This is a genomic window from Nonomuraea sp. NBC_00507, from assembly GCF_036013525.1.
Classification (GTDB): Bacteria; Actinomycetota; Actinomycetes; order Streptosporangiales; family Streptosporangiaceae; genus Nonomuraea.
The window spans coordinates 3,938,646-4,850,833 of record NZ_CP107853.1; the positions used below are offsets into that span (position 1 = coordinate 3,938,646).

The window sequence follows — 912,188 nt, forward strand, 5'->3', positions numbered from 1 at the left end:
CCGGATGAGCTGGTAAGTTAGAGGGGTTGTCCCGGAAACGGGGCGCGACTTAATTCCCGCAGTTCTCGCGAGTCCGGTCAATTTGACAGGAATTCGAGGGGATGTAAGAATTAAGACATAACGCAAGACCGAAACGAAACGCTGGAAAACGCGTCCGTTTCTTGAGAACTCAACAGTGTGTTAAAAGCCAGTGCATGTGCATCACACATGTATGACCCCGTCATTTTTGACGGTTATTGCTTGGATGATTCATCCGAACATGATCATTGTTTGGAGAGTTTGATCCTGGCTCAGGACGAACGCTGGCGGCGTGCTTAACACATGCAAGTCGAGCGGAAAGGCCCTTCGGGGTACTCGAGCGGCGAACGGGTGAGTAACACGTGAGCAACCTGCCCCTGACTCTGGGATAAGCCCGGGAAACTGGGTCTAATACCGGATATGACCGCCTCCGGCATCGGGTGGTGGTGGAAAGTTTTTCGGTTGGGGATGGGCTCGCGGCCTATCAGCTTGTTGGTGGGGTAGTGGCCTACCAAGGCGACGACGGGTAGCCGGCCTGAGAGGGCGACCGGCCACACTGGGACTGAGACACGGCCCAGACTCCTACGGGAGGCAGCAGTGGGGAATATTGCGCAATGGGCGGAAGCCTGACGCAGCGACGCCGCGTGGGGGATGACGGCCTTCGGGTTGTAAACCTCTTTCAGCAGGGACGAAGTTGACGTGTACCTGCAGAAGAAGCGCCGGCTAACTACGTGCCAGCAGCCGCGGTAATACGTAGGGCGCAAGCGTTGTCCGGAATTATTGGGCGTAAAGAGCTCGTAGGTGGCTGGTCGCGTCTGCCGTGAAAGCCCGCAGCTTAACTGCGGGTCTGCGGTGGATACGGGCCGGCTAGAGGTAGGCAGGGGCAAGTGGAATTCCTGGTGTAGCGGTGAAATGCGCAGATATCAGGAGGAACACCGGTGGCGAAGGCGGCTTGCTGGGCCTTACCTGACGCTGAGGAGCGAAAGCGTGGGGAGCGAACAGGATTAGATACCCTGGTAGTCCACGCTGTAAACGTTGGGCGCTAGGTGTGGGGGTCTTCCACGATCTCCGTGCCGGAGCTAACGCATTAAGCGCCCCGCCTGGGGAGTACGGCCGCAAGGCTAAAACTCAAAGGAATTGACGGGGGCCCGCACAAGCGGCGGAGCATGTTGCTTAATTCGACGCAACGCGAAGAACCTTACCAAGGTTTGACATCACCCGGAAAGCTCCAGAGATGGGGCCCTCTTCGGACTGGGTGACAGGTGGTGCATGGCTGTCGTCAGCTCGTGTCGTGAGATGTTGGGTTAAGTCCCGCAACGAGCGCAACCCTTGCTCCATGTTGCCAGCACGCCTCTTCGGGGGTGGTGGGGACTCATGGGGGACTGCCGGGGTCAACTCGGAGGAAGGTGGGGATGACGTCAAGTCATCATGCCCCTTATGTCTTGGGCTGCAAACATGCTACAATGGCCGGTACAGAGGGTTGCGATACCGCGAGGTGGAGCGAATCCCTAAAAGCCGGTCTCAGTTCGGATTGGGGTCTGCAACTCGACCCCATGAAGTCGGAGTCGCTAGTAATCGCAGATCAGCAACGCTGCGGTGAATACGTTCCCGGGCCTTGTACACACCGCCCGTCACGTCACGAAAGTCGGCAACACCCGAAGCCCGTGGCCCAACCAGCTTGCTGGGGGGAGCGGTCGAAGGTGGGGCTGGCGATTGGGACGAAGTCGTAACAAGGTAGCCGTACCGGAAGGTGCGGCTGGATCACCTCCTTTCTAAGGAGCATCTTCACGCGGTCTCGGCGAACGCCCGGGACGCGTGACAGCTCACTAGTGGAGCACTGGCTAGTCAGCTAGGCCGGGTTGCCGGACTGCTAGTACCGCCCGCCCCCTCAAAGGGGTGGGAGTGGGAACGGAGTTACCGGGGGCTTGGACTGGGTCTGAAACACACTGTTGGGTCCTGAGGGAACGGGCATTGCTTCCGTTGAAGTCCTCAGTACAGGGCCACCGAAGAGTCGATGTTTGTCGGCTTGGAGGTGGTTGCTGTTTGTTGTTTGAGATTTGCATAGTGGACGCGAGCATCTTTGTGGCCAAGTTTTTTAGGGCACACGGTGGATGCCTTGGCATCAGGAGCCGATGAAGGACGTGGGAGGCTGCGTTAAGCCTCGGGGAGTCGCCAACCAGACGTTGATCCGGGGATGTCCGAATGGGGAAACCTAGCACCAGTCATGTGGTGTTGCCTCCGCCTGAATGTATAGGGCGGTTGGTGGTAACGCGGGGAAGTGAAACATCTCAGTACCCGTAGGAAGAGAAAACAAGAGTGATTCCGTGAGTAGTGGTGAGCGAAAGCGGATGAGGCTAAACCGGGCGTGTGTGATAGCCGGCAGGCGTTGCACGTCCGGGGTCGTGGGACCCTCTGGCAGTCTCTGCCGAGTCTGCAAGAAGTGATAAACCTTCGAGGTAGTTGAAAGCTCTGGGAAGGGCTGCCGTAGACCGTGAGAGCCGGGTAGGCGAAATCTTGAAGGCTTCTTGAGGGGATCCCAAGTAGCACGGGGCCCGAGAAATCCTGTGTGAATCTGCCAGGACCACCTGGTAAGCCTAAATACTCCCTGGTGACCGATAGTGCACGAGTACCGTGAGGGAAAGGTGAAAAGTGCCCCGGTGAGGGGTCGTGAAAGAGTACCTGAAACCGTGTGCCTACAAGCCGTAGGAGCTTACATGAGGTTCGCCTTGTGTGTGATGTGACTGCGTGCCTTTTGAAGAATGAGCCTGCGAGTTATGGTGTGTGGCGAGGTTAACCCGTGTGGGGGAGCCGTAGCGAAAGCGAGTCTGAAGAGGGCGTTTGAGTCGCATGCTGTAGACCCGAAGCGGAGTGATCTACGCATGGGCAGGTTGAAGCTCAGGTAAGACTGGGTGGAGGACCGAACCCACCAGGGTTGAAAACCTGGGGGATGATCTGTGTGTAGGGGTGAAAGGCCAATCAAACTCCGTGATAGCTGGTTCTCCCCGAAATGCATTTAGGTGCAGCGTCACGTGTTTCTTGCCGGAGGTAGAGCACTGGATGGCCGATGGGCCCGACAAGGTTACTGACGTCAGCCAAACTCCGAATGCCGGTAAGTGAGAGCGTGGCAGTGAGACTGCGGGCGATAAGGTTCGTAGTCGAGAGGGAAACAGCCCAGATCACCGACTAAGGCCCCTAAGCGTGTGCTAAGTGGGAAAGGATGTGGAGTCGCAGAGACAACCAGGAGGTTGGCTTAGAAGCAGCCACCCTTGAAAGAGTGCGTAATAGCTCACTGGTCAAGTGATTCTGCGCCGACAATGTAGCGGGGCTCAAGCACACCGCCGAAGTCGTGGCACTGACAGCTATGTGCTGTTGGTGGGTAGGGGAGCGTCGTGCAGCCGGTGAAGCAGCAGAGTGATCTAGTTGTGGAGGCTGTGCGAGTGAGAATGCAGGCATGAGTAGCGAATCGAGGGTGAGAAACCCTCGCGCCGGATGACCAAGGGTTCCTGGGGCAGGCTAATCCGCCCAGGGTAAGTCGGGACCTAAGGCGAGGCCGACAGGCGTAGTCGATGGACAACGGGTTGATATTCCCGTACCCGCTTCAATGCGCCCATATCGAACCCCTTGATACTAAGAGTCCTTAAGTCCCTGACGCTCTTCGGAGTGTGGGTGAGGCTGAACGCTCGACCTGATTGGGTAGTAGGTAAGCGATGGGGTGACGCAGGAAGGTAGTCCAGCCCAGGCGATGGTTGACCTGGGGTAAGCATGTAGGGAGTGAGGTAGGTAAATCCGCCTCGCATATATCCTGAGATGTGATGCCGAGCCGATTGTGGTGAAGTGGATGATCCTATGCTGCCGAGAAAAGCCTCTAGTGAGTGTTGTGGCGGCCCGTACCCTAAACCGACTCAGGTGGTCAGGTAGAGAATACTAAGGCGATCGGGTGAACTGTGGTTAAGGAACTCGGCAAATTGCCCCCGTAACTTCGGGAGAAGGGGGACCTCTGCTGGTGATCGGACTAGCTCTGTGAGCTGGTGGGGGTCGCAGTGGCCAGGGGGAAGCGACTGTTTACTAAAAACACAGGTCCGTGCGAAGTCGTAAGACGATGTATACGGACTGACGCCTGCCCGGTGCCGGAACGTTAAGGGGACCGCTTAGTCAGCGCAAGCTGGCGAAGGTGAGAACTTAAGCGCCGGTAAACGGCGGTGGTAACTATAACCATCCTAAGGTAGCGAAATTCCTTGTCGGGTAAGTTCCGACCTGCACGAATGGCGTAACGACTTCCCCGCTGTCTCAACCGCAGACCCGGCGAAATTGCACTACGAGTAAAGATGCTCGTTACGCGCAGCAGGACGGAAAGACCCCGGGACCTTCACTACAGCTTGACATTGGCGTTTGGAGCGTCTTGTGTAGGATAGGTGGGAGACTGGGAAGCTCGGACGCTAGTTCGGGTGGAGTCATTGGTGAAATACCACTCTGGTCGTTTTGAACGTCTAACCCTGGTCCGTGATCCGGATCGGGGACAGTGTCTGGTGGGTAGTTTAACTGGGGCGGTTGCCTCCTAAAGAGTAACGGAGGCGCCCAAAGGTTCCCTCAGCCTGGTTGGCAATCAGGTGTCGAGTGTAAGTGCACAAGGGAGCTTGACTGTGAGACTGACGGGTCGAGCAGGAGCGAAAGCTGGGACTAGTGATCCGGCATCGGCATGTGGAAGCGGTGTCGCTCAACGGCTAAAAGGTACCCCGGGGATAACAGGCTGATCTTCCCCAAGAGTCCATATCGACGGGATGGTTTGGCACCTCGATGTCGGCTCGTCGCATCCTGGGGCTGGAGTAGGTCCCAAGGGTTGGGCTGTTCGCCCATTAAAGCGGTACGCGAGCTGGGTTTAGAACGTCGCGAGACAGTTCGGTCCCTATCCGCTGCGCGCGCAGGAGACTTGAAAGGGGCTGTCCCTAGTACGAGAGGACCGGGACGGACGAACCTCTGGTGTGCCAGTTGTACCGCCAGGTGCACGGCTGGTTGGCTACGTTCGGAAGGGATAACCGCTGAAAGCATCTAAGCGGGAAGCTCGCCTTGAGATGAGGTCTCCCACCACGAGAGTGGGTAAGGCCCCCGGTAGACGACCGGGTTGATAGGCCGGAGGTGGAAGCGCGGTAACGCGTGGAGCTGACCGGTACTAATAGGCCGAGGACTTGACCACAAAGCAGACTTTTCTAGTCGTTGCTCGCGTCCACTACGCAATTCTGAGACAGCAAACAGGCTGTTTCTCAGGGTTACGGCGGTTATGGCGGGAAGGAAACACCCGGTTACATTCCGAACCCGGAAGTTAAGCTTCTCTGCGCCGATGGTACTGCACTCGGGAGGGTGTGGGAGAGTAGGTCACCGCCGGACAATCTTTGATTGGGGAAAGCCCCGACGCACAACGCGTCGGGGCTTTTCTTGTTTGGACGACTATCCGCGGAGGGCGGTTGGTAGTCCAATGGGGGCATGTCCGCGTCACCTGAGCCGTTAGGCACGATCAAGGTAGAGGTGCTGCCCGATCCCGGTTATCGGGGCACGCTCGGCCCGGCTGATCTACTGGAGAAGTTCGAGAGCCGGGCCGGCGAGCTCGGCGCTTCGATCGGAGCGGTGGCCGAGCGCGTGCGCGCGGCCCTGGAGGAACGCCTGGTCCGGCAGGATACCGAGGCGTGGGCGCTGTCCGAGGTCAGTCTGGCGCTTTCGATGAGTCTGGAAGCCGAGAGCGGCGTGGTGATCGCGAAGGCCAAGACCGGCGGCACGTTCCAGGTGTCGCTGAAATGGACCAGAGGCAAGACATGAGCCGCCCCGCGGTCGGGGCGGTGCTGACGCCAGAGCCGCGCGGCACGGCGTTCGCCGTCACCGACCGGTTGTTGCTGACTTGCTGGCACTGCCTGGCCGATCCTCGGGACCGTACCAAGCTGCGGAGCGAGCGGGTGGTGCTGCGGTTGGCGCCGGATGTGCTGGTGGAGGGCGTTTACTCCGACCACGACCCGCGGCTGGACGTGGCGTTGCTGGAACTCGATCCGGAGACGCCGCTGCCACCGGGCTGGCGGCCCGTTCCGCTGGGGAGGCACGCGCAGGCGGCGGGGGAGACGCGGGTGGTGGGGCTGGGGTGGCCGACCCACAATCCGTCCACCGTCGAGCCGCAGTCCCTGCCTGCCAGGGTCGCGGTGCGGCGGACGACGATCCATGACGGCATGCCGGTGATCCAGCTGTTCTCGGATGAGGTGGCGGCACGCATGCGGCCACGCGGGTTCAGCGGCGGGCCTGTGCTGGTGGACACCGTCACGGGGCAGGTGGCGGTAGGCGTGATCTGCTGGATGCAGGAGGACGACGAAGACGAGGGGCGTGCGGTCGGGGGCACGGTTTACGCCGTTCCCGTCGCGGAGATCATCCAGCGCTGGCCCGAGCTGGGGGCATCACTCGACGCCGTCGACGAGCTGGCCGGGGACGTCGACGCGCCCGGGCGCGGGCAGATTGCGAACTTCATCGACACCCACTTACGCGGCAGCCAGGGCACGTTGCCGTTCGCCGGACGGGCCGCTGAGCTGGACACGCTCGACGCTTGGCTCGCCGATCCGGACGCGCCGCCGTACCACCTCGTCTGCGGTGAGGCGGGGGCGGGCAAGAGCACGCTGCTGGTGCGGTGGGCGACGGCGGTGGCGGCGGGCCAGCCGTGGGTGCGGCCGGTGTTCGTGCCGGTCAGCTTGCGTTATGAGGCCACCGGGGCCGGCGAGGTGTTCACGAACCTGTTGCATCGTGTCGCTCGCGTGCACGGGGTCGGCTACGACTACAACGCCGGCGAAGCGCGGGCCAGGGACGCGCTGGCGGCGTTGTTATCCCGGCCGGCACCCGACGGGGGGACGTTGCTCGTGATCGTGGACGCACTGGACGAGGCCGGCTGGGAGCCGGGACCGGCGGACTTTCCCCGGCGTCCGGGGCCGGGCGTGCGGATTGTGTTGTCCGCGCGGCACACCGCTCGCCGACCCTCGGCCGAGGCATGGGCGGAGGCGCTCAACCTGCCGGACACCGCGGTCACGCGGCTCGGAGCACTGTGCGCTGATGACGTCGCCGAGCTGCTGCGGCAGGTACGGCCACAGGACCCGGTCGACGACATCGCCCCGGCGTTGTGGCGGCTCACCCGAGGAGATCCGGTGACGACCGGCCTCTACCTGCGTGATCTGGCGGATCGGCCGCTCGTCGATCTCGCGGCGCTGGAGCGGGCCGCTCCAGGGCTGGACGGATATTTCGCGATGTGGGAGGAGGAGCAGGAGCGGCAGTGGCGGGCCCGCGACGCCAAGCGGCTCAAGGACGGCAGACGGTTGCTCAACCTGCTCGCCGTGGCCGAAGGCCCGGTACGCCTGACAGAGCTCCGCAGCCTGGCTCCCCGCGTGGGCAAGGCGTTGGACGCCGACCGGCTCCGCCAGGCCGTCAGGCTGCTGGACCGGCTGGTGCTGCCCGGTCGCGAGCCCGACAGCTTCCTCATCGCGCACCCGCTCATCACCCGCATGTTGCGCAAACGGCTGGACGGCGACGGCGATCTCGCCGCGTACCGGGAGGCGTACGTCGCGTGGGGGCGCGAGGTCATGGACGCGCTGCTGGCCCGCGAGCTGTCGCCGACCGCCGTGCCCACGTATCTGGCGCGCCATCTCGCGGCGCACCTGGTGCCCGACGAGGCGGGGGCGGGCGTGCCGATGCGGGAGGCGTTCGCGTTGACGCACGGTCTGTGGCGGCGGGCCAGGGAGACCGGCTCGGACGAGCTGGACGGCTACCGCGCCGACGTACGGCGGGTGGCGGCCCGGGCGCGTGCCGCGAACCAGCGGGCCTTCGAGGCGGGCGAGCGGCTGCCGTACCTGCCCGAGCAGATCTTGTGCGCGGCGGCCTTGGCCGGCGAGCGGGCGGCGCTGGGCACGGAGATGAGCCACCACCTCGCGGCCCAGCTCGTGCGGTACGGGATCTGGCCGCCGGGCCGGGCGCTGTCCCTGCTGGCCAGTGAGGTCTTCGACAGCACCAGAGCGCATGGCCTGCGGAGCCTGGCGCCATACCTCGGCGAGGAACACCTGCCGGCGTTGCGGCAGATCCTGGAGAAGTCGGTGGACGCCTTCCCGGAGTATCTCGCCCCGGCGAGTGCCGCCTACGCGCGGCGGCTGCTGGAGCTGGGCCGGGTCGAGGACGCGCTGGCGGTCGCCGAATGGCTGCCCGACGACCACCGATATCGCGGGCTCGTGCACGTGTGGGTGGTGAGCGAGCTGGCGCCGCTGCTGCCCGCGCCGCTCGCCGAGCGGATCCTGATCGACGCGATGGACGCGGTCGGCGTCATGGACACCTTCGCGGCGTGCTGGCTGACCAAGCAGGTGCCGGTGGGGCTGGCCGAGTCCGCGGGGATCAGGGACAGGCTGGTCTCGGCGATGCAGTCACGCTTCGACCCAGGGTGGCGGATCGGCGCCGAGGCGTTCGTGGCGGCGGCGCGGTGGTTGTCCCGCGACGTGGTGGACGGCGTGTTCCAGGATGTCCTCTTCGGCCCGGTCACCCTCGACCAGCAGTACGAGCTCATGCCGAGCCTCCACCACGACGGGCTGTTCAGCGTCCTGCCGGCGGAGCACGCCGCGCACGCGGCCGCACGGGTGGTCGCCGAGCTGGACTACACCAAGCGGGTGGTCTGCCTGATGCAGCTGCTTCCGCTGCTCGAGGGGGACGAGCGGGAGCGGTACGCCGAGGTGGCCTTCGAGCAGCCGGAGCTGCTGAGGCACCTGCAGATGGTGGAGCTCGACGTGGTGTGCCCTGCCCTGGCCGCGGCCGGATACGCCGGCAGGGCGCTGCGGGCCGTCGGGGCCGAGGACAAGGATCGTCTCTGGACGTGGCTGATGGCCATGTGGCGGTACTTGACGCGGGAGGAGACCGAGCTGGCGTTGAGTATCACCGTGCACGATGCGGAGGATTCCGTACCGGACCGGCCTCCGCGCAAGTGGGCGCTGGCCAGGCTGGCGGCTTTCGGGCCGGAGGAGGCCGGGCGAGCGCTCGACCTGGTCTACGACCAGACGGACCGGCAAGGGCTGGCGCCGACGCTGGTGTGGCAGCTGGCCACGTATCTGCCCGAGGGGTCGCTCGAGCCCAACCAGCGGGCGTCGTACCGCGAGCCCTGGTGGGAGCGCTGCACCTATCCGGGGGCCTGGCGTTCGTGGGAGAGCGGCGTCAGGCGCTACCCCAATCAGGTGGGTCAGGTGCTCGGCGACGAGCCCCTGGACATGCTCTACGCGGCCGCCACCGACATGGACGAGGACGATGTCCCGCACCTGATGGCCCTGGCCGACGCCCAGCCCGATCCTTGGGTGCGCCTCACGGTGCTGGCGGCGGGCACCCATCCGCCGCACCCCACGGTGATGGAGGCCATCATGGCCGGGCTGCGGCGGCTGCGTGACGAGGTCGTCGATGAGTCCGCCTACGACGGCTATCCGGCGCAATGCCCGTGGCTGGTGCGCGGCATCGGCGACTGGACGCCGTTCTTCGTCCGGCTGCTGTCGCCGGCGGCGGCCGAGACCGTCAAGCCGCTGCTTTTCGAGGGAGGCTATCTCGATGGGGTGGCGCGCCTGCACCACTCTCCTTTCGGCAGCGACCACAAGCGGCTCGACGACTGGGCGCACGACGTTCTGGCGCTCATGCCGATCCTGTCGGTGGCCGAGATCGACGCCCTGCTGGAGCTCAGGGGAGGGGACCCCGGGATCAAGTCGGAGAGCACGCGCAAGGCGTTCGAGGCCGCCGCGGCGAGCGCCCTCGCGGGCCTGGGGGAGGTGGAGCGGGCCTACACGCTGGCGAGTTGGCTCGGGTGGCAGACGCAGCTGATCAGGTCGTCGGCCATGGCGGATATCCTTCCCCAACTTCCCACGGAAGGCCTGCTGGAGTGGGCAGCCGAGGTGCATCGATACTTCGACGACGCCAAGGACCGGGGGCAGCTGTGGGCGGTGTTCCACGATCGGTGGGCGGAGCTGGGGCGGGAGGAGATGTGGCGGGCGGTCGATCGGTGGACCACTGAGCTGCCGCTCGACAGCCGCGGCGGCGTCATCGCCGACATCCTCTTCTACCGGTCGGCCATCGCCCGGCTGGGTGGGCACGCTGAGGCGGTCCGCATTCTCGATCTGCTGGGAGTGGCGCGTTAACCCCGTTCGAGCAGGGGCTCGATGCGGTACGGGATCTGGGTGGACAGGGCGATCGTGGTGTCCGTACGCTGCACGGCGGGCGAGGCCAGGACGCGGGCGATGACCTCCTGCAGATGATCGGTGCTCCTGGCGACCACCCGGCAGAGCAGGTCGTGCTGGCCGCTCGTCCCGTGCACCTCCAGGATCTGCGGCACGGCACGCAGTGCCGCCACCGCCTCCTCCAGCCGGCCCTGAGCGATCTGCAGCCAGACGAACGCCAGGATCGGATGCCCGGCCGCGGCCGGCGACACCGTGGGCCCGAAGTCCTCGATCACCCCGCGTGCGGTCAGCTTCTCCACCCTGGCCTGCACCGTGCCCCTGGCGACGCCCAGGAGACGGGCGAGCTCCGTCAGGCCGACGCGCGGGTTGGCCCGCATGGTCACGAGCAACCTGGTGTCCAGCTCGTCCATGCCGGCCCCCTTCCAGGACTGTGCGATTCGACCAGAGTATGCGGCTTCGGGAGTGCGAAAGTAAGCGTATCGCGCAGCAAAACTACGCGCTCTTGCCAGGAAAAGCGGAACTTGCTGTTATCTGGGCATGTTTGAGGAAGCGCAATACTTCGCCCCGGTCGCGGCCCAGGCCGACGGGTCGGTGGTGGTCGAGCTCTCGGCGTCGCATCCCGGGTTCGCCGACCCGGTCTACCGGGCGCGGCGTAACGCGATCGCGAAGCTCGCGGTCGACTATCGTCCCGGCACGCCCATTCCCGCGGCCCAGTACACCGAGCAGGAGCATGAGGTGTGGGCGATGGTCAGCAGGGAGCTGGCGGTCAAGCACGCCACGTACGCCACGGCGGAGTACCTCGACGGCGTGGAGCGGCTGGGGCTGCCGGCCGAGCGCATCCCGCAGCTGGAGGAGGTCTCGCGGCTCCTGGAGCCGCTGACCGGGTTCCGGTATCTGCCGGCGGCGGGGCTGGTGCCGCTGCGGGACTTCTATGGGGTGCTCGCGGACGGGTTCTTCCACTCGACGCAGTACATCCGCCACCATTCCGTGCCCTTCTACACGCCGGAGCCGGACGTCGTCCACGAGGTGATCGGGCATGCCAACGCGCTCGCCAGCTCCCGCTATGCCGCCCTCTATCGCCTGGCCGGCCAGGCGGCGCGGCGGGTCGAGGGGGAGGAGGCGCTGGAGTTCGTGTCGAAGGTGTTCTGGTTCACGCTGGAGTTCGGGGTGATGGCGGAGCGGGGCGAGCTCCGGGCGTACGGGGCGGGGATTCTGTCGTCGTACGGGGAGATCGAGGAGTTCCGCGCCATGGACATCAGGCCGCTGGATCTGGCGGCCATGGGCACGACGCACTACGACATCACGAAATATCAGGACGTGCTGTTCCGGGCGGACTCCTTGGAACACCTGGAAGACGTCGTGGGTGGCTTCTGGGACACCTGTGACGACGACTCGATCGCGAAACTGCTCGCCGCCGCCGTCTAGCGGCGCATCGCGCTTCTTCGTGATAATGCCCGGGTGATCAGGGGCCGGCGGCAGGCGTCAGCACGGGTGGTGCTCGCGCTCGCCCTGGTCCTGTCACTGGTCACGGCACCCGTGGAGCCACGTTCCGAACGGCCCCGAGGTCCCCTGTGGGCGGTGCCCGTGGCCCGGGAGGCGACCCTGGCGTGGATCGAGAGCATCGCGGCCGAGGAGGCCGTGGGGCCGATCCCGGCCAAACAGATCACCAAACGGCTCGACCGCTATCTGGCCGGCCGCCCTGGGCCGGTCACCGCCATGGTCAAGGACCTGGCGACCGGGCGGCTCTACCGTTACCACCCGGGCGAGCGGCTGATCACCGCGAGCAGCGCCAAGGTCCAGATCCTCATGGCGTTGCTGCTCAAGACACCGTGGAAGAAGGTGCCCGAGGCGGTCAGGCGGGACGCCGAGCTGATGATCCGCTACAGCGACAACCACGCCGCCGACCGGCTCTGGTTACGCATCGGCGGGGCGCCGGGATTCACCAAGGCCGGGCGGCGGTTCGGGCTGAAACACACGCAGGGCGTCGCCGGTGACTGCCTCGACCTCTATTGCTGGGGCATCACCCGGACGTCGGTGGACGACCAGATCCGGCTCATGAGCGCCCTGGTGTCCGGCAAGAGCCCGCTCAAGGGCGCGGAGCGCGAGCGGGTACTCGGGCTCATGGGCAAGGTCGTCGACGGCCAGGACTGGGGCATCAGCGCCGCCGCGTGCCGGGGCGAGCGGGTGGCGTTGAAGAACGGCTGGCTCAAGCGCGTCTCGACCAAGCGCTGGGCCGTGATCAGCGTGGGCCTGATCAGGGGCGACGGCCACGACTACGCCGTGGCCGTGCTCACCGAGGGCAGCTCCGACGTCGGGTACGGGATCGCGACGGTCGAAGGCGTCGCCAAAAGGATCATGCAGGACTTCCGGTCATGCCCGGAGTGACCAGCCGGTAGCCCACGCCGCGCACGGTCTGGATGAGCTGGTCGTCCTCGTCGCCCAGCCGCGCCCGCAGCCGCTTGACGTGCACGGCGATCGTGTTCGTCGAGGTGGTGGCGGCGGTGTGCCACACGTTGCGCATGATCTGCTCGCGGGTGACCGTGCGGTCGGCGTTGCGCATGAGGTATTGCAGCAGCTCGAACTCCCGCAGCGGCAGGTGCACGGCCCGCCCGCCCACGCGTACCTGGTAGGCCTGCACGTCCAGCTCGACCCCGCCCACGATCAGCACCTTGCGCGACTCGGGCGAGGACGCCTGGATGAACGGCAGCAGCTCAAGCACCCGGTAAGGCCGGGCCACGCAGGCGGCCGCGCCGGCCGCGAGAGCGCGCACAGCCTGCTCGGCGTGCCCCTCGCCGACGCCGAGCAGCACCGGTACGGCTCGCGCGAGCCGTACCGCGCGCACGAACTCGACCGCGTCGATGACCGGGAGCGTGGCCGAGACGAGCACCACGTCCGGCTGCAGGGCTCCCGCCTGCAGCAGCCCCTGAGCGCCGTCAGGTGCGCCGGTGACGGCCACGCCCTCGCGTTCGAGGGCGGTGGCCAATGCCTCGACCACGGCGCTGTCGGGGTCGGCGATGAGCAGTACGGGCTTGGTCCTCGTGTCCCCGTGCATCGTGGATGCCGCCTGCTGCTGGGTCATCAGCCGAAGCGTCCCGTGATGTAGTCCTCGGTGCGCTTGTCGGATGGGTTGGTGAAGATACGGCTGGTCTCGTCGTACTCCACGAGGCGGCCGTGCCGCACGCCCTTGCCGTCGACCTCGGCGGTGAAGAACGCGGTGCGGTGGGAGACGCGAGCGGCCTGCTGCATGTTGTGCGTGACGATCACGATCGTGTAATCGCGCGCCAGCTCCTGCATCAGGTCTTCGATCTTGGTGGTGGCGATCGGGTCGAGGGCCGAGCACGGCTCGTCCATGAGGATGACCTCGGGGCTGACCGCGATGGCCCGCGCGATGCACAGGCGCTGCTGCTGACCGCCGGACAGGGACAGGGCGTTCTGCTTGAGCTTGTCCTTGACCTCGTCCCACAGGGCCGCCCGGGTGAGCGCCTGCTCGACCAGCTCGTCCATCTTGCCCTTCGTGCCGTTGACGCGGGGGCCGTAGGCGATGTTGTCGTAAATCGACTTGGGGAAGGGGTTGGGCTTCTGGAAGACCATGCCGATCCGGCGGCGTACCTCAATGGGGTCCACGTGGTCGCCGTAGAGGTCCTCACCGTGGTAGAGGATCTTGCCGGCCGGGCGGGCGCCGGGGATGAGGTCGTTCATCCGGTTGAAGCACCGCAGCACCGTGCTCTTGCCGCAACCGGAGGGGCCGATCATGGCGGTGATCTCGCGATTGCCGATCAGCATGTCGACCTCGCGCACGGCCTCGTAGTCGCCGTAGAAAACGCTGAGGTCGGAGACGGTGAAGACCGGATCCAGGGCCTCGAGATTACGGGGGGCCTCGGGACCACGGACGGTGACGTTCGCCATGGGGGTTCCTATCTCAGTCATATCTTCCTTCACCAGCGCCTCTGATAGCGGTTGCGGAGCCAGATCGCCACCGAGTTCATCAGCAGCAGGATCAGCAGCAGGATCACGATCGCGGCGGCGGCCAGGATGTGGAAACCTTCGCGCGACTGGGAGATCCAGTTGAAGATCTGGATCGGGAGGACGGTGTAGCTGGCGAAGATGCCGTCCGGGTTGAAGCGGATGAAGGACACCGCGCCCAGCATGATCAGGGGAGCGGCCTCGCCGATGGCCCGGGAGAGGGCCAGGATCGAGCCGGTCGCGATGCCGGGGATCGACGCGGGCAACACCTGACGGTAGATCGTCTGCCACTGCGTGGCGCCCAGTGCCAGCGATCCCTCCCGGATCGACGGCGGCACCGCCCGGATCGCCTCACGCGAGGCGATGATCACGATGGGGAGCACCAGCAGGCCGAGGGTGATCGACGCGGTGATCACGCTGAAGCCGAGGCCGATCGTACGGGCGATGATGCCCAGGCCGAGGATGCCGTAGACGATCGACGGGATACCGGCGAGGTTCTGGATGTTGAGCTCGATGATGCGGTTGTACCAGCGGGTCCGGTCCGCGTACTCCTCCAGGTAGATCGCCGCGGCGATGCCCGTCGGAATCGTCATGACCGCGGTCAGCGAGATGACCCAGAGCGTGCCCGTGATGGCAGACTGGGCGCCGGCGATCTCCGGATTGCGGATCGACGGCATGTTCTCCCAGAGCCGGGCGTCGATCCGCGGCCAGCCCTCCACCAGGACGAAGGCGAGGAGGGCGACCAGGAAGATGAGCGCCAGCGCCAGGCTGGCGAGCAGGAGTATCCGGAACAAGATTTCCTTGACCGGACGCCCCTGGCTCGCCAATTGCACGGCGGAGCGTGGCGTCGAGAGAACAGCCATTACTCGTACACCTCACGATATTTCCGCACCAGGCGGGCGCTGACGTAGTTCATGACGAACGTCATCACGAAGAGGAGAGCGCCGACCGCGAAGATGGTGTCGTAGTCGACCGTGCCCACCGGAACGTCGCCGGAACCTGCCGCGGCGATGAACGCGGCCATGGTCTGCATCGGCGCGCCCAGGTCGAGCGTGAAGTTGGGCTGACCGCCACCGGCGATGTAGACGATCATCGTCTCACCCGCGGCCCGCGAGATCGCCAGGATGACGGCCGCGACGATGCCGGAGAAGGCCGCGGGCAGCACCACGCGGAGCGAGGTGACCATCCTGGAGGCGCCAAGGGCGAAGGAGCCCTCGCGCAGGCTGTTCGGCACCGACGACATCGCGTCCTCCGACAACGATGCCACGATCGGAATGATCATGAAGCCGACCACGAGACCCGCGCTCAGGGCGTTGAAGATCTCGATCTCGAACCACAGGATGTCCCGCAGCAGCGGGGTGACGAAGCTCAGCGCGAAGAACCCGAAGACCACGGTCGGGATGCCCGCCAGCACCTCGAGCACTGGCTTGAAGATTTTCCTGACGCGAGGCTTGGCGTATTCGGACAGGTAGATCGCGGCGGCCAGGCCGAGTGGGACGGCGACGACGATCGCGATGCCGGTCGTGATGAGGGTCGCGCTGACCAGCGGCAGCACGCCGTAGCTCGGGGGTTCGAACAGCGGTCCCCAGTTGGTGGAGGTGAAGAACTCCACCACGCTGATTTCCCCGAAGAACCTGATCGTGGGCTCCAGGAGGGAGAACACGATGCCGACCGTGGTGGCGATGGAGACCAGGGAGGCCACCAGAAGGATCGCCTTGATGGTCATCTCGCCATAACGCGGGCGCGACCGCGCCAGGGACTGGGGAGTCCCCGGCACGGTCGCGGAGTCGCGAACCGCCATCAGCTGCTCTTCAGCGTCGACAGGTCGGCCTTGAGCTTGCTCTCCTGCTCCGTGTTGAGCGGGATGAACTTCGCGTCCGTCGCAATCTTGTTGATGTTGGCCACGTAGTAGTCGAGGAAGGCCGCGACCTCCGGCCGCTTGACCGCGGCGGTGGACGGGTAGATGAACAGCGGCCTGGCCAGCGGCTTGTAGGTGCCGTTCTGCGCCGTCTCGACGCTCGGCGCGACACAGCCATCGCCGCCGTCGACCTCAACGGCCTTCAGCTTGGCGGCGTTCTCCTCGAAGTAGGTGTAGCCGAAGTAGCCGAGGCCGCCCTTGCTGCCCTCGACGCCCTGGACGGTGACATTGTCGTCCTCGCTGGGGCTGTAGTCCTTGCGGCTCGCGCCCTCTTCGCCGTTGATCTCGTCGGTGAAGTAGTCGAAGGTGCCGGAGTCGGTGCCCGGGCCGAAGAGCTTCAGCGGCTCGTTCGGGAACTTGGGGTCGATCTGGTTCCAGCTGGTGATCTTCTTCTCCGCGCCCGGCTCCCACATCTTCTTGAGCTGGTCGACGGTGAGGCAGGTGGCCCAGGTGTTTTCCTTGTTCACCACCACGGTCAGCGCGTCGGTCGCCACGGTGAGCTCGGTGTACTTGATGCTCTTGGCGTCGCAGGCGGCCTTCTCTTCGTCCTTGATCGGACGGGAGGCGTCGGAGATGTCGGTCTCGCCGTTGCAGAACTTCTCGAAGCCGCCACCGGTGCCGGAGGTGCCCACGGTCACGTTGACCTTGGCCTGCTCCTCGGCGAAGAACTCCGCGGCGGCGCTCGTCAGCGGGGCAACCGTGCTGGAGCCGTCAACCTTGACCTGCCCGGCCAGTTCGGCACCGGCGCCGGTGCTGGCGGAAGCTGTGCCCTCCCCGGCGGGCGTAGTGGTGTTGGTGCCGCCGCAAGCGGCGGAAAGGCCCACAACGATGGCGGCCGTCGCCACCGCGCTGAGGCGGCGCTGTCCACGGGTCACGGTATTTCCTCGTCCCTAGTGAGATCTGTAGTCGACGTCTCCGATAACACCGGGCGAAAGTGAACGGGAGTAGAACGACCCGTGACTGAGGTACAAAGAGGTGTCCTTGGTCGTATGAATAGCGCGTAAGGGTGATCCTGGAGAGATGAGCTATCGCGTATGTGTGGTGTGCATGGGGAATATCTGCAGGTCACCGATGGCGGAGGTGGTGCTGCGCAAGGCCCTCGCCGATCGGGGGCTGGCCGATCGCGTCGTCGTGGAGAGCGCGGGGACCGGCGGCTGGCACGAGGGAGACCCCATGGATGAGCGGGCGCTGCACATCCTGTCCGACCACGGGTACGACGGCTCCACGCACCGGGCCAGGAAGTTCACCAAGGACTGGTACGACAGGTATGACCTGGTCCTGGCCATGGATCTTGACAATCTTGCCAATCTGCGGCGAATGGCACCCGCCGGCGTGGAGGTGCGGCTGTTCCGCTCGTTCGACCCCGCGGCGCCGCCTGGTGCCGAGGTGCCCGACCCTTACTACGGGGGGCGAGAGGGGTTCGAGGAAGTCCTCGCGCTGGTCGAGTCGGCCGCCGAGGGCCTGGCGGAGCACATCGCCGATGAGATCGACTGAGGAGCTCGGCTCATCCCACGGGTGGCGCCTGCAGCGGGGCGTGCTCGACGACGGGCGGCAGGTGTTCGCGAAGACCGGCGTTGTTTCCGAAATGTTCACTTCGGAGGCGGCCGGGCTGAGGTGGCTCGGCGAGGCGATCGCGGTTCCCGAGGTGATCGAGGTCGGTCCCGACCGGCTCGTGTTGTCGTGGGTGGAGCAGGAACGCCCGACCACGGCGGCGGCCGAGCGGTTCGGGCGGGAGCTGGCCCGGCTGCATCGCTCGGGGGCGCCGGGCTTCGGGGCGCCGTGGCCGGGGTTCATCGCCGAGTTGCCGATGGACAACGCGCCGTGTGGCGACTGGCCGGCGTTCTATGCCGAGCGGCGGGTCCTGCCCTTCCTGCGTCAGGCGCACTTGTCCGCCTCGGCCGTGGCCGCCGTCGAGCGGGCCGTGGAGCGCTTCGCCGAGATCGCGGGGCCGGCCGAGCCGCCTTCGCGGATTCACGGGGATCTGTGGAGCGGGAACGTGCTGTGGTCCGGCGGGTCCGCTGTGCTGGTCGATCCGGCCGCGCATGGCGGGCATCGGGAGACGGACCTGGCCATGATGGCGTTGTTCGGGCTGCCGTACCTGGATCGGGTGCTGGGGGCTTACCAGGAGGAATGGCCTCCGGCGGACGGCTGGAGGGAGCGGGTACCGCTGCACCAGTTGCATCCGCTGCTCGTGCACGTGGTGCTGTTCGGCGGGTCTTACCGGGACAGCCTGATGGAGGCGGTACGGCGGGTGCTGGCTCTCTGACGATCAAGGATGAACGGCACCTGAACGCTTATCGCATGGTGCGGTTGAGGCGGTGGATGACCTCGTCGTGCAGGACGCCGTTGGTGCAGACCAGGCTGCCACCCTCGAGACCCCGCACCCCGGCGACGTCCGTCCAGACCCCGCCGGCCTCCTCGACGATCACCGTGAGCGCCGCCATGTCCCAGGGCGACAACTCGGGCTCCGCGGACAGGTCCACCGAGCCCTCGGCGACCATCATGTGCGACCAGAAGTCGCCGTACGCCCTGGTCCGCCAGCAGGCGCGGCCGAGGTCGAGGAAGTTGTCGAGCTTGCCGGTCTTCTCCCACCCCCCGAAGCTCGAGTACGAGAACGACGCGTCGTCCAGGTCGGACACCGAGGAGACCCGCATCCTGGACGCCTTCGTCAGGCTCTTGCCGGTCCACGCCCCGCCCTCGGCCGCCGCCCACCAGCGCCGCCCGAGCGCCGGAGCGGAGACCAGGCCGACCACGACCTTGCCGTACTCCATGAGCGCGATCAGCGTCGCCCACACGGGCACGCCGCGTACGTAGTTCTTGGTGCCGTCGATGGGGTCGATGATCCACGACCGGGCGCCCCACCCGGTCTTGCCGAACTCCTCGCCCACGACCGCGTCACGCGGCCTGGCCCGGCGCAGCGTGCCGCGGATCGCCTCCTCCACGGCGCGGTCGGCGTCGCTGACCGGCGTGAGATCCGGCTTGGTGTCGACCTTCAGGTCGACAGCCTTGAACCGCCGCATGGTCATGTCGTCGGCGGCGTCCGCCATGACATGCGCGAGGCGTAGATCATCGGAATAACCCTGCACGATCGCCCACGCTACCTTGTCGGGTATAGAGAACATCAGTCACAGACGGCGCTTTTCTGGTAACTCCTCTTTCTATTACTTGCCAGTAACATGTCCATCATGTCGCACGATGTCGGCGCTTTGCTGCTCCAGACCGTCCCTTTTGCCCGCACCTTGGGCATCACCTTCGACTCCGTGGGGGACGGCCAGGCTGTTTCCCGTCTGCCCGATCGTCCGGATTTGCACAATCACGTGGCGGGCCCGCATGCCGGGGCGCTGTTCACGCTGGCCGAGTCCGCGTCGGGAGCCGCGATGCTGTCCATGCTGGGTGATCAGCTGGAGCGGGCGGTGCCGCTGGCCACGTCGGCGACGATCGAGTACCGGAAGCTCGCCAAGGGCGAGGTCCATGCCGAGGCCCGGCTGCTGGCCACCAGGGATGAGGTGGTCGCCCAGTTGGACGCGGGGGAGCGGCCGGTGTTCGACGTGGCCGTCGACATCAAGAACGCCGACGGTGCCTTGGTGTCCACCCTCACCGTCACCTGGACCCTCCGCCCCAACACCTGAACCCTCGGCTCTCGCCTATCCGGGTCACGCGGTCACGGCACAAGCCGAGGCCGCGTAGCTCAGGTTCGGCGGTTCGTCGTCAGGGAGCATCTCGCCCCGTCAGTCGTCGATGCGACGCTTCCCGCGTCTCTCACACCGCCCAGCGAGCCCCGCAGGCCCGTGAGGTGCCGCCTCCTCCGGGCAGGGACTTGCGCGGAGGTGGAAGGAGCCGTGCGGCACTCCGCCCCTTTCGGGCCTCCTCCGGAGGGACGTGCGCGGAGGTGGAAGGGGCGGTGCGGCATCCCGCCCCTTTCGGGCCTCCTCCGGAGGGGCCTGAGCCGAAGTGAGGTGGGCGGGGGCGGGCGTCGTCGGGGTGGCGTGTGGAATGGAGGTCAAGTGCTTGGGGGCTCGTCCAGGGTGCCCTCACGGCTGGACAGGAGGCGGCGGAGGGACTCCAGGCGGGCGGGGTCGGCGTTGCCCGCGGCCGCCCAGGCGTCCAGCGCGCAGCCGTCGCCCAGGTGCGTGCACCCCTTGGGGCATTTGACCGTGCCCTCCACCAGGTCAGGGAACGCGGCCAGGACCGTTTCCACCGACACATGAGCCAGGCCGAAGCTGCGGACCCCGGGCGTGTCGATGATCCAGCCGCCGTCCGGCAGCTCCAGGGCCACGGCGGAGGTGGAGGTGTGGCGGCCGCGGCCGGTCACCGCGTTGACCTGGGAGACGGCCCGGTTGGCGTCCGGGACCAGGACGTTGACCAGGGTGGACTTGCCCACGCCCGAGTGGCCGACCATGACGCTGATGCGGCCCGTCAGGTGCTCGCGGAGCTCCTCCAGCGGGCCGCCCTTGTGGACGACGACGTGCTGCACGCCCAGCGGCTCGTAGAGGGCTATCAGCTCGTCCGGCGGGGCGAGGTCGGACTTGGTGAGGCAGAGCAGGGTGTCGATCTCCGCGTCGAACGCCGCCACCAGGATCCTGTCGATCATGCGCGGCCGAGGTGGCGGGTCGGCCAGGGCGGTCACGATGACGAGCTGGTCGGCGTTGGCCACGATCGGGCGTTCGATGCCGTCGGTGTCCTCGGTGTCGTCGGCCGAGCGGCGCAACATCGAGGTGCGCGGCTCCACGCGTACGACCCTGGCCAGGGTGTCGGGACGGCCGGACACGTCGCCGACCAGGGCGACCCTGTCGCCTACGACGATGCCCTTGCGGCCCAGCTCGCGGGCCTTCATGGCGACCACGAGCCGGTGTTGCTGCTGTTGCTTGCGTTTCTGGGCCGATCCCTTGGGGCGTTCGAGCTCGACCAGCGTCGTGTAGCGGCCGCGGTCGACCGCGACCACGAAACCTTCGACGGCGTCCTCATGCGCAGGACGAATCCGAGTCCGCGGCCGTGAGCCTTTGCCCGGCCTGACCCGTACGTCGTCCTCGTCGTACTCCCGCTTTCTCAGCGGTCTGCTCCCATACGCTTGCTTCCCTTCCACGGATGGGTCGATGGACGGCCGGCGCGGAGGTGACCGCAGGGGATGCGGCCCGCGCCGGTTTTCGGTTGCGGGCGCCGCCCGGGCGTGGCCGGGTGGCGTGGTGGGGGTGGATCCTCGCGTCGGAATGCGGGCAGCGTGCTAGCACGTGTCGCACATGTCCGACGTGCCCGGAGCATTGGTCGTGAAACCAGCCGGCCCTCGGGTCCGGTCATCGTGGGACCGGCTCCGGTTTCAGGCGTGGGGTCCTGGTCATCGTGCTTCCAGCATGGCCGTCCACATCTGGACGAACTCCGGGAGGGTCTTGGCGGTGGTCGCGATGTTCTCCACCTCCACGCCGGGCACCCGGAGGCCGATCACGGCGCCGGCCGTGGCCATGCGATGGTCGTCGTAGCTGTGGAAGGTGCCGCCGTGGAGCGGGCGGGGGCGGATGACGAGGCCGTCCTCGGTCTCCTCCGCGTCGCCGCCCAGGCGGTTGATCTCGGTGGCGAGCGCGGCGAGCCGGTCGGTCTCGTGGCCGCGCAGGTGGCCCACGCCGCGGATGCGGCTCGGCGTCGTCGCGAGCGCGGCCAGGGCGGCGATCGTCGGGGTCAGCTCGCCGACCTCGTGGAGGTCGGCGTCGATGCCGGAGATCTCACCCGTGCCCGAGACGACCAGGTCGGTGACGTCCGCGCCGGGGGACTCCGCCCTGGTGACCGTGCCGCCCATGGCGGTCAGCAGCCCGCGCAGCGCGTCGCCCGGCTGCGTCGTCCGCAGCGGCCAGGCCGGGATGGTGACCGTGCCGCCCGTGACGAGGGCTGCGGCCAGGAACGGAGCCGCGTTGGACAGGTCGGGCTCCACCGTCAGATCCCTGGCCGCGATCGGCCCGGGCTCGACCCGCCAGACGTCGTGCTCGCTGTCGTCGACCGTGACGCCGGCCGCCCTGAGCATCTGCACGGTCATCTCGATGTGCGGCTGCGAAGGCACCGGCGGGCCCACGTGGCGGATCGTGATGCCCTTCTCGAACCGCGCCGCCGTCAGCAGCAGACCCGAGACGAACTGCGACGATCCCGACGCGTCCAGCGTCACCTCGCCGCCCGCCAGCGGCCCGCTGATCGTGAACGGCAGCGCGTCGTTGTCCACCCGCGCCCCCAGCGCGCGCAGGCCGTCGAGGATGGGACCCATCGGGCGTTTGCGCGCGTGCGGGTCGCCGTCGAAGGAGACGGGGCCGTCGGCGAGGGCCGCCATCGGCGGGACGAACCGCATGACCGTGCCCGCCAGACCGGCGTCGATGGCGGCGCCGCCGCGGATCGGGCCGGGCGTCACGTGCCAGTCCACGCCCGCGGTGGTCTCCTCGCCGGCCGTCAGCGTGGCGCCCAGCGCGCGCAGCGCCGCCACCATGAGGTCCGCGTCGCGGCCGCGCAGCGCCTTGCGCACGACGCCAGGGGCCTCGGCAAGTGCGGCGAGGACGAGCGCCCGGTTGGTCACCGATTTGGAGCCGGGCAGCGAAACGGTGGCGGTGACAGGGGCGGTCGCGGCCGGCGCGGGCCAGTGCGAAGTGGACATGGTCAAAGGGTACTTGGGCGCGGCAGGGCTAGGTCACAGCCTGTGGATAACGACTACGCAGCGGAGGCAAACATGCGAGCGAAAGCCGTACGTGGCACTGTGGGGTCATGTGCGGTAGATACGCGTCGGCGCGCAAGAAGCACGAGCTGCTCGAGGAGTTCCAGGTCGAGCAGGACGCCGAGCCCGACAAGGAGCTCAACGCCGACTACAACGTCGCCCCCACCAAGAATGTCTACGCCGTGCTGAGCCGCGTCCCCAAGGACGCCGAGCGGGCGGTGCGGCAGCTCAGGGTCGTCAAGTGGGGCCTGGTGCCCGCGTGGGCGAAGGATCCGTCGATCGGGTCGCGGTTGATCAACGCCAGGATCGAGACGGTGGCCGAGAAGCCGTCCTTTCGTCAGGCCTTCGCCAAGCGCAGATGCCTGCTCCCGGCCGACGGCTACTTCGAATGGATGCCGGTCGAAGGCGAGAAAAAGAAGAAGCAGCCGTACTTCATCCATCCGGAGGACGGCGGGGTGCTGGCCATGGCGGGCCTGTACGAATTCTGGAAGGACCCGTCGCGGGACGACGACGACCCGCTGAAGTGGCTCGTCACCTGCACCGTCATCACCACTAACGCCGAGGACCACTTGGGCCGCATTCACGACAGGATGCCCATGATGATCGAGCGGGAGCGCTGGCAGGAGTGGCTCGACCCCAAGCTCACCGACACCGAGCAGGCCTCGCGGCTGCTGATTCCGGCCGAGCAGGGGCGGCTCACGGCGTACGCGGTCTCGACGGACGTCAACAACGTCAGAAACAACGGTCCCGACCTCATCAAACCGCTGCCTGATGGGGAGGAAACGGCGCTTTTCTAAAGGTGTAAGAAGCGCGGTAAGTGGGCATTCGGTGAGGAAAGCGATGCATCCGTTTACTCGGTGTCACCGCCACAAAGCCCCTAATTGCCACCGGGCGGGACATCCGGGGAGTCCTCGCTGCGGGTTGCCCTCTTTTTACCCGGAGGTGCGGATTCGTGGACGTCACGACCGCTCGAGAGCGGCTGGAAGAGATGCTCGCCGAGCTGGATCGCTCGATCGGGGTGCTCCAGGGAGATCCTGTCGCGGTACGCGAGTATTCGGCGGCCGACGCAGGCTCGGACCTGACTGATGCCGACCGTGCTCAGGCCATGCTGACCGTGGCCACCGCGCAGCGACGCGCCGTGATCGAGGCGATCAAGCGCATCGAGGAAGGCGTGTACGGCAGCTGCGTCGACTGCGGCAAGCCGGTGCCCGAGGGCCGCCTCGAGGCGCGGCCCGAGGCAGCGCGCTGCGTGCAGTGCCAGTCCAAGCAGGAGCGCCGCCACTAAGAGGCCGACGCCGGGAGCCGGCCGCCGGACACGAAGAACGGCGGATCAGCTCTTGCGGGCGCTGGCCACCAGGTGGATGCCGACCGTGTCGTCGTCGTCCGGGTGGGCTTCGAGCTCCGTGCGCACGAGCCAGGTCAGGGACCGCGCGTCGGAGCCGAGCACGTGGTCCACCGTGGACGGCGACAGCACCGTGCGCGGCCGCATCCACTCCACCTCGAGGCCGGCGCCGATCAGCAGCTCACGCAGCTGCGTGCTGCTGAAGCAGCGCGTGATGCTGCCGTCCGGCCAGGGCACGAGCATGACCTCGCCCGTCTGCCGCAGATGTTGCCACTGCTCCTGCTCGGCCAGGATCGCCATGCCCAGCACCAGCGAGTCGACGCACACCAGCGCCCGCCCGCCTGGCCGCAGCACCCTGGCCACGTCGTTCATCGCCGACTCCGCCATGAGCTCGATCGACATCACCCGCTCCTCGGCGAGCACCGCGTCCACGCTCGCGTCCGGCAGGAACGACAGATCGTCGGCGCGTATGTGGCGGACGCGGTCGGCGTCCCGCAACCGGGACTGCCCGTCGACGGTGCGGCGGAAGTCGAGCAACTCGATCACCCGATGTCCCGCCCTGGCCGCCTGGCCGGACCATCGCCCGCGGCCGCCGGACAGATCGAGGATCACGGAGGGGTCGGCGGGAAGCCATCGGTTGAGTTGTTCGGCGGCGACGGCGCGGTAGAACGTCCAGTACGGCCCGAGCGTCCCTGAGCCGTTGAGTTCCTCGGCCGGAATGGGCAGCACACGCGACTCCTGGGTTCCGGAAAAAGGGCTACCAGCCGGTACGTATGACGTTCCCCGCACCGGGTCCTTCGTACCTTCTATCTTGCGGGAACAGACAGCGGCGCGGGGGTGTTGCGACGAGCATGCTCACATTGGTCGACCCCCTACCTGATGCCCGGCCCGTACCGGAGCAACGGGTATCCTCCCCTGAGTACGGTGTCCTGCCACAGCCGGTCACCGGTGATCTTAGGGGGGTGGGTCCGGTGCCCGCGACAAACGCGGAGACGCTGGAGCAGCGAAGCGAGCGGTTCGAGCGAGACGTCATGCCCTATCTCGAGCAGCTCTACTCCGCCGCGCTCCGGATGACCCGGAATCCGTCGGACGCGGAGGATCTCCTGCAAGAGACCTTCGCCAAGGCGTTCGCCTCGTTCCATCAGTTCCAGCAGGGCACCAACCTCAAGGCGTGGCTCTACCGGATCTTGACGAACACGTTCATCAACAGCTATCGCAAGAAGCAGCGTGAGCCGAAGCAGTCCGGCACGGAGGAGATCGAGGACTGGCAGCTCGCCAGGGCCGAGTCGCACACCTCCAGCGGCCTGAAGTCGGCCGAGGTCGAGGCGCTCGAGCACCTGCCCGACGGGGACATCAAGCAGGCGCTGGCGGCGCTGCCCGAGGAGTTCAGGATCGCGGTCTATCTGGCCGACGTCGAAGGCTTCCCCTACAAGGAGATCGCCGACATCATGGGCACGCCGATCGGCACCGTGATGTCGAGGCTGCACAGGGGACGCAGGCAGCTGCGGGGCCTCCTTGAGGATTATGCTCGCGAGCGTGGCCTGGTCCCGGCGGAGGGATCGAAATGAGCTGTGGCAACCCGCACGACACCGACTGTCGCGAGGTGCTGGACAAGGTCTACGCCTATCTCGACGGCGAGCTGACGGACAGTGACGTCGTCGAGATCCGCGTGCACCTCGACGAATGCAGCCCGTGCCTGAAGGAATACGACCTGGACAAGGCGATCAAGCAGCTCGTGCATAAGCACTGCGGCTGCGACCCCGTCCCGGCTGACCTGCGTTCCAAGGTGCTGGCCCGTATCGCTCAAGTGAGGGCCGAGCTGGCCGACTAGGATCTACCCCATGCGTGTGTTGGTCACCGGGGGTGCCGGGTTCATCGGTTCGAATCTCGTCGATCGTCTGCTTACAGACGGTCATGAGGTCGTGGCGGTGGACGATCTATCGTCGGGGAGCATGGCCAACCTGGCCCAGGCGGTCACCAATGACCGGTTCCGGCTGCACGAGCTGGACGTGCGCGATCCGGCTCTGCCCGACCTGACGGCCGAGCTGCAGCCCGAGGTGATCTGCCACCTGGCGGCGCAGATCAGCGTCCGCAAGAGCGTCGCCGACCCGGGGCACGACGCCTCCGTCAACGTCGAAGGCACCGCGCGCGTGCTGGCCGCGGCCCACGTGGGACGGACGCGCAAGGTGCTGTTCGCCTCGTCCGTGGCCGTCTACGGCCGCCCGAGCACGATTCCGGTGCCCGGGGACGCGGCCACCGACCCGCGCTCGCCCTACGCCGCCTCGAAGCTGAGCGGCGAGATCTACCTCGCCATGTTCCGCGCCCTCTACGGCCTCGAATACACCACGCTCGTGCTCTCCAACGTCTACGGCCCGCGCCAGTCGCCGGAAGGCGAGGCCGGCGTCGTGTCGATCTTCACCGACGCCCTGCTCAACGGCACGCCCACCGTCGTCTACGGCGACGGCAGCCAGACCCGCGACTACATCTACGTCGATGACGTGGTCGACGGCTTCGTGCGGGCCTGCGGCCAGGCCGGCGATGGGCGCAGGTTCAACCTGGGCACCGGCATCCAGACCACCGACCGGCGCCTGCACGCGCTGATCGCCGACGCCGCAGGCGCCGCTGACAAGCCGGGCTTCGCGCCGCCGCGTCTGGGTGACCTGCCGGCCATGGCGGTCGACCCGGTGCCGGCTCACGAAGGGCTCGGCTGGCAACCACGCACCGACCTGGGCACAGGGATCAAAAACACCGTGGAGTGGGCCAGATCACATCGCCGGTCGTAGTGGCTTGATTACGCTTTGCTTGCGATTTCCCGCTCTGCCGGTGCGGCCACGTCGTCTTCTGTAGCGTGAACCCCAGAAAGTCGACCTGGAGGCATGTCGATGTTGAAGGTAATGGTCGCCCGGCTGCTCACCGCCATCGTGCTGATCACCCCGGTGGTGATGGCCATCGGCGGGGCGCTGCCTCCTGGAGTGTCCTGGACCTGATCAGACCGTAGGGGGGCCGCAATGCGTGACCTGCCATGGCCGGCGCGGGTCTATCTGGTCGCCGTGTTCGGCGTGGCGGCCGCTCTCGTCATACGCGGCGCGATCGCCTCCGGCGCTCCGGTGGCCCAGCAGGATCTCGACGTCCTGCTGGTGCTCGCCCTGCTCTTCCTGGTGTGCGAGTCGATGCCGACGCTGCTCAACGTGGAGCAGTTCGCGGTCTCGGTCAGCTTCTCCGCCTCGCTGGCCGCCGTCGTGCTGATCGGACCGGTGGGTGCGGCGCTGGTGGGGCTCACCGCCGTGGTGAGCGTGCGGCCCGGGCTGCCGCTGATCAAACGGCTGTTCAACGGCGCGCAGTTCGCCATCTGCGGCTATGTGGCCGGGCAGGTCTACGTGGCGCTCGACGGAAAGGTCGGCGTGCCGGAGGTCAACGCGTTCGACGACCTCATCGGCCCCTACGCGGCGGCCACCGCCGTGTTCGTGCCGCTCAACATCGCGCTGACGCTTACCATGGTCGCGCTCGCCACTAGGGTGCGGCCCGCCGAGGTGCCGCTGCGGGGCATGGTCCAGTTCGTGCTGTCCTACCTGGGTTACGGCACGTTCGGGCTGCTCGTGGCCGGGCTCTGGGCGACGGTGCAGTCGATCTCCGCGGTGCTGGTGCTGGTGCCGCTGTTCGTGGCGCGGTGGGCGTTCGGGCAATACCACGCGCAGCAGCGCTCCTACGACGCCACCATCGCCGCGCTCTGTCAGGCCGTGGAGACCAAGGACTATTACACGCGCGGCCACTGCACGCGCGTCTCGCTCGCCTCGTCCATGATCGCCCATGAGATCGGCATGGGCCTGGAACGTGTGCGGGCCATCCGGTACGCCGGCATGCTGCACGACGTGGGCAAGCTCGGCGTGCCCACCAAGGTGCTGCAGAAGGACGGGCCGCTCACCGAGGAGGAGTTCGCCGCGATCCAGCTGCACCCCATGCGCGGGCTGGAGATCGTCCGCGGCATCGGCTTCCTCGACGAAGCCTACGCCGGGATCATGCACCACCACGAGAAACACGACGGCACCGGTTACCCCATGGGGCTGGCCGGCGACGAGATCCCCGAGTTCGCCAAGGTCATCGCGGTCGCCGACGCGTTCGACTCGATGACCTCGGACCGTTCCTACCGCGGCGCCAGGCCCGTGCCCGAGGCCGTCGAGGAGCTGCGCAAGAGCGCCGGCACCCACTTCGATCCGGTGATGGTCGCGGCCTTCATCCGCGCGCTGGAGCGGGAGCCGTGGCAGCCGCCTCGCCGCGTCGAGCCGCCGCCCGACCCGGCGGAGGCCCCGATCAAGGACCATGACGATCCCACCATGCCGATCCAGGTCGTGACCGGGCCATGATCACCACGGAACGCGCCGGGCGCGCCGAACGAACCACTGTCCTGCGCAGGCTCGACTCGGGACAGCTCTTGCTCATCTGCGCCGCCGGCCTGGTGGCGGTCGCGGGTGTCGCGCACACGGCCGCGGTCGGGCTCGACCGGCCGGAGATCGCCGTCGGGTTCGGCGCGCTGATCGCGGTCGGCGAACTGGCCAGGCTCACCATGCCGGGCAACAGGGAGGTCGCGCCCATCGGCGCCGCGGCGGCGCTCGGCTACACGTTACTGCTCGACCTGAGCCAGCATCAGCTGGAGCACTCGGCCCTGCAGGTCGTGGCCGTGATCGCGGTCGGCATGCTGGCGGGCGCGCTGCCGCATCTGGCGGTGGGCCGTCCGCCGCGCATGGACGCGATGGCCCGCCGTCTGCTCACCGGCGCGTTGCTGGCCTTCGCCTTCCGCCCGCTGGCCGACCCGCTCTACGACCTGACCAAGCCGCCCACCAGCACCTGGTGGCCGGCGCTCGCCGTCATGGTCACGCTCTTCGTCGCCAGCCTGCTGATGGACGTGCTGATCGCGGCCTGGCTCAGGTCTGAGCAGGTACGCACCGCGTTCCGGGTGGCCGTGCGCGACGAGATCAACATGGCCCTGCCGCTCGGCGCCGCCGTGGGCTCGTCAGGGGTGTTGCTCGCGCTGGCCACGCACAGCATGGACCTGGTCGCGCTGCTGGTGTTCGCGGCGCCGCTGCTGGTCACGCAGGTGGCCTTCCGTAAATACGCCGGGATCCGCGCCACCTACCTGCAGACCGTGCGGGCGTTGTCCCGGGTCACCGAGGTCGGCGGCTATGTCGAGCCCGGTCACTCGCGCCGGGTGAGCCGCCTGGCCGTGGCGATCGGCAGGGAGCTGGGCATGGCCGAGCCCGAGCTGCTCGAGTTGGAGTACGCCGCGCTCATGCACGACATCGGTCAGCTGTCGCTGCGTGACCCCATCCCCGGCGGCGCCACCGTGCTCAGCGAGCCGGAGCAGGCGCGCCGCATCGCCGAGCTGGGCGCCGAGGTGATCAAGCAGACGGGCGTGCTGGACAGGGTGGCGGAGGTGGTCAGACGCCAGTGCGACCCGATCGCCGCCGACCCGCCGCTGTCGAGCCGCATCATCAAGGTCGCCAACGCCTACGATGACCTGGTGGGGCCCTCGACCGACCGCGACCGTGCGGGGGCCGCGCTGGAGCGGATCCGGTTCGCCCCCGGCGGCGCGTACGATCCGCACGCGCTGGAGGCGCTGGCCCGCGTGATCGACCGAGGTCGTCTGTAGGACCACAGCCGTAGATCGCGCCGGTGCCGCAGCGATGAGTCTGCCGGCGCCCACAGGTCTACCTCCCGACCGAGACGACCACCTCAGAGGAGTAGACATGGGCCTCATCCACATCGAGCTGTTCGCCACCCTCGACCTCGTCGGGCAGGCGCCCGGCGGCCCCGACGAGGACCCGGAGGGGTTCCCGTTCGGCGGCTGGCAGGCGCCCCTGTGGGACGAGGTCGCCGGGGCGCAGGTCGGTGCCGCGTACGAGGGCACGGACGCCCTCCTGCTCGGCCGGCGGACGTATGACATCTTCGCCGCCTTCTGGCCGCACCAGGAGGGCGGCCAGGACAACGAGATCGCCACGCTCTTCAACAGCGTCCCGAAGTATGTGGCCTCCCGCGGCAGGCCCGACCTCTCGTGGGCCGGCTCCACGCAGCTCGGCCCGGACCTGGCCGGAGCGGTGCGCGAGATCCGTGACCGGCACGAGCACGTGAAGGTCGTCGGGAGCCTGAACCTGGTGCAGACCCTCCTGCGCGAGAAGCTCTTCGACCGTCTCGACCTCTGGGTGCACCCGATCATGCTCGGCGTCGGGAAGAAGGTGTTCGACGGCGGCGCGGTGCCCACGAACGTCACACTCCTCGAACCGCCGGCAGCCGGTCCGAAGGGCACCGTGTACCTGCGCTACGGGCTCGCCGAGGGCACGCCCGGGACGGGGGACATGAGCGCCCGCTGAGCTGCGCGCCGCGATCTGATCGCCGTCATCGAGTGGCGCGGGCCAGGAACTTCGCGCGGTCGACCACGACGCGCTCGATCGTGCCCCGGCCCACGACGGTGCTCTTGTCATGGGCCTCGAAGGAGAAGACCAGACGCCGGCCGTCGACCTCGGTCAGCTCGACGCCGATCTGGACGTGCCTGCCCAGCGGGCTGGCGGCCAGGTGCTCGAGCTCGACCCGCGTGCCGACGGAGGTCTCGCCGGGCGCGAGGTGCTGCTCGATCGCGCGCAGGGTGGCCGCCTCGGCCAGCGCGAGCAGCCGGGGCGTGGCCAGCACGGGCACGTCGCCGCTGCCGGCCCGCTTCGCGGTGTCCTCCATCTCGACCATGATGAGCAGCTGGGAGCGGAGACCCGGAGCAAGCGTCATGGGATCAGCCTACGGGAGGCCGCACCAACCAAGAGGCCCCCTGACTTCCCGGAAACGCGGACAAGTACGGTCGTAAGGCCGCAGGATAGGCTTTGTACGGCTTAAGACATATGAGTGGCATGTGAGACTAGTGAGTCGTACACTCTCTGAGTTCCGTGACCGCTGTGTTACCTCACCGCGACAAAGGTTCGCTTTGTTGGACAACTGCGGGGTTGAAGAGGTTACCGAGGTAGGGGGGTAGCGGGGGGATCATGGTGGCCCAAGGGACGACACTGGCGGGGCGGTATCGGCTTGATACCCGCATCGGCGCCGGTGGCATGGGCGAGGTGTGGCGTGGCGAGGACATCGTCCTGGCGCGCACCGTCGCCGTGAAGGTGCTGCTTCCGGGCCGCATGGAAGATCCTGGCTTCGTCGCTCGCTTTCAGGGGGAAGCGCGGGCGATGGCCACGATCAACCACGCCGGCGTCGTCGACGTCTACGACTACGGCGTCAGCGGCGACACCGTCTACCTGGTGATGAAGTTCGTGGACGGCGAGCCGCTCGACCGGCTGCTGTCCAGGCTGGGCAGGATCCCGCCGCAGGCGGCCATGGAGCTGATCGCGCAGGCCGCGTCGGCGCTGCAGGCCGTGCACGACCAGGGCATCGTGCACCGCGACGTCAAGCCGGGCAACCTGCTCGTGCAGCGTGACGGCACGCTGGTGCTCACCGACTTCGGCATCGCCCGCTCCGACCTCGCCAACCGGCTCACCGACGCCGGCATGGTGCTCGGCACGGCCGCCTACTGCGCCCCGGAGCAGGCCGAGGGCGCGCCCGTCACGCCTGCGGTCGACATTTACGCGCTCGGCGTGGTCGCGTACGAGTGCCTCGTGGGGCAGCGGCCGTTCGACGGCGACAGCGCGGTCACGATCGCGCTCAAGCACATCCGCGAGGCCCCGCCGCCGCTGCCGCCCGGCATCCCGCCTGCCGTGCGCACGCTCGTTGAGATCGCCCTGTCGAAGGACCCGGCCAGGCGTTACCCGACGGCCAAGGCCATGAGCGAGGCGGCCCGCGCGATCGCCAGCGGCCAGGCCCCCGAACCCGTGCAGCCGCCGGTCACCGGGGCCACCATGGTGCCGCCGGCGGACTACCCGCCGCGTCAGACCGGACAATACGCCGCAAGCCCGCACCAGCCCGGTCAGTACGATGCGAGCTCGCACCAGACCGGTCAGTACGCCGCCGACCCGTACCAGACCGGCGTGCGCATGGCCGGCCCGGAGGAGACGACGGTGGCCGAGCGGCGCGGCCGCCGCGCCGCCAAGGCCCCGCGCAGGACCGGCCTGATCGCCGGCATCGCCGCGGTGGTCGTGCTCGGCGCGGGCGCCACCGCGGTCGCGCTGACCGGTATGACCACCGGTGACCCGACGCCGACGAACACCGCGGCTCCCGCCGCGGAGGAGAGCACGCCCAAGAACACGCCCAAGCCGTCCACCACGAAGCCCAAGCCCAAGACCACCCCGACACCGGATCCCAGGCCGACGACCACCCGGCCCAGGCCCACGAAGACCGAGGAAGAGGAGACCCCGACTCCCACGCCGTCGAAGACGCCTACCTCGACACCGTCGAAGACGCCGTCCGGCACGCCCACGCCGAGCGTCAAGAAGGTGCTCGTGCCCAAGGTGGTCGGGATGCCGTTCCTGAAGGGCCAGGAGATGGTGGAGGCAGCCGGCTTCGTCACGCGAGTGTTCGACTCCACCAGCACCACCGACGGCATGCGCTGCGGCAAGATCCAGAAGACCAATCCGGCCGGCGGCACAGCCTACGACGTGACCAAACCGGTCTCGCTGGTCGTCATCGACGGCGTCTGCTCGACGCCGTCGGCGACTCCCGGCACATCCGCCACGCCGAAGTAGGGGCTACACGCCGGTGGTGCTGCGGGGGTAGGCGACCTGCGGGTCGGTGGCGATGTTCACCATGTACGGGATGCCCGAGTCGAACGCCCTGCGCAGCGCCGGGCCGATCTCCGACGGCTTGGTGACCAGCTCGCCTCCGCCGCCCAGCGCGGTCACGACCTGGTCGTAGCGGCACTGCGGCTGCAGGTCGGCGGCCACGTCGTAGCCGTACAGCAGCTGCATGGGGTGCTTCTCCAGGCCCCACATGCCGTTGTTGCCGCAGATCATGACGACCGGCAGCTTGTGGCGGACGAGGGTGTCGACGTCCATCAGCGAGAAGCCGGCCGCGCCGTCGCCGAGCAGCAGCACCACCTGGGAGGACGGCCGGGCCAGGCGGGCGGCGATGGAGTAGCCGAGGCCGGTGCCCAGACAGCCGTACGGGCCCGGGTCGAGCCAGTTGCCCGGCTGCTTGGGCTCGACGTATTTGCCCGCGTAGGAGACGAAGTCGCCGCCGTCGCCGATCACCACGGCGTCCTCGGCCAGCACCTTGCCCAGCTCGCCGTAGATGCGCATGGGGTGGATCGGGTCGGAGTCCGAGGCCAGGAGCTCGGCGTCGCCCGCGATGGCCGCGGCCGCCGCGTCGGACAGCTTGGACACCCACGGGGCGTACGCGTCCGGCTTGACCCCCGCGTCCCCGCAGGCCGTGCCGAGACTCCAGAACACCACCGACAGGTCGCCGGCGGCGGACGCGGCCGGCTGCATGTGCGTGGCCAGCTGCGACGGCGCGTCCACGATGTGCACCACGCGGGCCAGCGGCGCGCCGTCCTTGCCACCGAACCACCCGTAGCCCAGGCGGAAGTCGAGCGGCGTGCCGACCACGATCACCAGGTCCGCCTGGGCGAAGGCCTGCCCGCGGGCCCGGGTGACCAGCAGCTCGTGCCCCGAGGGCAGGACACCCCGGCCCTGGCCGTTGGGGATGACCGGCAGCCGCCACGTCTCGGCGAAGTCACGCGCGGCCTCCTCGGCCCGGTCCATCCACACGTCCGAGCCGTAGACCAGCACCGGGCGCTCGGCCTCGGCCAGCAGTCGCGCGATCGCGGCCAGGTCGTCGGGGTCGGGCTCCAGCGGCGAGGGCGTCTGCGTCCGCACCTTGTGCACCGGCGAGGGGGAGAACAGGTGGTCCATGTAGAAGTCGACGAAGACCGGCCCGCGATGGGGGGCGACGGCCGTGCGGAAGGCCGACTCGACCTCCTGGCCGACCGACTCGGCGTCGCTCGCGGTGAACGACAGCTTGGTGATCGGGCCCAGCAGCGGCGGGTGGTCCATTTCCTGCAGCGCGCCGCTGCCCCAGCGCGACTGGGGCGCGCGCCCGCCCATGACGACCACCGGCGAGCCGTTGAAGTGGGCGGTCGCGATGCCGCTGACGCCGTTGGTGATGCCGGGGCCGGCGGTCAGCACGGCCAGTCCCGGCCTCCTGGTCAGCCTGGCCGTCGCCTCGGCGGCGAACACCGCGCTCTGCTCATGGCGTACGTCGAGGATGCGCATGTCCTCGTGCACGGCGCCGTCGTAGAGCGGGAAGACGTGCCCCCCGGACAAGGTGAACATGGTCTCGACGCCATAGGCCTTGGACACGGCGACGGCGGCGTCACCGGCGTGCTTCGCAGACTCCATGCCGGGGAACTTACCAACCAGTCACACGGGTAAACAGACCTTCAATGGTGGAACAAGGACACGGAGCCGTCTGTCGTCGTCGCGACGATCTTCCGCGGCGATTCCCTGTCCCGCTTGATGCCGATGCTGGAGTTGGTGGCATCCACGGCCACGTTGTAGGTGCCGTCGGGCACGCCCACGGTGATGTCGCCTCTGGTCCTGACCACAGCCCTGACGGACGTCGGAGGGCTCGTGAACGACAGGTGCACCCGGCCTGAGCCGGCCTCCACGTCGGCCGCGTCGCCGTCGAGCCCCTCCCCCTCGATGCTTCCGGTGCCGGTCCTGGCCCACAGGGAGCCCGCGACGTCGTGGAGGCGGATGTCGCCGGAGACGGAGGTCAGGCGCAGGCTCCCGAAGGCCTCGTTCACGGCGAGCACGCCCTTGGTGGTGCCGGCCACGAGGTCGGTCTCCGGCGGCACGGTGATCACGTACTCGGCCCGGCAGATGGGGCCGTCCGGCTGGTCAGCGCGCGGGCAGACCGCCTCCAGCCGCAGGGCCGAGTCGGCGGCGTTCCAGTCCTCGGTGACGGTCGGCCGGTCCCTGGACCACCGGAGCGTTCTCTGGATCAGCAGCTCGCCGGCCTGGCCGGGCACGATGAACAGGTCCACCTGCCCCGAGGCCGCCGCGATCCTCACCTTGTCCTTCGTGAACGGGATCGACCGCAGCGCGGTGTCCACCGGCGTCCTGGCCCTGGCGAAGCCGCGCCAGATCAGCACCGAGGAGATGAGCAGCGCGACCACCGTCACCACGGCGCCGGCGGTGAGCCAAGCGGCTCTCACGGCAGGCTCCTGATCTTCAGGAACTGCAGCACGGCGAGCACCCGCCGGTGGTCGCCCTCGGCCGGGGACAGGTCGAGCTTGGCGAAGATGTTGCCGATGTGCTTGCCCACCGCGCCCTCGCTGAGCACGAGCGCCTGGCCGATGCCGGCGTTGGAGCGGCCCTCCGCCATCAGCCTGAGCACCTCGTGCTCCCTCGGCGTCAGACGCTCCAGCGGGTCGCTGTTGCCGCGCAGCAGCAGCTGGGCCACCACCTCCGGGTCGAGCGCCGTGCCGCCGGAGGCCACCCTGCGCAGCGCGTCGATGAACTCGGTCACGTCCGCCACCCGGTCCTTCAGCAGGTAGCCGACGCCGCCGTTCGCGGCCGAGGCGAGCAACTGGGCGGCGTAGCGCTCCTCGACGTACTGGGAGAGCACGAGCACCGGCAGGCCGGGCTGCTGGCGGCGGAGCACGAGCGCGGCCCGCAGCCCTTCGTCGGTGTGCGTGGGCGGCATCCGGACGTCGGTGATGACCAGCTCAGGACGGTGCTCCTCGGCCGCCCGCAGCAGCCCCTCGGCCTCGTCCACGGCCGCCACGACCTCCATGCCCGAGGCATCGAGCAGCCGGATCAGCCCTTCGCGCAGGAGCACGGAATCCTCGGCGAGCACTACTCGCACGGCAGGTCCACCTCGATCGTCGTCGGGCCGCCGAGCGGGCTGGACAGCCGGAGCGTCCCGTCGACGGAGTCGATGCGCTGCGCCAGGCCGCGCAGCCCGGTGCCGCCGTCCAGCCGGGCTCCGCCGCAGCCGTCGTCGTACACGAGCATGTGCAGCCGGTCGTGCTCGCGCCGCACGCGGATCTGGGCCTTGGTGGCGGCGGCGTGCTTGGCGATGTTGGTCAGTGCTTCGGACACGATGAAGAAGGCCACCGCCTCAATGGTCGGGGAGGCACGCCGATCGATGTCGACGTGCAGCTTCACGGGGAAGGGGGCGCGGGCGGCGACGCCGGACAGCGCCGCGTCGAGGCCCTGGTCGTTGAGCACGGCCGGATGCAGGCCGCGGACGAAGTCGCGCAGCTCCTTGAGCGCCTGCTTGGCCTCCTCGTGCGCCTGCGCGATGGCCTCCTTGGCCGGATCGGGCAGGTCGGTCAGGGTGGCCCTGGCCAGTCCCAGGTTCATGGCCAGGGAGACCAGGCGCTGCTGAGCGCCGTCGTGGAGGTCCCGCTCGATCCTGCGGCGCTCGGCGTCGGCCGCGTCGATCACGCCCGCCCGGCTCTCGGTCAGCGTCTCGATCCGCTGCCCCAGCTCCGACCGGCTGGGGCCGAGCAGTGTACGGGCCACCGACAGGTCCAGCGCCGCCATGCCCCGCGCCAGGACCGGCGCGAGCAGCAGCAGCACCAGACCGACCGCCATGAAGATCATCACCACCCGGTTGTCCCTGAGGTCGATCACGAACTCCAGCGGCGGGCGCTGCAGCTTCGGCGGCAGGAACGACAACAGCCCCACGATCGCCCCGCCCCACGCCACCGCCACCAAGAACGCGGCGGCCATCCCCACGATCGGGGACAGCAGATGGTAGCCGATCTGCCGCCACGTGGCCGGGCTGCGCCACTGGCTCGGCGTGCGCACGGGCGGGATGCGCGCACCGAGGAACGCCTCGAACCGGGAGCGCTGCACCCGGGTGAACCACGGCAGCCCACGCCGCAGCAGGGGAGGCGCCACGATCAGGACGAGCGTCAGCCCACCGAGCACGATGGCGACCGGCAGGCCGACCATCAGGTGCGCCGTGTCGAGCCAGGCCCGTGCCGACCATGGACGGGGGACTTTCATGCCTCAACGGTATTGAGCAGTGGGGACGACGCGAAATAGGTCTGGTGTGCGGATGGATGGTGGGGCTAGCTCTACCTCTTGCTACAGCACCCGCTGCCGGAAGGCCACGGGATCGAAGACGCCACCCAGCATGGGGCCCAGCCCGCTGCGCGCCACCTCCGCGAAGGCCTCTCTCTCGAGGCCGCCCGCACCCTCCGGCAACGCGCCCGCCAACGGCCGCGCGGCCAGCATCTCCAGATCCGCCACGTTGCTCCGCTCCACGACCCCGGGATCGTCCGGCCACCGCCCGATGACGAGCCCGGCGAGATCGAGCCCTCGATGCGCGAGGGCCTCCAGCGTGAGCGCCGCCTGATTGACGCTCCCGCCCCCGGCCCTGACGACCACGAGCACCTGCGCCCCCAACGACCGTGCCAGGTCGGCGATGGTCGTGCCGTCCTCGTCATACCGCTCCAGCAGCCCTCCGGTGCCCTCCACGAGCACCAGTCGGTTGCTCTCACGCAGCTCCCGCACCAGCCGCACGGCATCAACCATCGACACGGGCGGCACCCCGGCGACCCGGGACGCCGCGGCAGGGGAGAGCGACTCGGCGAACCGGCACAACTCAAACGTCGTGGTCACTCCGGCCAGCCGGATGACCGCATCCAGATCCCCGGCTTCACCGGGAGCCACGCCCGTCTGAGCAGGCTTGACCACGGCCACGGAAGCCCCACGCCCCCTGGCCAGCGCGGCCACGGCCGCCGCCACGACGGTCTTGCCAACCCCGGTGCCGGTCCCCGCGACCACAAGGATGCTCATAACCCCAGCGTAGGCACAGCCCCGTGGCCCAGATGAAACCACTTGGCCGGCCCACAAGACGCTCGTAACGGCGAGAACCACGTGAGCGTTCACGACCGGCGCTTGAATGTCGCGCGCCAACGTCGGCGAGGCGGTCAAGCCGGCACCGCCGTAAAGAAAAAAGGGTTTTAGGGACGGCGAAGACAGGGGTCTCGAGGACGGCGAAGACAGGGGTCTTGAGGACGGCGAAGTCGAGGAGCCTTAGGGACGGCGAAGACGCGTGACGAACTTGTACCGGTCACCGCGATACAACGATTGAGCCCATTCAACGGGGTTGCCGTCGGCGTCGAAGGCGTGGCGGGTGAGAAGGAGCATGGGCAGGCCGACGTCCACACCGAGCGCCTTGGCGTCGTACGGCGTCGCCAGCACGGTCTCGATGATCTCCTCGGCGTCCGTGAGCCGCACGTTGTAGGCGTTGTGCAGCGTCTCGTACAGCGACGAGTGCACCTCCAGCTCTCGCCGCAGCCGCGGGAAGCGCCGCGCCGACAGGTGGGTGGTGTCGATGGACACGGGCTCACCGTTGGCCAGGCGGAGCCGGTGGATGCGCAGCACGCGCCCGCCCGGGTTGATGGCCAGCCGCCGCGCCAGGGCCTCGTCCGCGGTGATGTATCCCATCTCGAGGATCTTGGTATCCGGCTCCAGGCCGGCGGTGCGCAGGTCGCCGATGTAGGAGGTCAGCTGGAGCACCTGCGCGACCTTCGGCTGCGCCACGAACGTGCCCTTGCCCTGGATGCGCAGCAGCCGCCCCTCCACCACGAGCTCGGTGAGCGCCTGACGGACCGTGGTGCGCGAGGTCTCGAACCGCACGGCCAGCGTCCGCTCGGGCGGCAGCGCCGTGCCCGGCGGCAGGCTCTTGGTGAGCTCGAGCAGGCTGCGTTTGACGTCGTAGTACTTCGGTACGCGGGGGCTGTCGTCTGTCACGCGCTCACCTTCACTTCTGCCACGGCGGTGAGGCGTGTCTGATCACCGCGAGATCATCGGAACTCACATTGGCCCGAACGGTCAACCGCGGGCGACAGCGGCCGACCGGCACCGGGCGCGGACGGTGCCTGGCACGCGCGAATCCGGGCTGCTCAGGCCGATGGTGAAGGATATCCTCAGCGGCGCGCACGCCCGCAACCGAGGCCGTGATGAGCGCCGCGCCCAGCGGCCCGCCGCAGGTCTCCGCATGTGCGAAGCCGTACCACCTGCCCGTGGGAATCACCTCCGGCTTCCCCCGCACAACCCCGTCCCGGGATCGGAGCGACTTTGGCAGTGTGACTGTTCTCACAATATGAGATTTCACAAAATGGCCAGTCGCGTGAACGATGCCGTATCCGTGTTCACTGCGCGAGTAGGCGGGCGTGCGGCGGCCTACTAGGGAGTAATGCCCGCTCATCGGCGTCCTGACTCCCCGGGGCTCCACTGGGCCAGTTTGGCTCTGGGGGGAGAGAGCACGCATGATGCAATCGTGCCGACTCTCAGCGACCTCGTCGCCCGCCACACCACTCTCGACGCGGCGGACCTCGATTGGCTGCACTCGCTGGTCTCCGACTGGCAGTTGCTGGCCGACCTGTCGTTCGCCGACCTCATCCTGTGGGCGCCCCTGCTGGGGGAGAACGGCTGGATCGCGATCGCGCAGATGCGCCCCACGACGGGGCCCACCGTCTACCACGACGACATCGTCGGCAGCGTGGTGGCCAAAGGCGAGCGCCACCTCATCGACACGGCCTGGAACGAGCGCCGCATCTGCCGTGAGGGCGACCCCGACTGGTCCACGGGCGTTCCGGTCAGGGAGGAGACCATCCCGGTCCGGCGCGCGGTCGAGGGCGGCGAGGGCCGCTTCCTGGCGGTGATCCAGCGCTCCACGAACCTGTCCTCGGCCCGCACGCCTTCCCGCCTGGAGCTGACCTACCTGCAGAGCGCCTCCGACCTGGCGCAGATGGTGGCCGAGGGCCGCTTCCCGTTCTCCGGCGAGGAGCCGATCCTGGTGCGTTCGCCGCGCGTCGGCGACGGCCTGCTCAGGCTCGACCGCGCCGGGCGCGTCACGTACGCCTCTCCGAACGCTCTGTCCGCCTACCGCCGCCTCGGCCTGCACGCCGACCTGGTCGGCGCCGAGCTGGGCCGGGTCACCGCCACCTTGTGCTACTCCGACGAGCCGATCAACGAAGACCTCATGATCGTGGCCAGCGGGCGCGCGGCCAAGGAGACCGAGGTCGAGTCCGGCGGCACGATCGTGCAGCTCAGAGCCATCCCGCTGATCGTCGGCGGGGGGCGCATCGGCGCGCTGGTGCTCATCAGGGACGTCACCGAGCTGCGGCGCCGCGAGCGCGAGCTGATGACCAAGGACGCCACCATCCGCGAGATCCACCACCGGGTGAAGAACAACCTGCAGACCGTGGCCGCGCTGCTCCGCCTGCAGGCGCGCCGCCTGCAGGTCCCGGAGGGCCGTGAGGCGCTGGAGGAGGCCGTACGCCGGGTCGGGTCGATCGCCATCGTGCACGAGACGCTGTCGCACGCGCCCGAGGAGTTCGTGAACTTCGACGAGATCGCCGACCGGGTGATCGCGATGGCCGGGGAGGTGTCCTCGCCGGAGGTGGCGGTCATGCCACGACGCGTCGGCGGGTTCGGCGTGCTGCCGTCGTTGATCGCCACGCCGCTCGCCATGGCGCTGACCGAGCTGCTGCAGAACGCGTTGCAGCATGGGCGGCCCAAGCGGCTGGAGGTGGTGGTGGAGCCGGCGCTCGACCGGCTCAACGTCACCGTGTGGGACGACGGGAGAGGTCTGCCCGAGGCCTTCGACCTCGACAGCTCCACCAGCCTGGGCCTGCAGATCGTCCGTACGCTCGTCGAAGGGGAGCTGTCGGGCAGGATCTGCATCCAGCCGCGTCTCGAAGGCGGCACGGAGGCCGTGCTGTCGATCCCGCTCCCGACGGGCGTGAGCCCCTGAATCCAGTCAGGCGGTGGCGCGGGCGCGGGCCCGGGCGCTGCGGCGCTTGAGCGCGCGACGCTCGTCCTCGCTCAGACCGCCCCAGACGCCGGCGTCCTGTCCGGACTCCAGCGCCCACTTCAGGCACGCGTCGACGGCCGAGCATGACCGGCAGACCTGCTTGGCCTCTTCGATCTGCATGAGCGCAGGGCCGGTGTTTCCGATCGGGAAGAACAGCTCGGGGTCCACGTCACGGCAGGCAGCTCGGTGGCGCCAGTCCATGCGTCCACTCCTTAGTAGATGGAGCCTTCGGTCGGCTCCGTGCGGCCACTACTTTGTGAAGAGTTTCACTAACTCGCGCGAACAAGTACCCCAAATCCCGCTCGGGACCGGGGGTTGCCCGCTGACGCCTCGGTAGGACCCCTGGGGTTGTTAAAGGTCCTACGTTCCGACGTCAGTAGTGAGCTTTTCAGCCACGGAGAGTGCACGCAAGGGGGTTGGGGCGAAGTTTTGGCCGTTATGGATGTCGGATGCGTCACACAATGACCGAATGTAACCGTCTAGACCAGAACTTGTAACGCGTTCGGTGTAGACCGAAATGTCACGATTTCGCGTTCTCCCAGGTAGTCCCCGTCCAGCTGAAAGGCCACGGGGCGCTCCGCGGTGAGCGTGAACTCGGCCTCGTCATGCAGCTGTACGAGGTGCCGGCCGGACGGAAGGGCATCACTCTCCGTGAGGATGTGCCGGATCACCGGAGTGAGCGTCATCAACCCCAGGCGGCGCAGTCCCAGCAGGTCGAGCCCCGTCTCGAAACTCGCCCACGGGGTCGGCCGCACCGGCCTGCCACCGACATATGTCCACGGTGAGGTGTTGGAAACGATCGCCATGAACAAGCCCTTGGCGGTCGGGATCCCCGGACCGGTCAGCGTCATCGCCGGATGCCGCTTGTCCGTGGCCAGGTAGTGCCGTAGAGCCGTGTTCACATACCGGGTCGGGGTAGCTTTCCGGCCCGTCCCTCTCAGGCCCTCTACGGCCCGTACAACCTCGGCGTCGTACCCCATCCCCGAGCAGAACGTGAAGTATCTGCTCTGCCCCTCCCAGAGGGCCTGCCCCAGGCCCACGGTCCTGCGCCGGCCCTCCCTGAGCGCCTCCAGCACCGCGCCCGTGGACTCCACCGGGTCGTTGGGCAGGCCGAGCGCGCGGGCGAACACGTTCGCACTGCCGCCCGGGATGACGATCAGCGCCGGCCGGGCGGCGCTGGGATCCTCCGGCAGCGGGGCGTCCTCGCCGTTGATGGGATTGAGCAGGCCGTTGACGGTCTCGTTGATCGTCCCGTCGCCGCCCAGCACCGCCACCACGTCGTATCCCTTGGCCCGGGCGGTGGCGGCCAGCGCCGCCGCGTGCCCCCGGTAGCGGGTCTCCTCGACGGTGAGCTCCACGGCCGCGCCGAGCGCGCGGATCAGCACGTCCCGCGTGCGGGCGTTGGTCGTCGTGGCCTTGGGATTCACCAGCAACATCGCGCGCATGATGCCAGCGTATCCACCGATCCCGGTTTATCTGATCGACCGAATGTCCGATTCTCGATGGGTTGGTTCGTCGATTGATCGGAAGTCTGCACGAGGTCATCCACCAGAACGGCGACAGACCCTGCGATGGTCAGAGGATCCGCCAGGACACCCACGGCTTTCCGCGGCCATGATCCGTTTCACTTTTCGGCCTGTTCCTTGTCACGTGGAACAGCTTGTTCTGTGGAACGAGCCGTACGGAGGACGTTCCGTGAAGGCACGCGGCTGACCAGAGGAGGGGATGGATAAGGTTTGCGTGTGTCGAAGCGTCCATGGACCCTGATCGTCGCCGCCGCCGTCGTGGCCCTGGAGGGCCTCGTCGCCCTCGGGCTAGGCGTCTTCGCCGCGGTGGAGGCGCTGATCGGGAAGCCCGGCGACATGACCTCGGCCCTGGCCGTGGCGGCGTTCGCCGCGCTGGTCGGGGCCGGGCTGCTCTGGGTGGCCTGGGGTGGGCTGTTCAAGATGGAGCGGTGGGGACGCGCGCCCGGCGTGCTGGCCCAGATCTTCATCGCGCCCGTCGCCGTCACGCTCATCCGGTCGGACCAGCCGCAGCTCGGGATCCCGCTGATCGTGATCGCCCTGGCCGGGCTGGTGACGCTGCTGCTACCCCCCACCACCCGCGCGCTCGGTTACGGCGACGGTTAGTCTTCGGCCGTCAGTCCCTCGCGCAGCTGCGCCAGCGTGCGGGCCAGCAGGCGTGAGACGTGCATCTGCGAGATGCCCAGCTCGGTGGCGATCTGCGATTGCGTCATGTTGCCGAAGAAGCGCAGCAGCAGGATGCGCTTCTCCCGCGGCGGCAGCCGCTCGAGCAGGGGTTTGAGCGACTCGCGGTATTCGACGCCCTCGAGCGACTCATCCACGATGCCGAGCGAGTCGGACACCGCAGGGGCGTCGTCGTCGCCGGAGTCCGGCGCGTCGAGCGAGACGGTGGAGTAGGCGTTGGCCGACTCCAGGCCCTCGAGCACCTCCTCCTCGGTCATCTTCAGGTAGGAGGCCAGCTCGGCCACCGTCGGGGCGCGGCCCTCGCGCTGCGACAGATCGCTGATGGCCTTGGTCAGCGAGAGCTTGAGCTCCTGCAGGCGGCGCGGCACGCGGACCGCCCAGCCCTTGTCGCGGAAGTGCCGCTTGATCTCGCCGACGATGGTCGGCGTCGCGTAGGTGGAGAACTCCACGCCGCGGTTGAGGTCGAAGCGGTCGATGGACTTGATCAGACCGATCGTGGCGACCTGGGTGAGGTCGTCGAGCCACTCGCCCCTGTTGCGGAAGCGGCGCGCGAGGTATTCGACCAGGGGAAGGTGAAGCTCGACCAGCTCGTCCCTGATGCGCTGGCGGCGCGGCTCCTCGGGCGCCAGCTCGGCCAGCTCGGCGAACAGCTGGCGGGCGCGCACCCTGTCGGGCACGGCGTGTTCGCTGGTGGCCATGGCTCCAGTCCCTTCCGTCACGCCGACCTCGCCGCGCCTCGGCGCTTACGCAGGACGATCGCCATGCGATCGGGGGAGTCGGTCACCGCGTCGACATCATCGGCCAGGGCGGTCAGGACCATCCAGGCGAAGTCGTCGCGCTTGGGCGCGGAGCTTCCGACCGTCGCGACCTCGACGCTGACGTGCATCTCGTGCCCGGTCAGCTCGAATTCGGCGGTCAGGTCGGTGCCGGGCACCGCCTCGCTCAGCAGCATGGCGCACGCCTCGTCGACCGCGATCCGCAGATCCTCGATCTCATCCAGCGTGAAGTCCAGCCGCGCCGCCAGTCCGGCGGTGGCCGTACGCAACACAGACAGGTAGGCGCTCGCGGCGGGGAGCCTGATGCTCACCACGTCACGGATGCCGGCCACGCCTTCCGCGCGCGTCTCGGTTTCCTCGGTCACGTTCCTCCTCGCGAATCCGACGCCAACTGCAACTTACCGCCCCTGAGAGGTGCTTGGACGATTCAGACTCGCCATCGACGGAAAAGGCTCTGTGCGGCCTGTGACCACACAGAGCCTTATGTGCCGATTTAGGCGGCCTTGGTCTCCCAGAAGATCTTGGAGATTTCGTCGATCTTGCCCAGCAGGTCCTCGGCCTTGGAGACGTCGACCGTGCCCTTGGCGCCGGCGGCGCCCGCGAGCTTCGTGGCGTCCCAGAAAAGCTGGTGAAGCTGGGGGTACTGCTCGAGGTGCGGAGGCTTGAAGTAGTCGGTCCACAGCACCCACAGGTGGTGCTTGACGAGCTCGGCGCGCTCCTCCTTGATGGTCAGCGCGCGGGCACGGAAGACCGCGTCCTCGTTGGCCGCGTACTTTTCCATGATCGCCTTGACCGACTCGGCCTCGATACGGGCCTGAGCGGGGTCGTAGACCCCACAGGGCAGGTCGCAGTGTGCGGAAGCGACATGCTTGGGTCGTAGCAGTCGTGCGAGCATCAGAAAGTCCTTCCTGGATGCTGAATCAGCTTGGTCCACAACCGACCTTACCGAAGGTCCGCAGAAAGCCTCGTGCGGTCCCCCTCAGGGGGTGGCGGGCCGTCAGGCGGGGCATCCCGGAGCGCGGAACCCACAACCTGTCAGGCCGGACGGCGTTGCTGCTCAATGTAGGCCTTGATGATCGAGAGCGGCGGTCCGCCACAGGAGGCGGCGAGGTAGCTGGGGGACCAGAAGGGGCCGTCCGTGATGGCTCGGTCGAGGCGGCCGGTGAATTCCTTGCGCAGGTAGTGGGAGGAGACTCCCTTCAGGGAGTTGACCAGTTTGCTGATGGCGACTTTGGGCGGGTAGCAGACCAGCAGGTGGACGTGATCGTCTTCGCCATTGAACTCGCGGAGCTCGGCCTGAAAGTCGTCGCACACCTCGATCATGATGTCTTCGCAGCGGCGCAGCATCTCCTCATCGAAGACGTTTCTACGATATTTAGTGACAAAGACCAGATGGACGTGCAGCACTGAAACTACATGTCTACCGGGCCGATATTCGGCTTCCTGGGTCATAGACCAGATGATAATGTGTTCGAGTCCTGGGTGCTTGAGCACCAGCTGGGGCCAGGGAGGTGCCTGCGTATGCTGACCGGGCGTAAGTACCGGCTGGAACTCGACTTCGGGCAGCGGCTGTTCGCCGAGCGGGTGGCCGGGATCTGCCGGTCGGTGTGGAACACCGGGCTGGAGCAGCGTCGCGCCTACCGGCGCCGGGGTGCGTTCATCGGCTATGCCGAGCAGTGCGCGCAACTGGCCGACGCCAAGGGCGAGTTCCCCTGGCTGGCGAAGGCTCCCGCTCAGGTGCTCCAGCAGACGCTCAAAGACCTGGACGAGGCGTGCCGCCGGCACGGCACCTGGAAGGTGCATTGGAAGAGCAAGGCGAGGTGGACGCCGTCGTTCCGGTTCCCGACCGCCAAGCAGATCCCGGTCGAGACGATCGACCGCAAGTGGGGGCGGGTGTTCCTGCCCAAGTTCGGGTGGGTGAAATTCCGGCTGTCCCGCCCGCTGGGCGGGACGGTCAAGTCGGCGACCGTCTCCCGCGACGGCAAGCACTGGTTCATCAGCTTCCTCATCGACGACGGCCTGCAGACGCCGCTGGCGCACGCCTGCTCCGATGCGGTCGCCGGGGTGGACCGGGGTGTCGTCACCGCCGCCGTCACCAGCGATGGGGAGTTCTTCGACCGCCGCCACGCCACCCAGGCCGGCGTCTCCAGCATGTGCCCCCCGGCTGAGCAGGATGAGCGGGCCACCCGGGTCGCCTATCTGACGCCCGGCGAGGCCGAACGCTATCTCCGCCTGCAGCGGCAACTGGCACGCACTGGCAAGGGCAGCCGCCGGCGCGGGCGCGTGGTGCGGGCGATGGGCGCCGTCATGCGGCGGGCCCGCTACCGGCGCGCCGACTTCAACGCTCAGGCCGCGCACCGGCTCACCCGTGACTACGCCCACATCGTCCTGGAGGATCTGGACGTGTCGGCCATGACCGCCTCGGCGTCCGGCACGCTGCAGGAGCCGGGTTCGCGGGTCGCGCAAAAGTCCGGCCTCAACCGGGCGATCTTGGATAAAGGCTGGTACGGGCTGGAGGTCGCGTTGCGGTCCAAGAGCCGCTATACCGGCAGTGTCATCGAGAAGGTCCCTGCCGCGTACACGTCCCAGACGTGCTCGGCCCCAGCCTGCGGGAGGGTGGATGCGAAGAGCCGCGAGAACCAAGCCCTCTTCCGCTGCACCACCTGCGGGCATACCGAGCACGCCGACGTGAACGCGGCACAATGCATCAAAGCCAGAAGACAGGCGGCCGGGCCGGCCGTCTCAGGGCGTGGAGACTCAGGGGCTGCCCGGGTCGAAGAAGCGTCAAGCACCCCGTTCCAAAGCTTGCGGCGCGCCGCAAGCTGCCGCGTCAGCGGCACGGGAATCCCCGTCCCTTCAGCTTCAGGGCGGGGAGCAGGTCAATCGGGTCGCAATGCCTGCGGAGTGGGGGGTCAGCGCGTATGCGAGTGCGTGTCGAGGGGGATTCCATGCGCCCAGGGCTGGTTCCCGGTGACTGGCTCCTTGTACGCAGGAACGCCACCGTCCACCCGGGGGATCTCGTGGTGGCCAGGCTTCCCGGCGATCCCGATCAGCTGATCGTGAAACGGGCCCAGTGGCACGGGGCGGACGGGTGGTGGCTGGAGAGCGACAACCAGCGGGCCAGCGGGCGGCGGGACAGCTGGGACTTCGGGCCGGTTCACGACATCGTGGGGCGTGTCGTGCTGCGCTACTGGCCGCTGATGAGGAGGTGGCGACGCTAGGGGCCGTGGGCGCGGCCAGGGGCCCTCGGTTGCGGCCCAGGAGTCGTTCTTGCGGCCTGGGACGCTTAGGAGCCGCTCGTGGGGCCTGGGGCCATTGCTCGTGGGCCCTGGGGCCGTTGGGGCCGCTCGTGGGCTTCGGGCAGTTACCGCTCGTGGGGCCTCGGGCCGTTGGGGCCGCTCAGGAGTCGTTCTTGCGGCGGGCGCGGAAGGCGGCGACGTTGGCGCGACTGGCGCAGCGGGCCGAGCAGTAGCGGCGCGAGCGGTTGGACGAGGTGTCGAGGAAGGCCTGCCCGCAGTGGGGCTCACGGCAGCGGCCCAGCCGATCCACGCCCAGCTCCGCCACGACCGAGGCCAGTCCCATCACGGCGGTGGCGGCGGGGTCCTCGGCCAGGTGCAGGTGCCAGTCGTGGCCGTCGTGGTCCGACAGCTGCGGACGTACGGGATAACGCACGAGCAGGGCGTTGAGCAGCTCCGCCACGGCCCGCTCGTCACCGGCCGCGTCGAAGACCGCGGCCAACTCGTCCCGCAGCCGGATCAGGTCGGGCGGCGGCGCGGGGTCGTTGGCCAGGCGGACCGCCCACTCGGCGTAAGAGGTCAGGTCCATGCCGGAGTATTACATGAGCGGCGGGATGCCGGAGCACCCCGCCTGCTCGGTGTCACCCCGCGGGGTGGTCACCCCGCCCGGTGGTCAGCCCTCGGGGCGGTCAGCCCTCCGGGTGCAGGACGCGCCGCAGGAACGCGCGGGTGCGCTCGTGGCTGGGGTTGCCGATCACCTTGGCCGGCTCGCCCTCCTCGACGATCACGCCGCCGTCCATGAACACCACGCGGTCGGCCACCTCCCGCGCGAACCCCATCTCGTGGGTGACCACGAGCATGGTCATGCCCTCCTCCGCCAGCTTGCGCATGACGGTGAGCACGTCGCCGACCAGCTCCGGGTCCAGCGCCGAGGTCGGCTCGTCGAACAACATCAGATCCGGGTTCATGGCCAGCGCCCTGGCGATGGCCACCCGCTGCTGCTGCCCGCCGGAGAGCTGGCCGGGGTAGGCGTCGCTCTTTTCGGAGACCCCGACCTTGTTCAGGTTCTCCCTGGCGACGATCTCGGCCTCTTTCTTGCCCCTTCCCAGCACCCGCCGCTGCGCGACCATCACGTTCTGCAGCACGGTCAGGTGGGGGAACAGGTTGAACTGCTGGAACACCATGCCGACGTGGCGCCGTGCGGCGTCGATGTCGGCGTCGGGATCGGTCAGCTCGGCTCCGTTCACGAAGACCTGGCCCTTGGTGGGGGTCTCCAGCAGGTTCACGCACCGCAGCAGCGTGGACTTGCCCGAGCCCGAGGGCCCGATGACGCAGACGACCTGTCCGGGATCGACCGTGAAGTCGATGCCCTTGAGCACCTCGTTGTCGCCGAAGTACTTGTGCAGATCCCTGATCTCTACGGCGTGCGTCACCGCTTCCTCCCCTGGCGCGCTTCGAGGCGGCGGACCACGATGCCGAGCGGAATCGTGATGAGCAGGTAGGTAGCGCCCGCCACGATCAGCGGCGTGCTGTTGGCCTGCTCGATCGTCGTGTCGGAGCCGAACTTGGTCAGCTCGGTGGTCGCCGCCGTGACGCCCAGCGTGAAGACCAGCGAGGAGTCCTTGAACAGCAGGATCAGCTCGTTGGTCAGCGGCGGGATCACGATCCTGATGGCCTGCGGCAGGATGATCGACAGCATGGCCCGGCCCGGCTTCATGCCGAGCGACCTGGCCGCCTCCATCTGCCCCTTGGGCACCGCCTGGATGCCGGCGCGGAACGACTCGGCCATGTAGGCCGCGGCGACCAGGCCGAGGGCCAGGGCCACCGTCCCGTAGATGTCGCCGGGGAGTCTGAAGCCGGGGAACGCGATCGGCAGACCGAACCCGAGCAGCAGGAAGATGATCAGCGCGGGCAGGCCGCGGAAGATCTCGATGTAGACCAGCGCCACCACCCGGTACGGCACCACGGACGACAGCCGCATGAGCGCCAGCACCAGGCCGAGCACGAAACCGATCACATAGCCGGCGATGGTGAAGATCAGCGTGTTCTTCAGCGCCACCGTGAAGAGCGTGGGGAACATCCCCGCGGCAACGGAGCCGTTGAGGAAGTTCTCCGCGATCTTCGGCCAGTCGGCCAGCATGGCCACCGCCACCAGGACGGCGACGAAGACGGCGTACTGGACACCCAGGCTGATCTGTCGTCGTTTCCTGGGACTGAGCCCGCTGCGCGCGGGCTCAGTCGTGATGGGCGTGTCCGCCATGATCAGGAAGCAGGCGACGGGGTCGTGGCCGGAGCGGCGCCCATCCACTGCTCATAGAGCTTGGTCCAGGTGCCGTCCTTGATCGCCGTGGCCAGGGACTCGTCGACGGCCTTGAGCAGCTCGGCGTTGCCCTTCTTGACCGCGAAGCCGTACTGGGCCTGGGTCGGGACCTGGCCGGACAGCTCGTACGCCGAGGAGACGTTCGGCTTCTTCATCCACTCGACGACGACCGGCAGGTCCTGCACCACCAGGTCGACCTGGCCGGACTGGAGTGCGAGCAGGAGCTTGCCGGAGTCCTTGAACTCCTTAGCCTCGATGCCCTTGGACTTGGCCAGGTCGAGGGCCGTCGTGCCGGCCTGCACGCCGACGCTCACACCCTTGGCCTTGGCGTCCTCGAGCGTGGGGATGCCCGCGGCCTTCTTGGTGACGAGGCCGAGCACCTCGTCGAAGTACGGCGAAGAGAAGTCGAGGTTCTGCTTGCGCTCGTCGGTGATGGTCATGCCGGCGGCAGCGACGTCGCACTTGCCGGCGTTCAGAGCGGCGCCACCCTTGATGGAGTCGAAGTCGATGTCGACGATCTCCTGGGTCACACCGAGCTTCTTGGCCACCAAGTCGATCATGTCGACGTCGAAGCCCACTATCTTGCCGCTGGCGTCCTTCGACTGGAACGGCGGGTACGGCAGGTTCGTGCACGTGGTCAGCTTGCCGGGGGAGACCAGCTGGACGCCGCCCGCGGCCGTGGCGCCCGCGGTCGACGTCGCGCCGGACTGCGTGCTCGGTGACTCGCTCCCGCATGCGGACAGAGCGAAAACGGCGGTTAGCGCGAGCACGCCGGCGGCGTAGCCACGGCGGCCCTTAAGGGTCAGGGCCATGTACGGCCTCCTAGAAGTGAATCTGGGGTTTTGTGCAGTTTAAGTGGGTTTTTGCACCGCTCCGTCATCGGGGGTTTAACAATGCGTCAACGGAACGGCGACGGCGCCGACACCGAACCCCATCTCACCATGTGGCACTATGGGGTCACGGGTGACCCCCGAACCCCCTCACGACGATGATCGCCGAGGGGATCCTGGCAGCTACCGAAGCCAGACCGCTCGCGCTCGTCCGCCGAAGGTTTCTTCCGCTACCAACGATTACAGGGGTCGCTGTGGCTGCCACGCCCGCTTCCGCATCCGTCGAAACACTCGATCTCGATCCGGCTTTCGCACTGCATCGCGGCGGCAAGATCGAGGTTCGCTCCACTGTTCCCGTCCGCGACGCGGACGACCTGGCGCTCGCCTACACGCCCGGCGTCGCCCGGGTGTGCACCGCCATCGCCGAGACGCCCGCGCTGGTCCACGACTACACCTGGGTCTCCAGAGTGGTCGCCGTCGTCACCGACGGCACCGCCGTGCTCGGCCTGGGCGACATAGGCCCTTCGGCCGCCATGCCGGTCATGGAGGGCAAGGCACTGCTGTTCAAGGAGTTCGCGAACGTCGACGCCGTCCCCCTCTGCCTCGACTGCACCGACGTGGACGCCCTCGTGGAGACCGTCGTGCGGCTGGCGCCGTCCTTCGGCGGCATCAACCTCGAGGACATCAGCGCACCCCGCTGCTTCGAGATCGAGGCCCGCCTGCGCGACCTGCTCGACATCCCCGTCTTCCACGACGACCAGCACGGCACCGCCATCGTCGTGCTCGCCGCACTCCAGAACGCCGCCCGCCTGACCGGCCGCCCGCTCGGCGACCTGCGCGCGGTCGTGGCCGGCGCCGGCGCCTCCGGCGTCGCGGTCACCCGCATCCTCCTGGAGGCCGGCATCGGCGACATCGCGGTCTCCGACTCCAAGGGCATGATCTACGAAGGCAGGGAGGGCCTCAACCCGTTCAAGGAGGCGCTGGCCCGCGACACCAACAGGTCCGGCCACACCGGCTCCACTGAGGAGGCCCTGGCGGGCGCCGACGTGTTCGTGGGCCTGTCCGGGTCCACCGTGTCCGAGCAGGCCATCGCGTCGATGTCCGAGGACGCGATCGTGTTCGCGCTGTCCAACCCGACCCCCGAGGTCCACCCTGAGGCGGCCGCCAAGCACGCCGCGGTCGTCGCCACCGGCCGCTCCGACTTCCCCAACCAGATCAACAACGTGCTGGCCTTCCCCGGCGTGTTCAGGGGCGCGCTGGACGTGCGGGCCTCCACCATCACCGAAAACATGAAGGTGGCCGCGGCCGGCGCCCTGGCCGGCGTCGTCGGCGACGACGTCACGCCCGCGTACGTCATCCCGAGCCCCTTCGACGAGCGCGTCGCCCCCGCCGTCACCGCCGCGGTCGCCGCCCAGGCCCGCGCCGACGGCGTCGCCCGCATCTAAGCAGCTCAAGACCGCTTGACGATTGCTTGCCGTTCCCTTGGGTAAGTGAGGTCCTCGCCGAGACCGAGGCGCCGCCGGCGATCCGCAGCACACGCGGAGCCGGCGGCGCAAGCGAAACGAGCGGGGACATCCTTTGAGAACTGCCATAAATCCTTTACGCAAGGTGCTATAACTGTAGCTCGCTGTAATGATGTGGGCGGCGGCTCCTGCGACAAGGAGAGCAATGGTACGCGAGCCGAATCGACTGCTGCAGCAGCTCATCGCGGAGGCGGGTTTTTCTCACAAGGGACTGGCCAGGCGCCTCAACGATCTGGGCGCCGCACGCGGAACCCCCGGTCTGAAGTATGACCACAGCTCGGTATTGCGCTGGATCGGTGGCCAGCGCCCGAGAGATCCGGTGCCCTGCCTGCTCACGGAGCTGTTCGCGCTCCGGCTCGGCAGGCAGGTCACCTCGGAGGACCTCGGAATGCCGGCCATCATTACACCCCTCGATCTCGGGCAAGAGTTCATGCACACGTGGCAGGAGGGGGTCTCGACTGTGACCGCGCTGTGGCGGGCCGATGTTGAGAGACGGAGGTTTCTGATCGACTCGACGTTCGCTTTAGGAGCAGGCTCCATCGGAGCCATGCGCTGGCTGACGTCCCCATTAGAGGGACGCCTGGGCGGCACCGGAACGCGGCGCGTGGGCCGCGCCGAGATCGCCGCCATCCACGAGGTCACCCGATCTTTCGGTGAGCTCGACAACCGTTTCGGCAGCGGCCACGTCCGCACGTCCGTGGTCAAATACCTCGACGGCGCCGTCTCCCCCCTGCTCAAGGACGGCTCGTACAGCGACGCGACCGGCCGCCAGCTGGCCGCCGCGGCCGCCGAGCTGACCCGGCTGGCCGGCTGGATGGCGTACGACATGGAGCAGCACGGCCTGGCCCAGCGTTACCTCATCCAGGCCCTGCGCCTGGCCAGGGGCGCCGACGACCACACCCTCGGCGGCGAGATCCTGGCCGGCATGGCCCACCAGGCCATCTACGTGGGCCAGCCGGCTCACGCCTTGGACCTGGCGCGGGCCGCCCAGCTCGCGGCCCGTGGAGCAGGCGTGAACACCCTCCTGGCCTCCGCCTATGTCCTGGAGGCCCACGCCCACGCCGGCCGCGGCGACGCCCGCTCCTGCGGCGCCTCGCTCCACGCGGCCGAACGCGCCTTCGACGCCCGCAAACCCTCCGAAGAACCCCGGTGGCTGAGTTACTTCGACGAGGCGTACCTGTCCGCCAAGTTCGCCCATTGCTTCCGTGATCTGGGGGAGGGGGAGCGGGCGGTGCGGTACGCGCGTCGCTCGCTCGACATGGACTCCCGCTACGTGCGGGGGCGGATGTTCAACCTGTCCCTGCTGGCGGCGGGGCTGGTGCAGTGTGGGGAGCTTGAGGAGGCGTGCTCCACCGCCGGCAAGGCTATGGCGATGGCGGGGGAGTTGCAGTCGGTGCGGTCGCGGTCGTATGCGGAGGATCTGCGCAGGCGGCTGCAGCCTTATAAGAACGAGCGGGTGGTGAAGGTGCTGCGCGAGCGCACCCGGGAGCTCACCTCGGCATAGGCGAGGCCTGTTGGAACTCCGGATACTTTCGGTGACCTCCGGAAAGTATCCGGAGCCTCGGCGCATGCTGAGGTCATGAGCCCACTTCCAGCAGATCCGGTTCCCTCCGCGCCGGTGGGAATCGCGGAAGTCGGCAAAAGTCTGTCTCGGTTGATCGACCGTGTGGAGACGGGCGAGCAGATCACCATCACGCGTGGTGGGCGTCGCGTCGCGGTGCTGACGCCTGTCCCGAGACCGGTGATTCCGGACGCGCCGACCGGACACCTCCTCCTGCAATGGTTCGAGGAGTTCGGGCCGGACGAAGAATTCGCCGCCGACATCGACGAAGTCGTCCAAGAGCGGTGACGGGCAATCGAGCCATCGTGCTCGACACCCGCGTCGTGGCGGACATCGAGCGCGGCACCTTCGACCCACGCAGGCTTTTGGGCTACACGCCCGGGATTTCGGTCATCACTCTCGGGGAGCTCGTGACCGGGGTGGCCAAGGCAAAGGACCGTGTCCAGCGCAAGCGCCGGGCCGACAACCTCGCGGCCCTGATCAGCCGGCTCTTCGTCCTCGGGTTCACGACGCGCACGGTCGTCGCCTACTCCATTGGTTTGGCGAATGAGTTCGAGCGCCAAGTTCGCATGAGTTTCGGTGCCAGTTGACGATCTTCGGGGGGCTGTCGGCGAACGAGTTTTGGTACCATTCCCGCTGCTGGCAGGTGGCGCTTGCGTCAGTGGTTCTCGACTGTGGTGCTGTCAGTCGTCAGCTGCGATGATCAGAGTCAGGTTTCTGCTAGCCCGGTCCACGACGATGAGTTCATGGAATTCGGTGTGGACGCCACCCCAGTCGTGGAACTCAGACCGGCCAAGCCCTTTGAGGCGATATCGGCTCGTGGCCGCCCGGATGAGCGCATAGACCTCGTGGTTCAAGACCTCTTCCACCTGTCTGGGCAGACCTCCATACTGGCTGGCCCAGCTTCTCAGGACATCGATCGCGGTCATTTCGTCCACCGGTTCGTAGGCGTCGGTGGTGATATTGCTCAGCCAGTAGGGACCGTGTCGAGTGCCCAACGGGTCGACGCCGCCACCGGCGTAGTCATCTCGAAACTGGTCATGCTTGATCAAGGCGTCCAGGAGCAGCGTGTCGTCACAAGAGGGCGAGAGCAGCTCGAATCGCTTGAGATCGATCCACCGGTAGCCGTGAGTGCTGTGGTCGTTGAACGGATAGTGACGGAGGTTGATGAAAAGCTGATCACGGAAGTTGAGCGCCTGTTGCACGATCACTAACCGTAGACGCAGGCCGAGCCTGCTGACCAACGACCGGGATCCCGCCCGGCTTCAAGAGGTCAGCAGGCTCAGCGTCCTGTGTCCTGAGGATTTGTGGACTACTGGAGCATCTCGCCCTTCGGGCTGACGATCACCTTGGTCTCCGCGTAGTTGGCCTTGTTGTAGACATCGGCCACTTCGCCGTTGAAGTAGGTGGAGCTGATGAAGTCGACCCGGTCGTTGCCGTCCTGGTCGTGGAACATGCTCGTAATGCCGTTGACGTAGCCCGTGCGCTTGTTGTTGTCGTACTTCAGCATCCAGGGACCGCCGTCGGCGCCGCCGGTCATGGAGCACTTGAGCACCTGGTGCTCTTCGACCTTGAACGTATTGGCCTGGTAGAGCTTCTGGGCGGTCTTGCCCGCGCACCACTTGGGCGTGAGCCCGCTGTACGGCTTGTCGCCGTCGGGGTGCGGGTCGGCCGGGTAGCCGAAGGCGATCACGCGCTGGCCCCTCGGCTGGTTCCACGCCAGTCCCTGCCCGCCCACGTTGTCGCCAAGACGGCCCATGTCCTTGGCCTTGCCAGCGCCGGGGTAGATGAAGAAGGAGTCGTGGAAGTACTTGGTCGACTTGGTGACCTTGTACCACTGGATCAGGTAGAACTGCTTGAGCCAGTAGTCGCCTCGGTCGTCCTTGAAGACCTTGCCCTTGACCTTACCGATGGCCTTCTCGTCGAGCAGCTTCTTGTACTCGGCCTCGGTGAGCGGGGTCAGCTTGGTCGCGCCCTGGTCACCGTTCTTCCACAGCTTCGGGTCCTCGTTCGCCTTGGGAGCGTTGCTCCACTGCAACTCAGTGACCTCGACCTCATCCGTTGTCGGAACTGAGTCCACGAAGTTGCCGCCGGCCGGTTCCTTGGAGGTCACGTCCTCGGCGCGGAAGCCGCCGTTGGGGCCGTACTTGTCCAGCCCCTCCTTGTACTGCTGCTCAGCGGTCTTGCCGCCAGGAATGTCCTTCAGTTCTGTGGACTTGACGTCCTTCTTGCCCTCGAAGCTGTCGAACTCCGACTTCAGGACCTGCTTCTCGGCCACCTTATCGACGAGGGAGAAGCCGTTGTGGACGGCCACGAAGGCGAAGTCGCCGTCGTAGTCGTCGTAGGTGTCGAGGTCGTAGGCGGTGAAGGCGTACGCGCCGACGTAGACACCCCAGGGAGCTCTGCCCTTGTAGTAACCCGGCACGAAGATCCACTTGCTGAAGACGTCCTTGCCGCTCTCGTACACGCAGTGGCCGGCGGTGGCGACCAGGTTGCGGTGGCGGGACTGGATCGACGTGGCCGAGCACCAGCGGTAGCGGCCGGCCCGGTCGATGAAGAAGACCTTGCCGATGGTCTTGGGGAGGTTGACGTTCTTACTGGCGGTCGGCTTGGCGGTGGACCCTGTCGGGGCGGTCAAGCTTGGCTTGCCATCAGGGGCTCCCTGGCTTTGGGTGGCGACCAGCTTGGACACGTTTTTGGCGTCCCAGTGGTATTGGGTCGCCTTGTGCAGAGCCGCGCCGTTGGCGTCGAGCCAGAAATTGGCGACGCCATATGCGTCTGCGGGCTTGGGCATGAGGTTGTCAGAGGCCCAGTTGGGCTCGGCGCTGGCGGGTTGGACAAGGACGGCGGCGCTCAAGCCGGCGACGGCGAGGGGGATGAGCAGGCGCTTCAAGGGAGGCTCCACGGGCGGTTGTCAAGAAAGATGTAAAGACCCTATCGACCCATTAGTCACTCTGGTAAGGGTTCTTCTCAGATTTCTCACCAAACAGGCCGAAGGGCCCGGCAGAAGCCGAGCCCTTCGGGTAAAGCGGTTGGTCTGAGGTTTGGACCCCCAGCTCCAGGGATGTCCCAGAATTAGGACATCTTGCCGGACCACAGGTTGGCGGCAGCCTTGTACACCATGGCCGTCTCCCCGTCGAAGTACGACGAGTAGATGGTGTCGTTGCGGTTGTTGCTGTCGCTGTCGCCGAACACAGCGGTGGTGACACCGTTGACGTAGCCAAGACGCTTGGCGTTGCTGTACTTGAGCAGCCACGCCGAGCCGTTGTAGCCCGGGGTGACGGCGCACTTCAGGGCAACGAGCTCCTCAGCCTTGAGAGGCGCGTAGACGTTGACCTTGGACGACGTCTTGCCGTAGCACCACTTCGGCGTGACACCCGTGTAGGGCTTGCTGCCGTCGGGGTGCTCGCCACCCGGGTACCCGAAGGTACGGACGTACTTGCCGGTCGGCTGGTTCCACGCGAAGCCCTGGCCGCCGACGTTGTCGCCGAGGCGACCAGCGTCCTTGACGGTCAGGTCCCCACCCGTGTAGATGAAGAACGAGTCGTGGTAGTACTTGGTCGCCGAGGAGACCTTGTACCACTGGATCACGTAGAACTGACGGAGCCAGTAGTCGCCCAGGTCGTCGATGAAGACCTTGCCCTTGACCTTGCCGGCGGCCTTCTCGTCGAGCAGCTTCTTGTACTGGGCCTCGGTGAGCGGGGTGTCCTTGACGGCACCCTTGTCACCGTTCTTCCACCCCGACGGGCTCTCGCTCGGGGCCGGAGCGTTGTTGTACTGCAGCTCCGTGACCTCGACCTCGTCCACGGTGGGAACGGAGTCCTCGAAGTTGCCGCCAGCCGGCTCCTTGGAGGTCACGTTCTCGGAGCGGAAGCCGCCGTTGGGGCCGTACTGGTCCAGCCCCTCCTTGTACTGCTGCTCGGCGGTCTTGCCACCGGGGATGTCCTTGAGCTCGGTGCTCTTGACTTCCTTCTTGCCCTCGTAGGCGTCGTACTCCGACTTGAGGACCTGCTTGCCCTCAACCTTGCTGAAGTTGAGGTTGATGCCGTTGTAGACCGTGACGAACGCGTAGTCGCGGTCGTAGTCCTCGTAGTTGGCGAAGTCGTAGTGGGTGAAGGCCTGCTTACCCACGTAGATGCCCCAAGGAGCCCTGCCCTGGTAGTAACCGGGGACGAAGACCCACTTGTCGAGGACCGCCCCGTTCTGCTTCGTCTGGAAGACGCAGTGACCGGCGGTGGCAACCAGGTTGCGGTACTTCGCCTGGATGGAGGTGGCGGAGCACCAGTACAGCTTGCCGTCGACGCCCTCGAAGAACACCTTGCCGATGGTCTTCGGCAGGTTCACGTTCTGAACCTTGGCGGTGACCTTCTTCTCTTCACCGATGGGGGCGGTGGAGCCCGGCTTGGTGTCCGCGGTATAGCCACCCGCGGTCTTGAGCTTGTCGACTTCCTTGTAGTCGAAGCGGTAGTAGGACGCGGCCCGCAGGGCAGCGCCGTTCGCCTTGAACCAGAAGTCGACGGTCTCGGCGACCTTGTTGTTCGGCGTCAGCGGAGTGTCGATGATCTCGCCGGACGCGGAAGCCGTGCCGGCCAGACCAGCAGCCAGCAGACCGGTGGCCAGGATGGCACCACCGGCGGGGAGGAGGATGCGCTTCAAGGTAACTCCTTGCGCTGTCGTGGAACGCCTCTTGCGTCCCATGCGTCAGTAAAGGGATAGCCAGGAACATACAGTGTCGATCTTGAACTCGGGTAGTCGCTTTGAGAGGAAAAGATGCGACAAGCCGGGCGTGATCGTTCTGTGATGTTTAAGTGGCTGATGCGCAGGAGTTGAGAGAAGCTCTCCCTGTGGCCGTTTGCCCTGATCAACATAAGGAAGTTGTCAGTGTGGCCAGCGGGGCGAAGGTGTCGCGTTGATCCTCCTCCGCCCGGCGATGTGACGCAGATCACATTAGATTGATGGCACCGTATGGGCGCGCCATGCGTCCAAAAGCCTTCACTTTCGGGGGCTGAACGCGGAAGGGCTCGGCGGATGCCGAGCCCTTCGCTTGCGACGGTTTACGAACGGTTCATCGCCGTTCGCTCTGCGTCAACTTCACACAACCTTGCCGGACCACACGGTCGCGGCGGCCTTGTAGACGACGTTGGTCTCACCGTCGAAGTACGGCGAGGAGATGTAGTCCACGCGGCCGTTGCCGTCCTGGTCGTTGAAGGTGCTGGTGACACCGTTCACGTAGCCGAGACGCTTGGCGTTGCTGTACTTGTACAGCCACGGGCCACCGTCGGCGCCCTCGGTCATGGCGCACTTGAGGGCGACGTGCTCCTCGATCTTCTTGGCGGCAGAGCCGACCAGCTTGCCCGAAGTCTTGCCGTAGCACCACTTCGGCGTGATGCCGGTGTAGGCCTTGTTGCCGTCAGGGTGCGGCGCGGCCGGGTAGCCGAACACGCGGACGTACTTGCCGGTGGGCTGGTTCCAGGCGAAGCCCTGCCCGCCGACGTTGTCGCCCAGGCGGCCAGCGTCCTTAACCGTGATGTCCCCACCCGTGAAGATGAAGAAGGAGTCGTGGAAGTACTTGGTCGACTTGGTGACCTTGTACCACTGGATCAGGTAGAACTGCTTGAGCCAGTAGTCGCCTCGGTCGTCCTTGAAGACCTTGCCCTTGACCTTGCCAGCGGCCTTCTCGTCGAGCAGCTTCTTGTACTCGGCCTCGGTGAGCGGGGTCAGCTTGGTCGCGCCCTGGTCACCGTTCTTCCACTGCTTGGGGTCCTCGCTCGCCTTGGGAGCGTTGGTCCACTGCAGCTCGGTGACCTCGACCTCGTCCGTGGTCGCAACCGAGTCCTTGAAGTTGCCGCCGGCGGCCTCCTTCGTGGTCACGTTCTCGGCGCGGAAGCCACCGTTGGGGCCGTACTTGTCCAGCCCCTCCAGGTACTGCTGCTCCGCGGTCTTGCCGCCAGGGATGTCCTTGAGCTCGGTGCTCTTGACTTCCTTCTTGCCCTCGTAGGCGTCGTACTCCGACTTGAGGACCTGCTTGCTGTTCACACGGCTCGCGGTGATCGAGACACCGTTGTAAACGGTCACGAACGCGTAATCGCGGTCGTAGTCCTCGTAGACGTCGAAGTCGTAGTGGGTGAAGGCCTGCTTACCCACGTAGATGCCCCAAGGAGCCCTGCCCTGGTAGTAGCCGGGGACGAAGACCCACTTGGACATGACGTCCGAGTTCGCGGCGGTGTCGTACACGCAGTGGCCGGCAGTGGCGACCAGGTTGCGGTACTTGGACTGGATCGAAGTGGCGGAGCACCACTTCTTCTCGCCCTTGCTGTTGACGAAGAACACCTTGCCGATGGTCTTCGGCAGGTTCACGTTCTGAACCTTGGCGGTGGTCTTCTTCTCTTCGCCGATCGGAGCGGTCGAACCCGGCTTGGTGTCCGAGCTGTAACCGCCCTTGCTCTGCAGCTTGGCGACGTCGGCCTTGTCCCAGACGTTGGACTCGGTAGCGGCCTTGAGGGCAGCACCGTTGCTCTCCGCCCAGTAGTCGACGATCGCCTTGGCGTTGGCCGCACTCGTCGCCATCGGGTCCTTGGCGATGTCGCTGTCGGCCTGGGCCGTACCGGCCAGGCCGGCGGCCAGAAGGCCGGTAGCCATAAGGGCGCCACCGGCGGGGATGAGGATGCGCTTCAAGGGAACTGCTCCTTGCTCTGTCGTGGGTCGCAACATGCGTCCCATGCGTCAGTAAAGGGATAGCAAGGAACATAGCGTGGTGATCTCCGCAGGTGGAACCCGGTTTGGGGCATCTGGTAGGCGCCGTTTCCCGTGTGACCGTGCCGTTACCTGTCAGAGGCCTTTCCGTGTTGTTATGTGAAAGAGATGTTTTCGCAGGGTGTGCAGGGGATGTGGCGGATGGGACGAAAGTTCCGTTAGAGCGATGTTGCATAGAGTAGTCGCTTGATTGTGCCTTAGATCACAGGAACCAGATTCAGCCCTGCTCCGTCTAACATGGCCAGGTCCTCACAGGTGATCTTCAGGTATCGCCCGGAAATATCCGTATTCATGTCATATGCCCTGTTCTTGGCTGTGTCGGGAGCGCCTCGGCTGAGTCCGGAACGGAGACGAGCTGTGTCTGTCACCCGGGCGTATGTGGCGCGCTCCATATATAGGTGCGTTCCTCCTGGCGCCCACCTGTGATGTCGGCCGCGACAGTGGGACTGGTGAAGGTCCGCGCCAGCCCGATCAACGGCTGCGAGTGGGCGGCGCTGACATATACACCGAGACGCACCGCGTACAGCGGGGAGTCCGCGGTGCGTTTCAACTGGTGGCGACTTGACGGGAAGCTCTCGGTCCGCCGACGCCGAACGCGCTGCGCCACTGTTGTCGAATGCTTGGCTCGCTGGAAGGAGCCTGAGAATCTGGTGCAGGAGACGTTCCTGCGGACGTGGCGTCGACGCGCGACCTACCGGGGCGACTCCAGCTCAGGGCGTGGCTCTACCGCACCGCGACTAGGACTGGCCCGAGACGGCACCGGCTCGACCCCGCGCTCGGCCAGCTCCCAGCCCAGCGTGCGCGGCCCCCACCGCGGATGAGCTCGTCGCAGCTCACAGATCATCGCCTCGATGCTCGGGAGAATCTGCATCGGGTGGGCTTTGACCCGATGGGAGCGGTCGGCCAACGCGCCCAGCCCACCCTCGCGATACCGGCGCACCCAGGTATGCACCGACTGCCGCGACACCCCGTACCGGCCAGCCACGTCGGTGACCTTCGCCCCGATAACACCTCGATCACCGCGTGATAGCGCTGCTCCACGACGCTCAACGCCACCAATGTCACCTGAGCCTCCCCTGAAGCGTCGATAACGCCACGGGTAGGCACAGAAAGCGATCAAGGTGTCAAGCGTCAAGCGAGGCCAGAGTGTCAACCATCAAGCGAGACAGGACATCGGCCACGCCTCTTACCCGGCCGAATTGTTCTTGTAGAGATCAAGGCGGCGGGCCGTTCTCGCCCGCGCCCGCCACTCGGGCCGCGGGGAGGGACCCGCATGGCGCGCATACACCGACCGCAGCAGAGCTCGTCCGATCTACTTCCGCGTACTCACGATCGCCGACCAGATGACCATCGTGATCATTAGCACGAACATGACTCCGGTGGTGGCGTAAGCAGCCAGGTCAAGCGGACCGGCGGTATAGGGATCATCGCCCTCGGTCGCCGCGAACATGTAGACGATGGAGGAGAGAAGCGGAATCGTCACGGAGCCCATCGCCACCGCGCCCTGACGCTGACGTTGCCGAGGACCATCAACAGGCTCCCCTGGGATAGGCGCTGGATACTCGCCCCGCCGTGATCGTCGAATCCCCTCCAGCGCTGCTCTCGCCGCCAGGACGATCGCAATCACCTTGACCCCTAGAAGGAGCCAGAAGAACGGTCCACGTACATACGCGTCAGCGCCGCTCAGCCACCTCGCGAGATATAGCACTCCCAGCAGCCCACATACGCCTAGAACAACCTTGTACGATGCGGGCACTCTCGACAGCATTTCGGAATTGTGGCGGGAACAACCCTGTGGTGCAAGACCAGCCTCCGGCGGGGCCTCGGTCTCCAGGATGATCACCGGCGCAGGGCCGGGGTTCGTTGATGGCTGAGGTGGAAGTCCCCGCCACCGCCTGGCCCCCGGCCTACGACGACGAACGCCAGGTACGACCCGGCGCGTGGGTCGCCGAGATCACCGGCCTGCTCGACCTGACCCGCTGGCCCAAAGGGATGCGGGTCATCGTCCGCAAAGAACGTCCGCACCCCGGCGCCCAATTGCGCTTCACCGACATCGACGGACACCGCTTCACCTAATGAGAGCTATCGGCACCCCCGCCGGCCAGCTCGCCGACCTCGAATTACGCCACCGCCGTCGCGCCCGCGCAGAAGACCGCCTGCGCCTCCGCATCCCACAGCAATGGCCCTGGGCCAGGTAAATCGTCACCACCCTGACCCGGCTGCACGCCCTGCAGGAACCGACCTGACCATCACCAGCCCACCCCTACGAGCAGAAAGGCACCCCGCGGGCCCGTGGAACCCCGCCCACCCGGCGCGACAGCCGGGCAATCCCGCTGACCACAGCGAGGAAATCGACCTCCAGCCGGACCCATCAGCTGACCAGATCAACATCGAGAAAGATCGAGGCTAACCCCCACTTCCACGTACAGCATGTATGCCTGCTACGTACTGAAACGGCCGTCCCGCTGGACCGTCACCAGATGGGATCGTCGATGATGACGGCCGGCCTCGGTGCGTGCGGCCAGTTAATATCCATGCGTACGCCGCTGCCGATGTCGATCACGGCCATAAGCGCGGCAAGGCCGAAGCGGATGTTGGCTTCCCTGCAGACATCCAGGACGAACGAAAGATCTTCATCCACGGGGTCGTGCGCGATCGGCCGGTCGCCGTGTGGGATTGCCCTCCACTTCAATCGGATTTCGCCGTCTACGGCATATGTAAATTTATGCTTATAGAGTATGGAGGTAAGGCTCCATGCTCGTTCGTCTTTCTCACTGAGTTCCTGTAGAACGGCGGGCTCATCGACCCCGCAGTCCTGGTTTTGGAAGAGGAAATACCCCTCCTTTTGCCTGTCCACTGACACCGCCGATCTGGGAATGAAATGATCTGCGCCTGCCGCGACGTCGACCTCTTCCTCGACGCCGGCTTCGGCCGATCGTGACAGTCTCGCGCCGATCTCCTCAATGGATGGAGGCAGGGTACCGGTCCGAGCCACTGTCCAGTGGAATCCGTCCTGCATCCACGCGTGCTCGTCTAAGAGTCGCTCATAGTGGTTGATTACTTGGAGGGACATGACCATATCCTGGCATATTTTTGCGGTGGGTAGGAAACGATGCCGCCCGGTAGGACTGCCGTAAATGAATCGAGCGTGTCCTGGCCGGGCGGCATTGTGGCGTCAGCTAACTAGTTGGCCGCCGATGGGATACCACAGAGTTGCTCCCGCGTTGGGGGCAGATTGCCGGATGGGAGTACGAACCTGTTTGAGAACTTATCGCCGAACAGTACTCTGTCGGCATGGTAGTAGCGCTTTGGGAAATAATGTCAGATGCGATCGAGACGCCCAAACAGGGCTCATCGTGTGCGGCGGCAGCGGACTCAGGTCGGGGTACCACTTCGGCAAATGCGGCACAACCCTCGGTGGAGTGACGTTGACGGACAAACCCTTGGCACAGAAGGATCGCAAGTTCATCGAGCATGAGGCCGAGCACATGAGACAGTTTAACCACTATTACAAGTACACCGGGTTCTGGCTGGCGTTCCTCGTCTATTATCTCGCCGAGCCCTAGGCCCCATGCGAAAACACCTATGAACTACAAGCCGAGGCAAAGGATGAGACCTATTACTGCTGATGAGCAATCGATGGCTTCCCAATGGAAGCTTCGATGGCAATGCGTAGCTTGTTCGGCTGCGCTAATGACGCTGGTGGCAGCATGCAATGTGCCATTGAGTCATCCCTCCCCTAGGCCTATAGGGATCGGCCGTACTGCCGAGGGGCAACTCATGTTCATTATTCCTTTGTGCGATGGAGAGTCTTTGTCCACCTTCGATGTGCGGGAGCACCAGACGACACGCCCAGTGTGGAAGGTGTCACAACCGATCCAGCCAGAGACGCGAAGGGGAACCGTCGTCCTAGGAGAAGCGAAAGGATTCGCAAACGAACAAGTAGCCTTAAAGCTACCAATTCCATCCCATCTCAGCGTGTCGGCAGACCTGTCGAGCGGCACTTACGCTGGCCGTGGCTTTCTGTTGAGTGACGCGCCGAAATACTCCGCAGGTGCCACCACCCAGGTGCGCAATACCGAAGGAGAATTGGTCTCAGAGCACGACTTTCGTGAGCAAATAGTCGCCGAATTTTGCTAAGTAAATACTTCAACTCCTCAATGATCGTTTGATATCGCGTCGGGGCCCCGTGTTCCGGACGTGATCCGACTGCGGCAGAATCGCCACCATGAGACACATGATCACAGCATTGGCGGCTTGTAGTGCTTTACTAGTGGCCAGCGCTCCCTCGCAGGCCACAACCGAGGACCCCGTCCGGGCACTCAAGGCCGTCCTGGCCTCCGGGCAGGGGGTGCACTTCACCGAGACGGCCACCCTCCTGGATGGCACCGACGAGAGGGCAGAACGCCGACGCACGGGTGTCTTCGAAACTCGCGAGAAGGGCGGCGTCAAGGCCCTGGACGTCACCACCACCGGGAGCGAGCACGGCCGCGAGCGCGCCATCGGCTTCAACCATGACATCGGCGGTACCAGTTACCGATCCGGTGGCCTGGTCGGGAAATGGCTGCCGAAGGGCAAGACCTGGTGGAAGAACAGCCACCAGCTACATCTCTGGCACACTGAACTGCTCGGCAACGACGAGCAGCTCATCAATCCGACAGAGCTCGCGACCCTAGCCGCCCTGCTGGAGAACGGGCAGGTGAGCGGGGATGCCGTGACCGGCGCGATCACCTTCAAGGAACTCGAGAAAGTCTCTCCCTGGTTGGACCACTCGACCCACAGCAGCTGGGAGGACAACACAAAGCTCTCCTACACCCTCACTCTTACCCCGGCGGGCCTGGTCAGCAGGGTGCAGAGCACCTACACGGCTACCGACGGTCCCGGTGAGCTGGCGGGCAGGACCCTCCACGTCGACACCCGCTACACCCAATGGGGTGGCAAGGTCTCGATCAAGGTGCCGGACCCCCGCAAAACGACCACCGAGTTGTGCGCTCAGAAGATCTGCAAACTGCGCCTTCCAGGCTGACAACGCGAGGACGAGTGAGGATTGCTCGTGCGACCTGGGCGCGGCGTTCGCGTGCTGGTCATCGCGGAATCATGCCCGGTTGAAATCTGGCGCCGCTGACACCGGCAATGTCCGGGTTGAAATTGAGGATGATGCCCCGCCGAGGTCGACGCAAATGCAGGCCCAGGTATTGGGCCTCGCTGATCGGCACCTCGCTCATATCGCGAATTCTGCAACTCGGCTGATTGGCAGTTTGGGCTCCGGTCAGCGGGGCGTTGCCGTGTTCAGGCGCCTAGCTGCGGATGCTGCGGCTTCGACCGGCCGTACAGTTTCGCGATAGACCTCGGAGTACTGCACTGGGCCGCGGCGGTTGTGCAGATCACGTCAACCCGCGTAACGGAGAATTCGGCCGATCCGGGGACGCCGAAGAAGGACATCAAGGCGCCGAAGCAGGCGTTGCGGGAGGAAGAGGCTGCGGGTCTTGTCGCGGTCCAGCGGAACCAGCGAAGTACGGATCCTGTTCATCTCGATCCCCTCCGCAACGCGGTCCTGCTGATCGCGGGCGACAAGTCCGGGCAATGAAACCAGTGGTACCGACAAGCCATCCCGCTGGCCGAGCAGTGGTCTGAAGGAGTTGCCATGAGCACCGAGTTTCACTCCTATACGCGTGAGGAGTTCTCACCGAGTTCGTCCACCCCGACTGTCGACGACCGCCAGGCGTTGGAGGAGGCACGGGAGCGCCGGGTTGTCCAGGTGCGCGGGAGTTTCTGGCGGACATGCGTCAGCCTGGCTGGCGCCGAAGACAAGCTCGCTCAGCTCGACAAACGAGCTCGCCGCGCTACCACCATCAACTTCGGCATGCCCGCCTTCTCCGGCATCGCCGACCGCGCCGCTCCCCTTCCCGACGCTCGGCCAGGAGCCCTGTCCTAACCATGCTCGAACGGACGCTGACGTCTTCGCTTACGCGAACGAGATACCATTCGGCTACGTCATCCATCAGCAGAGAGTCCTACGTGAGACAAAACCGGAAGATAAAATTTGCGCTCTTAGCACTCAATGTCGTCGGCTTGGCCATGACGGTCGCTTCCATCGCCGTCTGGATATCCACTGGCACCAATTCCACTGCCCCGGGCCAGTTACTGCTCAATGGAGGGCTGCTCATTCTGTTACCGACTTCGGTGGTCACCCTTGTTCTGGTCATCCGGGACAACCAGAATTCGAGTCGTCGCTGATTTCAGCGAATCCTTCTTATGTCTTCGACAGCTGTAAGGATCGCGGAGCGGCCGCCCTCATGTCACATCGATCTTCCCTAACGGGCATCAAGATGACGAGTAGAGTCAAACCCGTATACCGTTCCCGTGGACGCTAACCGAAAAGGATGATCAAGGAGAAACTCCGCCACGCAGATTGCCCAGCTGACACGATCGCAGCGTAGATCATCGAGGTTAGCTCGCCGTAGGTTCCCGAAGGTACGCATCAGGTGTTCCACATAGAAGATCTATGTGGAACACCTGATGCCGTAATCACATGTGGCGGTCCCGATCCCGCTTGATGAGGCGGTCAATCTGATAGAGCACGATCGCTACCGTGCCTATCGCGATTCCCACGGAAGTGAAGATGCCGCCCAATAAGCTTACTTCCGGATTATCGCTTGTCTTTGCGATGAGCGAAATGGCGACGACGATGGTTGCAAAGCCGCCGAGGGCGAAGGATGCGTATTTCATTCCCTGCGAGTCCTCCCTATGCTGCCATTACCTTTTTCTTTTGGGTCCGCGTGAACTCGCATCTGTGGCTCCACGGGCTATTCCAGTAGTGTTAGCCGATGCCTACCCCGTTGCTTTTTGTTCGCATAGTCGATTTGTGATGGATAGTATTGTGCAGTCCCGGCCACCGCTCCACGGAACGTTGTGATGAACGGCGCTGCCGGGGTCGGCGGCAGCACACATAATGCCACCGAATGACAAATCATTTAAGGAATCGATCACATCGTCGACGTCTTCGCTGGCGATATGCCCGGTGCAGTCCCAGTCGTATCCTCAATAAGTGGACTTGCAAGTTTACCAGCTCTTACCGCCAACCGATTTAGGCGTCTTAAGCTTCTTTGCGGTTTTTGGGATTTTCTTCGAGGTTTACTTTGTGCCGTCAAGGTCTAGATTGTTGACGGGATCTTGGGAAGTCTACTCGTAGGGGTTGTCGCTGCCTCCCAAGACTGGCAGATGGCCGCTCCGTAGCCCGGTTCCACGTGCACCAGTCGCTACACAGCCGGACGTCCCCTTCGGCTGCGGGCCGCGCCTAGCGTGCAGGCGTGGGCGCTGGACCTGGCCGCGCAAGAGAAACCGGATGCACGCCATCGGCCTTCCAACATCACCCTTATGCTGTGCCCGGTCAACCACCCGCGTGACACGGCCGAGCGGAGCGAGGCAGACCAGGTGCGCGGCCTTGCCGCGGCCGTCCTACAAGTCCACACGACCTTCGAACAGGGACGACTACGCCTGCAACTCTCTCTCGGCGAGCGCCTGGGCCAGCCCGCTCTGTGCGGCCGCCAGCTCATATGGATCGTTGATCTTCTCCGCGATCTCCAGCGCCGCACCGAAGAACTCTCTGGCCTTCGAATGATTGCCGCACATCGCATAAGTACGCCCCAGGCCGTTGCGCACCCTGCACTCGGTCAGACGCCCGGGCACCTGCTGCGCAAGATCGAAAGCCTCCTCTTGAAGTCGAAGAGCCTCCGGGAAACGGCCCTGCTTCAACTCGACCTCGCCAAGATGGCACAACGCCTGCGCTTCTAGCGTGCGATCTTCGAGCTCGCGAGCGATCCGCAGAGCCAGCGCAAAGTTTTCGAGGGCTGATGTCAGGTGCCCCAAGCCGACGTTGGCCATACCGACGTAGAACAGGATGTCCGCCTCGTCGTGCCGCCTGCCGCGTTCCTGGCAATACGCCAGAGCAATATCCAAGTCCTCCAGCGCACGCTGCATCCTGCCCAGCTTGACGTTGATCTGCCCAGCCAGGTAGATAGCGGCTAGCTCGCCAGGCCAATCATCGATTTCGCGGTACAGGTCTCGCGCCTGCGCGTTCGCATCGAGGGCATCGCCGAGCCCACCGGTACGGAAGAGTCCGAAGGCCACGTAGTACTGGGCCTCGGCATGCATGCGCTTGTCCTTCGTGGCCACGGCCAACTCGACTGCCCTTCGCTGGCAGACCAGGAACTCGCCGTACAGGTCGACTTCTATGAGAGCGTGCCCCAGAGTGGTGAGGATCTTCGCCTCCCCGTTGAGGTCGCCCACCTGCCGTACGGCCTCCAGGGCCGCACGTTGCACGGTGATCCAGTCGTCGATGCGCCTGGTCAGATAGAAGTGGTACGCCGTGATGTAGGCGAGCTCCCAGGAGTGGATGGGCAACCCGTTGCTGGCGGCATGGGTGATCAGAGCGACCGTGTTATGGAATTCACTGTTCAACCATGCCTGAGCGCTCTCTTGGTCGGCGAATTCCTGCACCCCGCCCGCAGGTCCGGGAACGCTCGGATGCATTAACCGGCCGTCGGGGTCGACGTAGCTCATCGCGGCGCGCGCGGTGTGGGTGTGCCAGCCGAGCAAACGAGTCCACGCCTCCCGTCGCTCGCCCTCCGTGTCCGCGAGCTCCCGGGCGTATTCACGTATGAGGTCGTGCATAGTTACGCGCTGGTTCGAACTGTGAGCTAGGTGGGCACGTACGAGCATGTCCACGGCCTGGCGTGTGGTCTCCAGGCTCTCCCCCAACATGGCCGCAAGTGCGCCGAGGCTTACGTCGCGGCCCGGGTGGAGGCTCGCGATGCGGAACGCCGATCGTGCCAGCTCTGGCAGTGTTTGATAGGACAACGCGAATGCGGAGCGGACGCCTATGTGAGGGTCCTCGACAAGGTCGAGTGTTCTCAGACGGCTTCCTTCACGTAGCCGCGCCACCAAGTCGGCCGCCGGCTCTCGCTCACCGTGGACCTGCGCGGCGGCCAGGCGCAGAGCGAGGGGCAGGTAGCCGCACAAGGCGGCGAGCTCGCCGATCGACTCCTTGTCCTGCTCGTCGCTCAGAAGGGCGAACAGTAGCGCCTGTGCTTCTTCTGGTGAGAGGACGTCCAACTGGACGATGTCGACTTCATGAGTAACGGCAAGGCTCCGCAGCGAGTCTCTGCTGGTGATCAGGACCCTGCTTGCTGAGGAGCCCGGGAGCAACGGCCTGACTTGTTCGGCGGTGGCCGCGTTGTCCAGCACGATGAGCAGACGTTTGTCCGCGACGGCCGAACGGTACATTGCAGCTCGCTCGTCCGTCTCGTGAGGGATTTCCTCCAACGGAATGCCGAGTCCCCGCAGTAACTGCCGCAACGCCTGTGTCGCAGTGACCGGGGCGTTGCGAGAGTAGCCGTGGAGGTTCACATACAGCTGGCCGTCGGGGAATTGGTCGGCCCGAAGGTGCCCCCAGTGGGTCGCCAGGGCGGTTTTGCCGACGCCTCCTGCACCCGCGATGGCGGAGATCACCAGTGCCTTGGCAGGATTCGCGATCAAGAGGGCATTGAGCGTGTCGAGGTGCTCGTCTCGGCCGGTGAACCGGGCGACATCGGTTGGCAATTGCCGCGGAACCAACTTCGGCCGTGGTGGTCGCGCCTCGACTGGTCGTACGGGATCGTTCAGCCTGAAGAGGTCCGGGTCCGCGCTGAGAATCGCCTGATGTAGCCGCTGGAGCTCGTCGCTTGGCTCCAGCCCGAGCTCGTCGCGGAAGCATTGACGCGCCAGCCTGTACTGTTCGAGGGCGTCTGCGCGTCGCCCGTCACGATACAGCGCGACCATCAGCTGGCTGCGGAAGCGCTCGCGCAGGGGAGCGGTGGAAGTGAGCTGTCGGAGCTCGCCGATCAGCTCGGCATGACGGCCAAGCGCGAGATCCGCCTCGATGCGGTCGGTGAGCGCGGCGAATCGCAACTCCTCCAGTGCATGACCTTCGGTGGTCTGGAATTCCGGGCGCGTTCCTGTCAGCGCGGGCCCTCGCCACAGATCCAACGCGGCGTGCAGCCGTTCAGCGGCTCGCGGAAGATCGTTAGCGGCTCGGGCGGCGTTCGCGGCGGCGACCTCAGCGTGGAAAACGGCAAGGTCCGAAGCGGTTGCGGAGACCCTCAGCGAATACCCACCGGGGCTGGTGGAAATCTCACCCTCCTTGGTGAGGAGACGGCGCAGGGACCACAGATGGTTGTGCAGAGCGCGGCGCCCAGCAGCCGGCCGATCGTCGCCCCAGAGCGCCTCGAGCAGGTGGTCATGGGGCACCACATGGTTAGCCCGAAGGACGAGAAGCGCGATCAACGTCCGCTGCTTCTCGCCGACAATCGGCACTGCGCCTCCGTCGCGCCAGATCTCAACCGGCCCTAAGACGCGAAACTCCACCCGACCCCCTTGAGCGCGGTGATCTAGTCCCGAACTTCCCCGAGCCTCCATCGTGGTTCAGGTCTGTCTCGGGCACCACAACATGCGATAACAGATCAGCATGACAAGATCGTGACAATGTGGAGAGAACCTCCACAGCACCCTCGTCCATGCTCGTGGAGGTAGTCCCGGGTCGCATCGGTCGTCAGCATGTTCCGCGACCAGGGAGTCTCTGACTTAGATGGAGGAATGGGTGTCCCTCTTTCCCCGATCCCGGCTGTGACCACTTCTTACCGGGAGATCGCCTTCTGGCAATGCCGGGTCGGCCGGCGTACCCGCCAATTCCGAGAAGGCTGATTACCACTTTTCGGGCCGTAGCAGATTTATCGGCTCCCACAGGCGGGGCGTTACAGCCTTTCCTATGAGACTTGATGTGCCCTTTCTCATATTGCCGATTGATCTTGCCCAAGGTAAAGGTTATTTGCTATTCCAAACACACAGCAGATTGAGGGTGTTAGTGAACAAGTTAGTTAGCACGGCGAGGCGGAACTTGCCGCCTCGCCGTCACATCGCGACCGCGACGGTGCTTACGGTGGCAGCATCGCTGCTGGTAGCAGGTGTTTCAGGCGCGGCACAGGCGGATCCGGAGCCAAACCCGACGCCGCCCTCTCCTTCCGTAACCACCTTTCCGCGGCCGGAGGATCCCGACGCCCCGCTACGTGCGGCTATCGAGGAAGCCAAAAAGCAGAACAAAGCGGTGGCCGTCGAGGCGGCATTCACCGAGACGTCGCGGATCTGGGCTTATCCCGACGGACATCTGACCACGCACTCCTATGGGGGGCCTGCCCAGCTGAAACAGGCCGACGGCTCCTGGGTATGGCTGGACCCTACGCTCGTCGAGCAGGACGGGATTCTCAAGCCCAAGCTGGCCAAGGCGAACGTGCAGTTCTCGCTCGGCGGTGATAAGCCGTTCGTGTCCATGGAGCGCGCCAAGGGGCAGAAGTTCGCCCTGTCGTGGCCCACCGCTCTCCCGCGCCCGCAAATCAACGGCAACGTCGCCCGGTACGCCGACGTTGCGGGCAAGGGCGCCGACTTGGTCGTGACCGCCTTACCCACCGGATTCCAGCATGACGTGGTGCTGCGCGAGCGCCCTACGGGCCCGCTGGAGTTCCGTTTCCCGGTGCAGACCACGGGGATGGAGCTCGATGTGACCAAGTCTGGCGGGCTGTCGCTGGTCAGCCCGAAGGGCAAGACGGTGATGTCGGCTCCGACGCCGCGGATGTGGGACAGCGTCGATCCCGCTGTCAGTCTGCCTCGGCGCGAGGCCAAGGTGAAGACCGCAGTCGAGAGCGTAGGCGGCCAGAAGGTGCTGGTGCTCAAGCCGGACACCAAGTGGCTGGCCGATCCTGCGACCCAGTACCCGGTCACGATCGATCCCACCACCACGCTCGGCGTCACTCAGGAAGTGTCGATCGGATACCCCAACAGCCAGACAAGCCCTGGCTATGTATCGCGGTGGAACCCCCGGACCTGCCCCACCCCGACTACCTGCGGCTACACGAAAGAGCGGGCTACCCGGGCGCTGCTGGCCTTCGACACCGCACCGATCAACGGCCGACAGGTGGTCAAGGCCACCATGCAGCTGGCTCTCAGGGCCGAGGTCACCAGCTGCACCGCCTTCCAATCGATCATTGCGCACCGCATCACCCAACCCTGGGTCGCCGACAACACCTACTGGAGCAACCAGCCGGCCACCACGCCCGAGGAGCGCTCCTCCATCGACGCGTGTGCCCAGGTCCGCACCAATGGGGCAGTGTGGAGTTGGGACCTGACCGCAATGACCAGCCTGTGGGCCTCTGGCACCCCCAACCACGGGTTGATGCTGCGCCTGGGCTCGGAACTGCCGGTGCCCAAGGACGTTTCAGAGGACTTCACGTTCTGGGCGCAACTGTGGGGCACGAATGTCCCCAAGCTGAGCGTGGACTGGGTGCTCCCGCCGGAGATCCCCACGGTGACCGCCGAGTCGATCGACTCCATCAGCGGCAACGACGCCATCGCGCGCAGCACCAACGTCAAGGTGACTTACAAGTCCAGCGTTCCCGAGGCAAGGCCCCTGGACTATACAGTCACCGTCAACGACTCCACCATGCCCCCTCCACCGGTCCAGCTCCCCGCTGGCGAGGCCGCCTCGTGGAAGCTCGATGAAGAATCTGGCGCCACCGCAGCCGACTCTTCCGGCAATGGGAACACCGGCACTGTCACGGGAACCTACAACCGCGTCCCTGGCCAGCTCGGCGGGGCGGTCAACCTCGCCCCCGGCGCCTTGCTCAGCGCCGGTAAACCGCTAATCAACACCGACCAGACCTACACCGTGGCCACCTGGGTGCGCCTCAACAGCAGCACCAACGACCAGGCGGTGCTGTCCCAGATGGGCACCCACATGCCTGCTTTTACCCTGGGCTACAAGGTTTCCAGCGCGGCGGAATTCGACCGACGCTGGATGTTCTCCGTCATTACGCAGGACAACCCCGACCGCATCCAAGAGATCCTCATGCAGTCGGAGAAGCCCGCCAAGATCGGCCAATGGACCCACCTAGCCGTGCAACATGACCAGCCTGCACACAAGTTCCGGCTGTATGTGGACGGCGAACTGGCCGGCGAACGCGACTACACCATCGGCTGGAACGCCCAGGGCGACTTCCAGGTCGGCACCGGTAGAGTCCTCGGCAACCTGGCAAGCCTGAACGGCGCAGTGGACGACCTGCGCGTCTACCAGCGGGCACTCACCAGCCAGGAGATCCGCTCACTGGTGGTCTCGCCCAACACCACCACGCACAGCAACATGCCCTCCGGCCAGGTGATCGATAAGACCTTCGCGCTGGACAACCCGGCCAGCCTCAAATTCGTCGTCAAAGCCTGCCGCACCGGTGTCACTCCGCCCTCCTGCAACGAGAGCCCGGCCTACCGGATCACCTCCGACGCGCCGATGCTCCCGACCGACACCGAGACCGGCATGGCCGAACCCTCTCAGCCGATTCTGTCCGGCATGGTCAACCGCCCCTCCGGCGGCCCGGTGACCGCGAAGTACTACCTGTACGACAACAACGGGGCACCGGTCGGGGCTGTGCCGCTCGGCGTTCGCGGCGTCAACGGCGGCGAACGCGCTTCCTTCCAGATCCCCGCCAACACCGTGCAGCCCGGAACCACGTACAAGTGGCAGATGGTGGCGTGCGCCGTTGGCCAAGCCGGCGAGACCACGCCTCCGGACCCGACGCCAACTCCCACACCCACGCCGCTACCAGAGGGTCTCGTCGCGGCCTACGGCATGGACGAAGGCAGCGGAACCACCATCGCCGACACCACCGGCAAGGTCGGCCCAGGCACAACGACTGACACCAGCTGGGCTGCAGGTAAGCATGGCAAGGCACTGTCCTTCAACGGCAGCACGAGCACGGTCACGATCCCCCATAGCAGTGTGCTCCGGCTCACCACGGGGATGACCCTCTCGGCTTGGGTCAACCCCACCACCGTGTCCATCTGGCGAACCGTGGCGATGAAGGGCCACACCGCCGGATCCGCGTACGGGCTGTACGCCTCCAACGGCACCGTGCCATCGGCCTGGTTGCTCAAGCCCGACACCACCGGTCACCAGACGGTCAACGGCACCACCGCTCTGCCGGCGGCCGCCTGGAGCCACCTCGCCGTCACCTATGACGGCAGCGTCGCCAAGCTGTACGTCAACGGCACCCAAGCCGGACAACTCGCCATGACCGGCAGCCTGGTCGACGACGGCGGCGCGCTCCGTATCGGGAGCAACGCCAAATGGGGCGAATACTTCAGTGGCGCTATCGATGAAGTACGCGTCTACAACCGCGCACAAGCCGCAGCCGAGATCAAGGCCGACATGGAAACCCCGGTCAACGTCCCGGTCCCGACCGCGAGTCCCACACCCACACCCACACCCACACCCACACCCACACCCACACAGACAACCCCGCCCGCGAGCCCAAGCGCCATCGAAGAGATCTGCACCTCTAAGACGGCTGTTGTCGCCTTCACAACGCCCGGCACACCTCCGCCGCCCCCCACTGGGGACGTCCGGTACCTGACGCTGGGCAAGGACAGCTTCGTCATCAAGACCGCCAAGACCGACCCCACCGCCTGCGGTGGGTCACCATGTTCAGTGACTGATGACTCGGTGATACGGATCGGCGGCGGCGGTGCCGACAAGACCGCCGCGATGATCGGATTCAGGTTGGACGGACTTCCAGACGACGCCGTTCCGGTCGAGGCGCTGTTGGATCTCGGCACACCGACGTGTTCCGGCGGTTCGTGTCCTCAGGACACACCGATAACGATCACGCGCCTGGACTCGCCGGTCACCAGTGAGACCACGATCGGCACTGTCGTCGAAACCACGAACGATGCCTCAAGGTATTCCGTGGCCATCGCTCAGCCCAAGGTTGACATCATCGGAGATCAGTATTCGTGGCTGCTGGTGAAGACCGACAATCCGACAACGGTCACTTTTTCGGAGCCTACTGCTTCGACGCCACCTAGCTTGAAGATTGGCTACACGCCCGCTGGTCCGCCGAGTAATGTCCAAGATCTCTCCGGTCAGTCCGGTGACGGGGGTGTCATTGTCTCTTGGGCTATCCCGTCCAGCACTGGCTCTCTCGCGCTGCTGGAAGGCTACGATGTGGAGGCGGTCTCATCCGCGGGCGAGAGCGTGCGCTCCGTCCAGACCACGATGCCCTCGGCCACCATCACCGGCTTGACGAATGGTGAGACTTACACGATCAAAGTCGCTGCGAAGACGCGTTTCGGCAGAGGAGAGTGGGAAAGTATCTCGCTGACTCCACGGGCTCTGCCCGCTCCCCCCGCAGAATGCGAATCGGCGGTCAGCCAGGGGTCTCTCAAGATGACGGTGCAGGAATACTATCTGCGACAGAGCGGTGTCGTGGAAGGCACCTATCCGGATGTCTGGTCAAGCAGCGTGAGCACGGCGAACGCACAAAAACAGTTGGCCGACTTAGATCCGCGCAGCCCGGTCACAGCGAAGCTTTCGCTCACCAACCCGATTCTGCTCGCAGAGAGGGAAGGTCTGGAGAAGAGCAACATAGAGCGGACGGGCACGTCCGTTTCTCTCAGTAATACGCTTGCCTACACGTCGCCGGACGGAAGTCCCACGCTTCGGGCCACCGTCAGCCGGAGTTGGACCGACGTTACGACGGATAAAGACGGCAATCAAGTGTCGAAGCCGAGTGAGCTGACCGACACGTTCGACTATTCATTCACGGACTGTGGTGCCGTTAGGCTCATATCCGTGGTCGTCGACGTCGACGTTAGTGACATGGACATGATCCTCGAGGGTCCGGGACCGGACGGGTGCGGAAGCACTTCCGCTGTCGCACAAGGCATGGCTGCGGCAGCGTCGGCGCAGGAATGGTGCGGTAAGGGCAAGAACGGCGAGACTGTTTTCGGCTACACGCTCAACTGCGACTTCGGGCAGGACATCTGCCGCTTCGACACTTACGGCAAGCAAAACGTCATGTCTGGTATGAGCTTCGAGTCGGGCGGAGTCCTGCGCTGGTCGGGGGTGCACAATTACACGCTGGGTGGTCCGACGAGCGTGCGGGTCGAGGAACTTCAGGGCTGGAGCCGTGTCAAGATGACGTCGCGCTTCAAAGCCGCGAACAAGAATCTAGTGAAAAACATCAAAGTAAAACTCGCCACCACCGCAAAATTCTCGATGATGGTGGGAAGCATCAGCATCGACACGGGAGTGGGTGGAGTCGGATTCAGTAAGACAAGCGACTCCGTTTCGTACTCAGCAGACGGCGAAGCAGGAAACCTGTGGGTGCAAATACCAGTTCCCGGCAAGATCAGGCCGTTCACAGTGGACTGTGAGGGAATACTAGGTCTTTGCTGGTTCGAAAGCATCCGACACATCATGAATGTCACTGTTCAATTCCCGATGAAGGGTGGTCCGCTGGCTGCCGACCCGATGAACCTGCAGAGTTGCTGGTTCAGGGCATCAACGAAATACTTCTAAGGATGTAGGAGCCGCCGGTGGCCTCGCAGTCCACCGGCGGCTCTGCGATTGAGGGAGAGGCGTATCCAGTGAGACTCAATGATCGCACAGCACGGCTTGTCCGTGCTCTCATGCTGTTGCAGTCCGCCATCGCGCTGGCCGGTCTCACGGTCAAGATCGTCCTGATCGTCAATGGATATACCGTTGACTGGGAGATGGTCGCGCTGCCGCCTCTGTCGATCTTTGTTTTAGCGAGCGGATTTTTTCCGGCTGTGCTGAGCTTCGCGGTCGTGCGGCGAATCCGTTGGGGGAGAGGTGTTGCCATTGGCGTTGAGGTCGTCATATCGGCCTATTCCCTCCTTGCGAGCTTAAATAGGTTAAATATTTTCCTAATGGTGAATTTGGTCATAGCTGTACTTGTCGTGATCCTTTTGGCGCGCCACACTGAAGGCGATGCGACGCGGGCGCCTGTAGGCTGAAATGGAAGGACTAAAAACCGCCTGATGGCGGAAGGGTTCGCGGAACGCGTATCGATCGCTACATCGAAAACGGTGCAAGCGGCAGGAATCTACATGGAGGCCTTTGCTGGGCTGACACGTCTGCTTAGGGTCAGCAAGGAATTCTGTCCAAAGTCGAAGTAATTGCAATGGAGCGCAAAGTCAATTTGGCATTTCCAGCCGATTATGGAAGATGGATTGCTGCTTACGGGGAGGTGACTCGGCATCCCAAGCAGCAGGCCATCCCTGCCAGACCTGCGCCACGAAGATCGTTAGTTCAAAGCACCAGGAGGATTATCTCTGCGCAAATGAACTGCTCGTGATCCGTGAGGGCACCACATAAAGATCGCCAGAGCCGAAATCAAAGAGCGTCATCACCCAAATGGTCACATTGCGGCGGTCGCGTCGCCCATGCGGTAGGTGCTGTCATCAGACGTGGCGGTCAGCTCCAATCGCCCTCCGATGGCCTCGACGTAGCGGACAAGCACTTCTACCGAGGTCACATCGCCGTTCTCAATCTGGGATACGCGCATCTTTGTCACGCACATCTTCTCGGCCACGTCGGACTGCGTGAGCCCGGCGTTCTTTCGCCGTTCGGCCAGGTGCCAGGCATGTACATAAGCCTCGATCATGCCCCGGGTCTCGGCCAGCGCCTGCTCTCCTCCGGCGCGCTCGATATGCTCCTCACGGACATCGCTCCACTTCTTGAAACTTGTCATCGGCTCTCCTCCTCGGCCCGTTCAATCAGGTAGACCTGGTACAGCTCTTCGGTTTGTTGGATGGCCTTGTTTTACCAGCGGTCGGGGCTGGCGGGCTGCTCGTGGATCTTGTCTCCGGCGATTCGCAGGGTACAGCTCGGCTGATTGGCGGTCTCTGCTCCGGTTAGCGGGGCGTTGCCGTGTTCAGGCACCCAGTTGCGGAGGCTCTGGCTTCGACCGGCCGTACAGTTCGCGATAGACCTCGCGTAGTTCGACGGCTTCTGCCAGGCCGTGTTCCTCGACCCCCGCGATGACCTCTTTGGCCCGCCAGTAGTTCGAGGGCACGAGCAGGCCGCTCTCCACCGCTTGAAGGGCGACATGACCGGCCTCGCCCGGCTCATCAGTCTCGAGCAGCGCCAATGCCAGATCGAGGCGCGCCGAGGCGGCCCTGCGGGGGCGTGGCCCGCCGTCCTCGGTGGACTCCAGCCGCGCAAGTACCTGCCGCGCGTAGCCGACGGCAGCGGGATCATCCAGCCATGAGAGTGTCGTCGCGGTGTAGGCGTCGCTCTTGGCGGGGTCGTACCGGAAGTGGTGCTCTGGCCGGTCCGGCATGGGCAGCGGAGCGACCATCCGCTGAATGCGGGTGAGCGCCGCCCGCGTCTCTGCACCCTTGCCCATGCGGGCCCAGGCCCGGCCTTCCTGCCCGGTCGCCTGGATGTACGCCGAGCTCTTGCGGGGGGCGACGTCTTGCGCGGCTTGGGCGAGGATCATCGCGTGCTGGAACTCGCCCTCGGTGAGGGCCTGCCACGCCTCGGTCTCAAGGCACCACGCCCTGATCTCAGGGTGCTCGGCGTGGTCGGCCAACTGGCCGGCGGTCCGTAGCCGGGCCGCGGCGGCCGGGTGCTGCCGGAGGTCGATATGGCAGGTGGCCGCAAGCAGCGAGAGCCATCCGCCGGCCACGAGCAGACGGCGATGCTCGGTGAGGGTCTTCTTGCCGTCGAGGAGTCGCGCGACGTACTCCAGGTGCCGCCGTACCCTCCCGAGCAGCTCGCTCGGGGGTGTGCGGGGGTAGGCCGACGCGAGATCATCCACGGCGAGCTCAAGCCGTTCCAACGTCTCTTGGCCGACGTCGCTCGCTCCTGCGCGGCGGGCGAGTTCGATCGCGTCGATCTCGTTGCCGAGGTACGTCTCGTCGTCCTCGTCGTTGAAGAGGGCGTGTTCGCTCGACCCGTACAAGCGGCAGTACAGCTCGGCGTACTCATCGTCAGGCCGGTGCCTGCCGCACTCGTGGTCCCGGATCCGGCGCACCATGCTCTCGGCCTCGGGCATGGCCCTGTCGGCCACCTTGGACAACTGCACGGCGAGATCCCGTTGAGACCAGCCTCGCCTGGTCCGCTCGGCGCGTAGCCGACCTGCCCAGGCCGGAACCTTGCTCATCGCGTGCACACCTCCGGGGGACGGGCGGACACGGGCGGACGTCCGGGTGCGCCTCCAGTGTCCTCTCCCGCAGTCGTACCACGCGCGATTGTGATGGAACCGTGCACTGGGACACGGACGACCACGACGCCATGCAGCAGCAGGAGCTCGTGCGAGCCGCCGAACACAACGCTCGGCAGGCCATGGCACAGGCGGCCCTCCTTCAGGATGTGGCAGGCCGTCAGCTCTTGGTGCTCCGCAACACCTACCCGGCATGGGACATCGACTGCGAGCGGGACGCGACCGGGAACGTGTCGTGGACGGCCAGGCTCCATCCCGATCTAACTCCCGCCATGGTGGCGGCCGGTGTCCTGCAGACCGTGCGGCGGCTGGACGCCATCGCGCTCGCGTCCACCCTGGCCTGGCAGTCGGCGCTTCTCCATCACGGAGGACGATCCGGCACTGGGCCGATATGAGCAGCCTTGGCCCGCCGAGTGCCGGTGCCGCAGGCGGCGGGCTGAGGTCCAACCCCCCAGGTGCAACACCGCGCTTTGGGAAGTCGCCCCGATCCGGGGCCAGGCGAGAGGAGATCCCATGAGGGATCTATACGGCCAACCGCTCGGCGAGGTGCCGTTCACCAAGCTATGCGGCGGCAATCAGCGGGAGGAGGACATGGAGTCCTGTGTTCTGATCGCCCCGATTCCGGGCGTCGAGGATGCCTACGCGGTGCGTGACTCGAAGAACCCGGACGCCGGGACCCTCCGGTTCACCGGTGCGGAACTTCGCGCCGCTGGCGTGACCACCATCTAGCACGGCCGGAAGGGGCGGCCCCTGCCTGATCACAGCAAGCAGGGGCCGCCCTCAGCACTCTACGGGAGCATCCTGATCACGCACTGGCACGCCTACCACTGGACCGGCAACGGCGCCGACCGCGCCAACGAGGCCGAGCGCCGCACCAGCTCGCCCGACTTCGCCGCCTCAGCGTTGCCGCCCATGCGGACCGGTGACTGGCTGGCCAAACCGGCGTCCCGGGTCGCGGCCACATTCCATGACGTTGGCGAGGCGGCCGACTGGCTGGCGGCCGAGTACGGCAAGGTTCGTGGAGCGTTGCCCTTGCCGGAGCGCATCCTCTTGGGCGATCGGCTGGAGTACGCGTGTGACGCGCTGCTCCGAGGCGTGGACGTGCAATGGAGCGAGTGGCTCCAAGGCGGCCGATTCGCCACGATCGGCATGATCTGCTGCCCGAACCGGCACGTCTCCCATTCCTGCCCGATTGGGCGGCGCGCCGAGGTGGGCAGTTGATGAGCGGGCGGAAGTGATCCACATGCACCGATGGGAGCCCTTCATCCCGCGCGCCCCGCGACTGCGGATCTCTCGCACGTCCTGCTGTGGCGAGTATGAGCTGGCCGCCGAGGGCGGTCAGTACTTCGTCCTGCACCCGACCGGCGACGGCGGATACGAGGAGACCGCCAGAGGCGTGTACGCCCATGCCCTCGAGGCATGGGCGAGGCTCGCTTCCCTTCACCGCTGCAGTAGGAAAGCTTCGTGATCTCCTCCGCCGTCATACACGTCTGGGCAGTGATGGGGCCAATCGTCGATGTGTCTGGTCAGGTAGAAGTAATCAAGTGCACTGAAAGGCTTCGTGGGGCGGTGCAGACTGCGGGCGAGCTATGGACGCCCCGTTCTGATCAGGTACAACTGCTTACCAATGTGACCTTAGTCACAGGCATGAGGCATGTGCGCTCTGCAAGCTGCGCCTATATCAAGTCGCGTTTGTTCCGTTCCAGCCAGTAGGGATCGGCGTTCGCTACGGGATCTATGCGGCGATTGACTGCTCGGCTATACAAGAGGTGATCTTCTTTATGTCGATCTTACGGTGAGCATCGGAGCGCGTTCGCCTCTTCTTTCGGGTGCGCCCCTTCACAGCAGGAGCAGTGACGCATGACGTTTTGGCGTGCGCGAAATCGGTCGAGTGCCGTGATGGGGCGCAGTGGTTTTGGGCTGAAGCCGAAGGGCCGCCTGCGAGCCAGGATCACCGTGGTCTTGGCTGCCGCACTCATTCCGAGCCTGATCCAGTTACAGATAGAGCCTGCGGCGGCCGATCCGCTCCGTACGCGCCTCGATATTCCGCAGTCGCCTACCAACGGCGCGTCAAGCAGCGTTCCGGTCCAGCAGACGGGCACCGCCAAGAACCTGCCCCACCTGGTCGGCCCCGAGGCCACCCAGACCAGCATTGACACCGCCACCGTGAAAGGCGGCAAGCGGCCCAAGGGCGCGTTACTGCTGGACGAGCCGCACGAACTCGCCGATTCGTCCATCGAAGGCCTGAAGACCCCGCCACCCCTCCCTGAAGGGTCTGAGCCGGAGCCCGCCAGTCCTCCAACCGGGAATGCGCCAGCCGCTGTACCTCCCGCTCGGAACGCATCGGCCACCGCTCCGCTGCCCCGCCCGGCCGTGGTCCGGTCCGGTGTCAAAGAACGCGCCCGAGATGCACAAGTGGCGGTTACCTTGGCGGGGCCGACGGTGTCGAACCTGTCGTCGTCCGGGCAGTTGTCATCGGGGTTGTGGACGTTCTCGACGTTGACGCCGACGTTTTCGGCGTACGTGTCCGATGCCGAATGCCGAGAACTGCTGCTCAAAGTTGAGGTGGAGCATGACCCATCGGCTGCGGGTCAAGGCAGTGGGCTGATCTGGTCGGGGCAAAGCTCCTACAACACCGGAGCCTGCGGCATCACCCTCACCAGCTCAGCGGTGGCATCCGGGAAGCTTCAGGATGGGTGGCTCATTCGCTGGCGGGTTCGGGGGCAGGCGGGTGGCGTGGACGGTCCTTGGTCGGAATGGCAGGCTGGCAGGGTCGACACCACGAAGCCGACGGTGTCGAACCTGTCGTCGTCGGGGCAGTTGGCGTCGGGGTTGTGGACGTTCTCGACGTTGACGCCAACGTTTTCGGCATATGTAGACGACCCCGAGTGCCGGGAGTTCATGCTGAAGGTCGAAGTTGAGCACGACCCGTCGGCCGCTGGCCAGGGCAGTGGGTTGATCTGGACGGGGCAAAGCCCCTTTATGACCGGAGCCTGCGGCAGCACCCTCAGCAGTTCAGCGGTGCCAACCGGCACTCTTCAAGACGGGTGGCTCATCCGGTGGCGTGTCCGAGGGCAAGCCGGAAACGCCACAGGACCCTGGTCAGAGTGGCAGGCCGGGAGAATCGACACCACGAAGCCGACGGTGTCGAACCTGTCGTCGTCGGGGCAGTTGGCGTCGGGGTTGTGGACGTTCTCGACGTTGACGCCAACGTTTTCGGCATATGTAGACGACCCCGAGTGCCGGGAGTTCATGCTGAAGGTCGAAGTTGAGCACGACCCGTCGGCCGCTGGCCAGGGCAGTGGGTTGATCTGGACGGGGCAAAGCCCCTTTATGACCGGAGCCTGCGGCAGCACCCTCAGCAGTTCAGCGGTGCCAACCGGCACTCTTCAAGACGGGTGGCTCATCCGGTGGCGTGTCCGAGGGCAAGCCGGAAACGCCACAGGACCCTGGTCAGAGTGGCAGGCCGGGAGAATCGACACCACGAAGCCGACGGTGTCGAACCTGTCGTCGTCGGGGCAGTTGGCGTCGGGGTTGTGGACGTTCTCGACGTTGACGCCAACGTTTTCGGCATATGTAGACGACCCCGGATGCCGGGAGTTCATGCTGAAGGTCGAAGTTGAGCACGACCCGTCGGCCGGCGCTCAGGGCAGTGGGTTGATCTGGACGGGGCAAAGCCCGTACACCACCGGAGCCTGCGCTACCACTCTGACCAGCTCAGCAGTCGCATCCAGCACCCTCCAGGATGGATGGCTCATCCGCTGGCGCGTCCGAGGGCAAGCCGGAAACGCCACAGGACCCTGGTCAGAGTGGCAGGCCGGGAGAATCGACACCACGAAGCCGACGGTGTCGAACCTGTCGTCGTCGGGGCAGTTGGCGTCGGGGTTGTGGACGTTCTCGACGTTGACGCCGACGTTTTCGGCATATGTAGACGACCCCGGATGCCGTGAGCTCCTGCTGAAAGTCGAAGTTGAGCACGACCCGTCGGCCGGCGCTCAGGGCAGTGGGTTGATCTGGACGGGGCAAAGCCCGTACACCACCGGAGCCTGCGCTACCACTCTGACCAGCTCAGCAGTCGCATCCAGCACCCTCCAGGATGGATGGCTCATCCGCTGGCGCGTCCGAGGGCAAGCCGGAAACGCCACAGGACCCTGGTCAGAATGGCAAGCCGGGAAAGTGGAGGTGAACAAACCGGCAGGAAGCGGGCTCGGGGCCTTGCCCGCGACTCAAGGTTCGGGCACATGGGTTCTGTCCTCGTTAACGCCTTGGCTGTTTATGAAGGTGACCGATCCCGGCGGTTCCGCGTCGTACCTTGACGCGGAGATCGAGCATGATCCATTGTCGTCAGGGCAGGGTAGCGGGCTTATCTGGGCCGGTAGGGGACAAACCTCGTATGCGTCGGGCTCCAACGCCTGGCTGCAAGTGCCTGCTGGGAAACTCGCCGACGGGTGGTTGATCCGCTGGCGAGTGCGAGGGGTCACCACAACGGGCACCAGCGGCGTGTGGTCGGAGTGGCAATTGGCCACAGTTGACCTGAAGAAACCTTCGGTCGCCGGACTGGGAGTCACGCCAGGTACGCAGGGCTCAGGTTTATGGACGGTCCCATCACTGACGCCGTGGGTGTACGCGAAAGTGAGCGATCCCGAGTCGCGTGGGTCCTATCTGAGCATTGAGATCGAGCACGATCCCGCAGCGGCCAGTCAGGGCACAGGGCCAATCTGGGCGGGCAAGGGATCGAAGGCGTACGACTCGGGCTCGAATGCGTGGGTGCAGATTCCCGGTGGCAAATTGAGTGACGGCTGGCTGGTTCGATGGCGGGTCCGTGGCGAGACCACGTCTGGTGTCGCAGGGCCGTGGTCAGATTGGCAGTTGACCAGGGTTGACCTGAATAAGCCGTCGATCGAAGGGTTGGGGATGGACCCAGCTGTGCGTGGTACGGCGTCGTGGACGGCTGCCACCTTGACGCCGTGGCTGTACGCGAAGGTCACCGACCCGGAGAATCGCAGGTCCGTCCTCGATGTCGAGGTGGAACACGATCCGATCGTGGCGGAACAGGGATCGGGTGTGATCTGGGCAGGCTCGTCGGCGACCTCGTATGCGTCTGGCACGAACGCGTGGGCCGTGGTGCCCGCCGAAAAGTTGAAGGACGGCTGGCTGGTTCGCTGGCGGGTCCGGGCCACCACGATCTCGGGCATGAGCAGCCCGTGGTCAGACTGGCAATCGGCCAAGGTGAGCGCGTTGCCCTTCGAGACGTTCTCGCCTGCCAACAACTCCCAGGTCAGCACACTGACACCGGTGCTGTCGGCGAACGCTCGCCCGCTGAACGAGGCTCCGGTCAAGTATTGGTTCCAGGTGTGTGAGGGCACTGCCCCGAACTGGACCTGGTGCGAAAGCTCGCCCGAGTGGAGCACTACCGGCGCCTGGCAGGTGCCGGACAAGAAACTTGCTTGGGGCAAGACGTACTCGTGGATGGCCAAGGCCGCCACCACTTTCACGACGGTGACCTCCGCTTGGCGTACCCTCACCCCGGCGGTGGAGCAGGGCAACATCAACTCCCTGCTGGCGGGCGGCACGCAGGGCCGCGAATTCAACCATGTCTCGGGCAATTACGGCCACACCGCAACCGATGCCTCGGTGGCGGTCGTCGGTCCGCCGATGTCGGTGACCCGTACCTACAACAGCCTGGACCCGCGCACTGATGGCGCCTTTGGCGCGGGCTGGACCACCCGGTGGGACATGCGGATCGACGTGGAGCCTCAGGGAAGTCTCCTGGTGACGTACCCGGCGGGCGAGCAGATGCGGTTCGCACCCAAGGGGGACGGCACTTTCGCCGCCCCGTCTGGCACATTCGCCACGCTCGCCGCCGAGTCTGGGGGCGGCTGGCGGCTGATGGACAAGTCGGCCACCTCCTACTGGTTCGACGCAGCCGGCAAGCTCACCAAGATCACCGACCATCGGGGCCGGTCCCAGGAGCTCGCCCGCGGCACCGACGGCAAGCTGACGAAGGTGACCGCGACCGGAGGCCGGTCACTGACGTTCACCTGGACCAGCAACCACGTCACGAGCGTGTCCACTGACCCGGTCGACGGTAAGCCGTTGACCTGGACCTACGCCTACGACGGTGACCAGCTGGTGAAGGTGTGCCCGCCCACCTCGGCTACCGCGTGCACCGCCTACAGCTACACGGCTGCCTCCCGTTACAAGAGCGTGGTGCTGGACTCGGCCCCGGAGTACTACTACCGGCTGAACGAGACTGCCACCACGACCGGGACGAAAGTCGCTTCCTCGGCGGGTTGGAACATCACCGAGGAACAGGCCAAGCTCACCGGCACCACCCCGGCCGACCTTGGCGTGGGTGTGGCGGGTGCGTTAGGCGGATCGCCGGATACGGCGATGAGGTTCAAGGGCGCGGCCACCTCTACCTTCGTTCAGCTGCCCCGCTCGACGATCAGCGGGCAGGGCGGCGAGTTGGCGGTGGAGGCATGGTTCAAGACCACCGCCTCCGGCACGATCATCGGGATGCAGAATTCGGCCGATAACACCCCATCGGCGTTCACCCCCGTGGTGTATGTCGGCACTGACGGCAAGCTGCGCGGCCAGTTCTACACCGGCGCGCACACCCCGATCACCTCCACCGCGGCGGTGAACGACGGCACCTGGCATCACGTGGTGCTGTCAGGCCGCAAGGACACGCAGACTCTGTTCCTGGACGGCGCCCAGATCGGCACCCTGTCCGGCGAGATCAAGCACGGCGATCAGTGGGAGACCCGGATCGGGTCCGGCTACGGCAGTACGGCGTGGCCCTCCACGACCACCTCGACCAAGGTGTTCCCATTCAACGGCGACATCGACGAGGTCGCGGTATACGGCAAGCCGCTCGGTGCGCCGACGGTGCAGCGGCATTATGTAGCGCGTACCGCCCAGCCGCAACTGACCAAGGTCACGATGCCGTCGGGACGGGTAGACGCGGACAACACCTACGCCGCTGACGGCGGACGCCTGGTGACCCATGTCGATGCCAACGGTGGTAAGTGGACGTTGTCGGAGCCGGTATATGCCAAGCAGACGACCATCTCCACCTTCGCCACCGTGACGGTCACGGATCCGCACAATGGCGTCGTCACGTACGTCAGCGATGCACAGCGTGGTAACCGGCCGGTATCGGAGAGCGACCAGGTGGGGGCGACTACGAAGTGGGCCTATGACGTCGGCGGATACCCGGCCAAGGTGTTCGACGCCAATAACAACGTGGTCGAGGTCGCCTACGACGCGCGCGGGAACTTGCTGTCGAAGAAGACCTGTCGTACGGCTGGCGCCAGCTGTTCGACGGAGTACTACAGCTATTTCATCGACGCCGACAAGCCGTTCGACCCGCGTAACGATGTGAAGATTGCTGAGCGTGACGGACGGTCGGCTTCGGCGACGGACGAGACCTACAGGACCTCCTGGGCGCACAACGCTTTCGGCGAGGAGATCAAGGTCACCACCCCGGCGACAGAGGACTTCCCCGTCGGCCGTACCGCAACCAAGACCTACACCGACGGCACGGAAGCGGCGGTCGGTGGCGGCTCCATGCCCGCGGGCCTGGTGAAGTCGGCCAAGGATTACAAGGGGAACGAGACCACCTACGCCTACACCGCTGCCGGTGATCTCGCGACCGAGACCATACCGTCGGGGTTGGTGAAGAAGTACGCTCACGACACGATCGGCCGGGTGATCTCCACCACTGAGATCTCCACAGTGCACCCGGAGGGCGTCACCACCACCATCACCTATGACGGCCTGGGCAGGGTGCTGACCAAGACCGGGCCGGGCGTGAAGAACGAGGTCACCGGCAAGACGCATACGTTGCGCTGGTCGGCCACCTACGACGCCGACGGCCTGGTACTGACCGAGATCAACGAGGACCTGACCGGCGGGGATGCGGCTCGCACCACGACCTACACCCACGACACCTACGGGCGGCAGGAGACGGTCACCGACGCCGAAGGCGGGGTCACGAGGTTCGGCTACGACGCCAGGGGCCTGAAGGTCACGTCCACCGACGCGCGCGGTGCCACGCTGGCCTATACCTACACGCCGCGCGGAGAGCCGGCCACCACGGTGTTGAAGGGATGGACGGGCAGCCCGCTCGCCCCCCAGCTGGCCACCGATGTGGTGATGGAGTCCATCGCGTACGACCCCGCGGGCCGCGTCGCGTCCAAGACCGACGCGATGGGCCGCACCACCGCCTACACCTACTACGCTGACGGCCTACCATTCGAGCAGGTCGCCAAGGGCGCCAAGCTGAACGGCTCCGCCACCGGCCGCGACGTCGTGCTGGACTCGCGGGCGTACGACGCGGCAGGGCAGCTGACCCAGCAGATCATCGATGGCGGCACGCTGCGCATCGATGCCGCCTACGACGCCGCCGGGCGGATCACCACGCAGGTGGTCGACCCGGAGAAGCTGGCGCGCAAGACCAGCCTCACCTACGACGCGAACAACAACGTGACCAGGGCGACGCGCACCGGCGCGGGTGCCGGCCGGAGCGAGGTTTCCGAGTATCAGTACGACGTGCTCGACCAGCCGACCAAGCAGATCGTCCGCAACGACGGCGCCGACCTGATCACCACGCTCACCATGGATGATCGGGGACTGGTGACCGCGATGACCGACCCGCGCGGCAACGCCACAGGCGCCAACGCGGCCGACTTCACCACCAGCGTGACCTACAACGAGGCCGGGCGGCCGGTGCTGCTGCAGCTGCCCGCCGTGCAGGTGGAACGCAACGGTGGCACCGCCGTCGGCGAACGGCCTGCCTCCAAACTGGGCTACAACACCTTCGGCCAGCGTACTGAGCAGATCGACGCCGAAGGTCGTACCACCACGACGACCTACGACCGGGCCGGGCGCGTCACCAAGCAGACCTTCCCGCCCTACACTCCGCCCGGCGGGCAGCCGATCACCCCGACCACTACCACGGAATACGACGCCGCCGGCCAGGTGATCAAGGCCATCAACCAGCGCGGCCAGATCACCACCGCCCTCTATGACGCGCTGGGCCGCAAGGTGAAGGTCACCGACCCACCCGCCAACGGCGCCGCCGCCGGGACATGGACGTTCGGTTACGACCTGCTCGGTGAATCGCTGTGGACCGTAGACCCGAACGGAGCCCGCTCCGAGGCCACCTACGACGACCTCGGGCGGCAGATCACGCTCTCCACGATCGAGCGTAAGCCGACCCCCGGCATCTACGTCACCAAGGTGGACTACGACGACGCGGGCAGACTGACCAAGACCACCCGTCCCACCGGCGATGTCTCTACCCGCGCCTACGACGCGGCCGGTGCGATGGTCAAGCACACCGACGCGCTCGGGAACACGACCACGTTCGGTTACGACCTGGCCGGACGCGCGACCACGACCACGAACGCACTCGGGCTCACCTCCCAGGCCGTCTACGACCTGGCCGGCCGCATGACCGAGAGCCGCGAGCTGGATGCGAACGGGAAGGTGCTGCGTACCCGGAAGGTCGGCTACGACCTGGCCGGCAACCCGATCAGCAGCACCTCAGGTGAGGGTCACACCGTCACCCGCTCCTTCGACGCGGCCAACCGCATGACCCAGCTGGTCGAGCCGGTCTCCGCGTCCGAGCAGATCACCAGCACCTTCGGGTACGACGCCACCGGCGCGCAGACCCGCGCCACCAACGGGCGCGGTCACTCCACCTACACCACTTACAACAGCCTCGGCCTGGTGGAGACAGTGATCGAACCGCCCACCGCGCAGCACCCGGACCTGAAGGACCGCACCTGGACCGCCACCTACGACGCAGGCGGCAACCCGACCGTCACCCTGGCCCCCGGCGGGGTACGGGTCGAGCGTACGTTCGACGAGCTCAACCGGCTCATCAAGCAGACCGGCAGCGGCGCCGAGGCCGAGACCGAGGCCAAGACGTTCGGCTATGACCAGGCCGGACGACTGATCACTGCCAACGATCTGACCTTCACCCTCAACGACCGCGGCCAGTTGCTGAAGTCCAGCAGCGCCACGGCCGGCGACCTGAACGTCTACGCCTATGACGCCAACACGCGGCTCGTCCAGCGCACCGACGGGACCGGAACCTCCACCTTCTCGTGGGATGACGGCGACCGGCTCACCCAGGCGGTGGACCCCGTCTCGGCCACCACCATCGGGTACAGCTACGACAAGGCCAACCGGCTTACCGGCATGGCCTACGGCACGAACGGCGTTCGTCGCACCTACGCCTACGACGACCTGAATCGGCTCACCACGGACAGCCTCGCCACATCGTCGGCCGCGCCGATCGCGTCCATCGAGTACGGCTACGACCTGGACGACAACATGACGTTCAAGACCACTGCCGGTACGGCAGGCGCAGGGAAGAACACCTACACCTACGACTGGGCCAACCGGCTCATCTCCTGGACCGACCCTGGCGGGGTCAAGACCGACTACGGCTGGGACGCGGCAGGCAACCGCGTCAAGGCCGGGAGCAAGACCTACGCCTATGACGAACGCAACCGCCTCACCTCCGGCGACGGCCGGACCTACACCTACACCGCCCGCGGCACCCTCGCGGAAGAGGGCGGCGGCCTGGTCCGCATCGCCAAGTCCGACGCCTTCGACCACATGGTCAGCGACGACGGCGTGACTTACGACTACGACGCCCTCGACCGGGTCGAAACCCGCACCTACAGTGGGAAGACCACGCGGATGACCTACGACGGCCAGACCAACAACCTGATCGCCGCCACCGACACCTCCACCGGCGCCCAGGCGACGTTCGGCCGGGATCCGTCCGGTCACACGCTCAGCCTGTCTGATGGAGCCGGCGCGCAGTTCGCCTTCTGCGACCTTCGGGGGGACCTGATCGGTACGTTCACCAACGCAGGGACCGCGCTGGCGGACTCCATCGCCTACAACCCCTTCGGCGAGGTGACCTCCCGTAGCGGTGCCGCGCACATGCTCGGCTATCAGGGCGGTTACACCGATCCCGACACCGGCAAGGTCAACATGGCGGCGCGCTGGTACCAGCCGGCCACCGGCAGCTTCATCAGCCGCGACACTCTCCTCCAGAACCCGGATCCCAGTGTCCAGCTCAACCGCTACACCTACGCCAACGACAATCCTCTGACCAATACCGACCCCACCGGCCACGCCTCCTGCGCGAAGAAGCCCAACCAGAAGAAGTGCAAGACGGCCCTGGTGACACTCCAGGGCGAGAAGACCGGCTCGAAGAAGTGGAAGGCCGCCTGCTCGACGCTGGGAGTCACCACAACCGAATGCAAGGGCCTGGACAAGCAATACACGCACTGCGTCTATCCCAAGAAAACAACGTCTGCCTGTGTCGACATGGCGGGCGACTACATCACGTGCAGGAGGGATAACAGCACCACGGCGAAACAGTGCAACGAATCGGCGAGCAACTACATGGCCTGCCGGCACCAGAACATCGACAAGAAGACATGCTCTGGCGCCGAACGATCCTGGCGCGACTGCCTCAACGACTATGGGGCGAAAGACACCCGACAGTGCGGTGGTACCCGGGATCACTTCTACGGATGTATGAAGAAGCTCGGAAAAAACGGGGACAACTGGGACGGCAACGATTCGAAGTGCGCGAACTACGCGGAACTCGGGTATCGATGTGACGCGTCCAACTTGCTGAAGCCGGATGACTGCAGGACAACTCTGAGGGGATATATGTCGTGCCTGGATAACGCAAGTTCATCGATATACGCCTGCTCGTTCGGCAGTCTGCAGAGGATGTATTGCCTCAGGGATGTAAGGACCGGATGGTTCGAGGACGAAGACATATGCACGGCAGCCTGGAAGGGATCTCAGAAGTGTTCGAAGACGTGCTCGGGAGGGAAAGACTGGAGGAACCAGAGTTCGGCCATATGCGAGACAAAAAAGGATGGCAAGGATATTTTTGCGAGCACGCATACCAAGTGCAGTTACTATGTCAGCGCGAAAGACCTGGAGAATTACAAGACCGAAGGTTACAAGACGCCGAACCCGGTCGATGCCGGCCTCACAATGTGTACAGCAATATGGGGATTCCCGGAACTGGCTGGGTCCTGCGCTGTGATGCAAGGGCTCTCAAAGATGTTCGAAGGCGCCGGCGCGGACAAGATCAGGGAAAATTTGAGCGAGTTCGGAATTCTTATACACAGGAAGGGGTACCACAACCCCCTTACTCCGCCACCATACGAAACTCCGGATCTGTTCACGTATCTGCCGCTCTAGTTTTCGCTGCTCGCGCTGATCGAGGCTGCTGCCTCGGTTGGGAGGCATGGAGATGACTCTCCCTGCAGACCTGCGGGGGAACGCCACGTCGGACCGGAAGGCAAGGATCGCTTCGATCCTTGCGGTTGCTCTGCCAATGGCCGTGTTCAGCGCCATACTCACCGGGCAGGCGACCACGCATGTCTCTCCACGCGAAGGTGTTGCCTGGGACATGGGCGCAGCGGACGTGCGCATCTTTGACTCCGAGTCGACGGTGCCAGTCGAGCAGGACAGCAATGGTTATGAGCTCTACCCGCTGAGAGACCGCTCCGAGACGCGAAAGCCCTACACTCGTGCACAGATCGAGGCCGTGTTGCCCGAAGGCGGCAGGGCGATACCTTTCAGCGTCGATGACGGGCCCTGGCCGGGATGGCCCGGCGCAGTCGCGGAGCTGGATCTGAGAGATCCGATAACGCGCGGCATGTATCCGCTGGTACGCGGACGATACCCGCAGGCCAAAGGCGAGCTCCTGGTCACCGAGGGTAAATATGACGCCGTTCATGCGGCACTGGCCAACTTCAAGCCCGGGAGCAGATTCGCTGAAACGGTGAAGATAGTCGGGGTCGCCGTCGACATCCGGCGCGACCGGATTCCCCCCACTGTCTCCTTCCCCGGAACGGGGTTGGTGGAAAATGGAGGACTCTGGCGGGAGTGGTTGGTGGACACGTCTGGGCCCATTGGCTCGGAGCAGGTCAACGAGCTGAACAAGAAGGGGCTCTACGTCAGATCGCGGTCAGTCATCGATGGCCCTCCACTGCCGGATCAGCGATCTGACAGCTTGGACAGGGAACACCATCTGACGGAGCCGGATTTCTCGAACACTCTCGTCTGGTGCGTGGTGGTCTGTCTGGCGCTGGTGTACCCGTGTCTGGTTTTTCTCGTGCATCGCCGCGTGCGAGGCCGGCGGAAGCGCCTGGCAATCAGGCTGATACTGGCAATCCCGGTAAGCATCGGATTCGGGCTCATGTGCGCAGCGTGGCTGACGCCACACATTGCGGAATCGGCCACAGGCCCGTACGAAGTTCCTGTGGAGCCGATTCTGGCCGTAGCCGCTATGGGCGAAGGCGTCATCGCGTTCGCCCTCCCTAGGGCGCTCTACTTCCACGCGACAACCCGCAGTACCAGGGCTGGCTCGTCACCGGTCGGCGTCGATGACCCAGATGACGCAAGGGATGGTCGTCCCTCCTAATCGGCTTCGGCTGATGGAGGTTTGCGTGGGATCATCCCGTTCGCTGCGGGCGGACGGCATGGCGGTCTCCCGAGACGCTCGGGCGACGGTGATTCCACGAACCGCGATGGGAACCGTTCCGGGTTGTCGTGCATGCCGAGCAGGCGAGGGCCCGATGAGGCTTGTCTCTTCTCGATCATGTGACGTTCGAATATGGTGGGCGGCAGTCCGTCGTTGGCGCTGTGCTGCCGGGTGGTGACCAACCCCCTCACCGGTCAAATGTCGTCCGCGTGCTGCAGTTCCGCTAACACCCAAGTTGGCTCAGATTAGTGCGCACCTTGCCGGCGCGCGTAGGTCGGTGGCTCGAACCTCATGCCGGCGTCTAGCTTATTATCAGCTTGACCAGAGCATTGTCTACTAATCAGTGAAGCGGAGTCATTGATGCCTATTAAAAGATTCAAACGCTTGATTTGGTGGAAGGTGGCACTGCTTAGCCTAATTCTGCTCCCCCTTCGCATCGCGCTCTCCATTGCTGATGGAAAGAGAGGTGTGGATATACTTGCCCCGTCTGTCGCGATTATTGTGATTCTGGTGCTTGCGAGCGTTCTAGCAGTCCGCGAGTATCGCAAGAACCGCCATGGGGAATAGCTGAACTCGCGTGGTGCAGACAGGGGCTGGTGTTGCTTTCCTGTAATGGCATGGGGCATCTACACATACACAGATCACCGCCCAGAGCCCCGAAAACCAGAGCTCTCCGAGTGGAAGTTCCTCACTAGCGCGAGCGATCTCCTCGACTTTGCTCCTGGAGGGTCGCCGGAATCAGTGACGAGCCGTCGTCGCTGCACTCGCACACGATGAGTTCCTCCGGCTTGAGTCGATCGGCAAGAGCCGGCGAATGAGTGGCGATGATGAACTGCGTCTTCTCACCCGCCTCCCGCACGCGCTCGACCAGAAGTTCCAACGCTTGCGGGTGCAGCCCGTGATCGATCTCCTCGACGCAGGTCAATGCGGGCGGGTGCGGGTCGTGCAGCATGGCGAGCAGTCCCAATAGCCGGATGGTTCCGTAGGAAGCGTCCGGCAGCGGCGTCGGCTCGCGCATTCCCCGCTCCCGTAGCATCCCGAGAACCGTGGACCCGACGTGGTCGAATTCGATGGCCTCCAACTGGGGCAGCACTTCGGCGGCATCGTCCTGCAGTTGCTGCCACAGGTCCGGCTCGTTGGCGCTCAGCCAGAGGAGAAAGCTCGACAGGTTGGAGGCGTCACTCGCGATGCCCTCACCGAGCCTGACCGGCGCCCGAGTAGGTCTCGCCGCCGCGTGAACATCCACTTCGAAGATCCGAAAACTACCGAGCAGCCCGGAGACCTGAGCCGTGATCGGCCCGAACCTCTCGTCACTGAGTCGGGGCAGCGTGGACAGTCCGCTGCTCACTGCCTGGATGCCGATCCCAGCGCCCTCGGACTGTCCGGTGAGCGGCTCTGAAGTGTCGAAAGGATCCAAGGCACGGGTGGTCGCCGACTTGCCCCGCACCGTGATCGTCCGCAGCCGATGCCGTTCCGTGCTGGATCGAAAGATCTCTTCCCTGGCGAACGGGGTCCCGGTGATCCGCAGGTCGTATTCGTCCTGCCGGTCTCCCGGCTCGGCCGACCACGATCCCTTGATTCCGATGCGGATATACGCCGCCGGTACGGTGCCGCCGTGGAAGACAAGACGCTCGAATCCACCGCGCTCGTCCAACGCCGGGACGAGATCCGTACGCACGATGTCGGCCAGAAACCGGAACACTTCCAGCACATTCGTCTTGCCCGCGCCGTTCGGCCCAACGAGCACGTTGACGGGGCCGAGCGGAAGAGCGACCTGCCGCAGGCTGCGGAAGTTCTCCACCTCCAGAGAGAACAACCGATGATCCGCCACCGTGCTCACCTGCTCCGCATCGCGCTCGACTTCGCCGGCGGCAATAAAGCTACGCGCGATCATCGTCATTCGCTTCGTACTGCTCCTCTAAAACCGCAAGCTTGCAGGGTGTCGTCGAGCTGCTGTACATGTGCGTTACCCGCCCATGGCTCGAGACGGGCCCGTGCTCGAAGGAGCTGATCGGTCAGCCGAGCCGAACTGTGTTGTGACGCTATGCCAGCGGCCTCCGTAAGTCTGGCGGCGGCCTCAGGGATCTCCTTGGCGGGGGTCAATGCGCTGGCATACGAGACAAGCGCAAGCCCGCGATCCATCTTGAACTGCGGGTCGAGCCCGGCCAAGCATTGCTGGGCTGCCGTGACGGCGGGTCCTGTTTGTCGTAGCTGGATCAGCGCCCAGGCTGCCCCGCACTCCACCACCGAAGGCGAAATCCAGTACAGGAACGCCGGCTCGCTGTCCTTTGATGTATCGGCAAAGGACACCGCAGCGTGATGCACGCGGGCGCACTTCGCCGCTTCGCCTGCGGTGGCATGTGCCTTGGACAGCACCGAGTCGCTCATGGCCCGCAACAATCTGCTTGGAGAACGGGTGGTCCAGCTCTGCGCGGCGAAGGCATGGTCCAGAGCAGTGGCGGGTCGCCGTTGATAGACGGCCATAGCACCCAACCAGCAATGGAGGTAGCTGACCAGGGTGGGATCGCCTAGCTCGAGCGCCGCCCGCAGTCCATCGCGCATGGCGCGCTCGGCCGCCTTGTAGTCGAGCAGGTCGTAGGCAAGATATCCGGCCAGCTGTGACATCTGCGCATACGCGGCCAGCATCCGATCGTGCAGCGCTGGGGGCATGGACTCTCGGGAGAGGACCTGCGCGAGCGCTGTCCGCTGTCTGTTCACCACCGGCAGCAGCGCCGCCGGCCCATGCTCGTCATCGGCTTGGCGTGCGCGCAAAGTGAGCTTCTCGAACGTGCGCGCAGTCGCCTCATCCACTCGCCATGTGCTGCGCAGAACCCCGGCCAGGCGTTCTTCCTCATCCGGGGTCAGGACGCGCAAAAGGTCCAGCGCCCGGGCGCCGCCGAGCACCAGGGCCAGTTCGAAGAGCAGCTCGCGTCGCTTCACGTCGGTCTCCTCGGTGCCGATGGCGCGCAGCAGGTGCACACACGCCGGAGCGTCCGGGAGCGACCTGTCAGCGGGCGCGGCTGCTGCGCTCGCCTCTATGGTGACACGGCTTGCCGTCTTCAGGGATGGAGGCCGGTTGGCGTCCCGATCTCGGAAGTCTGCTCTGTCGATCAGCTCACGGTCGGCGCTGCGATACGACCCGAAGACCTCATCGCTGATCAAGCTCCGGGCAGCGGTCTGGTAAACCTCCGCCAGCATGACCAGGAGACGTGCAGGCGGCCGACGACCGGTCTCCGGCCAGGCCTCGAAATCGTAAAGCCGCGCCTCTCGCAAGGAGGCTGTGCCCGCAGGGTCGGCGTCGTTCACCATGGCCACCACATCGGAGGCAGTGCGGCCGTGCGCCAGCCGGCAAAGCCGTAACGGGCTGGCCGCATGAGTGAGCTCGAGAACAGTGGCGATCTGATCCCATGTGAAGCCCTTGGCACGCAACTGCTTGCTCCAGGAGCGAGCCCACAGCAGCACTCGGCGGCCCTCGCCCGACATCACGCACCCCCTGTCACCTGGGATTGCGTACGCATTGTATATCCGTCATGACGCTCTGATCACTCTGATCGCGGCTGTAGGGAGGTCAATGCGGGACAGAGGCAGATTCTCCCAGGTCAGCGCCTATAACGAGCGGGGCGATGATCGAACGCGAGATGGAGATCCACCCGGAAGGCGTTTCACGGCACCGTACATATGGCGGACCACCACAGGCCGCATCCCCGTTGTCACACGTCCACGGAGGAATCCCCATGCTCGACACCACCACGCCCGCCGTTGTGTGCGTCCCCAGACAGCGCGAACCTTGCTCCGTTCAGCGTGAACTCATCGACGCGATGATCGACCTGCACCCTGGCGGACTGATCTGGCGGCGCACGTTCGCCGGCATCCCTGACCAGATCCCCCATGCTCGCCACTTCGCCCGCTACCTCCTGGCCGACTCCCCCTGCCAGAACGACGCCGAGCTCATCGTCGCCGAGCTCGCCACCAACGCCCTGAAGCACACAAGCAGCGGCAGCCCAAACGGTACGTTCATCGTCGAACTCGCGCGTACGACCACCACCGTCACCGTCGCGGTCTACGACTGCGGCTGGGGAGGCGTTCCCCGCTTCGGCCTGTCCCGGCGGAACAGCGCCCGCCATGGCTGGGGACTCTCCATCGTCGCCGCGATCGCTGACCAGGTCGGGTACGAAGGCGACGACCAGGTGGGCCACAAGGTCTGGGCGGTGATCCACACCTTGCTGACGCCGCTGGCCGCAGTTCGCCAGGCGGATATTCGATAGATCCGCTTTCTTGGCCGCTTGTACCCTGAGGCGAATCAAGCGTTCGTCGGGGGAGCAGGGCCGCCCTATCAGCGTGGGCGGCCACACCCTGGAGTACATCGACCGCAGCCTGCTGACCAAGGTCTCCACACCGACCGGCCCCAGCATCAGCTTCGCCTACGACGCCGCGGAGGTGATCATGCGTGCTCATCGTCCCGGGCAGCCTTGAACCTGCCAGCGCCCATTGGAGGTACGGGATTGGGCAGAGTGGAGAACGGCCACGTGTCTACGTTCAGGACGACTATGATCTTCGGCCAAATGTCCACGATCATGGCGTCCAAGTGACCACGTTGGCTCCGGAAGTCGATGCCCCGGTGTGTGATCATGCGCATTGCCGAACCGTCCGGGGCCTCCCCGTTCGGCTTTTCGCCATTCTCGGGCACCAATCGCAGGGTTTCGTACACCTCCATCAGCGCGGCGAACTCGCTTTCGGTGAGGCTGTCCGCCTGCTTCTCAGCGATCTTGCTGCCGAGGATGATCGTGAAGGCCACTGCTCGGCGACCTCGTAACCACGTGCGCGTGCAACGTCGGCAAGGTTTCGTCCCGTGGCCGTTCGTCGTTACGCAGGCGTTCGACAGCCTCTAGGACGTGGTGTCAGTCATCAGGGTCGCGGTTGGCCACGATCGCTGTACGCCACCACCGGGCGAGGAGCTCATCCAGGGTAGCCGTGGGTACCACAGAAGTGCTGGTCAGCTCCGCGTACTCGGCATCGAATTCAGCGATGTCGTCAGGATGGAACAGGGGCTGTCCGCACGCCGGTGAAGGTTTTGTCCGGCACGTGCGGGGCGGGGGCGAGTGGCTGTGCGCTCATGCTGCGGTTCCCTTCGCGTTGAGACCCTTGCCCCGCCAGGTGCGGACGGTCATGCGGTCCACTCCAGCGCGACGGGCCAAGGTGGCCTCCTTGCAGCCGTTGGCCACCTCATCGATTCCTGTGCCGACACTATGTGTATTCGGTGTGTAACAATGAGCGACATGCCGTCCCCCCGTCATGACGCTCTCATCAACATGTTTAGCGCCCGCCCCCGACTGGCGGTGGAGATCCTGCGCGATCTCATGGGGGTGGATCTGCCCGACACGCCGCTGGTCCGGCAGGAGAGCACCACCTTCAGCACCCGGCCTTCCGACGATATCGAGGCCGACCTGGTCTTCACTCTGGGACCGCCGCAAGCCCCTGTGCACGCCATCATCGTGGAGATCCAGCAGGACACGTCCATGGAGCCGCGGCAACTCGCGCGCTATGCCGCCGCGCTGTGGCTGCTGCTGGGTTGCGACGTTTCGGTTCTGGTCGTCTGCCCCGACCGAGCAGTCGCCGAATACTACGCGCGGCCGATCGAGTCGGGGCTGACCGGCTACCGGTTGCGGGCTTGGGTGCTGGGACCTGACGGCGTTCCGGCCATCACCGATCGTCAGCAGGCCGCCGCTCACTTGGAACTGTCGGCCATGTCGGTGATGGTCCACGGCCGCAACCGCAAAGTGGTTGAGGCCTTCACCATGGCAGTGGCAGACACGCGCGATGAGCACGCTCCGAAGTACTATGAATACGCCTACAGCATGGCCGCGCCCGAGATTCGGCGCCTCTTGGAGGAGATAGAAGGCAGGACGGAAGAGGCTGCCAGGATAGTGCTGCTGGTGCTGACTGCCCGCGGTCTCGACGTCCCCGACGACAAACGCACCCAGATCACCACCTGCACCGATCTCGCCCAACTAGAAACCTGGGCCACCCGCGCAGCCACCGCTCAAGACCTCCGCGACCTGTTCAGTGAGAGCGGCGGACAGGCCCTCTAAGCTCACGGATTCCTCACCCTGGCCCGTAGGCAGCTGAATAGGCGATTCGCCACGACGCGGCCGTCTGATTATTCGATGGAACGACCCTCCAGGCCGCTCGTACAGTGATGCGACCAAGCGTTCGGCGGGGGAGGGATCATGCGCGTGCACTATCCGCGTACCCCTCACCTCCCCTGGTCGCCCGGCGCGACACCGGACGACGTACGAGCGGGTGACCTGTCCGGGCTGCGGGGGCGAGAGATCGTGGTCACCGAGAAGCTCGATGGGGAGAACACCACCCTGTACGCCGACGGCCTGCATGCGCGGTCGCTGGACTCCGGACACCATCCTTCCCGGACATGGGTCAAGCAGCTGCAGGGGCGGGTCGGGGCGAGGATCCCGGTGGGGTGGCGGGTGTGCGGGGAGAACCTGTTCGCGCGGCACTCCATCGCCTACGAGGAGTTGGACAGCTGGTTCTACGGGTTCTCCGTCTGGGAGGGGGATCGCTGTCTGGACTGGGACCGTACGGTGGCCTTCCTGCGGGGCCTCGGAGTTCCGGCACCGCCCGTGTTGTGGCGCGGCGTCTTCGATGAGCGGGTGCTGCGGGCGCTTCGGTTGGACACGGAGCGGCAGGAAGGGTACGTCGTTCGGACAGTTGAAGGGTTCGGGCGGGAGGAGTTCGGCGGGCGGGTGGCCAAGTGGGTGCGTCCGGCGCACGTGCGGACTGACACCCATTGGATGCACGCCGCCGTTGTGCCGAATGGCCTTCGGCCGGCCGCGGCACTGTGGGCGGTGCGATCGGGGGCGGATGCCGATGTCCCTGAGCTGCTGGCCGCGGTGGGTATCGCGGTCGACGGCCCGGGCGGAGGTGGGGCGGCGGGCATCCGTGTGGAAGATCCAGCCCACGCCGAGGTGGTGGGCAGGCTCGACCTGATCGGGCGGTACGGGGATGCGCGGCTCGCGGGTGTGCTGGCCACCGTGCTGCACTCCATGCCCCGTGCCTGGCTGGCGGCTCGGTTGGCCGGGCCGCTGGGCATGCCGCTGGCGCGGCGGGTCGCGGACCTGGTCGGGCTGCACGCCGGTCTGCACCGGCCCTATCCGGATGAGGATCGGCGTGCCGGGCTCGTACGGATGGCGTCCGCCGCCGATCTGGGAGTGCTGCATGCCGTCGCGGCGGCCGTGCTGGTGGGCCGTACGGACGATGCGGATGGTACGGAGGACCAGGCGCGCGAGCAGGTCGAATGGTCGGCGATGCACGCCGAGGACGCCGGGTTGCTCGAGCCGGAGCCGTTGGAGCCGTTGCGGGCAGGTCTGCGGGAGGCCCTCGATGGCCTCGGCGCGGAGGTGGTGGATCGGTGCTGGGCGGAGGCGCGTGATGCCTATGCGCGGGGGCGGATCGCCACGGTCGATGAGGCCGTGGCGGCGACCTGGCGGTGGCGCTCCGGGCGGTTCCCCCAACTGGTGCACCTGGTCGGGCCGTCGGGCAGCGGAAAGAGCACGTTCGCGGCGAGCCTGCCCGGCATCGACGTGCATCTGTCGCTGGACGACCTGCGTCAGGCCCGGGGCTCGCGGGCGGACCAGCGGGCCAACCAGCAGGTGCTGGGGGAGGGCCTGGACCGGCTCGACGCCGCGCTGTCCGTCGGCGGCACGGTGGTGTGGGATGCGACGTCGCTCAATCAGCACCAGCGTTCCCTGGTGCACGCCGTGGCGCGCCGCCGCGACGCGCTGACGACGCACGCCATCATGGTGGTGGAGGAGGACGAGCTGCACCGGCGCAACGCTCGCCGAGCGCACCCGGTGCCGCCGCAGGTGCTCACGGCGCAGGTGCGCCGGTTCGTCCCGCCGTACCCCGGCCAGGCCCACCGCACCTGGTACGTCGGGGCGTCCGGAACCATCGAGGATCGGGGCGGAGCGTGATGCGTACCAGCGAGGAGATCTATCACCGGGTCCGCTGGGACCCGCGGTTCGACCCCTCGCGCTTCGTCCTGGGGGTCGGCCAGCGGGGCGCTGCTCCCAAGCGTGTCCCGCTGCCCGCGTTCGTCCCCGGCGGCGAGATCCCCTGGCATCGGGTGCTGTTCGTGGAGGCGGACGGCGAGGTGGTGTGGGACCGGGCCAGCGGGCTGGACCGGGTCGACACCTGCGACGCCGGCCGGGTGCGGGAGCCGCGCCGCCTGCGAGCGCCGTTCTTCACGGCTCGGACGCCGCACGTCTGGGACGCCGGCTGGCGCCCCGGCTCCGGTGGCGCGGTGGCTGCTGCCAAGGCCGTACGGGTCCTGACATGGAACACGCTCTGGGACCGCTACGACAGCGAACGCATCGACACCGCCCGCCGCCGGCCCCTGCTGCTGGCGGCCCTGGAGGAGGCCGACGCGGACGTCATCGCGCTGCAAGAGGTCGAGCCCGCGCTGCTGTCCATGCTCCTGTCCGCCCCGTGGGTACGCGCCCGCTACGCCATCGGCACCGACCCTGACGGCGAGGACGTCGACGCCAGCGGGCTGTTGTTGCTCAGCCGGTTGCCCGTACGGGAGGCGGCCTGGCACGTGCTCGGGCCGTACAAGGCGCTGGCCGCTATCGTCGTGGACACCGCCGATGGTCCGCTCACGGTCGCCGTCACCCACCTGACCAGCGACCACGCCGACGACGGTGAGGACAGGCGGCAGGCGGAGATGGCGCAGCTCGCCGAGGGCTTGGCCGGCGTCGAAGGCGACCTGATCTTGGTGGGGGACTTCAACGACGGTACGGATGCGCCCGCGTCCGTGCTGGGGCTCCGGGACGCCTGGACGGAAGCCCACGGATCCGACCAGACCCCCACCTTCGACCCGCACGCCAACCCGCTGGCGGCACTCTCGTCCCTGTCCGGGAGGGCCACGCGGTTGGACCGCATCCTGCTACGCGGCCGACCACGGGTGATCTCGGCGACCCTGCGAGGCAACACACCGACCCCGGAAGGGCTGTACATCTCGGACCACTACGGGGTAGAGGCTGTCCTCGATCTCTCGCCGTCCGACCTCGCCGGGGTGCTCGACGTGCCGCCGACTGCGCGTACGGCCGTCGTCTGGGTGCCGCCGCAGGAGTTGTGGCCGCCGATTCAGCAGGTTCGACGGGAGCACGATCCGCAGTTCCACCGCTGGCCGCCGCATGTCAACCTCGTCTTCGGCTTCGTACCGGAGTCGGACTTCGAGTCGGCCGCGCCGCTGCTGGCTGCGGCGGCCGCCGAGAACGAGCCCTTCACCGTACGGCTGGAAGGGGTGCGTACCTTCCGGCATCGAGGCGACGTGACCGTCTGGCTCGACCCCGCCGCCGCAGGCCCGGCGCCCTGGACTCGCCTGCATCAAGCGCTGGAGCGGCGCTTTCCCCGCTGCAAGGGACGAGCGGAGGGTTTCACTCCGCACCTGACGCTGGGCCGAGCCAAAGATCGGCAAGGTCTGGCTGTCCGGCTCGACGGGATGACCGCACAGGTCGGTGACCTGGTGGTCCTGTCCCGCCGCGCGGACGAGCCCATGCGCCCACGTGCCCTGATCGCCCTGGGAACCGGGGAGGTCCGCTGGCTGGATGAGACCGCGAGCGAGGAGGCGAAGCGGGCGTTCGAGCCCGATACACCCGAACAGGCGCAGCGGGAAGCCTTGGCCGGACAGGTTGCGCGGCGCTTGGGGGAGGCACTGCGTCCAGGGGTCGTGCACCTTGCCGGATCCCGCGGCATGGGCTGCGAACTCCCGGCGGCGGACCTGGACCTGGTGGCCGCGCTGCCGGGTGAAACGGACATGGCGGACGTCGAGGCGCGGGTACGGGCGGCCCTGCCCGACGCCGCCCTGGTGCGGCAGGTGATCGGCGCCAGGGTGCCGGGCCCGCGACTACGCGTGGCCGACTTGGACGTCGACCTGGCCGTGGTCGCCACCGGACCTCTCCCCCCTTCACGGGCACTGGCCCGCCGGGCCGAGCTGGGCCAGGCGGCCGCGATCGCCCTGAGCGCGGTCAGCGATGCGGACGCTATACGCGCCGCCGTCGGCGCCGGGCACTCTCGTTTCGCCCGTCTGGCCAGGCAGGTGAAGGCATGGGCGAGGGCGCGCGGCCTGGACGCGGCCCCGTTCGGCGGACTGCCCGGCCTTGCCTGGACGGTGCTGGCGGCATGCACCGTCCGCGAGAGCGGCGACCTGCCCGCTGACCGTCTGCTGGGGCACTTCTTCAGTACGTGGGCCGCATGGAACTGGCGAGATCCGGTCACCCTCTCGCCCACCGTCGTCTCGGCGGACCCGGCCCCGATGACGGTGATGACACCCAGCGACCCTATGCGTAACTGCGCGCGCCAGGTCTCCGCCGGCGGCCTGGATCTGCTCACGCAGGAGCTTTACCGGGCATGGGAGCTCACGGAGAACGGCCGTTCCGGCGAACTGCTCGCGCCGCCTCCCCTCCACCGCCGGCACGCGGCGTGGGCCGTGGTGACAGTGCGTTCCGAACGGGCCGAGGAGTTCGATGCGGTGGCCGGTCGGGTGCGGGGCCGCATGCTGGAGCTGATCAGCGCCTTGGAAGAGGCGGGAGTGCCAGATGTGCAGGCCTGGCCACGTCCATTCGAGACGGGGCCGGGATCAGGCCGGTACGCCATCGGATTGGGGCGTACGCCGCTGGAGGCCGCCCGGCTCGCCGAGATCATCGGCAGGTGGGGAAGAGGGCTGTCCGGGGTCACGATCGAGCGGGCCGAAGGGGGCGCGGTACCCAGCCTCGCCTGACAGGGCCTCGAGATCTACCGGGGGACGGCTGGCCGCGGAACTCGGCGGTCACGCTCTGGACCAGCTGATTCATGTGCTCCAACTCGGCGTTGGTGGGCTCTCGGCGAAGCTTGACCTGGAGTGCAAAGTCGTCGTTCTCGATGGTCACGTCAAGTTCCTCAAGAAGATCACGTGGCAGGCTGCAGAGACGAACTCGCTTAACGCCACGACGAGCGGGCCTGGGAGCTCCTGCACCAGCCCGAGTCTGCAGCTGCTTCTCCGAGGGCTTCCATTGCCGCCGCGATCGCAGACCAGGTCGGTACGAGGTCGGCCGCTGTGGCCAGGATCCAGGAGGCCAGCGGACGGAGCCGCCTGTGACACCTTCGAGAAAATGTTGAGAACTTGGCCGACAAATTGTGGGATAGAGCTACATTTAAATGTCGAGGATCTGTCGGAGGATTTGTGGGGTAGCTTGATGGCGGACGGGCTGCGCGGTGTGATTCCCAGGCGCGCGCTGGAGCTCGCTGAGGAATCACTTTCGTCGTTCCGCGTCGTGGTCATGCACGGCGCTCGCCAAACAGGCAAGACCACCTTGGCCAGGCAACTGGCGGGGCGCCTCGGTGCCGGGTACGTCACGCTCGATCGCGGAGAGGACCGAGATGCCGCTCAGCGGGATCCCCGCACGTATCTCAGTGAACTGGGCACACCTCTAGCGATCGATGAGGTACAGCGAGTTGGCGAGCCCCTGGTCTTGGCAATCAAAGAGGTGGTGGACAACGACAACCGTCCCGGGCAGTTCCTCCTGACCGGGTCCAGTAACTTCCTCACCGTCCCGTCCATAGCTGAGACGCTGGCCGGCCGCGTCGACCTTCTCACGTTGTGGCCGCTCTCGATGGGGGAGCTGACTGGTGGTAGCGATGATTTCATTGATCGCGCCTTGAGTGACCCCGCGGCCCTGATCCACTACGACCGGCCCACCCTAGATCGCCAGACGTACTTCGAGTATCTGTGCGCGGGGGGATATCCCGAGGTGCAGCGCTTCGCGGGGAGGTCTCGCGGTCGTTGGTTCCGGCAATACGTTCGGACCGTTCTGCACCGAGAGGTCCAGGTAGCTGCCGACATACGCCGAGCCGATGAGTTGCTCAACATGGTCCATCTCTTCGCGGCGACCACCTCGCAGGAGCTCGTGATGAGCACGGTCGCGAATCGGCTGGGCCTGGATCGCGTAACCGCGTCCACTTACCAGCCATGGCTGGAAACCACGTTCCTGGTGCATCGCTTGCCGGCATGGAGCAGGAACCTGTCGGCCAGGGTGGTCAAGAGGCCCAAGCTCTACATGAGTGATACGGGAGTCGCGGCTGGGCTGTTGGGCAAGGATGCCACAGCGCTGCGCCGTCCTACAGATCCCGCAGCGGGTGCGATGTTCGAGACCTTCGTGGTCAACGAACTCGCCAAGCAGCTCACTTGGAGCAACACCCTGGCCAGGATGTTCCACTTCCGTGAGTCCGGTGGTATGGAAGTGGACATCGTGCTCGAAACTGCGGATGGTCGCGTGCTCGGCATCGAGGTGAAAGCGAGCTCCACCCCGCGCGAGGAGGACTTCCGTGGGCTCTCCTACTTGCGTGATCGTCTCGAGCGGTGTGGTGACTCGTTCGTGGGTGGGATCGTCCTGCATACCGGAGAGCGCCGTCTGTCGTTTGGCGACCGGCTATGGGCCCTGCCGGCCTCCGACATCTGGGGATGACGGTCCTTCTGGTTGCGCCGTCGAGCCTCGGCCACGGCCGCCTCGCCGCCGGACGTGTCCCCGACGATCAGCAAGATGGCCATGCGCCACAGATCGAACACGGACAAGATCCGGATCCAAAGCGCTGGCTGATCAGGTGGCTCAATCGGGGCAGTCGAATTTGCCTTTCTTCCGCCAGCAGGCGCGCGCCCTATCCCGTTCCCCTGGCTCGCCTCGATCGGCATGTACGAGCGAGCTCGCGCCGACTACTTCGTGCTTCCGCCCGTACGGAGGGTGGTCTCCCAGCCTAGGAAACGGCGGCGTAGCGCTTGGACATCCTGGTCGCTGAGCCCATGGCTCGATAGGGCCCGATCGGAGATACGTTCCAATGCGGACAGAGCAACCGCGAACATCCCTTCATCGAACCCGGGATCTGCCGCTGTGGCTAGCGTGATCAACTGGTCGGCGCTGTAACGGCCGCTGGCGAGGATGGCGAAGGTGTCGACGAAATCACGGACCTCGGCTCTGCTGTAGAGCGCAGCGATCTTGTTGCCGACCGCGTCGTCGGGGTGGAGTACGGGGCCGATCTCAAGCCGTACCGGTGAATGGGCGCGAATCGACGCCCATCTCGACTCTCACGGATCTCTCCTCGGCATCCGTGACCTGCAATCGAGCGAAGCCGGCCTTCTGGAGCTCGATCTCCACCTTCAAGCCGGCGTTGTGATAGGCCGCTTCGGCCGATGCAACCGCAGCCTCGAACTTGCCGCCTGCGGCGGTGAATAGATCGACGTCCTCCGATCGACGGGTCAGGAATCCATGGACCTGAACGGCGTAGCCACCGGCAAGAGCGAACCCGAATCGCTCTGTCGCTGCGAGACCGATCCGTGTGACAAGTTCATGCAAGGGCTCCATGGGACCTACGCCACCCGTCGTAGCGTTGGGAAGCTTGTTTCCCACGCCTGCCTCGCCTCAATAGGCAAATAAAGGCGAGGCCAGACCCGGATCAGTGTTTCGCGGTTCAGGTATGTTCGTAGGTCGTCAAAAATGGACCGCTTCGCGGGTCACGCGCTCGTACATCAGAACGCATGCCGTCGCGGTGTCCCGGCCCAAGGACGTGGCCGGCCTGATCCGCGAGGCGGTCACGGCCACCTCGGCCTGACCTTTCGCCCGCCCGGGCGGTTGCCCGATGACCGCTCCCCGCCGGTGCTCACACGCTGCGCAGGACCGAGACCACGATGCCCAGCACCACGGCGCCGTCGCCGTCGATGACGTCGTAGGCGGGGTTGCGCGGTTCGAGAAGGACGTGCCCGCCGCGCCGACGGAACACCTTGACCGTGGCCTCGCCGTCGATCATCGCGGCGACGATCTGGCCCGAGTGCGCCTCGGGCTGCTGCCGCACCACGACGATGTCGCCGTCGCAGATCGCGGCGTCGATCATCGAATCGCCCCGCACCCGCAGGCCGAACACGTTGCCGCGCCCGGTGAGGTCGCGGGGCAGGGTCAGCATGTCGTCCATGTGCTCGTCGGCCAGGATGGGAGTGCCCGCGGCGATGTCGCCGACCACGGGCACGCTCACCAGGTCGCCGGCCGGCTCCGGCGCCGAGGCCCGCAGGAACAGGCGTACGTCGATCGGCCGGGTCATGGTGGCGCCCCGGCGGAGGAACCCCTGCTCCTCCAGGCTCCTCAAGTGCTTCGACACCGACGAGGACGACCGCAGCCCGACCGCGTCGCCGATCTCGCGGGAGCTCGGTGGGTATCCGTGCCTGACCACCCAGTCCCGGATCATGGCCAGAATGCGCTGCTGGCGCTGCGGCAGGGACGAGACGTCCAGGTACTCGAACGGGTCAGCGTCGTCGTAGGTGGTCACCTGCGAAATGCTAAGGCCGTCTCGGCCGTTCAGTCGGCCACCTGGAGCACGATCTTGCCCTGGATGTGCCCATGCTCGGCCCGTTCGTGCGCCTTGGCCGCGTCGCGGAGCGGGAAGACGGAGTCGACGCCGGTCCGGAGGCGGCCCTCGTCCATCAGCCGGGCCAGCTCCGCCATCTGCCCCCCGTCGGAACGCACCTGGCGCCCGCGCTTCTCGATGCCCCGCCTGGCCATCTCCTCCTCGCCGTACTCCCCGAGGAAGATGGGGCTGTACACGCCGCCGTCCTTGATCGCCGGCAGCAGCCGGTACGCCTGGGGCCCGCCGACGCTGTCGAGCACGCAGTCCACGTCCCGCACCGCCTCCCCGGCCACCTTCTGTGTGTAGTCGACGAACTCGGCCACCCCCAGCTCCTTCAGGAACGCTTCATGGCGCCCGGAGGCGACGCCGATCACGTGGCAGCCGGCGTCCTTGGCAAGCTGCACGGCGAAGTGCCCCACGCCGCCGGCCGCCCCGTTCACGAGCACCCTGCTGCCCGGCTCCAGCTTGATGTGGTCGAACAGGAACTGGTACGCGGTGAGCCCGGCCATCGGCACGCCCGCCGCGTGCAGGTGATCGACGGACTCGGGCTTCCTGGCGAGGTCCCCGACGGGCGAGGTGGTGTACTCGGCGTACGCCCTGGCTCCCAGGCTCGGGAAACGGAGGAGGCCGAACACCTCGTCCCCCACCTGCCACTCGGTGACGCCGGGCCCGAGCGCGGCCACGACGCCCGACACGTCGGTGCCCGGCGTGAACGGCAGGGGCACCTGCGGCCGCATGCCCTCGGGGATGTTGGCGAAGCCCCTGCGGGCGTACCAGTCGGGCGGGTTCACCCCGGCGGCGTGGACGCGGAGCAGGACCTCTCCGGGCCCCGGCTCGGGCCGGGCGATCTCCTCGTACGCGAGCACCTCCGGTCCACCCAGGGTGTGGACGCGCACGGCATGCATGGTCGCGGGCATGATCTCTCCCATATCCGAATCGGCCCCGGCTATGATGCGGAGCAGTGCTCCGAATCGTAACCGGGGCACTGCTCCACTTGTCAATGGGAAGGATCGTGTATGCCGGGCAAACCACCGGATACCGCTGCGCCGAAACCGTCCCCCGAGTTGCGCGCCGACGCGCGGCGCAACCGGGAGCGCATCCTCGCCGTGGCGCGGGTCGTCGTCGAGGAGCAGGGGACCGAGGCGTCCCTGCGCGACATCGCCCGGCGCGCGCAGGTCGGGCTCGGGACGCTCTACCGGCACTTCCCCACCCGGGAGGCGCTGCTGGAGGCGCTGCTGCGGCAGAGCTTCGACCGGCTCGCCGCGCGGGCGGAGGACCTGGGCGAGAGCGCGACGCCGTACGAGGCGCTGGTGGAGTTCCTGGGGGAGCTGATCGGGGGCGCGGGCGTCTACCGGGGGCTGGCCGCGTCGATGATGGCCACGATCAGCGACGAGGGGTCCCCGCTGCACACGTCCTGCGCGGCGATGCGCTCGGCGGCCGGCCGCCTCCTGGAGCGCGCCCAGACGGCCGGCCGCATCAGGGCCGACGTCGACGGGACGGACGTGTTCGCGCTGGCCAACGCGCTCAGCTGGATCACCGACCAGGCGCCGTCGCTCGCCCCGCGCCGCGACCACCTCTTCGCGCTCGTCATGGCCGGCCTCGCCCCGCCCGCGGACCACCCCTCCCGGTCATGAGGCGACGTGGCCGACGCGGAAGAAGCCGTCCGGGTCGTAGGCTCGCTTGACCTCGCGCAGCCGCCGGTAGTCGTCGGTCGCGAACGCCGCCGTCGTCCTGGACGGATCAGCCAGGAAGTTCAGGAACGTCCCGCCGTTGGCGTACGGGCGCAGCTCCTCCGCTAGCCCCGGCACGACGGTGTCGACGATGACCGACAGCTTCGTGCCGCGGTGGCTGACCGGACCGGCGTCCTGGCCCGAGCGGCCCATGGCGCCGCCCCAGTGGCGGATCTCGATGGTCTGCGCGTGCTCGGCGGCCCGCACCAGCGTGCCGATCACCTCGTCGGGCACTGTCTCGAACATGTCCATGTGCCGGTTCGGCGTGCCGCCCATGGAGGTGACCGCGTACGTGTCCGGGCGCGTCTCGTCTAGCAGCGCCGGACCCGCCGCCCGCCACAGCGGCGCGAGTAGCCGATCATGACGGGCTACGTTCGCTGGAAGGATGTTCGCGCCGAATATGTCAGTCGCGCCGGCGGTGAGGAGGCCGTGGAGGCCGGCAAGCAGGAACTCCTGGCCAAGGTTCGGGGACACCGGCTCGCGGAAATCCGCCGTAGCCAGGGGCTGACCCAGCGGGATCTGACGGAGCGTATGGGAGTTACGAAGGGGCGCATTTCACAGATCGAGCAAGGCAAGATCTCAGGCCAAGATGTCTTGACGCGCTATGCCGTCGCCCTTGGCGGTCGTCTCCACCAGTCGATCTACTTCGATGACGGTGACATCGCCGCCATCGCCTGAGTCGTTGGCCTACCGCGTCGCGGCTCATGTGAAGCCCATTGTGCAGGGGAGCGCGAGGGGCTCTGCCCCTCGCCCCGGGCGAAGCCCGGTAAGAACAGTCCGAGCGAAGCGAGGTCCGCGCAACTGAGGGAAGCCAAAGGCGAGGGCCCGGCCTGTGCCGCCGGGCCCTCGCCTTTTCCCCTGGCAGGGCTTACTTGTACAGTTCGCCGTTCGGGCCGACGATCTTGCCGGACCACACGTTCTTGGCAGCGTTGTACACCGCCGCCGTGTCGCCGTCGAAGTACGGCGACGTGATGTAGTCCACGCGGTCGTTCCCGTCCTGGTCGGCGAAGGTGCTGGTCACGCCGTTGACGTAGCCCAGGCGCTTGCCGTTGCTGTAGTTCAGGAGCCACGAGCCGCCGTCGAAACCGGGGGTCACGGCGCACTTGAGGCCGATGTGCTCCTCGATCTTGAGCCAGGGGGCGCCGACCATCTTGGCGGTGGTCTTGCCGTAGCAGTGCTTCGGCGTCACGCCGCTGTACGGCTTGTCGCCGTCGGGCTGCGGGGCCGCCGGGTAGCCGAAGGCGCGGACTGCCTTGCCGGTGGGCTGGTTCCAGGCGAAGCCCTGGCCGCCGACGTTGTCGCCGAGGCGCCCTGCGTCCTTCGACAGCAGGATGTAGTAGTGGCCGCCCCAGCGGCGCTTGGGGCCGGTGAAGCGCTCGAAGTCCCTGCGGTCCACCTGCTTGACGCCGTTGAAGAGGATGCCGTTGTAGACGGTGACGAACGCGTAGTCGCGGTCGTAGTCCTCATAGACGTCGAAGTCGTAGTGGGTGAAGGCCTGCTTGCCCACGTAGATGCCCCACGGGGCCCTGCCCTTGTAGTAGCCGGGCACGAAGACCCAGTTGTCCAGGAGCGCCGTGTCCTTGTCCGTGTCGTACACGCAGTGGCCCGCGGTGGCGACCAGGTTGCGGTAGTTCGACTGGATGGAGGTGGCCGAGCACCAGCGGAACTTGCCGGAGGCGTCGACGAAGAAGACCTTGCCGATGCTCTTCGGCAGGTTGACGTTCTGGGCCCGAGCGGTGGACTTCGTCTCACCGGTCGGGGCCGTGGTGCCGGGCCGGCCGTCGGGGTCGGCGCTGCCCTTGGAGACGACCTTCCGCACCTCGTTCGAGTCCCAGGTGTACTGCGTCGCGGCGCGAAGAGCGGCGCCGTTCGACGCCAGCCAGAAGGAGGCGACGGAGGCGGCTTCGGACGTGTTGCGGGCCATGGGGTCATGGGCGACGTCAGGCTCGGCCTGCGCGGTGCCGGTCAGGCCGGCCGCGAGCAGACCGGTGACCAGAACGGCACCACCGGTGGGAAGAAGGATTCGCTTCAAGGTAACTCCAGGTTGCGCTGACCTGGGGCGTCTCATGCACCCCAAAACTCAGCAAAGCGTGAGCAAACAGTCAGCCGGGAACTTACTACCTTGACTCTGGTCATGTGAATTTCCGGTCGGGCGTGCCAACGTTCCAAACAGCCGTCGTGACCGTTCTGAGATCAAGGTCTGGGCTGATCACGTGCAGTGATCGAGCCGTTGCGTATGACTTAGGTCACATTTCCCGGAGTGGACTGTGCGGCGGCGCGTCGGTAGACCTCGCCCGTGGCGCTGTCGAAGTGCGGGGAGGATACCGCGTCGTACAGGCCCTTTGCGTCCCTGTTCCAGGTCAGGCTGTTGACGCCGTTCAGGCTGCCGATCCTGCGGTCCTTGTCGTAGCCGATCACCCATGGGCCGCCGCTCGCGCCAGGGCTGAAGTCGCAGGCTTGGAGCTGCACGCCCTTCTGCAGGTCGAGGCTGGGGGCCACGGTCCAGCGGGTCGGGCCCTCGCGGCACACGCGCAGCTTCGTGCCGTCGTAGGGGTGGGTGCCGTCGGGCTGGGCGCCGGCCGGATAGCCGAACGCGGCCACCGTGTACGTGGCCGGCTTCTTGTTCAGCTCGAGTCCCAGGCCGCCCACGTTGTCCTGGAGCCTGCCCACGTCCTCCATCACGTATTGGCCGTTCTTGGTCGCCCAGGTGAAGCCGCGGTGCACGGTCACGAACGCGTAGTCGTAGTCGTAGTCGCCCTTGCCCGCCCAGTCCTCGTGCATGTTGATCGACGAGCCCACGTAGATGCCGGCCGGCGTCTCGCCATTGGGGCCGGGGTTAGGGACGAAGATCCAGTATTCGGCCGGCTTGGCCTGCCGCGGGTCGTACGCGCAGTGCCCGGCGGTGGAGACCACGCTGCGGTTCTTGGCCGCGACCGCGCTGGCGGAGCACCAGTATTCCTTCTCAGCGAACTTGAAGTAGACCTTGCCCATGGTGCTGGCGACCTTGCTCTTGCGCGGCATCGCGGGCGCAGCGGCCTGTGCGGCGGAGGTGCGCTTGGCGGACGCGGCGAGCGGCGCGGCGGGGCCGGCAGCGGACGCGGCGGCGGAACTGGTCGGGGAGGCGGCGGCGCCCGGCGTGGCGGGGCTGTAGCTGTCGGCCTTCTTGAGCCTGTCCGGCTTCCAGTAGTCGGCGACCCTCTGGACGTCCGTCGCGGTCTTGGCCAGCGGGACGGAGAAGACGGCGGCGGTAGGCGCGGCCCCGGCAGACGCGGCGCCGGCAGATGCGGCCGCGGCAGACGTGGCGCCGGCAGATGCGGCCGCGGCAGACGTGGCGCCGGCGGACGCGGCGCCGGCGGGCCCCGCGTGGGCGACTCCCGTGAAGGCAGGCAGCGTCAGCAGCGCGCTGCTCAGCGCAGCCGCCACCAAGTGCCTTGCCCGGGAGATCATCGAATACCTTTCTTTGGGGCCGTAAGGGTGGATTTTTCCAGATGTACAGAGGGTATTGCAGCTCGGATAGAGATTCGTTACCTGATCTAGGGTCCCTTGTGAACTATAAGCACTCCGTCAGCGGACCACTCATGATACCCCCAAATGATCAGTAAAGACGGTCGTCGCCGCAGGTCAGTAGGGGTGAGAGCGGAGCTCGAATTGCTCATGGAATGGCCGGGGAACCGCGAAGGGGAAGGCCCCGGGATCCCGTACGGGACCCGGGGCCCAGGGTGCCAACTCGTCACGGCATGTTGCCGGTCCACCGGTTGGCGGCGGCCTTGTAGACCTTGTACGTGTCGCCGTTGAAGTAAGGCGACGAGATGTGGTCGTAGCGGTCGTTGCCGTCGGTGTCCCACGCGACGCTGTTCACGCCGACGAGGTAGCCGGTGCGCGACGCGCTCTTGTAGTTGTAGAGGAACGGTCCGCCGCTGGCGCCGGCGGTGAAGGAGCACTTGAACCCGATGTGCTCCTGCAGGTTGTACTTCCTGGCCTCGGGCATCGGCTTGGTCTTGCCGTAGCAGAACTTCATCGTGCGGCCGGTGTACGGCTTGTCGCCGTCGGGGTGCTCGCCCGCCGGGTAGCCGAACGAGAACACGTTCAGCTTCGTGCTCCGGTTCCAGGTGAAGCCCTGGCCGCCGACGTTGTCACCGAGCCGGCCGACGTTCTTGACCGTCCACTGCCACCGGCCGTTGACCTTCTCCCACTTGACCTTGATGCCGTTGTAGACGTTGACGAACGCGTAGTCGAAGTCGTAGTCCTCCTTCACCACGAAGTCGTCGTGCGCGTTGAACGTCTTGGCGGCGTAAATGCCGTAGGGCGCCTTGCCCTCCCAGACCTTGTCGCCGTCCCAGTACGACGGAATGAAGATCCAGTTGTCGTAGAAGGTGTTCTTGCTGGTGTCGTACACGCAGTGGCCGGACGTGGCCACGAGGTTGCGGTACTTGCTCTGCACCGAGCTGGCCGAGCAGTAACGCCAGTTCTTCGGGTTACGCGGGTCGGCCTTCGGCAGCGTGAAGAAAACGCGGCCGACGGTGTTCGGCAGGTTGACGTGCTTGCTCTTCTTGGCCTTCGTCTTCTCCTCGCCGATCGGCGGCACGGAGCCGGGAGGGCCGTCGGGGGTGTCGTTGCTGCCCCTGACGCCCTTCGAGGTCAGGTCCAGGCCGTCGTCGTGGTCGGTGGCCAGCTTGATGCGGTCCGGCGTCCAGAACTGGATCGCCTGCTCGGCGGGGGTGGCGGCGTTCTTGGAGATCACGTCGGAGGGTGCCGTCGCGCTCGCCGCGGCGCCGCTGAGGGGTCCCGCGGCCAGCCCGATGGCCACGAGGCCGGCCAGTGGGATCGCGATGCGCCTTGCTCGGGAAAACATGGAGCTCCTCTCAGTTCTCGGCGGCCCAGAGCGGGGTACTGCGCCCCGGTGGGCCAGGAAAACGATCGGAACGTTAATGAATGGCGTGAGCGGGCGGCCAGGAAACGACGTGAAAAAGCATGGCCCGGTTCCATTCCGTTATAGAAATAGCGAAATCGCATGTATGACGAGAAAGCATTTCCGCAGGTCGCGACGGGCGTGAAATCGCCCTGCGTAACAGTGGTAACGCTAATTATCAAAGGCCACTTCTTATCTACCGAATGTTGTTCTGGTTGAATGGAGTCATGGATCCACGCACCCCCTGTCTCATCGGCATCGCGCAACGCACCATTCGCGAGCAGCCCGGTCCTGAGCCGCTCGACCTGTGGGAGGCGGTCGCCCGCGATGCCGCCGCCGACGCCCGGCTTCCCGTGGAGCGGCTCGACTCGATCCAGATCGTTTACAGCGACTCCTGGCAGTACGACTCACCGGTAGGCCGCCTCGCCGGGCGCCTCGGCGCCGCGCCCCGCCACCGGGCGTACTCCAAGGTCAGCGGTACGGCCCCGCAGCTGCTCATCGGCGCGGCGGCGGCCGGGATCGCGGCGGGGGAGTTCGACTCGGCGCTCGTGGCGGGGGCCGAGGCGCTGGCCACGCGGCGGGCGTACCGGCTGGCGGGCGAGCACGTGCCGTGGAGCCATCCTGCCGACCCCAAGCCGCCGTACGGGTGGGAGCGCCCGCCGCATCCCGCCGAGCTGGCGCACGGGCTGTTTCTGCCGGTGCACACGTACGCGATCATGGAGACGGCGCGGCGGGCGGCGCTCGGGATCTCCATCGAGGAGGAGATGCGCGACCGGGGGCGGATGATGGCGCCGATGACCGAGGTGGCCGCCGCGAACCCGCACGCGTGGCGCCGGACCGTCCGCACACCGTCGGAGCTCGCGCGTGGCGATCGTTTCGTCGGCTGGCCCTACACCAGGAGCACCGTGGCCGTGCTGGAGGTGGACCAGGCGGCGGCGGTCGTCCTGGCCAGCACGCGACTGGCCGACCGGCTCGGGGTGCCCGCGGCGCAGCGGGTGTACCTGCGGGGGTGGGCGTACGGCGAGGACACGTGGGAGGTGGCGGCGCGGCCCGCGCTGGGCGCGTCCCAGGCCATCCCGCGGGTCGCGGAGGCCGCCTTCGAGCGGGCCGGACTGGGGCTCGGTGACATGGACGCGATCGACCTCTACAGCTGCTTCGCGATCGCGTTGCGGCAGGCGTGCGACGCGATCGGGCTCGATCCGCTGGAGCGGCGCGGGCTGACGGTGACCGGTGGGCTGCCGTACGCGGGCGGGCCGGCCAGTGACTACGTCCTGCACTCGACCGCCACGATGGCGGGGCTCCTGCGGGCGCAGTCGGGGCATGGGCTGGTGACCGGGGTGGGGATGCACCTGACCAAGCACACGTACGCGGTGTGGTCGAGCGAGCCGGGCGGGCGACTGGGGGACGCGGCGCCGGTGTTCGTGGCCAAGGGGGTGCCGATCGTGGGCGCCTACGAGGGGCCGGCCGTGGTCGCGGGGTACACGGTGGCGCACGGGCGGGACGGCGGTGCCGAGAGGGGGATCCTCGTGGTGGATCTTCCTGGTGGTGGCGGGCGGGCGCATGCGGTGGTGGAGGGGGCTGAGCTGCTGGCGGATGCCGAGGGCCGGGAACTGGTGGGGGAGGAGGTGCAGCTGACGACGGATGGGAAGGCCAATGTGGCTGCGTGGTGACGTAAAGTAGTCGTCAATCGAGTGACTGTTCGGCTACGCTCCGGGTTGACATTTTGATGTCACGCGCGGACGCTGGAGTCATGCGGAGGACAACGGTGCGCATCGACGAGCAGCTCCTCAACGAGGCGAAGGCGTACGCGGCGCGAAAAGGACGCAGTCTCAACTCAGTGATGGAGGACGCCTTGCGGCAACTCATTCACCGCTCCGCCGACGTCGCGGAACGGCCCCCGATCAAGCTCCCGCTCTCCGGGGACCCCCACGGTCCGAAGCTGATCTGGGCCGACATCAAGGAGCTTCTCTACCAGGACGACGTCGAGCATGTGCTGGGGGCCGGCCATGAGGATGCTTGACACGAACGTGTTCGTCAACGCGCAGCGGCGGGACGCCGAGCAGCACGAGCAGTGCCTTGCCGTGGTCACGGAGCTCCTGCAGGGCGATGAGGCCTATGCCGTCAGCGACTTCGCGCTCAACGGCTTCATCCGCGTGGCAACCGATCCGCGCATTCCCGGCTCCACCTCGTTCGACGAAGCGCGGGAGTTCGCCGACACCGTCCGGCGCCAGCCGCATGCCGTCGTGGTGCACGCCGGTCCGCGCCACTGGGAGATCTTCGTCAAGCTGTGCCGCAAGGCCGACGCGCGCGGCAAGCTCATCCCTGACGCCTACCTCGCCGCACTCGCCATCGAGCACGGTTGTGAATTCGTAACCTGCGACAGGGACTTCGCCAGGTTCGAGGGCTTGCGCTGGCGGTCGCCGCTCAACTGAACTGGAGACGAGGGGCGCAAGCCGCACTACTCGGCAAGGAACGCCGGTGGTTGACCAGTTCGACGTCATCGAGGCGGGCCCGAGTGGCCGCCGCCGGTGGATCGGGGTGGTCGTGGTGGTGGCGGTCCTGGCCGTCCCCGTCATCGGCCTGATCGCCAGCCGGGACCCCGAGCCGCTCCTCCCGACTCAACCCACCCCCGAGCCGATCAGGTCCCTGACCAGGATCGACAGTCCGCCGAACGTCCTGCAGGTCCCGCCCAGGGCGGCCAAGGGCGGCGACGAGGTCATCGAGGTGGTGTTCCCACACGGGGTCCGGGCCGAGGTGCGTTACCCGGCCGAGCTGGAGCTGGCCGAGATGGGGTCGCGGCCTTTCCAAGGTGTGTGGATCGATGGGAGCTACCGGCAGTTAGTGGCACCCTACGGTGGGGAGGTCGAGATCACCCGGGGCGGGCAGCCGATCAGGCACTACGCGTCCAACGTCACGCTCTGGCCGCGCCAGGCGGGCAGCGGCTCCTCCGGCCAGGTGCTGCTGTTCGCGTTCGAGAAGTGGCGGATGGCGATGTACGACCGAGCGCAGGGGCTGGCCTTCGAACAGCGGCTCGCGGTCGCGCGGCGCCTGAAAGGGACGGTGACCAAGGGCGGCTACCTGGTGTTGTCAGCCGACGGGACGGTGCGGCTGGCCGAACCGGGCGAGACCGCTCAGGGAGATCCGGTCGGGCCGCAGCTGTGGTTCGGCGGCGGGGCGAGCGAGATGATCGCGCTCGTGCCCACCCCCGAATGCGCGAAGAAGGCCAGGGTGCCCAACGTGATCGATGGGCGTGGGCGGCCGGCCGAGTCGGTTTGCCGGGGCGACGTGCTGGTCGCCGTCACAGGGCCGGGCCGGTTCAGGCAGATGGCGATCGAGGGGATTCGGGTCACGGTAAAGGGACGGGCCTCCCAGTAAGGCGCGGCCACGTTCGCTTAGTAAGGTGCGGCCATGTTCGCCGTAACCGCCACACAGACCGATCCCGACAACCCGCTCGCCGGACTCACGCTCGGGGAGCACCCGGAGCCCAAGGCGCCGGACGGATGGACGACCGTCTCCGTGCGGGCGGCCGCGCTCAACCACCACGACCTGTGGACGCTCAAAGGCGTCGGCATCAGGCAGGACCGGCTGCCGATCGTGCTCGGCTGCGACGCCGCCGGGGTGGACGAGGACGGCAACGAGGTCATCGTGCACTCCGTGATCGGCACGGGCGCGGACGAGACGCTCGATCCCAAGCGCACGCTGCTGTCGGAGGTGTATGACGGCACCTTCGCCGAGCGGGTGGCCGTGCCGCGCCGCAACCTCGTGCCCAAGCCGTCCGCGCTCAGCTTCGAGGAGGCCGCGTGCCTGCCGACGGCGTGGCTGACCGCGTACCGCATGTTGTTCGACAAGGCCGGCCTTGAGCCGGGCTCCACCGTGCTGGTGCAGGGCGCCGGCGGGGGCGTCGCCACCGCGCTGATCGCGCTCGGCCGGGCCGGCGGCTACCGGGTCTGGGCGACCAGCCGCTCCGAGGCCAAGCGTGATCGTGCGCTCCAGCTCGGCGCCGACCAGGCGTTCGAGACCGGCGCGCGGCTGCCCGAGCGGGTGGACGCGGTCATGGAGACCGTCGGCCAGGCCACCTGGGACCACTCGCTCAAGTCGCTCAAGCCCGGCGGGCGCATCGTCGTCAGCGGCGCCACCAGCGGCGCGGTCCCGTCCGCAGACCTCAACCGGGTCTTCTTCCTGCAGCTGTCGGTGGTCGGGTCCACGATGGGGACGCGTGACCAGCTCCAGCGCCTGGCCGTGTTCCTGGAGCAGACCGGGCTGCGGCCGCAGATCGACCGGACGCTGCCGCTCGCGCAGGCGCGGGACGGGTTCGCCGCGATGGAGGAAGGGGAGATCTTCGGAAAGATCGTTTTTGCGGTGTGAATAAGTGAAGGGTTACTTCTGGCCTCCTGGGTGATAGAAGGAAATGAGGTTGGATCAACCGGGAGGCCGCCATCATGGACGTTGAGCCCTTCGGCCCGGGTTCGATGCACTGGGACACCGCGGGCGAATATCGCAATCTGCTCGTCGCCGGAAGCGCGCTGGTGCTGCAGACGATGCATCCGGCGGTCGGCGCGGCCGTGGCCGAGCACTCCACCTACAAGGACGACCCGTGGGGGCGGCTCACCCGCACGCTGGAGTCCGTGCAGAAATGGGTGTACGGCGACGGGCCGGCCGAGGGCGAGCGGCTCCGGCGGATGCACAGCACGATCGGCGGCGTGGACGAGCAGGGTCGGCCCTACCACGCGCTGAACGGCGAGGCGTGGGCCTGGGTGCACCTGTCGTTGTTCGAGCGCTTCATCGCGCTCAACCGCTCTTTCGGCACGCCCCTCACCGTTGCGCAGGAACGCCGGTTCTACGCCGAGTCGCGGCAGCTCGGGGCCATCCTGAAGGTGCCCGAGCGGGAGATGCCGGCCGACCTGGACGCGTTCTGGCACTACTTCGACGACATGGTGGCCGACCGGCTGGAGGCCCACCCGACCGCGCTGGAGGTGTTGTCGGTCCTGCGCGGCACCCCGGCGCCTCCAGGGCTCCCCAGGCCGCTGCGCCGGCTGTGGACGCCCGTGGGGGTGGGGTCGGGGGAGTTCAACCACTTCGTGACCGTCGGCACCCTGCCGCCGGCCGTACGCGCGAAGCTGGGGCTGCGATGGACGGCCCGGGAGGAGCGGCGGCTGCGGCATCTCGGGCACGCGGTGGCGGTGCTGACGCCGCGCCTGCCCGAACGCCTGCGTTACATGCCGATCGCCTACCACGCGCGCAAGGCCGCACGGATCTCCCGCCGCCTCGAGCGCCAGCTCCGCTCCGCGTAGCGCGCGAGATCAGGTCAGGGCTCGAGGATGTCGCGGATGCGGCGGCCGGCGTCGTCGAGCGTCTGACGCAGCTCGGCCAGCATCTCCGGCGTCAGCCGGGCCTGCGAGGCCTCCTGCCGGGCCTGGGCGACGAAGTCGGCCAGCAGCTCGCCCAGCTCGGCATCGAGATCGGCGCGGCTGGGCGCCTCGCCGCCGAGCGTGGCCCAGACCTCCGTCCAGATCCTGCGCCACTCGCCGGCCAGCCGCTCACCCTGCCCCTGCCACTGGTAGGCGTGCTCCGTCCACTGCCGCTTCTGCTGCTCCCGCAGCCGCTTGAGGTCCTCCTTCTGCTGCTGCCTGAGCCGCCTGTCGTCCTCTTTGGCGCCGGTGCGCACGTCCTTGGCCATCCGCGTCAGCTCGTCGCGCAGGGACCTGACCGTGTCGCGGACGTCCTCCTTGACCTCGCGGGCGATGTCGCGAACCGAGGCGGAGATCTCCTGTTCCAGGTCGTCGAGCTCGTCGAGGCGGGCGTTCAGCTCGTCGCGGCCCTTGTCGGTGATCGAGAACACCTTCTTGCCCTCGACCACCTCATGCGTCACCAGGCCCTCCTCCTCCAGGCGGGCCAGGCGTGGGTAGATCGTGCCGGGGGAGGGCGAGTAGACGCCGAGGAAGCGGTCCTGGAGCAGCCTGATCACCTCGTAACCGTGGCGCGGGCTCTCCTCCAGCAGCTTGAGCAGGTACAGCCGGAGCCGGCCGTGACCGAATACAGGGCTCATTCCTTCTCTCCCTTGAGCAGCGTGACCTCACCGGAGACCGTGATCGCCGACACCGAGGCCATGCCGCCGCCCAGCCGCCCCGACATCGTTTTCGTGCCTGGGCTGCTCATGGTGGACAATTCCTCGAACGTGCTCACTAGCCTGCCGGACGTGGAACGCACCCTGACGTCCGCGTCCGCGTTCTCTGGCAGTCTGACCAGGATGTCACCGGAGACGCTGTTGAGCGTGACATGACCCGTGGGTTGCAGCGCGAGATCCGCGGTGATGCGGCCGGAGACGGTGTTCGCCCGCAGCCGGCGCGGCGTGCCGTCGGCCACGGTCAGATCTCCTGAGACGCTCTTGAACGCCAGATCGCCGGCCATCGCCCGGCTTTCGACCGCGCCCGAGACGGTCGTGGCGCTGACGTCGCCGCTGACCCCGTCCAGCACGATCTCCGCGCTCACGCTCCTCACCTGGGTCATCTTCTCGAACCCGGCCACCACGGCGGGCGCGGACACCACGCCTGCGTTGACGCTGCAGCCCTTCGGCACGGTGATCGTCAGGACCGTCCTGCGCCGGTCGCGCCGCAGCCAGCCGAGCAGGCCGTCCCAGGTGAGGTCCTTGTACGCGACGATGAGCTCCTTGGCGTCCTCGTCATAGGTCACCATCAGCGGCGAGGCCGACTCGAACTCGGCGACCTCGAGAGTGGGCGGGCCCTCGCTGGCCAGCACGTCCAGCCGCCCGGCGACGATCCGCACGTCGAGCGACTCCACTGGGCCGAACGTCAGCTGTTCCGGTGCCTCGATCGTCCACTGCTGCATGATCCCCGCCCTCCTGGCGACACATCCCTATGTAAGACACGATATGTCGCGTCTAGCCAAAACTCAAGATGTATCGCGTCTATCGCGGGGTTACTCGTCGTCCTCGTCGTCGAGCCGCGCCAGCCACGTGGCCAGGCGCTCGACCGGGATCTCGAACTCGGGGTTGAGGTCCACGAACTCGCGCAGCCGCTCACCCAGCCACAGCAGGCTGACCTCTTCCTCACCCCGCCGTTCGACGAGTTCCTCGATCCCCCGATCGGTGAAGTACATCATGCTCCCATTCAGTCCGTACGCAGCCGTGACGCCAGGTCGCCGACCGGTATCCAGGCATCGGCGCGCCCTCGTCTGACTTTAGTGAGTAGCCCGCGGTGCTCCAGCTCGCGCAGGTCGGTTCTGGCCGTCTGGAGCACGATTTGGTGGCCGGCGGCGTGGGAAGCCACGGTGTACTCGGCGCTGGGATGGTCCGCGGCATGCGCCAGAAGGGCGATCTGCCGGGCGTTGAAGGCCCCCTTGCGGGCACGGGCCAGATAGGCCTGGACCTCGCGGGTCTCGGCGATCTTTTTGTCGAGGTAGGCATGCAGGTCGTCGATGGCACGGCGTAGGACGTCGAGCTGGTGGATGACGAAGTAGGTGAGGTCGTTCTCGTCCTGCTCGACGTGCAGGAAGCTGCGGCCGTAGCGGGCGGGTGAGTTCTTCAGGATCCGGGAGATCGAGATGAACTCGGTGAGCCAATAGCCCTGATTGAGCATCGACCAGTAGAACAGCGCGCGTGCCGTCCTCCCGTTGCCGTCCTCGAACGGATGGTCGTAGGCCAGCATGAAATGCACTGCCACAGCCCTGATCACCGGAGGCACGTACGTGGTGTGCGAGTTGCCGTTGGCGAAGTCGCACAATCGTTGAATCCGCTCAGGCAGTTCCTCGGCGGGGGGAGGCTCGTGCAGGATCTCGCCGTAGGTGTCGGCGACCACGACGCGTTTCTCGCCCGGCAGCTGGAAGCGGCCCGCGGCGGCCGGGTTGTGCAGGGTGCCTTCGGTGACCATGCGCTGGATGTCGCAGATGAGAGCAGGCGTCAGGGGCTCGTTGCGCAGCTCGCCGATGCGGCGCATGACGAGGTAGTTGTTGCGGATCATGAGCTCGTCGACCGTCTGCGGCTTGCGGCCACTGCGCAGCATGTCCTTGGCCACCATGTACGTGGTCGCGGCACCTTCGAGCTGGCTGGACGTGATGGCCTCTTCGATCAGTGAGCTGATGAGATAGCGGTCGCGGGTCAGCGGGTTGGCAACGGGCTCCGGCGTGCCGATCCGGCCGCTCAGGTCGCGGTTGAGCGCCTCCAGGCCCCGTAGCACCTCATCCGGCAGTGCGTAGGTGAAGGGCGCGCCGGCCGAGTCCGCCAGAGGGAGATCCCGTCGCATGCCGAGCCGTGCCATCTTGAGGCCGAGCCACCACTGCTTGTGCGTCAGACCGGCCGGCGGCGTGCGACGGCGAACCTCGTCCCAGGGCAGGTAGCGCTCCATGGAATCGACTGCTGACAGCAGCCAGAGACTGTCGGCTTCAAGCCATAGCTCCCGCCACGGTGGCGGTTTCTGAGGTTGGCGCAACGGACCACCTACTAAAATTGGCAGTTGTTAGCTGCTAATTAGCTGCTAACAACTGCCAATTTAGCAGTTGGCTGGCTGGATCGTCAGCCGTAGACCTGGTGGAGGATCTCCTCCAGCTCGGTGTCGTGGCCGTGGTGCGAGCCCGTCGCCGGCGAGCTGTTGGGCGTGCGCGACACCCGCCGCACCGGCCGGCCGCCCAGCGTCTGCGGGTCCTCGGCCAGCTTCAGCGTCAGGTAGGGCCACGGCCCCATGTTGGCCGGCTCGTCCTGGGCCCAGATCAGCTCCACCTGCGCGCCATAGCGGCCCAGCTCGGCCTGCAGCTCCTCCGCCGGGAACGGGTAGAGCCGCTCCAGCCGGACGAGGGCGACGTCGTCGCGGCCCGTCTTGTCACGCTGCGCGGCCAGCTCGTAGTAGAGCTTGCCGGAGGTGAGGACGACCTTGGTCACCTTGGCCGGGTCGACGGTGGTGTCGCCGAGGACCGGCTGGAAGGTGCCCGAGGTGAAGTCGGACGCCTTGGAGGTGGCCGCCTTGTGGCGCAGCAGCCACTTCGGTGTGAAGACCACCAGCGGCTTGTGCCGGTTGGACTCCACCTGCCAGCGCAGCAGGTGGAAGTAGTTGGCCGGCGTGGTGGGCTGCGCGACCGTCATGTTGTCGAGCGCGCAGACCTGCAGGAACCGCTCGATGCGGGCCGAGGAGTGGTCGGGGCCCTGACCCTCGAAGCCGTGCGGCAACAGCAGCACGACCGAGGACTTCTGCCCCCACTTCTGCTCGCCCGACGAGATGAACTCGTCGATGATCGTCTGGGCGCCGTTGACGAAGTCGCCGAACTGCGCCTCCCAGAGGACCAGGGCGTCCGGGCGGACGACGCTGTAGCCGTATTCGAAGCCGAGCGCCGCGAACTCGCTGAGCAGCGAGTCGTAGACGTAGAGCTTCGTGGTGCCCTGGTTGAACGCCTTCAGCGGGGTGTGGTCGGCGCCGGTCATCCGGTCCACCAGCACCGCGTGGCGCTGGGTGAACGTGCCGCGCCGCGAGTCCTGGCCGACCAGCCGCACCGGGTGGCCGTCCATCAGCAGCGAGCCGAACGCCAGCGTCTCGCCCATCGCCCAGTCGATCGCGTCCTGCTCGACCATCTGGCCGCGGCGCTGCAGCACCGGCGCCAGGCGCGGGTGCGGCGTGAAGCCGTCGGGCAGGTTGAGCTGGGTGTCGACGATGCGCTTGAGCGTCTCGTCACTGATCGCGGTCGGCGTGTCGTCGTGCGACCACTTGACGACCTCGGTCGGCGGCACCCGCATCGCGGCCGCCTCCGCCGGCTTCTTGGCCGCCTCGCGGACCTCGGTGAACGCCTGCTCCAGCTTGGCCTGGTAGTCGCGCAGCGCGGACTCGGCCTCCTCGACCGTGATGTCGCCCCGGCCGATCAGCGCCTCGGTGTAGAGCTTGCGGGTCGAGCGCTTGGCGTCGATGAGGTCGTACATCAGCGGCTGGGTGAAGGCGGGGTTGTCGCCCTCGTTGTGGCCGCGGCGGCGGTAGCAGATCAGGTCGATGACCACGTCCTTGCGGAACGCCTGGCGGTATTCGTAGGCCAGCCGGCCCACGCGGACCACCTGCTCGGGGTCGTCGCCGTTGACGTGGAAGATCGGCGCCTGGATCATCCGCGCCACGTCGGTGGCGTAGACCGACGAGCGGGACGAGGCGGGCGAGGTCGTGAAGCCGACCTGGTTGTTGACCACCACGTGCACGGTGCCGCCGGTGCGGTAGCCGCGCAGCTGCGACAGGTTGAGCGTCTCGGCCACGACGCCCTGGCCGGCGAAGGCCGCGTCGCCGTGGATGAGCACGGGCAGGACGGTGAAGCCCTCCTCACCACGCTCGATGAGGTCCTGCTTGGCGCGGACGACGCCCTCGAGCACCGGGTCGACCGCCTCCAGGTGGGAGGGGTTGGCGACCACGGACGCGGAGATCGTGTTGCCGCTCGGCGAGGTGAACTCGCCGGTCGCGCCGAGGTGATACTTCACGTCACCGGAGCCGTGCGCGGTGCGCGGGTCGATGTTGCCCTCGAACTCGCCGAAGATCTGGGCGTAGGACTTGCCCACGATGTTGGCCAGCACGTTGAGGCGGCCGCGGTGGGCCATGCCCATGACGACCTCGTCGAGGCCCTCGTCGGCGGCGTCGCTGATCACCGAGTCGAGCAGCGGGATCAGGGACTCGCCGCCCTCCAGCGAGAAGCGCTTCTGACCGACGAACTTGGTCTGGAGGAACGTCTCGAACGCCTCGGCGGTGTTGAGCCGCGACAGGATGTTGAGCTGCTCGTCACGCTCGGGCGACTTGTGCGCCTTCTCCACCCGCGCCTGGATCCAGGCCCGCTCTTCCGGGTTCTGGATGTGCATGTACTCGATGCCGACCGTGCGGCAGTAGGAGTCACGCAGCACGCCCAGGATGTCACGCAGCTTCATCAGCGGCTTGCCGCCGAAGCCGCCGGTGGCGAACTCGCGCTCCAGGTCCCACAGCGTCAGGCCGTGCGACTGGATGTCGAGGTCGGGGTGCTTGCGCTGCTTGTATTCCAGCGGGTCGGTCTCGGCCATGAGGTGGCCGCGCACCCGGTAGGCGTGGATCAGCTCGATCACGCGGGCGGACTTGGCCACGTCGTCGTCGTGGGTGGCGGAGATGTCCTGGACCCAGCGGACCGGCTCGTAGGGGATCCGCAGCGCCTCGAAGATCTCGTCGTAGAAGCCGTCCTCGCCGAGCAGCAACCGGTGGATCTGGCGCAGGAAGTCGCCCGACTGGGCGCCCTGGATGATCCGGTGGTCGTAGGTGCTGGTCAGCGTCATGACCTTGGAGACGGCCAGCCGCGACAGCGTGTCGGGCGAGGCGCCCTGGTATTCGGCCGGGTATTCCATCGCGCCGACGCCGATGATCGTGCCCTGGCCCGGCATCAGACGCGGCACCGAGTGCACCGTGCCAATGGTGCCCGGGTTGGTCAGCGAGATCGTGGTGCCGGCGAAGTCGTCGACGCCCAGCTTGCCCGCGCGGGCCTTGCGGACGACGTCCTCGTAGGCCATCCAGAACTGCCGGAAGTCCATCTCCTCGGCGCCCTTGATCGAGGGCACGAGGAGCTGGCGCTCGCCGTTGCTCTTCTGCACGTCGATCGCCAGGCCGAAGCCCACGTGCGCGGGCTTGACCAGCGTCGGCTTGCCGTCGACCTCCGCGAAGGAGTAGTTCATCTCCGGCATGGCCTTCAGCGCCTTGACGATCGCGAAGCCGATCAGGTGCGTGAAGGAGACCTTGCCGCCACGACCCCGCTTGAGGTGATTGTTGATCACAATGCGGTTGTCGATGAGCAGCTTCGCCGGGATGGCTCGCACACTCGTCGCGGTCGGGACCGACAGCGACAGGTCCATGTTGGCCGCCGTGCGGGCCGCGGCGCCGCGCAGCTTGACCTCTTCGGCGTCCTTGGGGACCGGAGTGGCAGGCTGCTTCGGCTTCTCGGCCGCCGGTGGCGCCTTGGGGGGCGCCGGGGTGGGAGCGGGGGCGGTCACAGTGCCGTTCGCCGCTTCTTTGACCGGGGTACGGCCCGGTCCGTAATCAGGGTTGTAGTCAGCGAAGAAGTTCCACCAGGCCTTGTCGACCGACTCGGGGTCCTGGAGGTACTTCTGATAGAGCTCGTCGACAAGCCACTCGTTCTGTCCAAAGCTTGCCAGCGGGTTTGCCCGCGACGACTCAGACGACACGGCGGAAATCGCCCTCTTCCGCAGATCGGCGTTGATGTTAGAGAACCTGTCCAAGGCTACTCGCCCGGACTGGCAGCATGCGCCCGGGAGCCCGTGCCGCCTCGCACGATCCTCTCAAGACCGCGCAAAGAGGTCACGACCCCCTCGTCAATCCAGGTGGTGCCGCGTTTGTTGCTGTTTGGTATCAACACTAGGACATCGGGTTTATTTCCCACTGGACAGAAGTCTGCTAGCGATCCGCACCTCAGGGGACAACTGGGACAGAAGATCGGCGAGTTCCTCGCCGGCCTCCTTGAGCTCCTCCACCGACATCGGCTCCAGCCGCTCCAGCAGGAAGATCGCGTTCGTGGTCTCCTCGGTGAGGCGCGTGCGCACCACCTGACGCCAGTTCCAGCGGCGGCAGGTGACGCCGGCGTCGTCGCGCCAGATCACCTCGCCCGGCTCCGGCGTGCCGAGGGCCTCCTCCGACGCCTCGTCGCCGGCGGCCCTGACCAGTCGCGCCGGGCCGACGTAGCGGTCGAGGTCCTCGCCGCCGATCGGCAGCGCGTGCTTCACGCTGATCGAGTTGTACGCGTCCACGGCCCGGTTGATCTCCGGCAGCGGCATGCGCCGGGTGAGGGCGTCGACCGAGGGCCGGGTCCGCTGCGGCTTGGCCCCGAACGCGCGGTAGGCCTCCTTCCACGCCTCGATCTTCACGCTCTGCACCTCGCACTCGGAGGCCGCCGCCAGCCAGGCGCGGGAGCGGTCGTCGGTCGGCCCGTTGTGGAGCCCGTGCGCGGTCATGACCAGGACCGCGAAGTCGGGACGTAGTTCGAAGACGGCGTCGTCCACCCAGATGTCATCAAGCACGCCGCCCAGTTTATGAGCCCGGCAGTATCGCCAAATTCTCTTTGCAAAATTGTCTTTGCGGTTTAGGGTTGGCGTTGTGGAGGAGCAATACAAGATCAATGATCCGCAGGTGCTCAAGGTGGTCGCCCACCCGCTGCGGGTGCGCCTGCTCGGCCTGCTGCGCACCGACGGCCCGGCCACGGCCAGCGAGCTGGGCCGCAAGGTCGGCGAGAGCTCCGGCTCGACCAGCTACCACCTGCGCGAGCTGTTCAAATACGGCTTCATCGAGGAGGACGACGAGCAGCGCGACGGGCGCGAGCGGCGCTGGCGCTCCCGCCACCGCTACACCTCGTGGGATGCCGTCGAGATGTCCGGCACCGCCGAAGGGCGCGAGGCCGTCAGGATCATGCACCTGCGCCAGGTCGAGATGGTCGGGCGGGTGATGGAGGAGTTCGACCTCGCCGACTGGCCGCGCGAGTGGGTGGACGCCTCAGGAATGAGCGACCACATCCTCCAGATGTCGCCGGCCGCGTTGCGCGAGTTCCACGACAAGGCCGAGGCGCTGCTGCTCGACCTGGCCGCCCGATATGCCGACGACCTCGAGGCCAGGCTGGTCCACGTCTGGATGGGGTCCGTTCCGCGCACACGACAGGAGGACCCGTGACCGCTCCCCGCGTTAAATGGTCGCGCTCACTTGGCCCTCGCTGGTCACGCGGGCTACCGCTCTCGGGCCTGAACGTTCGCCGCTCCGCGTTACGCCGCTACCTGCTCGTCTGTTTCCTGACCTGGCTGCCCCTCGGGCTCATGATGGCCTCCATGGTGCTGCTGCTGGCCGGGAGAGGTCTCAGCCTGGCGCAGATCGGCCTGGTGGTGACCGTGTTCTCGATCGTCACCGTTGGCCTGGAGCTGCCGACCGGCGGGCTGGCCGACGTCGTGGGGCGGCGCGTGGTGCTGGCCGCCTCCGCCGCGTTCCTGGCCGCGGCTCTCGTGATCATGAGCGTGGCCACGACGTTCTGGATGTTCCTGGTGTGTGGCGTGCTCAAGGGCGTCGCCAGGGCGTTGTCCAGCGGGCCCGCCACCTCCTGGTATGTCGACACGCTGCACAGGATCGAAGGGCCCGGCGCCGACCTCAAGCCTGGGCTGGCCCGGGGCGGCGCGGTGGAGTCGGTGTCGCTGGCCGCCGGCGTGCTCGCCGGTGGCGCCCTGCCGCTCCTGGTGCCGCCTGAGCTGATGTTCCCGTTGGCGGCGCCGAGCCTGGTGGGCGCACTGGCCGCCGCTGTCCTGCTGGTCGTGGTGCTGCTCGCGCTGCCCGAGCCGGGGCGCGGGTCGCCTGGCGGCGCGCTGAGCGAGCCCGCGCGCGCCCGCGGATCGCTCGGGAACGTGCTGCGCGACGTGCCCGCCAGGGTCGCCTCCGGTGTGCGGCTGGCGGTCGGCGGCCCCGTCCTGCGGCGTCTGATGCTCGCGGCCGCGAGCTCCGGCGTGATGCTGATGTCCATCGAGCTGCTCACCCCGGGCCGCCTGGCCGAGCTGGCTGGCAGCGCGGAGCAGGGCAGCATGGCGTACGCCACGGTCGCCGCGCTCGGGTTCGCGGGCAGCGCCGCGGGCAGCGCACTCGCGCCCCGCGTGGCGCGGCTGGTCGGCGGCTCGGCCAAGGGCGCGATCGCGGGTGTCGTTCTGGCCGCACTATCGGTCGGCGCGCTGGCCGCGACGGCCGGGCTCGGCGGCGCGGCCGGGCTGCTGACGGCCGGGGTGGCCTACGTCGTGCTGTTCGTCGGGCACTCCGTGGCCGGACTGCTGTGCCTGGAGATGACGCACAACGCGGTCACCGCCGCCGAGCGCACCACCGTGTCCTCGACGGCCTCGCTGTCCCTGCAGTCCGGCGGGATCCTGGGCAACCTGACGCTCGGCGCCCTGGCCGCGCAGGCAGGCGTGGCCGCCTCCTGGGCCGTCGCCGCGACCGTGGTGCTGGCCTCGGCTCTGCTGTTCGTACGGATGCCTGCGCCTACGGTGTTGAATGGTCGCGCTCACTCGGCCCTCGCTGGTCACGCGAGCTACCGCTCTCGGGCCTGACCGTTCGCCGCTCCGGTCTCCAGTCCAGCTCCGGCCCTACCGGCACGATCCGGCTCGGGTTGATGTCGGTCTGGGTGATGTAGTAATGACGCTTGATCTGGTCGAAGTCGGTGGTCTCGCGGAAGGCCGGGATGGCATAGAGCCTGCGCGCGTACGCCCACAGCGCCGGATAGTCGATCAGCCGCCGGACCGAGCACTTGAAGTGCGCGTAGTAGACGCTGTCGAACCTGGCCAGCGTCGTGTAGAGGCGCACGTCGCTGTCGGTGAGGGTGTCGAAGAGGTAGTCGGACTCCGCCAGGCGCACCTCGAGGAAGTCGAGTGTGGTGAAGACCCGCGACACCGCCTCCTCGTACGCCTGCTGGTCACGGGCGAAGCCCGCCTCGTACACCGCGTTGTTGAGGCCGTGATAGAGGCGGTCGTTCATGATGTCGATGTCGGGGCGTAGGCGCTCGGGATAGAGGTTGGGGACGGTGCCCCATGACATCTCCAGATCGAGGGTGATCTGCGGGAAGTCGTTGGTGACGATGCGCTTGTCCCGGGTGTCCCAGATGCACGGGACGGTGTAGCGGCCCGTGTAGCCGGGGTCGGTCGCGTGATAGAGCTCCGACAGATACTCCGGGTCGCCGCCGGGGATGCGCCAGCCCTTCTCGTCCCTGATGGGGTCGACGATCGTGACGTCCAGCAGGTCCTCCAGGCCCAGCAGTTTCCGTACGATCAGCACGCGTTGCGCCCACGGGCAGGCGTAGGAGGCGTAGACCCGGTACCGGCCGGGTTCGGGAGGGCCGATCCGTTCCGTGAAGCGGTTCGGCTGCCGGACGAAGCGGCCATCGCCTGAAATCTCGCGGCTCAGCTTCATGGCTCCCAGTAGAACACGATTCGGATCCAGAACTATATTCGGGTATGTGTCGAAATTCGTGGTGACCCCTGCCAGCATGGCGCAGCGGGAAGCGTGGACCGGCGGGACGATCCCGGACGTCGAGCAAGTACGCCCGGGACTGTGGTCCATCCCGGTGCCGATCCCGGTCAACCCGCTGCGGTACGTGCTGGTCTACGCCCTGGAGTTGCCCCGCGGCGTGGCCGTCATCGACGCCGGGTGGAACACCGACGAGGCGTACGAGGCGCTCGTCGCCGGCCTGGGCGTGGCCGGGTACACCATCACCGACGTCCAGGCCGTGCTCGTCACCCACATCCACCCCGACCACTACGGCCTGGCCGGGCGCGTCCGCGAGGCGTCGGGCGCCTGGATCGGCCTGCACCCGGCCGACGCGCGCCTGGTCCGGGAACGCTACGACGACGCGGCCATCGACTCCCTGGTCCAGCGCGAGCGGGCGCTGCTGGCCCGCTGCGGGGTGCCGCCGCTGACGCTGGACGAGCTGGCCGGCGCGTCGATGATGATCAGGCACATGGTCTCCATGGCTACGCCCGACCGGCTGGTGGAGGACGGCGACGAGCTCGGCCTGCCCGGCTGGGACCTGCGGGCGGTCTGGACGCCCGGCCACTCGCCGGGGCATCTGTGCTTCGTCTCGCCCGAGCGCAGGCTGCTGTTCTCCGGCGACCATGTGCTGGCCAAGATCACGCCGATCGTGGCCGTGCACCCGCAGTCCGGGCCCAACCCGCTGGCCGACTACCTCGACGCGCTGGCCGCCGTGCGCAAACTGGACGTCGATGAGGTGCTGCCCGCGCACGAGTACCGGTTCCTGGAACTGGCCGAGCGGGTGGACCACGTGCTGGCGCACCACGACGGGCGGCTGGCCGAGATCGAGCGGGTCGTCGCCGGCGGCGACGGCGTGACATGCTGGGATGTGGCGACCCGGCTGAGCTGGTCGCGGCCGTGGGAGACGATCCCGCCGTTCATGCGGCGGGCGGCCAACAATGAGACCCTCGCCCACCTGGTCTGGCTGGCGGCCAAGGGGCGCGTGGTGCGGGTTCCCGGCGATCCGGAACTGTGGCGCCCCGCTGATCGGTAGGCCCGAGCCGAGTTATGGTACTCGTACTAGAACGTTGTTCTCCTGCTCTGGAGGTTCGATGCTTCGGTTCGATGACAGAGTCGCGATCGTCACAGGGGCCGGACACGGTCTCGGCAGGGCGCACGCGCTCCTCCTGGCCGAGCGGGGCGCCAAGGTCGTGGTCAACGACCTCGGGGGCGCGCTCGACGGCACGGGCGCCTCGACCGGGCCCGCCGCCGAGGTGGTGGCGCTCATCACGAAAAACGGCGGGCAGGCCGTCGCCAACGCCGACAACGTCGCCACGCCGGACGGCGCCAGGGCCGTCGTGCAGGCCGCGGTGGACGCGTTCGGTACGGTCGACATCGTCGTCAACAACGCGGGGATCCTGCGGGACAAGTCGTTCGGGAAGATGACGGTCGAGGAGTTCGACGCCGTCATGGCGGTGCACGTGCGCGGGTCCTACCTGGTCAGCCAGGCGGCCTATCCGATCATGAAGGCGGCCGGCTACGGGCGCGTGGTCAACACCTCGAGTCCGGCCGGGCTGTTCGGCAACTTCGGCCAGGCCAACTACTCCACGGCCAAGATGGGACTGGTCGGGCTGACCAAGACGCTCGGGATCGAGGGCGCGCGCAACGGCATCAAGGCCAACGCCATCGCGCCCGTGGCCTGGACCAGGATGACCGAGTCGCTGCTGCCGGCCGAGTTCGAGGCCAAGTTCACGCCGGAGCGGGTGAGCGCGCTCGTGGCGTACCTGGTGCACGAGTCGTGCGAGGTCAGCGGCGAGGTGTTCACCGTCGGCGGGGGCCGGGTGGCGCGGGTGTTCGTGGCCGAGGGGCCGGGCTGGAAGGACGACGACATCACGCCGGAGTCGGTCGCGGGCAACTGGGAGTCGATCATGGCCGAGCAGCCGTACGTGCTGACGGCCGCAGACTCGATGAAGGCGATGATCTGACGCCCTACGCCGTCGTGGTGCGGCCCGGTTGTGGTGCGGGCGCCGGTTCTCGCTGCAGGCGGGGGCCGGCGTTCGTGCGTGGGGCAGATCCGAAATATCCCTGCTGATCGGCCTTTGTTCGATCTGCGGCAGAAGTTGGCGGAGTTTGGTCGATCCTCACTCTTGAATTGCCGCATCTGTGATCATATTGTCGCGACATGACCCCTCTGCCGGGCTCCGCCGGAGATGTGCTGACACTGATCAGTGCCGGTTCGGCGACGACCCGTTCCGATCTTGCGAGGCTCACCGGTCTGGCCAGGTCCACGATCTCCCAGCGCGTGGACGCGCTGATCGAGCGAGGCCTGGTGGAGGAGACCGAGAGCGGCGAGTCCACCGGTGGCCGGCCGCCGCGGCAGCTGCGCCTGCACACCGAGGACCACGCGTTCGCGGGCGTCGACCTGGGCGCCACCCACTGCCGGGTGGCGCTGATGGACATCTCGGGCAATGTGCTCGCCGAGTGCGAGGACTCGCTGCTGATCGACGAGGGCCCCGAGAAGGTGCTCGCGCACGTGGACCAGCGGCTCGACCGGCTGCTCGGCCAGGCCGGGCGGCCGCGGGCGATGTTGCGCGCGGTCGGGATCGGGGTGCCCGGGCCGGTGGAGTTCGCCACCGGGCGGCCGAACAATCCGCCGATCATGCCGGGCTGGAACGACTACCCCGTCCCTGATTACTTCGACGGCGTGAACGTGCTCGTCGACAACGACGTCAACGTGATGGCGCTGGGCGAGCACCGCAACGCCTTCGCCGGCATCAACCACTTGCTGTTCGTCAAGGTCGGCACCGGCATCGGCTGCGGCATCGTGGCCGACGGCAAGCTGCACAGGGGCGCCCAGGGCTCGGCCGGCGACATCGGGCACATCAGGGTCAGCGGCCACGAGGACGCCGGCTGCCGGTGCGGCAACAGCGCGTGCCTGGAGGCCGTGGCCGGCGGCGCCGCGATCGCCCGGCGGCTGACCGAACTGGGCCTCGCGGCCGAGACCGGCGCCGACGTCGTGGCGCTCGTGCAGTCGGGCAACACGCAGGCGCTGCGCCTGGTCAGGGAGGCGGGCCGGCTCATCGGCGAGGTGCTGGCGAGCCTGGTCAACTTCTTCAACCCCGAGGTCATCGTCATCGGCGGCGCCCTGTCGCGGGTGCACGAGCATCTGCTGGCCGGCATCAGGGAGACGGTCTATCGGCGATCGCTCCCGCTGGCCACGCACCATCTGTCGATCACCCCGAGCCGTACGGGGATCAACGCGGCCGCGCTCGGGGCGGGGCTGCTCGCCATCGAGCAATACCTGTCTCCGGACAACATCAACCGCATCGTCAACGCTTAGAGGATTGGGACCTCCCGATGCTGGTCATGAAGGGCATCGTCAAGCAGTTCCCCGGCGTGCGCGCGCTGGACGGCGTCGATCTCGACGTGCGAGCGGGCGAGGTGCACTGCCTGCTCGGCCAGAACGGCGCCGGCAAGTCCACCCTGATCAAGGTCCTGGCCGGCGTGCACCAGCCGGACAAGGGCACCATCGTCTTCAACGGCGACCAGGTGCGGCCGAGCAGCCCCATCGACGCCATCAAGCTCGGCTTCGCCACCATCTACCAGGAGCTGGACCTGGTCGACGGGCTCAGCGTGGCGGAGAACATCTTCCTCGGCCACGAGCACGCCCGCTTCGGCTTCGTCAACCGGCCGTCGGCCAGGAAGGCCGCCCGCGAGGTGCTGGAACGGCTCGGCCACCCGGAGATCCGGCCGTCGACCGAGGTCGGGCGGTTATCACCGGCGGCCAAACAGGTCGTCTCGATGGCCAGGGCGCTCTCCCACGACGCCCGCCTGATCATCATGGACGAGCCGTCCGCCGCACTCGCCCACGACGAGGTCGCGAACCTCTTCCGCATCATCCGCGAGCTCACCGCCCAAGGCGTCGCCGTGGTCTACATCTCGCACCGCCTGGAGGAGATCCGCGAGATCGGCGACCGGGTCACCGTGCTGAAGGACGGCCGCACGGTGGCCGTCGGCCTGCCGGCCCGCGACACCCCCACCACCCAGATCGTCTCCCTCATGACCGGCAGGAACGTCGAATACGTCTTCCCGCCCCGAGGTGGCCGCACGCTGGGGGAGGAGGTGCTCCGTGTCGAGGGCCTGACCGCGCCGGGCGTCTTCCGCGACGTCTCGTTCTCCGTACGGGCGGGGGAGATCGTCGGGCTGGCCGGCCTGGTCGGCTCGGGCCGCTCGGAGATCCTGGAGGCGGTGTACGGGGCCCGCCCGGCCGCCGGCCGCGTCCTGCTCGAAGGGCGGCCGGTGCGCCGCGGCGTCGTCGGCACCGTCCGGCACGGCATGGGCCTGGCCCCCGAGGAACGCAAGGCCCAGGCTCTGATCCTCGACCAGAGTGTTACCGCCAACATCACGCTGGGCACCCTGCCGGGGTTCGCGAAGTTCGGCTGGATCGATCGCAAACGCGAGCGGAGCGAGGCCAAGCGGCTGTCAGAAATGCTGGACATCCGCCCGCCTGACACGGAACGCCCGATCAGGAATCTGTCGGGCGGCAACCAGCAGAAGGCCGTGCTCGCCCGCTGGCTGCTCGGCGGTCTCAAACTGCTCCTGCTCGACGAGCCCACCAGAGGCGTGGACGTGGGCGCCAGGGCCGAGCTGTACGCGGTCATCCACGAGCTGGCCGAGCGGGGCATCGGCGTGCTGCTGGTCTCCAGCGAGGTGCCGGAGGTGCTGGGCCTGGCCGACCGGGTGCTGGTGCTGCGCGAGGGGACGGTGATCCACCAGGGTGACGCGGCGGACCTGGACGAGCATCGCGTACTCGACATGATCATGAATGGGAGGGCGGCCTGATGAGCGAGCCCACAACGAAGGGGCCTGTCGCCGGATCGGCCGTAGCTTCGGTGAGCCGCTTCGGTCTCGGTGAGATGCGACATCTCGGCCTGCTGGCGGCGCTGGCGATCCTGGTGGTGGTCGGCCTGGTCACCAGGCCGGACAACTTCGCCACCGCGTCCAACCTGGTCAGCATCCTGTCGCTGGCCGCCACGATCGGCGTGATCACGGTCGGGGCCACGTTCGTGATCATCGGTGGTGGCATCGACCTGTCGGTGGGCGCCGTCATGGCGCTCGCCTCGGTCTGGGCCACCACCTTGGCCACGCAGTCGTACGGGCCCTGGGTCATGGCCGTGTGCGCGATCCTCGTCGGCACCGGCGCGGGGCTGGTCAACGGGTTGCTGATCTCGTACGGGCGATTGGTGCCGTTCATCGCCACGCTCGCCATGCTGGTGGCCGCCCGAGGGCTGGCGCAGCGCATGTCCGACCGCAAGACGCAGCTCATCCAGCCGGAGAACTCCGCCCTCGTGGACCTGTCGACCCAGCGGTTGCTCGGCGTCCCGCTGCTGGTCTACATCTTCGCCCTGGTCGTGGTGCTGGGATGGATCATGCTCAACCGCACGACGTTCGGGCGGCGGACGTACGCGGTCGGCGGCAACCCCGAGGCGGCCCGGCTGGCCGGCATCGACGTCCGCAGGCACACGATGCTGCTCTACGCCCTGTCCGGGTTGTGCTGTGGCATCGCCGCCATTCTGATCATGGCGAGGACCACGACAGGCTCGTCCACCCACGGCGACCTGTACGAACTCGACGCCATCGCCGCCGTGATCATCGGTGGCACGTTGCTCACCGGGGGGCGGGGGACGATCGTGGGCTCGATCCTGGGCCTGCTGATCTTCACCCTCATCACCAACCTGTTCATCCTCAACGGCCTCAACACCAGCGACCAGCTGATCGCCAAGGGCCTGATCATCGTCATCGCCGTCCTTCTCCAGCGGCGGAACTTGAAGGAGAGAGCACCATGAGTGAGAACGTCGCGCGCAGGGGATTCCTCGTCGGCGGGGCCGTGCTCCTGGCGGCCGGTTGCACCAGCAACGAGCCGGCGGCCGCGCCCACCTCCGCGGCCCCCGCCCCGGCCCCCGCGGCCAGCGGCAACGACCAGCCGGGGACGAAGGTCACCATCGGCTTCTCCGCGCCGGCCGCCGACCACGGATGGATCGCGGCGATCGCGAAGAACGCCGAGGCCACCGCGAAGCAGTATTCCGACATCGACTTCAAGCCCGTCGAGCCCACGAACGACATCAACCAGCAGATCTCGGCCGTCGAGTCGTTGATCGCGGCGAAGGTCAACGCGCTGGTCATCCTGCCGAACGACGGTCAGCAGCTGAACCAGGTCGCGCTTCAGGCCACGGAGGCGGGCATTCCGGTCATCAATCTCGACCGGATTTTCCCCGACAAATTGGCATATCGGACCTGGGTCGGCGGCGACAACTACGGCATGGGCGTCGCGGCCGGGCACTTCATCGGCAAGCAGCTCAAGGACAAGGGCGTGGCGAACCCCGTGATCGTCGAGATCCAGGGCATCGCCACCCTGCCGCTGACGCAGGACCGCAGCAAGGGCTTCGCCGACGCGCTGAAGACCTACGGATTCAGCGTCACGGCCAAGCAGGACGCCAAGTTCACGGTCGAGACCGGCAACCAGGTGGCCACGTCGCTGCTCCAGGCGCACAAGAAGATCGACGCGCTCTGGAACCACGACGACGACCAGGGTGTCGGCGTGCTCGCCGCGATCAGGGAGGCCAGCCGCGACGAGTTCATCATGGTCGGCGGGGCGGGCTCGCTCAACGCGATGAAGGAGATCCAGTCGGGCACGTCGGTGCTGCAGGCCACCGTGACCTACAGCCCGACCATGGCCTCCTCGGCGATCAAACTGGCCCGCTTGATCGCGCAGGGGAAGGGCATGAGTGATCTGGTGGAAAACCAGGTGCCACAGTCCATCACGCTCGCATCGGAGACCATCACCAAGGATAACGTCGAGAAGTACCTGGCACTTGGCTTCGAATCCTGATCGGGGGTTGCATGTCACACAAGACCACCATCGGCGTGGGAATGGTCGGCTACGCGTTCATGGGCCGCGTCCACTCACAGGCCTGGCGCAGCGTGGGGGCCTTCTTCGACCTGCCGCTCGCGCCGCGCATGGCGGCGCTGGCCGGCAGGTCGAAGGAACGCACCGAGGCGGCCGCCGCCCAGCTCGGCTGGGACGCCGTAGAGACGGACTGGAGAGAGCTGATCAAGCGCGACGACGTGCAGATCGTCGACATCTGCACGCCCGGCGACTCGCACGCCGAGATCGCCATCGCCGCGCTGGCCGCCGGCAAGCACGTGATCTGCGAGAAGCCGCTGGCCAACACCGTCGCCGAGGCCGAGGCCATGGTGCGCGCCGCCGCCGCGGCGCCGGCTTCGGTCAAGAGCATGGTGGCCTTCAACTACCGGCGGGTGCCCGCGGTCGCGCTCGCCCGCCGGTTCGTGGAGGAGGGCCGGCTCGGCGAGATCAGGCACGTGCGGGCGCAATACCTGCAGGACTGGATCGTCGATCCGGAGTTCCCGCTGGTGTGGCGGCTGCAGAAGGACAAGGCCGGGGCCGGCGCGCTCGGCGACATCGGCTCGCACATCGTGGACGCGGCCGAGTTCGTCAGCGGGCAGCACATCGTGGGTGTGTCCGGGCTGATGGAGACCTTCATCAAGGAACGTCCGCTGGCGGGCGAGTCGGCCGGCCTGGGCGCCTCCCGTACGGACGCGATGGGCGAGGTCACCGTCGATGACGCCGCGTTGTTCTTCGGCCGGATGTCGGGCGGGGCGCTGGCCTCGTTCGAGGCCACGCGGTTCGCCACCGGCCGCAAGAACGCCATGCGCATCGAGATCAACGGTCAGCTCGGCAGCCTGGCCTTCGACTTCGAGGCCATGAACGAGCTGTGGTTCAGCTCCGGTGGCGGCGGCTTCGAGCGGATCCTGGTCACCGAGCCCGATCACCCGTACGTGGGCGCCTGGTGGCCGCCCGGGCACGGGCTCGGCTACGAGCACACCTTCACCCACGAGATCAAGGACTTCCTGGAGGCGATCGCCACCGGAGCCGACCCGTCGCCGTCGTTCGCGGACGGTCTGCGGGTGCAGCGGATCCTGGAGGCGGTCGAGCGGAGCGCGGCTGACGGCAGCCGCTACACGAACGTGGAGGATTGACTCATGCGACCAGTCACACTGTTCACGGGACAGTGGGCCGACCTGCCGTTCGAGGAGGTCTGCCGGCTGGCGGCCGAATGGGGCTACGACGGGCTCGAGATCGCCTGCTCCGGCGACCACTTCGACGTGGGCCATGCCATGGCGGACCCGTCGTACGTGGAGCAGAAGCACGCCCAGCTCGACAAGCACGGCCTCAAGGTGTGGACGATCTCCAACCACCTGGTCGGCCAGGCCGTCTGCGACCACCCCATCGACGAGCGGCACAAGGGCATCCTGCCCGCCCGCATCTGGGGCGACGGCGAGCCCGAGGGCGTGCGGCAGCGTGCCGCCGAGGAGATGAAGAACACCGCCAGGGCCGCGTCGCTGCTGGGCGTGGACACGGTCGTGGGCTTCACCGGCTCGTCCATCTGGCACACGGTCGCCATGTTCCCGCCCGTGCCCGCCTCGGCGATCGACGCGGGCTACCAGGACTTCGCCGACCGGTGGAACCCGATCCTCGACGTCTTCGACGAGGTCGGCGTACGTTTCGCGCACGAGGTCCACCCGAGCGAGATCGCCTACGACTACCACACGACCGTGCGCACCTTGGAGGCCATCGACCACCGGCTCGCGTTCGGGCTCAACTGGGACCCCTCGCACATGGTCTGGCAGGACCTGGACCCGGTGGGCTTCATCCTGGACTTCAAGGACCGCATCTACCACGTGGACTGCAAGGACACGCGCATGCGCGTCGGCGACGGCCGCCGCGGCCGCCTGTCCTCCCACCTGCCGTGGGCCGACATGCGCCGGGGCTGGGACTTCGTCTCGACCGGACGCGGCGACGTGCCGTGGGAGGACTGCTTCCGCGCCCTCAACTCGATCGGGTACGAAGGCCCGATCTCGATCGAGTGGGAGGACGCCGGCATGGACCGGCTGGACGGGGCGAAGGAGGCGCTGGGCTACATCCGCAAGCTCAACTCCATCACCCCGCCCGCCACGGCCTTCGACGCCGCTTTCTCCACGACGTAGGAGCCGCGAAGGGAAGGCGCCGGAACGCTTGGCGTTCCGGCGCCTTCCCTTGGCAGGTACGTCTCAGTCCATGAGGACGATCTGGCGTAGGACCTCCCCGGCCCGCAGGGCCGCCACCGCGTCGTTCAGGTCGGCGAGACGGATGCGGGCGCTGATCATCGACTCGAGGTCCAGCTGGCCGGCCTTGTGGAGCTTGGCGAAGTACGGGAAGTCGTGCCGCACGTCCGCCTCGCCGTACAGGCTGGACAGCAGGTTCTTGCCCTCGAACAGCAGGCTGAACGCCGAGATCGACACCATGTCGTCCATCGCGCCCGCGCCGACCACGATGACGTCGCCGCCCTGCCGGGTGATCTGCCACGCGCTCTGGATGGTGGCCGACTTGCCGACCACCTCGAAGCCGTAGTCGAAGCCCGAGCCGCCGGTGAGCTCGTTGAGCGCGTCAGGCACCTGCTCGGGCGTGACCGCGTGCGTCGCCCCGACCTTCCTGGCCAGCTCGTGCTTGGACTCCAGCGGGTCCACCGCGAGGATCACCCTGGCGCCGGAGACGCGGGCGCCCTGGATGACCGACAGGCCCACGCCGCCGCAGCCGATCACCGCGACCGTGGATCCCGGGCGTACCTTCGCGGTGTTGAGTGCGGCGCCCACGCCGGTCGTGATGCCGCAGCCGATCAGGGCCGCCGCCTCCCACGACACGTCCGGGTCGATCTTGATCGCGCCCTGCCAGGGCACGACGATCTCCTCGGCCCACGTGCCGCAGCCCGCCATCCCGAACGCCGTCGCCCCGTCGCCGCCGAAGCGGAAGTTGCCCTTGGTGAAGCCCTCGATCACGTACTTCATGCACAGGTAGGGCTGGCCGCCCAGGCACAGGTCGCACTCCTGGCAGGCCGGCCGCCAGTTGATCACCACGTGGTCGCCGGGCTGCAGGGAGGTGACGTGCTCGCCCACCTCGACCACCTCGCCCGACCCCTCGTGGCCGGGGACGAGCGGCACGGGCTGCGGCAGCATGCCCGACATGGCCGACAGGTCCGAGTGGCAGACGCCGGTGGCCTTGATCCGCACGCGGACGTCCGTCGGGCCTACCGGGGCCAGCGTGACGTCGTCGCGGATCTCGAGCTTGTCGTTGCCTGCGGCGTGCAGGATCGCGGCGCGCATGGGGGGTTCCTCCTCCGGCTCGAAGGCTGGGTCCTCGAGGGGTCCTCGAGGGGCTATTCCTCGATGGACAGAGCGGCTTTGGGACAGGACCTGACCGCGTGGCGGACGCGGTCCTGCAACTCAGGGGGTGGTTCTGGAAGAAGGATGTGCAGCTGGTCGTCGTCGTCCACGTCGAACACCTCCGGCGCGAGCCCCATGCACACGGCGTTGGCCTCGCAGACCAGCTCGTCGACCTTGACCTTCATGTCAGCCTCCTGTGGTCCCATGAGACCACTTTGGTGCGCTCGACGACGTACGCAACCCGCTTGCGCCCGGTCTGCTCCACGTACGGGCTCAGCAGCTCGTCCGGCACCCCAGGAGTCATCCTGCGGGCGACCATCATCCCGATGGCCATGACGCCGTCCGGGTCGGCGATCGGCTCGGCCTTGCCGTATACCAGGACGCCGCGCAGTTGGTCGTAGTCGTCACCGGTCTCGATCAAGCAGCTTACCCGCGGGTCGCGGGCCAGGTTGCGGGCCTTCTGCGCCTTCGCGTAGGTCCAGAAGGCGATCCGTCCGGCGTCGAGGCCGTAGAACATGGTGACCAGGTGCGGTGTGCCATCCGGGTTGATGGTGGCCAGTTGCAGCTTGCGTGAGCTCTCCAGGAAGGCGGCGACGTCGTCGTCCGACATCGCGATGCGAGCGCGCTGGTTCACGTGCCAAGTAGAACAGGTTCCAGAAGTGGGCTGCAAGAGTTCCCCGGAATGTTGTTCGGTTCGGCTAGGGTTCCGTCGTATGACGATGCCGGCAGCGCTGCTCTACGCAGCGAAGCATGCCAAGGGGTTCATGCCGGACAACGAGGGGCTGGCGCTGTTCGCGGCAGCCTGCCAGTACGGCAAGCTCGGGCCCATCTGCGAGATCGGCACCTACTGCGGCAAGTCCGCGATCTACCTTGGCGCGGCCGCCAAGGAGGCGCGCTCCGTGGTGGTCACCGTGGACCACCACCGTGGCTCCGAGGAGATCCAGCCGGGGTGGGCCCACCACGATCCGACGCTGATGGACATCCGGTTCGGGAAGATGGACTCGCTGCCGACTTTCCGCGCCACGATCGCCGCGGCGGGTCTCGAGGACGAGGTGATCGCCGTCGTCGGCAAGTCGGAACGGGTGGCCGGGCTGTGGAACACGCCGCTGGGCATGCTGTTCATCGACGGCGGACACTCCGAGGAGCCGGTCACCCGCGACTACGAGGGCTGGGCGCCGCACATCATGGCGGGTGGGGCGCTGATCTTCCACGACGTCTACCCCGACCCGGCCGAGGGCGGTCAGGCGCCTTTCCGGGTCTATCGGCGGGCGCTGGAGTCCGGGGCATTCAGTGAGGTGTCCTCCGAGGGCTCGCTCCGCGTGCTGGAACGCGTCGGTCCCGGCATCTAGCCGACCTACCGGCCGCTCCCTGTATTTCGCCCGTCCCCCGGGACTGGCCTGCGCTCCTTCCCCGCCCGCCGCACTCCGGTGGAGGTCCTTTGAGAGGAGAACCGAGGCCGGCGGAGGCCCCGTGGGTGGCCGGAGTGCCGGCGGAGGCCCTCGAGTGGGCGGAGTGCCGACGGAGGTTCCTTGGGTGGCCGGAGTGCCGACGAGGCCCCTTGGGTGGGCGGAGTGCCAGCGGAGGTCACTTGGGGAGGGGCACAGGGCCGGCGGCCGCCTGGACGGTGTGGCGGCGGGTCCAGGAGTGCCGGGTCTGGGACTGCCAGCGGCGGAAGTCCTCGTGCGTACGCGCCTGGTGCCCGAGTGCGATGAGCGCCCGGTCGGTCCACGCGGCCGCCTCCTCCGGCGCGGCCCCCGCCAGGATCGACGCGGCCTGCGCCGTGTGATCCGGCACCATCCCCGACCGCAGCCGGGCGGCCACGGCGAACGCGCACCCCTGCGCCAGATAGGCGCGGAACCCGTCGGCCCCGGCGTGCTCGGTCAGCCACCACAGCTCGTCGGCCTCGGCGCCGCCCGTGTACGCGGCCGCGAACCCGACCCCGCTCCACAGATCGGCCCGCCGCACCGCGGGAAAGCCTGCGATCCTGGCCGCGACGTCGTCGGGCGAGCCGCAGTCGTGGTACCAGAGCAGCCGCCCGAGTCCCTGGTCGAACACGGCGCAGTGGGCTCGGCTGAACAGGTCAGGCATGGTCCGCTCGCCGATCATGCGATCGGCCCTGGCCAGACTCCACTGGAAGCCGAACCCGTCCACCGCCAGCCACCGCAGCAGCGGATGGGCCTGCCGGGCGCCCCGCATGGGACGCAGGCGCACCATCGCGTACCCGCGGCCGGCGCCGAGGTGGGCGGCGTGCCGGTGGTGCTGGGCGGGGCCGGCTAGTAGCTCGTGAAGGCGCCGGCCCCGGGTCAAGGTGAGCAGGTCGAGTACGGTGCAGGCGGCCGCCGCCCCTTCGTAGCCGAAGGGCCGCTGCTCAGCCGGGATCTCCTCGACCTTCTCTACTTCTTTCGACATCATCGCGTTAAAACCGAAAACGAAGGATTTTTCGGCTTTCGCGAAGACCGTCCGACAAGCTCCGTGTCTGATCCGGAACCTGCGCCGGCTCAGATCGCACTCCAGCGGATCCTTGATCAGGAACCTCCGCAGCCCCGTCGCCGCGGTCAGCGTCGGCTCGGTCCCCGCCTGGTCCAAGAACGATGTTGTGCCCGTGTCGCCCACGCTTCCCCCGAAGACGCATCGTACGGCCACTACGAAGCTAGTGACCCCATTGCGCCCGTCATCGGCGACGCACCGGATTTCCCCGGCAAAGAACCGGCAAAAGGCCTTGCGGCGCCGGTCAGTGGACCGGCGGGGGCAGCAGCGGGGCCGAACAGCCGCACACATCGGGGTCGAACACCGACGTTCCCGCGATGTCGCGGAACAGCCCGGCTCCGGGGGACGACTCCATCAACGCGTCCGCCGCCAGGATCACGGCCGCGGCCGTGTAGCCGGAGCGCTCGTACGGAAAGTGCTTGCGGTTGGCGAACTGCCACCCCGTCCAGTACGAGCCGTCCTCGTGCCGCAGATGTTGCACGTCGGCGAACAGCCGGACTGCCCGCTCCCGATCCCCGAGCGCGTCCAGCGCCAGCACCAGCTCGCACGTCTCGGCCCCGGTCACCCACGGCTGGTCGGACACGCACCTGATGCCGAGCCCCGGCACCACGAACGTCGCCCACTCCCGCTCCAGCAGCTCGTACGCCTGCTGCCCGCGTACCGCGCCGCCGAGCACCGGGTAGTACCAGTCCATCGAGAACCGGCTCTTGTCGGCGAACGCCTCGGGATGCGCCGTCAGGACGTGCGCCAGCCGGTCGGCGGCCAGCTCCCAGTGCGGCTGCGGGTCGCCCAGGTGGTCGGCCAGCCGCACGCCGCACCGCAGGCCCTGGTGGATCGAGGAGCACCCGGTGAGCAGCGCGTAGGCGGCATCTCTGCCCTGCGCGTCCCGTTCCCAGACGATCTCGCCCCGCTCGGTCTGGAGCCCGGCCACGTAGTCGAGCGCGGCCTTGACCATGGGCCAGCTGTCCTCGGTGAAGCCCTGGTCGCCGGTGACGAGATGGTGGTGCCAGAGTCCGACGGCGATGTAAGCGGCGTGGTTGCTCTCCCCGCCCAGCTCCGTCGGGACGCCGTCGACCAGCTTCATCGGCCAGGAGCCGTCGGCGCGCTGGTGACGGGCCAGGTACGCGTACCCGCGCCGGACCGGCTCGTCGAGGCCCGCGACGGACATCGCCATCAGGCACTCGATGTGGTTCCACGCGTCGACGTGCCCCTCCGGCCACGGGACGCCGCCGTCCTCCTGCTGCATCGCCGCGATGCTCTCGGCCGTCCGCACGACCTCGGCGTGGGAGATCATGGCTTCCGGACGTACAGGACCACGCTCTTGCCGATGATCGGATTGAGCACGGCCTCGGCGATCCTGGTCGCGGCGGGGCGTTTCATGATGTCCCAGACCAGCAGCTCGTGGTACGCCTTCGCGAGCGGATGGTCGTCGTTGTTGACGCCGACCGCGCACTTGATCCACCAGTAGGGGGCGTGCAGCCCGTGAGCGTGGTGGTGCGGGCCGATCTCGAAGCCGGTGGACTTCAGCTTGGCCGACAGCTCCGCCAGCGTGTAGATCCGCACGTGCCCGCCGGGGGCGGTGTGGTAGTCCTCGTCCAGCGCCCAGCAGATCCGCTCCGGCAGGAAGCTCGGGACGGTGATCGCGGCCGTGCCGCCGGGCTTGAGCACGCGGAAGATCTCCCGCATGGCCGTCATGTCATCCGGGATGTGCTCCAGCACCTCGGCCGCGATGACCCGGTCGAAGGCGCCGTCCTCGAACGGCATGTCGAGCGCCGTGCCCTGGACGGTCTGGCCGGTGGCATCGGGCGGCACCTCGCCCGCCTTGTCCATCGCCGCGAACATGGCCGCCACGTTGTCCAGCTCCGACTGGTCCATGTCGAACGCGATCACGTCCGCCCCGCGGCGCAGCACCTCGAAGGCGTGCCGGCCGCCCCCGCAGCCCAGGTCCAGCACGCGCGTGCCGGGGCCGACGGGAAGCCGGGCGAAGTCGACAGTCAGCACTATTTCTCCTTGTGGGCCTGCATGGCCTCGCGGTACGCCTCGACGGTCTTCTTGGCCACGACGTGCCAGGTATAGCGCTCCATGACGCGGTCGTATCCCGCCTGGCCCACCCGCTCGCGCTCCTCGGGCGAGTCGTGCAGGCGGCGCAGCACCGCGGCCAGCTCCTCCGGGTCGCCCGGCGGCACCTGGACGGCCGCGTCGCCCACGACCTCGGGCAGCGCGCCCGTGCGGCTGGCCACGAGCGGCGTGCCGCAGGCCATGTGCTCGACGGCGGGCAGGGAGAAGCCCTCATATAGCGAGGGCACGACCGAGATCTCCGAGGTGGCGATCAGCTCGCCCAGCTCCTCGTCGGTGATGCCGTGCACGAACCGCACCCGGTCCTGCAGCGACAGCTCCTGCACGAGCTGCTCGGTGGGGCCGCCCGGGGTGGGCTTGCTGACCACGGTGAGATGCACGTCGCGCTCGGTGGCCAGCTTGGCCACGGCGCGCAGGAGCGTCGAGACGCCCTTCATAGGGGAGTCGGCGCTGGCCACCGCCACGATCGAGCCCTTGCGCCTGGGCTTGCCGGGGCGCGGGTGGAAGTAGCGGGTGTCCACGCCGAGGGGGATCAGCCGCATGTTGGCCTGCGGGACGTTGAAGTCGCGGTGGATGTCGGCCAGGGACGACTCGCTGACGGTCAGGATCGGGCTGAGCCGGGGCGCGACGCGCGACTGCATCTTCACGAACCCGTACCAGCGGCGCATGGTCAGCCGCTTCGCACCGGTGGCGGCCTCGAGCTCGATGCGCCGGTCCACGCTGATCGGGTGGTGGATGGTGCCGACCACGGGGAAGAGCTTCTGGATGCCGAGCAGGCCGTAGCCGAGGGTCTGGTTGTCCTGCACGACGTCGAAGTCGCCCACCCGCTTCTTCAGCTCGCGGTAGGCGCGCAGCGTGAACGTCAGGGGCTCCGGGAACCCGGCCGTCCACATCGTGCCGACCTCGAGCCAGTCGATCCAGTCGCGGTATTCGTGCAGCTTGGGCGTCCTGAACGGATCCTCGTCGCGGTAGAGGTCGAGGCTGGGCACCTCGCGCAGGATGACGCCCTCGTCCAGCTCGGGGTAGGGCTGGCCGGAGAACACCTCGACGTGGTGTCCGAGCGCGACCAGCTCGCGGCTCAAGTGGCGGAGATAGACACCCTGCCCACCACAGGTGGGCTTGCTGCGGTAGGACAGCAGCGCGATCCGTAGCCTTGGCTCCGGCACGGACACCCCTTTCACCGCTGATTAGATCATGAATGATGACCTTAGCCCGAGAAGGCTACCATTCGGTAGGTCGTCTGGAATTGTTCACAACGGCTTCCACAGGCCGTGCGAACTGCGACGTTACTGTAACCGAGCGTGGTTCGGTGGAACACGTTCTAGGGGGCTTGATGCTCTTTCCAGGCGCTTAGCTGTACATTCCCGTCACAAAGGGATGCGGTACCCGATCGTTGGAGGACCCTTGGCCAGGCGCGCTCTGATCACCGGCATCACCGGCCAGGATGGTTCCTACCTCGCGGAGCACCTGCTCGAGCAGGGGTATGAGGTCTGGGGGCTGGCCAGGGGGCAGGCGAACCCGCGGGTCTCGCGGATGCGCAAGCTGCTGTCCGACGTCCAAGTGGTGCGGGGTGATCTGCTGGACCAGGGGTCGCTGATCTCGGCTGTGGAACGGGTTCAGCCGGACGAGGTGTACAACCTGGGCGCGATTTCGTTCGTCCCCATGTCGTGGGAGCAGGCCGAGCTCACGGCCGAGGTGACCGGGATGGGCGTGCTGCGCATGCTCGAGGCGATCCGGGTGTGTTCGGGGGTGTCGCGGGGAGCTTCGGGTGGCCCGTACGGACAGATCTATTCTGGGCAGATCCGCTTTTATCAGGCTTCGTCCTCTGAGATGTTCGGCCAGGTCAGCGAGACCCCGCAGACCGAGCGCACCGCCTTCCACCCGCGTTCCCCGTACGGCGTGGCCAAGGCCTATGGGCATTTCCTCACCCAGAACTATCGCGAGTCGTACGGCATGTTCGCCGTGTCCGGAATCCTGTTCAACCACGAGTCGCCGCGCCGCGGCGCCGAGTTCGTGACCAGGAAGGTGTCGCTCGGGGTGGCCAGGATCAAGCTCGGCCTGGCCACGGAGCTGCGGCTGGGCAACCTGGAGGCGCGGCGGGACTGGGGGTTCGCGGGGGACTACGTGAAGGCCATGCAGCTCATGCTCCGGGCCGGCACCCCCGAGGACTACGTGATCGGCACCGGGCGGATGAAGTCGGTCAGGGAGCTGGTGGAGGCGGCGTTCAGCGCGGCGGGGCTGGATTGGGAACGCTACGTGGTGACCGACCAGACGCTGCACCGGCCGGCGGAGGTGGACCTGCTGTGCGCGGATCCGAAGAAGGCGCGGTCGCAGCTGGGGTGGGAACCGAGGGTGTCTTTTGATGAACTGGTCGCGATGATGGTCGAGTCGGATTTGCGGCTTCTGTCCGACGGTGGCGATCCCGACCAGGACAGTTCCTGGCCGTAACTGACGAGAGGGCTGAGCGGCACCACAGCACCCTGGATCGGGAGCGCACGCGCTCGCTGCGGAGTGGCCGGAACGCGTTCTGCAGGAGTGAGGGGAGCTCGGGGTTCGCCCGCGCGAGGTAGGGGGAACTCGTCGATCACCACCGGAATCGGGCGTTCGACGCGATAAGGTCTTGCCCTGACGACGTCGGCCGGACACCACGCCGAGGGCGGCACCTGGCTGCTCATCAGCGATGAACCGTGACAGTGCCGCCCACTCGTAGTCTCGATCGAACATTCCTGCGGGCTTGTCCACGGCGACCGTCCTGCAAGATCTAGGTGTGCAATTTATAGAAGTGCATCCCTAGATCTTGAAATCGAGGATGAAGGCTAGCGGGTTGCCTCCAGCGAGAGCGGGTTCTCCACAATGACTGACTGGTCCGGTCAGTGGTGCGCCGCCGTGACGGCGCGCACGGGCACCTACTCCGTGGTCACGGCTTGGCGGTAGGCGCCTGGGGTAAGGCCGAAGTAGCGGGTGAACCAGCGGGTCAAGTGGCTCTGGTCGGCGAAGCCCGTTGCGGTGGCCACCTCGCTGATCGGCGTTCCGGTCGCTATGAGGTCGCGGGCCCTTCTCAGGCGTAGCTGGCGCTGGTAGTCGCTCGGTGGGAGGCCGTACGCCGCCTGGAAGGCACGGTAGATCGCGTAGCGGCTGGCGCCGGTGGAGCTTGCCAGGTCGTCGATGGACAGGTCGTCCGTCATGCGGTCGTGGTGGAGCTGTCTGGCCTGTCGGGCGATGGCTGTCGACCTGCTGGGCTCGGCTGGGCTGGGGAGGGGCTTCGTCGCCGTCCGGTGGACTATGCGGGCGATCGTGGCCGTGAGGAGTTGGTCGGTCTCGGTCTCGTGGCTGTGGCGATGTTGACGTGCTCCTCCCCATGGATGAATGGGAAGGATTCTCATGGCCGCTACGCCGCCACCCCGTGCGGGGTGGTGCGGGTAGTCCCGCCATGAGGTGCTTGACGCTTCAGCGGCCCCAGTGGTGCAGGGCCTCCACGTCCAGTGACCGCCCGTCCGGCGGCTGAGTTGTACCGATGCAACTGGGTGCGGGCGGCGTTGACATCAGCGTTGCCGATCCACCCGCATGCTGGGTTCTTGCACACGAACCGGGACTGACTCTCGCGGGAGCCTTCGATGATCGTGTGGCAGGCGTGGCATTCCTGGCTGGTGCCCGGCGCCGGGATGTAGACGACCTTGCCGCCCTTGTCGGTGGCCTTGTAGGTGAGGAACTCGGCGGTGCGGCCCCACGCCTGTCCGGCGATGGCCCGGTTCAGGCCGCGTTTTTGGGCGACGTTCGTGCCCGGCTGTTCGCGGGTGCCGGAGGCGCTCGCCATCATGTTCGTGACCTTGAGGTCTTCCAGCACGATGACGCCGAACCGGTCGGTGAGTTCGGCGGTGGTCTGATGCTGCCAGTCGATGGCCCGGCGCTTGGCTTTCGCGCGCAGGCGGGCGATCTGGTCGTAGGTGTGCTTCAGCCGGTTACTGGCGGGCTGTCCGGGTTTCGCGGCTCGTTTCTGGCGGGCGGCTTTGCGCTCGAGGCGGAGCAGGCGCTCCTGCTCCCCGCCGGTCAGCCACTGGCTACGGTGGAAGATCTTCTCTCCGGTAGACAATGCCAACGGTACGGCGATGCCCCGGTCGATCGCGGTGTGCGGCCCCGGATGCGGGGCCGGCACCGGCTCCTCGCTCTGGATACGGAACACGATGTGCCACCCGCCTGCCTCCTTCACCAGCCGCGCCCCGGTGATCTTCCCGTCCGGGCCGCCCTTCGTGACCCCCGGCAGGTCCTTGGTCCACCGGAAGCGGACACGGCCGAGTTTGGGGATGCTGACCGCGCCCCACCGCCGGTTGATCCGGGTGATGTTCAGATCCCGCGCCTGGGGGACATCGACGGCCATCCGGGAGCGGAACCGGCTCTTGAACGTGGGGCGCCCGGCCGGGTGGTCGGGGTTGAAGTAGTTCGCCCACGCCTGCCGGTAGGTCTTCAGCACGGCCTGCGCCGCCTGCGCGGGCAGGTCGTTGAGCCAGTCGATCTCTTTGCGGGCGACCCGGATGGCCTCATCGCACTGGGCCAGGGAGGCGAACCGGCCCTGCCGGAAGGTGAAGAACTCGTGCAGCAGGTTCCACAGTAGGCGCGCGTTGTTCGCCTGGCCGTCCAACACGGCGCTCTGCCGCTGGTCCAACTCCAGGCGCGCGACATGAGCGCGGTTGCGTTTCTCCCGCTCCACAGGGCGCATTCTATCGTTTGGTGTATGTCACCGCGATGGGAACCGAACCCGGACATCAGAACCGGACGCCACTGCGTCCACGACCTGTCCGCGCATTTGGTGTTTGTCACGAAATATCGGCGGGACGCACTCACCAGCCCCATGCTGGAACGCTGCGAACAGATCATGAAAGAGGTGTGCGAGAAGTTCGACTGCGAACTGACCGAGTTCAACGGCGAGCACGACCACGTCCATCTCCTGGTCCGCTACCCGCCCAAGGTCGCTCTGTCCTCCCTCGTCAACTCCCTCAAAGGCGTCTCGGCCCGCTACCTCCGCCAGGAATACAGCGCCCACGTCCGCACACACCTGTGGAGCGGCCACTTCTGGTCCCGCTCCTACTACGCAGGATCGACCGGCGACGCGAACGAGGCCACCGTCCACACCTACATCCAGTCCCAGGACAGAAATGAGACAAGACCAGACGCGGCCACGACCGGCTCCAAAGCGCGGGTCAGGGCACGCTCAGGCCCTTGAGGGCCTTCCCGCGCGGGCCTACACCACCCGCCTGAAGGCGGAAGCACTGGCCCCTCGGTAGACGTGCCGCTCGAAGTGGGCGTGCATGGCCTCGATCGGCCGATCCGGCGATCGCCAGTATCTGGACCAGTCATGCGGCATCCCTCCATTCTCACGGGTGCCATTGACAAAGAGGATTTTTACGTAAAGGATTGTTTTTGCGATGAGAGATGTCCTGTACCTGGAAGAGATCGAGCAGGCCGAGGCGCTGCTCAAGCCGCAGCGCGTGGAGGTGCTGCGGCAGCTGGCCGAGCCGCGCACGTGCTCGGAGGTCGCCGAGCGGCTCGGGCAGACGCCGCAGCGGGTCTACTACCACGTGAAACGGCTGGTCGAGGCGGGGTTGGTGGACCTGGTGTCCGAGCGCAAGGTGCGCGGGATCTCCGAGGGCATCTACCAGGCCGGCGCCCGCTCGTACTGGCTGTCGCCGCGCCTGGTCGGCCGGATCGGCGGATTGCGCCAGGCGCGGGACGAGCTGAGCCTCGGCTACCTGCTGGACCTCATGGAGGAAGTGCAGGCCGACATCGCGGCGCTCGACAGGACCGCGCCCGAGCTGCCGTCCATCGGCCTGTCCGGGGAGATCCACGTGCGTCCGGAGAACCGTCAGGAGTTCCTGAGCGAGCTCCAGACAATGCTGCAGAACCTGTTCACGCGGTACGGCGGGGCCGAGGGCGACGCCTTCAAGCTCGCCGTCGCCTGCTATCCGAAGCAAGCCGACGACTCGTCAGAAGGAGACGACCATGACTGAGCCCATGATCCTGCACGCCCGCGTCCAGGCGCCGCTCAAGGAGGTGCGGCAGGCGCTCACCGATCCGGCCGCGATGCGGGTCTGGCTCGCCGAGCACGCCGAGGTGGAGCTGCCCGACCGGTTCGGGTTCTGGGGGCGTACGACGCCTGAGGGGGACGCGCCGCACCAGCGGCTGCTGCACGCCGACGAGCGGACGGTGCGCTTCGCGTGGGTGCTGGACGGGGAGGAGACGACCACTGAGTTCGCGCTGGCGGAGGAGAGTGAGGGCGTCACCGTCGTGACGCTGTCGCAGACGCACTGGGACTTCCAGGACGTGATCACGGGCAAGAGCATCCGGGGCGTGCTGCAGACGTACTGGTGCCAGGTCCTGGCCAACCTGGCCGAGCACTTCGAAGGGCGTGAGCTCACGCCCAAGGTGGACTTCACCAGTACGGAGATGCGAGTCGAGGTCACCATCGCCGCCTCGCCGTCCGACGTGTTCGCCTCGATCACGGACTCGGAGGCGGTGACGAAGTGGTTCGGGTTCCCGATCGAGATCGAGCCGTTCGTGGGCGGGCGGTTCGCGATGGGCGGACTCGCCAACGACCCCAGCCCGGCGAAGGTGCTGGAGCTCGAGCCCGGTCGCAAGTTCTCCCTCGACTGGGGCGGCCCCGGGGTCGGGACGTGGGAGCTGGAGGGGTCCGAGGGGAAGACCCGGCTGACGCTGGTGCAGAGCGGGTTCGACGCCCAGCAGCCGCCGTACGCGGCGTGGGGCGGCTTCCTGTCGGGCGTGTCCGAGCTGCGGCGCTATCACGAGGTGCCGGACTGGCGGCCGGTCATCACGGCATAGTCGACTTTTGCCCGCACGAGCGTTCAAGACTGGGCTGGGGCGGGGCGTGGAGACTTGCTGCCATGCGTTTCGACACCAAGATCGGCATCGTGGTCCGCGCGGATCTGGCCGCATGGCAGCAGCTCAACGTCACCGCCTTTCTGGCCAGTGCGGTCGCGGGCGGGGTTCCGGAAACCGTTGGGGAGCCGTACGAGGACGGGTCGGGCAACTCGTACCTGCCGATGTTCCGGCAGCCCGTGCTGGTTTACGTGGCGGGTCTGGAGGAATTGCGGGTCGTGCGGGAGAAAGCGGTGGGGCGGGGGATGGATGTGGCCGTGTACATCGAGGAGATGTTCAAGACGGGGCACGACGCGGACAACCGGGCGGCCGTGCGGGCTGTGGAGGCCGATGAGCTGGGGCTGGTGGGGGTAGCAGTCCATGGGCCCAGAAACGGCGTCGACAAGGTCCTGAAGGGCCTCACCCTGCATCCTTGAGTCCGAGCCACGGTTCTCCACAGAATCCCGTTCGGCCCCGCTGCGGCGGGCTCCGCCCCGGCATCCTTCTCGCCGTGAACCCACGCCCTCGCCCGACAGCCCCCTTGATCGACCGTGCCAGGCGGATAACCCGCGCGGTCCCGCAGGCCGTCGTCTGTCGTCAGACGGCCGCCTGGATCTGGGGCCTGAACATCTTGCCGGCACCCCCGGACGACTGGCCGATCGAGTTGACCGCCCCCAGCCACCTGGCGGTCCCCGACTGCGTCACCTGCATCGCGCCCTTGCCCGATGAGGACATCACCGAGCACAAGGGCGTCCGCATCACGACCATGGAACGCACCGCCCTCGACTGCGCCCGCTGGTTGCCCCGCATGGAGGGTGTGGCGATCCTCGACCAGTTCGCCAGGAAGGGAGTCGACCTCGGAGCGCTGTGGCACCGCCCGTTCAACTCCTGGCGCCTGCGCGACACCCTGAGCTTGGCCGACCCCGGAGCCGCCTCCCCCAGGGAGAGCTGGCTCCGCGTCATTCTCGTGGAGGGCGGCCTTCTCAGGCCCACCACCCAAATCAGAGTCGACTTGGACGATGACAGGCACGTCTACCTCGACCTGGGCTGGGAGGACTTCAAGGTCGCCGTCGAATACGACGGCCAGGAACACCACACCTCGACTCCCGACCAGCAACACGACGCCGACCGCCGCGAGGAGCTACGCCGGCGCGGCTGGCGGGTGATCGCCGTCCGGAGAGACATCATTCCCGGCCAGATCGCCGACCTCCTCCACCACGTGGCCGACGCCCTGATCGAGCGCGGCTGGCAACCGGGCCCGGAAGGCACCACCCGCATCCTCCGCGGCATCCGCGCAGCCCGCCGCCAGTCCCGCTTCAGGTCGGTCGCTCGGTGGTGACGGGTTGGTTGGTCAGCCGGTGGTGACGGGGTTGGTCGGTCAGTCGGCGTGATGGGTTGGTCGGTTAGCCGATGGTGACGGGTAGCTCCTTGATGCCGTTGATGAAGTTCGAGCGCAGGCGGCGGGCCGGGCCTGTTTGGCGCAGGCGGGGGCGGCGGCGGGCCAGTTGTTCGAACAGGACGCGGAGTTCCAGCTTGGCGAGGTGGTTACCCAGGCAGAAGTGGGCGCCGCCGCCGCCGAAGCCTATGTGCGGGTTCGGGTCGCGGCCGATGTCGAAGACCTCGGCGTCGGGGAAGACGGCGGTGTCGCGGTTAGCGGCGGCGTAGAAGACCACCACCTTGTCCTCGGCCTTGATCTGCTGCCCGCCCAGCTCCTGATCCTTCGTGGAGGTGCGGCGGAACAGGTTGACGGGAGAGATCCAGCGGACGATCTCGTCGGCGGCCGTCTTGGTCAGCGTGGGGTCGGCGACGAGGCGGTCCCACTGGTCCGGGTGCTCGAAGAGGGTGAGCATGCCGCCCGAGGCGGCGTTGCGGGTGGTCTCGTTGCCGGCGACCACCAGGAGGAGGATGAAGAGGTCGAATTCGTGCTCGTCGAGAGTTTCGCCGTTCTCGTCCGGCTGCAGGAGTTTGGTGACGATGTCGTTCTTGGGGTTGGCCCTGCGCTGTGCCGCCAGCTGGTTGGCCCAGGCGTAGACCTCCATGGCGGCGGCGGAGCCCTCCTGGGGGTTGGCGGCGTAGTCGGGGTCCTGCGCGCCGATCATCCGGTTGGACCAGGCGAACACCTTGTCGCGGTCGGATACGGGCGCGCCGAGCAACTCGCAGATCACGTAGAGGGGCAGGGGTGCCGCGATTTCGGTGACGAAGTCGATCTCGCCCGTGCACTTGTCGAGGAGGTCGTCGCAGATGTCGCGGATGTGTTGTTCGAGGGCTCCTATGGTCCGGGGGGTGAAGCCCCGGTTGACCAGGGAGCGGCGTCTGGTGTGCTCCGGTGGGTCCTGATTGAGCATCATGAGCCGCTGGAGGGCGATCTGCTCCTCCGTCAGCTCCTCGATCAGGGCGAGCTTGCGGTGCGAGGAAAACAGGTCGGAGTGGCGTGAGACGTGGACGACGTCCTCGTAGCGGGTGACGGCCCAGAAACCGGGCTCGCCTTCATGCCAGTGGACGGGAGAGTTCGCGCGCAGCCAGGCGAACTGGTCATGCGGTGGTCCAGCGGTCGCGTAGCGGTCCCTGTCGACGAGGTCGATATGCACCTGGGTCACCCTCTTGATCAAACGCTTGGTTACACCCGTACTGAAACGTGTTCTATTACGGTCCTGTACGGCCGTCAAGGAGAGTGAATGGTGGCCTCGCTGTTTCGCCTCGTGCCGTCGCCGCGCTGCGAGGCTCACCTGTGGCCTTGCTCGACCTCCGATGTCTCTTCCCGTGGACATTTCGGCAGCGTGGACGCGGTTCTCCGGACGGTAAACCCGGTTCACAGATCGGGCTTAGCTCTTTGCGAAGAATCTCCAGGTCACGGATCGGATGTTTCCCTCTTCTCACCCTTGACACATACCGGTAGCTCACACGAGCATCTGGAGACGAGACATCCGATGTATATGATGAAGGATGCGGTGTGAAGCTGCTGCGAGTAGGACCTGTCGGACAGGAGCGGCCGGCCGTGCTGGATGACGCCGGCAACCTGCGCGACATAGGAGAGCCTGAGATCGATGGCGCCTTTCTCGCCTCCGGGGGAGTGGCACGCGTCCGCGAGGCGCTCGAGCGCGGTGACCTGCCGGTCATCGACGTCGAGGGGCTGCGCGTCGGCGCGCCGATCGCGCGACCGGGCAAGATCGTCTGCATCGGCCTGAACTACAGCGACCACGCCGCGGAATCAGGCTTGGAGGCGCCGGCGGAGCCGGTCGTGTTCATGAAGGCTCCCAACACCGTGATCGGCCCGTACGACGAGGTGCTCGTGCCGCGGGGGAGCGTGAAGACCGACTGGGAGGTCGAGCTGGCCGTGATCATCGGCCAGAAGGCCCGTTATCTGAGCAGCAAAGAGGAAGCGCTGGGTGTGATCGCCGGCTATGCGGTCGCCAACGACGTGTCCGAGCGCGAATTCCAGCTCGAGCGCGGCGGGCAGTGGGACAAAGGCAAGTCGTGCGAGACGTTCAACCCCCTCGGCCCGTGGCTGGTGACGGCCGACGAGGTCGGCGACCCGCAGAGCCTGTCGCTGCGGCTCTGGGTCAACGGCGAGCGCCGCCAGGACGGCGACACCAAGAACATGATCTTCGATGTGGCGGAGATCGTGCGTTACCTCAGCCAGTTCATGGTGCTGGAGCCGGGCGACGTCATCAATACGGGCACGCCGGCCGGTGTGGCCATGGGGATGCCTGGGCAGCCGTACCTGAAGGCCGGCGACGTGATGGAGCTGGAGATCGAGGGGCTGGGGCGGCAGCGGCAGACGGTGGGGCAGGCATGACCGGAGCAGGGGCGACATACAAGATCGTCGGGATGGAGACGCACGATGTGCGGTTCCCGACGTCGCGGCAGCTGGACGGGTCGGATGCGATGAATCCGGACCCCGACTACTCCGCAGCTTATGTCGTGGTCAAGACCGATGACGGGTTCGAGGGGCACGGGTTCGCGTTCACCATCGGGCGTGGGAACGACATTCAGACGACCGCCATCAGCGCGCTCGAGCCGTACGTGCTGGGCAGGGACGTCGAGGATCTCGGCACCCTGTACAAGGACATGGTCAACGACTCGCAACTGCGCTGGCTGGGGCCGGAGAAGGGCGTCATGCACATGGCGATCTCCGCCGTGGTCAACGCCCTGTGGGATCTCAAGGCCAAACGGGCGGGCAAGCCGTTGTGGCGACTGCTGTCCGAGATGTCCCCTGAGGAGATCGTCGATCTCATCGACTTCCGCTACCTGAGCGACGCGCTGACTCCGGACGAAGCCCTCCAAATCCTGAGAAATGCGGAAGACGGTAAGGAAGAGCGGATAAATCAGCTCATCGAGGTTGGTTACCCCGCTTACACGACCTCGCCGGGGTGGCTCGGGTACGACGACGAGAAGTTGCGGCGGCTCTGCAAGGAGGCCCTGGAGCAGGGGTTCGGGCAGATCAAGCTCAAGGTCGGCGCGGACCTCGACGACGACCGGCGCCGTTTCCGGGTGGCCAGGGAGGTGTGCGGCCCCGATTTCCCGATCGCGATCGACGCCAACCAGCGCTGGGACGTCGGCTCGGGCATCGCGTGGATCAACGCGTTGCGTGAGTTCAACCCCCACTGGGTCGAGGAGCCGACCAGCCCCGACGACGTGCTCGGGCACGCCGCCATCGCCAAGGGCATCGAGCCCATCCCGGTGGCGACCGGCGAGCACGTGCAGAACCGCATTGTGTTCAAGCAACTGCTGCAGGCCAAGGCGATCTCCTACCTGCAGATCGACTCCGCCCGCGTCGGGGGGGTCAACGAGAACCTGGCGATCCTGCTGCTCGCGGCCAAGTTCGGGATCCCGGTGTGCCCGCACGCGGGCGGCGTCGGGCTGTGCGAGCTGGTGCAGCACCTGTCGATGTTCGACTACGTGGCGATCACCGGGACCATGGAAGGCCGCGTGATCGAATACGTCGACCACCTGCACGAGCACTTCGTCGACCCGGTCGTGATCCGTGACGGCCGCTACGTCGCCCCGGCCGCGCCGGGCTTCAGCGCGGAGATGCACCCCGAGTCGATCGCCGCGCACACCTTCCCCGGCGGCGAGGTCTGGAGGGACGTGTGACGCTGAAAGCGATCGTGACCGGCGGCGGGTCCGGGATCGGACTGGCGGCTGCCGCCTTGTTCGCCGAGCGCGGCATGAAGGTGGCCTGCCTGGACCTCACTCCGCCGGGCGAGCCGTTCATCGGGATCAAGGTGGACGTCACCGACGACGCCGCGGTGCGCGCCGCGGTGGCCGACGCCGCCGACCGGCTCGGCGGCGTCGACGTGCTCGTCAACAACGCCGGCATCGGCGCGCAGGGCACCATCGAGGACAACTCGGACAGTGAGTGGCATCGGGTGTTCGACGTCAACGTGCTCGGCATGGTCCGGGTGGCGCGGGCGGCGCTGCCGTACCTCAGGAAGTCCCCCCATGCCGCCATCGTCAACACCTGCTCGATCGCCGCGACGGCGGGCCTGCCTCAGCGGGCCCTCTACAGCGCGACGAAGGGCGCGGTGTTGTCGCTGACGCTGGCGATGGCCGCGGACCACCTCCGCGAGGGCATCCGGGTCAACTGCGTCAATCCCGGGACCGCGGACACCCCGTGGGTCAGCAGACTGCTCGGCTCGGCCCCCGATCCGGAGGCGGAGCGGGCGGCACTCAACGCCAGGCAGCCGATGGGCCGCCTGGTCACCGCGGAAGAGGTCGCCGCGGCCATCGTCTACCTGGCCAGCCCCGAGGCCGGTGCGACCACCGGGACCGCGCTCGCGGTCGACGGCGGCATGCAGGGGCTCCGGCTCCGGCCAATCGATTAAGGAAGGTACCCCCCCATGAAGTTCGGACGGGTGATCGCAGGTGCGGCCCTAGTAGCGGTCGTCACCGCTTGCGGCTCAGGGACGTCCACGACGGCAGCAGGAAGCGGCGGCGGCAAGGTCGGCATCGACCACCCCCGGGCCGACTCTGACTTCTGGAACTCCTACATCAAATACGTCCCCCAGAAGGCGGGCGAGCTCAAGGTGGACCTCATGCCCGCCACGAACTCGCAGAACGACGTGGCCAAGCTGGTCAACAACGTGCAGGCGTTGACCGGCCAGGGCGCCAAGGCGATCGTCATGGCCCCGCAGGACACCGGCGCCATCGCCAACACGCTGCAACAGCTCGAGAACAAGAAGATCCCCGTCGTGACCGTCGACACCCGGCCGGACAAGGGCAAGGTCTTCATGGTCGTACGCGCCGACAACCGCGCGTACGGGACCAAGGCCTGCGAGTTCCTCGGCGACAAGCTCGGCGGCAAGGGCAAGGTCGTCCAGCTCCAGGGCGCGCTCAGCTCGATCAACGGCCGTGACCGGTCCGAGGCGTTCCTGGAGTGCATGAAGACCAAGTTCCCCGGGATCACGGTGTTCAGCGAGCCGACCGAGTGGGAGGGCAGCAAGGCCGCGTCCATGCTCCAGACCCGCCTGGAGCAGAACCCCGACATCAAGGGCATCTATATGCACGCCGGCGGCGTCCACCTGGCGCCGACGCTGCAGACGCTCAAGCAGAAGGGGCTGCTCGTCCCGCCGGCCGACTCCAAGCACATCTTCGTGGTCTCCAACGACGGGATCCCGCAGGAGTACGAGGCGATCAGGAAGGGCGAGATCGACGCCACGGTGTCGCAGCCGGCCGACCTCTACGCCCAGTACGCGCTCTTCTACGCCAAGGCCGCGCTGGAGGGCAAGACGTTCAAGGCGGGCCCGACGGACCACGACAGCACGATCATCCAGCTTCCGAACGGCCTAGAGGACCAGCTCCCCGCGCCGCTTGTCACGAAGGACAACGTGGACGACAAGAGCCTCTGGGGTAACCAGGTCAAGTGATGAACATTCACGTTGAAGCCCGAAACGTCGTCAAGCGCTTCGGCCCCACCGTGGCGCTCAACGGCGCGAAGATCGCCATCGCCGAGGGCGAGACCCATGCGCTGGTCGGTCGCAACGGCGCGGGCAAGTCCACCCTGGTGTCGATCCTCACCGGGCTCCAGCAGGCTGACGAGGGCGAGGTGCTGTTCTCCGGACAGGCGGCGCCCGCCCTCGCGGACCGCGACGCCTGGCGGCAGCGTGTCGCCTGCGTCTACCAGAAGTCCACGATCATCCCGGCGCTGACGGTCGCGGAAAACCTCTTCCTCAACCGCCAGACGGACCGCCCCGGCCCGATCGCCTGGCGCGCGCTGCGAGCCAGGGCGCGCGAGCTGCTGGAAACGTATGAGGTGGACGTGGACGCGCAGGCGCTGGCCGGGGACCTGAGCGTGGAGCAGCGCCAGCTCGTGGAGATCGCTCGCGCGCTGTCGTTCGGCGCGAGGTTCATCATCCTCGACGAGCCCACCGCCCGGCTGGACGGGCCGGCCATCGAGCGGTTGTTCGCGCGCATGCGCTCGCTGCGCGAGCAGGGCGTCACGATGATGTACATCTCGCACCACCTCGACGAGGTGTACGAGATCTGCCAGAGCGTCACGGTCTTCCGTGACGCCCGGCACATCGTGACCAGGCCGGTCGCCGACCTGCCGCACGACGAGCTGGTCGCCGCGATGACGGGGGAGGTCACGGCCGCGTACGCGTCCCGCTCCCGCACCCCCGGCGACCGGGTGGTGCTGTCGGGCGAGGGCCTGTCGCTGGCCGGCCGCTACGCAGATATTGATATTTCGGTTAAATCCGGCGAGGTCGTCGGCCTCGCCGGCTCCGCGAGCAGCGGCAAGGTCGGCCTGGCCGAGACCCTGGTCGGGCTGCGCAAGGCCGACGCGGGCACGGTCACGGTCAACGGCGCCCGGGTCAAGCCGGGCGATGTGCCGGCGGCCATGAAGGCCGGGCTCGGATTCGTGCCCGAGGATCGGCACCACGAGGGCTTCATCCCGCTCCTGTCCGTGGGGGAGAACGCCACGTTCCCGATCGCCCGCAAGCTGGGCCGCTACGGCATCGTCTCGCCGATGCGCCGCCGCGCCAAGGCCGAGCAGATGATCGGGACCCTGGACATCAAGACCGAAGGCCCCGATCAACCCGTCGGCGACCTGTCCGGGGGGAACGCGCAGAAAGTGGTGTTCGCGAGGGCGCTCGTGGATGACCCGACGGTGCTGGTCGTGATCAACCCGACCGCCGGCGTCGACGTCAAGGCCAAACAGGCCCTGCTCGGCGCCGTCGAGGACGCGGTCGAGAGGGGCGCGGGGGCGGTTGTGGTCTCCGATGAGCTCGACGACCTGCGGATCTGCGATCGCGTGCTGGTGATGTTCCACGGCAAGGTCGTGAAGGACGTGCCGCGTGGGTGGACCGACCACGAGCTCGTGGCCGTGATGGAAGGCATAGAAGATTGACCACTTTGACCGCACCGATTCCCCGGGTACGCCTGGCCAGGTTCCGTGACCTGACGCTCGTACCAGTGATCGCGATCCTGCTCGTCGTCGGCGCGATCCTGGACCCGACCTTCCTGACCGCGGGCAACCTGACGAACGTGCTGCAGCAGCAGTCGGCGATCTCGCTCCTCGTCCTGGCCGAGGCCATGATCCTGATCGCCGGCAAGTTCGACCTGTCGCTGGAGTCGACAGTCGGCACCGCGCCCGCGATCGCGGTGATGCTGGTGATCCCGGTGTCGGCCGGGGGGTTCGGCATCGGGCTGCCCGGCGCGCTGGCGATTCCGCTCGCGCTGCTGATCGGCGCGGCCATCGGCGCCTTCAACGGGTTTCTGATCATCAGGTTCCAGCTGTCGGCGTTCATCGTCACGCTGGCCATGCTGATCATCGTGCACGGGCTCCTGCTGGGGCCGACCGAGGGCAAGACGCTGTTCGAGCTCCCCGACTCGATCATCTACCTGGGCGGCGCCACGTGGCTCGGACTGCCCGCGGCCATCTGGATCGCCGGGCTGCTGTTCGTGGCCGGGATCTTCGGCCTCGGCTACTTCCGGATCGGCCGCTCGCTGTACGCCATCGGCGGCAACATCGACGCCGCCCGCGCCGCCGGCATCCGCGTGGACCGGGTGCTGTACGGCGTGTTCATCGTCGGCGGGACGCTGGCCGCGCTCGCCGGCGTGCTGGAGACCGGGCGCCTCGGCGCGATCGGCAACAACATGGGCGTCGGCTGGATCTTCATGGTGTTCGCCGCGGCGGTCATCGGCGGCGTGAGCATGGACGGCGGCAAGGGCACGATCCTCGGCGCGCTCACCGGTGTGCTGGTGATCGGCCTGGTGCAGAACATCCTGACGCTCATCGGCGTCTCCGGGTTCTGGCAGCCGGTGATCTACGGCGGCATCATCCTGATCGCACTGATGATCAGCCGAATCGCGGGTGGAAAGGCACAAGATTGACGATCGAGCTGCCCAGATACGGGCTCGGCGGCGCGCCGCTCGGCAACCTCTTCCAGGAGGTGACGGACGAGCAGGCCCGCGCCACGGTGGACGCGGCATGGGACAGCGGCGTGCGCTTGTTCGACACCGCGCCGCACTACGGGCTGGGCCTGTCAGAGCGGCGTCTGGGCACCGCGCTGGCCGGCCGCTCGGACTACGTCCTGTCGACCAAGGTCGGCCGCCTGCTCGTCCCTTCTTCCGGCCCCGGTCGTGACCAAGAAGGCTTCGACGTGCCGGCCCAGCTGGAGCGGGTGTGGGACTTCTCACGCGACGGCGTACGCCGGTCGCTGGAGGAGTCCCTGGAACGGCTGGGCCTGCCCGCCGTCCACGTCGCGCTGATCCACGACCCGGACGATCACCTGGACCAGGCGATCGCCGAGGCGTACCCGGCACTGGCCGAGTTGCGGGCCGACGGTGGGGTGCAGGCGATCGGCGTCGGCATGAACCAGTGGCAGGCGCCACTGCGCTTCGTCCAGGAGACCGACATCGACGTCGTCATGCTCGCCGGCCGCTACACGTTGCTCGACCAGTCCGGCCTCCCGTTGCTGGAGGAGTGCGTGAAACGCGGTGTCAGGGTGCTGGCGGCCGGCGTCTTCAACAGCGGCATCCTGGCCACGGACAGGCCGGCGGGCACGTACAACTACCAGCCGGCGCCGGCGGCGCTGGTGGAGCGGGCCACCAGGATCGCCGGGGTCTGCGAACGCCACGGCGTCTCGCTGCCCCAGGCCGCCATGGCCTTCCCTCTCCGCCACCCGGCCGTCGCGACCATCGTCCTGGGTGCCCGCACGCCGGACGAGGTCACCGCGAACGCCGCCCTGTGGTCCCGGCCGGTGCCTGAGGAGCTGTGGGAGGAGCTGGAGTCGAAGGGGCTTCTGTCCCAGGAGCGCTAGGCCTGCTCAGGCGTTTGCATTGGGGTTGGATGCTCGGTCCTGGTGCGTTGTTGGAGCGACCGATAACGCCCGCGGGTGTGCCTGGCGTGAAAATGGGTACGCGGGTGGATTCTCGCTGGAACACAAAGCAGGGCAACCAGGTACGGGGGCGTCATGCCTGGAAAGATGCATTTGGCTCTAGCCGTCATGCTGGGCACGGGAACGGCAGGTCTCGCGGTCGCCGGGACAGCGGAGGTAAAGCTGGCGCAACCGGCGGCCGAGGCTGTCATCAAGGATGTCGATGGCAAGAGTGTCGGCTCACTGCGTGTGGACAGCGGGGATTCCGGCACGTCCAAAATCACCGTTGCCGTCAGCGGCCTCCCCGCCGGGTATCACGGCTTTCACGTTCACACCAAGGGAGTCTGCGATCCCAGATCGACCGACCCCTCCACCGGCAGCCCGTTCTTCAGCGCGGGCGGTCACTTCGACCTCGGCTCCGGGAGCCACCCGGACCACTCCGGCGACCTGCCCGCCCTCCTCGTGAGCGCGGACGGCGCAGGCAGCGCGACCACTGCCACCGACCGATTCCGAGTTGAGCAGCTTTTCGACGGCGACGGCAGCGCCATCATCATCCACGCCGGACGGGACAACCAGGCCAATATCCCGGACCGCTACCGCCAGACGAATGGCAAGGCCGGCCCCGATGACGAGACCCTCAAGACGGGGGACTCCGGCGGCCGCATCGCCTGCGGCGTGATCAAAGAACGCTAACGCCTCAGGTAGGCGGCCGAGGTGAGGTGGGACTGCATTGCCAGGGTGGCACCCTTCAGGGTCTTCGCTGACGGCATGGCCATTACTTGATGGCCGTACTGGCGTCAGACAGCCCTTAGGGGGTCCGAGGCGGATGCAGCGGGCGGCCCGAGCACGCGTGGCAGCCGCGCAGGTGTGGGGGCTCGTGCACGCGTGGGCCGCCTGTGCACGCTTGGGCCCGCGCACGACGTGGGCCCGCGCACGACGTGGGCCTGTGCACGGTGGGTCGCCTGCGCACGTGCGAGGGGGTGCCTTCGCGTGTCTGCAGGAGGTGCCTTTCTGCAGGCATGTGCGGGCACGCTGGTGGGTCCCATGGGCCCGGGCGTTGGCGGCTTGCGTGGGTTGAGCGGTTGTTGGGTTGCGGGTTCAGGTCGGGACGAGGGCGTAGTTGGCGATCCATAGGCCGGGGATCACCTCGACCTCTCCGGCCAGTACGAACCCGAGCCCCTCGTACAACCTTCGCGCGGGCGCGTTGTCCCGCCCGGTGGACACCACGACCCGCCGCACCCCTGCCCGTACCAGGACCTCCTTGACCAATGCCCGCCCGATGCCGCGCCGCAGCGCGCTGGGATGCACGATCAACCGGTTGACGTCCACCTCGTCATCGGTCTCCTCCCACGCCACGGCCCCGGCCAGCCGCCCGTCCTCGTCCACGGCTCCGAGCCACCGCAACGGCTGCGCCCGCAGGTCGGCCAGGCTCTCGTGCAGCGGTGGGATGCGATCATCCTTGATGATTGCGGCCTCGACGGCGTATGCGGCCTTCTGCAGGGCGAGCAACTCGCCTCCGAGTGGCTCGCCGGCGGGCGAGATTTCGGCAATGAGCACCGGACGAGTATCCCCTATCCGACCTCCCATATCGCGCTCACGGGCATGGCCGACATCCGGTCGCCGAAGGGAAGCGATTGCGGGCCAGTGTGGAGGACAACCCTGCGATGAAGTCATCGCCGAGTCGATCGGCGAGGTATCGCAGACCCTTGAAGTCCGTGGTCAGATAGTCGCCATGATCGTGGTGAAATCGTCGCAAGACTGATGGTGACATGGTCGCAATGATCGTGCTGACATGGCCGTACCAGCCATGATGAATCTGTCGCGCTATGAAGGGATGAACAGCCAGGACTTGGACGGGCCCGGCTCGTACGGTGAGTCCAGGCGTTTCGCCACCACCCCCGGCAACCCCTGCTCGCGAGCCGCCTGCCGCACCGGCCCCGCCTCCCCGGGCCAGGACGGCGCGGTCTGCCAGTGGGCGCTCGACAACCCGAGGGCCTCCAGGGCCGCTCTCCGGGCCTCATACGGCTCCGCGACCAAGGAACGCCCGTCGTCGTACAGGAGGTCGTAGAAGACCAGGATCTCCGCGCCGCCGAGCGTGGCGAGCTCGCCGTCCAGCACCGCCGTGTGGCTGCCGAACGACTCCGCCAGCCCTCGCAGCCACGGATGCTCGCGGGCCGCGTCCGTGCGGCCGCCTTCGATGGGGACCAGGAGGCGGCGCCCGCCCCACGCGAACTCGAACGCGTAGGCGGAGGCGTTCTTTGGCGGTTTCGCCCGCTCGGTCGGGAGCATGGGCTCCAGCGGCGGGAAGGGGTCGCGGATGGGGCCGTCCATGCGGTGGATCATCCAGTTCTTGCCCCGCGTCTGGAACAGCACGAACCGGCCGGAGGCCCGCTTGCCGTGCAGGACGACCTTGACCTCGCGGTCCGACCACTTCTCAGTCTCGTAGGTGCCGGTGTCCCAGACGGTCATGGTGCCGCCGCCGTACTCGCCTTTGGGGATCTCGCCGTGGAAGGTGAGGTATTCCATCGGGTGGTCCTCGGTCTGCACGGCGAGATGGTTGGTCTTCGGGTCGGCGGGCAGCCCTTTCGGGACGGCCCAGGAGACGAGGACGCCGTCGCGTTCCAGCCGCAGATCCCAGTGCAGCGACCGGGCGTGGTGCTCCTGGATGACGAACGCGTTGTCGTCCCCGGTGGGCGGGGCCTCGGCGGGGATGGGCTCAGGGGTGCGGGTGGGGTCGCGCTTGCTCCGGTATCGCTCAAGTTTGTCCGCCACGCCCTGGGTTCTACCCGCCGACACTCTCCCTCACCACGAGGGGAACGCGATGATCAATCCAGCTCCAGCGCCTTGCGCAGCCACGACTCCACGCCTGCCACGTGCACGGTCGCCCAGGAGCGGGCGACGTCGGCCTGGCGGGCCGCGATGGCCTCGTAGATCGCGGTGTGCTGCTCACGCGTCTTGTCCATCGCGCCCTCCTGGGTGAGCCCCCGCCAGATCCTGGCCCGAGTGGTCGGACCTGACAGGCTCTCGATGAACGAGCAAAGCACGCTGTTACCGGATCCCAGCGCGATCCGCTGGTGGAAACGCAGGTCGTTGGCCACGAGCTCCTCGATCGTGGGCTCGGCGGGCAGCGCCTCCAGGATCACCCGCAGCTCGTCGATCTCCTCCTCGCTCATCAGCTTGGTCGCCATCGCCGTCGCGGCCGGCTCCAGGATGCGGCGGACCTCGAAGAACTGCAGCACCGTGTCGTCGCGGTGCAGGTCGAGCACGAACGACATGGTGTCGAGGAGCAGCCGCGGCTCCAGGCTGGTGACGTAGGTGCCGTCGCCCTGGCGCACGTCCAGCACGTTGATCAGGGACAGCGCGCGCACGGCCTCGCGCAGCGAATTACGCGAAAGGCCGAGCCGCTCGGCCAGGTCGGCCTCCTTCGGCAGCCGGTCGCCCGGGGCCAGCTCCCCGGAGACGATCATCTGCTTGATCTTGTCGATGGCTGCGTCGGTGACCGCCACACTCTTCTCCCTAGACATCGGATGTCTATGAGTCTAGAGCCTGGAAACGGACTGGATCGACCCCATCGACCCCCGAGCTCCGCGGGATCCGCCGTACTCCGCCCCTGGCCTCCAGGGTGCGCAGGTGGGCCGCGGCCTCGCCGGCCGCCATGCCTCGCAGCATGGGGGACAACTCGCCCCACGGTCTGTTCCACGTCATCATCGCGGCGACCTCCCAAATGGTCAGCGGCTCCGGCCGCTGGACCAGGAGGGCGCGCAGCCGTGCGAGCTTCTCCTCGTGATGGTGGCGGATCTCGGCCGCGCGTGCGGCCACATCCTGAAATATCCACTCATGGGCGGGCAATGCGTCGAGCGGGCCCAGCTCGCCGACCCGGTCCAAGGACTCCAGGAAATCACCCAAAGGATCGACATCATCACGGTCATAGGGATAAATGCCGACGTGGGGGGTGATGTCGGGGAGGACGTGGTCACCGGTGAACAGCCGGTCGGCGTCCTCCAGGTGCAGGCAGATGTGCCCGGGGGTGTGGCCAGGGGTGTGCACGGCCCGTAGCTTGCGCCCCGGCAGGTCGACCAGGTCACCGTCACGGAGCTCGCGGTCGGGCAGGGCAGGGGGCGTCGGCCGGCTCACCGCCTCCTGGATCTCGCCCGGGTCGGCGCCCGCCCGCCTGAGCATGTCGGACTGGAAGCTCGCGTGCTCGCTCGCGGCCAGCTCGTGCATGAGCCTGACCAGTGCCGCGTCGCTCTCGTGCAGGGCGATCCAGGCGCCGGACACCTCCCTGACCTGTCCGGCGAGCCCGGCGTGGTCGGGATGGAAATGGGTGACGACCACCCCGCTCACCGCGCGCACGTCGATCCCGAGCGCCGCCAGGCCGCCGCTGAGCGCCTCCCACGCCTCCGGATGGTTCCACCCGGCGTCGATCAGCACCGGTCCCTTGGGCGACTCGATGGCGTAGACAAGCGTGTAACCGAGTGGGTTGCCGGGGATCGGCACCGGCACGCTCCACACCCCGCCGCCGAGGTCCTGCGGGCGCTGCTGCGCGTACGGCCTGCGTCTGCTCTTCATCCATCCCCCGATCGAAAGGCGGCCGAATTAGTGATCAGCTGATCCGTTCCAGGATCGTGGCTGTGGCCAGCGCCCCGCCCGCGCACATCGTGACCAGCGCGGTGGTGGAGTCCGAGCGCTCAAGCTCGTGCAGGGCCGTGGTGATCAGCCGGGCGCCCGTGGCGCCGACGGGATGGCCGAGCGCGATCGCGCCGCCGTTCACGTTGACCCGGTCGAGGTCGGGCTCATGCACGCTCGCCCACGACAACACCACGGACGCGAACGCCTCGTTCACCTCGAACCTGTCGATGTCGCCGATCGTCATGCCGGCCGCCGCCAGCACCTTGGCGGTCGCGTCGACCGGCCCGTCCAGGTGGTAGTGCGGCTCGGCCCCGACCAGCGCCTGCGCCAGGATCCTGGCCCGGGGCCTCAGCCCGTGCCGCCGCGCCGCCTGCTCGCTGGTCACCAGCACGGCGGCGGCGCCGTCGGAGATCTGCGAGGATGTGCCGGCGGTGTGCAGCGCGCCCTCCATCACCGGCTTGAGCTTGGCCAGCCCGTCCACGGTGGTCTCGCGCAACCCCTGGTCCCTGCGTACGTCCCCGACCGGCACGATCTCCCGCTCGAACCGCCCGTCGGCCCACGCCTTGGCCGCCAGATGTTGCGAGCGCGCCCCGAACCAGTCGAGCCGCTCGCGCGTCAGCCCGCGCCGCCTCGCGATCCGCTCGGCCGCGGTGAACTGGTCGGGCAGGTCGATGCTCCAGTCGTCGGGCTTGGGCTTGGCGGGCCGCACGTTGCTGCCGAGCGGGGCCCGGCTCATCACCTCTACGCCGCATCCGACTCCGGCCTCGATCACGCCCGCGCTGATCATCGCCGCCGCCAGGTGCACGGCCTGCTGCGAGGACCCGCACTGCGCGTCCACGGTGGTGACCCCCGCCTGGTAGGGCAGCCCGGCGTAGAGCCACGCGTGCCGCCCGACGTGCCCGCCCTGCTCGCCCGCCTGGGTCACGCACCCGGCGAACACCTGGTCGACGGCCGCCGGCTCGATCCCCGACCGCTGGATGAGCCCGTTGAGCGCGGTGGCCAGGATCTGCTGCGGCTTGAGTTCGGCCAGCCAGCCCGCCCGCTTGCCGATGGGGGTGCGAACGGCCTCGACGATCACAGGTGTGCCCATACGTCGCCTCCAGAACGAAGCTCTGGTAAGTGTCTTGGCGACTGTAACGCGTTCTACTTTGGCGTGGAAGTCTCGCTCTCCAAAGTCGAAGGAAGCCCGAAGGTCTCGAAGAGCCTCTCCTCGTGGAACATGCCCACATGGCTGATGCTCTCCCCGGAGAACGTCAGCACCATGATGGCGAACTGGCGGTGGACGCCGTTCTCGCGCAGATACATGGCGAAGGCCGGCTGGCCGTTGGCGGCGATCGGGACCAGCTTGAGGTCGCCGGAGCGCTTGGCCGGGCACTGGTTCTTCGTGAGCTCGACGATCGTCTCCGGACCCTGGTACCACCCGATGAACGGCGGCATCTCCCAGATCGCGTCCTTGGTGAACAGGTCCACCAGGCTGTCGATGTCGTAGTCCTGGAACGCGGCGACGTAACGATCCAGCTTGGCCTGCTGCTCCTCGCTCAGCGGCTCCACCGGGTCGTCCAGGCTCGGCGACACCTCGTTGAGCTGGGCCCGGGCCCGTTGCAGGATGCTGTTGACGGCCGCCGTGGACACGCCGACGGCCTCGGCCACCTCGGCGGCCTTCCACTTGAGCACGTCGCGCAGGATCAGGACCGCGCGCTGCCGGGGCGGCAGGTGCTGCAGCGCGGCGATCAACGCGAGCCTGATGCTCTCACGCGAGGTCACGATCGAGGCGGGGTCGTCGGCGCCCGCGCCGGCCAGCGCGTCGGGCACCGGCTCCAGCCACGGCACCTCGTTGTCCTGCACCAGGGGCGCCGTCGGCTCGGTGCTGGGCGCGCCCAGGCCGGTCGGCAGCGGTCGCCTGTTACGGCTGTCCAGCGCGGTCAGGCACGCGGTGGTGGCGATGCGGTAGAGCCACGTACGCAGCGAGGAACGCCCCTCGAAGCCGTCGTAGCCCCGCCACGCGCGGAGGTAGGTCTCCTGGACGAGATCCTCGGCGTCGTGCACCGACCCCATCATGCGGTAGCAGTGCGCCAGCAACTCGCGCCGCATCGGATCGGCCAGCCGGAGGAACTCCTCGTTGGTTGGCTTGTCGCTCATACCTCCCTGTATAGACCTCGCCACCGACAGACCGATGACTTTTTCCCCTCCGCCCGGTCAATTGAGGCGATCCCCGTAACGGAAGGCAAAGAAATCACCATGAAAACGGATCGTCGGGCTCCGTCACGCGGAGCACGGCCTCCTCCGGGAGCCGCGGGGGCGTCTCGGGGGAGGCCGTGAGGCGAGCCGTCCGTGAGGCCGAGGATCTTCCGTGGCGTCCCCGCGCGAGGGACGGGGACGCCACGGAACCTCGTGGTCAGTGGGGGACCGTGAGGACGATCTTGCCGGTGGTGCGGTTGGTCTCGCCGAGCTCGTGCGCCTTGGCGGCATCCGCCAGCGGCAGCGCGGCCGCCACCTCCACCCGCAGCCGACCGGCCTCGACCAGCGCCGCGATCGCCCGCATCCCGGCCTGATCCGGCTCCACCAGCATGGTCTCCGACCGCAGGCCGAGATCCTTCGCCACGTCGTGCACACCCCGGTCGAACAACGAGAGCGCGAGCGAGACGATCGTGCCGCCCCTGCGCATGGTGCGCAGCGAGCGCGGCCCGTAGTCGCCGCAGATCGTGTCGAGCACCACGTCCACGTCCCGCACGATCTCCGAGAAGTCCTCGGTCCGGTAGTCAATGAGCTCGTCGGCGCCGAGGCCGCGCACGAAGTCGTGCTTGGCGGCGCTGGCCGTGCCGATCACGTACGCCCCGCGGGCCTTGGCGATCTGCACCGCCAGATGCCCCACACCGCCGGCCGCGGCGTGAATGAGCACCCGCTGGCCGCCTTTCAGCCCCGCCACGTCCACGAGTCCCTGGTACGCGGTCAGCGCGGCCAGCGGGAGCGCGGCCGCCTGCACGTGGTCGAGGGTGGCCGGCTTGCGGACGAAGTGCCGGGACGGCGCGGTCACGTACTCGGCGAAGGCCCCGTGCCCGTCCGGGTATTGCAGCATGCCGAACACCTCGTCGCCGGGCTTGTAGAGCGCCTGCCCGATCCCCGACGCCTCCACCACGCCCGAGACGTCGTAGCCGAGGATGAACGGCGGCGGTGTGCTCAGCAGCCCGCCGCTCTCGCGGGTCTTCCAGTCGGTCGGGTTGAGCCCGGCCGCCTCCACTCGTACCAGGACCTCGGTAGGGCCCGGCTCCGGCCGGTCCACCTCGACCATCTTCAGCACTTCCGGGCCGCCCAGGGCGTCCTGACTGATCGCCTTCATCTTCATGCCGTCAAGCCTGCTCTGCACGTAGTCCGCCCGCGAGTGGCCCAAAGGTCATGATGTGTAAAAATCGGGCCATGCATCGTGTGGTCGTCCTTGCCGTTGACGGCGTGATCCCGTTCGAGCTGAGCGTGCCGTCCCGGATCTTCTGCGTGGCGAGGGGAGCCAGTGGCGAACCGCTCTACGAGGTCCTCACGTGCACGATCGACGGCAAGCCCGTCGCCACGGCCGCCGACTACTCCCTCGCCGTCGAGCACGACGCGGGCGCGCTGGCCGGCGCCGACACGGTGGTGGTGCCCGCGGCCGAGTGGTACGCGGAGATCACCGACAGGGAGTCACTGCCGGCCGGGCTGGCCGAGGCGCTGGCCGGGATACGGCCGGGCACGCGGGTGGTGTCCATCTGCATCGGCACGTACGTGCTGGCCGCCGCCGGCCTGCTCGACGGCCGCCCGGCCACCACGCACTGGCGGCACGCCAAGCGGTTCGCCACGCTGTTCCCCCAGGTGCGGATGGATGCGGACGTGCTGTTCGTGGACGACGGCGACGTGCTCACCTCAGCCGGGGCGTCGGCCGGCGTCGACCTCTGCCTGCATCTCGTACGCCGCGATCACGGCAGCGAGATCGCCAACCAGGTCGCCAGGTTGTGCGTGGTCCCGCCATGGCGCGAGGGTGGCCAAGCCCAGTACGTCGAGCAGCCCGTGCCCAACCCGTCCGGCGCCGGCATCGCCCCCACCAGGGCCTGGGCCGTGGAACGCCTGGGCGCCCCGCTCCAGCTCGACGATCTGGCCGGGCACGCGGGCATGAGCCGGCGGACGTTCACCAGGCGCTTCCGGCAGGAGGTCGGGATGAGCCCCGGGCAGTGGCTGACGCAGCAGCGCATCGCGCTGGCCAGGCACCTGCTGGAGAGCAGCGACCTGCCCGTGGACCGCATCGCCGACCGCGCCGGCTTCGGCACCGCGGCCTCGCTCAGGCAACACCTCCAGGCGGCCCTCGGCGTCTCTCCCCATGCCTACCGCCGCACGTTCCGCGCGCTTGAGTAGTGCCCGCTCAGGCGCCCGGTCGGCGGTGCTCACCTGTCGGATGCAACACCTGCCGTCTCCGTTCCGTCTAGGTCGGGATGGAGGAGGATGCAGACGTGCAGGAAGATCCGCTGTTCGAGCAGTTCGTGGCTGAACGCGTGGACGGATTACTCCGCTACGGCTACGTACTGACCGGCAACCCGCACGACGCGGCCGACCTGGTGCAGGAGGCCCTGGTCCGGCTACGCGGCTCGTGGTCACGGGTGCGCCGGAAGAACGCGCTGGACGGCTACGTCCGGACGACGATGACGCGCCTGCACATCAACGCCTGGCGGGTGCGCAGGCGCGAGCACATCACGGCCACGCCACCCGACAGCACTTATGAGGATGTCGCTTACGAGGGCTCCGGCCTCTGGGAGGTGCTGTCCAAGCTGCCGCGCCGTCAGCGTGCCGTGCTCGTGCTGCGGTACTACGAGCAGTTGACGGACGCGGAGATCGCAGACGTCCTCGGCGTCTCCCGCGGGACCGTACGCAGCCAGGCCTCCCGCGCCCTGGACAAACTTCGCGGCGACCTTCCCGGAATCGTGGAGAAGATGGGGTACGTCACGTGACCAACGACCTGGAGATGTCCCTGGCCGCCGAACTCGCCGCCGCGGCCCGCCACGCCCCCCGCCCCGCCGACGACCTGCTGGCGCGCGTCGAGGAAGAGCACCGCAGGCGCCGCCGGCACGGCGCGGCGGGGTTCGCCGCCGCGGCGGCCGTGGTCCTGTTGACCGCCGGCGCGCCGTTTGTGATCGACGCTGCGAGAGGAACGCCGGCGGCGACGCCCCCGCCCGCCGTCGCCACCACCAAGGCGCCGGTCCAGGAGGTGGATCCGACGTACCCGCCGATCGAGGAAGTCTGGCCCGACGCCGTGCACGTCGTGCCCGCGAGGCTGCCGAACGGCAGGCCGTTCAGGCCGGAGGTGTTTCTCGACGACCACACCGTGCTGGTTCGTACGGAGAGGGACGGCCATGCCGACAAGATGGACGGCCTGTGGGCCTACGACGTCGAGGCACGGACGGCGCGGCTGCTCGTCCCGGTCACGCCGCCGCCCAAGACCGTCGTCACCGCGTCGTTCGTGCTGGCCGACCGCGATCGGCTGTACTGGTGGACGGTGCGCAAGCAGGAGCGCAAGCGGATCGTGGACATCTGGACCGCGCCCCGCGCCGGCGGCACGCAGCGCAGGCTGACCACGTTCGAGGGCGTGCCCGGCTACGGCGGCATCGACCTGGAGATCGCCGGCGACAAGGCGGTGTGGACGCTGTGGGGCAAGGGCGGCGTCTTCGAGATGCCGCTGTCGGGCGGCAAGCCCCGGCTGCTGCCCGGCACATCCGGGTACACGCTGATCGGCTGGCCCTGGGCCGCCACCCCGCGCTACGACCACAAGCGGCGGATCAAGAAGCAGGTGATCTTCGGCGACCTGCTCAATATCGAGACGGGCAAGCGCAGCAAGGCCCCCGTCGAGCCGTTCGCCTCGTGCGGGATCAGCTGGTGCGTGAAGGACGGCACCCTGGTGGGCCGCGACGGCCGCACCCGGGACCTGCCCGGCATGCCAGACATCTTCCCACCGGCGTTTGATCGCTTCCTCACCCTGGTCCAGAGCGGCAAGGGAGCCGAGCTGCGTGGCCAGGTGCTGTACGAGCTGGCCACGGGCCGGGGCGCCGATCTCGGGCTGCGGCCGACCAAGCAGGGGATGCCCACGGCGACGCTGGACTACCGGGCGCGCGGGCTGTTCTGGTACGGCCGGGACGGCAAGCAGGTGATCGTGAATCTGGGCGCCATCCGGTGATCGGCTGCGCCGGGAGCGGAGCAGGTGACGGACTCTGGGGCCGACTCCTGATGGTCAGATGTCGGCCAGCAGCCGGGCGGCGGCGGTTTCGATGCGGCGCTGGATCTGGTCATAGGTGCGGCGGCCACGCAGCATCTCCAGCAGTTCCTGCACCCACACGCTGGCCAGCGACCCCGCCAGATCGCGCTGCTCCTCGCTCGCCTGCTCGAGGGTCAGCCCCTCGGCCGAGACCCGCAGCAACAATCCGGTCATGCGGTCGCCGAACGGCGTCTGCACCTCCGCCATGATCAGGGAGCGGATGAGGGCGTCGGCCAGCTCGGGCTCGCGCATCAGACCGCGGGTGGCCCGCATCAGCACGTCCACCGCGCGGCTCGACGGCGTGGAGGCTCCCGGCGGCCGGCGCTCGATGCTGCTCTCCAGGAGGTCGATCTCCTCGCCGACCACCGCCACGACCAGGTCCATCTTCGAGGGGAAGTATCGATAGAGCGTGCCAAGGGCGACGCCCGCGCGTTCGGCCACCGTGCGCATCTGCATGGCCTCGACCCCGCCGCGCGAGGCCAGGGCGGCCGCGGCCTGGACGATGCGCTTGCGGCGCTGGTGCTGGCTGCGCGTGCGGACGCTGTGCCCGCCCGTCTGAGGCTCGCTTTCCATGGTCTCCTCAGTGCCGCTCGAGGAGGGCGTGGCGATGGTGTCATGCGAGGTACGCATAAGAACACGTTATCTGATTTCTTGAAACGGCGGCTTGTTACTCGCCAGTCACAAACAAGCCTTGTCGGGGCATGTCTACCGCGTTACAGGGAGGTGTCCAGAGTTATCGGCATAGACGGCCTCTGGACAGATATTAGAATCTGTTCTAGTTTGCGATTCGGCTGACCGAGCGCTTGGTGGAGGCGGCATGACCGCGAACACCCTCGCGGCCCTGCTTCTCGCACGGGCCGAGGACGATCGACCTGGGCTGATGTACGAGGACGCGGTGTGGTCGTGGCGCGCGCACGTCGCCGCCTGCCGGGCGGCCGGGGCCTGGTTGTCCGGGCGCGGCAGGGGGCTGCACGTGGGCGTGCTGAGTGAGAACGTTCCAGAGCTGGTCTTCCTGCTGGGCGGGGCGGCACTGGACGGCCACGTGGTCGTGGCGCTGAACCCCACACGCTCGCCTGACGAGCTGATCCGCGACGCCCGCACCACCGACGTCGAGCTGCTCCTGTGGGACGGCCCGCATGAGGAGGCGGCCCGGCTGGTGTCCGGGGCGCTGAGCGGCGTGGAGTCCGTGCCCTTCGCCGGCATCGGATCGCCGGCGGAGGCCGCCACGGACGGATCAGGAGAACCGCCGGCGCCTGAGGACCTCGTGATGCTGATCTTCACCTCCGGCACCTCCGGCCGCCCGCGTGCCGTCCGGATCACCCAGCGGAAGATCGCCGTGCCGGGGACCAGTCTCGGGGCGCTGCTCACGGCCGAAGACGTCGTCTACTGCTCGATGCCGCTGTTCCACTCCGGCGCCCTGATGGCCGCCTACGCCCCCGCCGTCGCGTCGGGCGCGGCGCTGGCGCTGCGGCGGCGCTTCTCGGCCTCAGGGCTGCTGCCCGACGTGCGGCGGTACGGGGCCACGTACCTGCACTACGTCGGCAAGGCGCTCTCCTACGTCCTGGCCACCCCCGAGCGCCCGGACGACGCCGACAACCCGCTCAAGATCGCATTCGGGAACGAGGGGAGCGCGGTCGCGATCAGGCGGTTCGGGGCGCGGTTCGGGTGTCACGTGATCGACGCCTTCGGCTCCACGGAGACGGCGATCTCGCTCAGCCCCGACCCCTCGGGCCCGCCCGGCTGCCTCGGCAGGCTGCCCGAAGGCGTCGCGATCCTCGACCCCTTCACCGGGCGGCCCTGCCCGCCAGGCCGCGTCGAGGACGGCCGCCTGCTCAACCCGGACGAGGCGGTCGGCGAGCTGGTCAACACGACGGGGCTGGGCCTGTTCGAGGGCTACTACAACGACCCGGACGCCGACGCCGAGCGGGTCAGGGACGGCGCTTTCTGGTCGGGCGACCTGGCGTACATGGACGCGGACGGGTACGTGTTCTTCGCCGGGCGCGGCACCGAGCGGTTGCGCGTGGACGGCGAGAACCTGGCCGTCGCGCCCATCGAGGCCGCGTTACGGGAGTTCGCCGGGGTGGTCGAGGCGGCCGTGTACCCGGTGCCCGACGCGGCGGCCGGCGACCAGGTCATGGCGGCGCTCGTGCTGGAGAGGGACTTCGACCCGGAGGCGTTCACCGCGTTCCTCGCCTCCCGGCGCGATCTGGGCGCCAAGTCCTTACCGCGCTATGTCCGCGTTTCTGATCACCTGCCCCAGACGTCCTCCCACAAGGTCGTCAAGCGGCTTCTGGCCCGAGAGGGCTGGCGTACCGGCGACCCGGTCTGGTGGCGTACGCCTGCCGGGCTGCGTCCCCTGACCGACGCGGACGCCAAGGGCATCGAGGAGGAGTTCGTACGGCACGGCAGGCACCATCTCTTGGAGACGTAGTGGATTTCAACCTGGACGAAACACAGCAGGACTTGAAGAAGCTGGCCGCCGAGGTCCTCGCCAGGGAAGGCGATGAGGAGCGGCTGTGGCAGGCCGGGCTGATGAGTGTGTGCGTGCCGGAGGAGGCGGGCGGCGCCGGGCTCGGGCCGGTGGAGATGGCCGTGGTGCTGCGGGAAGTGGGGGCGCGGGCGGCGGCGGTCCCGGCCCTCTCGACGCTGGCGAGCACGCTGGCCCTGGCCCGATACGGCACCCTCGACCAGCAACGACGCTTCAGCGGCACGAGCGGCGAGGGTGGCGCGGCGGCAGGAGCCCGGGCCGGGCGCGCGGGCCGGATGGCGCTCGCGTTGCGGGAGCCGGGCCGCGCCCTGGCCGAGCCGCCTTCGACGGTCGCGCGGCCGTCCGGTGACGGCTGGGCGTTGACCGGTCGCAAGGTCTCCGTGCTCCACCCCGCGTCCGCAGTGCTGGTCAGCGCCGATGAGGGCCTGTTCCTGATCGAGGAGCCGGAGACGACGGCGGAGTTCACGTCCACCGGCGAGCCCGCCGCGACGGTCGTGCTCGAGGACACCCCTGCGGAGCGGCTGGCGGGACCGGAGGCGGTCACCGGCGTCCGGCAGCTCTTCACCGCCGCGGTCGCCGCGCAGGCCAGTGGCGTGCTGGCCGGGGCGCTGGAGTTGACCACCTCCTACATCAGGACCAGGAAGCAGTTCGGCCGGGCGCTGGCCGAGTTCCAGGCCGTGACCATGCAGATCGCCGACGTCTACATCGCGGGCCGGGCGCTGGATGTGGCGATGTGGTCGGCGGTATGGCGGCTGGGCGAGGGCCTGCCGGCCGAGCAGGATCTGGCGCTGGCCGCGTACCACGTCAGTGCGGCCGTCAAGGCTCTCTACACCTGCCAGCACCTGCACGGCGGTCTCGGGCTCGACGTGACGTATCCGCTGCACCGCTACTTCGCCCAGGCCAAGCACCTGTCCCACCTGCTCGGCGGCGCCGACGCCCAGCTGGACCTGATCGGAGCACTCGTCTGATGCTGATCGACCTGACCCCCGAGCAACGCAGGCTCCGCGACGAGCTGCGCGAGTACTTCCAGGGCTGTCTTACCGACGAGGACCGCAGGAAGATCGCTGAGGACCCGTTCGGCGAGGCGTACATGGAGCACTGCCGCCGCCTGGGCCGCGACGGCAAACTCGGCCTCGGCTGGCCCGAGCAGTACGGCGGCGGTGGCTACGGCCCGCTCGAGCAGCAGATCTTCGCCAATGAGATCGCCCGCGCAGGCGTCCCGTATCCGATCATCACGGTCCAGACCGTCGGCCCCACGCTCATGCAGTACGGCACCCAGGAGCAGAAGGACCTCTTCCTGCCGCGCATCCTCGCCGGCGAATGCCACTTCGCCATCGGCTACAGCGAGCCCGAGGCCGGCACCGACCTCGCGTCCCTGCGCACCACGGCGGTGCTCGACGGCGACCACTACGTCGTCAACGGCCAGAAGATCTTCACCAGCGGCGCACACTACGCCCAGTACATCTGGCTGGCCGCCCGGACGAACCCCGAGGCCAAGAAGCACAAGGGCATCACCATGATGATCGCGTCCACGGACGACCCCGGCTTCTCGTGGACCCCGATCGTGACCATGGACGGGCGCCACCACACCAACTCCACCTACTACAGCGACGTCCGCGTGCCGGTGAACATGGTGGTCGGCGAGGTGGACCGCGGCTGGGACCTGATCGTCAACCAGCTCAACCACGAACGGGTCACCCTCGGCCCGGCCGGGAACATCGGCCAGACCTACGACCGCTTCCTCGCCTGGGCCAGGCGCACCGGCCTGGTGGACAACCCGGACGTACGGCGGGCGCTGGCCGCGGTGTGGGCGGCGTTGCGGACGAACGAGCTGCTCAATTGGCAGGTGGCCGCGAACATGGACCTGGGCTGGCTGGGCGCGCCCGACGCGTCGGCCACCAAGATCTACGGCTCCGAGCGCATGCAGGAGGTCGGCAGGATCATCGCCGACGTCCTGGCCAGATACGGCGACCCGAGCGACCCGGAGACGGCCGAGCTGCTCGAACGCAACGACCACGGAGTGAAGGGCGCCGTGGTGCTGACGTTCGGCGGCGGGGTCAACGAGGTGCAGCGGGAGCTGATCGCGATGCTCGGCCTGGGCCTGCCGAGGCCGCCGCGATGAGCGAGGCGAAGCCGATGACGGACGAGGAGCTGCACGACCTCGCGGACAAGCAGGCGGCGCTCGGGGAGGTGCGCGGCACGCCGGCGCCCGACCCGGTGAACATCCCCATGATCAGGCACTGGCTGGCCGCCATGGGCGACGAGAACCCGGCCTACCTGGACAAGGGCGTCGCCCCGCCCGCGATGGCCCAGGTGTGGACCATGCAAGGACTGCGCGCGGGGGCCAAGGACCGCTCGCCGGTGGACGACATGATGACGGCGCTCAACGCCAGCGGCTACACGGGCGTGGTGGCGACCAACTGCGAGCAGACCTACCACCGCTACGCCCGCCTGGGTGAGCGCCTCACCCCCGCGACGAGGTTCGCGGGCCTGGCGGGGCCCAAGAAGACCGCTCTGGGTGTGGGGTACTTCGCCACCTGGAACGTCACCTGGTACGCCGAGGACGACGAGCCGGTGGCGGACATGCTCTTCCGTGTCCTGAAATTTCGCCCGCCCGCCCCCAAAGCCTCAAAAGAGCCCTATCCGCTCCAGCCCGCGATCAACCAGGACACCGCGTTCTTCTGGGAAGGCGTGAAGAAGGGCGAGCTACGCATCCAGAGCTGCGCCGACTGCGGCCTGCTGCGCCACCCGCCGGGCCCGCTGTGCCCCCACTGCCGCTCGGCCGGCCGCTCCTACACGGTCGCGAGCGGCGCAGGGGCCCTCTACAGCTATGTCGTGCACCACCACCCTCCGGTGCCGGGCCGCGAGGTCCCGTTCGTGGTGGGCGTGGTGGAGCTGCCGGAGGGCGTACGGATCGTCGGGAACGTCGTGGACTGCCCCCTGGAGGAGGTGCGGATCGGCATGCCGTTGCGCGTGACGTATCGCCCGATGGACGACGAGCTCGTCCTGCCGATGTGGACACCGGGGGAGCCATGACCGAGACAGGAGCCGTGCTGCCGGAGCTGTCCATCGACCTCACGCCTACCGTGGTCGTCTCCACGGCCCTGGCCACCATGGATTTCACGCCCGTGCACCACGACACCCAGCTCGCCCGCGCCCAGGGCTCGAGGGACATCTTCCTCAACATCCTGACCACCATGGGCCTGGTCGAGCGCTACGTCACCGACTGGGCGGGCCCGGAGGCCGTCATCAAGCGCATCAACGTCAAGCTGGGCGTCCCGGCGTACGCGGGGGACCGCCTCAGCTTCAACGGGACGGTCGCGTCGCGCCAGGACGGCCAGATCACGGTGGAGGTGCGCGGCAAGGTCAGCCTCGGCGACCACGCCACCGGCACGGTAACCCTCATGCTTCCCGAGGAGAACGCACCTTGTTGAGCGGACGCACCGCCATCGCCGGCATCGGCGCCACGGAGTTCAGCAAGAAGTCCGGGCGATCCGAGCTGCGGCTGGCCGCCGAGGCCGTGTTGTCCGCCCTGGACGATGCCGGGCTGTCGCCGGGCGAGGTGGACGGCATGGTGACCTACAGCCAGGACTCCAACCAGGAGATCGCCGTCGCCAGGGAGGTGGGGATCGGCGACCTGACCTTCTTCTCCCGCGTCGAGTACGGCGGCGGCGCGGCCTGCGGCACGGTGGCGCACGCCGCCATGGCCGTGGCCACGGGGATGGCGCGGACGGTGGTCTGCTACCGGGCGTTCAACGAGCGCTCCGGCCGCCGCTTCGGCCAGCCGAACGCCCGCCTGACCGGCGAGCCGACCTCCCAGGGCCTGGAGATGAGCTGGCACGTGCCGTTCGGGCTGATGACCCCGGCGGCCTGGGTGGCCATGTTCGCGCGCCGCTACATGCATGCCTACAACGCGACCTCGGAGGACTTCGGCCGGGTGGCCGTGGCCATGCGCAGGCACGCGGCCACCAACCCGGCCGCCTGGTTCTACCAGCGGCCCATCACGCTGGAGGAGCACCAGGCGTCCAGGTGGATCGTGGAACCGCTGCACCTGCTCGACTGCTGTCAGGAGAGCGACGGCGCGGTGGCCGTGGTCGTGACCTCGGCTGAGCGGGCCCGCGACCTGCGCAGGTCACCCGCGATGATCACGGCCGCCGCGCAGGGCTCCGGAGCCGGCCAGATGATGATGACCAGCTACTACCGCGATGACATGAGTGGTCTGCCGGAAATGTCCATCGTCGGCCGCCGGCTCTGGGAGATGTCCGGGATGTCGCCGCAGGACATCCACACCGCCATCCTCTACGACCACTTCACCCCGTTCGTCCTGGCTCAGCTGGAGGAGCTGGGGTTCTGCGGCCGGGGCGAGGCGCCGGACTTCCTCCGGGACGGCACCATCGAACTGGACGGCCGCCTGCCCGTCAACCCGCACGGCGGGCAGCTGGGGGAGGCGTACATCCACGGCATGAACGGCATCGCCGAAGCCGTTCGCCAGATCCGCGGCACAGCGGCCAACCAACTCCCGGGCGTACGAAACGTCCTGGTCACCGCCGGAACCGGCGTACCGACCAGCGGCCTGATCCTCTCCTCCGACTCGTAGACCCGCCGGGCGACGGGCAGGTGGGCGGGCTGCCCGGCCCGGGCCTCCTGGGACGAAGGGGCAGGCGCTTCACTTCGCCGCGGTCACCCCCACTGGCCGACCTGGTAGTCCCCGGCGGGCTGCTGGGTGATGACGTTCAGGCGGTTTGTAGGCGTTGATGACGGCGATGAGGGCCACCAGGGCGGCGAGCTGGTCCTCGTCGTAGTGCTTGGCGGCGTTCGCCCAGGCCTCGTCGGTGACGCCACCGGCGGCGTCGGCGATGCGGGTGCCCTGCTCGGCCAGCTCCAGGGCGGCGCGCTCGGCCTCGGTGAACACCGTGGCCTCCCGCCAGGCCGCGATCAGGTTCAGGCGCACCGAGGTTTCGCCGGCGTGCGCGGCTTCCTTGGTGTGCCCGTCGATGCAGACGGCGCAGCCGTTGATCTGGCTGGCGCGGATCTTCACCAATTCCTGGGTCGCGGCCGGCAGCGTCGAGTCCTGCACGACCTTGCCTGCCGAGCCGAGGTACTTCATGAACTTGGGCGTGACGGCGTTGCCGAAGTAGTTCACGCGGGCTTCCATGGTCATCTCCTTGCCGTGTTTCGCTGTTACACCGCATTGACGGAACAGCTCGGCAAGACGTGACAGGAGGCGACTGTGATGTGCGTCTCTCTGCCCGTGTGGGCAGCCCCGGCGGTAGGCTGCGCCCCACTTGCCCACACACTTGATGATGTAATGACGTGCCTCTTGAAGGCGCAGCCGTTGATCTGGCTCGCCCGCAGGTAGACGAGGTCGGCCGGTCACTGCGACGGCGAGGGAGAATGTGACCGATGGACGACAAAGATGTGGTGACCGGCGTCTTCGAGGAGCACCGTGATCATTTGCGGGCGGTGGCGTACCGGATGCTCGGCTCGCTGAGCGAGGCCGATGACGCGGTGCAGGAGACCTGGCTCCGGCTCAGCCGCACCGACACCAGCGACGTGGAGAACATGGGCGGCTGGCTCACCACGGTCGTGGGCCGCGTCTGCCTCAACATGCTGCGCTCCCGCCGCACGCGCGGTGAGGAGCCCTTGGAGACGCGTATGCCGGATCCGGTGGTGAGCACCGTCGACGGCGTCGACCCCGAGCACGAGGCGCTCCTGTCCGACTCGGTGGGCCTGGCGCTGCTCGTGGTGCTCCAGACGCTCGATCCGGCGGAGCGGTTGGCGTTCGTGCTGCACGACATGTTCGCCGTGCCCTTCGACGAGATCGCCCCCATCGTGGACCGCACCCCGGCCGCGACCCGTCAGCTCGCCAGCCGCGCCCGGCGCCGGGTACGCGGCGCGGCCGCGGAGCCGGACCCGGACCTGTCGCGGCAGCGCAAGGTGGTGGACGCCTTCATGACGGCCGCGCGGGCCGGCGACTTCGACGCCCTGGTCGCGGTGCTGGACCCGGACATCGTCCTGCGCGTGGACCAGGGCGCTCTGCCGAGCGGCCGCTGGCTGGAGCTCCATGGGGCCCTGGCGGTGGCCAAGCAGGCGCTTATGTTCCAGCGGATGGCCCAGATTGCTCAGCCGATCCTGGTCAACGGCGTACCCGGTCTGCTCAACACGGCCGGCGGCAAGGTGGTGTCGGTCGGGGCCTTCACCGTCGCGGGAGGCAAGGTCGTGGCCTTTGACATCCTCGCCGACGTGGACCGCCTGAGCACGCTCGACCTGACGGCGGTCGAGCGGGCTTAGGGATCGACGAACATCGGCACGGAGAAGAACACGATCATCGCGATCGCCACGCAGATCAGGAAGCCGATCAGCTCCCAGGCCCAGTCGTAGTGGCGTTCCCCGCGGCGGCGCGCCTTCTCCGGCCGGGGCTTGTCCGGACGGCGCTTGGGGACGGGCCTGGCCCGGACCGGACGAGGGGCGAGCAAGGACTCCTTCGGCTCCTCGGCCGGCTCGTTCTCCCAGGGCAACGGCATCCGGTAAACCGGCTCCATGGGCTTGGGACGCGGCTTGAACAGCGGCGCCGTGTCGTCGCCCACCGAGTCCTCGGGCTCCGGCTGGAGCGGGCGGGCCGGGCCCTTGTGGACCAGCACGTCCTCGGCCGGGGACGGCTGCGACCGACGCGCCGGCCTGGGCCTGCGTAATTCCCTGCGTCCCTCGCCCCTGGACGGCAACGGGTCACGGCCGGGCGCCGGGAAGTCGGAGCGCGCCTCGCCGCCCGGCGCGAGAAGGTCGCCCGCCTCGAACGGCGGCCGGAGCGGCGTCTCGGTGGGCAGGAGCACGTCGCCCGTCGCGAACGGCTCGGGCGAGTTCTTCGGCAGGAGCACGTCCCCCGTGGCGAACGGCTCCGACTCGTCCGCCGGCGCCGCCATGAAGAAAGGCCGCTCCTCGAACGGACGGGAGGAGTCCAGGGCGCCCAGCGGATCCCTGAGCGGGCGGCCGAGGCCGGGCGGCGGGCGCAGCGGATCCCTGAGCGGGCGGCCGAGGCTGGGCGGCGGGCGCAGCGGGTCGCGGACCTTGGGCATCGGGGCCGTGGTCGCCTCGTGGTGGGAGACCCGGGACGACGGCGGCGTCAGCAGCTCCTTGGGGAAGATCAATGTGCTCGTCGCCGGGTCGGCGTCGGACAGCGGCTGCGGCCACATCGGCGGGCTGGGCCAGCGCGGCTTCACGAACAACGGCGCGGGCGTGGCCGAACGCGAGCCGGCGAAGTGGATGCGCAGCGCCCCGGGCGGCTGCGGCCACGGCAGGCGGCCGAGCACGTCACGCAGCGGCGCGACCCCCAGCGCGCCGTAGATGTCGGCGATCGGCTTGGGCACGCGTACCCCGGTGGAGGCCAGCGCCGCACCGAGAGCCTGCCGGAACCGATGCCCCGCCCCCACGGCCAGCTCCTCTGCCGTGTCGGGCGCGACGTCGAGCACCCAGGCCAGCTCGGCCTTGCTCAGCCCGCAGACCGCGCAGAGCACCAGCACCTCCCGCTGGTGCGGACGCAGCTCCCGCAGGCTGCGTTCGACGAGCGACGTGGCCGGATCGATGAGCGGGTCCACCATGGGCGGCGCGTAGACGACGTCCCGCCGGTGGATCTGGCGGCGAGCGAAGGCGTAGAGAGCGGCACGGGGCGGCTCCGCGGCGGGCACGCCGGAGAGCACCGACATCAGGACGTCGGACGCGGAGCCGAGGTCGCCGAGCTGGTCAGCGCAGTACGCGAACAGCCCGGCGGCATGACGGTCGTAGAGCTCTGCGATCAGTTCTGCGCGTGGGCGCTGATCGGTGAGCGGCTGGGACACGGGGCCGGATCCTCTTGCTCGGTGCGGACGCTGAGGGTGGTGAGGGATGCGCGTCAGGTGATTGTGGAGGTAATCATGCCAACACAGACCGGTCCGGCGCACTACCAGATCCAGATTTAAGTAAATATGCCTGGTCAGTGAAACGCTTAAGCCAGGCCCAAGGGGACAGAGCGGGCTGGATCGCCGTAGTCTGTGGGTCCCAGAGATCATGCGGCGGTCGTGGCAGGGGGCCGCGGCCCTGCCCAGAGCGAGAGGTCACGCGTGATCACATTCGACGCTGTCACCAAACGCTACCCGGACGGCACGGTCGCCGTGGATCACCTCAGCCTGGAGGCGCCCACCGGCGAAATCACGGTGCTCGTCGGCCCCTCCGGCTGTGGGAAGACGACGTCGCTTCGGATGATCAACCGCATGATCGACGCCTCCGAGGGCCGGATCCTCCTCGACGGCGAGCCCGTGCAGGGCATCGACCCGCCGACGCTGCGGCGCGGCATCGGGTACGTCATCCAGCAGGCAGGGCTGTTCCCGCACCGGAAGATCGTCGACAACATCGCCACCGTCCCCTACCTGCTCGGCTGGGACAAGAAGAAGGCCCGCGCGCGGGCCATGGAGCTGCTGGAACGCGTCGGCCTGGACCCGGCGCTGGCCGGCCGTTACCCGTTCCAGCTGTCCGGCGGGCAGCAGCAGCGCGTGGGCGTGGCCAGGGCGCTGGCCGCCGATCCGCCGGTGCTGCTCATGGACGAGCCGTTCAGCGCCGTGGACCCCATCGTGCGCACGAGCCTGCAGGACGAGTTGCTCAGGCTCCAGGCGGAGCTCAACAAGACCATCGTCTTCGTCACGCACGACATCGACGAGGCGATCAAGCTCGGCGACCGCGTGGCCGTGTTGCGGGTGGGCGGCACGCTGGCTCAGCTCGCCGATCCCAAGACGCTGTTGTCGGAGCCGGCCGACGATTTCGTGCGCGAGTTCCTCGGGCACGACAGGGGGATCAGGCGGCTGCAGTTCATCTCCACCGAAGGGCTGCGGCTGCGTACCGACCTGACCGTCGAGGAGGGCGCCGAGCGCGGCACGTCCGAGCCCTGGCTGCTGGTGGTGGACGCCGAGGGCCGGCCGACCGGCTGGGTCTCCGGGGCGCGGCCCGGCGAGCTGGAGCCGTACGGGACGTTCGTGCCGGGCCGTGACTCGATGCGCTCGGCGCTCGACGCGGCGCTGCTGTCGCCGTCCGGCTGCGCCGTGGCCGTGGACGAGCAGGGCAAGGTCGTCGGCGTGGCCACCAGGGAGACGCTCGACCAGGCGCTGGCGGAGGCGGCAGATGGGTGATGGTCCTCCCTCGATCTGGGAGTGGATCGCCCGCAACTGGGACACCGGGCGGGTCGACAGCATCAGGAACCTGCTCACCGACCACCTGACCATGTCGCTCGTGCCGATCCTGGTCGCGCTGGTCGTGGCGCTGCCGCTCGGCCTGGCCTGCGTGCGCTGGCGCTGGCTCTACCAGCCCACGGCGGGGCTCTTCAACGTCGTGTACGCCCTGCCGTCGCTGCCGGTCTTCATGTTGCTGATCTCGGTGACCGGGCTGTCGCAGACCACAGTGATCATCCCGCTGACCTTCTACGGCATGGCCGTACTCATCCCGGCCGTGGTGGACGGGCTGGGCTCGGTGCCCGACCACGTCCGCCAGTCGGCGGTCGCGATGGGGTTCACGCCGCTGCGCCGTCTGCTGCTGGTCGAGCTGCCGATCGCGGTGCCGGTCGTGCTGGCCGGGCTGCGAGTGGTCGCGGTCTCCAGTATCAGCCTGGTCAGTGTGGGCGCGCTGATCGGGCAGGGCGGGCTCGGCGGGCTGTTCACACGGGCGTACCAGAACCCGTTCATGCCGCCCGTCATCGTCGGCATCGTGCTGATCGTGGCGCTGGCGCTGATCGCCGACGGGCTGATCGTGCTGGCGCAGCGGCTGCTCACCCCCTGGGTGCGGGCACGGAAGGGGCAGACGTCGTGAGCTGGTTGACCGCCTTCTTCTCCTGGCTGGGGGAGTTCTTCGGGAACCCGGAGAACTGGTCCGGGTCCGGCGGCATCCCCATGCGACTGCTGGAGCACCTGGAGTTCTCGGCTCTCGCCCTCGCCCTGGCGGCGCTGATCGCGGTGCCGATCGGCCTGCTGATCGGCCACACCGGCCGGGGCGAGGTGGTGGTCGTCGTCTCGGCGAACCTGGCCAGGGCGCTGCCCACACTGGGCCTGCTGGTGATGTTCGTGCTGCTGCTCGGCGCGGCCTCGATCTGGCCGGTGATCATTCCGCTGGTCTTGCTGTCGGTGCCGCCGATCCTGGTGAACACCTTCGAGGGCATCAGAGGGGTCGACCCCGAGCTGCGGGACGCGGCGTACGGGATGGGGCTGCGGGGCGGGCAGGTGCTCCTGCGGGTACTGGTGCCGGTCGCGCTGCCGCTGATCCTGCTGGGCTGTCGGCTCTCGGCGATCCAGGTCGTCGCCACCACCACCGTTGCCGCGTACACGGGGCTGGGCGGCCTCGGGCGGTACGTGATCGACGGGTTCGCGACGAAGGATTACGCGAGCGTCGTCGGCGGTTCAGTACTGATTGTGCTGTTTGCGCTCGTGGTGCAGATCTTGTTCACGCTCGCCCAGAGGGTGACGGTCTCGCCGGGGGTGAGCCAGCGACTTAAGGTCCGATAGTCTCCTATATAACCTCCCGCTTAGAAGGGAATAGCAAGATGAGACGCAAGTACGGCATCGCGGGGGTGCTGATCTCGGCGATGCTCGCGCTGGCCGCCTGCGGTGGCGGCGGCAGCACCGGCACCGGGGGCAACCCGCTCGACACCTCGAGCGCGGCTCCCAGCGGCTCGGCCTCAGGCGGGGGTGGTAAGGCCATCATCGGATCCGCTGACTTCGACGAGAACGTGCTGCTCGCGTCGATCTACGCCCAGGCGCTGCAGGCCAAGGGCGTGCAGGTCGAGGAGAAGCCGCGCATCGGGAGCAGGGAGGTGCTCTACGACCAGGTCAAGAGCGGCGGCCTGACCATCGTGCCCGAGTACAACGGCAACCTGCTGGCCTTCATCGACCAGCAGACCACCGCGGCCACCACCGAGGAAGTCAACGCCGGGCTGAAGGAGAAGCTGCCTGCCGAGTTGGAGGTGCTGGACTCCTCGCCCGCCGAGGACAAGGACAGCCTGTCCATCACCAAGGACACCCAGACCAAGCAGTCGCTCAACACCATCGAAGACCTCGCCAAGGTCTCCAAGACCATGACCGTCGGCGGCCCGCCCGAGTTCAAGAAGCGGTGGGAGGCGCGGTTCAAGGAGGTCTACGGGATCGAGTTCAAGGCGTGGGAGCCCACGGGACCGACCACCCCTGACGCGATCAAGGACGGCACGATCCAGGTCGGCAACGTCTTCACCACTGACCCCAAGATGACGGCCAACAACCTGGTGCCCCTGCAGGACCCCAAGAACATCTTCCCCGCCCAGAACGTGACGCCGCTGCTCAACAAGGCCGCCGCGACCGACACGATCAGGACCACGCTGAACTCCATCTCGGCCAAGCTGACCACGCAGTCTCTGCTCGACATGATGCAGAAGATCTCCGTGAACAAGGACGAGCCCGCCACGGTGGCCAAGGAATGGCTGACCTCCAACGGCCTCGCCTGAGCCTTTCGGAGCCCTGGCGGTGAGCGAGTTCACGGAGGCAATGGCCCAGCTCGCCGCCGGGGTCTCGGTCGTGACCGTCCGCGACGGACGGGACGACCTGGGGACGACGGTGTCCGCCCTGATGTCGGTCTCCCTCGAACCCCCGCTGGTGCTGGTCAGCCTGGCCAGCCGCAGTTACCTCAACGAGGTCCTGCTTCGCCAGGACCGCTGGGCCGCCTCCCTGCTGTCCTCCCGCCAGGCCGCCATCGCCAGCCGCTTCGCCACTCCCGGCCGGCCCAGCGCCCGGCTCCTGGTGGCCGGCATCCCCCACCACCGCGGGGCGCACACGGAGGCGCTGGTGGTGGAGGGTGGGGTGGCCGCCCTGGAGGCCGAGACCACCAAGGTGGTCGCGGCCGGCGACCACACGTTGTTCATCGCCTCCGTCCTGGCCGTCCCTTACGTCAACCCCGCACTCCAGCCGTTGGTACGGCTCCGCGGCCGCTACCGCCCGATGGGCACCTGACGAGCGACACACCACACGACGGCGGTGGCGACGTCCTCCTCACTGCCCACGGCCACGGCGTCGATCCGCACGCCGGAGCCCGCGACGTCCAGCGCCACCCTGCGGGTCAGCTCGGCCACCGCGGCGTGCGCGCAGGCGGTCGCCGCCAGGTTGACGACGCGGCCGCCGTGCCGCATCGCGGGGATCTCGTACTTCATCGCCAGCGCCACCTCACCCACCTCGGCGTGGTTGAACGCGGCGTCGAGCCGGCCGAACGAGCCGAGCGTCTGCTCGACCAGCCGCCGCACCGACACCGGGTTGGCGAGGTCCGCCGGGACGGCGACGGCCTGGCCCCCCGCTGAGCCGATGTCCGCGGCCAGCGCCTCGAGAGCCTGACCGTCGCGGTCGGTGAGAACCACGCCGGCGCCGGCCCTGCTCAGGGCGCGGGACACCGCGGCGCCGATGGCGCTGCCCGCGCCGGTGACCAGGGCGGTGCGACCGCTCAACGCTCCGAGCGTCATGATGGCCTCGCACTCTGTGAATGTTCCTGTGAACGCGGTCGACGCTAGGGGCCAGGTCGCGCGGGCCGCATCAGTGAAGTCGCCGGTCTTCGGGGATCACGCGCGTTGTCACCGGTGCGGCCGCTTTCTATGCTCGGCGTGTGCTGGGGAGAGACGCCGAGGCGAAGCTGCTCGAGTCGTTGCTGCGGCACGCCGCCGAGGGACACGGCGGCGGGGTCGTCCTGCACGGTGAGCCGGGCATCGGCAAGACCGCACTGTTGTCGTACGCCACTGAGCAGGCCGCCGGCTTCCAGGTGCTGCGCGCGGTCGGCGTCGAGCCGGAGGCCGATCTCGCCTACGCGATACTGCACCAGCTCCTCTTCCCCGTGCTCGGGTCGGTCGACGAGCTGCCCGGCCCGCAGGCGCAGGCCCTGCGGATCCTGTTCGGGCGCGCGCACGGCGCACCGCCCGACGCGTTCCTGGTGGCGCTGTCGACCCTGTCGCTGCTGTCCCTGCTGGCCGGCGAGAAGCCGGTGCTGTGCGTGGTCGACGACGCGCACTGGGCCGATCAGCCGACGCTGAAGACCCTCGCGTTCGTCGCCCGCCGGCTGGACAACGAGCCCGTCGTGCTGGCGCTGGCCGCGCGTGCCGACGAGGGCCACGCCACGGACCTGCCCCACCTGCGCCGGGTCCCGCTCATGGGGCTCAAGCCGGACGCGGCCAGGGCGCTGCTCGCCGAGCACGCCGGTGGGCGGCGGCTGACCGACGGCGAGCAGACCCACCTGCTGGCCGCCACCGGCGGCAACCCCCTTGCCCTGCTGGAGCTGGCAGGAAAGGAGATGCCACCGGAGGGCACGCAGGAGCCGCCCGCCCTGACCGATGAGCTGCGGCGTTCGTTCCTGACCAAGATCCGGGCTGGGTATGCCGCCTCGTTGCCGCTGCTCCAGTTGATCGCCGCCGACGGCTCCGGCAGCGTCGAAACCATCGAGAAAGCGGCCGCGTCGCTGCGGATCGGCGCCGACCCGTTGCACCGCGCCGAGCTCGACGAGCTGCTGACGTACGACGGAGCCCGGCTGGTGTTCCGGCACCCGCTGATCCGTTCGGCGGTCTACCACAGCGCCTCGGCCGACCGGCGGGTCGCGCTCCATCGTGCCCTCGCCTCGGCCTTCGACACCCCGGCCGACCAGCACCGCCGTGCCTGGCACCTCGGGCAGGCCGCCGTCGGCCACGACGAGCAGGCCGCCGAGCACCTCGAGCGCTCCGCCGCGCAGGCGGCTCTGCGCGGCGGCCCCGCCGCGGCCATGGCCGCGCTGTCCCGGGCGGCCGAGCTCACCGCCGACGGTTCGCGCCGGGGGCGGCGGTTGTGGAACGCCGCGCTCGCCGCCATCGGAGGGGGATTCACCGCCGCGGCCGTGGAACTGCTCGACCGCGCCGAGCGCGAGCCCCACCTGGAGGAGGGGGACCGCATCGCCCTGGCCGCGATCCGCGCCACCGTGGCGGAGTTCGCCGGCTCGCCCGAGGAGGCGATGGACCTCATCAAGCCGTGGATCCCGCGGGCGCTGCGGATCGACCGGCGCCTGTTCACCCCGACCGTCGCGATGTACGCCGACCTCGGTCTGCGCGTCAACCGGCCGCAGGCGTGGGCCGACCTCGCCGGCTGGCTCGACGGGATCACGCCGGCGCCGGACGATCCGCGGGACGCCGTGCTGGGGCTGCTGCGCAGTGCCTGCCTGGCCCGCGCCGGCCACGATCCTGGACCGCGAGACTGGGCCGTGGTCGAGTCGCTGGCAGATCCGGTCACGATGACCCTGGCCGGGGGGATCGCTCGTCAGCTCGGCGACTACGAGCTGAGCAGGCGCCTGCATCGCACGGCCGGGCAGCTGGCGCGCGCCAACGGATCACTCGGTGCGCTCGCCTGGAATCTTGAGTATCAGTCCGCCGACGAGATCGCGCGTGGCCGGTTCGGGCTCGCCGAGGCCTACGCCGAGGAGGGCCTCCAGTTCGCCAACGAGGTCGGCCAGCCGAACACGGCCTGCCGCCACCAAGGGCTGCTGGCCTTGTGCGCGGCCATCCGGGGCCGGCCGGAAGCCGCGAAGCTGGCCACCGATGTGCTGGCCGAGGCAAGCGGCCGCAACCTGGCCGACGCCATGTCCTACGCCAGGCGGGCGCTCGGGCTCATCGACCTGGTCGCGGGCCGGCACCGCGAAGCCGCGCGGCACTTCGAGGCGGTCGGCGTCTGGGACGCCGACATGCCCTCGGACCTGGCCATGGCCGTCGTTCCCGACCTCGTCGAGGCCCTGGTCAGAGCAGGCGAGCGCGACCGGGCCGCCGCGGCCACGGCCCGCTATGCCCGGTGGACCGAGCACGCCGCCGCGCCCGAGCCGGCCGCCCTCACGGCCCGCTGCCGGGCGCTGGTCCGCGCCGATGGCAGCGCCCACTATGCGGAAAGCCTGCGCCTGCACGCCAGGTCCGACGCTCCGCTGGAGCACGCCCGTACCGAACTGCTGCTCGGCGAGCACCTGCGGCGGGACCGGCGGCGCTCCGAGGCCCAGCGGCACCTGCGCGGCGCCGCGGACGACTTCCGCCGCATCGGCGCACTCGCCTGGGCCGAACGCGCGCTGGGCGAGCTGCGCGCCACAGGGGAGTCGGCACGCGCCCCCGAGGCGGGCGTGCTGAGCACGCTCACCCCGCAGGAGCTACGCATCACGCTGGCCGTCGGCGAAGGGCTGACCAACCGGGAGATCGCCGCGCAGTTGTTCCTCAGCCCGCGGACCGTGGACTACCACCTGCGCAAAGTCTTCCAGAAGGCCGACATCACCTCGCGAGCCGAGCTCATGCGGCTGGTCCTGGCCGAACGCCCCGCCTGAAGGACCGGCGACTTCACTGATTCGGCGGCCACCCCTCGCTTCCTAGCGTTGGCGACGTCACATTCCGCACGTTAGGAGTCCCCGTCATGACGATCCAGCCCAGTAAGAGGCGCATGGCCGGCCGCTTCGTCTGGCACTACATCGAGATGGTCATCGCGATGAGCCTCGGGATGGTGCTGCTCGGTCCGGTGTGGGGCGCGGTCCTGCCGGACGCCATCACCCGGGTCGACATCGGCACTTTGACCATGGCCGCCGACATGTCCATCGGCATGGCCGTCTGGATGCGGGTCCGCCGCCACACCTGGGCCGCCATCGCCGAGATGAGCCTGGCGATGGTCGTGCCGTTCCTCGTCCTGCTCGTCCCGTACTGGTTCGGCGTGCTGCCGGGCGACATGGTGATGTCGATCGGGCACGTGCTCATGTTCGTCTTTATGGCCCTGGCCATGCTGCGGCGGCGCCACGAGTACACGCACCACCAGCACCGGTTTCGCATCCCGCGCAAGTGGCTCGGGCGAGGGGCCGTCGTGCTGGTCGCGCTCCTGGTGCCCGGTGCGGTCTCCGCGGTGAACACCGTCGGGAAGTTCGACGACCAGTACAAGGCACGCTCGGACACGGTGGCGGTCCAGCCTGTGCCGAAGGCCGCCGCCCACGACCCGGCCAAGCCCACGGTGGCCTTCCTGGTCAACGGCAGCGGCACCAACGTGGCCGACCTGCTCGGGCCGTACGAGGTGCTGGCGGGCACCGGGCGGGTGAACACGTACGTCGTCTCGTCCGGTCCTCGGCTGGTGCCCCTGACCGGTGGGCTGGACCTCGTACCGGACCTGACCTTCGACGAGCTGGCGCGGCTGCTGGGCGAGCGGCGCGACACGCTCGACGCCGTGGTGATCCCCGCCCTGAACAAGACGGCTCCCGCGGAGGCCGGCTCCATCACCGCGTGGCTGCGTGAGCAGTCGGCGGCCGGCGCGATCACCGTCAGCGTCTGCAACGGGGCCCGTACGCTCGCGGCGACCGGGCTGCTGGACGGCAGGCCGGCGACCTCCCACTGGTGGCGGCTGCCCGGGCTGCGCGCCGACTTCGGCCAGGTCCAGTGGGTGAGCGGCCGACGGTACGTGGACGACGGAAACGTGATCACCACCGCCGGTGTGCTGTCCGGTATCGAGGGCGCCCTGCGGATCATCGAACGGCTGCTCGACGCGGAAACCGCGCACGAGGCGGCGCGGAAGGTCCACTGGCGCCACTACTCTCCCGGCGTCGCCGGGCGGATCCCCTCGTCCAGCTTCGAGGCCAAGGACGTGGCCGTCGTCTCCCTCACCTCCTCCTACCAGCCCGGGCCGTCGACCATCGGCGTGCGGCTCATCGAGGGCACCGGTGAGCTGGAGCTCGCCTCCGCGTTCATCACCTACACCGAGGAGTCCATGATCGGGCGCACCGTCGCGGTCGGCGACGGCGCGGTCCGCTCCAGGCACGGCCTGACCTTCGTCCCCCGCTCGACGGTCGCGGACGGCCTCGACCGCCTCCTCGTCCCCGGCGTGGACGCCGCACGGCGCCAGGCGGCGGGCACCGGGCCGTCGGCGGCCACCGGAGGGCTCCAGCCCGAGTACCTCCACGTCGGCGAGGAGTTCGCGTTCGATCCCGTGCTGCGGGACATCGCCCGCACCTACGACGTACCGACGGCGCGGTGGGCGGCGAAGGCGCTGGAGTACCCGGTGCTCGACGTCAAGCTGACCGGTAGCGCCTGGCCGTGGGCGGCCACCATCGTTCTCGTGGGGCTCGCGCTGCTGGGCGCCGCAGTCGCCATCGCCGCCGGCATGGTGTTCCGCCGGATTCGCGCCAGGTCCCGTGCGGCCGGTCCGGGCCCGGAGCCGCACGACGCGCCGGGCGCCGAGCTCGCCCACTGCGGGTCGTGAGCCTGATGTGGCCGGGAGGTGCGATGCCTCCCGGCCCTTTCATGTTGCCGTCAGTGCTCGGGAACGTCGCCGGGCGCGGCGGCGGCGCCCGGATATGTGGCGGCGGCGTCGCAGTGCCGCGCCACCTGCCGCAGCGCCTCCAGCAGCTCCGGGGGCCCGTCCACGGTGAAGGGCAGCCCGAGTGCGGCGAGGTAGACGGCCAGCGTCAGCGGGGTGGCGGCGCCGATGTGCAGGAGGCACCGGTCGTCGTCGAGATGCTCCACCCGGGCCACCGGCGGCACCCGCTCGCTGACGGCCGCGGACGGTGCGTGCACGGTCGCGACGGTACGGCAGGGCCCCAGCGTCGAGGCCACGCCCTTGGTGACGAAGTCGATCGCGTCCCCCGGCGGCATCCAGCGGCCGGGGAAGGACGGCCCCATCGGGGTTCGGGGCGTGAGCCGGTCGATCCGGAAGGTGCGCCAGTCGTCGCGGCCGACGTCCCACGCCACCAGATACCAGCGACGCCCGGTCGACACCAGCCGGTGCGGCTCGGTGTCGCGCACGGTGGCGTTGCCGTCGTGGTCGCGGTAGTCGAACCGCAGCCGCCTCCGGTCCCGGCACGCCGAAGCCAGCGTGGCCAGCACATCGGAGTCCACGGCCGGGCCGCTGCCCGCCGGCACGGGCACCGTGTACGCGGTCAGCGCGGCCAGGCGCGGGCGCAGCCGGGCGGGCAGCACCTGTTCGAGCTTGGCCAGCGCGCGCAGTGACGTCTCCTCGATCCCGCCCACCGTCTGGGCCGCCGCCGTACGCAGGCCGACCGCCACCGCCACGGCCTCCTCGTCATCCAGCAGCAGGGGCGGTAGCCGGGCCCCTGGGCCCAGCCGGTAGCCGCCTGCCGTGCCGGAGGTGGCCGACACCGGGTAGCCGAGGTCGCGGAGGCGTTCGATGTCGGAGCGGATGGTTCTGGTGCTGACGCCGAGCCGGTCCGCCAGCTCGGGGCCCGGCCAGTCGGTTCGTGATTGGAGCAACGACAGCAGGCGCAACAGCCGCGCGGCGGGGTCTCTCGTGGACACGGAATCCACCCTTTCTCACCTCGCGGAAGTTCTGCTTCCGCGACGGCTGCCAGGGTGAGGGCTCGTGGAACAGAAAGGGACTTCCATGCATGCGGCAGCAGTGGTGACGGGTGGATCGCGTGGAATCGGCCGTGCCGTGGTGGAGCGGCTGGCCGGTGACGGCGCCACCGTCGTGTTCAGCTTCGTCGCCGACGAGCGGGCGGCTCGGCAGGTGGAGGAGGTGTGCGGAGGGCGGGCGACGGCCGTACGCGCCGACGCGGCCGACCCTGATCAGGTGGAGCGGCTGTTCGCCACGGCGGACCAGGTGTTCGCCGGCCAGGCGGCGGGGCCGCTGTCGGTGCTGGTCAACAGCGCGGGCGTGATCGACCACACGCCGATCGAGGAGCTGACCCAGGAGGTGTTCGAGCGGGTGATGGCGGTCAATGTACGCGGCGCGTTCTTCGCGGTGCAGGCGGCCGCCCGCAGGATGGCCGACGGCGGCCGGATCGTGACCGTCTCCTCCACCGGCACCGCCTGGCCCAGCGCGGGCGAGTCGGTCTACGCCGCGAGCAAGGCGGCGATCGAGCAGCTCACCCGGGTCGCCTCCCGCGAGCTGGGGCAGCGCGGGATCACGGTCAACGCGGTCTCGCCCGGACCGACCGACACCGACATGCTGCGCGCCAATGTCCCGCCGGAGACTGCGGCCACGGTCGCGCACATGACGGCCCTGGGCCGGATGGGCACGCCAGCGGACATCGCGGCTGTCGTGGCGCTGCTGGTGAGCCCAGACGCCGCCTGGCTGACCGGGCAGAACCTCACAGCAGACGGCGGCCTGGTGTGACGACCTCAGGTGCCGTGGCCGGCTGAATCCGCGTCCGTCGGCGACGTCAGGTGCCGTGGTCGGCCGAATCCGCTTCCGCCGGCTTCAGCGCCGGTGGCGGATGTTGTGCCACCCGCCACCGTCAGGCCATGCCCCACCTGGTCACCTGGTCAGCGGATGATGTACCACTCGGGCAGGATCAGCGGGCCCGCGGCCGGGAGTCCGAGTTCGGCGGACAGACGGGCGAGCGGTCCCCAGGCGTCCAGCCGGACCCTGGCCAGCGCGGCCGACTTGTCCTCGCTGGACTCCGGCCCGCGCAGCCGCTCCAGCGGGTTGAGCCGCGGATACATGCGGACGGGCGCGTCCTCCGCGAGCCCGGCCCGCTTTCTGGCCAGCGCCAGCGCGTCCTCCAGCCCGCCCAGCTCGTCCACCAGCCCGCCAGACTGCGCGTCGGCGCCGGTCCACACCCGGCCGCGGGCCAGTTCGTGGGTTCGCTCGCGGGTCAGTTTGCGGCTTTCGGCAACCTTGGCCACGAAGTCGTCGTAGATCCGGTCGAGCCAGGCGTTGATCCGCTCCCACTGCTCGGGGGAGAAGCTGCGGGACGTGGAGAACATCCCCGCGTTGGCCCCCTCCGCCACCATTTCCGAATTTATCCCCATTTTGCCGAGCAATTCGGAAAAGACGGGCTTGCCACCGTACACGCCGATGGAGCCTGTCAGTGTGCCGGGCTGGGCCACGATCACGTCGGCGGCCATCGACACGAAGTAGCCGCCGGACGCCGCCAGGTCGCCCATGGAGACGATCACCGGCTTCACCTTGCGCGTCAGCGACACCTCGCGCCACACCGTGTCGGAGGCCACGTACGAGCCGCCGGGGCTGTCGACCCGGAAGACGACCGCCTTGATGTGCTCGTCGCGCCTGGCCGCCCGGAACGCGGCGCTGATCGTGTCGGAGCCCATCGCGCCACCCCCGCCGAGCGGGCTCCGGCCGCTGCGCCCAGTCTTGATCATGCCGGTGCCGTGGACGAGCGCGATCCCGTCGGCCAGCGGGTGCGGCAACTTCCGCACGGCCGCGGCCCTGGCGTACCTGGACACGTACTGCAGGTGCGCCTCGCCGCCCGCGGCCTTCTTGACCTCGTCGTACACCTCGTCCCGGTACGCCAGCTCGTCGACCAGCCCGGCGTCCTTCGCCTCCACGGCCGTGAACGGGCCCCGGTCGATCAGCTCGCGCACCTTGCCCGCGTCCAGCCTGCGGCCGTCGGCGATGCCGGCGATCATCGTCTCGGTGACCGACTCCACGATGCGGCCCATGGACTCGCGGTGCGCTTCGGTCATGTGGTCCTGGGTGAAGGTGTTGGGGGCGGTCTTGTACTCATGCCGCTGCCCGGCCTCGAACCCCACTCCCAGCTTCGTCAGCGCCCCCTTGAGGAAACGCTGCTCCAGCGCCACCCCGGTCAGCCCGACGTCGCCGCTCGGCTGCAGGCAGACGCGCTCGAACGCGCTGGCCAGGTAGTAGGGCACGGTGCCGCCGCCGAACTCGCCGAACGTCTCGGAGAACGCCACCGTCAGCTTGCCGGAGGCCCGGAACTGGATCACGGCCTGGCGCAGCTCCTGCACCATGGCCAGGCCCAAGGGGGCGGTCCCGATCTTCACGATCAGCGCCTTGACCCTGGAGTCCTGCCTGGCCTTGCGCAGCCCGGACAGGACGTCGGACAGGCGCGTCTTCCGCATGGACAGCACCGCGGCGAGCGGGTCCGTCGGCGGGCCTTCCGTAATGCCCTCGGTGAGATCGAGCTCCAGCACCAGCGGGGCGGTGCGCCGCTGGCGAAGCTTGTCGACGGTTTCGAAGATCGCCTTGCCTGCGTCCATAGAGCCACCCTAAGCGACACATTTCGAAATGTGCTCAGGTGAGTTAGCCCGGAAGGTGTAGAACCATTGGCCGTGCAGTTCCACGCCAAACCCGCGCATGTCTTCGGTCGCGACGCCGAATGGGCGGACCTGGTCGGGTTCACCACGTCGCGCCGCCCGGACGCTCGGCTCGGCATTGTGACCGGCAGGCGCATCCAGGGCAAGACCGTGCTCGTGGAGGCCCTGGCGGACGCGGTCGGCGGGTTTCTCTTCACCGCCGCGGACACCCACGGCCTGTTCACACTGGCGACGCCTCACCTGAGCCCCATGGCGCGACGCGCCCATGCGAAGATCATGCGTGCCGTCAGCCGCGCCGCAGGAGGAACTGCCCGAGCGGAGCGAGGTCCGCTCGGGGGGCGGGGTCCCGTCAGGCAAGCACGTAACTGGGCATGGGGCGGGTGCTCGCGGGCAACCTACCCCTTGCGTTCGTCAGAGGCGGCTGCGGAGTGCGGCGTAGACGTTGATCCTTGGGGTTGTCACCTCGGTATCCGCGCTCATGTACGTGATCGGCTTGCCGGTGCTCTTCAGGGCTCCCAGCAACTGGTCCACTCCTGCGCGGCGGTACTTCTGGTGCAGCAGGGCGAAGGCGCCCGTGACGTGCGGGGTCGCCATCGACGTGCCGTTCAGGGCCGCGTACGAGTCGTCCACGATCGCCGCCGTGATGGCCACGCCCGGGGCGAAGACGTCCAGGAGCGGGCCGCGGTTGGAGAAGGCGGCCACGGCGTCCTGCTTGTCCGTGGCGCCTACCGCGACCGTGGTGGAGACGCACGCCGGCCAGGACACCGCCGCGTCGTAGCCGTTGTTGCCCGAGGCCACCACCGTGGCCACGCCCTTGGCGAGGAGCTTGTCCACTTCGGCCTTGAAGTCAGCGCCGTCGCCCGCGTCGCAGGCCGTGTCGTACTTGCCGCCGCCCAGGCTCAGGTTCACCGAGGCCAGATTGTGCTGGTCGGCCAGCGTGTCGGCGTAGGCCATGCCGGTCAGGATCGAGGAGTCGTACGCCAGGACGCACACGGGGCGGCCCGCGCAGTACGGCGAGTTGTCGAAGCGGCTGAAGACCTGGATCGGGATGATCGTGGCCTTCGGGGCGACGCCGTTGGCCGCGAAGCCGCTCGTGGCCTGGCCTGCCGCGATGCCCGCCACGTGCGTGCCGTGGTAGCACAGGCCGTACTGCGGCTGCGGCGCCCCCGTCATGCACGCGTCGGTCTCGGCGTTCGCCGCGCCGTCGCCGATCTGGAACTGGCTGCCGTTCGGGCACAGCGGCTTGGAGCCGTCGACGGGGTCGGTGGCCGAGAAGCAGGCCTGGGCCGCGATGCGGCCGCCGAAGGCGGGATGGTCCTGGTCGATGCCCGTGTCGAGGATGGCGACGGCGGTGCCCTTGCCCGTGAAGCCCTGCTTGTGCGCCTTGTCGGCGCCGATCAGCGGGATGCTCTGCACCAGCGTGGGCTCGTTGAGCTTGTCCTTGCGGATGGAGACGACGTCGGACTGCTCGGCGATCTTCTCGAGTTCGGCACGGGTGCCGCGGTAGACGAAGAAGTCCAGCTTGCCGGCGACCTCGGAGGGCGGTTCCGCGGAGACGTTCTTCTTGCCCTGCTTGACCTGCTCTGCGCTGGCTTGCACGGAGCCGACCTGGGTGGGCTGCTGCACGTGAACGATGGCGCGGTGCTCGCCGGTCGCCGTGATCTCAGGGTCGATCTTGGATTCGGGGTCGGCGAACGCGGGTGCGGCGACGAGTGTTGCCGAGGTTGCGGCTAACACGATCGCGCCGGCCAGCAGAGACGGGAGCCTCAACTGCTCCTCCGGGGGTCAGGGGGCATTTGTCCCACCGAAGTGTAGTAATTGGACTGTTGGTGTCAGCGGGACTGGTGGGTTCCGTTACCGCTTCTTGTTCTGGGCGAGCCTTTTCCCGGTATGCGGAAGGGCCGGAATCGCCTACCCGGCTCCGGCCCTGCACATTCACGCGGCGGCGCGTCCGCCGGCGGTGGCGCGCTGGGCGTCGATCCGCGACGTGGTCGCCGAGGTGCCCCCGGCGTCGTACTGGATGGCTCTTCCCGTCGCCTGCAGCCGCTGCAGGTTCTGCGCGACCGAGTTGCCGGGGAAGGCCTGCTTGAGCAGCGCGAACGTGCCCGCCACGTGTGGTGCGGACATCGACGTGCCGCTCGCCTCCCGGTACATCCCGCTGGGCACCGCCGAGCGGACGCGCACGCCCGGCGCGAACAGGTCGAGCAGCGGCCCCCGGTTGGTGAACGAGGCCAGCCTGTCGGCGTCGTCGGTCGCGCCTACCGCGACGGCGGTGGAGATGCAGGCGGGGGCGCTGACGCCGTTCGCGGAGCCGTTGTTGCCCGCCGCCACCACTGGCGCCACCCCGAGCCCCACCAGGGTGTCGAAGTCCGGCTTGACCGCGGCGGCGCTCGGGTTGCCGTCACACGCCGTGGTGTACGGGCCGCCGCCGCCCAGGCTCATGTTCACCGCCGCGATGTTGTGCGTCCTGACCACCCTGGCGACGTACTCGAGCGCCAGCTTCTGATCGGAGGTGTAGCTCAGGAGGCACGGCGACATTCTCCTGCCGCCCCCGCAGAGCTGGGGGTTGTCCACCCGGCTGAAGACCTGGATCGGCAGGATGCCGGCCGCGGGCGCGACTCCGTCGGCCGGGGCGCCGGGGGCCATCCTGCCCGCCGCGATGCCGGCCACGTGGGAGCCGTGGTCGCAGATGCTCCTCCCGCTGACCATGCACTGCGCGGTCTCGGCGTCCGCCGCGCCGGGGCCGGTCTGGCTGGGCTGGTTGTTCGGGCAGAGGGAGACCGTGCGGTCGCCGGCGTCGGATGAGGAGAAGCACGCCTCGTCCACCAGCCGGCTGGTGAAGAAACCGTGGTCGCGGTCGATTCCCGTGTCGAGGACGGCGATCGCCGTGCCCCTGCCGGTCCAGCCTGCGGTGTTCGCCCGGTTCGAGCGGATCACGACAGTGCTGGTGTCGAGGGCGGGCGAGTGGAGCTCGTCCTTGTAGACCGCCTGGACGCGGACGTCCTTCTGGAGCATGGCGAGCGTCGGCTGGTCCACTTTGGCGACGAAGAAGTTCGGCGATTTCGCCGACTGCAGGACCCGGCTGCCCTGGGAGGTCTGTTCGATGTCGCCGGCGACGGCGTCCACGCTCTGGCCCGGCTTGACCTGGATGATGGAGCGGACCCTGGCCCCCGACTCGATCTCTTCGACGAGCGCGGGGCTGATGGCCGGGCCGGTCATGTCGGCGTTGCCGGGTGTGAGGCGCGAGTTGCCGGATCTCGGCGCGCCTGGCGTGCCTGTGTCGGCCGAGCCCGGCGCGCTGGGCGTTCCGGTGGTGTCGGTGGTGTCGGCGTGGAGTGCCGGGGCCGTGCAGAGCACGGCGGATATGGCGGCCAGCGCGGTGGTGCGGGCGAGCAAGGACCGTAGCCTCACTGTTTCCTCCGAGGACGGCTGTGACGTGGCTGAGGCTGGAGCCGTGAAGCTCTTCCGGCTCCCGGCTTGCGTACAGCCGCATACATCCCCACCTGCGACAACTGTGATGTCGGTGACCTATGTGCCGTAGGTAAGCGTTGGAGGTGTTTTTACGTTCTTGGGGCAAAAGAGAAAGGCCGGTCAAGACTGACCGGCCTTCTCTGACAGTGAGCTACTTGACGGTTTTGAGGATGTCCTTCGTCGCCTTCTTCAGCGCCGCCGCGGACGGCTTGCTGCTCAGCCGCACCTTCTCCGCCGCGGTCAGCGTCGTGGTGCCGTTCGTGCCGTGGGCCCAGTTCAGCCAGGCCGTCAGCAGCGCGCTCTCGAGCTTGCCCTTACCGGTCTTGGTGTTCTTCAGCACCCGGTACGCCTTGCCCAGCGACGACGCCTTCGTCAGCTCGGGGAACACCTTGCTCGACTTGCTGATCAGCTTGAGGTAGCAGGTGAGCGTGGCGTCGGGGATCGTGCCGCTGCTGCGGTGGATCTCCACGGCCCAGGTCTTGGCCGGCATCTTCGTGGCGGCCGTGCCGCGTGTGCACACCGCCGCCGTGGTGGCCGGCGTCGGCGTGACGGTCACCGTGACCGTGACGGTCGGCAGCGGGACCGGCGACGTGGACGACGAAGGCTCATCTGAAGGTTCGTCCGACGGCTCGTCCGAGGGATTGTCGTCGGGAGGCTCAGGGCTCGGGCCGCTCTCCGTGGGGCCGGGCTCCGGCGGAGCGACCGGGGTCTGCGTGATGGGCGGCTGCGTCGTCGCGCCGGCCAGCGCCGCCGCCAGGTCCAGGCGCGGCGTTGTGACCTGCGTGCCGTTGGCCTGGTATACGTACGGCCGGCCGGTCGTCTTCAACGTGTTGATCAGGTCGGGCATCGCCGTCTGCGGCGCCGCCTGCTTCATCAGCGCCAGCGCGCCGGCCACGTGCGGCGTGGCCATCGACGTGCCGCTGTAGACGGTCGTCACGTTGTCCGGCACCGACGACTCGATGTCCACACCCGGCGCGAACAGGTCCACCAGCGCACCGCGGTTGGAGAAGTCCGCGATGGCGTCGCTACCGTCGTTCGCCCCGACGGCCACCGCCGAGGTGATGCAGGCCGGGTACGACGCCCCTTCGAAGAACTCGTTCCCCGCCGCCACCACGGTCGCCGTGCCCTTGGCCAGCAGCGCGTCGATCTTCGGCTTGAAGATCGCGCCCTCTTCGCTGGCGTCGCACTCGGTCTCCGACACCATGCCGCCCAGGCTCAGGTTCACCGCGGCGACCGGCTGGGTCAGCCCGGCCACGTAGTCCATGGCCAGCCGCAGCGACGACTCGAACGCCAGCAGGCACGACGGCTCGCCGCAGACGTCCTCGTCGTTGACCCGGCTGAACACCTGCACCGCCACGATTCCGGCGCCCGGCGCCACGCCTCCCGTGCCGGCCGCGATGCCCGCGACGTGGGTGCCGTGATCGCACAGGTTGGCGCCGCCCGCCAGGCACTTCGCCGTCATGGCGTCGGCCGCGCCGGCCCCGATCTGCTCCGGCTGCCCGTTCGGGCACAGCGACTCCACGCCGCTCTCCACGGCCGAGAAGCATGCCTCGGCCACGATCCGGTTGCCGAACCACGGATGGTCGCGGTCGATGCCGGTGTCCAGCACGGCCACGGCCTGGCCGGTCCCGGTGAAGCCCTTGGCGTGCGCCTGGTCGGCGCCGATCAGCTTGAGGCTGGGGGAGACGTCGGCAGGCGTGTACGTCCTGTCCCGGTGGATCGAGGTGACCCGCGGATCCTCGGCCAGCTTGGCCAGTTCCTCCGCGGTGCCCTCGACGACCATGAACGACTGGTTCTGCGGCCGCAGCAGCACGTCCACGCTCTCGGCCGCCGCCTGGCTCGCCACGGGCTCGTTCTGGGCGGGCTCGGTCAGCTCGACGATGGCCCGCTCGGCGCCGCCGTCGGCGGCTAAGCCATCCTCGACCTTGTCCTGAGCGATGGTGCTGCTGGGCGCGGGGGTCGGTGTCGGTGTCGGGTCGTCTGCGTAGGCCGGACCCGCTAACGGGAGCACGGCCAGCACGGTCGAGCACACGATCAGATGGCGAAGTCGCACGCGTTCTTCCTCCGAGGGGGATGATCTCGGAGTTTATGGCGATTTGGCCGGCAGGCACAGGCCCCGAGCCCGGTTTCCCACCGAACTTTCAGCGGACGTTCAGCGCGTGCCCTCGTGCGTGAGCCACACCGCTCCCATCGGCGGCACCCGCAGCGTGGTGGAATACGGCAGCCCGTGGTAGGCCTCCATGGCCGCCTCGACCGACCCCATGTTGCCCACGCCGCTGCCCCAGTAGGCGTAGGCGTCGGTGTTGACCGCCTCCTCCCACCGCCCCGCGTACGGGAGCCCGAGCCGGTAGTTCTCGTGCGGCGCGCCGCTGAAGTTCACCACGCACGCCACCGCCGACCCGTCGCTCGCGTAGCGGACGAACGAGAACGTGTTCCCGGAAGCGTCGTCGGCGTCGATCCACCGGAACCCCTCCGGCGAGGAGTCCTGCTGCCAGAGCGCCGGAGTCTCCTTGTAGATCCGGTTCAGGTCGCGGACCAGCCGCTGCACGCCCTGGTGCCCCTCGAACTCCAGCACCCACCAGTCCAGGCCGCGCTCCTCCGACCACTCCGAACCCTGGCCGAACTCGCCGCCCATGAACAGCAGCTGCTTGCCCGGATGCGCCCACATGAACGCCAGCAGCGCCCGCAGCTGCGCGAAGCGCTGCCACTCGTCGCCGGGCATCTTGCCGAGCAGCGAGCCCTTGCCGTGCACGACCTCGTCGTGCGACAGCGGCAGCACGTAGTGCTCGGAGTACGCGTACAGCAGCGAGAACGTCATCTGGTGGTGGTGATACTGGCGGAAGATCGGCTCATGGCGCAGGTATTCGAGCGTGTCGTGCATCCAGCCCATGTTCCACTTGAACCCGAACCCGAGCCCGCCCAGGTGCACCGGCCGCGACACCCCCGGCCAGGCCGTCGACTCCTCCGCCACGGTCGAGATGCCGGGCATCTCCCGGTAGCAGACGGCGTTCATCTCCTTGAGGAAGTCGACCGCGTCCAGGTTTTCCCTGCCGCCGTAGACGTTCGGTGTCCACTCGCCCTCGCGGCGCGAGTAGTCCAGGTAGAGCATCGACGCCACCGCGTCCACCCGCAGCCCGTCGATGTGGAACTCCTTGAGCCAATAGAGCGCGTTGGCGACCAGGAAGTTACGCACTTCCCTGCGGCCGAAGTCGAAGACGTACGTGCCCCAGTCCGGGTGCTCGCCCCTGCCCGGGTCGGCGTGCTCGTACAGTGGCGTGCCGTCGAAGCGCGCCAGCGCCCAGTCGTCCATCGGGAAGTGCGCCGGCACCCAGTCCAGCAGCACGCCGATGCCCCGCTGGTGCATGCGGTCCACGAAGTGGCGGAACTCGTCGGGGGTGCCGAACCTCGCCGTCGGCGCGTAGTAGGACGTCACCTGGTAGCCCCACGACCCGCCGAACGGGTGCTCGGCCACCGGCAGCAGCTCCACGTGCGTGAACCCCATGTCGGCGACGTACTCCGACAGCTGGTCGGCCAGCTCCACATACGTCAGCCCGGGCCGCCACGACCCCAGGTGCACCTCGTAGATGCTCATCGGCTCGGCCGGGGAGTGCTTGTCCGGCCGGTTCGCCATCCACACCTCGTCGTCCCAGCTGTAGGCCGACTTGTCCACCACGGAGGCCGTCAGCGGCGGCACCTCGGTCCGCCTGGCCATCGGGTCGGCCTTGTCCCGCCAGATGCCGTCCGCGCCGAGGATCTGGTATTTGTATCGCTCGCCCGCCGCCAGCTCGGGGATGAACAGCTCCCACACCCCTGACCGGCCCAGCGACCGCATCGGGTAAGCGGTGCCGTCCCAATGGTTGAAGTCGCCGACGACCCTGATGCCGCGCGCGTTCGGCGCCCAGACGGCGAACGCGGCGCCCTCGACGTCCTCATGCTTCATCACCCGCGCGCCGAGCGCCTCCCACAGCCGCTCGTGCCGCCCCTCGCCGATGAGATGCAGGTCCACTTCTCCCAGCGTGGGCCAGTGCCGGTACGGATCCCGGAACGTACGCGGCTCCGCGCCGGCGTATTTGACGCTGAGCGTGTAGTCGGGCACCTTGTCCAGGCCGGGGACCGTGACCTCGAACACCCCGTGAGCCTGGTGTTTCATGTCGTGGGCCGTACCGTCCTCCAGCACCACCCTGACCCGCTCGGCAAGCGGGCGCAGCGCGCGGAAGACCACCCCGCCCGCGACGGGGTGCGCTCCCAGCACGGAGTGCGGATCATGGTGCGCCCCGCCTGCCAGGCGGTCGAGCTCTGTCCTCATCGGCATGCTCCCAACCTTGCCCTACGATGACCGTTCATCCCAGGCACTGCCCGCTTTCACCGAGACAATCACAGAAAGTGCAAAATCCCAGCTCTATCACAAGAGGATGCCGGGACGGAAACTGATCCTTTCCACGTTCTTGGCTCGACATACTGGTGCGCTGCCCGATCACCCCCTCCAGAGAGGTCCGAGCCATGTATCCGCCACCCCCTTCGGCCGCATACCCGCCTTCACCCCCGCCCTTACGCCCGGTCCGCGGCGTCGCGATGTTCGCGGTGGTGGCGCTGGTGTGCGACTCGCTTGTCGGCGTCGCCGCCGCGGTCATCGATTTCTGGTACGCGGCCCTGGTCGATCGCATGATCGCCGATCCCGACTCCGTGACGGAGGCGGAGATCAACACGGGCGACCTCGTCTACCAAGTGTCCGGCATCGTGGAGCTTCTGGCGTACGTCGTCACAGCCGTGGCGTTCCTGGTCTGGCTGTTCCGGGTCAGGGAGAACGCCGAGATCCTCGCGCCGGACGGGCACCGGCGGGCCAAGCCCTGGCTCATCTTCGGGTGGATCGTGCCGATCATCGCGTACTGGTTCCCGAAGCAGATCGTGGACGACATCTGGGACGCCTCCGCCCGCACTCCCTCACCTCCCAAAGGCCTGTTCCACGCCTGGTGGGCGGTCTGGGTGGTCGAAAACCTGATGGCCACTGTGGTCTCGCGCCTGCTGTTCGACGCAGAGGAGCTGGATCAGATCGCCGCGGCGGCGCGGTTCGACGTGGTGAGCATCGGGCTGATGCTGGTTGCCGCCGTGCTCGCCATCTTCGTGGTCCGGCGGATCACCGACGTCCAGGAAGAGCACCGCTCGGCGGCCTTCCGCGGCGTCCCGGGGGCGTATCCGGCGTACTAGCTCCTAGGTGGAGCGGAGCAGGGTGAGGACGGCGAGCACGCGGCGGTGGCGGTCGGTGGACTCGGGGATGCGGAGCTTGGCGAAGATGTTGCCCACGTGGGCCTCCACCGTACGCAGGCTGAGGTGGAGCAGGTCGCAGATGCCCTGGTTGGAGTGCCCCTCGGCCATCAGCGACAGCACCTCGCGCTCCCGCTTGGAGAGCAGATCGAGCGGATCTCCCCGCCGGCGCCGGCTCATCAGCCGGGTCACGATCGTGGGATCGACCACGCACTCGCCCTCGGCGATCCGGCGCAGCGCGTCGAGCAGCACCGACAGGTCGGAGACCCGTTCCTTGAGCAAGTATCCGACCTTCTCCGGGTAGCGGTCCAGGAGTTGCATCGCGTAGCGCGAGTCGAGGTAGTGCGACAGCACCAGCACGCCCGTGCCGGGGAACTCCTCGCGGATCTTCAGCGCGGCGACCAGGCCCTCGTCGGTGTGGGTGGGCGGCATCCTGATGTCCACGATGGCGATGTCAGGACGCAGCTCCTCCACCCGCCTCAGCAGGGCGGGGGCGTCGCCCACGGTGGCGGCGACCTCGACGCCCGTCTCGGTCAGGAGACGGTCGAGCCCTTCCCGGAGCAACACCTCGTCGTCGGCGATGAGCACGCGCATGGTATCCATCTACACACTCGCAGTGCCCGGCGTACAGGGGGTTGCGGGCAAGCCGACCCGGATCAGCGTCTCGCCGCCGTCCAGCGGGAGGACCTCCAGGGTGCCGTCCAGGGCGCCGACGCGGTCGCGCAAGTCGTCCAGCCCATCGCCCAGCGGGCCGTCGAGGTGGATCTCCAGCCGGAGGAGGTCACCGGACTCCATGGCGCGCAGCCGCGCCTCGCCGGGCCGGCCCCGCTTCAGGCTCTCCGCGACCACCAGGTACGCCGCAGCCTCCACCGAAGGCTCGTACCTGCGCCCGCTCAGCCCTTCCGCCGCCAGTGGGAACTCGTCGGCCAGCGCGTCCACGGCCGCGGCCAGCCCTTCGCTCGACAGCACGCCCGGATACAGGCCATGGGCCACGGCCCTCAGGTCCGCCACCGCCGCCCGTACCTCGGCCTCCGCCTCCTCCAACAGGGCGGCGCGACCCGCGTCGGGGCAGCGCAGCCGGGCCAGGCGGATGGACAAGGACAGCGCCACCACCCGCTGCTGGGCACCGTCGTGCAGGTCGCGCTCCAGCCGTCGGCGCTCCGCGTCGCCCGCCTGCACGATCCTGGTCTGTGAGGCACGTAGGTCGGCCAGCCGCGCGCGGGTGTGGGCCCGCAGGCGCTCGTTCTCCAGCGCCAGTCTCGTGGCGGCGCTGAGGGCGCCGATCTGGCTCTCGTCCTGGTTCTCGTCGTCGAACAGGCTGTGCCGGTGGGCCAGGAGCGCCACCAGGGCGCCGCCGCGCGTCAGCCTGGTGATCGCGGCCTCCCGAGCGGGCGTGGCGGGGGTCCCGTCGGCGTCCACCAGGCGGCCGTCGTCCAGCGGGTAGTACACCCGCAGGCCCGGATCGCCCAGCGTGCGGGCCAGGGCGTCGCTCAGCCCGCCGGGCGGGGGCGACCCGGCGGTCTCCACGACCAGCGCCGCGAGCCGGGCCCGGGTCCTGCGCAGCCGTGCCCAGTGCACGCCGGTGCCCAGCGCGATCGCGGTGAGCGCCGCGGCCTGGGCGTACCAGAGGATCGTGTCGGGCGGGGCGGTGCTCACGTACCCGGCGGGAAGGGCCAGCCCGTACGCCGCCGCGGCCGCGACGAGGTAGGCCACCCCCGGAACCAGCAGCGACGCGAGCCTGCGGCGGCGCGCCACCGAGGCGCGGGCGAGCCGCTCGCACAGCACCACGGCCACGCCGATCATGCTGATGGCGGCCATCAGCATGCCCGCGCGTATCGACCACAGCGCCGCGCCGGGGAGGTGCCAGATCGCCAGCGGGTTGACTGGACAGGTGCCGCAGCCCGACCCGCGAGGATCGGACAGCACGCCGCTCCCCACCGCCACCAGCGCGAACCCGGCATACCCCGCGATCATCAGCCTCGTCCTCGTGGACGAGGCGTAGGAGAGCAGGGCATGGGCGGTCAGCACCGGGACCGCCGGGGAGAGCAGGAGCCCGGCGGCGAAGGCCGCCGATACCGCGATCTCGGGATTGGTCCAGCCGGTGAGCATCCAGCAGACGCCCGCGGCGCCCAGGAGAACGCGGAACGCGGCGCCCGGCCGCCGGCGCGCGCCCGGCACGGCCGCCACGACCAGGGACCCGCCCGCCACCAGGTGCGCCGCCACGGCCACAGGGGAGCCGGCCGCGGGGGAATAGCCGGGGAAGCGCGCCGCAGCCACCGCCGCGACCATGCCGGCCACCGCTCCCGCCAGGAGGATCGCCGTCCGGATGAGCATGGGCCCATGGTGACAGCGCCCGCCGCCCGGCAGAAGGGGGCCAGCACGCGGCTGCCGTACGTGCGCACCCGTAGGCCGAAAGGGCACGATCGGGTGGACGCCCCGAAGCACCGGGTCATGCCCGACACCTAGCCTCGTCGCCACCGGAGTCGAAGGCCGGGAAGGAGAGCGGTCATGCTGCGAAGGAAGACGGTCGCGCTGTGCTGTGCGGTGCTCATGCTGGCCGGGTGCGGATCGGCGGGCACGGTCGACAAGGCGGGGGGAGCGGTCAAGGCGGAGCCGGTGGTGCTCACCATGGCGAATACGCGGGGGGCGTGGGAGGTGGAGGCGTTCATGGCCGAGGTCACGAGGTTGTCGGGCGGCTCGGTGCGGATCGAGGCCACCCACGAGTGGCACACCGACTCCCCCTCGGCGGAGGCCGACCTCGTGCGCGAGGTGCGCGCCGGCAAGTTCGGGCTGGGCGTGGTCGGGGCGCGGGTGTGGCACGGGCTCGGAGTGCCTTCCTTCGACGCGTTGCTCGCGCCGCTGGAGATCGGCGACCTCGCGCAGGAGCAGGCGGTGCTCGGGGACACTGCGCTGACGTCGGCGATGCTCCAGGGACCGGCCGCAATGGGCCTGGAGGGAGTCGGCATCCTGCCCGGCCCGGTGCGCCAGCCCGCGGGCACGCAGCGGCGGCTCCTCGGCCCGGCCGACTACAAGGGCGCGGAGATCGCCTTCTCGGCCAGCGAGGTGGCCGCTCGGAGCCTGACGGCCCTGGGGGCCAAGCCTGTGTCCTTTGTCTTCGAAGGCGCGCCGGTGGACCGCTTCGACGGGGCGGAGTTGCAGATCTCCGCCGTCTGGGGCAACCAGTACGACACGGTGCTGCGTTCGCTGACGGCGGATGTGGGCCTGTGGCCGCGACCGCTCACGGTCGTGGCGAACGGCGACGCCCTCACCCCGGACCAGCGGGATCTGCTGCGCCGGGCCGCCGCGGCGGCGCTGCCGAAAACCGTCGAGTCCGTCAGGTCCTTCGAGCAGGAGGCCATCGGCGTCCTGTGCCGGCGCAATGCGATCAAACTTGTGACCGCCGGACCCGATCGGGTGCGGGAGCTGCGCGCCGCATTCGCCCCGGTCTATGCCTGGCTGGAGAAGGACCGCCAAACCAGGGATCTCCTCGCCCGGGTTCGCGCGGTCCGCGACAGGACGCCGGTGGAGTCGGCCCCCACCTGCTCCGCATCCACCCTGGCGAAGGCGACGCCGCCGGCGACCCGCTCCCCCATTGACGGGGTATTCAAGATCAACACCACACTGGAAGAGCTGAGCACGTCGCCGCTGCTGGGCGATGCGGGCGAGATCAACGACGGGAACTGGGGCGAGCTCACACTCACCTTCTCCGGCGGCCAGATCGAGTTGGCGCAGCGAAACGAGCGCGAGACCTCGGGCCTCAGCGGGACGTCCACGCTCGAGGGGGACATCCTGACCATGCGGCTCTTCAACGGCGAGCTGTTCACCGTGAGATGGAGCCTGTACAAGGACACCCTGACCTTCAAGCGGGTGCCGGACGGCATCGGCCCGACCTGGTTGGTCATGAAGCCGTGGCGGCGCACGGGCGACGCCTGACCGCCCGTCAGCCGCACGGGATGCGTGCTGTGAGGCGCGTACCGGCCCTCGGAGGGCTGCTCACCGCGAGCGTGCCGCCGAGGGCCTCCACCCTGTCGGCCAGCCCGCGGAGCCCCGAGCCCAGGGCGGGGTCCGCGCCTCCCACGCCGTCGTCGGCCACTTCCAGCAGCACCGCGCCGCCCATGCCGTCCCGGCCGCCGGCGGGCAGGTCTCGGGTCACGGTGACGCGGACATACGAGGCCTGGGCGTGCTTGGCCGCGTTGGCCAGCGCTTCGGAACAGACGAAGTACGCGCACGCTTCCACGGCGGGTGGCGGCCGTACCCCCTGCTCCACGGACAACTCCACGTGCGGCCTGGGCTGGCACAGCTCGGCCAGGGCGCCCGCGAGGCCGGACTCCGCCAGGGCGCGCGGATGCACGCCCCGGGCGAAGGCCCGTAACTCCGCCCGGCAGGCCGCGATCTCGGCCAGCTCGGCGGGCCGCGAGGCGGCCTCGCCGACGATGGCCGCCACGCGGTCGAGGCGGCGTTCGACGCCATCGTGGAGCCGCCGCTCGAGCCGCCGTCGCTCCTCGTCCACGGCGGTGACGATCCTGCGCCGCGAGGACTCCAGCTCCGCGATCCGCTCCTGTACCTCCGTCTGCAGCCGGGCGTTCTCCAGCGCGAGGGAGGCGAGCGCGGCGGCGGTGCGTACGAGGGCCGGATCGTCCAGGACGGCGGGGTCGTGGGAGATCGCCGCGATCTTCCGCCCCCGGTCCTCCAGCACCGTGACGGCGCCGGTGAGCTCGACGGGCAGCCCGGCCTCGTCCGCGTACCGTCCCTCACCGGGCCCCGACGGCACCCAGTACGCCAGCCGAAGCGACGGATCGCCCAGCGTACGGGCGAGCGTGTCCCGTATGCCGGCCGACTCCGCCACGTCGCCCAGCTCCACGACCAGGCCGGTCAGCGGCGTGCGACGGCCGAGCACATACAGCAGGACCGCCGCCCCCGCGAGCGCGACCTGGTAGGCCGGGAGCGCCGCGTCGTCCAGCCCGTGGGAGCCGGTGATCCGCGCCGCGGCCCCGCCCGCCAGGACGAACATGACCACCGCGGCGGCCGGCAGCGCGATCGAGCGCTGCGTCACGACCGGAACGGCGACCGCGAGAGCGAGCGTGACCCAGTCGAGCGCAGCCTGCGGAATCCACCCGGCGGCGGCGAACGGCTGGGCGAGTGCCTGCCCGTACGCCACGACGACCACCGCCTGCGACCAGCGCCACCGCGGCCATCCACGCGGGTACGCGACCAGCCAGTGCACCAGCGGCCCCCTGTGCAGCAGGACCAGGCCGTCGCCGAACCCGCCCGCGAACCAGGCCAGCCCCGTGACCGCCGCCACCGTCCCCGCAGCCCTGCGCCGCTCGGCCACACCTACCCCGACCAGCACCGCACCCACCAAGGCGTCGGCCCACGACGGACTGCGCAGAACGGCGAGGGGCACGGCGCACACAGCCGCCGCCACCACCGCCCGCCGGCTCACCCGACCAGCCGGGCCACTGCGGAGCCGCACAGCTCGTCCTTCGGGATGAAGCCCCGCGCAGCACTCCGCGCGATCCGCGCGGCACTGGCCGCCCGGCTGGAGATCAGCACGATCGCCGGGGAGTCGCCGTCATCCTCGGCCGCCTCGGCGAGCCTGCGCGCGACCTCGAAACCGTCGAGGTCGGGAAGGTTGATGTCCAGCAGCACGATGTCGGGCCGCAGCAGCCGGGCGGCGTCCAGCGCCGCCCTCCCGTCCGCGGCCTCGCCCACGATCTGGAAGCCCTCCTCGGTCAGGAGGGCGCGGGCGGCCGATCGGAACGGCGCGTGATCGTCCACGATGAGGATGCGGTCGCGCACGATCCCGATCGTCGCACGCCCGTCGTCATCGAACATCGGTGCAGACACTTAATTCCTGAACCGACCGCCGGCGCGGTGCGGGCACCACACGCGTCACACGAGGAGCGGGCCCAGCTCGGCACGATCATTGACGCCCAGCTTGGCGTAGACATGGCAGAGGTGGTTGGCAACCGTACGCGGCGACAGCGCCAGCCATCCGGCGATCTCTTTGTTCGTCAGATGCCATGACGCCAGCTGGGCCACCTCCCGCTCCCGGACGCTCAGCCCGTCACCCCCCGTCCCGTGCGGCGTGCCGTCGCGGGCGATCCGCCCGATGCGGTTACGCTGCCCCAGCAGACCGAGCCAGCCCCGTACCACGTGGGCGTACAGCGTGTGGGCCAGCCGCACCCGGGGACCGTCCACGTCCGCCCGTACTGTGATCAGACCGCGCGCCTCCACGCGCTCGACCGCTTCCGGCGAGGTCAGCGCCACCAACCTGGCCAGATCGAGCGGTCCTCCCACGGCCACCAACTCCAGCACCTCGCGCTCCACCGGATCGAGCTCGCCCATCCGCGTCCGCACGGCCTCGCGCAGCGGCTCCCCGATCACCAGCTGCTCCTGCCGCCATCTCCCGCCCACCATCTCGAAGCCCCCGGAGGAGACGATCTCGACCAGGTATCCCACGTTGCCGCGGGTGGCGTGCCACAGCCGCCGCGCTGTCAGCCCCTCCACCGGGCCGTCGAGCAGCGCCGCCACCAGGCGCGTGCTGTCGGCCAACGAGAGCGGCTCCAGAACGAGCCGGGAGAGCAGACCGTCCTTCCACAACGAGGCGATCGGCCACGGAATCACGCCCCCGGCCGGCGCGGTGACCGCCGCGCGGGCGCCGTGATGCCGGACGAGGTACGCCACCAACGCCGCCGACCAGGGATCCAGCAGATGGGCGTCGTCCACGGCCAGCACGAGCGGCGCATCACCCACCACGGCCCCCGCCGCCCGGCCGAGCGGATTGCCGGGACCCGCCGCCGCACCGGGGGCCGGTGGGCGGGCCAGGGTATGGGGCAGCAGGTGAGCGAAGGCCGCGAAGGGCACCTCGGTCCCGATTCCCGTCACCCGGCGAACCGTCCACTGACGATCGTGAAACGCGGCCAAGGCCTCGGTGAGCAGCCGAGTCCGTCCCGAGCCCGTCTCCCCGGCGACCAGGATCCCCTGGCTGTCCCGCAGCGCCGCGCGGATCGCGTCGCGCTCCGCCGTACGTCCGACGAAGGGCATCGTCCCCACCTCCACCAGCGAAGGTAGTAAGGAAACGCCTGCCGCGAATCAGGGCTGTCCCGGTATTGGGCCTAGTGGACGTACGTGCCGGCACCGATGGAACGGCTCACCTCCCAACCCGCCGATGGGTCAGGACTCAACACCGACGCCTGCGACTACTGGGGCAGCGGTGTGGCTCACGCACGAGGGCCCCACAGTAGCCGTTTAATAAATCGATTGTTAACATGATGGGCATGGTGAGCACATCGTCTGAGCTGCGGATCGGCGAGGGGACGGCGAAGGTCATCAGCGTTTCGCTGCCCGAGGGCACGGTCAATGCGCTCAAGAAGGTCGCGGGGAGCAGAGGTTTGTCCGCCATGGTCGCCTCGGTCCTCGAGCGCGAGCTGCGGCACCTTCTGCTACGTGCGGAGATCGATGACTATCAGCGTGAGCACGGAGCCTTCACGGAAGAGGAGCGGGAGGCGGCGCGGGCCCTGTTCGATGAGGCGACGCGGCGGGTGGCGCGGTGACGGGCACCGCCGGAGGCACCGTGATCCTCGACAGCCATGGGCTCTCGCTGCACCTCACTCACGACCGGGAGGTAAAAGTCCTGCTCGCCGAGGCCCTTGATCGAGGCATGGAGATCGTGGTGAGTGGGGCGAGCCTGGCTGAGGTGGCGCACTGCCGGGTTCCTCGTGGCCGGTGGGATTTTGCTCTAGCGCAACTGCTGATAGAGCCGATGACGATCGATCGGTTTCGGGCGGCGGCCGAACTCCTCCGGCAATCCGGGCTTTCCGGCCACAAGTATGCGATCGATGCCATGGTGGCGGTCACGGCTCTGGAGCAGCAGACCCCGGTCGTCATGCTGACCTCGGACGTGGATGACATGGCGAAACTCTGCAGAGACCAGGTCACGCTGTTGCAGGTGTGAAGGGTCGTGCCGGTGTGCCTGGCGTACTACCGGTGCTCGATCAGGCCCGCGCCCCGCGAGATCGCGGCCGCGGCCCCTTCCCGGCCCAAAGCGGCCTTCACCGCGGCCGTGATCCGGTCGACGTCGCCGCGCTCACCGGTAGGCAGCGGCGCGCCCACGGACGCCCTGAGAGCCGCCGCCTGCCCCAGCAGGAGTCCGGCCTCCTCGTGCCGCCCGGCGAGCACCCGCGCGCCCGCCAGCCCCTCCAGTGCCAGCGCGATGGCCCGGGGGTCGCCGCCCTTGCAGGCCGCCGACAGGCCCCGCAACTGGAGCTCCAGCGCGGCCGCCGAGTCGCCCCGCTGCTCGGCCGCGAAGCCCAGCTCGGCCAGGATCAGCGCGGCCCCGGGCTCGCCTGCCACGTCCATGACCCAGTCCAGCCACTTGCGCAGTAGCCGCTCGGCCTCCTCCAGGCGTCCCTGCCGCCGGGCCGCGAGTGCGAGGCCGAGCTCGGCGAACTCCTCGGCGGGCCGGTTCGACTGCGCCGCCGCCAGCCGCCTGGCGCGCTCGTGATAGTCGTCGGCCGCCGCGTAGTCGCCCGTCAGCATGGCGATCCTGCCGAGCCGCGACAGCGCGTCCGACATCGAGCTCCACAGGCCCAGCTCCTCCGCCATGCGCAGTCCTTCCATACGCAGCGCGGCGGCCCGCTCGTAGTCGCCGGTGATCTCGGCGAGCGTGCCGAGGTTCTCCGCGGCCCGCAGCTCGCCCCACCGGTCGCCGACTTGCCTGAACAGCGCGAGCCCCTGCTCACCGTCCCGCCGCAGCGCCTGCAGGTCGCCCCGCATGGCGGCGTATTTCGCCAGCACGCCGAGCGCTGCGGCCGTGCCCCAGGTGTCGCCGAGCTCCCTGAAGCCCTCCAGCGCACTCCGCACCAGGTCCGCGCTAGCCGACAGGTCGTCGAACCCGTACATCGCGAACCCGGCGAACCACTGCGCTCTCGCCCGGGCGAGCGGATCCTCGATGGCCGCGAACAAGGCGGCATCAGGAGCCTCGGGCTGCCCTGCCAGCATCCGCAGCCCGGACAGCCACACCTGGGCCTCCGCCGTGCCCGGGGCCGGCTCGGCGGCGACGGACGGGGCGGTGTCCGTGATGGACAGGGCGGTCTCGAACGCCCGCCGGCCCTCGCCGAGCCTGCCGCGCAGAACCCAATACCAGGCCATCGCGTTCACCAGCCGCACCGCCTCGCCGGCCGCGCCGAGCCGTACGGCCGTCTCCAGGGCCGCTCTCAGATTGGCGCCCTCGGCGTCGAGCAGCGCGAGCGTGCGCCGCTGCTCGTGCCCTCTCAGGTGCGGCTCCGCCCGCTCGGCCAGGGCCGTGTAGTAGCGGACGTGCCGCAGTGCGATCAGGTCGTCCTCGCCGGCCTCCCGCAACCGCTCCCGGCAGTAGGCCGCGACCGACTCCAGCAGCCGGAAACGCGGCCCCGCGGCCCGCACCACCAGCGACCGGTCCACCAGCCTGGCCAGCAGGTCGAGCACGTCCACGCCCGGTTCCGCGCACACGTCCTCGGCTGCCTCCAGCGCGCACCCGTCGGCGTGCACGGCCAGCCGCCGCAACACCACCTGCTCGTGCCGCGAAAGCAGCTCCCAGCTCCAGTCCATCATCGCCCGCAACGTCTGCTGCCTGGCCGGGGCGTCGCGCGCACCCGAGGCGAGCAGCCGGAAGCGGTCGTCGAGGCGGTCGGCGAGCTGGCGCGGGGTCAGGGTCCGCATCCTCGTGGCGGCCAGCTCCAGGGCCAGGGGGATGCCGTCCAGCCGCGCGCAGACCTCCACCACGTCGGCGTCCGGCTCGATGCCCGCCCGGGTCGTGAACAGCTCGACGGCCGCCTCGCGTCCGAGCGGCGGCACGCTCCACAGGCTCTCGCCCTCGATCCGCAGCGACTCCTGGCTGGTGGCCATGACGTGCAATCCCGGGGCGGCGCGCAGCAGCCTGCTCGCCAGCGCGGCCACCTGCTCGACCACGTGCTCGCAGTTGTCCAGCACGAGCAGCGTCCGCTTGGCTCCCAGCGTGGCGGCCAGCCGCTCCAGCATGCAGTGCGGCATGTCGTCCCGCAGGCCGAGCACACCGGCGATCGCCTCCGCCACCTCGACCTCCGGCGCCCCGGCACGGAGCGAGGCCAGCTCGACCAGCCACACCCCGCCGTCGAACCCGCCGCCGCCCGGCGCCACTCCCTGGGCGCCCGCGAACAGGTCGGCGGCCGCCAGGGCCAGCCGCGTCTTGCCGACGCCTCCCGGCCCCGTGAGCGTGACGAGCCGGTTGGCGCGCAGCAGGGCACGGACCTCGGTCACCGCCTCTTCCCGCCCCACCAGACCGCTCAGGGACACGAGCAGGTTGGTCGGAGGCCGGGCAGCGGCCACGTCCAGCGCCGGATCCTGGCGCAGGATCGCCCGGTGCAGGCCGGCCAGCTCGGCCGACGGGTCCGCCCCGAACTCCTCCCGCAGCCGGCGCCGCAGATCCTCATAAGCCGCCAGCGCCTCGCTCTGCCGCCCGGCCAGATAGAGCGCCCGCACGTGCACGGCCCGCAGCCGCTCGCGCAGCGGATGCCGGGCCACCAGGTCGGCCAGCTCGGCGGCGACCAGCGCGTGCTCGCCCAGCCCGAGCCGCGCCTCGGCCAGCTCCTCCATCGCCACGAGCCGCTGCTCGTCCAGCCGTGCCACGGCGGCCTGCGCGAACGGCTCGTCGGCGAACTCGGCATAGGCGCCGCCGCGCCACAGAGCCAGCGCCTGCCGCAGCAGCGAGGCCCGTTCGCCGGGGCCGTCGGCGTGTTGCGCGCGCCCGAGCAGCGTCTCGAACCGGCCGGCGTCCACCGTGTCCGGCTCCACGCGCAGCACGTATCCAGGAGCCCGGTACGCCACCAGCTTTCGATCCTCGAGCACCCCGCGCAGCTGCGACACCTTCACCCGCAGCGCGGCGGGCGCGTCAGCGGGCGGGCGATCGCCCCACAGGTCCTCGACCAGCCGGTCGGCGGAGACCGTCTGGCCGGCGTGGATCAGCAGGCCGGCGAGGAGCGCCCGGACCTTGGTCTCGACCACCCGGACCGGCTCCCCGTCCGCCGTCCACACGGCGAGCGGCCCCAGCACCCCGAAACGCACATCCACCCCCCATAGCCCAGTCCGAGCAGACCATAGCCTCGCGCTCCGACAGTTTTCGCAGCCGAGGCAGACCCGTTGATCGCCAAGGGCGTCGTCCGAGCGGCGTGACCTTGGGGAGCTCTCCTAGCGCGGCCGGAAGGCGGCCAGGGGGATGGGCAACCAGGTGGGCCGGTTCCTGGCCTCGTAGACCACCTCGTACACCGCCTTCGCCAGCTCGAACGCCCGCAGCAGCGCCGCGTCCCCGCGGTTGATCCCGCCGCCGCCCTCCATGTATCCCTCCATGAAGGAGGTCCGGTTGCGGTCCGCCCACTCCTGGGCCCTGGGCTCCAGCTCGGCCGCCTCCGGATGGCCGGCCAGCAGGTGCCTGGCGGCGTAGTCGAACGAGCGCAGCATCCCCGCCACGTCACGCAGCGGCGACGACAGCGCCCTGCGCTCGGCCAGCGGCTGCCCGGGCTCGCCCTCGAAGTCCAGCACTACCCAGTCGGTGGGGGTGCGCATGACCTGGCCCAGGTGGTAGTCCCCGTGAACCCGCTGCACGAACACTTCGGTGGTGAGCTTCTCCACCTGGTGATAGGCGTCCTCCAGGACGCCCACGTGCTGCCGCAGCTCGGGAACCTCGGACACGGCCCGGCCCAACCGGCGTCTGAAGGCCTCCGCCATGCGCTTGACCTCGTGGGTCTCGACGACGTCCGTAGGGAAGGCGGCGGCCAGCTCGTGGTGCACCTGGGCGGTGGCGACGCCGAGCCGATGCGACTCGGCCGCGAAGTCGCCTCCCGCGTCGGCGGCCGTGATCTCGGGCATGGAGGCGTACAGGTCGCGCACGCTGGCCAGCGCCAGGTCCCAACCGTCGTTGGCGTTGGACAGGAACTCCTGCATGATCGCCAGAGTGGTGTCCGTGCCGTCGAGATCGGTCTCGATCCACCCGTACGGCTGCGCGATGTGCGGGGCTTTCCTGGCGGCCAGGGCGGTGATGATCTCCAGCTCCGGGTTGACCCCTGGGATGAGGCGGCGGAAGAGCTTGCAGATGTAGGCGTCGCCGTACACGAGAGAGGTGTTGGACTGCTCGGCCCCGAGCACCAGGCTGCGCGGCGAGGTGTCGATCTCGATGCCGGGGACGTGGCGCATGCGCAGGCCGCTGCGGGTCTCGTCGTGGCCCATGCCCTCGAGCAGCCAGCCGGTGCGGTCGGCGTCGTGCGCGGCGTCGTACAGGTAGATGTCGTCGACCGTGGCGATCAGGGCGTGCGCCAACCGGTCGGGAAGCTCCGTGCGCTCGCCGAGCAGGAGTTGGTAGCGGTCGCGCGAGCCGTCCTGCCAGATGGCGACGATCATGTGTCTGAGCCCGGGCGTCAGCTCGACGTCCGAGTCGATCGACAGCTGGTCGATCGGGCGCCCCTTGCCGCCGAACCATCGCTGTCGGCTGATCCATGCGGCAAGGAGCTCAGCAAGCACGTCCTACTCCTCCTGGGTTATGGCCGGCGGGAGTGTGAACCAGTAGAACCCATGCCCAGGTAGCGTCAAAAGATACGGAAGTTCGCCAATTGCCGGAAATGGCACGCCTCCCATGGTTTCCACGGGGGAGACGCCGACGAATCTGCGCAGGTCGAGTTCGACCGGTTGCGGGAAGCGTGACAGGTTGTTCACGCAGAGCATCCGGTCGTCACCCAGCTCCCGCACGAACGCGAGCACGCTGGGGTTGGACGAATTGAGCTCGATGTACTCGCCGAGACCGAACACGGGGTGCCGCTTGCGGATCTCGATCATGCGCCGGGTCCAGTGCAGCAGCGAACCGGCGTTCTTCTGCATGGCCTCGACGTTGATGGCCTGGTAGCCGTAGATCGGGTCCATGATCACCGGCAGGTAGAGCCGCCCCGGGTCGCAGTCGGAGAAGCCGGCGTTGCGGTCCGGGTCCCACTGCATGGGCGTGCGGACGCCGTCGCGGTCGCCGAGCCAGATGTTGTCGCCCATGCCGATCTCGTCGCCGTAGTACAGCACCGGGGAGCCGGGCAGCGACAGGAGCAGCGCGGTGAACAGCTCGATCTGGTTGCGGTCGTTCTCCAGCAGGGGGGCCAGACGGCGGCGGATGCCGACGTTCGCCCGCATGCGGGGGTCCTTGGCATATTCGGTGTACATGTAGTCGCGTTCTTCGTCCGTGACCATCTCGAGCGTCAGCTCGTCGTGGTTGCGGAGGAAGATCCCCCACTGGCAGTGCTCAGGAATCTTCGGCGTCTGGGCCAAGATTTCGGAGATGGGGTAACGGGACTCCCGGCGTACGGCCATGAAGATGCGAGGCATCAGCGGGAAATGGAAGGCCATGTGGCATTCGTCCCCGCCGCCTACCGGGTCGCCGAAGTACTCCACCACGTCCGACGGCCACTGGTTGGCCTCGGCGAGCAGCACCCGGTCCGGGAAGAGCCGGTCCACCTCGGTGCGGATGCGCCTGAGGTATTCGTGCGTCCTGGGGAGGTTCTCGCAGTTGGTGCCCTCCTCCTCGAAGAGGTAGGGCACCGCGTCCAGCCGGAACCCGTCGATGCCCAGGTCCAGCCAGAACCGCAGCACCTCCAGCATGGCCTCCTGCACGTCCGGGTTCTCGTAGTTGAGGTCCGGCTGGTGGTGGAAGAAGCGATGCCAGTAGTACTGGCCGCGCACCGGGTCGTAGGTCCAGTTGGACGTCTCGGTGTCGATGAAGATGATCCGGGCGTCCTGGTACTTCTCATCGGTGTCGGACCACACGTAGAAGTCGCCGAACGGCCCCTCGGGATCGTGCCGCGAGGCCTGGAACCATGGGTGCGCGTCGCTGGTGTGGTTCATGACCAGGTCGGCGATGACCCGCATGCCGCGCTTGTGCGCCTCATCGACGAGCCGGACGAAGTCCCCCAGATCCCCGAACTCGGGCAGGATCTTCATGAAGTCGGCGATGTCGTAGCCCCCGTCCCGCAGCGGCGACTCGTACAGCGGCAGCAGCCAGAGGCAGTCGACGCCCAGCCATTGCAGGTAGTCGAGCTTGCTGATGAGGCCACGGATGTCACCCGTGCCGTCCCCATTGGAGTCGGCGAAGCCTCTGATCAGGACCTCGTAGAAGACCGCCCGCTTGTACCAGTAAGGATCGCGCGGCTTTTCCTCGTCAAAGGTGTTGGGAATGGGTGTGGTGGAGCTCATGAGCGCCCTCGCCGAGTGCTCATGAGGGAGGCGCTTTCACACACGTTGAAGACTCCCCGCTGAATCTGTTCTACCGTGGCGCGGCTCGGACGGTGAGAATGTGGGCTGGCTGGATATGGGGGTCGAGGCGTACATAGTTGCTCTGCCTCCAGCGGTAGGACTCGCCGGAGAGCTCGTCATCGACGACGAATTCGGCGCCCCAGTCGAGTCCGAGCGCGGGCAGGTCAAGATCAACGGTTGCCTCGTGGGTGTGGTGCGGATCCAGGTTGACGACCGCCAGAACGACGTCGCCCAGCCCGTGCCTTCGTGTGGCCGTGTCATAGGCGCCAGGAAGCCGCTTGGAGAAGCAGACGATGTCCGGTTGGTCGACCCTGTGGAATCGTAGATTACGCAATTCCTGCAGCGCCGGATGCGCTCTTCGGAACAAATTCAGGTGGGTGATGAAGGGAGCCAGGCTGCGCCCTTCGCGTTCGGCCGTAATCCAATCGCGGGGCTTGTACTGATATTTCTCACTATCTAGATATTCCTCGCTGCCTGGGCGAACCGGGATACTTTCGCCGAGTTCGTACCCTGAATACACGCCCCAAGTCGGCGACGTGAGCGCGGCCAGCACTGCCCTGATCTTGAACGCCGGGATCCCGCCGTGCTGCAGGTATTCGTGCAGGATGTCCGGCGTGTTCACGAACAGGTTCGGCCGCAGGTAGGCCGAGGTCTCCTGGGAGAGCTCCGCGAGGTACGTCTCCACGTCGTACTTGGAGTTCTTCCACGTGTAGTACGTGTACGACTGGTGGAAGCCGATCTTGGCCAGCGTGCGCAACATCGCCGGCCGGGTGAACGCCTCCGACAGGAAGATCACATCCGGGTCGGTCGTGTGGATGTCGGCCAGCAGCCGCTCCCAGAACCCCACCGGCTTGGTGTGCGGGTTGTCCACCCGGAAGATCCGCACCCCGTGGTCCATCCAGTGCCGCACCACCCGCTTGACCTCGGCGTAGATGCCCTCGGGATCCTTGTCGAAGTTGACCGGATAGATGTCCTGGTACTTCTTCGGCGGGTTCTCGGCGTAGGCGATCGAGCCGTCGGCCCTGATCGTGAACCACTCGGGGTGCTCCTTGACCCACGGGTGGTCGGGCGAGCACTGCAGCGCGAGATCCAGGGCGACCTCCATGCCCAGCTCGCGCGTGCGCGCCACGAACTCGTCGAAGTCCTCGATCGTGCCCAGGTCCGGGTGCACCGCGTCGTGGCCGCCGTCCTCCGACCCGATCGCCCAGGGGGAACCGGGGTCGTCGGGCTCCGGGCTCAGCGTGTTGTTGCGGCCCTTCCTGAACGTGCTGCCGATGGGGTGGACGGGCGGCAGGTAGACGACGTCGAACCCCATCTTGGCGACCGCGGGGAGCCTCTTCGCGGCTGTCTGGAAGGTTCCGGACTTGGAGATGCCGTTGTCGTTGACGATCGCCCCCTCCGACCGGGGGAAGAACTCGTACCACGAGCCGTAGAGCGCCCGGCGCCGGTCCACCCTGATCTTGTGGGACTTGGACCGGGTCACCAGCTCGCGGTAGGGGTGCGCGCCCAGCAATGCGGCGGTCTCGGGCAACTGCGCGATCGACAACCGGGCTCGGGGGTCCAGGTTCTCATCACGCAGCGTGGCGGAGATCGACAGCAGCGCCGCCCGGTGCCCGCAGGTGCTCTCGCCGTTGCCGTTCCCCTTTTTTTGCCCATTTGTGCCGTTATTGCTGCCCTTGCCGCTCGTGGGTGCGCCGTTGGGGCAGTCCGGCGTGCGCACGGCCTTGGCGGCCCGCTCGAAGAGCCGGGCGCCTTCCTCGCACATGAGATCGACGTCCATACCGCGCGGGATCTTGATCTCCGCGTCGTGCAGCCACGTGTGGATCGGGTCGCTCCACGCCTCCACGCGGAAGAGCCAGTCGCCCTCCGCGGGCAGGGACACGTCCACGCCCCAGCGGTCAGTGCCGGGCGCGAGCTCGCGCATCGGTCTCAGGCGACCACGCTGCCCGTCGGGCGCGGTGAGCACCACGCCCGCGGCCACGGCGTCGTGGCCCTCTCTGAACACGGTCGCCGAGACCTGGAAGGTCTCGCCGGCGACCGCTTTGGCGGGCCACTGCCCGCAGTCGACGACGGGGGAGATGTCCGAGATGGGAATTCGTCCGATCATCGCATTTCAAGGGTTTGCGGCGGCGCACCCGGTGCCGCCGGAGGCTTTCCTCGGCAGGAACGATCCTTGCACGTAAATTGTGGACAGCAACGGATAGACCTCCCGAGTGTGGTGCGGGAGAGCCCAACAACATGGAAAGTTGCCCCAATGCTCCCTCTTCATGCTTGTTCCCGGAAGGGGTTTGAAGGGCGTTCCTGGGGGTGAAGGACTGACTGGTCCCTCCTAGCCCGTAGGGTGCACATCGTGAGAGCAATCCGCCGGTTCACCGTCCGCACCGTTCTGCCCGCGGAGCTGGCCGCCCTCGGCGAGCTCGTGCACAATCTCCGCTGGTCGTGGCACCCGGAGACGATGGATCTCTTCGCCGAGGTCGACGCGGAGCTCTGGGAGCAGGTCGGGCACGATCCCGTGGCCCTGCTCGGCGCCGTCACACCGGCCCGGCTGACCGAGCTGGCCGCCGACCGCCGTTTCCTGCGCCGTCTCGCCGACGCCGCCGATGACCTGCGCGAATACATGACCTCACCGCGCTGGTATCAGACGCTGCCCGACAGCGCCGCCGCCATCGCCTACTTCTCGCCGGAATACGGCATCGCGGCCGCGCTGCCGCAGTATTCCGGCGGCCTCGGCATCCTGGCGGGCGACCACCTCAAAGCGGCCAGCGACCTGGGCGTGCCGATCCTCGCGGTCGGCCTGCTCTACCGGCACGGCTACTTCACGCAGTCGCTCTCGCCCGAGGGCTGGCAGCTGGAGCACTACCCGTCGCTCGACGCGGGCGGCCTGCCGCTGTCCCTGCTCAAGGAGCCCGACGGTACCGCCGTCAAGATCCGCCTGGCCCTGCCGGAGGAGCGCGTGCTGCACGCGCAGGTGTGGGTGGCGCAGGTGGGCCGGGTGCCGCTGCTGCTGCTCGACTCCGATGTGGCCGACAACGACAACCCCGCCCGCGACATCACCGACCGCCTCTACGGCGGCGGCACCGACCACCGGCTCATGCAGGAGCTGCTGCTGGGCGTCGGCGGCGTGCGCGCCATCAGGGCCTACTGCCGCATCACCGGCCATGCCGAGCCCGAGGTCTTCCACACCAACGAGGGCCACGCCGGCTTCCTCGGCCTGGAGCGCATCCGCGAGCTGACCGAGGCCCGCCTCTCCTTCGACGAGGCGCTGGAGGCCGTGCGGGCGGGCACGGTGTTCACCACGCACACGCCCGTGCCCGCGGGCATCGACCGGTTCCCCCGCGACATGATCGAGCGCCACTTCGGCGGCTCGGCCGCCTGGCCCACCGTGCCCGTCGAGCGCATCCTGGCGCTGGGTGCGGAGGCCGACCCCAGCCGGTTCAACATGGCGGTCATGGGCATGCGGCTGGCCCAGCGGGTCAACGGCGTGTCCGAGCTGCACGGCCAGGTCAGCAGGGACATGTTCAAGGCCCTCTGGCCGGGATTCGACCTGGACGAGGTCCCGATCGGGTCCATCACCAACGGTGTGCACGCCCCGACCTGGGTCGGCCGCGAGCTCATGGAGCTGGCCGGCCGCGAGCTTCCCTCGCTGCTGGAGCGGGCCCGCGGCTGGGAGGGCATCCAGAAGATCCCCGACAGCGACATCTGGAAGATCAGGGGCACGCAACGGCGCCGCCTGGTCGAGGGCGCCAGGATCCGTCTCCGCAAGGCCTGGCGCGAGCGCGGCGCCTCCGACGCCGAGCTGGGGTGGATCGACGACGCGCTCGACCCCGATGTGCTGACGATCGGCTTCGCCCGGCGCGTGCCGTCGTACAAGCGGCTCACGCTCATGCTGCACGACCCCCAGCGGCTGACCGAGCTCCTGCTCGACCCGCACAAGCCGGTCCAGATCGTGATCGCCGGCAAGGCCCACCCCGCCGACGAGGGCGGCAAGAAGCTGATCCAGCAGATCGTCAAGTTCGCCGACCAGCAGCACGTCAGGCACCGGATCGTGTTCCTGCCCGACTATGACATGGCGCTGGGCCAGCTCATGGTCCAGGGATGCGACGTGTGGCTGAACAACCCGCTGCGGCCCCTGGAGGCGTCCGGCACCTCCGGCATGAAGTCCGCGCTGAACGGCGGGCTCAACCTGTCCATCCGCGACGGCTGGTGGGACGAGTGGTACGACGGGACCAACGGCTGGGCCATCCCCACCGCCGACGGCGTGAGCGACCCGGAGCGGCGGGACGAGCTGGAGGCCGCCGCCCTGTACGACCTGATCGAGCACGAGGTGTCCGACCGGTTCTACGACCGTCCCATGGACGGACTGCCGCGGCGCTGGATGGAGATGGTCAAGCACACCCTGGCCTCGCTCGGGCCCAAGGTGCTCGCGGGGCGCATGCTCAGGGACTACGTGGTGGGTCTCTACATCCCGGCCGCGGAGGCCGCCAGGGCGCTGTCGGCAGACTCGTACGCGCCGGCGAAGGCGTTCGCCGCCTGGCGGGTCCGGGTCACCCGGGCCTGGCCCGGCGTCCGGGTGGAGCACGTCGAGGCGTTGGGCGTGGGGGACACGCCTGAGGTCGGCGCCACCGTGGAGTTGCACGCCACCATCGCGCTCGGCGATCTGGAGGCCGATGACGTGCTGGTCGAGGCGGCCTATGGGAAGGTCGGGCCGCACGACGAGCTGGTGCATCCCTCCTACGCGAAGCTGACCGTGGGGTCGGTGGATGACGACGGGAGGGCGCACTACACGGGCACGGTGCCGCTCGACCGCACGGGTGCTTACGGGTACACCGTCCGGGTGGTCCCCTACCACCCGCTCCTCGCGACCCCCGCGGAACTGGGGCTGATCGCCGTGCCCGAGGAACCCGCGGGCATGACGAACGGCACGTTGCGCTAACCGCGACCTATCACGGCACTTCCGGCCCTGCTCGGGCATTGGCGGCAGGGGGCATAATCGGGACCGTGGACGACAGCGGCAACGGCCTGCGGGCCGACACTCTGGTGGCCACGGTTCGCGGTGTGCTGCCGTCCCTGACGCCGGCCGCCCAGACCGTCGCACGCCTCATCCTGGAAGACCCCGCCACGGTGGCCAGGAGCACCATCACGGAGCTCTCCGCCGCCTCGGGCACTAGCGAGGCCACGATCGTGCGGACGGCCCGGCTCCTCGGGTTCGCCGGCTATCCGCAGCTGCGCCTGGCCCTGGCGGCCGCCGCCGCGCAGCCGGACCGGCTGGTGCCCGGCGACCTGGCCCCCGACGACCCGCTGTCGGAGGTGATCCAGAAGGTCGCGCGGGCCGAGTCCGAGGCGATCAACGACACGGTGGCCCAGCTGACCTCGGAGCGGCTCGGCCTGGTCGTCGACGCCATCGTCGCGGCCCGGCGGATCGACGCCTACGGGGTCGGCGCCTCCGGCCTCGTGGCCGAGGACGTCGCGCAGAAGCTGCTGCGCATCGGCCTGTCCAGCCACGCCTTCCAGGACGCGCACCTGGCGCTGACCAGCGCGGTCCTGCTCAGGGCAGGGGACGTGGCGATCGGGATCAGCACCTCGGGGGAGACCCCCGACGTGATCGAGCCCCTGCTGCGGGCGAAGGAGGCGGGCGCGACCACGGTCGCGATCACCAACAACCCGCGCTCGTCGATCGCGGAGCTGGCCGAGCACGTGCTGATCTCCGCCGGGCGTGAGACGGAGTTCCGTCCCGGCGCCCTGGCCAGCAGGATCAGCCAGCTCCTCGTCGTCGACTGCTTGTTCGTCGGCGTCGCCCAGCGCACGTACGACTCCTCTCAGGAGGCGCTCGCGAGCACCAGGCGCGCCGTCAAGGAGTTCACCCGGAGAAACTCACCTGCACGTCGTCAGCTTTGACGAACATCACGCGGTGGCCGAACTGGATCTCCAGATACTTGGTCTTGCCCCGGACCACCTTGTGGTCCTCCAGGTTGAACGTGACCGCGCGGTAGTACTCCGTGGCCACCGGCCCGGCGAGGGTGTACTTCTCGCCTGCCGAGAACGTGTACTGCAGCGGGGTCACGGCCTGGTAGGGGATGCCCGCCGGGTACGCCTCCTGCTCCGGGTACGCCCTGCCGTACACCGGGACGGTCGCTTTGCCCGGCTTCGGGGTCACGACCAGGCCCATGGACGGGATGGCGGTCGGCGCGCCGGCCGGGTTGTGGAACCACGCCTTCTGGCCGAGATACCAGATCGCCGTCCAGTCGCCCTGGCGGTCGGCCACGGCGAAGCGCTGGCCGGTGCTGGCGCGGGCGCTGTGGTCGTAGACGCTGTAGAGGGACTCGCCCGTGGGGTGCTTGCCGATGTCCTTGACCAGCGGCGCGTCGGCGCGTGGCTCGGTACGCAGCCAGACGGTGCCGGCGGGCAGCGGCGGGCAGGCGGCTGACGGGTTCTTGCGGTCGCAGCCATAGAAGTACGGCTTGTTCGTGGCGAAGTCCGGCTTGATCATGATCGACCCGGCCCGCGGCCCGCCGAACTGGTGCAGTGGCGCGCCCATCAGCTGGAAGTAGTGCGCCCAGTCCCAGAACGGGCCGGGGTCCTCGTGCATGCCCCTGACCGTCGTCGGAAGCGTGCCGGGCACGTTGTCGTGGCCCAGGATGTGGGCGCGGTCCAGCGGCACGCCGTGCCGGAGCGCCAGGTAGCGGACCAGGCGGGCGGACGAGCGGTACATCGCCTCGGTGTACCAGGTGCTGCCCTCGGCCAGGAAGCCCTCGTGCTCGATGCCGATGGACTTGGCGTTGATGTACCAGTTGCCGGCCTGCCAGGCGACGTCCTTGCTCTTGATGTGCTGGGCGATGTGGCCGTCGGCGGAGCGGATGGAGTATTGCCAGCTCGCGCGGTAGTTCGGGTCCTGGTTGAGGCGGATGGAGGGCAGGAAATATCCCTCCATGTCGTGAATGATGATGTAGTCGATCTTCTGGCTGACCGGCCGGTTCGCCAGGTCGTAGTGCCCGTAATTGCCATTGGGCAACTGCTGGTAAGCCGAGGGGATCCACTCGCAGGAGACCGAGGCGGGGCACTCGACGCCGTCGGCCCGCGGCGGGCGCAGGCCGAGCTTCTCCAGCCACTTCTCGATCTTCACCAGGCCGGGCACGGCCGGCAGCCGGACCCGCTCCCCGTCGTCGGTGGTCCGCTCGGCGCCTTCCTTGATCGTGGTGAAGACCTCGTCGGCGAAGAACTTGGCGGCGGCGGCCTCCTCGGCGCCCGAGTATTTGGCCACGGCGCCGTACCACTCGCCCGGGTCGTCGCTCAGCGGCGCGCCGAGCGCCTTCTGATAGTCGGCCAGCAGCGCCGCGCCGCCCCGGATGTTGGCGGCGTCGTCCGTACGCAGCCGCTCGTTGCTCTCGCCGGTCAGCTCGGCCGCCCGCTCCATGGTGCGTAGGGAGGCGGGGATCTCGGCGGGCTCAGGCTGCTCTTCGGGTTCGGGCAGCGGCCGGCTCTCGTCGCCGCGGGCGTCCTCCTCACCCTCGTGGTGATGGTTGGACCCGGTGTACGCGGCCGCGTCGGTCAGGTGCATGGGCCCGAACCCGGCGTCGCTGGAAGGCTGGCCGGCGTGGGCGTCCCAGCGCGACTCCAGGTAGGAGACGCCGAGCAGAACGCTCTGCGGGACCTGGAACTCCTCGGCTGCGGCGGCGAAGGCCTGCTGGCGGTCGGCGGGCTCCTGGGCGCGGGCGGCGGTGACGTTCGTTAAGGGCAGGATGGCGACCACGGCGATCGCCAGTAATCTGCGCATGAACCACTCCTCAGGGCTGGGGGCGCTGTGGTGGAGTTCAGCGTCTCAACATTTTCCTTCGCTGACGAGATCTTTGCGAAGATATTTTTCACTCGTTAACACTCTGTCGGGCCTGCGGGTCGAGGGACTGGATGTGGGCGTTGGCCACGGCCACGGGCTCGCCATCCGGGCCCAGGAGCTCGCTGGCCATGAAGCACACCTGTCTGCCGCGCCGGACGACCCGACCGTGGCCCACGAGCCGACCGGGGCGGGCCGGGCGCAGGAACTGGACATGGAGGTCGAGGGTTGGCGTCCCCACCGACAGTTTCCGGCCGTTCGTTACGAGGTGCCCGAGAGGCGTTCGACGCCGCGGAGCAGGGCCGAGTGGTCGAGCCCGCCGTCGCCGTTGGCATTCGCCGCCGCCACGAGCTGGGCCACAAGCGCTCCCAGGGGCAGCACGACGCCGGCCTCGCGGGCCGCGGACGTCACGATGCCCATGTCCTTGTGGTGCAGGGCGATGCGGAAGCCGGGCTCGAAGAAGTGGTTCAGCATGTTCGCCTGCTTCTGCGCCAGCACCGCCGAGTCGGCCAGGCCACCCCCGAGCACCTCCAGCGCCGCCTCGAGGTCCACCCCGTACGCCCGCAGGAACACCACGGCCTCGGCCAGCGCCTCGATGTTGGCGGCCACAATGAGCTGGTTGGCCGCCTTGACCGTCTGGCCCGCGCCGCTCGGTCCCACGTGGACCACGGTCTTGCCGACCGCGTCGAAGATCGGCTTGGCAGCCTCGAAGGCGTCGCCCTCGCCGCCCACCATGATCGACAAAGCGGCATTCCGAGCACCGGCCTCGCCGCCCGAGACCGGCGCGTCCAGGTAGCGCAGGCCGCGGCGGCCTGCCTCCTCGGCCAGCTCGCGGGTGACGTCGGGGCGGATCGAGGAGAAGTCGATGATCAGCGTGCCGGGGGCGGCGTGCGCGAACACGCCGTCGTCGCCGGTCAGCACGTCCCGCACGTCCGGGGAGTCGGGAACCATGAGGGCGACGACCTCGGCGCCGGTCACGGCGTCGGCGATCGAGGCGGCCACCCGGCCCCCGGCCTCGGCCAGGGCCTTGCCCTTCGCCGGTGAGCGGTTGTAGCCGGCCACGCTGTGCCCGGCCCTGACCAGGTGCACCGCCATGGGGCTGCCCATGATGCCGAGGCCGATGAAGGCAATGGTGCTCACGTTCGTCCTCCCGCGCGTTGGATGGTCCCCCGACGTATCTGTCATATCCGTCGGCGTGCAGTTGGTCGATCCACTCCCTGATCGGCAGCGCGCCCGTCCCCGGCTCGCCCCCGCCCGGGGCGTCCCCGGCCACGACACCAGGCCGCGGTCACCTTCCGGCATGTCACCGGCGAAGAAGTTGAGCCCCGTCCGCCGCAGCGGGACGCTCCACAAGGGGCAGATCGGTATAGAGGATCGAACAGTTGACGGTCCACCAGGTCACGTGCCCAGCATCTTAGCGAGGCCGGCGCGACACGCCCTCAGGGGAAGGGGCTTCGTGAAGCGCGGCCGGGACTATGATGTTGGAAATTAAAGTGGCTCCGGTGTGCGGTTGCTGCTGGGCAAAGCGTTGCGGAGGTGCGCATGCTGGTGTCGCGGTGGGCCCAGGAGACGTTTGGGCAGCGTGCGCCGGTGATCAGACAGGGGATCGCCGAGGCGCTGTCGGTCGCGCTGGACAATGCCCGCGACGCGCAGACGGCGGCGCAGACCGATCACACGCATCCGTTCGGGTTCACGCTCATGTCCCGCAAGTTCGAGGCGCTGGCCGAGGCGTTCGAGGACATGGGGGACGTGCGGATCGTCAAGCCCGCAGGGTCGGCGCACGAGCTGGTGGTGCTGGACGGCAAGCTGCTGTTCCCATTCCGCTACGCCAAGGACCGCTCGGTGAGCGTGATGAGCGCGCGCATCGGGGAGGGCCGGCCGTCGGCCCTGGTGCAGGCGCTGTTCAACCGGTTCGGGCCGGAGCCGATGATGCGGCAGCTCGCGCTGGCCGACGTGGCGCCGGTGGCCGAGGCGCTCGGCGATCTGCCCAAGGACACCAGCCTGGTTCTGATCGCGTACGCCTGCAACGCGCATGCCGGGCTGCTGGACGCCTGGTGGGGCGAGGCGGAGCTGCTGGACCGCACTGGGAGCCTGCGCTGGCATCACTGTGAGGAGATCCCGCTGGCCAAGGACGCCGGGGCCGCGCAGACGTCGTTGCCTGGGGTCGCCTTCGATCAGGGCGTCGTGCCGACGCCGGCGCTCAACCCCCGGGTGCGGCGCGCGTTCAGGGCAGAAGCCGCGAGCGGTGAGTAGTCTCCGACCCGGCACGCCGACCCCGCAGGCCGTCGCCGACGCGTTCGACGCCACCCGTCTCACCCAGGCCCGCCATCTGGCCGCCCTGACCAAGAAGGAGGTCGCCGAGCACCTCGGCGTCTCTCCCGCCGCGGTCGGCCAGTACGAGGCAGGCGTCACGCGGCCGCGCCCCGACCTGATTCCGCTGCTGGCCGAGGTCCTCGGGGTCCCTATGGCGTTCTTCCTGCCCGGGCGCCCGCACGGCAAGCTCGACGGCTCGATGGCGCATTTCCGCAGCCTGCGCTCCACCCGTGCCTACCAGCGGGCCAAGGCCGTCGCGTTCGTCGAGCAGGTGTGGGAGCTGACCTACGCCCTGGAGAAGCGCATCCAGCTGCCCGCCGTGGACCTGCCCGGGTTCGCGGGCGGCGAGATGCACTCGGCGCTGCCCCGCGACCCGGCCGGCGCCGCCCGGGCGCTGCGCGCCCACTGGGGGCTGGGCGCCGGCCCGATCAGCCACCTCGTACGCCGCATGGAAGCGCACGGCATCATCGTCGCCTTCCCCCGGCACGACCCCGACGCGGTCACCGTCGACGCCTTCTCCACCTCCAGCCTGCCCAGGCCGATCGTCGTGCTGACCCCCAACAGGTTCGACGACATCTACCGCCACCGCTTCACCGCCGCGCACGAGCTGGGCCACCTCGTCCTGCACGGCGACACCGCCGCCGGGGACACCCTCCAGGAGCGCGAGGCCGACGCGTTCGCCGCCGAGTTCCTGACGCCGCGCGAGAGCATCCTGCCCCAGTTGCCACTCCGCGCCGACCTGCGCAAGCTTGCCGAATTGCGGCGGACGTGGGGCGTGTCGGTCGATTCGCTGCTCTACCGGTGCCGCGAGACGGGGCTGATCTCCGACTCCGCCGCGAGCCGCGCCTACCAGCGCCTGGCCGCGCTGCGCGACCAGCCGGGCTTCACCAACGAGCCCGTCTCCGGCTACCCGGGCGAACAGCCCGTCCTGCTGGCCCACGCCTTCGACCTGGCCACTCGCGAGGCCGGCCTGACCGCCGCCACCCTGGCCCGGGAGCTGGCCTGGCCCATCGCCCGCGTGCGCGAGCTCATCGGTCTGCCCGACCAGCGCCCCTCACTCAAGCTGGTTCTCTAGACCCGTGCCCTCCAGTACGAGTGCTTGAGGCGCGAAGCGGCAGGCCGACAGGGAAAGTGTCGCGGGCCGCGGTGCCGCCGCTGACCACCGACGCCGTGTAGCCCCGCACGCTGCGCGCGGCCATGTACGGCGCCCTGGTCGGCATCCCCGGTGTCCGGTATGAGGCCCACCAACCGCGGTTGATCGCGGTCAGGAACCACGACGACCCCCGGGTGTACGTCTCCATCAAGAAGGGCCAGATGTTCGGCAAGGGCAGCCTGCTCGCCTCCGGCGGCGTCGACCGGCCGGCCGGCGGCCCTGACCTGGTCCGTCGAGCAGCGCTGCCGCGGTTCGTGTCAGGCGTGCACCGGCTGCGGGGGCAGGAGGCGATCACGCAGGACGGCCAGCACCAGGGCCCACACGCTCCACACCACGTACCCAGCGAAGTTGACCAGGTCCGCACCCGGCACGGCGAGCGGCGTGAGCACGCCGGCGGCTATGGCCACGGCCGAGACCACACCGGCCACCGCGAACCAGCGCGGGCGCCGTGGCAGTGCGGCCAGCACCAGCGCCGTCCAGGCGGCGGTGAGCAGGTAGCCGAGGGTCTCGCCGATCCCTGTCCCGAGGTAGCCGTGCAGGGCGGCGAACGTCGTCTCAGCGGCGCCCGGATCGGCCGCGTGGGCCAGCGCCGGCACCGCGTACGGCCAGCGCAGCAGCCCCAGCGCCTGCACCAGGCCGGCGAGCACGCCGACCGGCACGGACAGAGCGGCGGCTGGCCCCGGGGGCAGCAGCCGGCCCAGTAAGACCGCCGCGGGCACGAGCGCCAGGGCGCTCACCGCCAGCAGCAGGAACCAGCCGGACACCACCGCCTGATTGGCGGCGAACGCGGCCAGGATCCGCCCGGGAGGCTCGGCGAGCACGCCGGGGTAGTCGAAGGTGGCGGCGAGGCCGGCGAAGGCGAGGTTCGCGGCGACGACGGCGGCGATCAGGGTCCATCTCATGGCACAGGCTCCTAACTCTGAACGGTGTTTAACATTAAACACCGTTTAGAGTTGCCTTGTGAAGAGAGGACCTCAACGTTCGGTGGACCAGAAGGCGGTGCTCGACGCCGCCCTGGAATTGATCGACGCCGGCGGGCTCACCATGCGGGCGCTGGCCACTCGCGTGGGCCTGACGCCCGGCGCGCTGTACACCTACTTCCCGGACCGGGCCGCGATCGTGACCGCGCTGACCGACCGCCTGCTCGGTGAGGCCGACCTCGGACTGCTGGAGGACGAGGGCCGCCCGCCGGGCGAGCGCATCGCCGCCTTCGCGCTCAACCTGCGCGAGGTCCTGATGCGTCACCCCGCCGCGGTCCCGTCGATACTCGGCGCCGCCTTCAACGGGCCGGTCGCGCTACGGGTGGGCGAGTCGTTGCTGGCCGCGCTGCCCGACCCGCGCGCCGCCTACACGGTCATGGTGTACGTCCTGGGCTCGATAGCCCTGGAGGCGGCGGAGGTGCGCGGGCCCGGCCCCGTGCCGCCGGAGGCCGAGCGGATCGCCGCCCGCCGGGCGGCGTTCGACATCGAACCCGAGGCTTTCCCGCGTACCCACGCCGCCGCGGACGCCATCGCGGCGTATATCTCGACCGGTCAGTTCCGCTGGGGTCTAGAGCGGGTGCTGGCCGGGTTGGCGGCCGGAAAGTAGTGCGCCAGGACTAGCTGCCTGCGTCCCTGGCGTGCGCCTGCGCGAGCCTGGCCAGCGCCAGTGCCCCGATCATGAGACCGAAGTCGCGCAACGCGACGTCGTAGAACCCGGAGAACGTCAGCAGGTTGACGATGATCCCGGCGAGCCAGAGGGCGACGACGTACGCCCCGATCCTCGGCGCGAACCCGACCAACAGGCCCGCCAGGATCTCGATCACACCGACGTCGGCGCGACGGTGAATCCGGTGCGCAGCAGTGCGGGCATCGGAACCCTCGCCGACCCCGTACGCCAGGAGTTGTACCTGTTCGTGTCCGCGCAGCCAGGACCCGTGAGCCGCGACCAGGCCGCCGAGGCCATCGGGATCGCCCGCCACAAGGCCAAGTTCCATCTCGACAGGCTCGAGTCCGAAGGGCTGCTCGAGGCCGTCTACGCCCGGCTCACCGGAAGGACGGGGCTGGGCGCGGGACGCAGCTCGAAGTTGTACCGCCGGGCGGCCCGCGAGTTCGCCGTCTCGTTGCGCCACGCTCTCGCAGAGGCGCAGCGGGAACTGGTCTGCCACATGAACCACGCTCTGATCACCGGCCTGGTGGAGAGCGTCGCGCCGCCCCAGGTGGAGGCCAGGTGGGAACCTGGCGACAACCGCTGCTGCGTGAGCCTGGCCATGGAAGGACAGACGGGCGGCCGGTCCGGCTAGGCGAGCCGCCCCCGGTAGACGGCCCGCGCCCGCTCGTACAGCTCCAGGTGGTCTCCCAGCTGATCGTCGGTCTCGAACGTGCCGAACTCGCGGACCACCGCCTCCAGCCGGTCCAGCCACGCCAGGCACCACCGCACGTCGGCCTCCCTGGCCACGTGCTCGCCCGCGACGTCCAGGTACACCGGGCTGCTGTGCGCGTACGCGCCGCGCCGATGGAAGGCCCGCGGATGCGGCCCGCCCGAGGCCACGGCCACCACGTACGTCGGCTCGCTCACCTCCGTCGACGTGACCAGGCGCCCGGGCCGCCCCCGCGCCAGCATGCCCGCCGCGGTGTGGATCTCCAGGTGCTCGACCTCGGGCCCGATCGAGGCGGCCACGATCTCCACTCGCTGCCCGGGCGCCAGCTCCAGAGTGTCCCCGGGCCCGTGCCCGTTCACCGTGATCTCCAGCCACGGCCCGGTGGTGGCGAACGTGCGGCCGAGCAGGATCGCCTCGGCGAAGGACTCCGCGGTGAGCGGGCCGGCCACGTTGGCGTAGACCCGCTCCCAGCCCGGGGGACCGGAGGCGGTGCCGCGGCGGCAGAAGGACAGCACGGCGTCGGTGCCCGCGGTGACCGTGAGCCGGTTGCCCGCGCTGATCAGGCGGCGGTAGACGGCGGCGGTGGCCGTGATGGAGGAGTGGTTGAGCACGTCCAAGGTGTCGATCAGACCCAGGGCGGCGTCGGCGACGATCTCCCTGGCCGAGCAGTTGCGCCCGCGGGCGAGCACCACGTCGGGCGGGTCCTCGTCGTCGAAGGGGACGTGGAACGGATGCCCGTACCCGGTGATCGCACCCAGCGCGCGCAGCTCTTCGAGCGCGACCGCGTTGGGCGGCCAGTCCACCGTGCCGAGGAAGCCCGTGTGGTAACGCTTGGGCAGGCCACGCAGGCCGAATGCGCTGAAGTGGCCGACCAGGTCGTTGCGGTATTCCACCCCGATCCTGGCCAGGTGCCGCTCGTCCGACCACGGCAGGTCCTCGCCCACCCAGTGCTCCAGCGCCTCCACGTCGTAGACCCGCTCGCTCGCGACGTTGCCCGCCACGAGGTTGAGCACGTGCAGGTCCTCGCCGTGCTGCGCGGCCGCGGCCAGCTCGGGGGCGGCGGGCTCCTCGCCCATCCAGTTGAGGTGCACGTGCAGGTCGCCGCCGTACCAGCCGCGGGCGGCGGAGTCGTACAGCCGCTCGGGCGTCAGCTCCACCGGCGTCTCCCGGCCCGCGTCAGGGGTCACCACGATCTCGGCGGAGGCGTATTCCATGCCCCTGGTCACCGTCACCGTGATCGGCTCGGCGGGCACGGTGATCAGGAGGTCGTCACCGTGGAAGTACGGCGTGCGATGGGCGTCCAGCTTGGGCGGCGCGCCCTCGGGATACCAGCCTTGTCCGTTCGCGCTCGTCACGCTCCACCGGCAGGGGAACCCGGCCCGTACCCGGATCGTGGCCGCGGCGGCCCGCCTGGTCAGTGACGACAGGTCCACCGGCCGGCCGCCGACGGCGATCTCCCGCACGAGCTCGACCACCTTGGCCCCGCGGGGCGGCACCACGTGCGCCGTGCCGTCCACGACGACCTCGACCGGCTCGTCCGAGCTGGAGTCCAGCAACAACGCCGTGCGGAAGGGGCCGTCGTCCAGCACCACCCGCGTGTCGGCGGCCAGCGTGGCCCCCTCGGGCGACAGGCGCAGCGCCGGCAGGTTGTCCGGCACTTCGCCGCCGAGGGTGTCGCGGAGCAGCCGGTCCACGTCCACCTCGCCCAAGCGGTCGTTGAGCTCGTCGGGAGGGACCTCGGGGTAGCGCTCTGCCAGCTGGCTGACGGCCGCACTCCGGTAGTTGTGGCGGGTGTCGAGGAAGACGGTGGCCCACGCCTCGTCGACGTAGGAGATGGGCGGCTCGCCCCAGCAGGGCCCGTGGGCGTCACGCAGGGAACGGTAGTCGGCCAGCGCGCGGGCGACGGAGTCGGGTAGCAGCGGATTGTCACACATCGGACACTCCCTGAATAGGCCGCGCCGTCATCGTGACACGGAGGACGAGCCCATGCGAGCGATATCTGGGGGTACGTGAATTCTCATGACGCACATCATCGATCGCGAAGCCGTACAGGACCTGGTCGCCGCCCGCCAGGCCCAGCTGGTCGAGGTGCTTCCGGAGGAGGAGTACACGTGGGCGCACCTGCCCAGGGCCGTGAACCTGCCGCTCGGCGCCCTCGAGAAGGGCTCCTCGGCGCTGGATCGCGCGCGGCCGGTGGTCGTCTACTGCCACGACGCGCTGTGCGACCTGAGCCCGCGCGCCGCCCACCGGCTCGAACGCCTGGGATTCGGCGAGGTGCACGACTATGGGGCGGGCAAGATGGACTGGCTGGCGGCCGGCCTGCCGTACGAGGGGGAGGCCCACCTGGTGTCGGAGAACGTGCGCCGCGACCCCGTCACGGCCGGCCTGGACGACCCGCTGGAGGAGCTCACCGAACGGATCATCGGCGACCCGGCGGGACTCGCGGTGGTGGTCGACCAGGACGACGTGGTCCAGGGCGTCGTCGGGTCGAGCGAGCTCAAGGGCGCCGACATGAGCGGCACCGCCGAGCAGGCCATGCGCGTCGGGGTGACCACGGTGCGCCCGAGCGAGCAGCTCGAGCCGCTGATCCAGCGGATGGACCGGGCGAAGGTGGATCATGTCGTCGTCACGAAGGCGGACGGCACGCTGGTGGGGCTGTTCGGGCTCGGCGACGTCCGCCCGCAGGCAACGGAGTCCGACCTCGGCTAGGGCCGCCGGTCCAGCCGGAACGTCGGCTGGCCCGGGGTGCCCGGTTGGGCGTCGAGTGACTTGTCGTCCAGGATCGCCACGGTGTCCTCGGCCACGAAGACGCGTATGTCCTCCGCCTCGATGATCTGGTCGCCGGCCTGCGGCTGGCTGGCCAGGGCGAGTTCGAGCGCACCGGCCTCGTCGGCCTTCGCGGAGATGCGCAGGCCCGCGTCGGCGGGCACGTCGACACCGGCCATCACGTCGCGGATCGCGACGACGGCGTTGTGAGTCAAGGTCAGCACTGCAAGCTCCTTCACACCATCGAGAACCTCCGCCTCCCCAGCAGCGATCTGCCCAAACGCGGCATGGCGGGTCCGCCGCCGGGTAGCGGGATGGGCATGACCAAGACCGACAAAGCGGTTCTCGACGTCCTGCTCGACCGCTACGGCAGCACGTTCGCGGGCGAAGCCGGCATCAAGCTGTCCGACCAGCCGCGGCCGCTGTACCAACTGCTCGTCCTGGCCACCCTGCTCAGCGCTCGGATCTCGTCCGGCGTCGCGGTCGCGGCCGCGAAAGAGCTGTTCAAGGCCGGGTACGGCACGCCCAAGGGCATGCGGGACGCGAGCTGGCAGGACCGGGTGGACGCGCTGGGCCGCGGCCACTACCGCCGCTACGACGAACGTACCGCCACCATGCTCGGCGACGGCGCCGAGCTGCTCCTCGACCGCTGGAAGGGGGACCTGCGGAAGCTGCGCGACGAGGCCAAGGGCGACGACCGGCGGATCGCCTCGCTGCTGATGGAGTTCCCCGGCATCGGGCCGACCGGGGCGGACATCTTCCTGCGGGAGGTCCAGGCCGTGTGGCCGCAGGTCGCGCCGCACCTGGACAAGCGGGTGCTGGACGGCGCGGGCAAGCTGGGGCTGCCGAAGCAGGCCGGCCCGCTGGCCGAGCTGACCCACTCCGGTGAGGAGCTGGCCCGCCTGTCGGCCGCACTCGTCCGGGTTTCGCGGAGCAAGAAGACGGTTGATGAGGTGAAGTCGGCGGCAGGATAGGTTCGGACCATGGGTGAGTTTGTGAGCGTCGAAGTAGCTGACCAGATCGCCACGATCCGTCTTGATCGTCCCAAGATGAACGCGCTCAACGGCCAGGTCCAGCTGGAGATCGCCGAAGCGGCGCGCATCGTGGACGCCGACCCGCAGGTGCAGGCGGTCATCCTCTATGGCGGCGCGAAGGTCTTCGCGGCGGGCGCCGACATCAAGGAGATGGCCGACATGTCCTACGCGGACATGGTCGCTCATTCCCGCACGCTCCAGGAGTGCTTCACGGCGGTCGCCCGGATCGGCAAGCCGGTCATCGCCGCGATCACTGGTTACGCCCTGGGCGGCGGCTGCGAGCTGGCCCTGTGCGCCGACTTCCGGGTCGCCGGGGAGTCGGCCAAGCTGGGGCAGCCGGAGATCCTGCTGGGCATCATCCCTGGCGCGGGCGGCACCCAGCGCCTGCCCCGCCTCATCGGCCCGGCCCGCGCCAAGGACCTGATCTTCACCGGCCGCCACGTTCCCGCCGCCGAGGCCCAGGAGATCGGGCTGGTGGACCGGGTGGTGCCGGACGAGCAGGTCTACACGGCCGCGCTGGAATGGGCCGCCACGTTCGTGGGCGGCCCCGCGATCGCGTTGCGCGCCGCCAAGCAGGCCGTCGACCAAGGTCTGGAGGTGGACCTGGACACGGGTCTTGAGGTCGAGCGGCTGCAGTTCTCCGGGCTCTTCGCCACGGACGACTCCAAGATCGGTATGCAGGCGTTCACCGAGAAGACCAAGCCCAAGTTCACCGGCCGATAGGCCCGTTCGTTCAGGCCGTCCATCTGGCTCCGGGTTTGCCAGTATGGTGGCGTTTCATGATGCGCGTCCTGGTCCCTGCCCGGCTCCGCGCGGCCGTGCGCACGTGGTTCGACTCCCGCTACATCTCGATCGCCGACCACCGGCAGGACATCAAGGACGCGCTCTGGGAAGTCCAGACGCTGCGGCGGGAAGTGGTCACCCTCCAGGACGAGGTGGCACGCCTCAGGAACGCCAGGCCGCCGGTGGCAGCGGACCAGGCGACGATCGACGACACGCGCCGGCTCGCCCAGGAGACGGCGAAGGCGCTGGACGGGGTGCTCCAGAACGAGGTCCTCGTCTGGCAGGCCATCGACGAGCTGCGGCACGCCCGCGCTCGCCGGAGCTCGGCCGAGCCGGGGGAGCGGCCGTGCGTGTGACGTGGGCTGTGACCTCGACCGGCAGGGACCTGAGCTTCCGGCTCGACCCCGAGGACGAGATCACCGGGCGAGCCTCCGACGACTACCCCGTCAAACTGGCCACCAACTCCTGCTCCATCGGCGGCGTCCCCGCCGACGCCCACCCCGACCTGTTCGCGGTCGCGGCCTGGACCGTCGTCGCGCCGTGGACCCGGCGGCGGATCTCCTTCGACCGGGCCATCTCGGCCGAGCTCGCCGCCGCCTTCCACGACGGCTGGGGCATCGAGGCCGGGCCGGTGGGGGCGCAGGCACGGCAGGCGGGCCGTACGCTCGCGATCTCGTACAGCGGCGGCGCGGACTCCGTGGCCGCGGCCACGATCTACCCTGACGCGCCTTTCGTGCACTTCCGGCGGGTGGCGCATCGGCGCGTGCCCAACCGGTGGCCGCACTACCGGTCCGACGTGCTGGCCGGGCTCGCCGCGACGACCGGACGGACGGTGTCCACGGTCACGTCCGACCTGGAATACACGCTCGCCGAGCCGCGCCCGGGCTACCCGGAGCACCACGCGGTCGCGGCGGGTGCGCTGCTGCTCGCCGACGAGCTGGACCTCGGCGGGCTGGGCTTCGGCTACGAGCTCGGCTCACGCTGGCTGGGTGGCGGGCGCTATCTGCACCGGTTCACGCCCGACAACCCCATGTGGTCTCCACATGGCCGGTGGGGGAAGCTGTTCGCCGCGGCCGGGGTGCACATTGTGCTGCCCGTCGGCGGCGTGAGCGAGGCGATCACCATGCGGGTGGCCCTGAGCTCCGACCTCAAGGGTCAGGTGCGCTGGTGCCTTCGCGGCGCCGACGGCCCGTGCCGCACGTGCGGCAAATGCCTGTACAAGGAGCTCATCCAAGCCGCCGTCGAGCGGCGGCCGCTGGACACGCCGCTCACCGCCGACCGTCCCGTGGTGCGCAAGTGGCTGAGGAAGCCGCCGTACGGCGGGCAAGAGATGATCGAGTATGGGCTGGCGCGGGTGCCCGGGATCGAGAACACCCCCTTCGCCCGGGCGCTGGACTACTTCGAGGCGAGCGAGGAGTCGACGAGCTGGCTCGACCACTGCTACCCACCGGCCATCGACGAGATTCCGGCGCAGTGGCGTGATCAGGCGGCCGCGTTCATGGCGGCCCACGTCGGGTTCATGACCGAGGCCGAGGCCCGCCGGGTGGAAACATGGGGCTCCTGACCCCACCGGCCTCCCCCGGGTGGTGCGGTTTACGGTCGGCACGGGCGAGAAGGCGCGGCAGTTTCGCCGTGCGGGTGTGAGCTAGGCGAGGAGCTGGGTGCGTGAAGGTTTATCTGTCGGTGGACATGGAGGGCGTGACGGGGCTGACCGACCCCGAGGAGATGCACGCCGGCCAGCGCGGCTACGAGCGCGGGTGCGAGCTGATGACCGCCGACGCCAACGCCGCCGTCGCGGGCGCGTACCAGGCTGGGGCGGCGAACGTGCTGGTCAACGACGCCCACGGCTCCACCAAGAACCTCAGGATCGACCTGCTGGATGAGCGGGCCAGTCTGATCCGGGGACCGGGCAAGGCGCAGCGCATGGCCCAGGGGCTCGACGGCTCGTTCCAGGCGGCCGGGTTCGTCGGCTACCACGCCCGCGCAGGCGTGGCGGACGGCGTGCTCAACCACACCTGGATGGGCAAGGAGATCCAGAACGTCTACCTCAACGGCGAGCTGTGCGGCGAGACCCGCCTCGTGGCCGCGTGCGCCGGGTTCCACGGCGTGCCGGTGGTGCTGGTCACCGGGGACGAGGCGGTCGGTGAGGAGGCACGCGAGCTGCTCGGCGACGTCGAGACGGTCGCGGTGAAGAAGGGCATCGACAAGTTCTCGGCCGAGTTGCTGCCGCCGGGCGTCGCCCAGGCTCGCATCCGTGAGGCCATTGCGCGCGCTCTGGGCCGGTTGAGCGATTTCACGCCTTACCGGCTGGCGGCGCCGTACACGCTCGGAGTGGAGTGGAACTCCACCGCCATCGCCGCGGCGGTCGCGCTGATTCCCGGCGTGAAGACCGCCGGGTCGCGGCACACCGAGTTCACTACCGACGACTTCAGCCAGATCATGGCGCTGTTCGGCATCTTCGCCACCATCGGTGGTCAGGTCGCCTGTGGCAGCGGCCCCTACGGCTGAGGCAGGGGAGCGGGCGTGGAAGATGCCGGAGCACGGAGCTCCGCGGCGCTGACCCGGCGGGGGCTGCTCGTCGGGATCGGGGCGGTGGGCGGCGCGGGCGCCATGTACGCCGCCATGGGTGCCCTGGGCCTGGCTCCCTCCGGGCAGGACAAGCAGTTCGCCGCCCCGAGGCCGGGCGACTTCGCGCTGCGCGGGAAGGCCTCCGCCAAGGTGGTGATCCTGGGCGCGGGCGTCGCCGGCCTGACCGCCGCGTACGAGCTCGGCAAGAGCGGCTACGACTGCACCCTCCTCGAGGCCAGGGAGAAGGCGGGCGGCAGGAACCTGACGCTCCGCGGCGGCGACCGGCTGACGGAGCTGAACGGCCCGGCCCAGGAGGTGACGTTCGGCGAGGGTGTTTACTTCAACGCGGGCCCCGGCCGCATCGCCCCCTGGATGGTGACCCTCGACTACTGCCGCGAGCTGGGCATCCCCATCGAGACGTTCGTGAACAACAACGCCTCCGCCTACGTGCACACCAACGGCCAGACGGTACGGGCCCGCATGGCCCGAGCCGACATGTACGGATATATCGCGGAATTACTTGCCAAGGCCACCAACCTCGGCGCCCTCGACAAGGCCATCACCCAGGACGACCAGGAACGCCTGCTCGACTTCCTCAGAAGGTTCGGCGACCTCGGCCCCAAGCTCGAGTACGAGGGTTCCCCTCGCCGCGGTTTCGTGAAATATCCGGCGATCGACCTCGGCACCCCCCTCGACGCCCCCGGCACCCTCCGCCAGGTCCTCGCCGCCGGCACCGGCCGCGCGATCACCAACGACTTCGGCCACGACCAGGCCACCCCGATGTTCCAGCCGGTCGGCGGCATGGACGCGATCGTCACCAAGCTCACCGAGGCGGTAGGCCAGGACCGCATCACCATCGGCGCCAAGGTCACCAAGATCACCACGTTGGACGACGGCGTGGAGGTCGTCTACGAGGGCGGCGCCATCAAGGCCGACTACTGCATCGCCACCCTCCCGCCCCACCTCCTCGCCAAGATCCCGCACAACCTCGGCGCCGAGGTCACCGCCGCGCTCAGGACGCCGGTCCCGATCGCCGCCGGCAAGATCGGCCTGGAGTACGGCACGCGCTGGTGGGAGCTGGAGGACCGCATCTACGGCGGCGTGACCGAGACCGACCTGGACATCACCCACATCTGGTATCCGTCGCACGGCTACCACGCGGAGCGCGGCCTCATCGTCGGCTACTACAACACCGAGCGCCACGCCGAGCTCTACGGCGCCCTCACCCCGGAGGACAGAAGGCGCAGGGCGCTCACCCAGGGCAAGAAGATCCACGGCGACAAATACCGCCAGAACCTCCTGTCCAGCGTCTCCATCGCCTGGGAACGCCAGGCCCACATCCAGGGCGGCTGGGTACGCTGGCCCGCCTTTGATTCGTCCTTCACTCTTCTGCAACGCCCTGCCGGAAGGGTTTACTTCGCGGGCGACTGGCTCACCCACCTGATCGCCTGGCAGGCGGGGGCCATGGAGTCCGCCCGCGGTGCTGTCACCCAGCTGCACCAGCGCGTGTTGCAGTCGCCGTGACGGCACGCTGCTCCACGGACCGGCATAGGGTCCGAGGAGAAGCGAATCGAGGAGATGGGATGACGCTGCACTGGGTCCCCGCGACCGAACGAACCGACCTCCTGGCCGATCCCGTGGCTCACGCCGTGGCCGGCATGGAGGGCGTCGAGGTGGCCGAGATCGACCCCGATCTCGCCGACACCGCGGCCTTCTGCGAGCGCTATGGCGTACGGCTCGACGAGTCGGCCAACTGCGTGGTCGTGGCGGCCAAACGGGGCGGCGAGACGCGCTACGCCGCCTGCATGGTGCTCGCGACCATGCGCGTCGACGTGAACGGCGTCGTACGCAGGCATCTCGACGCCCGCAAGGCGAGCTTCGCGCCGATGGACGACGCGGTGGAGCTGACCGGGATGGAATACGGCGGCATCACGCCGCTCGGCCTGCCCGACGACTGGCCGATCCTGGTGGACGCGCACGTCGCCGAGCATCCGAGGGTGGTGATCGGCAGCGGCCTGCGCAGATCGAAGCTCGCCGTCTCCGGTGCCGCGCTGTCCGGGCTCAAGCGGGCCGAGGTCCTGGCCCTAGCAAACTGAAGCCGATTCGAGACCGTTGGATGGGAAACCCATGAGGCCATTGCGGACGTTGTACGAGTGGGAATGTGGCCTCATGGTTCATCTCGTGGGCGGGGATTAAGCCGGTATGGTGCTTCATGCCATGAACGATGACCGACTTGGCCCTTACCGGCTGCTCAGGCGGCTCGGTGAAGGCGGGATGGGCGTTGTCCACCTCGCTGCCGACCCGCAGGGGCGGCAGGTGGCGGTCAAGGTCCTGCGCGGAGAGGTCGCCGGCGACGAGGTCGCCAGGCGGCGGCTTTCGCGCGAGGTCGAGACCATGCGCCGGGTCCGCAGCAAATACATCGCCGAGGTCGTCGACGCCGACGTCACCGGTCATCGGCCTTATATCGTCACCCGTTTCGTGCCGGGCCGTCCGCTCGACGAGATCGTCAAGGACGACGGCCCACTCGACCTGCCCGCGCTGATCAGGGTCGCGCACGGGGTGGCGTCGGCGCTGGCCGCCGTGCATTCGGTCGGCGTGATCCACCGTGATCTCAAGCCCGGCAACGTCATGATCCTGGACGGCGAGCCCGTCCTGATCGACTTCGGCATCGCCCAGGCGGTCGACGCGACCCGGCTGACGCAGACCGGCATGTTCATCGGCACGCCCGGCTACCTCGCGCCCGAGATCATCGAGGGCCAGGAGGCGGGCCCCGAGGTCGACGTCCACGCGTGGGCGGGCACGCTGCTGTTCGCGGCGACCGGCCAGCCGCCCTTCGGCAAGGGCACGCTGGAGATGATCTTCTACAACATCACCGCGGGCAAGGCCGACGTCAGCGCCGTCCCGGCGACGCTGCAGCCGCTGCTCAAGGCGGCTTTCCAGCGCAACCCCAACAAGCGTCCCAAGGCGGCCGACCTGGCCGAGCAGACCGCCAGGATGTTGCCGCAGCAGCCGCCGCCGGGCGGCATGCCCGACGAGATCTCCACCGCGCCACGCGCGACGGACACACCGCCGCCTCGGGTGACGGACAAGCCGGCCTACGACATCTCCACGCCGCCGGTCACGCCCAGGCGGCTGCTCGAAGGCCAGGACCAGCCCGCCGCGCCGCCGCAGGAGCAGCCATACGTCTCGCTGCTGCCCAACCAGGCCGACCCGTGGCCGACCCGCCGGGTCACGCCCGAGGAGCTGCGGCAGATCCAGCGCGAGGGCGCGCCGGTTCCGCCGAGCCAGCCGTGGCCGCAGCCGCAGGCCAACAACCACCCGGTCCCGCCGGGCGAGACCGACGTGCCGACCAGGCGCGTACGCCCCGACTCGCCGGACTACGGCAGGCTCAGCACCGGCCCTGACGCCGGCAGGCCCGGCCCCGACATGGGCAGGGTGGGTCACGGCCCCGACATGCCCGACTACGGCAGGCCGAGCCCGACGCCGGCCCAGCCGCCTCCTTACATCCCGGCGCAGCCGCAATATCCGCCGGACCGGATGACCAAGCGGGAGCCTTACATCCCGGCGGCCGCGCCTGGCAGGGCACTACAGCGCTCCAGGGCGTACGGCGTGGCGAGCGCCATGCTGCTCGTCCTCATGACCGTGGCGGCCGTGCTGGCGCCCGTGCTCGTGGCCGTCGCGGCCATCCCGATCGCGGTGCTGCTGCGCGCGGCGGACCTGGCGCAGCCCCAGCTCTCCGCCCGCCGGGCGGCCGGCGCCGCCGCGCTCGACGTGATCAGGGTGCTGGCCTACCCCAAGGCACTCGCCAAATCGGTGGGCATCACGCTCGCCCTGGTGCTCTACGCGCTCATCCTGGGGCTGCCGGTTACACTGTTGCTATCGGTAGTGGCCGGGATGGATTCATACAATGCCCTCGCCTGGGGCGCCGCGGTCGCGCTGTGGACCGTGTGCGCCGGCCCCGGGGTCGAGGGTCCCGGCAAACAAATGCGCAGAACGCTCTCATCGCTCGTACCCTCGAGAACAGCGGCGATGGTGATAGCGGGAATCCTCGCGGCGGGTGCCGCGCTCTCGCTGATCCTCGCTTACGGCACGTTCGGGGACAACGCAAGGGGGGCCGTATGGACTCCGCTGAACGTCGATCCAGTGGTGGAGCTGCTCAAGGACCTGAAGGATGGGGGATGATCCGGGGAAGGCGGCGATGAACACCCAGGCACCAGAGCGGCTCGGCCCTTATCGGCTCGTCAGGAAGATCGGCGAAGGCGGCATGGGTGTCGTCCATCTCGGTCTCGACGGCGAGGGCCGTGAGGTCGCCATCAAGGTGCTCCACCCGCACGTGGCCGCCGACCTCAAGGCGCGCGACCGGCTGACCCGCGAGGTTGAGACCATGCGCCGGGTGCGCAGCCCATTCGTCGCCGAGGTCATCGACGCCGAGCTCGTGGGCGGCCAGCCCTACGTCGTGACCCGCTTCGCCCCCGGCCGCACGCTGGAGGACACCGTCCTGACCGACGGCGCCCTCACGGCGCGCGAGGTCATCAAGCTCGCCCAGGGGCTCTGCCAGGCGCTGGTGGCCATTCACGCGGCCGAGGTGATCCACCGCGACTTCAAGCCGTCCAACGTCATGCTCGTCGACGGCGAGCCGCTGGTCATCGACTTCGGCATCGCCCACCTGGTCAACGCCACGAGGCTGACGCAGACCGGCATGTTCGTCGGCACGCCCGGCTACCTGGCGCCGGAGATCATCCGCGATACGGACATCACCCAGGCGGCCGACGTGCACGCCCTGGCCTCGACGGTGTTCTTCGCCGCGACCGGCGCGCCGCCGTTCGGCACGGGAACGTTCGAGGCGGTCTGCTTCAACATCATGGAAGGGCGGGCGCAGCTCGACAAGGCGCCCGCGTGGCTGCGCCACTGGCTCAGCCGGGCCCTGCAGGTCGACCCTGCGGCCCGGCCCGGCGCTCAGGAGTTGCTGCGGATGGCCAGGGCGCTGGATCCGTCGGTGACCACGTTCAACGAGACGCCCTCCTTCGATGGGCCGACGGGGACCAAGCGCATGGGCAGCGGGACGCGGGTCATGGACTCCTACTCCGACCTGCTGCCTCCGGTCCAATACGCCAAGCCCGCGCCGCCGCCCCCGGCTCCGCCGCGGGAGAAGAAGCGGCGTGAGGAGAAGCCGCCGCCCTACGTGCCCGCGCCCGTCTCCGCCCGGCCGCCGATGGCCGACCAGCGGGTGGCCGGCTACCCGGCGCCGCAGCCGCGCACGGCCCCGCCGCCACCGGCGCCTCGCTACGTTCCGCCGCCTCAATACACTCCGCCGGCCGAGCGGAAGAAATATCTGTTCGGCAGCCAGTTCACCGGGTTGCTGCTGCTGGTCACGCTGGTCGCGCTGACGGTCATGATGCCAGTCATGGTGGGCGCGGTGGCGGTCGTGCTGGCGCTGGTGTTGCGGCTCGGCGAATACCTGTTCGGCGACCTGGTCAAGCGGCGGCAGATCCGCGGAAGCAGCGGGTCCGACCCGCTGCTCGTCGTGGTCGGCACGCCGTGGGCGCTCGTGAAGTCGGCGCTCGTGACAGCCGTGCACGGGCCGCTGGCGCTGCTGTTCGGCGTGTGCGTGTGGGGCGTGCTCTACTGGGCGGGCAGGATGAGCGTCAACGAGGCGGCCGCCTACGGGGCCGGAGCGTTCACCGCCGGCCTGTTCGTGCTGCCCGGCGGCGGTGCGCCGCGTAAGGCCGTGACCCGCTCGCTCACCAGCGTCCTGCGTACGCCCGGTGCGGCGCTGGTCGCGGTCGTGCTGGTGGGCACGGCGGCGCTGTTCGCGGTGATGTTCGCGCTGGGCCAGCAGCCGGTGTGGTCGCCGTGGCAGGCGCCGGAGACGGTCATCGACCAACTGGCCAGCGAGGCCAGGCAGAGCACGATGGGGCTGATCAGCGGACTGATCGGCAGCCTGCTGGACGATCTCGGGCTGGGCTTCCTGACCAACTGGTCCTGAGGCGTCCCGGCAGGGCGCCTGAGTCCGCAGGGTGGGCGTCAGGAGGATGGCGCCTAAGTCTGACGGGCAGGGCGTCAGGAGGATGGCGCCCGAGTGTCCCGGCAAGCCGTCAGGGGGAGAGTAGAGGTATGAGCGAGCGTCTCGGCCCCTATGAGCTCCTTTCCCGGCTCGGGGCAGGCGGGTTCGGCGAGGTGCATCTCGCGCTCGACGCCGAGGGACGCACGGTCGCGGTCAAGGTGCTGCACCCGCACATCGCGGCCGACGGCGCGAGCTCCGGCGCGCTCGCCCGGCTGGCGCGCGAGGTGGAGACCATGCGCAGGGTCGGCGGGCCGCACGTGGCAGAGGTGCTCGACGCCTCGCTGGAGGGCGCCCGACCCTATCTCGTGACCCGTTATGTCCAGGGCCGACCGCTCAGCGCCCTGCCCGCGCCCGTGGACGACCTGCACAGGCTGGCCTCCGGGCTGGCCGACGCGTTGCTGGCCATGCACGAGGCCGGAGTGATCCACCGCGATCTCAAGCCGGCGAACGTGATGATGGCCGAAGGCGATCCCGTCGTCATCGACTTCGGCATCGCCAGCGCGCTCGACTCGCTGTCGGTCACCGCCTCGGGCGCGGTGGTGGGCACGCCCGGCTACCTGGCCCCCGAGGTGCTGGAGGGCAAGCAGGCGGGCATGGAGGCCGACGTGTTCTCGTTCGGGGCGACGCTGGCGTACGCGGCGACCGGGCGGCAGCCGTACGGGCAGGGTCCGGCCTCCGCGGTCGCCTACCGGGTCGTGCACCATCCGCCCGATCTGGAAGGCGTGCCCGAGTGGCTGGCGCCGCTGTTGCGGGTGTGCCTGTCCGTCGATCCGGCCGCGCGGCCGACGGCCGCGGAGATCTGCGCCAAGCTGGGCGTCGCCCACGTGCCTGCTCCGCCGCCCCGCACCTCTCGCGCAGCCGACCACGCGATGACCGTGGAGTGGCGGCCGGGCAAGGAGCGGCATCGGCGGACGGTGGAGGAGTCCAAGGCCCGGCATCGGGAGAAGGTACGCAGGCGCTGGCTGATCGGCTCGGGGCTGTTCGTGTCGTTACTGGCGGCCGCGGCGTGGGAGCCGCTGTCGGAGGTCGCGCTCTTCCTGCTGGCGGCGTACGCGCTGGCCGTGGTGGCGGATGCCGGGGTGGCGCTGTTCTCGCACGGCCCTTACCGGCGCAGTCGCATGATCACGGATATGGTGAGCGTGGCGGGGGTCGTCGGGCTGTGTTTCGGGCTGGCGGCGGTGTTCAGCACGTTCACGCTGGCGCTGTTCGCGGGCACGGCGCTGGTGGTCGGGATCGTGTTCCTGCTGTCGGCATGACGGTCCGGTGGCGGCGCGGGGCCTGGTGGGCGTTAACAGAATTAAGCTCGGTATGGTGGCTGTCGTGTCGTCCGCATCCGCGGCGGTTTGCGCGTAAGCTACCCATGGGTAACATGACCGCGACAAGCCACCCTCTGCCGGGAGCCCGGAGGACACCTGGCAGTCTGGACAGCATTGCATCCGGCGCCCACCGCAGCGACGCGGTGGCGCACGCGAAACGGGAGGTCGGCCACCGGCCATGAACATCGTCGTCTGCGTGAAGCAGGTCCCCGACACGGCGACCGAGCGCAAGCTGCGGTCCGATGACAAGACGCTCGACCGCGACGCCGCCGACGGCGTGGTCAACGAGCTTGACGAGTACGCGGTCGAGGAGGCGCTGAAGCTCAAGGAAGCCCACGGTGGCGAGGTCACCGTGCTCACCATGGGCCCAGGCAAGGCCACCGAGACCATCCGCAAGGCCCTGGCCATGGGCGCCGACAAGGCCGTGCACCTGAGCGACGAGGCTCTGCACGGCTCGGACGCGCTGTCGACCTCGTACGCGATGGCCCAGGTGCTCAAGAAGATCGGCTTCGACCTGGTCGTCCTGGGCTCGGAGTCCACCGACGCACGCACCGGCGTGCTGGCCGCCATGCTGGCCGAGCGCCTCGGTGCGCCACAGCTCACGCTGGCCAACAAGGTCGAGATCGAGGGCTCCTCGATCACCATCCAGCGCCTCACCGACTACGGCTTCGACAAGGTCTCGGCCACGCTGCCGGCCGTCGTCTCCGTGGTGGAGAAGATCAACGAGCCCCGTTACCCCTCGTTCAAGGGCATCATGGCGGCCAAGAAGAAGCCGGTCGAGACGCTCGCCATCGGCGACGCCTCCATCGACGCCGCCCAGGTCGGCCTGGCCGCGGCCTGGTCCGAGGTCGTCGACTTCGCCGCGGCCCCGCCGCGCGCGGCCGGCACGGTCGTCAAGGACGAGGGCGACGGTGGCGAGAAAGCCGCCGACTTCCTGGCGTCGAAGAAGTTCATCTGAGAACGGGGGATTACTGAAATGTCGGAGATTCTCGTTCTCGTCGAGCACGTCGACGGCGAGGTCAAGAAGGTCACGCTGGAGCTGCTCACGCTGGCCCGCTCCCTCGGCACGCCGGCCGCCGTCTGGGCCGGCCCCGGCATCACGCCGGACGCCAAGGCCAGGCTGGCCGAGTACGGCGCCGAGAAGATCTATGTCGCTCCCGCGAGCGACATCGTCGACCACGTCGTCGCGCCCAAGGCCGAGCTACTGGCCCAGCTGGTGGCCGACAAGTCGCCGTCGGCCGTGCTGGTCGCCGCCACGCCCGAGGGCAAGGAGGTCGCCGGCCGCCTCGCGGTCAAGACCGACTCCGGCGTCATCACCGACGCCGTGGGCCTCGGCGAGGGCTTCGTAGCCGACCAGTCGATCTTCGGCGGCGGCATCAACGTGCAGTCGAAGGTCCGCAAGGGCACCCCGATCATCGCCGTACGCCCCAACTCCACGGCCCCCGCGCCCGCCGGGGGCGCCGGAGCGGAGGAGGAGATCTCGGTGGCGCTGTCCGACGCGGCCAAGGCGGCCCGCATCGTGGAGCGCGTCAAGCAGGAGAAGGGCGCCCGCCCCGAGCTGACCGAGGCCGCGATCGTGGTCTCCGGCGGCCGCGGCGTCGGCTCGGCCGAAAACTTCTCCATCATCGAGGAGCTCGCGGACGCGCTCGGCGCGGCCGTCGGCGCTTCGCGCGCCGCGACGGACGCGGGCTGGTATCCGCACCAGTTCCAGGTGGGCCAGACGGGCAAGACGGTGTCGCCGCAGCTCTACATCGCGGCCGGCATTTCCGGGGCGATCCAGCACCGGGCCGGCATGCAGACCGCCAAGACGATCGTCGCCATCAACAAGGACCCTGAGGCGCCGATCTTCGAGCTGGCCGACTACGGAGTGGTGGGCGACCTTCACCAGGTCGTGCCCCAGCTCACGGAGGAAGTCAAGAAGCGCAAGTAGGGTGCGCGGGGGGATAAGCATGGTCTTCGCGCGGTAGCGCTTCGCGCAAGGGAGCTCAGACTGTGACATTGGGGGGCTCAGCCCCCCAAACCCCCGCTCAAAGCCGTTTCGCCGATTCGTCGGCTCGACCGCGTGGCCGAGGGCGTGGGCGGGAGGACTCCACAATCGAGGCCACGGAGGCGTTGCTACGCTTGTAGCGCATCACTCATCCCGGTCTCTCGTCGCCGCCGATGGATTTCCGCTGTCGAAGTCGGTACCGAACTGACCCGTCTCGGTGCGGACGCCACAGGCCTTGCGGACGAACTGCGGGAGACACTCACCGAGACGACGGACGATCTCCCGTGGTAGAGCGCAAACGCGCGGTCGTTCCAGCATCTCGGGGGCGATCGGACCGCCCAGACAGCGGCGGATGTCCGGGCCCAGCCATGTACGTTCCAACGCGGGCTGGTCGGCACGCGTGGTCGCCCTCACGTGCAGGCGCTGCGTTGAGATCCCAGTTGGATCCAGCCACTCCTCCATGATCGAGCCAAGATAGCGCCTCGCCGCGCCGCCCGGCGGGTGAGCGCGGGGCGGCGACGGCGATCCACAGGAAACTCCCAGATCGGGTCGTCAGGCGGCGATCTCGGCCGGTTGCCGGTCCGGGAGCGGGAGCCGGTTGACGGTGGCCGGTTCGGTACGGGGGAGGAGGCGGGCGGCCAGGGCGATCAGCAGGCCCAGGACGACGCCGATGCCGAGTGCGGTACGCAGGCTGGTGGTGTCCGACAGGAAGCCGATCACCACGGGGCCGAGCAGCAGGCCCGTGTACCCCATCGCGCCCGCCTGGGCGATCGCCGGCCCCGGGGTGTCGGTGGCGGTCCCGGCGAGCGACAGCGTGAGCGGCGAGATCGTCGCCACGCCGAGGCCCACGAAGAACATCGCGAACACCGCCACCAGCGCCGCGGGAGCCAGCAGCACCACCGCGAAGAACCCGGCCGTGGCAACCCCGGAGACGGTCAGCATGCCGCGCACGCCGAACCTGGTCCGCAGCCGGTCACCGGTGAGCCTCGCGATCAGCATGCCCGCCTCGAAGACCGGGTAGCCGAGCGCCGCCAGCGCCTCGGGGGCGCCGAGCTCGTTGCGCATGTAGAGGCCGTTCCAGTCGGCGACCGTGCCCTCCACCATGAACGCGAAGAACATGATGGCGCCGAGCAGGTAGACGATCGGCGGCATGCGGCGGCGGCCGCTCGCGGCGGCCTTGGCGGCCGGTGCCTCGGGCAGGTACGTGCGACCGAGCACGATCATGACCGGTAGCGCGGCCAGGCCGATCAGCGCCACGTTGGCGGTGAACGACAGTCCCAGGGCGATCGACAGGCTGCCGAGGGCGCCTGCCGCGATCGCGCCGACGCACCAGCCCGCGTGCATGCCGTTCATCAGCGGACGGCCGTACGCCTGCTCGACGGTGGACCCCTGGGCGTTCATGGCGATGTCGACCATGCCGAACCCCAGGCCGAACAGCGCCACGGCGGCCATGAGCCACGGGAGATCCGGGGCGAAGGCCACGGCCACGAGGCTGAGCGCGGTGAGTGGGCCGCCGACCCGCAGGACCCCCCTGCTGCCCGCGCGGGTCATGATCCTGCGCATGGACTGCATGGTCACCAGGGCGCCCAGACCCCAGACCAGCAGGATGGCGCCGACCGTGGACTCGGACAGGCCGAGTTTGTCGGTCAGCGCCGGGATACGCACGGTCATCGTGCCCACCATCAGGCCGCTAAGGACGAAGGTGAGGACCGCCCCGTAGCGGGCGCTCCTCAGGTTGCGGGTCATTCGGCAACACCTCACAAGATCGTTAATCATTTTGGATATCAGTGGCGTGGGGTGACGCATGTGGCACGCCGCTCGGTTGCAGCGTCGTGCGGGTGGGGCGTCGTGTAGCCAGGCGCCGTGCTGGTCCGCGCCGGCCTCCGCCGCACGCCGTCTCGCCGGCCCGGCGCCGGGTTGGCGGACGGATCGGGGGCGTGGCGATAGGCGTCGGGTCCTCGCGGACGCCGGACCCTCGGCGGGGTCGGCCGAAGTCCCTCGGCGGCGCTAGGTGCGGGTCGTTGGGACGGGCCGGGTCAGGGCGCTTTGGGCGGAGTTTTCAGCAGGGCTCGCAGGCGGCCCTCGAGGGCCTGCAGATCGTCCTCGGTGTTCAGCTCCGGGTCGTGGCTGGCCACGTCCCAGAGCCCCTCACACGCGAGCCGTACGATCTGCGATGCCTGCGGATCCGGCTCCTCGCTCAACCCCTCGCGATGCCATCGGGCCATCGCGTCACGGAGCGGCGCGAGCAGGAAGAGGTTGCCCGACGCCCCCGTGACGACCGCCCATCGTCGCAGCCGGCCCGATCGCACGGCGGCCAGCGTCGCGCCCACGTAGCGCTCGGTGTAGGTCTCATCCGGCTGAGCGGCCATGAGTTCGTCGAAGTCCTCGATCAACCGCTCCACCATGGCCTTGATCAAGGCTTCTTTGGAGCCGTAGTGATAGAGGAGGCCGCCCTTGCTCACACCTGCTCGCTCGGCGACGGCCGCGAGCGTGAGCGCGGCCGAGCCCTGGTCGCAGAGGAGCTCCTCCGCCGCGTCCAAAAGCTCGTCTCGTCTCATGTCTTTACTGTACCGTCCGGACGGTACAGTCGCAAACGAGATACCCTGAGCACGTGACCAGACCGTCGGCCTATCTTGATCATGCAGCGACCACGCCCATGCTGCCCGAGGCGATCGAGGCCATGACGGAGCAACTCAAACGGGTGGGAAATCCTTCCTCGCTGCATGCGGCGGGCCGTCAGGTGCGCAGGGTGGTCGAGGAGTCGCGGGAGACGATCGCCGACGCGCTCGGAGCTCGGCCCAGCGAGGTCGTGTTCACCTCGGGCGGCACTGAAGCGGACAACCTCGCGATCAAGGGGCTCTACTGGGCGCGGCAGCCGCGGCGGCGGGTGCTGCTCAGCTCCGTGGAGCACCATGCCGCGCTCGACCCGGCCCATTGGCTGTCCGGCAGCCAGGGCGCGGAGGTCGAGCTGCTGGACGTCGACGCCTACGGCCGGGTGCACCCCGACACGCTTCGGGAAGCGATCGAGCGCGACCCCGGCGGCGTGGCGATGATCAGCATCATGTGGGCCAACAACGAGGTCGGCACCGTCCAGCCGGTGCGCGTGCTGGCCGCCATCGCCCGCGACCACGGCATCCCGTTCCACACCGACGCGGTCCAGGCGATCGGGCAGCTGCCGGTCTCGTTCGCCGAGTCAGGGGCCGACGCCCTCACGCTGACCGGCCACAAGGTCGGCGGCCCGATGGGGGTCGGCGCGTTGTTGCTGGCCAGAGGGCTGACCCCGGTGTCCGTGCAGCATGGCGGTGGCCAGGAGCGCGACGTGCGCTCCGGCACGCTCGACGCCCCCGCCATCGCCGGGCTCGCGGCCGCCGTCAGCACCGCCGTCAAGCATCAGGAGGCCCTGAGCAGCCGTCTGACGGCGCTGCGCGACGAGCTCATCGAACGCGTCCGCCAGGCCGTGCCCGACGTGCTGCTCAACGGGGATCCGGACAACCGGCTGCCCGGCAACGCCCACTTCTCCTTCCCCGGCTGCGAGGGTGACGCGCTGCTCATGCTGCTGGACGCCAAGGGCGTGGAGTGTTCGACGGGCTCGGCCTGCTCGGCGGGCGTGGCGCAGCCGTCACACGTGCTGCTGGCCATGGGAGCCGACGCGGCCGCGGCTCGGGGCTCGCTCAGGTTCACCCTGGGCCACACCTCGACCCGCGAGGACGTCGACCGGCTGATCGAGGTGCTCCCGGCCGTCGTAGAACGCGCCCGCCGCGCCGGCCTCAGCTGAGGAAGGGGGCCACCGCGGTCCATCCGGCGTCGGTGCCGACGTCCACCCGGGGCTCGCCCTCCTCCCAGCCCACGATGAGCTCCTTGGCGTGGATGGCGGCCTCGCCGGTCGGGTCGGCGTAGACGTGGATGGTGCGCAGCCCTTCGGTGCTCAGGTGCGCGGCGAGCACCGCGTCGTCACGCAGTTTGAGCATGCGGGCGGCCAGCCGCTCCTCGAAGTCGCGCAGCGCGGTCAGCGACGCGCCGATCGGCAGGCCGGCCTCGTCGCGGTGCGCGTACGGCAGCGTGATCGCGATGTGCTGGTCGAACAGCGGATAGTCGACCGGGCGCAGCGGATAGCGGGCCGTGGCGACGAGTGGCGCGCCGCCCGCCGTCTGCCCTTCGAGCAGCACCCACTGCTCCTCGTCGAAACCGGAGGCCACGTCGGCGACCACGGCGGGCAGATGCACGGCGGGCACCGCGTCGATCGGCTCGAACGTGACGGCCGTGATCTCGCCCACCCACCTGGCCACGTCGTCCTCGCCGAGCAGCCAGTCCAGGGCCAGCAGCGCGGTCTCCATCCTGGTGTCCTCGTCGAGCTCGCCGAAGATCGGATGGTAGGCGGCCACGTCGACCCGCGGTGTGTCCCGTGGCGCCCGCAGGCCCAGCATCAGCTTGTCGAGCGCGAACTCGAAGCCGCCCACGTCCAGGGTGAGCTCCAGCGCCTGTGGATTGGCCTGCCGCGATGGGTGGAACTCCCAGAGCAGGTCGGCCTCCGGCGCGCCCTTGGCCCAGCGGTGTGCGAGTGGGCGCAGCTCGGCGTCGCCCGCCGAGGTCACCACCAGGGTGTGCATGGCGTTCCTGCCGGGCGCCACCTCCCAGACCAGGTCGGGATGCAGCGCGGCGACGGCGGAGGCGAGCAGGTCCTCCAGCCCTCCGGTGTCGCCCGCGGCCACGAGCGAGTCGAGCCGCGGCCTGGTCTCCTGCCACCACGTCCAGAACTCGGCGATCCCGTCTCCGCGCGGCTCGTCGTCCTCGTCGTCTGCGTCCTTGCGCCCGAACAGTCGCATGGGCTGAATACTCCCAGATCCCCGTCATGGTCGCGCACTCCCCGCCGGACAGTAGGCTGGAAAGGTCATGGGATTGCGTGTGCTTGCCGCCATGTCGGGCGGCGTCGACTCCGCCGTGGCCGCCGCTCGGATCGCCGAGGCGGGCCACGATGTCACTGGTGTCCACCTTGCCCTGTCCGCCAACCCCCAATCTCACCGCACGGGCGCCCGGGGGTGCTGCACGATCGAGGACTCGCGGGACGCGCGCCGCGCCGCCGACGTGATCGGCATCCCGTTCTACATCTGGGATATGGCCGAGCGTTTCCAGCGTGACGTGGTCGAGGATTTCGTGGCCGAATACGCGGCGGGCCGCACGCCCAACCCGTGCCTGCGCTGCAACGAGAAGATCAAGTTCGCGGCCGTGCTCGACCGGGCGCTGGCCCTGGGCTTCGACGCGGTCGCCACCGGTCATCACGCCAGGCTGATCGACGGGGTCCTGTCCAGGAGCGCTGACGAGGGCAAGGACCAGTCCTACGTGCTGGGCGTGCTCACCCGCGAGCAGCTCGGCCACGCGATCTTCCCGCTGGGTGACTCGACCAAGGCGGAGGTGCGCGCGGAGGCCGCCAGGCGTGGCCTGACCGTCGCCGACAAGCCCGACAGCCACGACATCTGCTTCATCGCCGACGGCGACACACGGGGCTTCCTGTCCAAGCGGCTCGGGTCGGCGGAAGGGCCCATCGTGGACGAGAGCGGCGCGGTGGTCGGCAGCCACCAGGGCGCGCACGGCTACACGATCGGCCAGCGCAAGGGCCTGCACATCGACCGCCCGGCCACGGACGGCAGGCCGCGCTATGTGCTGTCGATCGAGCCGGTGTCCAACACGGTCACGGTCGGGCCGCGTTCGGCGCTGGAGGTCACGTCGATCACCTGCGGCCCGCCGGTCTGGAACGGGCCGTCCGAGGTCTCCGGCGAGCTCGCCGTGCAACTGCGGGCACACGGTGAGGTCTACGGGTGCCGCTTCGAGGAGATCGACGGCGGGTTGCGCATCGAGCTCGACCGCCCGGCCACGGGCGTCGCGGCGGGCCAGGCGGCCGTCCTCTACCGCGGGGACACCGTCGTGGGGTCCGCCACCATCGCGGGCGCCTCGTAGCGCTCGCGTCCGAGGGCGTCGTCCCGGCCTCGTAGCGCTCGTCGCGTCCGAGGTCGTGACGCCGCCGGCCGAACGGTGGACGCCGGCCTGACCTGACGTCAGCCCAGGGTGACCGACTCGCCGATCTGGAGACGGCGGATGTCGGCGCCGAGCTTGTCGGATTCCACCCTCAGCCAGTTGTCCACGAGGCCGAGGCCGTTGTCGTTGAGCAGGCCGTCGTGGGTGGAGTACGCCCGCGCGGGGCGTACCGTCCGCAGATACTCCACCATCTCCGCCATCTTCAGCCACGGCGCGTTGGTGGGCACCAGCAGCGTGGGCACCTCCGCCTCGGGGACGGTGAGCGCGTCACCTGGGTAGAAGACCTCGTCGTCCACCAGGAAGCCGACATTTTGGACGATCGGCCAATCGGGGTGATTCTTTGCATGCCACTCGCCGAACACCTTCACCCCGAAACCGGCCGCCTCGAAGCCGTCGCCGTGCCGGACCACGTTCACCTTGACCGGCACGTCGGACAATTCGCCGGCGACGCCCTCGCACGTCCAGATCTCCACGCCCGGCGGGACGGTCGCGAGCTTGCCAGGATCGACGTGGTCGAAGTGCTGGTGGGTGATCAGGACCGCGTCGGCGCCGTCGAGCACCGGGTCCTCGGTGAACGCCCCCGGGTCGATGACGAGGACCTTGCCGTCCTTTTCCAGGCGTACGCACGCGTGACCGTACTTGGTGAGCTCCATTCGCCAGAGCCTACGCTTGTACCCATGTCTACGTGGGAAGCCACCGGGGTCGGCTCGCATCCTGGAGATGATCATCTTGAAGCGGTCCGGGTCGTGTTCGGTGAGGTGCCGGGGCTGCCGTACCTGCCCGAGCTGCCGGCCAGGGGTGTCGGCGCCGACATGGTCGGCAGGACGGCCGCGCTGCTGATCGAACTGCCCGTCGAGGTGCAGCCGTCCGGGTGGCGGCTGACCGACCGGCCCGGGCGTGATCATCAGCGGGCCGTCGATCATCTGCGGCGGGACCTGGACGCGCTGGAGGAGATCGGGCACGACTACGCCGGGCCGTTGAAGCTCCAGGTCTGCGGGCCGTGGACGCTGGCCGGGACGATCGAGCTCAGGCACGGGGACAAGGTGCTCTCCGACGCCGGGGCCGTACGCGACCTGACCGCCTCGCTCGCCCAGGGAGTCGCGGACCACTGCGCCGAGGTGCGGCGGCGGCTGCCCGGGGTGACGGAGATCGTGCTGCAGCTCGACGAGCCGGGGCTGCCTGGGGTGCTGGCCGGGACCGTGCCGACCGCCTCCGGGTTCGGCCGGCTCGCCGCCGTGGAGGAATGGCGGGTCGAAGAGTCGCTGCGGCTGTTCGACGATCCGGTCGTGCACTGCTGTGCCCGCTCCGTGCCGTTCGACATGCTGCGGCGGGGCGGGGTTCGCGGGGTTTCCGTGGACGCCTCGCTGCTGCGGCGGCGGGACCAGGAGACGCTGGGGGAGCTCGTCGAGGCCGGGGCGATGTTGTTGCTCGGCGTCGTGCCGGGCAGGGACGTGCGGCTGCCGGATGTGGGAGTGATCGCCAAGCCGGCGGTGGAGCTGTGGCGGCGGCTCGGGTTCCCGCCGGACAAGCTGGCCGGGCAGGTCGTGCTGACCCCGGCGTGCGGGCTGGCCGGGGCGTCCCCCGCCTACGCCAAGGCGGCGCTGGCGGCGTGCAGGAAGGCCGCCCAGGTGCTCAAGGAGGATCCTACGGGTGGCAGGCAAGAGGGCTGAGCGCGGATACGCGCTGGGCCCTCTTGGATGCCCGGGCCATTCGCGTTGTCGGTGCTCGGCGGTAGCGTTTGCTCAAGCCGTCGGACGAGAGGAGAGGGTGCCGTGACCAGCGAGTCGAGCGTCGGGGGCGTGCCTGTGGCCGCGCTCAAGCGGCATGCCGAGCTGAGCGAGCTGGTCGAGGACGCCCGCTGGCGTTACTACGTGCTCGACCAGCCCACGGTCAGCGACGCCCAGTTCGACGAGTGGTTCAAGGAGCTGCTCGCGCTGGAGGAGGCCCATCCGTCGCTGCAGACGCCGGACTCGCCGACGCAGAAGGTCGGCGCGCCGGTCGCGGGCGACTTCGCCAAGGTCGAGCACCTGGCCAGGATGGAGAGCCTGGACAACGCCTTCAACGCCGAGGACATGGCGGGATGGGCGACGCGCGCCGAGCGGCTGGCCGAAGGCGACCCCGGGCCTTACCTGTGCGAGCTGAAGATCGACGGACTGGCGATCGCGCTGGTCTACCGGGACGGCAGGCTGGAGCGCGCCGCCACCCGGGGCGACGGGCGCACCGGCGACGACGTCACGGCCAACGTCCGCACGATCAAGGGGATCCCGCACCGGCTCAAGGGTGACGACGTGCCGAGCCTGGTCGAGGTGCGCGGCGAGGTCTACATCCCGGTCGAGGACTTCAAAAAGCTCAACGAGCAGCTCGTGGAGCAGGGCAAGGCGCCGTTCGCCAACCCGCGCAACTCGGCGGCGGGCACGCTGCGGCAGAAGGACCCGCGCATCACGGCCCAGCGGCCGCTGCGGATGCTGGTGCACGGCATCGGCGTCTGGGAGGGCGCGAAGGAGCCGCGGGCGCAGTCGGACGTCTACGACCGGCTGCGCGAGTTCGGGCTGCCGGTGAGCGATCTCTACAAGGTGGTGCCGGACTTCGACGGGGTCAACGGCTACATCGAGCACTACCGCGAGCACCGCCACGATCCCGCATACGAGATCGACGGGGTCGTGGTCAAGATCGACTCCTTCCGCACGCAGCGCGAGCTGGGATCTACCTCGCGGGCGCCGCGGTGGGCGATCGCCTACAAATACCCGCCGGAGGAGGTCAACACCAAGCTGCTCGACATCCAGGTGGGGGTGGGCAGGACCGGGCGGGTCACGCCGTACGCGGTGATGGAGCCGGTCGTCGTGTCCGGCTCGACCGTCGAGCGGGCCACGTTGCACAACGCGGCCATCGTGGTCAAGAAGGGCGTGCTCATCGGCGACACCGTGGTGCTCCGCAAGGCGGGCGACGTCATCCCCGAGATCGTCGGTCCGGTCGCGGCGCTGCGTGACGGGTCCGAGCGCGAGTTCGTCATGCCGACGCACTGCCCGGAGTGCGGGACGCAGCTGGCATACGAGAAGGAGGGCGACGCCGACCTGCGCTGCCCCAACGCCCGCAGCTGCCCTGGGCAGATCCGCGAGCGCATCTACTTCGCGGCGGGGCGCTACGCGCTCGACATCGACGGGCTCGGCTACGTCGCGGCGACCGCCCTCACGCAGCCGCTGCCGCCGCAGGAGCCCGTGGTGCGCACCGAAGCCGACCTGTTCGACCTGAAGATCGAGCAGCTCATCCCGATCAAGTCGGTCGTCCGCGACCAGGACACCGGCCTGCCCAAGATCGACCCCAAGACGGGTGAGCAGAAGATCGTCTCGTTCTTCTCCAACATCAACGGCGAGCCCAGCCAGAACGCTCGGCTGATCCTGTCGGAGCTGGAGGAGGCCAAGCAGGTGCCGCTGTGGCGGGTGCTGGTCGCCTTGTCCATCCGGCACGTCGGGCCGCCCACCGCGCGCAAGCTCGCCGACGCCATGCGGTCGATCGAGGCCGTCATGAACGCCTCGGAGGAGGAGCTGGCGGCGGTCGAAGACGTCGGGCCGCGGATGGCCACGACGATCAAGGAATGGTTCGCGGTCGACTGGCATCGGGAGATCATCGAACGGTGGCGGGCGGCCGGAGTGCGGATGGAGGACGAGCCGGCGCCGGAGAAGGGGCCGCAGACCCTCGGCGGGCTGACGTTCGTCGTCACGGGGACCCTGGAGGGTTACACCCGGGACTCGGCTTCCGAAGCGCTGGCGGGCCGGGGCGGGAAGGTCGCCTCGTCGGTGTCGAAGAAGACGTCGTTCCTGGTGGCGGGGGAGAACGCGGGGTCGAAGTACGACAAGGCGGTGAGCCTGGGGGTGCCGATCCTCGACGGGGCCGGGTTCGAGGTCCTGCTGAAGGACGGGCCGGAGGCGGCGGCGCAGGTGGCGGTCAAGCCCGAAGAGGCTTAACGGCGACAGGCCCGGCTGGGGCGGCCGGGTGGTCAAGCCTGAGGAGGCTTAGCGGCGGTAGGCCCGGCTGGGGTCGGCCGCCGCGGTCGCGAGGTGTGGGACCCGGAGTCAGGGTGTTGTGGCGCGGGCGTACATACGCATGGCTTCGCGTTTGCTACGCAGGGTGGTTTTTGGGTATATGTCGGAAAGGAGAATTACGGACCGTACGCGCTTGGTTTCGCGAAGTGGGGTGAAGGTCGTACCCTCCCATAGTGACCTAATGGGGGTTCTGTTACCGATGACTGACCCAACCGACACTCGCGACACCGGACCACGCGTCGGCACGCCGCTCTGGGCGTTCCTCGCAGGCGTCACCGTGGTCGGCTTCACCGCCCTCGTCGTGGCGATGATCAGGCTGGACTGGGTGGCGCTCGTGGAGCTGGCCCGCACGGCACTGTTCTGGGTGCTGGCGGTGCTCGTGATCCTGGGCGAGCTCAGGCCCGTGATGGTGTCGTCCGCCAGCCTGGTGGGCGGCACTTACCCGTCCACCATGTTCACCTTCGCCGTGCTGCTGCACTTCGGCCTGCCGGTCGCGGTGTTGATGCAGGCTGTCGCCGTCGCCATCAACGGGGTGGTGACCCGCAAGTCGTGGCATCGGGTCATGTTCAACATCGCTCAGTCGACATTGGCGCTCACCGCGGCGGCCGTGGTGCTGGGGGCGTTCGGGATCGCGCCGAGCCCGGCCGCGCCGTGGGAGCCGAGCGGCGGCCACCTGCCGGCGATCGCGCTGGCCGGGGTGGCCTATTTCGCCTCCAGGGCGACGCTGGTCAGCGGGGCGGTCGCGCTGCACGAACGGCGCTCGATCGTGCGGGTGCTGAAGGTCACCGTGGGGCCGCAGAGCCTCGTCTACGCCGCGCTGCTCGGCCTGGCGCCCCTGGTCGTCGTGGTCATGAACCATTCGCCCGGCCTCGTGCCGCTCTTCGTCGCCCCCCTGGCCGCCGTCTACTTCACCGCCACGCTGTCCATGCGCCGCGACCACCAGGCCCTGCACGACGAGCTGACCGGCCTGCCCAATCGCAAGATGCTCATCGTGAGCACCGAGGAGGCGCTCGCCGAGGCCCGTCAGGACGAGCGGGTCGGTCTGTTCCTGCTCGACCTCGACCGGTTCAAGGAGGTCAACGACACGATGGGCCACCCGGTGGGCGACCGGCTGCTGCAGATGGTCGCGCACCGGCTCACCCATTCCGTACGCCCCAAGGACGTCGTGGCCCGGCTGGGCGGCGACGAGTTCGCCGTGCTGCTGCCCTCGATCAGGGACGCCCACGCGGCCAGGGAGGTGGCGGCCAGGTTGCGCGCGGCGCTGACCGAGCCGGTGCGGCTGGAGGGCATGACCTTCGATGTGGACGCCTCGGTCGGGATCGCGCTCTATCCCGATCACGCGCCCGATTTCGAGCTGCTGCTGCAGCGGGCCGACGTGGCGATGTACCTGGCCAAGGAGGGACGCACCGGCGTCGAGCTCTACCAGCCGGACAAGGACCGCAACTCGCCCGAGCGGCTCACCTTACTCGGTGATCTTCGCCGCGCCATCGACAATCGGGAGCTCCGGCTGCACTACCAGCCCAAGGTGAGCCTCGGCAGCGGCGCCGTCCACGGGGTGGAGGCCCTGCTGCGCTGGCGGCACCCGGTGCACGGGGCGATCGCGCCCTCCGAATACGTTCCTTTGGCCGAGCAGTCCTACCTGATGCGGCAGCTGACCGCGTACGTGATCGAAGAGGCTCTCGAGCAGGCCGCTTTCTGGTGGCACACCGGGCTCAGGGTGCAGATCTCGGTCAACATCTCCGCCCGCGACCTGCTCGACTCGGCCCTGCCCGAGCAACTGGAGGTGGGGCTGGCCAAGTACGGGCTGCCGCCGTCGGCCATCCAGCTGGAGGTGACCGAGCGCATTCTGACCGGCGACCAGGCCTATACGCAGGAGACCATCAAGGCGCTGGCCACGCTGGGCGTGCCGCTGGCCCTGGACGACTTCGGCACCGGTTACTCCTCGCTGATCAGGCTGCAGCGGCTGGCGGTGTCCGAGGTGAAGATCGACGCCTCGTTCGTGCGCAGGATGGCCGGCTCCGAGGACGACGAGCGGATCGTGCGCTCGATCGTGGACCTGGTGCGCTCGCTCGGGCTGCGTTCGGTGGCCGAGGGCGTCGAGTCGGACGAGGTGGCCGTGCGGCTGGCCGAGATGGGCTGCGACGTGGGGCAGGGCTGGCTTTTCTGCAAGCCCATGCCCGCCGCCGATGCCACGGTCTGGCTCCGCGAGCGCTCCGAGGCTGCGGCCGCCCAGGTCGAGTTCGGTTACCGGCCCGAGGTCAGCCGCTCCGCCTGACTAGAGTCGATGGCCTTTCCACATCGGCCGCTCCGGCGTCCACTTGGGCGGGCGCTTCCAGAGCGCGCGCCGGAACAGGTACACCGGCAGGAGCAGGGTCGCCAGCGAGAAGCCCGCCAGCAGCAGCACGCCGGGCAGGTCGTAGTGACCCGGACGGAAGACCTTGACGTCGTGCCCGGCGTCGAGCGCCGCCACCCGGTCGCCCGCGGCCAGCTCATCCGGCCCGTATCCGAAGATCCAGGCGTCCGGCTTGGTCAGCGAGCCGTCGTCTGAGACGTAGACGCCGTTCCAGTTGCACGGGCCGCGGCCCGAGCAGTCCAGCTCACGCGCGGTGAAGTGCCCCATCGTGCCCTGCTGCCGCGCGGCTCGGAACTCCAGCTGGGCGGCGTCCACGGTGACGACGGCCAGCAGCACACCGGCCAGCAGGACCAGCGGCGTGGTCAGGGCCGCCAGGACAATCAGGCATCCCGCGCCGCACCCGTTACGCTCCATGGCCCCCGCCTCCTGAAGGGGCAACGAGCGGGCGGCCGGGATCGTTCGGCGTGTTGCGGGCCGGTTAATGGTTCAGGGGCGCTGCGTCAAGCCCCCTAGGATGGCAGTGTCCAAAGACTCCATCCACGAAACGGGTTAAACGACTCATGTCCGCCATAACCCGCGACGAGGTCGCACACCTGGCCCGGTTGTCCAGGCTGGCGCTCACCGACGACGAGCTCGAACACTACGCCACCCAGCTCGATGCCATCATCGAGGCGGTCGCGAAGGTCTCCGAGGTCGCCGCCGAGGACGTGCCGCCGTCGTCGCACGCGCTTCCGCTGACCAATGTCTTCCGTGCCGACGAGGTGCGACAGTCGCTGACCCCCGAGCAGGCGCTCGCCGGCGCGCCCGCCGTCGAGGGTGACCGCTTCCAGGTGCCGCGCATCCTCGGGGAGGAGGCATGAGTCTGATCCGTAAGACCGCCGCCGAGCTGGGGGCGATGATCGCCGCAGGCGAGGTTTCCGCCGCTGAGGTGGCCGAGGCTCACCTGGACCGCATGGCCGAGGTGGAGCCCAAGATCAGGGCGTTCCTGCACATCGATCGCGAGGTCACGCTGGAGCAGGCGCGGGCCGTGGACGCCAGGCTCAAGGCGGGCGAGAAGCTCGGTCCGCTGGCCGGGGTGCCGATCGCGCACAAGGACATCTTCTCCACGCACGACATGCCCACGACGGCCGCGTCCAAGATCCTCGAGGGCTGGCGGCCACCTTACGACGCGACCGTCACCAAGCGGCTGCGCGAGGCCGGGCTGGTCTTCCTGGGCAAGACGAACCTCGACGAGTTCGCCATGGGCTCCTCGACGGAAAACTCCGCCTACCACCCGACGCACAACCCGTGGGACCTGACGAAGGTGCCGGGCGGCTCGTCCGGCGGCTCCAGCGCCGCTGTGGCCGCGTATGAGGCCCCGCTGTCCACCGGCACCGACACGGGCGGCTCGATCCGGCAGCCCGCGGCCGTGACCGGCATCGTGGGCATGAAGCCGACATATGGCGGCTCGTCCCGTTACGGGATCATCGCGTTCGCGAGCTCGCTCGACACGCCCGGCCCGTTCGCCCGCAACGTGCTCGACGCGGCCCTGCTGCACGAGGCATTCTCCGGACACGACCCGATGGACTCCACCTCCATCGACGCCCCGGTCCCCAGCGTGGTCGAGGCCGCGAAGAACCCCGACATCGCCGGCATGCGGATCGGCGTCGTCAAGGAGTTCTCCGGCGAGGGCTACCAGGCCGGCGTGCTGGCCCGCTACCACGAGGTCGTCAAGCTGCTGGAGTCGCTCGGCGCCACGGTCGTCGAGGTCTCCTGCCCGTCGTTCACGACCGCCCTGCCGGCTTACTACCTGATCGCGCCGTCGGAGTGCTCGTCCAACCTGGCCCGCTTCGACGCCATGCGTTACGGCCTGCGCGTCGGCGACGACGGCACCCGCAGCGCCGAGGAGGTCATGGCGCTGACCCGGGCCGCCGGCTTCGGCCCCGAGGTCAAGCGGCGCATCATGCTCGGCACCTACGCGCTGTCGAGCGGCTACTACGACGCCTACTACGGCCAGGCGCAGAAGGTCCGCACGCTCATCGCCCGCGACTTCGAGGCCGCCTACCAGCAGGTCGACGTGCTCGTGTCGCCGACCACGCCGACGACGGCGTTCCCGATCGGCGAGCGCACCGACGACCCGATGGCGATGTATCTCGCCGACCTGTGCACCATCCCGTCCAACCTGGCCGGCAACGCCGCCATGTCGGTGCCGTGCGGCCTGGCCGACGAGGACGGCCTGCCCGTCGGCCTGCAGATCATGGCGCCGGTCCTGGCCGACGACCGCTGCTACCGCGTCGGCGCCGCCGTGGAGAAGGCCCTGGAGAGCCGCTGGGGCGGCCCGCTGCTGAAGGAGGCCCCGTCGCTATGACCATGGTCTATGACGAAGCGCTCGACCGGTTCGAGCCGGTGCTCGGCCTGGAGACCCACGTCGAGCTGGGCACCAAGTCGAAGATGTTCTGCGGCTGCAAGACCGCCTTCGGCGCCCCGCCCAACACCCAGGTCTGCCCGACCTGTCTGGCACTGCCCGGCGCCCTGCCGGTGGCCAACGAAATGGCCATCGAGTCGACGATCCGCATCGGCCTCGCGCTGAACTGCTCGATCGCCGAGTGGTGCCGCTTCGCCCGGAAGAACTACTTCTATCCGGACATGCCGAAGAACTACCAGATCTCGCAGTACGACGAGCCGCTCTGCTTCGACGGCTACGTCGATGTCGAGGTGGGCGGCGAGACCGTGCGGATCGAGATCGAGCGGGTGCACCTGGAGGAGGACACCGGCAAGTCCACGCATGTGGGCGGCGCGACCGGGCGCATCCATGGGGCCGACTACTCGATCGTCGACTACAACCGGGCCGGCATCCCGCTGGTCGAGATCGTCACCAAGCCCATCCCGGGCACCGACCGGCTCGCGCCGGAGGTGGCCAAGGCCTACGTCACCGAGCTGCGTGAGATCATGCGCTCGCTCGGCGTGTCCGACGTGCGCATGGAGGAGGGCTCGCTGCGCTGTGACGTCAACGTCTCGCTCATGCCGCGCGGCTCTTCCGAGTGGGGCACCCGCACGGAGACCAAAAACGTCAACTCGCTGCGCAGCGTCGAGCGGGCCGTGCGGAGCGAGATCGAGCGGCAGGCCGCCGTCCTCGCCGACGGCGGGAAGATCATCCAGGAGACCCGGCACTTCCACGAGGACACCGGCACGACCACGTCCGGCCGGTCCAAGGAGGAAGCGCAGGACTACCGCTACTTCCCCGAGCCCGACCTGGTGCCGATCGCGCCGGATGCGGCGTGGGTTTCCGCGCTGAAGGCGGCCCTGCCCGAGCTGCCCTCCGTCCGGCGCAAGCGGCTGCAGGCCGAGTGGGGGCTGTCCGACCTCGACATGCAGGCCATGCACAACGCCGACGCGTTCGACCTGGTCGAGGCCACGGTCGCGGCGGGTGCGCCGGCGGCGGACGCGCGCAAGTGGTGGATGGGCGAGCTGGCGCGGCGCGCCAACGAGAGTGCCGTCCCGCTGGCGGACCTGCCCATCACGCCGGCCCAGATCGCGCGGGTGACCGAGCTGGTGGCCTCGGGGGCGCTCAACGACAAGCTGGCGCGCGAGGTGCTCGAAGGCGTGCTGGCCGGTGAGGGCACGCCCGATGAGGTGGTCGAGAAGCGCGGGCTGCAGATCGTCAGCGACGAGGGCGAGCTGTTGGCGATCATCGACCAGGTGCTGGCGGACAACGCCGACGCGGCCGAGAAGGTGCGGTCCGGGAAGATCGCGGCGGCCGGTGCGCTGGTGGGTGGCGTCATGCGGGCCAGCAAGGGCAAGGCCGACGCGGCCCGGGCCCGGCAGCTGATCCTGGAGAAGCTCGGGGTCTCGGAGTAGACCCGCCGTCTCGTGAGGGCCCTGCCGCTTCGGTGGCGGGGCTCTCCGGCGTGATGGCGGCAGCCGTGGAAAGGAAGGGCGCCGGTCCTAGGCCCAATGGCCCGGGTGGACTAGGGCCCCCGCTGGAGGTGCGGTGCCGCAGGTCATCGTAGGTTCGTCGGCATGACGAGGAAAGCGTTGACGGCGGGCCTGGTGGCGATGGTGTCGCTGGTGGCCTTCGAGTACATGGCGGTCGCGATCGCCATGCCGGTCGTGGCCAAGGAGCTCGGCGGGCTGGAGCTGTACGGGTTGGCGTTCAGCGGCGCGATGGCCGCGAGCGTGGTCGGCACGGTGCTCGGCGGCCGATGGGCGGACGTCCACGGCCCTCAGGCGCCGCTGTGGACAGGGGCGGTGGGGTTCGCCGCGGGGCTGACCGTCGCGGGACTGGCGCCCAGCATGGAGGTGCTGATCGCGGGCCGGTTCCTGCAGGGCTTCGGCGGGGCGCTGGTAAGCGTGGCGTTGTACGTGGTGGTGGCCAGGGTCTACCCCGAGAGCCTGCACCCCAGGATCTTCTCGTTGTTCGCGACCGCGTGGGTGGTGCCCTCGATGGTGGGGCCGGCGATCGTGGGCGTGGTGACCGACACGCTGGGATGGCGCTGGGTGTTCCTGCTGGTCCCGATCCTGACCGTGCTCTCCGGCCTGGTGCTGGTGCGTGGCCTGGCCGGGCAGCCGGTCAGCGGCGGGCAGGGCGAGCCCGCCCCCGGACTGATGGGCAAGATCGCCTGGGCGGCCGTGACCGCCGTCGGCGCCGGCCTCATGCAGTACGGCAGCAGCGGGGGCCGGTTCCCCCTGCTGATCGCCGGCATGGTGGTCCTGGCTGTCGCGCTCCCGAGGTTGCTTCCCCGCGGCACGCTCCGGGCCGCCCGCGGGCTGCCTGCTGTCGTGGGCCTGCGCGGCCTGTCGGCCGGGGCGTTCTTCGCGGCCGAGGTGATGGTGTCGCTCATGCTGATCGATCACCGCGGCCTGCCCACGTGGGCGTCCGGGCTCGCGCTCATGGGCGGTTCGCTGACCTGGTCGTTCGCCTCCTGGGTGCAGGGGCGGGAGTTCTTCAGCCAGAAGACGAACCTGCGGCTCGGCTCGGCCATGATGGCGCTGGGCATCCTGATCATGGGCACGGTCGCGTTCACCACGGTGCCGGTGGCGCTGGCGTACCCGTCGTGGATCATCACCGGGTTCGGGATCGGGCTGGTGTACCCGACGCTGTCGGTGCTCACGCTGGAGTTGTCGGCGCCCGGCGAGCAGGGCAAGAACAGCTCGGCGCTGCAGGTGGGCGAGTCGGTGTTCTCGGTGGTCGCGGTGGCCGTCACGGCCGCGCTGTTCGCGCCCACCGAGTCGGGTTACTGGACGGTGTTCGCGGCCACGCTGGTCATGGCACTGGCCGGGCTGGCCATCGCCGGGCGCTCGATCAAGGACGGTTCCGCCACGGTGGCGGAACCGTCCCAGCAGGCGCTCAGCCGACCGGCGTGACGTCGCTCTTCCGGGCGAAGAGCTTCCTGAACAGCGGCGTGAGCAGAGCCAAGAGCGAAAGTCCCAGCAGCACCGCCGCCACCGGGCTGCGGACCAGGACGGTCACGTCGCCCGCGCCGATCGCCAGAGCGCGGCGCAGCTGGATCTCCGCCATCGGGCCCAGGATCATGCCGATCACGGCGGGGGCGACCGGGAGTCCGAAGCGGCGCATGGCGTACCCGAGCAGGCCGAGCAGGAACAGGACGAACAGGTCCACCACGGTGCCGTTCAGCGCGTAGACGCCGAGGGCGGCGAAGAGCACGATGCCGGCATACAGGTACGGGCGCGGGATCCGCAGCACCTTCGCCCACGCCGGCGCCAGCGGCAGGTTCAGCACCAGCAGCATCGCGTTGCCGATGAACAGCGACGCGATCATGCTCCACACCAGCGCCGGGTTGTGGTCGAACAGCTGGGGCCCGGGCTGCAGGCCGTACTGCTGGAAGGCGGCCAGCATGATCGCCGCCGTCGCCGACGTGGGCAGGCCCAGGGTGAGCAGCGGGACCAGGGTGCCGGCCGCCGAGGCGTTGTTGGCCGCCTCCGGACCTGCGACGCCTTCGATGGCGCCCTTGCCGTATTCCTCCTTGGCCACGCCCTTGGCCAGGCGCTTCTCGGCCGCGTACGACAGGAACGTGGGGATCTCGGCCCCGCCGCCGGGCAGCGCGCCGAACGGGAAGCCCAGCGCCGTGCCGCGCAGCCAGGGCCGCCAGGAGCGCCGCCAGTCCGCCCGGCCCATCCACGCCCGGCCGACAGGCACCACATCGGGCGTCGCGTGGCGCAGCCGCGAGGCCACGTACAGAGCCTCGCCGAGGGCGAAGAGGCCGACCGCGACGATCACCACGTCGATGCCGTCCAGCAGCTGCGGGATGCCCAGCGTGAGCCGCGCTTGCCCGGTCTGCTGGTCGATGCCGACCAGCCCGATCGTCAGGCCGAGTCCCAGGGAGGCCAGGCCGCGCACGATCGAGCGGGACAACACCGACGACACGGCGGTGAACGCCAGGATCGCCAGCGCGAAGTAGTCCTCAGGGCCGAACGAGATCGCGAACGCCACCACGGCCGGCGCCGCCACCACCAGCAACGCGGTCGCGATGGTGCCCGCCACGAACGAGCCGATGGCCGCCGTGGCCAGCGCCTGGGCGGCCCGCCCACGCCTGGCCATCTTGTTGCCCTCCAACGCCGTGATCATCGACGAGGACTCGCCGGGCGTGTTGAGCAGGATGGAGGTGGTCGAGCCGCCGTACATGCCGCCGTAGTAGATGCCGGCGAACATGATGAACGCGCTGGCCGCCGGCACTGTGAATGTGATCGGCAGCAGCAGCGCCACCGTCATCGCGGGCCCGATACCGGGCAGCACGCCGACGAGGGTGCCGAGCGTGACGCCGATCAGCGCGTACATGAGGTTGACCGGGGTGAGGGCTGCGGCGAACCCGTCGAGCAGGAGCTGCAGCGACTCCACCTAGATCACCCCCTGCAGCGGGCCGCCCGGCAGCGTGACGCCGAGGCCCTTGACGAACAGCAGGTATGTGGCAATCCCCATGACGACCGCGACCACCGCCGCGCGCCCCTTGTGCTCGGCGCCGAGCGCCAGCGACAGCCCGAAGAACAGCAGGCTCGCGCCGATGATCCAGCCGAGCACGTTCAGCAACGCCGCGAACGCCAGGAAGATCCCGCTGACCAGCCCCACGCTGCGCCAGTCCGCCGGCGCGTCCACGTCCACGTCCTCGCTCTCCTCAGGGTCGCCGTGCCCGCCCCGCAGCACGTCGATCACGTAGAACAGGCCGACGAGCACCATGGCCCCGCCGACCAGCATCGGGAAGAAACGCGGCCCGATGCCGAGCTGGGAGGCCGCCGCCGAGACGTCCAGCGTCCCGGCGATCACGAACACTCCCAGCCCGAGCACCACGACCGCCAGCCCGAGCTCGGGCCGCCGCCAGCGAGCCATCAGGAGACGAGCCCCATCTCGGCGATGATGGCCTTGACCCGGGTCTGCTCGGAGTTCAGGTAGTCGGCGAACTGCTGACCGGTCTGGAACGAGTCGATCCAGCCGTTCTTGGCCACCGCGTCCTTCCAGGCCTGCGAGTCGTGCATCTTGGTGACCAGATCGGTCAGGGTCTTCTTGTCGGCGTCGGAGAGCCCGCCGGGGGCCACGAAGCCGCGCCAGTTGGCCAGCTCCACGTCCAGGCCGCCCTCCTTCAGCGTGGGCGCGTCCAGGCCCTCGATCCGCTCGCCCGAGGTCACGCCGAGCGCGCGCAGCTTGCCGGACTTCACGTGCTCGGCGAACTCGCCGACGCCCGAGATGCCCGCGCTGACCTTGTTGCCGAGCAGCTGGTTGAGCGCCTCGCCGCCGCCCGAGTTGGCGATGTAGTTGACCTGCTTGGGGTCCACGCCCGCGGCCTTGGCCATCAGCCCGGCCACGATGTGGTCGGTGCCACCCGCGGACCCGCCGGAGATCGACACCTTGCTGGGGTCGGCCTTCCACGCGGCGACCAGGTCGGCCACCGTCTTGAACGGGGACTCGGCCGGGACCACGATGATCTCGTACTCCTCGGTCAGCTTGGCGATGGGCGTGGTCTCGGCCAGCGTGACCTTCGACTTGTTCTGCTCGATGGCGCCCACCATGACCAGACCCATGGTCATCAGCAGGTTGCCGTTGCCCTTCTCGCCGGCGAGCTGCGCCAGGCCGATCGTGCCGCCCGCGCCGGGCACGTTGAACACCTCCACCTTGCGGTCGGGAGCGGCGCTCTTGAGCGCCTGCTCGGCCGTGCGGGAGGTCTGGTCCCAGCCGCCGCCGGGCGAGGCCGGCGCCATGATGCGGAGGGTGCCGGAGGCGGTGGTGCCGCTCTGACCGCCGCAGCCGGCCAGGGCGCCGATCGAGAGCGCCGCGAGTGCGGCGAGTATGCGCAGGCGCATTGTTAACTCCAACGAGGGGGGAATTTCACGGCTAGGAAACACTGGTTATGAGACTGGGATGGTGAATCCCCATGCCGCCCCTCGTCGAGGCTTTGGAACCTTGCCGTCATAGTGGTCGTATTGGTCGCGACCTGGCCGTGACCTGCGTTTGTTTCCATGTGCCTCGTGAGAAGGGTACGCGACGCGTCCCTAGGGACCCAGCTCTTCGTGCTCCAGATGGTGATCGTTCTGCTCGCCGTCGGGGGCACGGCCGGCGTGTGGGCCGGGCACACCCGCAACCAGCTTGCAGGGCTCCACCAGCAGCGGGCCCTCGCGATCGCCCAGTCGGTGGCCGCGCTCCCGCAGGTCCGCGAGGCCTTCAAACGGCCGGACCCCTCGGCGGTGCTGCAGCCGCTGGCCATGAGCGTCCAGCAGGAGACCGGCGCGGACTACGTCGTGATCGCCAACGCCGAGCAGAGGCGCTACGCCCACCCCAACGCCGCCCTGATCGGCGAGAAGCTGTCCACCGACGGCACCGAGGTGCTCAGGACGGGAAAGGGCTGGGTGGGCACCCAGACCGGCACGATCGGCACCACGGTCAGGGGCAAGTACCCGATCCGCGACGAGTACGGCAACGTGATCGGCCTCGTCTCCGTGGGCGTGCTGGAGACAACGGTCATGGGCCAGCTCGGCGCCGCGCTGCCGCCGCTGATCTGGACGGCGCTCGCGGTCATGCTGGCCGGCCTCGCACTGGCCGCAATGATCACCGCGCGGGTGCGCAGGCAGACCTTCGGCCTGGAGCCCAAGGAGATCGCCGCGCTGCTGGAGCAGCGCGAGGGCGTCCTGCACGGCGTCAAGGAAGGCGTGCTCGCGCTCGACCTCGCAGGCCGCGTGACGCTGGTCAACGACGCCGCCCGCGACCTGCTGGGCGCGGTGGTCGAAGGGGAGGACCTGAGCCGGATGCCGGTCTCCGACCGCATGCGCGACGTGCTCGGCGGCGCCGACCAGGGGGAGGACCGCGTCGTGCTGCACGGCGAGCGGGTGCTGGTGCTCAACCGCACCCCGGTCTCCGTACGGGGGCAGCACCGCGGCTGGGTGGTCACCCTCAGGGACCGCACCGAGCTGGTCCGCCTGGCCCGCGAGCTCGACGACACCAGCAGCGCGACGGAGGCGCTGCGGGCCCAGGCGCACGAGTTCGCCAACCGCATGCACACCGTCGTCGGCCTGCTCGAGCTGGGCGAGCACGAGTCCGCCATCGGCTTCATCACCCGCACCACCCGCGGCACCTACGCGACCGACCTGCGCGAACGCGTCCAGGACCCCACGCTGGCCGCCCTCCTGCTGGCCAAGTCCGCCGAGGCGGCCGAGCGCGGCGCCACGCTGGTGTTGTCGGAGGACTCCTCAGTCCCCGAGGGCATCATCGGTGACCCGCAGGACGCGGTCCTGGTGGTCGGCAACCTCGTCGCCAACGCCATCGACGCGCTCGACGGTGCGGCGGGCACGATCGAGGTGTCGGTGCAGGCGGACTCCGACGGGCTGCGGGTGCGGGTCGGCGACTCCGGGCCCGGCATCGCCCCCGACCTGGTGGACGAGGTCTTCAGAGAAGGCTTCACCACCAAGGCCGCCCACTCCGGACCGCGCGGCCTCGGCCTGGCGCTGACCAGGCAGGCGTGCTTGCGCAGAGGCGGCTGGGTTCGGGTAGTCAACTCCGGGGGAGCGGTCTTCACCGCCCTGCTCCCGGCGGAGGCGGGGACATGAGCGACATTCGCGTGCTTGTCGTGGACGACGATTTCATGGTCGCGCGCATCCACAGCGGCTACGTGTCCCGCGTGCCCGGCTTCCGGGTCGTCTCCATGGTGCACAACGGCGCCGACGCGCTCAACGCGGTGGCCGAGCTCCGCCCCGATCTCGTGCTGCTCGACATCTACCTGCCCGACATGTCGGGCCTGGAGGTGCTCAAGGCGCTCCACGACGTGGACGTCATCATGATCAGTGCCGCCCGCGACGTGCCCACGGTCAGGGAGGCCATGCGCGGCGGCGCGCTCAACTACCTGATCAAGCCCTTCACCGCCGCCGCCCTGACCGAACGCCTCCAGCAGTACGCCGACACCCGCAACCGCCTGACCGCCATCGGCCCCGAGGCCCGCCAGGACGACGTGGACCGCCTCTTCGGCAGGCACACGTCGGCCACCCCGATGCCCATGCCGAAAGGGTTGTCCTCGGCCACCTGCGCGCTGGTCGCCGATACCCTGCGAGAGGTGGGTCGCGACCTGTCGGCGGCCGAAGCGGCCGAGCTCACGGGCTTGTCGCGGGTCAGCGCCCGCCGCTATCTCGAACACCTGTGCGCGGCGGGCCAAGCGGAGTTGCGGCCACGGTACGGCACGGCCGGACGTCCGGAACATCGCTACCGGTGGCTAGGTTGACACATTTCCGTAGCCATTTCCCGTGACATATGCGGATCCGCGTGCCTTACTGTTGCCTGAGACTTGGCTGCGGACGCGGGAGGAGATTGAGGCGTGCGAAACGGCGCCGGACCGATCGAATCACCGACCGACCCGTTCGCCTCGGTGCCACTGCCCTCGTCGGCAGTCTCCAAGAAGCCGCGGATCGAAGGGTTACCCCCAGGGGTCTCCCGGGACATCTTCGGCCCGCCGGCCAGGCAGGAGCCCCGGCCGGCACCAGGCCCGAGCGCGCCGGGCGGTTCACCGGGAGGCGCGCTGCCACCGGTGCCGCCGCCGGCGCAGCCGTGGCCCATGAAGGACACGCAGTCGTCCGCCCCGCCCGCTTTCGGGGTGGCCGAACGGCCCGCCACCTTCGACCCCGACCCGCCGAAGCGGCGCCGGCTCCTGCCGGGCCTGGCGTTGTTCGTCGTGGTGCTCGCGGCGCTCGCGTACGTGGTGCCCGCCGTGCTCATGTCAGGGTCGGTGTTGCGCGGCACCCGGGTGGCGGGGGTCGACATCGGTGGGCTCACCGTGACCCAGGCTGCCGACAAGTTGCGTAACGAACTGGGCGCCAAGCTCAGCAAGCCCGTCGTGGTCGACGTCGGCGGCAAGAAGGACACCGTCCAGGCCGACGAGGCCGGGCTCGAGCTGGACGTGGTCGGCACGATCGGGCAGGCGCCGAGCGGGTTCCCCAGCCCGCAGGAGGTGTGGCAGGGCCTGACCGGCATCACCGAGCTCCAGCCGAAGGTCACCATCGACTCCTCCCAGCTCGCCAGGACCGTCGAGGGCCTGGCGGAGGGCGTGGACAAGCCCGCGGTCGAAGGCCGCGTGGTCTTCACCGGGCTGCAGCCGAAGGGACGCGAGCCCGCCGACGGCGTGTTGCTCGACCGGGACGACGCGGTACGGCAGATCGGCGACGCCTTCCTGCGCGGCGGCGGCACAGTGGTGCTGACGCTGCGGCCGGCCAAGCCGGACACGACCAGCGAGGCCGTCCAGAGGGCCCTGGTCAAGGCGCGCAGCGCTGTCGCCGGGCCCATCACGCTGACCCTCGGCGACAAGCAGGTGCAGATTCCCCCTGCGGTGATCGCGGCGAACCTGACGTTCAACCCCGACGGCGACGGCGCGCTGGTGCCGGAGTTCGACGCCAAGGCGGTGCTGGCGAACGTGGAGAGCACGCTCGTCGACGCCGCTCAGCAGCCGCGCGACGCGACGTACCAGATCGTGGACGGCAAGCCGGTCCTGGTGCCCGCCCGCACGGGGCGGGGCGTGAACGACAAGCTGCTGGCCAGGGATGCGGAGAAGGTGTTCGACGCCGGCGGTGAACGGACGATCCCCGTGCGGCTGGGGGTGGTCGAGCCGGCCGTCAGCACGCAGCAGGTCCGCGGGCTCGGCATCGAGGAGATCGTGGGCTCGTTCAGCACGACGTTCGACTGCTGCCTGCCGCGGGTGAAGAACATCCAGCGCATGGCGCAGCAGCTCGACGGGCATCTGGTGAGGCCGGGGCAGACGTTCTCGATCAACGAGGTCATCGGGGAGCCGACCGTCGAGGACGGCTACGTCGAAGCCGGGCAGATCGTCGGCGGGCGCATGGTGAACGTCGTCGGCGGCGGCGTTTCGCAGTTCGCCACGACCATGTACAACGCGGTCTTCTTCGGTGGATTCGACGACGTGGAGCACCAGCCGATGGACTACTACGCGCAGCGTTATCCCGCTGGGCGGGATGTCGCGCTGCTCTATCCGGACACCGACCTGAAGTGGCGCAACGACTCCGAGCACGGCGTGCTGATCAAGACCGCCTTCACCGACACCTCGGTCACGGTCACGCTGTGGAGCACCAAGCGGTACGACAAGATCGAGCCGGTCACGTCGGAGCGGCGGGACGTCAAGCCGTTCCGGAGCGAGGTCAGCTCCGAGCCCGACTGTCTGCCGACGGTGGGTGAGCCGGGGTTCACCATCGACGTCGCCCGCGTGTTCTACAAGGGCGGCAAGGTGGTCAAGAAGGACAGGAAGCTGACCACGGAGTACCGGCCTCAGGCCCGGATCACCTGCGCCGGCTCGGGCCAGTAACACCGCCTGCCCGGCCCTGCGCCGTCCGCGGGCCACGCGTCGGCCGCCGCGGTGGCGTTACGAAGACGCCGTGACCGACAGGATGCGGTCGTCGCCCTCCTGGGGCGAGCCTCGGCCGTCCTTGTTGCTGGTGCCCATCCACAAGGCGCCGCCGGGGGCGGTGGTGACGGCGCGGATGCGGCCGTACCGGTCGGTGAAGTGGGCGACCGGTTTGCCGGCCGAGCCGTCCTCGCCCAGCGGGACCTGCCACAGGCGGGCTCCTTGCAGCGCGCCGACCCAGAGGGAGCCGTTCGCGTACGCCATCCCGGACGGTGACGCCTCGTCGGTGGTCCAGGTGAGGATGGGGTTGACGAAGCGCTGGTCGTCCCCACGCCCCTCGACCTCGGGCCACCCATAATTGGCGCCCGCCTTGATCAGGTTGACCTCGTCGTAGGCGTTGGCGCCGAACTCGGAGGCGTACAGCCGCCCCTGCTCATCCCACGCCAGCCCCTGGACGTTGCGGTGACCGTAGCTGTAGACGAGCGTGCCGAACGGGTTGCCGGGGGCGGGCTTGCCGTCCACGGTCATGCGCAGGATCTTGCCGCCGAGCGAGTCGCGCTGCTGCGCCAGCTCGCCATCGCCGACCTCGCCTGTGGTGGCGTACAGGTAGCCGTCGGGGCCGAACGCGAGCCGGCCGCCGTTGTGGATGCCGCCCTTGGGGATGCCCTCGACGAGGACCTGCCGCTCCCCGAGGCGGTTGCCGTCGAAGGCGTAGCGGACGATCCGGTTGTCCGCTGCCGCGGTGAAGTAAAGGAATATTTGCTGATCCTTGACGGCCACGCCCATCAGGCCGCCCTCGCCGTCCGGCCGCACCCCCTCGATCGTCCCCAGCTCCGTCACCTGCCCGGCCTGGCTGACCCGCAGCAGCCTGGCCGAGTCCCGCTCGGTCACGAGAGCGTCGCCGCTGGGAAGGAACGCCACCGCCCATGGCACGGAAAGGCCCGTCACCACGTCCTTCGGCTGGCCAGGGGCGGCGGCGTCACCCAAAGCGGCGGTCGGGAGCACCGCACCGCCTGTTCCGCCACCGCCGGAGCAGGCGGTGAGCGCGGCCACGACTAGGATCGTCCAGAGCTTCCTCATATCCCCCATACTTACCGGCGAGACATAAAGTTCTGCGCATGAAGACCTGGGTTCCCTCCGACGCGGTGGCCGAAGTTCTGTCCGATCTGCCGGGAGTCGAATGTGCCGTCTATGACGGCACGTCCTCGATGCCGAAAGGGATCGAGGAGGTGGAGGTCTGGATCCCGCCGCTCGTCACGGTGCCCGATGTGCCCGGCACTCTGGCCAGGATGAGCTCGCTGCGGCTGGTGCAGACCGTCACCGCGGGAGTGGAGCCGTACCGGCCGCACATGCCTGAGGGTGCGGTGCTGTGCAACGCCCGTGGCGTGCACGACGCGGGGACCGCGGAGTGGGCGGTCGGCGCGATGATCGCGGTGCTCAGGGAGTTTCCCGAGTTCGTGGACGCGCAGCGCAGGGGCGAGTGGACCTACCACCACACCGGCGTGCTGGCCGACTCGACCGTCCTGATCGTCGGCTACGGCTCCATCGGCGCCGCGCTCGAGCGCCGCCTGGAGGGCTTCGAGGTCGAGATCGTACGGGTGGCCAGGAGCGCCCGGGAGGGCGTGCACGGCATGGCCGAACTGCCCAGGTTGCTGCCCCAGGCGGACGTCGTGGTGCTGCTGGTCCCCGCCACGCCCGACACCGCCGGCATGGTGGACGCCACGTTCCTGGCCCGGATGAAGGACGGCGCCGTCCTCGTGAACGCCGCCAGGGGAGGTGTCGTCGACACCGACGCTCTGATCTTGGAACTCAAGAACGGCAGGCTGCGCGCCGCGCTGGACGTGACCGCGCCCGAGCCGCTGCCCGAGGGTCACCCTCTGTGGAGCGCGCCGGGCGTGCTGATCACCCCTCACGTCGCGGGCAGCACCCCGGCGTCGGGGCGCCGGATGCTCCGCCTGATCAAGGCCCAGCTCTCGCGGTATCTCGCGGGCGAGCAGTTGATCAACATCATCACGGAGTCGTACTGAGAGGATCCCGGAACGTGGCTGGTCCGTGACCTTCGGTGCGTACCGTTACGTTTGCGGGGAGTTCCTGACTGACTGTCAAGGAGCTTTTGGCGGCAATTGGTCTGTGTGGTTATCAGATCGGTGACGACATCGCCGTTGTCACCACCCGCGTGCCCGTGACCGCTCACACTGGCGAAAGTGATCGCCGGACTTCGGCGGTCACAGGTGCAGTGCTCGAGACGGGATGGGCAACGACTGTGATCCGCTGGCGTGATCCACGTGCGCCGCTGACCGCCGCGGTTGCGGCAGGCGCGGTGGTGCTCGCTGCCGCGTTCGTCAAGGACGAACAGGTCCTGATCGCCGGAGCGATCGCCGCAGGCCTCGCCGTGCTGGCCGCCGCCGCCTCCTTGCTGGCCCTCTCGCTGAGGTCGGCCGGCCACCGCCCGACGGCGATGGGGGCGCGCTGGATGGGCGGCGGCGCCGTCATCTGGGGCGCCGGCATGGCGCTGCGTCCGTTCTCCGAGAGCGTGGTCGCCGGGGTCGCCGACATGTTCGTGCTGGTCGGCGTTGTGGTCACCGCGGGCGGCGCACTGGTGGCCGCCGATCGCAAGCTCCCGGCCAAGACTGTTCTGCGGCATATCAGCGACGCCTACCTGTGCGCCGCTTCTCTCTTCCTCATCGGATGGGTGGTGCAGCTGCGCCACGTGTACGCGGCGGCCGATCCGCCGGCGTTCACGCTCGTCATGTTGCCGCCGATGGTGGCGTTGCTGGTGACGTGCGCCGTGATCCCGTCCGTGCTGACCAGCAGGTCCCCTTCCTGGCTGCTCGGCCTGGCGGGCACCGGGGTGCTCGCCACCATGACCACGGCGGCCCTGGCCGCCGGGGTCGCGCGCCTGGACGGCGGCACGCCGCCGACCTGGACCGTCATGCTGGCGCCCGTAGCGCTCCTGCTGCTCGCCGCCGTCCCGTGGACGCCGCGGGTCAGAGAGGCGGGGGTGCCCGTCGCCAGGAACGTCGTCGCGATGGTCCCCCTGGCGCTGGTCGCCGTGGCGGCCTGCACGCTGCTGGCCCACTTGGCCGGGGCGCGTGCCGAGCAGCCCGTCACCGGCGTCGTGGTGGTCGCGGTCTCCGTGGTGCTGCTCCTGCTGGCGCGCCTGTTCGTGGCCTCGGCGGCCAACATGCGCCTGCGCGGGCTGGTCAGGCTCGGCGAGCGCCAGCTCAGGGAGCTGGCCGAGAGCTCGGGCGACGTAGTGTTCCTGTGCGACTACGAGGGCGTCCTCCGCGAGATCGGCCCCGGCGTCGAGGTCACCTACGGCTACCGCCCCGACGAGGTGGTCGGCGGGTCGATCTTCGACTACATCCACCCCGAGGACGTGCCCGGCATCCAGGTCGCCCTGCGTGCCATGCACCTCGACGAGGACAACGCCGCCCCTGGCTCCTGCCTGATCGCCTGCCGGGTACGCGCGGCCGACGGCACCTGGCGTCCCACCGAGTCGGTCGCCACCCGCCACGTCGGCGGCGACGAGCTCATGCTGGTCACCACCAGGGACGTCAGCGACGAGGAGGCCCTGCGCAACCAGGTCGCCCACCTGACCTTCCACGACGGCATCACCGGCCTGCCCAACCGCGCCTACTTCGAGGAGCGCACCCGCGAGGTGCTGACCGGGCGCGCCTCCGGGCACGTCGCGGTGATCTTCCTCGACCTCGACGGGTTCACCTCGGTCAACGACTCGGTGGGGCACGCCAGCGGCGACTACCTGCTCGGGCAGGCGGCCCGGCGGCTGCGTGGCGCCGTGCGCGTCGACGACACGCTCGCCCGGTGGGGCGGCGACGAGTTCGCGGTGCTGGTGGAGACCGGCGGCGAGGCGCAGGTCGCCGTGGACCTGGCCGAGCGGCTCGTCCGGGCGGTTTCCCAGGAGCCGTTCCGGGTGGCCGACCGGGACGTGGCGCTGACCGCGAGCGTGGGCGTGGCGTTCACCGAGGACGACACGCCGGCCGGCGATCTCCTGCGTAACGCGGATGTCGCCATGGCGCGCTCCAAAGAGCTGGGCGGGCGGCGGGTGGAGGTGTTCGCCGCGCACATGCACGCGGACGTCGTACGCCGCCTGGAGCTGGCCGCCGACCTGCAGCGGGCGCTGATCGAGCAGCAGTTCGCGATCGAATACCAGCCCGTGGTCGACCTCGCCACGTCGCGTGTGACCGCGGTCGAGGCGCTCGTACGGTGGTGGCGCGGGTCGGTGTTCGTGCCGCCCGAGCAGTTCCTGGGGCCGGCCGAGGACACCGGACTGATCGTGCCGCTGAGCGAGTGGATCCTGCGCGAGGCGTGCAGGGAGGTCGCCGCCTGGCGGGCCTCGTCGTGGGACATCGGACTGTCGCTCAACCTGTCGGCCCGTCAGATCACCGCGCCCCGCTTCGTCGAGACGGTCGAGGAGGCGCTGGCCGAGAGCGGGCTGCCGGCCTCCGCCCTCACGCTCGAGGTGATCGAGGAGATGCTCGTCGAGGACGCCGAGGAGACGATCAGGCGGCTGTCGGAGCTGCGTGCGCTCGGGGTGCGGCTGGCGATCGACGACTTCGGCACCGGCTACGCCTCGCTGGCGTTCCTCAGGCAACTGCCGGTCGACATGATCAAGATCGATCCGTCGTTCGTGGCGGGACTCGGCAGGGACGACACGCTGACGCTGCTCACGCGGACGATCGTGCGGCTCGGCCACGATCTCGGGCTGACCGTGGTTGCTGAGGGAATCGAGCGTCCAGAACAGCTGGAGCTGCTGCGGAAAATGGGCTGCACCAGCGGCCAGGGCTTCCTCGTGGCCCGCCCCATGGCGGCGCGCGGGGTCGACTCCCTGATGCGGACGAGTCTCACGGTTTGAGACTTGTGTCCACGAAGTTGGCATCAGGGCGTTCGAAGCGGCTATCGTGGACGACATGCTTCGCAGTGAGATTCTCGTAGTACTTCGCCGGCGCGCAGGCCGTTAGCGAAGCACCGCGACCTGCGCGCCGCCCCAGACCCACCGCCCCCGGTGGGAAGGGGCATTTTTTATGTCCTAAGCGAGTAGCCACGCAAGGAACGAGCCGATGACCGAACGCATGACAGGTGCACAAGCCCTGGTGAGGGCGTTGGAGCACGTGGGAGTCGACACCGTGTTCGGGATCCCTGGCGGCGCCATCCTGCCCGCCTACGATCCTCTCTACGACTCGACCAAGGTCCGGCACGTGCTTGTACGGCACGAGCAGGGCGCAGGCCACGCGGCCGAGGGTTATGCGCAGGCCACCGGCAAGGTCGGGGTGTGCATGGCGACCAGCGGTCCCGGCGCCACCAACCTGGTGACGCCGATCGCGGACGCCTACATGGACTCCGTGCCGATCGTGGCGATCACCGGGCAGGTGGCCAGCGGCGCGATCGGCACGGACGCCTTCCAGGAAGCGGACATCTCCGGCATCACGATGCCGATCACCAAGCACAACTTCCTGGTCACCGATCCCGCGGACATCCCGCGCACGATCGCGGAGGCGTTCCACATCGCCTCGACCGGCCGACCCGGGCCGGTGCTGGTGGACATCTCCAAGGACGCGTTGCAGGCCGAGACCACCTTCTCGTGGCCGCCGGTGATGCAGCTGCCGGGCTACCGCCCGGTCACGCGGCCGCACTCCAAGCAGATCCGCGAGGCGGCCAAGCTGATCGCCGAGTCCAGGCGGCCGGTCCTGTACGTCGGCGGCGGCGTGCACAAGGCCCGCGCCTCGGCCGAGCTGCTGCAACTGGCCGAGCTGACGAACATCCCGGTCATCACCACCCTGATGGCGCGCGGCACGTTCCCCGACAGCCACCCGCAGCACATGGGGATGCCCGGCATGCACGGCAGCGTGTCGGCCGTCGGCGCGCTGCAGCAGTCCGACCTGCTCATCGGCCTGGGGGTGCGCTTCGACGACCGGGTGACCGGCCACCTGCCGTCGTTCGCGCCGCACGCGAAGGTCGTGCACGCCGACATCGACCCGGCCGAGATCTCCAAGAACCGCCACGCCGACGTGCCGATCGTGGGCGACTGCAAGGAGGTCATCACCGACCTCATCGCCGCGATCCAGGCGTCCGGGCAGAAGGGCGACTACGCCGACTGGTGGACGCTGCTCAACGGCTACAAGGAGACCTACCCGCTGGGCTACGAGGAGTTCGAGGACGGCTCGCTGGCCCCTCAATACGTGATGCAGCGGCTGAGCGCGATCGCCGGACCGGACACCTACTACGTGGCCGGGGTCGGGCAGCACCAGATGTGGGCCTCTCAGTTCATCGACTACGAAAACCCGGGCACGTTCATCAACTCCGGCGGCCTCGGCACCATGGGCTTCGCCGTGCCGGCCGCGATGGGCGCCAAGATGGGCCGCCCGGACGCCACGGTGTGGGCCATCGACGGCGACGGCTGTTTCCAGATGACCAACCAGGAGCTGGCCACCTGCGCGCTGGAGGGCGTCCCGGTCAAGATCGCCGTCATCAACAACGGTAATCTCGGCATGGTCCGCCAGTGGCAGACGCTCTTCTACGACCAGCGATACTCCAATACGGACCTGCAGACGACGCGCCGGATCCCGGACTTCGTGAAGCTCGCCGAGGCCTATGGTTGTGTGGGTCTGCGGTGCGAGCGTCCCGAGGACGTGGACGCCGTCATCAAGAAGGCCATGGAGATCAACGACGTGCCCGTCGTGGTCGACTTCGTCGTCCACCAGGACGCGATGGTCTGGCCCATGGTCGCGGCAGGCACCAGCAACGACGACATCAAGATCGCCCGCGACATGGCGCCGAAGTGGGAGAACGAGGATGAGTAGGCACACTCTGTCGGTGCTTGTCGAGAACAAGCCGGGTGTTCTGGCGCGCGTGTCCGCGTTGTTCAGCCGCCGGGGGTTCAACATCGACTCGCTGGCCGTCGGGCCGACCGAGCACGACGACATCTCGCGCATGACGATCGTCGTCAGCGTCGAGGACCTGCCGCTCGAGCAGGTCACCAAGCAGCTCAACAAGCTGGTCAACGTGCTCAAGATCGTCGAGCTCGACCCGTCGCAGTCGGTGCAGCGCGAGCTGATGCTGATCAAGGTCAAGGCCGACGCCGAGAGCCGCTCGCACGTGCTGGAGCTCGTCCAGCTCTTCCGCGCCCGCTGCGTCGACGTGGCGGCCGACGCCGTGACCATCGAGGTCACCGGCACTCCCGACAAGCTCGACGCGTTCATCAAGGTCCTCGAGCCGTTCGGGATCAAAGAACTCGTCCAATCGGGCATGGTGGCCATCGGCCGCGGCGCCCGTTCCATCACTGACCGGTCCCTCAGGGCACTGGACCGTACCGCCTGAAAGGTTTTGAGCAAGTGACCGAGATTTACTACGACGACCAGGCCGACCTGTCGATCATCCAGGGACGCCACGTGGCCGTGCTGGGGTACGGCAGCCAGGGCCACGCCCACGCGCTCTCCCTCCGGGACTCCGGCGTGGACGTGCGGGTCGGCCTGCCCGAAGGCTCCAAGAGCCGCGAGAAGGCGGAGAACGACGGCCTGCGGGTCGTCACGCCGGCGGAGGCCGTCGAGGAGGCCAACGTCACGATGATCCTCGCGCCGGACCACATCCAGCGCCACCTCTACGCCGAGCACGTCGCCCCCAACCTCGTCGAGGGCGACGCCCTGTTCTTCGGCCACGGCCTGAACATCCGCTACGGCCTCATCGAGGCGCCCGAGGGCGTGGACGTGTGCATGGTCGCCCCGAAGGGCCCCGGCCACCTCGTCCGCCGTCAGTTCGAGGCCGGGCGCGGCGTGCCGTGTCTCGTGGCCGTCGAGAAGGACGCCTCCGGCAAGGCGCTGGACCTGGCGCTGTCGTACGCCAAGGGCATCGGCGGCACCCGCGCCGGCGCGCTGCGCACCACGTTCAAGGAGGAGACGGAGACCGACCTGTTCGGCGAGCAGGCCGTGCTCTGCGGTGGTGTGTCCGAGCTCATCAAGGCGGGCTTCGACACGCTGATCGAGGCCGGCTACCAGCCGGAGGTCGCCTACTTCGAGTGCCTGCACGAGATGAAGCTCATCGTCGACCTGATGTACGAGGGCGGCATCTCCAAGATGTACTGGTCGGTCTCCGACACGGCCGAGTACGGCGGCTACACCCGCGGCCCGCGCGTGATCGGCGACGAGGCCCGTCAGGAGATGCGCCGCATCCTGGGCGAGATCCAGGACGGGTCGTTCGCGCGGGAGCTCGTCGATGAGTTCGACAGCGGCCAGAAGAAGTTCTCGCAATACCGCGAGGAGCTGGCCGAGGACCCGATCGAGAAGACGGGCGCCAAGCTGCGCCCGATGATGAGCTGGCTGAAGGCCTAGTTCACGGGCGATCCGGGTGGGCGTTCGCGCGCCCACCCGGTGCCCGATCGGCGTACGTGGCCAGCATCAAGGTCCGGATGGGCGCGAGAAGGCGGTACCGGCGTCCGGCCGGTGTCTCTTCCGAGAGCACCAGGCCGCGATCGACGAGGGCGGCCAGGGCGTTGAGCGGCTGAGCGGTCAGGCTCTCGAGGCTGAACTGCCGGCCCAGCGCGGCCGCCTGGAGCAGCAGGGTCTGCTCGGGCTCCGTCAGCTCGCCCCACGCCGCGTCGAGGCTCTTCGCGAACGGAGCCGTCGCGTCCATCAGCGAGCTCAGATCTGACGCGGCCAGCGTGGCGAGGGGGAGGGCGCGCAGCAACGAGGCGAGGAACTCCACGACGGCCGGGATGCCGTCCGCTTGGCCACAGAGGCTGTGTACGTACGACTGGTCGTCGGGGGAGAAGGACAGTCCGGGCACGGCCTGCGTCGCGCGAAGCCGGAACAGTTTCTCGCACGACGCCTTGTCCAGCGGCCGGGTCACCCAGGTGGCCTCGCCGGACAGCCCGAGCGGCCGATTGGCCGCAATGAGGACCGCAGTCGAGTCGTCGCCGGCGAGAAACGGTTGTGTCAGCTGCGCTACCAGATCGAGCCGGTCGTCGCAGCCGTCGATCGCGAGGAGCGTGGCGCCGGCGTCGGCGTGCTTGGCCACGATCCGCCTGGCCGCATCGTCGCCGGTGAAGTCGCTCAGCCGCACGTACCGGCCACCGGGGTGGGTGAGCGCGATCTCCGCCGTCAGCCTGGTCTTGCCGACGCCCGGTGGCCCGATGACCGTCACCAGCCGATGTTCGGCCAGCAGCGCGCCTATCCGTTCGCACTCGGCCGCCCGGCCCAGCAGCCGGGTGCGCGGGCGCGACAATCTGCGGCCGAGGGAATCCGTGTGGGCTTGCTGGAGCTGGGTTCCGGGGCCGATGCCGAGTTCGGTGGACAGTCGCCTCCTGATGGTGTCGAACACCTGGATGGCCGAGCCCTGCTGGCCGAGCGTGGTCAGACCCGTCATCAATATGGCGTGCGCCGCCTCGTCCAGAGACTCGGAGTGGCAGAGTGGCTGGATGAGCTTGATCGCCAGGGCGGGGCGTCCCTCGTCGAGCGCGACCTGCGCGGAGCGCCGGATCACGGCGTCGCGCTCGGTGAGGAGCACCTTGACGAGGCGGGTGTCGACGCGCCTGGCGGGCACGTTGGTGAAGGGGCGGCCACGCCAGAGTCCGAGGGCCTTGGACAGCGACTGGAACGTGGCATCGCTCCTGGCCGCCTCCCGGCGGAACAGGCCGAGATCGGAGGCGCTCTCGCCGAGGTCGAGGTAGTAGCCGTTGGCGTCGGTGACGAGCTGGAGGTCCGTATCGGACTCGCGAAGCCAGGCGCGTAAGCGGCAGGCGGCGAGATAGAGAGCCCCCTTGGGGTCGCGCGGCGGATCGTGCCGCCAGACCACGTCGATCAGCGCCTGAGCGGCGATGGGCGTGGAGGCGGAGGCGAGCAGGCCGAGCAGCGCCCGCAGGACCGGCGCGGGTGGAGCATGGAGGGCGCCGTCTCTGACCAGACCGACTGGACCGAGCACCCCTACGACGACGTTGCGCAACCGTCACCTCCCCGATCTTGACGACGATCATACGGATCGGTCGATCTTTGCGGTAGGGGCCCTTTCCGGAATCCTTCCGGAGGCTTTCCGCGCACCATATGTGGTCGATCGTCCGATTTTTCTGCGCGGAATCCTCTTGATCGTTGATTGATCTGGCTTGATCGTCAGTCCCATGCGCTCGCTATCGCTCGCTGCATCGGTGGCCCTGGCCGCCTCCGTCCTGCTGACGGCCTCTCCCGCCAACGCGGCAACCCCACAAGGTGTCTGCGGATCCGGCTACTCCGTCGTCGACTCGCTGCCCATCTCCACCGGGAAGCTCTGGGCCACGGTGTACCTGCTGTACAACAGCGGCAACGGCTACAACTGCGTGGTCACGATGAAGAAGACCGACCTCTCCGTGGCCACGTTCACCGAGGCGCGGCTGCAGGTCAGCGGATCGTCCACGATCCACCGAAACAACGGCAATTTCTTCGAGTACGCGGGTCCGGTCCGGGCGTACGCCCGAGGCAAGTGCGTCCAGTTCGGCGGCACGGCCTCCGACCGGGGCGGCCAGAGGTTCTCGAGCCTGAGCCCGTGGGGCCACTGCGGATGAGCACCAACCACACAGAGGAGCGATGAGGTGAAAGATCGTACGCCGGACGGCCGCACCCTCGTGGTCGACGGAAATTCGCTGCCCTTCCTTAACTCCTGGGCCTACGTCTTCTGGATGCACGGTCCCGACGGCGCCTTCCGCGCCCAGGTCGTGCCCGCCGGCTCGGCGGAGATCCTGGGCAAGCAGCTCGGCGACTGGCCGCGCTACAAGGTCCGCGAGATCGCCCACAACGGCGGACGGATCCTCTCGCTCGAGGACGCTTCCATCGGCGGGACCACTTTCGTATGGGTGGGCCCGCAGCACGAGATCGCCACCTACATCGGCGGGACGAACGTCCCCCTGGAGATCTTCATGGACTGGCTCGCCCAGTTCGATATCCAGGACTCGCCCACCGGCCTGACCATGCTTCCCCGTCCGGGATCGCGGGTGCGATATGGGCGGATGCTCGCGTTCAACACGATCGACCAGGTGTGCTCCGTGCAAATCAAGCCGAAGGGCGACGTCACGGACGCATTGCCGCGCAGTACGGGCAAGCGCGTGCGCGGTGGGTCCATGTGGCGCTCCGACGAGTACGACGAGCAAGGAAATCTGAAGGTGCGCTCGGCCATCGTGGTCAACGACACCACCGCCACGACGATCGTGGCCGCCAAGCCGGACGACCCGGCGTTCGTCGGCGTGGTCGAATCGGTGAGCTGCGGGCTGAGCTGATGCAGAACATCATGAACACCATCGCGGTCCTGGCCCTGCTCGGTACCGTGATCGCGCTCTTCGCCCTGTCCGCGCTCCTCAAGATGGTGCGCGATCTGCAGAACGAGGTCCGCGGCATGGCTTCGGTCGCGCCCGTTCCGACCATGCAACGGTCGGTGCCCCGCTTCGCCTCGGCCGACGGGCTGCCGACCTTCGTGCTGGTGGTGCGGGAAGAGTGTTACCTCTGTGCCGAGCGGGCGCAGCGGCTGGCGCTCGCCCCCGGCTCCGCCGTACAGGGGCACTTGGTCCTGCTCGCCGCGACCCCGGGATGCGCCGACTGGGTGGCGAGCACGGACGTGACGGCGATCATCGACGCCGACCTGCTCGGCACGGTCGCGGTCGGTGCCACGCCATCGCTGGTGAAGTACGCCGCCGACGGCACGGAGGAGTGGCGGCGGGCAGTCGGCTCCGACGAAGACCTGGACACCTACCTCGGCGTGTCCGCACAAGAACCTATCGAAGTGAGGTGAGCTGGATGACCGACGTCGCACGTTACTGGGATGGCGTCCCGTCAGTGGACGATGAGCCTGCCAAGCGGGCCGGGCTCGGCACGCTCGTCCCATCGCGCAGAACGATGATGAAGTCCATCGTGGCGCTGGGCGGCGCCCTCGCCCTCAACGTCGTCAGCGCGCTCCCGCCGGGCCGGCCGAAGAGCGCGAGCGCGGCAGTGGGCACCGAGCATCTCAACTGCGCCGGCTACAACAACTATTCCGGTTACAACAACAACACCAAAGCCTGCGTCGGCTTCACCTACAGCAGGAGTTACTGCGGCTCCGACGGCTGGTTCATCAGGTCGAGCGGCACCTGCTACAACAGCTACCCGATCTCCATCTGCGGTGAGGGCAGCTACAGCAACAGGAACGCGTGGCGCTGGACCCACAGCGGCACGCCGTACCGGTGCGCCGACGGCAAGGTCGCGACCTGCGGTGGTACCAGCACCTACATCTGCTCCTGGTCGAATCCCTGATGAAGCGCGCGCTCCAGGCGTCCCCGATCGCGCTCGGCCTGGCGGTTTGCGCGATCGCCCTGGCGGCGAGCCACCTCACGTGGAGCCTCTCGCTCGACGTGCTGGCGTGGACCCTGCTCGGGGTCACCGCCGGGTACTCGCTGTCCGGGTCGGTTTGAAGCCTCAACTCAGCGGATCTGCTGACCTCGTCGGTCTGGCGAGGCAAGCTGGGCGCGTTCGTCATCGGGCTGATGCTCGGCGCGCTGGTCTCCGGTCTCGTCGTGGGGATCGTCGGCGGTCTGGCCGCCGTGCTGCCCCTGACGGTGCGCCTCTGGGTGCTCGTTCCGGTCGCTGCTGTGATCCTGGCCTTCGAACTGGCCGGGAGGCCGCTCTCGTTGCCGCAGAACCGGCGGCTCGTGCCGCAGGAGGTCGTCAACCACGGTAGCTTCGACGGTCCTCTGCAGTTCGGCTTCGAGATGGGCACCGGTGTGCGGACCTTCACCCCGACCGCCCTGCCTCACCTGCTGGTCCTGGTCACCGTCCTCGTGGGCGGGATCGGTCAGGGGCTGCTGGTCGGGATCGGGTTCGGACTGGGGCGTGCGCTCATGCCGACTGCTCGCGCGCTGAGCGACGATCCCCGGCAATGGGACAACGCGATGTTGCGGTCGATCGTATGGGTGGGCCGCCTGTGCGCGGTCGGCTTCCTGTTGTCGCTGCTCATCGTGGTGATGTGACAGTGGCCGTGCTCAACGCTCTGTGTGCCGGGCTGGCGCTGGCGGGTGCGATGCTGCTGCTCTACGCCTCGCTGCGCCGCCTGGCCGGCGGCGGGAGCCTGACTCGTACGGTCTCCGCGCACGGCATCCTGCCGCCCGCGTCGGCCAGGCTCGCCGAGCCCATCGAGCTGGTCGTGGGCCTGTCCATGTCCGTTTCGTGGCTTGCGGGATGGCTGCTGCCCTTCCTGGCCGGGGCGGTCTGGTACGCGTTCCTGGCCGGATATCTGGCGCTGGTGCTCCGCAAGAAGGGCAGGGTGCCGTGCGGCTGCCTGGATGAGGAGAGCCCGGTGACGCCGGCGAAGATCGGGCGGGCCGCCGTGATCGCGGTGGCGTGCGTCGCCGTGGCCGGGAGCGCCCCGCCTCCCGGCCTAGGGCTGCGGCTGGTTCACCTGCCGGTGGCACTCTTCGTCGCGGCGCTCCTGGTCCTGCTCGATCGAGTGCTGGCTCTTCGCGAAGTACATCCATAAAGGTCCACCGCGTAGCGGCGGCCCGCCGCTACGCGGTGCGGCCCGGCTCGGCGACAGCATGCTGATCGCTTTCAAGGGCGGGCCGGTCGAGGTGGTCGGCGTGGAAGAGGCCCTCGGTCAGGAGACGGCGTACGTGCTCGTCCGCCGCGCGGTAATACACGAACGTCCCCTCGCGCCGCCCCTTGACCAGCCCGGCCAGGCGCAGCTTGGCCAGGTGCTGGCTGACGGCGGTGGGGGCGGCGTCGGCGAGCTCGGCCAGGCAGGCGACGGACGACTCGCCCTGCAGCAGCGCCCACAGGATCTTGATGCGGGTCGGGTCGGAGAGCAGACGGAACGACTCCGCCGCCAGGTGCACCTGTTCCTCGTTCGGCATGTCGAAGTCGGGCAGTGACGTGTGCATGCCGCCAGCATAGCCGTCGACCCCCTTATTTGCGTATCTGCGTGAATGCGCATGTACGATGCCACGGTGACTACAGAGCTGAGAACGCGCCCTGCTGAGGTCGCGCCGCCGGCCGGGGCCGTGACGTGGTGGCGGACCGGGGCGGGATCGTTGCCCGAGGTCCGCTGGGCGGTGGCCGCCACCGCGCTGTTCGCGGCCGGAGGCGCCGCGCAATTGGCCGGGGTGCCGTCGTGGATCTGGTGGGCGCTCTATCTCGCCTGCTACGCCGCCGGAGGCTGGGAGCCCGGGCTGGCCGGACTGCGGGCGCTGCGGGACAAGACGCTGGACGTCGATCTGCTGATGGTGGTGGCGGCGATCGGGGCCGCCGCGATCGGGCAGGTCTTCGACGGCGCGCTGCTCATCGTCATCTTCGCCACCTCCGGCGCGCTGGAGGCCGTCGCCACCAAACGCACCGAGGACTCCGTACGCGGGCTCCTGGACCTGGCCCCCGAGCAGGCCACCCGCGTGACGGACACCGGCGGCGAGGAGCTCGTCGACACCGCCGGCCTGGAGGTCGGCGAGATCATCTTGGTGCGCCCGGGAGAGCGGATCGGCGCCGACGGCGAGGTCGTGGCCGGCGCCAGCGACGTCGACCAGGCCACCATCACCGGCGAGAGCCTGCCGGTGGACAAGCGACCCGGCGACGAGGTGTTCGCCGGCACCCTCAACGGCGTGGGCGTCCTGCGGGTACGGGTGACGCGGCCGGCGGCGGGGACGGTGATCGCCCGGATCGTGGCCATGGTGGAGCAGGCCGGCGCCACGAAAGCACGCGCTCAGCTGTTCATCGAGAAGGTCGAGCAGCGCTACTCCGTCGCCATGGTCGCCGCGACCATCGCGTTGTTCACCGTGCCGCTGTTGTGGGGCGTGCCGCTCCAGGAGAGCCTGCTGCGGGCGATGACCTTCATGATCGTGGCCTCGCCCTGCGCCGTGGTGCTGGCGACCATGCCGCCGCTGCTGGCCGCCATCGCCACCGCGGGGCGCAACGGCGTGCTTGTCAAGTCCGCCGTGGTCATGGAGCAGCTGGCCGCGGTCACCCAGGTCGCCTTCGACAAGACCGGCACGCTGACCGAGGGGCGGCCCTACCTGGCCGAGGTCCGCGTACTGTCCGGCACGCGCGAGGGCGTCCTCGCGCTGGCCGCGGCGGCCGAGGAGGGGTCGGAGCACCCGCTCGGCCGCGCCGTCGTCCAGGCGGCTCGCGAGGCGGGTCTGGCCTGGCCCGCGGCGGAGTCGTTCGAGGCGGTGCCGGGGACCGGCGTACGGGCGCGCGTCGACGGGAAGCTGGTCGAGATCGGCAGCCCCGCCGCGCTCCTGCCGCCTGCCCCTCCTGGGAACCGGCAGGTCGGCGAGGTGGTCGGCGAGCTGGAGGACGGCCTTGGCGGGTGGAGCTCGGTGGTCGGCGAGCTGGAGGACGGTGGGCACAGTGCCGTGGTGATGCGCGTGGACGGTGTGCCCGTCGCCGTGCTGGCCCTCGCCGACCGCACGCGGCCCGGCGCGGCCGCGGCCGTCGCCCACCTGAAGGCCGTGACCGAGGCCCCGCCGGTGCTGCTGACCGGCGACAACCCGCGCGCGGCCGGCCGGGTGGCCGCCCACGTCGGGATCGACGACGTGTACGCCGGCCTGCTACCCGAGCACAAGGTGACCGCGGTGCGCGAGCTCCAGGAACGGGGCGCACGGGTGGCGCTCGTGGGCGACGGTGTCAACGACGCCCCCGCGCTGGCCTCGGCCCACACCGGCATCGCGATGGGCCGGGCCGGCTCCGATCTCGCCCTGGACACGGCCGACGCGGTCATCACGCGGGACGAGCTGGCCGCCGTACCGGCCGTGCTCTCCCTGGCGCGGCGCGCCCGCCGCCTGGTCATCGCCAACCTCGCCATTGCCGGGACCTTCATCGCCGTGCTGGTGGCCTGGGACCTGTTCGGCGAGCTGCCCCTGCCGCTCGGCGTGGCCGGGCACGAGGGCTCCACCGTCATCGTCGGCCTCAACGGCCTGCGCCTGCTTCGCGACGCCGCCTGGCGCCGCGCCGCGACGGCGGGCCTCAGGTGATCGAGACGAGGTGGCCGTAGGCGATGGTGTTGTTCCGATAGTGGCCGCTCGTGCGGTCGAAGTCGCCGCCGCAGGTGATCAGCCGGATGGCCGGGTACGCCACGTCGCCGTAGACGCGCTGAGTGGGGAAGGCATCCTTGCGGACCGACTCCAGCGCGTCGACCCGGAACGTGGCGACCCTGCCGTCGGCACGCGTCACCCGTACGCGATCGCCCGGGCGCAGCTCGCCGAGCCGGTAGAAGACGGCCGGGCCGTCGGCGGTGTCCACGTGGCCGACGATCACGGTGGCGCCGGCGGTTCCTGGGGCCGCGCCCCGCTCGTACCAGCCCGTCTGCTCGGCCTTCGACAGGGGCGGGACCTCCAGCGTGCCGTCGGAGCCGAGACCCAGGTTCATGACCTTCGCCCGTACGCCGATCCCAGGAATCTCCACGTGCAACGGGGGCGAGGCCGGGACCCGCGGAGTCGCGGCCGCCGGAACGGTGGCGGCGGTGGCGGGCGCGGGAGCCGGGACGGCGGGCGCCGCGGACCGGGGCCACGACGACATCGCGATCAGAGCGGCGGCGCCGAGCCCGGCGGCGAGGGCGGGCAGCACGACGCCACGGCGGGCACGAGGTTTGGACAAAGGGCACCTAGCCCGGATCAAAAGGGAGACAAGCGGCATTCGTGAGAGGCAACTGTATACGAGCCGATAGGGCCTCTCGAGGTGTCAAAGCAGGGCAAATGCTGTGGTAGATTGCCTTTTGCTCGCTGACCTGGGCATTTGCTCCATCAGGCGATAGTTCCGTCTCATCACCCCACTTCGCCTGAAAGCGCCCACGTGACCCCTCAGCGGGCCGTCGCGCGACCGCGACCGACGTCGCACCGTGACGATGGCAAGACAAGTCTGCCCTGGACGCCGATCGACCGGATGCGTGTAACGGCGCTGATCCCCGCCCACAACGAGGCCGAGCAGATCGCCGAGAGCATCGACTCGCTGCGCTTGCAGACCCGGTCGCCGGATCGCGTCATCGTGATCGCCGACAACTGCCTCGACGCCACCGCCCACATCGCCCGCGCTTGTGGCGCCGAGGTGTACGAGACCGTGGGCAATGCGCACAAGAAGGCCGGCGCGCTCAACCAGGTGCTCGACCGGCTGCTGCACTTCCTCGGTCCCGACGACGCGATCCTCGTCATGGACGCCGACTCGGCGCTGGACCGGGGCTTCGTCCAGGCCGGGCTCGAATACCTGAGCGGCGGCCGCTACGCCGCCGTCGGCGGCACCTTCACCGGCAAGGACGGCGGCGGGTTCGTCGGCATGCTCCAGCGCAACGAGTACGTCCGCTACGCACGCGACGTCCGCCGGCTCCAGGGCAAGGCGCTCGTGCTGACCGGGACCGCCACCCTCTTCCGCGCGCTCACGTTGCAACAGGTCGTCGCCGCGCGGCGAGCCGGTCGCCTGCCCGGCGCGGGCCACGTGTACGACGTGCGCGTCCTCACCGAGGACAACGAGCTGACGCTGGCCATCCTTCACCTGCGCCTGCGCATCCTGGCGCCCAGCGAATGCACGCTGACCACCGAGGTCATGCCCACCTGGCGCGAGCTCTTCCGCCAGCGGTTGCGCTGGAAGCGCGGCGCGCTGGAGAACCTGACCGACTACGGATGGACGAAGGTGACCCGGCCCTACTGGGGACGGCAGGTGCTCTCGCTCATCGGCGTCGTGGTCGTCTTCCTCTACCTGGGGACCGTCGCGTGGTCCATCGCGGTGACGGGTGGCCTGCTGATCCAGCCCGTGTGGGCCGCCATCACCGTGGTCTTCATGGTCGAACGCGTCGTGACCGTACGCGCCCGCGGTCCCCGGCAGATGCTCCTGGCCGGGTTGCTGTTCGTGGAGATGGTCTTCGACGTGTTCCTGCAGATCGTCCAGGCGAAGGCCTTTTGGGAGGCGGCCTGGCACAGAGAAAGGAAATGGTGAGCATGTACAACAATGTGCCGATCGGGGGTGTGGCGGCCGGTTTCGGGGGTCTCGTGTCCGCTCCATTCGCCGGATTCAATGCGATCTGGATCGGGCTGGCGATCTTCACGGTCGTCTCCGCGGGTCTCGCCGTCAAGCGGATCATCCCCAAGCGCGAGTCCTGAACCGTTCCTAGGGACTGAGCATGAGTTGCTCATGCTCAGCCGCATGCCCCGAACGGTGTTGGGCACACTGGTCGCCCGCGTTCTCGCCACATCCGGGCGGCACGCATCCGGTGCGTGGTCCGGGAATGCGGGGACGGGGTCCCTCACCCCCAGAAACATCCGGTCCGGCCTGGACGGTCCGATGCCCCGCACGATCCCTCCGGTCGTGCGGGGGCGGTGCCGTCCGTCGCCGGATCGCATGCCCCTGGGCGCGTCTGCCGATCGCCACGGCAGCCGCGTCGTGGCGAGTCGTCGTCTGATTCTTCTTGTTCGTTCTTGTCAGTGGGGCCTGCCAGTGCTGGGCACCCCACTTGCTGGTGTACGCCGGATCCACCGCGATGATCGCGATGCCCGCGGCGGCGGCCATCGAGACCAGCCGGGCGCGCAGCCGACCGGTGGGCATGCCGGAGATGAGCTGCCGGAACCATTTGTGGCGGCCATGCTTCTCCCGGGTCTTCTCTGCCGCGAAATCCAGATTCTCGATCGCGATCGCGGTCACCCCGCACGCCTTCGCCCAGGCCAGCAGTTGTGTCAGTGCGTGCCGCGCTTGGGCGTCGCGGTGCTCGGCGGTGCCCGACAGGGCAAAGGGGAAGCGGCGCGGCCGGCCGATCGGGTTGCCATGCACATCCAGATGCCAGGCAGCCAGGTGGTCGGCGTTGGTGTCCATCCCGATCACCCCGTGGGCCAGCGCCGCCGGCAAGGGGATGGCGGGGGTGGGCGGAAGCTGCCAGGACGCGGTCAGGTACCAGCGGCCCCGGTCGGCGTCCAGGTGGATGCGGTAGGCCACCGCCCGATTCGCCTGCACCCGGTCGGCCCACTCGACGCGCCGGTGGGCGAACCGTACCCGGGCCGACAGCACATACCGGCCGTGCGAGGCGTTGGCCAGATGGGCCAGCGGGGCGGGCAGCTTGAGCGACACCTCACCGTCAGGGGTGACGCGGATGGTCTCGTTGCCGTACCGCTTGCCGGACTCCCCGTCGGCTCGCAGGAACCAGCGCGCGGCCTCCCACCGTTCACGCCATCCGGCCTCGTCGAGCTGCGCGGCCTCCAGATGGTGCCGGTTGCCGGCCAGCCGTTTGCCGCCCCGCACGATGTGCACCCGCCCGGCCTGCCAGTCGGCCCGCACGGCGGCCAGCCGGTCTTGAAGCACCCGCAAGCGGCGGGACTTGGCGAACCACTCCGTGCGCGAGCGGTACCCTGCCGGGGCGTCCTTGGTGGCCTTCTGCCCCACCGGCACTGACAGCCGGCGCATGATCGTCGCGATCCCGGCCTCGAGGCTCTGAATGTGCGCGAGCTGGCAGCGGCGGGCCAGCGCCCACTGATCATGCGACGTCCCGGCCCACTGTGCCGACGAGGCCGCGGTCAGTTCCCGCTTCCGTTCCGCCCACCGGTCCGCGTCGTGCGCCAGCCCATCCCGGCAGCGCACCGCGAGGTCCTTCGATGCCAGAGCACCGAGATGCGCCCCCACCAGCCGGAGCACCGTCTCGTCCTGGGCGGTCAGCCCCCTAAGCCGGTCACGGACCGCCACACCGCAGGGAGCGGCCGCGACGAACGGCGCTTCGATCGGCCGCAACTGCTCAGCCATGCGCCGCGGCCCCCAGCACGATGCGGGCTCAACCGTTGACCGAGCGGCAGAATATGGCACCGATGGGTAGAACATGTGAGCGAAACGCAAGCCCTTGCGCCCCATGTGGCCGTGGCCGTCACGCTCGCCGGCGCACCCCGCGGTCTCGACCAACCCATGAGGTTCACGGCCCACACTCCGGCATCAGCCCTCGTGATTCCGTGCACACTTACGCACACTCAAAGAACAACTGTTGCCGACCCCTGGACCGCCTCTCTCGTCGAGGGGCGCTCACTCACATCGGGTTGAGCGGCGTTCGGGCGGGCTGATATCGCTTTGCTCGAACAAGTTGACTCACGATCTTAGATGCACAAGATTGTTCGCGTCCCTTTGGACCGTCCCAAGGAAACGCGAATGAAGCGAACAATCGTCGGTGCCGCCGTGGTAGCGGGCCTGGCCTTAGCGGCCGCCCCCGCGCAGGCGGCGCCCAAGATCGACCCGGTGAAGGCGCTCAAGGCCGAGCTGGCGCCGGGCAAGGCCGTCAATGTGCTGGCCACGGCGAAGGTGACGTACTCGCCAGGCCAGGTCGCCACGTCCGAGCTCGATGGCACGATCGGGTTCGGCACGCGTGGCGTGCTCGCCTCCGATGTGGCCCACACCCTGCGCTACAGCGCGGATCTGCTGCGCAGGATGATGAAGGCGAAGCCGGAGGAGACCGAGGCGCTGCAGCAGTCGTCCACCAGGATGATCTCGTCTGGGGACGTGAGCTATGTCTCCGGGCCGGTGGTGGAGACGGCGTTGCGGCGGGCCGACGCGAGCTGGGTGGGCTATGGAGCAGTGGCGGGGCCTGCCAGCAATCTGTTGATCGAGCTGTTGGAGCCGGCCACGCTCAAGACGCTGCTGGCCGAGCGCACCTCCGCGCGTGACGGCGTGGTGAAGGGGGCGATCACGACCAAGAAGCTCGCCTCGGTGTCCGACGCCTTTGCCGGGCGGTTCGGGACGCCCTCGAAGAAGGACCGGGTCGGCAAGATCTCCTACACGATCTGGGTCGGTGGCAACGGCCTGGTCCAGCGGGTGTCCGCCAAGGGTGTGCTGCCTGTGGGCGACAAGGGCTCGGTGCAGGTCGAGTCGGAGACCAGGTTCATGGACTGGGGGCGTCAGGTCACCGTTCTGCTTCCTCTGCGGGGGGACGTGATCGACCAGAGTGAAGTCAAGGATGAGGTTCCCGCCGGTGTTCCGGGGGTCTGGAATTAGATAGCTCCCGGTCATGGTGGGCAGGTGCGTACGCCATGACCACAAGCATCATGGCACCGGTCGCGCACAGGACGATCGACGTCGACGGGATCGAGATCTTCTACCGCGCGGCCGGGCCGCCGGACGCGCCGGTCTTCCTGCTGCCGCACGGTTACCCCTGCTCTTCGTACGAATTCCGCAACCTCTTGCCCGCACTCGGCGACCGCTGGCGGTTGATCGCACCCGACCTGCCGGGCTTCGGCTACAGCGGAACGCCCGACCGCACCGCCTTCTCGTACACCTTCGACGGCTACGCCGACTTCCTGGACCGTTTCACGCGGACCATGGGACTGTCCCGATACGCCATCTACCTGCATGACTACGGCTCCCAGTTCGGGCTCCGCCTCGCCATGCGCGCCCCCGAGCGGGTCACCGCGCTCGTCATCCAGAACGGCGACATCTATGAGGACGAGCTGGGGCCGAAGTATGGGTGGCTGAAGGAGTTCTGGGCGCACCCGACGCCGGAGGGGAGGGCGAAGCTGGCCGCCAACGTCACGGAGGACGGCTTCCGTGACGAGTTCGCCGGCGAGCTGCCCGAGCACCTGGCCGTCCGGGTGAGCCCGGACCTGTGGAAACTGCACTGGGCGCTGATGGACACGCCGCAGCGCCGCGAGAACGTCGTCGGGCTCTTCGAAGACCAGGCGACCACGCTCGGATGGTTCCCGAAACAGCAGGCGTACCTGCGCGAGCACCGTCCGCCGACGTTGATCGTGTGGGGCCCGCACGACGGCTACATGCCCGAGGGCGCCGCGAGGGCGTACCTGCGTGATCTGCCGGACGCCGAGCTGCATGTGCTCGACGCCGGTCACTGGGCGCTGGAGACCAACCTCGGCGAGATCGTCCCCCTCATCCGCGACTTCCTGGTCCGCGTCCTCACGTGACCGGGCCGCGCCAGTCGAACGGCAGGTCCGGCGTGCGGCCCACGACCCGGCCACGCCTATCTCGCCGGCGAGGCACGCACGATCCAGGCTGCTGGACCCCGGGCAGGCGAGGATTCGATTGAATGGACACGGCCACGGTCTGGCGATAATAATACCGGTATAGTTATCGCCGGATAGGGGGAGGGGTCGTGATCGAGCTGAAGAGTGCGGGGGAGATCGCCGCGATGCGCGAGGCGGGACGGGTGGTCGCGGCCGTCCATGCCGCGGTGCGGGAGCAGGCCGCCGTCGGGGTGTCGCTGGCGCGGCTCGACGAGGTGGCGCGGACGGTCATCGAGGAGGCGCGGGCGGGGGCGTCGTTCCTGGGGTATCACCCGGCGTTCGGCGCCACCCCGTACCCGGGCGTGATCTGCACCTCCGTGAACGGGGTCATGCTGCACGGCCTGCCGACGCCGTACCGGCTGCGTGACGGCGACCTGCTCAGTGTGGACTGCGGCGCGTACGTGGACGGGTGGCACGCCGACGGCACGGTGAGTTTCACGGTCGGCCGGCCGCGCGCGGAGGACCTGAAACTGATCAAGGTGGCCGAGGAGACACTCGCCGCCGGCATCGAGGCGGCCGTGCCCGGCGGCAGGATGGGCGACATCGGCCACGCCATGTCCATGGTCGGCCGCGGCGCCGGCTACGGCATGCAGAACGACTTCGGCGGCCACGGCATCGGGCGGGCCATGCACGAGTCGCCGTTCGTGCCCAACGAGGCCCGCGGGGGACGGGGCCTGCTGCTGCGACCCGGCCTGGTGATCGCGATCGAGCCGAGCCTGATGGCCGGGGGCGGCGACGACTACTACATGGCCGATGACGGCTGGTCGGTGTGCTCGGCGGACGGCAGCAGGAGCGTGCACGTCGAGCACACGGTCGCCGTCACCGCCGGCGGCCCGGTGGTCCTCACCCTGCCCTAGCGATCGAGGGTCATCCGGCGGTCATGAAAGCGGGGGGTCTTCCTCATCCGAGCGCATATATGCGCCAAGAAGGATGATCTTTGGCACCTCTTCCCCCAGTTGGCGTGTTTCCGCAGGTCAAGAGAGGAATGCGGGTGGTTTGTTGAAAGAGGGCGTAGGGCAGATCTTCTCGCGATAGCTACGGAGAGTAGTCGAGAGGTATCAAGGAGATTCGACCATGTACAGACAAGGGCTCGTCCTGCTCGGTCTCGTCGGCGGGATGCTCGCGTTCGGCGGCTCCGCGCTAGCTGCGACACCCGCCGTCACCGCCGAGTCGGTCCAGGCGAACATCCTGCCGGACCTGGACAACACCGGGAACGGGGAGGGGATGACCTACGTTGGCGAAAGGAACAACTTCGGTCAGGAGAGCAACCTCGTCAAGCTGGACGTCTTGTCCAATCTCCTCAGGAACCTTCCCATCTCCATCCTGAGCAGCAGCTGACTCAGCGCGTATGAAGGGGACCCGTCTTCTGGGGCGGGCCCCCTTCGCCGTGTTCAGGGCTCGTACCCGAACGCCGTCGGACCGGACTCCAAGCGGTGAGGTGGACGTGCGGGCCCGGCCGCGGTCCTGTGTGCGGGGGAGGCGCGGCCGGGCCCGCTGGAAGGGGAGCGCTGTGGGCGTGCGGTGGGAAACCGGCTTGGGGTGTGGCCGGTGAAAGCCCTGCGCTCCCGTGGCTCTCAGTGGGTTCCGAAGTCCTGGGTCCAGGTCGGGCCCTTGGTGTTGTGCCCGACGCCGATGTGGGTGAAGGCACAGTTCATGATGTTGGCCCGGTGTCCGGGGCTGTTGAGCCAGGCCCGGACCACCGCTGCGGCGGTGGGCTGGCCCTTGGCGATGTTCTCGCCCGCCCTGGTGAAGGCGAAGCCCGCCGCCCTGATGCGCCGGTCGAACGTGCGGCCGTCGCGCGAGTCGTGGTCGAAGTAGTTGTTGGCGGCCATGTCCGCCGAGTGGCGTTCGGCGGCCAGGTGGAGCTTGCGATCGTGGATCAGAGGGCGGCAGCCGTTCTTGGCGCGAGCGTCGTTGGTGAGCTTGACGACCGCGGTCTCCGCCGAGGCGAAGCTCCGGCTCGCGGCCGGGCGCCCGCACGACAGCTTCACGGAGCCGGACGTGTCGACCCGGCCCTGCGTGTCGAGCGCGACGACGTAGTAACGGCGCGCGGTGGCGGTGCACGTGGCGCCGGCGGTGATCCGGCCGTTGCCGATGATCCGGGAGCCGCTCTTGACGATGCGGTCGGGGCCGGTGACGGCCACCGTGATGCGTACCCGGAGGCGGGCCTGGTCGGCGCAGCCGGTCCGGACGGCCGTGCCCCGCACCTTGCCCTTGGAGACGACCGGTTTGACCGCGGCGACCCGGCACGCCTGCTGGGTGGCCTGGGGTTGAGCGGCCGCCGCGCGAGCTTCGGCGGGTGCAGGGAAGCTCAATGCCGCCAGACTCCCGGCACAGGCCAAGACCTGGAGCGGTCTGCGCATTTTTGTCCTCCGACTACGGGCTCGACATTGCGTCGAATCCGCATTCTGGTCCTCCTAAGTCCGCCATGTCCTGAAAAGCCATGGCATACCTGGAGCTCCAAGTAGCCGAATCGTGATCAGGTGCCGTGCTGAGCCCGGTAAACCATCGCGGCCCCCTGGGCGTCAGGGGGCCGCGACGGGCGGCTAGCACTGTGCGGGCTTCAGCCACGAGCACTCGAGGTCGCCTGCCGGGGCGTCACCCGCCGAGCGCAGCTGGGCCGTGGTGTTGACCGGGGTGGTGCGGGAGAACTGGGCGAGCCGGATCGCGATCTTGTCCTCGATGTCCTTCGGCGAGCCCGACAGGTACTGGTTCAGCATGATCGAGAAGATCAGCGGCTCGCCGTCGGCGCTCGTGACGTACCCGGACAACGACGTCACCCCGGTCAGCGAGCCGGTCTTGGCGTGGACGTTGTTCGCGGCCGGCGTGTTACGCATCCGGCTGCGCAGCGTGCCGCCCACGAAGTGGTCGGCGTTGCCGGCGATGGGGAGCGACGCGTACCAGGTGGGGAACCACGGCTTGCCGCGTACGGCGGTCAGCAGCTGCGCGATCGAGCCGGGCGAGAACCCGTCGCGGCGCGACAACCCGGAGCCGTCCCGCATGTTGATCACCTGGACGCCGTTCGCCTTGGCGAAGTCGGTGCTGACCTTGAGCCCGGCCGACCACGTGCCCTGGCCGGCGACCTTGCGGCCCATGGCCTTGGTGAGGATCTCGGCGTGGATGTTGTTGCTGAGCTTCATGAACGGCACCAGCAGCTCGCCCAGCGTCATCGACTCGTGCGCGGCCAACTCCGTCGCCCCTTGCGGGGTCGCCGCGGCCACGGTCGGGCCGAGCACCTTGACGCCGTGCTTGGCCAGCGACTTGCGGAACAGCGAGGAGACGTACGCGGTGGGGTCGTCCACGGCCACCCACTCCTGGTACGGGGTCGCCACCGTACCGGTGATCACGACCGTCCGGGTGCCGTGCTGCCGCTCGATGAGCACGTCGGTCCGCGTGCCCACGGTGGCCTTGTTGACGATCTTCAGATAGTCGGTCTCCGGCGTCGTGGTCACCTTGACCTGGTCGCCGTCGGCGGCCACGGCCACGACCACCGAGCCCGCGTCGTAGTCCCGGTCCGGTGAGGCGGTCAGCGCGGAGATGGGCGCCGCGTAGTAGGCGGTCTCGTCGTCCCACGACCAGTCGTTGCCGAGCCGCTGGGAGTCGAACCACGTGTCGTCGGCCACCAGCTTGCCGGTGACGACCTTGATGCCCTCCGCCGCGACCTTCGCGGCCAGCGCGTCGTAGTCCTCGGCCAGCATGGTCGGGTCACCGGTGCCGCGCAGCACCAGGTCGCCGGTCAGGAGCGAGCCGGCTCTGCGGCCGGTGTTCAGCACGGAGGTGGAGAAGCGGTAATCGAGGCCGAGCGTCTCCGCCGCCGCGGCCGCGGTGAAGAGCTTGGTGTTGGACGCGGGGATGAGCAGCTTGCCGGCGTCGGTGGAGTAGAGCTCCTCGCCGGTTGCGGCGCTCTTGACCACGACGCCCGCTCTGGCGATCGTGAGCCGCGAGTCGCTGAGGATCTGGTTGATGTCCTGGGCCAGGTCGGCCACTCCGGCCGAGGGGTCGACGGCGACGGCGGGTGAGGTGGGGCTGGACGCCCACGCGAGGGCGGCGACGAGCGCGCCCGCGACGAGGGATGCTGAGGTGCGCCGCATGGGGTCTCCAAAGGGCTGAGGGATCGATCAGATCATGAACCAGCCCCGCCATCCTGCAATCCGCAAATATCCGTATTTCCGCCCCAGTCGCCGTCCCTCAGGCGGATGGCTGTCCGGAGGTCAGGAGGAATCCGCAGTCGCCGAAGGAGATCTCATCGCCGGACCTGACCCGGGCGGGCCCCACGAGCCGCCACCCGTTCAGCCGCGTGCCGTTGAGTGATCCCAGGTCGACGAGCATCCACCCGCCATCGTCATCCCGCCGCAGCTCGGCGTGGACCCGCGACACCGTCAGGTCGGACAACACGAGATCGCACGCCGACCCCCGCCCCACCACATAACGCAACCGGTCGTCGTCGGGCAGTGCCAGCCGGGGCAGGCGCGGCCGTCGCCAGGCGGACTGCAGCTTGGTGGTGAACTCGGAAACAGAGGCCACCGCGTCGGTCAGCCGCTGCCTGATCGTCGGGCGTTTCGGTAAGTCGGCGACCAGCTCGTCGAGCTCCCACCTGTTGCGGGCCCGCAGCACTTGGTCCACGCGCCCCACGAAGGTGTCATGGGAGATCCGGCCCTCTACGGCGCGGTGCTTGAGCTCGTCGATCGCACGGTCACGTTCCCCGTCGGATGCGCGAAAGGGCGGATGGGTCGAGCTCATGTAGCGAGTATCGGCCCGAACCTCGCCCCCTGTCCAGAAAACGCGGATCAGTTGCGAAGGGCATACTCGGTATGCATACTCAGTATCCATGTCGATCAGACACGGACTGCTCGCGTTGCTGAGCAGGGGACCGCGTTACGGCTACCAGTTGCGCGTGGAATTCGAGGCGTCGACGGGGGCGACCTGGCCGCTCAACATCGGCCAGGTCTATACGACGCTCTCGCGGCTCGAGCGCGACGGCCTGGTCGCGCCGGGCGGCGCGGACGAGCAGGGCCGGGCGGTCTACACGATCACCGAGGCCGGTCGTACGGAGCTGGAGCGATGGTTCAGCACCCCCGTCGCCCAGGACGACCGGCCTCGGGACGAACTGGCCATCAAGATCGCGATGGCCGTGGCCGGCGCGGACGTCGACGTGGCCGAGGTCATCCTCACCCAGCGCATGGCCACCATGCGCGCCTTGCAGGACCTCACCCAGGCCAAGCGGGCCGCCACCGGAGGGCTGGCACAGCGGCTGGTCCTCGATTCGCTGATTTTCAAGGCCGAGGCGGAGCAGCGCTGGCTGGACCACTGCGAGGCCGTTTCCAAGGAGAAGAAGCATGACCGTGGTGAGTAGTTTGCGCGATGTGACCCGCGAGCACGGCTCGGTGCGCGCGCTGCGGGGCGTGAGCCTGGAGGTGTCGAGCGGCGAGTTGGTGGCTGTCATGGGCCCGTCGGGCTCGGGCAAGTCGACCCTGCTCAACCTGGCCGGCGGCCTCGACCGGCCCACCTCCGGCAGCGTGACGATCGAGGGCCGCGACCTCGCCGCCGTGAAGGACCTGGCGGCGCTCAGGCGCCGCAGCGTCGGGTACGTCTTCCAGGACCTCAACCTGATCCCGTCCCTGACGGCCGCCGAGAACGTGATGCTGCCCAGGGAATTGGACGGCGTACGGTCGGGCCGGGCCCGCGCCGAGGCACTGGCCGCGCTGGCCGACGTGGGAGCCGAGGAGGTCGCCGACCGTTTCCCCGAGGAGCTGTCCGGCGGGCAGCGCCAGCGCGTGGCCATCGCCAGGGCGCTGACGGGCGAGCGGCGGTTGCTGCTGGCCGACGAGCCGACCGGCGCGCTTGACACCGCGACCGGCGACGAGATCCTGCAACTGATGCGTTCCCACTGCGACGAGGGCGTGGCGGTGCTGCTCGTCACCCACGAGCCGCGCTACGCGGCCTGGGCCGACCGCGTGGTCTACCTGCGTGACGGACTGATCGCCGAGGCGAACGCCGTGCGCCTGGAGAGCGCCCGATGAGCGCGTTCCGCGCCGCGTTGCGGATCTCGCGCAGGGACGCGCTGCGCTTCAAAGGCCGCACCGCGCTGATCATGGTGATGATCGGCCTGCCCGTGCTGGTCATCACGGCGGTGCTCACCAGCTCCGCCACCACGGACATCACGCCGCGCGACAAATTGGACTCGATGCTGGGGACGGCCGACGCGCGCGTCGTCACCCTCCCGTTCCGCACTCCGGTGAGGCAGGACCGCGCCGGCCAGAGCCCGAGCCAGCGCGAAGCGCGGCGCTCTGACCGGGCCTGGACACCGGCGGAGATCAACACGCTGCTCCAGGGCCGCCTGCTCCGCTACCAGAGCAACGTTGTGGAGGCCCGCTTGGCGGACGGCTACGACCGTGTGGACGTGTTCGAGGTCGACCTGCGTGACCCGATGGCCGGCGGGATGCGCCGTCTCGTCGAGGGCAGGCTGCCCGCCGCGCCCGGCGAGGTCGCGGTGTCTCCCGAGATGATCGGCCGAGGCGTCCACCTCGGCGACACGATCAAGGTGTGGCGGCCGGACCGGACCGTGCGCGTGGTGGGCGTCGTCGAGCACCCGAACCGTCCCGGGCTGCGCGAGATGGTCGCCCTGCCGGAGGGGCTGCTCCCGCACCAGAACGACGGCAACAGCAGCGGCTGGCTGGCCGACACCTCCGCTCCCGTCCAGTGGGCCGATGTGCGGCGGCTGAACAAGGCGGGGCTGGGCGTCATCTCCCGTGCCGTGATCGAGAACCCGACGGCCGCCCAGCTCAGGCAAGAGAACTTCCACCCGGACGGCCCCGTACGCACTCTGGCCGCGCTCGGCATCGCAGTCGTGCTCATCGTCACGGAGACCGTGCTGCTGGCCGGGCCGTCGTTCGCGGTCGGGCTGCGGCGCAGGCGCAGGGAGCTGGCGGTGATCGCGGCCCAGGGCGCCTCCGGCCCGCAACTCCGGACGATCGTGCTGGCCGACGGGCTCGTGCTGGGCGGCGCGGCCGCGCTCCTCGGCGCCGTGCTCGGCATCGGGGCGGGCGCGCTGGCGGAGTCGATCGCGGCCCGCGCGCTGGACTGGACGCACGGTCCGGTGGACGTCCCGTGGTGGCAGGTGCTCGGTGTCGCCTCGCTCGGCGTGGTGAGCGGGGTGACCGCGGCGCTGGTGCCGGCGGTGCAGGCGAGCCGGCAGAGCCCGGTGCACGTCTTGGCGGGGCGCGCCGCCGTGGACGCACACGCGCGGGCGGGCCGTCCCGTGCTCGCAGCGGTGCTGGTGGCGCTGGGGATCGGCGGGAGTTTCCTCGCCGTCCGCCATGGCGTGCTCTCCGTCGCGGCTTCCGGGGCGGTCCTCGTGCTCGGCCTCGTCGCGCTGATGCCGTGGCTGGTGCGGACCACGGGACGGCTCGCGGCGCGGCTGCCGCTCCCGCTACGGCTGTCCGTACGGGACGGCTCCCGCCATCGTGTCCGCACAGCCTCCGCCGCCGCGGCGGTCATGGCGGCCACCATGGTGGCGGTCACCCTCGGCATCGGTCTCAGCAGCTCTTACGCCGAGCGCGAGGCGAACAGGAACACCGTGTTGCCCGCGGGAACCCTCTCCATCGGCAGGTACGACGTGGACGATCAAGCGTGGTCCGCGATCCGGGCGGCGGCCGAGCAGGCGCTGCCCGGCGTGGATCTGGTCTCCGGGCTGAGGGCGAAGGACGGGCAAGGGGAGGACGTGGACCTGACCGTCGCATGGGATCCCAGGGCGTGCGGGGAGAAAAGACCCTGCGTCCCGCCCGACAGCCACCGCCTGTCCCTGCCGATCGGCGACGAGCGCTTGCTCGCGCTCCTCCAAGGACGCCACGACCCGCAGGCCGCCGCGGCGTTGCGCGCGGGCAAGGCTGTGGCGTTCGACGCAGGGCTGGTGCGGGGCGGCGTGATCGAGCTGATGAGCCGGTCATGGGACCCGGACGGCAGCACGAAGCCCAAGCGGTTCACGGTGCCGGCCGTGGTGGCGAGCGCGGCCGAGCACGCGCAGACCGGTGCTCTGATCCCGGCCTCGGCCGTGACGGCCGCCGGCTTCACGCCGGCCGAGCGCGTGGTCTACGCCTCCCAGGTGCCCGCCGACGTGGAGCGTCTGGAGCGCGATCTCGTGGTCGTGGGCGGTGGCGCCTTCGTCGACGTGGAGCAGCGCGCCGACGAGTCCGTCGCGGGCATGCTGCTGATGCTGCTCGGCGCGGCGGTCGTCCTGGTGCTCGGCGGCACGTTCGCGGCCACCGGCCTGGCGGCGGCGGACATGCGGAGGGATCTCGACACCATGTCGGCGGTCGGCGGGGCGCCGCTGGTCCGCAGGCTCGTGGTGGCGGCCCAGGCCGCGTACATCTCGGGACTCGGCGCCGTGGCGGGGCTGGCCGGCGGCGTGGTCAGCGGCATCGCGCTCACCTGGCCGATGACCCGGATGCGTGACCGGGCGCCGGGGGCGGCCTTCTTCGACCCCGGCACCACCACGATCGACATTCCCTGGGTGTTCCTGGCCGGCCTCGTGATCGGGCTGCCGCTGCTGGCGGCGCTCGTGACCGGGGCGTTCACGCGGACGCGTCTGGCACTGGCACGACGGGTGGCGTGAGGCGGTACTTCAGCACCATCAGCACCGACGCGAAGATGATCAGCGCGGGGACCGCGGTCAGCCCTATGAGCACCGCGGTCACCGCGCTGTCCGGTTGCTGGACCGGCCTGCTCGGCTCGGACTCGATGAAGCCGCCGATCGAGAGGATCACCCCGAAGATCAGCGCGCCGGACGAGCTGACCGCGCTCTCGATGGCCGTCCACAGCCCGGTCAGCACACCCGCCCGGCGCTTGCCCGTCCGCGCCGCGTCCGCCGCGATCACGTCCGCCAGCATGGAGAACTGCAGCAGTTGCAGCCCCGCGTACCCGACGCCCACGAGCGCGACCGTCACATGCGCCCACACCGCGCCGAACAGCGGCGTCGCCATGGTGGCCGTCGTGCCGCACCCGAACAGCAGCGTGCCCATGAGCATCGCGCCGCGTTTGCCGAACCGCCTGGACAGCCGCACCCACAGCGGCATCGTCAGCAGCATCGGGCCCACCAGCGCGGCGAAGAGCGTCTGCGTGGCCTTGGAGGAGCCGATGGTGTAGGTCGCGAAGTACGGCGCCCCGGCCAGCATCATGCTCACGGCCAGCATTTGCGTGCAGGACAGCACGGTCAGCCACAGGAACGCCGAGTTGCCCTTGATCGCCGCGAACTGCTCCCGCCACCCGCCGTGATCCGCCTCGGGGGCGCCGGTCATGGGGGCGCGGGCGGTGCCGAAGAAGGAGCCCAGCATGGCGGCGAGCATGATGATGGCGATCGTGGCCGCCATCAACCGGTAGCTGCCCAGCGTGCCGTCCTCGCCCTCGCTGGTGGCGATGGCCGGCGCGAGCACGCCGCTGACCGCGGTCGCCGCTGCGATGAACACCATCCGCCACTGCAGCAGCGACGTGCGCTCGTGGTAGTCGTGTGTCATCTCGCCGGGCATCGCCTTGTACGGGACCTCGAACAACGCGTACGCCGTCGCCGTCGCCAGGAAGCACACGCCCACGTACGCGGCGGCCGGAACCCCTGTCAGCGGCGGCCCCGCGAACACCAGGAAGAACGCGGCCGGCAGCGTGCACGCCCCGGCCAGCAGCCAAGGCCGTCGCGGACCCCACCGCGAGACGGTGCGGTCCGACCAGCGCCCCACCATCGGATTGACGACCAGGTCCCAGACCTTGGGCGCGGTGACCACGACGCCGGCCAGCCACGCGGGCACGGCGAGGAAATTGGTCATGTAGTAGAGCAGCAGCAGCCCGGGCACGGCGTTGACCGTGGCCGTGCAGAAGGAACCCACGCCATAACCGAGGCGCACGCCCCTGGAAACCGCGGGCGTGCTCCCCGCCGGTGCGTTCATGAACGCGGTTCGTCAGTCGCACACATCGGCGCACACCACGTGAGCGCCGATCTCGATCATCCGGCGCTCGCTGCGCGCGTCCGCCACCCTGGCCATGAGGATGGGCGCGCCACTGGCCGCGAACTGCGGCAGCCGCGCGCGCACCAGGCGGTGCAGGTCGCGTACGACGTCCTCGGCGGCCGACATGTGCGTCTTCACATGCAGCATGATCCCCGGCACTCCGGACGCGGTGCGGGCCTCGGAGATCCAGACGTGGTGCACCAGCGGGAAGTCCATGAGCAGCTGTCCGATCGCCTTGCGCAGGGCGGGCAGGATCGGGTGCGTGCACCGCCGGTAGCCCGGATCCACCTGCTGCATCGGCCCCGACAGGTGGGGCCGCGGCGCGGGCACCCATGGGATGGCCGGTGCCTGCGGAGCCGGAGGGGCCACCTGGGCCAGCGTGGCCCCGCGCGACACGGTGGCCATCGCGCCCGTCGCGTAGGCGGCGGGCACCGCCCCCGACAGGACGGGCGTGGGCCCCGTGCGCGTCGTGGTGAGGAAGCGCTGGAGATCGTCGATGGGCACGGCCGCGGCGGCTGGTCCGGCCGCGTCGATCACGATCTCCCGCACGCCCGTGACGCGCTGGATGTCCAGGATGGTGTCGGCGTCGCAGGCCGACAGGGAATGACTGCCACGGTGCCTGGCGTAGGTAGCCGGGCTGGTGTAGCCCAGCAACACGCGGTCACCGGCTTGGGTCGTCCCGAGGACGACCGAACGATCTGGTCGCACTGCCACCAGGACACCGCCATCGGCGAGAGCGCTCAGCAGACGGTGGGGAGTGCCATGCTGAGCGAGCACGTCGGCAAGCGCAGGATTCCCGATGCTCATATGACGAACCATAGGTAGTTGGCCACGGCTTATCAGGGTAATGGGCAAGAAATCTTCCGATCAAGACAAAGATGGGCGCGATGTGGATGAGTTTCCGACCCGGTGGGTACGGGCTGGGCTGTCTCACATCGTGGGTCCCTCGTGAACACGTTCACAAGCGGCGGATAGACTCGGTGGGACAGCCGGGGGACCCATGGACGTGTTCCCCGAAGACCCGTCGCAGAGCCCCTAAGGATCCACACCCGTGAACAAGCCCGTCGTTCTGGTCGCAGAGGAACTGTCCGAGGCTGGCCTCGCCGTGCTCGGTGCTGATTTCGAGGTCCGCCACACCGACGGCGCCGACCGTTCCCAGCTGCTGCCCGCTCTCGCCGAGGTGGACGCGCTGATCGTTCGCTCCGCCACGCAGGTCGACGCCGAGGCCATCGCCGCGGCGCCCAAGCTGCGGGTGGTCGCCCGCGCCGGCGTCGGACTCGACAACGTCGACGTCGAGGCCGCCACGAAGGCGGGCGTCATGGTGGTCAACGCGCCGACCTCCAACATCACCAGCGCCGCCGAGCAGACCGTCGCTCTCATCCTGGCCAGCGCGCGCAACACGGCTCAGGCCCACGCCGCGCTGAAGAACGGGGAGTGGAAGCGTTCCAAGTACACCGGGGTCGAGCTCGACGAGAAGGTCATCGGCATCCTCGGCCTGGGCAAGATCGGGCAGCTGGTGGCGCAGCGGCTGCAGCCGTTCGGTGTCGAGCTGATCGCCTACGACCCCTACCTGCCGCCGGCCCGTGCCGCGCAGATGGGCGTCAAGCTGCTCAGCCTCGACGAGGTGCTCAAGCAGGCCGACTTCATCACCGTGCACCTGCCCAAGTCCAAGGAGACGCTCGGGCTGATCGGTGACGCGGAGCTGCACAAGGTCAAGCCGAACGTCCGCATCGTCAACGTCGCCCGCGGCGGCATCGTGGACGAGGCCGCGCTCTACTCGGCCATCAAGGAGGGCCGCGTCGCGGGCGCGGGCCTCGACGTGTTCTCCAAGGAGCCGTGCGTCGACAGCCCGCTGTTCGAGCTCGACCAGGTCGTCGTCACGCCGCACCTGGGCGCCTCCACGCACGAGGCGCAGGAGAAGGCCGGCACCCAGGTCGCGCGGAGCGTGAAGCTGGCGCTGGCCGGCGAGTTCGTGCCGGACGCGGTCAACGTCCAGGGCGGCGCGGTGGCCGAGGAGGTCAAGCCGGGCCTGCCGCTGGCGGAGAAGCTGGGCCGGGTGTTCACCGCGCTGGCCGGCGAGGTCGCCACCAAGCTCGACATCGAGGTGCGCGGCGAGATCGCCTCGCAGGACGTGCGGGTGATCGAGCTGGCCGCCCTCAAGGGCGTCTTCGCCGACGTGATCGAGGAGCAGGTCACCTACGTCAACGCGCCGCTGCTGGCCAAGGACCGGGGCATCGCCGTCGAGCTGGTGACCAGCTCGGAGAGCCCTGACTGGCGCAACGTGGTGACCGTGCGCGGCGTGCTCGCCGACGGCCGCCAGGTCTCGGTCTCCGGCACGCTGTCCGGCCCTCGCCAGATCACGAAGATCGTCGAGGTCAACGGCTACGAGATGGAGATCGAGCCGACGGCTCACCTGGCGTTCTTCACCTACACCGACCGGCCCGGCATCGTCGGCGTGGTCGGCCGCCTGCTCGGCGAGCACAACGTCAACATCGCCTCGATGCAGGTGGCCCGTTCCACCAAGGGCGGCAAGGCCCTCATCGCGCTGACCGTCGACTCGGCCATCCCGGCTGACGTGTCCGAGCAGATCGTGTCCGAGATCGGCGCGGAGAGCGGCCGCTCGGTGGACCTGCAGGACTGACCCGCCCGTCTCGCGGAAGGCCGCCGCCCTCAGGGGTGGCGGCCTTTTGTTGTCTCAGCATGTGAGATACTAGGACATCCAACGAGATGCCTCAGGTATCGTAACGACAAATGCGCCAGGTGCTCGTACTCATTACCTGCCGCGGCGAGGCCTGTTAGGGCAGGTCGACGACTCGCCGCGGTGAGCGGCGTGCGTCGGCCGATAAGTCCCTTCCTCTGGTCCGTGACCGGACCGACGAGATCAGGCCCGGTCGGGTTCGCGACCGGAATCCGAAGTCCTTTTGGAACGCGCCCGCGAAACGAGATGAGAGACATGTACGAGATGGATGCCTGGAACCGTGCCGAGGAATACGCCGACGAGGCCGCGGAGGCCGTGCAGACCGCCCTGGACCGCAGGGACAACGGCGGCGCGCCTCAGAATTCCAGCCGGTAGAACACCGCCGTCCGCTTCATCCCCGGCACGAGCTCGACGATCCGGGTCACGATGCGATGTGGCGTCGACAGACGGTCGAACCCGTCGATGTCGAACGCGCTCGTCGCGTCCAGACAGCGCAGCTTCGGGTGGATCGCTGCCAGGTCGGCCGGGCCCTCGATGCTCCACGATCGCCCGCAGCAGCGCCCGGCCCTCGCCGGGATCGAGATAGTAGAACAGGCCATCGGCGACGACCAGCACAGGCCGGTCGGCGGGGATCTGGTCGAGCCAGGTCAGCTCGGTGACCGACGAGCCGATCATGGTGTAGCCCGGCGGCTCGGGGAACAGCCGCCGGCGCAGCTCGACGACCTCCGGATAGTCGACGTCGTACCAGCGCACGGTCGGCGGCGGGGCCAGCCGGTGGAATCGGGTGTCGAGCCCGCAGCCCAGGTGCAGCACCGTGGCGCCGGGATGCGCGGCCAGGAACTCGGTGGCCCACCGGTCCATGAAGCGGGCACTGAGCGCCACGGCCGGCGCAGTGCGCGAGGCTCCTCGGTGAGGTGCACCTTCTCGGGCATGCACCCGCGGTAGGCCACGAAAGCCTGTCCGAAGAGTGAGATGATGTGTTCGTCAGTCGAGACGAGCCGGTAAGGTAACCGCCATGGAGTCGCGTAATATCCGCTTGGCCGTCATCCCCGGGGATGGCATCGGCACCGAGGTCGTGGCCGAAGGACTCAAAGTCCTGGAGGCCGTCGGCACGAAGATCGAGCCCACCCACTACGACCTGGGGGCAGCACGCTACCACCGCACCGGCGAGACACTGCCGGACTCGGTGCTCGAGGAGCTGCGCGGTTACGACGCGATCCTGCTCGGCGCCGTGGGCGACCCCAGCGTGCCGCCGGGCATCCTCGAGCGCGACCTGCTGCTGCGCCTCCGGTTCGCGTTCGACCACTACGTCAACCTGCGGCCGGTCAAGCTGTTCCCCGGCGTCCGGACCCCGCTGGCCGACACGGCTGCCGAGGACATCGACATGATCGTCGTCCGGGAGGGCACCGAGGGCCTCTACGCGGGCACCGGCGGCGCCATGCGGCGCGGCACGCCCCATGAGATCGCCACCCAGGAGTCGCTCAACACCGCCTACGGCGTCGAGCGCGTGGTGCGTTACGCGTTCGAGAAGGCCAAGACGCGCCCGCGCAAGAAGCTCACGCTCGTCCACAAGACCAACGTCCTCACCTACGCGGGCGACCTGTGGCAGCGCACGGTCAACCGGCTGGCGGAGGAATACTCCGAGGTCACGACCGACTACTGCCACATCGACGCAGCCTCGATGTTCTTCGTGAGCCAGCCGGAGCGGTTCGACGTGGTCGTCACCGACAACCTGTTCGGCGACATCATCACCGACCTCGGCGCGGCCATCGCCGGCGGCATCGGCCTGGCCGCCAGCGGCAACATCAACCCCGAGCGCACCGCACCCAGCATGTTCGAGCCGGTGCACGGCAGCGCGCCCGACATCGCCGGGCAGGGCAAGGCCGACCCGACCGCGACCATCCTGTCGGTCGCCATGCTCCTCGACCACCTCGGCCTGCACAACGAGGCGGCGAAGGTCGAGCAGGCGGTCGCCGACGACATCCTGGAGCGGCCGGCCGGATGGGCGGGCCGCAGCACGCAGGAGATCGGCGACGCCATCACCGCGCGAGTATCCGGCTAGGGCCGCCTAGTTCGAACGCGCCTGGCGGTCCGAGAAGGGCTGCCAGGCGCTTTTTCATGTCCAAACGGTTGAAACCACCCCATCAGCCGCTTGCCATCCCATATGGCGAGACAATAGGAAGTACGAGCTGCCCTCGGGCAGTGCTGCCATCGCCCTCGCGGATCCGTAGGTCCGCAGGATTCGGTAGATTTCGCAGATTCGCAGAGAGAAGGACCGTCGTCATGACCATCGCTCCGAAGCTCAGCTTCGACGTGCAGCTATCCGACCACGCTCGCACCGCGGCAGAGCGCGAGCAGGTGCTGGCGGACCCGGGATTCGGGCAGATCTTCACCGATCACATGGTCTCGATCGACTACACCGAGGGCCAGGGCTGGCACGACGCCAGGCTCATGCCGTACGGACCGCTCTCTCTCGACCCGGCCACCTCGGTCTTCCACTACGCGCAGGAGCTGTTCGAGGGGCTCAAGGCCTATCGCCAGGTCACCGGCTCGATCGTGATGTTCCGCCCGTACGCGAACGCCGCCAGGTTCAACCGCTCGGCCGCCCGCATGGCCATGCCCGCGCTGCCCGAGGAGACGTTCGTCGAGTCGCTCGAGCTACTCGTCGAGACCGACAAGGAGTGGGTGCCCACCACCGAGGGGCACAGCCTCTACCTGCGGCCCTTCATGATCGCCACGCAGGCGGGACTCGGGGTCAACTATCCGTCGAAGACGTACAAGTACATGGCGATCGCCTCGCCGGCGGCCTCCTACTTCACGGGCGGCATCAAGCCCGTCTCGGTCTGGCTGTCCACCGAATACACCCGCGCGGCGCCCGGCGGCACCGGTTTCGCCAAGTGCGGCGGCAACTACGCGGCGGCGTTCGTCGCCCAGCGGCAGGCGGTGGCGAACGGCTGCGACCAGGTGGTGTGGCTGGACGCGGGCGCGCACCAGTACGTCGAGGAAATGGGCGGCATGAACCTGTTCTTCGTCTTCGGCAACAAGCTCGTCACCCCCGCGCTGACCGGCACCCTGCTGCCCGGCATCACCAGGGACTCCATCCTGGAGCTGGCCGGTGACCTCGGCCTGGAGACCGAGGAGCGGCTCATCTCGGTCGAGGAATGGCAGTCCGGCTGCGAGTCCGGCGAGCTGACGGAGGTCTTCGCCTGCGGGACGGCCGCCGTGGTCACCCCGGTGGGCTCGGTGAAGGGCGCCGACCGCGCCTGGACCGTCGCCGACGGCGCCCCCGGGCCGGTGACGATGCGGGTGCGTGAGGAGCTGGTCGGCATCCAGTATGGCGCCCGCCCCGACGCCCACAACTGGGTCCACAAGATCGGTTAGTCCGTCACTTCTTTCTGATCAGCGTCATCCCGTCCGCGACCGGCAGCACGAGCACGGTGACCCGGGGGTCCTCGATCACCAGGTCGTTGAACTCCCGGATCTCCACGGTCGTGACCTCGTCGTGGGCGGGATCGGCCACGTGCCCGCCGCGCAGCGTGTTGTCCGCGATCAGCAGCCCGCCGGGCCGCATGCGCTCGATCAGCAACTCGTAGTAGCCGGGGTAGTTGCCCTTGTCGGCGTCCAGGAAGGCGAGGTCGACGGTCTGGTCGAAGGCGGCCAGCGTCTCCATGGCCGGCCCCAGCGTGAGCGTCACCCGGTCGGCCACGCCGCCCTCCGCCCAATAGCGGCGCGCGATCGACGTCCACTTCTCGCTCACGTCGAAGCAGTGCAGCCGGCCGCCCGACAGCCCACGGGCGATGCACAGGGACGAATAGCCGGTGAACGTCCCCACCTCCACGGCCACCTCAGGCGCCATCAGCTGGGTGATCATCGTGAGGAAAAGGCCCTGGTCAGGGGAGATCTGCATGACCGCGGAGCCGCCCGTGACCTCCATGGTCTCCTTGGTCAGCTCCTCCAGCAGGGGATCGGGCTTGGTGGAGTGCTCAAGGACATACCGCGCGACGGCGGGAGTGATGAGGTCTGCCTTCATAAGGCCACGATAGGGTCTCGCAAGTGATGAAGCGGTTTGCGGCGGTCGTACTGGCCTGCGTGGTTCTGTCCGTGTTGTGGTTTGCCCAGCCGGGCACGTCGTCCGATGGCGTGCAGCTGAGCAGGCAGGCGGACGGCTCCATGGTGATGGCGGACAGGTCGAGCGACGCCCCTGTGCTGGACGTGTACGAGGACTACGACTGCCCGGTGTGCAAGGACATGCATGCCAAGGTCGACGCCACGATCCAGCGGCTGGCGCGCGAGGGCAAGGTCAAGGTCGTCTTCCACCCGGTGACGATCTTCCAGGACGAGCCCATGCGCTCCAACTCCGTCCGCGCCGCCGCGGCCGCCCGCTGCGTTCCCGAGGCGAACTGGCTGGCCTTCCGTGACGAGCTGTACGCCATCCAGCCCGCGCCGCACGGCGAGGCGTCAGGGTTCACCGTCGAGGAGCTGGTCAAGGCGGCCAGGAAGGCAGGCGCGGCGGTCGACGAGTGCGTGACCTCGCAGTCGTACGCGAAGGCGCACCTGGAGCAGACCGCCACGATCCGGCTGGAGGGCACGCCGACCCTGGTCCTGGACGGGCAGTTGCTCGGCGACGAGGCGTTCGACGCCACCGCGCTCGAAAAGGCCATCACCGGGGGCACGGGCGTAGAGGTGTGACCCGGAGATCCCACAAGATGAGACCGGTGTGCCAAGTGGTGAATCGCTATGGCACACTGGGTGACACCATGTTCTACGGTCTGCTCATTATCGACAGGCGCGCTGGCTGACACAGGGACAACGCCAGCGCGCAGACCTCTCACGTCCGTGAGGGGTCTTTTTGTTTTCACGAAAAGAGAGGCTCATGGCCGACGACCGCTTCCACGTATACGACACGACCCTGCGAGACGGCGCGCAGCAGGAGGGGCTCAACCTGACCGTCGCCGACAAGCTCGCCGTCGCGCGTCACCTGGACGGGCTGGGCGTCGGCTTCATTGAGGGGGGCTGGCCCGGCGCCAACCCCAAGGACACCGAGTTCTTCAGGCGCGCTCAAACAGAGCTCGACCTGAAGCATGCGCAACTCGCCGCGTTCGGCGCGACCCGCCGGGCCGGTGTGAAGGCAGCCGATGACCCTTTGGTGGCCGCTTTGCGCGAATCCGGCGCGCCGGTCGTGACCCTTGTCGCCAAGAGTCACGACCGGCACGTGGAGCTGGCCCTCCGCACGACTCTCCAGGAGAACCTCGCGATGATCCGCGACACGGTCTCTCACCTTCGTGCGGAGGGCCAGCGGGTCTTCCTCGACGCCGAGCACTTCTTCGACGGTTACAAGTCCAATCCAGCCTACGCGCTGGAGGTCCTCAGGACGGCCGCCGAGGCCGGAGCCGACGTCATCGCCCTGTGCGACACCAATGGCGGCATGCTCCCCGACGAGCTGGCCGACATCGTCAACGAGGCCGTTCAGGCCGGCGCCCGCGTCGGCATCCACTGCCACGACGACACCGGCTGCGCGGTCGCCAACACGCTGGCCGCCGTCAAGGCGGGCGCCACCCACGTGCAGGGCTGCGCCAACGGCTACGGCGAGCGCTCCGGCAACGCCAACCTCTTCACCGTCGTCGCCAACCTGCAGCTCAAGCGGGGATTCGACCTGGTGCCGGCGGCCGCGCTCGCCGACATGACCCGCATCGCGCACGCCATCACCGAGGTCACCAACGTCACCCCCAACTCCCACGCGCCCTACGTCGGCATGTCCGCCTTCGCCCACAAGGCCGGCCTGCACGCCAGCGCGATCAAGGTCGACCCCAACCTCTACCAGCACATCGACCCGGCCGCCGTCGGCAACGACATGCGCATGCTGGTCTCCGACATGGCAGGCCGCGCCTCGGTCGAGCTCAAGGGCCGCGAGCTGGGCTACGAGCTGACGCCCGAGCACACCAAGACGCTGGTCGAGCGGGTCAAGGACCTGGAGTCCAAGGGCTTCACGTTCGAGGCCGCGGACGCCTCCTTCGAGCTGCTGTTGCGTGACACCGTGGCCGGGGAGCGCAAGCGCCACTTCGACGTGGAGTCCTGGCGGGTCATCGTCGAGCGGACCAAGGGCGGCGAGTTGGTCAGCGAGGCCACCGTCAAGGTGCACGCCAAGGGCGAGCGCATCGTGGCCACCGGCGAGGGCAACGGCCCCGTCAACGCCCTGGACAAGGCCGTCCGCCTGGCGCTGGAGCAGCTCTACCCCGAGCTGGCCAGGCTGGAGCTGGTCGACTTCAAGGTCCGCATACTGGAGGACACGCACGGCACCGACGCCATCACCCGCGTCCTGATCACCTCCAGCGACGACACGGGCGAATGGGCCACCGTCGGCGTCGCCGAGAACATCATCGACGCCTCCTGGCAAGCACTGGAGCAGGCGGTCACGTACGGCCTGCTGCGTGCCGGCCGCGACTGCTGAGAGCCCCGCAGGCGGCCGGCGTGCCGGCCGCCGCTAGAACAGGTCGGCAGGGAACGACACACCGTCGACCGTGACCTTCCCGCCCGAGCACGACACCTTGGGCGACTCGGCGCCGGGCACGATCACCGTCAGCAGGGACGCGGCCGCCGGGGACACGACCACGTTGGTCGGCTTCTTCGACAGGTAGGTCGGCGACACCCAGCCGAGCTTGCCGCCGCGCTCCACCTTCTGCCCGCCGACCCGGTCGCAGGAGGCGGAGAACTGCAGCAGCGTGACCTTGAACTTGCCGTCCTCCAGCACCACCTTGCCGCCGCCGTTGGAGACCACCTTCAGCGAGGGGTCGAAGCGCCACACGTTTCTGACCTTCTTGCCGCCGGAGGCCGTGTCCAGCACGGCCATCACGTCCTCGCCGTGGTTCACCAGCACGGACCGGGTCCGGCTCACCCCGTAGGCCTGGTCGGTGAGCCGGAAGGCCTGCCGGTCCGAGCCGTACTTCGACTCCGTGAGCTTGGAGGACGTGCGCGGCCTGAAGCGGGCTCCGACCACGGTGGGGACGTTGTGCGCCTCAGGCGACATCGTCCAGTAGCGGTAGGAGCTCTTCTCGTAGGAGTGGAAGCCGCCGTCGACGAGGATGTCGCGGCCCTGCGCGTAGTACGTGACGCCCAGGTGATCCTCGTGCCCGTGGAACTTCAGGCCGGGCCCGAACCTGATCGAGTAGTACGCCGAGTCGGGCTTGCCCCAGGCGGTCCGGCCGAACACGTAACCCGCCCGGTACGCCTTGACCTCCTGCTTCGGCGTGCCGGTCTCCATCTTCGGCTCGGTCTCCGCGCTGCCGTCCCCGAGGGGCGCCATGTAGCCGTTCGGCATGGTCGCGTGGGCGATGAAGTCCTTCAGCGCCTCGGTCCGCGAGGCGATCGTGCCGGGCACCTTGCGGTCGCAGGACTTCATGACGGTCATCGCGAACTGGAGCCGGCTGTAGACGTAGACCGCGTACCGCGGCGCCTGCTCCATCAGCGCGCCCTGCGCGTCCACGTCGATCGCCACCGTGCCGGTCAGGCGCCTGGAGGCCAGGTCCGCCCAGTCCTTGCGGCCGTACCTGCAGCCGATGCCCATGAGCGCGATGTCCTGGTCGATGCCGTGGTTGTGGCCCTTCTTGTACAGGCGCGAGTCCGACAGGAGCTTGGCGTGCGCGGCCAGGCTGTCCTTCAGCCAGCCCTCCTTGACGTGCATGCTCAGGCACAACAGCGGCTGAGTGCGCAGGGAGACCGGGTGGTCCTTCCACACGTACGGCTGGGTGCCGCGGGCGCCGTACTTGTTGTTGGCCACCCAGTCCTTGGCGATCTCCTCGGCGCGGTCGAGGTAGCTGCGCTCGCCGGTGTTCTCGTACTCGACGACCAGCGTGCCCATCCAGCGCAGCGACTGGAAGACGAACTCCCAGGAGCGGTTCTTGTACGGGCTCGCATCCCAGTTGATCTTCTTGCCGAGCTTGTAGGCGGGCAGGCCCACCAGCGAGAGCTCGCCCCGCATGACGTCGTCGGCCGTCGGCGTGCCGGGCAGCCAGTCGCCCTGGCACTGCGCGGTACGCGTCACCTTGTCGTCGGCTTGTGCAGGGCTCACGAGCCCGCCGAGGGCGAGCATGAGGGCAAGAGGTATCGCGAGCCGGCGCACGCCAGTTCCTTTCGGGACAAAAATATGGATAAGGGAGCGGAGCTCCCGAGCAAATAAGGACGGCGGAACATGCTGTCCGGATTACGATCAACTGGTCAAGCTGCGTGCCCGATTCGTTAACTGCGCGATGCCCCACTGGCATGCTTGTTTCCGTGAGATTCGACGACCTTGTGATTCCCGACACGCCCGCCTGCCGCGGCGCGCTCGAACTGGCCGGCCGCTACCATTCGCCGTCGCTGCTCAACCACTCGATCCGCGCCTACCTGTGGGCGGCCGCGTACGCGCAGGACAACGACATCGCGTTCGACGCCGAGTTGCTCTACGTGTCGGCCATGCTGCACGACCTCGGACTGGTCGCCGAGTTCGACAGCCACACGGTGCCCTTTGAGGAGGCGGGCGGGCACGTGGCCTGGGCCTTCGCCGCCGGGGCCGGGTGGTCGCCCGAGCGCAGGTCACGCGCGGCCGAGGTGATCATCCGGCACATGTGGGACGAGGTGCCGGTGGCGGAGGATCCCGAGGGGCACCTGCTGGAGCTGTCCACCGGCATGGACATCTCCGGCCGCCGTACCGACGAGATCCCCGCCGAAGTGCGGCGGGAGGTGCTGGAGCGTTATCCGCGGCTGGAGATCGCCAAGGAGTTCGCCGTGTGCATCTCCGAGCAGGGCGCGCGCAAGCCCGAGAGCATCGCCGGCCGGTTCGTGGCAGGCGGCGTCCTCGACCGCATCGCGCGCAACCCGCTGGACGCCTAGAGCACTAGGCCTTGGGGCCCGCGGTCTCGGCGACTTCGAAGGTCCACACCTCGGAGCCCGAGGCCGCAGGGCCCTGACCCTGGGCGGCGGCGGAGGCGGCGGCCTGGGCATGCCCGCGGGCGAATGCCTGGCTCGACTGCCACTTCTGGAAGTCCTCCTCGCTGCGCCAGCGGGTGTAGACGAGGTAGCGCTCGGTGCCCTCCACGGGCCTGAGCAGCTCGAACCACTCGAACCCGTCGGCCGACTCCACCATCCCGGCCCGCTTGGAGAAGCGCTTTTCGAGCTCTTCCCGCAAGTCGGCGGGCACGGTCAGCACGTTGATCTTCACGACGGACAAGGGGAACCCCTCCCATACGGCACAGCTGAGGGCTCCAGGCTAACGCGGATCATTTGCGCCTCAGGGACAGGCCCAACACGTTCACCTCGCCCGTCGCGGCGACCCGCCCGGCCACGAAGCCGATCGAGCCGAGCCCGAGCACGAGCAGGAACGCGCCGAGGCCGCCGAAGGCGCCGACCACCCCGAGAACGATGCCGACGGCCATGCCGATCAGCGGCGTCCACTGGACGTTGTTCATGCCCTGACAGCTAACCGCAGCTATCCGGGTGATGCTCCGCACGACGGACTCCAGCCGCATAAATGGACGGCTCATGACTCGTCGGGTGTCGAGTGGGCGGACCCCTGTGGCAGCGGCGATAGCCTTATCGGGTGCGTATAGCGAGGTTCTCCACAGGCGAAGGCGTGTCGTTCGGCGTGGTCGAAGGCGGTCCGGGCGAGGAGATCGTGTCCACGGTCGCCGGCCATCCGTTCGGTCAGGTGCAGTTCACCGGCGATCGGTTCCCGCTCAGCCAGGTGAAGCTGCTGGCTCCGATGCTGCCGAGCAAGGTGATCGCCATCGGCAGAAACTACGCCGAGCACGCGCGCGAGATGGGCAACGAGGTGCCCGAGGAGCCGCTCATCTTCATGAAGCCGTCCACCTCGGTGATCGGCCACGGCGAGAACATCGCCTATCCCACGTCGATGTCCGACCGCGTCGACTACGAAGGCGAGCTGGCCGTGGTGATCGGCAGGCTCTGCCGCGAGGTCCCGGTCGAGCGGGTCAAGGACGTCATTTTCGGCTACACCTGTGCCAACGACGTCACCGCCCGCGATCTGCAGAAGAAGGACGTGCAGTTCACCCGGGCCAAGGGGTTCGACACGTTCTGCCCGCTCGGGCCGTGGATCCAGACCGACCTGGACGCGAGCGACCTGGCGCTGACGACCACGGTCAACGGCGAGGTGCGCCAGAGCGGCCGCACCAGCCAGCTCATCCATGACATCCCCGCGCTGGTGGCCTACGTCAGCGCGGTCATGACGCTGATCCCCGGCGACGTCATCCTGACCGGCACCCCGGCAGGTGTCGGCCCGCTCCAGATCGACGACGAGGTCAGCGTCGGCATCGAAGGCATCGGCACACTCACGAACAAGGTGGTCTCCCGTGACTGATCTACGGGTGCGTTTCGCCCCGTCCCCAACCGGCATGTTCCACGTCGGCGGCGCCCGCACGGCGCTGTTCAACTGGGCGCTGGCCGAGCAGTCCGGCGGCCGGTTCGTGCTGCGCATCGAGGACACCGACGCGTCACGCAACCGTCCGGAGTGGACCGAGGGCATCATCTCCGCGCTGGACTGGATCGGCATCAACGGCTCCAACCCGGTGTTCGAGGGCCCCTACTTCCAGTCGGCCTACGAGCCGCAGCACCGCGAGGCGGTGGCGAAGCTGCTGGCCGACGGCAGGGCCTACTACTGCGACTGCACGCGCGATGTGCTCGTCGCCCGCACCGGCTCCGAGCACAAGGGCTACGACGGCTACTGCCGCGACCGCGGCCTGACCGAGGGCGCGGTGCGCTTCCGCACTCCCGACGAGGGCGTGACGGTGGTGGCGGACCTGGTCCGCGGCAACGTGGAGTTCCCCAACGAGGCGCAGGAGGACTTCGTCATCGCCCGCAGCGACGGCTCGCCGCTCTACGTGCTGGCCAACGCGGTCGACGACATCACCCAGAACATCACCCACGTCGTCCGCGGCGAGGAGCACCTGGGCAACGCGGCCAAGCAGATGCTGTTGTGGCCGGCGCTGGGCGCGACGCCGCCGGTCTGGGCACACCTGCCGGTGATCGTCAACGAGCAGCGCAAAAAGTTGTCCAAGCGCCGCGACAAGGTGGCGCTGGAGGACTACCGCGCGGAGGGCTACCTGGCCGAGGCCATGGTCAACTACCTGATGCTGCTCGGCTGGGGCCCCGGCGAGGACCGCGAGATCATGCCGTGGTCGGAGATGGTGCCGCTGTTCCGGCTGGAGGACGTCAACTCCGCCAGCGCGTTCTTCGACGAGAAGAAGCTGCGCGCGTTCAACGGCGAATACATCCGGGCGCTCCCGCTGGAGACGTTCGAGGAGCGCTGCGCGTCCTACCTCGACCCGTCCTGGGACCGCGAGCTGTTCAGCAAGGTCGCGGTCCTGGCCCAGACCCGCCTCGCGGTGTTGTCGGAGATCCGGCAGAACATCGACTTCCTCTTCCTCGAGGAGCCGGTCTTCGAGCAGGCGTCCTGGGACAAGGCGATGAAAAACTCCCCCGTGGAGATCATCACCGGCTACCTCGAGCGTCTGGAGACCGTGAGCTGGGACCCGGAGTCGCTCAAGGAGGCCCTGGAGGAGGTCGGCGGCGCCCACGGGCTCAAGCTCGGCAAGGCCCAGGCCCCGGTGCGTGTGGCGGTCACCGGCCGCACGGTGGGTCTGCCGCTGTTCGAGTCGATCGAGGTGCTCGGCCGTGAGCGGACCGTGGACCGGCTGCGCGCCGCCCTGACGCGGCTCCATTCAGGCACGTAGTCTGCCGCGACGGTTTCTACCGTCTCCGGCATGACCTATTTGGTGACCGGAGCGACGGGTTCCGTGGGCAGGCATGTCGTCGACCATCTCGTACGCGCGGGGCAGCGGGTGAGGGCGCTCACCCGCGACCCGGGCCGAGCACGATTGCCCGAGCAGGTGGAGGTCGTCCAGGGCGACCTCAGCCGCGCCGAGACGCTCGTCCCCGCGCTCCAGGGCGTCGAGGGCGTGCACCTCATCGACGTCGGCGGGTCCGGCTACGCGCCGCTCCCCAACGGCAAGGAGATCGTCCAGCTGATCGCCGAGGCCGGCGTGCGCCGGGTGACGCTGCTCAGCGGCTGGTCGCAGGGGACGCTGGAGCCCGCCGTGACCGCGAGCGATCTGTCGTGGACCTACGTCCAGCCGACCGAGTTCATGGCGAACGCCCTCGTGTGGGCGGAGTCCGTCCGGACGAGGGCCGTGATCGAGGAGCCCTTCGGCGCGACGAAGACCGCGATGGTGCACGAGGCCGACATCGGCGCCGTGATCGCCACCGTGCTGGCGGAGGACGGGCACGCGGGCCACTCCTACGGCCTCACCGGCCCTGAGCTGCTCGACATGCCGGCCAAGGCGGCGACCCTGTCGAAGGCGATCGGCAAGGAGATCGCCTTCGTCGAGCTCACGGTGGATGAGACGCGCGAGCGTTACCGGGCCGAGGGCGTCCCCGAGGAGATGATCGAGTTCCAGATCGAGGTCTTCGGCAACGTGCCCGAGGACGCCTACCAGATCACGCCCACCGTCGAGCAGATCACGGGGCGCCCACCGCGCACGTTCGCGCAGTGGGCCGCCGAACATGCCGCGGTTTTCAGTCCAGACCGCGGCGTTTGAGCAGCGGATCGATGCTCGGCTCCCGCCCCCGGAAGTTGCGGAAGGCGGTCAGCGGATCGAGGCTTCCGCCGCGAGAGAGCAGCTCACGGCGGAAGTGATCGCCGTTCGCCCTGGTCAGGCCGCCGTTGTCCTTGAACCACTCCACGCTCTCCGCATCCAGCACCTCGCTCCAGATGTAGGAGTAGTAGCCGGCGCTGTAGCCGCCGGAGAAGATGTGCGCGAAGTAGTTGGTCCGGTAGCGAGGCCTGACCTGTGGCACGGCGATCTGGGCCGTCTCCAGCGCCGCCGCCTCGAACGCCTCGGCGTCGGCCACCGTCTCGCCGGGGGCCAGCTTGTGCCAGGCCCAGTCGAGCAGCGTGGCGGCCAGGTATTCGACGGTCTTGAAACCCTGGTTGAACTTCTCGGCCGCCTGCAGCTTCTCCACCAGCTCGGCCGGCATCGGCTCGCCCGTCTCGTGGTGCTTGGCGTAGCTGGCCAGGACCTCCGGCCAGGTCACCCACATCTCGTTGACCTGTGAGGGGTATTCGACGAAGTCCCGCGGCACGCTGGTGCCGGACACGCGCGGGAAGCGCACCTGGGAGAACAATCCGTGCAGCGCGTGCCCGAACTCGTGGAAGGCCGTGTTCACCTCGTCGTACGTCAGCAGCGTCGGCCCCGAGGCCGGCTTGGTGACGTTGAGGTTGTTCATCACCACGGGCCGCAGCCCGAACAGGAGGGACTGGTCGACCAGGTTGTTCATCCACGCCCCGCCGCGCTTGGTCGACCTGGCGTACGGGTCGAGCACGAACAGCCCCAGCCGGCTCCCGTCCTCCTCGAACACCTCGAACACCGTCACATCCGGGTGATATCCACCAAGGTCGGGCCGCCCGGTGAAGGTGATCCCGTACAGCTTGCCGGCCGCGAAGAAGACCCCGTCCCGGTAGACGCGGTTGAGCTCGAAGTAGGGGCGCATCGTGTCGGCGTCGAAGTCGTAGCGCGCCTCGCGCACCTTCTCCGAGTAGTAGGGCCAGTCCCACGGCTCGATGTCGAACCCGGCCTGTTCGGTCAGCTCCTCGGCCTCCCGCTTGGCGTTGCGCACGGCCGGCCCGACGAGCTGGCCGAGCATCTCCTCGACCGCCTCGACGGTCTTGGCCGTCTGGTCGGCCACCGAGTACGCGGCATGGCTGGGGAACCCGAGCAGCGCCGCCCGCTCGGCCCGCAATGTCGCCATCGTGGCGGCCACCTCGAAGTTGCCTTGGGCCCTGCCGACGCTCAGCTCGTAGAGCCTGCGGCGCACGTCGCGGTTCGTCAGCTGGGCCAAACCCGGCTGGGCGGTGAAGTTGAGCAGCGGCAGGACGTAGGTGCCGTCGTCCTTGCGCAGCGACTCGATCCTGGCCTCGTCGAACCCGTCGAGCTCCTTGGGGTCCTCGACCACCAGCGCCGACTCCGTCGAGGCCTTCAGCAGGCTCTGCGCGAAGGTCGTGGAGAGCTTCGACAGCTCCTCGTTGAGCCCGCGCAGCCGGTCCTGCTCGGACTCCGACAGGTCGGCGCCGGCCCTGATGAAGTCGTCGCGGTATTTCTCCAGCAGCCAGGCCTCCTCCGGGTCCTCCGTGGCGACCTGCTTGATGCGGGCCCACAGCGCCCGGTTGAGGTGGATCGCGTCGGCGTGCCTGGTCAGCTCCGGCGAGATCTCCTTCTCGATCTCCATGATGCCGTCGCTGGTGTTGGACGCGGCGATGCTGAAGAAGACCTTGGCCGTGCGGTCGAGGATCAGCCCCGACCGCTCGAGCGCGGCGATCGTGTTGTCGAAGGTCGGTGGCTCTGTGCTGCCCGCGATCGCGTCGACCTCGGCCAGCTGCTCGGCCATGCCGCGCCGGAAGGCAGGCAGGTAGTGCTCCTCACGGATGTCGGCGAAGGGCGGCAGCTCATACGGCAGGGTGCTTGGGGCGAAGAACGGATTCTCGGCCAACGCTCGGGCTCCTCCACGTGGTGTTTTGTCCCCCTCAGCTTGGCACGTCACGGCCGCTTCCGTGCGCGGCACAAGGTCCGTCCGCGAATCGTTTTGGTCTTACCCCCCGAGCTGGGCTATTCTTTCGGACGTCGCCCAAGCGCTCCTCTAGGGGTTCGCAGCGGTGGGGTATGGTGTAATTGGCAGCACGACTGATTCTGGTTCAGTTAGTCTAGGTTCGAGTCCTGGTACCCCAGCAGTGAACGGATGTCTCCCAAGGAGACGTCCGTTTTTCATTTCGCCCTCGCGAACGTCACCGAGTACGCCAGAGGCTTCGGAACGGCCCTCACGCTCTCGTACACCGGCGAACTCCCTCTTCTCGACATCCGCCACAACGGAGCCGGTTTCGCCCGGCAGACGCCCGCTGACGGCTGCCCGCCATCACCAGCCGGATCCGCCGTCACAGACCGGATCTGATGGCCGGATAAGCGGTTTGGTTGTGGTCTGCGGGGTGCGGTAGAGTTACCTGCGTCGCCGGGGGAGTCCCCGGCACACGAGCTTGTGGACAGGGTCCCGTCGTCTAGTGGCCCAGGACGCCGCCCTCTCAAGGCGGTAGCGCCGGTTCGAATCCGGTCGGGACTACCACTTGTCACAAGCCCGCGAAGGTCCCGTCGTCTAGTGGCCCAGGACGCCGCCCTCTCAAGGCGGTAGCGCCGGTTCGAATCCGGTCGGGACTACCACTTGTCACAAGCCCGCGAAGGTCCCGTCGTCTAGTGGCCCAGGACGCCGCCCTCTCAAGGCGGTAGCGCCGGTTCGAATCCGGTCGGGACTACGTCTGCTTCTCCGCTCCGGTGCTCATGGCCCCGGAGCGTTTTGCTTTTCCCGCCAGGTGACGATTCTCACGGGAACCGAAAGTCTCACGCGAACCGAAAGGCCCCCGCCGCGAACAGCGAGGGCCTCAGAATCCGGCAGCGGCGCTGAACAGCGCCGCGCTCAGGCGGAGCGAGCCTTGTAGAGGGCGCGTCTGGCCGCCTTGGCGACCTGCTTGTCCGGATGCACCTGGGCGATCAGATCCAGCAGCTCCTCCACATGCGCGTGCGGAATCTTCCAGATCACCTCGAGCAGGTCGTTGAGCAGGTCCGGCCCGATGTCCTGCAGGCTGCTCACGAACTCCGACCGCCCCAGCCCGGCCGAGATCGTCCACATGTCCAGGATCAGCCAGTGCGTGTCATCCTGCGTCGGCTCCGGCGCCCCCTCGATCTCCAGCTGGCTCAGATGGGTCGCCGCATAGGGCCGCAGCGAGGGCTGTTTGAGCGCCGCCTGCCAGGCCGGGATCGCATCCTGCCCCAGGGTGCCGACCACACTGGCCGCCTGCACCCTGATCAGCGCGTCGCTCTCGTCCTCCGCCGCCGCCTCCAGCAGCTCCTCGGCCGCCCTGCCCGGCTCGCGCAGCCGCATCCAGGCCGCGAACTCCGCGTCGGCCTCGTCCTCGGGCAGCTCGGCGCTGAGCGCGAGCAGCTCGTGGGCGCTCATGGACTCTATCGCCGGCCGCGCGTCCAGCTCGATGTCGGCGTCGTCCACCAGATGGACGACGCCTTCGGTGCCGAGGGGCGTGAGGCTGAGTGTCCGGCCCTGGACCTCGGCCATGCCGTAGCCCACGAGCCAGTCGATCGGGGGCGCCAGCGGGTCGTCCGCCGCCTCCCACGCATCGGCGCCCAGCTCCTCGTCGAGCTCGGCGGCGGCCTCGGACAGCTCCTGCGCCAGCTCGTCGATGTCGCGTGAGCCGCCCGCCAGCAGCAGCCTGACCAGCACGCCGCGGGTCAGGCCCGCCAGGGCCATGGTGAGATCCTCGTCCTCGAGCTCCGGGTCGCCGTAGTCGATCGAGTGCAGCCCGAGCATCCACGCGTCGAGGACGTCCTCGTCGTCGTCGAACGGCCACTCCGAGGTGTCGTCCTGCACACCCACCGTGTTGCCGTCGCCCGGCTCCAGGAACTCCAGGTCGACGGCCAGGTTCCAGATGTTCCACAGCTGCGGGACGGCCTCGGAGATCGGGCCGTCGGTCTCCGGCCTGGGCAACCCGACGACCCTCAGCGCCTCCTCCACCTCGGCGTCGCTGAGGAGCGTGTCCTGGCCCACCCGGCGCCCCGACCCCACCCACACGGCCAGGTCGCGGGCCTTGGCGATCAGCGGCGCCTGGCGGGCGGCCGCGGCCAGCTCCGAGTCGGGACGCAGCCTGATCGTGTCGAGATCGGAGAGCTCGTCGGCGAACGGCTCGAAGTCGCCGAGGTCACCGCTCTCGTCTTCCTCGTCGTCGCCCTCGGCGTCCTCCAGCAGCTCCTCCATGAGGTCGACGAACTCGTCCTCGACGTCATCGAGCTCGGCCTGCAGATCGGCGAGGGAGTCCGAGCCCTTGGTCAGCCTGCCGGTCTGCGAGAGGAACGTCAGGTACGCGTCCACGGCCGGGAGCATCCCGTCGGCGGCGGCGTCGGGATCCTCCACGACCTTGGGTATGCGGTCGAGCAGCAGGATGCGCAGGTCGGCCCGCTTCCAGGTGCCGAGATCCTGCGAGAAGGCGAGACGGTGCCACAGTGCGGCAGGGCCCACGAGCTCGGGGTCGCTGTCGGGCGCGTTGGCACGCGCCCACATGATGAACTCTTCGAGCAGGGGTCGCAGCTCAGTGGCGGCTACCTCGATGCGATCGGTCACGCACTCAGGCTAGTGCGCTCCCGAGGCACTCGGCTCCCCAAATACGCGCTTTTGCTGATCATGACGTGCGACGCATGGCCTCCGTGATGCGTTCGGCGGCGGCCATGACGGGCACCGCGTGCAGCCGTCCAGGTGCCCGCGTCAGCCTTTCTATGGGGCCGGAGACGGAGACCGCGGCGATCACCTTCCCGCCGCTGCCCCTGATCGGGGCGGAAACACTGGCCACGCCCTGCTCGCGCTCGCCGACGCTGTGGGCCCACCCGCGGCGGCGTACGGAGGCCAGCGTGGCGGCGGTGAACTTGGCGCCGCGCAGGCCGCGGTGCAGCCGGTCGGGCTCCTCCCACGCCAGCAGTATCTGGGCCGCGGAGCCGGCGGTCATGGGCAGCGCCGAGCCCACGGGAACCGTGTCACGCAGGCCGCTGGCCCGCTCGGCGGCCGCCACGCAGACCCGCTCATCGCCCTGGCGGCGGTAAAGTTGCGCACTCTCCCCGGTCAGATCCCTCAGCTGCATCAGCACGGGTGCGGCCACCGCCAGCAGCCGGTCCTCGCCGGCCGCTGTGGACAACTCCGACAGCCGCGGGCCGAGCACGAATCGGCCCTGTGTGTCACGGCTCACAATGCGGTGGTGCTCAAGTGCGACGGCCAACCGGTGGGCGGTGGGGCGGGCCAGGCCGGTGGCCTGGACGAGCTGCGCCAGTGAAGCGGGCCCCGCTTCGAGGGCATTGAGTACAAGAACCGCCTTGTCGAGTACTCCGACTCCGCTAGAGTTGTCCATACACCGATACTGCAGTCTCGACATATGAGAAAGCAAGTCGGAGGGAAGTTCTCAAGGAGGAGAGATCATGGGCCGCACACTGGCCGAGAAGGTCTGGGAGCAACACGTCGTCAGGCGTGCCGAGGGCGAACCTGACCTGCTCTACATCGACCTGCACCTCATTCACGAGGTGACCAGTCCGCAGGCGTTCGACGGGCTCCGTCTCGCCGGCCGGAAGGTGCGACGACCCGATCTCACGATCGCCACCGAGGACCACAACGTGCCGACCGTGCTCGGCCCGATCTCCGACCCGGTGTCCAAGACCCAGGTCGAGACCCTGCGCAAGAACGCGGCCGAGTTCGGCATCAGGCTCCATCCGATGGGCGACGCCGGGCAGGGCGTGGTGCACATCATCGGCCCGCAGTTCGGCCTGACCCAGCCGGGCATGACCATCGTGTGTGGCGACTCTCACACCTCGACGCACGGCGCGTTCGGCGGCATCGCGTTCGGCATCGGGACCTCCGAGGTCGAGCACGTGCTGGCCACGCAGACGCTGCCGGCCTACCGGCCCAAGACGATGGCCATCGAGGTCTCTGGCGAGCTGCCCGTCGGCGTCACCGCCAAGGACCTGATCCTGGCCATCATCGCCAAGATCGGCACCGGCGGCGGGCAGGGCTACATCGTCGAATACCGCGGTGAGGCCGTGCGCAAGCTCTCCATGGAGGGCCGCATGACGGTCTGCAACATGTCGATCGAGGCCGGCGCCCGGGCCGGCATGATCGCGCCGGACGAGACCACGTTCGCCTACCTCAAGGGCCGCCCGCACGCGCCCGAGGGCGAGGCGTGGGACCAGGCCGTCGAATACTGGAAGACGCTGCGCACCGACGACGACGCCGTGTTCGACAAGGTCGTGGAGATCGACGCCTCGACGCTGACGCCTTTCGTCACGTGGGGCACCAACCCCGGCCAGGGCCTGCCGCTGGACGCGTCCGTTCCGTCGCCGGAGAGCTTCTCCGACCCCGTCGAGCGCTCGGCCGCCGAGCGGGCCCTGGAGTACATGGGCCTGACCGCCGGCACGCCGCTGCGCCAGATCGAGGTCGACACGGTGTTCGTCGGCTCGTGCACCAACGGCCGCATCGAGGACCTGCGCTCGGCCGCCGAGATCCTGCGCGGCCGTCAGGTGAAGACCCGCACGCTGATCGTGCCCGGCTCGATGCTGGTCAAGCTGCAGGCCGAGCAGGAGGGCCTGCACGAGGTATTCAAGGCCGCGGGCGCCGAGTGGCGCGAGGCCGGCTGCTCCATGTGCCTGGGCATGAACCCCGACACCCTCCAGCCGGGCGAGCGCAGCGCCTCGACCTCCAACCGCAACTTCGAGGGCCGCCAGGGCAAGGGTGGCCGTACCCACCTGGTGTCGCCGCAGGTCGCCGCCGCGACCGCCGTCACCGGCCGCCTGACCGCTCCCGCCGACCTGTAAGGAAACAGACAGATGGACGCTTTCACCACCCACACCGGTACGGCGGTGCCGCTGCGCCGCAGCAACGTCGACACCGACCAGATCATCCCGGCCGTCTGGCTCAAGCAGGTCAGCCGCACCGGCTTCGAGAAGGGCCTGTTCGCCGCCTGGCGCGAGGACCCGACGTTCGTTCTGAACGAACCCGCCTACGAGGGCGGCACGATCCTCGTCTCCGGCCCCGACTTCGGCACCGGCTCCTCCCGCGAGCACGCCGTCTGGGCGCTGCAGCAGTACGGTTTCCGGGTCGTCATCGCCGCCCGCTTCGGCGACATCTTCCGCAACAACTCCACCAAGATGGGCCTGCTGCCGGTCATCCTGCCCGGCGACAAGGTCGAGGCCCTGCAGTCGGCCGTCGAGACGGACCCCAAGCTGGAGATCACGGTTGACCTGGCCGAACGCCAGGTGCGCTGGGCGGACGAGGTCGTGACTTTCGAGATCGACGACTACACGCGCTGGCGGCTCATGGAAGGCCTCGATGACATCGGGCTGACCCTGCGTCATGCCGAGGATGTCGGGGCGTACGAGAATGGTCGGCAGCCATGGCTGCCGAGGACCGTCTAGAAGACGACGAACTGGCGCGGCGGTTGCGCGAGGCGCACCGCCGCGTCCGCATGCTGCCCGCCAGCGAGAAGGCGCGGCTGGCCCGCCGCTATCTCGCCATCTGTGACCTGGCCAAGCGTGACCCGGAAAGGGCGTCCGCCCGGCTCGAGGCCTTCTTGAGCGCACTCGACACGCCACGCAATGACGAAAACACGCTCGGTGATTGAGTTCCTTCGCGATCCCGCCTACTTTCAAGCGCGTAAGGGGTTTCTACGTTGAACTCGTGAGCTGGAACCCCGAGCCATAACTGGGGGAGCAGGACTTTCATGAACAAGCGAGAACTCGTCGAGGCCATCGCGGATCGGGTGGGGGACAGGAAGACGGCCACCGAGGCCGTGAACGCGGTCATCGACGCCGTCCAGAAGGCCGTGGCGAGCGGCGACAAGGTCTCGATCACGGGCTTCGGCGCGTTCGAGATGGTGCACAAGCCCGCCCGCACGGCGAGGAACCCGTCGACCGGCGCGGAAATCAACGTTCCGGAGAGCTGGGGGCCGAAGTTCCGGCCCGGCTCTGATTTCAAGGAGCTGGTGAACGCGGGCGGGCGGAAAGTCGGCAAGAAGAAGTAGATCCAGCGGACCAGCACGCCCGGACCCCGCGGTCCGGGCGTCCGCATTTCCGGGACCGGCTACGGCCGGGGACCTACGGGTTCGGGACCGGGAACGTCGAGAGCGTGATGTAGGTGATCTCGTCGCCCGACATCGCCAGATTCACCCGCTGCCCCGAGCGCAGCAGCCGCAGCGGGCCCGCGTCGAAGGCCGACGTGCCGAACTCCAGCACGGTCCCGTCGTCCAGGAAGACCGTGCCCGACCGCGTGGCCTCGTCAAAGGTGCGTACCGTCGCCTGCACGCAGACCAGCCTAAAGCGTTTGCCCCGGACCGGCGAGCACGCGAGGATCGCCGAGTATGCGGGGCGACTTCCGGCGGTTCACCTGGGCCAACGGCGTCACCCAACTGGGCACGCAGGTCACGGTCGTCGCACTGCCGCTGACCGCCCTGCTCGCGCTGGAGGCCGGAGGCTTCGAGCTGGGCCTGCTGTCGGCCGCCCAGATGGTGGCGTTCCTGGTGATCGGGCTGCCGGCCGGCGTCTGGGTGGACCGGGCACGCCGCCGTCCGATCCTCGTCTGGGCCGACCTCGCCAGAGGCGTCGCGCTGCTGACCGTCCCCGCCGCCGCCTGGCTGGGCGTGCTCACGTTGCCGCACCTGTACGCCGTCGCGCTGGTGCTGGGCGTGGGCACGGTGTTCTTCGACGTGGCGCAGATGAGCTTCCTCCCGGCGATCGTTCCCAAGGAGGGGCTCGAACGCGCCAACGGCCGGTTGGAGGTCACCAGGCAGATGTCCGTGCTGGTGGGGCCTGGGCTGGGCGGCTGGCTGGTCACCGCGCTGACGGCGCCGTTCGCCCTGCTCGCCGACGCGCTCGGCTACGTCGTGTCGGGGCTCCTGCTCGCCGGGGTGCGGGCCCAGGGGAGGCGGGGACCGGCAGAGGAGCGCGGGCGGGGGTGGCGATCGGAGGTCGCCGAGGGGATCGCCTTCGTCGTCCGGGACCCCGTGCTGCGCCGGATCGCCATCGGTGGGGCGCTCACCAGGCTTGGGCTCGGCGCCGGCGCGGTCGGCTCTCCGCTGTATCTGGTGGCGGAGCTGGGCGTCGGCGCCACCGCCTACGGTCTCCTGCTGTCGGCCTCCGCCGTCGGCGCCCTGGCCGGCGCGCCGCTGGCGGCCCGGCTGGCGGCCAGGTGGGGAGTCGGCCCGACCCTCTATGGTTCCGCCCTGGCGACGATGGCGCTCTACCTGCCGGCCCTGGCCACCGGACCGGGATGGCGACTGCTGACCTTCCCCGTCTTCTCGGCCCTGGCCGGCGCCGCCGCAGTGGTGTTCAACATCGCCCAGCTCAGCCACCGCCAGCGCATCACCCCCGAACGCCTGCTCGGCCGGGTCAACGCCAGTATGCGCTTCCTCATGTGGGGCGCGATGCCCCTGGGCGGGCTCGCCGGAGGCGCGCTGGGGGAGTGGCTCGGCGGGTACGCGGCCTTCGCCGCGGGCATCGCCGGGGTCGCCCTGTCGTATCTCGCCGTCGTCCTGGCTCCGGGGATCACCCGCGCGGCCGCTCGATGACGGCCTCAGGTTCAGGGCGACTCGGGCCACAGCCGGGCGACCACGGCGGCCGTGTGGGGCCCCAGCCCTAGCGCGACGGCCGCGCGCAGGTCGTCGGGCGTGTCCACGTCGCGCCTGACCGAGTCGATGCCCGGCACGGACAGTTCCTTCGCCCCACCGGCCAGGTGCTTGGCCCGCGACTCCCCGCCGAATCGCGGCGAGAAGGCCACACCGGGACGTACCCCGTAGAAGGTCGTGCCGACGTCGAGCGCGTCCGGCACGAAGGACTGGTCGAACTCGGCCGCCGCCGCCAGCGCCACCTCCAGCTCGGCCGGCCGCAGGGCGGGCAGGTCCGCCTGGAGCGCGCCGACCGCGTCGGCAGACGCCACGCGTGCGGCGTGGGCGGCGCCCGTACGCAGCGCGGTGTTCAGGCCCCGGTCGGGGTCGGGCACCACGTCGGCGCCCAGCGCCGCCAGCGGTCCTGCGGCGGCCGGGTCGGCCGTCACCACGATCACCCGTGCCACCGGCGGGCAGGCGAGCGCCGCCGCGACGGTGTCACTGGCCACGGCCACGGCGAACTCGGTGCGATGCGGGCCCGTCGCCGCCGCCAGCCGAGTCTTCGCCGCGACCAGCGTCTTCACCGGGATCACCAGCGACCATCGGATGTTCATAGGGTGGAACCGTTTCTCATAGTCGCTACGAAACCTAAGGCTCTGCCACGATCTCTTCGTGGCTCTGTTGGTTCAACAAACTGACCACGCTGTCTGCGCGGGTGTTGCGGCGATTACGCTAACGCGGGATCGGCCGAGGGGCTGATGGACACGCCTGTGGGAGGCCGCCCCCGCCACGGTCCCGCCTGCCCGATTTGCCGGAAATACTTAGGTGGGCACACAGAATCGCAGCGCTTAAGCATCGCGCCCCCCGCGGCCAACCGGGAGACTTGGGGCGCAGACCGGAGGAGGAAACCATGAGCCGCCCCACGCGACCATCGCGTTTCTGGGAAACCCTGGCAGTGATCATCGTGAAACCGCTGTCCCGGCTCCTGGTCAAGCGGGATTGGCGGCACGGCGAGCGCATCCCCCGCACCGGTGGCGTGATCATCGCGACGAACCACCTCTCCTGGGCGGACCCGGTCCTGCTGTCCCACTTCCTCTACAACAACGGGCGCTGGCCGGTCATCCTCGCCAAGTCGGCCCTGTTCAAGGTGCCCTTCCTGGGCAAGGCGGTGACGGGCCTGCTGGCCATCCCGGTCGATCGCGGCAGCAGCGAGGCGGCCAGGTCGCTGCGCGCCTCGGCCCAGCGGCTCGACGACGGGTGCGCGATCCTGTTCTACCCCGAGGGCACCTGCACCCGTGATCCCAACCTGTGGCCCATGGTGGGCAAGACGGGCGCGGCCCGGCTGGCGCTGGAGAGCGGCGCCCCGGTCATCCCGGTGGCCCATTGGGGGGCGCAGGAGCTGCTGCCGTACGGGGAGAAGAAGCCGAGGTTGTTCCCGCGCAAGACGTTCCGCGTGACGGTGGGCCCGCCGGTGGATCTGTCGAAGTACGCGGGCCAGCCGCTGCAGGCCGGCGTGCTGCGCGAGGCGACGGCTGACATCATGGCGGCGATCACCGAGCAGCTGGCCGAGCTGCGTGGCGGAAAGGGCCCCGAGACGCCGTATGATCCGGCTGGGCGGTGATGGCATGACAAAGGTGGCCGTGTTCGGCACGGGCTCGTGGGGGACCACGTTCGCCATGATCCTGGCGGAGGCGGGCAACGAGGTCACGCTGTGGGGCCGCAGGCGGGAGCTGACCGAGGCGATCGACCGTACCCACACGAATCCGGACTACCTGCCCGGCATCCCCCTGCCCGAGTCGCTGCGGGCCACCACCGACCCGGCGCGTGCGCTGGACGGGGCGGAGTTCGTGGTGCTGGCCGTGCCGTCACAGCAGCTCCGGCCCAACCTGGCCCGCTGGCGCGAGCACCTCCCTCCGGGCGCGATCCTGGTCAGCCTGATGAAGGGCATCGAGCTCGGCACGACCAAGCGCATGAGCGAGGTGATCCGCGAGGTCGCCGAGGTGCCGGAGGAGCGGGTCGCGGTGATCTCGGGTCCCAATCTCGCCCTGGAGATCGCCCAGCGCCAGCCCGCCGCGACGGTCGCCGCCTGCACGGACCTGTCCGTGGCCGAACGGCTGCAGGCGATCTGCCACCTGCCTCCGTGGTTTCGCCCTTACACCAACCCCGATGTGGTCGGCGTCGAGCTCGGCGGCGCGGTGAAGAACGTCATCGCGCTGGCCGTGGGTGTCTCCGCGGGCATGGGCATGGGCGACAACGTCAGTGCCATGCTCATCACCAGAGGGCTGGCCGAGATCTCCCGCCTGGGCGCCGCGCTGGGGGCCGACCCGCACACGTTCTCGGGGCTCGCCGGGATGGGTGACCTGGTCGCCACCTGCACCTCGCCGCTGTCGCGCAACCGCACGTTCGGCGAAAACCTGGGCCGCGGCATGACGCTGGCGGAGGTGATCGCCGCCACCAAGCAGACCGCCGAGGGCGTCAAGTCCTGCGAGTCGGTGCTGGCGCTGGCCAGGAAACACGACGTGGAGATGCCGATCACCGAGGTCGTCGTCGGCGTCGTGCACGACGGCATGTCCCCGGCAGAGGCGGGGATGCTGCTCATGTCGCGATCGCCCAAGCCGGAGCGATATGGCCTCTGATCTGTGCTCGCGGCGTGCTTGGCTCGCTGTCCTGCGGACACCCCGGTAGATTCGGACACCATGAGCAAGCCACGCGTCGCCGTCGTTTTCGGAGGTCGCAATTCCGAGCATGCCGTGTCCCTGATGGGCGCGGGCAGCGTGCTGGATGTGATCGACAGGAGCAAATATGAGGTGATCCCGATCGGGATCGCCCAGGACGGCAGGTGGGTGCTGGCCGCCTCCGACCAGCGCTTCGCCATCGAGGGCGGCGAGCTGCCGGTCGTCGACAGCTCGGGCGCGGCGCTGGCGCTGCCGTCCGGCGGCCCCTCGCTGGTGGCGTACGACCCGGGCAGCATCCCCGTGGAGCTCGGCTCGGTCGACGTGGTGTTCCCCGTGATGCACGGGCCGTTCGCCGAGGACGGGACGATCCAGGGGCTGCTGGAGATGGCCGGGGTGCGATACGTCGGCTCCGGCGTGCTGGCCAGCGCGGTCGGCATGGACAAGGCCCACATGAAGACCGTGATGGCCGCGGCAGGGCTGCCGACCGGCCCCTACGTGGTCGTGCGTGACCGGGACTGGCGGACCAACCGCGAGCTCGTGCTGAAGGAGGCGGAGGAGCTCGGCTGGCCGGTGTTCGTCAAGCCCGCCAGGGCCGGCTCCTCGCAGGGCATCTCCAAGGCGCACGACCGGGAGCAGTTGGCGGAGGCCGTCGAGTTCGCCAGGCAGCACGACCCCAAGGTGCTCATCGAGGCCGCGATCGAGGGGCGGGAGATCGAGTGCGCGGTGCTGGAGTCGTTCGGTGACGAGCCCGCGGCTGCGTCGCTGCCCGGCGAGGTGAAGGTCGAGGGCGGGCAGGAGTTCTTCGACTTCGAGGCGAAGTACTACCCCGACCAGATGTCGCTGACCGTGCCCGCCGACCTCCCGGCGGAGACGGCCGAGGAGCTGCGGGCCATGGCCGTGCGGGCGTTCGAGGCGCTCGACTGCGAAGGGCTCGCACGGGTGGACTTCTTCTACACGCCGGACGGCAAGCTGGTCTTCAACGAGATCAACACGATGCCGGGATTCACGTCGCTGTCGGTGGCGCCTCAGCTCTGGGCCGCGACGGGGATGCCCTACCCGGCGCTGGTGGATCGGCTCATCCAGCTCGCGCTGTCCCGGTCAGCGGGTCTGCGGTGAGATCTGGGCGATCGGCTTCGACAGGTCAGCGAGCACCTCGGCGGCGGTGTGCTCGCCGCCGACCGTGACCTCCACATACGCGGAGTCGGTCACGGCGGTGAACAACGCGGGCTTTTCCGGATCGGGGAACCAGCCGACGCCGTCGATCTCCTGCAGTTGGTCGGTGGGCGCCATCCTGACCGGCCGGGGCACGCCACAACGCAGGGCGATGACACCGTCGCCCCAGACGGCCACGTACGGCGACTCCGGCGTGGACGTGCTGCGCGGCGCCCCGTCGAGCGTCTGGGGCAGGAGTGTCGCCAGCTTGTCGCAGGCAGCCGCCGCCTGGCCCTGCGGCGCGGGCGGCTCGACCTGCACGGTGCCGCCGCAACCAGCGAGTGCTAGGAGAACGAGCAGGACGGCGGCGGCACGCATGCGACGACTACCCTCAGATGTGAACGATCGGACACGTAAGAGTACGCGTGATCCCGTCCACCGCCTGAATCTGCGCCACGACGAGTTTGCCCAGTTCGTCGACGTTGCGGGCCTCCGCGCGGACGATCACGTCGTAGGGGCCCGTCACGTCTTCAGCCTGAGTGACCCCGGGGATCTCGGAAATCTCGTGAGCCACCGCAGCGGCCTTGCCGACCTCGGTCTGAATAAGGATGTAGGCCTGCACCATTGCGTCCTCCCAGGCGATTGGATCACGCCGAAGGGCCACCGTACCCTGTGTGCGTCAGGAGGTGCGTCATCACAGTCGGAGATCTCGGCGAATTCGGAGCGATAAATCGTATTACCGGACGTCTGCCCCAGGGCGCGGCAGTGATGCTGGGCCCGGGTGACGACGCCGCGGTGATCGGTGCGCCTGACGGGCGCGTGGCGGTGTCCACGGATCTGCTGATCGAGGGTAGGCACTTTCGCCGGGACTGGTCCAGTGGTTATGACGTGGGTCGCAAGGCCGCCGCGCAGAACCTCGCGGACGTGGTCGCCATGGGGGCGACGCCCACGTGCATCGTGGTCGGGCTCGGGATGCCGGCGGACCTGCCGGTGGCGTGGCTGGACGCGCTGACCGACGGGATCCGCGACGAGTGCGCCGTGGTCGGCGCAAGCGTGGCCGGCGGCGACATCACCCGCTGTGACCTGGTGGTCCTTGGGGTGACCGCGCTGGGGGACCTGGGCGGGCGGCCACCGGTCACCCGTGCCGGTGCGGCGCCGGGGCAGGTTGTGGCGGTCTCGGGACGGCTCGGGTACGCCGCCGCCGGGTGGGCGCTGCTCGACGCCGGCGCGCCGGTGGACTCCGCCGCACTCCAGGAGGTCGTGGCCGCGCATCGGCGGCCGCATCCCCCGTACGCGGAGGGTCCGCGGGCGGCGGAGCTGGGCGCGACCGCGATGCTCGACGTCAGCGACGGGCTGCTGCAGGACCTCGGCCACGTCGCCAAGGCCAGCGGGGTGCGGGTGGAGCTGGATCCGCAGGCGTTCGCGATCGGGGAGCCGGTGGCCGCGGCGGCCAAAGAACTCGGGGTCGATCCGCTGGAGTGGGTGCTCACGGGGGGCGAGGATCACGCCCTCGCGGCCGTGTTCCCCCAAGGGGTGCCGCTGCCGGCGTCGTGGCATGTCGTGGGCCGGGTGGTCGAGGGTGACGGCGTACTGGTCTATGGGCGTGAGATTGGACACGGCGGGTGGGATCACTTTCGGTAACGATCTGTCCCGATTTAAGTGATAATTGCCCGATTTGTGGTATGACTAGTGGGATTGCTGTGACAACGGCGTATCAAAGGTGTTATGAAGATTGGCGGCCACTGTAACCGGCAGAAAGGGCAGCCATGGGCCGCCACGGCACAGGTGGATCCGACGACGGGGATGAATGGGGGAGCGGCAGCGCATTCTGGGGTCCTGACGAGCAGGACGAGCCGCCTGGTTGGCCGTCACTGCCGGACCGGCCCGAGGTGACGGGGCAGTGGGCCCCGATGCCGCGGAGGGAAGGCGAGCCGCCGGCGCGCGGGGCGCAGCCCGAGCCGTTCGAGACCACCGGCGCCTTCGCGCAGCCGCCGAGCCCGTATGACGAGCAGGCCGGGCCTTTCGAGACGACGGGCGCGTTCACCCGCCCGCCGGAGTGGGACTCGCCTCCCGACCGCCGCGGCCCTGGCGCCCCGAATGAGTCGAGCTTCCCAGGTGGTCCCAGTCCTTCAAACGTTCCAGGCCCTTTCCCCACTCCGGGGCCGGCAGGCTCTTTCGGCACTCCAGGGGCGGCAGGCGGCGCCGGTGGCGCGGGGCCGGTCGGCGGTTTCAACGCCCCCCACGGCCCCGACGTCTTCGACGGTCCCGCTACCGGAGCCTTCGATCGCCCCGGCGGGCCCCACGGGCCCAGGCCAGGCGATGGCCCTGGCGGCTTCGGCGCGCCGGGCCCCGGACGTCCAGGAGCCTTCGACGGCCCGGCGGATCGACCGGGCGCTTTCAACACGCCCGGGGGCGGGACCGGCCCCTTCGATGGACCAGCCAACGCAACCGGCCCCTTCGGCGGCCAGGGACCCTTCGGCAGCCCAGGACCCTTCGGCAGCCCAGGGCCCTTCGACGGCCCGGACCGCCGCAACGATTTCTTCGACGGCCCACGTGGCCACAGTGGTCACAATGGCCCCTTTGACGGCAGGGACGGTGGCAACGGTCCCTTCGGCGGGCCGGATGGCGGCGACCGTCCCTTCGGCGGGCCGGATGGCGGCGACCGTCCCTTCGGCAGGCCGGATAGCGGCGACGGCGCGTTCGATGGACCTGACGGCCGCGATGGCGCCTTTGGCGGGCCCGCGGATCGTACGGCCAGGTTCGATCGGACCCCGGGCTTCGGGGCCGTAGCCGGCGATCCGCCCGAGCCGGGCGACATCAAGGTGGCCGGCGAGCCGACGGCCGTGCAGGCCCCGGCCTGGGCGGAGACCGAGACCGGGTTCCTGGGCTCCGGCTGGTCGGCTGACTCCGGCCCGGACGAGCCGGACGAGCACAAGGGCCGGCGCGGCCGCCGCAAGGGCGGTCGTGGTGGTGGCCGTGGCGACGACGAGGTGCTCGTCCCCGCCTCCGGAGCCGGCAAGGGCCGGGTGGCGCTGCTGTCGGTGGCGGCCGTGGCCGTCGTGCTCGGCGGCACCGTGGCCGGCGTCAAACTCATGAGCTCCTCCGGTGCCCCCGCCAAATGCGAGGGCACCACGTGTGCGGCCGCACAGACCACGAGCGGCCAACCGGGCCCCGCGGTCTCCGACCCCGCCCCGGAGGAGACCGAGACCGAGGAGGAGCCGGTCGAGGAGGAGACCACGCCCTCCGAGACCCCGACGCCGACGGCCTCGTACGTCCCCCGTACGCCGCGGCGCACCACCTCGGCCAAGCCGACGCCGACCAAGACCAGGGTGAAGAAAACCACCACGCCCACGCCCACGCCGACACAGTCGTCGGAGACGCCCGTTGAGGATGGCGTGACCGTTTCGCCCAGTGAGGACCCGTCGGCGCTGGACGAGGGCGGCACGGCGACCGTCAGCGCCACGCCGCAGCCCACTGCCGATGCGGGGACGTTCAACTCCGGCGGCAGCGCAGGCGCGCTGAACGTCAAGCAGACGATCAGCCAGCGCCTGACCACCTACAGAGTCGACATGACGCTCTCGAACACCTCACAGGAGAAGCTGGACAACCCCACGGTCTCCGTGCCCGTCGAGGGCCAGGTGCTGAGCGTGAGCGGCGCCGAGTGGACGCAGGACGGCGACCTGCTGATCCTGGACCTGTCGGGGTCGCTGGCGGTGGGTGACTCGGCCAAGGTCTCGTTCACCGCCACAGGGCGCGGCCAGGAGGCCCAGGCCTGCGGCATGGTGGGCGGGGAGTGCGTAGTTAGCTGAATGGTTGGATGGGGGACATGACGGTTTCGACCCCTCCACGCGTGCTGACCGTCGCCGGCTCCGACTCAGGGGGCGGCGCGGGCATCCAAGCCGATCTGAAGACCATGCTGGCCATGGGCGTCCACGGCATGAGCGTCATCGCGGCCGTGACCGCGCAGAACTCGCTCGGTGTCCAGGGCTACTGGGAGCTGCCGCCCGAAGCCGTGCGGGCGCAGCTCGACTCGGTGCTCGGCGACATCGGCGCCCAGGCGGTCAAGACCGGCATGCTGGCCTCTCCGGCGCTGGTCGAGCTCGTGGCGGACGTGCTGGGCGGCTATGCCGCGCCGGTGGTGGTCGATCCCGTCGGGGTGTCGAAGCACGGCGACCCGCTGCTGGCGCCCGAGGCCGTCGAGACGGTGCGGACCCGGCTCCTGCCTGTGGCCACCGTGGCCACGCCGAACCTGTGGGAGGTGGAGCAGCTCACCTCGGTCAAGGTCGAGGACGAGGATGGGCTCCGGCGGGCGGCGGACGCCGTACTGGAGCTGGGGCCCACGTGGGCGCTGATCAAGGGCGGCCACCTGCCCGGCGCGCCCGTGGACCTGCTCACGGACGGCACGAGCGAATACCGCTTCGCCGCCGAACGCCTCGACAACCGCCACACCCACGGCACGGGCTGCACGCTGGCCTCGGCCATCGCCTCCCGGCTCGCGCTGGGCGACGATGTGCCCGCGGCGGTGGGAAAGGCGAAGGAGTACGTGACCGGTGCGATCGCCCGCGGATTCCCCCTGGGCGCCGGCATCGGCCCGGTGGACCACGCCTGGCACTGGCGCTGACCTGCATGGGGCGCCGCGGGTCGGGGCGTCACTGACGCTGACCCGCATGAGGCGCCCCGGGGCCGGGGCGCCTCTGAGCTGAGCATGACCGGGCTGTGGGCGTTTGGTCTGGGGACGAAAAACGCGCAAGCCCGCAACTCCCTCAGGAGCGACGGGCTTGCGCGAAAGTGTGGACTAGCGGGTGACCTTGCCCGCCTTGATGCACGAGGTGCACACGTTCAGCTTCTTCGGCGTGCCGCCGATGACCGCGCGAACCGTCTGGATGTTGGGGTTCCAACGACGGCGGGTGCGGCGGTGCGAGTGGGACACATTGTTGCCGAAGGTCGGGCCCTTGCGGCAGACATCGCAGACGGAAGCCACGGTATCGCTCCTTAAAACAGTCGATGTAGCCCTGTCCGCTGATGCTTTCCGGGCGGAGGGCATGCCGGGACAACCGGCCAGCCAGACGAGAATATCCGATCCATACCGTTGGGCGCGAACCGGAGCGCTGGACCGAGTGCTGACGCACACTCCACTTGGCCCCTGCGCAGAGATATTCTCCTCCAACAACAGTAGCGCATTCGGGCCGGCCGGCCAGCCGGGATGCGGTCGGCCGGGGTCGGTTGGTCGGGGTCGGTTGGTCGGGGACATAGTCGGAGGACGCAGATGAAGATCCTCGACCCGCCCGCGGTGCGCCGCTGGGCCCGCCTGGCGGCCGACGCCCTGGGCCGGGCCAGGACGGAGATCGACGCCCTCAACGTGTTCCCGGTCGCCGACGGCGACACCGGCACCAACCTGCACCTGACCCTGTTGTCCGCGGCCGAGGCCGTCGAGTCGCTGCCCGATGACGTGGACGCGGCCGTGGTGTGGCAGACGCTCTCGTACGGCGCCTTGGTCGGGGCCCGGGGCAACTCCGGCGTGATCGTCAGCCAGGCGCTGCGCGGTCTCGCCGAGGTGCTGAAGGACGGCCACGACCTGCGAGCCGGGCTGCTCAGGGCCGCCGTGCTGGCCAGGGAGGCGGTGGCCAGGCCGGTCGAGGGCACGGTGCTGAGCGTGCTGGAGTCCGCCGCGCGGGCCGTACAGGATGTGGACGGGGACCTGCACGAGGTGGCGCGGCAGGCGGCGGGGGAGGCGCGGGCGGCGCTCGGACGTACTCCGGATCAGCTCGACGTGCTGGCCCGCAGCGGCGTCGTGGACGCGGGCGGCGCAGGCGCGGCGATCGTGCTGGAGACCCTGGCCGCAGTGATCACTGACTCGTACGCCGACCACTACGACGTGCCCCCGCCCACCACGCGGGTGGCGCCGATGACCGAGGTCGGGGCGGGCTATGAGGTGATGTACCTGCTGGACGCCGACGACCGGGCGGTGGCCCGGCTGCGTGAAGAGCTCGACGCCATGGGCGACTCGCTCGTCGTGGTAGGCGGCGAAGGGCTGTGGAACGTGCACGTCCACGTGGCCGAGGCCGGTCCCGCCGTCGAGGCCGGGTTGCGGGCGGGACGGCCGCACCGGATCAAGATCACCTACCTGGCCGAGCGCACCCATCGCGGCAGCGCCGGCAGGGGCGTGGTGGCGGTGGCCGCCGGAGAAGGGATCGCGGCGTTGTTCGAGGAGTGCGGGGCCGTCGTCGTACGCCGCGCGCCCGGCGCCCGGCCCGCGCTCCCCGCCCTGCTGGCCGCGATCAGGCAGGCCGGCAGCGAGGTCGCGGTCCTGCCGAACGACGACGGCGTCGGCTCCGTCGCCGCCGCGGCGGCCGAGATCGCCCGCGAGGACGGCGTCACCGTCAGCGTGCTGCCCACCAAGGCGACCGTACAGGGGCTCGCGGCGCTGGCCGTGCACGATCCGCTGCGCCGCTTCGACGACGATGTGGTGGCGATGACCGACGCGGCGAGCCAGACCAGGTACGGGCACGTGACGGTGGCCGACAGGGAGGCCTTCACAAGCGCCGGGGTGTGCCGTCCCGGCGACGTGCTGGGCATGATCGAGGGCGACGTGGCGCTGATCGGCGGCACGCTGGAGCGGGTGGCCACGATGATCGTGGACAGGATGGTGGCCGGCGGCGGCGAGCTGGTGACGCTGGTGACGGGTGCCGAGGCGCCCGCGGGCCTGGCCGCCGGCATCGAGGAGCATCTGCGACATACCCGACCGGACGTGGACTTAGTGGTCTACGACGGCGAGCAGGGCGGCTACCCGCTGCTGATCGGTGTGGAGTAAACCGCGTGAACGGGATTCCTGTCGGCCGCAGGCGGTAGAACTTAATGCCGTGAGCCGTTTCGACGAGCCTCTGACGAAGGCGCTCGACCCGAAGACCGCCAAGCTGCTGCACAGCGTGCTCGGCCTGGAGACGGTCGGTGACCTGCTGCGCCACTATCCGCGCCGCTACGCCGAGCGCGGCGAGCTGACCGCGCTGGACGCGCTCGAGGTGGACGAGCACGTGACCGTGGTCGGCGAGGTGACCAGGCTCATGCGCAAGCCCATGCGCAACCGCGGCGGCACCTGGCTGGAGGTCGAGGTCGTCGACGGTGACGGCAACAAGATCTACCTGGCGTTCTTCGGCAAGGGCTCTCATGTGGCCGAGTCACGGCTGAAGCCGGGGCGGCGCGGCATGTTCGCGGGCAAGGTGGGGCTGTTCGGGGCGCGGGGCAGGCCGCGCTGGCAGCTCGCGCACCCGGAGTTCGAGCTGTTCGAGGAGAGCGAGGGGAGCGCGGAGGAGTTCGCGGCGGCGCCGGTGCCGATCTACCCGGCGGGCAAGGACCTGACACCGTGGGCGATCAGGCGCGCGGTCGGCATCGTGCTCGACACCCTCGGCCCGCTGGACGACCCGCTGCCCGCCGAGCTGCGGGTGCGCCAAAGCCTGCAGCCGCTGGCCGACGCGCTGGTGGGAATCCACCGCCCGAAAGATTTCGCCGAGGTGGGGCGGGCACGCAAACGGCTGAAGTTCGACGAGGCGTTTGTCTTGCAGGCCGTGCTGCTGCAACGCCGCCAGGCGGCCACCGCCTGGCCCGCCAAGCCGCGGCCCAGGCGGGGCGACGGGCTGCTGGCGGCGTTCGACGAGCGGCTGCCGTTCTCGCTGACGGAGGGGCAGGCGCAGGTGGGTGAGGAGATCGCCGACGACCTCGCGCGCGAGCACCCGATGCACCGGCTGCTGCAGGGCGAGGTCGGCGCGGGCAAGACGGTGGTGGCGCTGCGCGCGATGTTGCAGGTGGTCGACGCGGGCGGGCAGGCCGCGCTCCTGGCCCCCACGGAGGTGCTCGCGCAGCAGCACCACCGCTCGATCAGCACCATGCTGGGCGACCTGGCGCAGGGCGGCATGTTCGGGGGCACGGCGGTCACGCTGCTGACCGGCTCCATGGGCGCGGCCGCCCGGCGCTCCGCCCTCCTCGACGCCGCCTCGGGCACCGCCGGGATCGTCGTCGGCACGCACGCGCTGCTGCAGGAGCACGTGCAGTTCGCCGACCTTGGGCTGGTCGTGGTCGACGAGCAGCACCGCTTCGGGGTCGAGCAGCGCGACGCGTTGCGCGAGAAGGCGGGGGACGGCCGGCCGCATGTCCTGGTCATGACCGCCACCCCGATCCCCCGCACGGTCGCCATGACCGTCTTCGGCGACCTGGAGGTCTCGACGCTGTCCCAGCTTCCGTCGGGCCGCGCCCCCATCACCACGCACGTCGTGCCGGCCGCGGAGAAGCCCCACTACCTGGAGCGCACCTGGGAGCGGGTGCGTGAGGAGGTGGCGCTGGGGCGGCAGGCCTACATCGTGTGCCCGCGCATCGGCGACCTGGAGGGCGACGAGGGCGACATGGGGGTCGTCGCGTCAGGAGGCGCTTCGGGGGAGGACGAGCGCCGCCCGCCGCTGGCCGTCCTGGACGTGGCCGAGCTGCTGACCCAGGGGCCTTTCCACGATCTGCGCGTCGGCACCCTGCACGGCAAGCTGCCGCCCGAGGAGAAGGACGCAATCATGCGCTCCTTCACCCGCGGCGAGCTCGACGTCCTGGTGGCCACGACGGTCATCGAGGTGGGCGTCGACGTGCCCAACTCCTCCGTCATGATCATCATGGACGCCGACCGCTTCGGCGTCTCCCAGCTCCACCAGCTGCGTGGCCGAGTGGGCCGCGGCGGCCTGCCCGGCCTGTGCCTCCTGGTCTCCGACTTCCCCGAGGGCACCCCTGCCCGCCTCCGCCTGGACGCGGTGGCCGCCACCCTGGACGGCTTCGAGTTGTCCCGAGTGGACCTGGAACAACGACGTGAGGGCGACGTCCTGGGCGCGGCCCAGTCGGGCAAGCGCTCGTCACTGAAGCTGTTGCAACTCCTGCGCGACGAGGACGTCATCGCCACCGCCAGAGAGGAGGCTTCCGCCCTCCTGACCGAAGACCCGGACCTCACGACCCACGAGGAACTGAGAGCCGAGATCGACCGGCTACTGGAGGACGAACGAGCCGATTATCTGGAGAAGGCCTGACACTCGCGACGCGGCGCCGGATGCGGCAAAGCGCATGGCGCAGGACGGGCCACGCGGGGCGCCAATGCGGCGAGGAGGCGTGCGGTGGGGACCGGCGCGTGCGGCGATCAGATGGGAACCACGGAGCCCGGTCAAGATGGGCTCGCGTAACGGCGGGCCACCGGTGAAGGGATCAGAGGCTGTTTCCTGGAGGGCCCTCAGCCGAAGTAAGGCGAGTGGCGAACCACGACACCGCGTAAAAAAGAAAAGAAATGGCCCCCAGCCGCGGGGACGGCCTCCCCCCGAATGCCGTCCCCGGCTGGGCCCACCCTCGGGTCAGGTGCCGAGGGAACCGGCGTGCGGAAGGGCTCACGATCACGCCGGTCGACCTTCATGTGGGTCACCTTGAAGGCCGCAGACTCATCATGCGGGCCCGCCGCACCAATGTGAATCACCCTTGCGCACTTGAGGCAGACACTTGTCCACTCTTGACCTGCGTGAACATGCGAAAGAATGGGGCACATGACTCGGATCATCGCGGGGAGCGCGGGTGGGCGGCGGTTGACCGTCCCGCCGGGGCGCGGGACGAGACCGACCAGCGACAGGGCGCGAGAAGGGATCTTCTTGACGCTCGATTCACTGTACGGACTCCACGACGCCCGGGTCATGGACCTCTACGCCGGCTCGGGCGCGATCGGCCTGGAGGCGCTGTCACGCGGAGCCGCCGAGGCCGTGATGGTCGAGTCCGACCCCAAGGCCGTAAGGACGATCAAGGCCAACGTCCAGTCCCTGGGCCTCGATGGCGCCCACGTGGTGGCCGACAAGGTGATGCGGGTCCTGGCCAAGACTCCGGACGCCCCGTACGACATCGTCTTCGCCGACCCGCCCTACGCCGTCTCCGACGCCGAGGTGCTCGCGGTCCTGGAGCTGTTGCGTGACAACGGCTGGCTGGTCGAGGAGGGGTTGGTGGCGTTCGAGAGGGAAAGCAGGGGAAAGGTCCTGGTGTGGCCCGAAGGGTACGTTGAGGAGAGGGTCCGTCGCTATGGCGAAGCGTCTGTTTGGTACGGTCGCGCCGCCGGGAACCCGTAGACCTGGGAGGCGTCTTGCGCCGCGTAGTCTGCCCGGGGTCGTTCGACCCCATCACCAATGGCCACCTCGACATCATCGGCCGCTCGGCGCGCCTGTATGACGAGGTGACCGTGGCCGTGCTCATCAACGTCGAGAAGAGCAGCCTGTTCACGGTTGATGAACGCATCGAGATCCTGCAGACCGTGACCAAGGATTTCGACAACGTCAAGGTTCGGAAGTTCCACGGCCTGCTGGTGGACTTCTGCAAACAGAACGGCATCCCCGCCATCGTCAAGGGCATCAGGGTGGTCAGCGACTTCGACTACGAGTTGCAGATGGCCCAGCTCAACTACCGCCTGTCGGGGGTGGAGACGCTGTTCATGCCCACGAACCCCGAATACTCGTTCCTGTCCTCCAGCCGGGTGAAGGAGATCGCCCGGTATGGGGGGGACGTCTCGGGCCTGGTGCCGGATCTCGTTCACAAGCTGCTCATCGAGCGGCTCAGGGGCTGACTTCGACCTGCTATCCTTTCATTTCGGCCTTGTACGACGGCGATTCTTTTCGCCACGCCTAGCGAGAGCAGGATGACTCAGCACCTCGACCCCCGCTCCCCGTGGGTGATCTCCACTCATGACCTGGGTAAGCGGCCGGGCACGATGCGGCAGATGACTCTGACCCTCCCGGCACCGGCGGATCTCGGCGTCGACATGATCGGTGTCCCCAAGGACGCCGAAGTCGAGCTGGATCTCCGGCTCGAAGCAGTGATGGAAGGCGTGCTCGTGTCCGGCACGGCGCAGGCCCCGCTCGCCGGGGAGTGCGCGCGCTGCCTGGACCCGGTCTCCTCGGACATCGAGGTGGACCTGCAGGAGCTGTTCTTCTACTCCGACGAGGACGCCTCGGACGAGGATTCGCTGCTCGACGGTGAGCTGCTCGACCTCGAGCCGACGTTCCGCGACGCGGTGGTGCTCGCACTGCCGCTGAGCCCGGTGTGCCGCGAGGACTGCGAGGGGCTCTGCGTGGAGTGTGGGATCAAGCTGGCCGAGGCCGGCAGCGATCACCGGCACGAGAAGATCGACGCCCGCTGGGCGTCGTTGCAAGGTCTGGTTACCGACAAAGATAACGATCAGGAGAAGTGACGTGGCCGTCCCGAAGCGAAAGATGTCGCGGAGCAACACCCGCGCCCGTCGCTCCCAGTGGAAGACGACTGCCGTCGCCCTGGTGAGCTGCCCGCAGTGCCGTTCGCCGAAGCAGCCGCACATCGCGTGCCCCACCTGCGGCACCTACAACCGTCGTCAGGTCATCGAGCCGTCCGCCTGATCCGCAACAGTTGACGTGATGCCGACCGGGTGCCATTGTGCCTCGGTCGGCGTTACCGTCTCAGATGCGTACGGCGGCGGCTCGCCCGCGGCCGTGGTGGACGCCGGGGCTACGCGTTACCCCGACGCCCACCACGTTTTCGGGCATCTTCCGCAGTCGTCGCGCCATGTGAAGATGTCCGAGGAGGAAGCACGTGGGCGCAGGTCCTAAGCCGGTGGCCGTGGAGGTCGCCAGAGACGAGCTGGAGCGGGTTCTGTCGGTCGGTCTCGACCACGACATTCTCGAGCGGGCGCTGACGCACCGCTCCTACGCGTACGAGAACGGCGGCCTGCCCACCAACGAGCGCCTGGAGTTCCTGGGCGACTCGGTGCTGGGCCTGGTCGTCACCGACACCCTCTACCGCAACCACCCCGACCTGCCCGAGGGCCAGCTGGCGAAGCTGCGGGCGGCGGTGGTCAACATGCGCGCTCTCGCGGATGTGGCCCGCAACCTGGGCCTGGGCAAGTTCCTCCGGCTCGGCAGGGGCGAGGAGGGCACGGGCGGCCGCGACAAGTCGTCGATCCTGGCCGACACGCTGGAGGCCCTGATCGGCGCGATCTACGTCGACAAGGGGCTGGACGAGGCGTTCCGGGTCGTGCACGTGCTGTTCGATCCGCTGATCGTGCGCTCGGCCTCGCTCGGCGCCGGGCTCGACTGGAAGACCTCGCTGCAGGAGCTGACCGCCTCCGAGGCGCTCGGCGTGCCCGAATACCACGTCGAGGAGAGCGGCCCCGATCACGCCAAGTCGTTCACGGCCATGGTGCGGGTCGGCGGCGAGTCCTACGGCTCGGGCACCGGGCGCAGCAAGAAGGAGGCCGAGCAGCAGGCGGCCGAGGCGGCGTGGACCCGTATCAGGGCCCGGCGCGAGCAGCGGGAGAGCCAGCCGGCCGGCTGAGCCGATCAGCCGTCGCACGGCCCGGGTGGCGGGTGCGCGACGTCGCTCAGGACCCTCGAGGATCTTGATCGGTTCGGGGCATCAGAGAGGGCGAGGTGCGGGTTGCCGGAGTTGCCGGAGGTCGAGGTCGTCAGGCGCGGTCTCGCGCAGTGGGTCGCCGGCCGCGAGATCGCGGAGGCGGAGGTGTTCCACCCTCGCGCCATCAGGCGTCACGTGCCCGGGGCCGACGAGTTCGCCGCGCGGCTCAAGGGCCGCGCGGTGGTGTCCGCCGAGCGCCGCGGCAAATACCTGTGGCTGCCGCTGTCCAGGGCGGAGGAGGCCCTCATGGCCCACCTGGGGATGAGCGGCCAGCTGCTCGTCGTGGACCAGGACGCGCCGCCGGAGAAGCACCTGCGGGTACGCCTCCGCTTCGAGGACGGTGGCCCTGACCTGCGTTTCGTCGACCAGCGGACGTTCGGCCACGTCATGATCACCTCCCTGGTGGGCGGCGTGCCCGAGCCGATCTCGCACATCGCCCCCGACCCGTTCGAGCCGGCGTTCGACGAGGCCGAGTTCACCCGCAGGCTCAGGGCCAAGCACACCGAGATCAAACGGGCGCTGCTCGACCAGTCGCTGATCAGCGGCGTCGGCAATATCTACGCCGACGAGGCACTGTGGATCGCCAAGCTGCACTGGGCCCGCCCCACGCACACGCTCACCCGCCCCAAGATCCACGAGCTGCTCGCCGCCGTCCGCACGGTCATGGCCGCCGCCCTGCACCAGGGCGGCACGTCGTTCGACAGCCTCTACGTCAACGTCAACGGGGAGAGCGGCTACTTCGACCGCTCCTTGGAGGTCTACGGGCGCCGTGACCTGCCGTGCTCCCGCTGCGGCACCCCGATCAGGCGGGAGGCGTTCATGAACCGGTCGTCCTACTCCTGCCCCACCTGCCAGCCACGGCCGCGGCCAGCACGCTGAGCGCGGCTGCCACCCCCATCACCGCGGAGATCGACACACCGTCCACGATCCGGCCGCCGGCGAACGAGCCGAGCGCGATGGAGGCGTTGAAAGCGGCGACGAACAGCGCCGTGCCCAGCTCGCCTCCGCCCTCCCGCATGATCCACAGCTGCAGGGTGACGCCCACGCCGCCGTAGCCGAGCCCCCACACCACGAGCGCGGGCAGCGGCAGGCCGATCAGCGGCAGCGCCGCCGTGGCCAGGGCCATGAGGGCGGCCAGCGTGATCAGGACCGGCTGGGGGTTCCTGGCCGCCCGGGCACCGGCGGCGAAGTTGCCGAGCACGCCCGCGGCCCCGTACACCAGCAACGCCGTGCTCACGAGCGCGGGACCGGCGTGCGCCACCTCCTCCAGGAACGGACGGACATAGGTGTAGGCCGCGAAGTGGCCGGACACGATCAGGACCGTCAGGACCAGGGCGACCTTCAGCGGCCCGGAGACCCGCCCGGCCCGGGCGCCGTGGGCCTCGCCCGGCAACGGCGGCACCGTCGCGGCCAGCAGTGCGAGCAGGGCCAGGGCGAGCACGCCCATCGCCGCGAATGCCGTGCGCCAGCCCGCGAACGACGAGACGAACGTCGCCGCCGGCACTCCCAGCACCGACGCCACCGACACCCCGGACAGGATGATCGATGTGGCCCGCCCGACGTGCCGCTCCGGCGCCAGCCGCGTCCCGAGCCCGGCCGCGAACGCCCAGAAGCCGCCGATGCTCACCCCGGTGATCACCCGGGCCGCCAGCATGAGCGGATAGCTCGGCGCCAGCGCGCCCGCCAGGTTGGCCACCGCCAGCAGCGCCATCAGCCCGAGCAGCACGGTACGGCGGTCCAACCGGCGGGTGGCGACCGCCAGCACGGGGGCGGAGACCGCGGCGACCAGCCCGGGCGCCGACATCGTGAGCCCGGCCGTGCCGGCGGACACGCCGAGGTCGGCGGCGATCGAGGTCAACAGGCCGACAGGCAGCATCTCGCTGGTCACGAGCGTGAAGGTGCCCAGCGCCAGCGAGGACACGGCGATCCAGCGCGCCCGCACAGGGGCGGAGACAAGGGTTGTCGTCATGCGCCCCAGCCTTCTGCCGCGCCCCGACGGGAACAATGACGAAGGTCGAAGGCTTGGTTTAGGCAGGCTAAGTGATCGTCCGGAGGTGAAGATGGACTTCAGGGAGCTGGAGTGCTTCGTGGTGCTCAGCGAGGAGCTGCACTTCGCGCGTACGGCTGAACGCCTCTACCTGTCGCCGGGTCGGGTGAGCCAGCTCGTGCGCTCTCTGGAGACCAGGATCGGCGGCAGGCTCTTCGACCGCACCAGCCGGCATGTCCACCTGACACCCCTCGGTGAACGTTTCCTGGCCAATCTGAGGCCCTCCTACGACGGTCTGGCGAACGCCCTGAGCCGCGCCAAGGCGGCCGCCCGCGAGGTGACCGGCGTGCTGCGGGTCGGCTTCCTGGCCACGCCCACGGACGCCGTCACGGGCAGCGTACGGGCCTTCGAGGGCCGCCACCCGGAGTGCGAGGCGGAGCTGGTCGAGATCCCGCTCTCCGACCCATTCAGCAGGTTGCGGGCCGGGCAGGTCGACGTCGCGTTCACGCTGCTGCCGGTGGACGAGCCCGACCTGGCCACGGGCGCGGTGCTGAACCGGGTCTCCTACCGGCTCGGCCTCTCCACCCGCCACCCGCTGGCGGCCCGCGCGCGTATCGACGCCGAGGACCTGGCCTCCGTGCCGTTGATCGGTGTGGAGGGACCGGCCCCGCGCTGGTGGCGCGAGCGGGTCGCGCCCTCCGTGACCCCTTCCGGACGTCCGATTCCCCGTGCCGGCGCGGTCGCCACCACCCAGGAGGGCCTCACCCAGGTTGCGCTGGACCGGGGCGGCATGCTCTTCTGCACGCCCACCGCGGCCCACCACGAGCGTCCCGACATAAGCTTCGTCCCCGTCACCGGACTGCCTCCGTCGATCTTGGGGCTGGCTTGGGTGAAGGCGGCGGAGACGGCCGCGGTCAGGGCGTTCGACGAGGCGGCGGCGGGGCACGCGCTCGGGGTGGAGGCCCTGGTGGCCTGAGACCTCAGGGGAGGAAAAATGCAGGAAAATTCGGAAAACGTCAGGCTGACGGCGTGGGTACGGGGGAGAGTCCAGGGTGTGGGGTTCCGCTGGTGGACCCGAGCCAGGGCCTTGGAGCTAGGTCTGGCGGGCTGGGCGCGTAACACCGAGGACGGCCGGGTGGAGGTCGTCGCGGAGGGGCCGCGTGAGAGCTGCGTCAAGCTGCTGGAGCTGCTCAGAGGTTGCGACACGCCGGGCAGGGTCGATGGAGTAGTAGAACGCTGGAACGAACCCCGAGGTAGTTTGGGCGGTTTTGTGGAGCGGTAGCGGCTTCCGGTAAACCGGCCAAATAGGGTATAGTTGTATGTCGGGAGTGCCCATCAGTAGGGCGCAGCGGTTTGTTCGACTTGACCGCCCACACTGCCGGTGCGACTCTTGTTAGGTACCACGCGCACCCCTCCCGCGGAATAAGAAGTGCGCGAACCAGTCTGGTCACTCAGCGTGGAGGACCCTTTACCATGGCGAAGGCTCTACTCGGCCACGTCGGCGGTCCTGACCCTCGGATGGTCTCGGAGATGCGCCGCCTGCAGCAGCGTATCCGTGACCTGGAGGCAGAACTCATCCGACTTCAGGCCACGAATGACGCTCTTGCAGCGCAAACTCGCGACGAGGCGCTAAGCCGCATGCAAGAGCGCGAGCCGGCACTCACCTGAGAGTGATCGGAGCGCAAGACCCAGGGACGTCTCGGAGAGGCGTCCCTTGTTATTTGCCCTGAATTGAAAAGCCCTGGTCAAGGCCGTCCCGGACTGTACATGCCCACGTGGGGCAGTCAGGACCAGTAGTCTTTTCCGAAGTCCGTTCAGGGAGAAGGGGGTCGCGCTTGTATTTGAAGACCCTCACCCTGCGCGGCTTCAAGTCCTTCGCCTCCGCCACCGCCCTGAGGTTCGAGCCGGGCATCACCTGCGTGGTCGGCCCCAACGGCTCCGGCAAGTCCAACGTCGTCGACGCCCTGGCCTGGGTCATGGGCGAGCACAGCGCCAAGTCGCTGCGTGGTGGGAAGATGGAGGACGTGATCTTCGCCGGCACCTCGTCCCGGCCCCCGCTGGGACGTGCCGAGGTGACGCTGACCATCGACAACTCCGACGGCGCACTGCCCATCGACTACACCGAGGTCACGATCAGCCGGCTGATGTTCCGGTCGGGGCAGAGCGAATACGCCATCAACGGCGACACGTGCCGCCTGTTGGACATCCAGGAGCTGCTGTCCGACTCGGGCATCGGCCGCGAGATGCACGTGATCGTCGGGCAGGGCCAGCTCGACGCCGTCCTCCACGCGGGGCCTGAGGACCGGCGGGCGTTCATCGAAGAGGCCGCCGGCGTGCTCAAGCACCGCAAGCGCAAGGAAAAGGCGCTGCGCAAGCTGGACGCCATGCAGGCCAACCTGACCCGCGTCCAGGACCTCGCCACCGAGCTGCGCCGCCAGCTCAAGCCGCTGGGACGCCAGGCGGAGATCGCCCGCAAGGCCGCCGTCATCCAGGCCGACCTGCGGGACGCCAGGCTGCGGCTGCTGGCCGACGACCTGGGCATCCTGCGGGCGACGCTGGAGCGCGAGGCCGCCGACGAGGCCGCGATCATGGCCAGGCGCAACCAGGTGGAGGCCGAGCTGGCCGAGACCCAGCAGCGCGAGGCGGCGCTGGAGAGCGCCGAGACCGAGGCCCAGCCCAGGCTGGCGGCGGCTCAGGAGACGTACTTCAGGCTCTCGTCGCTGCGCGAGCGCATCACTGGCCTGGAGCAGCTCGCCGCCGAGCGCCGCCGGCACGCGCTGGACGCCGCCGCCATCGAGCGCCGCGGCCGGGACCCCGAGGATCTCGAACGGGAGGCGGCCGAGGTGCGCGAGCAGGAGCTCGTGCTCAAGGCCGAACTGGAGCACGCCCAGGAGCTGCTGGAGGATGCCGTCCAGCGGCGGGCCGACTCCGAGGCCGAGCTGAGCGCCGAGGAGCAGCGGCTCGCGCTGGCCGCCAGGGCCGCCGCCGACCGCCGCGAGGGGCTGGCCAAGCTGCGCGGCCAGGTCGATTCCGTACGGAGCCGGGCCAGGGCCGCCGAGGAGGAGATCGGCCGGCTCCAGCAGGCCGTGGCCGACGCGGCCGATCGCGAGCGGCAGGCCATGGAGGACCTCGAAACGCAGCGGCGGGAGGAGCCCGCGGTCGATCCCGCCCTCGCCGAGGAGCTGGCCACGGCGCAGGCCGTGGTCGAGGAGGCCAAGGCCGTCGCCGACGAGGCCGGACTCGCGGCGGAGGAGGCCAAGTCCGCGCTGGACGCGCCGCGTGCCGCGCTCCAGGCCGCCAAGTCGGGGGTCGGGACCGCCCGCTCCGCCGACCAGGAGGCCCAGCGGTCGGTGGCCGCCCTGATCGCTCGCCGGGACGCGCTGGAGCTGGGGCTGGCCAAGGGCGACGGCGGCGCGGCCCTGCTGGATGCGGACCTGGCCGGGGTGCTCGGCCCGCTGGCCGCCTCGATGCAGGTCACGCCGGGGGCCGAGCTGGCGGTGGCGGCCATCCTGGGACAGGTCACCGAGGCCATCGTCGTCAAGAGCTTGGACACGGCCGTCGAGGCGCTGGAGTTGCTGCGCACGGGAGGCGCCGGCCAGGCGACCCTCTTGGTGGCGCTCAACGGTGGCGCACAGGACGAGCACACGGCGGCTCTCGGCACCGGCCCGGACGGCGACGACGCGGTGACTGCCGCGGGCGGCGACGCGCTGACCGCCGCGGCCGGCGACCCGTCGGAGCGCCGCGCCGGCGAGGCGTACGGCGCGGTCCGGCGTCCGCGTGCGGCGGCGCCAGAGGGCGGCGAGTGGGTGGCCGACCTCGTCACCGTGCCCGACCATCTGCGCCCCGCCCTCGACCACGTGCTTGAGGGCGTCGTGGTCGTGGCGGGCCTGGACACCGCCCGCGAGCTGGTCGACCGGCACCCTCACCTGAAGGCCGTCACCAGGGCGGGTGACGTGGTCGGGGCACACCTGGCCAGCGGCGGGTCCGAGGGCGGCACCTCCGTGCTGCAGGTGCGGGCCGCGCTCGATGAGGCCGTCAGAGACCTGGAGCGGGCTGAGGCGAGGGCCGAGGAGACCGCCGCGGGCCTGGACGAGGCGATCGGCCTCGAGCAGCGCGCCCAGACGGCGCTGGAGGCCGCCCAGGCGCAGGTGAGCGAGGCCCAGACCGCCGTCACCACCGCCCAGGCCGGCGTCAGCGCGGCCCAGGGCACGCTGGACCAGGTCAGGGCCCGCCAGCGGGAGGCCGACCAGCGCACCGCCGCGGCCGCCCAGCGCCTGGCCCAGCTCGAGGCGGCCGCCAACGCTGCCCGCGCCGAGGCCGAGCGGCTGGCAGGCAGCGTCACGAAGGCGGAGGAGGCCCGCGCCGAGGGCCAGGAGGAGCTGGCCGAGCTGGAGATCCGCCTGGCCGAGGCCGAATACGCCCAAGAGCTGGAGTCCGAGCCCACCACCGACCTGCGCGACGAGCTGGCGAGCGCCTGCGAGGTGGCAAGGCAGCGGGAGATGGACACCCGGCTCCAGGTGCGCACCGCGGAAGAACGCGTCAAGGGCATCGAGGGCCGCGCCGACGGCCTGGTGCGGGCCGCACAGCGTGAACGCCACGAACGCGCCCAGGCGGCCGCCCAGCGCGCCAGGCGCAGGCGGCAGGCGGCGGTGGCCGAGTCGGTCAGCAAGGGCGCCAAGCAGGTGCTCAGGGCCCTGGCCGAGTCCGTCCGGCTCGCCGCCAGGGAGCGCGACGAGGCCGACCTGGCCAGGGTGGCCGTCGACGCGGAGCTCAAGCAGGTGCGCCTGCGGGTCCGCGAGCTCGGCCAGGAGCTGGACAAGCTGGTCAACCGCGTGCACGGCAGCGAGGTAGCCCGCACCGAGCAGCGCCTGCGGCTGGAGCAGCTGGAGCAGCGGGCGATGGACGAGTTCGGGGTCGAGGTCGAGGCGCTGATCTCCGAGTACGGCCCCGAGGTCCCGATCCCCGGCGACCCGCCCGTCCCCTACGTGCGCGAGGAGCAGGAAAAGCGGGCCAGGGCCGCCGAACGGCAGATGAACCAGCTGGGCAAGGTCAACCCGCTCGCGCTGGAGGAGTTCGCGGCGCTGGAGGAGCGGCACGCCTTCCTCACCTCGCAGCTGGAGGACCTCAAGAAGACCAGGCGTGACCTGCTGACCGTGGTCAAGGAGGTCGACGACCGCGTCGAGCAGATGTTCGCCGCCGCGTACGAGGACGTGGCCCGCGAGTTCGAGCAGATCTTCACCAGGGTGTTCCCCGGAGGCGACGGCCGCCTGGTGCTGACCGATCCCAACGACATGCTGACCACCGGCATCGAGGTCGAGGCCAGGCCGCCGGGCAAGAAGGTCAAGCGGCTGTCGCTGCTGTCGGGCGGGGAGCGGTCGCTCACGGCGGTGGCGTTCCTGATCTCCATCTTCAAGGCGCGGCCGTCGCCGTTTTACGTGATGGACGAGGTCGAGGCCGCGCTCGACGACACGAACACGCAGCGGCTGCTGACCCTGTTCGAGGAGTTGCGGCAGAGCTCGCAGCTGATCGTCATCACCCACAACAAGCGCACGATGGAGATCGCCGACGCGCTCTACGGCGTGTCGATGCGCGGCGACGGCGTGACGCAGGTCGTCAGCCAGCGGCTTCGGGAGCGCGAGTCCGCCTGATCGGTGTGGTCGTGTGCGTGACCCTGCTGGTCCAACTGGGCCGGACGATCTGGAAAACTGACATCTTGTGGATGGTTACCTCGGCGTCATCGTGATCGTGGCCGTCGTCGCCCTGCTGGCGGCGGGCGGCCTGTTCCTGCTCTTCAGGCCGGGCCGCAAGGCGGCCCCGCCCGTCAAGCCGCCTGAGACCCTCCCGATACCGGAGGAGAAGGAGCAGCGGCCCGCCGGCGTGGGCGAGGAGGGCGAGGGCGCGACCACCACGCTGCCGCCTCCGGCGAAGCCGGCCGAGCCGGCCGTCGTCAAGCCCGAGATCGAGGTGCCGCCACCGTCCGCGGGCCGGATGGTGCGGCTGCGCTCGCGCCTGGCGCGTTCGCAGAGCACGCTCGGGCGCGGCCTGCTGGAGCTGCTGTCCCGCGACCGGCTCGACGACGAGGTCTGGGACGAGATCGAGGAGCGCCTGATCACGGCCGACGTGGGCGTCGCGCCGACCCGCGCGATCGTGGAGGAGCTGCGCACCAAGGTCAAGGTGCTGGGCAGTCGCACGCCCGAGGAGGTGCGCGGCCTGCTGCGCGAGCAGCTGCTCATCCAGATCAACCCCGACCTGGATCGCACGCTGCACATTCAGAAGCACGGCGAGCGGCCCGCGGTTGCGCTCATCGTGGGCGTCAACGGCACCGGCAAGACCACCACCACCGGCAAGCTCGCCCGGTTCCTCGTCGGCGACGGCAAGAAGGTCGTGCTCGGCGCGGCGGACACCTTCCGCGCCGCGGCCGCCGACCAGCTGCAGACCTGGGGTGAGCGGGTCGGCGCCGACACGGTGCGCGGCCCCGAGGCCGGCGACCCGGCCTCCGTGGCCTTCGACGCCGTGGCCAAGGGCATCGAGGAGAAGGTCGACGTGGTCATCGTCGACACCGCCGGCCGCCTGCACACCAAGACCGGGCTCATGGACGAGCTGGGCAAGGTCAAGCGGGTCATCGAGAAGAAGGCCACGGTGGACGAGGTGCTGCTCGTCCTCGACGCCACCACGGGCCAGAACGGCATGCGCCAGGCCCAGGTGTTCGCCGAGGTGGTCAACATCACCGGCATCGCGCTGACCAAGCTCGACGGCACCGCCAAGGGCGGCATCGTGATCTCGGTGCAGCGGGAGCTGGGCGTCCCGGTCAAGGTCGTGGGGCTGGGCGAGGGGCCGGACGACCTGGCGCCGTTCGATCCCGAGGTGTTCGTGGACGCGATCCTCGGCGAATGATCGATTTCCGGTCATACGGTAATTAGTCCGGTAATGGCCCTTACCGGATAAAGGGTGATCTGTCACATATGTCTGTGTTGAGATGTACCGGTCATCAATGATCGCATTCAGGTGAAAGGGCGCCCATGAAGAAGATCGTCGTCCACAGGCCCGGGACCGTGAAGCCGACGGCTGCGGCCGCGCCTAGACACTGCTCCTGACAACCGCCGGCCCGGCGTCTCGTCCGGGGCGCCGGCGCCAAGGAGGTTCGTGTGGACACGATCCTGCTAGACGCCGACCGCCGCGTCGGCGGCCCGTACACACTGGCCGCGGCGCTCCTCGACCGCCTCGTCCCGCAGGCGCTGGAGCGCCGGCCCGGCCTGGTCGCCGATCACGACATCGAGATCCGCGCGGCGGCGCCCCACCTGCGCGGCGCCGTGCCCGCGCGGCGGCGGTCGCTGGCCGATGATCTGCCCAGGGCGCAGCGAGTCCTCGTGCCTGGCGCCCGGCACAGCCTCAGGATCGCCAACGGGCTGGCCGAGTTCGTCCGCGACCACCTGCGCCGGACCGGGGCGCTGGCGCTGACCGTGACGAACCTGGGCGAGGCCGACCACACCGACACCGAGCTCGTCGCCGTACTGCGGCGCAGGCTGGACCCCGGCCTCCTCCGGATCGACGAGGGTCCCTCCGCGCCGGGCACCGGGCCCCTGCCCGCCGACTTCGACCGCTACCGCGACGAGGGTTTCCACCACGCCATGGCGGAGTCGGGCCTGGAGGCGTTGCGCGGTGTGGAGGATGTGCCGCTCCTGCTGCGCGTCGCCGCCGCCCTGGAGGCCATCGAACGCGAGGACGAGGCCCGCGAGCTCTACGACCGGGCCCGGCGCGAGAGCACGGACCCCAAACAGCGCGCCACCGCCGCCTACGCCACCGCCATGATCCTCGTACGCCACCACGACCACGACCGGCGCGACCCGGAGCACGCCCTGGCCTGGATCAACGAGGCGATCACGATCACGTCTCTCCTTCCCGACCCGCGCGAGCGGGCCTTCCACCTCGGCTTCGACCTCAACGGCAAGGCCCTGGTCGAGGTACGCAGGGGACGCCGCGAGGCCGCCATGGAGCTCGTGCAGCGGGCCATCGACCTGGCCGATGCGGACCTGCCGGGCGAGCACCCGATCCACCGGCTCGTCCTGCACGCCAACCGGGCCCAGCTCCTGGTCATGGCCGGCCGCGAGGAGGAGGCGCTGGCCGATTACACGCGGGCCGTCGAGGCCGATCCTGGCTACCCCGACTACTACCTCGACCGCGGCAACCTGCTCTACAGGCTCGGCAGGACCGAGGAGGCCCTGGCCGACTACGAGGCCGTCCTACGGCTGAGCCCGCCGTTCCCCGAGGCCTACTACAACCGGTCCGAGCTGCGCTTCGCCGCCGGTGATCTGGCCGGCGCCCTGGCCGACCTGGACCACACGCTGGAGCTGGACCCGGCCTTCGCGCCTGCCTATGTCAACCGCGCCGGACTCAGGGTGGCGGCCGGGGATCACGCCCAGGCCAGGGACGACGTCGAGCACGGACTGGAGATCGCGCCGCGCGACCCCCACCTGCTGTGCGTGCTCGGGCAGGTGGAGCTGGCAGAGGGCCACCTACCGGAAGCGCGCATCGCGTTCGACCAGGCGCTGGAGCTCGATCCGGGCCTGGTGGCGGGCTGGGCCAACCGGGCCGAGCTGGCCTTCGAGCGTGGCGACCACGAGGCGGCGCTGGCCGATCTGGCGCGGGCGCTGGAGCTGGAGGAGACCGCCGAGTTGCTGTTCAACAGGTCGGTGGTGCATCGGGCCGCGGGCCGGCCGGACCAGGCCAGGAAGGACCTGCTCAGGGCCGCCGAGCTGGCCCCTGGCGACGAGGACGTGAAGCGGGCGCTGGCCGAGGTCTGACGATTCGACGGCGGGACGCAGCCCGCGGGTGGCAAGCCCGGAGTGCCGCTTGAGCGGCACCGGGGGCAGGAACGGTCAGGAACGCGGCCTGATCGGCACCACCAGCGGCGTCCCGGCCACGGGGTCCTCGATGACCTTCGCGTCCAGCTCGAACACCTCGCCCAGCAGCTCCTCCGTGAGCACCTCGTGCGGGGAACCCGCAGCGATCACCTTGCCGGCCCGCATGGCCACCAGCCGGTCGGCGTAGCGGGCGGCCAGGTTGAGGTCGTGCAGCACCATGACGACCGTGCGGCCGGCCTCCTGGTGCAGGTGCCGGACGAGCTCCAGCACCTCCACCTGATGCGCCAGGTCCAGGAACGTCGTGGGCTCGTCGAGCAGCAGCAGATCCGTGCCCTGGGCCAGCGCCATGGAGATCCACGCCCGCTGCCGCTGCCCGCCCGACAGCTCGTCCAGCGGCCGCTCGGCGAGGTCCGCCAGGCCCGTCATGTCCAGCGCCGCCGCGACCGCGTCCTCGTCGTCGGAGGACCACTGCCGGTACCAGGTCTGGTGCGGATGCCGGCCCCTGGCCACCAGGTCGGCCACGGTCAGCCCTTCGGGAGCGGTGGGCGCCTGGGGGAGCACGCCGAGGACCTTGGCCACCTCGCGGGTGGGGATCCTGTCGATGCGCTTGCCGTCCAGCAGCACCTCGCCGCCCTGCGGCTTGAGCAGGCGGCCGAGCGCGCGCAGCAGCGTGGACTTGCCGCAGCCGTTCGGGCCGATGATCGTGGTCACCGTGCCCGCCTCGATGCCCAGGTCGAGCCCGTCGACGACGACGCGGTCGCCGTATCCGAGCGTGACGCCGGCGGCCTGCAGTCTCACTTGCGAGCCCTCCAGATCAGATGGATCAAGTATGGGGCGCCCAGCACGGCGGTGACGATGCCGACGGGCAGCTCGATCGGCGAGAACGCGGTCCTGGCGATCAGGTCGGCGGCCGTGGTGAGCACGCCGCCGATGACCGCCGAGCACAGCAGCGGCGGCTGCCCCGAGCGGGCCAGCCGGAGCGCGATCTGCGGCGAGGCGAGCGCCACGAACGCGATCGGCCCGGCCGAGGCCGTGGCCACGGCGGCCAGCAGAACGGCGGCCAGGATCATCAGGGCGCGGGCCAGGTTCATGCGCACGCCCAGGGAGGCGACCGTGTCGTCGCTGAAGCGCAGCGCGTCGAGCGAGCGGGTGCCGAGCAGGGTCAGCGGCACCAGCACGGCCAGGGCGAGAGCCGTGGGCGCCACGTGCTCCCAGCCGCGGCCGTTGAGCGAGCCGCTGATCCAGACCATGGCGCGGGCGGTGTCGTTGACGTCGCCGACGGTCAGGAGCCAGAACTTGACGTTGGTGAAGACGGCGGCCACGCCGATGCCGACCAGGACCAGGCGGTAGCCGTCCAGGCCGCGCCGCCACGCCAGCCCATACACGACGGCCGCGCCGATCAGGCCGCCGAGCAGGGCGAGCGCGGGGATGCCGAGGGTGGCGAGCAGGCCGCTGGTGCCGCCGTACACGCTGCCGCTGGCCACCACGCCGGCCACGACCGTGACGGAGGCGCCGGTGGTGACGCCGAGGATCTCGGGGCTGGCCAGCGGGTTGCGGGCGATGGACTGGATGATGGCGCCGGACAGCGCGAGCGCCGCGCCGACCAGGGCGCCGGTCAGCGCGCGCGGCAGGCGCAGCTCCATGATGACGAAGTGGGCGGCGCTGTTCGGGTCGAAGGTGCCGGCGATCACCTCGGCAACGGTCATCTCGATGTCGCCGATGCGCATGTTCAAGGCCATGAGCAGGGCAAGGAGGACCAGGCCGAACAGGGTGATCGCGACGCCGCGCAGGCGTATCCGCCAGGACAGGGCGCCGACGCGCAGGGAGAGAGCGGTCACAGTCGCACCGGCTTCCTGCGGCGGACCAGGGCCACGAAGAACGGGGCGCCGATCAGCGCGAGCACCACGCCGACCTCCAGCTCGCCCGGCGGGGCGACCACGCGGCCGATCACGTCCGCGAGCAGCAACAGCGCCGCGCCGATCAGCCCCGAGTACGGCAGCAGCCACCGGTGGTCGGTGCCCGACAGAGGGCGGGCCAGGTGGGGCACGATCAGGCCGACGAACGACAGCGAGCCGCAGGCGGCGACTGCCGCGCCCGACAGCAGGGTGACGGCGGCGACGCCGATGGTGCGGGTCATGGCGATGTTCTGGCCGAGGCTCCTGGCCACGTCCTCACCGAGCGAGAGCGCGTTCAGGCCGGGCGCGTTGACCGTCGCGAGGAGCAGGCCCACCAGGATGAACGGCAGCACCTGCCAGACCACGTCGGCGCCCCTGGCCGCGATCGAGCCGGCCTGCCAGAAGCGGAACACGTCCATGGCCTGCTCGTCCAGCAGCACGATGGCCGAGGTGAGCGCGTACAACATGGCGCTGACAGCGGTGCCGGCCAGCGCCAGCGTGACGGGCGTGGGCCCGCCCCGGCCGCCTGCCATGCCGAGCGCGAACACCGCCACACTGGCGATCAACGCCCCCGCCAGCCCGAACCAGATGTAGACGAGCAGGCTGGAGGCGCCCAGCAGGATGATCGAGGCCACCATCGCGAACGCCGCCCCCTGCGTGACCCCGAGCAGGCCCGGGTCGGCGAGCGGGTTGCGGGTGTGGCCCTGCATCAGCGCGCCGGCCACGCCGAGCGCGAGGCCGGCGAGCACCCCTAAGACGGTCCGCGGAACGCGGAGCGAGCGGATGATGATGTCGTTCTCGCTGCCGGTGGGCGCGGTGAGCGCGGCCCAGGCGTCGGCGAGCGGCACGGACTTGGAACCGATCGTGATGCTGAGCGCCACGGCCACCGCCACGGCGGCGACAAGCGCGAGCAGAACGGTGAGCCGGCGGTGACGGATGCCGTGGAGGCGCGGCGCGGCCACGGTTGTGCTCACCCTGTTCCTCCTCGGCATTTGCTCGATCCCGGTGAAGTATGCCAGTTTAGGCAGGGCTTACCTAACTTAGGTTTGCCTTACTTTTCAGGGAAGGAACTTTGACCATGAGACCGTTGCGTGCGCTGGTCGGCGCTCTTCTTGTGGCGGGACTCGCCGCCTGTGGTGCGACGGAGCCCGCCGCCACCACCACTGCCGGCGCCACGGCGGCCGCGCCGTTCAAGACCGTCAAGCACGCGATGGGTGAGACGAAGATCCCCGCTCAGCCGAAGCGGGTCGTGGCGCTGGACCAGAGCTTCGTCGACGCCGTCCTCACGCTGGAGACGCCCGTGGTGGGCTACACGACGTATCGCTCGCTTGACGACAAGCTGCCCGACTATCTGGGGACCGTCGCCGAGCAGTATGGCAAGGAGGCGACCCCGGTCGGCACGCTGGAGGAGCCCAGCCTGGAGAAGATCATCGCGCTCAAGCCCGACCTGATCGTCTCCGCCAAGGTCCGGCACGAGGCCCTGTACGACAAGCTCTCCAAGATCGCGCCGACCGTCTTCAGCGAGACCACCGGGGCCATCTGGAAGGAGAACATCCGGCTCATGGGGCAGGCCCTGGGCAAGGAGCAGCTCGCCGACGCCAAGATCAAGGAGTACGAGGACCGGGCCGCCAAGATCGGCACATCGATCAAGGAGAAGGAAGGCGGCGAGCTGCCCACGATCTCCATCGTGCGGTTCGCCGGTGAGCCCACGGTCCGCCTGTATGTGGAGAAGTCCTACTCCGGCATCGTGATGAAGGACGTCGGCTTCCCGCGCCCCGAAGGCCAGCCGACCGTGGAGGACACGATCGTGGTGGACGTGAGCCAGGAGAAGATCGCGGACCTGGACGCCGACCACATCTTCGTCTCCACCTACGAGGACCCGACGGTGGCCGAGACCAAGGACAAGTTCCTGAACAACCCGCTGTGGGGCAAGCTCAAGGGCGAGAAGCACGACGTCGCCGACCTGACCTGGATGACCGCGGTGGGCATCCAGGGTGCGCACTCGATCCTGGACGACGTTGCCAAGTTCTTCAGCGTGGACCCGGCCAGGGCCGCCTAACGAGGCAGCCAGGCGCGTAGCTCCGTCAGGTGTGGCTCGACGTTCAGACGCTGGCCGGCGAGCCACTCCGGATTGCCGTACGTGCCCTTGTAGCGGTCGCCGCTGTCGCAGATCAGCGTGACGACGCTGCCCCGCTCGCCCTTTCGCCGCATCTCGTCGATCAGCTCCACGCAGGCCGCCATGTTGGTGCCCGTGGAGCCGCCGACGTTCAGGCCGGTGACCTCGCGGGTCCAGTGCATGGCGGCGATCGAGCGGGCGTCGGGCACCGCGATCATGCGGTCGATGACGGACGGCTGGAACGAAGGCTCGACGCGGGGGCGGCCGATCCCCTCGATGCGCGAGCCCCGGGCGGTGACGGAGGCGTCGCCGGAAATCCAGGCGGGGTAGAAGGCCGAGCCCTCGGGGTCGACGACGGCCAGCCGGGTGGGGTGGCGGCGGTAGCGGATGTAGCGGCCGATGGTCGACGACGTGCCGCCGGTGCCGGCCCCGACCACGATCCAGGAGGGCTCGGGGTGGGGCTCCATGGACATCTGCGAATAGATCGATTCGGCGATGTTGTTGTTGCCGCGCCAGTCGGTGGCCCGCTCCGCGTAGGTGAACTGGTCCATGAAGTGCCCGCCGGCCTCGGCGGTGAGACGGTGAGATTCGTCATAGATCGCGCCGGCATCCGCCACGAGGTGACATTTCCCACCGTAGAACTCGATGAGGTGGCACTTCTCCGGTGACGTGGAGGCGGGCATGACGGCGATGAAGGGCAGGCCGAGCAGCCGCGCGAAGTAGGCTTCGCTCACGGCCGTGGAGCCGCTGGACGCCTCGACGATCGTGGTCGTGGGTCCGATCCAGCCGTTCGCCAGGCCGTAGAGGAAGAGGGATCGGGCAAGTCGATGTTTCAGTGAACCGGTTGGGTGCACCGACTCGTCTTTCAAGTAGAGGTTTACACCCCAGTCCGAGGGCAGCGGAAAGACGTGCAGGTGTGTGTCACAACTGCGGTTGGCGTCGGCTTCGACCGTGCGGATGGCCTCCGCCACCCAGCGGCGCGTTCCCGTGTTGTGGCGGTCCACGAAATCCATGTCCTTACGCTATCCCATGTGACGTTGGCCACTAGAACTGCGAATTTGGGTGGTTAGTGTTATGCTATTGAGACTTGTCCGGCCGTGGACGTGACCACGCACGCCGCGAGCAGATGGACCGAAGCCCCCTCTGACCCAGGCGGATCCTCGTTAACGCGTCCCTTACCCGGGACTTGCCATGATGGGACCGCAGTCAGACGGCCTGTGCCGAAACGGGGGATAGCGCAAGGGGGAATGAATTGATCACTATGACCGATGAGCAGCGTCAGGTCTGGTTCGAGCGCGATGTCGTGCCGGTGACGTCGCAGCTGTTCGCCTCCGCCATGCGCCTCACCCGTAACGCCGCTGACGCGGAGGATCTGGTGCAGGAGACGGTGGCGAAGGCATATACGTCGTATCACCAGTTCCGGGAGGGCACCAACCTCAAGGCGTGGCTGCACCGGATCCTGACCAACAACTTCATCAACGACTACCGGAAGAAGCAGCGCTCGCCCAAGCTGTCCGCCGCCGAGGAGATCGAGGACTGGCAGCTGCACGCCGCCGAGTCGCACAGCTCGACGGGCCTGCGGTCGGCCGAGAGCGAGGCGCTCGACCGGCTTCCCGACAACGTCGTGATGAACGCCCTGCGGTCCCTGCCCGAGGACTTCCGCGTGGCCGTCTACCTGGCCGACGTCGAAGGCTTCGCGTACAAGGAGATCGCTGACCGCATGGGCACGCCCATCGGCACTGTCATGTCCCGTTTGCACCGGGGCCGCCGGCAGCTGCGCGGCATGCTGGAGGAGTACGCCCGCGAGGAGGGCGCTGTCCGCGTCCCGACCCAGCGTGCTGCCTAGGACTGCATAGACAGATGAAGGCGGACGCGTAACAATCCGCCTTCCGTGCGCAGCTCCACGAGATCGCAGAGCTGACGACTGATCCAGAGCCCGTATCCCCTGGGGGACTCGGGCTCAGGTGGTATATAGCCGGGTAAGGGGTCGTCCAGCGAGCCGCCGGGGTCCGCGATCTCGCAGATGAGCTCCCCGTTGTTCTCCCACATCGTGATCGTGCCGTATCCGGCGCCGTGTTCGATGCTGTTCGCGGCGATCTCCGAGACGCTGATGACCAGCGACGTGATGAGGTTGCGGTCCATGCCCGCCGCGCGGGCATACTCGCCGACGCTCTGGCGCAGCCGCCGCAGCTCACGTCCGGTGAACCGGATGGTCACCGCGCCGGGTCCCGGCTCTGGGAGCGGCGCGTGGTCGTCGTTGAGCACCAGTTGGTGGGGCGGGATGAAACGGGTGCTGGTCGCCTCCCCGTCCACGCCGAGCAGGAGCGGGTGGTTCACCTCGTGGTAGTCGAGCGCGGCAGCCGGCACCTCGCGGAGGTCGTACATGCACAACATGACGGCCGAGGCCGCGCTGAGCGCGGCGTTGACGACGGACTCGTAGCGGATCAGCTCCGTGATCTCGCGCCGGCTCAGGCCCTCCCAGCTGGGCTCGGCGATCACGAGGGTGCGCCGCCCGCGTGTGTAGTCGTGGTAGGCGGCCAGCGTGCGGTACGGGTGGCCATACCAAGCGGTGGAGACCCGGGTGTCGACGTGTCCCGCGTCGTCGCCCAGGGCATCGGCCAGCAGGGCGAGCCTGGCCGCGCCGGTGATCACCAGCACCCGCCTGCCCTCACCGAGCGCGGCCCGCACGCGGGGCACGGCGAGATCCAGAAAGGACTCATCGGAGTCGTAGGGCACGCCGACGTGCCGCAGACCCTCGCCATCGAAACGTGCCCGCTCAGGGCGCACGGGCGAAACGTAACAAGCGCCGCGTGGCTATGCAACGGCTATCAGGGCCACCGCGCCGAGCGCGCATGCCACACCGGTCACCTGGATCGTGTTCAGCCGCTCTCCGAGCACCTGCCTCGCCAGCAGCAGCGTGCTGGCGGGGTAGAGCGACACCAGCACGGCGACCAGGCTGAGCAGGCCCTGGCGCTGCGCCAGCAGAAAGAGGACGTTCGCCACCATGTCGAGCACGCCCGCGGCCACGATGATGCGCAGCGAGCCCGCCCGCGGCCGGAGCGAGCGCCGGGCGGTCAGGGCCACCAGCGCCACCACGCTCACCGATGACAGTCTGGCCCCGACCAGCGGCCACAGGCCTGCCTCGGCCGGCGCCATGGCGAGCAGGATGAAGAATCCGCCGAACCCGGCGCCCGCGGCCAGCGAGGTCACCAGCGCGCCGAGCGAGGCGCGCCCGCCCGGGGACCCGTCCTGGCTGACCAGCAGCACCGAGCCCAGGGCCAGCGCAACGCCGGTCAGCGCCCAGAACCCCGGCCGTTCGCCCGTGGCCAGCCCGAACACCACAGGCAGCGCCGCCGAGGTCACCGCGGTCGTCGGCGCGACCACCGACATGACGCCCGTGGCCAGCGCCCGGTAGAACAGCGCCAGCCCGGCGGCGCCCGACAGTCCTGCGGCCAGCCCCCACAGGATCGCCCGGTCGCTGAACGTGCCCGGGAGCAGCGGCAGCAGGGCGAGGATCAGCGTCAGCCCCGCCAGTTGGGAGAGGATGACGACCGACAGCACCTGGGTCCGTCGGGTGGCCAGGCCGCCGAAGAAGTCGGCCGTGCCGTAGACCACCGCGCAGGCGGTCGCCAAGATCACTGCGGTCACCCTTGTCCTCCTCGGGTCAGTTCAATGGGTTGCACTCCTAGTACAACAGAATAGGTGCAACACAGTGCAAATCAAGTTCACTAGACTGCACTCCATGGAGGATCCCGAGCTGATCAATCAGGCCATCGCCAACAATGTGCGCTTTCAGCGCTCGCACCGAGGGCTGACGCTGGACCAGCTGGCCGCCAGGTCCGGTGTGAGCCGGGGCATGCTCGTCCAGGTCGAGCAGGGGCGGACGAACCCCAGTGTCTCCACCCTCACCAGGATCGCCTCCGCCCTGGGCGTCACCGTGGCCCGGCTGGTCGAGGTCGCGGACGTCCCCATGGTGCGGATCGTGGACAAGGCCGACGTGGTCACGTTCCGCCAGGGCGATGTGCAGGCTCGGCTGCTCGTCGGCGCGGACACGCCGATGATCCTGGAGCTGTGGGACTGGCGCCTGGCCCCGGGGGAGCACCACGACGGCGACCCCCACCCGCCCGGCACCCGCGAGATGCTCACCGTGCTGGAGGGTGAGCTGACGCTCAGCGTCTACGGCAGGAGCCATGTGATCGGCAAGGACGACGCCGTGCTCTTCACTGCCGACCGCCCCCATCGCTATGCGAACCAGGGCGAGGAGGAGCTCAGGCTCATCATGGTGGTCGCCGAACCACGCGAGGCACATGACCAGTGACGGTGAGTGTGTTCCTGATCGCCCTGCGGAGTTGACGACTACGGCATATCTTGGACCACTCGTGACCGTTGCTGGGTACATCCCTGGTAAACGGCGATACCTCGGCAGGGGGTGGCGGGTGAGTGAGGCCCGAGCGGCGACGGAGAAGCTCCACACGGAGCTTCATGGTCTGGGCGTCACCAGCGCGTACGAGGTGGGCGACGACGCCACCATCGCGGTGTGGATAGGCCTTGTCGTGCGATATAGGGATGGTTTTTACCGCTGGCAGGAAGGACCTGCGAAACGTCGGCATTTGGGTACGGATCCGGTTGGATGTGCCATACGCGTGGCGCGCCGCTATAAGGAACTGCAGGCCGATATCCCACTCTGGTGGGACGACCTGGCCAGGGAACTGCGGGGAATACCGGTCCAGGACTACCCATAGGCCCCCGCATGCGCGGTTTCGGGGGGAAGCATGCGCGTCTGGGCTCTGCCGCTGGCCTTGCTCGCCCTGGTGGCCTGTGTCACCTACTCGGTGGCGTACCGCCGATCTGCCGAAGAACCGCCGGTGATCGTGCCGCTGCGGCAGGTGAGCGTCGATCCCGCCCAGCTGGCCAAGCGGCTGGCGTCGATGCAGGCCGGCTGGCCGCGTAGCCGCAAGTTCGACTGCGCGCGGCTCAAGTGCGTGGCCCTGACCTTCGACGACGGTCCCGGCGAGCACACCGGCCGGCTCCTGGATCTGCTCAGCGCGCGTGATGTCCGGGCCACGTTCTTCGTCATCGGGCAGATGGTGGCCGCCGACAGGGGCGGGATCCTCACGCGGCGCATCGTGGACGAGGGCCACGAGATCGGCAACCACTCCTGGAGCCATCCGCCGCTGGCCGCGCTGTCGCACGAGGCGGTCCATCGCGAGCTCAAGTACACCGACGACATCGTGGAGCACCTGACCGGGGTGCGGATGCGGGTCATGCGGCCGCCGTACGGGGCCACGGACAACGGCGTCGCCGCGGAGACCCGCCGTGAAGGGCTGGCGCAGATCCTGTGGAACGTGGACACCCTCGACTGGCGCGACCGGGCGGCCCCGACCGTGGCCAAGCGGGCTTGCGAGGCCAAACCCGGGTCGATCGTCCTGCTGCACGACATTCACCGCAGCACCGTGGACGCCATGCCGGCAGTGCTCGACACGCTGAGCAGGAAGGGGTTCACGTTCGTCACGGTCTCGGAGCTGTACGGCAAGACGCCGCTGCCGGGCAGGACGTACACCTCGCGGTGACCCGGGATGTCGGTGGGACGTGGCACCCTGACGGCATGGGTTTCACCGGCTTCCCCGACGAGGCGTTCATCTTCTATGAGGGCCTCGAGGCGGACAACAGCAAGACTTACTTCACCCGGCACAAGCAGCTCTACGAGGAGGCGGTGCGGGCGCCCATGGTCGCGCTCACCGACGAGCTTGCCGCCGAGTTCGGGCCCGCGCAGCTCTTCCGGCCCTATCGTGACGTGCGTTTCTCCAAGGACAAGTCGCCATACAAGACGCATCAGGGTGCGTTCGTGGATCTGATGCCGGGGATCGGGCTTTATGTCGAGATCAGCGCGTCAGGGCTGTTCACGGCCGGGGGCTTCTACACGCAGGCGGCCGACCAGGTGGCTCGCTACCGCGCGGCGGTGGATGAGGATCTTTCGGGCAAGCCGTTGACGGCGATCACCGACGCGCTGGCGGCGGCCGGTTACGAGGTGGGGGGCGAGCGGCTGAAGACCAAACCGCGCGGCTTCACCGAGGATCACCCGCGCATCGACCTGCTGCGTCACAAGTCGTTGTACGCGGGGATGCGCTTCGAGCCTGAGCCCTGGGTGCACACGGCGGAGGCCCGCGCCCGTGTGGAGCAGACCTGGCGCGCCTTCGGGCCGCTGGTCGAATGGCTCTGCACCCACGTCAGGGGCAGCGAGCTCCCCCGCCGCTGACCACCCGATCCCGCCCCCTACGGCCTACGCGCAGGCACCACCCGCGCCTGCGCGTCGGGGGCGGTGCCTGCGCGTCGGGATCACGCGCGCTTGGCGCGGGCGGCGGCGCGGCCCCGGGTGGCGGCGTCGAGCACGACCTTGCGGATGCGTACGGCGGCCGGGGTGACCTCCACGCACTCGTCCTCGCGGATGAATTCGAGCGCCTGCTCCAGCGACAGCACACGCGGCGGAATCACCTTCTCCGTCTCCTCGGAGGTGGAGGCGCGCATGTTGGTGAGCTTCTTCTCCTTGGTGATGTTCACGTCCATGTCGTCGGACCGGGAGTTCTCACCGATGATCATGCCTTCGTAGACCTCGGTGCCCGGGGAGATGAACAGGGTGCCGCGCTCCTGCAGGTTGAGCATGGCGAACGCGGTCACAGGACCGGAGCGGTCGGCCACCAGCGAGCCGCTCGCGCGGGTGCGCAGCTCGCCGAACCACGGCTCGTACGAGTCGAAGACGTGGTGCACCAGGCCGGTGCCGCGGGTCTCGGTCAGGAACTCGGTACGGAAGCCGATCAGGCCACGCGCCGGCACCACGAACTCCATCCGGATCCAGCCGGTGCCGTGGTTCGTCATGTGCTCCATGCGGCCCTTGCGCACGGCCAGCAGCTGCGTCACCGCGCCGAGGTATTCCTCTGGGCAGTCGACCGTGAGCCGCTCGACGGGCTCGTGCACCTTGCCGTCGATGTCCTTGGTGACCACCTGCGGCTTGCCGACGGTCAGCTCATAACCCTCGCGGCGCATCTGCTCGACGAGGATGGCCAGCGCCAGCTCTCCGCGGCCCTGCACCTCCCAGGTGTCGGGCCGCTCGGTCGGCAGCACGCGCAGCGACACGTTGCCGACCAGCTCCTTCTCCAGGCGGTCCTTGACCATGCGCGCGGTCACCTTGCCGCCCTTGACCTTGCCGACCAGCGGCGAGGTGTTGGTGCCGATGGTCATCGAGATGGCCGGCTCGTCCACGGTGATCAGCGGCAGCGGGCGCGGGTCCTCGGGGTCGGCCAGCGTCTCGCCGATCATGATGTCGGGGATGCCGGCGATGGCGATGATGTCGCCGGGGCCCGCCTCCTCGGCCGGCTTGCGCTCCAGCGCATCGGTCATGAGCAGCTCAGTGATCTTGACGCGCTGGATCGTGCCGTCGGTGCGGCACCAGGCCACCTGCTGGCCCTTGCGCATGACGCCCTGGTGGATGCGGCACAGGGCGATGCGGCCGAGGTAGGAAGAGGCGTCGAGGTTGGTCACGTGGGCCTGCAGCGGCGCACTCGGGTCGTAGGTCGGCGCCGGGATGGTCGACTTGATGATGTCGAACAGCGGCTCCAGGTCCTCCGAGTCGGGCATGCCGCCGTCGTCGGGGCGGTTCATCGAGGCCCGGCCGGCCTTCGCGGAGGCGTAGACGATCGGGAAGTCGATCTGCTCCTCGGTGGCGTCGAGGTCCATGAACAGCTCGTAGACCTCGTCGACGACCTCCTTGATGCGGGCGTCGGGACGGTCGACCTTGTTGATGCACAGGATGACGGGCATCTTGGCGGCGAAGGCCTTGCGGAGCACGAAACGGGTCTGCGGCAGCGGCCCCTCCGAGGCGTCCACCAGCAGCACCACGCCGTCGACCATCGACAGCCCGCGCTCGACCTCGCCGCCGAAGTCGGCGTGGCCGGGTGTGTCGATGATGTTCAGGGTCATGCCGCCGTGCTTGACCGCGGTGTTCTTCGCGAGAATGGTGATGCCCTTCTCGCGCTCGAGGTCGTTGGAGTCCATGACGCGGTCGTCGACATCCTGGTTGGCGCGGAATGCCCCGGACTGCCAGAGCATGGCGTCGACCAGCGTGGTCTTGCCATGGTCGACGTGCGCGATGATCGCGATATTCCGCAGGTCGTCGCGGCTGTTCAAAGGCATGATGACGTCTCGCTCTGTGTCGTGGGGTCGGCCGCGCGAAGTCGCGACCACTTAAGTCTAGTTGATCCCCTCTCATGGCAAGAGCGGCACGAGATGACGGCGAGCGTAAGCGCGGGCGTCCTCGTCGTTGCCGACCGGGGCTGCACCTCGGCCGCACCTCGGCTGCACCTGGGGCGCACCTCGGCTGCAGCTACATAGAGGGTTGCACATTTGTGCGCATGGCAATGGTCGGGCCGGTCCCTAGATTGTCGGCATGACGTGGACAGAGCTGGTTATGACGTCGGCGCCGACGAAAGGTGACCAGCCGGCGGTGAGCGATGTCAGGACCGGTGAGGTGTTGTCGTACGCCGCGTTCGTGCGCCGCGTCACGCGTGCCGCGGCGGGCCTGCGCCGCCACGGCCTCCAGCAAGGCGAGCACGTGATCGTCGACGTCCCGCTCGGTGTGTCGTTGCCCGTCGCGGTCCACTCCGTCGCCTGGGCCGGTGGGATCGCGGCACTCAGGTCCACCGGCAAGGCCCGCATGATGATCACCTTGCGCGACTACGATCCGGCGGCCGTAAAGGCCGATCGGGTCTTCGCCTTCCGTCCGGGGCCGGGTGTCAGGCCGTTCGGTGAGTTGCTGGTCAGCGGTGCCGTGGACTTCGGTCCACTGGCGGGTCCCGCGCTCACGCTCGACGGCGCGCGCGTCTTCGACCACATCGAGCTGGCCGGCGACCTGCGCAGGGTGGCCACGCGCCTGGTGATCGGCAAGGACGACGTGGTGATCAGCGCGGTCAGCGAGCCGTTCACAGGTCTGCGGGTGCTGGACCTGGCGATGATGGCCGGCGCCCACGTCGTGCTCGCGCACGACCCCAGCGTGGTCGGGTGCCGCGTGCTGGCCGAGGAACACCGAGCCACCATGATCATCGCCCCTTACGACCTGGCCAGGCGGCTGCTCGGCGACCCCATCCTCGCGTTCGTGCGCGTCGTGGACGAGAGGGCGGTCGTCAGCTCACTCCGCCGGTGACCGTCCAGGGGCCCGCGGGTGCGGCCCCTGAGGTCGTGGGCTGTGAAACACTGTGCGAAAAGGGTGATCCTTCAGCGACGCAGGGTGACCAGATGCCAGAGCCCCCCAGGCACAACCTTCCCGCAGAGCCCAACCGGTTCGTCGGCCGCGAACGCGATGTCGACGATCTCCGCAGGTTGTTCGGCGAGACGCGGGTCGTGACCTTGTGCGGGGTCGGCGGCATCGGCAAGACCCGGCTGGCCCTGCGGGTCGCGGCGGGGCTGCTGTCCCGCTATCCCGACGGGGTCTGGCTGGTCGAGCTGGCCAGGCTGCGCCGGGCCGAGCTGGTCGTGCCGGAGATCGCCCGTGTGCTGCGGGTGCACCAGGAGGTCAACCGGCCGCTGCTCGACACCGTGACGGCCAGGCTGCGCGACCTGTGCTGCCTGCTGCTGCTCGACAACTGCGAGCACCTGGTCGACACGTGCGCCGAGGTGACGGCCGGGCTGGTGGCCTCCTGTCCGCGGCTGAGCGTCCTGGCCACCAGCAGGGAGCCGCTGCGCATCGCCAGCGAGCTGATCTGGCGGGTGCCGCCGCTCGATCTGCCCGACGCGGAGAGCGCCGACGCCGAGTCCGTGCAGTTGTTCCTGGACCGGGCGGCGGCCGCGGGCACCAGGCCGGGCCCTGGCGGCCTGTCCGACGTCATACGCCTGTGCCGGGCACTGGATGGGCTGCCGCTGGCCCTGGAGCTCGCCGCGGCCCGTACGAGCCTGCTCAGCCCCGGGCAGATCGCCGACCGCATCGACGACCGCTTCTCGCTGCTCACCACGGGTGGCCGCACCGCCCCCGCCCGGCAGCGCACACTGGCGGCGGCCGTCGAGTGGAGCCACGACCTGCTGTCGGCCAAGGAGCAGGTGCTGCTGCGCCGGCTGTCGGTGTTCGCCGGGGCCTTCGACCTGGATCTGGCCGAGCAGGTCTGCGCGGAGCAACCCATCGCGCCCGCGGATTTCGTGGACCTGCTGGGCAGCCTGGTCGACAAGTCGCTCGTGTTGTGCGACGAGAGCCGCACGCGCTATTGGCTGCTGGAGACCATCAAGCGTTACGCGCTCGAACGACTCCAGCAGGCCGGCGAGCGCGATGCGCTGCGCGAGCGGCACCTCCACGTGCTCTGTGAGCTGCAGGCGCGCCACTTCGCGACGGAGATGGTCGAGCCCGGCGTGCCGTGGCGCGAACGCCTGCGGGCACTCACCGCGAGCCGGAGCCTGCTCGACGATCAGCGGGTGGCGCTCGACTGGGCCGCCGAATCCGGGGACGTGTCACGGGGGCTGCACCTCTGCGCGACCAGCACCGGGCTGCTGCCGATCGGCGGCCTCACAGAGGTCGTCGCCTGGATCGAGCGCCTGCTCTCGCTCGACCTGTCCTGCGTGCCGGCCGAGCGGATCGCGCACGCCAAGGCGTACCTGGCCTATGGCCTGGAGGCGCGCGACGAGCTGAGCCGCTCGCTGGAGGTGGCCGAGGAGAGCCTGGCCGGGATGTCTCCGGTGGACGCGTTCTCCCGCAGCGCCATACTCAACACCATCGCGACGGTGCTGCTCCGCATGGGCCGGGCCGACGAGGCGCTGCGCTACGCGGAGGAGGGCCTGGCCGTAGCCGTCCGCTCCGGCGACCTCTGGAACCAGGCGGCGGGGCTGGCCGGGCTGTCAGCGGTGGCCCTGACCCGCGGCCGGGTGCGCGAGGCCCAGCGGCACGCCGAGGAGGCGCTCGCCCGAGCCCGCGAGCACGGCCACCGCTGGATCATGGCCGGGGCCGCGGCCCAGCTCGGCGCGGTGGCCGAGGCGCGCGGCGACCTGGCGACGGCCGAGGCCCACTACACGATGGCCGTCCCCTGGCTGCGGGAGCTGGGCAGCCGCGCCGACCTGGCCCGCTGCCTGGCCAGGATCGGCCGGGTCGCGGCGATGTCGCACGAGTTCGGCCTCGCCAGGGAGCGGCTTGCCGCGAGCCTCGCGCTGAGCAGGCAGACCGGGCAACGCCGGGGGGTGGCCCGCTGTCTCGCGGGGCTGTCGGTGCTGGCGGAGCACGAAGGCGACCTGGAGGGCGCCGTGCTGACCGCCGCGGCGGCGGCCGCGCTCCGCGAGTCGATCGGGCAACATTCGCCCACGATCAGGATCGAGGAGCTGCTCGGCAGGGCCCGTGCCAAACTGGGGGCGGGCCGCACCCTGTCGCTGTGGTCGCGTGGCCGGGCTATGAGCGCGGACGACGCCGCCCGCCACGTGCTGGAGGGCGAGCGCCCGGCGAGCGAGATTCCGGTGGCCGCCGAGCCCGTCAGGCACTCGCTCCTGACCGCCCGCGAGCACGAGATCGCCGGCCTGCTCACCCGCGGCCTGTCCAACCGGGCCATCGCGGAGGAGCTGGTGATCAGCCCGGCCACGGTCGCCCGGCATATCGCCAACATCATGGAAAAGCTCGGCTATACCTCCCGCGCGCAGATCGCGGTCTGGGCGGCCGAGCACTCTTCGAACCCGTCTGCATAGGCATCTGCATATTCCGCCCCATGTACGCATGAGACGCCCTCCCTACCGTGGGCGGCATGGATGAGCGCGTCGTCATCGTGGACTCGGACACAGGACTGAGGCTCACCGAGGAGCAGCTGGACGAGAGGTCAGCTGCCGCGATCATCCAGTTGCGGCGCAGGGGCGTGCGGGTGGGCGACACCGTGCTCATCTGCCTGCCGGTCGGGCCCGATCTGCTGGTGGCGGCCGACGCGGTGATCGCCGTGGGCGGCGTGGCCTGGCCGGTGCCGGCCGACCTCGAGACGTGGGCGCTCCATGAACGCATTGAGGCCAGCGGGGCCCGCGTGCTGATCTCCGACCTCCCGCAGGCGCTGGAGGCGGCCGAGGAGTCCCGTGTGCGGATCGTCATGAGCGTCGCAGACCTCAGCGCCCTCCAGGCCGCCCGCGAGGCGGACGCCGAGCGAGCATAAGCTCGTATTCATGCCTTTCGCGCCCAACTTCCCGGTCATGCTCAGGACTGAGGACGGGGTTCGCATCGATGCGGCCCACACCCCGTCCGCGCGGACGGACCTCGGGATCGTGGTGGCGCACGGTTTCACCGGGTCGTGGCGGGAGCGTCCGGCGCGCCGCATCGTGCACGTGCTCAGCGGGTACGCCGGCGTGATCGCCTTCGACTTCCGCGGCCACGGGCGCTCCGGCGGCGAGACGACCGTGGGCGACCTGGAGGTGCTGGACGTGGAGGCGGCCGTCAGGCACGCGCGCGTGGTGGGCTACGAGAAGATCGCGGTGGTGGGGTTCTCCATGGGCGCGGCGGTGGCCGTACGGCACGCGGGGCTGCGTGGCGGGGTCGACGCGGTGGCGGCGGTGAGCGGCCCGGCCCGCTGGCACTACCGGGGCACCAAGCCGATGCGCCAGGTGCACTGGGTCATCGAGCAGCCGTTCGGGCGGTGGGCGGCCAGGGTGGCCAAGCGCACCAGGATCGCCCGCGGCCCGTGGGACCCGATCCCGATGCCGCCTTACGAGGCCGCCGCGCTCATCTCTCCGACCCCTCTCCTGATCGTCCACGGCGACGCCGACACGTTCTTCCCGCTGGAGCACGCGCACCAGTTGTACGCCGGCGCACGCGAGCCCAAAGAGCTCTGGGTCGAGCCCGGGTACGGTCACGCCGAGGCCGCCGCGACCCCCGCACTCATCACCAGAATCGGCAAATGGATCTCCTCGAACTTTTTGTGAGTAAAACACGTCTACCTAGAGCGGATGGAAGGAAACCGCCGGGAGAAAGTCCTTGGGGAAGGAAACCGTCGATGCGGTGGACGTGGGACATACTTCAGTAGTCAGGCGGTCGCCCAGCGTCGCGGGGGCGCGCTGGGTGGCATCCTGCCCATGCCCGCCGTGGGCCCCGCGAGACAACCGCGCGGGGCCCCGAGCCGGCCTCACGGAGTGAGGCCGGCTCACAGGCCTCAGCCGAGCCGCGCGATCGACTTGTACTCCAGGTAGCTCTGCAGGCCCTCGGGCCCCAGCTCGCGGCCGACGCCGCTGGCCTTGTAGCCGCCGAAGGGCGCGTTGGTCTCCAGCATGAAGCAGTTGACGCCGTACGTGCCGGTGCGCACCTGACGGGCCACCTCCATGCCGCGCTCGGTGTCGCCCGTCCACACCGTGCCGGCCAGGCCGTAGTCGCTGTCGTTGGCGATCCTGACGGCGTCGGCCTCGTCCTCGTACGGGATCACGGCCAGGACCGGGCCGAAGATCTCCTCGCGGGCGATGCGCATGTCGTTGGTGACGCCGGCGAAGACGGTAGGGGAGACGTACCAGCCGCGGTCGTGGGGCCGGTCGAGGCCGCCGACGACGACCTTGGCGCCCTCGTCCATGCCGATCTTGATGTAGCCCTCCACCCGGTCCTGCTGCCGCTTGGCCACGAGCGGGCCGATGCCGGTCGCCGGGTCGGCGGGGTCGCCGACGGGCTGGGAGTTGACCATGTTCGCGATCGCCTCGACGACCTCGTCGTAGCGGTTGCGCGAGGCCAGGATGCGGGTCTGCGCCACGCACGCCTGCCCGTTGTTCATGAGGGAGGCCATCGACAGGAAGCCCATGCTGGCGGCCAGGTCGGCGTCGTCCAGGATGATCGCGGCCGACTTGCCGCCCAGCTCCAGGCTGACCCGCTTGAGCTGCTCGCCGCAGATGGCCGCGATGCGGCGGCCCGCCGCGGTGGAGCCGGTGAAGGCCACCTTGTCCACGCCCGGGTGGGAGATCAGGTGCTCGCCGACCTCGCGGTCGGCGGCCACGATGTTGAGCACCCCGGCGGGCACGCCCGCCTCCGCCACCCACTCGGCCAGCAGGTACGCGTCCAGCGGCGTCTCCGGCGCGGGCTTGAGCACGACCGTGCAGCCGGCAAGCAGCGCGGGCGCCAGCTTGGTCATCGTGACGAACTGCGGGACGTTCCACGGCACCACGGCCGCCACCACGCCCACGGGCTCACGCCGCACCGTGACCGGGCCGAACAGCCCGGGCCGCTGCTCCTCCTGCTCGTACGTCTTGCCCAGCTCCGCGTAGTACTGCAGCATGCCGAGTGGCTGCGGCGCCTGCGCGAGGCTGGAGAAGGTGATCGGCGAGCCCATCTCCTCCGTGATGAGCTGGGCCATCTCGCCCTGCCGCTCGTTGTAGATCGCGGCCAGCCTGCCGATGACCTCGGCCCGCTCGGCGAACGTCATCCGTGGCCACGGCCCGTGGTCGAACGCCTCACGGGCGGCCGCCACCGCGCGTTCCATGTCCGCGGCCGTGCCCTCCGGCACCCGGCCGACGACCTCCTCGGTGTGGGGTGAGACGACGTCGATCGTTCCCGTGCCCGCCGGGGCCACCCATTCGCCCCCGATGAACAGCGTGTCGTGCTGGCGCATGTCGTGAGCCTCCTGCTGACCTAATGCTTGCTTGCTCGAGCAATGTCCCAAGCCGACCGAACCATGTTCTGTGGGTGCACGCAAGAGGGGCGCGGCACCAGCGTGCCACGCCCCTCAAGACTGGCTCAGCGAGGATCGCCGAGCAGGTGCAGCATGGACCGCTTGATCAGGTCCGTACGCGCCGCCTGGTCGGTGATGCTCTCAGCGCCGAAGCCGAGGTAGACGGTGTCCTTGGTGACGATGCCGCCGCCTTCCTCGAAGACCTGGTCGGTGCGGAACCAGTTGTTGACCGCCGAGGAGGAGCCCTCGGGCGCCGCCCCGATGGTCCAGCCGCCGAGGTCGGACTCGAACGAGGTCTCCTCCGCCGTCGCGCCGTCCAGCGTGACCTTGAAGTCGTCGAGGAAGACGCCCGCGCCCTGGGTGCCCCAGTCGCTGATGTAGGAGATGGACAGCTCGACCTGCTTGCCCGCGTACGGGGTCAGGTCGATCTTCCACTGCTGCCAGCCGGCCGAATTGCCCGAGGCGGCGTGCCACGCGCCGGAGGTGCCGGTCGGCTCACAGTTCGGTCCCTGGTAGCGCTGCGTGAACGGATGGATGGTCCGCCAGCCGTCACCGCCGCTCGGCGGGTCGCAGCTGCTGCCGGTGACCTGCGAGGTGTGGCTGTTGGCGTCGGGCAGAGTCGTCCAGTCGTCGCCGCCGGCCGTGCGGGCCTCCACGGTCAGGAAGTCCCACTCGCTCTCGGTGTCGTACGACGTCCAGAACGACAGGTCGCCGCTCGACTTGCCGGTCAGGTCGATGGTCTTGGTCAGCCGCTTCCACGAGACGTCGGCGATGCCGCTGTAGACGTCCCACGCGCCGGTGTGCGGGTCGAACGGGCCGCCCGGGCGTACCCACTTGACCTGCGCGGAGCTCTCGAACAGCGGGAACTGCTGCGCGGGCAGGATGGCCGAGGTGGCCACGAACGAGTTGGTGTGGCTCGGCTCCAGCGTTGCGTTGAAGCCGTCGAACCTGCCGCCGTTGCCGGTCAGCGGGTACGGCTGGCCGGTGTCATGATCGGTGCCCGCGTCGTCGAAGAAGACGTAGGCGCCCAGGTAGTACTGCTGGAAGTCGTTGAACACCGGGATGCACGGCGGGTCGTCGGCCACGGCGCACTCGGACTGCGCGGGCTGGTCCGGCTCGTAGTAGTAGGAGCCGTTGTTGTTGGCCGCGTACGACGCGTACTTGCCGGCGTGCAGCAGCTTGCCGCCCTCGTTGAGGTAGTCGCGCACGGCGAGCTCGGTGTCCACGCCGCCCTTGGACGTGGTGCCGGGCACCTGGCCGGTCGAGCGCGGGATGATGTCGTCGCCGGTCTCCCACACCACGGCCTTGTAGTGGCTGAGCACGCCCAGCGGGTGCGGGGCCTTGCGGCCCATCTTGTCCATGTCGTACACGTCCGAGGTGTAGCCGGCCGCCGTCAGCGCAGCGGCGTACTCGTCGGCGTATTTGGCCTCGGCCACGCCCTGGACGGGGCTGATGCCGGTGACGTCCTCGGTGGCCAGCACCAGCACCTGTCCGCCGATGTCGGACGCGACGGTGTAGGTGAAGTCGGCGCTCTTCTTCCCGATCGAGGTGAACCAGACCTTCACCTGGTCGCCGGGCTTGGCGCCGGAGATCTTGCCACGCATCCAGTGGTAGTAGCGGTTGTAGCCCTTGCCGTAGCGCTCGCCGCCCTTCCACTCGCCGGTCGGAACGATCTTCGTCCGGCCGCCGTTGACCTGGTAGTTCAGGAAGACCGGGCCGAGCTTGCGCTTGGCGTTGACCTGGACGACCTGGTCCTTGCCGTGGCTGACCTCGAACGGGTCGAGCACGAAGTCGGGGGTCTTGTTGCCCAGGTGGCTCACCGGCTCGGCGGGGTTGACCGCCGACGTGGCGACGTCGAGCGCGAACGGCACGTTCTTCTCGAACTCCGCCTGCACCAGGGCCTCGTCGTCGGGGAAGACGAAGCCGCAGCCGTCGCAGCCCTCGTTCAGCTCCGGGGTCCACGACAGCGTGCCGTACTGGAAGTGGGCCTGGTCGTTGGTGTCGCCGTTCGTGGTGTAGAGCTCGGCGCCGAGGTCGGGGTCGAAGCCGGGCACGGCCGGCTTGTCGTCGGTCCCGGTGAGCGCCTCGTAGATCGGGTTGTCGGCCGTCTCCGTGGCGATCTGCACGCCGATCGGGTAGAGCAGCAGCGGGCCGTAGGAGTGATAGTTCAGCTGCATCTCGAACCCGACGCGCTTGAGCAGGCCGTCCATGGCCTTGGTCTCCGGCTCGCTGGCCGGACCGGGGCCGCGGTAGGTGTCGCTGCTCGTGACGCTCGACGAGCCCTCTTCGTCATAGTGGAAGTTCGTGGGGAAGTTGCGGTTCGGGTCGACGCCGTCGCCGACCGCGATCTTGCCGTCGCCGTTGTTGTCACGCAGGTTCTTGCGCCATAGGCGGTTGCCCTCGGTGAAGGTGAAGTCGTAGCCGTCGGGGTTGGCCACCGGCACGAACCACAACTCGGTCTTGTTGAGCAGGTCCTTGAGCGCGCCCTTGTTCGCGATCACGTACTTCAGCAGCCGCATGTCGACCTCGGTGGTGATCCACTCGCGGGCGTGCTGCGTGGCGGAGAACAGGGTGGACGGCTTGAGGCCGTCGGGCAGCACCCGCGCGCCGGTGCTCACCTTGGCGGCCAGGATGTCCTTGCCCTGCAGGGACTTGCCGATGGACTGGAGCTTGACGATGTCCTTGTTGGCGTTCGCGATGGCTTTGAGCTGGTCGGCGATGCCGCCCGGCTCGGAGTAGGACTTCCAGACGGTGTAGCCGCCGGCCGCCTGTGCCTTGGCGGCCTGCAGTTGGGTCTGGCCCTGGGGGTTGCGTACGGGCTCCGGCTTGAAGCCGAGTTTCCTCAGCCCGGCCACGTCCGCCTGGGCGGCGGTCAGCTCCACGTGCTCCTTGTCGCCCTTGGTCTCGTGCTGGACGACGTCGAAGCCCTTCTCTCTGAGCGTCTGGGCGGTGCCTGGTGCGCTTTCGAGCTGGTAGAGCTCTATCTGGTCGCCGGGCGGCAGCGGGTCGGCGGACACGGAGGTGGGGGCGGCCACGAGTAAGGTGCCTAAGCCGAGGATCATCGCGGCGACGAGGTTCGTTGATCGAGACAACAGTCTGCCCCTTCGCAGAGTCGAGTTCGATCGCCATCTCAAACCGTTGGAGCGATCTAGGCAAGACCTAATGTTTTAGATCCGCGTTAACTACGGCAAAGGGTGCCAAACCTCGCCAAAGGTGCGGCAGTTCGGTCGTTCGGATGACAGGAATCAAGATCATCTTCTATAGTTTCGGTCCGTCTATGAGGGGAGGGACGGGTGTGAGAATCTGGCGGTTCGCCGTTCTTGTCGCCGTCCTCTCCGGGCTGCTCGGGCTCCACTCGCCGCAGCCGGCGTCGGCCGATCCCAGCCCTGCTGAGCTGCGCAAGCTCACCAAACAGGCGGCCCGGCTCAACGAGCTCTACCGCGGCCAGATCCAGAGCCTGGAGGAGATCAGGATCCAGGCCAAGCGGGCCACCGAGACCTCGAGCGGTCTGCAGGCCAAGCTCGCGGCCGCACGGGCGGACGTGGGGCGCATCGCCCAGACCGCCTACATGATCGGCCCCATCGACGGCATCCAGCTCTTCGGCATGACGGCCGAGCCGCATCAGGTCCTCGGCCAGGCGGCCAACATGACCTACATGGCCACCGAGCGGACCGAGCGCGTCAAGAGCATCCAGAAGCTGATCGAGGATTCCAAAGAGGCGAAGCTCAACGCCAATGACAAGATCGAGAAGCTGAAGAAGGAGATCAAGACCCTCCTGGGCAAACGCGACGACATTCAGCGCCTGCTCAACAAATACGGCTTCCAGCAGCCCGGCGGCGCGGACGGCCTGACGCCGCGCATGGTCCAGGTGCGTGCCGAGATCATGCAGAACTTCCCGATGAAATACGGTGTGGGCTGCCTGCGCCCCGGTGACCCCGGCGAGCACGGCAAGGGCCGGGCCTGCGACTTCATGATGTCCCGGGGCGGCACCATGGCCGGTGGGGCCGACGCCGCCAACGGCGACGCCCTGGCCGACTGGCTCATCAAGAACGGCTCCAGACTCGGCGTGATGTACATCATCTGGAAGCAGCGCTACTACGACATCCGCTCAGGGGGCGGCTGGGATCCGATGTCGGACCGCGGCGGGGTCACGGCCAACCACTACGACCATGTTCATGTGTCGGTGTTCTGACCCCGCAGGAAGTCCCTCAGCCACGCGTAGGACGCCTTTGGGGTGCGGCGCTGGGTGCCGAAGTCCACGTGCACCAGTCCGAAGCGCTGGTGGTAGCCCTCGGCCCACTCGAAGTTGTCCAGCAGCGACCAGACGAAGTAGCCGCGGACGTCCACGCCCTCGGCCATGGCCTGCCGCATCGCGGCGATGTGGCCCTCCAGGAACGCGATGCGGGCCGCGTCGTCGAGCGTGCTCGTGTCGTCGTTGGAGCAGCCGTTCTCGGTGATGAGGATGGGCGGGAGCGCGGCGCCGTACCTGGTCTTGAGTCCGGTGAGCAGTTCGCGCAGGCCATCGGGGACGATCGGCCAGCCGAACGCCGTCGTGGGATAGCCGGTGATGCCGGCGTCGGTGAACGGCAGGCCTTCCGACGTCGGGGCGGCGATGCGGGTGGGGTTGTAGTAGTTGATGCCCAGGGCGTCCAAAGGTGTGGCGATGACGTCGAGGTCTCCGTCACGGACGACGCCGAGGGCCGTGACGTAGGCCGACAGGTCGGGATATTTGCCGAGAAGGATGGGGTCGTTGAACAGGCGGTTGTGCAGGATGTCGTAGGCGTCGGCCGCCCTCAGGTCGGGCTCCTGCTGAGAGGCGGGCCAGACCGGAGTGCAGTTGTTCGTGATGGCCACCTGGCGCGCCCCCGCGGCTCGCAGGGCGCGCACCGCCAGCCCGTGGGCCAGGAGCTGGTGGTGCGCGGCCGGCAGGGCGCCGGTCAGCAGGGCCTGGCCGGGGGCATGCACGCCCATGGCGTAGCCGAAGGCCATGTGCACGAACGGCTCGTTCAGGGTGATCCACAGGGGGACGCGGTCGGCGAGGCGGGTGGCGACGGCGGCGGCGTACTCGGCGAACATTTCCGAAATTTCGCGATTCAGCCACCCGCCGCGGTCCTCCAGGGCCTGGGGCAGGTCCCAGTGGAACAACGTGGGCACCGGTTGGATGCCCGCCTCCAGCAGGGCGTCCACGAGCCGTTCGTAGAAGTCGAGACCCTTGGCGTTGGCCGGGCCCGAGCCGAGGGGCTGGACGCGCGGCCACGCGATCGAGAACCGGTAGGCGTTCACGCCGAGGCCGGACATCAGGGCGACGTCCTCGCGCCAGCGGTGGTAGTGGTCGCACGCCACGTCGCCGGTGTGGCCGTCCCTGGTGCGGCCGGGCTCGTGGCTGAAGGTGTCCCAGATGGAAACGCCTCTGCCGTCCTCGGTGACGGCGCCCTCGATCTGGTAGGCGGCGGTGGCCGTACCCCAAAGGAACATGACAGCCTCCCGGTAGATGCGAGTATGGCTCATGTTATCTGAAGCCCAAGTGACTCCCTTTACCTCCTGGTAATACGCCAGGATGGGGGCATGACGAGTATCTTGCGCCGCCGTCCCGCCCAGCGCCGCAGCGTGGAGCGGGTGGAGCGGATGCTCGACGAGTGCGCGTTGCTGCTCGACGAGGTCGGATATGAGGGACTGACCACGAAGGAGGTCGCCCGCCGGGCCGAAGTGCCGATCGGCACGTTCTACCAGTTCTTCCACGACAAACAGGGGTTGGTGCGGGCGCTGGCGCTGCGCAACCTCGACGCGTTCCTCGAGCGGATCACCGAGCGCATCGCCACGGCCAAGCTCGGCCACTGGACCGACCTGGTCGACCTCGCCATCGACGAGTTCGTCGACATGAAGCGCACCACGCCGGGGTTCGCGGTCATGGACTTCGGCGAGGTGCTGGTCGCGCCAGGAGGGCCCGCGGTCCCGGGGACCGATCGCACGCTCGACGGGGCGAGGGACAACAACGCGATCGTGGCCGACCGGCTGCGTGCCCTCACGATGGAGGTGCTGGACATGCCCGTGGGGCCGGGGCTCGACCGGGCGCTGGTGGTGGCGGTCGAGGCGACGGACGCGGTGCTCAAGCTCGCCTTCCGCGTCGACCCCCGAGGCGACGCGGCACTGATCGCCGAGTGCAAACAACTGGTCCGCCGCTACCTCTCCGACCACCTCCCGTAACCACCACCGGCACCCGCCCGCCCGCCGCCCCCGCCACGGAGACCGGCCGCACGCGGGCTCCGCCACGGAGAGACCGGCCGCACGCGGGCTCCGCCACGGCGAGACCGGCCGCACGCGGGCTCCGCCACGGCGAGACCGGCCACACGCGGGCTCCGCCACGGAGAGACCGGCCGCACGCGGGCTCCGCCACGGAGAGCGGACGTGTGCGGCGGGCCGCCGCCCCGTAGCCTGAGGGCGGCGGCGCGGGGCCCCGCGGCTCAGGCCGGGGCGTCCAGGCGGGCGCGGAGGTCCGGGTCCAGCTTCAGGTCCGCGGCGCCGATGGCCTCTTCCAACTGCGCCATCGTCGACACGCCGACGATCGGGACGATGCCGTCGGCCATCAGCCATGCCAGGACCACCTGGTTCGGGGTGGCGCCCAGCTCGTTCGCCACCTCCTGGAGGACGGCGAGGCGGGCGGTGGTGCCCGAGTGGTCGTAGATCTCGGAGATCGGCCGGTCGGGACGCGTGTACGCGCCGAACATCAGCGTGTTGTACGCCCACAACGTCATGTCCGGCTCGGCGGCCAGGTAGTCGAGCAACTCGTCCGTCACCAGCGTGTGCCCCGACTCCGCGGGCTTGGTGAGCGGCCGGGGCCGCAGGTACGTATGCCGCAGCTGCACGTACGTGTACGGCATCCACCCGCGCGCCGCCGAGACGTTCCTGGCCCGCTCCAGCCGCCAGGTCGCCACGTTGCTCGCGCCCAGGGCGCGCACCTTGCCCTGCACGGCGAGCTCGTTGAAGGCCCCCAGGGTCTCCTCCAGCGGCACGGATCGGTCCTCGATGTGCGCCCAGTACAGGTCGATGTAGTCCGTCCCCAGCCTCCGGAGGCTGCCTTCCGCGGCCCTGGCGATGACAGGTGCCGACAGGCCCTCGGCGGAGTCGAGGGTTTTGTCGCCGGGGACGGTGGGCCGCGCCCCGGCCTTCGTGCTGATGAAGATCTCGTCCCGGTTGCCGCGGGCGGCCAGCCAGGCGCCGATGGCCTGCTCGCTCTCGTCGCCGGTGCAGCCCTCCACCCAGAACGGGTAGTTGTTGGCGGTGTCGAGCATGGTGCCGCCCGCCTCGTGGAACCGGTCCAGGATGGCGAAGGTGTCCCGCAGATCGACGCCGGTGCCGAAGTGAATCGTGCCGAGTGCGATGTTCATGGCCCCGACTCTGGGAGCTGGAGTGCACTCCATGTCAAAGCGGTTGACCTGGAGTGGACTCCAGGTGGGAAACTGGCTGCGTGAGCGAGCGTAGCGAGCGAACCAATGGACACAGCCCGGTCACCGTCATGCGACCTTCGCAGGAGGTCGCATGACGGTGTATACGCCTGCGGAGGCGGTCGAGGAGACCGGCTTCAGTCTCGACACCCTGCGTTACTACGAGAAGATCGGCTTGCTGGAGCGGGTCACCAGGAACGCCTCCGGCCAGCGCAGGTTCACTCAGGACGACATCGGCTGGCTCGGCATGCTGCGCTGCCTGCGTGACACGGGCATGCCCATCGCCACGATGCTGCGCTTCGCCGAGCTCGTCCGCGCGGGAGACCACACGATCCCGGATCGGATCAAGCTGCTGGAGGAGCACGACGGGCACGTCCAGGCGCAGATCGCGAACCTGGCCGAGCGCCAGCGCTACATCCACAACAAGATCTCCTACTACCGCAGCGTCATGTAGACCCACCTTTGCCATCCGGCCGATAGACCAAGATCCATGGCCGGAGCGAGGGCCGGACGGATCAACGTGTCACTGCGCCGCGTTGCCATGGTGGGCGCGGCGATGTTGTTCGTACTGCTGGGCCACATCACGATCGTGCAGGCGTTCGGGTCCCAGGCGCTCAACGCCGACCGCAGGAACGAGCGGCCGCTGCTCGCCAGGTTCGGCCACCCGCGTGGCGACATCCTGACCTACGACGGCACGGTCATCGCCACGAGCCGCCCGGCCGGTGGCGGCCCGTACCTCTATCAGCGGGTCTACCGGCACGGCGAGGTCTACGTGCCGGTCACCGGGCACCTGTCGCTCTACCGCTCCTCCGGCATCGAGCAGGCGCAGGGCGCGGTGTTGTCCGGTGACGATGCCAAGGTCAAGGTCCGGTCGCTGGTGAGGGACGGCGGCGTCGAAGGGGCCGACGTGCGGCTGACGATCAGCGACCGGGTGCAGTGGGCCGCGTACCAGAGCCTCAAGGCGGTGGGCGTGCCCGGGGCGGTGGTGGCGATCAACCCGGCGACGGGCGCCATCCTGGCGCTGGCCTCGTACCCGTCGTACGACCCGAACGTCCTCACCACGTTCGACCGCACCCGGCTGGCCGAGACGGCGCGGGGGTTGCGGCGAGCGCCCGGGCGGCCGCTGCTGAACCGGGCGCTGCGCCAGACGTATCCGCCGGGCTCGACGTTCAAGCTGGTGACCACGGCCGCGGCACTGGGCTCCGGCGAGTACAACCCGGCCGGCCTGGTCGACGCCCCGGCGCGGCTGCCGCTGCCGGGAACCTCGGCGTACGTCCGAAACGATCCCGGCTGCCGCGACAACCGCCCGACGCTCCTGTACGCCTTCCAGGTCTCCTGCGATACGGCGTTCGCCACCATAGGGATGCAGCTCGGCCAGGACATCCTGCGGGACCAGGCGGAGGCGTTCGGGTTCAACGAGGAGAGTCTGGCGATTCCGGTGGCCACGACGCCGAGCAGGTTTCCTACCGCTCCGGCCATGACGCGGGCCCAGACGGCGCTGGCGGCCATCGGGCACCACGAGGACAGGGCCACGCCGCTGATGATCGCCATGTTGTCGGCGGCCGTGGCCAACGACGGGGTGCTGATGCGGCCGTACCTGGTGGAGGAGGTGCGCCTGGCGGACGGCTCGGTCATCAACCGGGCCGGCCCCACGCCGTACCGTACGGCGGTGCCGGCCCCGCTGGCCAGACATCTGGCGGCGATGATGACCACGGTGACGCACGCGGGCGGCACAGGAACGGGCGCGGCCATCCCCGGTGTGGAGGTGGCCGCCGAGACCGCCATGTCACGGGTCGTCCCCGGCGCGGAGGACCACGCGCTGGTCACCGCCTTCGCACCTGCCGACAAACCAGAGGTGGCGGTGGGGGTGGTGCTGGAGCACCCGGGCGCCCGGGCTGCCAACGTGGCGCCGATCGCGCGGGCCGTGATCGAGGCCGCCTTGGCATGAGCGTCGGTCAGCGGTAGGCCCTGGCCTGGAGGGAGTAGAGGTCGGCGTAGAGGCCGTCGAGGGCCATGAGCGTGTCGTGGTCGCCTTGTTCGGTGACCTTGCCGTGGTCGAGGACGTAGATGCGGTCGGCGTAGCGGACGCTGGCCAGGCGGTGGGTGATGAGCAGGACGGTGCGGCCGTCGGAGTGGGTGCGGATGCGCTCGAAGAGGGCGTGTTCGGCGCGGGCGTCGAGTGCGGCGGTGGGTTCGTCGCAGATGAGCAGGTCGGCGTCGCGGTGGAAGCCGCGGGCGACGGCGATGCGCTGCCATTGGCCGCCGGACAGCTCGTGGCCGTCCTTGAAGCGGCGGTCGAGGAGGGTGCGGTAGCCGTGGGGCAGATCGGCGATGACTTCATCGGCGCCCGCCACCGCCGCGGCCGCGTGTAAGGCCTCGTCCCCTTTGTCGGTGCCCATCGTGATGTTGTAGCGCGCGGTGAGCGGCCAGCGGGTGTGGTCCTGGGCGATCACGGCCGTGCGGAGGCGTAGGTCTTCCGGGTTGACCTGTTTCAGGTCGGTGTCGTCCCACAGGACCGCCCCGGAGTCCGGCTCGTAGAGGCCTGAGAGGATCTTGGCGAGGGTGGTCTTGCCTGAGCCGTTCTCGCCGACGAAGGCGATCACCTCGCCCTGCTTGATCTCGATGGTCACCTCGCGCAGGGCCGGCGCTTGCGCGCCGGGGTAGGTGAACGTCACGCCGCTGGCGGTGATGCGCTGGAAGCCCGGCGGCATCGCGGCCGGTCGTCTCGCGGACACGCGGCGCTCGGCGTCGGCGCAGAACTCCAGGAAGTCGGTGAAGTAGAGGCCCTCCTCGTAGAGGCGGTTGGTGGCGTAGATCAGGTTGCCGAGCGACTGCTGGGCGGACCTGATCGCCAGGACCGCCGTGCCGGCCACGGCCAGCGGGATCGCCCCGATCGCCAGGAGCACGCCCAGGGCGAGGTAGACCAGGCCGGTGCCGAGGCCGCCGAGCGCCTGGCCGGCGAGCCCGGCGAAGGTCTGCCGCCTGGCCAGCTTGAGCATCACGTCCTGCTCGGCCCGCGCCACAGCGTCGTACATGCGCAGCAGGAAACCGCGCATCGTGAACGAGCGGACCTCCGCCGCCGGCTCGCGGTTGGCCAGCAATTCACCGATGATCCACTTGCGGCGGTTGGCAGGGATGAGGGCGTAGAGGGTGGCGTAGCGCATCCTGGCGCTACGGACCATGGCCCACGCGTCCGGCAGCACCGCCAGCAGGAGCAGCGGGAGTAGCACCGGGTGCAGGACGCCCAACACGCCGGCCACGGCGGCGATGCCGACAGCGGCGCTCAGCACGTCGACGGCCGCGGACACGACCTGGTCCGCCATGGCCACGCCACGCAGCCTGGCCCGCTGCAACGCGTCGTGGAACTCCGGGTCGTCGTAGGCGACCAGGTCGACGCGGCTGGTCAGGCCGTAGAGCCGCTCCTCGGTCAGACGGCTGACCTGCGGGTCCAAGCGCGACTGCGCCCAGCCCGCGCCGGCCTGCACCGCCGTGCGCAGGGCCGCCGCGGCGGCCACCAGGGCCAGACTGGGCAGCGCGGCCACGACGCGGTCCGGGGTCGGGCCCTCGCTGAAGAGCGCGGTCAGCACGCCTGTCGTGGCCAGCAGCCCGAACGCGGTGAACACGCCACCGAGCAGGTTGAGCGTGACCGTGGCCACGGTGTCGCGCGGGCTGGCCCGCCACGCCATGCGCATCGCCTGGGCCACCAGCGACGGCAGTCGCCTGGCGATGGTCAGGAAGCCCACGTCCGCCAGCTTGTCCGTGTGGGCGTGCCAGTCGGAGAAGGAGATCTCACCGAGCTCTAACGGCTCATCGGCCATGACTCGAGTGTGCCTACGGGCACCGACAGTTCACCATCGATTATCGAGAGTAGTTGCTCGAATACGGATAGTAATATCTGCCTCGTCTACATATTGCCTTCTGCATCGTCGTATGGCCATGTCAATGCATGTGCGGCCCCCTTGCGTAGCTCTACGGTTGGGGACGCCGCGCAGCCGAGGGGCCGGACATCTTCGGAGGGGTGGGTGTCCGGCTCCGGGCGCGCGGCAGCGGGCTCGAGCCGCGCAGGGCTCGGGCCCGCCCAAGGCACAGAGGCCTCCATGGATCGGTGGACGCTGCGCCGTCCGGGGCGGTCGTACGTTGGCGGATATGCGGCCCGACGCCTCGGCCACCGTGATCAACGAGGTGTTCCACCGGGCCTACGAGCGCGGTGACCGGCCGGCGCTGGTCGACCTGCGCGGCGGCCACGTCTACGGTTATCGGCGGCTGGTGACCGAGGTGACCAGGGCGGCGTCCGGGCTCGTGCGCTGGGGCGCCAGACGCGACCAGGTCGTGGCCGTGCACGTTTCGACGGCGGGGGCGCAGACGCTGGCCGTGCACACGGTGCTGGCGGCCGGAGGGGTGGCGGCGCCCATCGACCCCGCGCTCGGCGCCGAGGCCATGGCCGCCTGGCTGCTGGCCTGCGACGCACGCACCTTGATCACCACACCCGACCTGGCCGAGACGGCGAGGCAGGCGGCGCGCGGATCCCAGGTGCGGCAGGTCGTCTCGCTCGGTGCGGCGCTCGAGGCGATCGACTTTCGCGCCCTGCTCACGCTGGAGCCCACCGCGCTGCCCGCGCTCGACGCCGCGCGCCAGGACGCGTTGCTGCTGGCCGACGGCCGCCGCATGTCGCACGCGGCGCTGCTGGCCAGGATGGCCGAGCTCGACCGGCCCGTACGCCTGGCCGAGTCCGACGTGGTGCTGACCACGTGGCGGCCCGACGGCGGCTGCGACCTGCTCGCCCTCGTCGGTCTCGGCATGTCGAAGGGCGCTCTGGTGGTGGCCGCAGGTGATGATCTACCCGGCGGCATCCAGGACTTCGCCGTCACCGTGGTGGCGGGCACCGAGGGCAGGCTGCAGCGCGTCCGCAGGAGCGGTCAGGGGGTGGCAGGGTGGAGGAGCGGCTCGCCGCGCACGTAGCGGGCCACGTCCGCGGCCACGATCGCGGCCGCCTTCATCGCCGTCTCCTTGCTGGCCCCGGCCAGGTGCGGGCTCATGATCAGGTTCGGCGTCGTGAGCAGGCGCGAGCCCGGCGGGATCGGCTCCTCGGGGAAGACGTCCATCGCGGCGCCGAACAGGTGACCGGAATCCAGCGCGTCGCACATCGCGTCGTAGTCGAGCAGCGCGCCGCGGGCGCAGTTGACCAGGACCGAGCCGCGCGGCATGGTGGCGAGCTCGGCCGCGCCGATCATGCCGGCGGTCTCGGGGGTGGCGCGGGCGTGCAGGGAGACGAAGCGGGAGCGGCGCAGCAGCTCGTCGAGCTCCACCCGGCCGGGCACGTCGACGTACGGGTCGTGGACGAGGACGCTCGCGCCGAAGCCCTCCAGCATGCGGGCCACGCGGCGGCCGATCGCGCCGTAGCCGACCAGGCCGACCGTGCTGCCGTCCAGCTCGGGGCCGACGTTGTCGTACATGTAGTAGTCGCCCCGCCACACGCCTGCGGCCAGATCGGCGTGGGTCTGGGGGATCCTGCGGGTGGCGGCCAGCAACATGGCGAGCGTGTGCTCGGCGGTGGCGACCGCGTTGCGGCCGGGCGCGTACGTCACCGCCACGCCGGCCTGCGCCGCCGCCTCCAGGTTCGCGTTCACCGGGCCGCCCCGGCTGACGCAGAACAGCCGCAGGTCGGGAGAGGCGTCCAGGACCCGCTTGGTCAGCGGAGCCATCTGGGTCACGCAGACCTCGACACCGCGGAGCGCCTCGATCAGCTCGTCCTCCACGTCCGACGCCTCGTCCACCTCGCCGACCCGGCCGAACGGCTCCACCGGCCAGGGCAGCGTCAGCTCGCGGATGTCCACCTCGCCGGGGACCTCGCGCCTGAGCGCGTCGACGAGCAGGCGGTTCTGGACGAAGTGGTCGCCTGCGACAAGGACTCGGGTGGTCAACGAACGGCTCCAATCGGGGAGTTGTACTGCAGCAACGCGGCCCGCCCGCCCGCATCACGCAGACGCAGCTCGGTCAGCGCGCAGTTGTCCAGACGTGGAAACAACCGCCGGTACTCGCCGAGCGGCACGCCGATCAGCCGGCACAGGGTCAGCCTGATCGCGGTCGTGTGCGCGACCACCAGCACCCGGCCGCCGGATTCGGCGGCGGCGATGTCGTGCAGGGCCGCGACGAAGCGGGCGGCGGCCCCGTGGGGGTCCTCGCCGCCGGGCAGCGGGTGCCCGGCGGGGTCGGCCTCGAAGGCGGCGCGTGCCCCGGGGAACCGTTCGGCCATCTCGGCCGAGGTCAGGCCCTCTCCCTGGCCGAAGTCCAGCTCGCGCAGCCGGGGGTCGGTCCGGAGCGCCACGCCGGCTTTGGCCGCGCTCGCCTCGGCGGTGATCCTGGCGCGGCTGAGTGTGGAGGACCACACCGCCGACAGACCCGCTCGTGCCGCCCATTCGGCCAGCTGGGCGGCCTGGGCGTGGCCGCGCGGGGTGAGCTCGATGTCGCTGACGCCGGCGTAGCGGTTCTCGGCGTGCCAGACGGTCTCGCCGTGACGGACGAGCACGAGGTCGGTCATCGGGCAGTCCTCTCGCGGGCGTGTCGCGCGGCCTGCTCCTGAAGCCAGCCGCGTCGTTCCAGCTCGGCGACGAAGCGCAGGTACGGCTCACGCAGGTCGGTGCGCGACGGTTCCACTGTCGCGCGGGTCCTGATCATCCGGCTGGGGTCCCCGCCGGCCAGGACGGCCATGCCCAGCGCGGGTTCGGCGTTCTCGCGCAGCGTCACGGGACGTCCCAGGACGTCCGCCCTCAGCTGGTTCCAGAAGGCGCTGCGCGTGGCGCCGCCGGTCAGGATCACCTCGCCGTCCACGGGAGCGCCGAGGAGGTCGAGGTGGTCGAAGCAGAGGCGCTCGACGAAGGCCGCCCCGAGGAGGATGGCCGCATAACGTTCGACGTCGTCGGCCGGTTCGCCGAGCGTGAAGGTCTCGGCGGCTGGCGCGTCGAACGGGAAGCGCTCACCGCGCGACACGAGCGGGTAGGTCACGGGCACGGAGAGGAGCCTTTCTCCAGACGTGACGCGCAACCGCGCCGTGGCCTGCGTGCTCAGCGCGTCCAGATCGCGGCCGGGCAGGTCGCGGGTCAGAGCGCCCGCGCCTGTGCTCGAAGCGCCGCCGGGCAGCCAGGAGCCGTCGGGGGCGCGGTGCGAATACACCACGCCGAGCGGGTCGTGGAGCAGCTCCTTCGTCACGCCCTTGAGCACCAGCGTCGTGCCCAGCACCGAGTTCCAGCTGCCGGTCCGGGTGGCGCCCGCGCCGAGCTGGGCCGCGCAGCCGTCCGTCATCCCGGCGATCACCGGTGTGCCCGCCGGGAGGCCGGTCTCCTCGGCGGCCGCCGCGCAGACCACCCCCAACCGGGTGCCCGGACGTACGACCTCGGGGAGGATCTCCGGAGGCACCAGGTCCAGCACCTCGGCGGGCCAGCGCTCCTCGATCAGGTCCACACCGGTCTTGAGCGCGTTGCTCAGGTCCGTAGGCACCTCGTGCCCGGTCAGCCGCCGGTTCACGAAGTCGTTCTGGTGCGCCGGCCGGGCCCCGGCCGGCGCGTCCCTGAGCAGCCACAGCAGCTTCGGCAGCGCCCAGTTGGGCTGCATCCGGCGGTAGCCGAGCCGCTCCCACACCCCCGCGCCCACCTCGTTGACCCGTTCGGCGTCGGCGCGGCGGTCGTCGTACATGAGCGCCGGGGTCAGCGGCCGGCCGGCCGTGTCCGTGAGCAGGATCGTTCCAGAGGTGGCGGCCACGGCCACGCCCGCCACCAGGGAAGAGGGCACGTCGCGCAGCGCCTCGCGGGTGGCGGAGGCCAGCGCGCGCCACCACTCCTCGGGGTCCTGCTCGTGGCGGGGCCCGTCGCGGCGGCTGGTCAGCGGGCGGCCGGCCGCGCCGAGCACCTCGCCGCCCTCGCCGACGGCCATCGCTCGCACGCTCTGCGTGCCGAGGTCGATGCCGATCCAGACGCTCATGAACGGCCCCTCAGCTCGCCCAGCAGCGGCCACGAATCGGCGTTGGCCTCGCGCAGGGTCAGGAAGTCGGCGAACATCCGCGCGTAGAAGTCCTGCCGCCCGGGGTCGGGCTCGATCGCGTCGCGCAGGCGTACGTGATCGGCGGCCGCCGCGGCCACCGACGGCGCGGCGCCCGTCGCGGCCAGGCCCACCAGGTACGCACCCCGCGCCCCCACCTCGGCGTCGGCTGAGCGCCGCACCGGCAGCCCGGTGACGTCGGCGATCATCCCCAGCCAGGCGGCGTTGGCCGATCCGCCTCCGCACACGCGCAGCTCCGTGGGCGCGGCGCCGGTGGCCGCCAGGCAGTCCTTGATCACCATGGTGAGCCCTTCGAGTGCCGCCCGCGCGACGTGCTCACGGCCGTGCTCGAACGACATGCCGAGCATCGCGCCCCGGGCAAGGGGGTCGGTGAAGGGCGCCCGCTCGCCGGCCGGCGACAGGTAAGGCAGGAACGTCAGCCCGCCCGCTCCCGGCGCGCTCAGCCCGGCCAGCTCGCCCAGCTCCGCAGGCTCGCGCAACCCCAGCAGGCGGCACGTCCACTGCACCACCTCCGTGCCCGCGAACGTGGGGAAGGCCCGCAGGTAGCCGCCGGGCAACGCGATCGTGATGCCGATCGGCTCGCCGTCCAGCTCGGGAGAGCCGACGACGACCTCGGTGCACAGCGTGGTCCCGAGGATGCCGCACGCCTGCCCGGGCGCGACCGCGCCCGCGCCCAGCGCCGTCGCGGCGATGTCGTACGGGGCCATGACGACCGGCGTCCCCGGGGTCAGCCCCAGCGCCCGCGCCGCTTCCGGGGTGAGCTCGGCGACGGGGCAGGAGCGGATCGGTGGAAGGAGCCGCTCGGCCTGCTCCAGGCCGAACAGGGTGAGCAGGTCGGGGGAGTACGCCCGTGCCCGCAGGTCCATGAACGGAGCCGAGGCGTCCGACTCATCCGCCACCAGCTCCCCGGTCATCTTCACGAAGATCCAGCCGCCGCAGGTGAGCATGGCGGCCGACCGGTCCAGCCGCCGGGGGTCGTGGGCGCGCAGCCAGGTCAGGATCGCGTGCGGCAGTCCGGAGGCGGCCGAGGAGCCGTTGATCCGGAAGGCCGCCGCGGCCCGTCCCTCCCGCGTCCAGGAGTCCACGGTCGCCGCCGCGCGGGCGTCGTTCCACAGGATGGCCGGACCGGTGGGTTCGAGATCCGCGCCGACCAGCCAGCAGCCGTCTCCCTGGGCCGTCACGGCCAGGAAGTCGACGTCCCCGGTCGCGACCTCGCGGACCGTGGCCGCGACCGCGTCCCAGACCGCGCGCATGTCCTGCTCGGCGTGGCCGGGCGCGGGCCTGGACACCACGGTTTCGCGCCGGGCGACGGCCGACTCCGCGCCCGCGGCGTCGTACGCGACCGCCTTGATGACGGTGGTCCCCGCGTCCACGCAGATGATCGCCATCAGGCCCTGCCGTGGGAGGTCCTCGACCGGCGCGACACGGAGTCGACGATCACCGCGAGCAGCAGCACCGCACCGGTGACCACGAACCGGATCGAGGAGTCGAGGTTGAGCAGCGTGAGGCCGCTGGAGATCGACTGGATCACGATGATCCCGAGCAGCGCGCCGAAGGCCGTGCCGCGCCCGCCGAACAGGCTCGTCCCGCCGATCACGGCCGCCGCGATGGCGTTGAGGTTGACGTCGCCCGCGCCGCTGCTCTGGTTGGCCGCCGCGAGCCTGGCCGCGGCCAGGATGCCGCCGACGGCCGCGAACGTCGAGCACAACACGAACACCGAGGTGTAGATCGCCTTGACGTTGATGCCCGCCCGGCGTGCGGCCTCCACGTTGCCGCCCACGGCGTAGACCGCCCGGCCCCATTTCGTCCGCGACAGCAGGTAGTGCATGATCAGCACGAGCGCGACGAAGAAGACGAACATCCAGCCGACGCCGCGCGTCTGGCCGAGATACCAGACCACGAAGGCCAGCACCGCCAGCAGCGCCGCGCTCCTGAGCGCCAGCGTGGACACGCTCCTGGCCGACAGCCCCGCCCGGCGCCGCTCCCGCGCGTGCAGGTAGCCACTGGCGAACAGCCAGACCGCGGCGATCACCGCGAACGTGTACGACAGCCAGGCCGGCACGAAGTCCAGCTGCGCGAAGTTCACCAGTCCCGAGTCGAACGGCAGGTTGATCGACCCCTTCGTGCCCAGCACGTACAGCTGGAGCCCGAGGAAGCCCAGCAGACCGGCCATCGTGATCACGAAGCTCGGCACGCCGAACCTGTTGAACAGCTGCCCGTACACCCAGCCGATGACGGCGCCCATGATGACCGAGGCCGCGATGGCCAGCCAGACCGGCAGCCCCTCGCCCACGAACAGCACCGCGAGCACCGCGCCCGACAGCCCGCTCACCGAGCCGACCGACAGGTCGATCTGGCCCACGAGCAGCACGCACACGATGCCGAGCGCGATGACGCCGACGGCGGCCGATTCGAGGGTGAGGTTCACCAGGTTCGCGCTGGACAGGAAGACCGGGTTGAGCACCTGCAGAACCGTCCAGATGACCACGAGCCCGACCACGACCGGGATGACGCCCAGGTCGCCGCCGCGGGCCCGCTCGACCACGTCGGCGAGCGCGCCGCGCAGCCCGTCGCGGTCTTGGAGCCGCTCGTCCTGCCGGTCGGTCGCCGCGCTCATGGCCTCACCCGGTGAGGCGGGCTCGGTCGCCGCATGCCGTCGCGTGCTCATGAGGGCTTCCTTTCCTGCGCCCGAGCCGCCCGCTGGGAGACCGCGTTGTCGCTGGCGCCGGTGATGGCGGCGATGATGTCCTCGGTGGAGACCTCGCCCACGTCGAACACGCCGTTGTTGCGGCCGAGCCGCAGCACCGCCACGGTGTCGGCGACGGCCTTCACATCCGCCATGTTGTGGCTGATCATGATGACGCCCAGGCCGCTCTCCCGCAGCCGCTCGACCAGGTTGAGCACTTCGGCCGTCTGCGCGACGCCGAGCGCGGCTGTGGGCTCGTCGAGGATGATGACCTTCGGGTCGCCGAGCAGCGACCTGGCGATGGCGACCGTCTGCCGCTGGCCGCCGGACAGCGCCGCGACCGGCACCCGCACGCTCGGGATCTTGGCTGAGAGCTGGCGGAGCAGCTCCCACGAGCGGGTCTCCATGGCCACGTCGTTCAGCCGCAGCGGGCGGACCTCCTGGCCGAGGAACAGGTTCTGGATGACGTTGAGGTTCTCGCACAGCGCCAGGTCCTGGAAGACGGTGGCGATGCCGAGCTTGTGCGCGGCGGCCGGCGTGGGGATGTCGACCTCGCGGCCCTCGAAGGTGATCGTGCCGGAGTCCTGCGGGTGCACCCCCGACAGGATCTTGACCAGCGTCGACTTGCCCGCGCCGTTGTCGCCGACGACCGCGACGACCTGACCGGCGGCCACGTCGAGGTCCACGCCGGTGAGCGCGGCCACCGCGCCGAAGGTCTTGCTGATTCCGCGGAGCGAAAGAACGTTCATCACTTGATTCCGAGCTCGGCACAGCCCTTGGCATACGCGCCCGTGCAGATCTCGGCGGCCTTCATGATGCCGCTGTCGAACAACACTTCCTTGATGTTCTCCTTGGTCACGACCGTGGGGGTGAAGAGCTCGGACGGCGTGTTGTAGAGCGTGGTCTTGCCGGCGGGCTTCTTGCCCTGCATGAACTCCCAGGCCACGTTCGCCGACGCCTCGGCCACGATCTTGATGGGCTTGGAGATCGTGTTGTACTGGTCGCCGGCGATGATGCGCTGCGCGGCGGCCGGCTCGGCGTCGTTGCCGGTGATCGGCGGCACCTGCACACCCGCGGCCTTGAACGCGGCGATCGAGCCGCCGCCGGTGCCGTCGTTGGCCGCGACCACGCCGGCGATCTGGTCCTTGAACTGCGTGATCTGGCCGCTCACCCAGGTCTGCGCCTTCTCCGGCTGCCAGTCGGGGGTGTCGTACTCGGCCAGCAGCTTGAAGCCGCTCGGGTCGACCGCGCTGTGGATGCCCTTCTTGATCAGCCCGGCCGCGGCGTCCGTCGGGGAGCCGTTGACCTGGAGGATCCCGCCCTCGGCGTTCTCCTTCTTCAGGTGGTCCACCAGGGACTGGGCGATCATCGCGCCGATCTTCTCGTTGTCGAACGAGATGTAGTAGTCGGCCGGTGTGGCCGGGATCGGCCGGTCGTAGGCGATGACCGGCACCTGCTGCGACTGCGCCGACTTGACGATGGTGGCCGCGGCGGCGGAGTCGACCGGGTCGAGCACGATGGCCTTGACGCCCTGGGCGAGCGCGGAGTTGGCCTGCTGCTGCTGCTTGGCGGCGTCGGAGTCGGCGTTCTGGTAGATGACCTCACACGTTGGGCACAGCTGCTTCATCTTCGCTTCGAACAGCGGCTTGTCCTGCAGCTCGTACCTGGTCGACGCGAGGTCGGGCATGAGGAAGGCGACCTTGGCGTTCTGCAGGTCGCCGCCACCGGTGCCGCCGGTGTTCCCGCCGGCTGAGCCGGAGCCTGAGCCGCACGCCGCCAGTGTCGAGGCCAGCACTGCCACTGCGGCGAACGCGGAGGTCCGCATCTGAGCTCTGTTCACGGATTCGTTCCTCACTCGCTATGTCCTCGCGGACGGATCCAAACGCTCGCTGCCCCCGAGACACGGGGATGCCCTCACGTGAGGGGAAATCCCGTGGTGCGGCACACGTTAGCGCGCGTTCAGAAACTTTGTCCAGCACAGATGTTCAGAGCTGGCGAGCGGCTGCCACCAGGCCTTCCGCGGTGGGCGTATCCGTGACGAGCTGCTTGAAGTAGCCGCCCCTGGCGCCGGCGACGATCGACAGGACCTTCTCCGCGCCCACGGCCACCGCGATCACGGCGGGGATGCGGCGCAACTCCTCCAGCTTCGTGGCCACCAGCCGCTCGCCGCCCGGATAGGTGATCGGGGCGCCGTTGCGGTCGTAGACCCGCATGCACACGTCGCCCACGGCCTCGCGCAGGCTGTCGGCGTCGCGCGGCATGAGCGAGGGCACCATCTGGCGCATCAGCGGCGGCGAGCCGACGCCGACGATCGCGCACTTGGCGTGCGCCCACAGGTCCATGACGCGGCGTACGGACGGCTCGTGCTGCAGGGAGTAGAAGAGTTCGGGGCCGGGCAGGGCGGGGGCGTAGAGGTAGGCGGGCACGCCGCCGACGCGCTCGGCCAGGATGCGGGTGGTCTCGTTGGTCTGGAACCAGGGCTGCGGTTCCTCCTGCCCCCCGACCGCGGGCGCGATCGTGACGCCGGGGAAGCGGCCGAGCCCCTCGCGGGCGCACTCGTAAACGGTGCTGCCAGAGGAGACGAGCACGACGTCGCCGGATGCCAGGCCCACGGCGGCCAGCGCGCGGGCCATGCCGGGCGCCAGCCAGGGGCCCAGCGCCGGGCCGCTGACCTTGGGCACCAGGAAGACGCGCTCCAGGCCGAGCGCCTGCGCGACCTCGTCGGCCAGCGGGCCCTCCGCCAGCGCGGCGGGACGGTGCACCTTGATCTCGACGATGCCCTGCTTGCGCGCCTCGGTGAGCAGCCTGCTCACCGTCGCCCTGGAGACGCCGAGCCGCTGGGCGATGTCGCCCTGCGTGGCGTCCTCCATGTAATACTGCTGCGCCGCCGCGTACATCAGCTCATGCGGGAACCTGGCCTGCTGCGCGTCCGGGGCGACGTCGGCGGCATTCATGCACGCGCTCCTCGTGAACAAGCTTGCTGAACTGATGTGCAACGACTATACCCGTGTGCTCTCCGGAGAGAAGGCTAGTCGTTGATCATGATCAGCGGGCCGGCTGCGGTGCGGGAGACGGGCGCAGCACGCCGGCCAGCGCCAGCGCCACCAGGATGCCCCCGCCGCCCGCGACCGCGATCGCCGGGCCAGGCCCGATCGCCTCGCCCAGCACCCCGACCAGGGCCGCGCCGACCGCCTGGCCGGTCATCAGCCCGGCGGACTGCAGCCCGAACGCCTGCCCGCGCACCTCCTCGGGCACCGCGTCCACGAACCGCCGCTGCAACCCCAGCTGGTACGCCAGCCCGGCCGTCGCCACCCCCGCCAGCACGGAGGCCCACACGACCTCCGGCCCGAACGCGTAGCCGATCCAGGGGATCCCCAGGAGCAGTGCCAGGGGCAACGACAACCGCTCGCGCAATGTCGGCGCCGCGAAGCGGCCGACCGCGAACTCGCCGACCGCCATACCGGCCGCGGCGGCCGCCAGCACCACCCCGGCCTGTCCCTCCCCGCCCATGTACGGCACCACCATGGCCTCGGCCCCGGCCAGGCACACACACGGCACCCAGCCGGCCAGCAACAGCCCGCGAACCCGCCCGTCGGCCAGCAGCCGCCGGTTGACCCGCAGCGTCTCCCGTACCGCACCGCCGTTGGCCGCACCCCGCGCCGGCCCGTACGGCAGTCCCACCCGCAGCACCACGGCGGCCACGACCGACAGGCCCGCGGTGACCGCCAGCGCCCCGGAAGGCCCGGTGAACCCCAGGAACGCGCCCCCGACGGCCAGCCCGGCGATCTGCGCGCTCGCCGAGGCGACGTTGAGCACCGAACGCCCGAGCACGAACGCGTCACCCGGCAGCACCTCGGGCAGCATCGCCGCCCGTGCCGCGAAGAACACCGGCGAGAACAGCCCGGTGACCAGCACGAGCGCCAGCAGCCCCCACACCGGCAGCCCCGCGTACGCCAGCAGCAGGCACGTGACCGCCCTGACCAGCTCGCCGGCGATCATCAGCGCCCGTGGCGGCATCCGGTCGGCCAGCGACAACAGGAACAGCCCGCCCAGGATGAACGGCAACCACCCGGCCATGTACGCCGCGGCCGACAGCCCGGGCGAGCCGGTCCTCTCGTAGACCAGCACGGCCAGGGCCAGCATCTTGATCATGTCGCCGGCGATGAGCAGCACGAAGCTGCCGAACAGCACCCGGAACTCCCTGACGGCGAATACCTCGCCGAACGTCGCACCCTTCATGGGACCGATGCTGCGAGCGCCACAGCCATCGGGCGACTTTTTCGGATATAACCGAAAGGTGGTCGTGAGCATCGAGGTCACTCCGCAGGACCTGGTGGCCAGCAGGTTCGCCATCTCGCCGCTGATCGAGACCATGCACGCCCAATGGGTGCTTGCCGGCCGGGCCGAGGCAGGCGTACACGGCCAGTGGGTCCGGCGGTGGCGGGAGACCTACCGCGAGGTCGTGCGCGATCATCCGGCACTCCGGGCGGCCGGGGCGATCAGCGGCAACATGGGCGACGCGAACGTCGACTTCATCGCCCCTCCGCCCACGACCGTGGACGTGCCGTTCGAGGGAGAGCTGTCGTCCATGCGCGCCACGCCGCTGGAGCAGGCGCACGAGGAGATCGCCAGGGTACTGGCCGAGCGGCGGGTTCCTGACGGGGTCAGGGATCTGCTGCTGGGTCCGGACGTGGTCGAGCTGCTCGCGGACGCGTACGAGGCGCTGTGGACGAAGATCATCTCCCACGAGTGGCCGCGATTCCGGGCGATCCTGCAGCGCGACGTGGCCCAGCGGGCGGGACGGCTGGCCGCCTATGGCTGGGAGGCGGCCCTGGAGGATCTCAGCCCCCGCGTTCACTGGCAGCGCAGCGGGCGCATCGAGCTCGAAATGAGGTCGATCAGCGGGCCCCGCAGGCTGGGCGGCAAAGGGCTGCTCTTCCTGCCGTCGGCCTTCATGCGCACCATCGCCGTCTACCTGGAGGACGCCTGGCCATACGCGATGATCTACCCCGCCAGAGGAATCGCGGCCGCTCCCGAGGCGCCTGACGCGGACCTGTCGTCGCTGATCGGCCGCAGCCGCGCGCTCATCCTGGCCGAGCTCGCCGAGCCGGCCACGACCACGCAGCTCGCGGCCCTGCTCCGGCAGAGCGTGGGCACCACGGGCGAGCACGTCGCGGCGTTGCGCAGGACGGGGCTGATCACCGGCACCCGTACGGGCCGCAGCGTCCTCTACGCACGCACGCCGCTCGGCGACGCCTTGATCAAGGGAGCTCGCCCGAGCCGCGTGGAATGAGGCGCACGGGGAGCTGGATGTGCTCGGGCGGCCCCACGTCGCCGCGCAAGCGGCGGAACAGCAGCTCGGCCGCCACCCTTCCCATCCAGGACGGATCCTGCGCCACGACCGTCACCCCAGGTTGGAGCAGGTCGGACAGCTCGAAGTCGTCGAAGCCCACCACCGCGATCGGCCGGCCGGCCAGCGCCCGCAGCGTGGTCACGGTGTAGCGGCTGTTGCCGGTGAACAGCGCCGTCGGAGGCCTGTCCAGGGCGAACATCCTGTCCAGGTCCGCCCGCACCCCCTCCAACGTGGGCGGGCGCATGGAGACCAGCCGCGGGTCGTACAGGCCGCCGAGAGCCTCCCGGTAGCCGCGGTGCCGCTCGGCGGCGGTGTAGATCGCCAGGTCGTCGCCGAGGAAGGCGATGCGATGATGCCCGTGCCCGAGCAGGTGGCGGATCGCCTGCTCGGCCCCTCCCGCGTTGTCGGCGAGCACGGTGTCCACGTCGAGTCCCGCCCCCGGCGGCCGGTCCGCGAACACCACCTTCGTCCCCGCCTCCAGCTCCGGTCGCAGGTATGTGTGGTCGTTCCCGGCCGGCACCACGATGAGCCCGTCCACCCGGCGGGTGAAGAAGGTCTCGACCAGCTCCCGCTCCCTGACCGGCTCCTCTCCGGACGAGCCGGTCAGCAGCAGGCAGTCGTGACCGATCACCACGTCCTCCACGGCCCTGCTCAACCCTGAGTAGAACGGGTCGGCGACGTCCTCGATGACCAGCCCGACCGTGGCCGTCCTGCCCCGGCGCAGCACCCGCGCGCTCTCGTTGCGGCTGTAGCCCAGCCGGTCGATGGCCGCGCGCACCCGCTCGGCGGTGGCCGGGTGCACGCCCGGCTCGCCGTTCACGACGCGCGAGACGGTCTTGAGCGCCACGCCCGCCGCCGTGGCGACGTCCTTCATCGTCGGTCTCACGCCAGGATCATGTCTCACCAGGTAGGGGACAGACAACGTTGTCAGGGCGGCTGTGCCAGAGTGGTCCCCTATGTCGTTGAGATCCGCTGTGCTCGTGGCCGGATTCATCCTGGCCGCGCTCAACCTGCGGCCCGCCATCGCGGGCGTCTCCCCGCTTCTCGACGAGATCATGAACGATGTCGGCCTCTCGCCCGCGGGCGGTGGCGCGATCACCACGGTCATGGTGATCTGTCTGGGCGTGTTCGGCCCGGTCGCGCCGCTGCTCGCGCGGCGCATCGGGCTCGACCGCATGCTGCTGGCCGGGCTGCTCGTCATCGCCTCAGGCGTCGCGCTGCGCGCTCTCGGCGGCGCGCCGGTGCTCTACCTCGGCTCCGCCCTGGCCGCCACCGCGATCGCCGCCATGAACGTGGCCATGCCCGCCGTGGTCAAGCAGCACTTCCCGCTCCGGATCAACCTGATGACCGGCGTCTACGTGTCCGCAGTGGTGGCCGGCGCCGCCACCGCCTCCGCCGTGATGATCCCCCTCGAGCACGCCACCGGGTACGGCTGGCGCGGCGTCTCGGCGCTCCTGGCCGTGCCCGCCCTGCTCGCGGCGCTGCTCTGGCTGCCCCAGGCCCTCGCCAAGCAGGCCGGAGCGCAGAACGGGCCCAGGCCGATCGGCATGGTCCTGCGCAGCCGCGTGACCTGGTACGTCACCGCCCTCATGGGTCTGCAGTCGCTCACCTTCTACGTCGTCCTGGCCTGGCTACCGACGATCTTCCTGGACCACGGCCTCCCCGCCGACCAGGCGGGCTACCTGCTCAGCCTCACGAACCTGGTCCAGGTCGCCACCGCGCTCGCGGTCCCGGTGCTGGCCGGGCGGCGGGCCTCGCAGGTGCCGTACGTGGTCGGGGCGGGCCTGCTGACCGTGGCCGGTTACCTCGGCGTGCTGCTGGCCCCGTTGGCCGCGCCGTGGTTGTGGATGATCGTGCTCGGCGTCGGCCAGGGCGCGTCCTTCGCGCTCGCGCTGCTCATCATCGCCCTGCGACCGGCCGACCCCGCCACGGTGACCGCGTTGTCGGCCGTGGCCCAGTCCGTCGGGTATGTGATCGCGGCACTGGGGCCGATGATGTTCGGGCTCCTGCGGGAGGTCTCCGGCGGCTGGTCGGTGCCCTTGATCGCGGTGCTGGGGGTGCTGGCGGTGCAGATCTTGGCTGGCTGGTTCGCCGGCCGCCCTGCTACTTTAGGTAAGGCTAACCTTTAGGGGAGGGTGTTCCAGCGTGCTGACCGAGGCGCTCCAGCGTTTGGCCGACGGGCGCGGCGGGGTGATCGGGGTCGAGCCCGGCCTCGTCGTCGAGCCGGACCCGAGCTGGACGCCGGTCGCGGAGTTGCTGCGGGAGCCGTACCCGCTGCTGGACGGGCTGATCGACGAGACGGCCGGGCGCTGGAACGCGCCACGCCACGTCGGCGCGGCGTTGTTCTGGAAGACCTTCGCCTACTGGCACACGTTGCCGATGGCGCTCGGCTGGGCGCTGGACCGGCGGGTGCCGATCATGCGGTTGCCGGAGACCTATTTCAAGCCGTCCGGCGCCGGGGTGACGATCGCCGCCACCCGCGTGACGTGGGACTCGGGCGCGGGAGCCATCCGTGAGGCGCTGGCGGAGTCGCAAGAACCCCTGGTCCAGGCCATCAGCGCGCGGGCCAAGGTCGGGGAGCGCACGTTGTGGGGCTCCACGGCGGAGGCATTGGCCCACCCGCTGACGGCCGTCGTGCCCGGCGACTACATGACGTTGCTCAGGGAGATCGGCCGGCCGGTCGACGGGCTGGTGGAGCCCACGGACGACGGATACTTCCGCAGGACCTGCTGTCTGTGGATCACGCTTCCCGACGTCGAGCCCTGCGGAAGCTGCTGCGTCCTCAGGCCACGGCATCGTCCAGCGGCCTGAGCTCGTCGGCGTAGCTGACGGAAACGCGGCGCATGACACCGGTGCCGTCGATCGAGTATTGCCCGAGCCGCCACAGCGGTGGCGAGTAGGCGTGGATGGACACGCTCTGGTCCACCGCGCCGGTCAGCCGGTGAATGTGGTCGGGCCCGAACGAGAACGACTGTCCCTCCGGCATCACCGTCTCCAGATGCTCGCCGCCGATCCGCGGGTTGCACTCCAGGAGCGCGCCCTTGACCACGTGCACGGCCCCGGAGGAGATGTCGTGGTCGTGCCAGCCTGTGTCGTCCTCGGGGCGCCAGCACAGCACCCAGACGTCCACGTACGCGTCGCGGTGCAGCGAGGCGAAGTGCCGGCCGCCGTCCTCGGGGAACGCCACCAGGTCGCGCCACTCCTCCGGGCGGGCGGCCAACTGGTCCACCAGGTCGCGCAGCTCGCGCCGGTCGAGCGTGCGCTCCGGGAGCGTGGCACAGGTGCCCCCGTCCTGGATCTGTTTGGTGCTCACTTGCGAGGCTCCTTTCCGTTAAGAAGGCGACGGGGGTTGGTCACGCGGATGGCGTGGGCGGCCGCGGCGCCCAGTCCGGGGTCGGGTGCGGTGGCGTAAGGGGCGTCCGAGCCGTTGACCACGACATCGATGCCCAGCTCGCGGACGATCGCGTCGATCGCGCGCGGGCCGTAGGAGGAGGTCTCCACGAAGGCGTTCCTGTCGACCAGGCCGCGGACGGTCCCGCCCCTGGTGATCAGGCGTTCGGCGTGCAGCGGCGCCAGGCCGGCCAGCAGCGCGAAGCACACCCGCAGCCGCGGGTGCCTGGGCCTGACGACGGCGTGGAAGTAGTGCCACGCCTGGTGCATCTGCTGGACGTACGGCACGAGCGCCGGCCACCACGGTGGCAGGCCCTCGGCGGCCTTCGCCGGACCTGGGTGCACGAACAACGGCAGGTCCCGGTCGGTGAGCACCTCCAGCAGCCGGTCGTCGGGCGCGGCGGTCGCGGGGATCTGCAACCCCGCGCAGCCCCGGTCGAGGTCTTTGGCCAGCCGGTCGGGGTCGGGCTCGCTGTGGCAGGTGGCCGCCCAGGCGCCGAACGGCTCGCCCAGTGCCAGCGCGCCCTCGTGATAGGCGTCGAGCACCGGCCAGCACTCCTCCGGTGGCAGGAACTCGATGCCCAGCGGGCTCGACAGCGACACCAACGCCAGCTCCAGGCCGGTGGTGTCGCGGTGCTCATGGTCGGCCGGATCCACCTCGTACGGAGGCTCGCCGTCGAGGATCAACGTCCACTCGTCGAGGTAGGGCGGGGAGGTGCGGGCGCGCAGCGCGTCGACGAACGACCCTGTCCACAGATGCTGATGCACATCGATGCTCACGCCCACACCTCCCTGTATTTCCTACAAGTATTGCAGGTAAACCTGGTCACCTGCGAATCGAGGCTTGTGAACCGCTTCAGTGATTCGTTTCAGTGAACCGCTTCACGTAGGATCTGTCAATGGCTCGCCCGGTGTACGCGGCCCGTCCGAGCTGCCCGATTTCCTCGGGAAGCTACGGAGAATTCACGACCCTGGCCGGGTATGCCTACGGCGGGAACCCGAATCTGTCGGTGCCACACAATAGGCTGGCTGAATGTCTCGCAAGAGAGCCACGATCCGTGAGGTGGCTCAGGCCACTGGCCTGTCACCGGCGGCTGTCTCCTACGCGCTACGCGGCCTGCAAGTGTCCGAGGAGACGATGGAGCGGGTGCGCGCCGCGGCCGCCGAGCTCGGCTACGAGGCCGACCCCATCGCCAGGGCCCTGGCCAGCGGGCGCACGGGCATGATCGGGCTGCTCTGCGGCTCGCTCGAGGACCTGTGGCAGCAGTCGCTGGCGGTCGGCATCAGCAGGGGTCTGCGGGAGAAAGACCGCTACGCCCTGATCCTCGACGCGGTCGGCGACCCCGCCAGAGAGCGGGCCCTGGCCCAGCAGCTCCGCGACCAGCGGGTGGACGGCATGATCGTCCAGCCGCTCGATCCTTCCGCCGCGTTCTGGAAGGAGTTGTGCGAGTCGCTGCCGGTCGTGGCGATCGGCGACTCGCTCGCCGGCACGGCCGGAGAGGTGATCTTCGATAACCGGAGGGGGGTGACGCTGGCGCTGGAGCACCTGCGCGCCCTGGGGCACCGCAACATCGCCGTGCTCACCCCGACCAGGGCCAGCACGCCCGACCGTCCCGCCGACGTGCACGTCACGGCCGAGGCCGAGCGCCTGGGGCTGGACATCGAGCTCACCACCGCCCCGCACGGCCTGGCCGGGGCCACCGCGGTGGCCCGCGACATCCTCGCCGACGACAAGCCGAGCGCGGTGTTCTGCTTCGCCGACTCCATCGCGTACGGGGTCTACGCGGCGGCGCAGGAGCTGGGGCTGTCGGTTCCCGGCGACGTGTCGGTCATGGGCTACGACGCCCACCCGATGTCGGGGCTGCTCACGCCGGGCCTGACGACGGTGGACTGGGACATCGACGGGATCGTGCGGGCGGCCGTGCGGCTCATCTCGGCGGCAGCCGACGGCGCCACCCGCCGGCGCCGCATCGTCCAGGCCCCCACACTGAGGGAACGCGGCTCGGTCGCCCAGCTCTCCTGACCCCCGCCAGCCCTCCACGCTGCCGCATGTATGGCCGGCACGGTCTGACGGTGGGCGGTGGCGTTCGCCGGGTGGAGCGTGAGTCCATGGGCGTGGATGACGCCGGGCGTGTGGCGCTCGCGGCGGTCAACGCGTGTGGTGGGCGGTGGAGGTGGTCAGGGCGCGGCGTGCCTCCTCCAGGTCATCGGTGAGCGGCCGGTCCGGTGGAGGGGTGTTGAGCGCCCGGGTGGCGGCGGCGCGCTCACAGGCCAGCACGAGCTCCAACGGCTCCAGGCAGCGCAGGGCGTGCCGTGCGGCCTGGGTGGCGAAGCCGGCATGGTCCTCGACCCCCAGGGAGATCACCGCGGTGCCGGTCGTCACCGGGTTCGCGAGGTGGCGTAGCTCGGTCAGGGCGTCCTGGGCCACGTACTCGAGGATCAGGACGCCCGAGGCACCGGGACGGTCGGCGAGGAAGGGGTGGCGGCCGGTGTAGACCGGGTCCATGAGGGCGGCCAGGCGGGCCGTGCTGAGCTGGGCCGTCTGCACCAGCGCGGCGCGCAGCGCGTCCAGCGCCAGGGCGACGGGAGAGGAGTGGAAGTTGCCGTTGTGCCAGGCCAGAGAGCCGGCCATGAGTGGGTTCTCGGCCGCGGCGTTGAGGTCGATCTCGACGGTGGCGGCGGCCCGGTCGAGGGCGTCCACGGCGGCGCCGTGCACCTGGGCGAAAGCGCGGAAGCCGTACGGGTCCTGGATGCGGGCGGCCTGCTCCCTGGCGAGCAGTCCGCGCAGGCGCGCGGCGACGGCGGCCTGGCCGCGATGTGGTCGGGCCTCCTGTACGGCGGCGGCCAGCGGCTCGGCCGAGGCCCCGACCGCGGTGAACGACAGGGCGGCGACGTCTACGGTGGCCCCGAGCAGGAGACGCAGGCGGTGGCAGGCGATGGCGGCGTCGGCCAGGGTGGCGGCCCCTGAGCTGATGAACGGCAGGGCGTCGCCCGAGGTGAGGGGATAGCGGGGAGGTGGTGGTGTCCCTTCGCGGCGTTCCTGCGCGGGCTCGTGGTGCCAGGGGAGTTCGCCGAGCAGGCACAACGCCGTGGTGGCCAGGGCCGTGAGGTCGCCGGTGCCGATGGCGCCGTACGTGCGGATCGGCGGCGTGAATCCGTGGTTGACCGCGTCGGCCAGCACCGGGAGCACCGCCGGGTCGATGCCGGAGCCGCCGGCGAGCAACTGGTTGAGCCGGACGACGAGCATCGCCCGGGCGCGGGCGGGCTCGACCGGCGCCCCGGCGCCGCACGCATGGCTGCGCAGCACGTGCAGGCCGGGGGCCTCGATGCGAACGTCCTTGCCGGCGCCGACGCCGGTGCTGCGGCCGTAGACCGGGCCGGTCAGCTCCTGAGCGGTGACCCACGCGGCGCGGGCCCGATCGAGGGAGGCGATCGCGACCCGGGCCCGGCCGTACGCGGCCTCGTGGACCTGCGCGCAGGTCAGTCCGGCGCCGTCGAGCAGCACCATCGGAAGGTCAGTCGTTGTCGGGGATGAACAGCCCCAGCAGCCAGCTCACCACGCTAACGATGATCGCGCCCCAGAACGCGGCCGGGTAGAAGTTGTCGACTTGGAAGGGGATGTCGAACTGGCCCGCGATCCAACTGGTCAGCAGCAGCATGGCCGCGTTGATCACAAGCAGGAACAGGCCCAGCGTCAAGACGATGATCGCGCAGCCCAGCGCCTTGACGATGGGTTTGACGATCGCATTCACGATGCCGAAGATCAGTGCCACGAGGAGCAGGACGCCCCAGTATGTGGGGGAGTTGGTGGGAGCGTTGACGTCGATGCCGTCGATGAACTGCACGGCCACCCACAGCGCCACTGCCGCCGCGAGCGTTCTGATGATGAATCTCACGCTGGTTGATCCTCCCACTTGCGATCGGCGCCGCGGTAGAGGCGCAGTCAGAACGATGCCCGGTCGTCACTGTTGGTAGTCACCGGTTATCGCTGCCCGAACTCGGGGAAGAGGCGTGCAGGGGAGGGAGCGAGATGGACGCGAACGGGCTCGAGTCGTTGCCGGCGAACGAATTGCACGATCGTGCGGTGCGGTATGCCGTACGCCACGGTGACCTGGGGTTCCTGTGGGACCTGCTGAAGGTGATCCCCGCCGCTGAGGCCGCCACCGGTCACGAGACCGACGCCGACCTCACCAAGGTGTCCGCGTTGCTCAGCGACGCCATCGCGGCGGGGGAGGGCGAGCTGGGGGAGGCACTGCGCCCGGTTTATATCGAATACCTGCGTAAACATCCCGACGCCTAGCCCGCCATGCGGGCCTCCGCGCCGCTGTACGCCGCGAAGCCCGGCGTGCTGAACTCCTGTCCGTCGCGGCCTGCGATCAGGGTCTGGTACGGGCCGGACTCGGCGAGGCGGGCCGCGTAGCGGCGGGCCAGGAGGGGGCCCATGGCGTAGATCGCGGTGGCGTACGCGTCGGCCACACCCAGGTCGGGGCCGATCACGGTGACGAAGCCGAACCCCTCCTGGACCTCGCCGGTGCGCGGGTTGACGATGGGAGCGCCGCCCGAGGTGGCGATGCCCAGGTCGTGAGCGAAGACGACCTTGCGCACCATGTCCTTGCGCGGATCCCGGACGCCGATGCGCCAGCGCTTGCCGGGGGCGGCCGAGCCGCGCACCCGGATGTCGTTGCCCGCCGTGAGGCGGTGGTCGCCCGCGCCCGCGTTGCAGAGGGCGCGGGAAAGGCGCTCCAGCGCCCATCCCTTGATGTAGCCCGATGGGTCGGTCACGCCGTTGATGCGGGGCTCGAACCAGCCGTCGGTGGCCTCGCTGAGCTCGTCGCATCGGTGCAGGACCTCGATGAACTCCGGGATCTGCTTGATCGTCTGGCCTCTGTTGAGCCGGCCGATCTGGCTGTCCTCCCTGACCGGGCTGAAGGTGTCGTCCACCCACCTCAACCAGGCGAAGGCGTCATCCAGCAGGGGCGTCAGCTCGCGTGCCGGGAGGGCGGTGCGGATGTCCACGCTGACGGGCATGCCCATGACCATTTCGACACGTGCGCTTCCTGGGAAAGTCGTCACCTTGCCTCCTTGTCCGCAGACCACCGTTGCAGACGACGCGTAATGTGGGGCTAAACCCTTTGCCGGGATTTGAGATGAATTTGTGACTTCGGGACTGCAAGGCGTGACAGCGCGCCGCCGACGTACCGCTTGAACTGCTGCGGACCGGCCACCACCACGTCCCGCTCGGCGATGTCGGGAATCTCACGACTCAGTCCGGAAGCGCTCAGTCGCTCCTTGGCCCGCGGATCGTGCTCCTTGCCGACGACGAGGATGAGCCCGTACCTGGCCTCCAGGTCCCGGAGCTCATCGGTGGGGTGCTCGGTGCGGTAGATCGCGACCGTGTCCGTGGCGCCGGCCAGGCGCGCCCGCAGCGCGGCCGGGTCCAGGTCGGTGGCGATCAGCAGGGAGCCCCTGGTCGTGTGGGGGACCTGGTGGCTCCAGACCGCCATTACGGCCGCCGCCGTGTACAGGATGAGGGAGCCCGCGCGGCTGAGGCTGGTCACGTACGCGGTCGAGCTGAACTGGTGTGCCACCAGCAGCGCGCCCGCCAGATAGCCGCCGAGTCGCAGACGCTGCTTGGCTTCCTCGGTACGCAGGTAGTCGGCGGCCTTGACGCTGAGGAAGCCGAGCGCCACGAGCAACCCCGCGGCGGCGTAGGCGGTGGGAGTCCACGGGTATCCGAAACCCGGCTGGATCGCACCGAACTCGGCTACGGCGACCCCGCTCCAGAACAGGACCGGGCCGTGTTGCGCATTCGCCTGGCTTGCCATGGTGACCACCATGCTGAAGGAACATGAAAGGTTGCTGAGTAAGGTCTGAAACATGGCTAATGTGCGTGTTGAGCGGACCGAAGATGGCGGGTTCCGGGCAGTGAACGGCCGCGGCGCCGAGGTGCGGATCGGCGGTGGGAAGGACGACGGGGTGTTCTCGCCGGTGGAGCTGTTGCTGGCGGCGGTGGGGGGCTGCAACATCGTGACCGTCGAGCCGCTCACCGCCCAGCGGGGGCACCGGCTGCTGCGGCTGGCCATGACCGTCGAGGCAGAAAAGGTGGAATCGAACAAGCTGGGCCCGGTGACGGTCACGTACGACGTGGAGGTGCCGTCGGAGAAGGCCGATGAGGTGTTCCGGGCCGTGGCGGGGCGGGTGCACGACAAGTACTGCACGGTGAGTAGGTCCCTGGGGGAGGGCACGGAAGTTCAGCTGGAGCTGTCCCCACCAGACGAAACAGAGTCGGATTAAACAGATATTCGACCCCGTTATGACGCGACCGTTGCATTCGTCTCGGTAGCGTTGTAGCAGGTCAGGAGCTCTGCGACTGACTGAGGACTTTCACCGAAGCGGACGCGGAGGGGGACCGCGGGCCGCTAGTGCGGGACCGCCGACGTTTTTGGGGGAAAGCGTCGGCCTGGACCGCCGCCGATCGGGCCGGGCAGCTTTGGGGGAACTGCCCGGCCCGATCTATGCGTATCCTCCGGTTCCGTGAAGAAAGTTCTCATTGACTGCGACCCCGGCATCGACGACGCCCTCGCCCTGGCCCTGGCCGCCGGATCCCGTGACGACTTGGACGTGGTGGGCGTCACCACGGTGGGCGGCAACGTCGACCTCCCACTGACCACGGCGAACGCGCTGGCGCTCAGGGAGTTCCTCGACCTCGGCGACGTGCCGGTCACGCCGGGCAGCGCGGGCGCGCTGCTGCGGCACACGGTGCGCGCCACCGCCGTCCACGGCGTCACCGGACTCGGCGACGCGGTGTTGCCCGCGGCGCTGCGCGGCCCGTCCGAGGGACACGCGGTCGACTTCATCGTGGACACGCTGCGGGCCGCGCCCGGCGAGATCACGCTGGTGGCGGTAGGCCCCCTGTCGAACGTCGCCCTCGCCGTGCGGCGTGAGCCGCGCGTCGTCGAGTGGGCCCGCGACCTGGTCATCATGGGCGGCTCCTACACGCGCGGCAATCACAACCCCGCCGCCGAGTTCAACATCCTGGCCGACCCGGAGGCGGCCGCGATCGTCTTCGAGGCCGGGTGGACGGTCAAGCAGCTGGGCCTCGACGTGACGCTGTCCGCCGTGGTGACCTCGGACGTGCTGGACCGCATGCGGTCGCTCGGGCGGCTGGCCGAGCTGCTGGTGCCGGCCGCGCAGTCGTACATGCCCGTGACGGCCGAGAGCGGGCCGGCCATCCATGACGCGTGCGCGGTGGCGTACGTGCTCGATCCTTCCCTCTTCACCTGCGTCCCGGCCGTGGTGAACGTGGAGACGAACGGGTCCTACACGCGCGGGATGACGGTGACGGACTTCGAGATCGGGGACCGGCGGGCGAACGCGCTGGTGGCGACGTCGCTGGACGTGAAGAGGTTCTGGGACCTGGTGTTGGGGGCGTACGAGCGGCTGGCCGCCCGGCTCGGCTGACGTACTGGGCACTGAACGGCGGCTGATACAGTTACACCTGTTGCGCCGCTAGCTCAGTTGGTCAGAGCAGCTGACTCTTAATCAGCGGGTCCGGGGTTCGAGTCCCTGGCGGCGCACAGCGAGAATCCCAGGTTGGATCTGTTCCGACCTGGGATTTTTTTGTTTGGCGACCATGCCAATCGGGCCAAGATCGCGATTGCGGACTCGAAACGGGCTCGAACGCGGAGATCTTGGTAATTCCATGATCGGGACGCCCCGTTAGGCCCTGGACACTCCGTTTAGGCTGGTGGGAGCCAACGTTCCACCAGATGGCGGGGGATGGCGGCGTCGACGTGCCACAACTGGCGGGCCGGATCCCACCGTCCCGGCCGCTCGGGCCACTTGCTTGAGGTCGTCCTTCTCGTGACGGGGCGTATCGAGGTAGAGGCGGCCGTCGGCGACGACGCCTGGTGCGATGTGGCCGTCACCGGATGTCTGTGGGGTGGGGGTTCGGGGCGGCCAGGGGCGGGCGGGGCGTTCCATGCGGGCGCGTTCGACGATGTGTTGGACTCGCTGGCAGGAGGTCGGGTCGGTGATCCGCATCATCAGGTCGGTGGGGCCGATGTTGGCCAGGAGGTTGAGGGAGCCGTGCCACAGCACGGTTTCATCGAGGATGAGGACCTTCTCGTGCATGCGTTCACGCAGGTTCACCTGGCATCCGGCGGTGCGGAGCTCGTTGACGAGGTCGTCTCTGCGCTGATCCTGCGTCTGGTCGCGGGTGTGGATGGTGACCTGGACACCGGCTTGCACGCGGGGGCCGAGGTGGCGCAGCCAGGTGCGGACGGGAGCCGGGTCGAGGAAGGCGCAGTAGATTTCGATGGTGCGCTCGGCGCGGGCGATGTCCCAGGCGACGGCGCGTGCGACTTCGTCGGCGGGGAAGAACGCGGGTCGGGCGAGCTCTTCTTCGGGTAGTCCGGCCAGATCGGCCGCGCTGCGGAAGGGCACGAGATCGTCCACAGGCAGCCGATGAGCGCGTCGTTCCAGGTGGTCGAGCATGCGGGCGGCTTCGCTGGACGGGTTGAGCTCGGCATGCAGGAACTCGGTGTCGGCTACCAGGATGAGGTGGTCCTGGGCGCGGCTGAGGGCGACGTTGAGCAGGCGGCAGGTAGAAGAGGACAGGCCGAGGCCCTCGTAGAAGTAGCCGACCTTGTTTCCGGCTCCGGCCACCGTGTCGATGATCACGAGTGGGCGCTGGCTGCCTTGGAAGCGGTGGACGGTGTCGACGAGTCCGTGGTAGGTCTGGCCGAAGCGGTAGGTCAGGCTGTCGCGGAGCGCCTTCACCTGAGCTTTGTACGGGGCGATCACCGCCATGCGGCTGGTCGGCTGCTCGTCGGCCGACAGATCTGTCCATTTACGGGCGGGGAGGATCTCGTCGTACTGCAGACCGCGGATCAGTTCGTGGATGACGGCCTCGTGTACGGTGTTGGTGGTGTGGGCGTCGGCGCGGGACCTGGGGTTGGGCAGACGGCGTGCGGCGGTATCGATGAGGATCAGCGGCCCGTCCAGTAGGGGCGAGTGGGGAAGGCTGCCACGGTCTCCTCGTCCGGTGCGGAGCGGCGAGTCCGGGTAGGCCACGGCATTCACGATCTCGCAGATCGCAGGGCGCATCCGGTATTGGGTATCCAGGCACACCATGCGGGGATCGGCGCGCTGGGCCATACCGGAGACGTCGACGAGTCCTGCCAAGCTGAACGGATCGCGGTCCATCCACAGCCGAGCATGCTCCTGGTCGCTGGGCGAGGCCTTGCGGTCGCCGGAGGCCTTGGTCACTGCGGGCAGTTGCCGGAAGTCTCCGGCGAGGATGAGCCGGCGGATGGCGAGCCCGGCCGCGCACCAGGCTGAGGGTGTGTTGACCATCCCGGCCTCGTCGATGATGACGACGTCGATCGAGTCCATGAGCTTGCGTGACTGCACCGCCTTGGCCACGGTGGTGCCCATGACCCGGCAGTTCGCGCGGACCACGTCGGTGATCTTCTGGAGGTCCTTCTGGAGCCGCGAGAGGTGCTGCTGCAACTGGTCAACGGCATCTTGGAGCGGGCCGCGGGGCGGGATCGTGCGGAGGCGCGCTCGCAGGGCGAGCACCTCGGTTTCGGTCCTGGCTGCCTCGGCTGCGTAGCGTTGCTGGGCGGCATGAGCGGCGGGCAGTTGCTGATTGAGGGTGGTCAGCTCGTGCTGGCGTTCCCACCGCATCAGGCCCAGGTGGTCTAGCTTGTCCTGCTTCCTCTTGGCGAAAAGCCCGGAGGGTGCGCCGAGGCTGTGGATCTCTCGGTCTATCTCGCCGATCGCGGCATGCTGTAGCTGGATCTGCTGCTGGAGGGAGCCGAGGTGGCGATTGGCGTCCCCGCACTGGGTGCGGAGATTCACCAGCCGGGTCTCCGCCTCCGCCGCATCGGCATGGACGGCGAGATCTCGGCGTGCCGCCTCCAGCCGCTCACGGATATCGGTGATCTGCACGGTGATGGAGGTCGACAGTCGCTGCGTGATCTGGGTCGGGTCGATCTTGTCGCCGAAAGCGGCTGCCAGTGAGGCCAGTTCGATCTCTCCGGCGCGTTGCACGAGTCCTGTGTCGAAGCCTTGCTCGTCTGACAGCAGCATGCAGATCCGTTCCAGGGCCTGATCGACGGCTACCTTGGTCGGGGCCACGAACAGCACCTGGAGTCCTTGCCGGTAGCAGCCCTCGACGATGCACCCGACCACGTCGGTCTTTCCGGTGCCCGGTGGCCCCCAGATGAAGGTCAGTTCGCTGCCGAGTGCCTGCTCGATCGCTCGTCGCTGCTGGTCGTTGAGCGTGCGCTCCCGGTAGCCCCGGATGAAGCGCTCGGGGGTGGCGCAGTGGTCGATGCGTGGTGGCGCCTGGCCGGTCAGCCAGCCTGTGGCGGTCAGGTTGACGGGGCTGTTACTCCCGGCGGTCGATTCCAGCCTCTCGATGACGGTTTCCCATCCAGTTGTCTCGTCCTCACGCACCTGCGCGTTGCCCGGTTGGCTACCGAGGTCGGCCACGGTACGGACCCTGACCTTCCCGTCGGGCATGCGGTGGACCTCGGCGGGTGTCCAGGCGTCGCGAGAGCTGGACAGACGGATCAGTTGCCGCTCTCCGGCGAACCAGTCCTTCCATGCCTTACAGGCAAACAGGTACTCGTGCCGCTCTCCGTGCTTCCCGACTCGGCGTCCCGCCGACAACGAGAGCTTGTCCCCGTCACCGTCGCTCCGTAGTTCCGCGGCGACCTCCAGGCGTACGGCTCTCAAGAGCTCATCTACGGGGAACGGCTTGCGCTGCGGACCTGTCATCGCGCTCCCTGGGGATGAGGAGATCAACCTGGCAATGCGGATCAGGACCTTACCCACGCCCGGCTCGGCACGCACTCGATCACGTGTTCAGGTGATTTCGGGCCGTCACAAAGCTCGCGGAAGGGGCAGCGTGCCGGAGTGGTGAAAGACACAAGTAAGGGCGGCCACCATGCGCGGCCGCCCCTACCGAGACCTTCCTATGGGTGCCGTGCCGGGCTGCGAACCAGGGCGGCAGCGTCTTCGGCGGACTGGCGGACAGGGGCCGGATCCCGTCGGAGATCTGGGCCGCTGGCGGGAGGCGATCGGCTGAGATCGTGGGCTACGTCTGCAGGCCTTGCTGCCAGTCGGCGAATCGGGCACGCATCGCGGTGATCCGGTCTGCATCTACTCCGTAGGGGATGAACTCGCGGTCGGGGATCCGTGAGAGGAAGGACAAGGACTCGACGAACATCTCGACGCTGAAGCCGGGGTTGTGCTCGGCCGCGATGGAGAGGAGTTGATCTCGGCCGTATCGGCCGCTGGTGATGATCGTGTCGATGTCGAGGAAGTCGCGCGGTGCCCACCGGTTGAACAGCGCGTCCATCTTCCCGGCCACGGCGTCGTCGGGATGCAGGACCGGGCCGATCTCCAGCAGTATCGGAGTCCTGGCCTGCCAGAAGACACCGAGATCCACTTTGCAGGCGTGGCCGTCGTCGTCGGTGATTTCCAGCTGAACCAGATCCGGAGTGTCGCGGATGACCTCGACGGTCAGTTGATGCGCTTTGAACGTGGCCACGAGATCCGCGCTGATCTGGCCGGGGTCCCACTTCGGGTGGTGAACAGTTCGATGTCTTCGGAAGGTCGGTCGCCCATGCCGTGAAGCTGCACTGCGAACCCGCCTCCGAGCACGAATTCCCGGTCCGCCACAGTGCCGAGCGCGATCCGGATGAGCCGTTCCTGTAGCTCGTCCATCAGGCCACGCGCGGGCTGGGCCGGAGATTCCTCAATTCCGGGAACCGGTTCTCCCAGAGAGCGCGGACCTGCCGGGCCGGGATCAGGTCGGCCCATCGGCGCAGGAGCAGGTTGCGGTTGAGCAAGCGGCAGATGTCGTCCTCGACGCCTTCTTCAAGCACGATCTTGTAGAGGGCGGCGCAGTCGTATTCGTCGTCGAGGTCGAACTCGCGGCGGCCGCTCCAGGCCAGGTGGTGGTCCAGCACGACAACGCCGTGCTCGGGCCCGCGCAGTCCGCTCAGCGCGTCTGGCACCGCATACGGTTTGGTGTCTCCGTAACTGAAGGGTGTGCTCCGCGTACCAGCCATAGCTCGAGTGTGCCTGATCCAATTGGCAGGAGGCGTTGACACCCCACGGGTGGCGTTCAAAACGATCGACTGAACTGCAACCGGAACGACCACTGCCCGTAACCGCCTTTACGCCCAAAGAGCGCCGCGCGTAACCCGGAATGTCATAACCTGCCGAAATGCTCGATCAACTTCTCGACGACCTGGCCCAGGCCGCGGAGGACCGGGACTCCGCACGCTTCTTCGACGTCCTGCCGCGGCTCTTCGCCGCGGCCGAAGGCGCCGACCGGCAGACGCTGTCCGCCGTGCTGGCGCGGCTCAGCGGACTCTTCGAGCGGGTCCCGTCCGGGATCGGCGCCCGCCTGGGCGTGTTGTGCGGCGCCCTGGCCGAGCGCGGCGCCGACCCGGCGCCGGTGGCCGAGCCGCTGGTCAACGGGCTGAGCGACTGCCTGGAGCTGGCCGGTACGTTCGCCGCGGCGTGGCGTACGGCAACGGGCGAGGAGCCGCCGAAGCCCGTCGACGACGACTACGGCTGGATCCCGGCGACGGCGGAACGGCTGACGGGGGCGGCGCTCACCCGCGAGCAGGCGATCGTGCTGACCGACGCGTGGACGCTCGCGCACCTGTGGGCCATGCCCGTCATGTCGATCCTGCAGCTGTCGCCGCAGGTCAGGGCCGCACTACCGGGCCGTGAGCGGCTGATCGCGGCTCTGGGGTCGGTGCTCGACGAGCGCGCCGACCTGGAGTTCCTCGCCGGGCTGCTGCGGGTGCTCGACGGCGAGCGGCTGATCGTGCTGCACCGGGAGAGCGGGCGCGGCTACGAGGTGCTGATCAGCGGGATCGGCGACAACTTCCAGCTGCACACGCTGCTGGCCGGCGCGCTGAGCGGCCCGGCCGCCGACGGGCTCCTCGAAGGGGTACGGCCGGACCCGGCGTGGGTGCGGGCCGCCGCGGACGGGCCCGTGGAGCCGGGCGCCGAGCCGGTACGCGGCCAGTTCAATCTGGTGGACGCGAACGGCAAGTGGATCTGGAACGAGGGCCGCCCGGCTGACATCCCCCGCCTGGACGGCGTACGCGTCGTGGTCCTCGACCCGCCGCCGTACGCGCGGACGTGGAGCCCGGGCCGGATGTACCCGATGATGCGCGGGGACGTGCGCCTGCGTCGCATCCTGCCGCAGGAGGAGGCGGCGGCATGGCTGGCGAAGGTCGCGCGAGGTGGGATAGACCGGAGCGGCTAGCGCGGAGCCGGAGCCTTTGCTATCTTGAACACGCACGATAATCAATCCTGTACACAATGAAGTCGCAAGGCGGCCCGGGCCGGTCGTCTCAGGGCGCGGAGACCTCCAGACGGTAGTCGGGTCTGTGAAACGCCAAGCACCCCATTCCACGATCTGCGGCGTCTTCGCCGCGGGTTCCTGCCGAAGGCGGGATGGGAGTCCTCGTCGTCCACGGCTAGGTGCAGGTCAATGCGGCGCCTCTGGGTAGGGTCGAATTAGGAGGTGGTCGTCGTGGATTACAAACAGTGGAACGTACAGATCTGGATCAGCGAGGATGACGCCGACGCTCTGACCACGGCCACGGCGGTGTTGTTCACGCCGGACGGCAAGCGGCACGAGAGCGTGGCGCACGCCCGCCGCAACCCGGTCGACCGGCCAGTGCCCGGGATCGGGGACGAGCTGGCCGCTGGGCGAGCACTGTCGGAGCTCGCCTCGAAGCTGATCGAGGATGGCGCGAAGGACGTCGCCCAGATGGCCGGCACGGCTGGACGGGCCGGCGCGACCTGATCTGTAGGCCTGGCCGGGCCGCCTGCGCTAGAGCAGCCCGGCCCCGGCCAGGAGCTTGCCGATCTGACCGATCTCGTCGTCGTTGAGCGGGATCTGCGGGAGCGCGGTGATCGGGCAGTCGATGACACCGCGCAGGTGCAACGCGGCCTTGAACGCTCCGAGCCCCGACGAGCTGCCGCCCATGCGCGTGCCGCCGACCCGGACGATCTCGAACAGCCTGACCAGGCGCTCCTGCTCCGCCCTGGCCGCCTGCCAGTCGCCGCCCGAGGCGTGCCGGTAGAGCTCGACGTAGCCGTGCGGGTCCACGTTTCCGAGCCCGGGCACGACGCCGTCGGCTCCCATCCACAGTGCCGAGTCGACGGTCACTTCCGACCCGGTCAGCACGCTGAACGGCGCTTCCCGCCCCATGATGACCTGCCGCAGGCCGCCGTCGTCGCCGCTGGAGTCCTTGACCCCGGCCAGCACCCCCTCGGCGGCCAGCTCCAGCAGCAGCTCGGCGCTGAGCTTGGTGTGCACGGAGACCGGCAGGTCGTAGGCGTAGACGGGCAGGCCGCTGTGGGCGGCGATCGTACGGAAGTGGGTGCGGATCTCCTCCGGGTGGGTGCGCGTGTAGAACGGCGCGGTGGCCACCAGCCCGGACGCCCCGGCCTCGATCGCGACCCGCGCGTGGTCGAGCACCCGCGGGGTCGTCATGTCGATCACCCCGGCCAGCACCGGCACCTGCCCCGCCACGTGCCCGACCACGGTGTCCAGCACCACCCGCCGCTGCGCGTCCGTCAGGTACGCCACCTCCGACGACGAACCGAGCACGAACAGCGCATCCACCCCGCCCGCCAGAAGGTGGTCGACCAGCCGCGTGAGTGACGCGGCGTCCACCGAGTAGTCAGGGGTCATGGGGGTGCATACCGGGGGGATGACGCCGGTCAAACTCATACGCGCTCCTGGATCAGCTCTACATCGGTCGCTCCCGCCGCCACCGGATGGTGACAGTGGAAGAGGTGGTCGTCGTCGGTCACCGCGGCGGGCATCTCCACCGCGCACAGGTCGTCCGCCCGCCAGCACCGCGTGCGGAACGGGCACCCGCTCGGCGGCCGCGTCGCCGACGGCACGGTGCCCACCAGCGGGATCGGGTTGATGGGCGAGATCAGCCCGGGCGTCGCGGAGAACAGCGCCCGCGTGTACGGATGCCGCGCCCCCAGCGGGACGGCCTGCGCCGGTGCCTGCTCGACGATCCTGCCCAGATACATGGTGACCACGCGGTCGCTCATCCTGCGCACGGTCTGGATGTCGTGCGAGACGAACACCAGCGCCAGCCCGAGCCGCTCCTTCAGATCCAACAGCAGGTTGAGGATCTGCGCACGGACCGACACGTCGAGCGCGCTGGTGGGCTCGTCGGCGATGAGCAGGTCGGGTTCGAGCGCGAGCGCCCTGGCCACGGCCACCCGCTGGCGCTGCCCGCCGGACAGCTGCCCCGGTAGCGCGTCGGCGGCGCTCCTGGGCAGGCCGACGAGTTCGAGCAGCTCGCGGACGCGAGCGTCGCGCTCGGCAGGGGTGCCGCGTCCGTGCACGTTGAGCGGGTCGCGCAGCACCTGCCTGACCGGCAGGCGCCGGTTGAGTGCGGTGGACGGGTCCTGGAAGACCATCCCGACGCTGGAGCCGATCAGCGCCCGCCGCTCGGGCTCCTTCAAAGCCCACAGATCCTGGCCGCGGAAGACGACGGTGCCCGCGGTCGGCCGCTGCAGCCCCACCAGCACCTTGGCCAGCGTGGACTTGCCGCACCCCGACTCACCGACGACGCCGACGGTCTCGCCCGGGTTGACCGTGAGGTTCGCGGCGGTCAGCGCGTAGACGCGGTCGCGTGAGAACACCCCGCCCGAGCGGGCCTTGTGCACGACGTGCACGTCCGTCAGCTCAAGCACTCTGCTCACTCCTCACGAGGGCCACGGCCGGATGGTGGCAGGCCACCACGTGCGTGGCGTCTCCCTCCAGCACCGGAGTCTCGGTACGGCACACGTCCGTGGCCATCGGGCACCGGTCGGCGAAGCGGCAACCGGCCGGGAAATCGGCCGGGGACGGCACCACGCCGCGGATCTGCGTGAGCCGCTCGGCCCCCGACTCCAGCGACAGCACCGAGCCGAGCAGGCCACGGGCGTAGTGGTGGGCGGGCGCGCCGACCAGCGTGGCGGTGGCGCCGGCCTCGACGATCTGGCCGCCGTACATGACGACCACCCGGTCGGTAACGTCGGCGACCAGTGCGAGGTCGTGCGAGACGAGGATGAGGGCGAACCCGAGCTCCTCCCGCAGCCGCAGCAGCAGCTCGATGACCTGGGCCTGGACGGTCACGTCGAGGGCGGTGGTGGGTTCGTCGGCGACGATCAGCTTCGGGTCGCGCGACAGCGCCATGGCGATGAGCACCCGCTGGCGCTGCCCGCCCGACAACTCGTGCGGGTAGGACGACAGCGTGCGGCGGGCGTCGAGGCCGACGAGCTCCAGCAGCTCGGTGGGGCTGCGCCGGCCGCCGCGCCGGGTCACCTGCTTGAGCTGGGCCTTGATGGTCATGGCCGGGTTCAGCGAGGACAGCGCGTCCTGGTAGATCATCGCCATCTCGTGGCCGAGCAGGCGGCGGCGGGCCCGGCGCGGCAGCGCGAGCAGCTCCTTCTGGTCGAAGCGCACGTGGCCGCTGACGCGGGCGTCGCGCGGCTGCAGGCCCATGATGGTGAGCGCGGTCAGCGACTTGCCGCAGCCGGACTCGCCCACCAGGCCGAGCACCTCGCCCGGCCGCACTTCGAAGCCGATGCCGTCCACGATGTCCACCCCGTCGCCGAACCCGATGCGCAGCCGCTCGACCGCGAGGATCGGCGGGCCCTGCGGGAGCGGGCGGGCGCGTTCTGCCAGCCGCTGGGCGGCCTCGGCCAGGCCGGGCAGCTCGACGATCTCGCCGGAGCCGGGGCGGGCCTGCTCGAAGGCGTCATCCTTGCGGACGACGGCTTTGGTGGCGGCGGGCGCGGCCCAGGCGTCGGAGATGCCCTCGGACAGGATGTTCAGCGCCAGCACGGTGATGAGGATCAGCAGGCCGGGGAAGACGGTGGCCCACCAGCCGCCGAGCAGGACCAGATTCTTGCCGTCGGCGATGACGCTGCCCCAGGACGGGTTCGGCGGGCGTACGCCGGCGCCGATGAACGACAGCGACGCCTCGAACACGATCGCGTCGGCCACCATCACCGTGCAGAACACCAGCACCGGCGCCGCGCAGTTGATCGCGACGTGCCTGATGATGATGTGCGGGGTCCTGGCGCCGATGATGCGCTCGGCCGCCACGTAGTCCTCGCCGTACTGGGCCAGCACATTGGCCCGCACGACCCGGGCCACAGACGGCATGTAGAGGAAGGCCATGGCCATGACCAGCACCGGGATGCTGCCGCCGAACACGGCCACGAGCACCGCGGCCAGCGCTATGCCGGGGAAGGCCATGATCACGTCGAGCAGGCGCATGATGGTCTCGTCGATCGCGCGGCGCGAGGTGGCCGCGACCGAGCCGACGATCGCCCCGGCCGCCAGGGCGAGCCCGGTCGCGCCGAGGCCGATGAGCAGCGACCAGCGGGCCCCGTACAGGAGTCTGGACAGGATGTCGCGGTTGGCGCTGTCGAGGCCCATCCAGTGCTCGGCGGAGGGTCCGCCGCCGGCGGCTTCCTGGAAGTACGGAGAGTGCGGCGCGATCCAGGGTGCGAGCAGCGCGGCCAGCACGACGACGGCCATGATGCCGACCGCGACCCAGGACAAGGGCTTCAGCCGGCGGAACCGCATCCCGGGCCGGGCGAGGCGCTCCGTCAATCCACGTCTCATGCGGCGCTCCTGAGTCGAGGGTTGACCAGCAGATACAGAACATCGACGACGAGGTTGACGACCATGAAGCCGACCGCGATGGTCAGCACCACGCCCTGGACGACCGCAGGGTCGCCGTCGCGCACCGCGTTGATCATGAGCTGGCCCATGCCGGGCAGGCCGTAGATCGTCTCGATGACCACGGTGCCGCCGATCAGATAGCCGATGCGCAGGCCGAGCACGGTCAGCGGGGTGATGAGGGCGTTGCGCAGCACGTTGCGGCCGATCACGACGATCGGCGGCAGGCCGCTGCCCACGGCGGTGCGGACGTAGTCCCGGTCCAGCTCCTCCACCATCGACGTGCGGATGATGCGGGTGAGCTGGGCGGCGATCGGCAACGACAACGACAGCGCGGGCAGCGTCATCGACTGCAGCCAGCCGATGGTCGAGTCGGCCGGGTTGATGTAGCCGCCCGTCGGGAACAGGCCCTCGCCGACGGCCAGATATTGGATCATCAGCAGCGCCAGCCAGAACGGCGGCGCCGCCACCCCGACCAGCGACACCACCCGGATCACCTGGTCGGGCCAGCGGTCACGGAACAACGCCGCGGTCACGCCGAACACCAGCGACAGCACCACCGCCACGGCCAGTCCGAGGAAGGTGAGCTGCAACGTCAGCGGCAGCGCGGTCGTCACGGACTCCAGCACCGGCTTCTTGGTGAGCACGCTGGTGCCCATGTCGCCCGTCGCCAGGTCGGCCACGAAGCGCACGTAGCGGATCGGCAGCGGGTCGAGCAGGCCGTTCTCCAGCTGGAACTGGTGGATCTGCTCGGGGGTCGGGTTCGCGCCCTGGAAGTAGGCGTACTCCGGCTTGCTGTTGGAGAAACGCATCACGATGAACACGAACGCGATCACCCCGAGCAGCACGGGGATCAGGATGAGGAGCCGCCGCAGCAGCATCCGGGCGACGAGCGTCATGTCCTCTTGGCCTGCAGGAGGTTGATGCCGGGGTAGGGCTGGGCGCGGATGCCGGACAACTTCTTCGGGTCCCAGGCCGTCATCAGCTCGTTGTGCACGACCGGGTAGAGGATGGCCTGCTCAGCCACGAAGTCCAGATATTTGTGGATGAGCTCGGTCCTCTTGGCCTTGTCCGTTTCCTTGCTGGCCTCGTCCATCATCGCGAAGAGCTTCTTGGCGTCGTCGCTGCCGTCCCACTTGGCGTACTTCATCCACAGGCCGCCGGGCACGTAGTTGTAGTGCAGGATCAGGTCGGCGTCCATGCCGAACTGGTTGGGGTTCGAGGCCGCCGCGACCACCTGATAGTCCTGGAACTGGTCCATCTTGGTGAACAACGCGGCCGTGTCCTGCGGCTCCAGCGTGGTCTTGATGCCGATGGCCTCCCAGGAGGCGGCGATGGTCGGCAGGCAGTCGGCGATCCAGCTCACGTTGACGGCCATGAGGTTGATCGTCAGGTTGTCGACGCCGGCCTCCTTGAGCAGCGCCTTCGCCTTCTCCGGGTCGTAGTCGTAGACGACCGAGGCCCGCTTGTGGTCCGGGTGGCCCTCGTTGAGGAAGGAGCTGGAGACCGTGCCGTGGCCCTTGAGCGCCACGTCGATCATCTTCTGCTTGTCGATCGCGTAGTGCAGCGCCTGGCGGACGCGTACGTCGTCGAACGGCTTGGTGCCCGTGTTGAACATCAGGAACATGTGGTTCATGCCCTTGCCGCCCTCGACCGTCAGGCCTTGCTGCTTGAGCTGCTCGACGTTGGCGTACGGGATGTTGTCGGCGATCTGGGCCTCGGCCGAGCCGCCGGAGATCTTGGCGACGCGGGCCGCGGCGTCCACGATCGTCAGCCAGTTCATCTTCTTGACCGTGGCCGGGCGCGGGCCGTTGTAACCGTCGAACGCCTCGAACGAGGTGTTGGACTTGGGGTTGTGGGAGGTCTGCTTGTACGGTCCCGAGCCCATCGTCATGCCGCTCTTCGCCTTGTCCCACGCGCCCGCCTGACTGAAGACGTGCTTGGGCATGATCTTGGCGATGGTCAGCCTGGGCGCGGCGTCGGGGAAGGGGAACTTGAAGACGAGCTCGACGTTCTTGTCGTCGACCTTCTTCACCTCCTGGAGCCAGGACTTGAAGAAGTTGCCGGTCAGGACATTGTCGGGGCCCAGGATCCGCTCGAAGGTGAAGACCACGTCGTCGGCGGTGACCGGCTGCCCGTCGTGCCACTTGGCGCCGTCCCGCAGGGTGAACGTCCAGGTGGTGGCGTTGAGGTCGGACGGCACCGCGGTGGCCAGCGCCGGGTAGGGCTCGCGGGTGATCGGGTCGGTGTCGAGTAATCCCTCGTAAACATGGCTGATCCCGGCCATCGCGAACGCCGACGCCGTCTGCGTGGGGTCCCAGCTCTGGTCGTTGCCGTACCCGATGACGGCGGTGATCAGGTCTTTGTTGGATCCGGCGCCTACCGAGCCGGTCGAGGCCGGACCTCCGGAACAGGCGGAGAGGGTTGCCGCGATGAACGCCGCCGCACCCGTCGCCCCGCTGTAACGCAGGAAGTCACGGCGGCTGAACTCAGAGCTCACGGATGCCTCCTGGTGCCTAACGTAGAACGTGGGACATCCCATGTCCTATCTTGTGCGTAACGTGGACGCTAAATGCTGCACGCGCTTGAGGTCAACAGAAGATTTCAGGATTGTTACCTACGACGAAAGGATCCTTCATGGCCGCAGTTCCGCGTCCGACACGGCCCAGCCGTGCCGTCGAGGCCCAGGAGGGCGTCAAGGACCTGATCGTCCGGCGCGGTCTTGTGGCAGGGGATCCCTTGCCGACCGAGTCCGAGCTCATGGAGCAACTCCAGGTGAGCCGCAACTCGATCAGGGAGGCGCTCAAGGCGCTGCAGGCGGTCGGCATCGTCGAGATCCGCCACGGCTTCGGCATGTTCGTGGGCCGCATGTCGCTGGCCGGGCTGGTGGACGAGCTGGCCTTCCACAGCCGCATCACGCTGCAGAACGGCAAGAACCACCTCGCGCACCTCGTCGAGATCCGCGAGCTCCTGGAGCGCGGTCTCGTCCAGCGCCTCATCGACCTGGGCGCCGAGGCCGACCTGACGCCGGTGGCCGACGTCATCGCCCGGATGGACGCCGAGGCTGAGCAGGGCCTGGTCTCACCGGAGACCGACCGTCTCTTCCACGACCTGCTCTACCGGCCGCTCGGCAACCCGCTCGTGAGCCAGCTCCTGGGCGCGTTCTGGGATGTCTATTACCAGCTGCGCGACCACCTCGGCACGCCCGACGAGCCGCCGGGGGACGTGGCCAAGCGGCATCGCGACATCTACACGGCCGTGCTGGCGGGCGACGGGCCGGCCGCGGCCGCCGCCGTGACCGCCCACTTCGACGGCGTACGCAACCGGCTGGCCCGGCTCAGGGGCTGAAGGTCTTCAGGCGGGCCAGCGCTCCACCCGGCGCCAGTGCCGCCGCCACTCGCCGTACCACTGCGCGAACCAGGGGTGGGCGCCGGCCAGCGGCATGATGTACGCGACGGTCTCCAGGTAGTAGCGCCGCTGGAACCGCCACGACATGCGCTGCAGCTCCTGCACGTTGCTCGCCCGGTCGGCCAGCTTCACGAGCACGGCCTGCGGAGGCGCCTTGACGAGCGAGCCCAGGTAGTCGCCCTTGGCCGCGCCGCGCGGCTTGGTCACCCAGCGCACGAGCTCCGCCACCCGATCCCCGAACCGTCGCGCGATCTCCCGCTCCGTGCACGGCGTGTCCTCCAGCACGTCGTGCAGCACGATCGCGACCAGCACGTCCCGGTCGTCGATCCCGGCGCCGGCCACGGCCACCTCCAGCGCCTCCAGCAAATGCTCCACGTACAGCCGCCCGGTCGGCCGCTGCTGCACCCCGTGCCACCGCCCGGCGAACGCGACCGCCTCCCGCAACGCTTCCACCGTGGTCGCCGGGAGCGCCCGCGCGAGCGGGACCTCCGCGTGCTTCCAGGACGGCCAGCTCGTGAAGATCTCCATCCCGCTCCTTCCTGTCTTAGGGTGAGAATATGGCCGAGATCGCCGTCCCCGACGGCTCCTGGACGTTCAATGGCGAGATCCTTCGCGTCGTGCCGGGCAGCGACAAGGACGTCCACGATCTGCGCAAGACGCTGGGCGAGGTGGTGGTCCCGCGCGACGCGATCGCGGGGGTGGCGTTCGAGCCGGCACGCAAGGGCGGGCACCTGCGTTTACGGTTGCGTAAAGGCGCCGATCCGCTGTCGGACGTGGCGGCGGGCGCGCTGACGGCGCCGGCGGACCCGTACCGGCTGTCGATCCCGAAGACCCGCACGGGCGCGGCCGAATACTTCGCCGACGAGGTCCGCGACACGCTGGTCGTCTACCAGACCCCGGCCGCCCCCTGCGAGGACTACCTGCTGCCCGGGCCCGACGTGCCCATCTCCGCCACCGCCGGCGACGGCACGGCCATCTTCGACGGCGAGCGCGTGCGGCTGGAGTGGACCGGGTTCGCCAGCACGGAGAAGGAGAAGGCGGGGCCACAGGAGTACCCACTGTCGGATGTGTCCGGCGTGGAGTGGAAGCCCCAGTCCGGCATGGGCTACGGCACGCTGCGCTTCCGGATCAAGGGCGAGGGCCCGGCCCAGCAGCCGCAGAAGGACCTGCGGTGCGTGTCGTGGGGGATCCAGCGCTTCGGCGGCGCGACCGCCCTGGTGGCCGCGGCCGTGCTCGCCCGCATCCCGCGCGACGTCCCCGAGCTTCCGCCGCTTCCGCCGGGCGCCGACGACGTGCACGACGCGGTCCTGCGCCGCCTGGCCGAGCTGGGCGAGCTGCACCGCTCGGGCGTGCTGACGGACGAGGAGTTCGCCCTCGCCAAACAGGCCGTGATCCGCCGCCTGCAACAATCCTGATCGACGGCGATCGGCCGTTCGGGCCTGGGTCGCGTCGTGCCCGTCGAGGGCTGCTATCGCTGAGCCATGCACTATCCATACCATTGACTCTTTGTAAAGAGCGACCCTCGGTGAAGCCCGCCGAAAAATTGAGCACAATCTGCTTCTGCGTTTCCGCGATTTTCGCTTCATTGTGAGGACGTCAGGCGAACCTTGCCATGACACTCACCGGCTCCCCAGCAGCGAAGCAGGTTACTCATGGTCAGAATGGTCAGACGTTCCCTCGCCATGCTCACCGTCTCCCTGGGCACCGTACTCGGGTTCGCTTTACCCGCCCACGCGGTGACTCTGGAGCAGAAGCTCGCCGCCCTCTCCCAGTTCTCCCAGCCCACCTCCACCAGCGCCGCCGCCTGGCGGTCCGCCTGGCAGAACCAGGCGGCCTGGGCCGACTACGCCTTCGACTGGTCGACCGACCTGTGCTCAAGCAGCCCCGACCAACCGCTCGGCTACGATTTCCGCATGCCGTGCCGGCGGCACGATTTCGGATACCGCAATTACAAGGTGGTCAACCAATTCCCGGCGAACAAGGCACGAATTGACGACGCGTTCTACTTCGATATGAAGCAAGTGTGCGCCCGCTACTCGGGACTGTCCAAGTCAACCTGTGACGGGATCGCCTGGACGTACTACCAGGCGGTCAAGCAGTTCGGCAATCTCACCGTGACCGACGCGCAGATCCAAGAGGTCAAGCGGCAGACCGAGTTGCAGGCCGCTCAGAACGCCTGAACCAGGCCGGGCGGGAAGGGCTCAGCCGTCGCCGAGAGGGCTCGCCCCGACGATCTCGTCAGCACAACACGGCAGGCCCAAACCCCTGGAGTCGTCCCCGCGAGCTGAGATGCGTGACTACAGTGCTGGCCTTGCTCGACGGCTTCCGCTGGCAAGGCTCGCGCGTGATCGGCGATCGCGCGCAGACCTTGCCGGCGGTGCTCGCGCTGCACGGACGGGCAGGGGCCGGCAACCAGCGTCTGGTCGAGGAGCTGTGGTGCGACGAACCGCTGGCCAACCCCACGAAGGCGCTGCAGGTGGTGGCTTCTACGCCCTGTCCGGCGAGCAACTCGACGGCCTCAAGCCCCTGGCGGCGTCTTCGTCGCTCCCGTCCGAGTGCCTGCCCTGTCGATGCCCGCGTGCCGGTCGAGGGCTACTACGGCTGAGCCTTGACCCGCCCTGAGCAGGTAGCCCCGCCAGGGGCCGCTCTTCCGGCGGCGACAGCGCGCGATAACCGGCCATCGTATCCCGCACGTCGTCGAGCGCCTGCCTGGACAACGCCTCCACCTGCTCGATCTCGCGGCGTGTCCGGTCGGGGACCGCGGCGATGAGGCGGTCGGCGAGCTGGCTCTTCAACGTCATGACCGACAGCCGGTGGCCAAGGACGTCGTGCCGGTCGGCGAAACGCAGCCGCTCGTGCTCCACCACTGGCCGCTCGGACTAGGCATGGGCCTGTTCGAGGCGGCTGAAGGTGTCGAGCGCGACCGCGTACATGGCCGCGAGCATGCCCCGCCGCCCGAACGCGAGAGCCGCGGCACTGATCAGGTAGAGCAGCGCCGCGAACACCCACAGCTCACTTACGAAGAGTTGGAGTAGTTCCCAAAGCAGGGATCGCAGTGGTCGAACCATGGCGCGCAGAGATTGCCGCATGACCAGCAGCGCCCGAAGTTCGACAGGGGCCGTTTTCCCGACAGCAGCACGTTGATGCGCTCAGCGGCTTCGCGTTCGGCCGCTGCGGCGTCGGCCGCGGTGATGCCGCCGAGCGGACCGAGGACTCGGACGGCAGTGCGCAGATCGCGGGCGATGCGGGCCTGTCGCTCAGCGGCTTCGAGGTCCTCGCAGCCACGGCCCAGAGCCTCGAGCGGGACGCCGCAGAGGACTGCGCGGACGATCGGCACGAAGGCCGGTGAATCAGTCTCGACTGGCAGGCGCATGAGCCGCCAGACCTCGCGCCCTCTGCCGCCCCAGCGGGAGGTCACGATTGAACGGATGATCTTCCAGCGCTCGATCAACCTGTCGACCGGCACTGGGCGCAGCGGTGGGGTGCGAGCGAGCGCAACCCAGCCCGCCAGCGCGTGCGGAAGCTCTGCGGGGGTGGGGTCGCCGAGTTCGGCCCAGGAGGGCGCCAGAAGAGCATGCGGTACGGCCAGACCGGTTCCGATGGCGCCGTTGGCCGCCTTGACCGCGCGGCCGATCAGCGCGGAGTCGGCGGCCAGGCCGGGAAGCTCGCTGCGGTAGAGGCCCGCCCAGCCTTGGTCGGTCAGGCCACGGCGGCCCGCCCGGCCAGCGATCTGGGCCGCCTCCCACAGCAGCAGCGATCTGCGGCGGTGCCCGTCGAATTTCGACGTCTCGGCGAATGCCACCGCGTTCAGCGGCAGATTCACTCCGTGTCCGACCACGTCCGTGGTGACGATCACTTCGACCGATCCACCGGCCAACCGGGCGATCTGGGCGCGGCGCGCGTGCGGAGGCAGCGCGCCGTAAAGAACCGTGGCACTCCGGCCCGCCTCGGTGAGCTCACCATGCAGGGCCAGCACGGTCTTGCGGCCGAAGGCGACCACGGCCGAGCCGGCCGGAAGTGTCGCCGCGGTCCACGGCCCGCCGGACAGCAGCGGAGCGGAGCGCGTGTGCCGTACGACTGCTACCTCGCCGAGCAGGTGTCGCAACAGCGGCTCTACCTCCGGCGCGGCGACGACATGAATAATCCGGTAAGCGCCCGAGTACAGCAATTTGGTCCAGGCCGGGCCCCGGTCTGGGTCGGCCAGCCAGTGGGCCTCGTCGATAACGGCGAATTCGGCTTCGACAGGGGCGGCCTCAGCTGTGCAGCACAGCACGGGCGCGTCGGGATCGATCACCTCTTCACCAGTGATCAGGCCGACCCGGCCGAGTTTCGCCCGGAGCCGTTCATAGACCTCTGTTGCCAGCATTCGAAGAGGAGCGACGTAAACACCCGAGCCGTGCTCGGCCAGTAGCTCGATGGCCTCGTGCGTCTTGCCGGAGTTGGTCGGGCCGAGGTGGAGGAACGCCTTTTCTGGCGGTTCCTGCCGGATGACGATGCGGACACGGGCACGGGCGGCCGCGTCCCGTGCCCGCGCCGCCCTTCGGCGCCGCTGGGCCGCGAGGCGCTCACTGGCCGCATCGGCCGCTCCACGCAGGGACTCGACGTCCTCGGCCCGCCAATAGCGGACGGTGATTCGCTTGCCGTACTTGTGGATCTCTTTCTCCGCGACCGACGTCAGCCCGTGTGCGGAGGCCAGTCTGGTGAATCTGCCCGGCGTGATGCCGAGCGACTCAGCCGCCTCGGTGGCGTTGAGGCGGCGCTCAGCCGCGAGCCTCTCCCGGAAGGAGGCCGGATCAGCCAGCGCCTCGATGATCGGCTCGAGGGCGAACTGGCTGCCGGTTTTGGTCAACAGGCCGACGTCGACGGCGAGTTCGATCTCCCAGACGGTCAGTCCAAGCAGTGTGCGGGTCTTCTCCCGGCCAAGTGGCCGATCAAGGAGGGTGCATGACACACAGTGACCTTACGACTACCCACTGACAATTTTTTGGGCCTGCTGTGGCTGGTCCCTGATCGTCGGCCATGCGCCGGCCCGCCGTGCCCAGGCGTCAGGACTTGGAGGGGCTGTCGCGGACCGCGACCTCGTGCTTGTCGCCCGGTGCGAGGAACTCCAGCAGCCGCAGCCCCTCCTGCTCGACCTCGTCCAGCACGGAGATCGGCGCCCACTGGTGGATGGTGAGCGTCGAGACGCCCTTGGCGCGGGCGACCGTCCAGTCCCCGGCCGTGCAGCCGTCCACCAGGATCGTCCGGGGCATCACGTTGGTGCCCATGAAGCCCTGCAGCGCCGCCATCCCCGCCTCCGTGATGACCCTGGACCGGTCGGCGTAGGACAGGAACAGGTTGTCGAAGTCGTACATCAGGCGCACCGGGGCGGACACGTCCTCGCCGGGCCGCGGGGCGTCCGGCAGGTCGTACAGGGTGCGGCCCGCCTCGTCCCTGAACCGCACCAGGTCCATGGACTCCACCACCTCGCTCAGCCGGGTCAGCCCGGACCATGTCTGCACGTCCATCACCGACGCGGGCCCGAACGCCGCGAGGTAACGCCGCACCAGCTCGGCCGGCGTCATCGGCGGCGCCTCGAAGCCCAGCCAGGACTCCGCGCTCGTGTGCGCGACCGGCCCGCTCCTGCCCCACACGCCGCGCGGCGGCACCTGCACCAGCGGCACCAGCCACCGCACCCCCTGGCCCAGCGCGTGCGGGTCGTTGTCCGGCCACCGCTCCGCCAGCGCCTGCCCGAGCTCGGCGAACGTCATGGGCTGTGCCTCCAGCAGCGCCCGCCCGGTGGCCGCCAGCTCGTCGAGATCCACTCCCGCCAGGCGTTTGCCGAACGTTGTCCGGGTCCCGCGCTCGGTGACCACCTGCAGCAGCGGGCGCATGGCCAGGCAGTCGCGAGCGCTGACGAGGTGGATGGTGGAGCGCTGCAGCGCGATGCGTACGAGGTCGCGCGACAGCAGCAGGTCGGCGGCGTCGGCCGGTTTGAAGCCGGCGATGCGGTTCCACAGGCCCGTGTACCAGGTGTGCGGGGTCTGCGCCTGCAGCCCGCCGAGATGCTCGACGACGTCCACGACGCCCCGGGTGGTGCGGCGCAGCAGGAGCTGACGGTCGAGGGTGGCCCGGTTGAGCGCCCTGGGGGTGATGAGGGGATCCATGGGTCAACGGTAGGGGCTATTGCGGCCGATCCCGGGCCGCAATAGCCGACTCGGGTTACCAGGACACTGGACGGTCGCCGGACCAAGGCCCACGATGTATTGGTCTCCAGGGGGGTGAGTCCATGGCAGTACGCGCCCTTCGCACAGGACCCGAGCGTTCCGGCGACGAGCAGTTCGTCGGCCGCTGCCGGGAACTGGCGGTGCTCCATGCCCAGCTCGGCCGGGTCTGCGAGGGGCGGTCGAGCCTGGTGGTGGTGGAGGGGCCGGCGGGCATCGGCAAGACAGCGCTGGCCGGGGAGTTCTTGTCGGCGATCGAGAACGCGATCGTGCTGGACGTGAGCGGGGAAGAGGGGGAGGCCGAGCTGCCGTACGGCGTGCTGGGCCAGCTCGGGGCACAGACCCGGCCGCTGCCCGAGGTGCTGGGCCGCCTGTCGGGTCCCGGTGCCCACCCCCTGTCCTCAGTGCCGGGTTCCGGGGGGCGGTCGTCGCCCGAGGCGTCCGATCCTGGGGCGCTCGCGCCGCCCGACCCGCTGGTGGTCGGGGCCGCGCTGCTGGAGCTGCTCGGCCGGCTGCAGCGCACCTCCCCGGTCGTCCTCGCGATCGACGGCGCCGGGTGGGCGGACCTGCCGTCGCTGCAGGCGTTGACGTTCACGCTGCGGCGGCTGCGTAGCGACCGGGTGCTCGCCCTCCTGATCGTCAGGGAGAGCGACGATCCCCGCCTGCCTGACGGGCTGCGGCGGCTGCTGCGCAGCAGCGCCGCGCTCCGGCTGCCGCTCAGCGGGCTGAGCGCGCGCGAACTGCAGGCACTCAGCGCGAGGCTCGGCCCGGTACGGCTGACGCCGCAGGCGGCCGAGCGGCTGCACGAGCACACCAAGGGCGTCCCCCTGCACGCCCGCGCGCTGCTCCAGCAGGTACGCCCCGAGACCCTGGCCGATGTGGACGCCCCGCTGCCCGCTCCGCGCGCCTACACCGCCCTGGTGCTCGATCGGCTCGGGCAGTGCGGGAACGCGGCGCAGCGGCTGCTGACCGCGGCCGCCGTGCTCGGCACGTCCGCACCGCTGCACCTCGCGGCCCGCATGGCAGAGCTGGCCGAGCCGCTGCCCGCACTGGAGCAGGCCACGGGCGCGGAGCTGCTCGTCGAGTGGCGCACCGGGGCCGGGGTCTCGCTCGGCTTCCCGAATCCCCTGGTCAGAGCCGCCATCTACCACGACCTCGGACCGGCCACGCGGCGCCGGCTGCACCTGCTGGCCGCCGATCTCGTCGATGACGTCGTCCACCGGCTGCACCACCGGCTCGCGGCCGCCGACCAGGTGGACGATGAGCTGGTGCGGGAGGTCGCGAGGATCGGCCGGCGGCAGGCGGCGGCAGGGCGGTGGTCCAGCGCGTGCGGGTGCCTGACGCGGGCGGTGCAGCTCACGGGAGAGGGGGCGGCGCGGGACCGGCTCATCGCGGAGGCCGTCGAGGCGCTGCTCGCCGCCGGGCGGCCCGGGGACGCGGGCGCGTTGGCCGCCCAGGTGGCGCCCGCAGCCGATCCCGCGGCACGGGACTACGTGCTGGGATCGGTGGCGCTGGTGGCCGGGCGGCTGGAGGAGGCGGGACGGCAACTGGACAGCGCCTGGTCCCACGCTACCCACGACCCTCGGCTGGCCTCCGGCATCGCCGGCCGCCTGGCCATGGCGTCCCTGATCCGCGGCGACGGCCCGGCCGCCGTCTTATGGGCCCTCCACGCCTCGCCCGCCGCCCCACCTCCAGCGGCCCGGCTACCACGACCCGCGGGCCCGTCCCACGCGCCCCCTGCACGGTTCCCGGATGGTGATGAGTCGCGGCCGTCGCCTGGTGCGCGGCCGTCGCCTGGTGCGCGGACTTCGGCAGATGTGCCCCTGGTGGGTGGCGGGCAGTTGGTGTGGTTCGCGCGGCTGGCGGGGCTTGGGCTGGCGGGGCGGATAGAGGAAGGGCTGACGTTGAGCGGGGACGTGCCCAGGGCCGGGCAGGCGGCGGGCGGCGAGCCGGCGAACTCCGACGCGCTGCTCGGCAGGGGCATGTTGCGGATGTGGGCCGACGACCTGGCCGGCGCGCACAACGACCTGCTGGGCGTGCTCACCGTCGGCGCCGGCGGGTCGGCGCCGTTCCAGCTGCTGGTGGCGACCGCGCTGGCCCAGGCCGAGTACCGGCTCGGCCGCTGGGACGAGGCGGCCGCGCACGCCGAGATCGGCGCGTCCGCCGCTGACGACTTCGGCCAGGTGTGGCTGGCGAGCTACGCCCACGCGGTGGCCGCCCTGGTGCCTGCCGCCCGCGGCGAGTGGGAGCGGGCGCTCGGCCACGTCCGCGCCGCCCGCGCCGCGTGCTGCCCGGACAACATCCTGGCCCAGGTCAGCACGGCCGGCGCCGACGCGCTGACGGCCACCGCCAGGGGCGACCACGAGGCGACCGTGACCGCGCTCATGCCGCTGACCAGGATCGACCTGCCGGACGAGCCCACAGTGGTCCTCTGGCGCACGCTCCTCGCCGACGCCCTGGTCAACGCCGGGCGGCTGGAGGAGGCCGAGGCCGTCCTGGTGCCGTGCGAGCTGCCGGCCCTGGTCAGGGAGCGCCGCAGTGTCCTGGCCGCGGCCGCCCGCGCCAGGGCCGGGCTGCTGGCGGCCAGGCACGAGCCGGCCGAGGCGGAGGCCGTCTTCCAGGGCGCGCTCGAGCACTCCGCCAAGATCGACATGCCGTTCGAGGAGGCCAGGATCCAGCTCGCGTACGGCACGTTCCTGCGCCGCCGAGGGCGCCGGGCGGCCGCCGCCGAGCAGCTGGAAGCGGCCCAGCTCACGTTGTCCAGGCTGGGGGCGCTGCCGTACCTGGAGCAGTGTGACCTGGAGCTGGCGGCGAGCGGGCGGGCGGTGCTGCGCCCGCAGGACACCGCCGGCCTGGGACTGACACCGCAGGAGCACACGGTGGCGGTGCTGATCAGCAAGGGGCTGACCAACCGGCAGGCGGCGCGCAAGCTGGTGCTGAGCGTCAAGACGGTCGAATACCACCTGAGCCACATCTACACCAAACTCGGCATCACGTCGAGGACGGGGCTCATCGGGAGGTTGAGCGATCTAAGGGAGTGAGTCGCCGCCCGACAGGAGCTCGCACAAACACCAAGACGTACATACCTGGGCGCATGACGCGGGTGGTGGCTCGGCCCTACGCTGCTCTCCATGCACAAACGGGTGATCGACGGCCGCTTCGAGCTGGTAGAGCGGCTCGGCGGCGGTGGCATGGGCCTGGTGTGGCGCGCCTGGGATGTGGCCCTCCACCGCGAGGTGGCACTCAAGGAGGTACGCCCGCCGGACTCCTCCATGGACGAGCAGGACCCGACCCGCGCCCGCGAGCTGCGGGCCAGGGTGTTGCGCGAGGCCCGTGCCCTCGCCCGCCTCAACCACCCGCACGTGGCCACCATCCACCACATCGTCGACCCCGGCGAGCAGGGTTACCCGTGGATCGTCATGGAGCTGGTCACCGGCGGCTCGCTCCAGGACCGCCTGCAGCGCGGCCCCCTGACCCCGGCCGAGGCGGCCCGGCTCGGCCGCGAGGTCTTATCGGCCCTGCGTGCCGCGCACGCCGTCGGCATCCAGCACCGCGACGTCAAGCCCGCCAACGTGCTGCTGCGCGAGGACGGCCGGTCGGTGCTCACCGACTTCGGCATCGCGGCGGTACGCGAGTCCACGAGCCTGACGGCCACCGGGTCGTTCATCGGCTCGCCCGAGTACATGGCGCCCGAGCGCATCAACGGCCACGAAGGCGACCCCGCCTCCGATCTATGGTCGCTCGGCATGTTGCTGTACGTGGCCGTGGAGGGACGCCATCCGCTGCGCCGGAGCACCACGCTGGCGACGCTGGCCGCCGTGCTCAACCAGGACGTGCCGCCCCCGGAGCGCGCCGGGCCCCTCGGGCCCGTGCTGTCGGCACTGCTCCGGCGCGAACCCGCCGCCCGCCCCGACGCCGCGACCCTGGACCGCATGCTGGCCTCGGCCACTGAACCTGGCCCTGGCACGTTCCCACCGGTGCCCCCATCCGGCTACGGCGGTTATGCGGCGCCCCAGCCGCCCCCGTGGGGTGTGGCATCGCAGGCGCCTCCGTGGGGTCCGGCGCCGATCTCGCAGGTGAAAACCGTGCACTCGCAGCGCCCCCGCCGCGCCGCCGTCAACGTGGGGATCGCGCTCTCCATCGCGGCGCTCGCCGTGGCCGGCGTGCTGGTGTGGCGGTTCCTCCCGCCCACCACCACGGTCACCGGCGGCGACCCGACGGCACTCAACGTCACCCCGGCCGCCAGCAGCGACCCCGAGACGCCGGCTGAGACCAAGACCGAGAGCGACGAGCCGGAGAACCTGCTGACCACCGCGGGCGTGAAGGCCATGATCGCCAAAGTCAAGAACACCATCGGCGGCAGCAAGGTCGTCAGCATGACGGTCTACCCGACCTATGCCTTCATCGAGGCGCCGCTCGCGACGGACAAGGAGCTCTACGACAGGTACAGCTACCGCAACGGCGCCGTCACCCGCGTCGGCAACGGCGGCACAGTCGACGGCCCTCTGGTGGACCTGGACAAGTACAACTGGAACGTTCTTGCAACGCTCGTCAACAAGGCGAACAAGAACCTGGGCGTTCCCAAGCCCACCTCGCGCTACGTGATCGTGGACCCTGACACCACGTCCGAGGCCCCGATTCTGCGCGTCTACGTGTCCGACGACTACAGCCGCGGGGGTTACCTGGTCGCCAACCCTGAGGGGAAGGTCCTTCGAACGTACCCGCACGAGTGACCGGAGACCGTCAGCACACGTCCTGGTAGCCGCTCTCCGGGATCAGGCGCGACCACTCCGCCCTGCTCAGCGGCCCGCCGGCCCGGGCGCACACCTCCTGCGCCGTCAGCGCGGGGTCGACCGGGCTCTCGCGTACGCTGCCGTCCAGCGCCACGCCGCGCAGCCGCTTGCCGTCCTGGCTGAAGGCCAGCCCGGCGGCCCACGACGCGACCTGGCCGACCTCGCGCAACGTGTGCACGTCCCACAACGACGTACGGGCGGCGTCGACGGCCAGCAGGTCGCCCTCCGGGGAGAAACGCAGCTCGTCCACCGCCGACGTGCCCGTCTCGATCGTGCCCAGCCGGATGCGCCCGCGGACGTCCCAGAGCAGCACACGGCCGCCGTCCAGCCCGAACGCCAGCGTGCGCCCGTCGGGGGAGTAGGCCAGCGCGGTGGGCACCGGCGCGTCGGCCGTGGCGGCGGCACGCAGGTCGAGCGGGGTGACCCTGCCCGTAGGCAGATCCAGCAGGTTGGCGCCGGCGGCCAGCGTCGAGCCGTCCGGGCTGAAGGCCAGCGCCAGGTCGCCCGCGCCCTCGTACACCCTGACCCGTCGCCCCGCACTCACGTCCCACGTCTCCAGGGTCCGGCCGCGTGCGGTGGCCAGCAGGTCGCCCTTGGGGGAGAGCGCCACGGCCAGCACGTCGCCGCCCGCGTCGATGGACGTCACCAGGTTGCTGCCGGCCACGTTCCACACGGTCACCGGGTCGCCGGCGACGGCCAGCAGGCGGCCGCCCGCGTCGAAGGCGAGGTCGCCGGCGGCGGTGATCCTGCCGAGCTTCCTGTGCTCCACGGTGTCGGTGAGCTCGATCGCGTTGCCGACCTCCTTGGCCGCGTACCTGCCGTTGCCGGAGAACGCGGCGGCCGCGTGGTCGTCGGCGGGCGCGGGTAGTCCGGACACGGCGAGCGAGACGACCGAGCCGGTGCCGCTCAGGTAGCGCAGCGTCTGCCCGTCGGTGGAGAAGGCCAGGCCGGGCTGGGGGTCCTTCAGCGGGTAGGAGCCGGCGAGCCGGCGCTCGGCCACGTTCCACACGCGGACCTCGCCGGCGCCGGGCAGGGCGAGCAGGCGGCCGTCCGGGCTGAAGACGGGGACGTCCGCCGAGGTGCCGTGGGGCGCCGCCGCAGTCCCGGTTACCGCAGCCCCCTGGCGCGCCATGGGCGTGCCGCCGGTCCGCGCGTCCCGGCCGAGGGCGTCGGCCGCCGTCTTCGCCGAGTCCACCAGCGTGACCCCGTCACGCCCCGCCACGGCCAGCACGCTCCCGTCCGGGCTGAACGCCATGGACGGCGCCGCGGCGTCCGCACCGCGCAGCGGGCTCACCTCGACGGTCGCCGTCCTGGTCCGGCCCGCGAGCTCCCACAACTCCACCCGCCCGCTCACGCGGGAGACGGCCGCTCTGGTCCCGTCCGCCGACAGCGCCACCTTCCGGTCGGCGACCTCGAACAACACCCGGCCGCCCCGGTAGACCCTGGTCCGATTGCCCCTGCTGACGGCGTAGACGCCCGCGGCCGGCGGGCGCCCGGTCGCCACGTCGAACGGCCGGCCGTCCACCCCCTCCGCGAACCGCCCGTCGTCGCTCAGCGCCGCGTTGCCCGGCGGCAGCCCGTACGAGGCCACGCGCTGCCCGGTCCCCACGTCCCAGATCGTGACCCCGTCCACGTCCCACTTGACCAGCTCGTCACCGCGCAGCAGGTATCGGGCCCGCGAGTCCGGCGCCGGATCGGTGAACACGCCGACCTCCGGCTGCACGAGCGAGGCCTGCAACGCCGCCCGTGCCTCGAACACCGGCGACATCCGCCAGGCGGCCACGCTCAGCCGCATCGCAGTGCGCGGATCCGAGCTCCGCAGCGCCTCGGCCCGCGCCGCCACGGCCCGCGCGTTGGCCTCGATGAGCCGTCCGCGCAGCTCGTTCTGGCCCTGCACGGAGATCACCGACATCGACACCGCGACCGCCAGCACCGCGACCAGCGTCGTCAGCACGGGGATCAGCAGCCTCCTGCGCTGCTTGGACAGGGTCACGCTGTCGTTGATGAAGTCGCGTTCGAGCTGGTTGAGCCGCAGATGGCGGCGCTTGGTCGCGGCCCAGCCGAGCGCCGAGTCCAGCTCTTCGCCGCGCAAGAGGTGACTTCTCCCGCGGCGCCGCCGCGACCAGTGACCGGCCGCCTCCCTGATGCGCCGGTGCACCAGCATGCTCTCGCGCTCGTCCGCCACCCAGCCGCGCAACCTGGGCCACGCCCGGTACAACGCGGCGCTGGCGGGCGCCACGCGGCCGTCGCCGACGGCCACCAGCTTGCCGACGGGGGTCTCGGTCGGCGGGACACGCACGCTGCGCCGCACCAGGAGCCCGGCGTCCAGGAGCGGCCGGAGCACGTCGCCCTCGTCGTGCGGGCTGTCGCCGTCCAGCAGGCGCAGCAGCAGGCCGGGGACCTCCTCCTGCTGTCCGGGGGTGAGGGCCAGGTAGGCCTCCTCCGCCACCTCGCCGAGCGCGCGCGGCCCCGCGTGACCCTCGGGGGGACGCAGCTCGGCGGTGCTCTCGATCCGCAGCTCCGCCGCGACGGGACGGCCGGCCGGGTCCTTGGCCAGCGCGCGCCCGACCAGCTCGCGCAGTGGGTCGGGCAGCGTGCTCAGATCGGGGTCCACCGTCAGAAGCCGGTGCATGACCCCGCCCAGGCTCTCCCCGCGGAACGGGTCGTGGCCGGTCGCCGCGAACAACACCACCGCTCCCCAGGCGAACACGTCGGCCGCCGCCCCCGCCTCCGTGCCGGTCAGCACCTCGGGAGCGAGGTACGTGAACGTGCCGTCCCTTCCATCCATGGCCCCCGCACCCGGCAGGCCCAGCTCGATCACCTTGGGTCCGTCGTCCGCCAGCAGCACGCTCTCGGGATTGAGCCCGCGATGCGTCAGCCCCGCCTGGTGCAGTGCGCCCACGGCCGCGGCCAGCGCGGCGGCCAGCGCGACCAGGTCGTCCTCTTTGTACGGGCCGTGCAGCTCGACCGCCCGCCGCAGGTCCGGACCGTCGACGTATTCGCTCACCACATAGGGCACGCCCTCGTCGACCCCGACGGCGACCACGTCGGCCAGATGGGGGCAGCTCACCCGCTCGAACCGGGGCCCGCCGGTATCGCCGCGCGGCACCGTGACCGCGTATCTGCGGCCCTCGTCGTCGTAGGCGTCGTAGACCACGCCGCGCCCGCCCGCGCCGAGCCGGGCCGCCAGCCAGTAGCTGCCAAGCCTCTCAGGATCGCCGGGCACCATCATCACTGATGCTTAGATGCGTGGCAGGGTTCATTGGTTGTCCGAAATGACGCCACAGGCCCCCCGCGCCTCGAAGGACCCAGGCGTCATGATCATTATGCCACCTCCGGGCGTCCCCTCGGTACGGTCACCGGTGCACCGGCTTGCCCAGCGCCTGCAGCACCGCGTCCCGCACCTGCTCAGGACGCAAGACGCCGACGTCGCACACCAGGTCGGCGATCGCACGAAAGAAGGGCGTGCGGCGGGCCCGCATGGCCGCCGGGTCGAAGTCGGGACGATGGTCGCCGGATTGCATCCGCTGGGCCAGCACGTCGTCGGAGGCGTCCACCCACACCACGAAAGGATCACGCAACGCCGCCCGCACCCGCGGGTCCTCGACCGTGCTGGCCGCCGCCGCGATCACCTTGGGCTCGCCGGCCAGCTCATGGAGCACATGATCGGCCTCGTACCGGTGCAGCGTGTCGGCGCCCTCGCGGCGGGCGATCTGCGCGGCCGTGCCGCCGTACCGCGACTCGAGGAACGGATCGCTGTCGCTCAACTCCAGCCCCAGCGCCTGCGCGATCAGGCGGCCGTTAGTGGTCTTGCCGGAGCCCATCAGCCCGATCATCACGACGTGTTTGTTTTTCGACATGTGGATAGAGGTTCCATCGTGTCAAGGAGGTAACCCTGATGACCATCGCCGGAAGCATCATCCTCATCATGCTCGGCGCGATCCTCACCTGGGCCGTCGAATTCGACCTCGCCGGCCTCGACATCAACGTCGTGGGGGTCATCCTCATGCTCGGCGGACTCGTCGGACTCCTGTTCGGCATATACAGGATCAGCGTCACCCGTAGGGCGGTCGGCCCGATCGACGAGCCGGTGCACCGCCACGACGTCTACGAGGAGCCTGAGCCCCGCAGGACCACCGTGTACGAGGAACGCCGCCACTACGACGAACCACCGCTGTAGGAGGTGAATCGGCATGCCTGCTGTTGAAGAACTGCCAACGACCATCAGGCGTTCGCCGAAGAAGGCGCAGACCACGTGGATCAAGGCGCACGACAATGCCGTGGAGCAGTACGGCGAAGGCCGCCGCGCCCACATGACCGCGTTCGCCGCGCTGAAGCACTCCTTCGAGAAGGTCGGCGACCATTGGGAGCCCAAGTCTAAGAAGGGACCTTCCGACAAGGGAGCGACGGACCGATCCGGTCGTACGGCCGAAGGCGTGGACGCCAACGCCAGCAAGGAGCACCTGCAAGACGTGGCCGCCAGGCTCGGCGTGCGCGGCCGGTCCAAGATGACCAAGCAGGAGCTGGTCGACGCCATCAAGAAGGCCAACCGGCAGGCCACCGCCAAGGCGCGGTGACCTTCACCCGGAGAAAGACAACCGGTCACAACAACCGCTTGACCGCCGCGGCTATGGCGTGGCGGTCAATGCGTGCGTCGGCCAGTTGCTCCTCCGGCGTCGCGGACCCGGGCAGCTCCGTCACCCCCAGCTTGATCACCCGCGGCCCGAGCTCGCTCACGGCGTCCATGACAGCATCGCCGAGCCCGCCTTCCAGCCGATGATCCTCGACCGTGATCAGGTTGCCCGTCGTGGTGGCCGCCTCGGTCAGCGCCGCCGCGTCGACCGGCTTGACCGAGTACAGATCGATCACCCCCACCGGGACGCCGGCCCCGGCCAGCTCGTCGGCCGCCGCCAGTGCCTCGTGCACGGTCACCCCGGCCGCCACGATCGTGGCCCGGTCGCCGGGGGAGTGCCGCAGCACCCGCGACCCGCCGATGGGGAAACGCTCGCCCGGTTCGTAGATCACGGGCGTGGCGCCGCGCGTGGTCCGCAGGTAGGACACGCCCTCGACGTCCGCCATCTCGGCCACCAGCGCCGCCGCCTGGTTGGCGTCGCACGGATACAGCACGGTGCTGCCGTACAGGGCACGCAGCATGGCCAGGTCCTCCAGCCCCATCTGCGAAGGACCGTCCTCCCCGATCGCCACGCCCGCGTGCGAGCCGACCAGCCGGATGGAGGCCCTGCTCACCGCGGCCATCCTGATGAAGTCGTGCGCCCGGGTGAAGAACGCCGCGAACGTGGCCGCGTACGGCCTCCACCCCCGCACCTGCAGCCCGACCGCCGCGGCCACCATCTGCTGCTCGGCGATGTACATCTCGAAGAACCGCTCGGGGAAGGCCGCGCCGAACGTCTCGGTCTTGGTCGAGTCCGCCACCTCGCCGTCCAGCGCCACGACCTCGCCCCTGGCCGCGCCGACCGCCTTGAGCGCCTCCCCGTACGCCGTGCGCGTGGCGACCGCGTCGCCCACCTTGTACGCGGGCAGCTCCAGCCGCCCGCCCTCGAACCGGTGCGCCGCGGGCGCCGGGTCGGGCACGCGGACGTCGACCCGCACGTTCCGCGGCCCGCCCAGCTCCTCGACGGCCTTGCCGGGATCCTTCAGCGCCTTGCCGTGCGCGCCCTCGCGGTTCTCGACCTCCAGCACGCCTTCGCCCTTGCGGGTCTTGGCCAGGATCACGGTGGGCCGCCGGCGCGTGTTGCAGGCGTCGTTCAGCGCGAAGTCGATCTGCCCGGGATCGTGCCCGTCGATCTCGATCGTGTGCCACCCGAACGCCCCGAACCTGCGCGCGTACGCCCCGGTGTCCCACCCGTGCCTGGTGGGGCCGCGCTGCCCGAGCCTGTTCACGTCGACGATGGCGGTCAGGTTCGCCAGCCCTTCTTCCCCGGCGTGCTCCGCGGCCTCCCAGATCGATCCCTCGGCCAGCTCGCTGTCGCCACAGAGCACCCAGATCCGGTACGGCAGCCGTTCCAGCCGACCGGCCATGGCCACCCCGACCCCGACCGGCAGCCCCTGACCGAGTGACCCGGTCGCCACGTCCACCCAGGGCAGGCGGGGGGTCGGATGGCCTTCCAGCCGGCTCCCGCGCTTCCTGAACGACAGCAACTCCTCGTCATCGATGATCCCCGCCGCCTTATAAAGGGAGTAGAGCAGGGGAGAGGCGTGCCCCTTGGAGAAGATCAGGTGGTCGTTGGCCGGGTTACCGGGGTTTTCGAAGTCATACCGGAGATGGCAGGAGAACAACACGGCCATCAGGTCGGCCGCGGACATGGACGAGGTCGGGTGGCCGGAGCCGGCCGCGGCGGCGGCCCGTACGGAGTCGACGCGTAGTTGCGCGGCCAGCTCGGCCAGGTATCGAAGATCGCGCTCAGGCATCATGACCTCCTCGAGACGGTTCCTGGCCGCCTACCCCCTCCGGCCCGCTTAACTCGACCCATCCCGCTCCCCGGAACACGCGCCGGACCCGTGGCCCGCACCTGCCCCGTCGTCGCACGCCGGCCGCCCGCTGGTCCGCGTGAAACCGGGCTACCGGACCCGTGGCAGGACCTCGCGCGCGTAGAAGTCGAAGAACGCGTCCTGCTCGTCTGTCGACCTGGCTGACGTACACCTCGCTGAACCCCGCGTCCACGTACTGCCTGATCGCCTGGACGTGGACCTCGGGGTCCGGGCCGACCGGGCTGCCGTTGACGGTCTCCTCCTCGGTGACCGACTGCGCGAGCTGCTCGAAGTGGCGCGGCAGCGGAAGGAGCTGTGGGGCCTCGCCCTTGATGCCCTGCGTGGGCCACAGGCGGTGCACGGTCTTCCGCGCGGCCCCCTCATCGGCGGCGTAGCAGGCCTTGAGCCCGCCGAGCGTCGGCTTGCCCGCGCCGCCGGCCTGGCGGAACGCCTGGACGGACTCGGCGTTCGGGGGCGGTGGAGATGTAGCCGTCGGCGATGCCCCCGCCGAGCCGGAAGCGGCCGCCGGTCAGTGCCGCCGTGGTGGCCGTGGCCTGCGCGATGACGACAGGGTGGGTGCGGATGAGCGGGCACGTTACTGCGGTGGTGATGGGCAGCGAAGCCGACGCGTTCGGCGGCCTTGGCCTGCCGTACCAGCTGTTTGGGGCCGTGCTCCTCGCAAGAAAGGAAATAGCCGAATGTCGTCATACGTTTTTCCCTGCCCTTTGCGGCGGGGGAAGACATGTTAAGTAGCGGGCCCGCAGGGCAGTTGCAGCCCATGGCTACTTTGCTCTGGATCATCGCGGTCATTCTCGTCATCGCCGGGATCTACGTGATTCTGGCGCGGCGCGACCTTCTCTGGGGGATCGTCCTGATCGTCCTTGGTTTCCTGGTCGGGCCCGGCGGGATCAGCATCTTCAATGTCTAGGGGCGCCGACGACCCGGTTCCCCCTTATCTCCGCCGCTGGACCGATCCCCGAGAACGGTCCAGCGGTTCTCTTAGTTTTGCCGGTGAACATCCTAGAAGTGCTCAGATTCGCCCATGGAGTAGATGCCGTAGGCCCGGCGCAGCACCGGCAACGCCACATTGCGCACCCTGATGCCGCCCGGGGTCATGCCCTTCTCACTGCCCTTGTGGGCGTGCCCGTGCACGATCAGGTCGGCGCCGGCCGTGTCGACCGCCTCGGCCAGCAGGTAGCTGCCGAGGAAGGGGTAGATCTCCGGCGGCTCGCCCTCCAGCGTCTCCTTGATAGGGGAGTAGTGCGACACGACCACGCGGTGGTCGGCCACGATCTCCTTCAGCGCGACCTTCCACGCCTCGGCGATGTAGCGGGTGTGGGCCACGAAGTTCTTGATCTCGCGCTCGCCGAACTCGCTCGCGCACTTTCCGGCGTACCCGCCGCCGAAGCCCTTGCCGCCGACCACGCCCAGCTTGTGCTCACCGCACTCGACCACCGCGCCGTCGTCGTCGAGCACGACGACCCCGGCGTCGCGGAGCTCGCCGGCGATCTCGTACTGCAGGTCCGAGTGGTAGTCGTGGTTGCCGAGCACCGCGACGACCGGGATGGGCAGGTCGCGCAGTTCGTCGGCCACCACCTTGCCCTCCTCCAGCGTGCCGTGCCTGGTCAGGTCTCCGGCCAGCAGGAACACGTCGGCCCGGTCTTCGATACCCGCAAGTTTCTTGCGGTATTGGCCGCGTTGGTCCTCTCCCAGGTGGATGTCTCCCACGGCCGCTATGCGCAGGTCAATCAAGGTGCTCATCCTCTCCTGGCTCGCTGAAGTCCACGACCTTGATCTCGTTGTGCACGCGGAGCTCGGGTGCCGCCTCGTGCGCCACCTGGCCGAGCCGTTCGCGCTGCTCGGCTCCGCTCACCTGACCCCGCAGGAACAGCTGGTCGCCTCTTATATCCACGCGAATGCCGAGCTCGTGTGTGCGTCCGTCCTCGGCCAGCGCCTGCTGGACGCGGGCCGCGACGTACTGCGGAGCTTCCATCGCTCGCCTCCTTCTTCTGTCGCCGCATGCCCGGGCATGAACCACTCAAACGGTGGCGTGCCGGTATCGCGGCAGCTCACCGTCCACCCCGAGCGCCTTGAGCGAGAGATGCCGGCTGCGGCCCAGCTCCGGCACGAGGGGCCGCTACCCCGGACGTTAGGCGGCAAACAGGAAGGGCAGGTGAGCGCCATGGCTGATAAGGGAGAGTGGCACGAGGAGCGGGACCGTAAAGGTCACGCCATGGTGCCGGCCACACCGCGTGACGTGGTCCACATCAGGGTGGGCTCGTTCATGTTGGTGTGCGCGTTCGCGTTCGCGGTGCTGGGGGTCATCACCGGGGCGCCCGTGATGACGGCGATCGCCATCGCGCTGGCCGTGGGCACGGTGGTCGACATCATCCTGGCCGTACGGCGTCAGAGTCGGCGGAGCGACGGAGAGGCGGGCTGATCTCGACATGGCACCACTTCGCGGGCGAGTTGTGGTGGTGACGGGCGCGAGTGGCGGAGTCGGCCGGGCGGTCGCGCGCGAATTGGGGCAGCAGGGCGCCGAGGTGGCGCTGATCGCACGTGGGACGACGGGGCTGGGAGCCGCCGCCGTGGACGTGGGCGTCGCGGGCGGCAGCGGCCAGGTGTACGAGGCGGACGTGGCGGACTACGACCAGGTGAGGCAGGCGGCCGAGCGCATTGAGACGGAGTTGGGACCGATCGCGGTCTGGATCAACAACGCCTTCTCCAGCGTTTTCGCCAAATTCACTGACATCACCCCGGAGGAGTACGAGCGCACCACAGCGGTCACGTACCTGGGGTACGTCTGGGGCACCAAGGTCGCCCTGGACCTCATGCGCCCGCGCAACGCGGGCGCCATCGTGCAGGCGGGCTCGGCGTTGTCGCAGCGCGGCATCCCGCTGCAGTCGGCGTACTGCGGCGCCAAACACGCGATCAAGGGATTCACGGAGTCGGTCCGCACGGAGCTGATGGCCGACCGCAGCGACATCCACATCACGCTGGTGCAGCTGCCCGCGCTCAACACCCCGCAGTTCGACTGGGTGCTGTCCAAGCTCCGCCGCCACCCGCAGCCGGTGCCGCCGATCTACCAGCCGGAGGTCGCGGCCAAGGCCATCGTGTACGCGGCCGAGCATCCCGAGCGCAAGGAATACTGGGTCGGCGCCCCCACCGTCGCCACCCTGCTGGCGCAGCGGGTGGCGCCGGCACTGGTGGACCGGTACGTGGCACGCACCGGGATCCGCTCCCAGCAGACGGACGAGAAGCCGCCGAGCGGGGTGTCCAACTTGTGGGAGCCGGCGGACGAGAGCACGGACTACGGCGCGCACGGCGCGTTCGACCGGCGCTCCCATGGGCGCAGCCCGCAGCTGTGGTTGTCCCGGCACCGCGGCCCTGTCCTGCTCGCGCTGGCCGGCGCCGCGGCCGCCGGCGCCGCCGCGACCGCCTTCCGCCGCGCCGCGTCGGCGCCGCCGTGACCGCCTTCCGCCGCGCCGCGTCGGCGCCGCCGTGACCGCCTTCCGCCGCACCACCGCCCGGCCTTGATCCGCCGTCGTCGTCGCCTGGCCTCAGGCCCGCGTGTGCAAACGTCTACTCGGTGACCGTTTGGGTAGCCCGACCACATGAGTAGCCATGGCCACGCGGTCACCGACGCCATCCTTGACACGCTCAAGCGTGCCAGCTCCGGGCTGAAGGATGCCGGAGTGAAGTTCGCGCTGGCCGGGGGCTGCGCCGCGTACGCGAGGGGCGCCGCGCCCTCGCTCCACGATGTGGACTTCGTGCTCACCGAGCACGACGTGCCCGCCGCCCTTGAGGCACTGCGGGCGATCGGGTTCCAGACCGCCAAGCCGCCCGAGGACTGGCTGGTCAAGGCGTACGACGAGGGCCGGCTGGTGGACCTGATCTACCGGGTGTCCGACCTGCCGATCACCGACGAGCTGCTCGACCGGGCCGAGCCGCTGAAGGCATCGGCGGTGATCGTGCCCGTGCTGGAGGCCACCGACCTGGTGATCTCGTGGCTGCTGCCGCTGTCGGAGCACGCCTGCGACTACGGGGCGCTGCTGGCCCAGGTGCGCGCGATGCGCGAGCAGGTCGACTGGCCGCGCGTGGCGGCCGTGACCGCGGACTCGCCGTACGCGGCCACGTTCATCACCCTGCTGGAGCGGCTCGGCGTGCTCAACGGGCCGGTCGAGCCGTCCGGCGACCCCAAGTGGCCCTAGCCGCGCCGCGTGGCCGCGGTGACCCTCCGGAGGATGCGGTCCCACTCCGTGCCGAACGGGTTGTCCTGCACCAGATAGGTCCACGTCGCCTGCGGCCGCCTCAGCTCCCGCTCCGGCGTCTCGAACGACTCCAGCGACCGCCGCTCCACCTCGGCGAGCAGCGATTTGTACTCGGCCACGGCCTCCCGCTGGAACTCGTCGATCGGGCTCATCCGGCCCAGCGCCCGCAGATGGATGCCCTCGCGCAGGTCGGTCAGGAACGCCAGGTGCTCGGTCCAGCAGGTGTCGATGGCGTGCAGCACGATCTGGCGGGCCGTCTCGTCCCTGGTGTCCTCGGGCAGCTCCGCCCAGCGCTCGGGATCGGCCGCGGCCAGGGCCTTGGCGGCGGCGTCGCCGTGCAGGACCTTGTCACGCCACTCCAGGATCAGCTCGCGCTGGTGCTCCAGCAGCCGGGTGTAGCGCCACGTGTTGCGGTGGATCTCCAGGTTGACGCCCTCGGCGACGCGCTGGGCGTGGCCCACGAGGTAGGCGCCGCGCCGGTGACGCACGACCCCGTCGGCGTCCGCGGCAGGCGGGCGCTCGTCGGGGACGAACTGGGTGATCAGATCGTCCTGCGTGCTGACGAAGAACACCGAGCCGCCGGGGTCGCCCTGGCGGCCGGCGCGGCCCCGGAGCTGGTCGTCGAGCCGGCTGCTGGCGTGGCGTCCTGAGCCGATCACGTAGAGCCCGCCGAGCTCGGCCACGCCCTCGCCGAGCCGGATGTCGGTGCCGCGGCCGGCCATCTGGGTGGAGACGGTGATCGCGTCGCGCTCGCCGGCCTTGGCGATGATCGCGGCCTCTTCGGCGTCGTTCTTGGCGTTGAGCACGACCGGCTCCAGGCCACGCCGCTGCAGGAGCTTGGCGAGGTTTTCCGACTCGGCCACGTCGAGTGTGCCGATGAGGATCGGCCGGCCCGTGGCGTGCGCCTCCTGGATCTCCTCGACCAGCGCGGCGTCCTTGTCGGGCACGGTCGGGTAGATGCGGTCCGGCTCGTCCTTCCTGACACACGGCCGGTTGGACGGGATCACGGCGACCTTGAGCCCGTAGAACTCGCCCAGCTGCTCGCTGACGGCCACGGCGGTGCCGGTCATGCCGCAGATCTGCGGGTAGCGGCGGATCAGGCCCTGCACGGTGATCGAGTCGAGGATTTCGCCCTTCTCGCTGGGCGGCAGCGCCTCCTTGGCCTCCACGGCCGCCTGCAGGCCGTTGGGCCAGCGCTGCAGCAGCGCCACCCGGCCGCGCGAGGGGTTGATCAGCTGCACCTTGCCGTCGCGCACGATGTAGTCCACATCGCGGGCCAGCAGCGCGTGGGCGTGCAGGGCCAGGTTGAGCTCGATCAGCGTGCCCGGCTCGTGCTCGTCGTAGAGCTCGACGCCCAGGAGGTTTTCCACGCTGTCGGCGCCCTTGGGGGTGAGGTAGACGTTGCGGGCCTGCTCGTCGATCTCGTAGTGGTAGCCCCGGACGAGCTGCCTGACCAGGGCCGCCATCTCCGGCACCGCGTTGCCGGGGTCGGTGGAGCCGGCCATGACCAGCGGCACCCGGGCCTCGTCGACCAGCACGGAGTCGGCCTCGTCGATCAGCGCGACCTCGGGCGCGGGCACGATGATCTCGCTCGCGTCCGTACGGATCCGGTCGCGCAGCACGTCGAACCCGATCTCGCTGACCGGCCCGTAGGTGACGTCCTTCGCGTACGCTGCGCGCCGCTCGTCCGGCGTGGAGTTTTGACCGATCCAGCCCACGCTCACCCCGAGCGCCTCGTAGAACGGCCCCATCCATTCGGCGTCGCGCCTGGCCAGGTAGTCGTTGACGGAGATCACGTGCACGCGCTTGCCCTGCAGCGCGTAGCCCGCCGCGGCCATGGCGCCGGCCAGCGTCTTGCCCTCGCCGGTCGCCATCTCGGCGACCTTCCCGTCGAGCAGCGCGAGTGTGCCGAGCAACTGCACGTCATACGGCCGCAGCCCGAGGGTCCGGTCGGCGGCCTCCCGCGCGACGGCGCAGAACTCGGCCAGGTCGCCCATGTCCGGTTGGGGCAGCTCGTCAAGCTTCGCCACCCGCTCGGCGCGAGCGTCAGCCGCCTTGACGGTCTTCTGGTAGCCCGTCAAGGGCACGCCTCCTGGACGGTCCAGGAGGTTTTTGAATATTCCCTTTATCGAGGCCACAGTTCCTCCAACGCGCGCCGCGCCGACACCGTTCCCCGCACTCGCGAGGCGGGCCGCCGTACCGGACCTTAACCCATCCGGAGCCCCACTCAGCCTGCTTCCGCCCGCGCCACGAGCACGGCGACGGCGGCGAGCAGCAGCACGCACCCCGACCAGGCGAGAAGTGTGAGATGTTCGCCGAACACCGCCACGCCGAGCAGGGCCGCGCCGACGGCCTCGCCCAGCGAGATGATCGAGACCGTGGTGGCGCTCAGCGCGGTCAGCGCACGGAAGTACAGCCCGTACGCCAGCGCCGTCGGCACCACGCCCAGATAGATCAGCAGGGCGGCCGTGGCCAGGCTCATCTCCGGCATCACTCCCTCCGCCAGCGCGAACGGCGCCAGGCACGCCGCGCCCACGACGAACCCGCCGATCGCCGTGCCCCGCGGGTCGTCGCTGTGGCGGCGGGAGAACAGGGTGACGCCGGCGTACCCGGCGGCCGAGGCCAGGGCGAAGCCGATGCCGGCGACGGAGGACGTACGGGCCTGCAGCGCGGTTTCGGCGGTGAGCAGGGCGAGCCCGGCCAGGGCGGCGGCCAGCGAGGCGAACGCGACCTTGCCGAGGCGCTCGCGCAGCAGGAAACGGCTGCCCAGGGCGGCGAAGACGGGAGTGGCGCCCATGGTGACCACGGTGGCGACGGCCACACCGGAATGGGTGATCGCGGCGAAGTAGGCAGTCTGGTAGACGGCCATCCCGAAGCCGATGGGCAACACGCGCCAGGTCAGCCGGCTTTGATCATGGTCGCGCCGGCCTGCGTCGCTCTCTCCGGCCGGGTTCCTGCGCTTGGTGGAGGACAGGAGGGGAGTGAGGGCGAGCAGGCAGGCGGCGCCGATCAGGTAGCGCCAGAGTGACACGCCGACGGGGCCGAGGCCGCCGGTCTCGAAGAGGAGCGAACCGGCCGCGCCGCCGGTGCCCCAGGCGGTCGCGGCCACGGACACGTACACGGCGCCCCGCCGGGCGGAGACATGGGTCATGACAGGAGCTCTCCGATGGGAGTGGTGGAAATGGGCCCAGTACGCGGGCAGCAGCCACTCCCGGATCAGTCAGACCCGGAGATTTCAGGAAAGGCCGCCCGCTACTGGGCGGGCGGCGGAGAGCAGATCAAACGTCGCGGCACAGCCCTCACCCTAGCGCCTCACGGGCGGCGGCCCCTCAGAGGTGCGGCTTGCGGGCCACGCCGCCCAGCAGCAACTCCTCCCAGGGCGCCAGCGGCCCCGGGATTCGCTCGTCGGGATGCCATTCCGGCAGGTGCACCACACCAGGCTCCACGGGCGCCAGGCCGTCGAAGAAACCGGAGATGGCCGCCCGCTCACGGAAGTACCCGGTGCCCATGGTCGCCTGGAGCAGCACCTCCAGAGCCTTGGCCTTGGGGCTGGGGGAGGCCATGAGGCTCGAGGCGGCGAGGTAGCTGCCCGGTGCCAGCGCGGCCATGTACCGCTTGACCAGCCCGTGCGGATCCTCCTGGTCGGACAGCAGGTGCAGCAGCCCGACGGCCAGGAGCCCCGTGGGCTGCGTCAGGTCGATGAGCTTGGTCAGCGCCGGGTGCCCGAGCACGGATTCCACGTCGCGGACGTCGGCGGTGATCGCGTCGGCGTTCGGGTTGCCGCTGAGTAGCGCGCGGGCGTGCGGCTCCACCATGGGGTCGATGTCCACGTAGATCACCCGGCACCGGGGATCGGCGAACTGGGCGACCTCGTGCGTGTTCTCCACCGTGGGGAGCCCGGCGCCCAGGTCGACGATCTGCCTGATGCCCGCCTCGCGGACGAGGAAGTCCACGACCCGGCCGAGGAAGGCGCGGCTGCACCAGACCAGGTTCACCACCTCGGGCACCGCGTCCTTCAGCTTGCGGGCCACGGAGCGGTCGGAGGCGAAGTTCTCCATGCCGCCGAGCAGGGCGTCGTGGACGCGCGCCACGCTCGGCTGGTCCGGATCGACGCCGGGTGGAGCCCACTCGTGACTGTTCAGACTCACGCGGGCCTCCTTCCGTCCGATGACGCGGATGCTATCCGCACCTGGGGCTCCGACGCCCGGCCTCGCAGGCGGTTGTCAGGAGAGTCAGGTCACCGTGTCGGCTGTCCCGCCACCAGCACCCCGAGCGCCGGGGCGACCGGCCGGCGCGAGAGCAGGCGCTTGAGCGCAGGCGCGAGCGGCCGCTCCACGAACCTGTGCACCAGGTACGCCGCCCCCAGCATGACGAGGATGAGCCCGCACAGCAGCACGTGCGCGTCGACCGCGTCCCCGAGCCTGGCGAACACGATGAAGCCGATGTGGGCGTGCAGCAGATAGAGCGGGTACGTCAGCGCCCCGGCCGGCACCAGCCACGGCCTGCCCAGCCGCTGGGTGACGCGCAGCGCCACGAGCGTCATGACCAGGAAGATGACCACGACGACGGTCGTGATGATCGCGGGCGAGTACGTGACGGAGTAACGGTCGCCGACCGCGTCGGCATACCCGATGGCCCGGTAGACGGCGTTGCCCAGGCAGATCGGCACCAGCAGGGCGATCTGCAGGTTCAGCCCGAACTTGTAGAGCATGAACAGCGCCATCCCCGCGATGAAGTAATGCGCGAACTCCGACTGCACGACCAGGTCCGCGACGCCTGGAACCAGCCCCAGCTGGACCCCGAACGTCAGCCCCAGCCAGATCCACAACCCCGCCATGACGCGGGCGCGGGTCATCCCGATCCAGGTGAACACCAGGATGAGCAGGTAGAAGCGCATCTCGGCCCAGAGCGTCCAGTAGACGACGTCCACGTTCGCGATGTCGGGCACCGCCTGGAACATCGTCAGGTTCGCCAGCACCTGCGGCAACGTCACCTGGAACATCCCCTGCCCCAGCGTCACGGCGACCGTGGCGGTGACGGCGATGCCGACCCAGTAGGCGGGGTAGAGCCGCACGGCCCGCGACACCAGGAACGCCCGCGGGCTCCTGCCCCACGCGCTCATCAGCACCACGAACCCGCTGATCAGGAAGAACAGGTCCACGCCGAGGTAGCCGTATTTGGACCAGGAGCTCTCCTCGGGGAAGGCGACCGGGCTGGCGCCGCCGACCCAGCCGGAGAACGTGTAGTGGAACACCACAACGCACAGCGCAGCCAGAAGCCGGAGCCCGTCGATCTCGTACAGCCTGTCTGACCTGGTTCGCATGGGTCCACCCCTTCCTGTCATGGAGAGGGTGCGCTCGAACCCTTGCGCCGGGGTTGACATCGCCTGCCTGCAAGCACTTTGCAAGGGGTTTACCGAGATGCCTCGGGGTAGCGGGGGCGTGCCCGACGAAGACGGAAGAAGAGAGGAAGAGAGCCCCTATGGAGCTCTGGGACTATCGACCTGACGTCTATGACCGCGGACGGAGCCTCGACCTCGTGAACTACCACGTGCAGGCGACGGACGGGAAGATCGGGACCGTCGACGAGGCGACGTACGAGGTCGGCGAGAGCTACATCATCGTCGACACCGGACCTTGGATCTTCGGCAAGAAGGTCATGCTCCCGGCGCAGGTCGTCACGAGCATCGACCCTCAGGAGCGCAACGTGTGGTCGCGCCCCTCGGCGGGCGCGGCCCTTCGCCACGTGACGTTGTGGCGTCGTACCTGACAGCAGATGGCAGGTACGGCTGGAACGCTGGATCCATGACGACGAAGGCAAAACTCCTGGCGTTCACCATCGACTGCGCCGAGCCCAAGAAACTGGCCGAGTTCTACCACGAGATCACCGGCTGGGACATCCAGTACGCGGAGGACGAGTACGCGGCCGTGGGCGACGGCACCACGAACATCTACTTCGGCCGGGTCGCCGACCGCCGGCCGGTGACGTGGCCCAGCCCGGACAAGCAGTTCCACCTCGACTTCCGGGTGCCGGACGTGGAGAAGGCGGCAGAGGAGTACATCGCGCTGGGGGCGACCAGGCCCGCGTTCCAGCCGGGGGTCACGGAGGAGGGGACACGCTGGATCGTCCTCCAGGACCCGGAGGGCCACCTGTTCTGCGTCTGCCCGGAGGCATCCTGACGTGGGGCCGCGGTAGCCCGAGGGGGCTGTGCTGACCTGCGAATGGGCTAGATGTTCGTGCCGGCGGCGAGCGAGATTCACTCAATGATCCGCCTAAAGTATGATTCCACCGCTCCGCTCGCCTCCTAAGCTGGAGCAATGCTCTTGGAAGGATCCACGCCCCCGCGTGGGCGCTCATGACCTGGGTCGGCCTGATCATCGCCCTGGCCGGAGCGCTCGGATACGCGCTCGGCGCAGCCCTGCAACAGTACGAGGCGGTGGCCGAGGGTGCCTCGCTCAGGCTGGTCCGACGCCCTCGCTGGTGGATCGGCGGCGTCATCGGGTTCACCGGCGCCTGCCTGCATGCCGTTGCCCTGAGCTTCGCGCCGCTGGTCGCCGTCCAGCCCATCAGCGTCGCCACGCTGGTGTTCGCGGTGCCGCTGGCGGCGTTCATGTACGGGCGCAAGCCGTACAAGGCGGAGATCTTCGGCTCGATCGCGGTGGCCGTGGGGCTGCTCTGGCTGATGTTGCTGGTGCCGCACCACGACGTGCCGCCTCGGCTCGGTGCCGGAGCCGCACTCGGGTTCCTCGCCGTGATCGGGGCGATCGTCCTGGTCACCCAGGTGATGGCGGGCCGCGTCCACGGTCCCGGGCGGGCACTGCTGCTCAGCGTGGGGGCGGGGGCGGTCACCGCCAGCGTGTCGACGTTCGTGCGGGTGGTCGGCGGCGGCATGGAGGGCGATTGGGGGCGGCTGGTCCACTGGTTCACCCTCGCCGTGCCCGTGTTGCTGGTCTGCGCGGTGGTGCTGCTGCAGCGCTCGTACGCCGTGGGGTATTTCGGGATCGCGTACGCCGGCGTGCAGGTCGTCGACCCGATCACCTCGGTGCTGGCCGGCGCGCTCCTCCTCGGCGAGCCCCTGCCGACCAGCCCGTCCACCGCGATCCCCGCCCTGCTGGCCAGCGCCCTCACCATCGGCGGCACGATCACCCTTGGCCGCCTTGCCCCCGATCACACCCAGCCGGGCTCGGTCGAGGTCCCCCCGGTGCCGTCCCCGCACCGGGTGACCGCGACCTCAGACGCCACCTGATCGGGTGCATGTAGCCCCCATCGGTGGACGCCAGCTCAGCACCTCATCCATGGACCGCAACATCATGTCCGGCATGGTCCGGGCGGCCAGGGACATCCCCAGGTCGCGCAGCCGGACGGCCACCGGGTTACGGATCTTGGTCATCCCGCAGATGCGCCTCGACTGCCGCACGACCTTCGACGTCCGCCCCAGCCGGGCGGCGGTATAGGCACTGAGGCCGCCGCTACCCACCATGTGGGCGAGGACGACCGCGTCCTCGATCGCCTGACAGGCCCCCTGCCCCAGGTTCGGTGTCATCGCGTGCGCCGCGTCCCCGACCAGCGCCACCTTCCCGCGATGGAAGGCAGGCAGCGGAGTGTCGAAGGAGTAGACGTCGTTACGCTTGATCATCCCGGAATCGGCCGCCCGCAGGAGCGCGGGAATCGGCTCATGCCAGTCCCCGAACCTCCGCAGCAGCTCCTCCCGCTCGTCCTCGAACGCGGTGCCCGCAGGCAGCACATCGGTCGCGTACACGTACACCATGTCATCGGCCAGCGGCATGACCCCGAATATCAGCCCTTTGCCCCAGCTCTCTGTGCTCCGGATCTCCAGATTCCCCCGGGGTACGAGACCCCGCCAGGCCGTAACCCCTGAGTACGTCGGACCAGGGTGCTCAGGAAAGAGCGCCTGCCGGACCTTCGAGTGAATGCCGTCGGCGGCCACGATCAGGTCCGCCCGGAGATCACCTTCATGGGTACGCACGATGCCCTCGCCGGCGTCCACACCGGACACGCTGATCCCCAACCGCAGCCGATCGGCCCCCAGCGCGTCCGCGAGCACCTCCATCAGCGTGGCCCGCAGCGTGACGACCACCGAATCCCCGTAGCGGGCCTGCGCCGCATCGGGCGTGGTCCGCACCAGCCACGGCCCGTTGCCCCGGCGAATCCCCACCTGTCCCTGGATCCTGGACAACTTGCGTAGGTGATCCCCGAGCGCGAGGGTGTCGAGCGCCTTGAGGGCGTTGGCCGCGATCGCCAGCCCCGACCCGACCGGATCGATCTTGGGGGCTCGCTCCAACACGGTCACGTCCCACCCGTTGCGCCGCAGCGCGATGCCGCTGCTCAGCCCGCCGATCCCGCCGCCGATCACTACAGCCCTGGGCATCACACGACCCCCTCACTACTACGTCTGTAGTCTCACCATACTACGCCTGTAGTTCAGGTGCACTACCGCTGTAGTATCGGGATCCGTGAAGCGTTCGGAGACCGTTGCGGACACGGCCATCACGTTGCTGGCCGAGCGAGGCATGCGCGGCCTCACCCACCGAGCCGTCGACGAGGCCGCGGGCCTGCCGCCCGGTTCCACCTCCAACCTGGCCCGCACCCGCGCCGCCCTGCTGGAGCTGACCTTGTCGCGGCTCACGGAGCTGGAGCTGCGGGCGCTCGCGCCGGCGTACCGGAGCGAGGCGCTGGAGCTGTCCGACCTGTCCGCTGTGATGGGCGAGGCGCTGCACATCCAGCTCCAGGACCGCAGGCGCACGCTGGCCCGTTACGAGCTGGCGCTGGAGGCGACGCGGCGGCCCGAGCTGCGCGAGATCTACGACGCGGCGGGCCGCCGTTTCCGCGATCCCGCCGTCGCCCTGCTGGCCGCGGTGGGCTCACGTGATCCGGTACGGCACGCTCGCCAGCTGGTGGCCTTCGGCGAAGGCCTCATGTTCGACGCCATCGCGGGCGCCGGTGCCATGCCCACCTTGGACGAGCTCATCGAGGCCATGCGAGACCTCCTGACCGGCATGCTCGGCACCTGACGGTCACCCGCGATGCAGGCGAGCCCGGTGTTCCGGCCACTCCTCTTCGAGGATGCCGAAACAGACCGTGTCACGCCAGGTGCCGTCGGGCCTCTTGCGGTGCCGTCGCAGGGTGCCCTCATGGAACCCGCCGATGCGCTTGATGGCGTTCTGGGAGCGGAGGTTGAGGTTGTCGGTCTTGAGCAGGACGCGGTTGTAGCCGAGTTCGAAGGCGTGGTCGATGAGCAGCAGCTTGCAAGCGGTGTTGACGGCGGTGCGCCAGACCGCGCGGCCGTACCAGGTCCAGCCGATTTCGACGCTCGCCTCGAAGCCCGGCACGTCGGCGTAGGTGGTCCAGCCGACGGCCTGTCCGCTCTCCTTGAGCACCACGGCGAAGGGGATGTGCTTGTCGTCGTGGATCAGTCCCAGTGCGACCTTGCCCAGCTCCTCCTCCGACCGCGGGGTGGCGACGGACATCCAGCGCCACACCTCCTCGTCCCCGCCTCCGGCGGCGAACAGGTCGGGCACGTGGTGGAGGGCGAGCGGCTCGAGTCGGACGACCTCGTTCTCGAGCACCACAGGGGCAGGCAACTTCGTGGTCATGGCGGCAACCCTAAGGGGAGCCGAATGTCAGGATTATGGCCACATGGCGGTTTTTGCGGGAGACCACCTGTCGACACGCATACCGGCCGGTCGGTAGGCTCACGTCATGGACTTCGCCTTTGACAAAGTCACCGAGGACCTGCGCGAGCGTCTGCTGCGCTTCATGGACGAATGCGTCTACCCCGCCGAGCCTGCCTTCGAGGGGCAGGCGGCGACCAGCGGCTGGAGCACGCCGCCGCTGATGTCCGATCTGAAGGACGAGGCCAGGAAGCGCGGCCTGTGGAACCTGTTCCTGCCGGGCGAGCATGGCGCCGGGCTGACGAACCTCCAATACGCGCCCCTCGCCGAGATCATGGGCCGGAGTCCCACCATCGCGCCCACCGCCACCAACTGCGCCGCGCCCGACACCGGCAACATGGAAGTGCTGTCGATGTTCGGCAGCGAGTGGCAGCGCAAGGAATGGCTGCAGCCGCTGCTCGACGGCGAGATCCGCTCCGCGTTCGCGATGACCGAGCCCGACGTGGCCTCCTCCGATGCCACCAACATCGCCACCTCGATCGTGCGCGACGGCGACGAGTACGTCATCAACGGTCGTAAGTGGTTCATCTCGGGCGCGATGAACCCGAACTGCAAGATCTTCATCGTCATGGGCAAGACGAATCCCGACGCGCCCACGCACCGCCAGCAGAGCATGATCCTGGTGCCCCGCGGCACGCCCGGCCTGCACATCAAGCGCGGCATGCGCGTGTTCGGCTACACCGACGCCGACCACGGCGGCCACGCCGAGATCGAGTTCCAGGACGTCCGCGTCCCGGCCGAAAACCTGATCGGCGAGGAAGGCGGCGGCTTCGCCATCGCCCAGGCCAGACTCGGGCCCGGCCGCATCCACCACTGCATGCGCCTGATCGGCATGGCCGAGCGGGCGGTCGAGCTCATGTGCAAGCGGGCGCTGGCCAGGACCACGTTCGGCAAGCCCGTCGCGCAGCAGGGCGTCGTCCAGGACTGGATCGCCGAGTCCCGCATCAAGATCGAGCAGCTGCGCCTGCTCGTGCTCAAGACCGCCTGGCTCATGGACACGGTGGGCAACCAGGGCGCCCACACCGAGATCCAGGCCATCAAGATCTCCACCCCGATCACCGTGGAGTGGATCCTCGACAAGGCCGTGCAGGTGCATGGCGCGGGCGGCGTCTCGCAGGACTTCCCGCTGGCCGCGCTGTGGGCTGGCGCCCGCTCGCTGCGCCTGGCGGACGGCCCCGACGAGGTGCACAAGCGGTCGCTGGCCTATCGCGAGCTCAAGAGGTGGATGTGAACGAGGCGGAGATCAAGGAGCGGGTCGCGGCGTTCCTCGGCGAGCACGATCCCGGCGGGGACCGGCTGGCGTTCCTGCGGGCGAGGTTCGACGCCGGGCTGGCCTGGGTGTGGTTCCCCGAAGGGCTCGGCGGGCTGGGGGTGGCCAGGGAGCTGCAGCAGGTCGTGGAGCGGGAGCTGTCCGGCACGCCGCAGATCAACACCGGTGTCCAGGGCATCGGACTCGGCATGGCCGCGCCGACGATCCTGGCGTTCGGCACGGAGGAGCAGAAGCGCCGCTTCCTGCGCCCGCTGTGGACGGGGGAGGAGATCTGGTGCCAGCTCTTCAGCGAGCCGGGCGCCGGGTCGGACCTGGCCACGCTCGCGACCAGGGCGGTCAGGGACGGGGACGAATGGGTCGTGGACGGCCAGAAGGTGTGGACGTCCGGCGCCCATCATGCGCGGTGGGGCATCCTTGTTACCCGTACCGACCCTGACGTGCCGAAACACCGCGGGATGACGTACTTCGTGTGCGACATGCACGCGCCCGGCGTCGAGGTGCGGCCGCTGCGGCAGATCACCGGCGAGGCCGAGTTCAACGAGGTGTTCCTCACCGGCGTGCGGCTGCCCGACGACCTGCGGCTCGGCGAGGTCGGCGATGGCTGGCGGGTGGCGCAGACCACGCTCATGAACGAGCGGGTCGCCATCGGCGGCGCGCCCGTGCGGCGCGGCGGCGGCATGGTCGGGCCCGTGCTCGACGCCTGGCACGCGCACCCCGAGCTGCGTACGCACGACCTGCACCAGCGGTTGCTGGCGCTCTGGGTGGAGGCCGAGGTCACCCGCCTGTCGGGGACGCGGCTGCGCGAGCAGCTCGCCGCCGGGCACCCCGGGCCCGAGGGATCGGGCATGAAGTTGTCGTTCGCCAAGCTCAACCAGGCGCTGTCCGGATTCGAGGTCGAGTTCCAGCGCGACCTGGGCTACGACGACTGGGCGTTCCGCCGCTCGGAGGACGTCGACTTCTACGGCCGCGGCCCCGGATACCGCTACCTGCGGGCCAAGGGCAACTCGATCGAGGGCGGCACGTCCGAGATCCTGCGCAACATCATCGCCGAGCGGGTGCTCGGCCTGCCCTCGGAGCCCCGCGTCGACAAGGACGTGCCCTGGAAGGACCTGCCGCGATGACACTCCTTTACTCCGAGGTCGAGGAGGAGCTGCGGGCGGCCGTGCGCGGGCTGCTCGCCGACCGGTGCCCGCCCGCCGCGGTGCTGAAGCGGATCGAGTCCGACCCCTATGACCTGGACCTGTGGAAGACGCTGGCCGGCGAGATCGGCGTGGCCGGGCTGCTGATCCCCGAAGAGCTCGGCGGCGCCGGCGCGTCGGCCAGCGAGGTGGCCGTCGTGCTGGAGGAGCTGGGCCGGGCGGTGGCGCCGGTGCCGTTCTTCACCAGCTCGGTGCTGGCCACCCAAGCGCTGCTGCCGACCGGGGACGCCCTGCTCGGAGAGCTGGCCGAGGGCCGGACGACGGCCGCGCTGGCGGTGTCGTTCGCGGCCTCGCCGTACCGGCCGCTGCGTGGCTCGTCGGTGCGGATCGAGGACGGGCGGCTGTCGGGCACGGTCACCGGCGTGGCCGGGGCGGACGTGGCCGACGTGCTGCTCGTGCCGGTGGACGGCGACCTGTACACCGCCGAAGGGGCGGCCGTGGAGCTCGTGCCGTCGCTCGACCTGACCAGGCCGGTGGCCACCGTCACGTTCGAGCGGGCGCGGGCCCGCCGCGTCGGGGCCTGCGACCTGGCCGCGGTGCTGCGCTCCGGCGCGGCGCTGCTGGCCTCCGAACAGCTCGGGGTGGCCGAGTGGTGCCTCGAGTCAACGCTCGCCTACGTCAAGGAGCGCCACCAGTTCGCCCGTCCCGTCGGCTCCTTCCAGGCGATCAAGCACCGGCTGGCCGACCTGTGGCTGGACGTGGTCAGGGCAAGGGCCGCCGCCAGGAACGCGGTCGCCGACCCTTCGCCGCTCTCCGTGGCCGTGGCCCAGTCATGGAACGCCGCCGTGGCCGTACACGCCGCCGAGGAGGCCCTGCAGTTGCACGGCGGGATCGGGATGACGTGGGAGCACCCCGTCCATCTCTATCTCAAGCGCGCCAAGGCCGCCGAGATCGCACTGGGCACGCCCGGCGACCACCGTGAGGCGCTGTCCTCACTCGCCGGCGTCCCCGGCCCCGAGTGAGGAGAGCAGCAGGTCGGCGAAGTGCCTGCCCACCTGGGCGCCGGTCAGCGGCCCGTTCGCGTGGAACCACGTGCCCAGGTGGTGCACCGAGCCGAAGAAGTAGTCCACGACCAGCTCGGCGGGCACCTTGTCACTGAAAACCCCCGTGCGCTGCCCTTCGGCCACCAGCTCGCGGAATCGCTCGTGGTAACGGCGGCGCTCGGCCCGCACGGTCTTCTGCGTCTCGGGCGCGAGCAGGTGCATCGACCTGAAGAAGATCTTGGAGTCGTCGAGGTTCGCGGTCGTGGTCTCCACGACGTCGGCCGCCGCCTTGTGCAGGCGCTCCTTCAGCGTGCCCGGGCTGTCGGCGATCTGCGTCAACCGGTCCATCTGCATGCGCAGCACCCGGGCGTAGATCTCGTGCAGTAGATCGTCTTTGGAGTCGAAATAGTGGTACATGGCGCCCTTGGTGACGCCGGCGGCTGATACGACCTCCTGTACAGAGGTGCCCTCGAACCCGCGCTCGGCGAACAAGCGGGTCGCCTCGGCCAGGAGCCGCTGCCTTACCGGTTCCTCTTTCACATGAGTCACGGACCTAGCATACCGACTGGTCGGTTACTGGCCTTGCTGGTTCGAATGGCGTCACCTTAGGCTTGCCTTGGTTCGCGGAAGGGTATCCCTTGACCGGCGAGGGATCTTCGGCGTGGCAGATCCTGTTTCACCTACTCATTCGGGGAGTTTGCCGTGCCCGGTGGCTCTATCTACGTGCAGCCAAGCGAGAAATACACAGGGAATTCCCCCCAGTGGTGGTATGAGAAGTTCTGGCGTGAAGATGCCCAGAACCGCCGCCGGGCGAGATACGTCAAGACGGCTGTGGGGTTCGTCCTGGGCGTGGCGCTGGCGATCAGGTTCGACCTCACGGGCGCCGCGCCGTTCATCGGCCTCCTCCTCGGCGGCCTGGTCGCCGGGGGCGACTGGTTCCTCGACTGGCGTTCGTTCCACGCGACCGCGGTCTGGCGTGGGGCGAAGCGCGGTGAGGTGATCACAGGAAGGCTCCTGCGCAGGTCGCTCGGCAAGCAGGGCTACAACGTGCTCGACGGCCGCGCCATCCGTGACCAGGCCTCCATCGACCACCTGGTCATCGGCCCGGCCGGCGTGTGGATCGTCGACAACGAGTCCTGGAGCCCCGACACCGAGATCGCCTGCTACGCCGGGCGGCTGTTCTTCGGCGAGAAGTACGGCTCCAAAGAGGCCAAGGCGCTGGTGGGAACCGCCGAGGCGTTCGCCGATCTGCTGACCCGCGAGACGGGCGTCCCGGTGACGATCTCCCCCATGCTCGCGGTCCACTGTGGGGACATGCCCAAGGGCGGCATCCTGGTGGCCGAGGGGCTCACGCTGCTCAAGCCCCGGCTGGCGGCCAAGGTGATCAAGGCGGCCGAGGGGCGGGTCTACACCGAGGAGCAGATCGAGCTGCTCACCCGCACGGCGGCCAGGGCGCTGCAGAAGGTCTAAGCCAGCGTTTCGATGAACGCGGTGAGCTGGGCGACATTGCGGCACTCGTGCATCGGGACGACCGTGCCGTAGTCGCCCGCCACCGAGTCGCCCGTGTCCCACTGCCGCCTCGGCTCGGGATTGAGCCAGTAGGCGTGCCGGGACCTGGAGACCAGATCCTTCAGCACGTCCAGGGCGGGCGGCTGGTAGTTCGAGCGGGCGTCGCCGAGGATCAGCAGTGACGTCTTGGGGCCGATCGCGTCGCCGTACCGCTCGGCGAAGCGCTCCAGCGAGTGGCCGTAGTTGGTGCGGCCGAAGCGCACCATGTCGGCCTCGTTCGCCAGCCTGGTCATCGCCTCGACCACGTCGGCGCCCGGCACGAAAAACCTGGTGATCTCGTCCACCGTGTCCACGAAGCCGAACGCCCGCACCTTTGTGAACTGCTCCCGCAACGCGTACGTGAGCAGCAGCGTGAAGTGCGCGAACGACGAGACCGAGTCGCTGGTGTCGCAGAGGATGACCAGCTCCGGCTTGTGCGGCCGGGGCGGCCTGAAGTGGGTGGTCAGCGGCACGCCGCCGCTCTGCAGCGAGGCCCGCATCGTCCTGCGGAAGTCCAGCCGCCCGCGCCGGCCCTTCCTGTGCTTGATCGTCAGCCGCGCCGCCAGGCGCCTGGCCAGCGGATAGACCTCCCTGCGCAGCCGGGCCAGGTCGGCCTTCGTGATGCGCAGGAAGTCGATCTGGTCGAGCGGGGGGCGGACGGTGGAGCGGGCGATGCGCTCGATCCCGGAGTCCTCGGCGATGCGACGGCGCACGTCGGTGGCGACGGCCTCCTCGAAGCGCCGGACACCGGCGTTGACCTGCTGGCGCACGGTCTTCTCCGCCAGGCCGCCGCGGTCCTGGCCGGCCAGGACGTTGCGGAGGATGCGGGCCATCAGGGTCTCGGGGGACAGGGCACGCATGATGCTGTAGGAGAACCAGCCCTGACGGCCGGGGCCGGCGGGCTGGCGTCCGAAGCGCTCGACCATGGCCTGGGCGAACTCGCGCATCTCCTGGTCGGCGCCGCCGGTCAGGAGGCTTGCGAGGTGCTCACGAAGGTCCTCAACCGACGCCTTTTCCGGATTTATCGTCTTATCCGGCCGCTCGGCGTACATGCCGGTTGTCGCCGCCGGGAACCACAGGTCGAACAGCACGTCGAACCCCGGCCGGTACGCGGGCTTCTTGACCAGCGTCGCCGCGTAAGCGGCGCGCAACGACTCCCGGTCGGCCAGCTCGATCACCCGCAACGCGTGCGCCGCGTCCAGCCCTTCGGCCACCGACACCGGCACCCCGGCGGCGCGCAACGCGTGCACGAACCCCACATGCCGATCCACGAGAGAGTCAGGCATCCGGCAACCCCAGCTCCTTGACCGCCCGCAGCTGATCGGAGGCGTGCTTGAGCACCACGCCCAGGGTTCCCGCGACGGTCGCCTCGTCCAGCTCCTCCCGGCCGAGCGCCAGCAGCGTGTTGGCCCAGTCCACGGTCTCGGCCACCGACGGCGCCTTCTTCAGCTCCAGCGCCCGCAGCGTCGCGACCGTCCTGGCCAGCTGCTCGGCCAGATCGGCCCGGATCGTGGGCACCTGGCTGAGCACGATGTCCCGCTCCCGCTCGGGGGTCGGGTACTCGAGGTGCAGGTAGAGGCAGCGCCGCTTGAGCGCCTCGGACAGCTCGCGAGTGGCGTTGGAGGTCAGCACCACGTACGGCCGGCGCGTCGCGGCGATGGTCCCCAGCTCGGGGATCGTCACCTGGAAGTCGGACAGCAGCTCCAGCAGCAGCCCCTCGACCTCCACGTCGGCCTTGTCGGTCTCGTCGATGAGCAGCACGGTGGGATTCGCCGACCTGATCGCCTTGAGCAGCGGCCGCTCCAGTAGGAATTCCTCGCTGAAGATGTCGTCGTCGGCGCTGGTGGCCTGGATCCTGAGCAACTGCTTCTTGTAGTTCCACTCATACAGCGCCCGGGCCTCGTCGAGCCCCTCGTAACACTGCAACCTGACCAGCTGGGCGCCCGTGGCCAGGGCCACCGCCTTGGCCAGCTGCGTCTTCCCGACGCCCGCGGGCCCTTCGACCAGCAGCGGCTTGCCCAGCGCCGCGGCCAGGAAAACCGAGGTGGAGATGGCGTCGTCGGAGAGGTAGTCCACGGCGGCGAGCCGTTCCGTCACGTCGGCGGGCGAGTCGAACATCGATGATCCTGTCTGCCGGGGCTCGGTGCCGAACTTTATTCTAGCCAGGCAGAGCTTTTGCCGCCCGGCCCGGCGTCAGGAGCCCGCCTGATACCGATTCGACCAGGATGAGGATCACCGGTATATTCCTCTGCAGGCGCCGCTAGCTCAGTTGGTTAGAGCAGCTGACTCTTAATCAGCGGGTCCGGGGTTCGAGTCCCTGGCGGCGCACCGAGAAGAAACCCAGGTCATGAACGTGACCTGGGTTTCTTTGTTGAGTGGCAGCAACCTGCGGACGCTGCGCCGAGCTGTCTGCCACTGGTCTGCCAATGCTCGCCAAGTCCGCGCCGTCTACTGGCGGCCGCCGGTTTGGTCATCTACTCCGCTGGTTGTAGAGGACCACTCTTCCTCAGGCGGATTTCAGCGCCCGACGCCGCCCGCCATTCTGAACCGGTACCTGGACCTGGGAGAGGCGATCGTGACGAAAACCCGTGGATTCCGGCTAGCCAAGCCGTGGCGCAAGGCGATCCTGATGATCCATATCTTGGCGTCGGTCGGGTGGTTCGGCCTTGCGACCGCGATATCCGTGCTGGAGATCGCGGCGCTGGGCATTTCCGAGCCGGCGACGTTGCAGGCGGCCTACCGCTTTCACGAGCTCTTGGTGGGGACCGTCGTCGTCCCGTCGGCGCTGACGACGGTCCTCACGGGGGTGGTCATCTGCTGGGGTACTCCGTGGGGGATGTTCAAGTACTACTGGCCGCCCGCCAAGCTGGTCGTCACAGTGGCGACGATTGCGGTGACCGTGGTCAACTCGCCGGACTGGATCTCCTTCGCCATCGCGAACGCCGATGCGCCGGGACCCGGCCTGGTCGAGGTCCAGCAAAGCCTCGTCGGTTTGGCCGCGCTGCACATCGTGGCTCTCGTGGTGGCCGCCTGGCTCTCGCTCTACAAGCCATTCGGCAAGATCAAGCCAACGGAGCGGGTGCGGTATGCAACTGGTGAATACCACCGCTGATCCACCTGCCCAGCGGGAACCTCGCCCCGACGGCGTAGCCCGGCACCCGAGCCTGATCGTGGCCGCCACCGGCTATGTCGCACTGACCATCGGCTAGGTCATCGCCAACCGATCCACCCCGCAACCGGGTGCCACCGACACCCAGGTGCTCCGCTACGCGCAAAGCCACGGCGGCACGATGACGCTGGGCGCGCTTCTGCTCATCGCCTCCGCGGTCGCATTGGTGCTGCTGGCGGCGGCCATGCACCAGCGATTGCGGGCGCTCGCCGCCACCACCGACGAGGCAGTCGCCTTCGCCGAATGGTCGTTCATCTTCGGCGGCCCGGCATTCGCCGCCACACTCGCCGTGCTGATCCTGGGCACCTCGACGGCAAGCGTTCGCCTCCCGCGCGCGATCAACGTGACCGGCCTGCCACCCAGTTGGCGCGCAGTCGTACTTGCCTATGCCGCGCCTCTGCTCGTGGCCGGATTTCCGATGCGATGACTGATTCCTGCGGCAACCAATCTACGTACCGTTCCACCAGTATCGATTCCCAAGGCCGCGCGACGGCCCGACCTCGGAAGTGAGACGACGATGGATCGTTCTTTCACCGCGTCAGTTTTCATCGGCACGAGCGTGGACGGCTTCATCGCCCGCGCTGACGGCGACCTCGGCTGGCTGATCAGTAGAGGTGAGGCCGCCGGCGGCGGGGATGGGTACGGCTATCCAGAGTTCATGTCCAGCGTGGACACCGTCGTACTGGGCCGCGCCACCTACGAAGCTGTCACGGCATCCGGTTGGTGGCAGTACGACGGCAAGAACGTGGCCGTCATCAGCAGCCGCCTACCCGCCGGCACCGACCCCCGCATCACGGTTTACCGAGACCTGGACCAGCTCATCGCCGGCCTGGCCGACCGCGGAACCAAGAGCGTCTACGTGGACGGAGGACAGACCATCCAAACCTTCCTCCGGGCGGGCCTGGTCCAGCAGATCACCATCACCCAGGTTCCCGTCCTGATCGGCTCCGGCCTCCCGCTCTTCGGCCCGCTGGACGCCGACATCTCACTCACGCACCTGTCCACGAAAGTGCTCAAGGCGGGTCTCGTCCAGACGACGTACTCCGTCGAGTGAAGCGCTCCGACTTCGCCGTCCTGGTTCCCCTGAAGCGACGCGACGCTGGCGCCACGTGCCCACCCGTGCGATCCGTCGCTTCAAGGCCTGTTCGTAGGTGTCTGACCGGTTGACGGAAGCGTGGCGAGCTCGCGTCGAGAGGCGACGTCGAGCTTGGGGAACGCGTTGTAGAGGTGATGGCTGACGGTTCGCGGGCTGATGAGGAGCTGGGCGGCGATGTCCCGGTTGGACAGTCCCCGGGCGGCCAGCTGCACGATCTGCAGTTCCTGCGGGGTGAGGCGGGAGAGCAGCCCGGGCTGCGAACGCCGGTTAAGGGTGAGTCCGGTCGCGTTGAGCTCGGAACGCGCCCGCTCTCCCCACGGGCGGGCGTTGATGCGGTCGAACATCTCTGCGGCCGCGCGCAGGTGGCCTCGTGCCTCGGCCTTGCGACGCGCGCGGCGCAGCCACTCTCCGTAGAGCAGCTCGGTGCGGGCGTGTTCGAACGCCCGGCTGTCCTGTTGATGGAGGCGGAGGGCGGCACGGTAGTGGTCGTCCGCGTGTTCGTCGGGTGCGAGCAGCGCCCGGCAGCGCTCGACGAGAGCACCGACCGAGGGTTTGCCCACCTGTTGATTGAGCGCCTCCAGGCGCCGGTGCGCCGCGGAGGCCCGCTCAGGAAGCCCGAGCCGTACGGCGACCTCGACCAGATCGGGGACGCTGTGCCGGCCGGGCAGCTGGTAGCGGGCGGGGCTCTCCGCGACGGTCTCCAGGTGCCGCAGTGCGGGCTCAGGACGGCTGTGGGCCAGGTCGAGCAGGCCGAGGGCCCAGCCGGCCCGGTGGATCCCCGGCGAGTAGATTCTCGCCCCGGCGTCGGTACGCGCATCAGCGGCGGCGGCGCGGCAGCGTTCCTCGTCTCCTTCCACGGCGGCAAGGTAGGCGAGCACGCTGCTGGCGAGGCTGAGCCACGGACGTTGGCCGATGTCACGGGCGATGCGCACCGCCTCACCCGCGCTGGTCGCCGCGTCTCGATAACGGCCGAGCTGAACCTGGGAGATGGCCAGGTGATACAGGGCTTGGGGAAGGAGGCCCACCCGACCCATGGCCCGGCTGTCGGCGACGACCTCCGCCGCCAGGTCGTGGGCTTGCGTATCCACCCCGGCGATCAGTCCCAGCCCGCAGAAGTGCAGCAGGTCGTGCGGGCGGCCAACATGATTCCTCCGGGCGGCCGTTATCACTTCCGCCATCGGCGGCAGGTGTTCTGTGGGGCGCCCGACCGAGAGCGAGATGATCCAGTTCTGGATTTGATGGAGCGGGACCAGCGGATCATCGGCGTGCAGCCGTACCGCATCCAGGCGCTCGGCGGCCTGGGAGATCAGCTCGCCGTCTCCCGCGAACCAGGCATTGGCCACCATCTCCATCAAGATCTCCATCGTGCGCTGGGGACTCTGCGAGATCTCCTCGGCCAGTAGCGCATTCGCGGCACGGAATGACCCCTGGCCGGCGTGTGCCGACGCGAGCACGCGGACCAGCCGGCTGCCGAGGAGTGGGTCGCTCGCGCCCGGTCGTGCCCGCTCGGCCAGGTCACTCGACCAGGCCAGTTCACCCGCTTCCGTGGCGGCCTCCGCCGCACAGGTGAGTAGCCGCGCCCGCTCGGCAGGCTCCTTGGTCAACTGGGCCGCCCGTTCATAGGCGGCCGCCGCGGCCGCGTGCCCGTTTCGTTCGCCGGCCTGTACGGCTGCGCGTTCCAGCTCGACGGCGGCATCCTCATCCTGCCCGGTCACGGCGGCAGCGAGATGCCATGCCCGCCGGTCGGCACGGTCGCTGCCGACCAGCGCGTCGGCCAGTGCCCGATGTGCGGCCAGGCGTTGATCCAGCGACGCCTCCTGGTACACGGCCGCGCGAACCAGCGGGTGACGGAACCGTAGAGTCCTGGCGTGCTGGTCCAGCCGGATCAGCTCGGCCTCCATCGCGGGCTGCAGCGCCCCGACGGTCTCGCGGGCAGCCTCTAGCAAGATCGTCAGATTGCCCGTGTCGTCCGCGGCGGCGACCAGCAGGAGTCGTTGCGTCACCTCCGGCAGCCGTGCGACCTGGCCGTGGAAAGCGGCCCGCAGGCGGCTGGTCAGTGGGAGCAGGCCGCTCGAGGTGTTCCCGTCCAGGGCGATCGGCAGTTCGATGAGCGCGAGCGGGTTGCCACCGGCCTCGCCGAGCGCGCGGGCCCGCACGTCGGGGGCCAGCGCCGGGGCGTGCTCGTCGAGAAGCGCGGCCGCATCCTCAGCCGCGAGCCCGGTCAGGCGAATCGCGGCAATCCCGGGTGCGGGGAACGGACGCTCACCGTCCCGTGCGGCGAAGATCACGGCGACCGACTCGGCGTCCAGACGTCGCGTCGCGAACAGCAGCGCCTCGGCCGAGGGCCGGTCCAGCCATTGCGCGTCGTCGATCAAGCAGAGCAACGGCCGGTCCTCGGCGAGCTCCGACAGGAGCGACAGGACGGAGAGCCCGACGAGCATGCGGTCTGCCGGTACGGCAGGGCGGAGGCCGAAGGCGCTCTCCAGCGCCTGCCGCTGCGGCTCGGGCAGGTTCGGCAGCTTGTCGAGTGCTCCCCGCAGGAGCAGGTGGAGGCCCGCGAACGGCAGCTCCACCTCCGATTCGATCCCGGAGCCCCGCACCACCTGCATGCCTTGGGCGGTGCCTGCCGCGTGCTCCAGCAGTGCGGTCTTCCCGATCCCGGGTTCACCGCGAAGGATGAGGCTGCTACTGAGCCCGGCACGCGCGTCCAGGAGCAACCGGTCGATCGCCGCCACCTCGGCGGATCTCCCGTGCAGCTCCATGACCGACCACATTTCCGATGCGATGTCCGATGCCTCGAAACATGCATCCTACGTACCGTCTCGAGCATGTCGTTCGGGCAAGGAGACATCCTGGTCATCGGCGGTACCTGGAAGACCGGCCGCCGGATCGTCAGCCGCCTTCGATCACGCGGGCTGCCGGTCCGCGTCGGCTCTCGCTTCGCGGATGTGCCGAGGCCGTCGCCGAGATCGCCGAGGCGGACACAACGCCCATCTCGCCTACGGGCGCCGGTTTCGCCCAATCCACCTGCACCATCGAAAGGATGGGAACTCATGAAGTTCGGGCTCTCTCTCCCCACCGGGGGACGTTACGCGTCACCCGAGGCGATCGCTCAGATCGCCGAAGGCGCGGAACGCATCGGCCTGAGCTCGCTATGGACGTTCGAGCGACTGCTCTCTCCGACCGGACTGGTTTCGATGGGCGGCCAGGAGTTCCCCATGATGGAGCCCTACAACACGGTCTACTCTCCATTGGAGGTACTCGGCTTCGCGGCCGCCAAGACCAGCAGGATCCGGCTGGGCACCAGCATCATCAGCGCCCTCCTGCACAACCCGGCCGCCCTCGGGCGCAGCTTCGCAACCCTGGATCGGCTCAGCGGCGGCCGGATCGTGGCCGGTCTCGGCCAGGGCTGGATGCGCGAAGAGTTCGAGGCGGCCGGGGTGCCGGTGAGCCGTCAGGGAGCGGGGTTCGCGGAGTTCGTCCAGGCCATGAGGGCGGCCTGGGGGCCCGATCCGGTCTCGTTCGACGGCCGTTTCTTCAAGATCGCAGAGTCCAGGCTCAATCCCAAGCCCGTCCAGGACGGCGGTCCGCCGATCGTTGTCGGCGCGGTCGCTCCCATCTCGATCAGGCGGGCCGCGAGGCTGGGGCTTGGGTTCAACCCGGTGCTGATGTCCTGGGAGGCGTTGGAGGAGGCGGTCACCACCTTCCGCGAGGCGGAGAGCGACCCCGGCTCGTTGCCCGTCGTCGTCCGGGTCAATAACTCGCTCAAGGACCGGCCCGTCGACGATCGCCCGCCGCTTGGTGGCTCGGCCGACCAGGTCGCCGAGGACCTTCACCGGCTCCGGGCCCTCGAGGTCGACGAGGTCTTCTGGTCGATGGATTACGACCCCGTTCCGCCTGACGCCCAGCTTGAACGCATGACGGAGCTCCTGAAGATCGTCTGAGTCGAGGCCGGCGAGGACGCGCAGGCCGTTCTGCCGGCGCGGGAGCACCGGCCAGACGTCGCCCTACACGATGTCAAGATGCCGCTGTCCGAGGATATCCAGGCCACCCGGCAGATCGCCGCCGCCGGTGCCGGTCTACCAGCTCAAGATCTCCCTGGCCGCCGCGATGTGGCGGCGGGTCCTGTTGCCGGAGAAGTACTCGCTCGGCCGCCTGCACCAGGTCATCCGGGTGCTGTTCGGCTGGTCTGGCCACCACCTGCATGTGTTCAACGTGGGCAGGCGCCGCTACAGCGCCCCGTTCGCCCGGCTGGAGGAGTGCGGGGACGAGGATCTATGCCACCTGAAGCGGGTGCTGCCCGCCCCCGGTCGACGCTGTCGTACACCTACGACCTCGGTGACTGCCCCCTCGGGAGGACGATGTGGACGAGTGACCAGATCCCTGGCTCAGGCTTCCGGTAGTTCCAGGTTCCAGTGCGCGAGTCCGGACCCGTTCGTCACCCGTGCGCTCGATCACGGCATTCAAGAGTAACCGGCCGATGTCAGGACTCCTCTGACTTATCGCGGATGCCGGCAGCGTCTGGACGGCGTCCAGGGTGCCGTCGCGCCGAGTTCGGGAATAGGTGGGAGTCGATCTCCCGCAGGCACTCGACGTGGCGGGGCGCTCATGGGTTTCCTGAAGAGCGGGATGTAACGGAGCGCAGTGACTAAGGTGCAATGTGTGAAGTCCTTCAATACCACCGGCCCGTGCCGCGCGAATCTCCATTACCAGCTGGATCCGCTGGCGCGTCTGCCGAAGGTACGCCGGATGATCAAGGAAGAGAAGTTCTTCGTCGTGCACGCCCCCCGGCAGACAGGGAAGACCACCACACTGAAGGCCTATGCCGACGTTCTGACGGCCGAGGGTGTGTATGCGGCGGTCTACGCGTCCTGCGAGACCGCTTCCACCGAACAGCCGGGCGCCGCCTCGCCGGAGGACCGGATCCTGGCGACGATCGCGGAAATGGCAGCCGAGGCGCAGCTCCCGTCCGAATGCCTCCCGCCGGAGCCGTGGCCGCAGGCCCCTGAGGGCACCAAGCTGCGCCGGGGGCTGCGCGAGTGGGCGCGCCGCTCTCCCCGTCCTGTGGTGCTCTTCCTGGATGAGATCGACGCGCTGTCCGGCGACCATCTGGTGAGCGTGCTGCGGCAGTTGCGTGATGGGCACAACAGCCGCCCTGCGGCGTTCCCGCAGAGCGTGGCGGTCTGTGGGATGCGTGATGTACGCGACTACAAGGCCGCCTCGGGTGGCAATCCGGAGCGGCTGGTCTCCTCGTCCCCCTTCAATATGAAGGTGGGGATGCGGGTCCCGGACTTCACCTTCGATCAGGTGGCCGAGCTGTACCGCCAGCACACCTCGGCCACCGGCCAGGAGTTCGCGCTCGCGGCGGTGCAGCGTGCCTTCGAGGCAAGCCAGGGGCAGCCCTGGCTGGTCAACGCCCTGGCCTACGACATCATCAGTGAGCGCGGCATCACCGGGCCGGTCACCGATGAGCTGATGGACGAGGCGGTCGAGCGGCTGATCCGGCAGCGCGAGACCCATCTGGACTCGTTGGCGGCCCGGTTGCACGAGACGCGGGTGCAGCGGGTCATCGAGCCGATGCTCGCCGGGCTGACCGTGCCGTCCGAGAACATCGCCGTCTACAGCGACGACGTGCGTTATGTGCAGGACCTGGGGTTGGTCGCGCCAGGCAAGCCGCTGCAGATCTCCAACCCGATCTACCAGGAAGTGATCACCCGGGTACTCGCGGCGAAGGTCGAGGACCAGGTCGTGCTGGAGCCGCGTAGCTTTGTCGCTGCCGATGGGCGGCTGGACATGGCCAGGCTGGTAGCGGAGTTCGCGGCGTTCTGGCGCAAGGACGGGGAAATCCTCACGGTCGGGCAAGGCTATACCGAGGCCGCCGCCCAGTTGGTCTTCATGGGGTTCCTGCACAGGGTCGTCAACGGTGGCGGCATCATCGACCGTGAGTACGCGCTGGGCCGGGGGCGGATCGACCTGTGTGTCCGCTGGCCGTATCGCGATGGGGAGGGCAAGCGGGTCTGGCAGTGGGAGGCGGTCGAGCTCAAGGTCCACCGCCCGGACCGCCCCGACCCGGTCGTCGAGGGCCTGGCCCAGCTGGACCGCTACCTGGACCATCTCGACCTGCGCACCGGGCTCCTCATCGTCTTTGACGTACGGCGGGACGCCCCGCCCGCAGCCGAACGCACGACCGTGACGACCGCCACCACGCCCTCCGGCCGGTCGGTCACCGTGCTGCAGGCCTGAGAGACTGTCAGCGTGACGGACGTGGTCGACATCTTCACCGACGGCGCATGCCGCGGCAATCCCGGGCCAGGCGGCTGGGGTGCCGTGCTGCAGTACGGCAACCATGAGCGGGAACTGCACGGTGGCGAGGGCCCGACCACCAACAACCGCATGGAGCTGTTGGCTGCGATCATGGCGCTGGAGACGCTGAAACGGCCCTGCGAGGTCCGGCTGCACACCGACAGCACGTATGTCAGGAACGGAATCACTTCCTGGATCGCCAGGTGGAAGCGCAACGGGTGGCACACTGCGGCCAAGGAGCCGGTCAAGAACGCCGACCTGTGGCAGCGGCTCGATCAGGCTGCCGACAGACACCAGGTCGAGTGGCTGTGGGTCAAGGGGCACAACGGCCACCCCGGCAACGAACGGGCGGACGAACTGGCCCGACGGGGTTGCGACGAGGTCGTGAGCGGGGGCGGTAGGTCAAGGTGTAATGCCGCACTCCACGGCGTGGCGCAGGCGGCATCCTGACGCGCCATCGCTGTGCGGCGCCGCACAGCTTCTTCCACAGAATGTGGTTCGGACCACATACGGCTGGACAGGCCTCACTACGGTCCCCGCATGGGAAAGAAGCGAAGGCGGAAGCCCCGCCATGGCGCTGCCATCGGTATCGCGTTGCTCCTCGACGAGCTTGACCTCGCCACCATGGCGTCCTACCCGTCATTTGAGTTCGGCGCATACGACGAATATCTGGCCGCATGCGAGCAGAGCATGCGCTCTATGCTCCAAGCCGGCCACAGCGTCAGGGTCGAGACCTTCATCCCGGCCGAATACGCCGAATACTGCCAGGCGGAGCAACTGCCGCCCGACTCGGCTGCGAGCAGGGCCCTCTACGCTGCGGCAGTGTGCGATGAGGGCGAGCCCTTCCGCTATCGGGGCGAGCCCATCGCTGAACTCGTGGCCTCGCTCGCGCATCGAGAACGACTCAGGACACTCAGCATCCGGACAATGGACCTGCTGGACCCTCTGCCCTACGGGGCAGTGCTGGAAGCGGAGGAATATGCCGCCGACCTGCTCGCATGGCTCTGGACCCACGCGGGTTCCGGCTCGCACATCTTCACCTGCCACGTGAGCGACAGAGCGCACGATCCCCTGGAGCTTGTGGCCGAGGTGGAGCTCCGGAAGAACACGATGAGAGCCGTAGACGCGGAGATCACGGCCTTGTCCTTGATGCTGAGCTTCGCCCGGGCGGTCAAAGCCGAGGGCAGCATCGTCATGCGTTCCTTCACCTCCAGAACCGATCCTGACAATGGCTTGCCTGTGAAGATCGTCCGAGGCTGGGCCATCGTGAAAGGGGCGCTCCGTCCCCTGACGGCCACCGAGATCATGAAGGCCTCCCGTACCGACCCCCGCACCGGAGACCCTCTGCCTCCCGAGCCCGCAGTGGAGTACGCCGACTCCCACGAGCCGTTCGAACTGTGAGTCCGTGAAGGGATGCCCGTTGTCGTGTCAGCGCTGCCGCTGTTCCCGCTCGGGCGGGGCGGGCAGTTCCCGCTTCGGGGCGAGGTAGACCGAGGGCCGGTCGGTGGAGATGACGGCGCGCTCGAAGTTGACGGCGGCGCCCTCGGTCGGCTTGATGTTGAACAGCTGGCCCAGCGACTGCGAGCTCGTCGCCAGTGTGCCGCCGGCCACCGCCAGGAAGCCGTACAGGACCTTGGTCTTCTGGGCGATCATGGCGTTGGTCAGCATGGTGAGCCTGGCCAGCATGATGTCACCCGCGACACGCAGGTGAGGCGTCAGTCGCATGGCCTGACAGGCGAGGAGGTAGCCAAGGACGGCGGCCGCAAGGACGCCGATCTCCATCCAGTAGAGCGCGTAGGCATCGCGTACCTGGTCGACCTGCCCTTCCATGGTGTAGCAGAGGCCGCTCAGCTTCTGCAGGTCGCCGGAGAACAGGCTGGTGGCGTTGAGGAACGCCTCGCGGTCGTCGGCGATCCAACCGGCCCTGGATAGGAAGACGGCGTTGCCGATGAGGTTGGGATACTCCACCTCCAGGGCCTTGGCCAGTGAGTTCCAGTTGGCCTTGGCGTCGCCCATGCCGGGGACGTTCGCCAGCGCGGTGGTGGCGATCGTCACGCCGACCATGATGCCCGGGGCTGATCTCGCGGCCAGCTTGAGCTCGTCGAGTGCGGCCTTGGCGTGCAGCAGGGGATAGGGCATGGGTGGGATCCTCCTGTCACTGGTAGACCACGGTGCTGGCGTCCTCGGCGTCCCGCCAGTTCTTCTTGATCGTCTCGAGGGCGTCGATCCACTTGACGACGGTGTCGATGGCGTCGTCGGCGTAGTTCTTGACGTCGTCGCGCACGCCGTCGTACTTGCCGATCAGGACGAAGCCCAGGGTGCCGAAGCCGGGGAAGGGCACGTCGGTGCTGTCGACGGAGCTCTTGAGGCGCTCGAGGCCCGGGATGACGTACTCGCGGAGGTTTCGCTGGATGTCGGCGATGGTCTTGGAGGTGATGTGGATGTCCTGGGCCATGATCTCTCCCCCGCCGCGCTCGCAGTTTGCGGATTACGAAACATCTACTTAACGCGGAATGAGCGTATCGAGTATTTTGATCAAAGTCAGGAGTGATCGTTGATGCGGTAGTCGCGGAGGGGGCCGCTGGTGCTCGATCCTGGTGGTATCGGACCTGATGATCTGGAAAGGGTGGCCAGGGAGGCGGAGCAGGCCATGCGGCGGCTGGCCGACCTGCAGGAACGGCTCGGCGCGATCCGCGGCACCGGCACGGCCGCGGGCGGGCAGATCGTTGTGGGGGCCGACAGCTCCGGCCGTATCGACTCGATCGAGCTGAACCCGCGCGTGATGCGGATGGCCAGCCAGGACCTCGCCGAGGAGCTGCTACGCGCGGTCAACGCGGCGCAGGACGACTGTGTGCGGCAGACCCGCGACCTGGTCTCCGACACCGGCGTCGACCCGTCTGTGGACGAGGCCGCGTTCGAGGCCATGGAGCGCCGGCTGACGGACGCCCACGCCGCCTTCATGAGGGAGATGGAGGGTTACGGACGCTCTCGGTGAGCCGCGGCGGCGCAAGCTCGAGCGCATCGAGCCGAGTGCTCTACGGGAGGTTCCTGCGCGGGCGGCGGCGCAGCAGGAGGCCGGTGGCGGAAGCGAGGATCACCAGGGATCCGGCCAGCATCAATGCCCGCCCGTCCGGCCCGGCCTCGCCCCCGGCCCCCGTATCGACTCCTCCCTCCGGGGTCGCGGTGGTCGTGACGGTGGTCGTCACCTCTGGGGTCGTGGCGTCGCTCTCGTCCTCGTCGTCCGTGGTTTCGTCGTCGGCCGTGTCGGTGGGGGAGGAAGTGGGGGTTGTCGCGCCATCGGATTCCCCGACGGCGAGCGGGTACTGCGTGAGAGCGGACTTGTTCTTGACCTCGCACTCGATCAAGGGCTCCTGAGGGCTGGGGCCGATGTTGATGGCGGCGGCGTGTACCTCGCCCTCGCCCGTGCCCGGCGGTGTCGTCGTCAGGTTGACCGTGGTCGTGGGGAGCGGGATGGGCTGGCCTGGGGTGATCGTGCCGAGCTGCCCCACGCCGGTGGCCGAGGTCAGCCGCGGGATTTTGCTGATGCCGGCGTACGCGTACAGCTTGAGACCGCCGTCCAGGCCGGTCGAGGGTGCGCGGAGCTCGGCTCCCGCCACATAGGTGCCGCGCCAGCCGATCGTCAGGTTCTCCCCAACCGCGGCACGCGCGGGGACCGTCAGTTCGACGTTGACCTTGACCTGCTGCTTCTGGCCTGTGGCTGTCGTGGTGCACTCGTAGTCCACGACGCTCGCCGCGGGGGCGGGTAAGAACTGCAGGGCGATGATCGGGACGACCAGGTGGACGCGCACGGCGAGCCCTCCTTTGTGGCAGATGAGGCACCAGAGGAAATGATGGTGGAGAGACGAGGTTGACACGAATGTCCACATATGGACAACCCGGTCAGCGGCGTCGGGGCGTGTAGGGCGGGACGGCCTCGAGGTCCAGATCCGCATCGGGCCAGCGGCGGCGGAGCAGGTCGGCCGCCTGACGGGCCCAGCCGGCCAGATGCGGCAGGGCACGGTGGGCCTCGGCGGTGCGGGCGGCGGCCTCCAGGATCGCGACGAGCTGCGGGCGGCTGTCGTCGCCCGCCGGGCGGGCGTCCACCCTGGGGAAGCGTTCCAGCCGGTTCAGGGCGTAGGAGAGGCAAGCCGCGGCCAGTCCGAAACCATAACGCCGGTCGTCCTCGGCCTCGGGCACGCCGCGGGCCAGGGCGCGGCGATACTCGGCGGCGAGGCCGTCGTCGCGGACCGACAACCAGCCGGGGCCGGGGACGTGCAAACAGACGGCGTCGTGGAGAGCGTGGGTGTAGGCGGCGAACTCGAAGTCGATGAGCCGGGCGTCCGGGTCGCCCGAGGGATGCACGAGGATGTTGTTGGTCTCCGGGTCGCCGCTGCTCAACGCCAGGAACGATCCGGGCTCGGCCAGCTCCTCCCGTACGGCGGCCAACTCCCGCTCGGCCCGCCCCACGATCGGCGCGCCGAGGGCCGCGGCCTGCCTGTGCCCCTTCTCGCGGTTCCCGGCGAAGTGCACGATACGGTCCTCGTCCGGCGTGATCGGGCCGAGCGCCGCCCTGCGCGCGTGGTAGGTCGCGGCCTGCCCGGCGGTGGCGGCGTTCAGCTCGCCGCGGGCGCGGGCGAAGGCGGCCAGGCGTATGGCGTGGGCGGCTGCGCCGTCCGCACGCAGCAGCCCGTCCAACGGCGTGCGTGGCGCCAGGTCCTCCAGCACGATGAGCCCGGCATCCAGGTCGGCCGCCAGAGCGCGCGGAGCCAGGCCGAGGCCGAGGTCGTCGGAGAGGAAGCGCAGCACGGCCAGTTCGGTGCGGGTCCGCCACGAGGCGGTACGGAGACCGTCGGCGCCTCGGTGCGGGCGCGTCCATTTGGCGATCACCGGTTCGGCGCCGTCCAGCCGCGCTCGTGCGACGGCCCAGGGCGGCACGGGTTGCCAGCCGACGACGGTGACGGGGGCGGGACGATGGCGGGATAAGAGGGATTCAACTTCGATGGGCCGGCCGATCACGCGAGTAGCTTATGCGTCCCTGCTGCGCCGGATTGATCCGCGTGGCACATTTTGCCGCCTTGCGTGAGCGCGGCTGGAGTCCCCACGAAGGCTGCGACGGGGGAGCCTGTCTGGGATTTCTCTGAGATGGTTTTACACACCTCTTAACACCAAGTAATTGAGCCATTACAATGCGTATATGAAAACACTGCAGTCAGCCAATGGCCTGCCTGACCATGGGCATGGGGGGCTGGGACGTGTGGCGCACGGAGCGCTGACGTCCCTGTCTGGCATCGAGGACGGACCGAAACTCTTCCTCGGCTACAACACCCTTCCCAATCCACCGTTTCCGCTGGTCGGATACCTGCAGAACGACTTGGGCCCGGAGGCGGCGGCTCTCGACCCGGCCTCCCTGCTGCGCGCCGCCGCCGGGTCGATGCGGGCACACCCGGTGCCGCCGAAGGAGGCGTTCGCCGAGGGGCACCGGCGAGTGGCGGCGGTGATGCGGGTGGACGCGATGGTCTTCGTGGTTTCGGCGCGGGCGTTCGCTCCGCAGCAGAGCCCGTCCGCCCGCGCACTGTGGGCGAACCTGGTCGAGGGCTATTACCGCGATGGCGACGCCGAGGCGTGCGTGGACGCACGGGAGACGGCCCTGGCCCTGGGCGTGGACCGGCAGAACGGTCGTGTGCTGCTGGTGGCCGAGCGGGGCCCGTCCGGCGGCTATGCCGCACCTGTCCGCGTCGAGGGGAAGCCGAGAGGGGAGCTGTTCGACCTGCTGGGGGAGGTGCTGGACGCCCAATACGTGTGGACCAAGGCGGCATTCGCGCTCTGAGGCCGTGCCCTCTCGGTGTTCGCCCAGTCCAGCCACCCCTTCGTGACGCCGGGGCGCCGGCCCCCCGATCGGACCCCGCCCCTCCCTCGCCTTGAGCAGGGCGAGGGAGGAGACGGCCATGAAGGGATTCGCCAGACGTCCAGCATGAGGGGCCGAAGTCGTGAGGCCCACCGCGGCACCGTCGATCACCCGGCAGCTGGTGGAGCGCTTCGCCACCCCGGGTCGAACGCCGGGCCGGCCGGCGCGCTGAGCCTCAGCGAGACCACGGTGAAGACCCACGTGGCGCGCATCTTCGCCAAGCGCGGCCTGCGTGACCGCGCCCAGGCCGTGGTCGTCGCCTACGAGACCGGCCTCGTCCGCGCGGGCGACGGCCTCAGTAAGGCCCTGCGACGGGCATCCGTAAGGGGTCGCGACGGGCCTCGTCCGCGCACGGTGAGCGCCCGTAGGCTGGGCGGCATGACCTTCATCGTGACCACGGGCGCCACCGGCAGGCTCGGTGGCCGGATCGCCGCCCGGCTCGCGGCTGCAGGGGCCGAGCAGCGGCTCGTCTCCCGGGCCGCGGGCCGCGTGCCGCAGCTCGACCGCGCGAGCGCGATCAGCGCGGACTACGGCGATCCCGAGGCGATGAGGCGGGCCCTCGACAAAGCGACGACCGTATTGTTCGTGTCGGCGTCGGAGAGCGCCGACCGGCTCGACCGGCACCGCACGTTCGTCGACGTCGCCCGCGACGCCGGCGTCACGCACCTGGTCTACATCTCCTTCTACGGCGCCTCGCCGTCGGCCACGTTCACGCTGGCGCGTGACCACTGGGCGACCGAGCAGCACATCCGCGACAGCGGCCTGCCCTTCACCTTTCTGCGCGACAGCCTGTACGCCGACTTCCTGCCCAGCATGGCCGGCGAGGACGGCGTGATCCGCGGCCCGGCCGGGCAAGGCCGGGTGGCGGCCGTGGCCCAGGACGACATCGCCGACGCGGCGGCCGCGGTGCTGCTGGACCCGGGCGCGCACGAGGGGGCGACCTACGACCTCACCGGGCCGCGCGCGATGACGCTGGACGAGGTCGCCGCCACACTGAGCCGGGCCACCGGGCGGACCGTCACCTATCACCCCGAGACCCTCGAGGAGGCGTACGAGTCACGCCGGGTTTACGGCGCGCCCGACTGGCAGGTCGACGCGTGGGTGTCCACCTACCTCGCGATCGCCGCCGGCGAGCTCGAAGGAGTCAGCGACGCCATCCCGGCCCTCACCGGGCACCCGGCGACGACCTTCGAGGAGCTCCTGGCAAAGATCTAGGCATTTTGGGGGTTTGACCGGTCCGCCCTGCATGGATTAGTTTCTCACCAGTAGTTAATTAAAGGGGCGGCTCATGGACCAGAGGTATTCGCCGGTTCAGGACTTACGGCGGCACCACCGCCGGCTGGTGCTGCGGAGCCTGCGCGACGACGGGCCTCAGCCGCGTGCCGATCTGGCGCGGCGGCTGGCTCTGTCGGCCACCACGATGACCAAGGTGGTGGGCCAGCTGCTCGAGGAGGGCCTGGTCGCGGAGGACGCCGTGGAAGGCGCCGGCCAGCGGGTCGGCCGCCCGTCCACCGGCATCAGGATCCGCGCGGACGCCCGATACGTCATCGGTGTCCAGGTCGGCGCGGGCGCGGTGCAGCTGGGGCTGTGCGACCTCAGGGCCAGGGGCGTCCGGAGCGCATCGTTCGCCTTTGACGCCGAGGCCCCGGAGCGGGTCGTGGCGCGCATCGCCGAGGTCGCGTCCGAGCTCGCGGCCGACGTGCCCGCCGACCGGCTGCTGGGCATCGGGGTCGCCGCCCCCGGCCCGGTGGATCCCGAGCATCGCCGCAACCTGCTGTCGGTCAACCTGGGCTGGCGCGACGTGGCCTTCGCCGACCTGCTGGAGGCCGCGCTGGACGTCCCCACGGTCGTCGACCACAACGTACGTTCCATGGCGCTGGCCGAGTGCCGCTACGGGGAGACGGCCGGCGCCGACCCCCTCCTGTACGTGTACGTCCGCACCGGTGTCGGCGCCGGCCTGGTGATCGGCGGCCACCCGTTCCGGCCAGGCCCCTACGGGGTCACCGAGCTGGGCCATCTGCGGGTGCTGGAGAAGGGCCGCCCGTGCCCGTGCGGCGCGACCGGCTGCCTGGAGACCGTGGTGTCGGAGCCATACCTGATCGAGCAGCTTGGCCGCCGCTCCGCCAACCCGCTCGCGGAGATCCCCGACGGACTCCTCGACGACCTGGTGGATCACCTGACCACCGGGCTGGCCAGCGCCGTCAACCTGCTCAACCCCGAGCTGATCCTGCTCGGCGGCATCTTCGCGCCGGCTCCTGAGCCGGTGTTCGACCGGGTGCGTGCCGCCCTGCGGGCCAAGGCGTTCCCCGTGCTCCGCGACGCGGTGCGGGTGGAGCGGCCGACCCTCGGCGGCGAGGCCGCCGGCGTGGTGGGCGGGGCCGCCGTCGCCTTGGATTGTTTCTTGTACGAAAGGTAGGAACTGTGGTTAATCGCGTTTACGCCCCGCTGGCCGCGTTCGATCCTCTGGCGGGCGAGGTGGTGCTCGCGCCGGAGAAGGACGAGGAAGGTTACTGGTCGGGCGCCGCCGGGGTGCTGCACGATGGCGAGCGGTTCTGGCTGACCTACCGGCGACGCCGGCCCAGGGGCGCCGCGTCGGAGCGCGGCTGGCAGTGCGCGGTCGCGGTCAGCGACGACGGCCTCGACTTCACCGACGTGTGGTCGGCGCACAAGGGCGAGCTGGGCACGCCGTCGATGGAGCGTTTCTGCCTGGCGCCGGCCGACGGCGGCGGGTTCCGGCTCTACCTGTCGTACGTGGATCCGGCCGACAACCGGTGGCGCATCGACGCGGTGACGGCCGAGCACCCGTCCGCGTTCGACGTCACGCGGGCCCGGCCCGTGCTGACCGCGGCCTCCACCGGCACCGAAGGCGTCAAGGACCCGTACGTGCTGCGTGCCGGTCCCGTCACCTACCTGTTCGCCAGCTACGCCGAGCCGCTGGAGAGCCCCGACCCCGATGCGCACGCGACCGCCGACATCTACAACGTCGGCGCGACCACGCACCCCACCGGCCTGGCCACCAGCCTCGACGGCGAGTCGTTCACCTGGCGGGGGAGCGTCCTGCCGGTCGGCACCGGCTGGGACCGCTACCAGGCCAGGCTGAACAGCGTGGTGCCGATCCCCGGCTGCGGATACGTGGGCTTCTACGACGGCTCGGCCTCGCACGCGGAGAACTACGAGGAGCGCTGCGGCATCGCCGTCTCCACCGATCTGTTCGACTGGCGGCGGCTGTCGGAGTATGGGCCGTGGGTCACCTCGCCGCATCGCAGCGGATCCGTACGCTATCTCGACGCGCTGATCCTCGACGGGCAGTGGTGGCTTTACTACGAGATGACGCGCCAGGATGGGGCACACGAGCTGCGCGTCCTTCGCGTTCGGGCTGAATGAGCCGGACGCACGCCTCGGGCCCCATTACTCTCCCATAGAAGGGCATTCTTGGGGGCGGAGGGATTAGTGACGGTCAACGGGGCGTCGGCGACGACGCCTGTGGCAGAGGTGACGGGCCAGGCGGTCGGGCGGGTTCTCGGCACGCAGGCGGCCTCGCCGCTGTCGTTCTGGGTGGGGCTGGAGCCAGGCAAGGTCCTGCAGCTCGACGACGTGGTGGTGACCAGGCGGGAGGTGCCCGGGTACGGGCCGGTGCTGATGGCGGGCGTGGTGACGACCGTGGAGGCCAGGCACGAGGGCGCGGCCTACGACTCGGACGTGTTCCTGATCGCCGAGGGCGCGCTGCCTGCCGCCGTGGTCGAGGTGGCCGAGATACGGGTGACCAGGGTCGAGCCGGAGGTGTTCGTGCCGCCGCTGCCCGGCGCCCAGGTCTACCTGGCCAGTGCCGGCGACCGCGACCAGGCGCTCTACTTCGACGTCATGGACCGGCGCATCCCGATGGGCATGGGCCGCGACGGCCAGCCGCTCTACGTCAACTTCGACTTCCTCGACGGCACCCGCGGCGCCCACGTGTCGATTTCCGGCGTGTCCGGCGTGGCCACCAAGACCTCCTTCGCCACGTTCCTCCTCTACTCGATCTTCAACTCGGGAGTGCTGGACGCGGAGTCGGCCAACACCAAGGCGTTGATCTTCTCCGTCAAGGGCGAGGACCTGCTCTTCCTCGACCACGACAACCTCCGCCTCGACGAGAAGGCCAGGAGCGTCTACGCCAGGCTCGGGCTGCCCGCGCGGCCGTTCGGCAGCGTGCACGTCTTCGCCCCGCCCCGGCCGAACGACCCGAACGGCGTGCCCCACGTCGCCGCCCGCACCCAGGGGGTGAGCGCCTTCTACTGGACGCTGGTCGAGTTCTGTGAGGACGAGCTGCTGCGGTTCGTCTTCGCCGACGCCGACGACGAGCGGGCCGGCTATTCGCTGCTCGTCGGCCAGGTCGCCGCCCGGCTGAAGGCGTGGGCCGAGCCCGTGGGCGACGGCGGTGCGGTCAGGGTGCAGGGCACGACGTGCCGGACGTTCGCCGACCTCGTCGAGATGCTGTCCGACCAGCTGCAGGACGAGGGCAGCCGGCTGCAGTGGACCGGCGCGCAGACGCCGCTCGGCACCGTCAACGCCTTCCTGCGCAGGCTCCGCAGCGCGGTCCGCCCGCTGTCCCCGATCGTCCGCGGCGACCTGCCGTTCTACCGCGCCCACTCGGTCAGCACGTCCGACGCCCAGGTCTCGATCGTGGACCTGCACAACCTGCCGGAGCGGGCGCAGCGGTTCGTGGTCGGCGTGGTGCTGCGCGGCGAGTTCCACCGCAAGGAGTCCTCAGGCACGGCCAAACCCCTGCTGTTCGTGGTGCTGGACGAGCTCAACAAGTACGCGCCGCGCGAGGGCGACTCGCCGATCAAGGAGATCCTGCTGGACGTGGCCGAGCGCGGCCGCTCACTCGGCGTCATCCTCATCGGCGCCCAGCAGACCGCCTCGGAGGTGGAGCGGCGCATCGTCTCCAACAGCGCCGTACGCGTCGCAGGCCGCCTCGACCCGGCCGAGGCCGCCAGATCCGAGTACGGCTGGCTGCCCCCGGCCGTCCGGGAGCGCGCCACGATCGCCAAGCCGGGCACCATGTTCGTGGCCCAGCCGGAGATCCCGGTCCCGCTGGCCGTGGCCTTTCCCTTCCCCGCGTGGGCGACCCGGCCGGCCGAGGCGGCGGCGCAGGTGACGGCGTCGAGCGGTGATCCGTTCAAGGGCCTGCCCGGCGTCGAAGACGACATCCCGCCCTTCTGATCACAGGTGGTTTCGTGAAGATCCTCCACACCGCGGACTGGCACGTGGGCAAGGTGCTCAAAGGCCGCCCTCGACTCGACGAGCACCGGGCCGTGCTGCGCGAGCTGGTCGGCGCCGCCCGTACGCACGACGTGGACGCCGTCATCGTGGCCGGCGACCTGTTCGACACCTCCGCCCCCACCCCCGAGGCCCAGTCGCTGGTGCTCAACGCGCTCATGGCGCTGCGGGCCGACAACCGCGACGTGATCGTGCTGGCCGGCAACCACGACAACCCGCAGCTGCTGGAGGTCTACCGGCCGGTGCTGGGCAAGCTGGGGCTGCACGTGCTCGGCGCCTTCCGCCGTCCCGACGCGGGCGGCACGCTGGCCTTCACCGCGCGCTCCGGCGAGCCGGTGCGGCTGGCCGTGCTGCCCTTCCTGTCGCACCGCTACGTCGTACGCGCCGCCGAGGTCCTCACCGGCACCGCCGCCGACCACAACCGCGACTACGCCGCCCGCATCGGCGAGCTGATCGGCGCGCTCACCGCCGGCTTCCACGGCGACACCGTCAACCTCGTCACCACCCACGGCACCCTGCCCGGCGGGGCATTCGGCGGCGGCGAGCGGGAGGCGCAGTCGATCTTCTCCTACTACTTCGAGCCGACCGCCTTCCCGACGGCCACCCAGTACGCCGCCCTCGGCCACCTCCATCGCCGCCAGCAGATCCCCGGGCCCTGCCCGATCTGGTACAGCGGCTCGCCGCTCGCCGTCGACTTCGGCGAAGAAGGCAACACCCCGGGCGCGCTGCTGGTCGAGGTCTCGCCTGGTCGTCCGGCCGTGGTGCGCGAGCTGACGTTCGGCTCGGCCCGCCGGCTGCGCACCGTACGCGGCACGCTGGAGCAGCTGGAGGCCATCGAGCCCGGCGACGACTGGCTCAAGGTGATCGTCGAGGAGAAACCCCGCGTGGGCCTCGCCGACGACGTGCGCGAGCTGCTGTCCGGCGCCGTGGACGTCATGCTGGATGAGAAGTTCCGTCCGGTGCCCGCCACGCGGCGGGCGAGCTCCGCCGACCGCAGCCCGCGCGAGTTGTTCCGCGACTACCTTGCCGCCACCGGACGCCACGACGACCAGGTGGCCACCCTGTTCGACCGGCTCTACGACGAGGTGACCGGCTGATGCGCCCCCTGCTGCTGCACCTGGACCACTTCGGCAGCTTCCGCGAGCCGGTGACGGTGGACTTCACCGACACCGAATACTTCGCGCTGGTCGGCCCCACAGGGGCGGGCAAGAGCACGATCATCGATGCGATCTGCTTCGCCCTGTACGGCACGGTGCCGCGCTGGGGGAGGGAGGGCGCCGTCGCCCACGCACTGGCGCCGTCCGTCAGCGCCGGCAAGGTGGCGATGGTGTTCGAGAGCAACGGGCGCCGTTACGGCGTGGTCCGGGCGATGGTGCGCGACGCCAAGGGCGCGGTGCGTACCAAGGAGGCCAGGCTCGACGAGCTCGACCCCGTGGCCCAGCCGGCGTTCGACGCGGTGGTCAAACCCCTCGCCGAGGGCGAGAACGTCACCATCGAGGCCCAGCAGGTGACCGGTCTGGAGTACCGGTTCTTCACTCAGTGCGTGGTGCTGCCGCAGGGGCGCTTCGCCGAGTTCCTGCACGCGGCGCCGCGCGAGCGGCAGGACCTGCTGGTGCAGTTGCTCGACGCCGACGTGTACGAGCGGATCAGGCAGCGCGCCGCCCGCGAGGAGGAGACCGCCAAGCAGGCCGCCTCCTTCGCCCGCGACGAGCTCGCCAAGTTGTCCGGCGCGAGCGAGGAGGCCGAGCGGGAGCTGGCCGAACGGCTGGCGGCGCTGCGGCGGCTGGCCGAGACCATCAGCGCCGACCTGGACCTGCTGCGGGCCCGCGAGTCCGACATCCGCCGCGCCGAGCAGGAGCGGGCGGCCGTCGCCGAACGGCAGTCGGTGTTGTCGGCGCTGCGCATGCCCGACGCGGTCCCGACCCTGGCTTCGGCCCGCCGCGCCGCCGCCGAGGCGGTCGAGACGCTGACCGCCGAGGTCGCCACCCTGGAAGCCGACGATCATGAGGCGTACGAGGCGCTGGCCGCCCTGGGCGATCGGGGCGCGCCGCGGGCGGCGCTGGCCGCGCTGGACGCCCGCGAGCGGTTGCACGTCGAGGCCAGGCGCGCCCGCGGCGCCGCCGCTTCAGCCGCCGCGCCGCTGGAGGGCCTGGCCGCCGAGGCGGCCGATGCCGAACGAGCGCTCGCCAACGTGGAGGCGCGGCGCGAACGCCTGCGTGACGCCCACGCCGCCGCCCACCTCGTCCAGCGGCTCGCCGTCGGCGAAGCGTGCCCGGTCTGCCGCCACCCGATCACCGAGCTGCCGCGCCACGAGCAGCCCACCGACATGCGCACCGCCGACCGCGCCCTCGCCACCGCCCGCGAACGGGTCCAGCAGGCCAGAGCCGCGCACGCCAAGGCCGAGACGTCGGCGTCGATGCTGGCCGCGCAGGCCGCCCGGCTGGAGACTGAGCTGGCCGCGTTGCCCGCCCCCGGCGACCGGGCCGAGCTCGAAGCGCGGCTGGCCGCCATCGCCAAGGCCGACGAGCTCGCCACCGAGGCCCGCAACGCCGTACGCGCCGCCCGCGGCCGGCTGGACCGCGCGCGGAGCGCCGCCGAGCAGGTCGAGCGGCAGGCCGACAGCGCCTGGCGCACGCTGGAGTCCGCCCGCGACCGGCTGCTCGTCTCGGGTGTCCAGGACGACCCGCCGCCGCCCTTGGTCCGCGAGGACCTGCACCGGGCCTGGAGCGAGCTGCTCGGCTGGCGGGACCGGGCCGCACAGGCCGCCCGTGCCGCGCTGGCCGCGTACGACGAGGAGCTCGCCCGGGTCGGTGAGCGGCTCGCCGCCGACCGCCACAGGCTCGGCGAGCGCCTGGCCGAGCACGGCGTCGTCGCCCCGCGCGACGCCTCCCCCGACCAGCTGGGCGCCGCCGTCGCCGGGACCGCGGCCCGCGCCGAAAGCGCGCTCGACCGGCTCAAGGAGGACCGCAAGCGGGCCGCCGACCTGGAGAACCAGGTCGCGATGAAGGAGCACGAGGCCAAGGTCGCCCACGAGCTCGCGCTGCGCCTGCGCGCCAACGCCTTCGAGCGCTGGTTGTGCGCCGAAGCCCTCGCCGTGCTGGTCGCCTCGGCCTCCGAGACGCTGCGCGAGCTGTCCGACGGCCAGTACGAGCTGGCGCTCAGCGACAAGACCGGCGACATCGAGGTCATCGACTTCGGCGAGGCCGGGATGCGGCGCAGCGCCCGCACACTGTCGGGCGGTGAGACCTTCCAGGCCGCGCTGGCACTCGCCCTGGCCCTGTCCGGCGCCGTCGCCAGGGGATTGGACTCCATCTTCCTCGACGAGGGCTTCGGCACCCTGGACCCGGCCACGCTCGACACCGTCGCCACCACGCTCGAACGCCTCGCCGCCGGCCAAGATCGCATGATCGGCGTCGTCACCCACGTTCCCGCGCTGGCCGATCGGGTGCCGGTACGCTTCGAGGTCAGGCGCGACGCCAAGGGCTCCCATGTGCGGAAGGCGGAGGTTCAGTGACGGGCTTCACCGTTGACCCGTGGGACCCCGGCTACGCCGCCGCCCTCGCCGTCGAGGCCCTCTCCGAGCTGGGCGCGACCAGCGCCGAGCTGGTGCTGGACATCGAGCGGCCGGCCGCAGACTGGAAGCCCGTCACGCCCGGCCCTGACGCCGCCGCCCCCGAGACGTTGCTGGTCGCCGACGGCGTCCGCAGGATCGACGCCCGCGTCTGGGTCCATGATCCCGACGCGCCCATGCCCGTTCCCGGGATCGCGGCCTCCTACGCGGCCGGGATCGTGCGATGCGGCCCGGACGGCGCCGACCTCGCCGAGATCGAGGTCCACCGGGCGTTGATCTCCGCGTTCCCGCAGGCGCCCGAGGTCAAGACCCCGCACGCCACCTACCACCCCAGCAAGGCCGCCGACGGCAGCTTCGAGGAGCTGTCGCTGGCGTTGCAGCGGCAGGTCACGCAGCTGGAGGTGGACCTGGCGGTGCGGCACCGGTCGCAGAGTGACGACCTGCTGCTGGTGGACGGGCCGTTGCGGGGGCGTACGCATCTGCCGCGCACGGTCGGTTACATCAAGACGCACCACACCGCCTACCTGCCGCCGCCGCAGTCCGCGGTGGTCGCCGCGCTCATGCCCGGGCAGCGTACGCCGGTCTTCTTCATGGGCACCAGCTGGCGGCGGCACGCCTGGTATGTACGGCTCCCCGTCCAGTCATCGGCACCCTGGGCGGGTGTGGCCCGCTGCGAGGCCGGCGCCGAGCTGGAGCCGGCCCAGGTCGTCCGGCTGGCCGACGCCGTCACGCTGGCCCTGCCGCCGCTGGCCGGAGTGGACTACAAGGACCCGCGCGCGCCACAGAACCTCGTCCCGATCGGCGGCCTGGAAAAGCTCCTGCGCCACCACTTGGGCGACGCCCGCCTGCTCTACCGCGCGCTGCGCACCGCCGCGGGCGCCTAGGCGCTGACCTATCAGTGGCGGGCGCGGGGGAGCGAGGCGGTCACGATCAGGCCGCCCCCCTCGCGCGGCCGTGCCCTGACGTCGCCGCCGTGCGCGAGCGCCACCGACTGCACGATCGACAGGCCAAGACCCGCGCTCCGCGCGGTGACCACCCGCTCGGCGCCGTGCCGGTGGAAGGGCTTGAACAGCAGCGGGACGTCGTAGGGCGGCACCTCAGGCCCGGTGTTGCTGACCTCCACCTCGACCTTTCCCTCCGACACCGTACGGCTGACCACCCGCACCCACCCGGCGCCGTCGTCGACGTTGTAGCGGATGCCGTTCTCGACCAGGTTGTGCACCAGCCGTTCGAGCAGCAACGCGTCCCCGGTGGTCGGCGCCTGCGCGGTCACCTCGTACACGGTGATCTTGGCCTCGGCGGCGTCCCCTTCGGTCTGCCTGACCACGTGCGTCACCACGTCGGCCAGGTCCACCGGCGACCGATCCGCGATCTCCTGCTCGGACCTGGCCAGCAGCAGCAACCCGGAGATGAGCCGCTCGTGGCGGGCGTTGATCTCCAGCAGGCTCTCGCCCAGCTCCTTGACGTCAGCCGAGGCCGTACGGCGGTGCATGGCCAGCTCGACCAGCGCCCGGTTCAGCGTCAGCGGCGTACGCAGCTCATGAGAGGCGTTCGCCACGAACCTGCGCTGCCCGTCGAAGGAGTCGTCCAGCCGCTCCACCATGGTGTCGAACGTGTCGGCCAGCGTCTTGACCTCGTCCTCCGGCCCTTCGAGACCGATCCGCTGATGCAGGCCGCGCTCGGCCATGGGCTCGGCGGCGATCTTGCGGGCCGTGTCGGTGACTCGGTGCAGCGGCGCCAGCACCCGCCCCGCCACCACCCAGCCGAGTCCGACGGCCAGGCCGCCCACCACGACCAGCGCGATCGCGCCCTGGGTGAGCAACGAGGTGATGGCGGCACTGCGCAGCTCCAGCTCCTGCTGGCGCAGCCACTCGATCGCGGCCTGGCCCTCCAGCAGGACGCCGTCCTTCATGAAGAACAGGTTCTTGACCTTGCCGGGCTCCGACGCGTACCGGCTCTCGAACGTCTGCGTCAGTTGCTGGTTGAACAGCAAATAGGTGACGCCGAGCAAGGTCAGCCCAGCGAGAAAGAAGACGGCGCCGTACACGAGCGTGAGTCGCAGTCGCAACGTGGGCTGCAGGCGCGGGAGTCTCATGCGATCCGGTACCCCACCCCCGGCACGGTCTCCACGACCGGCGGGTCGGCGAGCTTGCGGCGCAGCTTGAGAATGGTGAGCCGGACGGCCCCCGTGAACGGGTCGGCGTGCTCGTCCCACGCCTTCTCCAGCAGCTGCTCGGCCGAGACCACGTTGCCGTTGGCCCGCATCAGCTCGGCCAGCACCGCGAACTCCTTCTTCGACAGCGGCACGAACCGCCCGTTCCTGAACACCTCCCTGCGCGCCGGGTCCAGCGTGATCCCGGCCCGGCGCAGCACCGGCGGTACGGCCGGCCGCGAGCGCCGCCCCAGGGCCAGGACGCGGGCGGCCAGCTCGGGGAACGCGAACGGCTTCGACAGGTAGTCGTCGGCCCCGATGGACAGCCCCGTCACCCGGTCGTCGAGCTGCGCGGCCGCCGTCAGCATCAGCACCCGCGCGTCGGACTCCGAGGCGACCAGTTCCCTGCACACCTCGTCGCCGTGCACCCGCGGCAGGTCGCGATCCAGCACGACCACGTCGTAGTCGTTGACCGCGATCCGTTCCAGCGCCGCCTCGCCGTCATGCGCCAGATCGACCGCATGGGTCTCCTCGCGCAGCCACTCGGCAATCGCGTCGGCGAGCATCCGCTCGTCCTCAACCACCAGCACCCGCATGGCGTAGCTCAGGCCCCTCTCTTCGCTTTCAGAGCCGAGTGTGACCTACGGGGCGTTTGCTCCAAATAAGTCAGCCGCGGAAACGCGGAGGAAACGGCGGGCCGTATTGCATCTCCCCTCGACGACGTTGATTCGACGGAGGAGATCATCCATGCGAGCACGAGCTCTCATAACTCTGGCCGCCGCCACCATGCTGCTGGCGGGCTGCGGAGGCGCCGCCGCCGGCGGCTCCGACGTGGCCTCGGTCACCGGCACAGGCAATCAGGCCGGGGCCAGCGCCAAACCGAGCGAGGACCCGCACGAGAGGGCGCTCAAATACGCCCAGTGCATGCGCGAGAACGGCATCGACATGCCGGACCCCGAGCCGGGCAAGGGCGTCATGCTGCGGCTCGACAAGAACACCCCCAGGGAGACGATGCAGAAGGCCCAGGAGGCCTGCAAGCAGTACGCCCCGAGCGGTCAGAAGGCGGGCGGGGGTGACCCCAAGCGGGCCGAGGCCCTGCGCAAGGTCGCGCAGTGCATGCGGGACAACGGCGTCGAGAAGTACCCGGACCCCGAGGGCGGCATGATGCGCATCACCGGCGACGTCGGCCAGGACCCCGACTTCAAGTCCGCCCAGGAGAAGTGCCAGGAGCAGATGGCTGAGGCCGGTATGGGAGGAATGTGATGGGAATGGCCACCCTTGACGGGAAGGCGGAGCCCGATGCGACGCCCTCCCGCCCGCGCCGCCGTCGCGGGCGGGGCAAGGTGGTCGCCGGACTGTTCATCGTGCTGGCCGCAGCGGGCGGTGGGTTCGTGGCGATCAACAGCGGGGGCCTGCTGGAGGGCGCCTCGGGTCCGACCCAGTCGGCCAAGGCCCTGCCCCCGGCCACCGCCACGGTGGCCAGGCAGACGCTGAACGACACCATGGACGCCGATGGCGAGCTCGGCTACGGACCGGTCACCACGGCGGTGAGCAGGAAGCCCGGCACGATCACCTGGCTGCCCGAGAGCGGTCAGCAGATCACCCGCGGCAAGTCGATGTACCGGCTGGACAACGACCCCGTCACGCTCATGTACGGCGACACGCCCGCCTACCGCGACCTCAAGATCGGCGCGGAGGGCAACGACGTGGAGAACCTGGAGCGCAACCTCAGCAAGCTGGGCTACGACGGCTTCACGGTCGACGACGAGTACACCTACGACACCGCCGAGGCCGTCATGGAATGGCAGGAAGACCGTGGCCTGGACGAGACCGGCGTGGTCGAGCTGGGCCGCGTCGTCTTCGCGCCGGGCAAGGTACGCGTGGAGAGCATCGAGTCCGAGGAGGGCCAGCCGGCCCAGCCCGGCCAGAAGGTCCTGACGTACACGGGCACGTCCAAGGTCGTCACCGTCGAGCTGGAGGCCGAGGACCAGCGGATGGCCAAGAAGGGGGCCAAGGTCGAGGTCACGCTGCCCGACGGCAAGAACGTGAACGGCAAGGTCACCGAGGTCGCCACGGTCATCGTGCCGGGCGACAGCCAGAACGCCGACCCCGAGACCCGGGTCGAGGCGCTGGTCTCGATCGGCAATGCCAAGGCCGCCAAGGGGCTCGACAAGGCGTCGGTGGACGTGACGTTCACCGCCTCCCAGCGCAAGAACGTGCTGACCGTGCCGGTCGCGGCGCTCGTGGCGCTGCGGGAGGGCGGCTTTGGCCTGGAGGTGATCGAGGGCGGCACGTCGAGGTACATCGCCGTCGAGACGGGGCTGTTCGCCGGCGGGCGGGTCGAGGTCGAGGGCGACGGGCTCACCGAGGGCATGACCGTGGGGATGCCGAAGTGACGTACCCCATGATCTCGCTGACGGATGTGTCCAAGTCCTACCCCGGCGGGGTGACGGCGCTGAACTCGGTGTCGCTGCGCATCGAGCACGGCGAGCTCGTCGCCATCGCCGGCCCGTCGGGGTCGGGGAAGTCGACCATGCTCAACGTCGTCGGCACCCTCGACCGGCCGTCCTCGGGAACCATCCACATCGACGGCTACGACGTGTCGAAACTGTCCGACGGCCAGCTCTCGGCGCTGCGCGCCACCACGATCGGTTTCATCTTCCAGCACTTCCACCTCGCCGCGAAGGTCCCCGCGCTGGACAACGTGGCCGACGGCCTCATCTACACCGGCATGAGCAGGTCCGAGCGGCGCCGCCGGGCGGCCGCCGCGCTCGAACGGGTCGGTCTCGGGCACCGGATGGACCACGAGCCGCACGAGTTGTCCGGTGGCGAGCGGCAGCGCGTGGCCATCGCCAGGGCCGTGGCGGGCGAGCCGCCGCTGGTGCTGGCCGACGAGCCGACCGGGGCTCTGGACTCGGTGTCCGGCACGGGGGTGATGGAGTTGCTGCACGAGTTGAACGCCTCCGGCACCACCATCGTGATCATCACGCACGATCGGGAGATCGCCGCCAGCCTGCCCCGGCAGGTGCGGATGCGGGACGGCGAGATCATCGCGGACAGCGCGATGCCCGACATGCCGGACTCCGGCACGTCGGGCATGGTGCCGGACTCGGGCACATCGGATATGGCCGAATCAGGGGTGGCGTGATGGCCGTCGTCGAGGTGAAACGGCCCAAACTGGCCCCGGCCGGCATGCGGCTGGGCGACGTCATGCGGGTCGGCGCGGTGGGCCTGCGGACGCGCCCTCTGCGGGCGTTCCTGTCCGCGCTCGGCATCGCCATCGGCATCGCGGCCATGGTGGGCGTGGTCGGGCTCTCGTCCTCCTCGGGCGCCGAGCTCGACCGCACGCTCTCCGCCCTCGGCACCAACCTGCTCACCGTCGCCTCGGGCACCACGCTCACGGGCGAGGCGGCGCAGATGCCGAAGGACGCCGAGGCGATGATCGAGCGCATCGGGCCCGTGGAGGCCGCCTCCGCGGTGGCGAAGATCTCCGCGGCCAAGGTCTACAGGTCCGAGCAGATCCCCGAGGCCCAGACCGGTGGCATCGCCACGTACGCCGCCCGCCTCGACCTGCCCGCCACCGTCGGCGCGACGCTACGCAGCGGGACCTGGCTCAACCAGGCCACCGAACGCTATCCGGCGGCCGTGCTCGGCTCGGCCGCCGCCCAGCGGCTCGGCATCGGCGCGGTCAGCCAGGACACGCAGGTCGTCGTCGGCGGCCAGCGCTTCTCCGTCGTCGGCGTGCTGAACCCGGTCGCGCTCGCCACGGACCTGGACAGCGGCGTCATGGTGGGCTGGCCGGTGGCCGAGGAACGGCTGGACTTCGACGGGCACCCGACCACGCTCTACACCCGCTCGGAGGAGGCCAATCTGGAGGCGGTACGCCAGGTCCTGGCGGGCACCGCCAACCCGGAGGCGCCGAACGAGGTGGACGTCTCCCGCCCGTCCGACGCGCTGGCCGCCAAGCAGGCGACCAGCCAGGCGTTCGCCAACCTCCTGCTGGGCGTGGGCGCGGTGGCTCTGCTCGTGGGCGGTGTCGGCGTGGCCAACACCATGGTCATCTCGGTGCTGGAACGCCGCTCGGAGATCGGGCTGCGCCGCTCGCTCGGGGCGACCCGCGGTCAGATCCGCATCCAGTTCCTGGCCGAGTCGCTGCTGCTGTCGGCGATGGGCGGAGCGGGCGGTGTGCTCCTGGGCACCGCCGTCACCATGGGGTACGCGCTCTACAGCGGCTGGCCCTCCGTGGTCCCGGCCTGGGCCACGGTCGGCGGGCTCGCCGCGACGCTGGCCATCGGCGCCATGGCCGGCCTCTACCCGGCCATCCGCGCCTCCCGCCTGTCCCCGACGGAGGCACTCTCCACGCCGTGACCCCCGCCCGCCCGGGTACGCTCGGCCCTCGCCCGCCTGCCGGGCGCGGGCCGTCGCCGTACGCCGGTCCGGCCGCGCGGGCCGTCGCCCCACGCCGGCTGCCCGGGCGCGGGCCCGGCGTCCTATTCCGGCTGGAGGAGCTGGGCGGCCAGGGTCCCGTGGATCCACTCCTCCCACTGCTCGGGCCTCCAGCCGCGCTCCTCGACGAACTGCAGGTAGACCTCGGGACTGAGCAGCGTGTAGAGCACGTCGGCCGCGAACTCGGCCGAGACACCGGCCCGCGCTCCCGGCTTGGCCATGAGCGCGTCGGCCGCGGCCCGCTGCACCGTGTAGCGGGGATCGACGTCGTACGACCAGAGCGCTGCCACCTCGGGATCCATCGCCGCGGCCGTGCTCAGCACCTTCATGACCGGCGCCACTCGTTCGAGCACGCCCCGCGCGCCGCGCACATGCGCCCGTAGGTGCTCCTCGGCACGCTCGGCGGCCATCGCCGCGTGGAACCACGGCCGGTCCATGGTCGCCACCGGCTCGTCGTCCCCGGCGATCGTGACGTCCACCAGCTCTTTCAGTAGCGAGCGTTTGTTGCCGAAGACGAAATAGATCGTCTGCACGGCCACGCCCGCTTTATCCGCGATGTCCTGCAGGTTCGTGGTGCCGTACCCGTCGCGCACGAACAACTCCCCGGCCGCCTGCAGGATCCGCCTCCGCGTCTCCCTGGCCTTCTGCGTGCGTTTGCCGACCCTCTTGACATCCTCCATAGCTAGAGTTTAACTCTAGTTACGTTCGCTAGATAGCAACTCTAGAGAGGAACTACAGTGAAAGCGATCATCCGCACCACCCGCTTCACCGCCGACCCCGCCGCCACCGAAAAGGTGCTCGCCGCGCGGGCCGCCCTCATCGCCGCGCTCCGCGCCAAGATCTCCGGACCCTCGGAGGCCAAGCTGATCCGGGTCGACGAACGGACCTGGGTCGACATCTGGCGCTGGGATTCCCCGGCCGACCTTGAGGCCGCGGCCGAGCTCGCGCCCACGTTGCCGGAGGCGCGGGCCGCGTTCGCCGTGGCCAATGACCCGACGGCCGAATCGGGCGAGCTGGTCGACGAACGCTAGGTTCTCCGGGCCTGGCCCGGTGTCACCTGGCGCCGCCCCTGAGCTTGGCGATCAGTCCCAGGTCGTCCACGCAGTGTCCGAGGCCGAGCGCCACGGACTCCAGGGGCCGCTCCGCCCGGCGCACCGGCATGCACAAGGCGGTACGCATCCGCCGGCACAGCCCGCGCAGCAGCGCGCCACCCCCCACCAGCACCGCACCCCGTTCCCCGAGGTCGGCCACCAGTTCCGCCGGGCAGTCCTCCACGATCCCGACCGCCGCCCGCTCGATGGTCTCGACCGGCTGCCTGGTCGCCTCATAGATCAGTTGCACTGGGAGTGCCGCCGTGCGCTCCCTGCCGGTCTCCGCGTCCCTGCCGTGGACCAGCACCTGCCGGTCCAGAGGCTTCCACTCGGAGCCCGCGCGTCGCTTGGCCGCCTCCGCCTCGGCCTCGTCGATCAGCAGTCCGTGCTCGCGCTCGACCAGGCGGGCGATCGACCTGCTCATGGCATGGCCGCCGCCCGGCACCGTGCCAGAGGCGACCACGGCCCCGTAAGACAGCACCGCGATCCTGGCCGCGTCGCGCCCGATGTCGATGACCATCCACCCGGCGCAGTCCTTGACCGGCACGCCCGCGCCGAGCGCGGCCGCCAGCGCGTGCGGGATCAGCAGGATGTCCCGCGCCTCCGCCTCGAACGCCACGTCCCGCAGCGCCGCCCGGTCGATCCGCGTGCACCCGTCGGGCAGCGCCAGGACCACCCGCGGCCGGGCGAACGGATGCCCGTGCACTTTGCGGACGAAATACCGGATCAGACGCCGGGTGAGCTCACCGTCGGCCGGCAGCCCGTCGCTGATCGGCCAGCACGTCTCGCCGGGTACGTCGACGGCCGCCGCGCCGTACCCGAGGACCTTGCCCGTCTCGGCGTGGCGTGCGACGGCCGAGGGCTCGTCCAGCACGATGCCCTTGCCCTTGACGTAGATCCGGGTGCACGCGGCCCCGAGATCCATCGCCAGGTCATGGCCGAGGACGCTCATCGCCGCTCCGGGGGGTTGGCTATCATGTCGCTTCTGCTTCCCCGGTGCGTACCAACGCAATACCAGGAACGGTTCGTCTTTGCCCAAGGCACGGCCTCAGCCCCGGTTTCGCGCCATAACCGCCGCCGTGCGAAGCTGTGATTGTCCCCAACACCATGGAGGTCCTCATGGCGGATACACCGGAGCCGGAAAACAGCGAAACTCCCGAGGACGAGATGAAGCGCAAGTTCCGCGAGGCGCTGGAGCGCAAGCGCAACCAGCACGCGGGCTCGGGCGAGGGTGGCAGGGGCGGTGACCCATCGAAGATCCACGGGGCGCACGGTCCGGCTGCGAGTAAAAGATCGTTCAGGCGCAAGAGCGGCGGCTGAGACTGGGATTGCGAGGGGGTACGGCATGCCGTGCCCCCTCTTTCTATGCCGACCACTGCCCGATTCGTCCCTTTACATCCCTAGGTAGATCTTTCTACAGATTCATGATGATTTGTTTGCGTGTGTCCGGAATACGTGGTTAAAGTGTGGGCCATTACCTAGCCGAGTCCCGATAGATCGGGAACCGGGGACCCATCCCCTGGGGTGAATCCGGCCACGTGCCGGTAGGGCATCTCCACCGCCCGAACCCGTCAGCTAACCCGGTAGGCGTGATGGAGAGGACACCGCATTGATGTACGTACCCCCAGACAGCGTCGTGCCGGCCTCCGGTTGATCGGCCCTTTTCCCAGGCTCTTTTCGCGCTCCGCGTAGTAACCCCCGTTCGGCGTTCTGCCTTGCTACGCCCTTTTTTGGGGAGCGCGTGTCCCTGACCCCTCGCAAAGGACCTCACTGCCCCATGTCTGCACGTTTTGGCCTGCGTTCCTGCGCCCTGTTCGCCACCTCCGCCACCACCGTTGTGGCCATCGCCTGCACGGCGGCCCACGCCGATTCCGACACCGAAGAGAAGATCCTGCTCAAGGGCTCTACCACGGCGTCCTATTACTGGGACGACGGATCCGGCCGCAACGGTGACACGGGCATGCCCGCCAGCGGCAAGCCCATGCAGAAAGGTCTGGCCGCCAGTCCGAGCTGGCCGCTGCTGACCGAGGGATATGTGGTCTACAAGGGCAAGAAGCTCCCCTTCTTCGTCGGTGACCGCGGCCCGGGCGTGCCCTCCAACCGTGGCATCATGCTCGACTTGGACGCCAAGACCTTCGCGGAGCTGACCGGCGGCAGGTTCAACCCCAATACGCTCAGCGTGGAGGGCGTCGGCGGCCAGGGTCACATCAAGATCGACTACGTCATCACGAAGTGGGGCGACGGCGTCGGCAAGAAGAACTACCCGGTCCCCTTCTCCACCGGCGCCTGGGGCAGGAAGGACACTAACCCAGCCAAGCCTCCGAAGGTGGTGGCAGAGGAGGAGCCTGCCGAGGTCAAGACCCCCGAGGCCAAGTCCGCCGAGGTCGAGCCCGTCGAGGAGCCCGCCGGTGGCAAGGCGGTCGCGGCTCCGGTTGGGCACCCCGTCACGCCCAAGACCGAGGTGGAGGAGTCGAGCGCCGTGAGCGGCGTCCTCCTCACGGGCGCGCTGGCCATGGCCGGGGGCGGCGTGGTGCTCGGTCACAAGCGCCTGCGCAGACTTATCAAGCGCTGACTTTACGAGACGGAGACCAGAATGTCATTCTGGTCTCCGTGACCATGCGCGCAGCCGTCAACGGCATCAACATCGCCTACGAGACCTTCGGCTCACCGGCAGGACGACCCCTGCTCCTCATCATGGGGCTAGGCGCCCAGCTCATCCACTGGGACGAGGGGCTCTGCCGGCTCCTGGCGGAGCAGGGACACCACGTCGTACGGTTCGACAACCGCGACGCCGGCCTGTCCACGCACTTCCACGACCAGGGTGTCCCCCCAGCGGGGACGCCTGCGCCGTACCTGCTCGACGACCTGGCCGACGACGCCGCCGGCCTCATGGAGGCACTCGGCTGGCCCGCCGCCCATGTGGTCGGTGCATCGATGGGCGGGATGATCGCCCAGGCCCTGGCCATCCGGCATCCTGGACGGGTGCTGACCCTGACCTCGATCATGTCGACCCCGGGCCCCGAGGTCGCCCCACCGACCGCGGCGGCGGCCGAGGTGCTGATGGCCACGCCGCCGGCCGACCGTGACGGCGTGCTGGAGCAGGCGCTGCGCACCTGGTCCGTCATCGGCTCGCCCGGCTACGACCTGGACCGCGAGCGGATCATCGAGATGGCCGGGATGGCCTACGACCGGTGCTTCGATCCTGCGGGCACGGCCAGGCAACTGGCCGCCATCATGGCCTCGGGCGGCCGGACGGAGCTGCTCGCCCAGGTGAAGGTGCCCACTCTGGTCCTGCACGGCGAGGCGGACCAGCTCATCCCCGTGGCGGGCGGTCAGGCCACGGCGGCGGCCATCCCCGGTGCCAGGCTGGTGACCTATCCCGGCATGGGCCACGACCTGCCACGTCCCCTCTGGGCCGACATCGTCACCGAGATCACCAAGCTCACCAGCGCCTGAACGCCCGGCGGCGGCCCGCACCGGCCTGCGGGCCGCTCAGGCCGACTTCTCGCGGCACCGGATTATCTCGACGATGTTCTGCTCGGCCCACTCGGCCACCGCTGAGATCGGTTCGTGCAGCGAGCGCCCGAGATCCGTCAGCGTGTACTCGACCCGCGGCGGCACCTCGGCGAACACCTCCCGCGTGACGAGCCCGTCCTGCTCCATGGCCCGCAACGTCTGCGTCAGCACCTTGGGTGTGACCCCGCCGATCTGTGCCCGCAGCTGGGTGAATCGCATCGGCCCGCCGATGAGGCTGAGCACGACCAGCACCGACCATTTGTCGCCGATCCGATCCAGAACCACCCGAGTCGGGCAATTCATATCGAAGACATCGCCGATATCCATAAGGTACTTATAGCACGATGAAGTAACCAGTATCCAATGGATACTCTTGCTGCCATGAAGATCCTTCTCTTTGGCGCGACCGGCATGATCGGCCAGCGCATCGCCGCAGAGCTCACCGACCGCGGGCACGAGGTGACCGGCGTCAGCCGCTCGGGTCCCGTCAAGGGCGACGTTCACGACTCCGCCACTCTGGCCAAGGGCTATGACGCCGTCGTCTCCGCCATCAGCCCGCCGCGCGACGGCACCGAGCCGGAACCGCCCTTCGTCGCCGCCTATCGCGCGCTGATCGACGGCGTGCGCGTGGCCGGCGTGCGCCGCCTGATCGCCGTCGGCGGCGCCGGCAGCCTCCAGGTCGCCCCCGGGGTCGACCTGGTCGACACGCCCGAGTTCCCGGAGATCTACAAGAAAGAGGCGCTGGCCGCGCGTGCCGTGCTGCGCCTCTTCCGCGAGGTGGAGGACCTGGACTGGACGTACATCTCGCCGGCCGCCGAGATCGCGCCCGGCGAGCGCACCGGGGTCTACCGCATCGGCGGCGACCAGCTGCTGGTGGACGAGAAGGGCCGCAGCTTCATCAGCGCCGAGGACTACGCGGTCGCCGTCGCGGACGAGCTGGAGAACGGCGCACATCCGCGCCGGCGCATCACGGTGGCCTACTGAACGGAGGCGTACTGAACGGTGGCCTACTGAGCGGCGTCCTCCGGCAGCAGCGCCTTCTCGTCGGGCTTGTGGACGAGCACGTTGTCCACATACGACTTCACGGCCGCCTCCAGCCCGACGTCCGCGCCCGCCTGCTCCGACAGATACCAGCGGTGGTCCAGAATCTCGTGGAACAGCTGCGCGGGCTCCAGCTTCCCGCGCAGCCCCGCGGGAATGGCCTCGACCGTCGGCTGGAACACCTCCGCCAGCCACTTGTGCGCCACGATGGCCTCGTCCTCGTGCCGCAGCCCCTTGGCCACCCGGAACCCGTCGAGGTCGTTGAGCAGCCGCCGCGCCTGGTTCTCCTCCACGTCGAGCCCGGTCAGCCGGAGCAACCGCCGCTGGTGGTGCCCGGCGTCGACGACCTTGGGCCGCACGATGAGCCGCCCGGTGCCGACCTTGCGCCGCACCATCATCTCGGCCACGTCGAAGCCCAGCAGGTTGAGCCGCCTGATCCGCTGCTCCACGCGGTGCCAGTCCACCTCCTCGATGATCTCGCTCTCGTTGATCTCGTCCCACAGGCGGTGGTAGCGGGTGACGACGTCCTCGGCGGTCTCCATGGGGTCGATGGACGGGTGCAGCAGCCCACCCGCCTCCAGGTCGAGCATCTCGCCGAAGATGTTGGTGTGCGCCGCGTCGATGTCGGCCAGCCGCTGGCCGTTGCTGATCATCGGGTGCATCTCGCCGGTCTCGGCGTCCACCAGGTACGCCGCGAACGCCCCCGCGTCTCTGCGGAACAGGATGTTGGACAGCGAGCAGTCGCCCCAGTAGAAGCCGTTCAGGTGGAGCCGCACCAGGAGCACGGCCAGGGCGTCGAGCAGCCGGGTGAGCGTGTCGGGGCGTAGCGTGCCCGACATGACGGCGCGGTAGGGCAGCGAGAACTGCAGGTGCCTGGTGATCAGCGCCGCGTCCAGGTCGTGCTCGCGGCCGGTGACGTACGCGACCGGCTCCACGGCCGGTGCGTCGAGCCGGGCCAGGTCCCACAACAACTGGTATTCGCGCTTGGCGTAGCGCTCACTGATCTCCTTGATCGCGTACACCTTGCCCGAGAGCCGGGCGAAGCGCACCACGTGCCGCGAGATGCCGCGCGGGAGATCGACGAGATGGTGCTGCGGCCAGTCAGCGAGTGGAACGTCCCAGGGGAGGCGAATGAGGTCGGGGTCACCGAGCGCGCCAGTCATCTGCAGGGGCATTTGCTCAGGATAAGGTGCACCGGTGGACGAGTTTCTCAAGTGGTACTTTTCCGACCGTCCCGTCGTCGCCAGCTTCCTGGGAGCCGACGGCTACGATCACACCCTCGGCGATTTCACCGCCTCCGCCTGGACCGCCCGCGAGAAGGAAGAGGTCCGCTGGCTCGAGCGCCTGTCGGCGACCGAGGCCGCCTCGCCCGACGACGCGATCGACAGAGACCTTGTCCTCTCGCAGCTGAGAGGCTCCATCGCGCTGGCGTCCTGGCCCGAGTGGCGCCGCGACCCCGCCGCCTACCTCTCGTCGATCTTCGGCTCCATGTACACGCCGTTCCAGCGGCGCCTCAAGCCCGAGCCCGAGCTGGTGTCGTCCGCGATCTCCCGGTTAGCGGAGGTTCCTGCCGTGCTGGCGGCCTGCCGGGCGAACCTCGACCCCGACCTGGCGGCGCCGCTGCTGATCCAGCGAGGTCTCGGCCAGGCCCGCACCGGCCGCAACTTCCTCACCAGGACGATCCCGGGCATGGTGGAGGACTCCGACCTGCGGGCCGAGCTGGCGGCCGCAGCCGAGCCGGCCGCCGAGGCGTTCGACCGGCTTGTCGCGTTCCTCGAGTCCTTCCAGTGCGGTGGCACCTGGCGGATGGGGGAGCGGCTCTACTCCACGCTGCTGCGCGAGCGCGAGCTCCTCGGGTACGGCGCCGCCGAGCTGCACGAGAAGGGCAAGAGCGCCTGGGCCGAGCTGGACGCCAGGATGCGGGAGGTGGCGGTCCGGGTCAACGGGAGCGAGGACTGGCGGGCCGCGATGGAGACCCTCATGGACGACCATCCGCCGACCTTGGCGGACATGCGGGCCGAGTACGAGGCGGAGACCCGGCGGGCACGGGAGTTCGTCAGGGAGCGGGACCTGGTCACGTTCGCCGACGGCGAGGAGTGCCACGTGCTGCCGTCCGCCGAGTACACCCGGCCGATCCTGGCCGTCGCCCACTACCTCGCGCCGCCGCCGCTGGCCAGTTCGCGGACCGGCGTGTTCTTCGTGCCGTACACGCCTGACGACTTCACCCCCGAGCAGGTGCGCCAGCGCCTGCGCACCAACTCGCGAGCCCAGATGCCGTCGATCGCCGTCCACGAGGCGTACCCGGGGCACCACTGGCACCTGTCGTACATGGCGGGCAACCCGCGCACGGTCAGGAAGGTCTTCCGCACGGCGTACTTCACCGAGGGCTGGGCCCTCTACGTCGAGAAGCTCCTGCACGAGCAGGGCTACTTCGACACCCCCGCCACCGAGCTGGCGCACCTGGACTGCCGGATCTTCCGCGCCGCCAGGATCGTCGTGGACACGGCGCTGCACTGTGAGGACATGTCGATCGAAGAGGCCGAGACGTTCATGGCCACGAAGGCGTCGCTCTCGCCCGGCACCGCCCAGGGCGAGGTGAACCGCTACTGCGCGTGGCCCACGCAGGCGCCCTCCTACCTCACCGGCGCCATCGAGATCGACCGCATCCGCGCGTCGTTCCAGGGCACGCTGAAGGAGTTCCACGACACGATCGCGGGGTCCGGGGGCCTGCCACTGGGCCTGGCGGAGCAGGTGGCGCTGGCCTAACGCCGGGGGAACTCGGGCGGGTTGAGCGCACGCTCGACCACGGCGGCCAGCTGCTCCTCCGTCAGGATGGTCGGCTTGCCCACGCCGAGGCCGCGGACGTAGACCTCGCAGAGCCACTCGAGCAGCCGGGTGGCCTCGAACGCCTGCTCCAGCGTCGCCCCGATGGTCACCCCGCCGTGGTTGGCCATCAGGGCGGCCTGCTTGCCCTCCAGCGCCGCCCGCACGTTGGCGGCCAGCTCCGGCGTGCCATAGGTGGCGTACTCGGCGACCTTGACCACGCCGCCCAGCAGCAGCGCGTTGTAGTGCACCGGCGGCAGCTCGGTCATGGTGGTCGCCACGACGGTCCCGAACACCGAGTGCGTGTGCACGACGGCCTGCGCGTCGGTGGTCTCGTAGACGGCCAGATGCATGGGCGTCTCACTCGACGGCTGCAGCTCGCCCTCCACCAGGTAACCCTCGACGTCCACGATGGGGCACATCTCCGGGGTGAGCCGGTCCAGCGCCGCCCCCGACGGGGTCACCGCGACCAGGTCGCCCTGGCGCACGCTCAGGTTGCCCGAGGTGCCGATGACCAGGCCGAGCTCGACGGCGCGCCGGCCATACTCGCACAGCTGCTCGCGGAGGCTCATACGCTGGCAATGTAGTCGGTCGTCCGATATACAGCAATCAACGGCGGATCACAGGCGGTCGAGTGCCTGCAGCATGATCCGCTCCAGGTCGACGCGGGTCAGCCGGCCGGGATAGAGCAGCAGGTGCAGGCTGAGGCCGTCGACCAGGGCGAGCAGGTGCTCGGTCAGGTCGTCGAGGTTGTCGTCCGCGCGCAGCTCGCCGGCCGCGCGCGCCTGGCCCAGCAGGTCGCGTACGGCGGCCCGCAACTCCTCCGCCTCCGCCCGCTGCACCTCCGCCAGTAGCTCCGAGGCCAGGCTGCGGCTCCAGAAGCTGACCTCCAGCCGCGTCTCCTGAGTACGATCGGCGTCCAGCGGCAAGTTGTCGAGCAGCAGTTCGCGCAGGGCCGCGAGCCCCGTCACGCCCTCCACCTTGCGGGCCAGCCGCGCCCTGATGCGCTGGTGCGACTGCCGCAGCGCCGACAGCAGGATCTCGTCCTTGTCGGTGAAGTAGTGGGCGAGCACCCCGTTGGAGTAGCCGGCCTCCTTGGCGATGGCCCTGGTGGTGGCGGCGTCGATGCCGTCCCTGACGATCACCCGGCGCGCCGCCGACAACAGCTCGCGCCTGCGCTCGTCATGATCGACGATCTTCGGCATCGGTCGCCTCCATTGACTTTTTATTCGGACGTCTGTCTATTTAGACTATGACCATCGCCACCGTCGGCGTCCACATCGCCGACATCCTCGCCAGGCCCATCGATCACATTCCCGAGGGCCAGGACACCGTGCTGGTCGACCAGATCCGCCTCACCGCCGCGGGCGCCGCCGCCGGCACGGCGGTCGATCTGGTCAAGCTGGGCAACGACGTGGTCACGATGGGCGCCATCGGTGACGACGAGCTCGGCGACTTCCTGCTGATGGTGCTGGCCAAGCGGGGAGTGGACACCTCGTTCCTGGCCCGCAGGACGGGGGAGCAGACGGCCGCCTCGATCCTGCCGATCCGGCCGGACGGCGGGCGGCCCAGCTTCCACGTGCCCGGCGCGAACCTGTCCGTGACCTACGCCGACCTGGACGTCGCCGCGCTGCGCGGCGTGCGGGCGATCCATCTCGGCGGCATGGACGTCACGTTCGGCCTGGGGGATCCGGCCTTCTTCGCCCTCCTGGACGAGGTACGGGCGGCCGGGACCATCATCACCATGGACCTCCTGTCGGAGATGCCCGACTTACTGGGCATGGCCCGCGCCTTCCTCCCCCACGTCGACTACGTGCTGCCGAACGAATCCCAGGCCCTCCTCATGACCGGCTGCACGGACATCCCCGAGGCCGCGGCCGCACTGCTCGGCGACGGACCGCGCGGCGTGCTGATCACGATGGGCGCGGAAGGCAGCCTCGTCGTCACCGACGCCGGCTCCGAACACGTACCCGCGCTCAAGACGGACGTGGTGGACACGACCGGCTGCGGCGACGCGTACTGCGCGGGTTTCCTCACCGGCCTCCTCCACGACCAGGACGTCCTGACGGCCGCACGATGGGGCACGGCCGCCGCCGCCCGCGTCGCCACCGGCCTCGGCTCCGACGCCGGGCTCACCGACCTCGACTCGACCCTAAGGACGCTCACGTGAACGACGCCGAACTCCGCCTGCGCGCCGCGAAGGTCGTCCCCGGCGGCATGTACGGGCACCTCAACGCCGCCATCTTCGCCCCCGGCTACCCGCAGTTCTTCGAGCGCGGCGAAGGGTGCCGGCAGTGGGACGTGGACGGGCGCGAGTACATCGACTTCATGTGCAGCTGGGGTCCCATCGTGCTCGGGCACCGGCACCCGCGCGTGGAGCGGGCCGCCGCCCGCCAGGCCGCGCTCGGCGACTGCCTCAACGGTCCCGGCGCGATCATGGTGGAGCTGGCCGAGCTGCTCGTGGACACCATCCCGAGCGCCGACTGGGCGATGTTCTCCAAGAACGGCACCGACGCCACCACCCAGGCGTTGATGGTCGCCAGAGCCGCCACCGGCCGGACGAAGGTGCTGATGGCGCACGGCGCTTACCACGGAGCCGACCCGTGGTGCACGCCCTCCTTGGCGGGCACGACGCCGAACGAGCGGGCCGACCTGGTCGAGTTCACGTACAACTCGCTGGAGTCGCTGGAGGCCGCGGCGGCCACCGTGGAAGGGGACGTGGCGGCGATCATCGTGACGCCGTTCAAGCACGACTCGTTCGAGGACCAGGAGTTGGTCGAGCCGGCCTTCGCCCGCGGCGCCCGCGCCCTGGCCGACCGGCTGGGGGCGGCGCTGGTGATCGACGACGTGCGGGCCGGTTTCCGCATCGACCTGCGAGGCTCCTGGGAGCCTTATGGGGTGCGGCCGGATCTGACGGCCTGGTCCAAGGCCATGGCCAACGGCTACCCGATCGCCGCCGTCACCGGCACCGACGCGCTGCGCGGGCCCGCGCAGACGTTGTACTCGACGGGCTCGTTCTGGTTCTCCGCGGTCGCCATGGCGGCGGCCAAGGCCACCATCGAGACCCTGCGTGACACGGACGGCATCGCCGCCATGGAGCGCGCCGGCACGCTCCTGCGCGAGGGCCTGAACGACCAGGCCAAGTCCCACGGCTTCGTGGTGAACCAGACGGGGCCGGTCACGATCCCGTGGCTGAGCTTCGACGGCGACGCGGACCTGTCCGTGGCCATGTACTGGAGCGACGCCTGCTTGCGGCACGGGGTGTATCTGCACCCGTGGCACAACTGGTTCATGTCGGCCGCGCACACGGACGACGACGTCGCCAAGGCACTGGAGGGCACCGACCGGGCCTTCGCCGAAACCCGGGCCCACTTCGGCTGACCTCTCCTCGGTAATGCGTCCGGGATTCCGGACATGGGGTACGCGTTACGCCGATGCGCGGACCCCGATGACGCGGCCGACGTGGTGGCCGAGACCTTCATGATCGCCTGGCGCCGGATAGCCGAGGTCCCCGCGGGCCCAGTCGACCTCTCACAGCTCGGCCGGGTCTTCCGCGCGCTGTCCGACGACGACAGGGAGCTGCTGTCCCTGGTCGCCTGGGAGCGCCTCGACCCCGGCCAGATCGCCAGGACGCTCGGCATTTCCCGCAACGCCGCAAGAGTCAGGCTCTATCGCGCGCGACGGCGCTTCGCCCGCGCCCTGGCCGCAGCCGGAATCGATACCGCACGCGCCGCCGCAGTCGAAGGGAGCGTCCTGTGAACATCGCCGATCTCGCGCGGGTGCGCGACGAGGACCTGCTCAAGGAGCCGGTGGGGCAGGCGTCCTGCGCGGGGGCGCGGGCGCTGATGGAATCGATCATGTCCGAGGAGCCCCAGTACGCCAACGCGGCCGTCTCGGTCGAGACCCGCGACGACTACCTCCACGTGACGATCACGGACCCCGAGGCCGACGTCTCGGCGTTCACCGAGGCCTTCCGCGCCGTCGGACTGGATGCCGAGGTGAAGAAGGTCCCGGTGGCACCGGAGGATGTCGGCACGTTGGTCGGCATTGGCCGGCCCGCCGCACCCGGCGAACCCTATGCCCAGCGCGTCCAGATCCATCCGGTCAACGGCGACGACTACGACGCCCGCGGCAAGCCGGTAGCCGAGGTCAGGGCCGAGATGGAGAGACGCGGGATGAAGATCACATATGTGGTGATGTGGTCACACCCCGACGGCACCGGCTCGGGCTACAACGTCGACGCCGCGCACATCAAGGACGACTGGCCCGTCGGTTCGGTGTTCAGTACGGCGTCCGACGCCGTCGAGGTGACCGTCGAGGTCGGGCCCGACGTGCCGCCCGACTCGCTGCCCAAGTCCACGGCTCCGGATCCGCGGGGCTGGTGGGAGGACTGATGCTCACGATCGGCAGGCCTTGTCGGTGAATGTCCGTGGGCTCTTGCCCTCTTCGCCCAGGTAGACGATGCTGTCGTCTACCTCCAGGTCACGGCCATGCCGCCCGCGGTCACGGCGAGGTCACGGCTCTATCTCGGACCTTGACGCCGGTCGGCGGCCGTTCGTACCTTTCGGGCAAACGTTTAGGAAACTTTCCTAATTCGGGAGCCTCCATGACCCACCCGGGCGAAATCACACGACGCCAACTGCTTCGCCGTATCGGCATGACCGCGTTCGTGGCCGGCCCCGGCGCGGGCCTGCTGAGCGCCTGCGCCACCGCCGGCGGAGGCGGCGATCCCACGGCCGCCCCGGCGACCTCGATCGCCGCCTCCGCCGATCCCAAGAACCCCTTCGGCGTCGACGCGAAGAAACCGCTCGAAGTGGTCATCTTCAGCGGCGGGTACGGCGACGCCTACGCGAAGGACCTGCACGAGGAGCTCTACAAGAAGGCGTTCGCGGGGGTGTCGATCAAGCACACCGCCACCCAGCAGATCGGCACCCAGCTCCGCCCTCGTTTCGTCGGCGGCGACGCTCCCGACGTGCTCAACAACTCAGGCCCCGAGGCGATGGACCTGGTCGCGCTCGCCGCCGAGGGCCACCTGGCGGACCTGGCTCCGCTGTTCGACGCGCCGTCGGTGGACGAGCCGGGCAAGAAGGTGCGCGACACCATCACGCCGGCCGTGCTCGACAACGCCAAGATCGACGGCAAGGACCTGGTGCTGAACTACACCGTGTCCCACCGCGCGCTCTGGTACAACGCCAAGCTGTTCGAGTCGCGGGGATGGGCGGTCCCGAAGACGTGGGCCGAGTTCACGGCGCTGGGGGAGACCGCGAAGAAGGACGGCATCCTGCTGTTCGCCTACCCCGGCCAGAAGGGCCCGTACTACCAGTTGTGGAACGTGCTCTACACCGCTGCCAAGATCGGCGGCAACCAGGTGATCATCGACCTCGACAACCTGGTGGACAACGCCTGGAACGCCGAGCCAGTGAAGCAGGCGGTCACGGCGTGGGCCGACGTCCAGGCGAAATATGGCGACAAGGCATACTTCGGTCTCGACCATACGCAGACCCAGATCAAGCACCTGCAGAACGAGGTGTTGTTCTACCCGGTCGGGTCCTGGATCGAGAACGAGATGACCAAGGACATCCCGCTGGACTTCCAATACGCCATCGCCCCCATTCCCGACGTCACCGCCGCCGACAAGATGCCGTACGGCGCCATCCAGGTCGGCGTCGGCGAGAACTTCGTCGTCGCCGCCAAGGGCAAGAATCCGCAGGGAGGCCTTGAATACCTGCGCATCATGCTCTCCAAGGAAGGCGCGAAGGGCTTCACCGAGAAGACCAAGAACCTCACGGTGGTGAACGGCGCCGCCGAGGGAGTGGACCTGCCCGCCGGCCTGAAGAGCGCGGCCAAGGCCCAGGACGCGGCCGGTGAGAACATCATCACCGACGCCCGTTTCGAAGGCTGGTACAAAGAGCTCTTCGACTACGGGACCGAGCAGATCAACGTGGTCATGGCCGGGCGGATCACGCCGGAGAAGTTCTGCGCCAATATGCAGAAGAAAGCCGACGCCATCAAGAAGGACGACGCCGTCGCCAAGCAGACGCGGAGCCAATAGCACGATGGAGCGGTTGCGCAGGTACGGGTTCGTCGCCGGATTCCTCGTCGTCCCCGTCGCCCTCTATTCGGTCTTCGTCATCAGCCCCTATATCCAGGCGTTCCAGCTCTCGCTGACGAGCTGGAACGGATATTCCTCGGTCGTGCGCTACGTGGGGCTGGACAACTTCGGCCGGTTGCTCGAGGACGAGGTGTTCTGGCGGGCCCTGCGCAATCACGGACTTCTCCTGCTCGTCCTGCCGATCGTCACCATCGTCATCGCGCTCTTCCTGTCGTTCCTGCTGAACCTGGGCGGCGGCACGCGCGGCGCGGGCATGAAGGGCGTGTGGGGGTCGACGTTCTACCGGGTGGTGTACTTCTTCCCCCAAGTGCTCGCCGTGGCCGTGGTCGGGGTGCTGTTCCAGGCCGTCTACCGGCCGGACGAGGACGGTGTGCTCAACGGCGTGCTCGGCAGGTTCGGCGTCGAGCCCGTCGGCTGGCTCACCGAGCCGGGACTCGCCCTCTGGTCGATCATGGCGGTGATGGTCTGGCAGGCGGTCGGGTTCTACGTCGTGCTCTTCTCCGCGGGGATGGCCGCCATTCCTCGGGACTATTTCGAGGCCGCGGCGCTCGACGGCGCCGGGCGCGTGCGGCTCTTCTTCTCGATCACGCTGCCGCTGCTGCGCGACACCGTCCAGGTCGGCTGGATCTATCTCGGCATCGCCGCCTTCGACGGGTTCGCGCTGATCCTGGTGCTGGCGGGGGACAAGGGCGAGCCCGACGGGGCCACGACCATTCTCCCGGTCACCATCTACAAGACGGCCTTCGCCTTCAACAAGGTCGGGTACGCCTCCGCGATGGGCGTGGCGTTGTTCTTCCTGACCGTGACGTTCGCCGTGCTGACGTTGCGTACCACCAGGCGCGAGAGGATTGAGCTCTAGACATGGCCGCGCGTGACATCGGCCGGCCGCGGCCCAGCGTGCTCAGTGGGCTGTCGCACATGGCGCTGGCGGTCTGGGCATTACTGATCATCGCGCCGCTGGCGTGGACGTTCCTGGCGTCGTTCAAGACCAACACCGAGATCTTCGGCGACCCGCTGCAGTTGCCCGGCGCGCTGCGGCTCGACGCGTGGGGCCGGGCCTGGGATAAAGCGCACATCGGGCAGTACATGCTCAACACGGTCATCGTCGTGTTCTTCGGTACGGCTGGGACGATGGTGTTCGGGTCGATGGCGGCGTATGTGCTGGCGCGATACCGCTTCATCGGCAACAAGCTGATTTATTACTACTTTGTGGCCGGTTTGGCGTTCCCGGTCTTCCTGGCGCTGGGACCCCTCTTCTTCGTCGTCAAGCAGGTCGGCCTGCTGAACTCGCACCTCGGCCTGGTCCTGGTCTACATCGCCTATTCGCTGCCGTTCACGGTGTTCTTCTTGGCGGCATTTTTCCGGACATTGCCGGATGCTGTCGCCGAGGCGGCCCTCATCGACGGCGCCTCGCACACCCGCACGTTCTTCCAGATCATGGTCCCCATGGCCAAGCCCGGCCTGATCAGCATCACCATCTTCAACGTGCTCGGCCAGTGGAATCAGTATCTGCTGCCCCTCGTCCTCCTCGCCGGCGACCCGGACAAATGGGTCCTCACCCAGGGCATCGCCAGGATCTCCACCTTGGCCGGGTATGAGGCCGACTGGCCGGGCCTGTTCGCCGCCCTCAGCATGACGATCCTGCCGGTAATGATCGTCTACATCATTTTCCAGCGTCAGATCCAGTCCGGGCTCGGCACGGGGGCACTGAAATAAGGTGCAGTCATGGACGTCGAGAGCAAGCTCAAAGCCCTGCCGGAGTGGCGGCGCGAGGGCGAGGAGATCCGGCGCACGGTCACCGCGCCCGACTTCCCCGCCGCCATCCGCATCGTCGACGAGATCGCGGTCAAGGCCGAGGAGCTCAACCACCATCCCGACATCGACATCCGGTGGCGCACGCTGCATCTGGCGCTCACCACCCATGACCAGGGCGGCCTCACCGACCTCGACTTCACCCTGGCCGCGATGATCGACGACATCGCGGCGAGACACGGTGCTTGAAAGACTTGGCGGCGAATACCCAGGGTAGTGGGCCGATTACTCGTTAGAGTGGGTGCTTTCTCCGAGCCTGACAGCGGCTCGGCCGATGAGGAGCTCTCATGCGCGTGCCCACCGTCCTGTTCATCCCGCTCGTCGCGATCGGCGCCGCCGCCTGCGCGGGCCCGTCGGCCCCGCTGCAGAACGCCCCCGCGCGGGGCGCGTCCGCGAACAGCCAGCTCTCGCTGTCCGCCGCCGGCGACTTCACCCTGTCCGACACCGACGCCATCGTCTACGACCGCAAGCTGGCCCCCAAGGGCGCTCAGGCCAGCGTCACCACCGAGTCCTCCGGCGGCCAGACCCGCACCTCGCTCGTCGTCGAGGGATTCCTGCCGAGCCACACCTACGGCGTCCACCTGCACGCCAAGCCATGTGGCAAAAAGCCCGACGACGCGGGATCGCACTACCAGCACCGCCAGGGACAGATCGACCCGGTCAGCGAGGTCTGGCTGGGCGTCGCCACCGACGCCCAGGGCGCGGGCCGCTCGACCGCCCGCAACCCCTGGGCGCTGGACCCCAACCGGCTGCCCCACTCGCTCGTGATCCACGCCAAGCCCACCGTCACCAGCGGTCCGAAGGCCGGCCAGGCGGGGGACCGCGTCGCCTGCCTCACGCTACGCTAAGCCCGGCAGACAGGGCATAATTACACAATTACATAGCGGAGGTATGAGTGACCAGCAGCCGCCAATGGCAGCCACCCCGATTAAGACTCTTCGAGGACGCCCACCGCCGGGCCACCTGGCTCGAGTTACTCTACGACCTCGTCTTCGTCGTGGCGGTAGCGGAGCTGGCCGCGGTGCTCGCCGAAGGTGACAACGTCGGCGCGTTCGTGGGGCTGTTCGTCCCCATCTGGTGGGCCTGGGCGGGATACGTCTTCTACGCCAACAGGTTCGACACCGACGACGTCAGCCACCGGCTGCTCGCGCTGCCCCAGATCCTGGCGGTGGCGACCATGGCCGCCAGCGTGGGCGACATCGAGCACCGCTCCGGGCTCTTCGCGATCGCCTACGCGGTGGCCCGGGTGCTGCTCATCGTGGCCTACGCCCGCGCCGGCCGCCACGTGCCCGAGGCCCGGCCGCTGACGATGCGCTACGCCGCCGGGTTCGCCGTGGCCGCGGTCATCTGGCTGGCCTCGCTCGCCGTCGAGCCGCCCACGCGTTACTGGTTCTGGGCCGTCGCCATCGTCATCGACCTGGCCACGCCCCTGCTGGCCCGCCGCTACCAGGGCAAGCTGCCTCCGCAGACCGAGCACCTGCCCGAACGTTTCGGCCTGTTCGTGGTGATCGTGCTCGGTGAGGTCGTCGCCGCGGTCGTCGTCGGCCTCAAGGGCCACGACATCACACCGGGCACGCTGCTGATCGCCTTGGCCGGCGTGGCCGTCGCGATGGGCTTCTGGTGGCTCTATTTCGGCCACCTCGACGAGTCCGTCGTCCTGCGCACCCGGCTGGCCGGGCAGGTGTGGGTCTACTCGCACCTGCCGTTGTCGCTGGGCCTGGTGGCCTTCGGGATCGGCATCGAGCACGCCATCGCCCACCCGTCCAGCACGAGCTGGGCCATCGGACTGCCGGCCGCGCTGGTGTTCGCCGTGCTCGGGGTGCAGCACCTGTGCTCGCTCGACCGCCGCGCCGCCGTCATCCGCCTGGCCGCCGCCGCGCTCACCGTCGCCACCGCCGCGCTGCCCACCGCGGCTGCGCTCCCGCTCATTCTCCTGTACGCGGCCGCGCAGGTGGCGTACGACCTGCTCCGACCACGACCGGAAGGCGTCGCATGACCACCCAGGACCTGTTCGACCGCCAGCTGGCCGCGATCGCCGGCCAGGACCTCGAGGCACTCCTCGCCCAATACCACGACGATGCCACGGTGATCCGCTTCGACCGCGTCGCCAGGGGCCCCGCCGAGATCAGGGAGTTGTTCACGGCGTATCTGTCGGCGAAGCCCCAGGTCGACGAGATCGTCTCGCTGCAGGTGACCGATGACGTGATCTTCTACAACGCGGTGATGACGATCGGCGGCAACCGGGTGACGACGTACGGCACGCTCGTGGTCAGGGACAGCAGGATCTGGCGCCAGACAGCCGCCGCGCTCCCCGTGACCTGATCATTCCTTCACCAGCGCGAACGCACCTGCTGGCCAGGCGGGACGTACGCGGCCAGCGGGAGGCGCTGACGGCGCGCCATCTTCACCAAGCTCGGACTGGAGAACAGCGGCGATGTGCATCGGCGGGTGGCCGCCGTCCTCGCATAGCTCGGTCCAGATCCGTCCTGATTCAGAAGTATGTGCGGATCAGGTCCACCACTGTGTGGTCGCCGTCGATCACCGGGATCACCTGCCACTTGTCGAACGCCGTGCAGGGATGGGAGATCCCGAAGCGGATCAGCTCACCCGGCGCGAGCGTGGCGTCCGCGCCTACCTCGACATAAGCGTGGTGGTCGTTGACCGACCTCACCCGCAGCCCGCAGGCCGGGCGGAGCGTGCCGTCGAGGGCGCGGACCTGCTGCGGCGAAGGCAGGCCCTCGTCGTAGGCCACCTCGCGCTTGCCCATGCCCACAATGGCCAGGCCGTCCTCCGGCGTCGAAAGCACCTGGGCCCACATGTGGAGGGCAGGCTCCAGCGAACCTTCTTCGGGGATGCGCCGGAAAGGCGTCCAGTCCTGATAAATCCCGTCATCGTGGGAGATGTAGGCGCCGCTGCGGAGCACCACCCGCAGCCGGTGCCCCGGCAACCATGTGCCGGCCAGCCGAGCGGCGACCACGTCGAAATACTTGCTGCCACCCGCGGTGACGACGACCTCCTCTCCCAGCAGGCGCTCGACCGACAGCCGGTGCACGGCCGCCCGCACCCCAGCCAGGTAACGCCCGGCCGCCTCCGCGTCGGGCAGCCCGCCCTCGTAGGCGGCCAGCCCGGCCAGCTCCAGCCCGGGGGCCTCCACGATGGCCCGCGCCACGTCGCACAGCTCGGCGACCGTACGGCATCCCGTGCGCCCGCCTCGATGACCCAGCTCGGCGAGCACCCGGAGCGGCCGCCCGCCCGGTACGGAGGCGACGGCGGCCGCCATCGTGCGCACGCCGGTCACGGAGTCGGCGCAGCACAGGAAGTCGAAGCCCTGCTGGACCTGCTCGACCGCCCAGCGCAGCGGACCCGGGTCGAGCAGCTCATTGGCGAGCAGCACGCTCGGCACACCGAACGCCCGGCACGCCAGCGCCTGGCCCGCCGTGGCCACCGTGATCGCCGTCGCTCCGGCGGCGAGCTGGGCCGCGAAGAGCGAGGGCGACATGGTGGTCTTGCCGTGCGGGGCGAACTCCAGGCCGTGCCGGGCGCAGAAGCGGGCCAGGGTGTCGATGTTGTGCACGAGGGCGGCGCGGTCGGCCACCATGACGGGCCAGGTGAACGCCCCGCCGAAGAGGTGGTGCCGCTGGGCCGCGAACTCGTCGAGCGACACCGGGGGCCCCGGCCACCACAGGCCCTTGGTCCGCCAGTCGATCCGCTCCGCGGGGAGGGACAGCTTGATCGTCACGTGGTGCTCTCCGGTAGGAGCCCGCGGGCGAGAACGTCGCGGGCGGTGGTCAGGTGCCGATGGGCCCGGCGCAGCGAGATCTCGTGATGCCCGGGAAAGAGCGCGTCCACCTTCAACTCGGCCAGGCGGGCCAGGCTGGCGGCGTACTCGGGGATCCGGCAGTCGTGCAGGTTCTGCAGCGACACCCGGCCGCCGGTGAAGACGCAGTCGCCGGAGAACAGTGCACGGTGCCCGGGCGCCTCCAGCAGGTAACAGGTGTGGCCGTCGGCGTGGCCGGGCGTTGCCACCGCGCGGAGGGTCACGCCTCCCAGGTCGATCAGGCCGCCTTCGGCGATGGGTTCGACGCCGGGACACGGCGCGAACGTGTAGTCCCGCGAGTACGTGCCGCCCGCCCGCGCCCGATCGAGGCTGATCATCTGCTCGTCGCCGCTTGCGATCCATCGGTCCGCCGGCGGGCCGGCGAGCACCCGCAGGCCCGGTATCCGCCGTGCCAGCGCGGCGGCGCCGCCCGCGTGGTCGGCGTGGCCATGGGTGAGCAGCAGGTATGCGGGCACGGCACCGGCCAGGTTGCCCACGATGGCCTCCACGTCCCGCCCCGCTCCGGCGTCGACCAGCGCGCACGCCCGCTCACCCCGGACCAGGTAGACGTGGCAGTCCAGGGAATCGGTGAGATCGAATCCCGCGGCGCCGCTGCCGACGAGGTCCACGTGATCGCTCAGCCGCACGTGCGCACCCCGCCGTCCACGTGGTCGTTCAGCCGCACGCGTCCTCCCGGACCAGATCGACGATGAGGTCGGCGGCGAGGCGCACGTCGGCGAGGACGATCGACTCGTCCACCGAGTGGGCGTCAAGGATCGAGCCAGGCCCGAAGACCACCGCCGGGATGCCCGCCCGCGCGATCTTGCTGGCGTCCGTGCAGAACGGCATGCCGTGCACCCTCGCGTCCAGGCCGCGGGCGGCGAGCACGTGGCACAGTCCGGTGACGACCGGGCTGTCCGCCGGGGTGCCGAGCGCGTAGTCCACGGTGAACGGCGGGTCGAGCTCGATCCGGCCGGGCAGCAGGCGCGCCAGCTCCTCGCGGTCTCGCTTCCACACTTCCAGCGGATCCTCGCCGGGCAACGTGCGCCTATCCACGTCGATCTCACACCGCCCAGGGACGATGTTCGGGCCGGTGCCGCCGCGGATCCGGGTGACGCACCGGGTGGCCGCCCCGAGCAGCGGATGGTGGGGTACGTCGGGCGTGGTGGCGTCCAGGTGGGCCAGTACGCGGGTCATCAACGTCACGGCGTTGACCGCATCGTCCGGGCGAGAGGCGTGGCCGGCCTCGCCCAGCGTACGCACCGTGTAGCGGACCACCCCCTTGTGCGCGATGCCTGCCGCGAGCCCGGTCGGCTCGCCGACCACCGCCGCGGCCACCTCGGGTACGGGCAAGTCCTCAAGGAGCCCGAGCACGCCGCGGTAGCGGTGCTCCTCGTCGATCACCCCGGCGAGTACCACGGTGCACGGCGGCTCAGGACCGGCGGCCAGCTCGGCCGCGGCCAGCATGAACGCCGCCAGGGAGCCCTTGGCGTCGCAGGCGCCTCGCCCGTACAACCGCCCGTCGCGGACCTCACCCGCGTACGGGTCCACGGTCATGCCTTCGACCTCGACCGTGTCCAGGTGCGACACCAGCAGGAGGGCCCGCGGGTCGCGGCCGGGCACCACGGCCACGACGTTGGGCCGCCCGGGCAGCACCTCGCGGATCGAGGCGGCGACGCCGTGCCCGGCGAGCCAGTCGCGGACGGCCACGGCCAGCGCGGCCTCGCCCGGCCCCGTCCTGTCGCGCGGGTTGACGCTGGGGGCGCGTACCAGCTCGCGCAGCAGCGCCTCGGCGGGGCTCATGCCGTGCGCCGTTCGCGGGCGTACAGGAGCAGGAGCACGATGATGAGCAGTCCCAGCGCCACCTGCCGCAGCCCTTCGCTGAGGTTCCACGCCACCAGCAGCGCGGTCAGCAGGGTCAGCAGCAACGCGCCGGCGACCGTGCCGAGCAGGTGCCCGCGTCCGCCCAGGATCGACGTCCCGCCGAGGACGACGGCCGCGATCGACAGCAGCTGGTACGGGTTGCCCATGGTGAGCGAGCTGGTCCCGGTGAACCCGAGTAACACCAGCCCGGCGACCCCGGCGAGCAGCGCGCAGGCGGCGTACATCACGAGGGTGGTGACCGGCACGGGCACGCCTGACGCCCGCGAGGCGGGCTCGCTGGTGCCGAGCGCAAAGGCGTAAGCCCCGAGCCGCGACAGGTGTAGCAGCCAGACGGCGACGGCCGCGATGCCGAGCCACAGGACGGTGGCCAGCGGGATCCCCGCCACGCTGCCGTTGGCGAGCGCGTCGAGCAGCGGGATGCTCGCCGACTTGGGCGAGCCGTTGGTGTAGATGAGCAGCGCGCCCGAGATGACCGTGGTGCTCGCCAGCGTCATGACCATGGGCGGCAGGCGCAGCCAGACGATGCCGGCGGCGTTCACCACCCCGACCAGCGCGCTGACCGCCAGCGCGACGAGGATGGCCACCGCGCCGCCCGATCCCGCGGCCACCTGAGCGCACACGACCGCCGACAGCGCCACCACCGCGGAGACGGACAGGTCGATGCCGCTCATCATCACCACGAGCGTCTGCCCGACGGCCACGATGCCGAGGAACGAGGCGGTCTGCACCAGGTAACGCACGCTGGCCAGGCTGCCGAACCCTCTCGCGAACAGCACCGCCGCCACCCACGTCAGCGCCAGCACCCCGAACGCCCACAGAGCCCGGTTGCCGCGCAGCCCGTCGAAGGAGCGCCGCGGCCCCGCATCGCCGGCCCGCACGCCCGAGCCCTGGACGGTCTGCGTCATCAGGCCACCGCCTTCCTGGTCGCCAGCGTCTTCACCGCGACCGCCACGATCAGCACGACACCCTGCAGGATCATCTGGTAGAAGGTCGAGATCCCGGTGAACAGCAGCAGGTTGGTCAGCAGCCCGAGCAGCAGCGCGCCGAGCAGCGTGCCGCGCATCTGCCCCACCCCGCCGAAGAAGCTGATCCCGCCGAGCACTGCCACCGCGATGGAGTTCAGCGTGTACGGCACACCGATCGTCGGATCGCCCGACCCGGTCTGGATCGCCAGGCCGATCCCGGCCAGCCCGGTGAAGAGACCGGCGAGTCCGTACGCGTAGATCTTGACGCGGCGCGTGTCGATGCCGTTGGCGTAGGCGCCGTGCTCGTTGCCGCCGGCGGCGTACAGCGCCAGGCCGAAATGGGTCGTCTTGACCAGCTTCCACAGGCCCAGGGCCACGCCGATGGCGATGGCGGGCAGCGCTAGGCCGTGCCAGCCGAGGTTGTAGGCCCGCACCAGCCCTTCGGGCACATGCCCGCCGGGCTGGGGGAGCACGATCAGCGTGACCCCGCCCCACAGGAACGACGCCGCCAGCGTGACGATGATCGGCGGCAGTCCGGCGTACGCGACCAGCACCCCGTTGGCCGCGCCCGCCAGCACGGTGACCGCGAGCGCGAGCGCCATGGCGGCCACCACGCCTCCTGGGGCATCGGGAGGATAGATGACGAACACCGCCATGCCGAGCGACAACACGGCGCCGAGCGACAGGTCGATGCCGCCGGTCAGCATGACGATGGTCTGCCCGGCGGCGGCCAGGATCAGCGGCAGGAACTGCGCGGACAGGATCGTGATCGTCGACGGGTGCAGCAGCGTCGGGTCGAGCCGCTGGTAGACGACGAGCACCATGGCCAGCAGCGCGCACAGTCCCAGCAGGTCGAGGCGGTTACGCACCGGCCACCTCCGTCGCCGTGCTCTCGCCCGCCGCCTCCGCGGCCGTGCTCCTGCCTGCCACCGACGCCTGGACCAGGCGTTCCTCGGTCAGCTCGGCTCCGGCCAGCCGGTCCACGACCGCGCCCTCGTACATGACCAGGACCTCGTCGCACAGGCCCACCAGCTCCATGGTGTCGCCGGAGGTGACCAGCACCGCCAGGCCTTCACCGGCCAGCTCGCGTAGCAGGTGGTAGATCTCACGCTTGGTGCCGACATCGATGCCGCGGGTCGGCTCGGCGAGCAGGAGAACGCGGGGCCGGTTCGGCAACCACTTGGCCAGCGCGACCTTCTGCTGGTTGCCGCCGGACAGGCGGCGGGCCTCCTGGGCGGGGGAGGTGGTCTTGATCCGCATGCGGGCGATCAGGTCGTTCACGAGCCGGTCCTCGCGCCGCCGGGAGACGGTGGTCAGCGTGCGGGCGGGGGCGAGGGTGCGCAGGCTGGTCAGCGCGAGGTTGGCGCGGACGCTCCTGACCACGTGCAGCCCTTCGGTCTTGCGGTCCTCCGGCACGTAGCCGATGCCGCGGCGGATCGCCTCGCGAGGGGAGACGAGGCGGCAGGGCCGCCCGTCCACCGTGATCCGGCCGCTGTGGGGACGCAGGCCGAACAGGGCACGCAACACCTCCCGCTGGCCCTGGCCCTGCAGCCCGCCCAGGCCGACGATCCGTCCCGGCGCCAGCTCCAGGTCCGCGCCCTGAGCTCCGGCGAACAGACCGGAGGCGGTCAGAACCGGCCCTTCGTCAGACGGCGCGATGTCCGCCTTGGCAGGGAACATGTCCGAGAGCTCGCGGCCCACCATCAGCCGGACGAGGTCGTCGTGGTCGGTCTGCGCGCGCTCCCGGGTGGCCATGACCTCGCCGTCCTTGAGCACGGTCAGCCGGTCGGCGACGGCGAGCAGCTCCCCCATGCGGTGGCTGACGATCACGACGGAGCGGCCACGCTCGCGCAGGTCGGCGATCACCCGGAAGACCGCGCTCACCTGGTCGTCGTCGAGTGCCGATGTGGCCTCGTCGAGTATCAGCAGACGCGGGTCCGCCGTGAGCGCCTTGGCGAGTTCCACGAGCTGCTGCGCGCCGAGCGGCAGCCGCCCGGCGGGCGTGCGCGGGTCGACGTCCAGGCCGACCCGCTCCAGCAGCGGGCGGGCACGGGCCGCCAGGTCTCGGTGACGGACCAAACCGCGGCGGCTGGGCCAGGTCCCGAGGAACACGTTCTCGGCCACGCTCTGATGCGGGTTCAGGCTCAGCTCCTGGTGCACTGAGGCGATGCCGGCGGCCCGCGCGCGGTGCGGTGACCACGCGCGGACGGCTTCGCCGTCGTACCGGATGGTGCCGGAGTCCGGGGTGAGCAGGCCAGTGATCAGTGAGAGCACGGTGCTCTTGCCGGCGCCGTTCTCGCCCACCAGGGCGAGCACCTCTCCGGTGCGGATGTCGAAGCCGACCTCGCGCAGGACGGTGACGCCGGCGAAGGACTTCGACACCCGCTCGACGTTCAGCAGCGTCATCCGGGTCCCTCCGCTACGCGCCGAGCAGCTTGTCGATCTCGCTCTGCGGGATCGGCTGGATGGGGTAGGAGTCGTCGGGCTGGTCCGGCTTGACGAACTGGTCGAGGTTCTCATCGGTGATCTCGGGGAGGGGGACGGTGATGGTGGACGGGACGGCGGTGCCGGCGCTCTTGGCCACCGCGGCCCGCAACGCGATCACCGCCAGGTAGTTGGGCTGCGCCGTGGCGATGGAGGAGAAGCCCTCCTTGCGCTTGTCGGCCCACAGCTTGAGGAAGCCGTTGTAGTTCTCACCGGTGATCGGGACGAGCTTCTTGTCCTGCTTCACCAGGGTCTGCAGCGCCGCGGCGGACAGGGCGCCGCCCTGGGAGAAGACGCCGGTGATGGTCGGATGCGCCGAATAGGCCGAGGCGAACGCCTGCGCGGCCGGGGCCAGGTTGTACTCGCTGTGGACGTTCGCCGCGATCTTGATGTCCGGGTACTTCTTGAAGATCTCTTCCGCGCCCTTCCAGCGCTCCTCGCTGACGGACACGCCGGCCGGGCCGTTCATCGCGATGATCTCGCCCTTGCCGCCGAGCTTGTCGGCCAGCCACTGGGCCGTCAGCCGGCCCCACTCGACCTGGTCGGTGCCGACCCTGATGACCTTCTCGCTGGTGACGAGGCTGTCGAAGTTCACGACCACGATGCCCGCGGCCACGGCCTTCTCCATCACCGGGTTGAGCGCGGTGGAGGAGCCGGCGTCGACGAGGATGACGTCGTACTTCTGGGTGATCATGGCCTGGATCTGGGCGATCTGCTGGGAGGTGTCGCCGTTGGCGTTGAAGGTCTCATAGCTCGCCACCTTGCCCTCGGCCTTGAGCTTGGCCACGTCCTCCTCGAGCATCTGCAGGGTCTGCTGCATCCACGAGGGGGCGAGATAGATGGTGGACCAGCCGACCTTGAGCGCCTTGGGTGCGGCGCTCGACGCGCCGCCGGTCGCTCCGGCGGGGGAGGCCGTGGTATTTCCCTGGTCGACGTTGCACGCCGCGGTCGCCAGAAGTGCGCCGAGTGCCGCCGAGGCGATCAGGGCGCGTCGCGTCATCCTCGTCATGGAGCCCTCCTTTAACGGACCACGTTCGTAAGTGGTTCGTAGTATGGTGGGATCAGGATGCTCCTAAGGAGCTGTTTCGGTCAACAGTGGGTGCGTTAAAACGGCGTGACCGGCGTTGGGGCGCATTTATTGTGAACTACTTATGAACTCGGTCGTATAGGGGGATCATGACGATCGTGATCGGGCTCGTCATCCACGCGAGCCATCGAGCCGTCTTCGAGGAGGCGGCCCGCACGCTGTCGGGCGTGCGGCTGGAGTGGGTGAGCTACGAGCAGGAGGACGAGATCCGGCCGCGGGTCCAGGCGCTCCTCGAGCGCGAGCAGGTGCATGGCCTGCTGCTCGGTCAGGTGCCCTATGCCAAGTCGCGCGACCTGCTCCCGGCCGGGCTGTCCGTCGCGGTCACCAAGTCCCGCGCCCTCGACCTGTCCTTCGCCTTCTTCCGCGCGCAGGCGGACGGCCGGCCCGCGGTGCCGGTCAGCGTCGACACGTTCGATCCCGAAACGGTCAGCGAGGTCGTCCAGGCGCTCGGGCTCGACCTCGACCAGGTGGCCTGCCTGCCGTACGATCCGGAGCAGACCGTCGACGAGATCGTCGCCTTCCACCGCCGCTTCGCCGAGCGGACGGGCGCCGCCTATGCCATCAGCCTGCGCACCGCCGTCACCGCCCGGCTGACCGCGGGCTCGGTCCCCGTGGTGAACGCCTTGCAGGGGCCTGCCACCATCCGGGCCGACCTTCACGAGCTCGCCCTGCGTATCCAGTCGCGGCAGGCCAGCGCGTCGCGGTTCGCCGCGGGGGTCTTCCTCGTAGGGGCCCAGGACGCCCGGGCCGACCTCGACCGGGCCCGCATCGGGCTGATGAACCTGCTGGTCAACACGCCGGAGTTCGGCGAGGCGTGGATCGAGAACCGCGACCGCCGCGGCGTCGTCGTCTTCGCGCACAAGGCGCTGTTCGAGGAGGTCACCCACAACTGGGTGTCCCTGCCCATCCTCGGCGTGGCCCAGGAGACCCTGGGCGTCCGGCCCGCCGCCGGGTTCGGCATCGGCGGGTCCGCCCGAACCTGCGTCCAGCTCGCCGAATGGGCGGCCTCGCGCGCCGAGCAGGAGGCTGCGCCCTCGGCCTACCTCGTGGAGGACAGCGGCGTCATCATCGGTCCGATGAGCGGGTCGGGCTCACCGCTGGCCTTCACCTACCGGGACCACGGGGGTGACCTGGAGGAGTTGGCGCGGCGCGCCGGCCTCAGCCCGGCGACCCTGTCCCGGCTCGCCGCGGTCGAGCGCAGCCTCGCCGGGCGCCTGATCTCACCGAGCGACCTCGCGGGACAGCTCGGCATCACCAACCCGAGCGGCCGCCGACTGATCCGCAAGCTCAGCGAGTCCGGGCTGGTCACCGAGGAGGGCAGCGAGCAGATGCACCGCAAGGGCCGCCCAACCCGCCTCTACCGCCTCGGCATCGCCACCGCCCTCACCCTCACCCCCGCCCCCGGACACCGCGCCCCCCGCGCGACCGACTCCGGGTCATGGCAGGGTGAGGCGACGGATCTCGATCGCGGCCCTGGGCTCGGTGGTGGCCGTGTTGGAGACCGCGGTGCGTGGCAGGGCGGCGCGACCGGCCCAGAGGCCGGTGCCGGGCGGGGCGGTGGTCCGTTGGGCGAGACCGCTTCGCGACAGGGATAGGAGCAGGATGTCCTACGATCTGCTGCTGGCCGGCGGTGAGGTCATCGACGTCGGTGGCGGGCACGTCGGCCGGTACGACGTCGGTGTGCGCGGCGGCCGGATCGCCGCCGTCGCCCCCGCCCTGCCCCGGCACCTGGCCCGCGAGGTCGTCGACGCCCGGGGCAAGGTGATCACGCCCGGCCTGGTCGACCTGCACACACACGTCCACCCCGGTGCCACATACTGGGGGATCGACCCCGACCCCGTCGCCTGGTACACCGGCGTGACCACCTGGGTCGACGCCGGCTCCGCCGGCGCGTACGCCATCGAGTCCCTGCGCGCCGCCGTCACCGACTACCAGGTGCGGGTCGCGGCGCTGCTCAACGTCTCCGCCGTCGGCCTGACCGCGCCCGACGGGGAGAGCCGCGAGCTGGCCAACTGCGACGTCGACCTCGCCGCGGCGACCTTGGCGGGCAATCGTGACCTGCTCTTCGGCGTGAAGGTGCGCATGGACGGCAAGACCGTGGGCACGAACGGGCTGGAGCCGTTGCGCCGCGCGATCAAGGTGGCCGAGGCAGGCGAGGTCCCGGTCATGGTGCACATCGGCGTCGCGCCACCGGCCGTGGACGAGGTGCTGCGCCTGCTGCGACCCGGCGACATCGTCACCCACTGCGCCAGCGGGCTGGCCACCGGCATGGTGGAAGGAGGCGGCATCGCGCCCGCCGTGGTCGAGGCGTACGCCGCGGGCGTGCTGTTCGACATCGGGCACGGATCCGGAGGGTTCGCGTTCGACGTGCTCGAAGCACAGCTCAAGGCCGGGATGATCCCTCACGCGATCTCCTCCGATCTGCACGCGCGGTGCCTGTACGGGCCCGTGTTCGACTTGCCGACGACGATGACGAAGCTGCTCGCCGTCGGGCTGCCGCTGGAGGAGGTGGTCGCCGCGGCCACCGTGCGTCCCGCCCAGGCGCTCGGCCTGCCCGGCGGCGCAGGGACGCTCGCCGTGGGCGCCCGGGCCGACCTCGCGGTGTTCGCACTGGAGGAAGGCGCGTTCGAGCTGGTCGACTCACACCGGCAGCTCCGGACCTCGGACCGGCGGCTGGTCAACGAGCTCACCTACGTCGCCGGCCGCCCGCTGCCGCCCCGGCTGCCGCCGCACCCCAAGCCCTGGATCCCGCTCACCGAGGCCCAGCACGAGGCGCTGCGCCAGCGGGCCGGACGGGTCCGCGCGCTGCTCTCCGCCCCGCTGGTCGGCGCGGACGGGCTGGCCGAGCAGTTCCCCCGGTCGCCCTGAGGCGTTCACCAGCAGGCGGCGATTCTGTCCAGCACCGGCGCCGGATACATCCCGTAGTTGTAGAAGTCGACGGCCGCCGCGCCGGCGGAGGTGCAGGCGGCCACTTTCGCGGCCAGATGCGCGGCATCGAGGGTGTCCGGGTGACCGGGCCGCAACACCACCCGTACCGGACACCTGCCGCCGGCGGCCGCCACGACGGAGGCCACGTCGGCACGCAGCCGCGCCACGTCCCGCACGTAGCCCAGGTACGCATAGCCGTCGGCCACGGCCGACAGCGCGGGCACGTCCACCCCGAGCCGCCAGCCCTGCTCGGCCGCGGCCGGGCCCTCAGGGGCTCCGTCGCCGTAGCCGAGCAGCGCGCCGGTCAGGTCCAGATACACCAGCTCGCCGCCGTCCTCGTGCACGGCGGCGGCCACTTGCCGGGTCAGCGCGGTCACCACACCCTGCCGTACGGCGAGAAAGCCGTCGAGCTCTTCACCCACCGCCGCACGTAGCGCCGGCAGGTCGGCCGGCGTGGCGGCGCCGTCGCCCTCCAGCGCCCGGTCGAGATGGCCGGCCACGGTCGCGCGCAGCCGCTCCGCGTCCACCCCGGCGGCCTGCGCCGCCTTCCGGCAATCCACGCAGAAGCACAAACCCATCAGCAGCCGCTCGCCCGGGCCCAGCGGGACGAAGGAGCGCTCGTGGTGGTGCCCGTGGTCGAAGGTCCCGTACGAGAGCGCCTCGGCCACCACCGGCCCCACCGCCGCCGCCGTGCGGGCCAGCGCCACCGCGTAATCGGCCACGTCCGGATTCGCCGGGCACAGGTCGGCGAGCAGCCGGTCGCCGAAGCACGTCTCGGCGCACACCTCGGGAAACGCGCTGCCCAGCGTGGTGTTGTGCAGGAACACCGTCCAGGCGAGCACGTCGCCGCCCGCCCGCTCGCGCAGCTTGGTCACGGCTTCCTGCTCCGCGAGCGGCTGCCCGGGCGGGCGCAGCCGCACCCCCTGCCAGACCTCCGGAGGCAGCGGCAGGAACACGCCGTCACGCCGGTGCACCACCCGCCCGCTCTTTCCCCGCGGCACCACGTCGCGCGCCTGGTGGTAGGCGACGGCGACGGTCACCGCCGCGACGCCCCTCTCGCGCACCCGCGCCAGCACCCTCTCCACTCCCTCGTCCACCAGGTCGGAGGGGAAGACGTAGAGGCTGCTGCGGCGAAGCATGGAGAGATTGCACCACACGGCCTGGGGGTCGAGGAAAGCGGCCTACCCGAAGACGGCGGGCGGGGGCACCGGGGCCAGGACGGGGTCGCCGTCCCTGATGGGATAGGCCCCGGCGACGAAGTTCGTCAGCGCCTCCCCGTGCACGCACCTGGCCTGCGTCAGCCCGCCGGCCGCGCGCCGCGTGAGCAGGTCCACCGGCAGATCCGTACGCGAGGCCGCCACGATGAGATTCCCGAAGCGGCGCCCCCGCATGACGCCCGGCTCCGCCAGCAGCGCCACATGGCGGAACGTGGCGATCACCGTGGCCAGCAGGCGCCTGGCGAAGGCCAGGCCCTTGCCGTCGGCCAGGTTGATCAGCAGGGTGCCATCCGGGCGCAGCACCCGGGCGATGTCGCCCATGTACTCGATCGTGGCCAGCTCCACCGGCATCGTCGCCCCGGTGAACGCGTCCAGCACCACCAGGTCCGCCGTGGCGTCCCACACCTTCGCGGCGCCGTCCCGGCCGCCCTCCACGATGACCTTCAGCCGGGGCACGGAACGCAGCTCCAGCTGCTCCCGTACCAGATTGACCAGCAGGCCGTCGGGCTCGATCACGATGTGCCGCGAACCCGGGCGGGTGGCGGCGACGTAGCGGGGGATCGTGCAGGCTCCGCCGCCGACATGGACGCAGCTGAGCGGTCCGTCCTGGAGAAGGTCAATAACGTCCGCCATGAGACGGACGTACTCGAATTCGAGGAATGTGGGATCTTTGAGATCCACATACGACTGAGGTACGCCATCCTTGGACAGCACCCAGCCGTCCTGCCTGTCCAGATCCCGGAGGAGTTCCACCTCGCCGAACGTCACCGGATAAAGGCCGGGCATCGGTTCCCGCTGTCCACGTGTCACGCTGATCCCTCCTGGGAGAAACCGTATGCGACGACGAAGGCTGATTGTGCTCGTTATCGCGGTTGTCGCGATAGTCGGGGCGAGCACATTCGCGGTCTTGGCGTCCAACCGGGTCAAGGGGAGCCCCTCGAAGACGGCGGCCGCGTACTTCGAGGCGTGGCGCAAGGGGGACATCACGGGCATGGAGCGGCTGGTGTACCAGCCGCCGGCCGACTTCGTCGTCCGGCATCGGGCGTTGTCGGACGAGCTGCACGTCGAGTCCATCCAGCTGACCCCGGGGCCGTTGAAGAGCATGGGGGACGGGTCCGCCGAGGTGCCGTTCGCGGGCGTGCGGGAGCTGACCGAGTTCGGGGCGTGGCCGTTCGACAGCACGTTGCGGCTGGCCGTGCGGGACGGGGCGTGGAAGGTGTTATGGGCGCCCGAGACGCTCCACCCGCTGCTCAAGGGCGGGGGGAGGCTGGAGCTGGGCGAGATCGACATGGTGGGGGCCGAGCTGGTCACGAGCGAGGGCGACCGGATTCCCCACGACAGCTACGCGGAGGCGTACCTCGAGCGGCTCAAACCCGAGTTCGCCGAGGCGAACCAGGGGTGGGAGCTGGTGCTGAAGGTGCCGGGGCAGCCGGACCGGCCGTTGCTCAGCAAGCAGGCCGGGGCGAACGTCGAGCAGACCACGTTGTCGCGGCCCGTCCAGGCGGCGGCCGCCCGGGCGCTGGACGGCGTGGAGGACTCCGCGATCGTCGCCATCCGGCCGGGCACCGGCGAGATCGTGGGGCTGGCCGACCGCCTCGAGGAGAACTTCAGCGCCGTGCAGGACCTCTTCCCGCCGGGCTCCGTCTTCAAGACGATCACGGCGGCGGCGCTGCTCAAGAACGGCCTCGAACCGTTCTCGGAGGTCTCGTGCCCGGATAGCTACACCATCCCCGGCCATCGGACCATCGACAACGACGGGGCGGTGGATCGCGGCCTCATCAGCTTCACCGACGCGTTCGCCCATTCCTGCAACACGACGTTCGTCGAGCAGGCCACCACGAGGCTGAGCTCGAAGGACCTGGTGGAGACGGCGAACGAGTGGGGGTTCGGCCGGCCGATCATGACCGGCATCGGCGGGAGCTGCGGCTCCGTGCGGGAAACCGACGACGTGGACGCGTTCGCCGAGGACGTGATCGGCCAGGGCGAGGTCGTCACCACCCCGCTGTGCATGGCGGCGCTCGCCGCCGCCGTGCAGAGCGGCGTGTGGCGCTCGCCCAGACTGCTGTCGACGGCGCAGGTGAGTCGCATCGACGGCACGCCGCCACCCGAGCCCGCGCCCATGGACGAGGGGATCGTGACGGCGCTGAGGGACATGATGACCGCGGTGGTGGACTACGGCACGGCGGCCGACACGGGGCTGCCGGAGGGCGTGGCGGGCAAGACCGGCACGGCGGAGGTGGTCGACGGTGAGGATCACGCCTGGTTCGTCGGATACCGCGACGACCTGGCCTTCTGCGTGTTCGTCCGGCACGGCGGCAGTGGTGCCGCGACCGCCGCTCCCATCGCCGCCCGCTTCTTGAATGGACTGTAACCTACGGTACCGTAGGTTTCATGACGACCATCACCGTTAAGCCCAGGCTGCGAGGCTGGTTGCACACTGGAGCGCTGCCCGTGACGCTGATCGCCGGGTTCGTGCTCGTGGCGCTCGGCCCGACGTTGCAGGCCCGTGTGGCCTCCGCCGTCTACGCACTCACGTCGGCGTTGTTGTTCGGCATTTCGGCCACCTATCACCGCAGCACGCTCGGCCCGAAGCTGGCCGAGTTCCTGCGCAGGGTCGATCACGCCAACATCTATTTGATCATTGCCGGGACTTATACGCCCTTCGCCTTGCTGGCCCTGGACGGGGTGGCCCGGGTGGCCGTGTTGGGCGTCATCTGGGGCGGCGCGCTGGCGGGCGTGTTGTTCCGGGTGTTCTGGATGGGCGCGCCGCGCTGGCTCTACACCGTGCTCTATCTGGCGCTGGGCTGGACCGCGGTCTTCGTCATGCCGCAGCTGCTCGAGGGTGCGGGCGTGGCCGCCGTCGTGCTGGTGGCCGTGGGCGGCGTGTTCTACTCGGCGGGCGCCGTCGTGTACGGGCTGCGCCGTCCCGACCCGTCGCCCCGCTGGTTCGGCTTCCACGAGGTGTTCCACGCGTTCACCGTCGCCGCCTACCTGGTCCAGTACATCGCGGTGTCGATCGTGGTCTACTCCCACGCATAAAGAACTCCACTTTGTGGGTAGATGTACCGTAAATATTACGCATGTGTCGGCGTTCCGCCGGAGGAACGTACGGCCCATCTGCCCACAGTGGAGTGGACATGGACGTACACACCCGCCTTGCCCGCCACCTGCTCATCGACGGCTACCGTCTGGTGCTCGACCTGGAGCTGAGCCGCGGCTCCTGGCTCGTCGACGCCCGCAACGGCCGCCGCTACCTGGACTTCTACACCTTCTTCGCCTCCGCCCCGCTCGGCGTGAACCCGCCGTTCGACCCCGACTTCGTCCAGCTGCTCGGCCAGGTCGCGCGCAACAAGCCGGCCAACCCGGACATGTACACCGAGCACCTGGCCGACTTCGTCGACACCTTCGTCCGCGTGCTCGGCGACCCCGAGCTGCCCCACCTGTTCTTCGTCGAGGGCGGCGCCCTGGCCGTGGAGAACGCACTCAAGACCGCCTTCGACTGGAAGAGCCGCCGCAACGAGGCCGCGGGCCGCCCGCGCGAGCTGGGCACCAAGGTCCTGCACCTGACACGGGCCTTCCACGGCCGCAGCGGCTACACCATGAGCCTGACCAACACCGAGCCGGGCAAGACCGACCGCTTCCCCAGATTCGACTGGCCGCGCATCGACGTGCCCGCCATCCACCTCGGCGACGTCGAGGCGGCCGAGGAACGCGCACTGGCGCAGGCGCGGGAGGCCTTCGAGCGCCATCCGCACGACATCGCCTGCTTCATCGCCGAGCCGATCCAGGGCGAGGGCGGCGACAACCACATGCGGCCGGAGTTCTTGCAGGCCATGCAGCACATGTGCCACGAGTACGACGCGCTGTTCATCCTCGACGAGGTCCAGACCGGCGGCGGGACGACCGGCACGCCGTGGGCCTACCAGCAGCTGGGGCTGGCACCCGACGTGGTGGCCTTCGCCAAGAAGGTCCAGGTCGGCGGGATCATGGCGGGCCGCAGGGTCGACCAGGTCCCCGATAACGTGTTCCAGCTGAGCGGCCGGATCAACTCGACGTGGGGCGGCGGACTGGTGGACATGGTCCGCAGCCGCGGCATCCTGGAGATCGTCGAACGCGACGGCCTCATCCAGCGTGCCGCCACGCTGGGCAGCGTGCTGCTCGAACGCCTCACCAAGCTGGAGGCCGAGCGCCCGGAGGCGGTGTCGGGCGTGCGCGGCCGTGGCCTGATGTGCGCGTTCGACCTGCCCGACCAGGCCGCCCGCGACGCCCTGGTGACCCGGCTCAGGGACGACCATGGCGTGCTCGTGCTGCCCTGCGGCCCCCGCTCGGTACGCCTGCGCCCGGCACTCAACATCCCTGAGCCCGACCTGGACCACGGACTGAGCGCCCTGGCGGGCGCGCTCACGGGGTGACGCTGGTGGCGGCGCGGCGCGGCCCGAAGTAACGCCAGAAGAAGTTGAGCAGCACGCTCGCCCGGTTGCGCCCGCCCAGCAGGTAGGCCACGTGAATGAAGATCCAGATCAGCCACGCCGGCAGCCCGCGCATGGTCATCCCGTTGCGGAACTGGAGCACGGCCTCCGCCTTGCCCACGGTCGCCATGATGCCGGGATCGTCGTACGAGAACGCCTGCACCGGCCGTCCCTGCGCCGCCGCCAGGATCTGCCTGCCCACGTGCTTGCCCATTTGGATCGCGGGCTGGGCGAGCTGGGGCAGCGGCTCGGGCGGCCCGGCGAGGTCGCCGGCCACGAAGATCTCGGGGTGGCCGGGGACGCGCAGCTCTTGCGTGGTCGTGATCCTGCCGCCCTTGCCCTGCGGCAGCCCCCAGTCGGCCACGTCATCGGGCGCGGTCACGCCGAGCGCCCACACGGTCAGGTCGCTCGGCAGCCGCGTCCCGTCGGTCAACACCACCGCGTCCGGCTCCACGGACGCCAGCGTGGAGCCCAGATGCAGCCGCGTCCCTCGTCTGCGCAGCGCGGCCGCCGCCGCGTCCCGCAGCCGCGGCTTGTACGGCGCCAGGACATAGTCGAACCGCTCGACCAGGCTCACGCTCGTCTGGGAGGGCTTGATCTCCGGATGTGTCAGCGGCAGCGTGCGCCACCGCAACTCGGCCAGCGTGCCCGCCACCTCGACGCCGGTCGGGCCCGCGCCCACCACCACGACGTGAGTGCTCTCCCGCCGGCCCGTGGCCGTGTCCTCCAGGCATTGCTGCAGCCGCCGCCGAAGGTTGGCCGCGTCGTTGAGCGAGTAGATCGGCAACGCGTTCTCCCGCGCACCCGCCACGCCGAGCCAGTTGGTCGTGACGCCCGTCGCCAGCACCAGGTAGTCGTACTCCAGCGAGCTGCCGTCATCCAGCTCCACCCGCCGCTCCTCGGCCAGCACCTTGCTCAGCCCGGCGTGGCGCGCCCGTACGTTCGGCCATCGGGCGGCGAACGTGCGAATCGGGTAGGACACGTCGGACGTGCCCATGCTCGCCGTGGCCACCTGGTAGAGGAGCGGCTGGAACGTCGAGTACGGCTTCCGGTCGACGAGCGTCACCAGCGCTCCGCCCTTGGCGAGCTCCCGCGTCGCCTCCAGCCCCGCGAATCCTGCCCCGACGACGACGACCCGCGCTCTACGCGTCATGCTCATGGGACTCCTATGACACCGCCGGTGGCCTTTAAACCACAGGGAGGTCAGTGACGCCGGGCACGGCTACTGCCGGCGGGACAGCCAGAGGCCGATGGCGGTGACGCGTGAGTCCACGCCTAGCTTGGCGTAGATGCGGTTGACGTGATTCTTGACGGTCTTCTCACTGAGGAACAGCCGTTGCGCGATCTGTCCGTTGGACTGACCCGTGGCGATGAGGTCCATGACCTCGGCCTCGCGTTTGCTCAGGGACGTGAACACGCTCTCGAACGCTGCGTCGTCGACTCTCATCCGGCCTCCGGGGGCGCGAAGACGGTCAGATCGCCGAGGGCCCCCGTGCTTCCGGCGTTAGCGGTAGACAGCGAGCATAACTCGCATTGTCATGATTTGGGGGCGTAGTCGGGAGAAAACGACGACGGCCGGTCCATCTAGGACCGGCCGTCGTGCAGTGGGGTGAGTGAAGGGACTTGAACCCTCGACATCCAGGACCACAACCTGGCGCTCTGCCAACTGAGCTACACCCACCACGGCCACCCGCTACGCGGCGGCACAGGAAAAGTGTAGCGGGATTCGGGAGTCTTTACGCCACTCCTTTAGCCGCTGACACGCTCTGCCAGCGATCTCGCGGTCGCCGAGTCGGGTCCCGGCTGCTCCACGAAGATCGCCGCACGGTAGTAACGCAGCTCCCGGATGCTCTCCGTGATGTCCGCCAGGGCACGGTGTCCGCCCTGCTTCTCCGGCGCGGCGAAGTAGACCCGCGGATACCAGCGGCGGACCAGCTCCTTGATCGACGAAACGTCGATCATCCGATAGTGCAGAAAAGCATCCACGGCGGGCATGTCCCTGGCCAGGAACGTGCGGTCGGTGCCGATCGAGTTGCCGCACAGCGGCGCCTTCTTCGGCTCCGGCACATGGCGGCGGATGTAGTCGAGCACGAGCGACTCCGCCTCCGACAACGTCACCCCACTCCCCAGCGCGGGCAGCAGCCCGGAGGCGGTGTGCATCTCGCGCACCACTTCCGACATCTGCTCCAGCGACTCGGGCGGCGGCTTGATGACCACGTCCACGCCCTCGTCCAGCTGATTGAGCTCGCTGTCGGTGATGACGCACGCCACCTCCACCAGCGCGTCCCGCCCGAGGTCGAGTCCGGTCATCTCGCAGTCGATCCAGACCAGCAAGTCACTCATGAGATCTCCTCGCCCAGCGGCTCGGAGCAATCCGCCCGCTTGTTACCCCACCAGCCTAGTGCCACTGCTCACGCGGGCTTGAGCGAGCTCAAAACCTTGCCCACCACGTCCGTGCCCAGATTGTCCGGTACGGAGATGTAAAGGAGGGCCGGGCGCTCACCGGAGCCGCGATCCATGAGCACGAGCGCACCGCTCTCCTTCTTCCACTTGTAGCCCTTCTCCTCCGACACCTTGGTGAAGTCGAGCTCGAACTGCAGCAGCCACGCGTCCCGATCGCCGATCTTCATGGCCTTGTCCGCCACGATCTTGGTCTCGTGCGGCGGCGCGTAGAACCTGGAGAAGTCCACGAAGACGGCCTTCGCCGTATCTCCCATGCCGGCGGCACCGCTATAGGGGTAGAGCTCGTTGAGCAGCCCCGAGTAGACGTTGCCGACCCAATCCTCGTCCTCGACGAAGTTCTCCTGTGACGTGGCCTGCACCCCGGCCGACCACAGCTGCTGCGTCGGGCTCGGGGTCGCGGGGTTGAGCTGCGCGGGCACCGTCCAGCCCTCGGGCACCGGGTAGGAGATGCCGGCCTGCGCGTCGGTGATCCGGCCATCGGCCGGCTGAGGAGGCGGCTGGCCGGTGCCCTGGCTGGGCGGCTCGTTGGACGGCGGTTCGTTGGTGGGCGGCTCCTGGGGAGCCGACGTCTCCGTCGGCGCCGACATCGGGATGTCGTTGCTCCTGTTGACGAGGAAGATCCCGCCCACCACGATCAGCGCGAGCACCACCAGCGCCGCCAGTCCGCCGAACACCCAGGGCAGCGGATTGCCCTGCTTGGGCGGCGGGCCGTAGCCGGGGCCGGGCAACTGCGCGCCGCCCCACTGCTGGGTGGGCGGCGTGGGCTGGCCGTAGGCGGACTGCCCAAAGGTGGGCTGCCCGTACTGGAGCGTGGGGTTCGCCGGCGTCGCCGACCAGTCCGGCCGCGACTGCTGCTGCGGCCCTGAGGCGGCCTGCGGCTGCGGTTGCTGGGGCCCGGAGGCAGGCTCCTGCGCATGGGTGGCGTCGGTCCACTGGTTGCCGTCCCACCAGCGGAGCTGGGGCTCGCCGTACGGGTCCGGGTACCAGCCCGCGGGGGTCTGCGAGGTCATGTTCGCCAGATTAGTAAGAACCGCTTTGATATGCATCGCTGAGACGGCATCAACACTTGTACGTGAAGCTGGCCTTGTCCGTACGCACCGGGCCCGGCGTCAGGATCCGCAACGTGGCGGTGGCCTTGACGTTGCTCTTGCCCGACAGCGACCACCTCAGCGGCAGCGTGTAGGACGTCTGGTCGGAGTTCGTGCGCAGCGATCCCTTGACGACTTCCTTGTCCAGGTTCTTGCGCCATTCGAAGGTGATCTCGCCGGGCGCCCCGTTGGTGACGACCTTTCCGGTGATCAGGACCTTGCTGTCGCACCCCTGCGTCTTCTTCGGCGCCACCACGTCGATCGACTGGACCACCAGCTCGGGCGTGCTGCCCAGCCTGAACCAGGCCAGGATCGCCCCCGCCATGATCGCGGCGAAGACGGCCGTGGCCCAGATCGTCCGCCACCGCCGCGCCCGCGAGGCCCTGGGCCGCTGGCCACCCGGGCGGTGCACCGTGGATGCCTCGCCCCGTCCTGCACGCCAGATCCGCTCCGCCGTCGTCTCCGGCCGCTGCTCCTGCGTGCCGATCCCCGGCCCGAACTGCAGGGGCCGCGCCGCTCGGCCGGGCACGTGCAGCAGCGTGACGATGTCGCCCTCGTCTTGGGGCAGGGCAGGCGGTTGCGCGTACGCCCGCGGCTGCGCGAACGCCGACCTGCCGCGTGCCGCCCGCACCAGCCCCTCCCGGCTGATCGCGCCGCCGGGCAGCGCCGCCTGCTCGCCGAGCAGCGCGTTGCGTGCGGCGGCCAGGCCGAGCGTGCCCGCCATGGCCGCGACCCGCTCGAACAACTGAGCGGCCTGCGACGCGCCTGGTTGCCGCGCGTCAGACCCGGAGGAGCCGGCCTGCGGTGAACCCGGCGCGACGGAGCTCGTGGAGCCCGAGGAGGCGGCCAGCCCGCGGGCGAGCGCCGCCCAGCCGGCCGCGTCGCGCTCGGGCCGGGACACCTGGCCGCGGATCGCGTCGGTCAGGCCGCGCTCGGACAACAACGCGGCGCCCTCCGCGGTGATCACCACGGTGCCCGGGTGCACGGCGCCGTGCGTGATCCCGGCGGCGTGCAACGCGATCAGCGTTTGGGCGGTCTCCACCAGGGCGGACGCCGCGCCCGCCGGATCGACAGGGCCACTGGCGAGCAGGTCGGCCAGCGTCGGGCTGACCGCCTGGCCCGTGAGCAACCACACCTGGTCGCCCGCCGCCACGACGTCGGCCACCGGGATGAGGCCGGTCATCCCGCCCAGCACGAGCCGCTGGTCGGTCATGACCGCCTGGACGACGCGGTCACGCACGCCGGGCAGCCCGATGATCTTCGGATCGAAGAGCAAGGCGCCGGCGCGGCGGCCGTCGGGCGAGATCGCGTCGATCCAGTTGCCCAGCTCGGTCATCCAGGTGTGTTCGGTGAGCCGGAATCCGGCGATATCGGTCGTAGGGTTGTTCATCGCCGTCTCCCCCCGGACGCTGCTAGCGCTTTCTTCTGTGGCGGCCCGCCATACGGCGTCGCACCGCAAGTGTGACCGGAACCGCGCCGGACGTCATCAGGCCGAACGCGATGAGCGCAGACTGCGCCATGCCGACAGCGTCGATCCTGGGCTCCTCGGTCGGCACCTGGTCTCCCGGATCCTCCGTGTCTGGCGGTGTCGAGGTCGATGCCGAGGTCGACGCGGAGGCCGATGCGGACGTCGACGGCTGGGTCCGGGTGGGCGTGGGAGTCGGGGTCGGCGTCGGGGAAGCCGGCGGACGGGTGTCGTCCGGCACGCTCATCGTGCCGCTCGCCTCGGGCTCGGCGCTCTCGCTCGGGGTGGAGGCCGGCTTCTTGGTCTTGGCGGGCTTCTTGGTCTTGGTGGGCGTGGGCGTGGGCGTGGGCGTGGCCGTCGTGGTCGGGGCGGCGCTCGTCGTCGGCACCGGCGGCGGGCTGTCGCTGGTCGTGGCCGTCGGCTCCGGCGTGCCTTCTTCTGGCGTGGTCTCCTCCGGCGTGGCCGACGCCTCGACCGTCTCGGCCGGCTCGCCCGTGTACGGCGTCGCCGGGCTCGGCGTCGTCGTGGTGGTCTGCGCCTGGAGCACGGGCTCGTCGGCGGAGGACGTCGCGATGATCACGACGGCGCCGATCAGCACGCCGGCCGCGAGCGCGCCGATGGCGAGTTTCGCGGGGAGCTTGCGCAGCACACGGGTCGGGTCGCGGAACCGGGTCTCGGCGAGCGACGTCTGCGTCTCCGCAGGGTCCGCGAGCGGGCTCGGGAAGAGCAGGACCAGCAGACCGGCGAGAGCCGCCAGGCGGCGACGCCCGCGCTCCTCCCAGTCGGGGCCGTACCCCTCGGCCGCCACGGCCTCCAGCTCGGTCAGGAACGCCTCCGCCGACGGCGGGCGCTCCGCGGGGTCCTTGGCCAGGCCGCGCTCGACCAGGCCGCGTAGCGACGGGGGCACCTCCTCGATCGGGGCCGGCGCGCTCTGGTGCTGGCGGGCCAGCGCGGCCATGTTGGTCGCCCGGTAGGGACGGCCGCCGGTCAGGCACTCGAAGAACACCACGGTGGCCGCGTACACGTCGGTCGCGGGCCCGGCGGGAGCGCCCGACCACTGCTCGGGCGCCATGTACGGGGGCGTGCCCGCCGCGCTCGTCTCCTCGCCCGCCTTGACGGCGATGCCGAAGTCCACGAGCTTGCTGGTGCCGTCGCCCTGCACCATGACGTTCTCGGGCTTGAAGTCGCGGTGCACGACGCCGATGGCGTGCGCGGAGGCCAGGCCCTGGAGCGAGCCCTTGAGCACGGTCAGCGCGGCCTCGGCCCCGGTCGGTCCCTCGGACCTGAGGAGCTCGCGGAGCGAGACGCCGTTGATCAGCTCCATGATGATCGCCGCGCCCTGGCCGGACTCGACGTAGTCGATCAAGCGGGCGTGGTGCGTGCTCTGCAGCGTGGCCAGCAGCCTGGCCTCGTGCCGGAAACGGGCGACGAAGCCCATGTCGGATCTCAGCTCGTCGCTGAGATATTTGATGGCCACTTCCACGCCGTCGTAGTCGCGTGTGGCCAGCACGACACGACCGGCGGCTCCTGAGCCCAGTTCGCGAACCCCGGTGTAGCCGGGGACCCCCCATTGCCCCTCGCCGTACATAACGGTCTCCTCTGGACTTGTCTGGGCCCCCACCCGCATCAAACGGAGCGTAGCTTAACCAGAAGGAACCGCATTCTCGCTACCAACATCCTGATAAGTCTGGATTACGACTTTTAGTCGATCTTGTCGGGAGTGTCGGATGTCTCGGGGCGCGGCTCCTTGGTGGGCTCCTTCGTGGGCTCTTCCTCGGACGGGCACTCGGGCGTGACCCCGCCGGCCGTGTCGCTGCCGTTGCCCGCGGCCGGGTCCGTGGAGGCGGTCACCGACCACTTTGTGCCGCAGGGAAGCTGTTTGACCGGGAGAGTGAAGGTCCGGGTGTAGGACGTCTCGCCGGACAGCGTGTCCGATTTCGTGTTGCCGAGCTCGCCGGCCGAGAACGACATGGTGAGCCGTACCGGCTGGGTGTTCGACGTGAGCACCTGGACGGTCGCCGAGAGACCGTCGCCGGGGCCCGCCCGCACGATCGAGACCCGCCGCACCTCCGGCGGGCAGGCGACCGAGGTCCGCGCGGTTTCCGTCCGGCCGCCCGCGATCACCTTCACCGACAGCGTCGCGCCGCAGGGGCGGGATCTGAAGGTGTGGGTGAGGGTCCGGGTGTAGGAGGTCTTGCCGGACAGGCTCGCCGTGCGGGTGCCGACCGGGTCGCCGTTCACCGCGAACTCGGCCTGGACCGGGATCTCGCCGGTGCCGCTCGCCGTCACCCTGATCCTGGCCTGGGCGGCGCGGGCGGGCGCGGCAGGCAGCACGAGGCTCACCCGCAGCCCGGTCACCCGCGTCGGGCAGGGCGGCACGGACACCGAGGCGGTCCTCTCGCCGCCGGGCGCCGCGGGTGAGGTGGAGACGGTCAGCGTGACCGTCTTGCCGCACGGGCGTTCCCCCATGGACCAGGTGAGCGTCCGGGTGTAGGTGGTGGAGCCGATCAGGCGCACGCGCTCGGTGCGGCCCTCCGTGCCGGAGGCCGCCCAGGTCGCGGTGGCGGTGACGGCGGCGGTGCCGCTGGCGCGCACCGTGACCGTGGTGGTGGCGACCCCGTCGTCGTTGACGGTGAGGTCGCCGATGCCGATCGCGAGCACCGACGTGACCGGCGACGGCGTGATCACCGTAGGCGTTGGGGTGACGGTGGGCGTCACCGTCGGCGTCACTGCGGGGGTCGAGGTGGGTGTGGAGGTGGATGTCGGGGTCGGGGTCGGGGTGGGTGTCCGAGTCCGTGTGGGCGTGGTCGCGGGTCTGGTTGACGCCGGTGGGGACGCGGCGGGGCTCTCCTCGGGCAGGACCGCCTCGGACGTGTTCTCCGGGCCGGGCTCGGGCGTGCTCTCCGGCGTTTCCTCGGGCGTCGCCTCAGGTGTCGTCGGCGGGGCGGAAGCGGGCTCCGGGGTGATCTCGGTCGGCGGTACGGCCGCCGCCGCGCCGATCGGCCCCGCGGGCGGCCGCTCCCTGTTGGCCACCACGACCACCACCGCCACCGCCACGGCGGCGGCCAGCGCGCCGCCGATCGCCACCCGCGCGACGGAGCGCGCATTCGAGCGCAGCCCGCGGAAGACCGTCCTGGCCAGCGACGTGGACACCTCCGGCGTGGCCGCCGGCGGCGGTGTCGGCAGCAGCAGGGCGAGCAGGGCCACCAGCGCGGCCAGCCGCCGCTTGCCCCGCTCCTCCCAGTCCTCGCCATACGCCGCCAGGGCCGCCGCTTCCAGCTCGGCCACGAACGCCAGCGCGCTCTCCGGCCGCTGCCCCGGATCCTTGGCCAGGCCGCGCCTGATCAGCCCGCGTACCGGCTCGGGCGCGTCGTGGAACGGCACCGGGGCATGGATGTGCTGGTAGCCGAGCACGCTGGGCTCGGTCGAGCGGTATGGCCGGTGCCCGGTCAGGCATTCGAAGAAGACCGCGGTGGCCGCGTACACATCCGTCGCGGGCCCGGCGGGCGCGCCCGACCACAGCTCGGGCGCCATGTACGGTGGCGTGCCCTCCGGATGCGCGACCGCGCCCTGCCGCACGGCGATGCCGAAGTCGACGAGCTTGCTGATCCCGTCGTCCCTGACGATCACGTTCTCGGGCTTGTAGTCCCGGTGCACGAGGCCGAGCGTGTGCGCCCTGGCCAGGCCCAGCAGCGAGCCCTTCAGCACGACCAGCGCCGCCTCCGGCTCGGTCGCGCCGTGCTCGCGCAACAACGCGCGCAGCGAGACGCCGTTGACCAGCTCCATCACGATGGCCGCGCCGCCGGCGTCCTGAATGTACTCCCACATCGTGGCGATGTTGGGGTCCCTGAGCGTGGTCAGCAGCCGCGCCTCGGATTGGAACCTGGCCAGCGCGGCCGGATCACGCAGCAGGTTCGCCGAGAGGTATTTGATCGCGACCTTGACGCCGGTCTCGTCGTGTACGGCCAGCACGACCCGCCCGCTGGCGCCCGCGCCTAATTGTCTGATCTCCGTGTACCCGGGAGCACTCCACTCCATATGCCTCTCCCATCAGGAGTCGGCCCACCTGATGAGACGTGCGATCAAGGAGTCGGGTTTGCCAGGTGGTACCTGATTTATGGAACTACTCCCGATGGAGGATGTGAACAGGAGTATCGATACCTTCTGGGAGCAGCGGATCTGGCTGAGGCGCGCCCCACCCGGTCACCAGGGGCAGCACGCCGGCCCATACCGGAAGGGTGTAGTCCTCCTCCTCGTCGATCGGCGCGCCGCGCCGGATCTTGACCGACGCCTCCTCCAGGGACAACGCCAGCACGGCCGTGGCGGCCAGCTCCTTGCGCGACGGCGGCCTGGCGTAGTCCCACTGGCCGGGAGCGAGCTGCTCGGTCAGCGCCCGCAGCCCCGTCAGCCGCTCGTCCGGGTCGGTCACCAGCCTGGCCCGGCCGTAGATGACCGCCGAGCGGTAGTTGACGGAGTGGTGGAAGATCGAGCGGGCCAGCACGATGCCGTCCAGATGCGTGACCGTGACGCACACCTCGCCGTCACCGGCCGCGCGCAGGGACCTCGCGCCCGTGGAGCCGTGCAGATAGAGCGTTTCGCCGACCCGGCCGTAGCCGGTGGGCACGACCATCGGGTGACCGTCGACGACGACGCCCAGGTGGCAGATCAGGCCGGTGTCGAGCACCTCGTAGAGATCGTTCCTGTCGGCGCTGCCGCGTTCCTTCGAGCGGCCGAGCGTGGTGCGAGGAGTGGTGGAGAGCATGATTCGACCGTAGTCGCGAAGTGGACCTATCCTGTAGGGCCACTATCGACCCCTTCGTAGGGACCACTTGCGTGCGTACGTCTGTTGACCTGCCCGTTTCTCTGTCGCGTGACAGCGCCGAGCCGCTCACCGCGCAGCTGGCCGACTGGCTGCGCCGCGCCATGCTGGACGGCGCGCTCGCGCCGGGCGAGCGGCTGCCGTCCACCCGGGCCCTCGCGGCCCAGCTGGAGGTGAGCAGGACCGTGGTCACGGAGGCCTACCAGCAGCTGTACGCGGAGGGGTGGCTGGACGGGCGGCACGGCTCGGGGACGTTCGTGGCCGACATGGAGGCGCCCACGCCGCCCCATGAGACGACGTACGTGCCCGCGCCGCCCACGCCTCCGGCTACCTGGATCGACCTCACGGCCGGCGAGCCCTGGGTGCGCGACTACGACCGGGCGGCATGGAAGCGGGCCTGGCGCAAGGCCGCCGACCTGCCGCCCCGCGCCGCGCCCGACCCGCACGGCCTGCCGCGTCTCAGAGAGCTGCTCGCCGACCACCTGCGACGGGCCAGAGGCATGGCCGTCGGCCCGGAGAACATCCTGGTCACCAGGGGCACCGGCAACGGCCTCGACCTGTGCGCGCTCGCCCTGCTCGGCGGGGGCGCCCGCGCCGGCGTGGAGGATCCGGGCTACCACGTGGCGCGGACCGTGTTCGCGGCCCGGGGGGCCGAGATCGTGCCGTGCCCGGTGGATGAGGACGGCGTGATCGTGGACGGGCTGCCCGACGATCTGCGCGTGCTCTACACGACGCCGGCCCACCAATACCCCCTGGGCGGGCGGCTGCCGATCCCGCGCAGGGAACGGCTGCTGGCCTGGGCCAGGAGCACGGGCGCGACGATCATCGAGGACGACTACGACGCCGAGTTCCGCTACGACGTCGCCCCGCTGCCCGCGCTCTACGGCCTCGACCCGTCCCGGGTGGTGCTCCTCGGCACGCTCTCCAAGACCCTGACGCCCGACGTCGGCGTCGGCTGGCTGGTTGGCGACCCCGAGCTCGTCGCCAGGATCGCCCACCTGCGCCGCGCCGTGGCCGACCGCACCAGCGGACCCGTCCAGCAGGCGGTGTCGACCCTGCTGGAGCGCGGCGACCTGGACCGGCACCTGCGGCGCATGCGGCTGGAATACGCCCGCCGCCGCGCCGCGGTCGTCGAGCTCCTCGGACCCGTCTGCCGGCTGCGCGGCGACACCGCCGGGCTGCACGTGCTGGCGGAGCTGCCCGCGGCCGTGGTTCCCGCCTTGGTCGAGCGGGCCAGGGAACGCGGCGTCCTGCTCGACTCGACCGGCCGGCACCACCACGGGCGGGAGCGGCTGCACGGCCTGGTGATCGGCTACGGCTCCGCGTCGCTCGCCGACGTCCGCCGCGGTTGCCGCATCCTGGCCGACCTGATCAAGAACGCCCCCCGCTGACCCCGCCGGCAGGAAGCGGTGGCGCGGGCTCCAGGCGGCGCAGGACGGGCAGGGAGCGGCCGGCGTAGACCGGGTCCACGGGGAGCACATGCCGTGCCCACCAGCGGGCCGGGAGCGGGTCCGGCGACGGCTCGGTGAAGGCCGGGGCGTAGTCGTCGTATGGGGGGTCGTACAGGTAGCCCGTGGCGACCCCGTGCCGCTCCAGCTCCGCGATGGCCGCGTCCCTGTCGCGCACCAGCAGCGGGACCCGGAACAGCGGCTGGTCCAGGTTGTCCCGCACGGCCGGCGCCACGGTGGGCAGCTCGGCCAGCCGGGCGACGCCCGCCAGCCGCCGCCCGCGGTCGGCGGGGACCTTGGCCAGGCGCCGGGACTGGTACCAGCGGGCCGCCGCGCCCCGGCGGGCGCGGTAGTCGTGCAGGTCGGCGCGTACCCAGGGGTCGAAGGGCGGCAGCGAAGGGGTCTCCTTGAGCGCCGCATCGAGCCCGTCGGGGTCGAGCGGGATACGGTAGCCCTCGCGTTCCTCCTGCATGCCGAGCGCGCGCATCAGCGTGAGCGCGGGGCGTACGAGGTCGAGCTTGAGCGCCGCCTGGCGGGCCATGGAGGTGGCCACGCCGATCAGGTCCGCTTTCCACGAGCCCGTGACGAGCAGCTGGTCGCGGGCGCGTTCGAGGGCCCGCAGGTCCGGCTCCCGCGCCACCGCCAGCACGCCGCCCGAGCCCGCTCCCGGATGCTTGGAGAGGCTGAAGACCCCCGCCTCGCCGAGCGTCCCCAGCGGACGCCCGCCGACGCTCGTCTCCATGGCGTGCGCCACGTCCTCGATCAGGATCTTCCCGGCGAAGGCCTCGGCGCGGTCGGGCAGCCCGTAGAGATTGGTCGTCAGCACCGCGTCCACCGCGGCGAGATCGACCCGGTCGGCGTCGATGTTGCCGTCACGTGGCGACAGCGGCGCGATCACCGGGCGCAGGCCGGCCGCGAGCACCAGGAAGAGGATCTCGTCGGCGGAGATGGGTGACATGAGCAGCCGCTGGCCGGGCGTGCACCAGTGGCGCAGCGCCAGGTAGAGGCCGAGACGGTTGGACGGCAGCGGCAGGCAGTGACGGCCCGTGCGCTCTGCGATGTGTTTCACCGATGTATGACGGTACGGAAACGCCCGTAGGTTTTCAACGCCTTGTCCGCGGTTTTGAGTAGCAGCGGGCTGGCCATCACGGTGGCCCGGGTCTTGCGCGCCGGCACGCGCATCATCCAGTGGAAGCCCGCCGCCGCGCTGGCCCTGGCCACCCGGCCCTCGGCCACCTCCAGCTCGCCGGTCTTGAGCTTGTCCTTGTATTCCTTCTGGCCACGGCCCATGTCGATCACTTCGATCCCGGCGGCGGCGGCCTGCTCGGCCATCGCGAGGTGGTGGATGAGGCCGGGGGAGTATTTGGCGAAGCGGGTGTCGTAGGCGGGGAACCAGCCGGCGAGCGTCGTCCGCGTGCGCACCCCGAAATGCCCGGCCACTGGCTGGTCGTCCACGTAGACCATGTCGAGCACCCCGGCGAAGGTGTCCGACCGGGTCGCCAGCAGCCGCTCGACCAGCTCGACGATCCACCGGTGCGCGAACCTGTCGGTGCGTCCGGTGCGCCGGTATTGGTCGGTCTTCCAGCCGAGCAGTGTGCGCAGTGGTGCCAGGTCGGTGGTCGCGAAGTCGTGGCGCAACGTTCCGAAGTCGCGCTGGAGTTTGCGCGACTTGGCCAGGGTGGTCTTGTACGTCTTGCCGGAATGCTCCCTCAGCGCCATGGTGTAACGCTCGTACCCGTCGCGCAGGTCGATGATCGGTGACGGGTGACGCTCGTGCCGGGCGCCCAGCAGCGGCTGCCCGGACACCAGGTGGTCGAACTCGTAAACCGCGAGCCCGCACTCCTTGATCAGCCGGCGCGCGTCAATCTCGAAGTCCTTGGCGTGGATCAGGCCCTGGGCGTCGGTCAGCCCCGCGGCGACCGGTTTGCCGATGCCCAGCGGATGCCGTTCGAAGGGGAAGAATCCCATGATTTCGGAACCGTCGTACAGGATGGCGACCTGGACGAGATCTCGCAGCTCACCCACCGTGATCGTGAACTCGGGGGACAGGAACGGATTGTCGAAAGCGGGGTTGGACTCCTGCAGAGCCCGCCATCGACTCACTTCGGTCGGTCCCAGCTCACGGGGGAGGGCAAGGGTGACGCGCATGGGCTCCTACTGACGGCATGCTTCCTGCTCCGGCATGCGGGCAGACAAGTACGCCCAGCCTAAGGGTTGTCTTCACTGCTCAGCGACGTGGCCGGGGATTCTTAACAGAATTCTCAGATGGCGTTGCGAACAGAGTGACGTTCTAATGTGGTGTCCATGACCGTACCTGGCATCGACCGGCCCCGCCTGGTCCAGTGGATGGGCCGGAACGTGCCCGACGCGGGCGAGCCCCTGTCCGTCTCCCTCATCTCCGGCGGCAGGTCGAACCTGACCTATCTGATCGAGGCCCGCGAGCGGCTGGTGGTGCTGCGTCGCCCGCCGCTCGGTCACGTGTTGCCCACCGCCCATGACATGCGGCGCGAGTGGCGCGTCATCTCCGCGCTCGCGCCGACGCCCGTGCCGGTGCCGGAGCCGGTCGCGTTCTGCGCCGACGAGGACGTGATCGGGGCGCCGTTCTATCTCATGGGGCACGTGGACGGCACCGCCGTACGGACCAGGGAGGAGCTCGGCGACCCGGAGCCGTCGCCCGAGCGGACGCGGCGGCTGTCGGAGCGGCTGGCCGAGGTGCTGGCCGCCATTCACGCCGTGGACTACCGCGAGGTCGGGCTGGGCGACTTCGGGCGGCCCGACGGCTACCTGGCCAGGCAGCTCGACCGGTGGTGCCAGCAGTGGGAGCGGTCGAAGACGGCCGACCTGCCGGAGTACGACCGGCTCGTGGACCGGCTGCGCAAGCGCCTGCCCGCCGGGCCGGCCGCGGGTGCCGCAGGCTCCGGCACGCTGGTGCACGGCGACTACCGGCTGGACAACACGCTGATCCGGCTCGGCGATCTGGAGATCATGGCCGTGGTGGACTGGGAGATGTCCACGCTCGGGGATCCGCTGGCCGATCTGGGGCTGACGCTGACGTACTGGCATGATCGCGGGGACGAGGAGCGGGCCAGGATCCCTGTGGCGGGGGACGTGACGGTCGCGCCCGGGTTCATGAACGGCGCCGAGTTCGCCGGCCATTACGCGAAGGCGTCCGGGCGGGATATTTCGGATCTCGGGTTTTATGTGGCCTTCGGTAACTTCAAGCTGGCGGTCATCGTGGAGGGTATCCACGCGCGGTTCCGGCAAGGTAAGACCGTGGGGGAGGGATTCGACGGGATCGGCTCCGCCGTGCCGACGCTGATCTCCCGCGCACACCGCATGCTCGACCAGGCCTGACTCGAGACAGACGCGACGCGACGCAACGCCGCAGGACGAGAGTCTGAGACCGCTGACCGCACCTGACCGGACCCCACGAGGAGCGAGCGCCATGAGCACAGTTGCACTGATCACCGGAGCGGCGAGCGGCATCGGCGCCGCCACGGCGCGGCGACTGTCGGCGGGTGGCGTCAAATGCGTCCTCGTCGACCTCGACGGCGAGGGAGTCGAGCGGCTGGCCAAGGAAGTGGACGGCGCGTGGCTGGCCGCCGACGTCAGCCGAGAGGAGGCCTCGCTCGAGGCCGTGGCGCTGGCCGGGCAGCGATACGGGCGGCTGGACCTGGTGCACCTCAACGCCGGGATCTCCGGCAAAGTGGACCTGGCGGCGTTCGACGCCGAGCGCTACCGCCAGGTGATGGGCGTGAACGTGGACGGCGTGGTCTTCGGCGTACGCGCCGCCGTGCCGCTCCTGCTGCGTTCCGGCGGCGGCGCCATCGTGGTCAGCTCGTCGCTGGCCGGGCTCGTGGGCTACTCCGGCGACCCGATCTACACGATGACCAAGCACGCCGTGGTCGGACTGGTCAGGGCGCTGGCCGAGCCGCTGGCGGCGCAGAAGATCCGCATCAGCGCCGTCTGCCCGGGCTTCACGGACACGCCGCTGGTGGCCGAGTCGCGGGAGATGTTCGTCAACGCCGGGTTCCCGCTGCTCACCGCCGAGGACGTGGCCGCCGCCGTGGAGTCCGCCTTCTACACTGACGTTCCAGGCACGCTCCTGATCGTCCAGCCCGGCAGGCAGCCGGTCCCCTATCGCTATGCCGGGGTCCCCGGCCCGGCGGGCGGGCAGCGGCCGCCGCTGGGGGACGGCGGTAGCTGAACGTCAGCCGGACGTAGACCAACCGTAAGTCTCTTGCAAGTAGGGCGATTACCGTAATCAGGGCTGGGCCATGCTAGGTGCCCAGCCCTGATGACGTCCGCGACCCGTGAGGAGCGTTTCAGTGATTCCGACCGACGGCCGACACGCGCGCCGACGATCGCCCTGGCCCATCGCACTCGGAGCAGGGATCCTCGCGGTCGTGCTAGTGGCAGGCATCATGGTCTATGCATCGATGCGGACCAAGTCCCGCACCGGGTTCACCGGCGCCGAGGTGGCCACGAAGGTGCCCACCGAGCCCGCGCCCCAGCTCGACCAGCCGCCGGCGCTGGAAACCTGGCCGCGCTGGGGCATCACGCACACCCAGTACAGCGCGGACAACGAGCCGCAGGACGTCGTCGAGCAGGCCAGGGGCGTGCTCGGCCGGGTCCCGATGCTGCAGAACCAGCACATCATGGGCTGGGGTGTCGGCAACCCCGAGCCGAGCCCCGGGCAGTTCAACTTCCGCGACCTCGACCGGCGGTTGAAGTTCATGGCGTCGTCGCGGGCGGTGCCGGTGATCACGCTGTGCTGTGCGCCCGACTGGATGAAGGGCGGGCAGGCCGGGCGTACGGACTGGAACAAGAACCACACGGTCGCGCCCGAGCCCGAGCACTTCGACGACTTCGCCAAGCTGGCCGCGCGGGTGGCCAAGCAGTATCCGACGGTCAAGCACTACATGGTGTGGAACGAGTTCAAGGGTTTCTGGGACCCGGCCACCAACCGCTGGGACGCCAAGGGCTACACCGAGCTGTACAACAAGGTCTATACGGCGCTGAAGAAGGTCAACAAGGACATCCAAGTCGGAGGCCCGTACATCCCGATCGAGAGCAACGCCCGCTCGCCCCGCCCCTCGGAGCTGAGCGGCGCGTGGGGGACGATCGACCAGCGGGCCCTGGACGCGATCGAATACTGGATCGACCGCAAGAAGGGCGCCGACTTCATCGTGGTCGACGGCGCCTCCATGACGAACGACAAGGGGAACGTCCCCAACGACTTCGCCGCCCAGGCCAAGTTCAGCGCGATCACGACGTGGCTGCGCGAGAAGAGCGACGACCTGCCGGTGTGGTGGGCCGAGTGGTACGTGGAGCCGGAAAACGCGAACTGGTCGGAGGAAAAGCGCACGGCGGTCCAGGCGACGGCGCTGATGGAATTCGCCAAGAGCGGCGTGACCACGGCCCTGTATTGGAATCCGCAGCAGAAGGACCAGGGCGACTGCGGCGGCTGCCTATGGGCTCCGAAGGTCGGCGACGAAATGCCCATGGCCGGCCTGCTGAGCGGCTTCACGAAATGGTTCCCGACGGGTGTGCAATTGGCCGAGGTGCAGTCCTCGGACGAGCGTGTCAAGGTCCTGGGTCAGGAACGCCAGATCGTGATGGTGAACACCGCGGATGAGGAAGTGACGACGACGGTGGACGGCAAACAGGTCACCCTGGCGCCGTACGAGATCAGGTGGACGGGCAGGGGCGGCGCGTAGACTCCAGGCGGGTGCGCGACGTCGCCGTCGGCGTCAGCTCAGCTGGAGCGGGAGCTGAACGAGTCACCCGTGTGAGCGTGGCCCGACGACACCCCGTGGCCGTGTCGCAGGCAGGCCGAAATGGGGGAGGCAGGCCTCCAGGTCGTGGATCTTCACCGGCACCGGGCTGGTGAAGTCGTCCCGGTCCAGGCGCAGGCGTTGCTGGATCGCCCGTCGCCCCTGGATCTGAAGCACAGACACCCCATCCGGCCGGTAGCCGAGCTTGCGGGAGACGGCGAGTGACGCCGGGTTGTCCAGGAAGGCGCTGGAGACTGCGGTCAGGGCGCCGAGGCCGGCGAAGGCCAGGTGGAGTACGGCGGCGCGCATCTCGGTGCCGAGCCCGTGACCCTGGTGGGCGCGGCCCAGCCACGAGCCCGTGTGCGCCTCCCGCGTGACGGAGAAGTCGGTGGCGGTCAGGTCCTGAGCGCCGATCACGCGGCCCTCGTGGACGACGACGAAGTTGCAGAGCCAGCTCTCGGGCTGCCAGCGCGCCATGACTCCGAGGTGGAAGCGGATGACGTTGCCCGGGAGCTCGGCGGCGGGGGCGTCGGTCCACGGCACCCCGAACGGCATGCGGCCGGGATCGTGCACGCCCTCCAGCGCCCGGTCGGCGAGCTCGTCGAGGTCGTCCAGGGAGGGGAACCGCAGTTCGAGCCGGGGCGTGGTAAGGCGCAGGTTGAAGAGAGGCCAGTGGCGCATGGTGGCCCATTGTTCCGGGCCCCGCCTACAAGGTCATCTCATTTACGCGCGACGGCCCGGTCTGCGCCAGTACGTGAGATACCGCAGCAGCCACTCCACCGGTCCGTACCGATGGCCCTTGAGCCACCACCGGCTGTAGAGCACCTGGGCGCCGAAGATGCCGAGGGCGATCAGCACCTCCACCGGCGGGCTGACCCGGTCGACCAGTGCCAGCCCGTACCCCGTGAAGATCAGCGAGCAGATCAGCGACTGCGCCAGGTAGTTGGACAACGCCAACCGCCCGGGCGCGGCCAGAGCCCGCCCGATCCGCGGCATAGAGGGCAACAGCCGCAGGAACGTGGCCCCGTACGCGGCCGCCAGCAGCGGGGCCGTCACCAGGTCCACCGCCTCGCCCCAGAACTTGTGCACGGTGCCGTTCCAGGCCGACAGGGTATAGAAGAACGCGCCGCCCAATCCCACCGTGAAGCCCGCCCACTGGAGCCTGCGCAGCGCCCGCGTGTGAGCGGACAGGTCACGCAGGGCGCCCAGCTTGCCGACGGCCAGGCCGATCAGGCACGCGGCCAGCACCGCGGGCCCCTGGAAGAGCACGCGGAACATGATGATCAGCGACAGTTTGCGGACATGTTCGGAGATGATCTGCCAGACGCCGCCACCCAGGGCCGCGTCCGATCGGGCGGCGTCAGCGGCCCCGTTCGCGACCGTCCCCGACATGTCGAGGCCCGACATCGCCATCAGGGCCAGGAGCACGAAGCCGAGGGCCAGCAGGGCGGTCAGGCCGGCGGCCAGCAGGACCGCCGCCCGGGGCGTGATCCGCCGCAGCACCAGCAGCGCCACGCCCACGGCCGCGTACGTCGTCAGGATGTCTCCCGGGAACAACAACACGGCGTGCGCCAGCCCGAGCAGGAACAGCCCGGCCAGCCGCCGCAGGAACATCGGGACGAACGCGCGGCCGTGCTGGGCGGCCGAGTCGAGCTGGAGCGTGAAGCTGTAGCCGAACAGGAAAGAGAACAGCAGGTAGAACTTGTTCTCCATCAGCAGCGTCACGGTCCACCGCACGCCCCAGTCCAGCGACGAGTGGAACGCGGGCTCCGCCAGCCCGGCCATCCGGTAACCGGAGGCCAGGAAGGCGATGTTCACGACGAGGATGCCTAGGAGCGCGAAGCCGCGTAGGGCATCCACAGAAGCGATCCTGGCCGCCGCGGATGGGGCTCTTGCGTCGGACGTTGCGGAAAGTGTCTTCTGTGTCCTCATCGAGTGACATCATTCCGCACATCCTGAGCGTTTCCTGTGAATTCAGTTATTTTGTGCGATATAGATGAACCGCTCGACGATCACCGCGAAGGCCACCACGAACGCGGGAACCGCCAGGTAGAGCAGCCGCCTGCGGGCCTTTCTGGCCCGGTTCGGGCCGTTCAGCCGGATGACCTCGTAGCCGAACAGCGCGACCCATGTCACACCCAGCGCGCCGATGCCCACCGGCGTCCAGGGTGAGGTGGGGTCGCCGCGCCCCGCGTACGGGTTCGGCTCGGGGATCTCCGTGCCGCGGACGAACGTCTTCCACGTGTAGAGCGCCGCGTCCGCGTTCGAGTAGACCCGCTTCAGGTCCGGCGAGGCGTCCAGCGCCGCGCGGAACCTCTCCCCCCAGTCCGCCGGGAAACCCTCGTTGAGCTGCAGGTAGCTCACCTGGCCGCGGCTCACCATGAGGTAAGAGTTCCGTGGCGAGTCCTTCAGTTTCTTGACCGCGTCCGCGATCTTCGTCGGGTCCTTGTGCACGAGGGCCTGCAGGTTGAAGCTGACGATCTCGACGTCCCGCTCGCCCCACGGCATGGTGGGCGTGACCTCGGGGCCCTCCTTCGGCACCAGATAGATCACCCTGGCGCTGGGCTTGTCGTGCTCGTAGACGTAGTGCATGGCGCCGACCTCGCCGGCGGTGACCCGCTCGAACTTCTCGTTGCCATACCTGGCCAGCAGGAACGTGAACGCGAACAACACCGCGAAGCAGGCCGCGAGCACGACCGAGAGCTTCTTCGTGAGCTGCGGGTTGAACCGCACGTTCCGCTTGCGCAGCGGCACGGTCTCCTCACGCACGTCGGCGCTATCGGCCGGCAGGTTCGGGAAGAACGCGTACGCGGCCAGCAGACAGGCGCCGGGCAGCGCGAACATGTAGATCCGCAGCCCGATCTCGCCGCCGTAGCTCTGCAGGCCGAGCGCCAGCACCGGCACGCACAGCAGGATCAGCGCCGACCGGTCGAACACCCCGCGCCGCAACCGCCTGAACAGGCCGGCCGCGGCGAGGCTGAGGATGACCACGAGGATGCCGAGGCGGGCCTGCAGCACCATCGCGTGCGCCGGGTCGCTGCCCTCGATCCGGTCGCCGGTGTTGCTGCGCAGGTTCTGCAGGATGTTGCCCAGGCCGCCGAAGATCGCGTCGATCTGGCTCGCCCAGAACCCGACCGTCATGTAGCTGATCCAGGCCAGCACCACCAGTCCGAGGGCGAACGGCAGCGCCCACGTCAGCGAGGTCCGCTTGAAGATCAGGAACGCGGTCACCACGCCGAGCATCATGAACGGCGTGATCTGGTGCGAGGCCACCGACGCGAAGAACAACGCCAGCAACATCATCAGCATGAGCAACTTGTCGGCGCGGTACGTGCCGGTGTTGGCCAGCTCGCCCGGCGTCATCGCATCCAGCTTGCCCAGCAGCTTGCGCAGGCCCTTGGTCGGGATCGGCTTGGTCCGCGGCTCCACCCGCCCGAACCAGCGCAGCAGGATCGCCACGAACGCCAGATAGAGCGCGAACGTGAAGCCCTGCGGCGAGAAGTAGTCCTGCCCGATCCACTGCACCAGCACGAATAGCAGCGCCGCGAACCACCGTGCGCGCGTGGTCGCCACAACCTGGCGCAGGATCAGCACGAACGGGAGCAGGTAGAGCAGGTTGGACAGAAGCGGCGTCCACATCAGGATCGGCGTCAGGTCGGTGATGCCGGCGGCCTTCGTCACGAACGCGAACAACGCGAAGAAGCCCGGCCAGCCCATGCGGGCGTCGATGCTGATGGCGGTCTCGCCGGTTCTGCTGATGAACTCGACGAAACCGGCATGGATGTAGGCAGTGGGGAAGCGCGGCTCGGTCGCCACCAGGGCGCCCGCGCCGTGCAGGGCGAACGTGATGGCGGCGATCTGGAACAGGAGCAGGAACTTGCGGTCCGTGCTCTGGGCGACCGTGACGAAGAACGACACGATCATGATGAGAATGGCGATGAAGGCCGTGGCCGGGAGCGCCGAGATCAGGCCCAGGCCGTCGATGTCATTGGGATCCACGCCGCGCAGGGGTCCCGCGGGGACCTTGAGGGCGAGGATGTACATGAGCAGGCCCTCAAGGACCAGCAGGACGGGCAGCCACTTGGGGGCACTGGCGATCAGCGCGCCGATACGGCCGCCGGCGAGGCGCGGCCTGGGGGCCGCCGCCTGCTGCGGCACGGCTTGCTGAGGGTGCTGCGGCATGACTTGCTGTGGGAGTGCCTGCTGCGGCCTGGCTTGCTGAGGGTGGCCCTGCCGGGGCGGCACGCCCCGAGGGGCTCCTGGAGACACGCCCGGGACTCCCGGGCCCTGCGGCGGCGGCCCCATGGGCTGCACCAATGCGCCCAGCCCGCCAGAACCGGGCCTCCCAGAGGCCGGTCCGGCTCCGGCAGGTCCGCCTCCGGCAGGTCCGCCTCCGGCAGGTCCGCCTCCGGCAGGTCTGCCTCCGGCAGGTCCGCCTCCGGCAGGTCGGCCAACGGCCTGCCCGCCACCGGCCGGTCCGCCAGCGGTCGCTTCGCCGGACGGCCCGCCGGCAGTCGGCTGTTCGCCGGATGGCCCGCCGGCGGTCGGCTTCCCCGACCGGTCGGCCGGGGTAGGCGTGCCGGTGGGCGACGCGCCGCTGACCGGTCCTTTGGTCGCCGGTCCGACGGTGGGCAACTTCGCGGTCGGCGCTTCAGCGGGTGTGCCTGCGCTGGACGTGCCTCCGGTCGCTGTAGCCCCGCTGGGTGTGGCTGCGCCGGCGGTGCCTCCGGTCACTGCAGTCCCGCCGGACGGGGCGCCAGTGGGTGGTGCTTCGGCGGGCAGCGCGTTCGTGGGAACTGTCCCGGCACCAGGAGGCGCGTCAATGCCCGCCTCGCCGTCGGACGCCTCCCCAGCCGACGCTCCCCTGGCACCGGCCGTGCCCTTGGCCTCGGGTGTCCCCTTCGCCGTGGGTGTCCCCTTCGAGGTCGGCGTGCCCTTCGGGGTGGGCGTGCCCTTCGCAGTGGGCCTGCCCTTGGCGGCGGGTGTCGTCTCGCTGGGCGGCGTCGGCCCGCTGGCCGGCGTGTCCTTGGGGGTGGACGTCCCCTTGGCGGTCGGCGTTCCCTTGGCGGTGGATGTCCCCTTGGCGGTCGGCGCCCCCTTGGGGGCGGGCTCCTCCTCGGCGGGCGCACCGGTCGTCGACGCGCCCTTGGACGCGCCCGTCTTCGCACCCGCAGCCCCCTGCGACGCGCCCTGCTGCGGCCCGCTGGTCGGCTTGGCGCCGCCGGCAGGCTGTGGCCCGCTGGGCGGCTGGGTGCGCAGGCCCGGGTTGGTCGGCGTATTGGCGTCCGAACCGGCCGCCTTCGTCCCCGCTGGCGCCTCAGGAGCGCCGGCCTCAGGAGCGCCGCCCACGGCAGCACCGGTCCCGGTCTCCGAAGGGTCGCCGTCAGGCCGTTGGACGGGCATCGAGACGGTCCCGGCGGCCCCCGGGTCCGCTTCCTCCGCCGTCGGCGGGCGGCCGATGTGGAGGGACGGCCCGGGAATCCGGAACGTCGTGGTCTGGTCCGCGGCGGACTCGTCCGTGGCAGCAGAGTCCTCAGCCGCGCCCTCATCCACCTCCGCGGAGGCAGGCTCCTTGTCGAACGTCAGCTTCGGGATCACCCCGGTAGCTTCCGGATCGAAAGGCACGTCTGAATCCTCGTTTCCTCTTGGCTCGGGAGCTCCGCTCCCCTCTCCGTCCTCACGCACGTCCGAGGAGCCCGTCATCCCCGTGGTCATGCCATCGCCGTCCCGTTGCCTCACGTTGACCATCATGCGGTCCCGGACGACCCCTGGATGACAGTCGCCTTCCCTGTTTCATCGAACTTGAGAATTTTACGGAGATTCCCGAAGATCAATATCGCTACGAGCAGCTCGCTGAAGAGCAACCCGTATCCCACCGCGTTCACCCCGGCGAACGGGAACAAGGCGATGGTGGACACCAGCACGAGCACGGCCAGCCCGATCTGCACGATCGCCAGCGACCGCGCCTTGCTCTGCGACCGCAACGCGCTCAGATAAACCTCGATCAGCACCCGAGGCAACACGGCGAGCGACATCAGCCGCAGCAGCAGAGTGCCCTCTTCGGCGAACTTCGGCCCGAAGATCGTCAGGATCAGGGGCGCCCCGAGGATCGCCACCGCGATCAGCGGAGTGACGATCATGAAGGCCCGCCGCAACGCCCGCCGGCAGTTCGCGGCCAGCCGAGCAGGATCGAAAGAGCCCTCGACGGTCAGCGACACCGCCATGTTCATGGCCAGCAGCTCGATCATGCTGGCCAGCGTGTGCGCCATCGAGAAGCGCCCGAACGTGGCCTCGCCCACCTGTGTGGCGATCACGACCGGCACCAGATAGACGATCGCCAGGATCGACAACGTCCCGGGGAAGTCCCCGGCCAGGAACCGGCCGATCTCCCGCAGCCGCGGCGGCTGCTGCTCGCTGTCGGACTCCCGCACGTGCCGGGGCACGACCACGCCGAAGATCAGCCAGTTGACCGGGATCAGCGCGAGCGCCGTCGGGATCACCCAGGAGACGAAGATCCCGCCTTCGGGCAGCGCGGCCGCCAGCGCCACGAGCAGCCCCATCTTGACCAGGCCGAAGATGAAGTTGTTCATGGGCACGAACGTCGCCCTGCGCAGCCCGGTCAGCACCACGTCCTGCAGCGTGAACACGGCCCACACCATCACGGACGCCAGGAAGAACAACCCCGGCCCGAAGCCGCCCAGCACCTGGTAGGTCTGACCCCACAGCGGCAGCGTCAGCAGGAAGCCGAGCGCCGCGACCCCGCCCGTGGCGGCGGCCAGGCCGTACCCGCGCAGGATCAGCTCGGGCGTGCGGCGGCCCGCCACCGGCAGGTAACGGGCGAGCGCTCCCACGAACCCGAGCGCGGTCAGCGACGCGAACAGCCGCATCGCCGTGATCACCGCCTGGCCGCGGCCGAACTCCTCCTCGGAGTAGAGCGCGGGATTCGCGGCCAGGAGCCAGTAGCCCATGCCGAGCACGCCGGTGACGACGGTGTTCGCCATGAGGGAGTATCCCTGCCGGAAAAGGGGGTTGCGCAGGTCGCGAAGGATCTTCCCCCAGACGCTAGACATTGCCGCGCACCCGCTGCAGCCCGTACCTCGTGCGCCGCACGACCGCGTACCCCTTGGTGAGGATGCGCTCGCGCAGGTAGATGAGAGGTACGGCGTTGCCTTCGACGGCGCGCTTGAACATGTTGATGGTCGTGCCCTTGCCGACCGTCAGCCGGGGGATGGCGAGCATGTCGTGCCGGTCCGCGGCGATCGTGTTGCTCACCGCGCAAGCTGCGAAATATCCGGCCTTGCGCACTTCTCGCCGCACACGGGCACTGGAGTACCCGTACGGGTAGGCCATGGTGGCGACCGGCGCGCCGATCTTCTCCTCCAGCAGGCCTTTGTTCCTCCGCAGCTCCTGCCGCATGTCGTCGATACGGAGCTGGTCGAGCTGGGGGTGGCTGTGGCTGTGGCCGCCGATCTCGATGCCGGTCTGCGCGGCCTCGCGGGCCTGGCCCCAGGACAGCATGTCGTCCAGCGGCCGGCCTGCGGCGTCCTTGCCCGCGTCGGCGACCCAGCCGCTGGTCAGGAAGACCGTGGCCGGGAAGCTGTGCTGGTCGAGCAGCGGCAGCGCCTGGCTGTGGAAGTCGGCGTAGCCGTCGTCGAAGGTCACCACGACGGGCTTCGCCGGCACCTCGTGGCCGTCGATCTTGTTGAGCGCGGCCACCAGGTCGCCCAGCGTGAGCGGGGTGAAGCCGCTCTCCTTCAGGTAGGCGAGCTGCTCGTCCAGGTCCGACGGCCGCACCGAATGCGGGCGGGTCTCGTCATTGGGAGTGTCCGTGACGGAGTGGTACATCAGGATCGGAACTCGGATCATGATCGTGCCACCTTAAGCCGTACGGAACCCACCACGTAGCCCCAGGTCGTCCAGGCCAGCCCGATGACGATCGCGGCCGCCCGGCCCAGCCCGCCCAGGTCGCCGCGCAGAGCCTCGCCGATCCCGCGCAGCGCGCCCAGCGGCAGCGTCTTGAGCGCGTGCGCCCGCTCGCTGGCCAGCCCGTCCTGAGTGCCGACCTCCTGCGTCACCAGGGCCTTCGACAGCCCTTCCGCGTAGCACCTCGACCTGAAGTACGCGAACCGCTCGCGCTGGGTGGACACCTTGTGCCCGATCACCGCGCGCGGCTCGAACAACATGACCGAGCCCGGCTTGCGCTGGCTCAGCCGGATGCAGAACTCCGTCTCCTCGCACCCCAGCGGGCGCGACTTGCGTCCCTGCACGCTGCGCCCGATGCCGCTGTGGAACCCGCCCACCTCGGCCACCACGTCCCGCAGGAACGCCGCGTTGCCACCCATCACATTGCGGATCGGCGCACGGACCGACGGCATGCCGCGGTACGTGCACCCCACCGTCCAGTCGAACTCGTACGGGAACCACCGCGGCCGCACCTTCGACGCCCACAAGGGGTCGGTACGGCCGCCCACGCCCACCACGCCCGGTTCCTGGAAGCCCTCCTCCAAAGCCTCCAGCCACCCGGGGTCGGCGACCGCGTCGTCGTCGAGGAACGCGACAATCTCACCGGTGGCCGTGGCCACACCGGTGTTCTTGCCGCCGGACAGCCCCTGCTCGTGAGTGTTCTCCACCACGATGGCCTGCGGGTATTCAAGCTTGAGCTTGAGGTGCAGGTCGGGGTTGTGGTCGACCACCAGGATCAGCTCGTGTGCCGGGCGTGTCTGGCTCTCGACCGACTCGACTGCCTGCCTGATGTCCTCCCACCGCTCCTCGGTGTAGACGCAGATGACAACAGACGTGTTCACAACGATCCTTCTTAAGCGACGCCTCGGTCAGCGGCAGGAGTGGCGGTCGGCTCAGGCTGAGCGGGAGCGGGCTGGCGACGCCACTCCTTCAGGATGGTCTTGAGCACGCGGAAGCCATCTCGTACGGCGCGCAGGTTGCTCTCGCCGTGAATGCGGTTGCGCTCGTGGCTCGGCACCTCGTGCACCTTCAGCCCGGCCTTGGCGGCCCGCACGTTCATCAGCGTCTCCACCTCGAAGCCGTCGCAGTCGAGGTTGAGCACGTCCAGGTGGCGGGCCCAGAAGGCGTTGTAGCCGTAGCACAGGTCGGTGTACTTGGTGCTGTACATGACGTTGACGATGCCGGTGAGGACCTTGTTGCCCAGGCGCCGGTTCAGCGTCAGGTCGTCGCTGCCACCACCGGAGGCGTAGCGCGACCCCTTGACGAAGTCGGCGCCCGTCACCAGCGCGCCCACGAAGTTGATGATCTCGCGGCCGTCGGTCGAGCCGTCGGCGTCGATCATCACGATGATGTCGCTGGTGCACGCGGCGAACCCGGCGGCCAGGGCGTCGCCCTTGCCCTTGCCGGTCTGCGTGACGATCTTCACGTTGGGCCGCAGCCGCTTGGCGACGGCAACTGTGTCGTCAACGGAGTTTCCGTCGACGAGCACGATCTCGTCGATCCACTGCGGAATCGTGGCGAAGACGTGCGGGAGGTTCTCGGCCTCGTTCATCGCCGGCACGACCACGCTCACCGTTGGGGAAATGGCCAGGTGAGGCGTGACGGGCGTGAAGCTCGTGGGCGGTGGCATCGACCGAAGGGGCGAGGCGTGGACCTTGCCGTTGTGCTTGGTGATCTCGGGACTCATGGCGAGGGATTATCCTTCCGGGGCCCTGTGCTGCGGGCCGGCCCAGGCCAGCCCCGGGTGCTGCGGGAATGGCGAAACCGGTGAACGGTGCATTGAAGGGTCCTGTGGAGTGAGGGTGTGCTGCGGGTTTGGGTGGAGCGCTCAGCGTGCTCCGGTCGGTTCCTTGACTACTGCGTTGGATGGCTCCTGCTGCTGCATCGAGGTGCGCACCCGACCGAAGCCCTTGAGGACACGGTCAGCCGCTCTATAAAGAGACGGTCGATCCATGACAATTGTTCGGGCTTTGTTGAAAGGAGTTCGGCCGATCCAGTGGACCGCCGCCGTCGCGGACGGCCGGGAGATACGGCCTTCGGCGACGTACAGGACCCCGCTCTTGAGCCAGTCTTTGTACTCCTTGCCGCCCTTGCCCATGTCCACCATGTGCAGACCGTTCTTCGCGGCGGCCTCGGCCATCTGGAGATGGTGCACGATGCCGGGCGAATAGCGCGCGTACTCGGTGTCGTAGGCGGGGAACCACCCTACAAGGGTGGTGGCCGTACGGAGGCCGAAATGTCCGGCGACCGGCACGTCACCGGCATAAAGCATGGTCAGGACGCCTGCGAAGTCCGATGAGTTCTCGGCATGCATCATGTCGGTCAATTCGACGATCCACGGCTGGGCGAATCTGTCCACCCGGCCAGTTCTCCGATACTGGTCGGACTTCCAGGCCAGTAACGTCCGCATCACCTCGGGGTCGGCCGAGGCCCACTCGAAGCGCAGCTCGCCCTGCTCGCGACCCATCTTGCGCTCCTTGTAGCGCACGGTCTTGAGGTTTTTCGGCGAGTTGGCCTTGACCTGCTCGATCCAGGCCTCGAAGCCGGAGGTGAAGTCCATGACCGGAGCCGGGCGCACGTCCTGCTCGTAGGGGGCGAACGTCGGCTGCCCGGCCACCAGGTGGTCGAAGTCGAACACGCTGAGCTTGCAGGCCCGCAGCAGGGCCTTGGCGTCCAGCTTCAGGTCCGGGGTCGAGATCAGACCGTGGCAGGTGGTGAGGAAGCCGCCGAGCGGTTTGCCGATGCCGAAGCTGTGCCGCTCGTATGGGAAGAATCCCTTGATGCCGCTTCCATCTGAGATGACCGCCACCCTCACGTAGTCACGCAAGCGGTCCATCGCCACGGCGAACTCGACCGACAGGAACGGGTTGTCCAGACTCCGGTCAGCCTTCTGCAGCTCACGCCATCGGGCCCGCTCGGAGTCCCCGAGCTCTCCCGGCCGAACTACCTGGATGTTCACCTTGCCCTGGCCCCCTGTTCGCTCTGCATGCTCTTCCCCCGGTACAAGACGCGGAGCACGTACATGAACCCGCCGAGCACGGCGACCGTCGCCACACCGGCGCGCGGTGACCACGCGCCGAAGAGCAGCATCGCCTCGGCGAGCAGCACGTTCAGTACGAGACTTGCCGCGGCTCCTACAGATAGAGCGGCCAGTGGGTCACGATCACGCAACAGTCCCACAACGGCCGCCCCTGGAACCACCAGAAGGAACAACGAGATCAGGAACGGGCGCAGCGGCGTCTCGATGTCGAACAGCGCCACTACCGCTCCCGCTATGCAGGCCAGCCCCACCAACCAGGCGAGGGCTCTGCGGTGCTGCCTGAGCATCTCCTGTATCTCTCCTGCTCTCACTGGTCAAAAGCGCGGTTTATCGCAGTTCATGGGACCAATCCGCGCCTGAGCACGTCAATGCCGACGCTTGGCGACGCGCTTCGGTTTACCGGCAGGCAGAGATTTCTTGTGTGAGGTTAAACACACGGTCAAGCAGTCTCCGGACGCCGACGCGGCCCCAAGCACACCAGGATGCCCTATGTAGCCTAGGATCTTCGAGTCGGGGTCCGATATATCCCCGATTGTCGTCTAAATATGAGTCTACTGTGACGTTACGCGAGCTTTACCCTGCCATGGTCTCCACTGAGGACGTCTCGAGCCCCGTGGGTGATTCGGTCGGCTCAGGAGTGGGCGTCGGCTCGTCGCTCGGGGGGTCGGACGCCTGGGGCTCCCGGCCGTCCCAGGAGAGCGAGCAGGTCCCGGTGCCGCCGTTCGAAGTGAACGTGACCCGGCCCGTGCCGGCCTCGTTCGGGTCGATCACCGTCACCCAGATCATCACCGAGCCGCCGGTCTTGATCGACCCGCTCGCCGGGAACACGTCCAGGCCCTGAGAGGCGGTCGCCACCCAGGACACCGAGGCGTTGCGGGCGCTGAGCCCGATCTTGGCCGCCCCGTCGATCCCCCCGGGACACGAGACGCCGAGCCTGGCGCCGGGCGCGGGCCTGCGGCGGGTGGCTGTGGGTGCGGCCGCGGGCCTCGTGCTCGGCCGCGCGGCGGCCGGCCGCCCGCTCGGCGTGGGCCCGTCCGACGGGCCGGTGCTCGAGGTCGGGGTCGGGGTCGGCGTCGGCTTCGGTGAGGGAGTCAGGTCATCCTGCTCGGGCACGGCCTCCGGCGTCGGACTCTCCTCGGCGGGCAGGGTGGGGGAGAACTGCAGCGCGGTGGGGTTCGACGCCTTCCCGCCGCTGATCACGACCATGGCGCCGGTCGCGGCCAGCACGCACACGCCCGCCAGCACCACCGGCGCGAGCCTGCGCGGCCGGCGCCGGCGCGAGCGGCGCTCGGCCGGCACCGGGAACCCGGCCCGGTCGAAGCTGTCCCCGCGATCCATGATCAGCGTGCGGGTCTGACCGCGCTCAGGACTGAGACACGTGTCGATCACCCGGCGGCGCAGGGAGATCGGCGGGAACGCGACCGGCACCATGTCCAGGAGCCGCCCGGCCGAGACCTGCCGATGCCGGCCCTCGGTGCACACCTCGCAGCCGCCGATGTGCCCCGACAACCGCCGCCGCAGCAGCGGGGTGAGCGGCCCCTCCCACGAGTCGACCATCGCCGACAGGTCGGGGCAGTGCGCCCGGCCCGTCCTGGCCAGCACCACGGCCGCCGCGGCGATCTCCAGATGGCCGCGGGCCCGGCCCAGCTTGGCGGCCGCCTGCCGCGAGGTCAGCGCCAGCACCGCACCGGCCTCGGACGGGGTCAGGCCGTGGCGCAGCGACAGCTCCAGGACCTCCCGCTCGCTCTCGCCGAGCTCGCCCAGCGTCTCGTGAACCAGGTCGGCGAGCTCCGGATCCGCCTGCTCCTCCAGGTCGGGAAGCTCTTGTGTGGGGGTGCTCCGGTGCGCCATCCTGGCCCGCACCTGGAATCTGGCCAACGCGTACAGCCAGGCCCGCAGCCGGCCCGGCTCCCTCAGCCGCTCCACGCACCCCTGCGCGGTGACGAGGGCGTCGTGCACGGCGTCCGTCGCCAGATCCCGGTCCCCGGCCAGGGAGAAGGCGTAGTCGTACAGCCGCTCTGCGTAGGAGTCGAAGAGCTTGGCGGGAGCGTCGGCGTCCGCGCGCCGCAGAGCCTCCACGAGCTCCTGATCACCGGCGCGATCGACGGTCGGCCATCCAGGCACGGATCCCTCCCCGCAGGTACGACGGGCACTCAAGCCCCACGCGGAGAGGACGCGGCCTAGTTTGTCCAGGTTCGCCCCTCATGCCCATTGGGCATGAGAGGTGAACTCAGCCGTCGCAGTTCGGGGAGCAGAGGCGGCGCTCCATGCCCTGCAGGAAGAAGTCGCGGACCTGCAGGATGTTCTTGGCGATGTACGCCTCGCCGCCGGTCGCCTTGGCCAGCGCGTCCATCCGCTGCTTGCCGGGCGCGGCGTCCGGGCCGAAGGCGATGATGATGATGCTGACCGGGCGCTTGGGGTCGTAGGTGTCCTTCAGGAACTGCAGGATCGCCGGATTCTTGATCCCGCCGTCGGGGTCGTCGTTGCCCGCGCCGTCCGTGAGGATCAAGAGCGTGTTGATCTTGTCCTGCTGGTACGTCTCGGTCATCTCCGTGTACGCGGCCTTGAGCGTGTCGTTCAGCCCCGTGTCGCCCGTCGCCTTGGCCTGGATCGTGCTGAGCTGCTTGACCATCAGGTCCTTGCGGAGCGTGCCGTTGATGCTCTCGGTGAGCGGCCCGAGGGAGACGATCTCCTTCCAGTCCTTGCCGCGGCCGTCCAGATGTGTGGAGAACGTCCACACGCCCAGCTCGGAGTCGGCGGGGAACAGGCCGAGACCCTCAGTGGCGATCTTGCCGATGGCCTGCATCCGGGTCATGCCCGTGCCCGGCACCGGCAGCGCCATCGTGCCCGAGACGTCGAGCAGGGTGAGCAGGCGTGAGCCCAGGTTCAGCCTGGACCAGGTCTGCACCATCCGCGCCACGGTCGCTCCGTCGGGAGCCGGCAGCGCCTGCGGCGTCTCCGGGGTGAACCCCTTGTCCTTCGTCAGCACGTCGCCCGCCTTGCCGTCCGCGCTGCGGAAACCGGCGTCACGCAGGACCTTCTTGGCCGGATCCGTGGACAGCTCCTGCTTGAAGTCCGCCGCAGCCTTCTGCGTGGCCGGATCCTTGGTGAGGATCGTGACCGGGTAGTCGAGGCTGAGCGTGCCCTCCTCCGGATAGAGGGCCACCACCGGGGCTTCCGGCTTCTTCGTGTTGTGCGCGTAGATGGCCTGCTCGGAGGCCACGCCCACGGGCACCTTGCTGCCGGACTTCACGGTGAGGCTGGCCAGCAGCGCCGTCGAGTCGGACGCGAGCTGGCCCGACAGTTCCTTCAGCGCGCCCACCAGCGCCTTGTCCTGCCCGGCCTCCTTGGCCGTGCCCGCCGCGGCCACCAGCGCGGCCAGGCCCGCGGAGTTCTTCTGCGGGTCGAGGGCGAGCACGCGGACCTGCTTGCCCGGGCCGTCCACGTTCGCCACGTTCGCCGCTGCGATCATGCTGGACCAGCTCGGCTTGAGGGCGCTGGACAACTTCGCCGCGGCCGACTTGGCCGCCGCCAGCACGACGGGGGAGGTGGCGATCGAGACCTCGGGCTCGGGCAGCGCCTTGCCCGCCGGGGTCCTGCGCATGCTCTCCAAGAGCAGGCTGGAGTCCGCCACCCAGAAGTCGGCGGTGGCCTTGCCCGCGGCCAGCGCGTTGGCCGTCCTGGCCGCCGCCTCCTTGGCCACCGTCACGTCCACGCACTTGCCGTCGATCGAGTGCATGGCCTTGTTGTAGTTATTCGCGATCTTGCTGAGCGACGGCTCGATGTCGGGAGTGGCGACGACGCGCAGCGCGAGCTTGCCGCCCGAGCAGTCGTGGTCGCGGTTGAAGATGACGAACGCGGCCACACCGAGGAGCACGGCCAGCGCCACGGCGCCGGCCAACGGCACGAGAACGCGGCCCCGGCTGCTGCGGCGCCTGCGGGAGGGGGGTTCGCTGGCTCGGTATCCGCCGCCGTATCCGCCGTCGAGCTCGTCTGTGCGGTGTCGCCCCACGATGTCCTCTTAGGTGTGTTGAGACCTTCCGGAGACCCTAGCGGGAGATGCTCCGCAATACTCCGGGAACGATACTCGGTGCGGTCAGTGGTGCAAAACAGCCCTTTTGGTGCGGCAATTACGCTCTGTGGCCGTCGCTGGTGGCAACTGTGACCGAATTGCTCGCAATATACGGGGGTTGCCGGTGGTGGTCCATGGCCTGGACGGATGTTCAGTGCGAGCAGACGTGGCCGCGCCAGGCCCGCTTTCCCTCCCGTACCGCGACCGCCGCCAGCATGAGCGCCACGGCCGGATCCACCCACCACCAGCCCAGGGTGTTGAGCCACAGCCCGATCAGGACGCCGGCCGCCATCGCCCCGCAGATCAGATTCTGCATGCCCTCGCCCGACGTGGCCGCGGAGGCCAGCCGGCGGCCCAGTCGCCGCTTGATGATGCCCAGCGCCGGCATCCCGACCAGGCTGCACGCCGTCACCACGATGCCCAGCACGCTCGGCGTGGCCCGGTAACCCTCGCCCAGGTCGTAGGCCACGTGTATGACAAGGTAGGGCGCGAGCAGCCAGAAGCTCAGCGCGATCGCCTTCCTGGCGGTGCTCTCCGCGCCCGGCGACAGGGTGCGCGCCCCTGTGAACCGCCACAGCACGATCAAACTGGCCGCCGCCTCCACCAGTGCGGACAGTGCCCATCCGATCAGCGCCACCGAGTGCGCGGCCAAGCCCGCCGCCAGGCCGAGCGTGCTTTCGACACCCAGCCAGGCGAGCGTGGCGATGGACAGCCAGCGGGCCGTGCGGGCCGCGCGGAGCCAATCGGCTGACGCGGCCGGATGCTCATGAATCCGCTGATCAGGCACCATGAACCCCCGAACTCCCGGCTATCCGGCCGTCGACAGCGAACTGTTACTTACCCATCACGGACCGTTATCTTGGCAGACGCAGGCAAAGGGATGGTCCAGTTCCGCACATAATGAGCGCTGATCGTTGGGGACGATTCGGGACTCTTCACGACTCTTCGGGGGAGGGCAGGTCTGTGCCGTTCACGCCCAGTCACATCGCCGCGGTGGTGCCGTTGATCATGTCATCACGGGTACGCAGATTCGCCGATCCATGGGCGTTGGCGATGGGAGCGATGGTCCCGGACCTGCCGATCTTCCTCCCTTTCCTGCCTGACTACACCAACTGGCACTCCTGGCTCGGCGTCGTCACCATCGACCTGGCCGCGGTGCTGATGCTGGTGCCGCTGTTCCACTGGATCTTCAGGGACCCGCTGGTCTCCTTGCTCCCGCCGTCGCTGGCCGGCCGCGCCGCGCTCTTGGCCCCGGACCGGCTACGGCCGCTCCCCATCGCCGCGGGCGCCGTGCTCGGCGCGGCGACTCACGTCGCGTGGGACTCCTTCACCCATTCCACCGGCCCGGCGGAGTGGGGTCCGTGGTTGTCCGTGTCGGTCTTCGGGGTGATCAGGCTGTTCCGCCTCCTGCAGTACACGTCGTCGGCGATCGGGCTGGCCGTGGTGGTGTGGTGGGGGTGGCGGGAACTGTCGAGGATGGCGGCGGCGCCCGTGCCGGACCGGTTGCGGATCTCCTCGCGCACGCGCTGGACCGTCCTGGCGGCCGGCGCGGCGGGGGCCATCGCCGGCGCGCTCCTCTGGCCCCTGGTGGACGAGCCCAACCCGGTGTTCGGCCTGCCCGGCCTGATCACCAAGGTCGGCGCGGGCACGGTGATCGGCCTGTGCGCGGTCCTCACCTGCTACGCCATGGTGTGGCAGGTCAGGCAGCGCATGACGGTGGCCGAAGGCACGTGAGCGCCTCACCGGCTGGCAGTATCGGGAGCGTGCTGGAGTACGTAACCGACGCCGACGACCCGCGCCTATCCGACTACACCCGTCTGCGGGACGTGGAGCTGCGCAAGAGCCTGGAGGCCGAGCGCGGCCTCTTCCTCGCCGAGGGCGAGAAGGTGATCAGGCGTGCCATCGGCGCCGGCTACCCGATCCGCTCCGTGCTGACCACGCGCCGCTGGCTGCCCTCGCTGTCCGACGTGCTCGGCGACGCCCTCGTCTACGTGGTGAGCGACGAGATCATGTCGGGGATCGCCGGTTTCCAGGTCCACCGCGGCGCCCTCGCCTCCATGGAGCGGCTCCCGCTGCCCTCGGTCGACACTCTGCTCAAGGGCGGGACGCGGCGACTGCTGGTGCTGGAGGACCTGGTCGACCACTCGAACGTCGGCGCGATCTTCAGATCGGCCGCCGCGCTGGGAGTGGACGGGATCATCCTGTCGCCCCGGTGCGCGGATCCGTTCTATCGGCGGGCGGTGAAGGTCTCGATGGGGGCGGTGTTCTCGATCCCGTACGCGCGGATGGACGACTGGTTCGACGGGCTCGCCCGGTTGCGGGAGGCGGGCTACCAGACCCTCGCCCTGACCCCGGATCAGGCCGCCATTCCGATGGACGAGGTCGTCCTGGCGGATCGCGTGGCGCTGCTGCTCGGCGCCGAAGGGGATGGGCTGTCGTCCCACTGGCTGGAGGAAGCCGATCAGGCGGTGTGCATCCCGATGAGCGCGACGGCGATGGCCGCCGGCGTGGACTCACTGAACGTGGTGGCCGCCGCCGCGATCGCCTGCCACGGGTTGATGCGAGCCACGTGACCTGAAGCGTTCGCGCTCCCGCTCCGCGATCAGCCCTGCCGACCTTTCCCTAATTATGGGATAAATCGGTCGATTAGTCGTGATGTCGGACATTAGCGTACATTGCAGCCCTGAGCTCCCTCCCTCCGTAAAGGGCTGTCATGTCCATGCGCGCGAAAATCCTGCGAGCCTGGGCGATGGTGTTGGCCGTCGTCCTGGTTCTGACCACCGCCGGCCAGGCGAACGCCGCGAGCGTCGTCGCCAAGCCCGAGCGGCCGAACATCATCTTCTTCCTGGTCGACGACCTGTCGGCCGAGCTGCTCCAGTACATGGACGCCGTCAAGGGCCTGGCCAAGGGCGGCACCACGTTCAGCGGTTATTACGTGGCCGACTCGCTCTGCTGTCCGTCGCGGGCCACGATGTTCACCGGTCAGTTCCCGCACAACACCGGCGTGCGCACCAACGAGGGCTACGACAGGGGCGGCTACCGGGCGTTCGCGCCGCACGAGGGCCGCACCTATGCCACCGCGCTGCACCAGGCCGGCTACCGCACCGGCTACCTGGGCAAGTACGTCAACGAGTATCCGGCGGGCGACGGCTACAAGGTGCCGGCCGGTTGGGACGAGTGGCATGTCGCGGGAGCCGGCGGCTACAACGAGTACAGGTACCAGCTCACCCGCTACATCAAGGAGCAGACGCCCGGCGCCAGGCCCCGTGACCCGTCCGACGGCACCTATCTGGTGGACGAGCTCGGCAAGCGGGCGGTCGGGTTCATCGAGCGCTCCCGCCGGTACGCGCCCGACGAGCCGTTCTTCCTCCAGGTCTCGCCGTTCTCGCCACACGCCAGGGTCGACGTCAAGCCGGGTGACAAAGAGCCGCGTTTCCCGCCCGCGCGGCGTGACCGGCCGAAGAACAAGTGGCCCGCCGGCGAGTTCCCCCACGGGGACTGCGGCGGCGTCGACTGCGCCGACATCGATGTGACCACGCTGCCCGCGTTCAACGAGGACACCGCGGACAAGCCCTCGTGGGTACGGCGGGAGCCGATCGGGCCGGAGCTCATCAAGGAGCTGCGCACCGACTTCCGCAACCGGATCCGCATGGTGCAGTCGATCGACGACATGGTCGAGCGCGTGCTGTCGACGTTGACCGAGCGCGAGCGGCGGAACACGTACGTGGTGTTCACCAGCGACAACGGTTTCCACCTGGGCCAGCATCGCCTGCTCCGCAACAAGTCCACCGCCTATGACCACGACGTCCGGGTGCCGCTGCTGGTCAAGCGCCCGGCCGCGGGACGGCAGGGCGATCTCGTGACCGGCGCCATCGCCCAGAACGTGGACCTGTTCGCGACCTTCCTCGACATGGCCGGCATCGATCCGGCGCTGCGTGACAGCCGCGACGGGCGCAGCCTGCTGCCCCTCATCCAGGGCCGCCCGGTGCGGGACTGGCGCAACGCGGCGCTGATCGAGCACGTCAAGCCGGAGCCGGCCACGCCAGGCTTCGACCCCGACGCGGACTGGCGCAAGGTGGGGAACGCCACGCCGCCCACGTACGGCGCCGTGCGCACCGCCGGAGAGCTCTATGTCGAGTACGAAGGTGATCCGAAACCCGAGTACTACAACACCGTCACCGATCCTCATCAGGAGTCCAACGACCCGGGCAACCCCAGGACGGCCGGCCTCGCGCAGGCTCTCGACGACCTGGAGAGCTGCGGCAAGCCGGGCAGGACGAACTGCTGGGACGCCGCGCACCTACGCGAGCCGTAAGGACTGCAGGACTTTCAAGGCTGGTCGGTGAGCCAGGCGGGGTAACCGTCGAGGTCGTGGCTCACCGGCCGGCTGACGATCGGGCCGTTCTCGCCGCTTCCTCTGATGTGCTGTTCGAGGGTCGGCGCGTGCTGGTCCGTCGTGATGAGGGTGAGTTGCCAGGCGTTCGCGGACGGGTGGGGCACCTCGTCGATGTCGATGGACGTCGCCAGGCCCGCACGCAGGATGCCGTGCGCCACCACGGCCGCTTTCGTGCGGCCTTCGATCGTCGCGCGGACCTCGATGAACTCCGCCATGGCACATTCCCTCTCAAAGGGCCTGAAATTCCGACGCCACTCGCATGAGCGACTGAACCGTACCCCATGGGATGTGTCATGGAACAGGGGCAGATCGCGCCCCAAACCCGCCAGGAGGCGCCTAACGCTCAGGGGACGGGGCGGTCGAGGAGCGGACGACGAGCTCGTGGGGGAAGAGCAGCCGCTCGGGCTCGGCCGCGCCCCCCGACAACAGCAGCCGCCCCGCGGTCTCGCCGATCTCCTGCTTCGCCTGCCTGATCGTGGTGAGCCCGGCCTCCTCGGCGGCGCTGTCGGAGAACCCCACCACCGAAAGCTCCCCGGGCACCCCGATCCCCAGGTCGGCCGCGGCGTCCAGCACGCCCAGCGCCAGCACGTCGGTGTTGGTCAGGACGGCGGTGGGGCGCGGAGAGCGGCCGAGCAACGCGTGCCCCGCCTTCCTCCCCGCCTCACGCGAGTTGCGCGCCACCTCGTAGAACGGCACCCCCGCCCACGTCAGCCCGGCCTCCTCGCACGCGCTCTGGTAGCCGCCGCGCCGCCGCCGCATGGCCTCGAACACCGCGCCTTCCTGCCGCGCCGGGTCGGCCCAGCCGGTGAAGCCGTCGTCGTTGAGCCCCACCATGGCCACCCCGATCCGCCGATGACCCAGCTCCAGCAGGTGCCGCGCAGCCGCCGCGCCCGCCGCGGGCTCGTCGATGCCGACGAACGGGTGGCCGGGCACGTAGGGCTCGTCCACGATCACCACCGGCAACTTCCTGGCCAGCACCTCCGCCAGCGCGGGATGCCCGTCCGGCAGCGACACGACGCAGAAGGCGTCCACCACCGCGTCGCGCACGGTCTCGCTGCGCCGGTCGCCGTGCGGCAGCGGCAGGATGAGCAGCCCCACTCCCGCGTCCTCGGCGGCCGTGGCCAGCCCTTGGAAGAACCCGATCGCGTAGGGGTCGGCGAACGCGTACGCCAGCGTCTCGCTGAAGATCAGTCCGAGCGCTCCCGCCCGGCCGAGCCGCAAGGACCGTGCCGTCGGATTGGGCCCCGCGTAGCCGAGCTCGTCGGCCACCTCCATGATCCGCTGCCGTAGCCCTTCGCTGAGCTGGTCGGGGCGGGAGAAGGCGTACGACACGGTGGCCCGGGACACGCCGAGCCGGTCGGCGATCGTCTGGAGTGTGACCCTGGCCATCGTCCCACCGTACCGAAGACCTTGTGATGCTGCTCTTAATCAATTAAGGTCTTAATTGATTAAGGAGGAGATCTATGGATGCCATGCACGTCCTCGCGCATCAGACCGCGATGGGATATCGGGAGTCGCTGAGTGCGGCGCTGCCGGGTGCGCCGCGCAGGCCGCATCGGGACCGGAGCCGCGTTCGCGTACGGCTGGCGCACTCGCTCAGGTGGACGGCCGACCGCCTGGATCCGGTGTGCCGCACGGCGTGATGCTGCAGAATGTGACGGGCCGATTACCTAGACAGATTTACCCAGGGAGGGGTCCGTGAAAATGACCTGGATCATCGCAGTCGCGGCCGCGGCCGGCCCGCTGACCGCCGACGTGGCACACGCGCTGAGTCCGCCCGTGGCCGGTGGTCCGCGAAGTCCGGCCGCGACCTCGCCGGCCGCCCTGATCTGCGCCGTCGCCACGCCGCCCGGCCGGCCGCTGGTCTTCGACCCGTGGGTCGGGCTCGCGCCCCGGCGCGCCGCGGTCCGCGGCCACCTCCAGCTCACGGGCTGCACGTCGCCGGACGGCTCGGCGACCGGACTGCGCTCCGGCTGGGTCGCGTTGAAGGCCGACGGCGTGCTCTCGTGCACGAGCGCGCGCCGCGTCCGGGGTCGCGCGGTCATCACCTGGTTCGGCGGGGACGGCCGCCCCGTCGGCACCTCGAGCCTGCGCGGCCGGGGGGACTCTCTGGCCACCCAGCGCCCGGCCGACACCCTGCTCACCGGGGCCGTCACATCGGGGCCGCTCGGGGGTGCGCGGACGCGCGGCGGCATCGCGCCCGACACGGGCCTGCTCGGCTGCGCCGCCCAAGGTCTGGAGCGCCTCAACGGCGCGGGCCACATGACCTTCGGCTAGCACCGTCCCTCTCCGCCCCCCTCCTGGCTAGCCTTCGACGATCTGCTCCTCGGCATAGTCGAGCAGCTGCTCGGCCGTGGTGAAGCGGCGCTCGTTCGCGTCGTTCAGCAGCACGCCCACCACCTGCCGGCCGGCGCGCTCGCCCGCGAACAACAGGCAATATCCGGCCGCGTTCGTGTATCCGGTCTTCACACCCAGCACCCCGTCCGCCCGTGACAGCAGCTTGTTGGAGTTGCGCCACGTGTGCGCCCGGTGCAGCGCGGTCTTGCCCACCATGTGCGCCTTCTTGCCGACCACGGTCCTGAACGTGCTGCTCGCCAGCGCGTGCTGGGCCAGCTTGGCCTGGTCGATCGCCGTCGAGTAGCCGCCGTTGGCCGGTGTGGGCATGCCGTCGGCATTGGTGTAGCGGGTGCCGGTCAGCCCCAGGGCGCGGGCGGTGTCGTTCATCTTGGCGACGAAGGCCGTCTTGCCCGGGCCGTAGCGGCGGGCCAGGGCGTTGGCCGCGTCCGCTCCTGAGGGCAGCATGAGCCCGTACAGCAGGTCCCTGACCGTGAGGGTCTCGCCCTTCTTCAGTCCCGCCGTGGTGGCGCCGCCGTGGGCGGCGTACTTCACGTCGGTCGCGGTGATCGTGATCGTGTCGCTCAGCCGGGCCTCGCGCAGCACGACGTATGCCGTCATGACCTTGACCAGGCTGGCCACCGGGACCCGCCGTGTCTCCCGCTTGCCGAAGTGGACCGTTCCCGTCGAGTCGACGACGTACGCCGACGAGGCCATCACGCTCGGCGCGTCGGCCGCGGTGGCGGGGGAGGAGACCCCCATAACCACCGCGAGTACGGCACAGCTGATCAATCCCGCAATACGCATGCCAAACATGTTGGCAGGAGATCAACGGTTCGTTTGCGAAGTAGCGCCATAAGGCCCCATCAGGCATGGGTAAACGAATCTTAGATCGAGGAGGAGGGGCGACCGTGGCGGGCAGGTTCGTGATCAGCGAGGACGGGCAGGGCGGCTTCCGCTTCGCGCTCGTCGCGAACAACGGGCAGACGCTGGCGGTGGGGGAGGGCTATCCGACCAAGGTCGCCTGCGTGAACGGCATCGAGACGGTACGCAGGAACGCCGTGGACGCCGTCATCGAGGACCAGAGCGGGAAGGAGCTATGACACCAGGAGCGTCTCGTCCGCGGCGCGTCGCCTCCTCCTGCGCCGCACCATGAGCAGGGCCATGCCCGCGACGGCCACCACGGCGACGACCGCCGCCGTGACAGGCGAGCGCGCGGCCAGCTGGAGCCAGCCCCAGAGGCCGAACCACCACAGGGGCGCCCAGGTCAGGCAGCCCAGCGCGCTGGCGACCACATACCAGGGATAGGACACCCGCAGCGCGCCCGCCACCCACGGAAGCGTGTGCCGCAGCATGGGCACCCAGAAGCACCCGTAGACGGCCAGCGCCCCCCACTTCTCGACGACCCGCTCGACCTTCTCGATCCGCTCACGGCCCACCTTGACGCCGATGCGCGAGTCGTAGAGCTTGTCGCCCAGCTTGCGGCCGACCCAGTAGTAGACCTGGAACGCGCCGAACAGGGCGAGGATCAGGATGGCGCCCACCAGCCAGTATGGCAGGCCCAGCCAGAACGGCCTGGCGAAATCGTCCATCGGCCCGCCCTTCCTGAAGCCTTAGGTCAGCCTTACCTTAGTTCAAGGTGCAAGTGATGGCCACACCGGCTTGCAAGCCGCCCGCAAAAGGTGCAACCAGCCGACAACCAGCACTCAACCCCTCCGCCCCACTCTAGGGGTGAGCCAAAAAGGGGTGTTGACGATGTCGACGACGAGAAGCGCAGCCGTCCTGGCCAGTGGCACCGCGAACGCGGCCAAGCTGTTCGTGGCCGCCCTTGCTTTCACCAGCGCGTACGTCGGCTTCTCCGCCTACAGTAGCGCCAGCTCCACTCCCGAGCCCGTCAGGACCGTCACCCTGTCGGCCCGGGAGGCGCCCATCACCGAGCAGTTGCCCGCCCAGGCCGGCAAGGTCACCGTGAGCGTCCTGGCCGACGGCGGGACCGGGTGCGCCAAGTCCTACGTCGCCCGCAGCGTGCTGCTCAACCCCGACCCCTCCGAGGGCGTGACGTACGGCTGGCGGCTGGCCCGCTGGAGCCCCGCCACCAAGACCTGGCGCACCTACCTGGTCGACCACGACGGCTTCGTGGGCGCCGCCCGGACCGTCGAGTGGCGGCCCCAGATCACCCGCAACCCCGGCTGGTATCGCGTCGAGCTGGCCGTCGAGGGCGCCAAGACCGTCACGAGCGACCGTTTCCAGGCGAGCTGCTGACCGACCGCTGCGCCGCCTCCACCCAGCGCGGCACGCCCACCCGCTCGGCCACTTCCAGGGCCTTCAGGTAGTGGTCGTGTGCCGCGTCCGGCTGCCCCAGGCGGATGGCCAGGTCGCCGAGTGTCAGCGCCACCGGCCACAGCGCCACCACGCCCGTGCCCGCACCCGCCACCCGGTCGGCGAACGGCTTGAGCTTGTCGTAGCAGTCGACCATCCGCTCCCGGTCGTCCAGCAGCATGCCGGCCAGCGCCCGCCAGGTCATCGCCAGCTCGTAGAGGAAGTCGGGGCGCACCGGCGGACGCGTGGCGGCCACGGCCTTGGCGTCGTTGACGTGCCCGGCCGAGGCCAGGGCCAGCGCGTAGGCGTCGAGCGTCCACTTGGCGCCGCTGTGATGTTTCTCGGCCAGCAGGTCGACGATCTCCGCGGCCCGACCGTCCACCAGGTGCAGGCAGAACATCGTGATCAGCGGCAGGTCCTGGCGGCCTTCGAGCATGCCCGCCCGCGCGGTCATCCTGGCCGCCTCCCGGTAGGCCCGCTCGGCGCCCGCGTAGTCGCCGGCGATCATGAGCCGCATGCCGCCGTACCAGACCACGACCGCGGCCGGGGCCGGCAGGTCGTACTGTCTGGCCAGCCGGTCGGCGGCGGCCGCGTGCTCGTCGGCCGCGGTGAACTCGCCCCTGGCCGCCGCGCACTCCAGTAACACCAGGTGCGCCAGCGCCTGTGTGGCCATTTGTCCCGAACGCTGCGCGACCTCCAGCAGCTCCCTGCCGATGCTCTCCCGCGTGTCCACGGCCGGGATGTCGTAAGACTGCCGTAGCCGCCCGCTCAGCGCGGCCGCGATCAGCGCGGGGTCGCCGCTCTGCCGGGCCAGCTCCAGCGCCTCCAGCGACGCCTGCCGCCCGCGCTCCGGCGAGGAGGAGCCCTCCAGCTCCAGCGCGAGCGTGGTCAGCAGGCTCGCCCGCAGTCGCTGCTCGCCCGCGGGCAGTTCGATGAGCGCCCGCTCGGTGACGTCCACGATCTCCCACGCGGTGCGGGTGAAGTCGCGCGCCATGCCCTTGTGCGGCACGGCCAGCGACGCCGCCACCTTCGCGGTGATCTCCAGGTCGCCCAGCGGCAGCGCGGCGTCCATGGCCTGGCGGCGCAGCAACCGTGCTGCGTGCATGTCGCCGCACAACGCCAGCGCCCTGATCTGGCGCAGCATGAGCCGCAGGCGCTCCTTTGCGCGTTCCGGCGTCTGCTCGCCCGATTCGTCGTTGCGGGACCGGTCGAACGCGGCGATGGCCTGCTCCCACAGCGTGGCCGCCTCACGGTGCGCGAAGCGCCGCTCGGCCTGCTCGGCGGCCAGGCCCGCGTAGTGGACCGCCTTCTCCGCCGCGTCGGCCAGGTAGTAGTGGTGCGCCAGCGCGGCCACGTCGGACGCCGTGCGCTGCTCGATCACGCCGGCCACGGCCGCGTGCAGCCGGGTGCGGCGCAGCCTGGAGGCGTCGGAGTAGATGGTGTCGCGCACCAGGTCGTGGTCGAACCTGAGCAGCCCAGGCCCCGGCTCGGTGACCAGCCCGGCCAGCAGGGCCGCCTCGACCGCCTCGATCACCGCGTCCTCGTCGCCGGCCACGGCGATCAGCACGTCGAGATCGACGTCCCGGCCGATCACGGCGGCCTGCAGCAGGATCTGCTGGGCTCCGGACGGCAGCTGCGAGATGCGCCGCCGCAGCACGTCACGTACGCCGGACGGCACCTTGGAGAGCACCTCTGTGGCGCTGGCCCGGTCGGCCGCGCCCTCGGCGTCCAGCAGGCGCACGGTCTCGCGGACGAAGAACGGGTTGCCGCCGGTGCGCTCGACGATGGACTCGACCGCGTCCTCGTCGATCTCGCGTACGCACGTCGCCCTGACCAGCTCGGCCACGGCCTTCGGGTCGAGTCCCGACAGACCCACCCGGAGCGGCCCGAGCCGGGCCAGCGCGGCCAGCACGTCGGACTGGCGGTCGTCCAGCTCGCTCTCCCGGCACGTCACCACGAGCAGCACGCGGCTGGTGGCCAGCAGGCTCGGCAGCGCCCGCAGCAACGCCAGTGTCTGGTCGTCGGCCCAGTGCAGGTCCTCGAGCGTCACCAGCACCGGCGCCCGCCGGGCGACCCCGGCCAGATAGCCGCCGACCGCGCGATGCAGCCGGAACCCGCCGGACACCTCGTCCTCGTCGGGATCGGGCACGGCGTCGTCCAGCAGCGGCGCCAGCAGCTGCTGGTATTCGCCCGCGCCGGTCATGCCGACGAGCGTGCGCAGGATCTCCACCCACGCCCACCCCGGCGGGGTGGCGCTGGAGTCGGGGCAGGCGCCGGAGGAGGTGATCCAGCCGTCACCGGCCAGCTTGCCCTCCAGCTGGCGCAGCAGCGTGGTCTTGCCCGCGCCCGCGACCCCGGTCACGATCGCGACCTGGAACCTGCCCGTCCGCGAGGCCGCCGTGGTCAGCCTGGTCAGCTCGGCGTCGCGGCCCACGAACGGCTCGGGCTCCAGCGGCGGCGGCTCCACGGGCGAGGTGGGACGGGGCGGCCAGGTGTCGGTGGTCGCCGGCGCCGGCCGCGAGGGCCGCGCGGGCACGGCCAGCTCCAGCTCCGGCGACTGAGCCAGGATGTCGGACTCCAGCTTGCGCAGCGCGGGGCCCGGGTCGATGCCGAGCTCGTCGGCCAGGATGTTCCTGGCCCTGCGCAGGGCGGCGAGGGCGTCGCCCTGCCGGCCGCAGCGGTAGAGCCCGAGCGCCAGCAGCCGCCAGCCCTCCTCGCGCAGCGGATGCTCCGTGGTGAGCGCCTCCAGGTCGGGCACGGTCTCGGCGTGCATGCCCAGCCGCAGCCCGGTGTCGGCGTGCCGCTCGCGCGCCACCAGGCGCAGCTCGGTCAGCCGGTTGACCTCCGCCTCGGCCCACTGCTGGTCGGCGAAGTCGGAGTAGGGGGTCCCGCGCCACAGGCCCAGCGCCTTCTCCAGGCGGCCGCGGGCCGACTGCGGATCGCCCTCCTCCAGGTGCTCGCCCGCCGCGCGGACGAGCTGCTCGAACCTGAGCGCGTCAACCTGGTCGGAGGCCACGCGCAAGGCATAGCCGGACGCGACCGTCACCAGTAACCGGTTGGGCCCGCCGCGCGGGCGACCGGGCTCCAGCACCCGGCGCAAGCGCGAGATGTAGACCTGCAGGCCCGACTGCGCGCCCTTGGCCGCGTCGTCGTCCCACAGATCGTAAAGAAGCGTGTCAACCGGCACGACCTGACCCCTGGCCACGAGGAGTCGGGCGAGGACGGCCCGCTGCCGCAACCCGCCGAGGTCGAGTTCGTCGTCGTGTTCGTACGCCTCGACTGGCCCCAGAACTCGGAACGCCACCATGTCAGCCGCCACGCTATGCGGGCCTATGAATCACGCACAAGGCCCGTGATTGATAAACACCTGAGGGGTTTGGGATTGTCACTGGGGGGCCTTCGACTTCGAGATCGCGGACGGGGACCCCGTGCCGGCGTTCCGGCCGTTGCGCCTGCGCAGCAGTGCCCATGCGCCCAGTGCCAGGCCGCCGAACGGGATCTCGATAGTGTATGTCCAGAAGCCGAAAAGCAATGCGGTCGCGGTGGCCGGAGCCGCGGGAACGGCGAACGCGGTGGTGAGCAAAATCACCACGCCGCTCTCCATGATCCCGGCCCCGCTGGGCGTGATCACGGCGCTGGTGAGCACCCGTGACAGGGCGAAGACCGCGATCGACTGGGCCAGTCCCGGCCAGGCGCCGGTGGCGTGCATGCAGGCCACCATGATCGACCACTGGAAGCCGAGGAAGAACACCATGCCCAGCGACAGGCCGGGCCACCGGGTCCTGACCACCCCGGCGGTGTCGGCACGCAGCCGGTGGAACGCCTGGGAGGCGTCGATCCTCAGCCGCAGCACCCGGGTGAGGCCGTCGAGCGCCCGGCCCAGCATGTCCGCGGCGCGCTGCCAATAGAGTGCGGCGGCCACGATCATGCACAACGCCAGGATGGAGATCGCGCCCGTCCAGCCCGCGTTGGCGACCGTCGCGTTGGGCGCCTCGCCCGCGATCAGCAGCGCGATGATCCCGATGGCCGGCAGGATGAATCTGAACAACGTGTTCCAGATGCCGCTGACCAGCGTCATGACCACGATCGAGCGGTTGGGGAAACCCCATCCCCTGGTCATCGCGAACGACAGAGCGACCCCCACCGCCCCGCCGAACGGCAGCAGGTTGCTCACCGCGCTGCCGGCCGCGTTGAGTGTCAGACCTTGCAGGTTGTTGAGCCCGGGCAGCGAATTGGTCAGCACGAACGTGTAGGCCAGCAGGCTGAGCAGCCACAACGCGGCCATCAGCGCGATCTCGCCCGCGCCGAGCGTGCCGAAGACCGCGCCGATCTCCGCCCAGGAGACCGGCTTGCCGGTGAGGGCGCGCACGATCTGCGGCAAATAGACCACGAGCAGCACGGCCAGCCCGAGCGACAGCACGGACAGGGCGATCTGCAGCCACTTGTTCTTCATCGGAGTCCAGTCTGCCGGGTCAGGGCCGGCGGTCTCTTCCTCCGGAAGTGCTACTTAGGCCACTTCTCGAAAGGATGACGCAGCCGGGTCCCCTCGGGAAGCCCGCGGCGAACGTACCACTCGGTGCCGAAGACGAAGCGGTAGAGGGGGCGCGGGACCTTCAGCAGGACGGCGAGTGTGCGGTCGCTGTCGCCGCCGCTGGCCTGGGAGGTGTGCGCGGCCATGGAGGCCCGCTTCTGCTTCGTATATTTCCGGACATTCACCCAGTGGGTGATGGTCTCGGCGGGCGAGTACGCGCTCTCGAACGTCCGCACGTCGAACTCCGGAGGGAAGGTGTAGAACCGCCTGGCCAGCTTCAGCAGCCGCACCAGCGGGTCCCGGTTGACCGTCGCCTCCAGGACGATCTCCGTGCCGGCGATCTGCGCGGCCCGCTTGCCCACCCGGTGCACCTGCACGTGGTCGGGATGCCCGTAACCGCCGGCCGGATCGTAGATCGCCAGCAGGTCGGCCCGTTCCTCCTGCAGGATCGCGGCCAGCGCCTTGGCCGCCTCCTCGCTGTCGGCGTCGATGAAGGCGTTGTCCGGCCGCTCGTCCGCTCGTCCGCCCTTGGGGCTCAGCCCCGAGTCGCCGTAGCCGAGGCACTCGACGCGGGCGCAGCCCAGCACCGCGGCCGACTCGTAGAGCTCCTTCATCCTGGTCTCGCCCAGCGTCTCACCCGGCTCGATCTCGGCCAGGCCGCGCTCGCCCGCGGTGGCCACCACGAGCACCACGCGGTGCCCCTCGGCCGCGAGCATCGCCATGGTGCCCGCCGTCAGCAGGGCCTCGTCGTCGGGGTGGGCATGGAAGAACACAGCGGTACGTGGAGGCACACGCCCAGATTAGTCTGGGAGGGGTGCGGATCTTTCACGTGAGTGACTGTTACCTGCCGCGACTCGGGGGGATCGAGGTCCAGGTGGCCGATCTCGTACGCATGCAGCAGGCGGCCGGCCACGAGGTGGCGGTGGCCACGGCGACCAAGGGCGAGGCGCTGCCCGGCGTGCGCAGGATCGTGGCCAGGATGCCGTTCGACCTGCCCGTGCACCCGTTCGGCGTGGGGCATCTCACACGGTGGATCACCTCCTCGCGTCCCGACGTCGTGCACGTGCACACGGGGGCGGTCTCGCCGTTCGCCTGGATGGGCGTGCGGGCCGCGGCGCGGGCGGGGACGCCGTGCGTGGTGACCGTGCACAGCATGTGGGATCCGGGCACGCGCCTGATCTACCGGCTGCTGCGGCTGGCGTTCGGCTGGCAGCGCTGGGGCCTGGTGGCCACCACGGTCAGCAACGCCGCCGCGGCGCCCATCCGCGCGGTGGCCGGGCCCGGCGTGCCGGTGCGCGTGGTCTCCAACGGTCTCGACCTGTCCGGCTGGGCACCGCCCCCCGGCGCGCGGGAGCGCGCGGACCGGCGCGCGGAGGTGCACGTCGTGGCGGTGGGCCGGCTGGCGCCGCGCAAGCAACCCGTACGCCTCCTCAGGATCCTGCAGGCCGCGCGCGCCCGGGTGCCCGCCCGGATCCCCATGCGGGTCACGATCGTCGGCGACGGGCCCGCTCGCGGGCAGATGGAGCGTTTCCTGGCCAGGCACGGCATGGGCGACTGGGTGTCCCTGCCGGGCCGCTACACCAGGGAGCAGATCGCCAAGGTCCTGGAGTCGGCCGACGTCTTCGTGGCGCCTGCCCCGCGCGAGTCGTTCGGCATCGCGGCGCTGGAGGCCCGCGCGGCGGGGGTGCCGGTGGTGGCCAGGACGCAGAGCGGGGTCGCCGACTTCGTCAAGGACGGCGTCGAGGGTCTGCTCGGGCGCACCCTCGGCGACCTGTCCCGTGCGGTGGCCCGGTTGTGCGCCGATGCCGGGCTGCGCGAGTCCATCGCCGCGCACAACCGGTCCACTCCACCCGCCGCCGGCTCGTGGCCGACGGTGCTGGAGGGCTTCGACCAGGCCTATCAGCAGGCGCGCGCCGCGCGTTAGGCATGGTCGAGCGCGTGTCGGCAGTCAGCGGCGCAGGACCACGTACCCGTCGCGCTCGAAGACCTTCACGTACCCCTGCCCCTGCAGCTCGTTGACCTTGGCGAGCTGATCGTTGAGCGAGCCGAAGGGGAACTCCCAGCGGGACGTGTCGGCCACCACCCAGGGCGCGCCGCGCGGGGTGGGTGACCACAGCAGGACGGTGGCGCGCGAGGTCAGCGCCGGTCCGACCGCGTTGACGGCCTCGACGGTGACGCCCGAGGGCACCTTGCTCACCGCCTCGGCGGCGGCGGCCGCCTTGGGGTCGCCCTTGTAGAAGGCCGGATGGTAGAGCTGGTCGAAGGCGAACTTGGGGACCAGCGTGAGCGCGACCACGCAGACTCCCGCGGACCAGACCAGCTTCAGCGCGGTGTCGCCGGAGCGTTCGTACCACCGCAGCAGCCTGGCCAGCCCGTCCACGCCCGCGCAGAACAGGATCACCACGGTGAACGCGCTGTATTGGAAGTCGGCCTGCCACCACTGGACGCGGTCGGACAACAACCGTTCGAGCACGTGCGGCAGCGCCGCCAGCGACAGCGGCGAGAGCAGGCACAACATCAGCGTCGGCCACGCGAGCAAGAACAGCGTGTCGACCTTGGCCTCATCGCTGAAGGGCAGCAGCAGCGCGGCGAGCGGATCACGCATGATCCCCAGGGCCGCACCGGGAAGATCGCTCCCGAGGTGCCCGTAGGCCCAGAAGTCCCGGGCGTTGCCGCCGAAGACCGAGGTCACCAGGCCGCGCACGAGCAGCATGGCCCCGATGCCGAACACCGCGCACAGCGCGCCCCGCCATCGTTCGCCCATGACGATCAGGCACAGCCCGAAGCCGGCCACCATGAGCCCCATGTCCTCTTTGACGAGGAGAAGCCCCACCATCGCCAGGAACGCCGGCAGCATGCGCCCGGCGTGGTAGCGCTCGATCATGATCGCGGTGAGCAGGGGCACGAACATGACCTCGTGCACGTCGAACGCGACCGCCTGCGACACCGGCCATGACAGCGCGTACGCCGCGGAGACGAGATAAGCGGGCGCCACACCCAGCACGCGCCTGGTGTAGCGCCACAGGAACGGGATCGCGGCCGCGAACAGCACCGCCTGCGCCACGATCAGGGTCTCCGGCCCGTCGTGGATCCAGTAGAACGGCGCGAGCAGCGCGTAGACGGGGGAGAAGTGGTCGGCGAGCTGGAGATAGTCCATGCCGCGCCCGTGGAACATGCCGAGCACCGGGACGTGCGGAGGCCGGAAGGCGGCGTAGTTGCGCACCGTCTGGTCCATGATCACCAGGTCGAACGTGCTGGCCTTGAAGGACGCCAGCTTGACCAGCCCCAGCACGGCATAGGCCACCGCGGCGAGGAGCGCGATCGCGCCCACTCGCAGGCGGTGGCCGGAAAGCCGGATGGTCCTTGAGGCCGTGGCGGCGGCGGCCCCCGCGCGCGCCACGAGCGTGTCACCCGTCACGGGCGACAAGACTAGAACGAATCCACATGAATGTGGCCGCCTAGAAGCGCGGCCGCCGCGCCGACCTGCCCCCCACAGGCGGAGCGGCGACCGCGGGCCCCATGGTCAGGAGCAGGCCGCGGTGATCTTCTGCGCGAACCCGTTCATCTTGCCGGTGAACTCGGTGACGCCGTTCAGGTCGCCCTTCTCCATGGTCTCGAAGCCGGCGGCGAGGTCGTTCAGCGCGGCGGCGACGTCGCCGTCGTACTTGCCGGCGAGCTCCTTGGTCTTGTCCGCAGCCGTCTTGGAGGCGTCCCCGACGGCCTTGGTGTCGGTGGCGTTCTTGCTGACCTCCGAGCTCCAGTCGGTCATGATCTTGGTGGCCTCGTTGGCCGCGGTGTTGCAGTCAACGGCCTGGCCCAGAGCACCACAGCCCGTCATGGTCAGGACGGCAAGAGTCAGCGTCGTGGCCGCGACGGCCAGGCGACGGCGAGGGGGTGTCATTTCCAGTGCCCTTCGTAGGTTTAGCGAACGAAGGGAACATTATGGGCCCGCACTTAATCCCCACTTGCACCCCAGTAACACCATTGGTATCAAGCCGATGTAAAGCCATGGGGGAGGACCCGGACGATTTCCCCCGGTTCGGGCAGGGGGAGGCGGCGCGGTCCACGTGTTCCGTCAGTGGGCGAACCAGCGCTTCCGCGGATAACGCACGACGAGCCCGCCGTACTTCGACCTGCCGGTGACCACCACGTAGAGGGAGCCGGGGCGCGGGCGGCTCGGCACGGTGCTCTTCGGGTAGCCGTAGTCGCTGCGGAAGGCGTCCACGCTCGCCACCCCGCCCTCGGGCAGGATGATCTTCGCGGATCCGTAGGTGAGGTCCAGCTCGACGTCCACGACTGGATGGGCGATGACCGCCTCGGAGAAGTCGAGTTCGACGCTGCCGTACTTGGACGACACCCGAAGCCGCCGCGGGACCGCCCAGTCACCCGAGCGTTTGAGGTTGCCGTTCTTGGACTCCAGGTCGATCACGTCGTCGACCTGCGACTGCTCGTCCGGAAGATCGGTGATCAGGCCCAGTAGGTCGCCGTACGTCCGCGCGGTCAGGGCAACCTCGAGCCGGTCCTCGAGCTCCAGCTGGGTAAGACGGCCCTCGGTGAACGCCTGTTGCAAGCGGCGTGTCGTGCGCTCACGGTCGTCGTCGGAGACCCGCATCTGCAATTCCGACATGTCCTGAGCATAGATTCACCACGTTCAGAACGGGAGCATACGGCCGGAAGGGGTGCGCAGATCGAGGGGAGGCAGCCGGCGTGGAGGACGGGGACGGCGGATGACCTGGGCTCTCTTCACGTCGCATGACCTACCCAACGGAGTGCCATGAACTCATCATCGTTGGGTAGCGTGAACGCTGATGTCGGCCGAACCATTCTCACACCCAGCGCTCTTCTATCGGAGCGACCGGGAGTATGTGGCTGCGATCACGGCTTTCGTGCGGGAAGGGCTGGCGGCGGGCGAGCCGGTCGCGGTCGCCGTCCCCGGCGGGAATCTGGCCATGATCGAGGCCGAGCTGGGCCCCGACGCCAGTGCGGTGCAGCTGCTCGACATGACCGTGGCCGGACGCAATCCGGGGCGGATCATCCCGGCCGTGCTGCGTGACTTCGCCGACCGGCACCGCGACCGGCACGTGCGGATCATCGGCGAGCCGATCTGGCCGGGGCGCAGCGAGACGGAATATCCCGCCTGCGCCCAGCACGAGGCGCTGATCAACCTGTCGTTCGCGGGCCGTGACCTGACCATCCTGTGCCCGTACGACACCGTGCGCCTGGACCCGGAGGTCATCCGCGACGCCGCGCGCACCCATCCCGTGCTGCGGGACGTCTCGGGCGAGTGGCGCAGCGACGACTACGCCCCCGATCTGGTGGTCGAGGGGCACAACCGGCCGCTGGAGGAGCCGAAGGAGTGCCGGTCGCTGCGGTTCGACCGCACCAACCTGTCGGCCGCGCGTGCGCTGGCCGCGGGGCAGGCCGCCATGATGGGCTTCACCGGCGACCGGCTCGACGACATCCGGCTGGCCGCGGCCGAGCTGGGCGCCAATAGCCTCGACCACGGCGGCGGCGCCGGCACGATCAGGGTCTGGGCGGCGGAGGGCCGGCTGGTGTGCGAGGTCAGCGACGCTGGACACATCACCGACCCGCTGGCCGGGCGCAGGCCGGTCGATCCGCGCCACTCGGGCTCGCGCGGCCTGCTCATCGTCAACCTGCTCAGCGATCTCGTACGCGTGCACACCCGGGCCGGCGCGACCACCGTCCGCGCCTACTTCGACGCGCCTTAACGCTCGACCTCCGCCATGCTCGGATACCGGGTGCCGCGTACGGCGTCCGCGGGCACGGCCGCGGCGAGCTCGCCGAGCTGCTCCGGCGTCAGCGTGATGCCGGCCGCCGCCGCGTTCTCCTCCAGATACTTCGGCCGCTTGGTGCCCGGGATCGGCACAATGTCCTCGCCCTGGGCCAGCAGCCAGGCCAGCGAGAGCTGCGCCGCGGTGACGCCGACCGCCTCGGCGATCCTCGTCACCTCAGCCACGAGCTTGGCGTTGTGCTCGGCGTTCTCGCCCAGGTTGCGCGGCATGTGGCGCCGGAAGTCGTCCGCGGGCAGCTCTTCCGAGCGCGGCAGCGCGCCGGTCAGCAGGCCGCGGCTGATCGGCGAGTACGCCACCAGCGCCGTCCCCACCTCCCTGGCCGCGGGCAGGATCTCCGCCTCCAGACCCCTGGTGAACAGGGAGTATTCGCTCTGCAGCGCCGCGATCGGGTGGACGGAGGCCGCCTTGCGCAGCGTCTCGGCGCTCACCTCCGACAGGCCCAGGTGCCCCACCTTGCCCTGCCGCACCAGCTCCGCCATGGCGCCGACCGAGTCCTCAACCGGCACGTCGGGGTTGCGGCGATGCATGTAGTAGAGGTCGATGTGGTCCACGCCCAGCCGCCGCAGCGAGGCGTCGCAGGCGGCTCTGATGTACTCCGGGCTGTTCTCGATCGAACGGCTGTCGCCCTCGCGCTTGACACCGAACTTGGTGGCCAGCACCACCTCGTCCCGGCGGCCCTTGATCGCCCGGCCGACCAGCTCCTCGTTGGCTCCCCTGCCGTACATGTCGGCCGTGTCCAGGAAATTGATGCCCAAGTCCAGCGCGCGGTGGATGACGGCCATCGACTCCGCCTCGTCGGCCTGACCGTAGAACTCGGACATGCCCATGCAACCGAGGCCGAGCGCGGAGACCTGAGGACCGCCTGTTCCAAGCGTTCGGGTGTTCATACCAGCTCCTTGTAGAGGTCGATCTTGTAGTCCAGCACCTTCAGGTCCTGGGTGAGCTCGGCGATCCTGGTCCTCACGCGCTCCCGGTGGAGCTCCAGCATCTCCCTGCGCTCGTCGGCGGTGTGCGCGCCCATACGGCGCAACTCCGCGTACCGGCACATGTCGGCGATCGGCATGCCGGTGGTGCGCAGCTTGGTGAGGAACTCCAGCCACTGGAGGTCCTCCTCCGCGTAGTCGCGGTGGCCGCTGCCGTTGCGGCCGACGGAGTGGATGAGCCCGATACGCTCGTAATAGCGCAGCGTGTGAGCGCTCAGGCCCGACCGCTGCGCGGCCTCCTGGATCGTCATGTCTCCAGGGTCACCCTTCGAGCGCGCTCTAAGTCAAATCGGGGAGGCCCTCGGCACCTACCCTGAGGGGGCAGGCCCTACTCAGGGTCACGTCCGCACAGGTCAGCGAGCCCAGCCCAAGGGTGCCCCGACCTAAGTATTAGGGGATGCTTCAGGGCCGCTTCGGGCCGATCTCCGATACTCGGGAATGCCGTGTTCCACGAGCTTTGAGGCATGAAGGGATTGCTCGTCAGTGGATTCACGGCCATCGGCATCGGGACCGGCGCCATGCTCACCCTCCACGCGGAGGCCGGCCTCGACCCGTTGCACAGCGTCATCAGCGAGTACGCCTTCCAGGAGTCCGGCTGGCTCCTGCCCGCCTCGCTGACCCTGTTCGCCGTGGGCTCGGCGCTGATCGCGGAGGCGATGCGCCGCACGGGTGTGAACCGCTGGATCGTGGGCCTGCTGCTGGCCTGGGGCGCGAGCATGTTCCTGATCGGCGCGTTCCCCACCGACCCGCCAGGACTGCCGCTGTCCCTGTCGGGAGGCATTCACAGGTACGCCGCCTTCGCCGCCTTCCTGGTGATGCCCGTGGCCGGGCTGCTGCTGGTCAAGTCCAGGATCCGGTACGCCAAGGCGATGAAGGTCCTCTGCGCGCTGGCGCTCGGGGCGCTGGTGCTGGTCGTGATCCCGTACGTGGTGCGCATGTTCGGCATCCCGCTCACCAACGACGACATCCCGGCCGGGCTGACCCAGCGGGCCGTGGTCGTGACCGAGCTCGGCGTGCTGGCGCTGGCCGGGCTGTCGATGCTGCGGTATTCGCTCGTGGGACGGCCGGTCGTCCGCCAGGCGTGAAACCCGCCCCCGGGGAAGGGGGCTCCTATGACGATTTTGATTGCGTACGACGGCTCCGACGACGCCAAAGCGGCGATCGCCTTCGCGGGCCAGATCCTGAAGGGGGAGTCCGCTGTCGTGCTGACCGTGTGGGAGCGGCTGGCGACGACCTCGGCCAGGACGTCGGCCGGGCTCATGACGTCCATCGACGGTGACAACGCCGCGGACGAGGCGATCGGCGAGGCGATGCGTGAGCTGGCCCGACACGGCGCCGACCTGGCCCGGCAGGCCGGGCTGGACGCCGTCCCGCGGTGCGAGGCGGACTCGGTGGTGGTGTGGGCGACGATCGTGGACGTGGCGGACGAGATCGACGCCACGCTCATCGTGACCGGGACGCGAGGGTTGGGCGGGGTGCGCTCGCTGCTGCTCGGCAGCACGTCCGACCGCGTCCTGCACCACACACACCGGCCGGTCCTGGTGGTGCCCGCCCCGCGTACCGGCGACTGACCCCGTCCCGGCGTGTTCCAGCGCCGCGCGGCTTGCCGCGTGTCTCTCCGGCGCACACGGTCAGCCGCGTCTCGTTATCCCTCTTGTTCCGGCGTATTCGGCCAGCTGTAAGCGTCCCCGGTTCGGATCGTCGGTGGGATGCGGCAGAGTGGGTGCCTGCTCGATAGGCAGAGGAGGCGGGGACGTTGCCCGAGGAGCTGGCGCGGCGACTGGGCACCACGGACGCGGTGGTCGTGGGGTTGAGCGCGATGATCGGCGCGGGCGTGTTCGCCGCCTTCGCGCCTGCCGCCGCGGCCGCGGGCTCTTGGCTGCTCGTCTCGCTGGCGCTCGCCGCCGTCGTGGCCTACTGCAACGCCACCTCCTCCGCCCGTCTGGCCGCGCGTTATCCCGAGTCGGGCGGCACCTACGTCTACGGCCGGCGGCGGCTCGGCCCGCTGTGGGGTTACCTGGCGGGCTGGGGTTTCACCGTCGGCAAGACCGCCTCCTGCGCGGCGATGGCCCTCACCTTCGGCGCCTACGTCGCCCCCGATCTGGCCAGGCCTCTCGCCATCGGCGCCGTCGTGGCGCTGACCGCGCTCAACCTCTATGGCGTGCAGCGTTCGGCCGGGGTGGCCAGGGTGATCGTGGCCTTCGTGCTGGCTGTGCTGACAGCCGTGATCGTCGTGGGCCTGGTGGGTGACTCGAGGGTCACCTTCGGCTGGTTCGCCTACGTGCCGGAGCCCGGGCTCACGTTCATCCTCAACGACCTCGACAGCACGCGGGAAATGACGGCGGTCTATCGGTCGGGGTTCCCGCCGGACGGCTTCGACCTGTGGGGCGTGCTGCAGGGAGGCGGGCTGCTGTTCTTCGCGTTCGCCGGATACGCCAGGATCGCCACGCTCGGCGAGGAGGTCCGCGACCCGGCCCGCACCATTCCCAGGGCCGTCGGCATCGCACTGGCCATCACGCTCGTCGTCTACGCCCTGGTCGCGGTCGGCGCGCTACGGGTGCTCGGGCCCATGCTGCTGTCAGGGTCCGTGGCGCCGCTGTCCGACCTCGTCAAGGAGGGCGGGGCCGGGTGGCTGGCCCCCGTCGTGGGGGCGGGCGCCGCGGTGGCCGCGCTCGGCGCGCTGCTGGCGCTGCTGCTCGGCGTCTCCCGCACCATGCTGGCCATGGCACGCGAGCGGGACCTGCCGGGCGTCCTGGCCGCCGTGGACCCGGTGCGGCAGGTGCCGCGGCGGGCCGAGTTGGCGGTCGGGGTCGCGGTGATCGTGCTGCTGCTCGTGGCCGACCTGCGGGGGGCGATCGGGTTCTCATCGTTCGGCGTGCTCGTCTACTACGCCATCGCCAACGCGTGCGCCTTCACCCTGACCCGGGAGGAGGGCGCGCCGCCGAAGGCGGTGCCCGTCCTGGGATTAGGGTTGTGCTTGGTGCTGGCGGCCACCCTGCCGGCGGCGTCCGTGCTGGCAGGGCTGGCGGTGTTCGCGGTGGGCCTGGCAGTGTGGCTGGCCCGGCACCGCCGCCGCTGACACATTCGCTGGCCCAGCGCCCGCCCACGGTGCGCCGTGCCAGGAGCGGCCGGGGCGCGGACAGGTGGGTGAGCGCCATCGGAGCCGGGTTATCGGCTGGCTGGTGCGGCGTCGTGGCGGTTAGCATGGGGGCATGACGATCTCGCTGGTGATGATGGCCCCGTAGGGGGTTTCATCGGCGACGTCTTGTTGAGGCCCTGCGATCCGGGGCCTCACGTCGTGTCCGGGGCCCTTCGGGAGGCATCCGATGTACATCACGACGACCATCCCCTACGTCAACGCCCGCCCGCACCTTGGGCACGCCCTGGAACTCGTCCAGGGTGACGTGCTGGCCAGGCACCATCGGCGGCGCGGCGAACCCGTGCGCTTCCAGACCGGCACCGACGACAACTCGCTGAAGAACGTGCTGGCCGCGGAGGCGGAAGGCGTGCCGGTGCGAGAGTTGGTGGACAGGAACGCGGCCGCGTTCGAGGGGCTACGCGGTCCGCTGGACCTGTCCTTCGACTCCTTTATCAGGACAAGTAGTCATCCGGGGCACAGTGCCGGGGTTGAGCGGATCTGGAGAGCCGTTGAGCACGACCTCTACCAGCGGCACTACGAAGGGCTCTACTGCGTGGGCTGCGAGCAGTTCTACGCCGAAGGACCCTGCCCCGAGGGACACCGGGAGCCGCTGCAGCGGGTGTCGGAGGAGAACTGGTTCTTCCGGCTCTCCCGCTACCAGGACGCCCTGAGCGAGCTGATCCGCGGCGGGCGGCTCAGGATCGAGCCGCTCGCGCGGCGGAACGAAGTGCTGGCGTTCGTCGAGGCGGGACTGTCGGACATCAGCGTCTCGCGATCGGCGGCCCGCGCCCGCGGCTGGGGCATCCCCGTGCCGGGCGATCCGGCCCAGGTCGTCTACGTGTGGTGGGACGCGCTCGCCAACTACATCACCGCGCTGGACGGCGACGGCGACTACGAGCGGTGGTGGGTCGCCGAGCCGCGCAAGGTGCACCTGATGGGCAAGGGCGTGATCAGGTTCCACGCCGTGTACTGGCCCGCGATGTTGCTGTCCGCCGGCCTGCCGCTGCCCACGGAGATCTTCGTGCACGACTACCTGACGGTGGCCGGGCAGAAGATCAGCAAGTCGTCGGGTGGCGCGGTGGATCCCGTGGCGCTCGTGGACACGTACGGCGTGGACGCCGTGCGGTGGTGGCTGCTGCGCGAGGTGCCGCGCGTGGGCGACGCCGACTTCACCGAGGAACGCCTGATCGCCAGGGCCGACGAAGACCTGGCCAACGGGCTGGGAAACCTGGTCAGCCGGGTCGCCACCATGGTCTGCCGCTTCCTGGACGGCCACGTGCCCGACCCCGCTGAAGACCTGGCCGACGTGTCCGGCGCAGTGCACGAGGCGCTAGAGGACTACGACTTCCGGCGCGCGGCCGCGGCCGTGTGGACGATCGTCGAGGAGGCCAACCGGTACGTCGAGCGCACCCGGCCCTGGCAGCAGGACCGGGCCGGGCAGGAGGCATCGCTGGGCACGCTCGTGCACGCGTGCCGGGCGCTGGCCGTACACCTGGAGCCGTTCCTGCCCACGGCGGCGGCGCGGGTGGCCGCGGCGGTGAGCGGAGCGCGCCTGGCCCGGCCCAAGCCTCTTTACCCCAGAGTCGCCGGTTGACGGCGGTCGTGGGGAAGCCTAGGTTGGCGCCCACCGACCAGCCGGTATGGAGGCTTTCATGCCCACCGTCAACACCGTCCGCGGCCCGGTAGACGTCGACGACCTCGGCCAGACCCTGATGCACGAGCACATCTTCTTCATGGCCACCGAGCACCTGGACAACTACGGCAGGGGCGCCTGGTGGGACGAGGAACACCGGGTCGAGGACGCGATCACCAAGCTCAACGCCGTGGTGGCGAAGGGCGTGCGGACGCTCGTCGACCCGACGGTGTGGGGCCTCGGGAGGTACATTCCGCGCATCCAGCGCATCGCGGAGCAGGTGCCGGGGCTGCACATCATCGTCGCGACCGGCATCTACTCCTTCGAGGAGCTGCCGCACCAGTACGAGTTCCGCGGCCCCGGCCTGCTCATGGACATACCCGAGCCGATGGTCGACGACTTCGTCCGCGACCTCACCGACGGCATCGCCGACACCGGGGTGAAAGCGGCGTTCCTCAAATGCGTGGTCGAGGCGAAAGGCCTGACCCCGGGCGTCGAGCGCATAGCCCGGGCGGTCGCGCAGGCCCATGTCCGTACCGGCGCGCCGATCACCGTTCACACCAACTCCTTCACCCAGAGCGGGCTGATCGCGCTGGACCTGTTCGCCAAGGAAGGAGTGGACCTGACGAAGGTGGTCGTCGGGCACGCGGGCGACAGCAACGACCTCGACTACCTCATGCGGCTGGCCGACACCGGCGCGACGCTCGGGATGGACAGGTTCGGCCTGGACGTCTACAACCCGACCGCGCAGCGCGTGGCCACGATCGCGGCGTTGTGCGAGCGTGGGTACGCCGACCGCATGGTGCTCAGCCACGACGCCGCCTGCTTCATGGACTACTTCGGCGGCGCCTGGGACGAGGCCCACAGCGCGCTCGCGCCCAACTGGCGCTACGATCACATTCACGACGACGTCTTGGCCGCATTGCTGGACTCGGGTGTGACCGACGACCAGATTGAGCAGATGCTGGTGTTCAACCCGAAGCGCTACTTCTCGTAAAGTGGGTGGATCGGGAGAGCGACGCAGGTAGGTGGAGCTGGGTGACTTCGGAGCAGGCCTTGTCGATCAGCCTCGGACTCCAGGGACCCTGCGTCATCGCGCGACTGACGGGGGATTTCGACTTCGGCTCCGCGGCGGAGGTCCGTGACCGCGTCACCCAGGCCCTCGACCTGACCCAACCCCCGCTTCTCGTCATCGACATGCAGGCCGTCAGCGTGTGCGACTCCTCCGGGCTGTCCGTGCTGGTCTACCTGCACAAGGCCGTCACCGCCTCCGGCGGCCGGCTGCTGTTGTCCGGGCTCAACGGCCGGTGCAAGCACCTGTTCGCGATCACCGCGCTGGACAAGTTCTTCGACATCCGCAGCACAGCGGAGCTGGCCATCGCCGAACTCAACGAAGCCGGGAATTCGCCGCCGTTTACCGGGTAGTTCCCGGGCATGTCGGCCGAAGAGCCCGACCTGCTCGGCACGTACCTGGAGCAGATCGGAAAGACCCCCTTGCTCTCCGCCGCGGACGAAGTCGACCTCGCCCGGCGGATCGAGGCAGGCCTGTACGCGGGCCATCTGATCGAGCGCGGCGCCGGTACGCCGGAGCTCGAACTCGTTGCCCTCGACGGGCAACGCGCCAAGGACCTGCTGATCAGGTCCAACCTCCGGCTGGTGGTGGCCACCGCCAGGCGTTACGCCTTCCGGGGGCTGCCGCTGCTCGACGTCATCCAGGAGGGCAATCTCGGACTGATCAGGGCTGTGGAGAAGTTCGACTACCGGCGGGGATACAAGTTCTCCACGTACGGGATGTGGTGGATCCGCCAGGCCATCGAGCGCGGCATCCACGACAAGAGCCGTACCGTCCGCCTGCCGGTGCATGTGGCGGAGGAGCTGTCGCGACTGATCAGGGTCACCCGGCAGCTGGCCTCGGAGCTGGGCAGGGAGCCGACCGACGCAGAGCTCGCCGAGGCGGCCGAGCGCTCGCCGGAGCAGGTCGCCTCGTTACGTGTGCTCGGGCAGGAGGTGGTCAGCCTGGACATCCCGGTGGGCGAGAACGGGGAGGGCCGGATCGGGGACATGATCGCCGACGAGAACGGGCTGCAGGTGCAGGAGGCGACCGAGCGCCGCGCGATGAGCGACGACCTCCACCAGGTGGTCACCATGCTGCCGCCGCGCGAGGCGTTCGTCATCAGGCTCAGGTACGGCCTCAGCGGTCAGCAGGTCCAGACGTACACCGAGATCGGTGAGCAACTAGGCCTGACCAGGGAACGGATCCGCCAGCTGGAGAAGCAGGCGCTGAAACGGCTCAGGCAGGGAGGGCCGCTGCTGTCGTGGGCCTCATAACCCACGAACGTGTCCTCCAGGTACTCCCGCTGAGTGGGTGGCCAGGGGTCCGCCGACCCCCGGCCCAGCCCCTGGCTCACGCGGTGACGAGGAGCGCTACCCCGATCAGCACGGCGACCGGGACGAGCCACATCACGGCCTCGACAGCGAACTCCTTGTACATTGCGCAAGTCTCCTCTGGGACGCCCTCTCCGGGCACGGCCGACACGTCACTGGGCAGCATAGCCGCCGTCAAACGGTGACCGCGCCGTCGGAGGCGGAGCCGACCGTCGCGACGTACTTGGCCAGCACTCCCCGCTCCACCGGCCGTTCGGGCCGCCGCCAGGCGGCCCGGCGCTCGGCCAGCTCCGCCTCGGGCACCAGCAGGTCGATCGTCCCGGCCGCGCTGTCGACGACCACCGTGTCCCCGTCCCGCACCAGCGCGATCGGCCCGCCGTGGTACGCCTCCGGCGTCACGTGCCCGATCACCAGACCGTGCGAGACGCCGCTGAAACGCCCGTCCGTGACCAGCGCCACGGATGAGCCGAGGCCCCGGCCGACGAGCGGGCCCGTGACCGAGAGCATCTCGCGCATGCCGGGGCCGCCCGCCGGGCCCTCGTACCGGACGACGATCACGTCACCCGCGACGATCCGGCCCTCCTGGATGGCGTCGTAACAGGCGTCCTCGGAGTCGAACACCCTGGCCGGGCCCTCGTGCCGGAAGTCGCTCTTGCCGCCCAGCTTGAGCACGCAGCCGTCGGGCGCCAGCGTGCCGCGCAGGATGGCCAGCGCGCCGCGCTGCTTGAACGGCCGCTCCACGCTCGCCACCACCTCCTGCCCCGGCGTCTCGTGGGCCGCCCCGGCGACGTCGACGAGCCTGCGGCCGTCCACCAGCGTGACGTTCTCGCGCAGCAACCCGGCCGCCAGGAGTCGGCGGGCCACCAGCGAGGTGCCCCCGGCCCGCCACAGGTCGAGTGCCGTGTGGTCGCCGCCGCTCGGCTTGAGACCCGTGATGATCGGGGTCTCGCGGCAGACCTCGCCGATCCTGTCGATCTCCAGCGGCAGCCCGGCCTCGCGGGCGATGGCCAGCAGGTGCAGCACGGCGTTGGTCGAACCGCCCATGGCCGCCACCGACACGATCGCGTTGTGCAGGGCGTCCTCGGTGAGGACGCGGGACGGGCGGGCGTCGCGGGCCAGCGCGTCCATGGCGATCTCGCCGACCCGGTACGCCGCGGCGTTCTTCTCCGAGGCCACGGCCGGGATGTCGCCCACGCCGAACGGCGCCAGGCCCAGGAAGTCGGCGACGCTGCCCATGGTGTTGGCGGTGTATTGAGCGGCGCAGGTGCCCGCGCCCGGGCAGGCGTGCTTGGCCAGGTCGTCCAGCTCGGACTGGTCCAGACGGCCGACGGCACGCTCGCCGAGCGCCTCCCACATGTCCTGGATCGTCACATCCCGGCCGCGCCACCGGCCCGGCATCATGCTGCCGCTGTAGAGGATCACGGACGGCACGTCCAGCCGGGCCAGCGCCATGATCGCCGCGGGGACGGTCTTGTCACAGCCCACGATCGCGACGATGGCGTCGAAATCGTGCGCCCGGCCCATCAGCTCGATCGAGTCCGCGATGACCTCGCGGCTGATCAGCGACGTACGCATGCCGGGCGTGTGCATGGTCAGGTTGTCGGAGACCGCGATGGTGTTGAACTCCATCGGCATGCCGCCCGCCGCCCGCACCCCCTCGGCCACGTGGGCGGCCAGCTCGCGGTGGGTGAGGTTGCAGGGCATGGTGCCGGTCCAGGTGGAGGCGATGCCGACCACAGGGCGGCGCATCTCCTCCTCCGACATGCCCATGGCATAGAGGTGGGAGCGGGCCGGTGCGCGGTCGGGATCGTCGGCGATGGTGTTTCTCGTTGTCACACGTCCATGATTCCTCACTGTTCCCGTATGCCCCATGGTGAGCCGTACGTCACCAGCAGGTCCAGGAACGGGCGTGGCTCGAACGCCTCGGGCCCCAGCACGCCCGCGCCCTTCCAGACCCCGCTCGCCATCAGCTCCAGCGCGATCACCGGGTTGACGGCGGTCTGCCAGACCACGGCCTGGGAGCCGTACTCGCGCATCGACCACTGGTTGTCCACGACGTGGTACAGATACACCTCGCGCGGCCGGCCGTCCTTGAGTCCCTTCACCCAGGTGCCGGCGCAGGTCTTGCCGTGCATGCGGTCGCCGAGCCCGGCCGGGTCGGGCAGCACCGCCGCCACCATGTCGCGCGGCGCCACCCTGGCCGTGCCTTGATCGGTCCTGACGGGGACCGGCTCGGTGCTGTCCACGCCGAGCGCATGCAGGGTCTTGAGGGTGCCGATGAACTCCTCACCGAGGCCGTACTTGAAGGTGACCCGGCGCGCCGAAATCCACCTGGGGACGAGCAGCACCTCCTCGTGCTCGACGTTCACGCACTCGACCGGGCCGATGCCTTCGGGGAAGTCGAAGACCTCCGGCTCGCTGAACGGCTCGGTCGTGTACCAGCCGCGATCCTTTTCATAGATGACCGGCGGGTTCAGGCACTCTTCGATCGTGGTCCAGATGGAGAACGAGGGGGCGAACTCATAGCCGTCGACAGTGAGGTTGGCGCCGTCCCTGATGCCGATCTCCTCGATCTCGTCGAACAGTTCGTCGGCGGCGTACCGGGCGAACACGTCGGCGAGCCCCGGCTCCACGCCCATGCCGACCAGCGCCAGCCTGCCTTTCCCCGCCCACTCCTCTTCTCTGGCGAACTGCTCGTCGCCCAGCTTGACGCCGACCTCCTCGTACGGGCGCTCGGGGTGCGGCCTCGACATCGACATGGCCATGTCGAGGTAGTCGGCATCGGCGGCCAGCGCCGCCTCGAACAGCGGCAACACGAAACGCGGGTCGGTGGCGTTGAGCAGCACGTCGCACTCGTGCTCGTTGAGCAGCGCGGCGACGGCGGCGGAGTCGGCGGCGTCGATCCTGACGGGAGTGAACCTGGTCGCCTGCTCGCCCAGCGCGGCGACGGCCGCCTTGGCGCGGGGGAGGTCGTAGTCGGCGACCACCATGTGGTCGAAGAACGGGCGGCGGGCGGCGATCCGCGTGATGGCGGTTCCCACCCCGCCTGCTCCCATGAGAAGGATACGCATGACAATAAATCCCCTTTTATCCGCTTTTGGGGGGTGTGTCCTTTCATCCAACTCGACTACGCTCATCAACGTCAATGGCGTTGGCATAAGGAGGGGCTTCGATGCCGAAACGGGTGGTCCCCGAGGCGAGCCGGCGCCGCCGCCGCCCCACCAAACAAGGCCAGGTCCTCACCCACCAGCTCATCGTCGAGACCGCGCTGCGCATGCTGCGCGAGCACGGCGCGGACGGCCTGACCGCCCGCCGTCTCGGACTCGCCCTGGGCGCTGACGCCAGCACCGTCTACCGCTACTTCCGTGGCATGGACGACCTCATCCTGGCCATCGCCGACGAGCTCTTCGCCCAGGCCATGGCCGGCTGGCGCTCCACCGGTGACTGGCGTTCCGACCTGCGCGACCTCGGGCTCCGCATCCACCACGCCTACCTGGCCCACCCGCAGGCCGCCGTCCTGACCGCCAGCCGCGTCACGGGCCGCCCGAACGAGGTGGCGGCCGACGAGACGATCCTCGGCGTCCTCCGCGGCGCCGGCTTCCCGGACGCCGACGCCGTACGCATCTACCACGCCTTCATCGACCAGAGCCTGGCCTTCTCCATCCTCGACGCCGCCACCCTGGCCCTGCCCGCGGCCGCGCGGGAGGCCGACGAGGAGGTGTGGCGGGACACCTACGCCCGCCTGCCCGCCGCCACCCACCCCAACATCGCCGCCACGGCGCCGCTGCTGGTGGCCCGCATGAACGACAGCGCCTACCCGGCGGCACTCGACATGCTTCTGTCCAGCGCGGCGGCCCAGCTCAGCAGATGATGCGGAACCGTACGGTCAAAGGCGGCGGCGGCTCTGGGCGATGCGTTTGGCGAGTCCGGCCAGGGAGTCGTCGGCCATGAGGGCGGGAAGGCGCGGCGCGTCCTCGTCGATCTGACGCAGCACCGCCGGCTGATCGCCCGAGAAGCGGCTCCAGGCGCGCACCACCTCCGGCATGGCCGCAATGGCCTCGTCGGACAGGATGGCCTCCCGAGGCAGCCACGACGTCAGGAACTGCGACACCCGGCTCGGGCTCCACCACAGCGGCCGGTCCCCCATGAACTCGACCAGCTTCTCGAACGCCTCCCGCGCCCCCGGCAGCTCGGGCAGGTCGTCGAACCGAGAGGCGGTGTCATCGCCCGCCCCACGGACGACGCCCGGCACCGTGCGGGCTCTGGCGATCGCGAGCGGCCGGACCTCGGTCAGCGTGACGGCGACCGCCGCACCCATGATCCGGTCGCCCAGTTCGATCGCGTCCAGGATCCGACCCCCGACCACCCCGGGATCGGCTGCGTCCAGGCCCAGGTCGTCGAGGAACTTCGGCTCCTCGACGACGGCGTCGACCGCCAGCCCGCCGTTGGGCTGGTCGATCCCGACGACCAGGATGTGCGGCTCCTTGCCGTTCTCGTAGCGGAAGGACAGGACGGCCAGGGTCTGCTCACCGTACGGGTCGGCCTTGCCGTACCAAGCGCCCTCGCACGTCACCCTGCCCATCCGGCTCACCCACGGCGACAGCGTGTCCACCAGGCCTTCCGCGGCCCGCGCGTACACCCCCGACTCATCGGCCTCGGCGGACGCGGCCGCACCGCCGGGTGAAGGGCTCGGATTGACGGCCGCCAGCGCCACAAGCGTGAGCCGTGCCTCCGCCCCGCCGTCCTCCGCCAGCTCCCGCAGGAACGCGGCCACCTGGTCCTGCTCCAGGCTCGCGGTGAGCCGCGCCGCCCATAGCTCCGTCCGCAGCGGAGAATGCCACCTGAGCAGGTCGTGGGCCTGGGTGATCGCCGTGGTAAACGCTGATGTGCTCACCATCCGACCGTATCTCTCCAGCACGCGCCAAGGCGGCGGAGACGTTTCGACTGATTTCGGCGCCGACAAAGCCGATGTAGATCGTGACGCCAGGCGATCAGGCCACCGATGAGCCGGCCGCCTGGGCGTTGTCGCCCAGGCGGCCGCTTGCTGAGTTCAGCGCCCGTCGTCGCCGGTGAGACCCGCCTTGCGGAGGGCTTCGGCCATGGCGCCCGTCGGGGCCGGGCGGTCCTGGCGGCGCTGACCGCCGCGCTGCCCGTCGCCCCGTCCCCGCTGGCCGTCGCCGCGCCCGCGCTGCCCGCCGTCGCCGTTGCCACGCTGGCCTGCCTCGCCCCGGCCGTCGCGCTGTCCGTCGCGTTGTCCGTCTCCGCGCGGCCCCTGGCCGCGGCCGCCCTGGCCTCGAGCACGCTGGGTTCCGTCACCACGGCCGCCGTCGCCGCCGCGAGCGCCCTCGCCACGGCCGCCGCCGTCATCACGTCCGCCGTCGTCGCTCCGGCTGCCGTCACGGCCGCCGCCGTCTCCGCGGCCGCCGCCCTGGCGGCCGGTCGACCGCCGGGGGCCGTCGCCCGGCCCCTGGGCCGTGGTCTCGTCCTCCAGGCGCAGGGTCAGCGAGATGCGCTTGCGGGGGATGTCCACGTCCAGCACCTTGACGCGGACGATGTCACCCGGCTTCACCACGTCTCGCGGGTCCTTGACGTAGGTGCGGGACATGGCCGACACGTGGACCAGACCGTCCTGGTGCACGCCGACGTCCACGAACGCCCCGAACGCCGCCACGTTGGTGACCACGCCCTCCAGGATCATGCCGGACGTCAGGTCGGAGATCTTCTCGATCCCCTCCTTGAACGTGGCGGTCTTGAAGGCGGGACGCGGGTCGCGGCCCGGCTTTTCCAGCTCGCGCAGGATGTCGGAGACCGTCGGCAGGCCGAACGTCTCGTCGGTGAAGTCCTGCGGCTTGATCGACCGCAGGGCCACCGTGTTGCCGATCAGCGACTTGAGGTCGCTCTGGACCGAGGTGAGGATGCGGCGGACCACCGGGTAGGCCTCCGGGTGCACGCTGGAGACGTCGAGCGGGTCGTCGCCGCCCCGGATGCGCAGGAAGCCCGCGCACTGTTCGAACGCCTTGGGACCGAGCCGCGGCACCTCCTTCAGCGCCGACCGCGTGCGGAACGGGCCGTTGGCGTCGCGGTGGCGCACGATGCTCTCGGCCAGCGTGGACCCGATGCCCGACACCCGCGTGAGCAGCGGCGCCGATGCGGTGTTGACGTCGACGCCGACGGCGTTGACGCAGTCCTCGACCACCGCGTCCAGCGAACGCGACAGCTTGGTCTCGGCGAGATCGTGCTGGTATTGGCCGACGCCGATCGACTTGGGGTCGATCTTGACCAGCTCGGCCAGCGGGTCCTGCAGGCGGCGCGCGATGGAGACCGCGCCACGCAGCGACACGTCGAGCTCGGGCAGCTCCTGCGAGGCGTACGGCGAGGCCGAGTAGACCGAGGCGCCGGCCTCCGACACCACGATCTTCGTGACCGACGGCATGAGCTGGACCAGCTCACCGGCCAGTTTGTCCGTCTCGCGCGAGGCCGTGCCGTTGCCGATGGCGATCAGCTCGACCCCGTGCCGCTGAGCGAGCGCGCCCAGTACGGCGAGCGACTGGTCCCACTGCCGCTTGGGCTCGTGCGGATAGATGGTCGCGGTCTCGACGACCTTGCCGGTGGCGTCGACCACGGCCACCTTCACCCCGGTGCGCAGGCCCGGGTCCAGCCCCATGGTCGGGCGGCTGCCGGCCGGCGCGGCCAGCAGCAGGTCGCGCAGGTTGGCCGCGAACACTCGCACGGCCTCGTCCTCGGCCACCTGCCACAGCCGCATCCGCAGGTCGATGCCCAGATGCACGAGAATGCGGGTGCGCCAGGCCCACCGCACGGTCTCGGTCAGCCACTTGTCGGCCGGCCGGCCCTGGTCGGCGATGTCGAACCTGGAGGCGACGCGCAGCTCGTAGTCGGGGCTGTCGTCCGGCTCCAGCGCGACGGACAGCACCTCCTCCTTCTCGCCCCGGAACATCGCCAGAATCCGGTGCGAGGGCAGCTTGGTGAACGGCTCGCCGAAGTCGAAGTAGTCGGAGAACTTGGCCCCCGCCTCCTCCTTGCCTTCGCGCACCTTCGACACCAGCTGCCCGCGGCTCCACAGCTGCTCGCGCAGCTCGCCGATGAGGTCGGCGTCCTCGGCGAACCGCTCGATCAGGATCGCCCTGGCACCCTCCAGCGCCGCGCCCGCGTCGGCCACACCCTCGGTCACGAAGCCCTCGGCGACGGCCAGCGGGCTCAGCCCCGGGTCGGCCAGCAGCTGATCGGCCAGCGGCTCCAGCCCCAGCTCGCGGGCGATCTGCGCCTTGGTGCGCCGCTTGGGCTTGTAAGGCAGGTAGATGTCCTCGAGCCTGGCCTTGGTCTCGGCCGCCATGATCTGCTCGCGCAGCTGGTCGTCGAGCTTGCCCTGGGACTCGATCGACTCCAGGATCGCCGCGCGGCGCTCCTCCAGCTCACGCAGGTAACGCAGCCGCTCCTCCAGCGTGCGCAGCTGCGCGTCGTCGAGAGTGCCGGTGGCCTCTTTGCGGTATCGCGCGATGAACGGCACGGTCGCGCCGCCGTCGAGCAACTCGACGGCCGCCTGCACCTGCCCGTCGCGTACGCCGAGCTCTGCCGCGATCCGCTGGTGTATAGAGAGCACTTGCCTGCCTTTCGATGGTCCCGCCGGTCAATTGTGCAGGACTGCGAAGGGAGCGGAGCTCCCGAGCTAATAAAGTACGCCGTCCTTCATGACCAGAGTGCGTGGAGGGTGAACGACCACGGCCTCCGCCGCGCTCGCGCACGGCACCACGACCAGGTCGGCCCGGTCGCCGGCGGACAGCCCGTAGCCCTCCAGCCCCAGCACGCGGGCGCCGCCGTGCGTGGCGGCCTCCAGCGCGAGCTCGATGTCCGCGTCCCTGCGGAAGGTGCTGCGGTAGGCGACGTGCATCGCCCGCTCCAGCATGTCGCCACTGCCGTAGGGACCCCATAGGTCCCTGATGCCGTCGTGCCCGCAGGCCACGGTGACGCCTGCGGCCCGCAGCTTCTTCACCGGCGGCACAGGGAAGCTGTAGACGGCAGCGGTCGCCAGCGCCACACCCGCCTCGGCGAAGCCCTGGATCAGCCGGTCCTGGTAGGCGTCGTCGAGCTGGCCGAGCGCGTAAGCGTGGCTGACCGTCACCCGGCCGCCCAGCCCCAGCGCCTTGGTGCGCTCGATGATCAGCTCCAGCTCCCACCCGCCCAGGGAGCCGCCGTCGTGCAGGTGGATGTCCACGTGGGCGCCGTAACGCTCGGCCAGGCCGAAGATCACGTCGAGATGGCGCACGGGGTCGCGGTCGATGCCCGCGGGATCGAGCCCGCCGACCGCCTCGACACCGCTCTTCAGTGCCTCTTCGAGCAGCTCCGCCGTGCCCGGGTTGGTGAGCAGGCCGTGCTGCGGGAAGGCGACCTGACGCACCTCGAGGGGGGAGCGGGCGGCGGCCTCGCGCACGGCCTCCACACCGCGCAGCCCGACCAGCGGATCGATGTCGGTGTGCGTGCGCACGTGGGTGGTGCCGGCCGCGCTCATGCGCTCCAGCAGTGCGCCGATCCGCTCCACGCTCGGGACGCCGAGCTCGGCCCGCCTCCCCAAGTCGTTGCCGATGCGGCCGGCGAGCGTGTCGTCGGCCGAATGCGGCACCCACGGCCCGCCGTAGAGGGTCTTGTCGAGGTGGCAGTGCGCCTCGACCAGGCCGGGCAGCACCAGCTGCCCCGCGATGTCCACGACCAGGGCGTCGTCCGGCGTGTCGATGCCCTGGCCGACGTGGTGGATCAGGCCGTCGCGGACGAGGATGTCGGCGGTGGCCCCGAGCCCCCAGGGGAGCCCGCCGCGCAGCAGCACGTCGGTCATGCCCAGCACCCTAATCCGCCGGGCCGACGATTTCCCGTCTCGGCCGTGACTACTCTCGGTCAGTCGGGGCGGCTGGCGAAAAGCTCAAGATGGTGACAGTGACGGCAGCGATAGGCATCGATCTCCCACCTCGGCTGGCCCGTCAGTTTGACCCCGCCGAAGATCCCATACGTGGGTGTGCCCTCGAGCCACCTGGCGGATCGGGGAATCTGGTCCGAGTCCAAGATGAACCCGACCTCCAGTCCCCCCTCGCCGCAGTGCGTGCAGTGTAAGTCGGACATCCCCAGAGGGTAGTGGTCAGATCTCTTCCAGGTGGGACACGTTGGCGATGTCGGCTGAGTCCGTGCTGGGCCGTCCCTCCAGCCAGGCGTCGAGGATCTCGTCGAGCACCACGTCGGAGGTGAGCCGCAGGCTGAGCGCCAGCACGTTGGCGTCGTTCCACTTGCGGGCCCCGTCGGCGGTGTAGGCGTCGACGCACAGCGCGGCCCGCACGCCGGGCACCTTGTTCGCCGCGATCGACGCGCCCGTCCCGGTCCAGCAGCACACGACCGCCTGGTCGGCCCGCCCCTCGCTCACGTCCCTGGCGGCCAGCTCCGAGGCCCACGCCCAGTCGTCGCGCTCCTCGTCGTTGAGCGCGCCGTGTGTCACCACCTCGTGCCCGCGCTTGCGCAGCTCCGTCACGACCCGCTCGGCCACGCCGTCCTTGCTGTCGGCGGCCACCGAAATCCGCATGACACCAGCGTGCCACGGCACGGGGAGACTCGTAGCGGGTGCGGGAATCGAACCCGCCTTGCGCGACCTATGAAATCGCCGGGCACACCAGCGCCCCCACCCGCCTCGATGAGCGACGGGCGGGGTCCTGGAGATCAGGACACGCCCGTGCGGTGCCGCCTGCGCATTCGCCCGGTGTTCATGGCCTCGATCTTGCCGGTGGCCACCGCGCCGGCGCAACGGATTTACCCGCGCCCACACGTGCCGCACTGGCGGATTGAGGTGCCATGTGGTTGGTTGAGTCGCCAAATGAGCATTGATGTGAGCGATATTCCGGCACTTGCCCGAGGGTGCGCCGTTCTGGGCACCGGCGGCGGTGGAGACGTCCGTACCGGATCGTTGGCCGCCGCACGGGCCATCCGCGAGTACGGCGAGGTGCCGCTGGTCCGGCTGGCCGACCTGGCGGACGACGCGCTGATCGTGCCGCTGTCGGGGATCGGGGCGCCGACCGTCAGCCACGAGATGATCCACAGCGAGGACGAGCCCAAGCGCATCGCCGAGGAGATCGAGCGCCTCTTCGGCCGCCCGCCCAGCGCCGTCATGTCATCCGAGATCGGCGGCTCCAACGGCGTCGCCCCGGTCGCGTGGGCCGCGCAGCTCGGGTTGCCGCTGCTCGACGCCGACGGCATGGGGCGGGCCTTCCCCGAGGTCCAGATGGTGTCGATGTACGTGGCGGGGCTGCCGGCCGACCTCGTGATCATGACCGACGTCGCCGGGAACGTGGTCACCATCCGCCCGGTCGACGGACTGTGGTCGGAGAGGCTGGCCAGGGCCGTGTGCGTGGCGGCGGGATCCAGCGCGTTGATGGCCGACTACGTGATCACGGCCGCGCAGGCGCGGGGCGCGGTCATCGAGGGCACGGTCACGCGCGCGCTCGAGATCGGCAGGGCCACCGAGGGCACGTCGCCTACGGGTGCCCGGGCGGCCGACCCGCTGCGCGCGCTGCAGGACCGGCTCGGCGCCGCCAGGCTGATCACGGGCAAGCTGACCGACGTGGAGCGGCGCACCACGGGCGGGTTCGTACGGGGCACGGCCACGATCGAGGGCACCGGTGACGACCGGAGCCGCACCGTCACGCTGGAGCTGCAGAACGAGAACCTGGTCGCCGTCGAGGACGGCCGGGTCCTGGCCATGGTGCCCGACCTGATCACGGTCGTGGACACCGAGACCGCCGCCGCCATCCAGACCGAGGGCCTCAGGTACGGCCAGCGCGTCACGGTGCTCGCCTGGCCGTGCGACCCGCTCTGGCGCACCCCCAAGGGACTGGAGACCGCCGGGCCGCGGGCGTTCGGGTACGAGCTGGACTACGTTCCGGTCGAGGAGCTGACGGCACATGGCTGACCTGCCGGAGCTCGCGGAACTCGCGGAGCTCGGGATCGGGATCGACGTCGGAGGCACGAACACCGACGCGGTGGTGCTCGGCTCCGACGGCCGGGTGATGGCCAAGGCGAAGCGCCCGACGACGCCGGAGGTGACCGAGGGCCTGCGTGCCGCACTCGACGCGGTCCTGGCGGAACTCGGGGACGCGCGGCACCGGGTCACCCGCGTCATGCTGGGCACCACGCACGCGACCAACGCGATCCTGGAGCGCCGCAACCTCGGCCGGGTGGCCGTGCTGCGGCTCGGCGCGCCCGCCACCACGTCCGTGCCGCCGCTCTCCGGCTGGCCCGGCGACCTGCGCAAGGCCGTCTCGGCCGGCGAGGCCATCGTGCCGGGCGGCCACTACGTCGACGGCCGCGCGATCCGCCCGCCGGACCTCGGCGCGATCCGCCGTTTCCTGGACGGCGTGGAGGCGGAGGCCGTGGCCGTCACCAGCGTGTTCAGCCCGGCGAGCGGTGAGCACGAGCGCCTGGTCGAGGAGCTGGTCCGGGCCGAGTACGGGCTGCCGGTCTCGCTCAGCCACGAGATCGGCTCGCTCGGCCTGCTCGAACGCGAGAACGCCACTGTGCTCAACGCCGCGCTGTACGGGGTCGCCGCCCACGTGACCGGCGCCCTGGTCGCCGCGCTGGCCGAACGCGACCTGCGAGCCCGGCCGTACCTGGCACAGAACGACGGCACGCTCATGACGCTGGAGCACGCCGCGCGGCTGCCCGTGTCGACGATCGGCTCGGGCCCGGCGAACTCGCTGCGGGGGGCCGCGTACCTCTCGGGAGTGGCGGACGCGATCGTGGTGGACGTGGGCGGCACCTCCACCGACCTCGGGGTGCTGGCCGGCGGGTTCCCGAGGGAGTCGGCGGCGGCGGTCGAGATCGGTGGGGTGCTGACCAACTTCCGCATGCCGGACATCCTGGCCATCGCGCTCGGCGGCGGGACCGTGGTGAGAGACCGCGGGATCGGGCCGGACTCGGTCGGCTATCGGATCGTCCAGGAGGCGCTGGTGTTCGGCGGCAGCACGCCGACGATCACCGACGCCGCCGTGGCCGCCGGCCGCATCCCGGCGGACGGAGAAGGCTGGCGCGCCCGCATGGGTGACATGTCGGAAGGAATCCGCGACACCCTGGAAAGGGCGGTGGCCGTCGCGGACGAGATGGTGATCGACGCCGTGGACAGGATGGCGCTCGGCAAGTCCGACAGACCGCTGGTCGCGGTGGGGGGCGGCGCGTTCGTCCTGCCGGAGCGCATCCCGGGCGCGGGCCGGGTGATCCGCCCCGAGCATGCCGAGGTGGCCAACGCGGTGGGCGCCGCCATCGCACTGGCGAGCGGCAGAGTCGATACGATCTTGCCTGCGGGAGATAGCCGGTCAGAAGCCATTGAAAGGGCCAAGGAGGAGGCGGCGGCGCGAGCCGTGGCCGCGGGGGCGGATCCCTCCGCGGTCGAGATCGTCGATCTCCTTGAGGTGCCGCTGAGCTACCTCTCCGAACCCGCCGTGCGGGTACACGTCAAAGCAGCCGGACCACTCGCCCGGTGAAAATCGAAAGGATCCCCCCACCATGCGCTGGCACAAGCGTCTGCTCGTGGCCGGAGTCACCAGTGTCCTGGCCTTGACCGCGTCCGCGTGCGCGGGCGGCCAGGTGCGTGGCGGCGGCGGGACACCCCAGCCGCAACCAAGCGGCAGTCAGCCGGCGACCACGCAGACCAACGACAGCACGTTCGTCTACGTGCCCAACCTCGACGTGGTCACCGACTGGGACCCGGCGACCTCCTACTCCAACGAGATCATCGCCTTGTCGAACATCTACGAGGGTCTGACCAGGTACAACTCGGAGACCCGCAAGGCCGAGCCGCGCCTGGCCACCGAGTGGACCTCGGCGAACGACGGCAAGGAGTGGACGTTCAAGCTGCGGCCGGGCGTGAAGTTCCACTCCGGCGCCACGATGGATGCCGAGGCCGCCAAGAAGGCCATCGAGCGGACGATCGAGAAGAAGGGCGGCGCGGCCTACATCTGGGACGCGGTCGACACCATCGAGGCCGTGGACGCGTCCACATTGAAGTTCACGCTCAAGTACGCCACGCCGCTCGACCTCGTCGCCTCCTCCGGCTACGCGGCCTACATCTACGACGTGGACGCCGTGGACCCCGACGGCAAGACCACGGCCGGCACCGGCCCGTACACGATCGACTCCTGGCAGAAGGGCAAGGAGACCGAGCTCACGCTGAAGGCGTTCGACGGCTACTGGGGCGGCTGGAGGCCCGAGCAGTACAAGAAGGTCGCCTTCCGCGTCACGCCGGAGATCACCACGGCCTGGCAGCTGCTGCAGAACGGCGAGGTGAACTTCGTCCAGCGGCTGAACCCGCAGCTCTTCCAGCAGGCGGGCACGACCGCGAAGGTGCAGACCGCGCAGGTGCCGTCGTTCCAGAACCTGCTCGTGTTGTTCAACACCGCCTCAGGGCCGACGAAGGACGAGCGGGTACGGCAGGCGCTGCAGGCGGCCATCGACTACGACGGCCTGATCGCCGCGCTCAAGGGCTCGGCCACGAAGGCCAGCGGTCTGGTGCCACAGGGTCTGCTCGGCCACGCCACGGGCATGGAGCCCAAGCAGGATCTGGCCAAGGCGCAGGAACTGCTGGCGGATGCCGGGTACGGCCCCGACCTCCCCGAGCTCAAGCTCTCCCTGACCTACGCCCAGGGCGACGAGGACCAGAAGCTGCTGGTCACGCTGCTCAGCTCGACGCTGAAGAAGTTGAACGTGACCCTGCAGGCCAAGCCCATGACCTGGAACGCGCAGTGGGACCTGGGCAAGAAGCAGGGGCAGGACATCTTCGTCATGTACTGGTATCCGGACTACCCGGATGCCTACTCGTGGTTCGTGAACGTCTTCAAGAGCGCCGAGAAGCCGCAGTTCAACCTGTCCTACTTGAAGAACGCCGGGATCGACGCGGCCATTGACGCGTTGCCGCAGCTCACGGCCACTGACCAGCTCAAGGCGGACATGGCGTACCAGGATCTGCAGAAGAAGATAATCCAGGAGCAGGCGGCGGTGGCGGTGCCGTACGTGCAGACCTACCAGCGCGCGCTCACGGACGACATCCAGGGATACGTGGACAATCCCGCCTACCCCAACGTGGTCTTCTTCTACGACCTCAAGCGCGCAAGCTGACCCATGGCGCGTTATCTGGCTCGCCGGCTCGGCCAGGCCTTCCTGGTCGTGGCCGGCGTGGTCATGCTCACGTTCGCCGTCATGCGGTTGGTGCCCGGCGATCCCGCGGTCGCGTTCGCCGGGCCGAAGGCCACGCCCGAGCAGCTGGCCGCGGCACGCGAGCGGTTCGGCCTCGACGACCCGATCCCGCTGCAGTTCGTGACCTACGTGCGTGACCTGTTCACCGGCGACTGGGGGACCAGTCTGCGGACCCGGCAGCCCGTGCGCGACGACCTGTATCTCGCTTTCCCGGCCTCGCTGGAGCTCGTGGGGGCGGCGCTGGTGGTCGCGGTCGTCGTGGGCATCCCGATCGGGGTGCTCGCGGCCCGCTATAAGACGAAATTTCCGGACTTCGGGGTGCGGTTCACCAGCATGCTCGCGGTCTCCGTGCCGGTCTTCTGGCTGGCCCTGGCCATGCAGCTGGTGTTCGCCGGCCATCTGGGCTGGTTCTCGATCGCCGGCGAGTACGACTCCTCGCTCGACACCACCAGCCCTCTCACCCTCTGGACGAACATCACCCTCGTCGACGCCCTCATCACCGGCAACTGGCCGATCTTCAGCAGCACTCTCGAACACCTGGTGTTGCCCGCTCTCGTCGTGGCCGCCTACCCGACCGGTGTGATCGCGCAGATGACCAGGGCGGCCCTCATCGAGGAGTCCGGGCAGGACCACGCCCGGCTGGAGCGTGCGCTCGGCTTCGGGGAGACGTCCATCCTGACCAGATTCGCCCTGAGGCCGGCGCTGAGCCCGGTGTTGTCGCTGATCGCCCTGGTGTTCGCGTACTCGATCGTCAACGGCTTCCTGGTCGAGGCCGTCTTCAACTGGCCGGGTCTCGGCCGTTACGCTGCCGAGTCGATCAAGTCGCTGGACACCCCGGCCATCGCCGGCGTCACTCTCCTGGTCGCCCTCGTCTACACCCTGGCCAACCTCGTCGTGGACCTGCTGCAGGGCGTCGTCGATCCGCGGGCGAGGGCACGATGACCGCCACCGAGGCGCCGCTGCGGCGCACGCTGCCGAGGATCCCCGACCGGTTCGCGGCCTTCGGGGCGGTGCTCATCGTGGTCGTCGTGCTGGCTTCGATCCTGGCGCCGTGGCTCGCGCCGTACCCGGACGAGCCGAACCCGCTGGAAATACTGCAGCCGCCGAACGCCGCCCACTTGCTCGGGACCGACCAGGTGGGGCGGGACGTGCTCACCAGGATCCTGTACGGCGGTCGCACGTCGTTGTTCGTCGCCGTCGCCGTGCTGGCTGTCTCCGCGGTGGTGGGGGTGACGCTCGGCGTGGTGGCCGGGTACGCGGGCGGCTGGATCAGGGACGTGATCATGCGGGTCACGGACGTGTTCCTGGCCTTTCCAGCGCTGCTGCTCTCCCTGGCCCTGGCGGTGGTGCTGCAGCCCGGCGTGAACACCGTCGTGCTGGCCATCGCGGTGACCTGGTGGCCGTGGTACACGCGGCTGTCCGCCTCGGTGGCCGCGTCGATCGCCACCCGGAGCTACGTGGACGCCGCCCGGTGCCTCGGCGTGCCCGCGCCGCTGATCATTCTCAGGCACGTGCTGCCGAACTCGCTCACCCCCGTCCTGGTCCAGGTCTCGCTGGACGCGGGCGGGGTGATCCTCACCGCGGCCGCGCTGTCGTACCTGGGGCTGGGCGCCCAGGAGCCGACCGCGGAATGGGGGCTGATGGTGCAGCAGGGCCAGACGCTCTTCACCACGAACTGGTGGGTCGTGACCTTCCCAGGGCTGGCGATTCTGGTGACGGCGTTCGCGTTCAACGTGCTCGGCGAGGGGCTCAGGAACGCGCTCGACCCGCGAAGGGTGGTCAAGTGATCGAGGTACGCGACCTCCGCGTCAGTTACGGGGGACGAGTCGTCGCCGATGTACCCGAGCTCGACGTGGGCGCGGGCGAGTGCGTGGCGATCGTGGGGGAGAGCGGCTCGGGCAAATCGACCACGTTGCTCTCGTTGCTGGGCCTCACCCCGGATGCCGAAATTTCGGGACACATCAAGGTCTGCGGCGTCGAGGTGCTGACCGCCCCGCCCCGCCGCCTCCGTGAGATCCGCGGTGCAAAAGCCGCCCTGGTGATGCAGTCGCCGCAGGCGGCGCTCAGCCCCGCCACCCGGCTCGGCGTCCTCATGCGCCGCGCGCTCAGGCTCCACCGCAGAGACGCCACGGAGCAGGCCATGGCGGAGGCCATGGAGGCCGTGCTGCTCGACCCGGAGCTCCTGCGCCGCTATCCGCACGAGGTCTCGGGCGGCCAGGCCCAGCGCTTCGCCATCGCGCTGGCCATCGCCCTGGGCGCGGAGGTGATCCTGGCCGACGAGCCCACGAGCGCCCTCGACGTGACCGTGCAGGCCGAGGTGGTGGGCGTGCTGCGCAGGCTGCGGGCCGAGCGGGGCCTGGCGCTCCTGCTCGTCTCCCATGACCTGGCCCTGGTGTCCACGATCGCCGACCGGGTGCTCGTCATGAAGGACGGCGCGGTGGTCGAGTCGGGGCCCGCCGCGGACGTGCTGGCCGCGCCGTCCCACCCGTACACGCGCGAGCTGCTGGAGGCCCTGCCGTGAGGATGCTGAGGGCCGAGCGGGTGACGCTCGGGTACGGCAAGCGCCCGGTCGTGCACGACGTGAGCCTGGAGATCACGGAGGGTGGCGTCGGGCTGATCGGGGAGAGCGGCTCAGGCAAGACGACACTGGCCCGGGCGTTCCTGGGCCTCCTCACCCCTATGTCCGGAAATATCTGGTACGGCGACCAAACGCTGAAAAACACAGACATGCGGGCGTTCCGTAAGGACGTCCAGCCCGTCTTCCAAGCCGAGGCCCTCGACCCCCGGATGCGGATCGGCTCCTCCATAGCGGAGGCACTCCCAAGGGCCGGGCGAGCCAGGGTGGGGGAGTTGCTCGAACAGGTCGGACTGGACCGGGACCTGGCGGCCCGAAGGCCGCACCAGCTCTCCGGAGGCCAGCGCCAGCGCGTCGTGATCGCCAGGGCCCTGGCCGTGGGCCCCCGCCTGCTCATCCTGGACGAGCCCACCAGCGCACTCGACGTGACGGTCCAGGCCAAGATCCTCGACCTGCTGGCGGGCCTGGACACCGAGCGCCTGCTCATCACCCACAACCTCGCGGTCGTGGAGCGGCTGTGCCGCACGTCCCACGTGCTGTTCGCGGGCCGCGTCGTCGAGTCGGGGCCCACGGCCGACCTCCTGGCCGAGCCCGCCCACCCGTACACCAAGGCCCTGCGCGACGCCGTGCCCAAGCTCGGCGGGTCCCCGCCGGAGGCCAGGGGGCGGACGGAGGCCGTGCCGGCGGCGACGGGCTGCCCGTACCGGCTGCGCTGCCCGATCGCCGTGCCGGCGTGCGAGCAGGCGCCTCCTCTGCGGGAACTGAAGGACCGTCAGGTGGCCTGCCACCGGGCGGAGGAGGTGCTGCTCACTTGATGACCAGCTGAGCCCTCAGATGGGCGGTGACGTCGTCCGCGAGCTTCTCCATCAACCGGGCCAGCTCCGTCCGGTCCGCCGCCGACCAGTCGGCCAACGCTCCCTCGAACCAGTCGGTGGTCACTTTGCGGCACTTGTCCGCCGCCTCGGCGCCCTCCTGGGTGAGGGCGATGCGCCAGGCCCGGCCGTCGTCGGGGTCGCGGACGCGCTCGACCAGGCCGCGCTGCTCCAGCGCGGCGACGTGCCTGGTCACATGCGGGCTCTCCACCTGAAGTGCCTCGGCGATCGCGCCGATCCTGCGCGGTTCGCCCGCGTCCAGCAGGCTGACGAGGATCTCCACGCCGGGCCGGTCGAGCCGGATGCCCGCGGCCTCGGTCAGCCGCTCGTGGGTCTTGCCGCGCTTGAGGGTGGTCACGAGCGTGCGGAAGGCCGACACCGTTCTGTTGAGATCTTCGTCCATCTCGTTTGCTTACCTAACTTACGTATGTATTATCGCTTCTTGTTACTTACCTAAGTTATCTAAAGGAGCCGAGATGGCGACAGCCGTCGCATCGAGCGCACGCACGACGTCGAACAGGAACCCCTGGCCGGGAGTGATCGCGCTGGCCTTCGGCGCATCCATCGCCGCCCTTCAGAACACCGCGGTGGTGCCGTTGCTTCCAGTGCTGCAACGCGAGCTGGACACCTCTCTTGCCGCCGTGAGCTGGACGCTCACGCTGAGCCTCCTGGTCTCAGCGGTGGCCACGCCGCTGTTGTCGCGCTTCGGCGACATGTACGGCAGGCGCACGATGATCCTCGGCGCGCTGGCCCTGCTGGTGATCGGCTCGGTCATGGCGGCCCTGGCGACCTCGCTGGCCTGGCTGTTGGTGGCGCGCGTGCTGCAGGGCGCCGTGGCCGCCCTCGTGCCGCTGTCGATCGGGGTGGTACGCGACGTGCTGCCCCGGCAGCAGTTGGCGACCGGCATCGGGGTGGTGAGCGCGACGATGGGGTTCGGCGCCGGCGGCGGGATGATCCTGGCCGGGCTCGCCGCGGGCGACTGGCACCTGGTCTTCTGGATCATGGCCGGCATTTCCCTGGTGGCCGCGATCATCGTGGCCTTCCTCGTCCGCGACCACGCCCCGGCCGTGCGGGCCCGCCCCGACCTGCTCGGCGCCGCGCTGATGGCCGCCTGGCTGGTGGCGCTCCTGCTGGGCATCAGCGAGGGCGGCTCCTGGGGCTGGACCTCGCCGGGCGTGCTCGGCCTGTTCGCCGCCGCGGCGCTGCTGGCCGCGGTCTGGGTCCTGGTCGAGCGGAGGGTGGCCGAGCCGCTGGTGGAGATGTCGATGCTGGTGCACCGGGGCACGGTCGGCGCGACGGTGGCCTCGATGCTGCTCGGGTTCGCGTTCTTCACGATCCTGACGGGCATGTCCGGGTTCGCCCAGTCGCCCGTGTCCGGCCTGTCCGCCTCGGCCCTGGAGGTCGGGCTCTACCTGCTGCCGAGCACGCTGTTCATGCTGGTGATCTCGCTGTTCGCGGGCCGGCTCATGCGGGTCTTCCAGGCCTCGACGATGGTCGCGGCGGGCTCCGGGGTCACCGGCCTGGCCGCGCTGTGGCTGGTGTACATGCACGACACCCCTGCCCACCTGTATGTGGCCGCCTCGCTCATGGGCGTCGGTCTCGGCGTCGGCTACGCGGCTCTGGGCACCATGGCCGTCGAGCATGTGGACCCGGGCAAGACGGCCGTGGCGGCAGGCGTGAACGCGCTCGTACGGATCGTGGGCGGCAGCACCTCGGGCGCCGTGATCGCCGCCATCCTGGCCGCCCAGCCCGGCGTCACCGGCTATCAGTGGGTCTTCGGCGTGGCCACCGCGGCCGGGGCGGTGGCCACGGTGTTCGCCACGGTCTACGGGCGGCTCAACCGCAGGCACGTCACAGCGGTCTAAGAAGTCGGCATGAGATCGCCATGTCACAGCGCCTTCAGCCCGCTGATCACCTCCAGCAGCACCTTGGCGTCCGGCGCGGGAGGCGGGTGCTCGACCTGCACGAGCTGGCGCGCGTGCAGGTCGCCGACCAGCACGCGGACCACGCCGACCGGCAAGTTGAGCTCGGCGGCCACGTCGGCGAGCCGGGTGGGTTTGGTGCACTTCTGCAAGATGATCAGATGCTCGGGCCCGAGGCCCGCGGGCGGCGTCAGGCCGCCGGCGGTGATGATCACCGCGATGAGGTCGATGGCCTCGCTCGCGGGCACCGTACGGCCCCTGGTCAGCAGGTAGGCGGGGACGATCGGACCGGCGTCCTCGTCCAGCCAGCGCTCGTCACTCACTTCGCACCACCCGCATGGGGCGTACGGGCTCCTGCAGCACGGGATCCTCCGGTTCGGCCACGTGCTCTTCCGGGATCAACACGATGGCGGTGGTCCCTCCATATGGTGAACCGCGCAACGTCACGCGGATGTCGTGCCTGGCGGCCAGGCGGGAGACGACGAAAAGGCCGAGCCGGTCACTGTCGGCCAGGTCGAACTCCGGTGGGCTGGCCAGCCGCTCGTTGAGTTCGGCCAGCTCCTCTGCGCTCATGCCGAGCCCGCGGTCCTCGACCTCGAAGACGAAGCCGCGGGCCGCCTTCTCGCCACGCACGATGACCGAGGTGTGCGCGGGGGAGTAGACGGTGGCGTTCTCGATGAGCTCGGCGATCAGGTGGATCACGTCTCCGACGACCGGCCCGGCCAGGCGGTTGGCCGGCATCGGCTCGACGGTGACTCGTTGGTAGTCCTCCACCTCGGCGGCCGCGCCGCGGGCCACGTCCAGCAGCGGCACGGGCCGGCTCCAGCCGCGGCCCGGGGTCGCGCCCGACAGGATGATCAGGCCCTCCGCGTGGCGGCGCATGCGGGTGGTCAGGTGGTCGAGCTTGAAAAGATCTTCGAGGGCGTCCGGATCGGTCGCCCGGTGCTGCATGTCCTCCAGCTGGATGCGCTGGCGGTGCAGCAGGGTCTGGCTGCGCCTGGCCAGGTTGCGGAACACGTGGCCGACGCCCTCGCTGAGCTGCGCCTGGCCGACCGCGGACTCCACGGCGGTCTGCTGGACGGTGGAGAAGGCCTGGCCGACGTCGTCGATCTCGGTCGTCGTGCTCGTCACCGACAGCTCCGGCAGGTCGACCTTCTCGCCCCTGCGCAGCTTGGCGACCACGTGCGGCAGCCGCTCCTGGGCCATCTCCAGCGCGACCAGCCGGAGCGCGCCGAGCTCCTTCGACAGCCGGTCACCCATCCGCAACGAGAACGCGATCGACACCACGACCAGCGCGAAACACGTGCCGGCCAACATGAACGCCCGATTGATCACCTCGTCGGCGACCGGCTCGGCCCGCGCGCTCAGCATCGCGCTGGCCTGCATCTGCGTCTTGTTGAACGACGTGGCCAGCCCCTCTGTCGCGCTGAGCCAGCCCTTGGGCATGCCGCCGGCGATGATCTGCTCTTCCATCATCCGCATCCGCTGGTAGGCGGGGGAGGCGATCAGGGCGGCGTTGGCGTCGCGCAGGGCCGGGTCGAGCTCGGCGAGGGACTGGTCGATGAGGAAGCGCCGGTTGCCGGCGATCTCGGTGAACAACCTGCGCTCCGCGGCCGTGACCGGCCCGAGCGCGATGGCCTGCTCCCGGGTCAGCAACTCCTTGGCGTAGCTCATGTCGATGACCACGCGGGACTGCTCGTAGATCGGGATGTCGTCGATGAGCGCGACGCGTCGGTGCAGGCCGAAGAGCGTGTCGATGATCGCGTTGTAGGCCTCCACGGTGTGCAGACGGTCGGACAGGCCCGTGTCGATCTCTCCTCTGATCGCGTCGAGCCTGTCGAGTTGCGCATACACCGCGTCCACCTGTGTGCGGATCTCTTCCGATCGGTCCTTGGATGTACTGGAGAGTTGCCTGAACGTGTCCCTGGCGGTGTCGGTACGGGTGCGTTGCGCGGCGACGGCTGCGGTGCCGGCCGTGTGCCGCAGGAGCTTGGCCGAGACGAGACGCTCATGCTGGATCTCGCTGATCAGTTTGTACGCGGGAAGGCGCAGGTTCGTCCAGAGTGTCTTGTATTCGCGCAGCTCCAAACCCTCGGTCGCGGTGACGGCGGTGATGACCCCCCACAACACCACCATGGAGGCCAGCGGCACCAGCAGTAGGCCGATGATCTTCATGCGGATCGTTCGGCTACGACCCATGGCACCTCACTCCGGTCGGTCCCCTGCTGGCAACCCCGGACGGGACAGGGTGAGGATAGCAATCCGATCACCAAAATGCCCAATTTTTCGGGACTTTTTGACACGCGCCCCCTACCTCCGTGATCTTGGAGTAGGTTTCCCGGGGTACATCGCTGACAGAGGGAGATGCGTTGCGCCGTCGTCTCGCCGCGGCCGTCGCGCTGGCGCTTCTCGCGGCCTGCTCACCGCCCCCCGAACCACCGCGGGCCCCGGCCGGCGAGGCGCCGTTCGTGCACGTACAGAACCTCGACGTGATCACGGAGTGGGACCCCGGCAAGTCCTACTCCAACGAGATCATCGCCTTCCAGAACATCTACGAGACGCTCACGCTCTGGAACCCGGTCACCAAGAAGTCCGTCCCCCGCCTGGCCACGTCGTGGCGGGCCTCGGCCGACGGCCGCACCTGGACGTTCAACCTGCGTTCCGGCGTGACCTTCCACACCGGCCGGCCGCTGGACGCGGCGGCGGTCAAGGCGTCGATCGAGCGCACCATCGCCTCCAAGACCGGCGCGTACTACATCTGGGACGCGGTCTCCTCCATCAGGGCCGAGGACCCGTCGACGGTGACGTTCGTGCTCAAATACCCGGTGCCACTCGACCTGGTGGCCTCCGCCGGGTACGCGGCCTATATCTACGACACCAAGGCGGCGCCCGACCTGACGAAGTGGTTCGGCCAGGGCAGGGACGCGGGCTCGGGGCCGTACACGGTGGCCAAGTGGCAGAAGGGCAAGGAGGAGGAGCTCACGCTCACGGCGTACGACAAGTATTGGGGCGGCTGGGACAAGCCGCACTACAGCACGGTGAAGTACCGCGTCGTGCCGGACGCCGACCAGGCGTGGCGCCTGCTGCTGCGCGGTGAGGTGAGCTTCGTCGAACGGCTCAACCCGCGCCTGTTCGCCAGGGCGACGCGCACGCCGGGCGTGCGCACGTCCGAGCGGCCGTCGTTCCAGACGGCGATGCTGTTGTTCAACACCGCGAGCGGCCCCATGAAAGACGTGCGGGTGCGGCGCGCCGTGCAGAAGGCCGTCGACTATCAGCGCCTCATCAAGGACCTGAAGGGGGCCGGCTCACCGGCCAGCGGCGTCATCCCCGAAGGACTGCTCGGTTACGTGCCCGGCCGCGTGCCCCGCCAGGACCTGGCCGCCACGCAGCGGCTGCTGTCCCGGGCGGGTTACGGCCCGGGAGGCCGGCCGTTGCGGCTACGCCTGACGTACGGGCAGGGTGACACCGACTGGCGCCTGCTCGCCACGCGGCTGGAGGCTACGCTGAAGCCGCTCAACGTCACTGTCGAGGCCACGGCGATGCCCTGGACCGCGCAGTGGGATCAGGGCCGGAAAAAGGGTCAGGACATCTTCGTCATGTATTGGTGGCCCGACTACGCCGACGGCTACTCCTACTTCGGCAACGTCTTCCACAGCGGCGAGCCGCCCGTGTTCAACCTGACCTACCTCAAGGATCGTGCGCTGGACACGCTGCTCGACACCGTGCCCGAGCTGACCGTGACCGACAAGCACGCGGCGCAGCGAGCGTACGAGCAGGCCACCAAACGGGTGCTGGACCAGCGGGCGGCCGCCGCGCTGCCCTGGGTGGTCAACTACCAGCGCGCCTACCAGGGGAGCGTCCAGGGCTACGTGGACAACCCGGCCTACTCCGACGTGGTCTTCGTCTATGAGTTGCGTCCGTCCGGCTGAGTGTGGGCACGCTCGCGCAGGCGTGTCCTGATCTCCTCGGGCGTGTAGGCGCGGCGCCGTCGTTCGGCCCGCGCGATCACCACTCCCGTGGCCGCGACGCCCATGATTCCGGCCAGACCGAGCATCTTCCACCAGCGCATAGTTGCCTAGACTATGACCTGTTGATGGCGCTCGCCATGCGAGCCGGTGGTTACCGGTAGAACTGTTCTCCCACGTGATGGGTTGCGATGGACCGTAATCGCGTCCGGCGGGGCGATGGCCCAAGAGCCGCACTCGTGGACGGACGCGGCTTCGGCTTCCACCGGATCACTGCCCGTCCTCGATCGGCGTGCGACGTGGCTACGCCGATGTTCGTTTTGCGTAAACACAGAGAACCGAAGACGCTAATGGTGTGCTGACTCTCGACGAGGCCGTCAAGGTGACGAGGACCGGAGACCTGTGGGTCTTCCGCGGGCGCTCGGTGCCCGACCGCGCGATCCAGACGATGACCAACAGCCCGGTCAACCACGTGGGCATGGCCATAGTGATCGAGGACCTGCCGCCCATGATGTGGCACGCCGAGCTCGGCAGGTCGCTGCCGGACCTGTGGGCCGGCACCCACCACCGCGGGGTCCAGCTGCACGACCTGCGGGGCGCGGTCACGGTGTGGGCCAACAAATACGGTCAGCGGGCCTGGCTGCGCCAACTGGAGCCGGAGGTCACGCCGGAGATGGAGGACGCGGCCCTGCGCACGGTGGCCCGCCTCGACGGCACCCCGTTCCCCTCCACCGCCCGCCTGGCGGCCCGCTGGTTCAGGGGCCGCATCCCGCGCCGGACCCGCGAGGAGGTGGCGCTGGAGAGCGCCTACTGCGCCGAGGTCGTGGCCGTCACCTACGAGGCGATGGGGCTGCTGGAGTCCGGCCGCCGCCCCAACTGGTACGACCCCGGCAGGTTCTGGAGCGGCGACGATCTCGACCTGCTCACCGGCCGCCGGCTCGGCAACGAGATCACCGTGGGAGTGGAACGCCCGCCGGCCTGACCCTGGTCAGTGGCAGCGTGACGGCCATGAGCGCGGCCACCAGGGCGAAGCCGAGCGGGTAACCGGTGTGGCCGAGCACCAGCCCGAACCCCATCGCCCCCGCGCCCATCCCCGCGTCGTAGGCCAGGTTCCACAGGGCGCTGACGCGGGACGGTTCGCCGCGCTCGAACATCACCGCCAGCGTCGCGTTCTGCAGCACCCCGAACCCGGCGCCGAACACCGCCATCCCGGCCACCACCGCGACCGGGCCGTCGACCTGGGTCTGCAGTGCGATCCCCGCGACGGCGGCGAGCAGGCCCGGCAGCAGCAGGCGGGCCGAGCCGTGCCGGTCGCCGAATCTGCCGGCCAGCCAGCGGGCCACCGGAGTCGCCAGCGACTGGGTGAGCAGCGCGGCCGAGGCCAGCTCAGGCGAGCCCGCCAGCGGCAGGAAGGTCACCATGACACCCGTGGCGGTGGTCACCGCCGCGAAGATCAGCGCGGGCCCGGCCAGCCCGCGTGCCTCCGTCGAGTGCCGGGCGCTCACTCGGGCGGGCCTGGTGGCCGGCAGCCCGCGCACGGTCACGAGCCCGGCCAGGGGCACCAGCCCGGCCACAACCAGGACGGGCGTGAAGCCGAGCGCGTCGCCGGCCCAGAGGCCGAGGGGCAGGCCGAGGATCGACGGGATGCCGACCGCCACGCCGTACAGGCCGAGGCCCTCGCTGCGCCGCTCCGCGGGCACGAGCTCGGCGGTCAGCGCCGTGCCCGCGACCACGACGATGCCGAGCCCGGCCCCGCGCAGCAGAGAGACGGCCAGGACCAGCGGCAGCGCGGCCGACAGCGGCAGCAGCAGGGCGGGCCCGCCGAGCAGCGCCAGGCCCAGCCCCATCACGGTGCGGTAGCCGAACCGCGCCAGCAGCCACGGGACGGCCAGCTCGGCCAGGACGGTGGCCAGCATCATGATGGCCGTCGTCATCCCCGCGCCGAGCTCACCGGCGCCGCCCGTCGCGGCGTACAGGGGGACCGTGGAGAACAGCAGGTAGAAGCCGAATAGCCCGGCTATCGAGGCGGCCATCATCAGGTTCATCGAGCGGATCATCATGCCGACGACGGTGCCTGAGCCGGTGCCCAGGCACATCGGGCAAGATGCTTAGCCGCCTCTTCATAATGACTGTTGTGTTCGTCGGACGTGAGGCGGAGCTGCGGCGGCTGGCCGCGGCGCAGGCAGGCACACCGGCCGCCGTGCTGGTCGTCGGCGAGGCGGGCATCGGCAAGTCGCGCCTGGTCCGCGAGTTCGTCAGCGGGATCGACGCGCTCGTCGCGGAGGGCGGGGCCGATCCGGGCGGGGCCGCGTACGCGCCGTTCGTGCCCGTGCTGCGGCGGCTGGTCAGGGAGCACGGAGTCGGCCTCGTGCCGGGCGGCGGGCGCGGTGGGCTGGCGCGGCTGCTGCCCGAACTGGGAGAGGCGACGGAGCTGCCCGGGCTCGGGCGGGCGCGGCTGTTCGAGGAGGTGCTCCTGCTGGTCGAGCGGGCCGCCGAGCGGCGTCCCGTGGTGCTCGTGCTGGAGGACCTGCACTGGGCCGACCAGGCCAGCCGTGACCTGCTGGTGTTCCTGCTGCGTAATCTGATGCGGCCGGGCGTGCTGGTGATCGGGACCTCCCGCGAGCCGCTGCGGCTCCCGGCCGCCGAGGTGATCAGGGTGCCGCCGCTCGGGCGCGAGGAGGTGGCCCGCATGCTGAGCTGCGACGGCGAGGGGGTGGAGCTCGGTTCGCGGGTCGCCGCCGGGCGGGCTCGCTGGAGCGTTGCGGAGCTGGACTCGATCGTGGCGCGGAGCGAGGGCAACCCGCTGTTCGTCGAGGCGCTGGCCGATGCCGGCGCCGGGGCGCCCACCCCGGCCTCGCTGCGTGAGTTGCTGCTCGCCGGGGCCGACCGTCTCGGCCCGCTCAGTCTGGACGTGCTGCGGATCGCCGCCGTGGCCGGGCGCAGGACGCCGCACGAGGTGCTGGCGGCCGTGGCCGGGCTGGACGAGCTGGCGCTCGACGAGGCGTTGCGGCCGATCGTAGGCGCGCGGCTGCTGCTCGTGGACGGGGACGGCTACGCCTTCAGACACGCCCTGATCCGCGACGCCGTCTACGACGACCTGCTGCCGGGGGAGCGGCGGCGCCTGCACGCCCGCTGCGCCGAGGCGTGGCCGGAGCTTGCCGCCGACCACTGGTACGCGGCGGGAGACCGGCGGCGTGCCTTCGACGCCGCCTGGCAGGCCGGCCGCTGGGAACGTGTGCTCGAGCTGTGGGACGACGCCCACACACGAGGGCGGGATCATGCGTGGGTCCTGGAGCAGGCCGCGCGGGACGCCTTGTGCGTGGGCGACGCCGAGCGGGCCGAGGAGCTGGCCACCCGGGCACTGGAGGAGGTGGACGATCCGCTGCGGGCCGCGCACCTGCTGGAGCTGCGCGTCGCCGTCCGCGACCTGCTCGGCGAAGGGGGCCTCGGAGACCTGCGCGAAGCCGTACGCCTCGCCCCGCGCCAGGCCAGGCTGATCGGCTCCCTCGCCACCGTCTTGGCCTGGAACGGCCAGGACACCGAGGCCCGCGCCCACGCCGAGGAAGCGCTCACGCTCGGCGACGCCCGGGCCATGGTCACGCTGGCCGCGCTCACCGCGCTCGATGGCGACCTCGCCGCGGCGTCCAGCCTGTACGCCGAGTTCCGGTCCGCCGCGCCCGACGACGACAGTCTGCTCATGTCCTACGCCAGCGAGGCGGACGTGCTGGAGGCCGCGGGGGAGCACGTCAGGGCCGAGTCCGTGGCCCGCGAGGGCATGTCCAGGGCCAGACGGCTGGGCATGGCCCGCACCAGGGGCGCCCACCTGGCCGCGAACCTCGCCGAGCCGCTCGTCTCGCTCGGCCGCTGGCAGGAGGCCCGCGAGGTCATCCGGGCGGCACTCGCCCTGGATCCGGCGCCGATCCATCGGGCCTGGATCCTCATGGTTCTGGGGACGGTCGCCGTCTGGGAAGGGGCATTGGCCGAGGCCGACGGTGTCGTCCGCCTGGCCAGGCCGTTGATGCGCGGGCGGTCGCGGGGCTACGACTCCTGTCTGGAGCCCGACCTGCTGGAGTGTCGGCTCGCGGTGGCCCAGGCGGACCCGGAGCGGGCCGCCCGGGTGGTCGACCACGTGCTGACCGAGCACGATCTCCGGCAGAGCCGCCGGTACGCCTGGCCGCTGCTGGTGCTGGCGGCACGCGCCGGCCGCGTGCGGGAGGCGCCTGCGGGCATCGCCACGACGGGGCCGGTGCAGGAGGCGTACCGGGCCACGTTCGAGGCCGAGCGCGGCGGGTCGTGGGCGGCGGCCGTTGCGTGCTGGCGTACCGTCGGGCAGCCGCACGCGCTGGGGCAGGCCCTGGTCAGGGCGGCCGAGCAGGACCGGGCGGGCGCCCGCGAGCTGCTCCGCGAGGCGGCCGCGATCGCCGCGAGCCTGGGCGCGGAGCCGCTGCGGCGGGAGGTCGAAGCGGCTGCCGCCACGCTCAGGGTCGACCTCACCGGCGACCTCCACCTGTCGGCCAGGGAGCTGGAGGTGCTCGGCCTGGTGGCCCAGGGGCTGAGCAACCGGCAGATCGCCGAGCGGCTGTTCATCTCCGCCAGGACCTCGGGCGTTCACGTCTCGAACATCCTGGCCAAGCTGGGCGCGACCTCCCGCGTGGAGGCCGCCGCGCTGGCCCGTCGCGCGGGGCTGATCTAATCCCGTCATGACTACCGTGAACGTGGCCGTGATCGGCGTGGGCAACTGCGTGTCGTCCCTGGTACAGGGCGTCGAGTACTACCGCGGCGGCGACGCGCCCGGCCTGCGGCACCCCGTGTGCGCCGGCTACGCGATCTCCGACGTGCGCTTCACCGCCGCCTTCGACGTCAACGCCGCCAAGCTCGGCCGCGACCTGTCGGAGGCCATCTGGACGCCGCCCAACAACGCCCGCGCGTTCGCCGCCGTGCCGCACCTCGGGGTGCCGGTCGTGAACGGGATCCTGGCCGACGGCGTGGGTCCCGACTCCGCGGATCTCGTGGACCCGCGCGGCGCGAGCTCCGGCGCCACGGAGCTCACGCCGGAGGAGGTCGCCGCGCACCTGGCGGCCACGGGCACCCACGTCGTGCTGAACTTCCTGCCCACGGGCGCGCAGCAGGCCACCGAGCGGTACGCGCGGGCCGCCCTGGACGCCGGCTGCGCGTTCGTGAACTGCATGCCGGCCGTCCTCGCCCGCTCCCCGCAGTGGCGGCGCCGCTTCGCCGAGGCCGGGTTGCCGCTGCTCGGCGACGACCTGAAGAGCTCGTTCGGCGCCACGCTGCTGCACCGGGCGCTGGTCGACGCGCTGACGGCGAGCGGCGTCCGCCTCGGCGGCGGACACCAGCTGCTCGGCGGCGGCAACATGGACTTCGTCAACCTCCAGGACGCCTCGCGGATGGCGAGCAAGAAGGCCACCAAGGTCACGGGCGCGGGCGCGGCCGCGCACGTCGGCGCCCAGTACATACCGTTCATGGAGGACCGCAAGGTCGCCTACATCCGGCTGGACGGCGAGGGGTTCGGGGGCTCCCCGCTGGAGGTGGAGCTGCGCATGGTCGTCGAGGACTCGCCCAGTGCCGCGGGCAACGCCCTCGACGCGGTCCGGCACGCCAAGGCGGCCATGGACCAGGGCGTCGGCGGGCTCCTCGAGGAGGTGTCCGCCACGCTGATGAAGGCGGTTTGACGCACTATGCTCGGGCGGGATGGAGATCCGCGTGCTCGGCCCGGTCGAGGTGCACGTCGGCGGCGCCGAGATCCCGATCGAAGGAGCCCAGCAGCAGTGCGTGCTCGGGCTGCTCGCGGCGCACCATGGCTCCTACGTGCCGGTCGGCGGGCTCATCGAGGCGCTCTGGGAGGACGACCCGCCCAAGACCGCCAAGACCATCGTCCAGCTCAAGGTGGCGCAGCTGCGTAAGACCCTGGGCGAGCGCATCGCCAGCACGACCGCCGGCTACGCGCTCGACGTGCCGCCCGACGAGGTGGACCTCGGGTGCTTCCGCCGCCTGGCGGCCGAGGGGCGGGCGGCGGACCGGCCCGAGGACGCCACCGCTGCCTGGGCGCGGGCGCTGGACCTGTGGCGCGGCCAGCCGCTCCAGGGGATCGGCACCGCCTGGGTCGAGCAGCGCATCCGCGGCCCGCTGCTGCGCGAGCGCTGGGACCTGCTCGAGGAGCACGCCGCCGCCCTGATCGAGCTGGGCCGCCACCGCGAGGTGCCCGCCCTGCTGCAGGAGCTGAGGGACGAAGAGCCCCTCAGGGAGACCCCGCACGCGCTCGCCATGACCGCGCTCTGGCACGACGGGCGGCCGGCCGAGGCCTTGGAGCTCTACCACGACGTGCAGCGCACGCTGGCCGGTGAGCTCGGCGTCGATCCCGGGCCCCGCCTGCGCGACCTGCATCAGCGCATCGTCGAGGGCCACCGGCCGGTGACGCCGCGCCAGCTGCCCAGGGACGTCGCCGGCTTCGTCGGCAGGCAGGCCGAGGCCGAACGCCTGCGGCGACTGCTGCGTGGCGACCGGGTGGCCGTGGTCACCGGCGCGGCCGGCATCGGCAAGTCGGCGCTGGCCGTCCACATCGGCCACCAGCTGGCCGCCGACTTCCCCGACGGGCAGCTGCACGTCGACCTCAACGGCCACGGCCAGGGCGATCCGCTGCCACCCGAGCGAGTGCTGCCCCGCCTGCTCGGCGCGCTCGGGGTGCCCGCCGGAGCCCGGCCGACCGGCGCTGCCGAGCAGCTCGACCTCTACCGCTCCACGCTGGCCACCAGGCGCGTGCTCCTGCTGCTCGACAACGCGGCCCACGCCGAGCAGGTACGCCCGCTACTGCCCGGCGGCTCGTCCTGCGCGGTGCTCGTCACCAGCCGCGACGCGCTGCGCGGCCTGGCCCTGCAAGGGGCGCGGAGCGTGCGGCTGGGCACCTTCACCCCCGGCGAGTCCCGCGACCTGCTGGCCGACCTGGTAGGCGACGACCTCATCAGCGCCGACCCCGCCGCCGTGGCCGAGCTCGCCGAGCTGTGCGGGCACCTGCCGCTGGCCCTGGCCATCGCGGGCGCGAACCTCATCGGCCGGGCCGGCCTGCGCGAATACATCAAGGAGCTGCACGCCGACCGCTGGAGCACGCTGGCCGTCGAGGGCGACGCGCAGGCCACGGTGGCCGCCGCGTTCGCCGGCTCCTACGCCGCGCTCCCGCCCGAGGCCCAGGTGTTGTTCCGCCGCTTCGGGCTGGTGCCCGGCTGCGACTTCACCGCGAGCACGGCCGCCCGGCTGGCGGGCGCCGACCAGGCCACGGCCAAGCGGCTCCTGGCCAGGCTCGCCTCCGCCCACCTCATCGAGGAGCACGCGCCTGGCCGCTACCGGCTGCACGACCTGGTCGCGCTGTACGCCCGCGAGCACTGCACCGCCCGGGACGACGACCCCGCGCCGCTGCACGCGTACTATCTGCACTCCGCGCGCGCCGCCGCGCCGTTGCTCGCACCCTCCTTCGAGCTGCTCCCGCTGACCGCCGACGATCCGCCGTGCGACGGTGAGGAGTTCGCCGACGCCGGCGCCGCGAGCGCCTGGTTCCAGGCCGAGCAGCACAACCTGCTGGCGGTCATGGACCAGGCGCGCGGTCGCGTGTCGTGGTGGCTGGTGGAGACGTTGCGTGCCTTCGTGTACCAGGACTATCCGCCCGACGTGGTCATCGCGCTGGCCACTCGCGCCCTGGACGAGGCCGAGCGGGCGGGCGACCGCGCCGGCCAGGCCGGCATGCACCACACGCTGGCCAACGCCAGCCTCGTGCTGAGCGAGCCGCGCGAGGCCATCCGGCACTGCGAGCTCGCCTCCAAGCTGTATGCGGAGATCGGCTGGGAGACCGGCGTCCAGCTGGCCCTGACCAACCTCGTCGTGGCCAAGGCCGGCCTCGGCGATCTCCACGAGAGCATGGCGGAGCACGAGCGGATCGTGCGGCTGTGGGAGGCGCGGGAGCCGACCACGAGGCTGGCCGGCATCCTGGAGAACTACGCCATCAAACTCCTGTGGGCCGGCCGCGCCCGCGAGGCGCTGGAGCGGCAGCTGCGAGCCATCCGGATCTGGGAGGAGCACGGCGGCCGGCCTGCCTGGGAGGGCAGGGCATACTCCGTCCTCGGCGACGTGCACGTGGCACTGGGCGATCTCGGCCAGGCCATCGGGGCATACGAGCATGCGCTGGCGTGGGCGAAGGACGCCCAGCTGGCCGGGACGCTCTCCGGTGCGGCCATCGCCCACCACCTGCGTGAGGACGGGGCACGCGCCGCCGAGCTGGCGCGGCGGGCCGTGCGGGAGGCGCCCGTGAGAGGGCCGGCCGGCCGGTACGAGGAGGCCCGCGGCACCCTGGCCCGCGTGGACGCGTCGCTGGGACTCGACGAGCGCCTCTCCCTGTTCCGGGACGTGCTGGCCCGCTACCGGGACCGCAATTATCCATATTTCGACACCCGGACCCGCGTGTGGCTGGCCGAGGTGCTCCTGGGGAGCGGGCGGCGGGACGAAGCCGCCGCCGTGGCCGGGGAGGCGCTGGAGGCGGCCGCACGGTACGGCCTGCGCCGGCTCGAAGGCCAGGCGCTCACCGTGCTGGCCCAGGTCAAGCGGTCGGCCGAGGACGCACGCAGGGCCGCCGAGCTGCACCGCGAGTACGGGCACCGGCTGGACGAGGCGCGGGCGCGGGCCGTACTCGCTCAGGTGGTGTGACCTGAGAGCAGCGCTTCGAACGTGGCCTGCAGCTCCGCCCCCGGATCCACGCCGAGTTGGTCGGCCAGCAGCCGGCGGGTCCGCTCGTACAGCTCCAGCGCCTCCGCCTGCCGCCCGAGCCGGTAGAAGGCCGTCATGAGCAGCGACACCAGCCGCTCCTGGCGCGGCTCGGCCGTCACGATCGCGCGCAACGGCGCGACCGCCCGCTCCGGCTGCCCGAGTGCCAGCCGCCGGCGGGCCAGCTCCTCGACCGCCGCCAGCCGCGCCTCCTCCAACTCGACCCCGGCCACCTCCAGCGACATGCCGCCGCCGGGACCGCCCAGCGCCGGCCCCCGCCACAGCGCCAGTGCCGTCTCCAGCAGGTCCGCGCCCGGCTCGCCGGGCTCCTGCGCCGCCCGGGCGGCCAGCCGCCGGAAGCGCAGCGCGTCGACGTGGTCGGGGTCGGCGCACAGCACGTAACCGGCGGGGTCGCTCTCCACCCGTACGCCGCTCTTCCGCAGCCTGTAGACATGTCCCTGCACGGTCATCCGCGCACTGTCCGGCGGGCCGCCTTCCCACACGGCGTCGATCAGCCGCTCCACCGGGACCGGACGGTTCAGGTCCAGCAGGAGCGCGGCCAGCACGAAACGACGCTTACGCGGCCCGATCTCCAGGCGGCGCCCCCCGACACAGGCGTCTATGGACCCGAGCAGGCGAAACTCCAAGTGATCCATCGGTCACAGCCTGGCGGAACCCGCTAAACGAGCACTAAATCCGGCCTCCGCCAAGAGAACGCCAACACCATCTGCCAGGGTCTTTCCCTCACGATCTTCGACTCTCAACAGGAAGAGCAGAAAGTTGATCACGAAGGCCGCGATCGCCGTCATGGCAGGCACGCTCCTCGCGGGCTCGGCGGCCGCCGTCGCCATGGCGCAGCCGAGCAACGCCACCGCCGCCGCCGATGACCGGCTCGGGCCCGGCGAATGGCTGCTGCCCGGACAGTCGCTGACCTCGGGGGGCGGCCGGTTCAAGCTGGTCCAGCAGAAGCAGGGCAACCTGGTGTTTTACGACGGCACCAGGGCGTTGTGGACGTCGCCGACGGCGGGCAGGCCCGGCGCCCGCGCGACCATGCAGAAGGAGGGCAACCTCGTCATCTACGGCGCGGACAACAAGCCGCTGTGGTCCACGCCGACCGCCGGCAACCCCGGCGCGTACCTGCTGCTGCCGAAGCAGAGCGGCAACCTGGTCATCTACTCCAGGGACAACAAGCCGCTGTGGTCGTCCATGGCGTACCTCGGCGGGAAACTGCCCTCCGGACACGTGCTCCGTCCCGGGTAGTGGGTGCAGTCGAGCAACGGCCGCTACAAGCTGATCCAGCAGGACGAGGGCAACGCGGTCCTGTACGACGGGCGGCGCAGCCTGTTCACGACGCCGACGGCCGGGCATCCGGGGGCGCGCTCCCTCATGCAGGCGGAGGGCAACTGGGTCGTGGTCGACCGCAACGACAAGGCGTTGTGGACCACGAAGACGGCAGGCAACCCGGGGGCCTGGCTGGCGGTCTCCAACGACGGCCGGGTCATCATCTACTCCCGCGACAACAAGCCCCTCTGGACCAGCCACTGATCGTCGCCTCGGCGCGATACTGGGCCGATGCGGAATCCGGTCAACGAGCTCACGGCCCGGTGGGCGGCGGCCCTCGGTTCGGGGGAGTCGTCCGTGTTGTCGGGGGCGTGCGTGTGGCCGCTCCTGGCCTGCCTCGCAGCGGCCGCTGACGGCCCCGGGCGTGGCGAGCTCTCGCGCGCCGTGGGCGCCGACGTCACGGCCGTGCCCGGTGTGTTACAGGCGCTGCGCGGTCCGGCCGTCCGGGCCGCCGTCGGCCTGTGGACCGCCCGTACGCTGCCGCTGCGCCCGTCCTGGCTCGCCACCCTGCCCCCGGGGCTGCGTGGCGAGCTGACCGGAGACCCGGCCGCGGACCGCCGGCGACTGGACACCTGGGCGTCCGAGCAGACCGGCGGGCTGATCCCGGCCATGCCGGTGGCGCCGGCCGAGCACCTGAGGTTGGTCCTGGCCGGCGCGCTCACCGTCAGGACCACGTGGCTGCGGCCGTTCGAGGACGGCTTCGCGGTGTTCGACAGCGGCCCGTGGGCCGGACGGGAACTGGCCGTGCTGCGGCGCGGCACGGCGGCGCTCGACCGGCTCCGCGTCGTCGACACCCCGTCGGGCCTGCTCACGATGCTCTGTGCCATGGGCAGCGGCGGCGTCGACGTTCACCTCCTGCTCGGCGAGCAGGATCAGCCCGGCGAGGTGCTGACGGCCGGCATCGCCGCGCTGAACGCTCCCTCCGTGGGGATGTCCGGACCAGGGGTGAACGTCGCCGTCGTCCCCTCCTACACCCGCGATGAGACGCTGACCGTCACCGTGCCCCGCTTCACCGTCCACTCCGCGCACGACCTGCTGCGCCTGCCTGAGGTGTTCGGCCTGGGCGCGGTCACCGACGCCCGTCACGGCCACTTCCCGGGGATCAGCCCCGAGCCGCTGGCGATCGACCAGGCCGCGCAGGCCGCCGTCGCGGTCTTCAGCGCCACCGGGTTCGAGTCCGCGTCCGTCACCGTCTTCGCCGCCGTTCCAGGCGGCGTTCTCCCCCCGCCGCCCTACCGGGTCAGGCGCGTCGACGTGGAGTTCGCCCGCCCGTTCGGCTTCCTCGCGGTCGAGCGACGCAGCGGCCTCGTCCTGACCGCGGGCTGGGTCGCCGACCCCGAACCGTGAGAGCCGGTGGCAGGGTTTGGACTGCTCGTCATATTCGCTATGGAAACCTAAGCGTCTGCCCGGATCTCGTGGTGGCGCTCTTTCAGGTTGGCGGTGACGGCCAGGCCCCGGGCAGGATCATCCTGTCAGGCCGGTATACGTCGGTGAGGCCGCCGATCTGGTTGCCCCGTGATGCCGCTGAGCTTTCACGCCCTGCGATGTGACGGGCGGTGCCCGATTCTGGCCAGGTGGGTGAGGGTGACGTGGGCATCAAGTCGTTCACATGTTCTACCCGGCAGGGTCAAATATTGGTAGTCTTACGGTCACTGACGGTGAAGACCAGAGCCGGGGTGGGGGTGCGGGCATGTGGGCGTGGCGGTCGTCGAGCATGGCCGCACGCCGGCCGATCCCGATGCGACTGGTCAGCTTCGGCCTGCCCGAGGCGGGGCCGGTGGGTGCATGAGCAGGCTCACCTCGACGGCGACCTGTACCGCCCATAGTGCGATCGTGGAGCAGACCGGCCAGGTCGTCCCGCAGCCGCTGTTGGCCCAGCGGGTGAGCTGGCTGACCGGCCTGGCGCGGGACTTGACCGCCGACCTGGTGGCCGCCCGGTGGAGTGCGGCGGGTCTGGATGCCCTGGCGTGCGGGGTCGGGTTGGACGGGCGGGTGTTGCCGGCCAAGGGCTGGATGGCCCTGCGGCGGCTGGGCTGGGGCGTGAGTCCGGCTGCGGGCGTGCACATGTGTGATCGGGTGGCGCGCTGCGTCCAGGAGCAGGTCGCACGCACCATGCGGCTGGCCTTGCACCGGCGGGCGGTGGTGGCGGCGATCGTGGCGACCTGGCCGCGTGACCCGGGCAGGCGCACCGACGCCGAATGGGACGCCTTGCAGGCGGTGCTGCCGGATGGGGCAGGCGCGGCGGAGATCCGCAATCGCACGCGCCAGGTCCGCGCCTACCGCGACGCGCACGACGGCCAGTTGCCGGCGGACCTGACCGAGTTGGAGGGTCCTCCGGCGTGTGCGGCGCAGATCGTGCTGGCCGCGGCCGATCGGCAACTGGCCACCCTGGAGCGCACCGGTGAGCGCAGCGCCCGGTTGCGGGTGAAGCTGCCCCTGACCGCGTCCCCGGCCTCCGCCAGGGATTGGGCCTGGCATGTGCTGCCCATCGCCCTGCCGCCGACCGTCCCTGCGGAGGCGAAACTGTGCACCCCCACCCTGCGCGTGGCCAAGGGCCGGGTGCGCGTCGATCTGCCGTTCCAGACCCCGATCGGTTTCGCGCCGGCCACCGGTCATGTGATCGGGTGCGGCTTCGACTGGGAGCTGAGTGCCCTGCTGACCGGTACGGTCGGACGTCTGACGGCCGACGGCAGGGTCGTCTCGGATGGGCGGCCGCTGGTCTACGACGCGAGCGGCGTGTCGGCCAAGCTGCACCGGCTGCGGGCCGAGCGCGAGCATCTGGCCGCCAAACGCGAGTGTCAGGAACGGTTGCTGGCCGGCCTGGCGTCCACCGATGCTCGCTTCGCCGCATTGAGCGCGGCGTATGAGGTCATCGATAGGGAGCATGAGCGCGTGTGTGCGCGCATCCGCAACCTGAACAAGGCACTGGCTTGGTCGGCGGCCCGTTGGGCAGTCGACCAGGCCCTCGCCTCAGGGGCGACGGTCATCTACCTGGAGAACCTGGCCACCCTGGAAGCGCGCGGACGCCGGGGACGCGCGAACGCGCGGCTGTCGGGCCAGGTGCGCGGGCAGATCGTGGAGGCGGTCCGGCATTTGGCGGCCAAGAGCGCGATCGCGGTGGTCACCGTCGCGGCCCGCGGCACCTCTAAATACTGCCCCCGCTGCGGTGACGGCACGTCGGTGCTGCGGCATTGCCCGGCTCCGGACCGGCTCGCCGAGCGGGGCTGGGCGTGGGCCTGGTGTCCGGCGTGCGGGCTGTCGTGCGATCGGGACTGGGCGGCGGCCGAACGCATCCTCGCGCGCGGCCTGCTCGGCCAGCAGGCCACCCGCACCGACCGCACCACCGGGACCCGCAGCATCGCCGCGGTGGTGGAGGGCAACGTGGCCCGCGCCCGCCGCCCTCGCAAGGCGACCCGGGCCGCCCGCCGCGCCCGCCGCACCCGAACCGACCTGCACCCCCGACCAGCCGCCCGGGACAGAGCCAAGAACCGCCCCACCCCCAAACGCCCCACCCGCGCCTCAAAGACCTCCAGCCGTGTGCCCGACCGGCGCACGGTGCCCGCCCCACTCCCCAGCAGGGGTGGACAGCGTCCGGCGGGCCAAGCACCCCAGACGACCCGCCCAGCGGGACGAACAGGACTTGCACGCGATCCTCACCACCGGACCGGCTTCCACCGCGTCGCGGCCACCCCCGTACTCCCCCTGGGACAGTACGCAGACGGCCCGCCACGGCCACGCCTACCCGATTTGCCCGAAATCCTCAGGTAAACACAGAGAATCGTAGACGCTAGGGGCATGCGCCTGGCTACCTGGAACGTCAACTCCGTCAAGGCACGCCTGCCCCGGCTGCTGGACTGGCTGGCCGAGACCAAGCCCGACGTCGTCTGCCTGCAGGAGACCAAGTGCCCGGCCGAGGTGTTCCCCATCGCGGAAGTGGGCGCACTGGGCTACGCCGCCGCGGCCCACGGCGACGGGCGGTGGAACGGCGTCGCTCTGCTGTCCAAGGTCGGCCTCGACGAGGTGACGCTGAGCTTTCCCGGCGAGCCGGGCTTCGGAGAGCTGGACGCGGTGGGCCCGGCCCGTCCGGAGGCCCGCGCGATCGGCGCGACCTGCGGCGGGATGCGGGTGTGGTCGCTGTACGCGCCGAACGGCCGTACCGTCGACTCGCCCCACTACCTCTACAAACTCGAGTGGTTCGCCGCGTTGCGGGATGCGCTGGCCGCGGAGATGGACCTGCCGCTGGTGGCGTGCGGCGACTTCAACGTGGCGCCCACGGACGCCGACGTGTGGGATCCGGCTCTGTTCGTCGGCGCCACCCACGTCACCCCCGCCGAGCGCGAGGCCCTGGCCGCGCTGCGCGCGCTGGGCCTGCACGACGTGGTGCCGACGCCGATGAAGGGGCCGCATCCGTTCACGTACTGGGACTACCGGGCCGGGATGTTCCACCAGAACAAGGGGATGCGCATCGACCTCGTGTACGCCGGCACGGAGGTTGCGGGCCGGGTGCGGTCGGCGTACGTCGATCGCGAGGCCCGCAAAGGGAAGGGGCCTTCCGACCACGCGCCGATCGTGGTGGACCTCGACCCGGAAATCTAATTACAAATCGCAGCCGTCCGAGTATCCTGTGTTCTCAAATGTTTCGGGGGCATTAAACCTCTTCAAGGCCACAGGGGGTCTCCGTGGAATCTGCAGACGGCCGCGTCTTCTTATTCATCCTCCTCGCCGTGGCCGTATTCGCCCTCGGCCGCCGCTTCCAGACCATGATCATTATGCGTCAGGTGTGGAAGCAGAGCGCCAAGCAGGTGACGGCCAGGAAGGAAGTCGCGAACAGTGCCGCCAAGGCGATGATCGGAATAACGCTGATCTCGATATTCGTGATCTGGCTGGTGATCAACCTGAACAGCGTCATGTGAAAAATGACGTTTTGCTGATTACCATCCGCTCTGACCGATTACCGGATTCCTTGTCGGCGGCCTGTCGTGGCTCGGTTCAGCAAGAAGGAAGCGGCCACGGCGGCGCCGGCCGCGGCCAGGCTCACCATCCCGGTCAGGCGTACGGCACGCCGGATGTCCCCGACGCCGGGCTTGGGGCCGTCGCCCATCGTGGGACGGTGCTCGGTCCGCCCGCCGTAGATGTTCGTGCCGCCCAGGGTGACGCCGAGCGCGCCGGCGAACGCGGCCTCGCAGCGGCCGGCGTTCGGGCTGGGATGCCGGTGCCCGTCGCGCCGCAGCACGGCCAGCGCCTGCCGCCGATCCGGCCCGGCCAGGACGGTGAGCAGCCCCGTCACCCGGGCCGGCACGTAATTCGCCACGTCGTCCAGCCGGGCAGCCGCCCACCCGAACCGCTGGTAATGCGGTGACCGGTGCCCGATCATCGCGTCCAGAGTGTTGATCGCCCGGTACGCCAGCAACCCCGGCACCCCCGCCACCGCACCCCAGAACAACGGCGCCACGACGGCGTCGGAGGTGTTTTCCGCCAGCGACTCGACCGTGGCCCGCGCCAGCTCGGCCGCCTCCAGCGCGGCGGGATCCCGCCCGCACAGATGCGGCAGCCTGGCCCTGGCTCGGTCCAGGTCGTCGTGTTCGAGGGCGTCGGCCATGTAGGCGCCTTCGCGGGCCAGCGTGGTGCCGCCGAGCACGGCCCAGGTGGCGAGGGCTGTGGCGACCGTACGGGCCTTGGGGCTGGGGATGTGCTGCACCGCAACGCCGATCCCCGCCGCGCCCCCTACGCAGATGGCCACATGAAGCACTCCCTGCGCCTTCGTGTCGCCGTACAGGGATTGCTCCAGCTTTGCCGCAGCCCGCCCGAACACGGCGACCGGGTGGGCGGCGCTGCTCGGATCCCCGAGCAGCCGATCGAGTGCTACGCCGAGAGCGAGGCCGAGGGGGTCATACCAAATGGGCATGAAGCTCATCTTCGTGCACATCCAGCCAGGCCGCCGCCCGGCGGATGCGCTGACCGGAGCCTCCCGCCCACATCTTCGCCCAGTTGCCGCCCGCCGCGGCGCGGTCCCGCATGACCGTGTAGGAGCGCTGGAAGCGGAGCCTGGCCAGCTCCAGCAGCCGCCGCCGATCGCGCGGCGGGAGGCCGTACGCGTCGCAGAAGAGCCGCAGGCGGGCTCCCACGTCGAGATTGCGGAGCAGCGGGGCCCGATCGAGGGGATCGGCGATGGGCGCCCAGTGCCGCAGCGTGGTCACGACGTCGAAAAGCCGAGTGGTGGGCCGGGCCAGCTCGAAGTCGATCAGCGCGTAGGGGCGTCCCGCCTGAAAGATCACGTTGTCCGGCGTTAAATCACAATGCCCAAGAACTTCCGGCGCCAAGTCATCATTCGACCCGCCTTCCCATCCGTCCAAGGTCAGCGGAAACCCAGCCGTCGCATCGTGATAGTCCCGCAACAAGCGCCCTAAACCTTCGAGCGCCTCATCCGTCACACTCTCCAGCCGCAACCCGCTGACGCCCGGCAGGTAGGTGAGCATCTCCCGCCCAAGCCCATCGACGCCCAACACGCGCGGCGCCCCTGCGAACCCGACGGCCTCAAGATGCCGGAGGAGGGCGTGGACGGCGGGCGTGGACGCACTGACCGGTCTCCGCACGGTGTCCCCGACCCGCACCACCCCGTCAGTCACATCCCCGCCCTGCAGGGGGATCTCATGCAGGAGCGTCGCAACCATGCCACGACAGCTTAGACCTTCCCGCCCCACGATCGCCCCGCCTTTTCCGCCCGCCTCCAGGCGATGGAGCCGGCTGGAGGCTGGGGATCATGGCCTGCGGGAACGCTGCTCGCGGGGGGTGTCACCGGGTTGGATGGCTGACACTGGGAAAACGAGTGCGTGACAAGTCGCAGGATCATGCACAATAAGGCGGGAGCGCCCTTAGCTCAGCTGGATAGAGCACCGGACTTCTAATCCGACGGTCGCAGGTTCGAATCCTGCAGGGCGCGCTTTGATCATGGTCTGACCTGCGGTGATGCGGGATCGGACGGGCCAGCCACTCATCAAGACTTCGCAGCTCAGGCTGATGAACAGGATATTGGCACCCCACAGGGTGGAGTACACCCGGTAGGCCTTGCGCGCGGCCGGGTCGGCGCCTGTCGCGAGGGCGACGCTCTGCTCCAGCACGGCGCGGTGGAGGGCAAGCGGGGCCGCGAGGCGCACCGAGTGGCCCTGGCAGCGGTCCCGGTCACCGGTTCCGCCAGCCGTACCGCGGGACTGGAGAGATCGAGCCGGCTCGCGCGGGATTTTGGTCGCCCGGCCCTGCCACAGCACGATGGCGGTACGCAGCCGGTTCTCCCGCCGACGCGGATCCCTTGATCACGGTCCGGTCCCACCTGCCAATGACGGGGCCGTGATCAGGGAAGCGCGCTGATGGTCAGGCGCAGGTATAGCCGGACGGCAGGGCGGTGTTGCCGTTGGGCCTGCTCGCTTGGAAACCGAAGCTGGTGGTGCTGGCTCCCGGCGCGAGCGTGCCGTTGTGGCTGACACTTCTGACCGTGACGGTCTGGCCGCTGGTGGTGATGGTGGCGTTCCACGAGCCGGTCAGGGTGTGCCCGGCCGGCAGGGTGAAGGTGACGGTCCAGCTGGTGATCGTCGAGGTGCTGGTGTTGGTGATGGTCAGCGGCTGGATCACATACCCGTTCCCCCACTGGGACTGCACGGTCGGGGTGGTCGAGCAGGAACCGGTCGTGCCTCCCTGAGTGGTGATCTGGACGGTGTTGGAGACCGGTGAGACGTTGCCAGCGGCATCGCGCGCCCGGACCTGGTAGCGGTAGGTGGTGTTCGCAGTCAGGCCCGTGTCGGTGAACGAGGTCGTGGCCGAGGTGCCGACCTGGGTGAACATGCCGCCCGTCGCGCCGGGAGCGCGCAGGATCTCATAGCCGGTCACACCGGTGTCGTCAGCGGAGGCCGTCCAGGTCAGGCCGGTGCCGGTTGTGGTGGTGCCCGAGGCGGTGAGCCCGGCCGGGGCGGTCGGCGGCGTGGTGTCGCCTCCGGTGGCGGCCGTGGTGAAGGTGGCCGGCGCGGAGTTGCCCGACAGGTTGCCCGCGCCGTCACGCGCCCGTACGTACACCTGGTATTGGGTGTTGGCACTCAGTCCGGTCAGGGTGATCGAGGTGGTGGTGGACTGGCCGAGCTGTGGGTCGGTGGCGCCCTGCTCCCGGTAGACGTCGTAGCCGGCCAAGCCGGAGCCGCCCTGGTCGGTGGACGCGGTCCAGGTCAGCGTGGCACTGGCGGCGGTCACGTTGGACGCGACCGGGGTGCCTGGCGTGGTCGGCGGCGTGGTGTCGGTCGGACTGGTGGTCAAGCCGAAGAACTCGATGGCGGAGAGGGCCATACCGCTCTGCGGAAGAGCATGCCCGGCGCCCTGGATGCTGTACGACTCCACCTGCACGGTGCCGGACTGATTGGCGTACCGGCTGCGGTTCCAGTTTGCCTGCGGGGTGTCGGTGCTGGTCGGGGTCTGGCTCAGCCCAAACACATTGGTCCACTGCTCGATCGACTCTCGCAGCAGCGAGTAGGGCACGAGTGTGTCGCTGGTGCCGTGCCACAGCTGCATGCGCGGGCGGGGGCCGGAATATCCCGGGTACGCCTGGCGGACCGCATCGCCCCACTGCTGGGGTGTTCGGTCCATGCTCCCGCCGGTGCACCTGCTGCTTCCGGGCGGGTAGTCGGAGGCGCCGGCGAAGCAGTTGAAGGGCACACCCATGAAGGAGGCCCCTGCCTTGAACACGTCCGGGTAGACGGCGAGCATGTGCTGGGTCATCATGCCGCCGGACGAGCTTCCAGTGGCGTAGACACGGTTCGGGTCTCCCTGATAGTTCCGCTCGACATAGTCGATCATCGAGGTGATCGAGACCGGATCGCTGCCGCCGCCGCGCTGCTTGGCCGCGTCTGACCAGGTGTCGAAGCAGTTGCCGAACCCTGCCGACTGGGTGGCGGTCGGGTAGATGACGATGAAGCCGTATCGATCCGCCAGCGAGGCGAACTCACTGCCTTGGTAGAAGCCGGGACCGGTGCCGCCGCAGCCATGCATCGCAACCACGATCGCCGGCGAGGCCGGGTGGGAGTCCGGCACATAGACGTGCATCCGCATGTTGCCCGGGTTGTTGCCGAAGCTGGTCACCTCCACCAGGGTGGCGGCGACGGCCGGCGATCCGAGTACCACGGTCATGACGGCAAAGAGCGCCGCGGCGCAGGCACCAGCCAGCACCGTGGTCAATCGTCTCATTCGCGCTCCTCCTCTCCATATCCGCAGCGCGCCGCGGATCGGTCCGCCGCGTATTGACGTCGGTCGCTGGAAAATAGAAGGGCCCCGATCCACCGTCAATGCACGCTTGGTGCGCATGCCCGCCAGTTCACCTGGCAGAGAGCCGTTTTCCCTGGTTATCAAGTAACTTGCTATCAAGATCCTTGATATGGGTGTGGGAAACTTACATCGGAGCCCGTTCTGACGGGGGCGCGATATCGTCTCCTGGTGACCGATCCGGGTGTCCCCGCGGCCGCTGTGCCGGACGCACCGCCGCCCCGTGTGAGCTACCTGGTGTTCCGGCTGGAACGCCGCATCCGCGCCTGCCTGGATGAAGCGCTCGCCCGGCACGGCATGACAACCACCGAATACATGGCGCTCAGCGAGCTGCGCCTGCGCGACGCCCCATCCTCGGCCGACCTGGCCCGTATCGCCTTCGTCACCCCGCAGGCGATGAACCTGGTCATCCGCGATCTCGAACAACGCGGCCTGATCCGCCGCGACCCGCATCCCCGTGGCGGCCGCGCTCTGCGCACCCGCCTTACCCCGAAAGGCCTGAGCACCCTCCGGCGATGCGACCGCTCCCTCGACAGCATCGAAGCCGTCATGCTCGCCGAGATCGACGACCCGGACCGCACGACACTCGCGGAAGCGCTCACGCTGTGTGCCCGAGCCCTCCATCCGGACATGCGGCCCTGATCCCAGTCCTTCGCTCGCAGAAGCCACCACCGTCGCCCTGGCCATCCTGTGGTCCGTGGCCAGCCACGGACCACAGCGCCGGACTCGACCAACCACAGAAGCGATCGAATCGGGACTCCCACGGGTACGGCACTGCACTGGCAGGAATTCGACGGAGACACACCGCGCGGCAGTTCAAGCGCTGGTCCTATGGGATGTGGTCGCTGACCAAGACCCTGGCCCGTAAGTACCGGATCACGGTCCCCAGGTCTACCGCCGCTACCGTGCCGTACTCGATACCGAGCTCGGTCCACGCCGTGGCCTTCGGGTCGTGGTGGACTCACGCATCTGGAACGGACACCGGTCGGAGCTGGTCCAACGGCTCCTGGCCGAGGTCTGCGAATTATGCGGCTCCACGGACAAGATCGAAGTCCATCACATTCGCGCACTCAAAGATCTCAACTCCAAGGGGCGGAAACAACCACCCGACTGGGTCACGCGCATGGCCTCCCGCCGGCGCAAGACCCTGGTCATCTGCCGCGTCTGCCACGAGGACATCCACGCCAGATGTCCCACACGCAGACCACGATGAGCACTGGAGAGCCAGCTGCTACGGAAAGCGGGCACGGCTGGTTCGGTGGGGAGCCGTCGGAAAAGGGCCAGGTCAACTGGCACCTCGTCGGCGGCTTACCCTACGTCACGTCCGGATCTGTGAGGGCCGGGGGGCTGCGATGCCCCCGGCTACTGTACTCGGCCAGGTGCAGGTCAAAGGTCAGCTGGTCTTGGCCGCCAGCAGACCGCCGACCAAGCGCCCCCTTACGTCGCGGCGTTCACGGGCAGGACGTCGTCCAGAAACGGTTGCATTCGGGTAGCCGCGGAGGTAACCCGGTGGTTGACACGAGCCACTTGCTACCGCGATTGGTGGACGCGAATGTCCAATCAGCGGTTGACGACAGTCAAGCGGCTGATGGATACCTTTGCCGTGTGGGCCGGGGATCGTCCCGGGGCGGTAGCCGGTGAAAGAGCGCGCCGGGGTTTGTACCATCCGGCTCCGTCAGTGTCCGCTGTGGGCGGTTGGCCCGCCGAGGGCGGGGTGTTCCTGCCCGGCTCCTTCAGGTTCGTCGAGGGAGAGGATTGTTGAGGTGGCCACTTGGCGGAGGCGGTACAGGGCTGCGGATCGGGCTTGAAAGAGGGTGCCGTGGTGATCATGGAGGGTGGCGTTGAGATTGGTGGCCATGGCCAGGGCGTCGAGTTCGGTGGCTAGGAGCCAGGCGTCGGTGTCGACCGTGAAGTGGCTGCCAGGTATGTCGCGGCGGCGCATGCACTCCAAGCGTGCCTCCCACAGCCGCGAGGTCTGGAGTGCCTGCATGTTGCCAGGGCAGTGCACGCTGCACACAACAGCGCTCTGGAGCGACTCCGTGACCGGCCGCACTGTTTCATCGGGCCAAGTTGAAGAGCTGAGACTGGGTTAGCGGGTGGTACGGGCCGCACTCATTCGCCAGCGCTTTACCCAGAGCCGCCCGAGTTGTTCATTGAGCAGGCATATCAGACGAACGGCGACGGCAGCTTCAGGGCGAGAGCCGGTCGGACGCGGGGTTTCTACGTGCGGGTTCAGGATGTGGACCTGCTGGAGTTTCTCAGTAACACCCCGGACAAACCAGCCCACGACGCAAAGGAGACGACGTGACGCAGCCCGATGAGGAGGAGACGCTGCGCCTCGCGCCTGAAGAGATCGATATGCACCGCAGCCAGTTGGACAACCGCGGCGGAAGCGCAGGAAGCCGGCCCACGTGGTGGATGCCCGTTTGGGGCCTGGACCCAGAGACCTTCCTGTTTGAGGATTCCTAGCGACCGAAGATCGTTAGTCATATCAGGAAAGTCCTGTTGTCGCCATATCAATTGCTGTTTCGGGTGGCGTCCTCATAATGTCAAAGCTAGAAATGATCATGCGGTCTGGGGCGACCGCTCCTTCCTGGGGGCACATTTATGACGATCATGCTTTCCCGGTTCACGCGCGCCGCGGCTGATGCCGCCCGGCTGACGATCGAGCTGCCGGACTCGGTGGGCGCGCTCGAATGGCACGGACTCACCAAGATGGCAGGGCCGGGTTTCGCCCGCGCCTTCACGCTGGTCCAGAAGGGCGGCAACAGCGCCCTGCCAACGCACATCTTCCCGGGTGGTCGGGTCGAGACCTTCCGCCGCCACGGTTACGACCTCACCCTCTACGAGAGCATCGACCGCACGAACAGCTGCCTGGTCTGGGTCGGCCCGTACAACGAGGCCAAGACGTGGTTCGCCGGTCCAGCGCCACGCCGGTCGGTGCTCAACGCGCTCGTCGCGGCGGTCGAGTTCACTGACAACCCTGAGGGCGCCACGCTCAGGCCGCGCGTGCGTGCGGCGACGCAGCAGTTCGCGACCAAGGTCATCGGGCGCAACGACCGGCTCATCGTGATGGCGAGCGACGCCCGTGCCGCCCGCGAGACGCTGCCCGAGTTCCGGGGCGCCAGCCGTGGTGACGCGGAGGTGTGGAAGATTCCGCTCGACCTCGATCCGGAGCAGAAGGCCAGGGTCGGCGGCACGTCGTACGAGCACAAGTACATCTACGCCAACAGCACCGCGGTCTTCACTGTGCAGTTCACCTTCGACCCGGAGGCGGGCTCCTTCCGCGCGGCCGACGAAGGCTTCGTCGAGGACGTCCTGGCCGGGTTCAAGGTCGCGTGGGCGGCGTGAGCCTGCCGCTGGCCGTCTCGCTGCTCGCACTCCTCTTCTCCCTGTTCACGCTGGTCGCCGTCGGGGCGGTCTACTCCAGGCTGCGCGCGCTGGAGCAGAACGTGCTGAACCCGAACACGGCACGGCTGGACAACGAGAGCACGACGGTCGTTCCCGCGCTCCGGCCGCAGGACGGCGAGGTGGCGTCGGTCGTCCTCCTTATGGACAGCACCTGCGCGGTCTGCCATCAGGCGTGGACGACGCTGCACGAGTCCTCCTGGCCGGGCGTCCGCGTCCTCGGGCTGGTCGTCGAGAAGGAGATGGCCGAGGTGTTCACCACCGGCCAGGTGCTCGCCGACGCCGGCCAGTGGCGCGAGTTGTATGAGGGGTACGCGCCCTGCCTGTTCGCGATCGATCCTTCGGGGGCGGTCATCGCACGCCGGTTTATCTACGGCGACACGGACCTGCCCGAGCTGATGAACTCACTTCTAGCTGCGAGGAGCAGCCATGCGCTTTGACGAGATCCCGGCGATCGACGCCATGCCGGAGGGCGCCCAGCCCAGCCGGGTCAGAAACCTGATCGGCGCGTTGCCGTCCAGCCGCCGCACCCTGGTGAAGGGCATGGCCGTCTCGGTGATGGCCGCCGCGCTCGTCCCCTTGGACTGGGCGCTGAATAGGCGGCAGGCCAAGGCGGCCGGGCCGACCTCGGTCTGGGACGAGAACAGCTGCGAGAGGTCCTACCCCGGCGGCGGTTACGGCGAGGGACGCAACAACTGGTGGGGCGACGGCAAGGCCGTCTGCTTCGGCGGCTGGCGCATGGGCGCCTACCCGTGCAACAGCACGCGCCGCCACTTCGAGGGCAGTCGCACGCACAAGCCCGGCGCCTCCGACCAGGAGAAGTACACCAACGCGGCGCGCATCGACGACAGCTGCGGCAGCACCTCGACCAAGAACGCCTGGCGCTGGAAGTCCGGCGGCCACCAGTACATCTGCTCCGACGCCGTCACCACCGTGACCTGGCGTGACGGCACGCACCACACCGACCTGACGATCTCGATGTGCTGATGCCGCCTGCCCTTCGCCGGCTGGCCCTCAATCCGCTGACGCTGGCCGTCCCCATCGCTCTGGGGACGGTACTGCCGATCACAGTGGAGGGCCCGCTGGCGCTCGTCTTCTTCTTCGCGGGGCTCAATGCCGGATACGCGAACTCCGGCAGCACTTGAAGCCACAACTCGGCATTCCTGCTGAGCGCGTCGGTCTGGCGCGGTCGTGGTGCCCTCGCCTACTTCGGCGTGGGATTGTTGCTGGGCGCGCTGACGGTGGCCGCCGTCGGGGTGATTCTGGGCGGTATCGTGCAGGGCCTTCTGCCTTTGCCGGTACGGCTGGCGGCGCTCGCCATGCTGGCGGCCGCCGTACTCCTGCGTGAGGTTGGCCTGATCAAGCTGCCGGTGCCGGAGAACGCCAGGCTCGTGCCCGAGCACGTGCTGCATCGCGGGCGGGTGCTGGGAGGCATCCAGTTCGGCTTCGAGATGGGCACCGGGATGCGGACGTACTCGCCCTCCTCCCTCCCCCACCTCGTGCTGGCCGCGGTGCTGCTCGCACTGCCATGGAATGGCGCGCTGGCGGCCGGGGCGGGCTTCGCGGTCGCTCGCTGGATCATGGCGGCGGCCAGCATCGGCCACAGCGAGGACGGCGGCTGGAGCGATGTCTGGTCGATGAACGCCCGCCTGCTGGCCTCGGTCACGGGCGTCGCCACGGTCGCCGCGCTCGCGTGGGGACTGTGGCCTTGGTAGAGCGGCTGGTCGTGGTCGCCGACAGTGCCTGCGGGGGCTGCTCGTCGATCGCGGCTGCGCTCGGCGGCGTGCTGGCCGTGACGGTCGTGGTGCGTTCGTGCCGTGACCCGCACCTGGCCGAGGAGTTCCCCGTGCTGGCGGGCCGCCGTCCGTGCGCCCGCCCGCTGGCGCTTTATGAAGACCGGGCGCTGACGGGCTTCCGCTTGCTCTGGCGAGCGGGCAGGCTGGTGGCACCCGGCAGGCGCGCGGCCGCGCTGCGGCTGGCGTTGCGCGTGGTACGGCTGCGAGCGGCGCACCTGCTCGGAACCTCTCGTCTCTACAGAAGGTAGAGCGGTCATGAGAAGACTTCTCACCCTCACCGTACCGGTGATCCTGCTGACCGTCCTGATGGCCGCGCCCGCCCAGGCCAAGGCCATCTCCCACGTTGAGCTCACCGGCCCTGGCCTGTCCGCGCTGATCGTGGTCAAGCCCGGCAGCCAGGCCAGGGACAACCGTCTCAACAGCCTGCGCACCGGCACCGCCGCGCACGCGGCGCTCTACCGGGGCCTGCCCCAAGCATTCGGCGCGCGCCCGAAGGGCAGGCTCGGTCCCTGCTACCGCCTGGAGTGGTACGGCCCGCCCGGCGACACCCTGGCGCTGACTCAATACGTCTACCCCTACGCCAAGCGTGGCCCGGTGGTCCACACGCCCCGTCAGAGCGGTGCGGTCCAGCACGGATGGCTCCGCGCACCGTCGTACGTGAAGAGCACCCTCCACACCCTCGGCCTGCCGAAGAAGCCCTCCGCAACCGCCAGATGTCACCTGTAGGTCGCATGCGCGGCCGTCGGTGTGTGGTAGACCACCCACTCGTGGGTGCCGCGCCACTCCGAGGTTGACAATCCGCACCGCAGTCGCCGTCCTGCACGACCACCTCGCCGCTTCCTGCCATCGCGAGCGTGCTGGTCGAGGAAGACCGCGTAGAAATATTCGAGGCGTTGCCCGTGGCGAGCGACCCGAAGCGCGAGGACGTGCCGTAACCGGGATGGTGGGGCAGCAAGACACGTCCGTGCTCGACTGGTTCCTCCACGAGGTCACGGTCGGCCCTTTCTCCCACTTGATCTACGCCAGCCCTTGGCGTCCAGGCCATATGCGCGACCGCATAGGTCCACGTCGGTGACAGTTGTCGCAAGGGACAGCTGTCGGGGACACGCCGAGCCTCGCGCGTGGCCGGCCGGCGTGCGGGGGCTGGGACGGGCGTCCCATGCTCCGGGGCTGCTGTGCGGTGATCGTGGGAGCGCGCAGGCTCCGGTGAGGCATGCGGGCGCGGAGAGCCCGACCGGCCATGAGGTGATTCCACCAGGCAGAAAGCGCCCGCATGGGTGCCGGCCGGTTACGGGCGATGTGGCGTAATACCGCAAGTGGCCGATGAGAGGAAGGCTCACGGGTGAGCGAACCGCGCGATCTGAAGGCCCTGTACCGCCGCTATGTGGCGGCGTTCAACGCGCACGACTTCGACGAACTCGAGACCTACCTGTCGCCCGAGCTCGTCTTCGACTGGGGTGATGTCATGCCGGCGATGCGGGGGCGGGCTGCCATGTTCGCCTTCTATCGCGAGGCGTGGACCTACTTCGACGAGGAGATCTCAGCGAGCGACATCGAGATCGACGGCAGCAGACTGAGCGCCACCATCACGACGGAGATTCGGGTCTTCCGCGATTGGCCGGAATGCCCGATCGGGCCGATGCGGTCGGGGCCGTCGTACACGGTCTCGGGGCGGGTCGAATACCTCTTCGAGTTCGGAAGGATCGCCTACATTGACGCACCCTAGTCTCGTCATCCGTGGCGCGGAGGTCCGCACGCTGAACGCCGGCGTGCCGCGCGCGCAGGCCGTCGCGATCCGCGGCGACCGGATCGTGGCAATCGGCGACGATCACGAGGCGAAGGACTGGATCGGTAAGGGAACGTCGGTCATCGACGCCGAAAGGGCGACGGTCCTGCCCGGTTTTCACGACGCGCATATCCATCCCGTCATCGGCGCCCTCAACGCAATGCGCTGCGACCTCACGCATGGCGAAAGCGTCGAGGATTATCAGCGCCTGGTTGCGGACTACGTTGAGCGCATTCCGCAGGGCTGGATCCTCGGCGGTGGCTGGGCCCTCGACAGATTCCCCGACGCCACCGGACTGTGCGGCCTCCTCGATAAGGTGACCGGCGATCGTCCCGCCTTCCTGGTCGAATACTCCCAGCACTTCGCCTGGGTCAACTCGGCGGCCCTCGCCAGAGCCGGGATCACACGGAGCACGCCGGACCCCCCGAGAGGGCGCATCGTGCGTGACGCTGACGGCGAACCGACCGGCAGGCTCGATGAGACCGCGATGGAACTCGTGCGCAGCCTGGTTCCCCCGCCGACGAAGAACGAGTTGAAGAACGCGCTCCTCGTCGTGCAGCCGCAGCTCTTCGCGGCTGGGATCACCCGCTGGCACGATGCGGTCGTCGGGTATGACCCCCACGACCTGCCCATGCTCGACGCCTACCTCGACGCCGCGTTCGAAGGCACTCTCCGCGCCACGGTCTCCCTGGCGCTGCGCTGGGACCGGAACCGGGGCCTGGAGCAGATCGACGATCTGGTCAAGGCCCGCGACACCGCTCGAGTGCATCCGCTCATCCGAGTGGGAACGGTCAAGATTTTCCAGGACGGGGTGTGCGAATCCCGTACGGCGGCGCTGTCCGATCCTTACCTGGCGCATCACCCCGGCGCCGAACCAGATCACGGCATCTCCATGCTCGTCCCCGACGCTCTGGCCGAGGCGGTCACCCGGCTGGACGCGAACGGTTTCCAGGTGCACGTGCACGCCATCGGTGATCGCGCGATCACCGAAGCGCTCGACGCGATTGAAGCCGCGCGAGAGGTGAACGGGCCGAGGGACGCTCGGCACCAGATCGCCCACGTGACGCTGCTGCGATCAGCGGACATCGCACGCTTCGGCAGGCTCGGCGCCATCGTGAACGCCCAGCCGAGGTGGGCGCACCGCGCGCCGACCGGCGAGGATCCGCTGGTCGTGCTTGTCGGGGAGGAACGGGCGCGCTGGCAGTACCTGTTCCGGAGCCTGCGGGAGGCCGGAGCGCCGATGGCCGTGGGCAGCGACTGGCCCGTGACGACGTTCGACCCCTTCGAGATCGTGCATGTCGGTGTCAACCGTGCCGAACCCGGTGAGATGGCTCCGCCACTCGACCAGGCGCAGCGTCTCGGACTCGACGAGATGCTGTGGGACTACTGCTATGGTTCGGCCTTCGCGAACTTCGCCGAGAACGACGTGGGCACGATCGAGGTCGGCAAGGTCGCGGACCTCGTCGTCCTCGACCGCGATCTGCATGCCGTTCCGGCATCGGACATCGCCGAGGTCTCCGTGCGGGCGACCGTCGTGCGAGGCGAGGTCGTCCATCGCGCCGGCTGCTGAGCGGCGGTTACTCAGGGCGCGTCGGTCACCCCGCCGGCCGCCGCTGAGTGGACGGGTTCATCGGTGGCCGGGCGAATCCGCCCAGTGTCTGCTCGATCAGCATGGCGGCGCGGATCGTGCTGCGATCCGCGTACCGCCCCGCGATGACCTGCATGCCGACGGGCAGTCCCTGGGAGGTGCGCCCCACGGGCACCGTGGTCGCCGGGAGGAGGGAGACCCCGGGCATCGCGCACCAGCGGGTGAGGTTCGGCCGCCAGGACCGCACTTTGCCGTCGACCAGGTAGGTCCGTTCCCAGACGGGCTCGCTGTGGTCGTGCGCGAGAGCGGTCGTGAAGACCGTGGGAGTCAGGAGAACGTCGACGTCGGTGAAGAACTCCTCCCACTTCGCCATGATCCGGAGCCTGCGCCGCTGCAGCTCCAGCCACTCGCGATGGGTGAGCTCAAGGGCACGGCGGTGCCAGGCGAGCATCGGGTCGGCCGAACGCTGCGCCGCCAGCTGCCGGCGCAAAGCCTCGAAGTCGCCGGCGCCGATGCCGCCGGCGACATCCGCCATGAACAGGATCTCGAAGAGTTCCTCTGACTCGCTCAAGGCCACGTTCGGCCGCTTCTTGTAGTCGATGCACGCGCCGTCGGCTTCGAGGGCTCGGCAGGCGTCCTCGAGCACCGTCAAGGTCGTGGAAGCGGTGGGCAGGACGTCGTCGTCGAGCCATGCGACGGCGCGGAGTTGCCTGTGAGCCGAGAAGCGAGGAGGCGCCAGCGCTGGTCCGCCGCGTCCGGACAGCACAGTGAGCGAGAGATCGAGATCGGCGGCACCTCTCGCCATGGGGCCCGCGGCGGCGATGTCGGGAACGACGAGCTCCGCGCCGGGAGGATCGTCCGGGCTGGGCACGCCGCCCGACACCGGCACGATGCCCCATGTCGGTTTCAGGCCGGTCACGCCGCACCAGCTCGCGGGGATACGGATGGAGCCGCCCATGTCCGAGCCCAGTTCCAGGCCGGTCATCCCGGCAGCGAGAGCCGCCGCCGATCCACCGGACGAGCCGCCTGGGGTGAGGTCGCCGTTCCAGGGATTGGCCGTCGTTCCGTGCAACGTGTTGTAGGACTGGCCGTCCTTCGCGAACTCGGGCAGGTTCGTCCGGCCGAAGACGATGGCGCCGGCACGTCGCAGCCGTGCGACCGCCTCGGCGTCCTCGTCCGGCACGTAGTCGCGCAACGTGGCCGACCCGTACGTCGACGGCATACCCGCGACCTTGACGTCGTGCTTGACGGTGATCGGCAGGCCGTGGAGCGGCCCGAAGCGCCGTCCCGACGCCCGTGCGGCGTCCGCCAGCCGTGCCTCGGTCCGGGCCCGGTCCGCGTCGACGGTGGCCACGGCGTTCACCCACGCGTGATCCTCGATCTGGGTGAGGAAGGCCTCGAGGAGCTCCGTGCTGGTGAACTCGCCCGCGTCCATTGCCGCGAGCAGTTCGACCGCCGTCGCGAAGGTGTCCATCTGATCAGCCATGGCGGCATCATCACAAGTCATCCTGGCAGCACTGACGGTGATCAAGGTCGTTTCTGCCTGGCGGAACCTGGACGGGGAAGCGGGAGCCGATGGGCCGGACGCGCCTACGCTACGGAGCTCCGGCTACCAAGGAGTTGCGACCATGAAGTTCCCGTTGCACGACGTGCGTGCCTTGGGCGACGCGGCCTCGCAGGCGTTCTTGTCGCCCGCGCGCTGGCAGGGGTCACAGCTGGGGAACGCGGCGTACAGGATCGAGGAGTTCACCGTCTCGGGCGAGGCGCGCCTCTACACCGACGGCGCCTCGAGACCCCCTCGGCATGGCCGGACGGTGCCGTACACGACCCGGGTGCTCACGATCCGGCCTGGCCGTGACGAGGACTTCAGCGGCGAGGTCCACATCGAACTGCTCAACCCTTCGACCGGGAACGATTTCCCGATGTACTGGCCGGACACGGCCCGCCACATCGTCCGGCGCGGCGCCGCCTATGTCGGTGTGACCTGCAAGGCAGTTACGGCCCACACGCTGCGCGACATGCCGGGCGGGCGCTACTCGGCGCTGTCGTTCCCGCACGACGGTGCCGTCTGGGATCTCATCGGAGCGGTCGCGGCGGCCTGTCGGCGTCCGGAGGCAGCGGGACTGCTGCCTGGGCTCCGCCGGCCCGACCGGACGCTACTCACCGGCTGGTCGCAGTCGGGCAGCTTCCTGCGCACCTATCTCTCCGAGGGGTTGCACGACCTGCATAGCGACGAGTTGGAGCAGGAGATCTGCGACGCCTATCTCATCGGGGTGTCCAGCGGCGGATTCGGCCCATTCGGCTACGTCAACGTGGATCGCGACGGCGAGATCGAGTTCGACGCCAGGCTCCGGCCGGTCACCCCCCTCGCCCAGGTGGCCATGGACGATCCCCGCCGGGTCGTCCGCGGGTCTCGGGTCCCCGTCATCGAGTTCATGAGCCAGGAGGAAGCCGTCTCGCACCTGTGGCACCAGCGCGCCGACAGCGACGTCGCCGGCGACCTGTACCGGTGCTACCAGATTCCCGCGCGAGGGCACGAGAGCGGTCTGCTCGACGATGCCGCCCGGATCGACGACCACCGCGCCGCGGGGTCGTCCCCGGCCGAGGGGTGCCCGAGGCACGCCGCGACGGCGTATCTGCTGGCAGCCGCGATCGACAACCTGCTCGCTTGGACGGACGGAACCCCGCCGCCCCGGGCCGATCCCATCAGTATGCGTGTCGCGCCGGGCTTTGAGCGTGACCCGCAGGGCGTGGACTATTCGGGCATTTCCTGTGTCACCGACGAGGCCGGGCATGCGATGGGCGGCGTACGGTATCTCGACGTCGAGGTGCCCGTCCGCCGCATGGCCGGTGATCCGGACGGTCCGATCGCCATGGGCGCCTGGACCCACACGCCATTCGATCCGGCCGAACTGCGCCGCCGGTACGGCTCGCCGGAGGAACTGCGTGAGCGGGCCCGGCGCACGGTGGCGAGGCTGGTCGCCGACCGGTGGTACCTGCCTGAGGACGCGGCGGCGGCGGTCGACGAATTCTGCCGGAGCGTCCCGTCACACTGGGGGTGAGGGAGAGGGCGATGCCGGGGCATCGCCCTCGGTCCTACTTGGCCGCACCCAGGTGCGCCGCCCACGGGTAGAACCAGTTGACGAAGGACGCGGGCGGTCCGGTCACCTCGCGGTTCAGGTAAACCGTGCTGGAGACCTCCACGATCGGCAACCAGGGCAGCTGGTCGAACAGCCGCCGGTCCGCCTGGGACAGTAGCTCGTCACGAGTGCCGGTGTCCGAGGTCGCCCGCGCACGCTTGATCAGCTCGCTCGCCTGCCGGTCGGTGAACCCGCCGTAGTTCGACGGGTCGTCCGGTGCGCCCCAGATGTGGAACTGCGCGAGCGGGTCGGCGACGGGCAGGTTCCATTGGGATCCGAAGCCGTCGCCGTCGACGGCCTTCCAGCCCTTGGGGTCGCCGAACATCCCGTAGTACTGGCCCAGGGTGATGGGCTTGAAGACCATGTTCAGCCCGATCGCCTTGCCGGCCTCGACCAGCGCCTGCAAGGTCTGGTTCATGGACTCGGTGATGCCGGTGGCGGCCACCAGCACGATGGGCTGTTTCGGCGAGCCGGCCTGCCGCACGAGCTCCTTGGCCTGCTCGAGCTCCGCCGGACTGCCGCCCGTGCCCTCGCTGCGCGCCGGCGTCACGCCGCCGTAGGCGGTACTCGGCACGAGGCTGCGGCCCGGAAGAGCCGCACCGGAGAAGGCGGTGCCCGCCACGGCCTTCCGGTCGAGGGCCAGGAAGAGGGCCTGGCGGATGCGGGCGTCCTGCAAGGGCCCGGGCTTCTTCGACGGGACGAGGTAGAACGTCAGCAGGGTCTTGCCGTAATAGACGTTGCCGTGCTCCTTCAGCCTGCCGAGCCCGGTGAACGGCGGCTGGAACATGCCCTGCACGGCATCGCCGGTCAGCGCGGTGGTCTGCGTCGCGTCGCCCTGCAGGAACGAGAACACGATCTTCTTGGTCTTCGCCGTGACCCCGCGCCAGTAGGCGTCGTTGCGCTCGATCGTCACGCTGGACCCGGCCTTCCACGAGACGAACCGGTAGGGGCCCGAGCACATGGGGGGGTCCTTGGGCGTGCCGAAGGCGGGGTGCGCCTTGGAGTACGCCTTCTCCACGACGGCGCCGGCGGAGGTGGCCAGCAGCTTCTCCAGGAGCAGGTCGGCGTGCCGCAAGGTCAGCGTCACCTCACGCTCGCCGGTCGCATGGATGCCGGTCACAGCCGAGAAATAGGTGCTCCAGTACGGAACCCCCGTGGGCTTCCACACCCGCGTGAGGCTGTACGCCGCGTCCTCTCCGGTGACCGGTTTCCCGTCCCAGAAACGGGCCTTCGGATCGATCGTGTAGACCAGCTTGGTGCGGTCCTCGTTGGCTGCCAGGCGGGCCAGGCCGTCGCTGATCGAGAAGTCCGGATTGAGCGTCTGCAGGCTCTCGCAGAGGTTGGACAGCACGACGCTTTCGCCGTAGTTGGCCGACTCGGCCGGATCGAGCTTGGCCGGTTCCAGCATCAGGTTCCAGGAGACGCTGTCGAGGGCGCCCTTCGCGGGCGGCGTGGACGTGATCCATTGCGACGCGTCGGCGGGCGCGCTCGCCGGGCTCGGCGTGCCGCCCGCGCATCCCGAGATGGTCACCATGCCGGCGGCGATCAGCGCGAGGATCGGCCGCCTCCGCCTGACGACGGGAAGAGTGGATAGCCGGACGTTCATAGCTGCCTTCCTCACTGAAAGGGCCGGGAATTCCCGGAATCTAGGGCGAGGACGAAGCCGATGTCCGAGGCCGACTGTGGCTTTCCGTAGGGCAGAATCTGCCGCTCGCGCAGGTCATATGGGGATGCCGGCTGCCTATGGTACGGCGCAGACATTCCTGGTCGTCCCAGCAGGAGGCTCGATTGAGCGTTGACGCACTCACCCCCCTCGACCTCGCGCCCCGGCGGGCGACGTGGGCGATCGCGTGGACAGTGACGTCGCGGATCGCGCAGATGGCAGCCACGCTCCTCGTGGCGAGCTTCCTGTCCTTCGTGTTCCTGCAGATGGCGCCCGGCGATCCGGTGACGATGTTGCTCGGCGAGCGAGCGGCCGACCCGCAGGCGGTGGCCCGTCTCCAGGCACGGTTCCACCTCGACCAGCCGGTGGTGGTGCAGTACTGGCACTGGCTGTCAGGTGTGTTCACCGGAGATCTCGGAACGTCCTACGTGTTCGGCCAGGACGTGAGATCCATGATCGCGGCGCGGTTGCCGACCACGTTGACGCTTGTCAGCTACAGCAGCGTCCTCGTCATCGCCTTCGGCTTCTTCGCCGGACTGATCGCCGCCCGCTCGAAACAGTACGTGGACACCGGCATTTCGATCATCCTCTCGATCGCCCTGGCCACGCCGTCCTATGTGATCGCCATCGGGCTCATCACAGTGTTCTCGCTCTATCTTGACTGGTTCCCCGTGTTCGGCAGCGGGGAGGGGTTTTGGGGACGCCTCCATCACCTGACCCTGCCCGCGATCACTCTCGCGCTGTCGAGCAGCGCGGCCTTGGCCCGGGTCACGCGCGCATCTCTCATTGAAGAGAGTCGGCGAGACCACGTCGCGACGGCCGTCGTGCGAGGATTCCGACCTGGCGAGGTGCTGCGACGGCACGTGATCCGCAACGCGCTCCTGCCGATCACCACCATCGGCGGGATCATCGTGGCCGCCCTGGTGGCCGGCACCGTGATCGTCGAGAAGGCCTATGGGCTGGACGGGGTCGGTTCCCTGCTGGTGCTGGCGATCACGCGGAAGGACTACCCCGTCGTACAGGGCGTGGGCGTTCTGATCATCGCCGGCTTTCTCATCATGAACGCGTTGGTCGACATGCTCTACACCGCCATCGACCCACGGACGAGAACCATGGAGGCCAGATGACGGCGTTCGCGACGGAAGCCCGCACGAGTGAGGCAGCCGGCCGGTCGCGGATGCTTCGCCATTGTGCCCTGGCGATATCGGCCGTACTGGTCGGCGTCGCGGTGTTCGCACCGCTGATCGCGCCCCACGAGCCCGGCGTGGGTAGCGTGTTGAGAGTGCTCCAGCCCCCCTCCGCCGAGCACCTTCTCGGTACCGATGGTTCGGGGCGCGACCTCTTCTCCAGGCTGATCTTCGGCTCCCGTACGGCGCTGCTCGGGCCGCTCATCGTCACTGTCACGGCCGGCGTGGTCGGCACGACCCTGGGGCTGGTCGCGGCATGGCGGCGGGGTTGGGTGGACGCCCTGGTGGGACGGCTGTTCGACGTGGTCTTCTCGTTCCCGTCGATGCTGCTCGCGCTCATGTTCGTGGCCGTGCTCTCTCCTGGGCTCGGCTCGGCGGCGCTCGCCGTATCGATCGCCTTCGTCCCCGCCATCGGCAGGCTGGTCCGATCGACCGCGCTGCGCGAGGTCAACGAGCCCTACGTGGACGCCTTGCGCATCCAAGGCATGGGATCCATTCGCATCTGCGCCTTCCACGTGCTTCCCAACCTGTGGCCGGTGATCGTCGCGCAGGCGACGACATCGTTCGGCTACGCGATGGTCGAACTCGCCGGCATCTCCTACCTCGGACTGGGCGTGCAGGAGCCGACGGCCGACTGGGGCACGATGATCGAGTCGGGTCAGGGCAGCATCGTGCGCGGCTTCCCGCAGGAATCGTTGTATGCCGGTGGGGTTCTCGTGATCGCGGTCGTCAGTGTCATCGTCCTGGGCGATGCCCTTTCCTCACGGAGCGAGGAGCGTGCGGGATGACGGTCCAGCTCTCGATTGAGGATTTGTGCGTCGGCGTCAGACGCGGAGGCGAGCCGCTTGAGATCCTGCGTGGCGTCTCCCTGGAGGTCGCGGCAGGTGAGTCCGTGGGCGTCGTCGGCGAGTCAGGCTCGGGCAAGACGATGACCATCCGCGCGATCACGCGGCTGCTGCCCCCCGGCGCCCAGGTCCGGGGTGAGATCCGCTTCGCGGGACGCTCGGTGCCGTCACTCTCGGAGCGGGAACTGCGCGCGTACCGCCGTGATGACGTGGGCGTGGTATTCCAGGATCCGCATGCGGCGATCAATCCGGTGCGCCGCATCGGGGATCTCCTCACCGAGTCGTTTCGGCGCGAGCCGCGCGCGGTGCGGCGGGCGGCCCAAGAGCGTGCGGAGGAGATCCTGGCGCAGGTCAACATCCGGGATCCGGGCAGGGTGCTGGATCTGTATCCGCACCAGCTCTCTGGCGGGATGTTGCAACGGGTGATGATCGCCTCGGTGTTGATGCGCGATCCGAAACTGATCCTCGCCGACGAACCGACCACGGCCTTGGACGTGACCACGCAGTCGGAGGTCGTTGCTCTGCTCGACGAGGTCCGTCGCGCGCGCGGCGCGGCCATGATCTTCATCAGCCACGACATCGAGCTCGTGGCCGCGACGTGTGATCGAGTGTTGGTGATGTACCGGGGCCGGCTGATCGAAAGCCTCACGCCTGCGCAGCTGTACGCCGGTGACATCGCCGAGCCGTACACCGCCGCGCTGCTCGCCTGCCGCCCGAGCATCACCGAACGCAAGCACCGGCTGCCGGTCGTCCCGTCCGCGGCGTACGAAGAGAGGTACGCATGACCGTGAAAGCGGACGAGTTCACCACGGTCGCCCCGATCGAGGTGAGCGGGCTGACCAAGATGTTCGGCCACCACGGTGTCGTCAAGCGCGGAGCACCGCAGGTCGTCGCGGTGAAGGATGTCTCCTTCCGGCTCGAAACGGGGACGACCCTCGCCATCGTCGGCGAATCCGGATCGGGCAAGACCACCGTCGCCAGGATGATCATGGGCCTTGAGGTGCCCACGTCCGGGCGCATCACGTACTTCGGCGAGTCCAGGCCCGCGCGGCCGAGCACCCGACAGCGGCGTGTCTACGCCCGCCAGATGCAGATGGTCTTCCAGAATCCCTACCGCTCTCTCGATCCGCGGCAGCCGATCGGCAAGGCGTTCGACGAGTTGCTGCGGCTGCACTTTCCGTGGGACGCCGGGAGGCGGGCGGCCCGGACCGCGGAGTTGCTCGAGCTCGTGCGGCTGGATGGGGGAGTGCTCCGCGCACTGCCCGGCCAGCTGTCCGGCGGCCAGCGGCAGCGAGTCTGCATCGCCCGAGCCCTGGCCACCGAGCCGAGGGTCGTGATCCTCGACGAGGCGGTCGCCGCGCTCGACATGTCGGTTCAGGCCCAGGTGCTGAACGTGCTCGCCGACGTGCGCGACGAGACCGGAGTCAGCTACCTGTTCGTCACGCACGACCTGGCCGTCGTCAGGCAGATCGCCGACGAGGTGGTGGTGATGCGGGCAGGCGAGATCGTGGAGCGAGGGCTTGCGGCAGCCGTGCTCGACGCGCCTCGGCACCCTTACACCCGCCTTCTGCGGGACTCCGTTCCCCGTGAAGGGTGGAAGCCCGGGCGGCGCGCCCCGTGACCGATTCTCTAGCCCGCGCTCTTCACGGCTTCGGCGAGTTCCTGTGCCGTCGATCGCATCAACTGCGTCGCCTCCTGCTCCTGGGCGGCCGGGAAGCGGGAGGCGTCCCACGCGACGGAGACGGCCATGGCCGGCGAGCCGGCGCCCATGGGCAGCACGACGCCGATGGAGTGAACGTCCTCGTGCGCCTCCCTGCTGCGCGCGTAGCCGCGGCTGCGGATGTCGCGAAGCTCACGGTGTAGTTGGGCCATCGAATAGACGCGACTGAACCGGGTGATCGGCACGCCATCGGGGTACAGTGCGTCGATCTTGGCAGTCGAGAGACTGGCGAGCATCGCCTTGCCCGCGGCGAGGGTGTGGGCGGGGAGCAGCCAGCCGACCCGGGAAACGGCGATCTCGGTCTTGTCGCGCCACTCGGCGCAGACGAGGAAGCGTGCGCCGTTCCCCTCGAGCGTGAGCAGGCTCGCCGTCCCCCGGAGCGCGTCGCGCAGCAACGTCAGCCGGGGCATCGTGATGGCCTGGAGGCCTTCGCCACGGGAGGAGCCCGACGCCAGCGACTGCATCCCGGGGCCACGGACGTAGACCCGGCGGTCACCCTGGACGACGTACCCGTGATGGATCAGCATCTGAAGCAGCCGATGCGCGGTCGACGGCGCGACGCCCAGCAGCTCGGCGGCCTCCGACACCGTCAGCTGGTGCCGCTGTGAGAATGCGGACAGCAACGTCAACGCTCGCCCGACCGACGCGATATGGTAGACGGGCTCGGTATCAACGGTGTTGAGAGTCATGCCAATCTCCTCGAGCGCGGGCTGCCACCACCGCTGACAAGCCTGAATCGCAGGCTAACATCCACCCAGACAGGGGCAAAGGGGATGTTCCTTACATTGTGCAAGCAAGTGCTGGTCAGCGCTGCATGATCCCCTCGCCCGTGACGTGGGGCTCGGCGCCGGCGATGCGCTCGCGCATCTCATGCTGCTCCGGATCGGCGTCGGGAAGCACCACCCGGAACCACATGTCCTTGAACTTCCACTCGCCGCCCACGCGCTCGTACTGGCAGCGGTAGCGGCCCTCCAGCCAGGGGCCCCAGACGCGCATGTATCCACCCGTCGTACGGAACTCGCAGATGTGCCGATGCCACGTCCACTCGCCATAGGCGACGTCGGCGCCCGCGTCGATCTCGATGACGGGAGAGGACAGGATGTAGCCGTCGGCGCTCTTGACGAGTTTGTGCAGCTCGTCGAAGACCTGTTCAATGAGCTGCTGCTTGCCCTCGGTGCGTCCATGCCAGCGGATGTCCGTGACCGCGTCGTCGGTGAAGAAGTCCGCCATGCCGTCCCAGTCCCGGTCGGCCAGTTTGCGGATGTAGCGGCGGTGCAGGCTCTTGATCGCCTCGATGTCGTCGAGCCTTTGCAGCCGCGCTTCCGCATGCCGCAGGCGTGCCATCAGTTCCTCGGTCGTGACGATCATGCGTGCTCCCTACCTTGCTCAGTTGTCTGATGTTATTGGGCCGTTTTCATGGTCTACGTAGGGTTTTCTGTCGCGGCTTTCCATGGAGCAGAAAGAAGGACCCCCTTCCGTCGCCCGGCCGTCGCGGCGTTCTTCACTGCTCTGTGTCGCAGGTAAAGCGTTCTCAACGCCCGTGTCCTCAAGGAGTCCTATGGTCAGCTTTCCCGCGCCCAAAGATCCGTTCGACGCCCCCATGCGCGTCGAGGCGGATCTGCGTGGAGTCCAGGTGACGCAGGGCGAGGTGCCGGAACATCTCGCGGGGACGTACTACAAATGCGTGATCGACCGGCAGTGGCCGTCGTTCATCGAGAACGACCTCGAATTGTTCAACGGCGACGGCATGATCATCGCTTTCCGGTTCGACAAGGGACGGGTCGACTTCAAGAGCCGCTATGTGCGCACGCCTCGGCTCGTGGCCGAGGAGGCGGCGGGCAGGGCGCTCTTCGGCGCGTACCGCAACCCGTTCACCGACGATCCGTCCGTCGCGGGGGTCAGCCGCGGGGTTGCCAACACCAACGTGTTCTTCCACGGCGGCAAGCTGTACGTGGCCAAAGAGGACTCGCCACCGATCATCATGGATCCGGTCACCCTCGAGACGCTCGGCGAGTACGACTTCGAGGGCACGCTCACCTCGGCGACCTCGACCGCGCACCCGAAATTCGACCCGGTCACCGGCGAGATGGTGTTCTTCGGCTACGCGGCCAAGGGCGAGACCACCCGGGACATCGTCTACTACGAGGCCGACCGCGACGGCCGGCTGATCCACGAGACGTGGTTCCAGGCGCCCTACTCCAGCATGGTCCACGACTTCGCGGTCACCCAGAACTTCGTCGTCTTCCCGATCATTCCCTTGCGGAGCGAGCTGGAATGGATCAAGAAGGGTGAGTCCCACTTCAAGTGGGACCCGCACGAGCCGGTTCACCTCGGCGTGTTGCCGCGCAAGGGCAGGGCGGCGGACGTGCGCTGGTTCACCGGGTCCAACCGCTTCGCCAGCCACATCATGGGCGCCTACGACGACGGGCGGTTCATCCACATCGACACCCCGGTGGGGGCGTCCAACTACTTCCCCTGGTTCCCCGACGTGACGGGCGCGCCGTACGACCCTGAGCGGGCCAAGGGGTACCTGTCGCGGTGGACCGTCGACACGCAGGACGCGACCCGCGGGTTCACCGAGTTCCGCTTGTGCCGCTTCGCCGGGGAGTTCCCGCGGATGGACGACCGGCAGGAGACGCTGCCGTACTCCTGGGGGGTGATGGCGCTGCTCGACGGGCCGGGCGGACATGGCCGGCCCGGCGGCGGTTTCCGCTGGCTCAGCGGGATCGACCTGGCCGGTGGGCGGCAGCAGATCTACTGGCCGGGCGAGGACTCGACGGTCGGCGAGCCGGTGTTCGTCCCTGGTGGCGCCGGCGCGCCACCCGGCCACGGCTACGTGTTCGTGATCGTCGGCCGTCGCGCGGAGATGCGCAGCGACCTGGTCATCCTCGACGCCCAGAGGCTCGACGCCGAGCCGGTGTGCACCCTGTCGCTGCCGATGCGGATCCGGATGGGCCTGCACGGCAACTGGGTCGGCGCCGACGAACTCGCCGGCCGTACCGACTAACGAAAGGAACCCGTCATGTCCGACCTTCAGGCGCTCGAACGGCGCATCGCCGTCCTGGAGGCGCGGCAGGAGATCCGCGACCTTCAGCACATGTACGGCTACCACCTGGACAAGTGCCTCATGCAGGCCGGGCTGCACGAGTCGGCACACGACACCTTCCCCGAGGACCCGCTGGGCCCGGACGAGATCGTCGGTGACTTCGACCTGTTCCCCGCCGCCGACACCGTTCCCTTCCACTACCCGCATCCGGTCACCGGCCAGGAGTGGGACCCGGCCGCGGGGAAGGCGCTGTGATGGACGCGACCGGGTTCGTCGGCGGCAAGGCGACCGACGGTGCCCAGTGGAATGAAGTGATCAACCCGGCGGACACCGCGCAGGTCGTCGGCCGCTACGCCCGCTCGGACGCGGCGGAGGTGCAAGCCGCGGTCCTGGCGGCGCACGACGCCTTCCGCGGCTGGGCGGAACTCGGCGCCACCGCCAGGGCCGAGCTGATGCTGGCCGCCGCCGGCGAGCTCGAACGGCTGGCTCCTGAGCTGGCGCCGACCATCTCGCTGGAGGTGGGAAAGGTGCTGGCCGAGTCGGTGTTCGATGCTTCCGGCGCGGCCGGGCTCCTGCGTGCCTTCGCCGGGCTGGCCGATCTGGCCGAGCGCGAGCTGGATCTGAGCGACCTGCCCACCTCCAAGCCCGCGCGGGCAGCGAAGGTACGGCGTGTCCCCGTCGGCCCCGTCGCGGTGATCTCACCGTGGAACACTCCTGTCTACCTCACCTTCAACATGGTCGCCCCAGCGTTGATCTCCGGCTGCAGCGTCGTCGTCAAACCGCCGGAGGCCGCCCCGCTCGCCGTCACCGCGATGCTGCACAGGCTGGCCGAGCTGCTGCCGCCCGGCGTCGTCAACGTCGTTCCCGGGACCGGCGCGGAGGCGGGGGAGGCGCTCACCCGGCACCCGCTGATCCGGTGCGTGCTGTTCACCGGCGGCGTCGCCAGCGGGCGTAAGGTCCTCCAATCCGCCGCGGGCACGGTCAAGAAGGTCTCGCTCGAACTCGGCGGGAACGACCCCGCCCTGGTCCTGGAGTCCGCGACCGTCACCGATGCCCTGCTCCGCGAGCTGATCGCCGGATCGTTCAGCTCCAGCGGGCAGATCTGCTACAACATCAAACGCATCTACGCCCACCGCAGTCAGTACGCCGAGGTGGTGGAGGGCCTGCGCGCGATGACGGCCGGGCTGGTCGTGGGCGACCCGTTCGACTCCGGCGCGCACATGGGCCCGGTGACCACGGGCATGGGATACGAGCGCGCCCTGCGGCTCCTGGCGGACAGCGAGCGGGAGGGCGCACAGGTGCACAGGACCGGCACCAGGGCGGCGTCCGCCAAATGGGACGCGGGCTACTACGTCGACCCGCACCTCGTCACCGGGCTGCCGCGGGACGCCGAGTTGGTGGTCGAGGAGCAGTTCGCGCCGATCCTGCCGGTGCTGCCCTTCGACACCGACGATGAGGCGGTCGCCGAGGCGAACCGCACGGAATACGGGCTCGGCTCGTCGGTCTGGAGCGACGATCCCGCGCACGCCGAGACGGTCGCCCGGCGGATCGAGGCAGGCAACACCTTCATCAACACGCACCGTGTCGGCGCCTCGGTGGCCTCTGTCCCGTTCGGCGGGATGAAGCAGTCCGGTCTGGGCCGCAATCACGGTGAGCACTCGCTGGCCGCGTGCACGGAAGAGCATGCGATCGTCCACCTCGTCGGTGACGAGCTGCCCGGGATCGGCCGCTGGATGAACCTCACCACGGAAGGAAAGGCTGAATGAGTTACGTGCGCGTCGCGACCGAGGAGGCGTACGCGCCGCCCGAAATGGTGGCGATGTACCTGGAGCTCCTCGATCAGCCGGGCGTGGATCCCGGTTTCGAGAGCCTCATGGGCTTCTACCTGCGCAGCGAGGCCGAGAAGCCGCGGACCGTCCGGCGCCGTCTCCAGGACCTGGGGGAGGAACGGCTGGCCGACATGGACGCGGCCGGGGTGGGGCACGCCGTCCTGTCGCTGACCACGCCGGGCACCCAGATCCTGGACCCGGCCAGGGCCAGGGAGATCGCCGTCATCGCCAACGAGCGGATCGCCGAGGCTTGCCGCCGGTACCCCGACCGGTTCTCCGGGCTGGCCGCGGTGGGGTTCGAGGACGCGCCGTCGGCCGTCGCCGAGCTGGAACGCGGCGTCAAGGAGCTCGGGCTCAAGGGGCTGATCTGCAACTCCCACATCAAGGGCCACTACCTCGACGAGGAGCGGTTCTTCCCCATCCTGGAAGCGGCGGAGGCGTTCGGGGCGCCGATATACCTGCATCCGCAGACGCCGCCCGCGGCCATGATCAAGCCACTGCTCGACGCGGGTCTCGACGGGGCGATCTTCGGCTTCGGTGTCGAGACCGGCATGCACCTGCTCCGGTTGATCGTGCGCGGCGTGTTCGACCGCTTTCCCGGGCTCAAGGTCGTGGTCGGCCATCTCGGCGAGGCGCTGCCGTACTGGCTCTATCGACTCGACTACATGCACGGCGTCCAGGTCCGGGCCAAGCGGTACGCCGGCTCCAAACCCTTGGAGCTGAAGCCGAGCGAGTACTTCAGACGCAACATCTGGCTGACCACCAGCGGGATGGCGTGGGCTCCGGCGATCATGTTCTGCCGGGAGGTCGTCGGCGCGGACCGAGTGATGTACGCGATGGACTACCCCTACCAATACGCACCCGAGGAAGTCGCCGCTCAGGACGCGCTGCCGATCAGCCCCGACGAACTGCGCCGCTTCTACCAGACGAACGCCGTCGACCTGTTTGGACTCGACGTGCCGAGCGCCGGAGCCGGCAACGGAGGACCCCGATGACATTCCTTGACCCCTTCCGCGAGCAGCAGGAGGAAGCCCGCCCGCGGCTGCGTCCCCTGCTCCGCGACGCCTACGAGCGGGGGGCGACAAGCCGACTGGAGTGATCTGCTGCGCCGTCCCCAGGAGCCAGAACTCGACCTGGAAGGCGACGAGGAGCTCCTCGAAGCGCCGACGCCGGAGACGTACCTGGCCGTCAGCCGCTACGGCCTGCCTCCAGCACGCGCCTAGCTATTAGGGCTCGCATTCGATCAGGGGTGACCTCAGGTCAAGTGTCCGGGTACGGGGAAGCTCAGGGGTGAGGCGGTCGGTGCTGCCGCGATGAGTCCCGACCGGGCACACCAGGGGCCGTTGATGTGCGGGGCGAGTGCTACGGCGGGGAGGCCCGCGGGCTGCGCGTCTGCGATGCGCATCTGATCATCCAGCCGAGGCCAGCGCTCGGCGAGCGGCTTCAATGGCGAACCGGGCCGGGTCGAACTGCTGCGCGCTCTCCAGACCGGCCCAGCGGACAAATTCGTCGTGCTCGTCGTGCTCGGGATCGGCCAGCACCAGACGGAAGTATGCGTAGCCTCCGATGCCGCCGACGTCCTCTGGCGGGCAAGCGCCCACCCCGTCCACCAGCACGGGGTAACGGACCCCTTCCTCCGCGGCGAGGATCTCCTCCAGCACGATGTCATGCCGCCAGCTGTCACCCAGGTCGTATTCGTACTCGATGGCAGCCCCGACCTGTGCCAGCACCTCCGTCAGCGAGGTCTTCTTCTCGTCCAGAACGTTCAGATCCCACTCGGGTGACGGTTCGCCATACAAGACACCGCCCACCGTGAACAGGTGGAGATGACGGCCCTCCCAGCCCATCGCCGCGACCAGGATGTCGTGCAGCCTGTCGATCGTGATCCCGGGTGAGACGAGCAGGCGCCGCCAGATCACCGGATCGGCACTCTCCTGGAGCGTCACCCGGATCTGATAGATCGGCTCTCCCGGTGCGGCCTCACCCAGGCTGCGCCGTACGGCGTTCACCGCTACCGGGGTCAGAGTCGCCGTCTCCTCCGTGAGTTCCACCGCGCCCAGCCGGACCAAGACGACCAGCAGTCGATCGATGTCCTGGCCGATCATCCGCCGCTGCGATTGCGGGTCGCGCATCTCGTAGTACGGCGACGCGATCTCCCAGGCCAGCTCCCGGAGATCCGCAACGGGCACCGGCCCGCCGTACAACCTACGCAGTAGCGCCGGCCAGATGAGCGCGAACTCCTCGCCGACCAGCGACGTGTACCAGTAGTTCTTGGGAAAGAGCGCCTCGCTCATCTTCCCCAACGCCGTGAACGACGTCTCCCACAACCGCTCCGATTCCTTCAGCAGTGGCGCCGCCTTCTTCACCGGCAGCAGCCGCCCCTTGACCACCCGGACCAGCCCAGCCGCTTTGGCCCATTCCACGATCAGGTTCAATCCGGGCAGTTCGGTGCTGCTCTTCGTCCGGAACACCCGGTCGCCGATCTTCGGGTCGATCTCGTCGCCGGTCTCCAGCAGCGCCACCAGCGCCCGCGCGTCCGACAGCGTCAGTTTCCCCGTCTGGGTCAGCTTCCGGCCTCCGCCCACCCACTCGGTGAACGCCCGCAACTCCTCCTGCATAGCGTTCAGAGTATGACCCAGGGTCCGGCCTGAGTCGCCCGCGCCGCGCGAACGAGTCCTTCCTGGCCCATGGGTACACCGTAGGATCGGATGCCGTGGCGAAGGAGCGTAGAGCGAAGGCGAACCCCACGCGGGGAGTCAGCGGCGATCCTGCGCGGCGGGTGCTGCAACTCGCCGCCCGTCAGCCCTCGCCCGATCCTCGTTCTGGACCTTGTCTGGCTGACCTCGTCCGCGACGAGATCCAGATGGCCGCGCGCACCGGTGGGCACCGCCGCGGTGCCGCGTGACGGAGCTGCGGAGCGCGCCCAGGTGGGAGTGATCACCATCCTCCCGCTCGAGACCCAGGCCGTGCGGCTCGCCCTTGGCCTGCGCAGTGAACGCGTTGGGGATCGGCGGAGGCATCCACGAGTCAGTGGCCATCGGTGACGTGATCCTGGCCACCGAGATGGTCTACTACGACCTGCGCAAGGTCACGCCCTCCGGCACCCCTCGCCGTGGTCAGACCCGGCCGGTGCCTGCGGCCGTCGGGCATGCAGTCAACGCCTTCCTCGCCGATCTCGATCCGCCTCGCCGCCTGACAATCGTGGACCCCGAGGGAACCTCGCGATCGCCGGTCGTGCATGCGGGCCCCATCGGGTCGGGGGAAGCGGTCATCGCCGATGAGGACGCCGCCGAAATCGCGTTCCTGGCCTCGTTCAACGACAAGATTCTCGCCGTAGACATGGAAGCGGGCGGGCTCGGGCAGGCCTCAGCACCATCTCCCACATGGGGTCGGGGCAGGGGGCGATTCGGCCGCGGGCGAGATCCTCGGGAGTGAAAACGATCTTCGAGGTCCCCATGGCCATGGGGACAGGTGCACACTGCGGGATAGCAGATGGATCAACGCGATGTTGTACGCGCAACTGCCCGTGCTGTCGAAGGCAGCCCGTCACGACCGGGATCCGCTCGGCATCAAAGCCACCATCCCGAGCAAGGCCGATCAGGAGGCTCACCGGCGTGCCAAAGGCTCCAAGGGCGGCCGCCCACCCGTCTTCGACCTGATGCTGTAGCGGCAGCGCCACGCCGTTGAGTGCAGCATCAAACCGCCTCAAACGCCATCGCGCAGTTCGCTCAGCCGCTCCTGGGCGAACGAGCGGATCTCCTCTTCCTCGACCACGGCCGCGTGCTCCAAGAGGTTCGTATCCTCCTCGTCGGACAGACTCGCGGCGGCCGCCGCGGCGAACAGCCGGGTCACCGGGTCGCCTGCCTCGAGCCGGATGACGATACCGGCCAGATCGGGCTCCTCGTCGTCCTGGAGAATCAGCCACTCGGCCAACTCCTTGACCTGACCGGGGGGCAGGCATGCCGCCCCTGCCTCAAGCTGCTCGACCGAGGCCTCGGTCAGGAACTCGAGGACCTTCCAACGGACGGCGCTGTCTGCGTCTCGGCTCAGGTTCATGACCTGCGCGATGATGGGCCCGTGCCGCTCGTCGGCGTTCTCCAGCACCACTGCTATCGCGTCGTATCGCACAGTGCGGATCGGGCTGGAGAGGAGGGCCGGAACCTCGTCGATCAGCGGCGCGGCGAGTTCGGCGAGTTCCGACAGCAACCAGGTCGCCGTCGGCAGGATCCGGTCATCACCGCTGTGGAGAAGTCTGGCGAGGTTCTCGACGGGGAATCCCGCGTACAGCTCGCTGAGCAGGTCGTTGGCCGCCGAGCCCACGAGGTCGGCGTCGGCCGGATGTGCAAGGATGCGCTCGATCAGACCCTCGCCTGCTTGCGTCTGCATCGGCCTTACCACCTCCTGTTCTTCTTCTGCTGCTCATACTCGGCATCAGTGGGGTAGCGGTCGGCGCTGGCTTGTGAGCCCCCGCTGTACGTGCCCCCGCTGGACGACGAGCTGGGCGTTTCGTCGAACTGACGTCGCCGTATGCTGTCCTCGAGGTCTTTGAGAGCCCTTTCTTCCCTTCTGATCCGCTCCGCGTGCCCGGCCTCCCAGCCCTTTCTGTCTTCCTCGGCCTTCCTCGTCTTGATGCTCTTCTTCAACATATCTCTGGCGCGCTTCGCCTCCGCCTCCGTCATGCCCTTGGCGCTGGTAGGCGGATCGCCGTGAACTCTTCCGTCATGGCGTGAGCCATTGTTCGAGTTGCGAGAGAAGAAGCCCCCGCTGCGGCCGCTTCCGCCACCACTACCCCTGCCACGCCCATTGCCTTGGTTATTCCTGTTGTTCCTGCGGCCCATCTGGGCGATGCCGTCCTTGATGGACCGAGGTCCGGACGGATTCCGCAGACCAGACGACCGCAAAGGCACTACACCGCGCGGGCCGGCCGCGGCCAGGCGTGATCCGGGACCTCCTGGGCCTCGCAGGTCGTCCAGGATGCGGCGCATCGGTTCGGTGACCCGGCGGCGCACGATGGGAGCGATCACCTTGCCGGTGCCCTCGCTGCCCTCACGAAGGATCTTCCTGACCGCCTGACGCGACGCCAGCACCCGGGCCGTCGCGACGGTCGCCCCGACCACCCCGCCGAACGCCAGCGCCTTGGCCACGCCGACCGCGGTGAACACCGCCTGCGTGCCCGCCGCCACCTTCACAGCCGACACCACGGAAGCGGTACCGTCCAAGGCCACCGGCATCACCTGCATCGCCGCGTTCGCCTGAGCGACGTGGCCGCCCTGCGCACCGGTCCTGTTCCAGTGGTTCTCCATGCTGGTGGCGGACTCGCCGCGGTAAACCTGCTGCGTAGCGCGGACCGCCGAATCGGCACCGCTCGCCGCGGGGGCCGTACTGGAATGGGCGACCCGCGCGGCGTTGCCCTCGGCCCTGACGTCGTCCTCGTTCATGTTCGGCCAAGGACCGAGCATCTGCATCATCCCGGCCGCCGCCGGGGGAAGCACTACAGCCATGTGCGACCAAAGTTTTGGACGTTCTCGGTGCTCGCGGCCTCGCCGTCGCGCGTGTTCTTGACCACGGCGTGCAGGCCGTCGCCTGTATCCGCCATCACCGTGGACAGCCCTGCGAGCGCGGCCATCGACACCGCGCGGCACTCGGCGTACATGCTCGTGAACATGCCGAACAGACCATCGTCCCCGAACGAGGACACCCCATCGCCGCGAGCTCTGAGCGGCTCGAGCGCGGCGTTGTAGTCCTCTCCATGGGTCCTGATCCGGGAGGCTTCCTGCCCCACAGCCCCCAAGGCGATCTCAAGTCCCGTCATGCCGAAGCACCATATCGTCACACATCATGGTCTTTACAACATTTGCCGTTCATGAGACGTGAATCTCCATGTCAAATCCCGGTCGTATGTGTTTAGACTGGGCGGCCGTTCGCTCTCCTGACAGCCGGAGGTCCGACATGCGGCCACCCACGCCCGACAACGACGACGAGTACCTGCTCGAATACTTCGCCCAAGGTCAGCGGGTCATACGCGACCTGCAGGCGGCGCAATCCGCGATTCGACAGGTGGAGGGTCTGGCGAAGAGCAAGGACGGGCTACTCGAGGCGGCCGCCGACGGCGAGGGCGGGCTCACCCGGTTGCGCATCGACCCGCGGGCGATGCGGCTCGGAGAATCGGCGCTCGGCCGTGAGGTCGCCGCCGTGCTCCGGGCGGCACAGGAGGACGCGGCGCGCAAGGCGCAGGAGATCGCGGACGCGGCGGAAAGCGCCGCCGCACTGCCCCAGCCGCTCGACGAGACCTTCGTACGCGGGCGGGTCGAGCAGGTCGCCCGCGATCTTCTTCAATAGGCTCGGAGGCAAGCGTGTACGGCCAACAGTTCGACCCCGCCGACATCACAGACCAGCACATCGACGACGTGGCCCGCCAGGGTGAGCGGGTGCTGGCCTGGCTGGAGACGGCGCAGGCGGACCTCGACCAGATCGTGGGGGCGGGCGAAACGACGGAAGGCCAGGTCAAGGCTACCGTGGACGTGAACGGGCGGGTCCTCGAGATCACCTACGGCCCCCGCGTGACGCGATTGAGCAGCCAGGAGCTGGCCGAGCAGACGCTCCTGACGGTGCGGGCGGCGCACGCGGACGCCCAGCGCCAGACGCACGATCTCATGCGCGAGGCCATGCCGGACTTCGATCCGGTGGAGGCGAACGAGCAGTTCCAGCGCCTGCTGACCGACTGGAGCTGACCCGGCCGTTGACAGTGGTCTGCCGCTCTTCCAGATGCGGCAGGATCGCATCATGCTTCGCCGTCGACATTTGGCACGGTCTCTGCCGACACGCCTGTACCAGATCAGTGCGTGCGGTTCAGGTCAACCACCATGACAAACTTCTCGCACCCAACAGGTGACGGTGCGCGGGGAACTCAGCATGGCCCTGGTCGCGATCCACAACTGAACGTTCCTGCTCGGGCCCAGCTTCGTGCTGGGGATCAACACGGTGTTGATGGCGTACCTGATGGTCAAGCCCGGTCTGGTTCCGCGGTTCATCGGCGTGCTGGGGCTGGTGGGCGGGCCGCTGGTGTTCGCGTCGGTGACCGCCACGATGTTCGGCCTGGTCGAGCAGGTGTCGACGCTGGGGGCGGTCGTGGCGATCCCGGTGTTCGGCTGGGAGCTGAGCCTGGCGGGCCGGCTCATCATCAAGGGATTCAGGACTCCGTGAAGGACGGCAGCCAGCTCGGGCGAGTGAGCCGGTCGGTCCAGCCGGTCAGGGGTGTGAACTCGGGCTTCCCTGTCACGTCGACCAGCACCAGGCGGTAGCGGGATTTGTCGCCGCCGGTGTCCGCCATCCAGGCGATCAGATGCGTGTCGTCGGCCCAGGCGAGCAATCGCACGATGGCCTGACCGCCGCCCGGTTCCAGGAGCGTGGTCTGACCGGAGGCGATTTCGGCGACGAAGGGAGCCGAGCCGCTCCTGCCGCCCATGGCCAGGCGCCGGCCGTCGGGGGACAGCCCGGCGGGCTGGTCGCTCGAGGACTCCTGATCCGGGCCGGGGCGGGGCTGCCCGGTGAGGTCGTAGTACACGCGGGGTTGCTGGCGGGCGCCGATGTCCTCCCAGATCAGCGAGCCGTCGCGGCTCCAGGACAAGTCGCTGCGCATGCCGGAGTCGTCAGGCAGGCTGTGGAAGGTGGTCGCGCTGCTCGCCACGTCCACGATGGCGAAGCCGGTTCTGGACGGTCCTGCTTCGCCGGGGTCGTCGAGAAGTCCGGGGTCGGCGTCGTACGTGGTGACCAGGAGCCGCTTCCCGTCCGGGGACCAGGCGACGCTGCCTGCGACGGCGCGGCCGAGGTCGATCCAGCGCCGCACCGAGGCGGCGGTGGTGTCGACCAGGCCGATCCGGCGCGCGGGCAGATTCTTCTCCAGCACTGCGGCCGTCCGGCCCCCGGGCGCCACGTCGATCCATCCCCATGGAGCCGCTGTGTAGCCGCTCGCGCCGGCGTGCGTGAACAGGTACCAGTCGCAACTCGACGCGCAGTCGGCGTACGCGGTGAGCGTGACGCGTCCGGCGGCGACGCGGGTCACAGGCGGGGCGTGGCTGAGATCGGCTGCTATCCCTCCAGCGATAACGCTGGTCGCGACCGGAGGGTCCTCCCGCGCGACAAGGGAAGGTGCCGTGATCGCGCCGACGGTGACGGCGGCGGCCACGGCGGCCGCGGTGGTGGCCGCTCTCCTGATCCGCATGCGGGTCCGCTGCCGCCATGCGGCGTGCGCTACGCCGGTCGGCGTCCTGGCCTGGTCGGCCACCGCGGTGAGCGTGTCTTTCAGCAGCTCGTCAGTGGTCATGTCAGGTCCTTCCCGAGCGGGTATACAGGTCGTGGAGTTCGGGGCACAACTGCAGGAGCCGGGCCAGGGCCCGGTGGGCGGTGCTGCGTACCGTGCCGATGCTGCAGCCGAGGGTGGCGGCCACGGTGGATTCCGACTGGTCTTCGAAGTAGCGGAGCACCAGCACGGCCCGCTGCTTGGCGGTCAGCCTGCCGAGCGCCTTCTGGACCATGATCTTGAGCTCGACGCCGTGCGTGGCGTCCGCCGCGTTCGCCTGCTCGGGAATCTCCGGGACGGCGTACTCCCGCCTGCGCCGCCACCACGAGATCTGCTGGCGGTACATCACCTGCCGGAGATAGCCGTCCGGATCGTCGATCTTGCTCCATTTGAGCGCGGTCTTGGCCAGGCTGGTTTGCAGCAGGTCCTCGGCCGCGTGCTGGTCACCGGCCGTCAGCAGGTAGGCCAGGCGCATGAACGCGGCCGAGCGCGCCGCCACGAACTCGTCGAACTCCCGCCGGTTCGCGCTCACCTCGCGGCCTCGTCGCGCAGCTGGGTGACCGTGACGAAGTGGTAGCCGCGGCCGGACAACGTCTGCAGGATCCGCGGGATGGCCGCCACTGTGGTCGGGTGGATGTCATGAAAAAGGATGATCGCGCCGGGCTTGGCCCCCGACACGGCCGCTCGGGTCACCCGGGCGGAGTCGCGGTACTTCCAGTCCAGGGTGTCCACGCTCCACAGGATGAGGGGATGCGGCGTCTGCTCACGCACAACGTCGTTCACGGCTCCGTACGGGGGCCGGACGATACGCGGCGACACTTCCGACGCCTTCTTGATGGCCTGATCCGTGCGGCGCAGATCATCCCGCACCTGGGCCGCCGTCAGCCGGGTCAGGTCGCGGTGCGACCAGCTGTGGTTGCCGAGCTCGTGCCCGGCCTCGGCGGTCTGGCGCACGACGTCTGGACTTATCGCGACGTTCTGTCCCACGACGAAGAACGTGGCACGCGCGTGGAACTTGGCCAGATGGGCCAGCAACGTCTGGGTGTAAGGCCCGGGGCCGTCGTCGAACGTCAGCGCCACGCACTTGACCTGCCGGCAGTCGGCGGTCCCCTCCGTTGCCGGGGCAAGCGTGGGCGTCGGGGAGACGGAGCCGTTCAGGCCGAGGCGCCGCTCGGGCTCCACGACCTGCCGCTGCACCCTACGGCCGAAGTCCGACAGTAGCGGGCGCGCGATCGAGGCAGGCAGCACGGCCCGCAGTTGCCCCGCGGGCGCCACCCCCACCACGCTCTCGTCGAAGGTCACCACCAGGTCGCCGCGGGCGGTGAACGCCAGATCGTCCAGGTAACGGGTCCGGGAGGCGTCGTCAGCCATGACGCTGCGCAACGCCCGGGAGTCGAAGCCCTGCTTCCTCGACAGGGCCGTGCCGAGCCCGGCGGCGAGCTTGCCGAACGCGTCGGGGTCGATGAGAGAAACCGCAGGCAGGGCTTGGCCTGTCTTCCCGTCGTACCAGCGTGTGGTCGTGGATTTGCCGTCGCCGGCGCCGCCCAGCCACCATTCGGTGTAGCGCACCCCGATGACGTCTCCCGAGGCGACCAGGAACGCGAAGTCCAGGTTCAGCTCGGCGGTATGGTCGCACGCCTGGCGGAGGAACTCGGCCCGCCGGTTCTCCGCCATGCGCCGCAGCGCCGCGGTGAACGAGTCAGCACCCGGCACCCGCGGGTACGCGATTGACCAGGCGCACGACCGGTCGTTGCTGCTGTCGCGGACCACCCGCAGGCCGTCGATCCACGTCGGCGAGACGGTCGAGATCTCGTCGGGCTGGTGCACGATGCCGCTCACGGGCGTCCGCCGGCCGTTCTGGGCAGGCGCCGCGCCGGACACCGCGCAGCCCGCCGTCAGCAGGCATGCGACGGTGAGCAGCGTGGTGATCTTATGTGGAGGTTGCATCGGCCGCTGGAACTCCGCTCTTCATGACAAACATGTCAAACCACCTATTGAGTGATGAATAGGTAGATGCACGTTTCGCATCCTTTGTTGCCATAAGGACGCGGCAGAGCGGGGGCATCTTTGCGACCTGTCGCAGAAGTTTTCGGCTGACCGGCGTGCGTCAGCCGAAGGCGCGGACCTCCAGCAACCCGACCGAGGCCTGGCCGCTCCGCAACACGATCCGGAGCCGGGCGCTTGTCAGGCTGGTTGCTTGGTCCGGCTCAGCAGCCACCGGAGGATGGAGCCGTCCTCGTAGGTGGGTCCGTACGCGGCGTGGTAGTCCGGGAGAGAGAATGCCGCGTCTTCGTACTCGGTGTACCGCAACAGGGCCTCGATCTGCTCGGGTGTCTTGCCCCGCGCGGCGTACGCGTCCCGCAACAGCGTCCGCGTCGTGCGAGCCAGGTTGATGTTCAGCAGGTGATCGTGGACGCCGTGGGTGACCCACAGCGGGATCTCCGCGGCCGCGATGGCCGCCGCCTGCTCGGCGTTGACCGCGAAGCCGCCGGTCACCAACCCACCGGCGAACGGGTCCGGCCGCTTGGCGAACGCGTTCCACAGCAGCTGCGAGCCGTAGGAGACGGTGGTGGCATAGACCCGCCGCTTGTCCACGGCGAAGTCCTCAAGGAACTGATCAAGCAGCTTGACCAGCAAATCCGCCTCGGCCGGGCTGCCGACGCGCTGGTGCTGCGGGGCGAGCACGATGACGTCCTCCGTGCTGCCGGTCCACTTCGGCTGCAGCCAGGCGGTCGCGGGGATGTCCGCGGCCAGTTGGACCGTGAGGTTGTCGCCGTCCCAGCCCATGCCGTGCCCGGGCAGGACGACCATCAGCGGGTACGTCTTCGCCGGGTCGTGGTTCTTCGGCAGGTGGTAATGGTACGGCAGCACCATTCCGCCGGACAGGTACGAGCCGTACCGGAACTCGTCCACGAGGAGGTTGACCGGCTTCTCGGTCACTTTTCTGGAGGTTTCCGGGGTCGCCCTGGCCAGCAGCGGGCCCTTGCCGATCCCGAGGCCTGGCCGGCCGTACACGTTCTTGCGCTGCACCAGCTGGGTGGGCAGGTCCGGGTTCACTTTCACCGTGCACAGGAAGGTCGGGCACTTGGAGACGATCACCGTCCAGCCCGCGTTCTGCTCTGGGTCGAGTTCGACGATGACGTACCGGCCGGGCACGGAGCGGTGGTCGGTCCGGGGGGTGGCGGCGTTGTTGGTGTAGGTGTGGGTGACCTTCCGCTCAGTCAGCTTGGGCAGGTCCTCGATGGGGTTGAAGCGGAAGTTGTAGAGCGTGTCCTGCACCGAGAACGTCGAGTTGTCCAATTCTCGCGGGTTGACGGTCTCGCCGTATTCGACTGCTACCGCGGACACCTTCTGCCCGTAGGTGTAGACCTTCGTGATCGCCGTGACGCTCTGGATACCCGCCGGGGTGTCCGCGGACGTCGACGCTGACGCCGGCGTGGCCGTCGATAAGAGTCCGGCCGCCATGACAGTGGCGATGAGTCGGCGGGTGGTCATGTGGGTGACCTCCACTGCGATTTCGGGTGGCTGATGAGACGCTGCGGACCACCGGCAATCGAACGGTCGTGATGGTCGCGGCGGCGGGACCGGGGCGGACGAAGCCGCCCGCGATGTCAGTCTTGGCAGGTGCCGGCTGGCGCACACAAGGCGCCTGTTCCGTTTGCACCTCCTTCAGGCCAGCGTTGTGACGCTGGCGCTAAATCGGGTTAGCCGTACTATTACGGCCGGTCCCGCGCCTGTCAAGGCAGGACTTGGGCTGCGGGGACGGCTGGACCGGCGGGGGACACGACGGTGGAGATCCGTGTGGGCTTTGGCGGTGCCGGCCTGTCCGTCATCGCCGCAGCGGCAGTCCATCCCCCGTACTCGCGGAGCATGCGCAGGTCACCCGGGGGGCGTGAGATGCCGCAAGGCGAGCGGCCCTCGGTGGCGTTCAGCTGACGGAGTCCGCGGCAGATGGTGGGGCGATGGACTCGCGGCTGCGCAGGGGCATCGGCACCCGGTGCACCTCGCCCTTGGGATCGGGGTCTGCGTGGTCGCGGCCGATCTGGGTGAACAGCACGCCGACGGCCTTGCGGCCGAGCTCGTAGTGGGGCAGTGCCACGGTGGTCAGCTTGGGGCGCATCCACGCGGCGATGGGATGGTCGTCGAAGGAGACGACGGAGACGTCCGCGGGCACCTTGAGCCCGAAGTCGTCGAGTGCCTGGTAGGCGCCCAGGGCGAGCCGGTCGTTGAAGCAGATCAACGCGTGCGGGCGCGTGCTTTCGAGTAGTGCCCGCGTCGCGGCGAGACCGTACTCGGGTTGCCAGTCATCGCAAAGGCGGCCGCCCGCCACCCTGACGCCTGCCTCGCCGAGCGTCTCGCGGATGCCTCTGAGTCGTTCCATCGCCGCGACGCCTCCGGGGGGGAATTGGCGCAGGCCCGGGCCGGCGCCGATCAGGTAGATGCCGTCGCGATGGCCGGCCTCGAGCAGCACCCGGGCGGCGCAGCGGCCGGCCTCGATCTCGTCAGGGATGACCGAGGGCAGGTGGGTGGGCTGTTTGGACAGCGCGTTGAGCAGGACGGCGGGAGCGGCGGCGACGACCTTGGGCACCTTGATGGTCGTGGTGAACATCGACGCCAGGATGAGCCCGTCGACCTGGCGGTCGAGCATGGCCTGCAGCAGGAGGCGTTCGAGCTCGGCGTCTCCTTCCGTTTCACCGATGAACAGCATGATGCCGCGCTCACGGGCGGCCTCCAGCGCCCCCTTGATCATGTCGCCGGCCAGCCGTGAGGTGGCGACCGTGTCGGAGACGAAGCCGATCGTCCGGGTGGTGCCCGTGCGCAGGCCCACGGAGACGATGTTGGGCCGGTACTGCAACTCGTCGGCGGCTCGCAGGACACGCTGCTCGACATCCTGAGAGATCCGCAGCTCACGGCCGCGGCCGGACAGCACCAGCGAGGCGGTCGGCCGTGAGACACCGGCCGCTTTGGCCACATCGGCCAGCGTGACCCGTCGTGAGCTCACCCAGGGCCTCCGATCGTCAAGAGTCTGTTACAGGGGGTTGACATCGTACGACGCGCGCCGTGACACTACGGGCGCTAACCCGATTTAGCAGCGAGGAGGGACATCAGCCCGGTGCCGAATGTCCCCCGGCAGCAGAGGAGATGCACATGGCTCGTCGAGTTCGCTCCGGCCAGGCCGGGGCCGCGCTGGTGATCGCCATGGGGACGCTGGCCGCCGCCTGCGCGGCTCCAGGCAGCAACAGCCCGCAGCCCGCAGCCACCAGCACGTCGTCGCAGCCGACGTCCCAGTCAGCGGCACCCACCTGCGGTACGGCGCCGATCACGATGAACGGCTACTTCGAGACCGGCTTCCCGCTGCCCAAGGCACTGACCACCGAGTTCTCCAAGCAGCACCCCAACGTCACGTGGAACATCCGCGAGGACCAGTTCGCGGTGATCACCCAGAACGCCCCGCGCGTCCTGGCGGACAACCCGCCCGACCTGATGCGCCTGCCCCAGGTCTCGGAGCTGGTCAAGGACAACCTGCTGAAGAACCTGGACGGCTACGCGCAGGCGTTCGGCTGGGACAAGTGGCCGGCCTCGCAGCTCGAGCAGCTGCGCCTGGGCCCGGGTGGACGACCGCGGGGAGAGGGGTCGCTGTACGCCCTGGGGCTCAACTTCAGCATGACCGGCGTCTTCTACAACAAGAAACTCGCCGCCCAGATCGGGATGTCCACGCCGCCCGCCACGCTGGCGGAGCTCGACGCGGCCCTGGCCAAGGCCAAGGACGCGGGCATCACACCCATCGTGCAGTTCAACGGCGGAGCCACCGGCGGCCTGGCGTTCCCGCTGCAAAACCTCATGGCCTCCTACGGCCCGCCCGGACCGATCAACGACTGGATCTTCCAGAAGCCCGGGGCCACGATCGACACCCCGTCGAACCTGCAGGCCGTCCAGCACCTGGATCGGTGGGTGAAGGCAGGATACTTCCAAAAAGACGTCAACGCGGTCGACTACGCGACCATGATGAGCCGCTTCATCGACGGCCAGGGCCTGTTCATGTTCAACGGCGACTGGGAGTCGGGCAACCTCGACAAGCAGATGGCGGGCAACGTCGGCTTCTCCCTGATGCCACCGGCGCAGCAGGGCGGCAAGCAGGCCGCCATGTCAGCGCCCCTCACCTTCGGCATCGCCGCGAACGCCAAGAACGCCGACTGCGCCGCGTTCTTCCTCAACTGGGTGGCCACTGACCAGAAGGCCCGCGACGTCGGTGTCGAGGTCGGCGGATCGCATCCGATGGGCCCGGCCGACGCCTACATGCCGAAGGTCTCCTCGGACACGGTCACCGCCAGCACACTGGCCGCCGGAGCGGACATCGCCAAGGACAACGGCGCGATGGACTTCATCGCCAACGCCACCGGCGCCATCTACGCCAAGAGCTGGACCCCGAACCTGCAGAAGCTGGTGGGCGGACAGCAGACACCGCAAGAGCTGCTGAAGGCGGTCCAGGCCGACTACGCCGGCCAGATCGAAGGAAACTGAGCGAGCTGATGGCCCGGCCTGTCGGAGCCCGGTCCACACACCGGCGGCCGCCCCCGACCAAGCTGCGCGGCACGCGCGGCTTGATCGGCTGGCTGTTCGTCGTCCCGGCGCTCGCCTTCTATGCGGTCTTCGTCCTGCGCCCGATCGCCCTGACGTTCCAGTACTCGCTGTACAAATGGGACGGTATCGGCCCGTCCACCTGGGTGGGGCCGGCAAACTACGGAAAGGTCTTCACCGATCCCGACCTGTTCGACTCACTGATCAACGCCTTCCAGCTGATCGTGTTCTTCAGCGCCATCCCGGTCGTGCTCGGACTGGCGATCGCCGCGACGATCCGGCGCATCGCCGCGAGCCGACTCGCCCTCGTGGCGCGGACCGTGCTCTTCCTGCCGCAGGTCATCCCGCTGGTGGCCGCCGGCATCGCGTGGAGCTGGCTGCTGGCCTCCACCGGAGTGATCAACCAGTTCCTCTCGCTCCTCGGCCTCGGCACGGTGACCCGGGCCTGGCTGGGCGACTTCTCCACGGCCCTGCCGGCGGTCGGCATGATCGGCGCCTGGGTGCTCCTCGGCCTGTGCACGCTCCTGCTCCTGGCCGGCATGAGCAAGATCGATCCGGCCCTCTACGAGGCCGCCCGGCTGGACGGCGCCGGCGCGTGGCGGGAGTTCATCTCGATCACGGTCCTCAGCCTGCGGCAGGAGATCGCGGTCTGCGTCACCGTGACCGTGATCGCGGCCCTGGCGAGCTTCGACATCGTCTACATCTCCACCCAGGGCGGCCCCGGCAACACGACCATGGTGCCCGGCCTGCAGATCTACTATCTCGCCTTCTCCGAACGCGAGATCGGCACGGCCTCGGCCCTGGCTGTGGTGCTCATGTTCCTCGTGATCGCCTGCGCCCTTCCCATCCAATGGTTCACCAAGGACGGCAACCGATGATCACCGCGTGGCGGGAAGCCTGGACCGGCCGACTGCTGCTCGTCGGCATGATGGCGGTCACCGTCCTGCCGTTCCTCAGCCTGTTCGTCACCGCCCTGCATCCCTCGGGCACCTACCCGCCCGGGCTGGCCTGGCCCAGCAATCCGCAGTGGGGCAACTTCCTGCGGGCCTTCGAGGCCGCGAACATGGACGAGCTGTTGATCTCCAGCGTCCTCATCGTGCTGGGCGTGGTGCCGATCTCGATCCTGCTGGGCACGATGGCCGGCTTCGCCATCGGCCACCTGCGCGTGATCGGCAGCCGCGCGCTCTTCCTGACGTTCGTGCTCGGCCTGACCCTCCCGTTCGAGGGCATCATCACGCCGCTGTACTACCAGATCCGCGACATGGGCCTGCTGAACACGCGCTGGGCGATCATCCTGCCGCTCATCGGCCTGTTCATGCCGTTCTCCGTCTTCTGGATGCGCGCCCACTTCATCAACATGCCCGAGGAACTGTCCGAAAGCGCACGGATGGACGGCGCCAACGTGTGGCAGCTGTTCCGGCGCATCCACGTCCCCCTGGCCATGCCGGCGATCTCCTCCCTGGGCATCCTGCTGTTCCTGTGGACCTGGAACCAGTTCCTGCTGGCCATCGTCCTCGTCGACGACCCCACCAAGCGCACGATGTCCGGCGCGCTGGGCGCCTTCCAGGGCCAGTGGGGCACCGATATCCCCCTGCTGTGCGCCGGATCGCTGCTGATCCTGGCCCCCACGCTCGCGATCTTCCTCATCTTTCAGCGGCACTTTGTCAAGGCGCTGCTCCAGGGGTCTTTGAAGGGCTGAGCGGCGCCGACAGGACATCGCACATCACACCGCACGAGTGGAAGCAGAGGTCGTTTCATGGTCCCACGAGGACGGCTGGGCGCTGCGCGGAGACCCGCGACGAGATCCGGCATGATCCAGAGGCTCGCCGACGGTCACCGCCGCGGGCAGGGCGCCGCGTGAGCGGTGGCCGACCGGCGCACTGGACACGCCGGCACCTTGATCTGCTCGCCGAGAGCAGCGCGACCACGGCACCCGTCATGGACCCGGCGGCCGTCCCCCGGATCCTGCCCGGCCACGATCTGTGGGACCTGTGGCCGATCCAGGAGGAGGACGGCTCGACAGCCCTGATCGACGGCTACGAACTGTGGATGACGCTGTCGGCCCCCGCGCTCGGTCACCCCGAAGAGCGCCACGACCAAGCCCGCATCCGCCTGCTCGCCAAGAACGGGGACGGATGGAAGGACCTAGGGCACGCCTTCGCCGACGGCGCCTCCCCGGGCAGTCGCGAGTGGTCCGGATCAGCGGTCCACCGGCCCGACGGCACGGTATCGGTGTTCTACACGGCCGCTGGCCGGAGAGGCGAAGCACGCCCGACGTTCCGGCAGAGCGTCATCGAGGCCCGCCCCGCCCTGCTGGCCGGCGGCGACCGGATTCTGCTGCACGAAGACGCCGAACACCGGGAAATCCTCCGCTCCGACGGCCGTCTGTACCTGCCGGTGGAGGAGGCCAACGGGTCACCGGGGAACATCAGGGCCTTCCGCGATCCCGGCTGGTTCCGCGACCCGGCCGACGGGCGCGACTATCTGCTCATCGCGGCGTCCACCGCCTGGGACGACCGCTTCACCGGCGCCATCGCCCTGGCCGAGTCACGTGCCGGCGCCTGGTCCCTGCTGCCGCCCCTCATCGTGGCCGAGGCCATCAACCACGAGCTCGAACGACCGCATATCATCGTCCACCAGTCGTGGTACTACCTCTTCTTCTCCACCCAGCGTCACACCTTTCATCCAGCCGATCGCGGGCCCACGGGGCTCTATGGCTTCGCCGCGCCCCGACTGACCGGACCGTACGAGCCGCTCAACGCCTCCGGGCTTGTGATCCAGAATCCTTCTCTCGAACCCGATCAGGCCTACGCGTGGCTGGTGTTGCCCGACCTTCACGTGGTCAGCTTCGCCAACTACCGATCACAACAGGGCAGAGATCTCCGACATGCGGAAGCGGCGCAGGCGCGAGCCAATTTCGGCGGGACCATCGCGCCGATGCTCAAGCTCACTCTCGACGAGATGACCACGTCTGTCGTCCCCGCTGTGGAAGATCCTGTGGACCGCCGCCGCAGGCCCTTGATAGAAGGACGCCCGTGAGTCTTCTTGCTGGATAGCCGCAGCCGGACCTGTACCGCTCGAATATTGAGTTGTTCTCGTGCCCCCAGCAGAACAGAAGGTGAAGCCGTCACATAGCGGCTGATCGTCTGTTCGTAAGGTCGTCGTCGCTTGCCGGTGGAAGTCCGGTCCAGGTAGCTGCCAGGAGACCCGGTAGCAGGCTGGAGGCTTCGTCTGGAAACGGGCGGGGTCGAAGCCCAGCGTCAAAGTAGACCCGCTGACCTGAAAGCCATCCAAGCTGCACCAACTCCCCGTGCACCCGTCGGTGGCCCCATTCGGGGTTCTCCCGCGCCAGGCGAATAACCAGGTCCCGAAGCCCAGGAGTCGTCCCCGGACGCCCGGGTCCGATGCGGGTAGGTCCGGGCCCGTCGCAAGAGGCGACGATGCCATGCCAGCAACGTTGCCGGAATGAGCAGCCGATGAGCGCGCAGCACCGGTGGCAACCATCGGGCCAGCGCCGCGAGAACGGCCCGGTCGGCCCAGTCCGGCTTCGGGCGTCCGACCTGCCGCTGCACCGCCACCTGGTGACGTAACGCCATGATCTCCGCGTTCTTCGACGTTTGGCTGCGGGCCGGCAACATGAGCCGGCCGAACACCGGGAGCGTGATCAGATAGAACAGACGGACGAGCACAAGACGCGATCTTTATACGGGTACGTACCCCGTCAAAACCACAGGCCAGAACCGTCGTGGCTGAATTTGACGCGGTACACGCCCCCCGCTCTCCTGAGCCTGATCCGGCGTCGCTACGCTCTGGCTCGATCAAGTGGAGGAAAGGCGGCCATGACCGGGACCTGTACGTTTTGCGGCATCGTTGCCGGAGAGATCCCCGCGGAGATCGTCTACTCCGACGAGCACGTGGTCGCCTTCCTTGACATCTCGCAGGCGACTCGCGGTCACACCCTGGTTGTCCCCCGCGAGCACTGTCGCGACCTGACCGACATCGGTCCGGACCGCGCGGGTCTGCTGATGCGGGGTGCTGTGCAGACCGCCGCCCTGCTGCGGCGCGCGCTGGAACCGGGCGGGATGAACATCTGGCACGCTACCGGCCCTACGGCCTGGCAGACCGTGTTCCACTTCCACCTTCACCTGCTGCCCCGCTACACCCCGGAGGATCTCAGGCAGGCATGGACGCATCGGGAACTGCCGCTGTCGTCGCTGTCGCCACTGGCCGATCACATCAGGACCGCCGCGGCGTCCTGAAAGCGGCGTCACTCCGGCGCCGTCGGCATGGTTTCCCCCACGTGGACGGCGCAGGCAGTGACAGTTGGAACCAGCGACGCCTTCGATCCGAGCGGGCAGCTTGCTGCGTAGATCACTGAGTTGCGGCGGCCGTGCTCGAAGCGCGCTCGTACGCCCCGGCATGTGTCGTCAGGGCCTGGCACCGCCTGATACGCAATGTATGCGGAGACGGCAGGAACTACTGTAAAACGGCACTGCACCGCACTTAAGGATCTTGCATCTAATCCGACGGTCGCAGGTTCGAATCCTGCAGGGCGCTTTGATCATGTGCTGACCTGCGGTTATGCTAGATCGGATGCGTTCTAGAATTTTCGTCTGGCGTTTGCGTGCTCCGTGCGTGCTCGCGTGCACCAACCTGCGCACAACATGATCAAGACTGCGGTCGCCGGTGACCTCGCTCCAGGAGACACGCCGGCCTCAGGTCGCATGGGGCATGTCCTGAGTCGACCTAACCGCCCGCGGAGAGGCGTAAGTCGTGCACGCGTTCCCACCGTTGCGCTGTGACGATCTTAGCGGTCACGTCATCCAGGTCGTAGACGATCGACCACCGGGTGTGGTGCTGAGCCACCCTCCTGAGCAGCTCCATCGCGTCCGTGTCGCCGCCTTCGGCGAGGAGCCGGTAGCGGCGGTCGGCCAGCTTGGCGGCCCGGTCGGTGCCGCTCATCGTGATGTTGGTGAGGTAGCGGTCGTCGATGACGTTCATGCGCCCGTCGCCGTACTCGACGACCGCGGACCTGCCCGCCCGGTCAGCGATCAGGTAGTGGAGTTGCGGGCCGCCGGTGAAGTCCAGATTGTAGCGACCCATCAGGTCGATCGCTTCGGGCACGGTCGCGGCCCGGTCGAGCATGAGCCGGATGATCCGCACTCCGCTTACGGTGGGGCGTCCCGGGGTGGGCGCGGGCAGCCGCGCGTCTGGCGCCTGGGCCAGGCCGACGGCGAGCCCCTTCTCGTTCATGCCGTCGAACGGGGTCAGCACCGCGTGCGCCAGCCGCCGCCGGTCCTGGGCGGCGTTCAGGTCCGGCCGGGCCCCCGACGGGAACAGGTAGGAGACGTCGGCCAGGGAGAGCGAGGCGTAGCCGTCCGGCGGGCGGGCGTGGACGACCATGGCCGGGTTGGATTCCCAGTCGAAGTTCCTGCCGAATGCGCCGGGGCGGTGGAACAGCGAGCATGCCCAGCCGTCCCCTTTCCTGGCCAACTCCTCGTCGGTGAGCGGTGCCTCGGCGTCATAGCCGCCGTGATAGGTCATTTCGTACAGCGGCATATCGTCCAGCCGGCGCAGACTGGCCGCCGTATGGGCGATCTGGTCCTCCGTCTGCCTGAGTACCTGGGCCGCGGAGGAGGGCGTCGGCGGCGCCACTGCGGGCGCGCACGCCACCGTCGCCGTCAGGAGCAGGGCCGACAAAATCGCCACGGCAGCGGTCCGCATCCTTGCATTGTCCCTTCCGGCACCCGCCGTGTCACCCGTGGATCAAGGCCTCACCCGTGCTTGGACGAGGTCAGAAGTCCTGGAGTTCGCGGTGGCGCGGCACGCTGATCCGCCTCTACCGCATTCAGGCGGTGCACCGACTCTCGTGGCGGTCTTGCGGGCCGCCGGGTCGGACCGTGTCCGCGTTCTCAGGAGTCGCGAGTGCCACGGCGCTTGCGGCGGAGTGCCGCCGGTCGGCGGGAGTGCGTGGCCGGGGCGTGGCCGTGTCTGCCCGCTCTACGCCCTCCACCTCCTCTGCTGCTGCTTCGTCGGCGAGCCGTCGGGCCAGGGAACGGATCGTGGGGTGGGCATAGAGCGTGGTCAGCGGGATACGCGCGCCCAGGGAATGTTCGAGGTGGTGCTGGATCTTGGCCATGAGGAGACTCCTTCTCCTGGCAGGAAGGCGACGTCATGATGATCGACAACCTGCTCGTCATGCACGGCAGGCACGCTTACACCGGCCCGAGAAGGATCCTGGTGGCGATGATCTGAGCGGCATCAGCGCAGCGTCCCGACGGGCTCCATCTAGGGCGTTGGCTCCACCCGGATTGAACGAACGGCGGTGCCCTCTTGGGGGCACCGCCGTTTCTTCTCAGAGGCTGTGTGCCAGGGTTCCTGACAGGCAAATGTGGACTTTCGTCCCCTTCCAGTGCCGCGACGTCGGCGGGCGTTGATCTTCTCGCGCCAGGCCTGTGTAGGCGATCTCCTCATCGGACGGGAGCCCATGCGGTGCTCAAAGCTCGGTGACACAACGCTGCCCGTATGTGCTGGCGAGGGAGCTCCGCATCAAGGAACCGTGAGCAGGGTGAGGAAACCGTCGAGCTGTGCGGTGAGGGTCTGGGTGGTTTCCAGGGTGGGCATGAGGGTTGCGGTGATCTGTGCGCCGAGCAGCGCGGTGAGCAGGTGCCCGATGATCTGTTCGTCGGGGATCGGCGTGCGGACCTCACCGGCTTCGCGGGCTTCGGTGAGGTAGCGCTGGAGTTGTCCGCACCACTCGCGCATGGCGTGCTCGTGCCGCGCGGCCAGGCTAGGACTGGTGAGAGCTTTGTGCCAGAAGGGGATGACGATGCGGGCCTCGTCCCGGGTTGTGTCGTCCAGCGGCAAGATCTCCTGGCAGTAGGCGCGCAGGGCCGTCAGGCCCTGCTTGCCGGCGGTGGCGGCGGCCATGCGGCGGCCGGTCTGGACGTAGATGTGCTCGAAGGCGGCGGCCAACAGGTCGTCCTTGGTCGCGAAGTACGGTTTGAGCGCTCCGTTGGCGAAGCCGGCTTCGGTGGCGATGGCGGCCATGGTGGCCGAGTCCCACCCGGTGCGGGCGATGGTGCGCCAGGTGGCCTCGATGAGCTCCACTCGGCGTTGATCGTGGTCGACGACCTTCGGCACGGCGGCTCCCTTCCGTTGGCCGATTGGAGGTCTGTACGGGCTGCTGGGTGACCGGCGGCTTACGTGTCGCTTTCGGCGAGCAGGTCGAGGACGTGCCGGTGCAGGGACGGCACGTGCTGCTCGGTCTCGGGTTTCATCAGCACACTGCGCAGGATGCGGCCGTGCGGCACGTCGGCGGCCACCCGGTGTCCGCGCGCGGCCAGGGCGGCGGCGTCGACGGTGTAGGTGGCCACGAACAATGACTGCTCCGCGGGCAGCCGCATGCCCCGGGTCAGGACGTGTGCGCTGGCCAGGTCTATCTCCGACAAGCGGTCACGGGTGGGGTAGTAGGTGAGGATGTCCAGCTGCGGGGGCTGGTACAGGGTCAGCTGCTCGCCGGCCCTGATGTGCTCCGCCCAGGCCAGCGCGGCGCGCCGGCCGGGGCGCAGCGCCGCGCCCAGACCCTCGGGCGTCAACGGCAGCAGCCGTAGTGTCAGCCACAGGGCGGCGGCCGCCGCGCCGGCGCGCGAACACTCCAGAGAGATCTCACCCAGATGCAGTTCCTCGGAGGTGAAGTAGGTGTAAGGCGACTCGTGCAGGTAATGTCGCGCCGCGCCGGGGTCCTTGAACAGGACCGCGCCGCAGCCATAGGGCTGCAGGCCGTGCTTGTGCGGGTCGATGACGACCGAGTCGCACTCGGCGATGGCGGCGAAGGGGGCGGCGGCCACACCGTCGGGGCTGTCGTCGGCGATGAGACGGAAGAACCCGCCGTAGGCGGCGTCGACGTGCACCCGCGCGCCGTAGCGCCGGCACAGCGCGACGATGTCGTGGGTGGGGTCGATCGCCCCCAGTCCGGTCGTGCCGGTGGTGGCCACCACGGTGCCGATGGCCCCGGTGCGCAGCAGCTCCTCCAAGGCCTGCAGGTCCATCGCGCCGTCGGCCGTCGTCGGGACCGTCGTGTCGTCCACTCCCAGCAGGTGGCACATGCGGGAGTGGGTGTAGTGCGCGTCAGCGCTGTAGGCCACCGCCTTGCCCGGGTGTGTCTGGCGGGCGACGAACAGTGCCTCGAGGTTGGCGATGGTGCCACTGCTGGTCAGGTGGCCCAAGTGCTGCTCGAAGCCGAACATGGCCGCCAGCTGCGCCACGACCTCCTTTTCCATCCGCGCGGTGGCCGGCCCGCCGTCCAGAGCGTGATTGTTGGGGTTGATCATCATCGCGGTCACGTAGCCGATCACCGCTGCCGGATGCGGTGGCTTGAGCATCTGACCGACGTAGCGGGGGTGGAAGAACGGATAGTTCTCCCGCAACCGGACGCGCAGTTCCTCGGTGGCCCGCTCCAAGGCGTCCATCTCGACGTCCAAAGACGGGTGCGGGCTGAAGCTCCCGTACTCGTCCATCCAACGAGCCATCTCCGCGACGGCGGTCTGCAACTGCTCGGCCAGTGCCGCTGCGCCCGCCGGTCCGCTGTGCAGCAACCGGCTTGCGGTGTGAGGTGTCGTCTCCACGACGTTCCCCCTTCCTCACCGTCACCGCACCGAGACCGGGGAGGACGGAAACCGAGAATCTTTTTTCTATGGTCATAGAAAAACTGTGGCCAACGGTAGCGCCGGGCCCCCGGACGGGTCAACGGTCGGCAACCGCTCCCAGCTGCGGCCCCGGCCTGCAGCACTCGGTGCTTGCGGCGCCGATGACAGCCGCACCGGCCGATCTCGAGTCCTGTAGCGGACTCTGCAGATTCCGGTGGTACGGTCCACCGCCGTGCCGCCGAGGGTGGTGAGCGACGTGGCTACTCGCGCAACGTGCAGAATCGTGCGAAAGAAAGCTTGAGCACGCAGAAACTCACGCCAGGTCGGTCCCGAACGTCGCGGCGCGGGATCGATGCCGGCCCTCTTCAAGGTGAGCCACACCGTAGAAGCGCCCGCCCGGTAGCCCAGAGTGGCAAGTTCGCCAGCGATTCGCCGGTAACCCCACAGCGGATTCTCCCCGGCCAGACGAAGCACCGAGGTCCGGATGGAGGCGCGGGTGGATGGCCGACCCTGGCTACAGCGCTTGAACGTCCAGCGCCGCTGTACCAGATCGGCGTGCCAGCGCAGCAGCGTCCCCGGCGTCACGAACAAACGCCGACGACCGGCGGGAGGCAGCAGGTGTCGTCGAGACCCACGCACCACGTTCAGTGGTCGACCAGTGGAGCCACTGATGAGGCGTTCCAACGCGTTCCACAGTGCGGCTCTGTCGATCGTGTCATGTACTGGAGGGGGCGTGCTTGCGCAGGTCGACCGAGTCCTATCCCACCCAGCCGGGGGCCTGCGCCCGCAGGAGCCGGCGTAGCCACATCGCGGTGCCGCCGCCCACCATTTTCTCCACCGGAGGCGGCAGGTGGGCGGCGAGAGAGGCGTAGCTGATCGCCTGGTTCAGCGCGCATAGCGGCGCGGCCACCTTCCAGGCGGCCCGCAGCCTTTCAGGCGAGTCGAAGTCCGCCCAGCGCGCCAAATACCCGTCGAGCGCGCTGACGCCGGGCTGGAAGAATTGGCTGCTCAGGTCGAGGAACGGGTGCGCGATTGCGGCATCCGTCCAGTCAAAGAACAGGTAGCCGAGCGGCCCCTGCGCCACGTTGCCCAGATGCAGGTCCCCGTGGACCAAGGAGTACGGCACAGCGAAGCCGGTCAGCTCCGCGCACGCGGCCATCAGCCCGGGCATGGACTCGCGCAACTGGGCGGCCTCCTCGGCCGTCACCCAGGTGGCCGGATCGCACCAGGTCGGCGGTGCGGCATGATCCACTTCGCCGAGCCATGTGATCTGCCCGGACAGCCACGGCAGTCGGCGATCGAGGCACCCGGCGCTCCGCAGCTCCGGCAGCCGCTCGACTGACTCCACCTGGAGAGCTGCGTAGGAGCTCAGCATCTCAGCGTTGACCTCGTCGAACGCGTGTCGGATCGCCGGGCCGAAGTCGGCGAGTGCGAGCAGCCGCCTGTCGCCGTGGTGGCCGAGAACGGTGGGCACCTGAGCGGGGAAGAGCTTGTCCAGGACGGCGGTGACTGCTCCCTCGTCGGCGAAGAGCGGGGTGGCGACGGAAGACTTGACGTAGACGTCGCCGTGCGGCGTGGCCGCCCGCAGCACCGCGGACAGATCCCAGAGGCGCACCTGCTCAAGCCGGTCGTCGAGGTCGAGCCCGAGGTCCGCGCTCAGCCACTCGGCCACGCCGTCGATCCATCGCGGATCCGTCCATGGCGGACCGCCGTCGAGGCTGGCCTCGACGGCACTGACCCAGGTGGCTGGTTCGGCGTGCCGGTCGCCGCGTCCTGCGCCGCTCAGCGGCCTTTGCGAAGGGACGTTTCCGCCCGTGCGCGGCGTGGCGACGAGGGTGCACCGGATGATGCGTGCCGTCTCGTCCGTCTCCGCGCCGCTCAGCCGGAGCACGGCGGCGTCGATCCCGGTCTGCTTGCGCAGGGCCGCCAGCGCCTGCCCGGGCTTGTCGGGCTCGACCCTTCCGACCAGCTCGGTCTTCAGTGCCAAGACCCGGGTGTCATCGTCCCAGACGATCAGCCAGTCGATCCGCGTGTGCCACTCGGTCTCGTTCATCGGCTGCGACGGAATCCGACGCGCTGCAGTGCGCCATGGTCGTGCAGCATGTCGAAGCTGATGATGACGGTGCGGGGCTCTTGCCTCGCGGCGAGCGACCGTGAGTGCTTGTCAGCCACAGGTCTCCTGTCGGGTCGCGGAGGGCAAAACCGGCGTGGCGGCGGCTCACGATGGTTTGATGATGTGGAGGTCTTCGGGCTTCGCGTGGCCGCCGATGACCGTGTTGTAGATCTTTTGCAGGGCCTCTGGCCCGGTGTGTTCGACGATGCGCAGCCACGCCGACGCGGCGACGAAGTCGCGCATCGCGGTGTCCATGCGTTGGAGCAGCTCGGTGCCGCCGATGCCGGCGGACAGGCTGCGGACCCGCTCGGGCGCGAAGAACAGTGCGGGCGTGGGACCGGGCAGGTCACCGCCGTGTGCGGGCGCGTCCCAGTGGGTGGCTCCGACAATGATGCTGTGAGTGAGATGGTGAGCGAATCGCTGATGCACCGCGGCGACCACATCGGGATTACCGGCGAAGTCGACGAAGGCCACGGGGCCATGGAGGTTCTGATCGGCGATCGCGTCGTAGGAGACGAGCTGGTGATAGAGCCCACGCCGGGTCAGTGCAGCGACCTTGTCGGCCGCGGTCAGGCCGACCACGGGGATCTGGCGGCGGTGCAGCAGCCAGGCCAGTCCCATCGCGGTCTTGCTGGAGGCGCTGGAGAGCACGACCGTGGTGGGTGCCGCAGACGGAGCCGGTTCCGCCTGGGATAGGTCGTGGTCGAGCAGGTAGGCGGTGGAAAACAGCGGCCGCCACACGGCTCGATGGTTGTCGAAGGGATCAGCCGGCATCGCGGCGTAGGTGTTGTAGGTCGCCGACCCTTCGGCGCGGTGTGCCGCGGTGTCGACGTACGCCCGGTCAGGCACGTCGGCGCGAGCGCTGCCGGGGGTCAGCCGCATCGTGACGTGAGTGGACATCGGCAGGTAGCCGTACACCCGGAGGCCTTCTGCGACGCCCGGCGCGCGCGAGCGCACCACCCGGGCGAATCCCCAGCAGGGCAGCCGGCCCCAGCCGTGCGGAGCTGGAAAGAACCGCCAGTAACCGAAGCTGTCGCCAACCCTTCCATAGGTGATGTTGTTGCTGGTGAGGGCGAATCGTTCGACCTCCAGCAGAACCTCACCGTCTACCAGCTCTGGTGCCGGCATCGGTCGTACCTCGGTCTTACTCAGATCATCTCGGGCGGTGAGCAGATCCCACATGGTGACTTCTCCTTGACTCGATGGGTGCCGCAATGGCGTAAGGAATGCGTGGGCGGCTGCCGGTTTTCTCTCTCGATGCGGGCTCGCTTCGAGATGCTCAGGGGTGCCCGGCGGTCTGGACTGCGTGATCGTGTGCGGAGCGTCGCGTTATCAGGTCCGGGTCTCGTCGAGCGTGGCCCACTTCAGACCAATGGTCACTTCACTCTGGCCGATTCTGTCCATTGCCACCCCACCGTCCAAGCCAGAGTGCCCTGGGACGAGAACGTCCACGCTGTGTTTGTTCCGCACGAGCCTTCTGACGACCGGTGGTCGGCGTGGCATATGGTTCGCGGTCTTCGGGCGATGTAGTCCCGGCCGTCGCGGATGTGCAGCAGGGGGATGGTGAACGCCTGCCCGGAGCGCCGGCCGTGCACGGTCAGCCGGAGTACGTCGCCGCCGCGGAAGCGATGCCCGAAGCGGGCCTGGGTGCGGCGGAAGAGGAAGGTGTGCAACTGGCGGCGTTGCGGCTGGTCCAGGTGAGCACGCTCGCCCGGGTGGTCACGGCCGATCCGCCGGGGACACGTGATGGAAGGTACGCCGCTCGGCGCGGGCGAAGCGCCGGGCGAGCACTCTGCCGGCGGCGCGCAGGACGGGGCCTCCTGGCATCAGACGCACGGCGTGTGGGGGGAGCCCGTGCAGGATCCAGCCGAGCACCGCGGGGATGTCACGCGGACTGTATTGGGCGCCGAAGTGCTCCTTGTCGAGGCGCTCCCAGTCATGCTGGGTGAGGTGGGCCTGGACGAGTGTCATCGCGTCGCGCTCTTCGTGGGCGAGGTGCGCCAGCAGCAGGTCGCGCAGCTCGGCGGTGTGCCCGGCGAGATCTCGGCGCACCTGGGCGTCGCCGGCGCGGGCGAGCGTGGCGAATCCGGTGTCGCACGCGTGGAGCAGGGGGTCGATGTGCTTGTGCTCGGCGGACATGGCGGCCAGCACGGCGCCCGCCTCGGCGCCGCGGGCGCGTTCTAACAGCAGCGGCCACAGCCCGGTGTCCTCACCCAGGTGGTGCTTGTGCAGGGTGCTGGAGAACAGCTGCCACCGGCGGCTGAGGCGGGTCCAGCACTGCCGGTCCTCGATCGGGGTGGCGGTGGTGGCGGCGGCGAACAGGTCGAGGTCCCGCCGGAAGGCGCGGTGCATGAGGTACATGCCCGCGACGTCGACGGGACCGGGCGGCGCGGCGGCCTGACCGGTGAGGAGCAACTGCCCGGTGTGGGGGGCGGTGGCGGGAGGGGAAGAGGCTGGCATGATCGCTCCTTTTGGGTTTAGTCGCTATAATATGAATTAAGTTGCGGTAAAGTCAATCCATGACTGAGCGAAGGCGGGCGTACCACTCGGCCTTGCGCGCCGAGCAGGCGGAGCGCACGAGGGTGGCCGTGATCGCCGCCGCCACCGAATGCTTCGTCGGCCAGGGCTACGCGGAGACGACGATGAAGGACATCGCCGAGCGGGCGGGGGTCTCCGCGCCGACCGTGTACGCGCAGGGCAGCAAGGCGGCGCTGCTCCTGGCCGTGGTCGACGTGAGCATCGCCGGCGACGCCACTGCTGGGCCGCTGATACAGCACGACCGGTTCCGGCAGTTGCTCGATGAACGGGACAAGGAGAGAAAGCTACGCCTGATGGCGCGAATCGCGCAGGATTGGCTGCCCCGGGTCGGGCCGGTGATGCGGGTGTTCCGGGAGGCCGCGGCGGGCGATCTGGAGATCGCCGAGGCATGGGAGGACTACGAGCGGCGCCGCTACACCGACGCCCGGGCCATCATCGAATCCTTCTCCAGCCTGCTGCGCCCGGGACTGACCGTCGAACGTGCCACCGACATCTACTGGGCGACTTTCACCACTCACACGGCGGAGGCGTTCATGGCCGGCAGGAAATGGGAACTGCGCGAGTACGCCGACTGGCTGGCAGACGCGATGGACCGCCTCCTGCTCCGCTGACGCGGCGGACTGCCACTGCAAGCGATCCTTGCTCTGATCAGGGCCTGAGAAACCCGCGGAGCGCAGGAGGACCCATGAAGGACGGCAACGGGGCAGGGAATGCCGCGGGAGATTCTCTGCCCGGAGGATCATCGTGGCGCTGATCTCGGTGGACATCGCGGCCATCGCGAACCAGCAAATGCCGCTTGAAATTCGAGCCTGGGGTGTGAGCTGGGGCTTTGCGGCAGCGTGAGCGGGTCTGGGAGCCTTGCGAGGTGCTGTTGTCCCTCGCTTACATGATCGTGCGGCGGGTGCTGGAGCTGATCGTCGTGCCGTCACAGGGTGCGGTCGTCGCCTGAGGCGTAGCGGTTCCATGGACTCCCGGCCTCGGAGGCGACGCATGTCGGCGTACTCCCTGGTGTGCAGGGGCGAAAGTACAGTCCGATGCTCGAACCATCGGCCAGTACGGCTGCGGCCACCCCTTCTGGTCACCGCCGCCCGGAGTCACGTCTTTCCTGTTCTACGACCCCGATGGCGCCCTCATCCAGGCGATCGGCATACCAAGCGATCAACTCGCATAAGCGCATCCTCCGAAGGAGACGACCCATGAATCCCTCCGTTCCCTCCCCGCTGCCGATCCCCGCGCGCCTCAGCGAGGCAGCCCGCCAATTCCTGGCACAGCCGCCGATGCACGCGCCCACTCTTCCCCAACGGGACGACACCGACGGCTGGGTGCGCCTGGTCGAGCAGACCGACGGCTACATCCGCACCTGGCTCAGAGACCGAGCCTTTCCCTTGCCAGTCGCCGTCCAGGACACACAGGTCGCCGGCGTCCACACGTACGTCCTGCGCGCCGAGAGCGACCTCGCCACCGACGAGGGGCCGATCTACCTCGACATCCACGGCGGCGCCCTCCTCTACGGCGGCGGCGACCTGTGCGCTCACAGCTGCAGCGACACCACCCTGAGACCGGGATGACCACCTGGAGCATCGACTAGCGGATGCCGCCGTGGCATCCCTTTCCCGCCGCGCTCGACGACTGCCTGGCCGTCTACCGGGCCCTGCTGAAGGTCTGCGACCCGGCAGACGCCTTCGTCGGCGGCGCCTCGGCGGGCGGTGACCTCGCCGCCGCACTGCTGGTGCGGGCCAAGGACGAAGGGCTCCCGATGCCGGCGGCGCTGGTGCTACGGACGCCGGAGGTCGACCTCACCGAGTCCGGCGACAGCTTCCACGCCAACGCCGGCATTGACAACGTCCTGTCCAGCCTGCGGGAGGTGAACGAGCTCTACGCGAATGGTCACGACCTCTCCCACCCCTACCTGTCCCCGCTGTTCGCCGACCTGTCCGGCTTCCCGCCTACGTTCCTGCAGTCCGGCACCCGGGACCTGTTCCTGTCCAACACCGTCCGCATGCACCGCAGGCTGCTGTCGGCCGGCGTCGAAGCCGAGCTGCACGTCTTCGAGGCGATGCCACACGGCGGCTTCGGCGGCGCCAGCCCCGAGGACACCGAAGTCGCCGCCGCGGTCCGCCTCTTCCTCGACCGGCACCGCCGCCGGCACTGAGCCTTCATCAAACCCGCCCCATGCCGTCCTGGTGCCCGAGATCGGCCAGTTCGCCGAGGCCGCCCGGTGGGCTTTCAGGTGCGCTCCGTCGAGCCGGCGCCGGACATGATCGCCATCCGCGGCGTCCGGCTCGGCGACTCGGGTGCCGACGCCATGACCATCGATGTGGCGGTCATGGAGCCTGGTGAAGACCGCGGCCGCGGCGGCCATCGCCTCGGCCTCGCCTTCCAGCGGTGGCTCTTCGACCGCCACGGCCAGCACCGGGCAGCCGCGCGGAAGTCGCTGTCGAGCACCGTCTGCCGCCGCGAGGCCAGAAAGGCGCGCAACCCGGCAACAGGCCCTGCCTCCAGCTCGCGTTTCAGCGCCGCGGCGACAGGTGCGGGCGTAGCGCTGTTTCAGCAGGTCGCGGTGGCAGCGCAGGATGGTGTCCGGACGCACGAGGAGCCGCGGCCGGCGCAGGACCTCGCGAGGCAGCGATGTCAGGAGCGCGGTGAACAGCCCTCCAGGTGCCGTCCACCTGCGCCTCAATGTCGCGGAACTCATCGAGCCGCGTAGATGCTTCGAAGAACGTGCAGCTCAAACCGGGGTGCGATGCGTCTTGACGCGGTACAGAGCATAGGAGGTTTCTTGCCGTTGGGATGCTATGAGCGCTTGTGGGGTTGGTGGGTTGCGCCTAAGGGTGGTGGCCCGCTTGTCATGGCGGGCAGGTGCGGGAACCGACCGGTCCCGCCGCGCGGGGCGGCATCGGGATCGCCGGGCTGATGGTGGCGTGCGCACGCGAAGGGCCCGGTCACACAAACACTATCGTCCAGTCCATCTTTCCCGCCTCGGTGCAGGGCGGACAGCTCACGGAGAGGCTGACCGTGCCGTCGTTCCAGGCGGTCAGGTCCTTGTCGCCGAAGCGCAGGTTCCGCCAGAAGCGGTAGGAGATGCCCCCGCCCCAGAAAGCGCCCTTCCACCACTTGTATCGATAGTCGCCGTCCACGCACGGCATGACCCGGACGTCCGTGGCCGACAAGGCTGCCAGGCATCCCTGGCCCACGCTGACCCGGTTCCTGAGGAACGTCCTGTTGTAATCGTTGTAGTGCTTCCAGTTCTGGTTGGCGACGTTCTTGTTGCACTTCATCATCATCAGGCGGCCCGTGCTGGTGTGCGCCTCCATGCACAGGCCGGACCTGCCGTTCTTCAGCAAGAACCAGCCGGTCTCAGCCGACGCAGGGGTGGCGCCGGAGGCCAGCGTGGCGGCGACGGTCAGGACGGCGGCGAAGGCGCCGAGCAGTCTTCTCATTTTCGAGTGATCCCATTCTGTGGAGCTGGAAGTCTGCATGTTCGGGCGGCGGAATACTCAGAATGGAGACCATTTCCTGTCCAATCCAGGGGGCACAGGAGCACGTCATCGCGATGATGATGGCGACGAGCGTTCTGGCGGTGACGGCATCCATCGGCGGCATCGCTGTTCGGCGGCGTGAAGGCCACAGATGAGCCACCACCGCACCCAGCAGGGCCACAGCGGGAGATGGCGTAATCCGCTTCACCGTGAAGCATCCGATGCTGAGAGCGATCAGGGGGCGCTGCTGGCCGAACGGTGAGGTCCGGGCGGCCGCCGCAGTTCATCCCGGTCCAGGTCGGCAATGGAATACTCCCGTTCATGCTATTTGGACGTCGGCAAGAGATCAGCGTGTTGACCGGGTTGCTGGAGGGCGCGGCGTCCGGGCGCGGTGCGGCTGTGGTGGTCCGCGGTGAGGCCGGGATCGGCAAGACCGCCCTGCTGGAATGGGCTCTGGAGGCATCGCCGGAAATGCGGGTGCTGCGTGCGACGGGCGTGGAGTTCGAGATGGGACTGCCGTTCTCGAGCCTGCACCAGCTGCTCGCGCCGCTTCTGAACCGGCTCGAACGGCTCTCGGCGCCCCAGCGTGAGGCGATCGAGGTAGCGTTCGGCCATCGTGAGGGTGTCGCGCCTGACCGGCTTATGGTCGGCATGGCGACGATGTCCCTCCTCTCGGAGATGGCCTCGGAGCGGCCGGTGTTGTGCGTCATCGATGATGCGCAGTGGCTGGACCAGGTCAGCGCTCAGGCACTGGCGTTCGCCGCCAGGCGGATCGCCGCCGAACGCGTGGCGCTGTTACTCGGCCTGCGTGACCCCGTCCGTGCTCCGGAGCTCGATCAACTGCCGTCACTGCGGGTGTCCGGCCTGCCCGATGCGGATGCGCATGCGTTGCTCGCCTCAGTGATCCACACCCCGCTCGATGAGCAGGTGCGCGAGCGCGTCCTCAGTGAGGCGCGCGGCAATCCGCTCGCTCTGGTCGAGCTGACGGCAGGCGCGAGTCCGACGGCGCTCGCGGGCGGGTATGGGCTGCCTCTAGGGGAAGGCGGCGCAAGCGAGGAGCTCTTCCAGCGGCGCCTTGCCGAACTACCTGCTCCCACGCGACGGTTGCTGCTCATCGCCGCGGCCGAACCACTCGGCGACTCGCTCCTGTTGTGGGCGGCGGCGCGCAGGCTCGGGATCGAGGTGGCGGCGGCCGCACCCGCCGAGGACACGGAGCTCCTGCAGATCGACGTCCGTGTACGCTTCCGCCATCCTCTCGTGAGGTCGGCCGTCTACCGCTCCGCCTCGCCGATGGATCGCCGGGCTGTGCACGAAGCGCTGGCCGAGGTGACTGACGTCCAGTCCGATCCCGACCGCAAGGCCTGGCATCGGGCGCAGGCCGCGCTCGGCCCGGATGATGATCTGGCGGCGGAGCTGATGAGATCGGCGGCCAGGGCGCGTACGCGTGGCGGCCTCGCGGCGTCGGCGGCCTTTCTGGAGCGGGCGGCCGCACTCACGTCCGAGGCAGGGCCGCGCCTTGACCGGGTGTTGTCCGCGGCCGGGACCAAGCTGGAGGCAGGTGCGCCGCACGAGGCGTCGGTGCTGCTTGGAACCGTGGATGAGACGGGGCTCGATCCCCTGCGACGCGCCCGGGTGGAACTGCTCCGAGGTCACGTCGCGTTCGCGGAGCGGCGAGGTGCGGACGCACCGGCTTTGCTGCTGCAGGCGGCCCGGCGGCTGGAGCCGGTCGAGCCCCGCATGGCGCGCGAGACGTATCTCGACGCACTGTTCGCCACAGTCATCGTCGGCTCGCTCGGCCCAGGTACGGACCGCGTTGCCCAAGCCGCACTCGCCGCCGTACCCGCGCCGGAGCCGCCCAACGCCGTGGATCTGGCCTTGGACGGTCTGGCGCTGGCCATGACCGGGGACCGCCGGCGTGGCACGCCGCTGTTGCGGCGGGCGCTGGCCGAGGGCGGCGAGGATGTGTGGGGCAGGCGAACCCAGCTAGTCGCCGTGGTGGCGATGGAGATCTGGGATCTCGACCTTTACACGTCCATCCTGGAGCGGCACATCGAACGTGCGCGTGTGCTCGGCGCCCTCACCTCCCTGTCCCAGGCGCTGAGCACGCTCGCGGCACCGCACCTGCGCATGGGACGGTTTGAAACGGCGGAGTCGCTGCTGGAGCAGGCACAGGAGCTTGTCATGGTAACCGGGACCGCCCCGAGCTACCCCCACCTGACCCTCGCTGCATGGCGGGGCAGGCCCGAGCTGGACACGCTGGTGGAAACCACGGTCAGAGACGCAACGGCGCGGGGTGAAGGCATGCTGGTGGCTTTTTCGCACTTCGCCCTCGCGCTGCACCGCAACGGCTACGGAGACTACGGCGGTGCCTTGGCCGCCGCCCGCTACGCGGCGTCCCACCTGGTGTTCCTCTTCAGAGGCCTGGCGCTGCGCGAGCTAGTCGAGGCAGCGGCGCGCGCCAACGCCCCGGAGATCGCGGCGGAGGCGTACGCGGCACTGCGTGAGAGCACGAGCGCGTCGGAAACGGACTTCGGAGCCGGTACCGAACATTGTTGTGCGGCACTGGTGTCCAGCGGACAAGAGGCCGAAGAGCACTACCTCGCCGCGCTGGAGCTCCTGCAGCGCAGCGGATGCCTGGCTGACCTCGCCCGGGCTCGGCTGCTGTACGGCGAATGGCTGCGCAGGGAGGGACGGCGCTCGGACGCCCGCAAGCACCTGCGCGAGGCGCACGCGTCGCTGTCACAGATGGGAGCCGAGGGATTCGCCGAGCGGGCCGCCCGAGAGCTCAACGCGACAGGGGAACGTGCCCGTAAGCGCAATCCCAGCACCTTCAGCGAGCTGACGCCCCAGGAACTGCACATCGGCCGCCTCGCCTCAGCCGGGGCGACGTCCAAGGAGATCTCGGCTGAGCTGTTCCTGAGCCCACGTACGGTCGACGCGCATCTGCGCAACGTCTTCCGCAAGCTCGGCATCACCTCACGCCGACAGCTCCGCGGCACGCTGCCTCAGGACCGCTGAGGCAGGCGCCCGGGGACCGGCAAGATGGTGTCTACATATCGGCACCGTCGACGCCTGATCGCGCGGCATCCAAGCGCCGCCCCGGCTTTCCTGCAGCGGCCACCAAGGCTTGGGTCTGGCCCTTGTCCCTCCATTCGCTGGGGGACATGCCGTAGACGCCGCGGAAGGCGCGACTGAAGTGGGCGGCGTTGATGAAGCCCCAGCGTTGGGCGACGGCGGAGATGGTTGGGGCGATGCGGCCACGGCGGGTGAGTTCCCGGCTGCATTCTTCCAGGCGGCGTTGCTGGATCCAGCGGCTGATGGTGGCCTCCTGGGTGGCCCACAGCTTGTAGAGGTAGCGCAGGGAGATGCGGTGCGCTGCGGCGATCGATACGGGCGAGAGGCTGGGGTCGGCAAGGTGCTGGTTGACGTAGTGGCGGATGCGCTGGACGAAGGCCTGAGCCGCGTGGTCATCCGCGTTGGCCGTCCGGGCGTCGCTCTGGCCCGTGATCATGGTAGCCAGTAGATCGCTGACATGGCCGCCCAGGCGTTCGCCGACTGTGGGCGGGTGGTAGGTGGTGGCCAGGGCGGACAGGAAGGGCGACAACAGTGCGGCCAGCCCCTGGCGAGGATGGATGGTGGTCGCGACGATCTGGCGGACGTCGTGGTCGGGGACGGCCAGGACGTGGCGGGGTAACTGGAGGATGTGTATGCGGGCTCGTTCGGGGTGGTCGAGGGTGAACGGGCGGGTGGTGTCGTAGAGCACCAGGTCGCCGGGGGTCAGTTCGGCGGTGCGGGTGTCTTGGGTGAGGCTGGCGCGACCGGTGGCCTGGAGGCCGACCGCGATGAGCTCCGGGGTGGCCGCGGTGATGAGGTCGGGGGTGCGGGTGACGGTTTCTGGATCGGCTTCGATGGTGGAGACCTGCAGGAAGCCGCACCGGTCGGTGGTGATGGTGGCGCAGAAGGAGCCGGCGTTTCGGGGGGTGGCCGTCATGGGAACGAGGGTGCGGGTGACGGCGTCGTTCCAGTAGGCGACCTTGTCGGCCTCAGCGACGGAGGCGGTGTCGAGGACCAGGCTCATCTGTCTCCCTGGAGGTGGCCAGCGGAGCCGGCTGAAGGGGCGGGTGTGGCGTGGTGAGGGAGTCAGCGCGGTCGCCCGGTCCAATGCTGGGAGCCGCGCCGTAGGTCGCCGAGTTCCCTGTCGCCGCGCAGTGTTCCTCACGGTCTGGCAGGCGTTCACAGTGTCCACGTTCGCGGAGCTCCTTCGGCGGCGCCGTCCTGGCTGATTTCCTGCTGTCGCCACGTTCGCACCGACGCAAGGGCTTCGCGTCGGCGAAAATTACTTAGCCCCCGGCGCGTCGCTGCGCCATGGACGGCCAGCCGTACTGACCGCAAGGAGCCTGGCGTTGACGCAGGGGCTACCGACCTGGCCGTGGTTGGCGCGGAACTCGTCGAGGGCCTGCTGATTGCCGTCACTTCTGTACCTCGGCACCCAGCTCGTCGGCCACCTCAGCCGAGGCGGCGGGATCGGTGAAGGGATCTCCGGCCGCCACCAGCACCCAGGCCGGGCGCGGGCACGGGGCCCGTCACCCGCCAGTGGCGGCGACGGCAGGGCGGATTACCTCGTGCTCTACAACGGCGGGTCCGTCCGCGCCTGGCTCAACCAAGGAGGCAACACCGGCCAGTCCTGAACCCCGGACCGGTCGTGATCGGCCTGACCGGCACCGTGGGCAAGACCACGACCAAGAACCTGCCGGCTCAAGTAGTCGAACAGAGCGCTCGAACCTGGGTGTCACCGTCCACTGGGTCGCGGACGCCGCCGGGTCGATCTCATGCCTGCGCCGGTACTCCGAGCAGGGCGATGGCCGCCTCCCGGGCCTCGGCACTGATGGGCGCCGGGGTGAAGGTCGCCGGATCAAGGTTGACGTTGACGCGGCGCCCTTCGGCGTGCACGACCGCCTGATCGGACGAGAGCACCCGGAATCCGTAGATCACGCTGCTGCGTCCGATCTTCTCCAGCCAGAAGTGCACAAGCGGCTCCGAGACCCCCGTGATCGGCACGTGGTAGGTGATGTTGAGGTCGCGGACGACCAGGATCACCTCCTTGAACGCCGCCTTCGCGGGATCGGTGTCCCAGCCATGCTCGTTCCAGTAGGCACTGATCGCGCGGTCGAACAGCAGGATGTAGTGGGAGTGGTGCAGCATGCCCATAGGGTCGAGCTCGTCGAAGTGGACCCGTACGGGTGCGATGTGGCCATGCGATGGAGAGATCATCGAGATGTCCTTCGTGAAAGAGGGGCGTGGCAGCGGGCTGACCGGACGGGTGAAGGTCCTTCCGGTCGGGTGCCCCGCCTTCGGGTCACGTCCGCGTGTCAGGCGGCGTCCGGCCGCCAGATCCAGTTCCGCCGGCTGTACAGGGGGCGGAACCCGGAGCGGAGGAGATTGTTCAGCGACGGGTTGGACTCTCCCTGGGCGGGCAGGCCGGTCTCCGCGATCAGCCAGCGGCAGCCCGCCTTCGCGGCCTCCTCGGCGCGTGTCGCCAGAAGGGCCGACTGCGCGCCCTGGTTACGGTGGCCGGGCAGCGTCGCGCCGGCGTTGAGCGAGCCGATCTCTCCACGGACGAGCAGGGTGCCGGTGGCGACCATCGCGTCGCCGTCCCACGCAGCGAACGGGCGGACGTCCGGGTTGGCGACGCTGCCCGCCATCATCTCGGCGAACCCGTCCTCGGGCATCCCGAATCCGCGGAACGTCACCGTCGCCCATTCCAGGGCGCTCTCGGGGGCGACCGGCGAGACGCGCAGCGTGCTCTGGCCGGCCCGGAAGTCCTCGACCGGGGCGGCCAGCTTCACCCAGTACGAATCTGGACGCAGGCCGTATTCTGCGCAGATCTCGTTCCAGTTCGGCGGCAGGGCCGACGGGGCGATCTGGACGACGGCACCCTTGCTGTCCTGCGCCCGGTAGAAGTCCACCACTCGGCCGATGAGATCGCGCGTGACCGGCTCGGCGAAGCCGAATCCGAGCGCCTTGCTCCAGAAACCCGTGGGGTCGTTGCCTACCGACAGCGCCACCCCACCGCCGATGCGCGTCGTGGCGATCTGCAGTCTGGACTTGATGGACGGCGGTGCCATCGACACGAGCTGGTACATGACCTCCGCCTCGGTGCCTTCGGCGAGGGCGGCTGGCAATGTGTCCATGTACATAATCCTTGCTGATGAAGAGGTGGATTTCCGGCGGCCAGGCCCCGCTCCGATCACGACGGCATTCCTGGTCACGCTGATCACCGTCGAGCCTGTGGCCGCTCGTTCTCCAGTCCAGGCACTACCCACTCTCTGTCCACCAGCGTGGCAGCTCGCGGTCGAGCAGGCGAACGAGAAGTGCGTGGTCAAGGGTCTGCAAGAACGACAGCGACTTCTTCAGCGCCCTCCTCCAGCATCAGCTCGTTGGCCTGCTTACTGAGCGGCCCCGCGACGAGCGCGCGGGCGCGCAACCTGTGGTTGGCAAGAAGAGCAACCGGGGGAGTCGTCCAGTGAACGGTCAGAGTCCGCATGCTCGGCACCCGCGCCGGGCAGGTCGCACGCCAGGTCGGCCTCTCCTGCCCGTTGCGCGGCAATCCCAGGAGGAATGATGAGCCTGGTCCTGGACACCGCCACCGTCTCGGACTCCGACAAGGTCGCCTACTGGAGCGAAGCGCTCGCCCGTGCGTTCGTCGCCGTGACGGTCACCCTGCGGGACGCCGGATCGTTCTCCGGCACCATCACCACCGGCTGGTGCGGCTACCTGCAGGTCTCCACCGGCCCGACGTCGGTGATGACGGTCTTGGGGCGGGTCCCGTTACGCGAGCTGCCGTCGATGCCTGGATCACAGTACTCATCAGGTGCGTTCTCCTTGATCAGGAGTTACACCGAAAACCCGTACAGTCCCGGGCGCCACCCTCGCCGGGCGGTTCCGTGGCGGGCGGGCAACTAGTGGCCAGCGATTGAGCTGTCGAGTGGACATCCAACCCACCTAGCTTGCCTCCGGTCCGGAGTGAAAGCCACTACGAGGGTTTGGAGTTTCCGTTGATAAGGAAGAGCAGTGCTGTACTGTCCGGTGTGCTGGCCATGGGCGCGGTGTTGGGAACCAGTGCGTGCGGCGCGGACAAGACTGAGGCCACCGGTGGTGCCGGGAACTGCGACACGAGCAAGGGCACGCTCGTGGTCGGCGTGATCGCGCCCATGTCGGGCAAGCTGTCGGCGATCGGGCTGGGCATCCGCAATTCCGTGCAGCTCGCGGTCGAGCAGGCCAACGAGAAGTGCGCGGTCAAGGGCTATCAGCTCACGATGGACGCGCAGGACGACGAGGCCAATCCGGACAAGGGCGCGGCGGCGGCTCAGCGCTTTGCGGACGACGTGAACGTCGTGGGCATCGTGGGGTCGTACAACTCCGGGGTGGCCAGGGCCATACAGCCCAAGATCGCCTCCTCCAAGCTGGTGCAGGTCTCGCCCGGCAACACCGATCCGGCACTGTCCAGGGGGGCCGACTTCGCCACGGCGCCGAAGCGGCAGTACGAGAACTATTTCCGCGTCGTGGGCACCGACGATCTGCAAGGCCCCTTCAACGCCCGCTACCTGGTGGAAAAGGAGGGCAGGAAGAAGATCGCGATTATCACCGACGGCAAGGCCGTGGGTGAGAGCAGTGCGACGGAGTTCGCCAAGGAGGCCGAGCGGCTGGGGGCCGAGATCGTCATCCGCGAGAAGGTCAATGAGAACGACAGCGACTTCTCCAGTGTCCTGACCAAGGTGAAGGCCCGACAGCCGCAGGCGATCTTCGTCGGGTCGGAGTACCACATCGCGGGACCGCTCAGTAAGCAGGCCAAAGACCTGGGGCTGGCGGTGCCGATCTCGGGCACGGACGGCCTGTTCGACCCGCAGTTCATCGCGCTCGGCGGTAAGGACGGCGACGTCGCGACCTCGGTCGGCGCGCCGATCGAGAAGCTCGATAGCGGCAGGGCCTTCGTGGAGGCGTACAAGAAGAAGGGTTTCGCTGACGGGTTCGGCGGTTTCGGAGCGTTTGCCTACGACGCGGCCAACGTGATCATCTCCTTGGTCGGCAAGGTGACCGCGAACGGGGTTTGGACGGGTTCGCCGGAACAGCGCACCGAGCTGGTCAAGCAGGTCCAGGGATACAAGACCGACCGAGGCGCCAACGGGCTGGTCGGCTTCGACAAGTACGGCGACAGCGTCAACAAGATGTTCACGGTCTACACGGTCACGTCCGGGGCGTGGAAGGACGTGCTGAGCGGCCAGTTCGAAGCGAAGTGAGCCGTGGCGACCCTGGCTCAGCAGATCGTCAACGGCCTGGTGCTGGGCGCGCTGATCGGACTGATCGCGCTCGGCTACACCATGGTCTACGGCATCGTCCAGATGATCAACTTCGCTCATGGTGAGGTGTTCATGGTGGGCGCCTTCGGCGCCCACTTCACCTACCGCCGGCTGCTGCCGGAGGGAACACCGTGGTATGCGGCCCTGCCGGCGATGTGCGCCGCGGCGGCGGTGGTCTCCGTCGCCGTCGCGGCGGCGATGGAGCGGTTGGCCTACCGGCCGCTGCGGGGCGCGCACAAGCTGGCGCCTCTGATCACCGCGCTCGGCGTGTCGATCCTGCTGCAGGAGGTTGTCCGGGTCTTTTACCCGGGCGCGACAGCGCCGCTGGCGTTCCCGCGGGCCTTCGCCGACGGCCATCTGGTCGTCGGGCCCGTGATGGTCCTATGGACCGGAGTACTGGCCTTGGTCGTCGCGCCGCTGCTGGCCGCGGTGGTCCATGTGTATGTGGAGCGGTCACGGCTCGGCCGCGCCATGCGGGCCACCGCGCAGGATCCCGACACCGCCCGCCTGATGGGCATCAACCTGGACCGGGTGATCCTGGCGACGTTCGTGATCGGCGCGGTCCTCGCCGGAGTCGGCGCCGTGCTGTACGGCATCCACTACACCCAGATCGACACCGCGATCGGCTTCCAGAACGGCATCTTCGCCTTCACCGCCGCCGTGCTCGGCGGCATCGGGAACATCCGCGGCGCCATGCTGGGCGCCTTGTGCATCGGTCTGGTGAAGTCGCTGGCCGGCCAGTACGCCTGGGGCGGCGCCCAATACGACTACGTCTGGGTCTTCGTGCTGCTGATCTTGGTGCTCATGTTCCGTCCCCAAGGATTCCTCGGCCGGCCGGAAGGGGTGCGCGCATGACACTGGAGGATTCCCAGGTCCACGATCTGGCAAGCGAAGTCTCCGCCGGCAGGCAGCTCCACGACGGCCGGCGGAGCGTGCATCGAGTGCGGCGGCTGTTCCCGGCGGCGGGTGCCGCGCTGGTGGTGGCGGGAGCCCTGCTTCCCTGGGCCGACACCGTGCTACCCGGGGGTGCCTATCCCGACCGCGCCACGCTGCAGTTCTTCGACGCCCCGCACCTGGTCACCGGGTTCCGCCTGCACCTGGTCCTGCTGGGGACGGCGGCGTTGCTTCCACGTGCTCGCAAGCCCGCGGGCATCGGCGTGATCGTCATCGCGCTGGTTCACGCGGCATTCCTCACCGGCCTGGGCGCGCTGTCCATCGGCGGCCCGGTCACGCTGGCCGGAGGCACCCTCCTGTTGTGGGCGAGCCGTACCGCACCGCGGCCGGAGTGGAAGGTCCCGGGCCGCGCCATCGCCTGGCCGGCCCTGATCACCGCCTTTGCCGCGCTGTTGTGGCTGGTGTCGGCGATGCTGACCGCGGGCGGGCAGAGCAGGGCGACGAACCCGTACGGCGGGGCGGAGTTCCTGGCGTTCTGCGGCTTCGGCCTTGCTCTGGTCGGCACGTTGTCCGCCTACGGGGTGCTGGCCTGGCTCGCCACCTTGACCGAGCGGCACCGGTTCTTCAGCCTCACGATCCTGCTCGCCTGCGCGATGATGCTGCCGTTCACCGAGGCGGGCACGGGCTACTGGATGACCGTGGCCTCCAGCATCGGCGTGTACGCGGCCACCGCGGTCGGGCTCAACATCGTCGTCGGTCTGGCCGGGCTGCTCGACCTCGGCTACGTGGCCTTCCTCGGCATCGGGGCCTTCACCGCGGCGAACCTGGCCCACACGCTCCCCTTCCCGGTGGCCGCCCTCGCCGGCGCGGCGACCGCCGGTGTCTTCGGCGTGGTGGTCGGCTCGCCCACGCTGCGCGTGCGCGGCGATTATCTGGCCATCGTGACGCTGGCGTTCGGCGAGATCTTCTTCAGGGCGGCGCAGAACGACATCGGCGGCCTGACCGGCGGCGCCAACTCCATTCCCGGCATCCCGCCGATCGCCATGTTCGGCCAGGCCTTCGACCAGCCGGTCGGCTTCCTTCCCGCGGGTTCCCTCTACTACGCGCTCGCCGTGCTGATGGTGGCCGGAGCGATGCTGGCGCTGGCCAACGTGAAGCGCAGCCGCACCGGGCGGGCGTGGATGGCGATCAGCCAGGACGAGGACGTCGCCAGGGCCATGGGGGTGCGCACGGGCCGGGCCAAGATCCTGGCCTTCCTGGTGGGCGCCACGCTGGCCGGTCTGGCGGGCGCGGTCTTCGCGCACAAGCTGGGCACCGTCGGCTACGAGAGTTTCGACTTCAGCGAGTCCGTCACCCTGCTGGCCGCGGTGGTCCTCGGCGGAATGGGCACCGTTCCCGGCGCGATCGTGGGCGCCTCGCTGCTGTTCGTGCTGCCGGAGAAGCTGCGGGAGTTCAGCGACTACCGGTTGATGCTCTTCGGCCTCGCCCTCATCCTGATCATGCGTTTCCGGCCCAAAGGATTGGTCTCCTCATGACCTTGACCGCAAAGAGCGTCTCCATGGTCTTCGGTGGGCTCGTCGCGCTGGATGACGTCACGCTCACCGTACCCGCCGATCGGATCGTCGGCCTGATCGGCCCCAACGGGGCCGGCAAGACCACCCTGTTCAACTGCCTGACCGGCCTGTACGCCCCGACGGCCGGCCGCATCCTGGTCGACGGACGTCCCCTCGTGGCCGATCCCGCACAGGCGGCCCGCAGCGGGGTGGCGCGGACCTTTCAGAACATCCGCATCTTCTCCGGCATGTCCGCCCTGGACAACGTCCTCGTCGGCCGGCACACCCGGATCAAGCAGGGCCTGCTGAACGCCCTCCTGCACGGCCCCGGCTTCCGTAAAAGCGAGACGGAGGCGGTCGAGCGGGCCCGCGCCGAGCTGGCCTTCGTGGGACTCGATCCCGACGGCGGCACTCTGGCGGGCAGCCTGGCCTACGGTGACCAGCGCCGTCTGGAGATCGCCAGAGCGCTGGCCGGCGACCCGGCGGTGCTCATGCTGGACGAGCCGACCGCAGGCATGAACGGTCTGGAGACGGACGGCATCCGCACGCTGATCGGCGCCATCCGGGACCGCGGGATAGCCGTGGTGGTGATCGAGCACGACACCAAGTTCATCTTCTCCCTCTGTGACCACGTCTACGTGCTGGTGCGTGGGCGGATGCTGGTCGATGGCCCACCAGAGGCCGTACGCACCGATCCCCGCGTCATCGAGGCCTATCTGGGAACGATCGAATGCTCGAAGTGAACGGACTCTCTGTCGCGTACGGCGCCATCGAGGCGGTCAAGGACGTCACCTTCACCGTCCAGGAGGGGCAGATTGTCTGCCTGGTCGGCGCCAACGGCGCGGGCAAGAGCACCACGCTCAGGACGGTGTCCGGGCTGCTGCGTCCGCGCCGGGGCGAGATCCGCTTCCGGGGCGAGCCCATCCACCGCCTGCCCGCACACGCCGTGCTGGCCGCCGGCATCGCGCACTGCCCGGAGGGCCGCAGGCTGTTCGCCGCCATGAGCGTCGAGGAAAACCTGCTCCTTGGCGCCTACCTGCGGAGGGACCGCGACATCGCGGCCGATGCAGCCCGCGTCTACGAGCTCTTCCCCGTCCTGGGGCAGCGGCGCACCCAGCGGGCGGGACTGTTCTCCGGTGGCGAGCAGCAGATGCTGGCGATCGGCCGGGCCATGATGGCCAGGCCCAAACTGCTCATGTTCGACGAGCCCACCATGGGCCTGTCCCCGATCATGATCCAGCAGATCCTGGACACGATCGCCGTGCTCCGCGACCGAGGGACGACGATCCTCATGGTCGAGCAGAACGCTCTCGCGGCGCTCACCCTGGCCGACCACGGCTACGTGATCGACCTCGGCCGCACCACTCTCTCGGGCTCCGGCCGGGACCTGCTCGCCGACCACCGCGTGCGAGAGGCATATCTCGGCCAGTAGGCGTCGGGCTGCCGCCGCCGCATCAGCCCCACCGTGGTCGGCCTGGCCGGCTCCATCGGCAAGACCACGACCAAGAACCTGCCGGCCCAGGCGCTCGAACGGCATGCGCCGACGATCGCGCTACCTGGTATTAAGGCGCACCGGAGCTGGGCCGTTTCCGGTGCGGACCAATATGTCGTCACCCCCGCGTTCATTGCGCGCTCTATGACGCAGGTGAATGTGTTGAATGATGCATGATTTGGCGGGTTGAGAAATTGTCTGAAGATAGATTCAGAACATCGGGGAATGACAAGAAGAAGTCCGGGCGGCTGGGCTGGCGCTTGCAGGCCGCACGTGAGCTGGCATTCGTCGGGCGGGACGAGGAGCTGGCGGTTTTCAGCGTGGCGTTGTACGGCGGCAGTTGCAGCGTTCTGTACGTGCATGGTCCCGGCGGCATCGGGAAGTCGGCGCTGTTGCGGCGGTTCGCGCAGAAGGCGGCGGCAGCGGGGAGGTCGGTCGCCAGGATTGACGGGCGGATGCTGGACCCTTCACCGGCGGCGTTCGAGGCGGAGGCCGAGCTGGTGCTGCACGATGAGCACGCGGTGCTGCTGATTGACGCCTTTGAGCGCATTCAGGTCTTGGGGGGATGGCTGCGGGAACGGTTCCTGCCGCGGGTGCCGGTGGGGGCGCTGGTGGTGATCGCGGGACGGATTCCGCCGGACCTGCAGTGGCGGGCCGATCCTGGATGGGAGGGAGCCCTGGAGGTGATGGTGCTGCGTGACCTGGTGCCCGGGGATGCGAACGATCTGATGGACTCCTGCGGCGTGGCGGCCGGACTGCGTGAGCCGTTGCTGGCCTTCGCCGGCGGGCATCCGCTGGCGTTGCTCCTGGGCGCGGCGGTGGGGGTGAAGAACGGCGGAGCCGGCAGGCGGTGGACGCCGCACCAGGATGTAGTGGCCACGCTGCTGGATCAGCTCGTGGGAGAGGTGCCCTCGGCGGCGCATCGGCAGGCTCTGGAGATCTGCGCGCACGCGTACATGACGACGGAGGATTTGCTGCGGGCGGCTTTGCCGGAGGATGCCGGGACGTTGTTCCGGTGGCTGCGGCGGTTGCCCTTCGTGGAATCGAACAGTCTCGGGCTGTTTCCGCACGAGGTGGTGCGGCAGGCGCTTGAGGCTGATCTACGGTGGCGGGATCCGCAGGGATACGCGGCGATGCACGAACGCATTCACGCCCATCTGGCGGAGACGGTGCGTACGGCAGCCGATACCGACGTGCCGGCTGCTGTGGGGGCATTGTCCTATCTGCATTGCGACAACGGAGCGACGACGGTCGGCTCCCCCAACCGGCACAAGGAGGGGGAGATTCAGGAGGACGGCTTGCGGCCCGAGGACGTCGGCACGTTGCTCCGGGTGGCGGCGGCAGCGGAGGGGGATGCGTCGGCGGCGGGCGCCGGTTTCTGGGCGGAGCGTCAACCGGAGGCGTTCCGGATATATCGGCGGACCGAGACTGGTGAGCCGGTGGCTCTCTCCGCGTGGCTGCGTCTGAGGGAGCCCAATGAGGAAGAAATGGCGGCCGACCCGATTGTTGCCGGGATGTGGGCGCACACGCGCGCTACCGCGCCGTTGCGCGCCGGAGAGCATGTGGTCGTCAGCCGGTTATGGGTGTTGCCGGCTTATCGCGACAGATCGCCGGTGATGGATCTGATCCAGTGGCGCACCATCGGAAATTGTTTGCGGGCCAGGCGGATGGCTTGGTCGTATATCGCGATGCGGAGCCCGACTCCGGACCAGGTGGAATATCTGCGGCGTTATGACATGTACGACATCGCTGAGAGGCCGCAGCTGGCGGATGGCGCCTACAGCCTGTTCGCTCATGACTGGCGGGCGGTGCCGGCGCAGGCGTGGCTGGAGCGCTTGAATCGACTGATGACGTCGGGCCCCGCCGCGGATGTGAGGGCCACGACGGCGGGGCTGGCCGTGTTGTCGCATGAGGAGTTCGCCGAGGCGGTTCGTAAGGCGTTGCGTCAGCTTCCGCGGCTGGACGCGCTGGCGACTTCCCCGCTGACGCGCTGCAGGCTGGTCGTGGATCAGGGCGGGCAGGATTCGGCAGCGGCCTTGCGCGATCTGCTGCACCAGGCGATCAACCAAATGCGTGAGGATCCGCGCTCGGTCAAGTTCCACCGGGCCCTGTCCGCCACGTTCATGCGTGGCGTGCCAACCCAAGAACTGGCCGCCGAACGACTCGGCCTACCCTTCACCACCTACCGCCGCCACCTGGTCACGGGTGTCGAACGCGTCTCCGCGGATCTGTGGCGCCGCGAACTGTACGGCACGAGCACGGCGGCGAACCGGCCCACCTGATCGCCGGCTCAGGCCATGGCCGCCAGGAGCTCCGCGCGTGAAGGACCGGGGGCCACGAGGCCCGCGGTGTCGGCATCCGGCGTGACGTACCGCGCCGATGCACCGACGCCGGCTCCATTGGGGCTGCCGTCGCGAGGCCGGCCCTGCCGCATACCGTCCAGCAGGGCGAGGCGGTGCCGGTCCCAGCCGGTGAGCCGTTCGTACACGGGCGCGAGCGTGATCTGGACAGCCTCGTGGAAGCGCAGCGCCACCTGCTCGGCGTCGTCCACGGCCGCCGCACGCACCGTGTTGCGCAGCACGACGGCATGCTCGAACGCCATGGACAGGCCACGCACGAACAGAGGATTGGTGCTCGCCCAGGCGTCGCCGATCGCGAGCAGCCCGGTCGCGACCGGACGTCCGTCAGCCATGAGGCTGCGGCGGCTGCTACGGTCGGCCTTCATCGTCAGGACATCGCTGATGGGAATGCCCTCAGCCCAGGCTGCGACGTGCGGGAACAGCGCCGCGGCGCCTTGCCAGACGTCGTTGTGGCGCAGCCCGCGCAGCTGGTGGTCATGATCCGGTGCGGCGAGGACGACGGACCAGGTGCCGACGTCTCCAGGGAGCACCATGGTGGACAGCGAGTCGTGATGCCGCACCTCCCAGGCGCTCTGCCCGGGCATAGGCCCGGCGAAGTGCCGGGCGTGGAAGGCGAAACCGGCGCTCGCTCGCTCTTCGGCGATGGTGACGCCGTGCTCGCGCAACATCCTGCTGACCTGCCCGTGGCGCCCGGTGGCGTCGATCACGAGGTCGGCATGGACGCTGTCGCCCTGAGGAGTGACCACGCCGCGGATGCGGAGGGCCCGTCCTTCCGTGGTGCGGTCGGCGACGAGCCCGGCGACGCCGGCGCCTTGGCGGAGCGAGACACCGGGAGTCTCCTGGGCGACGGCGGCCAGCGCGGCTTCCAGGACGGGCCGCCGGACGGCTACCGTGTCGAAGTCGCCGTCCGGCCATCGGCCGGTGTCCGAGGGAACCCGCCACGTGCCGCCCGACCGGTTGACAGCCGCGGCTCCCGCGTGGCGCAACTGGGTGACCACATCAGGCAGGTGCGTGCGCAGAATCCGCCATCCCGCCGGCTCCAGCAGGTGCGGCATGCGGAACTGGCTCACTCCCGGACGTTGCCACAGCTCCCAGGCGCGGTGAAGGCCGCCTGAGCGAGCCTGGTCGCGCTCCAGCACGGTCACTTGGTGCCCATCGGCCCCCAGCAGGAGCGCCGCCACCAGTCCGGCGGGCCCGGCCCCCACCACCACGATCTCGGACATTCCTTTCCCCTTTCCTGGTATCCATCCAGGGCAAGGTTGATCCGGATGACCCATCAATCAACAGGCCAGACCGCCGCCACTTTCCGCTCGTTCGACTGCCGGCCGACCGGCTCCGCGGCGGTGTAGATCACGGTGAAGCCGTCGCCGCCCACCGGAGGCGACGACCGCGTGCGCGACCTGCCGGGGTCTGAGCCCGGTGGCCGCCGTGCGTCAGCCGGGGAGCTTGTCCAGTGTCTTTTTGACGATGGCCGACATGCCGAGGGTGCCCAGGAGGTTCGGGTGGGCGGCAGCCGGCGCAACACGGCCGTCGGCGGTGAACAGCGGCTCGATCACGCGCCCCTGTGCCCGGCACATGTCGTAGCCGATGGTCGGCGTGTAGGTGTCGACGTAGACGACGCCGGCCTTGCGAGCCTGTTCGGCGAGCGCGCTGTTGAGCCTCTTGGTGATGTTGCGCAGGTAGGCGAAGTCCCCGTCGGCGAAGGGCACCTGAGGCGAACGGCAGCTCTTGCCGCTGTCCGGCACCAGCGAGGGGTAACCGACCAGCGCGATCGTGGCCTTCGGACTCTTTCTCTTGATGTCCACCAACACCGAGGCGATCCGCGGCTTCAGCGCGTCGATGCGAGAGAGGATCTTGTCGGTGCCGCCCTGCTGGAACTTCTCGCGGCAGGGGTCGCCGGTCGGCTGCGTGGCCGCGACCGTGGCGCACGTGATGACGAGTTCCGCGAAGCCGATGTCATTCCCGCCGAGGGTCAGTGTGACCAGGCTGGTGTCCGGCTTGAGCGCCTTGATCTGGGGAGCCTGGCCGCTGTACGCGTTCCAGATGCTGCGGGTGGTGGCGCCGCTGCACGCGACGCTTGTGAAACTCTGCGACTTGTACGCACTGCGCAGGATGAACGGGTAGCCGCTCCTGGAACGGTCGCACGCCGCGTTCTCCACGCCGTCGATGCCATAACCGGAGGCGTAGGAATCGCCGAGCGCGACGTACCGCGCGCCGATCGCGTTGCTCACACCGGTTCCGGCGGCTGCGGCGGTTCCCGCCCCGGTGGTGATGAGCGTGGCACAGGCGCCGAGCACAGCGGTCGCCGTCGCGGTCACGCGCTGGACGGATCGCAAGCGGGTATAGCGGAACATGAAGTCTCCAGAGAGGTGAGCGTAAGAGGCATGGCCTGCCGCCGCTTGGCGGCCGGGGCCGTTGAAGCCGGTCGGCGGGGATCCGAGACGCTGGCAGGCCGGGATTGTCCTGCGGCACCTTCGCTCGGGAGACTGCTCATTCAGGAGTGCGTTTTATGACCATTCAGTGCTCACCTGGCGAATGCTCGCCGCCAAGCGGAGCGCCAGAAAGCTACAGTTAGCCCATGCATTCGGGGGATGAGCAGAACTTCGCGCTGCTGGGGCGACGGCTGCAGGCCGCACGGGAGCAGGCTTTCGTCGGGCGGCAAGAAGAGCTCACCGCCTTCGGCTCTGCGCTGCACGGCGGCGGCGTCGTGTACGTACACGGTCCCGGCGGAGTCGGGAAGTCGGCGCTGATGCGGCGCTTCGCACAGGAGGCGGCGACCGCCGGACGGCCGGTGACGGTGCTGGACGGGCGCACGCTCCAGCCGTCGCCGACGGCCTTCGAGGCCGAGGCAGGACCGGCGCTGCTCGACGAGCGCACAGTGCTGCTGATCGACACCTTCGAGCGCATCCAAGGACTGGAGGGCTGGCTGCGCGAGCGGTTCCTGCCCCGGCTGCCGCTCGGCGCGACGGTGGTGGTGGCCGGCCGGAACCCTCCGGACATGTTGTGGCAGGCCGACCCAGGCTGGACGGACTCGCTGCGGGTCATACCGCTGCGCGATCTCGGGCCTGAGGACGCCGCGGCGCTCCTGGACACCCGCGGCGTCGCCGCCGACCTGCGCGAGCCACTGCTCGCCTTCGCCGGCGGCCACCCCCTCGCCCTGTCGCTCGGCGCCGCGGTGGCGATCAAGGATCGCGCGGCGAGCTCCCGCTGGACACCCACTCAGGATGTGGTCGCCACGCTGCTCGACCAGCTCGTCGGCGACGTACCCAGCGATGCGCACCGGCATGCGCTGGAAGTCTGCGCGCACGCCTACATGACCACCGAAGACCTGCTGCGCGCCGTCCTGCCGGAGAACGCCGCGTCCTTGTTCGCCTGGCTGCGGCGGCTGCCGTTCGTCGAGTCCAGTGGCCTCGGCCTGTTCCCGCACGACGTGGTGCGGGAAGTGCTCGAAGCCGATCTGCGCTGGCGCGACGCGCGAGGGTACGCCGACATGCACCACCGCATCCACGCCCACTTGGCCGCCCAGATCCGCACCGCGGCGGACTCCGATGTGCTGGCGGCCGTCGGCTCGCTGTTCTTCCTGCACCGCGGCATCGGATCGACGGCGGAGTTCCACACCTGGCGGGGCGAGGGCGAGGTCTACGAGGACGCGTTCCGGCCCGAGGACACCGAAGCCCTGGTGCGACTGGCCGCCGAGGTGGACGGCGAGGAGTCGGCGGCCGGTGTCGCCTTCTGGACCGGCCGCCAGCCCGGAGCGTTCCGCCTCTACCGGCGTACGGAGACCGGCGAACTGGTCGGCCTGTGCTCCTGGGTTCGTCTGGACGAACCCAGGAGCGAGGAGGCGGCGGCCGACCCGATCACTGCGGCAGCCTGGGCGAACGCCCGCGCCATCGCGCCGCTGCGACCGGGCGAGCACCTGGCCGTCGGCCGGACCTGGGTGCGCGAGCCGTACCAGGGCATGTCGCCGGTGATGGACCTGATCCAGTGGCGGGCCATCGCCTACTGCCTGCGTGCGGACCGCATGGCCTGGTCCTTCATGGCCATGCCGAGCGAGGGCCCGATGCGTGACTATCTCCGGCACTACGACATGCACGACATCGGAGAGCACGCATGGCTGGACGACACCGATTACGCCCTGTTCGCTCACGACTGGCGGGCGACGCCCGTTCAGTCCTGGCTGGACCGGCTGAATCGGCTGCTGCTGACCGGCGCGCAGGACGTTCCGGCCATCCCGGCACCCGAGCTGGCGGTGCTGTCACAAGCGGAGTTCACCGACGCCGTACGCAAGGCCCTGCGCCATCTCTTCCGGCCCGCCGAGCTGAGCACCAGCCCCCTCACCCGCAGCAGGCTCGTCGCCGAACACCCCGTTTCCGACCCGGCCGAGGCCCTGCGCCTGCTCCTCGATCAAGCCGTCGACGACCTCGGCGGAGACCCGCGCGCGACCAAGTTCCAAAGAGCCGTCGACGTGACCTACCGCCGCGGCGCCCCCACCCAGGAGGCCGCCGCCGAACGCCTCGATCTGCCCTTCACCACCTACCGCCGTCACCTGCTGGCCGGCATCGAACGCGTCGCCGAAGACCTCTGGCACCGCGAGCTCTACGGAACGAACCAGAGCTGAGGACAAGCCGACGCGCGGCTACCGCGTGGCACGCCACATAGCGTGAGTGTCGGAGACGCTCTCGAACCGGTACGCGATCCCATCCCGCAGATGCCAGACGTGGACGAACCTGGCCGTCCCCACCTTGCCGCTCGCCCGGTGCACGCCCCGGGACTCGCCCACGACGAAGAGCTTGTCGCCGACGGCAGTGAACTCGAACGGGGTCATCTCGAAGTCTGCCCAGACGGCGGCAAGCGGCGCCAACGCCTCGCGGAGAACGAGCTCCGGACCGTAGTAAGTGCCACCGGTCTGATCGCCGGGGACCACCGTCCACTTGATGTCCGGTGCCAGGCGCTCGAGAACTGTCTCCATGTTGCCCGTGGCCAGCGCCGAGTAGATCTCGGCGACGGTCCGGCGGTTGGTCGATTCTGTCGGAGTGAGGGTCTTCGTCCCGGCTTCCATCACGTACATCTCCTAGGTGCTTTGCCAGGGCGACATCTGATCGCGAGGAACTGCCCAGTTCCCCAGACCGTCTGGCCGCCGATTCATGGTCATCCGGCGGCCGGACGTGGCTGCTGGAGCGAGAGGAAATCCAACAGCAGCCTGTTGACCTCTTCGGGGGCTTCGAGCGGCATCCAGTGACCGATGCCGTCCAGGCGCTCATAACGCCACGACCCAGTGACGTGCGCGGCGGTGCCGGTCATGGATTCCTCGGTGAGATAGCGGTCGCCGCCGCTCCACACGCCCATGGTGGGTACGGGGATGGGCGGTATGTCGGTAGGTCTGCCAAGCAGCATCTCCGGCGGCACGCCCTTGCGGTAGATCGCCAGTCCCGCCGTCAATGCCCGGGGATCGCGCATGCGGTCGATGACCTCGTCGGGTTCCGGGTGGGTGGACAGCCAGTCGCGCATATTCGTGAAGTCGTCCCGGCTCAGCCACTCCTCGGCGATCCCCAGGAACTGGAACAGCAGGAAGTACCAGGACTTCTCCCGCTGTTCCAGGCCGGCCGACCCAACGGAGCCGGGATGGCCGACCGACAGGCAGGCGAGACTGGTGACCCTGGTGGGCGCCGCGATGGCGGTCAGTTGCGCGAGGGTGGCTCCCCAGTCGTGGCCGACCAGGTGTGCCCGCCGTACATCGAAGTGGTCGAGGATGCCCAGCAGGTCACCGACGTGCAGGGCCAGATCGTAGCCGGCCACGTCCTGCGGTTTGCCGGAGGCGCCGAAGCCGCGCAGATCGGGGGCGATCGTACGGTATCCGGCGGCGTTGAGCGCGACCACCTGGTGGCGCCAGAGCGTGTGGGTGTCCGGGTAGCCATGCACGAGGAGGACCACCGGGCCCTCCCCGCTGACCTGGACCTCGAGACCGATTCCGTTGACCTCTACACGCATGACACGGTCCTGGACATGTGACTCCTTCGAGACGCAGAGCGCGAACGAGACCCACCGTGGACCCATCGTCTTGTCACTTCCCAGACCTTTCCCTGTCCACATTCCGTCCGGCGGCCTGCCGCTGGAAGGTCATGGGGACGCCGTGTCATCGCACAGATCGACAGACGCGTTTGTGCACGTCGTCGACCCATCGCGAATGTGTATAAATACACACGACTCTCGGGTTGTTCGGCGATATCTGGAAATCGCCCGCAGTTAGAGTCGATGCCATGCTTTCGGGGACGACGAAGAAGTCCGGGCTGCTCGGGCCACAACTGCAGACCGCTCGTGAGGCGGCGTTCGTGGGCCGAAAGGAGGAACTGACCGCTTTCGGCTCGGCCTTGTATGGCGGCGGCTCAAGCGTGCTGTTCGTGCACGGTCCCGGCGGGATCGGCAAGTCGGCGTTGATGCGGCGGCTCGCCGGTGAGGCGGCGGTGGCGGGCAGGTCCGTGATCACGGTCGACGGACGCACCATCGAGGCCTCGCCGGAGGCTTTCGAGGCCGAGGCCGGTCCGGTGCTGCGCGATCGACGCGCGGTCTTGATGGTCGACACCTTTGAGCGGATCCAGGGTCTGGAGGGCTGGCTACGCGAGCGCTTCCTGCCCAGGTTGCCGCTGGGGGCGTTGGTCGTGGTGGCCGGCCGGATACCACCGGATGCGGCCTGGCGGGCCGATCCGGCCTGGGCGGGCGCGGTGACGGTGTTGCCGCTGCGTGAGCTGGCGTCCGAAGAGGCCCGGGCGCTGGTGGACACCCGCGGGGTGGCGGTCGATCTGCAAGAGCCCTTGCTGGCGTTCGCGGGCGGTCATCCGCTGGCGTTGTCGCTGGCCGCGGCGGTGGCGGTCAAGGACCGGCAGGCCAGCCAACGGTGGCGGCCGAACCAGGACGTGGTGGCGACGCTGCTGGATCAGCTGGTCGGCGAGGTGCCCTCGTTGGCTCATCGGCAGGTGCTGGAGGCGTGCGCCCATGCGTACACGACCACCGAGGACCTGCTGCGCGCGGTCGTGCCAGGGGATGTGGGGCCGCTGTTCTCCTGGCTGCGGCAGCTGCCGTTCATCGAGCCGTGCAGGCTCGGGCTCTATCCGCACGATGTGGCACGTGAGGTGCTGGAGACCGATCTGCGATGGCGCGACCCGCAAGGGCACGCGGCGATGCATCAGCGCATCCGCGCCTTTCTCACCGACAGCGTACGAACTGTCCCTGACACCGACGTGCTCCCGGCGGTCGGGTCGCTGTTCTTCCTGAGCCGCGACAACCCGATGACCTCCGGGCCCTACCACTGGCGGGGGCATGGAGAGGTTCATGAGGACGTGTTCCGTCCTGAGGACCTCGACACGCTGGTGCGGCTGGCGGGCGTCGCGGAAAGCGAGGAGTCGGCGGCCGTGGCGGCGTTCTGGGCCGCACGCCGGCCCGAGGCCTTCCGCCTCTACCGGCGGACCGAGACAGGGGAGCCGGTCGCCTTCGACGCATGGCTGCGTCTGGAAGAGCCCCGCGAACACGAGCTCGCGGCCGATCCGATCGCGGCCGCGGCCTGGGCGCACGTCCGCACCACCGCTCCGCTACGGGCCGGCGAACACCTGGCGATCAGCCGTTACTGGGCCCTGCCCGGATATCGCGACAATTCGCCGGTGATGGATCTGATTCAATGGCGTATGATCGCCCACTGTCTCCGAGACGGGCGCATGGCCTGGTCGTGCCTGGCGGTCCGCGGCCCGGACGAGTCCAGGTCGTCCTACCTTCGGCACTATGACATGCACGACATCGCCGAACGGCCACGGCTGGGCGCGGACACCTACGGCATGTTCGTTCACGACTGGCGCGCGGTACCCGCGCATGCCTGGCTGGAGCGGCTGGACCGGTTACCTGCCGCCGGACCGCAAGAGCACGCGGACATGCAGCGGGCCGGGCTCGCGGTGCTGTCCCAGGAGGAGTTCGCGCAGGCCGTCCGCGCGGCGCTGCGCCATCTGTTCCAGCCCGGAGCGCTGGCCGCCAGCCCGCTCGCGCAGCACAGCCGGCTCATCACCGGGCACTCGTCGTCCGATCCCGCCGAAGCACTACGCGACCTCCTTGAGCAGGCGATCGAGAGCCTGCGCGACGAGCCGCGTGCGTCCAAGCCGCACCGCGCCCTGGATATGACCTTCCTCCGCGACGCCCCCACCCAGGAGGTCGCCGCCGAACGGCTCGACCTGCCGTTCACCACCTATCGCCGCCACCTGACCGCCGGGATCGAACGCATCTGTGCGGATCTGTGGCACCGCGAACTCCACGGATCGCGAACGACGGCTCATGGACAGGAACCAGCCAGAAAATGACCTGACACGTGAACCCCCGGATGGCTCATCCTGACGCGACACGACTACGAAGGGGTGGAAATGCGAGCAGTCTGGTTGAGAAAGTTCGGTGGGCCTGAGGAACTGGTCGCCGAGGAGACCCCGGACCCTGTGCCGGGTGCAGGACAGGTCTTGGTGGAGGTGGCGGTCAGCGGCATCACGTATGTGGAGACGCTGGTGCGGTCAGGCAAGGCCCCCATGCCGCTGCCCACGCTGCCCGTCATTCCGGGCAACGGCGTCGCGGGTACGGTCGTGGCGGTGGGACCGGGCGCCGACACCGCGCTGATCGGGCGGCGCGTGGCCACCACGACCGGCGGGTCCGGCGGCTATGCGGAGAAGGTCGCCGTGAACGCAGTCTCGGCCATTCCCATCCCGGACCTGCTCGGCTTCCAGGACGCGGTGGGCCTGGTGAACGACGGGCGCACGGCCTTGGGGATCGCCCGCGCCGTCGCGCCGAAGACCGGGGAATGGGTTCTGATCGGGGCCGCGGGCGGAGGCGTGGGCAGCCTGCTGATCCAGGTGGCCAAGCGAGCCGATGCGCGGGTGGTGGCCACCGCGAGCTCCGAAGCCAAGCTCGACCTCGCCGGCCGGCGGGGTGCTGACGTCTCGATCGACTACAGCCGGCCAGGATGGGCGGAGCGCGTACGGGAGGCGACCGGAGGCGCGGGCGTGGACGTCGCGTGCGACGCGATCGGCGGCGACATCGGACGCGCCACCTTCGACCTGGTCGCACCGGGCGGCCGGTTCATCGCGTTCGGCGTGGGCAGCGGGACGCTGACCCAGGTCTCCGAGGAGGAGGCCGCCGCGCGGGGCGTCACTCTGGTGCCGATGGGCGCGGCGTTCCCATCGCCCACGGTCATGCAGGAGCTGTCCGTGCAGGCGCTGGCCGATGGCGCCGCGGGGTGGCTGCGACCGGCCATCGGGCAGACGTTCCCGCTGGAGCGGGCCGCCGACGCCCATGCCGCCATCGCAGCGCGTGCGGCACTGGGCAAGACTCTGCTGATCACCTGAATACCGGCATTCCTGGCCTTCGTTCGCGGAGCATGGATCGGCCGGAGATCGGCCTGTGAAATGAACAGCGTCGAACGCGAACCTGGTCCACGCGATGCTCGCGCTCCGGGACGACCACCTCGAAACCCTGCGCGGCCAACCGGTCCCGATAGAACGATTCCTCCATCGTGAAGCGGGTCCCCAGCAGGCCGATCTTGCCACACCTAAAGTGATTACTCCCGCACGCACCGACACCGAGCGACTGCTTGAGCGGGTGCCTGGAAGGACCTGCTCAAGCACGGCCGGGAAGGAACGAACGAGCGACCTTCGAAGGTGATGCGGTCGGCGCGGGCTGGCAGGTAGGTCGGCAGGGTCCGGGCGTCGTGGAAGGCGGCCTGGTAGGGATGGTCCTGGATGCTGATCAGGTCGGGCCGAACTTCTTGGCCAGGACCGCGAACGCGATGATGTGCAGATGCCCGATGATGCCCATCGTCAGGGCCGCTGGCGTGGCCGTGGTTGTCTGATGTGCCGCGCGGGAGAGGTGCACACCAGCGCGATCATGATCTTCGATGTTGCCCAACCGCGCAGAGCGCTCAGGGCGCGAGTTGCCTTCATGGCATCCTTCTCTCGATTCGTCATGAGACTCGGTCGGCGGGCATGGGGATGTCCGGCTGACCGAGCCGCGGCCCAGAGGTACCCCAATGCAAAGGCTCAGCATGGCTATATCCCGGCGTTCAGCAGCGAGGCGATGCGCTCCTCCTCGTAGTCCAAATGAGCCACGAGCTCCTTGATGAGCCGGTCGACCTCGCTCAGAAGCATCTCCCGATCCGGCTCCTCGCGGGACAGCAGGGCCTTGAGCTGATTGAGGAGCTCGTCGATCACGACGTGCTCGGCGCTCAGCCGCTCCAGCGCCGGACCGAGATCCGGATGCCGCGCACCAAGGGCGGGGAAGACGCTCCCGTCCTCCCTCGAGTGATGGCGGTGGAGCTCCTGGCACATGGTCAGGCAGTTGATGCGCAACTGCGTCCCGAAGCGTGGCCCCGACTCGGCGACCTCCTTGCGGATCAAGGCCAGTTCTCTGCGGAACGAGCCATGGATCGCCACGAGGGCGTCGCCGAGCTTGTCGGCGGCTGGGCCGCCGTCGATTGGCTCCAGGGCGATCACGGGCAGGATCCTGGCGGCTTCGGCCTGGTAGACGGCCCAGCCGGCATCCGCCTCCACTGCACGGGCGAACAACGCCTCCCGTTCCTCGCCCCGCAACTCCGTCGCCCTCGCTCGGTAGATGTACACGCCGGTCTCGATGGTGACCTCGGGATCGGCGAGCAGGTTGTGGTACCAGTCCGGATCAACCCCCGCGCTTCCACCCGAGGCGATGACGAGAAAGCGTTCACCGTCCGGCAGGAAGTTCAGCGGGGTGGTGTGCCGGACCCCCGTCCAGGCCCGGCCGGTCGTCAGCAGGAGCAGCCTCATGTTCTCGAAGGGGCCGCCGACCTGGCCATGGTTGGAGCGGAACTCGTCGATGATCTGCTGGTTGACGTCGCTCGGCATTCTGATTCCACTCCTATGTGATGGTGGTCGCCTTGGAGGCGCGGCCCGGGTCGCCGGACGCCGGTGCCAGCGGCGCGTGCCCGGGAGGGAAGTTCTCAACTACGCCTGGGCACCACCCCGGTCACCGTGGTGCCCTCGCCTAGGACGCTGTTGACCGACAGGCTGCCGCCGGCCTCGGCGAACGCCATCCGCATCCGCGCGATCCCCCGCCCGGACGCGGGTCTGGGAAAGCCTTGGCCGTTGTCGCTGACCGTCAGGCGCACTCCGCCCTCGCCCGACGTCACGGCGATGGACACGGTCTTGGCCCGGCTGTGCCGTTCGACATTTGACAGGGCTTCGCGCATCGCGGCCATGACGCAGCTCGACACGCGTGACGGCACGCCGGTGGACGGCAGGGCCCAAATCTCGACAGCGATGCCCGTGCACTCGGACCACTCGGCCAGATAGCGCTCGAGTACCTCGGCGAGCGTGACGATCGACCTCGTGCGGCCGATCATTTGATCAACCCGTAGGCGATGGTCATCGACCCGATGCCCAGCACGATGAAGGCGATTTGGAGCCAGGAGAAGAGCGGTAAGCCGGACAGCCGCGGTTCGTGGGCGTTGAGCAGATCTGTCGGTGGATGTCCGGAACGCTTAGTTGTCAAGGAAGCCATGATGGAAGTAACCACGGTAAAGCTGTCCACAAGCACGCCCGTTCTCTGACCGGTTCATGACTGCGGTCATCGATCGAATACGACCTGCCGACGGCCCGGCCTTCGAGCGCGATCCCGGCGGATCCGCGCGGCCCAAGGCGGAACCTGTCGGCATCCGGCCCGGCGGGTGGCCTCCCCCGTTGGGGCCATCCGCCGAGGTCGGCTTGTGGTGGGGAGATTCGTCAAGCGATGGCTTTGACGGCTTGCATGATGAGTTCGGCGACGGCGCCGGGCTGGGAGGCGGGTAGTGCGTGTGAGGCGCCGGCGATCTCCACTCGCTCGCGGGCACCGGCGCGTTCAGCCATGAACCGGTGCGCGGCCAGCGGGATGTTGAAGTCCAGCTCGGGATAGATGAACCAGGACGGTAGCTGCCGCCAGGCCGGTGCGTCGGAGGTGTCCTGCAGCGCCCGGTCGTTCAGCGGCCGCTGGGTGACGGCGTCCAGCGCGGCTCGCCCGGCCGGCAGGTCGGCCGCGAACTGCTGGTGGTAGCGCTCCTGACGGATGTACAGATCGGTGCTGCCATCCGGCAGCGCGACCGCGTTCAGCGTCTCGCCGAGCGTGCTGCCGGGGAAGCGGCCGCTGAGCTCGGCGATGCTCTCGCCTTGCTCGGGTGCGAACGCGGCTACGAACACCAGCGCTTTGACCTGTTCCTGGTCGCGTACGGCGTTGGAAATGACCTGGCCGCCGTAGGAATGGCCGGCCAGTACGACTGGGCCGGCGATCGAGGCCACCAGGCCGGCCACGATGTCGGCGTCGCCGGCCAGGCTGCGCAGCGGGTTGGCGACGGCGATCACGTTCAGGTCGTGCTCGTGCAGGTGGGTGATGACGCCGTTCCAGCTGGCGGATTCGGCGAAGGCGCCGTGGACGAGGATGACGGTGGGCGAGGTCATGACTGCTCCTGGTGGGTGTTCAGCGCGGTGGAAAGGAAATCGACGGCTTGGCGGATGGCGCCTTCGGCGGCGTGGGTGTCGCGCAGGGCGTTGAGCATCACGAAGTCGTGGATGATGCCCTGGTAGCGCACGGCGGTGACGGCGACGCCGGCCGCGCGTAGCTTGTCGGCGTAGGCTTCACCCTCGTCACGTAGCACGTCGGCCTCGGCGGTGATCACCAGCGCCGGCGGTAGGCTGGCGAGCTGGTCGGTGCCGGCTCGCAGCGGTGAGGCGGTGATCTGCGCGCGCTGGTCAGGGTCGGTGGTGTACTGGTCCCAGAACCAGCGCATGCCGTCGCGGCGCAGGAAGTAGCCCTCGGCGAACTGCCGATAGGAGCCGGTGTCGAAGGCGGCGTCGGTGACCGGGTAGAACAGCACTTGCGCCGCCAACCCGATCGCGCCATCTTGTTCGGCCATCAGGGTGAGGGCGATGGCCATGTTCCCACCGACCGAGTCTCCGGCCACCGCCATCCGGGAGGCGTCCAGGCCGTGGCCGGCGCCGTGCTCGACCACCCAGCGCGCGGCGGTGTGGATCTGCTCGATCGCCACCGGGTAGCGGGCCTCGGGAGAGGCGCTGTAGTTGACGAACACCACCGCCGCACCGACGCCGAGAGCCAGCTCACGGGCCAGCCGGCCGTGGGTGTGATCGTTGCCGAACACCCAGCCGGCGCCGTGCACGTAGATGATCACAGGGAGCGAGCCGGCGGCGGCTGCCGGCCGGAACACGCTCACCGTCAGCTCGCCGGCGACCGTGAGGATCTCTTTGCTGGTGCCGGGCACCTCGATCTCCGGGCTCTGGGCCTCATCCACGGCCTTGCGGCCGTCGGCGGGATCGACGTCGAACAGGTAGGGCGGCGCCGCGGTCGCCTCGGCGAAGGCCTGCGCGGCAGGTTCGAGTACGGGCTTACGCTGCATGGATCGCGCTCCTTGCCAGAGGAAGGGGGATGGGAGGGGTCAACGGGCGGTGCGTGCGGCCTTGACGATGAGCTGGGCGACCTTGTCCGGCTGGGAGACCGACACTGCGTGTGAGGCGTCGGCCTGCGCCGTGGAGGCCTTGGCGCGGCGGGCCATCCAGCGCTGCGCGGCCGGGGGGATGTTCTTGTCACCGGTGGCGATCAGGGCCCAGGACGGGATGGTTTTCCAGGCCGCGGCGGTGGCCTTCTCCTCCAGCGCCGCGACCGCGATCGGCCGCTGGGAGGCCGCCATCGCCGCGGCCTTGCCTGCCGGAACGTCGGCGGCGAACTGCTTGCGGAACTTGTCCTGCTTGATGGTCAGTTCCACCCCCTCGGCGCCGGACGGCAGTCGATAGGTCCACTGCTGGGTGTTGGGGCCGAGGGTGCTGCCGGGGTACTTGCCCGACAGCGCCAGCGCGCTTTCGCCGTTGTCCGGCAGGAACGCCGCGATGAAGACCAGCGCCTTGACCGAGGAGTTGCCGACGGCGGCGGCGCTGATCACCGCTCCGCCGTAGGAGTGGCCGACCAGGACCACTGGCCCCTTGACGTTGCCGAGCACGCTTTTGAGGTAAGCGGCGTCGCCTGACAGGCTGCGCAGCGGGTTGGCTGTGGCGAGTACCGGGTAGCCGTCACGTTTGAGCTCGGTGATGACGTCGTTCCAACTGGAGGCGTCGGCGAACGCGCCGTGCACCAGCACGATGGTCGGCTTGGCGCGGGCGACCACACCGGCTTCTGCGGGGGCGGGGGCCAGCAGCAACGCGCCCAGCGCGGTGACCAGCCCGGCGGTGAGTGCGGCCCGGCGGCGCATCGGCTGAACTGCGGAAGCAGTCATGATCTTCTCCTGGTAGTGATCCGGCTCGGCGCGATCGCGAGCTCGTATCGGCGAGGTTAGGGCCGCGTCAGGACATGGAGTTGTGTCTGCGCGCACCGGCTCTGCTCTGCACTGGCACCAGACACACGGCCTGGGATGTTGAGCGAAGAGCTTCGGGCGATGAGGCCGGCCTGGTATGTGAGCGCGAGGTAGGCCCCAGTTGCGCGGGGAGACGCGAGGCATGGACAACCAATGGACGGTGAACGGCCTGGGGGATGAGCAACTGTCCGAGGTCCTCTTGACGTGCGGGCTTCTCCGTTCGCTCCGGCGATTGACCGCCGCTCGGCCGGAGAAGCGCCGGCACTCGAAATGAAGGGGACGAAATGATCAATTGGGCCGGTTTCATCCCTGCCGCGCTTCTGGCGGCACTCATTCCTGGGGCCAGTCAACTCCTCGGCCTGAGCAATGCCGTGCGACATGGCACTGCCTGCGCTCTGGCGGGAGTGGGCGGGAGGCTGGCCGCCTTCGTGGTCCTCATTGGACTGGTCATCGCCGGGCTCGGCACGGTGCTGTCGGCATCGGCCACCGCACTGACGGTGGTCAAGTGGGTGGGTGTCGTCTACCTCGGCTGGATCGGGTTGTCATGCCTACGGCAGGCCTGGCGACCGCCGAGTGCCGAAGCGACCCCGGCCGTCCCTGTTCGTCACGGGCTTCGGCCGCTTGTCGTCAACGAATTCCTCGTGGCGCTGAGCAATCCGAAGGCACTGCTGCTCTTCGCAGCTCTGCTCCCGCAGTTCACAGGCGGCTCCGGATCAGCCGCCGGCGCACAGATCGCCCTGCTGGGCGGGGCCTATCTCGGCATCGAGCTCACCGTCAGTCTGGGCTACGTCGTCCTCGGCGGCGTCATCGGCGCAACAGGCCTGTCGGACGGAACCCGCCAGAAAGTTGATCTCGGTAGTGGTGTGTGCCTTGTCGGCCTCGCGGGAGTCCTCGCTGTGGATGAGGTCTTCCGTACCTGACCAGCGGTATCGCCATTCGTGCTGATCCGCGACGCTCTTGCGCCGCCCGCGCAGGAGGCCTTCCGCGCCTCGACCTGCTTGGCTACGTACCCGATCACGTGTGCCCGTAGAGCTCGCGGTGCCACAGGTCGGCGCACACGCGTTCAATGCCGGCGCGGAGGTGGCGGCGGTAGGTGGTGAAGGGTAGGTGGAGCCGCTCGGCGGCGAGCTCCTGGGTGGGGGCGCCGCGTAGAAAGGTGATGTCCAGGGCGCGGTGCAGCTTGATGGCGCGTGGATCGTCGTTCAGTTGGTTGATCTGTTCCTGCAGCAGGTTGCGCAGGGCGATGCCAGGGTCGGATACCGGATGCTCGGTGACCAGCCTGGTGTGCGCCAGAGGGCTGGCGGCCAGCGCGCTGGGCTGCGAGAGCAGGCGCAGGGTGCTACGGACGGCGTCGTGGAACTCTTCACGCGAAAGCACGGCGAGCTCGGGTTCCGGCTCGCCGGTGTGTTGGTGTGATCCGGACAGCGGAAGCCGGTTGAGGCGCTCCAGCCATGCCGTGGGAGGGACCGCGCGCCAGTCGTGCACGAACAGGCCGTAGGGGAGCTCGCCCAGCCGCGGTCGTTCGTCGATGTCGTGCATGTTGTAGTGGCGCAACTGGGCGGCGCAGTCGTCGGGGTCCCGCATGGCCAGGTAGGACCAGGCCATGCGGTCGGCGCGCAGGCAGTGGCCGATGGCGCGCCGGTGGATGAGGTCCATCACCGGTGAGCTGCCACGGTGGGCAGGTAGGGTCCAGATGCGGCCGACGGCCAGGTGTTCGCCGGCGCGCAGCGGGGTGGTGGCGCGGGCGTGTGTCCATGCGGTGGCGATGATCGGATCGGCGGCGATTTCGTTCTCGTCGGGGCGCTCCAGGCGCAGCCAGGCGAAGAAGGCGACGGGCTCACCGGTCGCGGTTCGCCGGTAGAGGCGGAACGTCTGAGGCCGGCACCGGGCCCAGCGGACAGCGGCGGCAGCGGACTCCTCGTTGTCGCCGGCGGTGGCCACCTGGATCAGCGCGTCCATGTCCTGGGGCATGAAGAGGTCTTCATGAACCTCTGCACGCCCGCTCCAGGTGCGGTAGCCGGAGGTCAGCTCATGGTCGCGGTTCAGGAAGAACAGCGACCCTACGGCGGCCGGCACGTCGGAGTCGGCCGCGCCGGAGAGCTCGCCGGCGAGATGGGCGTGAATGCGCTGGTGCACGTCCGCATGGCCGTGGGGGTCGCGCCAGCGGAGGTCGGCTTCCAGCACCTCGCGGACCACGTCGTGGGGGAACAACCCCGTAGCGGTCGACTCGACGAACGGCAGTCGCCGCAACCAGGCGAAGAGCGGTGCGATGCCGTCATCCGGCGTGACTTCGTCCGGCATGACCGCGCGGAGCAGGGCTTCGGTGGTTATGTAGGCGCGAGCGCACACCTGCAGCGCCCGCCGGTGCGCCGCGGAGGGGACCTCGCCGATCAGTTGCTCCAGCAGAGTGGCCACCACGTTCTGGTCCGGGCGCCACCGGCTGCCTGCCTGATAGTCCTTGACCGCCGCGGCAGCGCCCAAGGCGAGAGCCAGCGGATGTCCGCCGGCGAAGGCCAGCAGCGGCTCATGCAGATCGGCTGCCACGCCGCGGCACTGCATCAGTGCCCGAGCGTCGTCGGGGGCCAGCTCACGCAGAGTCATCACCCGCAGCATGTCCGCCCAGCCGGGATCGGCCTGCCAGATCATGTCAGGTGGGATCCGGCCGGCCACCACGACCAGTACGCCTTCCGGCAGCCGGGGCAGGAACCGTTCGTGGAGCCACCCCTCCAACCCCTGGATCCGCTCGAAGGCGTCGATCAGCAGCACCGCCCGCTCATCGTCCAGCACGGGGGCGGCCTCGGCCTCGAACACCTCGGGTGAGACGGTGATGGTGCGCCCGTCGATGGTGGACACCGACCGGCCCGCCGCCGCGGCCTCCTGGGCGAAGCAGCGCAGCAACGCCGACTTGCCGATGCCCCCGGGGCCGTGCACGAACAGCACGCTGCAACTGCCGCCGTACAGGGCTGCGTCGAAAACGGCCAGTTCCTCCTCCCGCCCGACGAACGCTGCCTGGCGCGCGCCCTGCAAACGCCGCCCCAGGAGGCCGGACCCCTTGCGCTCCTTCAAGAACATGGCGCAAGCCTAGGTACGAGGCGGATGACAGGCTGTGCTGAAAGTGCCCGCGCTTATGCCCATCCTTGGCCTGAGATAATCCTGGGCCGCTACAGCGGCAGACACAGCGCTTCCGAAACGAACGTCGAGATCCTGCCTGTACCCATCCGTGAGACCGTGGTGTCCGTTCTATAGCGCCGTCCCGGCGACAGAGGCATAGCGGTGCACGCAGAGAATGGGCCTCGGGCACACACGCCCTAAGATCTCATCACCATGGTCGAAGGAGATCGCGTGCCACCTGACGCCCTGCCGATGCCCGTTCTGGAGTATGCGGTTCAGGCGTTCATTGACGCACATCCCCCCTTGTCCGTACCACCAGCACCGCAGGAGGGTCAGGATGGTGAGACCGGGGTGGATGTGCCGGCTCCGCCGGAACAGGACGCGGACATCGAGCAGGAGTGGCTCTCCCTGCCGGGCGGCCCCACCGGACGGGTACGCGCACGCATCATCCGGCCCGCCGGGAGCGTCGGCCCGCTGCCGGTCATCCTGTACGTCCGCGGGCCCGGCCGGCTGCTGGACGGCGACGGCACCCGAACCCGGCTGGCCGGGGATCTCGCCGTCGGCGCGGACGCCGCCGTGCTGGTGCCCGAGTACGACCTGCCTCCGCGATCTCGCTACCCGGTGGCCATCGAGCAGATCTACGCTGCGGCCCGCTGGGGCGCCAAGCAGGGCGGCCAGGCTGGGCTGGACGCTTCCCGCATGGCGGTCGTCGGCGATTCGGCCGGCGGCAATCTGGCCATCGCGCTCACTCTGATGGCCAAGCAACGCGGCGAGATCCGTCTGTTGCATCAGGTGTTGTTCAGCCCGGTCACCGACGCCGGCTGCGACACGCCGTCCTTCGCCCGGTTCGCCAGCGGCTACCTGCTGGGACGTGAGAGCATGCGCTGGTTCTGGGAGCACTATACGACCACGGCACAGCGGGCCGAGATCACGGCCTCGCCGTTGCGCGCCGCGCTCGATCAGCTGGCGGGCCTGCCACCTGCGTTGATCGTCACCGGCGAGGCCGACGTGGTGCATGACGAGGCCGAGGCGTACGCGGCCAAACTGCGGGCCGCGCGGGTCCCCGTGGCCGCGGTCCGCTACCTCGGCACCGTGCACGACTTCGTGGCATTCGACGCTCTGCGTGGCACCTACGCCTCCCGTACCGCGCTGATCCAGGCCATCGACGTGTTGCACGTGGCCCTGCACAGCCACGTCCACTGACACCGCATCGCCTGAGACGTGCGGATGGACGACCGGGCGCGGCCCGCGTTCGAGCTCCGCCGGCCGCGCGCAGGTCCGGCTGAACGCGGCCACGCGCCGTTCGGCGGCCGCAGGACCATGGCCGTACTCGGCGCGATCGGGCAGCAGGGGGACGCCTCACCACCGACTTCCACCCGCATGAAGGCGCACCGGAGCGGGGCGGCCGTCTGGGCACCAGGGAGATCGAGGGCCGGTTCGCGGCCTACCGAGACGCCCTCGGCCTGGACAAGGCGCTGACGCCGCACTGCCTGCGCAGCGCGTACACGGTTCATGTACAGGAGAACGGCGCGTGAGATCCTCTGTCGATCCACGGTGAGGAGTGACGTGACGGCGACGTTGGGCGGCGATGCTCCGGCCGTCCACCGCCGAGGCGTGATTCGGCGGTGGAATGCCAAGGTCATGAGACGGGTCTTTTCCGCAGCCGCCGAACTGACGCAGACCGACTCGTCGCGGCGGCAGGCCGCTCGGCGGTGTGGTTCGAACAGATGGTGGCGGGTGCGGTTACCCGATGGCGGTCAGTAGTTCGCGGCGGAACAGTCCGGGTGTGGGATAGCGGGAGGCCTCGGCGCCCAGTGTCATGATCAGGTCGATGAGGCCGGGTCTGGCCAGGACGTGTTCGGCGGGTTCGAGCATGGAGCCGACCTGTGCGTAGGCGCGTACCAGGTCGGGGTGGGAGAGTTTGGCCGCGTCCAGCGCCCTGATGATCTGCCAGGCCGGGTCGGCCGTCTCGTACTGCTCGCCGCTGATGTTCGAGTCGATCTCGGCGAGCCGGTGGGCGTCCCAGTCGCGTAGTGCCCGGTAGTAGGGCGCGGCCGTGGTTTCCAGCGCTTGGGCGAAGGCGAGGCTCAGCTTGATGTGGTCTTGGGCGTCGATGGCGTCTCGCAGCAGTGCGCCCTGTGTCAGCCCCATCGACAGTCCTAGACCGAACGTGGTGTTGGTGGTCGCCCAGGCGTCGCCCAGGGCGAGCAGGCCGGTCACCACGGGGAGTCCGTCGGCAACCAGGTCGCGTCGCCTGGTCTGGCCGGCCGACATGACCTGTACGTCGGTGAGCGGCTCGCCGTGTCGTGCCCAGTGGGCGTATTCGGGGAACAGCTCGATCGCGCGGTCCCAGGCGCTCGCGTCTCGCAGGGCCCGCAGCTCGTGGTCGCGGCTGGAGGCCACGAGGATCAGGGACCAGGTGCCATTGTCGCCGGGTAGGGTGCCTGCGGTGATGGTCTCTTGGTGGGTGAGCGGCCAGTGTGTGGCTTCCGGCAGTCCGTTGCCGTTGTCGCGGTAGTGCCGGGCGTAGTAGATGAATCCCGCGGCGGCTCGTTCTTCGGTGTCGAGGATGGGGCCGAGTTCCGCGAGTATCTTCGGGATTTGGGAGTTGCGGCCGCTCGCGTCCACGATCAGGTCGGCATGGAGCACTTCTCCGTTGCGGGTCTCCACTCCGGTGATGTGCGGCACGTCGGGCAGTGGTGCTCTGCCGGTGACCAGCCGGGCGATGGTCTGGCCCCGCCGGATGGTGATGCCGGGGGTGCGTGCGGCGACGGTGGCCAGCGCGAACTCCAGGACCGGCCTGCGGGCGGCCATGGTCTCGTAACGATGATCCTCTGGGAGCCGGCCTCCCAGGGCGGGCAGGTCCCAGGTGCCGGCGATCATGTTGTGCCGCCTGGCGCCCGCCGTTTCGAGTTCGGCGACCACCTCGGGCAGCTCCTGCCGCAGCAGGGCCAGCGCGCGGGGCATCATCACGTGCGGCAGGCGGAACTGGCTCACTCCCGGCCGTTCCCAGGACTGCCATGCCTCCAGGCCTGTCGAGGAGGGCCCGTCGGGGTCGCGCTCGAGCACGGTGATGTGATGGCCTTGCCCGGCGAGCAGCATCGCGGTGGCGAGGCCGGTCGGTCCGGCTCCGATAACAATAACGTTCATGGTCATACCGCTTACGGTCGGACCGGGAGCCGCCCGTTCACCAGGCCGGACGGTGCCCACTTACTGCCCATCCGCTACCCGTGGCAAGAGCGAAGCCGGCCGCGGCCTCGGCGTGCAGGCGCGCGCTCGGGAACACCGGGACGCTGCTGTCCTCCTCGCAGATCAGGAGTTCGATCTCTGTGCAGCCGAGGACGACGCCCTGCGCGATGAGTTCAAGCAGGACACGGCGCGGCTGGTCCGCGAGTCGCGCCGGGTCCTGCGCGGATGTCGCGCGGTCCCAGGGCGGCCGGAGCGAGATCGCGTGCCTCTACCACCCGCCGGCCGCGTACCCGTGCAGAGCGTCTACGACAGCCACGCCATGTGGCGGGCGATGCTGTAGCCCCCGACTCGCCAAGCCGAGACACCTCCCGGCCTCTCCCGCTTCGGGCGTGACGCCTTGCGACGGCTGCTCAGATGCCATCGACGGTGACGACTACAGGGTCTGGTCGTCAGCAGTTCCCGTTGGTTCCGGGTGCCGCCGAGCTACGTGACAGTTGACGGCCCGTGTGAATGCCCGGCCGTGATCCGAGGCCGGCTTCCTGAACCCTCGTGCCGGGCAAAATGAGCACTTTGCGGACACGGGCCGGCCTGGGAATTGAGCAACGATCCACCCGATGCTGGTCCGGCACGATGCCTGACCGAGGGAGGATATACACACATGCTTGCCAAGCCTTCCTCTCCGCAGGAGCGCAGCGCCGCCGCCCGCGCCCGGCTTCTGGCCGCCGCCGACGAGCTCTTCTACGCCGAGGGCATCCATGCGGTCGGCATCGACCGCGTCATCCAGCACGCCGGCGTCGCCAAGGCCACCCTCTACAACACCTTCGGTAGTAAGGAAGAACTGGTGCGCGCCTACCTGCGGGCTCGCCACGCCGCCACGCGGGAGCACATGAGCCGCGAGCTCGAGCGGCGCTACCGCACGCCACGGGAGCGCCTTACCGGGGTCTTCGAGGTGCAGGGCCTGTCCTTCACCGCCCCGGGCTTTCGCGGCTCCGCCTTCGTCACCGCTGGCGCCAACACGCCACCCGGCGGGGCTGTCGAGGAGGTGTCCTCCGACTACCGCGCCTGGCTGCACTCGCTCTTCCACGATCTCGCCGAACAGGCCGGGGCCAACGATCCCAGGGGGTTGGCCCGCCAACTCGTCCTGCTGTACGACGGCGCGGGCATCAGTGCCTGGCTGGATCACGACCCGAGCGCCGAAACCACCGCCCGTTCCGTTGCTCAAGCGCTTGTCGATATCGCGATACCCGGGCCCATAGCCGTGTCTTCGTGATGGCACTTGGTCACTTCTGGGGACCGGGTTTCGCGCCGGGGCCGCGCGCCAGTAGCGCTCGAAGGTCCGCTCCGGACGGGCGTCTCAGGACGCCCGTAGGCCGGTGATGACGGACTCGGCCAGCTCCAGCAGATCCTCGCGTGACCTCGCCGACGCCTGCACGTCGACGAGGGCCTCGTCGGCGCCCACCTCGGCCACGGCGCGCAGATACTCGACGACCTGGTCCACCGTGCCCACATGGGGCACCTGAACCGGCGCGGCCGCCTCGGCGACGATCGCCGGGTTCACCCGTACCACCATCCGCAGCTCCGACGGGTCGCGGCCCGCGCGCTCTGCCGCCCCCAGCACCATGCCCCATGCGTTCCGCAGGTCGGACGGCGGCAGCGCCACCCCGAGCCAGCCGTCGGCACGCCGGCCGACGCGTTCGAGTGCCGCCGGGGTGAAGCCCGCCAGCAGGACCGGCGGGCGTGGCCGCTGCGCGGGCTTCAGCCGGACGTGGGACGGCGGCACCGTCCACAGCGCGCCCTTGTGCTCCACCACGTCCTCCGTCCAGACGGCCTCCATGACGTCGAGCGCCTCCTCCAGCCGGGCACCCCGCCCTTCCCAGGGCACTCCCGTCGCGGTGTACTCGTCGCGCAGCCAGCCCAGCCCGATGCCGACGTCCAGCCGCCCGCCGCTGAGCAGGTCGAGCGAGGCGAGACTGCGCGCGAGCAGGACGGGCGGCTGCCACAGGGCGTTGAGCGTGCTGGTGCCCAGCCGCACCTCGCACGTGTTGACGGCCGCCAGCGTCAGCGCCGCCAGCGGGTCGAAGAACGTCGCGAAGGCGGGCGGCATCGTGCCGTCGCCGCCCGGGTAGGGGTCGCTGGGCGTCAGCGGCGCGAGGATCCGGTCTGCCGTCCACAGGCTGTCGTAGCCCATCTCCTCGAGCCGCGCGCTCGCGCCGCCGATGAACTTCGGGTCGGCGAATGCGCCGTATTGAGGGACAGCGAAGCCGATACGCATACGGGGCTCCCTAGACGATTGTGCGGCCCGAGTGGTCGCCGTGCGCTCGGGACCCTAACCAGGCTCGTTGCTCAGAGGGCAGGTCATCGGCTGCTCAGTCCTTGCTCAGGTGAGCAGGAACTTGGCGTCCGATCGACCTGGCAAGTGAGGCCACGCCCCGACCAACTAGAGGGTGGACGGAATGGGCCAGAAAGGGACCGCCCCTGCGGCCAAAACTGAGCGATGCGGCGCCGTGGCGCAGGTCGTGCAGGCGGATGGGCGGCAGGCCGGCCAGGGTTTCGGCGTCCAGGGCGATGGTGCGCACGGAGGCGTCGGTCTTGGGGGTGCCCCGTGCACTTGCCAAGCCAATTGCACGAGCTGCCAGTTGACTGTGAGGGCTTGGCCGTTCACATCGACTTCCTTCCAGCGCAGCCCGCAGGCTTCACCGCGGCGGAGCCCGCGCAGGGCAATGAGCCGATACAGGGCGAACAGTCGGTGGCGTTGGGCTTCTTCGAGGAACAGGCGGATCTGGGCGGGTGTCCAGACCGTCACCGGGGAGGGGCGCGGCACGCTGGTGTAGGCGTCGATCGGATCGACCCGCCGACCGCCCCGGCGCTGCTTCTCGGTGCGTCGATACTCATGGAAGCCGGCCTGCCAGGTGCGGACCCGCCCGGTCCTCGGTCCACACCAGAGCCACAGGTCGCCGTGGAAGTCCTGGGCGATGTCGTGGACCCAGACGATGTCCAGCCGGTCGATGCCCAGGCGCTTGAGGCTGTCCTCGATCGAGCGCTCGGTGGCCGCAGTGGTCCACTCGTCGAGCATCCGGTTCGGGTACGCGCCGACCGTCATGCCCCAGGCGATCGCGGCCGAGGCCATCAGGGCGCTGTGGCGGCGGGCAAGGGTGAACGTCCCTGACAACAGTCCCGCCGCCACGCCGGCTGGGTAGGCGGCGTCCCAAGGCTGCCGCTCAAGCTTGATTGATTCTCACCCCGCATGATACGAATTGCGCAAATATCGGACTGGTCCGTAAATGGAAGGCAGCCCCCCATGCCGTTCAACGCAGTCGTCGCGGGCGTCATGGCCGCCGTCCTGACGACCGGCGCACCAGCGCCGGTCGTCGAGGACCTGGGCCCCGCGTCGTCGGTCACCTCGATCAATGGGTCGGAGTTCGTCGGCGACAAGCTCTACGTCGCCACCGGCGGCATCAAACCGACCAGGATCGGCGCCTACGACCCCGCTCAGCGCAAGGTCACCTCCATCACCGAGCTGCCCTCGGGCGATGGTGCCTGGGCCACCGCCGTCGTCGGCACCGACCTCTACGTCGGCACGTACACGCCCGGCGACATCCACAAGGTGGACACCACCACCGGGACGGCCACGAAGGTCGCCGACGTCAAGCCGGACAACTTCGTCTGGTCCATGGCCGCTTCCGGCGACGGCAAGCTCTACGCGGGCACCTACCCGGGCGGCAGGGTCGTCGAATACGACACCGCCACCGGCCAGACCCGCGACTTCGGCCAGGCGGCCGCTGGCGAGCAGTACGTTCGCAGCATCGCGGTCGACGACACCACGATCTACGCCGGAGTCGGCGCACACGCGCATCTGATCGCCATCGACCGGGCCACCGGAGCCAAGCGCGAGATCCTCCCGCCCGAGCTGGCCGACCGCACTTTCGTCGCCACGCTCACCTTGAAGCAGGGGCTGCTCGCGGCCGGCCTGTCGGCGACCGGTGACATGCTGCTCATGGACACGGCAGACCCGTCGAAGTACACGGTGGTCGACGCGCCAGGCGACTCCTACGTGACCGCCATCGAGATCGACGCGGCCAACAACGACGTCTACTTCGGTACGCGTCCCTCGGGCACGCTCTACCGCTACGACCGCGACACCGCCGAGCTGGAGAAGCTGGTCGTGCCGTACGACGGGGCGTATTTCAACCGGATCTTCCTGCGCGGGGGCAAGGTCGTCGCGGTGCTCACCAGCCAGGTCGTCGAATACGACCCGGCCACCAAGGAGCTGACCGGCGTCGACCTCACCCAGGCCGGCATGCCGCCCGCGCCGGAACTCGCCATGGCCATCACGGCGACCGAGGATCAGGTACTCGTCAGCGGCAAGGCCGGGATCCAGGTGCACGATCTGGCCACCGGCACGAGCACGCGCACCTTCCTGCCAGGCGAGGCCAAGGTGATGACCCCGATCCACGACCAGGTCTACCTGTCCGTCTATACCCTTGCGTACCTGTTCAGCATGCGGCCTGACGGCTCCGACCTGCAGCGCCTCACCCGCGTCGGCGCCGACCAGAACCGGCCGCTGGCCGCGCACTACGACAGGCTTACCCGCCGCCTGCTGGTCGGCACCCAGCCGGAGTACGGCCTGCACGGTGGCGCCCTGGCCCTCTACGACCCGCCCAAGAACGCCGTCGAGGCCTTCCGCGACGTCGTCGAGAACCAGTCGATCAGTGCGATCACCAGCTTGCTCGGCACCGCCTACGTGGGCAGTGAGATCTACGGCGGCCTCGGCACTACTCCGATCGAGCCCGAGGCCAAGCTCGCCGCCTTCGACCTGCGCACCAAGCAGGTCCGATGGAGCCTGGTCCCGGTGCCAGGAGCCAAGCGGATCAGCGCGCTGACCGAGCAGCGCGGCAAGCTGTACGGCATCGCCTCCACCGGAGTCGTCTTCGAGTTCGACCCCTGGCACAAGAAGGTCATCAGGACCGTCCCGGTGCCGGTGACGGGTGGGGGCAGCGGCTCGCTGGTCGAGGCCGGCGGCAAGATCTACGGCTCCGACGGCAATCAGGTCTACCGCCTGGACACCAGGACCATGACCGTTTCCACGGTCGTGTCCGGGCTAGCCGCCCAGGCGTACGGCACGCAACCGCTGCTGGCGGCCTCGCCTGACGGCAGCAGCCTCTACGCGCTCAAGGCACGTAACCTCGTTCGGATCAAGCTCTGACACGTGAATCCACACGCGTCCTGATCGCATAGGCGAATACACAGGTGCCGGGACGTCCGCGTGACCCGCAGGATCGAGCGCCCAGCGCACTGCAGCGTGCGCGTAGTCCGGACGGTGCTCGGCGTACACAGCGGTCCGCGAGTGAGACCTCCGGGAAGGGGGTCATGAGGCGATCGTGGCCGCCCCCACCACGCGTGCGGTAAAGCTGGTGGTCCACGACTTCGAGCCCGGCTGGGACGCCTACACCGAGAAGCCCGGCCATCAGCTGCCGGTGGATCTTGCGTTCGCCGACGTGCACCCCGAGGAGTACCAGGCGCTGGTGATCCCGGGCGGCCGCGCGCCAGAGTACATCCGCACTGATCCCGACGTCGCCCGTATCGTGTACTACTTCTTCGAGCGCGGCCTGCCGGTGGGCACGATTTGCCACGGCCCGCAGGTGCCGGCCGCGCTTGGCCTGCTGCGCGGCCGTACCACGGCGGCGTTCCCGCCGTCGAGGACCGACATGGAGATGGCCGGCGCGATGGTCTCCTGTCGTGGCTGGCCGGACCTGCCTGAATGGTCGCGTGCCTTCATGCGCGTGCTGGAGGGCGCGAACGTGTCGTTGTGAGGTGGTTCGGTGCGCGCTCGGTTTCCGATCCGCCGGGCCAGTTGCAGGATCAGGGCCGCGGTCAGGCCGTGATAGCCGACGTTCATGTCGAAGCCGACGGACAGGACGACGACGGCGGCCATGCAGAGCAGCGTGAAGGCGCGTGCTCGAGGGCGCTGCGCCCCCGCCGCGGGCGCGACCGGGTCTGCGGGGTTCGGCCGTCGCCGTCCCGGTGCCGGCGGTGGTGCCGGACGCGGGTGCCGTGGCCTCAGCCAGGGCGGAGGCGCGGCCGCGAGGGATGCCGCCGCTCAACCTGCCGACGGCCAGGCAGCCCGCGCACACGACCAGCCCGGCGGGCGGCGTGAGCAGCCCGCTGATGATGCCGGTGACGCCCAGGACGGCGGCGATCAACGGGGAGATCCGGTACCCGGGCGGCGAAGCCGAGGGCGATGGGGGAGACGATGGCGGTCGCGGCCGCGGGCAGGGTGCCGGCCGCGGTGAGTACGGCGCCGATGGCGAACGGCGCCAGGGCGATCAGGACGAGCCGGCCGCCGGCCAGCCGCAGCAGCAGGTCGAGTAACCAGTCGAGGGTCCCGTTGAGCTGGGCGACGGCGAACAGGGCCGTCACCCCGACGATGAGCACGAAGAAGTCGGCCGGGAAGAACGCCGTCACGTCGTTCGTCGGGACGCCGGCGGCGAGCCCGCATGCCGTCCTGGTGCCCGAGATCGGCCAGTTCGCCGAGGCCGCCCGGTGGGCTTTCAGGCGCACTTCGTCGAGCCGGCGCCGGACATGATGGCTGGGTGCGACGTCGTCCAGCGGCTGGATGTCGCGCTTCGCCCGGCACATGGCCACCGTGCCCTCCACCGAGGCGACGATCAGGGTGCGGGCCGCCGTCCGGGCCCAGCGCGTCGGCCAGCAGGTTCTCCCAGATGGTGAAGACCGCGGCCGCGGCGGCCATCGCCTCGGCCTCGCCTTCCAGCGGTGGCTCTTCGACCGCCACGCCCAGCACCGGGCAGCCGCGCGGAAGTCGCTGTCGAGCACCATCTGCCACCACGAGGCCAGAAAGGCGCGCAACCCGGCAACAGGCCCTGCCTCCAGCTCGCGTTTCAGCGCCGCGGCGACAGGTGCGGGCGTAGCGCTGTTTCAGCAGGTCGCGGTGGCAGCGCAGGATGGTGTCCGGACGCACGAGGAGCCGCGGCCGGCGCAGGACCTCGCGAGGCAGCGATGTCAGGAGCGCGGTGAACAGCCCTCCAGGTGCCGTCCGCCTGCGCCTCAATGTCGCGGAACTCATCGAGCCGCGTAGATGCTTCGAAGAACGTGCAGCTCAAACCGGGGTGCGATGGGTCTTGACGCGGTACAGAGCATAGGCGGGTTCTCCCCGTTGGGACGCTATGAGCGCATGTGGGGTTGGTGGGTTGATCCACAGGGGTCGGTCAGCGCGGACGCGCGGATCGTCAGGATGGCCGCCTGCTCGTGGTCACCGGGCCGGTCGCGGCGCCTGAGGGTGGTGGCCAGCTCGCGGGCGCTCGCCGCGGCGAAGGGACGCAGTCCGGCCTCCTCATTGCGCCGCAGCGCCGCTCCGAGATGGTCGGCTGCGCCGTCCAGGTCGCCGTATGCCCTGGCCAGCAGGCCGATGTGGTGTCCGGCGAATCCGGCGATCGTGATCCCCGTGCCGCCGATCACGATCCGGTCCGCGTAGGGCACCAGGTGTGTGAGCAGGTCGTAGGCGGCGTCCGCCGGGCCCAGCTCGGACCACAGCTCCGCGCGGATCGCCTGGTGGGTCAGCCATAGGTAGTCCATCGGCACCTCCGGCTGCTGCCGCCACGCGCCGAGCGCGGACCGCGCCTGATCGGCCCGGCCCGAACGCAGCAGTGCCAGCGCGTGCCACTCGCGCAACAGGGCGAGACCGGTGGCGGCGGCGGCCTCGGCCAGCAGCGGCTCGATCGCCGGCAAGGTGCCTCGGGCCAGGTTCAGCGTCGCCGTCACGGCGATCGGGACCTCGGTGGCGCCGGCGACGGTGGTGCCCGCGTGGAACTCGTGAGCCTTCGCGATCGCCCGTTCAGCCTCGGCGAACCGGCCGCGGGCGATGTCAGCCACCGCTCCGGCCCAGTCGAGCACGACCAACGCCGGGGCGAGCGCGTACGTCTGCGCCAGCTCCCGAGCACGCCGGTAGTCGTGCAGTCCCGCGGCGATGTCGCCCTGCTCGATCTGGTCTCGCCCGCGGAACACCAGCGCGCGGGCGAGGGCGGCCGGATCGTCTGCGGAGCCGGGCAGGCCGGCCAGCTCGGCGAGCTCGCGCGCCGCGGACAGCCGTTCGGCCAGCAGCTGGGGTCGCTCGTAGGCGACATGGCGGAGTTCGAGCACGCGAGCCAGGTCAGCCCGGCTGCCGTGGGCCCGAGCCAGGGATTCGGCCTCGGTGGACAGGGCCACGGTGCGGCCGGTGGTGTCCGTACCGTAGTAGAGCTCTGCCGCGAGAGCGGCGAGTAGCCGTGCCCGTAGCGCCTGGTGTCCCGGGGGAAGCTCCCGGACCAGCCGCTCGAACAGCGTAACGCCCGAGACGTCCACCACCCGGTACTCGCGCCAGCTCCAGACGGCGTCGGCGGTGGTCGCCACCGCGGCCCGCGCTGCCGCGACGACGTCCCCACCCGCGAGGGCCACCTCGGCTGCCTCGCGCGTGGCTTCCCACGCCTGCTGGTCGTAGCCGGCGCGCCTGCGGGCCAGTGCGAGGCCGATGAGCACGTCGTACCGGTCGGTGGCAGTGGCGGTGGGGTCTCGGGTCAGCGCGGTCAACGCGGCCTCCTGCAGGCGGGCGGCCTCCGCGGGAGCGGGCTGCCGCGCCGCGAGCGCCGACGCCCGCAACGCGTGAGTCCAGGCGGCGCGGGCGTGCCCGGCCCCGGCCAGGCCGTGGTGGTGGGCGAGTTCGGCGGAGCGCGTCTCGCCCGCCGCGCCGGACCGCTCCTCGATCACCTTGGCGATCGCCGCGTGCAGCCGGCGGCGCTCACCCGGCGGCAGCCGCACGTAGACGGCCTCCCGGACCAGGCCATGCGTGAACCGGTGGCGCGTACCGTCCGCCACGATCAAGCCCGCCAGCAGGGCGGCTTCGGTGGCGTTCATCGCGGCGTCCACGGTCAGCCCCGACGCCGCCTCGACGAGATCGACATCGAACGTCGGTCCCCACGCCGCGGCCGTCGCCAGCAGGGTCTCCGCGTCGTCGGGCAGCCGGGAGATCCGCCGCCGCACGACGTCCTGCACCCCGTCAGGCACCTTCAGCGCAAGCACGGTGCCTGGCGTGGTGAGGAGGCGTTCGTCCGCAAGCAGCCGCACAAGCTCCCCGAGGAAGAACGGATTGCCGTTCGTGCGTTCCCCCAACGCCGCGGAGACTTCGTCCGCGATTTCCACGCCGTGCAGGAGCCGGACATAGGCCCGTACCCCCGCCTGGTCCAGCCCGCGCAGACCGGCCCGGACGAGGCCGGCGCGGGTGAGCTCGGCCAGTGTCTCGACCAGCTCCTGCGTGTGGTCGGCCTGGGCGTCGCGGCTGGTCAGGAGCAGTACGACCGGCAGGTCGGCGAGCATCGCGCCGAGCCGACGGGCCAGGTTCAGCGTGTCGCCGTCCGCCCAGTGCAAATCGTCGAGCACCAGCAGGGTCGGTCCCGCGTCACGCAGCAGCGCGGCCGTGGCCTCGGCCAGCCGGAAGGCCGCCATCTCGACACCCGTCGCCGTGATGGTGGCGGCCGGATCGTTGTCGGAGCCGGGCAGCAGGGCCGCCAGGGCCGGTAGCCGGGCCGCCGGCCCGGCGGCGCGCAGGAGCGGGCCCAAGGCTTGCGACCACGGCCACAGGGCGGGAGCCCCCACGGCTTCCTCGCATCGTCCCCATCCGGTATGTAAGCCCATCGCGGTGGCGGTCGCGGTGAGGGCGCGGGCCAGACCGGTCTTGCCGATGCCTGGTTCCCCAGTCAGCAGAACCACGGTGCCGCGACCGGCGCTCGCATCGACGAGATAGCCGGTGAGGCGTGCCTGCCACTCCTCCCGGCCGACCAGCCCGGCCGCGTCGGCGCGTGGCCTGGCGTCCGCCGATGCGCCGTATGCCGGGGGCGTGACGGGAGCGGGCCTGGCCTCCAGCGACGGTTCGTGGCGCAGCACCGCCTCCTCGAGCCGTCTCAGCTCCGGACCTGGGTCCACGCCGAGCTCCTCGGCGAGGAGCCGCCTGGCCCGCCGTAGCGCGTCGAGCGCCTCCCCTTGGCGCTGGGACCGGTACAGGGCAACCGCGAGCAGCCCCCAGGCCGCTTCACGGAGCGGCTGCGCGGCCACCAGTTGCTCGATCTCTCCCACCAGCCGGGCGTGCACGCCGAGAGCGAGCTCGGCGCGGAACCGATCCTCCGTGGCCAGCAGCCTGAGCTCGCCGAGCCTGGCGGCCTCGGCGGCCAGGCCGGGCGACGCCACGGCCACGTCGGCGTACGGCTCACCGCGCCAGAGCCCGGCGGCGGTGCGCAGGAGCTCCCGGGCATGCGCGGCGTCGGTCGCGAGGGATTCGTGCGCCGCGCTCGCCAGCGTCTCGAACTCGATGGAGTCGAGCGAGCCGGTCGCGAGGGCGTAGCCGGGTGGACGCGTGATGAGGACCTGGGCGGGGGCGCGGGCTGGACGGTCGGGTTCCAGTGCCCGCCTGAGGTTCGCGACATAGGACTGCACCGAGGTCAGCGCCTTCGGCGGGGCCTCGTCGGCCCACAGCTCGTCGATGAGGCGGCCGACCGAGACGACCCGGCCGCGGGCGGCCAGCAGCAGACCGAGCAGCGCCCGCTGCTTCTGGCCACCGAGCTGGACCGGGTCCCCGTCGGCATCGAGCACCTCGACCGGACCCAACACCTGATAGCGCACGTCGGTCACGCTACGGCACGTCCCCGCTCGCCGGGAGGTGGCGTCCAAGCCAAAACGGGGTGCCTTCCAAGCGCGTGGCCGCAGGCTGTCCTCATCAGAGAGGAAACAGCATGGAACACCAGACCACCGAAGGGCCGCGGCTCCACGGGCCGGGGCTGACCGACGTGCGTATGATGCAGGTCGCGCACTCCAGTTTCCGCCGTGAGCTGGGCCTGTCCCCGGCGGCGGTACGCGCCGTCGCCGGGGGAGACCACCGCCGGACTTCGATCGTGGCAGCCCACGCCACCCTGTTTCTGTCGCTGCTGCACCACCACCACAGCGTCGAGGACGATCTGCTGTGGGATGTGTTGCTCGCCCGGGTTCCCGGTGAGCTTGCCCCGCTGGTGCACGTGATGCAGAGCCAGCACGAGCAGGTGGCGGCGCTCTTGGAGCAGGCGCACGAGGCGCTCGGCACCTGGCGCCGAACCGCGTCGGCTTCGGACGGCGAAGCGCTGGCCGGAATCCTGTCCAGCATGTGCGCGGCGCTGTTCGAGCATCTGCATGCCGAGGAGACCCATCTGCTGCCCATCATGGCCCGGCACATCACGGCCGAGGAGTGGGAGGAGTTCACCGCCCGGGGCATGTCCTCGATTCCCAAGCGGCTCATGTTCCTGGGCTTCGGGATGATGCTCTACGAGGGGGATCCCGAGGTGATCGGGATCGAGATGGGCAAGCTTCCCGCGCCGCTGCGCCGGCTGCTGCCGTTGCTCGGCCGCCGCTCGTTCCGGCGCTACGCGCGCCGCGTCCACGGCACCCCCACACCCCCGCGCGGCATCGGCGCGGTCGCCTGAACCAGCACCATCTCACAACCAAAAGGAGTACGTCATGACGTCGAACACCATCTCCATCACTGCCGCCGACCTCGCCGCCGCCCGAGCGCGGAACGAGGACGTGTGGAGCCGCTCCAGCAAGCTGCTGTACGCCGGCCGGATCGACGAGTTCGTCACCTTCTGGTGCGACGACGCCACCTACGAGGCCGCCCTGCCGGTCGCGGGCCTGCCCGCGGTGATCTCCGGGCGTGAGGCGCTGCACGCCGCGTTCACCGGCCTGGTCGCCGGGGCGCGCAGCATCGCCGTGCACGACGTCCTGTTCCACCAGACGGACGACCCCGACGTGGCCATCGTGGAGGAGCGGATGGTCGCCGAACTCGCCGACGGCTACACCTACGAGAACCGGCTCATCATGAGGGTGACCTTCCGGGAGGGCCGGATCGCAGAAATGCTCGAATACTACGGACAGTTCGCACACCAGGACCTGCTGCGCAAGCTCGGGTTCGCGTCCTGATCGCATAGGCACCGGAGACGGAGCCATTTGCCCCTGGTGAGCAGGTCATCGTGCCAGAGCCCGTAAGGCCCCAGGGGCTTTGATCAGATAACCGAGCTCAGCGGTCTGCCCCTCTGCGGGGTCGGCGGGCGGCCAGCTCGACTCGGGCGAACAGGACGGCCAGCACGGCCATCACGGCCGATGGGGCCAGGAGCCACAGCCAGCGCTGGGCCCACCAGCCGGCGGTTGGCTCCGCCGGCAGGTTGCCGCCCAGCCCTTCATAGGCCCACAGCACCACCAGGTACGCGGTCATGTGCCAGAGAAAGATGGTCAACGCGACCACGTTGAGGGCCACCACCGGCTTCCAGACAGCCGGCCGGCGCAGCAGGCGTTCGGCGGCCGGCGTGACCAGGACCAGCAGCCCGAGTTGAAAGACGGCCAGGGCGGCGATGGTGGCGTTGGTCGGGAAGATGTTGGATTCGGCGGCGCCGGTGGTGGACACCATCGAGAGGGGGTAGCCCGCTCCCACTGTCAGCCCGACCAGCGCGGCCAGTCCGGCCCCGGCAACCGCCAGCCGCTGCGCCAGCGGCCGCCGCCCCAGCTCCCAGCTGCGCCAGGCGTAGCCGAGCTGGTGGCAGAACAGCCACACCAGGGCGGCGGTCACCCAGGCCGCCCAGGCCAGGTCGGCGCCGCGGTGCGCCACGCTGCCGAGGGTGATCAGCAGCACGAGCGCTACCAGGACCCTGGCTCCGTAGCGGGCGTTCAAGCTCGCGGTGATCGGCACTGTGGCGATCAGCAGGCCGTACACGCCCAGGAACCACAGCGGCGTCAGGTAGCCGGGGAACCACTCCCACATCCATCGGTGGAGGCCGGGCAGGGCGGCCGCGATCAGCTCGCCGGCGAGCCAGACCAGGGCCCAGACGGCAGTCGGCAAGAGCAGCCGGCGCAGCCGGTCTCGGACGAACTGGCCTGCGGTCGTCCCGCGCGCCTGAGCCCGTTGCCAGCCGACCAGGTTGGCGTACCCACCGACCAGGAAGAACACCGGCATGATCTGCAGCACCCAGGTGGCCAGCCAGCCACCGGGCACGGCGTGGATCGGGTTGGGCATGGCCAGGCTGCCGTCGGCGGTGCGGTGGTTGACCGACAGTGTCCAGTGCCAGAGGGTGACGACCACGATGCACAGCGCGCGGGCGGCGTCGACCACCCGGTCGCGGGACGCCGGCGTGGCCGCCACCAGCCGGTCCAGCGTCGATCGCCGGCCCGCGACGCGGCGGGTCTGCCGGTTTTGGCGTCTGGCGCTCAGCGGTACAGCTCCTCGATGTCGGCCGCGAAGTCCTTGTGGACCAAGGCACGCTTGACCTTCAGGGTCGGGGTCAGATATCCGTTCTGCTCGGTCAGGTCGACCGCAAGGATCCGGAACCTGCGGATCGACTCGGCCCGGCTCACCGCCGTGTTGGCCTCGTCCACGGCCGTCTGCAGCCTGGCCAGCAGATCCGGATCGTCGCGAAGCTCGGCCGGGCCGGCCTGCTCGGGCCTGCCGACGGCCCGCTTCCATGACGCCAGCGTCTCGGCGTCCAGGGCGATCAGCGCGGCGGTGTACGGCCGCCGGTCGCCGACGACTACCGCCTGGCTGATGAGCGGGTGGGTGCGCAAGCGGTCCTCGAGCGGCTCCGGGGCGAGGTTCTTGCCGCCGGCGGTGACGATGATCTCCTTCTTGCGGCCCGAGATCGTCAGGAACCCGTTCTCGTCCAGGGCGCCGACGTCGCCGGTGCGCAGCCAGCCGTCGGCGGTCTTGCTCTCCCTGGTCGCCTGCTCGTTGCGCCAGTAGCCCTGGAACACGATCGGGCCCTTGATCAGGATCTCGCCGTCGTCGGCGATCCGGATCTCGACCCCGGGGAGGGGCGGCCCCACCGTGCCGATCTTCAGCGCGTAGGGCCGGTTTACGGTCGCGGCGGCACTGGTCTCGGTCAACCCGTAGCCTTCCAGCACGGTGATGCCGATTCCTCGGAGGAAGTGGCCCAGCCGTACGCCCAGCGGCGCTCCGCCGGAGATGGCGTAGCCGACCCGGCCGCCGAGCGCGGCCCGCAGCCGCCGGTACACCAGCCGGTCGGACAGGCGGTGTTCCAGGCGCAGGCGCCAGCCCGGCCGCCCAGCGTCCAGCGCCTGGCTGTAGGCCACGGCGGTCCGGTCGGCCCAGTCGAAGATCCTGCCCTTGCCCTCAGCATGGGCCCGCTGCTGAGCACTGTTGTAGACCCGCTCGAACACCCTGGGCACCGCCAGCAGGAACGACGGTTGCAGGGCGGCCAGGTCCTCGGTCAGCCTGGCCGTGTCGGCGCTGTGCGCCAGGCGCATACCCCGCTCCACGCAGGCCACCTGGATCACCCGCGCGAATACGTGCGCCAGCGGGAGGAACAGCAGGGTCGAGGCGTCCTGGCCGAAGATCCGCTCCAGGCTGTCGATCGCGATGCGAGCCTCGTACAGCAGGTTGCCGTGACTCAGCATGCAGCCCTTCGGGCGGCCGGTGGTGCCCGAGGTGTAGATGATCGTCGCCAGGTCGTCGGCCGACACCGCCCGGCGGCGCTCACGGAGCTGAGCGTCGTCCACGTCCAGCCCGCCCTCGCGGAGACGGTCCAGCCCGCCGCCGCCGATCTGCCACACCTGCAGCGGCCCGGACAGGCCCTCGGTCACGTCCTCGACCAAGCGGCGATGCGTCTCGCTCTCGACCACCACTGCGACCGGGCCGGCGTCCTCCAGCACCCAGCGGACCTGCTCGGCCGAGGAGGTCTCATAGATCGGGACCGGCAGCGCCGCCACCGTCCACAGGGCGTAGTCCACCAGCGTCCACTCGTAGCTGGTGGCGGCCAGCAGCGCGACCCGATCGCCGGGCTGGATCCCGGCGGCGAGGAAGCCGGCCGCCAGGCTGCGAACGTCGGCCGCGAACTGCCTGGCCGTCACCGGACGCCAGCTGCCGACCGACCGGCGCTGGAACAGGACCATGTCGCTGTTCACCCGGTCGTCGGCGAACACCACGTCGGCGAGCTGGGCGTCAGGGGCAACGGTTATCGGGGCCGGGACCGCATAGGCACGCATCGTTCATCTCTCTATGAGGAAAAGGCCGGCCAGGTGGCGTCGGTGAACTGCGGCACCGGGCGGCGCAGGTACGGCGGCGAGAAGCAGCCAATGAGCCTGATTCCCCAGGTCAGCAGGCGCACACATGAGCGGCGAAGGCTGTACGGCGGCGCGGCCCGGCGTGCCACCATCTGCCCGCGCCAGTGCTTCATGAACGGGCCGAGCCACCGCCCGAACAAGAGTCCCTCGTGTGTCGTCCCAATCGGTAAGGCGAGCAGCACGTAGAGTAACGACACGCCCGGGACCTGGGGAATTGCCTGATCAGAACTCCTGGGGAACAACGTGAGCGCCGGCACTCTGGTGGATGGAGACTCTCGTGGCAACCACCGAAACCGCCACCGTGGACCTGGTGAACCGGCTCGCCCATCCCACCGACGCTGAGGTCGCCGCGGTCGACGCGTGGTGGCGCGCCAACAACTATCTGACCGTCGGCCAGATTTACCTGATGGCCAACCCGCTGCTGCGCGAGCCGCTGGCCGGCGAGCACATCAAGCCGCGGCTCCTGGGACACTGGGGCACCAGCCCCGGCTTGGCGCTGGTGTACGCGCACGCGTCCCGGCTGATCCAGCACACCGGGCAGCAGATGATCTACCTGGCCGGTCCGGGGCACGGCGGCCCGACGCTGGTCGGGGCCGGCTACCTGGAGGGCACTTACACCGAGATCTACCCGCACGTCACCATGGACGAGGAGGGGCTGTTGCGGCTGTTCCGCCAGTTCTCCTCACCCGGCGGCGTCCCCAGCCACGCCTCGGTGCCGACCCCGGGCTCGATCCACGAGGGCGGTGAGCTCGGCTACGTGCTGCTGCACGCGTTCGGCGCGGTGATGGACAACCCGGATCTCATCGCACTGGCGGTGGTCGGCGACGGGGAGACGGAGACCGGTCCGCTGGAGGGGTCGTGGAGCGGGATCTCCTTCATGAACCCGGTCCGCGACGGCGCGGTGCTGCCGGTCATCCACGTGAACGGCGCGAAGATCGCCGGGCCGACCCTGATGGCCCGCAAGGACCGGGACGAGGTCCGGTCGCTGCTGAGTGGGCACGGGTATGACGTGATCGAGGTCGAGGGTGACGACCTGCCCGGCATGCACTACCGGTTCGCCGACGCGCTGACGCGGGCGTGGGTGTCGATCAAGACGATCCAGGCGGCGGCCCGCAGCGGCGACTGGGACGGCACCCGGCCCCGGTGGCCGCTGATCGTACTGCGGACGCCGAAGGGCTGGACCGGACCGGACGTGGTGGATGGGGTGCAGGTGTCGGGCACATGGCGCTCTCACCAGGTGCCGCTGGCCGGGATAAAGGGCAACAAGGAGCACCTGCGGATCCTTGAGGACTGGATGCGCTCCTACCGGCCCGAGGAGCTCTTCGACGACCACGGCGCGCCCGAGGCGCTGGTGCTGTCGATCAACCCCGAGGGAGAGCTGCGGATGAGTGCCAACCCGCACGCCAACGGGGGCCTGCTCACCGTCGACCTGGACCTGCCCGACTTCCGCGACTACGCGGTGCCGGTGAAGGCGCCGGGCGGGGAGCGGCTCGAGTCGACCCGCAAGCTCGGCGAGCTCATGCGCGACACCTACAAACGCAACCCTGACCGGTTCCGGCTCTTTTGCCCCGATGAGACCAAGAGCAACCGGCTCGGGGCGGTGTTCGAGGCGTCCGACCGGGCGTTCGCGGAGCGCGTGACCGAGGAAGACGTCGCGATATCGCGGGACGGCCGGGTGATGGAGGTGCTCTCGGAGCATGCTTGCCACGGCTGGCTCGAGGGCTACACGCTGACCGGCCGGCACGGCTGGTTCGCCACCTACGAGGCGTTCGCCATGGTCTCGGCCTCGCAGACCGTGCAGCATGCGAAGTGGTTGCAGGAGGCGCACCATCTGGCGTGGCGGGCGCCGGTGCCGAGCCTGAACATCCTGCTGACCTCGACCGCCTGGCGCCAGGACCACAACGGTTTCAGCCACCAAGGGCCCGGCCTGATCCAGAACGTGATCGCCCACCGCGGCACGATCAGCCGGGTCTACCTGCCGCCGGACGCGAACACGCTGCTGTCGGTCGCCGACCACTGCATGCGGTCGCGGTCGCGCGTGAACCTCGTCGTCATCGACAAGCAGCCGCAGCTGCAGTGGCTGACCATGGACGAGGCGGTGGCTCACTGTGCCCGGGGTGCCGGGGTATGGCCGTGGGCAGGCACCGAGGACGGGCGGTCGGACCCCGACATCGTGCTCGCGTGTGCCGGGGACGTGGTCACCATGGAGACCGTCGCGGCGGCGAACATCCTGCGCGAGCGGTTGCCGCACTTCGCCACCAGAGTGGTCAACGTGGTCAACCTGATGACGTTGCCACTGCGCACGGTCCACCCGAACGGCATGGACGACATCCTGTTCCGGGAGCTGTTCACCGACCACGTCGACGTGCTGTTCGCCTTCCACGGCTACCCGGGCGCGATCCACCAGCTGGTGCACGGCCGGCCGGACCCGGACAGGTTCCATGTGCGCGGGTTCGTCGAAGAGGGGACGACCACGACCCCGTTCGACATGGTGGTGCGCAACCGGGCATCCCGGTACCACTTGGTGATCGACGCGCTGAACGCCGCGCGGCGGACCCCGGCCGGGGCGAGCGAGCTGAAGGCGTGGTGCGAGCAGCAGCTCCTCCGCCACGAGCGGTACGTGGTCGAGCACCTGCAGGACATGCCGGAGGTGCGGGACTGGTCCCTGGGCGACTGGGCAGAGCAGGGCTGAGCGGCATGGGCGTCAGTTCTGATCGGCGAAGTCGGCACACGGCATGGCAGCTGTCTGGGGTACTCCGCGGCGACTAGCGACTGGCGGCCGACCGGACAGGTCGGGTTCGTGTCACGCGCAGAACAGCAGCACCGCACAGGTACGAAAGCACCCCAGCCCATGGGAGGCCGGTGGGGCCGTGGTAGCCGGGGCCGGATACGGCAACAACGAGTAGCCCGGCCAGCACGGCGGCCAATCCGAGCACAGTCGCGCCGTCGCGCCACAGACCGCGCTCGACGGAACGCAGCCTCGACCGGCGCAGTTCGATGGGCGCGAAGAGGGCGACCAGGACAACGAGGACGAGAGCGCAAGCCGCTATCCACGGCACTCGCCACAGCAGCCACGTCGTGGAGTGCAACGGGGGCTGCGGCATGACACCGGTGGGGAACAGCACAACGGCCGCGACCGCCGCCGCTGTCATATGCCAGAGGAACACGGTCAGGATGACTGCGTTGATCGCGACGACCGCGCTCCATGGGCCGATCCGGCGAAGCCATCGGTTGGCCGCGGGCTGAAGGGCCAGAACCAATCCGACCTGCGTGGCGGCGAGCGCCATCAGTGCCAGGGACGGTGGAGTCGTGTTGTACCCGACCATGCCGACTGGGTATGGACCCACCACGGTCAGTCCGATCAGGACGGCCAGACCGCCGACCGCGACCGCGAGCGCCTGCCCAGGGCCCAGTCGCAAGAGCCTGTCCCGCCAGCAGAAGCCGAGCTGGTAGACCGCCAACCATGCGAACAGGTAGGTGCTCATACCGACGATCGGCACGTGCAGGCCCCTCCCCAAAAGGTCGGCGACGGCGACGATGACCACCATCACCACCGGGACGGCAAGACCCGCGCGGCGGTGCAGCGCGTGCAGCCACGGCGTGAGCACCACCAGGGCGAGGTAGGCCAGCAAGAACCACAGCGGAATGGAGGCAAACCAGGCCGCGTGACCGAGCAGCTCACTGTTCACCCCAGCCGCCACCGCGACCACTGATACGAGCGGCAGCACCAGGAACAGCGCAGTTGTCGGCCGAAGCAGTCGGTCGGTTCGCCTCAGCACCCAGCTGATGCTGTCGCCTCCGGAGGCGCGGTGCGATGCCATCGAGGCGCCGCCGGCGTAGCCGCCGACCAGGAAGAAGATCGGCATCACCTGGAACAGCCAGGTGACCGGATCGATCCAGGTGAGAACGTCCAGCGCGTTGTACCCGGACAGCCGGCCGCCCCGGTAGGTCACGGCGACGACGAACCAGTGCCCGATCACCACCAGGCAGATGGCCAGCGCGCGCCACATGTCGACGTTGCGCTCGCGACTGTCCGGCGTGCGCACCGCCAGGTCACGTACCGTCGCCCCCAACCCGCGCATGACTTCAACCCCTCGCCGACCATGGATCATCGCGCGCCCCGTTCGCCACCGGATCGGAGGCGATGTTGAGCCTGTCCCCGACCCGCGGTGAATTGAAACGGTGACGCCTGTTAGGGCACGCAGCGTTCCTGAAGGCCGCTGACCAGGGACGACGGGCAGCGCTGGTAAGGTGGAGTCACCCCCTCACCGCCGGGGCCCGCGCAAGGGTCTCCTGCCCACGGAGGTGAGCGCGTCATGGTGTTCGACCAGACAGATCTACGCGAGCTGGCGGCCTTCAGCGACGAGGTCGGTGTGCTGTCGCTCTACACCACGATGGAGCCGGGCACACAGGCCGGACGGACCCGGCTGCGCAACGAGATCGCCGCGCTGCGCCAGGAGCTGGCCGCAGGCCCCGACCAGGAACGGGCCAGGCTCGTAGACCTCCGCCTCGACCTGCTGGAGCCGCAGATCACCGAGCTGCTCGACCCGGCCGGTCCCGGTCTCGGGCGTGCCCTGTTCGCGCAGGTGGCCGGTGACGAGGTACGTACCGAGTGGGTTCAGCTCCCGGTGGGTGACCTCGCCGTCCTCAAGGAGCACGCTTATCTGCTGCCGCTCGTCACCGCCGTACAGGCCGACAAGCCCGCCGGGGTGGTCAGGGTGGGGCGTGACGGCGTGCGGCTGTTCGACTGCCGGTACGGCCTGGCCGACGAGGTGGAGCCGGTCATCTTCAACCTGGCGACCGCGGACTGGTCCAGAGAGGGGTCGGCGACGCTGCCCGGGCTCTCCCGGCGCGGCATCCACCCCGACCGCTTCGACCAGCGCGTCGAGGAGCACCTGACCAAGTTCCTGCGCGAGTCGGCCCCGCACGTGGCAGGGCAGGCCCGGCGGCTGGGCTGGGAGACGCTGCTGCTGGTGGGCGACCCCCGCGACACCTCCGTGCTGGGCGAGGCGCTGCCGGCGGACAGGGAGATCGTCCAGGTGGACGCCGTGCTCGATCCCGCCCTGTCGCCGTCGGAGGTGCTGGAGTTCGTCCGCCCTACTCTCGACGAGGTGCGGGCCAGGCGTGACGCCGCCCTGGCCGTACGCGCCCGGGACCTGGCCCTGTCGGGCGGTAATGGCGCGGTCGGCCTCGACGACATCCTCTCCCTGCTGCGGCAGGGCCGGGTCGAGCACCTGCTGCTCGACGAGACGGGCCTGCAGAACGCCGAGCCCACGGTCCTCACCCCCGAGGAGCTGGAGGAGGAGATGATCGAGCTCACCTTCGAGCACGGAGGCGACGTCACCGTGCTGGAGACCGGAGCGGCGAGGGAGCTCGCCGAGGCGGGCGGAGTGGCCGCCATGCTGCGCTGGTAAGCGCGGCGGCGCCGCTGCCCACCGCGTAGATGAGGTAGTCGTATGAGACTGTGCCGCCGCCCGCCAGCGACACGCGGCGCTCGGCAGCGTCGATCCGGGTCGCGGCGTCGACCACCAGCCGGACGTCCCCGCCCAGAACCTCACCGAAGCCCTCGACCGCGTCATCGGAGCCGGTCACGAGCTGGTGCAGGCGGATCCGCTCGACGAAGTCGGGACGTCGATTGACCAGGGTCACCGACACGCCATCGCGCCGGGCCAGGCGATTGGCCGCCATCACGCCCCCGTACCCGCCGCCGACCACGACCACCTCGACGTTCCCGTTCATCATGTCTCCCTCGTGTTGTGTACTCGGTATGGAGACACCAGCCGCGCATCCGGTGTAACGGCCCGCGGATGAGACGTAGCGCACATCGGACGCGGCGGGAACGCCGCCCCTTCCGCCGTGAGTGCGTGGCGCGGCCCTGACGAGGTCGGGCAGGGGCAACGACGCGACGCTGGGACGGATACACGTACTTCCAGAAGGACCCGAGCCAGAGGCTTGATTGGTTCGGCACCTACATGAAGTCGTGGCGGCGCGGGGGATCCACCGGCCCGCTTGCTCCGGCAAAAGGCTCACTTGTGAGAGCCCCCGCTTCATCGATGGATATCTGGGGTAGTCAAGCGAACTGGCTGGTCAGCCGCTTGAAGGTCGTTAAGGCACGTCATGCAAGTAAGCCGGCCGCGGCAGATTTCCCGTCCGGCATCCAACGAACGATGACAGTGGCGGCAGCAAGGCTGTCATGCGTATTTCTGTGCCGGGCTGGATCGAGGGAGGCGACAGCGGGATGGGCCCCGGGACGGTGGTTCACCGAGGGGGGAACATCTCCTGCCCGGGGCTCAGGAGGTGTCGCGGATCGAAGCGGTCCTTCGCATCCAAGACTGCCGGCCACGCCGGGCCGAAGTGGTCTTTCCAGTCGGCCTGCGTGAGCGCGACGGCGCTGACGGGGTAGCTGCGACCGCCGGCGGCCCGGACGCGGTCGTACACCACGCGGTTGGCTTCGACCAGGTCGTTGGCCAGGGAGGGATCGTTCTTCGGGAAGCGTACGAGGTTGACGAGGAAGGCGACGTCCTCCTCTGGGAGACGCAGCAGAGGCGTGCGAGCGTGGGCTGGCAGGAACGGGTAGATCAGAATACGCCCGTATTCGCCCAGCTCCAGCGGATCCAACGTGCGGAGGAGTTCGACGATTACGGCGTCCGTGGTCGAGTCCGGGAGGAAGGAATTCAGCCAGGGGTGAGGATGGCGCCACGCGCCGGTCGAACGCAGCTGGTTCTCCAACTGGCTCAGCCTCCGGAACAGGTCGAGATACGGCATGTCGGCGCTCTCAGCCTGGGCTCGGTCGTCGGACAGGCCGGCCGGAACACCGCGATCGCCGGGGAGCCCGACCGCCACCTCGATCACGTGCTGCCAGCCGGACGAGTGAGGCCGGATCGCGCCCTCGAGGTAGTCGATCCCGTCCATGGTCAGCAGACGTCGCTGGTCAGCGGTCAGGGTAAGGGCATCCCGGTAGGTGAGGGTGTGCAGGCGGATCTGCTCCGGCGCCGGGACGAGGGGCAACACGGCCCGGGTGATGATGCCGAACTGGCCGAGCCCGGCGCGCACGGCGTCAAAGAGCTCCGGGTGCCGCATCGTCGAGCAGGTGACGAGGTCTCCGCTGCCGGTGACGACTTCGAGCTCGATGACGTTGCAGCTTTGGAAGCCCCGACGGAAGGTCATGCCGCCGATGCCGCCTGCGGAGATCGTCCCGCCGACCGACAGGCCGAGGTAGTCGGTGAGCACGGGTGGGGTGAGCCGGTGCGGGAGCGTGGCGTCGAGCACGGACTGCCAGGTCGCCCCGGCGTCGACGACCACTCGATCGGGCTCCACCGCGCGTACGGCGCCGAGGCTGCTCATGTCAACCACGAGGCCGCCCTCCACCTGCGCGCGGCCGTACACGGAGTGACCCTGTCCCCGCGCGGCCAGCGGCATCCGGTGCCGGGCCGCCCACCTCACCGCCGTGGCCACGTCGTGAGCCGATCCCGGCCGGAGAACGGCCAACGGCCGCCTGCTGATGAGGTGCCCGAAGTCCTCCGCCGCTGTGGCGAGTGCCTCCGGCGCGGCATCGAGGCTGCCCGCCACTGCCGGGAAACCGGCCAGCATGCCGGCGTGTCTCGGCTCCCCTTGCATCTCCATCCTCCGGTCGGTCGGGTGCACGTACCTACACCACGGTATGGACCCGATCTGGGGGCGTCTTGAAGGGAATTAACCTGCGGTCTCTGAGCCGGTCAGAGGTCTAGTACGAACTCGTCCTGAACCCGGTGCACTCGATCGGCGGGAAGAGCGGCATCGAGGAAGCCGGTGGGTGTGGTTCCGGCGAACTCTCGGAAGTCGCGGACCAGATGCGCTTGATCGGCGTAGCCGCAGTCCGCCGCAATGCGCTCCCAGCGCGGCAGCGGGGACTCGTCCAGGTAGGAGAGCAGCCGGTTGAACCTGATCAGGCGGGCGACCGTCTTCGGTGGCAGGCCGACCTGTTGCCGAAACTTGTCGATCAGATGCTTGTTGCTCCAGCCGACCTCGGCGGCGATGGCCCTGATGGGGATAGTGCCGCTGGTGGCAAGCAGCCGCTGCCACGCCCACGCCACGGCCGACGCCGGCCGTGGCCCGCTCGCGGTCCGGTGCAAGAGGTGTTCGTCGATGAGCCGGAAGCGGTGAGCCCAATCCGGCGCGGCGCGTACCTTCTCCACCAGGCGGTCGCTGTCCGGGCCGAGCAGATCCCTCAGGTCCACGATGCTTGCGTTGAACTCGTGTACTGGCACGCCCAGCAGGACATACGCGCCGATCGGTGCCAGTCGGACCTCTAGGTAGGAGGGTGCACAAGCGCCCTGGATCGTGGCGCACGAATCATGGGCGCCGTGGACGAACGCGGGGGGCCGGTGAGCGGAATCCTGGATTTTGAGGATCAGCGACACCGATGTGGTCGCGGGGCGTCGCAGGCGATCTGACTGGTCGGCGTCCGCGCTGTATCCGGAGTATGCGCGAGCGAGGAGAGGGCGAAGGGCCGGATGTGGCGCACCGGCGGCCTGCGGCGGCCGTGCTTGCTCGAAATCTGCAACTATCCGGGTAGACATGGCTTCTTATCCGATAAATGCAGGCAGTTAAATGCAGGGCCTGACTCTTTGCCTACTTGAACCTCTGGTCAATGGTATGGCTTGGCCTCATCTGAACCGCTGCGTGCCCCGCACCAACTGCCACGTGCGCACCGACGACTACGTGCGGATTGCGGTCTCGTAAACCAAGATCTACAGTCCGTTGCTCTCCCCGCTCCCCGCCGCCGATCAGCCCCAAGCGCCACCGACCTCCGAACGCGTCAGCTTGACTGGGCGCAGAGGGTGGTGTCGAGGGCGGCGAAAAGATGTTGGTCGCTCTTGGGGGTGCCCGTGACGTAGACGGTGGCGGCCTTGCCGGTGCGGTTGCGGCCGCTGAGCACGCGAAGGCCCGGGAGGCCGCCGTCGTGCATCCAGGCGGGCCCGCAGCTCAGCGGGTAGGTGTAGACGCCGAGGCCGTAGCGGCTGCCCTTGGGGTCGTACGCGGGGACCGCGCCGGCGAGCATCGTGCGCAGCGTCCGTTCGGAGATCGACTGCCAGAAGCGGTTCAGGTTCTCTGGAGTGGAGATCAGGCCGCCGCCCGCGCCGAACACATAGCCTGGCAGTTCGGTCAGGTCTGTATCCCCAGCCTTCGGGTTGACCGGGCTGACGCCGTAGGTGTGGGCGTGCTTGCCGCGGATGCCCAGCTCGCCATTCTTTGGCCAGTACGTGCCGCGTAGCCCCTTCAGCACGCCGTCCTCGGTGACCTCGCGGAAGTCCTTGCCCGTCACCTTCTCGATGAGCATGCCTGCAACCAGGTAGTTGGTGTTGGAGTAGAACCACCGCGCGCCCGGCTTGCCGACGGGCGCGCGGGTCAGAGCGAGCGCGAGGTGGTCGGCGGGGGTGGCGGGCTTGGAGAAGTCGATCAGATCGACATATTCGGGCAGGCCGCTGGTGTGCTGCAGGAGTTGGCGGACGGTGACCCGCCTGCCGTTCAGCGCCCCTGGCAGGTAATGCTCGACCTGCTCGGCCAGGTTCACCTTGCCCTCGGCGGCCAGGCGCGTCACCGTAGCCCCGATGACGGACTTGGTGACGCTGGCCGCGCGGAATCGGCCGTCGGCGCCGACCATCGGCTTGCCGGTGCCGCGCTGAGCGGTGCCCGAGGTCCATGTGGTGGTGCGGCCGTTCCTGTCACGCACCGAGAGCACGGCTCCGGCCAGGCCGTCCTCCTTGGTCAGCCGGTCCACCTGCGCCTGGACGCTCCGGTCGGCGGTGACGGTGGCGGCGATAGTGGGCGATGCGGTGCCGAGCAGGACGACGGCAGCGGCTGCGGTGGCAAGGTACTTACGCATCTCGGGAGATCTCCTTGTGTTCGGGTGATGTCCTCATCCTTGGATCTCCGGCCACCAAGATCAGTCATGCCGTCCGGTTTCTTGGGGTGGGGCCAGCACTACCGCCGCCGGAGGATGACGTCCTCGCTGCAGTCGGTCTTCGCCCCCACTCCCACAACCCAGACGTGCACTGCGCGGGCTGAACCGCCTAGACCTCCTCGGGGAGAGTGAGCATCTTGTTGAGGATCGGGACCAGCTGCGCCTCCTCGTAGTCCAGGTGGGCCTCCAGTTCGATGGCGAGCCGGTCGAGCTCCTCGCCGATCCCCGTGCCGCCGTGGTCGAGGAGCCGCCTGATCCGTTCCACGAGCCGGGCCACCACCCGATGCTCCGAGCGGAGCCGGGTCAGGGTCTCGGCCAGTTCCGGGTGCTCGGTTCCCAGATGGGGGAAAAGCGCGTTGTCCTCGCCCTCGTGGTGGGCGTGGAGGGCGTCGCAGAACGTCAGGCAATGCGTACGCAAGTCCGCCGCGCCCGCCCGCGACGACCGGAGGTCAGCCAGATCCCTGCGGAAGCCGTCGTGCAGTTTGATCAGCTCGTCACCCCAGGCGACGATGCGCTGTTCGTCCGTCATGCCAGTTCCTTTCGCGAGAGATTTCCGTAGACGGCGGCGAAGAGGGCCGCCAGCAGGGCCGCCAGCAGGGCCGCCCCGGCCGCGACGCCGAAGGTCCACCCGGCGCCCCCGCTCGACAGCACCGCCGCCCCCACCGCCCCGGCCACGCTGCTGCCCACGACTCTGACCAGCGCGTTCACCCCGCCGGCCGCGGCGGTCTTGGCGGGCTCCACGTGCTCGACGGCCATCGTCCCGAGCGCCGCGTAGCCGAGGCCGACCCCCAGCCCCAGCAGCGTCGCGGCCCCGTACAGGTCAGCGCCCGAGGACCTGGACACCGCCAGCCACACAGCGGCGGCCGTCACCAGGGCAGAGCCGCCCGCCACGAGCGCGGACGCGGTGAAGCGGCGCATCAGGGGGCCCGCGAGCACGGATACCACGAGCATCAGCATCGTCGTCGGCAGCAGGTAGACCCCAACCTGCAGCACTGAGGCCCCGAGCGCGCCCTGGGCCACCGCCGACACGGTCGTGATGGCGGCGAACAGGGCGAACCCCAGCAGGAACGATGCCACCGTCGCCCCCACCGTCCCCCGGTGCAGCAGCATGGGGATTTCGATCAGCGGCGACGCGGTACGGCGAGCGGTCGCGACCCACACCGCCGCCACCGCCACCGCCACCACGAACAGGCCCAGCGTCAGCGGCGAGGTCCAGCCCCAGGCCGCGCCCTTGCTGATGGCCAGCAGCAGGCAGACGAGCCACACCGTGACCAGCGCCGCCCCGGCCAGGTCAGGCCGTCCTGATCCGCGCGCGGGCGCCTCCCGCACTACGGCCGCCACCAGGACGAAGCTCAGCGCGGCCAGCCCGGCCAGTGCCCAGAACACCGTCCGGTGGTTCCCGTCCAGCAGCCCGGCGAAGATCATGCCGCCGCCGCTCCCCACGCCGATGGTGGCGCTGAGCACCCCGATCGCGCTTGGCAGCCGGTTGCCGGGCACCATCTGCCTGACCAGGCCCATGGCCAGCGGGAGCAGCGGCGCGGCCGTTCCCTGCAACACCCGACCGGCGATGAGCAACGGCAGCGTGCCCGCCACGGCGCTGAGCGCCGACCCGGTGATGAGCAGTCCGAGCGCGACCAGCGACACCGTGCGCTGGCCGTACATGTCGCCGAGCCGTGCCAGCAGCGGGATCGAGACCGCGCCTGAAAGCAGCCCGGCGGTGAGCGTCCACGAGACGGTGGTGGGCGGGGCGTGGAGTTGCCGTTCGAGGCCTGGCAGCAGTGGCACGACGACGGTCATCTGGAGGGTCCCCACGGCCACCGCGAACGCGAGCACCGCTACGGCCCATGAATTTTTATACACGTATAGAAAGTATCATGACAGGATGCCCACACGCACAGGAAGACCGCCCAAGATCTCTCGGGCGGACATCGTGGCCGCCGCTCTCCGAGTGATCGAGGAAGGCGGGGTGGGCGTGCTCACCATGCGCAGGCTGGCCAGGGAGGTCGGCAGCACGGCGATGGCGATCTACCACCACGTGCGCGACAAGGAGGAACTGCTCCTCCTGCTACTCGACGACTACGTTGCCGGAATCACGCGGCCCGAGCTGCCGGAGGAGCCGCGCGAGCGCATGGTGGCCGCCGCCATGGCCATGCATGAGGCGGTGTCCGGGTGTCCATGGGCCGTGGACGTGCTCAGGGCCGACGACCTGATGTCGGTGAGGGCACTGTGGTATCCGGAGCGAATCGTCGACGCCGCTATATGTGCAGGGCTGACGATGGAGGAGGCCGTGGACGCGTACCGGATCATCTGGCACTACACGGCGGGCGAGATCGGCGGCCGGGCGGCGGCGCGGAGGCGGCGGGAGGAGGGCGGGAGCACCCATCGAGAGCGGGTGTTCGCCGAGCTGGACGCTGAGGAGTTCCCCCGGCTGAGCGAGGTGGCCGCGCGATGGGAGGAGCTGACCGCCCGCGACACCTACGCCAAGGGTGTGCGCGCCCTCGTGAACGGGCTTCTCCCGTAAAGCGTCGCCGCCAGGGGGCGTGCTTTGCTGGAGAACATCAGCGCCGACCGTGGCACGCGCGGTCCGACGACTCCGGCGGAACCCCGCTTCTGGGCTGACCAGGTAGGAAGCGGTATGTGCGATGTCCGGCTGCCACGCTGGGCGAGCGCCCGCCGATCCGGCGCCTCCACCTTGCGCAGCGGGAACCTGAACGACGGTTGCGGGGGTATGGCGGCGGTGATGTCGATGAGATTTAGTCCGGCGACTCCTCGTCAGCCGGGATGGTGAAGAGGCGGATGTGCACGGGGCGGGCGTCCGAAGGAGCGTCCTCCGGGCGGTGCCGGGTGTACCGGAGGAGCAGGGCGACGTACTCGTCGTGGAAGGCGTTCAGCTCCTCTTTCGTCATGTGGGCCAGCCCTCTCGAGCCCTTCGTCCAGTCCGGGTCGGCGCGATAGGCGGCGGGGAAGCGGTCCATCAAGGCACGGTCGTCCTCGTAGCCGATCCGGTGGAACTCCATCAGGACCGCGCGGTCTTCGGGGGCGAGCTGGTCGGGGTGGGGGGCGCGCAGGTCGCGCGGGCCCGAGGCGCGGCGCCACCAGCGTTCCCGGCCTGAGGAGCGTTCGGGGATCTCCTCGATGAAGCCGTACTTCTCCAGCTGGCGCAGGTGGTAGCTGGTGGTACCGGTCTTCGCGCCGAGCAGTTCGCCGAGGGTGGTCGAGGTGGCGGAGCCGTGGATGTTGAGGTGGGTCAGCATGCGGCGGCGCATTGGGTGGGCCAGGGCCTTGAGTCGGCCGGGGTCGCTGAGCATGAACGGCTTGTCGAGGTCCTGCGCCTCGTGCGTCGTCTCCTCATCCTCCATGAGGAGCAGGCTAGTACTCGAGAACGATATCTGCAGACATTGCTTTGCCGATGTTTCTCTGCAGACTAGTCTCTGTCATATGCGAAAGATCTTTGCGGCCGTCGCGATGGCCGCCACGGTGTTAGGGGCCCTCCCGTCGGCCGCGGGAGCGAGAGCCTATGATCCAGGCCTGCCCGGCCTGCCCGCAGACCTGGTGGCGCAGGATGTGAGCTTCCGCGGCAGCGGCGGGTTGGACCTGCGGGGTAGCGTGATCAGCCCCGCGAACGCCCGGCCCGGGCGGGCCGGGCTCGTCCTGGTCCACGGCGCCGGGGCCGGGACACCCAGGGAGAAGCTGCTGGCCGAGGCCGTGGCCTTCGCCCGGCAGGGGTTGTCGGTGCTGGTCCACGACAAGCGCTCGGAAGGGTACTCGCTGTTCACGAGGTCCTACTCGCAGTTGGCGGACGACACTCTGGCAGCAGTGGAACTGCTGAGGAAGCAGCCGGGAGTCGATCCCGGAAAGGTCGGTGTCTGGGGGCTCAGCGAGGGAGGATGGGTGGCGCCGCTCGCGGCCAGCCGCTCCAAGGACATCGCGTTCGTGGTGGTCGTGGGGGCCAACTCCCTGCAACCGTTGCGCCAGCAGGCCTGGGCGGTGGCCGCCGGGCTGCGGAAGGCAGGCGTGGAGGGGTCGCTCGTGGAGCGAACCGAGCCGACCCTGTATCGGGCGATCGCCGCCGGTGGGATGTTCCCCGAGCCGTACTACGACGCTGAGGCGGTTCTCATGCGGGTACGACAGCCGGTGCTGGCCATCTGGGGGGTGCATGACTTGCTGACCCCGCCCAGGGAAACGCCGCCGGTGTTCGCCGCGGCGCTGGAAAGGGGCGGCAACAAGACGTACACGCTCCGGTTCTTCGCCGATGCCGATCACGCGGCCCATCGGACGCCGGACGGCGGAGTGACGCGGTTGCCCGAACTCGCTCCCGGATACGCGGAGCTGGTCGGGAGCTGGGTGGGCGAGGCGACGTCCGGGAGTGCTCCCGTGGCGCGGATCTCCGGGCCCGCGCCCGTCCAGGCGGACGACTCCGTGGGGGTGCCGCCGGCCGAGTGGTGGGAGTCGGCGCTGGTCCAGGCCGTGGCGCTGGTGATGCTTGTGGTGGCGTTCGGCGGATATCCGGTGGTCGCCCTCGTTCGGCGGGTCCGGGGACGGCGGGACGTGGAGGTGGTCAAGGCGGCCCGTACTGCCTGCGCCGCCGGGCTCGCCGTCGTCGCCGGGGCGTTCTCGTACGTGTTCTACGTGGTCATGACGGGCGGGAAGCTGGCCGCGCCCGGGCCGCTGGCGGCGGGACGGCCGGTGGTGTGGCTCGCGCTGCAGGCACTCGCCGTGCTCACCGTGGTGGCGGCCGTCATGACAGGGGTGCGGTGGCGGCGGATCGCCGCTACGGGCGAGAGGGTACGCCTGGGGCTCGTGGTCGCCGGTGGCGCGGTGTTCCTGCTGTGGGCGCTGTACTGGGGACTGCTGCTTCCTTGACGTGCTCCTCCCCATGAATGGAGAGGATTCTCATGGCCGCTACGCCGCCACCCCGTGCGGGGTGGTGCGGGTAGTCCCGCCATGAGGTGCTTGACGCTTCACCGGCCCCAATACCGCAGGGCCTCCACGCCCGGTGACCGCCCGTCCGGCGGCTGAGTTGTACCGATGCAGCTGGGTGCGGGCGGCGTTGACGTCGGCGTTGCCGATCCACCCGCATGCGGTGTTGTTGCACACGAACCGGGACTGACTCTCGCGGGAGCCTTCGATGATCGTGTGGCAGGCGTGGCATTCCTGGCTGGTGCCCGGCGCCGGGACGAGGACGACCTTGCCGCCCCTGTCGGTGGCCTTGTAGGTGAGGAACTCGGCGGTGCGCGCCCATGCCTGTCCGGCGATGGCCCGGTTCAGGCTGCGTTTTTGGGCGACGTTCGTGCCCGGCTGTTCGATGGTGCCGGAGGCGGAGGCCATCATGTTCGTGACCTTGAGGTCTTCCAGCACAATGACGGAGAACCGGTCGGTGAGCTCGGCGGTGGTTCGGTGCTGCCAGTCGATGGCCCGGCGTTTGGCTTTCGCGCGCAGGCGGGCGATCTGGTCGTAGGTGTGCTTCAGCCGGTTACTGGTGGGCCGGCCGGGTTTGGCCGCTCGTTTCTGGCGGGCGGCTTTGCGTTCCAGGCGGAGCAGCCGCTGCTGTTCCCCGCCGGTCAGCCATTCTTTACGGTGGAAGATCTTCTCTCCGGTGGACAGCGCCAACGGCACGGCGATGCCCCGGTCGATCGCGGTGTGCGGCCCCGTGTGCGGGGCGGGCACCGGCTGCTCGGTCTGGATCCGGAACACGATGTGCCACCCGCCTGCCTCCTTCACCAGCCGCGCCCCGGTGATCCTCCCATCCGGGCCGCCCTTCGTGACCCCCGGCAGGTCCTTGGTCCACCGGAAGCGGACCCGGCCGAGTTTGGGGATATTGACCGCGCCCCACCGCCGGGTGATCCGGGTGACGTTCAGGTCCCGCCCCTGGGGGACATCGACGGCCATCCGGGAGCGGAACCGGCTCTTGAACGTGGGGCGCCCGGCCGGGTGATCGGGGTTGAAGAAGTTCGCCCACGCCTGCCGGTAGGTCTTCAGCACGGCCTGCGCCGCCTGGGCGGGCAGATCCTTGAGCCAGTCGATCTCCTTGCGGGCGGCCCGGATGGCCTCGTCGCACTGGGCGAGGGAGGCGAACCGGCCCTGCCGGAAGGTGAAGAACTCGTGCAGCAGGTTCCACAGCGTGCGCGCGTTATGCGCCTGACCGTCCAACACGGCGCTCTGCCGCTGGTCCAACTCCAGGCGGGCGACATGAGCACGGTTGCGTTTCTCCAGCCCCACGCGGCTCATTCTATCGTTTGGTGTATGTCACCGCGATGGGAACCGAACCCCGACATCAGAACCGGACGTCACTGCGTCAACGACCTGACGGCACATTTGGTGTTTGTCACGAAATATCGGCGGGACGCCTTCACCGGCCCGATGCTGGAACGCTGCGGACAGATCATGAAAGAGGTGTGCGAGAAGTTCGACTCCGAGCTGACCGATTTCACCGGCGCACACGACCACGTTCACCTCCTGGTCCGCTACCCGCCCAAGGTCGCTCTGTCCTGCCTCGTCAACTCTCTCAAAGGTGTCTCGGCCCGCTACCTGCGCCAGGAATACGGCGCTCACGTCCGCACACACCTATGGGGCGGGCACTTCTGGTCCCGCTCCTACTACGCAGGCTCGACGGGCGACGCGAGCCTCGCCATCGTCCGCACCTACCTCCAGTCCCAGGACCAGCCTCAGAAATGAGACAAGACCAGACGTGGTCACGACCGGTTCCAAAGCGCGGGTCAGGGCACGCTCAGGCCCTTGGGGGCCTTCCCGCGCGGGCCTACACCTCCCGCCTGAAGGCGGGAGCACTGGCCCGCACCTCGGTAGAGCGAGTAGTCGGCCGGTCGCTTGCGCTCGAACTCGATGCTCACGTGGCCGACCACCTTCCCCCACGCCTCCTTGCCCTTGCACGACGTCTCCTCCAGGCCGCCCACGATGGCTGTCTCGATGCCCCCGAAGATGGACTTTGCGCTTCTCGGTCTTGGGGCGGTCAGGCAACTGCCGCGCTTGTACGCCGGGCGGACCTTCGTGGCGTCCTCACCGGGGCCGACGCAGAGATACGAGCCGTTCCGCTTGAAGGCGTACGACCAGATCCTGCGCTCGCACGCCTTCTTGGTCTTGGTGAAGGAGCGGATCTTACCGGGGCCGTGGGTGTCGTAGCAGGCCCGTTCCTGGACGTCGCCGTCCTCGATGAGCGTGCAGTCGCCGACGCGTAGGACGCCGCCGCCCTTGCCGGCGTCACCCGGGTGCGGGCCGACGCGGTCGCGCAGGCAGGCCGTCTGGGAGCCCGCCGGGGTGTCCAGCCACCCGTCGGAGTCGCGCGGGCACTTCACGTCCCCCTGGGCTCGCGCCACGATGCGGATGATCCGCCCCCCGGCCGCCGCCGCAGAGCAGGCGACCAGTGTCGGGACCTGGGCGTCCAGCTTGGGCACCCGTACATCCTGGCACTGGCCCTGCGCTCAGGCACTTGGCTGGCTGGGGGAGGGTGGCGGGCTCGGCTGGGAGGGGGCCGCCGTCGCCCTCGGGGCGTCGGCGTCCCCGGTGTCAGAGTGCCCCGGGCCCCATCGGCGCTGCACGACGTGCCGTCGGCGGACTCGTACCCAGTGAGGGTGTCGCCGGCGCGGGTCAGCCGCAGCCAGCGCGGCGATTGCTGGGAGACGCCGCCCGGCCGGCCATGTCGTGGGTGAAGTTGTGCTGCATCCGCACCCCGTGCTCGCCGGTCATCATCACCGCCGCGTAGGCAGAGCCCTGCTTGGTGCTCTCCTTGATCATGATTCCGGCCTTCGCCCACGGCACGAGCCCGGCGATCTCGTTCCGCACCCATGGGGTGACGTCGGGCTTGAAGTCCGCACAACGCTTCGCCGCCCTCATGGGTAGTGCCGTCCTGAGCCGGTCGGCTGTCACCATCTTGACCACGGCGCCCGCCGCCGCAGGCACATGCTGGGATAAGCCAACCCAGTACACCTCTGGGGGCAGGCTGGCCTAGCAGAAGCGGGTGACCTTTAACACCGGCCAGCGTCGCTACAACCACTCGGTATACGTCGACTTGGACAGGCTCTGCTGATTCTGTCCAGGCCGCTCTCCCGGATTCCCAGAGGGAAAGTGGAATCCGGGGCTTGGTGTCAACAGCGCGCCAAGCGTGGTTCTGGCACCCATTCCGGAATGCGTGCCCCGGAAGGTCACAGCCATCCCTTCTCCGTGGCCAGCCGTACGGCTTCCGCCCGGGTCCGCGCGCCGGTCTTGCCCATGGCGGAGGACAAGTGGTTACGCACCGTCCCCTCGGACAAGTGCAGGCGCCGCGCGATGTCGGCAACCGTGGCGGCGTTCATGACCTCGAGTTCGCGGGCGGTGAGTGGGCTGATGCCGCTGCTCAGCGATACGGCGGCCAGGTCGGGGTCTACGACGCGCAACCCGGCGTGCACCTTGCGCACGGCCTCGGCCAGGTGCTCGGGCTTGGTGTCCTTGACGACGAAGCCGGCCGCTCCGGCGGCCATCGCACGGGCCAGGTAACCGGGCCGGCCGAAGGTGGTCAGCATGATCACCCGGCAGTCCAGGCCGCGCAGTGCGGCGGCGGCCGCGAGGCCATCACCGCCCGGCATCTGGATGTCCAGCAGGACGACGTCGGGCCGGGCCGCGCGGGCGGCGTCGATCGCCTCGGACGCGGTGCCTGCCTGGCCGACCACCTCGATGTCGCGCTCCAGGCCGAGCAGGGCCGCCAGGGCGCCGCGCACGAGGGCCTGGTCGTCGACGAGCAGCACCCTGATCATCGCGGGCACTCGACGCGCAGGCGGTAGCCGCCGCCGGGCAGGGCGCCCGCCTCCAGGGTGCCTCCGACGTCACGCAGCCGCCTGGTCAGCCCGGCCAGCCCGTGCCCTGTGCCGTTGGCATCGCCGATGCCGTCGTCGGTGATGTCGATGAAGGCGGGGCCGAGTCGCACCTGGCAGCGGCTGGCCCGGCTGTGCTTGACCACGTTGGTCACCCCTTCGCGCAGGACGTAGGCGAAGACGCTTCGGTAACGGTCGGCCATCTGATCGGCCGCTGCCGGGAGGTCGGCCTGGATGCCTGCCGCGTTCAGCGCCGCGGCGGCATCGGCGAGCGCGGTCTCCATCGACAGCTGGTGCGTGGCGGCGACGGCTGCCCGTACGTCGGTGAGTGCCTGCCTGCCCAGCCCTTCGATGTCGGCCACCTCGGCGTGGATCTGCTCGTTGCCGTCGCCTTCCAGCAGGCGCCTGGCCAGGCCCGCTTTGACGGTGATCGTGGTCAGGGTGGAGCCGATCACATCGTGGAGGTCTCTGGACATGCGCTCGCGGTCTCGCAGTACGGCCAGTTCGGCGATGGTGGCGTTGGCATCGGCCAGCGCCCGGTTGGCGCGCCAGAGTCCGGCCAGCGCGACCGAGGAGAGCACGACGAGAAGGAAGATCATCGTGGTGCCGCGTCCGTCGGACTGGGACATGACCCCGGTCGCGATCGACGCCACGATGGCCGCCGTGGCCAAGCCGAACGCGACCGTCCACGGCAGCATGAAGCCGAAGATGGCCAGCGTGTAGCTGAGGTTCCACACGTGCTGGCCGTACATCAGGACCAGGGGAGCAGAAGCCGCGGCGGCGAGCACGCACAGCCCCACACGCCACATGAGGGGCCTGCCGATGGCCACGCCGACGCCGACCACGTAGCACGCGATGTAGACCGCGATCAGCAGCGTGTGGACGATCTCGCCCAGCCACAGTGCCTTGGCCAGGTCGAGCCAAGGGGCGGTGAACAGCAGAGCGAAGATCCACCACGTTCTGGGGTGACGAAACGGCCAACTCATCGTCAACGGCCGAAGGGGCGGGGGAGTGGACATCGGGTGAAAGCGTAGCTCCTATGCACCGCTCAGATTCGAGCGGCCTGTCGCCGGTGAAGGGCGATCACCGCGGCGCCCACGACCACGAGCCACGCGACCATCACGGCGACGCCCAGTGGCTGGAACGGTGCGCCGCTGAGCTGGATCCTGGCGTTCTCGGCCAGCCAGTAACTGGGCAGAACCTTGGCCAGGTCCGCCATGAAGGCGGGCAGTGCCTCGACGGGGATCCACAGGCCGCCGAGCATGGCCATCGGCAGGTAGACGGCCACGCCGGCGCCGCCGGCCTCGTCGGGCTTGACCGCCAGCCCGATGGCCAGGCCGATGACGCCGTACGGCAGAGCCCCTGGCCAGGTGGCGGCGATGAGCGCGAGCCACTGCCCGGCGGGCAGCTCGACGCCTTTGATCACCAGTCCGGCGAGGAAGACCAGCGCGATCGCGGGCAGCGCCATCGTCATCGCCACGACCACCTTGGCGGTCACGTACCCCCAGCCGGGTAGTGGTGTGAGCCGCAGCTGCCTGTTCCACCCGGCCAGCCGCTCCTGGCCGACCCTGGTGCCGACCGCGATCGACACTGAGATCGCGGCGAACGCCGCCATGCTCACCATCATGTAGCGCGGCATGTCCAGGCCGCCGGGGCCCAGCCCGCCGAACACCTCGGACATGACCAGGAAGAACACCACCGGAAAGCCGATGGTGATCGCCAAGAAGGTGACGCTGCGCGCGAGGACCTTCAACTCGGTGACGACAAGGGTGATCATCGGACTTTCTCCTCGGCGGTGAGTACGGCGAAGGCATCCTCAAGCGACATCGGCGTGACCGCGATGTCGCGCGCGGAGGGCACCTCCTGAAGGAGGGCACGCAGCGCGGTGTCGGAGTCGGTGCAGTGCAACTCCACCAGGTCACCGCGCCGCTCGACCGCGCTGACGCCTGGCAGCAGGTCGAAGGGGTGCTCGACGCCGGTCCTGGCGATGATCGTCCTGGTGTCGACGCAGGCGCAGACCTGGGTGACGGAGCCGTCCGCCACGATCGCACCCCGGCGCAGCAGCACGACCCGATCGGCGAAGTCCTGCGCCTCTGCCAGGTAGTGGGTGGCGAACACCACCGTGCGCCCGCCTCCGGCGTACTCCCGCATCGCGGCCCAGAACTCCTGGCGCGCCCGCACGTCCATCGCCACCGTCGGCTCATCCAGCACGAGCAGGTCGGGGTCACAGGCCAGGGCTGCGGCGAACCGGACCCGCTGCTGCTGCCCGCCCGACAGCCCGCCGTACCTGAGCTTGGCGAACGGGGTGACGCCCGCTCGCTCCAGGGCGTCCTCCGGCTCAAGCGGTTTGGGGTACTGCGCGGCGATCACCTTGACGATCTCCCTGGGGGTCATCTCGCCGAGGAAACCGCCTGCTTGGAGCATCGCGCCGACAAGCCCTTCGGCCAGCGCGCGACGTGACGGGCGGCCGAACAGCGCCACCTCACCGGCATCGGGCGTGATCAGCCCGACAAGCATCTCCATCATGGTCGTCTTGCCCGCGCCGTTGGGGCCCAGCAGGGCCACCACCTCACCGGGTGCGACGAGCAGGTCAACATCGCGTACCGCGTGCACCTCACCGAACGTCTTGCGCAAGCCGCGCAGGCTCACTGCCGCTCCCGCTGACACCAGATCTTTCATGACGCCGACTCTCCCGGCTGTGACCCGGGTGTACGTCGCTTGTCTGTCACGAGTTGGCCATGACAAGTGTCACGGCTGCCGGATTTGGATGGAATGAGCCTGACGGGGCACCGGCGCGCTCACCGCGGCCACCGCAGCGATGGCCATCCGGCGGCTCCGGCACCGCCGGGCCCGTTGTGCTATGCCTGCATGGTCGAGTCGTCGGGCTCGTCGTCGTGCCCGTGCTCGTCTGCGGGGGCGAGTTCGCGGCGGAGTCGATCGAGGTCGATGTCGTGGCTGGTGTACTTGAGCTGGCGAGCTACTTTTGTCTGCTTGGCCTTGGCGCGACCCCGCCCCATGATCTGCACTCCTTCGTCCGGGCTTTCCGGAGCCCAATCCTCGCTACGCTCGCTGGCTGACTCGCAGGTCAGCTCGCGGTCACTGTACCTGGCCCATCCGTACCAGCCAGAGACCGACGGCTGCCTCCGCGGTCCGACACAGCCTGACACGCTATCCGAAACATCATAATTTGAATAATTTTGCAATTTGCAACATGATAAGGATGTTGCAGGTTGATCGGGGATCAGGGGGCTTACGGTTGAGCGAGTTCGCTGCGGAGCTTCGGGCACGCATCGATGAGGTGGACGCAGAGCTGCTGCGGGCGCGGGGAGCGTTTGACGACCATGCGGTGGAGGTGCTCACCGTGCGGCTGGAGAACCTGTTGCGCATCGCCGGCCAGCACGATATCGATGTGCGCTATCCGGCGGACTGGGCCGAGTGATCGTGTCGCTTCCGCTGTATGAGGCCAAGGCCGATCTGTTTCGCACGCTGGGCCATCCCGCCAGGATCCGCATCCTGGAGTTGCTCCAGGATGGGCCGCTTCCGGTGCGCGAGCTGCTGGCCGATATCGAGATCGAGGCCTCCAACCTGTCCCAGCAGTTGGCGGTGTTGCGCCGCGCCGGGCTGGTGAGCGCGACCCGTGAGGGGACGACGGTCATCTATGCCCTGCCCACGCCGGACGTGGCCGATCTACTCTTCGCCGCTCGGCGGATCCTCACCGAGATGCTGGCCGGACAGGACCAGTTGCTGGCCGAGCTGCGCGCGGAGGCGCGGCGATGAGTTCGGCTCCCGCGGGTGCGCGCAGGCGCGCCCGTCTTGTGGGCCTGCTACCACGCCGGTCGGACTGGGCGGTGGCGCGCCGCAATCCTCGTCGTGATCTGCTGGCCGGCCTGACGGTCGCCATCGTCGCGCTGCCCTTGGCGCTGGCCTTCGGAGTCAGCTCGGGGCTGGGCGCCCAGGCCGGGCTGGCCACCGCGATCGTTGCCGGGGTGCTGGCCGCGGTGTTCGGTGGTAGCAACTTGCAGGTGTCCGGGCCGACCGGGGCGATGACCGTGGTGCTGGTGCCGATCATGCATCAGTACGGCGCCGGCGGGGTGTTGATGGTGGGCCTGCTGGCCGGGTTGGTGCTCATCGTGCTGGCCGTGGCCAGGGTCGGCCGGTTTGCCCAGTTCATGCCCACCCCGGTCATCGAGGGGTTCACCGCGGGCATCGCGGTGGTGATCGCTTTGCAGCAGGTCCCGTCGGCTCTTGGGGTCACGGGGGCCGATGGCGAACGGGTCTGGCAGGTGGCCTTTGCGGCGGTTACCCGCTTTGTCGGCGATGCCGATCCTGTGCCGCTGCTGATGGCTGTGGCCGTGGCGGCCCTGATGCTGGCCGGCGCCCGCTGGCGGCCGGGTGTGCCGTTCTCGCTGATCGGTGTGGTCGTGGCGACCGGGGTGGCCGAGCTCGCCGGGCTGGATGTCGCCCGGATCGGGGCGCTGCCGGCCACCTTGCCCGCTCCGAGTCTCGGCTTCGTCGATGCCGGTGCGCTCGCCGGCCTGGTGCCATCCGCGCTGGCCGTGGCGGCGCTGGCGGCGCTGGAGAGTCTGCTGTGTGCCTCGGTGGCCGATGCGATGAGCGTGAACGAACGGCATGATCCCGATCGGGAGCTGTTCGGCCAGGGCGTCGCCAATCTGGTCGCACCGCTGTTCGGCGGGGTGCCCGCCACCGCGGCGATCGCCCGGACCGCGGTCAACGTGCGCTCCGGCGCCCGCTCCCGGGTGGCGGCCGTCTCCCATGCGGTCGTGCTCGCGGTCATCGTGTTCGCCGCCTCCGGGCTGGTCGGCCGCATTCCGCTGGCCGTCCTGGCCGGGGTGCTGCTGGCTACCACAGTCCGGATGGTCGAGGTCGGCTCGCTGCGGGCGATCGCCCGTTCCACCCGCTCGGACGCGCTGGTGATGGCGTTGACCTTTGTGGTCACGGTCGCTCTCGACCTGGTCACCGCGGTGGCGATCGGCATCGGTGTGGCTATCGTGCTGGCGCTGCGTGCCGTCGCTCTCACGGTCCGGATCGAGCAGGTTCCCCTGGAGGCCGGCGACCACAGTGAGGAGGAGCTCAGGCTGCTTGAAGATCATATCGTCGCCTACCGCTTCGACGGGCCCCTGTTCTTCGCCGCCGCGCATCGGTTCCTGCTGGAGCTGTCGGAGGTCGCCGACGTGCGCGTGGTGATCCTGCGCATGTCCCGCGTCACCACCATCGACGCCACCGGCGCCCAGGTTCTCGGAGATGCGATCGCACGGTTGGAGCAGCGCGGCATCATCGTGCTGCTGTCGGGCATCAAGCCCGGTCACGGCCAGGTGATGGGCGTCTTGGGCGTGGCCGAGCACCTGCGCCGCGACGGGCTGATCTTCGCTGACACCCCTGCCGCCATCGCGCACGCGCGTGGCCTGCTCGCCCCCGGGGCCGTTGTGGAAGAGGTCGTCGCGGGCAAGGTGTGAAATCCCGGCTTGCACTGCACGAACGCGGTGAGAAAGCGCACCATGAAGGTGAGGTTCCTCGAGGAGGAGGGCCATGAACCAGGGGCTACCCTCCGGCCCGCGGATCGTTGTGGGTGTCGATGACTCTCCCGCATCGCGATGGGCGCTGGCCTGGGGGATCGGAGAGGCGCGGCTGCGGCGTGCACCGCTGCTTGCCGTCCATGTGAGCCGCGCGCCGATCACCCCGATCGGTGAGGTGCTGCCGTACGATCACGGTGCCAGTCTGGAGGAAGAGGCCAGAAGCGCCGAGCTGATCGCGAGTCTGTTCAAGGACGTGGCCGGAGGGATCCCCGGCGACCTGCACGTCGTGTGTGTCGTGCAGTTGGGTGAGCCCTGGCGTCATCTCGTCGAACTCGCCCGCCCGGGTGATCTCCTGGTGCTCGGGCGGGGGAGGCGCCACTGGTGGAGCCGCCTCTTCCTGCCCTCCACACGCCGTTGCTGTACGCGTTATGCACGTACCACGCTGGTCGTGGTCGCGTCACCCTCGGCTCCGGACCAGCCCGATCTGCCTGCCGGGCACCTCGGCCGGCGCCTGCGCAGGCCGTGGATGCGTCACCCACCCCCGCCGTGACGCCGGCTGCCCGACCTACCCTCCTTCGCCGCCGGCTGCTGCTCGGCCCGAGACCGCGCAGTATCGACATCAGGGGACATCTCAGTGGACAGACCATGACCCGGCGATGTGCCGACAGGTGGCGCACGGCCTCGACGACCGCCGTGCGCCCGACGTGTCCCCAGCCGGCCATCTCGGTGAGATCGATGACGAGCAGCCGATCGCCATGTGTCAGTCTCTCCGCCACAGTCGTGATGATCAGGTCGGGCACGGTGAGCCCGGCGTGGCCCGACAGCGAAAGGATCTCGATCGAGTCGCGTCTGTCATGGTGCCAGTGGAAGGTCATGACGAAGGTCCTGGTCTCAGTACGCGCCTTGACAGGCACCCCGATCCTGAAGCCCGTCTTTCTGAACCCCAGAAGCCGCGTGCTGCCGCAGGCCGGGCACGTGCCGTTGCGCAGGGCTGCCGGACGGTGGTGACGCCCGGCATCCCAGGCAGAGTAGAACCGGTGACCGATCTAAGACCTTGGCAGAGAGAAAGGCCGCTCGGCTCAGATGAGCGTCGCCAGCACGAACGTGCCGGCCTGCAATCCGGCCTGGGCCGCGAGTGACCCGTCCGGCGCCCAGATCCCCGACCCGCCGGAGGTCGTCCGATATCCGCCGGTGGGCCCGGCGAAGCTGGCCACCGCAACCCAGACACGATGCTCGGCGGCGATGGCGCGCATGCGGGCATCGCGCCGGTTCCGTGCGCCGAAGGAGAACAGGGTGCTGGCAAGGTAGGCGTCGATGCCCAGGCTCGCGGTCGCCAAGGCGTGTTCGGGTACGCCGGAGTCCCTGCAGATCGCCAGGCCCAGCCGCCAGCCGTCGACCTCCACCACAGCGGGCTTGTCGCCGGGAGCGAACCGGTCCGGCTCCGGCGGGTGCAGCCACATCTTCCGGTAGGCCACCGTCACGGCGGTGCCGTCGATGGCGAGCGTGGCGATATAGTCGCGGCCGTCCTGCCCGCGGACGGGGGCACCTGCCAGCGCGATGGCCTTCTCGTCCCTGCACGCCTGCACAATGGGGGCCAGCCGCGGATCGTCGGCGACGATCGACGGCGCCGCCAGCTCGTAGCCGCTCAGGGACAACTCGGGAAAGACCACCACGCGGGCGCCGGCGCTACGAACCATCGCGGCGTGGGTCACGGCGTTGGCAGCAACATCGGCCGGTACGCAGGGCGGCTGGGCAACAGCGAGGGTCAGCGGGGCACGCAGGTCGATCCTTCCCAGGTCGGCAATCGGTGAGTAAGCGCGCCTGCCTGGTGGCTACCGGAGACCCGACGGGCACCTGCCGTCTATGGGGTGGAGGCGCGCAGGTCTTCCAGCAGTTCGGCCTGCCCCGTCAGCACACCGGTGAGGATCGAGCGCGCCACGGCCATCAGCTGGGCGATCTCCGGGCTGGTGATCGCGTAGTACACGGTGGGGCCGTCCTTGCGGGAGACCACCAGGTTGGCCCGCCGCAACACCGCAAGCTGCTGGGACATGTGTGCGGGCTCGATGCCGACCTCGGGGAGCATCTCGGCGACGGAGTGCTCGCGCTGGCTGAGCAGCTCCAGGATCCGGATGCGGGCGGGATGCCCTAGGGTCTTGAAGAACTCCGCCTTGAGCTGGTAGAGCGGCAGGGTCACCGCGGTCTCTCCCTGTCGTGGATGCGTTCCAGCGGCCTGTATGACCGCCAACCTTCGTCTTCGCATTCTAGGCAATTGCGAATTTTGGCAATGGCCCTTCCGGATCACATTCTGCCTCCCCACTGGACCGCCGAGGCCGGGAGCCGGTCGTCCACGTCGTCATCGATGCGCTCGGTGACGCGCAGGACACCCTCGACGTGGCCGGTCACCTCCACCCGGGCTGGTACAACAGACCTGCGGTCGACGTGTCCGAGGATGGTGACCACGCCGGACCGGACATGCACCGTGAAGTGCTGCGAGTCCAGGCGGAGGACCTGTGGGAGGACCTCGTTCTCGATCTGTGCGCGGATCTCCTCATCGGCGCGCCTATGCACGCCCAAGAGGTCGGACCGGGTCACGATGCCCAGCAGCCGATGGGCAGTGGGGTCGATGATCGGCAGCCGTCCGATCCGGTAGCGGCTCAGAAGGCACGCCGCCTGCTCCACGGTGGCGTCGGGGCCGACCGTGCGGGCAGACGGGTCATGAGGTCTCGTGCGGTGCTGACGCCATGTCTCAATGCTGCGAGGTCCGCTCCCGAGATCACGCCGCATTCACGCCGCCGGCCGACGTGCGGCCAGGCGAATACCGGATGAAGCAGGTCGACGTGGAGCAGTCCCAGGAGTTCCGCAAGTGCATCGAGTGCTTCATGTGCAACAACGTCTGCAACGTGATCCGCGACCACGAGGAGAACAAGACCAACTTCTCCGGTCCCCGGTTCCTCATGCGGATCGCCGAGCTGGGCATGCACCCGTATGACGTGGCGGACCGGCAGGCGGCCCAGCAGGAGCACGGGCTGGCTACTGCAACATCACCAAGTGCTGTACCGAGGTTTCAAGCGCGCGCCCTAGCTAGGGCCTGTACAGAGTTCTTCTCTTCGCCCGAGGGCAGTTTGATGAAGGCTGGGCGGTGACGGGGGTGTTCATGCCGGAGATCATGTCGGTGTACAAGGGCGGCATGGTGGAGCCTGGCCGACCAGGAATCGGGCATCTTCAGCCTGGTCCAGTTCGTGCCGCACGTCTTGGAGTACCAGTTCTCCAGATAGGCCGTGCCGTACTTGGTGGTGATCTCCTTGAGGCTGCCGATGATGGCGTTGGCGGGAGACTGGAGAGAGACTGGAGAGAGACCACCGCACACGGTTGGCCGCAGCAGCCTGGACCACCGGGCGTGGCCATGGCCGAGCCACCGCGCCCGCAGGAGACAGGGCAGCGAGGCCAAGGAGGAGGTCTTCAATGCACAGGATCACCAATCGACGGCGACTGGCCCTCGCCACTGGGGCGGCTGCCGCCACGCTGCTGGCCTTTTCCGGTTGCGGGGACGGTTCGAGCGCGCCTGAGGCTCCTCCCGCCCGCCAGGCGACCACGTCGCCTGCCGAGCAGGGAAGGATGATCAACGTGACGGTGAACGAGTTCTCTTTCGTGATGGCCAAGCAAGACCTCGCCGCCGGCACGTACACGTTCATGATCGACAACGTCGGAAGTGCGCCCCACGCGATGGCCCTCGAGGGCCCCGCCGTGGGCACCCAACAGTCGGACGTTGTTGACGGCGGCAAGAAGACCGAATGGACGGTCACCCTTCAGCCCGGCACCTACGAGGTGTGGTGCCCGGTGGGAAACCACCGCGCCCAAGGCATGGAGACCACCCTGACCGTCAAGTGACCACTGCGGGCACGGCTCGGCGCGACGCGGCGCCCCGGCAGCCACGTACGCGATCCCTTTCGCGCCATGGCAGCCGTCCCGGACGCATCGCAACCCCTCAACCATGCGGATCGCCGAGCTGGACATGCACCCGTATGACGTGGCGGACCGGCAGGAGGCGGCCCAGCAGGAGCACGGGCTGGGCTACTGCAACATCACCAACTGCTGTACCGAGGTCTGCCCCGAGCACATCAAGCCGTCTTGCTGTTATCGCCCCGAGGTGTTCTCCCCTTCCCGCAGCCACACGCTGATGCTGGCAACGGAAGCCCAAGCGATGGTGATGGCGGTAAGCATCAGGCCCCAGCCGTAGGTGTTGAGGTAGGCGCCGAAGACGTACGCCGGGATGCGCGCGAACGGATTGCCGCACTCGGGAACCGGCTCGTCCGCGGTGACCACCACGCCGAGCCCGAGCACTTGGGACAGGGCCGCGGTGATCAGGAAGATCCTCACCAGATGATCTCGGACAGCGGGCGGCGCATCGAGCCCTTGTCGTCGAAGGTGATGCCCAACCGCATGATAACTCAGGCCTGCCGGTCGGCGACGGCCATCCGCGGCTGTTGACAGCCCACGGGCCTGATCAGCGAGCGAGGGACGAAAGTCCCGGTGGATCGATGGACCACGCGAGATGCGTCCTAGTGCGCCGTCTTCCTCAAACGCTATCGTAGTTGCGAAGATGCGTAATTGCTCTCGAGCGTGGGTTCGCGGACTGTGTCGCGCGGGCGGATGAGAGGTGCGGGTGAGCACAGTGTTCGCTGCTGCGGTGCGGGAACGGGCCGGCCAGGCCTGGCAGGAGCTGCAGGCCGCCCGCGACGCTGATGACGCGCACGCCGGGCTGGTGGCCGAAGCCGAGTGGGAGGATGCTCGGCGGCTGGCCCAGGCGTACGGGATCGCGATCGATCACGGCTGCCCCGACCCGCGGCGGGAGGCGGAGGCGTGATGTCGGTGCCGCTGTATGAGGCCAAGGCCGAGCTGTTTCGGCTGCTGGGCCACCCGGTGCGGATCCGGGTGCTGGAGCTGCTGCAGGACGGACCGATGCCGGTGCGCCAGCTGCTGGCCGAGATCGAGGTGGAGCCGACCGGGCTGTCGCAGCATCTGGCGGTGCTGCGCCGCTCGGGCATGGTGACCGCGCAGCGCGAGGGGACCACAGTGGTGTACGCGCTGGCCGGTGGCCGGGTGGCCGGGCTGCTGCGCGCGGCTCGCGAGCTGCTGGCCGAGAAGCTGTCCGGGCAGCATGAGCTGCTCAGCGAGCTGTTGGAGGACACAGCCGGAGGCGAAGCCTCGTGAGCCTGTTGACTGCGGACCCGGGCGACCTGCTGGCCGGGTTTCGGCAGCCACCGCATCAGCCCCGACCTGGATGATCATCTGCTGATCGTCTGGCGTGTTGGCTGGTGAGCGATAGAGAGGCAACGATGGGGTTGTGGCGGAAGATCGCGAAGACGGGCCGGGTGGCCGAGCCCGCACCGGAGCGCGAACCAGGTGAGCCGCCGGCGAAGGCGGCGGAGCTTGCCGGGTCGGTGCAGATCAGGCATGTGGATGCGGGGTCGTGCAACGGGTGCGAGGTGGAGATCGCCTCGGCGTTCGGCCCGGTGTATGACGCCGAGCGGTACGGCGCGCGGCTAGTGGCCTCGCCTCGGCATGCGGACGCCCTACTGGTGACCGGGCCGGTGACGCGCAATATGGAGGTGGCGCTGCGCCGCACCCATGACGCGGTTCCCGAACCACGGCTGGTGATCGCGCTGGGTGACTGCGCACGCAACTGCGGGGCGTTCGCCGGAGCCTACGGGGTGGCCGGGGCGGTGAGCGACGTGGTGCCGGTGGACGTGGAGGTGCCGGGCTGCCCGCCGGAGCCAGACGCGATCGTGGCGGCGTTGCGGGGGCTGACCGGCCGATGAACCTGGTCAGCACGCTGTACGTGATGGCGCTGTCCGGCTGCGCGGTCGCCGCTGTGGCCGCGTTGCTGGCTCCGCCACGAGCGCGGCTGCATCTGGCGGGCTGGTGCACGGCAGGCGCGGGCGGGCTGGGAGTGGCGGCGGGTGTGGCGGCCGTTATGTCTTTCGGCAGCAGTTGGTCGGCCTGGCTGCCGGAGCTGCTGCCGCTGGCCGGGGTACGGCTGGCGATCGACCCTCTGGGCGGGGTGTTCATCGCGGTCACCGGGGTGGTGGCGGTATGCGCGGCGATCTACGGGATCGGCTACTGCGACCACGGCCTGGACGGTCGCGTGTTCCAGTCCGTGCTGCCGCTGTTCGTGGCGGCCATGCTGCTGGTCCCCGCCGCGGCCAGCGTGAGCACGTTCCTGCTCGCCTGGGAGTTGATGGCCGTGTCGTCGCTGCTGCTGGTGCTGGCCGAGCACCGGCGGCGGGCGGCGGTGGGCGGGGCCGGGCTGTGGTACGCGGTCATGACCCACCTCGGCCTGGTGACGATCCTGATCGGGCTGGTCGCTTTCGCCGCCGGGGCCGGTGGGGAGAGCTTCGAGCAGCTGCGTGCCGCCGCGCTGTCGCCGGCCGCCAGGACCGTCGTGTTCCTGGCGACGTTCGCCGGGTTCGCCTCCAAGGCGGGCATCGTGCCGCTGCACGTGTGGCTGCCACGGGCGCACCCGGAGGCACCGAGTCACGTCTCGGCCCTGATGAGCGCGGCAATGGTGAACATGGGCGTCTACGGCGTGGTCCGGGTTGGGCTGGATCTGCTGGGTGGCGGGCCGGCGTGGTGGTGGCTGCTGGTGCTGGCAGCGGGCGCGGCGTCGGCGCTGTTCGGGATCTTGCAGGCGGTGGTCGCCTCGGATCTGAAGCGGCTGCTGGGTTACTCCACGACGGAGAACCTGGGCCTGGTGCTGGTCGGGGTGGGTGCGGCGGGCTTCTTCGCCGCGTCCGACCAGCTGGTGCTGGCGGCGTTGGCGCTGGCCGCGGCGCTGCTGCATGTGGTCAACCACGCCGCGTTCAAGACGGTGTTGTTCCTGTCGGCAGGCTCGGTGCTGCACGCGACGGGCACCCGCGATCTGGACGCCCTCGGTGGGCTGCGCACGCGGCTGCCGTACACCACCGCCGTTTTCGCGGTCGGCGCGTTGTGCGCCTCGGCGCTGCCGCCCGGCAACGCCTTCGTCAGCGAGTGGCTCCTGCTGCAGAGCCTGATCCACGCCCTGCCCGGTTCCGGGGTGGCGGGTGCGGTGACGATGCCGCTGGCCGTCGCGGTGATCGCGCTGTCGGCGGGGCTGGCGGTCGCCACCTTCGTCAAGGCGTTCGGCGTGGGGTTCCTGGCCCGGCCGCGCAGCGCCGAGGCCGAGCGGGCCAGTGAGAGCCCGCCGACCATGCTGGGCGCGATGGCACTCGCGGTGGCGGGCTGCGTGGCTTTGGCACTGGCCCCCACGCTGGTGGTGCCCGCGCTCGGCCGGGCAGTCGGAGTGGTGTTCCCTGGCCGGGACGTGGTGAGCGGGGAGTTGACGCTGCGGCTGGCGGGGGTCTCGGGGATGATCTCGCCGTTGCTGATCGCCATCGCCCTGTTGGCCGCCGTCGTGGCCGTCCTCGGCCTGGTACGGGTGACCGCGTCGCGGCGGGCACGGCGCGCCGCCCGGCTCTGGGATTGCGGCGCGGGACCGATGTCGGCCCGGATGGAATACACCGCCACGTCGTTCGCCGAGCCGCTGCAACGGGTCTTCGACGACGTGCTGGCCCCCGAAAGCGATGTGGACGTCACCCCAACGAAGGAGTCGACCTACTTGGTGGAACGTGTACGGTTCCACGCGCGGGTGCCGGACCGGATCGAGCACCGGCTCTACGATCCGCTGATCGCCGCCGTGTCCGCCGTCGGACGCGCCGCCCGCGGGCTGGCCACGGGCAGCGTGCACCGCTATCTCGGCTACGGATTCTGGGCGCTGACCGCGGCGCTGATCGTCTTGGTGGTGCTGTGGTGACGGGTGTGGTCGGAGCTGTGCTTCAGGTGATCGTCGTCGGGGTCGGCTCGCCGCTGCTGGTGGGGGTGATGCGGCAGGTCCGCGCCCGGCTGGAGGGACGCGCTGGTGCAGGGGTCCTGCAGCCGTGGCGGGACCTGCGCAAGCTGATGCGCAAAGAGCCGATCACTCCGCGCGGCACCGGCTGGGTGTTCCGCGCGGCGCCGCTGGTGCTGGCCGGTACGGCGCTGGTCGTCGCCGCGGTGGTGCCGCTGGTGACCACGGCCTCGCCGCTGGACGGCGTCGCCGACCTGTTCGCGGTGACCGCGCTGCTGGCGCTGGGATCGGTGGCGCTGGCCCTGGGCGCCCTGGACACCGGGACGGCGTTCGGCGGGATGGGCGCCAGCCGGGAGATGACCGTGCTGGCGCTGGTGGAGCCGACGATCCTGGTGTCGGTGTTCGCGCTGTCGATCAGAGCCGGCTCCACCAGCCTGGGGTCGATCGTGACGGCGACAGTGGAGGATCCGTTGTCGGTGATCTCCCCGGTGAGCGTGCTGGCCGCGGTCGCGCTGGCGATCGTCACGATCGCGGAGACCGGCCGGATCCCGGTGGACAATCCGTCCACGCATCTGGAACTGACGATGATCCATGAGGCGATGGTTCTGGAGTACGCCGGGCCGGACCTGGCGCTGATCGAGTGGGCGTCGGCGATGCGGCTGTCGGTGCTACTGGGCCTGCTGGCCAGCCTGTTCTTCCCCCTGGGGATCGCCATCGCGGACGCGGGGGTGCTCGCGCTGCTGGTGGCGGTGATCGCGCTGGTGGTCAAGGTGGGGCTGCTGGGGGTGCTGTTGTCGGTCGGTGAGGTGTTCATGGCCAAGCTTCGGTTGTTCCGCGTTCCGGAGTTGCTGGCCGGTTCGTTCCTGTTGGCGTTGCTGGCCGTGGCCGCTTCCTTCTTCCTGGCCTGAGCATGGGCGTGAACATGACTGATGCGATGTACATCCAGTTGCTGGACCTGGCCTGCGGGGCGTTCCTGCTGACGGGGGTGCTGGTGCTGTGGCGGCGGGACCTGTCGGCGATCGTGTGGCTGTTCGCCTTGCAGGGGGTGGCACTGACCGCGATGGTCATCGTCCTGGGTGTCCGGCAGGACGATCTCGAGCTGATCCTGATCGGCCTCGGGGTGGGCGCGTTGCGCGCCGCGCTGCTGCCGTACCTGATGCGCCGCGCACTCGTCGCGAGCGGCGAGGCCCGCGAGACGCAGCCGCTGGTCAACGTGGCGACCTCGCTGCTGGTGGCGGCGGTGCTGGCGATGCTGGCCTACGCGGTCTCCCAGCCGCTGGTACGGCTGTCGCCCACCCCGGCGACGCAGGCGGTGCCGGTCGCGCTGACCGTGCTGCTGATCGGGTTCTTCGTCCTGGTGACCCGGCGGCGGGCACTGTCGCAGTTGGTGGGCTTCCTGCTGATGGACAACGCCATCACCGCCACCGCCTTTCTTACCACCAGCGGCGTCCCACTCGTCGTCGAGCTCGGGATCTCCCTGGACGTCCTGCTGGCCGTCCTGGTGCTGCAGGTGCTGACCACCCGGATGCGGGCCGCCTTCGGCGGCACCGACCTCGACGAGCTGCGGGAGTTGCACGACTGATGGACAGCCTGCTGGTGATCGCTCCGGTCGCGGTGCCCGCGGCCGCCGCCTGCGTCTATGCCGTGCTCGGCTGGAACCGGGTCACCGCCTGGCTGGGCACGCTGTCCGCGGCCGGGCTGCTGTCCTGCGCCGTCGCGCTGGCGGCGGGGGACCGGCGCGACGCGCTGGGCGGGCTGCTGCTCAGCGACGCGCTGAGCGCCTTCATGCTGCTCGTGATCGGCGCGGTCGCGCTGCTGGCGATGGCGGCCAGTCCCGCCTACCTGGCGGCCGAGCTTGCCGCGGGGCATACGGGCCCGCGCGCGATGCGCCGCTACGGCGTGCTCACCCAGTCCTTCATCGCCGCGATGGCGCTGGCCGTCCTGTCTTCCAGCCTGGGCCTGCTGTGGGTCGCCATCGAAGCGACCACCATCCTGACCGCCTTCCTGGTCGGGCACCGGCGCACCCGCCAGGCCACCGAGGCCGCGTGGAAATACGTGGTCATCTGCTCGGTCGGCATCGCGCTCGCGCTGCTCGGCATCGTCATGGTCCATTACGCCGGCACCCGCGCCGGAATTGCTTCCCTGGACTGGGTGGTGCTGGCCGAGCACGCGAACCGGCTCGACCCCGGCGTGATGCGCATCGCGGTGATGCTGCTCGTGCTCGGGTTCGGCACTAAGGCCGGGCTGGCGCCGATGCACGCCTGGCTGCCCGACGCGCACAGCCAGGCCCCGGCTCCGGTGTCGGCGCTGATGTCAGGGGTGCTGCTGTCGGTGGCGTTCTATGCCATCCTGCGCGTCAAGGTCATCGCCGATCTGGCGCTCGGTGCAGGGTTCGCCCGGGTCTTGCTGGTCGTCGTGGCGTTGGCCTCTCTGGCCGTGGCCGCGTTGCTGCTGCTCGGGCAGCGCGACTACAAACGCCTGCTGGCCTACTCCAGCATCGAGCACATGGGGCTGGTCGCACTCGGCGCGGCGATCGGCAACACCCTCGCACTGGTCGCCGTGCTACTTCACATCCTCGGGCACGGGCTCGGCAAGTCGGTGTTGTTCCTGTCCGCAGGACAGCTGCACCAGGCGCTCGGCAGCAGCCGGATCCACGCGGTACGCGGGCTCGTGGCCAGAGCGCCGCTGCTCTCTGGGGTTTTCGCGCTGGGGCTGCTTGCCCTGCTCGGCCTGCCGCCCTTCAGTCTGTTCGCCAGCGAGCTGGGCATCGCGCGGGCGGGCTTCGCCGCCGGGTTGGGCTGGGCGATCGCGGCGGCCCTGGTGTTGATGCTGGTCATCGTCGCCGCCATCGGGCGCCAGGGCCGACGGATGCTCCTGGGCGGCGGGCCGGGTGAGGCCATCGCGCTGCCGCGCAGTGTGGCCGTCCCGCTGGTCGCGGGCCTGGCCGGCTGCGCCGTCCTGGGCATCACTCTCGGGCCGCTGCACTCCTTGTTGCAGGCCGCCGCCACCATCGCCGGAGCAACGCCATGAGCATGCGCACCATAGCCGACATCAGCTCCGCCGAGTTGCCCGAGCACGTCGCCCGGCTGCTGGCCGACGGCCACCGGCTGGCGCTGGTCTCCGCACGCCAGGAGATCGACGGGTTCGGCCTGGCGTACCTGTTCGTCGCCGGCGGCCCGGATCGCCGTACCGAGCTCCGGCTCCGCCTGCCCCTCGAGCAGCCGGCCGTGCCCAGTCTTGCCCACCTGTCCTTCCCCGCCGGCCGGTTCGAACGGGAAATCCGCGACCTGTACGGGATCACCCCGCTCGATCACCCGCTCCCCCGGCGGCTGGTGCGCCACCATCACTGGCCACGCGGCTGGTACCCCATGCGCTCCGACGCCGGGTTGCCACCCTCCTTCGGCGACCCAGAAGGTCCTTACCCGTTCGTCACCGTGGAGGGTCAGGGCGTCTACGAGATCCCCGTCGGACCCGTCCACGCCGGCCTCATCGAACCGGGGCACTTCCGCTTCTCCGTGGTCGGCGAGACCATCATCAAGCTCAAGGCCCGGCTCTGGTTCGTGCACAAGGGCATCGAAAAGCTCTTCGAAGGCCGCCAACCTGCCGACGGGCTGGAACTGGCCGAGCGTGTCAGCGGAGACACCTCCGTCGGCCACGCGCTCGCCTACTGCCTGGCCGTGGAAGAGGCCACCCAGGCCCCGGTCAGCGTGCAGGCGCAGCGGGAACGAGCCCTGCTGCTGGAGCTGGAACGCCTCTACAACCACGTCACCGACCTGGGCGCGCTCTGCAATGATGTGGCCTTCGGCATCCTGCACGCGCACACCGGGCGTATCCGCGAACAACTCTTGCGGATCAACTCCCAGGTCACTGGACACCGGCTGCTGCGTGGCGGCGTCCGCCTCGGCGGCGCCCACCTGGAGGCCCTCCCCGACCCGGATCGACTGCACGCCATCGGCGCAGACGTGGCCGAACTCGCCGAACTCGCCCTGCGGCACACCGTGGTCGCCGACCGCTTCACCGGCACCGCCGTGCTGTCCGGCGACGCCGCCCGCGACCTCGGCACGCTCGGCTACGTGGCCCGCGCCAGCGGCCTGGACCTCGACGCCCGCCGCGACCACCCCTTCACCGACCTCGGCGACTTCACCCCCGCCCGCCGCACCGGCGGGGACGTGCTGGCCCGCTTCCAGATCCGGGCGGATGAGATCGCCACGTCCATCGCCCTGATCACCCATCTGATCGACGAGCCCACGGCGCCGGCGGATTCACCTCCGCCCGAGGGATCTTCCTCGGGCGTGGGACTCGTCGAGGGCTGGCGCGGCACGATCGCCCACCGCATCGAGCTCGCCCCCGACGGGACCCTCACCCGCGTGAAGATCGTCGATCCGTCCTTCTTCAACTGGCCCGCTCTTCCGGTAGCGCTCAACAGCGCGATCGTCCCCGACTTTCCCCTGGTCAACAAGAGCTTCAACCTGTCCTACGCCGGCAACGACCTCTGACAGCAAGATGCGCCAGTCGATCCGGGTCGCGGCGTCGACCACCAGCCTCGAGACCCGGACAGCATGACTAGCTACCGACGCTGGCATGGCTATTTTCCGCCATGCCAGTGGGCGGTGGATGTCCGAGGAGTACGCCGACCACTCCCCACTCCTGGCCGACAGCGCCGCAGATCTGCTCGCCATCTCGCCACGTACATGCGGGATGACCACTGCTCAGGCGAAATCAGTTGGCGGGCTTGCCGAACCAGCGGGAGAGGTGGTCGTCCAGGTCCTGCTGATCGTCGCCGATCCAGGCGACGTGGCCGTCGGGGCGTAGCAGGACGCACGGAACATCCAGTACCGCAGTGGGATCGGCCAGGTAATCGACCCGGTCTGACCAGCCGCCGACGGTCAGGCGTTCGGTGCGGTCCAGCAGCAGGCCGCGGCCGCGATGCAGCAGACCGTAGAGGTGGCCCTGTTTCACGTCGATGTCGCGCAGGCGGCGGCCGAGCAGGTCGGGGCCTTCGCCGAAGTCGTAGCGGATGCCGATCGCGGTGATCTTCTCGATCAGATGGCGGTTCACCTCGTCGAAGTCCATCAATTCGGTGAGCAGCCTGCGCACGGCCTGCGCGCCCGGTTCGGTGGACGACAGTTCCATCTGGGCGCGGGTGTTGTCCAGCACGTCCTCGGCGACCGGGTGACGTTCGGTCTGGTAGGTGTCCAGCAGTGTTTCCGGCGCCCAGCCGTGGATCTGTGCGGCCAGTTTCCAGCCGAGGTTGAATGCGTCCTGAACGCCCAGGTTGAGGCCCTGTCCGCCGATGGGTGGATGGATGTGTGCCGCATCGCCGGCTAGCAGCACCCGCCCGACCCGATAACGTTCGGCGAGCCGGGTGGCATCCCCGAAGCGGGACAACCAGCGCGGGGAGTGCACGCCGAAATCGGTTCCGGCGATGGTGCGCAACTGTTGTTTGAAATCTTCGAGGGTGGGCGGTTCCGCGCGGTCACTGACTCCCGCGGCGGGGACTACGACGCTATAGACCCTTTCGCCGAAGGGCCGGAGCCAGAATCGCTGATGGGTCTCTCGGATTTCGGTCACCTTGGCGGCGATCTCCTCCTGCGGCACGCCCACTTCCATCTCGCCCATCAGCGTCTCGGTCCGTGAGGGCTCGCCAGGGAAGCCGACGCCGAGCAATTTGCGCACCGTACTGCGCCCGCCGTCACAGCCGACGAGGTAGCGCGAACGCAGCTGTTCCCCGTCGGCCAGCTCGACGGTCACACCCTCGTCGTCCTGCGCGAAACCGGCGACCGCGCAACCGCGGCGGACCTGCGCACCCAGTTCGATCGCATGTTCTTCGAGCAGGTGAACGATGACCGGCTGCGGGATGCCCAGCAGATAGGCGTACGCGGAATCCAGGCCCTTGGGCGCGGGTTTGGGGATGGCGGCGAAGAAACCGCCGGCCGGACGCTGTCTTCCATGCTGGAGAATGCGATCCAGCAGTCCGCGCATCGCCATCAGCTCGAGACTGCGAATATGCAGACCGACGATGCGGACGAACGACGCGGGCTCGGTTTCCTTCTCCAGAACGAGGACCCGCACATCGTGCAGCCGCAGTTCGGCGGCCAGCATCGCACCGGTCGGCCCGCACCCGGCAATGATCACATCGAACATGAGGGGCGCCCGATCGGCGCCGGAGGCCGGCGACCAGAGAACTCCGGGGACGTCGCCCACCGTGGAGTCACGCTCGACCCTGTCGTTCGACGACGGCTCGGCGGTGACCTGCTGAGAGTGCATAGGTGTTGCCTTTCGGGAGTGCCTTGGTGGCGAGGCGCTCCCGGCGACACCTACGTCAATCGCCCGACCGTGACGGGAAGGGGGAGCACCCACATCGATACAGCGTTCATGGGTCTCACCTCCTCGGGCGGCGTCACGATCAACTGCAAGCTACAAGCCCGAGCATCATCCCGTCCAATCCTTTCCCAGCCACGTGATCATGATTCCAAACGGGCCTACCTGGGCACGCTCGCGCCTGCGGCCTCGTTGACGGACGCCGCCCCGTCCTCCCGCGTCAGCCACCCTTCCTTGACCAGCTTGTACACCTGGCCGGCCACAGCGCGCGCGTAGACACCATGGTCGGTATAGAGCTGCCGCAGCTTGCTCGGGGTGAACGGGGTCATATGACCGAACAGGAAGCAGTTCGGGCCGGTGCTCGCCGGATGATACGTGGCGGTGGGCGCGTCCACCCATGGTGTGCGGACGCCTCCGACTGCGTTCCCGTGCTCGTCGAGAACGGTCTGGCCGCCGGCGTCCACCTGGATGCGCGGTGCGCGTGGTGGTGTGGCTCGGTTGCGGGCCCAGCGGTCCAGATTCATGTGGGCGGCGTTGTACAGGTAGTGCATCGGGAAAGTGGTGCCGACGCCGTCGCAGTTGTAGTAGTTGTAGGTGACGCCGATCCTGGCCAGGTCTTCGGGAGACGGGGCGAAACCGGAGGTGTAGGCGTAGGCGTGAGCCGAGCCGGGCACCTCGTACAGGCGGTACTTGTCGTCGGGCTGGTCGGAGTCATCGCGGCGCGAGGCGCCCCGGTCCATGAAGAAATCGGTCTGTGTCTGCATCTTGATGACCGGCTCGGCGGTGGGCCGGATGAGGTCATGGTCGGCGGGTGTGGGTCCGCACTTGTTGAGCGGCTTGACACCGCTCGCGGAGGCCGCGACGAGAAAGCCGTCGTAGACGCGCGCGAGTGGATGCACCGCGTTGATGTAGCGGGTCAGGTAGGCGCCCGACTGGGAGTATCCGGTCGCGTAGACCTTGTCGACCTTCAAGCCGCGCAGCGGGTTGTCGCGCCCGTGGCTCTTCAGTGCCGCGCCTGTCTGGCTGAGGATGTCCCACACCAGACCGCCCTCGGAGTCGGCGGCGGAGTTGAGCGCCCGTCCGGTGCAGCCACGTTGGTCCGGCCAGGACAGCGAGCCGTATCGGGACGGGTCGAACTTCTTCAACGACGCGACCGCGTTGGGCGCGCTGGTGATCCCCACGTAGGCGTCCCCCCGCCGCAGGTACTCATCGTGGGACGTCAGCCACATGCGGTCGAGGTCCCAACCGTTGGTCATGTTCATGATGTCGGCGACGACCGTCCCGCTGAACGCTCTGCGATCGGCCGGCCGCCGCACGATGATCCGGTTCGTGTACGGCACGGCCGTACGCACCACCGTGACCTTGCCTGCGGCGTCGTAATCGTAGACATTGGCCCGCCCGCTCACGAGGAATTCCTCCTCGACGTAGCCGTATGCGTCCAGTGGCACGGTGGAGATGTTGAACGGATGCGAATCGCCGCTGGACTGGAGGGGCCCGGTCAGCGAGGGCACGGGCGTCCTCGGCGGAGTCGCTGTGTGCGCCGTGGCGGGTACTGAGAGCGCCGTCGAGACGAGCATGAACGTGCACGCGAGGGTGATGCTGCGGGACTGTCGAGACATGGGGCGGCCCTTGGTCTGTCTGATGGACTAATAGATCCGCTTAATGGGCTGCACGATAGATCCGCGTCTGCCGGGCAGTCAACAGTCAGGTTCTACCTGTCAGATCACTGAATCCACGTAGCGGACCACAGGGTAGCCGGATTGCCTCTTTCGCCGATGGCCGACAAGGCATATAAGTAAGTATCTAGTTCGTACGTTAATCGCGCGAAGAAGGTGAGACGCCTATGCTCACCGCCGATCATGGCATGGCAAGTCCTGTCAGCCGCCGCTCTGCGAGTCCTCCTCTGGCGCTCGCGACCGTCTGCCTCTCCGGCACCCTGGAGGACAAGCTCGCGGCCGCCTCCGCGGCGGGCTTCGACGGAATCGAGATCTATGAAGGCGACCTCATCGTATCGAGCTGGTCACCGAGCCGGATTCGGCAGGAATGCGCCGAGCTGGGCCTGTTAATCCACCTCTATCAGCCGTTCCATGACTTCGAGGCAGTACCCCCCGAGACATTCGAGGCCAATCTCCGTCGGGCGGAGCGGAAGTTCGATGTGCTGGAACAACTCGGCGCGACCATGATGGCGGTCTGCTCGACGACATCCATGAACGCTGCCGACGACGACGACCTCGCCGCAGAGCAACTCCACACGCTGGCCGGCCGGGCCGCGCGGCGTGGCCTGCGCATCGCCTACGAGGGCCTTGCTTGGGGCCGGTTCGTGAACACCGTCGAACACGCCTGGCGGATCGTTCGGCGCGCCGGCCATCCCGCACTCGGTTTGTGCCTTGACAGCTTTCACGTGTTCTCCCGCGGCGACGACCCCTCCAAGATTCGAGCCGTGCCAGGTTCGAAGGTGTTTCACCTGCAACTTGCCGACGCACCGCGGTTGAACATGGACGTACTGGAGTGGAGTGAGCACCACCGGTTGTTTCCCGGGCAAGGCGCTTTCGATCTGACTGACTTCCTTGGCCACGTTCTGGCCACCGGGTACGACGGCCCCCTTTCGATCGAGGTGTTCAACGACGTCTGCCGGCAGGCAGATCCCCGGCATGTCGCCGTCGACGCGATGCGCTCACTGCTGTCGCTGGAGGAGACAGTCGGCACGCTCGGCCCGGCGGCGGTCCGCGAGCGCATTCAGCTGACCAACCTGCCGCCGGCTCCGCAGCTCGACGGTCACGTGTTCACCGAGCTGGCCGTGGACGAGATCTCCGGCCCGATCGTGGCGCGGGGGCTCGCCGCGCTGGGGTTCACCCATACTGGCCAGCATCGCTCCAAGCCGGTGCAACTGTGGTCGCAGGGCAAGGCCCAGGTTCTGCTGAACTTCGCATCGCAAAGGACAGTACCGGCAGGCACTGCGGCCATCTGCGCGCTGGCCGTGGAGAGCGCTGACCCGGTCGGCTCGGCCCGGCGGGCCGAACGGCTGCTGGCGCCCGTGTTACCACGCGCCCGGCAGGTGGAGGAGGCCGACCTCAACTCCGTGGCGGCACCCGACGGAACGGCCGTCTTCTTCTGCCGTACAGGCGGGCACGACAACTGGCTCAACGATTTCGCTCCCACCGGCCGCGAGGCTCGCTGCGACGGCCTGCTGACCGGAACGGATCACGTCTCGCTCACCGAGTCAGTCGATGACTTCGACCAGGCCGCGCTGTTCTATCGTTCGGTGCTCGGCCTCCAAGCCACGCAGACCACCACGCTGCCCGCGCCGTTCGGGCTGATCCACAGCCGGGCCGCGACCGATCCGGAACATCACGTCCGGATCAGCCTCAACACTGCGCCGCTGCGACGGGGCGACTGGTCGCCGGCGGTGCCGAGCCCTCAGCACATCGCCTTCGCCACCCACGACGCGATCGCCAGCGCGAGGGCGATGCGGGAGCTCGGCGCACCGCTGCTGAGGATTCCCGACAACTACTACGATGATCTCGACGCCCGTCTGGCGCTGCCGCAGCACCTCCTCGCGGCAATGCGGCAGCACTCCATCCTTTATGACCGCGATCAAGACGGCGAATACCTTCACTTCTACACCGAGATGCTCGGCGCGCGGATCTTCTTCGAAGTGGTGCAGCGGATCGGCGAATACTCCGGCTATGGCGCCGCGAACAGCGCGGCGGTGCGCATGGCCGCGCACCGGAGGCGCCGGCTGACCACGCTGAGGGAGTCGTCCACGCTTGCCAGCGGCGACCGCCCGCACGACTACTCATTGGCGCATTTGACGGCGCTGAGCCTGTCTCCGCCCGAGCTGGTGAGCGCCGCTGCTGACGCGGGCTATCGGTACGTGGGCCTGCGCATGACGCGGGTCACGCCGTACGAGCCGCACCACCCCCTCGCCACCGACCCCGCTCTGATGCGGGCGACCAAAGTCCGTCTCGCGGCCACGGGAATCGAGGTGCTCGACATCGAGCTCGCCCGGATCGCGCCCGATGACGACCCCGCGGACTTCCTGCGCTTCCTGGAGGCCGGAGCCGTGCTCGGGGCCCGCCATGTCATCACCCAGCTCCCGGATCCGGACTTCGCTCGCAAAGCCGACCGGTTCGCGCGGTTGTGCGAGATGGCCAGGCCTTTCGGCCTCACCATCGATCTTGAGTTCCCGTCGTGGACCCAGACGCCCAACCTCACCGAAGCCGTGCGCGTCCTGCGGGACGCCGACCGGCCCAACGCGGGAATCCTCGTCGATCTGATCCACTTCGCGCGCTCCGGCTCCAGCGTGGCCGAGCTCCGAGACCTGCCACGCGAGTGGTTCCGTTTCGCCCACGTCTGCGATGCACCAGCCGAGGCGCCGGCCACGCAGGAGGAAATCATCTACGCCGCTCGCTTCGAGCGCCTGTTCCCCGGCGAGGGTGGCATCGACGTGCACGGCGTCCTTGGCGCCCTGCCGCCCGGGATCCCGTACGCTCTGGAGATCCCGCGAGCCACACTCGTGGCGCAGGTGGGCGCTAAGGAGCACGCCCGTCTCGCGATCACCGCAGCGCGTCGCCACCTCGATGCGGTCGGCCGGCGAGCAGGCCCCACTGAGGCGGCATAGATCGAGCCGCGGCCGCCGAGCCGCGGCCGCCGAGCCGCGGCCGCCGAGCCGCGGCCGCCGAGCCTCGACCGCGGCGGACCATCGCGCGCACCGGCACGTCCTGAGCGCGCAGCCGGCCGAGGACCGTGCGACCCACGCCACCACCGGCTCTGGCGATGAGAACAAGGTCACTGGCCACCATCGGCCGATCTCCTTCTGAGCGGAGGTGTGATCACACGCGGGTTTCAGGTGCGGCGGATGGCCCGCACGGCAGTGTCGTAGAGGCCGAATAGGTCGACCTGTCCGCCCGCGTGCACCCACTCCTGCGACGCTGCCTGGAGGCAGGTGGTCGCCGCGGCTGCGATCGCGCGTGCCTGGAGGGCGCGATGGTCGGAGTCGGGCAATCGCGGCTCGATCAGCGGTGCGAGCAGATCCTGCCAGCGGGCCTGCTTCTCGGCGTGTCCGGCGCGCAGGGACTCGTTCCCGAACAGGAGCGTCATCATCTCGAGCCGGTGCTCGGGGGTGGTCTCGATCTCCTCGATCACGTGGAACGCCGCGCGCAGCGACGCCCAGGGATCCTCGTCGGCCGGACGCTCGGCGAATCGTGCGGCGATCAGTTCGCCCTGTTCGGACAGGCCGCTGAGCGCAAGGTCCTCCTTGTTGCGGAAGTAGTTGAACAGGGTCCGCCGGGAGACGCCCGCCGCGGCGGCGACCTCCTCGACCGTCGTGTCGTCGTAGCCCTTGGCAGCGAACAGCTCGAGAGCGGTGCGGGCGAGCAGCGAGCGGACCACGGCGCGGGTCTGCTCACGGATGGGTGTCGACTTCTGGGCCATGCACCCATGGTACAGCCATTCATGTCATGCAGCTACTTGCACTGAGTGCATAGTTGTGCGTAGAGTGAATGGCATGAGCAAAATCGACTACAGCAACCAGACCACCATCGTCACCGGCGCCAGCTCCGGCCTCGGCGAGGAGTTCGCCCGCCAGTTGGCCCGCCGCGGCTCGAATCTCGTGCTCGTCGCCCGCCGGGCGGACCGGCTCGAGAGCCTGGCCGGCGAACTCACCCGCGCCCACGGCGTCACGGTGACCGTCGTTGCCCGCGACCTCGGCCTGCCCGATGCCGGCCGCACGCTCCGCGCCGAGCTCGAATCCCGCGGCATCCACGCCACGGGACTGGTCAACAGTGCGGGCTTCGGCACCCACAACGCCTTCCCAGACGAGGATCCGGAGCGCCTCCAGGACATGATCGCGCTGAACGTCGGCGCCCTCGTCGACCTCAGCCGCGCCTACATCGACCCGCTGACCTCCGCCGGCACCGGCATCCTGATCAACGTCGCGAGCCTGCTGGGTTTCCAGCCGACCCCTTACCTGAGTGTCTACGGCGCCACCAAGGCCTTCGTCCTCAGCTTCACGGAATCGCTGTGGGAGGAGACCCGCGGCACCGGTCTGCGCGTCCTCGCCGTGTGCCCCGGTGCGATGCAGACCGAGTTCTTCGACGCAGCCGGCAGCCAGGCGGCCGACTACGGCACCAAGCGCGCAACCCCCCAGGATGTCGTCCGGATGGCTCTCGAGACGCTCGACCGTCGCTCCGCCCCGCCGTCAGTGATCACCAACGGCCGCCCGCTCGCCCTCGCCAGCAAGTTCCTGCCGCGGCGCCAGGTCGTCCGGACGATGGGGTGGATCCAGCGCCGCGCCATGAGCCACGCCTGACACCACACCGAGCGGGGCCCGACGGGCGCCGCTCCCGCCTCCGTACCACCGACATCAACCACCGATGGGGGAGCAGTCCCATGACAGACACCATGTCCGACGTGCCCGAGTCCGGCACCATGTCCGACGTGCCCGAGTCCGGCACCATGTCCGACGTGCCCGAGTCCGGCACCATGTCCGACGTGCCCGAGTCCGGCACCATGTCCGACGTGCCCGAGTCCGGCACCATGTCCGACGTGCCCGAGTCCGGCACCATGTCCGAACCGAACACCGCGTCCGCCGGCCGGTCCGACCGGGAGCGCTTCGGCGACATCCTCGCCGTCCAGCGTGCCGCCTATCTTCGCGACGGGGCGCCGTCGCTGACGAAGCGGCGCAGCGATCTGAAGAAGTTCAAGGCGGCCATGCTCGCGCGACGCGGCGCCCTCGAGGAAGCGATCAACACCGACTTCGGCCATCGCTCGCGCCACGAGACGGCGATGATGGAAGTCCTGGGCGTCGTCCAGGGCATTGACTACCTGATCCGCAATCTCCGTCGATTCATGCGCCCGACCCGCCGCCACACCGCCCTGCACATGCGTTCCGGCAGCAATCGCATCGAGTATCAGCCGCTCGGTGTGGTCGGCGTCATCGCGCCGTGGAACTACCCCGTCAACCTGTCGCTGATGCCGGTGGTCACCGCGATCGCCGCGGGCAACCGCGTCATGCTCAAACCGTCGAAGTTCACACCGGCGACGAACGCCGTGCTCGCGTCGATGCTCAGCGAGCTCTTCCCCGAGGAACAGGTCGCCATCGTCAGCGGCGACGGTTCCGCGTTCTCCTCCCTGCCGTTCGATCATCTGATCTTCACCGGGAGCACCGCCGTGGGGCGAGCGGTGATGAAGGCGGCGAGCGAGAACCTCGTCCCCGTCACGCTCGAGCTCGGCGGCAAGTCGCCGACCATCGTCGCCAAGGGCAGCGTGCGGGACCGCACCGTGTCCGCCATCGTCTGGGGGAAGCTCCTCAGCGGCGGGCAGACCTGCATCGCCCCGGACTACGCCCTGGTGCACGAATCCGAGGTCAACACTTTCATCGAGAGCTACGACAGGCTGGTGAAGGCCGCTTACCCCGACGGCCCGACGAGTGAGGACTACACCTCGATCGTGAACGACCAGCAGTATTCGATCCTGATCGACCTGATCGACGACGCTCGTGCCCACGGGGCGCGGATCATCGAGGTCGGACACCGGCCCGCCGACGCCTCCCGTCGTCCTCACACCCTCGCGCCGACTGTCGTGCTCGGCGTCACCGACGAAATGAAGATCGCCCACGAGGAGATCTTCGGTCCGATCCTGCCGATCTTCTCCTACGGCGATATCGATGACGCCATCGACTACGTGAACGCACGACCGCGGCCACTCGCGCTCTACTACTTCGGCGACGACGACGCGGACCGACGCAAGGTGCTCGACCGCACGACGTCCGGCAACGTCACCATCAACGGCACGATCCTGCACGTCGGCCAGGACGATCTTCCGTTCGGCGGCGTCGGCGAAAGCGGCATGGGCAAATACCACGGCATCGAGGGCTTCCGAACGCTGAGCCACCCTAAGGGCATCTTCGTGCAGGGCCGCTGGAACACCACCAACCTCCTGCGTGCCCCGTTCGGCAAGCGGGCCGACGCTTTGCTCAATTTCTTTCTCCGATGAACACCGCCGACTCAGCATGCCGTCCCGCAGGACGCCGGCCTGGTTCATCGCGCGCAAGCCCCGCGGCTTGGTGTGGCCGCCGCGATCCAGTATGACCACGTCCACGTCACCATGATCCTCGGCTACAGCGGCACCTACGACTCCGGCTTCCCCACGAGCTCGCCTTCGAGCAGTGGCTGCACCGGCTGGAGGAGCTGGTCGAGGCCGATCAGCGGCTTCAAGCCGGTGAGCACGTCAGCGGGTCCGCCGCCGACACCTACAGGCAGCGGGTCCAGTTGGGCGCCACCCAGTTCAGTGGCCGGGTGCTGCGGGCACCCACCGCCACACCGTCGACGTGGCCTACTGATCAGCGTGGGCGGCTGAGGGCGGCCTCGGCCAGATCCGTCCACTTCTCGGCCGAGGAGTGGGGCACGACCACCCAGTCCTTCATCGCCCTGCCCTGCCCCGAGGGGTCGAACAGGGACGCCCCGGCCAGCTGGAGCGCGGCTGCGTGTTCGGGGGTGTCCCTGACCAGCCGGAACACCATCGCGCCGTCGCGCTGCAGGCTCGCGAACACCTTCCCCGCCTGATCTTTGAGCGCGGGACTCCCCATCATCCTGGAGATCCGTACACCCAGGTCGGCCAGCTCGGCGCCGACCTGCTTGAAATCCTCTTCCGCGCTCATCGTCAGTCGGTCCCAAACTTCATGGCGGCGTGGTCGAGCAGCACGTCGTGGCCGGGGCTCTTCCCCGCGTGACGCGATCGCCTCGGCCCCGCCTTTCCGGCAGTACGGCGGTCAGGCTAGTCGTCATGGCGGCACCGATCAAGGGCGGATGCGGGGTGCGGGTTTGTCGACCGGTTGTGCCTGCTCGGCTCGGTGTCCGCGCCTCTTGGACCGGCCACGGCGCGCTCAATGAGGTCGGCGTGGCCTACTTCGACCCGGCCTGCCCGCCGCAGAGCGCCGTCTTGACGAGTCCGTCCAGCAGCTTCGGATAATCCTTGGCGATGTCGACTGCGGCGTCGCCGGCGGTCAGCGAGGCGGTCAGGGTCTTGCTGCCGTCGGGCGTGCTGTACATCAGCGCCGCGTAGCCCCCCGGTGGGCTGCTCACGTGGTGGACGCGTGGAGTGCTCCGCGCTACCTGCGGTAGCCACCTTTTTGTGGGTACTTGTCGGCCGCCCCATGGCGGCCTGAAGCTTGGTCGTGCGGGCCGAAGGGCCCTCACATCCAGATGAGATGGGGAGGTTGGCGGTGTCTCAAGAGACTGGCTGCGATGCGGCCAGCTTCTCTAGGCGGCGATGGCCCCAGTCGGAAAGCGGTGCCAGCGCTTCGGAGAGCTCATGGCCGAATGAGGTCAGGGAGTAGACGGTCTTCAGCGGCCGTACATCGTGCACCTCCCGGTGGACCAGTCCGTCGGCCTCCATCTCCCGCAGCGTCTGAGTCAGCACCTTCTCGGTGAGGCCCGGCAGCCGCCGGCGTAGCTCACCGGGGCGGCGCGGACCGGATTCCAGGAGCCAGAGCAATATCGTCTTCCACTTGCCGTCGATCACGGCGATCGCGGCGGTCACTCCGCAGACGTTCGGGTCCTGGGCACGGCTGCGCGTCATCTTCATCCCCATTCATCACCGTTTGCTCATTATCGAGGAGTTAAGGCATGACCTCACACGCTGAACAGTCTGCCGTCACCGTGCTCGGCCTGGGGCCGATGGGCCGGGCCCTGTCCAGTGCCTTCCTGGACGCCGGCCTGCCAACCACGGTTTGGAACCGGACGCCGGGCAAGGACGGGGCGTTGGTCGAGCGGGGCGCGGTCAGCACCCGATTGCCCGAAGAGGCGGTCGCCGCAAGCAGGTTGACCGTGGTCTGCGTGGTGAACTATGACGCGGTGGACGCCATCGTGCGGCGCGGTGCGGTCACCGACGCGCTCAAGGGGCGCACCGTCGTGAACCTGACCGCCGACACCCCGGACCGGGCCCGAGACACCGCGACCTGGGCGGCCGAGCACGGCATCGGGTACCTGGACGGTGCGATCATGACGCCGATCACGACCATCGGCACACCGGCCGGGGTATTCCTGCACAGCGGTCCTGAGGGGCTTTACCGCGAGCACCGGCCGGTGCTGGACGCTCTGGGTGGCACCCACACCCACCTCGGTGAGGACGTCGGCCGGGCGGCTGCATACGACATCGCCTTGCTCGACATCTTCTGGACCGCGATGGCGGGGTATGCGCACGCGCTGGCGGTGGCAAGAGCTGAAGGGGTCACCGCGCGGGAGCTGGCGCCGTTCGCCACAGGTATCGGTACGATCCTTCCTCCGCTCTTTGAGCAGCTCGCGGAGGACGTGGACAGCGGCAGGTTCTCCGGTGAGGGCAACCCGATCACCTCGGCGGTGTCGTCCATGGCCCATATCGTCCACACCTCCGAGGCCCATGGCATCGAGGCGGGCGTGATGCGTGCGGCCGAAGGCCTGGCGCGCCGCGCCATCGGACGGGGCCACGGCACCGACGGCTTCCTCCGGATCACCGAGATCCTCAACCCTCGGTGAGGTGATCGATAGTTGGCGCCTTGGGCGTCAGAGGGGCGCGGGCGCCCCGCGTGCCCACGCGGGGCGCCCGCGTCTCTAGTCGCAGGCCTTCGCTGTGGTGCCGCTGCCCTTGTTGGCGCGACCGACCCCGGTCGTCACCGTGCCCGTGGCCTTGGCGCATACGCCGCTGGGGGCGTAGACCATGTTGCCCCAGTGGTGCCCGCCGTTCCCGGGCCGATAGGTAAAGGATCTGCTCTTGGTGCTGGTGAAGACGGTGATGGTGCCGGAGCCTCTCGTGGCGACCGACACCTCGCCCCAGTTGGTGCCGCAGTGGCGGGAGTAGAACAGCCGGATCGTGCCCAGGCTGTCCCCGACCTCGTTCCTCAGGGAGGCCTTCTTCCCGGTGTTCACCTTGGACTTGGCGCACCCGCTGCTGTAGGGATCCTTTCCGTCGTACGGGTGAACGCTCGCCGGCTCTGCGGTCCTCGAGACAGAGAGGGAGGCGGCGTCGGCCGCACCGTTCATCAGACCGGCGGCTATAAGACCACTGGCCAGGGCGGTGCCCGTGCCGAAGGCGGCCATCTTCCTGGAGATCGACGTAATGGTGCCGTGACTCATAAAGTGACGGCGGGCCTGCTTGTCAGACTGCATCGCCCGGCCCGTTGTCCCGTCGTTTGGACGTCTGGCCTTTCGCGGTCCACTCTTGCGGTAGTCAGGCTCGCGAGTCTGTGTCGAAGTGCACACTGGCGGAACTTTTTGACCGGCTGACACCACGGACGACGGCCGGTGCGGGACGTCGGCGCGACTCCGCCGGGCGACCCAGCCTCAGCGGGACTTCCCGGCCCCGATCAGTCCGCGGCAGCTGACGGCCTGGGAAGCGCCCGAAATACTGGCGGCATCGCCGCGATCGACAGCGCCGCGAGTAGACGCCCCGGTGCCTGACCGCGCATCCAGCCAGCAGAGCGGGCACCGATGACTTCCGGGCGGCAGTGTCGTCTAAGCATTGGCACCAGGCCACAGACGCTGCGGCCACGCGAGCGCTGCTGCCCGGGACACGCACGGTCCTCGACGGCCTTCTCGCCGACGAAAAACCTCAGCGATGCGTCCTGTGACTTCGACTCAAGCACTGAGGGCTCGCGCGACCGTGAGGCTGTCCTCGTAGATGTGGTAGCGGACGATGAGTCCTTCCTCGACCGAGAGGTGTAGCGCGAACGGCGAGGTGTAGGCGGTGCCATTGCCTCTCACCGTCTGCGCGATCTCTCCGAGCACGACAGCATCCGCGCCGTCGACCAGGATCCGCGCGACCGACGTGCCGTTCAGTTCGGGCACATGATGGGCGCTCAGTGACCGGAAATGGTCCGCCACATCGGCCCGGCTCGACCGCGGTCGGATCCACGGCACCGCCGGATGCCCATCAGCGGGCCAGTCGAGCCGCCAGTCGAACTGCTCGGCGAACAACTCGGCGGTGCGGTCATGATCGCCCTCGGCGATCCGGCGAAGCAACTCTTCCACGATGGCGCGGGTGTCACGACTCATGTCAGGAGTTTTTCCGGTCCCGTGCGGCCTGTCGATTACCTCCCACGTAAGCGAGACCCCATTCAGGGGCAGGAACGCGGCCACGGCGTAGAGGGCCCACCGCCAGCCCGAACCGGGTCTGCAGATCCGTCCCTTGAGCGAGCAACCTGGTCCGCCATCAAAGCTCGCCATGGAACCGAAACCGGACTTCCACCGTCCCTTCGATAGAAGGGATCGACCCAACCGCCTACAATTCGTATCAGTCCCGTGACAGCCCGTTCGTCGACTCCGCTGGACCCCGTTCGAACAAGGAGTACGAATCGGTGAATCCACACGCGCTTGCCCACCGAGCACACCGACACGGCTGGGATGTGCAGACCGTCCCGCGATCCTCCGGCCCTACGGTCATCCTGCGGCGTGATGGCTGGCGTCTGGAAATCGCGTTCGACGGTCACGCACCCAAGGAGGCCACTGCCAACGAACCCGGTCACAACGTCGGCAGACAGCTCAACCTCCGCTCGATCAACGACTTCGTGCGACAGCCACGGACAGATCGGTTATCTCGCCCGTGCCGCGATCGGCGGCAGGGCACCAGTCGCACGAGCGATCATGAAGCGGGCGAGCATCTGGACGACCGACAGAGCGACCGCGAGCAGGACGCCATACGAGATGATGAACGATGATCGTCATCCGACGTGGGTGACGTCATCCGAACAGCTGAGGCCCGCCGTGCTCCTCATGAGCACGTCAGCCGCCTCGCCTCGCGCGCTGCGTGCCGGGGTGAAAAAGGCCCCGGTCCCACGCCAGGTGCCGGGGACCGGGGCGAATCGCTCGTTTCAGGGTGTCGAGCCGAAGCGGAACGCGGCGAGCCGGATGTCTCCGTGCAGGTTCACCTGCAGGTCATGGATGCCTTCCGGAGACGTCTTCAGGTCTTCGGCGACGGTCGTCCACGTGTAGCGGCACCCGGTGACCGGCACCGGGATCTCGGCGAGCAGCCGGTCACCCGCCAGGAACTCCAGCTTGCCCGCACTCAGACCGGCGACCTCGGCCTCGATGCGGATGGCCCCGGACAGGTCGGTGGAGCGGAACAGCAGCGTCGCGGGCTGGGCCTGGCTGGTGGGAGCGACCGCGTCGCCGGTGGTGCGGGTGGCGTCGACCAGGGTGATGCCCGTGTGGTCGTCGAAGTCGACGGCCGAGGTGCTCCTGCCGACGACGACGCGCGGCCCGGGCGTGGGACCGCTCACTGTGATCGGCGCCGCCTGGGTGATGTCACCGGCGGAGCGGCCCACCAGCACCTCATAGTCGCCGGGGTCAAGGGTGAAGGCCCCGCCGGCCACGTCCCAGTGAGCGAGATGCTCGGCTGACAGCCGGAAGGTGAGTTCTCGGCTCTCGCCCGGTGACAGCACGACCTTGCGGAAGTCGGCGAGCCGCAGCCCGGGGGCCTCGTAGCGAGCGTTCAACACTCGGACGTAGAGCTGCACCACCTCGGATCCCGGCCGGGTTCCGGTGTTGGTCAGCGTCATCGAGACGTCGACCGCACCGTCCGTAGCCAGGGTCCCCGAGGAGAGCCGCAGGTCGCCGTAGGCGAACTCCGCGTAGGAGAGTCCGTGGCCGAAGGGGTACAGCGGGGCGGCCCCGTGGTACTGGTAGGTCCAGCCCGCCTTGATGATGTCGTAGTCCAGCGGGTGCGGGAGCTCGTCGTCGCCGCGATACCACGTCTGCGGCAACCGCCCCCCGGGGTCGGCCTCGCCGAGCAGGACGGCAGCCAAGGCTCGGCCGGTTTCCTGCCCGCCGTGGGAGGTCCACACCATGGCGGGCAGGTGCTTGTCGGCCCAGTCCAGGGCGTAGGGGTAGCTGCTCATGGTGACGAGCACGGTTTCGGGGCGGACCTCGGCGATCGCGCGCAGCAGCGCCTCCTGCCCCGCGGGCAGCGCGAGATCCCGGCGGTCTTCCGTCTCGCGGCCATTGATCAGCGGATGGTTGCCGAGCACCACGATGGCGACGTCGGCGTCCTCGGCGGCGGCCCTGGCCTCCGCCGTACCGTCATGCAGGAGTTCCCGCTCCCAGCACTCGGCGGCGGCGGGGGTTTCGGCGGTGACGCTGAGCCGCCCGTCGACGGGGTCGACCGCGGCGTACCGGCCGGTGCGAACGTTGCGCAGCACCACACCACCGGGGACCGGTTCGAGGTGGAAGGTCTCGTTGATGAACCAGGTCTTGAGCACCTCCCGGTCTGCGGCCAGTGAACCGTCGTCCTGGACGCTGAGGTAGCGGCCAGTGGCGGCGTCACGCAGGGTGAACGCCCCGCCGCCCCAGTCGACGACCTCGAAGGAGGACCCGCCCAGCAGCTCACCGGTGGAGCGGGCCCGCAGCGCGATCCGGTCGGCCCCTTCCACGCGGACGACCTCGCCGAGCGTCTCGTCCAGGCCCGCCGCGACGCTGATCTGGTAGGGCAGGGTGCCGCTGTACCAGTCCTCGAACAGGGTGTCCGCGAGGGGTCCGATGACCGCCACACGAGGAGTGCCCGCCAGGGGCAGCAGGCCGTCGTTCTTGAGCAGCACCACCGACTCGGTCGCGGCGCGCAGGGCGAGAGCCCGGTGTTCGGCGCAGTCGATCACTTCGGGACCGATGGCGGCGTACGGGTCGAGGTCCGGGTCGAACTCCCCGACCCGGAAACGCAGCGAAAGTTGCCGTCGCACCGCGCGGTTGATGTCGTCCTCATCGATCAGTCCCCGGCCCAGCGCCTCGCGGAGCCTGCCGACCGGAGTTTCGCTGTCCTCGCCATGGTCGGTGAAGCTGTCGATGCCGGCCTTGAGCGCGGCGGCATGGGATTCGGCGTGGTCGTCGAAGTAGTGCTCCAGATCGACCAGGTTGGACGGCGCCTCCGCGTCGCTGACCACGAACAGCTCGTGCCCGGTGGGCTCGGCCCAGCGCCGCAGCTCCGTCTCGATGAGCGGGCTGACGTGGCAGGGACGGCCGTTGACCAGGTTGTACGCGGCCATCACGCCGGTGGCCAGGCCCGAGGCGACCACTGGCCGGAACGCTGCCAGGTCGTATTCCTGCAGCACACGGGGACGGACGCCGGAGGAGGTGATGCATCGGTCGTCCTCGTTGTTGTACGCGAGGAAGTGCTTGAGCACCGGGGCCGCACGAAGGAAGGTCGGATGGTCGCCGGTCAGACCCCGGCAATAGGCCACGCCGAGACGCGCGGTGTGCACCGGGTCCTCGGAGTAGCCCTCCTCGTTGCGCCCCCAGCGCGGGTCGCGCAACAGGTTCACCACGGGAGCCCACGCCTGCAAGCTGTTGGCGCCGGAGCCGATCATAGGAGGGCGGTGGCGGTGGAAGGCGCGCAGCTCGACCGAGATGGCCTCGGCGACCAGCCGTACCAACTCCTCGTCCCACGTCGCCCCCAGGCCAACTGCCTGCGGAAACACCGTCGCAACTCCCAGCCACCCCACGCCGTGCAGGGCTTCGGTCCCGGTGCGGAACGAGGCGATGCCCCCCAGACGCGGCACGGCAGGCGCGTACTGGTGCAGCATCGCGATTCTTTCGTTGAGCGTTAACCGTTCGAGTAGATCGTCGACGCGCTTGCGGATCGGCAGTGCGGGGTCCCTGAAGGGAACCGTGTCAGCCGCGGACAGAGACGGGGAGCTCACGGTGTCAGACCTCTAAGCAGGCTCGATGGGACAGTGGTCAGCGGAGCGCATCGAAGCTGTCACGAGCCTGACCGACTGTCAATGCCTCACCGGAGGAAAACTTTCGTTTAATAACTTCCCTTGTGGTGTCGGAAACATGTCATGAGTCTTGCGGCAACGCAGAAGCGCTTCGACGACGGGGCCACCCGGCGAGTGGAGGGCCTGGGAGCGGCCGAGCCGTTGCGGCCGGCGCATGCGGGTGGCCATGCACGCGGAAACGTGCGGGAAACAATCCCTTGACAACTGGTGTGTCCGGAATCGAGAGTAATGGGCATTCCGCTGACTACGTAGTCAGCCGGAAGGTCTGCCCAGTCTGACTACGTAGGCAGGATCGAGGAGCCCTCATGTCGGAGGCCAGGCGCCGCGCCCCCACCAGCACCGACGTCGCGCGGCGCGCCGGCGTCTCGCAGAAGACCGTCTCGCGTGTCATGAACGCCGAGCCGTACGTCAGCGCCGATGTTCGGGAGCGGGTTCTCGCGGTGGCTCGCGAGCTCGGGTATCGCCCCAACACCGCGGCCCGCGCGCTCCTGCTGGGCCGCTTCCAGCGCATCGGGATGGTCTCGCTCGGCAGTTCGCTGTACGGGCCCTCGGCGCTGCTGGTCGCGCTGGAGCGGCGGGCCCGGGAGACGAGCTACGCGTTCAGCGTGGTCCACACGTTCGAGGGCACACCGGACAGCATCACGAGCGCGGTGGAGTCCCTGCTGGACCAGGGTGTGGACGGCATCGTGCTGTCCGAGCCGATAGACGATGGACAGAAGCTGCGCATCGACCCGGACATCCCCGTGCTCAGCTTCGGCAGCTTCCCTGGTCTCGACGGGCCTCGGGCGGTGGTCACCGGAGCATCCGGCTTCGATGCGGGCCGGCTCGCCACCGAGCACCTGCTCGGCCTGGGGCATGCGGCAGTCTGGCATGTCGCGGGGCCTGGTCGGTGGCTGGCGTCGCGCGACCGGGCCCGCGGCTGGCGGCACGCGCTCGAGTCCGCTGGGATCGCCGCGCCACCGCCGATTGAAGGTGACTGGTCGCCCGCCTCGGGTTACGAGGCCGGCCGGCGACTGGCCGCAGACCCCGAGGTCACCGCGGTGTTCGTGGCCAACGACGAGATGGCGATCGGCCTGCTGCGGGCCATGGCTGAGGCGGGCCGCGCCGTCCCCGAAGAGGTGAGCGTCGTCGGGATGGACGACATCCCGGCGGCGGCGTACCTATCGCCACCGCTGACCACCATCCGCCAGGACTTCGAGGCGATCGCCTCGCACGCGCTCGACCTGCTCGTCCACCAGATCGAGAACGCCCCAGGCTCGGCGACCGTCGACGACCTACCGGCGCAGCTCGTGCTACGCCGGTCGACGACACCCCCAAGGAGTAAGAGATGACTTTGCCGAGGAAGAGATGGCTCGCCGTGGGAGCCGCCGCGACCCTGTTCCTCGCCGGATGCGCCGGCGGCACGACCGGCGGCACGACCGGCGGCACCGACGGCGGCGAGGGCAAGCCCGCCGCCATCAGCCAGGCCGACATCGACAAGGCGATGAAGACGCCGACCGAGCTCACGTTCTGGACCTGGCTGCCCGACATCGACAAGGAAGTAGCGCTTTTCGAGAAGAAATATCCCGCCATCAGCGTCAAGGTGGTCAACGCAGGTAACAGCCAGGCGGAGTACACGAAACTGCGGACGGCGCTCAAGGCCGGCAGCGGCGCCCCGGACGTGGTGCAGCTCGAGTACCAGCACATTCCCGGCTTCGCCATTACCGACAGTCTGCTGGACCTGCGGCCGTACGGCGCGGAGGCGCTCAAGGAGCGGTTCGTCGACTGGGCATGGGGCCAGGTGAGCGGCAGGAACGGCGAAGTCTGGGCAATCCCCCAGGACACCGGGCCGATGGGGATGCTCTACCGCAAGGACATCTTCGACAAGCACGGCATCCAGCCGCCGAAGACCTGGGACGAGTTCGCCGCCGCGGCCCGCAAGCTGCACGCCGCCGACCCCGGCGTGTACCTGACCAACTTCCCCACCAACCACAACTCCATCTGGACGGGCCTGATGTGGCAGGCCGGCGTCAAGCCGTTCCAGATGAAGGGCGCCGACCAAGTCTCCGTCGACGTCGCCGGTGAGACGTCGAAGAAGCTCGCCTCCTACTGGAGCGGCCTGGTCAAGGAGGGCGTCGTGTCCACCGACGCCGACTTCAGCGACCAGTGGTTCCAGGCCCTCAACAAGGGCAGGTACGCGACCTGGCTGACCGCGGCCTGGGGCCCGCTCTTCCTGTCCACCAGTGCCAAGGAGACCCGCGGAAAGTGGCGGGTCGCGCCGTTGCCGCAGTGGACGGCCGGTGAGCAGAAATCCGGCAACTGGGGTGGCTCCACCAGCGCCGTCGTGAAGATGACCAAGAACCCGATCGCCGCGGCCAAGTTCGCCGAATTCCTCAACACCGACCCCGAGTCGGCCAGGATGCTGACGACCCTGCAGTTCCTGTACCCGCCGACCAAGGCGCTGCTGAGCGACCCGGGCTTTGTCGAGCAGAAATCGGACTTCTACGGCGGGCAACAGGTGAACAAGGTGTTCGCCGACATCAGCGGCACGGTCCCCACCGACTTCACCTGGCTGCCGTTCATGGACCAGATCAACAACGACTGGAACGAGACGGTGGGCAAGTCGCTCGCCGACAAGACCGACACGGCCGCCGGGTTGGACAAGTGGCAGCAGACCATCACCACCTACGCCGAGAAGCAGGGCTTCAAGGTCGCGCGATGAGCGTCATGACAGTGCCGCCGTCCCGGCGGGCGAGCGCCCGCCGGGACCGGGTGGGTTACCTCTTCGTCGCGCCGTTCCTCATCGTGTTCGTCGCCATGCTCGTGGCGCCGCTGGCGTACGCCGGATATCTGAGCCTGTTTCGGGAGCAGCTGATCGGCGGTGTCAGGTTCGCCGGTCTCGACAACTACATCCAGGCGCTGAGCGACGAGCGGCTGCTCGACGGCGTGCTGCGCGTGAGCCGGTTCTTCCTCGTCCAGGTGCCGATCATGCTGGGGCTGGCGTTGTTGTTCGCCCTCGCCCTGGACAGCGGCGCGATGTGGCTGTCGCGGGTGATCCGGCTGGGGATCTTCGTCCCGTACGCGGTGCCCGGCGTGATCGCCGCACTGATGTGGAGTTACCTGTACGGCCCGCAGTTCGGGCCGATCACCCAGCTCGCCGAGGCGCTGGGCCTGCCCGCGCCGGACCTGCTCAGCAGCGACTTGATGCTGGGCTCGGTGGCCAACATCGTGACCTGGGAGTTCACCGGCTACAACATGATCATCCTGTATGCCGCGCTGCGCGCCATCCCCACCGAGCTGTACGAGGCCGCGGCCGTGGACGGTGCCGGCGCCTGGCGGATCGCCTGGAGCGTGAAGATCCCCGCCCTGCGCCCCGCCCTTCTGATGGCACTGATCTTCTCGGTGATCGGCAGCTTCCAACTGTTCAACGAGCCGGCGTTGCTGCAGCGCCTGGCCCCCAACGTCATCGACAGCGCCTACACCCCCAACCTGTACACCTACTCCCTGGCCTTCGTCAGCCAGGACGTCAACTACGCGGCGGCCGTCTCCTTCCTGCTCGGGCTCGTCATCGTCGTGGTGTCGTACACCGTCCAGCTCGCCGTCGCCCGGAGGAGAAGATGACCGTCACCGCAACGGCGCCGCCCCGGGCCACGGCCGGCGCCGCGCACTCCGCCGCGGCGGGCCGGCGGCGTAGCCCGGTGCTCACGTTGGGGATGCTCGCCGTCCTGATCTACTTCCTGCTGCCGCTGTTCTGGCTGGTGGTGGCGGCCACGAAGACCACCGGCGCGCTGTTCTCGAGCTTCGGGCTCTGGTTTGGCGGGGACTTCGCGCTGCCGGCCAACGTCCGGAACGTCTTCACCGCTGACGGCGGAGTGTACGTCCACTGGCTGCTCAACACGGCGATGTACGCGCTGGTGAGCGCGGGTGGCGCGGCACTGCTGGCCGCCCTGGGCGGCTACGGGTTCGCCAAGTTCGCCTTCCGCGGCAACAGGCTGCTGTTCGGAACCGTCCTCGGCGCGATCATGGTGCCCAGCACCGCCCTGGTCATTCCCACGTACCTGATCTTCTCGAACGTCGGGCTGGTGAACACGCCCTGGGCGATCATCCTGCCCTCGCTGGTGAATCCGTTCGGGCTCTACCTCATGCGGGTGTACGTCGAGGAGGCGGTGCCCGACAGCCTTCTGGAGGCGGCCCGCATCGACGGGGCCGGCGAGTTCCGGATCTTCCGTCAGGTGGTGCTGCGCCTGCTCGCGCCGGGCTTCGTCACCGTGCTGCTCTTCACGCTCGTCGCCACCTGGAACAACTACTTCCTGCCGCTGATCATGCTCAACGACCCCTCCCTCTACCCCGTCACCGTCGGCCTGGCCAACTGGGCCGGGCGGGCGTCGGTGGGCGGCGGCGGCACCGGCGACGTCATCCCCCTCGTGGTCACCGGCTCACTGTTGTCCATCATCCCGCTGGTCGCGGCGTTCCTGATGCTCCAGCGCTACTGGCAGAACGGCCTCACCGCCGGCGGGGTCAAGCAATGAACGAAACGAAGGGAACATACGTGTCGCGAGTGCTCTTCGGCGCCGCCTACTACCCCGAATACCACCCCAGTGAGCTGCTGAAGACCGACCTCGACCTGATGGCCGAGGCGCGCTTCTCCGTCATCCGGGTCGGCGAGTCCGTCTGGTCGACCTGGGAGCCCGAGAACGGGCGCTTCCACCTGGACTGGCTCCAGCCCACGCTCGACGGCGCGCACGAGCGCGGCATCGCCGTCATCCTCGGCACCCCGACCTACGCCGTGCCGCCCTGGCTCGCCCGCCAGTACCCCGAGATCGCCGGCGAGCGGGGCTCGGGACGGCGCATCCCGTGGGGCGCCCGCCAGGAGATGGACTTCACCCACCCGGCCTACCGCTTCCACGCCGAGCGGATCATCCGGCGCGTCGTGGAGCGGTACGCCGGCCACCCGGCGGTGATCGGCTTCCAGGTGGACAACGAGCCCGGCCCGGAGCTGCTGCACAACCACGGCGTCTTCCAGCGCTTCGTCGATCACCTGCGCGACCGCTACGGCGACGTGGAGACGCTCAACGAGGAGTGGGGCCTGGTCTACTGGTCGCATCGGCTGTCGACCTGGGCCGACCTGTGGACGCCGGACGGCAACGCGCAACCGCAGTACGAGCAGGCCTGGCGCCGCTTCCAGGCCGAGCAGGTCACCGAGTTCATCGCTTGGCAGGCGGACATCGTGCGCGAATACGCCAGGCCGGACCAGTTCGTCACCACCTGCATCTCCTACGACCGGCCAGGGGTGGCCGACGACGAGTTGACCCGGCGTCTCGACGTCACCGCCGGCAACCCGTACTACGCCATGCAGGACGGTCTCGCTCTGCCTGCCGGGCAGAGCGGCCCGCAGCAGTGGGCCACCCACCACACCTGGGCGTTCTACCTCAGCGCCGACCGGATGTTCGCCTCACGTCAGGAGCCCTTCCTCGTCACCGAGACCAACGCGCAGGCCATCGGTCCGTCGTGGATGAACCATCCCGCGTACGACGGTCAGTGGCGGCAGGCCGCCTGGGCGCTCGTCTCGCGGGGCGCGAACATGATCGAGTACTGGCAGTGGCGCACCCTGGTCTTCGGCACCGAGACCTACTGGGGCGGCGTCCTGCCGCACAGCGGCCGCCCGGGCCGCGTCTATCGGGAGATCGCCCGGATCGGCGCGGAGCTGGAGACGGCCGGCGAGCTGGTCGCGGGCCTGATCCCGGACGCCGACGTCGCGATGCTCTACTCCACGCCGAGCAATTGGGCGCTGACCGCCCAGCCGGCTCTGGCGCTGCCGGACGGCGGCCCGGACCGGCGTTCCTACCAGGGCATCTTCGACCCGTTCTACCGTGGCGCGTTCGAGGCGGGCCTCCAGGTACGGGTGCTGCACGCGGCTCAGGCGGTGGCGGCCGAGCCGGGCGAGCTGGCCGCACGGCACCCGGTCCTGGTCGCCGCCGGTCTGTACGCGGCCGACGACGCCACGCTGGACTGGCTGGCGGCCTACGCCTCGGCCGGCGGCCACCTGGTGCTCGGGCCGCGCACCGCGTACGCCGATCATGAGGCACGCGCGCGACGCGAGGTCCAGCCGGCCCGGCTCGCCGAGCCCGCGGGCGTGTCGTACGACGAGTTCAGCAACGTGCCGGCCGACCTGCCCGTGCACTCCACGCCTGGCTCACCGCTGAGGCTGCCGTCCGACGCCGCGGGCACCCGATGGGCGGACGGCGTGGACGCGCAGGACGCCGAGGTGCTCGCTGGCTACCGGCACCCGCACTTCGGCCGGTGGGCGGCCGTGACCACCCGCCCGTACGGCGCGGGCCGCATCACCTGCGTCGGCACCATCCCCAACCCCGGCATGGCCACGGCGCTGTTCCGCTGGCTCGTCCCCGATGCCGGGTCGTGGGGCGGCATGCCGTCGGGCGTCACCTCGACCGGCGCCGTCACGGCGGACGGGCGGCGGCTGCGCTTCCTGCACAACTGGACCTGGCAGGAGGTCGCCGTCCCGGCACCGACCGCGGTGCGCGACGTGCTCGCCGGCGCCGACCATGCGGCCGGTGCGGAACTACGTCTCGGTCCATGGGATGTACGCGTCCTGCTGGAGACGCCATAGCCGTCGCTACGTCATGCGCTTGCTGCGCGACCACGACGAACAGAACGTCGCCAAGAAGCGGACGGGCGCGGTCTGAGCGCGTACCGATTCTTTCGTCGAGGGTTAACCGTTCAAGTAGGTCGTCGACGCGCTTGGTGGGTCGGCGGTGCGGGGTCCCTGAAGGAAACCCTGTCGGCCGCGGGCAGAGCCGGGAGCTCACGTGTCAGACCTCTGAGCAGGCTCGATGGGAGCGTGGTCAGCGAAGCGCATCGCAGCTGCCACGAGCCTGCCGGGCTGTCAATGCCCACCAAAAAGAAACTTTCGTTTAACAACGTCCCTTGTGTTGCCGGAAACATGTCATTAGTCTCGCGGCAACATAGAAGCGCTTCGACGACTTCGAAGGTGAACCCCCCCATGAAACCCGAGTTGAACCGCAGAAGCTTCATCGGTGCCGCCGCGATGGCTCCTCTCCTCGCCGCCTGCAGCAGCGCACCTCAGCAGAAGCAGAAGGTCGGCACGAACACCAAGACCGGGCTCAAGGCGGCGCTCCCGTCCTACGTGCCGAGCACCTCCGTCAAGGCGGACATCGCCTCCGTCACCGGCTCCGGCGGAGGGGTGACCGAACCCGGCTTCCTGTCCTACCCCTCCGGCGGGATCGCCACGGTCCAGGGAGTGCCGGGCAAGGGCGGCAGCTACACCGCCGTCACCCCGCTCTGGGGCACGGTGCCGCCCACGAACAACTCCTTCTACCAGGCCATGAACAAGGCCCTGGGCGCCACCCTCACCATGAAGCCGGCAGACGGCAACAACTACGACACCATCGTCACGCCGATGGCGGCGGCCAAGAAGCTGCCCGACTGGATCCAGCTACCGAACTGGTGGAACGCCAAGTTCGGCACCGACCGGCTGGTCGGCACCCAGCTCGCCGATCTGACCCCGTACCTGGCCGGCGACAAGGTCAAGAAGTATCCCAACCTCGCCGCCATCCCCACCGGCGCCTGGCAGGCCTGCGTGTGGGGCGACAAGCTGTATGGCATCCCCTCCTTCTCCACCAACTTCAGCGTCCCCGGCTACATCACCTACCGGCGGGACATCCTGGAGGCGAAGGGCATCACCCCCGACCAGGTGAAGTCCGTCGAGGACTACATGAACCTCGGCAAGGAACTGACCGACGCCAAGCGCGGCGTGTGGGCCTTCGACGACGTCTACACCTACATGGGCTTCGCCTGGGACATCCCGCTCAAGTGGAAGATCGAGGGCGGCAAGCTGATCCACAAGTACGAGCTGCCGCAGCTGCTCGAGGCGCTCGACTGGCATTACAAGCTGGCCAAGTCGGGCTACCTCCACCCGGACGCGATCGCCGGACGGAACGCCGACGGCCTCGCCCGCTTCTACGCGGGCAAGGTGTTGATCGCCGGTGGGGGCGCCGGCGGCTGGCACCTCGCCGACCACGAGTCGGGCGTCGCTGCCGACAAGAACTACCGGCGGGGCGCCTTCGACTACATCTCCCACGACGGCAAGAGCCCCGGACGCATGTACATGGGCGAGGCGGCCCGCATCATCAGCTACCTCAACATCAACCTGAAGCCGGAGCAGATCGAGGAGTGCCTGGCGATCGCCAACTACCTGGCGGCGCCGTACGGCTCGGCCGAGTACACGCTGATCAACTTCGGAGCGGAGGGCGTCCACCACACGATGAAGGACGGCGTGCCGACCGCGACCGAGGACGGCAAGAAGTTCGTCCAGGCCTCGACCTTCCCCTTCCTGGCCTCGCCGCCCTTGGTCATCAGCAACCCCGGCGCCGACCAGGTCACCAAGGACTACGCGGCCTGGCAGGCCAAGAATGTTAACGCTCTCATCAAGCCGGTGTTCTGGAACATGAACATCAGCATGCCCCAGCAGATCTCCCTGCTGGAGACCTCGCAGGCCATCGACGACGCCATCAAGGACTGCTACCACGGCAAGAAGACGGTCGCCGAGGTCCAGTCCGTCATCGACTCCTGGAAGAAGGGCGGCCTCGACCGGCTCAAGGGCTGGATGACCGAGAACGTGCTGAACAAGTACGGCACGGGCCAGTGAACGAGGGCCTGACCAGGCGGGACAGACTGCGGCGCGACCGATCCGTGCTGATCATGGTGGCGCCCGCAGTCGTCCTGCTGCTGATCTTCAACTACGCTCCGATGGTCGGCGTCATCACCGCCTTCCAGTACTACGACCCGCTGATCGGGATCTGGGACAGCGATTGGGCCGGCCTCGACCAGTTCCAGCAGCTCTTCGCCGACTCGCGCTTCTGGCACGCGTTGAGTAACACGCTCTATCTGAGCTTCGTCCAGCTCATCCTCTTCTTCCCGATCCCGATCGTGCTGGCGATGCTGCTCAACTCGGTGCTCAGCGAGCGGGTGCGCAACTTCGTCCAGTCCGTCGTCTACCTGCCGCACTTCTTCTCGTGGGTGCTGGTCATCACGATCTTCCAGCAGATGCTGGGCGGCGCGGGCGCGCTCAACCAATGGTTGCGCTCGAACGATCTGGCCACCTGGGACGTGATGACCAATCCCGACACCTTCGCGCTGCTGGTCACCTTTCAGGGCGTGTGGAAGGAGGCGGGCTGGGGGATCATCGTCTTCCTGGCCGCGCTGGCCGCCATCAACCCCGGCCTGTACGAGGCGGCCGCGGCGGACGGCGCCGGGCCCTGGCGGCGGATGTGGCACATCACCCTGCCGGGTCTGCGCGGAGTGATCGTGCTGATGCTGGTGCTGCGGCTCGGCGGCGCGCTCTCCGTCGGCTTCGAGCAGTTCCTCATCCAGCGCGATGCGGTCGGCCACGAGGCCGCGGAGGTGCTCGACACCTACGCCTTCTACTACGGCATCGCCACGACGAACTACAGCTTCGGCGCGGCGGCGGGCCTGTTCAAGAGCGTGATCTCGCTCCTGCTCATCTGGGGCGCCAACAAGCTGGCGCATTCCTTCGGCGAGGACGGGTTGTACCGGAAATGAGTCAAAGACCAAGTTGGCAGGAGCCGCCAACCCTGGCCGGCCAGTCAACCAAGGGCGTCACCCTCGGTGGGGTGCTGCTGATCGTGCTGGTTCCGCTGTGGATCGTGGTGCTGACCAGCCTGTCCACCAAGGGCGCCATCAACCGGGCCGGCGGTCTGGTGATCTGGCCCGACGGGATCACCTTCGAGGCGTATGAGGAGATGCTGAAGGGCTCGACCGTGCGCACCGCGCTGCTGGTGAGCCTCGGCATCACCATCATCGGCACGGCGATCTCCATGGTCGTTTCCGTCCTGTGCGCCTACGGCCTGTCGCGATCGGGCTCGTTCGCGCACCGCTTCATCCTGGTGCTGCTGATCGTGACGATGTTCGTCGGCGGCGGCCTCATCCCGACGTTCCTGGTGGTGACCGGGCTGGGCGGCTACGGACAGTGGTGGGCGCTGATCCTCCCGGGCGCGGTCTCGGTCTTCAACATCCTGATCCTCCGCTCCTTCTACTCGAGCACCGCCGCCGAACTGATGGACGCGGCCCGGATCGACGGAGCGAGTGACTGGCGGATCCTCTGGTCCGTCATCCTGCCCACCTCGCGGGCGGTGACCGCGGTGATCGCCCTCTTCTACGCCGTCGGCTACTGGAACTCCTTCTTCAACGTCATGCTCTACATGCCGACGGAGAGCGAGAAGTGGCCGCTGCAATATGTGCTGCTGACCTACGTCAACCGCGGCGTCGGCATGCCCGGCTCGGTCAACGCCGGTTTCGGCATGGCGCACTCGCAGACCGCGCCGCTGTCCTTGCAGATGGCCGTGGTGGTCCTCACCCTGGTGCCGCTCGTGATCGTCTATCCGTTCGTGCAGAAGCACTTCCGGACCGGCGTCCTGACCGGCGCCATCAAGGGCTGAGGCATGGCGACCGAGCGCAGCGAGGGCGCCGAATCACCGCAGCGACTTGGTCGCCTGCCCGACGGATGGGGGCAGGCGACCATAGCCGACGTGGCCAGGGCCGCGGGTGTCTCCCCGAGCACGGTCAGCTACACCCTCAGCGGCAAGCGCCCGGTCTCCGCCGAGACCCGGCGGCGGGTCGAGCGTGCGGTGGCCGAGCTCGGATATCACCCCAACGCCGGGGCCCGGGCGCTGGCCGGCCGGCGCTCGCACATCCTCGCCCTGGCCGTGCCGCTCCGCACCGACGTGTACGTGCCGATCATGATGGAGATCGCCACCTCCGTCGCCGTGGCCGCCCGCAGGCATGGCTACGACGTCCTGCTGATCACCAACGACGAGGGCCCCGATGGCATCCGTCGGCTCGCCGCGAGCGGCCTGGCCGAGGGCGTCATCCTCATGGACGTCGAGCTGGACGACAGGCGCATCCCGACGCTGGGAGACCTGCAGGCGGCACTCATCGGCCTGCCCGACGATCCGAGCGGGCTGTCCTGCGTCGACAACGACTTCCAGGCCGCGGGCGCGCTGTGCGCGGATCATCTGGCTGACCTGGGTCACCGGGACGTCGCCTTCATCGGCTATGCCCCCGGCACATACCAGCGCCACGCGGGTTACGCCGAGCGTACCCTCGCAGGGTTCCGCGCGCGTGCGAAGGAGCGCGGTCTGCGATTCCTGCACCGTCCATGCGAGGGCACCTATGAGGGCGCCGCAGGTACGCTCGGCCGCATCCTGTCCGACAGGCCTCACACGACCGGCTTCGTCGTGCAGAACGAGGGAGCCATCGGGCCGCTGCTCAGCCTCCTGCGCACCAGCGGGCGGACCGTTCCCGAGGACGCGTCGGTGATCGCCCTGTGCCCCGATCACCTGGCTGAGCAGCACGCACCGGCCCTCACAGCGGTGACCGGCCCGGCGAAGGAGCTCGGGCGCATCGCTGTCGAGCAGGTCATGTCCCGGATCTCCGCATCCACGCGCGGCGAGCAGCCCACCGACGAACTCGTGCTGCTCACCCCCACCCTGACCGTCCGGGAGAGCACCGGACCGGTCCCGGAACACAGCCTCATCTAGGAGCACTTCGTATGTCCCCGCATTTCCGCGACCTCGGCGAGGCCCTGGAATGGCGTGCCAAGGGTGAGACCCTGCGCGTCGAGGCGTGGGGCCCGGACGCGCTCTTCCTGCTGGGTCCCGACCTCCTCATCGCCCCGGTCACCGAGGCCGGAGCCCGTGAGCGCGCCGTCCACCTGCCGGCCGGAGCCCGATGGACCGACGCATGGACCGGCGAGGAACACGACGGCGGGCGGACGGTCAGCGTCGCCGCCCCGCTCGAGCGCATCCCGCTCTTCCTCCGCGACGGAGCCCGGCTCCCGATCCGAAACCGAAAGGACCAGGCATGACGTCCCGCCACCTGATCGACCGGCTCGGCGGCCTCGCCTTCGGCGGCGACTACAACCCCGAGCAGTGGGACGAACCGGTCTGGAAGGAAGACGACACGCTGATGCGCCGCGCCAGGGTCAACCTGGCCACCGTCGGCGTCTTCTCCTGGGCTCTTCTGGAGCCGGAGGAGGGCCGCTACGACTTCGCCTGGCTCGACGCCCACCTCGACCGGCTCCACGCCAACGGGGTGGCCGTGGACCTGGCCACTCCCACCGCCTCTCCGCCACCGTGGTTCACCCTGGCCCACCCGGACGCCCTGCCGGTCGCACCGGACGGCACCCGGCTCACCCACGGCAGCCGCGACACCTACTGCCTGGCCGCCCCCGCCTACCGCAACGCCGCGGCGCGCATCGCCACGGCACTCGCCGAGCGGTACGGCGACCACCCGGCGGTCGCGATGTGGCACGTGCACAACGAGTACACCACGCTCTGCTGGTGCGACCACACCGCCGTCGCCTTCCGGGACTGGTTGCGTGCCCGTCACGGCTCACTTGAGGCGCTCAACGAGGCGTGGGGCACGGCATTCTGGAGCCAGCACTACAGCGCCTGGGAGCAGGTGCTGCCTCCGCGTGCCACCCAGTGGCACCGCAACCCCGGCCATACTCTCGACTTCCGGCGCTTCTGGTCCGACACGGTCCTCGCCGCCTACCGGGAACAGCGCGACGCGATCCGCGCTCGCAGCGACCGGCCGGTGACGACCAACATGATGCTCCCCGGCTATCAGAACCTGGACCTGTGGGCCTTGGGCCGGGAGGTCGACCTGGTCACCATCGACCACTACCCGAGCGCGCCGGGTCTGGACGCCGCCGCGGACACCGCCTTCGGCGCCGACCGCGCCCGCTCCTTCGCGGGCGGCCGTCCCTGGCTGCTGATGGAGCAGGGCACCAACACCGTCTACGACGGCGACCGCACTCTGGGCAAGGAGCCGGGCGAGATCCTGCGTCACACGCTCGGCCACATCGCCCGTGGCTCGGAGGGCGCCCTGTTCTTCCAGTGGCGGCAATCCCGTGCCGGGGCCGAGCAGTGGCACTCGGCGATGCTCCCGCACGCCGGCGCGGACAGCAGGATCTTCCATGAGGTCCAGGCGGCGGGAGCGGCCGTCGCACGTCTTGGCGAGCTCGCGGGCTCGACGGTCACCGCGCAGGTGGCCGTGCTGCACGACTCGGACGCCTGGTGGGCGCTGGAGTCCGACGGCCTGCCGTCGGCGGACCTCGACTATCACGCGACCCTGCGTCGCGCCCACCGGGCACTGTGGGATGCCGGCGTCACGGTCGACTTCGCCCATCCCGAACACGACCTCAGCCGTTACCGGCTGGTCGTCGCTCCAGCCCTGTTCCTGCTCTCCGACGCCGGCGCCGCGAATCTGCGCCGCTACGTCGCCGACGGAGGGACGCTGCTCGTCCAGTACTTCAGCGGCTTCGTCGACGACCGCCTCCATGCCCGCCTCGGCGGCTACCCCGCCATGCCGCTGCGCGAAGCGCTGGGCGTTCGCGTCGAGGAACACCGGTCCCTCCGGCGGGACGAGGGGATCGTCCTGTCGGACGGCACACACGGCACCATCTGGAGCGAGTCCCTGCGCACTGAGGGCGCCGAGGCGTTGGTCACCTACACCCACGGCATGCTCGCGGCAAAGCCCGCACTGACCCGTCACCACTTCGGCGCGGGCCTAGGCTGGTACCTCTCGACACGTCTCGACGATACGGGTTACGCCGCCCTCATCGGCAGGCTTCTCGACGAGACCGGGGTCAACCCGGAACTTCCCGGCCTCGAATCCGTCACCCGGCACGCTCCGGACGGCACCCGGTGGCAGTTCGTCCTCAACCACGGCGCCTACGCCGTCAGCCTGCCCGAGCCCGCCCACGACCTGCTGACTGGCGCTCCCGTGGACGAGCTGCCACCAGGCGGCTGCGCCGTACTGAAGCACGGGAAGACCCAGTGACCAGAATCACCTGGGGCCACGACGCCTTACGACTCGAGATCAGTGACGCTCGCCTGACCTACTTCGGCCCGCCCGGCGGCGAGCGCCACCGGGCGCCGCTGCCCCTGCTGGAGGTGACCGCGACCGGGCACGGCCACCACTGGTCCAGCCACCGGCTCATCGACACCGCCATCGGCGCGCGGATGCGCTACCGGCGGCACCACGCCACCGACGACGTGCTCACCGTCGAGCTGCACGACCCGGAGAGCGGTCTTGCCGCAGAGGTGATCTACCGGTCGCCGGACAGTCTGCCTGTGCTTCGCAGCGAGGTGATCCTCCGGAATGAAGGCGAGCACACGCTGATCCTGGAGTCAGTCACCTCGCTCGTGGTCAGTGGTCTCGCCGTGGACACCACGGACCTGCTGTGGGCCGACAACGACTGGCTCGCCGAATACCGGTGGCAACGCAGGCCGCTGCGCCTCACCTCGCCCCAGCTCAACGGCCGGATCCGGTACGGCAACGGCAAGGGCTGTTTCACCCTGGCCGGGCAGGGCGTCTGGTCGAGCTGCGGCCACGTCCCGATGGGCGGCCTGGCCGACCGCCAGACCGGGCGCACGTGGCTGTGGCAGATCGAGCACAACGGCGGCGGCTGGCGCTGGGAGTGCGGGGAGCGCGAGGACGTGGCCTACGTGGCGCTGTCCGGACCCAGCGACACCCACCACGGCTGGCGCCACCCGCTGGCACCCGGAGAGGCCTTCCGCACCGTGCCCGTCGCGCTCGCCGTGGATATCGGCGACGAAGCGTTCGCCGCGCTGACCCGCTACCGCCGGGCCATCCGCCGCCCACACCCGGACCACCAGCGGCTGCCCGTCATCTTCAACGACTACATGAACTGCCTGATGGGCGACCCCACGACGGCCAAGCTCCTCCCCTTGATCGACGCGGCAGCAGAGGCCGGGGCGGAGTACTTCGTCATCGACGCGGGCTGGTACGCCGACGCGGACGATGACTGGTGGGGCGGCGTCGGCGCCTGGGAGCCGTCCACCTCCCGTTTCCCCGGCGAACGAGGCATCCACGCGGTCCTGGACCGGGTCCGGGAACGCAGCATGGTCCCGGGTCTGTGGCTTGAGCCGGAAGTGATCGGCGTTCGCAGCCCGCTCGCCGAGTCCCTGCCTGACGAGGCGTTCTTCCGCCGCGACGGCATCCGCGTCACCGACACCCACCGGCACCACCTGGACCTGCGCCACCCCGCCGCCCGAGCCCACCTCGACCGTGTCGTGGACCGCCTGGTCGGCGAGCTGGGCATCGGCTACCTCAAGCTGGACCACAACATCGACCCCGGCTCCGGCACGAGCAGCCGTCCCGGCGAGACCCCCGCGGCCGGGCTGCTCGGCCACAATCGCGCCCATCTCGACTGGCTCGACGGCATCCTGGACCGGCACCCGCACCTGGTGGTGGAGAACTGTGCCTCCGGAGGCATGCGCTCGGACTACGCGCTGCTGTCCCGGCTGCAGGTGCAGTCCACCAGCGACCAGCAGAATCTCGAGCGCTACGCGCCCATCGCGGCCTCCGCGCCCACCACCGTCCCTCCCGAGCAGGGCGCCGTCTGGGCCTATCCGCAGCCCGAGGACTCGCTGGATGAGGTGGCCTTCACCATGATCAGCGCGCTTCTCGGCCGGATCCACCTGTCCGGCCGCATCGCGGACCTCGATCCCGACGCCCGCGCCCTCGTCCACGAGGCCGTCGCCGTCTACAAGGCCATCCGGGCCGACCTGCCGCAGGCCGTACCCTCCTGGCCACTCGGCCTCCCTGGCTGGGACGACCCGTGGGTCGCGCTCGCCATGCAGGCCCCGACGGCCACCTATCTCGCCGTCTGGCGGCGTGGCGCCGAAGCCACCCTCCGCCTGCCGTACCCGCACCGCGCGGAACTGCTCTATCCCTCCAGCAGCAAGGCGGTGATCGGGCAGGACCCGCAGCTCACCGTGACCCTGACCACCGCTCCGTCAGCAGTGCTGCTGCGCCTCCCATGAAAGGACCACACGGGGTGTCAGACCTTACCCCCATCGTCGCCGGGTTCCATCCGGACCCGAGCGTCTGCCGTGCCGGCGACGACTACTACCTCGTCTGCTCCAGCTTCGAGTACTTCCCCGGTGTGCCTGTCTTCCACAGCCGCGACCTCGTGCACTGGACGCAGATCGGCAACGCCCTGGAGCGGCCGAGCCAGTTGCGCCTGTCGGCCGAGACCCCCTCGTCGGCCGGGGTCTACGCGCCCACGCTCCGCCACCACGACGGCAGGTTCTGGCTGATCGTCACCGTTGTGGCCGATGGCGGCGGCAACATGCTGTTCACCGCCACCGACCCGGCCGGGCCGTGGTCCGACCCGATCCGGCTGCCCGGCGTCCCCGGCATCGACCCCGATCTGGCCTGGGACGACGACGGCACCTGCTGGTGTACGGTCGCCGGGGTCGGGCAGGTGCGTATCGACCCGCGGACGGGAGAGACGTTCGGAGAGCCGCACAAGCTCTGGTCCGGCACCCCAGGCGCCGCCGCCCCGGAGGCACCGCACCTCTACCGGATCGGCGAGTACTGGTACCTGCTCATCGCCGAGGGTGGCACCGAGCGGGGCCACGGGGTGTCGATCGCCCGCGGTCCCGCGCCCGACGGGCCGTTCGAGCCCTGCCCCGGCAACCCGATCCTGACGCACCGGAGCACCACACACCCGGTGCAGAACACCGGCCACGCGGATCTCGTCCAGGCTCCCGACGGATCCTGGTGGATGGTCCTTCTCGGGGTACGGCCCGGCGGAGGCACTCCCGGCTGGCACGTCCTGGGCCGCGAGACCTTCCTCGCCCCGGTGACCTGGGTGGACGGCTGGCCTGTCGTCGGCGAGCTCGTGCCCGGCGTGCCGAACGGATCGAACAGGGACGACTTCGACCTGGCCGAGCTCCAGGCGTGCTGGATCTCGCTGCGGAGCCGCCCGGCGGACCTGTGCACCACGAAGGAGCGGGCCGGCTGGCTGACGCTCCGCGCCCGCGGCGCCTCCCTGGACGAGCCCGACGTGACCTTCCTCGGCCGCCGCCCGCAGCACCTGAGGTGGCGCGCCCGCACCATGATCGACCCCGCACAGGGCCGTGGCGGCCTGGCCGTCCGGCTCGACGAGGAACACCACTACGAGATCGAGGCTGGAGGCGGCCAGGTGCGGGTAGTCGCCCGCATCGGCTCGGTGCGGACGGTGGTGGCCGAACATCCGGCACCCGCCGGCCCGCTGGTGCTGGCCGTCCAGACGGACGAACCGCTGCCGCCGCACGGCCCGCGCGCCGCGCCCGACGCACTCTCGTTCGGCGTCGAGACCGAGGCCGGCGCCCTCACCGTGCTCGCCTCGCTCGACGGCCGATACCTCTCCACCGAGGTGGCGGGCGGCTTCACCGGCCGGGTGGTCGGCATGTACGCCGCGACCGGCGCCGTGCACTTCGACTGGTTCGACTACGAGGCCAGGCCATGAATGGGCGGCGCCGAACCAGGATCCGAACCGCATCCACCCCACGGCGCAGCAGGCGCAGTGGCGACTCACGGAAGGGAAGAAATGAGAACCACCCCCCTCTCGCGCGCGGCGAGCCTCCTCATCGCGCTGATCACCGCATTAGGGCTGGCCACCAGCCCCACCGCGGCCTCGACTGACAAGCGCACCGACAGCGCGATGGACGTCGTGGCGGCGATGCAGCCCGGCTGGAACCTGGGCAACACGCTGGACGCGTTCCCCGACGAGACCTCGTGGGGCAACCCCCTGACCACCAAGCCGCTGTTCGAGGCCATCCGCGCCCAGGGCTTCCGCAGCGTCCGCATCCCCGTCACCTGGACCGACCACCAGTCCGCCACCGCGCCGTACACCATCGACGCGAAGTGGATGAACCGGGTCAAGGAGGTCGTCGACCTGGCGCTCGCCTCCGACCTCTACGTCCTGATCAACGTCCACCACGACTCGTGGCAGTGGATCTCCAAGATGCCCGCCAACCACGACGAGGTGGTCGCCCGCTTCAACGCCTCGTGGACCCAGATCGCTGCCGCCTTCCGTGACGCGCCGAGCAAGGTGCTCTTCGAGAGCGTCAACGAGCCGCAATTCGACAACGCCACCGACGAGGAGAAGATAAAGCTCCTCGCCGAGCTCAACCGCTCCTTCCACGGCATCGTCCGCGGCTCGGGCGGCCTCAACGCCGACCGGATCCTGGTCCTGCCCACCGTTCACACCAGCGCGGACCAGAAGTACCTGGACGGACTCTCCAACGAGATCACCGCGCTGAACGACAAGAACCTGGCCGCGACCATCCACTTCTACGGCTACTGGCCGTTCAGCGTGAACATCGCCGGAGTCACCACCTTCAACGAGGAGACCCAGCAGGACCTGATCGGCTACTTCGACAGGGCGCACCAGACCTTCGTCTCCCGCGGCATCCCAGTGATCGTCGGTGAGTACGGCCTGCTCAGCTTCGACGTGGACTGGAACGCCGTCCAGCAGGGCGAAAAGCTGAAGTTCTTCGAAATGCTGGGTTACCAGGCGCGTGCCAAGGAGCTCACCACGATGTGGTGGGACAACGGCCAGCACCTCAACCGGGAGACTCTCCAGCAGTGGAAGGACCCCGGCCTGTTCGCGCAGATCAAGTCGAGCTGGACCACCCGCTCCGGTACGGCCTCCAGTGACTCGGTGTTCGTGCCGAAGTCGGGTGCGATCCAGGCCCAGTCGCTCACCCTGAACAAGAACGGCACCTACTTCCGTGGTCTGTGGCATGGCGCCAGCAGGCTTTACCCGGGCCGGGACTACACGGTCTCCGGCGACAAGCTCACGCTCACGGCGGCTGCCCTCACCCGGCTGGCGGGCGACCGCGCCCACGGCGTCAACGCGACGATCCAGGCCAGATTCTCCTCGGGAATCCCGTGGAAGATCTATGTGATCAGCTACGACACACCGGTCTTGTCCAACGCGACCGGCACCACGGAGTCGCTGACGATCCCCACCCAGTTCAACGGTGACCGGCTCGCCACGATGGAGGCCAAGTATGCCGACGGCACCAACGCCGCACCCCACGACTGGACGTCCTACAAGGAGTACGGCAGGTCCTACTCTCCCGCCTACGCCGACAACTCGATCCGCCTGCTCAAGGAGCTCGTCAGCCAGATGCGGGAGAACACGCCGCTGACGCTGACCTTCCACTTCTGGAGCGGCGCCAAGGTCACCTACCAGGTCACCAGGTCCGGCGACACGGTCACCGGCACGGCCTCCTGACCCTTCTCACCGAGAGCCGCCCCGCACATGCGGGGCGGCTCCCTTTTTTTGGGTCTAGGCCGTCGCCGACAGGATGAAGGCGAAGTCGGCGGCCCTGACGTCGAGCCGGTACTGGGGGAGGACGCCGGGACCGACCGCCCCGGACCCGAGGCCGTGCACGACATGGTCGGTGTGCAGGTAGATCAGCGGCTCGGGGACCAAATCGGTCTGGTGCCGGGCCGCCGCGAGGTGCCGGTCGCTCCAGCGCCGGGCGGCGAGGCTGAACAGGGGCTCGCCCTCGATGCGGATTCCCGCGCCCGCCCGGTCGGTGATCTCGGCCCACCGCACGTCGGCACGGGATCCGTTGTCCTGCGGGCGGACGTACGGGGTCTGCAGCTCGTCGACCGTGGCGTGGAAACGACCGATCCGCGCCGCCTGCCGCGAGTCGGGGTAGGCTTCGCCGGGTCCGGCGCCGAACCACTGGATCTGCGACCATTCCTCGGGAAGTTGCCAGACGAGGCCGATTCGCGCCAGGGATGGCGCCTTGTCGAGGCGGAGGAGTTCCTTACGCTCCTCGTCCGGCAGGTCGGGGTCCACCATCGCCTCGGTGAAGGAATCCGCCCGTTCGGGCCAGTAGCCGAACGGCTCGGTGCGCACCCGAACGCGCAGGCGCCGCCCGTCGCTGTCCCAGCGGTACGTGCTGAGATAGCCCCAGTCGGAGTTGGCCGCCGAGCTGCGCACCACGACGGTCAGGCCCACATCGCCCGCATCGACGGACACGGTCCGGTGGCGCAACCGGTCCAGGCCGCGGTCCTTCCAGTACCGGGCGTCGCCCTGCGCCCAGGCGAGGTCGTTGTCCGTGGGCGCGCGCCACAGAACCAGCTGAGGACCGTGAAAGCGCTGGTCGCCGAGGCCGACCAGCCTCCCCGAATGTCGGTCGAAACGGGCCGGGCCGAGGGAGATATGCTCGCCGACCGACTCGGCGGGTACCCGTGTATCGGTCAGGGCCGTCGGGGCACTGGTCGCGGCGGGCGGAATCTGGCCCCATGCCACCACATGACCCTCGGGCGCCCACGCGGTGGGCTGCGCCAGCTCGGCCTGAACGGTCAACCAGCGTTCGCCTTCCCCATACGCCTCCGGGACAGGGATATCGACGCACTCCCCGGCGGCAACGTGCGGCACAGAAAGCCGCCCGTCGGCGATCGGGTCTCCGTCCTGCGAAACCGACCAGGTGAACCGCAAGTGGGACAGGTCCAGGAAGGCGTGGCGATTGCGGATCGAGATGCGTCCCGAGCTGCTCGGCTCGATGACGACGGGCTCGATGACCTTCTGGTACTCCAGCATGCCCGGTGACGGCGTCCGGTCCGGAAACATGAGGCCGTCGCAGATGTAGCTAGCGTCGTGCAGGTCCTCCCCGAAGTCGCCGCCATACGCGAAGAACTCCCGGCCCAGGGCGTCGGTGGAGCGCAAGCCCTGGTCTATCCACTCCCACACGAACCCGCCCTGGACCCGCGGGTACTGCTCGCACAGCCGCATGTACTCCGCCAGGGCACCGGGGCCGTTGCCCATCGCGTGCGCGAACTCCGTGTAGACGAAGGGCATGCCGTTGCGCCGGTCGTCCGCCGGGTCGCCCGCGCCGTCGATGGCCGGATAGAACATCTCCCCAGGCCGCAGCCGTCCCTGTCCGATGCGGTGGACGACGGCCGGGGTGCGATACATCTCGCCGTAGATGTCGACGTAGCGGCCCAGCCGGTCGGCTTCGTAGTGGACCGGCCGGGACGGGTCGCGTTCGTGGATCCACGCGGCCATCGCCGCAAGGTTCTGCCCGTCGCCGGCCTCGTTGCCGAGCGACCACGCGATGACGCTGGGGTGGTTCTTGTCGCGCTCCACGGTCCGCTGGATGCGATCCAGATAGGCGTCACGCCACTGTGGATCGTCCGAGGGATTCCGCTGCCAGGGTTCGGGCCGCGTCTGGTCGAAGCCGTGTGTCTCCAGGTCGCACTCCAGCATGACCCACAGGCCGAGCTCGTCGCAGAGATCCAGGAAGGCAGGGTGGGGCGGGTAGTGCGAGGTGCGGACGGCGTTGACATTGTGCTGCTTCATCAGTTCCACGTCGCGGCGCATCAGCTCCTTGCTCACCACGCGGCCGCGATCGGGGTCGAACTCGTGCCGGTTGACGCCGCGCAGCACCACTCGCCGCCCGTTCACCGTCAGCACACCGGACTCGTCGATGGCGACAGTGCGGAAGCCGAAGCGTACGCGCACCTGTTCGGCCGGGGTGGCAAGAGTGGCCTCGTACAGGAACGGGTCCTCCGCGCTCCACGGACGCACCTGGCCGAACGTGAACGTCTCCGTAGCGGGGGCGGCACCCACCCCGAGCAGCGGAATGCTGACCTCGACGGGCGCCCCGGCTTCCACGTCGAATCGCACCCGCCCGCCTCCGCCGGAGACGTCATAGTCGGCGTGCACGAACACGTCCCGGATCCCGCCGACGGGCCGGGCCAGCAGCGCGACGTCACGGAAGATCCCGGACAGCCGCCAGGTGTCCTGGTCCTCCAGGTACGTGCCCGAGGAGTACTGGTGAACCCTGACAGCCAGGACATTGCGGCCCGGACGCAGCGACTCCGAGGCGTCGAACTCCACCGGCAGGCGGCTGCCCCGGCTCACCCCCAGTTCCACCCCGTTGAGCCAGACTCGCGCGCACGAGTCCACGCCCTCGAAGCGCACCACGGCAGGCGTGCCGTCCCATGACTCGGGCAGATCGAAGACCCGGCGATAGTCACCGGTCTGGTTCTCGTCCGGAACGAACGGGGGATCCAGGGGAATTGGGTACGGGATGTTCAGATAGGCGGGCTTGCCGTACCCATGGAGCTGCCAGTGTGAGGGAACGCGAAGCCTGTCCCATCCCATGCCGTCGAAGCCGGGCAGCTCGAAGCCGTCCGGCTCGTCGAGACCCGTCTGGGAGAAACGGAACGCCCAGTCACCGTTCAGGTCGAGCCGCGGGGCATCTGAAGCGAGGACGGCGCGCGGCGCCAGCTTGCCGTAGCCGGGCGAGAAGTCTTCGAAGTAGCGAGGGGACATGCTTTTCCTCTGGACGGCGCGAAAGTTTCTCGCGAAACCGTACTATCGAACATCTCTTGCGGGAAGCCGTGCTGTATCGGCGATGACAGGCACGCCAACAGCCATACCGCGACTGTGCAAGCCGGCCGTGCCACGCTCGCCTGTAGCGGTGCACGAGGCGAAAACCGCGGTTTGCCGTCAGAGACGGACCTCAAGCAGTGGTGAGCTGCAGAAAGTTTTCGGCTGGCTTGCTCTATAGTTTCCTTGGTGCGGACCCGCCGTTGATGAGGGAAGGGTGATCGTGACGGATAACCGAACGGGCGAACCAGCGGCCGACGAGCAGGACGCGCGAGGTGGTGGAATTCCGTCGGTCACCATCGCGTACATCGCCGAGTCCGCGGGCGTCTCGATCCCCACCGTGTCGAAAGTGCTCAACGGACGTTCGGGGGTCTCGGATCAGACTCGTGCCCGCGTCGAAGAACTGATCAATCGGCACGGATACCGCAGGCCCTCGGGCAGCCGGAACAATATCGTGGAACTCGTGTTCCGCGAGCTCGAGAACATGTGGGCCGTGGAGATCATCCGCGGGGTCGAGCAGGTGGCCCGCAAGAACCGCGTCGGGGTCATGGTTTCGGAGTTCGGCCTCCATGAAACGCCTGCGATGTCCATCGACGACACGGTCGGCCGGCGCCCTCGCTGCGTCTTGTCAGTGGCGCAACTCTCGCCGTCCGAGCGTGAGAAGTTGAAGGCGAAAGGCATCCCGTACGTCGTCTACGACCCGATCGACGAGGTACCGGACGGCGTCCCCTTCGTGGGCGCCACCAACTGGAGGGGCGGCCAGGCGGCGACCCGGCACCTGCTCGAACTGGGACACCGCCGCATCGCCATGATCAGCGGACCTGATCATTCGTTCTGTCGCGCCAGAGTGGCGGGCTACCACTCCGCGCTGGCTGAAGCCAACGTTCACCCGGATCCCGAACTCCTGGTCCGGACCCTCCTCACTCGCGAGGACGGCTGCGCCGCGGCGCGCGAGCTGCTGTCCAGGCCCGACCGGCCGACCGCGATCTTCACCGCGAACGACATGCAAGCGCTCGGCGTCTACCAGGCCGCTCGCGACCTGGGGCTGTCCATCCCCGGGGACCTGAGCGTAGTAGGCTACGACGATCTTCCGGTCGTGGCCTGGGTCGACCCGCCTTTGACCACGGTTCACCAGCCGCTGACGGAGATGGCGGTCGCCGCCACGGAACTGGCGCTGGCCATCGGCCGCGGGGAGTCGGTTCCCCAGGTGGGACTGGAGATCGCGACGACCCTCACGGTCCGCGAGAGCACAGCACCGCCGAGCGGCTGAGCCGTTTCGGTGGAGCAGGCCGACACGGCGCGCAACGCGCCGGCCCGACCGCGGCACCCCTGTCACCAATGGGGCGCCGCGGGGGAGCAGGTCCTTCTGCGGATCGGAAGAAGAGCTCGGCGAGGTCGTAGCGACAGTCGCGCCCCTCGTCAGGAGAGCAGGGAGTCGCGGGGGCGCGCGGGTGCGGTGGTCCCGCGGAGGGAGATGGGCGGAGCGAGGAGGAGATCGCGGTGCGGAGTGGCCGGATCGGCGATGCGCTCAATGAGCAGCTCGACGGCGCGGGCGCGATCGGTGAACTGCACCGGACCGTTCACTGATACGCGCGGATCGTAGAGGGAACAGTGTTCCACGGGGAGGACGGCGCTCTCGTCCTCATGCTCGCGGTCCGGATCAGAATGCCGGCGCAGCTTGCCCCTGCCGCGGTCCCTGACTGCGTGCCTTGAGCAGCGTGTCCCGTAGGCGGTTGTGGGCCATGGCCAGGCAGGCGTGCACCGCGCCGCGTGCTACCGAGAGTCCCAGAATCTGCGAGACGGTCGTGATCCGGGGGACGGCCGGCAAGTTCTGTGCGAGTCGCTTGCGTACCTCGGGGAGCACCTCGTCCACCAAGGGGTGCAACCGGCCGACGAAGTAGACGGACTCGGGATCGAGTGTCACGGCGACGATGCTCACGGCGGTCGTCACCGCCGTCGTGAACGCCTTGAGTATCTCGGCACGGGCACGATGGTCCTGAGGTGCCAGCCACAGGTCCTCGACGCGTTCGAGGTCCAGTCCGTGTTCGCGAGCGAACTTCACAAGCCCTGCGGTGCTCAGCAGCCCGTTGAGAGTGCGGTCGTCGATGCCCGAGGAGAGGGAACCGATGTCGCCGAACGCAGGAGTACGTCCCCGAGCCAGTTCCTGGTCCATGCAGGTGGCGAAATTCAGGGTGCTGCTGACGCTGAACAGGGCAGCGTTATGGATACTCGCGTCGTCCGTGAGCACCCGGAGCAAGGACGCGTTTGCGTCACTGTCGAAGGTCACTGGAGCATCTACGAGCATTTCAACGGTTCGGTGGAGGTCTCTGCCGGAGAAGATTTTCATCGGATCGGCAGGCCGAAAGACCTCGGCGCCGTCGCGGACATGGGCGGGCAGTGCCGCGACGACCTGGCGCAGTGGCCCTCGTGCGGATGCGCTGGCCTGCGCGATCAGGTCGACCAGCCACTGGCCGGCAGCGGGGACGTCGTGGTGCTCGACCGTCGGAACGATCACGTGTCCGATCTCACGGCCGCGTAGGTCGGTCACCAGCACGCCGGTGGTCAGGGCGCCGAAGCTGACCCCCACGACGTGTCCGGCCGTCTCAGGCACATCGAGGTACGTCGACCGACGGCCACGCCCGGCGACGGCGTCGACTCCCCCGTCCACGACGAACCCGTCAGAGCGCAGTTCCTCGACGGCCCGCGACACCGTCGCCTTACTCAACCCCGTGAGCTCGATGAGCCTGTTCCGGGTCAACGGCGCATGGGAGAGAACCACGTCAAGGACACTTGCCTTGTTGTAGTCGCGTGGTGTGGGGTTGATGCTGCTCACCTCATGACCTTAGCGAGACCATACGCAGCCCGAACCAGTGGTCTCTGCCGCACTTGCTGAGCCGCCCGTGGGCGTCAGCGAAGCTGCTGATCCTTGGCCCGCCTGCGCTTCTGATGAACTCCGCCTGTTCCCCTCAGAGGGAGAACCTCGTGGCCGTCTCCTGCTGGAGGCCAGGTCTGCCGTGTCGGACGCCGACGAGTGTCGCCGCAGTCGCGCCGCCTCAAGGCGTGTCATGGCGGGTGCTCACCAAGCGGGCCACGACCTCCTCCATGGCGACGGCTATGGCCCGCTCCACGTTGACCCAGTCGTCTCTGGCGTGCTCGAGCAGGTAGTCGCGACGCTCCGGCACTCGTTCCGCGCGCCAATGGGTGACCAGCGCGCGAAGTGTCAGGCGTGCCAGCGCGGCAACAGGCAGGAGCGGGAGTTCGGTGTCCTTGATCGGCCGGGCCCGCTCGTATCCCGCGACGAAGCTGCATGCCTCACGCCAGGGATCCCACGGCGTCCGGCCGAGAAGGTTCGCGAGAGACACAGCAGGATCGAAGATCAAAGCACTGCGCACACTGTCACCGAAGTCGATTACTCCTGTGACGAAGCTGTCTGTTCGCGGATCCACCAGGACGTTGTAAGGGCTGTAGTCACCATGGATCACTTGGGTCTCGAGATCACCCAGCCTCGGAACAACGTTCTCGTGGAAAAGACGGAACACTTCTTGTGCCAGCCGACGGTGCGCCGCACTGGGCGTGTACTCGATGAGCTCCCGCAGCTGGTCGAAGTGTCGAAGGTCCCACACAAGGCGCCGCTCGTCCGCTGGATGCCTGAATGACCGCAGAGCCAGATCCACTCGCCCGAGCATCTGCCCGACCTTCGCAAGCTGCTGGGGATCGGGGTTCGTCCGCGCCAGGACGGCGCCTTCGACGAAGCCGAAGACCCGCAGGATTCGAACCCCGCCGTCTTTCGTCTCGATCGGTACGTTGTCGCTGCCTTCGATGGTTTCCTTGACCCGCTGGAGAGGGAGATGAGGAGCTTCGGCTTCGAGGTGGCGCATCACAGCCGTCTGCAGAGCTACGACAGCTACCGCCTCGTCAGGCGGGGAAACCTTGACGAGATGGTCGGCCGTGCCGGTCCGCAGCCGGAACGTGTCGTCCTTCTCGGTTGCCAGCCGCTCGAGATGTCCGCTCAGCTGGTAGTGCCGGGCGAGGAGGGTGTCTACCACGTTCGTCTCGATGGACTCGTGGGATGATGCCAGGCCGCTCTCCTCGAACAACTGCTGGGCGATACGCGCGGGGGGCGAGGTGCTCACCGTTCGGTCCCTTCGGCTTTCGGCCTGCTACAGGCGCATCTCGGCGATCTCCGCGAAGGTCTCGAGGAATCGCGTCAGGTCGGCCGAGTCGAAGGCCAGCGGCGGTCGGATCTTGAGCACATTGACTGCTTTCCCGGTGCCGCTGATGAGGACGCGACGCTCACGCATGTCGTTGATGACGTGCTCAGTGCGGACACGATCGGGCTCCAGCGACTCCCGGTCCTTCACGAGTTCGACGCCCACGTACAGACCACTGCCGCGGACCTCTGCGACGTAGGGAGACTCGCGAGTGATCTCCTCAAGGCCGGCTCGAAGCGCCCTGCCGTTGTCGAGAACTCGCCGCTGCACGTTCTCCGCTTCGAAGACGTCCAGAACCGCGGCACCGGCGGCAACCGCGATCGAACTGCCCGCAAAGGTGTTGAAGTAACGGACATTCTGCCCGAATTCGTCGCACACCTCGGGCCTGAACACCACACCGGAGATCGGCATGCCGTTGCCCATGGGCTTGCCCATCGTGACGATGTCCGGAAGCACCCCATGGCGGCTGAACCCCCACATCGACTCTCCGAGCCGGGCGAATCCCGACTGGACCTCGTCGGCGATGTACACGCCGCCCGCGGCGTGCACCTCCTCGACCATGTCACGCAGGTAACCGACAGGATCGGTGAAGAGGCCATCACTGGAGTGCGCGCAGTCGGTGATCAGCGCCGCAAGCCTGTAGCCGTGGCGCTCGAGGTCGTTGATCGCGCCGCGCACCTGGCTTCGCATGTGGTCGGGAAGCGATGAACCCGGCGGGACGAGTCGCGGATCAGGAACATCGATGAGCCGCACATTCGGCCCGAGCGGTGACCCCGCGCCGAGCGTCGGCGAGAAGCTCGCAACCTCGCGAGTGAGACCGTGGTAAGCCCAGCGAGTCACTACGATTCCCTCGCCGCCCGTGTGGAAGCGAGCCACGCGCATGGCCAGGTCGTTCGCCTCCGACCCGCTGCAAGCGAAGCTGACCCTCGAGAGCGCTTCGGGCATAGTCGCGACAAGGCGCTCGGCGTAGTCGACGAGTGATTCCTGCACATAGCGCGTGTTGGTGTTGACCGCCGCCATCTGGCGGGACACGGCCTCGACAACGTGCGGGTGTGCGTGACCGACGCACGGCACATTGTTGTAGGCGTCAAGGTAGTCGTTGCCATCCCGGTCGAACAGGTGAGCGCCTCGACCGGAGACGAACTCGACCGGCTCCCGGTAGTTCAGCGTGTAACCAGGGCCCAGCACGTTGTTTCGCCGCTTGAGAGTGGACCGCAATCGCTCGGGCAGTTCACCGATCGCTGCGGGGTCGAACCCGTTGGGGTAGTTGACCAGCGCTCGACTCAGCGTGGAAGTCATCAGCGGGTCCCCTCCTTCGTGGCTTGCATCTCGTTGCGGCTGCTTCAGCGGCAGCCTACCATCTTTTGTTTCAGTTCCAGTCTGAAACTTATTTTGTTACTCGCGCACGGCTGCGGCAACGTGATCGGCAAACGGCAGATCGAGCAGTTGGCGGTCCAGGCCGCGGTCGAACGGCACGTCGAACTACATCCTCGGCCGACGCGAAGAAGGCGTCGATCTGCCGGCGGCCATCACGGAAGCCCAGGAACTGGGATACGCCGAAGCCGACCCCACCGCCGACATCGAGGGCCACGACGTCCAGCTCAAGGTCATGATCCTGGCCAACGAGGTCCTCGGCGCCGACCTGCGCCGCGAGGACGTCTTCTGCGAGGGCATCTCCGCGATCACACCGCAGGAGGTGCGGGACGCCGCCTCGAAGGGGCTGCGCTGGAAGCTGGTCGGCTCCGCCACCCGCCACGAGGACGGCAGCGTCGAGGCCCCCCTCGCCCTGCCGGCGCACCACCCGCTCGCCGGGATCTCCGGCCCGGTCAACGCGGTCTCCTTCCGCACCGACCTCCTCGGCGCCGTCACGGTGTCCGGGCCCGGCGCCGGCCGCGTCGAGACCGCCTACGCCCTGCTGTCGGACATCATCGCCATCCACCAGCGTCACGCCGACGACGACACCGCGCCCACGCTCCCCGTTAGACTCACCGTGTCTGACACCATCGTGACCCCCGGCATCGAACTGGACACCGACACGGCGCCCGTGCACAACCCCTACACCGGCGAGATCATCGCCTCGGTCCCCACCGTCGACGCAGGCGCCGTCGGCAGCATCCTGCAGCAGGCCAGGTGCGGGCGCCGCACCGCGGCCGCGCTGTCCCGCCTCCTGGGCTGCGATCCTGGAACGCGCCGCCCGCCTGATCGAGCGGCGCGCCGAGTCCTTCGCTCAGCTGATCGTCAGCGAGGCAGGCAAGACCATCACTCAGGCCCGCAAGGAGGTCGCCCGCGCGGTCAACACCCTGTCCCTGTCCGCGGCCGAGGCATGGCGCAACGCCGGCGAGGTCATCCCCTTCGACTCCTATGAGGGCTCGGAGAAGCGGCAGGGCTGGTTCACCCGCGAACCGCTGGGCATCATCGCCGCCATCACTCCGTTCATATTAGGGGGATCACCGCCAACGAGGAGCGCCACGCTGCTCACCTCGGTTCGGCGACGGTGACGATGTGACTCTTGCCGTCCGGGGAGGGGGTGCTACGAGCGTGCTGGCGGACCGCCTCCTCGGCGTACCAGCGGAAATAGGCTGCGGCGTAATCGACCTCGCCCCGGGCTTCCGTGATCGTCTTGCCGATCTCCAGGGTGATGATCCGGGCCAGACGCTCACGGTGCCCGATCATGGCGTCGGTGAGCCGGTGCAGGACGGTCGCGCGGTCCCGCGGGCTGGTGAAGGCCCACCCGTCGGCGGCCGCGGCCGCCGCGTCCAGTGCACTCAACGCGTCTTGTGCGCCGCAGTCGGCGACGGTCGCCATGACTTCTTCGGTTGCGGGGTTGCGCACTTCGAAGTCGCAGAATGGTGTGCCACGGGAGCACGAGCGCTGGGTGGTCATACGGCCTCGCCTCCCGGAGCGGCGACCCCTGCCGTGTTCTCGACCGACAGCAGCGAGTCCTGCCGCCCGGAACCGAGCCAGCGCACCAGGGCCACCAGGCCGAGGGCCAGGATCGCGAAGGCGATGAGGATCGCGCTGACCGCGGTCACACTGGCGTCGATCTCGAAGGTCAGCGAGTTGTAGACCCGCACGGGCAGGGTGACGGTGTCGATCGAGGAGAGGAACTGGGAGATGTAGAACTCGTCGAAGCTGGTGATGAAGGAGAAGATCGCCGCCGCGAGCATCCCGGGGGCGGCGAGGGGGAAGGTGATCCGCCGGGCGATGGTCAGACGGCCGGCGCCCATGCTCGCCGCGGCGTCCTCCAGCCGTTCGTCGATCCCGCGCAGGGTCGCGATCAGGATCAGCACCGCGATCGGTGAGGCCAGCACGGTGTGCCCCAGGGCGATCGCGAGCGGGCTGCCCAGCATCGCGGCGGGCTCGAAGAGCAGGAACAGGCCCAGCGCGGTGACGATCTGCGGGATGACCAGCGGTCCGAGGACCAGGGCGTAGACCGCGGAGCGCAGCGGCAGTTCGCTGCGCGTGAGGGCGGTCGCCGCGGTCACACCGATGATCAGCGAGAACACGGTGCTCAGGGCGGCGACCAGGGCGCTCAGTGACAGCGCGGCCGGCCACTTGCTGCCGTCGGCGAACAGCGCCTTGTACCAGTTCAGCGTCCACACTTGTGGCGGGAACTGAGCGAAGGCGTTGTTGCTGAAGGAGGTGACGAGGATGACGACGATCGGCAGCGCCAGGAACAGCAGGATCATGGTGGCGATGGCGGTCAGGGCGATCCGCCCGGCGAGGGTCTTGCGCAGCTCCATCATGACGCGCTCCTCTTCTTCGCCTCGCCGAGGGAGCTGACGAGCTTGACCAGCAGCAGTCCGGCGATGGTGAGCAGCAGCAGGATGACTCCCTGTGCGGCCGCCCCGTTCCACTGGTTGTCCTTGGTCACCTGCTGGTTGATGAGGGTGGCGATCATCGTCTGGTTGGGGCTGCCCATCAGGGCCGGGGTGATGTAGTAGCCGAGCGACAGGATGAAGCTGAGCAGTCCGGCACTGGCAAGGCCAGGGGCGACCAGCGGCAGATAGACCCGGAGGAAGATCGTCACGCCTTCCGCCCCCATGCTGGCCGCGGCGGCGAGCAGCCGCCGGTCCACACCGCGCATCACCCCGTACAGCAGCAGCACGGTGTAGGGCAGCATCATCGAGGTGGTGCCGATGACCACGCCGAGTTCGTTGTAGAGCAGCTGGACCGGCGTCCCCGGTAGCGACAGGCCGGCCAGGGTCTCGTTCACCAGGCCCTTGTCACCCAGCAGGATGATCCAGCCGTAGGTGCGCACCAGGGCGCTGATGAAGTGCGGGACGACCACGATCAGCATCGCCAGTGCGGCCCACAGGGGCTTCAGCCGGGAGATCGCGTTCGCCAGGAGGAACCCGATGACCAGGCTGAACAGCGCCGTCTCGGCGGAGATCCGCAGCGTGGTGAACAGGACCGAGAGGTTGACGCCCGTCAGCGCGTCGACGTACCAGTTCAGGGTCAGCGACCCGTCGGCGTTCTTCAGGCTGAGGAACAGCGTGGTGACGATCGGGTAGACGAACAGCACCAGCAGGTACACGACGACCGGCAGCGCGTAGAGGATCCCGACGCGGGTCTTGCGCGACGCCAGGAGCTTGCGCGGACGGGCGGGGGCGCCGGCGAGGGTGGCGGCCATGGCTCACCCGCCCTGCTCGGTCGGGAAGAGGTTGACGTCGTCGGGATCCGTGCTGATCCCCACCCGCTCGCCGGCGATGGGGCCCCGGCCGGCCGGTACCTCCAGGCGCAACAGCGGAGAGTCACCGCCATCGACCCGCACACCTGCGCGGACCAGGGTGCCCACGTACGTGGCGCTCTCCACCGTGCCGGTACAAAAGCCGTCGTCGGTGGCACAGGCCCGCAGCCGGCCCGGCTGGACGGCGACCTTGACCGGGACACCGGCGGCCAGCTCGTGGCGCCGTGCCTTCAGCAGGCCGCCGGACTCGTCGAGGCGGACCAGGGTGTACTCGTCGGTGTGCTGCTCGATGCGGCCGGGTAGGAAGTTGGCCGCGCCGAGGAAGTCGGCGACGAAGGGGGTCCTCGGCCGCTCGAACAGCTCCCGCGGGGTGTCGAACTGCTCGATCCTGCCGTTGCGCATCACCGCGATGCGGTCGGACAGGACCAGCGCTTCTTCCTGGTCGTGCGTCACGTAGATGACGGTCAGGCCGAGTTCCTGCTGGATGGTCTTGATCTCCACCTGGAGCTGGTCGCGCAGCTTCTTGTCCAGCGCGCCCAGCGGCTCGTCCATGAGGATGACCGGCGGCCGGTAGACCAGCGCCCGGCACAGAGCGACGCGCTGTTGCTGCCCGCCGGACAGCTCGCGCGGCTTGCGGCCGCCGAACCCGGACAGGCCCGCGATCTCCAGCGTCTGCCCGACCCGCCTGCGGATCTCGTCCTTGGGCACTCCGCGCAGCGTGAGTGGGAAGGCGACGTTCTCGCTCACGGTCATGTGCGGGAAGAGCAGGTACTGCTGGAACACGAAACCGAGGTTTCGCTTCTGCGGGGCCAGCCGGGTCACGTCGCGGTCCCCGACGGTGATGGTGCCGGAATCCGGCTCGCAGAAACCGGCGATCATCATCAGGGTCGTGGTCTTACCCGACCCGGAGGCGCCGAGGAAGGTGACGAACTCCCCGGCGGCGATCTCCATGGACGCTTCGTCGACGGCGACGACGTCCCCGTACGTCTTGCGCAGGGCCACTACCGACAGCGGTTTGCCGGTCGAGGTGGCCGGCTTGGCGCCGGCCACCTCGACGGAGGGTCCGGCCACACCGAACTCAGCCACGAGCCCACCCCAGCCACCGCTTGCTGACGGCCTCTTCGTTCTTCAGCCACCAGTCGATGTCCGCGTCGAAGCCCTTGTCGTAGTACTGCGGCGCACCGGCAAGTGCGTTGCGCTCGTCCTCGGTGAGCTTTTCGTAGGCCAGCGGAGATGCCGGGTTCGACGGGAAGGCCTTGGCCAGGTTGGCCTGGATCTCGGCACGCAGCGAGAAGTCCATGAGCTGGTAGGCGCCGTCCACGTTGGCCGCGCCCTTGGCGATGGCGTAGCCCGAGAACTGGCGGCGCATGCCGTTGAGCTGCCGTGCGACCGGGACACCCTGCTTTTGCAGATCGGCGAGCCGGCCGTCCCAGACGGTGGACATCGTCACCTCCTGGCGGCTGAGGAGCACACCGGGCAGTGGGCCGCTGTCCCAGAACTTCTTGATCTCGGGCCGCAGCCGGGTCAGCACCTTGAAGGCGCGGTCCACATCGAGCGGATACAGCTGGTCCATCGGGACGCCGTCGGCCAGCAGCGCGAACTCCAGTTCGGGCAGGTCACCGTCCGGGTTGACCATCGAGCGGGCGCCCTGGAACGCCTTGGTGTCCCAGAAGTCCGCCCACGACTCGGGCTTGCGGCCGCCGAAGGCGTCGGTGCGGTACGCGATGCACTGACCATAGAAGCTGTGGCCGATGGCATGGTCGGTGATCTGGTTCTCGGGGGTCTTCGCGCTCTTCAGGCTCTTGATCCGGTCGGGGTCCAGCGTCTCCAGAGCGTCCTGCGCGACGTACTTGTAGTGAGACATCATCGAGTTGTTGATGAGGTCACACTGTGGGCGGCCCTGCTTGATCTGGGCCAGCAGCGGGGCGTCGTCCAGGTTGAGCACCTTGACGCTGATGCCGGTCTCCTGAGTGAACGGCGTGTAGATCGCCTTCTGCAGGGCCGCGCCGTAGGAACCGCCGCTGTCGCGGACGATCACCGTCTTGCCGCCGCCCTTGCCTTCGCCGGACGAGACACGGCTCGTGCCGGTGCCGCAGGCGGCGATCGAGGGCACGGCGGCGAGGGCGGCCAGGCCGCCTGCTCCGCGCAGAAGCGCTCTACGACCGATCATGGAATCACTCATGGCAATACTCCTCATCTAGGGACGCGTGGGACCGAACTGTGCGAGGACGGGATCGTGCAGGGGCGGCGAACGCGGACAGAAGCACCGCCCGCTTGCGTTGCCGGTCGCCGCTTCTGGGCGCGTGTTCGCCGTGGATCGAAGTCCCCGACGACCTTGTTGTCGGGGCGACGCCGGCTAGAAGGCCGGGTGAGCGGCGGTGGGGAAGCTGGAGCCGTCGCAGGCGGTGACCAGCAGGGTGGCGGCGGTCCTCACCAGAGCCGCGGCATGAAGGCACTCGTGAGGGATGAGGCAGAGCCGGGCCTGCGGCTGAGGAATGTGCCGAGCGGTCCATCGGCCCCGGCGACGTTGCTCAGCAGGTAACTTCGCGAGAGCTCTCGAAGACGATCGGGTCGCGCGGCATCGGCATCACATCACGGCCACGTAGATCTTGCGCACGGTTTCGATGGTCTTCCAGACACCGACGAAGCCCGGCTTCATGACAAAGCTGTCGCCTGCCTTGTAGGCCACCGGCTCGCCATCTTCCGGCGTGAGTTCGACGATGCCGGAGAGGATATGGCAGAACTCGAAAGTCTCGCCCTTGATCGAGCGCGTCTCGCCGGGCGTCGCTTCCCAGACGCCCGTATGGATCGTCTCCCCGCGGGCGACGTCCTGGGCCCAGGTCTTGAAGGCGGGGTTGCCGGAAATCAGGCGTTCCGGGAGCGGGCCGGACTCGCGCGGCGCGAAGGAGGGATTGGTGTCGATGGCCTTCAGGAGCGACATGTTTTTCCTTTTGGGCTTGAGAAGTTGGTAGCCGCTGCCACGGTCGATGAGCCGTTGCCGAGCGGCGTCTGGCACGTACTCGTGGGCGTGGCCCGTTCCCGATGTGCGGAGGCTGGCGACGCGTTGCGGCTGGTGTCGGGGTGGCCGGGGTGGCGCGGATGCGGTCCTCGGCACGGTCGCACTGTGGGTGGCGCAGTTCGAGTGCGGCGATCGGGGCATGCAGTGGCATTCAGCCAGCGGTGTACCCGCCGTCGACGGTCAGGACCGATCCGGTGACGTACGACGACTCCGACGAGGCGAAGAAGAGCACCGCGTCGGCGACCTCTTCGGGGGTGGCGAGGCGTTGGAGCGGGATCTGGCTCTCACGCTCGCGGCGGTAGGCCTCGGGGTCGGGCCTGTGCTGGATCGACGCTTCGATGATCGGAGTGGCGGTCAGCCCCGGAGCAACGACGTTGACGCGGATGTTGCGCGGCGCCCATTCGATCGCCGCGCCCTTGGCCAGCATGATGAGGCCCCCCTTGGCGGCGGAATACAAGACCTGCCCGGACATGCCGACCATGCCGAGCCGTGAACTGACGCAGACGAACGAGCCCCCTTCGGGGGGCATCAGCGGCGCGAAGTGCTTCATCACCAGGAACGCGCTGAGCAGGTTGCTCTCGAGCACATTCTTCGCGTCGCCGTAGGCCATCTCGGTGAGCGGACTGACGGCCTGCAGGCCGTGGTTGAGGACGACGACGTCGACGGTGCCGAAGGACTCCGCAGCCTGCTTGGCCAGGTGCTCGACGAACGCCTCGTCATTGAGGTCTCCGGGAACGTACAGGTCGTCGGGCTCAGTGCTGTCGAGCCGCTCCCTGCGGCCGGTGAGCAGCAGCCGCGCCCCCTCGCGGCGGAAGTGGGAACTCACCGCCTGCCCGATGCCACTGCTGGCGCCGGTCACCAGGGCCGCCACGTTGTTGAGTCTCATGTCAGGCACTCCTGGGGGGAGGTCGGTCGGGTTGCGGGCTCGGGGCCGGTCAGTTGAGGAATCCGCGGGCGTCGACCGGCCAGCGCTGCAGCGACGTGCCCATGCTGTCGGTGACGATCAGTTCCTCGAAACCGAGGACGACCGGGCATACGTGGTTCGGCACCACCGGTACGACGGTGCCGACGCTGGGGCGGAACTCGCCGTCCGGCAGCGGGAGGAATCCGTGGTACTCGTTGAGCTTGGACAGGACTGCCTTCGTGCCGGCGATGCCGCCGTAGCCGAGCTCGGGGCTGCCTTCACGGCTGAGGGCTTTGGTGCCCACATCGAGGATGACCTGGTCGGGGACCCAGTCGCTGACCACGGTGCCGGCGACGAACAGCGCGATCTGGTCCTCCGTACAGGCGCCGAGCCGGGTGTTGTTCAGATCGCCGAAGACGTACTCGCCGGGACGGATCTCGGTGATCACGCTGCTGCTGGTGGAGAACTCGAGGGTGGGAGTGGAGCCGGCGCTGACCACCTGTGCGGTGACCCCGACGTCGGCGAGGCTGCGTACCGCGGTGATGAGCGCGGCTTCCTGGTCCTGCGCGGCGCGCCGGCGAGCGTCCCGACCGGCGCCGCCGTGACCTGGATAGGTGAAGACGCCCACCGGCACCAGACCGCGCTTGCGGGCGGCGAGCGCGAGGTCGCCCGCAGCCTCGGGCGGCGCCCCGGAACGACGGGCGCCACAGTCGACCTCGATCACGACCTGCAGCCGGTCGGGTTCGTCTCCCATCGCGTCGGCGAGGGCCTCGACCGCCGGCACGTTGTCGACGCCGACCCGCAGCCGGGCGGACTCGGCGAGTCGGCGGATCCGGGTGCCTTTCGTTCCCGCGGGCCAGATCGTGTAGGCGAGGAAGATGTCGTCGAATCCAGCCGCGGCGAAGACCTCAGCCTCACCGACATTGCCCGCGGTGATCCCGACCGCGCCGGCCTCCACCTGACGCCGCCCGATCTCCACACACTTGTGCGTCTTGACGTGCGGCCTGACCTTGAGGTTGTGCTGGTCGGCGAAGCCCTGAATGCGCTCGATGTTGCCCTGCATGACGTCGACCAGCACGATCGGCGCGGGGGTGTCGATCCGCTCGGCCAGAGCGTCGAGTGCTCGTTGCAGCCGGTTCACGCTGCCCTCCTTGTGGTTCTGCCTGGGAATGATCGGGGGCGCGGGTGCTGACTCCCCCTGGATACCGAACGCGCGCGGCCCGCGACATCGCGCGTGCTCGCGCCACACCACCGTCGTGCCCCGGCCTACACCGCGGTGCAGACCATCTGGATCTCGACCGGACTGTTGAGCGGTAGTCCGGCCACACCGATCGCAGTGCGAGCGTGCCGTCCGTTCTCGCCCAGCACCTCGATGAGCAGTTCACTGGCGGCGTTGGCGACGTTCGACTGCTCACCGAAGTCCGGCGTACTGGCCACGAAGAGCAGCATCTGCACGATCCGGACCCGGTCCAGGTCGCCCACCGCCTGCACAGCGGCAGCGAGCGCGTTGAGCGCGGCATGGCGCGCGAGCTCCCGCGCCGTCTCCAGCTCGACGTCCCGGCCGACAATGCCCTCACCCAGCAGCCAACCGTCCTTGTAAGGCAGTTGGCCCGAAATGTAGATGCTGGAATCCACACTCCGGTGGTGCACGTAGTACGGGTTGTCACGGAGCTCGGGAAGGGCCAGACCCAATGCCTGGAGCCGATCGGAAGCCGAGTCGGTGTTCGCTGCCGAAGTCACGGACTGGCTCATCGCGCCATCTCCGCGGACGGAACAGAGCACAAACCCACGCAGTTGGCCATGAGAACCCGCTTCGTACGAATCTTGATTATCTGCACTCGGCTCTCCTCTCGAGTGACAGTGGCGACAAACGCCATATGGTGGCTTGAAACCGCTACTATTGTCGTTTGTCGACCATATGGGTGCCCGTCGAGCACTGTCAATACAAACTTCAGCCTCGAGTGCGACCTCGGAACACCACGTGCGGCTCGACCCGCCGCTGCTGGAAGCGACGGTCGACGCCGCGACCCGGCTCACCTTCGCGTCCACCCCGCTGAATTCCCGCACGGGGGACGGCGGTCTGGTATGCGCGCAGGTGGGAGATTGGATCGACGGAGGGGCCCCGGCGCGTTGTGGTCACCAGCCCGCGCTGTGCGGGCCGGTTCCTGCGCTCACGCTGCCCGCGCGGCATGCAGCCGGAGATCCACGCCTGCTGACGACACCCAGCTGCTGAGGGTTTTCCAGGGGAAGGCCACGACGCCGACTGCGCCGCGGGAGAACCGCGCGTATGACACAAGGCCGCCACGACCCGCCGTCTCCTGGAAGAACGGACCCGCCCGCGCAGCTACCCCGCAACCGTAAACGCCCCGTCGCCCCCTACCCGTCCCACCGCGCCGGCAACCGGCAACCGGCACTCAAGATCCACTACAAGATCGCGTTGACAGTGCGAGCGTGATCCTTGACTTTTCGGCATTGGTCTACAACGTCACGGTGGCGAGCGGGCTTGGACACTTCACGCAGGCGGCATGGCCTCATACATGCCGGGGCGTGCGTTCCCCTGGATCTCCCGTCTGGGCTCGCAGTCCCATTGGGAAATGGGCAGCCAGTTCCTGGCGGAACGCGTCGGTGTCGCCTTCCAGGGCAACCGCGGCCAACCTCTCGTGCTCGACGACCAATTGATGCGGGTCGTCGCTGTAAGTGCGGTGATCGACGCTGAGGTAGAGGCGCAGCTTGGTCTCCCAGCCGCTCCAAAGACTCTGCAGGATGCCATGCCCCGAGAGATCGTAGAAGAGCCTGTGGAAGCGAAGGTGTGCGTCGATACTGGCAGGGATGTCGTCCATCTCCATTGCCCGGCGGAGATCCTCGACAGTTTGCATCAACTGCGGCCGCTCAGAACCGCGTAGCGCTTCGGCCGAGAGCTCAGCGGCGTACGGCTCGACACGCAGGCGGACCGAGTCGATCTCGGCGACCTCACGAGCGCTCACCTCTACGACGAACGCCCCACGGTAAGGGATCTTTACGACGAGCCCTTCCTCCTCCAGCTTGGTCAGCGCCTCGCGCAGCGGGGACCGGCTGATCCCGAGATCCGCGGCGATGTGCGCCTCGCGCAGCTGTCCACCAGGAGGTACGGTCCCATCGAGGATGGCGGCACGCAGCACGCGATAGACGCCGTCCGGCGTCGTCGTCCGCTGCTCCTGCCACTCGAACTTGTGGTCCACCCCGTTGCCCTCCGTCGGTGCTTGTCGACCACTTGGTCGTTTGTCGACTATACCTCCGCTGGTTTGCATCCACACCTCAAGTTGGTTGTCTGGCACGGAGCTCCCTGAATTCACAGCCGTGCCCCATCCGGCTCACGGTCGCGGCGACAGGTCGGTGTCTCGAGTGGTGCCGTTTGGTTGTCAGGCCGATGCCGGTCCGGCGACGCGGGTGCTTGTGGACCTGCAGCAGGTGCAGCCGACCAAGGGGAGCGCGGCGGTCCGTGGCTCGGCAGTTCACAGGATGTGCGACGCAGCACCTTCGCGCCTCCGGACGCCGACTGTTCGGACTTCTTCGTCCAGCCGGTACCAGGTCTTGCGGGAGAAGCCGAGCACCTGGCAGATCGGTGACGTTTCCGATCCTCGCGGCCTGCTCGGTGAGCTGTACCCGGCGCTCGTACACCCTGTCCTCGTGGGTCACCGCCAGGACGGGCATCCGCCATCACATCGCCCGCAGAGGCATCGAGTCCTCGCGGCGGCTGGGCCGCCACCGCCGGGTTGCCGAGAGGACAGTGTCCTGACTCGCCGGCTGCCGACCCCTGCACCGCCGTTACGAGCGCAAGGCAAGGCAGCCGAACAATTCCTGGCCTACGAACATCAGCTACCGCCGACTCACCAACTGGCACGACGTCTGATTGAGCCTCATGGCTACGACGGAGAGGAGCACCGAGGAACAGGGGCACACAGCGGTTCGAGGGAGCGCGACCGGCCATGAAGGTGTTGACAGTAGATCCCACTTGGTCGACAATCGGCAGAGATGGTCGACAATCGACCAGAGCTTAGATTGCTCCACTTAAGCACTAGGAGGACCAGTGGGATTCGATGTCAAGCCCAAGTTCGTGACGTTCGACATGAATGGAACGCTGATCAAGTACAGCATCAACGATGCGATCCGCGAGGTCCTGGGCGACCGACTGCCGGCCGAGGTCGCCGATGATTTCCTGCGGATCTGCAAGGTGTACCGGATCGACGAGTGCACGGGCGAGTACAAGCCGGTCCATCAGATCGTCGCTCATTCCATGGAACGCGGCTCGCGCAGGCTCGGTCTCGAGTACCGCGAGGACGACGCGCGGGCGGTGTACGACCGCATCCCCACCTGGGGCCCGTACCCCGGCGTCACCGAGGCGCTGAACCGCCTGGCCGAGGAAGTCCCGCTGGTCATCATCACGAACAGCGACACCGCGCATGCCGTGCGTCTCGCGGAGAACCTCCAGGCCCCGTTCGAGGTCGTCATCAGCGCCGAGGAGATGGGCGTCTACAAGCCACGGCTCCGCGCCTTCGAATACACATTCGACAAGCTCGGCGTTACACCCGACGACCTCGTGCACGTCTCCGCGAGCCCGACGTATGACCTGCGCTCCGCGGCCAACCTGGGCATCAAGAACAAGGTGTACGTCGACCGCGGCTTCGAGCACGACGAGCACTGGCTCGGCTACGAGCGGATCACCGACATCGCTGACCTCCCCGTCCTCTTCGGCCTCCCGCGCCCCTGACGCCTGAGCGGAGAACTGAGGACTGGAGCTACCCGTCCTCGCTGGCAACGCGTACTTCTGCACCACCGGGCGGTGGGCTCAGGCATCTACATCTCGGGCCAACTGCCTTTCAGGAACGGTGAGCTGCTGGGTGAGGGCGTCGTCGGCCGGGACGTCGAGCTGGAGACGGCGCGGGAGCTCGCGCGCCATGTCGCGCTCAACGCGCTCGCTGCCGCTGTGCAGGCGGTGGGCGACCTGGACCGGTGTCGCCGGGCCCCCCTCAACACCCCTGTCGAGATCCAGATGATCTGCACTGCGGTGTAGCGGCGAACCAATCATGAGGAGTGCACGACCGTATGCAGGCCTTCGCCGCACCGTCCTCTTCCTCGCATCGTCGGAGTCCTCGTACATCACCGGGACAACCCTCCCCCGTCGACGGCGGCTACACCGCCTTCTCGTACCGGCCCACGCAGTTCCCAGACACAGAAGAAGGACGCACATGAACGCCCTTGCGGCGCCACCCCGAAACGGAGAGCTCGGCTTCTGGGTGGCCGGACTGGCCGACAAGAGGCCGTCGTTCCCCCGCTTCACCGGCCAGGACTCCGTCGACGTGGCCATTGTCGGCGGCGGCTATACCGGCCTGTGGGCGGCGTACTTCGCCAAGAAGCTCGAACCGTCGCTCTCGGTCGCCGTCTTCGAGGCCGAGCAGGTGGGCTATGGCGCTTCAGGACGCAACGGTGGCTGGCTCTCGGCAATGCCCCCAGGAAACCGTGCCACCTTCGCCCGCGCCGGGGGAGGGCTGGAAGCGAGCCGGGCACTGCAGCAGGAATTCGTCGCCGGCGTCGACGCCGTCCTGGACATCCTCCAGGCCGAGGGCATCAACGCCGATCAGCACAAGGGCGGCGCGCTCGTCGCCGCCCACACTCAGGCGGGGCTGGGCCGGCTTGTCGCCAGGCGTGATGCCGACCTGAACTACGGGCTGACCGAAGACGAGATCCACATGCTCGACCGGGACGAGTTCCGGAGCCGGATCAACATCTCCACCGTCCACGGCGGGCTCTTCTACAAGCACTGCGCGCGGCTCCACCCCGCGAAACTCGTCTACGGCCTGGCCGACACCGTGACCTCCATGGGGGTCAGGATCTTCGAGGGCAGCCGAGTGGACAGTGTCGGGGGCAAGACCCTCAGGTTGGCCAACGCGCGCGTCACCGCGGCCAGGACGTTCGTCTGCACTGAAGGTTATTCGGGACAGCTGCTTGGCCGCCGGACCCTGATCCCTGTCAATTCCTCGTTGATCGTGACCAAGCCTCTGCCGGAGGAAGCATGGCAGCAGATCGGCTGGGACGCGCTCCAGTGCCTCAGCGACTCCGCGCACACATTCATCTACGCCCAGCGGACATCGGACGGCCGTATCGCCATGGGGGGCCGCGGCGTCCCCTACCGCTTCGGGTCCGGCACAGGGGGAGCCGGTGCAACCGCCCAGTCCACCATTGACCTGATCTCGCAGAAGCTCAGTACCTTCTTCCCGGGCATCCCCTTCGAGGTGGACCACGCCTGGTCGGGAGTCCTGGGTGTCACGCGCGACTGGAACGGCGGCGTGCACTGGGACCCGGCATCCGGGATCGGATCGTCCACCGGCTACGCAGGACACGGCGTCACGTCGGCCTACGTCGGCGGCAGGACTCTCGTGGAGCTCGCCTTCGAGAAGGAAACCGAGCGGACCACCCTTCCCTGGGTCAGCTACCGGGCACGGAAGTGGGAACCGGAACCCATCCGCTGGCTGGGCGTTCACGCCATGTACCGGCTCTTCGGTATCGCCGACCAGTGGGAAGAGCGCAGGGGTTCCAGCAAGACCTCACTCCTGGCCAGATTCGGCAGCAGACTCGCCGGGCTTCACGAGTAAACGAAAAGGAAACTGCTCTCATGGACGCAAAACTCGCAGTCATCGGCCTGGGCAGCATCGGAAGCATGGCCCTGTGGCAGGCCTCTCGGCTGTCCGACTCGGTAGTGGGCTTCGAGGCCGCCAGCCCCGCCCACGGCCGCAGTGCCGTGGGCGGGGACACCCGCCTGTTCCGCATGGTCTACCTCGGGAAGCCCGACTACTACCCCATCCTGGAACGCTCCCGCAGCCTCTGGGCCGAGCTCGAAGCGGAAACCGGGCAGGACATCCTCACGCCTACCGGAGGCCTGTCCATCGGGACGGCGAACGGCAGCTTCATCAACAGCCTCCTCGAGACAACGCGCATCACCGGAGCCGAGCACTACGTCCTCAGCCGGGAGGACATGGCGGCACGCTACCCCCAGCACAACCTCCGCCCCGACGACTGCGCCATCTATGACCCCCGCGCCGGCGTTCTGCGCACCGACCGCGCCGTCAGCGCTGCCGTCGCGGCGGCCCAGGCAGGCGGCGCCGCCGTCCTTCAGAACACACCCGTGGACAGCATCACCGAAGCCGAACACGGCGTGGTCGTCGCCTCGGGCGACAGAACCTGGACGTTCGAGAAGGTCATCGTCGCCTCGGGCGGCTGGTCCCGAAGGCTCATGCCCGACCACCTCAAGGCCGTTACGGAAACCCATCGGATCGTCCTGACCTGGTTCATCGCTCAGGACGGCACCCAGTTCTCGCCAGAGAAATTCCCCGTCTTCAGCCGACTGTACGACGATCGCTCCATGTACGGCGCACCCGCCGTCGATGGTGTGACGGTCAAGGCATCGGTGGACGGACCGCTGGACGGGCGCGGAAGGACAACCCCCGACCCGGACTCCGTGCCCAGAGAACTCACCCCGGAAGAAATCGAGAAGGTCACCGAGACCGTCACCGAATTCTTCCCCGGCCTGACCCCCACCATCGTGCGCTCCGACGCCTTCCCCGACCTTTTCACCGAGGACAGGCATCCCCTCCTCGGCTGGCTGGATGAGAACAGCAGGGTCTACTGTGCCACCGGATTCTCCGGAAAAGGCTTCAAAATGGCCACCGGCTATGGCCACATCGCCGCACACGAGGCGCTCGGCAAACAGACCATCGAAGGCCTGGACTTCGTGCGTCCGGACCGGTTCAAGACCAGGTAGCCCACCAACTTCCGCCGCCTCGGCGCAGTCTGGTGGGAAGGACACCCCCACACCGCCGGTGCAGGCCGGTTCGAGCATCATCCCCGGGCAAGGTCAGTGCGGGTGCTTGCCGAGGTCGCCCATCAGGTGCCTTTGGTGATCGGCACGCTCCTTCACCGTCGTCGACCCGTCGAACGGGACGGCCATCGCCCAGGTGGCGCTGGCCGGCAAGGCGGACGTGGACCAGGCGGTGGCCGCCGCACGCGCGGCCTTCACGGCACCCGAGTGGGCCCGGATGCCGCCCGCTCTCGAGTTCTACGCGGGCGTCGCCGACAAGCTCGGCGGTACGACGATCCCGCTCGGGCTCGGCCTGATCTGACCTGGTGGGATGTTGCCCTCGGTGAAGGCGCCGATGGCGCTGGTGGGCACGAGGTCGGTCAGGAAGTGCCACCAGTCCTGGTTCTCCCCGTCCTTCACGTGCTGTCCGGCGTCGCCCGCCAGGCAAAGGTCGCGAGGGTGGGGTGCACACCGGTACCGGGCTGGAAGACGTTGACGGCGATCAGGCCCACGAGGAGGGCGACGAGTGTGCCCGCCTGGAAGTAGAGCAGGGATTTCAGCCCCACGCGGCCCACGTGGCCGAGGCTGTCGACGTTGCCGAAGCCTCCCACGATGGTGAGGAAGACGATCGGGGTGATGAGCATCTTGATGCTGCGACGAAGGTCATGCCGACCGGCTCCATCGCGGTGCCGGCGACGATGGCGGTCAGGACCCAGAAGTAGAGCTGCTTGTACCAGGGCCGCTTGGCGGGTTCGGCCTGGGCGGGGGGTTGGGGACACGGGTGCTGCCATGGCGTTTCTCCTCGTTGAGGAACGGGGCGCAACCGGGACGCGGAACGGTCCTCGCCACGAGGGAGGGCCGGTGGGGGCGCGGCTCAGGAAAGGGGACAGGGCGCGGGAGTGCCGGTGAGCGGTGGGCGGCGTCGTCCCTGCCGCCCACCGAGGGAGAGATGGCTCAGAGGAGCTCGATCACCTTGTCGGTGAACTCGGCGGTGGTCGCGGTTCCGCCCAGGTCGCGGGTACGGATATCGGTCTTGGCCAGGACCGAGGCGATCGCGTCCGTGATGTCCCTGGCCGCGGCGGGGTGGCCGAGGTGGTCGAGCATCATGGCCGCAGAGCAGATCGCGCCCAGCGGGTTGGCGATGCCCTGGCCCGCGATGTCTGGCGCGGAGCCGTGCGCCGGCTCGAGCATCGAGGGGAAGTCACGCTCGGGGTTGAGGTTGGCCGCCGGGGCGATGCCGATGGATCCGGCGACCGCGGCCGCGAGGTCGCTGAGGATGTCACCGAAGAGGTTGGAGGCGACGACCACGTCGAAGCGGGCGGGGTCGTTCTCGCGCACGACGAAAACTCGACCTCGCCCGGCCGCGCGCCGTGCACCGGACTGTCGATGCCTTCGAAGACGCAGATGGGCCGGAGGTTGACGTACTGGCGGAAGGTGCGCCGGATCGGGATCAGCAGCCCCCACAGCGAGACATGGTCGGGCACCTCGGGTATCTCACCGCGCCCAGCCGGCGACCGCGGTGAGGCGCCTCGTTCCGGTATGCCGCCCGCCAGCACTGGGACGCCATCGCCAAGGCGCTCAAGCCGGTCTACGCCGCGCCGACCGAGGCAGCCGCGCTCGAGCGCGGTAGCAGGACTCACCGTTGGCCTTATCAATCCCATGCCGTGCGGGTCCGTGTGGCGCTTTGGACTCGATGTCTCGTCCGGTAGCTCGGAAGCGATCATCAAGAGGCTCCTCGCGGCCAGGGGCGCCGGCCGCGAGGAAGCCGAGTCAGCGGAAGCGGTCCTTCGCCTTGTAGTACGCGCCGGCGAACGGCAGGAACCAGGCGGTGCCGTTGTAGAACGGCACGGGCACCTTGGGAAAGCCGAGCCCGCGCCAGGGGTTGGCCTCGGGACGGCCGTCCATCATGTCGGCGAGTGCGCGGCCCATGTAGGTGGCCATCTGCACGCCGTGGCCGCAGTAGCCCCCCGAGTAATACAGGCCGTCCTGCTCGCCGGCGTGCGGGATGCGGTCGTAGCTGAAGCCGACGCTGCCGCCCCACACGTAGTCGATCTTGACGTTGGCGAGCTGGGGGAAGATCTCGGCCATCTCCCGCTTGAGCACCGCGCCGCTCTTGCGGTCGGAGGCCGGGTCGGACGGGGCGAAGCGGGCCCGGCCGCCGAAGGCGAGCCGGTTGTCGGGGGTGAGCCGGATGTAGTGGCCGATGTTCTTGGAGTCGACCACCAGGCGCGCGTTCGGGATGATCTCGCGGGCCAGCTCCTCGCCCAGCGGCTCGGTGACGATGATGAAGCTGCCGACGCAGATGAGCCGCTTGCGTAGCCACGGCAGCGCGCCGTCGCTGTAGGCGTCGGTGGCCGCGACGACCTGCCTGGCCCGGATGAGGCCGTTCAGCGTTTCCACCTCGAAGCCGCCACCGGGCATGCGCCGCAACTCAGTGGCGGCGTTGCGCTCGTGGATCTCGGCGCCGGCGCGCTCAGCGGCCCCGGCCAGGCCGTGCACGTACTTGCCGACGTGGAGGCCCGCACTGAGCGGGTCGAGCAGCGCGCCGTGGTAGTAGTCCGAGCCCAGCTCGGTACGCAGCTCGCCGGGGCCGATGAGCGTGGTCTCGTGGCCGAAGTTCTCGGCGAGATCGCGTTGCTTGGCACGCATCTTCTCGAAGTGGGCTGGTTTGAAGGCGACACCCAAGCGGCCGGAGCGGCGGAAGTCGCAGTCGATGCCCTCCTTGAGCGTCAGCTCCTCCACGAGGTCCACGGCGTGGCGGAAGGAGTCGTACAGCTCGCGGGCGCGCTCCTGGCCGTAGCGTTCGCGTGCCTGGCCGGTGGTGATGGTGATGCCCTGGGTGCACATGCTGCCATTGCGCCCGGAGGCGCCCGAGCCGACCTTGTCCTTCTCGACGAGGACGACCCGGGCGCCCCTGCCGGCGGTGTGCAGGGCGGTGGACAGGCCGGTCAGCCCGCCGCCGATAACCACCACGTCGGCCTCGTCCGGCAGCGGCCTGCCGGACCGGTCGGGTAGCGGGGGAGCGGTGTCGAGCCAGTACGGGATCTGCTTCATCGTGCGTTCCGTTCTCAGCAGCCGAGCAGTGCGGGCAGGCCGGACAGGTCGGGCAGGTCGTCGTAGGGCTGGTAGTCGGAGCTGCCGGGGTGGCGGTAGCGGTTGATCCACACGCGCCGCTCGAGGCCGAGGTCGCGGGTGGGGATATGGTCGTACTCCCAGCCCTGGGCGGTGTGGATCACCTGGGACGGCTCGACGTCCATGACCTTGAAGGCGTGCTCGAAGGCCTGCCGGTCGGGCTTGTACGCCCTGGCCTGCTCGGCGGTGATCACGTGGTCGAACTCGACGCCGATGTTGGCGACGTTGTGCTTGATGAGGTCGTCGTCGGAGTTGGAGATGATTGCGATCTCGTACTTGCTCTTGAGCGCGCGCAGCGCGTCCGGCACCTCCGGGAACGGCCCGAACGTGGGCACCGCCTCGACCAGGGCGTCGCCGTCGGAGGTGCGGTAGTCGAGGCCGTGCAGACGCATGGCGTTGCGCAGGCTGGAGTGCAGCACTTCGTGGTAGGGGCGGTACGCCTCCAGCACGGCCTGGAAGCGCATGACGCGGAAGTCGTCGAGGAACTCCTCCACGTTGAGCCCATCGAGGTCCAGCCGGTCGGCGAGGACCTTCAGCGTGGTGGGCCCGAGCTGGAAGTCGATCAGGGTTCCGTAGGCGTCGAAGGTGACTACCTGTCGCATGTCGTTCAACCTCATGGTGTTCAGACCACCCGTTCGCCGGGCGGCACGATGTGATCGAGCGCGGCCAGGTCGGCCGCGTCCGGGGTCCAGCCGACCGCCGCCGCGTTGGCGGTGACCTGCTGCGGGGTCATCGCCCCGCAGATGACGGAGCCCACCTGGGGCAGTGCGGCCAGGCCGCCGACGGCGACCTGCAGCAAGGTCAGGCCGCGGTCGGTGGCGTAGGTGGTGAGGGCCTCGACCCGGTCGAGCGCCTGCTCGGTGAGCCAGCCGTGCCGCCACGAGAGCCTGCTGCCGGGAGGCGGCGGCTCGCCGCGCCGGTACTTGCCGCTGAGCAGGCCGTTGGCGAGCGGGTAATACGGCAGAAGTCCGACGCCGAACGCGGCGCAGGCAGGGACGAGCTCCTGCTCGGCGCTCCGGTCGAGCAAGTGGTAGCGGGCCTGGGCGCTGACGAACGGCGCGCGCCGGTCCCACCTGGCCTGCCAGGCGGCGTCGGCAAGCATCCAGGCGGGCATGTTGGAGCAGCCGACGTATTGCACCTTGCCCTCGGCGACCAACTCGCTCAGCGCTTCGAGCGTGTCGGCGAGCGGAGTCACGCCGTCGGGCTCGTGGTACTGGTACAGGTCGATGTGGTCGGTGCCGAGCCGGCGCAGCGACTCCTCCACGGCGTGCCGGATGTAGCGGCGGGCGCCGCGCGGCCCGAGCCGGTCGGCACCCGCGCCCATGCTCATGCCGAATTTGGTGGCCAGCACCACCTCGTCGCGATGGCCCTTGAGCGCGGCGCCGAGCAGGCGCTCGCTGTCTCCCGCGTCGCCGCCGCCGCACGCGCCGTAGGTGTCGGCGGTGTCGAACAGGGTGATGCCCGCGTCCAGGGCGGCGTGGACGACAGCCTTGGTGCCGTCCTCGTCCAGGCGGGAGCCGAAGTTGTTGCCGCCGACCCCCACCACGGACACCAGCGGGCCGTCGCGGCCGAGCCTGCGGTAACGCATGCCGCTCATCGGGGCGTCCCGAAGCCGAGGCAGACGTTCTTGAGCTGGGTGTAGCCGTTCAGCGCCTCCAAGCCCTTCTCGCGGCCCCAGCCGCTGTGCTTGTAGCCGCCGAACGGCAGCTCGACGCCGGTGCCGACACCGGTGGCGTTGACGTACACCTGGCCGGCCCTGATGCCTTCGGCCAGCCGCATCGCGGTGGTCATGTCACGGGTCCACACATACGACGACAATCCGTACGGGCTGTCGTTGGCGATGGCGAGGGCCTCATCGGCGTCGCCGAACTCGATGACCGTGAGGACGGGCCCGAAGATCTCCTCCCGCGCACACCGCGCGGCGTTGGTCAGCCCCGTCAGGACGGTCGGCTCGATGAAGTACCCGTCGGCGAGCGCCGGGTCCGCGGGCCGTCCGCCGCCCGTGCGGATGGTGGCGCCCTCCTGACGGGCCAGTTCCAGGTACGTCTCCACGCGGTCGCGTTGCCGCGCCGACACCAGCGGCCCCATGTCGGGGTCGTCCAGGCCCGGCCCGAGCCGCAGGGACGCGGCGTGCTCGACGAGCCGGTCCAGGAACTCCTCGGCGCCGCGCTGCAGCAGCAGTCGGGTGCCGGCGGAGCACGTCTGCCCGGCGTTGCCGAACGCCGAGGCCGCCACGCCGGCGAGCGCCTGGTCGAAGTCCGCGTCGGCGAAGACGATGGCGGGGGACTTGCCGCCCAGCTCCACCACCGACGGCACCACGTTCGCGGCGGCGGCCTGCGCGACCTTGATCCCGGTCGGCACCGAGCCGGTGAACGTCACCTGGTCGATTCCGGCATGGCCGGCCAGGGCCGCGCCGGTCGCGCCGTCGCCGGGCACCACGTTGAGCGCCCCGGGCGGCAGCCCGCACTCCAGCGCGATCCGGCCGATCTCCAGCGGCGTCAGCGGCGCCTCCGGCGACGGCTTGAGTACGACTGTGCAGCCGGCGGCGAGGGCGGGGGCCGCGCCGCGGGCGGTGTTCTGCAGTGGGTAGTTGAACGGGATGATCTGCCCCGACACGCCGATCGGCTCACGGACGGTGTAATCGAGCAGGCCGCGGCCGAGCGGAATGGTGGCGCCGCCGAGCTTGTCGGCGATGCCGGCGTAGAACTCGAAGTAGCGGGCTGCCGCCTCGACGTCGGCGCGGGCCTGGCGCAGCGGCTTGCCCACGTCCAGGCTCTCCAGCTCGGCCAGGTCGCCGCCCTGGCGGCGGATCTCCTGGGCGATGCGGGTGAGCAGCCGGCCGCGCTCGGCCGGCCGCAGGTACGCCCAGCCGGGCGAGACGAGCGCGGCGCCGGCGGCGGCCACCGCGCTGTCGATGTCGGCGGGGCCGCCGCGGGACACCTCGGCGATGGGGGTGCCGCTGGCCGGGTCGACGACGGTGAAGGTGGCCCCGTCACGGGCCGGGACCGTCTTGCCGTCGATGAGCAACTCGCGTACGGAACGGCTGGTCACGGCCGGAGCTCCCCTTCGACCGCGCCGAAGATGACGACCTCGTCACCGGTGCGGACGGTGCGGATGCGGCGCACCCACAGCACGATGCCGTCCTGCGGGGCGCGGATCTCCTCCAGGGTGGCGCCGTAGTGGTCGACGACGCGGCCGATGAGATCGCCCTGCTTGCACTCCTCGCCGGGGTCGGCGTGGCCGAGGAAGAAACCGCCGGCGGCCGTGCGCGCGAAGGTGCCGCTGACCTCCGTGTACGTGTCGAGCAGTTCCGCTTGGCCGTCGATCATGCCGAGGTGCCGCATGATGTTGCGGACGGAGCGCACGTGCAGGGCGACCGTCTCCTCGCGGTAGGTGCCGCCGCCGACCTCGACAGTGATGGCGGGCTTGCCGGCCTGCAGCGCCGACAGGCGGGCGGTGCCGCCCCACTTGCCGCCCTTCCAGATCAGCGGGTGGCCGGCGGCCAGGCCGATGCCGGTGGCCAGCTCCTCGTAGCCGCCCTGGACGATGGTGAGCGGCGCGATCTCGCCGTACGCGCCGCCGGTGTGCAGGTCGACCAGGGCGTCCACGGCCGGGATGACCTGCTCGACGAACGTGGCGGCCAGCCGCAGCGAGTAGGAGCCGTCGGGGTCGCCGGGGAAGATGCGGTTGAGGTTGGCGTGATCCAGGCCGCTGGTGCGGGCGGCGGCCTCGAAGGCGGGGGTGTTCACACAGGGGATGCCGACGAGGGTCCCGCGCAGCGTGGCCGGGTCGGTCTCGGCGAGGACGCGGCGGACGGCCTCCATACCGTCGTATTCGTCGCCGTGCACGCCGCCGTCCACGCACAGGACCGGACCGGGCTCGGCGCCGTTGACCACGATCAGCGGGATGCCCAGCTCGACGCCGTACGTGCTGACGCCGACGGGGATGAGACCCTGGACGCGCTCTCCGGGTGCGCAGCTCACCGGGCCGATGGTGTATGTCACTGGTTTCTACCTTTCGAAGGAAATGAGCCGGTCCGACGCCTCGTCGAGTGTGGCGGCGATGATGTCGGCGATCAGATCGAGCAGGTCGGCTTCGGCGATCAGCGGTGGGGCGATCTGAACCAGCGGGGCGGCCCGGTCGTAGACGCGGGCCAGCAAGCCTGCCTCGCGCAGCCGGCGTGGGATGAGGTCGTGGATGAGCGCCGCCCGCGCCGGCTCGCTGAATGCGCCGTCCTCGCGGTCGCCGGCCAGCTCGACGGCGTAGAAGTAGCCTGCGCCGCGCACGTCGGCGACGATCGGCAGGGCGCCGAGCGCGATCATGCGCTTGGCCAGGTGCTCCTGGTGGGCGCGGACGTTGTCCAGCACCCGGTCGCGTTCCATGATGTCGAGGGCGCGCAGCGCGATGGCGGCGCACAGCGGGTGCCCGGAGAAGGTGTAGCCGTGATTGAGCACCTCGCCCGGCCGGTTCAGCACCTCGGCGACGCGGGTGCTGACCATGGTGGCGCCCATCGGTGCGTAGCCGGCCGTGATGCCCTTGGCCAGGGTGATCAGGTCGGGCCGGGCGCCGTAGCGGTCGCCGCCGAACCACTCGCCGAGCCGGCCGAACCCGGTGATGACCTCGTCGGCGACGAGCAGGAACCCGTACTGGTCGGCCAGGCGGCGCAGCCCTTCCCAGTAGCCCGCGGGCGGGGGGATGCAGCCGCCGCGGTTCTGCACCGGCTCGGCGATGAACATCGCGACGTTCTCCGGGCCCGCCCCTAGGATCGCGGACTCGGCGTCCGCGAGCAGGTGGGCTGTGAACGCGGCGTCGTCCAGCGGCTCCGGCAACAGGGCACGGTTGGTGTTGGCGACGAACGTGGTCGGCACGGCGGGGGGACCGTACGGCTCCTTGAGCTCGGGGTGGTCGGTGAACGACAGGGCGCCCAGGGTGAGCCCGTGGTAGGCGCCGCGCCTGGCCAGCGCCTTGGTCCGGCCGGGCTCGCCGCGCAGCACGTGGTAGCGGCGCACGATCTTCCAGGCGGTCTCGACGGCTTCGGCGCCGCCGCTGCTGAAGAACGTGTGCTCCATCCCGTCAGGGGCGAGGCCGGCGAGCCGCCTGGCCAGTTCCAGGGCCGCCGGGTGCGCGGAGGCGGTCCACAGGGGGCTGTAGCACAGCTCGCGCAGTTGCCGCTCGGCCGCCTCGGCGATCTCGCCGGCGTAGCCGTAGCCGAGTTGGGCGCAGTAGAGCCCGGACATGCCGTCGATGTAGCGGGTGCCGGCCGAGTCGTACACGTAGGGGCCGTCGCCACGGGTCACGACGAACAGCTCCTTGCCGCCCTCGCCGAACGAGCCGTTCGCGGTCATGTTGAGCAGCAGGTGACGCTCCGCTGCCTGGGTGGCGTTCACAGCGCCTCCTCGCCCGGAGCACCGAGGGTCGTGGCGGTTTCGACCGACAGCAGGGCGTTCTGCCGGCCGGAGCCGAGCCAGCGCACCAGCCCGACCAGCACGAGGGCGAGGACGGCGAAGGCGATCAGCAGCGCGCTGACCGCGGTCACGCTGGGGTCGATGTCGAACATCAGGGAGTTGTAGATCTGCACCGGCAGGGTGAGGGTGCCGACGGAGGACAGGAACTGGGAGACGTAGAAATCGTCGAAACTGGTGATGAAGGAGAAGATCGCCGCCGCGACCATCCCCGGTGCGGCCAGGGGGAAGGTGATCCGCCGGGCGATCGTCAGGCGGCCCGCTCCCATGCTCGCCGCGGCGTCCTCCAGGCGTTCGTCGATCCCGCGCAGTGTCGCGATGAGGATCAGTACCGCGATCGGCGAGGCCATCACGGTGTGCCCCAGGGCGATCGCGAGCGGGCTGCCCAGCATCGCGGCGGGTTCGAAGAGCAGGAACAGGCCCAGGGCGGTGACGATGTGCGGGATGACCAGCGGCCCCAGGACCAGGGCGTAGACCGCGGAGCGCAGCGGCAGTTCGCTGCGGGTCAGCGCGGTCGCCGCGGTCACGCCGATGATCAGTGAGAACACGGTGCTGATCGAGGCGATGAGGGCGCTCAGTGACAGCGCGCCCGGCCATTTGCTGCCGTCGGCGAACAGCGCCTGGTACCAGCCGAGCGACCAGGAGTCCGGCGGGAACGCTGCGAAGGCGCTTTTGCTGAACGAGGTGACGATGATCACGACGATCGGCAGCGCCAGGAACAGCAGGATCACGGTGGCGAACGTGGTCAGCGCGATCCGCCCGGCGAGGGTGCTGCGCAGTCCGATCATGATGCGCTCCTCTTCTTCGCCTCGCCGAGAGAGCTGACGAGCTTGACCAGGAGCAGACCGGCGAAGGTCAGCAGCAGCAGGATGACGCCCTCGGCGGCCGCCCCGTTCCACTGGTTCTGCTTCATCACCTGCTGGTTGATGAGGGAGGCGATCATCGTCTGGTTGGGGCCGCCCATCAGGGCCGGGGTGATGTAGTAGCCGAGCGAGAGGATGAAGCTGAGCAGTCCGGCCGTGGCCAGTCCGGGAGCGACCAGGGGAAGGTAGACCCGGCGGAAGATGACCAGGCGGCCGGCCCCCATGCTGGCCGCGGCGGCGAGCAGTCGGCGGTCCACGCCCCGCATCACGCCGTACAGCAGCAGCACGGTGTAGGGCAGCATCACCGCGGTGGTGCCGATGACCACGCCGATCTCGTTGTAGAGCAGCCGGTACGGCGCCCCGGCCGCCCCCAGGCTGACAAGCACCTGGTTCACCAGGCCCTTGTCGCCGAGCATGATGATCCATCCGTAGGTGCGCACCAGGGCGCTGATGAAGTGCGGGACGACGACGATCAGCATGGCCAGGGCGGCCACCAGGGGCCGCAGCCGGGAGATCGCGTTCGCCAGGACGAACCCGATGACCAGGCTGAACAGCGCCGTCTCGGCGGAGATCCGCAGCGTGGTGAACAGCACGGACAGGTTCACGCCCGTCAGCGCGTCGGCGTACCAGTGCAGCGTCAGGGCCCCGTCGAGGTCCTTCACGCTGAGCAGCAGCGTGCTGAAGATCGGGTAGACGAACAGCGCCAGCAGGTAGAGCACGGCCGGCAGGGCGTAGAGGATGCCGATCCGGGTCCTGCGGGAGGCCAGCAGCCGGCGGGGACGGGCGGGGGCGCCGGCGAGGGTGGCGGCCATCGCTCACCCGTCCTGTTCGCTGGGGAAGAGGTTGACGTCGTCGGGATCGGCGCAGATGCCGACCCGCTCGCCGGCGACGGGTCCGTTCTTGGCCGGTGCTTCCAGGCGCAGCAGCGGGGCCTCGGCGCCGTTGATCCGAACGCCGGCACGCACCACACTGCCCACGTACGTCGCGCTCTCCACCGTGCCGGTACAAAAGCCGTCATCCGGTGCGCACACCCGCAGCCGGCCCGGCTGGACGGCGACCTTGACCGGGACACCGGCGGCCAGCTCGTGGCGCCGTGCCTTCAGCAGGCCCCCGCTGCGGTCCAGGCGGACCAGGGTGTGCGCGTCGCTCTGCTGTTCCACGCGGCCGGGCAGGAAGTTGGCCGCGCCCAGGAAGTCGGCGACGAAGGGCGTCTTCGGCCGCTCGAACAGCTCCCGCGGGGTGTCGAACTGCTCGATCCTGCCGTTGCGCATCACCGCGATGCGGTCGGACAGGACCAGCGCTTCTTCCTGGTCGTGCGTCACGTAGATGACGGTCAGGCCGAGTTCCTGCTGGATGGTCTTGATCTCCACCTGGAGCTGGTCGCGCAGCTTCTTGTCCAGCGCGCCCAGCGGCTCGTCCATGAGGATGACCGGCGGCCGGTAGACCAGCGCACGACACAGGGCCACCCGCTGTTGCTGCCCGCCGGACAGCTCGCGCGGCTTGCGGCCGCCGAACCCGGACAGGCCCGCGATCTCCAGCGTCTGCCCGACCCGCCTGCGGATCTCGTCCTTGGGCACGCCACGCAGCTGCAGCGGGAACGCGACGTTCTCGCCGACGGTCATGTGCGGGAAGAGCAGGTACTGCTGGAACACGAAACCGAGGTTTCGCTTCTGCGGGGCCAGCCGGGTCACGTCGCGGTCCCCGACGGTGATGGTGCCGGAATCCGGCTCGCAGAAACCGGCGATCATCATCAGGGTCGTGGTCTTACCCGACCCGGAGGCGCCGAGGAAGGTGACGAACTCCCCGGCGGCGATCTCCATGGACGCTTCGTCGACGGCGACGACGTCCCCGTACGTCTTGCGCAGGGCCACTACCGACAGCGGTTTGCCGGTCGAGGTGGCCGGCTTGGCGCCGGCCACCTCGACGGAGGGTCCGGCCACACCGAACTCAGCCACGAGCCCACCCCAGCCACCGCTTGCTGACGGCCTCTTCGTTCTTCAGCCACCAGTCGGTGTCGGCGTCGAAGCCCTTGTCGTAGTACTGCGGCGCACCGGCCAGGCCGTTGCGGACCTCTTCGCTGATCTTGTCGTAGGCGAGGGGGGAGGAGGGGTTCGTCGGGTAGGTCGTGGCCAGGCGGGCCTGGACGTCGGGACTCATCGAGTAGTCGAAGAGCTGGTAGGCGGCGTCCAGGTTGGGTGCGCCCTTGGAGATGGAGTAGCCCTGGAACTGGCGGCGGGCGCCGTTCAGCTGGGCCGCGACCGGGACCCCCTGCTTGAGCAGGTCGGCCAGGCGGCCATGCCAGACGGTGGTCATCGTCACCTCCTGGCGGGTGAGCAGCATGCCGGGCAGCGGGCCGCTGTCCCAGTACTTCTTGACGTCGGACCTGATCCGATCCATCGCCTTGAAGGCGCGGTCCACATCCAGCGGGTACAGCTGGTCCATCGCGACGCCGTCGGCCAGCAGCGCGAACTCCAGCTCGGGCAGGTCGGCGTCCGGGTTGCACATCGAGCGGCCGCCCTGGAAAGCCTTGGCGTCCCAGAAGTCGGCCCAGGACTCCGGCGTGCGCCCGCCGAAGGCGTCGGTGCGGTAGGCCATGCACTGGGCGTAGAAGCTGTGGGCGACGGCGTACTCGGTGATCAGATTCTCGGGCAGCTGGGCGGTCTTGAGGTTCTTGATCCGGTCGAGGTCCAGCTTCTCCAGGGCGTTCTCGCGGACGAACTTGGCGTGGTCCATCATCGAGTTGTCGATGAGGTCGACCTGGGGGCGACCCTGGTTGATCTGGGCCAGCACCTGTGCGCCGTCGAGGTTGGCGACCTGGACGGTGATGCCGGTCTCCTTGGTGAACGGGTCGTAGATCGCCTTCTTGAGGGCCTCGCCGTAGGCCCCGCCACTGTTGCGGACGGCCACCGTCTTGGCGCCCGAGCCGGTGGAGACGCTGGCACCAGTGGAGCGGCTGGTGCCGGTGCCGCAGGCGGCGAGCGCCGGCAGGGCGGCGAGCGCGGCAGCGCCGCGCAACAGCGCCCGCCTTCCGATCGGTGAATTTGTCATGGCGGTACCTCCGGGGGATGGGGATGGTCGCGGTTCGGGGAGTGGTCAGGCGAGGACGGCGATGGCCGCAAGCTCGGTGCCGGGGACGACGGTGAGGCCGTTCATGCCGTAGATGATCGTTCCGGTGGCCGTGGCGGTGACCTTGTGCTCGGCGCCGTCGACGGGGTCGACGATCCGGCCGATGGCCTGTCCTTCGGTGACCTCGTCGCCGGTGACGGCGTCGGGGTACCACAGGCCGGCCGCGGGTGATTCGACGTCACCCGTCCACACCCATTCGCGTGGCGTGGCCGTCGGCGCGGGAGCCGGTCCGTCGATGGCCCCGAGGTGGTTCAGCAGCCGGTGCAGGGCGTCCAGCAGGGTCCGCACGGTGGCCGGGTCGCGGTCGCCGCGCTGGCCGGTCTCGATGAGGACGGCGGGGATGCCGAGGCGGTTGGCGGCGGCGTGGCTGTTGCCGCCCTCGGCGGAGCGGCCGAACACGACATGCTCGTAGCCCACGGCGTGGGCCATCGCGCGGTTGCTGGCGTCGAGGGCGTCGTCGCCGGTGAGGCGGTAGCCGACGAAGTCGAGCAGGGTCTGGTCGATGCCACCGCTGTGCAGGTCGGCGTAGGCGTCGGCGCCGGTGATGAGGTGCTCGAACAGCCAGGCGGCCATCCGCTCGGTCGGCCCGCCGGCGGGGTCGCCGGGGAAGACCCGATTGATGTTGACGCCGTCGAGCGGCGAGACGTTGAGGCGGCCCCCGTATGCGGCGGGCGGGTTGGCGACGGGGCAGATCGCGATCCGGCCGAGCACGTCGTCAGGCTGGAGCCCGGCCGCGAGCTGAGCGGCGGCGGCGATCCCGGCGAACTCGCCGCCGTGCACCCCGCCGGTGATGACCACGGTGGGGCCGGGACGGGATCCGTGGACGAGGATCAGCGGGACGTCGGCGGTGGTCGTGCCAAGGTCCACGGTGACGGTGCCGCTGGTCTTGGCGCCGGGTTCTGCGGTCAGGATGGCGATGGTCCAGGTCATCTCATACCTCGTTCAGGCGGCCGTGCGGCCGAGGGTCGTCATGAACTCGATGGGCAGGTCGGTGTGGCCGTCCAGGGCCAGGTCGGCGGCGAGGTCGCCCATGGCGGGCGACATCTTGAATCCCTGGCCGGAGAAGCCGGCCAGCAGCACGATGTCGTCGCACCCTGGCAGCGGGCCGACCAGCGGGCGCGTGCTGCCGGTGTAGCCCTCCATGAAGGCGGCGAGCCGCACCGGGTTGGGGTTCAGGCCTGGCAGGTGGCGCCGCACGATCTCCGTGAAGATCTCCAGCTCCTCCGGCGCGACGGCCCTCTCCAGCCGGTTCGGGTCGTCCACGGGCCGGTGGTGGGCCTGGGGCAGGCCGAGCTTGACGGAGAGGCCGTCGGGGGAGGGGATCCCGTAGAAGGGGATGCCGCCCCTGCGGATGAAGGCAGGGCGCTCGTCGCCGGCATGGTGTTCCTCATTGGGCAGGAACCAGGCGCTGATCGCGCGGTAGACGCTCACCTCCCACGGCAGGTCGGGCAGCAGGTCGCCCACCCAAGGGCCCGGAGTGACCACCGCGGCGTCGAAACGTTCGGTGTCGCCGTCCGTGCGGATCTCCACGCCTCCCCCGCCGACCGGGTTGATCTCCCTCACCGGGGTGTAGCGGCGGATCCGGGCACCCAGTTCCTCGGCGCGGCGGGCCGCGGTCTGGACCGACAGCTCCGGGCGGATGTAACCCGCGTGGGGGTCGAGAACCGCCAGGTCGCCGTCGTCGACGCGGAACTGCGGAAAACGCTTGGCCAGCGCCTCGGCGTCGATCAGCTCGTGGTCGAGGCCGTGCTCGGCGATGACGTCCATGATGGTGCGCATCTCGGGGTCGTCGGCCGGTCCCATGAACAGGCATCCCGTGAGCCGGCGCAGCTCCCGGCCGGTCTCCGCCTGCAACTGCTTCCAGAGAGCGTCGGCGTGCCGGACGAGCGGCACGTACCGGCCGTCATCGGTCTGCACGCTACGGAAGACCCGGGTCTCACCGCCGGCGGCGCTGCGGTCGTGGCCGGGGGCGAAGCGGTCGTAGGCGACGACCTCGGCGCCCCGGGCCGCCAGCCGCCAGGCGGCCTGGCTGCCCACCGTGCCAGTCCCGACGACGGCGACACGTTTCCTCGTGGCCATGTGGCTCTCCTTGCCGGATCGTGGTGGTGGGCGGTTCAAGCCGCGGTGCGGCCCACGGTCGACACGAAGTCGATGGGCTGGGAGGAGGTGCCGTCCAGCGCCAGGTCGGCGGCGATGTCGCCGAAGGCGGGCGAGAGCTTGAAGCCGTGGCCGGAGAACCCGGCGAGCAGGATCACGTTCTCGTTGCCGGCGCCGGGCAGCGGGCCGACCAGCGGTCGGCTGCTCTCGGTGTAGCCCTCCATGTAGACGGACAGGCGGGTCGGGTCCGGGTGCAGGTCCGGCAGGTGGCGGCGGAGGAGTTCGGTGAAGATCTCCAGTTCCTCCGGCTGGACGGTGCGGTCCAGCGCGTTGGGGTCGCCGGCCGGGCGGTGCAGGTCGCGCGAGAGCCCGACCTTGACGGAGACGCCGTCCGGGGAGGGCAGGCCGTAGCAGTGCGTGGGCGCCGTACGGATGAAGGCGGGGCGCTCCTCGCCGAACCAGGCGTCGGTGGTGGGCACGTACCAGGCGCTGATGAGGCGGCGGATGTCCACTTCCCACGGCAGGTCGGGGAGGAGGTCGTTCACCCAGGGGCCGACGGTGACGACGACCGCGTCGAAGCGCTCGCTGCCGGAGTCGGTGCTGACCTCGACCCCTCCGGCAACCGGGGTGATCTCCCGCACTGGCGTGTAGCGGTGGATGCGGGCACCCAGCTGCTCGGCGCGGCGGGCCGCGGTCTGGACCGTCAGCTCGGGCCGGATGAGGCCCGCGCGGCGGTCGAGCACGGCGGCGTCACCGTCCTCCAGACGGTATTGAGGGAAGCGCTTGGCCAGCGCCTCGGCGTCGATCACCTCGTGGTCGAGGTCGTGCTCGGCGATGGACTCGAGGACGGTGGCCATCTGGTGGTGCTCGGTCGGCCCCATCAGCAGGCATCCGGTCAGGCGGCGCAGCTCGCGGCAGGTCTCCTGCTGAAGCCGCTCCCACAGGGCGTCGGCGTGCTTGAGCAGCGGCACGTACCGGGAGTCCTCGAAGTGGGCGCTGCGGAAGATCCGCGTCTCGCCGCCCGCGGCGCTGCGGTCGTGGCCAGGGGCGAAACGGTCGTATCCGACGACCTCGGCCCCGCGGGCGGCCAGCCGCCAGGCGGCCTGGCTGCCCATCGTCCCGACGCCGACGACCGCGACGCGCTTCCTGGCTGCCACAGGTAGATCCTTTCGAGGAGAGGGACGCAGGCCATTGACCAGCGCTCCGGGTGATGGATTGGATTCGGGGAACGGCCCGCTCCGCGTGTCGGGCCTCGTGGTGCCGTGCCACAATGTGGAACGGCGTGCTACTATTTGGCATTATTAAGACGCGGCGGCTTCCCCGTCAAGAGGGTGTGTACCGGTGGTTACCTGCTATTTACCTGGGGAGATCTTGTGGAGATGAAGAGCGTGACGCGCAGCCTCCGGATCCTGGAAGCCGTCGCACAGCAGCAGCCGGTGACCGTGGGGGAGCTGGCCAAGCACTTCGGTCTCCCCAAATCGACGGTGCAGCGCACGCTGGTGACGCTGCACGAGGCCGGATGGCTGCGGGCCAGCCGGGGCGACACGACGCGGTGGGAGATCGGCGCGCGGGTGCTGGCCGTCCGCCCTGCCGCGCTGCAGGGCGCGAGCCTGTTCGCCGCCGCGCGCGAGCCCATGGAGCGCGTGCGTGACGAGGTCAACGAGACCGTCCACTTGTCGGTGCTCGACGGGCTGCAGGGCATGGTCGTGGTCGACCGTGTCGATTGCGATCGAGCGGTGCGCACGTTCATCGAGATCGGCGGCACCTCGCCGCTGCACGCGACCGCGGTCGGCCAGGCGGTGCTCGCCCACCTGCGCGCGAACGACGTGAACGAGGTCGTCGCGCGCGGGCTGGAGAGCTACGGTGAGGCGACCGTCACCGACCCCGACGAGCTGCGCGCCAAGCTGGCACAGGTGCGGAGCGACGGGTACGCGGTCAACCGCAACCAGTACCGTGCGGACGTCTGCGCCATCGCCGCGCCCATCCTGGAGGCGGACGGCACGCCGCTCGCCGCGGTGGCGGTGTCCATGCCGGACTCGCGCTTCGACGAGGACCGGCTGCCCGAGCTGGGCCGCCTGGTCGCCGAGACGGCGGCGGAGATCACCGCCCGCCGGCTCAGCCGGTGACGTACCCCCTTCCCTTGTCCACGACGTTGCGCAGCGGCCGACCGGCGAGGTAACGGCGCAGGTTGTCGAGGAACAGCTCGGCTTGTGCCTCCCGCCAGCCGTGCACGTCACCTGCCATGTGCGGCGAGACGATCATCCCGGGCAGGTCCCACAGCGGCGAGTCGCTCGGTAGCGGCTCGTCGTCGAAGACGTCCAGCGCGGCTCCCGCGAGCCGCCTGCCGCGCAGTGCCTCCACGAGGGCGTCCTGCACGACCAGCCCGCCGCGGCCCACGTTGACGAGCCGGGCGGTGGGTTTCATCGCCCGCAGCGCCCGCTCGTCGATCATCCCGCGCGTCTGCGGGGTGAGGGGTGCGGCCAGGACGACGTAGTCGGCCTCGCTGAGCACGGTGAGCAGCTCGCCGCTGCCGTGCACGGTCCCGAAGTCGGGATCGCCGGATCGTCCGGTACGGCCCGCGCCGCTGACCCGCATCTTGGTGGCACGCAGCTGGCGGGCGATGGCTCGGCCGATCGGGCCCGTGCCGACCACCAGCGCGGTCCGGCCGCCGATCCGCTCGCTCTCCCGCCATCGCCACTCGCGCCGCCGCTGGTGAGCGAGAGTGCTCGACAGGTCTTTCGCCATGGCGAGGATCAGTCCGAGGACGTACTCGGCGATCGCCTCGTCATAGATGCCGCGCGAGTTGGTCAAAGTGAGTCCAGGGTCGCGTACCAGCGCGTCGAACAGCACGTGTTCCACGCCGGTGGCGGCCACGTGGACCCAGCGCGGCGCGAGCGCGGGATCCGCCGGCCAGGCGCGCGTGATGCCGGTGAACCCGGCACCGCCCACGAGCAGCACGTCCGCGCCGGGCAGGGCGTCCGCCAGGCAGTCCTCGCCGACGTGGCGGACGTCGGCGAGCGCCTCGACGCGTTCGGGGTGCGGCAGCGGCGTGCCGTCGTGCAGGGCGACCAGGAGGGGACGGCCGTTCACGCCGGTATGGCCAGGTACTTGTACTCGAGGAACTCCTCGATGCCGACCCGGCCGCCCTCCCTGCCCAGCCCCGACTGCTTGACGCCGCCGAAGGGCGCCGCCGGGTTGGACACCAGCCCGGTGTTGAGGCCGACCATGCCCACCTCCAGCCGCTCGCCCACCCGCAAGGCGCGGCCCAGATCCCGGGTGAACACGTACGCGACCAGCCCCCACTCGGTGTCGTTGGCGGCCCTGACGACCTCGTCCTCGTCGTCGAACGTCAGCACGGCCGCCACCGGCCCGAAGATCTCCGTGCCCAGCAGCCGGGAACCCGGGTCGACGCCCATGAGGACCGTGGGCGGGTAGAAGCAGCCGGGACCGTCCGGGATCTCGCCGCCGACCAGCACCTTCGCGCCGCGCTCGACGGCGTCGGCGACCAGGTCGGCGACCTTGGCCCGGCCCGCCCGGTCGATGAGCGGGCCGACGTCCACGCCGGGCTCGGTGCCCGGCCCCACGACCAGCGACCCCATGCGCTCGGCGAGCCGTGCCGCGAACTCGTCGGCGACGGAGGAATGCACGAAGAACCGGTTGGCGGCGGTGCACGCCTCGCCCATGTTGCGCATCTTCGCCACCATCGCGCCGTCCACGGCCACGTTCAGGTCGGCGTCGCCGAAGACGATGAACGGCGCATTGCCGCCCAGCTCCATGGAGGTGCGGACGACGGTGCCGGCGCACTGGGCCAGCAACGTGCGGCCCACCTGCGTGGATCCGGTGAAGGACAGCTTGCGGATGCGTCCGCCGCGCAGCATCGGCTCGACCAGCGCGCCGGGATCGGAGGTGGGGATGACGTTCAGCACCCCGTCGGGCAGTCCCGCCTCCCGCAGAATGGCGGCCAGCGCGAGACTCGACAGCGGCGTCTGCGGCGCCGGCTTGAGCACCATCGTGCAGCCGGCGGCGATCGCCGGGCCGATCTTGCGGGTGCCCATGGCGAGGGGGAAGTTCCAGGGGGTGATCAGCAGGCAGGGCCCGACCGGGCGGCGCATGAGCAGCATGCGGTTGCGGCCGTCGGGCAATGTGCCGTACGCCCCTTCGATCCGCACCGCCTCCTCGGAGAACCAGCGGAAGAACTCCGCCGCGTAGGCTACCTCCCCGCGTGCCTCCGCGAGGGACTTGCCCATTTCGGACGTCATGAGCAGGGCCAGCTCATCCGTGCGGGACATGATGATGTCGTACGCGCGACGCAGGATCTCGCTGCGGGCACGGGGCGCGGTGCGCGCCCACTCCTCCTGCGCGGCGACCGCCGCCTCCTCGGCGCGCCGCCCGTCCTCGGGGCCGGCGTCGGCCACGTGGCAGAGGACCTGTCCGGTGGCGGGGTCTTCGACGGGCATGGTGGCGCCGGAGGCGGCGTCGGCCCACTGGCCGGCGATGAACAGCCGCTTCGGCACTTGGTCGATGGGTGAGGTCATGGTGAACCTGCCTTTCGGTCGGTTTGAATGTCTGTCTGCGTCGTCGGGCCGGGGTCGAGCAGCTCGGCCAGGTGCACCGCGGCGATGCCCTGGTCTGCGCCGAGGTGCTCCACCTGGGTGGCGCAGCCGAACCCGTCGGCCACCACCATCCCGTCGCGCAACTCGTCCAGCTTGGGGCGCAGGGCCAGGTCGGCGACGGCCATGGAGGTGTCGTAGTGCTGGGCCTCGAAGCCGAAGTTGCCCGCCAGGCCGCAGCAGCCCTCCGCCTCGGCGACCTCCCGCACGCCGAGGCGGTGCAGCAGGTCGCGTGGCCGGTGCCCGGGGAACTGGGCGTACTCGTGGCAGTGGGTCTGCAACACGACGCGGCCGGGCAGCGGGGGCGGCTCCCATCCCGGCGCGGCGAGTTCGTCCAGGGCAGCGGTGAGTGTGTGGATCCGGCGCGCCACCCGCTCGGCGGCCTCGGTGCCGAGCAACCTGGGCAGGTCGTGGGCGAGTGCGGCCGCGCAGCTCGGCTCGGGCACCACGATCGGAAGCCCCGCGTGCGGACCGCCGTCGAGCCGCGCGACCGTACGCGCCATGATGCGGCGCGCCACGGTCAGCTGGCCGGTGCTGATCCAGGTCAGCCCGCAGCACAGTCCTGCCTGCGGCGCGGCCGGCACGCCGGCGGCGGCGAGGACCCGGGAGGTGGCCGCCGCCACGTCCGGCCGGAACGCCGCGGTGAAGCTGTCGACGAACAGCAACGCTCGTGGCTTCCGCGCGCCCGGGGGAGTAGCGGGGAGGGCTGCGCGCAGGGCCTGTCGAGGGGCGAACGCGGGCAGCCGCCGCTGCGGCGCGATGCCGCCCAGCCGGGCCAGCAAGCGCCCGGCCGGGCCGCGTAGCAGTGCGTTGACCGGCCCGGCCGCCAGGGTGGCCACGCGCGCGACCGCGGGAAGCCAGCCCAGGGAGTAATGAGTACGGGGCCGCGGCCGACCGCGGTAGTGCCGGTGCAGGAACTCCGCCTTGTACGTGGCCATGTCAACGCCCGTGGGGCAGTCAGCCGAGCACGCCTTGCACGACAGGCACAGGTCAAGCGCGTCGCGCGCCTCCTCGGAGCGCCAGCCGTCAGTGATCGCCTCGCCGCGCAGCATCTCCTGCAGGACACGCGCCCTGCCGCGCGTGGAGTCACGCTCGTCTCGGGTGGCACGGTAGCTGGGGCACATGACTCCACCCGAATCGGCACGGCAGCGGCCGACGCCGACGCAGCGGCGCACCGCCCCGGCGAAACCGTCGGTGTCCTGCGGGAAAAGCGTCAAGGTGGGCCAGGTGCGCGCGGCGGGGGGCACGTCGAGGGCAAGGTCGGCGTCGAGCGGCGCCGGGTCGACGATGACGCCGGGGTTGAGCAGTCTTTCCGGGTCGAACAGCCGCTTGACGGCGGCGAACAGCTCCAGCATGCGCGGCCCGTACATGATCTCCAGCAGCTCGCCGCGGGCGCGCCCGTCGCCGTGTTCTCCGGACAGGGTGCCGCCGTGCCGGGTGACCAGCGTCGCGGCCTCGCGCAGAAACCGTCGCGCCGCCGCCCTGCCGTCGTCCGTGGACCAGTCGAAGTCGATGCGCACGTGGACGCAGCCGGCTCCGAAGTGCCCGTACAGCACGCCGCCCAGCCCGTGCGCTGTCAGCAGGGCGCGGAAGTCTCGCAGGTAGGCCGCCAGGTTCGACGGATCGACGGCCGCGTCCTCCCAGCCCGGCCACGACTCGCCACCGTCCACCAGCCGGGCGGCAAGACCGGCGCCATCCTCGCGAACCCGCCACAGTGACCTGCGTTCGGCATCGCTCTCCACCACCCGCCCGGCCACCAGCCGCCCGCGCGAACGCAGGACGCCGAGCAGGTCCTGGGCCGTGGCCGCGGGATCATCCGTGTCTTCGCCGTCCAGTTCGACGTACAGCCAGGCACGCCCGTCCGGGAGGCCGGTGACCGAGCCGGGGCCGCGGCGGGCGCGCATGGTGGCGACGATGGCCTCGTCCATGCCCTCGACAGCGGTGGGCGACCAGCGCAGGATCTCCGGCACGTCTTCGGCGGCGGCGACCACGTCGTCGTAGCCGAGGACGAGCAGCGCGGTGGCCGAAGGCTGCGGCACCAGGCGCACGGTGGCCCCCGTGACCAGCACACAGGTGCCCTCGGTGCCGACGAGAGCGCGGGGGACGTCGAAACCGCGTTCGGGCAGCAGGTGCTGGAGCTGGTAGCCGGAGACCTGCCGCGGGATACGGCCGAGCTCGGTGCGGATCGGCGCGAGATTCTCCTCCACGAGCCGCCGCAGGTCCTTCTCCAGCCGCGCGATCCGCTCGCCGTCGGCAGGGTCGGCGGCACGCAGCCCGCCGCGCTCGGCGTACGCCAGGACGCCGTCGGCAGTGACGATCTCCAGGGACTCCACGTGCGCGCTCGTGCGTCCGTGCCGGACGGAGCGGTTGCCGCAGGCGTCGTTGCCGATCATGCCGCCGAGGGTGCAGCGGCTGTGCGAGGACGGGTCGGGGCCGAACGTCAGCCCTTCGCGTGCGGCCAGCGCGCGCAGGTCGTCCAGGACGACCCCGGCCTCCACGCGGGCGGTGCGCGTGTGGGGGTCGAGGTCCAGGACGCGGCGCATGTGACGGGAGAAGTCCAGCACGACGCCCGGTCCGACGGCGTTGCCGGCCATGCTGGTCCCGCCGCCGCGTGCGGTGACGGGGATTCCGAGTTCGTGGCAGGCCCGGACGACGGCGCGCACGTCGCCGGCCGACCGGGGGAAGGAGACGGCCAGCGGCGGCACCCGATAGTTGGAGGCGTCGTAGGCGTACTGCGCGCGCCGGCCCACGTCCGTCTCCACATCCAGCCCGGGAGCGGTCTGCCCGAGAACATCCAGCAGCTCTCGGGCGGATGCGGGCCGGTGGGACACGCGCGAGGCGTCGCCGGGCCTGCCGGTCATCTGCCGGACACTCCGGCCCGCACCGCCGCGCTCCAGGCGCGGAGGCCCTCGTCCACTCCCGCCTCGTCGATGACCAGCGCCGGGATCATGCGCACGACGTTGTTCCAGGCGCCGCACAGGAGCAGCAAGAGTCCTTCCTCGATGGCGGCCTGCTGGACGCGGGCGGCGATCTCGGGAGCGGGCCGGCCATCCTCGGTGACGAATTCGCTGGCCAGCATCAGGCCCAGTCCGCGCACGTCGCCGATGCAGGAGTGCTGGGCGGCCACCTCCTCCAGCCCGGCGCGCAGTCGCTTGCCCATGGCCTCAGCGTTCTCCACGAGGCGTTCCTCGCGGACCGTGCGCAGGGTGGCGACGGCGGCCGCGCAGGCGACGGCGTTGGCGCCGTACGTGCCGCCCTGCGACCCTGGCCAGGCCCGGCTCATCAGCTCCTCGGAGGCCGCGATGCCGGACAGGGGGAAGCCGCTGGCCAGGCCCTTGGCCGTGACCAGGATGTCCGGGGTGACACCGAAGTGGTCGTGCCCCCAGAACCGGCCGGTGCGGCCCACACCCGTCTGCACCTCGTCCATGACGAGCAGGAACCCGTGCCGGTCCGCCCGTTCCCGCAGCCCTTCCATGAAGGCGCGCGTCGCCGGCACGTATCCACCCTCGCCGAGCACCGGCTCCACGACGACCGCCGCCGTGTCGGCAGGCGAGGAGATCGTCTGCAACACGTAGTCGAGCTCCTGGAGGGCGAAGCGGGTCGCCGTGTCCTCGTCCCAGCCATACCGGTAGGCGGCCGGGAACGGCGTGACCACCACGCCCGGCATCAGCGGCGCGAACCCGGAACGGAAACGGGTGCCCGACGTCGTCATGGACGCCGCTGCCACGGTCCGGCCGTGGAAGCCGCCATGACAGACCACGATGTTGGGCCGGCCGGTCGCCTGGCGGGCCAGCCGCAGCGCGGCCTCCACCGCCTCGCTGCCTGAGTTGGTGAAGAAGAGACTGTCCAGCCCCTCAGGAAGCACCTCGCCCAGCTCGGCGACCAGCTCCTGGAGCGGCCGGTGCATGACGGTCGTGTACTGGCCGTGGATGAGTGTCGCCACCTGCTCCTGGGCAGCGGCGACCACCCTGGGATGGCAGTGGCCGGTGCTGGTGACCCCGATGCCCGCGGTGAAGTCCAGGTAGCGACGGCCGTCCTCACCGTACAGGTGAACTCCCTCACCACGGACCGCCACCACGGGGGTCGCCTGGCGGAGGTGCGGCGACAGATTGGTCATACTCGTCTCCCAGACTGCTGGTCGTCGGTCGCGTGGCATCCGAGCATGGCTGAGCCACAATGGCCGGACAACGGATGATGTGTCCGCCCCGCAACCCCTCTCTGGACGAAGTGTCAACCTGCCGTTTCAGCACGTCACCCGGGTCACGTACGGTGAGGAGCCATGACAGGAGCACCGGATCAGGTCCCATCGCCGGCCGCGGCGCCGGTGCGCGGCCGCGTGCTCACCGTCGCCGATGTGCTTGCCCTTCCCGTCTTGGCTGCCGGCCGGCCCCAGGTGGTCGCGGGCGAGTCACAGCTCGGGCGCTCGGTCCGCTGGGTGCACATCACAGAGCTGACCGACCCGGCCTCCTTCCTCAAGGGGGGCGAGCTGGTCCTGACCACGGGCATGCCGCTGCCCCGCGAACCGGCACTGGTGCGGCGCTACGTCGACGAGCTGGCCACGGTCGGCGCCGCCGGTCTCGTTCTGGAACTCGTCCGGCGCTACCACCGCCCGCCTGAGGAACTGGTGCGCGCATGCAGAGCACATGATCTGCCGCTGGTGCTGCTGTCCAGGGACGTCAACTTCCTGGAGGTCACCCAGGTCGTCCACGAGCTCCTGCTCGGCAACCAGGTGGAGACGCTGCGCCGGACACAGGAGATTCACGAGACGTTCACCGGCCTGACCTTGAGGGGCGCCGGGGCCGCAGAGGTGATGCGCGCCGCGGCCGAGATGAGCGGCCGGGCGGTCGTGCTGGAGAACCAGGCACATCAGGCGCTGATCTGCGAGCCGTCGGCCCGCACCGTGGAGGAAGTCCTCACGGATTGGGAGCGGCGCTCCCGCGCGACGCCGCCGACCGACTCCGCGGCGGTGAGCGGCCCTGAAGGATGGCTGGCGTGCCCGGTGGAATACCGAGGGGAGCGCTGCGGGCGCGTGGTCATGCTGCCCGACCGCACCGCCGTGGAACCCGCCTTCGCCGAGGTGGACACGTCGGTGCTGGAACGGGCGGCGATGTCCCTGGCGATCTCCCGCCTCATCCACCCGGCGGCCTGGGAGCGCGGAGCGCACCGCGGGGCCCTGCTGGATCTGGCCGAGCAGCGTTACCGGACCGCCGGCGAGGCAGCGGTCCGCACGGCGGCGCTCGGCCTGCCCGCCCGCGACTGCCGGTACGTCGTGGTCCTCGTGGACCTGCCCGGCGACGAGTCCCGCGTGAGCGTCGCGGAACTCGAGGAAAGCCTGGTGAAGGAGGTCACGGCGGCCGGCGTCCCCGCGCTCGTGGGTGAGCTGGGCGCCGGACGGATCGGTGTGCTGGTCGGGCTGCGGCACACCAAGCAGTGGAGGCCCGCGGTCGAGCTGATCGGCCGCGCCGCCATGGAACTGGCCCCGCAAGCGATTGTGAGCGTCGGCTCGGAAGTGGCCGACCTCGCCCAGGCCGCGCGGTCCTTCCGGGACGCCTCTCACGTCGCGGAGTCGGCCCTGCCCGGCACGTCCTCCCGCAAGCCTTACCACGAGCTGTCGGACATCGGGCTGCGGCAGCTGCTGTACGCGCTGCGCTCGGACGTACGCCTCCAGGGCTATGTGGAGCGCCAGGTGGGCCGGCTCATCGACTACGATCACCGGCACAACACCGATCTGGTGTCCACGCTGCGCCACTACCTGGATGCCGCAGGCAACAAGACGGTCGCCGCCCAGGCGGCGGATCTGTCGCGGCAGACGCTCTACCAGCGGCTGCACATCATCGAACGGCTGCTCGGCTCCGACTTGGAGTCCGGGCAGCGGCGCACCGAGCTGCACGTGGCCCTGACGGCCCTCGACGTCCTTCGCCTCGGCTCCCGCTGAATGGCAGGGGTTGATTGAAAGCGAAACAGTTAAGTTAGGCTAACTTTATCGCGATCAATTCGGACCAGGCACCACAGGACTGCTCTTATGCGCACAATCCCCCTCCGCGTCGCCGCGGCGCTGCTCCTTACTTCACTACTCGCCGGCTGCTTCTCGGATGGCTCCGCCGGCAGGGGCGGCGCCCGGTCCGAGCAGCGCATCACAGTCGCCCTGGCCGTGCCACCGGCCCAGGCCCTCTCTCCCTACAGCAACGACGCCACGGTGCTGAGCAAGCTCTCCGTCGTCGAAGGCCTGACCAGGCTCGACGCCGACGGCACCGCGAAGCCCGCACTCGCCGTTTCCTGGAAACAGGCCGACGACACCACGTGGACTTTCGAACTACGCGACGCCTACTTTCAGGACGGGACGAAGGTCACCGCCGAAGCCGTCGCGAACGCCCTTGCACACGCCTCCGACGCCGAGCCGGCACCGCGCGTGCTGAGCGACATCGAGCTGACCGCCAAGGCGCAGGACGCCCACACCGTCGTCCTCACCACCGGCACCGTCGACCCTGTCCTGCCGCTGCGCCTGGCCTCTCCCGCCCTGGGCATCCTCTCCCCGAAGGCATATGGATCCAACGGTGCCGTCAGCCCGATCGGTGCCGGCACCGGCCCCTTCAAGATCTCCAAGCTCAGCGGAAAGACCCAAGCCGTCCTTGACCGCTTCGACGGCTACTGGGGCGGCAAGGCCAAGGCCGCCGGCATCGACGTGTCGTGGATCGCCGACGGCACCGCTCGCGCCAACGCCCTGCGCGGCGGATCGGTCGACATCGCCGAGTGGATCCCCACCTCCCAGGCTGAGCTCCTCGCACCCGGAACCCTCCACGAGGTCCCGTCCACCCGAACCGACAGCCTGCTGCTCAACACCGGCAGCGGCGTCTTCCGGGACGCCGCGATGCGCGCCGCCGCCCGCGAGGCCGTCGAGCCCGACGCGCTCGTGGACAGTGTCTTCGGCGGCTACGCCGACGCCGCCCAGGGACTGTTCGGCCCCGCCATCCCCTGGACCCGGGACAAGCACGTCACCGTCCAGCACGTCGTGAAGGCCGCCACCGCCGAGCAGGTCAACCAGCAGACCGGCGGCACAGCCATCACCCTGGCCACCTACACCAATCGCACCGAACTGCCCGAGGTGGCCAGCGTGCTCCAGCAGCAACTGGAGAAGGCCGGATTCACCGTGAAGCAGGACGTCCGTGAATATACGCAGATGGAGGCCGATCTGCTCGCAGGGAAGTACGACGCGCTGGTCTTCTCCCGGGTGACGCTCCTCGACACCGGCGACCCGGTCGCCTACCTGGCCAGCGACTACACCAGCAAGGGCTCCTACAACATCACCCGGCTCGCCGAACCGGCCGTCGACCGGGCCATTTCGGCCGCCGCCGAGTCCGGCGCCGGCACGCGCCAGGACAAGGTGATGGCCGCCGAAGCCGCCGTCCTGTCCACCGACGCCGTCGTGCCGCTCATCCACGAAAAGGTCCTGCAGGGTATCTCCACCGACGTCGAAGGCGCCATCCTTGATCCGCGCGAGCGCTCCTTGGTAGGCCTCGACACCCGGCTGAAGTAGCCGAAGCGGTCACGAGGGCCCCACATGAGCGTCACCACAGCGGAGTCGCGGCTCCGCCCGCCGGCCCGCGGCTCCGGCGGCCGTTGGGCCGGCCTCTTCGGCGCTCTGTTCGCCGGGGCCGGGCTGCTGACCGTCATCGCCCTGCTGCCCTGGATCTCCGGTACGGACGCGGCGCTCACCGTCCTGCGTGCCCGTTCCGGCGAGCAGGACCCGTCCCCGGAGGCACTGGCCGCCGTACGTGAACAACTCGGTCTGGACGCCGGTCCGGTGGCCGCCCTCCGCCACTGGCTGGGAGCTCTGGTACGTGGCGACGCGGGGACCTCCTGGGTCTCCGGCGAGCCGGTGGCGCCCGCCCTCGGCACCGCGCTCGGCGTCTCACTCACCCTCACCTCGGCCGCACTCGTGGTCACCCTCACCGTCGCCGCGATGGTCTGCGCCCGGACGCTGTGGTTGGGCGCCCATCGCCGGCTCACTCGCAACAGGGCCGGAATCGGTGCGGCGGTGGTGGCGGCGCTGCCCAAGTTCCTGCTCGCAGCCGTGCTCTCCACCGTCCTCGGCGTGCACCTGGGCTGGTTTCCGCCGTATGGCTGGGAGGGGCCGTCGTCGATGGTGCTGCCCGCGCTCGCCCTCGGTGTACCCTCCGGCGCGATGATCGGCGGACTGCTCGACCAGGCGCTGCCCGCCGCGTTCCGTGAGCCCTGGACCCGTGCGGCGACCGCCAGTGGAATGCCGCCTGGATGGATCATGCGTGCCGCGCTGCGCCGCACGGTGCCCGGCGTACTCCCGCAACTGCTGCCCACCGTGGTCAGCCTGGCCGGGGGCGCGGTCGCCGTCGAGAAGATCTACGCCATTCCCGGCCTCGGCATGCTCACCCTCGATGCCGCCATCGCGCAGGACCTGCCCGTCCTGCAGAGCGGAAGCCTCGCCCTGATCCTGCTCGGCACCGGCGCGGGACTGATCGTACGCTTGGCACGACGCGCCATGCTCGGGCCTGCTCTACGCGATGGGGCGCTGCCGTCGCTACCCCTGCCCGGTCTGCATACTGGACGTGCGCTGCCGGCCGTGGCCGTCGGGTGCGCCCTGCTGCTCGCCACCGTCGTCGGGCTCGGGCTGTTGCGTGACCCCATCCAGGTGGACACCGCCGGGCGGCTGTTGGCGCCCTCGTACGAGCATCCGCTCGGCACCGACGCGCTCGGGCGCGATCTGCTCGCCCGGCTGGGACACGGCGCACTCCGCACCGCGGCGCTGGCCTTCGCCGTCACCGCCGTCAGCCTTGTCCTCGGTGTGCTCGCCGGACTGGCGCGCCAGGTCACGGCCGGTCTGACCGACATCGTGTCCACCTTGCCGGTGATCCTGGCGGGCCTGCTGGTCACCGCCGTCACCGGACCGTCGGCGCTCGGCGCTGCGCTGGCCGTCTGCCTCGTCGGGTGGAGCCCGTACGCCGCCCAGACCGCCGCGCTGTTGGAGCAGGAACGCGCCGCAACGCACATAGCCGTCTCCGTGGCCCTGGGGGCGAGCCGCCGCCACCTGATCCGGCGTCATCTGATGCCCGCCCTGGTCCCGCCACTGCTGCGCAACGCCCTGCTGCGGCTGCCGACCGTCGTCCTCGTCCTTGCCTCCCTCGGTTTCCTCGGGCTCGGCGAGCAGCCGCCCGTACCCGAATGGGGGCGGTTGCTGTCGGAGAACCAGTCATACGCGGAGCTCGCGCCGTGGACGGTTCTCGGCCCGGCCGCCGCACTCTCCCTTCTGGCAGTGCTCGCCGTCGCGGCGACAGCTCTGCTGAGTCGCGCCGGCCGACGAGCCTGAACCCTCTCTCCGGAATTGTCGTCTGGTCCGGGCCTCCAACGACCAGACCCTGACCCGGGAGGGCCGGGCGGGGCAGGTGACCAGCAGCGCCCATCGGCAACGTACCGCTCGCGGGTCGTCAGCCGGCTGCTTGAGGCAGTCCGTTGTCAGGCGGTGAAGCGTGCGGGGCGGCGCTGCGGCCATGGGTCCAGCGTTTCCAGGGCGGAGGCGAGGCGGATGAGCACGGCCTCGTCCCAGGGGCCGGCCACGAGCTGGGCGCCGATGGGAAGGCCGGCGGGGGAGCTGTGCAGGGGGAGGGTGATCGCGGGCAGGCCGGTGATGTTGCAGACCGCGGTGAAGGAGATCATCTGGGTTTCGGTGACCCGCAGTCCGTCGGGGTTGTCGTTGGCCTCCTGGAGGACGGCGTCGACGGGTGGCGGGGGGCAGGCCATGGTGGGCGTGAGCAGAACGTCGAAGTCGCGGCCCCACTGCGCGACGACGGCACGGGATTCCAGCTGCAGGCGGAACGCGGCCGCCACGTACTCGCCGGAGTGCCTGGCCGCCGCGCGCTCCATCCGGCGGCGCAGATGCGCCTCGGCCAGCTCGGGCCGGTCGTAGGGCATGGCCCACAGGTTGGCGTCCAGCACGGTCTGCGCGTACCCCGCGATGGCCTCCTCGCTGAAGAAGCGGGGAGCGACGGGGAAGACGTCGTGCCCGAGGGATTCCAGATGCCGCGCCGCCCGCTCGGCCGCCTCGACGCACACGGGGTCCACCGGCATGCCGGTGGGCGCCTGAGTGAGCAGGCCGACGCGCAGCCGCCCGCTGTCGCGCCCCACCTCCTCGGCGAAGGGGCGTTCCGGCGCCGGCGCCTGGTACCAGGCCAGCCGGTCCGGCACGGACATGACGTCGAGCAGCACGGCGGCGTCGCGCGTGTAGCGGGTGACGGCTCCCTCGACGGTGGCGTGCTCCCACGCCGCCACCTGCTGCGGTACCCGACCTCTGCTGGGCTTCAGCCCCACCAGGCCGCAACTGGACGACGGCATGCGGATGGAGCCGCCGCCGTCGTTGGCGTGCGCCACCGGGCTCAGCCCGGCCGCCACCGCGGCCGCCGCGCCGCCACTCGACCCGCCGGGGCTGCGGGACGGATCCCAGGGGTTGCGGGTGCTGCCGAAGCGGCGGTTCTCCGTGGTGGACAGCAGGCCCATTTCCGGACTGTTCGTACGCCCCATGAGCAGGAATCCGGCGTCAAGGAACCGCTCGACCACGGGCTCGCTCGAAGTCCGCGGATGGTCATTCACCCCCAGTGATCCGTAGGTGGCCGGTTGCCCCGCCACCTCGGTCAGCTCCTTGATCGGAATCGGCACTCCGTGAAAGGGCGGCAGGTCAGCGCCGTCGGCGACGGCCTGCTCGGCCCGCCGGGCGGCGGCGCGTACCTCGTCGTCGTTCCGCCAGACGAAGCAGGTGAGGCCGGGATCGTAGCGGTCGATCCTGCGCAAGTAGGTGTCGACGATCTCGACAGGGCTCAGCTCTCGTTTGCGTACGGCCGTGGCGAGGTCGACGGCGGCGGCGAAGGGATCCATATCAGCTCCAAACAGGCAAATCAGCGGACCATGAGCAGCTCGTCGAGCCGCTGACGGGTTTCCTGACCGACCGGCGCGTCGAGCACGACCCGGCCCGCCTCCATGACGACGGCGCGGTGGCAGTGATCGAGCAACAGCCCGGCATGCTGGTCGACGACGATCACGGCGACGCCGTGCGCGGCGACGGTGGCGAGCGCGGCCAGCACCTCGCTCACGAGTGAGGGCTGCAGTCCCTGGGTCAGCTCGTCGATCACTATCATGCGCTGCCCGGCCAGGATCGACCGCGCCACCCCGAGCTGCTGTTTCTGCCCGCCGGACAGGGTGCCGGCCGGCTGGCCGGCCCGCTCGGTCAGCAGCGGGAAGAGCTCCCGCGGGTCGATGGCCGGGACGAACCCCTTCCGCGTGGCCAGCCGGAGGTTCTCGGCTACGGTCAGCGACGGGAAGACGCCGCGGTCCTCGGGCATGAGGGCGGCGCCCCGCCTGGCGAGCAGATCGGGACGGCCCGGCGGCACGGGACGACCGTCGAAGACGACCTCGCCGCCCTGCCGGTCGGCCAGGCCGAAGACTGTGCGCAGCAGGGTCGTCTTGCCCGTGCCGTTGCGTCCCAGCAGCGCGACCACCTCGCCCGCCGCGACCTCCGTGGTCACTTCGCGGACGACGTTCGCCTGGCCGTATCCGCCGGACATTCCGCTCAGCGTCAGCATCGGCCCGCTCCCAGGTACGCCTCGCGCACAGCCGTGTCGGCCACGATGTCGTCCATGGGGCCGTGGGCGATGATCCCGCCGCCGTGCAGTACGACGACGTCGTCAGCGAGCTCCCTGACGATCTCCATGTCGTGCTCGACGACGAGCATGGCGCAGCCGGTCCGTACGGTGACCTGTTTCAGCTCCTGCGTCAGCCGTCGGGCGTCCTGCCGTCCCATGCCCGCCGTCGGCTCGTCCAGCAGGACCAGCCTCGGGGCGCCTGCCAGCACCATGGCCAGTTCCAGGCGGCGGCGGTCGGCCAGGGGGAGGGTGCCCGCCTCGATCGCGTCGTTCGTCACCAGATCCTCGTACTCCTCGGGCAACTCGGCCAGGACCGGCGCCTCCATGCGCGCCAACCGGATGTTGTCGGCGGGGGACAGCGCCGTGATGACGCTGGGGATCTGGAACATGCGGCCCAAGCCCATGCGTACCCGGCGGTGCACCGGTACGGCCGCCGCGTCCCGGCCGAAGATGCGCAGTGTGCCTGCGTCGGCCGCGAGCTGGCCGGCGACTATGGCCAGCAGCGTGCTCTTGCCCGCGCCGTTGGGCCCGATCAGGCAGACGCACCGGCCCGGCGGTACGACGAGGTCCACGCCGTCGAGAACTCGGACGGGGCCGAAGGACTTGGCGATCCCCTCCAGGCACAGCGCGGCGTCGCGACCGGCCGCGGGCGGCGTATCGGCCCGCTGGTCCAGGGAGACCGCCGCGGGCGATGTCCTCCTGTCCCGGGAGGCGGCCGGGGGCAGTGCCACGCCGGGCCTGCCGCCCGACAGCCAGGAGCGGGCGAGCCCGGCCAGCCCGGCCGGCGCGACCTGGACGACCAGGACGAACAGGGCGGCGAGCCCCAAGACGTACCAGCCCAGCCAGGCGGTGCCCAGGATCTGCTGGCCGGTCGTGAGCGCCACCGCGCCGAGCAGCGGCCCCAGCGTCGACTCCCGGCCGCCCAGGGCGAGCCAGACCAGGACGCTGGTCGACAACCCCAGGCCGAACACGGGCGGCGACACCAGTCCGGCAACGGGGGCGTACAAGGCACCGGCGATCGTCGACACGACCGCGCTCGCGGCGAAGGCGGCCGAACGGACGCGGACGGTGTCGATGCCCGACTGCGCGGCACGTTCCGGATTCCGGGCCGCCGCGGTCAGGCGCGCCCCGAACCGGCTGCGGACGATCAGCAACGTGCACAGCCCCACCACCACAACGACCGCGACCAGTGTCCGGTAGTAGGTGGACACGATGTCCGAGGTGGACACCGGCAGGCCGTTGGTCCCGTTGGTGAGCGACGTGAGCGTGGTGGCCGCCTTCTGAAGGAGCAGGCTGACCCCGAGCGTCAGCAAGATCAGCGGCGCGTCGGGGACTCCGGAGGCCAGGCCGATGCGGACCACGACCAGCGCGATCATCGTTGCCGCCGCCAGCGCCACGGCCAGCGCGAGCATCAGGGGGATGCCGTGCCGCTCGCTCAGTGCCACCGCGTAGGCGCCGCAGCCGAAGAAGGCCGCGTGGCCGACGCTGAGGAGCCCGGCCCGTCCCCAGGCCAGATCCAGCCCGTAGGTGAACAGCCCGAAACACAGGCCGAGGGTCAAGGTGGCAACGGTGAAGGCGCTGAGGCCGAAAGGCGCCGCCGCCAGGGCCACGATCAGCAGCGCGGTGACGGCGCCTGCCATGCGAGGAGCGCTCACGGGCAACCCTGCTTGGCAACGGTGTCGGTGATCTGGCCGAGGTTACGCGTCACCGCGTAGGCGCCGCCCGGCCCGATGGTGGTCTCCAGCATGTCCGCCTGAAGGAGGTGGTTGGCCGGCTCGAAGTATGTGCCTTTGCCCAGCGGCGAGTCGAACCGCATCCGCCCGATCTCACTGTTGATCGCCTTGGGGTCGTTGCGGCCGGCCTTGCCCGCGGCGGCGAGGAAGAACTGGACGCCGAAGTAGGCGTTGCCCGCCACCTCGGGAATGGGCTGCGTCCACTTGTACGCGGCCCGGTAGTCGGTCACGAATTTCTTGCTCTCGGCGTGGTCGAGCCGATCGGTCCAGCGCACGATGTGGGTGCGCCCGTTCACCAGATCGCTGAGCGCCGGATAGTAGTCGGCGTCCAACGGCGCGCCGTCGTAGCCCAGCTCGCTGCGGAACAGCCCGAACTGCTGGCCTTGCTTGCTGAAGGCCACCGCGTCCGCGCCGACCACCATCGACAGCAGCACGTCCGGCTTGGCGTCCTTCAGCCTGGTGATGACCGACTGCCAGTCCGTCTGCCCGAGCGGGCTGTACTCCTCCGCGACGATCGTCCCGCCGGCCGATTTGGCGACCTCTTTGACGATGCCGGCGTAGAAATGCGGATAGTTGTAGTCCGACCCGGCGATGGCGACCCGCTTGCCGTGCTTGCGAATCAGCTCGGGAACGCTCGGGAGGAGGATCTGGCGGGTGGACTCGCCGAAGCCCCACGCGTAGCGGAAACAACGCTCGTTGTCGCCCAGGATGGCGGTGCCGAACGGCACCTCGGAGTCGTTCGCGACCTTGCTCACCGCTTCCGCGGTGTCGCCGGTGATGGTGCCGAACAACATCGACACGCGGTCCTGCTGGATGAGCTTGCGGGCCAGCTGCGTGGAGGTCGCCGGGTCGCCCGCATCGTCGGTGACCACGTACTCGACCTTCTTGCCGTTGACCCCTCCGCTGTCGTTGACCTTCCGCACGCCCAGCTCGAAGCCGCGCTGGAGCGCCTTGCCCGTCTCGCTCACGGGGCCGGTGAGCGGGAGGACCACCCCGATCTTCAATGGCGCGCCGGCGTCGCCGGCGGCGCTGGACACGGCCGAGCCGCTGCACGCCGCCAGCGACAGCAGGGCCGCCGCGGCCGTCGTGGCTACGGCCGCGCGGGAGTAAGAATGCGACGGGACCATGAGAGCAACCTCCGTACGTGGGAACGCGACCGGAGCGCCGCGGTCCCGATGACGACGATGTAGAAGAGCACGTCGGCGAGAGTGTCGGTGAGCCAGGTACGCAGCAGCACGGCCAGTGCGGCCACCAGGAACGCCGCGGCCACCGCAGTCCCGAGTGCACCGGGGCGGCTGAACAGCAGCGCGAAGAACATGGGCACGAGCAGCCCGAAGCCCATCGTCGGATTCACCGCGAGCAACGGGCTGTACAGTGCCCCGGCCAGCACCGCCAGCAGCCCGCCGGCGACGAAGGCCGCGATCCGCATCCGGCGGGGATCGGTGCCCAGCAGCGCCGCCATCGTGGGATTGTCCGCGACCGCGCGCAGCGTGAGCCCCCAGCCCGTTCGGTAGGTCACCAGCAGGACGGCTCCGATGACCACCACCGCGACCAGGCCGGCCACCAGGCGGTAGGCCGGATAGGGCGTGCCCAGCAGCTCGACCGTGCCGCCCACGGGATCGGCCACCGACCGGGACGTGGAGGTGAACAGCAGCTCGGCGCCCTGCCGCAACGCCATGCCCACACCCCAGGTGACCAGCATCGTGGCCAGGCCGTCGGCCAGCGGACGCCGCAGCAGCGCTCGCTCGATCACCATGAGCGGCAGGACGCACAGCACGAGAGCCAGCAGCACCCGCCAGCCGAACGCGGCGCCGGTGACGGTCGCGACGACGTACGCGCCGGTCATCGCCAGGTCGCCCTGGGCGAGGTTCACCACCCGCAGCGCCGCGAAGATGATCGCGACGCCGAGGGTGAGCAGGCCGTACAGCCCGAACTGGCCCACGATGGCGAGCAGAACGTCCACGCCGGGGTCCGCCTTTCACCTGAGGAATGTTCAGATGATCGCCATCAGGCAGCGGACGAATTGGTGTGGCAGCGCACACTTGTGGTCTTCCAGCGCCCGGCCCGACACTGGAGCATGCGCAACGGCTGGTGAAGGAGGGCCATGCCCATCGAGCACAGGCCGGACGGCACCCTCGTCTACGGCTATCTCGACACGGCCGCACGTCAGGGGGCGGGTGCCTCTGACGCGGTTCTCGTCCGGGACGAGGATCGTCCCTACCAGGCGGAGACGAGGCCGTACCGCCTCGGCGCGCTGGGCGCGTGCGAGATCACCGGCGAGGACCGGGTCCGGGTGAGCTCCCTGCGGTCAACGGCCGCTCCGGCGGGCGAGCACCTGCTCGGACTCCTCCGGGACGGCAACGGCCGGCTGGAACAGGACGGCCGCCTCGCCTCGCTGTCCACCGGCGAGTTCCTGCTCTACTCCGGCTCGCGGCCGTTCCGGCTGGAATTCGACGGCCCCTACCGCTACTTCCTGATCAGGCTCTCCACGGCCGCGTTCAGCATCTCCCGCGGCTTCACCGCGAACCGCGACATCCTCGGGCCGCCCAGCGCGCGCATCCTGAGGGCCATGCTGATGGAGCTGGCCGACCAGGCGGCGCGGCTGGGCCCGCTGGCCGGCCACGAGCTGGGACACCACGTCACGGCCGTGCTCAGAACGGTGCTGCACGAGTCGTCCCGGCCGGCCCCGCCCGGCGACGGCGTCGCCCTGCTGGAGCGGGTCCTGGACCACATCGACCGCCATCTGAGGGACGACCTGCCGCCCGCCGCGATCGCCGCCGCCCACCACGTCTCGGTGCGCTACCTGCACAAACTGTTCCAGCAACAGGGCCACACCGTCAGCGACCACGTACGCCGCCGCCGGCTGGACCGCATCCGCCAGGACCTCGCCGACGCCGCACTGGCCCACCTGCCCGCCCAGACCATCGCGGGTCGCTGGGGCATCAAGGACCCCAGCCACTTCAGCAAGCTGTTCCGATCGGAATACGGGCTCTCACCCCGCGAATTCCGGCGCGAGGCGATCGCCGGCCGCCCGGACTGACGTGTGCCGCAACCCCTAGTAGCGCTCGGCCGCTTCGGCTCGGGGCGCCCCCGACAGTCGCGCGCTGGCCTCGGCCGCGGCGTCCATCACGGCGGGAACGAGCGCATCGTCTGCCTTGACACCGAGCTGGACCACTCCGAGGCTCGCCGTCGCCCAGTCCGACACCTGGATGGGCGCGGCAATGCCGACCGCGCCGGGTTGGATCATGCCCACCGTGACGGCGTAGCCGCGCTCACGCGCCAGCCGGACGTCTTCGGTGTCGCCGGCGCTCGGTGGCCGGCCGGCGAGGATCGCCACCCCGTCGGCGCCGACGTTGAGGGGGTGGCGCGCCCCTTCCCGCATCGCCAGGTGGAAGGTGCTGTTCAGAGGTTCCGCCGTCACGAGGATGAGCGCATGATCTCCGTCGGCAACGCTCAGTAGCGCGGTGCTGCCGGTCTGCTCGCTAAGCTTGCGCAGAATGGGCCATATCGTGGTCTGGAGCCGTGGTTGGAGGCGTCCGGCCAGCTCGGCGATGCCGAACCCGAGGACGTACCTCGCGCCCTCTCGGCTCACGAGATCGTGGGCCTCCAGAGTGCGCAGCAAGCGGTAAACGATGGCCCGGGCAGTGTGGAGCCGTTCGGCGATGTCGGCGGCCGTCAGGCCATCCTCGCTCCTGGCCAGCAATTTGAGCACGGTCAAACCGCGGTCGAGTGTCTGAGATGTCTCCCCGCCCGGTGCAGCCACGACAGCTCCTCACCCTCCTTTCAGGCGCACATGGTGTCACATGTCGGCGTGCGGTGCCGTCTTGACGGTCATCCGGCGCCGTGACTATCGTGCGCGTACGACTATCGGCCAAAAAGAACGGTAATCGAACATGATAGTACGTGCTGAAGCCGAACGCCTGGCCATGAAGGTCCCCGCCGAGCCGTACTACGCGGGACGGTGGGGTGTCACGCGAGGTGTGGGCACGTTCGACGTGGTCGATCCCGTGACAGAGCGACGGCTCATGACGGTTCAGGCGGCCGGCCCCGCCGAGGTCGACTCGGCCGTCTCCTTCGCGCGATCAGCCTTGGACGACGGCGCGTGGGGACGGATGGATGGTGCCACCAGGGGCCGGTTGCTCAACCGGGTGGCAGACCTGCTCGAGGAGCGCAGCGAAGAATTCGCGGCACTGGAGTCGCTCGACGTCGGCAAGCCGGGCTTCGAGCCCCGCGCGATCGATCTTCCCCAGTCGGTTCGGACCTTCCGCCACTTCGCCGGCTGGGCGGACAAGCTGGAGGGACGCTCCATCCCGACGTCCGGCTACATGGGACGGCCCACGGTCAGCTACACGGTCCGTGAACCGGTCGGAGTCGTCGCCGCGATCACGCCGTGGAACTCGCCGACGATGATCGCGGCGTGGAAGATCGCACCCGCCCTCGCCGCCGGGTGCGCGGTCATCCTGAAGCCTCCGGAGGAGGCACCGCTGACATCGCTGCTGCTGGCGTCACTGATTGAGGAGGCCGGATTCCCTCCCGGGGCGTTCAGTGTGCTTCCCGGCCGTGGAAGCGTGACCGGCCAGCTCCTCATCGATCACCCGGGCGTCGACAAGATCTCCTTCACCGGAAGTCCTGAGACGGGGTATAAGGTGGCCGTCGCCGCGGCGAAGGGCTTCCGTCGCATCACCCTCGAACTGGGTGGGAAAAGCCCGCAGATCGTCTTCGCGGACGCCGACCTCGACGCGGCGGCCGACGGCGTGGCGGTCGGCATCTTCGCCAACCAGGGGGAGGTGTGCGCCGCAGGCAGCCGCATTCTCGTGGCCCGCGCCGTCTACGACGAAGTCGTGGAACGTCTGGTGACCAGGGCGCGCGGCGTGAAGCTCGGTGATCCGTTCGATGAGGGCACGACGATGGGAGCCCTCATCAACGCGCGGCAACTCGAGCGAGTGTCCCGATACATCGAGGCGGGCGTCGCGGGCGGCGCGCGGTGCGTCGTCGGGGGCGGCCGGCCGGAACGTCCGGGCTACTTCGTCGAACCGACCCTGTTCGTCGACGCGACGAACTCGATGACCATCGCCCGAGAAGAGATCTTCGGTCCGGTCGGCACGATCATCCCGTTCGACTCCGAGGAGGAGGCGGTCGCGATCGCCAACGACTGCGACTACGCGCTGTCCGCCACCTTGTGGACCTCGGACGTCGGCCGCGCGCACAGGGTGTCGCGCGGCGTCAAGGCGGGTGCGGTCGCGGTGAACGGCTGGTCTCCGCTCGACCCGAGCCTTCCCTGGGGAGGTTTCAAGCTCAGCGGTCAAGGCCGGGAGCTGGGGTGGGCGGGCATCGAGGCGAACACCGAAGAGAAGACCGTGACGATCGTTCTCTGACCTCCGCGGGTCGTCCTGCCGGCAACGCGGGCGGCCGCTCGTTCCCGCAACTCACCGCTGATCCCACACATTCCGCCGCAACTCCTCCCCGCGTCCCATGGAAAGGTTCGTCATGTCACCACGTGTTCTCGTCGTCTACTACAGCGCCACCGGTTCGGTGCACCGGCTCGCGGAAGCCGTCGCCGAAGGGGCCGAATCAGCCGGCGCCGAGGTCCGGCTGCGCCGGGTCACCGAACTCGCCCCGCCCGAGGCGATCGCCTCGAACGCGGACTGGGCCCAGCACCGTCAGGACGTCGACTCGGTCGTCGACGTGGCGACACTCGACGACCTCGAATGGGCGGACGGATACGCCTTCGGGACGCCGACCCGCTACGGCACCCCGGCGGCGCAGTTGAAGCAGTTCATCGACTCGGCCAGCAGCCTGTGGCATGCGGGCAAGCTGGCCGACAAGCCCGTCACCACGTTCGTGTCCTCGGCGGAGCAGCACGGGGGACAGGAGTCGACGATCATTTCCCTCAACAACGTCTTCTACCACTGGGGATCGGTCATCGTTCCACTCGGATACACCGACGACGTCGTGTATGCCGCCGGTGGCAACCCTTATGGGACGTCGTGGCCGGCCGGGTTCCCCTCGAGTCCCCCCGACGATGTGACGTTGAGCTGCGCCCGCTATCAGGGCGCACGGCTGGTGAGGTTCGCGCGGCTACTCGCTCCTGCGGGGATGGAGTTGTCCGGCGTACCAGGGGGGAATGACATGGGGGATCGGGTTCGGTGACGTGGCGGGTCGACATCTGGTCGGACATCCACTGTCCCTGGGCTCTGATCGCGGTGCATCGGCTGCGGCGGGCCCGGGCCCGCCTGGGCGCCGAGGTCGTCTTCGTCCCGCGGGCATGGCCGTTGGAATGGGTCAATCACCGCGGGACCCCAAGGGACATCCTCTCGGTCGAGGTCGCCGCGCTGGCCTCCCACGAGCCGGAGCTGTTCAACCTCTATTCGGGGGAGTCGTGGCCCTCCACTTTCCTGCCGGCGTTCGAACTGGTGGCGGCGGCGGCCCGTACGGGTGGGGCCGAGCTGGCGGAGCATGTCGACTACGCCCTCAGAATCGCGTTCTTTCGGGATTCGGTGGACGTCAGCATCGAGGCCGGACTGCGCCGATCCCTGGACATCGCTCTCGAGTACCGGCCCGACTGCGATGTGGAAGGCGTCATGTCCGCCTGGCGGACGCAAAACGTCCGAGCGGACGTCGTACGTGACTTCACCGAAAGCCGGGGCGTGCGGATCCAGGGCAGCCCGCAGGTCGTCTGGCCCGACGGAACCTCCGTTCACAACCCGGGCATGACCGACCACCACTGGCGCGGCGGGCTGCTGCGGATCACTTCGACGGATCCGATGGAGCCCGACCGCCTGCTGGCGGAGTTTCTGGGTCGCGACGCGGCCGATCGTCCCGGGCCGCCGCGCCCGTAGCGGCCCGGGAGGCACACTTCTTCTCGGGCCCTGTCGGCGTTGAAGACGGCGGGTGGTCTCCGTGCGCTGTCTCCTGCCGCGGATCAGCGGCCTTCCGGCATGGCCCGCCTGGACGACCCCATACGCATCAATCCCGTGCTCCGGGGCGCGATGTGCGTGGCTCGCCCGGCGGTCCGGGGCGATGTCAGGTCGCGATTTTCCGGGGGTTGACACCAGCCGACCAGCGGACGCACGATGTGTTTCCATTAATCGAACTTTCTGAACGATTATCGGACAAGACGGGGACTCATCCTTCGCGTGAAGACGCACGACCCCAAGGAGCTGCTTCGGATGACGCCAACCCCTGACAACACCGAGCTCGCGCGGGGCCGCCTTTCCCTGCTCGGCGTGCTCACCCAGTCCATCGGATTCATGGGCCCCGTCTTTTCCATCGCGGCCCTCATGCCCCTGGTCGTCGGGTTGTCGGCGACCGGCCGCGGCGCCGGCGTCGCGACTCCCGCCGCCATCCTGATCGCCGCCGTCGGCATGGCGGGGGTGGGCTGGATCATCGCCCAGTACGCCAAGCGGATCCATAGGTGCGGCTCGCTCTACGACTATGTCAGTCTCAGCGCCGGTCCCCGGGTCGGTCTCGTCGGCGGCTGGCTCTACTACGGCGCGATGCTGGTCCTCGCGGCCGCGACCTTCCTCCTGCTCGGCGGCCTGACGCAGGATCTCCTGCGCAGCCTGCTGTCGGTCGACGTACCGTGGTGGCCGCTGTCGCTCGGATACGTGGCGATCGTCGTGGCCGTGCTCGTCATCGGCGTCCAGATCTCGATTCGCACGCAGCTCGCTCTCGCGCTGCTCTCGATGGCGGTCGTGCTCGCCTTCTCGGTGCGCATCATCCTCGCCGGCGGGCAGGGCGGGCAAAGCCTGTCCGCGGCCCCCTTCAACCCGCTCGCGGTGGGCGGTCTGGACCTTCTGTACGGCGTCCTCTACGGCATCAACATGTTCATCGGGTTCGAGTCCGCTGCCAACCTTGCCGAGGAGACCGCGGATCCGAAGCGGCACATCCCGCGGGCGGTCCTGCTGTCACTCACCATCGTCGGGGCGTTCTACCTGGTGACCGCGTACGCCCAGGACATCGGGTTCGGCCTGGACGCGGAGGCGTGGAAGAACAGCGTCTTCCCGCTGCAGGCACTGGCGTCGGGCGCCGACTTCGGCTCCCCCGTGTTCGGCCACCTCGTGTCGGTCCTGGTCATCCTCGACGTCCTCGCGGTCGCGATCGGAGTAGGCGTCGCGGTGACCCGCGGGATGCTCTCGATGGCCCGCGAGCAGCGGCTCCCGAAGGTCCTCGCCGCCGTCCACCCCCGGTACCGGACGCCGGCCCGTTCCGCCGCTCTCCTCGGTGTCGTCTCGGTCGTCTCGGTCATGGTGGTCGTGATCAGTGACGGACTCTTCTCCCGGGCGACCGGCCAGCCGGGCGTTCTCCAGCCGCAGTGGGCTCCGATGTTCGGCTGGATGGCGGGCTTCGGCGGGACGGGCCTGGCGCTGATGTACCTCGTGGTGAGCGCGGCAGGTGTCAAGGGCCTGTGGGGTCAGGTCAGCAGCGGCAAGCTGGTGGTCGCCGCCGTCGCCGGGGTGACGGTCGCGACGGGCGCGGTGTTCGGCGCCTTCTACCAGGCGGCGAGCCCTCTGGACACCATCCCATGGGCTCTGCTCGCGTGGATCGCGCTCGGCGTGCTCTGGTCGTACGTCGCGCTGCGCCGGCCGGCCGGGCTGGTCGAGGTCGAGGGAGGGGTCGCCCAGACCGCTCCGGCAGGGGATTGACGGTATCGACGCCACGCGAGGCATCGCACCGTCGCCACGACAACGAAGAGGAACCGGGTGATGACGACATCGCGCGCCACGGCGCACCCCTACGATCCGCTGACCGCCGAGGAGATCGAACGGGCCGTGCAGGCCGTACGTTCGGACCGGCCCGAGCTCGGCTCGCCGACGTTTCCGCTGGTGCGGCTGGACCCTCCGGACAAGGAAGCCGTGCGGAGCCATGACCCCTCGCGGCCCGTCGCGCGATCGGCGTTCCTGGCCGTCTACGACCGCGACGCCGGGGCCACCTACGAAGCCCGTGTGGATCTGGCGCGGAACGTCGTGACCTCCTGGAGGCACGTGCCGGGAGTGCAGCCGCCGATCATGATCGAGGAGATCCTCGCGCTTGAGGACATCGTGAAGAACGACGGCGCCTCGATCGCCGCGCTCGCCCGTCACGGGGTCGACGACCTGTCCCTGCTGCAGCTCGACCCCTGGTCGACGGGCACCCTGCCGGTCGAGGGCGTGGACGCCCGGCGCCGCGTCATCCGGGCCAGCGCCTACGTCCGGCGCTTCAAGGAGGACAACGGCTACGCGCGTCCTGTGGGGAACCTCGTGTTCGTGATCGACTGTGACGCCCGCTCCGTCGCCGCGATCCTCGAAGGAGAGCCCATTCCGTTGCCGCCCGAGAGCGGCAACTACGACGCCGGGAGCGTCGGCCCGTTGCGCGACGACCTTCGTCCCATCGAGATCGTCCAGCCCGAGGGCCCGTCGTTCACGGTGTCGGGCAACGTGATCGAGTGGCAGCGCTGGCGGCTGCACGCGCACATCGACACCGTGGAAGGCCTGGTCATCAGCGACGTCTCCTACCAGGACGGTGATCGGCGCCGGTCGATCCTGCACCGGGCGAGCATCGGCGAGATGGTCGTGCCCTACGGCGACACCAGCGACGACTTCTACTTCCGGAACGTCTTCGACGCCGGCGAGTACAACCTGGGCAAGACCGTCGGGTCGCTCAGCCTCGGCTGTGACTGCCTGGGCGAGATCCGTTACCTCGACGCGGTGCTCGCCGACGAGTCCGGCAGCCCGCACACCGTCCCCAACGCCATCTGCCTGCACGAGGAGGACTACGGCATCCTCTGGAAGCACTGGGACTTCCGTTATGTCGAACGGGCCGAGGTCAGGCGCTCCCGCCGCATGGTCGTGTCGGCCATTCACACGATCGGCAACTACGAGTACGGCTTCTTCTGGTACTTCTACCTCGACGGGACGATCCAGTTCGAAGCGAAGCTGACCGGCATCGTTCAGACACGCGCGATCGCCCCGGGGGAGGTTCCCGGATACGGAACCCTTGTCGCGCCGCAGCTGGACGCGCCCAACCACCAGCACCTGTTCAACATGCGTCTGGACATGGAGGTCGACGGCCCGCGCAACTCCGTCGTCGAGGTCGACGCCGTCGGCCTCCCGGTCGGGCCGGACAATCCGCACGGCAACGCGATCGTGGCCCGGCAGACCTTGATCGAGAACGAGCGGGCCGGGCGGCGCATGTGCGAGCCTCTCGCGGCCCGCACCTGGAAGATCGTCAACCCAGAGGTGCGGAACCGTCTCGGGCAGCCGGTGGCGTACAAGCTGGTGCCCTTCGCCGGCCCGGCGCTGCTCGCGGCCCCGGAGAGCGACCTGGCCCGCCGCGCGGAGTTCGCCCGGGCGCACCTGTGGGTGACCCGCTACAGCCCCGACGAGCTGCACCCTGCCGGCGACTACCCGAACCAGCATCCCGGGGACGGGATCGGGGAGTGGGTCAAGCAGGAGCGAGACCTCGTGAACACCGACGTCGTGCTGTGGCACACGTTCGGCACCTCCCACCTGCCCCGTCCGGAAGATTGGCCGATCATGCCGTGCGAGTACGTCGGCTTCACCCTCAAGCCCGCCGGGTTCTTCGACCGCAACCCCTCGCTGGACGTTCCGCCGCCGGCAGGCCATGACACGGCGCACTGTCACCACGTGCCGGAACAGGACGATCAGTGAAGACCGACCGCCACACCGCGCACGAGGAACTCACCGGAGCGCAAGTCCTCCTGGAGACGGCCACCGGTCGTGGCGTGTCGGTGTGCTTCGCCAACCCCGGAACCACCGAGATGCCGCTCGTCACCGCGCTCGACCGCGCACCGGGGATGAGAGCGGTGCTCGGGCTGCACGAGAACGTGTGCACGGGCGCCGCCGACGGATACGCCCGGATCGCCCGGCGAGCCGCGCTGACCCTGCTGCACCTCGGGCCAGGGCTCGCGAACGGCCTGGCGAACCTGCACAACGCGCGCCGCGCGCACAGCCCGGTCGTCAACGTCGTTGGTGATCACGCGAGCTGGCACCTGCCCTTCGACGCGCCCCTGACCTCCGACATCGCGGCCCTCGCGCGCACCGTCGGAGCGCACCACGAGATCGGTGATCGCGCCGCGGTCGCCTCGGTGACGCGGCGGGCGATCGACGACGCGCATGAACGTCCGGGCGTGTCGACGCTGGTCGTGCCCGCCGATCTCCAGCAGCTGTCCCAGGAGCCGCCACAGGAGGAGAGCCCTCGTGCCGCCCCCCGGCCCGGCGTCGACGAGGAGGCCGTGGAGCAGGCCGCCCACCGGTTGCGGGCCGCCGGTTCCCGGGGCGTTCTCCTCCTGGGCGGCGCGGGCCTGAGCCGCCGGGGCCAGTCCGCCGCCGGCCGGATCGCGGCCGCCACCGGAGCCCGTCTCTACAGCGAGACGTTTCCCGCCCGAGCCGAGCGGGGCGGCGGGCTGCCCCCGATCGACCGCCTGCCGTACTTCCCGGAGACAGCGGTAGCGGCGCTCCAGGACGCCGCGGTGGTGGTGCTGGCCGGGGTCTCCGAACCGGTCGCCTACTTCGGATACGAAGGAATCCCCAGCCGCCTGGCACCCCAGGGGACGGTGCACCGGCTCGCGGACGTCGCCCAGGACGTCGAACAGGCACTGGTAGCGCTGGCCGAACTCGTCGGCGCGGAGCATCGACCCGTGGCCGGCGCCCAGCGGCCGGTCGAACCCGCGCCGGGTGCCGCGCTGACCGGGCAGACCGTCGGCGCCGCCCTGGCGAACTGGCTGCCGGAGAACGCCATCGTCTCGGTTGAAGGCGGGACCTGCGGCTACCCCTTCTACTCGGCATCGGCCGCAGCGGTGCCCCACACCGTCCTGACCAACACCGGCGGCGCGATCGGCCAGGGACTGCCGGCCGCGCTCGGCGCCGCCATCGCCGCACCCGAGCGTCCCGTCATCGCCCTGCAGTCCGACGGCAGCGGCCTGTACACCGCGCAGGCGCTGTGGACCATGGCGCGCGAGTCGGCCGACGTCGTCGTGCTGATCGCCGCCAACCACGCCTACAACGTCCTGCGCACCGAGCTCGCCCGCCACGGAAGCCCCGAACCGGGTCCCCAAGCCGCACGGCTGACGAGCCTCGGCGAGCCCGCGATCGACTGGGTGTCGCTCGCGCGCGGTTTCGGAGTCCCGGCGAGCGACGCCACCACCGTCGGTGAGCTGCGCGTCGCGTTCACCGACGCGCTCCGGGCGCGAGGCCCGCACCTTATCCAGATGACGATGTGAGGACCGCGATGTCGTCCGAAATTTCGCTCTCCCAGACGGTGCGACGGTTCGTGAACCGGCCGCAGCGCATGCTCATCGGCGGCGAATGGGTGGAATCCCGAACCGGCGAGACCCTGGAATCCGTCGACCCGGCGACGGGCCGGAAGCTGACCACCATCGCACGGGCTGACAGCGCGGACGTCGACCGGGCCGTCCGCGCGGCGCGCGCCGCCTTCGAGTCGCCGGCCTGGAGGGACATTTCCCCGCTGGACCGCGGGCGGCTGCTCAACACCCTGGCGGAGCTGATCGAGGCGCACGCCGACGAGCTGGCGCTGATCGAGGCGCACGACAACGGCAAGCCGGTCAACGTGGCCAGGGCCGTGGACGTCGGCTCCAGTGCGAAGCTGTTCCGGTACTTCGCCGGGTGGCCGAGTAAGTTCGAAGGCAGCACCGTCCCGGTGTCGCCCCGGGGCGGGCTGAAGATCCTCAACTACACGCTGCACGAGCCCGTCGGCGTGGTCGGCGCGATCGTCCCGTGGAACTTCCCCATGTCGATGGCCTGCTGGAAGCTGGCCCCCGCGCTGGCCACCGGAAACACCGTGGTGTTAAAGCCGGCCGAGGAGACGTCGCTGTCCACACTGCGGCTGGCGGAGCTCATTCAGGAGGCGGGCTTCCCGGACGGGGTCGTCAACGTGGTCACCGGCGCCGGTGCCGAGGCCGGCGCGGCGATCGCGGACCACCCTGGTGTCGACAAGATCGCCTTCACCGGGTCCACCGAGGTCGGGCGACTGGTCGCGCGGGCCGCGACGGGCAACCTGAAGAAGGTGTCGCTGGAGCTGGGCGGGAAATCGCCGCACATCGTCCTGCCGGACGCCGACCCCGCGCAGGTCGCGGAGGCGGCGGCGGACGCGATCTTCTTCAACCAGGGGCAGACCTGCACCGCGGGGTCGCGCCTGTACGTGCACAAGCGCATCTACGACGAGGTGATGGCCGCGCTGGTCGAGCGCGCCCGCCGCATCGTGGTGGGTCCCGGCACCGATCCGGGCACCGAGATGGGGCCGCTGGTGTCGGCGAAGCAGCTCGCTCGGGTGGGGGAGTACATCGCCTCCGGCCGGCAGGAGGGCGGCAAACTGGCCACCGGCGGCGGACGCCCGGACGGGCTCGGCGAGGACTACCGTGACGGCTTCTTCCTGCAACCGACGATCTTCGTCGAGACCGACCATTCGATGCGCGTGGTGCGCGAGGAGGTCTTCGGCCCGGTCCTGGTCGCGATGGAGTGGGACGACATCGACGACCTCGTCGCCAAGGCCAACGACACTCCCTACGGCCTTTCCGCCGGGGTGTGGACGCAGGACCTGAAGATGGCCCATCGCATCGCGGCGGCGATCAGGGCCGGGACGGTGTGGGTCAACTGTTACAACCTCACCGACCCGGGCTCCCCTTTCGGCGGCTACAAGCAGTCCGGCTGGGGACGCGAGATGGGCCGCGAGGTGCTCGAGCACTACACCGAGACCAAAAGCGTGTGGGTGAACCTCACGTGAGAACACCGACCCAGGAGAGGAACGTCGTGGATCTCGAGCTTCGCGGGCGGGTCGCCGTCGTCACCGGCGGCGCGCTCGGCATCGGCAGGGCCGTGGCCCGTGAGCTGGTGAAGGAAGGCGTCTCGGTGGTGATCGCCGCCCGGCGCAGGCATCTCCTGGAGGAGACCGCCAAGGAGATCGAGGCCGAGCTGGGTGGACGCGTCGTGCCGCTCGTGGCCGACACCACCAGCACCGAATCGGTGCGCGCGATGATGGACGCGGCGGCCGGCGAACTGGGCCGCGTCGACATCCTCGTCAACGGCGCCGCCGCACCGTCGGGACTGGTGCGCAACTCGGTCGACGAGGCCGACCCCGACCTCCTGCTGACCGACCTGAACACCAAGGTCGTCGGCTACTTCCGGTGCGCGCAGGCGGCCGCGCCGCACATGCGGGAACTCGGCTACGGGCGCATCCTCAACATCGGCGGGCTGACCGGCCGGTCCAGCCACGCCCTGTCCGGCATGCGCAACCTCGCCGTCGTGCACATGACCAAGGCCCTGTCGGACCAGCTCGGCCCGTCCGGGATCACGGTGAACACGGTGCACCCCGGCGTGGTGGAGACCGAGCACATTCACGAACTGTACGAGAAGGAAGCCGCCAAACAGGGCATCACACCGCAGCAGGTCGAGCAGAACTTCATCGATCGGACGCCGATCCGCCGGGTCCTGACCGCGCAGGAAGTCGCCCGCACACTGTGCTTCCTGGCCTCCCCGCACGCCGGCGGCATCACGGGCGAATCGCTCGGCATCGACGGCGGGCTCACCCGCGGCATCTTCCTCTGAACCCTCAACCAAGGAGCATCGCCATGGAAGGAACGATTCTCGTGGCAACCGCGGGACAGGGCGTGCTGTCCAGCGCGGACGACGGCAGAACCTGGTACCGGATCCCGCCGGGGCAGGAGGTGGAGTTCGACGCCGTGGTCCGGTGCCTGGCCGTCCACCCCGCCGATCCACAGGTGATCTACGCGGGGGCTGACGTCGGCCTGGTCCGCAGCGACGACACCGGCGTGACCTGGCACCGTGTCGACTCTCCGATGAACGGCATGCACATCTGGGCGCTGGCCATCGACCCTGATGATCCCGACCGCATACTCGCCGGGACCGGCGCGCCCTCCCGCGCGGCGGTGTTCCGCACCACTGATGCCGGGAAGAGCTGGGACCGGCTTCCCCCGGAGATCCCCGAGTTCTGCGCCGGCGTCAACCGCCCGCGTATCCTCACGGTGACGTGGGATCACGTCGACAGCGGGGGCGCGTGGTTCGGCGTCGAAGAGGGCGGCCTGTGGCGCACGCGCGACCGGGGCTACACCTGGCAGCGCGTTGACGGCACCCCCGCGTCGCTGCCGGACGGGGTCACCAACTCCGACATCCACAGCATCGTGGTCCTCGCCGGTCCGCCCAAGACGATCGTGGTCGCGGTCGTCAACGCGCTGTTCGTCAGCCAGGACGACGGCCGGACCTGGACCCGGCAGGACACCCGCCGGAAGTACGGGATCTACTACACGCGCCTGGTGATGCCCATTCCCGGTACCGACGACCTGCTGCTCGGCATCGGCGACGCCACACCCGGCACGATGACGAAGATCCTCTACTCGACCGACCTCGCGCAGACCTGGACCGAGGCCGATCTCGACACTCCGGCCAACTCCACGGTGTGGGCGTTCGGCACCCACCCGGCCGACCCGTCGACGGTCTTCGCCGGCACCAAGTACGGCCACCTCCTACGGTCGACCGACGCCGGACGGACCTGGACCAAGGAATGGCGCGAGTTCCCCGAAATCACCGACGTGGCATGGACCCCGGCCGTCGCCGCGGGTCCCGGCGCCCACTAAGGAGGCACATGATGATGGCCAAGGACGACGCACCGCGGTCCACGACCGACGCCGTATCCAGTGTGAAACCACGGGTGCGGCGCACCCACCTGTCGCTGTTCGTCGGCGACCCCGAGGCCTCGGCGAAATGGTACGAGGACGTGCTAGGCATGGAGGTCACCGCCCGCGGGCCTGAATGGGTCTTCCTCTCCTACGGGCTCAAGCACCACGACATCGCGCTGATCCGCGCCGAGGACGGCGCCAGGCCCGGTGGCATCGGGCTGCAGCACTACGGCCTGGAGATCGACGGCGACCTGGACGAGCTGCGCCGCCTGTACGGCATGCTGCTCAGCAAGGGCGTACCCGTGGTGAAGACGACCGACCACAAGGTGGGCTTCGGCGTGTACTTCACCGATCCCGACGGCAACCGCTTCGAGTTCTTCTGCGAGACCGTGCGGGACGACGAGGAGGGCAAGCGGATCCTCGGCGAGCACAACGCGCCGAGCGAGACCGTCGATCTCGATCCGCTCTACACCTGATCACTGGAGAGACCTCATGCGCGACCCGAATTTCGAGGGCTACCACATCCGCAAGTGGTTCACCTGTATCGAGGACACCCTGGCCACCGAGACCGGCGCCCTGGCCGACGGCGAGCCGGTGCGGAAGATCGTCATCGCCGCGGCGATCCACAACCCCTACGCGGGCCGCTACAGCGAATCCCTCGACGAGATCGTAGGCCGCTCGGCCGCGCTCGGCCTGGAGTTCGGCCGCCGCGTCAAGTCGGCGGCCGAAGGCCGGCCGATCGAGAGCTACGGCAAGGCCTGCCTGGTGGGAACCGGCGGCGAGTACGAGCACGGCAACGCCTTCCTCACCCAGGTGTTCGCCGACCCGGTCCGGGAGGCGGTCGGCGGCGGGAAGTCCTGGGTGCCCTCCACCGGCAAGCGTGCCGCCCCCGGCACGAGCATCGACGTGCCGCTCGCGCACAAGGACGCCCTCTACGTGCGCTCGCACTACGACACCGTCACCGTGACCTTCACCGACGCGCCCGCTCCGGACGAGGTGGTGGCGATCTTCGCCTTCGCCACTCGTGGGCGGTTGCACGCGCGCCTCGGCGGGCTGACGGCCGGTGCGATCGAGGGCCGAGACGGGCTGCGGTGAGCATGGCCGTGCCGACGAAGCCGACTGCGGGCGCCGACCGGTTCACCACGCTGAACGGTCTGCGCGCGCACTACGTGGAGTGGGGCGACCCGGACGCGCCCCCGATCGTGCTGCTGCACGGCCTGCGAAGCTACGCGCGGACGTGGGAGCCGGTGGCGGCGGCGCTGGCCGATCGCCATCGGCTCATCGCCCTGGACCACCGGGGCCGCGGTGACAGCGCCTGGGATCCGGCGGGCGAATACGTCACCGATGCCTATGTCAGCGATATCGAGCAGCTCGCCGACGCGTTGGACCTGCGTCGCTTCACGCTCGTCGGTCATTCCATGGGCGGCACCAACGCGATCGTCTACGCGGCACGGCACCCGGAGCGGGTCCGGCTCGCGGTGATCGAGGACATCGGGCCCGGTTCGTCGGCGTCCGGCGCGGGCGCGGAGCGGATCAGACGCGAACTCGAGCGGACGCCGCGTGTGTTCGCCGGGCGGGACGAGGCGCGTGCGTACTGGCGGAGCGTGCGCCCGGACATCTCGCAGGCCGCGCTCGACTCCCGGATCGACAACACCGTCCGTGCGGCCGCCGACGGCCAGTGGGTGTGGAAGTTCGACCTCGAGGGCATCGCGCGGGTGCGCCTGGATCCCGACCCAGCACGCACCGTGGATCTGTGGCCGCACGTCGAAGCGCTGCGGTGCCCGACGCTGGTGCTCCGCGGTGCCCGGTCGGACTTCCTGCCCACCGCCACGTGCGCCGAGATGGCCGCCCGCCAGCCGCTGCTCACCTGGCAGGAGATCCGCGAGGCCGGGCACTACGTGCACGACGACAACCTGGCCGACTACTTGACCACCCTGCGGGAGTTCCTGGACCGGTATCGGGACCGGCCATGACCCGCACGCTGCGCACCCAGGTCGCCGTGGTCGGCGCCGGCCCGGCGGGCGCCACCCTCGCGAACTTTCTCGGCATGTACGGCGTGGACGCCCTGCTCGTCGAGCGCTCCCTCGAGATCATCGACTACCCGCGCGCGGTCGGCATGGACGACGAATGCCTGCGCAGCTTCCAAGCAGTGGACCTGGCCGACGAGCTGATCAAGGACATGATCCAGAACGTGCCGCTGCGGTTCTTCGACGGCCGCAACCGGTGCTTCGCCGACGTCCGGCCGGCCACGCGCGAGTACGGCTGGTCCCGGCGCAACATCTTCATGCAGCCCAGCTGCGAGGTCGTGCTGCGCCGCGGCCTGCACCGGTTCCCCTCGGTGCGTGTGCTGCTCGGGCACGAGGTCGTCCGGTTGGAGCAGGACGGCGACGGGGTCGAGCTCGACGTCCAGGCTCCCGGAGGCGAGACCCTGCGGGTCCGCGCCGAGTACGTGATCGGTGCCGACGGAGGCCGCAGCACCGTCCGCGAGCTGCTGGGCGTGGAGCTGGAGGGCGACACGCATCCGCGCAAGTGGGTGGTCGTCGAGTGTGACAACGACCCTCTCGACGCCCAGTACACCGCGTTGCACTGCGATCCGGCGCGGCCGTACGTCTGCGTCCATCTGCCGCACGACCTCCGGCGCTGGGAGTTCATGCTGTTCCCCGGCGAGGACGACGACGAGATGCTCAAGACCGACAAGGTGCACGAGCTGCTCGGCCACCATGTCGAGGACCCGGCGCGGCTGAACATCATCAGGGCACGCGTCTACACCCACCACTCGCGGATCGCCCGGCGGTTCACCGTCGGCCGCGTGTGTCTCGTCGGCGACGCCGCCCACCTCATGCCGCCCTGGGCGGGTCAGGGGATGAACACCGGCATCCGCGATGTCACCAATGTCGCCTGGAAGATCGCCGCCGCCGTCAGGGAGCACGCCGATCCGGGCATCCTGGCCACGTACGACACCGAGCGGCGCCCCCACGCGCAGGCGATGATCGACCTGTCGACCACGCTCGGCCGCATCCTGTCACCCACCAACCGCCTGGTGGCGACCGCACGCGACGTGTTCTTCCACGCCGTCGTGCGAGCGCCGGCGGTGCGCGACTGGGTCCTGCAGATGCGGTTCAAGCCGATGCCGCAGTACACCGACGGCGTCGTGGTCCCCGACGGGGGCGGCCGGCGGTCGCCGGTCGGGCGCATGTTCATCCAGCCTCTGGTCGAGAACGCCGAGGGCGACGTCCTGCGCTTGGACGACGTGCTCGGCCCTTGGTTCGCGGTGGTGGGCTTCGGCGCCGACCCGGCCGAGCACCTCTCCGGCGCCCAGCGCGACTACCTCACCGCACTCGGCGCCACCTTCGTCAAGGTCGTCGACTCGCGCGCCGGCCGGGCGCGGCGCGCGACCGTCCACCCGGAGACGCAGGTCGTCGAGGACCTCGAGGGGCACCTGCGTGAGTGGTTCACCCGTCACTCCGCATGCTTCGTCCTCACCCGCCCCGACCGGTACGTCGCGGCGTGCACCGACGAGGCCGCGCTCGGCCCGGCCGTCGACCGGCTCCACCGGCTGCTCGGCCCGGCCAACACTGATACGGAGCAGGAGTAACCATGATCGTCGAAGAGCGCAACTACGGCCTCCGGCCAGGCGGGGTCACCGAGTACCTGCGCCTCTGGCGCGATTTCGGGCGGCAACCGCAGATCCATCATCTCGGCGAACCGATCGGGGTCTACCAGACCGAGACCGGTGCCCTGAACACCCTGGTGTACCTGTGGGGATTCTCCTCCTGGGAGGATCGTGGCCGGCGGCGGGCCGCGTTGATGGCCGATCAGCAGTTCGCCGCGTTCCGCAGTCAGGTACGCGATCTCGTGCACAGTCAGCAGAATCGGATCCTCACACCGGCATCGGTGATGGAGGGCAACTGATGCGGGGCCGATCCTGGACTCGGCGGTGGAGTGCGGGCTGGCCCTGGCTTCGTTCTTCCCAGGGGCCGGCCTGCCCGTTTACTTGGTTGCCGCGCGTAACGGGCGTTCCTCATGGTGGATGCCGCGGCAGCGTGAGGGTCAGGATGGTTCCGCCTCGGGGGGCGTTGGTCGCGGTGAGAGTGCCGCCGTGCAGGCGCGCGTTCTCGGTGGCGATGGCCAGGCCCAGACCGCTGCCGTCGGTACGGGTACGGGCGGCGTCACCTTTGGTGAAGCGATCGAAGACGTGGGGCAGCAGGTCGGCGGGGATGCCGGGCCCGTCGTCGGAGACGGTGACGGCGATCTGCTCGGTATCGGCCCGGACCTGGACGAGCACCGATACCGCCGTGCCGCCGTGCCGCAGCGCGTTGCCGACGAGGTTGGCCAGGATGACATCGACGCGGCGCGGGTCGAGCCGGGCGCGCAACCCGGGGGCAACATCAGTGCGGACCCGGTCGCGCCAGTGCCGCAGCGCCAGCGTCTTGCCGATGAGCTCGCCCACGTCGACTTCGTCAACGTTCAGTACGGCGACGCCGGCGTCGAAGCGGGACACCTCGATCAGGTCCTCTACCAGGCGGCTGAGCTTGCGTGTCTCGTCGGAGACGAGTTGCAGCGCCTCGGCGGTGAGTGGCGCGAGGCGGCCGGAGGTGGCGTCGGCGTCGATGACTTCGGTCACGGCGGACATGGCCGCCAGCGGGGTGCGCAACTCGTGGGAGACGTCGGCGGCGAACCGGCGTGCCCGCGCTTCCATGTCGCGCAGCGCGGCCGCGTCGGACTGGAGCGTGGCCGCCATGGTGTTGAAGGTACGGCCGAGGTCGGCGAGTTCGTCGTTGCCGGTGACGCGTACGCGGGTGTCGAGACTGCCGCCCGCCATCCGCTCGGCGGCCGTCCGCAGCCGCCGTACCGGTCGCAGCAGTCTGCGCGCGGCCAGCAGTGCGGGGACGATGGCGACCAGGGCGACGGGCAGGGCTCCGGCGCGGGCGGCGGCCGCCAGGGTGTCCACATCCTGCTGCTGGGAGGCCAGGGAGAAGGAGGCGTAGACGACGAGGGGCGGGGGGCCCTGTGGGCGGGCGGCGGCGGTGACCGGAAGGGCCACGGCCAGCCAGGGCACCTGGCCGCGATGGAAACGCTGGGCCAGTGCGGTGGTCGAGGTGGCCGCTTGAGTGCGCAACTGCGCGGGCAGAGGCGGCTGAGCTCCGGTGGCGATGAGCGGGCCGCCGCGATAGGACAGGGCGGTGCGCCAGCCGCGGATGCCTGCCGCGCGGTCCAGTTGCAGCGCCAGCGTACGCAGGTCCGTCTCGGTGGGATCGGCGGGCAGGTCAGGTGTCCGGGAGGCGAGGTGGGCGCGCAGGTCCTGCAGGGCGTCGGCCTGGGCGCGCGCCACGATCGCGGTGCGGCCCTGACGGAAGGTGATGGTGGCGGCGATCACCGCGCTGAGCACGGAGACCAGCAGGAACACCAGGACCAGCTGAGCTCGCAGGCCGCGAACGAGGGACGGGTGAATCACAGCGGCCCGAAGCGGTAGCCGAAGCCGCGTACGGTTTGGATGTAGCGGGGGTTGCGGGGGTCGTCCTCGATTTTGGCCCGCAGCCGCATCACGCACGCGTCGACCAGCCGGTAGTCGCCGTAAAAGGTGTGCTCCCACACCTGTTCCAGGAGTTGCTGGCGGCTGAAGGTCTGTTCGGGCGCGGCCGACAGGAACAGCAGCAGCTTCAGCTCCGTCGGCGCCAGCGCAAGTTGCGTGCCGTGCTTGAGCGCGCGCAGGGCGACCCGGTCGATGAGCAGGTCGCCGTGGGTGGTGCGGGTCTGGTCGGAAGAGGCGGGCGGCGTGGTACGGCGCAGCACCGCGCGCATGCGTGCCTCGATGACCTCGGTGCTGGCAGGCTTGATCACGTAGTCGTCGGCGCCGGCCTCCAGACCGACCACGATGTCCACGTCATCGTCGCGCGCGGAAAGGATCACGATGGGCACCTGGCTGAAGGCGCGGATGCGGCGGCAGGTCTCCAGGCCGCTCATGCCGGGCAGCATCAGGTCGAGCAGCACGACCTCGGGGGCGCTCGCGACGAGTTCGGCCAGCCCGTCTTCACCGGTCGCGACCAGCACGGTTTCGTGGCCCCTGTGGCGCAGGCCGACGCTCACGCCCCGGCGCACGGCCGGATCGTCTTCTATCACGAGCACGCGGGTCATGAGGAGGCTCCTTGGTCGGCTGGGACGGCCGATCCGTTCTCGTCGCATCTGACCCGCCAGGGCCGGTCCATGGCGGGCTCGACCACCTCGATGACGGGGTCGTCGCCGGCGTCCGCGGCGGCGGCCGTGCACACGAGCTGGCTCACCGCCACCGGCCGCAGGTTGCGAACCTGCCAGGGCAGACGCAGTTCCACCCGGCCTCTGGTCGTCCTGGCCCGGACCGGCTGGGTTGACGAAGGAAGGTGTGTGATCAGCCCTCGGGCCCGCTCCTCCGCCGTGGGGCCGGCGAGCAACGCGTTCATGGCACGTTGCAGCCGGTTTCCGGCCGGGGCCGGCCGCGAGACCGGCCAGGTGCCCTCTTGCGTGACGAAGTACACCCGTAGTAGCTGGTTGCTGTTCTCGGTCAGGCCGCCCTGGACCGGCTGACCGGCGGGCAGCACATCGGTGTCGGTGATCCCGCAGCCCGCCAGCGCCGCCGCCGCGACCAGGACGGTCGCCACGCGGCACAGCACCCCCGGCATGTGTTGTTCCTCCTCTTCGACGCGATGTCACCGGCGTGACCTGGCTAGAGCTGGCCGAGCCTGCTCACGTCGACCGTCCCGGCACCGGGCTGCGGCCGCGGTATCGCCGCCCACAATCCCGCCGCCATCACTCCCGCGACGGCCAGCGCCACCCATCCACGGCGTCCGGTGGCCCACCCGGCACGCAGCCGTACCGGGTCCTCGACGGCGACCTTCGACACTACCGCAGCCAGCAGCGACAGGCCGATCGCGGTGACCGTCCAGCCCGAGCCGGCCGGCCCGCCGAGCGGCCAGGGCAGCGGCCGTGGCAGCAGCAGATAGACCGGCCAGTGCCACAGGTACAGGCTGTAGGACAGCTCGCCCAGCCGGCGCGGTACGGCGCCGCCCACTGCCCGGCCCGCCAGACCGTCCGGCGCGTGGGCGAGGAGCGCGATCAGCGCGGCGCCGGCCAGGGCGTGCGCGAACATCCCGCCCTGGAACAGGCCGGGGGTCGTTTCCCTGCTGGTCAGCACCCATGACGCGAGCAGCCCGCCCAGCAGCGGGAGGCAGATCGCGTCCACCGCCGTGCGTGACAGGCCGGCCACGGCGTGGCGGACGGGCGCGGTGGCCGCGGCCGCGCCGAGGAGCAGGGAGAAGGCCCGGGTGTCGGTACCTTCGTAAGCGCGGGTGGTGTCCACGGCCGCCCCGAGCCTGATCATGAGCAGGAGCGACACGAACGCGCCGGCGACCGCGACGAGCGCGACCCGCCGCTGCCCGCCGCGCCCCTTCCCGGCCAGCGCCACCACCAGGGGCCAGACCAGGTAGAACTGCCACTCGACGCTGATGCTCCACAGGTGGGCGAACAGACGGGTGCCGGAGGCGTTCCAGTATCCGATCCGCTCGCCGATGAAATGCCAGTTCAGGCTCTGGGCGGCCGCCCATGGCGCGTCCCGCAGGGCGGACCCCAGCACGCCCGGCCCGGCGAACGCCCAGGCCAGCAGCAACGTTGCCGCGACCATGACGGCCAGCGCGGGCAGGAGCCTACGGGCCCTGCGCCCCCAGAAGGCCACCAGGTCGATACGGCCGCGCCCGGCGAGCTCCTCCAGCAGCAGACCGGTGATCAGAAAGCCGGACAGGACGAAGAACAGGTCGACGCCCAGAAACCCGCCGCGCATGTGCCCGGCGTGGAACAGCAGGACCGCGGCGACGGCGAGCCCGCGCAGCCCATCGAGCGCGCCGATATGCGCGCGGCGGGAGGCTGAAGCCATCAGCCGCAGCCGAGTTTGACGAAGCGCTCGTCGCCGGTCCAAGGCCCGGTGGCCCAGGCGCCGGGGGCGGCCGGAGTGAAGCCGGCCAGCTTGCCGAGCTGCCTGGCGAACCATGTGGCGAAGGCCGCCGACCCTTGTTGACAGGAGTGGATCCCGTCCTTGGCACGCTGGGCCTTGCCAGCGGCGTAGTCGTCCCCCCACAGCTCAGAGGCATCCAGGTAGCGAACGTCGGCGACCTCGGCTGCCATCGCGGGCGCGCTCTTGATCGCGTCCTCGTGAGGCTTGAAGAATTCGTCGATCTTGAACGGCGGGGCGGACACCAGGACGAGCCGGGCACCGGCGTCCTTCGCCGTCCGGGAGAGCTTCTGGTAGGCCGCCAGTTGCTGGCGGGGCGTGCCCCAGTCGTAGGTGGTGATCTGGTACGCGATCATCGTCGGCCGGAAGGAGGCGAGGTCCTCCTTCAGCCTCTTCCAGGTGTCCTTGGCCGCCACGGCCGTCACCGGATGATCACCGGCGACGATGTTGCCGCCGCCGTCAGAGGTGGCGTTCTTGAACCGCACACCGCTGGCCTTCAGCGCGGCCTCCACGGCCGGGGCCTCCGCGCCCGCGATGGAGTCGCCCATCCACAACACCCTGACGCTGGTCGCGGCCTGACTGGCGTGCTGGGCCGTCGCGTCCGTCGCGGCCGGTCCGTCGCCGGGGCCTTCGGTGAATGCGCCGCAGGCCGCCAGCGTGGCCCCGGCCGCGACGGCCACGGCCGCCATCACTCCGGCACGACGGCGGCCAGTGGATCCTTGGGGGAACGGGGAGTCAGGAGAGGGGTTCGTCGGTTGCATGATCCGTAGGCAACCAGACGAATCCGGTGGTCAACCGCATTGTCATCGTTTCATCACACAATGAGGGATCAGCCATCACAGAGCTTCGCCGGCGCGGGACGGCCTGCCGTGGGCGCAGGTGCACGAGACGATGGGGTTCCGACCGGCGACGTTGGAGACCCAGGAACAGCAGACCGGTGTCCGGCCACGGAAGCGCCCCGGTCGAGCGGGGATACCGTGTCGCTGCTGGGCCAGATCACCACACGGCTCAAGGCCCCCTCGGGGGTCAACTCCGGGTCAGATCCCGTGCGCTGCGGCTGATTCGGTCGAGCGCGACGCGGGCAGCAACGACGGCCGGGTGATGGTGGCTGCCAGTGCGGGTAGCGATGAGGACGCGCCGAGCGTTCGGCGGCGTCAGCTCGGTAAGTGTCACTGTAGGAGCGTGGACGCCCCAGGCGAGTTTGGGTAGGAATCCGACCGCCTGCCCGGCCTCGATCAAGCGCACATGGAAGGTGAGGTCGGTCGACTGGTAGCGAACGTGGGGTTCAAAGCCGGCCTGCCGACAGACAGCGCTGGCCCAGCGCCTGGCGGCATTGCCCTCGGGCTCCATGACCCAAGGCAGGTGTGCGAGAGCTGCGAGTTGCGGCGGCTCGCCGTCCGGTGGGGTGGCTAGAAGAAGAGGATCCTCGAGGAGAAGCTGTGTGTGCAGGCCGGACAGAGCCGACGGCGGCTCTCCCGGATACTCCTCGGCGATGACCAGGTCGAATTCGTGCGCGACAAGCGCCCGCAGCGGTGTGCGTTCGTTCTCCTGATGCACGAAGACGCGAAGCTGCGGATGCTCGCGCTGAAGCAGGTCTACGGCAGGTAGGACCAGAGTCTTAGCAGCAGTCTGAAAGGTTGCAATCCGCAGGTCACCCTCGAGCACGGTTTTAGCCCGCGCGATATCGGCCTCAGCCTGCTCGAGCCGGTCCAAGATCACCTCGATATGCCCGACCAGCATCTCCGCCGCGGGCGTCAGACGGACCCGGCGTCCCATAGGTTCCAGGAGCGGGACGCCCACCTCGGCCTCCAGCTGCGAAAGCTGCGAAGAGATGGTCGAAGGACTGTACGAGAGGGCCGAAGCCACAGCTGCAAGGGTGCCGCGGTGCTTGAGTTCGCGCAGCAACCGAAGCCGGTGAAGGTCGTACATCACGCACCAATCGCCGCCCGTGACCACCGATTCGTCGCTTGAGGTGACCGATCGTACGCGAAAACATTTGCTGTCCCGCATCGGGGCACCGCGAGACTGCCTCGTCTTGCGGCATGTCCAACGAGACCGTGAGCCGTTGTCAACCTTCTTTTGAGCAGGTCAGGTGAAGGCCGCCGCGCCTCCACCGGTCGAATGGACGTCCACCGCACGTCCAACCGCCACGACCACCAACCCGGCGCCTACGCGGTCACAGCACTGGATCCGGTTTCTTCCCCGTTGATTGGTCGAAAATTTCGATGAGTACGCATCGAAAACGACGACTGGACCGCGCAATGGGGGGCGCATAGCATTCCAGAACCGCGAGAATCGGTCACCCGAAATCTGCGGTACGGCCGACGCAGCCCGCAGCAGAGTGGTATCGGTCGTCGGTCTCCCCACGCTGTCGTCGCTGCCTGCCGGCCCACCCGCCGCAGGCCGATCAGATATCCCGCCATGCAATTTCGGAGCGGCCATGACACCACCCCGTGCACCTTGGCGCGTACGCCGCCATCCTGCTCGCCTGTCACTACTGCTGGGAGCGGTCATGCTCTCGATCGCCCTGCTCGGCGTCGTGGCAATGGGCGCTCCGACGTACGCGGCTGGTGATCGGACCGTGCAGGGAACGTTGCGCAACTCCGCCGACAACAACGCACCGGTCGCTGGGGTGAAGATCAATGTCCAGTCCAGTACGGGTAAGACCTACACGGGCGTCAGCAACGACCAAGGCCGGTTCGCGATCACTGTGCCTGGCAGCGACTCGGGCACCCTGGCCGTCATCTTGGACACCAAGACGCTTCCCGATGCTGTGCGGATCCGCGACGGAGCGTCGAACACCTTGCGACCGACGGGCACCTTGAGCACGATCACCGTCAACTTCCCCCTCGGTCCCGACACGCGTCAAGTGTCGACGGTGTGGGACCAGATCCCCCAACTGCTCTACAACGGCCTGCTGTTCGGCCTGGTGCTGTCATTGGGGGCTCTTGGCCTGTCCATGGTGTTCGGCACGACGGGACTGTCGAACTTCTCCCACGGCGAGCTGGTGACCTTCGGGGCATTCGCCACCTATCTCGGCAACCGGGTCGTAGGGCTGCCCATCGTCGTGGCGGTGGCGGTGGCGGTGGCGCTGTCGGCACTGTTCGGCTACCTGAACGAAAGGGGTTTGTGGAGACCACTCAGACGCCGCGGAACGGGACTTATCGCCATGATGATCATCTCGATCGGTCTGCAGTTCTTTCTCCGGAACTTCTACCAGTACTTCACAGGCGGCCGCGCCTTGACCTACCGCGAATACGTCACGCCCGCCGGCCGAGACGCCTTCGGATTGTTCACCTACACCATGCGAGACGTCGTCATCATCTCCATCAGCGGGCTTGCGCTCGTCGCGGTCACTCTTGCTTTGCAGTACACCCGGATCGGTCGCGCCACGCGCGCGGTGTCGGACAATCCGGCCCTGGCCTCTGCGACGGGGATCAAGGTCGATCGTGTCATAGCCACGGTGTGGATCGTGGGCACCGCGCTGGCGGGACTGAGCGGGGCGTTCTTGGGATTCTCCCAATCGGTGTCCTACCAACTGGGAGCGCAGGTACTGCTGTTGATCTTCGCCGCTACCTGCGTCGGAGGTCTGGGATCAGTGTGGGGCGCGCTGATCGGCTCGATCATCATCGGGCTGTTCGTCGAGACCTCAACCTTGGTCATCCCATCGGAACTCAAGTTCGCAGGCGCGATGGTTCTGCTGGCACTGGTCCTGCTCGTCCGACCACAAGGCTTGCTCGGCCGCGCCGAGAGGATCGGGTGAGGACATGGACATCATCGGCGCCGTCACGGGGGCACTGCACGACGGCTTCGGCTATGTGGCCGTCTCGTTCTGCTTGGCTGCGATCGGTTTGAACATTCAGTTCGGCTACGCCGGGCTGCTCAACTTCGGTCAGGCCGCCTTCTTGTCGGTAGGCGGTTACATCATGGGCGCGGCGATCGCCACAAAGCGGGATTCCCACCGTCCTCGCGATCCTGCTCGCGATCGCCTTCACCGTGGTGTTGGCGCTGATACTGGGCATTCCTACCCTGCGTCTTCGGGCGGATTACCTGGCGATCGTCACCATCGCGGCGGCAGAGATCCTACGACTTGTGTTCGGGACGTCGTTCCGGACGTACTTTCACGGCAAGGACGGTGTGACCGGCTTTACCGCCGGGTTCCGAAGCCTCAACCCGCTGCCGAACTACGACGGCTTCTTCTTGACCTACAGCCGGGAGGAGCTGTGGACCGTCATAGTCGGCTGGGGCCTGGTCATCATGATCAGTCTGTTCACCTGGGCCCTGATGCGATCACCGTGGGGAAGGGTTCTCCGGGGCATCCGTGAAGACGAGGATGCAATGCGGTCTCTGGGCAAGAACGTCTACGGCTACAAGATCCAGGCCCTCATCCTCGGTGGAGTGGTCGGATGCGCCGGAGGTTTCGTGGGCGCGTTCGGGGCCGCTTCGGTCCAGGCCGACACGTTCAACCTGGACTTCACCTTCATCGCCTTGACCATGCTCATCCTCGGTGGCGCCGCTCGGATCCTTGGCCCGATCGTCGGCGCGGTGATGTTCTGGGCGATCCTGTCGTTCCTCGGATCGGTCTTGACGCAGTTGGCGGGCTACCCGGTCGTGGCGCACTTCATGAACGCCGACCAAGCATCAATCATCCGGCTGATGTTGGTCGGATTGGTGCTGATGCTGCTGATGATCTTCCGGCCGCAAGGCATCTTCGGTGATCGAAGGGAGATCGCGCTCGATGCCCACTGACAACCTCCCCACTGACCACCTCTCCTCGGGCACCGCACCCAAGGACGTCCCAGCTGCCGGTGATACGTCCCAGCCACGGGTTCCCGCCCCCGGCCCCGGCCCCGGGGAGAACAAGTCGATGCGCGAGTGCCGGACTGCTTTGCAGTCGGTGCCGCATGAGCCTGGTGCCGCCAAACCCGACCCCGTTGTGGTCGTGAACGGAATCCGCCGCACCTTCGGCGGCCTCACCGCGGTCGACGTGGAACATCTCGAAATCCAACGTGGGGTCATCACCGCCTTGATCGGACCCAACGGTGCAGGCAAGACCACGTTCTTCAACCTGCTCACCGGCTTCGATCAACCCGATGCCGGTTCCTGGTCCTTCGACGGGACACCGCTCGAAGGCAAGGCAGCCTACAAAGTGGCACGCCTCGGCATGGTCCGGACCTTCCAGCTGACCAGAGTGCTCTCGAAACTGACAGTACTGGAGAACATACGGATGGGCGCCACAGGTCAGCGTGGCGAACGCTTGTGGGCCGCCGCGCTCCCCGCCCTGTGGCGGGCGCAGGAACGAGACATCACCGACCGGGCCCGAGACCTGCTCAAGCGGTTCAAACTCGACGCCAAGGAGGAAGATTTCGCCGGGTCCCTGTCAGGCGGCCAGAGAAAGCTGCTCGAGATGGCGCGAGCGCTCATGGTCGAACCGAAGCTGGTCATGCTCGACGAACCCATGGCCGGCGTCAACCCAGCGCTGAAGCAGTCCCTGCTCGGGCATGTGAAGTCGCTTCGGGATCAGGGAATGAGCGTCCTGTTCGTCGAACACGACATGGACATGGTGCGAGAGATCTCCGACTGGGTGGTCGTCATGTCCCAGGGCAAGGTGATCGCCGAGGGACCCCCCACATCCATCATGTCGGACGAACGTGTCATCGATGCCTACCTCGGAGCTCGCCACGACACCGACATCAGCGAGCTCGAACACGTGATCCAGGTCGAGCACGCGCACGACCACGCCGAGCAGCTGGTCGACCGGGAGGTCCCGAGATGACTTCTGCCCATCAGGGCCCATCGGACTCTCAGGTCACCGATCAGGGCGAGATCGTGGCTGAAACCGATCCCAACGCCCCAAGGAGCGACCAGGCAGCGCAGACAAGGCATCTGCAGGCGGCCGAGGGTGCAGCCCTTCGCGCCGACAATCTGATCGCCGGGTATCTCCCCGGAGTCAACATTTTGAATGGCGCCGATCTGTACTGCCAACCGGGCGAGTTGGTCGGCATCATCGGACCCAATGGCGCCGGCAAGTCGACACTGCTCAAAGCACTCTTCGGGCTGGTCAAGATCACCGCCGGGACGGTTCGCCTGCGGGGCGAAGAGATCACGAACCAGCGCGCCGACGCACTGGTATCCCAAGGGATCGGCTTCGTACCGCAAACCAACAACATTTTCCCCTCGCTCACCATCGAGGAAAACCTGCGGATGGGGTGCTATCAGTCCCCCAAGAAGTTCGCCCCCCGGTTTGCGTTCGTGACCGACCTGTTCCCTGCGCTGGGCCGGCGCCGCAAGCAGCGGGCCGGACAATTGTCAGGCGGTGAGCGGCAGATGGTGGCTATGAGCCGGGCTCTGATGATGGAACCCTCCGTGTTGTTGCTCGATGAACCCTCAGCGGGCCTGTCCCCGGCGATGCAGGACGAGGTGTTCGTGCAGACCCGAGCCATCAACCGCACCGGTGTATCGGTCGTCATGGTCGAGCAGAACGCGCGCCGCTGCCTCCAGATCTGCGACCGCGGGTACGTCCTCGACCAAGGACGCAACGCCTACACCGGGTCCGGCCAGGCGCTGGCCCGTGACCCCAGGGTGATCGAGCTGTATCTCGGCACCTTGTCCAATGCCGCCCAGGCAGACAGCACACCTGCCGGCCAGCGGAACTAGGACTACGACCGCACCTGTTCGCCGGTCGAATCCTCCCATCGCGTCCGCTCCTGACCTCCGCCACGACACAGCCGTGCACCGCACCAATAGCGCAACAGTCCTCACCACACTTGGAGGCCCCATGCCGCTCCCCAGACGCATCACCTGTATCGCCGTTTTGGCCTTCGCCGCGTTGGCAACCGCCGCTTGCGGTTCTAACAGCAGCCCCACCGCAGCCGGCAGCGAGCCGCCGGCCACGGCGGGCACCCAGCCGCCGGCCAAGGCGGGCACCCAGCTCTACTTCGTAGACGGCAACACCGCCGACTACTCCGGTGATTTCGAGCCGGGCACTCTCAACGGTGTGCGCGCCACCCTGCCCGGCGGCAAGATCGGCGACGAGTTCCGGCAGCGGATCCTCAAGATCAACAGCAAGGTGAAGGACTTCACCTACGCTCCGGAGGCCTACGACGCCACGATCCTCTCAGCCCTGGCTGCGATCGCCGCAAAGAACGACTCCGGCAAGGCGATCGCCGAGAAGGAGATCGGCATTACCAGGGATGGGACAAAGTGCACCGGCTTCAAGCAGTGCGCCGACCTACTCGCCGACGGAACGGACATCGACTACGACGGCGCCTCTGGCCCGATCGAGATGAACTCGACAGGAAGCCCGTCCGCGGCGACCGTCGGCATCTACCAATTCGGGCAGGACAACAACTACAAGAATGTCGGCTACGTCAACGGCACCACTCCGGACCAGGCCAACATCCGAGCCGACCAGAAGGTCAGCGGCCCAATCCCCAAGGGGGACGGCACCCTTACGTTCGGCACCCTGCTCCCTGCCACAGGGGACAGCTCCTTCCTCGGCGCCCCGCAGTTCGCCGGCGTGGACCTGGCCATTGACGAAATCAACAAGGCCGGGGGTGTGCTGGGCAAGGATGTGAAGCAGTTGAAGGGCGACTCCGGTGACGGGTCGCCGAACATTGCGCCATCCGAGACCGACAAACTGCTCCGCGGTGGTGCCGACGTCATCATCGGTGCCGCTTCCTCGTCGGTGTCGCTGTCGGTCATCGACAAGATCTCCGGGGCTGGCGTCGTCCAGATATCGGCCGGAAACACCTCGACCGCATTCGACACCTACCCCGACCATGGCATGTACTTCCGTACGGCCCCTTCCGACGTCCTGCAGGGGCAGGTGATGGCCCAGACCATCAGCGAGGACGGTCACCGCAACATCGCAATCCTCGCCCGGCAGGACGCCTACGGAGAGGCATTGGCGAAGAACGTCCGCTCCTTCTACGAGGAATCCGGCGGCAAAGTCGTCTCCTATGCCCTTTACGACGCGAACGCAGCCAACTACACGGCCGAGGTGGAGAAGGTGAAGGCCCAAGACCCGGACGCCATCGTGCTGATCTCGTTCGACGAGAGCAAGAAGATCGTCCCGGAACTCATCAAAGCCGGCATCGGCCAGAACGGCTGAGCCCGTACCTAGCCGGTGGTCGTGGCTCCGGATCCGCCCCGCAGCCACGACCACCCAGACTGCCGTGTCGCCCGTGGAGTGGAGCAGTTTTCGCATGACCACCAGACCGCCAAAAGCCAGTCCTACCGCCACCGCAGAGTACGGCGCCGACCCCGACTTTGACACGGTGTACGACCGCGCCACTTTCGGGTCAGCCAAATGGGCCAACCAATGGGACGAATTTTCACCGCGTGTCCGGGGCGAGGATCTGCTGTCGCTATGGACGGCCGACATGGACTTCCGGGCGCCGACGACCGTCATCGACCGGCTGCGCGCCGCTGCGGACCACGGTATCTACGGCTACACCCTGCGAGACCCGGAACACTTCCAGATCGTGCAGAACTGGTTCACCGTCAGGCACGGCTGGACACCACCGGTGGAAACGCTCCTCCCGGCCCCTGCGATCATGTCCTCGGTCGCAGCAATCTTGCGCACCTTCACCGCCCCTGGAGATGGGGTGATCGTCCAATCACCGGTCTACTCGCCGAACTTCGAGGCCATTACCGGTAACCACCGGCGGCTGCTCGTGAACCGGCTCCGGCTCATCGACAACCGCTACGAGTTCGACCTCGACAACCTGGCCGAGCTGGCCGCATCCGGCGCGAAGGTGCTACTTCTCTGCAACCCCCACAATCCCTCGGGCCGGAGCTGGACGGCCGACGAGCTGCTCGCCGTGAACGACATCTGTGCGCGCTACGACCTTCTGGTGATTTCTGATGAGATCCACTGCGACATCCGGCTGAACGGCCGGCCCCACGTGGTCTATGCCTCGATCAGCAGCGACGCCGCCCGCCGAGCATTCATCTGCACTGCCCCCACCAAGACCTTCAACCTTGCGGGCCTGCCAACGGCCACACTCTCGGTTGCCGATCCATACCTGCGCTCGGAACTGCTGAACGCCATGCGGGCATCGTTCATGATCAACGCGCACTACTTCGGTCGTCTGGCCTTGGAGACTGCCTACACTACGGGTGGTCCGTGGCTCGACCGGCTGACCGAATATCTCAAGGGCAACGTGGCCTTCGTGCACGAGTTCGTCCAAGAGCGGCTGCCCGAGATCACGCCGATGCCGCCGGACGCGTCGTTTCTGGTCTGGCTGGAGGCTCGTGAGCTTGACGCTCGTGTGGGCGGGCTGCACCAGTTCCTTGTCGACCGTGCGGCTGTCAATCTCTACGACGGCCGGGTCTACGGCCCCGGAGGAGAGGGGTGCGTCCGACTGAACGTCGGCTGCCCCCGGAAGGTGCTGACTGAGGCGCTCGAACGCATCGATCATGCGCTCTCACGGTAGCGCTCCTCGGGGCACTCACTGACCCTGTCCCGCGTCACCTCAGGACATGTCGGCCTGGGGATCTTCCGGCATCAGCGAAACCAGGGCGGAGGCGCCATCGCAGCGAGGATCGCTCCCCGCTGAGGTGGCACCCCCGACGACTTGTGCGTGGCCGACCCATTCTGATGCCGGCGGCAGCGGGACGATCGGCGCGCCGGTCGCGGTCAGAGCTGCGATGGTACTGGGGGAGAGATCCGTCTCCAGGCTGATCGTGTCCTCCGGCTGGCCCGCCTCCATACCGCCGACGACCCAGCGGGGTGCGGCGACCGCGTCGGCGGGTTGTTCCCCGTCGAGCAGCCGTAGCAGCACTTGGGTGAGGATCTGCGGTTGGGCCTTGCCTCCCATCGTGCCCATCGACCAGGCCAGCCGTTCTTCCTGGGTGACCATGACCGGCATCAACGTGTGTGCCGGACGCTTGCCCGGCGCGATGACGTTGGGCGAGGCGGCGTCGAGGGAGAAGAACGCCCCGCGATTGTGCATCACCATGCCGGTCGAGGGTTCGAGCAGCCCCGCGCCGAAGCTGTGGAAGAGGCTCTGGATCAGCGAGACCGCGTACCCTTCGCTGTCCGCGGTCACGACCGCGACCGTGTCGCCACTCGCCCTGCCGGTGATGGCCGGCCCGGCCGCTTCGTGGGAGGGGCCCAGCAGCAGGGTGTCCACGTCGATCTGCGCGAACCGGGGATCGGCCAGATGGCGGGTCCTGTCGGCGATGCCTCCGTGGAAGATCGCGGCCAGTAGTCCGGCGTCCTCTCCGTGCGGGTCCGTCCTCTCCAGCGCGGCCAGCGCCTGCAGCAGCAGGAAGCCCTGTGTGTTGGGCGGGCTGGTGTAAACGTCGAAACCCCGGAAGGCGCGGTGAAGCGGATCGGGCTGCTCGACCTCGTAGGCGGCCAGGTCGTCCAGGGCGATGGGGACCGCCAGCGCCTGCAGGCCGGCGACCAGTCGCTTGCCCAACGGCCCGCCGTACAACACCTCGGGGCCCTGAGCCGCGATCTCCGCGAGCGTCGCGGCCAACTCTTCCTGGCGCAGGGTTTCGCCGACGCGTAGTGACCCGAAGACGGTCCGCATCCCAGGGTCGGCGGCGATCAGATCTCCGGCCTCGGCTATGGCCGCTGCCAGGCCCGGAACGACAGGAGTGCCTTCCGCATGGCGTATGGCGGCGGCGAAGTGGTCGGGCCACGTCAGCGCGGCACCGGAGGCGTGCAGCGCGGCATAGCCCGCGACCGCGCCGGGGACGGTGATCGTGTCAGGCCCGGACACGGGCATCTGGCCGCCGTAACGCGAGATCAGCGCAGCCACGTCGATGCCGGCCGGGGCGGGACCGCTGGCGTTGACGCAGGAGATCCTGCCGTCCGGGGATCTGATCAGAGCGATCAGATCGCCGCCGAGTCCGGTGTTGTGCGGATAGACGACGGTGAGCGTCACGGCGGCCGCGAGCGCGGCGTCTACGGCGTTGCCGCCACCTGCGATCGCCTTCTTGGCTGCGGCGGTGGCAAGTACGTGCGGGCTGGCGATGGCGCAGTGATAGGTCATGACTCTTTCAGATGATCTTGGATAGGAACGATCGCGTACGTTCATGGACGGGATCGGTGAAGACCTGGGCGGGTGGGCCGACCTCGACGATCTTTCCGGCGTCCATGACGACGACCCGGTCGGCCACCTCGCGGGCGAAGCCCATCTCGTGGGTCACCACCAGCATCGTCATGTGCTCGCGGGCCAGCTCCTTCATCACCTCGAGCACCTCGCCGATCATCTCGGGATCCAGTGCGCTCGTCGGCTCGTCGAAGAGCATCAGCGCCGGCCGCATCGCCAGCGCGCGGGCGATCGCGACCCGCTGCTGCTGCCCGCCGGACAGGTTGGCCGGGTAGGCGTCGGCCTTGTGTGCCAGGCCGACGCGGTCCAGCAGGCGGTGCGCGTCCTCGACCGCCTGCGCCTTCTGCACGCGCCTGACCCGCACGGGACCGTGCCAGACATTTTCCGCGGCCGTCATGTGCGCGAACAGGTTGAAGTGCTGGAACACGAAGCCGATGTCGCGACGTTGCCTCGCGACCTCGGCCGCGGATTCCTCCACGAGCCTGCCGTCCTTGCCGTGGCGGTAGCCGACGAGGCGACCGGTGACCGTGATGCTGCCGCTGTCGATCGTCTCCAGATGGTTCACCGTACGGAGGAACGTGGTCTTGCCGGCGCCCGACGGGCCGATGAGGACGACCACTTCGCCGCGACTCACCTCGAGAGAGACGTCGTCGAGCACGACGTGGCCACCGAGCGCGCGAGTGACGTGCTCGGCTCGGACGATCACGCTCATGGCGCCTCCGCCCGGACCACGGCACGCCCGCCGCCGAAGAGCCGCTGCCCTATCGTCGGAGGTCGCGATATCCCCGCCGATGCATTCAGCCGGCCCTCGATCCAAGCCTGGACGAACGACCACAAGGTGGTGAGCAACAGGTAGTACAGGGCCGCGACGATGAACACTTCGAACGTGCGGAAGGTCGTGGAACTGATCGCCTGGGTGTTGAGGAACAGCTCGTCCACGCCGATCACACTCAAGATCGAGGTGGTCTTCATCATGGCGTTGAAGTTGTTGCCGAGCGGCGGGACGATGAAGCGCAGCGCCTGCGGCAGGATGATCCATCTCATCGCGGAGCGCGGTGTCATGCCGATGGCGAGCGCCGCCTCCGACTGCCCCTTCCCGACTGAGTCGATCCCCGCACGGATGATCTCCGCCATGTAGGCGCTCTCGTTGATCGCCAGCGTGACGAGGGCGGCCTGGAACACGCCGGTGACGGTCACGCCGAGCAAGGTGAGGTCGGAGAAGGAATAGATTTCGGCCGCGGCCAGGCCGTTGTAGACCAGAACCAGTTGGACCAGCAGCGGGGTGCCGCGCAGGATCCAGATGTAGAACCCGGCCACCGCGGTGACCCAGCGGCGCTTGGATCGGCGCATCAGCGCCACGCCGAGCCCGATGATCACTGCCAGGAACTGGGCGAGGACTGAGATGTAGACCGTGCGCCACAGCCCCTCGAGAAACGGCCCCGACGGGCGAAGGAGCGCGTCCCAGAAGAACGCCGGGTCGAAACTCAAGGCTCCAGCCTGTCCACTTGGAGGTTCCACTTGGCCAGGACCTTGTCGTACGTCCCGTCCGCCCGGATCTCTTGCAGCGCCTTGGCCAGCGCGCTCTGCAGCGCGGAGTTGCCCTTGCGTACGGCGATGCCGGCCTTGATCTTGTCGAAGGACTCTCCCGCGAAGGCGAAGAGGCCGGGCTTCTGCCCCATGTAGTAGGCGGCGGTCTCGCTCGTGGTCGCGTATGCCTGCGACCGGCCGAGCGCCAGCTCCTGCAGCGCGGCAATGTCCTGATCGAACCGGGTCAGCTTGATGGCCGGCTTGCCGGCCGCCTCGCACTTCTTCGACTGATCCTCGAGACGCGTGGCGGCCGTGGTGGAAATGAGCGTCGACGCGGTCAGCCCGCACAGGCTCTCGTCCAGCCCGGTGACGCCCCGGGGATTGTCCTTGGCCACGAGGATCGACTGCCCGGAGTACATGTAGGGGACGAAGTCGACGACCCTTTCCCGCTCTGGCTTGATGTAGAGCTGGGACAGAATCGCATCGCACTGCTTGGCCACCAAGGTAGGGACGATGGAGGCGAACTTGGTGTTTCGCCATACCGCTGCCACACCGAGCCTGGCCGCGAGCGCCTCGCCGATCTCCACGTCGGCACCGATGGGCTTCTTGGCCTTGTCGTAGAACTCCAGCGGCGGGGCGGAGATGTCGGAACAGTAGACGATCTCACCGTCCTTGAGCACCGCAGGGGGCGCGACCATCGCCTTGCCGCCGGCTGGAGCCGCCTCCGTTTTCGCCGCCGTTCCGCATGCGGTCAACGACAGTGCGGCTGCCATCGCGAGTATGCGACCGTGCATTCCATACCTCCACCCAGACGAGCTTGCGGGTGAGGGCCATTGAGGTTGATTAACGAATTAACCACAACCCCGTACGGTAACAATCTCGTTGCATGGCCATGGCGACCGAATCGGTCGCCATCTTCCTCGCTGGCAACGATTTCCGTATGCTGCCTGGCATGCCAGCATTCGTTCACGTCCTCACGGACGGATACGCCGACGAGCGGGTCGCCAGCACCGTGACGTTGATCCGGGAAGGCGACCTGATCGCCGTGGTCGATCCGGGCATGGTCGCCCACCGCCGGCTCATCCTGGACCCTCTCGCCGAGTTGGGCCTGCAACCCGAGCAGGTCACCGATGTGGTGTTCTCTCACCACCACCCGGATCACACGTTGAACGCCGCCCTGTTCCCCGAGGCCCGCTTCCACGACCACTGGGCGATCTACGCTGGGGACGAGTGGGTGGAGCGTGAGGCCGATGGTTTCGAGTTGTCGTCCTCGGTCCGGCTGTTGCGAACCCCGGGGCACACGGCGCAGGACATCTCCACGGTGGCGGAGACCGATGACGGGCTGGTCGTCGCCACGCATTTGTGGTGGAGTGCCGACGGGCCGGCCGACGACCCGCTGGCCGAGGACGCCCACGCGTTGAGACGATCGCGCGAGCGCGTGCTCGCCCTGCGTCCGAGCCTGATCATCCCTGGTCACGGCGGGTCTTTCGTCCCGGTGGAGACGGCCGAATGACAGCCGGCGGGTAACCTCCGCGAAACGCCACGAGCGTACGATTGTAAAGGTGCCCCGAAAGCCCTCACCTGACGTGACCATGGCAGATGTGGCGCGAGTGGCCGGAGTGTCGATCGCGACCGTCTCCAACGCGCTCAACTCGGCCGGCCGCATGTCCCAGAGCACGCGTGACAACGTGTGGCGCGTGGCACGAGAGCTCGGCTACCTTCCTGATAAGACGCACACGAGAACGCTGGGCCTGGCCGTCACCACCGACCACCCCGCCTCATGGGGCTTCGCGGAAATCCCCTACTTCTCCCAGGCCATCCAGTCCGCCACCGTTGTCGCACACGAACACGGCTATGGGCTCGTCGTGCAACCCACCGCTCTCGGCCTGGAGCGGCTGGCCGTTCTGCCCGTCGACGGCATGCTGCTGATCGACAGCCCGAAGGGCGATCGGGTTCGTGCCGATCTGCTGATGCGCGGCGTGCCCGTCGTCCACATCGGGAGGCCGGTCAGCGCGGAGCCGAACGACATCTGGGTGGACAACGATGTCGAAGGCGCGGTGCGCGGCGTGCTGGACCACTTGTCGCAGGCCGGTGCACAGCGGGTCGCCCTGCTGGGCGGCGACACCACTGACTACTACATCCAGGCCTGCATGACAACGTACCGCCAGTGGTGTGCCGAGCGGGGAGAGCCCGCCCTTCTCGAACTCATGAGACGCAAGAATCCGGCCCCTGCCGTCGCCCGCCTCCTGTCCCGGGACGATCCTCCTGACGCCATCTTCGGTCCGTACGACCGATGCGGGCACGCCGTGCTGTCGGCCGCCCGTGGCCATGGCCTGCGGATTCCCGAAGACCTCCTCGTGGCCTGTGCGAGCGAGTCCAGTGCCTACGAGACGACAACACCGCCGGTCACCACGCTGTCCCTCGATCCCGTCGGAGCGACCAGAATCGCCACGGAACTCCTCATCCAACTCGTCGAAGGAGAAACGCCTGCGGTGTCAGGAGGCGTGGTCCATCACACTCGCCTGCTGGCCCGAACGTCGACCCTCCGGCATCTGTCCACAGCGTCTCTGATTGGCTAAGTGGTCTTCGCTGGAAGTTCCTCGGGGGTTACGCCAGCCGGGACCGGGTGGCGTTCGCCCCGGGCGCGGGCGGCCGTGGCGGGATCAGCAGGCGAAGGGATTGAGTGCGCGAGTCATCGCGACGCCGTCGGCCGGGTTGTCGTTGACGTACTTCGTCGCGACGATCTCGGCCGGTGCAGCGCCCTGCTCGACCCAGCGCACGATCGGAGTCAAGGTGTCGAAGATGTTCGGGCCGGGGCCGCGGCCGCAGTGGGTCATGCCGGGGAACAGGAAAAGCCGCGCGAACTCGCGGGTCTCGCGCTCACGCCCGCCGGAGGTGACACGCACCACCTTGCGGTAGTAGTCGATGGTGTCGTGGGCGGAGACGACCGGATCGGCCCAGCCGGTGTACATGAGGAGCTTGCCGCCGCTACGCCGGAACGGGTTCAGGTCGGGGTTGGTCGCGTTGATGAGCGGTCCGAGCTTCCTCTCGGCGAGACGCAGGTCGCGGTGGAAGTCGAAGGTCCACCAGTTCCAGTTCGGGTCGTTGAAGACCCAGTGGCGCCAGAAGTTCGCGCGGGCCGGCTGGGTGGTGCCCCAGTAGCCGCTCCATCCGGTCAGCACCCGGCCGGCCGCGTCGATCACGGGCGCTTCGCTGCCGACCGGCCAGCCGGGGTAGACCTGCCTGCCGGTACGCGGGTCGCGAGCCCCGCCGTACATCTCGCGTACGGCCCTGACCTGGCGCTTGGTCAGGCACGTGGGGGCGTCGCCGACCGGGCACTGGAGCGTGGCGGGGTCGAAGGAGCAGCGGCGCGGGTCGGTGAGGAAGCCGTCGGTGGCCAGGCCGCCGTCCCTGCCCCGGCACTGCCTGACGGCCGCGTTCGTCAGCAGCGGCAGCTTGGCCGCGGGGATGATCGGCTCGGTGTCGTTGCCGGGGGTGTGGTTGCGGAGGAACTGCCAGAGGAATCCGGCGTTGAGCGCGACGCGGTTGTTGCCTGGAGCGCCGGCCACGATCCCGTCGAAGTCGTCGGGGTAGCGCTGGGCCTCCATCAGTGCCTGGTGGCCGCCGGTGGAGCAGCCGATGAAGTAGGAGTAGCGCGGCTTGGTCCCGGTGTGCTGCTCGGCGATCAGCTTGGCGTTGACGATCGTCTCGTGCACGGCGCGGTGGCCCCAGTCCACGATGATCTCTGGGTTGGCCGCGCCCTGCACGAACATGTCCGGGTCGTCGCCGGTGTGGCCGGTGTCGGTGCCGACGGTCGCGTACCCGGCCGCCAGCGTCGGCCCGCCCATGGAGACGAAGTCCATGGCCGAGCTGTATCCGCCGTTGCCGAACATCAGCATCCGCTGGTTCCACTGCTCCGGAATCCACACCTCGAACCCGATGGCGGAGCCCGGCACCGGCTTGGCGATGCCGTGGACGCGGCAGAACGCGGGCACGGACGGCAGCACGCGGCCGTCGGGAGCGGTGTATCCGCCGGCCGGAACCGATTCGGCGATGGTGATCGTGGTGTGCGGCAGGGCCGCGGCGGTCAGGCTCTCGCACGTGCTGTCGGCGGTGGCGGGCGCCTGCGGGGAAAGCCCGATCAGCAGGACGGCGATCGCGGCGAGGAGTCTCCTGAGCGGGCTCACCTCGGATCCTTCCAGGTGGTGAGGCGGAGCTCGGTGCCGCCGCGGCCCACGCGCAGGTGGACCTGGCCGGCCGGGGCGTCGGAGTCGATCTCTGGGTGGTCGTCGCTGGAGACGGTGACGCGCAGCCTGTGGCCGGTGCTCAGCCGGTAGTGGGTGGGCCAGGTGCGGAGCTCCAGGTCGTACGTTTTGCCGGGGCGGACGGGAACGGCGCGGTCGTGGCCGAAGCGGTGACTGGCCTTGAGCCAGCCCTGGGTGATGCGGGCGGCCGTGCCGTCAGGGGCGACGTCCTCGGCGACGATGGCGATGTTGCCGTCGGCGGCGGTGAAGGAGGCGCGTACCTTCGCCGTGATGTCTCCGGCGAGGACGAGATCCTGCTGGTAGGGCCGGGTCTGGAAGGTCAGCCGCTCGTCCGGGGCGGCGGCGGCCGGGTCGGTGTTGACGGTGAAGTGGAGGGCGGCGGGGGCGCTCGGGGCGGAGGTCAGCGTTCCGTCGGCGCTCAGGCCGAGCCGGTGCCGGCGGGCACCGGGAGGAGGCCAGGTGGAAAACTGCTTCCAGCCGGCGCCCGCGCCGGGGCCGGGGATCTCGTAGGAGGTGACCTTGGCGGCCGGCAAGGGCGCGTCCCGGCGGCCGGCGAGCCAGCGGTCCCACCAGGCGAGGTACGCGCCGTTGCCGGGGTCGGCGTGCTGGCCGGACGGCCATCCGTGCTGCCAGGGGCCGGCGACCAGCCAGACGTTGCCCGGGCGGGCCTGGAAGTTCTCCACCATGGCGGCCCGGTATCTGTCGTACCAGCCGGCGATCTCCAGGACGGGAATGTCGAGGTCTTTCCAGCGGGCCTTGACGCTGCGCTCGCGCCAGAAGTCGTCGTAGAGCGGGTGCTGCGCGTAGGTGACCAGCGTGCCGGGAGCGACGGCGCGCTGCCAGTCGCGGATCCGAGCCGAGTAGATGCCGCCGCGGTAGATGGTGTTCTCGTACCAGTCGCTGATCCCGTCCACGGGGATGATCGCGGCGAGGTGGGGCGGCTTGTTCACCGCCACCAGGAGCGAGGAGTGGCCGCCGTAGCTGACGCCGGTCTGCCCGATCTTGCCGGTGGACCACGGCTGGGCGGCCAGCCACTCGATGAGGTCGTAGTTGTCGCGTTGCTCCTGCGCGCTGAACGGATCGAGCCGGCCGGGGGAGTCGCCCGAGCCGCGGGCGTTGCACACGGCGGCGTGGTAGCCGCGGGTGACGAAGTAGGCGGCCGCGCGGCCCTGCGCTTCCAGCTGGTTGTAGGCGTTGTAGTCGTACACGATCACCGGGAAGCGGCCGTCGGCGTCGGGCCGGTGCAGGTCGCAGGCCAGGTGGCCGCCGTCGCGCAGTGGCACCGACACGCGCTCGGTACGCACTCCGTATGTGGCGGGCCGATCGTAGGAGAAGAACGGGTCGGTTTCGGCGCGGGCGGGCTGGTGCGGGGTGAGGGGGAGCGCCAGGGCGGCGGACAGGGCGGCGGCGATCCTGCCGTACTTCATTGGGGGACTCCTCAGAGCGAGATGGCGCCGGTCACGAGCGCGGCCACGGTCATGACCAGGGTGGTGGCGAACGCCCAGCCGAAGATGAAGCGCTGGTGCCGGCCGAGTTGCACGCCGCTCATGCCGACGAGGATGAACGTCGCGGCGGTGAGCGGGCTGAGCGGGAAGCCGGTGGTCATCTGGCCGAGGATCGCGGCCCGGGCGATCTCGGCGGACTCGATGCCGAAGCCGCCGGCGGTCTGGGCCAGCACCGGGAGCACGCCGAAGTAGTAGGCGTCGGGGGTGAAGACCAGGCTGAGCGGCATGCTCGTGACCGCGACCAGCACCGGCAGGTGGCCGCCGAAGGAGTCGGGGATGATGTTCACGAACGCGGTGGCCATCTCGTTGATCATCTTGGTGCCGGTGAGGATGCCGGTGAAGACGCCCGCCGCGAAGATCATCGTGGTGACCAGGACCACGCTCTTGGCGTGCCGGTCGAGCAGCTCCTGCTGCTTCTCCCAGGTGGGGTGGTTGACCAGCACGGCGATCGCGAAGCCGAGCACGAACAGCACCGGCAGCGGCATCGCCTCCAGCACCAGCCCGACCAGCAGCGCGACGGTCAGCGCCAGGTTGAAGGCGGTCAGGGCCGGGTGCCTGCGCTCCGGGGTCCGGGGCGTCCCTGGGCCGTCGCCGACGACCTGCGGTTGCGGGGGCAGGGTCACCGTGCCGAGGCGGCGGCGTTCCCGCAGGCCGATCAGGTACGACGCCACCAGCACCCAGGCGATGCCGGCGGCCATCGCGGGCAGGACCGGGGTGAACACCTGCGAGCTGTCCAGCTTCAGCACCGCCATGGCGCGGGCAGTGGGGCCGCCCCAGGGGATCATGTTCATCACGCCCGCGCCGAGGCAGACGACGCCGGTGAGCACCAGTGGGCTCATGCCGAGCCGTTTGTAGACGGGCAGCAGGGCGGAGACGGTGATGAGGAAGGTCGAGGCGCCGTCGCCGTCCAGGGCCACGCACATGGTGATGACCGCCGTGCCCACGGCGATCCGCATCGGGTCGTCCTTGGCCACCCGCAGGATGCCGCGGATCAGCGGATCGAACAGCCCTGTGTCGATCATCAGGCTGAAGTAGAGCACCGCGAAAGCGATCATGATGCCGGTCGGCGCCACCTTGGCCAGCCCGTTGAGGATCATCGGGCCCATGTCGGCGGCGAACCCGCCGGCCACCGCGGTCAGCACCGGGACCAGCACCAGCGCGGTGAGGACCGAGACGCGCCTGGTCATGGTGAGCACCAGGAACAGGCCGATGGTGAGAAAGCCCAGGAGCGCGATCATCGGGGTCCTTTTCTTTCGGGAGGTTACGGAGAAGTTTCCGAGCGCCGACCTTTCACGTCCACCATCAAAAGTGGATTTATCCATGCGTTATGCGCAACAGTTGCATCCATGGAAGCCAGCCTCCGGCAGCTCGCCGCCTACGTCGCCGTCGCCAAGGCGGCCAGCTTCACCGCCGCGGCCGCTCAGTTGCACGTCTCGCAGTCGACGTTGAGCCGCGCCGTGGCCGACCTGGAGCGCGTGCTCGGCGTCCGCCTGCTGGCGCGCGACACCCGCAACGTGCAGCTCACCGCGGCGGGCCAGGAGACCCTGCGGGTGGCCGAGCAGATCGTCGGCGCCCACCGGTCGGGCATGAAAGAGCTGCAGCGCTACCTGTTCGGCGAGTCGGGCATGGTGGCCGTGGCCACCCTGCCCTCGGTCGCGGCCGTGCTGCTGCCACGCATGATCTCCGCCTTCAGGGGACAGCGCCCGCTCGTGACCGTCCGCATCATGGACGGGCTCGAACGGGCCGTGCTCGGCAAGGTGCTGTCCGGCGACGCCGACTTCGCCATCACCACGGTCGGCGCGCCGTCGGATCGGCTCGAACACCGCCCGCTGATCCGCGACCGCTTCCACGCGGTGCTGCCGGAGGGGCACTCGCTCGCCGACCGCGACGAGGTCGCCTGGGAGGACCTGGCCGCCGAGCCGTTCCTGGCCGTGGGGCCGCAGTCCAGTGTCCGCAGGCTCACGGACGCGGCGTTCGCCCAGGCGGGAGCCGAGGTGACGCTCGCGGCGGAGGCGAGCAACGTGGCGACGGTGGGCGGCCTGGTCGCCGCCGGGCTCGGCGTGTCCGCGATGCCCGCCCTGGTGCTGCCGCTCCTGGGACCCGGGCACATCTTGCACCGCCCGCTGGTCGGCCCCGTGGTCGAGCGGCGACTGGACGTCGTGGTCCGGGCGCGGCGGACCCTGCCGGTCGCTGCGGCCGCGTTCCTCGACCTGCTGGAGGAGTCCCGTACTCGGGCGCTGGATGTGCCTGTGGGCGCCTCCTGGGTTGACTAATGCGTAAATAGCATGAATTTATCTATTTCTTGTGCTGGACCCGCATTTCTTCGCCTGGGCAGGATGACATGGAACCCGACAGGACGAAGGAGCATGCGTGGCCTCTGAACAACAGCGAGGGCAGTTGTGCGGCTTGAAGGTGGTGGAGTTCGCCCACGTGGTCGCCGGGCCGCTGGCCGGCTCCATGCTCGCCGACCAGGGCGCGGACGTGGTGCACGTGGAACCCCCGGGCGTCGGCGACGCCGCCCGCGCGATGGGTCCGACGCGCGACGGCGTGCCGCTGTGGTTCAAGGTCGCCGGCCGGAACAAGCGCTCCGTCACCCTGGACTTGCACGACTCCGGCGGCCGGCAGGTCGCGCACCGGCTGGTGGCCTGGGCCGACGTCGTGATCGTCACGCTCCGGCCGGGCCGGCTGCGGACCTGGGAGCTCGACTGGGAGGCCGTGCACCGGATCAACCCCAAGGCCGTCCTGCTGCAGATCTCCGGATTCGGCGCGACCTCGTCCCAGGCCGACGCCCCAGGATTCGGGAAGGTCGGCGAGGCCAGGAGCGGCGTGGTGCACCTGACCGGGTTCCCGGACGGCCCGCCCGTGCACACCGGGTTCTCCCATGGCGACGCGGTGACCGGCCTGATGGGCGCCTACGCCATACTCGCCGCCCTGCACCGCCGGGCGCACGACCCCGGCTTCGACGGCGAGTGGATCGACCTCGCCCTCTTCGAGCCCCTGTTCCGGCTCGTCGAATGGCAGGTCATCGCCCATGACCAGCTCGGCGTCGTCCCCGGTAGATCCGGCAACCAGCTCGCCGTCGCCCCCGCCGCCGTGATCAACACCTACCTGTCCCGCGACGGCGACTGGATCACCGTGACCTCCGCGACCCTCCGCTCCGTGCTGAACGTCGTCCGCCTCCTGGGCCTGCCCGAGGAGGACTATGCCACCACCCGGCAGCAGCTCGCCGGACGGGAACGGCTGGACCAGGGGCTCCGCGCCTGGGTGGCGGCCCGCGAGACCGGCGAGTGCCTGAGGGTCTTCGCCGAGGCCGAGGTGGTCGCCTCCCGCGTCTTCACCGCCGCGGACATCGCCGCCGACCCCGTCTACGCCGAACGCGGCGACATCGTCACCGTCGACGATCCCGACCTCGGCCCCGTCCGCATGCAGGCCGCCCTCCCGCACTTCCACCAGGAGCCCGGGCACATCTGGCGCACCGGGCCCGCGCTCGGGCAGGACAACGACCTCGTCTACCGCGACTGGCTCGGGCTCGGCGCGGAGGAGATCGTGGACCTGGAGAAGCGCGGTGTCATCTGACCGGCCCCAGCTGCGCTCCCTGCTCTTCGTCCCGGGGACCAGAACCGAGTGGCTCGCCAAGGCGGCGGCCGCGGGGGCCGACGCGGCCATCCTCGACCTCGAGGACGCGGTCCCGCCCGCTGAGAAACCCGCCGCCCGCGCCCGCGTGGCCGACGCCGTCGCGAACGCGAGCGGCGACATGGCCGTCCTCGTCCGCATCAACCCCCTCGACAGCTGGGCGGCCGCCGAGGACCTGCGCGCCGTCACGCACGCCGGCCTGGCCGGGGTGGTCGTGCCCAAGATCGGCGGGCCGGCGGACGTGCTTATGGCCGATCGGCTCCTGACCTGGTGCGAACGCGAACACGGCCTGCCCGAAGGGCATCTCGCCCTGGTGCCGCTGCTGGAGAGCGCCGCCGCGCTGCGGGAGGCGTACGAGATCGGCCGGGCCGCCCCCCGCGTCGCCTACCTGGGCGCGGTCACCGGCAAGGGCGGCGACGTCGAGCGCGCGATCGGCTACCGCTGGAGCCGCGAGGGCGCCGAGACCCTGGCCCTGCGCTCCCGTGTCCTGCTGGACGTCCGGGCGGCGGGAGTGCCGTGTCCGGTTGCCGGCCTGTGGACCGGCGTCGGCGACCTGGAGGGGTTGCGGGCGTTCGCGGAGCAGAACCGCTCGCTCGGCTACGACGGCATGATGGCCATCCACCCCTCCCACGTCCCCGTGATCAACGAGGTGTATTCACCTGGTCCCGAGGAGCTCGCCCGCTACGAGCGGCTGATCGCCGCGGTGGAGGAGGCGCGGGCGCGCGGCGCCGGGGCGATCGCGTTCGAGGGGGAGATGGTGGACGAGGCCATGGCGGGCAGAGCCCGAGCGGCCCTCGAACGCCGTTGAGGTTCGGACCAAACTGTGCCCCTTCGTCTGGCGAGCGGGGTCGGTGTGTTCAGCGCGCTCAGCAATGCCGGTTCCGCCGCCTGTACCACTCGTGCAGGTCATCGTCCCGGTGCTGACCACCGTCGGGTCCAGGGCCGGAAGCGGTGGGCGTACGCGCTTGACCCTGCTCACTCGGCAGCGCAGCCGCCTTCGAACCGTGACCTTGCGGCACCTTCCGGGCGCCGTGAGCGGGATAGGCTCGGCCT

The 912,188-nt window shown here is 69.3% G+C and carries 826 protein-coding genes, 9 tRNA genes, 3 rRNA genes, 10 pseudogenes and 1 riboswitch; of the genes and pseudogenes, 455 read left to right on the forward strand and 393 right to left on the reverse strand.

What is annotated here, in order from left to right; translation table 11 throughout:
* Window positions 1-267 precede the first annotated feature (267 nt).
* The 5 genes from OHA25_RS19735 to OHA25_RS19755 all read left to right on the forward strand — a co-directional run bounded on the left by OHA25_RS19735 (window position 268) and on the right by OHA25_RS19755 (window position 10,181).
* Window positions 268-1,790: ribosomal RNA gene (locus tag OHA25_RS19735) — 16S ribosomal RNA — on the forward strand.
* 312 nt (window positions 1,791-2,102) lie between these two features.
* Window positions 2,103-5,209: ribosomal RNA gene (locus OHA25_RS19740) — 23S ribosomal RNA — on the forward strand.
* 74 nt (window positions 5,210-5,283) lie between these two features.
* Window positions 5,284-5,400, forward strand: a 5S ribosomal RNA gene (gene rrf, locus OHA25_RS19745).
* Together the 16S, 23S and 5S rRNA genes form the textbook arrangement of a ribosomal RNA operon.
* 138 nt (window positions 5,401-5,538) lie before the next feature.
* The gene (locus OHA25_RS19750; RefSeq protein WP_327589006.1) at window positions 5,539-5,826 is read left to right on the forward strand and encodes a CU044_2847 family protein; all 288 of its coding nucleotides are present in this window, start codon (window positions 5,539-5,541) and stop codon (window positions 5,824-5,826) included.
* Complete coding sequence (locus OHA25_RS19755; RefSeq protein ID WP_327589007.1) at window positions 5,805-10,181, forward strand: trypsin-like peptidase domain-containing protein; 4,377 nt, start codon at window positions 5,805-5,807, stop codon at window positions 10,179-10,181. The genes OHA25_RS19750 and OHA25_RS19755 overlap by 22 nt, the downstream gene beginning before the upstream one ends.
* On the opposite strand, the gene OHA25_RS19760 is transcribed toward OHA25_RS19755, so the two are convergent.
* The gene (locus OHA25_RS19760; protein ID WP_327589008.1) at window positions 10,178-10,630 is read right to left on the reverse strand and encodes an Lrp/AsnC family transcriptional regulator; all 453 of its coding nucleotides are present in this window, start codon (window positions 10,628-10,630) and stop codon (window positions 10,178-10,180) included. The genes OHA25_RS19755 and OHA25_RS19760 overlap by 4 nt on opposite strands.
* A 127-nt stretch (window positions 10,631-10,757) precedes the next feature.
* Here OHA25_RS19760 and OHA25_RS19765 point away from each other — a divergent pair, with 127 nt between their 5' ends.
* On the forward strand, window positions 10,758-11,645 hold the full coding sequence (locus OHA25_RS19765) for a phenylalanine 4-monooxygenase (RefSeq protein WP_327589009.1): 888 nt from the start codon (window positions 10,758-10,760) through the stop codon (window positions 11,643-11,645).
* A 33-nt stretch (window positions 11,646-11,678) separates the two neighbouring features.
* Window positions 11,679-12,605, forward strand: coding sequence for a serine hydrolase (locus OHA25_RS19770; protein WP_327589010.1), 927 nt, complete (start codon window positions 11,679-11,681; stop codon window positions 12,603-12,605).
* Here OHA25_RS19770 and OHA25_RS19775 read toward each other — a convergent pair.
* From OHA25_RS19775 to OHA25_RS19795, 5 genes are all read right to left on the reverse strand, one after another.
* Complete coding sequence (locus OHA25_RS19775; RefSeq protein ID WP_305924997.1) at window positions 12,574-13,299, reverse strand: response regulator transcription factor; 726 nt, start codon at window positions 13,297-13,299, stop codon at window positions 12,574-12,576. The two genes, OHA25_RS19770 and OHA25_RS19775, sit on opposite strands and share 32 nt — an antisense overlap.
* Complete coding sequence (gene pstB / locus OHA25_RS19780; protein ID WP_442942127.1) at window positions 13,299-14,147, reverse strand: phosphate ABC transporter ATP-binding protein PstB; 849 nt, start codon at window positions 14,145-14,147, stop codon at window positions 13,299-13,301. The genes OHA25_RS19775 and pstB overlap by 1 nt, the downstream gene beginning before the upstream one ends.
* Window positions 14,148-14,155: 8 nt before the next feature.
* Window positions 14,156-14,977 (reverse strand): phosphate ABC transporter permease PstA, encoded by an 822-nt coding sequence (gene pstA / locus OHA25_RS19785; protein ID WP_327589011.1) that lies wholly within the window; start codon window positions 14,975-14,977, stop codon window positions 14,156-14,158.
* 68 nt (window positions 14,978-15,045) lie between these two features.
* Window positions 15,046-15,984: a phosphate ABC transporter permease subunit PstC gene (gene pstC / locus OHA25_RS19790; protein ID WP_327589012.1), complete on the reverse strand. Its 939-nt coding sequence runs from the start codon at window positions 15,982-15,984 to the stop codon at window positions 15,046-15,048.
* A complete protein-coding gene (locus OHA25_RS19795; protein WP_327589013.1) occupies window positions 15,984-16,976 on the reverse strand; it encodes a phosphate ABC transporter substrate-binding protein PstS family protein in 993 nt (330 codons plus the stop codon). Before OHA25_RS19795 ends, pstC begins: the two co-directional genes overlap by 1 nt.
* A gap of 145 nt (window positions 16,977-17,121) precedes the next feature.
* Here OHA25_RS19795 and OHA25_RS19800 point away from each other — a divergent pair, with 145 nt between their 5' ends.
* Window positions 17,122-17,595 carry a low molecular weight protein-tyrosine-phosphatase gene (locus tag OHA25_RS19800; RefSeq protein WP_305924993.1) on the forward strand — a complete coding sequence of 158 codons (474 nt, stop codon included), beginning with the start codon at window positions 17,122-17,124 and terminating at the stop codon, window positions 17,593-17,595.
* Window positions 17,582-18,367: a fructosamine kinase family protein gene (locus OHA25_RS19805; RefSeq protein WP_327589014.1), complete on the forward strand. Its 786-nt coding sequence runs from the start codon at window positions 17,582-17,584 to the stop codon at window positions 18,365-18,367. The genes OHA25_RS19800 and OHA25_RS19805 overlap by 14 nt, the downstream gene beginning before the upstream one ends.
* A 28-nt stretch (window positions 18,368-18,395) precedes the next feature.
* Here OHA25_RS19805 and hisN read toward each other — a convergent pair whose 3' ends face one another.
* Window positions 18,396-19,187, reverse strand: a complete 792-nt coding sequence (hisN, locus tag OHA25_RS19810) for a histidinol-phosphatase (RefSeq protein WP_327589015.1) — start codon at window positions 19,185-19,187, stop codon at window positions 18,396-18,398.
* Between the two features lie 90 nt (window positions 19,188-19,277).
* Between hisN and OHA25_RS19815 the strand changes: the two genes are divergently transcribed.
* Complete coding sequence (locus tag OHA25_RS19815; RefSeq protein ID WP_327589016.1) at window positions 19,278-19,730, forward strand: DUF4442 domain-containing protein; 453 nt, start codon at window positions 19,278-19,280, stop codon at window positions 19,728-19,730.
* 371 nt (window positions 19,731-20,101) lie between these two features.
* Here OHA25_RS19815 and rsgA read toward each other — a convergent pair whose 3' ends face one another.
* Both rsgA and aroA read right to left on the reverse strand, forming a co-directional pair.
* The gene (rsgA, locus tag OHA25_RS19820; protein WP_327591012.1) at window positions 20,102-21,151 is read right to left on the reverse strand and encodes a ribosome small subunit-dependent GTPase A; all 1,050 of its coding nucleotides are present in this window, start codon (window positions 21,149-21,151) and stop codon (window positions 20,102-20,104) included.
* A gap of 282 nt (window positions 21,152-21,433) precedes the next feature.
* Window positions 21,434-22,726, reverse strand: coding sequence for a 3-phosphoshikimate 1-carboxyvinyltransferase (aroA, locus tag OHA25_RS19825; protein ID WP_327589017.1), 1,293 nt, complete (start codon window positions 22,724-22,726; stop codon window positions 21,434-21,436).
* A 107-nt stretch (window positions 22,727-22,833) separates the two neighbouring features.
* Here aroA and OHA25_RS19830 point away from each other — a divergent pair, with 107 nt between their 5' ends.
* Both OHA25_RS19830 and OHA25_RS19835 read left to right on the forward strand, forming a co-directional pair.
* Complete coding sequence (locus tag OHA25_RS19830; RefSeq protein WP_305924987.1) at window positions 22,834-23,580, forward strand: SOS response-associated peptidase; 747 nt, start codon at window positions 22,834-22,836, stop codon at window positions 23,578-23,580.
* A 155-nt stretch (window positions 23,581-23,735) separates the two neighbouring features.
* Window positions 23,736-24,068 carry a TraR/DksA family transcriptional regulator gene (locus tag OHA25_RS19835; RefSeq protein WP_305924986.1) on the forward strand — a complete coding sequence of 111 codons (333 nt, stop codon included), beginning with the start codon at window positions 23,736-23,738 and terminating at the stop codon, window positions 24,066-24,068.
* Between the two features lie 45 nt (window positions 24,069-24,113).
* Here OHA25_RS19835 and OHA25_RS19840 read toward each other — a convergent pair whose 3' ends face one another.
* Window positions 24,114-24,854, reverse strand: coding sequence for a class I SAM-dependent methyltransferase (locus OHA25_RS19840; RefSeq protein ID WP_305924985.1), 741 nt, complete (start codon window positions 24,852-24,854; stop codon window positions 24,114-24,116).
* Window positions 24,855-25,087: 233 nt separating this feature from the next.
* Here OHA25_RS19840 and OHA25_RS19845 point away from each other — a divergent pair, with 233 nt between their 5' ends.
* The 6 genes from OHA25_RS19845 to OHA25_RS19870 all read left to right on the forward strand — a co-directional run bounded on the left by OHA25_RS19845 (window position 25,088) and on the right by OHA25_RS19870 (window position 30,487).
* The gene (locus tag OHA25_RS19845) at window positions 25,088-25,693 is read left to right on the forward strand and encodes a sigma-70 family RNA polymerase sigma factor (RefSeq protein WP_305924984.1); all 606 of its coding nucleotides are present in this window, start codon (window positions 25,088-25,090) and stop codon (window positions 25,691-25,693) included.
* The gene (gene rsrA, locus OHA25_RS19850; RefSeq protein WP_305924983.1) at window positions 25,690-25,956 is read left to right on the forward strand and encodes a mycothiol system anti-sigma-R factor; all 267 of its coding nucleotides are present in this window, start codon (window positions 25,690-25,692) and stop codon (window positions 25,954-25,956) included. The genes OHA25_RS19845 and rsrA overlap by 4 nt, the downstream gene beginning before the upstream one ends.
* A 10-nt stretch (window positions 25,957-25,966) precedes the next feature.
* Window positions 25,967-26,908, forward strand: a complete 942-nt coding sequence (locus OHA25_RS19855; RefSeq protein ID WP_305924982.1) for an NAD-dependent epimerase/dehydratase family protein — start codon at window positions 25,967-25,969, stop codon at window positions 26,906-26,908.
* A 225-nt stretch (window positions 26,909-27,133) separates the two neighbouring features.
* A complete protein-coding gene (locus tag OHA25_RS19860) occupies window positions 27,134-28,486 on the forward strand; it encodes an HD-GYP domain-containing protein (protein WP_327589018.1) in 1,353 nt (450 codons plus the stop codon).
* Window positions 28,483-29,769 carry an HD-GYP domain-containing protein gene (locus tag OHA25_RS19865; protein WP_327589019.1) on the forward strand — a complete coding sequence of 429 codons (1,287 nt, stop codon included), beginning with the start codon at window positions 28,483-28,485 and terminating at the stop codon, window positions 29,767-29,769. Before OHA25_RS19860 ends, OHA25_RS19865 begins: the two co-directional genes overlap by 4 nt.
* A gap of 97 nt (window positions 29,770-29,866) precedes the next feature.
* Window positions 29,867-30,487 carry a dihydrofolate reductase family protein gene (locus tag OHA25_RS19870; protein ID WP_327589020.1) on the forward strand — a complete coding sequence of 207 codons (621 nt, stop codon included), beginning with the start codon at window positions 29,867-29,869 and terminating at the stop codon, window positions 30,485-30,487.
* 25 nt (window positions 30,488-30,512) lie between these two features.
* On the opposite strand, the gene OHA25_RS19875 is transcribed toward OHA25_RS19870, so the two are convergent.
* Window positions 30,513-30,893 (reverse strand): thioesterase family protein, encoded by a 381-nt coding sequence (locus tag OHA25_RS19875; RefSeq protein ID WP_327589021.1) that lies wholly within the window; start codon window positions 30,891-30,893, stop codon window positions 30,513-30,515.
* A gap of 251 nt (window positions 30,894-31,144) precedes the next feature.
* Between OHA25_RS19875 and OHA25_RS19880 the strand changes: the two genes are divergently transcribed.
* Window positions 31,145-32,782, forward strand: coding sequence for a serine/threonine-protein kinase (locus OHA25_RS19880; protein WP_327589022.1), 1,638 nt, complete (start codon window positions 31,145-31,147; stop codon window positions 32,780-32,782).
* Between the two features lie 3 nt (window positions 32,783-32,785).
* Here the strand turns inward: OHA25_RS19880 and OHA25_RS19885 are convergent, their stop codons facing one another.
* The 6 genes from OHA25_RS19885 to OHA25_RS19910 form a co-directional block, all read right to left on the reverse strand.
* Window positions 32,786-34,432, reverse strand: coding sequence for an acetolactate synthase (locus OHA25_RS19885; protein WP_327589023.1), 1,647 nt, complete (start codon window positions 34,430-34,432; stop codon window positions 32,786-32,788).
* 41 nt (window positions 34,433-34,473) lie between these two features.
* Window positions 34,474-35,250: a DUF4097 family beta strand repeat-containing protein gene (locus tag OHA25_RS19890; protein ID WP_327589024.1), complete on the reverse strand. Its 777-nt coding sequence runs from the start codon at window positions 35,248-35,250 to the stop codon at window positions 34,474-34,476.
* The gene (locus OHA25_RS19895) at window positions 35,247-35,903 is read right to left on the reverse strand and encodes a response regulator transcription factor (RefSeq protein ID WP_305924974.1); all 657 of its coding nucleotides are present in this window, start codon (window positions 35,901-35,903) and stop codon (window positions 35,247-35,249) included. The genes OHA25_RS19890 and OHA25_RS19895 overlap by 4 nt, the downstream gene beginning before the upstream one ends.
* Complete coding sequence (locus tag OHA25_RS19900; protein WP_327589025.1) at window positions 35,894-37,054, reverse strand: sensor histidine kinase; 1,161 nt, start codon at window positions 37,052-37,054, stop codon at window positions 35,894-35,896. The genes OHA25_RS19895 and OHA25_RS19900 overlap by 10 nt, the downstream gene beginning before the upstream one ends.
* A gap of 81 nt (window positions 37,055-37,135) precedes the next feature.
* Window positions 37,136-37,849 (reverse strand): dethiobiotin synthase, encoded by a 714-nt coding sequence (bioD, locus tag OHA25_RS19905; RefSeq protein ID WP_327589026.1) that lies wholly within the window; start codon window positions 37,847-37,849, stop codon window positions 37,136-37,138.
* Window positions 37,850-38,089: 240 nt separating this feature from the next.
* Complete coding sequence (locus tag OHA25_RS19910) at window positions 38,090-38,809, reverse strand: GntR family transcriptional regulator (protein ID WP_127936225.1); 720 nt, start codon at window positions 38,807-38,809, stop codon at window positions 38,090-38,092.
* 529 nt (window positions 38,810-39,338) lie between these two features.
* Here OHA25_RS19910 and OHA25_RS19915 point away from each other — a divergent pair.
* On the forward strand, window positions 39,339-40,817 hold the full coding sequence (locus OHA25_RS19915; RefSeq protein ID WP_305924971.1) for a PAS domain-containing sensor histidine kinase: 1,479 nt from the start codon (window positions 39,339-39,341) through the stop codon (window positions 40,815-40,817).
* A 6-nt stretch (window positions 40,818-40,823) separates the two neighbouring features.
* Here the strand turns inward: OHA25_RS19915 and OHA25_RS19920 are convergent, their stop codons facing one another.
* A complete protein-coding gene (locus OHA25_RS19920; protein WP_127936223.1) occupies window positions 40,824-41,078 on the reverse strand; it encodes a WhiB family transcriptional regulator in 255 nt (84 codons plus the stop codon).
* A gap of 278 nt (window positions 41,079-41,356) precedes the next feature.
* Window positions 41,357-42,322 carry a diacylglycerol/lipid kinase family protein gene (locus tag OHA25_RS19925; RefSeq protein WP_327589027.1) on the reverse strand — a complete coding sequence of 322 codons (966 nt, stop codon included), beginning with the start codon at window positions 42,320-42,322 and terminating at the stop codon, window positions 41,357-41,359.
* 297 nt (window positions 42,323-42,619) lie between these two features.
* Between OHA25_RS19925 and OHA25_RS19930 the strand changes: the two genes are divergently transcribed.
* The gene (locus OHA25_RS19930) at window positions 42,620-43,006 is read left to right on the forward strand and encodes a hypothetical protein (RefSeq protein ID WP_327589028.1); all 387 of its coding nucleotides are present in this window, start codon (window positions 42,620-42,622) and stop codon (window positions 43,004-43,006) included.
* On the opposite strand, the gene OHA25_RS19935 is transcribed toward OHA25_RS19930, so the two are convergent.
* From OHA25_RS19935 to tnpA (OHA25_RS19950), 4 genes are all read right to left on the reverse strand, one after another.
* A complete protein-coding gene (locus OHA25_RS19935) occupies window positions 43,003-43,782 on the reverse strand; it encodes an RNA polymerase sigma factor SigF (RefSeq protein WP_327589029.1) in 780 nt (259 codons plus the stop codon). The genes OHA25_RS19930 and OHA25_RS19935 overlap by 4 nt on opposite strands.
* 17 nt (window positions 43,783-43,799) lie before the next feature.
* The gene (locus OHA25_RS19940) at window positions 43,800-44,225 is read right to left on the reverse strand and encodes an anti-sigma factor (RefSeq protein ID WP_305924967.1); all 426 of its coding nucleotides are present in this window, start codon (window positions 44,223-44,225) and stop codon (window positions 43,800-43,802) included.
* Window positions 44,226-44,353: 128 nt separating this feature from the next.
* Window positions 44,354-44,755, reverse strand: a complete 402-nt coding sequence (gene sodN / locus OHA25_RS19945; protein ID WP_221519206.1) for a superoxide dismutase, Ni — start codon at window positions 44,753-44,755, stop codon at window positions 44,354-44,356.
* A 140-nt stretch (window positions 44,756-44,895) separates the two neighbouring features.
* Complete coding sequence (gene tnpA / locus OHA25_RS19950) at window positions 44,896-45,312, reverse strand: IS200/IS605 family transposase (RefSeq protein WP_327589030.1); 417 nt, start codon at window positions 45,310-45,312, stop codon at window positions 44,896-44,898.
* Between the two features lie 69 nt (window positions 45,313-45,381).
* Between tnpA (OHA25_RS19950) and OHA25_RS19955 the strand changes: the two genes are divergently transcribed.
* Both OHA25_RS19955 and OHA25_RS19960 read left to right on the forward strand, forming a co-directional pair.
* Window positions 45,382-46,917: an RNA-guided endonuclease InsQ/TnpB family protein gene (locus OHA25_RS19955; protein WP_327589031.1), complete on the forward strand. Its 1,536-nt coding sequence runs from the start codon at window positions 45,382-45,384 to the stop codon at window positions 46,915-46,917.
* The gene (locus OHA25_RS19960) at window positions 46,809-47,081 is read left to right on the forward strand and encodes a S24 family peptidase (RefSeq protein ID WP_327589032.1); all 273 of its coding nucleotides are present in this window, start codon (window positions 46,809-46,811) and stop codon (window positions 47,079-47,081) included. The genes OHA25_RS19955 and OHA25_RS19960 overlap by 109 nt, the downstream gene beginning before the upstream one ends.
* A 178-nt stretch (window positions 47,082-47,259) precedes the next feature.
* Here OHA25_RS19960 and OHA25_RS19965 read toward each other — a convergent pair whose 3' ends face one another.
* From OHA25_RS19965 to OHA25_RS19980, 4 genes are all read right to left on the reverse strand, one after another.
* Window positions 47,260-47,685: a CGNR zinc finger domain-containing protein gene (locus OHA25_RS19965; protein WP_327589033.1), complete on the reverse strand. Its 426-nt coding sequence runs from the start codon at window positions 47,683-47,685 to the stop codon at window positions 47,260-47,262.
* Window positions 47,686-47,785: 100 nt separating this feature from the next.
* Window positions 47,786-48,529 (reverse strand): amino acid ABC transporter ATP-binding protein, encoded by a 744-nt coding sequence (locus tag OHA25_RS19970; RefSeq protein ID WP_305924962.1) that lies wholly within the window; start codon window positions 48,527-48,529, stop codon window positions 47,786-47,788.
* Entirely contained in the window at window positions 48,526-49,404 is an 879-nt protein-coding gene (locus tag OHA25_RS19975) for an amino acid ABC transporter permease (RefSeq protein ID WP_327589034.1), read from the reverse strand. The genes OHA25_RS19970 and OHA25_RS19975 overlap by 4 nt, the downstream gene beginning before the upstream one ends.
* On the reverse strand, window positions 49,359-50,228 hold the full coding sequence (locus OHA25_RS19980) for an ABC transporter substrate-binding protein (protein WP_327589035.1): 870 nt from the start codon (window positions 50,226-50,228) through the stop codon (window positions 49,359-49,361). The genes OHA25_RS19975 and OHA25_RS19980 overlap by 46 nt, the downstream gene beginning before the upstream one ends.
* A 272-nt stretch (window positions 50,229-50,500) precedes the next feature.
* Here OHA25_RS19980 and OHA25_RS19985 point away from each other — a divergent pair, with 272 nt between their 5' ends.
* From OHA25_RS19985 to OHA25_RS20000, 4 genes are all read left to right on the forward strand, one after another.
* Entirely contained in the window at window positions 50,501-51,691 is a 1,191-nt protein-coding gene (locus OHA25_RS19985; RefSeq protein WP_327589036.1) for an NAD(P)-dependent malic enzyme, read from the forward strand.
* 223 nt (window positions 51,692-51,914) lie between these two features.
* Entirely contained in the window at window positions 51,915-53,273 is a 1,359-nt protein-coding gene (locus OHA25_RS19990; protein WP_327589037.1) for a hypothetical protein, read from the forward strand.
* 75 nt (window positions 53,274-53,348) lie between these two features.
* A complete protein-coding gene (locus tag OHA25_RS19995) occupies window positions 53,349-53,618 on the forward strand; it encodes a type II toxin-antitoxin system Phd/YefM family antitoxin (RefSeq protein WP_327589038.1) in 270 nt (89 codons plus the stop codon).
* A gap of 17 nt (window positions 53,619-53,635) precedes the next feature.
* Window positions 53,636-53,920, forward strand: coding sequence for a hypothetical protein (locus OHA25_RS20000; protein WP_327589039.1), 285 nt, complete (start codon window positions 53,636-53,638; stop codon window positions 53,918-53,920).
* Between the two features lie 93 nt (window positions 53,921-54,013).
* Here OHA25_RS20000 and OHA25_RS20005 read toward each other — a convergent pair whose 3' ends face one another.
* From OHA25_RS20005 to OHA25_RS20030, 6 genes and pseudogenes are all read right to left on the reverse strand, one after another.
* Window positions 54,014-54,535, reverse strand: a complete 522-nt coding sequence (locus OHA25_RS20005) for a hypothetical protein (RefSeq protein ID WP_327589040.1) — start codon at window positions 54,533-54,535, stop codon at window positions 54,014-54,016.
* A gap of 107 nt (window positions 54,536-54,642) precedes the next feature.
* The gene (locus OHA25_RS20010) at window positions 54,643-56,223 is read right to left on the reverse strand and encodes a hypothetical protein (RefSeq protein ID WP_327589041.1); all 1,581 of its coding nucleotides are present in this window, start codon (window positions 56,221-56,223) and stop codon (window positions 54,643-54,645) included.
* Window positions 56,224-56,405: 182 nt separating this feature from the next.
* Window positions 56,406-57,986, reverse strand: a complete 1,581-nt coding sequence (locus OHA25_RS20015; protein ID WP_327589042.1) for a trypsin-like serine peptidase — start codon at window positions 57,984-57,986, stop codon at window positions 56,406-56,408.
* 435 nt (window positions 57,987-58,421) lie between these two features.
* Window positions 58,422-60,005, reverse strand: coding sequence for a trypsin-like serine peptidase (locus OHA25_RS20020; RefSeq protein WP_327589043.1), 1,584 nt, complete (start codon window positions 60,003-60,005; stop codon window positions 58,422-58,424).
* 811 nt (window positions 60,006-60,816) lie between these two features.
* Window positions 60,817-61,133: pseudogene (locus OHA25_RS20025) on the reverse strand (helix-turn-helix domain-containing protein); the annotation flags it as partial.
* A gap of 262 nt (window positions 61,134-61,395) precedes the next feature.
* Entirely contained in the window at window positions 61,396-61,851 is a 456-nt protein-coding gene (locus OHA25_RS20030; RefSeq protein ID WP_327589044.1) for a hypothetical protein, read from the reverse strand.
* A 113-nt stretch (window positions 61,852-61,964) separates the two neighbouring features.
* Between OHA25_RS20030 and OHA25_RS20035 the strand changes: the two are divergent.
* A pseudogene (locus tag OHA25_RS20035) lies at window positions 61,965-62,245 on the forward strand (IS1380 family transposase); the annotation flags it as partial.
* 311 nt (window positions 62,246-62,556) lie between these two features.
* Here the strand turns inward: OHA25_RS20035 and OHA25_RS20040 are convergent.
* The gene (locus OHA25_RS20040; RefSeq protein ID WP_327589045.1) at window positions 62,557-63,156 is read right to left on the reverse strand and encodes a hypothetical protein; all 600 of its coding nucleotides are present in this window, start codon (window positions 63,154-63,156) and stop codon (window positions 62,557-62,559) included.
* A 349-nt stretch (window positions 63,157-63,505) separates the two neighbouring features.
* Here OHA25_RS20040 and OHA25_RS20045 point away from each other — a divergent pair, with 349 nt between their 5' ends.
* Both OHA25_RS20045 and OHA25_RS20050 read left to right on the forward strand, forming a co-directional pair.
* Complete coding sequence (locus OHA25_RS20045) at window positions 63,506-63,649, forward strand: hypothetical protein (protein ID WP_327589046.1); 144 nt, start codon at window positions 63,506-63,508, stop codon at window positions 63,647-63,649.
* Window positions 63,650-64,356: 707 nt separating this feature from the next.
* A complete protein-coding gene (locus tag OHA25_RS20050) occupies window positions 64,357-65,109 on the forward strand; it encodes a hypothetical protein (protein WP_327589047.1) in 753 nt (250 codons plus the stop codon).
* Between the two features lie 58 nt (window positions 65,110-65,167).
* Here the strand turns inward: OHA25_RS20050 and OHA25_RS20055 are convergent, their stop codons facing one another.
* Window positions 65,168-65,308 carry a hypothetical protein gene (locus OHA25_RS20055; RefSeq protein ID WP_327589048.1) on the reverse strand — a complete coding sequence of 47 codons (141 nt, stop codon included), beginning with the start codon at window positions 65,306-65,308 and terminating at the stop codon, window positions 65,168-65,170.
* A gap of 419 nt (window positions 65,309-65,727) precedes the next feature.
* On the opposite strand from OHA25_RS20055, the gene OHA25_RS20060 reads away from it, so the two are divergent.
* A complete protein-coding gene (locus OHA25_RS20060) occupies window positions 65,728-66,018 on the forward strand; it encodes a hypothetical protein (protein ID WP_327589049.1) in 291 nt (96 codons plus the stop codon).
* A 593-nt stretch (window positions 66,019-66,611) separates the two neighbouring features.
* Here the strand turns inward: OHA25_RS20060 and OHA25_RS20065 are convergent.
* The gene (locus OHA25_RS20065; RefSeq protein WP_327589050.1) at window positions 66,612-66,812 is read right to left on the reverse strand and encodes a hypothetical protein; all 201 of its coding nucleotides are present in this window, start codon (window positions 66,810-66,812) and stop codon (window positions 66,612-66,614) included.
* A gap of 762 nt (window positions 66,813-67,574) precedes the next feature.
* On the reverse strand, window positions 67,575-70,487 hold the full coding sequence (locus OHA25_RS20070) for an AfsR/SARP family transcriptional regulator (RefSeq protein ID WP_327589051.1): 2,913 nt from the start codon (window positions 70,485-70,487) through the stop codon (window positions 67,575-67,577).
* Between the two features lie 571 nt (window positions 70,488-71,058).
* On the opposite strand from OHA25_RS20070, the gene OHA25_RS20075 reads away from it, so the two are divergent.
* Entirely contained in the window at window positions 71,059-76,521 is a 5,463-nt protein-coding gene (locus OHA25_RS20075) for a LamG-like jellyroll fold domain-containing protein (RefSeq protein ID WP_327589052.1), read from the forward strand.
* A gap of 17 nt (window positions 76,522-76,538) precedes the next feature.
* Window positions 76,539-76,979 carry a hypothetical protein gene (locus OHA25_RS20080; protein ID WP_327589053.1) on the forward strand — a complete coding sequence of 147 codons (441 nt, stop codon included), beginning with the start codon at window positions 76,539-76,541 and terminating at the stop codon, window positions 76,977-76,979.
* Between the two features lie 404 nt (window positions 76,980-77,383).
* On the opposite strand, the gene OHA25_RS20085 is transcribed toward OHA25_RS20080, so the two are convergent.
* Window positions 77,384-77,716 carry a helix-turn-helix domain-containing protein gene (locus tag OHA25_RS20085; RefSeq protein WP_327589054.1) on the reverse strand — a complete coding sequence of 111 codons (333 nt, stop codon included), beginning with the start codon at window positions 77,714-77,716 and terminating at the stop codon, window positions 77,384-77,386.
* Window positions 77,717-77,899: 183 nt separating this feature from the next.
* Window positions 77,900-79,132, reverse strand: coding sequence for a helix-turn-helix domain-containing protein (locus OHA25_RS20090; protein ID WP_327589055.1), 1,233 nt, complete (start codon window positions 79,130-79,132; stop codon window positions 77,900-77,902).
* Window positions 79,133-79,233: 101 nt separating this feature from the next.
* Between OHA25_RS20090 and OHA25_RS20095 the strand changes: the two genes are divergently transcribed.
* The 5 genes from OHA25_RS20095 to OHA25_RS20115 all read left to right on the forward strand — a co-directional run bounded on the left by OHA25_RS20095 (window position 79,234) and on the right by OHA25_RS20115 (window position 92,675).
* Entirely contained in the window at window positions 79,234-79,587 is a 354-nt protein-coding gene (locus OHA25_RS20095) for a hypothetical protein (protein WP_327589056.1), read from the forward strand.
* Window positions 79,588-79,705: 118 nt separating this feature from the next.
* Window positions 79,706-79,921, forward strand: coding sequence for a DUF397 domain-containing protein (locus tag OHA25_RS20100; protein ID WP_327589057.1), 216 nt, complete (start codon window positions 79,706-79,708; stop codon window positions 79,919-79,921).
* Window positions 79,922-80,104: 183 nt separating this feature from the next.
* Complete coding sequence (locus tag OHA25_RS20105; RefSeq protein WP_327589058.1) at window positions 80,105-80,413, forward strand: hypothetical protein; 309 nt, start codon at window positions 80,105-80,107, stop codon at window positions 80,411-80,413.
* A 639-nt stretch (window positions 80,414-81,052) separates the two neighbouring features.
* Entirely contained in the window at window positions 81,053-91,447 is a 10,395-nt protein-coding gene (locus OHA25_RS20110; RefSeq protein WP_327589059.1) for an RHS repeat-associated core domain-containing protein, read from the forward strand.
* A gap of 46 nt (window positions 91,448-91,493) precedes the next feature.
* Window positions 91,494-92,675 carry a hypothetical protein gene (locus OHA25_RS20115; RefSeq protein ID WP_327589060.1) on the forward strand — a complete coding sequence of 394 codons (1,182 nt, stop codon included), beginning with the start codon at window positions 91,494-91,496 and terminating at the stop codon, window positions 92,673-92,675.
* A 751-nt stretch (window positions 92,676-93,426) separates the two neighbouring features.
* Here the strand turns inward: OHA25_RS20115 and OHA25_RS20120 are convergent.
* Window positions 93,427-94,635, reverse strand: coding sequence for an AAA family ATPase (locus tag OHA25_RS20120; RefSeq protein ID WP_327589061.1), 1,209 nt, complete (start codon window positions 94,633-94,635; stop codon window positions 93,427-93,429).
* Entirely contained in the window at window positions 94,632-96,218 is a 1,587-nt protein-coding gene (locus OHA25_RS20125) for a hypothetical protein (RefSeq protein ID WP_327589062.1), read from the reverse strand. The genes OHA25_RS20120 and OHA25_RS20125 overlap by 4 nt, the downstream gene beginning before the upstream one ends.
* Before the next feature lie 251 nt (window positions 96,219-96,469).
* Between OHA25_RS20125 and OHA25_RS20130 the strand changes: the two genes are divergently transcribed.
* Together OHA25_RS20130 and OHA25_RS20135 are read left to right on the forward strand one after the other, a co-directional pair.
* The gene (locus OHA25_RS20130; RefSeq protein ID WP_327589063.1) at window positions 96,470-97,000 is read left to right on the forward strand and encodes an ATP-binding protein; all 531 of its coding nucleotides are present in this window, start codon (window positions 96,470-96,472) and stop codon (window positions 96,998-97,000) included.
* Window positions 97,001-97,073: 73 nt separating this feature from the next.
* Window positions 97,074-97,208, forward strand: a complete 135-nt coding sequence (locus OHA25_RS20135; RefSeq protein WP_327589064.1) for a hypothetical protein — start codon at window positions 97,074-97,076, stop codon at window positions 97,206-97,208.
* Here the strand turns inward: OHA25_RS20135 and OHA25_RS20140 are convergent.
* The gene (locus OHA25_RS20140) at window positions 97,177-97,530 is read right to left on the reverse strand and encodes a hypothetical protein (RefSeq protein ID WP_327589065.1); all 354 of its coding nucleotides are present in this window, start codon (window positions 97,528-97,530) and stop codon (window positions 97,177-97,179) included. The two genes, OHA25_RS20135 and OHA25_RS20140, sit on opposite strands and share 32 nt — an antisense overlap.
* 472 nt (window positions 97,531-98,002) lie before the next feature.
* On the opposite strand from OHA25_RS20140, the gene OHA25_RS20145 reads away from it, so the two are divergent.
* From OHA25_RS20145 to OHA25_RS20160, 4 genes are all read left to right on the forward strand, one after another.
* Complete coding sequence (locus OHA25_RS20145) at window positions 98,003-98,824, forward strand: hypothetical protein (RefSeq protein ID WP_327589066.1); 822 nt, start codon at window positions 98,003-98,005, stop codon at window positions 98,822-98,824.
* 138 nt (window positions 98,825-98,962) lie between these two features.
* On the forward strand, window positions 98,963-100,720 hold the full coding sequence (locus OHA25_RS20150; RefSeq protein WP_327589067.1) for an RNA ligase family protein: 1,758 nt from the start codon (window positions 98,963-98,965) through the stop codon (window positions 100,718-100,720).
* The gene (locus OHA25_RS20155; protein WP_327589068.1) at window positions 100,720-103,527 is read left to right on the forward strand and encodes a poly(A) polymerase; all 2,808 of its coding nucleotides are present in this window, start codon (window positions 100,720-100,722) and stop codon (window positions 103,525-103,527) included. The genes OHA25_RS20150 and OHA25_RS20155 overlap by 1 nt, the downstream gene beginning before the upstream one ends.
* Before the next feature lie 454 nt (window positions 103,528-103,981).
* Window positions 103,982-105,250 (forward strand): ATP-binding protein, encoded by a 1,269-nt coding sequence (locus tag OHA25_RS20160; RefSeq protein WP_327589069.1) that lies wholly within the window; start codon window positions 103,982-103,984, stop codon window positions 105,248-105,250.
* A 567-nt stretch (window positions 105,251-105,817) separates the two neighbouring features.
* On the opposite strand, the gene OHA25_RS20165 is transcribed toward OHA25_RS20160, so the two are convergent.
* From OHA25_RS20165 to OHA25_RS20175, 3 genes are all read right to left on the reverse strand, one after another.
* Window positions 105,818-106,132, reverse strand: a complete 315-nt coding sequence (locus OHA25_RS20165) for a hypothetical protein (protein WP_327589070.1) — start codon at window positions 106,130-106,132, stop codon at window positions 105,818-105,820.
* Window positions 106,133-106,436: 304 nt separating this feature from the next.
* Window positions 106,437-107,105 carry a transcriptional repressor LexA gene (gene lexA / locus OHA25_RS20170; RefSeq protein ID WP_442942196.1) on the reverse strand — a complete coding sequence of 223 codons (669 nt, stop codon included), beginning with the start codon at window positions 107,103-107,105 and terminating at the stop codon, window positions 106,437-106,439.
* A gap of 20 nt (window positions 107,106-107,125) precedes the next feature.
* On the reverse strand, window positions 107,126-108,091 hold the full coding sequence (locus OHA25_RS20175) for an NADP-dependent oxidoreductase (protein ID WP_327589072.1): 966 nt from the start codon (window positions 108,089-108,091) through the stop codon (window positions 107,126-107,128).
* A gap of 99 nt (window positions 108,092-108,190) precedes the next feature.
* Here OHA25_RS20175 and OHA25_RS20180 point away from each other — a divergent pair, with 99 nt between their 5' ends.
* Window positions 108,191-108,808: a TetR/AcrR family transcriptional regulator gene (locus tag OHA25_RS20180; RefSeq protein ID WP_327589073.1), complete on the forward strand. Its 618-nt coding sequence runs from the start codon at window positions 108,191-108,193 to the stop codon at window positions 108,806-108,808.
* Here OHA25_RS20180 and OHA25_RS20185 read toward each other — a convergent pair.
* Window positions 108,803-109,180 carry a BBE domain-containing protein gene (locus OHA25_RS20185; protein WP_327589074.1) on the reverse strand — a complete coding sequence of 126 codons (378 nt, stop codon included), beginning with the start codon at window positions 109,178-109,180 and terminating at the stop codon, window positions 108,803-108,805. The genes OHA25_RS20180 and OHA25_RS20185 overlap by 6 nt on opposite strands.
* Before the next feature lie 84 nt (window positions 109,181-109,264).
* Here OHA25_RS20185 and OHA25_RS20190 point away from each other — a divergent pair, with 84 nt between their 5' ends.
* Window positions 109,265-109,582: a helix-turn-helix domain-containing protein gene (locus OHA25_RS20190; protein WP_327589075.1), complete on the forward strand. Its 318-nt coding sequence runs from the start codon at window positions 109,265-109,267 to the stop codon at window positions 109,580-109,582.
* Between the two features lie 190 nt (window positions 109,583-109,772).
* Here the strand turns inward: OHA25_RS20190 and OHA25_RS20195 are convergent, their stop codons facing one another.
* From OHA25_RS20195 to OHA25_RS20205, 3 genes are all read right to left on the reverse strand, one after another.
* Complete coding sequence (locus OHA25_RS20195; protein ID WP_327589076.1) at window positions 109,773-110,936, reverse strand: trypsin-like serine peptidase; 1,164 nt, start codon at window positions 110,934-110,936, stop codon at window positions 109,773-109,775.
* 209 nt (window positions 110,937-111,145) lie between these two features.
* A complete protein-coding gene (locus OHA25_RS20200) occupies window positions 111,146-112,351 on the reverse strand; it encodes a trypsin-like serine peptidase (protein WP_327589077.1) in 1,206 nt (401 codons plus the stop codon).
* 283 nt (window positions 112,352-112,634) lie between these two features.
* Entirely contained in the window at window positions 112,635-113,756 is a 1,122-nt protein-coding gene (locus OHA25_RS20205) for a trypsin-like serine peptidase (RefSeq protein ID WP_327589078.1), read from the reverse strand.
* A 284-nt stretch (window positions 113,757-114,040) separates the two neighbouring features.
* Between OHA25_RS20205 and OHA25_RS20210 the strand changes: the two genes are divergently transcribed.
* The 6 genes from OHA25_RS20210 to OHA25_RS20235 all read left to right on the forward strand — a co-directional run bounded on the left by OHA25_RS20210 (window position 114,041) and on the right by OHA25_RS20235 (window position 119,104).
* Complete coding sequence (locus OHA25_RS20210) at window positions 114,041-115,483, forward strand: acetyl-CoA synthetase (protein WP_327589079.1); 1,443 nt, start codon at window positions 114,041-114,043, stop codon at window positions 115,481-115,483.
* 95 nt (window positions 115,484-115,578) lie between these two features.
* Entirely contained in the window at window positions 115,579-115,833 is a 255-nt protein-coding gene (locus tag OHA25_RS20215; protein ID WP_327589080.1) for a hypothetical protein, read from the forward strand.
* Window positions 115,820-116,245, forward strand: coding sequence for a type II toxin-antitoxin system VapC family toxin (locus OHA25_RS20220; protein WP_327589081.1), 426 nt, complete (start codon window positions 115,820-115,822; stop codon window positions 116,243-116,245). Before OHA25_RS20215 ends, OHA25_RS20220 begins: the two co-directional genes overlap by 14 nt.
* Window positions 116,246-116,291: 46 nt before the next feature.
* Entirely contained in the window at window positions 116,292-117,188 is an 897-nt protein-coding gene (locus tag OHA25_RS20225; RefSeq protein ID WP_327589082.1) for a hypothetical protein, read from the forward strand.
* 33 nt (window positions 117,189-117,221) lie between these two features.
* On the forward strand, window positions 117,222-118,178 hold the full coding sequence (locus OHA25_RS20230) for a zinc-binding dehydrogenase (RefSeq protein ID WP_327589083.1): 957 nt from the start codon (window positions 117,222-117,224) through the stop codon (window positions 118,176-118,178).
* A 74-nt stretch (window positions 118,179-118,252) separates the two neighbouring features.
* Window positions 118,253-119,104: an oxygenase MpaB family protein gene (locus tag OHA25_RS20235; RefSeq protein WP_327589084.1), complete on the forward strand. Its 852-nt coding sequence runs from the start codon at window positions 118,253-118,255 to the stop codon at window positions 119,102-119,104.
* A gap of 14 nt (window positions 119,105-119,118) precedes the next feature.
* On the opposite strand, the gene OHA25_RS20240 is transcribed toward OHA25_RS20235, so the two are convergent.
* From OHA25_RS20240 to OHA25_RS20265, 6 genes are all read right to left on the reverse strand, one after another.
* Window positions 119,119-119,859 (reverse strand): PadR family transcriptional regulator, encoded by a 741-nt coding sequence (locus OHA25_RS20240; RefSeq protein ID WP_327589085.1) that lies wholly within the window; start codon window positions 119,857-119,859, stop codon window positions 119,119-119,121.
* Window positions 119,856-120,659, reverse strand: a complete 804-nt coding sequence (locus OHA25_RS20245) for a DUF4097 family beta strand repeat-containing protein (protein WP_305916791.1) — start codon at window positions 120,657-120,659, stop codon at window positions 119,856-119,858. Before OHA25_RS20245 ends, OHA25_RS20240 begins: the two co-directional genes overlap by 4 nt.
* Before the next feature lie 90 nt (window positions 120,660-120,749).
* Complete coding sequence (locus OHA25_RS20250; protein ID WP_305916790.1) at window positions 120,750-120,929, reverse strand: DUF6104 family protein; 180 nt, start codon at window positions 120,927-120,929, stop codon at window positions 120,750-120,752.
* Window positions 120,930-120,940: 11 nt separating this feature from the next.
* A complete protein-coding gene (locus OHA25_RS20255) occupies window positions 120,941-122,173 on the reverse strand; it encodes a Fic family protein (protein WP_327589086.1) in 1,233 nt (410 codons plus the stop codon).
* Between the two features lie 167 nt (window positions 122,174-122,340).
* On the reverse strand, window positions 122,341-125,979 hold the full coding sequence (locus OHA25_RS20260) for a multifunctional oxoglutarate decarboxylase/oxoglutarate dehydrogenase thiamine pyrophosphate-binding subunit/dihydrolipoyllysine-residue succinyltransferase subunit (RefSeq protein ID WP_327589087.1): 3,639 nt from the start codon (window positions 125,977-125,979) through the stop codon (window positions 122,341-122,343).
* 204 nt (window positions 125,980-126,183) lie between these two features.
* Complete coding sequence (locus OHA25_RS20265; RefSeq protein WP_327589088.1) at window positions 126,184-126,828, reverse strand: B3/B4 domain-containing protein; 645 nt, start codon at window positions 126,826-126,828, stop codon at window positions 126,184-126,186.
* 76 nt (window positions 126,829-126,904) lie between these two features.
* Between OHA25_RS20265 and OHA25_RS20270 the strand changes: the two genes are divergently transcribed.
* On the forward strand, window positions 126,905-127,471 hold the full coding sequence (locus tag OHA25_RS20270; RefSeq protein WP_327589089.1) for a winged helix-turn-helix domain-containing protein: 567 nt from the start codon (window positions 126,905-126,907) through the stop codon (window positions 127,469-127,471).
* On the forward strand, window positions 127,468-128,877 hold the full coding sequence (locus tag OHA25_RS20275; RefSeq protein WP_327589090.1) for an MFS transporter: 1,410 nt from the start codon (window positions 127,468-127,470) through the stop codon (window positions 128,875-128,877). The genes OHA25_RS20270 and OHA25_RS20275 overlap by 4 nt, the downstream gene beginning before the upstream one ends.
* On the opposite strand, the gene OHA25_RS20280 is transcribed toward OHA25_RS20275, so the two are convergent.
* The gene (locus OHA25_RS20280; protein WP_327589091.1) at window positions 128,810-129,733 is read right to left on the reverse strand and encodes a glutathione S-transferase family protein; all 924 of its coding nucleotides are present in this window, start codon (window positions 129,731-129,733) and stop codon (window positions 128,810-128,812) included. The genes OHA25_RS20275 and OHA25_RS20280 overlap by 68 nt on opposite strands.
* 46 nt (window positions 129,734-129,779) lie before the next feature.
* On the opposite strand from OHA25_RS20280, the gene OHA25_RS20285 reads away from it, so the two are divergent.
* The 8 genes from OHA25_RS20285 to OHA25_RS20320 all read left to right on the forward strand — a co-directional run bounded on the left by OHA25_RS20285 (window position 129,780) and on the right by OHA25_RS20320 (window position 138,856).
* Window positions 129,780-130,844 (forward strand): MBL fold metallo-hydrolase, encoded by a 1,065-nt coding sequence (locus tag OHA25_RS20285; protein ID WP_327589092.1) that lies wholly within the window; start codon window positions 129,780-129,782, stop codon window positions 130,842-130,844.
* Window positions 130,845-130,902: 58 nt separating this feature from the next.
* A complete protein-coding gene (locus OHA25_RS20290) occupies window positions 130,903-131,775 on the forward strand; it encodes an SDR family oxidoreductase (RefSeq protein WP_327589093.1) in 873 nt (290 codons plus the stop codon).
* A gap of 197 nt (window positions 131,776-131,972) precedes the next feature.
* The gene (locus OHA25_RS20295) at window positions 131,973-133,130 is read left to right on the forward strand and encodes an ROK family transcriptional regulator (protein WP_327589094.1); all 1,158 of its coding nucleotides are present in this window, start codon (window positions 131,973-131,975) and stop codon (window positions 133,128-133,130) included.
* 17 nt (window positions 133,131-133,147) lie between these two features.
* Window positions 133,148-134,632, forward strand: a complete 1,485-nt coding sequence (locus OHA25_RS20300) for a sugar ABC transporter ATP-binding protein (RefSeq protein ID WP_327589095.1) — start codon at window positions 133,148-133,150, stop codon at window positions 134,630-134,632.
* Complete coding sequence (locus tag OHA25_RS20305) at window positions 134,632-135,636, forward strand: ABC transporter permease (RefSeq protein WP_327589096.1); 1,005 nt, start codon at window positions 134,632-134,634, stop codon at window positions 135,634-135,636. The genes OHA25_RS20300 and OHA25_RS20305 overlap by 1 nt, the downstream gene beginning before the upstream one ends.
* On the forward strand, window positions 135,633-136,679 hold the full coding sequence (locus OHA25_RS20310) for an ABC transporter substrate-binding protein (RefSeq protein ID WP_327589097.1): 1,047 nt from the start codon (window positions 135,633-135,635) through the stop codon (window positions 136,677-136,679). Before OHA25_RS20305 ends, OHA25_RS20310 begins: the two co-directional genes overlap by 4 nt.
* Window positions 136,680-136,690: 11 nt before the next feature.
* Window positions 136,691-137,848, forward strand: coding sequence for a Gfo/Idh/MocA family protein (locus OHA25_RS20315; RefSeq protein WP_327589098.1), 1,158 nt, complete (start codon window positions 136,691-136,693; stop codon window positions 137,846-137,848).
* A gap of 3 nt (window positions 137,849-137,851) precedes the next feature.
* Complete coding sequence (locus OHA25_RS20320) at window positions 137,852-138,856, forward strand: sugar phosphate isomerase/epimerase family protein (protein ID WP_327589099.1); 1,005 nt, start codon at window positions 137,852-137,854, stop codon at window positions 138,854-138,856.
* A gap of 63 nt (window positions 138,857-138,919) precedes the next feature.
* On the opposite strand, the gene OHA25_RS20325 is transcribed toward OHA25_RS20320, so the two are convergent.
* From OHA25_RS20325 to OHA25_RS20335, 3 genes are read right to left on the reverse strand one after another with little or no spacing between them, the layout of a single operon-like run.
* Window positions 138,920-140,008, reverse strand: coding sequence for a Zn-dependent alcohol dehydrogenase (locus OHA25_RS20325; RefSeq protein ID WP_327589100.1), 1,089 nt, complete (start codon window positions 140,006-140,008; stop codon window positions 138,920-138,922).
* A gap of 53 nt (window positions 140,009-140,061) precedes the next feature.
* Window positions 140,062-140,253 carry a ferredoxin gene (locus OHA25_RS20330; protein WP_305916774.1) on the reverse strand — a complete coding sequence of 64 codons (192 nt, stop codon included), beginning with the start codon at window positions 140,251-140,253 and terminating at the stop codon, window positions 140,062-140,064.
* Window positions 140,250-140,702 carry a pyridoxamine 5'-phosphate oxidase family protein gene (locus OHA25_RS20335; protein WP_327589101.1) on the reverse strand — a complete coding sequence of 151 codons (453 nt, stop codon included), beginning with the start codon at window positions 140,700-140,702 and terminating at the stop codon, window positions 140,250-140,252. Before OHA25_RS20335 ends, OHA25_RS20330 begins: the two co-directional genes overlap by 4 nt.
* 85 nt (window positions 140,703-140,787) lie before the next feature.
* Here OHA25_RS20335 and OHA25_RS20340 point away from each other — a divergent pair, with 85 nt between their 5' ends.
* A complete protein-coding gene (locus tag OHA25_RS20340) occupies window positions 140,788-141,417 on the forward strand; it encodes a class I SAM-dependent methyltransferase (RefSeq protein ID WP_327591013.1) in 630 nt (209 codons plus the stop codon).
* A gap of 235 nt (window positions 141,418-141,652) precedes the next feature.
* Here the strand turns inward: OHA25_RS20340 and OHA25_RS20345 are convergent, their stop codons facing one another.
* The 4 genes from OHA25_RS20345 to OHA25_RS20360 are packed head-to-tail and all read right to left on the reverse strand — an operon-like array spanning window position 141,653 to window position 145,803.
* A complete protein-coding gene (locus OHA25_RS20345; RefSeq protein ID WP_327589102.1) occupies window positions 141,653-142,846 on the reverse strand; it encodes a DUF1702 family protein in 1,194 nt (397 codons plus the stop codon).
* On the reverse strand, window positions 142,800-143,849 hold the full coding sequence (locus OHA25_RS20350) for a prenyltransferase (RefSeq protein ID WP_327589103.1): 1,050 nt from the start codon (window positions 143,847-143,849) through the stop codon (window positions 142,800-142,802). The genes OHA25_RS20345 and OHA25_RS20350 overlap by 47 nt, the downstream gene beginning before the upstream one ends.
* Entirely contained in the window at window positions 143,846-144,556 is a 711-nt protein-coding gene (locus OHA25_RS20355; protein ID WP_305916770.1) for a class I SAM-dependent methyltransferase, read from the reverse strand. The genes OHA25_RS20350 and OHA25_RS20355 overlap by 4 nt, the downstream gene beginning before the upstream one ends.
* Entirely contained in the window at window positions 144,556-145,803 is a 1,248-nt protein-coding gene (locus OHA25_RS20360) for a glycosyltransferase family 4 protein (RefSeq protein ID WP_327589104.1), read from the reverse strand. Before OHA25_RS20360 ends, OHA25_RS20355 begins: the two co-directional genes overlap by 1 nt.
* Before the next feature lie 232 nt (window positions 145,804-146,035).
* Between OHA25_RS20360 and OHA25_RS20365 the strand changes: the two genes are divergently transcribed.
* Complete coding sequence (locus OHA25_RS20365; RefSeq protein WP_327589105.1) at window positions 146,036-147,079, forward strand: GDP-mannose 4,6-dehydratase; 1,044 nt, start codon at window positions 146,036-146,038, stop codon at window positions 147,077-147,079.
* Between the two features lie 458 nt (window positions 147,080-147,537).
* On the opposite strand, the gene OHA25_RS20370 is transcribed toward OHA25_RS20365, so the two are convergent.
* On the reverse strand, window positions 147,538-147,816 hold the full coding sequence (locus OHA25_RS20370; protein WP_327589106.1) for a helix-turn-helix transcriptional regulator: 279 nt from the start codon (window positions 147,814-147,816) through the stop codon (window positions 147,538-147,540).
* 203 nt (window positions 147,817-148,019) lie between these two features.
* The gene (locus tag OHA25_RS20375; protein ID WP_327589107.1) at window positions 148,020-149,336 is read right to left on the reverse strand and encodes an RNA-guided endonuclease InsQ/TnpB family protein; all 1,317 of its coding nucleotides are present in this window, start codon (window positions 149,334-149,336) and stop codon (window positions 148,020-148,022) included.
* Between the two features lie 24 nt (window positions 149,337-149,360).
* On the opposite strand from OHA25_RS20375, the gene tnpA (OHA25_RS20380) reads away from it, so the two are divergent.
* From tnpA (OHA25_RS20380) to OHA25_RS20400, 5 genes are all read left to right on the forward strand, one after another.
* Complete coding sequence (gene tnpA / locus OHA25_RS20380) at window positions 149,361-149,849, forward strand: IS200/IS605 family transposase (protein ID WP_327589108.1); 489 nt, start codon at window positions 149,361-149,363, stop codon at window positions 149,847-149,849.
* 202 nt (window positions 149,850-150,051) lie between these two features.
* Window positions 150,052-150,633 (forward strand): helix-turn-helix domain-containing protein, encoded by a 582-nt coding sequence (locus tag OHA25_RS20385; RefSeq protein ID WP_327589109.1) that lies wholly within the window; start codon window positions 150,052-150,054, stop codon window positions 150,631-150,633.
* On the forward strand, window positions 150,626-151,462 hold the full coding sequence (locus OHA25_RS20390) for an SRPBCC family protein (protein WP_327589110.1): 837 nt from the start codon (window positions 150,626-150,628) through the stop codon (window positions 151,460-151,462). The genes OHA25_RS20385 and OHA25_RS20390 overlap by 8 nt, the downstream gene beginning before the upstream one ends.
* Window positions 151,463-151,524: 62 nt before the next feature.
* On the forward strand, window positions 151,525-151,935 hold the full coding sequence (locus OHA25_RS20395) for a DUF2000 domain-containing protein (RefSeq protein WP_327589111.1): 411 nt from the start codon (window positions 151,525-151,527) through the stop codon (window positions 151,933-151,935).
* A 74-nt stretch (window positions 151,936-152,009) separates the two neighbouring features.
* A complete protein-coding gene (locus tag OHA25_RS20400; RefSeq protein ID WP_327589112.1) occupies window positions 152,010-152,837 on the forward strand; it encodes a DUF559 domain-containing protein in 828 nt (275 codons plus the stop codon).
* Between the two features lie 64 nt (window positions 152,838-152,901).
* Here the strand turns inward: OHA25_RS20400 and OHA25_RS20405 are convergent, their stop codons facing one another.
* Window positions 152,902-154,095 carry a cytochrome P450 gene (locus OHA25_RS20405; RefSeq protein ID WP_327589113.1) on the reverse strand — a complete coding sequence of 398 codons (1,194 nt, stop codon included), beginning with the start codon at window positions 154,093-154,095 and terminating at the stop codon, window positions 152,902-152,904.
* Window positions 154,096-154,448: 353 nt separating this feature from the next.
* Here OHA25_RS20405 and OHA25_RS20410 point away from each other — a divergent pair, with 353 nt between their 5' ends.
* The 8 genes from OHA25_RS20410 (at window position 154,449) to OHA25_RS20445 (ending at window position 162,510) form a co-directional block, all read left to right on the forward strand.
* On the forward strand, window positions 154,449-155,294 hold the full coding sequence (locus OHA25_RS20410; protein ID WP_327589114.1) for a fumarylacetoacetate hydrolase family protein: 846 nt from the start codon (window positions 154,449-154,451) through the stop codon (window positions 155,292-155,294).
* A gap of 32 nt (window positions 155,295-155,326) precedes the next feature.
* A complete protein-coding gene (locus tag OHA25_RS20415; RefSeq protein ID WP_327589115.1) occupies window positions 155,327-156,592 on the forward strand; it encodes an enolase C-terminal domain-like protein in 1,266 nt (421 codons plus the stop codon).
* On the forward strand, window positions 156,589-157,323 hold the full coding sequence (locus OHA25_RS20420; protein WP_327589116.1) for an SDR family NAD(P)-dependent oxidoreductase: 735 nt from the start codon (window positions 156,589-156,591) through the stop codon (window positions 157,321-157,323). Before OHA25_RS20415 ends, OHA25_RS20420 begins: the two co-directional genes overlap by 4 nt.
* A 15-nt stretch (window positions 157,324-157,338) precedes the next feature.
* Window positions 157,339-158,364, forward strand: a complete 1,026-nt coding sequence (locus tag OHA25_RS20425) for a sugar ABC transporter substrate-binding protein (RefSeq protein WP_327589117.1) — start codon at window positions 157,339-157,341, stop codon at window positions 158,362-158,364.
* Entirely contained in the window at window positions 158,364-159,845 is a 1,482-nt protein-coding gene (locus OHA25_RS20430; RefSeq protein ID WP_327589118.1) for a sugar ABC transporter ATP-binding protein, read from the forward strand. The genes OHA25_RS20425 and OHA25_RS20430 overlap by 1 nt, the downstream gene beginning before the upstream one ends.
* Window positions 159,846-159,850: 5 nt before the next feature.
* Window positions 159,851-160,831, forward strand: a complete 981-nt coding sequence (locus OHA25_RS20435) for an ABC transporter permease (RefSeq protein WP_327589119.1) — start codon at window positions 159,851-159,853, stop codon at window positions 160,829-160,831.
* Complete coding sequence (locus OHA25_RS20440; protein WP_327589120.1) at window positions 160,828-161,760, forward strand: aldo/keto reductase; 933 nt, start codon at window positions 160,828-160,830, stop codon at window positions 161,758-161,760. Before OHA25_RS20435 ends, OHA25_RS20440 begins: the two co-directional genes overlap by 4 nt.
* Before the next feature lie 153 nt (window positions 161,761-161,913).
* Window positions 161,914-162,510 carry a superoxide dismutase family protein gene (locus tag OHA25_RS20445; RefSeq protein ID WP_327589121.1) on the forward strand — a complete coding sequence of 199 codons (597 nt, stop codon included), beginning with the start codon at window positions 161,914-161,916 and terminating at the stop codon, window positions 162,508-162,510.
* A 405-nt stretch (window positions 162,511-162,915) separates the two neighbouring features.
* Here OHA25_RS20445 and OHA25_RS20450 read toward each other — a convergent pair whose 3' ends face one another.
* The 7 genes from OHA25_RS20450 to OHA25_RS20480 all read right to left on the reverse strand — a co-directional run bounded on the left by OHA25_RS20450 (window position 162,916) and on the right by OHA25_RS20480 (window position 169,783).
* Window positions 162,916-163,374, reverse strand: coding sequence for a GNAT family N-acetyltransferase (locus OHA25_RS20450; protein WP_327589122.1), 459 nt, complete (start codon window positions 163,372-163,374; stop codon window positions 162,916-162,918).
* 267 nt (window positions 163,375-163,641) lie between these two features.
* A complete protein-coding gene (locus OHA25_RS20455; RefSeq protein ID WP_327589123.1) occupies window positions 163,642-164,589 on the reverse strand; it encodes a DNA polymerase ligase N-terminal domain-containing protein in 948 nt (315 codons plus the stop codon).
* 53 nt (window positions 164,590-164,642) lie between these two features.
* Window positions 164,643-165,323 carry a FadR/GntR family transcriptional regulator gene (locus OHA25_RS20460; RefSeq protein WP_327589124.1) on the reverse strand — a complete coding sequence of 227 codons (681 nt, stop codon included), beginning with the start codon at window positions 165,321-165,323 and terminating at the stop codon, window positions 164,643-164,645.
* Between the two features lie 25 nt (window positions 165,324-165,348).
* On the reverse strand, window positions 165,349-166,386 hold the full coding sequence (locus OHA25_RS20465; protein ID WP_327589125.1) for an MBL fold metallo-hydrolase: 1,038 nt from the start codon (window positions 166,384-166,386) through the stop codon (window positions 165,349-165,351).
* A 34-nt stretch (window positions 166,387-166,420) separates the two neighbouring features.
* Entirely contained in the window at window positions 166,421-167,536 is a 1,116-nt protein-coding gene (locus OHA25_RS20470) for a steroid 3-ketoacyl-CoA thiolase (protein ID WP_305916745.1), read from the reverse strand.
* A 53-nt stretch (window positions 167,537-167,589) separates the two neighbouring features.
* Entirely contained in the window at window positions 167,590-168,585 is a 996-nt protein-coding gene (locus tag OHA25_RS20475; RefSeq protein WP_327589126.1) for a sigma-70 family RNA polymerase sigma factor, read from the reverse strand.
* Window positions 168,586-168,841: 256 nt separating this feature from the next.
* The gene (locus OHA25_RS20480) at window positions 168,842-169,783 is read right to left on the reverse strand and encodes an NADP-dependent oxidoreductase (RefSeq protein WP_327591014.1); all 942 of its coding nucleotides are present in this window, start codon (window positions 169,781-169,783) and stop codon (window positions 168,842-168,844) included.
* Window positions 169,784-169,860: 77 nt separating this feature from the next.
* On the opposite strand from OHA25_RS20480, the gene OHA25_RS20485 reads away from it, so the two are divergent.
* From OHA25_RS20485 to OHA25_RS20495, 3 genes are all read left to right on the forward strand, one after another.
* The gene (locus tag OHA25_RS20485) at window positions 169,861-170,823 is read left to right on the forward strand and encodes a GlxA family transcriptional regulator (protein WP_327589127.1); all 963 of its coding nucleotides are present in this window, start codon (window positions 169,861-169,863) and stop codon (window positions 170,821-170,823) included.
* 95 nt (window positions 170,824-170,918) lie between these two features.
* Window positions 170,919-171,413 (forward strand): SigE family RNA polymerase sigma factor, encoded by a 495-nt coding sequence (locus tag OHA25_RS20490; protein ID WP_327589128.1) that lies wholly within the window; start codon window positions 170,919-170,921, stop codon window positions 171,411-171,413.
* Complete coding sequence (locus OHA25_RS20495) at window positions 171,410-172,633, forward strand: hypothetical protein (protein WP_327589129.1); 1,224 nt, start codon at window positions 171,410-171,412, stop codon at window positions 172,631-172,633. Before OHA25_RS20490 ends, OHA25_RS20495 begins: the two co-directional genes overlap by 4 nt.
* Before the next feature lie 54 nt (window positions 172,634-172,687).
* Here OHA25_RS20495 and OHA25_RS20500 read toward each other — a convergent pair whose 3' ends face one another.
* Window positions 172,688-173,341, reverse strand: coding sequence for a TetR family transcriptional regulator (locus OHA25_RS20500; protein WP_442942128.1), 654 nt, complete (start codon window positions 173,339-173,341; stop codon window positions 172,688-172,690).
* Between the two features lie 187 nt (window positions 173,342-173,528).
* Between OHA25_RS20500 and OHA25_RS20505 the strand changes: the two genes are divergently transcribed.
* The 6 genes from OHA25_RS20505 to OHA25_RS20530 are packed head-to-tail and all read left to right on the forward strand — an operon-like array spanning window position 173,529 to window position 179,796.
* Window positions 173,529-175,142 (forward strand): AMP-binding protein, encoded by a 1,614-nt coding sequence (locus OHA25_RS20505; protein ID WP_327589130.1) that lies wholly within the window; start codon window positions 173,529-173,531, stop codon window positions 175,140-175,142.
* On the forward strand, window positions 175,142-176,167 hold the full coding sequence (locus OHA25_RS20510; protein WP_327589131.1) for an acyl-CoA dehydrogenase family protein: 1,026 nt from the start codon (window positions 175,142-175,144) through the stop codon (window positions 176,165-176,167). Before OHA25_RS20505 ends, OHA25_RS20510 begins: the two co-directional genes overlap by 1 nt.
* Entirely contained in the window at window positions 176,167-177,321 is a 1,155-nt protein-coding gene (locus tag OHA25_RS20515) for an acyl-CoA dehydrogenase family protein (protein WP_327589132.1), read from the forward strand. Before OHA25_RS20510 ends, OHA25_RS20515 begins: the two co-directional genes overlap by 1 nt.
* Window positions 177,318-178,235, forward strand: coding sequence for a bifunctional MaoC family dehydratase N-terminal/OB-fold nucleic acid binding domain-containing protein (locus tag OHA25_RS20520; RefSeq protein ID WP_327589133.1), 918 nt, complete (start codon window positions 177,318-177,320; stop codon window positions 178,233-178,235). Before OHA25_RS20515 ends, OHA25_RS20520 begins: the two co-directional genes overlap by 4 nt.
* Entirely contained in the window at window positions 178,232-178,633 is a 402-nt protein-coding gene (locus OHA25_RS20525) for a MaoC family dehydratase (protein WP_327589134.1), read from the forward strand. The genes OHA25_RS20520 and OHA25_RS20525 overlap by 4 nt, the downstream gene beginning before the upstream one ends.
* A complete protein-coding gene (locus tag OHA25_RS20530; RefSeq protein WP_327589135.1) occupies window positions 178,630-179,796 on the forward strand; it encodes a lipid-transfer protein in 1,167 nt (388 codons plus the stop codon). The genes OHA25_RS20525 and OHA25_RS20530 overlap by 4 nt, the downstream gene beginning before the upstream one ends.
* 69 nt (window positions 179,797-179,865) lie before the next feature.
* Here OHA25_RS20530 and OHA25_RS20535 read toward each other — a convergent pair whose 3' ends face one another.
* Entirely contained in the window at window positions 179,866-180,354 is a 489-nt protein-coding gene (locus tag OHA25_RS20535; RefSeq protein WP_327589136.1) for a carboxymuconolactone decarboxylase family protein, read from the reverse strand.
* Window positions 180,355-180,602: 248 nt separating this feature from the next.
* Here OHA25_RS20535 and OHA25_RS20540 point away from each other — a divergent pair, with 248 nt between their 5' ends.
* Window positions 180,603-181,490 (forward strand): sigma-70 family RNA polymerase sigma factor, encoded by an 888-nt coding sequence (locus OHA25_RS20540; RefSeq protein WP_327589137.1) that lies wholly within the window; start codon window positions 180,603-180,605, stop codon window positions 181,488-181,490.
* Here the strand turns inward: OHA25_RS20540 and OHA25_RS20545 are convergent.
* Window positions 181,487-183,031, reverse strand: a complete 1,545-nt coding sequence (locus tag OHA25_RS20545) for an RNA polymerase sigma factor (protein WP_327589138.1) — start codon at window positions 183,029-183,031, stop codon at window positions 181,487-181,489. The two genes, OHA25_RS20540 and OHA25_RS20545, sit on opposite strands and share 4 nt — an antisense overlap.
* Before the next feature lie 261 nt (window positions 183,032-183,292).
* Here OHA25_RS20545 and OHA25_RS20550 point away from each other — a divergent pair, with 261 nt between their 5' ends.
* From OHA25_RS20550 to OHA25_RS20570, 5 genes are read left to right on the forward strand one after another with little or no spacing between them, the layout of a single operon-like run.
* Window positions 183,293-184,351: an ABC transporter ATP-binding protein gene (locus OHA25_RS20550; protein WP_327589139.1), complete on the forward strand. Its 1,059-nt coding sequence runs from the start codon at window positions 183,293-183,295 to the stop codon at window positions 184,349-184,351.
* Window positions 184,344-185,024: an ABC transporter permease gene (locus OHA25_RS20555; RefSeq protein ID WP_327589140.1), complete on the forward strand. Its 681-nt coding sequence runs from the start codon at window positions 184,344-184,346 to the stop codon at window positions 185,022-185,024. Before OHA25_RS20550 ends, OHA25_RS20555 begins: the two co-directional genes overlap by 8 nt.
* Complete coding sequence (locus OHA25_RS20560) at window positions 185,021-185,713, forward strand: ABC transporter permease (RefSeq protein ID WP_327589141.1); 693 nt, start codon at window positions 185,021-185,023, stop codon at window positions 185,711-185,713. The genes OHA25_RS20555 and OHA25_RS20560 overlap by 4 nt, the downstream gene beginning before the upstream one ends.
* 38 nt (window positions 185,714-185,751) lie before the next feature.
* Complete coding sequence (locus tag OHA25_RS20565; protein WP_327589142.1) at window positions 185,752-186,684, forward strand: ABC transporter substrate-binding protein; 933 nt, start codon at window positions 185,752-185,754, stop codon at window positions 186,682-186,684.
* Window positions 186,685-186,703: 19 nt separating this feature from the next.
* On the forward strand, window positions 186,704-187,186 hold the full coding sequence (locus OHA25_RS20570; protein ID WP_327589143.1) for a flavin reductase family protein: 483 nt from the start codon (window positions 186,704-186,706) through the stop codon (window positions 187,184-187,186).
* Here OHA25_RS20570 and OHA25_RS20575 read toward each other — a convergent pair.
* Window positions 187,165-187,671, reverse strand: coding sequence for an SDR family NAD(P)-dependent oxidoreductase (locus OHA25_RS20575; protein WP_327589144.1), 507 nt, complete (start codon window positions 187,669-187,671; stop codon window positions 187,165-187,167). The two genes, OHA25_RS20570 and OHA25_RS20575, sit on opposite strands and share 22 nt — an antisense overlap.
* A gap of 155 nt (window positions 187,672-187,826) precedes the next feature.
* Between OHA25_RS20575 and OHA25_RS20580 the strand changes: the two genes are divergently transcribed.
* Window positions 187,827-190,532 carry an ATP-binding protein gene (locus OHA25_RS20580; protein ID WP_327589145.1) on the forward strand — a complete coding sequence of 902 codons (2,706 nt, stop codon included), beginning with the start codon at window positions 187,827-187,829 and terminating at the stop codon, window positions 190,530-190,532.
* An 86-nt stretch (window positions 190,533-190,618) separates the two neighbouring features.
* A complete protein-coding gene (locus OHA25_RS20585) occupies window positions 190,619-192,439 on the forward strand; it encodes a DJ-1/PfpI family protein (protein WP_327589146.1) in 1,821 nt (606 codons plus the stop codon).
* A gap of 50 nt (window positions 192,440-192,489) precedes the next feature.
* Here OHA25_RS20585 and OHA25_RS20590 read toward each other — a convergent pair whose 3' ends face one another.
* On the reverse strand, window positions 192,490-193,491 hold the full coding sequence (locus OHA25_RS20590) for a helix-turn-helix transcriptional regulator (RefSeq protein ID WP_327589147.1): 1,002 nt from the start codon (window positions 193,489-193,491) through the stop codon (window positions 192,490-192,492).
* 85 nt (window positions 193,492-193,576) lie between these two features.
* Between OHA25_RS20590 and OHA25_RS20595 the strand changes: the two genes are divergently transcribed.
* Window positions 193,577-194,311, forward strand: a complete 735-nt coding sequence (locus OHA25_RS20595) for an SDR family oxidoreductase (protein WP_327589148.1) — start codon at window positions 193,577-193,579, stop codon at window positions 194,309-194,311.
* 149 nt (window positions 194,312-194,460) lie between these two features.
* Here OHA25_RS20595 and sppA read toward each other — a convergent pair whose 3' ends face one another.
* From sppA to glgB, 6 genes are all read right to left on the reverse strand, one after another.
* Window positions 194,461-196,158 (reverse strand): signal peptide peptidase SppA, encoded by a 1,698-nt coding sequence (gene sppA / locus OHA25_RS20600; RefSeq protein ID WP_327589149.1) that lies wholly within the window; start codon window positions 196,156-196,158, stop codon window positions 194,461-194,463.
* A 9-nt stretch (window positions 196,159-196,167) separates the two neighbouring features.
* Complete coding sequence (locus OHA25_RS20605) at window positions 196,168-196,482, reverse strand: hypothetical protein (protein WP_327589150.1); 315 nt, start codon at window positions 196,480-196,482, stop codon at window positions 196,168-196,170.
* 144 nt (window positions 196,483-196,626) lie between these two features.
* Window positions 196,627-197,985 carry a S8 family peptidase gene (locus OHA25_RS20610; RefSeq protein WP_327589151.1) on the reverse strand — a complete coding sequence of 453 codons (1,359 nt, stop codon included), beginning with the start codon at window positions 197,983-197,985 and terminating at the stop codon, window positions 196,627-196,629.
* Window positions 197,986-198,150: 165 nt separating this feature from the next.
* Window positions 198,151-199,626, reverse strand: a complete 1,476-nt coding sequence (locus tag OHA25_RS20615) for a S8 family peptidase (RefSeq protein WP_327589152.1) — start codon at window positions 199,624-199,626, stop codon at window positions 198,151-198,153.
* A gap of 211 nt (window positions 199,627-199,837) precedes the next feature.
* Window positions 199,838-201,739, reverse strand: a complete 1,902-nt coding sequence (locus tag OHA25_RS20620; protein ID WP_327589153.1) for a S8 family peptidase — start codon at window positions 201,737-201,739, stop codon at window positions 199,838-199,840.
* A 99-nt stretch (window positions 201,740-201,838) separates the two neighbouring features.
* Entirely contained in the window at window positions 201,839-203,992 is a 2,154-nt protein-coding gene (glgB, locus tag OHA25_RS20625) for a 1,4-alpha-glucan branching protein GlgB (RefSeq protein WP_327591016.1), read from the reverse strand.
* 194 nt (window positions 203,993-204,186) lie between these two features.
* Here glgB and OHA25_RS20630 point away from each other — a divergent pair, with 194 nt between their 5' ends.
* Window positions 204,187-204,891: a DUF4328 domain-containing protein gene (locus OHA25_RS20630; protein WP_327589154.1), complete on the forward strand. Its 705-nt coding sequence runs from the start codon at window positions 204,187-204,189 to the stop codon at window positions 204,889-204,891.
* 3 nt (window positions 204,892-204,894) lie between these two features.
* On the opposite strand, the gene OHA25_RS20635 is transcribed toward OHA25_RS20630, so the two are convergent.
* Window positions 204,895-205,542: a response regulator transcription factor gene (locus tag OHA25_RS20635; protein WP_327591017.1), complete on the reverse strand. Its 648-nt coding sequence runs from the start codon at window positions 205,540-205,542 to the stop codon at window positions 204,895-204,897.
* A 9-nt stretch (window positions 205,543-205,551) separates the two neighbouring features.
* Window positions 205,552-207,282, reverse strand: a complete 1,731-nt coding sequence (locus OHA25_RS20640) for a sensor histidine kinase (RefSeq protein ID WP_327589155.1) — start codon at window positions 207,280-207,282, stop codon at window positions 205,552-205,554.
* A gap of 6 nt (window positions 207,283-207,288) precedes the next feature.
* On the opposite strand from OHA25_RS20640, the gene OHA25_RS20645 reads away from it, so the two are divergent.
* A complete protein-coding gene (locus OHA25_RS20645; RefSeq protein WP_327589156.1) occupies window positions 207,289-207,414 on the forward strand; it encodes a hypothetical protein in 126 nt (41 codons plus the stop codon).
* A gap of 42 nt (window positions 207,415-207,456) precedes the next feature.
* Window positions 207,457-208,881, forward strand: a complete 1,425-nt coding sequence (locus OHA25_RS20650) for a hypothetical protein (RefSeq protein ID WP_327589157.1) — start codon at window positions 207,457-207,459, stop codon at window positions 208,879-208,881.
* A 7-nt stretch (window positions 208,882-208,888) separates the two neighbouring features.
* Here the strand turns inward: OHA25_RS20650 and OHA25_RS20655 are convergent, their stop codons facing one another.
* From OHA25_RS20655 to OHA25_RS20665, 3 genes are read right to left on the reverse strand one after another with little or no spacing between them, the layout of a single operon-like run.
* Window positions 208,889-210,421 carry a sensor histidine kinase gene (locus OHA25_RS20655; RefSeq protein ID WP_327589158.1) on the reverse strand — a complete coding sequence of 511 codons (1,533 nt, stop codon included), beginning with the start codon at window positions 210,419-210,421 and terminating at the stop codon, window positions 208,889-208,891.
* The gene (locus tag OHA25_RS20660; protein WP_327589159.1) at window positions 210,388-210,783 is read right to left on the reverse strand and encodes a response regulator; all 396 of its coding nucleotides are present in this window, start codon (window positions 210,781-210,783) and stop codon (window positions 210,388-210,390) included. Before OHA25_RS20660 ends, OHA25_RS20655 begins: the two co-directional genes overlap by 34 nt.
* 57 nt (window positions 210,784-210,840) lie before the next feature.
* The gene (locus OHA25_RS20665) at window positions 210,841-211,995 is read right to left on the reverse strand and encodes a LuxR C-terminal-related transcriptional regulator (protein WP_327589160.1); all 1,155 of its coding nucleotides are present in this window, start codon (window positions 211,993-211,995) and stop codon (window positions 210,841-210,843) included.
* Window positions 211,996-212,228: 233 nt separating this feature from the next.
* On the opposite strand from OHA25_RS20665, the gene OHA25_RS20670 reads away from it, so the two are divergent.
* Window positions 212,229-212,504: a hypothetical protein gene (locus OHA25_RS20670; protein WP_327589161.1), complete on the forward strand. Its 276-nt coding sequence runs from the start codon at window positions 212,229-212,231 to the stop codon at window positions 212,502-212,504.
* The gene (locus OHA25_RS20675; RefSeq protein ID WP_327589162.1) at window positions 212,501-212,905 is read left to right on the forward strand and encodes a PIN domain-containing protein; all 405 of its coding nucleotides are present in this window, start codon (window positions 212,501-212,503) and stop codon (window positions 212,903-212,905) included. Before OHA25_RS20670 ends, OHA25_RS20675 begins: the two co-directional genes overlap by 4 nt.
* 26 nt (window positions 212,906-212,931) lie before the next feature.
* Here OHA25_RS20675 and OHA25_RS20680 read toward each other — a convergent pair whose 3' ends face one another.
* From OHA25_RS20680 to OHA25_RS20695, 4 genes are all read right to left on the reverse strand, one after another.
* Window positions 212,932-216,036 (reverse strand): BTAD domain-containing putative transcriptional regulator, encoded by a 3,105-nt coding sequence (locus OHA25_RS20680; RefSeq protein ID WP_327589163.1) that lies wholly within the window; start codon window positions 216,034-216,036, stop codon window positions 212,932-212,934.
* A gap of 117 nt (window positions 216,037-216,153) precedes the next feature.
* Entirely contained in the window at window positions 216,154-217,479 is a 1,326-nt protein-coding gene (locus OHA25_RS20685) for a maltokinase N-terminal cap-like domain-containing protein (protein ID WP_327589164.1), read from the reverse strand.
* 3 nt (window positions 217,480-217,482) lie between these two features.
* Window positions 217,483-219,186, reverse strand: a complete 1,704-nt coding sequence (gene treS, locus OHA25_RS20690) for a maltose alpha-D-glucosyltransferase (RefSeq protein WP_305916716.1) — start codon at window positions 219,184-219,186, stop codon at window positions 217,483-217,485.
* 70 nt (window positions 219,187-219,256) lie between these two features.
* A complete protein-coding gene (locus OHA25_RS20695) occupies window positions 219,257-221,353 on the reverse strand; it encodes an alpha-1,4-glucan--maltose-1-phosphate maltosyltransferase (protein ID WP_327589165.1) in 2,097 nt (698 codons plus the stop codon).
* Between the two features lie 243 nt (window positions 221,354-221,596).
* Here OHA25_RS20695 and glgP point away from each other — a divergent pair, with 243 nt between their 5' ends.
* Together glgP and OHA25_RS20705 are read left to right on the forward strand one after the other, a co-directional pair.
* Complete coding sequence (gene glgP, locus OHA25_RS20700; protein ID WP_327589166.1) at window positions 221,597-224,179, forward strand: alpha-glucan family phosphorylase; 2,583 nt, start codon at window positions 221,597-221,599, stop codon at window positions 224,177-224,179.
* A gap of 65 nt (window positions 224,180-224,244) precedes the next feature.
* The gene (locus tag OHA25_RS20705; protein ID WP_305916713.1) at window positions 224,245-225,141 is read left to right on the forward strand and encodes a MurR/RpiR family transcriptional regulator; all 897 of its coding nucleotides are present in this window, start codon (window positions 224,245-224,247) and stop codon (window positions 225,139-225,141) included.
* Here the strand turns inward: OHA25_RS20705 and OHA25_RS20710 are convergent.
* The 3 genes from OHA25_RS20710 to OHA25_RS20720 all read right to left on the reverse strand — a co-directional run bounded on the left by OHA25_RS20710 (window position 225,104) and on the right by OHA25_RS20720 (window position 228,259).
* A complete protein-coding gene (locus OHA25_RS20710) occupies window positions 225,104-227,017 on the reverse strand; it encodes an N-acetylmuramoyl-L-alanine amidase (protein WP_327589167.1) in 1,914 nt (637 codons plus the stop codon). The genes OHA25_RS20705 and OHA25_RS20710 overlap by 38 nt on opposite strands.
* A gap of 88 nt (window positions 227,018-227,105) precedes the next feature.
* A complete protein-coding gene (locus OHA25_RS20715) occupies window positions 227,106-227,315 on the reverse strand; it encodes a PaaI family thioesterase (RefSeq protein WP_327589168.1) in 210 nt (69 codons plus the stop codon).
* Between the two features lie 20 nt (window positions 227,316-227,335).
* Window positions 227,336-228,259 carry a 2-hydroxy-3-oxopropionate reductase gene (locus tag OHA25_RS20720; RefSeq protein ID WP_327591018.1) on the reverse strand — a complete coding sequence of 308 codons (924 nt, stop codon included), beginning with the start codon at window positions 228,257-228,259 and terminating at the stop codon, window positions 227,336-227,338.
* A 405-nt stretch (window positions 228,260-228,664) separates the two neighbouring features.
* On the opposite strand from OHA25_RS20720, the gene OHA25_RS20725 reads away from it, so the two are divergent.
* The gene (locus tag OHA25_RS20725; RefSeq protein ID WP_327589169.1) at window positions 228,665-229,327 is read left to right on the forward strand and encodes a hypothetical protein; all 663 of its coding nucleotides are present in this window, start codon (window positions 228,665-228,667) and stop codon (window positions 229,325-229,327) included.
* The gene (locus OHA25_RS20730) at window positions 229,320-230,462 is read left to right on the forward strand and encodes a helix-turn-helix domain-containing protein (protein ID WP_327589170.1); all 1,143 of its coding nucleotides are present in this window, start codon (window positions 229,320-229,322) and stop codon (window positions 230,460-230,462) included. The genes OHA25_RS20725 and OHA25_RS20730 overlap by 8 nt, the downstream gene beginning before the upstream one ends.
* A 335-nt stretch (window positions 230,463-230,797) precedes the next feature.
* Here the strand turns inward: OHA25_RS20730 and OHA25_RS20735 are convergent, their stop codons facing one another.
* On the reverse strand, window positions 230,798-231,442 hold the full coding sequence (locus tag OHA25_RS20735) for a DUF4386 family protein (protein WP_327589171.1): 645 nt from the start codon (window positions 231,440-231,442) through the stop codon (window positions 230,798-230,800).
* 58 nt (window positions 231,443-231,500) lie between these two features.
* On the opposite strand from OHA25_RS20735, the gene OHA25_RS20740 reads away from it, so the two are divergent.
* Window positions 231,501-232,127 carry a TetR/AcrR family transcriptional regulator gene (locus OHA25_RS20740; RefSeq protein ID WP_327589172.1) on the forward strand — a complete coding sequence of 209 codons (627 nt, stop codon included), beginning with the start codon at window positions 231,501-231,503 and terminating at the stop codon, window positions 232,125-232,127.
* 10 nt (window positions 232,128-232,137) lie between these two features.
* Here the strand turns inward: OHA25_RS20740 and OHA25_RS20745 are convergent, their stop codons facing one another.
* The gene (locus tag OHA25_RS20745) at window positions 232,138-232,344 is read right to left on the reverse strand and encodes a hypothetical protein (RefSeq protein ID WP_327589173.1); all 207 of its coding nucleotides are present in this window, start codon (window positions 232,342-232,344) and stop codon (window positions 232,138-232,140) included.
* A gap of 27 nt (window positions 232,345-232,371) precedes the next feature.
* On the opposite strand from OHA25_RS20745, the gene OHA25_RS20750 reads away from it, so the two are divergent.
* Window positions 232,372-232,821, forward strand: a complete 450-nt coding sequence (locus tag OHA25_RS20750) for a helix-turn-helix domain-containing protein (protein ID WP_327589174.1) — start codon at window positions 232,372-232,374, stop codon at window positions 232,819-232,821.
* Here the strand turns inward: OHA25_RS20750 and OHA25_RS20755 are convergent.
* A complete protein-coding gene (locus OHA25_RS20755) occupies window positions 232,818-234,833 on the reverse strand; it encodes a CehA/McbA family metallohydrolase (protein WP_327589175.1) in 2,016 nt (671 codons plus the stop codon). The two genes, OHA25_RS20750 and OHA25_RS20755, sit on opposite strands and share 4 nt — an antisense overlap.
* Before the next feature lie 85 nt (window positions 234,834-234,918).
* Here OHA25_RS20755 and OHA25_RS20760 point away from each other — a divergent pair, with 85 nt between their 5' ends.
* On the forward strand, window positions 234,919-235,608 hold the full coding sequence (locus tag OHA25_RS20760; RefSeq protein ID WP_327589176.1) for a rhodanese-like domain-containing protein: 690 nt from the start codon (window positions 234,919-234,921) through the stop codon (window positions 235,606-235,608).
* On the opposite strand, the gene OHA25_RS20765 is transcribed toward OHA25_RS20760, so the two are convergent.
* A complete protein-coding gene (locus OHA25_RS20765) occupies window positions 235,605-235,889 on the reverse strand; it encodes a Fe-S cluster assembly protein HesB (RefSeq protein WP_305916704.1) in 285 nt (94 codons plus the stop codon). The two genes, OHA25_RS20760 and OHA25_RS20765, sit on opposite strands and share 4 nt — an antisense overlap.
* Window positions 235,890-235,985: 96 nt before the next feature.
* Between OHA25_RS20765 and OHA25_RS20770 the strand changes: the two genes are divergently transcribed.
* From OHA25_RS20770 to OHA25_RS20825, 12 genes are all read left to right on the forward strand, one after another.
* Window positions 235,986-236,639, forward strand: a complete 654-nt coding sequence (locus OHA25_RS20770; protein WP_327589177.1) for an endonuclease — start codon at window positions 235,986-235,988, stop codon at window positions 236,637-236,639.
* 9 nt (window positions 236,640-236,648) lie between these two features.
* Window positions 236,649-237,422, forward strand: a complete 774-nt coding sequence (locus OHA25_RS20775; RefSeq protein ID WP_327589178.1) for an enoyl-CoA hydratase/isomerase family protein — start codon at window positions 236,649-236,651, stop codon at window positions 237,420-237,422.
* A gap of 56 nt (window positions 237,423-237,478) precedes the next feature.
* Entirely contained in the window at window positions 237,479-237,838 is a 360-nt protein-coding gene (locus OHA25_RS20780) for a hypothetical protein (protein WP_327589179.1), read from the forward strand.
* On the forward strand, window positions 237,829-239,046 hold the full coding sequence (locus tag OHA25_RS20785; protein WP_327589180.1) for a DUF6395 domain-containing protein: 1,218 nt from the start codon (window positions 237,829-237,831) through the stop codon (window positions 239,044-239,046). Before OHA25_RS20780 ends, OHA25_RS20785 begins: the two co-directional genes overlap by 10 nt.
* A 101-nt stretch (window positions 239,047-239,147) precedes the next feature.
* Window positions 239,148-239,990 (forward strand): M55 family metallopeptidase, encoded by an 843-nt coding sequence (locus OHA25_RS20790; RefSeq protein ID WP_327589181.1) that lies wholly within the window; start codon window positions 239,148-239,150, stop codon window positions 239,988-239,990.
* A 15-nt stretch (window positions 239,991-240,005) separates the two neighbouring features.
* Entirely contained in the window at window positions 240,006-241,574 is a 1,569-nt protein-coding gene (locus tag OHA25_RS20795) for a flavin monoamine oxidase family protein (RefSeq protein WP_327589182.1), read from the forward strand.
* Window positions 241,575-241,633: 59 nt separating this feature from the next.
* Window positions 241,634-242,146 (forward strand): YbaK/EbsC family protein, encoded by a 513-nt coding sequence (locus tag OHA25_RS20800; RefSeq protein WP_305916697.1) that lies wholly within the window; start codon window positions 241,634-241,636, stop codon window positions 242,144-242,146.
* 121 nt (window positions 242,147-242,267) lie between these two features.
* Complete coding sequence (locus tag OHA25_RS20805; protein ID WP_327589183.1) at window positions 242,268-244,232, forward strand: serine/threonine-protein kinase; 1,965 nt, start codon at window positions 242,268-242,270, stop codon at window positions 244,230-244,232.
* Window positions 244,222-246,036 carry a serine/threonine-protein kinase gene (locus OHA25_RS20810; protein WP_327589184.1) on the forward strand — a complete coding sequence of 605 codons (1,815 nt, stop codon included), beginning with the start codon at window positions 244,222-244,224 and terminating at the stop codon, window positions 246,034-246,036. Before OHA25_RS20805 ends, OHA25_RS20810 begins: the two co-directional genes overlap by 11 nt.
* Window positions 246,037-246,164: 128 nt before the next feature.
* Window positions 246,165-247,370 (forward strand): serine/threonine-protein kinase, encoded by a 1,206-nt coding sequence (locus OHA25_RS20815; protein ID WP_327589185.1) that lies wholly within the window; start codon window positions 246,165-246,167, stop codon window positions 247,368-247,370.
* Between the two features lie 238 nt (window positions 247,371-247,608).
* Window positions 247,609-248,388 (forward strand): electron transfer flavoprotein subunit beta/FixA family protein, encoded by a 780-nt coding sequence (locus OHA25_RS20820; RefSeq protein WP_305916693.1) that lies wholly within the window; start codon window positions 247,609-247,611, stop codon window positions 248,386-248,388.
* 18 nt (window positions 248,389-248,406) lie between these two features.
* Window positions 248,407-249,360, forward strand: a complete 954-nt coding sequence (locus OHA25_RS20825) for an electron transfer flavoprotein subunit alpha/FixB family protein (RefSeq protein WP_327589186.1) — start codon at window positions 248,407-248,409, stop codon at window positions 249,358-249,360.
* 609 nt (window positions 249,361-249,969) lie between these two features.
* Here OHA25_RS20825 and OHA25_RS20830 read toward each other — a convergent pair.
* Window positions 249,970-251,259: pseudogene (locus OHA25_RS20830) on the reverse strand (MFS transporter); the annotation flags it as partial.
* A gap of 194 nt (window positions 251,260-251,453) precedes the next feature.
* Window positions 251,454-251,975: a TetR/AcrR family transcriptional regulator gene (locus OHA25_RS20840; protein WP_327589187.1), complete on the reverse strand. Its 522-nt coding sequence runs from the start codon at window positions 251,973-251,975 to the stop codon at window positions 251,454-251,456.
* A gap of 53 nt (window positions 251,976-252,028) precedes the next feature.
* On the opposite strand from OHA25_RS20840, the gene OHA25_RS20845 reads away from it, so the two are divergent.
* Window positions 252,029-253,192, forward strand: a complete 1,164-nt coding sequence (locus tag OHA25_RS20845; RefSeq protein WP_327589188.1) for a cysteine desulfurase family protein — start codon at window positions 252,029-252,031, stop codon at window positions 253,190-253,192.
* Here OHA25_RS20845 and OHA25_RS20850 read toward each other — a convergent pair.
* Window positions 253,185-254,240: a DUF695 domain-containing protein gene (locus tag OHA25_RS20850; RefSeq protein ID WP_327589189.1), complete on the reverse strand. Its 1,056-nt coding sequence runs from the start codon at window positions 254,238-254,240 to the stop codon at window positions 253,185-253,187. The two genes, OHA25_RS20845 and OHA25_RS20850, sit on opposite strands and share 8 nt — an antisense overlap.
* A 67-nt stretch (window positions 254,241-254,307) precedes the next feature.
* Between OHA25_RS20850 and mnmA the strand changes: the two genes are divergently transcribed.
* The gene (mnmA, locus tag OHA25_RS20855; protein ID WP_327589190.1) at window positions 254,308-255,369 is read left to right on the forward strand and encodes a tRNA 2-thiouridine(34) synthase MnmA; all 1,062 of its coding nucleotides are present in this window, start codon (window positions 254,308-254,310) and stop codon (window positions 255,367-255,369) included.
* 98 nt (window positions 255,370-255,467) lie between these two features.
* On the opposite strand, the gene OHA25_RS20860 is transcribed toward mnmA, so the two are convergent.
* A complete protein-coding gene (locus tag OHA25_RS20860; protein WP_327589191.1) occupies window positions 255,468-256,100 on the reverse strand; it encodes an MBL fold metallo-hydrolase in 633 nt (210 codons plus the stop codon).
* A 24-nt stretch (window positions 256,101-256,124) separates the two neighbouring features.
* On the opposite strand from OHA25_RS20860, the gene OHA25_RS20865 reads away from it, so the two are divergent.
* From OHA25_RS20865 to OHA25_RS20875, 3 genes are all read left to right on the forward strand, one after another.
* Window positions 256,125-257,117: a methionine synthase gene (locus tag OHA25_RS20865; protein WP_327589192.1), complete on the forward strand. Its 993-nt coding sequence runs from the start codon at window positions 256,125-256,127 to the stop codon at window positions 257,115-257,117.
* A 102-nt stretch (window positions 257,118-257,219) separates the two neighbouring features.
* Window positions 257,220-259,409 (forward strand): NAD-dependent DNA ligase LigA, encoded by a 2,190-nt coding sequence (gene ligA, locus OHA25_RS20870; protein ID WP_327589193.1) that lies wholly within the window; start codon window positions 257,220-257,222, stop codon window positions 259,407-259,409.
* Between the two features lie 277 nt (window positions 259,410-259,686).
* Window positions 259,687-261,762, forward strand: a complete 2,076-nt coding sequence (locus OHA25_RS20875; protein ID WP_327589194.1) for a putative bifunctional diguanylate cyclase/phosphodiesterase — start codon at window positions 259,687-259,689, stop codon at window positions 261,760-261,762.
* Here OHA25_RS20875 and OHA25_RS20880 read toward each other — a convergent pair whose 3' ends face one another.
* Window positions 261,763-262,254 carry a hypothetical protein gene (locus tag OHA25_RS20880; protein ID WP_327589195.1) on the reverse strand — a complete coding sequence of 164 codons (492 nt, stop codon included), beginning with the start codon at window positions 262,252-262,254 and terminating at the stop codon, window positions 261,763-261,765. It abuts the gene before it with no gap.
* Window positions 262,255-262,400: 146 nt separating this feature from the next.
* Here OHA25_RS20880 and gatC point away from each other — a divergent pair, with 146 nt between their 5' ends.
* From gatC to OHA25_RS20900, 4 genes are all read left to right on the forward strand, one after another.
* The gene (gene gatC / locus OHA25_RS20885; protein ID WP_305916679.1) at window positions 262,401-262,700 is read left to right on the forward strand and encodes an Asp-tRNA(Asn)/Glu-tRNA(Gln) amidotransferase subunit GatC; all 300 of its coding nucleotides are present in this window, start codon (window positions 262,401-262,403) and stop codon (window positions 262,698-262,700) included.
* Window positions 262,697-264,187, forward strand: coding sequence for an Asp-tRNA(Asn)/Glu-tRNA(Gln) amidotransferase subunit GatA (gatA, locus tag OHA25_RS20890; protein ID WP_327589196.1), 1,491 nt, complete (start codon window positions 262,697-262,699; stop codon window positions 264,185-264,187). Before gatC ends, gatA begins: the two co-directional genes overlap by 4 nt.
* Before the next feature lie 2 nt (window positions 264,188-264,189).
* On the forward strand, window positions 264,190-265,677 hold the full coding sequence (gene gatB / locus OHA25_RS20895; protein ID WP_327591020.1) for an Asp-tRNA(Asn)/Glu-tRNA(Gln) amidotransferase subunit GatB: 1,488 nt from the start codon (window positions 264,190-264,192) through the stop codon (window positions 265,675-265,677).
* Between the two features lie 162 nt (window positions 265,678-265,839).
* Window positions 265,840-267,183 carry an MFS transporter gene (locus tag OHA25_RS20900; RefSeq protein WP_327589197.1) on the forward strand — a complete coding sequence of 448 codons (1,344 nt, stop codon included), beginning with the start codon at window positions 265,840-265,842 and terminating at the stop codon, window positions 267,181-267,183.
* Here the strand turns inward: OHA25_RS20900 and OHA25_RS20905 are convergent.
* Genes OHA25_RS20905 through OHA25_RS20915 form a run of 3 tightly spaced genes read right to left on the reverse strand, consistent with a single transcriptional unit; the run spans window position 267,167 to window position 270,129 of the window.
* Window positions 267,167-268,675 carry a tripartite tricarboxylate transporter permease gene (locus OHA25_RS20905; RefSeq protein WP_327589198.1) on the reverse strand — a complete coding sequence of 503 codons (1,509 nt, stop codon included), beginning with the start codon at window positions 268,673-268,675 and terminating at the stop codon, window positions 267,167-267,169. The genes OHA25_RS20900 and OHA25_RS20905 overlap by 17 nt on opposite strands.
* The gene (locus OHA25_RS20910) at window positions 268,676-269,161 is read right to left on the reverse strand and encodes a tripartite tricarboxylate transporter TctB family protein (RefSeq protein ID WP_327589199.1); all 486 of its coding nucleotides are present in this window, start codon (window positions 269,159-269,161) and stop codon (window positions 268,676-268,678) included.
* Window positions 269,161-270,129 carry a Bug family tripartite tricarboxylate transporter substrate binding protein gene (locus OHA25_RS20915; protein WP_305916674.1) on the reverse strand — a complete coding sequence of 323 codons (969 nt, stop codon included), beginning with the start codon at window positions 270,127-270,129 and terminating at the stop codon, window positions 269,161-269,163. The genes OHA25_RS20910 and OHA25_RS20915 overlap by 1 nt, the downstream gene beginning before the upstream one ends.
* A gap of 156 nt (window positions 270,130-270,285) precedes the next feature.
* Between OHA25_RS20915 and OHA25_RS20920 the strand changes: the two genes are divergently transcribed.
* The 3 genes from OHA25_RS20920 (at window position 270,286) to OHA25_RS20930 (ending at window position 274,616) form a co-directional block, all read left to right on the forward strand.
* Complete coding sequence (locus OHA25_RS20920) at window positions 270,286-271,866, forward strand: sensor histidine kinase (protein WP_327589200.1); 1,581 nt, start codon at window positions 270,286-270,288, stop codon at window positions 271,864-271,866.
* Complete coding sequence (locus OHA25_RS20925) at window positions 271,863-272,531, forward strand: response regulator (RefSeq protein WP_327589201.1); 669 nt, start codon at window positions 271,863-271,865, stop codon at window positions 272,529-272,531. Before OHA25_RS20920 ends, OHA25_RS20925 begins: the two co-directional genes overlap by 4 nt.
* A gap of 93 nt (window positions 272,532-272,624) precedes the next feature.
* Window positions 272,625-274,616 (forward strand): VanW family protein, encoded by a 1,992-nt coding sequence (locus tag OHA25_RS20930; RefSeq protein WP_327589202.1) that lies wholly within the window; start codon window positions 272,625-272,627, stop codon window positions 274,614-274,616.
* A gap of 57 nt (window positions 274,617-274,673) precedes the next feature.
* On the opposite strand, the gene OHA25_RS20935 is transcribed toward OHA25_RS20930, so the two are convergent.
* A complete protein-coding gene (locus tag OHA25_RS20935; RefSeq protein ID WP_327589203.1) occupies window positions 274,674-275,735 on the reverse strand; it encodes a PQQ-dependent sugar dehydrogenase in 1,062 nt (353 codons plus the stop codon).
* A 38-nt stretch (window positions 275,736-275,773) separates the two neighbouring features.
* Here OHA25_RS20935 and OHA25_RS20940 point away from each other — a divergent pair, with 38 nt between their 5' ends.
* From OHA25_RS20940 to ilvC, 5 genes are all read left to right on the forward strand, one after another.
* Window positions 275,774-276,682: a 2-hydroxyacid dehydrogenase gene (locus OHA25_RS20940; RefSeq protein WP_327589204.1), complete on the forward strand. Its 909-nt coding sequence runs from the start codon at window positions 275,774-275,776 to the stop codon at window positions 276,680-276,682.
* A gap of 239 nt (window positions 276,683-276,921) precedes the next feature.
* Entirely contained in the window at window positions 276,922-279,531 is a 2,610-nt protein-coding gene (locus tag OHA25_RS20945) for a putative bifunctional diguanylate cyclase/phosphodiesterase (protein WP_442942197.1), read from the forward strand.
* Between the two features lie 205 nt (window positions 279,532-279,736).
* Complete coding sequence (locus OHA25_RS20950; protein ID WP_327589206.1) at window positions 279,737-281,476, forward strand: acetolactate synthase large subunit; 1,740 nt, start codon at window positions 279,737-279,739, stop codon at window positions 281,474-281,476.
* Complete coding sequence (ilvN, locus tag OHA25_RS20955; protein WP_127936086.1) at window positions 281,469-281,993, forward strand: acetolactate synthase small subunit; 525 nt, start codon at window positions 281,469-281,471, stop codon at window positions 281,991-281,993. Before OHA25_RS20950 ends, ilvN begins: the two co-directional genes overlap by 8 nt.
* A gap of 23 nt (window positions 281,994-282,016) precedes the next feature.
* On the forward strand, window positions 282,017-283,000 hold the full coding sequence (gene ilvC, locus OHA25_RS20960) for a ketol-acid reductoisomerase (protein WP_327591021.1): 984 nt from the start codon (window positions 282,017-282,019) through the stop codon (window positions 282,998-283,000).
* A gap of 1 nt (window position 283,001) precedes the next feature.
* On the opposite strand, the gene OHA25_RS20965 is transcribed toward ilvC, so the two are convergent.
* A complete protein-coding gene (locus OHA25_RS20965) occupies window positions 283,002-284,609 on the reverse strand; it encodes an AfsR/SARP family transcriptional regulator (protein WP_327589207.1) in 1,608 nt (535 codons plus the stop codon).
* A gap of 172 nt (window positions 284,610-284,781) precedes the next feature.
* Here OHA25_RS20965 and OHA25_RS20970 point away from each other — a divergent pair, with 172 nt between their 5' ends.
* The 7 genes from OHA25_RS20970 to OHA25_RS21000 all read left to right on the forward strand — a co-directional run bounded on the left by OHA25_RS20970 (window position 284,782) and on the right by OHA25_RS21000 (window position 288,134).
* Entirely contained in the window at window positions 284,782-285,201 is a 420-nt protein-coding gene (locus tag OHA25_RS20970; RefSeq protein ID WP_327589208.1) for a spore-associated protein A, read from the forward strand.
* Window positions 285,202-285,228: 27 nt separating this feature from the next.
* A complete protein-coding gene (locus OHA25_RS20975; RefSeq protein ID WP_305916664.1) occupies window positions 285,229-285,909 on the forward strand; it encodes a hypothetical protein in 681 nt (226 codons plus the stop codon).
* An 11-nt stretch (window positions 285,910-285,920) separates the two neighbouring features.
* A complete protein-coding gene (locus tag OHA25_RS20980; RefSeq protein ID WP_327589209.1) occupies window positions 285,921-286,418 on the forward strand; it encodes a hypothetical protein in 498 nt (165 codons plus the stop codon).
* Window positions 286,419-286,423: 5 nt separating this feature from the next.
* Entirely contained in the window at window positions 286,424-286,915 is a 492-nt protein-coding gene (locus tag OHA25_RS20985; protein WP_327589210.1) for a hypothetical protein, read from the forward strand.
* The gene (locus OHA25_RS20990; RefSeq protein WP_305916661.1) at window positions 286,915-287,073 is read left to right on the forward strand and encodes a hypothetical protein; all 159 of its coding nucleotides are present in this window, start codon (window positions 286,915-286,917) and stop codon (window positions 287,071-287,073) included. Before OHA25_RS20985 ends, OHA25_RS20990 begins: the two co-directional genes overlap by 1 nt.
* A 72-nt stretch (window positions 287,074-287,145) precedes the next feature.
* Window positions 287,146-287,628, forward strand: coding sequence for a hypothetical protein (locus OHA25_RS20995; protein ID WP_305916660.1), 483 nt, complete (start codon window positions 287,146-287,148; stop codon window positions 287,626-287,628).
* Complete coding sequence (locus OHA25_RS21000; RefSeq protein WP_327589211.1) at window positions 287,625-288,134, forward strand: MauE/DoxX family redox-associated membrane protein; 510 nt, start codon at window positions 287,625-287,627, stop codon at window positions 288,132-288,134. The genes OHA25_RS20995 and OHA25_RS21000 overlap by 4 nt, the downstream gene beginning before the upstream one ends.
* 28 nt (window positions 288,135-288,162) lie before the next feature.
* Here OHA25_RS21000 and OHA25_RS21005 read toward each other — a convergent pair whose 3' ends face one another.
* Window positions 288,163-288,534: an ArsR/SmtB family transcription factor gene (locus OHA25_RS21005; RefSeq protein ID WP_327589212.1), complete on the reverse strand. Its 372-nt coding sequence runs from the start codon at window positions 288,532-288,534 to the stop codon at window positions 288,163-288,165.
* A gap of 51 nt (window positions 288,535-288,585) precedes the next feature.
* Here OHA25_RS21005 and OHA25_RS21010 point away from each other — a divergent pair, with 51 nt between their 5' ends.
* A complete protein-coding gene (locus tag OHA25_RS21010; RefSeq protein ID WP_442942199.1) occupies window positions 288,586-290,616 on the forward strand; it encodes a heavy metal translocating P-type ATPase in 2,031 nt (676 codons plus the stop codon).
* On the opposite strand, the gene OHA25_RS21015 is transcribed toward OHA25_RS21010, so the two are convergent.
* Window positions 290,609-291,238 (reverse strand): class F sortase, encoded by a 630-nt coding sequence (locus OHA25_RS21015; RefSeq protein ID WP_327589213.1) that lies wholly within the window; start codon window positions 291,236-291,238, stop codon window positions 290,609-290,611. The two genes, OHA25_RS21010 and OHA25_RS21015, sit on opposite strands and share 8 nt — an antisense overlap.
* Window positions 291,239-291,523: 285 nt before the next feature.
* Between OHA25_RS21015 and OHA25_RS21020 the strand changes: the two genes are divergently transcribed.
* Entirely contained in the window at window positions 291,524-292,567 is a 1,044-nt protein-coding gene (locus tag OHA25_RS21020) for a glycosyltransferase family 2 protein (protein WP_327589214.1), read from the forward strand.
* A gap of 2 nt (window positions 292,568-292,569) precedes the next feature.
* On the forward strand, window positions 292,570-292,731 hold the full coding sequence (locus tag OHA25_RS21025; RefSeq protein ID WP_305916655.1) for a hypothetical protein: 162 nt from the start codon (window positions 292,570-292,572) through the stop codon (window positions 292,729-292,731).
* A 7-nt stretch (window positions 292,732-292,738) separates the two neighbouring features.
* Here the strand turns inward: OHA25_RS21025 and OHA25_RS21030 are convergent, their stop codons facing one another.
* Window positions 292,739-294,355 (reverse strand): transposase, encoded by a 1,617-nt coding sequence (locus tag OHA25_RS21030; RefSeq protein WP_327589215.1) that lies wholly within the window; start codon window positions 294,353-294,355, stop codon window positions 292,739-292,741.
* Window positions 294,356-294,748: 393 nt separating this feature from the next.
* On the opposite strand from OHA25_RS21030, the gene OHA25_RS21035 reads away from it, so the two are divergent.
* The 4 genes from OHA25_RS21035 (at window position 294,749) to OHA25_RS21050 (ending at window position 297,945) form a co-directional block, all read left to right on the forward strand.
* Entirely contained in the window at window positions 294,749-295,588 is an 840-nt protein-coding gene (locus OHA25_RS21035) for a hypothetical protein (protein ID WP_327589216.1), read from the forward strand.
* A gap of 35 nt (window positions 295,589-295,623) precedes the next feature.
* On the forward strand, window positions 295,624-296,508 hold the full coding sequence (locus OHA25_RS21040) for an alpha/beta fold hydrolase (protein WP_327589217.1): 885 nt from the start codon (window positions 295,624-295,626) through the stop codon (window positions 296,506-296,508).
* A gap of 188 nt (window positions 296,509-296,696) precedes the next feature.
* Complete coding sequence (gene map / locus OHA25_RS21045) at window positions 296,697-297,464, forward strand: type I methionyl aminopeptidase (protein ID WP_327589218.1); 768 nt, start codon at window positions 296,697-296,699, stop codon at window positions 297,462-297,464.
* 217 nt (window positions 297,465-297,681) lie between these two features.
* The gene (locus OHA25_RS21050) at window positions 297,682-297,945 is read left to right on the forward strand and encodes a hypothetical protein (RefSeq protein ID WP_327589219.1); all 264 of its coding nucleotides are present in this window, start codon (window positions 297,682-297,684) and stop codon (window positions 297,943-297,945) included.
* A gap of 236 nt (window positions 297,946-298,181) precedes the next feature.
* Here the strand turns inward: OHA25_RS21050 and OHA25_RS21055 are convergent, their stop codons facing one another.
* From OHA25_RS21055 to OHA25_RS21065, 3 genes are all read right to left on the reverse strand, one after another.
* Complete coding sequence (locus tag OHA25_RS21055; RefSeq protein WP_327589220.1) at window positions 298,182-298,970, reverse strand: CAP domain-containing protein; 789 nt, start codon at window positions 298,968-298,970, stop codon at window positions 298,182-298,184.
* A 183-nt stretch (window positions 298,971-299,153) separates the two neighbouring features.
* A complete protein-coding gene (dacB, locus tag OHA25_RS21060; RefSeq protein ID WP_327589221.1) occupies window positions 299,154-300,698 on the reverse strand; it encodes a D-alanyl-D-alanine carboxypeptidase/D-alanyl-D-alanine endopeptidase in 1,545 nt (514 codons plus the stop codon).
* 97 nt (window positions 300,699-300,795) lie between these two features.
* Window positions 300,796-301,347, reverse strand: a complete 552-nt coding sequence (locus OHA25_RS21065; RefSeq protein WP_305916648.1) for a DUF1707 and FHA domain-containing protein — start codon at window positions 301,345-301,347, stop codon at window positions 300,796-300,798.
* A gap of 88 nt (window positions 301,348-301,435) precedes the next feature.
* Between OHA25_RS21065 and OHA25_RS21070 the strand changes: the two genes are divergently transcribed.
* Genes OHA25_RS21070 through OHA25_RS21080 form a run of 3 tightly spaced genes read left to right on the forward strand, consistent with a single transcriptional unit; the run spans window position 301,436 to window position 305,218 of the window.
* Window positions 301,436-301,960 carry a PadR family transcriptional regulator gene (locus OHA25_RS21070; RefSeq protein WP_305916647.1) on the forward strand — a complete coding sequence of 175 codons (525 nt, stop codon included), beginning with the start codon at window positions 301,436-301,438 and terminating at the stop codon, window positions 301,958-301,960.
* Entirely contained in the window at window positions 301,944-302,627 is a 684-nt protein-coding gene (locus tag OHA25_RS21075) for an ABC transporter ATP-binding protein (RefSeq protein WP_327589222.1), read from the forward strand. Before OHA25_RS21070 ends, OHA25_RS21075 begins: the two co-directional genes overlap by 17 nt.
* Window positions 302,624-305,218, forward strand: coding sequence for an FtsX-like permease family protein (locus OHA25_RS21080; protein ID WP_327589223.1), 2,595 nt, complete (start codon window positions 302,624-302,626; stop codon window positions 305,216-305,218). Before OHA25_RS21075 ends, OHA25_RS21080 begins: the two co-directional genes overlap by 4 nt.
* Here the strand turns inward: OHA25_RS21080 and OHA25_RS21085 are convergent.
* Together OHA25_RS21085 and OHA25_RS21090 are read right to left on the reverse strand one after the other, a co-directional pair.
* On the reverse strand, window positions 305,178-306,539 hold the full coding sequence (locus OHA25_RS21085) for an MFS transporter (protein ID WP_305916644.1): 1,362 nt from the start codon (window positions 306,537-306,539) through the stop codon (window positions 305,178-305,180). The two genes, OHA25_RS21080 and OHA25_RS21085, sit on opposite strands and share 41 nt — an antisense overlap.
* 12 nt (window positions 306,540-306,551) lie before the next feature.
* Window positions 306,552-307,406 (reverse strand): hypothetical protein, encoded by an 855-nt coding sequence (locus OHA25_RS21090; protein ID WP_327589224.1) that lies wholly within the window; start codon window positions 307,404-307,406, stop codon window positions 306,552-306,554.
* Window positions 307,407-307,650: 244 nt separating this feature from the next.
* Between OHA25_RS21090 and serA the strand changes: the two genes are divergently transcribed.
* Entirely contained in the window at window positions 307,651-309,240 is a 1,590-nt protein-coding gene (gene serA, locus OHA25_RS21095; RefSeq protein ID WP_327589225.1) for a phosphoglycerate dehydrogenase, read from the forward strand.
* Window positions 309,241-309,480: 240 nt separating this feature from the next.
* Here serA and OHA25_RS21100 read toward each other — a convergent pair whose 3' ends face one another.
* The gene (locus tag OHA25_RS21100) at window positions 309,481-310,233 is read right to left on the reverse strand and encodes a class I SAM-dependent methyltransferase (RefSeq protein WP_327589226.1); all 753 of its coding nucleotides are present in this window, start codon (window positions 310,231-310,233) and stop codon (window positions 309,481-309,483) included.
* A gap of 79 nt (window positions 310,234-310,312) precedes the next feature.
* Here OHA25_RS21100 and OHA25_RS21105 point away from each other — a divergent pair, with 79 nt between their 5' ends.
* Window positions 310,313-311,359 carry a 3-isopropylmalate dehydrogenase gene (locus tag OHA25_RS21105; protein WP_327589227.1) on the forward strand — a complete coding sequence of 349 codons (1,047 nt, stop codon included), beginning with the start codon at window positions 310,313-310,315 and terminating at the stop codon, window positions 311,357-311,359.
* Window positions 311,360-311,580: 221 nt separating this feature from the next.
* Window positions 311,581-312,678 carry a branched-chain amino acid aminotransferase gene (locus OHA25_RS21110; RefSeq protein WP_327589228.1) on the forward strand — a complete coding sequence of 366 codons (1,098 nt, stop codon included), beginning with the start codon at window positions 311,581-311,583 and terminating at the stop codon, window positions 312,676-312,678.
* Window positions 312,679-312,682: 4 nt separating this feature from the next.
* Here the strand turns inward: OHA25_RS21110 and OHA25_RS21115 are convergent, their stop codons facing one another.
* Window positions 312,683-313,327, reverse strand: coding sequence for an O-methyltransferase (locus OHA25_RS21115; protein WP_327589229.1), 645 nt, complete (start codon window positions 313,325-313,327; stop codon window positions 312,683-312,685).
* Between the two features lie 26 nt (window positions 313,328-313,353).
* Between OHA25_RS21115 and OHA25_RS21120 the strand changes: the two genes are divergently transcribed.
* Both OHA25_RS21120 and cimA read left to right on the forward strand, forming a co-directional pair.
* Window positions 313,354-313,986 carry a DsbA family protein gene (locus OHA25_RS21120; RefSeq protein WP_327591023.1) on the forward strand — a complete coding sequence of 211 codons (633 nt, stop codon included), beginning with the start codon at window positions 313,354-313,356 and terminating at the stop codon, window positions 313,984-313,986.
* Between the two features lie 184 nt (window positions 313,987-314,170).
* Complete coding sequence (gene cimA / locus OHA25_RS21125; RefSeq protein WP_327589230.1) at window positions 314,171-315,745, forward strand: citramalate synthase; 1,575 nt, start codon at window positions 314,171-314,173, stop codon at window positions 315,743-315,745.
* 33 nt (window positions 315,746-315,778) lie between these two features.
* Here the strand turns inward: cimA and OHA25_RS21130 are convergent, their stop codons facing one another.
* Complete coding sequence (locus OHA25_RS21130; RefSeq protein WP_327589231.1) at window positions 315,779-317,413, reverse strand: heparinase II/III domain-containing protein; 1,635 nt, start codon at window positions 317,411-317,413, stop codon at window positions 315,779-315,781.
* Between the two features lie 152 nt (window positions 317,414-317,565).
* Here OHA25_RS21130 and OHA25_RS21135 point away from each other — a divergent pair, with 152 nt between their 5' ends.
* Complete coding sequence (locus OHA25_RS21135; RefSeq protein WP_327589232.1) at window positions 317,566-318,162, forward strand: HD domain-containing protein; 597 nt, start codon at window positions 317,566-317,568, stop codon at window positions 318,160-318,162.
* 4 nt (window positions 318,163-318,166) lie between these two features.
* Here OHA25_RS21135 and OHA25_RS21140 read toward each other — a convergent pair whose 3' ends face one another.
* On the reverse strand, window positions 318,167-318,499 hold the full coding sequence (locus OHA25_RS21140; protein ID WP_327589233.1) for an antibiotic biosynthesis monooxygenase family protein: 333 nt from the start codon (window positions 318,497-318,499) through the stop codon (window positions 318,167-318,169).
* Window positions 318,500-318,548: 49 nt separating this feature from the next.
* Entirely contained in the window at window positions 318,549-318,737 is a 189-nt protein-coding gene (locus tag OHA25_RS21145; protein WP_327589234.1) for a hypothetical protein, read from the reverse strand.
* Window positions 318,738-318,868: 131 nt separating this feature from the next.
* On the opposite strand from OHA25_RS21145, the gene OHA25_RS21150 reads away from it, so the two are divergent.
* The 3 genes from OHA25_RS21150 to OHA25_RS21160 are packed head-to-tail and all read left to right on the forward strand — an operon-like array spanning window position 318,869 to window position 321,881.
* On the forward strand, window positions 318,869-319,645 hold the full coding sequence (locus tag OHA25_RS21150; RefSeq protein ID WP_305916633.1) for a fumarylacetoacetate hydrolase family protein: 777 nt from the start codon (window positions 318,869-318,871) through the stop codon (window positions 319,643-319,645).
* 34 nt (window positions 319,646-319,679) lie between these two features.
* On the forward strand, window positions 319,680-321,017 hold the full coding sequence (gene gltX, locus OHA25_RS21155) for a glutamate--tRNA ligase (RefSeq protein WP_442942200.1): 1,338 nt from the start codon (window positions 319,680-319,682) through the stop codon (window positions 321,015-321,017).
* 30 nt (window positions 321,018-321,047) lie between these two features.
* On the forward strand, window positions 321,048-321,881 hold the full coding sequence (locus tag OHA25_RS21160; protein WP_327589236.1) for an NmrA family NAD(P)-binding protein: 834 nt from the start codon (window positions 321,048-321,050) through the stop codon (window positions 321,879-321,881).
* On the opposite strand, the gene OHA25_RS21165 is transcribed toward OHA25_RS21160, so the two are convergent.
* Window positions 321,859-323,829 (reverse strand): M3 family metallopeptidase, encoded by a 1,971-nt coding sequence (locus OHA25_RS21165; protein ID WP_327589237.1) that lies wholly within the window; start codon window positions 323,827-323,829, stop codon window positions 321,859-321,861. The two genes, OHA25_RS21160 and OHA25_RS21165, sit on opposite strands and share 23 nt — an antisense overlap.
* A 164-nt stretch (window positions 323,830-323,993) precedes the next feature.
* Between OHA25_RS21165 and OHA25_RS21170 the strand changes: the two genes are divergently transcribed.
* From OHA25_RS21170 to OHA25_RS21185, 4 genes are all read left to right on the forward strand, one after another.
* Window positions 323,994-324,065: transfer RNA gene (locus OHA25_RS21170), tRNA-Gln, on the forward strand.
* A gap of 312 nt (window positions 324,066-324,377) precedes the next feature.
* Window positions 324,378-324,453: transfer RNA gene (locus tag OHA25_RS21175), tRNA-Glu, on the forward strand.
* A gap of 19 nt (window positions 324,454-324,472) precedes the next feature.
* A tRNA-Glu gene (locus tag OHA25_RS21180) sits at window positions 324,473-324,548 on the forward strand.
* A gap of 19 nt (window positions 324,549-324,567) precedes the next feature.
* A tRNA-Glu gene (locus OHA25_RS21185) sits at window positions 324,568-324,640 on the forward strand.
* Between the two features lie 161 nt (window positions 324,641-324,801).
* Here OHA25_RS21185 and OHA25_RS21190 read toward each other — a convergent pair.
* Together OHA25_RS21190 and OHA25_RS21195 are read right to left on the reverse strand one after the other, a co-directional pair.
* The gene (locus OHA25_RS21190; RefSeq protein WP_327589238.1) at window positions 324,802-326,514 is read right to left on the reverse strand and encodes a hypothetical protein; all 1,713 of its coding nucleotides are present in this window, start codon (window positions 326,512-326,514) and stop codon (window positions 324,802-324,804) included.
* A gap of 58 nt (window positions 326,515-326,572) precedes the next feature.
* On the reverse strand, window positions 326,573-327,289 hold the full coding sequence (locus OHA25_RS21195) for an IclR family transcriptional regulator (RefSeq protein WP_043618626.1): 717 nt from the start codon (window positions 327,287-327,289) through the stop codon (window positions 326,573-326,575).
* Window positions 327,290-327,356: 67 nt separating this feature from the next.
* Between OHA25_RS21195 and leuC the strand changes: the two genes are divergently transcribed.
* From leuC to OHA25_RS21215, 4 genes are all read left to right on the forward strand, one after another.
* Window positions 327,357-328,742, forward strand: coding sequence for a 3-isopropylmalate dehydratase large subunit (gene leuC / locus OHA25_RS21200; protein ID WP_327589239.1), 1,386 nt, complete (start codon window positions 327,357-327,359; stop codon window positions 328,740-328,742).
* Window positions 328,743-328,754: 12 nt separating this feature from the next.
* Window positions 328,755-329,342 carry a 3-isopropylmalate dehydratase small subunit gene (leuD, locus tag OHA25_RS21205; RefSeq protein ID WP_327589240.1) on the forward strand — a complete coding sequence of 196 codons (588 nt, stop codon included), beginning with the start codon at window positions 328,755-328,757 and terminating at the stop codon, window positions 329,340-329,342.
* A complete protein-coding gene (locus OHA25_RS21210; RefSeq protein ID WP_327589241.1) occupies window positions 329,321-329,548 on the forward strand; it encodes a hypothetical protein in 228 nt (75 codons plus the stop codon). Before leuD ends, OHA25_RS21210 begins: the two co-directional genes overlap by 22 nt.
* A gap of 99 nt (window positions 329,549-329,647) precedes the next feature.
* The gene (locus OHA25_RS21215) at window positions 329,648-329,947 is read left to right on the forward strand and encodes an HU family DNA-binding protein (RefSeq protein WP_305916625.1); all 300 of its coding nucleotides are present in this window, start codon (window positions 329,648-329,650) and stop codon (window positions 329,945-329,947) included.
* A gap of 73 nt (window positions 329,948-330,020) precedes the next feature.
* Here OHA25_RS21215 and OHA25_RS21220 read toward each other — a convergent pair whose 3' ends face one another.
* Window positions 330,021-330,227, reverse strand: a complete 207-nt coding sequence (locus OHA25_RS21220) for a hypothetical protein (protein WP_305916624.1) — start codon at window positions 330,225-330,227, stop codon at window positions 330,021-330,023.
* Window positions 330,228-330,283: 56 nt separating this feature from the next.
* On the opposite strand from OHA25_RS21220, the gene OHA25_RS21225 reads away from it, so the two are divergent.
* Window positions 330,284-331,489, forward strand: a complete 1,206-nt coding sequence (locus OHA25_RS21225; RefSeq protein ID WP_327589242.1) for an MFS transporter — start codon at window positions 330,284-330,286, stop codon at window positions 331,487-331,489.
* Window positions 331,490-331,500: 11 nt separating this feature from the next.
* Here OHA25_RS21225 and cofC read toward each other — a convergent pair whose 3' ends face one another.
* Window positions 331,501-332,139: a 2-phospho-L-lactate guanylyltransferase gene (gene cofC, locus OHA25_RS21230; protein ID WP_327589243.1), complete on the reverse strand. Its 639-nt coding sequence runs from the start codon at window positions 332,137-332,139 to the stop codon at window positions 331,501-331,503.
* A 296-nt stretch (window positions 332,140-332,435) separates the two neighbouring features.
* Here cofC and OHA25_RS21235 point away from each other — a divergent pair, with 296 nt between their 5' ends.
* From OHA25_RS21235 to OHA25_RS21245, 3 genes are read left to right on the forward strand one after another with little or no spacing between them, the layout of a single operon-like run.
* Complete coding sequence (locus OHA25_RS21235) at window positions 332,436-333,146, forward strand: lysophospholipid acyltransferase family protein (protein ID WP_327589244.1); 711 nt, start codon at window positions 332,436-332,438, stop codon at window positions 333,144-333,146.
* Between the two features lie 4 nt (window positions 333,147-333,150).
* Window positions 333,151-334,161, forward strand: coding sequence for an NAD(P)H-dependent glycerol-3-phosphate dehydrogenase (locus tag OHA25_RS21240; RefSeq protein WP_327589245.1), 1,011 nt, complete (start codon window positions 333,151-333,153; stop codon window positions 334,159-334,161).
* Between the two features lie 60 nt (window positions 334,162-334,221).
* A complete protein-coding gene (locus tag OHA25_RS21245; protein WP_305916619.1) occupies window positions 334,222-335,316 on the forward strand; it encodes a D-alanine--D-alanine ligase family protein in 1,095 nt (364 codons plus the stop codon).
* Here the strand turns inward: OHA25_RS21245 and OHA25_RS21250 are convergent.
* Together OHA25_RS21250 and OHA25_RS21255 are read right to left on the reverse strand one after the other, a co-directional pair.
* Complete coding sequence (locus OHA25_RS21250; RefSeq protein WP_327589246.1) at window positions 335,299-335,730, reverse strand: DUF3515 domain-containing protein; 432 nt, start codon at window positions 335,728-335,730, stop codon at window positions 335,299-335,301. The two genes, OHA25_RS21245 and OHA25_RS21250, sit on opposite strands and share 18 nt — an antisense overlap.
* A gap of 13 nt (window positions 335,731-335,743) precedes the next feature.
* Window positions 335,744-335,977: an Lrp/AsnC family transcriptional regulator gene (locus OHA25_RS21255; RefSeq protein ID WP_327589247.1), complete on the reverse strand. Its 234-nt coding sequence runs from the start codon at window positions 335,975-335,977 to the stop codon at window positions 335,744-335,746.
* A gap of 47 nt (window positions 335,978-336,024) precedes the next feature.
* Here OHA25_RS21255 and OHA25_RS21260 point away from each other — a divergent pair, with 47 nt between their 5' ends.
* From OHA25_RS21260 to thiD, 3 genes are all read left to right on the forward strand, one after another.
* Window positions 336,025-336,993, forward strand: a complete 969-nt coding sequence (locus OHA25_RS21260; protein WP_327589248.1) for a thiamine-phosphate kinase — start codon at window positions 336,025-336,027, stop codon at window positions 336,991-336,993.
* 1,181 nt (window positions 336,994-338,174) lie between these two features.
* Entirely contained in the window at window positions 338,175-339,161 is a 987-nt protein-coding gene (locus tag OHA25_RS21265) for a hypothetical protein (protein ID WP_327589249.1), read from the forward strand.
* 8 nt (window positions 339,162-339,169) lie between these two features.
* Entirely contained in the window at window positions 339,170-339,973 is an 804-nt protein-coding gene (thiD, locus tag OHA25_RS21270; RefSeq protein ID WP_327589250.1) for a bifunctional hydroxymethylpyrimidine kinase/phosphomethylpyrimidine kinase, read from the forward strand.
* Between the two features lie 174 nt (window positions 339,974-340,147).
* Here the strand turns inward: thiD and rpmB are convergent, their stop codons facing one another.
* Entirely contained in the window at window positions 340,148-340,333 is a 186-nt protein-coding gene (gene rpmB, locus OHA25_RS21275) for a 50S ribosomal protein L28 (protein WP_049556934.1), read from the reverse strand.
* Between the two features lie 285 nt (window positions 340,334-340,618).
* On the opposite strand from rpmB, the gene OHA25_RS21280 reads away from it, so the two are divergent.
* The 8 genes from OHA25_RS21280 to mutM all read left to right on the forward strand — a co-directional run bounded on the left by OHA25_RS21280 (window position 340,619) and on the right by mutM (window position 348,660).
* The gene (locus OHA25_RS21280; RefSeq protein ID WP_327589251.1) at window positions 340,619-342,163 is read left to right on the forward strand and encodes a DAK2 domain-containing protein; all 1,545 of its coding nucleotides are present in this window, start codon (window positions 340,619-340,621) and stop codon (window positions 342,161-342,163) included.
* A 49-nt stretch (window positions 342,164-342,212) separates the two neighbouring features.
* Complete coding sequence (gene recG / locus OHA25_RS21285; protein ID WP_327589252.1) at window positions 342,213-344,405, forward strand: ATP-dependent DNA helicase RecG; 2,193 nt, start codon at window positions 342,213-342,215, stop codon at window positions 344,403-344,405.
* Window positions 344,406-344,906: 501 nt separating this feature from the next.
* Window positions 344,907-345,473, forward strand: coding sequence for a 16S rRNA (guanine(966)-N(2))-methyltransferase RsmD (gene rsmD, locus OHA25_RS21290; RefSeq protein ID WP_327589253.1), 567 nt, complete (start codon window positions 344,907-344,909; stop codon window positions 345,471-345,473).
* Between the two features lie 14 nt (window positions 345,474-345,487).
* On the forward strand, window positions 345,488-345,964 hold the full coding sequence (gene coaD, locus OHA25_RS21295; protein WP_327589254.1) for a pantetheine-phosphate adenylyltransferase: 477 nt from the start codon (window positions 345,488-345,490) through the stop codon (window positions 345,962-345,964).
* Between the two features lie 72 nt (window positions 345,965-346,036).
* The gene (locus tag OHA25_RS21300; RefSeq protein WP_327589255.1) at window positions 346,037-346,588 is read left to right on the forward strand and encodes a YceD family protein; all 552 of its coding nucleotides are present in this window, start codon (window positions 346,037-346,039) and stop codon (window positions 346,586-346,588) included.
* 1 nt (window position 346,589) lies between these two features.
* Complete coding sequence (gene rpmF / locus OHA25_RS21305) at window positions 346,590-346,769, forward strand: 50S ribosomal protein L32 (RefSeq protein ID WP_033409409.1); 180 nt, start codon at window positions 346,590-346,592, stop codon at window positions 346,767-346,769.
* A 214-nt stretch (window positions 346,770-346,983) separates the two neighbouring features.
* Window positions 346,984-347,703: a ribonuclease III gene (gene rnc / locus OHA25_RS21310; protein ID WP_442942201.1), complete on the forward strand. Its 720-nt coding sequence runs from the start codon at window positions 346,984-346,986 to the stop codon at window positions 347,701-347,703.
* 102 nt (window positions 347,704-347,805) lie between these two features.
* Window positions 347,806-348,660: a bifunctional DNA-formamidopyrimidine glycosylase/DNA-(apurinic or apyrimidinic site) lyase gene (gene mutM / locus OHA25_RS21315; RefSeq protein ID WP_327589256.1), complete on the forward strand. Its 855-nt coding sequence runs from the start codon at window positions 347,806-347,808 to the stop codon at window positions 348,658-348,660.
* On the opposite strand, the gene OHA25_RS21320 is transcribed toward mutM, so the two are convergent.
* A complete protein-coding gene (locus tag OHA25_RS21320; RefSeq protein WP_327589257.1) occupies window positions 348,599-349,750 on the reverse strand; it encodes an MFS transporter in 1,152 nt (383 codons plus the stop codon). The genes mutM and OHA25_RS21320 overlap by 62 nt on opposite strands.
* A gap of 91 nt (window positions 349,751-349,841) precedes the next feature.
* Here OHA25_RS21320 and OHA25_RS21325 point away from each other — a divergent pair, with 91 nt between their 5' ends.
* From OHA25_RS21325 to OHA25_RS21350, 6 genes are all read left to right on the forward strand, one after another.
* The gene (locus OHA25_RS21325; RefSeq protein ID WP_327591025.1) at window positions 349,842-350,744 is read left to right on the forward strand and encodes a LysR family transcriptional regulator; all 903 of its coding nucleotides are present in this window, start codon (window positions 349,842-349,844) and stop codon (window positions 350,742-350,744) included.
* Between the two features lie 18 nt (window positions 350,745-350,762).
* Window positions 350,763-351,050 (forward strand): acylphosphatase, encoded by a 288-nt coding sequence (locus OHA25_RS21330; protein ID WP_327589258.1) that lies wholly within the window; start codon window positions 350,763-350,765, stop codon window positions 351,048-351,050.
* Window positions 351,051-351,241: 191 nt separating this feature from the next.
* The gene (locus OHA25_RS21335) at window positions 351,242-351,436 is read left to right on the forward strand and encodes a hypothetical protein (RefSeq protein WP_090938435.1); all 195 of its coding nucleotides are present in this window, start codon (window positions 351,242-351,244) and stop codon (window positions 351,434-351,436) included.
* 167 nt (window positions 351,437-351,603) lie between these two features.
* On the forward strand, window positions 351,604-355,416 hold the full coding sequence (locus OHA25_RS21340) for an AAA family ATPase (protein WP_327589259.1): 3,813 nt from the start codon (window positions 351,604-351,606) through the stop codon (window positions 355,414-355,416).
* Between the two features lie 67 nt (window positions 355,417-355,483).
* Complete coding sequence (gene ftsY, locus OHA25_RS21345; protein ID WP_305916605.1) at window positions 355,484-356,662, forward strand: signal recognition particle-docking protein FtsY; 1,179 nt, start codon at window positions 355,484-355,486, stop codon at window positions 356,660-356,662.
* Between the two features lie 251 nt (window positions 356,663-356,913).
* Window positions 356,914-358,569, forward strand: coding sequence for a tetratricopeptide repeat protein (locus tag OHA25_RS21350; RefSeq protein WP_327589260.1), 1,656 nt, complete (start codon window positions 356,914-356,916; stop codon window positions 358,567-358,569).
* A 75-nt stretch (window positions 358,570-358,644) separates the two neighbouring features.
* Here OHA25_RS21350 and OHA25_RS21355 read toward each other — a convergent pair whose 3' ends face one another.
* Genes OHA25_RS21355 through OHA25_RS21365 form a run of 3 tightly spaced genes read right to left on the reverse strand, consistent with a single transcriptional unit; the run spans window position 358,645 to window position 361,498 of the window.
* On the reverse strand, window positions 358,645-359,427 hold the full coding sequence (locus OHA25_RS21355) for an ABC transporter ATP-binding protein (protein ID WP_327589261.1): 783 nt from the start codon (window positions 359,425-359,427) through the stop codon (window positions 358,645-358,647).
* Window positions 359,424-360,467 carry a FecCD family ABC transporter permease gene (locus OHA25_RS21360; protein ID WP_327589262.1) on the reverse strand — a complete coding sequence of 348 codons (1,044 nt, stop codon included), beginning with the start codon at window positions 360,465-360,467 and terminating at the stop codon, window positions 359,424-359,426. Before OHA25_RS21360 ends, OHA25_RS21355 begins: the two co-directional genes overlap by 4 nt.
* Complete coding sequence (locus OHA25_RS21365) at window positions 360,464-361,498, reverse strand: FecCD family ABC transporter permease (protein WP_327589263.1); 1,035 nt, start codon at window positions 361,496-361,498, stop codon at window positions 360,464-360,466. The genes OHA25_RS21360 and OHA25_RS21365 overlap by 4 nt, the downstream gene beginning before the upstream one ends.
* A gap of 104 nt (window positions 361,499-361,602) precedes the next feature.
* Between OHA25_RS21365 and OHA25_RS21370 the strand changes: the two genes are divergently transcribed.
* Window positions 361,603-362,583 (forward strand): ABC transporter substrate-binding protein, encoded by a 981-nt coding sequence (locus OHA25_RS21370; RefSeq protein WP_327589264.1) that lies wholly within the window; start codon window positions 361,603-361,605, stop codon window positions 362,581-362,583.
* Here OHA25_RS21370 and OHA25_RS21375 read toward each other — a convergent pair.
* Window positions 362,580-363,653 (reverse strand): PLP-dependent cysteine synthase family protein, encoded by a 1,074-nt coding sequence (locus OHA25_RS21375; protein ID WP_327589265.1) that lies wholly within the window; start codon window positions 363,651-363,653, stop codon window positions 362,580-362,582. The genes OHA25_RS21370 and OHA25_RS21375 overlap by 4 nt on opposite strands.
* Before the next feature lie 248 nt (window positions 363,654-363,901).
* Between OHA25_RS21375 and OHA25_RS21380 the strand changes: the two genes are divergently transcribed.
* Window positions 363,902-364,486 carry a sigma-70 family RNA polymerase sigma factor gene (locus OHA25_RS21380; protein WP_327589266.1) on the forward strand — a complete coding sequence of 195 codons (585 nt, stop codon included), beginning with the start codon at window positions 363,902-363,904 and terminating at the stop codon, window positions 364,484-364,486.
* On the opposite strand, the gene OHA25_RS21385 is transcribed toward OHA25_RS21380, so the two are convergent.
* Complete coding sequence (locus OHA25_RS21385) at window positions 364,483-365,427, reverse strand: sensor histidine kinase (protein ID WP_327589267.1); 945 nt, start codon at window positions 365,425-365,427, stop codon at window positions 364,483-364,485. The two genes, OHA25_RS21380 and OHA25_RS21385, sit on opposite strands and share 4 nt — an antisense overlap.
* Window positions 365,428-365,454: 27 nt before the next feature.
* On the reverse strand, window positions 365,455-366,288 hold the full coding sequence (locus OHA25_RS21390; protein ID WP_327589268.1) for a DMT family transporter: 834 nt from the start codon (window positions 366,286-366,288) through the stop codon (window positions 365,455-365,457).
* A 94-nt stretch (window positions 366,289-366,382) separates the two neighbouring features.
* Between OHA25_RS21390 and OHA25_RS21395 the strand changes: the two genes are divergently transcribed.
* From OHA25_RS21395 to OHA25_RS21405, 3 genes are all read left to right on the forward strand, one after another.
* Window positions 366,383-366,958 (forward strand): helix-turn-helix domain-containing protein, encoded by a 576-nt coding sequence (locus OHA25_RS21395; protein WP_327589269.1) that lies wholly within the window; start codon window positions 366,383-366,385, stop codon window positions 366,956-366,958.
* Between the two features lie 454 nt (window positions 366,959-367,412).
* Window positions 367,413-368,210 (forward strand): polysaccharide deacetylase family protein, encoded by a 798-nt coding sequence (locus OHA25_RS21400; protein ID WP_327589270.1) that lies wholly within the window; start codon window positions 367,413-367,415, stop codon window positions 368,208-368,210.
* A 35-nt stretch (window positions 368,211-368,245) separates the two neighbouring features.
* On the forward strand, window positions 368,246-368,896 hold the full coding sequence (locus OHA25_RS21405; RefSeq protein ID WP_327589271.1) for a DUF2461 domain-containing protein: 651 nt from the start codon (window positions 368,246-368,248) through the stop codon (window positions 368,894-368,896).
* A gap of 80 nt (window positions 368,897-368,976) precedes the next feature.
* Here OHA25_RS21405 and typA read toward each other — a convergent pair whose 3' ends face one another.
* Window positions 368,977-370,827, reverse strand: coding sequence for a translational GTPase TypA (typA, locus tag OHA25_RS21410; RefSeq protein WP_327589272.1), 1,851 nt, complete (start codon window positions 370,825-370,827; stop codon window positions 368,977-368,979).
* A gap of 274 nt (window positions 370,828-371,101) precedes the next feature.
* On the opposite strand from typA, the gene OHA25_RS21415 reads away from it, so the two are divergent.
* From OHA25_RS21415 to OHA25_RS21430, 4 genes are all read left to right on the forward strand, one after another.
* Window positions 371,102-371,833 (forward strand): AMP-binding protein, encoded by a 732-nt coding sequence (locus OHA25_RS21415; RefSeq protein WP_327591026.1) that lies wholly within the window; start codon window positions 371,102-371,104, stop codon window positions 371,831-371,833.
* A gap of 92 nt (window positions 371,834-371,925) precedes the next feature.
* Complete coding sequence (locus tag OHA25_RS21420; RefSeq protein ID WP_327589273.1) at window positions 371,926-374,340, forward strand: LuxR C-terminal-related transcriptional regulator; 2,415 nt, start codon at window positions 371,926-371,928, stop codon at window positions 374,338-374,340.
* 56 nt (window positions 374,341-374,396) lie between these two features.
* Complete coding sequence (locus OHA25_RS21425; RefSeq protein ID WP_327589274.1) at window positions 374,397-374,789, forward strand: AMP-binding protein; 393 nt, start codon at window positions 374,397-374,399, stop codon at window positions 374,787-374,789.
* Between the two features lie 10 nt (window positions 374,790-374,799).
* Window positions 374,800-375,552 (forward strand): alpha/beta hydrolase, encoded by a 753-nt coding sequence (locus OHA25_RS21430; RefSeq protein WP_327589275.1) that lies wholly within the window; start codon window positions 374,800-374,802, stop codon window positions 375,550-375,552.
* 227 nt (window positions 375,553-375,779) lie between these two features.
* On the opposite strand, the gene OHA25_RS21435 is transcribed toward OHA25_RS21430, so the two are convergent.
* Window positions 375,780-377,213 (reverse strand): aldehyde dehydrogenase, encoded by a 1,434-nt coding sequence (locus tag OHA25_RS21435; protein ID WP_327589276.1) that lies wholly within the window; start codon window positions 377,211-377,213, stop codon window positions 375,780-375,782.
* Between the two features lie 125 nt (window positions 377,214-377,338).
* Entirely contained in the window at window positions 377,339-380,365 is a 3,027-nt protein-coding gene (locus OHA25_RS21440; protein ID WP_327589277.1) for a M14 family metallopeptidase, read from the reverse strand.
* 203 nt (window positions 380,366-380,568) lie between these two features.
* Here OHA25_RS21440 and OHA25_RS21445 point away from each other — a divergent pair, with 203 nt between their 5' ends.
* The gene (locus tag OHA25_RS21445; protein WP_327589278.1) at window positions 380,569-381,465 is read left to right on the forward strand and encodes a coiled-coil domain-containing protein; all 897 of its coding nucleotides are present in this window, start codon (window positions 380,569-380,571) and stop codon (window positions 381,463-381,465) included.
* Here OHA25_RS21445 and OHA25_RS21450 read toward each other — a convergent pair.
* Window positions 381,447-382,748, reverse strand: a complete 1,302-nt coding sequence (locus tag OHA25_RS21450) for a GH1 family beta-glucosidase (RefSeq protein ID WP_327589279.1) — start codon at window positions 382,746-382,748, stop codon at window positions 381,447-381,449. The genes OHA25_RS21445 and OHA25_RS21450 overlap by 19 nt on opposite strands.
* Before the next feature lie 90 nt (window positions 382,749-382,838).
* On the opposite strand from OHA25_RS21450, the gene OHA25_RS21455 reads away from it, so the two are divergent.
* Window positions 382,839-383,477: a TetR/AcrR family transcriptional regulator gene (locus tag OHA25_RS21455; protein ID WP_327589280.1), complete on the forward strand. Its 639-nt coding sequence runs from the start codon at window positions 382,839-382,841 to the stop codon at window positions 383,475-383,477.
* Window positions 383,478-383,734: 257 nt separating this feature from the next.
* Here OHA25_RS21455 and OHA25_RS21460 read toward each other — a convergent pair whose 3' ends face one another.
* Window positions 383,735-384,658 (reverse strand): aldo/keto reductase, encoded by a 924-nt coding sequence (locus OHA25_RS21460; RefSeq protein WP_327589281.1) that lies wholly within the window; start codon window positions 384,656-384,658, stop codon window positions 383,735-383,737.
* Between the two features lie 151 nt (window positions 384,659-384,809).
* On the opposite strand from OHA25_RS21460, the gene OHA25_RS21465 reads away from it, so the two are divergent.
* Window positions 384,810-385,169 (forward strand): MerR family transcriptional regulator, encoded by a 360-nt coding sequence (locus OHA25_RS21465; RefSeq protein ID WP_305916809.1) that lies wholly within the window; start codon window positions 384,810-384,812, stop codon window positions 385,167-385,169.
* Between the two features lie 36 nt (window positions 385,170-385,205).
* Window positions 385,206-386,663 carry a peptidoglycan D,D-transpeptidase FtsI family protein gene (locus OHA25_RS21470; protein WP_327589282.1) on the forward strand — a complete coding sequence of 486 codons (1,458 nt, stop codon included), beginning with the start codon at window positions 385,206-385,208 and terminating at the stop codon, window positions 386,661-386,663.
* 7 nt (window positions 386,664-386,670) lie between these two features.
* On the opposite strand, the gene OHA25_RS21475 is transcribed toward OHA25_RS21470, so the two are convergent.
* On the reverse strand, window positions 386,671-388,533 hold the full coding sequence (locus OHA25_RS21475) for an ABC transporter ATP-binding protein (protein ID WP_327589283.1): 1,863 nt from the start codon (window positions 388,531-388,533) through the stop codon (window positions 386,671-386,673).
* Between the two features lie 328 nt (window positions 388,534-388,861).
* Between OHA25_RS21475 and OHA25_RS21480 the strand changes: the two genes are divergently transcribed.
* Window positions 388,862-389,674 (forward strand): AMP-binding protein, encoded by an 813-nt coding sequence (locus OHA25_RS21480; RefSeq protein ID WP_327589284.1) that lies wholly within the window; start codon window positions 388,862-388,864, stop codon window positions 389,672-389,674.
* Here OHA25_RS21480 and OHA25_RS21485 read toward each other — a convergent pair.
* The 9 genes from OHA25_RS21485 to OHA25_RS21525 form a co-directional block, all read right to left on the reverse strand.
* The gene (locus tag OHA25_RS21485) at window positions 389,632-390,636 is read right to left on the reverse strand and encodes a 2-hydroxyacid dehydrogenase (protein WP_327589285.1); all 1,005 of its coding nucleotides are present in this window, start codon (window positions 390,634-390,636) and stop codon (window positions 389,632-389,634) included. The two genes, OHA25_RS21480 and OHA25_RS21485, sit on opposite strands and share 43 nt — an antisense overlap.
* Window positions 390,633-391,253, reverse strand: coding sequence for a histidine phosphatase family protein (locus OHA25_RS21490; RefSeq protein WP_327589286.1), 621 nt, complete (start codon window positions 391,251-391,253; stop codon window positions 390,633-390,635). Before OHA25_RS21490 ends, OHA25_RS21485 begins: the two co-directional genes overlap by 4 nt.
* Window positions 391,250-392,689: an FGGY-family carbohydrate kinase gene (locus OHA25_RS21495; protein ID WP_327589287.1), complete on the reverse strand. Its 1,440-nt coding sequence runs from the start codon at window positions 392,687-392,689 to the stop codon at window positions 391,250-391,252. Before OHA25_RS21495 ends, OHA25_RS21490 begins: the two co-directional genes overlap by 4 nt.
* On the reverse strand, window positions 392,686-394,155 hold the full coding sequence (locus OHA25_RS21500; RefSeq protein ID WP_327589288.1) for an FGGY-family carbohydrate kinase: 1,470 nt from the start codon (window positions 394,153-394,155) through the stop codon (window positions 392,686-392,688). Before OHA25_RS21500 ends, OHA25_RS21495 begins: the two co-directional genes overlap by 4 nt.
* On the reverse strand, window positions 394,155-395,435 hold the full coding sequence (locus OHA25_RS21505; protein ID WP_327589289.1) for a sugar ABC transporter permease: 1,281 nt from the start codon (window positions 395,433-395,435) through the stop codon (window positions 394,155-394,157). Before OHA25_RS21505 ends, OHA25_RS21500 begins: the two co-directional genes overlap by 1 nt.
* Window positions 395,432-396,202 carry an ATP-binding cassette domain-containing protein gene (locus tag OHA25_RS21510; protein WP_305916573.1) on the reverse strand — a complete coding sequence of 257 codons (771 nt, stop codon included), beginning with the start codon at window positions 396,200-396,202 and terminating at the stop codon, window positions 395,432-395,434. The genes OHA25_RS21505 and OHA25_RS21510 overlap by 4 nt, the downstream gene beginning before the upstream one ends.
* Window positions 396,202-397,293 (reverse strand): ABC transporter substrate-binding protein, encoded by a 1,092-nt coding sequence (locus OHA25_RS21515; protein WP_327589290.1) that lies wholly within the window; start codon window positions 397,291-397,293, stop codon window positions 396,202-396,204. Before OHA25_RS21515 ends, OHA25_RS21510 begins: the two co-directional genes overlap by 1 nt.
* A 145-nt stretch (window positions 397,294-397,438) precedes the next feature.
* A complete protein-coding gene (locus tag OHA25_RS21520) occupies window positions 397,439-398,407 on the reverse strand; it encodes a sugar-binding transcriptional regulator (protein ID WP_327589291.1) in 969 nt (322 codons plus the stop codon).
* Between the two features lie 91 nt (window positions 398,408-398,498).
* A complete protein-coding gene (locus OHA25_RS21525) occupies window positions 398,499-399,692 on the reverse strand; it encodes an MFS transporter (protein ID WP_327589292.1) in 1,194 nt (397 codons plus the stop codon).
* A 64-nt stretch (window positions 399,693-399,756) separates the two neighbouring features.
* Between OHA25_RS21525 and OHA25_RS21530 the strand changes: the two genes are divergently transcribed.
* Complete coding sequence (locus tag OHA25_RS21530; protein ID WP_327589293.1) at window positions 399,757-400,746, forward strand: winged helix-turn-helix domain-containing protein; 990 nt, start codon at window positions 399,757-399,759, stop codon at window positions 400,744-400,746.
* Here the strand turns inward: OHA25_RS21530 and OHA25_RS21535 are convergent.
* Window positions 400,715-401,692: a LacI family DNA-binding transcriptional regulator gene (locus OHA25_RS21535; RefSeq protein WP_442942129.1), complete on the reverse strand. Its 978-nt coding sequence runs from the start codon at window positions 401,690-401,692 to the stop codon at window positions 400,715-400,717. The genes OHA25_RS21530 and OHA25_RS21535 overlap by 32 nt on opposite strands.
* Window positions 401,693-401,762: 70 nt before the next feature.
* Between OHA25_RS21535 and OHA25_RS21540 the strand changes: the two genes are divergently transcribed.
* Window positions 401,763-402,935 carry a CynX/NimT family MFS transporter gene (locus OHA25_RS21540; protein ID WP_327589294.1) on the forward strand — a complete coding sequence of 391 codons (1,173 nt, stop codon included), beginning with the start codon at window positions 401,763-401,765 and terminating at the stop codon, window positions 402,933-402,935.
* 16 nt (window positions 402,936-402,951) lie between these two features.
* Complete coding sequence (locus OHA25_RS21545; RefSeq protein ID WP_327589295.1) at window positions 402,952-403,617, forward strand: hypothetical protein; 666 nt, start codon at window positions 402,952-402,954, stop codon at window positions 403,615-403,617.
* Here OHA25_RS21545 and OHA25_RS21550 read toward each other — a convergent pair.
* Window positions 403,589-404,119 (reverse strand): cysteine dioxygenase, encoded by a 531-nt coding sequence (locus OHA25_RS21550; protein WP_327589296.1) that lies wholly within the window; start codon window positions 404,117-404,119, stop codon window positions 403,589-403,591. The two genes, OHA25_RS21545 and OHA25_RS21550, sit on opposite strands and share 29 nt — an antisense overlap.
* Window positions 404,116-404,976, reverse strand: a complete 861-nt coding sequence (locus OHA25_RS21555; RefSeq protein ID WP_327589297.1) for an amidohydrolase family protein — start codon at window positions 404,974-404,976, stop codon at window positions 404,116-404,118. The genes OHA25_RS21550 and OHA25_RS21555 overlap by 4 nt, the downstream gene beginning before the upstream one ends.
* A 253-nt stretch (window positions 404,977-405,229) precedes the next feature.
* On the opposite strand from OHA25_RS21555, the gene OHA25_RS21560 reads away from it, so the two are divergent.
* On the forward strand, window positions 405,230-406,219 hold the full coding sequence (locus OHA25_RS21560) for a LacI family DNA-binding transcriptional regulator (RefSeq protein ID WP_327589298.1): 990 nt from the start codon (window positions 405,230-405,232) through the stop codon (window positions 406,217-406,219).
* 126 nt (window positions 406,220-406,345) lie between these two features.
* Here the strand turns inward: OHA25_RS21560 and OHA25_RS21565 are convergent, their stop codons facing one another.
* Both OHA25_RS21565 and OHA25_RS21570 read right to left on the reverse strand, forming a co-directional pair.
* A complete protein-coding gene (locus OHA25_RS21565; RefSeq protein WP_327589299.1) occupies window positions 406,346-407,704 on the reverse strand; it encodes an aromatic amino acid ammonia-lyase in 1,359 nt (452 codons plus the stop codon).
* 7 nt (window positions 407,705-407,711) lie between these two features.
* Entirely contained in the window at window positions 407,712-408,092 is a 381-nt protein-coding gene (locus tag OHA25_RS21570) for a phage holin family protein (protein WP_327589300.1), read from the reverse strand.
* A 134-nt stretch (window positions 408,093-408,226) separates the two neighbouring features.
* On the opposite strand from OHA25_RS21570, the gene OHA25_RS21575 reads away from it, so the two are divergent.
* Window positions 408,227-408,496: a hypothetical protein gene (locus OHA25_RS21575; protein ID WP_138664138.1), complete on the forward strand. Its 270-nt coding sequence runs from the start codon at window positions 408,227-408,229 to the stop codon at window positions 408,494-408,496.
* Here the strand turns inward: OHA25_RS21575 and OHA25_RS21580 are convergent.
* Both OHA25_RS21580 and OHA25_RS21585 read right to left on the reverse strand, forming a co-directional pair.
* Window positions 408,493-409,269 (reverse strand): FAD:protein FMN transferase, encoded by a 777-nt coding sequence (locus tag OHA25_RS21580; protein ID WP_327589301.1) that lies wholly within the window; start codon window positions 409,267-409,269, stop codon window positions 408,493-408,495. The genes OHA25_RS21575 and OHA25_RS21580 overlap by 4 nt on opposite strands.
* A 50-nt stretch (window positions 409,270-409,319) precedes the next feature.
* Window positions 409,320-410,021 (reverse strand): hypothetical protein, encoded by a 702-nt coding sequence (locus OHA25_RS21585; RefSeq protein WP_327589302.1) that lies wholly within the window; start codon window positions 410,019-410,021, stop codon window positions 409,320-409,322.
* A gap of 52 nt (window positions 410,022-410,073) precedes the next feature.
* Here OHA25_RS21585 and OHA25_RS21590 point away from each other — a divergent pair, with 52 nt between their 5' ends.
* From OHA25_RS21590 to OHA25_RS21600, 3 genes are all read left to right on the forward strand, one after another.
* Window positions 410,074-410,490: an OsmC family protein gene (locus tag OHA25_RS21590; RefSeq protein WP_327589303.1), complete on the forward strand. Its 417-nt coding sequence runs from the start codon at window positions 410,074-410,076 to the stop codon at window positions 410,488-410,490.
* Window positions 410,491-410,730: 240 nt separating this feature from the next.
* Window positions 410,731-411,657 (forward strand): nucleoside hydrolase, encoded by a 927-nt coding sequence (locus OHA25_RS21595; protein ID WP_327589304.1) that lies wholly within the window; start codon window positions 410,731-410,733, stop codon window positions 411,655-411,657.
* 42 nt (window positions 411,658-411,699) lie between these two features.
* Window positions 411,700-411,773, forward strand: a tRNA-Lys gene (locus tag OHA25_RS21600).
* Window positions 411,774-411,915: 142 nt separating this feature from the next.
* On the opposite strand, the gene OHA25_RS21605 is transcribed toward OHA25_RS21600, so the two are convergent.
* The 3 genes from OHA25_RS21605 to OHA25_RS21615 all read right to left on the reverse strand — a co-directional run bounded on the left by OHA25_RS21605 (window position 411,916) and on the right by OHA25_RS21615 (window position 416,228).
* The gene (locus tag OHA25_RS21605; RefSeq protein ID WP_327589305.1) at window positions 411,916-414,984 is read right to left on the reverse strand and encodes an AAA domain-containing protein; all 3,069 of its coding nucleotides are present in this window, start codon (window positions 414,982-414,984) and stop codon (window positions 411,916-411,918) included.
* A gap of 319 nt (window positions 414,985-415,303) precedes the next feature.
* On the reverse strand, window positions 415,304-415,759 hold the full coding sequence (locus OHA25_RS21610; RefSeq protein WP_327589306.1) for a hypothetical protein: 456 nt from the start codon (window positions 415,757-415,759) through the stop codon (window positions 415,304-415,306).
* Window positions 415,760-415,934: 175 nt separating this feature from the next.
* Complete coding sequence (locus OHA25_RS21615; protein WP_327589307.1) at window positions 415,935-416,228, reverse strand: hypothetical protein; 294 nt, start codon at window positions 416,226-416,228, stop codon at window positions 415,935-415,937.
* Window positions 416,229-416,440: 212 nt separating this feature from the next.
* Here OHA25_RS21615 and OHA25_RS21620 point away from each other — a divergent pair, with 212 nt between their 5' ends.
* Both OHA25_RS21620 and OHA25_RS21625 read left to right on the forward strand, forming a co-directional pair.
* Window positions 416,441-417,499: a hypothetical protein gene (locus tag OHA25_RS21620; RefSeq protein ID WP_327589308.1), complete on the forward strand. Its 1,059-nt coding sequence runs from the start codon at window positions 416,441-416,443 to the stop codon at window positions 417,497-417,499.
* Between the two features lie 270 nt (window positions 417,500-417,769).
* Complete coding sequence (locus tag OHA25_RS21625; RefSeq protein WP_305916555.1) at window positions 417,770-418,045, forward strand: DUF1876 domain-containing protein; 276 nt, start codon at window positions 417,770-417,772, stop codon at window positions 418,043-418,045.
* 27 nt (window positions 418,046-418,072) lie between these two features.
* On the opposite strand, the gene OHA25_RS21630 is transcribed toward OHA25_RS21625, so the two are convergent.
* Genes OHA25_RS21630 through OHA25_RS21650 form a run of 5 tightly spaced genes read right to left on the reverse strand, consistent with a single transcriptional unit; the run spans window position 418,073 to window position 424,445 of the window.
* Entirely contained in the window at window positions 418,073-418,978 is a 906-nt protein-coding gene (locus OHA25_RS21630) for a dihydrodipicolinate synthase family protein (RefSeq protein ID WP_327589309.1), read from the reverse strand.
* Window positions 418,975-419,964: an ABC transporter ATP-binding protein gene (locus tag OHA25_RS21635; protein ID WP_327589310.1), complete on the reverse strand. Its 990-nt coding sequence runs from the start codon at window positions 419,962-419,964 to the stop codon at window positions 418,975-418,977. The genes OHA25_RS21630 and OHA25_RS21635 overlap by 4 nt, the downstream gene beginning before the upstream one ends.
* Window positions 419,957-421,888 carry a dipeptide/oligopeptide/nickel ABC transporter permease/ATP-binding protein gene (locus OHA25_RS21640; protein WP_327589311.1) on the reverse strand — a complete coding sequence of 644 codons (1,932 nt, stop codon included), beginning with the start codon at window positions 421,886-421,888 and terminating at the stop codon, window positions 419,957-419,959. Before OHA25_RS21640 ends, OHA25_RS21635 begins: the two co-directional genes overlap by 8 nt.
* Window positions 421,885-422,844, reverse strand: coding sequence for an ABC transporter permease (locus tag OHA25_RS21645; protein WP_327589312.1), 960 nt, complete (start codon window positions 422,842-422,844; stop codon window positions 421,885-421,887). The genes OHA25_RS21640 and OHA25_RS21645 overlap by 4 nt, the downstream gene beginning before the upstream one ends.
* Window positions 422,841-424,445, reverse strand: coding sequence for an ABC transporter substrate-binding protein (locus OHA25_RS21650; RefSeq protein ID WP_327589313.1), 1,605 nt, complete (start codon window positions 424,443-424,445; stop codon window positions 422,841-422,843). The genes OHA25_RS21645 and OHA25_RS21650 overlap by 4 nt, the downstream gene beginning before the upstream one ends.
* Before the next feature lie 137 nt (window positions 424,446-424,582).
* Between OHA25_RS21650 and OHA25_RS21655 the strand changes: the two genes are divergently transcribed.
* Window positions 424,583-425,293 (forward strand): FadR/GntR family transcriptional regulator, encoded by a 711-nt coding sequence (locus OHA25_RS21655; RefSeq protein ID WP_305916549.1) that lies wholly within the window; start codon window positions 424,583-424,585, stop codon window positions 425,291-425,293.
* Between the two features lie 6 nt (window positions 425,294-425,299).
* On the opposite strand, the gene OHA25_RS21660 is transcribed toward OHA25_RS21655, so the two are convergent.
* Window positions 425,300-425,881, reverse strand: a complete 582-nt coding sequence (locus OHA25_RS21660) for an HD domain-containing protein (protein WP_327589314.1) — start codon at window positions 425,879-425,881, stop codon at window positions 425,300-425,302.
* 29 nt (window positions 425,882-425,910) lie between these two features.
* Here OHA25_RS21660 and OHA25_RS21665 point away from each other — a divergent pair, with 29 nt between their 5' ends.
* From OHA25_RS21665 to OHA25_RS21675, 3 genes are all read left to right on the forward strand, one after another.
* Window positions 425,911-426,768: a DUF4429 domain-containing protein gene (locus OHA25_RS21665; RefSeq protein WP_327589315.1), complete on the forward strand. Its 858-nt coding sequence runs from the start codon at window positions 425,911-425,913 to the stop codon at window positions 426,766-426,768.
* A 246-nt stretch (window positions 426,769-427,014) separates the two neighbouring features.
* Complete coding sequence (locus OHA25_RS21670; protein ID WP_327589316.1) at window positions 427,015-427,533, forward strand: phospholipase; 519 nt, start codon at window positions 427,015-427,017, stop codon at window positions 427,531-427,533.
* 131 nt (window positions 427,534-427,664) lie between these two features.
* The gene (locus OHA25_RS21675) at window positions 427,665-427,958 is read left to right on the forward strand and encodes a hypothetical protein (protein WP_327589317.1); all 294 of its coding nucleotides are present in this window, start codon (window positions 427,665-427,667) and stop codon (window positions 427,956-427,958) included.
* Here OHA25_RS21675 and OHA25_RS61455 read toward each other — a convergent pair.
* The 4 genes from OHA25_RS61455 to OHA25_RS21690 all read right to left on the reverse strand — a co-directional run bounded on the left by OHA25_RS61455 (window position 427,840) and on the right by OHA25_RS21690 (window position 431,499).
* Window positions 427,840-428,220 (reverse strand): histidine kinase, encoded by a 381-nt coding sequence (locus OHA25_RS61455; RefSeq protein WP_442942130.1) that lies wholly within the window; start codon window positions 428,218-428,220, stop codon window positions 427,840-427,842. The genes OHA25_RS21675 and OHA25_RS61455 overlap by 119 nt on opposite strands.
* A gap of 12 nt (window positions 428,221-428,232) precedes the next feature.
* Entirely contained in the window at window positions 428,233-428,358 is a 126-nt protein-coding gene (locus OHA25_RS21680) for a hypothetical protein (protein ID WP_327589318.1), read from the reverse strand.
* 11 nt (window positions 428,359-428,369) lie between these two features.
* Window positions 428,370-430,304: a helicase-related protein gene (locus tag OHA25_RS21685; protein WP_327589319.1), complete on the reverse strand. Its 1,935-nt coding sequence runs from the start codon at window positions 430,302-430,304 to the stop codon at window positions 428,370-428,372.
* Between the two features lie 94 nt (window positions 430,305-430,398).
* Window positions 430,399-431,499: a winged helix DNA-binding domain-containing protein gene (locus OHA25_RS21690; RefSeq protein WP_327589320.1), complete on the reverse strand. Its 1,101-nt coding sequence runs from the start codon at window positions 431,497-431,499 to the stop codon at window positions 430,399-430,401.
* Between the two features lie 122 nt (window positions 431,500-431,621).
* Here OHA25_RS21690 and OHA25_RS21695 point away from each other — a divergent pair, with 122 nt between their 5' ends.
* Window positions 431,622-434,597: a helix-turn-helix transcriptional regulator gene (locus OHA25_RS21695; protein WP_327589321.1), complete on the forward strand. Its 2,976-nt coding sequence runs from the start codon at window positions 431,622-431,624 to the stop codon at window positions 434,595-434,597.
* Window positions 434,598-434,687: 90 nt separating this feature from the next.
* Window positions 434,688-436,289 (forward strand): serine/threonine-protein kinase, encoded by a 1,602-nt coding sequence (locus OHA25_RS21700; RefSeq protein WP_327589322.1) that lies wholly within the window; start codon window positions 434,688-434,690, stop codon window positions 436,287-436,289.
* 10 nt (window positions 436,290-436,299) lie between these two features.
* On the opposite strand, the gene OHA25_RS21705 is transcribed toward OHA25_RS21700, so the two are convergent.
* Window positions 436,300-439,581: a serine/threonine-protein kinase gene (locus OHA25_RS21705; protein WP_327589323.1), complete on the reverse strand. Its 3,282-nt coding sequence runs from the start codon at window positions 439,579-439,581 to the stop codon at window positions 436,300-436,302.
* Window positions 439,582-439,705: 124 nt separating this feature from the next.
* Entirely contained in the window at window positions 439,706-440,209 is a 504-nt protein-coding gene (locus OHA25_RS21710; RefSeq protein ID WP_327589324.1) for a shikimate kinase, read from the reverse strand.
* A 38-nt stretch (window positions 440,210-440,247) separates the two neighbouring features.
* Here OHA25_RS21710 and OHA25_RS21715 point away from each other — a divergent pair, with 38 nt between their 5' ends.
* Both OHA25_RS21715 and OHA25_RS21720 read left to right on the forward strand, forming a co-directional pair.
* Window positions 440,248-440,529, forward strand: a complete 282-nt coding sequence (locus OHA25_RS21715; protein WP_305916539.1) for a hypothetical protein — start codon at window positions 440,248-440,250, stop codon at window positions 440,527-440,529.
* Between the two features lie 13 nt (window positions 440,530-440,542).
* On the forward strand, window positions 440,543-440,926 hold the full coding sequence (locus OHA25_RS21720) for a ChaB family protein (protein WP_327589325.1): 384 nt from the start codon (window positions 440,543-440,545) through the stop codon (window positions 440,924-440,926).
* A gap of 25 nt (window positions 440,927-440,951) precedes the next feature.
* On the opposite strand, the gene OHA25_RS21725 is transcribed toward OHA25_RS21720, so the two are convergent.
* The gene (locus tag OHA25_RS21725; protein ID WP_327589326.1) at window positions 440,952-442,778 is read right to left on the reverse strand and encodes a transketolase; all 1,827 of its coding nucleotides are present in this window, start codon (window positions 442,776-442,778) and stop codon (window positions 440,952-440,954) included.
* 838 nt (window positions 442,779-443,616) lie between these two features.
* Here OHA25_RS21725 and OHA25_RS21730 point away from each other — a divergent pair.
* Entirely contained in the window at window positions 443,617-443,766 is a 150-nt protein-coding gene (locus tag OHA25_RS21730; RefSeq protein WP_305916535.1) for a GPGG-motif small membrane protein, read from the forward strand.
* A gap of 92 nt (window positions 443,767-443,858) precedes the next feature.
* Here OHA25_RS21730 and OHA25_RS21735 read toward each other — a convergent pair whose 3' ends face one another.
* A complete protein-coding gene (locus OHA25_RS21735; protein WP_305916534.1) occupies window positions 443,859-444,599 on the reverse strand; it encodes a metallophosphoesterase family protein in 741 nt (246 codons plus the stop codon).
* A complete protein-coding gene (locus tag OHA25_RS21740; RefSeq protein ID WP_138664103.1) occupies window positions 444,583-444,831 on the reverse strand; it encodes a BON domain-containing protein in 249 nt (82 codons plus the stop codon). Before OHA25_RS21740 ends, OHA25_RS21735 begins: the two co-directional genes overlap by 17 nt.
* 189 nt (window positions 444,832-445,020) lie before the next feature.
* On the opposite strand from OHA25_RS21740, the gene OHA25_RS21745 reads away from it, so the two are divergent.
* The 3 genes from OHA25_RS21745 to OHA25_RS21755 all read left to right on the forward strand — a co-directional run bounded on the left by OHA25_RS21745 (window position 445,021) and on the right by OHA25_RS21755 (window position 447,049).
* On the forward strand, window positions 445,021-445,278 hold the full coding sequence (locus OHA25_RS21745; RefSeq protein ID WP_327589327.1) for a hypothetical protein: 258 nt from the start codon (window positions 445,021-445,023) through the stop codon (window positions 445,276-445,278).
* A 7-nt stretch (window positions 445,279-445,285) separates the two neighbouring features.
* The gene (locus OHA25_RS21750; RefSeq protein WP_327589328.1) at window positions 445,286-446,308 is read left to right on the forward strand and encodes an SDR family oxidoreductase; all 1,023 of its coding nucleotides are present in this window, start codon (window positions 445,286-445,288) and stop codon (window positions 446,306-446,308) included.
* 144 nt (window positions 446,309-446,452) lie between these two features.
* The gene (locus tag OHA25_RS21755) at window positions 446,453-447,049 is read left to right on the forward strand and encodes a nucleotidyltransferase (protein WP_305916530.1); all 597 of its coding nucleotides are present in this window, start codon (window positions 446,453-446,455) and stop codon (window positions 447,047-447,049) included.
* Here the strand turns inward: OHA25_RS21755 and secA2 are convergent.
* From secA2 to OHA25_RS21775, 4 genes are all read right to left on the reverse strand, one after another.
* Entirely contained in the window at window positions 447,046-449,196 is a 2,151-nt protein-coding gene (gene secA2, locus OHA25_RS21760) for an accessory Sec system translocase SecA2 (protein ID WP_327589329.1), read from the reverse strand. The genes OHA25_RS21755 and secA2 overlap by 4 nt on opposite strands.
* Window positions 449,197-449,336: 140 nt before the next feature.
* On the reverse strand, window positions 449,337-450,260 hold the full coding sequence (locus OHA25_RS21765) for a DMT family transporter (RefSeq protein ID WP_327589330.1): 924 nt from the start codon (window positions 450,258-450,260) through the stop codon (window positions 449,337-449,339).
* 178 nt (window positions 450,261-450,438) lie between these two features.
* Entirely contained in the window at window positions 450,439-451,257 is an 819-nt protein-coding gene (locus OHA25_RS21770; RefSeq protein ID WP_327589331.1) for an SAM-dependent methyltransferase, read from the reverse strand.
* 89 nt (window positions 451,258-451,346) lie between these two features.
* Window positions 451,347-452,432 carry an acyltransferase family protein gene (locus OHA25_RS21775; protein ID WP_327589332.1) on the reverse strand — a complete coding sequence of 362 codons (1,086 nt, stop codon included), beginning with the start codon at window positions 452,430-452,432 and terminating at the stop codon, window positions 451,347-451,349.
* Window positions 452,433-452,590: 158 nt separating this feature from the next.
* On the opposite strand from OHA25_RS21775, the gene OHA25_RS21780 reads away from it, so the two are divergent.
* The 3 genes from OHA25_RS21780 to OHA25_RS21790 all read left to right on the forward strand — a co-directional run bounded on the left by OHA25_RS21780 (window position 452,591) and on the right by OHA25_RS21790 (window position 454,355).
* On the forward strand, window positions 452,591-452,878 hold the full coding sequence (locus OHA25_RS21780) for a hypothetical protein (RefSeq protein WP_327589333.1): 288 nt from the start codon (window positions 452,591-452,593) through the stop codon (window positions 452,876-452,878).
* Window positions 452,879-452,913: 35 nt separating this feature from the next.
* Window positions 452,914-453,288: a VOC family protein gene (locus tag OHA25_RS21785; protein WP_327589334.1), complete on the forward strand. Its 375-nt coding sequence runs from the start codon at window positions 452,914-452,916 to the stop codon at window positions 453,286-453,288.
* A gap of 176 nt (window positions 453,289-453,464) precedes the next feature.
* Window positions 453,465-454,355 carry a hypothetical protein gene (locus tag OHA25_RS21790; RefSeq protein ID WP_327589335.1) on the forward strand — a complete coding sequence of 297 codons (891 nt, stop codon included), beginning with the start codon at window positions 453,465-453,467 and terminating at the stop codon, window positions 454,353-454,355.
* Here the strand turns inward: OHA25_RS21790 and OHA25_RS21795 are convergent.
* Window positions 454,341-455,498, reverse strand: a complete 1,158-nt coding sequence (locus OHA25_RS21795; protein WP_327589336.1) for an FAD-dependent monooxygenase — start codon at window positions 455,496-455,498, stop codon at window positions 454,341-454,343. The genes OHA25_RS21790 and OHA25_RS21795 overlap by 15 nt on opposite strands.
* 85 nt (window positions 455,499-455,583) lie before the next feature.
* On the opposite strand from OHA25_RS21795, the gene OHA25_RS21800 reads away from it, so the two are divergent.
* Window positions 455,584-456,141, forward strand: a complete 558-nt coding sequence (locus OHA25_RS21800; RefSeq protein WP_327589337.1) for a TetR/AcrR family transcriptional regulator — start codon at window positions 455,584-455,586, stop codon at window positions 456,139-456,141.
* A 3-nt stretch (window positions 456,142-456,144) separates the two neighbouring features.
* On the opposite strand, the gene OHA25_RS21805 is transcribed toward OHA25_RS21800, so the two are convergent.
* On the reverse strand, window positions 456,145-456,723 hold the full coding sequence (locus tag OHA25_RS21805; RefSeq protein ID WP_327589338.1) for a GNAT family N-acetyltransferase: 579 nt from the start codon (window positions 456,721-456,723) through the stop codon (window positions 456,145-456,147).
* Window positions 456,724-456,829: 106 nt separating this feature from the next.
* On the opposite strand from OHA25_RS21805, the gene OHA25_RS21810 reads away from it, so the two are divergent.
* Genes OHA25_RS21810 through OHA25_RS21820 form a run of 3 tightly spaced genes read left to right on the forward strand, consistent with a single transcriptional unit; the run spans window position 456,830 to window position 460,232 of the window.
* The gene (locus OHA25_RS21810; protein ID WP_327589339.1) at window positions 456,830-458,032 is read left to right on the forward strand and encodes an acyl-CoA dehydrogenase family protein; all 1,203 of its coding nucleotides are present in this window, start codon (window positions 456,830-456,832) and stop codon (window positions 458,030-458,032) included.
* Window positions 458,029-459,192: an acyl-CoA dehydrogenase family protein gene (locus OHA25_RS21815; protein ID WP_327589340.1), complete on the forward strand. Its 1,164-nt coding sequence runs from the start codon at window positions 458,029-458,031 to the stop codon at window positions 459,190-459,192. The genes OHA25_RS21810 and OHA25_RS21815 overlap by 4 nt, the downstream gene beginning before the upstream one ends.
* Window positions 459,189-460,232, forward strand: a complete 1,044-nt coding sequence (locus tag OHA25_RS21820) for an acyl-CoA dehydrogenase family protein (protein ID WP_327589341.1) — start codon at window positions 459,189-459,191, stop codon at window positions 460,230-460,232. Before OHA25_RS21815 ends, OHA25_RS21820 begins: the two co-directional genes overlap by 4 nt.
* Here OHA25_RS21820 and OHA25_RS21825 read toward each other — a convergent pair.
* A complete protein-coding gene (locus OHA25_RS21825; protein ID WP_327589342.1) occupies window positions 460,203-460,802 on the reverse strand; it encodes a TetR/AcrR family transcriptional regulator in 600 nt (199 codons plus the stop codon). The two genes, OHA25_RS21820 and OHA25_RS21825, sit on opposite strands and share 30 nt — an antisense overlap.
* Window positions 460,803-460,955: 153 nt before the next feature.
* On the opposite strand from OHA25_RS21825, the gene OHA25_RS21830 reads away from it, so the two are divergent.
* Window positions 460,956-461,723: a nuclease-related domain-containing protein gene (locus OHA25_RS21830; RefSeq protein ID WP_327589343.1), complete on the forward strand. Its 768-nt coding sequence runs from the start codon at window positions 460,956-460,958 to the stop codon at window positions 461,721-461,723.
* Here OHA25_RS21830 and OHA25_RS21835 read toward each other — a convergent pair.
* A complete protein-coding gene (locus OHA25_RS21835) occupies window positions 461,720-463,087 on the reverse strand; it encodes a vWA domain-containing protein (protein WP_327589344.1) in 1,368 nt (455 codons plus the stop codon). The two genes, OHA25_RS21830 and OHA25_RS21835, sit on opposite strands and share 4 nt — an antisense overlap.
* Window positions 463,080-463,919, reverse strand: a complete 840-nt coding sequence (locus OHA25_RS21840) for an AAA family ATPase (protein WP_327589345.1) — start codon at window positions 463,917-463,919, stop codon at window positions 463,080-463,082. The genes OHA25_RS21835 and OHA25_RS21840 overlap by 8 nt, the downstream gene beginning before the upstream one ends.
* A 136-nt stretch (window positions 463,920-464,055) precedes the next feature.
* Between OHA25_RS21840 and OHA25_RS21845 the strand changes: the two genes are divergently transcribed.
* The 4 genes from OHA25_RS21845 (at window position 464,056) to OHA25_RS21860 (ending at window position 466,024) form a co-directional block, all read left to right on the forward strand.
* Window positions 464,056-464,129 (forward strand) — tRNA-Lys (locus OHA25_RS21845).
* A 19-nt stretch (window positions 464,130-464,148) separates the two neighbouring features.
* Window positions 464,149-464,913 carry a hypothetical protein gene (locus tag OHA25_RS21850; RefSeq protein ID WP_327589346.1) on the forward strand — a complete coding sequence of 255 codons (765 nt, stop codon included), beginning with the start codon at window positions 464,149-464,151 and terminating at the stop codon, window positions 464,911-464,913.
* 145 nt (window positions 464,914-465,058) lie between these two features.
* Window positions 465,059-465,397, forward strand: a complete 339-nt coding sequence (locus OHA25_RS21855; protein ID WP_327589347.1) for a hypothetical protein — start codon at window positions 465,059-465,061, stop codon at window positions 465,395-465,397.
* A 90-nt stretch (window positions 465,398-465,487) separates the two neighbouring features.
* Window positions 465,488-466,024 (forward strand): dihydrofolate reductase family protein, encoded by a 537-nt coding sequence (locus OHA25_RS21860; RefSeq protein ID WP_327589348.1) that lies wholly within the window; start codon window positions 465,488-465,490, stop codon window positions 466,022-466,024.
* Between the two features lie 80 nt (window positions 466,025-466,104).
* Here OHA25_RS21860 and OHA25_RS21865 read toward each other — a convergent pair whose 3' ends face one another.
* Window positions 466,105-468,828, reverse strand: coding sequence for an ATP-binding protein (locus OHA25_RS21865; RefSeq protein WP_327589349.1), 2,724 nt, complete (start codon window positions 468,826-468,828; stop codon window positions 466,105-466,107).
* A 291-nt stretch (window positions 468,829-469,119) separates the two neighbouring features.
* Between OHA25_RS21865 and OHA25_RS21870 the strand changes: the two genes are divergently transcribed.
* The 5 genes from OHA25_RS21870 to OHA25_RS21890 all read left to right on the forward strand — a co-directional run bounded on the left by OHA25_RS21870 (window position 469,120) and on the right by OHA25_RS21890 (window position 473,770).
* Window positions 469,120-470,010, forward strand: a complete 891-nt coding sequence (locus OHA25_RS21870; RefSeq protein ID WP_327589350.1) for a TIGR03619 family F420-dependent LLM class oxidoreductase — start codon at window positions 469,120-469,122, stop codon at window positions 470,008-470,010.
* Between the two features lie 127 nt (window positions 470,011-470,137).
* Window positions 470,138-470,539 carry an IS1096 element passenger TnpR family protein gene (locus OHA25_RS21875; RefSeq protein ID WP_327589351.1) on the forward strand — a complete coding sequence of 134 codons (402 nt, stop codon included), beginning with the start codon at window positions 470,138-470,140 and terminating at the stop codon, window positions 470,537-470,539.
* A gap of 189 nt (window positions 470,540-470,728) precedes the next feature.
* Complete coding sequence (locus tag OHA25_RS21880; RefSeq protein ID WP_327589352.1) at window positions 470,729-472,309, forward strand: AAA family ATPase; 1,581 nt, start codon at window positions 470,729-470,731, stop codon at window positions 472,307-472,309.
* 12 nt (window positions 472,310-472,321) lie between these two features.
* Window positions 472,322-472,819, forward strand: coding sequence for a ribonuclease HI (rnhA, locus tag OHA25_RS21885; protein WP_327589353.1), 498 nt, complete (start codon window positions 472,322-472,324; stop codon window positions 472,817-472,819).
* Window positions 472,820-472,909: 90 nt separating this feature from the next.
* Window positions 472,910-473,770: a hypothetical protein gene (locus OHA25_RS21890; RefSeq protein WP_327589354.1), complete on the forward strand. Its 861-nt coding sequence runs from the start codon at window positions 472,910-472,912 to the stop codon at window positions 473,768-473,770.
* Between the two features lie 27 nt (window positions 473,771-473,797).
* On the opposite strand, the gene OHA25_RS21895 is transcribed toward OHA25_RS21890, so the two are convergent.
* Both OHA25_RS21895 and OHA25_RS21900 read right to left on the reverse strand, forming a co-directional pair.
* The gene (locus OHA25_RS21895) at window positions 473,798-474,508 is read right to left on the reverse strand and encodes a hypothetical protein (protein WP_327589355.1); all 711 of its coding nucleotides are present in this window, start codon (window positions 474,506-474,508) and stop codon (window positions 473,798-473,800) included.
* Between the two features lie 16 nt (window positions 474,509-474,524).
* Window positions 474,525-474,824: a hypothetical protein gene (locus OHA25_RS21900; RefSeq protein ID WP_327589356.1), complete on the reverse strand. Its 300-nt coding sequence runs from the start codon at window positions 474,822-474,824 to the stop codon at window positions 474,525-474,527.
* A gap of 171 nt (window positions 474,825-474,995) precedes the next feature.
* Between OHA25_RS21900 and OHA25_RS21905 the strand changes: the two genes are divergently transcribed.
* Entirely contained in the window at window positions 474,996-475,364 is a 369-nt protein-coding gene (locus OHA25_RS21905; protein ID WP_327589357.1) for a YbaB/EbfC family nucleoid-associated protein, read from the forward strand.
* 40 nt (window positions 475,365-475,404) lie between these two features.
* Here the strand turns inward: OHA25_RS21905 and OHA25_RS21910 are convergent, their stop codons facing one another.
* Both OHA25_RS21910 and OHA25_RS21915 read right to left on the reverse strand, forming a co-directional pair.
* Window positions 475,405-476,178, reverse strand: coding sequence for a hypothetical protein (locus OHA25_RS21910; RefSeq protein WP_327589358.1), 774 nt, complete (start codon window positions 476,176-476,178; stop codon window positions 475,405-475,407).
* Between the two features lie 91 nt (window positions 476,179-476,269).
* Window positions 476,270-477,385 carry a hypothetical protein gene (locus OHA25_RS21915; RefSeq protein WP_327589359.1) on the reverse strand — a complete coding sequence of 372 codons (1,116 nt, stop codon included), beginning with the start codon at window positions 477,383-477,385 and terminating at the stop codon, window positions 476,270-476,272.
* Between the two features lie 178 nt (window positions 477,386-477,563).
* Between OHA25_RS21915 and OHA25_RS21920 the strand changes: the two genes are divergently transcribed.
* From OHA25_RS21920 to OHA25_RS21955, 8 genes are all read left to right on the forward strand, one after another.
* On the forward strand, window positions 477,564-478,196 hold the full coding sequence (locus tag OHA25_RS21920; RefSeq protein WP_327589360.1) for a hypothetical protein: 633 nt from the start codon (window positions 477,564-477,566) through the stop codon (window positions 478,194-478,196).
* 144 nt (window positions 478,197-478,340) lie between these two features.
* Entirely contained in the window at window positions 478,341-479,489 is a 1,149-nt protein-coding gene (locus tag OHA25_RS21925) for an NAD(P)H-binding protein (RefSeq protein WP_327589361.1), read from the forward strand.
* 73 nt (window positions 479,490-479,562) lie between these two features.
* Window positions 479,563-480,690, forward strand: a complete 1,128-nt coding sequence (locus tag OHA25_RS21930; protein ID WP_327589362.1) for an ROK family transcriptional regulator — start codon at window positions 479,563-479,565, stop codon at window positions 480,688-480,690.
* Window positions 480,691-480,695: 5 nt separating this feature from the next.
* Window positions 480,696-481,658 (forward strand): hypothetical protein, encoded by a 963-nt coding sequence (locus tag OHA25_RS21935; protein ID WP_327589363.1) that lies wholly within the window; start codon window positions 480,696-480,698, stop codon window positions 481,656-481,658.
* A gap of 66 nt (window positions 481,659-481,724) precedes the next feature.
* Window positions 481,725-483,476, forward strand: coding sequence for an ATP-binding protein (locus OHA25_RS21940; RefSeq protein WP_327589364.1), 1,752 nt, complete (start codon window positions 481,725-481,727; stop codon window positions 483,474-483,476).
* A 14-nt stretch (window positions 483,477-483,490) separates the two neighbouring features.
* On the forward strand, window positions 483,491-484,630 hold the full coding sequence (locus OHA25_RS21945) for an exonuclease SbcCD subunit D (RefSeq protein ID WP_327589365.1): 1,140 nt from the start codon (window positions 483,491-483,493) through the stop codon (window positions 484,628-484,630).
* Complete coding sequence (locus OHA25_RS21950; protein ID WP_327589366.1) at window positions 484,630-487,047, forward strand: SMC family ATPase; 2,418 nt, start codon at window positions 484,630-484,632, stop codon at window positions 487,045-487,047. The genes OHA25_RS21945 and OHA25_RS21950 overlap by 1 nt, the downstream gene beginning before the upstream one ends.
* Window positions 487,044-487,988: a hypothetical protein gene (locus OHA25_RS21955; RefSeq protein ID WP_327589367.1), complete on the forward strand. Its 945-nt coding sequence runs from the start codon at window positions 487,044-487,046 to the stop codon at window positions 487,986-487,988. The genes OHA25_RS21950 and OHA25_RS21955 overlap by 4 nt, the downstream gene beginning before the upstream one ends.
* An 11-nt stretch (window positions 487,989-487,999) precedes the next feature.
* Here OHA25_RS21955 and OHA25_RS21960 read toward each other — a convergent pair whose 3' ends face one another.
* Together OHA25_RS21960 and OHA25_RS21965 are read right to left on the reverse strand one after the other, a co-directional pair.
* The gene (locus OHA25_RS21960) at window positions 488,000-489,199 is read right to left on the reverse strand and encodes a sensor histidine kinase (RefSeq protein ID WP_327589368.1); all 1,200 of its coding nucleotides are present in this window, start codon (window positions 489,197-489,199) and stop codon (window positions 488,000-488,002) included.
* Entirely contained in the window at window positions 489,196-489,852 is a 657-nt protein-coding gene (locus tag OHA25_RS21965; RefSeq protein ID WP_305916482.1) for a response regulator transcription factor, read from the reverse strand. The genes OHA25_RS21960 and OHA25_RS21965 overlap by 4 nt, the downstream gene beginning before the upstream one ends.
* 151 nt (window positions 489,853-490,003) lie before the next feature.
* On the opposite strand from OHA25_RS21965, the gene OHA25_RS21970 reads away from it, so the two are divergent.
* From OHA25_RS21970 to OHA25_RS21985, 4 genes are read left to right on the forward strand one after another with little or no spacing between them, the layout of a single operon-like run.
* Window positions 490,004-490,519 (forward strand): hypothetical protein, encoded by a 516-nt coding sequence (locus OHA25_RS21970; RefSeq protein WP_327589369.1) that lies wholly within the window; start codon window positions 490,004-490,006, stop codon window positions 490,517-490,519.
* A 5-nt stretch (window positions 490,520-490,524) separates the two neighbouring features.
* Entirely contained in the window at window positions 490,525-491,652 is a 1,128-nt protein-coding gene (locus OHA25_RS21975; RefSeq protein WP_327589370.1) for an efflux RND transporter periplasmic adaptor subunit, read from the forward strand.
* A gap of 8 nt (window positions 491,653-491,660) precedes the next feature.
* Entirely contained in the window at window positions 491,661-492,404 is a 744-nt protein-coding gene (locus OHA25_RS21980; RefSeq protein WP_327591028.1) for an ABC transporter ATP-binding protein, read from the forward strand.
* Window positions 492,404-493,624 (forward strand): ABC transporter permease, encoded by a 1,221-nt coding sequence (locus OHA25_RS21985; RefSeq protein WP_327589371.1) that lies wholly within the window; start codon window positions 492,404-492,406, stop codon window positions 493,622-493,624. The genes OHA25_RS21980 and OHA25_RS21985 overlap by 1 nt, the downstream gene beginning before the upstream one ends.
* A gap of 122 nt (window positions 493,625-493,746) precedes the next feature.
* On the opposite strand, the gene OHA25_RS21990 is transcribed toward OHA25_RS21985, so the two are convergent.
* Complete coding sequence (locus tag OHA25_RS21990; protein ID WP_327589372.1) at window positions 493,747-494,382, reverse strand: TetR/AcrR family transcriptional regulator; 636 nt, start codon at window positions 494,380-494,382, stop codon at window positions 493,747-493,749.
* Window positions 494,383-494,439: 57 nt separating this feature from the next.
* Between OHA25_RS21990 and OHA25_RS21995 the strand changes: the two genes are divergently transcribed.
* Window positions 494,440-494,733 (forward strand): hypothetical protein, encoded by a 294-nt coding sequence (locus OHA25_RS21995; protein WP_327589373.1) that lies wholly within the window; start codon window positions 494,440-494,442, stop codon window positions 494,731-494,733.
* Window positions 494,734-494,755: 22 nt separating this feature from the next.
* On the opposite strand, the gene OHA25_RS22000 is transcribed toward OHA25_RS21995, so the two are convergent.
* On the reverse strand, window positions 494,756-495,745 hold the full coding sequence (locus OHA25_RS22000; protein ID WP_327589374.1) for a rod shape-determining protein: 990 nt from the start codon (window positions 495,743-495,745) through the stop codon (window positions 494,756-494,758).
* Window positions 495,746-495,912: 167 nt separating this feature from the next.
* On the opposite strand from OHA25_RS22000, the gene OHA25_RS22005 reads away from it, so the two are divergent.
* The 3 genes from OHA25_RS22005 to OHA25_RS22015 all read left to right on the forward strand — a co-directional run bounded on the left by OHA25_RS22005 (window position 495,913) and on the right by OHA25_RS22015 (window position 498,249).
* A complete protein-coding gene (locus OHA25_RS22005; RefSeq protein WP_305916475.1) occupies window positions 495,913-496,113 on the forward strand; it encodes a DUF5302 domain-containing protein in 201 nt (66 codons plus the stop codon).
* Between the two features lie 150 nt (window positions 496,114-496,263).
* Window positions 496,264-496,398, forward strand: a riboswitch (cyclic di-AMP (ydaO/yuaA leader).
* Window positions 496,399-496,570: 172 nt separating this feature from the next.
* Window positions 496,571-497,365 carry a hypothetical protein gene (locus OHA25_RS22010; protein ID WP_327589375.1) on the forward strand — a complete coding sequence of 265 codons (795 nt, stop codon included), beginning with the start codon at window positions 496,571-496,573 and terminating at the stop codon, window positions 497,363-497,365.
* 44 nt (window positions 497,366-497,409) lie between these two features.
* A complete protein-coding gene (locus OHA25_RS22015; protein WP_327591029.1) occupies window positions 497,410-498,249 on the forward strand; it encodes an alpha/beta fold hydrolase in 840 nt (279 codons plus the stop codon).
* Between the two features lie 36 nt (window positions 498,250-498,285).
* On the opposite strand, the gene OHA25_RS22020 is transcribed toward OHA25_RS22015, so the two are convergent.
* Complete coding sequence (locus OHA25_RS22020) at window positions 498,286-498,594, reverse strand: winged helix-turn-helix transcriptional regulator (RefSeq protein WP_327589376.1); 309 nt, start codon at window positions 498,592-498,594, stop codon at window positions 498,286-498,288.
* 96 nt (window positions 498,595-498,690) lie between these two features.
* Between OHA25_RS22020 and OHA25_RS22025 the strand changes: the two genes are divergently transcribed.
* The gene (locus OHA25_RS22025) at window positions 498,691-499,293 is read left to right on the forward strand and encodes an NAD(P)-dependent oxidoreductase (RefSeq protein ID WP_327589377.1); all 603 of its coding nucleotides are present in this window, start codon (window positions 498,691-498,693) and stop codon (window positions 499,291-499,293) included.
* A gap of 23 nt (window positions 499,294-499,316) precedes the next feature.
* On the opposite strand, the gene OHA25_RS22030 is transcribed toward OHA25_RS22025, so the two are convergent.
* Entirely contained in the window at window positions 499,317-500,525 is a 1,209-nt protein-coding gene (locus OHA25_RS22030) for a DUF4032 domain-containing protein (protein WP_327589378.1), read from the reverse strand.
* Between the two features lie 22 nt (window positions 500,526-500,547).
* Here OHA25_RS22030 and OHA25_RS22035 point away from each other — a divergent pair, with 22 nt between their 5' ends.
* On the forward strand, window positions 500,548-502,116 hold the full coding sequence (locus OHA25_RS22035; RefSeq protein ID WP_327589379.1) for a DUF885 domain-containing protein: 1,569 nt from the start codon (window positions 500,548-500,550) through the stop codon (window positions 502,114-502,116).
* On the opposite strand, the gene OHA25_RS22040 is transcribed toward OHA25_RS22035, so the two are convergent.
* Both OHA25_RS22040 and OHA25_RS22045 read right to left on the reverse strand, forming a co-directional pair.
* The gene (locus OHA25_RS22040; RefSeq protein ID WP_327589380.1) at window positions 502,113-502,745 is read right to left on the reverse strand and encodes a class II aldolase/adducin family protein; all 633 of its coding nucleotides are present in this window, start codon (window positions 502,743-502,745) and stop codon (window positions 502,113-502,115) included. The two genes, OHA25_RS22035 and OHA25_RS22040, sit on opposite strands and share 4 nt — an antisense overlap.
* 48 nt (window positions 502,746-502,793) lie before the next feature.
* The gene (locus OHA25_RS22045) at window positions 502,794-503,378 is read right to left on the reverse strand and encodes a TetR/AcrR family transcriptional regulator (protein ID WP_327589381.1); all 585 of its coding nucleotides are present in this window, start codon (window positions 503,376-503,378) and stop codon (window positions 502,794-502,796) included.
* A gap of 47 nt (window positions 503,379-503,425) precedes the next feature.
* On the opposite strand from OHA25_RS22045, the gene OHA25_RS22050 reads away from it, so the two are divergent.
* The 11 genes from OHA25_RS22050 (at window position 503,426) to OHA25_RS22100 (ending at window position 512,419) form a co-directional block, all read left to right on the forward strand.
* Window positions 503,426-504,343 (forward strand): carbohydrate kinase family protein, encoded by a 918-nt coding sequence (locus OHA25_RS22050; protein WP_327589382.1) that lies wholly within the window; start codon window positions 503,426-503,428, stop codon window positions 504,341-504,343.
* Window positions 504,340-505,554, forward strand: a complete 1,215-nt coding sequence (locus OHA25_RS22055; RefSeq protein ID WP_327589383.1) for an aminotransferase class III-fold pyridoxal phosphate-dependent enzyme — start codon at window positions 504,340-504,342, stop codon at window positions 505,552-505,554. The genes OHA25_RS22050 and OHA25_RS22055 overlap by 4 nt, the downstream gene beginning before the upstream one ends.
* 33 nt (window positions 505,555-505,587) lie before the next feature.
* Complete coding sequence (locus tag OHA25_RS22060) at window positions 505,588-505,932, forward strand: RNA polymerase sigma factor (RefSeq protein ID WP_327589384.1); 345 nt, start codon at window positions 505,588-505,590, stop codon at window positions 505,930-505,932.
* Window positions 505,929-506,567: a hypothetical protein gene (locus OHA25_RS22065; RefSeq protein ID WP_327589385.1), complete on the forward strand. Its 639-nt coding sequence runs from the start codon at window positions 505,929-505,931 to the stop codon at window positions 506,565-506,567. Before OHA25_RS22060 ends, OHA25_RS22065 begins: the two co-directional genes overlap by 4 nt.
* 263 nt (window positions 506,568-506,830) lie before the next feature.
* Window positions 506,831-508,225, forward strand: coding sequence for an N-acetylglucosamine/diacetylchitobiose ABC transporter substrate-binding protein (ngcE, locus tag OHA25_RS22070; RefSeq protein ID WP_327589386.1), 1,395 nt, complete (start codon window positions 506,831-506,833; stop codon window positions 508,223-508,225).
* A gap of 4 nt (window positions 508,226-508,229) precedes the next feature.
* Window positions 508,230-509,144 (forward strand): carbohydrate ABC transporter permease, encoded by a 915-nt coding sequence (locus OHA25_RS22075; protein WP_327589387.1) that lies wholly within the window; start codon window positions 508,230-508,232, stop codon window positions 509,142-509,144.
* A 2-nt stretch (window positions 509,145-509,146) separates the two neighbouring features.
* Complete coding sequence (locus OHA25_RS22080; RefSeq protein WP_327589388.1) at window positions 509,147-510,001, forward strand: carbohydrate ABC transporter permease; 855 nt, start codon at window positions 509,147-509,149, stop codon at window positions 509,999-510,001.
* A gap of 9 nt (window positions 510,002-510,010) precedes the next feature.
* Complete coding sequence (locus tag OHA25_RS22085) at window positions 510,011-510,286, forward strand: 4a-hydroxytetrahydrobiopterin dehydratase (RefSeq protein WP_305916462.1); 276 nt, start codon at window positions 510,011-510,013, stop codon at window positions 510,284-510,286.
* A gap of 98 nt (window positions 510,287-510,384) precedes the next feature.
* Entirely contained in the window at window positions 510,385-510,945 is a 561-nt protein-coding gene (locus OHA25_RS22090; RefSeq protein ID WP_327589389.1) for a superoxide dismutase family protein, read from the forward strand.
* 47 nt (window positions 510,946-510,992) lie between these two features.
* On the forward strand, window positions 510,993-512,093 hold the full coding sequence (locus tag OHA25_RS22095) for a low temperature requirement protein A (RefSeq protein WP_327589390.1): 1,101 nt from the start codon (window positions 510,993-510,995) through the stop codon (window positions 512,091-512,093).
* A complete protein-coding gene (locus OHA25_RS22100) occupies window positions 512,090-512,419 on the forward strand; it encodes a nuclear transport factor 2 family protein (protein WP_327589391.1) in 330 nt (109 codons plus the stop codon). The genes OHA25_RS22095 and OHA25_RS22100 overlap by 4 nt, the downstream gene beginning before the upstream one ends.
* A 169-nt stretch (window positions 512,420-512,588) precedes the next feature.
* On the opposite strand, the gene OHA25_RS22105 is transcribed toward OHA25_RS22100, so the two are convergent.
* Genes OHA25_RS22105 through OHA25_RS22135 form a run of 7 tightly spaced genes read right to left on the reverse strand, consistent with a single transcriptional unit; the run spans window position 512,589 to window position 520,256 of the window.
* Window positions 512,589-513,836 (reverse strand): alanine racemase, encoded by a 1,248-nt coding sequence (locus OHA25_RS22105; RefSeq protein ID WP_327589392.1) that lies wholly within the window; start codon window positions 513,834-513,836, stop codon window positions 512,589-512,591.
* Window positions 513,833-514,561 (reverse strand): MBL fold metallo-hydrolase, encoded by a 729-nt coding sequence (locus tag OHA25_RS22110; protein ID WP_327589393.1) that lies wholly within the window; start codon window positions 514,559-514,561, stop codon window positions 513,833-513,835. The genes OHA25_RS22105 and OHA25_RS22110 overlap by 4 nt, the downstream gene beginning before the upstream one ends.
* Before the next feature lie 28 nt (window positions 514,562-514,589).
* Complete coding sequence (locus tag OHA25_RS22115; RefSeq protein WP_327589394.1) at window positions 514,590-515,717, reverse strand: M20 family metallopeptidase; 1,128 nt, start codon at window positions 515,715-515,717, stop codon at window positions 514,590-514,592.
* Entirely contained in the window at window positions 515,714-516,703 is a 990-nt protein-coding gene (locus OHA25_RS22120; protein WP_327589395.1) for an ABC transporter permease, read from the reverse strand. The genes OHA25_RS22115 and OHA25_RS22120 overlap by 4 nt, the downstream gene beginning before the upstream one ends.
* Complete coding sequence (locus OHA25_RS22125; protein WP_327589396.1) at window positions 516,703-517,632, reverse strand: ABC transporter permease; 930 nt, start codon at window positions 517,630-517,632, stop codon at window positions 516,703-516,705. The genes OHA25_RS22120 and OHA25_RS22125 overlap by 1 nt, the downstream gene beginning before the upstream one ends.
* Window positions 517,625-519,169 carry a sugar ABC transporter ATP-binding protein gene (locus OHA25_RS22130; protein ID WP_327589397.1) on the reverse strand — a complete coding sequence of 515 codons (1,545 nt, stop codon included), beginning with the start codon at window positions 519,167-519,169 and terminating at the stop codon, window positions 517,625-517,627. The genes OHA25_RS22125 and OHA25_RS22130 overlap by 8 nt, the downstream gene beginning before the upstream one ends.
* A 13-nt stretch (window positions 519,170-519,182) precedes the next feature.
* Window positions 519,183-520,256 carry an ABC transporter substrate-binding protein gene (locus OHA25_RS22135; RefSeq protein ID WP_327589398.1) on the reverse strand — a complete coding sequence of 358 codons (1,074 nt, stop codon included), beginning with the start codon at window positions 520,254-520,256 and terminating at the stop codon, window positions 519,183-519,185.
* A 167-nt stretch (window positions 520,257-520,423) separates the two neighbouring features.
* Between OHA25_RS22135 and OHA25_RS22140 the strand changes: the two genes are divergently transcribed.
* Both OHA25_RS22140 and OHA25_RS22145 read left to right on the forward strand, forming a co-directional pair.
* A complete protein-coding gene (locus OHA25_RS22140; protein ID WP_327589399.1) occupies window positions 520,424-521,929 on the forward strand; it encodes a hypothetical protein in 1,506 nt (501 codons plus the stop codon).
* Window positions 521,930-521,936: 7 nt separating this feature from the next.
* Window positions 521,937-523,202, forward strand: a complete 1,266-nt coding sequence (locus OHA25_RS22145) for an amidohydrolase/deacetylase family metallohydrolase (protein ID WP_327589400.1) — start codon at window positions 521,937-521,939, stop codon at window positions 523,200-523,202.
* A 5-nt stretch (window positions 523,203-523,207) separates the two neighbouring features.
* Here the strand turns inward: OHA25_RS22145 and OHA25_RS22150 are convergent, their stop codons facing one another.
* Entirely contained in the window at window positions 523,208-524,401 is a 1,194-nt protein-coding gene (locus OHA25_RS22150) for a hypothetical protein (RefSeq protein WP_327589401.1), read from the reverse strand.
* A gap of 42 nt (window positions 524,402-524,443) precedes the next feature.
* On the reverse strand, window positions 524,444-525,289 hold the full coding sequence (locus tag OHA25_RS22155; protein WP_327589402.1) for a spermidine synthase: 846 nt from the start codon (window positions 525,287-525,289) through the stop codon (window positions 524,444-524,446).
* A gap of 97 nt (window positions 525,290-525,386) precedes the next feature.
* On the opposite strand from OHA25_RS22155, the gene OHA25_RS22160 reads away from it, so the two are divergent.
* The 3 genes from OHA25_RS22160 to lat all read left to right on the forward strand — a co-directional run bounded on the left by OHA25_RS22160 (window position 525,387) and on the right by lat (window position 528,891).
* Window positions 525,387-526,850 carry a penicillin-binding transpeptidase domain-containing protein gene (locus tag OHA25_RS22160; RefSeq protein WP_327589403.1) on the forward strand — a complete coding sequence of 488 codons (1,464 nt, stop codon included), beginning with the start codon at window positions 525,387-525,389 and terminating at the stop codon, window positions 526,848-526,850.
* 20 nt (window positions 526,851-526,870) lie between these two features.
* Complete coding sequence (gene trhA, locus OHA25_RS22165) at window positions 526,871-527,518, forward strand: PAQR family membrane homeostasis protein TrhA (protein WP_327589404.1); 648 nt, start codon at window positions 526,871-526,873, stop codon at window positions 527,516-527,518.
* A 98-nt stretch (window positions 527,519-527,616) separates the two neighbouring features.
* Window positions 527,617-528,891, forward strand: a complete 1,275-nt coding sequence (gene lat, locus OHA25_RS22170) for an L-lysine 6-transaminase (protein ID WP_327589405.1) — start codon at window positions 527,617-527,619, stop codon at window positions 528,889-528,891.
* On the opposite strand, the gene OHA25_RS22175 is transcribed toward lat, so the two are convergent.
* The 9 genes from OHA25_RS22175 to OHA25_RS22215 all read right to left on the reverse strand — a co-directional run bounded on the left by OHA25_RS22175 (window position 528,881) and on the right by OHA25_RS22215 (window position 538,726).
* On the reverse strand, window positions 528,881-530,107 hold the full coding sequence (locus OHA25_RS22175; protein WP_327589406.1) for an NAD(P)/FAD-dependent oxidoreductase: 1,227 nt from the start codon (window positions 530,105-530,107) through the stop codon (window positions 528,881-528,883). The two genes, lat and OHA25_RS22175, sit on opposite strands and share 11 nt — an antisense overlap.
* A 63-nt stretch (window positions 530,108-530,170) precedes the next feature.
* On the reverse strand, window positions 530,171-530,395 hold the full coding sequence (locus OHA25_RS22180) for a helix-turn-helix domain-containing protein (protein WP_090938928.1): 225 nt from the start codon (window positions 530,393-530,395) through the stop codon (window positions 530,171-530,173).
* 158 nt (window positions 530,396-530,553) lie between these two features.
* Window positions 530,554-530,629 (reverse strand) — tRNA-His (locus tag OHA25_RS22185).
* Window positions 530,630-530,697: 68 nt separating this feature from the next.
* The gene (orn, locus tag OHA25_RS22190) at window positions 530,698-531,291 is read right to left on the reverse strand and encodes an oligoribonuclease (protein ID WP_327589407.1); all 594 of its coding nucleotides are present in this window, start codon (window positions 531,289-531,291) and stop codon (window positions 530,698-530,700) included.
* A 68-nt stretch (window positions 531,292-531,359) separates the two neighbouring features.
* Window positions 531,360-532,421: a DUF2510 domain-containing protein gene (locus OHA25_RS22195; RefSeq protein ID WP_327589408.1), complete on the reverse strand. Its 1,062-nt coding sequence runs from the start codon at window positions 532,419-532,421 to the stop codon at window positions 531,360-531,362.
* Window positions 532,422-532,470: 49 nt separating this feature from the next.
* Window positions 532,471-533,889, reverse strand: coding sequence for a hypothetical protein (locus tag OHA25_RS22200; RefSeq protein WP_327589409.1), 1,419 nt, complete (start codon window positions 533,887-533,889; stop codon window positions 532,471-532,473).
* Window positions 533,890-533,911: 22 nt separating this feature from the next.
* Entirely contained in the window at window positions 533,912-535,552 is a 1,641-nt protein-coding gene (locus OHA25_RS22205) for a serine/threonine-protein kinase (RefSeq protein ID WP_327589410.1), read from the reverse strand.
* A 113-nt stretch (window positions 535,553-535,665) separates the two neighbouring features.
* Window positions 535,666-538,002: a protein kinase domain-containing protein gene (locus tag OHA25_RS22210; protein ID WP_327589411.1), complete on the reverse strand. Its 2,337-nt coding sequence runs from the start codon at window positions 538,000-538,002 to the stop codon at window positions 535,666-535,668.
* 85 nt (window positions 538,003-538,087) lie between these two features.
* Window positions 538,088-538,726 (reverse strand): pyridoxamine 5'-phosphate oxidase family protein, encoded by a 639-nt coding sequence (locus tag OHA25_RS22215; protein WP_305916437.1) that lies wholly within the window; start codon window positions 538,724-538,726, stop codon window positions 538,088-538,090.
* A 71-nt stretch (window positions 538,727-538,797) separates the two neighbouring features.
* Between OHA25_RS22215 and pdxR the strand changes: the two genes are divergently transcribed.
* Window positions 538,798-540,174: a MocR-like pyridoxine biosynthesis transcription factor PdxR gene (gene pdxR / locus OHA25_RS22220; RefSeq protein ID WP_327589412.1), complete on the forward strand. Its 1,377-nt coding sequence runs from the start codon at window positions 538,798-538,800 to the stop codon at window positions 540,172-540,174.
* Here pdxR and OHA25_RS22225 read toward each other — a convergent pair.
* The gene (locus OHA25_RS22225; RefSeq protein ID WP_327589413.1) at window positions 540,155-541,300 is read right to left on the reverse strand and encodes a DegT/DnrJ/EryC1/StrS family aminotransferase; all 1,146 of its coding nucleotides are present in this window, start codon (window positions 541,298-541,300) and stop codon (window positions 540,155-540,157) included. The two genes, pdxR and OHA25_RS22225, sit on opposite strands and share 20 nt — an antisense overlap.
* Complete coding sequence (locus tag OHA25_RS22230; protein WP_327589414.1) at window positions 541,297-542,379, reverse strand: GNAT family N-acetyltransferase; 1,083 nt, start codon at window positions 542,377-542,379, stop codon at window positions 541,297-541,299. Before OHA25_RS22230 ends, OHA25_RS22225 begins: the two co-directional genes overlap by 4 nt.
* A 156-nt stretch (window positions 542,380-542,535) precedes the next feature.
* On the opposite strand from OHA25_RS22230, the gene OHA25_RS22235 reads away from it, so the two are divergent.
* The 3 genes from OHA25_RS22235 to OHA25_RS22245 all read left to right on the forward strand — a co-directional run bounded on the left by OHA25_RS22235 (window position 542,536) and on the right by OHA25_RS22245 (window position 545,951).
* Window positions 542,536-543,585, forward strand: coding sequence for a phosphotransferase family protein (locus tag OHA25_RS22235; RefSeq protein ID WP_327589415.1), 1,050 nt, complete (start codon window positions 542,536-542,538; stop codon window positions 543,583-543,585).
* Window positions 543,586-543,676: 91 nt separating this feature from the next.
* A complete protein-coding gene (locus OHA25_RS22240; protein ID WP_327589416.1) occupies window positions 543,677-544,438 on the forward strand; it encodes an SDR family oxidoreductase in 762 nt (253 codons plus the stop codon).
* A 232-nt stretch (window positions 544,439-544,670) separates the two neighbouring features.
* On the forward strand, window positions 544,671-545,951 hold the full coding sequence (locus OHA25_RS22245; RefSeq protein WP_327589417.1) for a GH39 family glycosyl hydrolase: 1,281 nt from the start codon (window positions 544,671-544,673) through the stop codon (window positions 545,949-545,951).
* 63 nt (window positions 545,952-546,014) lie between these two features.
* On the opposite strand, the gene OHA25_RS22250 is transcribed toward OHA25_RS22245, so the two are convergent.
* The 12 genes from OHA25_RS22250 to OHA25_RS22305 all read right to left on the reverse strand — a co-directional run bounded on the left by OHA25_RS22250 (window position 546,015) and on the right by OHA25_RS22305 (window position 561,872).
* A complete protein-coding gene (locus tag OHA25_RS22250) occupies window positions 546,015-546,689 on the reverse strand; it encodes a GNAT family N-acetyltransferase (RefSeq protein ID WP_327589418.1) in 675 nt (224 codons plus the stop codon).
* A gap of 42 nt (window positions 546,690-546,731) precedes the next feature.
* Window positions 546,732-547,868, reverse strand: coding sequence for a DUF418 domain-containing protein (locus tag OHA25_RS22255; protein WP_327589419.1), 1,137 nt, complete (start codon window positions 547,866-547,868; stop codon window positions 546,732-546,734).
* A gap of 114 nt (window positions 547,869-547,982) precedes the next feature.
* Window positions 547,983-551,633 (reverse strand): hypothetical protein, encoded by a 3,651-nt coding sequence (locus OHA25_RS22260; RefSeq protein ID WP_327589420.1) that lies wholly within the window; start codon window positions 551,631-551,633, stop codon window positions 547,983-547,985.
* A gap of 122 nt (window positions 551,634-551,755) precedes the next feature.
* Window positions 551,756-553,078 (reverse strand): lipopolysaccharide biosynthesis protein, encoded by a 1,323-nt coding sequence (locus tag OHA25_RS22265; RefSeq protein WP_327589421.1) that lies wholly within the window; start codon window positions 553,076-553,078, stop codon window positions 551,756-551,758.
* Window positions 553,071-553,874: a polysaccharide deacetylase family protein gene (locus OHA25_RS22270; RefSeq protein WP_327589422.1), complete on the reverse strand. Its 804-nt coding sequence runs from the start codon at window positions 553,872-553,874 to the stop codon at window positions 553,071-553,073. The genes OHA25_RS22265 and OHA25_RS22270 overlap by 8 nt, the downstream gene beginning before the upstream one ends.
* Window positions 553,871-554,812, reverse strand: a complete 942-nt coding sequence (locus OHA25_RS22275) for a glycosyltransferase family 2 protein (protein WP_327589423.1) — start codon at window positions 554,810-554,812, stop codon at window positions 553,871-553,873. The genes OHA25_RS22270 and OHA25_RS22275 overlap by 4 nt, the downstream gene beginning before the upstream one ends.
* A gap of 11 nt (window positions 554,813-554,823) precedes the next feature.
* Entirely contained in the window at window positions 554,824-555,657 is an 834-nt protein-coding gene (locus OHA25_RS22280; RefSeq protein ID WP_327589424.1) for a glycosyltransferase family 2 protein, read from the reverse strand.
* Window positions 555,658-555,798: 141 nt separating this feature from the next.
* Window positions 555,799-556,929 (reverse strand): GNAT family N-acetyltransferase, encoded by a 1,131-nt coding sequence (locus OHA25_RS22285; protein WP_327589425.1) that lies wholly within the window; start codon window positions 556,927-556,929, stop codon window positions 555,799-555,801.
* The gene (locus OHA25_RS22290) at window positions 556,926-557,297 is read right to left on the reverse strand and encodes a hypothetical protein (protein ID WP_305916421.1); all 372 of its coding nucleotides are present in this window, start codon (window positions 557,295-557,297) and stop codon (window positions 556,926-556,928) included. Before OHA25_RS22290 ends, OHA25_RS22285 begins: the two co-directional genes overlap by 4 nt.
* A gap of 286 nt (window positions 557,298-557,583) precedes the next feature.
* A complete protein-coding gene (locus tag OHA25_RS22295) occupies window positions 557,584-559,134 on the reverse strand; it encodes an RNA polymerase sigma factor (protein WP_327589426.1) in 1,551 nt (516 codons plus the stop codon).
* A 106-nt stretch (window positions 559,135-559,240) separates the two neighbouring features.
* Window positions 559,241-561,022 carry a substrate-binding domain-containing protein gene (locus OHA25_RS22300; protein WP_327589427.1) on the reverse strand — a complete coding sequence of 594 codons (1,782 nt, stop codon included), beginning with the start codon at window positions 561,020-561,022 and terminating at the stop codon, window positions 559,241-559,243.
* 211 nt (window positions 561,023-561,233) lie between these two features.
* A complete protein-coding gene (locus tag OHA25_RS22305) occupies window positions 561,234-561,872 on the reverse strand; it encodes a hypothetical protein (RefSeq protein WP_327589428.1) in 639 nt (212 codons plus the stop codon).
* A 173-nt stretch (window positions 561,873-562,045) separates the two neighbouring features.
* On the opposite strand from OHA25_RS22305, the gene OHA25_RS22310 reads away from it, so the two are divergent.
* From OHA25_RS22310 to OHA25_RS22320, 3 genes are all read left to right on the forward strand, one after another.
* On the forward strand, window positions 562,046-562,816 hold the full coding sequence (locus OHA25_RS22310) for a DUF4184 family protein (protein WP_327589429.1): 771 nt from the start codon (window positions 562,046-562,048) through the stop codon (window positions 562,814-562,816).
* Between the two features lie 29 nt (window positions 562,817-562,845).
* On the forward strand, window positions 562,846-563,655 hold the full coding sequence (locus OHA25_RS22315; RefSeq protein WP_327589430.1) for a TrmH family RNA methyltransferase: 810 nt from the start codon (window positions 562,846-562,848) through the stop codon (window positions 563,653-563,655).
* A gap of 146 nt (window positions 563,656-563,801) precedes the next feature.
* On the forward strand, window positions 563,802-565,397 hold the full coding sequence (locus tag OHA25_RS22320) for a sulfatase family protein (RefSeq protein WP_327589431.1): 1,596 nt from the start codon (window positions 563,802-563,804) through the stop codon (window positions 565,395-565,397).
* Window positions 565,398-565,411: 14 nt separating this feature from the next.
* Here OHA25_RS22320 and OHA25_RS22325 read toward each other — a convergent pair whose 3' ends face one another.
* A complete protein-coding gene (locus OHA25_RS22325; protein WP_327589432.1) occupies window positions 565,412-565,693 on the reverse strand; it encodes a hypothetical protein in 282 nt (93 codons plus the stop codon).
* 121 nt (window positions 565,694-565,814) lie between these two features.
* A complete protein-coding gene (locus OHA25_RS22330; RefSeq protein WP_327589433.1) occupies window positions 565,815-566,867 on the reverse strand; it encodes a LacI family DNA-binding transcriptional regulator in 1,053 nt (350 codons plus the stop codon).
* A 74-nt stretch (window positions 566,868-566,941) separates the two neighbouring features.
* Between OHA25_RS22330 and OHA25_RS22335 the strand changes: the two genes are divergently transcribed.
* Window positions 566,942-567,121 (forward strand): hypothetical protein, encoded by a 180-nt coding sequence (locus OHA25_RS22335; protein ID WP_327589434.1) that lies wholly within the window; start codon window positions 566,942-566,944, stop codon window positions 567,119-567,121.
* Window positions 567,122-567,176: 55 nt separating this feature from the next.
* The gene (locus OHA25_RS22340) at window positions 567,177-567,755 is read left to right on the forward strand and encodes a hypothetical protein (RefSeq protein ID WP_327589435.1); all 579 of its coding nucleotides are present in this window, start codon (window positions 567,177-567,179) and stop codon (window positions 567,753-567,755) included.
* A 27-nt stretch (window positions 567,756-567,782) separates the two neighbouring features.
* Here OHA25_RS22340 and OHA25_RS22345 read toward each other — a convergent pair whose 3' ends face one another.
* Window positions 567,783-568,619 (reverse strand): D-alanyl-D-alanine carboxypeptidase family protein, encoded by an 837-nt coding sequence (locus OHA25_RS22345; RefSeq protein WP_327589436.1) that lies wholly within the window; start codon window positions 568,617-568,619, stop codon window positions 567,783-567,785.
* 104 nt (window positions 568,620-568,723) lie between these two features.
* On the opposite strand from OHA25_RS22345, the gene OHA25_RS22350 reads away from it, so the two are divergent.
* Window positions 568,724-568,915 carry a YegP family protein gene (locus OHA25_RS22350; RefSeq protein WP_327589437.1) on the forward strand — a complete coding sequence of 64 codons (192 nt, stop codon included), beginning with the start codon at window positions 568,724-568,726 and terminating at the stop codon, window positions 568,913-568,915.
* On the opposite strand, the gene OHA25_RS22355 is transcribed toward OHA25_RS22350, so the two are convergent.
* The gene (locus OHA25_RS22355) at window positions 568,910-569,404 is read right to left on the reverse strand and encodes a DedA family protein (protein WP_327589438.1); all 495 of its coding nucleotides are present in this window, start codon (window positions 569,402-569,404) and stop codon (window positions 568,910-568,912) included. The two genes, OHA25_RS22350 and OHA25_RS22355, sit on opposite strands and share 6 nt — an antisense overlap.
* Window positions 569,405-569,567: 163 nt before the next feature.
* On the opposite strand from OHA25_RS22355, the gene OHA25_RS22360 reads away from it, so the two are divergent.
* Window positions 569,568-570,074: a hypothetical protein gene (locus tag OHA25_RS22360; RefSeq protein WP_327589439.1), complete on the forward strand. Its 507-nt coding sequence runs from the start codon at window positions 569,568-569,570 to the stop codon at window positions 570,072-570,074.
* On the opposite strand, the gene OHA25_RS22365 is transcribed toward OHA25_RS22360, so the two are convergent.
* The 3 genes from OHA25_RS22365 to OHA25_RS22375 all read right to left on the reverse strand — a co-directional run bounded on the left by OHA25_RS22365 (window position 570,043) and on the right by OHA25_RS22375 (window position 575,453).
* Window positions 570,043-573,438, reverse strand: a complete 3,396-nt coding sequence (locus OHA25_RS22365; protein ID WP_327589440.1) for a BTAD domain-containing putative transcriptional regulator — start codon at window positions 573,436-573,438, stop codon at window positions 570,043-570,045. The genes OHA25_RS22360 and OHA25_RS22365 overlap by 32 nt on opposite strands.
* A gap of 78 nt (window positions 573,439-573,516) precedes the next feature.
* Entirely contained in the window at window positions 573,517-574,584 is a 1,068-nt protein-coding gene (locus tag OHA25_RS22370) for a lysylphosphatidylglycerol synthase domain-containing protein (protein ID WP_327589441.1), read from the reverse strand.
* A gap of 50 nt (window positions 574,585-574,634) precedes the next feature.
* On the reverse strand, window positions 574,635-575,453 hold the full coding sequence (locus OHA25_RS22375) for a PIG-L deacetylase family protein (protein WP_327589442.1): 819 nt from the start codon (window positions 575,451-575,453) through the stop codon (window positions 574,635-574,637).
* A 38-nt stretch (window positions 575,454-575,491) separates the two neighbouring features.
* On the opposite strand from OHA25_RS22375, the gene OHA25_RS22380 reads away from it, so the two are divergent.
* Window positions 575,492-576,586, forward strand: coding sequence for a glycosyltransferase (locus tag OHA25_RS22380; protein ID WP_327589443.1), 1,095 nt, complete (start codon window positions 575,492-575,494; stop codon window positions 576,584-576,586).
* A gap of 24 nt (window positions 576,587-576,610) precedes the next feature.
* Here the strand turns inward: OHA25_RS22380 and OHA25_RS22385 are convergent, their stop codons facing one another.
* From OHA25_RS22385 to OHA25_RS22395, 3 genes are all read right to left on the reverse strand, one after another.
* Window positions 576,611-578,080: a DUF2079 domain-containing protein gene (locus OHA25_RS22385; RefSeq protein ID WP_327589444.1), complete on the reverse strand. Its 1,470-nt coding sequence runs from the start codon at window positions 578,078-578,080 to the stop codon at window positions 576,611-576,613.
* A gap of 105 nt (window positions 578,081-578,185) precedes the next feature.
* Window positions 578,186-578,563, reverse strand: a complete 378-nt coding sequence (locus OHA25_RS22390) for a hypothetical protein (protein WP_327589445.1) — start codon at window positions 578,561-578,563, stop codon at window positions 578,186-578,188.
* Window positions 578,564-578,737: 174 nt separating this feature from the next.
* Window positions 578,738-579,289 carry a DUF1707 SHOCT-like domain-containing protein gene (locus OHA25_RS22395; RefSeq protein ID WP_327589446.1) on the reverse strand — a complete coding sequence of 184 codons (552 nt, stop codon included), beginning with the start codon at window positions 579,287-579,289 and terminating at the stop codon, window positions 578,738-578,740.
* A 181-nt stretch (window positions 579,290-579,470) separates the two neighbouring features.
* Between OHA25_RS22395 and OHA25_RS22400 the strand changes: the two genes are divergently transcribed.
* Complete coding sequence (locus OHA25_RS22400) at window positions 579,471-580,391, forward strand: anti-sigma factor RsbA family regulatory protein (protein ID WP_327589447.1); 921 nt, start codon at window positions 579,471-579,473, stop codon at window positions 580,389-580,391.
* Here the strand turns inward: OHA25_RS22400 and OHA25_RS22405 are convergent.
* Together OHA25_RS22405 and OHA25_RS22410 are read right to left on the reverse strand one after the other, a co-directional pair.
* On the reverse strand, window positions 580,388-581,362 hold the full coding sequence (locus OHA25_RS22405) for an aldo/keto reductase (RefSeq protein WP_327589448.1): 975 nt from the start codon (window positions 581,360-581,362) through the stop codon (window positions 580,388-580,390). The two genes, OHA25_RS22400 and OHA25_RS22405, sit on opposite strands and share 4 nt — an antisense overlap.
* Entirely contained in the window at window positions 581,359-581,709 is a 351-nt protein-coding gene (locus OHA25_RS22410) for a MerR family transcriptional regulator (RefSeq protein ID WP_327589449.1), read from the reverse strand. Before OHA25_RS22410 ends, OHA25_RS22405 begins: the two co-directional genes overlap by 4 nt.
* Window positions 581,710-581,922: 213 nt before the next feature.
* Here OHA25_RS22410 and OHA25_RS22415 point away from each other — a divergent pair, with 213 nt between their 5' ends.
* The 7 genes from OHA25_RS22415 to OHA25_RS22445 all read left to right on the forward strand — a co-directional run bounded on the left by OHA25_RS22415 (window position 581,923) and on the right by OHA25_RS22445 (window position 588,558).
* Entirely contained in the window at window positions 581,923-582,543 is a 621-nt protein-coding gene (locus OHA25_RS22415; RefSeq protein ID WP_327589450.1) for a DUF998 domain-containing protein, read from the forward strand.
* Window positions 582,544-582,570: 27 nt separating this feature from the next.
* On the forward strand, window positions 582,571-583,029 hold the full coding sequence (locus OHA25_RS22420) for a universal stress protein (protein WP_305916395.1): 459 nt from the start codon (window positions 582,571-582,573) through the stop codon (window positions 583,027-583,029).
* A 185-nt stretch (window positions 583,030-583,214) separates the two neighbouring features.
* Window positions 583,215-584,537: an APC family permease gene (locus OHA25_RS22425; protein ID WP_327589451.1), complete on the forward strand. Its 1,323-nt coding sequence runs from the start codon at window positions 583,215-583,217 to the stop codon at window positions 584,535-584,537.
* A 247-nt stretch (window positions 584,538-584,784) separates the two neighbouring features.
* Window positions 584,785-586,191: a methionine--tRNA ligase gene (locus OHA25_RS22430; RefSeq protein ID WP_327589452.1), complete on the forward strand. Its 1,407-nt coding sequence runs from the start codon at window positions 584,785-584,787 to the stop codon at window positions 586,189-586,191.
* 58 nt (window positions 586,192-586,249) lie between these two features.
* Entirely contained in the window at window positions 586,250-587,227 is a 978-nt protein-coding gene (locus tag OHA25_RS22435; RefSeq protein ID WP_327589453.1) for a phosphotriesterase family protein, read from the forward strand.
* A 41-nt stretch (window positions 587,228-587,268) separates the two neighbouring features.
* Window positions 587,269-587,655, forward strand: coding sequence for an STAS domain-containing protein (locus OHA25_RS22440; RefSeq protein WP_305916391.1), 387 nt, complete (start codon window positions 587,269-587,271; stop codon window positions 587,653-587,655).
* Window positions 587,656-587,664: 9 nt separating this feature from the next.
* Entirely contained in the window at window positions 587,665-588,558 is an 894-nt protein-coding gene (locus tag OHA25_RS22445) for a sigma-70 family RNA polymerase sigma factor (RefSeq protein WP_327589454.1), read from the forward strand.
* Between the two features lie 76 nt (window positions 588,559-588,634).
* Here OHA25_RS22445 and OHA25_RS22450 read toward each other — a convergent pair whose 3' ends face one another.
* Genes OHA25_RS22450 through OHA25_RS22460 form a run of 3 tightly spaced genes read right to left on the reverse strand, consistent with a single transcriptional unit; the run spans window position 588,635 to window position 591,686 of the window.
* Window positions 588,635-588,781 carry a hypothetical protein gene (locus OHA25_RS22450; RefSeq protein ID WP_327589455.1) on the reverse strand — a complete coding sequence of 49 codons (147 nt, stop codon included), beginning with the start codon at window positions 588,779-588,781 and terminating at the stop codon, window positions 588,635-588,637.
* An 8-nt stretch (window positions 588,782-588,789) separates the two neighbouring features.
* Window positions 588,790-590,451 carry a dihydroxy-acid dehydratase gene (gene ilvD / locus OHA25_RS22455; protein WP_327589456.1) on the reverse strand — a complete coding sequence of 554 codons (1,662 nt, stop codon included), beginning with the start codon at window positions 590,449-590,451 and terminating at the stop codon, window positions 588,790-588,792.
* Window positions 590,452-590,465: 14 nt separating this feature from the next.
* The gene (locus OHA25_RS22460) at window positions 590,466-591,686 is read right to left on the reverse strand and encodes a saccharopine dehydrogenase family protein (RefSeq protein WP_327589457.1); all 1,221 of its coding nucleotides are present in this window, start codon (window positions 591,684-591,686) and stop codon (window positions 590,466-590,468) included.
* Between the two features lie 101 nt (window positions 591,687-591,787).
* Between OHA25_RS22460 and OHA25_RS22465 the strand changes: the two genes are divergently transcribed.
* On the forward strand, window positions 591,788-592,486 hold the full coding sequence (locus tag OHA25_RS22465) for a TetR/AcrR family transcriptional regulator (RefSeq protein WP_305916387.1): 699 nt from the start codon (window positions 591,788-591,790) through the stop codon (window positions 592,484-592,486).
* 15 nt (window positions 592,487-592,501) lie between these two features.
* Here OHA25_RS22465 and OHA25_RS22470 read toward each other — a convergent pair whose 3' ends face one another.
* The 5 genes from OHA25_RS22470 to OHA25_RS22490 form a co-directional block, all read right to left on the reverse strand.
* Window positions 592,502-593,509 carry a hypothetical protein gene (locus OHA25_RS22470; protein ID WP_327589458.1) on the reverse strand — a complete coding sequence of 336 codons (1,008 nt, stop codon included), beginning with the start codon at window positions 593,507-593,509 and terminating at the stop codon, window positions 592,502-592,504.
* A 156-nt stretch (window positions 593,510-593,665) separates the two neighbouring features.
* Complete coding sequence (locus OHA25_RS22475) at window positions 593,666-596,233, reverse strand: Tex family protein (RefSeq protein ID WP_327589459.1); 2,568 nt, start codon at window positions 596,231-596,233, stop codon at window positions 593,666-593,668.
* Between the two features lie 66 nt (window positions 596,234-596,299).
* Window positions 596,300-597,460, reverse strand: coding sequence for an amidohydrolase (locus OHA25_RS22480; RefSeq protein ID WP_327589460.1), 1,161 nt, complete (start codon window positions 597,458-597,460; stop codon window positions 596,300-596,302).
* 297 nt (window positions 597,461-597,757) lie between these two features.
* Entirely contained in the window at window positions 597,758-598,192 is a 435-nt protein-coding gene (locus tag OHA25_RS22485; protein WP_327589461.1) for an RpiB/LacA/LacB family sugar-phosphate isomerase, read from the reverse strand.
* A gap of 32 nt (window positions 598,193-598,224) precedes the next feature.
* A tRNA-Met gene (locus OHA25_RS22490) sits at window positions 598,225-598,297 on the reverse strand.
* 195 nt (window positions 598,298-598,492) lie between these two features.
* Here OHA25_RS22490 and OHA25_RS22495 point away from each other — a divergent pair.
* The 7 genes from OHA25_RS22495 to OHA25_RS22525 are packed head-to-tail and all read left to right on the forward strand — an operon-like array spanning window position 598,493 to window position 606,237.
* Entirely contained in the window at window positions 598,493-599,572 is a 1,080-nt protein-coding gene (locus OHA25_RS22495) for a DUF917 domain-containing protein (RefSeq protein ID WP_327589462.1), read from the forward strand.
* Window positions 599,565-601,139, forward strand: a complete 1,575-nt coding sequence (locus tag OHA25_RS22500; protein WP_327589463.1) for a hydantoinase/oxoprolinase family protein — start codon at window positions 599,565-599,567, stop codon at window positions 601,137-601,139. Before OHA25_RS22495 ends, OHA25_RS22500 begins: the two co-directional genes overlap by 8 nt.
* Window positions 601,140-601,161: 22 nt before the next feature.
* Entirely contained in the window at window positions 601,162-602,769 is a 1,608-nt protein-coding gene (locus tag OHA25_RS22505) for an ABC transporter substrate-binding protein (RefSeq protein WP_327589464.1), read from the forward strand.
* Between the two features lie 3 nt (window positions 602,770-602,772).
* Entirely contained in the window at window positions 602,773-603,789 is a 1,017-nt protein-coding gene (locus OHA25_RS22510; RefSeq protein ID WP_327589465.1) for an ABC transporter permease, read from the forward strand.
* A complete protein-coding gene (locus OHA25_RS22515) occupies window positions 603,786-604,634 on the forward strand; it encodes an ABC transporter permease (RefSeq protein ID WP_327589466.1) in 849 nt (282 codons plus the stop codon). Before OHA25_RS22510 ends, OHA25_RS22515 begins: the two co-directional genes overlap by 4 nt.
* Window positions 604,631-605,368, forward strand: coding sequence for an ABC transporter ATP-binding protein (locus OHA25_RS22520; protein ID WP_327589467.1), 738 nt, complete (start codon window positions 604,631-604,633; stop codon window positions 605,366-605,368). Before OHA25_RS22515 ends, OHA25_RS22520 begins: the two co-directional genes overlap by 4 nt.
* A 2-nt stretch (window positions 605,369-605,370) precedes the next feature.
* Window positions 605,371-606,237, forward strand: a complete 867-nt coding sequence (locus OHA25_RS22525) for an ABC transporter ATP-binding protein (protein WP_327591030.1) — start codon at window positions 605,371-605,373, stop codon at window positions 606,235-606,237.
* Here OHA25_RS22525 and OHA25_RS22530 read toward each other — a convergent pair.
* Complete coding sequence (locus OHA25_RS22530; protein ID WP_327589468.1) at window positions 606,230-606,697, reverse strand: MarR family winged helix-turn-helix transcriptional regulator; 468 nt, start codon at window positions 606,695-606,697, stop codon at window positions 606,230-606,232. The two genes, OHA25_RS22525 and OHA25_RS22530, sit on opposite strands and share 8 nt — an antisense overlap.
* Window positions 606,698-606,770: 73 nt before the next feature.
* Here OHA25_RS22530 and OHA25_RS22535 point away from each other — a divergent pair, with 73 nt between their 5' ends.
* Window positions 606,771-608,159, forward strand: a complete 1,389-nt coding sequence (locus OHA25_RS22535) for an MFS transporter (protein ID WP_327589469.1) — start codon at window positions 606,771-606,773, stop codon at window positions 608,157-608,159.
* Window positions 608,160-608,182: 23 nt separating this feature from the next.
* Here OHA25_RS22535 and OHA25_RS22540 read toward each other — a convergent pair whose 3' ends face one another.
* Window positions 608,183-608,539 (reverse strand): DUF742 domain-containing protein, encoded by a 357-nt coding sequence (locus OHA25_RS22540; protein ID WP_305916372.1) that lies wholly within the window; start codon window positions 608,537-608,539, stop codon window positions 608,183-608,185.
* Entirely contained in the window at window positions 608,532-610,391 is a 1,860-nt protein-coding gene (locus tag OHA25_RS22545) for a sensor histidine kinase (RefSeq protein WP_327589470.1), read from the reverse strand. Before OHA25_RS22545 ends, OHA25_RS22540 begins: the two co-directional genes overlap by 8 nt.
* 194 nt (window positions 610,392-610,585) lie before the next feature.
* Between OHA25_RS22545 and OHA25_RS22550 the strand changes: the two genes are divergently transcribed.
* Window positions 610,586-612,145, forward strand: coding sequence for an ABC transporter substrate-binding protein (locus OHA25_RS22550; protein WP_327589471.1), 1,560 nt, complete (start codon window positions 610,586-610,588; stop codon window positions 612,143-612,145).
* Here OHA25_RS22550 and OHA25_RS22555 read toward each other — a convergent pair.
* Window positions 612,121-612,285, reverse strand: a complete 165-nt coding sequence (locus OHA25_RS22555) for a hypothetical protein (RefSeq protein WP_305916369.1) — start codon at window positions 612,283-612,285, stop codon at window positions 612,121-612,123. The two genes, OHA25_RS22550 and OHA25_RS22555, sit on opposite strands and share 25 nt — an antisense overlap.
* 251 nt (window positions 612,286-612,536) lie before the next feature.
* Here OHA25_RS22555 and OHA25_RS22560 point away from each other — a divergent pair, with 251 nt between their 5' ends.
* On the forward strand, window positions 612,537-613,163 hold the full coding sequence (locus OHA25_RS22560; protein ID WP_305916368.1) for a hypothetical protein: 627 nt from the start codon (window positions 612,537-612,539) through the stop codon (window positions 613,161-613,163).
* Here OHA25_RS22560 and OHA25_RS22565 read toward each other — a convergent pair.
* Window positions 613,132-614,241, reverse strand: a complete 1,110-nt coding sequence (locus OHA25_RS22565; protein WP_327589472.1) for an MFS transporter — start codon at window positions 614,239-614,241, stop codon at window positions 613,132-613,134. The genes OHA25_RS22560 and OHA25_RS22565 overlap by 32 nt on opposite strands.
* A 74-nt stretch (window positions 614,242-614,315) precedes the next feature.
* On the opposite strand from OHA25_RS22565, the gene OHA25_RS22570 reads away from it, so the two are divergent.
* Genes OHA25_RS22570 through OHA25_RS22580 form a run of 3 tightly spaced genes read left to right on the forward strand, consistent with a single transcriptional unit; the run spans window position 614,316 to window position 620,887 of the window.
* Window positions 614,316-616,874, forward strand: a complete 2,559-nt coding sequence (locus OHA25_RS22570) for an ATP-binding protein (RefSeq protein ID WP_327589473.1) — start codon at window positions 614,316-614,318, stop codon at window positions 616,872-616,874.
* A 7-nt stretch (window positions 616,875-616,881) separates the two neighbouring features.
* On the forward strand, window positions 616,882-617,871 hold the full coding sequence (locus OHA25_RS22575) for an inositol-3-phosphate synthase (protein ID WP_327589474.1): 990 nt from the start codon (window positions 616,882-616,884) through the stop codon (window positions 617,869-617,871).
* A gap of 19 nt (window positions 617,872-617,890) precedes the next feature.
* Entirely contained in the window at window positions 617,891-620,887 is a 2,997-nt protein-coding gene (locus tag OHA25_RS22580; protein WP_327589475.1) for an AfsR/SARP family transcriptional regulator, read from the forward strand.
* Here OHA25_RS22580 and OHA25_RS22585 read toward each other — a convergent pair.
* Both OHA25_RS22585 and OHA25_RS22590 read right to left on the reverse strand, forming a co-directional pair.
* Window positions 620,875-621,600 carry an AfsR/SARP family transcriptional regulator gene (locus tag OHA25_RS22585; RefSeq protein ID WP_327589476.1) on the reverse strand — a complete coding sequence of 242 codons (726 nt, stop codon included), beginning with the start codon at window positions 621,598-621,600 and terminating at the stop codon, window positions 620,875-620,877. The two genes, OHA25_RS22580 and OHA25_RS22585, sit on opposite strands and share 13 nt — an antisense overlap.
* A 3-nt stretch (window positions 621,601-621,603) precedes the next feature.
* Complete coding sequence (locus OHA25_RS22590; RefSeq protein ID WP_327589477.1) at window positions 621,604-621,753, reverse strand: hypothetical protein; 150 nt, start codon at window positions 621,751-621,753, stop codon at window positions 621,604-621,606.
* Here OHA25_RS22590 and OHA25_RS22595 point away from each other — a divergent pair.
* The 6 genes from OHA25_RS22595 to OHA25_RS22620 all read left to right on the forward strand — a co-directional run bounded on the left by OHA25_RS22595 (window position 621,752) and on the right by OHA25_RS22620 (window position 627,198).
* A complete protein-coding gene (locus tag OHA25_RS22595; protein ID WP_327589478.1) occupies window positions 621,752-622,204 on the forward strand; it encodes a hypothetical protein in 453 nt (150 codons plus the stop codon). The two genes, OHA25_RS22590 and OHA25_RS22595, sit on opposite strands and share 2 nt — an antisense overlap.
* A 3-nt stretch (window positions 622,205-622,207) precedes the next feature.
* Window positions 622,208-622,489: a hypothetical protein gene (locus OHA25_RS22600; protein WP_327589479.1), complete on the forward strand. Its 282-nt coding sequence runs from the start codon at window positions 622,208-622,210 to the stop codon at window positions 622,487-622,489.
* Between the two features lie 27 nt (window positions 622,490-622,516).
* Window positions 622,517-623,632 (forward strand): serpin family protein, encoded by a 1,116-nt coding sequence (locus OHA25_RS22605; protein ID WP_327589480.1) that lies wholly within the window; start codon window positions 622,517-622,519, stop codon window positions 623,630-623,632.
* Between the two features lie 438 nt (window positions 623,633-624,070).
* The gene (locus tag OHA25_RS22610; RefSeq protein WP_327589481.1) at window positions 624,071-626,053 is read left to right on the forward strand and encodes a zinc ribbon domain-containing protein; all 1,983 of its coding nucleotides are present in this window, start codon (window positions 624,071-624,073) and stop codon (window positions 626,051-626,053) included.
* A gap of 27 nt (window positions 626,054-626,080) precedes the next feature.
* A complete protein-coding gene (locus OHA25_RS22615) occupies window positions 626,081-626,881 on the forward strand; it encodes an exodeoxyribonuclease III (RefSeq protein ID WP_327589482.1) in 801 nt (266 codons plus the stop codon).
* 83 nt (window positions 626,882-626,964) lie between these two features.
* On the forward strand, window positions 626,965-627,198 hold the full coding sequence (locus OHA25_RS22620; RefSeq protein ID WP_305916358.1) for a hypothetical protein: 234 nt from the start codon (window positions 626,965-626,967) through the stop codon (window positions 627,196-627,198).
* Between the two features lie 38 nt (window positions 627,199-627,236).
* On the opposite strand, the gene OHA25_RS22625 is transcribed toward OHA25_RS22620, so the two are convergent.
* Window positions 627,237-628,190: a cobalamin biosynthesis protein gene (locus OHA25_RS22625; protein WP_327589483.1), complete on the reverse strand. Its 954-nt coding sequence runs from the start codon at window positions 628,188-628,190 to the stop codon at window positions 627,237-627,239.
* The gene (locus OHA25_RS22630) at window positions 628,174-628,956 is read right to left on the reverse strand and encodes a phosphotransferase (RefSeq protein WP_327589484.1); all 783 of its coding nucleotides are present in this window, start codon (window positions 628,954-628,956) and stop codon (window positions 628,174-628,176) included. The genes OHA25_RS22625 and OHA25_RS22630 overlap by 17 nt, the downstream gene beginning before the upstream one ends.
* Window positions 628,957-629,151: 195 nt before the next feature.
* Between OHA25_RS22630 and OHA25_RS22635 the strand changes: the two genes are divergently transcribed.
* Window positions 629,152-629,225: transfer RNA gene (locus OHA25_RS22635), tRNA-Arg, on the forward strand.
* Window positions 629,226-629,653: 428 nt separating this feature from the next.
* Here the strand turns inward: OHA25_RS22635 and OHA25_RS22640 are convergent.
* Window positions 629,654-631,507, reverse strand: coding sequence for an extracellular catalytic domain type 1 short-chain-length polyhydroxyalkanoate depolymerase (locus tag OHA25_RS22640; protein WP_327589485.1), 1,854 nt, complete (start codon window positions 631,505-631,507; stop codon window positions 629,654-629,656).
* Between the two features lie 300 nt (window positions 631,508-631,807).
* Between OHA25_RS22640 and OHA25_RS22645 the strand changes: the two genes are divergently transcribed.
* Window positions 631,808-632,224 (forward strand): MarR family winged helix-turn-helix transcriptional regulator, encoded by a 417-nt coding sequence (locus OHA25_RS22645; protein WP_327589486.1) that lies wholly within the window; start codon window positions 631,808-631,810, stop codon window positions 632,222-632,224.
* Between the two features lie 313 nt (window positions 632,225-632,537).
* Window positions 632,538-632,795, forward strand: coding sequence for an HNH endonuclease (locus tag OHA25_RS61460; RefSeq protein WP_442942202.1), 258 nt, complete (start codon window positions 632,538-632,540; stop codon window positions 632,793-632,795).
* Between the two features lie 462 nt (window positions 632,796-633,257).
* On the opposite strand, the gene OHA25_RS22650 is transcribed toward OHA25_RS61460, so the two are convergent.
* Entirely contained in the window at window positions 633,258-633,572 is a 315-nt protein-coding gene (locus tag OHA25_RS22650; RefSeq protein ID WP_327589487.1) for a hypothetical protein, read from the reverse strand.
* Between the two features lie 114 nt (window positions 633,573-633,686).
* Here OHA25_RS22650 and OHA25_RS61465 point away from each other — a divergent pair.
* The 11 genes and pseudogenes from OHA25_RS61465 to OHA25_RS22700 all read left to right on the forward strand — a co-directional run.
* Window positions 633,687-633,890 (forward strand): annotated as a pseudogene (locus OHA25_RS61465) (DUF6338 family protein); the annotation flags it as partial.
* A complete protein-coding gene (locus OHA25_RS22655) occupies window positions 633,887-634,051 on the forward strand; it encodes a hypothetical protein (RefSeq protein WP_327589488.1) in 165 nt (54 codons plus the stop codon). The pseudogene OHA25_RS61465 and the gene OHA25_RS22655, both read left to right, overlap by 4 nt.
* A gap of 138 nt (window positions 634,052-634,189) precedes the next feature.
* Window positions 634,190-634,933 (forward strand): hypothetical protein, encoded by a 744-nt coding sequence (locus OHA25_RS22660; RefSeq protein ID WP_327589489.1) that lies wholly within the window; start codon window positions 634,190-634,192, stop codon window positions 634,931-634,933.
* Entirely contained in the window at window positions 634,930-635,430 is a 501-nt protein-coding gene (locus tag OHA25_RS22665; RefSeq protein WP_327589490.1) for a hypothetical protein, read from the forward strand. Before OHA25_RS22660 ends, OHA25_RS22665 begins: the two co-directional genes overlap by 4 nt.
* Window positions 635,420-635,977, forward strand: a complete 558-nt coding sequence (locus OHA25_RS22670) for a hypothetical protein (protein WP_327589491.1) — start codon at window positions 635,420-635,422, stop codon at window positions 635,975-635,977. Before OHA25_RS22665 ends, OHA25_RS22670 begins: the two co-directional genes overlap by 11 nt.
* Window positions 635,971-636,135, forward strand: a complete 165-nt coding sequence (locus tag OHA25_RS22675; RefSeq protein WP_327589492.1) for a hypothetical protein — start codon at window positions 635,971-635,973, stop codon at window positions 636,133-636,135. Before OHA25_RS22670 ends, OHA25_RS22675 begins: the two co-directional genes overlap by 7 nt.
* A gap of 69 nt (window positions 636,136-636,204) precedes the next feature.
* A complete protein-coding gene (locus tag OHA25_RS22680; RefSeq protein WP_327589493.1) occupies window positions 636,205-636,705 on the forward strand; it encodes a hypothetical protein in 501 nt (166 codons plus the stop codon).
* Window positions 636,693-637,034, forward strand: coding sequence for a hypothetical protein (locus tag OHA25_RS22685; protein WP_327589494.1), 342 nt, complete (start codon window positions 636,693-636,695; stop codon window positions 637,032-637,034). Before OHA25_RS22680 ends, OHA25_RS22685 begins: the two co-directional genes overlap by 13 nt.
* A 7-nt stretch (window positions 637,035-637,041) precedes the next feature.
* Entirely contained in the window at window positions 637,042-637,512 is a 471-nt protein-coding gene (locus OHA25_RS22690; protein ID WP_327589495.1) for a hypothetical protein, read from the forward strand.
* 616 nt (window positions 637,513-638,128) lie between these two features.
* Complete coding sequence (locus OHA25_RS22695) at window positions 638,129-638,512, forward strand: nuclear transport factor 2 family protein (protein ID WP_327589496.1); 384 nt, start codon at window positions 638,129-638,131, stop codon at window positions 638,510-638,512.
* Window positions 638,499-640,142: an amidohydrolase gene (locus tag OHA25_RS22700; RefSeq protein ID WP_327589497.1), complete on the forward strand. Its 1,644-nt coding sequence runs from the start codon at window positions 638,499-638,501 to the stop codon at window positions 640,140-640,142. The genes OHA25_RS22695 and OHA25_RS22700 overlap by 14 nt, the downstream gene beginning before the upstream one ends.
* Before the next feature lie 25 nt (window positions 640,143-640,167).
* On the opposite strand, the gene OHA25_RS22705 is transcribed toward OHA25_RS22700, so the two are convergent.
* Window positions 640,168-641,646, reverse strand: coding sequence for an amidase family protein (locus OHA25_RS22705; protein ID WP_327589498.1), 1,479 nt, complete (start codon window positions 641,644-641,646; stop codon window positions 640,168-640,170).
* A 142-nt stretch (window positions 641,647-641,788) separates the two neighbouring features.
* On the opposite strand from OHA25_RS22705, the gene OHA25_RS22710 reads away from it, so the two are divergent.
* A complete protein-coding gene (locus tag OHA25_RS22710; protein WP_327589499.1) occupies window positions 641,789-643,222 on the forward strand; it encodes an alpha/beta hydrolase domain-containing protein in 1,434 nt (477 codons plus the stop codon).
* 34 nt (window positions 643,223-643,256) lie between these two features.
* On the opposite strand, the gene OHA25_RS22715 is transcribed toward OHA25_RS22710, so the two are convergent.
* Window positions 643,257-644,906, reverse strand: coding sequence for an ABC transporter substrate-binding protein (locus OHA25_RS22715; protein WP_327589500.1), 1,650 nt, complete (start codon window positions 644,904-644,906; stop codon window positions 643,257-643,259).
* 182 nt (window positions 644,907-645,088) lie between these two features.
* Here OHA25_RS22715 and OHA25_RS22720 point away from each other — a divergent pair, with 182 nt between their 5' ends.
* The 4 genes from OHA25_RS22720 to OHA25_RS22735 are packed head-to-tail and all read left to right on the forward strand — an operon-like array spanning window position 645,089 to window position 648,616.
* Complete coding sequence (locus OHA25_RS22720; protein ID WP_327589501.1) at window positions 645,089-646,090, forward strand: ABC transporter permease; 1,002 nt, start codon at window positions 645,089-645,091, stop codon at window positions 646,088-646,090.
* On the forward strand, window positions 646,087-646,938 hold the full coding sequence (locus tag OHA25_RS22725) for an ABC transporter permease (protein ID WP_327589502.1): 852 nt from the start codon (window positions 646,087-646,089) through the stop codon (window positions 646,936-646,938). Before OHA25_RS22720 ends, OHA25_RS22725 begins: the two co-directional genes overlap by 4 nt.
* Window positions 646,935-647,780, forward strand: a complete 846-nt coding sequence (locus OHA25_RS22730) for an ABC transporter ATP-binding protein (RefSeq protein WP_442942131.1) — start codon at window positions 646,935-646,937, stop codon at window positions 647,778-647,780. Before OHA25_RS22725 ends, OHA25_RS22730 begins: the two co-directional genes overlap by 4 nt.
* Window positions 647,777-648,616 (forward strand): ABC transporter ATP-binding protein, encoded by an 840-nt coding sequence (locus tag OHA25_RS22735; protein WP_327589504.1) that lies wholly within the window; start codon window positions 647,777-647,779, stop codon window positions 648,614-648,616. The genes OHA25_RS22730 and OHA25_RS22735 overlap by 4 nt, the downstream gene beginning before the upstream one ends.
* Window positions 648,617-648,624: 8 nt before the next feature.
* Here OHA25_RS22735 and OHA25_RS22740 read toward each other — a convergent pair whose 3' ends face one another.
* Window positions 648,625-649,404: an IclR family transcriptional regulator gene (locus OHA25_RS22740; RefSeq protein WP_327589505.1), complete on the reverse strand. Its 780-nt coding sequence runs from the start codon at window positions 649,402-649,404 to the stop codon at window positions 648,625-648,627.
* Between the two features lie 115 nt (window positions 649,405-649,519).
* The gene (locus OHA25_RS22745; protein ID WP_327589506.1) at window positions 649,520-650,083 is read right to left on the reverse strand and encodes a nuclear transport factor 2 family protein; all 564 of its coding nucleotides are present in this window, start codon (window positions 650,081-650,083) and stop codon (window positions 649,520-649,522) included.
* Window positions 650,084-650,273: 190 nt separating this feature from the next.
* On the opposite strand from OHA25_RS22745, the gene OHA25_RS22750 reads away from it, so the two are divergent.
* The 4 genes from OHA25_RS22750 to OHA25_RS22765 are packed head-to-tail and all read left to right on the forward strand — an operon-like array spanning window position 650,274 to window position 654,585.
* Entirely contained in the window at window positions 650,274-651,722 is a 1,449-nt protein-coding gene (locus OHA25_RS22750) for a carotenoid oxygenase family protein (protein WP_327589507.1), read from the forward strand.
* A gap of 15 nt (window positions 651,723-651,737) precedes the next feature.
* The gene (locus OHA25_RS22755; protein WP_327589508.1) at window positions 651,738-652,016 is read left to right on the forward strand and encodes a hypothetical protein; all 279 of its coding nucleotides are present in this window, start codon (window positions 651,738-651,740) and stop codon (window positions 652,014-652,016) included.
* Entirely contained in the window at window positions 652,016-653,527 is a 1,512-nt protein-coding gene (locus OHA25_RS22760; RefSeq protein WP_327589509.1) for an aldehyde dehydrogenase family protein, read from the forward strand. The genes OHA25_RS22755 and OHA25_RS22760 overlap by 1 nt, the downstream gene beginning before the upstream one ends.
* Entirely contained in the window at window positions 653,524-654,585 is a 1,062-nt protein-coding gene (locus OHA25_RS22765) for an amidohydrolase family protein (protein WP_327589510.1), read from the forward strand. The genes OHA25_RS22760 and OHA25_RS22765 overlap by 4 nt, the downstream gene beginning before the upstream one ends.
* 414 nt (window positions 654,586-654,999) lie before the next feature.
* On the opposite strand, the gene OHA25_RS22770 is transcribed toward OHA25_RS22765, so the two are convergent.
* Complete coding sequence (locus OHA25_RS22770) at window positions 655,000-656,208, reverse strand: plasmid pRiA4b ORF-3 family protein (RefSeq protein WP_327589511.1); 1,209 nt, start codon at window positions 656,206-656,208, stop codon at window positions 655,000-655,002.
* Window positions 656,209-656,620: 412 nt separating this feature from the next.
* On the opposite strand from OHA25_RS22770, the gene OHA25_RS22775 reads away from it, so the two are divergent.
* Both OHA25_RS22775 and OHA25_RS22780 read left to right on the forward strand, forming a co-directional pair.
* A complete protein-coding gene (locus OHA25_RS22775; RefSeq protein ID WP_442942132.1) occupies window positions 656,621-657,025 on the forward strand; it encodes a phosphorylase family protein in 405 nt (134 codons plus the stop codon).
* A gap of 70 nt (window positions 657,026-657,095) precedes the next feature.
* On the forward strand, window positions 657,096-657,257 hold the full coding sequence (locus OHA25_RS22780; RefSeq protein WP_327589513.1) for a hypothetical protein: 162 nt from the start codon (window positions 657,096-657,098) through the stop codon (window positions 657,255-657,257).
* 38 nt (window positions 657,258-657,295) lie between these two features.
* Here OHA25_RS22780 and OHA25_RS22785 read toward each other — a convergent pair whose 3' ends face one another.
* From OHA25_RS22785 to OHA25_RS22795, 3 genes are read right to left on the reverse strand one after another with little or no spacing between them, the layout of a single operon-like run.
* Window positions 657,296-657,976 carry a hypothetical protein gene (locus OHA25_RS22785; RefSeq protein WP_327589514.1) on the reverse strand — a complete coding sequence of 227 codons (681 nt, stop codon included), beginning with the start codon at window positions 657,974-657,976 and terminating at the stop codon, window positions 657,296-657,298.
* Window positions 657,977-657,981: 5 nt separating this feature from the next.
* Window positions 657,982-659,091 (reverse strand): hypothetical protein, encoded by a 1,110-nt coding sequence (locus OHA25_RS22790; RefSeq protein WP_327589515.1) that lies wholly within the window; start codon window positions 659,089-659,091, stop codon window positions 657,982-657,984.
* The gene (locus OHA25_RS22795; protein ID WP_327589516.1) at window positions 659,082-659,402 is read right to left on the reverse strand and encodes a hypothetical protein; all 321 of its coding nucleotides are present in this window, start codon (window positions 659,400-659,402) and stop codon (window positions 659,082-659,084) included. The genes OHA25_RS22790 and OHA25_RS22795 overlap by 10 nt, the downstream gene beginning before the upstream one ends.
* 137 nt (window positions 659,403-659,539) lie before the next feature.
* On the opposite strand from OHA25_RS22795, the gene OHA25_RS22800 reads away from it, so the two are divergent.
* From OHA25_RS22800 to OHA25_RS22810, 3 genes are all read left to right on the forward strand, one after another.
* A complete protein-coding gene (locus OHA25_RS22800; protein WP_327589517.1) occupies window positions 659,540-659,929 on the forward strand; it encodes a YbaB/EbfC family nucleoid-associated protein in 390 nt (129 codons plus the stop codon).
* A gap of 14 nt (window positions 659,930-659,943) precedes the next feature.
* A complete protein-coding gene (locus OHA25_RS22805; RefSeq protein ID WP_327589518.1) occupies window positions 659,944-660,321 on the forward strand; it encodes a YbaB/EbfC family nucleoid-associated protein in 378 nt (125 codons plus the stop codon).
* A 214-nt stretch (window positions 660,322-660,535) separates the two neighbouring features.
* Window positions 660,536-660,793 carry a DUF4386 domain-containing protein gene (locus OHA25_RS22810; protein ID WP_327591031.1) on the forward strand — a complete coding sequence of 86 codons (258 nt, stop codon included), beginning with the start codon at window positions 660,536-660,538 and terminating at the stop codon, window positions 660,791-660,793.
* Here OHA25_RS22810 and OHA25_RS22815 read toward each other — a convergent pair.
* The 5 genes from OHA25_RS22815 to OHA25_RS22835 form a co-directional block, all read right to left on the reverse strand.
* Window positions 660,780-661,913: a hypothetical protein gene (locus OHA25_RS22815; protein WP_327589519.1), complete on the reverse strand. Its 1,134-nt coding sequence runs from the start codon at window positions 661,911-661,913 to the stop codon at window positions 660,780-660,782. The genes OHA25_RS22810 and OHA25_RS22815 overlap by 14 nt on opposite strands.
* 1 nt (window position 661,914) lies before the next feature.
* Window positions 661,915-662,421: a SigE family RNA polymerase sigma factor gene (locus OHA25_RS22820; protein WP_327589520.1), complete on the reverse strand. Its 507-nt coding sequence runs from the start codon at window positions 662,419-662,421 to the stop codon at window positions 661,915-661,917.
* Window positions 662,418-663,836, reverse strand: a complete 1,419-nt coding sequence (locus tag OHA25_RS22825) for a polysaccharide deacetylase family protein (protein WP_327589521.1) — start codon at window positions 663,834-663,836, stop codon at window positions 662,418-662,420. Before OHA25_RS22825 ends, OHA25_RS22820 begins: the two co-directional genes overlap by 4 nt.
* Window positions 663,837-664,073: 237 nt before the next feature.
* A complete protein-coding gene (locus OHA25_RS22830) occupies window positions 664,074-665,384 on the reverse strand; it encodes a hypothetical protein (protein WP_327589522.1) in 1,311 nt (436 codons plus the stop codon).
* Window positions 665,385-665,817: 433 nt separating this feature from the next.
* Entirely contained in the window at window positions 665,818-666,891 is a 1,074-nt protein-coding gene (locus tag OHA25_RS22835) for a LacI family DNA-binding transcriptional regulator (protein ID WP_327589523.1), read from the reverse strand.
* A gap of 146 nt (window positions 666,892-667,037) precedes the next feature.
* Here OHA25_RS22835 and OHA25_RS22840 point away from each other — a divergent pair, with 146 nt between their 5' ends.
* The 5 genes from OHA25_RS22840 to OHA25_RS22860 all read left to right on the forward strand — a co-directional run bounded on the left by OHA25_RS22840 (window position 667,038) and on the right by OHA25_RS22860 (window position 672,727).
* The gene (locus OHA25_RS22840) at window positions 667,038-668,411 is read left to right on the forward strand and encodes an ABC transporter substrate-binding protein (RefSeq protein ID WP_327589524.1); all 1,374 of its coding nucleotides are present in this window, start codon (window positions 667,038-667,040) and stop codon (window positions 668,409-668,411) included.
* Window positions 668,412-668,419: 8 nt separating this feature from the next.
* Window positions 668,420-669,346 (forward strand): carbohydrate ABC transporter permease, encoded by a 927-nt coding sequence (locus OHA25_RS22845; protein ID WP_327589525.1) that lies wholly within the window; start codon window positions 668,420-668,422, stop codon window positions 669,344-669,346.
* Entirely contained in the window at window positions 669,343-670,167 is an 825-nt protein-coding gene (locus OHA25_RS22850; protein ID WP_327589526.1) for a carbohydrate ABC transporter permease, read from the forward strand. The genes OHA25_RS22845 and OHA25_RS22850 overlap by 4 nt, the downstream gene beginning before the upstream one ends.
* Before the next feature lie 158 nt (window positions 670,168-670,325).
* A complete protein-coding gene (locus OHA25_RS22855; RefSeq protein ID WP_327589527.1) occupies window positions 670,326-671,507 on the forward strand; it encodes a glycoside hydrolase family 68 protein in 1,182 nt (393 codons plus the stop codon).
* 800 nt (window positions 671,508-672,307) lie between these two features.
* On the forward strand, window positions 672,308-672,727 hold the full coding sequence (locus OHA25_RS22860; protein ID WP_327589528.1) for an HIT family protein: 420 nt from the start codon (window positions 672,308-672,310) through the stop codon (window positions 672,725-672,727).
* Between the two features lie 487 nt (window positions 672,728-673,214).
* On the opposite strand, the gene OHA25_RS22865 is transcribed toward OHA25_RS22860, so the two are convergent.
* Together OHA25_RS22865 and OHA25_RS22870 are read right to left on the reverse strand one after the other, a co-directional pair.
* Window positions 673,215-674,192 carry a linear amide C-N hydrolase gene (locus tag OHA25_RS22865; RefSeq protein WP_327589529.1) on the reverse strand — a complete coding sequence of 326 codons (978 nt, stop codon included), beginning with the start codon at window positions 674,190-674,192 and terminating at the stop codon, window positions 673,215-673,217.
* A 124-nt stretch (window positions 674,193-674,316) separates the two neighbouring features.
* A complete protein-coding gene (locus OHA25_RS22870) occupies window positions 674,317-674,607 on the reverse strand; it encodes a phosphopantetheine-binding protein (protein WP_327589530.1) in 291 nt (96 codons plus the stop codon).
* A gap of 20 nt (window positions 674,608-674,627) precedes the next feature.
* Between OHA25_RS22870 and OHA25_RS22875 the strand changes: the two are divergent.
* Window positions 674,628-674,723: pseudogene (locus tag OHA25_RS22875) on the forward strand (TauD/TfdA family dioxygenase); the annotation flags it as partial.
* Window positions 674,724-675,017: 294 nt separating this feature from the next.
* On the opposite strand, the gene OHA25_RS22880 reads toward OHA25_RS22875, so the two are convergent.
* The 6 genes from OHA25_RS22880 to OHA25_RS22900 all read right to left on the reverse strand — a co-directional run bounded on the left by OHA25_RS22880 (window position 675,018) and on the right by OHA25_RS22900 (window position 681,689).
* Window positions 675,018-675,611, reverse strand: a complete 594-nt coding sequence (locus OHA25_RS22880) for a TetR/AcrR family transcriptional regulator (protein ID WP_327589531.1) — start codon at window positions 675,609-675,611, stop codon at window positions 675,018-675,020.
* A gap of 59 nt (window positions 675,612-675,670) precedes the next feature.
* On the reverse strand, window positions 675,671-677,095 hold the full coding sequence (locus OHA25_RS22885; protein WP_327589532.1) for a pyridoxal phosphate-dependent decarboxylase family protein: 1,425 nt from the start codon (window positions 677,093-677,095) through the stop codon (window positions 675,671-675,673).
* 778 nt (window positions 677,096-677,873) lie between these two features.
* Complete coding sequence (locus OHA25_RS22890; protein WP_327589533.1) at window positions 677,874-679,169, reverse strand: phosphotransferase; 1,296 nt, start codon at window positions 679,167-679,169, stop codon at window positions 677,874-677,876.
* A 165-nt stretch (window positions 679,170-679,334) separates the two neighbouring features.
* Complete coding sequence (locus tag OHA25_RS22895) at window positions 679,335-680,411, reverse strand: DUF2855 family protein (RefSeq protein ID WP_327589534.1); 1,077 nt, start codon at window positions 680,409-680,411, stop codon at window positions 679,335-679,337.
* Window positions 680,412-680,605: 194 nt separating this feature from the next.
* Window positions 680,606-680,902 carry a nitroreductase/quinone reductase family protein gene (locus OHA25_RS61470; RefSeq protein ID WP_442942133.1) on the reverse strand — a complete coding sequence of 99 codons (297 nt, stop codon included), beginning with the start codon at window positions 680,900-680,902 and terminating at the stop codon, window positions 680,606-680,608.
* A gap of 46 nt (window positions 680,903-680,948) precedes the next feature.
* Window positions 680,949-681,689 carry a hemerythrin domain-containing protein gene (locus tag OHA25_RS22900; RefSeq protein ID WP_327589535.1) on the reverse strand — a complete coding sequence of 247 codons (741 nt, stop codon included), beginning with the start codon at window positions 681,687-681,689 and terminating at the stop codon, window positions 680,949-680,951.
* Between the two features lie 59 nt (window positions 681,690-681,748).
* Here OHA25_RS22900 and OHA25_RS22905 point away from each other — a divergent pair, with 59 nt between their 5' ends.
* The 4 genes from OHA25_RS22905 (at window position 681,749) to OHA25_RS22920 (ending at window position 684,474) form a co-directional block, all read left to right on the forward strand.
* Entirely contained in the window at window positions 681,749-682,378 is a 630-nt protein-coding gene (locus OHA25_RS22905; RefSeq protein ID WP_327589536.1) for a TetR/AcrR family transcriptional regulator, read from the forward strand.
* Window positions 682,379-682,963: 585 nt separating this feature from the next.
* The gene (locus OHA25_RS22910) at window positions 682,964-683,335 is read left to right on the forward strand and encodes a hypothetical protein (protein ID WP_327589537.1); all 372 of its coding nucleotides are present in this window, start codon (window positions 682,964-682,966) and stop codon (window positions 683,333-683,335) included.
* A 23-nt stretch (window positions 683,336-683,358) separates the two neighbouring features.
* The gene (locus OHA25_RS22915) at window positions 683,359-683,919 is read left to right on the forward strand and encodes an alpha/beta hydrolase (protein ID WP_327589538.1); all 561 of its coding nucleotides are present in this window, start codon (window positions 683,359-683,361) and stop codon (window positions 683,917-683,919) included.
* Between the two features lie 66 nt (window positions 683,920-683,985).
* Window positions 683,986-684,474 (forward strand): hypothetical protein, encoded by a 489-nt coding sequence (locus tag OHA25_RS22920; protein ID WP_327589539.1) that lies wholly within the window; start codon window positions 683,986-683,988, stop codon window positions 684,472-684,474.
* Window positions 684,475-684,709: 235 nt separating this feature from the next.
* Here the strand turns inward: OHA25_RS22920 and OHA25_RS22925 are convergent, their stop codons facing one another.
* Window positions 684,710-685,207, reverse strand: a complete 498-nt coding sequence (locus OHA25_RS22925) for a hypothetical protein (protein WP_327589540.1) — start codon at window positions 685,205-685,207, stop codon at window positions 684,710-684,712.
* 360 nt (window positions 685,208-685,567) lie between these two features.
* Between OHA25_RS22925 and OHA25_RS22930 the strand changes: the two genes are divergently transcribed.
* On the forward strand, window positions 685,568-688,264 hold the full coding sequence (locus tag OHA25_RS22930; protein ID WP_327589541.1) for a helix-turn-helix transcriptional regulator: 2,697 nt from the start codon (window positions 685,568-685,570) through the stop codon (window positions 688,262-688,264).
* 31 nt (window positions 688,265-688,295) lie between these two features.
* On the opposite strand, the gene OHA25_RS22935 is transcribed toward OHA25_RS22930, so the two are convergent.
* Window positions 688,296-689,324, reverse strand: coding sequence for a helix-turn-helix domain-containing protein (locus OHA25_RS22935; protein WP_327589542.1), 1,029 nt, complete (start codon window positions 689,322-689,324; stop codon window positions 688,296-688,298).
* Window positions 689,325-689,709: 385 nt separating this feature from the next.
* Between OHA25_RS22935 and OHA25_RS22940 the strand changes: the two genes are divergently transcribed.
* Window positions 689,710-689,934 (forward strand): hypothetical protein, encoded by a 225-nt coding sequence (locus OHA25_RS22940; protein ID WP_327589543.1) that lies wholly within the window; start codon window positions 689,710-689,712, stop codon window positions 689,932-689,934.
* Window positions 689,935-690,073: 139 nt separating this feature from the next.
* Here the strand turns inward: OHA25_RS22940 and OHA25_RS22945 are convergent, their stop codons facing one another.
* Together OHA25_RS22945 and OHA25_RS22950 are read right to left on the reverse strand one after the other, a co-directional pair.
* The gene (locus OHA25_RS22945; protein ID WP_327589544.1) at window positions 690,074-690,517 is read right to left on the reverse strand and encodes an acyl-CoA thioesterase; all 444 of its coding nucleotides are present in this window, start codon (window positions 690,515-690,517) and stop codon (window positions 690,074-690,076) included.
* 98 nt (window positions 690,518-690,615) lie between these two features.
* On the reverse strand, window positions 690,616-691,437 hold the full coding sequence (locus tag OHA25_RS22950) for a GNAT family N-acetyltransferase (RefSeq protein WP_327589545.1): 822 nt from the start codon (window positions 691,435-691,437) through the stop codon (window positions 690,616-690,618).
* A 430-nt stretch (window positions 691,438-691,867) separates the two neighbouring features.
* Here OHA25_RS22950 and OHA25_RS22955 point away from each other — a divergent pair, with 430 nt between their 5' ends.
* From OHA25_RS22955 to OHA25_RS22990, 8 genes are all read left to right on the forward strand, one after another.
* Complete coding sequence (locus OHA25_RS22955) at window positions 691,868-692,209, forward strand: hypothetical protein (RefSeq protein WP_327589546.1); 342 nt, start codon at window positions 691,868-691,870, stop codon at window positions 692,207-692,209.
* A 92-nt stretch (window positions 692,210-692,301) separates the two neighbouring features.
* Window positions 692,302-693,543 (forward strand): branched-chain amino acid ABC transporter substrate-binding protein, encoded by a 1,242-nt coding sequence (locus OHA25_RS22960; RefSeq protein ID WP_327589547.1) that lies wholly within the window; start codon window positions 692,302-692,304, stop codon window positions 693,541-693,543.
* Window positions 693,544-693,546: 3 nt separating this feature from the next.
* On the forward strand, window positions 693,547-694,458 hold the full coding sequence (locus OHA25_RS22965) for a branched-chain amino acid ABC transporter permease (RefSeq protein ID WP_327589548.1): 912 nt from the start codon (window positions 693,547-693,549) through the stop codon (window positions 694,456-694,458).
* A complete protein-coding gene (locus tag OHA25_RS22970) occupies window positions 694,455-696,032 on the forward strand; it encodes a branched-chain amino acid ABC transporter permease (RefSeq protein WP_327589549.1) in 1,578 nt (525 codons plus the stop codon). The genes OHA25_RS22965 and OHA25_RS22970 overlap by 4 nt, the downstream gene beginning before the upstream one ends.
* The gene (locus OHA25_RS22975) at window positions 696,029-696,793 is read left to right on the forward strand and encodes an ABC transporter ATP-binding protein (RefSeq protein ID WP_327589550.1); all 765 of its coding nucleotides are present in this window, start codon (window positions 696,029-696,031) and stop codon (window positions 696,791-696,793) included. Before OHA25_RS22970 ends, OHA25_RS22975 begins: the two co-directional genes overlap by 4 nt.
* Window positions 696,781-697,482 carry an ABC transporter ATP-binding protein gene (locus OHA25_RS22980; RefSeq protein WP_327589551.1) on the forward strand — a complete coding sequence of 234 codons (702 nt, stop codon included), beginning with the start codon at window positions 696,781-696,783 and terminating at the stop codon, window positions 697,480-697,482. The genes OHA25_RS22975 and OHA25_RS22980 overlap by 13 nt, the downstream gene beginning before the upstream one ends.
* A gap of 33 nt (window positions 697,483-697,515) precedes the next feature.
* The gene (locus OHA25_RS22985; protein WP_327589552.1) at window positions 697,516-697,719 is read left to right on the forward strand and encodes a hypothetical protein; all 204 of its coding nucleotides are present in this window, start codon (window positions 697,516-697,518) and stop codon (window positions 697,717-697,719) included.
* The gene (locus tag OHA25_RS22990; protein WP_327589553.1) at window positions 697,716-699,824 is read left to right on the forward strand and encodes an ATP-binding protein; all 2,109 of its coding nucleotides are present in this window, start codon (window positions 697,716-697,718) and stop codon (window positions 699,822-699,824) included. Before OHA25_RS22985 ends, OHA25_RS22990 begins: the two co-directional genes overlap by 4 nt.
* A gap of 8 nt (window positions 699,825-699,832) precedes the next feature.
* Here OHA25_RS22990 and OHA25_RS22995 read toward each other — a convergent pair whose 3' ends face one another.
* Window positions 699,833-701,125: an NAD(P)/FAD-dependent oxidoreductase gene (locus OHA25_RS22995; protein WP_327589554.1), complete on the reverse strand. Its 1,293-nt coding sequence runs from the start codon at window positions 701,123-701,125 to the stop codon at window positions 699,833-699,835.
* A 210-nt stretch (window positions 701,126-701,335) separates the two neighbouring features.
* Window positions 701,336-702,256 carry an SGNH/GDSL hydrolase family protein gene (locus OHA25_RS23000; RefSeq protein WP_327589555.1) on the reverse strand — a complete coding sequence of 307 codons (921 nt, stop codon included), beginning with the start codon at window positions 702,254-702,256 and terminating at the stop codon, window positions 701,336-701,338.
* A gap of 224 nt (window positions 702,257-702,480) precedes the next feature.
* Between OHA25_RS23000 and OHA25_RS23005 the strand changes: the two genes are divergently transcribed.
* Window positions 702,481-704,520 (forward strand): ATP-binding protein, encoded by a 2,040-nt coding sequence (locus OHA25_RS23005; protein WP_327589556.1) that lies wholly within the window; start codon window positions 702,481-702,483, stop codon window positions 704,518-704,520.
* An 18-nt stretch (window positions 704,521-704,538) separates the two neighbouring features.
* On the opposite strand, the gene OHA25_RS23010 is transcribed toward OHA25_RS23005, so the two are convergent.
* Both OHA25_RS23010 and OHA25_RS23015 read right to left on the reverse strand, forming a co-directional pair.
* On the reverse strand, window positions 704,539-704,961 hold the full coding sequence (locus OHA25_RS23010; RefSeq protein ID WP_327589557.1) for a nuclear transport factor 2 family protein: 423 nt from the start codon (window positions 704,959-704,961) through the stop codon (window positions 704,539-704,541).
* A gap of 89 nt (window positions 704,962-705,050) precedes the next feature.
* Window positions 705,051-705,890: an alpha/beta fold hydrolase gene (locus OHA25_RS23015; protein WP_327589558.1), complete on the reverse strand. Its 840-nt coding sequence runs from the start codon at window positions 705,888-705,890 to the stop codon at window positions 705,051-705,053.
* A gap of 269 nt (window positions 705,891-706,159) precedes the next feature.
* On the opposite strand from OHA25_RS23015, the gene OHA25_RS23020 reads away from it, so the two are divergent.
* The gene (locus OHA25_RS23020; RefSeq protein ID WP_327589559.1) at window positions 706,160-708,238 is read left to right on the forward strand and encodes an ATP-binding protein; all 2,079 of its coding nucleotides are present in this window, start codon (window positions 706,160-706,162) and stop codon (window positions 708,236-708,238) included.
* A gap of 75 nt (window positions 708,239-708,313) precedes the next feature.
* Complete coding sequence (locus OHA25_RS23025; RefSeq protein WP_327589560.1) at window positions 708,314-709,267, forward strand: zinc-binding dehydrogenase; 954 nt, start codon at window positions 708,314-708,316, stop codon at window positions 709,265-709,267.
* A 400-nt stretch (window positions 709,268-709,667) separates the two neighbouring features.
* Here OHA25_RS23025 and OHA25_RS23030 read toward each other — a convergent pair whose 3' ends face one another.
* From OHA25_RS23030 to OHA25_RS23060, 7 genes are all read right to left on the reverse strand, one after another.
* Window positions 709,668-709,826 (reverse strand): hypothetical protein, encoded by a 159-nt coding sequence (locus OHA25_RS23030; protein WP_327589561.1) that lies wholly within the window; start codon window positions 709,824-709,826, stop codon window positions 709,668-709,670.
* A gap of 140 nt (window positions 709,827-709,966) precedes the next feature.
* Window positions 709,967-710,794, reverse strand: coding sequence for a nitroreductase/quinone reductase family protein (locus OHA25_RS23035; RefSeq protein WP_327589562.1), 828 nt, complete (start codon window positions 710,792-710,794; stop codon window positions 709,967-709,969).
* 95 nt (window positions 710,795-710,889) lie between these two features.
* Window positions 710,890-711,291: a sensor histidine kinase gene (locus OHA25_RS23040; RefSeq protein ID WP_327589563.1), complete on the reverse strand. Its 402-nt coding sequence runs from the start codon at window positions 711,289-711,291 to the stop codon at window positions 710,890-710,892.
* Window positions 711,288-711,485 carry a hypothetical protein gene (locus OHA25_RS23045; protein ID WP_327589564.1) on the reverse strand — a complete coding sequence of 66 codons (198 nt, stop codon included), beginning with the start codon at window positions 711,483-711,485 and terminating at the stop codon, window positions 711,288-711,290. The genes OHA25_RS23040 and OHA25_RS23045 overlap by 4 nt, the downstream gene beginning before the upstream one ends.
* Window positions 711,486-711,670: 185 nt before the next feature.
* Entirely contained in the window at window positions 711,671-712,378 is a 708-nt protein-coding gene (locus OHA25_RS23050) for an alpha/beta fold hydrolase (protein WP_327589565.1), read from the reverse strand.
* Complete coding sequence (locus OHA25_RS23055) at window positions 712,375-713,331, reverse strand: alpha/beta hydrolase (protein ID WP_327589566.1); 957 nt, start codon at window positions 713,329-713,331, stop codon at window positions 712,375-712,377. Before OHA25_RS23055 ends, OHA25_RS23050 begins: the two co-directional genes overlap by 4 nt.
* 39 nt (window positions 713,332-713,370) lie before the next feature.
* Window positions 713,371-714,201 carry an alpha/beta fold hydrolase gene (locus OHA25_RS23060; protein ID WP_327589567.1) on the reverse strand — a complete coding sequence of 277 codons (831 nt, stop codon included), beginning with the start codon at window positions 714,199-714,201 and terminating at the stop codon, window positions 713,371-713,373.
* A gap of 362 nt (window positions 714,202-714,563) precedes the next feature.
* On the opposite strand from OHA25_RS23060, the gene OHA25_RS23065 reads away from it, so the two are divergent.
* Complete coding sequence (locus tag OHA25_RS23065; RefSeq protein WP_327589568.1) at window positions 714,564-715,199, forward strand: LysE family translocator; 636 nt, start codon at window positions 714,564-714,566, stop codon at window positions 715,197-715,199.
* A gap of 94 nt (window positions 715,200-715,293) precedes the next feature.
* Here the strand turns inward: OHA25_RS23065 and OHA25_RS23070 are convergent, their stop codons facing one another.
* Window positions 715,294-717,351, reverse strand: a complete 2,058-nt coding sequence (locus OHA25_RS23070; protein ID WP_327589569.1) for an ATP-binding protein — start codon at window positions 717,349-717,351, stop codon at window positions 715,294-715,296.
* A 390-nt stretch (window positions 717,352-717,741) separates the two neighbouring features.
* On the opposite strand from OHA25_RS23070, the gene OHA25_RS23075 reads away from it, so the two are divergent.
* On the forward strand, window positions 717,742-718,593 hold the full coding sequence (locus OHA25_RS23075) for an alpha/beta hydrolase (protein WP_327589570.1): 852 nt from the start codon (window positions 717,742-717,744) through the stop codon (window positions 718,591-718,593).
* 540 nt (window positions 718,594-719,133) lie between these two features.
* On the opposite strand, the gene OHA25_RS23080 is transcribed toward OHA25_RS23075, so the two are convergent.
* Window positions 719,134-720,540 (reverse strand): FAD-dependent oxidoreductase, encoded by a 1,407-nt coding sequence (locus OHA25_RS23080; protein WP_327589571.1) that lies wholly within the window; start codon window positions 720,538-720,540, stop codon window positions 719,134-719,136.
* Between OHA25_RS23080 and OHA25_RS23085 the strand changes: the two genes are divergently transcribed.
* Both OHA25_RS23085 and OHA25_RS23090 read left to right on the forward strand, forming a co-directional pair.
* Window positions 720,539-720,919 (forward strand): hypothetical protein, encoded by a 381-nt coding sequence (locus tag OHA25_RS23085; RefSeq protein WP_327589572.1) that lies wholly within the window; start codon window positions 720,539-720,541, stop codon window positions 720,917-720,919. The genes OHA25_RS23080 and OHA25_RS23085 overlap by 2 nt on opposite strands.
* 318 nt (window positions 720,920-721,237) lie before the next feature.
* Window positions 721,238-721,849, forward strand: coding sequence for a TetR/AcrR family transcriptional regulator (locus OHA25_RS23090; protein ID WP_327589573.1), 612 nt, complete (start codon window positions 721,238-721,240; stop codon window positions 721,847-721,849).
* 84 nt (window positions 721,850-721,933) lie between these two features.
* On the opposite strand, the gene OHA25_RS23095 is transcribed toward OHA25_RS23090, so the two are convergent.
* Both OHA25_RS23095 and OHA25_RS23100 read right to left on the reverse strand, forming a co-directional pair.
* Window positions 721,934-722,851 carry a TIGR03619 family F420-dependent LLM class oxidoreductase gene (locus OHA25_RS23095; RefSeq protein WP_327589574.1) on the reverse strand — a complete coding sequence of 306 codons (918 nt, stop codon included), beginning with the start codon at window positions 722,849-722,851 and terminating at the stop codon, window positions 721,934-721,936.
* 165 nt (window positions 722,852-723,016) lie between these two features.
* The gene (locus OHA25_RS23100; protein ID WP_327589575.1) at window positions 723,017-723,763 is read right to left on the reverse strand and encodes a hypothetical protein; all 747 of its coding nucleotides are present in this window, start codon (window positions 723,761-723,763) and stop codon (window positions 723,017-723,019) included.
* Between the two features lie 114 nt (window positions 723,764-723,877).
* Here OHA25_RS23100 and OHA25_RS23105 point away from each other — a divergent pair, with 114 nt between their 5' ends.
* Window positions 723,878-725,782: an outer membrane protein assembly factor BamB family protein gene (locus tag OHA25_RS23105; protein ID WP_327589576.1), complete on the forward strand. Its 1,905-nt coding sequence runs from the start codon at window positions 723,878-723,880 to the stop codon at window positions 725,780-725,782.
* A 175-nt stretch (window positions 725,783-725,957) separates the two neighbouring features.
* Window positions 725,958-726,389, forward strand: a complete 432-nt coding sequence (locus OHA25_RS23110) for a DJ-1/PfpI family protein (RefSeq protein WP_327589577.1) — start codon at window positions 725,958-725,960, stop codon at window positions 726,387-726,389.
* A 247-nt stretch (window positions 726,390-726,636) separates the two neighbouring features.
* On the opposite strand, the gene OHA25_RS23115 is transcribed toward OHA25_RS23110, so the two are convergent.
* Both OHA25_RS23115 and OHA25_RS23120 read right to left on the reverse strand, forming a co-directional pair.
* Window positions 726,637-727,233 carry a hypothetical protein gene (locus OHA25_RS23115; RefSeq protein WP_327589578.1) on the reverse strand — a complete coding sequence of 199 codons (597 nt, stop codon included), beginning with the start codon at window positions 727,231-727,233 and terminating at the stop codon, window positions 726,637-726,639.
* A gap of 525 nt (window positions 727,234-727,758) precedes the next feature.
* Window positions 727,759-731,241, reverse strand: coding sequence for an ATP-binding protein (locus OHA25_RS23120; protein WP_327589579.1), 3,483 nt, complete (start codon window positions 731,239-731,241; stop codon window positions 727,759-727,761).
* 110 nt (window positions 731,242-731,351) lie between these two features.
* Between OHA25_RS23120 and OHA25_RS23125 the strand changes: the two genes are divergently transcribed.
* Together OHA25_RS23125 and OHA25_RS23130 are read left to right on the forward strand one after the other, a co-directional pair.
* A complete protein-coding gene (locus OHA25_RS23125; protein WP_327589580.1) occupies window positions 731,352-732,071 on the forward strand; it encodes a hemerythrin domain-containing protein in 720 nt (239 codons plus the stop codon).
* Window positions 732,072-732,105: 34 nt separating this feature from the next.
* Complete coding sequence (locus OHA25_RS23130; RefSeq protein ID WP_327589581.1) at window positions 732,106-732,564, forward strand: nuclear transport factor 2 family protein; 459 nt, start codon at window positions 732,106-732,108, stop codon at window positions 732,562-732,564.
* Window positions 732,565-732,661: 97 nt separating this feature from the next.
* Here OHA25_RS23130 and OHA25_RS23135 read toward each other — a convergent pair whose 3' ends face one another.
* From OHA25_RS23135 to OHA25_RS23145, 3 genes are all read right to left on the reverse strand, one after another.
* The gene (locus OHA25_RS23135; RefSeq protein ID WP_327589582.1) at window positions 732,662-733,777 is read right to left on the reverse strand and encodes an acyltransferase family protein; all 1,116 of its coding nucleotides are present in this window, start codon (window positions 733,775-733,777) and stop codon (window positions 732,662-732,664) included.
* 65 nt (window positions 733,778-733,842) lie between these two features.
* On the reverse strand, window positions 733,843-735,633 hold the full coding sequence (locus OHA25_RS23140) for an AMP-dependent synthetase/ligase (protein ID WP_327589583.1): 1,791 nt from the start codon (window positions 735,631-735,633) through the stop codon (window positions 733,843-733,845).
* Between the two features lie 11 nt (window positions 735,634-735,644).
* Window positions 735,645-735,908, reverse strand: a complete 264-nt coding sequence (locus tag OHA25_RS23145) for a hypothetical protein (protein ID WP_327589584.1) — start codon at window positions 735,906-735,908, stop codon at window positions 735,645-735,647.
* Between the two features lie 80 nt (window positions 735,909-735,988).
* Between OHA25_RS23145 and OHA25_RS23150 the strand changes: the two genes are divergently transcribed.
* A complete protein-coding gene (locus OHA25_RS23150) occupies window positions 735,989-738,403 on the forward strand; it encodes a phosphoketolase family protein (protein WP_327589585.1) in 2,415 nt (804 codons plus the stop codon).
* A gap of 73 nt (window positions 738,404-738,476) precedes the next feature.
* Here OHA25_RS23150 and OHA25_RS23155 read toward each other — a convergent pair whose 3' ends face one another.
* The gene (locus OHA25_RS23155) at window positions 738,477-739,793 is read right to left on the reverse strand and encodes an acyltransferase family protein (RefSeq protein ID WP_327589586.1); all 1,317 of its coding nucleotides are present in this window, start codon (window positions 739,791-739,793) and stop codon (window positions 738,477-738,479) included.
* 234 nt (window positions 739,794-740,027) lie between these two features.
* Here OHA25_RS23155 and OHA25_RS23160 point away from each other — a divergent pair, with 234 nt between their 5' ends.
* Window positions 740,028-741,125: a VLRF1 family aeRF1-type release factor gene (locus OHA25_RS23160; protein WP_327589587.1), complete on the forward strand. Its 1,098-nt coding sequence runs from the start codon at window positions 740,028-740,030 to the stop codon at window positions 741,123-741,125.
* On the opposite strand, the gene OHA25_RS23165 is transcribed toward OHA25_RS23160, so the two are convergent.
* The 6 genes from OHA25_RS23165 to OHA25_RS23190 all read right to left on the reverse strand — a co-directional run bounded on the left by OHA25_RS23165 (window position 741,052) and on the right by OHA25_RS23190 (window position 747,514).
* Window positions 741,052-741,453 (reverse strand): FAD-dependent oxidoreductase, encoded by a 402-nt coding sequence (locus OHA25_RS23165; protein ID WP_327589588.1) that lies wholly within the window; start codon window positions 741,451-741,453, stop codon window positions 741,052-741,054. The two genes, OHA25_RS23160 and OHA25_RS23165, sit on opposite strands and share 74 nt — an antisense overlap.
* 516 nt (window positions 741,454-741,969) lie before the next feature.
* A complete protein-coding gene (locus OHA25_RS23170) occupies window positions 741,970-743,334 on the reverse strand; it encodes an FAD-binding protein (RefSeq protein WP_327589589.1) in 1,365 nt (454 codons plus the stop codon).
* Window positions 743,335-743,426: 92 nt separating this feature from the next.
* The gene (locus OHA25_RS23175; RefSeq protein WP_327589590.1) at window positions 743,427-744,269 is read right to left on the reverse strand and encodes a helix-turn-helix domain-containing protein; all 843 of its coding nucleotides are present in this window, start codon (window positions 744,267-744,269) and stop codon (window positions 743,427-743,429) included.
* Between the two features lie 239 nt (window positions 744,270-744,508).
* Complete coding sequence (locus OHA25_RS23180) at window positions 744,509-745,576, reverse strand: serine hydrolase domain-containing protein (protein WP_327589591.1); 1,068 nt, start codon at window positions 745,574-745,576, stop codon at window positions 744,509-744,511.
* A gap of 187 nt (window positions 745,577-745,763) precedes the next feature.
* On the reverse strand, window positions 745,764-746,183 hold the full coding sequence (locus tag OHA25_RS23185) for a hemerythrin domain-containing protein (protein WP_327589592.1): 420 nt from the start codon (window positions 746,181-746,183) through the stop codon (window positions 745,764-745,766).
* A complete protein-coding gene (locus OHA25_RS23190; RefSeq protein ID WP_327589593.1) occupies window positions 746,180-747,514 on the reverse strand; it encodes an MFS transporter in 1,335 nt (444 codons plus the stop codon). Before OHA25_RS23190 ends, OHA25_RS23185 begins: the two co-directional genes overlap by 4 nt.
* Window positions 747,515-747,536: 22 nt before the next feature.
* Here OHA25_RS23190 and OHA25_RS23195 point away from each other — a divergent pair, with 22 nt between their 5' ends.
* Complete coding sequence (locus OHA25_RS23195) at window positions 747,537-748,175, forward strand: TetR/AcrR family transcriptional regulator (RefSeq protein ID WP_327589594.1); 639 nt, start codon at window positions 747,537-747,539, stop codon at window positions 748,173-748,175.
* Between the two features lie 232 nt (window positions 748,176-748,407).
* On the opposite strand, the gene OHA25_RS23200 is transcribed toward OHA25_RS23195, so the two are convergent.
* Entirely contained in the window at window positions 748,408-749,013 is a 606-nt protein-coding gene (locus OHA25_RS23200) for an ArsR/SmtB family transcription factor (RefSeq protein ID WP_327589595.1), read from the reverse strand.
* 79 nt (window positions 749,014-749,092) lie between these two features.
* Between OHA25_RS23200 and OHA25_RS23205 the strand changes: the two genes are divergently transcribed.
* Entirely contained in the window at window positions 749,093-750,517 is a 1,425-nt protein-coding gene (locus OHA25_RS23205) for an alpha/beta hydrolase (protein ID WP_327589596.1), read from the forward strand.
* Window positions 750,518-750,556: 39 nt separating this feature from the next.
* Here OHA25_RS23205 and OHA25_RS23210 read toward each other — a convergent pair whose 3' ends face one another.
* Window positions 750,557-751,873 carry an RNA-guided endonuclease InsQ/TnpB family protein gene (locus OHA25_RS23210; protein WP_327589597.1) on the reverse strand — a complete coding sequence of 439 codons (1,317 nt, stop codon included), beginning with the start codon at window positions 751,871-751,873 and terminating at the stop codon, window positions 750,557-750,559.
* A 24-nt stretch (window positions 751,874-751,897) separates the two neighbouring features.
* Between OHA25_RS23210 and tnpA (OHA25_RS23215) the strand changes: the two genes are divergently transcribed.
* A complete protein-coding gene (tnpA, locus tag OHA25_RS23215; RefSeq protein WP_327589598.1) occupies window positions 751,898-752,329 on the forward strand; it encodes an IS200/IS605 family transposase in 432 nt (143 codons plus the stop codon).
* 41 nt (window positions 752,330-752,370) lie between these two features.
* On the opposite strand, the gene OHA25_RS23220 is transcribed toward tnpA (OHA25_RS23215), so the two are convergent.
* From OHA25_RS23220 to OHA25_RS23250, 7 genes are all read right to left on the reverse strand, one after another.
* Entirely contained in the window at window positions 752,371-753,063 is a 693-nt protein-coding gene (locus OHA25_RS23220; protein ID WP_327589599.1) for a hypothetical protein, read from the reverse strand.
* Window positions 753,064-753,256: 193 nt separating this feature from the next.
* A complete protein-coding gene (locus OHA25_RS23225; RefSeq protein ID WP_327589600.1) occupies window positions 753,257-753,502 on the reverse strand; it encodes a hypothetical protein in 246 nt (81 codons plus the stop codon).
* 308 nt (window positions 753,503-753,810) lie between these two features.
* Complete coding sequence (locus OHA25_RS23230) at window positions 753,811-754,398, reverse strand: response regulator transcription factor (protein WP_327589601.1); 588 nt, start codon at window positions 754,396-754,398, stop codon at window positions 753,811-753,813.
* The gene (locus OHA25_RS23235) at window positions 754,395-755,441 is read right to left on the reverse strand and encodes a sensor histidine kinase (RefSeq protein ID WP_327589602.1); all 1,047 of its coding nucleotides are present in this window, start codon (window positions 755,439-755,441) and stop codon (window positions 754,395-754,397) included. The genes OHA25_RS23230 and OHA25_RS23235 overlap by 4 nt, the downstream gene beginning before the upstream one ends.
* 62 nt (window positions 755,442-755,503) lie before the next feature.
* On the reverse strand, window positions 755,504-756,232 hold the full coding sequence (locus tag OHA25_RS23240; RefSeq protein ID WP_327589603.1) for an ABC transporter permease: 729 nt from the start codon (window positions 756,230-756,232) through the stop codon (window positions 755,504-755,506).
* Window positions 756,229-757,134, reverse strand: a complete 906-nt coding sequence (locus OHA25_RS23245; protein ID WP_327589604.1) for an ABC transporter ATP-binding protein — start codon at window positions 757,132-757,134, stop codon at window positions 756,229-756,231. Before OHA25_RS23245 ends, OHA25_RS23240 begins: the two co-directional genes overlap by 4 nt.
* 179 nt (window positions 757,135-757,313) lie before the next feature.
* Window positions 757,314-757,472, reverse strand: a complete 159-nt coding sequence (locus OHA25_RS23250) for a DUF3073 domain-containing protein (RefSeq protein WP_327589605.1) — start codon at window positions 757,470-757,472, stop codon at window positions 757,314-757,316.
* Between the two features lie 239 nt (window positions 757,473-757,711).
* On the opposite strand from OHA25_RS23250, the gene OHA25_RS23255 reads away from it, so the two are divergent.
* From OHA25_RS23255 to OHA25_RS23270, 4 genes are all read left to right on the forward strand, one after another.
* Window positions 757,712-757,894 carry a hypothetical protein gene (locus tag OHA25_RS23255; RefSeq protein WP_327589606.1) on the forward strand — a complete coding sequence of 61 codons (183 nt, stop codon included), beginning with the start codon at window positions 757,712-757,714 and terminating at the stop codon, window positions 757,892-757,894.
* Between the two features lie 2 nt (window positions 757,895-757,896).
* Window positions 757,897-758,232: an ArsR/SmtB family transcription factor gene (locus OHA25_RS23260; RefSeq protein WP_327589607.1), complete on the forward strand. Its 336-nt coding sequence runs from the start codon at window positions 757,897-757,899 to the stop codon at window positions 758,230-758,232.
* Window positions 758,229-759,929: a SulP family inorganic anion transporter gene (locus OHA25_RS23265; protein WP_327589608.1), complete on the forward strand. Its 1,701-nt coding sequence runs from the start codon at window positions 758,229-758,231 to the stop codon at window positions 759,927-759,929. The genes OHA25_RS23260 and OHA25_RS23265 overlap by 4 nt, the downstream gene beginning before the upstream one ends.
* 73 nt (window positions 759,930-760,002) lie before the next feature.
* A complete protein-coding gene (locus OHA25_RS23270; protein WP_327589609.1) occupies window positions 760,003-760,539 on the forward strand; it encodes a universal stress protein in 537 nt (178 codons plus the stop codon).
* 529 nt (window positions 760,540-761,068) lie between these two features.
* Here OHA25_RS23270 and OHA25_RS23275 read toward each other — a convergent pair.
* The 3 genes from OHA25_RS23275 to OHA25_RS23285 form a co-directional block, all read right to left on the reverse strand.
* Window positions 761,069-761,794, reverse strand: coding sequence for a carbon-nitrogen hydrolase family protein (locus OHA25_RS23275; protein ID WP_327591032.1), 726 nt, complete (start codon window positions 761,792-761,794; stop codon window positions 761,069-761,071).
* Window positions 761,795-761,850: 56 nt separating this feature from the next.
* Complete coding sequence (locus OHA25_RS23280) at window positions 761,851-762,183, reverse strand: ArsR/SmtB family transcription factor (protein WP_327589610.1); 333 nt, start codon at window positions 762,181-762,183, stop codon at window positions 761,851-761,853.
* Between the two features lie 104 nt (window positions 762,184-762,287).
* Window positions 762,288-762,773 (reverse strand): CBS domain-containing protein, encoded by a 486-nt coding sequence (locus tag OHA25_RS23285; RefSeq protein ID WP_327589611.1) that lies wholly within the window; start codon window positions 762,771-762,773, stop codon window positions 762,288-762,290.
* Between OHA25_RS23285 and OHA25_RS23290 the strand changes: the two are divergent.
* The 3 genes and pseudogenes from OHA25_RS23290 to OHA25_RS23300 form a co-directional block, all read left to right on the forward strand.
* Window positions 762,767-763,053, forward strand: a pseudogene (locus tag OHA25_RS23290) (succinate dehydrogenase/fumarate reductase iron-sulfur subunit); the annotation flags it as partial. The gene OHA25_RS23285 and the pseudogene OHA25_RS23290 sit on opposite strands and share 7 nt — an antisense overlap.
* A 398-nt stretch (window positions 763,054-763,451) precedes the next feature.
* Entirely contained in the window at window positions 763,452-763,877 is a 426-nt protein-coding gene (locus tag OHA25_RS23295) for a cupredoxin domain-containing protein (protein WP_327589612.1), read from the forward strand.
* Between the two features lie 103 nt (window positions 763,878-763,980).
* A pseudogene (locus OHA25_RS23300) lies at window positions 763,981-764,112 on the forward strand (succinate dehydrogenase/fumarate reductase iron-sulfur subunit); the annotation flags it as partial.
* Between the two features lie 11 nt (window positions 764,113-764,123).
* Here the strand turns inward: OHA25_RS23300 and OHA25_RS23305 are convergent.
* Window positions 764,124-764,366, reverse strand: coding sequence for a hypothetical protein (locus OHA25_RS23305; RefSeq protein ID WP_327591244.1), 243 nt, complete (start codon window positions 764,364-764,366; stop codon window positions 764,124-764,126).
* A gap of 286 nt (window positions 764,367-764,652) precedes the next feature.
* Between OHA25_RS23305 and OHA25_RS23310 the strand changes: the two genes are divergently transcribed.
* From OHA25_RS23310 to OHA25_RS23345, 8 genes are all read left to right on the forward strand, one after another.
* Entirely contained in the window at window positions 764,653-764,853 is a 201-nt protein-coding gene (locus OHA25_RS23310) for a hypothetical protein (RefSeq protein ID WP_327589613.1), read from the forward strand.
* The gene (locus OHA25_RS23315) at window positions 764,853-765,200 is read left to right on the forward strand and encodes an ArsR/SmtB family transcription factor (protein ID WP_327589614.1); all 348 of its coding nucleotides are present in this window, start codon (window positions 764,853-764,855) and stop codon (window positions 765,198-765,200) included. Before OHA25_RS23310 ends, OHA25_RS23315 begins: the two co-directional genes overlap by 1 nt.
* A gap of 125 nt (window positions 765,201-765,325) precedes the next feature.
* On the forward strand, window positions 765,326-765,808 hold the full coding sequence (locus OHA25_RS23320) for an NADH-quinone oxidoreductase subunit B family protein (RefSeq protein WP_327589615.1): 483 nt from the start codon (window positions 765,326-765,328) through the stop codon (window positions 765,806-765,808).
* Window positions 765,805-767,820, forward strand: coding sequence for a proton-conducting transporter transmembrane domain-containing protein (locus OHA25_RS23325; protein ID WP_327589616.1), 2,016 nt, complete (start codon window positions 765,805-765,807; stop codon window positions 767,818-767,820). The genes OHA25_RS23320 and OHA25_RS23325 overlap by 4 nt, the downstream gene beginning before the upstream one ends.
* Window positions 767,817-768,761: a respiratory chain complex I subunit 1 family protein gene (locus OHA25_RS23330; protein WP_327589617.1), complete on the forward strand. Its 945-nt coding sequence runs from the start codon at window positions 767,817-767,819 to the stop codon at window positions 768,759-768,761. The genes OHA25_RS23325 and OHA25_RS23330 overlap by 4 nt, the downstream gene beginning before the upstream one ends.
* Window positions 768,762-768,775: 14 nt before the next feature.
* The gene (locus tag OHA25_RS23335; RefSeq protein WP_305924068.1) at window positions 768,776-769,435 is read left to right on the forward strand and encodes a hypothetical protein; all 660 of its coding nucleotides are present in this window, start codon (window positions 768,776-768,778) and stop codon (window positions 769,433-769,435) included.
* Window positions 769,435-770,883, forward strand: coding sequence for a proton-conducting transporter transmembrane domain-containing protein (locus OHA25_RS23340; protein ID WP_327589618.1), 1,449 nt, complete (start codon window positions 769,435-769,437; stop codon window positions 770,881-770,883). The genes OHA25_RS23335 and OHA25_RS23340 overlap by 1 nt, the downstream gene beginning before the upstream one ends.
* On the forward strand, window positions 770,880-772,349 hold the full coding sequence (locus tag OHA25_RS23345) for a hydrogenase large subunit (protein ID WP_327589619.1): 1,470 nt from the start codon (window positions 770,880-770,882) through the stop codon (window positions 772,347-772,349). The genes OHA25_RS23340 and OHA25_RS23345 overlap by 4 nt, the downstream gene beginning before the upstream one ends.
* Window positions 772,350-772,572: 223 nt before the next feature.
* Here the strand turns inward: OHA25_RS23345 and rox are convergent, their stop codons facing one another.
* Together rox and OHA25_RS23355 are read right to left on the reverse strand one after the other, a co-directional pair.
* The gene (gene rox / locus OHA25_RS23350) at window positions 772,573-773,997 is read right to left on the reverse strand and encodes a rifampin monooxygenase (RefSeq protein WP_327591033.1); all 1,425 of its coding nucleotides are present in this window, start codon (window positions 773,995-773,997) and stop codon (window positions 772,573-772,575) included.
* 338 nt (window positions 773,998-774,335) lie between these two features.
* Window positions 774,336-775,793, reverse strand: a complete 1,458-nt coding sequence (locus tag OHA25_RS23355) for an alpha/beta hydrolase domain-containing protein (RefSeq protein ID WP_327589620.1) — start codon at window positions 775,791-775,793, stop codon at window positions 774,336-774,338.
* A 224-nt stretch (window positions 775,794-776,017) separates the two neighbouring features.
* Between OHA25_RS23355 and OHA25_RS23360 the strand changes: the two genes are divergently transcribed.
* Complete coding sequence (locus OHA25_RS23360) at window positions 776,018-778,795, forward strand: TIM barrel protein (RefSeq protein WP_327589621.1); 2,778 nt, start codon at window positions 776,018-776,020, stop codon at window positions 778,793-778,795.
* 224 nt (window positions 778,796-779,019) lie between these two features.
* Here OHA25_RS23360 and OHA25_RS23365 read toward each other — a convergent pair whose 3' ends face one another.
* Window positions 779,020-779,607, reverse strand: coding sequence for a TetR/AcrR family transcriptional regulator (locus tag OHA25_RS23365; protein WP_327589622.1), 588 nt, complete (start codon window positions 779,605-779,607; stop codon window positions 779,020-779,022).
* A 73-nt stretch (window positions 779,608-779,680) separates the two neighbouring features.
* On the opposite strand from OHA25_RS23365, the gene OHA25_RS23370 reads away from it, so the two are divergent.
* Window positions 779,681-780,484, forward strand: coding sequence for an SDR family NAD(P)-dependent oxidoreductase (locus OHA25_RS23370; RefSeq protein WP_327589623.1), 804 nt, complete (start codon window positions 779,681-779,683; stop codon window positions 780,482-780,484).
* Between the two features lie 80 nt (window positions 780,485-780,564).
* A complete protein-coding gene (locus OHA25_RS23375; protein ID WP_327589624.1) occupies window positions 780,565-782,169 on the forward strand; it encodes a coniferyl aldehyde dehydrogenase in 1,605 nt (534 codons plus the stop codon).
* Window positions 782,170-782,515: 346 nt separating this feature from the next.
* Here the strand turns inward: OHA25_RS23375 and OHA25_RS23380 are convergent, their stop codons facing one another.
* The 3 genes from OHA25_RS23380 to OHA25_RS23390 form a co-directional block, all read right to left on the reverse strand.
* Window positions 782,516-782,833, reverse strand: coding sequence for a hypothetical protein (locus tag OHA25_RS23380; RefSeq protein WP_305915621.1), 318 nt, complete (start codon window positions 782,831-782,833; stop codon window positions 782,516-782,518).
* Between the two features lie 244 nt (window positions 782,834-783,077).
* Complete coding sequence (locus OHA25_RS23385) at window positions 783,078-783,257, reverse strand: hypothetical protein (protein ID WP_327589625.1); 180 nt, start codon at window positions 783,255-783,257, stop codon at window positions 783,078-783,080.
* Between the two features lie 145 nt (window positions 783,258-783,402).
* The gene (locus OHA25_RS23390) at window positions 783,403-783,759 is read right to left on the reverse strand and encodes a winged helix-turn-helix transcriptional regulator (protein ID WP_371825747.1); all 357 of its coding nucleotides are present in this window, start codon (window positions 783,757-783,759) and stop codon (window positions 783,403-783,405) included.
* Window positions 783,760-783,800: 41 nt separating this feature from the next.
* On the opposite strand from OHA25_RS23390, the gene OHA25_RS23395 reads away from it, so the two are divergent.
* Window positions 783,801-784,688, forward strand: coding sequence for an NAD(P)-dependent oxidoreductase (locus OHA25_RS23395; RefSeq protein ID WP_327589626.1), 888 nt, complete (start codon window positions 783,801-783,803; stop codon window positions 784,686-784,688).
* A gap of 75 nt (window positions 784,689-784,763) precedes the next feature.
* Here the strand turns inward: OHA25_RS23395 and OHA25_RS23400 are convergent, their stop codons facing one another.
* The 3 genes from OHA25_RS23400 to OHA25_RS23410 form a co-directional block, all read right to left on the reverse strand.
* A complete protein-coding gene (locus OHA25_RS23400; protein WP_327589627.1) occupies window positions 784,764-785,285 on the reverse strand; it encodes a DUF2690 domain-containing protein in 522 nt (173 codons plus the stop codon).
* Between the two features lie 501 nt (window positions 785,286-785,786).
* Entirely contained in the window at window positions 785,787-786,287 is a 501-nt protein-coding gene (locus OHA25_RS23405; RefSeq protein ID WP_327589628.1) for a nuclear transport factor 2 family protein, read from the reverse strand.
* 731 nt (window positions 786,288-787,018) lie between these two features.
* Window positions 787,019-789,835 (reverse strand): glycoside hydrolase family 3 C-terminal domain-containing protein, encoded by a 2,817-nt coding sequence (locus tag OHA25_RS23410; protein WP_327589629.1) that lies wholly within the window; start codon window positions 789,833-789,835, stop codon window positions 787,019-787,021.
* A gap of 383 nt (window positions 789,836-790,218) precedes the next feature.
* Between OHA25_RS23410 and OHA25_RS23415 the strand changes: the two genes are divergently transcribed.
* From OHA25_RS23415 to OHA25_RS23480, 14 genes are all read left to right on the forward strand, one after another.
* Entirely contained in the window at window positions 790,219-791,244 is a 1,026-nt protein-coding gene (locus OHA25_RS23415; RefSeq protein WP_327589630.1) for a LacI family DNA-binding transcriptional regulator, read from the forward strand.
* Window positions 791,241-792,614 carry an ABC transporter substrate-binding protein gene (locus tag OHA25_RS23420; RefSeq protein ID WP_327589631.1) on the forward strand — a complete coding sequence of 458 codons (1,374 nt, stop codon included), beginning with the start codon at window positions 791,241-791,243 and terminating at the stop codon, window positions 792,612-792,614. The genes OHA25_RS23415 and OHA25_RS23420 overlap by 4 nt, the downstream gene beginning before the upstream one ends.
* The gene (locus OHA25_RS23425) at window positions 792,611-793,513 is read left to right on the forward strand and encodes a carbohydrate ABC transporter permease (protein WP_327589632.1); all 903 of its coding nucleotides are present in this window, start codon (window positions 792,611-792,613) and stop codon (window positions 793,511-793,513) included. The genes OHA25_RS23420 and OHA25_RS23425 overlap by 4 nt, the downstream gene beginning before the upstream one ends.
* Window positions 793,510-794,421 (forward strand): carbohydrate ABC transporter permease, encoded by a 912-nt coding sequence (locus tag OHA25_RS23430; protein ID WP_327589633.1) that lies wholly within the window; start codon window positions 793,510-793,512, stop codon window positions 794,419-794,421. The genes OHA25_RS23425 and OHA25_RS23430 overlap by 4 nt, the downstream gene beginning before the upstream one ends.
* A gap of 20 nt (window positions 794,422-794,441) precedes the next feature.
* The gene (locus OHA25_RS23435; RefSeq protein WP_327589634.1) at window positions 794,442-796,520 is read left to right on the forward strand and encodes a beta-galactosidase; all 2,079 of its coding nucleotides are present in this window, start codon (window positions 794,442-794,444) and stop codon (window positions 796,518-796,520) included.
* A gap of 393 nt (window positions 796,521-796,913) precedes the next feature.
* The gene (locus tag OHA25_RS23440; RefSeq protein WP_327589635.1) at window positions 796,914-798,578 is read left to right on the forward strand and encodes an ABC transporter substrate-binding protein; all 1,665 of its coding nucleotides are present in this window, start codon (window positions 796,914-796,916) and stop codon (window positions 798,576-798,578) included.
* Window positions 798,575-799,492, forward strand: coding sequence for an ABC transporter permease (locus OHA25_RS23445; RefSeq protein ID WP_327589636.1), 918 nt, complete (start codon window positions 798,575-798,577; stop codon window positions 799,490-799,492). Before OHA25_RS23440 ends, OHA25_RS23445 begins: the two co-directional genes overlap by 4 nt.
* A gap of 71 nt (window positions 799,493-799,563) precedes the next feature.
* Complete coding sequence (locus OHA25_RS23450) at window positions 799,564-800,388, forward strand: carbohydrate ABC transporter permease (protein WP_327589637.1); 825 nt, start codon at window positions 799,564-799,566, stop codon at window positions 800,386-800,388.
* Between the two features lie 3 nt (window positions 800,389-800,391).
* Complete coding sequence (locus tag OHA25_RS23455; protein WP_327589638.1) at window positions 800,392-801,489, forward strand: LacI family DNA-binding transcriptional regulator; 1,098 nt, start codon at window positions 800,392-800,394, stop codon at window positions 801,487-801,489.
* 11 nt (window positions 801,490-801,500) lie between these two features.
* A complete protein-coding gene (locus tag OHA25_RS23460; RefSeq protein ID WP_327589639.1) occupies window positions 801,501-801,815 on the forward strand; it encodes a hypothetical protein in 315 nt (104 codons plus the stop codon).
* The gene (locus OHA25_RS23465; RefSeq protein WP_327589640.1) at window positions 801,812-803,794 is read left to right on the forward strand and encodes a beta-galactosidase; all 1,983 of its coding nucleotides are present in this window, start codon (window positions 801,812-801,814) and stop codon (window positions 803,792-803,794) included. The genes OHA25_RS23460 and OHA25_RS23465 overlap by 4 nt, the downstream gene beginning before the upstream one ends.
* Window positions 803,791-805,803 (forward strand): alpha-galactosidase, encoded by a 2,013-nt coding sequence (locus tag OHA25_RS23470; protein WP_327589641.1) that lies wholly within the window; start codon window positions 803,791-803,793, stop codon window positions 805,801-805,803. The genes OHA25_RS23465 and OHA25_RS23470 overlap by 4 nt, the downstream gene beginning before the upstream one ends.
* Before the next feature lie 14 nt (window positions 805,804-805,817).
* Window positions 805,818-807,275 carry a glycoside hydrolase family 43 protein gene (locus tag OHA25_RS23475; protein ID WP_327589642.1) on the forward strand — a complete coding sequence of 486 codons (1,458 nt, stop codon included), beginning with the start codon at window positions 805,818-805,820 and terminating at the stop codon, window positions 807,273-807,275.
* An 81-nt stretch (window positions 807,276-807,356) separates the two neighbouring features.
* Window positions 807,357-809,051, forward strand: coding sequence for a cellulase family glycosylhydrolase (locus OHA25_RS23480; protein WP_327589643.1), 1,695 nt, complete (start codon window positions 807,357-807,359; stop codon window positions 809,049-809,051).
* 54 nt (window positions 809,052-809,105) lie between these two features.
* Here the strand turns inward: OHA25_RS23480 and OHA25_RS23485 are convergent, their stop codons facing one another.
* Complete coding sequence (locus tag OHA25_RS23485; RefSeq protein WP_327589644.1) at window positions 809,106-812,111, reverse strand: glycoside hydrolase family 2 TIM barrel-domain containing protein; 3,006 nt, start codon at window positions 812,109-812,111, stop codon at window positions 809,106-809,108.
* A gap of 280 nt (window positions 812,112-812,391) precedes the next feature.
* On the opposite strand from OHA25_RS23485, the gene OHA25_RS23490 reads away from it, so the two are divergent.
* The gene (locus OHA25_RS23490) at window positions 812,392-813,438 is read left to right on the forward strand and encodes a LacI family DNA-binding transcriptional regulator (protein WP_327589645.1); all 1,047 of its coding nucleotides are present in this window, start codon (window positions 812,392-812,394) and stop codon (window positions 813,436-813,438) included.
* A 149-nt stretch (window positions 813,439-813,587) separates the two neighbouring features.
* Here OHA25_RS23490 and OHA25_RS23495 read toward each other — a convergent pair whose 3' ends face one another.
* The 4 genes from OHA25_RS23495 to OHA25_RS23510 form a co-directional block, all read right to left on the reverse strand.
* Window positions 813,588-813,752, reverse strand: a complete 165-nt coding sequence (locus OHA25_RS23495; RefSeq protein WP_327589646.1) for a hypothetical protein — start codon at window positions 813,750-813,752, stop codon at window positions 813,588-813,590.
* Between the two features lie 76 nt (window positions 813,753-813,828).
* Window positions 813,829-815,001 carry an ROK family transcriptional regulator gene (locus OHA25_RS23500; protein WP_327589647.1) on the reverse strand — a complete coding sequence of 391 codons (1,173 nt, stop codon included), beginning with the start codon at window positions 814,999-815,001 and terminating at the stop codon, window positions 813,829-813,831.
* Window positions 815,002-815,221: 220 nt separating this feature from the next.
* A complete protein-coding gene (locus OHA25_RS23505) occupies window positions 815,222-816,301 on the reverse strand; it encodes a phosphotransferase (RefSeq protein WP_327589648.1) in 1,080 nt (359 codons plus the stop codon).
* 27 nt (window positions 816,302-816,328) lie between these two features.
* Window positions 816,329-817,678 (reverse strand): aspartate aminotransferase family protein, encoded by a 1,350-nt coding sequence (locus OHA25_RS23510; protein ID WP_327589649.1) that lies wholly within the window; start codon window positions 817,676-817,678, stop codon window positions 816,329-816,331.
* Window positions 817,679-817,859: 181 nt separating this feature from the next.
* Between OHA25_RS23510 and OHA25_RS61475 the strand changes: the two are divergent.
* Both OHA25_RS61475 and OHA25_RS61480 read left to right on the forward strand, forming a co-directional pair.
* Window positions 817,860-818,297: pseudogene (locus OHA25_RS61475) on the forward strand (homoserine dehydrogenase); the annotation flags it as partial.
* Window positions 818,298-818,580: 283 nt separating this feature from the next.
* The gene (locus OHA25_RS61480; protein ID WP_442942203.1) at window positions 818,581-818,877 is read left to right on the forward strand and encodes an aldehyde dehydrogenase family protein; all 297 of its coding nucleotides are present in this window, start codon (window positions 818,581-818,583) and stop codon (window positions 818,875-818,877) included.
* Here OHA25_RS61480 and OHA25_RS23520 read toward each other — a convergent pair.
* The 11 genes and pseudogenes from OHA25_RS23520 to OHA25_RS23570 form a co-directional block, all read right to left on the reverse strand.
* Window positions 818,855-819,262: an aldehyde dehydrogenase family protein gene (locus tag OHA25_RS23520; protein ID WP_327589650.1), complete on the reverse strand. Its 408-nt coding sequence runs from the start codon at window positions 819,260-819,262 to the stop codon at window positions 818,855-818,857. The genes OHA25_RS61480 and OHA25_RS23520 overlap by 23 nt on opposite strands.
* The gene (locus OHA25_RS23525) at window positions 819,259-820,125 is read right to left on the reverse strand and encodes an ABC transporter permease (RefSeq protein WP_327589651.1); all 867 of its coding nucleotides are present in this window, start codon (window positions 820,123-820,125) and stop codon (window positions 819,259-819,261) included. Before OHA25_RS23525 ends, OHA25_RS23520 begins: the two co-directional genes overlap by 4 nt.
* Entirely contained in the window at window positions 820,122-821,012 is an 891-nt protein-coding gene (locus OHA25_RS23530; protein WP_327589652.1) for an ABC transporter permease, read from the reverse strand. The genes OHA25_RS23525 and OHA25_RS23530 overlap by 4 nt, the downstream gene beginning before the upstream one ends.
* 3 nt (window positions 821,013-821,015) lie before the next feature.
* On the reverse strand, window positions 821,016-822,155 hold the full coding sequence (locus OHA25_RS23535; protein ID WP_327589653.1) for an ABC transporter ATP-binding protein: 1,140 nt from the start codon (window positions 822,153-822,155) through the stop codon (window positions 821,016-821,018).
* Window positions 822,148-823,251, reverse strand: coding sequence for an ABC transporter substrate-binding protein (locus OHA25_RS23540; protein WP_327589654.1), 1,104 nt, complete (start codon window positions 823,249-823,251; stop codon window positions 822,148-822,150). Before OHA25_RS23540 ends, OHA25_RS23535 begins: the two co-directional genes overlap by 8 nt.
* Window positions 823,252-823,299: 48 nt before the next feature.
* Window positions 823,300-823,503: pseudogene (locus OHA25_RS23545) on the reverse strand (transposase); the annotation flags it as partial.
* A 153-nt stretch (window positions 823,504-823,656) separates the two neighbouring features.
* Entirely contained in the window at window positions 823,657-824,010 is a 354-nt protein-coding gene (locus tag OHA25_RS23550) for a cupin domain-containing protein (RefSeq protein WP_327589655.1), read from the reverse strand.
* Between the two features lie 229 nt (window positions 824,011-824,239).
* Window positions 824,240-824,974, reverse strand: a complete 735-nt coding sequence (locus OHA25_RS23555; RefSeq protein WP_327589656.1) for an SDR family NAD(P)-dependent oxidoreductase — start codon at window positions 824,972-824,974, stop codon at window positions 824,240-824,242.
* A 49-nt stretch (window positions 824,975-825,023) separates the two neighbouring features.
* Window positions 825,024-826,133, reverse strand: coding sequence for an alanine racemase (locus OHA25_RS23560; RefSeq protein WP_327589657.1), 1,110 nt, complete (start codon window positions 826,131-826,133; stop codon window positions 825,024-825,026).
* Window positions 826,134-826,258: 125 nt separating this feature from the next.
* A complete protein-coding gene (locus OHA25_RS23565) occupies window positions 826,259-826,732 on the reverse strand; it encodes a RidA family protein (protein WP_327589658.1) in 474 nt (157 codons plus the stop codon).
* A 791-nt stretch (window positions 826,733-827,523) separates the two neighbouring features.
* Entirely contained in the window at window positions 827,524-828,210 is a 687-nt protein-coding gene (locus tag OHA25_RS23570; RefSeq protein WP_327589659.1) for a GntR family transcriptional regulator, read from the reverse strand.
* Window positions 828,211-828,671: 461 nt separating this feature from the next.
* Here OHA25_RS23570 and OHA25_RS23575 point away from each other — a divergent pair.
* The 5 genes and pseudogenes from OHA25_RS23575 to solA (OHA25_RS23595) all read left to right on the forward strand — a co-directional run.
* A pseudogene (locus tag OHA25_RS23575) lies at window positions 828,672-828,764 on the forward strand (IS5/IS1182 family transposase); the annotation flags it as partial.
* A gap of 294 nt (window positions 828,765-829,058) precedes the next feature.
* Window positions 829,059-829,739 carry a haloacid dehalogenase type II gene (locus OHA25_RS23580; RefSeq protein ID WP_327589660.1) on the forward strand — a complete coding sequence of 227 codons (681 nt, stop codon included), beginning with the start codon at window positions 829,059-829,061 and terminating at the stop codon, window positions 829,737-829,739.
* A gap of 72 nt (window positions 829,740-829,811) precedes the next feature.
* Window positions 829,812-830,042 (forward strand): hypothetical protein, encoded by a 231-nt coding sequence (locus tag OHA25_RS23585; protein WP_327589661.1) that lies wholly within the window; start codon window positions 829,812-829,814, stop codon window positions 830,040-830,042.
* Window positions 830,043-830,217: 175 nt separating this feature from the next.
* The gene (locus tag OHA25_RS23590) at window positions 830,218-831,621 is read left to right on the forward strand and encodes an NAD(P)/FAD-dependent oxidoreductase (protein ID WP_327589662.1); all 1,404 of its coding nucleotides are present in this window, start codon (window positions 830,218-830,220) and stop codon (window positions 831,619-831,621) included.
* 20 nt (window positions 831,622-831,641) lie between these two features.
* A complete protein-coding gene (solA, locus tag OHA25_RS23595) occupies window positions 831,642-832,787 on the forward strand; it encodes an N-methyl-L-tryptophan oxidase (RefSeq protein ID WP_327589663.1) in 1,146 nt (381 codons plus the stop codon).
* Window positions 832,788-832,880: 93 nt separating this feature from the next.
* Here the strand turns inward: solA (OHA25_RS23595) and OHA25_RS23600 are convergent, their stop codons facing one another.
* A complete protein-coding gene (locus tag OHA25_RS23600) occupies window positions 832,881-833,042 on the reverse strand; it encodes a hypothetical protein (protein WP_327589664.1) in 162 nt (53 codons plus the stop codon).
* Here OHA25_RS23600 and OHA25_RS61485 point away from each other — a divergent pair.
* Window positions 832,981-833,145 carry a hypothetical protein gene (locus OHA25_RS61485; RefSeq protein ID WP_442942134.1) on the forward strand — a complete coding sequence of 55 codons (165 nt, stop codon included), beginning with the start codon at window positions 832,981-832,983 and terminating at the stop codon, window positions 833,143-833,145. The genes OHA25_RS23600 and OHA25_RS61485 overlap by 62 nt on opposite strands.
* Here the strand turns inward: OHA25_RS61485 and OHA25_RS23605 are convergent.
* The 16 genes from OHA25_RS23605 to solA (OHA25_RS23680) all read right to left on the reverse strand — a co-directional run bounded on the left by OHA25_RS23605 (window position 833,082) and on the right by solA (OHA25_RS23680) (window position 848,660).
* Window positions 833,082-833,243, reverse strand: coding sequence for a hypothetical protein (locus OHA25_RS23605; protein ID WP_327589665.1), 162 nt, complete (start codon window positions 833,241-833,243; stop codon window positions 833,082-833,084). The two genes, OHA25_RS61485 and OHA25_RS23605, sit on opposite strands and share 64 nt — an antisense overlap.
* Complete coding sequence (locus OHA25_RS23610) at window positions 833,240-833,467, reverse strand: cation:dicarboxylate symporter family transporter (RefSeq protein ID WP_327589666.1); 228 nt, start codon at window positions 833,465-833,467, stop codon at window positions 833,240-833,242. Before OHA25_RS23610 ends, OHA25_RS23605 begins: the two co-directional genes overlap by 4 nt.
* Before the next feature lie 310 nt (window positions 833,468-833,777).
* Window positions 833,778-834,161: an isocitrate/isopropylmalate family dehydrogenase gene (locus OHA25_RS23615; protein WP_442942135.1), complete on the reverse strand. Its 384-nt coding sequence runs from the start codon at window positions 834,159-834,161 to the stop codon at window positions 833,778-833,780.
* A gap of 432 nt (window positions 834,162-834,593) precedes the next feature.
* Window positions 834,594-835,877: an NAD(P)/FAD-dependent oxidoreductase gene (locus OHA25_RS23620; RefSeq protein ID WP_327589667.1), complete on the reverse strand. Its 1,284-nt coding sequence runs from the start codon at window positions 835,875-835,877 to the stop codon at window positions 834,594-834,596.
* A 14-nt stretch (window positions 835,878-835,891) separates the two neighbouring features.
* Entirely contained in the window at window positions 835,892-836,557 is a 666-nt protein-coding gene (locus tag OHA25_RS23625) for a haloacid dehalogenase type II (protein ID WP_327589668.1), read from the reverse strand.
* A gap of 20 nt (window positions 836,558-836,577) precedes the next feature.
* Window positions 836,578-837,552 carry an aldo/keto reductase gene (locus tag OHA25_RS23630; protein WP_327589669.1) on the reverse strand — a complete coding sequence of 325 codons (975 nt, stop codon included), beginning with the start codon at window positions 837,550-837,552 and terminating at the stop codon, window positions 836,578-836,580.
* Window positions 837,549-839,006, reverse strand: coding sequence for an aldehyde dehydrogenase family protein (locus OHA25_RS23635; RefSeq protein WP_327589670.1), 1,458 nt, complete (start codon window positions 839,004-839,006; stop codon window positions 837,549-837,551). Before OHA25_RS23635 ends, OHA25_RS23630 begins: the two co-directional genes overlap by 4 nt.
* Window positions 839,003-839,959 (reverse strand): succinylglutamate desuccinylase/aspartoacylase family protein, encoded by a 957-nt coding sequence (locus OHA25_RS23640; RefSeq protein WP_327589671.1) that lies wholly within the window; start codon window positions 839,957-839,959, stop codon window positions 839,003-839,005. Before OHA25_RS23640 ends, OHA25_RS23635 begins: the two co-directional genes overlap by 4 nt.
* A gap of 6 nt (window positions 839,960-839,965) precedes the next feature.
* Window positions 839,966-841,342, reverse strand: coding sequence for an aminotransferase class III-fold pyridoxal phosphate-dependent enzyme (locus OHA25_RS23645; protein ID WP_327589672.1), 1,377 nt, complete (start codon window positions 841,340-841,342; stop codon window positions 839,966-839,968).
* Entirely contained in the window at window positions 841,339-842,205 is an 867-nt protein-coding gene (locus tag OHA25_RS23650; RefSeq protein WP_327589673.1) for an ABC transporter permease, read from the reverse strand. Before OHA25_RS23650 ends, OHA25_RS23645 begins: the two co-directional genes overlap by 4 nt.
* Window positions 842,202-843,092: an ABC transporter permease gene (locus OHA25_RS23655; RefSeq protein WP_327589674.1), complete on the reverse strand. Its 891-nt coding sequence runs from the start codon at window positions 843,090-843,092 to the stop codon at window positions 842,202-842,204. Before OHA25_RS23655 ends, OHA25_RS23650 begins: the two co-directional genes overlap by 4 nt.
* Window positions 843,093-843,095: 3 nt before the next feature.
* Complete coding sequence (locus OHA25_RS23660) at window positions 843,096-844,235, reverse strand: ABC transporter ATP-binding protein (RefSeq protein WP_327589675.1); 1,140 nt, start codon at window positions 844,233-844,235, stop codon at window positions 843,096-843,098.
* The gene (locus OHA25_RS23665) at window positions 844,228-845,328 is read right to left on the reverse strand and encodes an ABC transporter substrate-binding protein (protein WP_327589676.1); all 1,101 of its coding nucleotides are present in this window, start codon (window positions 845,326-845,328) and stop codon (window positions 844,228-844,230) included. The genes OHA25_RS23660 and OHA25_RS23665 overlap by 8 nt, the downstream gene beginning before the upstream one ends.
* 45 nt (window positions 845,329-845,373) lie before the next feature.
* Entirely contained in the window at window positions 845,374-846,336 is a 963-nt protein-coding gene (locus OHA25_RS23670) for a succinylglutamate desuccinylase/aspartoacylase family protein (RefSeq protein ID WP_327589677.1), read from the reverse strand.
* Window positions 846,337-846,348: 12 nt separating this feature from the next.
* Entirely contained in the window at window positions 846,349-847,485 is a 1,137-nt protein-coding gene (gene solA / locus OHA25_RS23675) for an N-methyl-L-tryptophan oxidase (protein WP_327589678.1), read from the reverse strand.
* Between the two features lie 35 nt (window positions 847,486-847,520).
* Complete coding sequence (gene solA / locus OHA25_RS23680) at window positions 847,521-848,660, reverse strand: N-methyl-L-tryptophan oxidase (RefSeq protein ID WP_327589679.1); 1,140 nt, start codon at window positions 848,658-848,660, stop codon at window positions 847,521-847,523.
* 231 nt (window positions 848,661-848,891) lie between these two features.
* Here solA (OHA25_RS23680) and OHA25_RS23685 point away from each other — a divergent pair, with 231 nt between their 5' ends.
* Window positions 848,892-849,629 carry an IclR family transcriptional regulator gene (locus OHA25_RS23685; RefSeq protein WP_327589680.1) on the forward strand — a complete coding sequence of 246 codons (738 nt, stop codon included), beginning with the start codon at window positions 848,892-848,894 and terminating at the stop codon, window positions 849,627-849,629.
* On the opposite strand, the gene OHA25_RS23690 is transcribed toward OHA25_RS23685, so the two are convergent.
* The 4 genes from OHA25_RS23690 to OHA25_RS23705 are packed head-to-tail and all read right to left on the reverse strand — an operon-like array spanning window position 849,619 to window position 856,230.
* Complete coding sequence (locus OHA25_RS23690) at window positions 849,619-850,593, reverse strand: D-2-hydroxyacid dehydrogenase (protein WP_327589681.1); 975 nt, start codon at window positions 850,591-850,593, stop codon at window positions 849,619-849,621. The genes OHA25_RS23685 and OHA25_RS23690 overlap by 11 nt on opposite strands.
* Window positions 850,590-852,038 carry an NAD-dependent succinate-semialdehyde dehydrogenase gene (locus OHA25_RS23695; protein WP_327589682.1) on the reverse strand — a complete coding sequence of 483 codons (1,449 nt, stop codon included), beginning with the start codon at window positions 852,036-852,038 and terminating at the stop codon, window positions 850,590-850,592. Before OHA25_RS23695 ends, OHA25_RS23690 begins: the two co-directional genes overlap by 4 nt.
* Window positions 852,035-854,974, reverse strand: coding sequence for an FAD-binding and (Fe-S)-binding domain-containing protein (locus tag OHA25_RS23700; RefSeq protein WP_327589683.1), 2,940 nt, complete (start codon window positions 854,972-854,974; stop codon window positions 852,035-852,037). The genes OHA25_RS23695 and OHA25_RS23700 overlap by 4 nt, the downstream gene beginning before the upstream one ends.
* Window positions 854,971-856,230, reverse strand: coding sequence for an aspartate aminotransferase family protein (locus OHA25_RS23705; protein WP_327589684.1), 1,260 nt, complete (start codon window positions 856,228-856,230; stop codon window positions 854,971-854,973). The genes OHA25_RS23700 and OHA25_RS23705 overlap by 4 nt, the downstream gene beginning before the upstream one ends.
* A gap of 162 nt (window positions 856,231-856,392) precedes the next feature.
* Between OHA25_RS23705 and OHA25_RS23710 the strand changes: the two genes are divergently transcribed.
* The 3 genes from OHA25_RS23710 (at window position 856,393) to OHA25_RS23720 (ending at window position 861,453) form a co-directional block, all read left to right on the forward strand.
* A complete protein-coding gene (locus OHA25_RS23710) occupies window positions 856,393-858,048 on the forward strand; it encodes a PucR family transcriptional regulator (protein WP_327589685.1) in 1,656 nt (551 codons plus the stop codon).
* A gap of 87 nt (window positions 858,049-858,135) precedes the next feature.
* Window positions 858,136-859,647, forward strand: a complete 1,512-nt coding sequence (locus OHA25_RS23715; protein WP_327589686.1) for an ABC transporter substrate-binding protein — start codon at window positions 858,136-858,138, stop codon at window positions 859,645-859,647.
* 24 nt (window positions 859,648-859,671) lie between these two features.
* Window positions 859,672-861,453 carry an ABC transporter permease subunit gene (locus tag OHA25_RS23720; protein WP_327589687.1) on the forward strand — a complete coding sequence of 594 codons (1,782 nt, stop codon included), beginning with the start codon at window positions 859,672-859,674 and terminating at the stop codon, window positions 861,451-861,453.
* 146 nt (window positions 861,454-861,599) lie between these two features.
* On the opposite strand, the gene OHA25_RS23725 is transcribed toward OHA25_RS23720, so the two are convergent.
* Genes OHA25_RS23725 through OHA25_RS23745 form a run of 5 tightly spaced genes read right to left on the reverse strand, consistent with a single transcriptional unit; the run spans window position 861,600 to window position 867,472 of the window.
* Window positions 861,600-863,012, reverse strand: coding sequence for an amidase (locus OHA25_RS23725; protein ID WP_327589688.1), 1,413 nt, complete (start codon window positions 863,010-863,012; stop codon window positions 861,600-861,602).
* A 20-nt stretch (window positions 863,013-863,032) separates the two neighbouring features.
* Window positions 863,033-863,716, reverse strand: coding sequence for an ATP-binding cassette domain-containing protein (locus tag OHA25_RS23730; protein WP_327589689.1), 684 nt, complete (start codon window positions 863,714-863,716; stop codon window positions 863,033-863,035).
* Window positions 863,710-865,431 (reverse strand): branched-chain amino acid ABC transporter ATP-binding protein/permease, encoded by a 1,722-nt coding sequence (locus OHA25_RS23735; protein ID WP_327589690.1) that lies wholly within the window; start codon window positions 865,429-865,431, stop codon window positions 863,710-863,712. The genes OHA25_RS23730 and OHA25_RS23735 overlap by 7 nt, the downstream gene beginning before the upstream one ends.
* Window positions 865,428-866,636, reverse strand: coding sequence for an ABC transporter substrate-binding protein (locus tag OHA25_RS23740; RefSeq protein WP_327589691.1), 1,209 nt, complete (start codon window positions 866,634-866,636; stop codon window positions 865,428-865,430). Before OHA25_RS23740 ends, OHA25_RS23735 begins: the two co-directional genes overlap by 4 nt.
* On the reverse strand, window positions 866,600-867,472 hold the full coding sequence (locus OHA25_RS23745) for a branched-chain amino acid ABC transporter permease (RefSeq protein ID WP_327589692.1): 873 nt from the start codon (window positions 867,470-867,472) through the stop codon (window positions 866,600-866,602). Before OHA25_RS23745 ends, OHA25_RS23740 begins: the two co-directional genes overlap by 37 nt.
* A gap of 141 nt (window positions 867,473-867,613) precedes the next feature.
* Between OHA25_RS23745 and OHA25_RS23750 the strand changes: the two genes are divergently transcribed.
* Window positions 867,614-868,549, forward strand: a complete 936-nt coding sequence (locus tag OHA25_RS23750) for a helix-turn-helix domain-containing protein (protein ID WP_327589693.1) — start codon at window positions 867,614-867,616, stop codon at window positions 868,547-868,549.
* A 15-nt stretch (window positions 868,550-868,564) separates the two neighbouring features.
* Here OHA25_RS23750 and OHA25_RS23755 read toward each other — a convergent pair whose 3' ends face one another.
* Window positions 868,565-869,272 carry an IclR family transcriptional regulator gene (locus tag OHA25_RS23755; protein ID WP_327589694.1) on the reverse strand — a complete coding sequence of 236 codons (708 nt, stop codon included), beginning with the start codon at window positions 869,270-869,272 and terminating at the stop codon, window positions 868,565-868,567.
* Window positions 869,273-869,402: 130 nt separating this feature from the next.
* On the opposite strand from OHA25_RS23755, the gene OHA25_RS23760 reads away from it, so the two are divergent.
* From OHA25_RS23760 to OHA25_RS23825, 14 genes are all read left to right on the forward strand, one after another.
* Window positions 869,403-870,884 carry an aldehyde dehydrogenase family protein gene (locus OHA25_RS23760; RefSeq protein ID WP_327589695.1) on the forward strand — a complete coding sequence of 494 codons (1,482 nt, stop codon included), beginning with the start codon at window positions 869,403-869,405 and terminating at the stop codon, window positions 870,882-870,884.
* Window positions 870,885-870,996: 112 nt separating this feature from the next.
* Entirely contained in the window at window positions 870,997-871,659 is a 663-nt protein-coding gene (wrbA, locus tag OHA25_RS23765) for an NAD(P)H:quinone oxidoreductase (protein WP_327589696.1), read from the forward strand.
* Window positions 871,656-872,348, forward strand: a complete 693-nt coding sequence (locus tag OHA25_RS23770; protein WP_327589697.1) for a DsbA family oxidoreductase — start codon at window positions 871,656-871,658, stop codon at window positions 872,346-872,348. The genes wrbA and OHA25_RS23770 overlap by 4 nt, the downstream gene beginning before the upstream one ends.
* A 330-nt stretch (window positions 872,349-872,678) precedes the next feature.
* On the forward strand, window positions 872,679-874,154 hold the full coding sequence (locus tag OHA25_RS23775; RefSeq protein WP_327589698.1) for an APC family permease: 1,476 nt from the start codon (window positions 872,679-872,681) through the stop codon (window positions 874,152-874,154).
* Between the two features lie 60 nt (window positions 874,155-874,214).
* The gene (locus OHA25_RS23780) at window positions 874,215-876,158 is read left to right on the forward strand and encodes a primary-amine oxidase (RefSeq protein ID WP_327589699.1); all 1,944 of its coding nucleotides are present in this window, start codon (window positions 874,215-874,217) and stop codon (window positions 876,156-876,158) included.
* Window positions 876,155-877,729: an acetolactate synthase large subunit gene (locus OHA25_RS23785; RefSeq protein ID WP_327589700.1), complete on the forward strand. Its 1,575-nt coding sequence runs from the start codon at window positions 876,155-876,157 to the stop codon at window positions 877,727-877,729. The genes OHA25_RS23780 and OHA25_RS23785 overlap by 4 nt, the downstream gene beginning before the upstream one ends.
* 8 nt (window positions 877,730-877,737) lie before the next feature.
* Complete coding sequence (locus OHA25_RS23790) at window positions 877,738-879,249, forward strand: aldehyde dehydrogenase family protein (protein WP_327589701.1); 1,512 nt, start codon at window positions 877,738-877,740, stop codon at window positions 879,247-879,249.
* Between the two features lie 26 nt (window positions 879,250-879,275).
* Window positions 879,276-880,070, forward strand: coding sequence for an SDR family NAD(P)-dependent oxidoreductase (locus OHA25_RS23795; RefSeq protein WP_327589702.1), 795 nt, complete (start codon window positions 879,276-879,278; stop codon window positions 880,068-880,070).
* Between the two features lie 23 nt (window positions 880,071-880,093).
* Window positions 880,094-881,116: a WD40/YVTN/BNR-like repeat-containing protein gene (locus OHA25_RS23800; protein ID WP_327589703.1), complete on the forward strand. Its 1,023-nt coding sequence runs from the start codon at window positions 880,094-880,096 to the stop codon at window positions 881,114-881,116.
* Between the two features lie 8 nt (window positions 881,117-881,124).
* On the forward strand, window positions 881,125-881,634 hold the full coding sequence (locus OHA25_RS23805; RefSeq protein ID WP_327589704.1) for a VOC family protein: 510 nt from the start codon (window positions 881,125-881,127) through the stop codon (window positions 881,632-881,634).
* Between the two features lie 16 nt (window positions 881,635-881,650).
* Complete coding sequence (locus OHA25_RS23810; protein ID WP_327589705.1) at window positions 881,651-882,253, forward strand: amino acid synthesis family protein; 603 nt, start codon at window positions 881,651-881,653, stop codon at window positions 882,251-882,253.
* A gap of 8 nt (window positions 882,254-882,261) precedes the next feature.
* Window positions 882,262-883,131, forward strand: a complete 870-nt coding sequence (locus OHA25_RS23815; RefSeq protein ID WP_327589706.1) for an alpha/beta fold hydrolase — start codon at window positions 882,262-882,264, stop codon at window positions 883,129-883,131.
* Entirely contained in the window at window positions 883,128-884,753 is a 1,626-nt protein-coding gene (locus OHA25_RS23820; RefSeq protein WP_327589707.1) for a bifunctional 3-(3-hydroxy-phenyl)propionate/3-hydroxycinnamic acid hydroxylase, read from the forward strand. The genes OHA25_RS23815 and OHA25_RS23820 overlap by 4 nt, the downstream gene beginning before the upstream one ends.
* Before the next feature lie 2 nt (window positions 884,754-884,755).
* Window positions 884,756-885,070 carry an NIPSNAP family protein gene (locus OHA25_RS23825; RefSeq protein ID WP_327589708.1) on the forward strand — a complete coding sequence of 105 codons (315 nt, stop codon included), beginning with the start codon at window positions 884,756-884,758 and terminating at the stop codon, window positions 885,068-885,070.
* A 109-nt stretch (window positions 885,071-885,179) separates the two neighbouring features.
* Here the strand turns inward: OHA25_RS23825 and OHA25_RS23830 are convergent, their stop codons facing one another.
* The 6 genes from OHA25_RS23830 to OHA25_RS23855 form a co-directional block, all read right to left on the reverse strand.
* Complete coding sequence (locus OHA25_RS23830; RefSeq protein ID WP_327589709.1) at window positions 885,180-886,613, reverse strand: HAMP domain-containing sensor histidine kinase; 1,434 nt, start codon at window positions 886,611-886,613, stop codon at window positions 885,180-885,182.
* A complete protein-coding gene (locus OHA25_RS23835; RefSeq protein ID WP_327589710.1) occupies window positions 886,610-887,293 on the reverse strand; it encodes a response regulator transcription factor in 684 nt (227 codons plus the stop codon). The genes OHA25_RS23830 and OHA25_RS23835 overlap by 4 nt, the downstream gene beginning before the upstream one ends.
* Window positions 887,290-887,814 (reverse strand): GerMN domain-containing protein, encoded by a 525-nt coding sequence (locus OHA25_RS23840; protein WP_327589711.1) that lies wholly within the window; start codon window positions 887,812-887,814, stop codon window positions 887,290-887,292. Before OHA25_RS23840 ends, OHA25_RS23835 begins: the two co-directional genes overlap by 4 nt.
* A 44-nt stretch (window positions 887,815-887,858) precedes the next feature.
* Window positions 887,859-889,061: an acyltransferase family protein gene (locus tag OHA25_RS23845; protein ID WP_327589712.1), complete on the reverse strand. Its 1,203-nt coding sequence runs from the start codon at window positions 889,059-889,061 to the stop codon at window positions 887,859-887,861.
* Window positions 889,061-889,897 carry an SGNH/GDSL hydrolase family protein gene (locus tag OHA25_RS23850; protein WP_327589713.1) on the reverse strand — a complete coding sequence of 279 codons (837 nt, stop codon included), beginning with the start codon at window positions 889,895-889,897 and terminating at the stop codon, window positions 889,061-889,063. The genes OHA25_RS23845 and OHA25_RS23850 overlap by 1 nt, the downstream gene beginning before the upstream one ends.
* A 265-nt stretch (window positions 889,898-890,162) precedes the next feature.
* Entirely contained in the window at window positions 890,163-891,146 is a 984-nt protein-coding gene (locus OHA25_RS23855; protein WP_327589714.1) for a LysR substrate-binding domain-containing protein, read from the reverse strand.
* 502 nt (window positions 891,147-891,648) lie between these two features.
* Here OHA25_RS23855 and OHA25_RS23860 point away from each other — a divergent pair.
* The 6 genes from OHA25_RS23860 (at window position 891,649) to OHA25_RS23885 (ending at window position 898,576) form a co-directional block, all read left to right on the forward strand.
* A complete protein-coding gene (locus OHA25_RS23860) occupies window positions 891,649-892,899 on the forward strand; it encodes a branched-chain amino acid ABC transporter permease (RefSeq protein WP_327589715.1) in 1,251 nt (416 codons plus the stop codon).
* 233 nt (window positions 892,900-893,132) lie between these two features.
* On the forward strand, window positions 893,133-893,885 hold the full coding sequence (locus OHA25_RS23865) for a branched-chain amino acid ABC transporter permease (RefSeq protein ID WP_327589716.1): 753 nt from the start codon (window positions 893,133-893,135) through the stop codon (window positions 893,883-893,885).
* A 118-nt stretch (window positions 893,886-894,003) separates the two neighbouring features.
* Window positions 894,004-894,912, forward strand: a complete 909-nt coding sequence (locus tag OHA25_RS23870) for an ABC transporter ATP-binding protein (RefSeq protein ID WP_327589717.1) — start codon at window positions 894,004-894,006, stop codon at window positions 894,910-894,912.
* Window positions 894,909-895,793 carry an ABC transporter ATP-binding protein gene (locus OHA25_RS23875; RefSeq protein WP_327589718.1) on the forward strand — a complete coding sequence of 295 codons (885 nt, stop codon included), beginning with the start codon at window positions 894,909-894,911 and terminating at the stop codon, window positions 895,791-895,793. Before OHA25_RS23870 ends, OHA25_RS23875 begins: the two co-directional genes overlap by 4 nt.
* 121 nt (window positions 895,794-895,914) lie before the next feature.
* Entirely contained in the window at window positions 895,915-897,249 is a 1,335-nt protein-coding gene (locus tag OHA25_RS23880; RefSeq protein ID WP_327589719.1) for an ABC transporter substrate-binding protein, read from the forward strand.
* A gap of 94 nt (window positions 897,250-897,343) precedes the next feature.
* On the forward strand, window positions 897,344-898,576 hold the full coding sequence (locus OHA25_RS23885; protein ID WP_305915574.1) for a MalY/PatB family protein: 1,233 nt from the start codon (window positions 897,344-897,346) through the stop codon (window positions 898,574-898,576).
* A gap of 39 nt (window positions 898,577-898,615) precedes the next feature.
* Here the strand turns inward: OHA25_RS23885 and OHA25_RS23890 are convergent, their stop codons facing one another.
* From OHA25_RS23890 to OHA25_RS23905, 4 genes are read right to left on the reverse strand one after another with little or no spacing between them, the layout of a single operon-like run.
* Window positions 898,616-900,145, reverse strand: coding sequence for a gamma-glutamyltransferase family protein (locus OHA25_RS23890; RefSeq protein WP_327589720.1), 1,530 nt, complete (start codon window positions 900,143-900,145; stop codon window positions 898,616-898,618).
* Between the two features lie 7 nt (window positions 900,146-900,152).
* Window positions 900,153-900,917 (reverse strand): amino acid ABC transporter ATP-binding protein, encoded by a 765-nt coding sequence (locus tag OHA25_RS23895; protein ID WP_327589721.1) that lies wholly within the window; start codon window positions 900,915-900,917, stop codon window positions 900,153-900,155.
* Entirely contained in the window at window positions 900,914-901,693 is a 780-nt protein-coding gene (locus tag OHA25_RS23900; RefSeq protein ID WP_327589722.1) for an amino acid ABC transporter permease, read from the reverse strand. The genes OHA25_RS23895 and OHA25_RS23900 overlap by 4 nt, the downstream gene beginning before the upstream one ends.
* Window positions 901,690-902,505, reverse strand: a complete 816-nt coding sequence (locus tag OHA25_RS23905) for an ABC transporter substrate-binding protein (RefSeq protein WP_327589723.1) — start codon at window positions 902,503-902,505, stop codon at window positions 901,690-901,692. The genes OHA25_RS23900 and OHA25_RS23905 overlap by 4 nt, the downstream gene beginning before the upstream one ends.
* A 179-nt stretch (window positions 902,506-902,684) precedes the next feature.
* Between OHA25_RS23905 and OHA25_RS23910 the strand changes: the two genes are divergently transcribed.
* Both OHA25_RS23910 and OHA25_RS23915 read left to right on the forward strand, forming a co-directional pair.
* A complete protein-coding gene (locus OHA25_RS23910; RefSeq protein WP_327589724.1) occupies window positions 902,685-903,245 on the forward strand; it encodes an MBL fold metallo-hydrolase in 561 nt (186 codons plus the stop codon).
* A gap of 49 nt (window positions 903,246-903,294) precedes the next feature.
* Window positions 903,295-904,311 carry a LacI family DNA-binding transcriptional regulator gene (locus OHA25_RS23915; protein ID WP_327589725.1) on the forward strand — a complete coding sequence of 339 codons (1,017 nt, stop codon included), beginning with the start codon at window positions 903,295-903,297 and terminating at the stop codon, window positions 904,309-904,311.
* Between the two features lie 84 nt (window positions 904,312-904,395).
* Here the strand turns inward: OHA25_RS23915 and OHA25_RS23920 are convergent, their stop codons facing one another.
* Genes OHA25_RS23920 through OHA25_RS23930 form a run of 3 tightly spaced genes read right to left on the reverse strand, consistent with a single transcriptional unit; the run spans window position 904,396 to window position 908,824 of the window.
* Window positions 904,396-905,919 (reverse strand): tannase/feruloyl esterase family alpha/beta hydrolase, encoded by a 1,524-nt coding sequence (locus OHA25_RS23920; RefSeq protein WP_327589726.1) that lies wholly within the window; start codon window positions 905,917-905,919, stop codon window positions 904,396-904,398.
* Entirely contained in the window at window positions 905,916-907,424 is a 1,509-nt protein-coding gene (locus tag OHA25_RS23925) for a CocE/NonD family hydrolase (protein ID WP_327589727.1), read from the reverse strand. Before OHA25_RS23925 ends, OHA25_RS23920 begins: the two co-directional genes overlap by 4 nt.
* 11 nt (window positions 907,425-907,435) lie before the next feature.
* A complete protein-coding gene (locus tag OHA25_RS23930) occupies window positions 907,436-908,824 on the reverse strand; it encodes a CitMHS family transporter (RefSeq protein WP_327589728.1) in 1,389 nt (462 codons plus the stop codon).
* A gap of 24 nt (window positions 908,825-908,848) precedes the next feature.
* Here OHA25_RS23930 and OHA25_RS23935 point away from each other — a divergent pair, with 24 nt between their 5' ends.
* The 3 genes from OHA25_RS23935 (at window position 908,849) to OHA25_RS23945 (ending at window position 911,943) form a co-directional block, all read left to right on the forward strand.
* Complete coding sequence (locus tag OHA25_RS23935; protein ID WP_327589729.1) at window positions 908,849-909,775, forward strand: LysR family transcriptional regulator; 927 nt, start codon at window positions 908,849-908,851, stop codon at window positions 909,773-909,775.
* A gap of 97 nt (window positions 909,776-909,872) precedes the next feature.
* Entirely contained in the window at window positions 909,873-911,078 is a 1,206-nt protein-coding gene (locus OHA25_RS23940; protein ID WP_327589730.1) for a CaiB/BaiF CoA transferase family protein, read from the forward strand.
* Window positions 911,068-911,943 (forward strand): HpcH/HpaI aldolase/citrate lyase family protein, encoded by an 876-nt coding sequence (locus OHA25_RS23945; protein WP_327589731.1) that lies wholly within the window; start codon window positions 911,068-911,070, stop codon window positions 911,941-911,943. Before OHA25_RS23940 ends, OHA25_RS23945 begins: the two co-directional genes overlap by 11 nt.
* The last annotated feature ends 245 nt before the right edge of the window (window positions 911,944-912,188 follow it).

What these genes read in the sequence shown, in the direction of transcription:
- OHA25_RS23465 (WP_327589640.1), top strand. Translation starts at nt 801,812, where the DNA reads ATGACGTCCCGCCACCTGATCGACCGGCTCGGCGGCCTCGCCTTCGGC.
- OHA25_RS21320 (WP_327589257.1), bottom strand. Translation starts at nt 349,750, where the DNA reads ATGACGACAACCCTTGTCTCCGCCCCTGTGCGGGCGCGCTGGATCGCC.
- OHA25_RS22860 (WP_327589528.1), top strand. Translation starts at nt 672,308, where the DNA reads ATGACCGGGACCTGTACGTTTTGCGGCATCGTTGCCGGAGAGATCCCC.
- OHA25_RS23345 (WP_327589619.1), top strand. Translation starts at nt 770,880, where the DNA reads ATGAGCATGCGCACCATAGCCGACATCAGCTCCGCCGAGTTGCCCGAG.
- OHA25_RS21605 (WP_327589305.1), bottom strand. Translation starts at nt 414,984, where the DNA reads ATGACAGGTCCGCAGCGCAAGCCGTTCCCCGTAGATGAGCTCTTGAGA.
- OHA25_RS20515 (WP_327589132.1), top strand. Translation starts at nt 176,167, where the DNA reads ATGCTGATCGACCTGACCCCCGAGCAACGCAGGCTCCGCGACGAGCTG.
- OHA25_RS23235 (WP_327589602.1), bottom strand. Translation starts at nt 755,441, where the DNA reads ATGAGTTGGCCGTTTCGTCACCCCAGAACGTGGTGGATCTTCGCTCTG.
- OHA25_RS23105 (WP_327589576.1), top strand. Translation starts at nt 723,878, where the DNA reads ATGCCGTTCAACGCAGTCGTCGCGGGCGTCATGGCCGCCGTCCTGACG.
- OHA25_RS23820 (WP_327589707.1), top strand. Translation starts at nt 883,128, where the DNA reads ATGACCCGCACGCTGCGCACCCAGGTCGCCGTGGTCGGCGCCGGCCCG.
- OHA25_RS22175 (WP_327589406.1), bottom strand. Translation starts at nt 530,107, where the DNA reads ATGAGCATGACGCGTAGAGCGCGGGTCGTCGTCGTCGGGGCAGGATTC.
- OHA25_RS19865 (WP_327589019.1), top strand. Translation starts at nt 28,483, where the DNA reads ATGATCACCACGGAACGCGCCGGGCGCGCCGAACGAACCACTGTCCTG.
- OHA25_RS23020 (WP_327589559.1), top strand. Translation starts at nt 706,160, where the DNA reads ATGCTTTCGGGGACGACGAAGAAGTCCGGGCTGCTCGGGCCACAACTG.
- OHA25_RS19955 (WP_327589031.1), top strand. Translation starts at nt 45,382, where the DNA reads ATGCTGACCGGGCGTAAGTACCGGCTGGAACTCGACTTCGGGCAGCGG.
- OHA25_RS20235 (WP_327589084.1), top strand. Translation starts at nt 118,253, where the DNA reads ATGGACGTTGAGCCCTTCGGCCCGGGTTCGATGCACTGGGACACCGCG.
- OHA25_RS23360 (WP_327589621.1), top strand. Translation starts at nt 776,018, where the DNA reads ATGCTCACCGCCGATCATGGCATGGCAAGTCCTGTCAGCCGCCGCTCT.
- OHA25_RS21025 (WP_305916655.1), top strand. Translation starts at nt 292,570, where the DNA reads ATGTACAACAATGTGCCGATCGGGGGTGTGGCGGCCGGTTTCGGGGGT.
- OHA25_RS21975 (WP_327589370.1), top strand. Translation starts at nt 490,525, where the DNA reads ATGGCCACCCTTGACGGGAAGGCGGAGCCCGATGCGACGCCCTCCCGC.
- OHA25_RS21565 (WP_327589299.1), bottom strand. Translation starts at nt 407,704, where the DNA reads ATGGTGCTGCTCGACGGCGCCGGACTGACCTGCGCGCAGGTCCACGAG.
- OHA25_RS20300 (WP_327589095.1), top strand. Translation starts at nt 133,148, where the DNA reads ATGCTGGTCATGAAGGGCATCGTCAAGCAGTTCCCCGGCGTGCGCGCG.
- OHA25_RS21960 (WP_327589368.1), bottom strand. Translation starts at nt 489,199, where the DNA reads ATGAGACTCCCGCGCCTGCAGCCCACGTTGCGACTGCGACTCACGCTC.
- OHA25_RS21500 (WP_327589288.1), bottom strand. Translation starts at nt 394,155, where the DNA reads ATGGCGATCATCTGCGTGGACGCGGGGACCACCGTCATCAAGGCGGTC.
- OHA25_RS20030 (WP_327589044.1), bottom strand. Translation starts at nt 61,851, where the DNA reads ATGCTGTCGAGAGTGCCCGCATCGTACAAGGTTGTTCTAGGCGTATGT.
- OHA25_RS22970 (WP_327589549.1), top strand. Translation starts at nt 694,455, where the DNA reads ATGACACTGGAGGATTCCCAGGTCCACGATCTGGCAAGCGAAGTCTCC.
- OHA25_RS20875 (WP_327589194.1), top strand. Translation starts at nt 259,687, where the DNA reads ATGACTGACCCAACCGACACTCGCGACACCGGACCACGCGTCGGCACG.
- OHA25_RS22120 (WP_327589395.1), bottom strand. Translation starts at nt 516,703, where the DNA reads ATGACGCAGACCGTCCAGGGCTCGGGCGTGCGGGCCGGCGATGCGGGG.
- OHA25_RS22910 (WP_327589537.1), top strand. Translation starts at nt 682,964, where the DNA reads ATGAATCCCTCCGTTCCCTCCCCGCTGCCGATCCCCGCGCGCCTCAGC.
- OHA25_RS21985 (WP_327589371.1), top strand. Translation starts at nt 492,404, where the DNA reads ATGGCCGTCGTCGAGGTGAAACGGCCCAAACTGGCCCCGGCCGGCATG.
- OHA25_RS22545 (WP_327589470.1), bottom strand. Translation starts at nt 610,391, where the DNA reads ATGAAGATCATCGGCCTACTGCTGGTGCCGCTGGCCTCCATGGTGGTG.
- OHA25_RS19925 (WP_327589027.1), bottom strand. Translation starts at nt 42,322, where the DNA reads ATGCGCGCGATGTTGCTGGTGAATCCCAAGGCCACGACGACCAACGCC.
- OHA25_RS23590 (WP_327589662.1), top strand. Translation starts at nt 830,218, where the DNA reads ATGAACGCCCTTGCGGCGCCACCCCGAAACGGAGAGCTCGGCTTCTGG.
- ilvN (WP_127936086.1), top strand. Translation starts at nt 281,469, where the DNA reads ATGAGTAGGCACACTCTGTCGGTGCTTGTCGAGAACAAGCCGGGTGTT.
- OHA25_RS20205 (WP_327589078.1), bottom strand. Translation starts at nt 113,756, where the DNA reads ATGTTTTCCCGAGCAAGGCGCATCGCGATCCCACTGGCCGGCCTCGTG.
- OHA25_RS23710 (WP_327589685.1), top strand. Translation starts at nt 856,393, where the DNA reads ATGACAGGAGCACCGGATCAGGTCCCATCGCCGGCCGCGGCGCCGGTG.
- OHA25_RS22515 (WP_327589466.1), top strand. Translation starts at nt 603,786, where the DNA reads ATGACCGCCACCGAGGCGCCGCTGCGGCGCACGCTGCCGAGGATCCCC.
- OHA25_RS23240 (WP_327589603.1), bottom strand. Translation starts at nt 756,232, where the DNA reads ATGATCACCCTTGTCGTCACCGAGTTGAAGGTCCTCGCGCGCAGCGTC.
- OHA25_RS20585 (WP_327589146.1), top strand. Translation starts at nt 190,619, where the DNA reads ATGACGATCCAGCCCAGTAAGAGGCGCATGGCCGGCCGCTTCGTCTGG.
- pstC (WP_327589012.1), bottom strand. Translation starts at nt 15,984, where the DNA reads ATGGCGGTTCGCGACTCCGCGACCGTGCCGGGGACTCCCCAGTCCCTG.
- OHA25_RS21820 (WP_327589341.1), top strand. Translation starts at nt 459,189, where the DNA reads ATGACACTCCTTTACTCCGAGGTCGAGGAGGAGCTGCGGGCGGCCGTG.
- OHA25_RS23715 (WP_327589686.1), top strand. Translation starts at nt 858,136, where the DNA reads ATGCGCACAATCCCCCTCCGCGTCGCCGCGGCGCTGCTCCTTACTTCA.
- OHA25_RS22040 (WP_327589380.1), bottom strand. Translation starts at nt 502,745, where the DNA reads ATGAGCCTCCGCGAGCAGCTGTGCGAGTATGGCCGGCGCGCCGTCGAG.
- OHA25_RS20935 (WP_327589203.1), bottom strand. Translation starts at nt 275,735, where the DNA reads ATGAGGAAGCTCTGGACGATCCTAGTCGTGGCCGCGCTCACCGCCTGC.
- OHA25_RS22090 (WP_327589389.1), top strand. Translation starts at nt 510,385, where the DNA reads ATGCGCGTGCCCACCGTCCTGTTCATCCCGCTCGTCGCGATCGGCGCC.
- OHA25_RS20970 (WP_327589208.1), top strand. Translation starts at nt 284,782, where the DNA reads ATGCGCTCGCTATCGCTCGCTGCATCGGTGGCCCTGGCCGCCTCCGTC.
- OHA25_RS23510 (WP_327589649.1), bottom strand. Translation starts at nt 817,678, where the DNA reads ATGACTTCCACGCTGAGTCGAGCGCTGGTCAACTACCCCAACGGGTTC.
- OHA25_RS20200 (WP_327589077.1), bottom strand. Translation starts at nt 112,351, where the DNA reads ATGATCTCCCGGGCAAGGCACTTGGTGGCGGCTGCGCTGAGCAGCGCG.
- OHA25_RS23050 (WP_327589565.1), bottom strand. Translation starts at nt 712,378, where the DNA reads ATGACCTCGCCCACCGTCATCCTCGTCCACGGCGCCTTCGCCGAATCC.
- OHA25_RS22080 (WP_327589388.1), top strand. Translation starts at nt 509,147, where the DNA reads ATGGCCGCGCGTGACATCGGCCGGCCGCGGCCCAGCGTGCTCAGTGGG.
- OHA25_RS23730 (WP_327589689.1), bottom strand. Translation starts at nt 863,716, where the DNA reads ATGCTGACGCTGAGCGGAATGTCCGGCGGATACGGCCAGGCGAACGTC.
- OHA25_RS22750 (WP_327589507.1), top strand. Translation starts at nt 650,274, where the DNA reads ATGGTCAGCTTTCCCGCGCCCAAAGATCCGTTCGACGCCCCCATGCGC.
- OHA25_RS20425 (WP_327589117.1), top strand. Translation starts at nt 157,339, where the DNA reads ATGAAGTTCGGACGGGTGATCGCAGGTGCGGCCCTAGTAGCGGTCGTC.
- OHA25_RS20475 (WP_327589126.1), bottom strand. Translation starts at nt 168,585, where the DNA reads ATGAGCGACAAGCCAACCAACGAGGAGTTCCTCCGGCTGGCCGATCCG.
- OHA25_RS22825 (WP_327589521.1), bottom strand. Translation starts at nt 663,836, where the DNA reads ATGCAACCTCCACATAAGATCACCACGCTGCTCACCGTCGCATGCCTG.
- OHA25_RS22610 (WP_327589481.1), top strand. Translation starts at nt 624,071, where the DNA reads ATGAGCAGGCTCACCTCGACGGCGACCTGTACCGCCCATAGTGCGATC.
- ngcE (WP_327589386.1), top strand. Translation starts at nt 506,831, where the DNA reads ATGACCGCGTTCGTGGCCGGCCCCGGCGCGGGCCTGCTGAGCGCCTGC.
- OHA25_RS21090 (WP_327589224.1), bottom strand. Translation starts at nt 307,406, where the DNA reads ATGAGCATCGGGAATCCTGCGCTTGCCGACGTGCTCGCTCAGCATGGC.
- OHA25_RS22420 (WP_305916395.1), top strand. Translation starts at nt 582,571, where the DNA reads ATGACGATTTTGATTGCGTACGACGGCTCCGACGACGCCAAAGCGGCG.
- OHA25_RS23040 (WP_327589563.1), bottom strand. Translation starts at nt 711,291, where the DNA reads ATGATCGGCCGCACGAGGTCGATCGTCACGCTCGCCGAGGTACTCGAG.
- pstB (WP_442942127.1), bottom strand. Translation starts at nt 14,147, where the DNA reads ATGACTGAGATAGGAACCCCCATGGCGAACGTCACCGTCCGTGGTCCC.
- OHA25_RS23850 (WP_327589713.1), bottom strand. Translation starts at nt 889,897, where the DNA reads ATGCAACCGACGAACCCCTCTCCTGACTCCCCGTTCCCCCAAGGATCC.
- OHA25_RS22530 (WP_327589468.1), bottom strand. Translation starts at nt 606,697, where the DNA reads ATGGACGAAGATCTCAACAGAACGGTGTCGGCCTTCCGCACGCTCGTG.
- OHA25_RS22245 (WP_327589417.1), top strand. Translation starts at nt 544,671, where the DNA reads ATGCGGACCAAGTCCCGCACCGGGTTCACCGGCGCCGAGGTGGCCACG.
- OHA25_RS22130 (WP_327589397.1), bottom strand. Translation starts at nt 519,169, where the DNA reads ATGACGCTGCTGAACGTCGAGCGGGTGTCGAAGTCCTTCGCCGGCGTC.
- OHA25_RS20480 (WP_327591014.1), bottom strand. Translation starts at nt 169,783, where the DNA reads ATGAAGGCGATCAGTCAGGACGCCCTGGGCGGCCCGGAAGTGCTGAAG.
- OHA25_RS20555 (WP_327589140.1), top strand. Translation starts at nt 184,344, where the DNA reads ATGGGTGATGGTCCTCCCTCGATCTGGGAGTGGATCGCCCGCAACTGG.
- OHA25_RS21145 (WP_327589234.1), bottom strand. Translation starts at nt 318,737, where the DNA reads ATGAACAACGTCCAGTGGACGCCGCTGATCGGCATGGCCGTCGGCATC.
- OHA25_RS21465 (WP_305916809.1), top strand. Translation starts at nt 384,810, where the DNA reads ATGACGGTGTATACGCCTGCGGAGGCGGTCGAGGAGACCGGCTTCAGT.
- bioD (WP_327589026.1), bottom strand. Translation starts at nt 37,849, where the DNA reads ATGAGCATCCTTGTGGTCGCGGGGACCGGCACCGGGGTTGGCAAGACC.
- OHA25_RS22575 (WP_327589474.1), top strand. Translation starts at nt 616,882, where the DNA reads ATGACTACCGTGAACGTGGCCGTGATCGGCGTGGGCAACTGCGTGTCG.
- OHA25_RS21395 (WP_327589269.1), top strand. Translation starts at nt 366,383, where the DNA reads ATGGAGGATCCCGAGCTGATCAATCAGGCCATCGCCAACAATGTGCGC.
- OHA25_RS21415 (WP_327591026.1), top strand. Translation starts at nt 371,102, where the DNA reads ATGACGTCGGCGCCGACGAAAGGTGACCAGCCGGCGGTGAGCGATGTC.
- OHA25_RS23805 (WP_327589704.1), top strand. Translation starts at nt 881,125, where the DNA reads ATGATGATGGCCAAGGACGACGCACCGCGGTCCACGACCGACGCCGTA.
- OHA25_RS20640 (WP_327589155.1), bottom strand. Translation starts at nt 207,282, where the DNA reads ATGCTCATCCGGACGGCGATCCTCCTGGCGGGAGCGGTGGCCGGCATG.
- OHA25_RS19990 (WP_327589037.1), top strand. Translation starts at nt 51,915, where the DNA reads ATGGTACGCGAGCCGAATCGACTGCTGCAGCAGCTCATCGCGGAGGCG.
- OHA25_RS21505 (WP_327589289.1), bottom strand. Translation starts at nt 395,435, where the DNA reads ATGAGCACGCGACGGCATGCGGCGACCGAGCCCGCCTCACCGGGTGAG.
- OHA25_RS21895 (WP_327589355.1), bottom strand. Translation starts at nt 474,508, where the DNA reads ATGCCCTATCCCCTGCTGCACGCCAAGGCCGCACTCGACGAGCTCAAG.
- OHA25_RS20085 (WP_327589054.1), bottom strand. Translation starts at nt 77,716, where the DNA reads ATGACAAGTTTCAAGAAGTGGAGCGATGTCCGTGAGGAGCATATCGAG.
- gatC (WP_305916679.1), top strand. Translation starts at nt 262,401, where the DNA reads ATGTCCGCCATAACCCGCGACGAGGTCGCACACCTGGCCCGGTTGTCC.
- OHA25_RS20540 (WP_327589137.1), top strand. Translation starts at nt 180,603, where the DNA reads ATGGACGACAAAGATGTGGTGACCGGCGTCTTCGAGGAGCACCGTGAT.
- OHA25_RS22290 (WP_305916421.1), bottom strand. Translation starts at nt 557,297, where the DNA reads ATGCTCAGGCAGCACCGCAGAGCCCTCGCCTGGTTGGTGGGGCTGGCC.
- OHA25_RS20485 (WP_327589127.1), top strand. Translation starts at nt 169,861, where the DNA reads ATGCATCGTGTGGTCGTCCTTGCCGTTGACGGCGTGATCCCGTTCGAG.
- OHA25_RS23015 (WP_327589558.1), bottom strand. Translation starts at nt 705,890, where the DNA reads ATGCGTGTAGAGGTCAACGGAATCGGTCTCGAGGTCCAGGTCAGCGGG.
- OHA25_RS23540 (WP_327589654.1), bottom strand. Translation starts at nt 823,251, where the DNA reads ATGAGTGATTCCATGATCGGTCGTAGAGCGCTTCTGCGCGGAGCAGGC.
- OHA25_RS22360 (WP_327589439.1), top strand. Translation starts at nt 569,568, where the DNA reads ATGTCGACGACGAGAAGCGCAGCCGTCCTGGCCAGTGGCACCGCGAAC.
- OHA25_RS22870 (WP_327589530.1), bottom strand. Translation starts at nt 674,607, where the DNA reads ATGGCCAAGATCCAGCACCACCTCGAACATTCCCTGGGCGCGCGTATC.
- OHA25_RS19775 (WP_305924997.1), bottom strand. Translation starts at nt 13,299, where the DNA reads ATGACCCAGCAGCAGGCGGCATCCACGATGCACGGGGACACGAGGACC.
- OHA25_RS21850 (WP_327589346.1), top strand. Translation starts at nt 464,149, where the DNA reads ATGAACGTGACCTGGGTTTCTTTGTTGAGTGGCAGCAACCTGCGGACG.
- OHA25_RS21970 (WP_327589369.1), top strand. Translation starts at nt 490,004, where the DNA reads ATGCGAGCACGAGCTCTCATAACTCTGGCCGCCGCCACCATGCTGCTG.
- OHA25_RS22075 (WP_327589387.1), top strand. Translation starts at nt 508,230, where the DNA reads ATGGAGCGGTTGCGCAGGTACGGGTTCGTCGCCGGATTCCTCGTCGTC.
- OHA25_RS22815 (WP_327589519.1), bottom strand. Translation starts at nt 661,913, where the DNA reads ATGACCACTGACGAGCTGCTGAAAGACACGCTCACCGCGGTGGCCGAC.
- OHA25_RS20925 (WP_327589201.1), top strand. Translation starts at nt 271,863, where the DNA reads ATGAGCGACATTCGCGTGCTTGTCGTGGACGACGATTTCATGGTCGCG.
- OHA25_RS23440 (WP_327589635.1), top strand. Translation starts at nt 796,914, where the DNA reads ATGAAACCCGAGTTGAACCGCAGAAGCTTCATCGGTGCCGCCGCGATG.
- OHA25_RS22500 (WP_327589463.1), top strand. Translation starts at nt 599,565, where the DNA reads ATGGCTGACCTGCCGGAGCTCGCGGAACTCGCGGAGCTCGGGATCGGG.
- OHA25_RS22795 (WP_327589516.1), bottom strand. Translation starts at nt 659,402, where the DNA reads ATGACGGGACTTGAGATCGCCTTGGGGGCTGTGGGGCAGGAAGCCTCC.
- OHA25_RS22510 (WP_327589465.1), top strand. Translation starts at nt 602,773, where the DNA reads ATGGCGCGTTATCTGGCTCGCCGGCTCGGCCAGGCCTTCCTGGTCGTG.
- OHA25_RS22930 (WP_327589541.1), top strand. Translation starts at nt 685,568, where the DNA reads ATGCTATTTGGACGTCGGCAAGAGATCAGCGTGTTGACCGGGTTGCTG.
- OHA25_RS22135 (WP_327589398.1), bottom strand. Translation starts at nt 520,256, where the DNA reads ATGACGAGGATGACGCGACGCGCCCTGATCGCCTCGGCGGCACTCGGC.
- OHA25_RS23060 (WP_327589567.1), bottom strand. Translation starts at nt 714,201, where the DNA reads ATGACTGCTTCCGCAGTTCAGCCGATGCGCCGCCGGGCCGCACTCACC.
- OHA25_RS23085 (WP_327589572.1), top strand. Translation starts at nt 720,539, where the DNA reads ATGGTCATACCGCTTACGGTCGGACCGGGAGCCGCCCGTTCACCAGGC.
- OHA25_RS23380 (WP_305915621.1), bottom strand. Translation starts at nt 782,833, where the DNA reads ATGAGCGCGGAAGAGGATTTCAAGCAGGTCGGCGCCGAGCTGGCCGAC.
- OHA25_RS22740 (WP_327589505.1), bottom strand. Translation starts at nt 649,404, where the DNA reads ATGACTCTCAACACCGTTGATACCGAGCCCGTCTACCATATCGCGTCG.
- OHA25_RS22215 (WP_305916437.1), bottom strand. Translation starts at nt 538,726, where the DNA reads ATGCTCTCCACCACTCCTCGCACCACGCTCGGCCGCTCGAAGGAACGC.
- OHA25_RS22565 (WP_327589472.1), bottom strand. Translation starts at nt 614,241, where the DNA reads ATGATGATCCGCTCGATGAACCTGATGATGGCCGCCTCGATAGCCGGG.
- OHA25_RS22595 (WP_327589478.1), top strand. Translation starts at nt 621,752, where the DNA reads ATGGCAGGCACGCTCCTCGCGGGCTCGGCGGCCGCCGTCGCCATGGCG.
- OHA25_RS22485 (WP_327589461.1), bottom strand. Translation starts at nt 598,192, where the DNA reads ATGCGGATTTCGGTGGCCGCCGACAGCAAGGACGGCGTGGCCGAGCGG.
- OHA25_RS22395 (WP_327589446.1), bottom strand. Translation starts at nt 579,289, where the DNA reads ATGTCGGAATTGCAGATGCGGGTCTCCGACGACGACCGTGAGCGCACG.
- OHA25_RS23930 (WP_327589728.1), bottom strand. Translation starts at nt 908,824, where the DNA reads ATGGATAAATCCACTTTTGATGGTGGACGTGAAAGGTCGGCGCTCGGA.
- OHA25_RS23415 (WP_327589630.1), top strand. Translation starts at nt 790,219, where the DNA reads ATGTCGGAGGCCAGGCGCCGCGCCCCCACCAGCACCGACGTCGCGCGG.
- OHA25_RS20760 (WP_327589176.1), top strand. Translation starts at nt 234,919, where the DNA reads ATGACGCACATCATCGATCGCGAAGCCGTACAGGACCTGGTCGCCGCC.
- OHA25_RS21240 (WP_327589245.1), top strand. Translation starts at nt 333,151, where the DNA reads ATGACAAAGGTGGCCGTGTTCGGCACGGGCTCGTGGGGGACCACGTTC.
- OHA25_RS22230 (WP_327589414.1), bottom strand. Translation starts at nt 542,379, where the DNA reads ATGCGCGTCACCCTTGCCCTCCCCCGTGAGCTGGGACCGACCGAAGTG.
- OHA25_RS19870 (WP_327589020.1), top strand. Translation starts at nt 29,867, where the DNA reads ATGGGCCTCATCCACATCGAGCTGTTCGCCACCCTCGACCTCGTCGGG.
- OHA25_RS21835 (WP_327589344.1), bottom strand. Translation starts at nt 463,087, where the DNA reads ATGCCTGACTCTCTCGTGGATCGGCATGTGGGGTTCGTGCACGCGTTG.
- OHA25_RS22435 (WP_327589453.1), top strand. Translation starts at nt 586,250, where the DNA reads ATGCCCACCGTCAACACCGTCCGCGGCCCGGTAGACGTCGACGACCTC.
- OHA25_RS23425 (WP_327589632.1), top strand. Translation starts at nt 792,611, where the DNA reads ATGAGCGTCATGACAGTGCCGCCGTCCCGGCGGGCGAGCGCCCGCCGG.
- OHA25_RS20155 (WP_327589068.1), top strand. Translation starts at nt 100,720, where the DNA reads ATGCGTACCAGCGAGGAGATCTATCACCGGGTCCGCTGGGACCCGCGG.
- mnmA (WP_327589190.1), top strand. Translation starts at nt 254,308, where the DNA reads ATGGGATTGCGTGTGCTTGCCGCCATGTCGGGCGGCGTCGACTCCGCC.
- OHA25_RS22995 (WP_327589554.1), bottom strand. Translation starts at nt 701,125, where the DNA reads ATGTCCGAGATCGTGGTGGTGGGGGCCGGGCCCGCCGGACTGGTGGCG.
- OHA25_RS23035 (WP_327589562.1), bottom strand. Translation starts at nt 710,794, where the DNA reads ATGCCGAGCGACGTCAACCAGCAGATCATCGACGAGTTCCGCTCCAAC.
- OHA25_RS20240 (WP_327589085.1), bottom strand. Translation starts at nt 119,859, where the DNA reads ATGAGCCCTGTATTCGGTCACGGCCGGCTCCGGCTGTACCTGCTCAAG.
- OHA25_RS21110 (WP_327589228.1), top strand. Translation starts at nt 311,581, where the DNA reads ATGACCATCGCTCCGAAGCTCAGCTTCGACGTGCAGCTATCCGACCAC.
- OHA25_RS20105 (WP_327589058.1), top strand. Translation starts at nt 80,105, where the DNA reads ATGCGGACCGGTGACTGGCTGGCCAAACCGGCGTCCCGGGTCGCGGCC.
- OHA25_RS20805 (WP_327589183.1), top strand. Translation starts at nt 242,268, where the DNA reads ATGAACGATGACCGACTTGGCCCTTACCGGCTGCTCAGGCGGCTCGGT.
- OHA25_RS20280 (WP_327589091.1), bottom strand. Translation starts at nt 129,733, where the DNA reads ATGAAGCTGAGCCGCGAGATTTCAGGCGATGGCCGCTTCGTCCGGCAG.
- OHA25_RS20250 (WP_305916790.1), bottom strand. Translation starts at nt 120,929, where the DNA reads ATGTACTTCACCGATCGGGGGATCGAGGAACTCGTCGAACGGCGGGGT.
- OHA25_RS23205 (WP_327589596.1), top strand. Translation starts at nt 749,093, where the DNA reads ATGCGAAAGATCTTTGCGGCCGTCGCGATGGCCGCCACGGTGTTAGGG.
- OHA25_RS19860 (WP_327589018.1), top strand. Translation starts at nt 27,134, where the DNA reads ATGCGTGACCTGCCATGGCCGGCGCGGGTCTATCTGGTCGCCGTGTTC.
- OHA25_RS22755 (WP_327589508.1), top strand. Translation starts at nt 651,738, where the DNA reads ATGTCCGACCTTCAGGCGCTCGAACGGCGCATCGCCGTCCTGGAGGCG.
- OHA25_RS20775 (WP_327589178.1), top strand. Translation starts at nt 236,649, where the DNA reads ATGGGTGAGTTTGTGAGCGTCGAAGTAGCTGACCAGATCGCCACGATC.
- OHA25_RS22335 (WP_327589434.1), top strand. Translation starts at nt 566,942, where the DNA reads ATGGATGCCATGCACGTCCTCGCGCATCAGACCGCGATGGGATATCGG.
- OHA25_RS20850 (WP_327589189.1), bottom strand. Translation starts at nt 254,240, where the DNA reads ATGCGACTGTTCGGGCGCAAGGACGCAGACGACGAGGACGACGAGCCG.
- OHA25_RS22410 (WP_327589449.1), bottom strand. Translation starts at nt 581,709, where the DNA reads ATGACGATCCAGGAGGCCGCGCAGCGGTCGGGCCTGAGCGCTCACACG.
- OHA25_RS20100 (WP_327589057.1), top strand. Translation starts at nt 79,706, where the DNA reads ATGAGGGATCTATACGGCCAACCGCTCGGCGAGGTGCCGTTCACCAAG.
- OHA25_RS22365 (WP_327589440.1), bottom strand. Translation starts at nt 573,438, where the DNA reads ATGGTGGCGTTCCGAGTTCTGGGGCCAGTCGAGGCGTACGAACACGAC.
- OHA25_RS21280 (WP_327589251.1), top strand. Translation starts at nt 340,619, where the DNA reads ATGAAGATCCTCGACCCGCCCGCGGTGCGCCGCTGGGCCCGCCTGGCG.
- OHA25_RS21980 (WP_327591028.1), top strand. Translation starts at nt 491,661, where the DNA reads ATGATCTCGCTGACGGATGTGTCCAAGTCCTACCCCGGCGGGGTGACG.
- OHA25_RS21400 (WP_327589270.1), top strand. Translation starts at nt 367,413, where the DNA reads ATGCGCGTCTGGGCTCTGCCGCTGGCCTTGCTCGCCCTGGTGGCCTGT.
- OHA25_RS20415 (WP_327589115.1), top strand. Translation starts at nt 155,327, where the DNA reads ATGGAGACGCACGATGTGCGGTTCCCGACGTCGCGGCAGCTGGACGGG.
- OHA25_RS21720 (WP_327589325.1), top strand. Translation starts at nt 440,543, where the DNA reads ATGCCTGCTGTTGAAGAACTGCCAACGACCATCAGGCGTTCGCCGAAG.
- OHA25_RS22355 (WP_327589438.1), bottom strand. Translation starts at nt 569,404, where the DNA reads ATGGACGATTTCGCCAGGCCGTTCTGGCTGGGCCTGCCATACTGGCTG.
- OHA25_RS22865 (WP_327589529.1), bottom strand. Translation starts at nt 674,192, where the DNA reads ATGCGGACCGCTGCCGTGGCGATTTTGTCGGCCCTGCTCCTGACGGCG.
- OHA25_RS23090 (WP_327589573.1), top strand. Translation starts at nt 721,238, where the DNA reads ATGCTTGCCAAGCCTTCCTCTCCGCAGGAGCGCAGCGCCGCCGCCCGC.
- OHA25_RS21525 (WP_327589292.1), bottom strand. Translation starts at nt 399,692, where the DNA reads ATGAAGGGTGCGACGTTCGGCGAGGTATTCGCCGTCAGGGAGTTCCGG.
- OHA25_RS20995 (WP_305916660.1), top strand. Translation starts at nt 287,146, where the DNA reads ATGCTCGGCGCGCTGGTCTCCGGTCTCGTCGTGGGGATCGTCGGCGGT.
- OHA25_RS22000 (WP_327589374.1), bottom strand. Translation starts at nt 495,745, where the DNA reads ATGAGCGTCCTCGGCCATGACCTGGCGATGGATCTCGGGGCCGCGTGC.
- OHA25_RS21690 (WP_327589320.1), bottom strand. Translation starts at nt 431,499, where the DNA reads ATGGATCCCCTCATCACCCCCAGGGCGCTCAACCGGGCCACCCTCGAC.
- OHA25_RS22555 (WP_305916369.1), bottom strand. Translation starts at nt 612,285, where the DNA reads ATGCGCTGGTGGAAGATGCTCGGTCTGGCCGGAATCATGGGCGTCGCG.
- OHA25_RS22585 (WP_327589476.1), bottom strand. Translation starts at nt 621,600, where the DNA reads ATGGATCACTTGGAGTTTCGCCTGCTCGGGTCCATAGACGCCTGTGTC.
- OHA25_RS23245 (WP_327589604.1), bottom strand. Translation starts at nt 757,134, where the DNA reads ATGAAAGATCTGGTGTCAGCGGGAGCGGCAGTGAGCCTGCGCGGCTTG.
- OHA25_RS22840 (WP_327589524.1), top strand. Translation starts at nt 667,038, where the DNA reads ATGGCTCGTCGAGTTCGCTCCGGCCAGGCCGGGGCCGCGCTGGTGATC.
- OHA25_RS20390 (WP_327589110.1), top strand. Translation starts at nt 150,626, where the DNA reads ATGACTGAGCCCATGATCCTGCACGCCCGCGTCCAGGCGCCGCTCAAG.
- OHA25_RS20755 (WP_327589175.1), bottom strand. Translation starts at nt 234,833, where the DNA reads ATGTGTGACAATCCGCTGCTACCCGACTCCGTCGCCCGCGCGCTGGCC.
- OHA25_RS21210 (WP_327589241.1), top strand. Translation starts at nt 329,321, where the DNA reads ATGGCTGCCGAGGACCGTCTAGAAGACGACGAACTGGCGCGGCGGTTG.
- OHA25_RS20145 (WP_327589066.1), top strand. Translation starts at nt 98,003, where the DNA reads ATGAGCGACATGCCGTCCCCCCGTCATGACGCTCTCATCAACATGTTT.
- OHA25_RS23480 (WP_327589643.1), top strand. Translation starts at nt 807,357, where the DNA reads ATGAGAACCACCCCCCTCTCGCGCGCGGCGAGCCTCCTCATCGCGCTG.
- wrbA (WP_327589696.1), top strand. Translation starts at nt 870,997, where the DNA reads ATGTCACCACGTGTTCTCGTCGTCTACTACAGCGCCACCGGTTCGGTG.
- OHA25_RS22890 (WP_327589533.1), bottom strand. Translation starts at nt 679,169, where the DNA reads ATGAACGAGACCGAGTGGCACACGCGGATCGACTGGCTGATCGTCTGG.
- OHA25_RS21965 (WP_305916482.1), bottom strand. Translation starts at nt 489,852, where the DNA reads ATGCGGGTGCTGGTGGTTGAGGACGAGCGGATGCTCGCCGACGCGATT.
- OHA25_RS22630 (WP_327589484.1), bottom strand. Translation starts at nt 628,956, where the DNA reads ATGGTTGCGACGCTCCTGCATGAGATCCCCCTGCAGGGCGGGGATGTG.
- OHA25_RS22405 (WP_327589448.1), bottom strand. Translation starts at nt 581,362, where the DNA reads ATGAACACCCGAACGCTTGGAACAGGCGGTCCTCAGGTCTCCGCGCTC.
- OHA25_RS20720 (WP_327591018.1), bottom strand. Translation starts at nt 228,259, where the DNA reads ATGACAGATACGTCGGGGGACCATCCAACGCGCGGGAGGACGAACGTG.
- OHA25_RS22785 (WP_327589514.1), bottom strand. Translation starts at nt 657,976, where the DNA reads ATGCAGACGCAAGCAGGCGAGGGTCTGATCGAGCGCATCCTTGCACAT.
- OHA25_RS23720 (WP_327589687.1), top strand. Translation starts at nt 859,672, where the DNA reads ATGAGCGTCACCACAGCGGAGTCGCGGCTCCGCCCGCCGGCCCGCGGC.
- OHA25_RS22145 (WP_327589400.1), top strand. Translation starts at nt 521,937, where the DNA reads ATGTCCTACGATCTGCTGCTGGCCGGCGGTGAGGTCATCGACGTCGGT.
- OHA25_RS21490 (WP_327589286.1), bottom strand. Translation starts at nt 391,253, where the DNA reads ATGACCGACCTCGTGCTCGTCCGTCACGGCGAGACCGTCTGGCACGCC.
- OHA25_RS23265 (WP_327589608.1), top strand. Translation starts at nt 758,229, where the DNA reads ATGAGTTCGGCTCCCGCGGGTGCGCGCAGGCGCGCCCGTCTTGTGGGC.
- OHA25_RS21070 (WP_305916647.1), top strand. Translation starts at nt 301,436, where the DNA reads ATGTCGATCAGACACGGACTGCTCGCGTTGCTGAGCAGGGGACCGCGT.
- OHA25_RS22010 (WP_327589375.1), top strand. Translation starts at nt 496,571, where the DNA reads ATGTCTGCACGTTTTGGCCTGCGTTCCTGCGCCCTGTTCGCCACCTCC.
- OHA25_RS20245 (WP_305916791.1), bottom strand. Translation starts at nt 120,659, where the DNA reads ATGCAGCAGTGGACGATCGAGGCACCGGAACAGCTGACGTTCGGCCCA.
- OHA25_RS22320 (WP_327589431.1), top strand. Translation starts at nt 563,802, where the DNA reads ATGCGCGCGAAAATCCTGCGAGCCTGGGCGATGGTGTTGGCCGTCGTC.
- OHA25_RS20860 (WP_327589191.1), bottom strand. Translation starts at nt 256,100, where the DNA reads ATGGAGCTCACCAAGTACGGTCACGCGTGCGTACGCCTGGAAAAGGAC.
- OHA25_RS20505 (WP_327589130.1), top strand. Translation starts at nt 173,529, where the DNA reads ATGACCGCGAACACCCTCGCGGCCCTGCTTCTCGCACGGGCCGAGGAC.
- OHA25_RS22210 (WP_327589411.1), bottom strand. Translation starts at nt 538,002, where the DNA reads ATGGAGTGGAGTGCTCCCGGGTACACGGAGATCAGACAATTAGGCGCG.
- OHA25_RS20180 (WP_327589073.1), top strand. Translation starts at nt 108,191, where the DNA reads ATGCCGGGCAAACCACCGGATACCGCTGCGCCGAAACCGTCCCCCGAG.
- OHA25_RS21730 (WP_305916535.1), top strand. Translation starts at nt 443,617, where the DNA reads ATGGCTACTTTGCTCTGGATCATCGCGGTCATTCTCGTCATCGCCGGG.
- lat (WP_327589405.1), top strand. Translation starts at nt 527,617, where the DNA reads ATGGACGTACACACCCGCCTTGCCCGCCACCTGCTCATCGACGGCTAC.
- OHA25_RS20990 (WP_305916661.1), top strand. Translation starts at nt 286,915, where the DNA reads ATGAAGCGCGCGCTCCAGGCGTCCCCGATCGCGCTCGGCCTGGCGGTT.
- rsrA (WP_305924983.1), top strand. Translation starts at nt 25,690, where the DNA reads ATGAGCTGTGGCAACCCGCACGACACCGACTGTCGCGAGGTGCTGGAC.
- OHA25_RS22780 (WP_327589513.1), top strand. Translation starts at nt 657,096, where the DNA reads ATGTTGTACGCGCAACTGCCCGTGCTGTCGAAGGCAGCCCGTCACGAC.
- OHA25_RS23055 (WP_327589566.1), bottom strand. Translation starts at nt 713,331, where the DNA reads ATGCAGCGTAAGCCCGTACTCGAACCTGCCGCGCAGGCCTTCGCCGAG.
- OHA25_RS20055 (WP_327589048.1), bottom strand. Translation starts at nt 65,308, where the DNA reads ATGAGCGAGGTGCCGATCAGCGAGGCCCAATACCTGGGCCTGCATTTG.
- OHA25_RS19815 (WP_327589016.1), top strand. Translation starts at nt 19,278, where the DNA reads ATGTCCATCATGTCGCACGATGTCGGCGCTTTGCTGCTCCAGACCGTC.
- OHA25_RS22205 (WP_327589410.1), bottom strand. Translation starts at nt 535,552, where the DNA reads ATGTACGGCGAGGGGCAATGGGGGGTCCCCGGCTACACCGGGGTTCGC.
- OHA25_RS22730 (WP_442942131.1), top strand. Translation starts at nt 646,935, where the DNA reads ATGACGGTCCAGCTCTCGATTGAGGATTTGTGCGTCGGCGTCAGACGC.
- OHA25_RS22030 (WP_327589378.1), bottom strand. Translation starts at nt 500,525, where the DNA reads ATGCCCCTGCAGATGACTGGCGCGCTCGGTGACCCCGACCTCATTCGC.
- OHA25_RS20865 (WP_327589192.1), top strand. Translation starts at nt 256,125, where the DNA reads ATGTCTACGTGGGAAGCCACCGGGGTCGGCTCGCATCCTGGAGATGAT.
- OHA25_RS19805 (WP_327589014.1), top strand. Translation starts at nt 17,582, where the DNA reads ATGAGATCGACTGAGGAGCTCGGCTCATCCCACGGGTGGCGCCTGCAG.
- OHA25_RS20310 (WP_327589097.1), top strand. Translation starts at nt 135,633, where the DNA reads ATGAGTGAGAACGTCGCGCGCAGGGGATTCCTCGTCGGCGGGGCCGTG.
- OHA25_RS22745 (WP_327589506.1), bottom strand. Translation starts at nt 650,083, where the DNA reads ATGATCGTCACGACCGAGGAACTGATGGCACGCCTGCGGCATGCGGAA.
- OHA25_RS20500 (WP_442942128.1), bottom strand. Translation starts at nt 173,341, where the DNA reads ATGCGTACCTCGCATGACACCATCGCCACGCCCTCCTCGAGCGGCACT.
- OHA25_RS21950 (WP_327589366.1), top strand. Translation starts at nt 484,630, where the DNA reads ATGCGCCCCCTGCTGCTGCACCTGGACCACTTCGGCAGCTTCCGCGAG.
- OHA25_RS23725 (WP_327589688.1), bottom strand. Translation starts at nt 863,012, where the DNA reads ATGGATCCCTTCGCCGCCGCCGTCGACCTCGCCACGGCCGTACGCAAA.
- OHA25_RS20950 (WP_327589206.1), top strand. Translation starts at nt 279,737, where the DNA reads ATGACCGAACGCATGACAGGTGCACAAGCCCTGGTGAGGGCGTTGGAG.
- OHA25_RS23740 (WP_327589691.1), bottom strand. Translation starts at nt 866,636, where the DNA reads ATGGTCCCGTCGCATTCTTACTCCCGCGCGGCCGTAGCCACGACGGCC.
- OHA25_RS23790 (WP_327589701.1), top strand. Translation starts at nt 877,738, where the DNA reads ATGTCGTCCGAAATTTCGCTCTCCCAGACGGTGCGACGGTTCGTGAAC.
- OHA25_RS21325 (WP_327591025.1), top strand. Translation starts at nt 349,842, where the DNA reads ATGGACTTCAGGGAGCTGGAGTGCTTCGTGGTGCTCAGCGAGGAGCTG.
- OHA25_RS22580 (WP_327589475.1), top strand. Translation starts at nt 617,891, where the DNA reads ATGGAGATCCGCGTGCTCGGCCCGGTCGAGGTGCACGTCGGCGGCGCC.
- OHA25_RS20630 (WP_327589154.1), top strand. Translation starts at nt 204,187, where the DNA reads ATGTATCCGCCACCCCCTTCGGCCGCATACCCGCCTTCACCCCCGCCC.
- OHA25_RS21460 (WP_327589281.1), bottom strand. Translation starts at nt 384,658, where the DNA reads ATGAACATCGCACTCGGCACGATTCACTTCGGCACCGGCGTCGATCTG.
- OHA25_RS23200 (WP_327589595.1), bottom strand. Translation starts at nt 749,013, where the DNA reads ATGGAGGATGAGGAGACGACGCACGAGGCGCAGGACCTCGACAAGCCG.
- OHA25_RS21740 (WP_138664103.1), bottom strand. Translation starts at nt 444,831, where the DNA reads ATGGAAGCTCCGCAGTACGTCGCGGCCCGCGTCCAGCAGGCGCTGGCC.
- OHA25_RS20780 (WP_327589179.1), top strand. Translation starts at nt 237,479, where the DNA reads ATGATGCGCGTCCTGGTCCCTGCCCGGCTCCGCGCGGCCGTGCGCACG.
- OHA25_RS21930 (WP_327589362.1), top strand. Translation starts at nt 479,563, where the DNA reads ATGGACCAGAGGTATTCGCCGGTTCAGGACTTACGGCGGCACCACCGC.
- OHA25_RS21370 (WP_327589264.1), top strand. Translation starts at nt 361,603, where the DNA reads ATGAGACCGTTGCGTGCGCTGGTCGGCGCTCTTCTTGTGGCGGGACTC.
- OHA25_RS21430 (WP_327589275.1), top strand. Translation starts at nt 374,800, where the DNA reads ATGCCTTTCGCGCCCAACTTCCCGGTCATGCTCAGGACTGAGGACGGG.
- OHA25_RS21080 (WP_327589223.1), top strand. Translation starts at nt 302,624, where the DNA reads ATGAGCGCGTTCCGCGCCGCGTTGCGGATCTCGCGCAGGGACGCGCTG.
- OHA25_RS21215 (WP_305916625.1), top strand. Translation starts at nt 329,648, where the DNA reads ATGAACAAGCGAGAACTCGTCGAGGCCATCGCGGATCGGGTGGGGGAC.
- OHA25_RS20350 (WP_327589103.1), bottom strand. Translation starts at nt 143,849, where the DNA reads ATGATCTCCCACGCCGAGGTCGTGCGGACGGCCGAGAGCATCGCGGCG.
- leuC (WP_327589239.1), top strand. Translation starts at nt 327,357, where the DNA reads ATGGGCCGCACACTGGCCGAGAAGGTCTGGGAGCAACACGTCGTCAGG.
- OHA25_RS21050 (WP_327589219.1), top strand. Translation starts at nt 297,682, where the DNA reads ATGTACAGACAAGGGCTCGTCCTGCTCGGTCTCGTCGGCGGGATGCTC.
- OHA25_RS21655 (WP_305916549.1), top strand. Translation starts at nt 424,583, where the DNA reads ATGGCCGCAGTTCCGCGTCCGACACGGCCCAGCCGTGCCGTCGAGGCC.
- solA (WP_327589678.1), bottom strand. Translation starts at nt 847,485, where the DNA reads ATGGCCACGAGGAAACGTGTCGCCGTCGTCGGGACTGGCACGGTGGGC.
- OHA25_RS22235 (WP_327589415.1), top strand. Translation starts at nt 542,536, where the DNA reads ATGACCGTACCTGGCATCGACCGGCCCCGCCTGGTCCAGTGGATGGGC.
- OHA25_RS20695 (WP_327589165.1), bottom strand. Translation starts at nt 221,353, where the DNA reads ATGATCGGACGAATTCCCATCTCGGACATCTCCCCCGTCGTCGACTGC.
- OHA25_RS19885 (WP_327589023.1), bottom strand. Translation starts at nt 34,432, where the DNA reads ATGGAGTCTGCGAAGCACGCCGGTGACGCCGCCGTCGCCGTGTCCAAG.
- OHA25_RS20255 (WP_327589086.1), bottom strand. Translation starts at nt 122,173, where the DNA reads ATGGAGCGCTACCTGCCCTGGGACGAGGTTCGCCGTCGCACGCCGCCG.
- OHA25_RS19920 (WP_127936223.1), bottom strand. Translation starts at nt 41,078, where the DNA reads ATGGACTGGCGCCACCGAGCTGCCTGCCGTGACGTGGACCCCGAGCTG.
- OHA25_RS21495 (WP_327589287.1), bottom strand. Translation starts at nt 392,689, where the DNA reads ATGAGCGTCTGGATCGGCATCGACCTCGGCACGCAGAGCGTGCGAGCG.
- OHA25_RS22150 (WP_327589401.1), bottom strand. Translation starts at nt 524,401, where the DNA reads ATGCTTCGCCGCAGCAGCCTCTACGTCTTCCCCTCCGACCTGGTGGAC.
- OHA25_RS22925 (WP_327589540.1), bottom strand. Translation starts at nt 685,207, where the DNA reads ATGAGAAGACTGCTCGGCGCCTTCGCCGCCGTCCTGACCGTCGCCGCC.
- sppA (WP_327589149.1), bottom strand. Translation starts at nt 196,158, where the DNA reads ATGGACGCAGGCAAGGCGATCTTCGAAACCGTCGACAAGCTTCGCCAG.
- OHA25_RS20295 (WP_327589094.1), top strand. Translation starts at nt 131,973, where the DNA reads ATGACCCCTCTGCCGGGCTCCGCCGGAGATGTGCTGACACTGATCAGT.
- OHA25_RS22115 (WP_327589394.1), bottom strand. Translation starts at nt 515,717, where the DNA reads ATGAGCCCCGCCGAGGCGCTGCTGCGCGAGCTGGTACGCGCCCCCAGC.
- OHA25_RS21745 (WP_327589327.1), top strand. Translation starts at nt 445,021, where the DNA reads ATGGCTGATAAGGGAGAGTGGCACGAGGAGCGGGACCGTAAAGGTCAC.
- OHA25_RS21425 (WP_327589274.1), top strand. Translation starts at nt 374,397, where the DNA reads ATGGATGAGCGCGTCGTCATCGTGGACTCGGACACAGGACTGAGGCTC.
- OHA25_RS21330 (WP_327589258.1), top strand. Translation starts at nt 350,763, where the DNA reads ATGCAGGAAAATTCGGAAAACGTCAGGCTGACGGCGTGGGTACGGGGG.
- OHA25_RS22535 (WP_327589469.1), top strand. Translation starts at nt 606,771, where the DNA reads ATGGCGACAGCCGTCGCATCGAGCGCACGCACGACGTCGAACAGGAAC.
- thiD (WP_327589250.1), top strand. Translation starts at nt 339,170, where the DNA reads ATGGGGGACATGACGGTTTCGACCCCTCCACGCGTGCTGACCGTCGCC.
- OHA25_RS21590 (WP_327589303.1), top strand. Translation starts at nt 410,074, where the DNA reads ATGGCTAATGTGCGTGTTGAGCGGACCGAAGATGGCGGGTTCCGGGCA.
- OHA25_RS20315 (WP_327589098.1), top strand. Translation starts at nt 136,691, where the DNA reads ATGTCACACAAGACCACCATCGGCGTGGGAATGGTCGGCTACGCGTTC.
- OHA25_RS23065 (WP_327589568.1), top strand. Translation starts at nt 714,564, where the DNA reads ATGATCAATTGGGCCGGTTTCATCCCTGCCGCGCTTCTGGCGGCACTC.
- OHA25_RS20345 (WP_327589102.1), bottom strand. Translation starts at nt 142,846, where the DNA reads ATGTGTGCGGCTGTTCGGCCCCGCTGCTGCCCCCGCCGGTCCACTGAC.
- OHA25_RS20090 (WP_327589055.1), bottom strand. Translation starts at nt 79,132, where the DNA reads ATGAGCAAGGTTCCGGCCTGGGCAGGTCGGCTACGCGCCGAGCGGACC.
- OHA25_RS22975 (WP_327589550.1), top strand. Translation starts at nt 696,029, where the DNA reads ATGACCTTGACCGCAAAGAGCGTCTCCATGGTCTTCGGTGGGCTCGTC.
- OHA25_RS21700 (WP_327589322.1), top strand. Translation starts at nt 434,688, where the DNA reads ATGCACAAACGGGTGATCGACGGCCGCTTCGAGCTGGTAGAGCGGCTC.
- OHA25_RS21805 (WP_327589338.1), bottom strand. Translation starts at nt 456,723, where the DNA reads ATGACCACGAAGTTGCCTGCCCCTGTGGTGCTCGAGAACGAGGTCGTC.
- OHA25_RS23695 (WP_327589682.1), bottom strand. Translation starts at nt 852,038, where the DNA reads ATGACCTCACCCATCGACCAAGTGCCGAAGCGGCTGTTCATCGCCGGC.
- OHA25_RS22790 (WP_327589515.1), bottom strand. Translation starts at nt 659,091, where the DNA reads ATGGCTGTAGTGCTTCCCCCGGCGGCGGCCGGGATGATGCAGATGCTC.
- OHA25_RS21785 (WP_327589334.1), top strand. Translation starts at nt 452,914, where the DNA reads ATGACGACGAAGGCAAAACTCCTGGCGTTCACCATCGACTGCGCCGAG.
- OHA25_RS22015 (WP_327591029.1), top strand. Translation starts at nt 497,410, where the DNA reads ATGCGCGCAGCCGTCAACGGCATCAACATCGCCTACGAGACCTTCGGC.
- OHA25_RS23270 (WP_327589609.1), top strand. Translation starts at nt 760,003, where the DNA reads ATGAACCAGGGGCTACCCTCCGGCCCGCGGATCGTTGTGGGTGTCGAT.
- OHA25_RS21300 (WP_327589255.1), top strand. Translation starts at nt 346,037, where the DNA reads ATGACTCAGCACCTCGACCCCCGCTCCCCGTGGGTGATCTCCACTCAT.
- OHA25_RS21030 (WP_327589215.1), bottom strand. Translation starts at nt 294,355, where the DNA reads ATGGCTGAGCAGTTGCGGCCGATCGAAGCGCCGTTCGTCGCGGCCGCT.
- OHA25_RS23860 (WP_327589715.1), top strand. Translation starts at nt 891,649, where the DNA reads ATGCTCTCGATCGCCCTGCTCGGCGTCGTGGCAATGGGCGCTCCGACG.
- OHA25_RS23005 (WP_327589556.1), top strand. Translation starts at nt 702,481, where the DNA reads ATGCATTCGGGGGATGAGCAGAACTTCGCGCTGCTGGGGCGACGGCTG.
- OHA25_RS20470 (WP_305916745.1), bottom strand. Translation starts at nt 167,536, where the DNA reads ATGGGCACACCTGTGATCGTCGAGGCCGTTCGCACCCCCATCGGCAAG.
- OHA25_RS23620 (WP_327589667.1), bottom strand. Translation starts at nt 835,877, where the DNA reads ATGAAGCAGATCCCGTACTGGCTCGACACCGCTCCCCCGCTACCCGAC.
- typA (WP_327589272.1), bottom strand. Translation starts at nt 370,827, where the DNA reads ATGCCTTTGAACAGCCGCGACGACCTGCGGAATATCGCGATCATCGCG.
- OHA25_RS20670 (WP_327589161.1), top strand. Translation starts at nt 212,229, where the DNA reads ATGGTGAGCACATCGTCTGAGCTGCGGATCGGCGAGGGGACGGCGAAG.
- OHA25_RS23555 (WP_327589656.1), bottom strand. Translation starts at nt 824,974, where the DNA reads ATGAGACTCAACAACGTGGCGGCCCTGGTGACCGGCGCCAGCAGTGGC.
- OHA25_RS22060 (WP_327589384.1), top strand. Translation starts at nt 505,588, where the DNA reads ATGGGGTACGCGTTACGCCGATGCGCGGACCCCGATGACGCGGCCGAC.
- OHA25_RS21725 (WP_327589326.1), bottom strand. Translation starts at nt 442,778, where the DNA reads ATGCCTGAGCGCGATCTTCGATACCTGGCCGAGCTGGCCGCGCAACTA.
- OHA25_RS21990 (WP_327589372.1), bottom strand. Translation starts at nt 494,382, where the DNA reads ATGGAGGATGTCAAGAGGGTCGGCAAACGCACGCAGAAGGCCAGGGAG.
- OHA25_RS23910 (WP_327589724.1), top strand. Translation starts at nt 902,685, where the DNA reads ATGCCAGCATTCGTTCACGTCCTCACGGACGGATACGCCGACGAGCGG.
- OHA25_RS23225 (WP_327589600.1), bottom strand. Translation starts at nt 753,502, where the DNA reads ATGAGGGCGGCGAAGCGTTGTGCGGACTTCAAGCCCGACGTCACCCCA.
- OHA25_RS19995 (WP_327589038.1), top strand. Translation starts at nt 53,349, where the DNA reads ATGAGCCCACTTCCAGCAGATCCGGTTCCCTCCGCGCCGGTGGGAATC.
- OHA25_RS22005 (WP_305916475.1), top strand. Translation starts at nt 495,913, where the DNA reads ATGGCGGATACACCGGAGCCGGAAAACAGCGAAACTCCCGAGGACGAG.
- OHA25_RS21765 (WP_327589330.1), bottom strand. Translation starts at nt 450,260, where the DNA reads ATGACCCATGTCTCCGCCCGGCGGGGCGCCGTGTACGTGTCCGTGGCC.
- OHA25_RS22980 (WP_327589551.1), top strand. Translation starts at nt 696,781, where the DNA reads ATGCTCGAAGTGAACGGACTCTCTGTCGCGTACGGCGCCATCGAGGCG.
- OHA25_RS22180 (WP_090938928.1), bottom strand. Translation starts at nt 530,395, where the DNA reads ATGAGAGTCGACGACGCAGCGTTCGAGAGCGTGTTCACGTCCCTGAGC.
- OHA25_RS20060 (WP_327589049.1), top strand. Translation starts at nt 65,728, where the DNA reads ATGAGCACCGAGTTTCACTCCTATACGCGTGAGGAGTTCTCACCGAGT.
- OHA25_RS22460 (WP_327589457.1), bottom strand. Translation starts at nt 591,686, where the DNA reads ATGCGTATCCTTCTCATGGGAGCAGGCGGGGTGGGAACCGCCATCACG.
- OHA25_RS22715 (WP_327589500.1), bottom strand. Translation starts at nt 644,906, where the DNA reads ATGAACGTCCGGCTATCCACTCTTCCCGTCGTCAGGCGGAGGCGGCCG.
- OHA25_RS19855 (WP_305924982.1), top strand. Translation starts at nt 25,967, where the DNA reads ATGCGTGTGTTGGTCACCGGGGGTGCCGGGTTCATCGGTTCGAATCTC.
- OHA25_RS20770 (WP_327589177.1), top strand. Translation starts at nt 235,986, where the DNA reads ATGACCAAGACCGACAAAGCGGTTCTCGACGTCCTGCTCGACCGCTAC.
- OHA25_RS21020 (WP_327589214.1), top strand. Translation starts at nt 291,524, where the DNA reads ATGCGTGTAACGGCGCTGATCCCCGCCCACAACGAGGCCGAGCAGATC.
- OHA25_RS21775 (WP_327589332.1), bottom strand. Translation starts at nt 452,432, where the DNA reads ATGCGAACCAGGTCAGACAGGCTGTACGAGATCGACGGGCTCCGGCTT.
- OHA25_RS22430 (WP_327589452.1), top strand. Translation starts at nt 584,785, where the DNA reads ATGTACATCACGACGACCATCCCCTACGTCAACGCCCGCCCGCACCTT.
- OHA25_RS20210 (WP_327589079.1), top strand. Translation starts at nt 114,041, where the DNA reads ATGGATCCACGCACCCCCTGTCTCATCGGCATCGCGCAACGCACCATT.
- OHA25_RS23325 (WP_327589616.1), top strand. Translation starts at nt 765,805, where the DNA reads ATGAACCTGGTCAGCACGCTGTACGTGATGGCGCTGTCCGGCTGCGCG.
- OHA25_RS23905 (WP_327589723.1), bottom strand. Translation starts at nt 902,505, where the DNA reads ATGGCAGCCGCACTGTCGTTGACCGCATGCGGAACGGCGGCGAAAACG.
- OHA25_RS21010 (WP_442942199.1), top strand. Translation starts at nt 288,586, where the DNA reads ATGTACGATGCCACGGTGACTACAGAGCTGAGAACGCGCCCTGCTGAG.
- OHA25_RS20660 (WP_327589159.1), bottom strand. Translation starts at nt 210,783, where the DNA reads ATGTTCGATGACGACGGGCGTGCGACGATCGGGATCGTGCGCGACCGC.
- OHA25_RS20810 (WP_327589184.1), top strand. Translation starts at nt 244,222, where the DNA reads ATGGGGGATGATCCGGGGAAGGCGGCGATGAACACCCAGGCACCAGAG.
- OHA25_RS23650 (WP_327589673.1), bottom strand. Translation starts at nt 842,205, where the DNA reads ATGATCGGACTGCGCAGCACCCTCGCCGGGCGGATCGCGCTGACCACG.
- OHA25_RS20175 (WP_327589072.1), bottom strand. Translation starts at nt 108,091, where the DNA reads ATGCCCGCGACCATGCATGCCGTGCGCGTCCACACCCTGGGTGGACCG.
- OHA25_RS20220 (WP_327589081.1), top strand. Translation starts at nt 115,820, where the DNA reads ATGAGGATGCTTGACACGAACGTGTTCGTCAACGCGCAGCGGCGGGAC.
- OHA25_RS23340 (WP_327589618.1), top strand. Translation starts at nt 769,435, where the DNA reads ATGGACAGCCTGCTGGTGATCGCTCCGGTCGCGGTGCCCGCGGCCGCC.
- OHA25_RS22725 (WP_327589502.1), top strand. Translation starts at nt 646,087, where the DNA reads ATGACGGCGTTCGCGACGGAAGCCCGCACGAGTGAGGCAGCCGGCCGG.
- OHA25_RS20150 (WP_327589067.1), top strand. Translation starts at nt 98,963, where the DNA reads ATGCGCGTGCACTATCCGCGTACCCCTCACCTCCCCTGGTCGCCCGGC.
- OHA25_RS20125 (WP_327589062.1), bottom strand. Translation starts at nt 96,218, where the DNA reads ATGTCGGGCGAGGGCCGCCGAGTGCTGCTGTGGGCTCGCTCCTGGAGC.
- OHA25_RS20110 (WP_327589059.1), top strand. Translation starts at nt 81,053, where the DNA reads ATGACGTTTTGGCGTGCGCGAAATCGGTCGAGTGCCGTGATGGGGCGC.
- OHA25_RS22465 (WP_305916387.1), top strand. Translation starts at nt 591,788, where the DNA reads ATGCCGAAACGGGTGGTCCCCGAGGCGAGCCGGCGCCGCCGCCGCCCC.
- OHA25_RS23670 (WP_327589677.1), bottom strand. Translation starts at nt 846,336, where the DNA reads ATGACCTGGACCATCGCCATCCTGACCGCAGAACCCGGCGCCAAGACC.
- OHA25_RS23700 (WP_327589683.1), bottom strand. Translation starts at nt 854,974, where the DNA reads ATGACCGGCAGGCCCGGCGACGCCTCGCGCGTGTCCCACCGGCCCGCA.
- OHA25_RS21435 (WP_327589276.1), bottom strand. Translation starts at nt 377,213, where the DNA reads ATGCGCCAGCACGACACGCTGTTCATCGGGGGCGAATGGGTGGCCCCG.
- OHA25_RS21075 (WP_327589222.1), top strand. Translation starts at nt 301,944, where the DNA reads ATGACCGTGGTGAGTAGTTTGCGCGATGTGACCCGCGAGCACGGCTCG.
- OHA25_RS21105 (WP_327589227.1), top strand. Translation starts at nt 310,313, where the DNA reads ATGGAGTCGCGTAATATCCGCTTGGCCGTCATCCCCGGGGATGGCATC.
- OHA25_RS22025 (WP_327589377.1), top strand. Translation starts at nt 498,691, where the DNA reads ATGAAGATCCTTCTCTTTGGCGCGACCGGCATGATCGGCCAGCGCATC.
- OHA25_RS23000 (WP_327589555.1), bottom strand. Translation starts at nt 702,256, where the DNA reads ATGTTCCGCTATACCCGCTTGCGATCCGTCCAGCGCGTGACCGCGACG.
- OHA25_RS21055 (WP_327589220.1), bottom strand. Translation starts at nt 298,970, where the DNA reads ATGCGCAGACCGCTCCAGGTCTTGGCCTGTGCCGGGAGTCTGGCGGCA.
- OHA25_RS22525 (WP_327591030.1), top strand. Translation starts at nt 605,371, where the DNA reads ATGCTGAGGGCCGAGCGGGTGACGCTCGGGTACGGCAAGCGCCCGGTC.
- OHA25_RS23070 (WP_327589569.1), bottom strand. Translation starts at nt 717,351, where the DNA reads ATGTTCTTGAAGGAGCGCAAGGGGTCCGGCCTCCTGGGGCGGCGTTTG.
- OHA25_RS23130 (WP_327589581.1), top strand. Translation starts at nt 732,106, where the DNA reads ATGACGTCGAACACCATCTCCATCACTGCCGCCGACCTCGCCGCCGCC.
- OHA25_RS21870 (WP_327589350.1), top strand. Translation starts at nt 469,120, where the DNA reads ATGAAGTTCGGGCTCTCTCTCCCCACCGGGGGACGTTACGCGTCACCC.
- OHA25_RS21475 (WP_327589283.1), bottom strand. Translation starts at nt 388,533, where the DNA reads ATGGCCGATGAGCCGTTAGAGCTCGGTGAGATCTCCTTCTCCGACTGG.
- OHA25_RS22390 (WP_327589445.1), bottom strand. Translation starts at nt 578,563, where the DNA reads ATGACACCCCCTCGCCGTCGCCTGGCCGTCGCGGCCACGACGCTGACT.
- aroA (WP_327589017.1), bottom strand. Translation starts at nt 22,726, where the DNA reads ATGTCCACTTCGCACTGGCCCGCGCCGGCCGCGACCGCCCCTGTCACC.
- OHA25_RS22760 (WP_327589509.1), top strand. Translation starts at nt 652,016, where the DNA reads ATGGACGCGACCGGGTTCGTCGGCGGCAAGGCGACCGACGGTGCCCAG.
- OHA25_RS22370 (WP_327589441.1), bottom strand. Translation starts at nt 574,584, where the DNA reads ATGAAGAACAAGTGGCTGCAGATCGCCCTGTCCGTGCTGTCGCTCGGG.
- OHA25_RS21065 (WP_305916648.1), bottom strand. Translation starts at nt 301,347, where the DNA reads ATGAGCTCGACCCATCCGCCCTTTCGCGCATCCGACGGGGAACGTGAC.
- OHA25_RS23125 (WP_327589580.1), top strand. Translation starts at nt 731,352, where the DNA reads ATGGAACACCAGACCACCGAAGGGCCGCGGCTCCACGGGCCGGGGCTG.
- OHA25_RS20840 (WP_327589187.1), bottom strand. Translation starts at nt 251,975, where the DNA reads ATGAGACGAGACGAGCTTTTGGACGCGGCGGAGGAGCTCCTCTGCGAC.
- OHA25_RS21250 (WP_327589246.1), bottom strand. Translation starts at nt 335,730, where the DNA reads ATGCGTGCCGCCGCCGTCCTGCTCGTTCTCCTAGCACTCGCTGGTTGC.
- OHA25_RS21585 (WP_327589302.1), bottom strand. Translation starts at nt 410,021, where the DNA reads ATGGCAAGCCAGGCGAATGCGCAACACGGCCCGGTCCTGTTCTGGAGC.
- OHA25_RS20160 (WP_327589069.1), top strand. Translation starts at nt 103,982, where the DNA reads ATGGCGGACGGGCTGCGCGGTGTGATTCCCAGGCGCGCGCTGGAGCTC.
- OHA25_RS21865 (WP_327589349.1), bottom strand. Translation starts at nt 468,828, where the DNA reads ATGGAGCTGCACGGGAGATCCGCCGAGGTGGCGGCGATCGACCGGTTG.
- OHA25_RS22710 (WP_327589499.1), top strand. Translation starts at nt 641,789, where the DNA reads ATGAAGTTCCCGTTGCACGACGTGCGTGCCTTGGGCGACGCGGCCTCG.
- OHA25_RS23840 (WP_327589711.1), bottom strand. Translation starts at nt 887,814, where the DNA reads ATGCCGGGGGTGCTGTGCCGCGTGGCGACCGTCCTGGTCGCGGCGGCG.
- OHA25_RS23400 (WP_327589627.1), bottom strand. Translation starts at nt 785,285, where the DNA reads ATGAGTCACGGCACCATTACGTCGATCTCCAGGAAGATGGCCGCCTTC.
- OHA25_RS23160 (WP_327589587.1), top strand. Translation starts at nt 740,028, where the DNA reads ATGGTGTTCGACCAGACAGATCTACGCGAGCTGGCGGCCTTCAGCGAC.
- OHA25_RS20120 (WP_327589061.1), bottom strand. Translation starts at nt 94,635, where the DNA reads ATGACGATGATCGCGCGTAGCTTTATTGCCGCCGGCGAAGTCGAGCGC.
- trhA (WP_327589404.1), top strand. Translation starts at nt 526,871, where the DNA reads ATGACGACCATCACCGTTAAGCCCAGGCTGCGAGGCTGGTTGCACACT.
- OHA25_RS23185 (WP_327589592.1), bottom strand. Translation starts at nt 746,183, where the DNA reads ATGACGGACGAACAGCGCATCGTCGCCTGGGGTGACGAGCTGATCAAA.
- OHA25_RS23890 (WP_327589720.1), bottom strand. Translation starts at nt 900,145, where the DNA reads ATGACCTATCACTGCGCCATCGCCAGCCCGCACGTACTTGCCACCGCC.
- OHA25_RS22905 (WP_327589536.1), top strand. Translation starts at nt 681,749, where the DNA reads ATGACTGAGCGAAGGCGGGCGTACCACTCGGCCTTGCGCGCCGAGCAG.
- OHA25_RS22330 (WP_327589433.1), bottom strand. Translation starts at nt 566,867, where the DNA reads ATGGCCAGGGTCACACTCCAGACGATCGCCGACCGGCTCGGCGTGTCC.
- OHA25_RS21245 (WP_305916619.1), top strand. Translation starts at nt 334,222, where the DNA reads ATGAGCAAGCCACGCGTCGCCGTCGTTTTCGGAGGTCGCAATTCCGAG.
- OHA25_RS20445 (WP_327589121.1), top strand. Translation starts at nt 161,914, where the DNA reads ATGCCTGGAAAGATGCATTTGGCTCTAGCCGTCATGCTGGGCACGGGA.
- OHA25_RS21040 (WP_327589217.1), top strand. Translation starts at nt 295,624, where the DNA reads ATGACCACAAGCATCATGGCACCGGTCGCGCACAGGACGATCGACGTC.
- gltX (WP_442942200.1), top strand. Translation starts at nt 319,680, where the DNA reads ATGTTCCACGTCGGCGGCGCCCGCACGGCGCTGTTCAACTGGGCGCTG.
- OHA25_RS23355 (WP_327589620.1), bottom strand. Translation starts at nt 775,793, where the DNA reads ATGTCTCGACAGTCCCGCAGCATCACCCTCGCGTGCACGTTCATGCTC.
- OHA25_RS22915 (WP_327589538.1), top strand. Translation starts at nt 683,359, where the DNA reads ATGCCGCCGTGGCATCCCTTTCCCGCCGCGCTCGACGACTGCCTGGCC.
- OHA25_RS23935 (WP_327589729.1), top strand. Translation starts at nt 908,849, where the DNA reads ATGGAAGCCAGCCTCCGGCAGCTCGCCGCCTACGTCGCCGTCGCCAAG.
- OHA25_RS21455 (WP_327589280.1), top strand. Translation starts at nt 382,839, where the DNA reads ATGACGAGTATCTTGCGCCGCCGTCCCGCCCAGCGCCGCAGCGTGGAG.
- OHA25_RS19755 (WP_327589007.1), top strand. Translation starts at nt 5,805, where the DNA reads ATGGACCAGAGGCAAGACATGAGCCGCCCCGCGGTCGGGGCGGTGCTG.
- OHA25_RS21120 (WP_327591023.1), top strand. Translation starts at nt 313,354, where the DNA reads ATGAAGCGGTTTGCGGCGGTCGTACTGGCCTGCGTGGTTCTGTCCGTG.
- OHA25_RS23485 (WP_327589644.1), bottom strand. Translation starts at nt 812,111, where the DNA reads ATGTCCCCTCGCTACTTCGAAGACTTCTCGCCCGGCTACGGCAAGCTG.
- OHA25_RS23180 (WP_327589591.1), bottom strand. Translation starts at nt 745,576, where the DNA reads ATGCGTAAGTACCTTGCCACCGCAGCCGCTGCCGTCGTCCTGCTCGGC.
- OHA25_RS20130 (WP_327589063.1), top strand. Translation starts at nt 96,470, where the DNA reads ATGCTCGACACCACCACGCCCGCCGTTGTGTGCGTCCCCAGACAGCGC.
- OHA25_RS23175 (WP_327589590.1), bottom strand. Translation starts at nt 744,269, where the DNA reads ATGTCTACCCGGATAGTTGCAGATTTCGAGCAAGCACGGCCGCCGCAG.
- OHA25_RS22085 (WP_305916462.1), top strand. Translation starts at nt 510,011, where the DNA reads ATGGACGTCGAGAGCAAGCTCAAAGCCCTGCCGGAGTGGCGGCGCGAG.
- OHA25_RS21035 (WP_327589216.1), top strand. Translation starts at nt 294,749, where the DNA reads ATGAAGCGAACAATCGTCGGTGCCGCCGTGGTAGCGGGCCTGGCCTTA.
- OHA25_RS23775 (WP_327589698.1), top strand. Translation starts at nt 872,679, where the DNA reads ATGACGCCAACCCCTGACAACACCGAGCTCGCGCGGGGCCGCCTTTCC.
- OHA25_RS19900 (WP_327589025.1), bottom strand. Translation starts at nt 37,054, where the DNA reads ATGAAAGTCCCCCGTCCATGGTCGGCACGGGCCTGGCTCGACACGGCG.
- OHA25_RS23250 (WP_327589605.1), bottom strand. Translation starts at nt 757,472, where the DNA reads ATGGGGCGGGGTCGCGCCAAGGCCAAGCAGACAAAAGTAGCTCGCCAG.
- OHA25_RS23780 (WP_327589699.1), top strand. Translation starts at nt 874,215, where the DNA reads ATGACGACATCGCGCGCCACGGCGCACCCCTACGATCCGCTGACCGCC.
- OHA25_RS23610 (WP_327589666.1), bottom strand. Translation starts at nt 833,467, where the DNA reads ATGCTCATCACCCCGATCGTCTTCCTCACCATCGTGGGAGGCTTCGGC.
- OHA25_RS19965 (WP_327589033.1), bottom strand. Translation starts at nt 47,685, where the DNA reads ATGGACCTGACCTCTTACGCCGAGTGGGCGGTCCGCCTGGCCAACGAC.
- OHA25_RS21540 (WP_327589294.1), top strand. Translation starts at nt 401,763, where the DNA reads ATGTCGTTGAGATCCGCTGTGCTCGTGGCCGGATTCATCCTGGCCGCG.
- OHA25_RS21380 (WP_327589266.1), top strand. Translation starts at nt 363,902, where the DNA reads ATGACCGATGAGCAGCGTCAGGTCTGGTTCGAGCGCGATGTCGTGCCG.
- OHA25_RS22325 (WP_327589432.1), bottom strand. Translation starts at nt 565,693, where the DNA reads ATGGCGGAGTTCATCGAGGTCCGCGCGACGATCGAAGGCCGCACGAAA.
- OHA25_RS20815 (WP_327589185.1), top strand. Translation starts at nt 246,165, where the DNA reads ATGAGCGAGCGTCTCGGCCCCTATGAGCTCCTTTCCCGGCTCGGGGCA.
- OHA25_RS20370 (WP_327589106.1), bottom strand. Translation starts at nt 147,816, where the DNA reads ATGACGGACGACCTGTCCATCGACGACCTGGCAAGCTCCACCGGCGCC.
- OHA25_RS21780 (WP_327589333.1), top strand. Translation starts at nt 452,591, where the DNA reads ATGGAGCTCTGGGACTATCGACCTGACGTCTATGACCGCGGACGGAGC.
- OHA25_RS21665 (WP_327589315.1), top strand. Translation starts at nt 425,911, where the DNA reads ATGGCCGAGATCGCCGTCCCCGACGGCTCCTGGACGTTCAATGGCGAG.
- OHA25_RS21670 (WP_327589316.1), top strand. Translation starts at nt 427,015, where the DNA reads ATGGTCAGACGTTCCCTCGCCATGCTCACCGTCTCCCTGGGCACCGTA.
- OHA25_RS20940 (WP_327589204.1), top strand. Translation starts at nt 275,774, where the DNA reads ATGAAGACCTGGGTTCCCTCCGACGCGGTGGCCGAAGTTCTGTCCGAT.
- OHA25_RS23285 (WP_327589611.1), bottom strand. Translation starts at nt 762,773, where the DNA reads ATGCGGCGTGATCTCGGGAGCGGACCTCGCAGCATTGAGACATGGCGT.
- OHA25_RS22045 (WP_327589381.1), bottom strand. Translation starts at nt 503,378, where the DNA reads ATGCCGAAGATCGTCGATCATGACGAGCGCAGGCGCGAGCTGTTGTCG.
- OHA25_RS20465 (WP_327589125.1), bottom strand. Translation starts at nt 166,386, where the DNA reads ATGAAGAGCAGACGCAGGCCGTACGCGCAGCAGCGCCCGCAGGACCTC.
- OHA25_RS20230 (WP_327589083.1), top strand. Translation starts at nt 117,222, where the DNA reads ATGTTCGCCGTAACCGCCACACAGACCGATCCCGACAACCCGCTCGCC.
- OHA25_RS22195 (WP_327589408.1), bottom strand. Translation starts at nt 532,421, where the DNA reads ATGACCTCGCAGACCCCCGCGGGCTGGTACCCGGACCCGTACGGCGAG.
- OHA25_RS22305 (WP_327589428.1), bottom strand. Translation starts at nt 561,872, where the DNA reads ATGGTGCCTGATCAGCGGATTCATGAGCATCCGGCCGCGTCAGCCGAT.
- OHA25_RS21470 (WP_327589282.1), top strand. Translation starts at nt 385,206, where the DNA reads ATGGCCGGAGCGAGGGCCGGACGGATCAACGTGTCACTGCGCCGCGTT.
- OHA25_RS22200 (WP_327589409.1), bottom strand. Translation starts at nt 533,889, where the DNA reads ATGAACAACCCTACGACCGATATCGCCGGATTCCGGCTCACCGAACAC.
- OHA25_RS22895 (WP_327589534.1), bottom strand. Translation starts at nt 680,411, where the DNA reads ATGTGGGATCTGCTCACCGCCCGAGATGATCTGAGTAAGACCGAGGTA.
- OHA25_RS22845 (WP_327589525.1), top strand. Translation starts at nt 668,420, where the DNA reads ATGGCCCGGCCTGTCGGAGCCCGGTCCACACACCGGCGGCCGCCCCCG.
- OHA25_RS23520 (WP_327589650.1), bottom strand. Translation starts at nt 819,262, where the DNA reads ATGACCACCCAGCGCTCGTGCTCCCGTGGCACACCATTCTGCGACTTC.
- gatB (WP_327591020.1), top strand. Translation starts at nt 264,190, where the DNA reads ATGGTCTATGACGAAGCGCTCGACCGGTTCGAGCCGGTGCTCGGCCTG.
- OHA25_RS23630 (WP_327589669.1), bottom strand. Translation starts at nt 837,552, where the DNA reads ATGAGCGGCATGCGTTACCGCAGGCTCGGCCGCGACGGCCCGCTGGTG.
- cofC (WP_327589243.1), bottom strand. Translation starts at nt 332,139, where the DNA reads ATGAACATCCGATGGTCGCTGGTGATCCCGGTGAAGACGCTGGTCGCG.
- OHA25_RS21335 (WP_090938435.1), top strand. Translation starts at nt 351,242, where the DNA reads ATGGCGAAGGCTCTACTCGGCCACGTCGGCGGTCCTGACCCTCGGATG.
- OHA25_RS22945 (WP_327589544.1), bottom strand. Translation starts at nt 690,517, where the DNA reads ATGATCTCTCCATCGCATGGCCACATCGCACCCGTACGGGTCCACTTC.
- OHA25_RS23455 (WP_327589638.1), top strand. Translation starts at nt 800,392, where the DNA reads ATGGCGACCGAGCGCAGCGAGGGCGCCGAATCACCGCAGCGACTTGGT.
- OHA25_RS23170 (WP_327589589.1), bottom strand. Translation starts at nt 743,334, where the DNA reads ATGGAGATGCAAGGGGAGCCGAGACACGCCGGCATGCTGGCCGGTTTC.
- OHA25_RS22345 (WP_327589436.1), bottom strand. Translation starts at nt 568,619, where the DNA reads ATGCGTATTGCGGGATTGATCAGCTGTGCCGTACTCGCGGTGGTTATG.
- OHA25_RS20190 (WP_327589075.1), top strand. Translation starts at nt 109,265, where the DNA reads ATGACGGGCTACGTTCGCTGGAAGGATGTTCGCGCCGAATATGTCAGT.
- OHA25_RS22735 (WP_327589504.1), top strand. Translation starts at nt 647,777, where the DNA reads ATGACCGTGAAAGCGGACGAGTTCACCACGGTCGCCCCGATCGAGGTG.
- tnpA (WP_327589030.1), bottom strand. Translation starts at nt 45,312, where the DNA reads ATGACCCAGGAAGCCGAATATCGGCCCGGTAGACATGTAGTTTCAGTG.
- OHA25_RS20820 (WP_305916693.1), top strand. Translation starts at nt 247,609, where the DNA reads ATGAACATCGTCGTCTGCGTGAAGCAGGTCCCCGACACGGCGACCGAG.
- OHA25_RS21115 (WP_327589229.1), bottom strand. Translation starts at nt 313,327, where the DNA reads ATGAAGGCAGACCTCATCACTCCCGCCGTCGCGCGGTATGTCCTTGAG.
- OHA25_RS19875 (WP_327589021.1), bottom strand. Translation starts at nt 30,893, where the DNA reads ATGACGCTTGCTCCGGGTCTCCGCTCCCAGCTGCTCATCATGGTCGAG.
- OHA25_RS20800 (WP_305916697.1), top strand. Translation starts at nt 241,634, where the DNA reads ATGACGCTGCACTGGGTCCCCGCGACCGAACGAACCGACCTCCTGGCC.
- OHA25_RS23925 (WP_327589727.1), bottom strand. Translation starts at nt 907,424, where the DNA reads ATGAAGTACGGCAGGATCGCCGCCGCCCTGTCCGCCGCCCTGGCGCTC.
- OHA25_RS22450 (WP_327589455.1), bottom strand. Translation starts at nt 588,781, where the DNA reads ATGCTGCCCAGTGACGTGTCGGCCGTGCCCGGAGAGGGCGTCCCAGAG.
- gatA (WP_327589196.1), top strand. Translation starts at nt 262,697, where the DNA reads ATGAGTCTGATCCGTAAGACCGCCGCCGAGCTGGGGGCGATGATCGCC.
- OHA25_RS22900 (WP_327589535.1), bottom strand. Translation starts at nt 681,689, where the DNA reads ATGCCAGCCTCTTCCCCTCCCGCCACCGCCCCCCACACCGGGCAGTTG.
- OHA25_RS22765 (WP_327589510.1), top strand. Translation starts at nt 653,524, where the DNA reads ATGAGTTACGTGCGCGTCGCGACCGAGGAGGCGTACGCGCCGCCCGAA.
- OHA25_RS23370 (WP_327589623.1), top strand. Translation starts at nt 779,681, where the DNA reads ATGAGCAAAATCGACTACAGCAACCAGACCACCATCGTCACCGGCGCC.
- OHA25_RS20645 (WP_327589156.1), top strand. Translation starts at nt 207,289, where the DNA reads ATGGTGACAGCGCCCGCCGCCCGGCAGAAGGGGGCCAGCACGCGGCTG.
- OHA25_RS21225 (WP_327589242.1), top strand. Translation starts at nt 330,284, where the DNA reads ATGCGGGGCGACTTCCGGCGGTTCACCTGGGCCAACGGCGTCACCCAA.
- OHA25_RS23810 (WP_327589705.1), top strand. Translation starts at nt 881,651, where the DNA reads ATGCGCGACCCGAATTTCGAGGGCTACCACATCCGCAAGTGGTTCACC.
- OHA25_RS20340 (WP_327591013.1), top strand. Translation starts at nt 140,788, where the DNA reads ATGCCGGCAGCGCTGCTCTACGCAGCGAAGCATGCCAAGGGGTTCATG.
- OHA25_RS23550 (WP_327589655.1), bottom strand. Translation starts at nt 824,010, where the DNA reads ATGTCGCTCCTGAAGGCCATCGACACCAATCCCTCCTTCGCGCCGCGC.
- OHA25_RS23395 (WP_327589626.1), top strand. Translation starts at nt 783,801, where the DNA reads ATGACCTCACACGCTGAACAGTCTGCCGTCACCGTGCTCGGCCTGGGG.
- OHA25_RS20735 (WP_327589171.1), bottom strand. Translation starts at nt 231,442, where the DNA reads ATGAGATGGACCCTGATCGCCGCCGTCGTCGCCGCGAACCTCGCCTTC.
- OHA25_RS21810 (WP_327589339.1), top strand. Translation starts at nt 456,830, where the DNA reads ATGGACTTCGCCTTTGACAAAGTCACCGAGGACCTGCGCGAGCGTCTG.
- OHA25_RS21630 (WP_327589309.1), bottom strand. Translation starts at nt 418,978, where the DNA reads ATGAGTTTGACCGGCGTCATCCCCCCGGTATGCACCCCCATGACCCCT.
- OHA25_RS20565 (WP_327589142.1), top strand. Translation starts at nt 185,752, where the DNA reads ATGAGACGCAAGTACGGCATCGCGGGGGTGCTGATCTCGGCGATGCTC.
- OHA25_RS23855 (WP_327589714.1), bottom strand. Translation starts at nt 891,146, where the DNA reads ATGCGGGACAGCAAATGTTTTCGCGTACGATCGGTCACCTCAAGCGAC.
- OHA25_RS21620 (WP_327589308.1), top strand. Translation starts at nt 416,441, where the DNA reads ATGCTCGATCAACTTCTCGACGACCTGGCCCAGGCCGCGGAGGACCGG.
- OHA25_RS22100 (WP_327589391.1), top strand. Translation starts at nt 512,090, where the DNA reads ATGACCACCCAGGACCTGTTCGACCGCCAGCTGGCCGCGATCGCCGGC.
- OHA25_RS22640 (WP_327589485.1), bottom strand. Translation starts at nt 631,507, where the DNA reads ATGAGACGATTGACCACGGTGCTGGCTGGTGCCTGCGCCGCGGCGCTC.
- OHA25_RS22605 (WP_327589480.1), top strand. Translation starts at nt 622,517, where the DNA reads ATGCGGAATCCGGTCAACGAGCTCACGGCCCGGTGGGCGGCGGCCCTC.
- OHA25_RS22270 (WP_327589422.1), bottom strand. Translation starts at nt 553,874, where the DNA reads ATGATCCGAGTTCCGATCCTGATGTACCACTCCGTCACGGACACTCCC.
- OHA25_RS20520 (WP_327589133.1), top strand. Translation starts at nt 177,318, where the DNA reads ATGAGCGAGGCGAAGCCGATGACGGACGAGGAGCTGCACGACCTCGCG.
- OHA25_RS21715 (WP_305916539.1), top strand. Translation starts at nt 440,248, where the DNA reads ATGACCATCGCCGGAAGCATCATCCTCATCATGCTCGGCGCGATCCTC.
- OHA25_RS20650 (WP_327589157.1), top strand. Translation starts at nt 207,457, where the DNA reads ATGCTGCGAAGGAAGACGGTCGCGCTGTGCTGTGCGGTGCTCATGCTG.
- OHA25_RS20320 (WP_327589099.1), top strand. Translation starts at nt 137,852, where the DNA reads ATGCGACCAGTCACACTGTTCACGGGACAGTGGGCCGACCTGCCGTTC.
- rsmD (WP_327589253.1), top strand. Translation starts at nt 344,907, where the DNA reads ATGACTCGGATCATCGCGGGGAGCGCGGGTGGGCGGCGGTTGACCGTC.
- OHA25_RS22415 (WP_327589450.1), top strand. Translation starts at nt 581,923, where the DNA reads ATGAAGGGATTGCTCGTCAGTGGATTCACGGCCATCGGCATCGGGACC.
- leuD (WP_327589240.1), top strand. Translation starts at nt 328,755, where the DNA reads ATGGACGCTTTCACCACCCACACCGGTACGGCGGTGCCGCTGCGCCGC.
- OHA25_RS23845 (WP_327589712.1), bottom strand. Translation starts at nt 889,061, where the DNA reads ATGGCTTCAGCCTCCCGCCGCGCGCATATCGGCGCGCTCGATGGGCTG.
- OHA25_RS20525 (WP_327589134.1), top strand. Translation starts at nt 178,232, where the DNA reads ATGACCGAGACAGGAGCCGTGCTGCCGGAGCTGTCCATCGACCTCACG.
- OHA25_RS20665 (WP_327589160.1), bottom strand. Translation starts at nt 211,995, where the DNA reads ATGCCCTTCGTCGGACGTACGGCGGAGCGCGACGCGATCCGCGCGGCG.
- solA (WP_327589663.1), top strand. Translation starts at nt 831,642, where the DNA reads ATGGACGCAAAACTCGCAGTCATCGGCCTGGGCAGCATCGGAAGCATG.
- OHA25_RS20920 (WP_327589200.1), top strand. Translation starts at nt 270,286, where the DNA reads ATGTGCCTCGTGAGAAGGGTACGCGACGCGTCCCTAGGGACCCAGCTC.
- OHA25_RS21795 (WP_327589336.1), bottom strand. Translation starts at nt 455,498, where the DNA reads ATGCCCAGGGCTGTAGTGATCGGCGGCGGGATCGGCGGGCTGAGCAGC.
- OHA25_RS21085 (WP_305916644.1), bottom strand. Translation starts at nt 306,539, where the DNA reads ATGAACGCACCGGCGGGGAGCACGCCCGCGGTTTCCAGGGGCGTGCGC.
- OHA25_RS21235 (WP_327589244.1), top strand. Translation starts at nt 332,436, where the DNA reads ATGAGCCGCCCCACGCGACCATCGCGTTTCTGGGAAACCCTGGCAGTG.
- OHA25_RS23375 (WP_327589624.1), top strand. Translation starts at nt 780,565, where the DNA reads ATGACAGACACCATGTCCGACGTGCCCGAGTCCGGCACCATGTCCGAC.
- OHA25_RS19760 (WP_327589008.1), bottom strand. Translation starts at nt 10,630, where the DNA reads ATGGACGAGCTGGACACCAGGTTGCTCGTGACCATGCGGGCCAACCCG.
- OHA25_RS23080 (WP_327589571.1), bottom strand. Translation starts at nt 720,540, where the DNA reads ATGAACGTTATTGTTATCGGAGCCGGACCGACCGGCCTCGCCACCGCG.
- OHA25_RS22625 (WP_327589483.1), bottom strand. Translation starts at nt 628,190, where the DNA reads ATGCCCATTTGGTATGACCCCCTCGGCCTCGCTCTCGGCGTAGCACTC.
- OHA25_RS21575 (WP_138664138.1), top strand. Translation starts at nt 408,227, where the DNA reads ATGGACGCGAACGGGCTCGAGTCGTTGCCGGCGAACGAATTGCACGAT.
- rox (WP_327591033.1), bottom strand. Translation starts at nt 773,997, where the DNA reads ATGTTCGATGTGATCATTGCCGGGTGCGGGCCGACCGGTGCGATGCTG.
- OHA25_RS20535 (WP_327589136.1), bottom strand. Translation starts at nt 180,354, where the DNA reads ATGGAAGCCCGCGTGAACTACTTCGGCAACGCCGTCACGCCCAAGTTC.
- OHA25_RS23825 (WP_327589708.1), top strand. Translation starts at nt 884,756, where the DNA reads ATGATCGTCGAAGAGCGCAACTACGGCCTCCGGCCAGGCGGGGTCACC.
- OHA25_RS21005 (WP_327589212.1), bottom strand. Translation starts at nt 288,534, where the DNA reads ATGCACACGTCACTGCCCGACTTCGACATGCCGAACGAGGAACAGGTG.
- OHA25_RS21255 (WP_327589247.1), bottom strand. Translation starts at nt 335,977, where the DNA reads ATGGTGCAGGCCTACATCCTTATTCAGACCGAGGTCGGCAAGGCCGCT.
- OHA25_RS21510 (WP_305916573.1), bottom strand. Translation starts at nt 396,202, where the DNA reads ATGAACGTTCTTTCGCTCCGCGGAATCAGCAAGACCTTCGGCGCGGTG.
- OHA25_RS21520 (WP_327589291.1), bottom strand. Translation starts at nt 398,407, where the DNA reads ATGAATGCCGCCGACGTCGCCCCGGACGCGCAGCAGGCCAGGTTCCCG.
- OHA25_RS21710 (WP_327589324.1), bottom strand. Translation starts at nt 440,209, where the DNA reads ATGTCGAAAAACAAACACGTCGTGATGATCGGGCTGATGGGCTCCGGC.
- OHA25_RS22935 (WP_327589542.1), bottom strand. Translation starts at nt 689,324, where the DNA reads ATGAGCCTGGTCCTCGACACCGCCTCCGTCGCTGAGGCCGACAAGGTC.
- OHA25_RS19960 (WP_327589032.1), top strand. Translation starts at nt 46,809, where the DNA reads ATGCGCCCAGGGCTGGTTCCCGGTGACTGGCTCCTTGTACGCAGGAAC.
- OHA25_RS23155 (WP_327589586.1), bottom strand. Translation starts at nt 739,793, where the DNA reads ATGCGCGGGTTGGGGGCGACGGTACGTGACCTGGCGGTGCGCACGCCG.
- OHA25_RS21860 (WP_327589348.1), top strand. Translation starts at nt 465,488, where the DNA reads ATGGATCGTTCTTTCACCGCGTCAGTTTTCATCGGCACGAGCGTGGAC.
- OHA25_RS19800 (WP_305924993.1), top strand. Translation starts at nt 17,122, where the DNA reads ATGAGCTATCGCGTATGTGTGGTGTGCATGGGGAATATCTGCAGGTCA.
- OHA25_RS20290 (WP_327589093.1), top strand. Translation starts at nt 130,903, where the DNA reads ATGCTTCGGTTCGATGACAGAGTCGCGATCGTCACAGGGGCCGGACAC.
- OHA25_RS20325 (WP_327589100.1), bottom strand. Translation starts at nt 140,008, where the DNA reads ATGCGCGCCGCGATCCTGCACGCCGCAGGCAACGACAAGCTCGAGATC.
- OHA25_RS23420 (WP_327589631.1), top strand. Translation starts at nt 791,241, where the DNA reads ATGACTTTGCCGAGGAAGAGATGGCTCGCCGTGGGAGCCGCCGCGACC.
- OHA25_RS20065 (WP_327589050.1), bottom strand. Translation starts at nt 66,812, where the DNA reads ATGAAATACGCATCCTTCGCCCTCGGCGGCTTTGCAACCATCGTCGTC.
- orn (WP_327589407.1), bottom strand. Translation starts at nt 531,291, where the DNA reads ATGAGTGACTTGCTGGTCTGGATCGACTGCGAGATGACCGGACTCGAC.
- OHA25_RS21640 (WP_327589311.1), bottom strand. Translation starts at nt 421,888, where the DNA reads ATGAGACGTGGATTGACGGAGCGCCTCGCCCGGCCCGGGATGCGGTTC.
- tnpA (WP_327589598.1), top strand. Translation starts at nt 751,898, where the DNA reads ATGTCACCGCGATGGGAACCGAACCCCGACATCAGAACCGGACGTCAC.
- OHA25_RS21420 (WP_327589273.1), top strand. Translation starts at nt 371,926, where the DNA reads ATGCCAGAGCCCCCCAGGCACAACCTTCCCGCAGAGCCCAACCGGTTC.
- OHA25_RS20385 (WP_327589109.1), top strand. Translation starts at nt 150,052, where the DNA reads ATGAGAGATGTCCTGTACCTGGAAGAGATCGAGCAGGCCGAGGCGCTG.
- OHA25_RS22850 (WP_327589526.1), top strand. Translation starts at nt 669,343, where the DNA reads ATGATCACCGCGTGGCGGGAAGCCTGGACCGGCCGACTGCTGCTCGTC.
- OHA25_RS22250 (WP_327589418.1), bottom strand. Translation starts at nt 546,689, where the DNA reads ATGCGCCACTGGCCTCTCTTCAACCTGCGCCTTACCACGCCCCGGCTC.
- tnpA (WP_327589108.1), top strand. Translation starts at nt 149,361, where the DNA reads ATGTCACCGCGATGGGAACCGAACCCGGACATCAGAACCGGACGCCAC.
- OHA25_RS23230 (WP_327589601.1), bottom strand. Translation starts at nt 754,398, where the DNA reads ATGATCAGGGTGCTGCTCGTCGACGACCAGGCCCTCGTGCGCGGCGCC.
- OHA25_RS20710 (WP_327589167.1), bottom strand. Translation starts at nt 227,017, where the DNA reads ATGCGCAGATTACTGGCGATCGCCGTGGTCGCCATCCTGCCCTTAACG.
- glgB (WP_327591016.1), bottom strand. Translation starts at nt 203,992, where the DNA reads ATGAGGACAGAGCTCGACCGCCTGGCAGGCGGGGCGCACCATGATCCG.
- OHA25_RS22240 (WP_327589416.1), top strand. Translation starts at nt 543,677, where the DNA reads ATGAGCACAGTTGCACTGATCACCGGAGCGGCGAGCGGCATCGGCGCC.
- OHA25_RS20305 (WP_327589096.1), top strand. Translation starts at nt 134,632, where the DNA reads ATGAGCGAGCCCACAACGAAGGGGCCTGTCGCCGGATCGGCCGTAGCT.
- OHA25_RS19830 (WP_305924987.1), top strand. Translation starts at nt 22,834, where the DNA reads ATGTGCGGTAGATACGCGTCGGCGCGCAAGAAGCACGAGCTGCTCGAG.
- OHA25_RS21480 (WP_327589284.1), top strand. Translation starts at nt 388,862, where the DNA reads ATGCGGCCCGACGCCTCGGCCACCGTGATCAACGAGGTGTTCCACCGG.
- OHA25_RS23880 (WP_327589719.1), top strand. Translation starts at nt 895,915, where the DNA reads ATGCCGCTCCCCAGACGCATCACCTGTATCGCCGTTTTGGCCTTCGCC.
- OHA25_RS23315 (WP_327589614.1), top strand. Translation starts at nt 764,853, where the DNA reads ATGTCGGTGCCGCTGTATGAGGCCAAGGCCGAGCTGTTTCGGCTGCTG.
- OHA25_RS22400 (WP_327589447.1), top strand. Translation starts at nt 579,471, where the DNA reads ATGTCGGCCGAACCATTCTCACACCCAGCGCTCTTCTATCGGAGCGAC.
- OHA25_RS21755 (WP_305916530.1), top strand. Translation starts at nt 446,453, where the DNA reads ATGAGTAGCCATGGCCACGCGGTCACCGACGCCATCCTTGACACGCTC.
- OHA25_RS22660 (WP_327589489.1), top strand. Translation starts at nt 634,190, where the DNA reads ATGACGATCATGCTTTCCCGGTTCACGCGCGCCGCGGCTGATGCCGCC.
- OHA25_RS20880 (WP_327589195.1), bottom strand. Translation starts at nt 262,254, where the DNA reads ATGGAGCGTAACGGGTGCGGCGCGGGATGCCTGATTGTCCTGGCGGCC.
- OHA25_RS23195 (WP_327589594.1), top strand. Translation starts at nt 747,537, where the DNA reads ATGCCCACACGCACAGGAAGACCGCCCAAGATCTCTCGGGCGGACATC.
- OHA25_RS23525 (WP_327589651.1), bottom strand. Translation starts at nt 820,125, where the DNA reads ATGATGGAGCTGCGCAAGACCCTCGCCGGGCGGATCGCCCTGACCGCC.
- OHA25_RS23295 (WP_327589612.1), top strand. Translation starts at nt 763,452, where the DNA reads ATGCACAGGATCACCAATCGACGGCGACTGGCCCTCGCCACTGGGGCG.
- OHA25_RS22950 (WP_327589545.1), bottom strand. Translation starts at nt 691,437, where the DNA reads ATGGACACATTGCCAGCCGCCCTCGCCGAAGGCACCGAGGCGGAGGTC.
- OHA25_RS22650 (WP_327589487.1), bottom strand. Translation starts at nt 633,572, where the DNA reads ATGCAGGCACTCCAGACCTCGCGGCTGTGGGAGGCACGCTTGGAGTGC.
- OHA25_RS20980 (WP_327589209.1), top strand. Translation starts at nt 285,921, where the DNA reads ATGAACACCATCGCGGTCCTGGCCCTGCTCGGTACCGTGATCGCGCTC.
- sodN (WP_221519206.1), bottom strand. Translation starts at nt 44,755, where the DNA reads ATGCTCGCACGACTGCTACGACCCAAGCATGTCGCTTCCGCACACTGC.
- OHA25_RS23760 (WP_327589695.1), top strand. Translation starts at nt 869,403, where the DNA reads ATGATAGTACGTGCTGAAGCCGAACGCCTGGCCATGAAGGTCCCCGCC.
- cimA (WP_327589230.1), top strand. Translation starts at nt 314,171, where the DNA reads ATGGCCGACGACCGCTTCCACGTATACGACACGACCCTGCGAGACGGC.
- OHA25_RS21925 (WP_327589361.1), top strand. Translation starts at nt 478,341, where the DNA reads ATGAGGGGCCGAAGTCGTGAGGCCCACCGCGGCACCGTCGATCACCCG.
- OHA25_RS23165 (WP_327589588.1), bottom strand. Translation starts at nt 741,453, where the DNA reads ATGATGAACGGGAACGTCGAGGTGGTCGTGGTCGGCGGCGGGTACGGG.
- OHA25_RS20330 (WP_305916774.1), bottom strand. Translation starts at nt 140,253, where the DNA reads ATGAAGGTCAAGGTCGACGAGCTGGTCTGCGAGGCCAACGCCGTGTGC.
- OHA25_RS19980 (WP_327589035.1), bottom strand. Translation starts at nt 50,228, where the DNA reads ATGGCCCTGACCCTTAAGGGCCGCCGTGGCTACGCCGCCGGCGTGCTC.
- OHA25_RS23390 (WP_371825747.1), bottom strand. Translation starts at nt 783,759, where the DNA reads ATGAAGATGACGCGCAGCCGTGCCCAGGACCCGAACGTCTGCGGAGTG.
- OHA25_RS19935 (WP_327589029.1), bottom strand. Translation starts at nt 43,782, where the DNA reads ATGGCCACCAGCGAACACGCCGTGCCCGACAGGGTGCGCGCCCGCCAG.
- OHA25_RS20915 (WP_305916674.1), bottom strand. Translation starts at nt 270,129, where the DNA reads ATGCGCCTGCGCATACTCGCCGCACTCGCGGCGCTCTCGATCGGCGCC.
- OHA25_RS23885 (WP_305915574.1), top strand. Translation starts at nt 897,344, where the DNA reads ATGACCACCAGACCGCCAAAAGCCAGTCCTACCGCCACCGCAGAGTAC.
- OHA25_RS23010 (WP_327589557.1), bottom strand. Translation starts at nt 704,961, where the DNA reads ATGGAAGCCGGGACGAAGACCCTCACTCCGACAGAATCGACCAACCGC.
- OHA25_RS21195 (WP_043618626.1), bottom strand. Translation starts at nt 327,289, where the DNA reads ATGGACAACTCTAGCGGAGTCGGAGTACTCGACAAGGCGGTTCTTGTA.
- OHA25_RS20985 (WP_327589210.1), top strand. Translation starts at nt 286,424, where the DNA reads ATGACCGACGTCGCACGTTACTGGGATGGCGTCCCGTCAGTGGACGAT.
- OHA25_RS21790 (WP_327589335.1), top strand. Translation starts at nt 453,465, where the DNA reads ATGACCTGGGTCGGCCTGATCATCGCCCTGGCCGGAGCGCTCGGATAC.
- OHA25_RS23800 (WP_327589703.1), top strand. Translation starts at nt 880,094, where the DNA reads ATGGAAGGAACGATTCTCGTGGCAACCGCGGGACAGGGCGTGCTGTCC.
- OHA25_RS21375 (WP_327589265.1), bottom strand. Translation starts at nt 363,653, where the DNA reads ATGGATTTCGTGGACCGCCACAACACGGGAACGCGCCGCTGGGTGGCG.
- OHA25_RS23460 (WP_327589639.1), top strand. Translation starts at nt 801,501, where the DNA reads ATGTCCCCGCATTTCCGCGACCTCGGCGAGGCCCTGGAATGGCGTGCC.
- OHA25_RS21695 (WP_327589321.1), top strand. Translation starts at nt 431,622, where the DNA reads ATGGCAGTACGCGCCCTTCGCACAGGACCCGAGCGTTCCGGCGACGAG.
- OHA25_RS21705 (WP_327589323.1), bottom strand. Translation starts at nt 439,581, where the DNA reads ATGATGGTGCCCGGCGATCCTGAGAGGCTTGGCAGCTACTGGCTGGCG.
- OHA25_RS21890 (WP_327589354.1), top strand. Translation starts at nt 472,910, where the DNA reads ATGGGAAAGAAGCGAAGGCGGAAGCCCCGCCATGGCGCTGCCATCGGT.
- OHA25_RS22265 (WP_327589421.1), bottom strand. Translation starts at nt 553,078, where the DNA reads ATGTCTAGCGTCTGGGGGAAGATCCTTCGCGACCTGCGCAACCCCCTT.
- OHA25_RS23320 (WP_327589615.1), top strand. Translation starts at nt 765,326, where the DNA reads ATGGGGTTGTGGCGGAAGATCGCGAAGACGGGCCGGGTGGCCGAGCCC.
- OHA25_RS21750 (WP_327589328.1), top strand. Translation starts at nt 445,286, where the DNA reads ATGGCACCACTTCGCGGGCGAGTTGTGGTGGTGACGGGCGCGAGTGGC.
- OHA25_RS20040 (WP_327589045.1), bottom strand. Translation starts at nt 63,156, where the DNA reads ATGTCCCTCCAAGTAATCAACCACTATGAGCGACTCTTAGACGAGCAC.
- OHA25_RS21900 (WP_327589356.1), bottom strand. Translation starts at nt 474,824, where the DNA reads ATGGCCCAGGACATCCACATCACCTCCAAGACCATCGCCGACATCCAG.
- OHA25_RS22670 (WP_327589491.1), top strand. Translation starts at nt 635,420, where the DNA reads ATGCGCTTTGACGAGATCCCGGCGATCGACGCCATGCCGGAGGGCGCC.
- OHA25_RS21160 (WP_327589236.1), top strand. Translation starts at nt 321,048, where the DNA reads ATGACCTATTTGGTGACCGGAGCGACGGGTTCCGTGGGCAGGCATGTC.
- OHA25_RS22140 (WP_327589399.1), top strand. Translation starts at nt 520,424, where the DNA reads ATGACGATCGTGATCGGGCTCGTCATCCACGCGAGCCATCGAGCCGTC.
- OHA25_RS22955 (WP_327589546.1), top strand. Translation starts at nt 691,868, where the DNA reads ATGAGCCTGGTCCTGGACACCGCCACCGTCTCGGACTCCGACAAGGTC.
- OHA25_RS23870 (WP_327589717.1), top strand. Translation starts at nt 894,004, where the DNA reads ATGCGCGAGTGCCGGACTGCTTTGCAGTCGGTGCCGCATGAGCCTGGT.
- OHA25_RS22280 (WP_327589424.1), bottom strand. Translation starts at nt 555,657, where the DNA reads ATGAGTCCCGAGATCACCAAGCACAACGGCAAGGTCCACGCCTCGCCC.
- OHA25_RS22990 (WP_327589553.1), top strand. Translation starts at nt 697,716, where the DNA reads ATGATTTGGCGGGTTGAGAAATTGTCTGAAGATAGATTCAGAACATCG.
- OHA25_RS23665 (WP_327589676.1), bottom strand. Translation starts at nt 845,328, where the DNA reads ATGACAAATTCACCGATCGGAAGGCGGGCGCTGTTGCGCGGCGCTGCC.
- OHA25_RS20910 (WP_327589199.1), bottom strand. Translation starts at nt 269,161, where the DNA reads ATGGCTCGCTGGCGGCGGCCCGAGCTCGGGCTGGCGGTCGTGGTGCTC.
- OHA25_RS20635 (WP_327591017.1), bottom strand. Translation starts at nt 205,542, where the DNA reads ATGCGCGTGCTCATCGCCGACGACGAGGTGTTGCTCCGGGAAGGGCTC.
- OHA25_RS20395 (WP_327589111.1), top strand. Translation starts at nt 151,525, where the DNA reads ATGCGTTTCGACACCAAGATCGGCATCGTGGTCCGCGCGGATCTGGCC.
- OHA25_RS20825 (WP_327589186.1), top strand. Translation starts at nt 248,407, where the DNA reads ATGTCGGAGATTCTCGTTCTCGTCGAGCACGTCGACGGCGAGGTCAAG.
- treS (WP_305916716.1), bottom strand. Translation starts at nt 219,186, where the DNA reads ATGAGCTCCACCACACCCATTCCCAACACCTTTGACGAGGAAAAGCCG.
- OHA25_RS23835 (WP_327589710.1), bottom strand. Translation starts at nt 887,293, where the DNA reads ATGACCCGCGTGCTCGTGATAGAAGACGATCCGGCCGTGCGCCGGGGC.
- OHA25_RS23655 (WP_327589674.1), bottom strand. Translation starts at nt 843,092, where the DNA reads ATGGCCGCCACCCTCGCCGGCGCCCCCGCCCGTCCCCGCCGGCTGCTG.
- OHA25_RS20115 (WP_327589060.1), top strand. Translation starts at nt 91,494, where the DNA reads ATGGAGATGACTCTCCCTGCAGACCTGCGGGGGAACGCCACGTCGGAC.
- OHA25_RS22445 (WP_327589454.1), top strand. Translation starts at nt 587,665, where the DNA reads ATGTCGGCCGAAGAGCCCGACCTGCTCGGCACGTACCTGGAGCAGATC.
- OHA25_RS21405 (WP_327589271.1), top strand. Translation starts at nt 368,246, where the DNA reads ATGGGTTTCACCGGCTTCCCCGACGAGGCGTTCATCTTCTATGAGGGC.
- OHA25_RS19765 (WP_327589009.1), top strand. Translation starts at nt 10,758, where the DNA reads ATGTTTGAGGAAGCGCAATACTTCGCCCCGGTCGCGGCCCAGGCCGAC.
- OHA25_RS23875 (WP_327589718.1), top strand. Translation starts at nt 894,909, where the DNA reads ATGACTTCTGCCCATCAGGGCCCATCGGACTCTCAGGTCACCGATCAG.
- OHA25_RS22830 (WP_327589522.1), bottom strand. Translation starts at nt 665,384, where the DNA reads ATGACCACCCGCCGACTCATCGCCACTGTCATGGCGGCCGGACTCTTA.
- OHA25_RS23365 (WP_327589622.1), bottom strand. Translation starts at nt 779,607, where the DNA reads ATGGCCCAGAAGTCGACACCCATCCGTGAGCAGACCCGCGCCGTGGTC.
- OHA25_RS23530 (WP_327589652.1), bottom strand. Translation starts at nt 821,012, where the DNA reads ATGGCCGCCACCCTCGCCGGCGCCCCCGCCCGTCCGCGCAAGCTCCTG.
- OHA25_RS23335 (WP_305924068.1), top strand. Translation starts at nt 768,776, where the DNA reads ATGACTGATGCGATGTACATCCAGTTGCTGGACCTGGCCTGCGGGGCG.
- OHA25_RS23140 (WP_327589583.1), bottom strand. Translation starts at nt 735,633, where the DNA reads ATGCGTGCCTATGCGGTCCCGGCCCCGATAACCGTTGCCCCTGACGCC.
- OHA25_RS22505 (WP_327589464.1), top strand. Translation starts at nt 601,162, where the DNA reads ATGCGCTGGCACAAGCGTCTGCTCGTGGCCGGAGTCACCAGTGTCCTG.
- OHA25_RS20595 (WP_327589148.1), top strand. Translation starts at nt 193,577, where the DNA reads ATGCATGCGGCAGCAGTGGTGACGGGTGGATCGCGTGGAATCGGCCGT.
- OHA25_RS21645 (WP_327589312.1), bottom strand. Translation starts at nt 422,844, where the DNA reads ATGACGCTCGTCGCCCGGATGCTGCTGCGGCGGCTCCTCATCCTGATC.
- OHA25_RS22690 (WP_327589495.1), top strand. Translation starts at nt 637,042, where the DNA reads ATGAGAAGACTTCTCACCCTCACCGTACCGGTGATCCTGCTGACCGTC.
- OHA25_RS22800 (WP_327589517.1), top strand. Translation starts at nt 659,540, where the DNA reads ATGCGGCCACCCACGCCCGACAACGACGACGAGTACCTGCTCGAATAC.
- OHA25_RS21660 (WP_327589314.1), bottom strand. Translation starts at nt 425,881, where the DNA reads ATGGAGATCTTCACGAGCTGGCCGTCCTGGAAGCACGCGGAGGTCCCG.
- OHA25_RS23430 (WP_327589633.1), top strand. Translation starts at nt 793,510, where the DNA reads ATGACCGTCACCGCAACGGCGCCGCCCCGGGCCACGGCCGGCGCCGCG.
- OHA25_RS23895 (WP_327589721.1), bottom strand. Translation starts at nt 900,917, where the DNA reads ATGAGCGTGATCGTCCGAGCCGAGCACGTCACTCGCGCGCTCGGTGGC.
- OHA25_RS22480 (WP_327589460.1), bottom strand. Translation starts at nt 597,460, where the DNA reads ATGACCGACGTGCTGCTGCGCGGCGGGCTCCCCTGGGGGCTCGGGGCC.
- OHA25_RS20605 (WP_327589150.1), bottom strand. Translation starts at nt 196,482, where the DNA reads ATGGGCGCGTCGCGCCATGGGGCTCAGGTGAGGCGTCGCCAGTGTGAA.
- OHA25_RS21450 (WP_327589279.1), bottom strand. Translation starts at nt 382,748, where the DNA reads ATGTTCCTTTGGGGTACGGCCACCGCCGCCTACCAGATCGAGGGCGCC.
- OHA25_RS22590 (WP_327589477.1), bottom strand. Translation starts at nt 621,753, where the DNA reads ATGACGGCGATCGCGGCCTTCGTGATCAACTTTCTGCTCTTCCTGTTG.
- OHA25_RS21560 (WP_327589298.1), top strand. Translation starts at nt 405,230, where the DNA reads ATGTCTCGCAAGAGAGCCACGATCCGTGAGGTGGCTCAGGCCACTGGC.
- OHA25_RS22770 (WP_327589511.1), bottom strand. Translation starts at nt 656,208, where the DNA reads ATGCAGGAGGAGTTGCGGGCGTTCACCGAGTGGGTGGGCGGAGGCCGG.
- OHA25_RS21920 (WP_327589360.1), top strand. Translation starts at nt 477,564, where the DNA reads ATGAAAACACTGCAGTCAGCCAATGGCCTGCCTGACCATGGGCATGGG.
- OHA25_RS21735 (WP_305916534.1), bottom strand. Translation starts at nt 444,599, where the DNA reads ATGAGCACCTTGATTGACCTGCGCATAGCGGCCGTGGGAGACATCCAC.
- OHA25_RS19880 (WP_327589022.1), top strand. Translation starts at nt 31,145, where the DNA reads ATGGTGGCCCAAGGGACGACACTGGCGGGGCGGTATCGGCTTGATACC.
- dacB (WP_327589221.1), bottom strand. Translation starts at nt 300,698, where the DNA reads ATGCGGCGCACCTCAGCATCCCTCGTCGCGGGCGCGCTCGTCGCCGCC.
- OHA25_RS22705 (WP_327589498.1), bottom strand. Translation starts at nt 641,646, where the DNA reads ATGGCTGATCAGATGGACACCTTCGCGACGGCGGTCGAACTGCTCGCG.
- OHA25_RS23095 (WP_327589574.1), bottom strand. Translation starts at nt 722,851, where the DNA reads ATGCGTATCGGCTTCGCTGTCCCTCAATACGGCGCATTCGCCGACCCG.
- OHA25_RS23705 (WP_327589684.1), bottom strand. Translation starts at nt 856,230, where the DNA reads ATGACCAATCTGTCGCCGCACCTCCGCCAGGCGACCCCCGTGGTGGCG.
- OHA25_RS23625 (WP_327589668.1), bottom strand. Translation starts at nt 836,557, where the DNA reads ATGCGACAGGTAGTCACCTTCGACGCCTACGGAACCCTGATCGACTTC.
- OHA25_RS22050 (WP_327589382.1), top strand. Translation starts at nt 503,426, where the DNA reads ATGACCATCGCCACCGTCGGCGTCCACATCGCCGACATCCTCGCCAGG.
- OHA25_RS21840 (WP_327589345.1), bottom strand. Translation starts at nt 463,919, where the DNA reads ATGTTCGACTCGCCCGCCGACGTGACGGAACGGCTCGCCGCCGTGGAC.
- OHA25_RS20430 (WP_327589118.1), top strand. Translation starts at nt 158,364, where the DNA reads ATGAACATTCACGTTGAAGCCCGAAACGTCGTCAAGCGCTTCGGCCCC.
- OHA25_RS20185 (WP_327589074.1), bottom strand. Translation starts at nt 109,180, where the DNA reads ATGGGCGGCACGCCGAACCGGCACATGGACATGTTCGAGACAGTGCCC.
- OHA25_RS20900 (WP_327589197.1), top strand. Translation starts at nt 265,840, where the DNA reads ATGACGAGGAAAGCGTTGACGGCGGGCCTGGTGGCGATGGTGTCGCTG.
- OHA25_RS22615 (WP_327589482.1), top strand. Translation starts at nt 626,081, where the DNA reads ATGCGCCTGGCTACCTGGAACGTCAACTCCGTCAAGGCACGCCTGCCC.
- OHA25_RS23750 (WP_327589693.1), top strand. Translation starts at nt 867,614, where the DNA reads ATGCCCATCGAGCACAGGCCGGACGGCACCCTCGTCTACGGCTATCTC.